The organism is Commensalibacter communis, assembly GCF_947179105.1.
Classification (GTDB): Bacteria; Pseudomonadota; Alphaproteobacteria; order Acetobacterales; family Acetobacteraceae; genus Commensalibacter; species Commensalibacter communis.
Genome location: NZ_CAMXCK010000001.1, coordinates 1 through 922,746 on the forward strand (window position 1 = coordinate 1; position 922,746 = coordinate 922,746).

A 922,746-nucleotide genomic window follows, 5' to 3' on the forward strand; every position below is an offset into this window, starting at 1 on the left:
CAGGCTCATAACCTGAAGGTCAGAGGTTCAAATCCTCTCCCCGCTCCCAATACTCCAAATATCATCAGTTTAAAGCACAGATAGTGACGATTATCCAAAGCTTCTACACGCAATAGTTAAAAAATATAAAACTTATTAAATCCTAGTAATAAGGGCAGGCACACTGGTGACAGACTAATTGATTTGTAAGTTGTATTTATATTACCATTAGAAAATTGACTAGCGTGTATCCGAGGTGTAGTTCTGACCTGTATTTTGTCCTAGTTTATTCTAAATCAATGATACTAACATGAAATTTAGTATCATATTTATCAATATCTTATACGACGTTACATATTTGAAAAAATTGTTAAAAATATAATATTCTTTTAACATTATATTCTATTACTTATAAATAATTATAACTTACTATGCTTGCAAGAAAGGCTCGATTATTTTTGTAATCTAACGTTAATTATTCTTAAATCACTAATTTATAATTATTGATTTTATTCTTGCAAATTATAACAAGACTGAGTTGGCAGTAAATGGTCAAAATCAGCAATCTAAAGCAAAGGAATTTCTTGCTGACTATGCTAATAAAAGAACAATCTTTCCTTACGCTGCTGTTGGTATGCGTAATAACGATTTGAAGCAAGCTTCGCGTAGTCCAAATTACCGAATTACAGATGATGCAATTCGTCGTATCATGAAAAATAATGCTAGCGTTAATCCTGGTAACCTTCAACGAGAAATTATGTTCCGCATTGGACGGACACTTGATGGTGGATATGAGCCGCCTGAGAATTTCGATATTTATGCTGCACTTGTTCCAAAACTAGTCGAACGCTATTCTCTAAACTATCAAGCCACAGGTTTGCCTAGAAAAGTTGCTTATTGGCAAATTTGGAATGAGCCTGATTTATCTTCATCTTGGAATAATAATAACCCACAAGTTTATTATGAATTTTATTCTAAAGTAGCTTAAGCCATTAAAGCAGTTGATTCGACAGCTAAAGTTGGAGGACCAAGTGTAACATATGGTTATAATCCTGGTAGTCCCTTGCTTGATGGCTTACTTAATTATTGTAAAATCACGAATACTCCTATCGATTTTCTATCTTGGTATTGTTATACTAATGACCCTAATAACATTGTTAGTATAGGAAATAGTATTCAAAAAACTTTAAATACATGTGGTTACAATAATATCGAAAGTCACTGTACAGAATGGGCTTCTTCGCCTGTTGGATTTTCACATACTTTTACTAAAGTACAATCTACAACCAGTGCATCTTTTATAGCAACAATTTTAATTTATATGCAATATTGTAAAGTTAACAGAGCATATTATTACCGTGGGGGCGGTTCATCTTTTGGGTTATTTAATGATCAATCAAACCCGACGAACCCAGCACATAAGAATTTTTGTAATTATGCAGCACAATGTTTTAATCTATTTACTCGTATGTTTGAAACGCCTTATCTGTTAACTCAAGATAATGATTTTAGTACTGGATTAACAACATTAGTTGGAGAAAATGAGGCTGGAAATAAAATTAATATTCTAGCTGCAAATTATGAAATAGATCTTGTTTTTGGCAATCCGCTGATGTCTCCCGAAGGTCCCCTAAACCAGCAATATTATTTGGATACGAATAGAACTGTTAATCAATTAAATGATGATTGGAGTAAAGAACATTGGTTTGGGGGAATAGATCCTAATACAGTTATATATAATAATCTCGTTCATCAAAGACCATACGTTTCAAGAACTCCCCTCACTGTATTCCCCCCTAGAAGAGAACAGAATAATACTCTAAGCCGTACAGGTTTAAATATTACTATCAGGAATATTGCTAATAGTTTCAGAAATTATAAAATCACAGCATATCGAATTAAAGAAGGTGGCCGTCTTGATCGTATGATTCCAGAAGAAGAAACGACCTCTATTAGCAGCTCATTCTCCAACGGAGTATTAAACATTACAGATAGAGGCGCTCTTCCATCAACTGTTACATTATATACTATTGATTTCACAGGTTAAGTTGATCTCATACAAATAACTTTTTTCAAAATAATGATAAATTTCTTTTTTTTATAATAATTAGAGTGGGAAATTATCATTAAAAAAATTATTTAGTTTATTAAGTGTATTCAACATTGTTGAGTGGATTTGAAATATGTATTTTATTTAAAAAATGTTATTAGTTTACACTTAACAAACATTATTGATAGTATTCATGGTTTATAACGTTGAAAATAATAAATATTACATATGATGGAACTTTTCGAAATTATAGGAATAGGGCTCATTACCCTTTTACCTTTGGCGAACCCTTTAACGGCGGTAGCTTTATTTCTTAGCCTGACTGAGGATATGAATCAAAAAACACGTAATCAGCAAGCATTGATGGCCGGAGTCTATGTTTTTCTTATTATGATTGTGACATGGTACGCAGGTCAGCTCGTTATGAATACGTTTGGTATTTCTGTGCCAGGGCTACGGATTGCGGGTGGGTTGATTGTTTGTTTTATTGGTTTTCAAATGCTGTTTCCTGTCAAGAAGCTGCATGAGGTACCAGAAGTTCATTCTGTGACAGCAGAATTGAAAAAAGAACCTGATACGAATATTGCTTTTGTCCCTTTGGCAATGCCTGGGACAGCAGGGCCTGGAACAATTGCAATGATTATCAGCAATGCATCAGCCGTAAAACAACCAACTGTGCATATATCCGAGTGGGTTATTTATGTTGCTCCAGTAATAGTGTTTTTAATTATTAGTGCTTTATTATGGATTTCTTTACGTAGTTCTACGGTAATTATGCGTATTATTGGAAATAGTGGTGTGCAGGCAATATCGCGATTAATGGGTTTTTTGCTGGTATGTATGGGGGTTCAGTTTATTATTAATGGTTCTTTGGATGTTGCAGCGAGCATACATTAAGTTTTTTCAAAGAAATCACGATCTATTGAGTTGACCAGACGGCTTGCTTTTGATTTTCTGCTTGAATTTATTGATCTAAGGGTTTGTAAACATGTTGCGAAAAAGCAATTATAAAATATCTACTGCTTTAATGGTAATTACTTTTTTTTCGGCAGCATATACCAATCAAGTAGAAGCTCAACAGGCTTTTCAGTTTAAAAAAAACAAAAACCTTCAAGTAGAAGACCATAACGATACAAAAGGTGACCCATCTAAAGAGTTATTCTTTAGCGGATTAAACCGTTATTTGGATCAATATGGTATTCAGTTGGGATTAAATTGGGTTACTGAAACGGCTGGAGTTGTCAGTGGTGGCAAGCGTAAAGGTGCAGATTTCACCCAACAGATTGCTTTTTCAGTAGATGTTGATTGGGAAAAGATTATCGGTTGGAAAGGCTTTTCAACTCATGCAGTTATTATGAATCGCTCTGGACGTAATGCCAGTGCGGATTATGTTGGCGATTCTCAAATCCAAGCCCAAGAAGTTTATGGGGGTGGATATGCTCGTTTGCTTCGCATGTATGATTTTTATGGTGAACAGAAATTATGGCACGATAAAATTGATATCAAAATGGGACGCCTGAGTGTGGGTGATGATTATGCACATAGTGCAATTGCCTGTCAATTTATGTTATTAACCACTTGTGGACATCCCAGGAGCACACAATCTCAACAAGGCTTTTCTGATTGGCCAGGTGCTGTTTGGGGGGGGCGTATTTTATATAAATTTACTCCTCAGGCCTATATACAAGTGGGTGCCTATCAAAGTACTCCTTGGCCTCAAGGTGGCAGAACCGGTTGGGATTGGGGTACATCAGAGGCAACTGGTGCATTTGTTCCTGTAGAATTAGGGTACAATCCTAATATCGGTAAGAATCACTTGGTGGGTCATGTTCATGTAGGAGCTGGGATTGATAGCAGTCGTTTTGAAACTTGGTCTTCTCAAGTAACGGGTTCAGGTAAAAAAGATAATCGTTTTCAATTTTGGATCCAAGCTGACCAAATGGTTTACCGTAACGATCCTATTGAAGACCATGGATTATATGTGATTGCAAATTACGGTCATGATGCTGCAACAACCTCTACTTTCAAGGATTTTTACAATATTGGGGTTTTGGATCGTGGTTTTTGGAAATCGCGATCATACGATCAATTTGGGTTGATGTTAACTTACTATACCGTTCCACGCGGCTTAAGTAGAGCACAGCAATATCAAATCAATAATGGTATGGTGACGGGTGCTAATGGAATTTTTAATGGTTTATTAAATGGCGCACCTGGGGTTCAAACAAATAGTTTGCTGTTTGAAGCGAATTATGGAGTTGCAGCCTATCGCGGTGTCATGTTAATGCCAATTTTTGAGTATTTTCATAATGTTGCTGCGACAAAAAGCACGTATAAAGATGCTGTAGTGTTTGGTTTAAAAACAAACGTTACTTTTTAAAGAAACTATTGTATAAATAACTGCTATTCATTCGTTGAATTGATATCGTATTGAAAATTTGACACGATTATATAAAATGTAACAGCGGTATTTAACAAAGTGATAAAAAAAATAATTTTATCAGGATTTACACTTTTATTACTAGGTGGGTGTAATCCTGAGATGGGTCGTCTGCCTCTTGAAAGCGATGTAGGTTGTTTACGTAAAGAACTATCTTCGGATATGCATTTATCTTTTCAAACAGCCACCAATTTTTGTCAGAAAAGCGATCATGGGGTTCCATTGCCTTTAAACCTTAAAGGTGCATTAGACCTGCAAGTACAAGCAGAGCAAGCAAATATTGCATATATAAATTAAGAATAATTATATTTCGAATTGTTAAGAGATATCAGTTTTTCTTAAAATTGATATTGTTCTTTACAGCTCACAGAACGTCTAAAGCGTTACTGGCAATCAATAAAAAAACTTGGAAAGTGCGGTGATACATGTATTATTTAGTTGTAGTTAACAAAAGTACTTAATTTTTATATAAAATAAAGTGGTGCCGACACTCGGAATTGAACCGAGGACCTACTGATTACGAATCAGTTGCTCTACCCCTGAGCTATGTCGGCTTATATGTTTTATGTTTTGCTTTTTATATAGGAGCTGAGCATAGACTGCAAGGGTGATAAAGAATTTTTCTATAAGTTTATTTTAAATTTATAGATTTATCACAGTATCTATGTTTGCTTATACAGATAAAACGTAGAAAAGATACGTAAGGTAAATTGACGCTGAAACAAATGGTCAGGTTTACATTTGATTAAGAGAGAGTTTGTGTTAGAAAGTAAGAAATTAAACGAAGCGATATGTATCGTTGATCAAGTCGTGGAATGTCATTCTTGTGGATTGGTGCAACAATATCCAGAAGTCAATCATGGTGAGTTGGTTGCATGTCATCGATGTGGGCTTGAACTTTTTCGTCATCCCCTTAGCCGACAATGGGCGGTTCCTTTTGCCTTTGCGATATCTTCGGTGATCTTATACTTAATGATGGTGTCATTTCCTTTATTATCAGTGAATATCTATGGGCGAACGAACTCGTTGGGTATTTTGAATGGCAGCATCGAATTCATGCATCAAGGCTTGGGGAGTGTCGGAGCTTTAGTAGGGTTAGTCGTGGTTGTTTTTCCGATTGTGATCATCGGTTTGATCCTTAGTATCTTGTATTATTCACGTTTTACGATGTTACCGTCTTTTTTTCCTAGATTATTGCATTTATACCGATTATTACGACCATGGTCGATGATTGAGGTCTATATTTTAGGTGTTTTTGTTGCTTATACAAAATTGGTAGGGATGGCATATGTACAGATTGATTATTCACTATATGCTATGGTCTTATTGATGATTTCTATGAGTGTCACAGATGCAAGTACTGATTTTGCCACTTTATGGGAACGATGCGCAACTAACAAAACAATGGTCTATCGTCACAAACAAGTAGAAGTCGGCCATTATCATTCTGATATATTGCCCGAAAATGACTATTTAGCTTCATGCGAATGTTGCGGGTTAGTTTTTAAAACCGATACAAGCATTCACGAAGATGAACATATTGGTATATGTCCTCGGTGTGGAAAAAACATACATAAACGTAAACCCAATAGTTTAAATCGGTCGTTGGCTCTTTTAATTACAGCTTTTGTTTTTTATATTCCAGCGAATTTATATCCTATTATGAGTACAACAATGATGGGTAGGGTGAGTAGTCATCAAATCTTTGGTGGTGTTGTGGAGTTATGGCAAAGCCAAATGATTCCATTGGCGTTACTTGTCTTTGTAGCAAGTATTGCAGTTCCCGTATTGAAAATCTCGGGAATTGGATTAATGATTGCCGCGAGTATAATGAGATCTAAAAAATGGTTGATAATGAGATCTAAATTATTTCGCGTCATTACCTTTATTGGTCGTTGGTCAATGATTGATGTCTTTATGATATCAATTTTAATTGCATTGATTCATTTTGATGCGTTGGCGACAGTGCATGCTCATGTTGGCATTTTGATGTTCGCTGCTGTTGTTGTGGTCACAATATTTGCAGCAGATACCTTCGATCCACGTTTAATGTGGGATTATGCTAAAATGAATGATTCCCAAACCAATCAAACAAAAGCAGATAACAACTAAATTTTAATAAAATTCATGTAAACATTATCAACATTCAGTAAAAGAAATATGTCGAACAATAATAATGATCAATTACCCCTGGCACCAACACGAAAGATCAAGTTTTCTTTGGTGTGGGTTGTTCCTATTCTGGTCGCCGTCCTAGCGATTTACTTGGGATGGAAAGCCATTTATAACGCAGGTCCTACAATTACGATTTCCTTTGAAACAGCAGATGGGATTGTCAGCGGTCAAACACAGGTAAAAAATAAATCTGTTGTATTAGGGACGGTCAAAAGTGTTAATTTAAGTAAAGATATGCGTCATGTTGATGTTCAAGTGGCAATGACAAGACGCGCTGCATCTGTGATTTCTAGCAACGCACGTTTTTGGGTGGTTCGACCACGCTTTAATGGAGCAAATATTTCAGGATTAGAAACCTTGATTAGTGGTGCTTATATTGCGTTTGATCCTGGCGATTATCAAGTTGGCAAAAGACAACGCTATTTTGTTGGATTGGAATCCCCACCTGGGGTCCGTTCAGGACAGCCAGGAACCACTTATACATTAGCAACTAATAATCTTGGGTCTTTAGGGGAGGGTGCTCCAATTTTCTATCGCGATACGGTGGCTGGGGAAGTTCTTAGTTACGATATGCCAAAGGGCGGTGTAGGACCCATTTTATTACATATTTTCTTAAAGAAACCTTATGATAGCTATTTACATCCTGATAGTGCTTTTTGGAATGTATCGGGCATTAAGTTCGGTTTTGGTGCGACGGGATTAAATATTGAATTACAGTCGATTCAGGCATTAATGTCTGGAGGTGTTGCTTTTGATGAATTAGATAGGCCTTTGGTTGCAGATAAAGAGCATCAAAATAAAGAGACAGTGCCTGCCAATACACAATTTAATTTATATGCTGATAAAGATGCCGCAGAAAATGCGCGTTATCAAGATAATGTCCATCTTGTCACTTATGTAACCTCTTCAGTTAAAGGATTATCCAAAGGAAGTAGAGTTACTCTGTTTGGATTACAGATAGGAACTGTGCAAAATGTTGCTTTAATTATTGATCGGGCTGCGAATAAAACCCGTGCAAAAATTACAATGGACATTCAACCAGACCGTGTCTTTTCTTTTCAAAAGAAATATGATTCTGCGACATTGGCTTTGATTACGAAATCGTTAATTGCAAATGGGATGAAAGCAAGTGTTGCAAGTGATAATTTCTTGTTTGGTAGCTCTTTAATTTCTTTGAACTTTATTGATATGAAAAAGCCCATCATTCCTCAAAAAGAAGGCGATGCTTTGGTGATTCCAAGTCAAGCAGGGGGCATGGACGGAATTATGGCTTCTATGTCAACGGTTGCATCAAAATTAGCGGCAATGCCGTTAGATCAGTTGGGTGAGAACCTTAATAACTTAATGGCACATGCTGATGATCGATTAAATAGCCCAGATGTTACCAAAACGTTGAAAGCAATGCGTCAAACGATGCAAAATATGAGCGATCTTAGTAAGAAAGTAAATAATGGGGCATCACCATTGTTGAAAGAGTTACCAGAAATGAGTCGCCAGTTAGATCAAACCTTAAAGAATGCTAATAAATTGCTAGGAAGTTATGGTGGCAACACAGATTTTCATCGTAATTTGCAAACAATGATTGTGCAATTAAGCGAAACGGCAAGATCATTAAAATTCTTTAGCGATTTTATGACCCAGCATCCATCCGCATTTATAACAGGACGTAAATAATGACTCGTTTAAATACAAAAAATATAGTATTGCGCCGCCATCTTTTGAAAACGATGATGGGAGGATCTTTGTTAGCCGTAACGGGTAGTGTATTGACAGCATGCAGCAATTCTGGCCCGACATACTATACGCTTTCCCCTGTACAAGGCAGGTTGTATAATGTGACTTCTTCTATTATAGAGGTCAGAACACCTTCATTAGCAGGCTTTTTAGATAAAGATCGTATTGTTTCAGAGATCAGTAATAATAAACTTACGTTATCCTCTTCGGATGCATGGGCGGATAATATTACAAATATGATTGGTCGTGTGATGATGTTAGATCTGGCACAACGTTTACCCAATTCACGTGTATTTTTACAAAATCAAGCAACGCAAACTACGCCACAATTCTATGTAGAAATGGATATTTCAAGATTTAATCAAGATGCAAGTGGTAAAGCAGTAGTGACAGCAGATGTAGTGATTCGCACTGATAGCGATAAACCATCCAAATTTAATCGATTATTGACGCTTGAAAAAGTTCCTGCGGATAGTAGCACACAAGCATTGGTCGTTGCATTAAGCCAAATACTTGGGGAAATTGCCGAGACTACTGCTGCAAGTTTGGCTAATTTGCCTTCTATGCCTATAGTAAATTAATCTTTAGAATAATTTATGAGGAAAAAGGAAGGTATATCCTTCCTTTTTTATGATCTTAAGTGTGAATGTAAAAGGTACATGATTATATATGTGGAAAATACTAGGGACAATTGGCACGAAGGGTAGTGAAAATGGAGATATAATTCTAGAAGAAGAAAGTTATTTAGGAGCACGTATTACATTGAAGAAATGTGAAAAATATTACACAATCACGGCAGGTATCTATGGTGCCATGGTTCACACAGTATTTTGTGATGAAAAATCTTGTCAAAAACAATATCAAGCAATGAAAAAAGATATTCAAGAATTTCTTGAACAAGATACAGTAGAAACAGAAGCATTACAATTCTGCGAATATTTTACGAGAAAATATTAAAAAACGCTTTAAAATATTAAAGCGTTTTGGAAGATCTATAATTTTTCGACTTGGTTATATTCGAGTTCAACCGGGGTTGAACGACCGAAAATAGAGACGCTGACTTTTAAGCGACCTTTTTCTGTATCGACTTCTTCGACAACACCATTAAAGGAAGTGAATGGACCATCGGATACTCTGATTTGCTCACCAACTTCAAAATTGACTGAAGGACGAGGGCTATCCATGCCTTCCTGAGCTTGTTTCATAATTTGTTCAGCTTCGGCATTCGAAATAGGAGAGGGGCGCATTCTGTTGCCCAGAAATCCTGTTACTTTGGGAGTATCTTTGACTAAATGCCAAGCTTCATCCGTCATTTCCATTTTTACCAGCACGTAGCCTGGGAAAAATTTACGTTCAGTTTGAATTTTCTGACCGCGTTTAACTTCGATTACTTCTTCAGAAGGAACCAAAATTTCTTCGATTTGACCTGTTAAGCCTTTTTGTTCTGCCTGTTCTTTGATTTGCTGAACAACTTTTTTTTCAAATCCAGAATAAACGTGAATCACGTACCATCTTTTTGCCATGACTGGCTTAACCCCCTATAAGCCAAACAAAGATTGAATACCAAAGCCGATGACTTGGTCTACAATAAAAAAGAATGCGGAAGCCCCAGCGGCCATGGCAAGCACAGCGGCTGTTGTGACTAATGTCGTGCGACGTGTTGGCCAAGTAACTTTCTTGGCTTCACTACGAACATCACGCAAAAATTTCGTGGGATTGACCGACACGAAACACCTTTCCTAATTCAAAATAGTACAACATATTATATTTGTATATAATATATCCGTACGGTTAAAGGACAAGATGAATGTGATTACATTCATGAAATACTATACGTGTCTTTTGGCAGGGGTGGAGGGTCTCGAACCCGCAACCTCCGGTTTTGGAGACCGGCACTCTAGCCAATTGAGCTACACCCCTGCATGATCACTGTGTGACTTTAAACTAGAATCACTCTTTTTGCAAGAACGATCATTTAAAATCATGATTAGGAGAAAAAGCAATGAAATGGATCGAAAGTCAAGAAAAAAATGATAGAAAATATTTTTTTCTATAAAAATAAAAAAAAGACTTGATCTGATAAAAATTTTTGCTAAAAGAGTGTTACATTTATCGAATGCTTATACAAAGCATATCGACATTCTTGGTACAAGCGGGCGTAGCATAGTGGTAATGCAGTAGCCTTCCAAGCTTCTGAGGAGGGTTCGATTCCCTTCGCCCGCTCCAAAAAAATCCCTTACAATTGAAATTATAAAATATAAGCATCGATCTATGCTTGCGTTTTTATATTGATTTTGACATTATTTTTATTGTTCAAATAAGATGATATAAGGATCAATGCAATATCATATGATAAAGCAAAATATCATTATGGTGCCGACGATTTCCCTGAAGAGTTACCCGTCACTCAAGGTGGCGTGCATATGGCTTTTTTCTATCGTTGGATGTTGGAAAAAGGGTTTGCAGGCGAAGATTTACTGGAGGATGGCGCTGATTTGTTAGTCAAGATTCATCAAGAGACTGAAGATTACTCTGTATTAGATTTATTATTTGATTTTAATTATGGTGGCTTGATGGACGAGGATTTTAACCAAGAAGGTGCCGAATTTGCGGATGCTTATTATGATGACACCTCAGTATTTTCAAAAAAGTATGGATCTTATTTACAAGATTATAGTGGGTTAGATCTGGATTTACTGGAGGGTGCTAAAGAGCAAAGCTATTATTATATTCAGTTTTCAGATCAAAATTACGAAAAAGCAAAAGGGCTGCTCGATCAACGGTATCAGCAGTTCTTGGAATTTCAGGGAAACTAGTTTTTAACGCGCAAATAATCATGATTGACCAAAGTCAAAATAAGCAGATTTTTGAAAAGAAGCTTCAAACTTTTTTAAAGGCAAAATTGATCGATTATCCTTATTTGCGTGTAAATAAAAAATGTATCTTCATTGAGAATAAAAAAGGGTTTCAGACAAAAATTAGCTGGAGCTATTTGAGTGCCAGTTTGGAATATGCTTTTTCTCTTTCCGTGAATGATATTGCAATCAGATCTTTTATTGATCAATTATCCCCTCCTTATATGTCCAATATTGCGAATACAGAAATGATATATTCGTCTTACTACGCATCTGAAGATAACTGTTCAGACATTTTCCCCATTATGTTGCCCAGAACAGAGGAGGGCATAGAACGCGCTTGCTATCGTGTTGCAAGGTTCTTTACTGAAAAATACTTAAAGCGCGTCTATCATTTGATGGAAGCAAAAACCGAACTTATTAATGATATTCTGGAAAATCCCAATTATTATGCATTTCCGTTTTTAACAGTCTTATATGTAATCAAAAAGAATCACTCGGATAAAGCAGGTATAGATTTGGAGTTATTATTGAGTGAGGATAAAATGGGCTATTTGAATGATAAGAATTTAAAAGCATCATTTAATAAAACCATTGCACAGAAATGGGCAAAGGCGCTCTTGTAACATTGCATGATATGGCGAAATAGATTATTTAGAATTCGTTGTATATGTTGCCTAGGATTTTGTTACTTAAAAATCAAGTTATAAAATAATTCATCATTTATACTTGATCTGCCTTATTTTGGATGTTCTAGGGCTTTCCTTTTTATTAAAAATCTTTTATCTAACACACAAGTTTAAAGTTACGGGTTTTGTGGTTTTGCGCTGGGACGTGTTTGTTTGGTCGTACAGACTTGCAACACTTCAGAATTAAACGATAAGCAAAGTGCTTTTTAGTTTATGTTTTTAATAGGGTTTGGTATAGAATACGTTTTTTATAAACATCTATCCAAAGTTGTTGGGAAGGTAAAGAAAGCTATATGGCTTTGTTACGCTATTCTAGAAGAGAAATGAAAGAATAAACGAAGTGAATACCGATGCAACAATGGCTGCTGGCGCAGCATCAACTTTTGCGGCAAATGATCTCAAAGGTCGTTATGCTACTGCTCTTTATGAGTTGGCAGAAGAAGAGCGAGTTTTGAATGAAGTCGTTAGTGAAGTTGAAAATCTGTTAAAAATTATCAACGAAAGCGAATTGTTAAGAGAGGTTCTAAATAACCCTTCTTTTGATACAGCGCAAAGCCGTGAGATTATTGTTAGCACTTTAAAACAAGCTGGATTCAGTCAGTTACTTCAAAATTTTGTTGGCGTAATTGCAAATAATCGTCGGCTTGCAAGTTTAAAATCTATTTTATTAGCTTTTTTTGCTTTGGTTGATTTTCGCCGTGGCGTAAGCACGGCCGAAGTAACCACAGCGCATCCTTTAACAGACAAACAACGTGCTCAGTTAAAAGATCGCTTGGCTCAAGTAGGGTATAATAAAGTAAATATACAAGAGCGTATTGATGCAAAGTTACTAGGCGGCTTTGTCATACGCATTGGGGCTCAGCTTTATGATGCTAGCCTTAAATCTCGTCTTAATCGTCTACATAATGTTATGAAGGGAGCCGCGTGATGGAAATCCGTCCCGCAGAGATTTCGGACATCCTTAAAAAACAAATTGCGTCCTTTGATAAAGAGTCTAACGTTGAGGAAACAGGAATTGTTTTGTCTGTTGGTGACGGTATTGCATTGGTTTATGGCCTGCAAAACGTCATGGCGGGTGAATTAGTTTCCTTCGGCGATGGTGACTTAAAAGGGATGGCATTGAACCTTTCCAGCGATCACGTTGGGGTTGTTATTTTTGGTAACGACAGCCAAGTACGTGAAGGGGACACTGTTTCTCGTACGAATCGTGTGATCGACGTTCCTGTTGGAAAAGGTCTTTTGGGTCGTGTTGTTGATGGCCTTGGAAATCCAATTGATGGCAAAGGTCCATTACAAGACGTTGAACGTCGTTTAGCAGAAGTAAAAGCACCTGGCATTATGCCTCGTCAATCTGTTTGTGAACCGATGTTAACAGGTATTAAAGCCATTGATGCTTTGGTTCCTATCGGACGTGGACAACGTGAATTGATTATTGGAGATCGTCAAACAGGAAAATCAACTGTATTGATCGACACAATGATTGCACAAAAGAAAACAAATGCGTTAAACGATCCAAAGAAAAGTTTGTATTGTATTTATGTTGCTATTGGACAAAAACGTTCAACAGTGGCTCAGGTTGTTCGTACTCTTGAAGAACAAGGAGTAATGGAATATTGCATCGTTGTTGCAGCAACAGCTTCTGATGCCGCTCCTATGCAATATATTGCGCCCTATGCTGCGGCTTCTATGGGTGAACATTTCCGTGATAACGGAATGCATGCATTAATCAGCTATGACGATTTGTCAAAGCAAGCAGTTGCTTATCGTCAAATGTCATTGTTGTTGCGTCGTCCACCTGGACGTGAAGCATATCCTGGGGATGTGTTCTATTTGCACTCACGTTTGTTGGAACGTGCTGCAAAAATGTCTGACGAAAACGGTGGCGGTTCATTAACAGCTTTACCAGTTATTGAAACACAAGCTGGTGACGTTTCTGCATATATTCCTACCAACGTGATTTCGATTACAGATGGTCAGGTCTTCTTAGAAACAGATTTGTTTTATCGTGGTATTCGTCCTGCAGTTAACGTTGGAACATCTGTTTCTCGTGTTGGTTCTGCAGCGCAAACAAAAGCAATGAAACAAGTTGCAGGTAGTATTAAACTTGAGTTAGCGCAATATCGTGAGATGGAAGCGTTCTCTCAATTTGCTTCTGACCTTGATGCGTCTACTAGAAAACTATTGGCTCGTGGTGCGCGTTTAACAGAGTTATTGAAACAACCTCAAAATTCTCCATACACTATGGAAGAAGAAGTTGTTGTTCTATATGCTGGAACTCGTGGATACACAGATGAAATTGCAGTTGACAAAATTGGTCACTTTGAAAAACAATTTATCGAAGTAATGCGTTCTTCTGGTGCTGATATTCTTAATGGAATCCGAGATGCTGCTCAAATCACCAAAGAATTGGAAGAAAAATTGGTGGCATTCTTAAAAGATTTCGTTATTAAATTCAAGCAAGTTTAAGGGGCATTGCAATGGCTTCTTTAAAGGAATTACGCGCGAGAATTAATAGCGTTAAATCGACAAAAAAAATTACAAGCGCCATGAAAATGGTTGCTGCTGCAAAGATGAACCGTGCTGAAAGACGTTCACGTGAAGCAAAACCTTTTGCAACAACGATGCAACGGATTTTGGTTAATTTAAAAGAATCTTTGGGTGATCGTCCTGGCTTGCCAAAATTATTGGCAGGAACAGGGAAGCAAGATATTCACTTGATTATTCCAATGAGCAGTGATCGTGGTTTGGCTGGTGGATTTAACGGAAATATTAATCGCGCAACACGTGGCATCGTTGAAAAACTTCTTAAAGAAGGAAAAAACGTAAAAATATGTCCAATTGGGTTTAAATCTTACGTTTATTTCCGAGGTGAATATCCTAATCTTGTTGTAGGACCAGAAGGTGGCGATCATCGGTTGGGAAATGTAACATTTGATACGGCTGATCAAATTGCCAGCTATATTGAAAAATTGTTGCAAGATGAACAATGTGATGTATGCACCGTGGTTTATAACCAGTTTAAGAATGTCATGTTACAAGTTCCGACTGAATTGCCGTTGATTCCTTTGAGTATTGCTGCAACTGAGAAACATGAAGAGACCTTAGACGAAAAATTAGCTGCTCATAAAGAGCAATTACAAGCTGAGTATTTATTTGAACCAGAGCCAGAGGAAGTATTGCATCGCTTGCTTCCCCAAAACCTTCGTGTTCAATTATTTTCTGCTATGCTTGAAACCAATGCTGGTGAGCAAGGTGCTCGTATGACGGCTATGGATAGTGCGACACGTAATGCAGGTAAAGCAATTGATAAGTTAAGCTTGCATTACAACCGTACTCGTCAAGCAAATATTACGAATGAACTTACTGAGGTTATATCAGGTGCAAATGCTGCCTGATTGTTATAATTATTCTGCTAGGAGCTGACCCTATTATGTCGGAAACCGCAATTGAAGAAAAAAACGCAGCATACACTGATTCATCAGCGGGGAATCAGGCTGCATCTAAAAGTAACTCTGTAGGTCGCGTCACCGAAGTCAAAGGTGCTGTTGTTGACGTGCAATTTACAGGTGATTTGCCTTACATTTTGAACGCATTAACTTGTAAAGTTGGCGATCGTAATTTGGTATTAGAAGTCGCACAAGAAATTGGTGATAACCAAGTTCGTTGTATTGCGATGGATTCTACCGATGGTATGGTTCGTGGAATGGAAGTTGCTGATACAGGACATCAAATTCGTATGCCTGTTGGTAATGAAACATTGGGTCGTATTTTAAACGTTATTGGTGAACCTATTGATGAATTAGGCCCAATTAACGCAAAAAGCTACTCACCGATTCACCGTGAAGCACCATCTTTTGAAGAACAAAGTGCAGCAAGTGAAATCTTGGAAACAGGTATTAAAGTTGTTGACTTACTTTGCCCATATCTTCGTGGTGGTAAAGTCGGCTTGTTCGGTGGTGCTGGTGTTGGTAAGACCGTTTTGATTCAAGAGTTAATTAACAATATTGCAATGGGACATGGTGGTGTGTCTGTATTTGCTGGTGTTGGTGAAAGAACTCGTGAAGGTAACGATCTGTATCACGAAATGAAAGATGCTGGCGTTATTAAAGTTGACGGAAACAGCACCGAAGGTTCAAAAGTGGCTCTTGTTTATGGGCAAATGAATGAACCTCCTGGGGCACGTGCTCGCGTTGCATTATCTGGTTTGACTGTTGCAGAACATTTCCGTGACGAAGCTGGACAGGATGTGTTGTTCTTCGTTGATAATATTTTCCGCTTTACCCAAGCTGGTTCTGAAGTTTCTGCGTTGTTGGGTCGTATTCCATCTGCTGTGGGGTATCAACCTACATTGGCAACGGAAATGGGTAATTTACAAGAACGTATTACCTCCACAAAAAAGGGCTCTATTACGTCAGTGCAAGCTGTTTATGTGCCTGCTGATGACTTGACAGATCCTGCACCTGCTACAACGTTTGCTCACTTAGATGCAACAACAGTGTTGAACCGTTCTATTGCAGAACTTGGGATTTATCCTGCGGTTGATCCGTTGGATTCTACATCTCGTTCATTGGATCCTCGTATTGTTGGTGAAGAACATTACGAAGTTGCACGTAGCGTTCAGAAGATTCTTCAAAACTATAAATCTTTGCAAGACATTATTGCGATTTTGGGTATGGATGAATTATCTGAAGAAGATAAAAAAGTTGTTTCACGCGCACGTCGTATTCAACGTTTTCTTTCTCAACCTTTCCATGTTGCTGAAGTCTTTACGGGTATGTCTGGTAAACTGGTTCCAGTTAAAGATACTGTACGTTCCTTTAAAGAAATCATTGATGGTAAGCATGATGATTTGCCAGAAGCAGCTTTCTATATGGTAGGAACCATTGATGAAGCAATTGCAAAGGCAGAGAAAATGAAACAAGATGCTAAATAAGCATTTTGTAGAACTGTAAAGGAAGACAGTAATGTCGATACAACTTGAAATTGTCAGCCCAGAGAAAGTTGTCGTTTCTCAAAAGGTCGATATGGCTGTTTTACCCGGTTTAGAAGGTGATATTGCTGCAATGGAGGGTCATGTTCCTATGATCCTTCTCCTTCGTGGGGGTGTTATTCACCTTTATGAAGGGGACAAAATAACGGATAGTTTTTTTGTTGAAAGCGGTTTTGCTGAGATGCAAGAAACAAAATGCACCGTGCTTGCCAAAGAAGTCAAAAAGCTGGACGAGTTGTCTGAAGAGACAGCAAGTAAACGTTTGGCTGACTTAGAGGAAAGTTATAAAGTAGCTTCTAAGGGTAATGATGCTGAAAGACAACGTGAGTTAATTGACGAAATGCAAAATGCTCGCGTTATGCTAGAGTTAGCTACCTCTGTAAAGAAGTAGCCTTCTCATCATAGAGGAAAGGTATTTATTACCTTCCTCTATATGCCGGAACCTCTTGTTCTGGAATCCATACTTTTTTAGGTGGCGTATCTGTTTGCCAAAACACATCAATTGGCATTCCACCTCTGGGATACCAATACCCACCAATTCTTAACCATTTGGGTTTTAATAACTTTACTATTGTTGAACCGATTTCGACGGTGCATGCTTCGTGAAAAGAGCCGTGGTTACGAAAGCTAGATAAATATAATTTTAAAGATTTACTCTCAACGATCCATTTTTCTGGAATATAATCAATGACAAGGTGGGCAAAGTCAGGTTGTCCTGTAATGGGGCAAAGAGACGTAAATTCTGGCGCGGTAAAACGAATAGTATAATCGTACTCTTGATAGGGTGCTGGCACTCGTTCCAGTTTCGCGTCTTGTGGAGATTGTGGCAAAGGGGTATTTTCCCCTAATTGGGTCAGATGTTTTTTCAAATCAGGTGATTTAGACATAATTTTATATTCAATGTTAAAATAGGGTTGTTTGTTCAGAAAATAGTATAAAATGAACTTTAAAAATATTCTATCTTAATATGTAAGTATTGAAGAGAAAGGATAAAATATTGTTTACTAACGAGGAAAAAGAACAGGCAAAATATTTTAAATTTTCTTTTCATCCTTTAGATGAATTGGAGCATTATTTACAACCTCGATTTTTGCCAATTATCGATAAAAACTCAGTGGTAGAAGTAAGAGAAAATTATTCAATCACTGTTCCTAAGCATATTATTTTATTCTGGCATGAGACGGTCCCTCCACTAGATGTGCAGGATTCTATTGATAAAATCCGCCATCATAATCCGACTTATCAAGTGCAGTTATTTGATGAAAAATCAGCAGGTGAATTTATTCAACAGCATTATGGGCAAGACATTTTGCATTTATATGAACGTCGTTGTGTGCATCCATCAATGAAATCTGATTTCTTTCGGATGGGTTATTTATTACAAAAAGGGGGAATATATGTTGATATCGATATTGATTGCTTCACAAGTTTAGAAAAAATTTTCAAGCATTATGATTTCGATTGTTTACTATTTTATACTAAAGGGCAGCCATGTTGTATTGATAACGATTTTGTTGTGTGTCAGCCACATAATCCTGTTATTGAAGCAATATTTAACAAAATATGTAATAATTTAACAGGTGATTATCGCTTTTCAAGTGTGTGGGATTGTACGGGACCTGGTGCAGTATCAATGGCAGTGATGGAACTTTTGATGCAAGGCATCATTGGTGATTCGATGGGTCAGGTAGGATTAAATCGTTTACAGTTATTCGAACATCATTTTATGACCAAAGCATATAGTCATTTAGAGTTAGAATATAAAAAAACAACAGATGGAAATTGGCGATATTTCAAATTACCCACACGCTTAAATTTATTATGAACTTAAAATTTACTTAGAATGGGTTTTTTATCAGCAGTAATAGTATTGTCTCTGATGTGATTTTTGATCAAATCCATTAGAAAATTATTTTGAAGCAAAGTGAAGTATGATAAGTTTATTTTCCGGAAAAATTATTTTCATAAAAGTATATGATCAATTTACAAAAATTTTCTAAACCTGTGATGATTATAGACAATGAGTCATTACAGAAGATGGTTGCATCTTTATTGCAGGAAAAATTCATTACAGTGGATACCGAATTCGTTCGGGAACGAACTTATTGGCCTGAATTATGTCTTGTACAAATTGCAGGAACAGGAACTGTATATTTACTAGATGCGTTGTCGTCTGATATTGATTTGTCGTTGTTGTTACCGTTATTAACGGCACCTTCAGTCGTAAAAGTTTTTCATGCAGCTCAACAAGATTTAGAAATATTTTTGCATTTACTGGGAGTATTGCCGGCGCCTGTTTTCGATACCCAAGTTGCGGCAATGGTGGCTGGGTTTGGTAATCAAATTGGATATGACAGTTTGGTTGAGTCTTTACTCAAAGTAACGATTGATAAATCACATCGGTTTAGTGATTGGGCAATGCGCCCATTAACAGCTGCACAACAAAATTATGCGGCAGCAGATGTGACTTATTTATGGGATGTATATTTAGTTTTATTACAAAAATTACAAGATACGAATCGGCTAAGCTGGGTTGCAGCTGAGATAGACGTATTGTCCGATCCAAATTTCTTTTTGCCTCCATTGGCAAAAATATGGAAACGTTTACGTCCCAAGACAAATAATCGCCGTGTTTTAGGGTGCTTATATGCTATTATTCAATGGCGTGAAGAAGAAGCACAAAAGCTAAATATTCCTCGGCAACATTTGGTTAAGGATGAGAGCCTGCTGGCGATTGCTGCTGCCTTGCCTGATAGTGTCAAGGCATTGTCTCGTATTCGTGGCATCTCGCATGGTTTTGCAGAGGGTAAAGAAGGGGGGACTTTATTAGCTGTTATCAAAACAGTGAAAAATACAGATGTTGAATCATTGCCTTTGCCTATTCCTGTTGAATCGAACAAACGAAAACCATCTGAAGCAATGATTGCTTTACTCAAAGTATTGCTACAAGCGAAATGTGAACGATATCAAGTGGCTCCAAAATTAGTGATTGATAGTAAAGATATTGAAAAACTGGCATTGGGAAAACGTGATTTGCCTGTATTATCTGGGTGGAGGCGTGACGTATTTGGACAAGATGCTATTGATCTTTGTAATGGGCAGCTTATTTTAGGGGTTCAAGATCAAAAAATAGAATTAATTAAACGTTAATTGATTTTCAGCTTTAGAATAACTAATTGTATAAATCAGATCGATATTATAAAGGGTAGTATGCGTAATGGAATGGAATGAAGAAGCCGTAGGACGGTTAAAAGAGTTATGGGCGCAAGGGCTGTCCACGGCTGAAATAGGACGGCATTTAAATGTGACTAAAAACGCAGTGGTGGGTAAGGCGCATCGTTTAGGGTTGGAAGGAAGACCTTCACCGATTCGTAGAGCAGCTGCAAAAAAAGAAAAAGCACCAGCACCAGCTGTGACAAAAGCTGAAACTCAACCTGCAGAAAAAGTCGTAAAGGTTGCAAAGTCAAAAGCAGAAAAAATTGAGAAAATTGAAAAAGAAAAGCCTGCGTTAACGGCTAATACTGCAAAAGCAGCGGAAGTTACTCAGTTAGAGATGATAGCGCCGATCGTAAAAAAGGAAATCAAACCATCAAAGAAAACAAAAATTGATTTTACAACACCAGTAGAATTGCCAAAAAGACGTTCAATGTCTGATTGTTGTTGGCCTATTGGCGATCCAGGTACGAAGGATTTTCATTTTTGTGGTTCTAAGGTTGTTCCAGGAAAACCATATTGTTTAGAGCATGTTCAAATTGCGTATGTTAAGTTAAGAGATCGTAAAAATAACGTTGCTTAATCTGCTATGTTTCTCTGAACAGTTAAGGTTCAGAGAAATAATATGTATTAATCGATTCTAGGCTCAGCTGTTTTTAGAAGTTCTTCTGCAATAGGAGTCTCTTCGTTGGTTTTGACTTCTGTTTCTGTGTGAGCGGCGGCTGCTTTTGGTTTATCAGCAGTAATCATTTCAATTTGACCAGTGATTTGCCCGCCATCTTCGACTTTTAAGCGACGGCATTTTGCTTTACCAATTAAACGACCGGTTGCTGTTACAACTAAGTTCCCTTGTGCAATAATATTTCCCTCTAAAATGCCTGTAATTTCGATATCTTGAGAATCGACCTCACCTTTAAGGAGACCTGTTTTTTGCACAATGATTTTTTTTGCTTTAATCGTATTGGTTTCGACAGTGCCTTCGATGATTAATGTTTCAACGTCTTCTATTACGCCTTGGATGCGAATTCCTTGTCCTATTGCAAGGGTACGACGATGGGATGCATTATCATGATGTAAAGAACTATTTGTACCATAAGCGCGCTCTGTATTGGGTAAGAGTGTATTACGATTAATTAGTTTTTTCTCTAAGGTTGGGGGTAGGTTATTTTTCATAGAGTGAGAGCCTTCATCATGATTTGGGATAAAATAAAGATTGTATGACTATAAGGTTGTTCTTTAAAACACTAATCTTCATATAGTTGATTAAGGTTAAAATTGTAAATCATAATTAATAAATATATACCAGTTAATATGATTCAATCTAGGTTTTCATAATAAGAATTAAGAAAAACTAAATATTGTTTTTAGATAAGACAATGCAAAAAAGAGTTGCTATCGTAATATGTTAATTGATTACGATAAGAAAAAGGAAAATGAAGTTAAAGATGAGAAGTTTCAGAGAAATCTTGGGTCGTAAGCGATCCGATGATACAGAATTTGATATCGTAGGAATAGGGAATGCGATTGTGGACGTCCTGGTTCAAGTCGATTCGAATTTCCTTGAACAACAAGGAATGGTTCCTGGGACGATGGCACTTATTAATGGACAACGTGCCAAAGAACTTAAATCGATGTTAAAAGCTGAAAAGCAGATGAGTGGTGGTTCTGTTGCGAATACATGTTTTGTTGCTGCGTTGATGGGGGCAAAAACAGCTTATCTTGGCAAAGTTGCAGATGATGGTTTAGGAAAAAACTTTGCGGATGATATTCGACAAGGTGGGGTTTATTTTCCTTCTCAACCCTTAAAAGCCAAAGGGAATGCGGATTTATTGACAGCACGTTCAATCATCTTTGTGACCCCCGATGGACAACGCACGATGAATACATATTTAGGTGCATGTACGCAATTTAAACCTGAAGATGTTATTGAAGAAGTCATCAGTGCAGGTAAAGTTACCTTTTTAGAAGGTTACTTATTTGATGGTGAATTAGCACAAAAAGCGTTTTATCAAGCTGCAGATATTGCTCACAAAGCTGAAAAAAAGGTTGCATTAAGTCTTTCTGATGTTTTTTGTGTACAACGTCACTTGGCAGCATTCAAGGATTTTGTATCGACACGTGTGGATATGGTTTTTGCAAATGACCATGAAATTTGTGCTTTATACGAAACAGAAGATTTTGAAACGGCTATTGCTCAAGCTGCAAAGGATGCCCCGATTGTTGTTGTGACACGCGGAGAAAAAGGAAGTGTGATTGTTGCCGAGAACGAGCGAATAGAGGTTGCTTGTGTTCCTACGGTTGTAGTAGATACAACAGGTGCAGGGGATGCTTATGTTGCTGGTTTCTTGGCAGGATGGACAACAGACCGTACTTATGCAGAATGTGGACGTTTAGGAAGCGTGGTTGCTTCTGAGGTTATTTCTCATTTTGGTGCAAGACCATTGCCTGAATTAAAAGAAGTAATGAATTTTTAATATGCAAAGTTATCTTGTCCTCTGACGTGATAGAGGTTAAAGGTAATTGCAAAGATATTTATGCTGTGGATAAGGCATAGAGAATTAATTTTATTGGAGAAAATAGAGTATTATGGAAATCCGTAACATTGCCATTATTGCACACGTTGACCATGGCAAGACAACATTAGTTGATCAATTACTACAACAATCTGGAACATTCCGTGAAAATCAACATGTTGTTGAACGCGCGATGGATAGTAATGATTTGGAACGTGAACGTGGTATTACAATTTTGGCAAAATGTACATCAGTTGTTTGGAATGATGTAAGGATTAATATTATTGATACCCCAGGCCATGCTGATTTTGGTGGTGAAGTTGAACGTATCTTATCAATGGTGGATGGTGCTGTTGTGTTGGTTGATGCTGCTGAGGGTGCATTACCACAAACAAAATTCGTTGTTGCTAAAGCATTAAAACGTGGATTACGCCCGATTGTTGTGGTGAATAAAGTGGATCGTTCTGATGCACGTGCAGATGAAGTGCATGATGAAGTGTTCGATTTATTTGCAGCTCAAGGTGCGAATGACGAACAATTAGACTTCCCAATGCTTTACGCATCTGGTCGTCAAGGTTGGGCTGATTATGTTGTTGATGGTCACAAAGAAGACTTAAGTTCTTTGTTTGATTTGATCGTAAAGCATGTTCCTTCACCAAATGTTAATAAAGATGCACCTTTTGCGATGGTTGCTAGTATCTTAGAAGCTGATAACTTCTTGGGTCGTATTTTAACAGGTCGTGTTGAACAAGGGATGGCCAAAGTTAATATGCCTGTTCGTGTATTGCGTGTGGACGGGACGATTGTTGAAACAGGTCGTATCAGTAAATTATTAGCATTCCGTGGTTTGGAACGCGTTCCTGTGGATGAAGTTCAAGCTGGGGATATTGTTGCGATTGCTGGCCTTTCTGATGCAACGGTTTCTGAAACCATTGCTTCTCCTGAAGTGACAGAAGCATTACACGCAGACCCAATTGATCCGCCAACATTGTCTATGACCTTCCGTATTAACGATGGTCCTTTGGGTGGTCGTGAAGGTAAAAAAGTAACATCACGTCAGATTCGTGAACGCTTATTCCGTGAAGTCGAAAGCAATGTTGCGATTAAAGTAACCGACAGTAATGAAACGGATGCTTTTGAAGTTGCAGGACGTGGAGAGCTTCAATTAGGTGTGTTAATTGAAACCATGCGCCGTGAAGGATTTGAGTTAACGATTGGTCGTCCAAAAGTATTAACACGCATCAACGAAGAAACAGGTGAAAAAGAAGAACCATACGAAGAAGTATTGGTCGATGTTGATGAGCCTTATTCAGGTGTTGTGGTTGAAAAATTATCAGTACGTAAAGGGGTTATGCAAGATATGAACCCTTCTGGTGGTGGTAAAGTTCGATTGACTTTTGCGATTCCATCTCGTGGGCTAATTGGGTATCACAATGAGTTCTTAACAGATACTCGTGGTACTGGGATTATGAACCGCCTATTTTCAGGCTATGGCCCATGGGCTGGCGCAATTCCAGGTCGTCGTAATGGATCATTGATTTCTGCAGAAGATGGTGTAGCCGTTCAATATTCTTTATTCTCTTTACAAGATCGTGGAACTTTGTTCGTCAGTAATGGTGAAAAAGTTTATGTTGGGATGATTCTTGGGGAACATTCCCGTGAAAATGACTTGGACGTAAATCCAGTTAGAGAAAAGAAGTTAACCAATATTCGTGCTGCTGGTAAAGATGAAGCGTTATTATTGGTTCCACCTCGTAAAATGTCTTTAGAACAAGCAATTGCGTATATTGAAGATGATGAGTTGGTTGAAGTGACTCCATCAGCGGTTCGTATTCGTAAACTTTATCTTAATCCTCATGACCGTAAAAAGAATTCTCGTCAAAAAGCTGGCTAATTCTTGTAACTAAATGTAAAAAAGCCACCTTAATTCATTTTAAGGTGGCTTTTTTTGTAACAAATTGTATTATGATAAGCATATGCTTTTAAAGTATTTTTTATAAATATGACTTAAATATGCCAATTGTGATTAAAAAAACATGGCAGATATAAAGAAATAAGACCTAAATATGGTCTAATTGTAATAAATTGTAACAGAATTAAAATTTTAAAATAAGACACGTTAAAAACATTATGTTAGCTTTTATTCATGTCGAAACAACACGGTTTTCGATCCCGTTTTTTAAACTTGGTGATATAAAATGAAATTATTTTCTCGTCTTTCAGCAGTTCTTTCAACTGTAGCAGTATTAGGTTTCGCAGCTCCTGCATTCGCTCAAGAAGCAGCTCCTGCTCCAGCTCCTGCTGTACAAGCAGCTCCTGCTCCAGCAGCAGCTCCTGGTGCACCTGTTGCTCCAGAAGGTAAAGGTCCTGCTCATCATGGTAAAAAACATGATGGTAAAAAACATGCTGGTAAAAAAGGTCATCATGGTAAAAAAGGCCACCATGGCAAAAAAGCTGCAGCTCCAGAAGCAGGTGCAGAAGCTCCAGCAGCAGAATAATCCTAGCTTCTCCTAGGTAGTTTTCAGAAAAAGGGATAGTGATTTCACTATCCCTTTTTTGTTATGATAAAATAATTAAAGTTTTTTAATACTAATGCAAAATTTTACTTGCTGTTTGATAACAGAAACATTGAATGATGTCGTTGTGACAGGGTTCATTAATGCGAATAATAAAAATCAATCAATTTTTCACCCTCTGTATGACAGACTATTTTTTATTTTTGATCAATTTATTTATCAGATTTATCTAGATGATGGGGGTTTTATTCAAGCCAATATTATCGATAAAATTAATCTGTGGTTTGATATTGATGATGATGATCAATTCTTACAAATGTCTATTTATTCTCAGATGTTTAAGACAGAACAAGAAATTAAGGTATTAAAGGCTAACTATCAACACACATCGCTTTCGTCATTATTTATTACCTATATTGAAGGTGATATTGAAAGAGATATTGTATTAGATCCTCGTCATTTCTTTGGATTTACTTTTTACTAGAATAATAAATCACGTGTAAATACGATGATATCGATTCCCCAAAGACGTTAATATTTCGTATCCAATGGTATCTGCCTGTTGAGCAAGCGTATCAATAGAGCAATGATCACCGATTATTTCAATTTTATCGCCCACTTGTATAGCAACTTTTGGCAAATTTGTAATATCTAGGCATAAAGAATCCATTGAAATACGCCCTAGTAAGGCAAGTGGAGTATCGGGAAATTTTGGGCTGATTGCTGATATTTTATTACTGAAGGCTCGAAAAAAACCATCAGCATATCCAATAGAGATTAATGCCAATCTCATATCTTTGGTTGCTGTAAAGCTTGCACCATACCCAATAAAAGCCCCTTTTGAAATATGGCGTGTTTGAATGATTTTTCCTTGTAGAGAAATAACATTTTTCATAGGATTCGGCTGGCTTGGTGTTGGATTTCCGCCATACAGCGCAACGCCTGGTCTTACGATATCGAAATGCCAGTCATTCCCTAGAAAAATACCACTGGATGCAGCAAGGCTGGAACGACAATTGGGGATTAATTGTTTTAAAATATGAAACTGTTCGAGTTGATGTTGGTTTGCTATATGATTAGGTATATCAGCGCAGGCTAAATGGCTCATTACTAATGCAGGTTGAAACACATTCCAATCTATATGTTGCAATTCATGAATTTCATCTTGCCCGATTCCAAATCTGGACATGCCAGTATCAAATTGTAAACCCGCAGCATAAGATGTTTGATGGTCTTTACATAAGGACGACCATCTTTGTAACTGATGAATATCATTCAAGATGGGGATGAGATAATGCTTTAGAAAAATGGATTCTGTGCCATGAGGCACACCATGCAAGACATAAAGAAGGTATTCTTTTCCTAAGATATTTCTTAAAGCGATTCCTTCATCAAGATGTGCAACAAAAAACTCTTTGCATCCAGCTTTGGCTAGAGCTTTGGCAACAGGAACCATACCCAACCCATAGGCATTGGCTTTTACAACTGCTCCACATTGTGCAGGAGCCACTTTCTTTTGCAAAGAATGATAATTCTGCACAATAGCAGAAAGATCAACATAGAGTTCGCCCCCTGCATGTTGCGTAAACAAAGTGGGATCAATAAAAGGATATGGTTGTGACATATACAAAGCCCTAAAGAATGCAGTTTACTGAGGGATTCCTTGAGTTGTGGAATGTTCAAAATGCAACGCCAAATCTGGATAAACAACGCTATAGACATCATGTGCAGCCATGGCAGCTTCACTGAACCCTTGTAAGATCAGTTTCAATTTCCCAGGATATTGCGCAATATCACCAATAGCATAAATGCCTTCTTGACTCGTTTGTAAGGTGGTTTGATTTACAGGAATGCGTCCTTGACTAATTTCAAAGCCCCAATCTTTCAAAGCCCCAAGGTCGGTTGTTAAGCCAAAAAAAGCTAATAAATGATCTGCTTTTAAACTTTTAATCTCTCCGTCTAGAGAAATCACATCAATTTCATTTAAACATCCTTGTTCACCACGTAGCGCGTGGAGCTGATAAGGAACCAATTTATTGATTTTTTGTTCGTTAATCGCTTGTTCTAACCGACAAAGACTTTCTGGTGCAGCGCGAAAACGATCGCGGCGATGGATTAAGGAAATAGAATTGGCTTTGTCTTTTAATGCCAAAGCCCAATCAACTGCGGAATCCCCACCGCCAGCAATGACGATATCTTTGCCAATGAATTGGTCACTATATCGAACATAATAGTGAATATTTCCTGCTTTTTCAAATTGCTCAATATTGTCCAAAGGGGGACGATTGGGACCAAAAGAGCCTGCGCCAGCAGCAATAATGATGGCTTTGGCATGGATTTCATCGCCTTTCTGAGTAATGAGGGTAAAATTGCCTTTTTCACCTTTTAAAGTAGTAACTGTTTTGGAAAGTAAGCGAGGAACAGAAAAAGGTTCAATTTGTTTTTCAAGAGAATCAATTAAAGATTGTGCAGTAATAGCAGGATGCGCAGGGATGTCGTAAATGGGTTTTTCTGGATATAAAGCTGAACATTGTCCCCCTACATGTTCCAACGTATCAATCAGAACACAGGTCATTTTTAGCATGCTGCACTCAAATGCAGCAAATAATCCTGTAGGACCTGCGCCGATAATGGCAACATCAGTAGAGATGGATGATTTTGTCATAGCTTTTGACCTTTAATGATTCATCATAAGAATGGTTAATGATTTTGTATCTATAAATATAAACGCAATATACTGTAGAATAATGGTTTTATAAATAACTTCCCTTTGTAATATAATATGTATAACACCATTTTATAAAGAATAAGCAACTCTATATGCTTTAAGACAAAGAAAATTGATCGTATGAGATTGACGTAAGCGGTTGGGCAAAGGGATTAAAAAGATGGATGAATTACTCTATGCATTGCCAAATTTAAAGGCAACAGAGGCATTAGCACAAAAAATTGCTCAGCAAATCAGAAAGCAAGATTCTATCTTATTATTCGGCCCATTAGGCGTAGGGAAGACATCTTTAGCTCGTGCATTATTAAGAGCTGTTTGTAAAGACCCAGAGATGGAAGTTCCCAGTCCTTCTTTTACGTTAGTACAACAATATGACACATCTGGCTTTTCTTTGTATCATTATGACCTATGGCGTTTGCAAGATGAAGAAGAGTTAATAGAGCTGGATTGGGATGACGCCAGAGAAGAGGTAACACTGGTTGAATGGCCAGAACGATTAGGCAGTTTATTACCAGAAGATAGTTTACAAATTCATCTTTCCATTCAATCAGAAACCATGCGACAAGCAAAGTTAATCGGCTGGAAAGATCGTCTGTTTTTACTGTCATAACAGGTTAAATATTTTAGACTTTGATAAAATAGGAACAAATAGCGGCATGAATTTAATCTCTATCCCGTTTAATATGCCTTTTTTAGAAATCTTGGCAAAACGATGGATCCATGAAGCACAAAATCAGCCTGATATGATTCGTCAAGGCATGATCCTTGTTCCAAATCAAAGAACGGTCAAGGCACTCATTGATACATTTTTAAGAATTACCGAAGGGAAACCGATTTTATTGCCTCGGATTATGTCGATTGGGGCCATTGATGAATCGGCATTGATCTTAAAAGGCGACCATGCGTTTGCATTGCCTCCAGCGGTTGATCCTATTTTACGCACTTCTGTTTTAACCAAGCTAATTATGAAAATGGACCAGTCTTTGGAACATAAAGAACAAGCTGGGGAAATATGGAAACTAGCATGCTCTTTGGCAGAATTAATGGATGAAGCAGAATGGGCGGATTGTTCTTTAAAGGATGCTCTACCGAAAGCTGTCGAAGGGGAATATGCACAACATTGGCAAAATATTCTGCAATTCCTCAGTATAATTACAGAGATTTGGCCACAATGGTTGCTTGATAATCAAGTGATGAACCCGATTGCCAGAAAAGCAGCATTATTACGTATACAAGCTAAACATTGGCAAGAACATGGCGCATCAGCTTCAATATGGGCAATTGGGTTTATTGACGCACGTCCAGCGGTGGTGGCGTTGCTTTCTTCAATTATGAATTTGCTCAATGGGAAGTTGATTGTCACTGGAATACAAGAAGATCTACCTGAAGAGGTGTGGAATAATTTAGCATTAACGCACCCTTATGCGGAAATGGCGAAGATGTTTATTGCGTTGGGGGTTAAACGATCTGATCTTCAATACTGGCAAGAAGATACGCTTTTGGTTCCTAATGAACGGGTTGAGGCATTTCAACAAACTCTATTGCCTGCCGAGTTATTGGATCAGTGGTTGATAGGGCAACATTCAATTACGTTGCCAAATTGTTATTTGTCTGAACCCACCGATCAACAACAAGAGGCGGTTTCAATTGCATTGATGATAAGGGATGCTTTGGAGCAACCTGAAAAAAGAGTGGCTTTGGTAACGCCAGACCGTAACTTAGCAATGCGTGTTGCGTTAGAGCTGGGGCGGTGGGGAATCGTCGCGGATGATAGTGCGGGGGAGCCTTTATACAAAACACCAGCGGCTATTTTGCTCAGCCTTGTGGTGCGAGCCTGTATTGAGAAATTCACCCCTGTTTCTTTACTTGCGTTGTTAAAACATCCTTTTGTGTGTTGTGGATATTCTCAAAAAACTTGTCGTGAATACACCCGCTTACTTGAGATCAATATTTTGCGACAATTTGCAGCAACAGGTTTGGAAACGATCGGTCATGCAACACGCCAAAGAATATCAGAATTACAATTAACGCATCCAGAGCATTTGGGTGAACAATCTTTGCAATTTATATCCCATGCCTATGAGGTTTTGAACCTTATTCATTTGCTTGAAAAATTTATGGCACCCTTAATAGAAGGCGATTATAAACGCCCGTTGGATCAATGGGCGATTGCATTGGTCGAAGTGGTTGAATCATTAACGTCTAATAGTGAACAAGCAGGCGAAGACTTATTGTGGACAGCCGAAGAAGGCAATGCTTTGGCTGAGCATTTAAGAAATCTAATCGCTGAAGCACAAATCTTAACGGAAATTACCCTACAAGAATTTGAAGGAATTCTAAACGCTTCTTATACAGGGATGATCGTGCATACACGTCGAGTTTTGCGAGGGCGAAAAGATAAAGAATTACATCCCAGAGTCTATATTTGGGGATTGATTGAAGCGCGCTTGCAAGTTGTGGATATGGTTATTTTAGGTGGGTTGTCCGAGGGCGTATGGCCACCAACGATTGATTCTGGCCCTTGGATCAGCAGACCGATGCGTAGTAAGATTGGAATTCCGTTACCAGATGCCGAGGTCGGACGTTCGGCTTACGATTTTATGTTAATTTGTTGCTCTGTTCCTGAAATTGTTTTGTCTGTGCCTTTGCAAAGGGATAATGCTCCTGTTGTACCATCGCGATGGATTACCCGATTAAAGGCGTGGTTAAAAGGGAGACAAAGTTTTATTGCTGAGCATCCAGCTTTAGGTTGGGCAAAATTATTGGATCAACCTAAAGGGGCTGCTCAACCTATTTCAGCCCCAAAACCAACGCCACCTTTGAAATGGCGACCTAAAACGATTTCGATTACTGACGTGGAATATTGGTTAAAAGATCCTTACGAGATTTATGCAAAACGAATTTTAAAACTCAGAAAAATTGTAGGGCTTGAAGAAGATCGCTCTGCCAGTATTTTTGGGAACGTAGTTCATGAGGGCTTAAAAAAAGCTTATCAGCAAATCGGTTGGGATGAACAAATTGTCAAAGATAGCATGATTCAAGCGTTGGATGAACGGCGAGATATTATTCCTTCGATGCGGGAATGGTGGCGATCCAGAGTGCTAAAGATTGCAGACTGGGTGTATGAAGAAGAGCAAGCTAGGCGCAATGAAAAGAATTTTGGACGAGTTTATTCTGAAATATCCGGTTCGTATGATTTTTCCGAGGAAGCAGGAATATCCTTTACTTTACGTGGTATTGCCGATCGAATAGATTTTAATTACGATGGCACGATTGAAATCTTTGATTACAAAACAGGGCAAGCACCATCCATTACTAGTGTAAAAAATGGCTCTGCGCCCCAACTTCCTTTAGAGGCTGCGATGATCTATCGTGGTGCTTTTGGTCAAAATCTTGCAGGAAAAATCATTACTCAGCTTTATTATTGGAAGCTCAAAGGTGGCTTGGATAATGATGAGCAAGTAAAGATTGTTAAGAAATCTTCTGAAGTCACAATGGAGAATGAAGTTTATTTCTTATCTCAGCATTATTGGGACGCGTTGATCCGTTTGATTAAGCAATATAATGATCCGCAGCAGCCTTATTTGTCTCGTCCTCGTCCTTATTTGTTTGAAAAATCTGCAAGTGGTGGCATCCCAAGATTTGGCGATTACACCCATCTGGCCAGAGTGCTAGAGTGGAGCAGCATGGCAGGGGACGACTAATGCAGTTAGAATTCTTAATGAATACGCCTGTTGATGAAGCCAATGCCCAACAACGATTGGCATCGACACCAACAATTTCGGTCTTTGTGTCTGCTTCTGCGGGGAGTGGTAAAACCAAGTTATTAGTGGATCGTCTATTGCGGTTGATGTTGCCCAGAAAAGGGCGAGATGACACATTACAACCAGGCACACATCCTCAAAAAATTCAGTGTTTGACTTATTCCAAAGCTGCTGCTGCGGAAATGGCTATTCGATTGCAGCGCAAATTAAGTGAGTGGGTAGGATATTCAGAACAAGAGCTTAATCAAGCCTTACGTGACTTAGAAATTGAACCAGACGAAGCCATGCGTAAAGCGGCACGTGCTCTATTTGCTCAAGTGCTTGATTTGCCAGGGGGGATGCGGATTGAAACCAACCATGCTTTTTGTCAATCCATCTTGCAGCGTTTTCCATTAGAAGCCTCGATTAATCCTCAATTTAAAATTATAGAGGAAGGGGATAATATCCTTGCGTTTAAACGGGCATTTGATGAGAAAATACATCTGGCTTCTGAACAAGACATAGAATTATTAAGTCCGATTGTCAGTAGTCAGAATTTCTTGGAAATCTTACAAGAATTACAACAAAATCAACGTTTTTTGCCTCCTGTATTTCAACTGATTGAAGAAGGCAGTTTTTCTCTATATTTACGTCAATTATTACAAATTTCTTATTCAAGTAGAGAGGAATATTTACACGCTGTTTGTGAAGAATGGCGTGATGAAACAGAATTTAAATCATATTTGCAGCAAGCTCTTGAGGCAGATTCCAAGAGATTGAGAGACATAGCAGAATCTATCATGCAATGGCTTTCCTATCCCACAGATCAACGGATAGAGAATTGGGATTTTTTCACTAGTTGTTTTTTAACACAAAAAAACGAGCTGAAATCGATCAAAGGAAATAAATCGGATAATCCTGATATTGCGGCTTATTTTATAGAGCAAGGACAATATGTTCTGGATGTGATTGGTCGATTAAACATCTATATTGTGTATGAATATACATTGGCTTTAATGAATGTTTTCGCACCAATTTGGAAACGGTATCAAGAGATTAAACGAACCCAAGGTGCTTTATATTATAATGATTTAATCGCTTATACATTGACCTTGTTAGATGATCCTGGTTCTGCTTGGGTATTATATAAACTTGATGGTGGGTTGGATCATATCCTGTTAGATGAGGTACAAGATAACTCGGCGGAACAATGGAAAATTGCTGCGGATTTATCAACAGAGTTTTTCTCTGGTATGGGACGAGATGAGGATCAACCGCATCCCAGAACGGTTTTTGCTGTAGGTGACTATAAACAATCGATTTATTCTTTCCAAGGCGCAAAACCTCAAGAATTTTTAAGCTGGCAAAAAATATTCAAACGCACTGTGTTAGAGGCAGGACAATTATGGGAAGATCCTCAACTACGCGTCTCTTTCCGATCCAGTCAAATTATTCTGGATTTTGTAGATCACGTATTTGATCCTCAACAAGCGCTAAAAGGATTATCAGGTAATGGTTCAGAGAATCAATTTCCTGCACATCGTTCCGCTAGGACGGACTCGCCAGGTCGTGTCGATATTTGGCCATTAACGCGTATCGATGCGTTGGATAAAGAAACGGAAATGGAGTTATGGCAGCCCTTAAAAGAAAATCAAAAACATCAAAGTGCAGAGCTTATTCTCGCTGAAACCCTAGCTGATTGGATATCTAAACAAATAGGCAAGGTGCCTCCGTATGGAGGTAAGCCTATTCAGGCTGGGGATATTTTGATCTTGATTCGTAAGCGATCAGTGTTTTCAAAAGCATTGATCCGATCTTTGAAATCTAAAAATATCCCTTTGGCGAATTTGGTTAAAACGCAATTATTGGATCAGTTGGCGGTTCAAGATTTATTGGTTCTATGTGAGGTGTTATTGTTGCCTCAAGATGATCTGACGCTAGCTTGCGTATTAAAATCTCCTTTGGGTGGGCTAAGCGAAGAAAGTCTGATGGAACTTGCTGCACCAAGGAAAAATGGCCAAAGCCTGTGGGGGGCTTTATTTATCAGGCATAAGGAAAGACCCGATTGGACAGCAGTATGGAAGATGTTGTCCAGTCTATTCTTGCGCATTGATTACGTCACCCCTTACGCTTTGTTGGTGGAAATTTTAGGTGAACATCAAGGGCGCACGAAATTGCTTGCACGATTGGGTGGGGAAGCCATTGAGGCTATTGATGAACTACTCTCTCAGGCTCTGCAATATGAAACATTGCATACGCCTTCTTTGCAAGGGTTCCTCTATTGGTTAAAGCAATCTGAGCGGATGATTAAAAACGAAGCCGAATCCAGTGTTGATATGGTACGGATTATGACGGTGCATGGGGCCAAGGGTTTACAAGGACGTTTGGTGATTTTACCCGACACGATGAATGCAGCGTCAAAGCAAGGGGGCTTTCAATCAGATAAAGTATTAATTTGGAAAGATGACCCGTCTTTGGGGTTAACTGTCCCGCTATATATCCCTCAAAAGCAGTTCGATATTGTTGAAAGTCACTTGGATAAGGACGAGAAAAAGCAAAGTGATGAAGCAGAAAGTAATCGTTTGCTTTATGTGGCGTTAACCCGTGCCAGTGAATGGTTATTAATTTGTGGCTGGCAAAAGTCAACCAAAGAAGAAAAAGGGCTGGAAGAGTTGCCAGTTGGGAATTGGTATAAGCATAGCGTGACAGCTCTGCGACAGTTAAATGCACATTCACGAGATTTTTTTGGTGGGTGGGAAGGCGAGCATCTGTGGATTGAACAGAAAGGGCTTTCTTCTAAACAAGAAACTGCTTTAGATCAACAAATAACAAAATCAGTCCAACCAAAAATTATTTTGCCAGTATGGATGGGACAAGAAAATAATTGGGTCGCACAGCCATTAGCGTCTGAAAAGTTACCTGCGGCACATTTGGCACCGAGCCGTCCAGAAGGAATAGAAATGGGGGATATCCCCTCTGTGATCTCTCCTTTACAAACCAAAGCGAAAAGGGACCCTTTATATCGTGGGCGCTTGGTGCATCAGTTGTTACAATATTTACCAGATTGTCGCCAAGAAGAACGTGCTGACATTGCACATCATTGGTTAACACCGCTTGAAGAGCAATTTTCAGCCAAAGAAATTCACTATTTGGTCAAGCAAGTGTTGCGAATTATAGAGCATCCTGAGTTGCATTGTTTGTTTGATAAAGAAAGCTTAGTAGAGCAGCCTTTGGTTGGCACAGTTAATGGGGTTGTCGTCACGGGACAAATCGATCGAATGCGTATTTTATCCGATCAGATTCTATTATGTGATTTTAAATCTGGGCGAAAAATCCCTCAGCAACCAGATGAAACACCAGTAAACTACTTAAAACAGATGGCTGCTTATTGGTCGCTATTAAAATTATTATATCCTAAACATCGGATAAAACCGTTGATTGTATGGACTGATGCAGCGCGAATAATGTTTTTACCAGAGGAATTATTGATGAATTATATTCCAACTGTAAAAGATAATCTTTCTTGATTTCGAAATAGTCGTTATTATGTATAAATTAATCAATGATGACTTATTTTAATGATAAAGGAATTAAACATGGGTGAATTTACAAAAGCAGTCACAGATGCTTCATTTGAAACAGATGTCTTAAAATCTTCTAAACCAGTATTGGTTGATTTTTGGGCTGAATGGTGTGGCCCTTGTAAAATGGTTGCACCAGTTTTGGAAGAACTTGCTAAAGAAATGGGTGAGCAAGTAACTATTGCCAAAGTGAATGTGGAAGAAAGTCCAGATGCACCGACTAATTTTGGTGTACGCGGTATTCCAACAATGATTCTCTTTAAAGATGGGGTTCCAGTGGCAACAAAAGTAGGCGCGCTACCTAAAGAAAAATTAAAAGAATGGATTGAATCTGCTCTATAAGCTATTCATTCAATTAATGAACATTATCCCAAGTGATTGGGGTAATGTTATTTTCTTTTAAAATCTTAGGAAAATCTGGATGGCATAAAGCTTCCAGTTCTTTGGTAGGTTCATAATCTGGCATCAGATTTTGATATAATCCAGAGTGACTGATTGAGGGATGAAAAAAGATCTCTGAACGACCTTTAGGAAGATTGTGAAGTAATTTTGAGATCTTATCGAACTTCATATGCCCACACCAAGATAATCCAAAACACCAATCTAAATAACGCATATTTGCACGACGCAGCTGATATTTCAGGATGCTTGTCCAATATTGCACCAATAAATTTCCAATATTTTCTTTATAGGTGGTGTTGTCAATCGCCATTAATGTTTTTACTGGTTCGTGTGGCACACGAATATTTCGTACACCAAACTCTTTACTGATCTCTATCAGCATTTTCCCAACGCTGGGATGCAGATGCATATGTTTATGCACATCAATATGATCTAAAACAAGGCCAGTATCAATAAATGTCTGTATCTGGGCTCTGATTTCTTTGCGAAGTTGATGCTGTATTGGTTTTTTAAAGAAATAATCTATTCCCATTCGTAACTGATCCGAAGGGAATAGATTATTTGAATTAACAATTAAAGGAATTTCAGAATATGGCAGAACAGAAGGCCCCTCAATCACCACAAGATGTAATCCAACTTTCAAATTAGGCAATCTTTTTGCCCGTTGGATCGCATCTTCAGCGGCAGCCCCAGCAATCATCAGATTTGCTGTGCTTAAGATACCTTGACGATGTGCTTGCTCGATGGCCTCATTGACCTCGACTGATAATCCAAAATCATCAGCCGAGATTAAAACTTGTCTATTCACAAAAATCCCTTGGTCGTTTAACAGATTAAGAGTGTCTATCGCGTAAGAATTGGAAGAACTCAACACCTTCACGTAAACGGCGTTTCATCATTTGTGGGCTGGTAATCATTTCACCGACGATAGATGCAATTTTTGGCGCGCGGAAATAGAATTTTTTATAGAAGGTTTCAACGCTATCAAAAATTTCTGTGTGGGAAAGATGAGGATAATGCAAAGGTGCAATTTGAACACCATTTTCATCGATTAACTCGGCATGATCTTTATCTAGCCAACCATTTTCCATTGCTTGTTTATACAAGAATGTTCCAGGATAAGGAGCAGCCAAAGAAACTTGCATTGTATGAGGATTAATTTCAGTTGCAAATTTAATGGTTTCTTGAATGGTTTCTTTGGTTTCCCCAGGAAGACCCAAAATAAAGGTGCCGTGGATTTTAATGCCTAATTCATGACAGTTTTTGGTAAATTCACGAGCAACTTCAACACGCATCCCTTTTTTAATATTATGCAGGATTTGTTGATTACCGCTTTCATATCCAACCAACAATAGACGTAATCCATTGTCACGTAATACTTTTAAAGTGCTGCGAGGAACATTGGCTTTGGCATTACAAGACCATGTAACCCCTAATTTACCTAACTCTCTGGCAATAGCCTCTGCACGAGGAAGATCGTCGGTAAAGGTATCATCATCAAAGAAATATTCTTGAACTTGTGGGAAATATTGCTGTGCCAAACGAATTTCAGCAGCAACATGCTCTGGGCTACGAGTACGATATTTATGCCCCCCGACCGTTTGTGGCCACAAACAGAATGTGCAATGAGATTTACACCCACGACCTGTATATAAAGAAAGATAAGGGTGTTTTAGATATCCAATGAAATAATCTTCGATGCGAAGATCTCTTTTATAGACTTCTGTAACGAATGGTAATGAGTCCATATCTTCAATAATAGCACGGTCTTTATTATGAACGATTTGACCGTTTGCATCACGCCATGAAATCCCATCAATATTTTTGAAATCCATGCCTTCTGCAACGTCTTTGATGGTAAAATCAAATTCATTACGAGCAACAAAATCAATAACGTCACTTTTTTCAAGGCTTTCTTGAGGTTGTACAGCCACCTTTGCACCAACCATACCGATTTTCACAGATGGATTGGCATCTTTCAGCATTTTAGCCACTTTAACATCAGATGAAAAAGATGGGGTCGAAGTATGCATAATGACCAAGTCACGATTTTTAACGTCAGCTAAAATCGGTTCCATTCCCATTTTTGCAGGTGGTGCATCAATCAGACGACTATTAGGAATTAATGCAGCTGGTTGTGCCAACCAAGTTGGATACCAAAAAGATTTAATTTCACGCTTTGCTTGGTAACGAGAGCCTGCGCCACCATCAAAACCTTCAAAAGAGGGGGGTTGTAGAAATAGCGTTTTCATCATGATAGCAGTTATCCTTTGAGTGCTACTTTGCAGATTGGAAACAGGTAGCTTTGAATATAATTAATTGATTTGGTTATATATCATCATATGATGTTGTTTGGAACTCTGGATGTTTTTTTATTGTCATTTTTTGCCCACGCCATGTTACATTGGCACCAAAAAAACTGTTAAACATCACAAGGGCAGAGAACCAATCCCTGTAGGGAAGTAATGGTAAGATAGCAAGATGTGGATAGTCTAGTTTTTTATTAATAATAGAACAACATAATGCTTTGAACCCCCAACATACAAAAAAGAAAATCCAAGATACGGACGTGAGCGGGTTAAAAAGAATAGCCAGAGAAGCCCAAAATAGCGGGAGTTGCAGAAAAGAAAATGTAAATCCTACAGGTTCTAAAGTAAAGGTTGTACGATTCCAGCGTAATTCATGTTCATATAGCGAGAATAAGTCTTTTTCAACGATTGTTGTTTTGACAATATCAGATGAAAGTGCAATATCCAACGATCGTGCTTGGACTTTACGACCAATAACAGCATCATCAGCAACGTGATTGACCAGACTTTGAAAACCACCTATTTCATTTAATAAATCACGCTTGATCGTTATAGCAGCGCCCAGACAATCTTGACGTCCTAGATAGCGAGACAAAAGAACACCAGGCATAAAATTATAATTAATATGTGCACTGGCCATATGCTGCACGCGTGATTCAAAAGACGGTAACCCGCTATATAAAGAGGTTACCAAGCCAACATTTGGTTTTTGTAATTCTGTTACAACTTCTTTTAAATAGTTCTTACTGGGCGCATGGATATCTGAATCTGATATTAAAAAAATATCATGTTTTGCAATAGTAGACATGTTGATAAGGTTAGAAACCTTGCGGTTGCAACCGTGTATGTCCGAATTTACAACGATATCAATGTCTAAGTCAGGATAGTGTTCTTGTATTTTTTTAACAATAGGTAATGCACTATCTTTGGCATCATGTAATCCAAAGATGATTTGCAACTTTGGATAATCTTGCTCACAAAAACTTGCTAATGCTTCAAAAAGTAAGGGCTCTTTGCCAGATAAAGGTTTGAAAATAGTAACCGCAGGAAAATGATTAGAAGGAAGTTGATCATTTGTTTTATGGTTTTTTTTAAAATAACGAACCAATAAAGACCCAATACCTGCCTGAATACATCCTAACGCAGCACAACCCAATAACAACTTATTGGATTTAGAAAGTTTAATTGGGGAACAAGACATAGATTTCAAAAAAACTATTTTTGTGTATTAAATGATTTTGCTTTTTGAACAAGCATATCTACAAGGGCTTTGCTTCCACCTTTTGCTAAGGTAGAGCTAAAATCACCACGCTGAACAGCGGTTTGGCTTATATTACCATTTAATAATACGTCGACAATCCTCCATCCTTGGGGAGTATTATGTACGATATAATTAATTTGTGTTTTATCATTGCCAGAACCAACCGTCGTGCTAACAATTTGTTGGTTTCCCGTTGCACCTGCTTTTACATCAGGGGAAATTTTAAATTGTGCATCAGTGTCATTGGCAAAGCTAGAGAGATATCTTGCGACTGTGTATTTTTTAAATGCTTCTAAAACAACCGCTTTTTCTTGTGGAGTGAAAGAATTATAACGATACCCAACGGTTTTACTGATAATGGTTGGAAAATCATAGCTGCTATCCAAAGCTTGGTTTAATATTGCAGTATGTTGTGATAGTGAATTTTTCGCAGATTTTTGAATAGTGTTTAATGCTTGATATAATTTTACAACAGGTTCTTTGACGGCGTTCTGATTGGTGGTTGCCGACAAATTACCAGAAGGCTGCGCTTGTTGGGTTTGTGCTTGCGCTTGAATGACGGTTGTGCTCGCTAGAGTAAAACCACATAAAAAAAGAACATGTTGTAATTTCATTGCTATATTTACTTTATTCAAATGAAGGTTTTGTTAAAGACTATATTAGACTAAGATGAGTGATAATCAACCCTCAATTGCTTTTATGGCTGTTTTTACAATTGATTCGGCATCTAAACCTGCTTGGGCATATTGTGCTTCTTGAGAGTTATGATTGATGAAAAAATCTGGAATAACCATTGGTCTAAAACGAATATTGTCAAGTAATCCATTGCCTGCAAGATGTTCCATTACGAACGCTCCAAATCCACCACGTGAACCTTCTTCAATCGTGATTAAAACTTTGTGATTGCGGGCAATTTGATTAACTAAATCAGTATCTAATGGTTTTGCAAAGCGCGCATCAACAATCGTAGGTGAGTAACCTTTCTCTGTTAGTGTTTCAGCGGCTTTTAGACATTCGGTTAAACGTGCACCAAAGGAGAGAATGGCAATACCACCTTTTTCTTTTCCGGTTTGTTCACCCATTTCTTGAACAACGCGTCCTTTACCGATTTCGAGGATCTCGGCTTGTGTTGGAAGTGTCAACCCCAACCCCGGACCACGAGGAAATCTGAAGGCAATTGGACCTTCATCAAAAGCAGCGGCGGTTGCTGTCATATGCATTAATTCAACTTCGTTACTGGGTGCCATTAATACAATATCGGGCAAGCACCCAAGATAAGCAATATCATAGGTTCCAGCATGGGTGGCGCCATCAGCACCCACCAAACCTGCGCGATCAATTGCAAAACGAACGGGTAATTTTTGTAAAACCACATCATGCATGACTTGATCGTAGCCACGTTGTAAAAAAGATGAGTAAATTGCGCAGAATGGGCGAATACCCTCTGTTGCCATACCAGCGGCAAATGTTACCGCATGCTGTTCGGCAATGCCAACATCGAAATAACGATCTGGGAATTTTTGCTCAAATTTATCTAATCCTGTTCCCGTAGGCATAGCAGCAGTAATTGCGACAATTTGCTCATCTTTCTCGGCACATTTCAACAGTTCTTTGCTGAAAATAGACGTATAAGAAGGAGGGCCAGGAGGGGCTTTGGTTTGTTCGCCAGTGATGACATTGAATTTTGAAACCGCATGATATTTATCACCAGAACTTTCAGCAGGTTTATATCCGTGACCTTTTTCTGTGACAATATGTAACAAAATTGGTCCGATATGTTCAGCATCACGCAGATTCCGTAATACTGGAACCAATTGTTGCAGGTTATGACCATCAATTGGCCCTACATAATAAAAGCCTAGCTCTTCGAACAAAGTTCCACCCGTCATCATGGAACGGGCATATTCCTCGGCTCTTTTGGCTCTTTTTTCAATGCTTTCAGGTAATTTACTGGCCACTCGAGCAGCAAGATCACGTAATCCTAGGAAGTGACGAGATGATAGTAATTGAGACAGATAAACAGACATAGAGCCAACAGGCTGCGAAATCGACATTTCATTATCATTTAGGATAACAATCAATTTTTCCGCACCAGGCCCTGCAACAGCAGCATTATTCATAGCTTCATAAGCCATTCCTGCGGTGATTGATCCATCGCCGATAACGGCGATAACATTTCGTTCTATATAACTTGGGTCGTATTTTGCTTTGAAATAGTTCGCTACTGCAATGCCTAATCCTGCAGATATCGAAGTTGATGAGTGTGCCGCGCCGAACGGATCATAGACACTTTCTGAACGTTTGGTAAATCCTGATAATCCACCAGGTTGACGTAATGTGCGGATGAGATCCCTGCGGCCAGTCAAGATTTTATGCGGATAAGCTTGATGTCCAACGTCCCAAATCAAAGAGTCTCTTGGTGTATCAAAAACAGCGTGTAATGCAACGGTGAGCTCAACAACCCCCAAGGACGCCCCTAAATGTCCACCTGTTGTTGAAACAACATCGATGGTTTCAGCGCGTAATTCGCGTGCTACTTGTTCAAGTTGCTCTATGGATAGGTTATTAAGGTCAGCAGGATGGCGAATATGATCCAATAAAGGGAAACGCCCATAGGTAGGAATAGATTTAATGAAATTAGCCGATTCATTTCCTGAAAGATTATGTTGATTCTTAGGATTTTCGGGTTGTTCATCCATGTTTTATCTCATCCGTTTTGTTGCACAAGGATACAAATGAGCGGAACATTTGTATTTCATAAAGTTGCTTTTAACCTGTTTAATCGTAGATTGAAACTTCTAATTATACGAATCTTTATTCAATAAACAGTGTATTTAGACATTTTATGGAGTTTTTTTTAATCTGGCATTATAGTTTTGTGATAAAATTATCACGATAATAAGGCAAGAAAAAGATAATTTCACAAAAAAAATGCTATTTTGATGGAAATACATTATGTTGTGGTCTACATCAGGTATGAACGAGATGTGTTAATGAATTAATCTTGTTGAAATAATTTTTGTTGTTCAAAAGATCAAATTTACTCTTGTCGTATATTTTTATTTATCTTAAATAAATCTAAAATTTATTGTATTTTAAATACCGGTTTTCCGGTTTGGGAGCTGAAAAATGGCTGTTCCTCTGATGCAGGCGGTTCGAGTCGGCAGTTATGTTGTTAAACAACATCTACAAGGACGTAAAAAATATCCGCTGGTTTTGATGTTGGAACCACTATTACGGTGCAACCTTGCTTGTTCTGGTTGCGGAAAAATTGATTATCCTGCAGAAATTTTGAACCAAAGGCTAAGTGTCCAAGAATGTTTGGATGCAGATGCTGAATGTGGTGCACCTGTGGTGGCTGTGGCTGGGGGGGAACCCTTGCTGCACAAAGATATGCCCAAAATTATTCAGGGTTTAATTGCACGTAAACGTTATGTTTATTTATGTACCAATGGGTTATTACTTGAAAAGAAAATTGACGATTATAAGCCATCTCCCTTCTTTTCTTGGGACATCCACTTGGATGGCGACCAATTAATGCATGATGCTTCTGTTTGCCAAGATGGCGTATATGACAGAGCAATAACAGCGATTAAACTTGCTAAATCTAAAGGGTTCAGAGTTTCAATTAACTGTACATTATTTGATGGTGCAGATCCTCATCGTGTCGCAGCGTTTTTTGATGAAGTGATGGCTTTGGGTGTTGATGGGATTATGACGGCTCCTGGGTATGCGTATGAACGTGCACCAGATCAAGAACATTTCTTGAACCGTCAAAAAACCAAGCAATTATTCCGTGATCTTTTCCGCCTGGGTAAAGGGCATAAATGGCGCTTCACGCAGTCTCCTTTGTTCTTGAATTTCCTTGCTGGAAATGAACAATATCATTGTACTCCTTGGGGCAAACCTTTGAAAACAGTATTTGGATGGCAACGTCCTTGTTATTTGTTGGGTGAAGGATATGCATCTACTTATCAAGAGTTAATGGACGATACGAACTGGGATTTATATGGCACGGGTAATTATGCGAAATGTGCTGACTGTATGGTGCATTCTGGATATGAATCCACAGCTGTAAAAGATGCGATTCAACGTCCTTGGCACATTGCCCAGGTTGCGTTGATGGGACCAAAAACCGAAGGGCCAATGGCACCAGAGATCGATTTGTCCAGGCAACGTCCTGCTGAATATGCATATAATGAACAGGTTGAAGGTTTGATGAAGAAGATCAAATCTGAAGCACCAAGCACAAGTAAACGCACCACGACAATTCGTCGTGTAAAAACGGTAAAAAAAGAAGAAGTAAAAGAAAATTCTTAGGATTTTTTTATAACTTAAGTTTTTTTAAACGAGCTGTTCTTAACGAAGGCTCGTTTTTTTTATTATAGAATGAACGCTTTCTGCTTTTCGAAAAGAGTACAAACTATATTCAGATGAGATGGTCGGATTGATAAAAAATTATGAAATCAACGTAATTTTTACGTTTCTGATGATTAATTAAAAATGGAAAATATCATGTCAGGAGAATTTTATATTCGCTTTGAATCTTTTGAATGGTATCAAAATAATCAGAAATCCATTGCAAGTTATCTTTCCTCTTTGCCTTGTTTTATCGAGCAGAATAATCGTAACGAATTTTGGCTGTTGGGATTGGAAGACAGGAATCTTCCAGAGCGATGGGAATTTGATATGCGTCTTTTTTTTAAAAAGCAATTTATATTGCTTGAGATTTCTGGGCATCCGGATAGTGTTTCAAAAGATTTAATGAAATTCTTGAACTGGTTAAGAGAACGAACGAGTATTATTGTGCAAGACGAAGATGGTGAACCTTTCGGTTGGTAGTTTTTTTGTTACTTTATTTTCCTTGCTTATTCCTTATTTCTTTCTACCATAGGCATTGTATGCAATCTAATTTGTAATTTTGTAAAAGGACTTTTTATGTCAAACTTAACATTTCGTACCGAAAAAGATTTATTAGGAACATTGGATGTTCCTAGTGAAGCATATTATGGTATTCAAACATTAAGGGCGATTAATAATTTTAAATTAACGGGTGTTCCGCTATCTCATTTTGCGCATCTTGTGAATGGGCTTGCTTTGGTAAAATGGGCTGCTGCTGCTGCAAATCATAAACTTGGTTATTTATCCGACGAAAAATATAATGCCATAGAAAAAGCATGCCAACGCATTGTTAATGGCGAATTTCACGACCAATTCCAAGTGGATATGATTCAAGGTGGGGCTGGGACGTCAACCAACATGAATGCCAACGAAGTCATTGCCAATATAGCTTTGGAAGAAATGGGGCATCAAAAGGGTGAGTATCAGTATCTTCACCCAAATAATGATGTGAATATGGCTCAGTCAACGAATGATGCTTATCCTACTGCTATTCGTGTGGGATTATTGTTGGGATATGATACTTTATTGGTGTCTCTTTCTAAATTAAGAGATTCTTTTGCAAAGAAAGGTGAAGAATTTGGTCATGTAATTAAAATGGGGCGCACTCAATTGCAAGACGCAGTGCCAATGACGTTGGGACAAGAATTTCACGCATTTGCGACGACATTAACGGAAGATTTAGAACGTATTCGGGCGCTGGTTCCAGATTTGCTTTGTGAAATTAATTTAGGTGGAACTGCAATTGGTACAGGAATTAATGCTGACCCACATTATCAAGCATTAGCTGTAGAGCATTTGGCAAAAATCACAGGGCATAAATTAGTTCCAGCAACAGATTTAATTGAAGCAACTTCTGATATGGGGGCTTTTGTATTATTATCTGGCATGTTGAAACGTACTGCGGTGAAATTATCCAAGATTTGTAATGATTTAAGACTATTATCAAGTGGACCAAGAGCAGGAATTAATGAAATTAATTTGCCAGCTCGACAACCAGGCAGTTCAATTATGCCTGGAAAAGTTAATCCTGTTATTCCAGAAGCAGTCAACCAGGTCGCATTTACGGTGATCGGAAATGATTTGGCGCTAACTTTGGCTGCAGAAGGCGGGCAGTTACAGTTGAATGTAATGGAGCCTTTAATTGCTTATAAAACCATGAGCTCTAGCATTTTGTTAATCCGTGCAATGGATATGTTAAGAGAATTATGTATTGACGGGATTACAGCCAATGTTGAGCATTGTAAAAATCTTGTCGAACACTCTATTGGTTTAGTGACAGCGTTAAACCCATATATTGGATATGAAAATGCCACCAGAATTGCCCGTAAAGCATTGGAAACAGGAAAGGGTGTTCTGGAACTTGTTCGTGAAGAAAAACTCTTAAGTGAAGCTGAACTTGAGAAAATATTGAAGCCTGAAAATATGATTGCGCCACATTTGGCATTATCTGACCTAAAGCACTAGATCTTTTTTCTAAGATAGTTGAAATATTCTATTTCTTGCTAGCAGTTCAACTTGCGAGTAGGAAATAGAATTTTGTTTTTTATCAACCTATTTGAATAAATATTACATTTTAGATCGAGATTAGGTATATATTTTTGTCTCACGTTTTTTTTGAGCAGGTTAGTACCAATTTATGATTATCTCTATTATCATTATTATATGTTTAATTTTTCTGAATGGCATCTTTGCTATGGGAGAATTGGCATTAATTTCTAGCCGAAAAACACGTTTAGTAACGATGCAGCGCCAAGGCATACGTGGGGCAGATCGTGCCATACGGTTGATGGAAGATCCACACAGTTTTTTACCAACCATTCAAATAGGAATAACCATTGTTTCAATTTTTGAAGGTGCGTTTGGGGGCGCAAGGCTAGAGGCAGGTTTAAGCGGATGGCTTAGCACATTTCCTGTTATTGGTTCTTTGGCTGATGATATTTCCATTTTTGTTGTCGTTTTGGTGATTACGTTCTTTATGTTGGTTTTTGGTGAGCTCATTCCAAAGCAACTTGCTCTACAAGATCCAGAGGCGATTGCCGTTCGATTGGCTAGAACATTTGAAATTATGTCCAAGATTGCTGGTCCAGGCGTATGGGTCTTAGGAAAATGTTCAGAGGCTATTTTGAAAATATTACGTCGTCATAAAAATGTTCGTGTCTCTGTAAGTGAGGAAGAGCTGAGGGCGTATATTGCTGAAGGGGCTCAGACTGGTATTCTTGAAATTGAAGAACGCAATATGATAGAGAGGCTACTCCGTTTAGCAGATCGTCCAGTTAGAGCATTAATGCGACCAAGAAATGAAATTGTCTGGGTTGATCGGTCGGCCTCTGAGCAAGAATTAAAAAAAACGCTATTAAATGCACAGCATACTCGTTTGGTCGTTTGTGAAGGCGGGATTGATAATCCATTGGGGATTATTACAGCCAATGATGTATTGACCATGTTGTTACAAGGAAAAGAACTGTCGATTGATGTATGTCTGCAATTACCATTGGTTGTTCCTGACAGTATGTCTGCGCTGGATGCATTGGAACGGTTAAGAGCCGATATATTAGGTGTTGTGTTAGTATTAGATGAGTATGGTTCTTTCGAGGGTATTATTACTGTGTCTGATATTTTTAAGGCAATCGTTGGCGAAGAAAATGAACCTTTGGATGCGCCACGTTTAGAATCAGGTGGGGTGAATGAATATTTACTCGATGGTACAACATTGGTTGATGGGGTGAAAGATCAGTTAAATCTTGATGACCTACCTGGTGAAGGTAGTTACCACACCTTGGGAGGATTGATTCTAGCTTTGTTACGCCGTGTGCCTGTAACAGGCGACAAAGTTGTATTTTCTGGTTGGTTATTTGAAGTGGTCGAAATGGATGGCAGGCGTGTGACGAAGGTGCAAGCAAGTCGTGAAGCTGTTGCAAAGAATTAGAATTGCTTGATATGACCAATTGAAAAAGGCTTTCCTGTTTATCAAGGAAAGCCTTTTTATTTTAATGAATAGTTACGGATTTCATAATATGTCGCTCATTTTCGAAACAAGGCCATTCATTTTTTACTAAAGAATTTAATGAAGGCCTTGGAAGATCGAGTTCTTTGGAATAAATCCATAAATAAGTTAATGCACGATGTAAATAATGTCTGGTTTCAGTTACAGGAATGGTTTCCATAAATAATAAAGGGTCGTGTTGATGGTCAGTTATATCTAGCCATTTATTAATCATAGAGGGACCTGCATTATAGCTGGCCAACATATGTAATAAATTGCCGCCTTGATTATCTTTTTTGTTGGACAATTCAGCCAAATGTTCCAAGTAGAGTTGCCCTATTTCTAAATTAAGAGCTGCGTTTTTTAGCTCTGATGGATAATTTAATGAAACATTATCTTGTTTTTTAGCGATATATTGGGCGGTTACGGGCATAATTTGCATTAATCCCATCGCGCCATTTTGAGAGATTGCTTTGCTATTAAAATTTGATTCTAATCGAGTTAATGCATAAACAAGCGCTGGATTCATTTTAAACCCGTGCCTTGGCTTTAACGTAGGCAGAGGCAGAGCAACGTTGCTTTTAACGGCTTCTTCATGATGCGTTAAAATGGTTTTTAATTGGTTAGAAAGTGTTTCAAAATCAGCAGCTTCAGCAATTAGTTGAATAGAACGGGATAGGGCAATATTATGATTGCTTTGCATCCATAGCTGTCTAAGGACGATCTCCGCTCTTTCTCTTTGCCCCACCTGTAATAATGCAAAAAAACGTTTTCCAAAAGGCGTGTCTTCAACCGCACTAACGTCAGCATTACTTGCTGTATCATTTGATGAAGAGGGTTTGGAAAGATTTTGTTTGTCTTTTTCCAATGTTTCTTGGGCTAAGATCCCATAAAAGGTTAAAGGCGCATTTGCAGCTTTACGTAGCCAGGTTTGATATCCATTTGGATCATGTGCTTGTAAGCGTGTGCGTGCTGCCCAAAAGAAGCAACCTGCTTGAATATGGGATGCCGTTATATCGGCATGAGAGGCTTTGGAGAATAAGTAAAAAGCCAAGTCATTATTATTTTGTTTCCACGCAATCAGGCCAGCAATATAGCCTGCTAGCCCCACGCGTCCTTTGGAAAGCGAAAATGCTTGTTGTGCTATACGAAGTGCGTCTTCATCTTTTCCGATAGAAAAAAGCTGCTGCGCAATTTCAGCTTGTAATTGAGCTGCGTATAGATCCGTCATCCCTGAAGTTTTTTTGATGAGGTGTAGGGCACTTGTTGCCCCTTTTATCCCCAAAGTACTACGGGTATAAATGGTTTTATCTAATAAAGGATTTCTTTTAAAAGGCGTTACGATAGGATCTGTTTCTGTCGGCATAGGCAATGATGCTTGCTTTACATCTGCTTTTAAGACAGGGAAGGCGTGATCCATAGGAATGGGTGTATTGGTAGTATTTAAACTGTTCAATCTTTTGATGATTTCTGGAGAATCAGCATAAGTTGGAAAGTTTTTTAACCAAAGTCTGAGTTGCCCAGTATTTGGGGTAAATTGAGGGTTAAGATAACGCTCGGCCAAAATATCGCCAAGCAACAAATTGTCTGAAATCGCAATTGTTTCAGACTGAGCCGTTTTGAAATCCCCTTGACGTTGAAGATCAAATATGTGGCGAATACGCCGAGCATCCAACGCATCTAATGGGCGCGGAAACCGAATTGAACCATTACTGCCACTTGATGAAGGACGAGTGGTTGTGATGGTTGCTTCTTCATATTGATCTTGTTGCTGAGGTGTTTGCGCTCTGATCGTAGACGCTGAAACACCTGCCAACAAGGTTGCACTGGCCACCAAAGCCCGAACAACCGAAGGGGAGATAGAATATATCCCTTGCATAATGCCCCAATATGTAAGTTATTTGTCTAATAAATCAAGTTTTTTATTTTAAAAGTAGGCGAAATGGTATAATTTATCAAACAAATCAAAGGCTTATATAGGAAAATTTATACCTGCTTCTTCAAGCGTTTTACGAATATGTAAAAGGTCATGCCAAGTTTCTTGTCTTATCTTTGCGCTGGCTTGGATTTGAGAGGGGTGACGTAAAGGAAATAATTGTAATGTAATATGTGTTTGTGGCAGATGAATCGTATGCCATTTCCCTTGTAATTGACTGATTGGGGCGGAAGTCTGTGTTAAGACGCGAGCAGGTAGAATGCCAACACTAAATATGAATTGAGGTTTGTAGATCTCTAGTGCCTTGTAAAGAAAAGGTAAACAGACGGTCAGCTCATTGTTGGATAATTGTCGTCCTCCTGGTGGGCGCCAAGGGATAATTGGCATACGGAAGCAATCCTCCAAAGAAAGATGAATGCTATTTAACATCTGATTGAGCCAGAATTCAGATTGACCAAAAAATACTTGCCCACTACGATCTTCGTCAGCATCAGGAACTTCGCCAATGACAAAAATAGGTGAATTTGGATTTCCCTTTGGCAAAATAGAATGCATTGCCGTATTATGTAAAGGGAACTCTTTAAAAGAAGCAATAGCCTTGCAAAGCTCATCTATATTTTTTGCTTGTAAGGATTGATTTGTATGTTTTACAAGGGAATGATGATGCGGAGAAGATGTTTTGATAACAGGGATTGAAGGGGTTGACTTTCTGTCATCCAAGTGGTTTGTACATAAGGATGTGAGGGTTTCATCAACGCCCCATTCTGAATAAAGAGTTAAAAGAGATAAATGATCAAACATGTTGGGTAACGATCAATCTGAAGGTTGATTAAAATCCTGCTTATTGAAAAGATATACATTATGCAATGTCCTCGCTTTTTATGCACTATATTTTTATCTATTTCTATGATTGCTGAAATTCCTTTGGCTTCACAAGCTGTGGCTGTGGCACAGGATCCCGATCCTGTTTTATCTTTTGAGCATAAAAAGGGGGGGTATGGCGATTATTTAGCCGCTGTATTTGCCGCCAGAACTGATGATAGTGATATGGCATCCCGCCTTTATCATAATGTGTTATCTTTACGCCCAACCGATAATGATTTACGTCGGATCACTTTTTACCACAGTGTGTTGGCGGGAAATGATATTGCTGTGCAACTGGCAAAAACCCAAAAAGATCCTATTGCAGACTTAATTATGGCAAATGATGCGATTTTAAAGGGGCAGTGGCAAGATGCATATCGTTACGTTTCGCGCCCTCCGATGGATATGTTCAGTCAAATGACCTATCCTTTATTACAAGCATGGTGTTTATATGGTGAGGGTAACAAAGACCAAGCCTTAGCAATGTTAATTAAAAATAGTCAAGGCAAACCGTTATCCGCTTTATATACGTTACATACGGGTATTATGTATTCTTTAGCTAAAGATGATGATAAAGCGGGTGCCTATTTTGAAAGAGCTAATAAATCCTTTCCTGGTGAAGATATGCTCTTAACCCAGACTTATGGAAACTGGCTTATTCGGCATCATAGAGCTGGTAAAGCTGAAGCTATGGTGGGTAATTTAGTCAAAAACTTACCTTTTTTACAAGTTTCCGCACAAGATATTAAAAATGACTTACAACAATTTCCATTAAAAAATACGCAACAGGCAATTGCACAAGTTTATTTAGCAATGGCATCTTTGTTGCAACAAGATATTGCCTCTCAACCACCAGATAGTAATATTGATCAGAAGCTCGCTAATAGGATAGCGCTACACACCGAGCAGATATTTTTACGATTAGCACTAAAATTAAACCCTGATTTATCTTCTGCAAAAATGATGTTGTCTGGAATTTTGGCACAAGAAAAAAATTTCGAAGCAGCAAAAGATGTTTTATTACCTATTGCTGTAAATGATCCATTAAAGACCGTTATGCAGTTGCGTGTTGCGCGTTTAAATGCATTGTTAGATCATAATGAGCAAGCAGAAAAAGAAATAAAAGCTCTTATTCAAGACTATCCTTTGTCGGCCGATATTCGACAGGCTTTGGCGGATTTATATTTTGATCAAAAACAATATCAAAAGGCAGCGGAAACATATAGTAAAGTTTTAGAGCTGACCCAATTAATGGATAGTAGTGTTTGGCCAGTATTTTTTGCACGTGCAGCATCCTATGAAAAATTAAACCAATGGGATAAAGCAGAGAAAGACTTAAAACAAGCCTTGGTATTTGCACCCAATGAGCCCATGTTGTTGAATTTTCTTGGGTATTCTTGGATATTAAAAGGAAAAAATACCCAAGAAGCACAAGAAATATTACAAAAAGCCGTTGATATTGCTCCTGAAGAAGGCGCCATTCGGGATAGTCTTGGTTGGGCAATGTTGGTCAATAATCAACTTGACGATGCGGTTAAGCAATTAGAGTTAGCGGCAGAAACAATTCCACAAGATCCAGAATTGAACTATCATCTAGGGGTTGCGTATTGGAAAACAGGGCGACATCAAGAGGCGATTAATCAATGGAATGTGGCGTTAACCTGTTCGCCTACTCCTGAGGAAAAAGAACTGATTTTAAACGCATTACAAAACGTCAAAGAAAACAAAGATATTACCGTCATTACTCCAGAAAAATAGAGACAGAGGATATTTCCAATTATGGAAGAAAAAGCGTATGCAAAGATTAATTTAAATTTGCATGTAACAGGTAAAAGAGAAGATGGGTATCATTTATTAGATAGCTTGGTGGTTTTTCCTGATGTTGGGGATCGTGTGATAGTAATGCCTGCCAAGGCTGGGCAAACGGATTTGGTCAATTTGCAGATAGTCGGGCCATTTTCTGCATCATTACAAAACGAAGATTTAAAGAGTAATCTGATTGTTAAAGCTGCATATCAATTGGCAGCTTTAGCAAAGAAAGAGTTATCACCTGTCAATTTAATTCTTGAAAAGAATTTACCAGTAGCTTCTGGGATTGGGGGTGGTTCTTCTGACGCTGCGGCAACGTTACGGGTATTAATTAACTATTGGAATATTGAAATATCATCGCAAGAGTTAGCACAGTTGGCATTAAAGTTGGGCGCAGACGTTCCTGTTTGTTTAACGCCTGTTGCACAACGAATGGAGGGAATAGGGGAAACACTTTCCTTGTTACCAGAATTGCCTCGGTTTGGAATGGTTTTGGTTAATCACGGAGAAGCTGTTTCGACAGCAGAAATTTTTCGTAAAAGAGATGCCCAATTTTCAAAGCATCTAGAGACTATAAATAGTGTAAATAATTTCGAGTTACTGATTCAAGAACTATTAAAATTGACCAATGATTTACAGCTGCCTGCTTGTGCGTTAAACTCCAAGATTACGACTGTATTACAATCAATTGAACAGCTGCCTTTTTGTCGTTTGTCTAGAATGAGTGGGTCTGGAGCAACTTGCTTTGGATTGTTTGAAACAGCACAACAGGCAAATGAAGCTGCAATTTTATTAGCGCAACAACATTCATGGTGGATTTGGGGAGGCGAGGGAAACATTAAATAGAGATATGTTTCTATTGTATTAATTTTTCAAAAACGATATCCATTATTTAAATAATAAGATAGAGAAAGAGAACAAAATGGCTATTGATATTAATATTAAAATTGCAGATGATCGTACCAAAGCAACCTTAACTTTTTCAGATGAGACCAATCCAGGTTCAAAGATTGATTTAACTCAAGCAGAATTAGAAGACCTTATCCGTGTATTAGGAATAGTAAATTGGTCTATGGCTGATGGAAAACCCATTCCTGATATTAAGGGTGCAAAAATAAAACCTGCATATCAAACAAAATGGGCGATACAAAAGGATAAAGATACAACGGGGACGTTGCTTGCATTTCAGCATCCTGGCTATGGTGCTGTTGGATTTGTATTATCTGATCAACAAACTAAAGAATATACAAAAGCATTGCAGAAAAGTTTAAAAGTCAAAAGATCTGCTTCGAATTAAAATTCAGAAACCTGTTTATTGTATAAAATAGGTTTCCAAATAGCTTAATCTGAAGTCGGTTAAATATATTTAAATGCTAGTATACCGCCGAGTAGTAGTATACAAAAAGTAGTGGCAACCCAAATCATTCGCTTTTCTATGAAGTCTTGAATAGGGGGGCCAAATTTATAAAGCAGTGCAGCTTCTGCAAAAAAACGTATCCCGCGAGTGACTAGACTGGCAATTATAAACGGCATAATAGAGAAATGTGCAGCTCCAGAAGCAATGGTGACAAATTTATAAGGAATAGGGGTTAATCCTTTGATTAGAATGATCCACACACCATATTGATTAAATTTTTCTTGTAAGTTAAGAAGCTGTTGTTCGGCGTGATAAAAATGAACGATTGGCATGGCCAAATATTGCAATAAGAACGCCCCAATAATCCATCCTAGCAATCCACCGAAAACACTGAAAATGGTGCATATGGTTGCATAAAACCAAGCTTTATGCCTTTTAGCAAGGATCATTGGACATAATAAAACATCAGGAGGTATAGGAAAGAAACTGGCTTCGGCAAAAGCAATACAAGCAAGCCATACCGTTGCGTAACGGCTTCCTGCTAATTGAATAGCACGTTGATAAAGGCGGTTGAGCATAACATTATTCCTGACTATCAAAGAATTAATATAGCTCTGCCATGTTTATCTTTGCTCTGCAAGGTTTTATATAAGCCATCAGGAGCTTATGCGATTAACGTCACTTTTGCGCATAGACCATTGGGCTGGCGATTATTTAATGTAATATCTCCACCTTGTCCATGAATAATATTTCTTGTGATCGATAACCCCAGTCCAGTTCCTCCTGTTGCCCGATTGCGGCTGGTTTCCATACGAACGAATGGTTCAAAAACGTGGTCTAGGGCTTCTTCGTTAATACCTGGCCCATCATCTTCAATTAAAATAACAATTCTTTTGTCGTGGTGTGGATCTTTTATTGAGGATAATTGTTCTATTTTTAACGTAACCGACACATTACCAGCATAATGGAGAGCATTTTCCATTAGGTTTTGTAAAGCACGTTTTAAACTAATAGGGCGGGCTTTAGTGGTGATATGCGGTGTTGGTTCACATAAAAGGATATTTTCTTTTTTATCAGGATGTGTTTCTTGTAATTCATGAATTAATGCATGTAATAATTTTGTTAAATCAATCGATACAATAGGTTCATGACGAGCGCTGTCTTTCCCAAAATCAAGGGTTGCTTTAATCATACTTTCTAATTCGTCTAAATCTGCAATAAATTTCTTTTGTAAGGTTGGATCCTCGATAAATTCAGAACGTAATTTTAATCGTGTGATCGGTGTGCGTAAATCGTGACCGATTGCAAGTAATAATTGGGTGCGATCATTAACAAAACGATTAATACGATGAGCCATATTATTAAATGCCCTTGCAGCACGAGCGACTTCCAAAGGACCAGTTTCAGGTAAAGGGGGAGCATTGACGTCTTGTCCCAGCCTTTCAGCAGCAGCAGCCAAAGTGCCAACAGGGGCAATTAAACGACGTACTCCCCAAAAGGTTAACAGTCCCGTTGCGGTTGCCATGACGAAAAAAGCGATTGGAAAAGTGGCTGATGTAAATGGGTTTGGAGATGACAACGTATAGCTGATATTTAACCATTTATTATCATCAGGCAGTTGAAAGGCAATGGCACTGCGATGCGTATCTCTGTCAGAAGCTGCAATGATTTCTTTGGGGCGTAATTCTGGTGGAAAGAGAACTGTGGTGAGTAAATGCGATACAGTTTGTTCTAACTTTTGAGATCGAGGTGAGATTTTTTGTAAATCAGGTTGATTAGATAAAAAGATTGTAAAGCCATGCATCGGATCAAGATCATTGATTTCATCGATACGATCAACACTATCCACTTCTGAAATATCACGATAGATTGCGGTCGCACGATTGGCGGCTTCTTGTTCTTGGGTAAGGCGGTCAAAGTCTAAACGATCCAATGTATGAATCATTAACCCGCAAGCCTCTACCAAGCCTATTCCAACAATCAACAATAATCCTGTTCTGGCTGCTAATGAAGAGGGCCATAAACGCCATTTTTTAGATGGTTTTCTAGACATGACGGACAGGTACTGCGATGAGATACCCCCCCCTATGAACAGTTTTAATGAGTTGAGACTGTCGTCCATCATCTTGCAATTTGCGCCTTAAACGGCTGAGCGTCACGTCAATCGTGCGATCTGTTGGGGGTAATTCATGTCCATAAAGAATTTCAGAGAGTTGGTCTCGTGTTACGACTTTGGGAGCATGTTCCAAGAGTGCCAGTAGTAGATCATATTCTTTTCCAGTCAGAGGCGTTTCTGTTTTATATAAATGGCGTAATTGGCGTGAAGTTGTATTTAAAACCCATTCACCAAATTGAATAGAGTGTTTATGTTGTTGACTATTGGATTGAATCCTACGTTGAGATCGATGTAAAACAGAGTGAATACGCGCAAGTAACTCTCTGGGGTTAAAAGGTTTTGCCACATAATCATCAGCACCTAGTTCCAGTCCAATAATTCTGTCTGTTTCTTCACCCATTGCGGTCAACATAATGATTGGAATATCGTCTTGTTGCCTTAACCAATGGGCAATTTCAAAACCACTTTCGCCTGGCAACATTAAATCTAAAATAACCAGATGATAAGTATTTTTTTTCCATATTTGTCGAGTTTGCTCGCCATTATATGCGTGGCTTACTTCAAAATGATGACGTTTTAAAAATTGAGAGAGAAGTTCAACGATCTCATGGTCATCATCAATAATTAGTAAATGTGCTGAATGTTCCATTGCTGATCCACCATGTTTTTTGAGAATATGTTCGTAAGAATTTTTTAATGAAAGTAAAGATATTTAAATTTGTTTTTTGTCGGTATAAGTTAAATATAATAACGGATAAGGTCTATTTTGCTGGTCATGATCTGTACGATGTGTTTGTTGAAAGCCTAGATGTTTGTAAAAATCAACGGCTTGAGTATTCTGTTCGTTAACAGTGGTTGTTAAATGAGCATGCTGTGATAAAGCGTGCGCAATCAGTGCCTTGCCAATGCCTTGTTTACGCAAAGTATGGTTAATAAATAAGGCTTCTATATGATTTTCGTTTAAAATCATAAAACCAATAATTTCTTTTTGTGCGTTCATTGCTAAAATAACTGGTATATTGGGTATAAAAGAAGAAAGCTCTTGATGGATAAGATGAAAGTCTTCATTTGATAAAAAATGATGGGTTGCTTTAACCGTATCATGCCATAGATTAATAATAGCTTGGCTATCTGATGGTGTTGATCGACGAATAGTAATGGTCATCATAGTGCCTTTGATTCTTTTTAAGGTAGTATTGGATATTATCGTGTTTAATGCGTTTTATAAATTTATTATTGAGTAAGGACTTTAAAATGATTGATGAAAAAACACCAACTGAAACATGGGATCAGTTAAAGAATAACGAGAATACGGTGTTAATTGATGTTCGTACACCTCAAGAGTGGGAACAAATAGGTTATCCTGATCTATCATCTTTGAATAAAAATATTTTAAAAATCAGTGTCCAAAATATTTACGGGGAACGAAATAATAATTTCATATCAGATTTGACTGAAGCTGGTTTAAAACCAGAACAAACACTTTATTTCGTCTGTAGATCTGGCAAGCGGAGTATGCTTGCAGCGATGCTTGCGCAACAAGCAGGGTTTTCCCATGTTATTAATGTGCAAGATGGATTTGAAGGTCCAGCAGATCAAACTGGTCGGACGGGAAATATCGCTGGATGGTTGGCTGAAAAGCTGCCTGCAATTCAGCCAATATAATTTAATTATTTATGTGATGCTGTTTCAGCATCATATAAAACTTCTAGAACAGCACACCAAGGATAACGAGTATCATAGCTGGTTCCATTTGGATCAGCTAATTTTCCTGATGAATCAACAGGAACATGGGTTAGAGCAACAGAATCGTCAACATTTCCCCCAATAATACTGATTTGACGCCCAAAAGGTTGTCCATTTTCATTAACAGCAACGACAATTCCACAATGTGCAGGGAACATATACCCTGTTGGCAAGCTAGAGAAACGGATACTATCTCTGTTTTTGCCACGTGCAGTGCAAATCATATCGCCAAGTTTAGGCGCATAATTTGCTGGATCTTGGGCACGTAGAATCTGAGATTCGCCAGAGGCTGCCGCATTGATATAAGTGGAATGGTTAGGTGAATAAGGGAAACGATTATTTGCACCTGCAATACGCATAACGTAAGATAAGAATGCAGCAGACCATGCATAATGTCCGTCATTACGAAAATTAAAGGTGCTGCCATTTGAATTATGTTTACCTGTATAACTGCCTTCGGACATGCCTGGATCCATACCAATCCACCAATATTCGCCAACACGCTGCCATAAACCTGGCATCCGTTCTGCTTTGAAATCTGGAACTTCTGGTTCAGGATGTTGTAATGGATCGTAATCTGCAACAGGTTGACCAAATAAACGCCATTCACGCAAAGCGATCGCAACAGCTTCTTGTCTTGCAAAAGGTTCAAAATTGTTGGTGGCAAAATCAGGTACACGATCATCATAATATGACCGTTGTTGAGGCGAAGTCCCCCCTGGATTTGTTTGAATTGGTTGATTAGAGGGACCACCACAAGCGGTTAAAAATCCCAATAGAATAAACGGTGACAACTTACGAATCATGTTTGTATTCAATCATCTTATAAATAAGGCGTTAACAGATATGAAGAATGTATTAATAAGCACTCTTGTGTAAAATAGTTTTTGCTTTTTTAAAATCATTTTTATTTATGAGAACACAGCATTACAAAAGGATTGTTGCTTTTTAGCACTTTAATATGAGATAAACGATTATATTCTACCTGATTATCAGGTGTTTTATAACTTTTTTTTAATTTATTGATAGTTAAGGTTTTTTTCATGATTGTAGCTCGTACTCTACAAGAATTTTTACAGGCCAGAGCTGGGTTCAACGATTATTCTGTTGCACTCGTTCCGACAATGGGTGCGTTGCATGAAGGGCATATGGCCTTGGTAAAACGTGCCAAGGAGCTGTCCCATTATTGTATTGTAACGATATTTGTTAATCAATTACAATTTGACCAGCAAGAAGATTTTACCCGTTATCCAAAAACAGAAGAACAAGATATTCGATTATTAGAGCAACATCACGTTGATTTGGTCTGGTTGCCAAGGGTAGGAGATATCTATCCTAAAGATTTTGCTACACATATTACAGTTGGTGGCCCTTCTTTGTTATGGGAAGGAGAAAAAAGACCAGGACATTTTTCAGGGGTTGCGACGGTTGTTTATCGTTTATTTTCCTTGATAAAACCTCATATTGCTTGTTTCGGAGAGAAAGATTGGCAGCAACTACAAGTAATCCATAGAATGGTCGAAGATTTGAATATACCTATTTCAATTTTTGGTGTGCCAATTGTTCGAGAAACTGACGGACTTGCAAAATCGTCTCGGAATCGTTTCTTATCACAAGAAGACCATCAGAAATCCGCATTATTATATAAAGTGTTAAAGCATAGTCATCAAAGATTATTGAACGGTGGGGTCGTTGCAGAAGTTTTACAAGATGCTGTGCAACAATTATCAGACAATGGATTTGAGGTGGATTATTTTAATGTTGTAGATGGTCAATCTTTATGTAAAATTACAGAATGGCAACAAAATGCACGATTAATTACGGCAGCCAAGTTGGGATCTGTCCGCCTATTGGATAATATATAAGAGAATTAAAAAAACCTTGTTATAAAAAACAAGGTTTTAAAAAGCGATCTGGGGCTAAGATCAGTCTACGGGAAGATCGTCTCGGTAGATTTTTTCTTTTCTCTCATGCATTTCTTGTGCTTCGATAGACAAAGTTGCAACTGGGCGTGCTTCCAGCCGTTTTAAGCTGATTGGTTCGCCAGTCACTTCGCAATAACCATAGGTGCCATCTTCAATTTTTCTTAGCGCATGTTCAATTTTCGAGAGTAATTTTCTTGCGCGATCATGCGTTCTTAATTCTAATGCACGGTCTGTTTCAGAACTGGCTCGATCATTTAGATCAATGTCAGCGGGTCGGTCTTGAGAAAGATGGTTTAGTGCTTCGTTTGAGTCGTTTAGAATAGAAGCTCGCCATGCTTCTAATTTTGCCTTAAAGTATGCGAGTTGACGAGGGTTCATAAACTCTTCGTCATCAGAAGGTTGGTAGTCATTTTTCAATGAAATCGTGTTCATATATTTAAGTACCTACTTTTTGCATATGGTAAAAATTGATAGATATTGAAAATTACCCTTACTCTTTGTTTTTTAAGGGTTATAATATCAACCGAACCTTACGCCAAGAAAAAAATGTACTTTCAATTAAAAAAATCTTAATCTACGAAATATATAAGACTAATATACCAGTTATATCCACTTTTATTACGAATATTTTAAGTATTTATTAATTAGATGTTGAATTGTATCGTTTTTTTTAAACAAAGCCCATTTTGTTTAAAAATTCTCTACTGGCTTTGACATCTTGTAAACTTCCATCTGCATGACGAGGATCTCTTTCTTGTTCAATGGTTATAAATCCTTCGTATTTAATTTGTTTCAACATAGTGTAAATGGATGGATAGTCCAATATGCCCTGACCAATTGGGCACATAACGCCTTTGGCACAAGCATCAAAGAACCGTATTTTTTCTTGCATGACGTTATGAAAGACAGACAAATTAATATCTTTAAAATGAATATAATCGATACGCTCTTGATAGTGTGAAAGCGTTTTAACTGGATCCATTCCAGCATAATATGTATGACCTGTATCAATACATAATCCAGCAGTTTGAGAATCAATATCTTGGACTATTTTTTCAATTTCGTCTGAAAATTCGATATATCCACCTGCGTGTGGGTGAATAACAGTACGTATACCATAAGTATCAAAAGAATGTTTTGCGATTAATTTAATTGTTTCGACCATTCCTTTCCAATCATTAAGTGGCAAACGTGGTGCACGATCACTATGTCCTGCTGCATAATCCCGAACGTCATGCCCCCAATCCATGATGGTTAAATAAGGAGCAGCATGACGTTGATTCGGATACTGTTTCGGTTTCGGAAGTTGTGATATTAAACGACAAATATTATCGGTTTGTAATAATAGCTCTTGACGGTTCGATAAGGATACAAGATCGTCAAAAATAGTTCCTGCGATAATAAATAAATTATATTGATTAAGTGCATTTAAAACCAGATTGATATCCAATGGTAAATATCCATATGGACCCAGTTCTAGCCCTTTATATCCAGCCAGGGAAGCCTCTTCTAAAACACGTTGCCACGGTGGTAGATAGGGGTTTTTTGGGTCATCAACCCCCCAACAACAGGGGGCTGTCGTAATAGACATATTAAGTGGATTTTGTTTAGTCATGATCTTATATCTTTGAATGCAAATTATCGTATTATTACGTTAATAATGTATAAGAAAATTTACAAAACACAGCTTTGTTACAAAACGTAAATTATACATCTCATTGTCTGGTAAATATAAACATTTTTATAAAAAAAATAATTTTTATAAAAAAAGACTTGTGATTCACTGGATAAAGGATCATATAGTAACCCAAATATGACGTCAGTCATTTGTTTCATGGAATATAGAGTGATTAAAATTATTTTAGCCTAGGTTAACCTATATAAGTATTGATTTTGGTCATATAAAATATATTCTACTTTTTCGAATTCGTTTGGCCCAAGGGGGCGTAATGCCCAACAGGCTATCTACTGGTTTAGGGGTACGTTGATGAACGCACTTGCTCAACTGGGGATGGTCTCGGAAGTTCCGAGAAGTAACCAGGTTTCGGGTGATCTTTCATATGAGGAAGATCGCAAAGATTATTTTATTGTTAGAGACGGTATGCGTTTTGCGGGGACACATTTGCTTGTGGATCTGTGGGATGCGACGAATCTAGATTCTCCTGAAGAAATAGATCGCGTTTTGCGCGAGGCTGCAATTGTTGCGGGCGCAACAATTTTGCATAGCCATTTCCATCATTTCTCTCCGAATGGTGGTGTATCAGGCGTCGTTGTGTTGGCAGAGAGCCATATTTCGATTCATACGTGGCCAGAACGCAATTTTGCCGCTTTGGATATTTTTATGTGTGGTTCATGTGATCCATATACATCTATCCCTGTTTTACAACGTTTTTTCAAACCAGAACGTATTGTTTTGGACGAACAGAGACGTGGAAAAGAAAATCTCTAGGCCAGATAATTGATCGGCGAGAGTTACAGATCAAGGAAAGCTGGGCAAATGAAATTGTCCAGCTTTTTTGTATTTGAAGATAGTGAAAAGGACAACAAAATGTCTAAACAATGGATCGATGAAACACTTTACGATGAATGGAAGCAAAGCTTTCGTGTTGATAAAGAATTAGTTCATAAACAATCTGATTTCCAAGATATTCGAATTATTGAGAATGAATTTTACGGACGTGTGTTGTTGTTGGACGGTGTAACACAAATTACTGAAAAAGACGAATTTGTTTACCAAGAAATGCTGACGCATGTTCCATTATTCACGCATGGCAATGCCAAAAGAGTTCTTATTATAGGTGCTGGGGACGGGGGTGTTCTACGTCGTGTTTTACAACATCCAGAAGTAGCAAAAGCAACCATGGTTGAAATTGATGGGGATGTTGTATCTTTATCAAAAGAATTTTTACCTAAGATTTCTGATGGATGTTGGGACAATCCAAGAGCAGAACTTATTATTGGCGATGGTATTCGATATGTTGCGGACGCCAAAGATGAAAGTTTCGATGTGATTATCGTTGATAGCACAGACCCAATTGGTGTTGGTGAAGTGTTATTCACAGATGCATTTTATCGTGATTGCGCCCGTATTTTAACAAGCCAAGGGTTGATTGTTAATCAATGTGGTGTTCCATTTATGCAAGCCGATGAGCTTCGTGAAACAAGTTTGCGTAGAGCCAAATTCTTTTCATATGTGTCTGCTTATGTTGCTGCAGTTCCAACCTATGTTGGTGGGTTTATGACATTAGGTATTGCTGGAAAAGGCAAGGATCAAACACGACAATCCGTCGATGTAATTACTGAGCGTGCCCAAAAATCAGGCATTTTAGGTAAAACAAAATATTGGTCACCAGAAGTTCATGCAGCTTCTTTTTGTCTGCCACCATATATTCAAACGCAATTGCCTTAAATGATGGGCAAGGAATATTAGAAGTGGTTCTAGATACTTCTAATATTCTATGTATAATGTTTATTGAAGAAGCTGTATAATTTTCAACTTGTCACGATGTATATGTTTATTTCTTTTGACGCTATTAATTCTTGATCGTCTTGAGTAAGCGTATGTATTATATCTTATTATAAAAAATAAAAAATTTGCCATAGATCACAGGTTTAAAAGCTAACAATATAATGTTGAAATATCGATTCAATCGATTTATAAAAAGCTGTAACTATGGCTAATTATTTGTAAAGCTAAGTTATATATTGAATGAGTGTGATATTGTAAGATCATACTGGTATTTTTGTGATAGCAATTTATTGCAATTGTTGGATTGCATAATTCATGAGAGCAGAGGCGAATAATGAACCAAGTGATGATCTTGCTGACCGTTTGTATTATTGCTTTAGCGATGTTTGCAATTTTTTATTCGTTATGGGATGTCCTAATGGGGCGTTGGTCAGAAAAGAAACGTATACAGAGCCAGATCGAAGATCAAAATGACTTTGATAACAGTTGAACGATCTAAGTTATGATGACAAACAAAAACAATAATGTAACACGAGTTCATTTTCAAATTGGTTTAATCCGTCACCCTCCTGTGAATGTGCCTATTGGATTATGCTATGGGCATACTGATGTTCCTTTGAAAGAGGAATGGGAGCAATATGCAGTGTTGCCAAGCAATTTTCAAAATGTGACAATATATACATCGCCAGCAACACGTTGTTTAAAGCTGGCTCAAAAAATTGCAGAACAATATCATCTTCCTTACCAAATCGAAGACCGTTTATTAGAATTTAATTTTGGTGATTGGGAAGGAAAATTGTGGGATGATTTGACCAAGGAACTCATTGATGAATGGGCACAAAACCCTTGGGGATGGAAAGTGCCGGGAGGGGAGAATGGTCAGGAATTATTTGATCGTGCTTCTGAAGTTTGGCAAGAAATTTTTCAAAAACAGGAAAATGCACTGATTGTATCTCACGCGGGTCCCCTGCGTTTATTACGCCAAGTGGCAATGAATATAAAACCGATTGAGTTATTGGGTGATTTACCCGATTTTGGAAAGTTAGAAATTTTTAATTTTAAAGCTAAAACAAAGCCACAAAGATAGTGCTGATTACTAGAATTCCAGTTGCTACAAAAACTTGTATAGCGCCCAGAATATCCCCTGTATATCCTTGAATATGTTGATAAGAGAATGAAGTAATTCCGATTGCGATGATAATTGCTAGAAGACTATAGGCGATTGCACAGATCAACGGAGCTAATGAAAAAGTAAGGATGAAGGTGGCTAGGGCAGCTATGATTGTTGAAGGAAGTGCAGTATTTTTTAATGTGCTGGCTAAACCATCATCTCTTGCTGGTTTGCTAATATAAATTGGTAATAAAATGCTCGTTCGTGAAAGGATCGCAGTAATGATTAAAATAGGAATAGCTTTATAAGAATATTGTGCAAGGAACGCAAGACTGCTGGCTTGTAGTCCTAAGATAATTACTAGCGTTAAGACACCATAAGTTCCTAAACGACTATCTCGCATAATGAATAACTTATGTTCTTTATCTTTTCCCCCCCCAAATCCATCAGCCATATCAGCCAATCCGTCTTCATGTAATCCTCCAGTCAATAGTAACTGAAATCCAATGGTTAGAAATGCGATGATCCAAGAGGATGGAAAATAACGAGATGCAGTAAAGAAAAAAATGGCGTTTAAGGAGCCTAAAAGAACGGAGACTAAGGGCCATGTCCAAATGGCACGCCCAAAGGAAAAAGGAAAATCTGAACGATAAAGCCATTGGACGGGCAATCGAGAAAAGAACGAAAGCCCGCAATAGAGATCAGCATGAATTTTTCTATAAATTGAACTCATGATTGTGGCGAGGGAAGTCCTGCATCTTGATAGCTATTCATACCTGTGTAACATGCCAAAGCGCCTTTGAGTAAAGGCACGACTGTTGCTGCACCCGTTCCTTCTCCTAACCGCATGTTAAATGCAATTAAAGGATAAAGACCTAAATTCCCAGCGAGGAGCAAATGTCCTTTTTCAGCAGAAAGATGGCTGATTTTGGTATGGTCTAATCCTGCGGGATTTAATTTTTGTAATGCAGCGATGGCAGCCGTGCATACAAACCCATCCAATAAAACCGGAATATTTAAATGACGCGCTGCAAGAACAGCACCTAGTAATGCTGCATGCTCATACCCGCCTAAACGACGACAAGTTTCCAAAGGATCATGTAAGAAAGATTCATGGAGTGCTAAGGCTTTATCAACGGCTTTTTGTTTGTTGATTGTATGTTCTGCTGCGGTGCTGGTGCCTTTGCTGACCCATTGTGCGCCATCCCCACCAAACAAAGCAGCACTTAATGCTGCGGCAATGGTTGTATTTCCAATGCCGACTTCTCCTAAACAAAGCAAATCAATATTGGGTGTAACAGCGTTATAGCCAGCTTCGACAGCTTGTAAAAATTGTTTTTCTGTCATGGCTGGGGCTTGGGTAATATTGGCTGTTGGTTCCAAGTTATTAACAGGAATAACCCTTAACTCTGCATTAGCATTTTTTACCAATTGATTAATTGCTGCGCCACCTTGATTGATTTGTGCAACCATTAACTCTGTGATGCTGGCAGGATAAGGGGTGACATTTTCTGCTGTTACGCCATGATTGCCAGCAAAGATCATCATGCAAACACGATCAAGCGTTGGATCAGGCTTTTTTTGCCATGCTGCCAACCAACCAACTAAATTTTCCAACTCTCCAAGGCTGCCAGGGGGTTTCAATAAAGTTTTTTGTTTTTCATATGTTGCTTGTTCGCTGACATCGTCTTGAGAAGAGAGGTCTAAACATGCTTGTCTAAATTGGTCTAATGTTTCAAAATTTTTCATGATTGTAATGCAATACTATGGAAAAAACAGCCTGTGATAAGATTTCGGCGCCCACCTTCTGTCCCTAGAGGGTTTCCAGTGCCGTCGGTCAGCGTAGCATAAGGAAGATCATCCCCTGGGTCAATGACCGTGGCATAATGAAATTCGTGTCCATGGATCAATTCTCGTTTAGGTGTATTAAGGAATGCTCGACGATAACCAAGGTGTATTTTACGTTTTTCATAACTACAAGAATGGCTTAATAATCCCGTCATTTGATGAGAAATACCATCTTTATCGATTAATGTTTTCCCCATGACCATATAGCCTCCACATTCCCCATGCACAGGGCGCGTTTGAGCAAAGGATTGCAACCCTTTTATAAATTGATCTGCATTGGCTAACTGCCCAGCATAAAGCTCTGGATAGCCCCCAGGAAGCCAACAAGAATCACAATGTTCGGGAGGGGGATCATTATTCATAGGAGAGAAAAAGTGAATGTTAGCCCCTTGGTCTTTCCATCCTTTCAGAATATGTGGATAGATAAAGCTAAAGGCAATATCTTTGGCGATGGCAATTTGTTGTCCAGGCGGAGGCAAAGCAATATAAGTTGATGTGTTTGGAGTTTGGATTGTCATATCCAGTTCCAAGATTGCATCGATATTGATATATTGCTCTGCAATATCTGCTAAATGATTTAAATGAAGATTAAGATCATGATGTTCTTCTGCTTGAATTAGCCCCAAATGACGCGCTGGTAAATGAAGTGTAGGGTCACGTGGAATTGATCCAAGAACAGGAATATTGATGCGTTTAAAGGCGGCTTCGGTGCTGGCGTGATGTCGTGGAGAGGCAACATTATTGAGAATGACACCTTTAACTTGAATATTGGGATTGATATTGGCAAAACCATAAGCAATCGCAGCCGCAGATTGGGCTTGTCCTGTGACATCCATCACTAAAATGACTGGAATCTTATAGCGTTCTGCGAGGTCAGCCCCACATCCTCTGTGACCTTCTTGGGTTTCAATGCCGTCAAAAAATCCCATTGAGGACTCGATAATTGTAAGGTCAGAGTATTGTAGTGTAGTTGCGAGCAAATGATCCAACAAAGGAGTAGGCATTGCCCAGCTATCTAAGTTAAAAGAAACTGCATCGGTGGCAACGCCATGAAACGCAGGATCAATATAATCTGGTCCTGATTTGGCAGCACGGACTTTGATATTTCTGCGTTTTAATGCAGTGAGTAATCCCAAGGTAATCGTGGTCTTTCCGCTGGCAGATTTTGGGGCAGCGATAATGAACCCCTTTGCGTTTTGTTCAGAATGCGTCATAGTTTGCTTTGAAGGGAATATGAATGAACCAAGAGAATCAACCATTACGATATGGATGGACAACAGGGGCTTGTGCAACGGCTGCTGCCAAAGCGGCTTATCTTGCTATACATAATGGTTTTTTCTTGGATTGTGTAGAGATTACCTTGCCACAAGGTAAAAAAGTTTCTTTTTCTTTATTTAAAAAGGAGTTCGTTACCGCAGATTGTGCGATTGCCTCGGTCATCAAAGATGCTGGTGATGATCCTGATGTGACACATGGCGCAGAAATATGGGTGCAGGTTAAACGATTAGATGTTGGTAGAGGGGTTGTTTTTAAAGCAGGTAAAGGTGTTGGAACAATTACCAAACCAGGACTGCCTTTGGCGGTAGGTGAGCCAGCAATTAATCCAGTGCCTCGTCAAATGATTATTCAGGCTTTATCAGAAGTTGTTAAGAATTGCGATGTCGAAATTACAATCGGTGTCATTAACGGTGAAGCAATCGCCTTAAAGACGATGAATCCACGGTTGGGGATATTAGGTGGTTTATCGATCTTAGGAACCACAGGGATTGTGGTTCCGTTTTCTTGTGCTGCGTGGATTGCCTCTATTCATCGTGGGATTGACGTGGCGAGGGCTGCGGGTTTGGATCATCTGATTGCTTCAACGGGAAATGTTTCAGAGGTTGCAGCACAAAAGATTTATAATCTGCCCGAAAGTGCATTGATCGAAATGGGAGATTTCGCTGGTGGGGTTTTAAAATATATCAAAACTCATCCTGTTAAAAAACTAACATTGGCTGGCGGTGTTGCGAAGATGACCAAACTTGCCCAAGGGCATTTAGATTTACACTCTAAACGCTCCTCTGTCGATTTGGAATTGTTAGCCGATTGGGTCGCACAGCTTGGGGCTAGTAAAGAAATGGTCGAACAAGTTAGAAATGTAAATACAACGGCTGAAGTTTTTTCGTTATGTCAGGGGCGTATTGCGTTAGGAGATTTTGTTGCACAGAAAGCATTAGAAATTGCAAGACAAATGCTTGGTCCTGTCTTAATTGAAATAGAAATATTGCTTTTTGATCGGCAGGGGCAGTTACACGGGCAGATTGGTTAATTTATAATTTGATATATATTATTATCTATAATAAATAGCATGTTTAATGGATTTATATATAAAAAATATTTTCAACTAATATGGATAGGCTGTCAATGAAATGGATAATTTTGTAGGCGTATTAATACTACCTTTTATAATGTTGGCTCTATCGATATTTTTGATAGTTAGGAGTTTTTTACCGCCATCACAAAAGACAGCAAAGTGCGATCAGTGTGGTTCTTCGAATGTCGATTGCATTCACCGTGAAGAAATAGAACGCTTTTTAGAGCGTAGTACAAAACAGTTTCAGCCAAACCAAATTACAACAGTTAAGATCAGTAAAACTTATATTTGCTCATCATGTCATTATGAATTTAAATTGATGGACTATTACCAACTGACTCGCAGAATACTAGATCAATTTGATTTGGAAGATCAAGCTATTCAAAGAAATAGGCAAAAATATAATTTAAACTCTGAATAATTTTGTATGGATATATTATTTTGAAGCGCTTTATTATTAACAAATAATTTCGTATTTTTGATTAAGTTACTCACTCTGAAACGAGTGAATAAAGATAGTGTAATATTCACCAATTTTTATACCCAAATATAATATAAGTTTCTTGCCGAAAGCATATTGATCCAATATTCCCGTCTATCGTAAGCATTTATGCTTTGGTTTGGATAAGATAATCAGTAGGAATGTAATTACTCTTTATAAATTTATCTTTCTATATTTGGAGCAATTCATGAAAACGTTTTTTGTTAAAGAAGAATATCATATATACTTTTTAAAACTAACCCTTTTAAAAAACTTATGCTGACGTTAAGCGATATAAAGCGGTTTGATGGTGTCTGATAGAGCAGCATTATCGCTTTCATCTTTCAAACGAACGCCACTGATTTGTTTGATAAAACTTTGCTCTAATAACCATGCAAGCTTAAATGCAGCCAGATCGTGTTTTAACCCTTCTGGACGAACATTTGAAATACAATTACGATTGGCATCATTGCGTGTATCATCTGGTTGCCACGTCATATAAATGCCAAGGCTGTCCGAGGAGGATAATCCAGGACGCTCGCCAATTAGCATCGCAATGGATTTTGCACGTAGGATACTCCCAATTTGATCGCCAAGTGCCACTCTGGCTTGATGTGCAAGAATGATTGGTCCCAATTGAATATTGAGTTTCTTTAAATAGGGTAGTAACGCACGAATAACGCTTACAGCCTGACGATCAACTGCATAAGAAGATAATCCATCTCCGATAATAATGATTAAATCAGAAGGGTTTTGATAGGCTTTTTCAAGTTTCTTAATACTTTCTTGATTTAATTTTCGTCCTAAATCTGGGCGACGCAAATATTCTTCTCTATCTTTAACGCAGCTGTGAACGGTAAGTGTTGATAAACCCATTTTATGTAATTCACTTTGGATTTGATCGCTATTAAAAGGTTGATGCACAGCATCCCTTGCTTGTGCGTGAGATAGAGAAAAATTCAAAATTTCTTTGGTTGGTAAACTTACACCATTACGTCCTAATGCGATTCTTGCTTTGGTAAATTGTTTTAAAAATAACCAATTATCAGGAAGAGTCATGTTTATTCTCCTGCTGGTAAAGAAGCGAGTAAAGGATGATTAGAATTGGCGGTTTGTAGTTGTCCTGTTTGATCGGTGATACGCATTTTTTCTAGCCATTTTCCAAATTCAGGAGCATGTTTGAGGTTTAATAGACGACGAAGATATAATGCATCATGAAAAGAGGTGCTTTGATAATTTAACATAATATCATCAGCGCCAGGAACATTGATAATAAATGGGATATGGGCTGTTCCTAATAAAGTGAGTAATGTATCCATATCATCTTGATCGGTCTGGGCATGATTTGTATAGCAAACATCACAACCCAACGGTAAACCCAGTAACTTTCCACAGAAATGATCTTCTAACCCAGCTCTGATAATTTGTTTGCCATCATATAAATATTCTGGTCCTATAAATCCGACCACGGTATTGACGAGTAAAGGCTTGTAATGTCTTGCTACTGCATAGGCTCTGGCTTCACAGGTTTGTTGATCGACCCCATGATGTGCATCGGCAGATAAACAACTACCCTGCCCAGTTTCGAAATACATGACATTATTTCCAACAGTGCCTCTATTTAAAGAAAGTGCAGCCTCGTAAGATTCTTGTAAAATATTTAAATTAATTCCAAAGCTAGTGTTGGCTTTTTCTGTGCCTGCAATGGATTGAAAAACGAGATCTACGGGAATATTTTTTTCTATCAGTTGAATCGTATTGGTAACATGTGTGAGCACGCAGGATTGTGTAGGAATTTCAAAACGTTGAATGACCTCATCCAGCATTTGGTTAATTTTTCCCAAGATGGGTAAACTGTCACTTGCTGGGTTAATTCCAATCACTGCATCGCCACTACCATAAAGTAACCCATCCAACATGCCTGCAGCAATTTCTTGTAAATCATCGGTTGGGCTGTTCGGTTGTAATCGGGTGCTTAGATGTCCTGGCAATCCTATCGTATTACGAAATTTTGTAACTACATGACATTTTTTTGCGGCGATAATAAGGTCTTGATTACGCATTAATTTACTGACTGCTGCGGCCATTTCAGGGGTAATCGCAGGGCTTGCAGAGGTGATCATTTCTGGTGTGGTTGTATCGGCTAAGATCCAGTTACGAAAATCCCCAACCGTTAAATGGCTAATAAGCTGAAATTTTTCTTTATCATGACGATCAACGATAAGCCGCGTTACCTCATCTTGTTCATAGGGGATTAACTGATCCTCTAGAAAAGTTTTTAATGGAATATCAGCCAGCGCCATCTTTGCAGCAGCGCGTTCCTCATCACAACTGGCAGCAACACCCGCCAACACATCGCCTGAACGTAGAGGGGATGCTTTGGCCATTACTGTTTTTAAATCTTCAAAAACCCAAGTCTGATTAGCTAAAATTGTTTTATACATAATATATACTTGCTCTTAATGTTATTAAGGTTTTTCTGGATTCATTTTACTTCTAGAGGATCGAGTAGATAAAAAATAAAGATATCCAATTCCCATAAACCCGATAAAGCATCCTGCTAGTTCAAGGTTATAGAGTGCCATTGTAATCAAGCATAAGATAGACATGATCATCGCAAAAAGCGGTGCAAAAGGATATAAGATGGCTTTAAATGGTCGATAAAGGTTTGGTTCACTACGGCGTAATTTAAATAATGATGCCATTGAAATAATATACATCAGCAAAGCACCAAACGCAGCCACAGTCATAATACTTGCTGTTAAAGGCTGATTTGCAATAATGATCAGAGAGTCTGAAAAAATGGCACCAATACCAACGAAACCACCTGCTAAAATAGCAATATATGGCGTATGGGTATATTTATTAATTTTTGCTAAACATGGCGGTAAATAGCTCTCGCGTGCCAAAGAAAAGATTTGTCGAGAGTACCCCATAATAATACCGTGCAAAGAGGCAATTAACCCAAATAACCCAAGCCACACTAATATATTTAACCAGATACTTTTTGCACCAACAACGGCTTTCATTGCTTGTGGTAAAGGGTCATTAATATTAGCCAGCAAACGCCAATCACCTTTTGCTCCTCCTGCAAATAACATAATCAGTAATGCAAGCAGAGTAACGGTAATAATGCCAGCCCCCAATGCTTTTGGAATTGTGCGTTGTGGATCTTTGGCTTCTTCAGCTGCCATGGAGGCACCTTCAATCGCTAGGAAAAACCAGATTGCAAAAGGCGTTGCAGCAAGCATTCCTTCAATCGTTGAAAAGTGGAATTGGTTTTGTCCACCCCAGCCATTACTTGCAAAATGTTCCCATGACAAGGTAGGGGCAACGATTACCATAAAAAGAATTAAAGCAAAAATAGCAAGTAAAGTAACGACTAGTTCAAAGGTTGCTGCAATATGAACGCCAATGATATTAAGCCCCATAAAGAGTAAAAATGCTGTGCAGGCAATTAATTTTGTATTAATAGAAGGAAATTGAACATTGATATAAGCCCCAATCGCCATTGCAATCGCAGGAGGAGCAAAAACAAATTCAATGAGTGTTGCAAATCCAGCGAAAAAACCAATTGTTGGTCCAAAAGCTCTTAAAGCATAAGCAAAAGGTCCCCCTGCATGGGGAATGGCAGTACTCAGCTCGGTTAAACTAAAAATAAAGCAGCAATACATTAATGCAATTAACAGAACGACAATTAAAAACCCTAATGTTCCAGCAGAAGCCCAACCATAGCTCCATCCAAAAAAAGATCCAGAAATGACCAGTCCAACTGCAATTCCCCAAAGGTGGAAACCACTTAATGTTTGTTTAAGAGCTGTGTTTGATGACATAAGCGACCTTTTATATAAATAAAAAAACTATAAAAAATGCTAATTAAATTATAAAAATAAAGCAAATAAAAAAATTAATAGAATATTTTTTATGAAATATTTGAAATATTGGATTGTTAATGTTTGTTTTAAATCTTTTGTTATCATTGAAAAAAGAGTAAAATTATAATTTGACAAGAGGTAAAATAATTATATAACACGTTATATAATTATTTTATAGTCATGGAATTGTATAATGTTTGATGTATTGGGTGAGTTTGGCTCTGTCTTTTTAGGTAGTAGATTAAAACGCCTTGGCGATCGTGTGCAGGCAAGTGCAGCTCGCATCATCACAAATGCAGGTTTGCCAGTTCAACCTGGGCATATGCCTATTTTATTTGCACTTGGTCGCGAAGCAATGACAATTAACCAAATTGTGAAGGTTGTCGGTATTAGTCAGCCAGGGATTACGCGCAGTATAGGTCAATTGATTGATCTTGGTCTTCTTTCATCCAAAGTGGGTATAGATCAACGTCATCGAACAATTTCGCTGACCGCGGCTGGATATGAGGTGATGATGAAAGCTCAACTTTATATATTTCCTCAGGTTGAAGAAGCAATAGATCAATTATGTGGTGGCTCTGCATCAAAATTTTTAAAGCAAATGAAAGCGTTGGAAGATAATCTGGTTGTTACCCCTTTAGATGTATTGGTATCGCAAATAAAAATAGATGTGATGATGATCGAAGAATTTTCTGATGAACTTGCTCATTATTTCCAAGATATTAATACTGAATGGATTGAGGCAGAGTATCAACTTGAAGATGTTGATCGTAAAGTGCTTGAAAATCCAAGGGACGAAATCATTAATACTGGTGGTGTCATTTTATTTGTTAATGTTAAAGGGCTTGGTATTGTTGGGACTGGTGCGCTTAAGAAAACAGGAGCAACAAGTTATGAGTTAATAAAATTTGGAGTGTTTACAAAAGCAAGAGGTCTAAAAGTAGGTGAATTTTTATTAAAAGAAATTATCAAACGTGCAATGGTGATGGGTGCAGATCCGCTATATCTTGTTTCGAATAAGCGTGCAAAAGCTGCAATACATCTTTATGAAAAGCTGGGCTTTTACCACGATGATGGGATCATGAAGCAGTATGCGGGTGCTTGTGAACGTGCTGATGTAGCCATGCGTTATATGCCTAATCGTTAAATTTATTCATAATTAGTAAAAATTTGGATGCTTATCATGCTTAACAATAATAGATTATTATCTGTGGCTCTTGTTCTTTTTGGAGTAACTTTCTGTTTAATATATCCGCTTGCTATGTTGTGGCCTTCTGGTTGGGCTTGGCATGAGGGTTCTCCGGTTTCAAGTCATTACTTTATGATGATTGTTGGTATCTACGCGACCCTTGGTATCTTCATGATTTGTGCTGCTAAAAATCCTACCGGTAACCGTTCTTTAATTTGGTTTGTTATTTGGTCAAGTATTGTCCATGCTGGTGTGATGGGATTACAAGCATTGGGGAATGGTATGCATCGTGGTCATCTTACTGGTGATGTGCCTGCATTATTAATTGTAGCGGCTGTGCTTGCACTTTTAATGAGGCGTGTTGATATGTATATTAAATAATCGTAATTTTTGATAACATTTTCAATAAGTATTTTTAAATCGTCGTTGATACTCCACATTATATAATGCACTTTCGGTTGCTTGTGTATCATGTAGGGCAGGGCCAACCATAATCAAGGCGGTGCGTTCAACGGGTTGTTGGTTGAATTGTTCAATAATCGTGCCGAGGGTTCCTTTTAAGATTTGTTCATTTTCCCATGTTACTCTGGCTGCAATCACTATAGGACAATCTGTTCCATAAAAAGGGATGAGGTGTTCAACAATTTCCTCTAAACGATGAATGGCGAGGTGTAATAGCAGTGTGCAACCTGTTTTTGCAAAACTTTCTAGTTTCTCGTTTTCTGGCATAGTGGAAGCTCGCCCTGAAATACGAGTGAGGACAACAGATTGAGCAACCTCGGGAATAGTCAGTTCTTTTTCTATCAGAGCTGCTGCAGCTGCAAAAGCAGGCACACCAGGGGTTAATGTATAGGGGATATGATGCTTTTTTAACCGTCGAATTTGTTCAGAAACCGCACTGTAAACAGAAAGATCCCCAGAATGTAGGCGGGCAATATCTTGTCCAGCTTGGTGTGCTTTGACATATTCGGCTTCGATTTGATCAAGATTCAACGGGGCTGTATCAATTAATGTCGCCTTAGGTGGGCAAAAATCTAGCATTTCTTTGGGAACAATAGAACCCGCATACAGACAAATTGGGCATTCAGCAAGGAGTTTATGTCCTCGTAATGTTAATAAATCCACAGCCCCAGGCCCAGCACCAATAAAATGAACGGTCATGAATAATATCCTTTGATTGCTATGGAAAAACTAATCTTGTTATAAATCATTTTAGGAATCAGTAAACGCCCATTTTTATGAATAAGTGCCAACGCACATGCTTCTGCTACGGCACCAAGACCAGTATGGTGATAGGATAGCTTAGAAAAACTGCTACATTGGGTTTGTAAATTAAGCAATATTTCGTGGGGAATAAAATGAATGGGAATAGTTGATAAAGAAATTAAATTAATTGTGTTTTGATCTTGCTGTTTAAATGCAGGAAGAGCGATATCAGTTGCTTGATATTGATGTCGTGTCAAAAGGGTTTCTAAGGTTTGAATTAGCTCAACAGCAGATATGTTTTTTGAAAACCCTATACCAACAATGACAGGTTTTATAGAGAGAGAGTTTTTTTTGATAGAGTTGTTTGAAATAATTATTTGCATTTTTTAATTTAAATTTAGATAAAATATATTTTAGAATCATGCTTATTTTTTTATAATAATTTGTTCTGCTTCTAACATAAATTGTTTAGGTTCAAATTTACTATTTTTATAAGAACCAATTGGTTTGTATGAATTATAGAGATAAGCAGGCGTTATTGTTTTTGCATGCAAAATGATGTGATGAGTAGGTGTGTTTTTTATTTCTTTATTCTCTTGGATTACATATAGAGTTGAGATAAGAAGTGATCCAGAAGCGGGGAGTAATGATAATTCTTTAAATAATACTGGCGGTCCGCTCCACGTAGGATCAGGTATGATATTATCTTTACCATTTCGAATATCTTTGGAATAGAATGATGTTGTTATATGCGTCATTGCTTTCAAAGGAATGTATAAGTCTTGATTCGTATGATTTTTAATGCTTATATTTAATTGTAATGTATTTTCTTTTGAATAAATACATTGTGGGTTACCAGGGCAGATAATCGATAAACTAAGCAGATTATTATTGTCTGTGGTAACATTTTGAGCTTTGCTTTGATAAGCGGACAAAAAAGTGATAGCGAATAACAATCCAATGATTTGTTTTGAATTGATAAATAATACTTGCATTACGATTTACTCTTATACTGCCTAGGGCTTCTGAATGACATATTGCGTAATGGCACGAGCAGGTTTAAAGCCATGATATTGTCCCAAAGGTTCATAATGTTCGAGATGTAATCGTGTTATCTCTCCACCCCATTGTTGTTGTGCTTGGAAGAGTAAAATATCGCCTTCAATAGTTACAGAGTTAATTACTAAACGTCCTAAGGGGCGTAATGCATTCCATACGGTTTCAAGTAATGTAGACGATGTTAATCCACCACCAATGAAAATTGCATCAGGACGAGGTAAATTATGTAATATTTCAGGAGCCGTTCCTTCAACCATTTGTAATGATGGAACCCCAAGTCGTAAGGCGTTTTCTTTAGCACGATGGGCACGGTCGGTTCTAGGTTCAATAGCAATAGCTTTGCACATAGGATGTGTTAGCATCCATTCAATTGCAATAGAACCAGAGCCCGTTCCAATATCCCATAATAATGCCCCAGGATAGGGTTGTAATGCAGATATTGTATTGGAACGAATGGGTTGTTTTGTAAGTTGCCCATCATTTTTAAACCAATGATCCTCTCGTCCATGTGTAAAAGGGAGAGGAGCAAATATGTCCAACTCAACTGCAATTATATTTAATGGGTGAATATTATTGGGTAACAGGTCTTCTTGAGTAAAATGACATATATTTTCACTGGAACCACCCAGAGCTTCTAAAATATAAAAATGCTTATAGCTGATGTCCCATTCTTTGAATTTTTCATACACATTATGAGGAGTTTGTTCATTGGCAGATAAGATAAGTAGTCGTCGATAAGGCATGAGTGCAGGGCGTAATGTTTCAGTAGGACGTCCGCATAAAGAAACGGTGTTAATATCTTGCCCATGCCACCCCAAATGATTGCATGCCAAATTATAGGCAGAAATGGTTGGGAAACTTTCCCACTCAGTGCGGGTTAATGTTTTTGTTATTAAAGGACCAATACCATACCAAAAAGGATCACCAGATGCCAAAACAGCAACAGAGTTCGGTTTGTGTTGCAAAATTTTTTCTATAGAATGATCCAAAGGGTTTGACCATATTTGTTTTTCCCCTTGAATTAAGGTGTGTGCATGGGCAAGATGACGTTTCCCACCGACAACAAGGCTGGCATTTCGGATGCGGTGTTGGGCGGTGGGGCAAAGTCGGTCGATACCATCTTCACCAATACCAATAATGCTTAAAAATGGAAATGTCATCGAGATCTGGGGGTCAATTCAATATGAAGAAAAAGATTTTAATACTAGGAGGAACGACAGAGGCTTCAGCTTTGATTCAATCCTGCGTTGACCATGTAAATTATGATCTGATCTTATCATTGGCTGGTGTAACCAAAAATCCTGTCTTACCTCCACAAGTGACAGCTAGGATAGGAGGATTTGGCGGCGTAGTAAAGATGGCAGAGTGGATGCAAGGCAATAATATTCATGCTGTTGTTGATGCAACGCATCCTTTTGCTCAACAAATTACAAGCAATGCGTATCAAGCAGCACACATTGCCAGTGTTCCTTATTTAAGGCTAGAGCGCCCTGCATGGCAAAAAGAACCCGGGGATATTTGGCATGAAGTAAAAACTGTCGAAGATGCAGTCTTAAAATTAGGCAAAGATCCTTTACGTGTTTTCGTAACAATTGGCCGTAAAGAGCTATTGCCTTTCAAAAACGGTGTTGTTTCTCATTATTATTGGATCAGAAGTGTTGATCGTCCTGATGAGTGTTATCTTCCTCGTCATGCTCAGTTGATCCAAGCCAAGGGACCTTTTGATGAAGTGGACGAAATTGCTTTTTTAAAACAGCATCAGATTGATTGTATTGTCAGCAAGAATTCGGGTGGACAAACTGTGTATGCAAAGATTAGTGCTGCACGAAAATTAAAGATCCCTGTATTATTGATTCAACGACCCATAATGGAATCAATGCCACGTGTAGACACGTGGCAACAAGCCCAACAATGGATATTACAGATTTAATATCATAATCCTAACTCTGATAATGAAGCATGGTCTTCAGGTCTTGCTGCTCCCATAGACCAAAAATATTTGCGTTCATGTTCTTTAATAGGTAAATCATTGATACAAGCAAAACGCTTGCTCATTAGCCCATGTTCATCAAATTCCCAATTTTCATTGCCATAAGAACGAAACCATTGATTTTCTTTATTACGCCATTCATAAGCAAAGCGAACAGCTATTTTATTGTGTGTATAAGCCCATAACTCCTTGATTAATCGATACTCTAACTCTGTTTGCCATTTTTGGGTTAAAAATTGGACGATTTCTTGTCGTCCATTGATAAATGCAGAGCGATTACGCCATTGACTGTCAATCGTGTAAGCCAAGGCAACTTTTTCTGGAACTTGGTTATTCCAGGCGTTTTCAGCGAGACGCACTTTTTGGCAAGCGGTTTCAAAAGTAAAAGGAGGTAAAGGTGGGCGTTGCTCTATCATTATGTTATGGCTTTCGAATGAGGAAGTTGTGTAGGCTTGTTTACTTTAAATATTTCTCCACTCAATATCTAAATCAACATTTTGCTTATGTTGCTCAATCAGTTGAGCATTGGGTTCATCCGTATGCGCTACCCATGCTTTGGCATCTTTTTCGGAACGCCCAAAATAACAGTGACGATCAATTAAACGTTGTTGACGCTCTGCAACAGGGGCCGTTACAAACCAACGTTCATCAAATATGGATGCTAATGTCTGCCATTCCCCTTGGGATAATAAAAGGTAATTGCCTTCGGTAATAATCAAAGGAATATCATCAAACACAGGAATAGATCCCGCGATGGGTTCCTCTATAGTTCGATAAAATTCAGGAGTATAAATAATTTCGTTTTCTTGTTGATTTTTTAACCGTTCGATCAGCGATTTGTATCCCCATACATCAAATGTATCAGGCGCACCTTTGCGCTCTTTGCGCCCTAGGCGTTCCAGTTCTTTGTTGGATAAATGATAACCATCCATTGGGACAATCATGGAAATATCTTTGAGGGCTTCATGTAATAATCTAGCAACGGTAGACTTTCCAGAACCTGGCGCGCCTGCAATGGCAAGGATCGTGCGTTTATTCTTCTTGGCTAATGCTCTGGCACGGTCAATATATTCTTGAGCCAATACTAGTCCTTGCACGGGATTTTCACTGATATTTGCCATTATTTTGTCCTTTAAAAACGAGTGTTTGATATAGAATAATGTAATTTGAAAAAAGTGAAAGATATTCTTATGGAAATGCTCGATGATGAAGTTAAAAGAGAACTAAAGAAATTACCATTTCAAATAAGAATTATCGATGATGTAAGTAGCCAGCGTTATTCAGCCAGTATTCTGAACCAGCAGTTTACGTGGTGTGGCACTAAAATCGATTGTCTACGTCCATTGGTCATCAAACTTATGAGCAAATAGAAAGATTTTTTAATCGTTCTGAAGTGGCAGAAATATTTCTCAACGATATAGAGCTTATTATATCAATGGTTCAGCTATAAATTTTAGCATTTGTATCAATGGAAAAGATATGTTGTCTTTCATTAAATGGATTGTTGAGACGATACCCTTACATCATAATTTTTTTGATTTAACAGGGCATTGGTGTTTAACGATTGCGATGGAAGGCTATGTTGATTTTGGATTTTCTGAGTTTATGCTTAATGAATAATGATTAAATTGATAATGAGAAGATCATGATACAAGATAATTGTTGCCCATCTGAAGAACTAAACGATCTTTTGCGACACAAAATATATACGATTTTTAGTGAAAATCTTTTGGTGTTTGGTGCAAAAGAATTTTCGGATCAACTTGTCATTCCGTTATATCATCCTGATGAACTCTATTTAGATAATATTATTCTTGATTGCATAGGAGCACTTGAATTACCCTTTGAGTTAATTTATCAAGGAACGGCACTTGATCAATATTATGATTACGATCCAAATAATCTATTAACCATTGCAAAAATTGCTGATATTTTGATTGATATTTACCTTCAATATCATAGGCAATTACATAGATTTCATTCGTTACCGATCGACATACAAGAAAAATATTATCGTAAAATATACCATATCATTGAAGAGTATTTACCATCAAAATCATGCGTATTTTCTCCTGATGTTGTTATTAATCAAGGTAAATATGGTATTTGTGGTTGGCCAGCGAAAAGAATGGTGATGCGATCTGCTATAGCGATGGAACTCAATCAGAAAGCTATTTATCGATATTTTGATAGGCAAAATCTGTTTATCTTTCCGATGAGATTAAGAGATATCGTTTTAGGTTTTTCTGTTTTAATGGCTTCTATAATTAACTTGATCTTTTTTACGATGAAATGGGTTCTTACTGGTAAATGGGAATTTAATCGTTTTGCAGGACGCGTTGAACAATCATTAACAGCAAAAGAATTTGCGGATATTTTGATTCACTTATGGTTAATAAAGGAAAATGATTGATCCATATCAATATAATCTATGGATCAATCAATAATAATTTTAGTTCTTAAGTAACCGCAATCCGTTTGCAACGACCAACAGACTTGCGCCAACATCAGCAAAAACCGCCATCCACATGGTTCCCATGCCAATAAACGTTAAAACAAGAAACACTAGTTTGATCCCCAAAGCAAAGCTAATATTTTGAATAATCACATTGTGGGTTCTCTTGGATAAACGGATGAACTCAGGTATTTTACGAAGGTCATCGTCCATTAACGCAACATCAGCGGTTTCAATGGCGGTATCTGTTCCAAGGCTTCCCATCGCAAACCCAATTGTTGCCGCAGCAAGGGCAGGGGCATCATTAATACCATCGCCAACCATTCCTGTTGTTCCTTGGCGTGAATATTTTACGATCATATCATATTTGTCTTGAGGTAATTGATTGCCTCTGGCTTCATCAATACCAACTTCTTTCGCAATCGCTTGGGCGGTGGACGCATTATCACCTGTCAACATGACGGTCTTCACACCCAGTTGATGTAATTCGTTGATTGCTTCTTGACTACTGTCTTTGATGGTGTCGGCAATGGCAAATAGTCCCAGAATTTGTTGACCATTATTCAGTAAAATAACTGTTTTTCCTTGATTTTCAAATTGTTCAACTTGTTTTTTGATTGCTTCATCACAGCTAATAATCTCATTCGTTAACCGCAAGTTCCCCAAGTAATAGATCTGCCCTTGGATAACGCCTTTGATTCCTTTGCCGACTACTTCCTCAAATTGTTCCACTGTGTATAAAGTCAAATCGGATGCAGCTTTGGCAACAGCCTGGGATATCGGATGATTGGAGTTATTGGCAAGGCTGGCTGCCAATGTAAGCCCTTTATTTGGATCGAGTTCACCATAAATGACCTGGTTGGTTTGAATAGGTTTTCCATGCGTGATGGTTCCTGTTTTGTCCAAGGCAAGGTATTTTAATTGACGCCCTAACTCTAAATAGACACCTCCTTTAACAAGGATTCCTCGACGGGCAGCAAGGGTTAAACCACTGACAATCGTAATCGGTGTCGAAATCACCAATGCGCAAGGGCAAGCAATAACCAGCATAATCAAAGCTTTATAAATCCACTCTGACCAAGTTCCGAAATGGAGCATTGGTGGAAGAATGGCAATAATCAAGGCAATCAGTAAAACCGTTGGCGTATAAATCCTAGAAAAACGATCAACAAAACGTTGAATAGGGGCTCTGTTTGCTTGTGCTTCTTCTACGGCATGAATGATACGTGCAATCGTACTATCATTCGCCAGAGAGGTTACGCTATATTCAAATAAACCAGTTTCATTAATTGTCCCCGCAAAGATTTGGTCTCCTTTGCTTTTATCGACAGGGAGGCTTTCCCCTGTAATAGGGGCTTGATTAATGGTTGTTTGTCCATGAGTAATGATTCCGTCCAACCCAATACGCTCACCAGGTTTGATTTTAATAATATCATTGATTTTAACCGAGCTGACCTCTGTTTCTTGCCACGATCCATCTTGTTGCTGAACCATTGTTGTATTTGGGGTCAGGTTCATCAGAGAGCTAATCGCGTTACGAGCACGATCCAGAGATTTTGCTTCGATAAGCTCTGCAATGTTAAATAATACCATCACCATTGCTGCCTCTGGCCATTGCCCAAGGATCAAAGCCCCTGTCACAGCAATACTCATCAGCGCATTAATATTCAGATCAAAATTCCGAATAGAAATCCAACCTTTTTTATAAGTTTTTATTCCACATGCAGCCACAGCAATCAGCGCAAGGATCAGTTGCACCCACCATGGGAACTTCATGAAATGTGTAATCTCTGCTAAGATTGCAGCCAAAGAAGCAAGGATTAATGGCCAATATTGTTTTTTATGTTCGGCAAGTTGTGGGTTTTTATCATTCTTATTATAAATTTCAGGTTCAAAATCTAATTGTCGAATGGCGGTTAGAATTGAATCTAGAGCATCTGGACGATGCGTAACGGTTAGAACGCGTTGTATCAAATTGAACTGAAGCTCTTTAACTGCTTTCATTTCGCCGAGTTTTTTGCGTATAATATTCTCTTCAACAGGACAATCCATTTGCATAATGCGGATTTGCGTTAGCTGAAATCCATCAATTGTTTTTGATTCAGACAGTTCAGTCAAAGATTGAGGTTTAGAAGAACAGCAATCATCTCCATGCTGATGTTCTTTGACTTCTGTGTGGTCGTGAGAATGGTTATGATCGTGATAATTATGGTTGTGATTATCTTTTTGTTCTTGATGATTATCATGTGAATCACAATGACAGTGCTTATTTACATCTTTTACCATTCATTTTATCCTATAACTCAATTAACATGATGGCTATTCAACACCCTGAAGTAACTATAAGGTCAATCGTAAAAGAGACGAAAATGAAAATTAGTGAATTAGCACGTCAAGCAAGCTGCTCGGTTGAAACTGTTCGTTATTATGAAAAAGAAAAATTATTACCTCTACCATTAAGGGAGCAAGCCAATAATTATCGATATTATGATAATACCCATTTGGAAAGGTTGCTTTTTATACGCCGTTGTAGAGCTTTAAATATGTCTCATAAGGAGATCAAAATTATTCTAGAAGCGTGTGATGTGCAAAATCGTGATTGTGGCGAAATAAATAGTGTTATTCAAGAACATCTTGTGCATGTCCAAAATAAAATCGTAAAATTAAAAATTCTTGAAGAAGAGCTGCGACATCTTAATCAACGTTGCCATGCAAGTGGTGTCGTTGAAAAATGTGGAATAGTGAATAAACTAAAGTCTTTATAAAAATAATATTAGAATTTTGAACAAATATAGTGTTTCGAGATATTTATTAATATATTTTACATGTCAAAATATAGTGTAAGTATTAGTAGGGGTTAAATAATTTTTATGAAAATTTATTATGTTATTACAAGTTTGGAAGGTGGTGGAGCTGAATTTATTGTTCCTGATTTAGCAGAATTTTTTATCAGCCAAGGTCATGATTTTAAAGTATTAGCATGCCTTCCACGAGATATGGAAACCGCAGCATTACTAGAGGATCGTAATATTCCTTATCAACTTCTTTCGCTGAACGGGGATCATCGGTTAAAATCGACTTATAATTTACTAAAAATCGTTAAAAAATCCCGTCCTGATTTAATTTGGACGTCATTGGCACGTGGGGCAATGGATGGGCAAATCGTAGGAAAGTTATGTAATATCCCCGTTGTCAGCTGGAAACATAGCGCCAATATAATGGCGCATAAAATCTCTGCTGTTCGTTTTTTACAGAGATATAGTCAGTTATGGGTTGCTGATTCGGATGGCGTTGCTGATTTCTTACAAACAAGTATGGATGTGGTGGCGGATCGTATTATGACGTGGCCTTTGTTCAAAGTGCCAGAAAATTTACCTGATATGCCCGTATGGGATGGCAAAGGTATTTTTCACATTGGCAGTATGGGTCGCTTACACCCAGTGAAGAATTTTGATGTAATGATTAAATCGATTGATTATATCAATAAGAAATATCCAGATGTCGGACAGCGTATTCATTTCTCGATCGCAGGGGCAGGGGAAGAAGAACATAAATTACGCAATTTAATACAAGAGTTGCAGCTTAAAAACGTAGAGTTGGCAGGCTTTTATACTAATGTGATGGATTATTTAAAAACACTGCACTTATATACGCAAACATCGACGTTTGAAGGGATGTGTATTGCATTGCACGAAGCTCTGGCAGTGGGTCTGCCTGTCATTTCAACCCCTGTTGGAGAAATGCGTTTTTGTGTGAAAAATAATCCAATAGGAACGTTGTTAAAAGAGAACTCACCCGAAGCATTGGGTGAAGCTATTGTGGAGTATTTTCATTATCCTGCTAAGGCCAACGACTATGGGAAAAACGCTCGGGGTTATATTCAATCTCGATACAGTAAAGAGGCATTCCATAATGCAGGAAAAACAATTTTACATCGTATTGAAAACGAGATTCTAACAAGGTTCCATAAGTAAAAGTAAGCTTTATTGAAATGGATCAATTGATGTTGATGCTTGATATTCGCGTACAGGTTTTTTATTAACATACGACTTTTTATACAAATACTTGACGCTAAGAACGGATGGTACGATGAAGATCAAACTTCTTCCAATCATTTTAGAAAAAATTTCTGTTTCAGGGTCAGAAGTGCCAAGAAAAGAGACAAGAAGAAATGCAAAAATCAGAAAAGAAATAATAAAAAATAAACTTCCTAAAAAAATACTGATGATTGTTTTCTCTGTACCAGTTGAGTTAAAATTGAAAAAACACTTAAGAAGAAATGCCATTATAAATGAAGATGGAGTAGCAATCATCAAATAAACAAAACAGCAAATGATATTGATAAAAACCACGGACTCATAACTACCAAAAATGCTCAGTAGAAGTCTATAATCGTCGTGATTACTCTGAGCAACATATGTGCCAAGGAAACCACCTAAGAATGGACTAATGAATAAAAAAAATATTAATTTTATAAATCCAAGTAAATGTTGGTCGTTAAGTTTTTTCATTCTGTTTCATCTGTTGTTGGATACCCAACAAGCTCACGCCATTCTTTTTCATTTAAACATTGAACACCCAGCTCTTTGGCTTTTCGTGCCTTACTGCCACCATCAACACCCTCGATAACAAAGTCGGTCTTGGCGGATACGGAGCTGGTTACTTTTGCGCCTAGTCGTTCTGCAATATCTTTTGCCTCAGAGCGAGTCATGGTGGATAAAGTGCCTGTAAAAACCAAGATTTTACCGACTAATGCGCCTTCTTGTGTGGCTTCAACATCTCGAATGTTCAGAACGGCAGCAAGATCATGTAAGGTTTTCTGATTATGTTCTTCTGCAACAAAGGCAACCAATTCATCGGCTATGGCTGGGCCAATCCCTTCTATGGAGCCCAAAGTTAATCGTTGATCTGATCCAACCTGTCTTGCTTTTAACATTTGTTCAAACCAGTTCGTATAAGATGTATAGTGCTTAGCCAGAATTTTGGCTGTAGCAATACCAATACGACGAATACCAAGCGCATAAATAAAACGGTCAAAGGAGATTGTTTTCTTGTTTTCAATGGCGCTGAGAAGATTTTTAACAGAAAGCTCTGCCCATCCTTCAGAATGCAGGATCTTATCTTGATGATCTTGCAGATGAAAAATATCCGCAGGTTGATGAATTAATCCTGCATGGAAAAATTCAGAAACGGTTTTTGTGCCCATACCGTCAATATCGAACGCATCTTTGGAACAAAAATGAATCAGGCGCTCTTCGATTTGCGCATTACAAGTCAGACCGCCTGTGCAGCGGCGCACAACTTCATTGGCAGGTTTTTCAGCATTGGCACCGCAGACAGGACAATGTGTGGGAAATTGATAAGGTTCAGAGCGTTCTGTTTCTAAGGTTGAGGGATCAACAGCAACGATTTGAGGGATCACATCGCCTGCACGTTGTAAAATTACACGATCATTTTCACGCACATCTTTACGTAGAATTTCATCTTCATTATGCAAGGTGGCTCTGGTGACAATCACACCTCCGACATTAATCGGCTCTAATAATGCCACTGGTGTTAAGGCACCAGTTCTACCGACTTGAATATCAATTTTCTTTAGACGGGTAATCGCTTGTTCCGCAGGGAACTTCCATGCCGTTGCCCAACGAGGCGAACGTCCAATAAAGCCAAGACGTTCTTGGAGATTAATGTTGTTCACTTTATAAACAATACCATCAATATCATATGGCAACCCAGAACGTTTCGTCATTAATTCTTGTTGAAAGGCCTCCGCCTCATCAGCATTTTTAACAACTTGATACAAAGGATTCACATCGAAGCCCCATGTTTTTAATTGTTGTAGGAAAAGATCATGTGTGCTGGCGATGGACTGACTGGAATAGCCTTGGGCATAAACAAATAAAGACAAAGGACGTGCGCGCGTGACCTCTGGATCAAGTTGACGCAACGACCCTGCGGCAGCATTACGTGGATTTGCGAATAAGCGTTTATTAGCTTGTTCTTGCTCTTGATTCAGTTTCAAGAAGTCCTCTTTTGAAATATAGACTTCTCCACGGATTTCCATAATATCAGGAACATTTCCTGTCAGTTTTTGGGGTAAGGATGCGATCGTTTTAATATTCGCAGTGACGTCTTCACCAACTGTTCCGTCACCACGAGTACTGGCTTGAACTAAAATACCGTTTTCATAGGTTAAATTAATCGAAAGACCATCAATTTTAGGTTCTGCAACAAAGGCAAGGTGGGTTAGATCATCTGCTTTAAGATCTAAATATCGTTGAATGCGGTTGATAAAGTCTTGAAATTCTTCACCATTAAACACATTGTCCAAAGAAAGCATTGCAACACGATGTTTGATTTTCTTTAGCCCGCTCGTAGGCTGACTACCAACTGTTTGGCTAGGACTGTTTTGCTCAATTAATTCTGGAAAGCGTGCTTCAATTTCTTTATGTCTGCGACGCAGTTGGTCATAAGTTGCATCATCAGTGACGGGGTTGTCTTGGTTATAATAAGCATCGTCACATTGACGCAGAAACTCGGTTAAAGTAGAAAGCTCGTCTTTTGCTTGAGGAAGGGTAAGATCTTGAGGAGCAATCGTAGAGAATGGTGTTTCAAAAGAATTCATTAATTTGATCTATGTAATAAACTATCTGCTGCAGCGCGAGCTGCATCGGTAACATGATTTCCCGCCAACATACGAGCAATCTCTTCGCGCCGTTCTTCAGCACTTAATTGTTTGGTATGGGTTAAGGTTACCCCGTTTTCAATGGTTTTACTGATTTTTAATTGAATATCACCACTGGCTGCAACTTGTGGGCTATGGGTCACTACGAATACTTGTAGATTTTGCGCTACTCGATGTAAACGATCCCCAATAGCCGATGCTGTTGATCCTCCAACACCAGAATCGATTTCATCAAATACCAATGCAGACAAAGTCGATTGTTGGCTCAGAACAACTTTTAGTGCCAATAATAATCGAGATAACTCGCCACCTGAAGCAGCTTTATTTAATGGGGCAGGGGGAACACCAGGGTTGGCGGCGATTAAGAATTGAATTTGGTCTTTGCCTGTTTGGTTCCAAGCTTCATTTGATAGGGGTGTTATTGAAACAAAGAATTTTGCACGATCTAATTTCAACGGAGTTAATTCTTGCGTGATGGCTGTTTCAAGTTTCTTAGCGATTTTTTGTCGATCAGCAGATAATTTTTCTGCAACATCTTCATATGCTGTTCGACAGTTTGCAACTTCTTGTTCAAGTTCTTGGATCTGATGGTTTCCAAGGTCAAGATTGATTAAACGGGTTTCAAAATCTTGTAATAAATTTGAAAGCTCATCGATATTAACACTGTACTTTCGCCCCGCAGCACGCAGAGTAAAAAGACGTTCTTCAATCTCATCCAGATGCTGCGGATCGAGTTGAATATCATTGACAATGTGATTTAGAATATTTTCTGCTTCACCCAAAGCTTCTTCTGCACGAATAATTGCTTCTAATGCTTCTTGTACAGCTTGGTCGGTTGAACTGAGGGAAGTCTGCTCATCGAAACTGGAAGGAAGCAATTTTTGCAAAGATTTACTGGCATTGAGTAACGCTTGAGCAGGTTGGAATGCACGACGATCTTGCGGGGAGAGGATGGTTAGAGCTGAAGTTAGAGCCTCTTGGCGACGTTCATCTTGTTGTAGATTTTTTCGCTTTTCAACAAGGTCGAGCTCTTCATTAGCTTGAGGGGCAAGTTGTTTTAGTTCTTCTACTGATTCTCTTAACCATTCCTCTTCTTGGGCTGTGGCTTCGATAGTTGCCCTCAGCGCAGAAAGTTTAGCGGTTGCTTCGATCCATTTAGCATATAGAGTTTGTGTTTTTTGTAAAAAGGTTTTAGAAACACCAAAATTATCCAAGATAGATAAATGTCCTCTTGGATCCATCAAGCCAACTTGTTCATGTTGACCTTGCATTTCAACAAGGTTTTGTGCGATTTCTTTTAAAAAACTGAGCCCAACAGGTTGATCGTTAATATAAGCACGTGACCGTCCATCTGACGCAATAATTCGTCGGATAACCAGCACGCTATCCGCTAAATCAGCATCTTCAAATCCTTGTTCGGATAGTTGCTTATAAACGGGATGCGTGAGGGATATTTCAAAACAAGCCGTGACTGTGGCTTGATTAGCACCAACTCTTACCAAAGAAGCACTGGCTCTTTCGCCCAGCGCCAATCCAAGACTATCGAGCAAAATCGATTTCCCAGCACCGGTTTCCCCTGTGAAAACGGTGAGACCTCGATCAAAGAATAAATCGAGTTTTTCTATTAAAACAACATTGCGTATAGAGAGTTGTGTTAACATTGGGGGAAAACAATGCTAGGACTAATGGTTAAAATATAGAATTCCACATACGGCTAAAGAATCCAGGCCCTTTTGCAGTTGGTTTTTCGGCTTGGTTTGAAGCGAGATTATATTTCTTTAGATCATTATAGGTGTAACGATACCATGTGCTGTTAGGATAGTTATAACCAAGTATGGATGCTGTTTTACGGGCTTGGTCTGTTAATCCAAGTTTTAAATATACCTCAACAGAACGGTGTAATGCTTCTGCAACATGGTTTGTTGTTTGGTAGTCTAAAATAACGCGTTGGAACCGTGTAATTGCCGCTTCATAGTTTTTTTGTTGCTCATAGAAACGACCAACTAACATTTCTTTACCCGCCAAATGGTCGCGACAAAGATCAATTTTTAATTGTGCATCGCGCGCATATGAAGTGCCAGGAAAGCGATTAACCACATCATTTAAAGCACTCAGTGCCTCTAACGTACTTTGTTGGTCGCGCGTTACGTCAGAAATACGTTCGTAATAACATAAGGAACGTAAATAAAATGCATAGGGTGCATCGGGGCTGTTAGGATGTAACTGTAAAAAGGTTTCTAATTGCTTGACGGCTTCTGGATATTTGTTTTGTAGATAAAAAGCATATCCTTGCATCAATTGTGCATTAGGAGCGTAGCTAGAATATGGGAAATTTTCTTGTAACAATTCAAACTGCTTTGTCGCCAGTTTGTAATGTTTTGTTTTGATCGCATCTATACCATTATTATAGAGTTGCTCAGCGGTTCCTTGCTTTACATTTGCTTCGGAAGCGCTTGTTTCTAGTGTTTTTTTCTCACCTTTACTATCACTACCACTGCCGCATGCGACCAAACTAGTCACAAGCAGGACAGAAAAAAAACCGCGTGATATATGTTTAAACATATGTGAGTGTGTTTTTGGATTCACTGTAACCACAGTTTGACAACTTTCTGCTTTAATAAAAATGGCACAATACTTGATAAGCGAAATATTTTTATATCATGTCGTTAGAGAAGTTGAAGAACTTTATTTAAAAAATTTTCATTTTAATTTGAAGTGAGGTTTTTAAGCCTCTTGTATTTGATGTGTTGGGTAGGAAAAATTTACCAATTGTTCTGGTGTAATTGAACGTGCAGAGCTAGGTAAATAACACCATGCTTTTTTATCAGCCATTAATTTTCGTAACAAAAGATTATTTAAACTATGGCCCGATTTATGACCGATGAACTCACCATGTATACGAACATTGGCCAAAGACAAATCGCCAATTGCATCAAGCATTTTATGTTTTACAAATTCATTCTCACAACGTAAACCATTGGGATTTAATATAGTATCATTCTCAACAACGATAGCGTTCTCAAGGCTTCCGCCTTTGGCTAGCCCCATTTTGTGAAGGATATCAATTTCACTTTTTAGTACGAATGTGCGGCAGTGCGCTAATTTTGTTTTGAAGTTTTCTGGCGTAAGTTGCATTTTAAAGATTTGTTTGCCAATGGCCGCAGCAGGGAAATCAATTGATAAATTCAAAGACAAACCATTATATAATGATGGATTGAGTTCCGCAAAAGCATCTTTGTGTTCGACACGGACAGTTTTCAAAATTTTAATGCTTGGTATAACTGCTAGTAAAGTTTGGCGACCTGCTTGCTCAATCAATTCATTAAATTGCGAAGAAGATCCATCTAAAACAGGAAGTTCTGGTCCATCACATTCAACAATAATATTATCAATTTGATTGCCTGATAAAGCTGCCATAAGATGTTCTATGGTTGCTATTTTTATAGAAGGATTATTCGGACAAGCGATCACAGTGCTTAACGTAGTATCAACTACATTGTTGTAGTGGGCTTGAATAGGATGATTATTAAGATCGGTTCTGCGAAAAATAATCCCTGTCCCAGCAGGCGCAGGTAATAATTTAAGATTTATATATTTCCCAGAATGCAATCCCACACCAGAAAAAGAAATCGGCGTGGAAATTGTATGTGCAGGTGCAACTGGAGATTGGATCAAAGGAAATGAAGAATAAATAGTGCGTGCAGTTAGTGGCAAAGATTTTGTTTGTATTTGATCCATAGTTTTTTCCGATCTAAATTTGATGCAACTATATTTAGATTAATACTTAGAGAGGAAATAAAACGAATGCCAGTCAAAGATTGTTGCATAGTGTTACGAGAAACGGATGATAGGGCATAAAAAAAGGTCTCTAAATTAATCTTCAGAGACCTTCTAAAAAAACAGAAATTAGGATTTTCGTCTTAAAAATGCTGGAATATCAAGACCTTCTTCGTCTAACTTAACTTGCGTTTCGCCGTTTGATTGACCTTGTTCTTCTGTATTACTAGTAATAGAAGGTTCGCTTTTCCCTTGCTCATTAGAAGGGTTAGGATAGTTTTTATTTCCGCGTAGTGCCCCAGTTACAATACCAAACAGACTTCTTGATGGAGGAGGAGGGGTGTCATCTTGACGATGATGAGAATCAGAGAACAAACCTGAACGAGGCGATGTTTTTGCTGCACGTTCTGGAATCGCATCTGGGGAAGGCGCACGAGGTTCATCACTGTTATGTGTTGCGCTGTTTGTTTCGATAGGAGTTTCGATTTTTGGTTGGGTTGCTGGTTTTGCCATAGCAGGCGGTTCTTGATATTTTATCGGTTCAGGAACCTTTTGTGTTTCAACTGTTTCTACAACTTGACCAACATTGGTGTTGGTTGTTCTATTTGCGTTCAAAGACGCGGCTTCTGGAATAACAACTTTTTTCTCAGGTTCACTTGACGGTGCAACAGGAGACTGTTTTTCGTATTGTACAGGGCTTTCGATACCTGTCGCAACGACAGAAACTCTAATTTTACCCGTCAGGCTTTCATCAATTGCCGAACCGAAAATAATATTGGCATCTTCTGCAACTTCTTCACGAATCCGATTCGCAGCTTGATCGACTTCAAACAAAGTAAGGTCAGAACCACCGGTAATATTAATTAATAATCCACGAGCCCCAGACATAGAAGTATCTTCCAATAATGGATTAGAAATAGCAGACTCAGCAGCACGAATCGCTCTATTTTCGCCTTCTACTTCGCCTGTACCCATCATTGCTTTACCCATTTCTGCCATGACGGTTCGAATATCAGCAAAGTCAAGATTAACAAGACCAGGCGACATCATTAAATCGGTAACACCCTTGACGCCCATATATAGGACTTCATCCGCCATTTTAAAGGCATCTTGCCAGGTTGTATTTTCGGTCGCTGTGCGGAATAGATTTTGGTTCGGAATAACGATTAATGTATCTACAAATTGCTGAAGTTCGGCAATACCAGTTTCTGCAAGGCGTGCTCTTCTTGCACCTTCGAACGTAAATGGTTTTGTAACCACACCTACGGTCAAAATACCACGTTCACGTGCCATACGTGCAATTACGGGTGCTGCACCAGTACCAGTACCCCCACCCATGCCAGCAGTAATGAATACCATATGAACATTTTCCATATGACGGGCAATTTCTTCTGCGGCTTCTTCAGCTGCTGCACGTCCGATATCAGGCTTTGCCCCAGCTCCTAACCCTTGGGTCAAGTGTGGACCAAGTTGAATACGATTATCAGAACAACTTTTCATTAATTGTTGCGCATCAGTATTTGCAACAACAAATTCAACCCCTTTGAGTTGTAATAAAATCATATTATCAACAGCATTAGTACCGCCACCACCAACACCAAAAACTGTGATACGAGGTGTAAAATCAGCATAGGCAGGTTGTGGAATTGTCAAATTGAGTGTCATGGATATCCTCGAACCAAGTATAGCTTTATATTTTGTAAAGTAGGATACATTAGAAAAGTGTTAGAATCCAAAGAAATATTTATATATGTATTCTGATAAACTCAATAAGCTTTTTCAAAAAACCCTCAGATTTTTTTTCTGCGAAATCCAAATCTGCTAATGTGCGACCATCTCCCGCAGCCCAAGCCAATAACCCAGCAGCCGTTGAAAAAGCAGCTGAATTTGCTGTGTCGTCTGGTAAGCCTATGATATTATTTGGTTTTCCCAACCGAATTTGTCGATTTAAAATCCGTGCAGCTAAAGGTCCAAGCCCATCCAATAAAGAGCCGCCCCCTGTTAAAATGACTCTACCATTAGCAGCATTGCCAACATTTGCATTGTCTAAACGATCACGGATCAACTCTAATGTTTCCTCAATTCGAGGGCGAATAATAGAAATAACTCGTGATAGTGGTATTTTTGTAACTACTTCATAGTCATCATCACCAATCATTTGAATAGGAAGCTGTTGATATTCATCATCATAAGAATATTCAGCACTACCCCACATGGTTTTTAACCATTCGGCGGTATCAATAGAGGTTGACAAAATACCTGCAATATCTCGGGTAATATGTGATCCACCAATAGGAATCTGAGACGTATAAAGCAGCTGGCCTTCTCCAAAAATGCCAATAGAGGTCGTTCCACCCCCCATATCGACAATTGTTGCACCCAATTCCCGCTCATCAGGTGCCATTACGGCAAGTCCGGCAGCTAGAGGCGTGGATATAATGGCTTCAATTTCCAGCTCTGCACGCATTAAGACGGTTGCAAGATTACGCAAAGCCGTTGCGGAAGTATCAATAATATGTAAACGTGTGCTTAATAACTCACATTGATGACCACGAGGATCTTCAACCCCAGAGGTTTCATCGACATTAAACGCCAGTGGTAGTGCATGAATAATTTCTCTACCATCTATTTGTGCTCTTAAAACCCCTTCGTTAACCAGTCGATAAATATCATGATTATTGATTTCTTTGCCGCCAATAGGCCAATCAACATTAAAAAGCTGACTCTGAGGTTTTCCACCTGACAGATTAACATAGATCTTACTTAAACGGCGTTCTGCGGCTTCTTCTGCTTGACCAACAGCTGATCGAATGGCACGTTCTGCGGCTTGCAAGTTGACTATCCCACCTTGTTTCACCCCGTGAGATCGACGCCAACCATATCCTAAAACTTGCAGTTGGCCATTTGACTTACCTTGTCCAATTAAACAAGTAATTTTATTACTGCCAATATCTAAAACACCAAAAATCCCCGGCAACCAGTCTTTTTTATAAGGAAGATCATCTGGGGGAAACACACGGCTTTTTACCAGTTGTCTTGACTGTGCCAAAGTCAAAGCATTTTTGTCATGATTTGTATTATGATTATTTTTTTGAGCTTTGTTCTTGGAAGAAGTTAGCTTGCTCATGACCTTTACCCTGTTTATAAAGCAAAATGCTTAAGATTTAATGTGCGCTTGATGGCGCGGATGTGTTGTTAGAATTATCGGAGTTATTGAGATTATCAGGATTATCAGTATCTTTGGGTTTATTTAGAAAACTTTTATCTTCTTGAATAATTAATCGATCCGCTAAACGTAAATCAATAGTTTTTATAGGTCGATCCAAAATCTGTAGTTCTTTTTGTAGTCGATTTAACCGCTGAAGTGCCGGTAACTCTTGGTTTTCTGGTAGCAAAACGACTGTACCGTTTTTTAAATCCAAATTCCATCGCCTGTTGCCAACACGGACTGCGGCGACGACATGTTGTTTGATTTCAGGTTGCGAGGATAAGATATCAATTAATTCAGAAGCACTTGTATTCGCACCATATCCAACAACTAATGGCAGTTGTAAAAATGCTTTGCCGTCTTTTCCGCTCATGCCATGATCGTTGACGATTTCGCCTTTGCGGTCGATCAGTTTGAAATGATGGTTAAATTGCCACACAGCAAAAGGTGTTCGTTCCGTAATATGAATGATGATGGTATTAGGTAATTGCCTCTTTAACAAAGCATGATCTACAAAAGGGAGGTCATTTAGACGATCTTGAGCATCTTGTACTGAAAAATTAAAAATAGAATCACCAACCTGAATGCCCAAAGCTTCTTTCACATCTTGTTCTGACGTAAGATTGCATCCAGTAATGAGGATTTTAGTAATTTTCATGGGTAGAATATTTGCAACTTTTTCTTGAATAACAGAAAAATGCTGATCGCCAGCCATTTTGAAAACTAGCCATCCACCACCTATAAAAAAGCCGATAATAATAAGTAATAGAATAAAAGGGCGCAATAATCGTTTAGAACGAAGAAGCGCGATCTTACTCTTTGACGGACGGTCGTTTTGATGCTCTGGACGTTTTTTTAAATACGACATCTTGCATGTTCCACCAGCCACGAGCAAAGTTCTGGATAAGATATATTGCAATAAGCCGCTTGTTCAGGCAGTAAAGAGGTTTTGGTCATGCCTGGTTGGGTGTTAATTTCCAAAATATAAAGTTTACCAGGTTTCTCTGGTGTCTCATTGGTATTATCATATCGGAAATCTGTTCTAGAAACAGGGTAACAACCTAGAATCTTGTGCGCTTGTTGTGCGTAATTCATAGCCTCTTGAAAGGCTTTCGGATGTATTTGCGCAGGCAAAATATGCTTTGATTCTCCGGCGGTATATTTTGACGTATAATCATAAAAATGATGTGTGCCAGAAGAAATGTCTGTGATGGTCAATGCTTTGTCTTGCATGACACAGATTGTTAATTCTTTTCCAGGAATGAATTGTTCAATCAAAGCATTATCACCAAAATGCCATTCTTTAACAATATCTTCTCGTTTTTGTTGGCGTAGATTTTCATCTTCTTCTGTAATAATATAAACACCAACCGAAGACCCTTCTTCAATTGGTTTTACAACATAAGGAACGGGGAGAGGATCTTGAGATGCTAATGCTTTAATTGGAATGACTTTGCCTGTGGCAACGGGTAATCCTGCGTCGATTAGTAAAATGCGGGTCATTTGTTTATTCATCGCAATGGCAGAAGAGCAAACCCCACCATGGGTATAAGGGATATTCATCCATTCCAATACACCTTGTATCGCGCCATCTTCGCCAAAACGCCCATGTAGTGCATTAAAGACAACATCAGGACGCTTCTCTTTTAAAAATTGGATTACACATTCTAGATCATCATTAACGATTAAATCGCTGACTTGGTATCCAGCTTCTTGAAGTGCTTCGATAATATTGCTACCACTTGCAAGGCTTACTTCACGTTCAGAGGAAATCCCACCCCGCATAACGGTGACATGTTTTTTGGACATTGACTGTTTACCTATTCTTCTAATGGACGACCAACGCGTTTAATTTCCCAGTGAAGCTGAATGCCAAATTGATTCATGACACGTTTTTTAACTTCTTCACCTAGATTCTCGATATCAGCAGCGGTTGCTGTGCCAGTATTAATTAAGAAATTACAATGCTTTTCACTGACTTGAGCACCACCAACCATCAAGCCTCGGCCACCAACCAAATCAATTAATTGCCATGCTCTGTACTGTGTTTCTGAAGGATCTGGATTACGAAAGGTTGAGCCCCCTGTTCGAGAGCGGATTGGTTGAGAATCTTCACGCTGCTTTTTAATGGCATTCATCGCTTGGGTAATTTTCTCTTTGTCACCAGCAATCCCTTGAAGGCGAGCTTTGGTTACAATAGCATCTTGTGGTAACGAAGAATGCCGATAGCTTAATCCTAATTCGCTGACAGATAAACGTAATAATTGCCCTTCTCGGGTGATAATCTCTATCCAGTCTAAAATATTAGAGAGTTCTGAGCCATGCGCTCCGGCATTCATTTTTACGGCTCCACCAATAGAACCAGGAATACCAATTAAGAATTCCAGCCCTGAAATTCCATGAGCCGCAGCATATTCAGCGACCGTTGTGTCTAAACAAGCAGCACCGACAATAAACCCATCATGGTCGGGTGTAATCTCGTTAAACCCTTTGCGTAGTTGGAAACTAATCCCAGCAATGCCACCATCACGGATCAAAAGGTTAGAAGTCGCACCCAAGGTAAATATTGGCCATTCCAAAGGGATTGTGTTTAAAATATACGAAAGGTCTTCATCATTGGCAGGATTGATTAAGGTTTCTGCATTCCCGCCTACTCTGAACCAACTGCGCGCACTCAAAGGAGCATCAAAATTGATTTTTCCTTGTAGCTTGGGCAGTAAATCAGAAAATGCTTCTTTGGTAAAAAGACCTTGTTGCTGCATATTTTATCCTTTTAAGCGCTTTCTTGTTGTAATTTTTTAAGTTGTTCTGGCAAAGCATGTGCCCAATGGGTGACAGATCCTGCACCTAAACAAATTACCACATCGCCAGGTTCAGCAATTGCATTAATCATTTCCGCTAGTTGATCGGGATGAGGTAATGCAACAACAGATTGATGTCCATGGGCACGCAAGCCCTCGATTAACGCATCACGATCGAAATCCAGAATAGGATCTTCACCTGCGGCGTAAACATCTGCCACAATGACAGTACTTGCGTCATTCATGCAGGAACAAAATTCAGTAAATAAATCACGAAGTCGAGTATAGCGATGGGGCTGAACGACTGCAATAACATTATTAGAGGTTGCTTGGCGTGCTGCCTTCAGAACAGCAGAAATTTCAACAGGATGGTGTCCATAATCATCAATAATACTGATTTTCCCAACCTCGCCTACGCGGGTAAAGCGACGTTGAACCCCTTTAAATGCAGCAAAAGCAGAGCGAATATTATCTTCGCTGATATCCATTTCCAAAGCCACTGCAATTGCAGCCAAAGCATTTTGAACGTTATGTTGACCCAACATAGGTAAACGAAATGGTCCAATACGGCGGTTAATTTGCTTGTGACGGTTGGTGACCACGACATCAAACGTGGTGCCTAATTTATCAGTAATTATTTTGTCTGCACGAACATCGGCCTGAGGAGAAAAACCATAAGTAATTAAACGACGATCAGACAAGTTCGGTAGCATTTTTTGAACGCCAGGATGGTCAATACATAAAACGGCAAATCCGTAAAATGGAATATTGGACACAAACTGATGATAGGCTTTTTCCATGGCCTCTGGGGTTCCCCAGTGATCCATATGTTCAGGATCCATATTGGTAACAATCGCGATGACAACAGGAAGATGTAAGAAAGAACCATCACTTTCATCGGCTTCGACAACCATCCAATCCCCAGAACCCATACGTGTATTGGTTCCATAGGCTTCAATAATACCCCCGTTAATGACGGTAGGATCAAGTTTTGCATGTTCTAGTAATGTTGCAATTAAGCTGGTTGTTGTGGTTTTTCCATGGGTTCCGCCAACAGCAATAGACCAGCGTAGGCGCATTAACTCTGCCAACATTTCTGCACGGCGCACGACGGGAATAAAGCGAGAGCGTGCATCAACAACCTCTGGATTATCTTTTTTAATCGCAGAAGAGACCACGACAACTTGAGCCAATCCAACATTATTGGCACTGTGACCAATATGAACGGTAATACCCAGTTTACGTAAACGTAAGACATTGGCGTTTTCTGACATATCTGACCCTTGGATTTTATATCCCAGATAATGCAATGTTTCCGCGATACCAGACATGCCAATACCGCCGATACCTACAAAATGAATAGTACCAATCGAAAGGGGAAGAGATCTCATAGTTACAGTGCTTTCTTTATCAAAAAATCGCTAAGATGATTATATGGTGATATAGGATTCGATCAAATCTGCCAATTCTTTTGCAGCATTTGGATAGACTAATTGATGGGATTGTGCCGCTTTGCTCAATTTATCAGGGTTATTTAATAAATTAGATAATAGCGAAGTCAGTGCTGTTACCGAAAAATCCTTTTGGTCAATAATCCACGCAGAACCTTCTTGCGCCAGTGCTTTGGCATTATAATGTTGTTCTTGATTAGCAGCAAATGGATAAGGAACGAGAATTGCAGGTCTCCCTGACAAAGACAGTTCCGATACAGAAGAACCGCCAGCACGCCCGATGACCAGATGTGCTTGCTTTAACAAAGAAGACACATTGGTTAAGAATGGCGCAAGCGTTGCTTGAATATTTGCTTTTTCATAGATTTGAGCCACATGGGATAAATCTTCTTTGCGCACTTGTTGGGTAATGCGTAATTTTTGTTTAATCTCGATAGGTAAATTCGCTAAAGCGTATGGAACGATTTCTCCAAATATTTTAGCACCCAAAGACCCACCCCAAATAAGTAAAGAAATTGTATCTGTTGGTGCTTGATAGGACGAAGGGTAAAGTGCTGTGATATCAGGTCGAACAGGTAATCCTGTAGTTTTGATAGGAATATGTTTTGGAATGCCACTGACTTCTGGATAAGAGGTTGCAATAATTGTCGCAAAATGGGACAGCATGGCATTGGCTTTGCCAATAATTGCATTCCCTTCATGGAGGATAATTTGAGGGCGGCGTTTTTTTGAAAGTAAGCGAGCAGCGGTCAAAGGGGGAATAGATGGATACCCTCCGAAACCAATAATTGCAGCAACGGGGTTATTTTGTAGAATTTTCCGAGATTGAGCAATCCCTTTCAGCAATTCAAAACCATTGCTAAGTTTTTGTACGACTGATTTTTTTGCAATCCCACCACCATCAATGACAAATTGTTGGACTTCGTTCCATTCCGCTAATTGAGGATCTTCAATACGTTTATCCGTCATAAATACAACAGGATAATTCCGCTCTCTTAATTGCATAGCAAGTGCTTTTGCGGGGAAAAAATGTCCACCTGTTCCACCTGCAACAATAGCGATTTTGGGTTTGCTCATCGTAAAATACTCCTTTTACTAAAGGGTTGATTATTATTTTTAAAAAATTGAGGAGCTTCAATGCGGCGACGGGTTAATGCTAAAACCATACCAATGGTTAATGCAATCGAAAGCGCTGATGACCCACCATAAGAAATAAACGGTAACGTCATCCCTTTTGTTGGAATAAGATGTAATGTTGAACCCATATTGATAAAGGCTTGTAATCCAAAACCCGTAATTAATCCAGAGGCTGCCAAAATAATAAAAGGATCATCTTCTTTAATCAGTTTAAGTAAGGTTCTGACAACGATAAAGCAAAATATAAAGATGATAAGGCAACAAATAATCATGCCATACTCTTCACCCGCAACGGCAAATACAAAGTCTGCGTGCGCATCAGGTAATAAATCTTTGACGCGCCCTTCACCAGGGCCTCGCCCCCACAATCCACCATTCCCAAACGCACGTAAGGCAGTATCAATTTGATAATGATCGCCCACTTCTGGATGTAAAAACCGTTCTACACGTGACCTTACGTGAGGCAATACAACATACGCACCGACAAAGGCTGCAATCATTCCACCTAAGCCAGAAAAAATCCAGAACATATTCAAGCCGTTGATGAACAATTGGGTCAGCAAAACAGCAGTAATAACGGCTAGCATCCCAATATCGGGTTGAGATTTCAGGATGAATAAAATGACCGCATAGACCCCCAATGCAATGAAGATGCCAGGAATATAGAACCGTTTTTTCCATTCCGTTAACAACCATGCTGTACAAATGGCAAAACAAGGCTTTAAAAACTCAGAAGGTTGCAACGACATGATCGGCAGCGCAATCCAGCGTTTTGCCCCTTTAATATCCATTCCATGTACTAACGTATAAGCAGTCGCAAGAATGGCAATAAACGTGCCAACGATACTTAATTTTTTTATGGTCTGCGTCGAAAGCATCGAAATAAAAATAATGGTCAGGGCAGCAATGCTAAGGAACATGACTTGTTTAAAGATAAAGACATCTCTGGACGCACCAATACGCTGCGCCACAGCAGGGCTGGCCGCCATCATCAGAATGTATCCAAAACCAATAAGCAATCCAACAGAACCAAGCATCCAATGGTCAATATTACGCCACCAACGTGCAAGTAATGAATTATCAGAGCGAGAAATTCCAGACATTGATTTTGGATCCTTAATCCTTTGATGATTCAGAAAGAGAAGATGACAGTTGCATGACAAGTTCAGCAAAACGATCTCCACGTTCTTCAAAGCTGCTAAATTGATCAAAGCTAGCACAAGCTGGTGAGAGTAAAACGGTTGGAATACGATTTTGTTGTGCGTATTGATATGCTTCTGGTACCGCATGTTCAAGGGTGTGAACAATACGATAAGGGACTTGATAGTGCTTTAAGGTTTGTTCGAAAACAGGTGCGTCTTTGCCAATCAGTAAAGCGAGTTTTATACGAGGGAAATAAGGAACAAGCTCATCAATGCCATTTGACTTTGCAAGACCTCCAGCAATCCAAACAAGTTCATCATAACAAGTTAACGCCTTTGATGCGGCATCAGCATTGGTTGCTTTGCTGTCATTAATAAACGTAACGTTATTAAAATTTGCCACAGGTCTTTGACGATGCGCCAATCCTTGGTAAGAGGTTAACCCAGATTGTATTTGTTCTTGGTTGAGACCTAAATGGATAGCCATCGCTGTGGCAGCAGCAGCATTTTGCGCATTATGATCGCCTGGTAAAAAGCGTGCTTTGGTAAGATCAGCAATGATCCCATGTTTGTTCTGTATCAAATGGTCTTTCACCCAGATATTAGCATTGATATTCGTGCCAGCTATCGTTTTAACTTGCATCTTATTTTGTTGTTTAAGTTCATTTGCAATGGTTGCACAGATCGCATCTTCAACGCCGATGACCGTTAATTGATTGAGGTTTTGGTGATCAAATATATGGTGTTTTGCCTCAATATAGCCTTGTATATCTCCATGACGTTCTAAATGATCCGGGGTGATATTGAGTAAACAGGAAATATCAGCAGTAAATTCAGAGAAACGCTCTAGCATATAAGAAGACATTTCTAATACATAAACGCCTTGATCTTCCAACAAAGGAAGTGCCAAAGCAGCAGGGCCAAGATTCCCACCTGCAACCGCTGGAATACCAGCTTCTTTTAACAAATGTGTTAGTAACATAGTTGTTGTTGATTTTCCGTTTGTGCCAGTAATAGCAACAAAGCTCGCTTTTGATCCTGATGCTTTAACGGCACGATATAAAAGCTCGGCATCAGATAAAATAGGGAGATTTTGTTGAATGGCAAGTTGGGCAACAGGATGGGGTTTAGGTAAATGATGAGGAATACCAGGAGACATCACCAACGCATCAAAATCATGCAAATTATCAAATGGCGCAATCAAAGATTTGAGTTCTGCTGGGACTGCATTCCTTGTTTTTTCTTGGTCATCCCAGATTTGAATTGTTGAGCCCATTGCCAGTAATCGTTCGGCAGCAACAATGCCATTTTTTCCTAGACCTAGGATTGCATATCGATAATTTTGAAAAAGAGTTGGTGAAAAATTCATATTAACGCAACTTTAATGTGGCCAGACCAATAAGACCCAGCATGATTGCAACAATCCAAAAACGAATAACAATTTTTGATTCTGATAGCCCCTTTTTCTCAAAATGATGATGTAAAGGTGCCATTAAGAATACCCGGGTTTTGGTACGTTTATACCAAGCAACTTGAATAATAACAGATAAGGTTTCAACAACAAATAGCCCCCCGACAATACATAAAACAAGCTCATGTTTAACGGCAACGGCAACGGTTCCCAAAGCACCACCCAAAGCCAAGGAACCTGTATCACCCATAAAGACAGAGGCAGGAGGGGCATTGAACCATAAGAAACCTAGGCCAGCCCCAATGACGGCGGCACAAAAAATGCCTAACTCACCAGATTGAGGCACAAAATGGAGAAATAAATATTTGGCAAAGATAGCATTTCCGACCAGATAAGCAATTAATGCAAAGACTAAAAATGCAATGACAACAGGCACGATTGCTAAACCATCTAGCCCATCAGTGAAATTAACAGCATTTCCAAATCCAGCAATTACTACCATGCCGAATATAGGAAAGAAATATCCCAAAGGAATCATTAAATTTTGCACAAAAGGTAATGCAACTTGATTGGCAATATCGGGTGGTGTGATATATTGCAACGCAAAAGCAGCTAGAATAGAGATTAAGAATTCTCCACCTAAACGGGTGCGTTTTGATAATCCATCTGTATTTCTTTTGGCTAGCTTTTGATAATCGTCAAAAAAACCAATCATGCCAAAACCAAGCGTTACAAATAATACAATCCACATAAAGCCGTTTGACAGATCGCTCCATAACAACGTTGAAAACGTCAAGGTCAAAAGCATCATGATCCCCCCCATTGTTGGGGTTCCTGCTTTTTCTTTGATATGACGTTCTGGCCCTAGGGCACGAATAGGTTGACCGTCGCGTTGGATTTTATGGAGCTTTGCAATAATATAAGGCCCAATCCACAGGCTTAGGAAAAAGGCAGTAAAACACGCCGCTCCAGCGCGAAAAGTAATATAGCGAAACAGGTTGAATGGAGAAAGATATTCCAACCCAAAACGCGTAATTAGATCATATAGCATTAATTTTTCCTTATCTCTGGAGCGGTTAAAGTGGTTACAATGGAATTCATACGCATCGAGTTACTGCCCTTGACCAAAATTGTATCATTTTCTTGCAATATGTTTCGTATGAAAGGGACTAGCTCTTGTGCAGTTGCACACCATGCCCCTCGTAATGAAGGGGGCAATTGCTCAAATACATTTTTCATCCTTGGACCACAACAAAAAACAAGATCAGCATCGGAAATAATGTGTGGCAACAAAGAAAGATGTTCTTGTTCGCTATAATCTCCCAACTCCATAATATCTCCCAAAACAACAATCTTTCTAGCGGCAGCCAATAACGATAATGTTTGTAGAGCAGTGCGAATGGATAATGTTGAAGCGTTATAGCTTTCGTCTAAAATAAACCCTTTTACTGTCTGTAAAGGTGAAATTCTCCCCCGACCACTGCCTGTTTGGAATACAGCAAGTCCAAGAATAGCATCTTTAATATCCAACCTTAAAGCATGAATTGCGCCGATGACTAATCCTGCATTGCGCACTAGATGCTCACCCGGTGATGAAAGAGTAAAAGCGTAATCTTGTTTTTGAATTGAGATTTGGAAATTTGATTGCTGCGCACCAAGATTGATATTGCTAATTTGTATAGAGGCAGCCACAGAGGTGCCAACAGTTTGTAAGTGGACTTGATATTGCTTGGCAGCATTTTGAAATATTTCTAAACCATAAATTGATTCTGGCACTAACGTTACAGCTTGTGGTGGAAGTGCTGTCATAATCTGACTTTTTTCTTTGGCTATATTATCCAGATTTTCCATATATCCTAGATGAGAAGACGCCACTTCGGTAATAATAGCGATATGTGGGCTGACAAGTGTTGCCAAAGGTGCAATTTCACCAATATGATTCATGCCAATTTCACAGACACAAAAATCTGTATCTTTTGGTAGTCGTGCTAGGGTCAAAGGAACGCCTAAATGATTATTATGCGAACCAGCCGCAGCATGAACCGTTCCATAAGCAGATAACGTCGTTTTGAGCATTTCTTTGGTCGTTGTTTTGCCAACACTGCCCGTAATTGCAATGACTTTGCCAGTAAAACGATTGCGTGCATAGCGTCCCATATCTGTTAACGCTTGCAATGTGTCTTTGACATACAGAATAGGAGCAGTATTAGGTATTTCTGAAATCGGATGACTTACGATTGCACAGGAAGCCCCAGCATCTAGAGCTTTTTGGACATACGCATGTCCATCACTATTTTCACCCATAATTGCGACAAAGATATCGCCTTTTTCAATTGTGCGTGTATCGATTGAGATACCATTACCTTTGATGGAGGTGGAATAAGAAAAAATTCCATTGGTTGCTTGGATAAGGTCTGTTTCAGTCCATAAAACGCTCATAGGCTACTCACATATTTTCGAATAATAGTCACGTCATCAAAAGGATGAACAACAGAACCAATAATTTGTCCTTGCTCATGACCTTTTCCTGCGACGACTAAAATGTCGCCACTTTGTAGCTTTTTTATGGTCTGGGCGATGGCTTCTTCTCGACCTGCAATTTCCAATGCAGTCGGAGCACCTGCTTTTACTTCCTTGCGAATATAGTCAGGGTCTTCTGTCCGAGGGTTATCATCGGTGATAATAACGTAATCTGCATATTTTGATGCTTCTTGTGCCATCAAAGGGCGCTTGCCTGCATCTCGATCTCCGCCAGCGCCAAAAATAACATATAAGTCGTTATCAGTATGGGGGCGTAAAGATTGCAACAAATGTGCTAGCGCATCAGGTGTGTGTGCATAATCAACATAAATTGCTGCACCATTAGGCAAAATAGCAGCTTGTTCCATTCGACCTCTGACCCCTTTAAGGTGAGGTAACAGAGGGATGAGGTTGGCGATATCTTGTTCATTTTTAGCAATGAGCGCCATAGCTAATAAAATATTATCGACCTGATATCGTCCTAAAAAAGGGATAGTTACTGAAAACACATCATCAAGGGTTGTTTTGATTTCTAACTTTTGCCCTTCCGGTAAAGGCGTTACAGAAAGAAGTTGTAAAAACTGTCCTTGCTCTCCAATCAATCGTAAATTTTGTTTTCGATCTAAAATAGCTTGCTTAATTTTTATTAAAGCATCTGGATCCATATCCGCATTAACGCCGGCAATCCCACCAACGGGCAAAATATTCTTAAATAACCTTAATTTTGCTTCTAAATACTGTTGGAAATCATGGTGATAATCCAAATGATCGCGCGTTAAATTGGTAAAGCCAGCCGCTTCTATCGTTAATCCATCTAAACGATATTGATCCAAACCATGCGAGGATGCTTCCAAAGCAAGATGTTGCACATTATGTTCAACTAAGCTTGTCAGGATTTCATGTAACATAATACTATCAGGAGTGGTCAACACAGGTCCTGTATAGTCATAATTTGTATTACTAATAACCCCTAAAGTACCGATTGTTGCGGCTTTAAAATTTTGTAATTGCCAAATTTGTCGGATGAAATCGGCCGTGCTAGTTTTTCCATTCGTTCCTGTGATTGCGACTTGATGTTGTGGATGGTTTGGAAAGAAAATAGCCGTCATTAATGCTAAAACATAACGTGGGTTATCACAGTGAATAGCAATACATTGATTTGTTTCAGGAAAAGATACATTGGTTGGTAAAAGAACAGCGCTTGCGCCTTTTTGAATAGCCACATCAATATAATCACACCCATTAGACTTTGCCCCTGGAAGCGCAGCGAAAAGATACCCTTGTTGTATTTTACGACTATCTAACGTTATTCCTGTAATTTGAGTGTCACTCGGAACAAGGGGTAAATGAACATGGTGAAGCAGCGCATTAAGAGAAATCATGGTAAAAGGAGCTTTATTGTGATCGTGTTGAAGAAGCTTTGGTCGAAGGTTTCTTTTTACTCTTTTCTGGGCGATTTAAGCGAGGATCGCCTGGATCATTTCCTGGACCTAAAGGTCTTACCCCTCTGGGTACAGGGGGGCGCAGCGGAATAGCAAGCTGAGCATCAATGGTTGCAGCATCTTTGGTATTTGGAAATAAATTCAAAATTGGGCCAATACGTCCAATAATTTTAGAGACTGCTGGGGCGGCGTTCCATCCCGCTGTTGTCCAACCATGCGTTTCTTTGGTTGGTTTTGGACTGTCCAACATGACATAAACAGCATATTTAGGATCATTCATTGGAAATACAGCAGTGAAAGCGGAAACGTTGACGTGCTTTAAATATCCACCTGATTTGCTGACTTTTTCACTGGTACCCGTTTTCCCGCCGACAAAATAACCTGGAACTTCGCCGTTTTTACCTGTTCCCTTGGTAACGTCTAGACGTAGAATTTTTCTTAATGTTTCTGATGTTTTTTCGGAAAGAACACGCTCGCCTTGAGCCTTAGGTTGTGGTGTTGGGGCATTGTTATCTACGGGTTGTTGTGAAAGATCATTATTACTAATATCTTGCAAGGATAACAATGTTGGTTTCAGTAAGATCCCTCCATTGACTGTCGCCGCTGTTCCACGAACAATAGCTAACGGAGATTCAGCAATACCATGACCAAACGCAATCGTCATCACAGTTGATATACCCCAATTTTTGATTGATGGTACAATGGGTCTTCCTGATTCTGGTAACTCTATGGGAACTCGAGCTAAAAAACCCATTCTTTGCATCCACTCTCTTTGCCTCTCTGCTCCAACGTCTAATCCGATGTGGGCAGAGGCTGGATTGGATGAATAAGCCATGACTTCTGGCAAAGAAAGATAAGGGGGGAAATGATCAGTTCTTAAATCTTTAATCGTGAACCTACCAACACGAATTGGGGCTGTTGCAAAACGATCCCAAATATGGGCCACGCCCAATTCAAGTGCCATCGCAACATTTTGTAGCTTAAATGTTGAGCCAGGTTCATACATCCCAGTTGTTGCTCGGTTAAAACGAGAGTTAGGAGGGGCCTTACTAAATTGATTAGAATCATAGTCCGGCAAGCTAATCATTGCCAAGATTTCACCCGTATGAACATCCATCACAATGCCACAAGCTGCCTCTGCTTGGAATTTATTCTTTGCCGCTTCAACTTCTTCTTGAACGACAGTTTGAACATGGGTGTCTATTGATAATCTTAAGGGGTGGCGCGTATCCATTAACCGTTGATCAAAATATTTTTCAACCCCGGCGATCCCATGGTCGTCGATATCAACGCTGCCAAGAATATGAGATGCCAATCGCCCCAAAGGATAACGACGACGCTCACCGGCTTCGAAATATAATCCTGGTATTCCCAGATTATTAATCGCAACTTCTTGCTGTGGGGAGATATCGCGAGCAAGATAAACAAATTGCTTTTTAGAAGACAAGCGTTCATAGGTTTGATTAATATCAAGTTTCGGCAAAATTTCTTTTAGTTTTTTTGAAACGTCCGCAGGATCAATAATTTCTAAAGGATTGGCATAAACTTGTGCAACAGGCAAAGAAATAGCTAGTATTTGACCATTGCGATCGATAATGGACGCTCTTTTAATTTGTGGTAAAGCAAAATCACCAGACATCACGCCTTTGGGATCACTTTTAGGTATCGCAGGAACTTGAGGGGCTATTTGTTGCTTTTGTGGGGCAAGCGGCATTAAAATAGTCGCCATTGTCAGTTTAAAAGAAACTGCACCATACAAACAACAAAAACCACACGCTGTAATGAGTAAGCGTGCTCTGGTTTTATCCATCCGATTATAGTTTTTTTTCTTCTTTTTTATATTAACGTGTGGTTGTGGCTCAGCACGATTTTCCCTCTCTTGAGCACGAGGGGAACCTTGATTCCGATCATCCCTGTATCGCATTATTTTTTATACAACCTTTGAGTTTACGGTGCAAAAGGTACAGGAGCAGGAAGCGCTTCGTCGCTACTTCCTCCTAAGGCAGACTCAGAATGTGCAACTGTGACTGTAGAAGAGCGTTTCTTTTGTATACTATTGGAGGGGGACTGTGTTTGTTTAGGTTTTGAAGTTTTGTTGTGAGAAAAAGGATTTCCACTTTGAATGTTGTAAGCGACATTCTCAATATGATTTTTCTTAATCGTTTGTGGTTTTAAATTTGGAGTATCCACAGAATCATTGGTATCAGCTGTCTCTATGGGTTTAACTTTTTTGCGATGTGTTGAGAGAGCTGAAGCAGGGGTAATAGATTGATCTGTTAGGCTATTCTCTTTTGGTTTAGCGTTTGCAACAACAGATGGCTTTTTAATTGTTTGTGCTTTTAAAGCATCAGTGGCTTCAGCGATTTCTGTAATTTTTACTTTTTTGCGTTTTACGGGTGCAGGTGCAACAACAGGTTCAGCTGGAGCATTGGTTGCTGTCACAATAGGTTTGATTGTTTGTTGCGGCTTTTGTTGTAACATAGGGGGGGAGGCATCTGCATTATTATTGGCAGGAATAATAATTGGTGGTGCTTGAACAGATGATGTTTGATGAAGATCTTTTTGAGCACTTGTTGCATCAGCAATAATATCGCCAGATTGTCCATGGTTTTGGGCAACGTTCTTAACCAAATCCTCACGTGTTTTGTCTTTTTCAGGAGTCTTGGTAATCGGTGGTAACATAGAAGTAGCCGCAGACATTTGAACAAATTGTGATGGGCTATATGGATGTAATACGGGTATAAATTTAGCAGATAATTCTTTTAATCGATCAGGTTGGTTAAGCAATGTCCACTCTGTACGTAACATGGCCGTACGTGACTTAATTTTTTGTGTATCATACACAATTTTTGTAATTTGTTTGTCAAGGAGGGTTGTTTTATGCTTTTGGGCGTACAAAACCATACCAGAAACCCCAGCAAAGAAAACACAAAATAAAGTAAATGGACGGATCATCATAGGGAAATTTTCCTTTTATCAGATCATGTAATACGTTTGATTGCACGCAGTCTGGCACTACGTGAACGAGCATTAATATAGCATTCTTGTTCAGAGGGACGTTGTGGTTTCGAGGTCAATAATTCAAAACCAACCTTATCCTGTGACTGAGACAAGGAAAGAGGAAGGTGCCGAGAGGGTTTTGCAACCCGTCCAGCAGCTTTATTCATAATATCTTTGACAATACGATCTTCCAGAGAATGGAAAGAAACAACAATTAACTTTCCACCAAGCTTCAATAAATTTAATGCGGCATTAAGAGCCGTATGGATTTGCTCTAGCTCATTATTAACTGCAATACGCAACCCTTGAAAAGAGCGTGTAGCAGGGTTGATCTTACTTTTGTCCGTTGGGATCGTTCTTTGGATAAGGCTTGCTAAGTCTTGAGTTGTTTCAAAGAGAGATTCTGCACGTCGAGCAACAATTGCTTTTGCAATTCGCCGAGAAAAACGCTCTTCACCATAGTGGAATAAAATATCTGCAATTTCGGTCTCAGAAAGATAATTTACTAAATCAGCCGCGGTTTTTCCCGTGCGGCTCATACGCATATCTAATGGCCCATCAAAACGAAAGGAAAAGCCTCGATCTGCTTGATCCAGTTGAAATGATGAAACCCCAAGATCTAGAACAATGCCATCACATTCGGTCACTTCTTGTGACTTTAATAATGAGTCGATATTTTCAAAATCCCCTTGCAACAAATGTAGAGAAGGGAATTGTTTTTGAATTTCTTGTCCACGTGTAATTGCATCAGGATCTCGATCAATCCCCCATACATTACAATCAGCAGCAGCGAGAATTGCTTTGCTGTAGCCGCCGCCACCGAAAGTAGCATCGACATAAACGCCATTGGTTTTGGGTTCCAACCATGCCATTACTTCATTAAGCATGACAGAGAAATGTCCGTCATGTGCAGGATAGATTTCTTGTGTCATGATTCTATCCTTTTTTTATTGGATTGTGGCGTGATTGATGGGTTTTTTTGTTGCACCTTTTGACGTGCGGTTTTGCAACGTTCCGCAGCAGCAGAAGGTTCCCAAATTTGAAAAATGGTTCCAAGCCCCATAAATGTTACTGCATCCGTTAAATTCGCATGTTCTTTTAGAACATCTGGCAGTAATATGCGACCTTCACGATCTGAATCAATGGGCCAAGCTTCTGCATAAAGAGTGGTGGCGATATCATCATGCTCTTCCGAAAATAGGTCTAGACTATTTAAAGAGTTTGTTAATTCAGAAAAAATAGATAAAGGCCACCCTTCGATGCAAGGCATTTTATGAGAGGGTCGAAAAATAAGGGGATTATTTTCTTTAGATTGTTCTTTGCGTAATGCAGCACGAAAGCTTGCAGGTACAGAAACCCTTCCTTTGGCATCAAGTTTATTTTGATGTGTACCAAGGAATAAGCTCATTCTTGTGTGACCCCCTTTAAACGTGCTGCATAAATAAGAAAAAGAAACTTTAGAATCGATAATCTATTTTCATCAGAAATGATTATGTTCTTTTATGGGATAGCATGGGTAATCGTGGGAGGTCAAATGTTTAGAATTAAAATTTCTCTTATTTTCAGTAGGTTTTGTCAAATATTTCATATTTTACTTTCAGAGATGATAAAAAAGTTTCACTTTTCGATATCAAAATAAAAAATAGTTGAATAAAAACGGATACATAAAGGGGATTAAAGTCAGATAGCGTATAAGCCGGGTTCTGTGAATGTCCGAAGACAAGCGATGACCATTCATCTAGAACACGATTCGCATCGTATTTCATGCAACCAACCCGGATAACAAGACGGAAATTCTTCGACTATCTTGCGATAATCCGTTATCCCTATTAGGTTTTGCTCCTGGTGGGGTTTACCCTGCCATTCTTGTTACCAAGAACGCGGTGTGCTCTTACCACACCATTTCACCCTGACTTGTAATTTATTGAATACTCAACAAATTCCGACAAGCGGTTTGTTTTCTGTGGCACTTTCCCTAAGGTTACCCTTGCCAGCCATTAACTGGCACCATTTTTCCGTGGAGCCCGGACTTTCCTCTCTTTATATACCAATAAAGATTTATAAACAGCGATCATCTGGCTATCTGACTGCAAAGATAAGGACTGTTTTTATGGCAAAAGTCAAGAAAAATTACTTTTAGATTCTATTTTGCTATGATTATATTTCTTAATATGGTGGAGCAAAAATTAATATGAAATGTTATGTAGTCGATGCTTTCAGTAATGAAATATTTAAAGGAAATCCAGCTGCAGTTTGTATTTTAGATCAGTGGGTTTCTGATGAATTGATGCAAAAGATAGCTCAAGAAAATAATTTGTCTGAAACTGCATTTGCAATCAAAAGCAATCAAGATCGTTTTGAGTTGAGATGGTTTTACCCTAGGGGGTGAAATTGATCTTTGTGGGCATGCCACATTGGCAACAGCCTATATCTTAATGCGTTTTTTTGACGTTGAAGATCAAATTATATTTGATACAAGAAGTGGTGCTTTAAGGGTCTATCAAAAAGGAGATCTATACGAATTGGATATGCCTTCTTATCAATTAGCGCCTGATACCATCACGAATATTATAGAAGAAGCAATTGGTATTCGTCCTCAAGAAGTGTGGAACGCAAGGGATCTGGTTTGTATTTTAGAAAATGAAGATTAAGTTAAATCTGTTATTATTGATGAGCAAAAAGTAAAAATATTGGATGGATTACTTTTGCACGTTACTGCACGTTCTACCAAGTATGATTGTGTTACCCGTAGTTTTGCACCGAAACTTGGCGTTTTAGAAGACCCTGTGTGCGGGTCAGGTCATTGTCACATTGTGCCCTTATGGGCGAAAAAATTAAATAAGACAACATTAATTGCTTTGCAGGCTTCACAACGATCAGGGATTTTATATTGTCGATATGACAAGGACAGGGTTTATCTTGCGGGAAAAGCGGTTTTATATTCGATTAACGAATTATTTCTTGGTTTACTGAGTTAAGCTATATTTGTTTGATCTGCGTGAAATCAAAATTCTGCCCTTTGGGATTTTCACCGATACGGATAATATTTGGTTTTAAATAGGTATAGGGTGGAATTGGTAAATTATATGGGGCTGGCATAGATTTATAGACACGTCCGGCTAAATCAAACCTTGAGCCATGACACGCACAATTATAAAAGCTGCCTAATTTAGCGCCTAGCTTTAATGTCGGCACACAACCTAAATGCGTGCAAGATCCAATTAAAACAACAGTTTCTGGACGAATTGAACGGTGCCAATTTTGGGTATAGGAAGGCTGCTGTAATTCTTTACTATCAGGATCTCGTAATCGTGTGATTAAGCTTGCGTCTTGTAAGGCCTGAAGCGCCTCTGTCGGACGATTTAAAATAAAAACAGGATGTCCTTGCCATGTTACGGTTATTTGCTGCCCTGCCTTTAGAGAAGAAATATCAATATCAACAAAATTTTGTTCAAGTGTTGTGTTTTGAGAACTAAGGCTGTTTAGAAAAGGCCAGGCCACAACAACCCCTCCTACAGTCACAGAACTGGCAGTTAATAATTGTAAAAAACTGCGACGATTTTGTGAGGGAGGTATTACAGGTGTTGGTGTGGATGGATTGTCTGTCATTTGAATTGAACCTTGTCAATAATCACTTTAATGGATAGGATAAAAGTGATTAGGAGATCCTTTGTCAACTTGTATATTACCATCTGTTCGATTGACGCGAAAGGTAAATAATATAGGAAAATCAGTCCGTGTATTAGAACAACTACTATTATGCTGTTCTCTGACCTGCATATTAACTATTTCGCCGCCATTATCATTATTAATTACAAAAACAAGACAGTTGGTTGGTGTCTGAGTTAATTGGTTGTCAGTAATGACAGTGCGAAGATACTGAGTAACCTGTTTATTATCCATCCAGTTGACTTTTTGTTTAGTCCATTGGCGGGAAATATTATTTAACCATCCCATTTCTTGGGCACCAATAACAGCCGCAGAAAAGAGCAGCGCAAAAATAACACGCTGCATAATTCTGCGTTTCATAGAACGACGAGGTTTGCCTATAAAGCGAGAAGTAATCTTTTCTTGCTCAACAGGCTTTTGATTCTTATCAGATAATTGCGACATCACAGATTAAGGCATATTTTCGTGCCAAATATGGCCGTCTCTTGCTAATAATTGTTCTGATTCCAAAGGTCCCCAAGTTCCAGCCTTATATTTAGAAAGCGGTACAACGTCACGTGCCCATCCATCAAGGATAGGTTCAATCCATTTCCAAGCAGCATCAACTTCGTCCCGACGAATAAATAGCAACGGATCACCCTTTACAGCATCCATTAATAAGCCTTCGTAGGAATCAGGATAACGAATATGAAATGCGGGAGAGAACGCAATATCAATTGAGGTGTTGCGTAAGCTTGTATGAGACTTGCTTGGGTCTTTGACTTGCATAGACAAAGAAACACCTTCGTCAGGTTGAATGCGGATATGTAAACGGTTTGGCTCTGAAGCCGTAGGGAACAAAGACCATGCAGATTTTTTGAACTGAATCACAATTTCACTTGTTTTTTCAGCCAATCTTTTTCCTGTTCTAAGGTAAAAAGGAACACCAGTCCAACGAGATGTATTGATTTGTGCTTTGATCGCAACAAAAGTTTCAGTATTGCTTTTGTCTTTTTGAAGCTCCTCTAAGTAGCCAGGAATAGCTTCTCCATCAATAGTATTTGCAGTATATTGACCTCTTACCGTATCTGTTTGAATCATTTCATCGGTCATTGGTTTTAGAGAACGTAAAACCTTTAATTTCTCGTTGCGTAAATCATCTGCGTTAAGGGAAATAGGAGGGTCCATTGCTACCATACAGAGGACTTGCAGCAAGTGATTTTGCACCATATCACGCAATGCACCTGCGCCATCATAATATCCACCGCGCTTACCGACACCAACAGTTTCAGCTGCTGTAATCTCAACATAATCAATGGAGTCTGAATTCCATAACCGCTCGAAGACAGGATTTGCAAACCGTAACGCTAAAATATTTTGAACAGTTTCTTTGCCTAAATAATGGTCAATACGGAAGATATGATTTTCAGGTAAGTGTTTACCAACACGACTATTGATTTCTTCTGCAGTTTCAAGTGAAGTACCAATTGGTTTTTCCAAAACGACCCGCGTCGTTTTTGTTAGTAATTTGCGATTGGATAAATTATCACAAATATCACCATAGAGGCGAGGGGCTGTCGCAAAGTAAAAAATGCGAATTGCGCTGGCTTGATCTGAATTTAATAGTTTTTCGATATCAACCCATTTGCCATTTGGATCTGCCCCATCTAAGCTAACATAATAAATATGTTGCACGAACTCTTCTATTTTTTCAGGCGTGCGATCTTCTTCACGGATAAATTGGTTCAACCCATCACGAGCACGATTTCTGAAATCCTCGTCACTTAAAGGTGAACGTGCAGTACCAATAATACGTGTATTGCCAAGTAGTTGGCCATCAAGGAAACGATAATATAATGCAGGTAATAATTTTCGAGTTGTTAAATCGCCTGTTGCACCAAATATGATAAAATCAAATGGTGAATAGGAGTGTGGCTGTTCCATAAAAAAATTAACCTTTCAGATTACTTGTATTTAGTCATATGACTTTGTGTAAAAATATACTTGGTAAAAAACGTTATAAAAATATAAACCTATCATTGAATAGTCAGCCTGACTGATTATCATGATTTAACGTTAGCTTAATATGATATTTTTTTTTTTCAAACTTTTAATTATTGTTTGTTAAAATAATAATGCATCAAATAATTGACCATATTAAAAGGATTGCGTAATGCAATATATATAATAGTCAATGTTAGATTATATAAAAACGATAGGAATTAAAATGAGTGAATTCGAAAAAACACCCGAAGTTGGTGGAATCGCAGCAGACCGTTTACGGAGTATTATTGAACGTATTGAACGTCTAGAAGAAGAACGTAAAGGGTTAGCAAACGATATTAAAGATATTTATGCTGAAGCTAAGTCAGCGGGGTTTGACGTTCCTGTAGTTCGTCGTATTATTAGTGCACGTAAGAAAGAGCCATCTGAGATTGAAGAGCAAGAAACGCTTTTCGATATTTATCGCCGTGCGTTAGGAATGTAACGAATAAAAAAGGAAATTTTGACAATTTCCTTAAACTTGATAAATTCGTTCATAATTTTAAGAATATTTTTAATTACTTATAAGTTAGATAGCTGGAATAGATTTATGGCGCTTTTTTTTCCAGAATGGATTCCTTGGTGGTTACAGCTCGTCATTGTTGGTGTTGTTATCATTTTTGGGCTCTGTTTTTTATTAATGCCTTTTTCCGTTTTTGGGTTAAAAAGTCGTTTAACGTATTTGGATCATCAAATGGAAGATATCCAAGCCCAGTTACGCGTATTGTTAAAACGGATCCCAGATGCTCGTGAACGGTTAGAATTTAAATTACAACCGGTTCCAATGTCTGAACGGGATATGGTGCGTGAAGAAACTATTGCAAGAGACAGGAAGGCTACCAATCCTCCTGAATATTACTCTGTGGTGCCTTCAACTAAAAGCAATCCGACTTGTTTTGATCCACCTTCGCAATCAGGGACGGTCGCTACACCTGTTGGAGTAACTTCAAAAACAGCAGTCTATAATGATGCTCCAGACGTCGTAACCGATAATCGGACGAGAACTAGATCTATTGAACCAGTGCAAGAGAAAGCATCTGCTTCAGTAAGAAGAGAAGAACGTGTTTATGATCCTCCACCCAAATCTGCCAGAGAAGAAAGGCAAGAAGAATCACAACAACGTCGTCGAGCAGAGCCTATTTTGCGTTGGCCTCCGAGATAGATAAAAGGGGAGGAAGTACCATGTCGTCATGATGAATGACTTCATCGGGTCCTTCCCACCCTAAGGAGGTATTAATATCTTCTGTTTGCAGACCAATAATTTGATTAATTTCAGAAGAATCATAAGCAGTAACACCGCTGCCAATAATATTTCCCTCTTTATTCCCAATCTTGATCAAGTCACCCCTTTGAAAATATCCATCAACTTTGGTAATGCCAACAGGTAGTAAAGATTTACCAGAATATAACGCTTTTTCTGCACCATGATCGATATAAATCACACCTTTGGTGGTCATACCCCCCGCAATCCACCTCTTACGTGCAGTATAGGTTGAGCTATTTGGTAAGAACCATGAGCATCTAGCGCCTTCTTGTAATGCTTTCAGAGGATGTTGTAATTTTCCAAAAGCAATCGCCATGGCACAACCTGCAGTATTTGCGATGGTTCCCGCAGCAAGCTTCGTTGCCATTCCTCCAGAAGAGTATCCAGTAGGGGCTTTGCCACCCATTGTCATAATTTCGGGCGTGATCTCTTGGATGACGGGGATATGTTTGGCATTTGGATCGCTCTTAGGATCAGCTGTATATAATCCGTCAATATCTGAAAGCAAGATTAATTGGTCTGCTCCGACCATTTCAGCAACACGGGCAGCAAGGCGGTCATTATCTCCAAAGCGAATTTCCGAAGTTGCTACGGTGTCGTTTTCATTAATAATAGGAATGCACTTTAACTTTAACAAAGTTTCCAAAGCAGAGCGTGCATTTAGATAATGAAGACGTGTCTCAGTATCTTCTAATGTTAATAAAATCTGAGCAGTAGTAATATTATGCTCCAGAAAATTTTCGCTCCATGCTTGGGCTAGTTTAATTTGCCCAATGGCCGCCGCCGCCTGCTTTTCTGCAAGTCGTAATTTATGACGATTAAGGTTAAACGTATAACGTGCCAGCGCAATCGCACCCGAAGAAACAACAAGAACATCGCAATTTTGTTGATGTAAATTGGTAATGTCTTGGACAATGCTTTTTAACCAAGATTGTCGAATACACGCATTTTGTCCATCGACAAGCAATGCACTACCAATTTTAACAACGATTCTTCTGGCTTTATTAAGTTGAGGGGTTTGCATCATATTGGGCTAAATGGTTTCTGGTGAGAACTATCATTTAATTTATGATTAGTAATGTAGTTTTGTAAATAATATAAAATATCTTTCACGCCATGATGCGTGGCTGCAGAAAGTAAAAATACTTTTTGCCCTGTTGCTTTTTCCAAAGCCTGTTGTTTCTCTGTGGCTTCTTCTGGCGTCAGAAGATCGGCTTTATTTAACCCGATGATTTCGTGCTTTTCAATAAGATTACCTTCGTAAGCTTCCAGTTCATGACGAATGGTTTTCCACGTTTGCACCACATCTTCAGAAGTGATATCGATCAAATGAAGGAGTAACGCACAGCGTTCAACATGTCCTAAGAATCTATCCCCCAGACCGCTGCCCATATGAGCGCCTTCGATCAATCCAGGAATATCAGCTAAGACAAATTCTTCTGTAGAAGATAAACGCACCATTCCTAATTGAGGATGTAAGGTTGTAAATGGGTAATCGGCAATTTTTGGACGAGCTGCAGAAGCAACTGACAAAAAGGTAGATTTACCAGCATTGGGTAAACCAACCAATCCAGCATCGGCAATTAACTTCAAACGTAGCCATACCCAGCGCTCTTCACCGGGCCATCCTGGATCTGCACGGCGAGGGGCTCTATTCGTACTGGATTTAAAGCGTGCATTACCGAAACCGCCATCGCCACCACGGCATAAAGTGATTGTTTTGCCTGCTTCATCAAGGTCTGCCAAGAGCGTTTCCTTGTCATCATCAAAGATCTGTGTTCCAACAGGGACTTTGATAACGACATCTTCTGCCGCAGCACCTGTGCGATTGGCACCAGACCCATTCCCACCTTTTCTGGCGCGGAAATGCTGAGTGTAGCGAAAGTCAATTAAGGTATTTAGATTATCAATAGCTTGGAAAATGATGTCCCCACCGCGTCCGCCATCGCCACCATCAGGGCCACCATATTCGATGAATTTCTCTCTTCTAAATGCGACTACACCATTGCCACCATCACCTGATTTTACATAAATTTTAGCTTGATCGAGAAATTTCATCTTTTATCTATACCTTAAAATATAAAGGGTCGATTCAAAACGAATCGACCCTTTATTGAATAACATAGACCCAAAAAGGTCAATGATCGTTTTATTCAGCAGCGTTTGCTAGTGTTTCTACGGAAACTGTAACGTTTCCTTTGTTACGGCTATCAAAACGTACATTGCCATCAACAAGGGCAAAAATTGTGTGGTCGCGACCTAAACCGACATTAGCGCCTGGTTTAATTTTTGTTCCACGTTGACGCACAATGATGTTACCAGCGATAACAGATTGTCCACCAAATTTCTTCACTCCAAGACGACGACCTTCTGTATCACGTCCGTTTCTGGAGGAACCGCCTGCTTTTTTATGTGCCATGATTTATCTCCTGTTTTAAAATCAATATTGAATAGGTTTATGAATTACGCAGCATTAATTTCGGTAATGCGCAAAACTGTTACAGGTTGACGATGTCCATTTTTACGACGGCTGTTTTGGCGACGGCGTTTTTTAAAGATGATGACTTTCTTTAAGCGATCTTGTGCGATAACAGTTGCTTTTACGGAAGCACCAGCAACAGTCGGGATACCAATTGTACCATCAACAGCTAATACGTCAGAAAAAGTTACTGTGCTTCCTGCTTCGACATCAAGTTTTTCAACTTTTAATACCATATCAGGAGTAACGCGATATTGTTTTCCACCCGTGCGGATAATTGCAAACATTATAAACTCTCTATAGATGTCAAATTCTTGTAATGATCTTTACAGAATTTCTTTTTGTTATAATTCGTTTCAGAAGATTAGATCTGAATTTCAGACTTATATCATATTTTTTGATAAAAAAGTCAATCACTAAGTAAATTTATTTATTTTCTTTAATTTAATAATCAGTATATTGATGCTTTGTTATATATTTCAAATCATTCAATAAAATTTATCGTAAAGAACCACCAGAGCCTATTTGCAAATATGAGCCATTAACATATTGATGTTTGTCGCTGTTTTTTGTACAGTTTGTCAAAGAAAATAAAGCGATAATACATATAATAGACACTGTTTTTACTTGAAACATGATTTTTAAATCTCTGTTAAAGTGATCATTATTGCGATCGTCCTTTATGACATAAACATAAAACAAAATATTATCAAACTTTTATTTTAGCTAGTGAGTATAGTATCAAGGTTAATTAATTTTTTTATAATTTTGTATAGTAATTATTTTAAATAATGCTAAAACTGTTATCAGTATGTATAGTAAAAGAGTGTTTATTATATAATTTTATTTAAATTTTTTAAATGAAATTCAAATATTTAGTGTGATATTTTGGATAATATAATATGGAATTAGAAGAAAAAAATTTATCATTGTTAGAACTGACTGTCAAAGTAGTTTCCTCTCATATATCAAATAATTCGGTGGGCTCTGACCAGTTGCCAGAATTAATCAGACAAGTCTATCAAACATTAATTTCTATAGAGAAGAATGGTTCCGATACAGAAAAGTTGCAGCCTGTTGTTCCAATTAAACGTTCTGTTTTCCCTGACTATATTATTTGTCTAGAAGATGGGAAAAAGCTTAAAATGTTAAAACGACATATTCAAAGTGCTTATGGGCTGACTCCTGAACAATATCGTGAACGTTGGAACTTGCCTGCTGACTATCCTATGGTGGCACCCAATTATGCAGAGCGTAGATCTAATTTAGCTCGTGAAATTGGATTGGGGCGTAAAAATGTGGCCAGCAGCAAAAGTGAACCACGTAATCGTAGAGGTCGTAAAGAAGATTAGTAATATTCTTTTGACACTATAGGTTTGGATATCTATATATCCAATCTTTAAGGTTATTAAATGATAGTTAATTTGTTACGGGATAGTCTGATCAATGCAATTAGAAAGTGATTTGTTACTAGAACGCCAGAAAATTCGACGAAAGTTGGTTTTATGGCGGTGTATCGCATGTACTATATTTATTGTGTCTATTGTAACAATTATTGCAGGTTCCTCTTTATCTAAAATGGGACGCAATACCGATCATTTAGTGAAGTTAAAGATTGAAGGTATTATTGGTTCTGATGTTTCTAAACAGGTTAAATTGATTGATGATGCTTTGGCGGATAAATCTGTCAAAGGGATGATTTTATGTGTAAATAGCCCAGGGGGCGCCGTTACTGGAGGCGAGCAACTGCATGATGCGGTTACGCGTTTTGCAAAAAAGAAACCTGTAGTTGTGAGTATGGGAGGCGTTGCTGCTTCGGCTGGCTATATGATTTCCGTACCTGCTAATCGCATTTTCGCTCTTAATTCGACATTGACGGGTTCGATTGGTGTTATTATGCAAGCTCCTGATATCTCAGGATTGTTGGGTAAAGTTGGAATTAATGTAGATCAATTGGTTTCTGGTCCGTTAAAAGGTCAACCCTCAATGATTAAACCACTTTCCCCGCAAGGTCGTGAGATGTTGCAAGGATTGATTGAGAATTTTTACGATCAGTTTGTCGGGATGGTTGTTGAAGGAAGACATATGGATGCTGCAAAAGTCAGAGAACTTGGTGATGGTCGTCCATATAGTGGTCAACAAGCGGTTAAAAATGGATTGATTGATCAAATTGGGACAGAAAAAGATGCTAAAAATTGGTTAATTCAATACTCAAAATTACCATCTGATATCAACGTAACGGAATTAAAGAATAAGAAACCTTCTAAATGGTTTTCTAAATTTGTAGGCGAAATGTTGGGAGATTCAATGAACGGTTTTATACATCAAATTGTGTATAAAGATTATGAAAATCTCGATGGTGCGATAGCAATTTGGAATCCTTAGGTAAAAAATTATAAAACGAGTATAAATTAAATGACTAAATCTGAGCTTATTTTAGAGATTGCAGCTGCACATCCAAATTTATTAATTAAAGATATTGATTTGATTGTTTCTACTATTTTCGATGAAATCGAAAGTTCTCTAGCCCAAGGCGGTAGAGTAGAATTACGTGGTTTTGGTGCTTTTTTCGTGAAAAATCGTAAAGCACGTACTGGTCGTAACCCAAGAACAGGAGATGCTGTAGACGTTCATGAAAAATATGTTCCTTTCTTTAAAACAGGAAAAGAATTAAGAAAACGGACAAACAGTCAAATGGATGAGGCTTAATTATTTTCGATAAAGCTTAAGGAAATCAGGCAAAGGGGTATAGGATGAGTGGAACTGAAATGATAAAAATTGTTCCAGTAATTTTATCAGGTGGAACGGGTAGCCGTTTATGGCCTGTATCTCGAGCCAGTTTTCCTAAGCAATTATGGCCGTTATTATCTGAAAATTCGATGTTGCAAGATACAGCACTTAGAGCAATTGGGTCTTTATTTACAGACCCAATCATTGTTTGTAATAATGACCATCGTTTTTTAATTGCCGAACAATTACGTGAAATCGGGATCGAAAAAGCCCGTATTTTATTAGAGCCAATAGGAAAAAACTCTGCACCTGCTATTGCAGCTGCTAGTCTATTAGTAGAAGAAGAAAATCCACATTATATCCTTTGGGTGATGGCAGCGGATGCAGTTGTTCAAGAAACTGAACGATTAATTCAGTTGGTTGAAGAAGCAGCGTCTCTGGCTAAACAAGGGAATATAATTACTTTTGGGATTCAACCTACTCGACCAGAAACAGGGTATGGATATATTCAAAAGGGCGATAAGGTTCAAAATGCTCAACATGCTTTTTCTGTAAAAGCATTTACTGAAAAGCCAGATTTTCAGCGTGCTGCACAAATGCTAGACTCTGAAGAATATTTGTGGAATTCAGGTATGTTTGTATTTTCTGCAAAAATAATGTTGCAGGAAATGAAAAAATACACGCCAGAGCTGCTTTCGAGTATCCAAACTGCCATTCAACAACGTAAAACTGATTTATTTTTTGAGTGTATTCAATTAGAAGATTTTGTGAAAGTTCCCGATATTTCCATTGATTATGCAATTGCAGAGAAAACTGAAAAAATGCTGGTGATTGCTGCTGATTTGACTTGGTCAGATATTGGTAGTTGGGATGGACTTTGGGACATTAGTGCAAAAGATGAGGTAGGGAATGTTGCCATTGGCAATGTTGTTCTTGAGAATACACAGAACAGCTATATCCGTTCGGATGACATGGTTGCTGCGGTCAATGGTCTTGATAACATTGTTGTGGTGGTTACCAAAGACGCAGTTTTAGTTACAGATCGACGCAAATCTCAAGACGTAAAAAAAATCGTTGAACAGTTAATATTAGCCAATCAGAAAGAAGCATTTGCACATACACGCTGTTACCGTCCGTGGGGATATTATGAAACTTTGGCGAGCGGGCATCGTTTTCAAGTGAAGCAATTGGTTGTGAATGAGGGTGCACAACTTTCTTTGCAAAAGCATTATCATCGTTCTGAACATTGGGTTGTTGTTTCTGGAGTGGCCGAGGTTACACGAGATACTGAAGTTATTTTGGTCAAAGAAAATGAAAGTATCTATTTGCCTGTTGGAACATTACATCGTTTGAAAAATCCAGGACGTATTCCGTTGGTGGTTATTGAAATACAATCTGGTTCTTATTTAAATGAAGATGATATTGTGCGTTTGGAGGATAATTATAATCGTTTAGACTAAGCCTTATATCTTATAAATATCCATCCTTTATAAGAATTTAAAGTGTCTATTGGGGCATTTGTCTGGGTTAAAATGATTTAATTGCACGAACTTTACTTGTAATATGCCCCAAGAAAGCCCTATTGGCAGATAGCTTTACGTCAGTATTGTTAATCATTTCGAGAGTAGTGGGAAATAATATTGCTATTTCCCACTTTTATTTTATTTATTCAATTTCACTTATAAACCGTTCAGCATCCAAAGCAGCCATACAGCCTGAACCTGCTGCAGTGATCGCTTGGCGATAGGTTTTATCTTGAACATCGCCTGCAGCGAAAACGCCAGGAATAGATGTTTTAGGCGTGCCTGATTGAGTAATTATATATCCTTCAGAATCGAGATCAAGTTGGTCTTTGAATAAAGATGTATTGGGATTGTGACCAATAGCAATGAAAACCCCATCAATCTCTAAAGTTGATTGCTCATTGGTTTTTACATTTTTCAAAGCAAGACCCGTAACAGCTTCTGGAGTTCCGCCTGAAAGAATATCTTCGACAACACTGTCCCAAATCACAGATACTTTTGGATTATTCAATAAACGGTCTTGTTGGATTTTTTCAGCTCTTAGACTATCACGGCGATGAATTAGGGTCACGTGTGAAGCATGATGGGTCAAATACAAAGCTTCTTCAACCGCGGTATTGCCACCACCGATAACGGCTACTTTTTTACCACGATAAAAGAAACCATCACAAGTCGCACACGCGGAAACTCCATAGCCTTGTAAACGCTGTTCTGCTTCTAGTCCTAACCAGCGTGCTTGGGCACCTGTGGCGATAATAACAGTACGGGCTTTATAGATATTGCCATTATCTGTATGAAAAATAAAATATCCATCTTCCTTTTGAGGATTCAACAAGGAACATTTTGAAACGCTATCCATGACGATTTCAGCGCCAACATTTTTGGCTTGAGCGGCCATTTGCTCCATTAACCAAGGTCCTTGGATTGCATCGGCGAAGCCTGGAAAATTTTCGACATCATTGGTGATGGTTAATTGTCCGCCAGGTTGCATGCCTGTTAATAAAACAGGTTTCATGTTGGCTCTGGCACCGTAAATCGCAGCGGTATATCCAGCTGGGCCAGCACCAACGATAAGCATATTTGTTATAAAAGTTTCTGTCATATTGTTATATCCTGATTTAATCGTAGCGATTTTTGAAATTATATATATATTGGGTTTATTGTATAAGAAGAAGGTTTTGTTTAACAATAGTCTTTTATAGATATTAGCAAAATGCTAGGGCGGAATAAGAAGTATATGGCACGTTTAGTAGACCTTGATAAGATTGACTGGTTGATTTTAGATGAATTACAAAAAGATGGTCGCATTACCAATATAGATTTGGCTCAGCGTGTTGGAATATCTGCTCCTCCTTGTTTAAGACGCGTCAGACGATTAGAGGCGATGGGCGTTATTCAAAGCTATCATGCCAGAATCAATACCGCTGCGGTGGGATGGTCTTTGACTGTATTTGTATTGGTTGGGTTGGATAGCCAAAAAGAATCTGTATTAAAAGAATTTGAAGCCCAGATGGCACAATTACCAGAAGTTCGTGAATGTCATATGGTCAGGGGTGGCGTTGACTTTTTGATTCGTTTTATTGCCAAAGATGCAGAAGATGAGAATCGATTGACGCATGAATTAACCAATAACCCTCATGTCGCACGCGTGCAAACATTGCAAATTATCAGAACCAGTTTACAACGAGAAGGGGTTCCCTTAGAAAGTAATGCGGAATAATTTCCATAGATATAGGTTATATTAATAGATAGTAAATGATGTTATGAATGCTTCTCGTCCTTTCGAAAATAGACTAGAGCTAAGTGTTATTATCCCATGTTATAATGAGCGCGATAACGTCGAGCCGTTGTTCAGTGCATTAATCAAAGCGTTAGATGGACGGAAATGGGAAGCAATCTTTGTCGATGACAATTCCCCTGATGGCACAATAAAACAAGTCTGGCAACTTGCACAACAAGATCAACGAATTAGAGGGATATTACGCGTAGGAAGAAGAGGACTTTCTTCTGCTGTAATTGAAGGTGTACTATCTTCTTCAGCGGAATGCGTGGCTGTTATTGATGGTGACATGCAGCACGATGAAACATTATTGCCGACAATGTTAGATGCAATATTACGGGAAAATTATGATTTTGCTGTTGGAAGTCGCCATGTCGAAGGAGGCGATAATACTGGATTAGCCAATCGTTGGCGGCTTTTTTTATCCAATACAGGGATTCGAATCTCTCAACAATTTTTACCAGTCACCTTGAATGATCCAATGAGTGGCTTCTTCATGTTAAGGCGCTCTTTATTTATTCAGCTATTGCCCGCATTATCGGGCACGGGGTTCAAGATTTTATTGGATTTAGTCATGTCTGCCTCAGCATCGGTTCGCTTAAAAGAAATTCCATTTCAATTTCGTCAAAGACTTTTTGGCGAAAGCAAATTGGGTTTTAAAATTATGGTGCAATTTTTATTCATGTTGATGGAAAAATTATTCAAAACATCGCTAAAGAAAAAATAGCTTATTATATTTTTGAATTTGTAAGGAATAAGTTATGGATATTTTGCTTATAGAATTACAGTCCGAAGATGTTGTAACAAGAAAAAAATGCAGTTGCTCGTATCAATAGACTTTCGAGAGGAAGATGGACTGTTGAAAACAAAGAATTTTTAACGGATGATGCAGTGATTTCTATTTTAATTCATGCGATAGAACAAGAGATAGATATAACAATTTTATCAGATTTATTAAATACTGTAGGTAGTATCAGCCGAAGATACGAATATTACGATTTAAGGATTTTAGAGGCACTTATTCCACTTTATGAGCATGTGTCTATTTCTATCAAAGTAGCGGCATGTGCATGGACAATACAATTTAATGACCCTAAAACATGGAATGCAATTTGTCAGATTTTTGGAGTAAAGACAACAAAGATTACAAATAGGTTACTTGGATTAATGATTGCTAGGCATGCAAAGGATGTACCTCAAAATTTTATAGTTAAGTTATCTTCTCTTATTCAAAATGCTTTTGTTCAAGAAAAGAATCTAGATGCTAAAGATGCTTTATTACTTGCATTAGGAAAAGTCGGAAATGACGAAACGATTGCATTTATTAACAAACAGGTCTTAAAGAAAGGAATGGATCGTCTGTTAAAGGAACGTGCAACACATATACTGGAAGAAATAGCCGAGAGGTCTGCAAAATAAGTAATAGACCTTCATTATAATAAAAATATATAAAATTAAAGTGTAAATTTTTTATATATTTAAATATTATTTTTATAATAGATATAATTAGTAACGTAATTTTCTTGATATGTTACCGTCGGTATTTTATCACAATATATGTACCGGCATAATGATAAAAGATCTGGTTTTGTATTTATGAAAAATAATTTACTTCTCAAACTATCTATTGGGTTGGGTCTGTTGACAATAATACGAATTATTGTCGCAGCCTCAGTGCCCTTATCACCTGATGAAGCCTATTATTGGGTTTGGTCACGTCATTTAGATTTTAGTTTTTACGATCATCCACCCATGATCGGATTATGGATTAAGGCAGGTTGTTTATTGTGGGGGAATACAGAGCTAGGGGTTCGTTTTTTAGGTTCACTGGCTGCTTTTATCGGTAGTTTTTTTATTTTCTTTGCTGTTAAAGACTTTAACAATCATCAATCTGATTCAGATCAAAAAGCGCTGATTGCGGTTTTATTATTAAATGCGACTTTGACGGTCGGGGTTGGGGCAATTATTATGACTCCAGATACGCCTTTATTGTTCTTTGTTTGTACATTGCTATGGGGGTGTGGTCGCTTATTTTATACAAAATCAGTACAATGGTGGTGGTTTATTGGTGCCAGTGCAGGATTGGCGTTACTGAGTAAGTATACAGCTATTTTATTGATTATGGCTTTGGGATTATGGTGTTTAATTAGTCAAGAAGGACGTTCTTATTTAAAAAAAAAAGAACTGTGGGGTGGTGCAGTTTTAGCCAGCGCTATTTTCTCACCTGTGATTTTTTGGAATAGTCAACATCAATGGATCAGTTTACTTAAACAAGGTGGACGGACAACTGACTGGAACCCTAGTCGCGCGTTACAATTTTTATCAGAATTATTGGGTGGGCAAATTGGTTTATCAACGCCTATTATTTTTATTTGTTTTTGTATTGGGATAGTATCTTTAACCAAAACTATTTGGCATAAAAAATTTAGCTCATGCGCTTTGTTATTATGGTTAATGATTATTGTGCCTATTTGTGTGTTTATCCAACATGCAGTTGGGGATCGTGTGCAAGCAAACTGGGTCGGATTATTGTATCCTGTGCTGGTTGTTATTGCAGGATTGTATGTTACTCAATGGTTGAAGACGGCTATTATTATTGGCTTTTCAGTCATATCATTGGTTTATATCCAAGTGTTATTTGCAATTCTTCCTTTGCCTGCAAAAAAAAATATATTGTTAAAACAGCTAGGTGGATGGCAAACATTTGCGCAATCAGTGAACTCTGCGGTTCCTTCAGACCGAGTGATTATTTCTGATAACTATGGGTTGGCATCAGAACTAAGATTTTATTTGCCAAAACGACAAATCATAGTTGTTGGAGATCGCTGGAAATATTTTAATTTACCCGTAGGCTATACAATGAAAGGGTATTATATTCGTAAACAGAATAATAAAGAATCTTCTTTTTTATCAGTTGATGAAAATGGCTATTTTGCTCCCACTTATAATCCATTAGGTTATCCGCCCAGAGGGAAAATAGAACGTCAACAATATGATCAAATAGCGCAAATATATGAATTATATAATGTTGATCTTAACCCAAGATTAGCTACTATAGGTGAAAGTAAGCAGTTGCCAAATTAATTTGCAATCAAATTAAACCATTTATATAAATTTGACGCGAAGTAAATATAATTTTGTTATCAAGCAGAGTTCAATGCTTGTAACGTTTTGGTGACGGGTATTTCAAAAGCTTGCTCAACAGACTTCATCAATGTTGGCAAACGAAACGGCTTTTCTATTCGAGGCAAAGGTAGTCGTGCCAGGCGTTTATTTAACTCGAAATTTCCGCTCATTAGCAAAACTTTGCATTGTTGCGCCAATAATTCTTTGACCAACGGATAAGGATCACCATCTGGTAAACAAGAATCAACGATAGCGACATCAAAACGATATTTAGATTGTAAATGACAGGCTGTAGATACTGAATGCGCAATATGTATTTGTTCTACTTTATCAAGCAAACTGAGTTCAATTAAATCACATATTTCTGGTTGATCTTCTATGATCAGAAGCGAGGAATAAGGGGGTATCATCAACTAATCAATCATATATTTCGTATTAATGGTATAAAGTAATTCTTTATAACAAAAACTTGATTGTTTGTATAACAAAATTTTTATATATTTGATGATTTTTTGTAATATATCAATGTTTTGTTGATGATATTTATAATGGCGCACCCGACAGGAATCGAACCCATAACCCCCAGATTCGTAGTCTGGTGCTCTATCCAGTTGAGCTACGGGTGCGTCTTGAATAAGGCTTTTATCTTATCTTTTTTTTTATTGCAAGCCTTTTTTTAAATTTTATTTATTAATGTGCGATGGCATCGGATAATCCATAATGATTAGGGCGATAAAATGTAATATGCGCACGACAATCAGGCGTTCCATAAGTCCCTATAATATTCTCATTTTGTGCTTTACCTTCGAAAATAAGATCGTATGGCTTGTGATCCATATCAACACGATGAAGTTGAGCAACTAAATGTCTTGGCTTTTGTTTTTTATCGAAATCACCTCTGAGAATCAAAGCACCGTTATCTGGGGAAAAAAGAACCATCTTTTTATCAATGCGTAATGCAGCCATTCTATCTGTAGGGCAAGCTCCTTGTTCAACTTCCATTTTTCCCAACCACACACCTTGTGGGTGATCTTCTGCAAGTTTGCTTCCACAAGCACTCAAAGAAAGGCAAGTCAGCCCTAAAAATATTGTATTAGCTAAAAAACGTCTTATTTTCTTTTTAAACATAGAAGGCTCCGATAGGATTCAATAAAAAAACTATAGTATAAAAACATTAAATTGATTTAGTCTTATAAACGAGAAAGTTAAAATTTTTTAGATAATTCCCTTTTTATCTGAATGTTTTTCGCTTATGTGATATGGAAACATGTTTTTTGATAAGTATTAATAAAGAAGTTGGTATGATGACCCAAGTAAGTGACTTAGAACAATCTTTACACGAAGAAAAGATTCTTATTCTTGATTTCGGCAGCCAAGTAACCCAATTAATTGCCCGACGTGTTCGGGAAAGTGGTGTTTATTGTGAGATTTGGCCTTATACCAGCAAGAATGAAAAGATTCGTTCTTTTGCACCCAAAGGGATTATTTTATCAGGGGGGCCTGCCAGTGTTGCGGATAAAGATTCTCCTCGGATTCCAGATGAAGTCTTTGCATTGAATATTCCTGTGTTGGGAATTTGTTATGGCGAACAAGCGATGTGTCATCAACTAGGTGGACAGGTCGAATCTAGCGATCATCGTGAATTTGGTCGTGCGCATGTTGATGTTGTGGAAGATAGCTCTTTATGTCGTGGCGTGTGGTCAAGAGGAAGTCGTGAACAAGTATGGATGAGCCATGGTGATCGAGTTGTTAAGCTTCCGCCTGGATTTAAAGTTATCGGAACCAGTGGAGGCGCACCTTATGCAATGATTGCGGATGAAGGTCGTCGTTTATATGGCGTTCAATTTCATCCAGAAGTTGTGCATACACCTCATGGTGCAGCATTGTTAAAGAATTTTACGCATAATATTGCGGGTTGTCACGGTAATTGGACTATGGCGAGTTTCCGTGATTTAGAAATCGCACGTATACGTGACCAAGTTGGCGATAAAAAAGTTATTTGTGGTCTATCAGGCGGTGTTGATTCTGCGGTTGCAGCTGTATTAATCCATCAAGCGATTGGCGATCAATTAACCTGTATTTTTGTCGATCATGGTATGTTACGTCAAGGCGAAGTGGATGAGGTTGTTAAGACATTTACTGGACAGTTTAATATTCCTTTAATTAAACGTGATGCCTCTGATCTTTTCTTAAAAGAACTTGAAAATGTTACCGATCCAGAAGTCAAACGCAAAACGATTGGCCGTCTATTTGTAGAAGTCTTTGAAGAAGAAGCAAAGAAATTAGGTGGTGCGGACTTCCTTGCCCAAGGAACGTTATATCCAGATGTGATCGAGAGTGTTAGCGTTACTGGCTCATCTGTGACGATTAAATCTCATCATAACGTGGGTGGCTTACCAGAACGGATGAACATGCAGTTGGTTGAACCGCTTCGTGATCTGTTTAAAGACGAAGTCCGCGATCTTGGTCGTGAAATGGGTATTCCAGAAAATATTGTTGGTCGCCATCCTTTTCCTGGACCAGGACTGGCTATTCGTATTCTCAGCGATATTACGCGCGATAAACTCGATTTATTGCGTAAAATTGATTCTATTTATTTAGAAGAAATCCGTAGTGCAGGGTTGTATGACGCGATTTGGCAAGCCTTTGCTGTGTTATTGCCAGTACGTACCGTTGGCGTGATGGGCGACGGTCGTACTTACGATCATGCATGTGCATTGCGTGCCGTTACCAGCGTAGATGGAATGACTGCTGATGTCTATCCATTTGATATGGCATTTTTAACCCGAGTGGCTGGACGTATCGTCAACGAAGTGCGTGGCGTTAATCGCGTGACGTATGATATTACGTCAAAACCACCAGGAACCATTGAGTGGGAATAAGGTTTTTGTTTACATAGATTATGTAAAACCCGATAGGATTTTTCTCTGTCGGGTTTTTTTATGGCACATTATAAAAAGAATATTTCTATAATTCTATATGATGGAGGTAAAATATGGAACTCTTAATAGCACGAGAGATACTATTAAATGAATATTTTTTAGAAGAAGCCTTATCTAGATTTATTTGCCCAACATGTAAACAAAGTCTTTTACAAATAATGAAAGATTATTTTAAATATCGATTAAATAAATATGGTCTTTTATCTTGTGAGTATAGTGATGTTTATGACGCTGATAAGCCTATAGGAATTTTTAGTTGCTTACTAATATGTTCTGATCTTCAATGCCAAGAAACAGTAAGCTGCTGTGGAAATTTTATATATCAACAATTAGAATATACTAGAGGTAATGTGAATGACATAACTGAATTTTCTCCTAAATACTTTTACCCTCATTTACGTTTATTTAAAATTCCTGAGCTATGCCCTACAAATGTTAAACAAGCAATTGAAGAATCTTTTGCTACTTTTTTCTCATCAATAACAGCAACAACGAATAGTATTCGGATATCGATAGAAGCGTTATTAAGAGAGCATGCAATTTTTTCTAAAGATGAAAATGGTAAATTTGTTCCTTTACATCGTAGGATAGAGAGTATTCCTGAAACCTCAGAACTGTATTTATTTAAAGAGCAATTATTAACTTTGAAATATATGGGTAATGATGGCAGCCATAGTGAATCAACAGTAGAGAAAGAAGATATTGTTGATGCATATGAAGTGCTGAGTGATGTTTTAGACAAGTTATATTTGGAAAAAAAAGATGTGAGTATAACTATCAAAAAATTAAATGATGAATTTAGCAAAAAATAATAATTTTAAAGTATTTTTATGAAAAAATGCCCTGTAAGTTTTGTATGGAAGAAATGATTTTATGTCTACTCACAAAACAGGCGTTGTTATATCCCCCAAACATTATAAAAATTGGTGCGCTGAATATGTTAGCGATTCAACCGATACAGGGGGAATCTATGTTGTTCTTCATCATACTGATCATTGGAAACCAGTTACGTTTTGGGGACTAACTCTGAATGAAATGGAACAGGCTTTAAGAGATCAGAATATTACTATTCTTTGGGAGGGCGAACATACGATCTCTTCATTTTTGAGTAGCGACAATTTAACAAAGAAATTTGCTAAAAAAATTATAGAGAATTTTTACACTCGAACTGAAGCAACGATGACTTTCAATCTGACCCAACTGGAGTTTGACTTTGAATCTTCGTTAGCCATAGTTTCATATTATGTTGAACAAGAAACCTATCCCGATATTGTTTTTTCTTTCGAACAATTAGAAGTTTTATTATTGGAATATCTAACCCAATAATATACTGTAAGAGTATGCTTATGTTTGAGATGCTAATGTCTGAGTAGAGTATCAAAAGACTTTGATTGATCCTTTAATCTACAATAAAATCTATAAAAAACTGATATTTAATAGAATCTGTAATATTTTATTTAAATTATACCAAGCGTTTGACATTATACAACTATTAAGGAGTTAATAGTAAAAATGTGGTTGAGAACAATTATTGTATCTATATTCCTTTTCCTAATAATGCCCTTCCAAACATACGCAGGGGAACCAATGAAAATTCTTATCAGCACGGATGATGGTCAACACTCTATCAATGTGACTTTGGACAATAATCCAACGGCTCGAGATTTTTATCATCAATTACCAATGGACTTAATGTTAGTAGACTATGGGGATAAAGAAAAAGTTTCAGAACTACCTAAAAAATTGACTCAGGAAAATGCGCCTAAGGGCCATAAACCCCTCAAAGGGCAGTTGGCATATTTTGCACCTTGGAATAATTTTGTGATTTATCGTGAAGATGCGTCTTTCTATCCAGGAATTATTTATCTTGGTAAAATCGAAACGGGTTTTTCATTCGTTGATGAAGCAGGAAAAATCAAAGTACATATTAAATCCGTTCCATGACTTATTTTATCTAAACGTGTTGGTATTTCTTTTTGTAGTTTTTTAGTTTTAACAGAGGCAAGTAGCATAGTTAGGATTTTAGAATTACTATGCTTATTTTCTGCAATATATTGATGTAGATATTTATTACCTGATTTAATTAATTTTTGAACGATTTTAAGATCATTATAATGGTTTTCAAAAGTTATCATTTACTCTTCTAAACGATAATGGTCTTCTGCTGTTTGTTCATTCGTGTCTTGTGTGAATATATATAATTCTAAGTGATCTTCTGTGTTTATTGCAAATAAATAGATGGTTTCTCCACAAGTAAAATATTCTTTTCTAATCTTTCTTTTTTAATATAAGATTGCCCAAGGAGAAATGCTGTTTGATTCTCAATCATTGGAATCTCTGAATCGTAATGTTTCCATTTCGGAGGGCGGCGTAGGCAACGAATTTTTTTGACATTGAACATATCACCACAGATGCTACTACTTAAGATATTATCTCCATTAATAGTGCAATAAAAAGTAATTTTACTACTAGTAAGTTGGGCTAGGATTGAACTATATTTCTGGTTTTTATCAGTTTCTATGATTAGGAAATTGACATACCACGTTTCTATTCCATCATAAATTTTACCAGTTGGGATTTTAGCTCCAAATATTTGGATCGTACGCTTTGAACTGATTCCTAAGGTCGTCGCTTCTTCTTTTGTGATTTCCATTGTTCCTAATAGAATGGATGGATTGCCTTTGACACTTGGAGTATTTTCGATCCTCTGTTGATTCATCTATTTTACCGATAAGATTTACTGTGCGCTTATAGCAAATTAATTATTTTGTAATTGTTGACCATGATTGTAAAATATAATTTTGTTTTTATTTTTGTGTACTTATCACACACAGATAAAATTAATTTATGTCAAGACCATTGTTTAGTTGATTTTATATCATCATATAGATATTTATAATCTTTAAATATACTATATATAGACAATTAACCATTTCATTGAACAATTTATGGTGTATGGTTAGGGATATAAAGAGTCCCTAAACCGTTAATCTTGTTTTACGAGGATATGAGACGTGAGCCCTGTTGATGTACTTGAAAGAAAGCCCTCTGCAACTACAAAAGATAAAGTTGAACAACCAAAGTTTGATTTTACTGATGCGTTGGCAGGAAATGTTCAACTTTATGGACGGTATCAGGTAAAACTCGATCATTCTCGTGATAATTTATTGACACCTTTTGGTAAAGCCACATTGGATGATCGCTATTTAATGGAAGGCGAGTCATACCAAGATTTATTTGCTCGCGTTGCCTCTTATTATGGCAGTGACGCAGGTCACGCTCAACGTATCTATGACTATATGTCTCAACATTGGTTTATGCCAGCAACGCCAGTATTATCGAATGGCGGAACGTCTCGTGGGTTGCCAATTTCTTGTTTCTTGAATGAAGCTGAAGATAGTCTCAAAGGGATTGTCGAGCTTTGGAACGAAAATGTTTGGTTAGCCTCCAGAGGTGGTGGGATTGGTTCTTATTGGGGCAATTTGCGTTCGATTGGCGAGAATGTAAAACGCAATGGTAAAACGTCTGGGGTCATTCCTTTTATTCGTGTGATGGATAGTTTGACATTGGCGATCAGCCAAGGTTCATTACGCCGTGGTTCAGCTGCTGTATATTTACCTGTTTGGCATCCTGAAATTGAAGAATTTATTGAGTTACGCCGACCTACGGGGGGTGATCCTAATCGTAAAGCTTTGAATTTGCATCATGGTATATTGGTTTCTGATGCTTTTATGCGTGCAGTAGAGAAGAATGAAGAGTGGGCACTGTTATCCCCAAAAGATCAGTCAGTGATTCGTAAGATTTCAGCACGTTCTTTATGGATTAGAATATTAACGACTCGTATCGAACAGGGTGAGCCATATATTGTTTATTCAGATACGGTTAATAATGCTCGTCCAGAACATCATAAATTAGCTGGACTTGAAGTAAAAACATCGAATCTTTGTGCAGAAATTACATTACCAACAGGGATTGACCATAAGGGAGAGGAAAGAACAGCGGTTTGTTGTTTATCTTCTTTGAATCTTGAATATTGGGATCAATGGCATCAGAATCCTCAATTTATCCCTGATGTGATGTTGTTCTTGGATAATGTATTACAAGATTTTATCGATAATGCACCTGATGAAATGGCTCGTGCGCGTTATGCTGCCTCTCGTGAGCGTTCGGTTGGGATGGGCGTGATGGGTTTCCATTCGTTTTTGCAAGCGAAAAAGATCCCGTTCGAAAGTGTAATGGCTAAGGTATGGAATAAGAAAATGTTCCAACACATTCGCCAACAAGCTGACAAGGCTTCTGTGATGCTGGCTGAAGAGCGTGGAGCTTGCCCAGATGCAGAGGATTACGGCATTAACGAGCGTTTTTCAAATAAAATGGCTATTGCCCCAACGGCTTCTATTTCGATTATCGCTGGAAATGCCAGCCCAGGAATAGAACCGATCAATGCTAATGTATTTTTACAAAAAACATTATCAGGGTCTTTTACGGTGCGTAACCGTCATCTGCGTACATTGTTGCAAAATAAAGGGCAAGATACAGACGAAGTTTGGTCTTCTATTACTCTGAATAAAGGCAGTGTCCAGCATTTAGAGTTTTTAACTCAAGATGAAAAAGATGTGTTTAAAACAGCAATCGAGTTAGATCAACGTTGGATTATTGAGCATGCCGCGGATCGTTCACCATTTATCTGTCAATCTCAGTCAATTAACTTGTTTGTTCCAGCAGATATTCATAAGCGAGATTTGCATCAGATTCATTATCAGGCATGGAAAAAAGGGGTAAAATCTTTATATTATTGCCGTTCTTTGTCGTTACAGCGAGCAGATGATGTCAGTAACGTTGCAGTGAAAGCGGATATTTTATCACCAATTACGCTCTCAACACCTATTGACAATACAACAACCGCTGATTATGAAGAATGTCTATCCTGCCAATAATATTTAACTCTTTATAATTTTATAAAAACTCCTTATCCTATTTAAAGATAAGGGGTTTTATTTTGGGTTTAACTGTTGGTTGTTATTAAATAATATAATATAAATATATTTTAAGGAGGTTAATATAAATTACTAGAAATAGGCAGGGTTAATACATTAATTGCATATATATTTAATATTATTCTCCTTAATCACAATAATAATGGCATATTCTATTTGGGTGATGTGGTCTTCTGGTAAATTTGAGCGGCAATTTTACTCTTATTTTTCTAAAAATTGTAATAAGCGCAACTTTTGTATTGTTGAGTTACATAAAATAACTAATTTTAAATGGGATCATGCTTATATTTTTACAAAAAAAAGTAAAAATCTTATTCAACAAATTATAAAAAAAGAATTCTCAATATCTTCTAAAAAATTAGAAATAATTTTTATTAAAAATGATAAAGTTATTGCCACGGGTGTGTTTGATTTATTTGATGATTTTAATGTAGCTGATCGTCCAAAGAACTATCTTAATATAAGATTTATAACTTATCAAAGTGATCTTCAATCTTCTCAAAATAGAATTAAAAACACTTATTCTGAAGTATCATATTACGATTTACAGCCTAATAATGATAAATTAGCGGTGAATTACAACGATCTTAATATATCGGGAACAATGATGTCATGGGGATACAATGTGTCTCCAACAAATATACAGTAAATACATTTAATAGAAGACGAGAGTCAATGAAGTGAGTGAATATAATCTCACTAGAATAGAAAAGGATATAAGATGACTGTTATTCCACAATTAATCTTGAACGACGGCACAAAGATTCCCGCTGTCGGATTTGGTACTTATAAACTAAATGGTAGGCAAGGTGCCAAAGATATTGTCAGAGCCATTCATAATGGATATCACTTTTTAGATTCTGCATTTAATTATGAAAATGAAGGTGCAGTGGGCGAGGCAGTTTGTCAATGTGGTCTATCTCGAGACAAAATTCAAATTACTTCGAAATTACCAGGTCGTCGTCAACAGTATGGTCAAGCATTGGTGACTATCGAAGAATCTTTATATAGAGCTCGGTTAGATTATTATGATTTTTACTTAATCCATTGGCCTAATCCACTGACAGGGCATTATGTAGAAGCGTGGCAAGCTTTGATTGAGGCGCGTAAAAGGGGGATGATTAAATCAATTGGTGTTTGTAATTTTTTACCTGAACATTTAGATAATCTTGTGAAAGAAACAGGCGTAACACCTTGTATGAATCAAATAGAGTTGCATCCATATTTTTCTCAAGAAAAGCAGAGGGCTTATAATAAGAAGTTGGGAATTGTTACTCAGTCATGGAGTCCAATTGGCAGAGCAAATAATATGTTGCAAAACCCGGTAATTCAAGAGATTGCTGATCGATATCAAAGATCCATTGCACAGGTTATTTTACGTTGGCATGTTCAATTGGGGGCAATGCCCATTCCAAAAGCAACATCTGATGAAAGACAAAAAGAGAATTTGTCTTTGTTTGACTTTGAATTATCTCAGGCAGATATCGATAAAATAAAAGAATTAGATAAGCCCGATGGGCGTTTAAAGGATCAAGATCCTTCACGTTATGAAGAATTCTAACAATAGTTAAACTTATGAAAGAGGTTAATCATTCAACCTCTTTTTTTATGAGAAATATTAAAAGTATTAAGAATCTAGAATCATATCTTCAAAAGCATCTTCCCATGTGCCTTGGGTCGCAGCACGGCTATATTCTGTAGAGCGATTTTCAAAGAAATTCGTATGCTCAACCGCATTAAGCATTTCATCCATCCAAGGTAATGGATTTTTATCAATATCATAAAGCGTATCAACGCCCAGTTGGGTCAAACGGCGATTAGCAATAAAACGGATATATTGTTTAACAGTTTCAGCGTCTAGTCCTTCTATATCACCCATTTCAAAAGCAAGATCAATAAAAGCATCTTCATGTTCAACAATCGTTGCGCAAATATCGCGTAGCTCTTGTTGGAATTCTGGTGTCCATAAAGAAGGGTTTTCTTGAATAAAGGTGCGGAATAATTTTATAACAGATAAACAATGCAAAGTTTCATCACGAACAGACCATGAAATAATTTGTCCCATTCCTTTAAGCTTATTAAAACGTGGGAAGTTCATTAAAATTGCAAAAGTCGCAAATAGTTGTAATCCTTCGGTAAATGCTCCAAAAACAGCCATTGTTTTGGCAATTTCATATGGATTATCTACTGTGAAATTTTGCATATAGTCATATTTATCTTTCATTTCTTTATAATTTAAGAATGCAGAATATTCGACTTCTGGCATTCCTATGGTGTCTAAAAGATAACTATAGGCAGCAATATGAATGGTCTCGATATTTGAAAAGGCAGAAAGCATCATCAGGACTTCGATAGGTTTGAAAACCTGACTGTAATACTTCATATACACATTATTTACCTCAACATCTGATTGGGTAAAAAATCTAAAAAGTTGAGTAATTAAATGTCTTTCTGATTCGGTGAGCTTTTTATGCCAATCCTTGACATCTTCAGCCAAAGGAACTTCTTCTGGGATCCAGTGAAGACGTTGTTGCGTTGACCATGCATCGTATGCCCATGGATAATGAAATGGCTTATAAACGGGGTTATATGTCATTAGATTATGAGTTTTTTCATTACCTTTAGTATCGTTATTCAACGAACGTCTCCTTTGTTTAATTTTTGGGTTATTGATGTTATTGAGTTATCAAAAAACCTTAAAACAGCATTTTATGCATATATAATTATTGTGATAAGTTTTAATGCAATGATGATAAATATTGTATATATTGTGTATAAAAAAATGTAAACATACTATATATAGTTTTTTTGAAATATAAGATATCGTGTTTTTTGTGACATGCGCAAACACGTATATGTATTTTTATATGTTAACAAAATAATTATTATTGAAATGTTTGATCTAACAATTTTATTTTAGTGCGTTTTAAGGAAGTAAGCAAAGCATTTGTCCATCTCTAAGGATATGATTGGCTTGGGTGGTAAAATCACCATTTTCATTGTGTAAAATCATACCTGGAGAAATCTGGCTTCCCCCCGTAGATCCCATACGCCCTTGTAATAAAATGATTCGAGAAGAGCGATTCAGTTTTGGCCATAATGGAAATAAAACGATAGATCCTAGTTTATACTGATTCATGATCGCGCTGGCCTCAACATATAAAGAGGCAGAGAGAGCAAGGGTTAACGTGCCGCCTTGGCGTAACGGTCGGCTCAGCGCATAGATCCATTCTGCAAGACAATCTTTTGGGAGTCTTTTTGCCAAATCTTTTTGCAGATCAGGAGAAGGAAAGCTATTATGGGCATGCCAAGGAGGATTGGCAAAGACATGATCGACGTGTTCTTGTCCTTTGGATAGAAAATCAAAAGGACGCTTTGGGAGTTTTGGAAGGGTTACTTCAACAACCTTAAGGCTATTCATATGGTTAAGTTGAAAATTTTCATTTGCCAATGTAAGCATTTTTGGATTTTGTTCAAAACCAATGCCTGTAATATTTGGAACACGATAGTTCAGGCACATTAATCCAGCCCCCGCGCCACAACCGCCTTCAATAATGGTTTGACCAGGTTTTGCAGGAATAGATGCGGCCATTAAAATGGGTTCAAGTGCCGTTCTATATCCTTCTTGATATTGTCGATAGAAAATCTTTCCTCCGAGAAGTGTTCCATCAGATGTTTTTTTTGATTTATGGTGTATAAAAGAGGACGAAGATGATAGCGATTGCATAAACCATGAACCAAAAAGATGTTTCGACAAAATAAATTATATACTAACTTAATAATAAGTGAGGTGTTAAAGATAAAAATGTTCTATAGTCTTGTTTTTGGATTGAATAAGAATATTTAAAGTTTTACACATAGTTGGTTGGAATTGAAAGTAACAATTCTATAAAAAGATAGAAGAGTAAGAAGCCCATCTCAATGGATAAAAAAGAACCCTTACAAAGATTATTAGATTACTTAGACGAAGATATGACGCTTTGTAATCGTGTCATTATGGATAGAATGCAAAGCTCTGTAGAATTAGTTTCACAGTTAGCTGCGCATCTTATTGTTGCTGGGGGCAAGCGATTACGCCCTTTACTAACGTTGGCTTCAGCTCGGTTATGTGGATACGAATACAGCCCTGATGATGTGATGCCTCGTCATGTCCGTTTGGCAACGTGTATTGAATTTTTACACACCGCAACTTTACTACATGATGATGTGGTTGATGAAAGCTTGTTGCGACGTGGGGCAGAAAGTGCCAATGTCGTATTTGGGAATGCAGCTTCTGTGTTAGGGGGGGATTTTTTATTTTCCCGCGCTTTCCAGATTATGACAGAAGATGGATCATTGGAAGTCATGCGCATTATTTCCCAAGCTTCTGCGACGATTGCAGAAGGGGAATTGTTGCAAATGACGATACAAAATGATTTATCGACATCTATCGTTCGATATTATGAAGTCATCTATGGTAAAACTGCTGCTCTTTTTGCCGCTTCTTGTCGCGTTGGGGCAATTGTTGCTGAACGGTCTTTAAAAGAAGAAGAAGCCTTAGAAGCATACGGTCTCAATTTAGGAATGGCTTTTCAACTTGTGGATGATGCGTTGGATTATTCAGCAAATCAAGAAGAGTTAGGTAAGACAGTTGGTGATGATTTCCGTGAGGGAAAAATTACTTATCCTATCTTGATTGCTTATCAACAAGCAGATGCAGAAGAAAAGAAATTTTGGGAACGAGTTATTGAAGCTTGCGATCAAAACGAAGATGATTTGAAACATGCTCTGTTCTTAATTCATAAACATCAAGCTCTAGAGGCAACGTTGCAAGAGGCCATGAATTTTGCCAACAAGGCATGTGATGCTATTCGTTTTTTTCCTGAAGGAGAACTACACAGCTTATTTGAGGATATTGCTCGATATACTGTTAATCGTCACTTTTAAGATTCGAAATGTGATAAGTCTGTATAACCCATTGTTAATATTTGTGTTAACAAAGCCTTATCTTCAGTGGGTAAGGCAGTATAATAAAAATTATTCTTTCGTGGAATGTTATTGTTAGGTAAATGATTGCTCTGCAACATGATGTCTAAAGCATGTTTTGCCACAGCATTTGCAGGGTCTAGCCACTGAATATGACGAGGCGATAACGCTTGTAGATGAGGTAAGACAAAAGTGTAATGAGTGCATCCTAAACAAACAGTGTCGATTTGGTCTGCTGATGGCATCTGTAATAATGCATTAATTTCTTTTTGAATATCTTCTGAATTATATGCCTCTTGTCTAAAAACGCGTTCAGCAATTTGTGCCAAAGTCGGTGAGCCATATCCAATCAGTTGACAATCTGCTGCAAATTGTTCTTTTAAACTTGTAAGATAAGGTCTTCTCACGGTGGCACGCGTTGCTAATAGCCCAATATGCTTAGATTGACTGATCCTAGCAGCCCAACGAATGGGTGGAACGCAGCCGACGAAGGATGTATTTGGGTAATGTTCTCTCAGAGCCTGTAGGGCAATTGTACTGGCTGTATTGCAGGCAATAATTACCAGGTCAGGCTCTAACCGATCAATTGCAATACCAATTAAATTGATAATTCTTTGAATTAAAAAATTATCTTCTTGCTCGCCATAAGGGAAGATTAAATTATCTTCCAAATAATCGATCGATAAATTAAAAGAAGTGTTTTGAAGCTGCTGTTGGAGGCTTTGGACAATACCAAGCCCCCCAATACCAGAATCAAATGCAAGGATATGATAGGTCATTTGTATGACAAAGATTTATGAACTATAAACGTGCTTTTTTATAAGCTAATGCTTCTTGTTCATTGCTGACACCACCATGTTTGGCAGACCAAGCACAAGGATCTTCTAAGAAGCGTCTGATTTCAGAAGTGTCTCCATTTGAAAAATATGGATATTCAGAGCTTACTTCTAAAATATCCCACCATGTGCAAAGTGAATGAAGCGTAATACCCATTTCACTTAACGTTTGATAGGCACTGGTAAATACGCCATAAAAAAAGACAACAAAGGCATGGTCTACGATTGCACCTGCATCGCGTAATGCTTTGGCAAAACCGATTTTAGACATGCCATCTGTGGTTAAATCTTCAACCAACAAAGTGCGCATATTTTCTGGCACATCGCCTTCAATTTGTGCATTACGTCCGAATCCTTTAGGTTTCTTACGCACATACGCCATCGGTGTCATCATGCGATCTGCAAACCATGCAGCAAAAGGAATCCCCGCCGTTTCACCACCAACCACAGCATCAAAAGATTCGTATCCGACATGGCGACAAATTTTCTCTACACCTAATTCAATAATTTTTGCTCTGGCTCTGGGAAAGAAAATAATCTTGCGGCAATCAATATAAACAGGAGACTTCCAACCTGCAGTCAGAAGATAAGGATCATTTGGGCGATAATTAACAGCTTTGATTTCTAGTAATAATCTTGCTGTAATTAATGCAGCATCACGATCCCACTCGGTCATACGAGGAGAACGAGGTTGTTTTCTGGTAGAAGCAGTTGTTGTTTGAGACATAATAAGTTCGTGTCCTGTTTTAAAATCTTACTTGTGATGTTCAATCTTATATATATGGTTTTTTATAAAAAATCAGTAAATATCGTGTTAAAAATGTCAAAAGTCCCAAGAAATCATCAACAGTTTATTATAAAGTGACTTTACTTAGATGGTATTGCTTCTTATTCTTAACTTTTTGTTAATAAATTAGGAATCGCTGATGACTATTCTGGCAAATAATATACAACGTCGATGTGAACGCTCTGTTATTACAGCTTATCAAGAGTTAAAATCAGCAGGGGTGGATGAGGTTCAAGTGTTCAAGAGCTGCACAAATTTGTATAGAATCTATCATCCCGAATCGTCTATTACAGAAGCGCGTTTGTTGGTTTCTGAATGGATCGATCATTATTTTTATAATGTATCAGACGGTGGAACTCGTGGATGTAATTGTGCCGAAGCTTCAGGAAATTTAAAACACTAAATTTCCTGAATATTATTTTAGTTTGAATTATTTTGAGTTTTTAAGATCGCGTTCTGTTGGGCCAGTATATAGCTGGCGAGGGCGGTAGATTCTGCGTAAAGGATCGTTAAACGCTTCTTTCCATTGGCTGACCCAGCCGACTGTACGAGCAACCGCAAATAGTGCAGTAAACATCGTTTCTGGAATGCCCATTGCTTTGAAAATAATGCCAGAATAAAAATCCACGTTTGGATATAATTTACGTTTTACAAAATATTCATCTTGTAGAGCGTATTTTTCTAATTCCATTGCAAGCTCTAATAATGGATCATCGGTTCCTAATTCGCGAAGTACTTCATCACACGTTTTTTTCATGATTTGTGCTCGTGGATCGAAGTTTTTATAGACACGATGTCCAAAGCCCATTAAGCGCACATCACTATTTTTATCTTTGACTTGGGCGATGTAGTCAGGAATATTTTCTTTCGTGCCAATGGTATGAAGCATTTTTAGAACAGCTTCGTTGGCACCACCATGAGCAGGTCCCCACAAAGCCGCAATACCCGCAGCAATACATGCAAAAGGATGAGCCCCCGTAGAACCTGTAAGTCTTACGGTAGAAGTCGATGCATTCTGTTCATGATCGGCATGTAAAATCAGAATAAGATCTAATGCTCGACTAAGAATAGGATTAACTTTGTAAGGAGCATCTGGACGAGCAAAAAGCATATTTAGGAAGTTTTCTGAATATGAATAATCTGCTCTAGGGTAAACAAAGGGTTCACCACGAGAATATTTGTAAGCCCATGCAGCGATTGTCGGAATTTTGGCAATAAGGTGAACGGCCGCAATATCACGACTTTCTTCATTTGATGTATCTGTACCTTCTGGATAGAAAGCAGACAAACCAGCAACCGTTCCGCAAAGGATGGACATTGGGTGGGCATCACGACGAAAGCCGTTGAAGAAGTTACGGATTTGTTCATGTAGTAACGATTTTTCTTCTAGGCGATTGACGAATTCATTATATTCATGACGCGTAGGTAAATTTCCATATAAAAGTAAGTAAGCTACTTCTGGAAAACTTGATTTTTCAGCGAGTTGTGTAATAGGGTAACCTCTGTAAAGTAGAGTACCTTTCTCTCCATCAATGTAAGTGATTTTACTTTCGCAAGACGCTGTTGTTCCAAGGCCTGGATCGAATGTAAATAAATTGAGGTCTTTTTGTAGGTTGCGTATATCAATAACATTATTGCCGTTAGTCCCCGATAAAACGGGCAATACTGAGCTTTGCCCTTTATAAGTAATGGTTACAGAACCTTCATCTTGGGGTGGGCTAAAAGATGGAGCGGTTGGCGTGGTTTGAGTCATACACTTACTCCTAAGTAAAATATTAAAGTTATTAAGACTGATTTATTAAAAATATTATAACAAAAAATGAAACATATCTTGTCACGTCTATGCGAGGCGTGCAAGTTTTATGGATGATAAGAGGACAACAATCCTTGATGCCAGTTGATTTCAGACCAATTTTCACAATAGAAATGAATTTCTACAAGCGCACATTTAGGAAGGGATCTAGATAGAGAATCTTGCAGCACGCTTTGATGTAACGGATTAATAGAAAGTAAATCATAAGCAAATTGATGTAGTCCAGGATTGTGCCCGATGATTAGCGCTGATTTCCCATGGGTGATTTGTTGTGTACAAGCTAATAAAATTTCAGGATCACAAAGATACAGATTATTATCAGTAATAATCTGTGATTTATCGATAGTTATATCTAAGTAGCTTAGTGTTTCAGCGGTTCGTTTGGCAGCACTACATAAGATCGTATCGATAAGAGGAGTTTTATTTTTGAGTAGCGTTCCTTTTTCAATCGCTTGTTGCTGTCCTTTTTTGGTCAAAGGGCGATCAAAATCAGTATTAGCGTGATCGCTTGCTTTAGCATGTCTTAGGATAAAAAGAGTTAAATAAGAGGATGTAGGCATTATTTACTATCTTTTTGTTCGGCAATGGCTTTGTGATGTTGAATCACTTCTTTAATAATAAAATTTAAAAATTTCTCAGCAAAGTCAGGATTCAATCGTGCGGATTGCGCCATCTCACGTAAACGTGCAATTTGTCTTGCCTCTCTTTGCGCGTCTGCAGGGGGAAGGTTATGAGTTGCTTTGAGTTCTCCAACTGTTTGAGTCAAACGAAAACGTTCTGCTAGGATATGAATTAAAGCATTATCAATATTATCAATACTGAGACGAAGATTTTGTAATTGTTCTAAAGCATCTGCAGAAGAAGGAGAGCTCATTATATATGATCCTTTTTAAATAAAAATAATGATATTTATAAAGTAATATCAACCCATGATAAATGCCCGCCTTTGCTGGCGCCTGTATCCATAAATATTGCTGTGCCACCAGCATATCCTTTGCGTACCCAAGGTCTACCATCGGTTGAACGGCAATCATGACCACAATATAAAGTATATCCTTCGGGAATATGATTAACCCATTTTAATTTGCGTACAGGATATCCACTTTTATAAAGTTTATTGCTGGTTTCCCCGTACAAAGCTCTAGATAAAAGAGGATTAATTTGTGCCAATGGGTTTAGAGGTGGTTGTTCTGTAAGCATTCTTGTGTGAAAGCCTGCGTGAACGAAAATGAGTTTTTTAAGAACAATCCAAGCTGGAGCCTGTTCTAAGGCATGGATAATTTTTCCGGGTAGCTCTTTATCATGATGGCTGTTAATTTGTTCAATTGTCTCATTCAAGGCATTATCTATACGAGGCTTATGCCCTTTAAGAACGAGCCCTAGTTTGCGATCATGATTTCCAATAAGAAATAATCCTCTTTTTTCTTCGATGACTTTTAACATCAAAGCCATGACTTTGCCGCTTTCTGCGCCGTAATCAACCAAATCGCCTAATTGTATAATAAAATGATTTGTATGTACGGCGTGCTTAAAGGCGTGCCAATCACCGTGCACGTCTCCAATAATACGCAAAGATTTAGGGTTCGATGAAAACAAACTAGACATAAGAAAGTATTTTAAACATAAAGTACAAAATTTGCATCATATATTTCATAAAAGGAATCTCTTGAATATGCGCTCACGGTGTTTTGTGCTGCGTACGTACAGTTTTTTATCTCTTTTTGAGGGCAAAGCGGGTTATATTGTTTCAATTACAATTAATAAGAGGGCATTATGAATCAAGATAAGCGTATTCATCATACTGGATTACAACGTAAGATATGTAGTGCAGAGGATGCTGCACAATGGATTAAGCATGGTGATTTAGTGGGGGTTAGTGGTTTTACAGGCTCAGGTTATCCTAAGGCTGTTCCAGGTGCTTTGGCTCAGCGCATAAAAGAATCTCATAATAAAGGTGAAGAGTTCAAAATTAAAGTGCTGACGGGTGCTTCAACTGGTCCTCAAATGGATGGTGTTCTCGCAGAAGTCAATGGTGTTTCTTATCGGTCATCTTTTAATACAGACCCAAAAATGCGTGAGCGTATTAACAATGGTGATACAACCTATTTTGATATGCATTTGGGTCAGGTTGCTCCTTTTTATCGTAGCGGTGCAATCGGTGATATGGATGTTGCAATTATTGAATTGTCAAGCGTTCGTGCAGACGGCACATTGATTGCTTCGTCGGCAGTTGGGAATAACCAGCTTTGGTTAAATAGTGCTAAAAAAGTTATTTTAGAAGTTAATTCATGGCAACCCGAAGAACTAGACGGAATGCACGACATTTGGGAAGTTTCCACCAATTATCCGCAGGATATTATCCCTATTCGTACTCCATCAGATCGTATTGGTGTTGATTATATGACGGTTGATCTTGAGAAGGTGGTTGCTATTGTAGAAACCGATATGTCTGATCGTAATACTCCGTTTAGCCCACCTGATGATAATGCGCGTATGATCGCAGGTCATTTGATGGAATTCTTAAAAGATGAAAAAAAGAAAGGTCGAATTCCGGAAAAATTCTTACCATTACAATCAGGGGTTGGAAATGTTGCCAATGCTGTGATGGAAGCGTTAAGTCAAGGAGATTTTGAAAATCTGACAGCCTATACCGAGGTGATCCAAGATGGGATGTTAGCAATGTTGGAAAGTGGAAAAATGAGTGTTGCTTCAGCGACTTCGTTTTCACTTAGCCCTGAGAAAGTACAGTATTTTAATGATAACATCAGTAAGTTCCGCGATAAAATTATTCTGAGACCTCAAGAAATTAGCAATCATCCTGAAGTCATACGCCGTCTTGGGTGTATTGCGATGAATGCTGCTATTGAAATTGATATTTTTGGTAATGTTAATTCAACCCATATTATGGGTACGCGCATGATGAATGGGATTGGTGGGTCTGGTGATTTCGCACGAAACTCTAAACTTACAATTTTTATGACACCATCTTTGGCTAAAAATGGTGCAATTTCTGCAATTGTTCCGATGGTTTCTAGAGTAGATCATGCCTCTATGGATATTCATGCCGTAGTGACAGAATATGGGTTGGCTGATCTGCGAGGGCTTGCTCCGAAACAACGTGCAGAATTATTAATTGAAAAATGTGCACATCCAAACTTTAGACCTTTATTAAGAGAATATTTCAAAAAAGGTTTAGATAATGGTTCGATGTATACACCGCATTATTTAAAAGAAGCTCTTTCTTGGCATGAGCGTTTTGTTGCTACGGGTAGCATGCTGCCGAAGTAAATTTAAATCTTTTAACTCCGTCTGTTGATATTATTGTAGTGATTGACCAGAATGTTGCAAAACGGACGGGTTTAGATGTTAGAGCTGGCAAGGTTACATATAATAACCTTGCAGTTTAAAATTATCAGTAACTCTTATACTGTACAGGTCTGAAATGATCACGATTATACGCAAGTTGTTCCGGTGATAATTGAAAACCAATAAACAGCTCATATCCATCTGGTTGTCTATCGGCTGTTGCTGGGATTTTGAGTAATATTTTATCAGATTTTAAAGTAACTTGATCGATGTTATCTGGAAATTGTACATTTGCAACAAATTGCTGTTTATCTATAATCTCGCCGTTTTTAATCATCGTAATAAAGTATGGAATTTGATAGCGACGTTCTTGTGCTGCAGGACCACGTTTGACTTGAATGACGACATTCATCGTTGTATCGATTTTATCGGTATACGCTTTTTTTCGTTTTTTCTTCTCTTTATTATCTTCGTTTTTAGGATCATCTATACAATTTCCTTCGGCTCCTAAGATACTTGCTTTGGTTACCAGATGAGCAAGATCATTTGTATTATTTGAAAATTGATAGGCATCAGAGGCAGAGGAAAGAACCGTCACCTTGGGACAAGCAGGTGGGAAATCATATGTTTCTTTTGCATTACATCCTAAGAGGAAAAGGCTGGCACTTATTGGAACAAACAAAGTGTTTAATACTGGTTTTTGAAGAATGTTTAAAAGAATCATATTTTTACTGCCATGATAGTATATTGATTAAGAACAATGATGTTTGCATAACATAAAGCAAAATGATTAAATGTGGAATATACTGTATATTTAAATTCTTAATGTGAAATGGTATCTTGCCTACCGATCAAACTATAAATATATAGTATATACATTAATTATTTATTTGGAAAAGTCATGCCTAGTCAAAATTTAGAATCCTCTGCGACAGATTCTCGTGCATTAAAAGTCTTATTGGCTGGACCACGTGGTTTTTGTGCGGGTGTAGATCGTGCCATTCGTGTGGTGGAAGAAGCATTGCGCAGGTATGGTGCTCCTGTTTACGTGCGTCATGAAATTGTTCATAATCGTACTGTTGTTGAAGATTTAGAAAAACAAGGTGCTATCTTTGTAGAAGAACTTGATGAAGTTCCACAGGATGCGCATGTTGTATTTTCAGCTCATGGTGTGCCTAAAACGGTGCCACTAGAGGCGGAACGTCGTAATTTGCTTTATCTTGATGCAACCTGTCCGTTGGTTTCCAAAGTGCATAGAGAAGCAGAACGCCATTTTGCAAATGGTGGAGAAAACTCTCGTCATATTTTGATGATTGGACATGCTGGGCATCCTGAAGTTGTCGGCACAATGGGGCAATTACCTGCTGGTGCAGTAACGTTAATTAAAGATGCAGATGAAGCGAGAACGGTTCAACCAGAGAACCCAGAAAGATTAGCATTTATAACGCAAACAACACTTTCTGTTGATGATACTGCTGAGATTGTAGCAATTCTTCGTGATCGCTTTCCTCAGATCGAAGGCCCTAAACGTGAAGATATTTGTTATGCAACTACGAATCGCCAAGAAGCTGTAAAAAGAATAGCGCCAGAATGTGATTTGGTACTGGTGATTGGCTCGCCTAATTCTTCTAACTCACAACGTCTGCGTGAAGTTGCAGAACGCTCTGGAGCACCAAAAGCATTATTGATTCCTAAATTGGAAAATTTAGAATGGGATGCTCTGGATGGGGTTAATGTATTAGGGATTACAGCGGGTGCTTCTGCGCCAGAGACGTTGGTGCAAGAAATCATTGAAGCCTTGTCGGATAGATTCAGTCTTGATATTGAAGAGCGTATTGTTAAAGAAGAACACGTTACCTTCAGTTTACCAGCACCACTAGGATAATTAGGGAATTATAGGGCTTATTCATGGCCGTTTATACGCAAGTTTCAGAACAGGAAGTCTCGCAATGTTTACAAAATTACGAGATCGGTGATCTTGTAAAATTGAAGGGAATTGCTCAGGGAGTTGAGAACAGTAATTTTTTATTGGAAACAACGACGGGCAAATATATTTTAACGCTTTATGAAAAGCGAATTAAGGCTGAGGAATTACCTTGGTATTTAGAATATATGGGGCATTTGGTTAAACATGGTGTTTCATGTCCTTTGCCTGTTGTCGATAAAGATGGCGTTGCGTTGACTGTTCTTGCTGGACGACCAGCAGCGATCGTTACTTTTCTTGAAGGAAAAGAAGCGCCTGAAATCACTGAACACCATTGTTTTGTACTAGGGCAAGCCATTGCCCAACTACATCTGGCTGGTTCAGATTTTACCAAATACAGAAAAAATAACGTGGGTCCAGATTCTTGGCAAGAGTTATTAAATAAATCAAAAGGCTACGATCAAGAGCAATTGATTCAAGAGATTGAACCTGTTTTACAAGAAATATTATCCCAATGGCCAATTGATAAAGATAATTTGCCGGTTGGGCAAATCCATGCTGATATCTTCCCAGATAATGTGTTTTTTTCTGCGCCAGATCAATTAAGTGGATTTATTGACTTCTATTTCGCTTGTACTGATTTCCTAGCTTATGATTTGGCTATTGCGATTAATGCGTGGTGTTTTCAGGATGATGGTCGTTGTCTAACGAATTTATCGACCGCTGTGATAAATGGATATGAGACTATACGTCCGTTAACGCCCGAGGAAAAACATTTTTTCCCAATATTGAATATGGGTGCAGCAGTTAGGTTTTTGTTAACGCGGCTACATGATTGGATTCATACGCCTGCAGATGCCTTGGTTACACCAAAAGACCCTAAACCATATCTATACCGCCTTCGATACCATCAAACATTGATAGCGCTTACTAATGAAACATGATGGTTCTTTGATTTCTGTTGATATTTGGACAGATGGCGGGTGCAGTCCCAACCCTGGTGCAGGAGGATGGGGAGTATTATTGCGTTGTCATGGAAAAGAGCGTGAATTGTATGGTGGTGAGGCCGAGACAACGAATAATCGTATGGAGTTAACCGCTGCTGCTGTGGCTTTAGAAACATTAACCCGTCCTTGTTTGGTCAATTTATATACAGATAGCGAGTATGTAAGAAAAGGAATTACTGAGTGGTTGGCAGGTTGGAAACGGAACGGCTGGAAAACTTCGGCTAAGAAACCCGTTGCGAATGCTGACTTATGGCAACGTTTGGAAGTAGCAGCAGAAAGTCATCAAGTGCAATGGCACTGGGTTAAAGGGCACTCAGGCCATCCTGAGAATGAACGCGTCGATCAGCTGGCCACGCAAGGGCGTATTGCATTATAGATAATATAATAGTTTGTGTTTAAAATTAAGAATCATATTTAGGTGAATTAATTTTGACTTAGATCAATCGCTTTTGTAATTCAAGTTGTTTCTTTTTCAAAAATTTGCGGCAATATACGGATCTATTGGTTATTGTAGATTTATTGGATTGTTTGTGCATTGGTAAAAGAATGCACAAACAAGTGCGCAATATAAAATTAATATCCGTCTCCAACACTCTGTTGTAAAATTGCATTTCTGTTGCCACCAGGTTGTCCAGCATATGTGTCATAAGATGCTGCGGCATTATAGGGCGGGGAAACAGGTGCGTCAAAATAAGCACGAATACCCGTTCCTGGAATATTAATGGATGGTCCATTATATGGTCTGTTAGGGGATTGGCTTGGGGTCGAACCAGGTAATCCAGGCCCTTTTTTAGAAGTGACACTGTCTGATTGTGTGGCAGTCATTGAACTGGTGTATTCTTGCACAGGTTGATATTCTGACATGCCGGGACTTGGGGTGGGGCGTGCTGTATTTTGTTGTGCAAAAGATGAGTTTGCCATTCCGATACTGCCAAAGAGAAGAGAAAAAGACAAAAGCGTTTGGGTTATTGTTTTTTTTGTAAAGCGGAACATTTGATAAATCCTTTTCCAGTAGTTATATTACAAATAAATCTTTTTATGCAGCAATCAATAATAAAAAGTAGAATAATAGAGATTTAAAAAAAGATGGTTTTTATGCCATATATTTTGAATAAAGATACTTTAAACGGGATCAATGAAATCAAGTTGATGATAAAGTAGGTTCAATTTTTAAAAAATAATATGATATTGTAATTTACTTTATTATTCATTCGTTTTGATATCATGATACCAAGAAAAAGAAGGTTTCGCAAATGACCATTAAAGATCATACAAGTTTAACACCACTTTCTTTGAACGATCAAGAAATTGCCCAATTGACGCAAGCGCTGGATAAATTGGAATCTGGTCGAGGGGTTTTGCTGCGTCTTGCTGATATTATGGGGGGCGCTGTGGGACACGCGGTTAAATTAAGTAGTCGTAGCCTTGGGTTGTCTGGCAATTTTCAACAGAAAATACAAAATTTAGCTAATAGTGCCGTTCAGATTGCTTTTGATGTTGCAATTGTAGGTATGGATCATCAATCAGGTCGTTTGAAGAATTTACCAAACTATAACAAAATACGCAGCTCGGTGATGCAAGCAATGGTCGTTACTTCTGGTGCTGTGGGTGGTTTTACTGGATTTACAGGAATGCTGCCTGATATCAGTTTTACCACATTGGCGCTGATGCGAGAGATTGCTAATATTGCCCAAGAAGAAGGTGAGGATCTATCCAATGAAGATACAAAGAGAGCCTGTTTAGAAGTCTTTGCGCTGCGCTCTTTTGGAAATGCAGGGCGTGCTAATGAGGAAAATGAACTAGGCTTTTTCTCTGCGCGATTAATGTTGCGTGGGCGACCAATGGTATTGTTAATGGCGGATATTTCTTATCAATACGGGCTTAGCCTGTCACAAAAATTGAGTTTACAAATGATGCCTGTGGTTAGTGCTTTGTGTGGTGCATCTTTGAATGCAGCGTTCTTGTCGCATTATCGTGCATTGGCGCGCGTGCATTTTGTTGCACGTCGATTGGAACGTGAACATGGACCTTTGGCAAAGGAAACGATTGAATATATTCGTAAACAACGTTTTGACGAATATGCAGCCTCTTAAAATATGTCAGTAAGCAACGAAGAGATTACGGCTGATATTTTGTTAGAAGCCTATAGGCAAGGTGTTTTTCCTATGGCTGATGATAAAGATGATCCAAGATTATATTGGTATCGTCCAGAGGAAAGAGGTATTCTTCCTTTGGACGAGTTTCATTTATCAAGACGGTTGGCAAGGACTGTTTTAGCCAATCAATACGAGGTCAAAGTCGATACCGATTTTTTAGCGGTGATTGATGCATGTGCGCATCCGACACCTCAAAGAGAACAAACATGGATTAATCAGCCCATACGTTCTTTGTTTTTTGAGCTTTTTGAACGAGGTCACGCTCATACTGTAGAAGTGTGGGACAAGGATCAGTTGGTTGGTGGATTATATGGGTTGGCAATCGGACAAGCTTTTTTTGGAGAAAGCATGTTCTCAAGAAAAACGGATACGTCAAAAATTGCATTGGTTCATTTAGTTGCACGGTTAAGGTTAGGTCATTTCCAACTATTAGATACTCAGTTTATGACATCGCATTTGGCGCAATTCGGTGGGTTAGAGATTAAAGATTTAGCATATGAAACACGATTATATCAGGCGATTGCACAATCAGGACATTGGTTAAATAATGAGTGGCAGACCGATATTTTCCAAGAAATCAAAGCAATGCGTGCATCAAGATAAGTTTGCGCATATAGTATCGAATAATTATAGTTAATAAATGAAGGTTCAAAAAAGAATGTCGTCTCTTTTACAAAAGAATTATCAATTGCCTTTATATAAAGGGGTGATGTTTGGTTTGGGTTCTTTCGTGATGATTTCTGGGGCGTGGGCTCAAGATGTCAGTTCTGAAAAGCCTTTATTTATGCCCAAACGCGATGTGACCGTTCTTTATGCCGTCAAACCAGAAAATTCGTCTTTGTTGCAAAGCAGAAAGATTATTTTTTCTGGTGATGGTAACAGATTACGTGTTGATGGTCCTGACAATATGGGAATTGTCATTGTTGATTCTGCAAAAAAAACGGCGACCGTGATTGCCAATAAATCAAGGGTATATGCAGTTGTTCCCAGTAAATCCGATCAATATGGTTTATTTTTAGATCCTAAAATGACTTTTCAAAAGAAAGGCACGGAACGTATTGCAGGCGTTTTGTGTCGAGATTGGAAAGTAAAAGGCCCCAAAGGTTCGGCAGTTGTTTGTATTACAGATGATGGGGTTTTGTTAAAACAAGAAGGTACTGATGCAGACGGAGTTGAAGGGAAAACCGTTGCTTTATCCGTCGATTATAGCAAATTGCCAGAATCAACATTTCAAATTCCTGTTGGATACCAGCCCGTAAAATTGCCCGAACATAAAGGGGATACACCAACTTTAATTGCACCGAATAGTGTAGCTCAACCCTTGATTCCGATGAAAGCAAAAGCAGCAGATGAGTCAAAAGGATTAAAAGTCGATGCGGATCAAAATCCTTTTATTACCCCTCAACATGATGTGGATGTTGTTTATGCAATTGCTGGAGCAATGCCTGGTTTACCACCATTCCATCAAAGAATGCGTTGGTCTGTAGGGGAATGGAAACAACGTATTGATTCTCAAGGTGTCGATACATACATGATAACCGATTATAAAAAGCAGCAATTGGTTGTGTTAAATCCAGAATTAAAGAAAAAAACAACAATGCCTGCACCAGGAGATTCAATTTTAGCCCCTGGGCAAAGGCCTGCTGGAGATTATATGAAGGTTGGTGAAGCCACCGTTGCAGGTCAACATTGTAATGAATGGCAAATCATTGATAGCGAAGGCAATCCTAATGACATTTGTTATACAGATGATGGGGTGATGTTACGTGTTGTAAGAAATAATATTCCGTTGGTAGTGGCGTTAAAAGTGAATTATGCCCCACAAGATGCAAAACTATTTCAGGTGCCATCTAATTTAACAGAATTGGCACCAGCGCAGTAAAATAGGCTTATTGGTCAAGTTCTTGGATGGTTTTTAAGACATCCTCAACATGACCAGTTACTTTTACTTTTGGCCAAATTTTAACAATTGTACCTTGTTCATCGATTAAAAATGTAGCCCGTTCAATGCCCATATATTTACGGCCATACATTGATTTTTCAACCCAAACGCCATAGGCTTCTGTCACATGTCCTTCTTCATCAGAAGCCAGAGGAAAGGTCAGATTATATTTATCTGCAAATGCTTTTAATTTTTTAACGGGGTCTCTTGAAACGCCAATCACTGGAATATTAATTTTGTTCAAAGTAGAAAGGTTTTCCTCGAACGCACAAGCCTCTTTGGTGCAACCAGAAGTATCTGCTTTTGGATAAAAATAAAGAACAAATTTCTTCCCGTTTAACTCAGATAAGGAAATCGATTTATCTAGTTGTGTTTGCATTTCAAAGTTGGGTGCTTTGGCACCTTCGGTTAATATCGTCATTGCACATACCTTTATGATTTAAAGAAATAGAATAAATACAGCATATCAGTTTATGTAAGAGAGCCAATATATTTTATAAAAATAGTTCTGACCTGCTTACCAATCATTTCTGCTTTTTCTTGAATTTTCGTAATGGCTTGAATGTCTTGAGTCGCTGTTCCCAAAAGGTCTCTGGACATTACTTCGATAATTGCAGGTGTCAGATCTGTGGTAATCTCTTTTGGTGGTAATTTGCCAAAGAAAATTCTTAGTAGACTTTGTAGATTTCTCCAGAAACAATCAGCCTGAATTAATATTTTCGCATCTTTAGCGTCTAAAACATTATGCTTGGCTAAATTTCGTAAAGCAATACGGGTGCATGGATGAAAAATACTTGGATTTTTGGCAATTAATTGCAGCGTTTGAGCAATGAATTCAACTTCCATTAATCCTCCAGTAAGGTGTTTAACATCCCAAGGACTGCTGGGCGGGGCATCTCTTAACAAACGTGCTCTCATATCAGCGGTATCTCTTAGCACTTTTTTATTTCTGAGGTTATGAGGTGCATTTAATAATGCGTGTTGAATAGTCTTGGTTATCTTTTTTTGTAATTTTAATGGACCACCAATAACTCTGGCTCTTGTCAATGCCATTCTTTCCCATGTCCAGGCTTCTTCTTTGTGGTATCGCTTAAAAGAAGTCAGAGAAACCGCAACGGGACCTTTGCTGCCAGAGGGGCGTAAACGCATATCAACTTCATATAATGAGCCCGCTGAACCAGCATTGGTGATGGCAGAGATAAAATTCTGAGTGAGTCGTATATAATAGTTATTGGTCGAGAGCGAACGCTGCGTTGAATTGTTTTGATGTGTAGTGTTACATACACTTTCGTAAATTTCTGGTGGATGATCGAAAATCAACATTAAATCGAGATCAGAACCAGCAGTCATTTCCCAAGAGCCAGCTTTTCCCAAAACAACAATACAAATCCCCCCATTGGGGATTATTCCATATTTCTTTTTGTGCTCTTTGGTAACTTGCTCAAGCAACGATTTCATGATGCTATTGGCCATAGAGGTGCGTAAAATCTGGGCTTTATTAAGGCTAAGTTGATTATCTAGATGTGCTACGGATAATCGAAATTCTTCACTATGTACTAAACTATGTAACGCAGGAATAACATCCATATAATATTCGGCATTTTTAAGGTAATTTCGAATCGTTTTTTGTAAATCAAATCGGTTTTTTACCAAATTTGTTTCTAAGAGTGCATCAATAGCGGCTGGATTGCTGGCGATATGTTCAGCAATAAAGTGGGATGTTCCAATAACGGCTGACAATCGTTTGATTAATGCGGGGTTGCGTTCGAATAGGGATAAAAGTTGAATACCCGCACGGTGGCGTGCCAGAATAGTGTCAAATCGTTGTAAAACCAATAACGGATTACGTTGATTTGCAAATGCATCTAGTAACTTAGGGAGCAGATTGGTTAGAATAGTTCTCGCCTTGGCCGTTCTTAATGCTCTGGGACCACTATCATTCCATGATTGTAAAATAGTGGCAGCTTCGACAGGAAAGCCTTTTTGGTTTAAATATTCCTTCAGCTCTTCGGTTGGCATATCTAGAATATATTGTTCATCATTTTCAGGGGTGGCAAATAATCCTTCAAAGGTTTGTCTGACAAATTGCATCAACGGAAATAGATCATGAGCAAATTTCTGAGGCGTTTCATATCCCATGAAAATAGAAAATTGTTCAAGTTCCTCAAGACTATTGGGTAAAGAATGGGTTTGATAATCATTTTGCATTTGCAAACGATGTTCAGTCTTACGCAATAAAGAATATGCTTCGATGAGTTTTTGTGTTTGAGATGCGGTCAGTAAGTCTTTTTCGGTCAGTTTTGTTAAGCCACCAACGGTTGTGGAATCTTGTAATTCTGGAAAACGTCCGCCCCAAACCAATTGCATGGTTTGAGGACAAAATTCAATTTCTCTGATTCCGCCGTGCCCTAATTTAATGTTTTGACCAACCAGCCAATTTAGGGCGTCTTGATCTGATATATTGGGGGGAAGTTTTGATAAATTTTGTTTGCCAGTTTTTTTATGTTGATCTATTCTTTTTTTCATTGCGTGAATATCGTCAATCACGGTGAAGTCGAGATGTCTGCGCCAAATGAACGGACGAATGGCTTCTAAGAAAGCATAACCAGCTGGAATGTCCCCTGCAATCGGTCTGGCTTTGCTCATTGCAGTGCGTTCCCATGTTTGACCTAAACTTTCGTAATAAGTAATTGCTGCTGGTAAAGAAACAGCCAAAGGAGAAGAAGAGGGGTCTGGACGTAAACGCAAATCAGTTCGGAATACATAGCCATTTTCGTCGCGCTCTTCCATTAAAGAAACGAGTTGACGTGTCAGTCTCACAAAAACCGTATTTAAGTCATCATTATCTGGATAAGTGTCAGGATCGTATAAAATTATCAGATCAATATCAGAGGAGTAATTTAATTCTTTTGCCCCAAGCTTTCCCATTCCAAGGACAATAAATCCACAATTTTTTTCAGGCGTGTTTGGATCGTGTAAATTTAGTTTTTTATTTTGGTGCGCATGGAGTAAAAGGTGATTAATAGCAAGATTTAATGTTGTTTCTGCAAGTGTGCTGAGCGTTAAAGTGATTTGTTGTAATGACCACACATTTCCAATATCTGCCAGAGCGCAACTTAATGCAATTTTTTGTTTAGTGACGCGTATTATTTTGGCGACTGCTTGACGAGATTCTTGTGCTGAAAATTGATGTAGCGTATCAAAGGTTATTTTACAGGCAAGATCAGGATCATTTTGTAATAGGAATTCAAAAAAATGGATATTTTGTAAAATTAAATGTGATAAATAAGGGCTGTTACCACCAATAGAATGAATAAGACTAACGATTATTTCTTGATCTAAAAAAGAGGGATCTTTTTCATACTGTATCCATAATTTCACAAGGTCTTCGTGAAATAAATCAGCGGATTGTTGATTTGCTGGTTTAGGCCAGTTTTGATGAAACCACGGAATTGAGGTAGAATGGGGTGCAGGCATATCAATGATCCTTGTAATTCCTAATCCATTGATGAGTAGTTATATAAAGTATGCAATCGAATACAGACCAAGAACCACAGACGATAACGACACAAAAATATCTTATACGATGGTTAAAAAACTTTCTATTCCTTATTCTTGGAGTAGTAATTTTTTTAAGCGCTATTGTGGTGACTGGTGGTATTTATCTTACTTTAGAGCCGGTGAATATTACGCCTTTTGTAAAATCTTGGTTACCTATACCTATTATCAAAGGGACGAACAAACACCACCCAGCAGGAACGTTGAATTTTCAGAAGCTTGTTGTTGCGTGGCCTGTATGGAAACTAGGTTTCTCAGCGCCTTTGCAAATAGAAATTCAAAAAGCTGAGATTTTGGATTATCAAGAACATGTGCAGGGAAGTATCCAATATGCAAAGCTCGGCTTGGCAGTTGCCCCTTTATTTCATCGTGAGATACAGCCTTTGTCCTTGAATGTGGTTGGGGCAGAGTTACGGTTTAAAAGAACAACGGATCAAAGTATTCAACTAGATCTAGTCGATCAAAAAAAGAGCTCTTCTAAGTCTAAGTTTCATTTTAATCTAAAATACCTGCATGACATTACTATTCGTAATAGCCATGTTAAATTAATGGATGAAGTGAATAATAAAGTCATTCAATTAAAACAAATTGATATGAATATTTCACCATTTTATATTCAAAATACGTTGGGCGTTGTTGGGCATGTAATGGCGCAGCTTGATGTTGATGGTCATGTGATTAATCTGAGTGCACAAAGTGGTGCCGATGAGAATATCGAAATAGCACGTCAGATGCTTAATAACACAGGTTTACTAAAATGGCATGTGCAGATGGATGGGTTCAATCCTGCTGATTTTGCACAAATCAATCCAGCGTTAAAAGAATTAGCACAAGTTAATCTTCCCATTTCACTTATGGCAGATATTGGCTTAAAATCAGAACAAAATCAATCTGTTATAGAACCTTATGAAATGTCTTTAACTATTAAAACCGGTAAAGGCAAAGTTGGGGTTAAGGGGCAAGATTTATATCCATCATCGCTTGATGCGCATATTCGTGCTAATTTTTCAACAGATTTGTATAAACCAGCTCATGTGACAATTGACAAAATGGCTTTGCAATTACGCTCTCCCAAGGCATTGGATCAGGATCAAAGTGGGCCATTATTCCAATTTACTGGATCTTTGTTTTTATCAAGCTTAATTAAGACTAAAGAAGTTAGAGTAAATTTCTCGGCGAATAGTTCAACGTTAGATTTTGCAACGATCAAAGATTACTGGCCTGCAATGGTTGCCAAAGGTGCACATGCGTGGGTAACAGAGAATATCACATCTGGGCAAGTGCACGGATTTAATATTGAAGCTGGATTATCCAGCCAAAAAGGCTGGGAACATTTGGATTTAGTGCATCTGGGCGGTGGTATTAAAGAAGCCGATCATGCGGAAATCCATTGGCTGCGTCCAGCCCCACCGTTAAAAGATATGAAAGCGAGCCTACGCTTTGTGGATCCTAGTCGTATCTATATCAAGCTTTGGGATGGGTATCAGGTTGTATATCCTAATAATACACCAACAGATCAATATCACAAATTATCAGTGCCCAAAGGAGATATGTGGATTACTGGGCTTGATAATCATCAAGAAACAGGGATAATTTCAACTGATATCCAAGGAAAATTACAAGATATTATTGCGCTTTTATACGAACCTAGATTACGCTTATTATCCCGACATCCTTTGCCTTTTAAGCATCCCAGTGGAGATGTAAAAACGACGTTAAAAGTCAAACTACCTTTGAAAAAGAAAGTCAAAATAGAGCAAATTTCTATTCAAGGTCATAATGAAATTCGCAATGCGTATTTAGATAATGTCGCTTTAGACAGAGATTTTAAAAATGGGTCATTGACGATCAACGTGGATACCGACCATTTAGAGTTAACAGGCAAGGGGATATTCTCTGTTTTTCCTATAACCCTAAAATATATGCAAAAATTCTCGCATAAGAGTGAGCAAAGTATTACAGAGACCGCTCAGGCAAAATTGGATATTACCCCTGATAGTTTAAAAAAAATGAAGGTCGATACATCGGGCGATTTTATAGGAGAGATCCCTTTATATGTTGGGTATCAGAAATTGCATAATGGTCAAGCAACTGTAAAATTACGATTTGATTTGCTTAATGCAGGTGTTCAATTGCCGATATGGACAAAAAATATTGGGCAACCAGCTATACTTGCTGGCGAAATAGCATTAGATCAAGGAAAATTAATTGGTATTAATAATTTATATGCGCAAGGAAAAGATCTTTCATTAGATGCTAATATTGACGTTATTAATCATACCCCTCAACAGTTAAATATTACGTCTTTCCAAATTGGTCGTTCAATTGGCCAAGCCAGCTTAAATATTCCCATGACCAAAGAAGCGATGAACAATCCACAAAAGGGCGATATACGTCTTTCTGTAAAAGCGGATGCTTTGGATATCGCACCTTTTGTTCACAAATATGTGGGGCAAGATAAGAAAAAAAGTAAAACTACGAAAGCGAAAGATCAATATCAACTTCCGATTGCTGCAACAGGTCGATACTCAGGGCCAAGAGGACGCAAGTGGGTTGTGAATATACAAGCGCAAAAGATTTTTTATCGCAAAGATCAATTCCTAAGCAACGTGACAACGTATATGGAGTATAATGGGGTGCGCTTGATGCGTTTATCTTATGGGATGCGCAAACCTTTTGTATTGACAGCCTCATTATTCCCCAAAGATCAATATCGATATTTTCATTTAGAGGCTCAAGATTTTGGTCAGTTTTTAGAAACGGTGGGCGTTTCAACACAATTAAAAGGAGGAACGGTTGTTTTTAAAGGGCAATTTGATGATGCTAAACCTTCTGCACCTTTTACTGGTCGGGTTAAGATCAAAAATGTGACGTTAGAAAATGCCCCACTTGCTATGCGCCGATTAAGCGATGCGTCAATTTACGGTTTGTTTAAGAAACGAAAAAACAAGGAAATTATTTTGGATACTATTCAAACTAATTTATCATTAGGTGATGGAATTTTAAATGTTACCGATGGGTTAGTGCATAACGCAGAACTAGGGGCCACGTTGCAAGGTGATATCGATCTTAATCAAGCCAATTTAAATTTAAGAGGGACGATCGTGCCTGTATACGCAATTAATAAACTATTTGGTTTTTTACCTGGCGTTGGCAAATTGTTTAGTCCAGAAAAAGGGGGCGGGTTTGTTGCCGTTCCTTTTGATATCGAGGGTGGCTTTAAAAAACCAATTTTTGATCTATATCCTGCTCGAATTTTAACTCCAGGGGTTCTAAGAGAGCTGTTTTATTAGTTAAGTTTTATTAACGAAACCGTAGTATTTTATTTATAGATACATATTTAATAAAATACGGTCTGGGAATAACGATTGTATTTCAGTTGCAAAAGTGGAGGAAATAATAATACAAAAGTTGGATGAAGAGCTTTCACGTTTTATACAGTTATATCGAGTTTTTAGAGTGAACCTACTTGCCTTAATACTGCCTTAATCTCGACTTATTGACCTTAATTATGATTTTTTGATTTAAGAGAAATTTGTAATATTATGGGTTATTTCTTTTATGTAACAAGAATTCATTTAATCTAGTATCATATTTAAATGGTTTATAATCATTCTTATTATGGCATGATTATTCATTTATATAAAATCATACTGATTATATAAATTAAGCGTTATATGAGAGCTTTATAATTTGTAGTCATGTTAAATGATTAAGCACATCGTTATTTAAGTTGCTGTGAAAATTATTTATTATTAAAACTAAAGAAATGGAGCATTTAGTTACGTGAATGCGATAGTTATTACGGCGTTAAAACGCCCGTATACCTTTGTTGTCTTAGCAATTTTGATCGTTGTATTTGGGGTTTTATCAATTTTTAAAACACCAACAGATATTTTTCCTGATATTAAAATACCTGTTGTCGCTGTGGTTTGGAATTATAACGGATTAATGCCCGAGGATATGTCAGGGCGAGTGGCTTACTATTACGAAAGAGCCCTCACGTCAACCGTTGATAATATTGAGCATATTGAAAGCAATTCTTTTTATGGTCGCGGGATTGTAAAAATATTTTTTCAGCCTGGAACAAATATTGCCGAGGCACAAACTCAAATCACGTCTGTTTCTCAAACTGTTTTAAAACAAATGCCAAAGGGGATTACGCCTCCTTTGATTTTGAAATATAACGCGTCTTCTGTCCCTGTATTGATGTTAAAAATATCCTCCAGCACTATAACAGGGTCTCAGCTTTATGATATGGCCTCTAACCTTATCCGCCCATCATTGGTTTCAGTAGCAGGGGCAGCATTGCCTTCACCCTATGGGGGAACGGCTAACAATGTACAAGTTTCTTTAAATCAAAAACGCTTATTGGCCTATGGATTGACGGCTACCGACATTGGAAATGCGCTCAATCAGCAAAATATAGTTCTGCCAGCTGGGGATCAAAAGATTGGTGCTGTTGACTTTATGGTGCAAACAAATGCAACACCACGGGCGATAGAAGAATTTAACAATATTCCTATTAAGCAAGTTGGAAATGCGACTGTTTATTTAAAAGACGTTGCTTGGGTGCACAGAGGCGGTTCACCACAAACAAATTTAGTGTTGGTAAAAGGGCACAAAGCCATTTTGATGGTGGTAATGAAATCAGGTGATGTATCAACATTGAATGTTGTATCTGGGATAAAAAAATTATTACCTCAAGTGCAAAAAACACTGCCACCAGGGGTTAATATTGACATTATCTCAGACGCTTCGACTTTCGTAAAAGAGTCCGTGGAAGACGTTGTCCATGAAATGGTTATTGCTGCTTTATTGACCAGCATAGTGGTCATTTTATTTTTGGGTTCGTGGCGATCCACGTTAATTATTGCCACGTCAATTCCTTTGGCTATTTTAACGGCGTTGATTGGATTGGATTTAGCAGGGCAAACCATTAATGTTATGACCCTTGGGGGGCTGGCGTTAGCAGTGGGTATCTTGGTTGATGATGCTACGGTGATGATTGAAAATATTGATACGCATTTAGAGATGGGAAAAAATCTCTATGACGCAATTGTGGATGCGGCCAATCAAATTGTTATTCCAACCTTTGTCTCTACACTTTGCATTTGTATTGTGTGGTTTCCGTTATTTGAGTTGACTGGCGTAGGTGGATGGTTATTTATGCCAATGGCAGAAGCTATTATTTTTGCGATGATCGCTTCTTTTATTTTATCCAGAACCTTGGTTCCCACGATGGCTTATTATCTTTTGCCAGGTCAGATCAGAGAGCATGAAAATCCTAATCGAAAGATTTCAAAACTTCAAAAGTTTTTAAATCGTTTTGACGCAGGTTTTGAGCGTTTTAGAACAAATTATAAGGCATTATTAGAGCATTTATTATCAATTCGAAAAGGATTTATTGCTGGATTTATGGTTTTTTCGCTTGCTTCGATGGGATTATTATATTTTTGTGGGCAGGATTTTTTCCCTGAAATTAAATCAGGGGAACTGGATTTGCATATGCGCGCGCCTTTAGGGACGCGGATTGAAGAAACAGGTAAAATCTCGTATTTAGTTAATGAAGAAATAGAGAAATTGTTACCTGGCCAGGTCAAAGGCATTGTCAATAATTGTGGACTACCATTCAGTAGTCTTAATCAGGCTTTTATTCCCACGCCTACTATTGGGTCGCAAGATTGTGATTTAACAATTTCTTTGAATAACTCTGAATCTCCGATTACAGAATATCGTAAAATATTACGTCAAGGGTTAAGGGATAAATTTCCTGGGACGGATTTTGCATTTATGCCAGGGGATATGACGGCCAAGATTCTGAATTTTGGCTTGCCCGCACCAATTAATGTTCAAATTGTCGGACGTAATCTATCTGCAAATTATGAATATGCTAAATTTGTGGCTTCTAAATTAAAAAATATTCCTGGGATTGCTGATGTTCGGGTGCAACAAACAGTGACTACTCCAACGTTAATGATAAATACACGCAGAACATTTGCCCTCAGCACAGGATTAACAGAGGCTGATATTGCTAATAATGCGTTGGCAACATTGTCAGGCAGTGGTCAGACGGCTCCGACTTATTGGCTTGATCCTAAAACTGGTGTTTCCCATTTGGTCAATATCCAAACACCGCAAGCAGAACTACAAACGATGAATGATTTGGAAACCATTCCTGTCAATGGGCCAGAGGGCGCTAGTGGGAAAACAAAAACACAAATGTTGGGGTCTTTAAGTCACATTTCACAAACTGGAACGGGTGGAGAGGTTTCTCATTATAATATCATGCCTGTTTTCGAGATTTATGCCAGCAACGATGGTCGGGATTTAGGTGCCGTATCAGCGGATGTAAATAAAGTGGTTCACGATCTTAATTCTCAATTGCCCAGAGGATCCACGATTGCGATCCGAGGGCAATCAACAACCATGTATAATGCATATTCTCAATTGATCGGTGGCTTAGCCATGTCAATTTTATTAGTTTATCTGATTATTGTTGTTAATTTCCAGTCTTGGTTGGATCCATTTGTGATTATCACGGCATTGCCTGGTGCATTAGCTGGAATTGCTTGGAGTTTATTTATAACCCATAGTTCTATATCTGTACCTGCATTAACGGGGGCGATTATGTGTATGGGTACGGCTACGGCGAATTCTATTTTAGTCGTTTCATTTGCAAGGGAACGTTTAGCTGTGCATGGAAATGCTGTTTTAGCAGCAGTGGAAGCAGGGTATGGACGTATTCGACCTGTTTTAATGACGGCTTCGGCAATGATTATTGGGATGTTACCAATGTCACTCAGCAATACTCAAAACGCCCCTCTGGGTAGAGCAGTGATGGGTGGATTAAGCGTTGCAACCTTAGCAACTTTACTCTTTGTTCCTTGTGTTTTTGCACTTGTTTATTATCGCCAGAAAAAGGAAGCTGTTTAATGTCTGGATTTTCAAAAAAAACAAAAGCAGTTTTTGCATTTATTGCGGTCGGTGCAGTCATTTACACTGGAATAGAAATAGTTCAACGCCAGCATCATGTTCACGTGTTGGTCAAGGAAGCTAAAGATTCATCTATACCAAGAGTGCAATATATTAATCCACAAACGGGTCCCACAGTCCGTAACCTGACCTTGCCAGGAAATGTAACGGCTTGGTATCAGGCTCCTATTTATGCTCAAGTCTCTGGCTATGTTAAGCAATGGTATAAAGATTTTGGTGCTGACGTTAAAGCTGGGGATATATTAGCAACCATTGACACCCCAGGTTTAGATGCTGAGTATGAAGCAGCCAGAGCCAATTTAAAAGTGGCTCAAACAAAATATCAGCTAGCCAAAGTTACAGCACAACGATGGAAAGCACTTTCTGGAACAAAAGCTGTTTCACAACAAGAAGTAGACGTGCAGGCGGCAAATGCGAAAGTGCAAGATGCTTTGGTTGATGCTGCAAAACATGATGTTGATCGCTATGCGGCTTTACAAGCGTTTAGAAGTATTCGTGCCCCTTTTGATGGTGTGGTAACCTCTCGTTTAACGGATGTTGGGGATTTTGTGAATGATAATGGTGATCTGAGTCGTTCAGGAAAAGCTACGGAATTATTTACCGTGGCGGACATTCATCGATTACGTGTATTTGTCGATGTGCCACAAGATTATGCCTCTATTTTAAAGTCTGGTGTTAAAGCGGAATTGACAGCTATTCAATATCCTGGGAAAATTTTTAAAGCAGATTATTTAACGTCTGCGCGGGCATTTAATACAACGACCCGAACAGTGACAACCGAATTAACGGTTGATAATGCATCTCATTTATTGTGGCCGGGTACTTTTGTAAATGTTCATTTCATCGCCCCTGCAGATCCTAATATATTAATCTTACCAGAACAAGCACTGATTTTTAGAGCGCAAGGTATGCAAGTTGCTGTGATTGGAACGGATAATCGGGTTCGAATGCACAATGTGACTTTGGGAAATAATTTGGGTAAATCTGTACAAATCTTATCAGGGGTTACTAAAACAGACCGTGTTGTGAATAACCCTTCGGCTGGATTGATGGACGGGCAATTGGTGAAGTTAGTGGATAGCACCCCTGGGTATAATGATGATTTTCAAAATACAGAGCAAATAACTCCTAAACATGAAAATGAATCGCTCAAGAAAAATGCTGCACAACCTGTCGAGGTACAACAATAATGTTGAATAACTTTAGATTACAGCACACTCGAATAGGGATATGTTTAGTTTCGGGTTTGTTGATGTTAAGCGCATGTGATTTAGCCCCTGAATATAAACAACCTCAATATGCTTTGCCTGATACATGGCAAGGGACGGCGCCGTTTCATGTTGCTCAACCTTTAGATGAAATCCCAAAAGGGACATGGTGGACTGTATTTAACGATACGACTTTAAATCAATTAGAAGACCAGCTGAATAAAAATAACCCTGATCTAAAGGCTGCCGCAGAAACTTTTATGCAAAGTCGTGCGTTGTTAAGCGAAGTCAAATCTCAGCTCTATCCTAATTTAACACTCTCGGCTGGTGGAGGACGGTATAAACAGTCTCATAATCGTCTGTTTCGTAGCTCGACAAGCAATGGACCTATTACAGAGAATAATGCCCAATATCAAGCCTCTGCAATGTGGGAGGTTGATTTGTGGGGCAGGATTCGTAATCAGATCAAAATGCAGCGCAGTCTAGCACAAGTGAGTGCTGCTGACTATGAAGCGGCTAAGTTGAGTTTACAAGCCGAATTAGCCAGAAACTATATGATTTTACGTGGATATGATGCGCAAAATGAAGTGTTAAAAGAGTCAATTAAGTATTTTGAAGCAGCTGTTGATGTGACACGTATGCGTCAAATGGGGGCAATTGCTGCGGGCATTGACGTATCAAGAGCTGAAAATCAACTTGAAATGACCAAGGCACAACAGACAGAAATTCAGGCTCAACGTGATATTACAGAACATGCAATTGCGGTATTGGTCAATCAAGTTCCCATGGGTTTTCATGTTGAACCTGTAAAATCGAATGAGGCGATGTATATTCCCAATGTGCCTTTGGGGGTTCCTTCTGCCTTGTTACAACGTCGCCCTGATATTGCCAGCGCTGAACGTCAAATGGCAGCGGCTAATCGTGCGATTGGGGTATCAAAAACAGCTTTTTATCCAGATATTACCATTAATGCCTTAAGTGGATTTGAAGATAGTGGTTTTGGTTTAGCCACATTGCCGAACAGTATGTGGTCAGCGGCAGTTAAGGCCGCCCTCCCTCTATTTCAAGGTGGATTACGCAGAGCAACGTTACAAAGGAATTGGTCTCAATATCGACAAACCAGAGACAATTATCGTTCCGTAGTATTAAATGGATTTAAAGAGGTTGCTGACAATTTGACATTAACTCAAAAGATGTCTCAAAAATTCAAAGAGAATAAAGCAGCATCAGAAGCAGCATTGCGAACACAAGGGATGGCAATGTCTTTATACACGGGTGGGCTAACAAATTATTTGGATGTTGTTACCGCACAAACGGCAGCCCTAACCGCCCAGATAGCAGAAGTTGAAAGTCAAACCAGATTAATGCAAGCTTCTGTCAATCTGATCACCGCTTTAGGTGGGGGATGGGATGCAAACGAACTGCCACAGAAAAAGTTAGAATCAGTGGGTGTGTTTCAGTATAGTCATTTAGATTATTCTCTTGTAAGTCCATAATAGATAAGATTGGAAAATATTTGACAAGAGTTGTTTAATAAGAGATTTGTATAGATAATTTGAAATAATAGCGCTCTTCTAGGTTTTAGAATGTGTTATTCAATATATTCTAATTAATAAAATATTAAGGGGATTAATTATGAAGTCTTGTTTACTTGTTGGCGCGGCTGGACACCCTAACTTTGGCGACGAAGCAATTATGCGGGTATGGATTAATAATTATTTGGATCTTTTCCAGGGGGGAATGGTTTTTTGTGATGGCTGGGGGGCGGAATTAAAGCGCTGTATAGAGGTTATGCATGTGGATAAGGTATATGCCGTGTCAGATGTTCAAAGTATTTTTAAAACGTCAAGGCATTTTCGTATAGAAGACAATAAAATATCAATTATTGACATAGATAACTATAAAAACGATATTAAAGCTATCGCGCAAAATCTAAAAGAGTTTGGAATAGAAGCCATACATTTATTTGGTGGTGGCTATATTAATTCGATGTGGTCTAGGGCTTATATCTTGATTTTATCTTCTTTATTAGTGGCTTGTGAGGCTAAAATACCTGTATTTGCTACAGGGTTAGGTTTGCTCCCGTGCGATCCAGCATATTATAATTTTGTAAAGTTATTTAAACATTTTTCATTATGTGATGTGCGCGATAAAGAAAGCTTCAGTTTATTGTCGATGTGCAACAGCTTCAATATTAGTTACTCAGGTGATGATGTCCTGATGGCTTTTGATAGAGAAAAAAATTATCTAGTTAAAGAAGAAGACGAACCGTCACTTGTTATTTGTTTGCAGAATGATCTTTTTCATGGGGACGCATTGCTCCCAAAAATATTATCAGAAGATCTTTTATTGCATTTCGCAAACAATGGAATTAGAAATTTAAAGCTTATTGCAGCTATGGAGCCAGATTCTCGAATTAAAATGAAAGAAACAATGGATCGAATGCATTCTTATGGGCTTACCGTTTCTTATGTGGATCATTTTACTTTGTTAGAACATGGGATACCTGTGCACAAAGATAGCTTTTTTATTACTAGTAGATATCATGTCCACCTTATTGCATCTTTGTGGGGATGCAGGGGAATAGCGTTGTCTAGTAATAAATATTATGATGTAAAACATGCTTCTGTGAATATGATGGGTAGTGCTTGGGATGTTGTCAACTTTACTGATGCGGAAAGAATGTTTTCCAATAGTGAAGAGGTGTTAGCAAAGGTTAGGAACGCTTTGTCACACCATGCAGATATTAAAAGCCATTTTATAGATAAAAAGGCATTTATTTTAGATAGGGTTATTAAGCAAATCAAGAACTGTAAGTATGTTAATTTAGATTTGGATATGGCTTTTGATTTAATTAAGGTTATTAATAACTAAGTTGGATAAATTATTATTTTTCTTGTTCTAAATTAAAAATCTTGACAAAAAAATAAAAACATAAGAAAAATGCAAGTTCTCATCGGAACGCGGGAGATGAACTGTAAGGTAATTGAATATTTCTTTACGGTTTTCGTGTGAACCGCGGTCTGGGTAGAATTTATTAAGGAGACCCGGATATGGCCAAAAAGATTGTTGGCTACATTAAATTACAAATTCCTGCGGGGAAGGCGAATCCATCCCCACCAGTTGGTCCAGCATTGGGTCAACGCGGTTTGAATATTATGCAATTCTGTAAAGAGTTTAATGCTGCGACTCAAAATCTTGAACCAGGAATGCCAATTCCTGTCGTGATTACTGCTTATGCAGATCGCACATTTAGCTTTATTACAAAAACACCACCGAATACGTATTTCTTGTTAAAAGCTGCTAAAGTATCAAAAGGCGCTCAAGTTATCGGTAAAGGTGCGACTGTTGGTACAGTCAAAATGAGCCAATTGCGTGAAATTGCTGCTGAAAAAATGAAAGACATGAATGCGAACGATGTCGATGGTGCAGTTCGTATGTTGGTTGGATCAGCACGTTCAATGGGCTTGAAAGTAGAGGAGTCTTAAGACATGGCTAAAAATAAACGTCTTGCTGCGGCTCATGCTACTTTAGAACGTCATAAAGTTTATTCTCTACAAGAAGCGATTGCTCTTGTTGTTGGTAATGCTAAGGCTAAATTTGATGAAACCATTGAAATTGCGATTAACTTGGGTGTAGATCCTCGTTATGCAGACCAAATGGTTCGTGGCTTAATGTCTCTTCCTCATGGAACAGGTAAAACATTACGCGTTGGTGTTTTTGCTCGTGGTGATAAAGCTGAAGAAGCAAGAGTGGCAGGTGCTGATGTTGTTGGTGATGAAGATCTAGCTGAAAAAATTCAAGCTGGTCAAATTGATTTTGACCGTTGTATTGCAACCCCTGACATGATGGCATTGGTTGGTCGTTTAGGTAAGGTGCTTGGTCCACGTGGATTAATGCCAAACCCTAAATTGGGAACGGTGACAATGGATGTTAAGGGTGCGGTTAGTGCAGCCAAATCTGGACAAGTAGAATATCGCGCTGAAAAAGGTGGTGTTGTGCATGCTGGTATTGGTAAAGCATCTTTTACTGCAACCAATCTTGTAGAAAATATCCGTGCATTTGTCGATGTGGTGCAAAAAGCACGTCCAACAGGTGTAAAAGGAACCTATATGAAGAAAATTTATCTTTCCTCAACAATGGGTCCTGGGATTGAAATCGATATTGCTAGCGTTAACGCTGGTTAATATGATATAGAGTTATCATTGGCTTGTATTTTACAAGTCAATGCATATATAGGGTAAGATATCTTGCCCTACACCTGTCCAAGACCGTACGTAACTTAGTTTTAAAAGTTCTCGTAGCTGCGAACGGGAGGCGGGGCTGGTATGTATAGATTTTTACAAGTCTGTTTATGTGCTAGTGTAACCGTTTAGGACAGGCGAACCGGATTGTATTTTATAGATATAATCTAAATGGTAACCTGAACAGTCAATAATTGACTGATCAAATTGGAGACGGGATTTGGACCGCACGGAAAAACGAGCTTTTGTTGCTTCCATGGCATCTGTTTTCGCAAATACATCAATGCTTGTTGTTACACGTAACAAAGGGTTGGATGTGGCTGCTGTTACAGATTTGCGTCGTCGTATGCGCGCTGCTGGTGCAACTTATAAAGTTGGAAAAAACCGCTTGGTCACCCTTGCTGCTAAAGGTACCCCATTCGAAGGTATTACCCCATTGTTAACTGGTCCAATTGCTCTTGCATGGGCACAAGATCCAGTTTCAGTTGCGAAAGTAGCCGTCGAGTTCGCCAAAACCAATGATAAACTTGAAATTCTTGGTGGTAATTTAGATGGGCAGATGCTTGATTTAAATCAAGTTAAAGCTCTAGCAGAATTGCCTTCATTGGATGTATTGCGTGCACAGCTGGTTGGGCTTATTTCTACACCTGCTACGCGTATTGCTGGTGTTGTTCAAGCTCCTGCTGGACAATTGGCACGGGTTTTTGGCGCTTATGCGGACAAAGGTGAAGCGGCTTAATAAGATTAAGCTTTTATTAATTTGCTAAATTATTAGTAAATTTGTATTGAACACTTATATTAGTATATAAATAGGATAGATATCATGGCTGATTTAGCTAAAATTGTTGACGAATTATCTGCATTAACTGTTTTGGAAGCTGCAGAACTTTCTAAAATGTTAGAAGAAAAATGGGGTGTCTCTGCTGCTGCTCCAGTTGCTGTTGCTGCTGCTGCTGCTCCTGCTGCTGCTGCTGAAGAAAAAACAGAATTTGATGTAATTCTTGCTAAATCTGGTGACAAAAAAATTAATGTCATTAAAGAAGTTCGCGCAATCACAGGTCTTGGTTTAAAAGAAGCTAAAGATCTTGTTGAAGGTGCACCACAAACTCTTAAAGAGGGTGTGAATAAAGATGAGGCAGAAAAAATTAAGAAGACCCTTGAAGAACAAGGTGCTACTGTCGAATTTAAATAATGCTATGGATCAAACGTTTATAGGGCTTTCTCTATATCGTTGGATTTAGGATTACGGTAGGGCGGAACCCAAGGTTTGGGTGTCCGCCTACTTGGTCGTTAAAGAGTTTTTTTTGACGACGTAAATAAAATATGTTTCCCTAGGTTTTAGGGGTAGGCGTAACTCTTTGGTTGAGAGTTATATTTTAGTTATCATTAGCCGATTATTTGTTTTACAGATGTATGGATAAAAACAAATATAGTTGGCAACAAGCGATGGGGCACAATACACGATGAACGCGGTAAGCAAATCGTTCACGGGACGCAAGCGCATTCGCAAAAATTTTGGACGGATTCCAGAAATCGCACCAATGCCGAATCTTATTGATGTGCAAAGGGCGAGTTATGAGGCTTTTTTACAGCGCGATGTAAAGCCAGAGAACCGTTCCTTAATGGGGTTGGAAGAAGTATTTCGTTCGATTTTTCCAATCAATGATTTTGCGGGTAATGGTCGTCTCGAATTTGTAAATTACGAATTTGAAGAACCGAAATATGATGTTGAGGAATGTCTTCAGCGTGGATTGACCTATGCGGCACCTTTGAGAGTCGTTCTTCGTTTGATTGTATGGGACATTGACGAAGATACAGGTTCACGTTCTATTCGCGATATTAAAGAGCAACCTGTTTATATGGGTGATATGCCTTTGATGACGGAAAATGGTACCTTTATCGTCAATGGTACGGAACGCGTTATTGTATCGCAAATGCACCGTAGTCCAGGTGTGTTTTTTGATCATGATGGTGGTAAGACGCATTCTTCTGGTAAGTTTTTATTTACAGCCAGAATTATTCCTTATCGTGGTTCATGGTTAGATTTTGAATTTGATAGTAAAGATTTAATTTACGTTCGTATTGATCGTAAAAGAAAATTCCCTGTTACAACATTGTTGTACGCCCTCGAAGGCGAAAACTCTATTGCATTGCGCGATGCAAAAGCAATAGAAGGTGGGGATGTAGATTCTATTCCAGTACGTGGAATGGATGATGATGAAATTCTTTCTTATTTTTACAATACAGTTACGTTTAAAAAGATCGATAGCGGTTGGGCACGTTCATTCGAGCCAGATGCTTTCCGTAACATGAAGTTATTGGCTCCATTGGTTGATGCTGATACAGGTGAAGTGGTTGCCGATGTTAATGTGAAGCTTACTGCACGCACCGTACGTAAAATTGCAGAAAAAACAAAAAGCGTTTTAGTTCGTAGAGAAGAGTTATTAGGTCGTTATTTTGCTCATGATTTGGTGAATGAAAATACGGGTGAAATTTACGCTGAAGCTGGTGAAGAGCTTACAGAAGCAACATTAGATCGTTTTGAAGAGCTTGGATTAGATGAAATCCCAACTTTGGCTGTAGATAATGTCACAGGGCCTTGGATTAGAAATACATTAATTACAGATAAAAATACTTCCAGAGACGATGCGTTGGTTGATATCTATCGTGTGATGCGTCCTGGTGAGCCACCAACTGCTGAAACTGCTGAATCTTTATTACGTGGATTGTTCTTTGATTATGACCGCTACGACTTATCAGCCGTTGGTCGTGTAAAAATGAATATTCGCTTGGGTGTTCCTGGCGATGACACAATTCGCGTTTTACGTAAAGTTGATATTCTTCGCACAATTAAAATCATGTGTGAACTTAAAGATGGCCAAGGTAGTGTCGATGACATCGATAACTTAGGAAACCGTCGTGTACGTTCTGTTGGTGAATTGATGGAAAATCAATATCGCCTTGGTTTGTTGAGAATGGAACGTGCCATTCGTGAGCGTATGGGATCAGTGGATATTGATACCGTCATGCCTCATGATTTAATTAATGCTAAACCTGCTGTTGCTGCTGTTAGAGAATTTTTTGGTTCTTCTCAGTTGTCACAATTTATGGATCAAACCAACCCATTATCCGAAGTGACCCATAAACGCCGCTTGTCTGCGTTGGGACCAGGTGGGTTGACTCGTGAGCGTGCAGGGTTTGAAGTTCGTGACGTTCATCCAACGCATTATGGTCGTATTTGTCCGATTGAGACGCCTGAAGGTCCGAATATTGGGTTAATTAACTCATTATCCACTTACGCGAAAGTGAATAAATACGGATTTATTGAAACGCCTTATCGCCTGGTGCAAGATGGCAAATTGCAAGATGGATGGAAATATCTATCTGCTATGGAAGAGGACAAGTTAATTGTTGCTCAGGCTGATGCAAAGCAAGATGCTGAAGGTAATTTGACTGACGAGTTAGTTTCTGTTCGTAAGAGTGGTGACTTCCAGTTGGTTAAACCAGAAGATGTGACGGCTTGTGACGTTTCTCCAAAACAATTGGTGTCTGTTGCGGCAGCTTTGATCCCGTTCTTGGAAAACGATGATGCGAACCGTGCATTGATGGGTTCGAACATGCAACGTCAGGCTGTACCTTTAATTCGTTCTGATGCACCTTTGGTGGGAACGGGTATGGAAGCAGCCGTTGCTCGGGATTCAGGAGCAACCATTGTCGCAAAACGGGGCGGTGTTGTCGATCAAATTGATGGCGCTCGTATCGTTGTTCGTGCTACGGATCAGAATGGTTCAACTCAAGGTGTAGATATTTATCGTTTACGTAAATATACTCGTTCGAACCAATCAACATGTATTAATCAACGTCCACTTGTCTATGTAGGGGATCAAATTCAGGCGGGTGATATCATCGCCGATGGTCCATCAACTGAATTAGGCGAATTGGCTTTGGGGCGCAACGTGTTGGTCGCGTTTATGCCTTGGAATGGATATAACTTCGAAGATTCAATCTTAATTTCAGAACGTATCGCTCGTGATGACGTATTTACTTCAATTCACATTGAAGAATTCGAAGTTATGGCTCGTGATACAAAATTAGGGCAAGAAGAAATCACACGTGATATTCCAAATGTTGGTGAAGAAGCACTTCGCAATTTGGATGAAGCTGGGATCGTTTATATCGGTGCAGAAGTTAATCCTGGTGATATTTTAGTCGGTAAAATTACGCCTAAGGGTGAAAGCCCAATGACACCAGAAGAAAAACTTTTACGTTCTATTTTCGGTGAAAAAGCTTCTGATGTTCGTGATACATCTTTGAAACTTCCTCCCGGAACCAGCGGTACGATTGTTGATGTTCGTGTATTCTCTCGTCGTGGTATTGATAAAGACGAACGTGCGATGGCGATTGAACGTGCTGAAATTGAACGTTTGAGTAAAGACCGTGATGATGAATTGGCTATTCAAGAGCGTTCATTCTATAATCGTTTAAGAGAAAACTTATTGGATCAAACTGCTGGTGTTGGTTTCAAAGGGATTCCTTCAGGAACTGTATTAACACTTGACGTATTGTCAGAGCATCCTAAAGGGGCTTGGCGCAATATTGTTGTTGCTGACGATGCAGTCATGGCCAACATCGAAGCAGTTAAACGAGATTTTGATCGTGAAGTTGCTGGGGTTCAAGCACGTTTCAACAATAAAGTTGATAAATTACAACGTGGCGATGAGCTTCCTCCGGGTGTAATGAAAATGGTTAAAGTTTTCATTGCTGTTAAACGTAAATTACAACCTGGTGATAAAATGGCGGGTCGTCATGGTAACAAAGGGGTTGTTTCCCGTGTTGTTCCTGTTGAAGATATGCCGTTCCTTGAAGATGGAACTTCTGTTGATCTCGTGTTGAATCCACTGGGTGTGCCTTCTCGTATGAATGTTGGACAGATTCTTGAAACGCATTTGGGCTGGGCTTGTGCCAATATTGGTAAGCAAGTTAGTCAAGTGGTCGATGATTATGTTCGTCAAGGTGAGAAGAAGCAGGAGCTTTTGAATCGTCTTAAAACAATTTATGGTGAAAAAACTTACCAAGAAAAAATTGTTGATCTTGATGATAATGAGTTGGTCGAATTCTGTAACGATATCCGCAAGGGTGTATCGATCATGACCCCTGTGTTTGATGGTGCAAGTATTCCTGATATTGAAGGCATGTTGACCCAAGCAGGATTGAATCCATCTGGACAAAGCACGTTAATTGATGGTCGCACAGGTGAGGTTTTCGAACGTCCAGTGACAGTTGGTTATATTTACATGCTGAAATTGCATCACTTGGTTGATGATAAGATTCACGCACGTTCAATTGGACCGTATTCCTTGGTTACACAACAGCCATTGGGTGGTAAAGCTCAATTTGGTGGTCAACGTTTCGGGGAAATGGAAGTTTGGGCGTTGGAAGCTTATGGAGCTGCATATACATTACAAGAAATGTTGACGGTTAAATCCGATGACGTTTCTGGTAGAACGAAAGTGTATGAAGCGATTGTTAAAGATCAAGATGACTTTGAAGCAGGTATTCCAGAAAGCTTTAACGTATTGATTAAAGAACTGAAATCGCTCGGTTTGAATGTTGAACTGGAACAAAGTGCTGAATAAGCATATTGATTTGGTTTGTAAGTATTTTAATAAAGAGGTGTTATTTTTGATAACACCTCTATCCCCCAAAGGGTTTATGGCGAATGAATGAACTTATGAAAATTCTTGGTCAATCAGGCCAAGCAATGACGTTTGATCAAATTAAAATTCAATTAGCCTCGTCTGAGCAGATACGGTCATGGTCTTATGGTGAAGTAAAAAAACCAGAGACCATTAATTACCGTACATTTAAACCAGAACGAGATGGACTATTCTGTGCCCGCATTTTCGGGCCTATCAAAGATTATGAATGTTTGTGCGGAAAATATAAACGGATGAAGTTCCGTGGTATTGTCTGTGAAAAATGTGGTGTTGAAGTTACGCTTGCCAAAGTACGCCGTGAACGTATGGGGCATATTGAACTAGCAAGTCCCGTTGCGCATATTTGGTTCTTAAAATCTTTACCAAGCCGTATCGGCCTTATGGTTGATATGACGTTAAAAGATCTTGAGCGTGTACTTTACTTTGAGAATTATGTTGTTTTAGAATCAGGAACTTCTCCTTTAAAACAATATAGCTTGCTTTCTGAAGAACAATATCTTGATGCTATGGATGAATATGGGCATGAAGGTGTAGAAATCAGTATCGGTGCAGAAGCAGTAAAAAAAATCTTGATTAACATTGATTGTGATGTTGATAAGGTTGATCTTCGTGCTGAATTAAAAGAAACAACATCAGAAGTTAAACGTAAGAAATTAGTTAAACGTTTAAAATTAGTAGAAGCATTTGCTGAAAGCGGTTGTCGTCCAGAATGGATGATTATGAATGTTGTCCCAGTGATCCCACCGGAATTAAGACCATTGGTTCCGTTAGATGGTGGTCGCTTTGCTACTTCTGATTTGAATGATTTATATCGTCGCGTTATTAACCGTAATAACCGTTTGAAACGATTAATGGAGCTTCGTGCGCCAGATATCATCGTTCGTAACGAAAAACGAATGTTACAAGAATCTGTGGATGCGCTATTTGATAACGGTCGCAGAGGGCGCGCAATTACGGGTGCAAATAAACGTCCATTAAAATCTTTGGCAGATATGCTCAAAGGGAAACAAGGTCGTTTCCGTCAGAACTTGCTTGGTAAACGTGTCGATTATTCAGGTCGTTCCGTTATTGTTGTGGGTCCTGAACTAAAATTGCATCAATGCGGTTTGCCAAAGAAAATGGCTCTGGAGCTATTCAAACCATTTATTTATTCGAAACTTGAAAAATATGGACATGCTACAACCATCAAAGCTGCGAAGCGTATGGTTGAAAAAGAACGTCCAGAAGTTTGGGATATTATTGAAGAAGTTATTCGCGAACATCCAGTGATGTTGAACCGTGCGCCGACATTGCATCGTTTAGGTATTCAAGCTTTTGAACCTATATTGGTTGAGGGCAAGGCTATTCAATTGCATCCGTTGGTTTGTACAGCATTCAACGCTGACTTTGACGGTGACCAAATGGCTGTGCATGTGCCGTTGAGTCTTGAAGCTCAATTAGAAGCACGTGTTTTGATGATGTCTACCAATAATATCTTAAGTCCTGCAAGTGGTAAGCCGATTATTGTGCCTTCACAAGATATCGTGTTAGGACTTTATTATTTAAGTTTGGATATTCCTGAATTTAAATTGACACCAGATCAAGCAGAATATGATGCAGAAGGACGTTTGATCAAAGAAGGTGCTCCAGTATTTGCAAATATTGGCGAAATTGAACATGCTTTATCAGCTAAAGCAATTAAGTTGCATGACAAAATTCGCACTCGTTATGAAACTAAAGATGCAGAAGGGAATCCTATTACTCAACGTGTGATCACAACAGCTGGTCGTATGTTGATCTCCCAGATTCTTCCTAAACATCCAGCGATTGCTTTTGATTTGATTAATCAACAATTAACGAAGAAATCTATTTCTGATATTATTGATATGGTTTATCGTCATTGTGGTCAGAAAGAGTGTGTTATTTTCGCTGATCGTATGATGGGGCTTGGTTTTGCTTATGCTGCGAAAGCAGGCATTTCGTTTGGTAAGGATGATATGATTATTCCTGATGCTAAACAGGAATTGGTTGCAAAAACAACAGAAGAAGTCAAAGAGTTCGAACAACAATATCAAGATGGTTTGATTACTGCTGGTGAACGTTACAACAAAGTTGTGGATGCTTGGTCACGTTGTACTGACGAAGTTCAGGCTGCAATGATGAAAGAGATTTCACGTGTAGAACCTGGTCAGCGTATCAACTCTGTGTGGATGATGAGCCATTCAGGGGCTCGTGGGTCACCGGCTCAGATGAAACAGCTTGCTGGTATGCGTGGTTTGATGGCAAAACCTTCTGGTGAGATCATCGAACAACCGATTATCGCAAACTTTAAAGAAGGCTTGTCCGTTCTAGATTACTTCACGTCTACCCATGGTGCCCGTAAAGGTCTTGCTGATACGGCTTTGAAAACTGCGAACTCTGGATATTTGACTCGTCGTTTGGTGGACGTGGCGCAAGATTGTATTATTATTGATCAAGATTGCGAAACAGAACGCGGTTTGACAGTGCGTGCTGTGATGGATGGCGGTGAAGTGATTTCATCTCTGTCTGAACGTATCTTAGGACGTACTTTGGCTGCAGATGTTCTTGATCCTGCATCAGGTAAAATTTTGTATCCGCGTAATACTTTGGTTGAAGAGGCAGAAGCTGAAACCATTGAGAAAGCTGGCGTTGAAAGCGTGATGATTCGCTCTGTTTTAACTTGTGACAGTCAAGTTGGCGTGTGTGCGTATTGTTATGGTCGTGATCTTTCTCGTGGAACGCCAGTAAATATTGGTGAAGCTGTGGGTGTTATTGCAGCTCAATCAATTGGTGAGCCTGGAACTCAGTTGACTATGCGTACGTTCCATATTGGTGGGGCTGCTCAAAGAGGGGCAGAACAATCAATGGTGGAAGCATCTCGTGATGGCAGCATTAAAATCTTGAACTTGAATGTGGTTCAAAACAGTCAAGGTTTCGATATTGTGATGTCCAGAAACTGCGAAATTGTCTTATTAGATGAAAATAAAGTTGAGCGCGCACGTTATCGTATCCCTTATGGTGCAAGACTACTGGTTAAAAATGCAGCTAAGGTCACGCGTAATCAGAAAATGGCAGAGTGGGATCCATATACCCTTCCAATTATTACTGAAAAATCAGGTACAATTGAATATCAAGACTTGATCGAAGGTATTACTCTGGTTGAGCGTATGGATGAAGTCACAGGCTTATCTTCTAAAGTCGTGGTGGATTACAAACAAACCAGCAAATCTCGTGATTTAAGACCAAGACTCCAGTTGAAAGATTCAAACGGAGAGGTCATGAAGCTTGCGAATGGCAATGATGCACGTTATTTCTTATCACCAGATTCTTTGTTATCTGTAGAAAATGGTGTTGATGTAAATGCTGGTGATGTGTTGGCACGTATTCCTCGTGAGGGTTCAAAAACTCGTGATATTACAGGGGGCTTGCCTCGTGTTGCAGAGTTGTTTGAAGCGCGCAGACCAAAAGACCACGCTATTATTGCTGAAAATGATGGTATCGTTGAATTTGGTAAGGATTACAAAGCTAAGCGACGTATCGTTGTACGTAATGAAGAAACTGGTGAAGAAACAGAATATCTGATTCCAAAAGGTAAACATATTTCTGTGCAAGAAGGTGACTTTGTTCGTCGCGGTGATCCGTTGGTCGATGGGCCACGTGTTCCCCATGATATTTTGAAAGTTCTGGGTGTTGAAGCTCTTTCAGATTATTTGATTGACGAGATTCAAAGTGTTTATCGCCTTCAAGGGGTGAAAATCAACGATAAACATATTGAAGTGATTGTTCGTCAGATGTTACAAAAAGTTGAAATTACTGATCCTGGTGATACAACCTATCTGGTTGGTGAAACGATTGATCGTCTTGAATTTGAACAAGAAAATATCAAGAGGATGAATGCGAATGAACGTCCAGCTGTGGCATCTCCTGTACTACAGGGGATTACTAAAGCCGCATTACAAACGAAATCATTTATTTCTGCGGCATCCTTCCAAGAAACCACTCGCGTATTAACTGAAGCAGCATCTGCTGGTAAAGTTGATACATTGATGGGTCTTAAGGAAAACGTTATCGTCGGGCGCTTGGTTCCTGCAGGAACGGGTAGCGTGATGAACCGCTTTAGAGCATTAGCTTATTCTCGTGATAAACAAAGATTGGCTGATGCTCGGATGCAAATTCAGTCTAAAGATTCTTTAGATGTAAATATTGCACAAGAAAATGAAATGGAAGACGTGACAGAGGCCGAAAAATAGGCTATAAGAAAACGATTCTATTAATTTCATATTGATCGGGTAGGTCTTGATCTATCCGATCAATTTAAAATACGGGTTATTTTCGTCTTTTGGCGGAAATAAAATGCTTTGTTTCCAACAAGGTCTTTAAGTCTTGCATCTGAAGGTAAATAATTTACCTTGCAAGATTTATGATTTGGTGGTAAATAAAGCATCATTGTTCGTTGAATTAAATACATTTTTATGAAAACAAAGTTCAAAGAAATCCTTTGCTTTTTTTTATATTGGATGTATTCAGTAAGAAGTATCTATCGTTTGTTTAGATACAAGAGTGTTGTAAATGACCGTTAAGTTAATATATATTAAATTGCTTAACCTAGAAATAGTAAGGATCGGGAAAGGCGAATGCCGACCATTAACCAATTAATCGCTAAAGGCCGCGAACCTGCTGCCAAGCGCAATAAGGTTCCTGCTTTGCAGGGATGTCCGCAAAAACGAGGGGTATGTACTCGTGTTTATACAACAACACCAAAGAAGCCGAACTCAGCATTGCGTAAAGTTGCAAAGGTACGTCTGACAAATGGTTACGAGGTGGTGAGTTATATTCCTGGTGAAGGTCATAACTTGCAAGAACATAGTGTGGTCTTGATACGCGGCGGGCGTGTTAAAGATTTACCAGGTGTACGTTATCATATTTTACGTGGTGTCCTGGATACACAAGGTATTGCAAAGCGACGTCAACGTCGTTCTTTGTATGGTGCTAAACGTCCAAAATAAGAGGAATAATAGGCATGAGTCGCCGACACCGCGCAGTAAAGCGTGAGATACTTCCCGATCCAAAATTTGGTGATGTAGTCATCACGCGTTTCATGAATGCGTTGATGTATGATGGAAAGAAATCTGTCGCTGAAAAAATCGTTTACGGAGCATTGGAAACATTACGTGCCCGTGGTGGTGCAGAAGCAGATCCAGTACGTTTGTTTCATGAAGCATTAGATAACGTAAAGCCAGCTGTTGAAGTTCGCTCTCGCCGTGTAGGTGGTGCAACTTATCAGGTGCCTGTAGAAGTTCGTGCAGATCGACGTCAGGCGTTGGCTATTCGTTGGTTGATTGATTCGTCTCGTAAACGTGGTGAAAACACCATGGAAGAAAGACTATCTAACGAATTGTTGGATGCAGTGAATAATCGTGGATCTGCTGTTAAAAAGCGTGAAGATACACATCGTATGGCTGAAGCAAACAAAGCATTCAGTCATTATCGCTGGTAAGTAAACTGAGTTTAGGTTAACCTTTTAACCGAAAATCTTGGGCTGTCCAAGTAACGGAGAGAGAGAATGGCAAAGGCTAAATTTGAGCGGAATAAACCGCACTGTAATATTGGTACTATTGGTCACGTTGACCATGGTAAAACTTCATTAACAGCTGCTATTACAAAAGTATTAGCAGAAGTTGGTGGTGCAGAATTTACTGCATATGATATGATTGATAAAGCACCTGAAGAACGTGCTCGTGGTATTACCATTTCAACAGCACACGTTGAATATCAAACTGACAAACGTCACTATGCTCACGTTGACTGTCCAGGTCACGCTGACTATGTTAAAAACATGATCACTGGTGCTGCACAGATGGATGGTGCTATTCTTGTTGTGTCTGCAGCAGATGGTCCAATGCCACAAACTCGTGAACATATCTTGTTGGCACGTCAAGTTGGCGTTCCTGCATTGGTTGTATTTATGAATAAATGTGACCAAGTTGACGATCCAGAGCTTCTTGAATTGGTTGAAATGGAAATCCGTGAACTTCTTTCTTCATATGATTTCCCTGGTGATGATATTCCTATCATTAAAGGATCTGCATTAGTAGCTCTTGAAGATGGTGATGTTGAATTAGGCAAAAACCGTGTTCTAGATCTTATGAACGCTGTTGATGAATATATTCCTCAACCAGAACGTCCAGTTGATCGTCCATTCTTGATGCCAATCGAAGATGTATTTTCTATTTCAGGTCGTGGTACAGTTGTTACCGGTCGTGTAGAGCGTGGTGAAGTGAATGTTGGTGAGGAAGTTGAAATTGTAGGTATTCGTCCTACAACTAAAACAACTGTTACTGGTGTTGAAATGTTCCGTAAACTTCTTGATCGTGGAGAAGCTGGGGATAATATTGGTGCACTTCTTCGTGGAACAAAACGTGAAGATGTTGAACGTGGTCAAGTTCTTTCTAAACCAGGCGCAATCAAACCTCATAGCAAATTTAAAGCTGAGGCTTATATTCTTACAAAAGAAGAAGGTGGACGTCATACTCCATTCTTTACAAATTATCGTCCACAATTCTACTTCCGTACAACAGACGTAACAGGTGTTGTGCATTTACCAGAAGGCATTGAAATGGTAATGCCTGGTGATAATGCTGCAATGGATGTTGAATTGATTGCACCAATTGCTATGGATGAAGGTCTACGCTTCGCTATTCGTGAAGGTGGGCGTACTGTTGGAGCTGGTGTGGTTGCTAAAATCACAGAATAATTTCTAGCTCTTAAGTTTGGATTCTCAGTCAGTTTTCTGGCTGGGAATCTTGTTGCTATATAGGATCGGCTTTTTAGATCCGTTATTATGATTAGGCAAATAGAAGATGGAAAGCCAAAATATCCGTATTCGCCTCAAAGCTTACGATTACAGAGTGCTTGACAACAGCACCAAAGAAATTGTAAATACAGCGAAGCGTACGGGGGCGCAGGTAAGAGGACCAATTCCTTTACCAACGCATATTGAACGGTTTACAGTTAACCGTTCTCCTCATATCGATAAGAAGAGTCGTGAACAGTTCGAAATTAGAACTCATCGACGTTTGTTAGATATTGTTGAGCCTAACCCGCAGACCGTGGATGCTCTCATGAAACTTGACCTCGCCGCTGGCGTGGATGTCGAGATAAAGCTATAAGGTCCAGACGATGCGTACAGGATTGATCGCAAAAAAGTTGGGGATGACCCGACTATTTAAAGAGGACGGCACACATGTGCCAGTCACTGTTTTGCACTTAGATGAAGTGCAAGTAGTAGATACTCGTACACAAGACCGTGACGGCTATACAGCTGTTCAATTAGGTATTGGTAAGGCTAAAGTAAAGAACGTTAGTCAGCCAAACCGGGGTCACTTTGCACGAGCAAAAGTTGAGCCAAAACAGAAGCTTGTTGAGTTTAGAGTTTCTGAAGATGCGTTACTTGAATCAGGATCAGCATTGACCGCTGCACATTTTGTTGAAGGTCAAAAAGTTGACGTAACCGGAACCAGCAAAGGTAAAGGTTTCGCTGGTGCGATGAAACGTTGGAATTTCCGTGGTTTGGAAGCAACCCACGGTGTTTCAGTGAGTCACCGTTCACATGGTTCTACAGGTAATCGTCAAGATCCTGGTAAAACTTTTAAAAATAAGAAGATGGCAGGGCATTTGGGTGATGAAAGAGTTACCACTCAAAATTTAGAAGTCGCTGCTGTAGATGTTGAGAAAAATTTGATCATGATTAAAGGTTCAGTGCCTGGTGCAAAGAATGGCTTTGTCCTCGTACGTGATGCGATCAAGAAAGCCCGTCATGCGGATGCACCATTTCCTGCTGCATTAGCAACGGTAGCAGAGAAAGGTTGAGGGAAATGGATGTAGAAATCAAAACCCTCGATAATGGAAGTGCTGGTAATATCACGCTTCCTGCTGAGTTATTCGAAGTTCAACCTCGTGCAGATATCATGGCGAGAGTTGTTCATTGGCAGCTTGCAAAACGCCGTGCTGGTACGCATAAAGCTAAAGGACGTGGTGAAGTTTCTGGAACTACCAAAAAGCCATTCCGTCAAAAAGGTACTGGTAACGCACGTCAAGGTTCTTTACGTGGCCCACATTTCCGTACTGGTGGTGTTGTTCATGGTCCAGTTGTTCGTGACCACGGATATAGTCTACCTAAGCAAGTAAGAAGACTTGGATTAATTTCTGCTTTATCACAGAAATTGTCAGAAGGAAAATTGGTCATAATTGATCAAGCTAATGGTGTTGCTAAAACCGCTGAATTGGCTGCAAAACTAAAAGTGTTAGGTTGGAATTCTGCATTGATTGTGGATACAGCTGTTGATGAAAATTTTGGTCACGCAGTAAGAAATATCCATTCTGTAGATATTCTTCCTACGATTGGTGCTAACGTTTATGATATTTTGAATCATGATGTTCTAGCTATTACTCGTGCTGCAGTTGATGGGTTGAAGGAGCGCTTAGTATGACAAATATTCTAGCTCTTCGTCGCAAAGCGGAAACAATGTCTCGCGAAGCGATGTTTAATATCATTCGTGCGCCTTTGATTACTGAAAAAGCAACGATGCTATCTGAAAAAAATCAAGTTGCTTTTAAAGTGGCTCCAAATGCAACAAAAACACAAATCAAAGTAGCAATCGAAACTTTGTTTGGTGTTAAAGTATTGGGTGTCAATACTCTTGTATTAAAGGGTAAAACTAAGAGATTCAAAGGTCGTTTAGGGCGTCGTTCTGATATTAAAAAAGCGTTTGTTCAGCTTGCCGAAGGTCAATCAATTGATTTGACCACCAAGCTGTCTTAAGCGTAAGGTAGGAATTAATGGCATTAAAGCATTTTAATCCAGTTACTCCAAGTCTTCGTGGAACGATTTTAATTGATCGTAAGGAGCTTTGGAAAGGAAAGCCAGTTAAAACGCTTACTGAAGGTAAGAATAAAACTGGTGGTCGTAACAACAATGGTCGTATTACCTCTCGTTTTATTGGTGGTGGTCATAAACAATCTTATCGTTACGTTGATTTCAAACGTCGTAAGTTTGATATGCCTGCAACCGTTGAACGTTTGGAATATGATCCAAACCGCACAGCCTTCATTGCTTTGATTAAGTATGAAGACGGTGAGTTGTCTTATATTTTAGCTCCACAACGTTTAAAAGTTGGTGATGTTGTTGTTGCTGGTCGACGTGTAGACGTAAAACCAGGAAACGCAATGCCTTTGGCTGCTATTCCTGTCGGAACAATTGTTCATAATATTGAACTTAAAGAAGGTGCTGGTGGTAAACTAGTTCGTTCTGCTGGTACATATGCGCAATTGGTTGGTAAAGACGCTGGTTATGCACAAATTAAATTGCAATCAAATGAATTGCGTTTAGTTCGTGGTGAATGTATGGCAACTGTTGGTGCAGTATCAAATCCAGATAATATGAACCAACATTTTGGTAAAGCTGGTCGTACCCGTTGGAAAGGACGTCGTCCTCATAACCGTGGTGTCGTGATGAACCCTGTTGACCATCCACATGGTGGTGGTGAAGGTCGTACTTCAGGTGGTCGTCATCCAGTTACTCCTTGGGGTAAACCAACAAAAGGCTATAAAACTAGAGTCAATAAACGTACGGATAGCTTGATTATCCGTCGTCGTAAGACAGGTAAATAAAGGGGCGAATAAAAGATGGCAAGATCCGTCTGGAAAGGCCCGTTTGTAGACGGGTATTTATTAAAAAAAGCTGAGGCAGCTCGTGCTTCTGGTCGTAATGATGTGATTAAAATTTGGTCACGCCGTTCAACCATTTTACCACAATTCGTTGGTTTGGTTTTCGGTGTTTATAATGGTCACAAATTTCTGCCAGTGCAAGTAAGTGAAAATATGGTAGGTCATAAATTCGGTGAATTTTCTCCTACACGTACTTACAATGGGCATGCTGCAGATAAGAAAGCAAAGCGGGGCTAGTTATGAGTAAACCAAAGCATCCACGTGCACTTTCTGAAAACGAAGCTCAAGCAGTTGGTCGTAATATCAGAACTAGTCCACGTAAATTGAATTTAGTTGCAGGTTTGATTCGTAACGAACCTGTGTCTCAAGCGTTAGCGAAGTTAACTTTTTCAAAGCGTAGAATTGCTCAGCAAGTAAAAATAATACTTGAAAGCGCGATTGCGAATGCTGAGAATAACCATCAGCTTGATGTTGACCGTTTGGTTGTGTCTAGAGCTGAGGTTGGTAAAGCTATGGTTATGCGTCGTTTTCATGCAAGAGGTCGTGGACGTTCAGCACAAATTGAAAAATTCTTTAGCCATATAAAGATCGTGGTTGCAGAACGTGAAGACAACGATGAAGGAAAGGCAGCATAATAATGGGTCAAAAAGTTAATCCAATTGGTTTGCGTCTAGGTATTAACCGCACTTGGGATAGTCGTTGGTATGCAGATCAAGATTATACCAGATTGCTATTTGAAGATTTCAAACTTCGCGATTTTTTGCGCAAAAAGCTCGCTGGTGCTGGCGTTTCACGTGTCGTGATTGAACGTCCTGCTAAAAAACCTCGTGTGACCATTTATGCTGCACGACCTGGTATTGTTATTGGCAAAAAAGGTCAAGATATTGATGGTTTGCGTAAAGAGTTAGCAGCAATGGCTAATGCAGATGTTGCATTAAATATTGTTGAAATTCGCAAGCCTGAGATTGATGCGACACTTGTTGCAGAGAACATCGCACAACAATTAGAAAGACGTGTTGCTTTCCGTCGTGCTATGAAACGTGCTGTTCAATCAGCTATGCGTCTGGGTGCACAAGGTATTCGTATCAATTGTAGTGGTCGTTTGGGTGGTGCTGAAATTGCTCGTGTTGAATGGTATCGTGAAGGACGTGTGCCTTTGCATACATTAAGAGCAGATATTGATTATGGTGTTGCAGCAGCACAAACTACTTATGGTAAGTGTGGTGTGAAGGTTTGGATCTTTAAGGGCGAAATTATGGCTCATGATCCATTAGCACAAGATCGCCGTGCAGCTGATCAAGTTCCACAACGGTAATTGATTTTTTGGAGTTTAATAGTTATAAGAGACTATTACAACGCATGAGGATATTAAATAATGCTATCTCCGCGGCGGACTAAATTCCGCAAAGCTCATAAAGGTCGTATCCATGGTAATGCGAAGGGTGGGACAGAGTTGAATTTTGGTACTTACGGTCTAAAAGCTCTGCAACCCGAACGTATTACTGCACGTCAAATTGAAGCTTCACGTCGTGCGATTACTCGTGCTATGAAGCGTATGGGACGCGTATGGATTCGTGTATTCCCTGACCTTCCTGTGTCAAGCAAGCCTGCTGAAGTTCGTATGGGATCTGGTAAAGGATCTCCTGAATTTTGGGTTGCTCGTGTTAAACCTGGTCGTATTTTGTTTGAAATTGAAGGTGTTTCACCTGAGATTGCTAAAGAAGCATTGACGCTTGGCGCTGCTAAGTTGCCGATTAAAACAAAATTCATAACCCGCATAGGGGAGGCTTAAGAATGGCAAAGGCTTATAAGCCAGCTGATCTGCGCGCCAAAACTATTGATGAATTAAAAACGTTGTTAGTTGATCTTCGACGTGAACAATTCAACTTGCGTTTCCAACGTGCGACAGGTCAAAATGAAGGTGTCAGCCGTGTTGGTGTGATTCGTCGTGATATTGCGCGTATCAAAACCATCATGGGTGAATTAAACAAAAACGCCGTGGGTGCAGCTGCATCCACCAGCAAGTCCTAAGGAGTTCGTGGGCAATGCCAAGGCGCGTTCTGACTGGTCGGGTGACAAGCGACAAAATGGACAAAACAGTGACAGTACTGGTTGTTCGTCGTGTTATGCATCCGCTTTATAAAAAATTCATTCGTCGTTCTAAAAAATATGCGGCGCATGATGAATTAAATGAATGTAAAATTGGGGATATGGTTCGTATCATCGAATCTCCTCCAATATCTAAAAGAAAATCATGGGCTGTGACTACTCGTAATGGGGCTCCTCTTGAGGCAGCAACATCAGTATCCAGCGTTAAAGTTTAAGGGGGGCTAAGACATGATCCATCCCGAGACCAACCTTACCGTGGCTGATAATTCAGGCGCAAGAGAGGTGCAGTGCATTAAGGTGCTGGGCGGTTCAAAGCGGAAGACCGCTTCGGTCGGCGACGTGATTGTCGTATCTGTCAAAGAGGCTATTCCTCGTGGCAAGGTAAAGAAAGGTGAAGTTCATCAAGCTGTTATCGTTCGTACAAGTTATCCTGTACGTCGTGCTGATGGCACATCTATTCGTTTTGATAAGAATGCAGCTGTGTTGATTAATAAACAAAGTGAACCTATTGGAACGCGTATTTTTGGGCCAGTGGTCAGAGAATTACGTGCTCGTAAGTTTATGAAAATTATCTCCTTAGCTCCGGAGGTTCTATAATGGCTGCACGTATAAAAAAAGGTGATCAAGTTATTGTGATCACCGGCCCTTATAAAGGGGTTAAAGGTGAAGTTCTTTCTGTTAACCCAACAGGAGATAAAGCTGTTGTTCGTGGTGTAGCTGTTGCAAAACACCACAAAAAACCTAGCCGTATGGGTGAACAAGGTGGAATCATTGAACGTGAAAAACCTGTTCATTTGTCTAATTTGAAACTTGTTGATCCAAAATCTGGCAAACCAACACGCGTTGGTTTTAGGGTTCTTGAAGATGGTCGTAAAGTTCGTATCGCCAAAGCTACTGGCGAAGTGATTGAAAGTTAGGAGAGAGAGGAATGTCAGAAAATATTCAAACTGCATCTGAAGCCCGACTTTATACACTCTATAAAAACGAGCTGCGTAAGAATCTACGTGAACAGTTTTCGTACAAAAATGAAATGCAAATTCCCCGTCTTGAAAAAATCGTTTTGAACATGGGTGTTGGCGAAGCTGTTGGCGATCAAAAGAAATTAGATAACGCAACAGAAGAAATGACCTTGATTGCTGGTCAAAAAGCAGTTAAAACGTTAAGTAAGAAAGCCATTGCTGGTTTTAAAATTCGTGCTGGTCTGCCAATTGGTTGTAAGGTTACGTTACGTAGCCGCCGTATGTATGAGTTTTTAGACCGTTTAGTGACGATCGCTTTACCTAGGGTTCGTGATTTTAGAGGATTACCTGCGAATAAAGGTTTTGATGGCAATGGTAACTTTGCAATGGGTTTGAAGGAACAAATCGTATTCCCCGAAATCGTTTACGATAAAGTAGACGATGTGCGTGGTATGGATATCATTTTTGTTACTTCAGCTAAAACAAATGAAGAAGCTAAAGCTTTATTAAAGGCGTTTTCTTTACCTTTCGTTGGGTAAGTTTAGTTTCTTTTCGCTGCAAGGCAATGTAAGTTGCCTTGCAAATCTATTTATTTTTGGAAAACGGTCGAATTTTTCGACAAGTTCCGGAGGGTAAAATAAAACATGGCAAAAACTTCCGCCATCTATCGCAATGCGAAGCGTGCTAGTATGTCTGCACGTGACAAAGAAAAGCGCATTGCATTAAAAAATATTGTTATGGATAGAGCGTTGCCTGTTGAAGATCGTTTTGATGCTTCTTTAAAATTGGCACAATTACCTCGTAATGGTTCTCGTGTCAGAGTCCGTTTGCGTTGTAAATTAACAGGACGTTCTCGTGGTAATTATCGTAAATTTGAGCTTTGCCGTATCGCATTGCGTGAATTAGCGTCTACTGGGCAGATCCCCGGTATGGTTAAGTCAAGTTGGTAAGGGGCTGTAGATGTCATTATCTGATCCATTAGGTGATATGCTCACCCGTATTCGTAATGCGCAATCTGCTCGTCATACATTTTGTGTAGCTCCTGCTTCTAACTTAAGAGTCAATGTTTTAGAAGCTTTAAAACGTGAAGGTTATATTCGCGGTTATAAAAAAGAAGAATTGCGTAAAGGTATTAATCAGCTTCGCATTGAACTGAAATATTCTGATGGCGAACCCGTTATTAAAGAAATTCAAAGAGTTTCTAAACCTGGTCGTCGTGTATACTCAAAGATTAAAGAACTTCCACGCGTTTATGCGGGGCTCGGTGTATCCATCCTTTCAACACCTTGTGGTGTTTTGTCTGATGTTGAAGCGCGCGCTGCTAATGTTGGTGGCGAAGTTCTTTGTCGTGTATTCTAAGGGGAATTAAATGTCACGCGTAGGCAAAAACCCCGTACAGATTCCACAAGGGGTACAAGTTACTTTAACAAACGGTAACATGACAGTTAAAGGAAAAAGAGGGGAACTCTCTATTCCTGTGTCTGAACACGTTGAAACTAAAATTGAAGATAATCAAGTTATTGTTAGCCCAAAAAACAAAGCAATTATTGCGAGAGCTATGTGGGGAACGACAAGAGCATTGGTTGCAAATATGGTTCATGGTGTTTCTGAAGGGTATTCAAAAACTTTGGAAATTACGGGAACAGGTTTCCGTGCGTCTGTGCAAGGTTCCAATTTGGTTATGAATCTTGGTTATTCACATGACATTGTTTATCCAATTCCTGCTGATATTAAAATTACAACACCACGTCCTACAGCTGTAACAGTTGAAGGCAATGATAAGCAACGTGTTGGTCAAGTTGCTTTGGACATTCGTAATTTTAGAAAACCTGAGCCTTATAAAGGCAAAGGTGTTCGTTATGATAATGAAGTCATACGTCGCAAAGAAGGCAAGAAGAAATAATGGGTACGCAACGTGAATTACAAACGCGCCGGCGTAGACGGTTGCGTTATCAGCTTCGTCAGAAAGGAAATGGACGTCCTCGTCTTTCAGTATTCCGTTCTAGCAAAAATATTTATGCTCAGGTTATTGACGATGTGGCTGGTAAAACCTTAGCTGCTGCTTCTAGTTTAGATGCTGCAGTAAAAGGACAATTGAAAACTGGAGCTGATATTGATGCTGCTCGTACAGTTGGCAAATTAATTGCTGAACGTGCAAAAGCAGCTGGGTTGGAACAGGTCGTGTTTGATCGTGGCTCCTATATTTATCATGGGCGTGTAAAAGCGCTAGCTGAGGCTGCCCGTGAGGGCGGACTTGCGTTCTAAGGGAGGTCGCGAATGGCACGTGAAGTTAAAGAAGGCGGTCGCGCAGGACGTGAACGTGAAAATGATGATTTGGTTGATAAGCTTGTAACGATCAATCGTGTTGCAAAAGTTGTAAAAGGCGGTCGCCGTTTTGCGTTTGCAGCATTGGTTGTTGTTGGCGATCAGCGTGGTCGTGTTGGGTATGGGTCTGGTAAAGCTAGAGAAGTTCCTGAAGCAATCCGTAAAGCTACTGAACAAGCAAAAAAATCAATGATCCGTGTTCCAATGAAAGAAGGCAGAACATTGCATCACGATGTTCAAGGCTGTTTTGGAGCTGGTAAAGTGATTTTAAGATCAGCAGAAGCAGGAACTGGTATTATTGCTGGTGGTCCTATGCGCGCGGTTTTTGAAAGTCTTGGGATTAATGACGTTGTTGCGAAGTCAACAGGTTCACGTAATCCTCATAACATGGTTAAGGCAACTTTTGATGCATTACGTCGTTGCGCAAGCCCTCGGGTCGTTGCAGCAAGACGTGGTAAAAAAGTTTCTGAAATTTTGGGACGTCGTGAAGCCCCAGCTAATGCTCAAAATGCGGAGGTTGTAAATGGTTGATACGAAAGCTGATAAAGTTAAAGTGACTCAAATCGCTTCTGCAATCGGTCGTCAGAAATATCAAAAACAAACATTAGTTGGTTTAGGGTTGAATCGCATTGGTGCCACGCGCGAGTTGGAAAATACACCAGCTGTGCAAGGGATGATCAATAAGGTTCGCCACCTTATAAAGGTGGAGGGATAATTTAATGAACTTAAATGAACTTCGTGACAATTTAGGCTCTAGATATACAAAAAAACGTCTAGGTCGTGGTATTGGCTCAGGCAAAGGTAAGACTTCAGGTAAAGGTCATAAAGGGCAACACGCTAGATCTGGTGTTGCAATTAATGGTTTTGAGGGTGGGCAACTTCCGCTTTATCGTCGCTTACCTAAAAGAGGATTTAAGAATATCTTCCGCAAACTTTATGCGGAAGTAAACCTTGATACTTTATCTCTTGCAATTGACGAGGGCAAATTGAATGCTTCTTCTGTGATTAATGAAGAAGCATTGCGTAATGCGGGCTTATTTAAAGGAAAGAAATATGCTGGTGTTCGTTTGCTTGGCAAAGGTGAATTGAATAAAGTCGTAAATCTTGAAGTGTCTGGTGCGTCTATTGCAGCACTTGAAGCAGTGAAAAAAGCTGGTGGCTCTGTTAAGCTATTGGTTCCTTCTAGGGATGTATCTGCAGATGCCTAAAGTGAAACTGTAATATATTTTGTTAATAATAGAATTTTATCAGTTTATATTACACGATAAATCTTAAGGCTTAAAAATACAGCGTCCCGTAACTATTTGCGGTGACGCTGTTTTTTCTGAAAGGATAAGATTATGGCCTCTATGGCCGAGCAATTAGCATCTAATATTAATCTCAGTGCCTTTTCTAAAGCCACTGAATTAAAAAAACGCATATGGTTTACCCTTGGTGCTTTGATTATTTACCGTTTAGGTACATATATACCTGTTCCTGGTGTTGATGCTGCGATTATGGCTCAATTACTTGCCAAGCATCAAGGCGGTATTTTAGGTATGTTTGATATGTTTAGTGGTGGTGCGCTGGGTCGTATGACGATTTTTGCCCTAAACATTATGCCTTATATTAGTGCATCGATCATTATTCAGTTGATGTCTTCGGCTATGCCCTCTTTGGAAGCATTAAAAAAAGAGGGTGAGCAAGGACGTAAGAAGCTTAATCAATACACAAGATATTTAACCGTTTTCATTGCGTTGTTCCAAGCTTATGGGATTGCCGTGGGTCTTGCGAGTATGAGTACACCAGCTGGGAATGCTGTGCTTCACCCTGGATTCTTTTTCACTGCCACTTGTGTTATTACGCTAGTTGGTGGGACGATGTTTTTGATGTGGTTAGGTGAACAAATTACCGCTAGAGGGGTAGGAAACGGCATTTCGTTAATTATCTTTGCTGGTATTGTCGCGAATCTTCCAACCGCCTTGGCCAGTTTGTTTAATTTAGGGTATACAGGCGCATTATCACCTATATTTGTTGTCATCTTTTTGGTATTAGCAGCGGTTACGATTGCTTTTATTGTCTTTATGGAACAAGCACAAAGACGTGTGGTTATCCAGTATCCTAAACGGCAGGTTGGTCAACGTATGTATGGTGGAGATTCCACTCATATGCCTCTTAAAGTCAATACTGCAGGAGTTATTCCACCTATATTCGCATCATCAGTTTTGTTAATCCCAGTGACAATTGCAGGATTTTTATCCAGTGATTCTACACCTGGCTGGTTAGCATTCATAGGTCAAGAATTTAGCAATGGTCGTATTTTATATATGTTATTCTACGCAGCCATGATTATTTTCTTTTCTTTTTTCTATGCTGCAGTCAGTTTTAATCCCAAAGAAACGGCCGATAATTTGCGTAAACAAGGTGGTTTTATTCCTGGGATTCGTCCAGGTGCAAATACGGCCGCTTATTTTGATACGATCTTAACGCGACTGACGACGATCGGTGCCCTATATCTCGTTGCTGTTTGTTTATTGCCACAATTTTTGATTAATCATTATAATGTTCCATTTTATTTTGGTGGAACGAGTTTGATTATTATTGTGTCTGTAACCATCGATACAGTCACACAAGTACAGTCACATCTGGTTGCGCATCAATATCAAGGTTTATTACGTAAATCTCGTGGTGGTAAGGGGAAAAAGCGATGAAATTAGTTTTTTTAGGCCCTCCTGGGGCGGGTAAGGGAACACAATCCCAGCATCTTGCTCAAGAGTATAACATCGCTCAGATTTCAACAGGTGATATGTTACGTGCTGAAGTTAAGGCTGAATCTGATGTTGGCAAGCTTGCTAAGAAAATCATGGATAGTGGAGAGTTAGTTCCAGACGATTTAATCGTTTCTATGATTCAGAAAAGAATCCAAGCAGACGATTGTAAAAATGGTTTCATCCTTGATGGTTTTCCTCGCAGTTTGGGGCAGGCCGAAGCATTGGACAAAATGTTTTCTTCTCAGGGAATGACATTAGATGCGGTGCTTTCCTTGGAAGTTGACGAAGAAATGCTAGCTGAGCGTATTTCTGGTCGTTTTAGCTGTGCAAGCTGTGGTGCCAGTTACCATAAGCAATTTAAGCATCCCAAAGTGGAAGGTGTATGTGATAGTTGCGGCTCGACGGAATTTATATCAAGAGCTGATGATAACAAAGAAACTGTTTTGGCGAGATTGGAAACATATCGTAAGCAAACTGCGCCATTATTGCCATACTACGAGAAAAAAAACTGTTTATACGCAATAAATGGGATGAAAAGCGTGGGAGATGTCACAAAAGACATTGACCAAGTCTTAAAAAAAATTAAATTAAGCAACTAGAATTCTTTATACAAAATAAATTTTTTGTGTTGCGGTATTGACTCTAAAGGCAGGAAGGTTATATTGCTGCCTTTAAAGGTATTTTAGGTTGTTGGCTATTTTATAAACATTACTTTATAAAAAGTAGTTGTGTTTTTGTTGAGTAGCCGATTGTTCAAGAAATAAGCCTGAATTTTTTAGGTTAATTGAGGAGTAACAGGCGTGGCGCGTATTGCCGGCGTAAACATCCCGACAAATAAACGGGTAGCAATTGGTCTGCGTTATATTTATGGCATTGGGCCTACAAAAGCACAGGAAATTTGTAATAAACTTTCAATTCCTGAAGCACGCAGAGTGAACGAACTTTCAGATGATGAAATTCTGAAAATTCGTGAGTTAATTGATAGTGAATATCAAGTTGAGGGTGATCTTCGTCGTGAAGTCGCCATGAATATTAAACGCTTAATGGATTTAGGATGCTACCGTGGCTTACGTCACCGTCGTGGTCTACCTGTAAGAGGGCAAAGAACCCATACCAATGCGCGTACGCGTAAGGGTAAGGCTGTTGCTATTGCTGGTAAGAAAAAGGCAACACGCTAGTTCCTAGGTTGGTTTTTATTTTTGTAACTAAACAACAGGATAAAAAAAGTCATGGCGAAACCCGCCGCTCCGCGTCTTAGAAAAAAAGAACGCAAAAACATTATTTCCGGCGTAGCACATGTTTTGTCTACGTTTAATAATACAATGATTACAATCTCTGATGTTCAAGGGAATGCTATTTCTTGGTCTTCAGCAGGTGCACAAGGATTTAAAGGTTCTCGTAAATCAACACCTTATGCAGCACAAATGGCTGCAGAAGATGCTGGTAAAAAAGCACGTGAACACGGTATGGAAACGCTTGAGATCGAAGTTTCTGGTCCAGGATCAGGTCGTGAAAGTGCATTACGTGCATTACAGGCAGTTGGTTTTACCGTTACTTCTATTCGGGATATGACCCCTGTGCCACATAATGGATGTCGTCCACGTAAACGACGTCGCGTTTAATCCGCTCCTTTGTTATTTCTCTAAAATCATTTAGAAAAATAACAGGAGATTAATCCTAATCTTTTGGTTAGGATTTTGTCGCCTCTATGGCAAAATTCTGAATTGAAAGGCCACCACCTTGGTCCTCCAAAAAAACTGGCAGTCTCTTATAAAACCAGAGAAGCTGGAAGTCGAACCGGGCTCGGCGTCATCTAATGTGGCGACCGTGGTGGCGGAGCCGCTTGAACGTGGCTTCGGCATGACGCTCGGTAATGCGCTTCGGCGAATACTTCTTTCTTCCCTTCAAGGGGCAGCTGTGACAGCGCTCCGTATTGACGGTGTTCTTCATGAGTTTTCCTCTGTAAATGGGGTACGTGAAGATGTTACTGATATTGTGTTGAACGTAAAGCAACTTGCTATTCGTATGCATAGTGAAGGGCCCAAACGTATGATTTTATCTGCGGTTGGTCCTGGACAAGTGACAGCAGGACAAATTCAAACAGATCATGATATTGAAATCATGAATCCTGATTTGGTGATTTGTACACTTGATGATGGTGTTAAGCTTGGAATGGAATTTACCGTTTCTATGGGTAAAGGTTATGTTCCAGCAGCCGCAAATCGTCAAGAAGATGCGCCAATTGGAATGATTCCTATTGATGCAATTTATTCTCCTGTTCGTCGTGTTTCATACAAAGTTGAACCAACACGTGTGGGTCAGGTAACTGACTTTGACAAATTGTTATTAACTTTGGAAACAGATGGTTCTGTAACCCCTGAAAATGCTGTGGCTTTGGCTGCACGTATTCTGCAGGATCAGTTACAACTCTTTATTAATTTTGATGAACCGAAACCTGTTCAAGCCGAAGAGCCTCAAGAAGACCTTCCATTCAATCGTAATTTATTGCGTAAAGTGGATGAGCTTGAGTTATCAGTTCGTAGTGCAAATTGCTTGAAAAACGATAATATCGTGTATATTGGTGATTTGGTACAAAGAACTGAACAGGAAATGTTGCGCACGCCTAACTTTGGTCGTAAGTCATTGAATGAAATTAAAGAAGTACTTTCAACAATGGGCTTATCCCTTGGGATGAATGTGCCTGCATGGCCACCTGAAAATATCGAAGAGTTAGCAAAACGGCTGGATGAGCTGTTTTAGCATTTTGAATAAAAAGGATAGAATAAATTATGCGTCACGGTATGTCTGGTCGTAAGCTTGGTGTTACAACTTCTCATCGTAAAGCGATGTTTCGTAACATGGCTGTTGCTTTAATCAAGCATGAACAAATTACAACTACTTTGCCAAAAGCAAAAGAATTACGCCCAGTTGTAGAAAAATTAATTACTCTTGGTAAACGTGGTGATTTACACGCACGTAGACAAGCATTCGCTTTACTTCGTGATGAGACAATTGTTTCAAAATTGTTTTCTACAATTGCAGAACGTTACAAAGCTCGTCAAGGCGGATACAGCCGTGTGTTAAAAGCAGGTGTTCGTTATGGCGATGCAGCTAACATGGCTGTAATTGAACTTGTTGAACGTGATGTCAACGCAAAAGGTTTAGACAGTGGTCCAAAACCTGAAGTAGAAGATGTAGATGATTTCGCTGCATAATTAACATTTGTGTAGTTTATTTTCTATTGAGAAAAGAGGTGGTTTATCCACCTCTTTTTTTGTTGATAAGGATATTGTTGACTTATCTATTGCTGTTCGAAAATATTTACACATTAGTTATAAAGCAACATGGGGATGTTTATGCCGTTGGCAATATGGGCTTTGGCGATAATGACTTTTGGTATTGGAATTACAGAATTCTCGATATCTGGATTATTACCTTTTATTTCACACGACTTTAAAATTTCAATTGATATTGCAGGATATGCCGCAACAATTTATGCGTTAGGCGTGTTTATTTTTACGCCTATTATTGTAATTTTAGGTGCAAAAATTCCTCAGAAAAAAATGTTAATGATTCTTGTGGGGTTGTTTATCTTAGGCAATCTAATCACCGCTTGGTCTCCATATTTTGCGGTTCTTTTAGTTGGCAGATTTATTACTTCCTTGGCTCATGGTGCTTTTATTGGTATTGGGTCATTGATCGCTGTTGAACTTTGCAAGGGGAGAGAGACTGCTGCTATTTCATTTATGTTCAGTGGATTGACCCTTTCTACTTTGCTGGGCACCCCCTTAGTCACTTATTTGGGGTATAAAGTATCGTGGCATTTTGTTTTCTATATGATTACAGTCATTGGTATCATTGCTTTTATTGGGGTGACTAAACTGGTTCCTGCTCAAATCAAAAGAGAAGATGAACCCGAATTTCATTTAGGACGTGAATTTGCAGTTTTCAAAGATATAGACGTATTGATAGCGTTGGCAATTACCGTACTCGGTCCCGCTGCTTTCTTTACTTCCATTACCTATATTGCACCCGTGGTAACCAAAGTTGCTGGTTTTCATGATACTGCTGTGCCTTGGGTGTTATTTATATTCGGGTTAGGGCTGTGCATAGGAAATATATTAGGTGGAAAACTGGCCAGTAAATCTTTGATGCCCGTTTTATTATCAAGTTTGTTATTACAAGCACTCACATTATTTATTTTATATTTCATGGCTGGTAATCAATGGGTTTTACTGATTAGTGTTTTCTTTGTAGCGGCATTTGGCTTTGCAACTGTTTCACCGATACAGCATTTGGTGATGACCAAAGCGCATCAAGCAGGGGCTGCGAATTTGATCTCTTCATTTAATATTGGAATGTTCAATTTAGGGAATGCTTTGGGTGCATGGATAGGGGGGTTAGCGATCGCACATCAATTTGGTTATGCATCTCCTAATTTTGCTGGTGGAGTTTTATCGATTGCAGCTTTTTTACTGGCTTTAATTTCATATTTCAGAAGTAAAAGAAATCTTGTCGTGGTTTAGATGCTATTCAATTAACAAGACAATAGGCTTTCCTAACAATTAATAAAAAGGACAGCCTATCACTTTATGCGTCAATTCGGATTTTTTTGGATAAAAGGTGGAACAAAAGGCAAGTTAGAGGTTAACGAAGAACGGCTTGGCAGACGTTTGTCATTCCATCCACCTCCTAGATTTTGAATTAACAGAACACTATCAACCATACGTTGTTGTTGTATCCCTAAAGCAGTTTGTTGGTTATTAAGGGATGTAACTTGTTGTGTTACCACGGTTGTATAGTCTTCCGTTCCAACTTTATATTGATTAAGTGCAATTTGGACAGTTTGGTTTGCTAATTCAACAGCTTGTTGTTGTTGAGTATATTGTTCGTCTAGGATGCGAAGGTTAGAAAGCTGATCCTCAACACCTTGTATAGCCTCTAAGACCGCTTGGCGATACGTAGCAACAGCCATATCATATTGTGCTTCGGCTTGTTTGACCATTGATGTTCTGGAACCACCATCAAAAAGCGTTTCAGAAGCAGATGCTCCCAAAGACCAAATACGATTAGCTACTTGCACCAAACTGCCTACTGGATCTCCACTATAACTCAGACTGGCGGTCAGAGTTACATCAGGATAAAATGCAGCGATTGCAGCACCGATTTGCGCATTTTGTTCTTGCATTTTTCTTTCCGCAGAGGCGATGTCAGGCCTGCGTTGCAGTAGTGTTGAAGGAACGGCAACGGGAATAGCAGGAACTGTGAAGCTTAATTTTCCGCGTGGAATATTGACTTGTGCAGGCGGTTTACCAATTAAAATCGCAATGGCATGTTCATACTGCGCTCTTGCAATTCCAGCTTGTGTCAGTTGAGCTTTTGTTTGTTGTAATTGCGTTTTTGCTTGTAAAAAAGCCGTTGGTTCGATGGTTCCCGCATAATGTTGGTTCTGTGTCACACGTAACGAGGCTTCATAGAAATCGACATTCTTTTGAAGTAAATCGATTAGAGAATCTTGGTATCGCAAATTAAAATAAGTTTGTGCAAGTTGGCTTTGATAAGAAAGTCGGGCATTGGCTAAATCTGCGGCACTGGCTTGAGCAGAGGCAACTTGGCTTTCTGTATTGCGTCTGATTTTCCCCCAAAGGTCTAAATCCCAACTAGCAGCAGTTTGCAGAGCATAGGTATTTTTTGTTTGTCCTTTGGCGTAACTGATATTGCCACCACTGCCGATGCCAGTGGCGCCGCCACCATTGCCTTGACGATTAAAACTGGGGCCCATGGTTACTGTTGGGAAGAAGCCCGCTCTGGTTTGGTCAATTAATGCTCGTGCGTATCGATAGGATGCTTCTGCTTGTTTCAAATTTTGGTTAGAGATATCAATTTGTTCTTCTAGTTGGTTTAACAAGGGATCATTGTAAATTGTCCACCATTCACCTTTAGCCGCAGAAGCAAGATCTGGGTTTGCATTTACCCAACCAGAAACAGGTTTCAACTCTTTGAATTGTGGTGAAACGATAGCAGAAGGGCGATGATAATTAGGGCCTGCCATACAACTGCTTAAGGTCAATATGCAAATGAGAGAGACACTTTTAAACAGGCTGTTTTTGTTGAATTTTGAAAAAGACAAGTTATGCACCTTGTTGCCCTTTGTTTTTAAAGAAGAAACGTTTGAAAGGACGCCATTTACGCAATCTATCCATATAAAGATAAATTACGGGCGTTGTATATAAAGTTAATGCTTGGCTCATGACCAATCCGCCTACAATGGCAATCCCAAGAGGACGACGAAGCTCATTGGCATATCCGCTGGCAATAATCAAAGGAACGCTGCCAAAAGCTGCGGCGATAGTGGTCATCATGATTGGACGAAAGCGTAATTTACAAGCCAGTATGATGGCGTCTTTTGCAGCCATATTATCCATTTTTTCTGCATTGATTGCAAAATCAACCAACAAAATCGCATTTTTTTTAACAATACCGATTAATAGGATAATGCCAATTAATGCGATAATCGTGAATTCTTGCCCAAAAAGATCCAAAGCTAATAAAGCCCCAACCCCTGCAGAAGGGAGGGTTGATAAAATCGTGATAGGGTGAATATAACTTTCGTACAAGATTCCTAGTGTCACATAAACAGCAAAAATTGCAGCAAATATCAGAACAAGACCACTGCTGCTATTTTGTTGATATTGTGCGGCATTCCCTGAAAAACTGCCAGAGATATTTTTGGGAAGATGAATATTAACAGTCTCTGATTTAATGAGTTGAATGGCGTCGCTCAGCGACTTTCCTTTAGCAAGGTTAAATGAAAGTGTTGCTGATACAAATAACCCTTCATGGTTGACGCTCAAGGAGGTTAATGCAGGTTTTTTGTGGCTGACAATAGACAAAGGAACCATCGTCTGGCTAGAGGTCGAAACAGCAGAACCATTAGACGCGCCATTTCCCCCCGCTAATTGGTTTGCGATTTGGTTCTTGAAATTTTGTTGGTTAATTTTAGCTTCTTCGCTTAGATTAGTATTTGCTGAAACACGTATTGTGTTCGACGTTGCGCCACCGCCAGCAGTACCACCAGAAACGCTGACCCACGTACGGGCTAACACAGTTGAATTTTCTGCAAATTTAGGATCAACTTCCATTATAACACGATATTGGTTCAAAGGATTATAGATGACTGAAGCAGCTCTTTGACCAAAAGCATCATAAAGTGTGTTGGATATTAATTGAGGTGTAATTTGAAAACGTGGCGCTGTATCTCTGAGAATATCGACATCAATGGCTTCGCCACCTTGCTGCACGTCCGAGGAAACATCTTTGACAATATCTGAATGTTTTTGTAATGCGCTAACCAGTTTTGGCATCCAATCATATAAATCTTTCGAAGAGTCACTTTGTAATGTGTATTGGTACTCTGCATTACTAGAGCGCCCACCAGCATGAATTAATCCTGGGATGGTAATGTAAAATTTAGCGCCCACTAAATTATTTAATTTCTTAGAGATGCGAGTCACCGTTTCTTGGACAGTGCCAGTTCGTTTGTCTTTATCTGTAAGTTGGATAAAGACATTCCCTTGGTTAACCGCTCTGCCACCTGTAAAGGCAGAAATGGATTGAACATCTTTGTCTTGAACAATGATATTTTGAACCTCAATGATCTTTTTTCTCATATTTTGAAAAGAGATTGATTGGTCTCCTTGCAAATGACAAATTAAGATGCCTGTATCTTGCTCTGGAAAGAAACCTTTCGGCATGGTGATAAACAAGAACATCATTAAGATGATGGTAGCTGGAAGAGAAAGCACAACCAAGATAGGGTGTCGCAATGCGACTTGTAAGGTGTCTTGGTAAAAATCACCAAGAGCATTTATAAATTTTTCGCAGCTTTGACAGAGTTTCTCTTTGAATGTCAGTTTTCTTGTTGGGTCTTTGCGAGCAGGCCTGGTGAGCATATAGGCACACATCATTGGCGTTAATGTCAACGACAAGAACATCGAAGCAAGTAACGCAATTGCTAGTGTCATTGCAAATTCATGAAATAACTTACCAACGATACCACCCATAAAAAGAATGGGAACGAAAACCGCAATCAGTGAAACTGTGATTGAAATAATGGTAAACGAGACTTCTTTAGCACCATATAAAGCCGCTCTGATTGGCGAAAGACCTTTCTCTATATGGCGATTAATGTTTTCAAGCACGACAATGGCATCATCCACGACAAATCCTGTTGAGATAGTAAGTGCCATGAGAGAGAAATTATTTAAAGAATAACCTAATAAATGCATCATCCCGAATGTTGCAATAATTGATGTTGGTACAACAATTGCTGGGATAAGCAGAGACCGTAAATCTTGCAAAAAAAATAAGACAACCACCACCACCAAAACAACCGATAGAACAAGGGTCATTTGTGTATCTGCAAGGGATGCACGAATGGTTACCGAACGATCGATGGCAACTTCAATAGTTGTATCAGAGGGTAAAGCAGCTTGTAATTGTGGTAATGTCGCGTTAATTGCATCGGTAGTTTCAATAATATTCGCACCTGCTTGGGGGAAGACAACGGCAATAATAGAGGGATCATTATTATAAAATCCTGCATTATGAATATCTTCGACACTATCTTTGATATCAGCGACGTTTTTCAGCATGACAGGGGCATTATTTCGATATGCAATGACGATGCTTTTATAATCTTCTGCCTTTGGTGCTTGATCGTTTGTCGCTATTTCATACCGCTTATCGCCTTCATCGATAAATCCTTTGGGGGTGTGGGCATTGGTGGAGGCAAGAGCAGCTCTGACATCTTCAAAACCAATGCCATATTTAAAGAGAGGAAACGGATTGAGATCAATACGAACAGCGGGGAGAGAGCTGCCTCCAATTTCAACTTGTCCAACCCCTTGGATCGCTGAAATTTGTTGTTGTAAAACATTGGTTGTGTAATCGTATAATTGTGCCAGTGTTTTCGTTTTCGATGTGATGGCAATAATCATAATCGGTGCAGCAGCAGGATTCATCTTAAAATAAGAAGGATTAGAGCGCATCGATGTCGGTAAATCAGCTCGTGCAGCTTGTAGCGCCGCTTGCACGTCACGGGCAGCACTGTTGATGTCACGGGATAAATCAAACTGCATAATGATTCTGACCTGTCCTTGAGTGGACTGAGATGTCATTTCATTCGTGCCAGGGATTTGCCCTAATCTTTTTTCAAGAGGGGCTGCAACGGAGGTGGCAATTTCCTCTGGTGTTCCTCCAGCTTGTTGTGCCCTTATCATAATCACAGGCATATCAACATTTGGTAAATCTGCAATGGGTAGTAGTCTATATCCTAAAATACCGCTTAGAATCAAAGCGATTGTTAAGAGAATAGTCCCAATCGGGCGTTTAATAAAAAGCTTGGAGATATTCATTGCCCAGCTTTCTTTGCCATCGTGAGGTTACGCAACCATGTGCTGAATCTGGCCATATATAAATAGACAACAGGGATAGTAAATAGCGTTAATAGTTGGCTGGCAACCAATCCCCAAAAGATACAAATCCCCAGTGGGTGGCGTAATTCTGATCCTGTACCTGTTCCCAACATCATAGGAATAGCAGCAAACATTGCGGCTAATGTGGTCATCAAAATCGGACGGAACCGAAGGAGAGCGGCTTGATGAATAGCTTCTAAAGGTGGTTTCTTTTCAACTCTTTCTGCTTCTAGGGCAAAGTCAATCATCATAATGGCGTTCTTTTTTACAATGCCAATTAAGAGAACAATACCAATAATCCCCATAATATCTAGGTTACTGCCATCAATCCACAGTGCGAATAATGCTCCGATTGCAGCAGAGGGCAGGGTTGATAAAATAGTGACGGGATGAATAAAACTTTCATATAAAATCCCCAACACAATATAGACAGCGACAACAGCGGCAATAATTAAGAATAGCTCGTTACTGAGGCTTTTTTCAAAGGCAGAAGCGACCCCTTGGAAATTAATCATGAAACTTTTAGGCAGGTTGAGCTCTTTTTCAGCTTGTGTAATGGCCTGGGTCGCATCTCCCAAAGAGGCACCTTTGGCAACGTTAAAAGAAATTGTTGTGGCAGGGAATTGCTTGTAGTGTGTGATTAGTAAAGGTGCTGTTGAGTATTTAACGGTTGTAACTCCCAGTAATGGCACTAAACCAGCGGTTGGATTACGCGTTGGGCCACTGGTTGATGAAGTGCTGCCACTGATGCCAGGAAGATAAAGTTGGCTTAGTGATTTGATCTGTTTTTGGAATTTCGGTTCAGACTCAAGAATAATTCTATATTGATTGGATTGTGTATAGATTGTTGATACCTGACGTTGTCCAAAAGAATCATACAGAACATTATCAATGGTTTGAGGGGTAATAGAGTATCTGGCTCCAGTTGTGCGATCTAAGATAATGTTGGCAACAGGCCCTTCAGCTTGTAGATCAGAGGTTACATCGGTCAGAATTGGGTTTTGCTTTAATTGTTCTATTAATCGTGGCACCCAGATTTGGAATTGGTCATAATCTGGATTTTCTAACAAGAATTGATATTGTGTCGCACTAAATGACGTTTCTAGTGAAAGATCTTGTACGGCTTGTAAGTAAAGCTGGGTTCCAATGACTTTATGGGCGGCAAGGCTTATTCTTTTAGCGATTTCTTGTGCTGTGGCTGAACGTTGACTGCGTTCTTTCAGGTTAATTAAAAACCGGCCTTGATTAACCGTCATATTTTGACCATCAATCCCAATAAATGAAGATAGGCTGACGACGTCAGGGTCTTTTAAAATGACATCTGCAAGTTCTTGTTGTTTTTTAGAAACAACTTGTAAAGAAGATGTTTGCGACATCACAGACATGCCTTGCAAGATGCCATTATCTTGCGTTGGAAAAAAGCCTTTTGGTATATAATAAGCAAGCACGATCGTTAGGACTAGGGTAAAAATCGTCATAAAGAAAGTGGCAGGTTGATGTCTAAAAACGAATTGCAGCCCTTTGTCATATAGCTTAATAATTCCATGAATAAGTCGATCAAAAAAATGCTCTTTTGGTGACTCTTTTTGTTCTTGCAACATGCGTGCGCATAGCATCGGAACCAATGTCAACGAAACAATTGCTGAGATAATAATGGTCACGGATAAAGTGACAGCAAATTCATAGAATAATCGCCCAATCACATCACCCATAAAAAGCAAAGGAATTAAAACAGCGATTAATGAAATGGTTAATGAAATAATGGTAAAGCCAATTTCTGCTGAGCCTTTGAGGGCTGCGGTCATGCGATCTTCACCCATTTCAATGTAACGGCTGATATTTTCAATCATCACAATCGCATCATCAACGACGAACCCCGTCGCAATCGTTAATGCCATCAAGGATAAATTATCTAAAGAAAATCCAAGCAAATACATAATGGCAGCGGAGCCAACGATGGATAAGGGAACAGACAGGCTGGGAATAATAGTGGCGGAAATATTTTTTAAGAATACAAAGATTACGCCGATAACGAGCAGAATTGCAAGGAAAAGCTCTAATTTAACATCATGAACTGACGCACGAATAGTAATCGTACGATCGGTCAAAGGCGTTAACGTGATCCCAGAGGGTAGGGAGCTTTCTATTTGGGGAAGAATTCTTTTGATATTATCAACAACGTCAATCACATTTGCACTGGGCTGGCGTTGAACATTTAAAATAAGAGCTGGCGTTTTATTTGCCCATGCTTGTAATTGTGTGTTCTCTGGCCCTTGGACGACGGTGGCAACATCGCGTAATCGAACAGGCCCCCCATTATTGTAAGCAATAATTTGGTTTAAAAGTTGTTCGGGACTTTGTATTTGCCCATTGACTTGCAAGGTAATAGAACGTTGTGGTCCATCGAAATTTCCTGTTGGTGAGTTAACGTTCACATTGCCGATGGTTGTACGAACACTGTCTAGATCAATTCCGTAAGAAGTTAATTTTGGAATATTCATTTGAACGCGAATAGCTTTGCGTTGTCCCCCTGATAAGGTGACTAATCCTACACCTGAAATTTGACTGATTTTCGCTGCTAGTCTGCTATTGACGTAATCTTCTACTTCTGTCAGAGGGAGAGTAGAAGATGTAATGCCCAAAGTAAAAATAGGGGTATCGGCAGGATTTACTTTTGCATAAATCGGTGGGGTTGGCAGATCACTTGGTAGCAAAGAATTGGCTTGGTTGATTCCTTCTTGCACTTCTTGAGCAGCAACGTCCATAGACATAGTCAGGCTAAATCGTAAGGTAATGACCGATGCTCCACCCGAGGATTGAGATGTCATTTCATCCAGCCCAGGAATTTTACCTAGTTGTGTTTCCAAAGGTGCTGTGACAGAGGTCATCATGACTTCTGAGCTGGCACCAGGATAAAAAGTACTGACGGTAATGGTTGGATAGTCAACTTGAGGTAAAGCAGAAAGCGGTAAGAAGCGATAGCCTAATATTCCGCAAATTAGAATAGCAAGCATGAGCAAGGTTGTTGCTACAGGACGCAGAATAAATAGACGCGAAGGATTCATTAGATCGTATCCAAAATTAAATGGTCGTTAAAGATTATTGTGGATTATTAGGGATAGTAACTTTGGCACCATTACGCAGCTGATCTATACCATCGGTTACAACTTTGTCATTTAGCTTTAATCCTGATTCAATGACGGTATTTTCCCCGTCATTATATCCTGTTTTAATATTTTGGAGTTTAACGGTGGAATTATCTTGCACAATATAAACAAACGAACTATCAGGTCCTGTTTGAATGGCATTATTGGGCACTGTAATCACATCATGCAAATTTTTGACCAAAATATGTGCATTGACGAACTGATTTGGAAAAAGCTCCCAGTTTGCATTTGGGAAAATAGCACGCATCCTTACTGTCCCCGTTGAGGTATCAATTTGGCTATCGATAACGCTGGTTTTCCCGTCGGCTAGTTTTTCCGTATTATCACTATTCCAAGCTTCTACTGAAAGTTCAGATTTTTGTTTAAGGGCTTCTAACACCATACTCAGCTTATTTTCTGGAACGGTTAAAATCACTGAAATTGGGGCCATTTGTGTTAAAATGGCAATTCCATTGCTTTGCCCTTCGGTCACATAGTTCCCGGCATCGACTTGTCTGATCCCAATGCGTCCATCCACAGATGCACGAATATGCGAATACATAATATTCAGTTCTTGTTGTTTGATTAAAGCTTGGTCTGCTTTAATTTGCCCTTCCAGTTGAGCCACCTTATATTGTTGGTCTTGAGCCGTCATAGGGGCGATACTATTTTGTTTTAATAATTGCTGATAACGCGCATTATCTAGTTTTGCTTGTTTTAAGGACGCTTCATCAGATTTTAATGTTCCTTCATATTGTGCTTTGAGCGCTTCGTAAGGACGTGGATCAATTAAAGCTAATAAATCCCCTTTTTTAACCATTTGCCCTTCGGTAAAATAGACTTGTTGTAAATATCCTGAGGTCCTTGCTGGCACAGTAATATTCGCAATAGGAATAACCGTTCCAAGTTCAGTAAATATAATCGGAACATTTTGATGTTTTGCAACTGCAACTGCAACAGGTTTAGGTAAAATTGCCATTTTTTTCTCTGAGGAAGGGAAAAAAGAATTTACAAAACGATATCCTATGACCAAGATAATCATCAGAATGAAAAAAAGGAAAAACCTTTTTATCCATTTATAATTATGAGAAGTGGAAGGATTTTCTGTTGGCTGATTATTTTGAGGTGCAGTGGACGAGGACATTCGTTTTACGATCTTTATGATAGGTTTGATCAAAATAGTTTATATTTAATATATTTATTTAATTTTTATTTGCATAGAAATAATGATAATTTTATGACGTCACTCACAGAAATTGCATTTTTTAATAATAAATGTTTTTAATATACGATTATTACAATGAAATTATTCATATAGTTTTTTTATTTTTTGTTGAAATGTAAGGATTTATTTTGGATTAAGTATGGACTTTATAAAATTCTATTGTCATAATTGAGATGTTATAAAAGATTTAATTTTGTTTGGAAGGAAGATAATAAAATGAGTAAAGATCTAAAAGATTCCGTCAAAGATGTAAGCGATAAAGTTGAAGATGCTGTAGATCAAGGCAAAGAACAACTTAAAGATGCAGCAAATAAAGCAAAAGATAACATGCACGATCTTAAAAATGATGCAAAAGACAAATATCACGATGCTAAAAATACCGTTAAGGACGGGCTTCATGATATGAAAAACAAAACTGATGATCATTTTTCTGGCTTTAAAGGCAAAGCTGAAGACTTTGCAGCAAGTGCTGAAGATGAATTTAATCGCTTATATGGTGACGAAGGAAAATTAGAATCCTTAGTTAATTTCGTTCGCGATAGACCGATCCTTTCAATGGGCGTAGCTGGTGTCGTGGCGGTTGTTGTAATGAAATTACTTAAATGTTGCTGTCGCAAGAAATGCTAATTTTGTTATTTATATAAAATAATTATAAAAGCTGTTTTTTCTATTAAAAAAAGAAAAAACAGCTTTTTTTTTAAATTTCACATTTTCCCTCTATTCTTTTGCGACTCGTTGAGTATATTATGGTTTCGTGAAAAAACCGATATAGAGTACTTAGATATAAATGCAATATGCCATAGAAATAGCAGGGGTCGATGAAGTGGGAGTGGGATGTATTGCTGGGCCAGTTGTGGCTGCAGCGGTGATGTTCCGAGGGTTTTTACCACAGGACTTGCGACATAATTTAGATGATTCAAAAAGAGTAAAACCTGCCCTAAGAGAGCAAATTTTTGCACGGCTTATGGATTTACCCCAAACGTATATTGGTATTGCTGCTGCTTCAGTTGCTGAGATTTTGGTTTTGAATATTAAAAAAGCAGCAGCTTTGGCTATGAAAAGGGCAGTTCAAAAGTTGCGCGTTTTACCTAAGCTTGTATTGGTTGATGGAAATTCGCCTCCAGATTTTGAATGTATGGCACAACCAATTATCAAAGGAGATGGGCTTTCGTTTTCAATTGCAGCGGCATCTATTATTGCAAAAGTTATTAGAGATCGCTTAATGGCTCGTTTAGCAAAAAAATGGCCAGCTTATGGATGGAACAAAAATGTTGGTTATCCAACGGTTTTTCATCGTCGTGCATTGGAAGAAAATGGTTGCTCTCCGCATCATCGGCAGGGGTTTGTCACGATTAAACAACTTTCTTTTAAAATGAATTTGAAAACTAATGAGGCGGCATTCGTGTCGGAAAAACTATGAGCGGTGCTGTCATGTTGGATCTTCCTTTGGATCAAGTGGTAAAGGGAGAATGTATTCAGGTTATGAAAAATCTGCCATCGGCATCAATTGATTGTGTTTTTGCTGATCCTCCTTACAATTTGCAATTACAAGGAGAGTTGCGTCGTCCTGATGATACTTTAGTTGATGGGGTTACCGAAGAGTGGGATAAATTTCAAAGTTTTGCTGCTTACGACCAGTTTTGTCGAAATTGGCTAAAAGAATGTCATCGGTTGTTACGAAAAGACGGCACAATTTGGGTCATTGGTTCTTACCATAATATTTTTCGTATTGGTACAATCCTACAAGATCTTGGCTTTTGGATACTTAATGATATTATTTGGCGTAAATCAAACCCAATGCCAAATTTCAAAGGACGACGTTTTACGAATGCGCACGAAACGTTGATTTGGGCTGCCAAAGGGGCAGATAGTAAATATCGATTTAACTATCAAGCGATGAAAACATTGAATGATGATATTCAGATGCGTTCAGATTGGTTTTTACCGCTATGTACAGGGAATGAGCGGCTACGCAATGATCATGGGTTAAAATTACATCCAACACAAAAACCTGAAAGTTTACTTTATCGAGTTCTGTTGTCATCAACAAATATTGATGATGTTGTACTTGATCCTTTTGCAGGAACGGGAACCACGTTGGCCGTTGCCAAGCGCTTGCAGCGTCGTTTTATAGGGATTGAACGTCATCCTGATTACTTAAAAGCAGCCAAAGCACGGGTTGAAACAGAAACGCCACTGCCAGTCAAAGATATTAAGATTTCACCAGCAAAGCGTGAAATTCCAAGAGTACCTTTTGGGAATCTGATTGAACAAGGCTTTATTCAACCTGGTACTGTATTAATGGACCGTCAACGCCGCGTTTTTGCAACAGTGACCTCTGATAGTACAATTGTCAGTGGTAATCAAAGAGGGTCTATTCATAAGATAGGCGCTGTTGTAACCAATGCGCCTTCTTGTAATGGGTGGACATTTTGGCATTTTGAAAAAGACGGTGCGTTACATGCATTGGATGTTTTACGCACTGAATATAATCAAACCATGGGACAAAAATAGCAAGTCTTCACAAATATTATCTATTTTGGAACCCTAAGAAGCCGATTTCAGGTTTAGGGGTTCCACTATTTTGTTCACTATAAGCAGAACCATTAGAAGCATTTATTGTTCCACGTTTGTTTTTACCTTTGACAGACATACGTGCTTTACCATCTTTAACAGTCACGCCAGATGCTTCCGTAGATACGCTAGCAAGCTGTTGTGGAGAGTTGTTATAACCCCGCATTGACAATAATAGGAATGTAATACGGTCTCTATTGAGGTCTACAGACATTTCCAAAGGCGTTTGTCCTAAAATATTAGCAGCATGCATATCAGCCCCACGGCTTAATGCTTCTTGGGCTTGGCGTAAATTACCAGTATTGATTGCATCGAACAATAATTGGGTTGGATTTTTATCTTTCTCTCCAGGATTTGCATTATCATCTTGATCGTCATCATCAGATGCCTGTGGCTGTGGGTGTTTTGGCTGATGTTGAGGATTTTTTTGTGAATGTGGATGTCCTGTGACTGTTTGTGCATGGGCAGAAACAGATGAAAGAAGCATCACCATATAGGCAGAGCCTAGCAATGAAGAAAAGAAAGGCAATAAACGAGCTTGAGAGTTCATGATGCTATTTTCCGTCGCATTAAAATCGATCCTAGACATTAAGTTTTTCTGTGTATCAAATCAAGTCTTAATATAGTGGTTTGTTTAAGAGAAACTTTCTCTGTACCATGCCATAAAAATGCTTCCTAATCCAACAATTAAGGCCAACCATGGGGATAGAACAGGATGAATAGATTGCTTTGTTGTTGTATAAGTAACATGTTCAGGAAATTCCATAGTGCTAGAGCTGTTTACACTAGGGTTGTTTTTTACAATTTTCATTTCAGGAATTGTCAGGCGGTTGGAATTATCTCCTAACCAATAAACATGCCCATGTTTTTGTAGAAAAGGTAAAAGTTTTTGCTGTGTCACAGCAAGATCAGTCATTTCTATTGGATCAGAGTTTTGAGGTGCTGCATAGGTTGTTAAATCACCATTGGTAATTTTCCATAGACCATCTTCTTTAGCTGGAATAGTTGCGGTGGCCTGGCCATTTTTTAGAGTGGTAAAATGGAGAGGCTGTACTGAACCTGAGGGAGAGGTAACTGTAAATTCTTGGTTTTGGTCACTATTTTTTAAAGTATGCCACTCAACGGTCAATTGTTGATTTTTGATAAAAGCAGAGAGCTGCTCTTCTTCAAGTTCAGGTTCTTTCATTAACCAATGGGAAAGACGGCGAAGTAACTCTGCTTGAGGGCCTTGTTCATGAATGCCTTTTGACCACAGCCAGATTTGATCAGAAAGCAGTAAAGCAACACGTCCTTTATCAACACGATTTAAAATCAATAACGGGGATTGATCCGGGGCTTGCATAAGAACTTGCCCTTCCGTGTGATCGGCTTTCAGATAGCGATACCATGATCCCCATGTTGTATTTTCTTTATTTAGCCCTTTTGTAACAGGATGTTTTTGCCCCATTTCTGTCAATGCAGGTTTGAATTGTTGTTCAATAATACTATTTGGTGAAGATACAGTACCAGGTAATACAGAACGTAGCGGTGAATTTTGTAATGAGAATTGTTGCGCGAACTCAGGGCCTGCGATCAATAATAACCCTCCACCGTTTTTCACATAATTTGCAATGCTGGCGATATAATAAGAGGGTAATGTGTATTTATTTTCAAAACTATCCAAAATGATTAAATCAAACTGGTTAATTTTCTGCATGAACAATTCATTAATTGGGAAAGGAATTAGAGCCAACTCAGAAACAGGGATATTCTCATTTTGCTCTGCTGAACGTAAAATCGTAAAATGAACAAGATCAACAGAAGGATCAGATTTCAATAGGCTGCGCCACGCGCGCTCCCCTTGGTTGGGGGCGCTGGAAACCAATAACACTCTTAATTTATCTCGGATACCATTAATATATAAAGTTTGATGATTATTAAGATCTGAAATCTCGTTTTTTAAAGGCGACACAGATAAGCTAATCAGATTTTTACCTGTATGGGTTACGGGTATCGTGATATTTTGAGGTTTCCCCACAGGAACTTGCATATTTATGGGTTGTTTATCTTCCTGTATGATTGTGAGAGCTGCTACTGTATTCTCTTCGAGTTGATCTCCCGTATCATTAATTTGAACTTGGATGGTCGCTTCTTTACCAACAATCGTATAGGCAGGGGCGTGAATGATTTTCAAAGAACGATCTGTTTGTTCCTTGGATGCTGGTAATAACGCATAAATAGGAATGTTTTTTTTATTTGGTAATGTAAGATATTTTGGGAATTCTTTTGGCACATCATGGATTTGACCATCTGTAATTAAAATAACACCACCCAGTTGAGATGTTGGGATCTGGTTGGTTGCTTTTTGAATCTCTTGAAAGATTTGTGTTCCTTGTTGGTATCCATTTTTGACATTGATAATTTTAATGCGTGCATTTGCAGGCACTTTACTTTGGAGTTGTTGTAAAGCTTTATTCGCAATCTGTTCACGATTGCCAATCGTCATAGAACTGGATTGATCCATAACGATTAAAATTGTTTCAGGTAGAATTTGTTGATGGTTTTTAAGAACCATCGGTCCTGACAACCAGATGAGCAAGATAGAGAATGCAATAAAACGCCAGATAAGACCCTTATAGGATTTGTTCAATAGACTGAATAATAAAACCAATAAACATATAACAGTAAGAACAATAATCCCCCAAAAGGGTAACAACGGATCAAAGTGCAGGTTCAATGAAGAAAATGGTTGAGGCATTATTATTGTTTCCCTAATTGCTTAAGCAAGGCAGAAACATGAACCTGATCTGCTTTATAACTGCCTGTTAATGCGTACATGACCAAGTTTAGTCCAAATCGATAGCTGAGGTTACGTTGTTGTTCTGTATTTGGAAAAATTGGATAGGTCGGATTACCATCTTCCGTCGTTGCCCAAGCATGCGCCCAGTCATTTTCACCAATAATCACAGAGCTGACCCCATCATTAACCAAAGGATTACTTTTAGCAATCCATACAGGCATGGCATTATATCGTCCAGGAAAAGAGTGTAAGATATAAAAGGTTCTGCTCAATAAATCTTTGTCAGATAAGGTTGATAGAGCAGGAATTTTGAGGCCTTCTGTCGCAACTTTCAATGCTTGTGATGTGCCAGAGGCTTCACCAGCAAACTGATCAGGATGAACAGCTTCTATGGTAGAAGACGAATCATGTCCTTGTGTATCTAAAACCAACAAGCCTCCATGGGCAAGATAGTCGTTTAATACATCAACACGTTTTGGATTGGGTTGTAAATCTGCGGTAATTGGCCAATAAAGAATAGGATAAAAAGAAAGATTATCTTTGGTCGGATCAACAGCTTCAGGCGATGCCAGTTGTAGAGATGTTCTATCCGAAATAAATTTCGATAATCCCTCTAACCCTTGTTTAGATGCTAGGTTAACCGCTGGATCAGTTGTTAAAATATATCCTAATCTGGTTTGTAATGCAGCTTTGGGCACAGAAGGGGCATCTGTTGATTGAGCAAATCCATTTGTGCTGAGGCAACATAAGGCTAAGATGAGAACTGTACTAGATGTTTCCGTTTTTCTGAGATATCCTCTTAAAAATAGACTTGCTAATATATCTAATAAGATCAGGCAAATACTAATTATGATAAAAATGCTGCCTAATGTGTAAGAAAGGGAGACGCTACCTAAGGTAATTAATTTACCAATGGGTTGAGAAGCTTTTAAAGCTGGCACATGGTCGCCTAAATTGATAGCAAGCGAAGTTCCTGTATTTCCATATAATCCAGGTGGATGTTCAGGGGAGATGGTGAGTTTTCGTGATATCTCAAAAGAGATCGGTTTTGCATAAGGGGACGGAGCTTCTAAACTACCCTGACCATTCAAGGTTAAAATAGGATTTAAAATTTCCCCTGCTTGTGTGGATTGCACACCAAAGGAAATTTGTATCAACCGATTGAGCATATCTTCAAACAAACTGGATAAAGGCAAAGAAGACCAATCTGGAGTACTATTAGTATGGAATAAAATAACTTGCCCTTTGCCAACAGAGCGGTGGGTAACTAATGGTGTGCCATCTTCTAATTTTGCCCAGATATATTTATCATTATCAAGAGTAGGTTTGACTAGGACTTGTTTGCTAATCGTGACATCTCTGGGGATTGTTAACCCATTAAATGGAGATTCTTGAGGAAATGGTGCGATTTTTTGTGGCTTTTCCCACGTCATTGCGCCACCCAATTCTCTGGTTCCTTGCAATAAGGGAAGGGGAATTAATGGAGTTTCTTGTTGATTTAACGTGCTGCCAGCGACTAAATCACCAGAAAAGCGGATCAGCATTCCTCCTTTTTTTACCCATTCTTGTAGTTCTTTTTCTGATTTTGGATCGGAAAATAACGTATCAGGTGCAATGATAACCGATATAGGTTGAGATAAAAGTTCTTGTATGGGATCTTCTTTAATATCTCCCAAAGGTGCTAATGCTTTTTTCAAATAATATAGAGAACCAGTAAAAGGCGTATTGCTATTACTTGACGCAGAAATAAAGCCAATAATATGTTTGCGATTATTTTCATCTAGAAGATAAATACTACCCGCACTGGGACTATTGGCGACTTGTAAATAATCTATTTTATTACGTGCTTCTAAAGGTAATGTCAGTTCTATATCGCTTTTTGCTGTATTTGCAGCAATAGATTTTTTAATAGAAGAAATTAAAACGCCTTGCTGTGTATAAGCCTGCAAATTTAATATTCGTTCCGTAGGACGAGGTAACAGCTCGACAGATTGAATTAACCCATTTTGTGTTGGTGTATTTTTCGTAAGCAAAAGCGTTGATAAGGCAGCATCTTGAGGACGGATTTCATATAAATTGGTGCTTTGTGTAAGCTTGTTTCGAAAAGATGTATCTTTTTGATGGTCGATCCCATCAGAAAGATAATATATCACTTTGTAATGTGGTGCTTTATTAAGCGTTTCAGTTGCTTTTTGATGATTAACAGACCAAGGCATTGGGTGCAATGCATTGAATTGAACGGAGGCAGAGCTATTTGAAGAGAGTGATACAATTTTTAAACCGTTATTTTGTTCATCAGGTGCGGTTAATAATAAACGAACTGGCGTGCTTTCTTGTTGAGCTTGGGTTAAAATCTGTGATGCACCTTCGATAAATTGCGACCATTGAGAGGCTGAAGCCCATCCATTATCTATGACTAGTAAAATTGGGTCTTTGGAGTGTTGGACAGATAGATTTTTAGAGGGAATAACAGGTCGAGCCAATCCAATAATTAACAAAGCCACTGCTAATAATCGCAACAAAATCAACCACCAAGGGGCATGCACTGCTTCATGTGCTTGGGTTTGCAGCTGATGGAGTAATCGAATAGGAGGAAAGGATTGTTCCCTTGGTCGTGGTGGGGTTGCCCTTAAAAAGAACCAAATCAGAGGGAGCAATAAAAGTGCGAATAGGATATAAGGGGTCAGAAAGATCATGTTAATCTTGAATTGCTTTTACTTGATAAAATATTCCATGCTTGCAGCAAAATCTGTGCAGCATTACGATCAGAGAAATCACAAAGCATAGGAATCCCTACATTTTGGCTGAGGCGCTTTAGTTTATGTTGATGGTCTGTCCATAGTTCTTTGTAGTTAGCAGAGGATTGTTTGTTATTGGATAAAATCAAACCTTCTTCGCCTTCAAGCCCAATAAATTGAATACGTCCTTTAAAAGGAAGCTCTTTTTCTGCTGGATCTGTAACTTGTATTAACAAGATATTACTGGGACGTTGCGCCATTTGTTTTAAGAACTCAGCTAGTTTTTCATAAGGATATAAAAAATCACTGATTAAGACCGTCCAAGCATGCGGAGAAACATGTTCAGGCATAGGAAATGGATTAGCAGAGCTGGCTTCAGATTGTGTTAATTGTTCAGCTAACGGATAAAGTTGGTGGGTGCCGCGAAAGCTATTGATCTGTTGGTTAGGAAGCAGTAATTTCACACGCTCCCCGCCACTTAAGAGTAACGAGCTGAGTGTTAATCCCAGCAAGAAAGCTCTGTTTTGTTTGGTAGGTAAATCGGGTCGAGAATGCCATTGCATTGATCCAGAAACATCGCACCATAAATATAAAGTCTGTGTATTTTCTTCTTCTGTCTCTTTGACGTAAGCTTTGTTGCTTTGTGCGGATTTGCGCCAATCAATTGCTTGGATAGATTCGCCAGGTAAGGCATGGCGATATTGCCAAAATTGACTGCCTTGTCCTGAGCGTTTGCATCCGTGGCTCCCTGCTAAGACTGTTCTGGCAATTCTATGTGACGCCAGTAACAAATCAGGTAAACTTTGGGCAAGATGTTCGGATGACGGGACAATAGAATTTAATGAAGTAGTATGATCGGGTCTCGATGATGCAGAAGTCGATGATCCTTGTGAATTTTTATGAAGTGTTTTTTGTAAAAATTGTGACCACCAAGAATCTTTGACCATGATTAGATTGCTTTGTTGAGGAGGTTTTTAAGGATATCATCAAGTTGTATATTTTCTGCTCTAGCCGTAAAAGTAAGCGCAATACGATGTCTTAAAACAGCAGGTGCCAAGGCAATAAGGTCTTCTTGATTAGGAGCCAAACGTCCATTTAACAACGCACGCGCACGCACTAATAACATCAATGCTTGAGCCGCTCTGGAACCTGGACCCCAAGCAATATTTTGTTGAATGAATGGATCATCGCTGCTTTCTGGTCGTGCGTTACGAACAAGTGTAAGGATATTATCTACTAAATTTTCACCAATTGGTAGCCGTCTGATTAGCGCTTGTGCTTTGATTAATATCTCTGGAGTGATGATTTGTTGAGCCTTGACTTCATCAGCACCCGTTGTTGCCAATAACATTGCTTTTTCAGTCGCTTGATCGGGATAGGTAAGGTTTACCTGAACCATAAAACGATCTAATTGTGCTTCGGGTAAAGGATAAGTACCCTCTTGTTCAATAGGGTTCTGAGTTGCCAAAACATGAAAAGGTGCAGGCAGAGGATAGTCTTTTCCAGCAATAGAAATATATTTTTCTTGCATCGCTTGTAGTAATGCGGATTGTGTTCTGGGGCTGGCACGGTTAATTTCATCCGCCATTAATAACTGACAAAAAACAGGGCCTGGAATAAAACGAAAACCTCGTTTTCCCTGTGTATCTTCGTCTAAAATCTCACTTCCAGTAATATCAGCAGGCATCAGATCAGGGGTAAATTGAACCCGTTTCGCTGATAATCCCATGACTGTTGCCAAAGTGCTGACCAATTTTGTTTTCCCAAGTCCTGGGGCGCCAACCAATAAAGCGTGTCCTCCACTAAGGATGCTGGCAATAATTTGCTTTATTTCTTCTTGTTGCCCATAAATGACGCGGCTAGTTTCAGTGATGGCATTTGTTAAATGAGTGCTAATCATATCAGCAAGTTGCGTATCATCAAGTTGAGGATCAATAGGCATTTTTTCTAAAGAGGTCATGTGCATTATACGGAGTTAAGATTAAAATAAATAGCGAATAAGAAAGTTGCATTTTGCAGTATAAAATATACTAGGAGTATACTGCAAGTTTTGTAAAATATTTTAAAGCAATTTATAAATAAAAAAACGTTTATTAACTATATTTCAAATAAGGAAAATGATTCAATTATGTCTATCTTAGAAAAATTATCCTGTTTGAATGAGGTTAATCTCATATGGAATTCTTTACCACAAGCGCGTTTGGTTGGTGGCGCTGTAAGGGATCTATTAGTTGGCAATAATATTGCAGATGTTGATATGGCGACCCCAGAGCCTCCCGAACTAATTATGAAAAACCTTAAAAACGCAGGCATTTCTGTAATCCCGACAGGATTATCACATGGAACTGTCACGGCAATTATTAATCATCATCCTTATGAAATTACAACGTTGCGAAAAGATGTTGTCACCGATGGTCGTCACGCTCAAGTGGTATGGACGGATAGTTGGGAAGAAGATGCTGCACGTCGAGACTTTACCATTAATGCCATGTTTTGTGATCGAGAAGGTAAGATTTGGGATTTTTATAATGGGAAACAAGATTTACTTTCTGGAAAAATACGGTTTGTAGGGAACGCAAAGGAACGTATCGAGGAGGATGTCCTGCGTTCGTTACGTTTCTTTCGGTTTTATGCCCGTTACGGCAAACAAATATTAGATGAAGATGCTGTCATTGCAATTCAACAGACGACACATCTATTAAAAAATCTTTCGGCAGAACGAGTTTGGTCTGAATTAAAGCGTATTTTAACAGGTCCTATGACAGCTGATATTATGCAAATGATGGATCATTATGACGTTCTGTCAGCGTTATTACCTTTTGGATATGATGTATCATTCTTTACAAAAATGATACAAATGGACGCGCCTAACCATCCAATCTTACGTCTTGCTGGGTTGGTCACGGGTGAGGGTAATGTTATCTCAAAACAATTGCGCCTGTCTCGTCAAGAGGAGCAACGCTTATATGCTTTACAAAAAACATGGAATATTCATTCCCAAGATAATGATATTCAATTACGTCAATTACGAGCTTTATTTGATTTAGAGCTGTTAATTTATTGTAGTTGGATGAAACAACTTCGTAACGATCAACCATCATCTGAATGGGATCGATGGAGAGAGAGGTTGGCGGCAATTGAGCAACCTGTTTTTCCAGTCAAAGGCAAGGATTTATTTCAGTATGATGTCCAGCCTGGGGTCGAGATGGGGGAGGCTTTGTCACAGATAAAGCAATGGTGGTTGCAACATGGTTGTTATGGAGATCAACAAGAGTGTTTAGAGTGGTTTAAAAACAACAAAGAAAAAAGGATTGATATAAATTATTTAATTTTTGGTGATAAATGGTTTAAATAGATATCACCAATTTTGTGAACATGATGTGTATCATTATATTTTGAATTATATTTAAAGAAAATCAATAGTGACTTCTATTCTGAAAAAACCAATAAGCCAAAAGAAAAAAACAATTTTATCGTCATTATTTGGAAATAATCCAAGTTTTCCCTATATGCAGCGGTTGTGGAAAGAAGAAATTCGCCTGCACCCAAAGCGTATTTTAATTATTGTTGTGTTAACAATGATAATGGCTGGGCTGACGGCTTTGTATCCGTTGGTGATTAAACGTGCATTGGATATGTTTAAGGATAACGATCCCAGAATTTTGTATCAAGTGCCTTTATTGGTGATTATGGTAACCGCTGCCAAAGCCGCATCGCAATATGGTCAGACATTAGCAATTCAAGGATTGGTGCTGGTTGTTATCCGTGGTCTTCAGAAGAAGATGTTTTTACATTTAGTTTATTCCGATATTGCCAAAGTTGAAAAAGAAGCCCCTGCGCAATTAGCTTCACGGTTTACCACAGATGCTTTGTCGATCCGCGAAGCTATGATAAGGGTTGTGAATGCTTTTGGAGACAGTATTACCGTTGTTGGGTTGATTGCTTCGATGTTTTATATGGATTGGGAGCTTAGCTTGATTGCTGCATTATTATATCCGATTGCTGCGGTTCCTATTCAAAAACTAGGAAAAAAAGTTCGCCGTGCATCTGGAAATATGCAAGAGCAAATTGGTAAAACCGCAGCTTTATTAAATGAAACATTTGCTCAATCCAGAACAGTGCGTGTTTATGGAATGGAACAACGGGAAATTGAACGAACGGGGCAATCCTTTGATCAGCTTTATGACGCGACATTAAAAATTATCAGTGGTAGAGCAAGAGTTGATCCCATTATGGAAGTCCTTGGCGGAACGGCTGTTGCTGCTGTTCTTGGGTTTGCTGGATGGCGCGCTGCGATGGGTGGGGCGACACTGGGGGACTTTTCTGGTTTTGTGGCGGCATTATTGCTAGCAGCTCGTCCATTACGGGCATTGGGTTCCTTAAATGCAGCAATGCAAGAAGGGATTTCAGGGTTGGATCGTATCTTTAATATGATTGATGATCCAATCGAAATTAAAAATAAACAAAACACAGTCGCTTTGCCAGAAGGTCAGGGACAAATCAAATTCGAAGATGTGCATTTCATTCATCCTGGCCGTCAGTTGGGGTTGCAAGGGTTAGATTTTAACGTCGCATCAGGACTAACGGTTGCTTTAGTCGGGCCTTCTGGGGCAGGAAAATCGACAGCATTAACGCTTATTCCAAGATTACATGACGTGCAAAAGGGACGTATTCTTTTTGATGGCGTAGATTTGCGCGATCTGAAAATGGATGAATTACGTGCTGCGATTGCATATGTTCCACAAGATCCTTTATTGTTTGATATGTCGATTGTAGACAATATTTTGATTGGTAAATCTGATGCAACGAAGGCTGAACTTGACGAGGTGTTAGAGGGTGCAGCAATTAATCAATTTGTTCATAACTTACCCCAAGGCTTGAACACCAGAGTAGGATATGGTGGGCAGCTTTTATCTGGCGGTCAAAGGCAACGTGTTGCGTTGGCAAGGGCTTTGTTAAGAAATCCACGATTATTGTTACTTGATGAAGCAACAAGTGCGTTGGATACAGAAAGCGAATATATGGTTCAACAAGCATTGGCAAAGCTGCGAAAAGGTAGAACCACGTTAATTGTTGCCCACCGTTTATCAACAGTGCGTTCTGCTGATTTAATCGTTGTCATGTGTGATGGTTTAGTGGCAGAGTACGGAAATCATGAAACATTAATGGATTATAACGGGTTATATGCACGACTGGTGCAAACACAAGATTTGAATCGTTAATTATATTGTCTATTTATTAAAATAAATTACTGCTTTTAAAAGGAAAATCAATGGCACAAACAGAGGATGAAACAGATCAAGAATCTGTTTCAGCAGTCGACAACTCAGTAAAGAAAAAAGGTAGTTCTTTTAAAAAATTATTAATCATAGCAATATGTTTAATCTTAGTTGTTTGTGCTGGTGTATATTGGTGGTTAACCCGCCATGATATTGATACAGATGACGCATTTACTGCCGGGCGAATTGTGTATATTGCCCCGCATGTGAATGGATATGTTACGGCTCTTTTGGTTAATGATAATCAATTTGTTCATAAAGGTGATCTATTATTTAAAATTGATCCTCGAGATTATGAAGCTGCTAAGAAAGAGGCAGAAGGCAATTTAATCCGAGCGCAAGGGCAATATATTGCGTCGCAATATATGTTAGAAGTCGCAAAAAAGAATTATCCGGGCAAGCTTAAAGTTGCTCAAGGCGATTTAGGTATTGCTAAATCTCAGGCTTTCAAAGCTAAGACAGAATATGCAAGGCAGCATAGTATTGTTAAAGCGGCTACCACTCAACAAGCGATCGATAATTCAACAGCTGCTTACGAGCAAGCTAAGGCGGAGATTATTAAAGCAGAAGGTAATCTGTTAATTGCCGAACCTGTAGAAGCAAATATCCAAACCAATAATAGCCAAATTAATGAACAAAAAGGCGCGTTGGAAGCAGCTGAAGCAAAGTTACGCCAAGCAGAGCTTAATCTAGGTTGGACAGATGTCAGAGCCCCTCATGATGGTTGGATTTCAAAACGAAATATTGAACAGGGGAATTATGTCACCACGGGTCAGTCTGTGTTGGCGATCGTAGAACCAGAAGTGTGGGTTGTTGCCAATTACAAAGAAACTCAAATTACAGATATGCGCCCTGGGCAGAAAGTTAAGATTGAAGTTGATGCCTATCCATTTCTTGATTTAGAAGGACATATTGATTCTATTCAAGCAGGGACAGGCGCCGTGTTTAGCGCATTCCCTCCTGAGAATGCAACGGGGAACTATGTAAAAATTGTTCAACGTGTTCCCGTTAAAATCTTGATTGATAAGGGATTAGATCCAAAGATTCCTCTTGCAATAGGATTATCTGTTGTGCCAACGGTTTATACAAAATGAGCGAAATGGTCGTTACGGATGATAGCATTGACCGTAATTCATGGAAACCAAAGCATAACCCATGGTTAATTGCAGTGGTAGTCACACTTGCTGCATTTATGGAGGTTTTGGATACAACGATTGTGAATGTATCGTTGCCTCATATTGCAGGCACATTGTCGACTACTTATGATAATGCGACGTGGTCTTTGACCTCTTATTTGGCTGCCAATGCTGTGGTTTTGACAATTTCTGGATGGCTTGGACGTGTTTTAGGGCGAAAACGGTATTTTCTGATTTGTATTGGGATGTTTACTTTATCCTCTTTTCTTTGTGGAATGGCCAGCAGTCTTGGGGAGTTAATTATTTTTCGGTTGATGCAAGGTTTTTTTGGCGGTGGATTACAACCTAATCAGCAATCCATTATTTTAGATATTTTCCCACCTGAAAAAAGAGGAGCAGCTTTTGGCTTAACCGCCATGGCTACAGTTGTTGCACCTATTTTAGGGCCTTCGTTAGGAGGATGGATCACAGACAGTTATTCTTGGCGTTGGGTTTTTTACCTGAATGTTCCCATTGGTATTATCACGATTTTTGCGGTGATAATGTTACTGGAAGATCCGCCTTGGGCAAAAAAACGTAAAGAGAGCGTCGATGTTATCGGATTAACCTTGATTACTGTTGGATTGGCTTGTTTGGAAGTCATGGTTGATCGTGGTGAAGATGCAGATTGGTTTGGATCGACAGCGATTTGTTGGTTGGCATTTTTTGCTGTTGTTGGAATTGTTGGGGCAATCTTTTGGTTATTAAAAGCCAAAGACCCTGTGGTTGATTTGCGTGCCTTTAAAGATCGTAATTTTGCAGTAAGTTGTATTCTAATGGCGGGGCTGGGCGGATGCCTTTATGCTTCTGCTATTATTGTTCCTCAATTTTCACAACAAATTATTGGCTATACAGCGTTTCTTTCTGGCTTGGTCTTAACCCCAGGGGGAATTGTGATTGTAATTTTGATTCCTTTGGTGGGTCGATTAATTAATTTTGTGCAAATTCGATATGTCATTGCTTTTGGTTTTTTCTGGATGGGGACATCAATGTTTATCTCTGCACATTTGACCCCAACACTTGATTTTAATCATTTAGTGTTGTTTCGGATTGCTCAAACAGCTTGCTTAGCATTTTTGTTTGTACCTTTATCGACCATTGCTTTTATGACCATTCCTGCCAAATATAATGCCGATGCTTCTGCATTATTCAGTATGGTTCGAAATGTTTTAGGGGCTTTATGCATTTCTGGTGCCACAGCATTGGTAACGAATATGAGACAGATTAATCAAGCGCATATTGTACATACAATGAGTCCATTAAATCAGCCATTTAATGAATATCTTGCACATATGAAAGCCGCTGCTCAACAGGCAGGCTATGCCGCTCATGAGCAGACGAATGTTGCAATGTCATATTTATATAAAGATTTTCAAAAACAAGTAGCAATTTTAGCTTATAACGACGTTTTTATGATTATTGGTTTTTGTGCATTCGCTTTCGTGCCTATTTGTTTTTTATTGGATGGATATACTGCTAGAAAGAAAAAATCAAAATAGAAACAAAAAAGACATTCTTTTAGGGAATGTCTTTTTCTATAAAATTCGTACGATAAATAAATTATATGTGCGTATATTTCTTAAAATGATCTGATATTTTCATGTAAATATCATATTTATATCCTGTTTTAATTGTCTTTAACTCAGTGATATCGATCCATTTCCACTCATCAAATTCTTTTTCAACATGATTATCAAGATCGATATCCTCATCTTTTCCCGTAAAACGAACAGCGAACCATTTCTGAGTTTGCCCTTTATATTTTCCTTTTAACGGATTAAGGAGAACATCAGGAGGGAAGTCATAAGAAAGCCATTCTGGATATTCTTCTAATATCTCAATTTGATCTGTGCCAATTTCTTCAGCAAGTTCTCTTTTGATCGCTTCAGAAGGATTTTCATTGGCATCAATCCCACCTTGAGGAAATGACCAAATCCCTTCCTTAGCTAAATCATGTCGAAGTGCAATAAAGATTTTCCCTTTAGGATTAAAAATGATTGCAGCAACATTGGGACGATAAGGAAGGTCAGTCATAATACTTTATATTCTTTCAATTAATGCGCAGCAGGTTGATGTGTCTGAGGAGCCTGCTGTTTATTATCAGTAGGCTTATTCTCATTCGCAGGCTTGGGTGTGGCTGCAGCGGGCTTGTCCTTTTTCCACACATCCGGATGTGTCACTGGGTCTGGTTTGATTTCAGGAACAGGTGTTTCTTTTTCAACAGGCAAACCTGCCATAGAGCGAACAACCTTTAACCCCTGTTGTAATTGGAAGTCAGTTGCAGGTTTACTGTAATCATATTTGGGCCAGTTTTTAGGTGGCTGTTTAGGAATAGAGGTCGCAATTGCAGGAAGATCGTTTCGAATAACGGGTTTTTCTTTGTTACCACCTTCATTTTTAATGACGTGGTTCAAATCTGCTTCACGGATGCTGAATTCAGGTTCATCATAACTATCTTGCACAGGAATATCAGGCGTAATGCCCAAGCCTTGGATGGAACGACCAGAAGGCGTATAATAACGTGCAATGGTTAAACGGATCGCGCCATTTCCAGGAATAGGCATAATGGATTGCACAGACCCTTTACCAAAGGTTTTACCACCAAGGATAATGGCTCTACGGTGATCTTGTAAAGCACCAGAAACGATTTCACTTGCTGATGCAGAACCACCATTCGTTAAAACGACAATCGGCAAACCATTGGTAATATCTTTACCTGAAGCATTCCAACGATGATTTTCTTTTGGATCTCTGGCTTTTGTTGAAACAATAGCACCTTCTTTGATAAAGTCACGGCTGACAGCGATGGCTTGGTCAAGTAACCCACCGGGATCATTACGAAGATCAATAATAAGCCCTGCCAATTTTCCGCCAGCTTCTTTTTGTAGTTTATCATATGCCTTCAGCATGCCTTTTTCGGTTTCTTCGTTGAATTGAGAAATACGAATATAACCAATTTTTCCATACAAAGCCGACTTAATGACTTGAATATGAATAATTTCACGTGTCATTGTGACTTTGATTGGCTTAGGTGTTTTTAAACGCAACAGAGTCAATGTAATAGGCGTATTGGGTTTACCACGCATTTTGTCAACGGCGGTATTTAATGGGGTTCCATCAATATTCTTTCCGTCAATCGCAATAATATAGTCGCCAGCTTTGATTCCAGCACGAGCCGCAGGGGTTCCATCAATAGGGGAAACCACTTTGATATGACCATCTTCTTCTTGGACTTCCAGCCCCAATCCACCAAATTCGCCTTTGGTTTGGATTTCCATATTGTGATATTGTTTTTCAGTCATATAGGAACTGTGTGGATCAAGACCCGTTAACATTCCGTTTAGGGCATTTGTGATTAAATCACGATCAGAAACAGGTTCGACATAATTTGCGCGGACACGTTCGAAAACATCACCAAACAAGGTTAATAAACGGTATGTTTCGGCACTTTTATTAGCGTTAGTTTGATCTTTTTTTACTTCTTCAGCAAGCGCTTGGACCACTAAACTATGATTAGAAAAAGAAGACCATTGACCGAGCTGGGAACCAAGCCCAACACCAGCGATTAAAAAAGCAGTACCTACAAGCAGCCCTTTACGGAACTTCATGCTGATTTTCTCCTGACAATCTATCCCTTATGGGGGAGCGTTAAAGTAAATGATAAAAAGTAAAAATGTCATTGTAATATTTGTATATAATTTTTCTAGTATAAAAATAGAAAAAAAGCGATCTATAAAAATGGTGAAGGGTTAATTGTGCGTTCCCCACGGCGCAGCTGCACGAATAAAGTTGGGCGTCCTGTACCAGATGATCCTGACCATGCAGGCATACGTCCGATCATCACACCTTTGCTGACACTTTGTCCAGCGCCAACATTCAATGCACCCATCCCCGCCAAAACAAAGCGGTAATTTTTTCCACAATTTAGGATAATCATTTGACCATATCCACGAAAAGAACTGGCAAATTCAACCTGTCCACTACAAGGTGCACGGACGGAAGCCATTGATTGTGGGGCATAGGTTGTTCCTTGCGCTGGCCCTGTATCGGTTGAGCTGCCCCACAGGGAAACGATACGACCAGCAACAGGTGCACCTTTGCTGCTTGATGTGCTAAGACCTGGTCCATCATTGCTTTGGGTAACTGTTTTAATTTCTTTCTTAGCAGCTTCAGCTTTGGCTTGATTACGTGCACGCTCTGCAGCAAGGGCTTCTGCCTTTAAACGTCTTTCAGCGGCTATTTTTGAAGCAGTAATCTTTTGAATAGCATCATTGATTGTATTGGCTTTTGCAGCAGCTTTAGCAGCGTCTTGAGAAACTTTGAATGCAGTGGATGCAGAACGCTGTTGAATGGCTCGGGCTTCTTTTGTAGCATTTGCAAGCTGGTCTCGTTGCTTTTCTTGTTCTTTATGTAACGCTTCTAACTTGGATGTCTCATCCGCTAATTTTACTTGTAAATCATTTAGTTCTTTTTTGTGTTGTTTGATGATTTTTGCTTTTTGTTCTAGCTGAGCAGAAACGCCTTTAATGATTGATAAACCAAGCGTTGAGCGGGACGAATTGATAGGGGCAGCAAGTAGGGTATCCGTTGGATATAAAGAAAGACGTTCAATAACTGGTAAGAACTTAGAAAATTGTTTTGATTCATCTTGGAGCTTTTGATTTAAAATCTCCATTTGTTTCTTTAATTGTTCAATTTGTTCTGACAGCTTTTCTGATTTTGTTTCTGTTTCTTGTAGTGCGCGGGTTGCTTTGAGCATTTCATTATTAAGTGCTTCGGCTTTTTTACGATCTTCAGCAGCTCGTTTGATGGCGCTTTCTTTTTGTTGTTTTAAATCTTTTAATGCTGTTGTGGCTTGCTGTTTTTGTTGTTGTAAGCGTTTTTGTGCATCTTTTGCTTGTTGTAAGGCATCTTTTGCTGACGTTGGTTTTTCTGCTTTAGCAGCAGAATCATCGAAAAAAAATAAAGCGGAGGAAAAGAAAAAGGCGCAACTTCCCCTTAAAACGATTTTTAAAAACCGCTTTGAAGAAAAAAGGGGATATTGCGTCGTCTTTTTCAGAAAACCCTCGTTTTATTCTGAGATTAATGTTTTGCCAGTCATTTCTTTGGGTTGAGGCAAATTCATTAAATGCAATAAAGTAGGAGCCAGATCAGCTAATCTTCCGTCGTGTAATTTCACTCCAGAAACACCCGCAAGGATGACAGGGACTTTATCAAGTGTATGTTGTGTATGGGGTTCCCCTGTAACAGGATCGACCATAATTTCACAATTTCCGTGATCTGCGGTAATAATCAACGCACCATTTTGTTGTTTGATCGCTTTGACAACTTCACCTAATGCTTGGTCAATAGCTTCTACAGCTTTAATCGCAGCATCCAACATTCCTGTATGCCCAACCATATCGGGATTAGCAAAATTCACCACAATCAAATCGTATTTTTGACTGTTTATTGCCTCTACAATTTTAGACGTAAGTTCGGGCGCAGACATTTCTGGTTGTAAATCATAAGTAGCAACTTTTGGTGAGTTCACCAAAATGCGATCTTCACCAGGGAAGGGTTCTTCACGACCGCCATTCAAGAAATAAGTAACATGAGGGTATTTCTCCGTTTCAGCAGAACGAAGCTGTTTTAACCCAGCTTTAGAAACCACTTCACCTAAGACATTGTCAATAGATTCTGGCGGAAATAAAACCCCCATATAGTTTGTAAGAACATCACTATATTGCGTCATTCCTAAAACTTTGGAGAATTTAACTATTTTGGAGCGAGTAAATCCATCAAAGTCAGGAAATAAGAACGCATTCATTAATTGACGAATACGGTCTGCACGGAAGTTAAAGGATAAAATACCATCGCCATCTTGCATGCCTTGGTAGTCATTGATAACCGTTGGTAAAATGAATTCATCAGTAATTTTTTCATCATAAGAATCTGTGATAGCTGATAAAGCATCCCCTTTATGTGGACCTTCACCTGAGATCAGCGCGTCATAAGCTTTTTGTACACGATCCCAACGTTTATCACGATCCATGGCGTAATAGCGTCCAGAAACGGTTGCAACCTTCACTTCTTTAGGGAGTTCTCTTAAAGCTTCTGTAACAAATTCCTTAGCCGATTCAGGGGGGGTATCCCTACCATCTGTAAAGATATGCAATGCAACTTTGATGCCTGCTGCATGTAAAGATTTAGCCAAACCAACTGCATGATCTTGATGGGCATGAACCCCACCAGGAGAGAATAATCCAAGCAAATGGCAAGTACCACCATTTTTCTTTAAGGTATCAATAAACTCAACCATTAATGGTTTTTGAAGAATAGAGCCATCTTTGACCGCTTTGCCAATTTTCGGCAACTCTTGCATAATGATACGACCTGCACCGATACCCATATGACCGACTTCTGAATTACCCATTTGACCGTCAGGCAAACCAACATCTTCGCCACTTGCTTCAAGTAGAGCGTGTGGGCATTCTTTTAATAAATAATCTAAATTAGGCGTATTTGCGTTTGCAATCGCATTATTTTTACGTTCTGGATTATATCCAAACCCGTCAAGAATGGTTAACATGACTGGGCGATATTTATATTGAGTCATTTTGATATCCTATTCCTTGAAACAAGTAAAAAATCAAATAAATGTTTTATAATGTGTATGTTAGAATGTACTAGTAAGAATATTATGGAGATGACTATAACATAATAACAGACATTGCTTGTGAATTTTTTCTATAAAATGAAGAAATGTTTTTTATAGTGAATATGATAATTTTTCTCATCAGGAACAATATAAAGGTATATTATAATGACAAACCAATCAAAAAAAGAGTTTTTATGGGTTTCTGATCTGTCTGCTGAGCAATTAAGAGTTATGCGCGATCATGGGACAGAACCCCCAGGTAGTAGCCCACTTAATTATGAAACGCGCTCAGGGATTTATTATTGTGCAGGGTGTCATACGCCATTATTTCATGGGGATATGAAATATGATAGCGGTTGTGGTTGGCCAGCTTTTTTCACCGTTATCGATAATGCGGTTGAGACGGAAATCGATCATAGCCATCACATGGTAAGGACAGAAGTTCACTGTGCTAAATGTAAAGCGCATTTAGGGCATGTTTTTCCAGATGGTCCTCAACCAACGGGTGAACGATATTGTATCAATGGAATTTCTTTGAAATTTAAAAAAGAAGATTCTTAAGTATTAAGATATGTTTGAAAATGATTTTGATGTGTTTGCAATCAGCCAAAAACTTAATCCGATGATGGCAATGATGGATAACGCTAAAAAGGCTGTGCCATAGTTATAATCTTTTGCAATGATGCCAGCAATAGAGGGGCTGAAGGCTGCACCGATTCCTTGAACCGTCACAATAATGCCTATGCCCGTATTAATCCGTCCCGATCCATCAAGGATGCGAGCGGTTAAACCAGGCACGGCAACGCCCATTAATCCAGCACCGACACCGTCCAGCATTTGTACTGGGATTAAAATATAAGGATGTTGGATGAAACCAGCCAACAATCCTCTGACGGGTAAGGCAATTAAGGCAAAGATAAAAATAGATTTATAACCCTTTGTTTGCGCGACTTTGGCAGCTAATAAAGCCATAGGAACCATTGTAAGTTGAGCAATAATAATAGTTAATGCTGTATAAGCTCCAGGATTGCCTGCAGTGCCTCTGGCAACCATTGCTTGGCTTAATAAGGGGAGCATAGCAGCATTTGCTAAATGAAAAAAAGCAACGGTAATTGCGAGGACTATCATTGATCTCTTTTTTAATAAATCCAAGATAGATTGAGGATCTTTATGTGTTTCACTTAGACCTCGGGCTGCTTGATAATTAATGTTTTCGGGGCGAATAAATTGAATGGTTATTATAGATAATATTGTCCATACAATCATGAGGGCAAAAACAGCTTTTAATCCGAAATAATAACTAAAAACCCCAGCCATCATTGCTGAAAAAGCATTGCCACCATGATTATAAGATTCATTGCGCCCCAGCTGATGATTATATCCTTTTTGCCCAACCAATCCTAGGGTTATTGCATTAATCGCAGGCGGAATAGCAGCCCCAGCAATAGCTGCTAAAATTTGTGCCGATATCGTCATATAAAAAACAGGATAAAAATAATTTAAACAACACGCGAGAATAATAACTAATGCAGAAACAATAATAACAGCGCGTTTAGCATGGATGATATCAGCCAAGGTACTAATAGGGGTGGTAACAATCATTCCTGTCAGACCACTGATGGTCATCACCCATCCAATTTGATCAACTTCCCAATGATGTTGTTGCAGAAATATAGCCAGAAAAGGCCCTAATCCATCCCTTATGTCTGACAGAAAAAAATTAAGAAGATTTAATGGGAGCAGGTTCATGATCGTTCTATAGAATATTAAATATATATAAAATGTTAATCTGTTTTCGAAATATTGAATAGAACATTGTTTTGTTTGGTGAGCATATATTATATAATTTGACAGCTTCAGATGATTCATCAAATGAGTAATAAATGACCGAGATAAATTCACAAGCTCAAGAACAAATCTGAAAGAAAATTATAAAATATTTTTCTGATGAACTAAAGAGTTTTCCTAAGGAAATCAAGCTTGGTCTTGTTATAAACAAAGGTCGATATATTTTGAATTCCGAGCAAATTTATACGATATTGGCACATATCTCAGATGATACGGGTATATCAACGGTTTTATTACGAAGTATTTTCCCATATAGTCGTTTTTTTTTTACAACTAAAGTAGATATTTCTATATCATTTGGGGTATTCTGTTTAATTATTGCTTCGATCACTTTTTTTATAGATCGAGATAATAATATTTTCTTTTTTTTGTTTTTTTATCATGTTTACTTTTTACATTTGCACTTTTAAAATTTATTATAATCAGTCTTATTAGAATTCTTAAACCAGTATTAACAATTGCATCGTTTATCAAGACTATTACTGTTATTATTGATGAGCACCGTGATAAATTAACTTTTGGAATATCTATTCAAGATCGTCAAATATGGCGCACAAAGATTTATGAAATATGTTCTCGATATAAAAGTATATTTTGGTCAAAAGGCGAGTTTCTTCCTGCGTTGATCCTTCCTTTATCAGATCCTGATGGATATACGTTATCGCTTATGATTGAGGAGTGCGCTGAAATAATGTCGCTTCCTTTTGAAATAATTGATTGCTCAAGAATATATGAAAAATATACTGACCTTAATGAGGATCAGTTGTTAACCGTCGTGCATTTTGCAGATTTATTAATTGATTTTTGGGCAGAAAATCAAATAAAAAACTGACTAAGCTCTATGCGCGATTTGTTATAATAAATCAATTATAAATTAAAATATTTTCGTAAAATCAAAAATTAATCGGATCAACAAAGTAGCTTAATAAACTATTTTTTTGTTGATCCAGATGGATGATTAAACTCGTTCGACTTTGTATTTAGCTTGCAAACATTCGACAATTTCTTGAGAATGTTCTGCACTGCGTGCTTCAATCATAATTTCTAGTACGGCTGATTGTACGCTGGACGTCGTAAATAAACGTTGATGAGAAACTTCGATAATATTACCGTTCATTTCTGTGCCGATGATATGAGAAATATCAGCCAATACACCAGGACGATCAGGAATAAAGAACCGTAATCTCAGCAAACGCCCTTCACGTAATAGGGTACGTAGCAATGTGTTGGCTAAGATACGTGTATCAATATTAGCACCACTGATAGGGAAAGCAATATTCTTATTTTTGAAACGCTCTGGATAGGTCAAAATCGCAGCTAAAGCATTGGCACCAGATCCTTCAGTGACTTGTTTAGCGTGTTCGGCAGTTAATGTAATGGCATCTTCAATCGCCTGTTCAGGAACGGAGATAATATCATGCACATGCTTTTTAATGACTTCGAACGGATATTGTCCTAATTTCCGAACAGCTGTTCCTTCGGCAATAGTGGCTCCGCCTAAAACAGGTAAATCTTTGTTCTGTGCCATGGAATAAGAAAAGAATTGCTCACTTTGCACGCCAATTACTTTGGTATATGGACGTAACGCAGCGGCGGCAATTGCAAACCCTGAAATTAATCCACCACCGCCCACGGGAACAAGTAAATAATCAAGTTCACCAGCATCTTCAAAAATTTCTAATGCCGCTGTGCCTTGCCCAGCCATAACAGCTGGATCATCATAAGGGTGAACAAAAATACGCCCTTCTTTGGCAGCTAATTCATCAGCGAATAAAGAGGCTTGGGCAAAATCTTCGCCTTCTAGGATAATTCTTGCGCCCCATGCAGCGGTTCGATTGACTTTTGCAACGGGGGTAAATTTTGGCATAACGATAATGGCATCAATACCCATTACTTGTGAATGACGAGCAACCCCCTGAGCATGATTACCAGCAGAAACGGTGATTACACCACGTTTCTTTTCTTCTTCAGTCAGCATTGCCAAACGATTAGCAGCACCACGTTCTTTAAAAGAACCGACAGACTGTAAGTTTTCAAGTTTTAACGTAAGATTGGCACCCACGCGCTTTGACAAAGATTGACAAGCAATGGTTGGAGTACGGGTGACGCGACCTTTGATCCGTTCTGCGGCAGCATAGATATCATCGATAGAAAGCATTATTTTTAACCAGACCTAGGCACCATAAGTAATATCAAGGATTTCATAAGAGCGGTCTCCACCTGGTGCAGGAACGGAAACTGTTGATCCTTTTTCTTTTCCAATTAAGGCTTTTGCCAATGGTGACGAAATAGAAAGCAACCCCTGTTTGATATCTGCTTCATGAACACCGACAATTTGATATGTCATTTCTTTGTCGGTTTCTTCGTCGACCAACACTACTTTAGCACCAAATTTGACAGTGCTTCCTGAAAGTGTAGAGGGGTCGATGACTTGTGCAGAAGAAATAATTTGCTCAAGTTCTAAAATACGTCCTTCAGTAAAAGATTGACGATCACGAGCAGCGTCATATTCTGCATTTTCAGATAAATCACCATGGCTGCGTGCTTCAGCGATCGCACGAATAATTTCAGGGCGTTCTTTATCTTTAAGGCGACGAAGCTCTTCTTCCAGACGTTGAAGCCCTTGTGCCGTCATTGGAAATTTTTGCAAGATTTACTATCCTTTAAAAAACGAACAAGAAGATACTATACCGAAAATCAATATAATAATAAATAACTTTCTACGGAAACGAAGTAATGATTATCAAAATATTATTTATTGTTCAATAAATATGAAATATATCTGTAAAATATAGATTATAGAACAGGATTACAAAAGATGCAGTATCCGATGGTTGTGGGGCTTGTTGGTTTAGGAATAGGGCTGAGTTCAGTAACATATGCTGATAAAGTTGCGTATCCTAGTTTTGAGTATAAAGATTGGCAAATCGTTTGCGATAACACTCGTACATGTCGTGCTGCGGGATATTCTGCTGAAGAGGCTTCAAATCGTGTGAGTATCCTGTTAACCAGAAAGGCGGGTGCAGGGCAAGATGTATCAGTCAAAGTAAAATTTTCAGACATTTCTGATGATGGTAGTACTATTAACGAGCCTCATATAATTACCTTGAATATCAATAATCATTCTTATGGTGTAATTGGTAAGGTCATTAGTACAGAAGATAGAGCCCATTCATTAAATAAAACCCAGACAGATGCTTTAACCAAAGCGTTAAAAGGCACATCAACAATCACATTTACTGGTGAGGGCAAAGAGTGGGTTCTGTCAGGGAACGGAGCTGCGGCGACCTTATTAAAAATGGATGATATTCAAGGACGTGTTGGAACGCCATCTGCGTTGATCAAAAAAGGCGCTAAGTCAGAGGATAGTGTTTTACCGGCACTGGCTCAGCCTGTTATTCACCAACAACCTATTCCTAAAGAAGAACCAAAATTATGGCAAAGCAAAATTGATTGGAATATATTGAAAAAAGAACTTCTTGTAGGCAAGACATTCGAAGATGATGATCGTTGTGAGTTACTAACTGAAGAAGATACAGATTTAGGAAAGTTTGATCCTCAAGTTATTGCGGTATTATCTCATAAACGCCTATTGGTTAGTGGTCTATGTTGGCGAGCAGCCTATAATGAGGGATATGGGTATTGGATTATTCAACAACAACAGCCTTATAAACCTCAATTGATCACAACGATGGCAGATATTACGTTGGAAGGCGACTTTAAAAAGAATAACACAATTGACTCTTTTATGAAGGGCAGAGGGCTTAGTGATTGTATATCTCGTATGTCTTGGGTATGGGATGGAGAGAATTTTATAAAAACCTATGATGGTAACTCTGGAATGTGTCGGATGATCACTCTTGGTGGGGCATGGGATTTGCCAAGTTATATTGCCAAAGTTCAGTGAGTTTTATAAAATGATATCGTTAAATTGGTCTACTTATTCTGAACTATCAACGCAGCTATCGAATATAGAAGTTGATTGGCTGTTTGATCAAGGATCACTGACTAGACGTTTGATTAAACTCAGCGACGATCAATTTTCTCTTGAAATTTTGTTCGAGAAAACACAAAAGTTGCGACAAGATGAATATGAATATTTAAATATATCTTCTTTATCACAACAAAACGTAAGGGAAGTGCTTTTAAAGGGAAAAGAAATTCCTTGGGTCTATGCACGTAGTGTTATTCTTTGTAACAATATGGATCAAAATATTACAAATATCTTGATTAATATAGGCCCGAACCCACTTGGTTCGATTTTATTTGAAAAAGATCAATATAATCGCTCTGTTATAGAAGTAACAAAGTATCCAGTTGACCTTTTACCATTTGAGCATTCCGATAATGATTTATGGGCTAGACGCTCAAAATTTAATAGCGATACGCACATTGTCTTGGTACAAGAAATATTTTTATCCGACATTTGGAGAGTTATACAATCTATAAAATAATGGATGATTGCATCATCATTTTATAGATTAGAAATTAGTTATTACACTAAATTATTCGGAAAATCTGCTGGTAACTCATTTGCAGCACAATTAATAACATCTTCATTATCGATCCCGCGATCTTTAATAAAAGTAATATTAGCAAACTCATCAATAATTTCGATTGGATAGGTTGGTCCAGCTTCGCGATAAAATTCCATCAAAGGCAAATTGTCATTTTGAAAGCCTCTAGTTCTTTCGGGATGATTTAAAATCCAGCGAGGAAAAAATATGGTTCCTTGGTAAAAATTATCCTTTAGATTAATGATTATGCTGACATTGGTTCCTGTGGGTTCCGTCCAAGAAATTTTACATATTTCTGTGGCAATTCTGGCAATATGTACAGGTTGACTTTTTACCCATCGTTGCCCGATAAGACCGTTATGAATGCGATAATCGACGATATTTTCGTTTTTGATATAAAGTTCGTAATTCCAACCATTATCATAGGTAAAAATTAATTGTCTACCAAGAAAATGTGAAAGATCTTTTCTATCAAAATGAGGCATGGAGATTTCCTTTAGTATTACCAGATCAAAAACATATAATAGAATTAGCTATTAGATTGTGTAATTATATTCAAATTACAATAGTTTGGTTAGTGAAATATTTTAGCTAAGCGCATTTTTGAGATAAATTGATAGCAATCTCTTATGAAATTTAAAAGAACAACAACTTTCACGAAAGGGATAGTTGTTGTTCTTATATTTATCTTAATGTTTAAAATAAGATTGTAAAGGCGCTACGTCCAATTGTCCAGCCCGTAATGCAGAAATCGCATGAACGGCAGCAATTGCCCCAGCCATTGTTGTATAATATGGTATGGCATGGGTTAACGCAGAATGACGAATATCGAAACTGTCCGCGGTGGCTTGTGCCCCTTGAACAGTGTTGATAATCAGTTGAACCTCGCCTGAAAGGATGGCGTCAATGCAGTGGGGACGACCTTCAAGCACTTTATTCACGATCTTTGCTTCGATGCCAGCTTGCTTTAAGGTTTCCGCGGTTCCTCGAGTTGCAAGAATTGTAAAGCCCATTTCTGTTAGCTTACGTCCTATTGAGGGTAAAGATACACGATCGTTATGACGAACAGATAGGAATACATTGCCAGATAAAGGCAAGGTAACTCCTGCGCCAAGCTGAGATTTTGCAAAAGCGCGTTCGAAAGATGTATCAATACCCATAACTTCACCCGTTGAACGCATTTCTGGACCTAGGATGATGTCAACATTGGGGAAACGTGCAAATGGGAAAACAGCTTCTTTAACAGCCACATGACCCGAAGATGAACGTTCAGTCAAATTGAATGATTTCAATTTCTCACCCGCCATTACTCGAGCCCCAATTTTAGCAACTGGAACACCCGTCGCTTTCGCCACAAAAGGAACGGTTCTGGATGCACGAGGATTAACTTCTAAGATAAAAATTTCATTATTCTTAATAGCATACTGAACATTCATCAGCCCAACAATGCCTAATGCTTTAGCGAGGGTTGATGTTTGTGCTTTTAGCTCAGTTACGACGGAAGGCGCCAAAGTATATGGCGGGATCGAGCAAGCGCTGTCGCCAGAATGGATGCCTGCTTGTTCAATATGTTCCATAACACCAGCAACATATACATCTTCGCCATCAGCCAGACAATCGACATCCGTTTCAATAGCATCACTCAGGTACTGATCGATTAATAGTGGACCAGAGCTGACATCGATACCTGCTGATTGCAGAACATCACGTAAATAACGATGTAAGCTATTTTTATCATAAACAATTTCCATCGCACGTCCACCAAGAACATAAGAGGGACGCACAACGACAGGATAGCCAATTTCTTCAGCGATTGCTTCTGCTTCGTCACCATTGCGCGCAATGCCGTTTAACGGTTGACGTAATCCTAATTTTTTCAGTAAAACTTGGAAACGTTCACGATCTTCAGCTAAATCAATCGCATCTGCAGGCGTGCCAAGTAATGGAATATTGGCTTCTTCAAGAGCTTTTGAAAGTTTTAATGGGGTTTGACCACCGTACTGAACAATACAGCCTTTGACAGTGCCATTTTCTTGTTCACGACGGATTAAAGAGATCACATCTTCATTGGTTAAAGGTTCAAAATATAACCGATCGGAAGTGTCATAATCTGTTGAAACGGTTTCAGGATTACAATTGACCATGATGGTTTCATAGCCAGCTTCTCTGAGTGCATAAGAGGCATGAACACAGCAATAATCGAATTCAATCCCTTGCCCAATACGGTTGGGGCCACCACCCAAGATAATGATTTTTTCACGATCTGTTGGGTTGCTTTCACAAACAGGTGTATTGAAGCTGCCTTCATAGGTGGAATACATATAAGAAGTCGAAGAAGCGAACTCGCCAGCACAAGTATCAATCCGTTTATATACTGGCATGACTTTAAGATTAGCACGGTGTTGTGCAATATCTGCTTCTGTTTTATTCGTAAATTGTGCTAGCTGTTTATCAGAGAGCCCAAGCGCTTTGATCGCTCTGAGTTGATAGGTATCATTGGGTAATCCATTGGCTTGGATTTCTTTTTCAACGTGGATAATTTTTTCAAGCTCACGTAAGAACCAAGGATCTAAACGACATGCTTCGTGAATGCTTTCCAAAGAGATACCTGCACGAATAGCTTGTGCTGCCATTAAAATACGATTAGGGCGGGGCTGAGAAAGCGCGCCGCGGAACGAATCAATATCTCCATCACCAGGAATCTCAACAGGATCAAGTCCAGAAAGCCCAATTTCCATTGAACGTAGCCCTTTTTGTAAGGCTTCTGGGAAAGATCGACCAATCGCCATGGCTTCACCAACAGATTTCATGCTGGTGCTGAGCAACGCTGGTGTTCCAGGGAATTTTTCGAATGTAAAACGAGGGATCTTAACAACGACATAATCGATTGTAGGTTCAAAAGAGGCTGGGGTTGTTTTGGTAATATCGTTTTTAAGTTCGTCCAGCGTATAACCAATCGCCAACTTGGCAGCAATCTTAGCAATTGGGAACCCTGTTGCTTTGGAAGCAAGTGCTGATGAGCGTGACACGCGAGGATTCATTTCGATCACAACCATACGGCCATCAACGGGATTTAACCCGAACTGAACGTTTGATCCACCAGTATCCACACCAATCGCACGCAAACATGCAATTGATGCGTCACGCATGCGTTGATATTCTTTGTCTGTTAAGGTCAAAGCAGGCGCAACGGTGATTGAATCGCCTGTATGAATCCCCATTGGATCAATATTTTCGATGGAACAAATAATAATACAATTATCCGCAGTATCGCGAACAACTTCCATCTCGAATTCTTTCCAACCTAAGATACTTTCTTCGATCAGAACTTCTGTTGTTGGGGATGCATCCAGACCAGAGGTTACAATTTGTTCGAACTCGTCTTTATTATAGGCAATACCGCCGCCAGAACCGCCAAGTGTAAAAGAGGGACGAATAACAGCGGGAAGACCTGTAAATTTTAATGCTTCTCTGGCTTCTTCAATGGTATGTGCAATGGTGCTGCGAGGACTTTCAATCCCAATTTTTTCCATGGTTTCACGGAATTTTAAACGATCTTCAGCACGATCAATCACGTCTGCTTTGGCACCGATTAGCTCGACATTATGTTTTGCCAAGAACCCAGATTTATCCAACGCCATTGCTGTATTCAAAGCAGTTTGCCCACCCATGGTTGGCAGGATCGCATCTGGTTTTTCTTTGAGAATAATTTTTTCAACGGTTTCTGGCGTAATAGGCTCGATATAAGTCGCATCGGCCATATCAGGATCAGTCATGATCGTGGCGGGGTTAGAATTCACCAAAATCACGCGATAGCCTTCTTCTCTCAACGCTTTACAAGCCTGAGCACCAGAATAATCGAATTCACATGCCTGACCGATCACAATCGGTCCAGCACCAATAATCATAATAGAGGATATGTCTGTCCGTTTAGGCATAGGAACACCTTATTGTTTTTTGTTAGGAGAGTGTTGGTCCATTAATTCCGCAAAGCGTTGGAATAAATAATGGCTATCGGTTGGGCCAGGGCTGGCTTCTGGATGATATTGCACAGAAAATGCAGGATATTTATCCGAAGCAATGCCTTCATTTGATCCATCAAATAAATTAATATGAGTTGGATGCGCATCAGATGGCAGGCTTTCTGGATCAACGGCAAAGCCGTGATTTTGGCTGGTAATCTCAACGCGACCTGTTTTTAAATCTTTGACAGGTTGATTAGCACCACGATGCCCTTGATCCAGTTTATAGGTTTTGCCACCCAAAGCGTGAGCCAAAAGCTGATGTCCCAGACAAATCCCAAAAATAGGAATGCGTTTTTCAAGCAATGTTTTTAAGACAGGCACAGTATAATGTGTAGTTGCTGCAGGATCAGCAGGGCCGTTGGATAAGAAAACACCATCAGGATTATGGCTCAGGATTTTTTCGGCAGAAGCAGTGGCGGGCACAACGGTAAGGTTACAGCCGACTTCGACAAGATTACGGAAAATATTATGTTTGGCTCCATAATCAATTGCAACCACGTTATATGTTTTGCTTGGTTTTGGTGATGTCTCATCACCCCAATGCCAAACGCCATTTTTCCACTGGTGTGATGTCGCACAAGTGACTTCTTTGGCTAAGTCCATGCCTTGCAATCCAGGCCATGCTTTTACTTGTTCTTGCAAGAATGGAATATCAAAGATGCCATCTTCTGGGAAATATAATAATGCATTTTGTGGCCCTTGGTCACGAATACGTAAGGTTAAAGTACGCGTATCAATGCCACAAATCCCAGAAACGTGATGTTGTTTTAACCATTCTTGTAAAGGACTGGTTGACCGCCAATTGGCTGGTTCTGTAATGGGTTGTTTAACAATTAACCCTTTGGCAACGATTTTATTGGCTTCGTTATCATCAATATTTGTGCCAACATTTCCAATGTGAGGAAAGGTGAAGGTAATGAGTTGTCCAGCAAAAGACGGATCTGTCAATGTTTCTTGATATCCAGTCATGCTGGTGGAAAAGCAAATTTCACCAATAGAAAGATTATCTTTGGAGGAAAATGCCCCAAATCCGATCCCCCATAAAAAAGTACCGTCCTCTAGTAAGAGAACGGCATTGGCACCTGTTGGACAGGTATGAGGGGTAGAATCGGAAAGTTCATTTGGTTGTAAATCAGACAATGTTAAACCCGTTTCTTGAATAATTGTTGTCCAATGTTTGGATGGAATGGCACGGGCTTGTTTCCATTTGCGGATAGCCTCTGTGCTGACTTTTGTAATGCGGGCGGCGTTTTCAATCCCCCCAAGGCGAGAAATAATTGTATCAATATCCATCATGTCCTTATGTCCTTTGCTGGACGAATGTCGTATACTATATATAAAGCATTGGGAAAAAAATTCCCAGAGTATTTGTAAAATTTTTCTTTTGGGAAATTTATTCCTGAATTAAGTCATGCTATACAGTATTTTAGTTTATTATATGGAGAGTTATTGTGGATTTACGCGAGCGTTTCAAAGAAGAGCTTAAAGTGGCGATGAAAGCCAAAGAAGCTGAAAAAGTTTCAACCTTAAGAATGATTGGTGCAAAATTAAAAGATTTGGATATTAATGCACGTCCAAAAGGAATTGAAGCGGTTGGAGAAGATGAAATCATTGCGATGCTAAAAGGCATGATTAAATCTCGTCGCGAATCTGTGGAAATGTATAAGCAAGCCGACCGTCCTGAATTGGCAGAAAAAGAGGAAAGCGAAATTCAAGTCATTGAAACATTTTTGCCTGCGCAGTTAGATGATGCTGCCATTGCAAAAGTTGTGGATGAAGCCATTGAAAAAACAGGAGCTTCTTCTGTAAAAGAAATGGGAAAAGTCATGGCTTATTTAAAAGAACATTATGGCGCTGTGTTAGATTTCTCTAAAGTCGGTCCATTAATTAAAGCTAAATTTTCTTAATATATTAAGGTGATGTGTGGCGTTTGATCAGCGTTTTCTTGAGGAATTACGGCAACGTATTCCTTTACATAGTATAATTTCAAGAAAAGTAAAAGTTGCCCGATCAGGTCGCCATTGGAAGGCGTGTTGTCCTTTTCATGGGGAAAAAACGCCTTCATTCTATATCTATGATGATCATTTTCATTGTTATGGATGTGGCGTTCATGGGGATGTTATTTCCTTTGTGATGCAAAATGAAGGTCGAACCTTTAATGAAGCGGTCACAGAGCTTGCTGCTTTGGCAGGAATAGAAGTTCCAGAACAAACTCCTCAACAAAAGCAACGTCAGGAGCAACAGCATAATTTATACGAGCTGATGGCAGCAGCGCATGAATATTACTTATCTGAATTCCAAACCAATAAAGCCAAAATTGCGCGAGATTATTTATTGGATCGTGGAATAACGCCACAGACGATACGCCACTTTGGTCTTTGTTGGTCGGGTGATGGTCGAGGAGGGCTGATCCAACATCTAAAATCCAAAGAATATAGTTTGGAGATGATCGGAGAAGCAGGTCTATTAAGAAAACAGGCGGACGGGCAATGGGGGGGAGAGCTATTTTTTAATCGCGTGATGTATCCCATATGTGACCGGCGTGGTCGTGTGATTGCTTTTGGTGGACGTATTATTGGTGAGGGACAGCCAAAATACCTAAATAGCCCAGAAACGCCGTTATTTTCGAAACGTCGAATTTTATTTGGATTAAATCATTTATCATCTGTTTTTTCACGCAAAGACATAGATCCACTATTTAATACTATCTTGGTTGTTGAAGGTTATATGGATGTGATTGCTTTGTATCAAGCAGGGTTCCATGGCGCAGTTGCCCCTTTGGGAACAGCATTAACTCAAGACCAATTGGCTCTATTATGGCGGGCAAGTTCACAACCTGTTTTGTCCTTTGATGGTGACGGCGCAGGGCGCAAGGCAATGTTGCATGCTGCTGAAGAAGCATTGTCGATTTTGACCCCAGAGCAGACTTTGAATTTTATTACCCTTCCGGAGGGTGAGGATCCGGATAGTTTCATTCAACATAAAGGGGTGAACGCCTTTCTTGAAATTATACGTCATAAACTAAGCCTTAGTGAAATATTGTATAATTTGTCTGTTGATGCCATGACGAATCGTTCACCAGAACAAAGAGCTGCGTTAAGAAAGCGATTAACGTCTATTGCTGAACAGATCAAAGATAAAAACCTTGCTAAGGAATATCGGAAAGTATTATTGGATCGGTTTTATGAGCAATTCTATTCTAAAAATAAACAATCAAATTATCAATCTCCTTACGGAAAAAAACAAAAAGATAAATTTAATGAACAGTTAATGCGTCCTGTATTGCAAAAAGATCAGGTTGAATATCAACGAATGTGTATTTTGATTGCTTTGTTAATATATTGTCCAAGGATTATTTCGAGTGTTGAAGACGCACTTTGCCGTTTGGATTTGCCAGAGGAATTATCGAAGTTAAGGGAAATTTTATTAGATTTCCCCCTTGATTGCGATAATATAAATTCATATTTACAAGAGAGAAATATGATTGAGGTAACTAAAAAAATCCTCAGCCATTCCAATCTAACCTTGATAAATCATAATAATTACGATAAAATCAATGATTTTGGATTGTTTGAAAAGCAATGGTGGCATTATTATGGGTGGTTAAATATTCATGAATTGGAAAATCAAGTTACACAAGCGCAACAGGACTGGATTAATTGTCCAGATGAGGAACACCAACGAACATTAATTGCTAGACTTAATGCTTTGGATGCTGTTAAACGTGGTGAGATTGATGTTTAAAAACGTGTTTAAGATAATGTGTAAGAATAATTTTGATATAACTCTTGATTTATTTTAATGAAACACCATTTGTAATAACAAATTATTTTTGGCTATGAAGTTGTTCCGCTAACCCTGCGTAAATTCAAGAAAGTGATAAGGGTCTATAAGAGAGCCAATTTTAAGAGAGTCTGCATAGGTTTGTGTTATTTATTGATTGGTGATTTGTTAATATTTAGAAATAGTGCTATTTGGTAGTAAACTATTTATTCTTTGAGGCGGAAAATGGTTGTAAAAGCAGCAGGTAAAAGTGAAGGAAATGCAAATGATCGGGATAATGACACCAGTTTGTTAGATGTCAGATCTGCAGATGTTAAAAAATTAATTAGCAAAGGGAAGGAAAGGGGATATGTAACTCTTGATGAGCTGAATGCAATCCTTCCACAAGATAAAATGTCTTCTGAACAAATCGAAGATGTGATGGCTGCTTTTTCAGAGATGAGTATTCAGATTATTGAGTCTGAAGAAAGCGAAGAAGAAGCTAGTGAAGATGATAATGAAAATAATGCTTCCGAAGATGAGGTTGGGGAGAATGATGACGAAGAAGTCGTCGTTGCAGCAACCGAATCAACTGCTGGAAGAACGGATGATCCCGTACGTATGTATTTGCGTGAAATGGGTGCAGTTGAGCTCTTGTCACGTGAAGGCGAAATCGCCATTGCCAAACGTATCGAAGCGGGTCGCAATCAAATGATTGGAGGGCTTTGTGAAAGCCCCTTGACATTCAAAGCTATTATTGGCTGGCATGAGCAATTAAAAGCCGGTGATATTCTACTTAGGGATATTGTAGATTTAGAGGCGACACAAACAGAATACGATCAAGCAGGTTTGCCAGATATGAGCAGTGCTCTAAGTGCATCTGACGATGATGACGAAGACACTGATGAAAATGATGATAGTGATGAAGACACAGATGAGAACGGAGAAGATTCTAATGAAGAAAATAACCTTTCTCTATCAGCATTAGAAGAAAAATATAAAGATGAAGTTTTAAGCCATTTTGCTGAAATCGAAACAATATACACCAAACTTTATCAACTTCAAGCTCAACGTTTAGATTTTATTCAAGCTGGGGAAAAATTAACCCCGGCCTTTGAAACGGAATATGAAGATCTAAGAAATAAATTGATTATTGAAGTTCAACAAGTTCATTTACAAAGCAGCAAAATTGATTTTCTGGTTGAACAGTTGAAAGAAGTTTCAAAAAAATTAGCGACTTTAGAAGGCGGTTTGTTGAGAATGGCCGAGAAATGCAAAATTTCTCGTGACGATTTCTTATCCAAATATCATGGTTATGAATTAAATCCAGATTGGATAGATGCAGTCCGTGCATTGCCAGGAAAATATTGGAAGTTATTTATTGAGCGATATGAAGAAGATATTAATAAATGTCGTGATGAAATAGCCGAACTTTCTCAAAGAGTAGGATTGCCAATTGGCGAATTCCGTCGCGTTTTTGCGACTGTTTCTTATGGTGAACGTGATTCGTCCAGAGCTAAAAAAGAGATGATCGAAGCCAATTTGCGGTTGGTTATTTCGATTGCTAAGAAATATACAAACTGTGGATTACAATTCTTGGATTTAATCCAAGAGGGTAATATTGGCTTGATGAAAGCGGTTGATAAATTTGAATATCGTCGTGGTTATAAATTCTCGACTTATGCGACTTGGTGGATTCGTCAAGCAATTACGCGCTCTATTGCGGATCAAGCCAGAACCATTCGTATTCCTGTACATATGATTGAAACCATCAATAAATTGGTTCGTACTTCTCGTCAAATGTTGCATGAGATCGGTAGAGAACCAACCCCAGAAGAACTTGCTGAAAAATTGGGAATGCCCTTAGAAAAGGTCAGAAAAGTTCTGAAAATTGCTAAAGAGCCTATTTCTTTGGAAATTCCAGTGGGTGACGAAGAAGACAGCCATTTGGGTGATTTCATTGAAGACAAAAGCGCGGTTATTCCTTTAGATGCTGCTATTCAGACCAATCTTCGTGAGGCAACGACACGTGTTTTAGCCTCTTTGACACCTAGAGAAGAACGCGTTTTGAGAATGCGTTTTGGTATCGGGATGAATACAGATCATACGTTGGAAGAAGTTGGTCAACAATTTAACGTAACACGTGAACGTATTCGTCAGATTGAAGCTAAAGCATTACGGAAACTTAAGCACCCAAGTCGTAGTCGTAAGCTGCGTTCATTCTTAGATGATAATTAATTTAATTTTAAATTCTAATTCATAAGGGAAGAGGGCTTGTCGCCTTCTTCCTTTTTTTGTTAATTGAAATGTCAGCACTAAATAATATTCATCCCTCTACACCTGTAACGGTTTCTATCACTTTCTTGCGAATGGATTATTTTCCAACTTACGAACTGTTGGATTTGCCTGCTGGATATTCTTTGGAAAAACTGTCTTTTGTTCCTGTACCACTATATCGTTATCTGTATGGGAATGTTGGCAAAAGCTGCTGTTGGTGGATGCGCAGGGTACTTTCAGATCAATATTTAGAGCAATTATTTTCTGATCCGTTGATTGAAGTTTATATTTTAAAAGATTCAGAAAATATAATTTCTGGTTTTTTTGAACTAGATTGTACACTTTTTACCAGTATCAATGTTGCGTATTTTGGTTTGATGCCTCATTTAGTCGGTCAAGGGATAGGAACTGCTTTTTTTCATCAAGCAATTCGACAAGCGTGGGAAAAGAAACCAAGTTGCCTACGCATCAATACGTGTAACCTTGATAATCCAAGAGCATTGGAAATTTATAAAAAAGCTGGTTTTGAGCCATTCAAAGTAGAAACCGAGCTTTGGAATATTCCAGATGTTTTAAATTTACCTATTCCTAAAAAATATCGAAAAAAATAAGATAATCCCTTGCTTTTTATGAGAGTTTATGGTTTTAAAAGAGTTCTTCCCTGCCAAGGTTTTACGGCTATGCCTTGGCTATACCCAAAAGATGGAAGAATAATCAGGTTCTATACTGATTTTATTGGGTTGAAGTCAGCCGAAGGGAGATAATATGCCATTATACGAGTGCGTGTTTATTGCACGTAATGATGTCACTCAACAACAAGTTGAAGATATCGCTAATGGAGTTGCTTCTTTGATCGAAAGTGAAGAAGGCTCTGTACAAAAACGTGAATATTGGGGATTACGTAACTTAGCATACCGTGTTAAGAAAAATCGTAAAGGCCATTATATGCTATTAGGTGTTGATGCAAAATCAACAACTATCAAAGAAATTGAACGTCAATTGAACTTGAACGAAGATGTTCTTCGTTTCATGACATTGCGTATTGATGCGATTGATGAAGCACCATCTGCGATTCTTTCTCGTAAAGGGGATGATAGCAGAGATCGTTCAGATCGTTCTTCAAATAATCGTTCTTCTAAATCATCTGGGCGTTATGAAAGCGGTCGCAAAGCCGTTGAAGAAGATGATCTAAGCTCTGATAACAGCAGTTTTGCTGTTGATCATGCTGATGATGAAGAGGAGGTCTAATTCATGTCAGAAACAGCTCAAGTAAATCCAGCTGCACGTCGTATTGCTGTGGGGGCACGTCGTCCTTTCCATCGCAGACGTAAAACATGTCCTTTTTCATCTGCAAATGCACCAAAGATCGATTATAAGGATATTCGTTTATTGTCTCGTTTCCTTTCAGAAAGAGGCAAGATCGTTCCAAGTCGTATCACTGCAGTTTCTGCAAAGAAACAACGTGAATTGGCACAGGCAATCAAACGTGCTCGCTTTTTAGCATTATTGCCTTACGTTCAAGACTGAGGGAGAAGAGATTATGGCTGCAACTGAAGTTATTCTACTTCAAAGAGTAGAAAAACTGGGTCAAATGGGTGATGTCGTTAAGGTAAAACCTGGTTTTGCTCGTAACTACTTGCTTCCTCAAGGTAAAGCAATCCGTGCGACGGCTGCTAATCGTGACCGTTTCGAAAGAGAACGTAGTCAATTAGAAGCACATAATGTCAAACGTCGTGAAGAGGCTGAACGTCTCTTGGAACGTTTACATGGCTTGTCAGTGGTTATTATTCGTCAAGCTGGCGAAAGTGGAAACCTTTATGGTTCTGTAACTGCACGTGATATTTCTGAAGCTGCTGCAAAAGATGGTGTATCCTTCTCTCGTCAGCAAGTTGAAATCGCACATCCAATTAAATCATTAGGTTTGTACGAAGTTAAAGTTCAACTTCATCCAGAAGTTCATTTGGATGCAAAAGTTAATGTTGCTCGTTCTGTTGAAGAAGCTGAACGTCAAGAAAAAGGCGATGTTACACAAGTTGAAGCTGCACATACACATGTGGATGCTGATACTGTTGAACAAGCCAATTCAGAAATGTTAGAAAATGCACCTGTTGTAGATGAAGCTGCTGATAAAGCAGAATAATATAACATTATTTTTTGATATGGTTATAAAAAGCGAGGGGATTAACCCTCGCTTTTTTTATGGTTTTATCTTTGATTAAATTAAATTTTTATTAAATCATCATAACTTATTTGAATTTTCAGTTAAAAAATAAGATACTTATTTCAAGAGTAATCGTTGTATATTTTATAAATTAAGAAAAGCTTTATATATTTAGGAGCTAGATATGTCTGGGTTATTAGACGCAGTTTTAAAAAAACTCATTAAGAATGGTCGTTTAGAAGTTATATTTCCAGATAAAAGAAGAAGAATATATGGGGATATGAATGCCAAAGATATTGCCGCGATGGAGATTTTAACAGCGGATACCTATGCTCACTTATTAGTTAATCCTAGCCTTGCTTTTGGTGAAGGCTATATGAATGAAACTATCAAACCAATTAATTGCTCAATTTATGATGTTTTGAATGTGATCTTACAAAATGATCTTGCAGCTGGTCATTTTGGAGAAAAAATTGTTTCTGTTTTAAGGTTTGGAAAGCGTTTTTGGTCTCAGTTCAATGGTTTAAAAGCTTCACGTAAAAATGTTGCACATCATTATGATCTAAGCGGTGCTTTGTATAGTTTGTTTTTAGATGAAGATCGTCAATATTCATGTGCTTACTTTCCAACAGGTAATGAAACTTTGGAAGAAGCTCAGTTGGCTAAGAAACGTCATATTGCGTCTAAATTAAACTTAGATCGTCCTGGGCTTAATATTTTAGATATTGGATGTGGTTGGGGTGGAATGGCGTTGTTCCTTGCAAAAGAGTTTGATGCCAACGTAACTGGAATTACTTTGTCACAAGAGCAACTGCAAGTTGCTAAGAAACGTGCTAAAGAAGAGGGGTTAGAGGATAAGGTTCGTTTCGAGTTAAGAGATTATCGATTGGTAAATGAACAATATGACCGTATTGTTTCAGTAGGCATGTTTGAACATGTGGGTGTGAATTTTTACGATCAATTTTTTCGAGATGTCAAAAAAATTCTCAAACCTGATGGTGTTATGCTGCTACACTCGATTGGACGCTCCGACGGTCCAGGCTCTACAAATGCTTGGATTAATAAATATATTTTCCCAGGAGGGTATTCTCCATCATTAAGTGAAGCTTTTGCAGCCGTTGAAAAAAGTGGTCTGTGGGTTACTGATTGTGAGATACTTAGATTGCATTATGCCAAGACTTTAAAATTATGGCGTGCACGAGTAGAAACACAAAAACAAGCGATTATCAAAATGTATGATGAACGTTTTTATCGAATGTTTGACTTTTATTTGTCTTCTTGTGAATTATCATTTTATTATCATAACCACATGAATTTCCAACTACAGATTAGCCCGACAATCGACAGCTTACCAATAACAAGAGATTATATGTTTCAAACGGAACAGAAGCTATTTATCGAGCATTAATACTATGGTGCAAGCGAGCAAGTTGGTCGAATTCTGAAATCGTCAATGTTTCTGCTCTTCTTGTACCGTCAATATTTGCGGAAGTAAGTAATCGTTCCCCGCCAATATTTTTTAATGCACCTTTTAACATTTTGCGTCTTTGTCCAAAAGCAGCGGCAGTCACCTGTTCCATCGCTTTAAAAAGGGCTGGTGTAGGCTGCTCTGATTTGGGAATGATATTGATAACAGCAGAATAAACCTTAGGTGGTGGGGCAAACGCACCAGGTGGAATACGCTTTACAATCACACATTCAGCAACCCATTGTGCAATAACAGATAAACGCCCATAATATTCAGTATTAGGAGCAGCACATATACGCTCAGCGACTTCCTGTTGGAACATTAACGTCATGCGTTTCCATTCCAATCCTTGCTTTAGCCATCCCAATAATAATGAGGTGCCTATGTTATAGGGCAAGTTGGCGATGATTTGACGAGGTGTGTCACAAAGCGTTGTTAGGTCAATTTTTAACGCATCATGCTGCACGACTTGAAAGCGATCTGGGTAAAACCCTTGTAACTCATGCAGTAACTGTAAAGCACGCTGATCGACTTCAACGCCAATGATTTTGTTGGCAACACTATCCAACAAAGCTCTGGTTAGTCCACCAGGGCCAGGACCAACTTCAATCACATTTTTATTGGTTAAATCTCCAGCCAAAGCAATAATTTGCTGATTTATCATGGGGTCTAACAGAAAATGTTGCCCCAATGATTTTTTGGCAAGAAGATTATATCTAGTGATGCTTTCTTTTAGGCTGGGTAGCTGGTTTTGTTGTAGAGTCATTGGTATTTGTATGCATTTCAATAATGGCTTGGCGATGTAAGTCGCGATCTAATTGTTGAGATACTTGCTCAACACGTTGGCTTAACAGTTGGTTAGCGATTTCACTGGTCGAAATATCAGCGATATTCTTCTTTTCTTTTGTACAAACCATAATTAAGGCAATACCATCAATTGAAACCAATGGTTTACTGACTTGACCAGGTTGTAATCCTTGTAAAACATTACCCATTTCTGGATTCATACGCTCTAACTGCATTGGGCCAGGATCAGAAGGACGCGTGTTTCCCGCCTTTTGGTTTGCTTCTTCAACTTGTTGGCAAGTATGTAAAGAATTTTTTAATTGGTTGACCTGATTTAATACACTGATTTGCTGTGGGGTAGGGTTTTTCGGGTTTAGTTTAGAAGAGAATGGGAGGAACACTTGCCGAATAGTCATTAACGTTCCCATTTCATTACCGATCGTACGTTTGCCACTGAGCATTGCAATAATATATCCACCAGCAACTTGAATAGGGTTAGAAATTGCCCCAATAGGCATTTTGCTGACTAGAGAAGCAACTTCTGGATCTAAATTATCCTTCTGCACCCAGCCTAGAGCTCCACCTTGTAAGGCACTTTGTGCTTGAGAGAATTGAGCAGCAACGATTGGAAAAGGGGCACCATTTCGAAGTTGTTGAATGATGGTTTTGGTAAATTGTAACTCTTGTTCTGGATGACGTGCGTTTTCAACAGGAATGAAGATTTCATTCAGAAGATATTCTGGTTGTCCAACCTCTTGTTTTAAGGCTTTTTGTCTTTGTTCAACTTCTTGGGCTGTAATGCGACTTTGGCTTCCAAGTTCTTGTTGAAGGACTCTACTCCATCCTAGTTGTAGCCGGATTTGGTCAATCAAGGTGCTCATAGATACACCATCGGACGAAAGTTGGTTTCTTAGAGCATTAGGGGGCATACCATTGCGTTTTTCAATGTCAGCAATGGCTTCGGCGATTTGCTCAGGGGGAACATTCACATTTCTTCTGAGCATCTCTTGAGTATGAAGGCGTTCAGTAATTAATTGCTTAATTAATTGTGGACGCATCCGCTGTAATACATCAGGAGTTAATCGGACACCTGCGGTTAATTGGAATAATTGTTCTCTGTTATTTACATCTCTTTGGGTTAACAGATTACCATTAATGATCGCAATAATCTTGCTTTCTGCATTATCTTGAGCGTCAGGAATGGAGTAATCTTTACCCATAGCTTTCGAATTAACACTGGAAGAGGAGGAGGGAATATGATTTTTATGCTCTGTTGTTGCAAAGGAAGTCGCGGAGCTTAAAAAAGTACCAACCATAGTTAGGAAAATACTCAATTTATATGGAGAGAGTAAGGATGAAAATCTATGTGTTTTGTACATTATCCATTAATTCCAAAAGTGCCAAGTGTTTTAAAGGTTAGCATAAATAACACTGTATCGCTATTTCGTTCACCATTAATCATTGTATATTGTTTAAGATAAATTACATCTAGACCGAAGCAATCATTGCGATAGCCTGCATTACCACCGATTGCGACATTTTGTTTTCTTGATAAGCTGCGTCGTCCAAAGGCAGACGCGTGCCAATGTTCCCAATCTGTGGAGGCACCTAACGTTAATTCACTTGTTTTTTCATCGTAAAGCTTAGATGGACCTGCAGATGTAAAGGGGTTTCCAAAATAGTAATAATAAGGGGTAACGGGTTCGTAAATATATCCCCCGTTGATTCCGAAATGTTTGAAGCCTGCGTTAAATATTCCTTCACCATATGTAATATCCCCGCTATATGGGTCAACACGAGTTCGCGCTGTTGTCGCAAAATATTGTGTGGGTGCAAATCTTACACGCGCGACCACATCTGACATATGACGATTGACCCCGGCATTTCTGGGTAAATTTTTGGTTACGTGTTCTTGGTAACTTTGACCGACTAAGAAATCAACTTGCTTACCATTCCATGCCCAATTTCCGTGAATACCGACATTGGCTCTGGCACCACCATCTAAACGATCTGTACCTTGGAAACGATTAAGTGCAAAAAGGGTTGTATCAGAAAATTCGTAAGCAAAGCTATCTTCATTTGGCATTGCCCAATTTCGCCCACCTTTGGAATGAGGGGCAGCAATGAGTTGAACAATAGGCTCGATAACCTGTGTGCCAGTTGTATCGCCTAGTTTAAATTGTCTGAGGAAAGGCCAATTCATTTTAACCGCTAATGTTGGTAATGCTTGTCCTGTAAAATGGCTACCGTATTTATTTAAATAAAGTGGTTGTTGGTACAGATGTGATGCATTATATATGTTCGAATCTACATGTAAAGTTACCAACCATTTTTGTCCAATATTAGTATCAAATGGTCTATCCCAATTTAAAGAAGCTTGTCCTCTTTGATCGTTTGCACCATTAGAACGATAGACTATAAAGTTTGTTGTATCGAAAGAGAAACGACCACCTAACGCATCAGGTTGACCGTAATAACTATATGTATAACGTGGTAGAACGAAAGGTAAATCTGAACTATTAACGGTATTTCGATTAATGCCTTGGTAACCTTGCATAGTAACCTTAGAATAAGCTCCTTCTCCAAAACCCTCTAAATAAAGGTTGGAGTTTAGAGTATCTTGACCATATCCATTAATACGATAATCACGCATATAATCAGCAGAAGTTGCAATATTGATATTTGCGCCATAACGCCAATTTTTATTTAATGCCCACTCTGTTTTTAAGAATAAGTATCCTTGAGCTCCATGACCATCGCTTTTAACCCTGTCTCCCCAAGCATTTGTCCAATCATGTTTACGGATTGTATCATCTGCAACGCCGCCTTCAACACGTAGCATACCTTGGTTAAATCGGGCTCTATAAATCGCACTTAACTGGGGGCCAGTTTTAGTAGCAAATAAAGGGTTTAATGTTAAATCGGACCATTTATTCATCGCCCAGAAATATGGAATGGTCGTATAGGCACCAATATATTTACTATTAAAATTAATGCTTGGGATTAAGAAACCACTTTGGCGTTTTACGGAAGGGTCAACAATAGAGAAGAAAGGCATATAGAAAACGGGCACACCAAAGAAATCAATGAACGTATCAGAGAAATCAATGCGCTGATTTTCCGTATCTCGAATAGCTTGATAAGAGCGTAATTGCCAAAAAGGTGCTTTTTTCGGATTTTTTTCACAAATAGGACAGGCTGTATAAACAGATCGGCTAAAATCATGCACTTTACCACCTGTGCGTCGGGCACCATTAGCAGCAAGTTTACCATTGTCGGCAAGTAATGCATAAACTTGATCCATTACGCCTTCACGCATATTATCGCCAAGTTGCACATGTTGGGTAAATAAAATTTCGCCATCAGGTTCAACCATAGACACATTACCACTGGCGGTAGCGATGTTCATGGTGCGATTATATGTCACTTTGTCAGCGCGTAACATATGGTCATTTTGCCATATATGCACATCTCCAGCCCATGTGACCTCTCCAGTCTTTGAATTATAAGAAACATTATCGGCTTGGAAAGTAATTGGTTCTTTTTCTGAAAAAGGCGTACCGCTTGATTTGCCGATATTGGATTGGGCGATTTGTATTTGCTGCTGTGCAAATACACTCTGGTCTACAAGTAAACCAATGGTTCCTATTGATCCGCTGAAAATACTAATCAGTAATAAGGTTTTATGCTTATTTTTACGAGCAATTTTTCTGGTCAATTTTTTAAAGAGTGAAGGTGAAGAATAATTACGCATCAGCCGTCTTCCAAATGAATAAGAAGAGATATAGCCAAACAAAGTCCAGCAGCCGTCGGGGCCCATGCAGCAATAAGGGCTGGCAAAGCACCAGACTCACCAAATTGTTCAGCGACTTTTGAAATGGTAAATAAGGCAAAACCAGCAGCCACTCCTGAGCCAATCATTTTCGCAACGCCACCTCTGCGTGTGGAACGAGTGGCAAATCCCGCAGCAACCAAAGCCATTGTACTAGCTAATAAAGGTTGTGCCAATAATGACTGAAAACGCAAGCGATGACTGATAGATGAAAAGCCAGATTCGTTTAACAAATGTATGAACCCTGGTAATGACCAAAAGGACAACGTGTCAGGGGATGAAAAGCTTTCTTCTATGTTTGATAGTGACAGATTTGTTGACAATTTAATCGTTCCTAAATTGACAGGCAATTTGTCTGGTTTAATAGATCGTGCATCATTCAAGACCCAATAATGTTGATGTTCCAAATATCCCGAAGCCGATTCAATACGAACCAGTAAATGGTCATTATCGTCAAGTCTGAAAATGCTGATTCCTTTCATATGTAGGATGTTATCTTGCACTTTCACTTCCTGAGCATGTAAAATTGCAACACCTTTATGATCTAGCCCTTGATCAGATTGACGAACCCATAAAGAACCGCTTGAAAGACTTGTTAATTTTCCGCCACTTGTGTTTAAATAAGTTTGATCGAGGATTTCAGCTTTACGAAATAAGTTAGATGAGATAGGGGAAATAATCATAATTGAAAATAATCCCAGACCAAAAGCGCATAGCACAGGTGCAGTTAAGAATTGCCAAGCAGAAATTCCTGCTGCACGGGTTACAATTAACTCGGAAGAACGCGTTAATCTCCAAAAACAAATAATCCCACCCAAAAGAATGCCAAAGGGTAAAATTTGCATACAAAAATTGGGAATATGATAAAGCGCAATAGAGGTTGCTACATTTGTTGAAACATGAGGTTTGGTCGCAACTCGACGCAATAAATCAATAAAGTCAAATAAAGAAACCAGTGCTGTTAAAGCAAGGATCATCGATATTGAAGCAAAAGAAAATTGTTTCGCAATATAAATTGAAATCGTGCGTGCTGAAAACATATTTTACCTTCCTCTTTGTAAAGAAGATAGGGGGATAGGTTTGTTAGTCTTAGATTTTAATTCGGGTATAAAAAGAATAAAAGACGCAACAATGCCTGGTGTGATTGCTACGACCCATATGAATGGGATGAAAATCACGTTTCTTGTTGCTATATTTTGAATAATTAAAATCAATGACATTAACCCAACAATAGTAAAAATAGCACTGAGTGGGCGAAGAATATTACCATATCGTGCAAAACTTCCTCTTAATACGCTGACCAATGCAACCATAGTGAATGAAAATATGGTTAATGGCGAGGTTAATCGTCGATGCGCTTCGACCGCTAGTTTGCCATAATCACGATCAAATACCTCTTGTGCATTAGGATGAAGTAGTTCGTACAAAGACATTTCCGTTGCATCTTTAAGACGTGCAGCTTGTTCTTTGTTTGAGGAAAGATCAATTGTATTGCGTTCAAAATTCAGCACATTCAAACGACCTGTTCTTTTATCAATAACCTCACGAGAACCATTTAATAAAACGACCTGGGGCTTATCATTGATAATAACGATATTCCCACTTTCAGCGAGGATAGTGGCTTTATTATCTGGTTGCCTGGCATCCTCTACTAAAATACCTTTTAAGACACCATTATGATCTTTGGAGCGTATATAGACGGTTAAATTATTTGAAATATTCGTAAAGACACCTTCTTGTAACATAAAGGCAGCCATTTTATTTCGGATTTTAAATTCATTTTGTCTAAAAGAATGATAGGCGGCAGGCACAATCCATAGATTAAGTAAATAACACGCAATTGTTGCAATGAGCGCGCAAATCATTCCGGGCTTAGCCAAAGCAAATGATGACATTCCTGCTGCCCTCATGACAACGATTTCTCTGTCACCTGCTAAACGATGATAAATAAATTGTACGACAACAAAAGTTGTAATAGGTAAAATAACCGCAACAAAAGAAGGAATTAACAATCCAGTTAGTTGAAGGAATACCCCCAGAGACAGACCTCTATCGACAACAAGAGACACAAACCGTAAAGATTGTGTAAGCCAGATAAGCGCTGCTAAGCCTCCTGTTGTTGCCACCAAAGCAATCAATAATTGATGTAAGAGATAGCGGTCAAACATGGGGAGACGCAATGAAGCCAATAAACGCATTTGAAATTACCCCACCTTGTTCCCTAGATGTTTCTTCTTTACTATTAATACGGTTCAAAAGACAATAAGAATTATAAATTAAGTAACTAAATTGAGAATTTTTGCCATTAATACTTACACCAATAGCAAAAATTTTTCATTTAAAGAAACGGATTTAATATAGTTTGTTATAAATGTATAGCTCAACTTAAGCTATTATTATGATCGTTTTGCTAGTTTGGAAAGATTTTTCCAGGGTTTAAAATATTTTTTGGATCCAAACTTTGTTTGATTTTTTCCATTAGCTCTAGCTCTACCCCGCCACGCCATGATGGCATCATATAGTTCTTTAATTGCCCAATACCATGTTCAGCAGAAAATGAACCTTCCAAATCGTAAACGACTGCACAAACAGCATCCATCAAATCATGGCTTTTATTCATAAAATCTTTGCTGTCACCATTGGCAGGTTGAACCAAATTAAAATGAATATTCCCATCCCCTAAATGTCCAAATGGAGCAACCTGTATTCCTGGATAGATTGCTTCGCATGCTTGGGTTGCACGTTCAATGAATTCTGGAATAGAGGAAATAGGAACAGAAACATCGTTTTTAATGTTTGCCCCAGAAAGTTTTTGTGATTCAGATTGTTCTTCTCTGAAACGCCACAAATTAAGTCTTTGCGTTTCACTTTCCGCAAGAACGGCATCGAGAATAATTTCTTCTTCGAAGGCTTTTTCTAAGACGGTTTCAAAGAGCTCTCTTAATCCATCCCCTTGTGCAGGAATGGCCAGTTCGACAACAATATATACGGGTGCTTTGGTTTCAAGTGGGAAATTTAACTCTGGAAAATGTTGGCAAACCAGATCCATGCCTTTTTGTGAAATATATTCAAATGCTTGTAATGCAGCAGGGTTATAATTGTTAAACAGATGTAGTAAACGTAGTGCATGTTGCAAATCTGGCACTGCACACAATGCAACTTCTGTAGAATGCGGGAAGGGGTGTAAATGCAGAACAGCAGCTGTGATAATGCCCAGCGTTCCTTCTGATCCTATAAAGATTTGCTTTAACGCATACCCTGTATTGTCTTTTCTCAGGCGACGTAAATTATGTAATATTTGGCCATCAGCCGTTACAACTTCTAGACCCAAAACAAACTCTCTCGCATTACCATATCGTAACGTATTATTACCACCAGCATTGGTTGCAATAACGCCTCCGATTTGTGCAGAGCCTTGGGATGCAATAACGATCGGTAAATATAGCCCTGCATTTTTCGCTGCATTTTGAGCTTCTTCTAAAATAACACCAGCTTCGACAGTCATCGTAGAATCAATGGTATCAATATTGCGAATTTTATTCATGCGGCTTAGGCTAAGGACGATTTGGTTACCTTGTTTTAGTGGCGTTGCACCACCGACAAGGCTTGTATTTCCACCTTGTGGAATAATCGTTACATCATATTGGACGCACAATTTAACGACATCTGAGACTTCTTGCGTATTCTGAGGTCTTAGTACAGCAATACTATTCCCCTGAAAGATTTGTCGCCAATCAGTGTTATAGATTTCGGTATCTTTGGGACTGGTGATAATTCCTTGTGAACCGACAATAGAGGTCAGGTCATGAATAAAGCTGTTAATATCCATAAGAGTAATCCATTAATGAAGGTAAGTTGTATTATCGGGTTGATACGGTTGATACATAGCAGAATTAAAAACTGAAGTCCCAGCAATTCCAAAAAATAAACCACATAATATTGAAATAATAATTGTGACTGTTTTAAAAGGGAATTTATCAGATTTGGCATGAAGTTCAGTTTGTAACTCAGCTCTAGATCGTTGTGTAAGCAATAATTCTGACTTTAGTGTTTCGTTTTGTCTTCTTAAGTCACGAATGACGATATCAAGTTGAGTGATATTGCGAGTTAGGTTTGAAATGTGGGAACGCGCTCTTGTTAACTCCAGAGAGTCTGATTGATTTTTATATTGAGCATTATTAGCGCTGTTTGATGAAGGGGGATTATTGGCAATATTTTTAAAAAGGTTTTTTAATGCTCCACCCGTAATCGTATCTTTTTTTGCCCTTTTTTTAATCGTTTCGAGCGCATTTGCAGATTGCCCTGGTTGGTCTTCTAAAACCAATGCCAGAATATCAGCAAGGACTTTTAACTCTTTGGGGTCTATTTTTTGGTTCATTTTTAATTATATTGTTCTTGGTGCGGCAGCACGGGTTAACCTGTCACAAATCGCTAATCCTAACCCGATTTGTGGAATGGGCATGACTGCAATTCCTTTTAATCCTAATGCTTGTCCTTGTGCATCTAGATCGCGTAAATATGCAAACAAATTTTGTGCGGCCTCTTCTAAATTAGCATTGATACTTAAGTTTTTAGACAAGCCAGTATGTTCTATTGGATGTCCAAAAGCAAGTAAAGCTTCATCAGGTGTCACATGGATGCAATTTAACCGAACTGGTAAAGAAGGCGCATAATGAGAGCTAAGCTGACCAGGGGAAATAATTTTGGTCTCGATAGGGTGGCTGATTTCTATGGTTCCACAAATAGAGGTTAATGCTTCCAAAGAAATACCACCGGGGCGTAATAGAGTTGGGGTATCACGGCTAAGATCGAGAATAGTGCTTTCGACCCCCACCTGGCATGGACCAGAATCAATAATGGCTTCAATTTTATGGTTCAGCTCTTGGAATACATGTTTAGCCGTCGAAGGGCTGATTTTACCAGAGCTGTTCGCAGAGGGGGCAGCAATTGGTTTTTTACTGAATTGAATCAGTTGTCTTGCGACCCTCGTGTTGGGAATACGCACTGCCATTGTTGATAAGTTAGCAGTCGCAATAGGACTTATTTTGATAGGATTATCTGTTCTTTGGTTCAAAACTAACGTCAAAGCGCCTGGCCAGAATTTTGATGCCAGCTCATAAGCAAGTTCTGTTTTTTGAACAAATTGAAAGAGATGTTCTAACTCGGCGAAATGAATGATTAACGGATTAAAGCTGGGGCGACCTTTAGCTCGATAAATTTTCTCTACAGCCTTTGTATTGGTTGCGTCAGCACCCAATCCATAAACAGTTTCTGTGCCAAATGCGACGATGCCCCCATGCTGAATGATAGTGGCTGCTTGTTGGATTTCAGATAGTGAATCAGAAAATAAAGAAGTCATCAGGAATTAATCACTCAAAATTACTTAAATAATTATCAATCAATGTACCAGAACAAAAGAAAGGCGGAATGCGTGATCCTTCTTTGCCATATTGTAAAGGTTGGTTATCAAAACTGCGCAAATACCCACCAGCAGCCTCAAGAATTGCTTGAGGAGCAGCCGTGTCCCATTCCATAATAGAGTTGAGGCGAAAATGCAAATCAGCTTTTCCTTCGGCAATGCGTATAATTTTGGCAGCAGATCCCATTGCTTTGATCGAGCAAGCTGGAAAATTTTCAAGCTTTTCGCTTAGCTGGGGATCATTTGAATGGTTATGAGAGGTAATAATGCGAAAACCGTTTTTAGGAAGTGTGCTGACATGAATAAGATTTTTTTTGCCGTTCTCAATTCGCCAAGCTCCTTGACCAACAATACCGCAAAAGATTTCATTATAAGCTGGCAAAGCAACAACGCCCATAACAGGTTTGTGGTTGCGGATCAGACCGATATTGATGGTAAAGTTCTTACTGCCTCGGATGAAACCCTTGGTACCGTCCAGGGGATCAATTAACCAAAATTCAGAACCAATTTTAGTATGGATGCCTTCGGATGCCTCCTCCTCGGCAATAATGGGGATAGAGGGGACGGCTTTTCGTAAACCTTGTAAGATTAGGGTTTCTGAGGCTTTATCTGCTTGGGTTACGGGGCTGAGGTCAGATTTCGTAGAGACAATTAACCCTTTTTCACGGATTTCATTAATAATGACTGTGGCTTGTGCTGCCAAGTCAATTGCCAATTTCATTAATTGTTGGTCAGAAAAAGGGTGCATTGTAAAATTTGAACCTAAATTAAGAATTTTTGATTGAGCGTGGAGATAAGAAATTTGATCATATCTAAAGTGAACTCAGTTTTTATAATTCAATTATCATTTAGAGAATATATCAAAAATATCACTGTGAGTAGATATTTATAGGATGCGATAAAGTTACATAACTTTTCTGCATAGATATTATTGCCAAATATGAAACCTGTTTATATAAAGAAACTGCATTTGATTAGGTCATTATTATAAATGAATATTAGTAGGTGAAGCTGTTGTCTTCTCTCGTGCATGTGGGTTTCCCATCTATGTATGCGAATATAAGTTTATAGGCGTATAAATGCTCCAAATCGGTTGTATAGTTCATTGGTAGAACGCTAAATTTAAGATTTAGAAGTAGCAGGTTCGATTCTTGTTATAACCACCATAATAAAATGCCCCAAAATTTTAAGGATGGCAGCCTTAAACTCTTTATAAAATGAAGGGGGGTCTAGGGGGAAGATATTTTCTAATGAAGGTTAAATGATCTTCGGGTGATTTAATCTAACAGCGGAAAGCATGGTCATCACCGGTTAAAGATGATGTTATGATCGCTTTATTATCAGCAAGACGATGGGATTTTATCAGATTGCCCATAGTAAAGTCATCATAACCACTCGCGACAATCTGTCATGATAATGTATATATTTGATACTTAGACCCCCTCATTAAAATCGTTATTTTATGGATATTCACGATGACACAAAGTTTGATCGAAAAAATTACAGGTAAAAAAACCATTATCGTTCAAGAAAATGAACGTATGATTGCGTCGTATCAAGGGCGGGTTTTAGGATTTTACTCATCAGGAACGCATTCTTTGCCTAATCGGGATCATTCTTTGGAATATACTATCTATGATTTAAACCAACCTGTTTTTTCCAGTGATTTAGAAAAAATTATTCGGCGAAAAATGCCTAGAGAACTAGAGCGACACGTCTTCATCATTGTAGCAAATGATAATGAAATTTGTATTATTAAAAATGGTATCTCAGTTTATGAGGTTTTAATGCCTAATACTGAGCGTCTGCTATGGAAAGATGCCGGAGAATGGTCAATCCAAAAAATTGTCATTCCAAACGATTATCGTATGGATGCGAAAGTTGTAAAACAGTTCGGATTGGAGCAGCATGTTCTGCATATTATAACCAATGAAAATGAAGTTTGCATCATCAGAAATGGGAATTTGGTTTATGATGTTCTTAGTCCTAATAAAGAATGTTTATTGTGGAAAGATGGAGAAGATTGGTCGCTTGAAAAAATTACCATTCCAGATGATTGCCGAGTTGATAATAAAGTTGCTAAACAGCTTGTTGTTTCCAAAAAAGCGTCGTTGTTGGTGACCTCCACGATTGAATCTTATGAAAAAGGGATATTAAGAATTGATGGTATTATATATCCACCATTAGAGGCAGGGACATATTACTTTTGGAATATCGCGGTTAATCTTACGGTTAAAAAAATAGATTTGCGTCGTCAGACTTTGGATATTACTGGTCAAGAACTATTAACACGCGATCGGGTAACTATTCGTATTAATCTGACCGCAGATTATACAGTAGAAGATCCAATGATGGCTGTTTCAGCAGTCAAGGATTACCAAGCAGCCCTTTATAATACGTTACAATTAACGTTTCGTAAAACGTTAGGGGAAATGTCTTTGGATCAGATTTTGGATCGCAAATTTGCTATTGGTGATGAAACGATGGCGATGGTGCGTGCGGAAATGAAATCCATTGGATTAGAAGTGCATAATATTGATTTAAAAGATGTTATTTTGCCTGGTGAAATGCGTGATATTTTTAATCAGGTCGTTGCTGCTGAAAAGCAAGCAGAGGCGAATGTCATTCGCAGACGTGAAGAAACAAATGCGACACGTTCATTGTTGAATACAGCCAAAGTCATGGCGGATAATCCGATTATGTTGCGTTTGAAAGAATTGGAAAGTTTAGAAGCTATTGCTGCCAAAGTCGATCATTTAACAGTTCATAATGGTACCGAAGGACTGATGAATGATTTGGTTAAGCTAAGAAGTGATAAATGATAGTTAAGATATATTTTGATTTTTTTCTTGATGCAAAGTCTGTTCAAGGAAAAGAGAAAATACTGAACAAGATTACTCGACTTTTAGACACTCAATATGGTTATGCATCAGTGAACCATATTGAGAATAATAAATTTATCATTACTTGTGAAATAGATGCTTGGGAAAATTTGATATTTCGGTTGATTGAATTTTCTCAAACAATAGGAAGGCAGTGGATTATCACAGGTTCTATCAATGATGATTTAAGTTTGTGGAGTAATGATCCAAGAGTTATTGGGGTTAGTCATATTGGGATCAATGTAGATAAATCAAATAGATAAGTCAATTATGTATTTGCTGCTGCTTTCTATTACAATTGTTTCATTTAGAACGCAATCAACTGTATATGACCTCCATTCTATTATTAATCATAGAGTGAAGGTCATATGACTTTATTGTATTGTCGATACCCAGCCACGTTCAATTTGATAGCCATAGCCTGTTAATTGATATGGTGTCATATTAATTTTGGTTGAGACTGTTTTGCTTGAAAAATTACTCAAGCTACCTATACAATCGGTATTATATTCAAAGGGAAAATACATTTTTGATGTGTTTCCAATGGCGCCGCCAAAATCTGTGGAAGTCACAGGGCCGTAAAAAACACTAATCTTTGCTAGTAAATTACATGATGGAACAACAAATTGGGGAAAGCCAACTTTATAAAATGCATAATATTCTGCAAATCCACTTCCTGATGTTTGCAGATTGCTAACGGTGTTTGGTAAAGTCCAGCTGCCGATATGGACTGTTTGTCCTGTTTGTTCGTCTTGTAAGTCACCACTCCATGTGTTCCCGGTGGTTTTTTTAACGGTAATTTTGTAATTATGACCATAAGTGGTTGGAAATACTACGCCACAGCTTACACCAGGACCGCCATCAGCTCCGTTTGAGCAATTTGGATCTGTTGTGGTTGAGTTGGCAATAAATGATGAAAATACAGCTCTTAGATATTGTTTTCCATTGATATCATATTGTGGTTGAAGTCCAGTATATGCACCATTTCCTTGATTGCCAGAGTTGTTAAAATAAAATTGTTGTGCAAAATAGGTGCCCGTCGCATGTAGAGTATTTTTATTTACTGTAAATCTGAAGGTTAAATTTGTTAAGCCGGTCTTATTATAAGGCTTAACAAATTTACCGATTTGCCAAGAAAATCCAACATTCCCGGCGGGAACATATGCCATTGCACTAGATACTCCAATTAGAAAAGTAGAAAATATTCCTACGATCAAACTAATTATTCGTTTTTGGTTTTTAACCATAATATTGGTTGATCCTTTTTATATAAAATTAATAAAATTTATTAGTAATTATTTAAAATTTACAATAATTACTGGTATAATATAATATCGAATTAAGAATAAATACTCAAGTTTAAAATTATATACTTTGAAAAATATATTTATTACTTATATTCTATTATCTATATTTATTTGTAATTTATTTGTGGTATTTCATTATGTAGGTTTCTGCGTTTGCCCTTTGTCTGACAAAATGCCGACTATTTGTATATGATGTGATCAGCATTTTTTATAAACGTAAATTTCTTTGTTCTTTAGATTTCCTTGTTGGATATTTTTGATATAGTAGATTGAATTAATAATTATTTAATGAAATAAATTTTAAGTTTTTGAAGGATTATACAGATGATACCGACAGTCAGTTTTGCCAGTTTAAAAAAACCAGAAAAGGGTGATGTTGTTCTTTTTACATTTGAGAATGGCGAACAAAGTGATTCTTTTCGTGTAATAAACAAAGCATTGGGTGATGCGTTGACCCGCGCGATTGCAGCAGAAGAGTATAAAGGAAAGTTAGGGCAAGTCTGTAAACTCGTAGCGCCGAATGCTGAATATACTCACGTCGTGATTGTTGGTTTGGGCGAACAAGCTGATTTTTCTATTGCTAAAGCCCGTCAAGCTGGTGGTGTGGCAGCAAAAGCTTTGCAACATAAAACCACCGCTTTAACCATGATGACTGATTGGGATTTTACGGAATATTCGACTTATATTGCTTTGGGTGCATTATTAAGTGTGTATGAATTTAATAAATATTGTACAGAAAAAAATAAAAAAACCGATACAAAACACTTAAAAGAAATCCAAGTGTTAACTTCTGATTTTGAAGCAGCTCAAAAAGATTGGGGTAATATTGCCGCAGTGGCAGAAGGATCTTATTTGACCAGAAATTTGGTTAATGAGCCTGCTAATCACTTAACACCTCCTGAATTTGCCAAACGGATTAAAGAGCTCGAAACATTAGGCATTTCAATTGAAATCCTAAACAGAGCTAAAATGGAAGAACTAGGCTTTGGTGCATTATTAGGGGTTGCGCAAGGTAGTGATGCTGAACCTCAAACCGTGATTATGCAATGGAAAGGCAATCCAGAAGATAAAGAAGCACCAGTAGCATTCCTTGGAAAAGGGGTGACCTTTGATTCTGGTGGAATTTCTATTAAGCCAGCTGGCGGTATGGAAGATATGAAAATGGATATGGCTGGGGCAGCCACCGTTGTTGGGTTAATGAAAACTTTGGCAACTCGTAAAGCCAAAGCAAACGTCATTGGTGTTGTCGGGTTGGTTGAAAATATGTTGTCTGGAAATGCACAACGTCCAGGCGATATTGTCACCAGTGCTTCTGGTCAAACCATTGAAGTCTTAAATACGGATGCTGAAGGACGTTTAGTTCTGGCTGATATTCTTTGGTATACCCAAGATCGCTTTAAACCACGTTTTATGATTAATCTTGCGACCTTAACAGGTGCGATTGTCGTCGCATTAGGCTATGAATATGCTGGATTATTCTCAAATAATGATGAACTTTCAGAACGCTTATCAACGATTGGAAATGATATTGGCGAAAAAGTATGGCGTATGCCAATGGGACCCGCTTATGATAAAGCCCTAGACGCACAATTTGCAGATATGCAAAATATCGGTGGTCGTGATGGTGGGTCTATTACAGCGGCTCAATTCTTACAACGCTTTGTAAATAAAACCCCTTGGGTTCATTTGGATATTGCTGGAACGGCTTATACTGGCAAGGGAACAGATAATGGACCCAAAGGTGCAACCTCTTTTGGTGTCTGTTTATTAAACCAATTGGTTAAAGATCATTACGAAGCCTAAGGATTAACAATATGGCCTCTGTTGGTTTTTATCATTTAACCAAGACTAGTTTAGAACAAGCATTGCCAGCGTTGTTGACACGCACGATGCAAGTAAAAGAACATGGGTTGGTCTTATGCAAAGATGACCAACAGGTTAAATTATTGACAGAGGCTTTATGGCGTATCACACATCCTGTGTGGTTGCCACATGGGTGTCAAACGTCTAAACACCAAGATATTTCCTCTGAATGGCAACCTATATGGTTGACAGTGTCAGAGGAAAATCTTAATCAGGCTGCTTTTTTATTCATTGTGAAAGGGCAGTCTTCACTTTCTTTATCGTCTTTTAAACGAGTGTTTGATTTATTTGATGGGAATGATGAACAAGCCGTTCAACAAGCACGGGAACGGTGGCGGTTATTAAAACAAGAAGGTCATGATTTGACCTATTGGAAACAGACCGACAAAGGTTGGGAACAAGGCGGCAAGTAGTATTTGTGCTTTTTTGTTTATTTCTTTGCCATTTTACGCTAGTGAATAAACAACTCATTTTATATTCAATATCAAATTATCGCTTATCCATGATAAAGGAATAAGATTCTGTCACTTTTTATTCTTTGCTTATTATTGTTGATCGTCATGTTGATGGGATTACAGGGCGGGATAGCAGCAAAGCGGTATTATCAAGGGTATGTTTTAACTGGTCTTGAGAATGTTCCTTTGATAGGATCTTCTTTGGGTTGTATACTCACATTTATTTATTCAATTTTTTATTTGTCTACAACAAGTTTATCTTTACCAATATTGAATAAAATATTTGGTTTCAGCTTTTACCTTGATGCATTAAATTCTTTTTGTTTATTTTGTCTTTTCTTATGTGGTGCATTATTTGTATCCTTTAAACGAGAGTTAGGTGTTTCTCATTATTTTCTGTTACCTTATGTAAATACGTTATTGCTGTTATTATCAGGTAATTTATATTTTCTTGTCGGTCTTTTGTCTATTTTGATGATGATGAGTTATGGTCTTTCAATAGGAAAAACTATTATTCCTTTTATTGGATTGGCGAGTTTATTAATTATAGTTGTTTTATTGCCCGTACAAGTCGGTGCGCAAGGAAATTTTGTTTATTTACCCTTCGAAATATTAAGACAAATTAGTTTCCCATCCATCATATTATTTTTCGTCTTATTAGCCAGTAGCGTCTTTATGGGATTTGTTCCTTTGAGCCAGTGGCGAATGAATATTGCTCGGCAAGGTAAAGGGGATGTCGTTTATAATTTTATGCATCTGTTATTGTCTATGGCGGGGATGTATTTATTGTTACGATTTTATGTCGATCTAGGTCAAAAAAGTGAAGCTTTGTGGCTTTCATTATTGGTAACAATGATGGGTGTCGTTGCCGCTTGTTATGCGGGATGGCAAAGTTTAGTTGTGAAGAGTTTCCAAGAACGGATCAGCTGTTTATATATATTGGGCAATGCTGTTCTTGTTCAAACGGTTGGTATTGTCTCTTCTTTTATGGTCTCTGAACAACAACAATGGATTCCATTTGCGAATGATGTGTTATTTTTTGGTTTATTCATTCAGTTTATAGGATTCAGTTTTGTTTTTTTATTATCGGGTTTGTTAAAAGCCTATCAAACAACATTGTCTGAGAAACAAATCATTCCTTCGCCAATTTTGATTTCTTTACTACTGTTAAGTTTTTTACTATCAGGTTTTCCTCCATTTGCTGGTTTTGCAATATTATGGGGTAATTTACAATTATTATTGACGATGCCAGCAGGGCATCATTTAACCAATACGTTATTAACGACGGTTATTCTTGGGTTAAATGCGATTATTTTAATCGTCTCCATATTAGGATGGATACGATTAATTTTAACAGGCGGCGTGCAATCACTTCAAAAAGCATTATTAGAATTATCAGACTATTTGTCGCTGAAATCCTTTGCAGAAATTAAAATAGGCATTGCTCTTCTCTTTATTATTGCGTTGGTACCAGGATGTGTTTTTGTCCTAGCACGTTCTATTATAACGAATGTTATGGGTATATCGGAAGCATCAAGTAACTTTTTCACTTTTACTATTTCTTCATCACATATTTCATTTACTCCTTTGCTTATTGCGGGCTTATTCATTGGCATTATCTTAATAATAGGATGGGTTGCGCGTAAAGAGAGGAAAAAAGCGCCGACTTTATTATTAAGAGAATCAAATTCACAACCGAATACGAACCGTTCCATTATTGTCGAGGAAACAAGTTTTTCATTTGGACAAGCCAGTTTTCAAGCAATGTTAGAAAGACGTTTTTCGTTTATACGTTATTTCTCTGTTATCAATTATACCGTTTGTAAAAATTGGATACGACTAAAGAAAATTTCTTTACGGCATACGCATCATATCAATCTTTTCGTTTGGCAATATCAGAGTTTGTTTCTGTTGATGATAATTGCGATTATCCTCGTTTCTATCAGTATGATTGCACGGTGATTGCGATGATGTTTTGGTTATTAACTTTTAGCGTCACTTTGCTGCATTTAATGATGGTTTTATTATTGGCTCCTTGGGTAATGGGGTTCCAAAAATGGCTAGAGGCAAAGATACAAGGCCTGCCTGTTGTTCCTTTTTGGTTTTATTGGGGTGAAATCTACTCGGTTAATATTAAACGTTTATCTAGTTTTTTAACGATTACCTATTCATATACCTCTTTATTGCCTTTCATAGCTTTGGGAGCAGCAATCATTGCAGCTTTACTGGTGCCTAGTTTTACGGTGGGAATGGTTACAGCTTCTTTTTCTGATTTGTTGTTAATTATTGCTTTGCTAATGATGATCCCCGTATCTTTTTTCTTGGTTTCCTTGCGCTATGATTCCTTGAAAAGTCTAAAATTATTACAGACCATGTTGGTTGATAATCTTTTATTTTTGCCTGTCTTATTCTTCGTGTTAACCATAATTCGCTTCATTACAGGTAGCACATTCCTTGATGCGGTGGTGATATTTTTCCACCAGTCTGGTGAATTTCCTTTGATGGCGTATTGCCCCTTATTGGTTGTGGCTTTTTCTTTGTTATTTGTGGTTTGGGATATGCCTAATTTTTCACAAAGAGAAGGGATGGATGGCTTTGGTGGGGCAGATAGAGGGTTGCTGCTTTACACGAATGATGTGCAGTTTTTAGTTTGGTTGTCTCTGATCGCGCTGTTTCTATGGCCACAAAGCTTGGTTATTTTACAATTTGGCGATCACTATTTTATAAATTGGTTGCGCGCAGTTCCTTTTGGGATATTGGCTTGGGTTACTAAAATTATTGCTGAATGTTTTATATTGGCAATGATGCGCAGTTTATTGCTGTTTTCCAGTGGTATTTATCGTGTTGGTATTGCAGTTGTTCTAAGTTTTTTGGCAATTATCTTATATTTTGCTGGTTTGAGTGGAGAGTAACGATGTGGCTTTCCTTATTCATTAGTATTTTATTATTGGCAACGATTGGTGGAATGTCCCATCCTTCTGCTCAAAGTTTTACTCATTCAATATTAACTATTTTTTGTCTATTATCAGGAAAAGAAAATGCGCTTGATTCACAGATTACCATAGGGTGTATGATCTTGTCTTTTGCATCAGGTGTTGTTTTAAGTATTATTTTAAGGCGACAATCCTTTCCTCGTTCTTTTAAAGAATTATTCTCTGGGCTTTTGTTCGTTATTCTGATGGTCTCGTTAATCGTATATATTTTGCCACCTTCTTTACCAAGGTTAGAATATGGAATTGCTTTATCCATTATTTTAATTGGTATGGTTTATAGTGTTTTAGGAAAAACAGTTGGTGGGCAAATTATGGGGGTTGCGTGTGCATTAAATGCATTGTCATTGGTTGTTGGGTTAAATGGGCAAGGCATGGCTTTTATTGCACTGGTTTCATTTTACAGTGTTTTTCTATTCATGTCTTACGTTGTTGTTTCTAGATTAGGGCGGTTTTGATCGTGGAAACAATAAATGATCTAGCAAAATTATTATATTGGGGTTGTGTGATTTGGCCTTTGGCTGGAATGGCTGGTATTTTTGCGTGTGAAGGTCAAGCAGCTAGGGCAAAATGTCATTTTGTTATTTCGATTATTTTAATTGTTATTACGGCTGCTTCGGCATGTTTAGCAGATGATTTTTTCTTGTCTACGGTGTGGAGTAGTGATGGGTTAACACGATTTTTGCGTCTTATTATCGCGATTGGGGCCTGTATCTCAACGGTCTTATTAGCTTTTTGGGCACCTAGAAGTCTTTTCTTTGCCAAGGAAGACAAAAGATCATTATGGAATTTATTATTATTTCATTTGCTAATAACCGTTTCAATGTTAGCGGTTGGGGTTAATAATCTTTTCATTGCTTTGTTATTTATCGTCGTGTTAGCTGCGTTACTAATGTTAGGATGCATGATGATGCAAGGAGGCAGCAGCATCAAAGCAGGTTGGGGGTATTTTCGGTTAGTATTGTTGTTCGCAATGATGGCTGTTGTTTCGGCATTTTTACTGGCATCGGTTCCAATTGATAATGCACCTTATTTAGCACAATTGAGCAGCGTACTATTAAGTGTAAGTCTGGTTTTAATTGCTGGATTATTTCCAATGTCTATGTTTTCTTTAGGATTGACAATGGAACTGCCTTTGACATTAGGGGGCATTGGCTCTTTTATTCTTTCTGTTCCAACGATCGCTACTGTTTTAAGGTTATATCAACTTCCAAATTATCAGCCTTCTGCATATCTGTTAATTATTTTGGTCATTATCAGTTTATGTTTCGTGATAATGAATGAACAAAATCGTCAACGCTCTTCCTTGTGCCTCAGCGCTATATTCTTGGTTGCCATGAGTATTTTAGGGGGCATTTTTGCTAATCATGTCGAAGGAGTGTTCAGTGCTTGCTTGTTTATGATGGCACTAGTTGTTTTTGCACCCTTGGGATATATGATGAGTCAAAAGCAAAGGAACAATCAAGAAGCATGTGAAGGTTGGGTTATGTTGGCATTATCTGGGTTACCACCGATGGGTATTTTTTGGGCTTGCTCGGTATTATTTGCTTATTTGATGCAAACGATGCCTGTGGCAGGAATATTGATTATTGGTCTATTTTTGATAAGAGGATATATTCTATTTCAAAAAGGTAGAACGATTTTTTTCTCTCCAGACATGTTTAATAAAGAAATACAATTGATTTTGGGGATTATTATTACGCAAACAATTATCATTCCTTTTGTTACATCCAGTTGGCTATACCAGATTTCTTTGGAATTTATTAAACATCATGGTGGATCATGATACAGTCTGACCCACCGTTAACAACGCATACCAAGGCTGCGGATTTAATCAAGAAACACAAAAGAGAAAGTAAGTTCTTTTTCCGCGTAGAAGAAGATGAGTGGAGAGAAATTGTCTCAAAGCTACCTTTAGATCGTTTGATTTTTTTGGCGATGTGGTGCAGCGGTGATGATATTAATATTTTGTTTCTCGAAAATGGTTTCCGTCCTTTGGGGGTAAGGGTTGCGTTTTCAATTGATCGTTATTTAGCTGTATCTCAAATCCGTCCAGCAGCGATTATTTACGAACGTATGATTTGGGAGTTATGGGGCAAAGAAGCGATGAATGCTGTTGATTTGCGTCCATGGTTAGATCGAGGGCTGTGGAAACATACTTGGCCATTATCCTCTAAACAAGCACCAACTACTTGGCCGCCAGAAAAATATGATTATGAAATGCCTCCTGATATCGTTCAAAAAGGTGGTGAGCTTGCAACGATTGATCCTTCATCTTGTCAAGGCTTTTCTCCGTCCCTATGGCGTTTTGCGATGGTGGGTGAAACAATTATCAAGGCAGAATCGCTATATGGATATACGCATCGTAGTATTATATCCAATTTATTAAATAAAAACGTTTTAGAGGTTTTACCTCAAATTAGCCGTATTAATGCAGTCGACAGTGTGGCACATCAAATTGCGTTTGCTCATGCGATCGAAGATATGGCGCAGTTTATGCCAACCGCCAAAGTATTACGAAAGCGGGTAATTTTATCGGAGCTTTCGAAAATAATTGCCCATTTGCTCTATTTATCGCAGCTATTCCGTCAGTTGGGGATTGGCATCATTGCTTCACGTTGCGAGATTGCGCGTGAACTCTTAATGCGTTGGAGTGCACATTATTATGGTCACAGATGGCTAATGGATTGTGTTTTTCCTGGTACTGTTCGTTCAATCGATGAAATGGGGGAGGAAGCTACCGAAAAATTACCAGCGAAAGTAAAATATCTATGTGTTGAAGCTCATAAACTGATGCATGGTTTCCCAGGATTAATAGATAGTTTGCAAGATATTGGGGTATTAAGCACAGAGCAAGCCATCCAATTTAATATTGGTGGGGTTATTGGGCGAGCTTCTGGGCGGGATGTGGATATTCGTCGATATATGCCTGAATATCGTTTAGAGTGGTTGTCTCCTCGTACTTTTACCAGTGGGGATGTGTATGCACGGATGCAACTTCGCTTTCAGGAAATTGAGAATGCATTGCAAATTATTGAAACAATCTTGCAGGACGTTGAAGAAGAAGCCCCTGTTGAAGATAAGAAAATCATCGTTGAAACCTTATATGGTGAAGGAATAGGGGTTTGCGAAGGGGTGCAAGGGGATCTTTGGTATTATATCAAGATAGAAGGTGGGATTATTAAGGATGTCTTTATCCGTGATCCTGCTGCCAATCAGGCCTATGTATTACAGGGTATTTTGCAAGGCGAACTTTGGGAAAATCAATCCATTATCAGGGCTTCTTTTGGAATATTATCAACAGGCGTTGATCTATAAAAGGATAAAAAATGGCTGTAATCCGAGCATTATTTGATTCTGTTTTTGGAAAAATCAAACCTTTAGATCAAAAAATAGGTCATACTAATCAGATTCTACATCTTTTTCCTGTCCCTTGTGGGGATTGCAATGGTTGTATATTGGAAATAAACGCATTGCGAGGCGCAGCATTTGATATTTCAGCCAGTGGGTTAGCCTTTGTCGACCACCCAGCCATTGCAAATATTTTATTGATTACTGGGGTATTAACCCGTTCTATGATCCCGTATTTAGAAAAAAATTGGGAGTTAATGCCAGAACCAAAAGCGATTGTGACTGTTGGGGCTTGTGCAATTAATAAAAATGTTTTTGATGAAAATTATGCGGTTTTAAAAGAGACGACTGGAGGGGAGGATTGTATCTTGAAAATCGAAGGATGCCCCCCAGCACCTCAACAGATTATGGAGGGGTTATTGGGGGTGTTGGGGCTTCGTCCTCAGTCTGAATTGGATCTTCCTCATCCTCCTCACTCGCCTCTTTATGAAGAGCCTCTGCATCAGCCTTCAACAGACGAAAACTCCGATAGCTCAACGGGATAGTGCATAAATATAATATACCACTAAATGCAAAAGTTCCCCATGGATCTGCAACTAATACAGTTGCATAAATGGTAGTCCCTAAAAATAAAGGTAGAACATAGGCAGTAGGAACTTTAAAATTCTTAAATGACCAAATCGGAATGGTTGAGATCAATAAGAAAGACGTTGTTACCAACATAATAATGGTTAATATTTCTGAATGAGCAATATTAATCAAAAAATCCCATTGCAGTTTATTGGCTTCTAATCCCAAGAATACAGGGAATAACACGATCCCAGCCCCAGCAGGTGCTGGTACCCCTGTAAAAAAGTTACTGGCGTATTTAGGTTTTTCTTCATCTTCTAAAGACGCGTTGAATCGAGCCAATCGTAATGCCATACAAACGGAAAACATCGCACAAGGGACAAAAGCATAACCGCTTTTTATATCTTTTAACGCCCACATATATAAGATAAAACAAGGGGATATTCCAAAAGACAAAAAGTCAGCCAAGCTGTCTAGCTCTGCACCAAAACGGCTGGTTCCTCGTAATAAACGCGCAATGCGCCCATCTAACCCATCAAAACAAGCTGCGATTACAATAGCAATAACTGCTGTGCCAAAATCCCCATGAATAGCACTGCGAATACCAATTAAACCTGCGCATAATCCTAACATTGTTAAGAGGTTAGGAATCATGCGGTTAAACGATATTCCTTTGACCCTAGGGCGTATTTTTTGACGTAATAGCAAATTACGTCGTGCACGAAGCGATAAAGATTTAGGTGTTTTAGAGTTTAGAGACAATAGTTTCCCCACCAATCATAGTTTGTCCAATTTGTACATTCGGTTTACAGTTTTCAGGCAGATATAAATCAACTCGAGAACCAAAGCGAATCAACCCATAAAGATCGCCTGTTTCAAAGTGACCCTCAACATTTGCATCACATACAATTCGGCGTGCAATAAGACCAGCGATCTGAACGACGATTAATTGTTGACCATTGGGCAATGTCATACAAATAGCATTACGCTCGTTATGTTCTGATGCTTTATCCAAAGAGGCATTGAAAAATTTCCCTTTGATATACACTCGGCTGGTAATGGTTCCTTTGGCTGGGATACGTTGTAGATGCACATTCAACACAGACAAGAAAATAGAAACACGCCATACAGGTTTTTCAGGCATCCCTAAGTTGGCAGGGGGCATAATACAATCAATGGCTGCTACTGTGCCGTCTGCGGGGGATACAATCACGTTTTCTTCCGTGGGAATGACGCGTTTTGGGTTACGAAAGAAAAACCAAACGAATCCAAAACCGAGTAAACCAAGTTTACCGATGAAGCGAGTCATTCGCCATTTTGTCATGCGCCCTAAAATAGCTACTATGGCTGTTATAATTAGGAAAGGGTGGCTGGCAGGATGTGGTTTGCACATACTGGATTGTATTGATTTTAAAATAGACATGTAAACGTAACCTTTGGACGTAATATTCTTAACTCAGTCAGAATCTTTTGAATTCAAACTGGATTTGGATGATTTGCTTTGCAGTATATAGTTTTTTTTCAAAGGTGCCACTGTAATTGGTGCATAAAGATTTTTTTCAATCTCAACAAGGTGGTACCCACCCAAATAAGGAACAAAAAACAACCCCGTGAATTCAAGTATTTTATTTGTTCTTAGGGAAACAGAATTCATGATTTTAGGAGGAAAATACAAAACACGTTCATAATGATTGATACGAAACATATGTTGTTTTAAAACGATATTTAATTTTTGAATAAAGAACGCATTTCTATATCGAAAAGAAAGATTTTCAATAACCGACCACCATCCAAGTTTATTGGGTAAGAGTAAGATGATTTTTCCGTGATCTTCTAATGTCTCCCAGCAAGAACGAAGCATTAAGCTAAATTGGTCCTTAGATAGTTTTGCATCATGCACATACAAAATACGGTTAATACTACAAGCTTGCAAAGGAAAAGAATCAATGGATAAATGGCATATATTTTGATTATATAAAGATTTCAAATTCTGAGATGGGAGAGAATCTAATATTCCATGAATATGATATTGAGGGTACCAAGTGTTTTTTGGAATTAAAGAAGATGTTTGCCCCAATGTAAATAGGGATAGTCCGTATAGATTAGGCCACAATTGTGCTAATTTATGTTGAAGATAGGTTGCAATTCCTTGTCTTTTTTTACGTGGATCGGTTAGAATAGAATTAAAGTCGTAAGCCATTGCAACCTTTTCCTCAAAGATAAATTTTAGTTTAAAAAAGGATAATGGTTAAAATAAGGAGAAAGCATGTCTATTATTATTGAACCCATTTCTTTCTATGAGTCAAATTATGCATGGATAATGATCGATGAAAAGAGCAAAAATGCAATTGTTGTTGACCCAGGGGATGCAAAACCCGTTTTAAAATATTTAGAAAAAAAACAATTGTCTTTACAAGCGATTTTGATTACTCATTTTCATGACGATCATATTGGTGGAATAGCAGAATTAAAAAGCAAATATTCGTGTAAAATATATGCGCCTTTAAAAGAGATCAATAAAATTCCAAATATCGATCAAACCGTAAAAGATGGGGATATCATTTCTTTAGCGGCAATGGGACAGGCTGAAATAATAGAAACACCAGGTCATACATTGGGTTCAATTTGTTATTATCTGCCTAATATAAAAGTTATTTTCACAGGCGATACAATGTTTAGCATGGGATGTGGCCGTTTATTCGAAGGAACTCCGCAACAAATGTATAATAGTTTTGGAAAGTTAAAGAATTTACCAGAAGATACTCTGGTTTATTGTGCGCATGAATATACCGCCGATAATGGACGTTTTGCGATATCTGTGATCCCTGAGAGTATAGCTTTAAAAAATAGGGTGGAACAGGTAAAAAAGTTAAGATCTCAATATTTGCCAACATTACCCATCTCATTATTAGATGAAAAAAGAACTAATCCTTTTTTACTTGCGAAAAATGTTGATGAATTCACGGCATTTCGTAAAGCAAAAGATCATTTTGCATAATGTCTGATTAACATTTTCAAGTCATTATACCAACGTGTTTCCAAAGGAATGGCTCCCAGATACAATACACCATCGCGGATTAAGAGCGTTAGATGAATTTGTGATGGCAGTGAGGTCTGGGAAAATTCCTGTTGTAGTTTATTACAACATTTTAAAGATGATAATTGTTCGTAGATTGCTTGATTAACACCATTCAAATAAAGTGATAACTCGCCTGTTGGAGCCATTTTAGGAAAAGGTAGATATAATTTGCCAGAAGAGTTAATGGCTAGATTATTCCAGCTTGAATTAATATTCTGAACTAACAATTTGTATAAATTATTAGGTTCTTGAACTAATGCTGCTTGGATATATATTTTTTTCAGCTTTTGCGGGGATAAATTATTAACATTTACAGTCATTTGTTGTATATTAAGGCTCAGAAAGGCGAGACTGTCTTGAGGTGTTGCTTGAATATTCCAATGCAGCTTGGATCGTAAATTTTTAACCTGTATAGATTGAATTGTCTCTGTAGATTGTGAAGGGCTGGTATAAAAGATTTCATCACATTGCAGGTAAATTGAATTCTGCGAAATATTCTTGAAAATAGATGTGTGGATATTCCAAGAATTACCATGAATTTGGATACATTGGTTTAGGTTATTCAAGGAACAAAAAAGCTGCTCCCCGTTAAGACGAATTGAGATACTCAAAGGATGTGATAAAGAATAAAAAATTATCGCCTGTTTTGCTTGCCAAAGAATTTGGGGGGGGTGTGAAGAAATATCCTTTTGTATTGTTGGATATGCAACGATAACCTGTGGCCAAATCGTCCATTTAGAGGCAGAGGCTGATTGAAATTTAAAGATCAGACCTTGTTTAGTTAAAATATTTTGTTGATTGGTCAAAAACAGATTGATCGTTTGTTTCAAATAGACGTGGGAAAATAAAAAAGTTCCCCAAAAAAGAAAAAACATCAATCCCATTAACAGAAATTTTTGGTAAGATTTTTTTTTACGGTTAAATAAATGTCGTTTATTGTTATTAAACATAGGAAATTCAAAAATTTATATTGGATAGTTTCGATGTTTAGAAAAATCCACAAGAGAGATTCTTAAAAAATCAAGAAGAAAATTAATTATATTTTTTAATTGACTGTTGTAAAACGACAGAAATTCAAGGGTTGTAGAGAATCTATCAAAATAGCCAACGACTCTAAAGATTAAAACTTTTATCAAAAAACCCACAAAGTTATCCACAGGCCTATTCACTACGATTCTAACTTAGACCAACTGCGCTCGATAGCAGCAAGCGTCTCCTTGCGGTTACTCGTATCCGTAATAGCAGGATGAATGATAATGTGGATAGTTCCTGGATATTTGTAAAAAGAATTTCTTGGCCAACAATATCCAGAGTCAATACTGACAGGAACAATTTTTAAATTGAGTTGATTGGCTATAGCAACTGTTCCTGCATGTAATTTTACTTTTTCACCGACAGCGGTTCGTGTGCCTTCTGGAAAAATAATAATTTGTCTAAAATCATTAACAGCTTTTTGACAGTCTTGAATTAGGTTTTTTAAAGCTTTGACACCCCCTTGTCGATCGAGAGGAATCATTCCAGATAATAACAACATTGGTCCAACCAAAGGAATACGGGTCAGCTCTCTTTTCATAATATATGCAGGGCGGTCTAGAAGATTCATCCATACAAACGTATCAAACGCAGATTGGTGCTGAGAAGCAATTAAAAAAGATTTGTCTTGGGGAAGGTTTTCTTGGCCAATAATTTGAGTGGATATTTTACAGATTTTTTCAAGTCCATTCAAAGAGAGACGAGTCCATAACTGAGCATAAGTTAGAGCGTGTTTCTTTGCTATAAAACGAATAACAAAAGCAATAGTACCCATAAAAATGGTTAATGTAATAAAGTAGATTAAAAATAGAATAGAACGAATTAAAATCATCAGAAATCAGCTTCTTATGGAATATTTTGTAATAAATCTTCTTTGGGACGTGTCGTATGGATAAGGCCTGTATAAGCTGCTAGAAATTTATTATATTCAAGAAACAATAATCTTATCGAATGTAAATGGGATAAAGTTTCTTTTTTATCATTACGAGCAACATAGGGATACAGCTTTACATTATCTAACAAAGTTTGCATTTCCACAAGTGCACGACGAATATGATAGCTAGAGGTCACAATAATTAATGAATCCAAATGATAATAATGTGCCCATGCAGCGGTTTCAACAGCATTCCCCATAGTAGAGGTTGCATTATGTCCCAATGTAATTCGATTTCGATCTTGTTGTGTCAAAGCAAAGGGTAGGATTCTTTCTAAATCCACCAAATGAGTGGTTGGTTCTACCCCAGAAATTAATAGATATTTCCCATGATTGGATTGTAAAAGTTTAATCGCAGTCTCAATACGTTTTGCACCACCTGTTAAGACAACAATACCCTGGGCGTTAGGTATAGCAGGATTATAGGTTAATGTATCAATAACAAATACAACAAAGCCCATGCCCCATAGAAGAAAAATCCCCAAAATCACCCATATAATACTCCATTTCGATTGCAAGCGTAGTTTATTCATATTTTACGTTAAACGCCTTAACCAAAAGTAAACAATGATAGTGGTGGTAATCCATCCGATAAAATAATTGCATATTGGCAGCAGAATAAACAGACAAAAAAGTTGAAAAGGGGTCGTTATTAAAAAATAAAACCAACTGGCATTGGACAGAGCTTGCCAATTAGGGTCACTGCTAAATGGTAAGGATAAATATGTTAAGAATAATAGCAAAGGTACTGAAAATACACTGCCTATTGTTCCACCAACACTGGCCAAGAAAGCACTTCTGTTCGCAAAACGAAAAGATATATAGGCATCTGATGCCCCAAGATTATGTAAAATTTCAATTGTTTGTTTACATTGCATTAATCCCGTTCGTGTGGATAATGCAATGACGGTCGCAGCAACAGATATGACAATAATAAGTGCTAAAAAAGCACTTGTTTGCAAGCTATTGGCTAAGGCATTTAATCGTTGATTCCAAAAATTGCTTTGTTCGATTGAAATATCAGGAACTGTTTGTTTCAGAGTTTTTTCAAGTGTAATAGATAAGGGCGGATCATGTTTTAAGTGAAGCTCTATAATCGCTGGAATGGGCAAAGCAAATGATTGAATACTTTCATGTAACCAAGGCGCAAGCAATTCATCAATTTCTTTGCCGGTCATTTGATGAAATGAATCAAGTTCTTTTGAAGTAGACAAGATTGCAATGACGCTTTGTATTTTTGTTTTAGTGGCGGTTGTTGATAGCGTTGTTGTTTGATTGCTGGATGATAACGGCTCATTGGGCATCGGAATTTGTAAGATGATTGTTGACGCTGCACCTGCGCTCCATCTTTTTGCTAGTTGTTGGCTAGCATACGCCCCAGCAATGGACAAGGCAGCAAGGAAAGTCATGGCTGCAACCAAAGGAATTAAAAATTGCCCAGGCAATGCACGGTGCAGTTTCAGACCATCTGATGTTTTATATTTAAACAGCATCATTTATCCATAATCGTCCATTTTCCAATTTCAAGCGCGTTGCTGGAAATTGGCGAATTAATGCATCATTGTGTGTTGCCATGATAATGGTACACCCCAGATCATTCAAATCATAAAACAGATCCATTAGACGCTTGACTTGATATTCGTCTAAAGCGTTTGTTGGTTCATCAGCAAGTAAGAGATTGGGTCTATGAATGACAGCCCTTGCAATTGCAACACGTTGTTGTTCGCCCCCAGATAGGGTTTTAGGATAAGTATATTTTTTATGTTCTAATCCGATCCATTCTAATATACGTGCATTTGAACGTTGTACGGTATTTTCATCGATATTTTGTAACCGTAAAGGAAGTGCTATATTATCAAAAACCGTCAAATTAGGAATGAGTTTAAAATCTTGATAGACTATTCCAATACGTTGTTTTAACCGACAGATCGTTGATCTGCGAGCATGATTAGTTGGTGTATCTAAAATCGTTATTAAACCCGAGCTAGGTTTTTTTTCCAAGTGTAATAAACGCAGCAAGGTTGATTTTCCAACACCAGATGGACCTGTTAACCAACAGAAACCACCCTGAGGAATATGTAAATTTACATTGTCCAACAGAGTAATATCATTTTTATAATTTAAACTGACGCCATCGAGTTGAATCATTCGCTGTGCTTTAAATCTTTTTAATTTTTAGAAGAAGAAAACTTACAAACGTCTTCCCAAAAAGGCTGTGATGGTTGCGCAAAGTGCCGTCAAACCAATCAGTAATAAACCATCAAAAATTAATGAAGATGCAGAAATTGTATGACCAGCGACAGTTAACGATGATGGGATTAGTTCTGTTCCACGGCCAACTATATCACGTATTTGTGGATCAGCTGCATCGACCATGCCGACCGCAGAGTGTAAAACACTGGGTAATATTTTCCAAATAATACCAATAATGAGTAAAAGTGGCGCAAAGATTTCAGCGACTTGTTGAATGAAAAAGAAAGCAAAATGACATACTGCCCATATAACTGTTAAAACCATTTTGGATATTGGAACTCCAGAGGATGGATTTTTTTTTGTATAATGCTGCTCTGACATGGATGTGCTGAGACGTTCGTTTGTACGGGTGGTATCTGTGGGTATATTCACGAAATAATCCTCAAATAAACAATAAATTGGGCTAATTATCTTTCTGTTTTCAGTAATATGCAACCCTATAAAAAGCAATATTTTATATAATTACAGTAATGATACGATATGATTTTGGGTTTGTGAGGCATTACATTGGATTTACTCACCAGCTTTTAACATAAAAAAAGACATAATCTTAAATAATTATTTGATCGGTTACTGAATTCAGATACAAACATTTGATATCAATTTCAGTTCGTTAAAATGTTAAGGAGAACGAGCAATGAATGCGCTTCCAGCCATTTTGGTTGTGGATGATGATCCTAAAATTCTGCAAGAGTTCAAGCAAATGTTAGAGGATCAGTTTTGCGTATATATTACACAATCTCCACATTGTGCCTTGGATATGATTAAAAGAGGTGTTCACTTTTCTGCTATATTATATAATTATTTTATGCCTGTAATGTATGGGAATGTGTTTTTTGCACGTGTTCGGAATATTACGGTTGCCACGCGTATTCTTTTATCGTCTAAGGATCGAACTGATTTTTTAATTACAGCGTTAAATCAGGGTGGGATATCTTTTTTTATCTCAAAACCTCTTGATCCTTTGGAAGTTAAAGAAATTGTACAACGTGCTGTTGCACGCTCTCAATATCGTCGCCAATTACGACATGAACAGATTTTGCTAAAAGGATTATTGGATCATTTGCCTTATGGATTGGCCTTTAAAGACGAGCAAGGCAAATTTACTAAAATGAACGAACTGGCAGCAGCAAGAAGAGGCTTGACCGTTCAAGAATGTTTAGGAAAAACCGAGGAGGAAATAGAACCGTCTTTTAAGCCCCAAGAGCTGTTGGCGTTCAAAGAGCGTTTGCAAAAAGAAGAACGCTTTGTTGCGACACTAGAAGTACCTGCTGCTGATATTCATCAGCCTTCGCAATGGTTTTTGATTACACGGTTGTTACTAGGCAGGGTCAAAGGTGAAATTGCGCATTCTTCCGTTATTATGGAATTAGATATTACCGAGCAGAAAATGCTAGAAGCTAAGCTACAACATGCAGAAAAACTACAAGCATTAGGAACTATGGCAGGGAGTATTGCTCATGATTTTAATAATCTGTTGACAACCATGATGGGATCGTTGGAGTTATCAGAACAATTATTAATGCAAGATCAGTTGCAAGAAAAACAAATTATTTCTATAAAACGATTATTAGTGAATACGCTTGCTGCTGCACAGAAAGGTGCAGTTCTTACGGAAAGATTGTTAAGTTTTAGTCGTCGAAAAAAATTGTCTTTGCAAGAAGTCGATGTTGTTAAACAAATAAAAGAAAATTATGAACTTTTATCCCAAACTCTATCAATGCGTCATGCTTCTCGTTTAAAAGGCGATAAGAAGACCGCGATTAAAGAAAGTATTTATTTAGATATTCGATGCCAGCTTCCTATGGGGGTTTTAATCAAAACAGATCCTTCTCAATTAGAGCTGGCAGTCATGAATTTATGTATTAACTCTGCTGATGCGATGCCTCATGGTGGGAAAATCATGGTTATTTTACACAAGGAAACGATTACAGATCCTGTGAACCATAATCATCAACTTTCATGTGGGGATTATGTTGTGATTACAGTAAAAGATGAAGGTGAAGGTATGTCAGCAGAAACGATTGCCCATATTTTCGAACCTTTTTTTACAACAAAGGGAGCAGGGTGGGGAACAGGTTTAGGATTAGCAATGGTTTATGGGTTTGCACAACAATCAGGTGGAGATGTGATGGTTAAAAGCCAAGCTGGGGTTGGAACAGCGATTAGTATTTATTTACCTATTTTTAGTCAATTAACCTCGTTGAGCGTAAATCGATGAAAGAAGTTTTCTTTGCTTTGGAAGCATCTCAGGACGAAAGAGGTAATAATTATTACATTATTCCTCCTGACTTTCAAAATTATAAAGCGGATCCATACCGGTACCATTATTCAGAATTTGAAACTATATCAACATATCATTTTGATAATTTTTATCAGGCTAAGATCAAAGAAAATCAATTAACTGCTGACTTTTATGTGCAAAGTAATCTGGCATCAAAAGAATTCAATGTATTATTAGATCAGCTCGATATTAGGCATCGATCTATTCCGTTGGATATAGTTCTTTATCGTAATAAAAAGCCGTCAAAGCAGTATTTTTTAACTTTCGTTACAGATATAATTTCTATTCTTGATGAAGGGCAATCTGATTTTCGAATAAGTATCGATCAATACACAAAGAAACCAATTACCGAGAAAGGATTTACAATTTATGAAACAATATCAAATTTTATTATTGATGAAACAAAAGTAAATCAAAAACATTTATTTTATTGTGTGGATATCCAGAGTTTAATGTGTTCATCCTATTTTAAAGACAGATATATAAAACAGAATTTAATCGGGATTAATTTTAAAGAAATTAATAGCAAGTTTAAATATGATCCTTTGGCAGGTTTAATGTAACATTATATATTAGTAAATAGAATCGTTTTGGTTATAAAGTAGAAGATTTAAAACTAAATAAGTAAGAATTAATTGTAACGTAATTGTAATATGACTTTTAATTTTTTGATAATTGATTGTAATCAATGTGTTATATAAAGGCTGTTTGAATACGATTACGAATTTTGCCTAATTATTAAGAAAGCTATTCAAGAGTTGATTGAATATGCACTACCTTAATATTCATTTTGTATTATTTTATAGAAGAGTTAATTTGGTATGTTTTTAAGGTATAATTAAGATTAAGATGCTTATAAAATTTGATGTAAATATTATTTTTCTTCTTTGTTCAAAGGGTTACATTTTATGACAATAGAACAAATTGAAAAGAAATTAATCTTAGTTGTAGAAGATGATTCTGTTTTACGTCCGTTGTTGGTCGAATTGTTAAACGATATGGAGTTCGAAGTTATTGTTGCAGAAGATGGTCAAACAGCATTATCTTTGTTACAAGATTTAAACGAGAGCCAAAGTAACATTGATTTACTACTCACAGATATTGGCTTGCCAGGTATGAACGGCAGTGATTTGGCAAAAATAGCACGAAAAATGTGGCCAGATTTATCAATTTTATTTATTACGGGTTACTCTCATGGGGTTGGAAAACTGCCAACAGATGAAAATATAAAGCTGATTACCAAACCTTTTTCTTTGGGTGTTTTCACAAAGAGAGTTGAAGAGCTCGTCGCAAGAGAATAAAGTAGGGCATACTTATTTTAGTAAAAAGGCTATTTAATACAGATGCAAAATCATATTTTATCTTCACATGATCCAGTACAATGGCATGGGACAACCATTTTATGTGTACGCCGTGATGGTCAAGTCACCATTGCTGGTGATGGCCAAGTCACATTGGGGCACACTGTTGTAAAAGGAAATGCCAAAAAAGTCAGAAGAATAGGTGCTGGTGGCACTATTCTTGCTGGTTTTGCTGGCGCTACTGCGGATGCGTTTACTTTACTAGAGAGATTAGAAAAGAAATTAGAACGTTATCCTAACCAATTAGAACGTGCTTGTGTGGAATTAGCTCAAGATTGGCGTACAGATCGCTATCTTCGCAGATTAGAGGCCATGTTGTTGGTTGCTGATAAACATCATTCTTATACATTAACAGGAAATGGTGATGTATTAGAGCCAGAAGATGGTGTTGTTGCGATTGGTTCAGGTGGAAATTATGCGCTGGCTGCTGCCCGTGCTTTGTTGGGGGTTGACGGATTAACATCCGAGGAAATAGCACGTCGTGCAATGGCGATTGCTGGTGAAATTTGTATTTATACGAATTCTTCCCTTACCGTAGAGACATTGTCAGCAGAAGGTTAATAATGATGAGTAATAATATTCCAACCTATTCTCCAAAAGAAATCGTGGCAGAGTTAGACCGCTTTATTGTTGGTCAAAATGATGCAAAACGTGCTGTTTCCATTGCCTTGCGTAATCGTTGGAGACGTGCAAAATTAGCAGATGGTATTCGTGAAGAGGTTGTTCCTAAAAATATCCTTATGATTGGCCCAACGGGTTGTGGTAAAACAGAAATTGCAAGACGCTTAGCACGTTTATCACAGGCTCCATTTTTAAAAATTGAAGCAACCAAATTCACCGAAGTTGGATATGTGGGTCGTGATGTTGAAAGCATCATCAGAGATCTAGTCGAAGCCTCTTTGGTGATGTTACGTGATATTAAACGCCGTGATGTCAAAGAAAAAGCGAAAGACGAAGCTAATCAACGTTTGGTAGTGGCATTAGTGGGCGAAAGTGCTTCTGCGGAAACAAAAAACAAATTTTTACAAATGTTGCTTAATGGTGAGTTAGAAGACAAGGAAATCGAGATTAGCCTTGCCGATGCGTCTTCACCTGTCAATCAATTTGATATTCCTGGCATGCCGTCTGCTCAAGTCATTAACTTTACTGATATGATGAAAGGGTTAATGAGCAAATCCGAGAAAACACGTCGTCTGACCGTTGCCAAAGCCCGCGAAGCATTGATTAAAGAAGAATCTGATAAAATGCTTGATAATGATGCATTGGTTCAAGAAGCGATTAATCGCACGCAGAATCATGGTATTGTTTTCTTGGATGAAATCGATAAAGTCTGTGCGCGTTCTTATGAAGGCAGTGGTGGACGTGGTGGCGCAGATGTGTCTCGTGAAGGGGTACAGCGTGATTTACTGCCTTTGATCGAGGGGACTACGGTTTCTACAAAATATGGGTTGGTAAAAACAGATCATATTTTATTTATTGCGTCTGGTGCTTTCCATTTAGCCAAGCCGTCAGATTTATTGCCAGAATTACAAGGGCGTTTGCCTATTCGTGTAGAATTATCACCGCTGACTTGTGAAGATATGCGCCGTATTTTAACAGAGCCAGAACATTCTTTGTTAAAGCAATATATCGCGTTGATGGAAACGGAAGGTGTCAAGTTACACTTTACCGAAGATGCCATTGATGCCATTGCAGAACTGGCCACAGATATTAATGAACGGGTTGAAAATATTGGCGCTCGTCGTTTGGCAACAGTGATGGAAAGGTTGTTAGAAGAAGTGTCTTTCTCAGCTTCTGATAAGGCAGGGGAGACCATTGAAATTACACGTCAAGATGTTCAAGAACGTGTCGGTTCATTGGCCAATAAAAGTGATCTAAGTCGCTTTATCCTCTAATTTTTTTTCTAACTGACTGACCATGCGAGATTTATAGAATGTCTGATCCTTTTATTGTTCCAGAAGAAGAAAGTGCTGCCGAGGCGATTGAGGCAATTCGTGAAGAATTAGAGTTGTTTGATGATTGGATGCAACGCTATCGGTATTTGATTGATTTAGGCGAAAAGCTACCTGATTTTCCTTCAGAATGGCAAAATGATCAATTTCGCGTGGTCGGTTGTCAAAGTCAAGTTTGGCTCAATTTCCGTGAACAAGAAGGGAAATTGTTTTTCGCGGGCAGTTCAGATGCGGTGATCGTCAAAGGATTAATAGCATTATTATTACGCATTTACTCAGGGCGTGATGCCGTAGAAATATCTCAAATTGACCCTATTTTTATTACTGATTTGGGATTGGCAGGTGCCTTGTCTGCCAATCGCAGTAATGGTGTTGCGTCAATGGTAAAAGCAATCCAAACAATCACACAGCGTTATTTGTAGTTTCCAATATTTGTAAATAAGTTAATGAACGAGTCCGATTTGCATAAGCGCGGAATTGTGATTTTCTTTTACTTTTGGACTAGAGTAAAAATAAATACAAAATAAACATCTTCTTTTATTAAAAAGAATATATTAGAGAGGCATACATGAAAAGGACTATAGGGGATTTCTTACTTGATAGATTATCCCAAATTGGTATCAAAGATATCCTTGGTGTTCCTGGAGATTATAATCTTCAATTTTTAATTCAAACAGAAAGAAGAAACGATATCAAATTCGTTGGCACGCGTAATGAGCTAAATGGTGCTTATGCCGCAGATGGTTATGCCAGGTTGAATGGTATCTCAGCTTTGCTTACAACATATGGGGTTGGTGATCTCAGCGCGATTAATGGCATTGCTGGTGCATATGCAGAGTATGTTCCAATTGTTTGTATTACAGGTGCACCTCCTTTAAATAGTATGTATCGTCGCCGTTCCTTGCATCATACTACTGCAGAGGGGAATTTTGAGGATATAATGAGTTGTTATCGGCCTTTTACTGTGGCTCAGGCAAGAATTACTCCTCAAAATGCTGTTGAGGAAATTGATCGTGTTTTACGTGCCTGTGTTCGTAAGAAACGTCCAGTTTATCTGCAAATACCATCTGATATTACTTTTTTTGAAATTGACGTTTATAACGAAAAATTATCTCTGCGCCAGCAAACCAGTGATTTGCAACAACTAAATGCTGTTGTTGAATCTATTGAAGAAAAATTGGCTAAGGCGGAAAACCCTTCTGCTTTATTAGGGATGGCGTTGGATCGCTTTGGATTACGTGATTTAAGTCAATCCATGATTGAAAATCTTCAGATTCCTTTTGCAACTTTATCTGCTGCACAATGTGTGTTGGATGGGGATCATCCGCAATGGATTGGCGGATATAGTGGACGCTCTTCTTCAGACAAGGTTAAGGCTGCTATTGAACAATCAGATTGTTTATTTGGGTTAAATGTTAAATTTACCGATAGTAATTCAAGCTATTTTACTCAACATGTTCCAGAAAATATGATCAATATCCGTCCATTTAGAACGATTATTGGTCATGAAGTGTATGAGGGCGTTTCAGCGATTGAATTATTAGAACGTTTATCCAAAATCACGCCTCCTAAAAAATACAAAAATTGGCAATCAAACCCTCCAAAAGTGAAGGATGCTTGGAAACCAGTCACTGGTGAAAAGTTAATCCAAAATCGTTTCTGGCAACGTGTCGAAAGTTTCATTAAACCACATGACGTGGTTGTTACAGAAGCTGGTACTTCCATGCGTGGTGTGAAGATTTTGGACATGCCCTCTGGTATTACGATTATCAGTCAACCTTTATGGTTATCGATTGGATATTCGTTGCCAGCATTGTTTGGTTCTTTGATGGCAAAGCCAAATCGTCGTCAAGTAATCTTTATCGGTGATGGATCATTCCAATTAACAGCACAAGAGGTTTCTTCTTTTTTTGAACATGATCTAAAACCTATCATATTCTTAATTAATAATAGAGGTTATACGATCGAACGAGCAATTATGGGCTTTCATTCGAAATATAATGATATTCCTAATTGGAATTATCGTCAGTTGTTTGATGCCTTTAGTGATGGGAAAGAATTTTTCTCTCGTCAAGTCAATACTGAAGAAGAATTCGAAAATGCATTAAATGACGCTGATAAAGTTGCTGACAAGCAATTATGCTTGATTGAAGTTATGTTTGACCCGTTGGATATTCCAAAAGCAGTGCAATCTTCTGCAAACATGGTTGCAGCATTTAACTATGGACCAAGAGGCTTAAAAGAGCTTGATAAAAATATAGATGATTAAGTTGAATTCTATATAATGTAGTTAAAAACCAGATAAATATTTTATCTGGTTTTTTTGTTGCCAGACAGCACAATAATTAAAGAGCTAATTATTGGTTTTATTTTGTTGAGGCACTTCAATATCGATTTCCAAAGTTGAAAAATCATTTCCTCTGTCTACTTTGACATGAATTTTCTCTTGATCGATAGCAATATGTTTCTGTATCACTTCCATAATTTCTTTTTGAAGTTTTTGTAACAGATCGGAATTGCTTGTTTGAGAAGAACGCTCATGAGCCAGTAGTATTTGTAAACGATCTTTGGCAACTGGGGCTGTATTTTTTTTATTGAAGAAATTTGAAAAAAAACTCATTATTTATTCCTTCCAATTAGCCAGTCAAAGAATCCTTTCTTATCAGTAGGAACAGTAACTTCAATTTTTTCACCTTGTAGGCGTTTCACAGCTTCTGAATATGCACGCGCCGCAGGAGAGTTCGGCGCAGATAATGTGATTGGTGATCCTAGATTAGAAGCCTTTAAAACATCTTCGCTTTCTGGAACAATGCCGATTAAAGGGATAGAAAGGATCTCTAGAATATCATCTGTATTCAGCATGTCACCACGGCTGGCGCGGCTAGCAGCATAACGCGTAATCAAAAGATGTTTTGGGATTTTTTCACCTTTTTGTGCTTTGTCGGTAGTACTGTCCAATATCCCGATAATACGATCGCTGTCGCGTACTGATGATACTTCTGGATTCGTAATAATAATCGCTTCATCAGCAAAATGCATGGCCATTTTCGCACCTTTTTCGATGCCAGCAGGGCTATCACAGATAATCCAGTCAAATTTTTCCCTTAGTTCTGCGATAACTTTTCCGACACCTTCTTCGGTCAAGGCATCTTTATCCCGTGTTTGTGAGGCGGCAAGAATATAAAGTGTTTCTACACGTTTATCCTTAATAAGCGCCTGTGATAATGCGGCTTCGCCTTGAATAACATTAACAAAATCAAAAACAACACGACGTTCTGCGCCCATAACAAGGTCAAGATTTCTTAGCCCAACATCAAAGTCAATAACAACGACATTTTGTCCTGTTTGTGCCAAGGCTGCACCTATTGCAGCAGTAGATGTTGTTTTTCCAACGCCACCTTTTCCAGAGGTAACAACAATTACCTTTGCCATATCATCTCCCTTATTATTTACGGTTTAGAAATTTATTATTGTATATTGATTAATTATGCTAGAGACTAAAATTCAAAATTACTTTATTTTCAATAAAGGTGCGACTGTCATAACATCCTTATCTAAATATACTTGCGCAGCTTTCATACTGAAATCATTGTCAATTTCTTCTGCTGTCATATAATATCCATCAATAGCCATCAGTTCTGCTTCGAGTTGATAAGCAAAAATTCTGGCCTTAGGTTGCCCACTGATGCCTGCTATGGCTCTACCACGCAAAGCGCCATAGACATGAATGGATCCCCCTGCAACGATTTCAGTACCAGAAGCGACAGAGTTGGTGATGATAACATCCCCTTCTGGGAAAAGAACGCTTTGTCCAGAGCGAACTTGTTCATCAATAATCAAACAGGGAAGAGCTACATTGGCTGTCTGTGGGTTTGCTGGCATATCGAGATTATCGATATTTTTTCCATTGCCAAAAATAAAGGTTTTTGGCCAGTTTTTTAACTTTTCCCATGTTAAGGAACCACCCTCAACACTAATAATCTGTATATTTCTTTGTGACAAAGCCAAATGTAAATTTTCCAGTCCTTCCTCTTGTCCAGAGAGAAGTTCAAGATTTAAAATTACAGGCTTTCCCAAAAAAAAGAACGAAGAGCGTTCTAGTTGTTTATCCAGGCTGGCAAGCCAACTTGGTAAAGGCGCTTCTGGTGAGAGAACCAAAGATAAAAAGGATCGCCCTCTAATGCGTATTTGAGGAAGAGATGGGGAAGTGTCTGGCACGAATAATAATTCCTATTATACAAGCAGAAAAAGAGATAAAATTAACTTATAATATTTTTATAATAGATAAAAATTAAAATTAATCTTTATATTCATTTTATATTTTTTTGTCACTTAATTATCTATAAATTTGTTAATCACAAGGAAATAGTGCTTTTAAGGCAAGGATATTGGATAAGTTTCAAGATGTTGGAAATATTTTATTGGATTACTTGAAGTAATGGTGATAGAAGAATTAAATTTCAGAGTAAAATTCTATATTTCTGTATGTTCATGATATTTTAGAAAAATGGCTAAGTTATATGCGTATCTTATATCATCTACCTCTTTGCCCTTTTAGTCGTAAAATCCGTCTGATTATGGCGGAAAAGCGCTTGTCTTTTGAACTCATGACAGAGATGGTTTGGAAAAGAAGACCAGAATTCATTGCAATCAATCCAGCTGGCATGGTGCCTGTTCTGGTTGAAGAAACAGGTCTGACCATTCCTGATTCTTATGCGATTTGTGAATATTTAGAAGAGGCCTATCCCGATACTTCATTAATGGGTCGTACGCTTGCCGAACGTGTTGAAGTTCGTCGTTTGACGGCTTGGTTTGATTGTAAATTCAATCGTGAGGTGACCCATAATCTCTTATACGAAAAAACATTTAAACGTTTTTTTGGAAATAATAATCCTAATGCTCAGGCATTGAGGGAAGGGTATGAAAATATCAAATTCCATCTGAATTATATTGCTTTACTGACTGAAAATAGAGTGTGGTTGGCGGGTAGTAATTTATCTATGGCTGATTTTGCTGCTGCGGCACATTTATCGGCACTAGATTATATTGGTGATGTGAATTGGGAAAAAAATCCTGCGGTGAAAGATTGGTATGCTCGGATTAAATCCCGCCCAAGTTTCAGAGCATTATTAAACGATCGTGTCAGTGGTGTTGTCCCTCCTAAACATTATGCTGATTTAGATTTCTAAGTGTTTTGGATCAAAATATGACGTTTGATAAACCTGTTATTTTACAAGTTTTACCTGCATTAAACACAGGTGGGGTCGAACGTGGCACTGTTGAAATGGCACAAGCAATTTTAAATGCTGGTGGTGTTGCACTTGTTGCAAGTGCAGATGGAGTTTGGAAACAATTATTAGAACGGATGGGGGCAATTCATATTCAATTGCCTTTACACTCCAAGAATCCTTTGGTGATTTGGAAAAATCAATTCGCTCTAAAACAAATTATCGAAAAATATAATGTTGACATCGTTCATGTCAGGTCGCGAGCACCTGCATGGTCAGCTTGGCTGGCTGTAAAAAACACAAAGGTGCATTTCATAACGACTTGGCATGGTGTTTTCAGCGAAACTTGGCGTGGTAAGCGTTGGTACAATCAAGTGATGACAAAGGGCGAACGTGTGATTGCGATTAGCCATTATATTGCAGAGCGATTGAAAAATCATTATGGGGTATCAGAACAAATTTTGAGGATCATTCCTCGTGGTGTTGACTTGAATACTTTTGATCCAGAGCTTTCTTTTGGTGATAGAGTGACAGATCTTGCTGAGAAATGGCAGATTCCTGCAACGAAAAAAATTATTTTATTACCTGGGCGTTTAACTGCCTGGAAAGGGCAAGAGTTGCTTGTGCGTGCCATGGCAATGATAAAACGACATCACGAAGATTGGATTTGTGTTTTTGTCGGACCATCAAAACATAACGACCAATTTATAAAACGACTATTATTGCTAGCAGACCAATTACAGGTTCGTGAACAATTATATTTCGTAGGAAATTGTCAGGATATGCCAGCAGCATTTATGTTAGCGAACATTGTTGTGGTCCCTTCATTAAAACCAGAGCCTTTTGGTCGAGTAGTGATAGAAGCGCAAGCGATGGAAAAGCCAGTTATTGTTGCTAATCATGGTGGTGCGGCTGAAACCGTGATAGATAAAAAAACAGGATATGTGTTTCAGCCTGGAAACGTAGAGGCTTTGACTAAATTATTAAAAGAGCTAGTCGAGTCCTCTGACGAAGACTTACATTGGACGGGTCGTTTAGCCAGAGAGGATGCCCAAGCTCATTATGCCCTCACACAAATGCAAGCTGCGACATTGAACGTCTATAATGAGGTTTTGCCTCAAACTAAACAATTAAGAGTATCATGACTAAGCCCTTGAAAATTTTAGTTATTCGGTTGGGGGCTTTAGGGGATTTCATACAGAGTTTTTATCCTTTTGCTGCTATTCGTCAACATCATGCACAAGATAATATTACCTTAATGACAACAGCACCCTTTGTAGAATTGGCACAGCATAGTCCTTGGTTTGATCGTGTTATCGTGGATGATAAACCTCACTTGTTTAATTTCGTCGGAAGATTAAAGTTAAAACAAAAGTTACAGGGTTATGATTTTGTATATGATTTGCAAACTTCTGGGCGTTCAAGTCGGTATTTTAAATGGGCAGGTAGGCCTCAATGGTCTGGCATAGCTGATGGAGCTTCTCATCCTCATAATAACCCTCATCGCAATCAAATGCACACGATTGATCGACAACAAGACCAGTTAGAAAAGGCAGGAATTTCAGTTTTTCCTCAGCTTGATTTATCGTGGTTAGTTTCCGAAACTATGAAACTTCAAAAACCTTATATTGTAATGGTTATTGGTTGTTCTGTAAAACGCCCTGAAAAACGGTGGCCTGTAGAATATTATGCAGAAATTGCACAATATTGTATGCATAAAGGATTACAGCCTGTGATTGTTGGTGGGCAATCAGAGGAAAATATGGTTGTTGTTATGAAAGAGCATTGTCCTCAAATAATTAGTTTAATTGGACAAACAAGTTTGTTACAATTAGGGGGTATCATGAAGCATGCAGAATTTGCATTGGGAAACGATACGGGCCCGATGCATCTGGCGGCAATGGTAGGCTGTCCAAGTGTAGTATTATTCTCATCAGGTAGCGATCCTTTGTTAACGGCACCTCGTGGGAATGATGTAAAAATAATATATCAGGAAAATTTAAAAGATCTTTCTGTAAAAAGGGTTGCACAAGAACTGAAGTGGGTTCATTAGTTTTTGTGATTTTGATAAAATTTGATTTAATTGTTCTGGAGATTTGATTATGCTTTCTATTACTTTGCCTGATGGTTCCATTCGACAATATGAGGGAACGGTAACAGGCTTAACGATTGCACAATCGATTGGGGCAGGGTTGGCAAAAGCAGCTTTGGCAATGGAAGTTGATGGTAAACTGGTTGATTTGTCTTTGGAAATCACAGAAGATTCATCGGTCAAGTTTGTAACCAGAAAAGACGAAGCAGCTCTGGAATTAATTCGTCACGATGCTGCCCATATTTTGGCTCAGGCTGTTCAAGAGCTTTTTCCTGGAACACAAGTCACAATTGGCCCAGCTATTGAGAATGGTTTTTACTATGATTTTGCCCGTGAGGAGCCTTTTAAACCAGAAGATTTAGAAAATATTGAGCGTCGTATGCATGAAATTGTGACGCGCAATGAGGCTTTTATTCGTCAAGTCATGCCACGAGATGAAGCAATTCAGTATTTTGAAAAAATTGGTGAATATTATAAAGCTGAACTGATTCGTGATTTGCCTGAAACAGAAACGATTTCCGTTTATCAACAAGGTCCTTGGTTAGATCTCTGCCGTGGTCCACATATGCGGACAACAGCTGACGTTGGTGGTGCTTTTAAATTAACCAAAGTTGCAGGTGCTTATTGGCGTGGAGATTCTAAAAATGCGATGTTGTCTCGTATTTATGGGACGGCTTGGCGTGATAAAAAAGAGTTAGATGCCTATTTAACGCAAATTGAAGAAGCCGCTAAGCGCGATCATCGTCGTATTGGTAAAGAAATGGATTTGTTCCATTTACAAGAAGATGCGGCTGGCTCTATTTTTTGGCACCCAAAAGGATGGCAACTTTATACAAATTTACAAAATTACATCCAAAGAATCCAACGTCGTTATGGATATGTTGAAGTTCGTACACCTCAACTGTTAGATCGTTCTTTGTGGGAAGCCTCTGGTCACTGGGAAAAATTCAGAGAAAATATGTTCATTGCAACGGTCGAGGATGAGGATCGTACTTATGCACTGAAACCGATGAACTGTCCTTGTCACATTCAGATTTTTAACCATACGTTGCGTTCTTATCGTGAACTACCTTTGCGTATGGCGGAATTTGGTGCTTGTCATCGTTATGAACCTTCTGGTGCATTGCATGGGATTATGCGGGTGCGTTCTTTTGTCCAAGATGACGCGCATATTTTCTGTAGTGAAGATCAAATTACCTCCGAAACGGCGATGTTTGTTCGCATGTTATCTGAAGTTTATAAAGATCTCGGATTTGAAAGTTTTCGTGTTAAATTTTCTGATCGTCCAGAAAAACGTGCGGGAGATGATTCTACTTGGGATAAGGCAGAAAATAGTCTGAAAGAAGCGTGTAAACAAGTCGGTGTTGAATTTGAATTAAACCAAGGTGAGGGCGCATTTTATGGTCCCAAACTAGAATTTGTTTTACGTGATGCGATTGGTCGTGACTGGCAATGCGGTACGTTGCAAGTAGACTATGTTTTGCCTGAACGTTTGAAAGCTTCTTATATTGGTGAAGATAGTGCCAGACATCGCCCTGTTATGCTGCATCGTGCGATTGTTGGATCATTCGAAAGATTCTTGGGGATTTTGATTGAACAATATGCAGGGTCTTTCCCATTATGGTTAGCACCAGTTCAAGTGGTTGTTGCAACGATCGTCAATGATGCCGAAGATTATGCTCAAGAAGTGGTTGAGTTACTACAATCAAAAGGAATGAATGTAGAGCTTGATTCTCGGAACGAAAAAATTAATGCAAAAATTCGTGAACATAGCTTGCAACACGTGCCAGTTATCTTGGTTGTTGGACGCAAAGAGGTCGAAGAACGTAAAGTGGCTATTCGTAGATTGGGTGGCGCAGCACAGGAAGTCCTGGGTTTAAACGAGGCAATTGAACTTTTAGGCAAAGAAGCAACACCTCCTGATTATAATCGTGCTCCTATTGTAAAACAAAAGCTAAAACTTGAATGTGAAGGCTAGATCGTTTGACAAAAATAGATTATAATAACTAGCAAATCATTTTTATACCTTTAGAAAGCGTATCATCCAAAATCAATGTGCATTTATTGCCAAATAGGGTTATGTCTTTCTAAGGTAAACAATTAGAAGGAAAACTAACCATAGTAGTAAAGACAACGACACCTCCCACAACAAACCGCGAAGGTCCGCTTGTTGATGAGGAGATTCGTGCACCTCAGGTTCGTCTCGTTGGTGCAGAAGGCGAAATGTTAGGCATTGTTGCCACTCGTGAAGCTTTGAAAATGGCTCATGCGGTTGGGTTAAATTTATTAGAAGTTAGCCCTAACGCCGAGCCTCCTGTAGCTAAAATTCTTGATTATGGTAAGTTCAAATACGAACAACAGAAAAAGAAAAACGAAGCGCGTAAAAAACAAAAAGTGATCGAAATTAAAGAACTTAAAGTTCGACCTAATATCGATGAAAACGACTATCAAGTTAAACTAAATGCTGCAAAGCGTTTTATTGGTAGTGGTGATAAAGTAAAATTAACGCTTCGTTTTCGTGGCCGGGAAATGGCTCACCAAGAGTTGGGTGTGCAACTCTTGGAACGTTTTCGCTTGGATTTAGAGGCTGATACAAAAGTAGAACAGCTGCCAAAGCTTGAGAATCGTCAGATGGTTATGGTTTTAGCCCCACGTTAAAATAAAGAAAGGTATGTAATTAATTACATACCTTTTTTTTATATCTATAAAAATACTCGCTTTTCTGATAGCCATCAATTAAATTTCTTTTATCAATTGATAATTAATAATACTTCATGAATAAAAAGGATATTTTTTGATGACGATACAATCTCGTTTTACAGGTTTTTGCCAAGAAGTCAGAAAAGATATTATCCTTGGGTGGGCGATTAACGCATCTTCTCCACAAGACCATGTGACTGTGTCAGCTTTTATTGATGATCAGCAAGTCGCAGAAATTAAGTGCGATCAAAATAGAGAAGATATTCAAAAAAAAATTAATTTTTTTCGCAATGACATTGGTTTTCAATTTATCATTCCAAATGAATTTAGAGATGGCAAATCTCATCGACTTTCTTTTCGTTTCCCAGATAATAATATTATTTCCATTTTAACGAAAAATAACTCTACTGAAGGGATCTCTGTTTATCCTTTTCAATTAGAAGAAAAACAATCAGATCAAGTCAAGGTTCTATCTTGTATGGATGGGTGGAAAAATGGGGCCATTCATGGCTGGGTATTAAGGCAAGATATCTCGACTGGCAAATATTCTGGTAAATGTCAGGTAACGGTGACAATGGATGGTCGTCATTTAAAAACAGTTGAGGCAAATCAGTTTCGTGGTGACGTCGCCAGTGCAGTTAATGCCGACGCACGTTGTGGTTTCGCTGTGGTTGTTCCCAGAGCATTACGTAAAAGAGCTCGCTCTGTATTTCGTGTATATGTCATGCCTGAGCAAATAGAGTTGCTGGGCAGTCCTTATGAAACGACGTTAATTGATGATTTGTTAGAGCAGCAGCTTTTGGTTGTAAATAATCAAATTGATTTTCTTTATAAAGAAATGACTGCGTTACGTACTCAGTTTAAACGTTTGGTGAGTGGTTCTGATTATGTAATTAACGAATATGGCACTTGGGCAAAGAAATACTATTTTTTATTACCAAAACGCTTGGAAAAATTACATTTAGAATTGGAAATTAATGATATTGAGTATCAAACACCGTTAATTTCTATTATTTGCCCTGTTTATCAGCCTGCAATTAAGTTTTTTAAAGAAGCTGTAGGGTCTGTATTGGGACAAACCTATCAAAACTGGGAATTAATACTTGTTGATGATGGTGGCAAATCTTCTGATATTCAAAAAGAAATTAAACAGCTGGTTAAACAAGATGCTCGGATTAAATCTGTAATTTTAAAAACGAATAAAGGCATTTCAGAAGCTACAAATGCTGGGATTAAAAAAGCTACTGGGGAGTGGATAGCTTTTTTTGATCACGATGACGTATTGGTTCCTCAGGCTCTAGAAATGATGATTGGCTCTGCGCAGTTACATCAGGCGCAAATGCTGTATTCTGATGAAGATAAAGTGGATGATTACGGTGCTTTTGTTGAACCTCACTTTAAACCAGATTTTAACTATCGTTATCTACTTGGATTAAACTATATTTGTCATTTTGTAATGGTGAAAGCCGACGCAGTAAAGAAAGCAGGGCAATTACACTCTCGATATGATGGTGCACAAGACCATGATTTCTTGTTACGTTTAACGGAGGTTATTCCTCATCAACAGATCTATCATGTGCCAGAAGTTTTATACCATTGGCGTAAAACAGCTGGTTCTACTGCGGAAACGGTGGATAATAAAGAATATGCGATCAGGGCTGGGGTTGCTTGTGTTCAGGATCATCTGAAACGGATTAAAAAATCTGCTAACGTATCTTCTATTAAAGATTTTACAGCGTATCAGATTGAATGGAAAAAAGCACAGTCTGATTTAGTGACGATTGTTATTCCGTTTAAAGATCAAGTCAAGACAACAAAAGAATGTGTTGATCGATTATTAGAATATACAAACTATAAAAATTATCGGATTATATTGGTTGATAATGCTTCACGTGAAGCAGAAACCCTAGCATTTTTAGAGGAATATTCTCAGTATGACAATATTGAGGTGTTACCGATTCATGAGGAATTTAATTTTTCCAGATTAAATAATCTTGCGACACAACAATTTGAAAGTGATTTTTATTTATTTTTAAATAATGATGTTTTTGTCAATGATCCTAATTGGCTTCATATTCTAGTGAATGAGGCTTTATTGTCTAAAGATGTTGGGATTGTTGGTGCGAAATTATTGTATCCTGATGGTCGGGTGCAACATGGTGGCGTTGTTGTAGGACCTGAAGTCATTGGCGATCATATGAATAGGGGTCTGGAAACTGAAGAATTTGGGTATGCTTGTCGTTCTATATTATCTCAAGAGCTAACAGCAGTCACAGCAGCAATGATGCTTATCAAAGCAAGTGTTTTCGAAGAGTTAAATGGTTTTAATGAAAACCATCTCAAAATTGCATTTAATGATGTAGACTTATGCCTACGTGCCAGAGAAGCTGGATATAAAGTGGTTTTTAGTGCTGATTGCATGGCTGTGCATCATGAAAGCTTGTCCAGAGGAACAGATGATTGCCCAGAACACGAAGAACGTTTTTCTTATGAAAAAGAATACATGAACAATAGTTGGGGACGGAAAGCTATTTATACTTGTGACCCTGCATACTCACCTAATTTCGTGGTAAGACCTCCGCTTTTTTATGAATTAAGTAATCCAGAAAAAACGGAGGCTACAGAAAAATAATAAATTATTTTTCGATTTGATTAAAATCAGCGATCAGGCTAGCAGCCTGATCGATTTGAGACAGTAATTTCAAACGATTGCTGCGGATAGCAGGGTTTCCGTCATTAATCGTTACATTTTCAAAGAATAGATCCAAAGAATTTTTTAACGTTGCAATGCTGTTCATTGCTTCACTAAATTGCTCTTGCTCAATGGCTACGCTAATTTGCTCAATGGCTTTACTCAAAGTAGCGGAAAGTTTTTTTTCTTCATCTTGAGCGAGTAATGCTGTATCGACTTTCCCTTGATGAGGACCATCCTTTTTATCTTCAATTCGTAAAATATTGCTGGCACGTTTAACTGCAGCAAGTAGGTCTTTACCATCTGTTGTTTCAAGGAAAGATGTAATTGCTTCGACTTTCTTTAATAACTCTACAAGATCAGTAAATTGCTTGGTTGGTGCAACAGCAGAAAGAATATCATACCGAGATCCTTCACTGCGTGATTGAACATAAAGACGTTCATAAATGAATTCGACTAACGCGCTAAGATCACTGGATGCTTGCAATGCTTGAGGTAAACCAGTAATAGCGAATTCAAAGAGTAATTTGATATTAAAACGCAGCTGATTTTCACGAATAATACGAATAATTCCCAAAGCTGCACGGCGAAGCGCATATGGATCGCCCGAACCACTCGGTTTTTCACCAATTGCAAAGAAAGCAGTCAGAAGATCAATTTTATCCGATAGAGCCGCAATGATCGAAATAGGTGCGGTAGGGACGCTATCACTTGGACCAGCAGGCTTATAATGCTCAGAAATAGCCAATGCTACTTCAGCAGCCTCTTTGTCATGCTTGGCGTAATACCCGCCCATAATGCCTTGGACTTCTGGGAACTCACCAACCATACCTGTGGTTAAATCGGCTTTACTAAGAAGGGCTGCACGTTTTGCGAGTTTTTCATCTTGCTTTAATTGTTGTGCAAGATAGCCAGCTAAACGCTCTAAGCGTTGAATACGTTCGTGTTGGCTGCCAAGTTTTGCATGGAAAATTACATTTTGAAGTTGTTGATTTCGTTGTTCAAGAGATGTTTTACGATCTTGATCCCAGAAATAACGCGCATCTGCAAAACGTGCGCGTAATACGCGTTCATTTCCTGCGATGATTAGTTTACCTTCATCATCAGGCGTAATGTTTGCAACAAATGCAAACGCATTGGCAGGGGAGCCATCTTTATTTTTTAACGCAAAATAACGTTGATTAACTCGCATGGAAACTTGCATGACTTCAGGGGGTAAATCCATGAAGATCTCATCAATTTTTCCCAATAAAGGCACAGGCCACTCAACCAATCCTGTTACTTCATTTAATAAACCTTCGTCAGGAACAAGTTGCAGATTTGCTTTTTGGGTTAATTCTGTTAGTTCATCGAGAATTTTTTCACGACGTTTATCAACATCAGCAATGACGAATTGAGAGAGTAGAGTTTCTTCCCATTGCTCTGCATTTTGAATTTCAAAAGCTTGTGGTGCTAGGAAACGATGACCTTCGCTTTTATTATTACAAACCAATCTATGTGCATCATCATTTGCAGTGGCAAGGTCTAACGGAATGATTTTTCCATCAAGCAAGCAAGTAATGTAATGTAAAGGTCTTACCCATGTAAATTGGCTGCCATTGCCCCAACGTTGAGATTTTGGCCAAGGGAACTTCCACAGAATTTGAGGAAAAATTTGTGCAATAAAATCAGTTGCAGAAACTTCCGCGATCTTCTTTTGCAAAACCCAAAAGCCGTTTTCTTCGATCAGATCAGATTGCTGGGCTTGATGTTTACGCAAAAATCCTTCCAGTGCTTTTTCAGGTGCAGTCGTTCGCGGCCCACGTTCTTGCACTTCTTGAGCAGGAATGGTATTTTGGATATCTAGACGAATAGCAATCCGACGAGGGGTGCTGAAAGTTTTGATATTTGTTGGGGATAAATTACCCAATGCATCACAAAGCAGACGTTGTAAATTCTCGGTCGCTTGTCGTTGCATGCGTGCAGGAATTTCTTCGGAAAAGAGCTCGATAAAAAGTTCTGACATCTTATTTCTCCTCCGCTAACCAAGTTTCACAACAATGCTTGGCAAGGTTGCGGATACGACCAATATAAGACGCTCTTTCATTGACACTAATGACCCCACGGGCATCTAATAAATTAAATAAATGACTGGCTTTTAAACAATAATCGTAAGCAGGTTGTGCTAGTTTTTGATTAGCTAGTGCCTCAGATTCTTTTTCTGCATCTTTAAAATGGCTAAAGAGGATTTCTGTGTCGGCACATTCAAAGTTAAAACGGGAATAATCTTGTTCAGCTCTTAGGAAAACCTCACCATAAGTCAGCCCATGATCGTTAAAGGCGAGATCGTAGACATTTTCAATTCCTTGGATATACATTGCCAAACGTTCTAAACCGTAGGTTAATTCGGTCGATGGAACAGAAGTTGTAATACCGCCTACTTGTTGGAAATAGGTAAATTGAGTGACTTCCATACCATCGCACCAAACTTCCCAACCAAGTCCCCAAGCACCAATGGTTGGATTTTCCCAATCATCTTCTACAAAACGAATATCATGTTTTTTGGGATCAATACCGATGGCTTTATAACTTTCCAAGAGAAGCTCTTGACTGTCTTGAGGAGAGGGCTTTAATAACACTTGATATTGATAATAATGCTGCAAGCGGTTTGGGTTTTCTCCATAACGCCCATCCGTTGGTCTGCGACAAGGTTGCACATAAGCAGCCTTCCACGGCTTATTTCCTAAAGCTCGCAACGTAGTATGAGGGGATAAGGTTCCCGCGCCAATTTCAAGATCATAAGGTTGTAAAATCGCACATCCTTTTGAATCCCAAAATTCATGCAATTTCAAGATTAGTCCTTGGAAAGATAAAGCACCATTCTTTGATGATGGAAGCGTTGTATTCGAAGGCATGAAAAATATAATTCCTAGAAAACAATATAAAAATTAAATTACATTTTATAGTGTTTTCTGGAAAAAAATAAGAGTAATCTTAAGTAAAAAATCGAATAAATGAATTTAAATTTAAATCATATGGATTATAATTCCTTATTTAAAGGTATTTATTTAATATTCGTATCTTTGTAATCGTAAAAACCTTGACCTGTTTTAACGCCAAGTTTGTTTTTGGATAGAAAATTTTCTTTTAAATATTCTCTTGGTTCTTTGGGAGTATCTTTTCTGACGGTGGCATAATGTTCTTCGATATCATACACAACATCTAATCCGACTTCGTCCATTAAATGAAAAGCACCATGGCGGAAATCCCCAATCTGAGAAAAGATTTTATCAATTTCTTCAGGTGTAGAAACGCCTTCTGCAGCAACATATAAAGATTCTCTTTTAATTGCAGCCCAAATACGATTGAAAATGAAGCCAACACTTTCTTTTCTGACATGGAAAGGGCTGAGGTGCAGTTCTTCAAAAACTTTGATAATAAAATTAATAAGATTTGGATCAGTATACCCACATCCCATGATCTCTACCACTTTGATTGCAGGAGGGCGATAAAAATGTGTATTGATAACGCGGCTTGTATTTTTTACTTTGCCAATCAGTTGACTGGAAGGGAATGAAGAAGAGTTCGTCGCTAAAATAGCATCAGGTGGAATCATTTGATCTAGTTGACCCAAAAGATCGACTTTGGCATCAAAAATCTCTGGAATTGCTTCAATCACTAACCAAGCATTCTCGGTAGCTGCTTTTAAATCATTAAATGCTTTGACGGTTCCAGCTTTACCATTCGGTGTTTCTTTGACAACTTCAGGAAGATATTGATTAATATATTCGATAGATTGTTTTGTTTGTTCAGGGGATGAATCGTAAAGATGAACTAAATTTTTTTTTGTGGCAAGTAATGCTGCCATTCTGCGTCCCATATTTCCAGAACCACAGATTACGATAGGGCGGTTAATGTAATCAATCATGATTAATCCTTTTATATAAATGATGCATTTGGATTAATAAAAAGAATATATATTTTTATTATCTAAAAGTAACAATATGAATAATTTATTAAAATTTAACCTAATTAGCATAAGCGGTAATTTTCTTATATAAAGAATCACTTTATTGTGATGTCTGCATAGTTTGAATTTTATAAAAGGTTTTTAGAGAAAAAAAACTTGTTAAACTGCTTACAAAAACTACATAATGTTAAACGTTTATTGTTTTATAAAAGGATTATAAACAAATGAATAATGAAGAACGTGAGCTTATTAACAAATTTTTTGATAGGGTCGGGGGTAATACTTCATCCCAATCTGGTTCCGTTCCTACGACGAATCAGATGCCACCTGTCGATCAAGAAGCGGATCGGCTCATCAAAGATAATTTGCAAAAATATCCCGATGCAGGGTATCGCATGACCCAAATGGCGGTTGTGCAAGAGGCAGCTCTGGCAGAAGCTCAAAATCGTATTCGTCAACTTGAGTGGCAGTTGCAACAGGCTTCTCAGCAAGTACAGCAAATGCAACAACAACCTCAAAATCAACAACAATCTTCATCAGGTGGTTTTTTAGGTGGGTTATTTGGCGGTAACCGCCAGTCAACTCAATCCACACAGCAAAATCAGGCGCTTCCTCCTGGATGGGGTGCACCGAATCAGCAACAATTCCAAGGTCAACAAGGGCGTCCGTATCCTGGCCAACAAAACGCTTATGGTGCGCCACCTCCACAAAATTACCCTCCTGGATATCAACAAGGCATGTTTAATCGTGGTGGCGGTGGCTTTTTAGGCAGTGCATTGACCACCGCAGCAGGGGTTGCCGGTGGTATGTTTGCCTATAACGCGTTAAGCGGTTTATTCGGTGGCAGCCATGCTGGTGGTGCTGGTGTTGATCCAACAGCAGGAGCAGCAGATCCTTTTGCTGGTGGTGACCCATTTGCTGGGGCAGGTACGGGTGTCGATCCGGGTTTTGATGCGGGTGCTGGTACTGACGCAGGCTGGGGAGCAAGTGATAACTCTGGTTGGGGTGATAACAGCGGTCAGGACGATAGTGGCTGGGGTGACAGCGGCGGTGATGACAGTAATTGGGGAGATGATAGTTTCTAGGGTATTGAAAGTTTAATTGATACTGGGCAATGGTCTGACAATTGATTTTGCTGATTAAAGCCCTGTTCTTTATATTTTAATACGCTGAGAGAGTTTGGAATAAACCATTTGGTTGTATGATGATCTAACATGAAGCCATCAATAAAGTAACTGCCTCCCCAACACGGATTGGCTTGATAAGCCGTAGGAAACGTTGGGGAGGTTATTTTTTCTGATAAACTTTTATAAAAGAACTCATTCGGGGAAATAACTCTGTTAAAATCACCCAAGATAATAAACGCTTGCTTTTCCATTAAACGTTTTCGTATCCATTCTTGCAAAATAGGTAATTGTTCTTTGAGGAATTGACAAGATGGTTTAAGAGCCTTGTTCGTTAAAGGATAATCTTGGCAACCAGACTTTAAATGCAAAACAAGAATCCTAAGGCTATTCTTTTCTTTAGTATAAAAAGTTAAATCTAACCCACTACGTAAAGGGTGTGATCCGTTTATATTGCCTAATTCTGTTAAATCTGGATTTTGTTCAATGTGCGCAAAAACACTATGTCGTACTGCAAGAGCTGTATGCTGAGCAATAGGGTCTCTTGATATAAAGAATAAATATTCATTTGCAGGAAAAACGAAACGTAATGTTTCCAAAGAACCGATTTCTTGTAGTGCAACGATGTCTGATTGTAATTTTATTGCATATTGTTGTAGTTGCTGAAAATCAGAAGTATTTCTAAGATTTACATTATGTGGAATAGGGGTGTTTTGGATATCTTTTTGAGAAACTAACCACTCTAAATTCCAAGTGGTTAGTTTTAGTATTTCGGCTTGTGCTGAAGCACTATTTATAAGACATAATGTATAAAGAATATAGACAAAAATCTTATTATACATTGATGGCTAAGGTTATTCTTGTAAACGACGTTCATCTACTTGATTTTGCAAAATCTCAATGGCTTGACTGACAGTCATATCATGGCGTGTTTCTTCGTTTAGGATATAAACTTGCCCATTAGGAATATCATAATACCATCCTTGAAGTGCGATCTCATTACGAGCCAATGCTGCGGCAATAGAGGGGTGTGTGCGAAGATGTTGTAATTGTAATAAAACATTATGTTCTGTTAAAGTTTGGATATTTTCAGGTCCAACATCGGTTGCGGTTAACGCATCGGTTACAGCATGGGCTGTGGCTGCGAATTTAAGCCAACTTTTAACAGCTGGCATAGAATCCGTTTTTTCTGGATGGATCAGCGCATCCATTGCCCCACAATTTGAATGTCCACAGACAATGATGGTTGATACTTTTAAAGCGCAAACCGCATATTCGATTGCAGAGGTAACACCCCCCATAGCATTTCCGTATGCAGGGATAATATTACCGATATTTCTTAATACGAATAGATTTCCAGGATCTTGATCGGTTAAAAGTTCCGGATGAATACGACTATCTGCGCAGGTAATAAAAAGAGTTTTAGGCTCTTGACCATTTGCCAGTTTACTAAAGAGCTCTTTGCGTTCAGGGAATTTCTCTGTTTTAAAGCGTTTAACACCGTGTAAAATGCTTAATAAAGTCTGTTTAGGATTTAGATCTGGCATGTAATTTCTTTCATTTATGTAAAACCAAGAAGCTGTTATTCAGCAAGAAGATATTAATATTGTAGATAGATCAAAATATATTGCAATTTAATTTTATGTAAATTCTTGTTTACAAATAAAAAAGCGGGCTTTTAAGCCCGCTTCTTAAAGGTTTTTACACAGAAAGTTTTTTTATTTCTTTAAGAATTCTATCAAATGCTATTTGATAGTCACATGCATTTGGACCTCCTGCCTGAGCCATATCTGGTCGTCCGCCACCACCCTTTCCACCAACAGCATCACTGGCAATTTGAACCAAATGGACTGCATTAACCGTCTGAGAAAGATCTTTGCTGACAGCAACCACAAAAGAAGCTTTGTCTCCAAAAGAAGAAAAGACAACTGCAATGCCGTTATCCATTTTTCTGACCAATCCTTCAGCTAAGGATTTTAATTCTTTAGGAGCGACGTCGCCTAAATTACGCATGGCATATTCAATATTGCCAATTTTCTCTGCGTTATTTTGCTCATTTCCTCCAACAGCAATCTGGTGTTGAAGTTTAGATACTTGTTGTTTAAGAGATTTACGTTCTTCAAGTAATTGCTGTAACCGTTCCACAAGCTGTGTCGATGGCGTGTTTAATAAAGAAGCTGTTTCGTGCAATGTTGCTTCATTTTGTTTAAAATATGCTTCCGCAGCGGTACCTGCAACGGCTTCGATACGGCGAATACCCGCAGCTACCCCAGTTTCAGAGATGATATGGAATAAACCAATTTCAGCCGTGCGGGTGACGTGAGTACCACCACAAAGTTCAATCGACCATGCTTTTAGTTTTTCTTTGTCATTACCCATGGCAACAACGCGCACTTCGTCACCATATTTCTCGCCAAATAAAGCCATAGCACCCAGCTTGACTGCTTCATCAGGGGTCATAATACGGGTAACAACAGGTTCATTCTTGCGGATTTCTTCATTAACAGCAGATTCAATGGATTGAAGTTCTTCGGGTGTTAATGGTTTTGAATGACTAAAGTCAAAACGTAACCGATCGACACTATTTAAACTGCCTTTTTGGGTAACATGGTCACCAAGTTGGTTGCGTAATGCTTGGTGAAGTAAATGTGTCGCAGAATGATGGGCTTTGATCGCTTGGCGTTCTTTATGGTCAAGAGCAGCAGCAGCAGGCTCACCAACTTTAATGGAACCTTTTGTGATTTTTCCATAATGAACAATCAAATCACCTAGTTTTTTTTGTGTATTGATAATGGTTACTATAGCATTTTTGCTGGTAATATATCCTGTATCGCCAGCTTGACCACCACTTTCACCGTAAAAAGGGGTTTGATTAAGAAGAATGGCAACCTCATCACCTTCTTTGGCTTCTTGAACAGATTGATTATTCACAATAATGGCTTGGATTTCAGCATCAGCGGTTTCGTTTTTATATCCAAGAAATTCTGTTGCACCACATTTTTCTTTGAACTCGAACCAGACGGTTTCGGTGGCATTATCCCCAGATCCAACCCAAGCAGCTCTCGCTCTGCTACGTTGTTCGTTCATGGCACTGTCAAAGCCTTCTTGATCGACCGTAAAGCCTTTTTCGCGTAAGGCATCGGCAGTTAGATCAAGCGGAAAACCGTAGGTATCGTACAGTTTAAAAGCAACATCCCCAGGAAGTTTTCCTTTGCTTGGCAATTTATTGGTTTCGTCAGCCAACAAAGAAAGCCCTCGATCAAGCATTGTTTTAAATCGTTCTTCTTCGCCTTTTAAAGTTTCTGAAATCAAGGCTTTGGCTTGAATCAGTTCAGGATAAGCACCACCCATTTCAGTAATTAATGCAGGTAGCAATTTAAAGAAAGTAGGCTCTTTGGTGCCAATCATATGTAAATGGCGCATCGCACGGCGCATGATGCGACGTAACACATAACCACGACCATCTTTGGAGGGTAATACACCATCAGCAATCAGAAATGCGGCTGAACGCAAATGATCGGCGACAACGCGGTGACTTACTTTATGTGTGCCAAAAGGATCCGTATTGGTAACTTCAGCAGAAGCACGTATTAAAGATTGGAATGTATCAATATCAAAATTGTCTCTTTTCCCTTGCATAATTGCTGCAAAACGTTCCAATCCCATGCCTGTATCAATTGATGGGCGAGGGAGAGGCGTGCGGGTTCCTGGTGGGTCTTCGAAATATTGCATAAAGACCAAATTCCAGATCTCTACAAAACGATCACCATCTTCGTCAGGAGAGCCAGGAGGGCCACCGAAAACATCCTGACCATGATCGTAAAAGATTTCAGAACAAGGTCCACAAGGTCCCGTATCGCCCATACGCCAAAAATTATCAGAGCTGTTAATACGAATAATACGATCATCAGAAAAACCAGCGATTTTTTTCCATAATTCAGCAGCTTCTTCATCATCTGCATATACGGTCGCAAGAAGTTTATCTTTGGATAAACCAAATTCTTTTGTAATTAAATTCCACGCAAATTCAATCGCACCTTCTTTGAAATAATCGCCAAAGGAAAAATTGCCCATCATTTCAAAAAAAGTATGATGGCGGGCGGTATAACCTACATTGTCCAGATCATTATGCTTACCACCAGCACGCACTACTTTTTGAGCAGTTGTTGCACGCGAATAAGAACGTTGTTCCTGCCCAGTGAATACGTTTTTAAATTGAACCATTCCTGCATTGGTAAAAAGGAGTGTTGGATCATTTTGAGGAACGAGAGGGGATGACGGAACATGTTGATGATTATTTTTGGTAAAATAATCTATGAAAGTAGAACGTATTTCGTTTGTACTGGGCATGTTAAATAGATAATCCTAATCAGATAAAAACATAATTTCTAAGAATATTCCTGAGCAAACAAGTAAAATAGAAATTTTATAAACTATTTCACAATTTTTTTGATAATTTGCAAGATAAAGCTCTTTTAACTTTAATGAAAAAGGTAAATTTTTATGTCTAATGTTATTAAAAGTACACGTTCTTTGTTAGATCAAGGCTTAATTGGGCGTTTACGTCGAGATTGTCAAGCTGATTGGACACAATTCACTAACCATCGTTTTATCAAAGAATTAGCGTTGGGGACTCTGCCAAAAAATGAATTTCAACAATATCTTTTGCAAGATTATTTATATTTACTAGATTTTTGTCGAGTGGAAGCATTAGCTGTATATAAAAGTCGATCTTTTGAAGAAATGCAATATTTTTCATCTGTATTACATGATCTGTTACACGTAGAGCTGCCTTTACACATATCCTATTGCCGCGAATGGGGCATTCAGCAAGAAATAATTGATAATACCCCCAAGACCCTAGAACTATTAGCTTATAGTCAATATATATTGAGTAAAGCAATGCAAGGGGATTTATTAGATCTGATCGTTTTATTGATGCCCTGCGTTATTGGCTATGGAGAGATTGGATTGAATATTATTTCAGATTCTGAGTCAAAAACTCAAAATAATCCATATCAATCATGGATAGATATGTATTCTGGTAAGGAATATTTGGAGATCATACAAAAAACGGTGACTTTTTTGGAAAAGATTTGCACAAAATATGGTGTAGAACAAAGATATTCAAATTTACTTGAACAATTTCAAACATCAGTAAGGTTGGAAACTGCATTTTGGGATGTAGGTCGAGCAAATCCACTATAAAATGAATGTCTTCATTTTAAGCAAAATTTTTTATATGAAACTCTGTAAGATTTATTATTGCTTAACAAGATTTGTATAATCTTTTGAATTCATTAAAAATAAGGCCAATAACACATATTATGCTATTGGCTTTTAATCTAATATAGCTAAGCGCTTAATTGCATTACTTTTGAATTACTTTTTTCTTTTTCAATAAAAATAGTTGTCTCAACGACTTTGATAACAAGACATGAATTTGTTCCAGGTTTGTTGTTTAAGGGTAAAAGGGCTTTGCCAGTAGTCCAACGACAATTTGATTGATTTAGATCATGCCAACCTTCTAATGTTGGTTGATCTAAGTGCGCTGTAATCTTCTGTATATTTTGATTATTAAATAGAGTGATTTCTCCTATGGATACCCCAAAATAACGGCGATCATCAATATACGGACCGATTACATCACTTGGGCGACTTGCGTTTGAGATAAGATGAACAGAAGTTACATCGCTTGGTATAACGAATAAATAATGATCATTGTTATTTTTACCATATATCGTAATGCCAGTATCAGTAATAAGATGTAAATCTGTTTCTTTTGTGAATGTATAAGGCAATGTTTGATCAATAAAACCACATTCCTTGGCTCTTGTTTTAAGTTGATTAAAAAGAGGCTCAACAAAAACTTGAGATACATCCAAAGATACTGCTGAGTCGTTCCAAGTTTTAAATGCATGATTGTGGAGTGAAACGATATTACCTTGTTGATGGAATAATCGATGATTTTCAGTGTTTAAAAACGATTCAGCAAGCATTCCATTGGCAAATAATACAGAATGCTCCTCTGTCTCAATATGATATACATCAAATGTTTTTAAACCATAATCATAATAAATTGATGTACCATTAACAAGCATACGAGCAGGTACAAACTTTTTGTTCAAAAACAAACAATGTTCAGAAGTTACCCACGTGTCTTGGTAAGGAATATTGGATGCAATAGCATCCTTTTTGATGCAAACGGGATATCCGGCCAAATCATCAGGAAAATTCGGGCTTACGGTAACTGTTCGATTACCAACCCATATTATTATTTTGTTTTGATGGTTACTGGTAACCACATCAAAAATTTTTATATGATCGCCAATTTTAAGTTGCTCCACAGGGACATCACCATTTGGAGTGCTAATCATAGAACCGGCTAAGTAACATGGAGTATCAATGTCAGGGGCATCGCCGTTATATTGAATCGTTGTTCCAGAATAGACAAAAAGTGCAGGGTCATAGCCAAGTCCCATATCAAACTTATATTGTGTGTTTGCATAGGTAACGGTCAAAATACCCGTTTGGGGATCGTATATTTGGGTTCCTGCAAAACCTAAATTTAGTTGATCCGTTTTACCAAATCCACGAATCTTTCCTTGGAATGATTTCGCTGTTGCCATAGAGAAATTAAAGACGTTATTGCCATTAGTGAAATTAATCGTCTGGTTCAAAAATGTGGGTGTGTAAGTATAATTATTAATATATGCCCCGCCAACCAGATTTATATAACCAGGTTTATCGCTTGTAGAGCTGATATCTGTGACATTTAAATTTACACGTGTATGATCGAATGTTAACGAGCCATTGTTAATAAAACCTTTTGATGTTGAGTTTAAAGTAACTGTTGAACCATCGGTGGCACCGCTTTTAGCACTGGAAGAATAAGTAAAATTACTGTTATTAATGAATCCACCCGCACCAGCAGTGACATGGACAGTGCTTCCAGGTGTGTAATTTAGTGTAAAATTACCATCATTTACAACTTGACCAAAATTAATATTTATTGTCGTTCCACCAGTTGCAGATCGATTATCAATATTAAAGGTCCCAGTATTATTAAATACACCTCCAGCCGCTCCATTTCCCCAGTTCGAGGTCATGGCTCCACCGTTATTACCTATACCTTGAATAATACCTGCATTTGTTAAGTTTTTAACATAAGGGGCACTGAATGTGGAAGATGCACCAGCATTAGATATAATTTTACTATTTGCATCATTGGTGATGGATGAATAGTTCAAATTAAATACGGTTCCAGAAGTATTGTCTGGTTGATCAAATTGAATTTGACCGTTTGTTTGGGTCAAACTGTTTGTTGTATTCGCATAACCAAAAGCTGTATTAACACCTGCTCCAGGGGTCTGAGGATCGATTGAAAATAAACCATTATTGATCAGGTTACCATATATATTAAACGTGGTACCAGGTTGGGTAAATATGAATGAACCATTCTCATCGTTCGTAATTGTATTGCCAGTACCTCCACCTATATAGGTAGTTCCAACGTTGTTAAACAGCTGTTCTGTGGAATTGGTTCCACCATTTGGAAACGTGTTGGCCATAAAACCTCCTTAATAAGATTAAAAAATATTGTAAATTTTATTTTTTTTGTGCATTCAATTGGTCTGTATTCAATAAATGTATTTTGAAATTCACAATTATTAATTAAAAATAATTATTGCAATATTTTAGATTCTAATTTGAATCAAATTTGAATCAAATAAAATTATCAAATAAAAGAGGGGTTGTAAATAATATTCCTGTAAGCGTACGAAATTTTTATTTGTAATCAGATAGATAAATGTAAAAAACACACTAACGCAGAACAACTAATCTGATGACGAGTTGACTAGATATAGTATGAAAATTAAGGAAAAATTGAAGTTAGGAATTATGTTTAATTTTTTAAAAAATTATGTAAAAAATATGGACTATACTGATCTAATAATAATAATTTGGTATTATCTATAGACCAGTTTGCGAGATAAATTAAAATTGGCAAACATACCTGCGGCTGCACCGATGATTAAGGCAACAATAGGGTGAGCCACACAAGTCGGGCTGAAATGGAAAAGAATTAAAACAGTGCCTCTATTTAGACAGAAACCCAATATATTTGTAATTAAAAAAGTTAACCATTGATTTATATACTTTTTCTTTTTTCCAACACCGCGAAAAGTCCATATGCGGTTTATCAGCCAATTTGATGTCGCTGCGATGAAATATGCTAATAAAGTAGAGGCGGTTAATCCAATAATATATCGCAATAAGTAAACAGTGCAAGTATCTAGGACAAGGCCAGAGAAACCAACTAATCCAAATTGGATGAATTGGGTCATTTTTGTATGATATTTTTCAGGTTTAAAGAGGCTTAATAACCTTTGAAACATATCAATTAAATCTTTTGTTTATAAATGATTAAAATAAAAAAAGGAGATATCAAAAGATATCTCCTTCTTATAAATTACTAACTAAGTAATAAATTACTTAAGAATAATTTCTACGCGACGGTTTTGTGGTTCACGTACATTTGGTCCTGTTGGAACCAATGGATGAGATTCACCGAAACCTTGAGTAAAGATTGCACTAGCAGGAACGCCATCACGGATCAACTCTGATTTAACGCTTTTTGCACGGCGTTGTGATAGACCCATGTTGTATTTCGCACCAGCTGCGCCACCACGAGCAGATGAAGTATCGGTGTAACCGTTAACTTCGATACGTGTTGTTTGAACACGTGTAGATGCTTGAGCAGCTTCACGAACGATTTCACGAGCGCGAGGTGTCAAAGTATATTTATCGAAGTCGAAGAATACTAAATATGTACGAGCTGCCGTTACAGTAGGAACTACTTGTGGAGCTACTGTAGGAGGAGCTGGTGGAGCTGTGTCAAACGCATAACGTAGACCTAGGATAAATTGGTGATTGAAACGATGATCAACTTTACCATTACCTTTGTAAACGCCATTACCAACCCAAGATGTTGATTTATATGTAGATTGGTCTAATTGACCCATCATACGATATTCTGTTGTAACAGCAAGACCTGGTACACCTGGGATGTCATATGCAGCACCAACGATACCTTGGTATGCAAATCCACCATTTGTTCCGCCAAGACGGTTTACGCTGCCATTACGGTAATTGGTTTGTAATGGGCCCATATCTTGCCATAAGTAACCAGCACCAACACCAACAAATGGAGTAATAGGAACATCGATTCCGAATTGACGTAGATCGATATCATAAAGAACGTTTACTAATCCACCATAACCTTGGTCGTGACCTTTGGTTTTATATGCAGGTGATTCAGTGCCTTTACGACCATTAATATTAGAATAGTTGTAAACACCTTCTACTTCAACGCGAAGACCGTTGCCAAATCCCCAACCAGCAGAACCGAATGTTGTGAATCCAGTACCATGACGATACTGAGATTTGCTTCCAGCAGCACTGTTTGTGCCATTAGCACGTGTGCTTGGTGAGAAAGTAGCGTGTTGATTTTGAACTAAGTTATAACCACCACCCAAGCTAACATAAGGGCCAGTAATTGTGCTAGCCATCGCTGCAGCGGGTGTGGCTACTGCAAAAGTCGTTGCAAGTAATGCTGTACGAAGACGCATCTTGACTTATCCTTTTAATTACGTTTTGAGCGATAGACCGCTGGTCAAAGCGGTAGCTCTTTTGAAACAATGAAACTCTATAACTAGATGTTAATCTAATCTATTTTATTGTAAAACCAAGGTGTTTTTGTATTTTACACGCAATTCTATATCACATGTAATAAAAATAACACAATAACTTTTCTTGGCCTTTCAACCACTAAAGATTAGACGGTATATTAATTAAGTTTTAATAGAATGACAATCACCGAAATATCATTGCGAAGCTAGATTTTTAAAGATGTGCTTTCTATACAACAATAAATGCATTATATACAGCCATCCTCAATTAGTAACTCATGTAAATCTTTTTCGTTAACGTCTTGAGAAGTAAATGTTTTTCCAATGCCATTCACAAGAATAAACAGTAGCTTACCATCTTTTACTTTTTTATCATGTTGAAGATGTCGCAGCAGATTTTCAGCTTTCATCGGTGAGTTGAGATCTTTAATAGAGATAGGTAAGCCAACTGATTGGAAATGTTTTAAGACACGATTTGTGTCTTCTTGGGAACATATTCCCAAGCGTGTACAAAGTTTAAAAATAAGGCAACATCCCAGTGCAACGGCTTCGCCATGAAGAATACGACCATCATATTTTAGCTCTGCTTCTAAGGTATGTCCTAAGCTATGACCTAAATTTAACAAGTTTCTACCTTTGGAACTTTGTTCAAATTCATCGTTTTTAATAATTCTCGCTTTGAAAGCACAAGCACGTTCGACGGCTTCATCAAGATATTGATGATCTTTAGATAGAATCTTTTGACCATTTTCTTCGCACCACTGAAACAGCTCTGGATCATCAATTAAACCTGCTTTTACAATCTCAGCATAACCAGCTACGAGTTCTCTGTGGGGAAGGGTATTTAGAGTTTGTGTGTCGGCAATTACAATCTGGGGTTGATAAAACGCGCCAACTAAGTTTTTGCCTGTGCTGGTATTAATTCCAGTTTTTCCACCAACGGATGAATCGACCTGTGATAATAGGGTTGTTGGAATTTGAATAAATGGAACGCCTCTTAAAACACTCGCAGCGGCAAAGCCACTTAAATCACCAGTCACACCACCACCCAGTGCAATAATCGGTGTTTTTCTTTCAATATTTTTTTCGAGTAATTGGTTTATAACTTGTTCGAAATGTTTAAAGGATTTTGTATTTTCACCTGGAGGGATCAAAATCGTTTCATAATGTATTTGTGCATGGCTGAGGCTGTCTGTAAGAGTTTGCAAGTGAAGTGATGCAACATTCTCATCAGCGATGATAAACACTTTCTTTTGTGATAAGATTGGAGAGATCAACGCACCAGCTTGTTCAAGCAGTTGAGAGCCAATCATTACGTTATATTGAGTATTTGAAAGTTGGATAGGTAATGTACGCATGTTACTTGCACGCTCCAAAGTTAAAAGAATCTGTGTTAAAGTGGTTTCGATTTTATTGTCGTGACAAGGTATAATAAGGTCAGCTTCGGCATAAACCGGATAGCGTGTCGCCATAAGGTTAGAGAGGATCTCATGTTTATCACCTGAATTTAACAAAGGGCGATGGGTATGATGAGAGATTCTTTCCAAGAGCGTTTCAACATTGCAATGTAACCAAATTGTTGTCGTTTTCTCTTTTAATAATGCTCTTGTTTTAGGGTGCATAAAGGCACCGCCACCTGTGGCTAGTATAATAGGGGATTGTCTAATTAAACGTCGAATGACTTCGTGTTCCACACGTCTAAATTCTGCTTCTCCATATTGCTCAAAAATATCAGCAATTGTGCAACCTGCTGTTTTTTCGACTTCTTGGTCAGAATCAACGAAAGGGATGCAAAGCTCTTGGGCCAATTTTTTTCCAATTGTTGTTTTTCCAGCGCCCATTAATCCTATTAAGGTAATAGGTTTATTAATTCTTTTCTCTTTATTAAACATTAAATATACCGAAGATAGCGTAAGTTACATGAAACATACTGATTTAAATGAACAATTAAAAATATAAAATTTGGCTTTATTTTTCAACACAATCTATCGTAAAGGCAACGCTCTTATGCTATGAAAAAGTTTATTGTAACGACTTATATACAGAAATCATAGATTTAAAATTGTTAAGGAAAGATGATGCGTCGTCCTATTTTTATTATTATTGGCTTGATTGTTGTCGTATTTGCCATTGTTATCGTTCTTTTTGGGCTAAAGGGTCCTGAAATGCCGATTCAAGAAATACATAAAGTAATTCCTTTAAGCAAATTGCAACAGCAATCATCAGCACCAGCTCTGCCATCGATTCCATCAATGCCTGCTGCTGGTAATCCTGTTGGCCAACAACCAGCTGTGAATCCCTCTCAACCTATTCCTGCAATGCCACAACCTAATGCCACACCTGCGGCAACACCTAACACTAGTGGTCAGCCTGCGATGAATATGCCAACACCTCCCGCACAGCAACAAGCTGTTGTTCCAAATGCTGCAACAGGAAATACGACGGTAATGCCTCAACAAACACCTCAATCAACAGTACCTTTGATTATTCCCCAACAAGGCGCTGGAACTGGGATTACAGCTGGTCAACAGCCTGTAAATCCACAACCTACTGCTGTAAATCCATCTCAAGCCATTCCTGCGATGCCACAGCCAGCTAGCGCTTCTGGAAATGCAACAGGGGTTCCTGCACAACGTTAAAATAGTTAAACTAATAATGAATAATACGTATCTCGAATCTTTTCTTGAAATGCTGGCTGCAGAGCGTGGCGCTAGTAAACATACGTTACAAGCTTATCAAGCGGATATAGAGGATTTTCTGAGTTATCTTATGACTCAGAATGATAATGATAAACAGCCTCTAGAATCCGCTTCGAAAGAAGTTATTCAGGACTATTTTCAGTGGATGGGTAAAGAAGGTAAATCTGCGCGAACAGCAGCGAGACGGTTATCCTGTTTGCGCCAATTTTATCTTTTTTTAGTCAAGGAAGGAATTAGAAGTGATAATCCAACGTATTTATTGCAAAATCCTTACCTACCTAAGACTTTGCCAAAATATTTAACTGAACTTGAAATTGGTCTTTTATTGGATGCTTGTGTTCTTTTAGAGGATTATCGTCGTGGCTTAGTGGCGAGAGCAGCTTTAGAAATTCTTTATAGTGCAGGTTTGCGAATCTCAGAATTATTAAAGATTAAAAAAGATCAAATTCAGTCCGATACTAAAATCTTACGAATCTATGGGAAAGGGGGAAAGGAGCGGTTGATTCCTGTTTCTGATTCGGCAGTGGAGGCCGCTATGGATTTAAAGAAAAATGACCACCATTTACAAAGTATGTTTTTATTCCCTGGTCGCGACTCATCAAAAAATTTAACACGGCAAGGATTTGATAAAATCCTTTATCAAGTTGCATTGAAAGCAGATTTGGATCCAGATCGTATTTCACCCCATGTCTTGCGCCATTCTTTTGCAAGTCATCTTTTAGCTCATGGTGCTGATCTAAGATCTTTGCAAATGATGTTGGGGCATGCTGATATTTGTACAACACAAATTTATACGCATGTTCAGACTGAACAACTACAAAAAACGGTGCGTAATCACCATCCTTTGGCTAAAGTGAAAAAATAAAACGTTAAGATTGAAAATCAGTGCTAAGATAAAATGATAGATTTTTGGACGAATAGACTATAAGATTTTATTTATTTATGGTATTTTCGAATAATGATGCGTCAATTTTTAGATTTTGAAAAATCAGTTGCTGAACTTGAAACAAAGATTTTTGAGTTGCAGCATGTTGAACAATCCTCTGATGATGTGAATATCTCCGAGGAATTAAAGCAACTCGTCGAGAAAGCAGATAAGCAACTCCTTGCTCTGTATGCTAAACTGACCCCTTGGCAAAAGGTTCAGGTGGCTCGTCACGCACAACGTCCACATGCGTTGGATTATATTAATGCTTTTATTGAGGATTTCACAGCGTTGGCTGGGGATCGTTTATTTGCAGAAGATCACGCGATTGTTGGCGGAATTGGACGTTTTAATGGTCAGACTGTTATTGTGATTGGTATTGAGCGTGGCTCTGATTTAGATACACGGTTAGAACGTAATTTTGGAATGGCCAGACCCGAGGGGTATCGTAAAGCACAGCGTTTGATGCGATTGGCCAGTCAGTTTAATGTGCCGGTGATCACATTGGTTGATACGCCAGGTGCTTGGCCAGGAATCGACGCCGAGGAAAGAGGACAAGCGGAAGCAATCGCAAAGTCTATTCAGATATGCTTACGCACTTCGGTGCCTATTGTTGCGGTGATTATCGGTGAAGGTGGCTCTGGTGGTGCAATTGCTTTGGCAACGGCGGATAAAATTTTAATGCTTGAGCATTCTATTTATTCTGTGATTTCTCCAGAGGCTTGTTCTTCAATTTTGTGGCGTGATGCTTCTCAGGCCGCACAAGCAGCAGGGGCATTGTGTTTAACTGCCCAAGATTTGTTAAAATTCAAATTAATTGATCAAATTATAGAAGAACCAATGGGCGGCGCTCAACGTGATCCCGAAGCTGCCGTTGCATCCGTGAAGAAAGCTATTCAAGAATCGCTCGATGAACTACAAGCAATACCTGCACAAATTTTACAAGCAAAAAGAAGAGACAAATTCTTGGCGATGGGTCGCCAAGAAGTAGAGTAAATATTTTAAAGGGGTTCACCTTCTTGAGGTTGATACCCCATACGAATTAATAGTTCGTAAATTGCTTTTGCAGCTTGCTCAACGGCGTGTTGGTCCTGACCTTTTGTGACCAGAGCAACACCATTTTGCTTTTCATTTTTGTAAAATGGATATGATCCAATGTCTGTTTGTGGAAATTGATTTTGAATATTATTTAGATCAGCAGCAACTTTTCCTTCAGAGGCATGATACGCATACCAAGTTTTGGAGATAATAGGATCTCCGTGGCGTAATGTAGGAATGATATTATCCAACATTGCCTGCATAATTTGTGGAACGCCAGCCATGACATAGACGTTGCCAATAACATAGCCAGGTGCAACAGAAACTGGGTTAGCAATTGGCGTCGCGCCCAAAGGTAAGTGCGCCATTCGTTGACGTGCTTCGTTGAAGTTTTCTTTCCCGATATAGTCTTCTAACAATTTAAAAGATTCGGGGTGGATCTGGTTGGGGACTCCAAATGCTTCTGCAATACAATCAGAGGTAATATCATCATGGGTTGGGCCAATGCCGCCTGTGGTAAAGACATAATCCACAGCTGCTCTGATTTCATTAACAGTATGAATAATTACTTTTGGATCATCGGGAATAACCCTTGCTTCTTTTAACTTGATCCCTGCAATTGCCAAGTGCCTAGCAATATAGTTAATGTTAATATCTTGCGTACGGCCTGACAGTATTTCATTGCCGATTATGATAATTGCAGCTGTGGGATTCATTGATACTTTCCTATGATACGTAAATATGAAATGATCTATAAGGTATATAGAGTTCCCTTGTAGTATAGCGAAGGATTGAGAATGTTACATACAAAATTTTTCGAACCCGTTTGTGTATGGGATGTCAAAGCTTCATTGGGTGAAGGCGTAGTCTGGATCGAAAGTGAACAATGCGTTTATTTTGTAAATATCCTAGAAAAGAAGATCTATCGATATCATCCAGAAACACAGGCAAAAACAGTTTGGGATGCACCCAAAAAGCCAGCCTTTATCTTTCCAACAACAGGTTTTGTCTTATTATGTGGTATGGAAGATGGATTATACTGGTTTGATCCAGTTCAAGGCACTTTTACTCAATGGTTTGCCATGAACGAAACGCATCCAAATAATCGTTTAAATGATGGATATATCGACTCTTTGGGCAGACTCTGGTTCGGCACAATGGATAACGAAGAGAAAGAACCAAGTGGGTCTCTTTATTTATTAACTTACGACGAAGATGGTAAAATATCTTCTGTGCTACAGGATAAAGACTACGTTGTTACCAATGGTCCAGTCATTATGGAAAATCATGATATCTTGTTCCATAATCATTCCAATGAGCAGGTTATATACAAATTTGATTGGCACGAGTCAGGATCTATTTCTAATAAGACAAGTTTTGCTGTGCTTGAAAATGGATATCCCGATGGGATGGCAAGTGATTCGCAGGATAATCTTTGGGTTTGTCTATATGCGGGTAATCAAATCAATGTTTATTCACAAGATGCAACATTACTTCAAACCATTCCGTTTCCTTGCCCTAATATTACAAAAATTACGTTTGGAGGAGAGAATTACCAAACGGCTTATGTAACAACGGCAATAAAGGATATGACGGTTCAAGATAAACAGGAATATCCTTTGGCAGGTGGTTTATTTGCGTTTGACGTATCCGTTCCAGGGAAATCTCAAAATTTATTTAAGATTTCCGAACATGTTTTATTAAAATAATAGATCTTTGAGTAAAGGAATAAAGGGTTTGTCTGCTTCCATCACTAAATAATGATCCAGTTCTTCGGCAGAAACCCATGCAAGTTGTTGATTTTCTCTAGGTTCTGGTGGGTTATTCCATTTGTGACAAACATATAATGGCATCAGCAAATGAAAATCTGCATACTCGAAAGAGGCAAACGTAAAAGGAGCTAAGCAGCTTTGGGATACGTCAACGTTAATTTCTTCTTTCAATTCCCTTACCAAGGCTGCTTCTGGCGTTTCCCCTGGCTCTATTTTTCCACCAGGGAATTCCCACATGCCAGCCATAGATTTGCCTTCTGGCCTGCGAGCCAGCAACAAGCGACCTTCTGTATCGATTAAAGCAGCTGCAACGACCAGTAAGATTTTTTTAGGTGTAGAAGAAGACGGTATCATAGAAGGTGTTTGTCCAGGGCAGATATCTTCGCGTTGTAATAAGAAGTAAGAAACGGGTTGCTCCGTCGCTCGTGCAAGAAATTTTTCCTTGCCTTGACCAAAAGGTTGATAACCGCATTTTTTTAATACAGCGATCGAAGCCATATTATCATCTGCTGCCGTAGCACGAATGTAATTGATATTAAGATTTGCTAATGCCCATGTACTAATGCGTTGTAATGTTTTACTGGCAATTTGTTGCCCCCAATATTTATGAGCAATCCAATATCCAATTTTTCCAATTTGATCTTTGCTATCTACGCGAAGACCAATGCAGCCGACAATTTTCTGGATGGTCTCATCGATAATAGTGAAATGATATGATGTTCCTTCCTCAGATTCTTTTGAAACCGAATCGATCCATTGTTCTAAAAGGGGTTTTGGATAGGGAAAAGGAACTTGGCTGAGCATTCTAACGACATTCCAATCATTGATTAAAGAATGGATCGAATGAATATCCTCTGCTTCAATCAGTCGCAAAATATAATGATCGATTTTTAATGGCGGTACGGAAACATTATGGATCGTCATTGTGCAAAGCCTTATTATAAAATTATATTTTTCGAGCGGCAATGAGGAATTCTACATTGCCTTCTGGGCCAGTAATAGGGCTGGTTTCGATGCCCAAAATATCCCAGTTTTCTAAACTTTCCCACCAAGATCTGATTTCTTGGCATACTTTTTTGTGGATTATAGGATCACGCACCACTCCTTTGGAGCCAACATGCTCTCTGCCAGCCTCAAATTGTGGTTTAATTAATGCCACTGCCCATCCACCTGACTGACACAAAGCAAGTGCAGCTGGTAATACGGTTTTAAGGCTGATAAAGCTGGCATCACAAACAACAACTTGCACGGGATCAGAAATGATTTCATCGGTTAAATAACGTGCATTGCATTTTTCATGCACGATAACTCTCTCATCACTGCGTATTTTCCACGCAAGCTGTCCATGACCCACATCAACGGCATGGACTTTGTTGGCACCATTGGTCAGTAATACATCTGAAAAACCACCTGTTGATGCCCCAACGTCAATACAATTTAATCCTTTTGGGGAAAGGTTAAAGGCAGATAAAGCATGATCCAGCTTAATACCGCCTCTGGAAACCCAAGGATGGGGTTGTTGTTTGACACTTAGTTCAGTATCTTCACGAACCATATCGCCAGCTTTATTAACGCGTTGCTCTTTGTTGAAGACGAGCCCCGCCATAATTAAAGCTTGAGCTTTGGAGCGGCTTTCGACTAACCCTCTATCAACCAAGAGGACATCAACACGTTTTTTAGCAGCCATCAGATCAAAGCTCTTTTATATGTGAATATGACAAATATACTAGTTCTTACGATAGACAACATATTCTGCTAACGCACGTAAATTGTCAGCGGAAGTGCCAAAAGGTTCCAAATGACGGATAGCTTTGGCAACCAAACGATGTGCTTCTTTTCTGGCGTCTTCGATTCCTAATAATGAAACAAACGTTGATTTTCCAGCAGCATTATCTTTTCCAGCAGTCTTGCCAAGTTCTTCCGCACTAGCAGTCGCATCCAATACATCATCTGCGATTTGGAACGCCGTTCCTAAATCCCTACCATAACTGATAATATGGTTTTTTAGGTCTGGGGTTGCTTTTCCTAAAATAGCACCTGCTTCGGCAGAATAACAAATAAGACGTCCTGTTTTCATCGCATGCAAGTTCAGAACTTCTGGTAAGGTAAGATGGCGATTTTCACCTTCCATATCAATTACTTGACCACCAACCATACCAGTTGAACCGCTGGCTTCAGCCAAAGCTTTTACCAATTGGATACGAATGGTGGCACTTTCGTGCACTTCTTCCATTGCTAATAATTCAAACGCTTTGGTTTGCAACGCATCGCCTGCTAAAATCGCAATCGCTTCACCATATTTGATATGAGTAGATGGTTTTCCACGACGTAAATCATCATCATCCATTGCAGGTAAATCATCATGAATCAAAGAATAAGCATGAAGCATTTCAACAGATGCGCCAACATATAACGATTGAGTCAATGACACATCAAATAAGGATGCTACTTCTGTTACCAGATATCCTCTGAGGCGTTTTCCCCCACCCAGAACAGCATAACGCATCGCATCAATTAAATTGGCTTCTCCACCCTTCATGCGAGGGAATTGTTTGTCCAATGTTGTCTCAAGTTCTTTTGCGCGTTGGGTTAAAGAATCACGAAGAGATTGAGCATTATAGGTTGTAGGGGAAGTCATGAGAGAAAGGACCTTCAAAATTATTCAATAGTTTCAGTATCAAGGCTGTTATCATCTTTTTTTACAATGATTTGAACACGAGCCTCTGCTTCATTCAGTTTTTTTTCACAATAACGGCGTAATTGCGCACCACGTTCATAAGAAACAATGGCTTCTTCCAACTTTTGTTGACCTGTTTCGAGGTTATGAACAATTTTTTCCAGTTCGCTTAAAGCATCCTCGAAAGAAAGAGAGGATAAATCATTGGTCATCGGTATTTTCCAATAGCTCTTTTTAATGTTAAAACAATCTTATTGTTTCTTCAGAAAATGGTTTTCTTGTTTATAAGACGACTTAATACAGTTGTATAGAAAATATTGACGTTATTTTCGTTTTATTAGAAAGGATAATGCCGTTCCTTGATCTGAAAAGGCAATTAATGCATGTCCAGTTTGGCGACAAAATTCTTGAAATTCTTTGATTGTGCTGCGGTCTGTTGCCAGAATACGTAGACTATCGCCTTTTTCTAGGGTTTGTAATGCACGGTTTGCTTTTAAAACAGGCAAAGGGCACAATAATCCTTTAACATCTAAAACGATCTCGCTCATGAAGATATTCCTAAAAAAAGACCTTGTTTCCAAGGTCTTTAATACTATATTTACAACGACTTGTATAGAATTTTCGTATTATTTTAATTTAGAGTGCTTCATTTCGCCTGTTTTACTATATTTATGAGTGAAAATACGAATAATTCCGATAATCGCTAAAATTAAACAGGTAATAATAATTTGGGCACGCGAAGTATCGTTAAAAAGCATTGCAACGATAACGGCTGCTAGGGATAAAACGGTAATCCATGATAAATATGGGAATAACCACATTTGGAAAATAGGAAGCTTATTTACGGTTTGCATTTTCTTGCGAACATTAATCTGGGAAAGACCAATCGCAATATAAACAAACAGAATGATAGATCCCGCACAGCTCAATAAGTAAGAAAAAGTATGGCTTGGGGAGATATAAGAGGCAATTGAAATGGCAATACCAATAACGGAAGCTGTAATAATTGCTCTCTTAGGAACCCCGTTGCTGGTCGTATGAATTAACCATCTTGGAGCATCATCATATTCCGCAAGTTCAAATAAGGTTCTAGATGTTGCATAAATTGAAGAATTTAAACACGATAAAATTGCAATCAAAATAGTAAATTCCATAATTTCAGAAGCGTAAGGAATTTTAATCGCTTGTAATGCCATTAAAAATGGAGAGATACCAGGAACGACTTGATCCCAAGGAACGATTGATAAGATGATAGCAATTGAAACAACATAAAAAGCAACAATCCTGAAGATGATTGTTCTGGTTGCATAAGCAACGTTCTCAGCAGGTTTATCAGATTCAGCCGCTGCAATGGTGGCAACCTCTGATCCTGTTACGGTAAATAAAACTGTTGGAATAATGGTAAAAATCGCAATAACACCATTAGGGAAAAAACCATGATGTGACCAAATATTACTGACACTGCCTGTTTTAAAACCAAATAAATGAGATAAAGCAATGCCACCAATAATAATAAAGGCAGCAATAGCAACAATTTTAATCAATGCGAACCAAAACTCAAATTCACCATACCCACGCACAGAAAATAAATTGGTAAGCATCATGGCAATGACCAATAAAGGCCCTAAGACCATGGTGGCGGCAAAGCTATATTCTGGGGGAATATGCATGTAATGCTGTAACATTTCCCCACCAGCGATTGATTCAGCAGCAATGGCGGAAATCCAAAATAGCCAATATCCCCATCCTAAAACAAAAGTAACATTATGTCCCATTCCTCGGCGAATATGATTTAAGAACGAGCCGATTTCAGGTCGTTCAATAACCAATTCCCCCAACATTCTCATGACAAAGAAAATCATCAATCCCGTGATAACATAGGATAATAAAACAGCAGGCCCTGTGGCATGAATAGAAGCAGATGCACCAACAAAAAGGCCAGCGCCAATAATCCCCCCCATAGAAATCATGACAACATGACGACGTTCAAGGGTATGGGCAAGTTCACCATCTTTTAAAGGGGGAGTAGAAACTTGTTCTTTATGTTTTTTGGGTATCAATGATTCATCCTTTGTTACGTTTATAAATTTTACAATTTAAATAGAGTGTTGTTAAAATATATAGTGTATCAACTCCTTTATAATACAAATATAAGCATGTTATATGAGCATATCTGTTGACTAAATCAAAGCATCAGATAAATGCACAAAACATATTAAGGCATTTTTGTGACTAAAAAAGTAATGCTTACTTATTTTGATTTTTTTTGCAAATAGATAATTGGGAATTGTATAGAAATTTATGATAAAGTTTCTCACACTAAATAAAAGAATATTTTAAAATACTGGTTGCAAAATATTAAAAATGAATATGATATGTCGTGAAAGATTAAGCTCATGCTCGGTTATCTGACAGCATCTGGATACGATCAAACAAGCATAAAGTATTAAAATAGCCAATTGGACATGTAATTATATAATTGGCTTTGTAAAATATCTATTGACCTAAATTATTTTCAGGACAATTTTTTTATAAATAAATTCGATAATTCACCAAAAAAAGAAAATAAATATAAAGTGCCATTGAATTCATCTTGCTTAGTTCTGGATCATTTTTTAAAGCACGACGTTGAACATATAGTATTTAATTCTATTTTGTTTTAGATTGATTGTTATATAAGGATCTCTTGCAGAAGGATCTTTTCTCCCAAAACTATATAATTTAGCATAATTTTTGTAGATAACGTTTGTCTCAATTGAAGTCATTGCTTGATCAGCAAGAATACATTGATCAAGTGTTGGATTATTTTTTGGGTTTCATAGCACTTTTAGACTGCATCTTTTGGTGTATTGATGCTTTCTGTACAATAAATGGCACCATATTTATCTATTGTGCTTGTAAGACTTCTTCTGACATTTTAAGGGTAACAGCATTTACGGCTATGGGTAGAAGAGAAGCGATTAATGTTAAAGTAAAAAATTGTTTTCTCATTGTGATATTTCCTTGTCATTTTGTACTTGGAAATATCACAAATATATATTAATGAATATAAGTCAATAAAAGCCAATTGTTTTATTTTTTATCTTCAACAGAAGTATTTTCTGCTTTTTTAACAGCAACTTTCGGTAAATTCAACGCTAAAGAAAGCTCTTTTAAACGTTCTGGTGTTGTTGGTGCAGGGGCACACATCATTAAATCTTCGCCTTGTTGATTTAATGGGAACAAGATGACTTCACGAATGTTTGGTTCATCCGTTAATAACATTACAATACGATCCACACCAGGAGCCGCACCACCATGAGGAGGTGCTCCATAACGGAATGCGTTCAACATCCCACCAAAGCGTTTTTCAACTTCTTCTTCTGGGTAACCAGCAATTTCAAACGCACGGATCATAATGTCTGGGCGGTGGTTACGAATTGCACCAGAAGAAAGTTCAATTCCATTACAAACAATATCATATTGATATGCATTAATTTCCAAAGGATCTTGACTGTTTAATGCTTCTAAACCGCCTTGAGGCATAGAGAATGGGTTATGAGAGAAATCGACTAATCCTGTTTCTTCATTTAACTCATACATTGGGAAATCAACAATCCAACAGAAACGAAATGCATTTTGCTCTATTAAATTAAGCTCTGTTGCAATTTTTGTACGGACAGTTCCAGAGAATTTAACCATTTCAAGCCCTTTGCCAGCCACAAAGAAAACAGCATCACCATTTTGAAGATTACATGCTTTTTTAATTTGCTCACAACGTGCTTCATCAAGATTCTTAGCAATTGGACCCTTAGCTGCGCCTGTTTCATCAAAAGTAATATAGCCCAGACCACCCATCTTTTCTTCTCTAGCCCAACCATTCAACTTGTCAAAGAAAGAACGCGGTTTGCCACCAGCACCGGGGGCAGGAATGGCACGCACTTCACCACCTTCGGCTGTGATTTTAGCAAATAAGCCAAAGTCAGAACCATCAAAAGCGCTAGTCACATCGGTAATTCTTAATGGATTACGCAAATCAGGTTTGTCACTGCCATATTCTTTCATCGCGGTTTTATAAGGGATGCGTTCAAAAGGGGCAGGGCTAATTTCATGATTTGGTGCAAATTCTCTAAAGATGCCTTCCATCACAGGTTCAAGGGTTTCAAAAACATCTTCCTGTGTAACAAAAGACATTTCAAAATCAAGTTGATAGAATTCACCAGGAGAACGATCTGCACGTGCAGCTTCGTCACGGAAACAAGGAGCGATTTGGAAATAACGATCAAATCCAGCGACCATTGCTAGTTGTTTGAACTGCTGTGGTGCTTGAGGAAGAGCATAAAATTTGCCAGGATGTAGGCGTGCTGGCACCAAAAAGTCTCTTGCTCCTTCAGGAGAAGAAGCAGTCAGAATAGGCGTTTGAAATTCAGTAAAGCCTTGTGCGATCATACGGTTACGAAGGCTAGAGATAACGTTGGATCGTAAAAGGATATTACGATGAATACGTTCACGGCGTAGATCAATATAACGATAGGTTAAGCGTAAATCTTCTGGGTAATTTTCATTACCATTAACTTGGAAGGGAAGAACTGCGGCTGAAGATAAAATTTCAATATCGTCAGCTTGGATTTCAATTTCGCCAGTAGGCAGTTTGGGATTTACGGTATCACCTTCACGTGCGACGACTTTACCTGTCACACATAAAACGCTTTCCACTCTGATTTTTTCAACTGTTTCTAATAAAGTGGAATCTGCAGGAATAACTATTTGAGTAACGCCAAAGTGATCACGAAGGTCAATGAATAATAACCCGCCATGGTCTCTTTTACTATGTACCCAGCCAGAAAGTTTAACAATTGATCCAACGTCACTTGCCCTGAGGGCAGCACAATTATGGGTACGATAGCGATGCATTATTTTATCCTATTATTAAAGAATCGATATTATAATTTTATGATATGAAAGGCATGATTACAATAAAAATGCTATATCATTTTATTTAAGGGGATAATTATAAATGAGATCATGAATTCTTTCAAATTCATTCATGACTACTTAGAATATTTTTCTAAATACAGGGCACGTTTGATATCAGGACGAATAAAAGAATATATCGAATACTTGAATACCGATCATATCATTGATATGCATCAGAACTCTGTGTAAGTATTTGCTACGATAAAGTCAAACTGTTAAGCAGGTAATAATGAAATGAGAAACTCTTAAATTGTTATAGATGCCTTACAATTTATATTTTTTGGTTTCGTGAATGTTAGCAATTCTTGTAATTGGTCATAATCTTCTAGTACACAGTCTAGAGTATATTTATCGAGAACTGTATAAAAGGCTTCAAATGCGTCATAAATAATTGTTTTTATAGTGCAATTTTTTTGAATAATACATTTTCCACATTTAATCGGTTGTTCTGTATCTTCTGTGTGTCTGACGATGCTGCCCAAGGTAATATCACACGGCGGCTTATTTAATTTAAGCCCTCCACGTCGTCCTCGAACAGTTGAAATAAAGTCTGCTTTTCCGAGGTGATGCACCACTTTCATAAGATGGTTTTGCGAAATATCATAACAAGTAGCAATTTCATGGATAGAACTGAGGCGATCTTGATGAATGCTCAGATAAATCAAGACGCGTAGTGCATAATCTGTATATAAAGAGAGTTGCATAATTTAGGTCTCCACCAACACATAGACATTCTATAATTAATAGTTTCAAAATAGGGTTTAAATATGTTTAATTATTTAAACCCCTTATATTTATATAGTCATTAGTTTGAGCGTTTCCACCAACCAGCACGCGGTGCTGGAGACGGAGCAGCATCATCAATCACAATTGGCTTAATTGTAGTATCTTGTTGATTTGGTTGTGTTTCTTCTTTTATTTCTGATTTAGGCGTTTTTGCTTTTTTACTGACTGTTTTTCGAGAAGTAGTTTTTGCTTTTTTAGCATCAGCACTGTCAACAGTAGTATCAGTGGTCGTTTTTGTGGTTGATGTTGCTTTTCTTACTCGAGTTGTTCTTTTTACAGGTTTCTTTTCTGTTTCATCAGTAACAACAGTTAATGCAACAGCATCGGTGCTATCATTGGCGTCTTCTGTTTGACTTACAGCTTTTGCCTTTGGTGCTGCAGCTTTCTTTTTCGCCGTAGTAGAGACCTTTCTAGTTGTCTTACGCGTTGGTTTGGATGGCGTCTTTTCTGTAGCTGCTTCTTTTTCTGTATTTTCCGACACTATTGGTTTTGATGTTGGGATTTCAGAAACAGAAACAGTTTTCTCCTGTATGTTATTTTCAACCTTATCTGTAATATCGACAGCGATAAAAGGGGCAGAGCTTGCATCATTATCTGTTTTTAGCGCATTTACAGATGCTGCTGTTTTTGTTTCTGTAATTGGAACAATATTAACAGTAGTTGCAGTTTGATCATGAGGTGTTTCCTGAGTATTATCCTCGTTAGATTGCTGATATTTGTTTCGTTTCCAACGAGGTTGTCGTGGGTAACGATTTGAGCGTTTAGGACGATCTTCACGTTTAGTTGCAAAATATTCGTCTTGATTAACCACGGGATGAAAGCTGATATCAGGCTGTTCATCTTGTTCAGCAGTTATAACAGCTGGTGGGTTATCTTGTATAACTTTTTGAACATCTACAGATTCAATAATGTCCTCGGATTGTTGATCAGGCTTACGTTGCTTATAGTTATTATAACGAGAACGTCTATTATTATTACGACGTTTTTGTTGATAGTTTTCTCTTTCCTCAGAAGCCTCTTCTCCTTCAGAAGATTCAGATTGGATTGGAATTTCTCTGATGAAAGGACTTTGACTTTCTTGTAATAAGAAATTTGCTTTTTCTTGTTCTACTTCTGGCTCTTGTTCAAGAGCTTCATTAACTTCATGAGAGAAAGAAATCTTTGATTCGGTTAAGGTTGAATCGATTTCAAGTATAATTTGAATTTTGTATTTACTTTCAATATCTAATAACCAACTGCGTTTTTGATTCAAAATATAAAACGCAATATCATTAGAAGATGTATGAACTGTTAAAACACCAGGTTTAGACTTGCGAGCTTCTTCGTCAATTTGGCGTAAAATATGCAAGCAAGCACTTGGGATGCTGCGAATAATTCCTGTTCCATTGCAATGATGGCAAGGAATAAAGGAAAATTCAGAAATAGAAGGACGTAACCGTTGGCGCGTCATTTCCAACAAACCAAATGAGGAAATAGAGCCAACTTGGATACGTGCACGGTCTTTGTGTAAAGCATTTTTAAGACGCTTTTCAACCATATAGTTATGTTTTCTATTTTCCATATCAATAAAATCAATAACAATTAGCCCAGCTAGGTCACGTAGGCGTAGCTGTCTTACAATTTCTTCAGCAGCTTCTTGGTTAGTACGTAACGCTGTTTCTTCCAAATCTTTTTCTTTGATAGAACGCCCAGAGTTCACATCAATGGCAACCAAAGCTTCGGTTTGATTGATAACCAGATATCCACCAGATTTTAATTGTACTGTAGGGGATAACATTTGTTCGATCAACTTTTCCACTTTATAATGAGAGAAAAGGGTTTGTTTCTGATCTCTCCATAAATGGAGTTTTCTCATATTTTGAGGCATCAGAGCACGCATATACTCTCTGGCGATGTTCCAGCCTTCTTCACCATCAATCAAAATTTCGCCAATATCAGAAGTATAAATATCTCTGATTGCACGTTTTAATAAACTTGAATCTTCGTAGATTAAAGAAGGGGCAACTGCTTTCATCGTGCGGTCACGAATTTCATCCCATAAGTGCAAAAGATATTCACCATCTTTTAATGCATCAGGTTTAGGACATTGAGCACCAGCAGTGCGAACAATCATTCCCATATGAGAAGGAATGTTTAATTCAGCAACGATGTCTTTCAGACGCTTTCTTTCGGAAATAGAAGTGATTTTCCTTGAAATCCCACCCCCTCGAAGAGAGTTTGGCATTAACACACAATAGCGACCTGCAAGAGATAAATAAGTTGTTAAAGCAGCGCCTTTATTTCCTCTTTCCTCTTTAACGACTTGGACTAATAATATTTGTCTTTTGTGAATAACTTCTTGGATTTTATAGTTTTTGATAATATTTGCAACAGGCTGACTAATATCATCATCGTCATTAAATGTAGTAGGTTGTTGATCGTCGAAATTTTCATCGTCTAGTTGATTATCATCAAGATCAATTTTATTCAAATCAAGCAGTTTGTTACGGTCTGCGATTGGAATTTGATAATAATCAGGATGAATTTCACTGAAAGCCAAGAAACCATGACGGTTGCCACCATATTCAACAAAAGCAGCCTGCAAGCTAGGCTCAATTCGGATGACTTTAGCTAGGTATATATTACCTTTTAATTGTTTTTTAGTTGAATTTTCAACGTCATAATTTTCAATACAATTCCCATCTAGGGTAACAACACGTGTTTCTTCTTTATAGCTGGCGTCAATCAGCAATTTTTTAGTCATAATAATTTATTACTCCGGCGATTGTGTTTAAACAATCAATAATAATTTCAAAGTAATATTTGCGATGGGAACGTGCATTTCATATTATTTTTTACGACGTAACCATGAAATTTACCTGAAATAGATAAAAAACTTAAAATCTTGTTTAGCAAATTTAGAAAATAATTACACTACTCAAATTAAATTTTGTTTCATATTTATACAAAGTTATTGTTAGCAAAGTTGAACAAATGTTTTAGCTCTTAGATATCATTAAGGATACTCTTTAAATAAGTTGTTATAAATATTCAAAATAATATTGATTTGACATATAGTTTTGCCACTCTACGGTGCAGAGTATTTTCCACTAGAAAACAATATCTCAGAATTATATGACAACGCAAAGTTTTTTTTGTTATTTGCAGACTAATAAAGTTTTTTTATTAAAAAAAGAACTTTTTGAATTCTTCAAAAGAATCGGGCAATATAAGCTAGTGAAGGTTTCAATTGAATTAATTTGGTCAAAAGTGTCAGTAGGAAAATGATCGATAACTTAAAAAACTGTAATGAGATTATAAAAGATTCTATTCCTCAGATTTCAAGACGAATTATATTATCAGCATCTGTGACTTTATTTGTACCATCCGTTGCAATCGCTGTAGATAGGGTTTCGCAAAAGTCGACTATTACAAAACACGTAAAGACCTCAACAAAGCAAACTGTAAAAAGCAAGGCTCCAGCAATTGTTGGACGTGCCAGGCCACATGTACCTGTTATCATATTAGATCCTGGGCATGGAGGAAAAGATCCTGGTGCAGTTGGATATTCTGGAACTTATGAGAAACATGTAGCTTATGCAACAGCGGTAGAACTTTCAAAGCAATTGATGCGAACAGGAAAATACCGCGTTAAATTAACACGAAATTCAGATAAATTTGTTCCGTTAGACGGTCGTGTTGATTTTGCCCAATCAAACAAAGCAAACTTATTTATTTCAATGCATGCAGATGCCTTGAATAACCATTCAATCAGAGGGGCCAGCGTCTATACATTATCTAACCATGCTTCTGATGCGCAATCTGCTGCACTGGCTTCTGTGGAGAACAATGCTGATAGATATGGAGGCGCGAATGTACATGTCGCGTCACCTGCAGTGCAAAAAATTCTAGCAAGTTTGGTAAAGTTAGAGACTAAGAAAGAGTCCGTTGCAATGGCGCGAAATATTGTAAGCTCTTTTCATTCCCGTGTAAGTTTATTACAAAATCCGAAACGTTATGCTGCTTTTGTAGTGTTAAAATCAATTAATATCCCATCTATATTGGTGGAGATGGGGTTTATGTCTAATCGAGTTGACGAAGAAGCTTTAAAAAGAGCAGCATATAGATCATTGATTGCATCCTCGATGTGTCAAGCTATTGATAGATATTTTGCAATTGGTGGAAGCGTCACGCACTTAACAGGTTAAATAAAAATTTGATTTTATATCAGAAAATGATATATTTCATTTACACAATTTATGATATTTAACCTTTATTTATAAAGTAAATATTTATGTTTTGTTGGATCTTTTTAATTTATTTTCTCTATATAATTTTGGTTTTTTTCAAAAATTATATAGAGATTTTTTTTATTAGTAACCTTGGTTATAATTACCTTGCTTAGGTCTGTTTGGTGTTGTTGCAGCACCTACACCCGCCCCAAGAGCACCGCCAGCTAATGCGCCAATAGCAGCACCGCCGCCGCCGCCAGCAAGTGCGCCAATGGCTGCACCGGTGCCGCCACCAATTAATGCGCCTGTGCCGGCACGTCCACCCATACTGTAGCCATTATCACATGCAGTTAAAAAAGATGTTGAAAGAATGACAACAGCCAGACCTGCATAAGTCGATTTTAAAATTTTCTTCATTTTGGTTCTTTTCTCTCTTAAGGTTTAACTCATAAGACAACTACTCTTACAAATCTAATATAACAAAATGGCTTATTTTTGGCAGCTTTTTTTTAAAATTCGTCAATGATTGCGATTCTTTTATAAAATCATAAAGTATGTCGTAAAATACAGGCTTTATAAGAATTGGAATTTATTATTTATACATTAGAGTTGAGGTTTTTTGATGAATTTGAATTTTTTATTAAAATTTGACTACAAATTTTATTTATTTACGGTTATATATTTATATCTCTTTTGTGTTGTTTTTTTGTAACAATGTTGATGTTGTGCAATGTTTATTGTTAAAAAATATAAAAATTAAAAAAAACTTTTTTTTTTATAAGATTAAGGCTTGCCCCGAGCGTTGCAAATGGGTAATTCCAAGAGAGAGCTTTGTAATTTAGGGGCTGGGTGTTTCTATTTCAAAATCGTGATTATAGAAATTATTAATTAAAGTTTGATTAAAAGCATATAAAGTTTTTGCTGTCGGGAGTGGTGGATGTTTTCTCGTCTGTTCGGTTTTATGTCTGCAGACATGGCGATCGATCTTGGAACTGCTAATACATTGGTGTATGTCAAAGGTCGTGGAATAGTTTTGAATGAACCTTCAGTGGTTGCGATTGCTGAAGTTCGTGGGAAAAAACAAGTTTTAGCAGTGGGTGAAGAAGCCAAAAATATGGTGGGACGTACTCCTGGCAATATTACTGCTATTCGTCCTATGCGCGATGGGGTTATTGCTGATTTTGAAGTCGCAGAGGAAATGATTAAGCATTTTATTCAAAAAGTGCATAATCGTCGTATGTTTGCCAGTCCTCAGATTGTTATTTGCGTGCCCTCTGGATCGACAGCGGTCGAAAGACGTGCTATTCAAGAGAGTGCGGAAGGCGCTGGTGCACGCAGAGTTCTGTTGATTGAAGAACCAATGGCTGCAGCAATTGGTGCAGGGTTGCCTGTGACAGAACCTTCCGGCAGCATGATCGTTGATATTGGCGGTGGAACTACCGAGGTAGCTGTGATTTCATTGGGTGGTATTGTCTATTCTCGCTCGGTGCGCGTCGGTGGTGATAGAATGGACGAGGCTATTATTGCATATATTCGTCGTCATCATAATTTGCTGATTGGTGAAACGTCTGCTGAAAAAATTAAGATGGAATTGGGGGCGGCGATAGCAACCCCTTCTGCTGATGGTGGTCCTTGGCGCGAAGTCAAAGGACGTGACTTGATGAACGGTGTGCCAAGAGAAGTCTTGGTGTCTCAAGAGCAAATTGCGGATAGTTTAGCTGAACCCATCGCACAAATTGTCGAAGGTGTATCTGTTGCACTAGAAAACACACCGCCTGAATTAGCTGCAGATATTGTTGATAAAGGGATTATGTTAACGGGTGGCGGCAGTTTATTAGCACGTTTTGACGATGTTTTGCGTCAAGCAACAGGATTGCCAGTTATTCTTGCGGAAAATCCTTTGGACTGTGTTGCACTCGGTACCGGTCGTGCCCTAGAAGAAATGAAACGACTTAGAAATATTCTAACAACAATGTATTAAACTAAATTTGTTCATTGAAGCAATTTTATTAATTGAATAGTGTGTGTTGATTGAACACACACTATTTATATATTCAAGTAAACAACTGTAACTGTTGGTTGTCCAAATGATCCCTTTATCTATTCATCTTAAACAAGGCTTGACAAAATTAGTATTACCATTTTTGTTCGTAATGGCTTGTTTAGTTATGCTAATAGGACAAGCTAAACCCAAATTGGTGGAGGCAATGCGTCTAAAGGTGACAGATTTTTTGGCTCCTGGATATGCTTTAATAGAAGAACCCTTTAATTTCATTTATAATCTTGCACATAGCCTTAAGGATATCCAAAATTTATCGACAGACAATAAAAAATTAAAAGAAGAAAATTTACAGCTTCGACGTTGGTACCACGTTGCTATGGGGCTAAGTGAAGAAAATATTAAATTAAAAAATCAGTTACATTGGATACCAGAGCCCAGGTTGTCTTTCGTCACAACCCGTGTCGTTGCAGATGTAAGTGGCGTATACCACAAAGCTATTCTAGTCATTTTAGGTGAAGATCACGCCGTAAATCCCGGTCAAGTTGTTTTGGATGGGTTTGGACTAATTGGCAGAGTCACCGAAGTTGGAAATAGATCGGCACGCATATTACTAATTAATGATGATTCTAGTCGTATTCCCATACGCCTGTCTGAATCACATGCGCAAGCAATAATGGCTGGTGATAATAGTTTATATCCTAGACTGATTTTTTATCCAGAAGATAAACATCCTATTGAAGGAGAAAAAGTGTTAACCGAGGGGCAAGGGGATACTTTGCCTGCGGGAATTCCAATTGGGTATGTTCATTATATAAAAAAAGGACAGCCTGTCGTTGTTCCATATCTACCCTTAGACCATCTTAGAATCGTCAGAATTGTTGATTATGGAAATAAAGAGGTTACGCCTCCAGATGCACCTGGACGAATTACACCTTCGAATAAAAGAGTGAGACAAGGTCCCGTTGCAAGTCCTACAATGCTTGAACGTGATGAACAATGATAAAAAAAGAGAATACACATACTATTATAAATGATCGTAAAAGCCCTGGTATACGACCAGCATTTAATAGATTTCAACGTATTGATATGTTGGTTCGTTCGTTTGTACCCATGCTTTTTTCAATTTTTGTAATATTATTTTTATCGATACCGTTTGATATTCCTGGCAGAAATGAGTTATTGCCTGCGATTATTGTATCTTCCGTTTATTTTTGGTCTATCTACAGACCTAAATCAATGCCTGCGATTGGGGTTTTTTTTCTAGGATTATTGATTGATCTTTTAAATTTTACACCGCCAGGAATAGTAATTTTAATATTATTGATTATTTATGGTATAGGCGTGACACAACGTTTTCGCTTGGTAAAGTACAATTTTTTATTGATTTGGTTAATATTTTCTTTTGCTGCAACGGGAGTATTTTTGTTGCAATGGGTTTTAATATCTGCGTTTAGTTTAAGAATAGTGCCTTATTATTCATTTTTGTTCGAAATAATTTTTTCAATTGGCATTTATCCTTTGCTGTCTGTTTTATTTACGTGGGCACATCAAACGATTGCAAATCCTGCGAAAGTATAAGTTTTACAGTTGAAATGAAAAAAAAGAAACTCTCTCGCGGCAGTAAGCAAGCACAACAAGACGTTCATTCTTCGCGCCGTGTGTTTACGCGCAGAGCCCTATTATTGATAGCAGCGCAAACGGGAATTTTATCTTTATTAGCTAATCGTCTTTATAAATTACAAATTACTGAGGGCGATAAATATATTAAAATGGCTAAAAATAATTTGATTAGTAAACGGTTGTTATCTCCACCTAGAGGGAGTATTTATGATCGTTATGGAGATGTGCTTGCGAATAATAAAATTAGTTGGCGAGCTTTATTAATTCCAGAAGAAACAAGTAATTTATCCGATGTTATTGAGCGTTTTAGTCAGTTTATTACGTTAGATGAACATGATTATGCACGTATACAGTGGGCAGTCGATCATCAAAGACGTTTTATTCCAATTATGTTAAAGGATTTTTTATCTTGGGATGAAATGGCTATGATTGAAGTGAACTCACCCACTTTACCTGGGGTATTGATTGATACTGGCACAAAGCGTGTTTATCCAACAGGCCCTCTATTAGCCCATTTGGTAGGGTATGTCGCACCTCCTAATGAAAAAGATGTAGCTGCAAATTCATTTTTGGCATTACCTGGTATACGTGTTGGTCGAGCCGGTATTGAAAATACTCAAGATGACGTGTTGCAGGGAAAAGCAGGAGAGGTAGAGGTAGAGGTTGATTCTGTTGGGCGTATCATTACAACAATTGGCAGAAAAGAAAGTGTACAAGGGCAAGATATCCAACTAGCAGTTGACATGCAATTACAACAAGATGTTGTCAATTTAATCGGGGAAGAATCCGCCAGTGCTGTTGTATTGAATTGTCAAAATGGCGAAGTGATGGCGATGGTCAGTAATCCATCCTTTGATCCATCTTTGTTTGACAGTGGGGTTAGTCATGCACAATGGAAAGCATGGATGACTGATGAACGTAATCCTTTGATGGATAAAGCAGTTGCTGGATTGTATCCTCCTGGGTCTACATTCAAGCCAGCGGTCGGACTAGGGGCGTTGGAAGCAGGAACCATTAATGAAAATGTGCGCATTACTTGTCCTGGCTATTATGATTATGGTGGCACACGGTTTCATTGTTGGAATAAATATGGTCATGGATCTTTGAATCTTCATGAGGCATTAAAATATTCTTGTGACGTTTATTTTTATGAAGTGGCACGTCGTACTGGAATGGAGGCGATCCATAAGACTTGCCAAAAATTGGGGTTAGGTGTGTCTTTACCTATTGAACTAACTCATGTGAAAGCAGGATTGATCCCAACACCTGCATGGAGAGAAAAACACGGGCATCATTGGAATATTGGGGATACCATTGTCAGTGGGATTGGCCAAGGATTTGTGCATGTTTCGCCTTTGCAGTTAGCAACTTATACTGCACGGATGGCAACTGGTAAAATGATTAATCCCCATTTAGTTCGCGCAAGAGACCATAATCTTATTCCAGAAGCAAATTCTGAATTTTGGAAACCAATTGATATTAAGCCAGAATTTTTAAAGATGGTACGCTCTGGGATGTATGCTGTTGTAAATGAACCTAGAGGATCTGGGGCAAAAGCGAAGATTGATTATAATGGTATATTATTAGCGGGGAAAACAGGAACAGCTCAGGTCAAAAGGGTATCAAGAGCATTGCGTGAAAGTGGTCATTTTAATTCTGCGAATTTACCTTGGAAATATCGCCCTCATGCTTTATTTATTTGTTTTGCACCTTATGATAATCCGCAATATGCGATTTCTGTTGTTGTCGAGCACGGGAATGCAGCAGCTTCTGTTGCGGCACCTTTGGCGAAAAATATCATGTTAAAAACCCTTCAACGAGATCCTGCAAATAAAGCAACAAGAGCAGAGCAAACGAAACCTAAAGAGCCAGAAGAACCCAAACCTTCCGATCAATAAATATCGATACGCTTTATATAATTTCTTTAATAAGAGTCAAATATATGGTTTTTGAAAAACGTTTATTAAGAGCAGAGCCAAACTTAAAGATATTAGGTAAATTATGGCGTATTAATTGGCTATATGTTGGATTAATTTGTTTATTAGCAGGTGTGGGTTATATTGCGCTTTATTCAGCGGCTGGTGGTGCTGATTATCCTTATGCACGCCCTCAGATGATGCGTTTTGCGGTGGGATTTATTGTTATGATCTCGGTAGCTGTAACCCCATTAAGGTTTTTAGCAAAATTGGCGTGGCCCTTATATGGTTTGGGCATTGTGTTGTTATTAGCTGTTTTACATATGGGTCATGTTGGCAAAGGGGCGGAACGTTGGATTGTTATCGGAGGGATCGCTTTACAACCCTCGGAATTAATGAAAATTGGGTTGGTTTTGTTATTGGCAACTTGGTTTCATAAAATTAGTTGGAAGCAGATGGGAAACCCTTTGCGTTTAATTATCCCAGCAATTTTGGTCTTAATTCCAGTTGCCTTAATCTTAAAGGAACCCAATTTAGGAACAGCAGTGATTGTAGGTTGTATTGGGGCATCGATTTTCTTTGTTGCTGGGATGCGTTTATGGCTTATTTTGTTGCTAGTATGCCCTTTACCATTTGCATTTGAATTTATTTATAGTCATTTACATGATTATCAAAAAGCAAGAATTACAACCTTTTTACATCCAGAAAGTGATCCTTTGGGGGCAGGGTATAATATTATTCAGTCTAAAATTGCTTTGGGATCGGGGGGAATGTGGGGACAAGGCTTTTTACATGGAACTCAAGCACAACTAAATTTCCTACCTGAAAAGCAAACCGACTTTATTTTTACGATGTTATCAGAAGAGTGGGGGTTTGTCGGTGGTATTTGTATTATTGTATTATTGTTAATGATAATTCTGGGGGGAATGATTTTTGCGATACGTTCAAAGAATCAATTTGGTCGTTTATTAGCATTGGGACTAACGATGAATTTTTTCTTTTACTGTGCTGTTAATCTTTCAATGGTGATGGGGGCTATTCCTGTTGGGGGTGTACCACTACCGATGGTGTCTTATGGTGGTTCTGCGATGTTGACGGTGATGTTTGGCTTTGGGCTATTATTATCGGTACAAGTTCACCGAGACTCGACTTTTGGTATGGAAAAAAAAAGTAAAGATTAGTAAAGTGCCAAACATATTGCCACCGACCTTAGAGATAAGTGCTGCTTATAAACAAAGCCTTTATCAAGCAGGTTCTGTAGTAACCAGAATTAATCAATATCCTAAAGGCATTCCAGTTAAATTACATCAATCAACTTTGATTATGTTAAGTGCTTATAATCCTGGGGGGCGTTTAAGACTTTTGGGTTGGAATATAAAAATGATGCGAAAGCTCGAGCAAGAATTAAAGCAATATGAATATTTTATCGGTAAAGGATCTTTAAAAGAGGTGTCTGAACCTCTTTTTATGGTGGTCCTTTCTTTGCCAAAAGCTGTTGTTTTAGCAAGAAAATTTCGTCAGAATGCCATTGTGATGATCCGTCATCAACGTTTATCTAAACTGATATTTCTCGCTTAAATTGGGATTAAAATAGCATCATAATTGCGAATTGAGGTTGGATAAAATCATTTGTGTTATGTCCGTTGACAGTTAAAGCAGTACCGACGATAGCACCAATTTTGGGTGTCCAATTATACTCAATGGCTGGAGCTATTTGGATATCATGGGATGCCCCAGTTATATTACGATTATAAACAGCGTTTTTATTTGTACCTCGTACTCTAGTTCCCCGTGCCCAATCATAGACAAAATCAAAAGAAAACAGCCATTCTTTATTAAAACCATATTCCACAGAAAAACCGGTATTGCCAAATAAACCTGGTCTTGCGTTCCCTTGATATCCTAAGGAAGTACCATAATTGCTTATATTTTTGATATTGACGGAGTTTAATGGTTGCCTACCAACTCCCCAAACGCGAATACGTAACGCTCGATTAAATATTTTATAAGCAGCTTGTGATTGAAGCCCGAAACGAACAGTATATGTGCCATTACCCGCCCCATCCAAAGAACGCCCCAAATTGGAATAGTTGCCCGTTGGAAAAGTCATTCCTAAGATTGTGGTTAGACTGGGTATATATTTTGGATTATTTTGGTCAATCAAGCGATATTGTAATTCAACAGGTAGATCAGCAAAATGTAAGCTGCTGGCGGTGGTACGTCCATTCCATGCATAACGAATTTGAGGGGTACTTTGAACCGAAAAATGATTGGTAACGGCATATTTTACCAAAGTAAAATTAATAAAATTATCTGTTCTATTTTTACTATTTTGTACATTACCATTTGATAAATATCGACCACGGCTAATAGTTATTTGGGCATAGGGTTCAATAGCCCATAAACCTGCTGTTGTCATAGCCCCAGAGGGGGATAACAAAGAGCCTGTATAACGTTGCTCATTCAAAGTATTAGTGGTTTGTTGAGAGGGTGGCGTTACTTGAGCATCGGCATTTGTAAGGATTGTATACGAAATAATACAAACAGTTTGAATATATAGTATATAGCGATATTTGTTGATGGATATCATATAAGATCCCTGATACGTAACAATTTTAAATAAAATTAATTATTACCTGATATAATCAACAAGGAAATAGTTATCTATCACTATTAAAGTAAAGTTGAAGTGTGAAATAGTTGGTTATTAATTTAAGAAAGAAAATTGAATATCGAATGATCTTTCTTAAATTTGATTTATTAAAATGCAAAGTTTATGGCGAATTGAGGTTGAACAAAATCGTTAGTGTTATGACCGTCAATGGTCAATGCTGCCCCAACAATGGCACCAATAGTTGGTGTCCAGTTATACTCTATCGCTGGTGCAATTTGAATGTCATGAGAAGCAGCACTGACGTAACGTTCGAATGGGCCATTGGTATAAGCACCTCTCATCCTTGTCCCTTTTGCCCAATCATATTGGAAATCAAAGGCTAGAACCCACTCTTTGGTAATACCATATTCTAAAGAAAAACCCCAGTTACCGTATAAACCCGATTTGGCATTTCCTCTGTATCCGATATCAGTGCCATAATTGCTGATGCCACGAATATCAGCAGAGGTTAATGGTTTTCTAGCCACTCCCCATAATCTGACCCGTAAAGCATGGTTATTGATATCGTAGGCTGCTTGGCTTTGTACGCCGAAACGTAATGCATAAGAACCACTTCCCGCTGCGTCAAGTGCTCTACCAAGATTCGTGTAATCTCCTGTTGGAAAGATCATGCCAAGATAAGTCGTAAAGCTTGGTATATATTTTTTGTTATTTTGATCAATCCATCGATATTGCAACTCCACAGGTAAATCGGAAAAATGAACAGTACTCGACGTTGTTCTGCCATTCCAATAATAGTTCACTTGAGGTGTAATTTGGACGCTAAGATTATTCGTCACGCCATATTTGATCAATAGAAAGCTGTCGGCAGAGTCTGTTCTGTATTTATTACTTCTGACACGACCATTATTCAAATATCCTCCACGACTGATGGTGGATTGAAAATATGGCTCCATCATCAGTGCGCCAGCTTGTGTTACCGCACCAGAAGGAGAGAGCAAAGATCCAGTATATCTTTGAATATCCAAAATACTGACATTAGATGATTTATTTAGTGTCGTTGTATCAGTAGCTGCATTTGTTGAAGGAACAGGTGTAATCGCAGAAAAATCTTTTGTTAACTTAGCATGGCTGCTGGGTGCTAATGCGCATAAAAAGCCCATAGATAAAAAAGAGATTTTAAATTTTTGAGTATAATTTGAGAATAATGTTTGTGAAGGGTCTTTAAATAAAAAACGCATCAGCCTGTCTCCAAAAATGGGGAAAAAATTAAGGTTGAAACGATGAGCAATCGTTGAGTAGTAACAGAATATATCAAGCTAATGAATATAAAATAAAAATACTATATGAAAAAAAACATACAGATTTTATTTCTGACAGCTTGTGTGAATATACAACACAATAATTCGTATTATGTGAACTTATATAGAAATAATACTTAACTATTCAAGATAATTTGTAAATTTTAAAATATTAGTTATCGGCATCCTTTGGGCGATGACCAACAGTGGTAACGATATTAAATTTTCGTTTATTGCGTTTAATTAGCAATTCTATTTTTGAGCCAGGATGAGCCATGGCGACTGTTTTCATAAAAGTACGGACGGTATCAACATGTTGTGAATTAATCATTTCAATTCGATCTCCAACTTTGATTTTTGCATCATAAGCAGGACCTTTGGCATCGATGTCAACGATACGTACGCCATCGCGCTTGTCGTCATCGCCCAACGTCACTCCAAGCCATCCACGATCAATAAATCCAGTTTTACAAAGTTGGGTAACGATAGGAGCAACAATTTCAGAAGGAATACCAAAACCAATCCCGACAGAACTGCCCGTTGGGGAAACGATTGCGGTGTTTAATGCAATAACTTGCCCTGCTAGGTTAAAAGAGGGGCCACCTGAATTTCCAGGGTTCATTGGGGCATCAAGTTGTAAAAAATCATCAAATGGACCCGATCCAATATCTCTGCCTCGAGCAGAAACAATTCCTGCGGTTACAGAAGAGCCAAGCCCAAACGGGTTTCCCGTGGTTAAGATCCAATCCCCAACTTCTACTCTTTTGCTATCTCCCCATTTGACATAAGGCAAAGGATGATGAGCATTAATTTTAATGACGGCAATATCAGTTAACGAATCATTTCCGATCACTGAGGCAGGAAGTTGTGTTCCATCTTGCAAGGAAACGGTTATATCACTTGAATCACCAATAACATGAGTATTGGTGACAATAATTCCACTGGGATCAACGATAAATCCAGAGCCTGCTTCTGTAATTTTTTGCTGTTGTTGGTGTTGCCTTTGTCGAAATTCTTTTTCCAAAGGTGTTCCTCTCACCGAAGGAGGAATAATTATTTTCTTAGGATGTTTAATGGGAACATTTTGAGAAACAGCAATATTAACAACTGCAGGAACGACTTTTTTTACCAATGGGGAAAAAGTCAATGGTCCATATTCCACCAATAAAGGTGAGGTCTTTGCTAATTCATCAGAAGGAATAATTTTTTCAGGAGCAGGAGCAGGAGCAGGAGCAGGAGCAGGAGCAGGAGCAGGAGCAGGAGCAGGAGCAGTGTTTTCCTTAACAATATTGTCTTTTGAAGCTTGTTCTTGTGCGCCAGCAGAGTAAGCATATAAAGCAGCCAGGACGCTTGATATGCCTATCAATAAGATAGTTTTATATGCGATGTGAGAATAGGGAAATGAAGAGGATTTAAACAGTTTCATTAGGATTTACGCTCTGTTGCAGAAGAAATGCTTCCAGGGTTTTCTGGCCAATGATGTTTTGGATACCGTCCTTTCATATCTTTTCTCATATCTTTCCATCCTTCGTTCCAAAAAGTTTGTAGATCACTGGTAATCGCTTGTGGACGATTAGCAGGGGATAATAAACAACATTGTAATGTAATTTGCCCTTTGGCAATGCTGGGAGTAGTGTTTATACCATAAAAATATTTGGCTGGTGCAGAAATTGTAGGTCTTGATTGCGTATAATCAATATAAATTTTGTGATTATTGAATGAGATAGATTTTGGTAAGAGCTTATTCAGTTCTTGACAGAGTGTATATCCCAAATAGGCTTCCAGCATTTCTGCGACATTGAGTTGTTTGATTTCTGCAAGATTAGTGATGCCATTCATCCAGGGAAGAAGCCATTCTTCACATGTTTTTGCTAATACATCATCAGATAAATTGGGTGAAGCTGAAAATCCAAAATCAGATTGGGCGAGGGCATATCTGGCTTGTAATTGTTTGCTATGCTCATTCCAATCAAGGGTTTTGGACAAATTATTTGCAACAACCTGTAGCAAGATAGGCACAGCTTCTTTAGAGGAGGCAGGGACATTGCGATCTTGTAAAGTTAATCTGCCAAATTTTAGTCGTTCGCGTAGAATAACTTTGCCACTGACGCTATCTAACGTTGTTTCTTGCTCAATCTCTGCACGTTGATCGATAAAATTGGATAATGCTTGTAATTTAACAGGAAACGCCAAGCAAATATTGGTGCGTTTATGCACATGAACGCTGGCAACCGCTAACAAACTTTCTTTTGCAAAAGGGTCTTGAGGGGATAAATGCGCTGCCCCACCGCCAGCCAAGCGAAAAGATCCAATTTCACTACGTCTTTGAGCCAAACGATCAGGAAAAGCTGCACAGATAAGTAAAGATGGGCTAAGTGCAGGGGGCTGAGTAGCAGAAATACGTAGTCTTTTACGATAATCTTGGCTGATTTTACGAATGCGATGCCATAATCCTTGGTCATTTTTTGAATTTGGCTGATTGCGCATCCATCCTAAACGAGATTGAATGTCGACTGATGCAGGTTCTTCGTGACGCAAAGGATCTCGTTCTTCTAATAGTGCAGCGATATCAGCAGCCAGAGCTTTTTCTTCATTGGATTGTGCGCTTAGCATCATGCTGGCTAATCTGGGATGGGCACCAAATTGTGCAACTTTTTGACCAAAAGGAGTGATATGACCTTTTGAGTTCAAACATCCTAATAAAATCAATAGCTCTTTTGCAGCTTCGATGACACCCACAGAGGGTTTGTCAGGAAAAGGAATATCAGTGATGTCTGTTCCCATAATATCTGACCATGTCTGACAAACCAGTAAAAATTCACTAAGTTCAGCTTCAAGTATTTCAGGGCGGTCATGTAGTGGTAAGCTACGCTCTGTGGCTTGTGTCCATAATTTATAAACAACACCCGCACCCTCACGTCCTGCACGCCCCGCGCGTTGTGTTGCAGCAGCTTTTGAAATACGTTGCGTTTGCAAGCGTGTTAATCCTGTATCTGCATTTAACTGAGGTAATCTGCGATATCCGCCATCAATCACAATGCGCACACCTGGAACTGTCAGAGAAGTTTCCGCAATAGAGGTTGCTAAAACAATGCGACGTGGTGTTTGAGGTGTGACTGGGCGCAGGGCTTTATCTTGCTCTGTAGCAGGCAAATCACCATAAAGAGGAAGGATCTCAGCATTGGGCAGAGAAAGAAGATTCATTGTTTTATGGATTTCCCCCGCACCAGGGAGAAAGGCAAGGATATTGCCTTGTTCTTCTTTATAGGCTTCGGTAATTTGTGCAGCCATGACAGAGGGAAGCTCTCTGATATGGGTTAAATCTCTTTTGCGATGATGTGTTGTAATGGGATAATAGTCTGTCTTACTTTCGATAATATCGCATTGCAGAATTTCTTGTAAGTTTTTCAAAGATGGCGTTGCTGACATGGCTATCAGGCGAAGGTCAGGACGTAGATTTTGTTGTAAATTACGGCATAGCCCTAAACATAAATCAGCATCTAATGAGCGTTCATGGATTTCATCAAAAATTATTCCAGCAATGTCATCTAATAGAGGGTTATTAAGTAAATGTCTTAAAAATAATCCTTGGGTAACAACTTCTATCTCAGTATTAGCACTAATTGCTTTATCCATACGGGTTCGATAACCGATTTTCTGCCCAATTTCTTCGTTTAACAAATGGGACATTTGCCTTGCTGCTGCTCTGGTGGCAATACGGCGAGGTTCCAGCATAATCAGCTTTTTCCCTTGTTTCCAAGGAGCATCCAATAATGCCAACGGAACCAAGCTGGTTTTACCTGTTCCAGGAGGGGCAACTAAGATCACATTTGAATGTTGATTCAAATATTCATAGAGATCGGGAAGTGTATGTTGGATAGGAAGTGAAATATTTGATATACTAAACATAGAATTTGTGACGACAAAATTATTAAGAAGAGATTTTACACCTGATTTATCTTTATCTTCTTATATAAAAGACAAAATAATTTTTATCAAAGGATAGTTTCATTGCGTGCTTGGTTGTTAAGTTTTCTTTTGGTTATTGGATTGGTAACCTTAAGCCCTTATTCTGTTCTTGCCAAAGAAACAGACGCGATCATCAATAAGCACGATCATACAACTATTATTTCAGAAAGTGATACGTACGATGGTCGTAAAGCGTTAACGCTAGGGCTGCGGATAAAGTTAGAGCCAAAATGGCATACTTATTGGATTAATCCAGGGGATGCAGGCGAGCCAGCTTCGGTTTCTGTAAAAATTAATGATCATCCCACCGCACAAGAAGGTAAAATTGAATGGTCTTCTCCAGAGCCTTTGTCTGAAAATGGATTAATGTCTTATATTTACAAAGGGGATGTGGTTTTACCTTTTAAAATTTCTGTGCCTGATGAAGAAATGAATAAGCCTTTGAATTTGAAACTGAAAGCTAGATGGTTGGTTTGTGCTGATGTTTGTATTCCACAAGAAGGCGAGTTTGCTTTAGAGATTCCAAAAGGCGCAGCGTCAGCCTCAAAAGAAGCCTCTTTGATTCAGCAAGCTTTGTCCCAAAAGCCTAAGCCAAGCCCTTGGGATATCCATATTGCACCCACAGGTGAGTTATGGGTTCAGAATGATGCGATCAGCCCTTTGCATATGATTCATGCGTGGTTTATGCCTGACAAAAATGGTGTGATTGATCAAATTGCACCGCAGACACTAACAGTCAAACCAGGATTATTAATTTTAAATTTAAAACCTATTCATCAGCTTAATTCATCAAAGCCGTTCAGTGGGATTTTAGCGATACAAGACGATCATCAAAAACTGCAGCATTTTTCTGTTGAAGCATCAGTTGCTCCCTTACCAACATCAGCACAATCACAAACAAGTTTATTGATTTTGATTGGCAGTGCTTTTCTGGGAGGGATTTTATTAAATTTGATGCCTTGTGTTTTTCCAGTTATTGCGATGAAACTCTTGTCGCTAAGCCGTATTGGACAAGAGCATATCAGTGTTCGATATAAAAGCAGTTTTGCTTATACAGCGGGGATTTTATGTTGTTTTATAGCAATGGCAGTCGCATTTGTGGCATTACGTTGGATGGGATCGCAACTTGGATGGGGCTTTCAATTCCAATCGGTGGGGTTTGTAGTCTTATTATGTTGGCTCTTATTTGGAATATCTTTGAATTTTCTTGGCGTATTTAATATCCAACTTTCCTTTAACAGTGTTGGTTCAAATAATAAAACTACTGGATACTCCTCTGATTTCTTTACTGGATTATTGGCGGTATTGGTGGCAACGCCTTGCACAGCACCTTTTATGGGAATTGCCATTGCAGGGGCTTTGAATGCGTCTTTATGGATCAGTGTTTTAATCTTTATCGGAATGGGATTAGGACTGGCAATGCCTTATGTATTATTTGCTTGTATTCCGTCTTTTGCACGGTTGTTGCCTCGCCCTGGATTATGGATGGATATTCTTAAACAATTCTTGGCGTTTCCATTGTTGCTTAGTTGTTTATGGTTGGCTTGGGTAGTATATCAACATCAACAACCGATGAGCTTCTTGGTATTATTAACAGGCTTTGTTGGATTAGGGTTTATAGCGTGGGGCGTTGGCATTATTCAACAGCTTTATATGCAGGGGACTTATCGTAACTTACGCTTGTTCATTAGTGGCTTGATTTTAATGATTGTTGGCTTATTGGGTAGTGGTTTTTATTTCTTTGTGCATGATGAAGCCACACACTCGGTTGCGGGTATCAAAGAAGATGCTATCCCATTTTCAGAACAAAAACTTGAAGAATTACGTCGAGAACACAAGCCTGTTTTTGTTAATATGACAGCGTCTTGGTGTTTAACCTGTATGGTGAATGATAAGGTTGCTTTATCCTCTGAAAAAGTTCAAAAAGCATTTCAAAATCAGCATATTACTTATATGGTTGGAGATTGGACGCAATATGATAAATCGATTGGTGATTTCTTAAAAGCACATGGGCGAGAAGGGGTGCCGCTGTATATTTATTATCCAATCAAGGGTAAGCCAAAAATATTACCGCAAATTCTGACGCCGAATATTGTGATTGATTATTTGTTTGACCCCAAAAAGTAGAGTTATGTTTAAAAAGTTTTAGATGCCTCTTTATAAATTTTTTTGCAAATAAATTAAAGTTTTTATGTAGCTCTATCGTTTCAGGAGTTACGATCTTTTTCTCAAATAATGTTCTGATTGCTAAGTTGGCTTTTTCTTTTAATATTTCCAGAAAAGCAATTTGCTCAAGATTTATCCTATATTTTTGTTTATTGTTGATGAAGAATCCTATCAAAAATAGATTGTTTTGTGGTGTCATCACATAGTGACAGGAACCCTCCATGAAAATGCACCGAATTTTTGATCCATGGAAACAAGCAATCGCTTTTTGAATCCATTCGTTTAAAAGGATGATGATAAAATCGTCCCAATGCTCATCAGGGAAGAAGGCATCCTGATCTAACTGAAAATATATTTCTCCAAACACTGTCGTATTATGATTGGTGGGGACATAATTAAGTCGAACATATTAAAGTGATATCTTTGAAGGAATTATTGTAATCATTTCCGATTCTGCAGTATATTTTCATATATATAACGAAGTAAACTAATAAATAATAATCACATTTACTTTTCGAAATAATGATATTTAATTTATATAAAGGATTGATAAGATGGAAGTCGGGTTGTTTATTCCCTGTTACATGGATGCTTTGGAACCAGAGGTTGGCATATCGACTTTGAAATTACTAGAGCGTTTTGATATCAACGTAACGTATCCATTTGATCAAACTTGCTGCGGGCAGCCGATGACGAATACGGGATGTCATACAGAGGCTGCCGAAACAGAAAAATTATTTGTTAAAAATTTCTCACAATTTGATTATATCGTGATGCCTTCAGGCAGTTGTACAAATCAAGTCCGCCATCATTTTGATGCGATTAAACAAACGGACGAGGTTCAGCATGTTCGTAAAAATACTTATGATTTAGTTGAATTTTTACATGATATTCTGAAAGTTGAAGATTTCCCTTGGGCAAGTTTCTCTCATAAAGTAGCGATTCATTATAATTGTAATGCGTTGCGTGGATTACGTCATGCCAGCATGTCTGAACGCAGGGAACCTTTTTTCTCTAAGCCAAAAGATTTATTATCAAAAGTTAAAGGGATTGAGTTCGTAGAGTTGGAACGTCCTGATGAATGTTGTGGCTTTGGTGGAACTTTCTCTGTTTTTGAGGAAGGTGTTTCTGCCAAAATGGGACAAGATAAAGTCATGGATCAACATCGTAGTGGTGCAGAATATGTTATTTCTGCCGATAGCTCTTGTTTAATGCATCAAAAGGGCTGTGCGATGCGTATGGGGGTTGATTTAAAATATGCGCATATTGCCCAAATCTTAAACGGAGATTTATCATGAGTGATCTTCAACAAGAGGTTCAGCCCAAAGGGGCTAAGATCAAAGGGAATAAACCTGTTAATCAATTAGAAGCTGCTAATCGTTTTATTGCTGCTTCTGCACATCAACAAATGCATGACCAACGCCTATGGGATTTACGAAAAAAGCGTGATGCACAAATGCATTTAATCCCTGAATGGGAAGCGTTGCGAGATCTAGCTTCTGATATTAAATCCCACACTTTGGGTCATTTGGCGGACTATTTAGAAGAATTCGAGCGTAATGCCAAAGCTAATGGTGTGCATGTCCATTGGGCTAAAGATGCGCAAGAAAGTAACGATATTATAACGACCATTCTAAAAGAGCGTAATGCCAAGAGCTTAGTGAAAAGCAAATCCATGCTGGGTGAAGAATGTATGTTGCGCCAGCATTTAGAGGAAGAGGGCATTACCGTTATTGAAACTGATCTCGGGGAACGTATTCAGCAATTGGATAAAGAAGATCCCAGTCATGTTGTTGTCCCTGCGGTGCATAAAAGCAGAACTGATGTCTCCAAAGTATTTGTGAAAACATTAAATGCTGAACAAGGCAATAATGATGTGCATTACTTGGCGGAAACTCAAAGAGAAACCACTCGACCATATATTTTAAATGCTGATGCAGGCATGACAGGTGGAAATTTCCTTGTGGCAGAGACTGGTGCTGTGGTTGTTTGTACCAATGAAGGCAATGCTGATTTGTCAGCGAATACGCCGTCATTACATATTGTAACGGTGGGGATCGAAAAAATCATCCCTAAAATGGAGCATTTGGCAGTCTTTATTCGTCTTTTATCGCGCAGTGCTTTGGGATCACCAATCACACAATATACTTCTTATTTTCGTGGCCCTCGTAAGGGTGGCGAAATGCATGTAGTATTGGTCGATAATGGTCGATCTACACGTCTTGCCAGTCAGAAATTTAAAGCTGGATTAAAATGTATTCGTTGTGGCGCATGTATGAATACATGTCCTGTTTTCCGTCGTAGTGGTGGGCTAAGTTACGGTAGTACATATGCAGGACCAATTGGATTAATTCTAAGTCCTACTTATAATGCACATAAATATCGTAATTTGCCTTTTGCATCGACGTTGAATGGCAGTTGTACGAATGTTTGCCCTGTTAAAATTAATTTGCATGAACAAATCTTTGCATGGCGCGAAACATTGGCTGATGAAAAAGAACTCTCTTTGTCCAAACGCATTATTATGACCTCGTTAGGTAAATTATTTGCTCATCCCAAAGCCTATCGAATGGCCGTTCAAACGGGGGATAGAGTATTGTCTTATTTGCCTCATTTTATTGTTTATAATCAACTCAATGCATGGGGAAGGCAGCGGGATATACCACAACCACCCAAAGAAACTTTTCATAGTTGGTATGCAAAAAATTACATGAAGAAAGGAAAGGCTGATGAGTAGTCGTGAATTTATTTTAAACCAAATCCGTCAATCTTGTCAGACAGAGCATTCTGAAGCTCCAACAGTGCCTTTGTTTCATCAAAATTCCGTGGGTATTGTTGGAAAATTTAAGCAATCTTTAATTGCTATGGGAGGACAAATCATTGAAGCAGATCCTCAAGACCCTTATAAATTTGTAAAAGAAAGAATAGCAGAAAGCAAAGTTATCTGTTCTGTTGTTCCTGAAATACTGGGCAATAGACATTTAACGGAAACAACTGAGCCTAAAGAGTTGCAAGATATAGATTATGGGGTTTTACGTGCTAGTTTTGGCGTGGCTGAAACAGGTTCTATTTGCTTAACCGAACAAGATTTATTCATTAATACGTTGGGATATTTGCCTCAACATTTGATTATATTCCTTGATCCAAAACAAATAGTAGAGAATTTGCACGACGCTTATGCACGTCCAGAATGGAAACAAATTCATTATGCAGCATTACATAGTGGGCCCTCAGCGACTGCGGATATCGAAGGCGTATTAATCCGTGGTGCGCAAGGGGTGCGTTCTTTATCTGTGTTGTTGATAGAATAGCTTATTTATTATTTAGCAGAGTTATCTATATTATAATTATAGGTAGAAATAATTGGCCATTTTTTCTGCATATAGTTCAATAAGGGAAGGTTCTTTTGTAAGTTAGAGCTGATTGAAGGTTTCCTCTCGCCTCCAAATTTATCCTTTCCTATAATAATAGTTTGTTCACCTCTCATGGTATATTTTTGACCATTTTGATATGCAAAATATTTTATATCTTCGGGGTCAATACCCCCTCGACAGCTGATGCTGTATGAAAAAAGCAGGTAATGATTATTCGTTTTATTAAGGTCAATATTCTCAAATGATTTTGGGTTTATTGTTATATTTGCATCGACAGGACAATCTTTAACAAAATCATGGATAGTCCACTCTGGTTTATTATTAATAGAACCTTTTCCTGATAAAGATACTTGTTGCAGGTCATCTGAAGCCATTTCTTTGACGATAAGGATAACATCATGCTGTCCCTTTGCGTCGTTCCATGTTTTTTTATACGTATTTGCTTGCGCGATAAATGGGTTCAAAACCATAGAAATGATAAATGCAATGGCATTTTTAATGAGGTGCATTTTATTTTTAAACGTCATCGTTTTTTATCGATTTATTACCAACCTTACTTATGAAGTTCAAACGTGCTTCATAAGTAAGAATTGCATAAAAAAACTTAATATCCCTTAGGCGTAGAGCCTTCAGGTAAAGTGCCTAAACTTCCAACGGGAAATTTACCACTGTTTGTTTTACTTGAAGATTGTTGTCCCTCTTGTGTCGTCTTATTAACAGTATCGGGTTTTCCACCTGGAAAAATAGCACTGAGATCATCGTCGTCTGATGATGGGGATGATTGAGGAGTATTGGTTTTACCACTTGATTGCGTAGTAGGTGTGGTGGTAGGGGGTTGTACTGTTGATCCAGGTTTTCCAAGGTCTTGGGTTTGGATGCTTCCAGTAACAGGGGTACCAGTCGCATCAACAATCCAGTTTCCTAAATGTTTACGAATTTGGAATTCTAATTCGACATTCATGTCTTGCATCAGTTTTTGTGTAGCATCGTATAAATTAGCTTTACGGCTTGCTGCGCCTTTAGAGGAATCAATATTATAGGTATGATTGACACTGGCAGCCACAGAAGCAACTTTTTTATTGCTACTATCAAATATATCTAAAGTCGCATCCATTTGCCCGTAAATGCCATTGTGACCTTGTTCTTGCAACGATGCACGATTGATGATGAACGTTGCATTGCCAGAGGACCCACGAGCTTGGAAACGCGTTTTAGCCATATTTTCCAAAGCTGCTGCTGGTAAAACTGGACTAAGATTCGTTACATCACGCGGATATTTTTGATTTTCAGCGAGATTTTGAACGTTAATTTGACCAACATTGAAAAAAATAGGGGTTAGATAGTCGTAAGTTAATGGTGCAAATGTTTTAGGATCATCGCTAGAACATGCGGTTAATCCAATCAGTGGAGTCATCAGCAATAGTGCAGAAGCACATAATTTTAATTTCAAAGATAATGTGTTTTGTTGTTTTAATGACATTGAATGTTCCTTTGTGTGAAATCAAAAGCAGACATTGATGGATTGGAATGAAACTATAAAGAGAATTACCAGAAGATACACGCTTTATTTGTATGTATTAGATTTCTGTTGGTTTGAAAACAAAATCATAACGACAAAATTCACAAGTCATTGTAATATTTCCATCTTTATTCATGGTATCAATGTCATCTTTGCTAAATGTTTTTAACAGGTTTTCAAGACGAGAACGAGAGCAACGACAGCCATAAGATACAGGTTTTGCAGTTCCGATAGAAATAGAGGTGCTGTTAAATAGACGATAAAGCAATTGATTATTATCTATGGTTTGATCCAGCATTTCTTTGGCAGTCATGGTTTCTGCCAAAATAGTCAATGTGTTCCACTCTTCAGCCTCATTGGCAATTTCTTCTTCATTTTTAACAATGATAGAAGGATCATTAGCAATCTTTTCTAAAATTAATCCAGAAGCTTCCCAGCCATCTGACGTGTGTTCACAATATAGACGTATCCAACTGGAGAGCTGTTCGCTGTTTTCAAAATAATGGCTAGCCATTTCAGAGAGGCTATTGCCAGTAATTTTGACCATTCCTTGATAGGTGTCTTTATCATTATGTTGGTCAACAGTAAGAGCAAATAGACCTTTTTCAAAAAGTTCTAAAGCGCTTGCCTCTTTTGGTAATTGAGCGACTTTTTCTTCATCAAAACGTGCATAAAAACGAAGTTCTCCATTATGTGTGCAATCAACAACCAGCAAAGAAACGGCACCTTCGCCTTTGACTTGTAAAGAGAAAGAACCTTCAAATTTGAGCGCTGCTGCCAATCCAGCAACCAAAGCAAGTGCTTCGCCACCTAATTTAGAAATCGCATAAGGATATTGATGACGTTCTAATAACGTATTCGCCAAAGCACCAAGGCGAATTAAACGACCTCTGGCTGAGGGGAAAAAGAAAGGGGTGATGCCTTCTGGAATTGTTAATTCAGGAACATCAGGGCGATCAGAATATTGTGTATGTTCGGTCATTATTTTGTTTCTTTTTTTCGTGTGGTAAGGGATCGATATATTGCTTTTAATTGTTCTTTGATAGTTTTTTTATCTTGAAACAAGTTACTATTCTTTAGAAATCTGAAATAGATTTCAAAACACCATAATTTACGGCGCACTCGTTTGCAGTTTTTTTACGTCAGATGTATCAAGGATTACATCAAGAAGGAATATAGATGATCACATAAATGTGGCTGTGCAAAAATTTTCATACTCCACAAATCATTATCTAAAAAGCGAAAATAAATCTTGTTCAGATGCTGAATAGCAAAATCAGACACATGATCTACAGTCTCATCGAAATAATCACATAAATATTGAATGTTCGAAATGATAACTTCCTCTTTGTCAGGTGAAGTGAAAATTACATAATATGAACACTTAATATAGAAAACAACCGTTAAGAACACAATTAAGTCTTATAGCTATTTAAATAAATAATGCGTTTTCCACTGGAATTACCATCAGATTTATATATTGTTCTTATATCTAATTCACTTTTTTGGAATAGGGATGATAGACATTGGTAAATCTTGAGCTACTTAAAATTTAAAAATGGACCTACAAATATTATAGATCCATTTTATTGATAAAGATGTAAATTAATTACAAACTCTTATTTACCAGAGCCATATTGACGCCAATCATCATCCATCATAGCCCAAATCAAGATGGCTTTATGTGCATGAAGACGATTTTCGGCTTCATCAAACACAACAGATTGCTTGCTTTCAAAAACTTCTTCAGTAACTTCTTCGCCAATATGCGCAGGCAAACAATGTAAGAAAATCGCATCAGAAGCGGCTAATTTCATTAGATCTGCATTCACTTGGTAAGGTGCTAATGCCTTCAAACGGACTTGTTTTTCATCGTCGCTGTCTGACATACTAACCCAAGTATCGGTTACAATAGCATCAGCGTTTCTGACGGCTTCTTTAGGATCGGTTGTGACGTTAATATTGCCACCGTTTGCTTTTGCCCAATCAAGAACTTCTTGAGAAGGGGAAAAAGCATGAGGGGTAGCAAGGTTTAATGTGAATTCAAATTGTGTCGCTGCTTCAATCAGAGAACTTGCAACATTGTTACCATCACCTAGCCATGCCAGTGTTTTTCCTTTGATTGAACCTCTATGTTCCTCGAATGTCATAATATCAGCAATGATTTGTGATGGGTGAGAAGTGGGGGTTAATCCATTGATAACCGGTACAGAACTCAATTCAGCAAGACCCAAAAGGTCATTTGTGCACCCTGTTCTTAAGACCATCGCATCAACAAATCGAGATAAAACACGTGCTGTATCAGCAATGGTTTCCCCACGACCAATTTGCATTGTATCGGTTGACAAAACAACAGAATCCCCACCTAATTGACGAATGCCCACTTCAAAAGAAACACGGGTTCTGGTCGAGGGTTTAGAAAAAATTAGTGCAACATTTTTGCCTTTTAAAGGTGCTGTAGGATGCAAAGGATATTTACGATTTTCTTGCATATCCTTCATTTGTTTTCCCAAAACAACCATATCTTGTAAATCTTTTTTTGATAAGTCACGAATATCAAGGAAATGTTTGCATTTTTTACCGTGATGGTTGTTTGGATGAGTTTTTGATAAAGAGCTCATTAATTTTGTTCCATAATATTTTGTAATTGCTTTGCGGCTTTTGCCAAACGATTTGCACCCTCGTGACATTCTTCTTCAGTAATAATGAGAGGGGGAACAATCCGAAGCACATTATTTCCCGCGGCAACCGTCAATAAATCTTGATGTAAAGCAGCATTTTGAATTTCAGCAGGGGATAGTTTTCCTTTAAGACCCAACATTAATCCCATCCCTTTGACTTCTTCAAAAATCGTTGGGTATTGTGCAATTAATGTTTGCAGCTCATTTCTTAGATAGTCTCCTGTTTTGACAACTTGATCTAGAAAATTAGGTGATAGTAAAATATCTAATACAGCATTCCCAGCGGCACACGCCAGCGGATTCCCACCAAAAGTCGATCCATGCGTCCCTGGTGTTAAATGTTTGGCAATAGATTCTTTAGCAAGAAACGCGCCCATTGGAACACCACCTGCAATTCCTTTGGCCAAAGACATAATATCAGGTTCTACATCTGTCCATTGATAGGCAAACATTTTACCCGTACGACCCATACCGCATTGAATTTCATCAAAGCCAAGATATAAATTTTTTTCGTCACAGATTTTTCTTAGTTCACGCAAAAATACTTCTGGAACAACATTAATACCGCTTTCCCCTTGGATTGGCTCAATCAGGAAACCAGCAGTATGTCCATCGACAGCCTTGTGTAAAGCCTCCAAATCTCCAACAGGAATATGCTTAATCCCAGGAAGTCTTGGTTCGAATCCTTCCAAGTATTTCGGATTGCCTGTTGCAGTTAATGTTGCCAACGTTCTGCCGTGGAAGGCATTTTCAAAGCAAATAATATCTGTACGTTCAGGATGACCATTTTGAAATTGTGCTCTACGGATTCCTTTAATTATTCCTTCGTTGGCTTCAGCACCGGAATTGCAGAAAAAAACACTATCAGCAAAACTGATTTCAACTAGTCTTTGTGCTAGTTTTTCTGCTTGTGGAATGCGATATAAGTTGGAAACATGCAATACCAGTTTAGCTTGTTCAGCGATCGTATTGGTCAAATGAGGATGGTTATGTCCAATAGAAGAGGTCGCGATGCCTGCACCAAAATCTAAAAATCGTCGTTTATCTTCCGTAAAAAGCCAAGCACCTTGACCTTGCATAAACGCAAGATTTGCACGATTATAGGTAGGCATAAGAACGGATATCATGGTTACTCTTCTTCATGAATTGGTTTAAAGAAAAGAATCATAATCTGTGATTGTATTTGTAAAGTCAATTTTTCTTTTTATTTTGCACGGCTAAATGTATACAATAATATTATCATTTTTGATTATGCAATAGAGTATTCATCCTGTGAAATATCCAGATCTTCAAGAATATGCAATGGCTTATCTAGCACGATACAGTAATACTGAAAAAGGGTTAATTCGTGTGTTGAAAGCTAAACTACGCCGTTGGGCGGCAAAAGCTGAACAGGGTGGTATCGATCAATCAGAGATTGATGAGGGATTACGTCAAGGATTACAACAAATTCCTCAGATCATTGCAAAGGTTAAAAAAATAGGGATTATTGATGACCATACTTTTGCTGAATATAAAATAAATTCATTGATACGCTCTGGACGCTCACAAAAGGTAATACAAAACAAATTATTACAAAAAGGTGTTGCTTTTGAAGTTATTCAGTCGGTATTAGATCAATATCAGGACAAGAATTCAGAATTATTAGCCGCTTTGGTTTATGCCAGAAAAAGACGCTTAGGTCCTTTTCGTCGTATAGATCGTGAGGTTAATAATGAAACCAAACAAAAAGAACAAGCCTCTTTTGCTAGGGGAGGATTTTCTTTTGTTATGGTTGAGAGTGTTTTGTCAATGGAACTGGCAGAGGCTGAAGAAACGATACAAAGATTACGGGCTTTATAGATTAGGTTGTTATCTATGACGATTTTTAGATCATTGATTATATTGACATTTCTGTTACCTCTGCTTGCAGCATGCGGGGGTGGTCGCAGTTATAACGGACCATTACAATGTGCACCTTATGCCAGAAAATTAACGGGTGTTCAGCTCAGAGGCTCTGCCTATACGTGGTGGTATAAATCTCAAGGAAAATATCCACATACGAAGCAACCTAAAAAAGGGGCTATTTTAGTCTTTCGTAAAACATCCAAATTGCCCGATGGGCATGTTTCTGTTGTAAAAAAAATTAAAGATTCGCGCACAATTATAGTCGATCATGCTAATTGGGATGCACAGAGAATTAATCATAACGCATCTGTGGTGGATGTTTCCTCTCGGAATGATTGGTCTTTGGTTCGCGTTTGGTGGCCACCAACGAATAAGTTAGGAACGCGTAAATATCCAACTTATGGATTTATTTTGCCAGGAAAGACTTAATAAGTTTTTTGTAGAGAAAAAATGATAATCATTAAAAGTTAGTGCGTTAGAATGTTAATGATTTAGTGTTAGCCCCATCAGAAAAATACAAGATTAGTAATCAAGATTGAACCGTAATAAAATTAAGGTATGGATTTATAAATTTTGCACCCTCGATAAAATTATAGTATTACCCGAGAAATCAAATTATACTGTAATTCTTTAGGTATCACAAAATATTTGGTTGTGATGTTTAAATGGGTTGAATATTGGGTGTAGTGTATTAATTGATGGTGTAGTGTATTATGGGTGATCTTACTGTTTTTCATTGGCTAGTTGTTTTGTTAATTCTAGTTGTATATGCTGCTGTAATTGTTTTAGTGATTACTCTACTTGTACTTGCTATCAAAGCACTTAAGAAGTATTTGAAACAATAGAGATATTGATTTAACCCAAACATAAATATGAGGATACTATGGGTAGCTTAAGTATTTGGCATTGGCTGATTGTATTAATTGTTATTTTGTTATTATTTGGATCAACCAAAGTATCTTCCCTAATGGGCGATTTTGCCAAGGGGATTAAATCCTTTAAGAAAAATATGGCTGATGATGAATCATCGCCGAATTCTTCAACGACCCAACCAAATAAAACATTATCAGCAGCAGATCACAAAGATGACTCAGTGCCTTTTAATGAACCCCCGAAAACGACTGTCTCTTCTGATTCTGAAAAGAAGTAAATTTATCAAAGGAATATATAGTCGTTTATGACTGTGATTTTTAAAAATAGCCAATCTATTTCCCAAGGTGCCAAGGGAAGTGTGGCTGCATTAGGAAATTTCGACGGTGTGCATCGTGGACACGGTTATTTGATACAAAGTCTACGTGAGCAATATCCCAACCGCCCTTTATCTGTTGTGACGTTTGAACCCCATCCTCGACAGCTCTTTTTTAAAGAGGCTGCACCATTTCGTTTGACGAATGCCGATGAACGGAATGCGGTTTTAAAAGCGCTGGGTGTAAATTTTATTTTTCAGATCGATTTTACACAGAAATTCGCGTCTCTAAGTGCTTATGACTTTGTGCATCAAATTTTACACGATCAATTGGGGGTGATGCATATTGCCTGTGGTAATTGTTTTGCTTTTGGTAAAGGGCGCAGTGGAACCATTGAATATTTAGCCTCTGAAACACAATCCTTGGGAATAGGCTTGACGGTTTTGGAGCCTTTACAAGATGGCGATGAAGTTATTTCCTCCAGTCGTATTCGCCATTTGTTAAGAGAAGGGCATCCTCGGAAGGCAGCTGAATTATTAGGTAGGGTTTGGAGTGTTCGAGCCATTGTCCAACACGGGGATAAACGTGGCAGAACAATTGGTTTTCCAACTGCAAATTTATTCTTGGGCGAACATGTTGAGCCAATGTGCGGTGTTTATGCAGTTAAAATTGCATTGCCGAATGGTGAAATGCGTGATGGTGTTGCAAATGTGGGCTATCGTCCCACTTTTGGTCAACAAAATGAATGCCGTTTAGAAGTGCATTTATTTGATTTCAATCAAGATATTTATGGTCAAGAGCTACAAGTGTGGTTGCATCATTTTATTCGTTCAGAAAAACGCTTTTCTGGACTGGATGAATTAAAAGATCAAATTGCCAAGGACGCACTGGACGCCAGAGATTTTTTTAGTAATCTTGAAATAATTAGATAATTTGTAATTATGAATTGAAAATAATCTGAAAAATAGGTTATTGATTGATGTTCGTGACTATTGATTTTTATCGTTATTTAAGGATTAATAGTCGTTTTGTTTATTATTGTCACAGTTAGAATAATGTTATGACTGAATCCAAATCGACTGATCTGTATCGCGATACAGTATTTTTACCTTCTACTTCCTTTCCTATGCGTGGTGGCTTACCTAAAAAAGAACCAGAAATTCTGGCTCATTGGAAGAAGATAGGGTTGGATGAAGCCATACAGAAAAAATCTGACGAGCGTCTGGCTGCAGGTCATAGAGTCTTTACATTGCATGATGGTCCTCCTTATGCCAATGGTCATTTACATATTGGTCATGCATTAAACAAAATTATAAAAGACGTTATTAATCGTTCTCATCGTATGAATGGTGAGGTTGTTCGGTATATTCCTGGTTGGGATTGTCATGGCTTGCCGATTGAGTGGCGGATCGAAGAACAATATCGTAAAGCAGGTAAGAATAAAGATGATGTTCCTGTTTTGCAATTTCGTGCAGAATGTCGTAACTACGCCAAAGAATGGTTGACCACTCAATCTTCAGAGTTTCAACGTTTAGGGGTTCAGGCTGAATGGGATAATCGTTATGCAACGATGGATTTCTCTTCTGAAGCAACGATCGTTGAGGAAATTGGTCGCTTCTTATTGAACGGTAGCCTCTATCGTGGTTTGCGTCCTGTAATGTGGAGCCCAGTTGAAAAAACAGCTTTGGCTGAAGCAGAAATTGAATATCACGACCATACTTCTGTAACGATTTTTGTTGCGTTTCCAATTGTGAAAGATTCGACTTCAAATCACGCATTAGACGGCGTTTCAGCGGTTATTTGGACAACAACACCTTGGACAATCCCTGCAAACAGAGCAATTGCTTATAATAACGACATTAATTATCAAGTCATTATTGCTCAAGCTGTCAGTGATGAATCCTATGTCATGGTTGGCTCTAAATTTCTGGTTGCGCAAGATCTTGCTGATTCTTTTTGTCAACAAGTCGGGATTACCGATCATCAAGCTTTACATACATTCTCTGGTCAAGCGTTAAAAGGCACCGTTGCGGCACATCCTTTCCGTGGGAAAGGGTTTGATTATGACGTACCATTACTTGCAGGCGAATTTGTAACAACAGAGGCTGGAACGGGATTGGTTCATTGTGCGCCTGCTCATGGTGAAGATGATTTTTATCTTTGTCGTGACCACCAAATCGGCGTTGATGAATTGGTTCAAGATGACGGTGTATATGCACCTAATGTTCCATTATTTGCTGGTATCCACGTATTTAAAGCAGCAGAACCCGTTTGTGACCAGTTAATTGAATCGTCTCAAAAAGCTCAAACCGAAGGAAAAGCTTTCACAGGATTAGTCGCCAGATCGTCGATTGTTCACTCTTACCCACATTCTTGGCGTTCAAGAGCACCAGTTATTTATCGTGCGACACCGCAATGGTTTATTGCGATGGATGATGACAGAAAAATTCGTGAAAACGCATTATCTGTATTGGAAGATGTAACTTTTGTCCCTGCACAAATTCGTAATCGCTTAACCAGCATGGTGGCATCCCGTCCAGATTGGTGTATTAGTCGCCAGCGTGCTTGGGGCGTTCCGATTGCGGTGTTTGTCAACAAAGAAACCCGTGAAGTATTACGTGATGAAAACGTTATGCAACGCATTGTCGAAGCATTCAAAGTTGAGGGGGCAGATGCTTGGTACACATCACCAGCTTCTCGTTTTCTTGGTGGTAGCTATAATGCTGATGACTTTGAACAAGTATTTGACATTGTTGATGTTTGGTTTGAAAGTGGTTCAACCCATGCGTTTGTCCTAGGTCAAGATAAACTCAATTTCCCAGCAGATTTATATCTTGAAGGCTCAGATCAACATCGTGGTTGGTTCCAGTCTTCTTTGTTAGAATGCGTTGGCACCAGAGGCATTGCCCCATATAAAGCAATTGTTACGAACGGCTTTGTTATGGATGAGCAAGGGCGCAAAATGTCTAAATCTTTGGGAAATGTGGTCGCGCCACAAGATGTAAATGATTCATTGGGAGCGGATATTCTTCGGCTTTGGGTGATGAACTCAGATACGAATGATGATTTGCGTATTGGTAAAGAAATCCTGAAACAACAAGGGGATTTATATCGCCGTTTACGCAATACGTTGCGTTGGTTGTTGGGGGGCTTGGATGATTTCTCTGAGGCTGAAAAAGTGCCATATGCAGAATTACCAGAGCTTGAAAAATGGGTTTTACATCGCTTGACCGAAATGAATAAAATCATTCAACAAGCAGTAACCTCTCATGAATGGGTTGGGGTTTATCCAACGTTACACCATTTCTGTACGGTCGATTTGTCCGCATTCTATTTTGATATTCGTAAAGATGCGCTCTATTGCGATGATACAAATAATGTCCGTCGTAGAGCTGCTAGAACTGTTTTGGACATTTTGCATCGTTGTTTATGTGCTTGGTTGGCACCTGTATTATGCTTTACTGCAGAAGAAGCGTGGACAGCTCGTTTTGGTGAAGACCAAAGTATTCATCTAGAAGATTTCCCAACCTTGCCAGCTGAATGGAATAACGAAGCCTTAGCAGAAAGATGGTTACAAGTTAGAGCTATTCGCCGTATTATTACCATTGAAATTGAAAATGCAAGAAGAGAAGGGATGATTAAATCTTCTTTACAAGCAGCTGTTGAATTGGCTTTCTCTGAAAAAGAAGTGGCTCTTTTTGGACAATATGATTGGGCAGAATTAGTGATTGTTTCTCAGGTCGATATTCAGATCGTGCCTGGTTCAGCATCTCTTTATACAGAGGATGAAGAACAACAAGGTGAGCCGCATGCACCGCCAGTGGTCACGGTTGCTTCTGGTGAAAAATGTGCGCGTTGTTGGAAAGTTTTGGATGAAGTGGGTGAAAATACTGAACATCCAGAATTATGTCTGCGTTGCGTAGATGTAGTCAGCCAATAAAGATAGAGATTGTAGAAAGTAATGAATATAGTCTCGGCACATTCGGCGAAAACCAAGCATTGGCTTTTGGGTATAGTAATGTTGGTGTTGGTTCTCGTTTGCGATCAGTTAAGCAAATATTGGATTTTAAATATTTTTGACTTGCCTGAAAAAAGGTCTGTCGAGATACTTCCTTTTCTGAATTTTACAATGGTATGGAATAAAGCGATCACATTTGGCATGTTGGGTGATGCATTAGGTCAATACGCCCCAATAATTTTTGCTGTTGTTGCTTTTTCTATTGCAGTTGGTCTGTTTGTATGGATGATAAGAGCATCTAAACGATGTGTTGTTTTAAGTTTAGGTGCAATTATTGGTGGTGCTGTCGGAAATATTATCGATCGTGTACGTTTTGGGGCGGTTGTGGATTTTATACATCTTCATGTTAGCGGCTGGTCGTGGTATGTATTTAATATTGCCGATAGTGCAATTGTTTGTGGTGTAGGGGTATTGCTAATTGATGCTTTTTTCCGTAAGGATTCAAAACATTAGTTCGTATTGTCGTCTATTGAATGTTTGTTGATTTTTATTGTAAGTTAGGGGTGAGGCAAATTATGGTGCATAAGTTAAGCCTGAATTCTTTGATGCCAGTTGGCTGTCTTATGACGGTGTTTCTTCTTTCTGCATGTTCGGGAGAGGATGTTTCCCGCGCTTTTGGAATAAAACGTTCTATGCCTGATGAATATACGGTGACAACACGTTCACCATTATCTATGCCTCCATCGGAAAGTTTGTTGTTACCTGACAGCAATGGGGGACGTCCCGCAGGACAATCTATTCGTCAACAAACATTAGAAATTTTATCCCCTGATGTGGCGTTGGAAAGAGATAAAGACGTTCCAAGTCCAGGACAATCAGAGTTGGTAACACAAGCCAATCAATCTGCTGATGTTAGCCGTCAACATGAATTGGTAACGGATCAAGGTTTTGTTGATCAAATTATGTTTTGGAAAAGTGGCAAACCATCTGATCTAGCTGTTGATGGTGCTGCTGAAAATAAACGTTTACATAATAATCTAAGCCTAGGGGTCAGCCCAGATCAAGGGGCAACGCCTACAACAGATAAAAAATAACTTTTTCTTTGAGGTGATTGATATTGGTTGAAGATAGTGATAGAGAAAATATTTCTTTTCAAAATCATAATAAAATTCGCCAATTATCTGAACATACAATAAATCTAATTGCTGCGGGTGAAGTCATCGAACGCCCAGCAGCAGTTGTTAAAGAACTTGTTGAAAATGCACTTGACTCTGGTGCCGATCGTATTGTTATACACCTTGTTAATGGGGGTATAGATCGTATTCAAGTGATTGATAATGGATGTGGAATGTCATCCGATGATTTATCACTTGCGATAGAACGACATTGCACTTCTAAATTAAAAGAAGAAGATCTAGTCCATATTCAAACACTAGGATTTCGTGGTGAGGCATTGCCTTCGATCGGTGCCGCGGCACGTTTAAAAATTATTTCCCGTATAGAAAACGCATCCCAAGCATGGCAGATCAGTGTTGAAGGTGGAAAAACCAAGGGTATCTCACCAGCTGCTGGGCAAAGGGGAACTCAAGTTGTTGTTGAGGATATATTCTTTGCAACACCAGTGCGGCGCAAGTTTTTAAAAACGGCTCGTGTAGAATTTTCTCGTTGTGAAGCGATGATACAGCGTCTTGCTGTAGCACGTCCAGAAGTTTCATTCTGTTTGATTCGAGACGACAAAACAATTTTTGATCTGCCGATTCAAACTCAACAAGAACGAATTCTTGCAATTTTAAACGATATTCGTAAAGAAGAACTAATTGCGGTTGATTTTAAACGTGAGGAATTATGTCTAACGGGGTTTATTGGTGCTTCTTCTGTAAATCGATCTACGACTAATGGTCAGATTATGGTGGTTAATAACCGCCCTGTGATTGATCCAGTAATGCAAACAGCTATTCGTGTTGGGTACAGAGATGTTTTAGAAAAAGGACGTCACCCCGTTGTTGCTTTGTTTTTAACTGTGCCGTTAGATCAGTTAGACGTTAATGTTCATCCCGCTAAAACGGAATTACGATTTTCTGATGAAGCCAATGTGCGTGCATTATTAATTGGCAGTATTCAAAAAAGCCTAGCGATGGGTGCAGGAAATATAGGGGTTCATCCTGAATCGTTACATGTAATCCCCAGGCAATATCAATCCAAAGTAACAAATATACAATACCCATCTTCTATACCGCGATCTTTACCTACTCAATCGGATTCTCCTCTTGTGGAGCAAGCGCCTAAACAACAACTGAATGTTTTATTTAATAGGGGTGCTTTGTCGGCCAGAGATGTTGGAAATAGTTTAGTAACCTTTTCCAATCCCGTTTTTGGAAAGGAATTTAATGACACATCATTTCCTTTAGGAACAGCCATTGCACAGATATTTAAAACTTACATTTTGGCGGTCACGGGTCAAGATGAATTGGTGATTGTCGATCAACATGCTGCACATGAACGATTAACGCATGAATTATTAAAAAAACAATATTTAGAACAAGGAATTCGTTCTCAGCCTTTATTATTACCCGAAGTAATTGAGTTATCAGATTCTCACATACAATGTTTATTGGATTTTAAAGATAGTTTAGAAGGATTAGGGATCGAGCTCGAATCTTTTGGTGGTAAATCTATATTGGTTAGGTCATTACCCCAATTACTGGGTGCAATTTCTGCAAAGCCTTTGTTGATTGATTTGGCAGAAGAATTAGAAGCTGACGAGCAAGCACACCCCGAAGAGACGGAATCTCTCCACCATCGCCTAGATGCTATTCTGGCAAGGATGGCTTGTCATCACAGTGTTCGTGCAGGACGTTCGTTAAAAATAGATGAAATGAATGCGTTGTTACGACAAATGGAGGAAACTCCTAGGGCAGGAACTTGTTCACATGGTCGCCCTACTTGGTTAAAATGGTCGAAAAAAGATATAGAAAAGCTCTTTCATCGTTCATAATTCAGTCTGTTGATCAGGTTGAATTCCAAAAAATTAAAATCATTTCTGGGCAATTCTGTTATAAAGATGTATAAACTTTTTATTATCGTATTTGAATCAATAAATTAATGAGAATACAGTGCACACAGTATTACTTACGCTCGTAACGTATTTGCCCTTACTTGGGGCTTTAATTATCTTCCTGATGCGTGGATCTTCTGAAGAGGTTGCACGTACAGCAAGATGGATCGCTTTATGGACTAGTGTTGTTGTCTTTGGTTTATCTATTGTAATGTGGAGCAAATTTGATCCAACATTGCCTGGATATCAATTTGATTACCAAAGTACATGGTTAGAAGGCTATGGCGTATCTTATCATGTTGGGGTCGATGGAATCAGTCTATTCTTTATTATTCTGTCTACCTTGCTGACATTGGTTGCTATTTTAGCCGCTTGGCAAATGATTATTGATCGTATTCGTGATTATATGGTCGCTATATTATTGCTTGAAACGACATTAGTTGGTTTGTTCTCTTCACTAGATATGGTGGTTTTTTACTGTTTCTACGAAGCAACTCTGATCCCAAGCAGCATGCTCATTGGGATTTGGGGCGGACCAAAGCGTATTTTCGCATCATTAACATTCTTTTTATTCACATTTACTGGATCATTATTCATGATGATCGGTATTTTGTGGATATGGGTTCATACAGGCACCACCGATATTCCAGTGCTAATGCATCAATCATTTTCTGGCACTGTTCAAGGGTGGTTATTGCTGGGCTTTGTCTTGGCGTTTGGTGTTAAATTGCCGCTATTCCCATTACATTCTTGGTTGCCAAACGCATATTCTGAAGCTCCTGCACCCACAACATTATTAGTCTCAGGCGTGATGTCAAAGGCCGGTGCTTATGGTCTATTACGGTTTTGTATTTTGATGTTACCAGAAGCTTCGCATCGTTATTCCATGTTAATTATGATCTTGGGTGTGTGTGCTGTGATTTATGGTGCTGTGATTGCACTGGCACAGACGGATATTAAGCGTATGGTAGCTTATTCGTCTTTTTCACACATGGGATTGATTGCAATTGGTTTATTTTCGTTCACTGCTGAAGGTATTAACGGTGCTTTGATGCAAGTTATTTCTCATGGTGTAACGATTTCAGCATTATTCTTATGTATTGCAGCCGTGACCTATCGTGCAGAAACACGTTCTATTACCGAATTTGGTGGGGTGGCTAGTCAAATGCCTAAACTTGCCTTACTAGGGATGATCTTTATCATGGCAAATGTTGGTTTACCTGGTACGGGTGCATTTGTTGGTGAATTACTTGTTATGGTAGGGGCTTTACAAGTTTCTTTCTGGATTGCTTTGTTGGGTGGATCCACCATGATTTTAGGGGCAATCTATACCTTAGTTTTATATCGAAAAGTTATTTTTGGTGCCGTAGTAAAGCCAGCTGTTAGCCACATGCGTGATTTGAGTGTCAGGGAATTAACTATTCTTGTACCACTAGCATTGATTACTTTGTGGATGGGGATTTATCCAAATAGTTTCCTATCCGTTTTTGATCCAGCAGTTGTTTCCTTTACCAGTTCAGGTAGAGTTGCCGAGTTAACATCTCAAGTTCATACTGTTGCAGTGAATAGTATTGATACTCATTCAGCTGTTGTTCGCTAAAATGTGAAGGAATTTATTTCTTTAAATGATGAAAAACCCATTGCAGCCCTTGGCTTTGCAGTGGGTTTTTTTTATGATGTATTAATCTATAAATAAAAGGATTTTTTCAATGGCTCAGGATAAAGCGTCTTATAACTATGTAGAAATCGGTATTCAAGCAACAGGAAATCGTCAAGAAAGCGATTCTATGGGTGCTGTTGAAGTACCTGCTGATCGATATTGGGGCGCACAAACTCAGCGGTCTTTACACCATTTTAATATTGGTGGTGATATCATGCCACGTGAGGTCTATCATGCTTATGGTGTGGTTAAAGGAGCTGCAGCAGAAGTCAATGCCGCAGCAGGACGTTTGGATAAAACAATAGCTGAAGCGATTGTGCAAGCTTCAAAAGAAGCTGCTAATGGCAAATTGGATGATCATTTCCCATTATGTGTATGGCAAACAGGGTCTGGTACACAAACCAACATGAATGCTAACGAAGTTATTGCTAATCGTGCCATTCAATTATTGGGTGGGAAAATTGGATCGAAGAAACCTGTTCATCCAAACGATCATGTGAATATGGGACAATCTTCCAATGATAGTTTCCCAACAGTAATGCATGTGGCTATGGCTTTAGAATTAGAGAAAAAATTCTTTCCAGAGTTAAACAAGCTTGTTAAAGCGATTGAAGCTAAGGCAGAGCAATGGTTTGAAGTTGTCAAAGTGGGTCGTACTCATTTACAAGATGCTGTGCCATTAACCGTGGGTCAGGAATGGTCTGGTTGGGCTTATCAATTAAAAGATGCATTACATCGTGTTAAAGAAGCAGAAAGAGGTGTTTTTGAATTAGCTGCTGGTGGAACTGCTGTTGGAACTGGGATGAATGCTCCCAAAGGTTTCTCTAAAGCAATTGCGGCAAAAATCTCCGAAATTACTGGACAGTCTTTTATCACAGCGCCTAATAAATTTGCTGCTTTGGGTGGCGTGGACGGAATGGTTGCAGTGATGGCAGCCTTGCGCGGTGTTGCAACAGTATTAATGAAAATTGCCAACGATACACGTTGGTTAGCTTCTGGTCCACGTTGTGGTTTAGGTGAATTACATTTGCCAGAAAATGAGCCTGGTTCTTCAATTATGCCAGGTAAAGTTAACCCTACACAATGTGAAGCCATGATTATGGTTTGTATCCAAATTATGGGGCTGGATGCTGCTGTGGCACTTGCAGGGTCTCAAGGTAATTTACAGCTTAATGTTACACGTCCTTTGGTGATTATGAATACATTGCATGCAAGTCGTTTATTAACTGATGCTGCAAAAGCTTTCCGTGAGTTCTCAGTTGAGGGAACTACATTAAATGAAAAGCGCATTCAGCATTATATTGATAATTCATTGATGTTAGTAACAGCATTAGCTCCAGTTGTTGGGTACGATGGTGCTGCAAAAATTGCGCATCTAGGAGATGTAGAGGGATTGAGCTTGAAAGAAGCTGCTTTGAAAACTGGATTGTTAGACGAAAAACAATTCGATGAACGCATTAAACCACGCCTGATGGCTGGTGAAGGTGTTGAGGGCGCATAATTTATTCGCTATAATTTAACTTTATTTATAAAATCAGCTAATTAATTATATTGGCTGATTTTTTATGTTCATTAAAATAGTAAAACTAGGAATAAATAATGGGGCAAGCATATCAAAAAGATGACGATAGATATATATTGACATATCAGCTGAATCAAAACGACATAAATATAATTTTTAAAGTGTTTAATAAGCTTTTTCTATTACAGAGATGGTTTATTTGTTCAGTTTCATTTTATTGTGCTTTTATTCTCTTGTTTCCTACATTTCATTTAAAAGGGGTCTTACTTTTTATAAGTTCTATCGTAGCAGGAGTATATTTTTCTTCTAATTTGTTTGTTAAGAACTGTATTAACTGTAGATAATGATTGCATTACAATTGATTATTTAGAAAAGTTAAAAAGTATTGTTCAATGGAAAGCGGTTATAAAAATAATTGAAAAGAAAGATTATTTTTATATTTATATTGAAACAAAAAATTATTTAATCATCCCTTGTTATGTATTTGAAACAGAGCTAGATAAAACTAATTTTATCCATTTTGTAAAAACGCATATATTATTAGCAGAAGAACAAGATAAATTGAAAAATGAGGATATAGTTTTGAATACTATAATGGATCTTAACATTTAAGATTTAATTAAATTTTTAGAGTAGTGGTGATCGTTAGTTTAAGTTTCAACCGAGATTGCTCTACTTTTGCGTTAGAGGCATTGCTTTCTCATTCCTATAATAATTTGATAATTTTTACACTTATTACGGTCGAAAGAAATAATCTAAATATCTAACGTTTCTATAGAGCCTGCATGTTCCTGAATGAATTGAAAACGCATTTCAGATTTTTTACCCATTAGATTAGAAACGCGTTCTTCAGTAAAGTTAGCCTCTTCTCGAGGAATGGTGACTTTTAATAAAGTTCTATGTTTAGGATCCATTGTTGTTTCCTTAAGGTCTTTTGGAGGCATCTCTCCAAGACCTTTAAAGCGAGAAACTTCGACCTTTCCACGTCCTTGACTAAGTTTACTTTGCTTTTTCTCTTTATCTTTGTCATCCATTGCGTAAACGCTTTTTTCCCCTTGGGTTAGGCGATACAGAGGAGGTTGAGCTAAATAAAGTTTTCCTTGAAGAATAAGCTCAGGCAGCTCTTGGTAGAAAAAAGTCATCAGCAGAGATGCAATGTGAGCGCCGTCAACATCAGCATCCGTCATAATAATAATACGACCATAGCGCAATTTATCTATATTGAAATAAGACCCAATACCACATCCTAGTGCTTCGATTAAATCTTTCAACTCTTGATTATTATTTAACTTTTGATTAGAAGCACTGGCAACATTCAGAATTTTACCACGTAAAGGAAGGATTGCTTGGGTTTCACGATTACGAGCTTGCTTTGCAGATCCTCCAGCAGAATCACCTTCAACAATAAAAATTTCAGTAATTGCAGCGTTTTCTTTGGTGCAGTCTGTTAATTTTCCAGGTAAACGTAATCGTTTTGTAGCACTTTTCCTAGGTGTATCTTTTGCCTCTTTGCGACGTAGGCGTTCTTCGGCTTTTTCTAAAATAGTTGCAAATAAGGTATCTGCTTGGCTTGGATCAGCAGCTAGCCAATGATCTAAACGATCACGTAATGCTGTTTCAACAAGCTTTACCGTTTCTTTGGAACTTAATTTTTCTTTTGTTTGCCCCTGGAACTCAGGGTCACGAATAAAAACGGATAATTTAGCTGCAAGTGATCCCAATACATCATCACTTGTAATGACAGAGGTTCTTTTGTTAGAACGCTGATCACCCCAAGCTCTGATACCTTTGAGCAAAGCATTTCTAAAACCTTGCTCGTGCGTTCCACCCAATGGAGTGGGAATTGTATTACAAAAAGAACTAAGAGAAGAATCGCCTTTGGTTAACCATGCGATAGACCATTCAATACGACCTGTATCTTTGCCCTCTGTGTCTGTTGGGAGGGAAACATCGCCCGACCAAATGGGACAAATAAGAGCATCGGTATCAATTTCTTCTTTTAAACTATCTTCTAGTCCATTTGGAAAATGTAATGTAGCTTGAGCTGGAATGTCGCTATTTTTTAAAAGCGTTTCATCACATGACCAGCGAATGGTAACGCCTTTAAACAAAAACGCTTTGGCACGGCATAGTTTAAAAAGTTGTTTAGGTGAAAAATGAATGTCACCAAAAATTTCTGTGTCTGGAATAAAACTAATTTGGGTGCCACGTCGATTCTGAATTGCGCCTACTTCAATGAGTGGGGTAATTGGGGTACCACGTCCATAGGTTTGTTTCCAGAGGATTTTATCTCTGGCAATTTCGACTTCCATCCAAGATGACAGCGCATTAACTACAGAAGAGCCGACACCATGTAACCCGCCAGCAGTATTATATACTTTATTGGAGAATTTTCCACCAGCATGCAAGGTTGTGAGAATGACTTCTAACGCTGACTTATCTTTAAATTTGGGATGAGGATCAACAGGGATACCTCGACCGTTATCGCGAATGGTTAGCTTATTGCCCGTATCTAATCTTACGTGGATCAGATTAGCAAAACCACCAACGGCTTCATCCATAGAGTTATCAAGAATTTCGGCAGCCATATGGTGGTATGCCGCATCATCGGTACCACCGATATACATTCCAGGTCGCCTGCGAACAGGTTCAAGACCTTCTAAAACTTCAATATCATTAGCATTATAACTGTTTGTCGAGGGTATGGTCGCACCTGATTGCTGAGGTATCTTAGAATTATCAGAAGAAAATAAATCGCTCATATTGTTACTGTTCCTTTAAACGGTACAATGTTACACACTATTTTCTTTATCTTTCTTGATTTAAAGTTTATTTTTTGCTTGTTTTTTTAGTATGACGTACTGCGCGCTTTTTACTTGTTTTTGCTCTACTTTTGGAGGAAGAAGCAGGCGCATCACAAACTTCGATTGAAGTTGGTTGTGCAATATCTTTTGCCTCTGCGTACTGAGACAAATCTGTAGCTGTTTTTAGAGGTTTAAGCTCATCAAACATACTCATTCTTTGTAAACAGAAAATAGTTCCTGCTTTTAATCCTTGAGAGGATTGAACGTTAGCTAGTTGGGTAATATAATCATCTTGTGCTTTTTGAGCACTACGTCCGTAAGTTGTACGAAAATGACGCTTTAATTGGCTCTCTTGGTCATTCACAATAGAACCAAATTGTTTAATAAACCCGTTATATTGATCTTGTGCTTTACAAGATAAAGCAGTCACCATAAGCTCGCTTTTTAAACCTTCAACGTTGAAAGCTTCATGAGCAGAGGATGAACGGCAGGCTGCATTTGCAGTACTAATTTGACCGACAATAAGGCCGCTAAGAATAACCCCAGAAAGAGCAAGACGTTTAATTGAAAAAGACATTCAATTCTCCAAATCAGGACAAAGGACAATGATTATAAGAATATATCAAATGAATATATAAAATAACCGATTCGGTATTTTTTTTCAGCTATTTTTATTTTCTTAGCAACTCAAACCTGTATCAGTTCATATGATTTGCTTTTTTGATATAGCAGGTATTCAATATAATGCAATAGTTTATTATTATTTACCTTAACTGAGCATTCAGTAAAAAAAAGCATTGTTTTATCTTTGATAAATGATTAAAGATTATGTAAAATATTAAAGTTATATCGATATATTCTGTCATTAATAAACAATGCTTGGGATCAGGATAAGTCTTTGATATAATTTTTTATAAATAAATGGTTTGATTAGTAATCATAAAACGAAAAATAGTTTTTCGTTGAATGCAATGGGGGCTAGTACGTGCGTCTTCAATTATCTTTAGTTTTGGTTGGTTTAGGGTTTGCCTTAACCGCATGTCAAAATCAGCAGCTTACCTCTTCTGATAGTGAGGCAAATAATCCGTTTAAATACACAAAACGTTCCGCTGTGTGTAAAGTAACGCCAATTGTCAAAGAAAAAGATGGTAGTTGGAAAACAACTATGGCTGTACGCAGCGATGACGGGCAATGTGAGTTCGTTGTTAAAGATCCAGATTCAAGCGGTTCATTTGCCTCTTTCGGTATGACGATTGCACCTGAAAACGGTAAAACATTTTTGTACAATTACGACAATCGTACTTATGTTCGTTATACACCAACAATGGCATATGCAGGTGCCGATAAATTTACAGCAAGTTTGATAGGCAAAGATGCTGTTAAAAGAACACCATTGCTTGTCGATGTTACTGTTGATAACACAGGGGTGCAAGTTGCAAAACCTGTTGTTGCCACAGCACCTGTAAGTAGTAGTAAGGCAAGCAGTAAAAAAGCCAAAACTACTCGTAAAAAAACGACACGTCGCTCTACAGCTAAGAAGAAATAGTTAAATATATAAAAATTGAATATGAGATTAATAAATTTCATATTCAATTTTATATTGTAAAATAAATTGGATTAGGACGAGGTCTTTTCATTCCCTTTTCTTCAGCTGATTTGATTAAATCTTGCAACGTAACTTTTGTAGCTTCTTTTAGTATTTTGTGATCTGTTTCTTCCCAAAAAGGTTTTATAACCTGTTGATATAAAGGGGAGGAAATTTCTGTATATTTTTCTTTTTCTTGAACTGAAATCGCTTGTATTATACTAGCAACAGTAATTAATCGCTTTGGTTTGGCAAGGTGATATCCACCGTGGGGACCTCTAGTACTTTCCAAAATAGAAGCTTTAGAAAGTAATTGTAACAAAGGCTCAATACTTCGTTTAGGCAAAGTTGTTCTTGTCGATATATCAGCAGCACTGACTGTATTGTTTCGACTTGAATAAAAAGCAACATCTGTCACAATTAAAAGAGCAATGATTGCTCGATCTTGTCTTAAAAGCATAAATCTTTCCAAAGTTAGTTATTGAACATTAAAAAATATTTAATATTATTAAACATAGATATTATATTATTTTAGTAAAAAAAATAGGTTTTTGTACAAAAAATTATATTATATACAAAAAAATATAGTAATATATTGAATTATAATATTTATAATTGGGGATTAAATTAGATGGTTGATATACAAGGGAATGACTTTGGCTTCTCAAAGGCAAGAGGTAAAATTTATAATTCGTTATTGGAAACCATTGGTGGCACGCCGTTGGTACGTCCTTCGAATTTATTAAAAAAGGATCAAATTGCTGCTGATATTTTATTAAAATTAGAATGCTTTAATCCTTTGGCATCTGTAAAAGATCGGTTAGCGGCAGCTATGGTTTTACAGGCTGAAGCTGATGGAATTATCAGCCCACATAAAACAATTTTGGTTGAACCAACATCTGGAAATACTGGAATTGGTTTAGCGTTCATTGCTGCGGCAAGGGGGTATCGCTTGATTGTAACGATGCCTGAAAAAGCGTCGATAGAACGTCGAAAAATGATGCGTTTTTTAGATGCTCAATTAGAGTTAACTCCTGGGCATTTAGGAATGGCAGGGGCAATTGCACGTGCAGAGGAAATTGTTGAAACAACTCCAAACGCATGGATGCCAAAACAATTTGAAAATCCAGTGAATGCAACAATGCATGAATTCACAACTGCTGAAGAAATTTGGCAAGATACAGAGGGTAAAGTTGATATCGTTGTTGCTGGTATTGGAACAGGTGGTACGATCACAGGAATTGCAAACGGGCTTAAAAAACACAATAGTGCTATTGAAATCTATGGTGTCGAGCCTGCAGAAAGTGCTGTACTAAACGGTGAGGAACCTGGTCCTCATGGTATCCAAGGAATTGGTGCTGGATTCAAACCAAAAGTTTTAGAAATGGATTTGATTAAGCAAGTATTAATGGTTTCAGAAAATGATGCCTTAGCTGCATCTCGTAGACTAGCTAGTCTTGATGGTATTCCAGTTGGAATTTCTTCGGGTGCGGCATTACATGCTAGTTTAATGCTGGCAACTCGCCCTGAAAATAAAGGGAAAATGATTGTTGCCATAGCGCCTTCATTTGCAGAGCGTTATTTATCGACACCTTTATTTAATAATTTGGGATAACAATATTATATTAATTCAAAAAAAGCGGGAGTTACCCGCTTTTTTTTATTTGTGATCGTTAATTAACGTAGAATAATTTCTACACGTCGATTTTGTGCTTCGCGTACATTTGGACCTGTTGGTACTAATGGGTTTTCTGATCCATAGCCATGAATATCTATGTTACTTGCTGGGACACCATTTTTAATCAATTCAGCTTTGATTGAACGTGCTCTTTTAAGAGAGAGAGCAATATTATAACGTTTGCCTTGTTCATTAGGAGCTGCAGAAGTATCGGTGTATCCGTCAGCTTCAATACGTGTACTACGAACACTATTATATGCTAGTGCCGCTTCTTTAACGATAGATACAGCATGATCGTTTAAAGCATAACTGTCCCATGCAAAGAATACCAAATATGTGCGTGACTTTCTTGAGGATGGAACGGTTGGTGTTGTATCAACAGGCTGTGTAGGAGGAGGGGCTGGATTGAATTCGTATCTCAACCCTAATAAAATAGAATGATTGAAATAGGTAGTTGTATCTCTATTTCCACGTGCTTGGCTATAGGCATGAGTCGTATTATAGCCACCTTGTGTTCCCCAAACATCGGCAGTGTGGCTTTGTGGACCTAGCATCGTCCAAAAACGATATTCCGTCGTAAAGGAGAGCCCGACAACCCAAGGCGTTGGAAAGGACAAACCACCAATTGCTTGATAGGAAAAATTACCAAATGTTCCGCCGAGATGTTCTGTAAGACGATTATCTGTGGTGCGAAGTTTTACACCATTCATAGATGACCATCCATACCCAATACCTGCACCGAAATAAGGAAAGATATAGGGGCTACCAACATCCATATCAAAAAGAGCATTTGCCATAAAACCATAAGTTTGTTGGCGTCCTTGGCCCCAGGCTTTATAAGAGCCTAGATTCTGATATCTTAACGGATTGTTACGATAGTTTCCTTCGATTTCAACACGGAAACCATTTCCAAGGCCATAACCAAGGCTTGTGACTGCGGTTGCACCAGGTGTATATTTATCCCGTCCACCTGGCATAAATTTATTTAATCGTACAACTTGATCTTGGTTAAAGCTTACTCCGCCTGCTCCTGAAACGTAAATCCCTCGAACAGGCTGTGCTTTAGCAGTAGAGGATAAAAGAGGCATTACACAATAAGATGCTGAAAGGCTGAATAGGGATGTCATTAATAGACGAAAGCGTAAATTCATCTTAACCTTTAAACTCCTGTTAAGTGTAGCTGCTGTTGTTTATAGTACAATAATCATTTTGGAATAGCGTGTTTTTTTATAAGAAAGAAGCAAAAAATTATTTTTTTGAAAAAAGTTTTATTTTTGTCATACAAACATCACATATTACTCATGATTTTTAAGTATAAGAACTAAGTTAAGCTGATAGAAATTATTCGCTAGGAATAAAATTTAGTAATTGTTTATAAAGTGTTGGTTTAAGGATTAACATGTTCGCGATATCAAGATCAGCATCAGTTCCCAAAGCAGCTGGGCAAGCACTGCGGATATTTTGAATAATTTTTGCATCCAGGGGGGCTCGTGCTTTTCGAGAGGATACAACGCTGTCTTTATAAAAAGATGTAGGTGTTTTTAAAGAATCTAATTGTTTTTTTATAAATTGCTCGCCTCGGCTGGTGCATAGTTGTGGCATGACACCCAATCCTTGGAGGGGCCATCCTAATGGTGCTAGAACGCGACTCCATGTAACGAATAATTCCCCTTCATCAGGCAATTGTGCAATGGTTTGAACCAATCCTTTTCCTAAGGTTGTGCTGCCTACAATAACTGCTCTTTTATGGTCAGAAAGAGCAGCTGCCAGAATTTCTGCTGCACTCGCGGTGTGTCCGTCAACTAAAATGACAATAGGTATTCCTTGGGTCAGATCTCCTCCTTGAACAGCCCAAATATGATTTGCATCATCAAAGCGCCCTTGAGTGGTTGCAGCAATACCATTATCTAATAATAACGCAGCACTTGTAATCGCTTGTTGTAATACGCCGCCACGATTACCTCGAAGATCAATAATTAGGCCTTTTATTTTCATATCTTGCATTGCTTGATCTAGGTATTGGCTAATTTCCTCGGCTGTATCTGTTGAAAAAGAAGTGATTTTTAGCATCACAATATTATTACTGGTAAATGCGAAAACAGTTTCTGGGGGAACGGATGCTCTTTTTATATGAACTGTTTTGGTTTTTTTGTTATTAGCCATACCAACCATTAGCAAAACAGTTGTATTTTCCTTACCCCTTAACCATTTTTTAACCGTGTCTAATGTTTGTTTGGCTGTTTTTTTACCATCCACTGCATATAAGCGCTGACCTACCATTAGCTGCGTTTCCCATGATGGACCATTGGGATTAATGGAAGATATAATAAAATAGTTGCCTTGTTTAATTAAAGAAATTCCTGCACTGGCGTCACCACCATCGCGTATGTCTCGATCGGTAACGGCAGAACTAGGGGCGACATAACGAGAATACGGATCCATATGATCGAATAGCTCGTCAAAAAACGCCTGTATAATTGCCTGCTTACCAATAGATTGGATTGTGTTTGAATTCTGCCAAGCATTGTACCAGATATTTATAACGCTTTGTGACCATAATTTGATATTGTCAGTTGAAGGAGGAATTGGCGTACTATAAAGCAGTTTTTGGGCTTTATATAAATTTAATTGTCCTTTTTCCTCTTTGATAGAAAAGGCAGGATCGATCGCGTTTAAGCCATTCAACCCCCATAAACATAATTGTTCGATAGAATGTTCATCTAGCGTTCTGGGTTGTAAAAATGTCAACGCTGTGGCGATAATATTAATGTAATTATTTTGATCGAAATCTTTGTCGCTTGAATGCACTGTGCTGGGTTGGGGCTGTTGTGCAATGGCAAAAGAACAACTCACTGCTATTAAGAAAGTTACGACAAGTAATATCTTTAAGAGTCGTTTGCAACAAGGCGTTATTGAAAGAATAAGTTGCATCGCAATAGTTTCAATCAATGGAAATGTTACATGCCTTAATAGGACTAGAATCGTATTTCTCCGATTAAAGTAGAGTGAGCAATTAAATTACAAAAGATATTAAGTACAGAACTTCGTCAAAAAGAACAGTGATTATTGATACAAAAGTAAAAGTTGTAATAAAATTACACTGATTGTTACATAAAATATACATAACAATCATGTGGATTCAGTCTTTTTTTGTCTTTTTACGAGAAGTTGTTTTTTTTACTGTAGAAGTTGTGGCTTTCTTCTTTTTAGCTTTTTCCTTGATGGATTTGCCTTTCTCTTCCAAAATAGACAACGCAGCTTCTAGAGTAAGCGTGTCGCCATTATCCCCTTTCGGTAAAGGGGCAACTGTTTTTTTATGTTGCAAGTAAAATCCAAAACGACCTTTGCGTAACAAAATAGGTTCTTTATCTTTTGGATGGGCGCCTAAATTTTGAATAGAGGCCATTTTTTTCTCAACGACTTCCAATGCACGGGGAAGATCAACGGTTAAGACATTATCCGATTTATCCAAGGAAGCAAATATATTCCCGACTTTGATATATGGTCCAAACGGCCCCAAGCCTGCTTGAATCGCTTCTCCAGTGGTTGGGTATTGGCCTAAAGTGCGTGGAAGGGATAGTAATCCAATCGCATCTTCTAGAGTTATGGCATTTCCATCCATTCCTTTTGGAATAGTGGCACGCTTGGGTTTCTTCTTTTTATTTTCAGGATCTGCTTCACCACATTGAATATAGAGTCCATATGGGCCACGTTTAAGAACAATCGCTTCATCTGTATCAGGATGGTTTCCCAGAATGCGAGAACCTTCTTTTAATGTATCCTCTTCTTCTGGATTAGCACCATCAACCCCTAATCGGCGAGTATATTGGCATTCTGGATAGTTTGTACATCCAATAAATGCACCATATCGTCCCAATTTAAGATGCAGCTTGCCATTGTCACAAGCAGGACATTTGCGCGGATCAGATCCATCGGTAGACTCTGCAAAGAAATGGTTGCCTAGATCATGATCTAATGCATCAATAACATCTGAGATTTTAAGATCTTTTGTTTGTTCGATTGCTTTGGAAAAATCATCCCAGAAATTGCGTAAAACCGTTTTCCAATTGACTTTACTATCAGATATATCATCCAGTTTTTCTTCTAGATTAGCAGTAAAGTCAACGTCAATATATCGTGTAAAGAAAGAAGTTAAAAAGGCGGTAACCAATCTTCCGCGGTCTTGAGGGATAAAATAACGATTTTCAAGCGTTACATATTCTCGATCACGTAGCACTCCCAAAATAGACGCATACGTAGAAGGTCTACCAATACCCAACTCTTCCATTTTTTTAACAAGGGAGGCTTCGCTGTAACGAGGGGGTGGCTGCGTAAAATGCTGTTCTGGGATGATTGTTTTGGTTGTCGTATGTTCACCTTCTTTCATAGAAGGTAACATTGTTGAGCTTTCCTGTTTTGATGGATCTTTTTCTTGATCGTCAACAATATCTTTATAGAGTTTTAAAAACCCATCAAATGCGATCATTGAGCCTGTGGCTCTAAACAAATGCTCTTTGTTTGGATTAGCAAGTGTTACCGCAACTTGATCCAATTCTGCGGATTGCATTTGACTTGCAACGGCACGTTTCCAAATCAATTCATAGAGCTTTTTTTGATCTGGTGTTAAATATGCCGCGATTTGATCTGGAGTATAGCTAATATTTGTTGGCCGTATTGCTTCATGTGCCTCTTGGGCATTTTTGGCTTTGCTCGTATAGTGACGGGGTTTGGAAGGTAGATATTTATCCCCAAATTGAGTTTCAATATGTTGACGAATGGACGTAATAGCTTCACTTGCCATTTGTACGCCATCTGTTCTCATATAGGTAATTAACCCGACCGTTTCCCCACCAAGATCAACTCCTTCATAGAGTTGTTGGGCTGTGCGCATTGTGTTTTGTGCGCTCATATGTAATTTACGAGAAGCATCTTGTTGTAAAGTCGATGTTGTAAAAGGGGGAGCTGGATTACGTTTTGTTTTTTTACGCTCAACAGCTTGAACAGCGAATTTTTCTTTTTGAAGGGTTTGTACAGCTTGCTGAGCTAACTCTTCATTGTTAAGATCAAATTGCTCTAACTTTTTACCTTGGAGTTGTGTCAGTTTCGCTGTGAATGCTACATTTTCTGAAGTTAAAAACGTGCCACTAATCGTCCAATATTCTTTGGATTTGAAGACTTCAATTTCAGCTTCACGTTCACAAATAAGACGCAACGCCACAGATTGCACGCGTCCAGCACTGCGAGAACCTGGTAGTTTTCGCCATAGAATAGGAGATAATGTAAATCCAACCAAATAATCCAAGGCACGACGAGCAAGATAGGCTTCAATAAGCGGTTGATCTAGTTCTCGAGGGTTTTGCATTGCATGCTGGACGGCTTGTTTGGTAATCTCGTTAAAAGTTACCCGTTCAACATTAATGTTTTTAAGGAGTTTTTTATCCTCTAACATTGCTCGAACATGCCAAGAAATAGCCTCACCCTCTCTATCCGGGTCAGTTGCGAGATAGAGGTTTTTAGCACCTTTTAAGGCTTGTGATATGGCTTTAATCTGTTTCGTGCCACGTTCATCCGCAGCCCAATCCATAGCGAAATCTTCATCAGGACGAACACTGCCATCTTTGGGTGGCAAGTCGCGAACATGACCAAAAGAGGCAAGAACAGTATATTGATTGCCAAGGTATTTATTGATTGTTTTGGCCTTAGCAGGTGATTCTACTATAATGACGTCTGTCATTGCTTCTCCAGGCGAGAATAAGATGAAAAGTGTAAAGTCGAAAATATAAAAAACAAAATACTATCGTTTTTTTTTAAAGAAGCAAATGTTATTTAATTGCCTTCTAATAATGTTTGGTAATCTTTTTGTAAAGATATGAAAGAGAATTTTAACAAACCAGCAATAATTTTAAGTAGTTAAGATATAACCATTATGCTGAAAGATAATTTTATTATTGATCTCAAGTAAAGTAATTGTGCTAAGTATTTCAGTGGCTGAATAAGAAAGATGACGAATAATTAAATCGATGGGGATCGGTGTTGTCGATAATAAAGCAGTGATTTCATCTTCTATTGAATTGCATGTTGTTTCCTGAATGGTATCCATTGATTGTTTATCAATTGTAGCAATAGAAGGCTCTATATCAGTAAATAAATCTGGTTTAAAAGGTTTATGATTGTTTGTAATGAATGGTGAAAGCTCTGGAATAATATCCAACGCACTTTCCGTAAGAACTGCACCCATTCGTATCAGATTATTGCTGCCTTTACAGCGTGGATCCAAAGGTGATCCAGGCACAGCAAAGATAGGTTTGTTATAATTTAACGCAAGTTTGCTTGTAATCAGACTGCCAGAATTCAGAGCAGCTTCAATAACGACACATCCATGACATAGCCCTGCAATTAATCTGTTTCGACGAGGGAAATGAGTGGCTTGGGGAGAAGTGCCAAATGGAAATTCTGATATAATAACGCCTTTGTCGGCAATTTGCTTTTGTAGTTTTTCATGCTCTGTCGGATAAACAATATCGATCCCGCATGCAATGGCTGCAATTGTAAAGCCTGTATATAAAGCACCTTTGTGTGCAGCCTGATCGATGCCTCTGGCTAAACCAGAAGTGACACCAATCGAATGTGCTGCTAAATCAGCAGCAAGACTTTCTGCAATACGAATACCGTGCATTGACGCATTTCTGGCTCCAACAATTGCAATATTTTGCTGATGTAGAAAACCCGCGTTTCCCAAAACAGTAAGGACTGGAGGTGCATCATCTAATTGGGTCAATAATGCAGGATAGTCATCAAAGCCGTGAATGAGAAATTGTCCTTGAAGTTCAAAAGTTTTCTCAATTTCCTCAATGATAATAGAGAGAGGCGGTGGCGAAAAATACGTAGAGGTTTTTTTATTTCTGAGTAACGAAGGTAATACGTCTAAGGCTGCATCAGGTGTGTGATATTTTTTTAATAGCTGATGAAAGCGAATAGCTCCGATACCGTCTGTTCTTGCTAACCTTAAATAGGAAGATAGCTTTTGAATAGACAGGTTTTTGGATATCATTTTAGTCATTCGATGACTTTGATAAGGAAGATTGCTCTTTTTTATCTCCAATACGGGGTTCCGTGCCATCCATCAGACGTTGAATATTGGCGTGGTGCCGCCAGATAACCAACAGACTTATGATTAGGCTTGGAAAGAGTAGAGGTGCTTTTAAGTCAAACTGGGATTCAATCATAACTAATAATGGCCACGCGATAAACGCTGATAATGCACCCATTGAAGAAATTTTCGATAATTTAGCGCCTAAAAGCCAAATAGCACAGCATAAAGCGCCAGAAATTGGTGTTAACGCAAGTGCGGCACCAAGGCCCGTTGCGACACCTTTGCCGCCTTTAAAGCCTAACCATATTGGGAAGCAATGTCCAAGCACCACACAAATAGCAGCAATCGAAATCGCGGGATTAAGATTAGCCAGGCCAAAAATATACCCGCAAGCTATTGCAAATGTTCCTTTGCCCATATCGCACAATAATGTGAGTGCTGCGAGTTTTTTATTACCTGTTCTTAGCACATTGGTTGCCCCAATATTGCCAGAGCCAATTTTACGAATATCCCCCATTCCGCCGAGTTGGCTGATAAGCATCCCAAAAGGAATGCTGCCAATAAGATAGGATATCAACGCAATTCCGCTCATTAAAGGCATTTGAGAAGGGGGGATATGCCACATCATGATGATTGCCTCGTATAAACACGACGACCAGATTTCCACGTACCTAAAACAACCCCAGGCAGTTCACGATTATCAAAAGGTGTATTTTGTGCACGTCCTGGTAATTTGCCAGCTTCAACCAGCCAAGTTTGATCGGGATCAAACAAACAAAGATCAGCATCAGCCCCTATATTCAAGGTTCCAAAATGTTGATCTAATAACGCTGCGGGACGATAGGTTAATAACGATAATGCATCCGATAAGGAAAGATTGCCTTCTTTAACCCGTAATAAAGTGACACTTAATAAAGTGACTAATCCTGTGCCACCAGCAGCAGCTTCAGCAAAAGGTAGTCGTTTATCATCAACATCACGGGGAAGATGATCTGATGCAATCGCATCAATTGTTCCATCGGCAAGCGCTTGGCAAACAGCTTGACGATCTTCTTCGGATCGTAATGGTGGTGATAATTTTGCATAAGTACGAAAATCACCAATAGCTTCTTCATTAAGATCGAAATATACAGGTGCGGTATCGCAACTGATGGGTAATCCTTTGGCTTTAGCTTGGCGAATTAACTCCAGCCCTTCGGCGGTGGATATATGACCAAAATGTAAACGGCATCCCGTCAATTCAGCAAGACGCAAGTCTCTGGCAATCATGATGGCTTCAGCAGCAGCAGGAATAGAAGGTAATCCTAATTTGGTAGCCAACTCACCGCGAGTGGCACTGCCATTTCTAGCAAGAGAAGGGTCCTCTGGATGTTGCACGACAAGGCAATTATATCCTCTGGCATAAGCCATGATGAGCATCATGAGGCGTGTATTTTCGAGGGCTTTGTTTCCATCAGTGAACGCAATTGCTCCCGCTTCATGTAACAAACCGATTTCAGCCATCTCTTTGCCTTCGCACCCGACACTCAGCGCACCGTAAGGCAAAATATTGACAGAATGTGTTTCTTCCCCTTTGGCTTTGAGTAGAGTTACCAGTGCGGGGTTATCAATGGCTGGTTTACTGTTGGGTAGAATTGCCATAGTAGTAATACCACCCGCAGCACTAGCTTCGGCAGCTGTAGCAATTGTTTCACGATATTCATAACCTGGTTCGCCAACAGTGACGCGCATATCGACTAGACCAGGACACAGTACAGCGCCTTGCCCATCAATAAGTTCACATTCTTCGGGTGGCTTTTCTGTTTCTGGAAGATCGACAGCAGCAATCTTGCCTTCTTTGACAAGTAAACGTCCCAATTTATCCAACCCAGATTTAGGGTCAATTAAGCGCACATTGGTAAAAAGCAATGGTTTCATGGTTGTGCCTTTATCTGAGAGAATTTTTCAAGAACAGCCATGCGAACAGCAACACCCATTTCAACTTGCTCTTGAATAACGCTTTGTACAGGGTCGTCTGCTACATTACTGTCGATTTCTACCCCGCGGTTTAATGGACCAGGATGCATAACCAAAGCACCTGATTTAGCAAGGTTAAGGCGACGGCGATCCAATCCAAAGAAACGGAAATATTCTCTGCTACTGGGGACGAGACCAGCTTGCATTCGTTCTTTCTGCATTCGTAACATCATAATAACATCAACGCCTTTAATCCCTTCGTCCATAGAATAGTAAGGGGTGGCGCCCATTTTTGTAATCGTTAGTGGCAATAAAGTTGGTGGACCAATGACGCGTACGTTGCAACCCATTGTATTTAAAAGTAAAATATTTGAACGAGCTACTCGACTATGTAAAATATCACCACAAATTGCAACGGTTAATCCTGATAATTTCCCGTAATGGCGACGAATAGTAAGCGCATCTAACAATGCTTGTGTGGGGTGTTCATGCATCCCGTCACCTGCATTAATGACGCTGGCATCGACTTTTTGAGCTAAAAGGGCTGGCGCGCCAGAGTGAGCATGTCGAATAACCAATAGATCAGCACGCATTGCGTTTAATGTATAAGCTGTATCTAATAATGTTTCCCCTTTGCTGACAGAGGAGGTGGAGACAGACATATTAATCACGTCAGCGCCTAGTCGTTTTCCTGCTAATTCGAAAGAGGTTCTGGTTCGTGTGCTATTTTCAAAAAAGAGCGTAATCAGAGTACGTTCTCTTAATAAGGTCCTAGGCGTTTTTCTGGATCGATTAAGCAAAGCATAATTATCCGCTCGATCCAATAAAGACTCTATGTGATGAGGGGATAAGCCTTCTATTCCAAGAAAATGCTGTCCAAATGGATTATCCATTGGTTACGGCTCCTAATCTAGCCAAAACTTCCTCTTTACCCAAAGCGAGTAATGTATCATCAATTCCAGGAGACATGGTGCTGCCTGTCACGGCTGCGCGCAGAGGTTGGGCGACTTTACCCAACTTTAACGATTCTTTTTCTGCAAATTCGTGAAGAAGATGATTAATGGTTTCTTTGGTAAAAGGAGTTAATGTGGCAAGTTGCGATGCAAGTTTGCTTAACATATCACAATTTTCTTCGGTCAGTAATTTTTGTGCTTTATCTGTAAAAGATAGAGGGGTTTGAGCAAATATAAATTGTGAATTCTCAGCGAGTTCTACAAGGTTTTTAGCACGTTCTTTAAGTCCTGGCATCAATGTTAATAAACGATCTTGATGGCTTTGATCTAGGATAAGATCAGGATTGTTTGAAAGGCGACTTACAACATCTTTAACGAGTCTTTGATCGTCCGCTTGGCGGAGCCAATAGCCATTGACATGCATTAATTTTGCATAATCCATACGAGAGGGTGAGCGTCCTACACCATCAAGATCAAAGAGTTTAATCTGTTCTTCACGGTCTAGAATCTCGTCGTCTCCATGTCCCCAACCCAAGCGTAATAAATAATTACAAAGCGCTTCTGGTAAATATCCTTCATCTCGGAATTCGACAACAGAGCTGGCACCGTGACGTTTGGAAAGTTTTGCACCATCAGGCCCGTGAATAAGTGGCAAATGTGCAAAATTTGGAATATCCCAGCCCATTGCGCGATAGATCATCAGTTGGCGGAAAGTGTTGGTTAAATGGTCATCTCCACGAATAACATGGGTAATATTCATGTCATGATCATCACATACAACCGCATGTTGATAGGTCGGCGTTCCATCGGCACGCAGGATAATCATATCATCCAGTTCAATATTTGCGACAGTGACTTCGCCTTGAACTAAATCATTGAGAATGGTTTTTCCTTCGTGAGGTGCTTTAATTCTAACTGTGTAAGGCGCACCTTCCCGGGCTTCTGATTCGTCACGATCGCGCCAATAGCCATTATAACGAGGGGGTTTTCCCTCAGCTTGTGCCTTGGCACGCATATCGGCAAGCTCTTCTTGGGTACAGAAACATTTATAGGCTTTACCTGTTTCTAATAAATGTAAAGCCACTTCTTGATGCCGTTTAATACGGGTTGATTGATAGACAGGTTCTTCGTCTGGGGTTAATCCCATCCATGCTAATCCATCAAAAATAACATCTACGGCTTGTTGTGTAGAGCGCTCTTTATCTGTGTCTTCAATACGTAATAAAAATTGACCATTATGATGCTTGGCATAAAGATAATTAAAAAGTGCTGCGCGAGCATTTCCAATATGGAGTAAACCTGTGGGGCTTGGGGCAAAACGTGTACGAACTGTCATAAGCGTCTTTCTTGAGTGCGCAAATTGAAAATAAATTTTGTATAAACGATCATACTATAATTATTTAAATCATATATGTGAAGTCTAGTTTCGTATTTGTTGTTATATTTTTCATCCCGTTAAGGATATGGGCGTTTCTTGACCGAATAATTAAAAAATCGATTAAAGCTGTTCAATTTTAATGATGTATTATGATCTGAGAATGGAGATGCAGAATGGATGAGCAAAAAGAACGTCAGGAAAGAAAAATTCAACGTGGTAGAATACCGGCGCCGCGTTTATATGGAATATTGGCAAGATCAAAGAGAGAGGGAGTGATTTTGCGTCGAGGCCCTAAAGAATGGGTGCAACTTATTAGCTGGAATCTTTCTAACGATACATTGGAACATGGGCAATGGTTAAAAGGGCGCGTTTATGAAAATCGGTGTGATTTATCGCCATCTGGAAAGTATTTGATATATTTTGCCACAGGCCAGCACGGTACTCGCAGAGGATATGTTGGAACAATGGTGTCAAAACCGCCTTTCTTTACGGCGTTGGCATATTGGAAACATGGTGGTCATACATGGGGTGGAGGCGGTGTTTTTGAGAATGAAAAAACTATTCAATTAAATCATTATTTGGATGAGCAAATACTAGCAGATGGATTTTCCGTGCCTTCGTCTATTCGTGTTAAACCTTTTGGAGAACAATCGGGCAAAGGTGAAGATTGGCCTGTTTATTATCATAGGCAATGTCGTGATGGATGGGTAATGATACAAGAAGGGAAATGCCATCGTGCGTCCGCTGATATGACATATTTTTGGTATTTCGATCCTGTGATGATTTTTGAAAAAGTAAATAAAAATGGCTTCAAATTACAACAAATATGGCGCTGGATAGGAAGGCAAAATAAGCCTCATCTAGAGTCCGATTATGTGATTTTAGATCCGAATACTCGAATTTGTTTACAACTTGAGAATTTGACTTGGGCAGATTGGGATCAAGGGGATTTGGCTTTTGCTAAAAATGGATGTTTGTATCGTCTTTCATGTAGTAAAAAAGGACATTTTCCACCTGTAGAAGAACAATTTTTTAAATTGATTTATAATTTTAGAAAGAACTCTTTTACACCATTAAAAGCGCCACCTAAAGCATGTAAGTGGTGACTCTTTTAATCCATCGCTTATCTTATTTTTCAATCCTTTCAAGATAAGTTGATCTGCCGAAATATATTTTCTTATTGTTGTTCTTTGAAATGTTGTTTACCAATAGTTATGGAAATTTTTTTCTATTAGAAGAAATTTATATCCTAAAATAGAATTATTTTTCTACGATTGTGAAAAAAGTAGAAAAATGATGGTCATAATTTTTAAACTAGGTTTTGGGGGACAAAGATGAAATTTGCATATGATCCCAGTCACTTTAGAGATAATACAACAATAACTGAAATGATTCACAAGGTTGCTGATCTCGGATATGAATATATTGAGATGTCTCCTCGTGTAGATTTTTGCCCTTTTTATGGATTTCCTAAAGTCGACAAAGCAATGATACAAACCGTAAAAAAAACTCTGTCTGAAACAGGGGTAAAGATCTCTTCTTTATTGCCTTTGTATCATTGGGCTGGACCAGAGGAAGATCGCCGTCAAGCAGCGGTACGCAATTGGAAAAGAGCGATTGAAATTGCTGTAGAGTTGGGCGTTGACCTGATGAATAGTGAATTTTCAGGATCAAAATATCAAGCGGATGTTTCAGAGGAAATGTTTATTCGCTCGATGGATGAATTATTACCTATATTTGAAAAAGAAGGCGTTCGTCTAAATTTACAAGCACATCCTTATGATTTTATTGAAACCAATGCGGGTGCAGTGAATATGATTAGAGCACTTGATAAACCTTGGATCAAGCTAGTTTATTCAACAGCACATGCTTTTTATTATGATGATGGTGTTGGTGATATTAATGCTCAGTTTGATGAGGATGGGGATCTAATAGACCATGTTTTATTTGCAGATACATATAATCATAAAGCGGCCTTTGGATTACGGTATATTGTTAATCCACCCGATGCAAAAGTAACTATTCATCAGCATTTAAATATCGGTGAAGGTGAAGTCGATTTCGATACAATTTTTAAAAGACTGCGAGCCATGAAATTTGATGGGATTGCAACCAATGCTGTCTTTGCATGGTCTGATAAACCACAAGAATCTTCAGATTTTATGAAGAAAAAATTAAAAGAAGGTCTTGGAATATAATGTTTAACATTGATGCTGCCTTCGTTTAACGCTGGATAAAATCATACTATTTTCACTGTTTTTCAATGCATGGCAGCATTTTGATTTCTTAACAAATTTAAATAATAAAGGTTTAAGAATATGATTAATGGTGAAAGTAAAATTGCACGGTTGCGTTGGGGTATGATCGGTGGTGGTCGTACGGGACAAGTCGGCTATAAGCATCGTACAGGCGCGTTAAGAGATGGAACTTATCAACTCATTTGTGGCGCTTTCGACCTTGATGTAGAGAGAGGTCGTGAGTTTGGGGTAAATATTGGTGTTGCATCAGATCGTTGTTATGCGGATTACAAGGAATTAATTGCCAAAGAAACAGCACGTCCAGATGGTGTGGAGGTGGTTTCTATTGCAACGCCTAATTTCACGCATTTTGAAATTACCAAAGCATGTTTAGAAGCTGGCTTGCATGTTATTTGTGAAAAACCTTTATTTTTCACGGTGGAAGAATGTGAGGAAGTTCGAAAAATTGCTGAAGAAAAAGGATTAATAATCGGGGTAACTTATGGATTCACAGGGCATCCATTGGTTGAACAAATGGCTGTGATGGTTAAAAAGGGAATGCTTGGCGATATTCGTATTGTTGATTTGCAATATACACATGGATTTAATGCTGGGGACGATACCAATGCCAGCGAAGCACAAAAATGGAGAACCAACCCCAAGACTTCTGGTCCAACATTTGTGCTAGGGGACATCGGAACACATCTTTATTATCTTACAGAAGTCGTGTTGCCACATTTAAAAATCGACAAACTGCTTTGTGATCGTAAGGCATTTATTCCAACGCGTGAACCTTTGGAAGATCATGCAACGGTGTTAATGCATTATGATAATGGTGCTCGTGGACATTTATGGGTTTCTTCGGTTGATGCAGGGAATATGCGTTCGCATCGTTATCGTTTTGTTGGGTCTAAAGCATCGCTTGAATGGACAGATTCTTTTCCGAACCAATTAAGCTATGAAGTGCAGGGCGAGCCTGTCAGAATCTTGCATCACGGTATGCCTTATCTAGAAGATGAAACGAATGCGATTGATCGCATGGGGGCATTACATACCGAAGGGCTAGGAGATAGCTGGGCAAATATTTATTTATGGATTGCTCAAGCTATTGATGCCAAGAAAAGAGGAGATGAAGCCTTTTTGAAAACGCATCGTTATCCTGGGATCGAAGCAGGGACAGAGGGTGTTCGTTGGCTTGAAAACTGTGTTCGTTCTGCGGATGCAGGGGCAGTATGGGTTGATTTTAAATAAACTATTATAAGAGAAGTGAATAGAATGAAATTATCAATTTGTACTGATGTGATGGCGGATCTTTCTTTTGTAGAAATGTTGGATAAGTGCGTCAAACTTGGTGTTGAAGGCATTGAGATGACGGGTGGCGGCTGGTCTCGCGCACCACATTTTAGAGCCGATGAATTATTGGCTGACAAAGGGTTGCTCAAACAAAAACTAAATGAAATTAAAGCCAGAAATCTTGAAATTGCAGCGTTAAATTGTTCAGGCAACCCATTGGATCCAGGAGGGATGGGAAAACGTCATTTAAAAGAAATCGAAGATACTATTCGATTGGCTGGGGAAATTGGCGTTAAGAAAATCGTTACTATGTCTGGTTTGCCCGAGGCTGCTCATGGCGATACAGTTCCAAATTGGCTGGTTTATACCAAAAGCTGGCCAGGGGAGATGCCTGAGCGAGATCGCTATCAATGGGAAGATAGAGCTTTTCCTTTGTGGCATCATTTGGTAAAATTGGCTGACGAAGTGGGTGTCGAAAAATATGCCCTTGAGAATTTCTCGGCAATGTTGGTTTGGAATCCAGAAACACTTTTTCGACTTCGCAATGAAGTGGGAGAAAAAGTCGGAATGAATTTAGATCCTTCACATTTAATATGGATGGGTGCTGATCCAATTGCTTCAGCCAGAGCATTAGGAAAAGCTATTCATCATTGTCATGGTAAAGATACCCGTATTGAACGTGGATTAGCGGATGTGAATGGGTTGCTTGAAACCAAAGAAGTGACAGATGTTGCTAATCGTGCTTGGAACTATGTGGCGGTTGGGGCAGGTAAAGATTTGCAATGGTGGAAAGAATTCTTCTCGGTCGTCAGGATGGTTGGATATAATGGTTGGGTCAGCTTAGAAATGGAAGATTTTACGATGTCTACTGAAGCTGGTATTCAAACATCTATTGATGCTTTGCAAGCAACGATTAGTCGGTAATTTTATTGTATCACCTATAGAATATTTGTTTAAAAGATTAATATTATATATTAATATATACCTTATCTATATATTAATTTTATTAAGGCTAACAATATTCAAGCTATATTCTATAGGATATCTCAATATTTATATATTGAAACTGAATCGCTGAGATTATGGATTCCTATTGCTTTTGCCGTTGGATGTTTAGCTTATTTCTTACTACCTTTTGAACCATCTATCATTTGGGGATGTATATTTTCTGTTATAGGATTAACAGCAGTAATCATAATCCGTCGTTATTACACGGCGTATTTAGGTCTTTATCAAATCAGTTGGACAATTACACTAATAGCGTCGGGGTTTTGCTTGGCATGGTTGCAAACCTACCGCCAAGAACCTTTTTATGCGGTGCCCTCTCGTGCGACGGTTGTCCAAGGACAAATTCAGTCTATTGAATATTTAAATAACGGTAAGAAACGGATTACGTTACAGCAAGTTCGTTTTAAAACAGCACCAGAATCAGATCAACAAAAATGGGAAAGAGTGATCTTATTCACGCTTTCTAAAAAAGATAATCAGTTTTTACGAAATGGTGATTTGGTGCAGGCGAGGGTTATGTTGCATCGCCCTGCACCTCCTCAATATGTAGGAGGCTATGATCTACAATTTCGATCTTGGTTTAACAATATAGGAGCATATGGATACGCTCTAGAACCTGTAAAACTTATTTCTGTTCACCCTATTTACTCGATACAAAGTCTAAGAGAGAAAATTGCAGCACATATTCGAGAAATAAATGCTGGTTCTGCAGGGATTATTGCGCAAATCTTGCTGACAGGCATGGGTGGAGAATTATCCCCTGATGTGCGTCATGTATTTGCTGCTTCTGGACTGGCGCATCTATTGGCAATTGCTGGATTACATTTGGGCATTGTGATGGGGATTGTTGCTTTTACAGTGCGGTGGTTATTGTTGCGCAGCCAAACTCTGACATTATACTGGCCGATAAAAACGATTGCGATTATCGTTGGATGGACTGTCGGATGTGGTTACTTGGTGCTAACAGGATTGCATATTCCAGCAATGCGAAGTCTATTAATGGCCAGTATTGTGATGTTGGCTTTACTTTGCAATCGTTCGGTGTTTTCTAAATATAATTTGATGCTGGCTGCCTTATTTCTTTTGTTGCTTTCGCCAGCTTCTGTATTGGATGTGTCATTTCAGATGTCAATGACGGCGGTGATGGCTCTGGTTTCTGGATATCAGTTGATTTATCGGTGGTTAGAGAAATACCAACAGATTAACTCTTATTTATTCCGATTTATTAAAGTTTATATTCTGGAAGGGGCATGGGTTAGTATTTTGGCAGGAACCGCTGTGGTTCCTGTGGTGATGTTTTATTTTCACGAATTAAATCTATATTTTGTCTTTGCAAATTTAATTGCAGTTCCTTTAATGGCTTTGTGGGTTATGCCTTTGGGATTATTGACCTTATGCACAATGACTTTTGGGTTTGATTATATTTTCTTAAAGCTCATGACCTTTGGAATAGATTGGATTATTTGGTTAGCAGAGCTTGTTTCCCATTTACCTTATGCCAGTGTTTCAGTTCCTAATTTTCCTGCTTGGGGATACGCACTTTATTTTCTAGGGCTTTGTATTCTATGTTTATGCATAACAGCCATGCGTTGGTTTGGTATAATCGTGATGATAATCGGCATATCGTCTATTTTTTGTATAACCACACCAACTATTATAACGTCACCTAATGGAAGAATGATAGGGATCAATCACCAGCATCGATTGTTGATGGTCTGTCAAGGAGGATGTGATCCGATAGCCGTGGAAGAATGGCGTAAAATTACAAAACTTACAGAAGCCAAAGTAATATCTTCCAATACCATAGAGGCAGGAATATATTGTAATAAGGATTATTGCTTTATCAAAAGAAAGAGGATTTTGATTTTATTAAAGAGTATTCCAAAGGATCAACAAGAGAATTTATGTCGATCAAGTCTCATTGAATTATCTTTCTTGTGGAATGAGTCCTCTTGTAAAAATATTCCTGTTATCAATAAAAAAGAAAATTGGATTAATGGCGCACATAGTATCTGGCTAGATCCTCTAATAATAAACACCGATATATATAATAGGGGGCAGCGACCTTGGGTTATGGAACCTATTCAGAGGGGGGTTCCTAAAATGCCGATGGCACAGCAGGAATAATATTATAAGGTAGAATTAAACAAAGAGTTTTATGAATCAGTTACTATTCTTAAGTTTGTATAGTCATAAATACTTAAATAAATTTTAGGCTAGCCAATATACTTAAATTGCTAAATTTTTATTTGGATAATGGCAAACAGCAGTAGCAGGACAACGCCAACATTCGGGTTTTCTGGCTTTACAAATATATCTTCCGTGTAAAATCAACCAATGATGAGAATCTCGTAATAATTCTTTAGGAATACGCCGAATTAATGCTTTTTCAACCGCAAGTACATCCTTTCCTATAGCAAGACCTGTGCGATTTCCCAATCTAAAAATATGGGTATCAACAGCCATGGTGCTTTGATTAAAAGCGATATTTAACACGACATTTGCTGTTTTTCGACCTACGCCAGGTAAGGCTTCTAACGCTTTTCTTTCTCCAGGAACATCACCATTATAATGTTCTAACAGCTGAGCCGACAAAGCAACTACATTTTTTGATTTCGCACGCCATAGACCAATGGAATTGATGTATTTTGCAACGCCTTCTTCGCCTAAGGCAACCATTTCTGAGGGAGTAGATGCAGCTTGAAATAGCTTGTCCGTTGCTTTATTGACTGATGCATCTGTTGCTTGTGCCGATAAAACAACAGCAACCAGCAATGTATAAGGAGAAGTATAATTTAATTCACTTTTTGCATCTGGGTTTTCTTTGGCCAAAAGTTCAATAAAAGTTCGTACTTCTGCCAATGACATGGCGCTTACTTTTTTATCTGCTTCTACGTTTTTGCTCTTCATTGCGAAAAATTAAACTAACCCATAAAGCCCAATTGTTTTCCACCCATAATATGGAAATGGAAGTGGGGAACTTCTTGCCCAGAATCTCTGCCTGTGTTGCTGATGATACGATATCCATTATCTTCAAGTCCCAATTCTTTGGCGACATGAGCAATGGCTTTGCTAAAGGCAACAAGCTCTTCTGGTGCAGCACGTTCAGCAAAATCAGAATAGCAAGTATATGGATTTTTAGGAATTACCAACGCATGGACTGGGGCTTGTGGAGCAATATCATGAAATGCAAGCACAAAGTCGTTTTCGTAAATTGCTTTGCATGGGATTTCTTTTCTTAGAATTTTTGCAAAAATATTTTGAGGATCATATTTTGAGATATTAATAGACATAGTTTGCTCCTTGCATAATTTATTTCAAAGGATCACTAGAACGCGCAGCTTTTTCTGCAATGCCGCTGGTTCCTTCTCTGCGATGTAGTTCTTGCCAAACATCATCAGGGGATACGCCTGCACTGACCCACATAACGAGTAAATGATATAATACATCAGCACTTTCGGTAATCAATTCTTTTTGATTGCCAGTGGCACATTCAATCAGACATTCAACGGCTTCTTCACCGAATTTTTCAGCAGTTTTTTTTGAACCTTTGGCCAGTAATTTTGCAGAATAGCTGGTATTGGGATCTGCATTTTTTCTTGAAAGAATGGTTTCATAGAGTTGATTAAGGATATCGGCGCTGATTTTTGGGCTCATCATTATCTTCTTTTGATCTAATTCTTATTTCGATAAACGAACAGGAACGTTGTTTTGGGCGAGTTCTTGTTTAACTTGAGAGATCGTAAATTGCCCAAAATGAAAGACGCTTGCTGCCAGCAGGCCTGTGGCTCCTGTCTGTGCTCCTTCGGTAAAATGATGTAATTCACCGACACCACCACTGGCAATCACAGGGATCTTAATGGCATTACAAACTGTTTTTAATAGTTCCAAATCAAACCCTTTTCCTGTTCCATCACGGTCCATGCTGGTCAGTAAGATTTCACCAGCTCCACGTTCTGCCATTTGTTGACACCATTCAATCGCATTAATGCCCGTTGGATTACGCCCCCCATGGGTATAGATTTCCCAAGATCCTTTGCCATTAGAACGTGCATCAATCGCGACAACTACACATTGACTACCAAATTTATTTGCAGCTTCGTTGATAAGTTCGGGGGTTTTGACGGCAGCTGAATTGATTGCACATTTATCAGCCCCAGCCAGTAAAAGTGCGCGCATATCTTCTACACGACGAACGCCGCCACCAACTGTTAAAGGTAGGAATATTTTCTCTGCAGTGCGAGTCACGACATCCAGAATGGTATCTCTGTTTTCATGGCTGGCGGTAATGTCAAGAAACGTCAGTTCGTCTGCACCTGCTTGATCATAAACCAATGCTTGTTCAACGGGATCACCAGCATCACGCAATGAAACAAAATTGACCCCTTTAACAACGCGACCATCTTTTACATCAAGACAAGGGATAACCCTGGTTTTTAACATGTTTCCAAGACCTTTAATGCTTCGGTAATATTCACACGCCCATCATATAATGCCCGACCAACGACAACGCCCTCAATACCCGGTTCTGTGTTGGCGACTTCACGTAAAGCACGTAAATGATCTAAATTGCCTACACCACCACTGGCGATGACAGGGATAGATAAATGGTGCGCTAATTCAGCCGTTTGTTCTAAATCTAATCCAGACAACATGCCATCTCGCTGAATCTCAGTAAAAATAATTGCTCCAGCGCCGCTGTCTTGTAATTTTAAGGCAAGATCAAGAGCTTTCATTTCAGAGGTCTCCGCCCAACCTTCGGTAGAAACAAACCCCGATTTAGCATCAATCCCAATCACGATTTGATTAGGAAATGCTTTACAAGCATCGTAAACCAGTTGTGGGCTTTTAACCGCGACACTGCCCAGAATAACGCGAGCAACCCCTTGAGACAGCCAAAACTCAATGGATTGAAGGTCTCTGATGCCACCGCCAAGCTCTACTGGAACCTTTGAATTCGCAAGGATGGCTTGCACTGCTTCGATATTGACAGGTTTTTTAGCAAAAGCACCATCCAAATCCACAACATGTAGCCATTTACATCCTTGCTGATGCCATTCTTTGGCTTGGCTTCCTGGATCATCTGAGTAAATGGTGGCTTGATCCATTTCCCCTTGGCGTAACCGAACGCATTGCCCGCCTTTTAAATCAATTGCAGGATATAAGGTTAATGGACGAGGAGAGGGATGTGATGTCATAAAAAAAGAGCTTTCCTGATTATGAGGAGGAAGTATTTAAAAAAGATTTATAAAGCAATAAGCCTTTAACAATTTGACCGTCTATTCTTTGATAATAAGGGTGAGTTGCCCAATGTTGATATTCATTTTGTAGATAAAATTGAAATAATTTTTTCTGTGTTTCGTCAATGATCACATTGATGATCGGAAATCCGAGTTGCGAAATACAATGCTCAACTTTTGATAAAAGCCTCTCTTCAACCCCTGCATTTAAAGCATAGGGTGCAACGGTAAAGATATCGATCATTGCAGCAATTGAAGACGAATCTTTTTGCTTTGGTGGCGTCGTGACTTCGCAAATTCCTGTAATATTCCCATCTAAACGTGCAATGAATAAAATCTTTTCAGGTACTAACAACACGCCTTTGAAATAGTTTTCTACCTGATGACGAGGAGGGGGCTTTGTCCATTTACAATGATATCCAGCAATAATCGAGGCCTCTAATGCTTCAGATAGAGAATGAAGATCGTCTTCATTCTCCCAAGATACGAGTTTTTCGATTTCTATTTTAGGTAAAAGACCAGAAGTAAAATGATCCATTTTAAGTCTTAATATGAATGATTAGGATAAGCGGAGTTTGTCTTCCATGTTAAAAAATTAGCAAGAATTCTCAGCCCGACTTCTTGGCTTTTTTCAACATGAAATTGTGTTCCAACCTTGTTGCCTTGGGCAATAATAGCAGGGACGGTTACTCCATCATAATCTGTTGTTGCGATAATATTCTGTGAATCGGCGTCGGTTAACGCGTAAGAATGCACAAAATAAGCATGATTACCAGGGTCTATTCCTTCAAGAATAGGGTACTGATTTGGTTTAAATTGTAATTCATTCCATCCCATTTGAGGTAGAGGTAAATTCTTGGGCTTCATTTGAGCAATCTCACCTTTTACCCACCCTAGGCCCTTAGTGATATGATGTTCCAGACCTCTTTGTGCCATTAATTGCATACCAACGCAAATTCCCAAAAAAGGAGTTCCTTGGTTGGTACTTTGTTCTATCGCGGTTAAAAGGTGAGGGATATTCTTTAATCCATTCATACAATCTGCAAAAGCACCTTGACCTGGCAATATAATTCGATCTGCATTAAGGATTGTGTCTGGATGGTTGCTGATTTCTACATCAACAGGTAAATTGATTTGTTGGGCTGCATACAGAGCAGCACGTTGTGCAGAGGCAAGGTTGCCGCCATTATAATCAATCACAACGATTTTAAGAGAAGTATGAGACATTATATTATATCTTTTGGGCAAGATCTGGATATTGATCGAGTAATCTTAATAAAGCAGCTTGTTTATTTCGTCCTGCTATAATTGTTTTGATTTTCCATCCTGATAACGTAAGTTCTGTTCTTTGAAAATGATACGCAAAACAGGCTAATAGAAAATGGATCAAAAATAAAATAACAAATGGCGGGTGTAACCAAAATTTTAAAGAAATACACAGGCTTAATATAATTAATCCGTGTATCCAGCTTTTTTGGATAAATAAACCAATTGCGCCCAAGACCAAAACCATCCAAGAAAATCCATTAGGAACAAGTTTGATATTTCTGGGGTATTGTGGATTGGTATAAACGGTAAAAAACTTCACAAGACACCTTTGGTAGATGGAATGTTATTTAAGGCACGAGCATCCAATTCACATGCACAGCGTAAAGCTCTGGCAGTGGCTTTGAAAGTTGCTTCGGCAATATGATGCGAATTACGTCCCGCACGTCTGATTGCATGTAGATTAATATACGCACTCATGACAAAACCGCGAAAAAATTCTTCGAACAGTTCTGTATCCATTTGCCCAATTTTTTGTGTAGGGAAAGATACATCCCAAGCCAAATAAGGACGGCCAGAAATATCAATGATGACTTCGCTGAGCGCTTCATCCAAAGGAACTGTAGCTTGTCCAAAACGACAAATCCCTTTTTTATCCCCAATGACTTGACGAAAAGCCTGTCCCAAAGCAATCCCTGTATCCTCGACACTGTGATGATCGTCTATATGAAGATCCCCTTTGACGACCAAATCAAGATCAAACAGACTATGTTTAGACAAAGCGGTTAGCATGTGGTCAAAAAAACCAATCCCTGTATTAATATTAGATTTTCCAGTGCCGTCAATATTTAGCGTCAACTGAATATCTGTTTCCGAAGTTTGTCTGTGTATGCTGGTTTGTCTTTGCTGGGTCATAAAAGATTCTGTGTCCATTGATAATGATTACTGGCGATACAAGATAGAAATATAAGGCCAAGAAAAAGAAAAGACAATCTTATAGAAATAGAATAATGTAAGAAAAATTATTTTTTATTAGTTTTTATCAGTTTTTAATTTTTTTATTCGAGATACTGTGAGTGTTTGAATACTAAAAATACGATATATGGTTTAATATTCATATAGTGGATTAGCAAATGTCAAATATTGATTTTTTACTTTCACGTTTTTCGAGCGGTGCTTTGAAAGAGCCAGCACCTTCGGATCAACAATTGCATCAAATTCTGTCTGTGGCAATGCGTGCGCCAGATCATGGAAAGCTGCGTCCTTGGCGTTTTATCGTAATTCCAAGGGAAAACAGAGCCGCATGGTTGCAATCGGTTGAGCAATCCATGCAAAAACCAGAATATGATTATCCTGCATCCTATTTGCCAAAAGTGCAGCATAATTTTTCATGCGCGCCGATGGTGATAGCACTTGGCATGCGTCAAATTACGCAAAAAACCAGCGTTTCCGTTGATGAACAACTAATGGCTAGTTCAGCTGCTGTGATGAATATTCTGAATGCTGTGCATGCGTTGGGATTTGGTGCTAAATGGGTTACGGGCCCAATTGCGAATAAAGATATTGTTGAAGGGCTAGGGTTCCAAGAACCTTATCGGATGCTTGGTTTCTTATTTATCGGCAGTTTATGTGAGTCTGAAGAAGCTCCACCTCGCGTATCGGTAGATGATTATGTTGCTATTTGGAACGGGAAGCCTGTTCAATTCAAAGTAGATATTTAAGAGTATATGACCTACTTAAGAATAAAATTATATTAATTTGGGAGAGTATCAAATGCCATTACCAATGGATAAGAAAGATGTTGTTGTTATTGGCGGTGGTCCCGCTGGTTTAGGGGCAGCATTATCCTTAGAGGCATTGGGATTACAGGTTACTGTAATTGATCCAGCACCGTTACATGCTTTAGAAAACCCGTCATTTGATGGGCGTGAAATTGCGTTGACCCATCACACGGTTGCGTTAATGCAATCAATGGGGGTGTGGGATCGTATTCGACCCGAAGATATTTCTGTGATACAAGAAGCACGCGTTGAAAATGGTGATGAAAATGACCCTTTAACCTTTGATACCAAAGGCAAAAATGAAGAGGCGTTAGGATATTTAGTTCCAAATTGTGCTATTCGTAAATCTTTGTTTGAAGAAGCACATAGCCGCGAAGGAATTACCATTTTACCTGAACAATCTTGTGAAGATCTGGCTTGTTTTGTTGATTATGTAACGGTTCAAATTAAAGGCGAGAAATTTACTGCAAAATTAGCTGTGCTTGCCGATGGACGTTTCTCTAAAACCAGAGATCGTCTTGGCATCGGGTATCATTTACATGATTTTCATCGTCATATGATGGTAACTCGTTTAGAGCACGAATTACCGCATCATGGGATTGCATTGCAGTGGTTTGATAAAGGTCAGACGATTGCGTTACTGCCATTGAACGGTAATATGTCATCGATTGTTTTATCGTTACCTCCTGATGAAATGAACAAGGTTCGGTCATTAGACCAAGATGCCTTTACCGCCGATATTAGCCAACGACTACAAAATCGCTTAGGCAAAGTTAAGTCTGTTTCCTCACGTCATGTATATCCATTAAAAACAGTCTTTTCGAACCGATTTGAAACTCGCCATACGGCACTCGTTGGAGATACTGCGATTGGAATGCATCCAATTACAGCACATGGATTTAACTTTGCAATGACCGCGCAAGAGATTTTAGCACAAGAAGTTGAAGCAGGAATCGAACGTGGTGAAGAAATTGGTGCGGCAAAACAACTACGTCGTTATGAGCGCCGTTTAAGACAAAAAACTTTCGCAATGTTCACAATTACCAATACGATTGCAACTTTATATACTCGTGAAGAAAAAGGGTTGTGGATGTTAAGACAAGCTGGAATGCGTGCTGCTAATTTATTAAAACCTCTAAAAGATAAAGTTGTGGATCAATTGATTGATAAGAAAAGGCGGTTATCTTCATCGTCAATAGATACGAAATAGTGCTTAATTCAGGAATGATTAATTGCTTGAACGGTTTGATTTGTGATGAAATATAGTTTCAGATGCGCTCTATTTATTGTTATAGCATCGATATATACATTAGCATCAGTTGAAATCGTTCATTCAATTGATCAAATATCCTTTGAGATTCATTCTGTGGGTGGCATATCCAATTTTACAAAAGTAATGAACGGGGATACACTACCCAATGAGTTTAGTAGCGATTTTTGGTCAATACAGACAGCTTTGAAGCCTAGCGATATAATCAATATTATTGCCCCGCAATATAAAAATGATAAATGGAGTCTGGTGGGGATGAAAGCATGGCCAGGGCAGAAAGATCGTTATATTGTTGTGGCTTGTTCTACCAAAATAAAAAAAGACATATTGGACAAAGACCAACAAAATAGTTGTTCGTATGAAGTCGATCCAAGAGATAAAATTGTTGTAGCGGTTCTTGATTATGATGGTTCTGGAATGCCAACACTAGCTGCTGAACCCTATATTGAAACAGTTATTCGCGATGAATACGGCAGAGTAGGTGGTGATGAGAACGGCGACGCGCTTGAAAAAAGTGCATTTAGTTTAAAAAATGATAACAATGAGATGGTTGTAGCACAGTTGCAGCGTTTGGATTTTGCGCATTATCAATTGAATCCGCAAATTTTAGCCTTTGGTATTCGCTATGGTGCTCATGTCGGTTACTCTGAAAATGGTGTTTTTAATCAGTCGATAACTTTGTTTGCTATTATGCAAGGAAAACTACGCCCTGTCTTTAAAACCAATATGTATTATTTTGCCGATAATAAAGGTGAATGGCATGATGATGGAACTGGAGGTCATAATATTATCGAAAAAGAGTATGTTTTATCTCTTTTACCCAATCAAACAAATGGGTTTTACGATATCAAGCACACACAAAAAGGAGTTAAAGATAATAAAAGCAAAATCTATCGATGGAGCAATCACAACTTACAGTATCAATAGTTTGCTTTCATTAACCTTTTATAATTCTGCTTTTCGTCTTTGTTGACGTAATACAGATTCAATCCAGTCATTCAGTTCCCGAGTAGTCTTCTCTGCGGTTTCTAAATCGGGATATATTTTAGGAAAACGCAAAGATAACCAACGCCACGCAACAAGACGTTTATGGCGCTTTTCTGCACGTTCTAACTCTTGACGTGATGCATTGCTTGGATGAGGGAGTTTTCCAGTGCTGGGTGCAGAAATTTCTTTACCAGCGGCATGATCGGCTGCCCAACGCGTCAAGCGTTGAATGCCATTGTCACGATCGTCAACAGGACAGACCGAATACGTCCAGCGATCTTTTAATTCTAATCCTTGCACACCTTCTAATGCTGAAGCAATTGCAAAAGTTTCTTCCATTGGGGCGAGGCGATAATTCGGATCATCAGGACGTAATACGGCACGCTTCAATCGTGTTAAAACACCAAACAAACTGTCAGAGTTAATCTCGTTGGCAATAAGCTGAACAATATCACTATCAGGTTGCACCAAAGGACGTAAGTCCTTAAGGATTTCAGGCGGTGCTTCTAATTGACGGCGAATGAAATCGGGATCACCAGCACCTGCGAGTAAACCAACGGTTCCTGTTTCATGCTTTCCATAACGTCCTGCACGACCCCCAATTTGCTTGACTTCTTGAGACGTAAGGGGACGTCTGCTGGTTCCATCAAATTTATAAATGGTGCTGAAAATCACCCGTTTGATTGACAGGTTCAATCCCATACCAATCGCATCAGTAGCAATCAGGATTTCAGCTTCACCATCATTAAAGCGTTTAGCTTCGGCACGTCGAACCTCTGGACTTAATGCGCCGTAAATGACAGCAACTCGATGCCCTTTTTGCATAAGAATTGCACGTAAATCCAAGACTTCACGCCTGGAAAATGCAATTAACGCATCACCAGCGTGAAGCTGGTTTAGTCGAATAGGGGCAGAAGCTGTTTGTAAAGCACTTTTACGCTCCAGAGAGATTTCTTCCCAAGGGTCATCACAGAGTCGGGCTATATTTTTAACAATCGGAATACATTCAGGCGATCCCAGAACAAAAACTTGTCGTGCTGGCACACCCATAATCGCAGCCGTCCAAGCAGCCCCTCGATCTTGGTCGGTCAGCATTTGTGCTTCGTCGATAAGTGCAACATCGACAGGATTATCCATTGGACACATCTCAACTGTCGCAGCTAAAAACTTGCTATGAGGAATAAGTTGGCGTTCTTCTCCCGTTTTGAGGGATGCGCCGATGTCTCTTTCTGCCAAGGCTTCTTTGAATTCGTGCGCTAATAAACGTAAAGGAGCCAAAGCAATTCCGCTTTCGCTCTCTGCCATCGTTTTTAAAGCAGTGTAAGATTTTCCACTGTTCGTGGGGCCAGTAACAATAGTAATACGGCGTTTTAAACTGCGTGCTGTGACAAAGTGACCTGCATAACGATCCATCGCTGCAACACTGGCAAGGACTTTATTTTTGATATTCAGATCACCCAAATTGATAAAAGCGTTCTTTTTCCCTTTGGTTGGTGTATCATTGCGCCAGTTGGAGATTTGAGGGCGTAACGCTTTAATTTCTTTGGGATCAAAACGCCAAATATCTTTGCCATGTTTTTTTATTTTTTGGGCAACTGGAATTTTATTTTCAGCAATCCAGCGTAAGACTTCTTTATGAGAACAATGTAGCAAAGCAGGGATTTCTTTAAAAGAAACAAGGCTGTCTTCCCATTCTCTTTGCTTTTTAATTTCGTCTTTTTTACGATCACGAGCCTTTTGATGAATTTCTTGATCTTTTTGCTGCTGCTTTTGCTCTTGATAGACAATATCTTCGATGAAATGTTCGGTAGCATCAGGGTCTAATTGAAAAGCCAATGCAATATCTTGTGCCATTAAGCGCAGCGATTTGCTACCAATAATGGGTTTGCCACTATCAAGCAAATCCGTGTAAAGGGTTTGAAACGAGTCATTAGCGTTTTTACCGTTTTGACGTAGCCGTGTATGAAGGGCTTGTTCTAACGCATTATGTAAAGATTCTTCGTTGGGGTCTGGATCATGAATGAAAGAGACTGCCCAAGCAATATCTTCGGATTGAATCCAATGTTTATTCTCTTTTTGAACTTGTTTATTTAGATGTTTTGCCCATTCTTTTCTGCGAATAATGCAAAGTAATTTGTTAAAAGTTGCCGTTGAGATTTCGGTTTGCTCTGGTTGTAAATTACGAGCAATTAATTTTAATAACCGAGGTTCTTCTTGAGCACTTAGGGTAATAGGGCTTTGTTGTAATGCTTTTTGTAAGGCAAGTTCAGCAGGAGATAAATTCATGAATTTCCAAAAAATAAAGGATATGTCCAAAAGTAAAAAGAGAATAAAATCAAAGAAGTTATTGAAAGTGCAAACGGATTTCGAATATAACTAAGAATGATTATAATCTATTGATTTTTATTTTGTCACTTTAAATAGCTTTGAGGCATGATATTAGCTATTATTTAACGAAAAGAGTAGTGATAATTTTTTAAAGTTAAAAAAACTTATAAATACTCTTTGAAATCTGTTCAATTTTGGATAGGAATGGGTTAAAGTACATTCGAAATGTGAATAATTTTTATTTACGCAATAATTTAGGTTAATTTAGTAGGAGCCTCTTTATAATGTCTGAACCAATCGTTATTGATAGTTCTTTTCGTCTGACAGACCCAACCAAAGAATATAGCCATTTAAATGCAGAAAAAGTGTTGACGGTTCATCATTGGACTGATCGTTTATTTTCATTTACTTGTACTCGCACATCCAGCCTGCGCTTTGAGAACGGTCAATTTTGTATGATTGGGATCGAAGTTGACGGTAAGCCTTTGTTGCGTGCGTACAGCGTCGCTAGTGCAAATTATGAAGAAGAGTTAGAATTCTTATCTATCAAGGTTCCAGATGGTCCATTAACCTCTCGTCTATGCCATATGCAAGTTGGCGATACGGTTTTAATTGGGCGTAAACCAACGGGGACATTGGTGCTATCTAATTTAAAGCCAGGTCGTAACTTGTACTTCTTCTCCACCGGAACTGGGCTTGCACCTTTTATGAGTCTGATTCGTGATCCTGAAGTCTATGAAAATTTTGATCATGTGATTTTAACACATGGCGTTCGTACTGTGGGTGAATTGGCATATCGTGATTATATTACCAAAGAACTTCCAAATCATGAATTCCTTGGTGAAGATATTGCTAAAAAGTTGATTTATTATCCAACGGTTACGCGTGAAGATTTTCCTGTTCGTGATCGTATTACAACTTTGGTGAATAATGAGAAATTGTTCTCTGACATTAACTTACCTGTGATGGATCCAGAATTGGATAGAGCCATGATTTGTGGTTCACCAGAAATGTTGGTTGAAATCAAAGCTATTCTTGAAAATCGTGGCTTTACGGAAGGGAACGGGAATTCTCCTGGTTCTTTCGTTATTGAAAAAGCATTTGCGGAGCAATAATTAATGACATATGACTTTGACCTTATCGTAATCGGAGCAGGTTCTGGTGGCGTTCGTTGCGCACGAATTGCTGCTGGACATGGCGCGAAAGTTGCCATTATTGAAAAACAACATTGGGGTGGAACCTGTGTAAATATTGGTTGTGTTCCTAAGAAGTTAATGATGTTTGCCAGCACCTTTGGCGATTTGGTCGAAGATAGTCATGGATATGGCTGGGATACGAAAAAAGGTCAGCATCATTGGCAACAGTTGATTGAAGCAAAAGATAAGGAAATTAATCGTTTAAACGGTATTTACGTATCAATGCTTCAAAAAGCTGGTGTGACGATCTTTAGAGGCGCAGCCTCTTTTAAAGATGCACATACGATTAATATCGCACAAAGCGTTTTATCTGAAGATAATGCTCAAGGTAAATTAAATATTACCGCAAAGCATATTGTGATTGCGACCGGTTCATCACCAAGTCTTTTAGATATTGAAGGCAAAGAACACGCAATCGTTTCTGACCAAGCTTTTTATTTAAAAGAACGCCCTCAGAGAGTATCGATTGTAGGTTCCGGATATATTGGGATTGAATTTGCTGGTATTTTCGCAGGTTTGGGATCTCAAGTAGATTTAGTTTATCGACAATCGGTTCCCTTGCGTGGGTTCGATCAAGATATGCGTGAAGCGTTATATGATGCTATTGATGCACGCTCTAATATTACGCAACATACTAGGGTATCACCTGTTAAAGTTGTTAAAAATGATGATGCTTACCAGCTTCATTTAGATAATGACGAAGTGATTACAACGGATTGCGTATTTTTTGCAACGGGTCGCCATCCTAATATCGAAGGGCTGGAGTTAGATCTGGCTGGGGTAGGCGTGACTAAGAAAAAACAAATTATCGTTAATGATGATTTTGTCACTTCTACTCCTAATATTTACGCTATTGGCGATGTGATCGATAAGATTAATTTAACACCTGTTGCTATTGCTCAGGGACATGCGCTAGCAGATCGTCTATTCGCAGGAAAAACTCGTAAGAGTGCTTATGATGCAACGCCTAAAGCAGTTTTCTTTTATCCGCCTTTGGCAAGTGTTGGATTGTCAGAAGAAGAGGCAGCTGAAAAAGGTGAAGTGGAGATTTACATTTCACAATTCACATCAATGAAGTATGCATTTACCCAGCGTAAAGTTAAAACTTATATCAAGATGATTGTTGATAAAGCCTCACAACATGTTGTTGGATTGCATATGCTTGGTGATGATGCCCCTGAAATTATGCAAGGGTTTGCGGTCGCCATTGCTTCGGGTTTAACGAAAAGTGATTTCGATCAAACGATTGGTATTCATCCATCTTCAGCTGAAGAGCTTGTTACGTTAAGACAAGTAACAAGAACCAGCCAAAAACAATAATACTATAATTATCTTGGGGTTAACCAACCATTGCCAGTTGAGTCCCCAAGTTTACCGCTGCCCATTGGGCCACTTTCCCTGTAAGCAGTTCCGTAACGTGAGAGATTAGCCCCACTGACAGGATCTTTTCCTTCTTTTAACGCCTGCTGGTGCTCTGGATCAGGACCTTTGGTCATATCCATCGAGGGCGCATAAGTATAACCAGGAGGTGGGGCTCTACGACCACGAACGGTAATATGTTCGCCATTACCAGAGTTATTATTTCCAGAGGTTGAGGACTGTGCATTCGTGGACTGTCCTGAAAGACCTGGTAATGTGGCACTGTTAGAGTTCACATTCATCTCTTGTGCATAACTGTTTGTTATGAGTAAAGGCGTGATTAAGAATAGCCCGTATAAGCTATGTTTCAGCCAGTGCATTTTAATATCCTTTTACTTCTTTGAGCGGTAAGAATTGCATATTCTATAATAAATACAATTCATTTTATATAAAACTGATAAGAAAATATAGGTTCAAAATGATTTATTTGTGGCAAGTTCATTAAATCTGATCAAACAGAATAAATAAAATTCATTGTTTTATTAAAGAATAAATGGGTTTATTGTCCAAAATTGAGTTGATGACAGTTCATATGATATTATTGATTCTAGGAATTGAGAGGCAAGCTATTATTTTTATAGATTTTTGCTTAATCTAAAATAGTATTGTTTTTTAGAGGGTAACTGTGATGGATCTTCAAGCAATTAATCCGATTGTTTATAATGCTTGGTTACAAAGAAAAAACGGAGGGTCACGTTATTATACGCCAAGTACAATTGAGCAATTACAGCAAATTGAAGATAGGGTCGGCTGTCATTTGCCTGCGGATTTTACTGAATTTATGCTTAAGTATTCATGTGTTGCACCGACACCGAAAAATAAATGTTCATGCTTTAAAGTGGACTACGTCACAGGTGCTAAACTTGGGATGATTTGGGGTTTAGTAGATTGTGCAAAATCAATTATAGACGCTACGGCATTTTATCATGAAACCTCTCCATATAATGATGAAATTGGCCCTAGATTACCAAAATCTTTGTTACCTTTGACCAGAAGTGAAGAGGCTGCTTTATTGATTGATTTGCGACCAGAAAGTTTTGGCAATATCCTTTATCATCCTGATTTGACTTATTATACGTTTGGCACGGATCTTAATGATTGGTGGAGAGTGGGCTACGTTGCACCAACTTTTACAGATATGCTTAAAGAGTTAAATACTGAAGAAGTCATTTGCCAACGTTATAACTTGCAACTTGGGAACTATGACTAGATTTACTTTGCATATTGACAGTAGGAACGACAAGCTGAAGTTTTATCTGTGATTTACTCTTCTTGCTAAATAATCTCCAACCCATTGAATGGCAGAAATCATAATGACCAATAATATAGTAACAATTAAAGTAATATCATTTCTATAATCTTGATATCCGTATTTAATAGCATATCGTCCCAATCCGCCTGCACCAATCGTTCCAGCCATTGCTGAAATGCCAATAACAAGAATAATGGTAACCGTAAAGCCAGAAATTAATCCAGGTAAAGCTTCGGGTAAAAGAACTTCTCTGATAATGGTTAATCGGCTGCCACCCATTGCTTTGACGGCTTCTATCAATCCTTGATCGACTTCTTTTAAAGAAACCTCAGCAATGCGGGTAAAGTAAGGAATGGTTGCAATGGATAAAGGAATAATAGCGGCTTCTGTTCCAATAGACGTTCCTATGATAAATCGTGTCACAGGGATTAAAGCGACTAATAGAATGATAAAGGGAATAGAGCGAAATATATTGATGATAATACTGACAATTTTATTAGAAATAGGGGCAGGGCGTAACCCGTCAGGTGCAGTAATGACTAAGAATAAAGCAATCGGTAGTCCACCAATCAATGTTAAAAAGCTACAAGCAGCAGTCATTTCTGCTGTATCTGCAATGGCTTGATAGAGTTGCGTTAACAGGTAGGGTGAGAGATGAAGTGTGTTTGCAATAAAAGCGTTCATTTGATCTAAACTAGAGGTTAACATATCCAATTCTTTCAACTGTTTCTACACCCATTGATGCCAAAGCATGAATTGTTTTGTCGCAATCTTTTGCAGGAACAGCCAGGAATGACGTGCCGATAGGGGTTTCCCTGATATGAGAGATACTTCCTTCTAACAAAGAAGCAGAAATAGAAAAATCTTTTTGTAAGTCAGCAATGAGCGGTTTTCTGACGACATTGCCAAACATAATGACATGCAAAATCGCATAATCATTAGGTGCAGGTTCATCATGTAATAGGTTCGTAATGCTGGCTGGTAAAGAAGGTTGTTCTTCGGTTAATAATTGTTTTGTTGTCTCTGTCTTAGGATGAGAAAATATATGAGCAACAGCACCTTCTTCAATAATCTGTCCTTTTTGGAGGACAATAACACGATCTGCCAATAAGCGAATAACACTCATCTCATGCGTAATCAAAACGATTGTGAGCTTTAGCTCTTTGTTGATTTGCAATAATAATTCAATAATTGAACGGGTGGTTTCTGGATCAAGGGCAGAGGTTGCTTCGTCGCAAAGCAGTAATGCAGGATCGGCGGCTAATGCTCTTGCTATACCTACACGTTGTTTTTGCCCGCCTGAAAGCTGTGCAGGATAATTATTGGCTTTATCAGGCAATCCAACTAAATTAAGTAACTCTTGTGCTTTTTGATATCGTTTTGCTTTTGGCATACCAGATATTTTAAGAGGTAAAGCAACATTTTTTAAAACGGTTTTATTACTGATTAAGTTAAAGTGTTGAAAGACAAGCCCAATTTTCTGACGCAAAGGTAGTAATTCTTTACGAGGCAAATTAGCAATATCTTTCCCTTCAATTTTGACCTTACCCGTATCAGGTTGCTCTAATCCAGCCAAACAACGTAAAAGGGTTGTTTTTCCAGCGCCAGAATGTCCGATAATTCCTAATATTTCACCTTTTTTTACAGAGAAAGAAAGGTGAGACAAAGCAATATGATTGTCGAAATTTCGGCAAACATCATCAAATTCAACGACAGGAATATCAGGGGTGTTTTCAGAAGGTAAGGTCATTTTTTAAAAATATATAGTAAAGAAAAGGTTTATTGCCAAGCAGGTAGGATTGCCCCATGATATTTATCTTCCATAGCTTTTTTAACAGCATCAGATTGGAAGCTTTCAACCAGTTTTTTAATTTCTGGGCGGTTCTCATCACCTTTTCTGACCACGATGATATTTGCGTATGGATTATTCAAACGATCTTCTTGTAGAAGGACTGACTTAGGATCAATCTTGGCAGAAATCACGTAATTGGTGTTAATCGATGCCATACTGACATCATCCAAAGAACGGGCAAGTTGAGCTGCGTCAAGTTCAACAAAATCATAATGATGAGGATTTTCTGTAATATCAGCTAAACTCGGTAAAGCAGGGGCGCCTTTTTTAAGTGTAATAAGCCCTTGTTTTGCAAGTAGATTTAAAGCACGACCTTGATTGGATGGATCATTTTGGATGCCAATTTTTGCTCCATCAGGTAGCTCTTTTAAAGACTTAATTTTATGAGAGTAAAATCCTAAAGGTTCAACCCAAGTTTTACCAACAACAGCAAGCTTATATCCACGTGCTTTGACCTGTGCATCCATAAAAGGAATATGCTGGAACGCATTCGCATCAATATCTTTGCCCACTAATGCTTCGTTAGGGAGGTTGTAATCGTCAAAATCAATAAGTTGGACATTAAGATTTTTTGTTTTTGCAACATTTTTTGCAACAACGGCTAGATCTTCTTCTGGGCCGGATACAACACCGACTTTGATCGTTTTGTCTTGTGAATCAGCAGCTCTGGTTTGAAGTGCTGTAAACGAGCAAAGTGCAAAAGCAACAGAACCAGCAAGAATAACTCGACGAGATAAAGAAGAAAACATAAGCAAAGCCCCTTGTGATGCAAGTGAAAATGACCAGTTTATTTATAAAATTGAATTTATATCTATAGTAAAATTTTAAAAAAACAATAGTTAAACTACAACTTATAAAGATAATATCTTTTTTAAGGTGAAATAAAAAACGATTATTTTAAGGTAATTTAATATTTTACTATAGGAAAAATCTAAAAATACGATACAATAATTAAGCCTTATATGTATGAAACTTCTTATTCTAATTCGTGATATAACGTATTATTTAAATTTTGTAACTTTTGATAATTGATTAGGATATACCCGATGAGCGAACCTTCTTCGAACTCTGGAACCAAAAATTCATCTTGGAAGTCAGATAGCTGGCGTTCATTTCCAATTAAGCATGTCCCAGAATATCCCGATCAATCTGCTTTGGCTGAAACCGAAGAGAAGCTCAATCGATATCCACCCTTGGTTTTTGCTGGTGAAACACGCCGTTTAAAGCAACAATTGGCATTGGCATCACAAGGGAAAGCCTTTGTGTTACAGGGTGGACCTTGTGCCGAAATATTTGAAGAATTTACAGCAGATATTATTCGTGATGTGTTCCGCGTGATTTTACAAATGGCGGTCGTCCTAACCTACGGAGCAAAAGTGCCTGTGGTTAAAATTGGTCGTATCGCAGGACAATTTGCCAAACCACGTTCATCAGATAATGAAACCAAAGATGGTGTCAGCCACATGTCCTATCGTGGGGACATCATTAACGGTATTGAATTTTCTGAAGCCTCACGAGTGCCAGATCCAAAACGGATGGAGCTTGCTTATTTCCAATCAGCAGGCACATTAAACTTAGTTCGTGCTTTTGCTAATGGGGGGTACGCGAATTTAAATGAAGTACATCGTTGGAATTTAGATTTTGTTCAACGTTCTCCATTAGCAGAACGATATAGTGTATTATCAGAAAAAATTGGTGAGACATTAGCATTTATGAATGCTTGTGGGTTAACAGGTCACAATACACCTCAAATTAATGAAACTGATTTTTATACATCACACGAAGCCTTGTTACTTCCTTATGAACAGTCATTGACCAGAATTGATTCAACTTCTGGTGAATGGTATGATTGTTCTGCGCATTTCTTATGGATTGGCGACAGAACACGTCAACCAGATGGTGCTCATGTTGAATTCTTACGTGGTATTAAAAACCCGATAGGAATCAAAGTCGGGCCTAGTGCTAATATTGAAGATTTATTAAAATTATTGGATATTTTAAACCCTGAGAATGAGCCTGGACGCATCTCTTTAATTGCGCGTATGGGTGCAGGTAAAGTTAAAGAATTGCTTCCTCCTTTTGTAAAAGCAGTTAATGAATCAGGTAAAATTGTGACGTGGTTATGTGATCCAATGCACGGTAATACCATTTCAACAAGTGATGGTGTAAAAACACGTCCATTTGATGCGATTTTATCTGAAGTGATGGGATTTTTTGATGTTATGGCATCGGAAGGTGCAATTCCAGGTGGTGTGCATGTTGAAATGACGGGGGCGAATGTAACCGAATGTATTGGTGGTGCGCATCATTTAACTGAAGCAGACCTAGGGGAACGCTATCATACATTCTGTGATCCTCGTTTAAATGCTGAACAATCTCTTGAAATGGCCTTTTTAGTTGCAGAAGAGCTGGCTCAACGTCGTGTTGCTGCGAATAAAGAAAAATAACCCAAGGTTTTTGAAAGAGCATTATATATGACTGCCAAGGATAATAACGACTTAGGGTCTGTGTTTGACGATTGGGTTTCCGTAAAACAACCAGCCAATGCCGATAGTGTTGCGCTACGAACAGATGCTTATTTTGATAGAACACAGCAGATTGTTCATCACTATGGTGATAAAGAAGTAGTATATGCTGTCTTTTTACGTCGTCCTGTCTTATCTGCCCCAAGGTTAGTGTTACAGTGGTTGGATCAAATCTTTGAACAAGAAAAGATTAAGGCAACCTATTACGTTGCCTTTCCAGAAGGGGAATGGGTTGGGGCTGGTCAACCTATTTTGTATTTAAAAGGTTCTTTTGAACAACTTGTTGTTTTAGAAACCATTTTATTGCAAAAACTGGGTGTCTGTTGTGTTGCTGCGTGTAATGCGTTTCAAATGGCACAAGCATTACCTGAAGTTGACTTTATCGCAATGGGTGCACGTCATTGTGCAGGCTATGAAATGCAGGAACTGGTTGAATATGCGGCTTGGGTTGGAACACAGGCTGCACAGAAAAAGAGTGGTTCTAAAGGATTTATCGGCACGGCGGCTGGAAGCACAGCGACAATGTTTGGGTTGGACGCTGGTATGGGCACAATGCCTCATGCTTTGGTTGGATATGCGGGTTCTACTGTTCGTGCTGCTGAGATGTTTCATGAACAATTTCCGGATCAAATATTGGGTGTATTGGTTGATTATTTTGGCAAAGAGGTCACAGACGGTATCGCTGTCTGCCAACGCTTTCCAGAGCTTGCCGATCAAGGAAAAATTTCTTTGCGTTTAGATACGCACGGTGGACGTTTTTTAGAAGGATTAAATCGACAAACATCTTATTCTTTGATTATGCGTCATGCTCCAGAAACATTGCAACGCTATTGTTCTGAAAAAGAATTAACGCATTTAACGGGGACGGGGGTTTCAGCGGCTGCAATTTGGTGGATGCGTGAGCGCCTGAATGAAGCGGGGTTTAAAAAAGTTAAATTAATTGCCTCTTCTGGTTTTGATGTCACGAAATGCCGTATGATTGCCGAGGCCAAAGCACCAGTAGATTGTATTGGAACTGGCTCTTTTATTCCCAGTCGCTGGAGCGAAACCTATGCGACGGCTGACATTATTGCCTATAATGGTCAGGCGCTTGTCAAACAAGGAAGAGAATTTTTGATTAATTTTGCACGCCAATATGTTCCTGGGTTATAAGTGTTGAAGAATCAAAAAATGTATAGGAGTAGAGTTTTTGGATAGTCAAAACAATGATGAAAATCATGACAAAGGTGAATATAAAGTTCATGTTTTTGATCTTTCCAGTAATGCCGAGGATAAAGTCGTAGAAATCATTGATGGTTTTTATAATGAAGAACATGCGATTGTTTTTGCACATGCCTACGTGCGGGCAAGTGTAGAACGCTGTCGTATTCCTGGCGTGACAAATCAAGAAATCGTTGATGCGTGGTCTGCGTTCGGTGAAGATATAAAAGTCATGAAAAAGGAAGAAATAGTTTGGAATTCTTCTGACGAAATTATGTCTTTTGTTGAAAATGTTGCGACCCCTATGGAATGTGATTGGCGTTCATTAGACCCCCGCCGATTGGTTGAAGAAGACGAATTCCCAGAAGATGACGACGAATAGCCCCCTTGAGTTTTAAGATAATTTAAATAGCGATAAGTTTTAAAGATGAAATTACGTTTTGCCCCAAGTCCTACTGGTTTAATGCATGTAGGAAATGCTCGTTTAGCTGTTGCGAATGCTTTATATGCACGTCGTCATGGCGGTAAGTTTATGTTGCGTATTGATGATACGGATGTTGAACGTTCCAAGGAAGAATATGTTCGTGAAATTCACAAAGCATTAGAATGGTTTGGTTTTTCTTGGGACGAATATATGAAACAATCTGATCGTATGGATCGTTATAATATGGCGATTGAGCGATTGAAAGAATCTGGACATTTATATCCTTGCTTTGAAACCAAAGAAGAGTTGGATTTTAAACGCGAATTGCGTCGTCGTCAAAATAAACCGCCCATTTATGACCGTGCAATGTTAAGATTAACACCAGAACAACGCGCATCAGCTGAGGCAAATGGTAAAGTGCCACATTGGCGTTTCAAACTTTCTGGTCGTGAAGTCAAATGGGATGATTTGGTGATGGGTCAATGTCGGGTTAAATTAACATCGATCTCTGATCCGATTATGATTAAAGCTGATGGAACTGTGTTATATACATTAGCTTCTGTTGTTGATGATTTGGAAACAGATATTACTCATATTATTCGCGGGGAAGATCATGTTACCAACACGGGTGTTCAAATTGATTTAATTGAAGCATTAACAGGTAAACCAAATAAAATTAGATTTGCGCATTTGCCTTTGTTAATGGATGCCGATGGCGGTAAATTATCTAAACGTTTAGGCAGTGTTTCTTTGAAAGAGCTACGTGAAGACGGCTTAGAAGCCAAAGCCATTGTTTCATATTTGGCTCGTTTGGGAACATCCCGTGATCCTCAATTATTAAGCGTTGATGAGTTGGCACAAGATTACGATTTGTCAACTTACTCCAAATCTCCTGCACGGTTTGATATTCAACAAATGTTAATGTTGAATAAGAAATGCTTGCACGGAATGGAATTTGCAGAAGTCAAAGATCGCTTGCCATCTTATATCACAGAAGAATTTTGGAATGTCGTTCGTCCAAATATCGATCTTCTTAGTGAAGCGAGATATTGGTGGGATTTAATTCATGAAGATATGATTCCAGAAGTGGCAGAAGAAGATAAAGACTATTTACAACAGGCCTTAGACTGCTTGCCAGAAGACCCTTGGAGCGAAGAAACTTGGGGAGAATGGACAGCAAAACTGAAAGACATCAGTGGCAGAAAAGGTAAATCTTTATTTCATCCATTGCGGATTGCTTTGACTCGTGAAGAAAAAGGCCCCGAAATGAAAGGGATGTTACCTTTGATTGGTCGTGAACGTGTTGTTCGCCGTTTGCAAGAGGCAGTTTCTCGTTAATATTCATTATATTGAGTTAAGAGCTAAATCATAAAGGGCAGTTTAGGAACTCTAAATAGCCCTTTATGATATTTTAGGGTTTTATAAATTCATGTATTGAGCGAATTGCTTTTTCCAAAGTGGATGCCATCTTGATAAAGCAGGTCGGTTTAAAATAATATCATTGACTGCCCACATCATACGCCGTTTATCGATTTCAGGAGTTACGGCATTATCGGGACAAAGTATATAAAAATCCTCTTGAAATAATCGCTCGATAAAATAATCTACAAGTTGTTTTGCTGTCCAAGGTTCTTCTGGTTTATCGTCAGACGTTGGGTTCATATCGGGAAAATTCATCGGGGTCCAAGTATAACCAGGAATTAATAAATGCGCCGAAACGATACCATTTGTGCTTTTCAGTAATTCGTGTGCCAGTTGCTCTGTTAATAGTTTAATCGCACCTTTGGCAACGGAATAGGCTGCATTTCCTGGGGGAGTGGTAATCCCTTCTTTTGACCCTAAATTAATTATGGCTGCAGGATTGTTGGCTTTAATCATATATGGCACAAAAAGATGTTGAGCATTTAAAACAGCGGTAAAATTCACATCTAACGATTGACGCCATTGTTCAGGGCTATCCCAAGGCCCAGCATTTAGCGTTATGCCTGCATTATTTATAAGCAATGCAACGTCTTTAAATTGCTCTGTGGTTTGGTGATAGAGTTGTTGTAAAATATGGGGATCACTGATGTCTCCACCCATTATGATGGTGTCGGTATTCAGGGTGCGGGCAAGTTTATTTAACTCGTTTAAATCTATATCAATTAAAGAGAGTTTCATTTTATGGGATGCAAGCTTTTGTGCCAATTCTGCGCCAATTCCTTTGGCAGCTCCTGTGATAACAGCAACTCGATCTTTTTGTATGATATGATGCATTCTTGTTGTCATGATGAATATCCTTTATTTTTGATAAGAATTGAAAAGACAAATAATGGTATTCCACAAATCGCGAGGATGGCTCCCACCACACCAATAGATGCCCAGCCAAAACCTGTTGAAATAGCTATTCCTCCAGTCCATGCGCCAATGGCATTAGAAAGGTTAAAAGCAGAATGATTCATGGCAGAGGCTAAGGTTTGTGCTTTTGGGGCAATATCCATTAGTCTTGCTTGCAATGCGGGAACCAAAGCAAAGCCAGTTCCGATTAGGAATAAGCAAATGGCTACCCATAAGGGGGAATGCGCTATGATGGTGAATAAACCGAGGAAAATTGCATTCCAAATTAGCAAACCAAAGATTGTTTTTAATAAAGATTGGTCTGCCAACCAAGAACCAATGATATTTCCGATCACCATTCCTAGTCCCCATAAGGCAAGGAAGAGAGGAACGCGGTGTTCAGGTTGCTGGGTTACATGTATTAAGGTAGGGGTTATATAACTGTAAACAGCAAACATTCCACCAAATCCAATAGCGGCAGTTGCCAGCGTCAGCCATACTTGTCGTGTATTTATGGATGAAATCTCTTGTAACGAAGAAATCGTTTGATCGGCTTTTATTTTTGGAACGGTAAGGGGAAGTAATAAAAGCAATATGATTCCCCCAAGGGATATTAGCCCAAAAGTAGAACGCCACCCCCATAATTGCCCTATCCATGTTACCAAAGGAACCCCGACAAGGTTTGCAGCTGCCAGACCTAACATAACGCGTCCAATGGCTTGGGTGCGTTGATGGTGGGGGACTAAACTTGCGGCTACTAATCCAGCCGTGCCATAATAAGCACCATGAGGTAAACCAGCGATAAATCGAGCGATGGCTTCTAAACCAAAATGGTTGGCAAACGCAGAAGCACCATTGCCAATGAATACTAAAATCGCAAGGAGATAAAGCAAAAATCGTCGCTCCATCCTTGCGCCAAAAATCACCAGTAATGGAGACCCAACAATAACGCCACAAGCATAAATAGAGATTAAATAACCAGCAGTTGGAATGGTGACTTGAAAAGTTTGTGCGATATTGGGTAACAGCCCCATTGCTGCAAATTCGCCTGTGCCAATAAACAACCCACCCAGAGCCAAAACAAAATGAGCCATCCAAATAATGGTTGGATTATTTCCTTGAGATAAAGATGTCGTTTTCATGTTAGATTACTCTGTTTTAATTTAATTAGAAATTTCATATAAATTAAATAGAGCGCGCTTTATGTAAGTAAGGTAACGGATGAACTCTTTGTTTTCAATGAACTAAAATTGCACATAATGTTGATTTTAGATGAACATTAAAATATGATTACGCTATAAAGATTGAGTCAGTGATTGGGTGAAAATTCTATGTCATTATTAACGCGCAGCGATCTTGGTGATCTCAGTCTTTTTCGCGAAATTGCCGAAGCTGGAGGGTTTCGAAAGGCTGCGGATAGACTAGATATGTCACCCTCAGCACTCAGTCGAGCCATGCGTAATTTAGAGGAACGTCAAGGCGTTCGTTTATTTCATCGCACCAATCGCAGTGTTAAACTAACTCCAGCAGGGCAAGAGCTGTTACAATCCATTCATATTGGCCTTGGTGAGATTGAGTCTGGATTAGAGGCGCTTAATCGTTATCGAGATCATCCTGCGGGGCTACTCAGAATTAATGTGTTAAGCGATGCGGCACGTCTTATTTTGGCACCTATCTTAGCCAAATATACCAAAACTTATCCTGATGTCAGGTTGGAAATCGCCGTTCAAGATACCGTTATTGATATTATTAATAATGGGTTTGATGCGGGTATACGATATGGTGATAATGTCCCAGAGGATATGATCGCCCTGAGGCTATGTAATGATTTAAACTGGATTATGGTTGCTTCTCCTGACTATTTAGAATCAGCACCGCCTTTAAAAATCCCTGAGGATTTACATCATCATCAATGTATTGGTACCCGTATGGGAAATGGCAAGATTTATCATTGGGAATTAGAGCAGGGAGAAAAAAGATTTATTCTTTCCGCGGATTGGTCAATTATTGTAAATGAAACGATCCTTTCGATAGAACTTGCCGAAAAAGGCGGTGGGATTTGTTATAATTTAGAGCATCGCGTTGCCAAACAATTAGCTGATGGGTCATTGGTTCGGGTTTTGCCAGAATGGGGATCAATAGGAGAAGCGTTTTACTTATATTACTCAAACCGTCGCCAATTGCCCAAAGCATTACGAGCACTAATAGATTTTATTAAGATATATCCTTTTTATTTGTAATCAAAATATATTAAATTTGTTTAAGGATTAAATAAATGAACTTGATTTAAATTAGTAGGATGAATCACATAGGTTTGTTTAGATTTATCCTTTGACAAGTAATTATATACTTTTAATTTAGCGTTATTCGGTGTTAGTAAGTAATATGAAACGTTATCATTTTGTTCTTTTTTATCTAGATTAAAAGCTATGATTACTCTTTTCTTTGTATAGAAAAAATACTTTAAATCATTAAATGATGGTAACATATCAAGATCATGTAAAAAATCATTGTAAATAATCTGACCATATAAAACTAATTTGTTTTTCTCTATGAAAATAATTTGCTCTCCAATATCTGTTTCAAAAGAGTTTCTGAGACCCGTTTTATTTTGAATACTATCTTGACTTGCTCTATCAAAAAAATATGTTTTATCCCATTTAAAAGGTAAAATTTGATTTAAATCAACCACACATTCTTTTTGCTCTTTGCAATTATTTTTTAAGTATAAAAAAAGAGTTTGTTCAAAATCTTTTTTTACAGAAAAATATATAAAAAGCGTAAAGACAACTACTCCAATACAAATTATCGAATATTGCTTTAATTTCATATTTTTAACCTAAAACCTAAGTTTTTATATTCTCTTAAATAATTTTGAATTATAGAGCAAAAGATTAATTTTCTGATGCTTCTTTATAAATACATTTAAATAATATATATAATTTGCTAAAAGATCTTTCCTTTATTTTAAAAAACAGTTGTTATTACATGTCAAATCCTTTGAAAGTTGAACTCTTAAGTCCCGCGGGGACATTAAAATCCATGCGTTATGCATTTGCCTATGGTGCAGATGCTGTTTACGCGGGACAGCCTCGATATAGTTTAAGAGTTCGGAATAATGAGTTTAATCACGAGAATCTTAAAATTGGGATTGATGAAGCTCATGCTCAGGGGAAATGTTTTTATGTGGTGGTGAATATTGCCCCTCATAATGCAAAATTAAAAACCTTTATCAAAGATTTAGAACCTGTGGTTGCAATGAATCCAGATGCATTGATTATGTCTGATCCTGGATTGATTATGATGGTGCGTGAAGCATTTCCTGATATGGCTGTGCATTTATCTGTGCAAGCAAATGCAGTAAATTGGGCGACCGTGAAGTTTTGGCGTCAAATGGGCTTAACACGCGTTATTTTGTCTCGTGAATTATCGATCAAAGAGATCGAAGAGATTCATCAAAACGTGCCTGATATTGAATTGGAAGTCTTTGTTCATGGTGCATTATGTATGGCATATTCAGGACGTTGTTTATTGTCTGGATATATTAACCATCGTGATGCAAACCAAGGAACCTGCACCAATGCTTGTCGTTGGCAATATGGTATTGAGGAAGGCACTGAAAACGAAGTTGGTGAGATTGTAAGCAAGAAATCCGAAAAGCAAGATGGATGCTGTCAAGAGAAAGAAGAAGTCCAACCCACATTAGGCGAGGGGCCATCGACTGATAAAGTCTTTGTATTACGCGAAGGCACCAGACCTGAAGAGGAAATGACAGCTTTTGAAGATGAACATGGTACGTATATCATGAACTCCAAAGATTTACGTGCGATCCAACATGTAGAGCGTTTGGTGAATATTGGGGTTTACTCTTTGAAAATCGAAGGTCGCACAAAATCACACTATTATGTAGCTCGTACTGCTCAAGTTTATCGCAAAGCAATGGATGATGCGGTGGCAGGTCGTCCTTTTGACACTAGCCTATTAAGCACATTGGAATCTTTGGCACATCGTGGCTATACCGAAGGGTTCTTGCAACGTCATAAACATAATGATTATCAAAATTATGAAACGGGTTCTTCAGTTTCCATTAAACAACAATTTGTTGGTGAGTTCACAGGACAACGCCAAAATGGCTTGGCAGAAGTTACGGTAAAAAATCGCTTTGAAGTTGGTGATCGTTTGGAAATGATGACCCCAAAAGGGAATATCAGTTTCACACTTGAAAAAATGGAAAATACCAAAGGTGAAGCAGCCACAGTTGCACCAGGAAATAGTCATACGGTTTATATTCCTATCGCTGATGATGTGCAGTTGGAATATGCATTGCTGATGCGGTATTTGGATGGGGAATAAGAGATTATTTCTATAGGCATTTTCGAAGGCTGATCTAATAAAAGATCAGCTTTTTTTATTTTAAAAATATTATAGAATCGAAATAAAATTTTAATAAATAGCTGTTATCAAGATAAATGATATGGGGAGTAATACGAGTGAAAGTTAAGAGTGTCTTTATCATTATAGTTTAGTAGACAGAAATTTTAAAATAAATGAGGTAGAAATAGTTACGATATTTTTATATATATAGTCTGTGAGTTCGTGATGTAATAAATATAGTGAAGTGGGAGAAAATCAAAGATGTTTGCAATTGATGAATCTGGTTATACTGGTTATGATCTTCTTAATAAATCACAACAGTGGCAAGGTGCTTGTGCAATAAATATTGATGATGATGACGCACGCCATCTTATCAAACAACATTTTCCTAGGCTTCAAGCTTCAGAGTTAAAGTTCAGCTCTTTTAAAAGGCGGGATGGAAATTAAAAACCGATTTTTTATTTGCTGCAAGACTTACTCACTAACTTTCAATGTGTTACTTGTATCGCAAATAAACGTTTTATGTTGACTCTAATGTTTATAGAATACGCTGTAGAACCACTCTACTACGATCATAGAATAAATCTTTACGAAGATGGTGGCAATTTTTCTACGGCCTCAATGGCTTATTATGTATGTTCAGGCTTTTTTGGTAATGGTTTTGATATTATTCTTCAAAAATTTCAAGACGCAATGCGTCATAAAACGCCAGCAACAGTTGTTTCACTCATTGCTAGTGTTTTAGCAGTGGATTGGAGGAGTTTATCTGAGGTGCTAGGACCACTTGCTTTGAGACACCCAGATTGTATTGATGCAATAATGAATCCAAATACATCTACTGATGCTGCATTTATTATTCTGAAAGCATTAATATCTCGTACAGAGCAGATGTCAAATGAGCCATATAGTATCAAGCACGATCGTTCGGATAATCTCTTACAGTATAACCATTATCTTACTACGCTTATTAATTGTAAGGAAAATGCAAAATTTAAAGGATCTGAAATTGCTAGTATTCAATTCCCCTTAAAACTAAAAAATGTAAACCAAGTTGACTCAAAACTTAGTCCAAGTGTTCAGTTATGTGATGTTTTGATCGGTCGTACCATATCCGATATTCGTGAATTTGCAGAAAATAAATCATCATCAACTTGTTCTGTTTTAAATCTTTATAGTGATGATCAACTCATTTATTTTGTCCCTAATATAGATTTTGAACAGCAGAAAAAATTCAGGAGTGGTAGCCAAGGAAATGAACTTATTGATTTCGTTGCAAAGCAATTTCATAAATCAGTTGGGTAAGGGATGGTTGTTTCTAAAGCTCTGAATTATGTATATAGAATTAGCTTTTCTATTGCATGATGGTTGGTTTAAATTATTCTCAGATTAAAAATATTTATAAAGTTATTCTTAACGATTATAAAGAAGCATGCTTAATCAAAGATAAAATCACATTTGACTTATATGAAGCTATTGGTGTCGAAAAATGTCAATAAGAGCTGGCAAATATAGCAGGTATTTTTATTGATAATATCTAAATAAAATTTATTCTTCAATTATACTGTATATTTTAATTTCTGACTTATTTTCTTTAATTGTTAATTCATACATTGCTTACTACGTAATATAATAAGTGTTAATTAATTTAGGCTTATAATTTTAATGCCATCCGTTAATTTAATTGGTGAAAGGGTCATTATTATAAGAATTAACAGTGTTTTGTTCAAAGTTAAAATAATTTTGTGTATGACTATAATCATATAAAGGTACAGGCTGAATATAGCTTCCGTCCCAGTTGGGTTCCATATGCAAAATACGTTGATTTAAGGGTGGATGAGTTGAAAATAATTGCCTAGCACTATTGGCAAAAAACATATGGCTATAGGCTTTGCTATTAGAGGTATGAATAGTTGAACCTTCGATACTTCCACCAATTTTTTTTAACAAAGAGGCAACAGCATGGGGCATTCGGGTAAATTGTGCGGATGATGCATCGGCAAGGAACTCTCTTTGGCGGCTGACACTTGCCTGCATAATATTTCCCCACAATGCTAACAATGCCCCCAAAGCAATAAATATCAGGCAAAAGAAAGCCATAATGGCAAGACCGCCGCCACCTTCTTTGGAAGATCTGTTACGGCTTCCTCTGCCCATATTGATAATGAGCTGATAGGCAACAGTCATTAATACATACATTCCACAAATAATAGCTGTGAAACGTAGATTAATACGCATATCCTCGTTTAAGATGTGACTTAATTCATGACCAATCAAAGCCATTAATTCTTCACGAGTTAAGACATCCAAAGCCCCTTTGGTAATTCCAATCCCCGCATCATCAAACGTATATCCCGCAGCAAAAGCATTAATGCCTTGTTCGGCATCCAAAATATATAGGTGAGGTGCGGGAATATTGGCAGCAATCGCCATTTCAGCAACCACATTAATGAGTTGTCTTTCTTGAAAATTTTGTGCTTGTTGTGGATGAATATATCGTCCGCCTAGTTGCTCTGCTATAACGTAGCCCCCAACTTTAAATTGGGAAAATTTATACAAAGCAACAGGAATAACTATGCCGATCGTACCACCTAATAATATTCCGATGATTTCCCAAGGAACACTATCAAAATCTCTGGGTAAATATCTTTTTTCCCAATAATCAATGCCGATGGCCGTAAGAATAGGAAGGATGACCGTACCAATAATAAACAGAACGACAAAAATTGTCGTATTGTTACGCGCATTATGTTGATGGGTAAAAAAACTCATAGGGATCGTAACAGAATTAATTAAAGTTAACTTTGGGAGCTGATTGAATTTGAGCTGAATCTTCAAATTCCAATAATTTTCCTTCTTCGGTATGACCAACTAATGGGGCTATAAATACCGCAGGAAATGTTTTTAATGCAATATTATAGGAGGTAACAGCATCATTATATGCTTGTCTTGCGTAACTGACGCGGTTTTCAGTAGAAGTGATTTCTTCACTTAATTGCATCATATTGGTACTGGCTTTTAAATCAGGATAGGCTTCTAACTGCAAATTTAATCCTGACATATTTCTATTGAGATTTTGTTCAGCTCTATTTAATGCTTGAATATTCTGACCGTTGGTTGGATCAGCGGAGGCATTTTTTAAAGCGCTGATTGCTTGGTTTCTGGCTTCGGTAACTTTGATTAAAGTTTCGCTTTCATGCTTCAAATAAGCTTTGGCAGTTTCAACTAAATTTGGAATTAAATCATATCGACGTTTTAATTGGACTTCAATTTGTGCAAAAGCATTTTTAAACTGTGCCTTGAGACGAACAAGTTGATTATAAATTGAAATCAATATAATGATTCCAACAATAACAATCGCAACAATAATAAGCGTGGTTATGTTCATATCGATCTTACTACCATGTAAAAAAATGTAATGTCGTATCTTAGCAAAAAATAAGCGAAATAAATATTAATCTTTTTATGTTTATACTATGAATATCAGTTATAAATAAATTTCATATATAAGATGGGTTGATTAGACTACTTAGTAAGTAGAATGGTTTTCAAACATGTTAAATACGCAACAGTAAGGCTGCCATCAAAGCAACGCATTCTTTTACAATGGGAAAACATCTGAAATTCATATATGAGTTAGGAAAGCATATATTGAAGGACTTTAAAGATGATTAGCTCAGGCATCAGCACAGGTTTGATTGCTATTATTATTATATTATTTGCTGTGGTAATGACATTGTTTAAAGGGGTTCGTATTGTTCCTCAAGGACAGCAGTGGATTATTGAGCGGTTAGGAAAATACAAAGAAACATTGGGGGCAGGATTAAATATTGTTGTTCCTTATGTAGATCGTGTAGCGTATCGTCTGTCTAATAAAGATCAAATCTTAGAAGTCCCTAGCCAAGATGTAATTACCAAAGATAATGCTGTTGTGACGGTCAACGCTATTTGTTTTGTCAAAATTGCAGATCCACAAAAAGCAGCCTATGGGGTTGAGGATTACGAGCAAGCAACTGCGAGTCTGGCCATGACATCATTGCGTGCCACCATTGGGAAAATGGATTTGGATGAAAGCCTTTCTTCTCGAGACATGATCAAAGCTGAATTATTAGGCGTGATGTCTGATCAAATGACAGATTGGGGCTTGATTTTACGCTCAATTGAAATTCAAGATATTGCCCCATCACCATCGATGCAAGGGGCTATGGAACAACAAGCCGCCGCAGAACGTCAACGTAAAGCAACAGAAACCAGAGCCGCTGGAAATAAACAGGCCGCTATTTTAGAAGCTGAAGGGATTAAGCAATCCACTATTTTACGTGCAGAGGCTGAACAAGAATCTGCAACAAGGCAAGCTGCTGCTGCGATTTCTTTGGCAGAAGGAACAAAAAGAGCCAACCAGCTTCTTGCTGAAAGTATCAGTGGTGAGGGTGGTCAAGCAGCGCTAAATTTCCAACTAGCAACACGTTATGTTGACGCATTATCTGCTTTATCTCAAAGCAATAATACCAAAGTCGTTGCAATGCCATCCGAGCTATCACAATCCATAGGCAGCTTGATTAATGCAGGGGTTGTATTAGGAACAACCGCAGAAGTTGTTGCTGATAAAAAGAAGCAAACTCAAAATCAAACAAGCACTAATTTCCCTTGGAATACCGAAAATAGTTCAACATAAATTATACTCATTAAGTAAGAGAAGATAAAATGGTCATAGATTTACATACACTTTGGTTAATGTGGATTATTATTGGTGCTATTCTTTTACTTGTAGAGTTATTTACGACCACTTTTTTTGCGTTGTGGATGGCTGGGGCAGCGATTGTTCCAGCAATTTTATCTTTTATTTATCCCAATGTAAGTTTGGAATTTCAAATTATCGTTTGGATAATCGCGATGTGTATCTGTGCATTTTTATGGATGCGTTTTTCGAAAAGAGATACACCGCTTGAAAATATCGATAAAGAGTTAATTGGACAAATCGGTATCCTTGCTAAGAAATGTGATGCTGAAAATAAAGGGATATTGTTATTACAAAAACCCGTTGATGGATTATCACAATGGGAATGTGTGGCGAACTATCCTATTCCAATGGAAACACGCGTCGTTGTGATTAAAAGAATTGATCAACGGTTATTACAAGTTGATTTTGAGAAAAAATAATTTAAAAATAGTAATCATTGACTAAACTATGCAAGAGGCATAATGGGTATAGGTCTGTTTGTAGTTTTTCTTTTATTGTTTGTTGTTGTATATTACTCTTGCAACAACAATTCGTATTGTCCCATAAGGGCAACAACTCATTATCGAGCGTCTAGGAAAATATAAAACAACTTTGGGTACAAGTTTAAATATCTTAACGCCTTTTGTTGATAGGGTTGCCCATCGTCTCTCGACCAAAGATCAGATTTTAAATGTTCCAAGTCAAGATGCCATTACCAAAGATAACGTATTGGTAAAAGTAAATGCTATTTGTTTTATCAAAATTATTGATACTCAAAAAGCGGCTTATGGCGTTGAAAATTATGAACAAGCAACCATCAGTCTTGTGATGACCTCTTTATGTGCGACGATTGGGAAGATGGATTTAGACGAAAGTCTTTCCTCCTCTGAATCTATGCAAGTTGCAATGGAACAACAAGCTGCGGCTGAGCGTCATCGTAAAGCAGCTGAAACACAAGCTGCAGGGAATAAACAAGCCACTGTTTTAGAAGCGGAGGGGATAAGGCAATCAACGATCTTGAAAGCAGAAGGAATTAAACAGTCTACCATTTTAAAAGCTGAGGCAGAGCAAGAGGCTGCGGTCAGACAAGCTGCTGCGGCAGTATCTTTGGCAGAGGGTACAAAAAGATCAAATGAATTATTAGCAGAAGGAATAGAAGCGGTTGATGGTCAATCTGCTTTGAATTACCAGCTTTCAAAACAATATATAGAAGCATTGGCTTTGTTATTTAAAAGTGAAAGCAATAAAGTACTAATTATGCCTCCAGAATTATCTCAATCGATGGGTAATTTAATCAATTCCAGTTTTGTTTTGGGTGCTACTAACGAGTTGGATGAAAAAGATAAATCTTAAAGTCAGTGGTTAACTATGAATGTGATGTCTTTATGTATTCTTTCGAAAATTCAATAAAGGCATCGTTTTCATAGTAATAAATTATTGCTTTAAATCAATTTCTAGCGATGGTGCTGTTAATTGTGCTTTGGCATACTCTATAATATCTTGATTAATTGCACCATCTAACAGTTTGATCTTTCCATTTCCTTGCACTTGTTTTGGTAAATTGTCATTGATCAATTTTATTAACCAGATCGCAATAAACGACCTGCATTACTTTTGGCAAATAAGAGCAACAAGATTTCAATAGTCTGTTTTTGTTGCATAGAAGCTTTTGGCTCATATTGAAACCATTGCTCGGACGATTGCCACGCTATATTTAACCATTGTTCTAATCTAATTTCATCAACCACTTTAAAATCAGGAAGTCCAGATTGTCTGCGTCCAGTGACTTCGCCACCGCCTCTGATTTTGAAATCTTCGTCAGCAATTAAAAACCCATCTTCGGTATCTCGTAGCAGAGCAAGACGTTTTTTTGCTGTAAAATTGATTTTATCATCGTGAAGGAGTAAGCAATAAGATTGTTTTTCTCCTCGACCAACACGCCCTCTTAATTGATGGAGTTGGGCTAGGCCGAAACGCTCCGCATGTTCGATAACCATAATATTGGCGTTGGGGATATTGACGCCAACTTCAATAACGGTGGTTGCAACCAAGATTTTGGTTTTATTTTGTGCAAACGCATCTAAAGCATCTTGTCGTTCTTGGCTATCTTGTTGGCCATGAGCTAACCCCACAATATCTTCACCAAAATGATGTTTCAGCTCGTTAAATCGATCTTTGGCAGCTGCCAAATCCATGACTTCGCTTTCTTCAACCAAAGGGCATACCCAAAAGATTTGACATCCTTGAGAGACCATACGTTCAACGCCTTGCAGGATTTGTTCCATACTGCCTAGATTATGCAAGGTGGTATGAATGGGTTTACGCCCTGCGGGCTTTTGAGTCAGGCGACTGACTTGTAATTCTCCCCACCGTGTTAGTAATAAAGTTCTGGGGATTGGGGTGGCGGTCATGACAAGAATATCGGTATTTTCTCCTTTATCCCCCAGTTTAATTCGTTGCTCTACGCCAAAACGATGCTGCTCATCAATAATAACCAGAGCAAGATTATGGAACGCCACGCCTTCTTGAAATAAAGCATGGGTTCCAATTGCAATTTTTGCATCACCATTCTGGATTTTTTCAAGCGCTTCTTTTCGTGCACTGCCTTTGACAGAACCACTCAGAAATACAGTTTCGACTGAACATAATTGTGAAAAGACCTCAAAATGTTGTCTGGCTAATATCTCGGTGGGCGCCATGATAACGGCTTGATATCCAGCCTCTACAGCGTGTAACGCGGTTAATAAAGCAACGATTGTTTTTCCTGAACCGACATCGCCTTGTAATAAGCGCAGCATCCGAAAAGGGCGTTCGAGATCTTGTTTAATTTCTTGTAACGCATGAACTTGCGATTGCGTTAATGGATAACCAAATTGTTCCAAAGCTTGATGAGATAAGGTTTGGTCTCCTATTAATGCTCGACCAGGATTTTTCTGTGTCGCTCTTTTTGCCTGCCCAATAGCCAGTTGTTCGGCAAAGAGCTCATCAAAGGCTAATCTTGAACGTGCTCTACTTTCAGCAGCTTCATAAGATTGATTGTCAAATAACTCTGGAAAATCACCTGGAAAATGTAAAAGATGTAAAGCATCTTTAAACCTCGGCCATTGATTTTGTTGAACGATTGTGGGATCAATCCATTCAGGTAATATTGGGCATTTGGATAAGGCAGAACGGAGGGCTTTGTATAGATTTTTAGGAAATAATCCTGCTGTTAATGGCCAGACAGGCTCTATTAACGGGATCATATATTCATTTTCTATAGATTCCAGATAATGAGGATTTGTAATTTGTAAACGATTGCCATAAGTTTCCAACGTGCCAGATACAATAATTTGTGTATTGGGTTGGATTTTCTTAGCTTGCCATTGAGAGAAAAAGCTGAGTTCGGCGTTTTTAGTGCCATCCGTGACATGAATCCGCCAGGGTTGCTTGCTGCGTAATGGTCTTTCAATATGGATAACTTTTAGTTTTACTGTGACAATCCTACCTGGGATTGCATTTTGCAGTTGAGGGCGATATCGTCGATCGATAATATTTTCAGGCAGGTGAAACAATAAATCAATAACGCGATACCCACCAACCGCTCTGGCAATCAGTTCGCTGGTTTTTGGTCCAATACCATCAAGGGAAGATAAAGGAGCAAGCAAAGGGGATAAAGCAAGTTGTGTTGTCGATGAAATAGAGGTTTCACCCATGAGATGGCTCGGTTATATTAGAGGTCATAAAAGCGTTTAAGATAAGGTATATTGCATCATGGATCAAAAAGAAACAATGACGGATTTAGAAATTCGTAAACGTCGTTTAATCTATCAAGGGAATTATCGTGGATCTTATGAAGCAGATTTGTTAATTGGTCGCTTTGTAAAGCAGCATATTGCAGTTATGGACGAACGAGAGTTAAATGAGCTTGAGCATATTATGAGTTTAGATGATACCGATTTAACCTTGTGGTTGACGGGTGCAAAAGAAATTCCTTCTGAACTATTGGGTATTCCAATGTTTCACAAAATGCGTGAATTCGCAAAAATTATTCATTCAAAATTATAAGATTTAATAACGAGGAGAGATAGAATGAGGGATACCTCATCAAAACAGCAGAACAATTTGTTGCCAATATGGGGTGTTCCAGATGGATATGATGCCTTTTTGTTAAAACGTCACGCTTCGGAATGTTTTATTAAGGATAAGAAAACTTTGGTTCATGTTGCCCGTAATGATGCGGATATGATCCGAATTGCTGATTTATTGAATTTCATTGATCCGAGTTTGGAAGTTTTGAACTTTCCGGGATGGGATTGTTTACCTTATGATCGGGTTTCCCCTAATAAACGGGTTGTTTCTGAACGTGTAGCAACGTTAACACGATTACTAGAGCCTGTTACTTCGCCCAGAATTGTTTTAACAACGATCTCAGCACTTTTACAGAAGGTAGCCCCTCGTTCTGTTTTTTCTGGACGTGCATTAAATATGAAAAAAGGGGACAGTTTAGATCATGAATTCTTAGTCGAACTCCTTGTTTCTCAGGGGTATAATCGAACAGATACAGTGATGGAGGCAGGAGAGTTCGCTGTACGCGGCAATTTATTTGATATTTTTCTTGCCGGTGAAGAAGAGCCTGTCCGTCTGGACTTATTTGGAGATGAGGTTGATTCAATTCGCTCTTTTGATCCTATTAGTCAGCGTTCAACAGGTACGATGGACGCGTTAATAATGCGTCCAACAGCTGATTTTTCTTTGGATGAAGAAAGTATTGCAAGATTTAGAACAAAATGGCGTGATTTATTTGGATCAACGGCAACAAATGATCCTATTTATGATGCCGTCTCTAATGGTCGTAGATATCAAGGTATTGAGCATTGGTTGCCTTTGTTTCATGAGAAAATGGAAACATTGTTTGATTATATCCCAAGATTGTCTTTATCGTTCGCATATCAAGCCGAAGAGGCATTACAACCTAGGTTGGAAATGATTGCAGATCATTATGAGGCTAGGAAGCAACCTGTCAGACCAAACGAAGTTCCTTATCGTCCGCTGCCTTCGGATTATCATTATTTAAATCAAGAAGCTTGGGATCAATTAATCTCAGCATATAAAATAATTTCTTTTCACCCTTTTGCAAAACCTGATGGTGCTGTGGGTGTAGATGTTGGAGGGCGCCCTGGTATTGTGTTTGCAAAAAGCCTTGCTGTATCAGAGCGTGAAAATGTTTTTGCTTTTTTTGGGAAAAAAGTTTCGGAATGGGGATCTGCGGGGCGCAAAGTGATTATTGCTGCGTGGAGCAAAGGCTCCAGAGAGCGAATTGCAACATTATTAAAAGAGCACCAGATTCCAACCCAACAGTTAGCCCGTTGGATTGAGGTAGAGAAATCTAAGGCTGGCATTGTGAATTTGTTAACTTTGGGTGTCGATAATGGATTTATTGCTGATGATTTTGCATTAATATCAGAGCAAGATTTATTAGGGGAGCGAATTTCCCGCCCACATCGTCAGCGTAAAAGGGCAGAACAATTTATTTCAGAGGCTTCTGAAATTAGCGAAGGGGATTTGGTGGTTCACCAAGAATACGGAATTGGTCAATATCAAGGATTAATTAATCTTGATATAGGTAATGCTCCTCATGATTGTTTGTCATTAATGTATCATGGCGAGGAAAAGCTTTTTCTGCCCATTGAAAATATTGAGCTGCTCAGTCGATTTGGTTCGGATCAATCAGGCGTGGCATTGGATAGGCTAGGTAGCCCAGCTTGGCAAAAGCGCAAAGCCACCATGAAGGCCCGTATTCGCGATATGGCTGATGCTTTGTTGCGTACAGCTGCGACACGTTTGATGAAAGAAGCCTCTATTGAAACGCCCCCCGAGGGATTATGGGAAGAGTTCTGTGCAGGGTTCCCATTTATTGAAACAGAAGATCAATCTAGAGCAGTGGCAGATATTATCCAAGATTTATCGTCTGGCCGCCCGATGGACCGTTTAATTTGTGGCGATGTGGGTTTTGGTAAAACCGAAGTTGCTTTGCGTGCAGCCTTTATTGCAGCAATGGGCGGTTCTCAAGTGGCTGTTGTTGTGCCAACGACGTTATTGGCTCGACAACATTATCGTACATTTATGAAACGATTTGATGGATTTCCTATTAAAGTTGCACAATTATCACGTATGGTAACCGCTAAAGATGCGACGCAAGTTAAAAAAGAAATAGCTGATGGTACAGTGAATATTGTCATAGGTACTCATGCCTTACTGGCCAAAGGAATACAATTTGCCAATCTGGGGATGTTAATTATTGATGAAGAGCAACATTTTGGGGTGGCTCATAAAGAAAAATTAAAAGCATTGCGTGAAGATATTCATGTTTTGACCCTTTCTGCAACGCCATTGCCAAGGACTTTGCAACTCTCTTTGACGGGTATGCGGGAAATTAGTCTGATTGCGACACCACCTGTCGATCGATTGGCAGTTAGAACGTTTATTATGCCATTTGATCGTGTTGTAATCCGTGAGGCTCTACAAAGGGAGCGTTTCAGAGGCGGGCAAGCATTCTGTGTCGTTCCTAGGTTGCAAGATTTACAACCATTACAAGAACAACTGATTGATATTATTCCCGATTTACGTTTGGTGCAAGCTCATGGTCGTTTGACACCGACCGAGCTAGAACGTGTGATGACAGAGTTTAGTGATGGAAAGTATGATGTTCTTCTTTCGACCAATATTGTTGAAAGTGGTCTGGATATGCCATCAGTTAATACGCTGATTATTTATAAAGCAGACCGTTTTGGATTGGGTCAATTATATCAGCTTCGTGGTCGAGTAGGGCGTGGTAAGCAACGTGGTTATGCATATCTTACGTGGCCACAAAACCATTTTTTATCTAAAAACTCTGAAAAGCGACTTGAGATCATGCAGTCTTTGGATAATTTAGGAGCAGGATTTACGCTTGCTTCTCATGATCTGGATTTGCGTGGTGCAGGGAATTTGCTCGGTGAAGAACAGTCTGGTCATATCCGCGAGGTGGGTGTTGAATTATATCAAAAAATGCTCGAGGAAACAGTCGCATCATTACGTTCAGAACGTGACAATCAACCTATTGAAAATCAGGAGTGGAGTCCTAATATAGTGCTAGGACTGGCTGTATTAATTCCTGAAAACTACGTTACTGACTTGCCAGTGCGGTTAGGGTTATATCGCCGTATCGGTAATTTAGTGCATGAAGATGAAATTGAAGCAATGCGCGCAGAATTAATTGATCGTTTTGGTGATCTTCCAGATGAAGTGTCTAACTTACTGGCAGTGGTGAAGTTAAAAGGATTATGTAAAAAAATAGGTGTTCAGCGTGTCGATGCTGGTCCAAAAGGAGTGGTGGTTCAGTTTTTAAACAACCAATTTAAAAATCTCGAAGGTCTTATTAAATGGGTAGCAGGAATTGGAGAGGGATATATGAAGTTACGACCAGATGGTAAATTGGTATATTTGAGAGAAACACCATTTGCAAAAAGAGTACAACGTACTCAATTCTTACTAGAGAAACTTCGGGAAATATACAACTTTAAATAAATAATTTATTATGTTTACAAAATACTTTACTTAAGTGTAATAATTATTATAGTTATTTATTATCATTAAATTTTTATTTATTTCGGAGAGTATTTATGTATAAAATAAATATTCTCTGTAAAATCTTGAATACAACTTTGGATTGGATTTTTCTAGTATGTTGCAAAAAAATATTAACGATCTTTTAGTTTTTTTAAGTGTTGCAAAGGAACGCAGTTTCACGAAAGCTGCATCTAAGTTAGGTGTGTCGCAATCTGCATTAAGTCATACAATGCGAAACCTAGAAGGGCGTTTAGGAATTCGTTTGTTGATGCGTACGACGCGCAGTGTTGCGCCAACAGAAGCAGGCGAGTTGTTGTTGAGGAATATTGCCCCTCGAGTAGAGGAAATGGAACAAGAATTAAGCAGGGTCATTGAATTTAAGCAACAACCTGCAGGCACTATTCGACTGACTGCTGATGAGCATGCAGCAAATTTTATTTTGTGGCCTAGATTAAGAAGCTTTTTGAAAGACTATCCTGACATAAAACTCGAAATTGATGTTGATTTTGCTTTGAAAGATATTGTAACAGAACAATATGATGCTGGAGTTCGTTTAGGAGAGCTGGTTCATAAAGATATGATTGCTCTGCCAATCAGCCCTGAAATTCGTATGGCTGTGGTTGCATCACCTCATTATTTAGAAAATAGATCCATTCCCAAAAAGCCAAAAGATTTATTAAAACATCAGTGTGTTAATCTGAGATTACCAACAGTAGGTAATTTATATGCTTGGGAATTTGAGGTCAATCGACGTGAGATCAAAGTGAACGTCGAGGGGCAGGTAATCTGTAATACTTTAACACAAATGTTACAAGCAGCATTAGATGGTTTTGGTTTTATATATGTGCCAGAAGACGAGGTAAGTATTGCAATACAACAAGGTCGATTAGTCCGAGTATTGGAAGATTGCTGCCCTTACATTCCGGGATATTATTTATATTATCCCAATCGTCGTCAGCATAGTTATGCTTTTTCTCTATTTTTAAAAATGTTTCAAAATCAGAATAAAAAATAAAATTAGCTTTGTCTTTAAAATATTTGACTTGACGATACTTGATGATAAAAATCATCAAAATATTTCACAAATAAAGTTATTATATTAATTGTAATATTATTACATCCATTGTTGCTCTATATTATAGGTTTATATATCTTTTTTTTACAAGGTACATCAAATGTATGATGTTGTGGTCGCTCGTGCAATACATGTTCTATCTGTCGTTATTTGGATAGGTGGGGTATGTATGGTGACGACGATTTTATTACCTTCACTGCGGCGTTATTTTCCTATTCAAGAACGATTAAGTTTGTTTCATAAAATCGAAGAACGGTTTGCTTGGCAGGCAAGATTTGTTGTGTTATTGACTGGAATGTCAGGCTTTTATATGGTTTGGCGTTTATCTACTTGGGATCGTTTTCACCATATCTCTTATTGGTGGATGAATGCGATGCTATTAATATGGGTTCTATTTATGGTGATGCTTTTTGTTCTGGAGCCTCTTTTCTTAGAAAAAAAATTACATCAAATGTCTAATGAAAATCCAGAAAGAGCGTATAAATTAGTACAAAGATTACATTGGGTATTGCTTATTCTAAGCTGTATTACCATTATGGGGGCAGTGATGGGGAGTCACGGTTTTTGGTAAGATAATTTAATAGAATAAGGGCGCAACAAAATGCAAAAGCTAATTCGTAATATTCTTTTATTTATAAAGAATATACCAAGAGGATGGATTGATGCATGGCGCCATTATTTTTACTTCAAAGGACGTACCAATCGATCTGGATTTTGGTCATTTGCGATTATGAATAGTTTAGTGGCATATGTCTTGTTTTTGTTGAGTGCCCAATTAGGGCTAGTATATGGTATTAACCTTTATACAAAATATGTAGAATCTTATCTTTTATTTACGATTTATATTATCGCCAGTATGGCACCTTCTTTTTGTTTGTGTATCAGACGTTTGCATGATTTGAATTTGAGGGGGTTTTGGTTTTGGATCTGGCTCTTGGTTTTATTCGTATCGATCCCTTATATGTATGTTAATTTTGTTTGTCAGTGGTTCATATTATTGGTGGCTTGCTATCCTTCAAGTGAAAATGAAAGATTTGGCAGTCCACCACAATCCTCTTTTACCGTATAAATTACCAAACAGGAATTGGGACACTATTAACTTTGAATAAATTTCCTTGCCAGTTAATATCCCATTCTAAAGCATTATTGCCTACGCTGCGCCCTGCAAATTTTGCTAAAATTAATCCAGTTTTGAGCTTACTGTTTTGACTTTCATTACTAGCTGTAATAAGTGCTTGCATATTTGTTATACGCAATACACCATTTGCAGAGGTTAAGTTTGGTTTGTTATTCAAAGTCACATTGCCATTAGCTGTGATGCTTACTTTTGGATTATTTACATTAAGGCTATTAATTTTAACAGGAAATGTACCACTCGCAGCTGTATCCATATTTCCGCTAGTTGCAGCAAGAATTAAAGGATAAAATTGTGCAGTTGTTGTCATATCAATCGTCCCTTGTTGAGGAACAAAAGCAGAAGGCGTATTATGTTGCGATGCCGTCGATAGTCCTGAAAAATTAACGACAACACGAATATTATTACCCTGCGCACTCAGTTGTGCGGCTAAAATTTTTGCTTGATAAGATGCTTTGCTATTTTGAATACGAATATTATTCCACGTAAAATTTACCTTATTACCATTTTGTAGGCTGGTTAGTAAGGGTGCTAAGCTATCAGTATAATATCTTTTATTACAATCTTTCATTTGGTGATTTAATATAAGATTTAAGATACCTGTAGAGGTTATATTTGTTATTCTCTGAAGTTGATCGGTAGATAAATTTTTATTAGATTGGGTTGTGTTCAATTGTTGAGCAATCATTTTAATAGCGGGGTTATTAGACGCTTGCACTGTGTAATTGGTTGCGCTAATAGAATTGGGACTATTAGAACTGTTATTTACAGTAACATTAGAGCAAAAAGATTGCCAAGTTTGTGATGCATGAGCGGTATATGCCGATAGATGGCTTATTGCGAATAATCCAAAGAGAGTAAGTAAATTTGCTTTTTTATTCATGATGATAATATTTTTTTGATAAATGATTGCTACTAATTATTAAAATATATAGAGATTTAATGAGATATCAAAGCAAGAATTATGGTTTTTCTTTCATTTGATATAATTTCATTTAAGGTTCCCCTTCAAAATGTTCAAATTTATTGATCCTTTTTTAGTTTCATTGCTATCGACTGTCTTATTAACCAGTCTATTCCCATGTTATGGCAGTGGTGTGGCTTTTTTTGATAATTTGGCCATTATTGCGATTGCGTTAATGTTCTTTTTACAAGGTGCACGGCTGTCTCGGCAAGCAATGGTGGAGGGGTTATTGCATTGGCGATTACATTTAGTAATTTTCCTTTGCACTTTTGCTTTATTTCCGATCCTAGGGATCGGTTTACATTTTTTCTTTCCTCACTTGTTGATCCCTGGATTATGGAGTGGTGTGATTTTTCTGTGTTGCTTGCCTTCTACGGTTCAGTCTTCGATTGCATTTACATCAATCGCAAAGGGAAATGTTCCTGCCGCCATTTGTTCTGCAACAGCTTCTAATCTGCTTGGGGTGTTTATTACACCTTTATTGGCAGGGTTAATTTTCAGTAGCCAAGGGCATTTGAAATTAGATGGGACAATTAATATTGTCTACCAATTATTACTACCGTTTATGGCCGGGCAATTATTACAACCATGGATTGGCGAATGGGCGGTGCGTAATCGGCGTTTACTGTCTTTTTCTGATCGTGGGTCTATTTTGATTGTTGTTTATAGTGCGTTTAGTGAAGCAGTGAATATGCATTTATGGCAGAAACTCAGTATCGATCAATTGATATATGTCGTGTTGATTGATGTTTTCTTATTATTCCTGGTTTTAACGATTACAGCGATTGTTAGTAAGTTTTTAAAATTTTCTTTGGCAGATCGAATTAGTATTATTTTTTGTGGGTCAAAAAAGACCCTGGCATCAGGCGTCCCGATTGCGAATGTGCTTTTTCCATCTAGCATGGTTGGAATCATTGTTCTACCATTGATGATTTTTCACCAGATCCAACTTTTTATTATCGCCATTTTAGCAAAATATTGTGCAAAATTAATGGATAAGGAATTGGCTGCGAAAAAAGAAGATTAATTTATAAAAAACCGCTTGCCAAAGAACTATAAAATCGTATATGAATGTTTTTACAAATCAGGAGGGGTGGCCGAGTGGTTGAAGGCAGCGGTCTTGAAAACCGCCGTGCGTTAATAGCGTACCGTGGGTTCGAATCCCACCCCCTCCGCCATATATCAAAACATTTCCCCACATAATACAGCATAACATATAGAGAAACATTCATTTTTGACGTTTTTGCTTTGAATTGTGTAGTATTTTATATCATTTCAAAGCATGAATTTTGTTGGTATCAAATCATATTTGTTGATATTGATAAACAGGTTTAATTAATTATAACCCTAATTTAAATTACCTTTACCGTCGTAAAATAATTAATATTATTTTTATATCAACTTCTAATAATTTACCTATATAAACTGATAAATAGAAAAGATGAGAAAAATGAATTATTCTGATTTCACCTTCTTTTGGGGACACAAAGAGGATTCAGTGCATCCAGAATGTAGCCAGTTTTACAAAAGCCCTTTCATTATTGATAGAATAGAATTTAATTGCACTGAGCAATGGATGCATTGGAAAAAGGCTGTGATTTTTGGAGATCAGGAGATCGCACAGAAAATCCTGTTGGCAAAGTCTCCTTTTGATCAGAAGAAGTTGGGGCGCGAGGTTTCTAATTTTAATGCCTCATTATGGAGTGCAGTATCAGTAGATATTGTATTTCGTGGAAATATCGAGAAATTTTCGCAAAATCCAGAGCTTTTAAAACGACTTTCATTATCCAAAGGCACTTTATTAGTAGAGGCCTCACCCTATGATACTATTTGGGGAATAGGGTTGGATGCCTCTGATCCTAAAGCGCTACATAAAGACCAATGGCAAGGACAAAATTTATTAGGAAATATTGTGACACGTGTCAGAGATGTTTTATGTGGTGTCATATAAAAATGAATCAAAGGTTTCGAATTACTTCTGTGTGTGTTAGAGGAACCACTAGCAAGTTTTAAAGAGGTACCATAATGAGTAAAGACAAGAAAGATTTCGGAATAAAAGAAGAATATGAATATGAGCTGCCAGGTCAGCCATTAAATTCTTCTGATGAACCTTTGGGAAGGTCTTTTTTTTCTGACCCTTCTGATATTCCTGCGGATGATAAATATCTTAATACCGATGAATATACAAATTTGGGTTATTTAAAATACTGGTTTCTCTCTTGTGCGGTGATGCTTGCTTTAGGGTTAACGTTCGAGTTTGGAATATTGGGCAAAGATGGAAAGGAAGGTCCTTTATGTCAGTACCTTCCTAAAAATAAAGTATGTTATTATATGGCAGGTGTAGCCCTTAAACCAGCAAGTCCTGCACCATCCTTGGTAAAATAGAAACTATTCTTCAGTTTTTTCTTGTTGTTTATTCGCTCTTTGAACGGTTAGACGTTTAATGACGGGAACCATTAATTCAGTAATTTCCTGGTATGCCTTGGCAGCTATGCTGTCTGGATCTTGGGCAACAATTGGAACACCTGCATCTGCGCCACTACGAATTGCTGGGATTAATGGGATTTCTCCTAGGAAAGGAAACCCTAAGGTTTGAGCTTCATTTTTGGCACCATTTTCACCGAAAATATAAGTTTTCTCATTACAGCATGGGCAAGAGAAATAAGCCATATTTTCGATAATACCTAAAATTGGCGTTTTAGATTTTTGAAACATCGCGATGCCTCGTCTTGCGTCCAATAATGCAACATCTTGAGGGGTAGAAACGATAATTGCGCCATCAATTTGAATTGTTTGGGTCAGGGTTAATTGAACGTCGCCTGTGCCAGGTGGTGTATCAATTAAAAGAACGTCAAGCTCTCCCCATTTAACATCGGATAAAAGTTGTTTGACGGCACCCATAACCATTGGCCCCCGCCAAACCATGGCTTGTTCTTGTGGAACCAACATTCCAATCGACATGGCAGAGATTCCCCAAGCAGTCATTGGTAATAATTTATGATTGATGACTTCTACCTGACCTTCTAATCCCAACATATGCGGAACAGAAGGGCCATAAATATCGGCATCCATCAACCCTACTTTTAACCCTTGCTTAGCAAGGCTGACAGCAAGATTGATGGCAGTAGAAGATTTTCCCACACCTCCTTTGCCAGATGCAATGGCAATGATACAGCCAATTGATTGCAATGTTTCAATCGGACCATTATTGCCAGGTTTAGCAGGTGGATGTTTATGAGGTTGTTTCCAAGCAGGGGCTGTACTTTTCCCTTGTGTAGTATTGGCTGGTTGCCGAGGTGGGAAAACTAATCGTTTACTTGATGCTGTTCCTGAATTTAAAAAAACACGGGCTTGGGTGACATTTTCAAGCTGTTGTAAATGCTGTTCGATTCTAGCTCTTAACGGTTCAGCCGCATCAGGTGGAATAGTTGAAAGATTTAAGGTTAAGTGAACTTTTTGACCCTGAATGGTTATATTTTCGATAATATTAGCATCTAATAACCGTATATCAGGCGACCAAGGAAGCGTAAAATCAGATAAAGTTTGTTTAATCGTTTGCTGATCAATTGGATTTGGGCTAGTCATAGATATACTTTCTAAAGATGGCAATAGGAATAAAGACGATCATAAAGGATCCTTGAAATAATATATAACAATTTTTTTAAAGATTTTTACGATTAATTTTATATTTCTATTATAAAGCACATATAGAAAGATAATTTTACTATTAATGATAAAGGACTGGAGCGTTGTCTATTCAAACAACCAAACCAGGTAGAGATCATCGTATAGATGCCTTGCGAGGTCTGGCATTGATTATGATGTATGTCGATCATATCCCAGAGGATTTATTAAATCGTTTTACGATGCGGAATGTTGGGTTTGCCGATGCTGCAGAGATATTTGTATTATTGGCAGGATATGCCTCATGGCTGGCTTATGGCAGAAAAATAGCAAAAGATGGCTTGTGGAGCGTTACCAAAAAGATATTACATCGTTGTTGGAAAATTTATTTATTCCAAATGGGACTTGTCCTGATTAGCTTGTTGAGTATTTATCAATGGCGGCGTTTTTGGGTATTGCCTGTTGATTTTTTAGAACCCGAGCTGGCGCATGGATATAGCATCGCGCGTCAGATTTGGCGTTTGTTATTATTGGATGCGTTACCCAGTAATTTAAATATCTTACCGCTTTATATTATTTTATTAGGTATATTTCCTCTATTATATTTATTGATAAAGTGCCGATGGTGGTTGGCAATTGGGCTTAGCTTTGTTGTCTGGCTGGTGGTGAATATTAATCCATGGTTCAATTTCCCCAATTGGTTAGATCCAGATGGTTGGTTTTTTAATCCATTTGCTTGGCAATTTTTATTTACAATTGGGATTTATGGAGCCATTATCGCAGGTAAGCATCAAGGAAGTTTTCCGGCATATATATGGTTAAAGTGGTTTTTGTCACTCTATTTACTTTTTTCCTTTTTTGAGGCATTTCCTTGGCAATATTGGGGTTTGCCTGATTTAAGGATATTGCATGTGCCTGTTCCAGCTAAGGCATATTTATCACCATTACGATTGCTAGATGTAGTGGCTATCTTTTATTTAGTGCAATCCTCTGAGAGAGCAAAACGCTTTTCCGAAGGGAAAGTCGGTCAATTTCTAGCCTTATATGGTCGTCATTCTCTTGAAATATTTTCTTTAAGCACAGTGTTTGATCTATGGGGGCGTTTAATGTTTGCAAGTTGGGGAACCAGCTTGTGGTTACAACTTATTGTTAATTGTATGGGTGTTTCTCTTTTATATTGTTTAGCACTGCATCTGGATAAAAAAAGAGCCAAATTGAAAGCAAGGTTAAATACAAATATTCTTTAGAAATTATGAAGAGGATACTCTAATTCTCTTCATAAATTATTTTCTTGATGGTTTACATTTAAGAGATCTTAGCTAAAGTATTTACCCTACGTTCTTTTTGCATGTAGGTTTTTTTATGATCAATTATTATTAATCTGAACAGGAAAATATGCGAATGAAAATGCGCAAAAGATTTTTAATGCAGCCTTATTGTTTGTTGTTTATAGGAACAACTTGCTTATTCCCTGTTTCAGAAGTTAAAGCACAATCCTCTATTTTTTCTCTTCCTTTTTTTCACAAAACAGAACTTATATGCCGTTCACAACGTGTACCCGACAGTTTTGCCGATTTAGCGGATAAATTATTACCAACCGTGGTAAATATTTCGTCAAGCAAAGTAGTAAAACCTGGTCAGACGACAGACGATGATGAAGAGGATGATAGTGATGAAGGTGATGATGATAATAATGCGGCACCTGATCCTAATTCACCATTTGAAAAATTCTTCCGTAATTATATGAATAATCGCGGTGTTCCTGATGATGGAAATAATCATTTACAAGCATTGGGATCAGGATTTGTAGTCGATCCAGCAGGATGGATTGTAACAAATTATCATGTGATTAAAGATGCCGATCAAATTACGGTAACATTACAAAATAATCACATGTTGAAAGCCACCTTGAAAGGTGTGGATGAACGGACGGATTTAGCTTTATTAAAAATAAATCCAAAAACCCCCTTAACAGCAACTTCTTTTGGTAATAGTGATCAATCAAGAGTAGGGGATTGGGTATTAGCTATTGGTAATCCTTATGGGTTATCGGGCACGGTGACCTCGGGTATTATCTCTTCTCGTGGTCGTGATATTGAGCAAGGACCCTATGACGATTTTATTCAAACAGATGCCCCGATTAATAAAGGAAATTCTGGAGGCCCTTTATTCAATATGAAAGGCGAGGTTATTGGGATTAACACTGCGATTTTCTCTCCTTCTGGAGGATCTATTGGAATTGCCTTTGCAATACCTTCGAACGAAGCTAAGGGAATTATCGATCAATTAAAAAAAACTGGGAAAGTAGCCAGAGGATGGGTGGGTATTCGTATTCAAGAAGTTAGCGAAACGATTGCAGACAGTTTGAATATTCAACCCTTTCAGGGGGCTTTGGTGGTACAAGTCGATCCCAAAGGCCCAGCAGCAAAAGCGGGAGTTAAGGCTGGAGATGTAATTCAAACGCTGGATGGAAGTAATGTTACCGCACATACGATGCCTCGTCTGGTTGCACAAATGACCGCGAATAGCAAAGCATCAATCGGGGTTTTAAGGCAAGGAAAACAAATTGTTCTACCTATTGTCATTGAAAGCTTACCCGATGATGGTAATGTACAACCTGATCCTCATCATGATATCCAAGAAGAAAAAGAAAAAATTGTTTTATTAAAAGATCTAGGCGTTTCAATTAGTAATATGACTGATCTTTTAAGACAAAAATATAATCTTTCTGAAAAGCAACAAGGAATTGTAATTGTTAAAGTTGATAGTCATAAAGGCAAAAATACAAGCGATTTAAAAGTCGGAGATGTGATCATTGGAACAAATAAAAGTAATATTACTCAGGCTACTGAGTTACAAAAAGAAGTTACTTTGTTTAAACAGGAAGCGAAGAAAAAAAATCAACGAAAACCAACGATGTTACTTTTGATTCAAAGCGGTGACGCTATGCGTTGGGTTGCTGTTCCCATGCAAGATAATAAAAAATAATGTGTTTTGCTTTGAGTATTGCACAAATAAAGAAATGATTTTTATAAATGCGAACCATCATGTTTTATAGCCTTAAAAAGCGTGAAATATACTCAGCTGTGCAACAAAGTCTGCGCTTATTGCTATCAATTGCTTTGTCTAGTTTAATAGCCTATGTTTGCAAGTTACATGAACCTTATTGGGCGTTAATTACCTCGGTCATTGTAACCCAAAGTCGTATAGTGCAAACTATTCAAACCAGTCGAGATCAAATCGTTGGTTCTTTGATAGGTGGAGTGGCTGGGTTAATTGCCATTATTTTAGAGAATTATTCACAGTGGCCGTCTTTGATTGTATTTACGATTGTGATTATTCCGATGGTTGCATTGGTTGCTTGGCGACCCTCTATGCGTTTGGGAGTGGTTACTCTAGCAGTGGTATTTTTATTTCCTTCTCCTGGTGGGATGTTTGAACGTCCTTTTGACCGTATAATAGCCATTATTGTTGGGGTTATTGCATCTCTTGCTGCCAGTTATTTTATCTTACGTCCTCAGGCGCGATGCAATGCATTTATTCATGCCAAAGTAGCTTTCGATAAGCTACATATATTACTGCATTCTGTATTAACGTCTCATATTATATGGGAAGAAGTTGAATCAATGAATGATGATGTTGCTTCTGAATTACGTGACTTAGCCAGCGAAATCGCCGAAGCACGGAAAGAACATCCAAATTATACGTTAGAGCATTCAGATCCGACATTGGTCAAAGTTTATCCACTATTAAGACGTTTACAAAGCGATAGCATCTTTGTTGCCAGAGCAATGGATGAATATCATCGGATGTTGCCTGATGAAACAAGGAATATTTTGAAAATATCATTAAATCAAGTTTTTGCAAGATTTATTCAGCTATGCAACGAGCAAGCAGATCATAGTGAACCATTCTTTTGTTCCATCCAAGCAGTCAATGATTTTGAAGCCATGATAGAACCTATTTTGAAGGAAGTTAAAGAAAATTGCCCAAAAACCATTCAATTTACACTGGAAGCATTGTGCCATGATCTGGTTCTCGGGCATGATGTTTTTATGTTATCCAAAAAGCTGAGAGCTTCTTCTTAGAATAAATTTATTTATATTTATTTACTTCGTCATCTGTTAAATGCCTTGCTTCGTCAACTAACATCACAGGGATCCCATCTTTGATGGGATATGCTAAAGCAGCATTGCAGCTGATGAGTTCGCTTTTTTCTTTGTCGTAAATCAAAGGGCCTTTTGTCAATGGACATACTAGAACTGAGAGCAAGCGTGGATCAATAGGGGGAGATGATGGTTGTTCTGTCATGTGAACCTTGATAATCAATATAATGGGTTGCAGAAAAATTGTAGAATAGAGCAAAATTGTTAATTTGCTTCATTCTATAGTCATATTATGAAAATAGAAGGCTTGATAAACGTCTTCTTGCTTCTAGGGTTGATGGATCGTCTAAGCCCCATGCTTCGAAAAGGCGTAAAAGTTGTTTTTTTGCGGCTTCATCATTCCAACTTCGGTCTTTTTTAACGATTTCTAATAATTCATCCGCAGCTTCCTTACGTTTTCCAGCAGCATTATAGGCACTTGCCAGATCATAGTGTGCTTGATGATCGTCGGGGTTGGCGCTGACTTTGTCAAGGAAAGATTGGAACTCGCTTTGTGCTTTTTGACCTTCAATGGCTAAATCAATGGCTGCCTTTGCACCTGTGATTTCACCATTTTCTTGTAAAGATTCAGGGACTTGCTCAATAACTTCTTGGGCTGCTTCTGGACCAGAATGTGCTAATAAGGCACGAATCATTCCACCCCAAGCTTCTGGTTTTTCTGGCTCCAGTTCTAGGGCTTGAGAATAGGCACCCATAGCTTCTTCATACTGATGATTTTCAAGAAATTCTTTGCCTTGTTCAATAAAATCTTCGCTAGGCATAGCGCTGCCTGCTGCTTTTAACACTTGATCGATGAATTTTTGAATAGCACTTTCAGGTTGAGCGCCTTGGAATAAATCAACAATTTGGCCTTGCCAAAAAGCAGCAACAACAGGAATAGATTGCATTGGCAATCCAACTTGCATCAATTGCTGTGTTAAGGCTTGGTTTTCATCAACGTTAAGCTTAACAAGTTTAACCCGACCTTTGGCTGCGATGACAACTTTTTCCAGAACAGGCGTTAATTGTTTACAAGGAGAGCACCAATCCGCCCAAAAATCAACCAAAACAGGGATGGTTTTGCTGCCGTCCAATACTTCTTGCATAAAGTTATTTTGATTGCCATCAATAATCATATTTGGATTGGATGAAGACGAAGCAACTGCAGAGCCATCTTCTGATAAAAGCTGTGCAGTGGAAGGGCTGTTAAAAGACGTCATAGAGTTATGGTATCCCGTATATAAATGAGGTACATTTGAATGATATAAATTTTATAAGGTCTTTAAAGAAAGAAATGTTTATTATTACAATTCAATCATAAAGTGTTAGGTATCATTATATCAATAAGGGCATAGAGAAACAAAAATAAAAATAATTTTTTAGAATTTATTATTTTTCACTTGCAAGGTTTTTAAGAATCTCTTACAAGCAACTTACGCAATATAAAGCGGGCGTAGCTCAGGGGTAGAGCACAACCTTGCCAAGGTTGGGGTCGTGGGTTCGAATCCCATCGCCCGCTCCAGATTAACAAATCTGAAGCGATTTTCCAGAAAGATAATTTTAAAAGCCTTCTAACACAATTTTTCCAATCATTGTTTGGTTTTCAAGAAGAGTATGTGCTTTTTTAAGATTCTTAGCATTAATTTTTCCTAGAGTAGTTTTTATTTTTCCTTGATCAATCAAAGATGACACTGTGTTTAATAATTGGCTTTGTTTAATCATATCATCTGTTTTATGGGTTGAACGCGCGAACATATATTCATGATGCAAAGACAGGCTTTTTTGTTCCAAGAACGCAGTGCCACAAGTGATCGGATCATCGATCATACAGATTTTGCCAAATGGACGAATAATTTCCTGAAATTGATCAAGATAATGTTCGGTATTATGTAAACTGGCAATATGGGTCACTGCTTGAATACCGAGTTGTTCGAGTTGTCCTTTCATGGATCGATGGTGATTAATGACATAATCAGCGCCTAATTTTTTGACCCATTCGATAGATTCTGGACGGGATGCGGTAGTAATAATGGTTGCGTGAGTGAGTAATTTTGCCAGTTGAATAAGAATAGAGCCAACACCACCAGCACCCCCCATAACTAACAAGATCTCTTTTTCTGAAGTATTTTGTGTGTTTGAGGTATTTAATTGAAAATGCTCAAACAACATTTCCCATGCGGTGATCGTCGTTAAAGGGAGTGCTGCTGCTTCCGCATTGCTCAGCGTTGAAGGTTTATTACCAACCAGACGTTCATCAATCAGTTGATATTCTGCATTACAACCTTGCCTTGTAATATCTCCAGCATAATAGACTTGGTCGCCAATTTTGAAATTTTGAACCTCAGAACCAACTTCGACGACTTCACCAACAGCGTCCCATCCTAATATTCTAATTTGCCCTGGTTGAGGTTGAGCACGTTGTCTGACTTTGTAATCAACAGGATTAACAGCAATTGCGTGAATTTTGACTAATAAATCCTGCCCTGTGGCCGTTGGTTTTGGCAGCTCTATATCGATTAATGCGTCAGGTTCTGTAATCGGTAGAGAGGTTTTATATCCAATGGCTTTCATCATAATCTCCTATAACTGATGTGTTATAGATGAATATAAAACTTGTTTTTTCTTTGATAAACAGCATAATATTTGAAACATTATCAAATTATTTTTGAAAATATGCAGTTAGAAGATTTACAAATTATTATCAAAGTCGCAGAGTTGCGCAGTATTACGGCTGCTGCGGATCATTTTAATATTCGCCCAGCAACTGCCAGTGCGGCGATTAAAAGGGTAGAGCATCATCTGGGAACTGAGCTGTTTACCAGAACGACGCGACAATTACGCTTATCGACAGCGGGTGAAAAATATTTACCTCAATGCCAACAAGCATTGCAGTTATTAACGAAAGCCAAACGAGATATTGAGGAAGATTATGCCGAGATTCAAGGGGAACTTCGCATAACGATTTCTTCTGACTTAGGAAGAAATTTGGTCTTAAAATGGCTAGATGAATTTATGGATCAACATCCTAAAATTATTTTAAAAATCCATATGAGTGATAGCAATATTGATGTGTATCGTAATGCGATTGATGTGGCATTGCGTTATTCTCCTTCTCTCCAAAGCAATTTATACGGATTTAAAATTTGTGATGCGTCCCGTTTGATGTGTGCGGCGCCTGATTATCTTGCAAAATATGGTAATCCCCAACATCCTGATGATCTGATTAACCATCAAGGATTGTTTTATGAACTCGATGAGGTTGTGCATGATGAATGGAAATTTTCTGATGGACAACAGAATTACAAAATAAAGATGAAGGGCAAACGTTTTGCGAATGACAGTGATGTGGTCAGGAAATGGTGCGTTGCAGGCAAAGGGATTGTGATTAAATCAGCATTAGATATGTATGAAGATTTACTGGCTGGGCGATTAGTTCCCATTTTACCTGATTTTACAAAAGATGTTGCTGAGCTATGGTTAGTTTGTCCCAGCAAGCATTCCATTACTCCAGCCGTTCATTTGTTAAGAGATTTATTTCGGCAAAAATGTAAAGAATCAATTAATGATATGAAATCAAAAGGAATTTTAAGGTAATGGTCGAATTTTTACTACTAATATAGTAACATTATCAAAATATATTTGTAGTTGTTGATTTCATAGAGATATGGAACACTATTTTGATGATCCTATGATAAGGTAAATTTTATGCTTTATAGTAAATTGCTAGAACAAATATGGTTAACACTAGATAAATCTGGAGGAGCTTTTTTAGACCTTGGATTATCGTAAGAGATGGAAAAGCAAAGTTAAAGCTAGAAACCTTAGAAAAATTAATGGCTACTCAAACAGAAAAACGTATTAATTTATTAAAACAAGATACAACCAATACGAGTATAGATATTAATGCTTTAGAACGACTTGTAACTCAAGATTTAGCGACAATTGATGTAGAAGAAAAAGAAAAAAGAGAGCCATATTTAGAATGTGCCAAATATATTCATAATAATATAACTGAAAATATAGTGTGTAGAGAGCTTCGTAAAGAAGTTAATTTTGCCAAAACAATTGATATAGCTGCCGATATTTTATCAAAAGATGAAACAGAGCCTCCAATAGAACAGGTTGAACAAGATTGGATTGATCGTTTTAGAGAAGTTGCATCCAATACAACCATGGAAGAGATCCAACAATTATGGGGCAGGATTCTTGCAGGAGAAATTAAGTCTCCAGGGAAGCATTCATTAAGAACGTTAGAATTTATCAAAAACTTGTCGCAAAAAGAGGCGCAGCAAATAGAAAAACTTTTTAGTTTTGTTTTAAATGATGAGGTTATAGCTCGTAGTTTTAATAGGTCATATGATTATGGAAGCAAAATATTAAATTCTAAATTATCATTAGATTTTTTTTTGGATATGCAGTCTTTAGGCTTACTTAATGGTGCTGAGGGAACCTTTCAAATGACATATCCTCCAACTTTTGTAAAAGAGATTAACTATTATAGATTAATGTTCAGAAAATATAATGGGCAAAGAAATGCTTATATTTTTACACATGATAATCGAAATCAAGAATTATGTATGCCTGCATGTCAATTAACACAATTAGGAAAAGAACTACATAATTTATGCCTTGTTGAAATGGATAGGGATTATTTGAACTATCTTGTTGCTCAGTTAGAAGAACAGGGGTTTAAGAAAGTTCCTCAAAATGAGATAAAGTAATATTTTAATAATTATCCTCTTGCATCTCTTTTAAAAATGTCGTAAACAACTTTTACGTTAAGAGCGGGCGTAGCTCAGGGGTAGAGCACAACCTTGCCAAGGTTGGGGTCGTGGGTTCGAATCCCATCGCCCGCTCCAATTTATTTATGCTTTTATAATAAAGCAATCTCTAAGTATTTCTTTATAAGTTAGCAATCTTTTAAATATTTATGTTCATTGAATTGTTTCAATATTATATTGGCTCTAACGATTGAAGATCAAGATTTTATTGCTCATGCTTGGCAAGATATTCCAAAATTTTTGCAAGAAATCAAACTGTTGAGACAAAAATTATTCTCTTTGAAATAGTTAGTCTTCGCCGATCTAAACTATTGATCTATATCGGCAAATCATAACATTAATTATATAACAGCGAGTGCTTGTTCAAGGTCGGCGATAATATCAACGGCATTTTCGATACCAATAGACAAACGTACTACATCAGGCCCAGCACCAGCAGCTATTTTTTGTTCGTCCGTTAATTGGCGGTGTGTTGTAGATGCGGGATGAATAACTAGCGATCGCGTATCCCCAATATTTGCTAATAATGAAAACAGATCTAATTTAGAAACAAATGTGACGCAAGCATCATATCCACCTTTGATCCCGAATGTAAAGACCGAGCCTGCGCCATTCGGTGCATATTTTTGTTGTAAAATATGATAAGGATTATTCTTCAATCCAGGATATGACACCCAAGAGACTTTTGGATGGTTTTCTAAGAAATTGGCAACTTCAAGAGCATTGTCGCAATGACGCTGCATCCTTAGTGGTAAAGTTTCTACACCCGTCAAAATTAGGAAAGCGTTAAATGGGGAAATGGTAGGTCCTAAATCCCGCATTCCCAGAATACGAGCGGTCAAAGCAAAAGCCATATTTCCAAAAGCATCGCTGGCAACTAGACCTGCATAGTCTGGCCGAGGTTCCGTAATTTTGGAATAGTTTCCCGATTTTTTCCAATCAAAATTGCCTCCATCAACGATGATCCCACCCATAGAATTGCCATGACCACCAATAAATTTGGTTAAAGAATGCACGACAATATTTGCCCCATGTTCAAAAGGACGAACAAGGTAAGGGGTCGCCATCGTGTTATCGACAATTAAAGGGATATTATGTTTTCGTGCTATTGCGGCAATTTTTTCAATATCAACAATGATTCCGCCTGGATTGGCAAAGCTTTCAATAAAAATAGCACGAGTGCGATCGTCGATTTGGGATTCAAATGTTGAAATATCATCTGCGTCTGCAAAGCGAACATGCCAATCAAAAGATTTAAATGTATGCACAAATTGGTTAATTGAGCCACCATAAAGCTGGCGTGCAGCAATGAAATTATCTCCTGGCTCCATTAGGGTTTGAAAGGTCAAGAATTCTGCAGCATGACCTGATGCAGTCGCCAAAGCAGCAGTGCCACCTTCCAAAGCGGCTATACGTTCCTCTAAAACAGCTTGGGTAGGGTTGGTGATACGGCTATAGATATTCCCAGCGTCTTTGAGGGCAAAGCGATTTGCTGCTTGATCGACATCTTCAAAAACATAGGCAGTTGTTTGATAAATAGGTGTCGCCCGTGCGCCTGTGGTTGGATCTGGTGTGGCACCAGCATGCACAGATAAGGTTTCGAATTTTGCATTTTCTTTCACTATGATTTCCCTTCCATGTAGTGTAAGTGAGAAAGTTCTTTAGTGTATATTAAAGTAAATATTTTATATGTAAAAATTATAAAATGACAAAATCAATTGTGTTTCTTTTTACAACGATGAAACTGAATAATCCTTTTTCCCAGCTAGAAAAGTTATTTTAAAAAAATTAGATACAGAGTTTAAAAAGGTTAAACTTACAAAGAATGACTTGCTTTTTGCAAGGGAAGTCATCGAAGGATATCAATGAATAGTTGCCCTTAGTTCGTTTATGGTGGATTTTTGACTTGCGAAGTTAAAGCAATTCATGAATCTTCAGGTTATGTAATTTAATTTTACTTTTACTTATCCTTATTAGTTTGAGAGGATACATTGGTAAATTTGTATCACTAATGGTTTTTAGTGGGTGAAGAAAAATGATAGGAATTAAAGAAAAAGATGAAACAAAAAATCTTTGAAATTAAAGGGAAAGACGGAACTATTTTTTTTGGAGAAAGATGGGATTTGCCCGATGGGGATGAGGATTATTTTTGTTTCAAAAATAATGATATTACTTTTATATATAAAGATATCATGTATGACGATCGTCCAGCATGTTTACGGTTTGAAGATGATTTGAGGGAACTACTCTTAAATAGTCGTCATTTTCGAGCAATTGAAGCATCAAATCAGAAACCTGATTCATGGTTTAAACAGTCCTTAAGAATGATGGCTCCTTCTTGGTTTAGTCCATCGCCTATAGCATACCTAAAGGATATTAAATATTGTTGCAGATTTTCATTTCTAAATCCTGATAGTTTTATAGAAATTAAAACAATTAAAGATTCATCAGATTATATAATTGAATTTGAAATGTATGATCCTTACCCTTTTTTTTGTAGTGAGGATGGGGAGCTATTTTTTAAGGGATCCTTGGTAGTTTCAGAACAAGCATTAATAAACTGTTATCAAAGTATATAATTTGTATAATGGATAATAGAAAATGATAAAAATAGAATGTGAGCGTGAGCTGATTCAATTTGATATTATAGATTTTAATACGAATAAAGAGTATTGGGGAGCTGGTGATACGATTAATTGCCATGTCTATTTTACAAAATTTGAATGCCTGTTTACCTCAAAAAATGTTGTGATTAATTATGACGCATTAAAGCAGTTTCACATTGATCTTAAGCAACTTTTAAACAATAAAAAAGATTATGTTTTGTTGGTTGATCAAAATAAAGTTATTTCCTTAAAAATCTATCAAGATAAAAATAACTTTCCTAGTTTAAGAAAAAATGATGAGCTTAAGCGCTTAATTGAATTTGAATTTTTTTATTATATTGGTAGTGACATTTCCCTGAAAGGATATTTATTCGTTGATGATAATTCATTAATAAAAACACTCGAAGAAATAGAATGTTTACTTTAAGATATTTTAAATAATCGATAGCATCCAATTTAATTCTTCATTTCTTGCCTTGCTTGGCCTGTGTTAACATTTCATAAGAACGTGCAAAGTTAGTTTTAAAATAAATTATATCTGTTTCTGTCAATTTATTTTCGGCATAGGCACAACTGAGTAAATAATCTTTTAGTTCATGAGGTAAATCAAGCTCTGTTGGAAACAGATCATTAGTTGTCAAGGAACCAGCTGGTGCATTTTGAATAAGTTTGGTTGCTCTGTATTTTAATGGATATTCAATCCAAGAATGATAATCCCCAATGGCTTCAATGATCTTATGATTAGATAACAAAGCATTCGTGACTGTTGAATGCACCAAGTAGTTTTGAAAATAAAGGTTCATAAAGGTTGTTTTATCTTCTGCCTCTTCGAAATCTTGAAAAATATGGATGAAATCAGAGGGTTTGTTAATAAGACAAACACAGATATAATCAATCAAGTAATCACAACAAATACTCAAAGGGCTGTCGCTGTTATTAACCGAGCATTCTTTGACTGCATGGCATAGGATAGAAGAAATCTTATCTTCTTTACACCATAATTGTTGAACAAATTCTGGATTTTGGAATGCTGAACTAATGTAATATTGCGATGCTGGGGATTGGTTGGACATGAATTTTCCTTGAAGTTAATATTAATTTACATTTAAAATTATTTTTATTTTATTCCGAAACATAGAAGCATATTGTCATTCGGTAAAATTTGTTTTTGGTGGTCAATAATAAATAATAAACTCTGCAATCCTAACATTCTTAGCACAATACTTAAATACGCATTAGGTAAATAATAGTTAAAAAAGTCATGATTATATGATACTCAACTATGGAGAGATATAATGTATATTGCAACAAGTAAAATACATTTAGATATTTCAATATAATCGATTGTTGGATAACAATAAAAATACAAATATTATCTGATTGATAGGTGCTTTTTTGAAGAAAATATATATTGCCGCTTTACTCGGATTGTTCATAACGGTTCCTGCAAAGGCGTATCTTGCTTGCCCTTATATCGTTCCTGTTCCTTTGAATAGTTCGCCATCTCCGTTGGTCAATCCAGAGCCAACACCGTTGGTTAGTCAAGCGGATCAAAAGGTTTGTGGTAATGGGTATGCGTGGGGATTTTCGACGAAAACCAATGTTAATGTTTATGCAGCTGAACATATAATCAAAGATCAGATTTTAAAAGCTCGGGAAATGCGGCGTTTTGGTACATTTGATAATAGAGACCCGTTGATTCAAAATTATCGCAATTCTGGATATGATCGTGGTCACATGGCTCCCAGTGGGGATATGGGGGATTATGAGTCTCAAGTCAAAACATTTGTGCCTCAAAACTTAGTCCCACAGACCCGACAATTAAATAGTGGGAAGTGGAATTGGATCGAGGGTCAGGTTCGTCAAATGGCAGTGCAATATGGTGAAGTTTATGCGGTGACAGGTCCATATTTCCAAGGAAGAACAAAAACAATTGGCAAAGATAACCTTTGGGTGCCTTATGCCACGTGGAAAGCAATTTACATTCCATCTACCAAAGAAGCAGGGGTTTATTTCTGTCGAAATACTCAAAAACCCAAATGCTATGTTCAAACGGTTGCTTTTTTCACTGAAAAAACTGGAATTGACCCATTTCCAACATTGGCACCATCCATCAAAGAACAAAAACCAGCATTTCCAAAAATGGGTGAATATCGAAAGAAATCTAATCCATATGCTAAACATCAAAAATATAATTATTAATGCATCCATTCTATCAAATATTGAGCGCATTTTTACTTTTATGTGAAAATGCTATTTTGTATCCTGCTTTCGCGCAATCAGATAAGAACACATATATGACAGACGATAAGTTGAAATTTGTTCAAGATAAAGCTAATGATTTTTTAAAACGTTATAATCAAGAATACCACACCAGTTGGGAGGCTTTAGCTCTTAATCCCAAAATCAGTATACCTCAATGTGCTGGTGCAATGTCGGCTAAATGGGGTAACAGATTTATGAATGGAGATAAAATAACCATTGATGTAGAACGCTATGTTATTTTAGTAACTTGTGCTAAGGATCAAAGCAGCTCTTCTTGGACGGTTGATGTTCCTACAACAAGACCTGATCGCGTCACTGTGCATCAATAATCAATTCGTAATATTGAAATCAAGAGTATCATTTTAGCTTATAAGTAATAAACCCTATGATAATAAAATTCGATAAATTAATTATGGATGGAGTTAAATCGCCACCGACATAAGACACTCTGAGATAACTTAATTTTTAAAAATTAGTTGTTGGTGAAACTTGGATAATAAAGTGGTTTATGTTGTTTCACCTGATCTTATCATGATTATAGGTTTCAGTCTTATGTCTTTTATCGGAATTTTAATTCTTCAATTTTTTGCTTTGATTATTCCTGGGCCAGATTTCTTGTTGGTTTCTAGAACAGGAATTACAGGCAGTAAAGTCGCAGTCTGTCAAGTGGTTGCTGGGATTTGTACAGGTGCTTTAATATGGATGATTTTATCGATCCTTGGGTTACATATTTTATTTCAAACTTACCCTGTTGTTAATCAATTAGTTATGCTGGGTGGGGCTTGTTATCTAATATATTTGGCTTACGGGATTATCAAACAGTCCAATCTGGAAATTGGTAATGTAGCTATTCAAGGACAGCGTTATTATCTAAAAGGGGTCATGTGCAATTTATCTAATCCTAAAGCAATTATTTATTTTGCAAGCGTTTTTTCAGCGTTGCCTTTGGGATCAGATATAACCAATATTATACTGATTATCATTTTACTTTTAGTTGAAAGCTTTTTATGTTTTGTTGGATTGGGTATTTTATTCTCTCATTCTATGATTAAAAGAATATATCAACAATATACCAAAAAAATAGATATCGTTTCAGCGATTATCTTTATATTTTTTGCATTATTATTATTGTTTAAATTTTTAGTTTCAGTCGATTTAGGGTGAAGTGATAGATAAATGTGATTTGTTATTTTAACGATAAAGTGATTAACTAATACTTATTTCATTAAAATAGGATGGCTCTTATGTTACAAATTATTCAGTCTCCTTCTAAATATATTCAAGGACCTAATGCTCTACAAAAAATTGGGTGTTATGGAAAGTTATTAGCAGATCACTATCTAGTTATTGCAGATAAAGTCGTGATGAATATAACCAAAGACATTATCGAAAATAGTTTAAAAACAGAATCAGTTCAGAGCCATTTTGAGCTTTTTAATGGTGAGTGTTCTAAAAACGAAATTCACCGCCTAGGTGATGTATTAAAAGCCAATAATTGTCGAGGCGTGATCGGTGTTGGTGGCGGAAAAGCGCTTGATACGGCTAAGGCTGTTGCTTATTATAATAAAGTACCTGTTTTAATCGTACCAACGATTGCTTCGAATGATGCGCCGACCAGCGCGTTGTCTGTGATATATACCGAAAAAGGCGAATTTGAAGAATATTTAATGTATCCGACTAACCCAGATATGGTTTTCATGGATACAATAATTGTTGCCAAAGCACCCGTTCGTTTATTCGTTGCTGGAATGGGGGATGCATTATCAACCTACTTTGAAGGACGTGCTTGCTCAATGTCACGTGCAAAAACAATGGCTGGTGGGCAATCAACCTTGGCCGCAATGGGATTGGCAAAACTATGTTATGAAACCTTGTTGGAAGAGGGGTATAAAGCAAAGTTGGCTGTTGAAAATGGCGTTTCCACATCTGCTGTAGAGCGTATTATTGAAGCAAATACATATTTAAGTGGTATTGGATTTGAAAGCTCTGGCTTGGCTGCAGCGCATGCGATCCATAATGGATTTACGGTATTAGAAGAATGCCACCATATGTATCATGGTGAAAAAGTTGCTTTTGGCACATTGACCCAACTTGTGCTGGAAAATGCATCGGAAGAAGAGCTGGAAACTGTGTTAGATTTTTGTGATCGTCTTGGGTTACCAATTACTTTGGCTCAAATTGGGGTTAAAGAAGGGGATGGATTTACAGAAAAGAAAATTATGGAAGTTGCTAAAGCCAGTTGTGCGGAAGGGGAAACTATTCATAATATGCCGTTCAATGTCACACCAGAACAAGTTTATGCAGCGATTTTGACCGCTGATGCGCTGGGTAAAGCATGGCGAGCATAAGCTCTTATTTACAGTGTAAAATTCTACGTTTTATTGGTGAACAATATATGATATTAAACTTCTTTTAATACAAAAAGTTGAGGATAAAATGACCTATGATGCGGTTGGGCCATTATGTATCATTTTATTAATTATGGTTGTTTTCCTCAGCTTACCTATTCCTCTGTTTCGAAATATCCAAGTGGTTCAGCAAAGACAAGATAATCGTTTATATACGATTGATGGTTTACGTGGATATTTAGCCTATTTTATTGTCTTTTTGCACGCAACTGTTTGGTATAATTTAATTTCAGTTCATCAATTTAAAGGTTCAGAACATACAAATGTAGAGCTGTTGGGAACAACGGGTTTATGTATATTTTTTATGGTTTCATCATTTTTATTTTGGACAAGATGGTTAAATCATCAAGGGAAAATTCAAGTTATTCCTTTTTATATCAAACGTTTTTTTCGAATTGCACCCATTTATTACTTATGTATCTTATGTCTGTTTATTGCGGTAATGAGCAAAACCCACTGGCACTTAGATGTTTCTATTTGGAGTTTTATTAAACAGATTCTTTCTTGGCTAAGTTTTGGATTATTTTCTTTTCCACCCATTAACGGATATGGATTAACTTCCTTATTAGTGATGGGGGTAGTGTGGACTATTCCTTATGAATGGATGCTTTATCTGGCTTTGCCTATTATCGGGGTGTTTAGTAAAAATATTTGGTTATCTTTTTGGTTTGCAATAACTCTGTGTGTATTCACTGTTCTAGCCCAATTTTATTGGAAAATTCATTTTATCGCTGATAATGACATGATGCCTTTTGCGTCTTATGCGATTGGGATGTTGATTGCAACATTAAAACAGATGAAGTGGCAGCCACCATTAAATGATATATGTGGCTCATTCATAATGACTGGTTGTATCATATTGCTGTTAATTTTTTGTCATAAATATCCAGAACCTTTGATGTTATTTTTTGGTGGCGTTTTTTTCTATTGCGTTGTTTCTGGAGGGTCTTTATTTGGCTTGTTTAAACTGCCTGCATCACAACGAATGGGGAGAGTCAGTTACAGTATTTATCTATGCCAAGGTTTAATTTTATATTTTTTTAGTGATACATTAATCTTTGTAAAACAGTTTATGTTGCGTTCCATTTGGCATTATTGGGTGGCTTTTTTAGGAGAATGTATCATTCTTTTAATAATTGCTTGTTGTTTATATATAATCGTTGAAAAACCTTGTATGGATCTAGGCAGAGAGATAGCTGATAAATATATAAAAAACAAAAGAAATAAGTGTATCACAACTAAATGACTTATTTTTCGATTTGGCCATTTTTTATAATTATGGCGCTGCTTTTATTGGTCTTGTCTTTGCCGATATTTAGAGTGATTAAACCAAACACACAAAACACACATCGTGTTCAAACGATTGATGGATTAAGAGGTTTTTTAGCCTATGGTGTTGTGTTTTCTCATGGTCAAAACTTCCATACATTATTAGCAACAGGACAATGGGCAGGCAGCCCTAATCCTTTTTACAATATGTTTGGAACCGTAGCAGTTCGTTTGTTTTTTATGGTAACGGCGTATCTATTTTGGTCAAGATTATTAGCATCTCATGGGAAAATGAATTGGCAATCTTTTTATATCAAGCGTTTGTTTCGTATAGCCCCAGTCTATTGGTGTGCTTGTCTGGGTGTTTTTACCATTGTGATGATAGAAACGCATTGGACATTGCGAGTGCCTTGGACAGAGTTTGCTAAACAAATTGGCTCTTGGCTGGCATTGGGTATTTTGCCACTGCCAGATATTAATAATCATATGATGAGTTTTATGATTTTACTTGGGGTTGTATGGACATTACAATACGAGTGGTTATTTTATGGGTTATTGCCTTTAGTGGCATGGTTTGCACAAAATAAAGTACGGGCACTTATTTTCATTATTTGCGCTATTATTTTTATTTTGATTTCAGCTTATTTTCTGCAATCGTATCCTATTATCAGGCAAGTATGGGGCGTGTTATTCATGTTTTTAATGGGGATGCTTTGTGCAACCCTACAGCAATATGCGTTTATCATTCCGTTTAATTCAATGATACAATCATTCTTTGTATCAGCAATGATAATGGCTATTTTTATTTTAGCACCCAACGGCATCTATGTTTCATCTATTTTATTTGCTGTAATTTTCTTTTTTATTATTTCAGGGTGTTCTCTTTTTGGATTACTAACTTCATCTGCTTCTCAACGCATGGGGGAAGTAAGCTATGGGATTTATTTGTTACAAGGAATCGCGTTTTATTGGGTTTATTCTGTCCCATTCGTACGTCATTATGTGTTACAAGGTTCCATGGAATTTTGGGGTATTATGACTTTGATTTGCACTCTAATTCTGTTCTTTGCAATAATTGTTCATATAATCCTTGAAAAACCTGGAGTTAAAATAGGGTATCGATTATCTGTTCTATTGAGTGCTAGAAAATAAACATTATTATAATTATGATTCACTAATTTTTTTGTTTTTAGAAAAATCTTGACAGTTTTTGATTAAATTTTTCATACTATTAAGAAACTTTATTCCTTTAACTTTGTCGGTTCTAAGAATGTGGGGTTTATTATCGGTATCGCTTAAAATAAACTCTGTATAGCCAGCCTCATCAACGCGGCTGTTTTCTGGCCAAGTAAGAAGTGAAAATTGGTATTTTCTGGTAGATTCCATTGTTACGGTAATTGAGCATATATGATCTGAATTAACACTATATATTCTTTTACCATCAATGGTTGCTTTTCTAGGCATAGATTGTTGCAAATTATTCACTGCACTGGGATATAAAGCGGTATTTTGAACATTTTGCCCATGAGTTTGATAAGTGACGAAAAAGCTAGTTACAAACGAACAAGATAAAAATAGTGTTTTCATTTTGTGAACCTTTTAGATTAACACAAGGCGCGTGAGTATATTTGATCTAATCTTTTATTTTCAAAGGGATTAGTTTCAAAGTTGGCATTTGAGAGAAGCTGCAATTTTTGGGATGATACTCTGCACATGATGTTGTTTCGCTGGGTTGTCCTAGCTCTTGTGTTTCCTGATTAATGTCAAAAGATATTTTGCATCTTTTATAGGTGATGATAAGCTTTTTGTTTTTCAATTCAAAGGGATCAATATATCCTGCAATTTCTGCATTGCATTCTGGTGATTTTATAGAAACTAATCCATAAGCTGGGTAATAGGGCATATATAAAACCGTTGCATAATTATTGGGTACTTTATGCTCGTATGCGATCATATTTAAAGAATATTGTTGTGGTTCACTATTGGATTGAGCTTGGCTCATAACAGGAAAAAACATCACAGTACTAATTATATAAGGAGTAAAAATAGAAAGTAATTTCATCGGATCATACTCTGGCTTATTGTGGATAAATACGAGTTAGCAAAGATATAGATGAAAAAGTACAAAAGTCGCCATGCCATGCCGTACAAGCAGCAGTTTCTTTAATAATTTTTAACTCGTTATTATTAGTTTTTTTTAAATTAATTTTACAAAGTGGATCCTCGGTAGAGGTGAACTCAATTTCAGACTTGTTTTTGGGGTTGATGCTTGTGCTACCATATGAATTCGCCTGACAAGTCGGGGAATCATAAGTAATTAATGCTTTTCCAGGTTGATCTGTATATAACGCAATAACATAATTATTTTTATCTTTGTGAGCGTTGTAAATACTGATTTGAGAATCTGTAACGATTGATGGCTTATCATTCTTAATGATCGTTTTTGACGTATTATGTGTCTGCTTAGAAGAGGCTGTCTTATGATGCTGTGTGTTTGCAAAACTGGATGGAATACTGCTTATCATCAATAAGAATAATATTCCCAAAGAACTGTTTCTAATCAACCGTCATCTCCAATATATTTGCCCAGTAAATAAGAAAGAAATCCCTTGATATAAAGGGATTTGCTCACTTATTTTAAAATATTTTATTCATTATTCATCATTTTAGTTGAAATACAAGGAAATTTTAAACCTATAATGATGTGTATTATATGTTGGATATATTTCGAAATTAATATAATTTGGAGAATATTGTTTGAATTTGACTGGGTGTAGTAATGTGGTTTGCAAGTAGAATTTGTAATAGTAGACGTGATTTTTGAGGGTTTAAATCTTCTGAAACAACAAAATGATTTTGGTCATCATTAATCTCCACATTACGATTCACAAAACCACTTCCCACTCTTGTGGACCGGACGATAACAACCCCTTTATTTGCAGCATTTTGTAACGCTTTTAATGCAGCGGCTGATGTATTTCCATCCCCAACGCCTGCTAGAATAATACCTTTTGTACCTCTTTTTACAGCATCTTCGATTAAGTCCCCATCCATCTGAACGTGCGAATAAATAATGTCTACTCTGGGAAAAGGTGCTTGACTAGGCGGGGATAAATTCTCAGTTTCTTGAGAGAGTGACGGTTGATAAAAGCGAACATGTTCATTATTTACAATGCCAATTGAACCCGCATTTGGAGCTTGAAATGCTTCTAAATTGGTCGTGTTCATTTTTTGTGCAGAGCGAGCAGAAAAAATCGTATCATTCATCACAATCATGACAGGACGATTCTTGGCAAGTGGGCTGGTTGCAGCTTTGACGGCATCAATGAGATTGGCATTTCCATCTGAACTGGCATACCCTGCAGGGCGCATGGCACCGACAAGGATTATAGGTTTATGATGAGGTAATACTTCGTTAAGGAAAAAAGCAGTTTCTTCCATTGTATCTGTACCATGTGTAATTACTATGCCAGCAAGTTTTGGATTTGTTTCTGCTTTTTGAATATGATGTACTAAATCCAATAATATTGCATCGGACATATCTTGCGACCCAATTTGAGAAACGGCTTCAACTTGTATATTGGCAAGGTCTTTAAGTGCTGGAACAGAAGCAATCAATGCTTCGCCAGAGGTTTGACCAGCATGATATCCAAGACTTTTATGATCTTGGGCTTGTCCTGCAATAGTTCCACCTGTGGTTAAGATTAAGACTGTTGCTTTTTCATGTATAGGTTGCTGCATGATTGTTGTCCCTGATTCAGAATGGGTGTTTTGGGCAAGTAAAGATTGAGAGGAACAGATTAAGCTTAAGCATGTAAAACTGAAAATAAATTGGTATGTAGTTTTTTTTATACTATGATACATGGTATGAAACGATCATTTCTATTGATGAAATATATTGAACGAATGAATTTTAATCATTATCTTAAATCTATTTGTAATCTGTTTTGGTTGTGATTTAAATAGAATAGATTAAGATGCTGATTATCTTAAAAGAGAATATAGATTTAAAATAAAGGTTTTGGTGATTTTATGGTATTTCAGTGGTTTAAAAAGAAAGGTCAAAAAGGCTCGACACAAAATCATTCTCAAAGATTGCTGGTTTTACCTATGCTTCAAACAGGGCAGCAGATTGATTTTATTTATAAAGTTGAGAATCAGGCTGTTCAATATATATTTGATCTCAGTCTGGTTTTGCAACCCAATGAAGTTATTGAAGAAGTTAATTACGAAAATAAAGAAGATTCTTTTCAATTAAAAGATTTTATTTATCAACAAAATGAATTCACAGTTACGGCTGACGGTGGCTGGAATAACTCGAAATTCGCGATTTTACTCAAGGTTACTACAAATACAAAACAAATTTATCATTTTACAATATTAGTAACGATTATAAGTATTTATAAAAATAAGAATGACCTTGGAAATGGGCAAAGAGTTTGTCGTTTATGGGGGTTAGATCATAATCCAGATTTAAATTATGCTCAAGAAAATCAAGAACCCTGGATTGAGGGGGATATGATTTTGAATATTCATAATCGTTATTTATGGGAATACAAAAAAACAGATAAACAAGAAGTATGGCTACCGTTATTTATTTTGAACGGCGCCACAGATTCTGTTGTTTCTTCTTACAGTGATGCAAAAAATCCTGGTGAACGATTGGCTTTGAATCATATTCATTCCGATCAAGGAAAGGTAAAATCAGATTCCAAAGGGAATTTATCAGTTCAAGGGGATATGACGACGGGTTCAATCTATACCAAAGCAATCATTGCTGGACACCCTTTGGGAGAAGGAATGTTATTTACGTCCCAGGGAATGATCGCAGGACATAGTTTATATATTGGCTCCCCTGAGGCAAAACCAAAAAATATCTATATTGGAATGCCTGGTGTTGTTTCTACCAAAATGGTCTCAACTGATTATTTACAGTTAACCCCTTTATCGGTCAAAGAGTTGCCTTCTCAGGTTACCAAAGGAACGCTAATTTTATGTTATGATTATAAGGGGCATTCAGATTTGGTTTTATTATATGCCAAAAAAGATACTCCGCAAACTCTCAGTGATTGGAAAGTTTTATTCGCGTCTACTGGGATAGAGCAAAAACCAACACCACCAACCGCATCCTATACGCCACGTATTGCCCCTACATCTAAGCCACATTTATATCCGGTGTCATTTAATCCAGATATTCCAACGGGAAGATCTAAGTTAAATAATATAATTGATATCAAACCAGTTCCAAATACTGATAATACGAATGAGCAAGAACTGGTGAAGACGCAAACTAATTCCTGTTCTGGGATTGGTAATTATACTAGATTTCAATTTGAAAAAGTAACTATTCCTAAAACAATCGATAAAAAAATAGTGTGGAAAAAGCTTTGTGTCGAAGATCAAGACCAACAATTAAAGGGGGAGGGACAACAATACTGGTCTGAACAAGAGAGTTGTTGGCAAGTTCCCGTAGAGGGATTATTGCACGTAGAGGGCTCGTTTATATTTATCGAGGAACAATTGAATTCATCAGAACCTATCCCGTATCATACAGGGGATATGCTATTATTAAATGTTGCTTGTAATCAGGAGCAAAAGCACGAGATTTATCCAACGACACAGTTGGAATTCCCCCTAATCCCTTATGTAAATGATGTTACACATAAGATCTGCGCACATCAGCAAATTAGTTTCTCAATGACCTATCCAGTCAAAAAAGGGGATAAGATCAGTATCATATTAGGATATTTGAACCAACATTCAGCTTACAGTGTTGCAAAAGATTTATGTGTTAAAAAATCAATTATAACATTATATATGTCATAGGCTGATCGGCTTAGCTGATCCTTGTTTTCTCATTATTAGAGTAAGCTAAAAATGGAGATGCTAAGACAACATTCATATTTCTATACAGATGCTCTAAGGTGATATCAATCCCGTGTTCTACGTTAATCGCAGTGATAGTCCCATAATAGTAAATTTCATAATTATCCAAAGGTAATTGATCGAGCAATGCTTGCGCACATTGAGGGGTAATGGAATAACAAGGTGTACCAGCAAACATAGTTGTAGAGATAAAATCTGGGGTTATAGATTGTGACAAATATTCTTCTTTATTGATTTTATCGCCATATGCGCCAATCTGATTGATCCGGTGTAGTTGTGAGGAATCGCCTACTTGTACTAAATATGATATTAAAGAAGAAGGGAGGCCTTTTGCTGTTTGTAATCGAATTGGCCAATCTAAGTTATATCCCCAAGCAATAATATCATATTGTTCTTTATTATCTAACAAAAGCTTGTTTGCCTTTACGAAATCAGGATGAACGATGACATCATCTTCCATAATCGTAATGCCATGTTCACTTTTGGCCGCAATCTTCCAAAGTTCGACATGTGACTTCAAAACACCTAAGCCTCTTGGTTTATAAAGGTTTCTATCTGTGATCAATCCATCTAAAATAAGCTGCCTACGAGCTAGACGATTGCCATCATATGCTTTGAATATATTTAAATGCTCTAAAAGAAAGGGATTATTTATTTTGAATTGTTCAAGACGCTCTGTGTGGCGTTGCAGATTGATAAGATAAACAGGCAGCATATATTCCTCATAAGATCTTGTTGATTAATACAATGTTTTAATAAACAATTTGATTTCTAACGGATATATCTTGAAAAGTAAAAATACTTTTCAAGATATATGAGTTATTTTATTCAGCGTTTTTCAATTCACCTGCTGACCACACACGATACGATAAATGAATATCTTTTGGAGTGTAAATGACGAGCGGAAGTTTGCTGTTATATCTTAAGAATTTTAAATTTGTATGAATGGCAATTTGCTTAAGTTCTGTTGTTTGTGGAAAACAAGCCATTCGTGTCGAAGCAGGTTGGCCGATTTGACTTAGTACATAATATTCGTATCCCCACCCTGTCAAAGGTTTCGTTTCGATTGTTCCATTGATCATGATGTGATTACAATCTGCTTTTAATGTTTTTTCAGGAATTAATTCGACACGATATAAATCTTCATCTTGCAAGTGAGGTAATTGTATAACAATTTGTTTAAATCCCTTTTCGGGCTTTGGCCAAATAGACATAGGATCCTTTGTATCTGTAGTATACCCTGTTGTTACGTTCAGAAAAAACGAAAAAAAACCAATGAGAGATAAACATATTTTACAAAGTGAAAAATTCTTTGAGAAAGGCATTTTATTTCCTTGAAAATCGAAAGGTAAAGCAATATTTTAGCATAAGCATAATAAGATTTGGATTTATTCTCTTAAATCTTATGATAGTGTGACCACAAATTATAAATAACACATATTATCACTATGGATAATTTTTCCCTAGTTTAAATAATGGTTTTGGTTTGGATAAGCTATGAAACTTTATATTTATGAACATTGTCCTTTTTGTGTTATGGCAAAAATGATTTTTGTTTTAAAGAACTATCCCGTAGAAACTGTTTATTTATTATATGATGATGTTCAAACGCCAATGCATATGGTTGGTCGTAAGGCGCTGCCTGTCTTAGAGTATAAACCGAATCGTTTTATGTCTGAAAGCATTGATATCATTCATTACATTGATCAGAGTATCGGTGAGCCACAGGTAACATTGCCTATTGTTGATGAAATCGCACAATGGGTTAAAGAGGTAGAGCGATTTATTTATCGTTTAGCTTATCCTCGTTGGATTAGAGCTCCTTTTCCAGAGTTTAGCTCTGATGAAGCTAAGAAATATTTTTATAAGAGTAAAGATCCATCTGGTAGAGGGTTTATGTCTGATTTAGCGGATCCTGCATTATTGCAAAGGGCGCAAAAGGCAATTGATAAATTAGAAAATATTCTGGTTGATTATCCTTTGATTGATCGCACAAAGCCTATTTCGATTAGTAGTTTATCTTTGTTTTCGCAGCTACACTCCTTATCTATCATCAAAGGATTAAATTATGGTAATATTGTTGATAGATGGCGAAAAAATACTGCAGAAAATTTCTTTATTTCATTAAATGATGAGTTCGCTAACTAAAAAAGAGAGAGACAGTTTATTGTCTGTCTCTAAGTCGGATCTAAATAAAATCTTCTGTTTGAGGAAACATTGCGCGGATGCTGCTTAGCTGGTGCAATTTTTTGGCAACATTTAACGCTGTGGAAGAGCGAGAAGGGGTCGAGGATATAGGAATAGTATCCGCAGCGCCTAATTCATCAAAATTATTGTCGATTTTATGGATCAAAGCAGTACGATCTTTTGGGTCTAAATCTACAACAAAAGAAGAAATTAGTTGTTCAACCAACAATAACGCGGCACTCAGCTGCTGATTTTCAATTTTAAGATTTTTCACATCCTCTTGAAGTTGTAGCAATTCTTCTTTGGAAATTAATTGTTCAGTCATAATAAATATCCAATCCATAATATAATGAGAAATATAATTTTTACATCTTTATGCGAAAGTTTGTTTGTTAAAATTTATACAACTATTAAAAATTACTCAATGGAAATAACGCGGCGTTGAACGACTTGCCCAATTATAACCAAAACAGGACTTTTAAGATTGGCTGTCTCAACCAATTGGGATAAATTCTCTAATGTTCCAGCGATTACTTTTTGATTAGGTAAAGTTCCTTTTTCGATCGCAGCCGCTGGCCATGTTGATGGTAGACCTTTATGAATTAATTTTTGGCATAGCTGGTGTAGCGTGCTAAGTCCCATATAAATAACCAAGGTTTGTTGTTGGTTTATCATACTTTCCCACGGTAAATCTAGTTGCCCTTCATGTTGCGTATGACCTGTTAGAATCAGACAAGATTGAGCACAATCACGATGGGTCAGGGGAATACCGCTATATGCTGCACATCCATTAGCCGCAGAAATGCCGGGAATAATTTTGAATGGAATCTCAGCTTTTACCAAGGCTTCCGCTTCTTCGCCGCCACGACCAAAAATGAAGGGATCTCCTCCTTTTAAACGTAGAACACGTTTCCCATTTTGTGCATGTTTGATTAAAAGTTGATTAATATCTTGTTGTGGAAGTGTATGTTTCTTTTTTTGTTTGCCAACGTAAATTAATAAGGCATCACGGCGAATTCGTTTTAAAACGTCCTCTGACAATAGATGATCGTATAAAATTACATCTGCATTTTGTAAGCAATGCATTGCTTTTAAAGTTAATAAATCAGGATCACCCGGACCAGCACCAACCAACCATATTTCACCTTTGATAGGCGTGTTCTGATCAACAAGTTGTTCTAAATAAGTAAGAGCTTGGTCTTCTTGGTTTTGTTCTATGAATGAAGTGCCTCGACTATCTAGAAATCGTTCCCATAACCGTTGACGCTCTTCTGTGATAGGTAAGCGTTTTTTTATCCAATGTCGATGTTTTCCCATAAAGCGAGCCATATGTCCGGTTGCTTGACTGATAATAGGCTCTATTGCTTCCCGAATACGTCTGCTCAGGACAGGGGCAGTTCCTCCAGTAGAAATAGCAATTTGCACGGGGTTTCTATCGATTATGGCGGGTGTAATAAAGCTGGATTGTTGGGGATTATCAACTGCACAGATAGGAATGTTACATTCTTGAGCCCATTGAGAAATTTGCGTATTGTAATCTTGATCGTCTGTGGCTGCAAAGATCAGGCGAACACCATAAATATGGGTTTGAAATTGTTCTTTATTTTCGATTTGTCCGTGGAATTGAACTCGATTTTGCTGAACAAGTTGTTGTATTTCTTGACACAGATTTTGGGCAAAAATTTCTATCTGAGCATTTTTATCCAATAATAGTCGGATCTTTCTTGCTGCAATTTGTCCTCCACCAACAATAACAAGGCGCGAACCATCGACACGTAATGTAATAGGGAAATAAGAAAAAGGGGTAGAAACATCCATAATGTGATTATTTTACCTGATAAAATTGTAAAAATATAAATGCAATCCATAAAATCGTTCATATCTTAATTTTTATAGGTAGTAAAAGGAAAGTTGTTTTTTTATACTTGGAAAGTATAAATTTATAATCCTTAAACATGGTATCAAAAAGTAAAATATAAAACGGTAAGAGAATGATGTGTGAGTTATCCATAGTAAAACTGTTATTTATTTATAACGCTCTGCAAGTTTCTTTACAGTTTTTTTGTTTTCTCATGACTTGCCTCTTGTGATGATAAACGTTCTTTTGTAAAGTCGAAACCAAGTTTATATCATAATTTTTCATAAAGGTCAGGATATTCGCTGATGAGGCCCTATGGACAGGTTCGTCGTTTATTTTTTAAAAGTGAGTATTCTAATAGATCTTTGTTCTCAGTTGTTTCTAAAAAGCAAAGAAATACATAATATGTTTTTTTTAGAATACACCTTATTCTTTTACATAAAAAGCTCACAATATGACCCCTCGTAATCGATCGCTGCTTAATACGATTGCTTTCTTATTTGTTTTATTTGGTGCAATTATTTATACCATTATGCATGTGCGTGAGGACTTAATGGGCTCAACACATTCATCAGCTTTGGCTTTTTTATTATTGGGCTTGGCATTAATTATTGCATTAGGGTTTGAATTTGTAAATGGCTTTCATGATACCGCAAATGCTGTGGCTACGGTGATTTACAGTAATTCCTTACCCCCTACTTTTGCTGTCATTTGGTCAGGAATTTGGAATTTTATAGGCGTGTTGCTATCAAGTGGTGCTGTTGCCTATACTATTATTTCCCTATTACCCATTGAGCTGGTACTCAAAGTTGGTAGCGAGGCAGGCTTTTCAATGATTTTCGCCTTGCTATTGGCTGCGGTTATTTGGAATTTGCTTACTTGGTTTTTTGGTATTCCAAATTCGTCTTCTCATACATTAATTGGTTCGATTCTTGGCGTCGGGATAATGAATCAGTTATTGATGGGCGATGGCGTAAGCAGTGGCGTGGATTGGGGACAAGCACTACAAGTGTTCAAAGCATTGATATTCAGTCCTTTGGCTGGATTTGCAATCGCCTTTTTAGGAATGCAATTACTACGCGTTTTGTTACCTATTCCAACATTGTACCAAGCTCCAAAAGAGGGCAAAGCACCACCTTGGCCTATGCGTTTACTGTTGATTTTAACTTGCACAGGGGTAAGTTTTAGTCACGGTTCCAATGATGGGCAAAAAGGCATGGGATTGATTATGTTAATTCTCATTGGGACTGTCCCTACAGCCTATGCACTAAATAGTGCTGTGTCTTCAAAACAAGTTGAGGACTTTACGCATAAGGCGATTATTGTAGATAAAATTCTAGCTCAATATAGTTCAGATATTAAATTATCATTAAATGAGAGCCATGCAATTTTAACGAAAACGATTCAACAAAATCATTTGTTACCAGAAACCGTTCCTGCAATGAGAACAATGCTTCAAACAATCAGGGCAGATGTCGGTAATCGAACAACATTCAAAGAAGTTCCCATCGAGCATCAAACTAATTTAAGAAATAATTTATATTTATTAGATCAAAATCTAGTTCATTTTACCCATTTAAAAGGGGACTTACCGAAAGCAGAAGAATCAGTGATTGACGATTTCGAAGGTGATATTGTTAGTGCAATTCAGTTTATTCCTCCTTGGGTCAAAGTTGTCGTTGCGATTGCGTTGGGTTTAGGTACGATGGTTGGGTGGAAACGCATCGTCGTCACAGTTGGTAAAAAAATTGGTAAACAAGAAATGAGCTATGGCCAAGGTGCTGTTGCTGAAACCGTTGCCATGACTATGATTCAAATGGGAAATCAATTTCATATGCCAATTAGCACAACGCATGTTGTAACCTCTGCGATTGCAGGAACGTCTGTTGGACGTGGGAATGGAATACAATGGAGTACAGTGCGAAATATGGCGATGGCGTGGATATTAACTTTACCCATTTCAATTATATTGTCTGGTTGCCTTTTTTGGATATTTTTGAAATTATTTTAAACAATAACAGTTAATGATAAAATAGATTTTATGATGAGATCTGTTTTGTCGTTATTATATTGCATTATTTGGAATAGAGTAAATGAAGTCAAAAATCGGTTATAGGCTATCTGAAATTGAACAAGAGGCAATAGCAATTTGTTATCCTTGGATATTCAAAGGATTTCAATTTTTAAAACCTGAAACAGGTCATGAGCTAGCGATTGGCAGCTTATTATTGGGTTTGTGCGGTGGGCATAAACCATGGCAAGATGATCCCATATTACAAGTGAATGCAATGGGATTGTCTTTTCCTAACCCTATTGGAATGGCTGCTGGATTTGATAAAAATGCGTTAGTAATTTCACCATTGGCTCGACTGGGCTTTGGTGCTGTTGAGGTTGGAACGGTTACACCTCGACCACAAACTGGGAATCCAAAACCAAGATTATTTCGATTGACCGAAGATGGTGCCATTATTAACCGTATGGGGTTCAACAATGATGGAATTAACAGTATTGTTGTACGACTTGAGAAAATAAAAGATTCGAAAGGATCATTTAAAACAACGGCGAACATTCCCGTTGGTGTCAACATTGGTATTAATAAAATTGGGGCTGATCCTGAAAAAGATTATCCATTTCTAGTGGGAAAAGTTCAGGATTATGCAGATTATATTGTTTTAAATCTTTCCTCTCCTAATACGCCTGGATTAAGGGATTTACAACATCCCTCTCGTTTACGTGGTATCCTAGCAGCGATTAAGGATCAATATCCTCACCATCCTCCAATATTGGTTAAATTAGCCCCTGATTTGGAAGAGAAAGAGATTGAAGGAATTGTTGAAACCGTTATAGAAGCTGGGATAACAGGATTAATTTTAACAAATACAACGATTTCACGTCCCGATAATTTGCAAGGAGCTTTTCGTTATGAGCCAGGTGGATTATCAGGTCGCCCAGTTCGTCAAAAAAGCACTGAAATGTTGGCTCGGGTTGCACGTTTATCCAAAGATAGATTAACATTAATTGGATGTGGTGGGATTGAAACTGGTGCTGACGTTATCGAAAAGATTATGCACGGTGCTGATTTTACGCAAGTATATAGTGCCTTAGTTTATGAAGGCCCTGGTTTAGTTCGGCGTATAAAAAAAGAAATTGTTGAAATTTTAAATCAGCAAGGGATCAAGCATATTTCAGAGTTAAAAAACATTGCCCTTTAGTTTTGTATATAAAGCCATTCAATCTTAATAATTGGATGGCTTTTTTTGATTCGCTTTATTTTATTTGTTTGCACGCAAACGAAGCATATCAACATATTTTTTCATCGTAATTAGCTTATTTTCTGTTGATGCGTTTAAGAAATGTACTAATCCTAGCGTTTGATTTCCGTTTGGTATCAATGTTGTTTCAGGTGGGATACGATATAAATTTAACAACTTTGACATCGAGATGATTTCTACCTTTTTAAATTTAAATAAAGTATAATTTGTAAATCGTTGATCATAAAATTCATCTCTGTATCCTTGTTTATCCATGAAACCATAAGTAGACTGAAGGATCATTTCAAAGAAGGGTAATACAGATTCAACATTGTTGAAGAATAGTGCTCCTGCTGAAAAGCCTCTGTTTTGTGGATTAAATGGAACGTTATCTTCTTGCATTAAACGCCAACCATACCAATATCCGCCTGATTGTGGTGATCCTTCACCAATCAAGCCTTCTTGGCAAGCATGTACCAAAGGGCTATCAATTAATTTAATAAAAAAGTCGTCTAATGGGGCATTACAGATAATATCTGTATCCATGTACAGTAACGGTTGTGCTTGTTGCAAAATTGGGTGGTTAATACGGTATCTTGCCATAACCCAATCTAATGTATCTGTTGCTGGCAGAATGGTAATCATATGAAGTTTGTTACCTAGCCTCAAAGAAGAGAGTTTATCTTGTAAATATTCTTTGGTGTTTTCTGCGGTAAACACCACAATTTCATGCTGCCAATTTCCAAATTCGATCAAAGATTGTATGGATGTATAAACACATTCGAAAATTGCATCTTTACCAAATGCACAAAAATAAATAATTGGTTTATATTTTTTAAAGATGGCCACCTTCCATGATTGATGAACCAATTGGAATTCTTTGATATCTTGGAGATTAGTTAAGGGACGGGCGGTTAATATTTCTTGGTCATTGGTGATAATATCCCCTAATATCCATGTTCCGTCGCTATTACGCTGAGGCTGTATAAGCGTATTATTTCCTAAAACTACCCATTGGGAGTTCAAAATATAATCGAACCATTGTTGTGTATTCTGCATGTTATTCACTTTATTAACAATATTCCAAAGGTCAATTATGATGACCTTTAGAATATAGATTTTACGGAGTTGCAGGACCTTTGATAATTTGAGCAAGGTCTCTTGGACGAACATAGGTTTGGAATGCTTTTTGGATTTCGGCAGCTGTTGCTTTGTAATAGGCTTCTGCTGCAAGATGGGAAGTATTTAACGGCAGTCCCAAACTGGTATAAGTTAAATAACGACTGGCAATCCCATCAATACTGGCCTCTTGCAAAGGAATGCTGCGTAACAAAGAGGCTTTTGCGAGTTGTAATTCATCATCTGTTACCGAAGCAGTTTTCATTGAAGTTAAGTCTTTTAGTGCCGCTTTGCGTGCTAAAGAGACTTTATCTGGATCTGCACCAAAACTAATACTGTATGAGCCTCTGGTTTGTGACCAGCTAAAATCACTATTTACATTATAGACATAGCCTGTTTTTACACGTAAATCTTTATAAAAACGTCCAGCAAAGCCACCACTAAGGACTTCATTGCCTAAATTTAATAAATAATGATCTGGATGATGCACATCCAACCCAATGCTTTCTACGAGTGCAACACTATTTTGCACTGCGCTTTTGTCGGGAACATGGACATAAGAACTTTTACTATTTGGACGTGTAGGCATGTTCAGGTCAGGCTTTTGTCCTTCGGCTTTCCATTGACCAAAATATTTTTCTATCGTTGTTTTTGCTTGCTGTGGGGTGATATTTCCAGCCACAACAATCGTCGTTAGATCAGGTCTAAAAGATTTTTTATAAAAATCATTCAGATCTTGTATGCTCAACTTCATGACTGCTTGAGGGTTAGGTTGGCGTAAACTTGGATCATTAGGTGGATTAATAGCTTTGGTAATTGCTCTGCTGAAATGATAGCCAGGAGATTGATATAATCCAACTAAAGATTGCGAGGTTTGTTGCTTTACAATATCAAAGAATTTTTGATCAAAAGCGGGATTAAGCTCGTTATCAGCTAATAACTGTACGCCACGATCAAAATCAGGAGCTAATACAGATAAAGAAAAATCACTGCCAGCATTGACATCAGCGGCAATATCGTCAACTGCCTTTCTGAAAGCTAAACGATCTAAGGTTTTGGTTCCATATTTGAACATATCATCCGTGATGCCTGCAATACCTTCTTTACCTTTACCTTCTTGCAAGCTAGGGTTCTGGCGGACTTGTCCAAAGATACTGATTGTATTGCTGACATGAATGGGTTGTACAATCAAACGTATTCCGTTGCTGAGGGTTATATCTGTGGGGGCAGCACTTTCTTTAGGAATATTTAGTTTTTTCAGTGCAGATTCTGCCCAGTCAGGAAGTTTAACGGGTTTATCTGGTACTGAGGCAAAGGATTCTGCACCACCATAACCTTTATTTGAAATTGGTTTTCCAGAGTTTTCAGGGGTTAAAATAGCGGTAATGGCTTCGTCAGGATTCAGGATTTGTTTAGCAAGCTCATTGACTTGCTCAGGGGTAACTGCTTGATAGGCAGCAGCCATCTCATTGGGATCATTTAATCCTTGGAACGCTAATGCTGTTGACCAAGAGCTGGCCAGTCCTGTGATGCTGTTGGCAGAGAACGCAAGACTGGCGATTTCTTTTCGTTTTGCAGCTTCGATGAGTTCAGGGGAAACGCCATGATCATGAATATTTTGAAGGATTTGTTTTACTTCATTCAAAATAGGTTTGTAATCTTGTCCTTTGGGGAAGGCGGCTATCGCAACACCAAAACCAACCTCTCCTTTGGGGACATATTCAAAATCTGCCATTAAGGCTTTGCCTTGAGGAACCAATCCATATAATGCACCCCGTTGGCTAGAAATAACATCGCTTAAAATATCCGCCACGGCAAAATTCTTTGATTTTTCCCCAGGCATACGCCATGCAATCGTGACTAAGCTGGTCGGGAAATCCGTAGGATAGGTTAATGTTTGTGCTTTGATGGGCTTAAGCGTAATAGATTTGGTTTTAGGAATATCTTTACGAGGGATAGAACCAAAATCTTTTTCGACTTGTGCAATGGCTTGAGCAGGGTCAACATCACCAGAAATGACTAAGATTGCATTATTAGGTGCGTAATATGTTTCATAAAATTTTCGTAACAATGCCACAGTGGTTTTATTAAAAGAAGGACGTGTTCCCAAAGCATCATGTTCGTAAGGTGTGCCATCGAACATGATTTTTTGAAGTTCAGATACATATTTATAAATAGGATTGGATAAGTCCCTTGAGACTTCTTGTTCAATCGCACCACGTTCTTTTTCCCAATCTGCAGCATTTAAGCTGAGACCACCCATCCGTAATGCTTCAATTTTTAACATAATATTTAAATCTTCAGCGGGGGCAGTATAGTAATATTGGGTTACATTTTCAGTGGTAAAGGCATTATAACTGCCTCCTAATTGGGCGCCCAAAACAGCCAGTTGATCTTTGTCTAATCCTGTGCTACCGCGGAACATCATATGTTCCAACGCATGTGCGGTGCCAGGAAATCCAGCAGGGGCTTGATTAGAACCGACAAGATAACTGATTTGAGCAGTGACTACAGGAGCTAACGGATCTTTGACAACGATAACACGTAATCCATTTTCCAGAGTTTTGCGAACAACATCCTGCTTAATGAGCACAGAGGATTGTGAGTCCACAGGTTTTTGTGCAGCTGCATTTTGGGAAAAGGAAATACCCCCCATTAATGGGGTTGACGCCAGTAAAGCAAGAGAAAGCGTTGCTGTACCAAATGTAAATTTCATCGCTATTTTTATCCTATTTTATAAAAATGTTTCTTAATAGGTTAGTAGAAAAAACAAGTTTAGTAAAATTAATATCAATAGAAACGATGGTAAAGAACTTAGATCATCAAAAAATATTTAAAATATTATTGTTACGTTAGATATTTAGAAATAATTTCGACAAGTTGCTTATAACGCCTAAACTATCCTGTGCACCAAGCTGTATTGGGTAATAGTGTATATTGTATTTATTGAAGCGCCAGTGGCAGAAAGCGTACTGGCATCAGGGATGAATAAAAAATAATATATTAAAGCAAGTAAGCAAAACGATCAATTTTGTCGTAAATTATTCATCAAAAAAAGATAAAGGCTATGTTTCACGCCTTTATCTTGGGTTTTATTCTTGGTCAGCGCTGTCAGAATTCAAATTGATATAATTTTCAAGTCCCATGCGTTTAATCAAGTCAAATTGTTTATCGATGAAGTCGATATGTTCTTCTTCTGCATCAAGGATAGAAAGGAACAAATCACGAGTTACGAAATCACGAACAGATTCACAATATGCGATTCCTTCACGAAGATCTTTGGTTGCTTTTTGCTCCATCGCAAGATCAGATCTCAACATTTCTTCGACATTTTCACCAATTTGAATGGTGTTTAAGCGTTGCATATTGGGTAAACCATCAAGCATCAAAATTCTTTCGATGATTTCGTCTGCATGTTTCATTTCTTCAATAGATTCGACATATTCTTTTTTACCTAATTTGGTAACGCCCCAATGGTTTAGAGTACGTGAATGAAGAAAATATTGGTTAATTGCAGTTAATTCGTTTGTTAATTGAATATTTAAAAATTCAATTACTTTTTTGTCTTTAATCATTTGGTTTCTCTTAAGATTATTATGATTTATTATATTTTGTTTCTTGAGGATGAATGACATCCTTGGGGTTCACCATATCACTTTTATCATCATAAGTAAAAAGCATAAACGAAATTAAAATTGTTTTTTTTCATATTTTTATAAAAAAAATACTGGACAACTTAATTGAGAATGGTTATTAATATCATTATTAACAACTTTGTTGTCTTGGGGCATTTGGCAATGTATATTTGTTCATGTAGAGCTTTAACTGATAAGGATGTTGGTAACGCAATTCGGAGCGGTGCAGATCGCCCCAGTGCGGTTTATGAATCTTGTGGATGCAAACCTGATTGTGGTCGGTGTGTTAACCGGATTGTTAATATGCTTAAAGAACATAAGAAAGACGCTGTTTCAGCATAGATTTGTATATTTTGTTTCTTGAACTTATTCGGCTCGTTTGTAATGAACGAGCTTTTTTTTGTCTTTTTTATAGCAATCATTGAAAAATATTTTTATCTTGTTAAGATTTCCTACCATGACCACAACAGCGCAGAAATGGGGGGTAAAGGAAGTTTATGGCACAAAATACAGATAATGTATTAGTTCGAATTGATCTTTGGATATTGGATACGGTTTTTCAACCGATTGCCAATCGTCTTCCAGGCGAGAGGATGAATATTCGCCTTGGTATGAATCTGTTATTAGGATCAGTTATTTTTTCCTTTGCATTTTTATTAATGCCATTGTTCTTTTTCAATGTTGGCTTCTTTAATTCAACTTATAATTTGATGTCATGCATTGTCGTCATCTGTTTTTATATGTTCGTTTATCGCAATCAAGAAGTAGTCAGAGAAGGATTTATTAACCCTTTACGCTACCATCTCTTTGGGATCAGGATTATCTCGATTCCATTCACGTTATATGGTATTTATATTTGGTTGTCTTCGGGAGGAATGGCTGGTCGATTTACGATGTTATATTGTATCAGTAATATTTTATCTGTATGTGGGTTATATTTGATTTCTTGTAATATAAATCCACCTAAGAAAAAAGAAGAGCATAAAGTCGCCTTTGCTGATAATCCTTTTTCTTAATTATTGAACATGCCCTGATTAAGCTAATAATTGTCAGGGCAATTTAGATATTAACGATGAGCTCTTTCATATTCAGCAATGCGTTGTTCGGCTAATTCCCGCCAAGATATATCTTTGGGAGCGGCTTGCAGCGCTTTGCGGAATAATTGAACACTATCCTCTGAAACTTTACCTTCGGTTTGTGTTTGTACTTCGGCAATTTGTGCAGCAAGATTGGGATCAAATTGTTGATTTAATGCTTCTTTCCATGCTTGGCTTGCAGCTATTAAATTTCCACGAGAAGCCTCAATTTTTCCTAACAATAAATAACCTTCTATTCTTTTGGGATCTGTCATGGATAAACTAGATAATCGTATTTTCAATTGCTCTATATAAGGGGCTACTTTTTGACTCATTTCTTTTTGCTCAACCAGCCGTGGTGCGAGCGGTGCAGCTGGTAAAGAAGGAACACCATTCATCAAGTATAACCCTATTGCCGCCAATGGAATGCAACATAATCCCAAACCAGTAACGATTACGCTGCCTCTCGATAAGGGCGATTGCGGCATTGACGATTGTATTGAAGAATCTGTTTTTAATAGTCGTCTTTGGATTTCAAGTTGCGCTTGATTATATTCAGGTTCTAAAATAAGCCCGTTGTTAAGATCATTTTTAATTTCATTTAATTGAGATTGATACACTCGCAAAGCAGATTGCTGTGTATTGGTTATTGTTGGGGCTTTGCATAAAGCGATCCAACATGGAACCAAGCAGAGTAAGCTAAAAAGAATAATTACTGTCCATAACATTGTTGTTTACTCTTTCATTAACTCGGAAAGGCGTTTTTGTTCTTCTTTACTCAATGCTTTAACCTCTATATGTTTGCGTTTGCGCAAGGTTACAAAAGCGATGATAAAACCTATGCCTAAAGCCAACACAGGCATAAACCATAATAAAGCTGTTGTAAAAGTGAAAGGCGGCTTTAAGCGAATAAAATTCCCGTAATGATCCACCATCCATTCCATGACTTGTGAGTCTGTATCTCCTGCAATAATGCGTTGTCTAACAACTTTGCGTAAATCTTTGGCCAGATCAGCACTGCTATCTTCGATGCTTTCATTTTGACAAACCAGACATCGTAATTGCGCTCCAAGATGCTGAGCCCGTTGCTCTTGTTGGGTGTTTTTCAACATTTCATCGGGACTATCAATACCAAAAGCAAGCATTGGTGCTGATAGGCTGATACAAAAAAGAAAAAAAATCGTTAAGAAACGCATGATTACAGTTCTTTATTGCAAAAGAGATAATAGAGTTTGAGTAGAAGCAACAGTTAGCGGTTTAGGATAATGCCATTTAATAATCCCGCCAGGCATAATCAGAAAACTTTCTGGAACACCTGAAAGTCCCCATTCAATACCAATATTTCCTTCGGGATCTTGACCGATCTTTTGATAAGGGTTGCCATTGCGTTCTAAAAATCCAGAGACTGCTTCAGGCTTATCTTTATAAGCAATCCCCCAAATATTAATGTGGCTGGATAATTGCTGTAAAACACCCATTTCTGTCAAACAAGGAATACACCAAGAAGCAAAAAAATTAATGAGAATAGGTTTGGTTTGTTGTTGCAACTCTTGTTGATTAAATCCTGCTGATGGGGGTTGACCTAATAATGAAAAAGAAGGAATAGGTTTGTTGATAACTGGGATATTGATTTCTCTGGGATCAAAATTGCCTTTGCGTAATCCAGATAACATTGCCAAGAATCCTCCACCTGCAACAGCAGCAGTGGCAAAAGGGATGGACCATAATAGACGGCGACGGGTAATGTCCTGCATATCAGGCTTCCTTTACCTTTTTACGTTGGGCTGGGGTACCAATTCTGAAACGACGATCCGTTAAGGTAATAAACCCACCCATTGCCATAATAAATCCACCCATCCAGATCCAAGGTGCCAAGGGATTATAATGTAAACGTAAGACAAATAAAGGGGTTGATTGTGTGCTGTTTTTACTGTCACCAAGCACTGCGTATAAATCAGAGATGAAATTAGTATGAATAGCGACATCCGTTACGACTTGCTTTTGACGGTCAAAGTAGTGACGGGCAGGGAACATCCATGTTACAACTTTGCCGTTTTTAGAAACTTTAATCACTGCCTCAGTAGCTATAAAATTAGCGCCTTTTCGATCTTCGATATTGGTTAATGTCCAATCATATCCAGCCAGATGTATCGTGGTATTGATGGGAACTTCAACGATTTTTTGCTGACTGGCAGCCATCCCAACAATGCCAAGGATGGTAATGGCAACACCAATATGAGCCAAATAAGACGCATAAAAAGCACGAGGTAACCCAATCATTCTCTTCACTGAGTTACCTAATGATGTTTTTAAAAGTGCAATACGGTTTATAAAATCAGAACAGGCACTTAAGATAACCCAAATACTTAACCCCGTTGCAAGTGATGGAAAAATTTGATGTAAATAGACGAAAGCAATAATCGTGCAAATAACGGATAAACCAGTTGCGATGCTTAATGTCTTAAATGTTTGTTGAATATTTCCCTTTTTAAATGCAATCACAGGGCCAATAGCCATGACGAGGAATAAAAAGAGTGCAATTGGAATCAGTGCATTATCAAAAAAAGGTTTACCAACAGATAAGGTCTGTCCGTTGATGAGCTGCACAAAAGGAGGGTAAAGCGTTCCTGTTAATACAACGGCTGCCATCGTGCATAGTAGGATATTATTCAAAACGATGGAGCCTTCGCGTGAAAAGAAGGTAAAAATCCCAGTTGAGGTCAAATTCGGGGCACGCCATGCAAAAAGTAACAAAGCCCCACCGCTAATCACGCCTAATAAAAGTAAAATAAAGACCCCTCTGGCTGGATCAGAAGCAAAAGCATGGACAGAATTTAAAATACCAGAGCGCACTAAGAATGTTCCGCTCAATGACAGGGAAAAAGTTCCAATTGCGAGTAAAATTGTCCAGATTTTTAATGCTTCTCTTTTTTCCACGACCAAGGCAGAATGTAACAAGGCTGTTCCTGTTAACCAAGGGAGCAAAGACGCATTTTCCACAGGATCCCAAAACCAGTATCCTCCCCAACCGAGTACATAGTAAGACCACCAAGATCCTAAAGCGATCCCACACGTTAATAATGCCCACGCCAAGACAGTCCAAGGTCGAACCCAACGTCCCCATGCGGCATCGACTTTCCCTTCTAATAAGGTAGCAACCGCAAAAGCAAACGGGACTGCAAACCCCACATAGCCCATATAAAGAATAGGAGGATGAAACGCCAATCCTGGGTCTTGTAACAAAGGGTTCATGCCTTGCCCGTCCAATCGGGCTGGCCATACGCGTACAAACGGATTGGAAGTAGTTAGACAAAAGAGTTCAAATCCAGCAGCGCTGCCTCCCATAATGGCAATGACTTTAGCACGAAGGGACAAAGGGAGGTGATGACTATAAGCAGAAACAATGGCACCAAAAAGGGCAAGAATAAAAGCCCAAAGTAAAATAGACCCTTCGTGATTTCCCCAAACGCCTGTAATTTTGTAAAGTAACGGCTTATCCGCAGCACTATTTTGCAAAATGTTCAACACAGAAAAATCATCAGTAACAGCAGCTGTAATTAAACATGCAAAAGCCAAAGTCAAAGCCATAAATTGACCCCACGCCAAGGGCGAAGCCAATGCCATTAAACGGTTATTCTTAACCTTAGCCCCCATTAAGGGGACAATAAATTGCGCCCCAGCAAGACAGCAAGCCAAAGCCAATGTAAAATGACCAAATTCTGGGCTAAGTATTTTTGAGATCACAGTGTTTGTCCAGAGTATATTTTTGAAATATGCTAGAAATCATTTTTTATTTTCTCTTCTACAGTAAAAAGACTTTTGAAAAGCAAACAAAATTTCTAAATAGAGTTAAACATTGTAAATTGTAACCAACCATTACAATGAATTTAACTATTTTACTAACAAAATATTAGCTTAGTGATTGAGATATGTTTGAATATGATTATTTAGGTTGTGTCATATGATCCCACGTCGCTGCATCGGGTGGAGGGCCATATTTAGGATCCCACTTGCCGCTTTTGCGTAAAGCATCAGCAACTTCTTTAGGCATATAAGTTTCGTCATGTTTAGCGAGTACTTCATTAGCGGTAAAAATATTGTTTTTGTCCAATATTCCAATGGCAATTACGCTTTGCCCCTCGCGAAATAAATCGGGTAGAATGCCAGTATAATGTACTTCGATAGCCGCTTGCCCGTCAGTGACTTGAAATTGGGCGGTGGGGGTTTGGTCTTTGTGTGAATAGTGCAAAGAATTTGCCAAAACCATTCCACCCAATCGGATCGTCGTTCCTTTTTCAGTGGGATGATTAATCAACTGTGAAGGGGCTTTGAAGTAAACCAGATTACTTGAAAATGCCGAAAGAATTAAAACGATTGCTATGGCAAAAGAAGCCATTGACCCTAGGATAATCCACAATCTTTTTGTTTTACGTTTCATGGCTGCTGATTATTTTGAATCTGTATAAGTTTTTTTTGAACACGTTTTAATCTTGTCCAAGAATGAAAAGATAATATTCCAAGGGAAAGAACGGTGATACCGTAAGCAGCAATAAGATAAGGTAAATGGGTCATAAGTTAAATGGCCTATTCATTTAATAAAAAATGGCGGACTTGACGTTCAAGAATAGCAGCACGCAATTGCATACAAACCAAAGCAATAAAGCCCAAAGCAAATCCCGTAAAACAGAAAATAAGGGGCCATATCATTGAAAGGCTCATTGTGGGTGCATGTGTTATACTAAATGTGCTGGGTTGATGTAAAGTATGCCACCAATTAACACTAAATTTAATAATAGGTAAATCAAAAACACCTACTAAAGCTAAAATTGCTGCTGCTTTATATCCTTTTTGTTGATTATCAAAGGCATGTAATAAGGTAATATGCCCAAGATATAAAAAAAACAAAACCAAGACAGAGGTTAATCTGGCATCCCATACCCACCAAGTCCCCCACATTGGCTTGCCCCACAGAGATCCTGTAATTAGACAAAGTGCGGTAATGACTGCACCAATGGGACCAATTTCACCAGCTGCCAGATCTGCTAGTGGATGCTTCCAAATTAAAGAGCATAAAGCACATGCAGCCAACGCAAAATATCCTCCACTTGCCAAAATTGCCATGGGAACATGGATATACATAATTCTGACGCTATCACCTTGCTGCCAATCCGCAGGGGAAAAACATAACCCCCAGATCACCCCAATCACAAGGAAAATGATAGCCGATACTGTAACCCATGATTGTATTTTACTTGCAAAGCGTAAAAAAGTTCCTGGATTAGCAAAACGATGAATATTGAAATGTGATTGGCTTGGTGGGGAAGATGATGTATTTGTCATTCGGAAGATATTAAATAAAAATAAAGATAATCATACTATTACAAGTGAATGTGTTTTTTTTCAATTTTAAAAGTAGAAAGATTTATATTACTATGCATAATTAATAAAGTTTTAATTATAATATGATTAGCATTAGGAATCTAAAATGTTATTTGTGATTATGTGTAATGATAAACCTGATTGTAACGAATTGAGAATGGCTGTACGTCCGCAACATCTAGCATATTTGAAAACTTATGAAAAATATATTAAAGTTTGCGGTCCTTTACTAAATAAAGATGAAAAAAGCTGTGGATCTTTGATTATGATCGAGATGGATGATCGAGCAGCAGCAGAAGGATTTGCTGATAGCGATCCATATACAAAAGCAGGTCTTTTTGAAAGTGTCATTATTAGACCAATAAAAATGATTGCATCAGACGGAAAAATGTTAGCAACATAGTCGCTTATAAAAACTAAATATAAAAAATCAATCAAATACATATAATAGGTAGAGAATAAATGCGGCTTCAATTTTTAAATCAAGCCCGATTGCTTGAAACGGATATAAACAATAAGTATCAATTTAATGGCTTATCAGCAATATATTATGATAATGTCACAGACACTTATAGTGTTCCGTGTGATTTTGGAGCCGATGGTAAACCAAAAGCAATTGATAGTTTTCAATTTACAGGATTGTATAATCCTGATGGCACCCCACAAATCCAATTGGTGAAAACCCCAGTTGATTTAACGAAAATTGATGATGTGCGCTCTGTTCGTAAAGACCCCAAAGGGGATGGGTATTGGGTAACTACAGAATCAATAAAACCAAGCATTTATCGCTATTATAACAATGGGACTGTTAGAAAATTAGGAACTATCCCTAATCTTATAGAAATCAGCTCAGAGGATGAACATAAACAATCGACAAGAGCGACTTTTTCCCCTGATGGGTTTTATTACGTTGCGTTACAAAAAAACTTGAAACAAGATACTCCAGGATATATTCGAATTACGAAATTTGATTCAGATGGGCAATCGGTTGCACAATATGCTTATGGTACTGATTCTACCTCTACGAATAATAATGGTGTTTATGAAATATTGGCAATTAACAACGATCAGTTATTGGTATTAGAACGAGAGTATACTTCAGATCAAAGCAATCTAATGGCAAAAATGAATGCATATGCCAGGGTTTATGAAATTAATTTAAAAAATGCAGAGAATATTTTAAGGGTTGTCGATTTAAATTCTACAAATGCACAATTAGTCCCAAAGAATCTTGTCCTTGATTTAGAAGGTTCGTCCTTGGCAAATGCACAAGAGTACGGTTTGACTGGTATTGTAAATATGAGTTTAGGCCCGACTTTATTTGATGGAAGACGATCAGTTGTTTTTGCCTCGAATACGCAGAATACCACTACTAGCGCAGAAAATACAAAATTAGTTAGTTATGCGCTTGATACGACATCCAGCAATTTACAGTTGTATTATATCAATCAAGTTGGGTTGCCTTTTGATTATAAATACAGAGATTCTAATGGTGTAACCTATCGTATTGGTGGATTATCAGGAATTGACTATGATCCTAAAACAGATACTTATATTGTTGAGTCAGATCACCAGACAATTGACGGTGCTTCGCTAGGATATTCTGTAATGTTTCGTATTAAACTGCACGGATTAACTGATGTCAATTCGCGTCCAACAGTTGAGTTTTTGAGTGCGCAGCCACTGGTTAATGAAAAGGGCAATCCTATCTCAGATGCTGAATCCATTCGTCTTGATCCAAATGGAAATGGTTTTTGGTATACGACAGAAGAAAAACCTGCTGGAATTTATCATTATCATCAAGATGGTTCAGTAACTAAGGTTGCAGTGCCAGAGAATATTGCTCTGCGGGCTCAAGATAATTTAAGTCTAGAGGGTTCTACTTTCGCACCTGATGGCTCTTATTATATCGCTATGGAGCGTAATTTAACGGGTGATGCCACTGGATATTCTAGAATTACGAAATATGACGAAAACGGAAATATTACAGCGCAATATGCGTATTATACGGATCGTCCTTCGACGATTGGTGCAACGAGTAATGGGATTTCCGAGATTTTAGCTTTGGATAGCAACACGCTTTTAATCATGGAAAGAGGTAATAATAGAAATCAGACAGGTGTTACAGAGGGAGTCTCGAGCAACCGTGTACGTATTTATAAAGTCAGTTTAATTGGTGCACAAAATGTTTTGAATATTGATTATTTGACGGCTGAGAATGCCAAGCTATTGGACAAGACTAAAATCTTTGATTCCCAAGATCCTTCGATTGTGGATAAACTAAATACAAACGAGACAAAAATTGATAATATTGAAGGGATGGCTCTGGGACCAAAGTTGCCTGATGGTCGACAATCTTTGATATTAGTTTCGGATAATAATTTTAATCCGTCTCAATATAAAACTCAGTTTATCAGTCTTGCCTTAGATGATGGTGATGCTTGTTTTTTGCCCGGAACATTTATCCGTACACAAAATGGAATGGTTCGAGTAGAAGATATAATGCCAGGGGATTTGGTTTATAGTCTTGGGCATCGCAACGTATGGCAATTACGCCAAGTAGTATGGGTTGGTAAGCAAAAGGGCACTGTCATTCCCTATAAACATGATGACATGGCAGGATATCCCGTTTGTATTCGTAAAAATGCATTTGAAGAAGGCGTTCCTTTTGCAGATTTATATGTTACTGCTGAACATTGCATGTTTTTTGAGGGATGTTTTGTTCCTGTTCGTATGTTGGTCAACGGCAAGACAGTTTTTTATGACCGTTCTGCCACCACGTATGATTATTATCATATAGAGCTTGAAAAACATAGTATTATTGAGGCCAACGGGGCTTTGTCAGAGAGCTATTTAGACACTGGAAATCGTCATTATTTTGAGAGTAAATCATTAAACAATGCCACGTTTAATAAAATAAAAAATTGGGACCGTGATGCGGCAGCACCTATTATTACAAAACGAGGCAACGCACACGCCATTTTCAATTTTTTAGATCAACGTGCGGATCGTATGTGCGTGCAGTCAGTGGAGGCCAAAAGAGCTAAAACCAATGATCCCAATGTATATTTGCTGACAGATCGAGGAAGTAAGATACTGCCAATGCAAAATCGAGACCAAAAAATATTATTTGAATTACCCTCTACTACCCAATCGGTTCGTTTAATGTCGAGAACTTATCGTCCATGTGATGCATTTGGACCGTTCGTTGATAATCGGTATAATTTGGGTATTTCGGTGGGAAAAATTTGTTTGCACCATGAGGATCAAGAGCAAATTATCGATATTCACTTATCCAAACGTGAACTCTCGGGATGGTTACCTTTATCAGAGTTAAATGCTCGATGGACAGCAGGAAACGCGCTTCTTCCCTTGCAACCCTTAGATACAGTGGGAAGCGTATTTTTATCAATTCAGATTATAGAGACAGGTTCTTATTTTGTTGACGATTGAAAATGTTGCTCTTACATAACTCGTTGTTTAAGCGAAATTTTAACTAAACTCTAGAAGATTTAAGCTGTTTTCTTTATCTTTTTAGCGCTTTTATAGAATGGTTATGAATTATATAGTCTAGCGATTGAATATTTAATTATATATCCAATGATGAAAAGCTCTCAGGGGATTCTTTAGAAACTCGAAGGTTCTATCATCATAGATAAGTAATATGTGTTGAATGAGAAAGATTTAGAGTGATACAAATTATTCTTCTAATTGGTTTAGCGTAAAAAAATTAGGTTGTCGAAATAAATTGGTAACGATTGTTTTGATATCATCGACGTTGCCACTATTAATGGTTAACAACATTTTTTCGGTTGTGTCCTGTAAATTAAAATGTCCACCCCAACGTATGACTTCTTTGTTAAGGTCTTCATGTTGATGAATACAGTATAAGGAATGCGATTTTTATCAAATACATAAAATGCTGTTGTTGTATTAATCTGACTTTATCATTGTTCAAAGTAATGATCGGGCAATGGGCTATGGATTGTCAATTTATGTTCGTCACTCATTGATATATTAAAATTCCCTCGTATCTTCTGCCCATGGGATCAGTTTGGTTGTGGCTATTGTTACTGCTCCCCATAAACATATCGTCATCAAAGATAATAAGAATAAAGCTGCAAACATTAAATCGGTTTGAAAGCGATTATTTGCATTTTGCATTAAAAACCCCAGTCCAGAAGAAGCACCGACCCATTCCCCAACCACGGCACCAATGGGAGCAATAGCTGCGGCAATTCGAAGCCCCGAAGCAAAAGAAGGTAATGCGGCAGGAATACGGATATATAGTAATTGCCTTGGAGGGGAGGCATTCATCGTTTTTCCCAACTCTATCCATCCCGCTGGGGTACGGGTCAAACCGTCAAAAAAAGCAGAGGTGACTGGAAAAAAAATCATAATCATGGCCATGACTACTTTGGAACTTATCCCAAAACCAAACCATAAAACTAATAAAGGAGCAAGCGCAAAGGTTGGGATGGATTGACTTATCAAAATAATCGGCATTAACCACTGTCTAACGAATGGAATAAGACTCATCATTAATGCCAAAAGCATCCCCAGACCACATCCTAAAATAAGCCCCAGGATAGTCTCGTTAAAGGTGATAAAAGCGGAGTTCCATAATAATACTTGATTATCTTTGAAAGCGATAAAAACAGAATATGGAGAGGGTAATAAATATGGTGGTATATTAAGAAAAAGATGTATCACTTGCCATAAAAGTAATAAGCCAATTATTAAGATGGGGATGCGGAAATAAAGGGGAAAGGATGGCATTATATTGCACTTTTTTCTATCAAAAGATTTAATAAATTGGCTTGAGCTTGTTGCACATGGATATCGTCAGGATGGCGAGGAATAGAACCTTGAATAGACGGAATGAGATGAATCTGCGCAGGATGGCCAACCAGAATTTGAATATTTTCTCCTAATCGACAGGCCTCAAAAGGATCATGGGTGATTAAAATAACAGTTTTTTCATGCAATAATTGTGCTGTATAATCCTGCATTTTGCTACGGGACACACTATCCAATGCTGAAAAAGGTTCATCCATCAGAATAATCGGACGATCTTCATATAATGTTCGAGCAAGTGCAGCACGCTGGCGCATTCCTCCTGATAATTGAGAGGGATATTGATGGACGACATTGCTTAATCCCACTTGCTCTAAAATATGAAGCGCTTTGCTTTTATCTTGTTTTTCTTTTCGTAATTTACTGCCTAACATTACATTTTGAATAACCGTAGCCCAAGGCATCAACAAATCTTGTTGTGCCATATAGCTGATTAGTGAAGTTAATGAGGCTGTTGGCTCACAAGTTATCTGTCCTTCACTAATAGGTAAAAGACCAGCAATCATTTTAAGTAAACTGCTTTTCCCAACACCACTTGCCCCAAGGAGGATATTAAATACACCACCTTGGAAAGTTGTGTTTAATTTGGAAAACACAGGTTTATTCTGATAATTGAGCGTAAGATCATGAATATAGATTGATGGTGAAATGTTTGGCACAGTAATTACTTATTAAAAGGAGAAAAAGTTGCAAAAGGACGGGTTATACGAGGAGGAAAAGCAGGTTCCCCATCCATCCCGCGTTGTAAAGAAAGATTAGGATTATAAAAAGGATCATTATTACATACAGATTTCCATTTAGAGCGAATTGATAGGATTTCTTGTCGCTCTTTCCCTGCGCGTCGCCCCGTATAATGATTTCCTAAGGAAAGCGATTCATAATGGATCAACTCAGCATGTTGGCACTGAATAATATGATAGTTTGCTTTTCGTAATTTCAAACAAAAATCAACGTCATTATAAGCGATCTCATAGGTTTCATCAAATCCTTGCACTTGGTTATACGCCGACCTGCGGATTAACATGCAAGCTCCTGTAACTGCTGATACATCATGGTCGTAGGTTAATGTAAATCGATTAGATTGCTGAAAACGCCCCGCATGCTCACAGAGGTTAGCAGCCCCCATAATAATACCAGCATGTTGTATTTGCCCATTAGGATAATAGAGCTTTGCCCCAACAGCACCTACATCATCATTTTGCATATGTCCCATCATATAACTTAACCATTTTGAAGCCTTAGGTCGAACATCATCATTCACAATTGCAAAAAAATCATGCTTTGCATGTTGAATCCCAAAATTACAGCTTTGAGAGAAATTAAAACTATCTGTTTTTAACCAAACCACTCGTAAGTTTTGATGTTTTAATAAAGGACGTAAATAATAACGCTGCGCACGGCTTAAAGGAGCTGGCTGTGAGATGACTAATATTATTTCAGTATTCGGATAATGTGTCTTGTGAAGAATACTTAAAATAGCGTTGCGAATGGTTTTTGATGAAATGGTAGTTGGAATAATCAGGCTGACAGGGATGTGATCAGAAATTAGATTAATGTTTAGCGGAAAAATATTATCTTGTATTTCTCCGATCCGGTTTCGAGATAATAAATCTCGTTTAATGACTTGATGCATCGCTTTGATGGCTGCTGTGCCAGGGGTGATCTGGCGATGGCTTAATATAAAAGGCACATGATGAATAGATAAATTTTGGTTCTCTAAATATAGCGCCAAAGCAAGACGATGTGTATAAGCGGAGTTGTATTTTGTTGGATGTTGTTGTTGATAAGAGTCAAAGATATCTTGGCGAAATAGCCAAATATCTTGAGTTAAGAGACCAGATGCTAGTATTGAATATCCAATACTGGGTTTAAAGTGAGGCGTGGAGCGTTGATGATTGTGATCGAACATATCTGAGTCAGCATAAAGAGCTGCTGGGTAATTTTCTCTTGCGGCTTGATCTGCAAAAATAGCGAGCGCATGATCTGACAAGACTTCACCATTTTGTAAGATAGCCACGTAAGATTGATCGGCTTTTCGAGGTGTGGGCCATTGTTGATCTAAGCTAATATCCGTTTCAGGGTAATGACTATCAGGCGGATTATATATCAAGGAATGAATGACAGGCCATTGATTATAAAATGGACTTTGATACAAAATTTCTTTCTCTTGCTGCCCCCAGCGATCATATAGATCACACCAATCTTTGTAAGTTAAATGGATATTTGATTGATTATATTGATGATGGAGAGCTGTGCGTAAACGTTTTTTTAGATGAGTTGGCGAGCCTAAAATTGTTTTTATAATAGCTTGTGGGCTGCTCAATGCCAATAATATGCCTGCTTGTAATCGAGACAAAGGGATAATCTTTATAGAACTCAATACAGGGCTAGTTTTGCTATTCTGAGGGATACTAACTTTAATCTTATCACTATCATGTGGTAAATATATAATCCCGCCGATCCAATGTTGTGAGAAACAGTCATATTGTTTCAAATAGTGGGTTTCTTCCCATTCTAGGCTGTCACGGTGATGAATAGAAAGCACAAAAGGGAGGTTGTTATTTTGTTTTTGCAGCAGTTTGCAAAGTACCAAACACCATTGATTTTCATTCTCTTTATTTAAAGATAGTTCAATGAAGTTCGATACAAGAGGTGACATAAAGATTCTTTATACGCAATATACAATAAACAGATTCTACCAGTAGTTACATTTTTCGCAAAACAAAAATATGATATTGAGTATACTTGAGAGGATAGGATTGTAAAATGAATATAAGAAAAACTGCTGATTAGATATTAAATAATACTATATTATAAAGTATTATGTGGATAATTTTGATATTAATTTTACTTAAAAATATTGTAATAAATTATAAAGCGCATTATAATATGTATAATTGATCGGGTTATTGCTGTTTTAAATAGGTAAATCGTAAAAAATGAGCAAATATTATTCTGGATATAAAAACACCATAGCGCTACTTCTAATCGGGGGTGGTGTAACGGGTTTGTGCGATTCTGGGTACAGTGCGACCCCGCAAACGAATATTTCTCATGGTACGATGAACGCAACCGACCAAGCAAAAGCATTGTCTCATTTACAAAAGGTGGATATTGGACAAGGATGGATTGCGTGTGAAAAAACCGCTCAATCTTGTTCTTTATGGAATGCGGTTAAAGCGGTGAATATTGATCCTTATCAAGATATTAAATATCAAATAGGAAAATTATCTGTTACTTTTCCAAAAGGTCGACCAACATTTTCTTTAAATAATAAAGAATTAGTTATCTCGCTTGGAGGAATGTTCCAATATGATGTTGGTGCTTTTGTTGGTGGGAATCCAAAGGGAAATGGACCATCGATGAATAGTATCCGCAGTCATTTAAGGCGTGGTCGTTTCATCGTAAGTGCAAAATATAAAGATTTTGTGGTAACCGTGACCCCTGATCTGGGAACATCTGGCACACAAAATGATTCTTTGTTTGAAGCTTCTTTAAGGTATCAAGGATTTCGCCATACATCCATTGATATAGGGTTATTGCAGCCTCGTGTAACGTTGGAAGATGCCGAGGGTTCTAATTTTTTTGAATTCGTTGAACGCCCAATGGTGATTGATTTAGTTCGTAACATTGCTGCGGCAAATGCACGTTTGTCGTTGGGTGGGACACATTGGGAAAAAAAATATATTGTGGCAGCATATGTAACGGGTCCTCGTTATGGTTCTTTTAAGAATTTTCAAGATAATCAAGTTGGAGGTGTTTTTCGCTTGGCAGGTCGTCCAATCATTACCAACGATATTGATTTACATGTTGGTGTTTCTGGTTCTTTTGCTTTTCATGGAGAAAATCGTAAATATTCGATGAATACCGGGCAAGAAGCACAAATATGGTTAACACGTCCTTATTTAAGAACCAGAACGATGGATGGGGTTGATAGTATATGGAGTGTTGGACCTCAAGTTGCTTTGCGTTATAAAAGGTTTTTATTAACATCTGAATATTACTCTATTCATATGCAAAGGTCGTCTGTAAATGGTGAGAATGCTCCAAATTTAAATTTTCCAGGATGGTATGTTAGTGCTAATTATACGTTATTTGGGCAACCTCGACTTTACGAAGCCCAAAGAGGTGTATTTGTCACGCCGATAGGACCAACCTTTAATCCAGCAGCAGGATATTGGGGAGCATTGGAATGGTCTGCGCGGTGGAGTGTGATGGATTTAAACAGTCATAAATCTTGGTATGGTTCTGATAAAAAGTTATTGGGTGTAAATGGTGGAAAGCAGACCGTATGGTCAACGGGTTTCAATTGGTACCCATCTTCCCAAGTCAAAATAATGTTAGATTATAATCATATTCAAGCATCGTCTTCGTTGAAAAATGAGTATAACCCCAGAGGTCGCAGCAGTAATTTGGTCATTTCAAGGTTGCAATATAATTTTTAATTCAATTTTACACATTATTTTATAGTTAATGTGTAAAACCCCTTATATTACCTGACCTAAATGTTACTTTAACTTTCTATATATTCATACATAAGATTATTTTTTCGTAGTTTGATTCTCTGATATTTGTTAATTAATCTACATATTTAATAATATGGTGTGTGATATGTGTATAAATAAAATAAATGATAGCAAAATTAATAGCTTTATTTTACCATACAGCATCGTTTTCAGTGTTGCTGTATGTTTTACGAGTGCTTCTTCTGCAAGTAGTATTGCTAGCACGAAGATAGTTACCCAGTCAGAGCAAATTCCTGATGATAAACAGCTTGCACAATTAGGAGAACAAAAGGCCGATTTTGGACAAGGCTGGTATATTTGTGCAAAGGCTGAAAAAACTTGTACAATGTGGAATGCTATAAAAGTTATTAATGTAGATCCTTATAAAAATATCAAATACCATGTCGGGGGATTAAATTTAACATTTCCCAAAGGTCGCCCAACTTTGACTTCTCAAAATAAACGGTTAAAAATTTCGTTGGGTATGATTATTAACTATGATATCGGCGGATTTATTGGACCTGATAACAAATATGGTCAAGATGTTTCTGGGTCCCGAGGATATATACGTCGTGGACGATTTAGTTTAGGCGTGCAATATGATGATTTCTTACTAACCGTAAGCCCTGAATTTGGTGAGTTTTTTAGAGATACATATAATTTATATGAAGCTAACTTGGCATATAAAGGGTTTAAAAATACAATTGTTACTATCGGGTTATTTCAACCAAGATCTTCAATGCAAGATGCAGAGAGCTCGACAGGGTATGAATTTATGGAGCGTCCAGCCATTATTGACGTGGTACGTAATATTGCTGGAGGTGAGCCAAGATTAGCGTTTGGTGCCCAACATTTTGGTAATCGATATATGGTTAGTGCTTATGTCACGGGTCAGCGATTAGGCAAGCCATTCCAGCAAAATTTTCAAAATAATCAAATTGGTGGTGTATTCAGAGCTGCGGTGCATCCGCTTGCCACTCGAGATTTTGACTTACATTTAGGACTTTCAAGTTCGTTTGCTTTGCACGGTGATAATAAAAAATACGGGATCAGTGCGAGGCAAGATGCTCAGTTGTGGTTAAGTAAACAATATATTCGCACGGGCACATTGAATGGGGTTGATAATGTATGGTCTATTGGCCCAGAAGTGGGATTTCGTTGGAAACGATCTGTTGTGCAATCAGAATTTTATAACGTGCGGTTGGGACGTAATTCAAGTTATAATGAATACAGACCTAATTTTAATTTTAAAGGATGGTATATTTCGTCTTCTTATACACTTTTTGGTCAACCACGATCATATAATAAAGCACGTGCTATTTTTAATCCACCAACAGGATCGTATTTTAATCCAGCAGCAGGTCAGTGGGGGGCTTTGGAATGGGATGCACGGTTTAGCCAAATGGATTTAGATGATCGTGTACATAGTTATAGCCCCACGGGAAAATTCCAAGGAGTGCAGGGAGGAAAGCAAACCATGATTACCACTGGATTTAACTGGTATCCATCGTCCCATATGCGGATTATGTTGGAATATCATCGTGTGCACGCGACAGGGTCCAAGGGAAATAGATATAATCTCTTTGGTCGTACCAGTAACTTTATTACATCAAGATTACAATTTACGTTTTAAGACTTGAATAAGAACAAATTAACATTTGACGAAAGATTAAGTCAGCGGTGTAAGATGTTCATAATTAAATGATTTATGTATACCAAATAGAGTAAAGTGGATGAAACGACTTCTTTTTGTATTTTTCTTGTTTTTAACGTCTTTTTCAGCTTTCGCTCAATCTAATGAAAAACTGTATAGTTTTAAACAATCTGGTGACCAGTATGTGGTTAGTATTAAAAATCACGCTGAGATTTCAAAAGCCATTGGTGATTTCTGTCATGACCAACATGTTACGGCTGGTAGCATTATTGGTCTTGGCGCAGTAAAAGAAGCTACATTGCGTTTTTTCAATCCTGTTACCAAAAAATTTAGAGATAAAACATTTTCTGAACAAATGGAAATCAGTAATCTAACTGGAAATATTGCTCAAAAAGATGGCAAGCTTTACTTACATTTACATATAACACTTGGTCGGTCTGACTATTCAGCTTTGGCTGGGCATTTATTAACTGGTGTGATTAACGGTGCAGGGGAGTTTGTCATTACAAAATATAACGGTCAGCTGCCACGATATTATGATGAAACGATTGGGTTGAATTTGTATCAGTTTAACTAAAAAGTTGTTGCATTGGTCAAAATTTGATTAAAATATCGAATTAGCACATCCAATATATTTTCTTTTTAAAATCAATCGTTGCTGGTGCACTTCCAAGGCAAGCTTCTATATGATCGAGATTTACATCTTGAGGAGAGTTGGGGGATGAAATAATCCATACGCCTGACTTGTGTTGGCGAATAACTCCATCTTCCATCAGTTCGCCATTTTTTATGCCAGATATATTTACCTTTTTTGCATATATTTTTATTCGATCGTTGTGTATTTTGACAATTACAGTATCGCCCATCCAAGAATTTTGTTCTTCATAGTAAATTTTATATATGAATGTTCCGTTATGGTATTCTGGCTTTTTAGGTATAGACCAAGCATGGATGCTGAACATAAAAAAGAACATAGGGATTAAAGAAAATTGGAATTTCACAGAAGGTATCCTTGGTAAGAAGACAACAACTTATAGTATAAATTTTGAATTTATATCAGCCCAAATTGTTCGACATGCTTATCTTGCTGCATTTGCACAGCATGTTCTAAATCAATAGAGATAATCTGACTGACCCCACGTTCTTGCATGGTGACGCCATATAACCGATTCATGTGACTCATGGTAAGTTGGTGATGGGTCACAACCAAAAAACGTGTTCCAGCTTGTGCGGTCATATCGGATATTAATGAACAAAAACGCTCTACGTTCGGATCGTCCAAAGGAGCATCGACTTCATCCAAAATACAAATAGGAACAGGATTACAACGACTGACCGCAAAGACAAGAGAAAGGGCGGTGAGTGCTTGTTCTCCACCAGATAGCAATGAAAGTGTAGAGAGCTTTTTCCCAGGAGGTTGAGCGTATATCTCTAACCCTGATTGCAAAGGATCCTCATGAGCAAGCAATTTTAAATAGGCACTGCCACCATTAAACATACGGGTAAATAAATCTTGGAAATGTTGGTTAACTTCATTAAAAATTGCATGAAGTTTTTCTTTGCCTTGTTGGTTTAGTTTTTGAATGGAATCTCGTAATTGCTGAATAGCAGTCGATAATTCAGTATATTCTTTTTCTATATTGTTTAATTGTTCTTGTTTTTCTTCGCGTTCAATTTCAGCACGTAAATTGACAGCTCCCAATGCGTCGCGCTCAGCAGAATTTTCTGAAATGATGGTCTTGAGTTTTCTTTCCGCAGCATCACCGATATCCATGTCAGTTTGTTGCTTGGCATGTTCTTGAATAGATGGCTCGATGTTATTTTTTAATTGTTCTAATAAAGCCTCTGCTTGTTCTTGCTTTGCTTGTGCTTTCAGCAGGTTCTCTCTGGTTTTATGAGCATTTTGCTCAGCTTGTTGTAATTGTTTTTGTGCTTCTGTGCGATCTCGTTCAAGCTGAATTAATTGTTGTTGTGCTGCTTGATATAATTCACCTGCGTGCGCCTCAGTTTCTTTTAAAGAGGTTAACTGCTTTTCAAGAACAGGAAGCTTTTGATTTAAAAGATCATATTCAGATTGTAACTGTGTGATTTTGTTTAAAGAGATCGTTGCTTCTTCTTGTGCCTGAGATAAACGGGCTTGCCATTCTTTAAATTGAGTTGCCAAAGCTTCTTTTTGTTTAAGCAGATTGTCTTTTTCATTCAGTAGTAAATGATAAGACAACCGTTCTTTTTCTTCTTGTTCTTTGCAATTTTTATAAGTTTCTTGGATCTGATAAAGATTGGCTTTAACAATGTCTAACTCAGGGCGGGCAGCATATAATTCTTCGACTTTAATAAACTCTTGCTGTTTATTTTCTAAGTATTTCTTTGCATCTTCACACCGTGGTTGAAGGGTTTCAATACGGCTATGGTGCTGAATATAATTTTCTTTAATGGCTTGATGATTTTTTTGTGCAACCGAAAGCGCTTGTTCAGCAATTTGAGATTCTTGTTGGAATGCCAGTATTTGCTGTTCAAGTTCTTGAACATTCTTTTGCGCTGTTTGTTGAGCAGAGAGTGCTTGCTGGGGATTTTCCAGTCGTGTTTGTTGTTCTTGATCTTGAACTAACCCTTGTTCCAGCTGTTCTAATTCTATTTGAAGCTGTGTTTGCTTTTCTTGTAATGTTTCAAGCCGAATAAGGTTTTGTTGATCTTCGCTTAATTGTTTGTGTTGCTGATCTTTAAGGGTAGATAATTGATGTTCAATCGTCTGTAAGTCTTGCTGCGCTTGTTGAGCAGCCTCTTTACACCGTTGTAATTGTTTTTGGCTCTGTTCAACGATGTTATCGTCAGGCTTAGGAATCTCAGCTTCTTTTTGAGCGTGCTCGAAAGTTTTTTGTTTATCGTTAAATTCTTGCTGCGCTTGAGAATACGCAGGGTGCAGCGCATCAAACTGAGTTTGAGCTGCTTGGCTACGGTTTTGCAGAGATAAGAATTCTTGTCGTGTTCTTTGAAACGCTTGTTCGGTCGTTTTATAGAGCGCTTGTTTTTCTGTAAGCTGTGCTTTGATTGCTTGAAATTGCTCTTGAAGTTTCTGATGTTGCGTTTTTAGCGCAGGATATTGAGTTTTTAACGCTGTCAGAGCCTCTTCACTTTGTTTTAAATTTTCTTTTTGTAATAGACGTTGAGCTGCTCTGCTTTGCAATCCTGCTTTTTGATGATAACCATCCCAACGCCATATATCACCCTCTTTGGTCATCAGACTTTGTCCAAAGGTAAGGGTTTGAAAATAATTTTGACCTTGTTCAACCGTTTCAACCATACCAATATGATCGAACGCGCGCTGTAGAGCAGGGGGTGGGGGAATAATCTCTGAAAGTTTCCGAATAGATGCTGGGAATACAGAATGGCTTGGCGGTAATGGCACCCAGCCTGTCTGTGTATCTATACTGACCGGGCTTTCTAACGTCTCATCAAACAAAGCCGCCACCGCAACAATAAGATCAGATGGAATTGTGATACTGTCTAATACAGCTGGTAAAGTGTTGGTATGTTTTTCTTCTTGGTCATGTGACAAAGCAAGCGCCAGACCGTCTCGCTTTGCTTGCAGCTTTTGTTGCTCTGCTTCGTGTTGATACAGATTTTTTTGCGCTTGCTCTGTTGCTTCTTGAGTTTCCTGATATTGCGCAGTTAAATTCTGTATGGTGTCTTGTAAAGATGTAACTTGATCTTTTTGTAAATTGAGTTCCGTCTTTTTATCTTGTAAAATTTGATCTGCAATGATCGCTGTTTTAGCTTTGTCAATTTGTTTAGCTAAGAGCGTTAAATTCTTCTGTGCTTGTTGAAAAGCTTGTTGTGTCGTTGACAGATTTTTTTGACGGTTATTATAAATTTCTGTGGCTTGCTGGTTTGCAGACTCAGTTTCCAGATGTGTTTTGATAGCATCTTGATAATATTGAGCTGTGATTTCCGTATTTTCTTTGGCGCTGAAATATGTTTTTTGTAACTCTGATAGTTCAGCAGCAAATTGTTGTTTTTGTTGTTCGGTCAAAGATTGTTTTTGTAATGTTTGTAATTGTGTTTCAAAATTACTTCTCTGAATCAAAAGCTGTTGTTGCTTTTCGGTTTGCTGCTTAATTTTTGTCGCAAGTTGTGTATAGGCTTGCTCGACTTGTTGAGCGTGGTGCTGTGCGTGACTTGCTTGTAATTTTGCTTCGTTATGACGTGATTCGCTTTCTTGCTTTTGCGTTTGTATGGTTTTTAAATGTTGCTGGGCATGATCCTGAGCATTGGCAAGGTTGTTGATTTCTTCTTTTTTGGGAAGAGCTTCAAGGCATCCTTGATACTCAACAACGATTTTTTGATACTCGATTTCAGCAGCTTGCTTGGCCTGTTTAGCTTGCTCATATTGCTGTGTAATCGTTTGATGTTGTTTTTGTTGCTCTTCAAACGTTTTTTCTTCTTTTTGAATTTCTACAGTCAAACGGGCTAATTGCTTGTCATAGTCAGCAATATTGCTTTGAAGAATTCTTTCTTTTTCAGGGTGTTCTAGCAGATTTTGTTCTGTAGTTTTTAGATTAATATGAACTTGATTTAAATCAGCTTGTGTTTTCTCTACACGATTATTGGCTATGATTTGTTGTTCTGTTGCTTCTTGAATACGTTCTTGAAGTTGTTGCAACTGTTCTGTAATTTTATTTCTTTGCTCTTGCAAGAATCGTGTTGCATTACGTTCATGATCCCATTGGGTACGAGCTTGAATCTCTTGTTGTCTGAGCTGCGGTATTTTTTCTTCAAACGATTTGAATAGGGTCTGCTGTTCAGTATATTTGTATTCAGCATCCTTTTGTGCGTTGTCAGCTTGGATTTGCTTTTGCTCAAATAGATATAGACTACGGATTGCACGTTGGAAATATAGGGATTGTAAAGTGGTTTCTGCTTCTCTCAGTTCGGTTGAAAGCCGTCTATAGATTGTTGCTTGTGAAGATTGTTCGTTTAAAGATTCAATAAGCGAAATCAGTTGTTGTTGTAAATCATTCAAACGTGCCAGATTTTCTTCGGTTGCTTTAAGTTTTAATTCGGCCTCTCGACGCCGACTATAGAGGCCAGCAATGCCAGCCGCTTCTTCTAGGACTTGTCGTCTTTCTTCGGGCGAGGCTGAAATCAGTTGTGCGATGCGGTTTTGGCTGATGATTGCAGAGGATCGCGGGCCAGACCCCAGATCAGCAAAAAAAGTTTGCACGTCTCTGGCTCGTTGAACTTTGTTATTAATTCGATATTGGCTGCCAGAACCACGTTCTAGTTGCCGAGAGATTTGCAGTTGGTCTTGTTGTTGAAATGGGGCTGGTGCAATCATTTCTGTGCCTTCGATGGTTAAGGCAACTTCGGCGATATTGCGTGCCGCCCTTCGTGCGGTTCCTGCAAAAATGACATCGTCCATTTCTCCACCACGTAAAGAGCGGGCAGAGCTTTCCCCCATAACCCAGCGGATGGCCTCAACAATATTGGATTTGCCACAGCCATTGGGGCCGATGATCCCTGTTAACCCTGGTAAGATTTCTAATGTAATAGGATCAGAAAAACTTTTAAATCCAGCGATTTTTAATTGTGTAAAGCGGATGGTCATACAGGGATATTGGAACTATGGTAATTAAGGGGTTGGTTGACGGCTTAAAGCATTTGTAACCTGTTTTCCAAAATCTTCAATAGTTAATTCACCAACAACAGGTTTGCCGTTGAAAATAAAGGTTGGGGTGCTGTCGATTTTATATTGCTCTTCAGCTTGTTTGGTTTCTGCTAAAATTGCATCACGTAAAGCAGAATCGTTTGTAACTTGCTCAAACTGAGAAGCATTCATGCCAGCAAGGGTTGCGTATTTTTGTAATTCTTTGACTGGATCTGCACCTTCTTTAAATGCCCATTGCTCCAAATTATCTAATAAAGCAAAAACAAAAGGTTTATATTGCTCAATAGGTAAACTGCGTGCAACGATAGCAGCCATCAGCGCAATTTTATCTAAAGGAAAATCTTTGAAAATATAATAGACTTTGCCTGTGTTAATATACTGCTTTTCAATTTCTGGAAAAACCGTTTGAGCAAAGCGTCCACAATGAGCGCATGTCAAAGAAAACCATTCCTGAACATGAACTTTGGCATTTGGATTGCCTAGTGCGCGTGGCGCAGAAAAACTTGGTGAAATTGTTGCTGCTTTGGTTTGCAAGCTGGTTGCGAACAGGGTTGCTGCTGGAAGTGCAGTGCTTAGAAATAAGCGGCGCGTAATAGGCATAATAGGTTCCTAAAATAGTAAATAAAGACAATGATATTACGTTTCAATTTTAACATCAAATTTGACGGTTAATCACGTATTTTATCATAAATATCATTAAAAATCATAAAATTATTTATTGTAAAGGTGATTGAGAGATGTGGATAATGATTTTGGTTAATCAATATTGATTAACCACCACGGAAAATAAAGAAAACAGCACCAACAATACATAGTCCTGCCCATACATAATCCAACTTAAAGGATTGATTCATAAAAAAGATGCTAAAGGGGATAAAGACCAATAAAGTAATGGCTTCTTGCATGATTTTTAACTCCCCCAAAGAGAGCTTGGTATATCCAATACGGTTGGCAGGGACTTGGATCATGTACTCGCCCAAAGCAATGCACCAACTGATGAGTGCAGCGATGTACCACGGCTTGCTTTCCAATGTTTTTAAATGTCCATACCATGCATAGGTCATAAAAAGATTTGATAAGACCAGCATCGACGCAGTTGTTAACCAAACAGGCATTTGTTTCTCCTTTTAAGTTATAAATTTTGCTGAATTTGAATAAATTTTAGTAGTTTGTTAAATAAATTGAATATGCTAACATTTGGTAATAATTTTTAATGTATAAATGAAATTATTCAAATGGCTAAAACAACTGTTGATTTTATATGCTTTATAAGCATGATCCAATAGTAAAATATTGAAGATGAGACTATTTTATAATTCTATTCTGTTATAGGAGATTTTAAATGATTATTCTGTGTGGGGATGTTTTAATTGATTTTATCCCAGATAAAACGGTGGATGGAAAAGATTGTTACTATCCAGCCCCAGGGGGGTCATGTGCAAATATTGCTGTGGCTATTGGTCGTTTAGGCGGAAAAGTTGGCTTTATGGGTGGGATTTCTAATGATTTTCTAGGTGAAAAATTGATGGAATTCCTTGAAACCTCTAACGTCGAAACCAGATACGTGGCACGGGGACCTCAACAGACAACGCTTGCTTTTGTAGAGTTGGGTGAAGAAGAGCCACAATATGCTTTTTATGATGAAAATACAGTTTCTCGTCTGTGGGTTCGTTCACAATCTCCTGGATTTACAGATGATGTGAATTTAATTCATATTGGATCGACTTCTTTGATTGAGCCCCCCATTTCTGAAGCATGCGAACAAATGTTCAGAATTGAAAAAGGTAAACGTATTCTTTCGATTGATCCAAATTGTCGTCCAGGCAATACATTACATCCAGCCGTATATCGTGCGCGGATGTCGCGGTTAATCGCGATGGCTGACATTATTAAGCTTTCTAAATCTGATTTAGCATTCTTAATGCCAGATACCTCTTTTGATGAAGCTGCTGAAATGTGGATTTCACAAGGGACTTCAATCGTAATCATTACACGAGGCAGCCAAGGTACATTATGCTACCTACCAGGACAAAAGGCAATTACGGTAGAGCCAGACTATATTGATGATGTTGTCGATTCTATTGGCGCAGGGGATACGTTTATGGCTGCAACGCTAACGTATTTGCAAAAAGAAGAATTATTGACACTGGATAAAATTAAATCAATTACTGCCGATCAAATTACGCAGGCATTAAAATATGGCTCTGTTGCTGCAGCGATGATCTGCCAACGTCGTGGTGCCAATCCGCCTTGGGAACAAGAAGTTGCGGAACGGATTGCCTCAAAAAAATAATTGTTTATTATAGGCAGAGAAAATAACTTTATCTTTGCCTTTTTAATTTCAGAATGAGCTTTAGTTTAAATTGATTTTTATATTATTTAGCTGGTGATTTTAAAAACACCGCAATATAAGATAAGAACGTAAATTTTGATCTGCCCCTTAAGTCTTATTTTAATAATGGGTTATGGGGGAATGGTCATAATATTGGTAATAATCGGATAATACTATTTGAAGGTGAGAAATTAGAGTATAGATTTGGATAGATTTTTAATGATTAGAGCCATATCAAACATTTATTAAAAAGTATTTTTATAAATTTTTTTGGCTATTGTCATTTTCTTCTGTCTGACTAGGGGCGTTAGAAGCAGGAAAATTCCAATCACTAGGAATGTGCATTCTCAAACGTCGAATATGTCTTGGATCAGAGTCTAAGACTCTAAATACTAAACCACTTGAATGTGTCAGTACTTCACCTTTTGTTGGAACATGCTCTGCCAGGCGAAATACGAGACCACCAATCGTATCAATATCAGAATTATTTTCTTCCTCGGTTAAAAAGGCGCCTATATGTTTTTCAAGATCTTCAAGCACCATTCTAGCATCGAGGTCCAGTGTATTGCGGTCGCGCTCAACCATCATTTCCACGTCAGGGTCATCATGTTCGTCGGCAATATCGCCAACAATTGTTTCAACAAGATCCTCAATTGTAACCAAGCCATCGATACTGCCATACTCATCAATCACCAATCCTAAGTGGGTACGATGTTGACGCATTTGTAACAATAAATCCAGAATAGGAATTTGTGGTGCTATGAAAAGAGGCTGCCTTAAAAGATTGGTAATATTAAATTCTTCGTGGTTTCCCGTATAGGCAATCAGGTCTTTGACATGTAACATTCCAATAATATTATCGAGTTCCGTATGATATACTGGAACGCGAGAATGATTTTCATGTCGCATAACTTCTAATGCTTTTTCAAACGTAATTGTGTCTTCGATCGCAAATATATCTGCTCTGGGTATCATCACGTCATCTGCTGTTTTTCCACGCAAACGTAGAATATTAGAGATCAATAATCGCTCTTGAGTACTAAGCTCTTCAGTACTAACATGTTGCGGGGATTGATCGTTTGCGTTTTCCTCATCAACCAAATTAACAATAGATTGACGCAAACTGGGATGTTTGCTCTTATATATCCAGCGCGAAATGACTGATTTGAAACGTCTAGGTTTTTGCTGTGCAGAGTTTTGTCCGTTATCGGATGATGAATTGTTTGATGAACCAGAGCCACGAGGCATTATTATATACTCCGTGATGGGTAAAGTTTCCAAGGATTAGGAATGTTCAGTTTTTGTAATAAAAGAGCCTCTCGCATTTCCATTTCTTTGGCTTCGTTGACATAAATATGATCGTAACCTTGTAAATGTAATAGACCATGAATTATTAAATGTGCCAAATGATGCATAAAAGGTCTTTTATTTTGTTGTGCTTCTTTTTGAATTGTTTGCAGCGCAAAAATAATGTCACCGCCTATCATACCCCCACCAGGTAACTCAAAGGTTAATACATTGGTTGGTTTGTTTTTTCCCCTAAATTGATCGTTTAATTTTTTAATAGAAAGATCATTAGAAAAACACAAATTAGTTTCTTCGGTAATCGGAAGAATTTGATGGATACGATACAGTAGTGGTAGTAATTTAGGCATAAATCTACGCCATTGTAACTCTTGTATGATCAGTTTTTCGTTTAGCTGTTGTCGAGTTTGATAGGTGAGTTGCATGGGCATTATGTTTTATGAGTATCAGGACGATGTTGAGCATCACGTTTATCATATGCCTTCACAATTCGACCGACCAACGGATGCCTGACCACATCTTGGGCTTGAAAACGCATAATTTCAATCCCTTGAATACCTTCAAGTGTTTCAACGGCGTCTTTTAATCCAGATTTGATATTAGAGGGTAGATCTATTTGACTTATATCCCCAGTAATAACCATTCTGGATCCTGGGCCTAGACGTGTTAAAAACATCTTCATTTGAGCGGTGGTCGTATTTTGAGCTTCATCTAAGATAACATAAGCATGTTCAAGTGTGCGCCCTCTCATAAATGCAAGAGGGGCGACTTCGATTTCACCATTGGTTAACCGTTTAATGACTTGATCGCCAGGCATCATTGCATGTAACGCATCATATAAAGGGCGTAGATAAGGGTCAATTTTATCCTTCATATCCCCAGGTAAAAAGCCCAATCGTTCGCCAGCTTCCACAGCAGGGCGAGATAAAATGATACGATCAACTTGACCAGACAGCAACATTGAAACAGCCTGTGCAACAGCAAGAAAGGTTTTCCCTGTGCCAGCAGGACCTATTCCAAAAACCATTTCATGTTTTAATAACAGCTTTAGATACTCAGCTTGTCCAGCCGTTCGTGCAGAAATGGTTCCTCGGCGTGTTGTAATTGTGGGTGCGTTGCTGGGAATTGCTTCATTTTGCTCATTAGGATTTTCTTGAGCATAAGCATTTGTTTCTAAAAGTCCGTCTTGCGTCATACGAATAATGGTATTTACAACAGTCGAGTTAATATCTTTTTGATGGTAAATATGGTTATAAAGATTGCTCAAAACAGCTTTGGCAAGCTCGGCACTCTGTACGTTGCCTTCTATAACAATATGATTTCCTCTGCAGCCAAGCTTGATTTGCAGCTCTTTTTCAATTTGTACTAGGTAACGATCATGCTCACCAATTAAATGAGCTAGAACCAAATTATCACTAAACTGCAATGTTGTTTTTAGCGTGGATGCGTCTAATGATTCTTCTGAAACGATAAGGGGGCGGTTATCAGTTTGTTTACTCAATGGGATGTGCTTTCTTTAACAAGAGAACCAGATAGAGAGAAAGTAAGGCATTCATCTATTTCTACCACACATTCTTGACCAATCAGACTATCATTTCCTTGGGCATGAACGGCTTGTAAATAAGGAGACTTACCAGCAATTTGCCCTTCCTTACGGCCTTTATGGGTAAAGAGAATGGGAATCTTGCGTCCAACTGTGTCTTTGTTGAATTGAGTTTGTTGATCTTTCAATACGGCTTGTAACTCTTGCAAACGCGCATCTTTTTCGGGTTCTGCAATTTGATTCATTGAAACCGCAGCTGAAGTACCTGGGCGGGGAGAATATTTAAAAGAGAAAGCCTGTGCAAACGTAATATCTTGAACCAGTTTCATGGTTGCTTTGAAATCTTCGTTCGTTTCACCTGGATGCCCTATGATAAAATCAGAGGATAAAGCAATATCTGGTCTGGCTTTTTTGAGTTTCTCAATAATAGCATAATATTCACTGACCGTATGACCACGATTCATAGATTTTAAAATACGATCTGATCCTGATTGAACGGGCAAGTGTAAAAACGGCATTAAAGTAGGCAAGTCACGGTGGGCTGCAATCAAAGAATCACTCATGTCGTTTGGGTGAGACGTTGTGTAACGAATACGCAGTAATCCAGGAATGGTTGATAATTTTTCAGCAAGTTTGACTAAATCCCAAATATTCCCATCAGGACCTTGACCATGATAGGCGTTTACATTTTGACCAAGCAACGAAATCTCTTTGACGCCAAGGTCGCATAAATGAGTTGCCTCATCGATAATTGCTTGTACTGGACGACTTTCTTCTGCACCTCTTGTGTAAGGAACAACGCAGAAAGAGCAAAATTTATCACACCCTTCTTGGATGGTTAAAAATGCTGTATATCCTTGTGATTCATCAGGTGCAGGCAAGAAATCAAATTTGCTTTCTGTTGGGAAATCGGTCTCAATTACATTACCTGATTTGCGAGCGACGTCTAATATCATCTTGGGAAGACGGTGATAGGTTTGTGGACCAAAGACAATATCAACATAAGGCGCACGCTTTAAAATAATTTCACCTTCTGCTTGTGCGACACAACCTGCCACCGCAATTAATGTTGGGTTACCTTGGTCTTCACGATATTCTTTGATCTGTCTTAATCTTCCTAATTCAGAGAAAACTTTTTCGGTTGCTTTGTCACGGATATGGCACGTGTTTAAGATCAAAACATCGGCTTTTTCAGCTTCATCAGTAACTTTATAGCCCAAAGGGCGAAGAAGATCGACCATACGGTTACTATCATACACATTCATTTGGCATCCCCATGTAATGACATGTAGATAACGTTGTTGTATTGTCTGTGTAGAGTGAGCAATATGAGTAAAACTGGTATCAACCATTCGGTAAGCAACCTATTATAAATAAAAAAGACAGCAAGGTTCTTTTTTAACAAGAAAAAATAAACCAAGCTATCTTTTTATAAAAATAAAGGCGTTGAGACAAGTATTTTATAAACGTTTAACCGTTAGGTTGGAGGAGAAAATATCTCCATCAAAACGAATAGCACCCTGTAAACTCTGAGAAAGTGTTTCAAAGTGTTTTTTGAACATTGTCGCTAGTTCTTCCGCTTGTTTGTGGTAGGCTTGCGGATCAGCCCAACAAAGTGCTGGATTTAAAAGTTCACTTGGGATTCCATCAACTTTTGTCGGGATTTGTAATCCGAAATGCTTCTCTGTTTCAAAAGGCACATCTTTTAATGAGTGATTCAATGCCATATGTAATAATTGGCGGGTATGGGGCAAAGAAAAACGCTTTCCGATACCATAGGGACCACCACTCCAACCTGTATTAATTAACCAGCATTGAATATTAGGATTTTCTTCCAAACGTTTCATCAAAAGAGCACCATAAATATCCGCAGGTCTGGGCAGGAACGGTGCGCCAAAACAGGTGCTAAAGGTTGCCTTTGGTTCTTTCCCCAATCCGCTTTCTGTGCCAGCAATACGTGCTGTATATCCCATTAAGAAATGAAAGATTGCTTGTGCATTGGTCAGTTTTGAAATCGGAGGTAACACACCAAACGCGTCTGCAGTTAACATTACGATATTTAGAGGCAGACCACCTTTACCAGATGTTGAAGCATTGGGGATAAAATCAACTGGATAGCAAGAACGTGTATTCTCTGTAAGAGAATTATTATCAAAATCAGGTGAAGCATCAGGGTTTAAAATAACATTTTCTAAAACTGATCCAAACCGTAATGACGCATTCCAGATTTCAGGTTCTGTTTTTTTATTCAAATTGATGACTTTGGCATAACATCCGCCTTCAATATTAAAGACACCAGTTTTTGACCAACCATGTTCGTCATCACCAATTAAAACACGTTCTGGATCAGAGGAAAGAGTGGTTTTTCCAGTACCAGAAAGACCAAAGAAAATAGCGACATCCCCATCTTTACCAATATTGGCAGAGCAATGCATTGGTAAGATATTTTCAGCAGGAAGCTGCCAATTCATCGCAGAAAAAATAGATTTTTTAATTTCCCCAGCATATTGGGTTCCGCAAATAACGATTAACTTCTCTTTGAAAGATGTTGTAACAGCGGTCGGTCCATGGGTGCCACATCGACCAGCGTTTAAAAAGAGATGAGGGGCATGTAAAATTGTATAAGGTTTTTTACTGTTTTGTTTGATGGTTTCTTTTTCATCTTCACTTAAATCTTCAGGTCTGACAAACATATTTCTAGCAAAAAGCGCGTGCCAAGCACTGGTTGTAATTAATCGAATTGGAGTACAACAATCAAAATCACGTCCAGCATAAAGGTCTTGAATATATAAAGTTTGCCCTTGAAGATATCCACCAACTTCTGACAAAAGCTGTGCAAAGTGAGCAGTGGAGAGTTTGTGATTAATGTCACCCCATTGGATTTGATCAGAAATATTAGCTTCATCGACAACGAATTTATCGCCTGCTGCACGCCCTGTGAAATGTCCTGTGTTTACAACAAAGGCACCTTCTTTGGATAAAGCCCCCTCTTTGTTGCGAATAGCATGCTCGACTAATGCTGCACGAGAAAGATTAATATATAAATTTGGTGCTTTTATTATTCCTGTGCCCTGTAGAAAACTTGCAATAGCATTATCTACTTGTTCATGGTCACCATGTGTATAGGAAAGGCTAAGCGTTGCTCCTGTAACATAAGGTTTTACAACATTATGAGGTAAGGAAGATGAGTGTGTCATAATTTTCAGAACCCTGAATTATTAAAGTATAGGTTCATCTTATTTAATAGAGTAAAATATCCAAAAGGCTATTCACAAAACCGCTAGTTCTTATCAACAGTCATTGAAATATTTTGCAATATTATGAAAATTAAAAAAAATTAATAATTATTCAAATAAGTTATATTATTTTTTTTATATCTTCGTCAGATTTCCCTTGCCTTAAATAAGCAGTACCTGTCGCGATAATATCCCATGTTTTTTTGGATAACTGTTTTCTGTTTTTAAAATCTTCGGGATAAAGGGGCTGATGATAGATAATAGATGCCCTCATCTCAGACCATTTACAAAAATCCCATAAGTGGGGAGTAAGTTCCATATCTCCGTACCAAGAATATATTGGACGACGAAAGCGATTGACTGGTAACATCCCCAAACGATCATAAACCACCGAAATAGGTTGGATAATTGGAGTAGGATAGGCAACATTTTTGGAGATTGGCTTTGCCAGTACAAAGAAGGATGATAAAAAAGGTGCGAGATGAGATCCCTCGGTTGAGGTGCCTTCTGGAAATAAAATTAAATTTCCACCTTCTTCTAATCTTTTTTCCATCGTTTGTTGTTCTTTGATTGTCGATTGACGTTGCCTACTGACGAATAAAACCCGTCCCAGTCGACATAATGTGCTAATGACTGGCCAAGAGCCAATTTCTTCTTTGGCGACAAAAGCTCCTGGTACTAGTCCTCCAATGGATGCAATATCCAGCCAAGAAGTATGATTGACGATATAAATAATAGGTCGTTTTTGTGAACTGGATTGATGTTTTTGTTCCGCAAGCTTTCCAAATATACGCAGATCGAGCCCTAATATTCTGGAAACGTTACGCCAGTAAAAGCGTGCAAAGTTAATTTTTGCAGAGCCAGGTAGTTTGATAAATAAACTTTGAAAAGGCATACAAAGAATAGTCCATATTAAGACAATGCCAATCTTTTTTGCTGCTCTAATTCTTTGATAAATACTAGAAAATTTAGACAGAAAATGAGGGTATGTAATAGGTAGCTGATGAATATCGTGTTGTATAAAATGTTTTTTTTGGTTAGAAGAACGCAAAGGAGAGTTATTCACTTGTGATGAGATTGGTTTGCAAAATATTTTTTGTAAATTTTGTTTGAAAAAGGATAAGTATTTCAAGGTATGACAGCTGCTTATTACAAAGGTTTTGAAAATTGGGTAAAATGTTCTACTAACAATTGTCGGCATTCTATAAGAAGTTAAAAAGAACTACAAGGATATGTCTTATAATACGTTTTAAAAATGTTGTATATATATCACGACATCTTTATAGTGCAAATATTTTAAAAATTGTACATGTTTTTCATAATGTTGTACGGTGAAATGTTTTATATAAAAGATAGGGTAGTTTTTCATAACATATCATTAGATTAATTTTTATCTTTTGTTATCAATATTAAATTTAAAATGCTGTGATTGTATCAATAAGATAGAGGAAATAAAGTTTGTTGTTCACCGAACTGCAATTAAGTTACTTTCGTATATTTAAAAAGATGAAGCCTTCTAAAATGGTCTTCGGCTTATGTTGGGGCGTGATCACAGGCACTTGCACATCCATATACGTAGCTATGGCAGCCGATCCTCAGACTTATAGAGTGGAAATCAGACCAACAGGTAACAAAGATATCGATGCCACATTATCTGATGTTTCAAGCCTTGTATCTTTAAAAAAAACCAAAGCTGTTGGGGCGTTTGCTTTGGCTGGGCGAGTCAAAGGGGATTACGATCGGTTACAAACTGCAATGGATAGTTTTGGATATTATAACGCTAAAATTAACATTAAACTTGGTGCGGGCAAGACCTTAATAAGTAATGATGATAGCAAGAAAAAAAATAAAACAGAGGCAGATATACATCAAGTTACTCAATTAACCAACGCAATGGATGGAAGCAATCCGGATCTACCTAACTTCATTACAAAGATACCTGATAAAACAGAGGCGGTTATTGTTGTTGATATTGATAAAGGGGATCAATATCATCTTGGCAAAATAGAGTTGGTTGAAAATAAACCTACAACACAGCCTGTAAAAGATCCCACGTCACCGAACGCTAAGTCTCAAATAGTATCCGAACCTATAACATTAACAGCAGATCAACAAAAAGCCTTTAATCTAAAATCTGGGCAAGTCGCAGTATCAGCGGATGTCGTGGCTGCAAAAGGGCGTTTATTAACATCCCTGCGGGAAGATGGTCATGCATTGGCAAAGATCAGTGATCCAGTAGCCTATTTGCGCCCAGATACGAAAACATTAGATATCGTTTATCAAGTCAATCCAGGTCCAATAGTCGATTTAGGAAATATTGACTTTAAAGGGTTAAAAAAAGTTAATGAGGATTTTGTTCGTAAACGTCTGTTATTACGTGATGGTCAATTATATCAACCATCGAAAATAGAATCTGCGCGGCAGGATTTAGCTTCTTTAGGTGTTTTTTCCAGTATTGATGCCACTGCGGCAACCAAACTTGACGCGAATGGCAAACTACCATTGGTTTTGACTTTCAAAGAATCTAAAAGGAGATCGGTCAGCTTTGAAGCAGGGTATTCAACAGATTTAGGGGGACGTTTAGGCGTGCGTTGGTCGCATCGTAATCTGTTTGGAAATGCAGAAAAGCTTAATGTTGCTGCTTTGGCTACTGGGTTAGGCGGTACGGCTCAAAGGGGACTGGGATATGATATATATGCTGATTTTACAAAACCGGACTTTCGACGTAGAGATCAAGATTTTAACGCTCGTATCGAAGCAGTAAAGCAGAGATTATACTCCTACGATCAGACAGCACTCTTAGTTAAAGGAGGGCTAAACCGAAAAATTAATAAACGGTGGAGAGCATCTGTTTATTTAGGGGCAATCCAAGAGCGCATCATTCAGCAACACATTAAAAATGATTATACAATGATTAATGTGCCATTAGCCGTCCGATATGACAGCACAGATTTGGACAGTCCGATGATGTCGCCAACACATGGAATGAAAGGGTCTGTTTCTGTAACACCAACCACATCATTTGGGGATGGTACGATTTTCTTTGCAGCTTTAGAAGGTAGCGCTTCGACTTATTTAGACCTTGCAAAAATTGGCTTAACAGATCCAGGAGATAGCGTGTTTGCGTTCAGAGGAACGGTGGGTAGTATTCAAGGCGCATCACGAATGAATCTGCCACCAGATCAACGTATGTATGCTGGGGGGACGTCGACCGTCAGAGGATTTCGCTTTCAAGGGGTAGGGCCCCAATTCCCTGGGACAAAATATGCGGTTGGGGGGAAAGCGATGGATGCTGGAACGGTCGAGTTTCGACAAAAAATTACAGAATCTATCGGCGCACAGGCATTTGTTGATGCCGGGCAAGTCAGTAAAACAAGTATGCCGTTTCAAGGAGATTTAAGAGTAGGTGTGGGTGCTGGTGGAAAATATTACACTCCTTTGGGACCCATTCGTTTAGATGTCGCCGTGCCGATGAACCGTCCACCCAGAGGCGATAAATTCGAAGTGTACATCAGTTTAGGCGAGACATTTTAATGGCAACCGAGGATACAAAAATGACAGAAGCACAATCTACATGGCGACAAACTCATCCTATTGGATGGCGTATTCTCTTAGGATTCTCAATTTTTATCACAACGATCATTGTTTTCTTTTGTGCTTTGTTTATTTTTCTGAATACGCAATTTGGAAAAAATTATGTGTTGACCCAGATTGAAAAGCGCACACACGGTCAAGTTCAAATTGAAAATATTTCAAGCTTTTTCTCTCGCCAGTTAACGATTGCAGATGTTAAATTAAAAGATCCAAATGGTGGCGTATGGCTTAATGTGAAGCAAGTCAAGATGGATTGGTCACCGTGGGAAAGCTTTCGTAACAGTAAAATTATTATCAATTCTCTAATTATTAAAGAACTCGATTTAAATTCATTCCCATCAAAACGCGCCGTCATAGATTTATCCAAAGATAAACGGAAACCGATCAACCTTACGTATATGATAGACCTCCGTGATTTACAAATTCAACAATTGCTTATCTCTAAAAATATTTCGCCAATTGAGATGCGTTTGGCGATTGAGGGGAAGGTTCTTATTCGCGATCTTTCCAAGATGGTTGATACGGAAACATTAAAAGCAGTGATGAAGGCCAAACCAAAACTGCATCTTTTGGCGTCTAAAAGGCTACCTGATTTTAAATTTAACGGAAAAGTCAGCGGTAATTTGATGGGTGAAGACGGGAAAAGTGCTTCTAAGCCTTTACATTTTTCTGTCATGTTCCCTCCAGGGGCAGGCACAAATAGCAAAGATAAAGCAGAAATTTACCTCGATTTAGGCAGTGATGATTGATGAAACTGACAACAGAAAAAGCAACTCAAAATCAGGAATCTCCAAAGAAAAAGTGGCGTCAGCGTCACCGTATTCTTTGGGGGTTAGGATGGTTATTTGGTGGCATCATAGGCTTGGTTATCGTTGTTGTTGCTGGTGCGTTTATTTTTGTGAATACGCAAAAAGGACAAAATTATCTGGCCAATAAAATTGGGGATTTAACAAATCACACAGTTATCGTTGATGGATTAACAGGCTCTTTCCCTAATCATCTACGCGTTGCTACAATCGAGTTAAAAGATCCAAAGACTGGCGTATGGTTATCGTTAAAACAAACAGAGCTTGACTGGTCTTTGTTGGCGTTATTAAGCAAAGAGATTCATGTTGATCGACTATATGCCAAGGAGATCAATGTTTATAATTTACCTTCACCAACAGAACCAGAGGCAGGTTCAGAGAGTAGCTCTAGCTCTTTGCCAAATATGGCGATAGCAGCGAATATTAATGATATTCAAGTCGATAAATTATATGTTTCTGACAAAGTTGCACCGATTGATCTTTCAGTGGGGATCAAGGGTAAAGTCGCGATTAAAAACGTGTTAAAAGTTGTTTCCGTTCAATCTATTAATGATTTATCCAATATTAATTTATCACTACATCTTTGGGAGTTAAATCAGGCTACGGATTTACAATTGTTGGCTGGTATTGGGGATAAAGAAGTTGAGAGTGCCTCTCTTAAAATCAATGTTAAAAAACAGTCTGATGGGTTGGTTGAACGTTTATTAAAAATGGATCAATTAACACCATTAGCTTTAAATATCGCATTACAAGGTCCTTATAATCAACTCAAAACGCGCCTTAATTTATCAGCAGCTCAAACGAATTTAAATCTTAATGGCGATGTTGACCTTATTAACTCTAAAATGAATGTTACATTATCAGGACATTCACCTGAAATGACATTAAACTCTACGATCGGTTGGGGAGGATGGGATTTAGACGCTAAATTACACGGTGCATTTCAGTCTCCAGCCGGCACAGGGAAATTTGAGCTGACAAACTTAGCTGCAGGGGACGCAATGGTTAATAAGCTGTTGTTGCAATTTAAAGGAGAGGATTTAGCATCTCTAGGCGATCAAACAACGCAATTTAATCCTTGGGTTCGTTTGAAGCTGGTTGCTGATGGCTTACGCATTCCAGGCAGCCAACCAAAATTATTGGCTGATAGTCCGCTATCGTTAGAGGTGATTTATCATCCCAAAGAAAAAGACCAGCCTGTGGATTTACAGTTAGATCATCAGTTGATTAAAGCGGTAGGTCGTATTTTTGTAAAACCATCTTTGCATGGAAGTATGGATTTATTTACTCCACAACTAGGTTCTTTGGCAAAAGCAGGAAATGTTGATTTAAAAGGCTCAGCGGTTTTAAATATAGCTTTTGCATTACCTGAAGATCCAAAAAATCCTATTCATGTCGATGTGGACGGACCGTTAATGATTACTGGCGGCCTTCCAATTGCAGTGCAAATGATTGGGTCTGAAGGTCATATTGGATTGCATGCACAAATGGTTCAAGGTCAAGATCAAAAAATAGAGTTAGACTCTCTGGTCGTAAAAGGGAAACAGATTGGTTTAAATGCTCAAGGATCATTAATTGGTGAGCAAGTGAAAGGGTTGTTGAATCTAAGTGTCAACGAATTGTCAGCAGCAACCCCAATATTAAAAGGTAAAGCAAATGCTCAAGTAAGTGTGGAGGGTTCGTTAAAAGATTTAGCCGCACAATTGAAATTAACAACTAACTTCACAACGGTTGCTAATAGTGGGTATGTGATTCGACCTAGCCAACTTGAATTGACAGCGAATGCACAACATTTACCTTCACAACCAATCGCGACCGTTGGGCTGACAGGAACGTTAGATCAAACGCCAGTAAATATACAATTACAAGCAGGTCAATCTGAACAACAAAAGGCCTATTATTTGAAATTACAACAAATGGAGTGGCGTGGTATCAAAGCCGTGGCCGATATTGTAATGTCTGAAAATAATATGTTGCCTGTTGGTAAAATTAAACTTGATATCGCGCGTTTGTCTGATTTTAGTCGTTTAATTAACCAAAAGATTGATGGTAATGTTCATCTAGATATTCATAGCTTGCCTGAAAATAAGTCCAAAGTCATGTTGGATTTGAACAGCCAACTTACGATGCCTCAGGCAAAAATAGGAAAATTATCATTATCGGGTTCTGTTGAAAATCCTATTCAAAAACCAGTTGTTAATTTAAAATTACAAGTCAATCAATTACAAGTCCCCAAAGTAGTTAGAGGTAATGCGAATATGACCGCTAATGGCGGGATGGAGAATTTAAAACTAGCACTGAATGGCAATTTTCCTGATTTAATGGACGCCAAAGGAAATATTGATACCGCACTTACGTTGAATTTATTAAAGAAAAAAGTTGATATTCAGAAATTTGCTGCATTGGTTAAAGGCGAGAATATTCGCTTACTGGCACCTGTACAAGCAGATTTTGGTGATAAGATAGCCATTAATCGCCTTAGAATGTCTTTAGCACCACCAAGTGCTGCTGCAGCAACGATTGATATTGCAGGAGAAATCAAGCCAAAATTGGCTGTAACAGCTTCTATTCAGAATATTACGCCAGCACTGGCAAAACCATTTGCGCCAGACTTAAAAGCTAAAGGCGTTATTAATGCGCAGGCAAAACTACAGGGTACTATTGAAAAACCACAAGGAACGATTCAAGTTAATGCGCATAATATGCAGCTATTAACAGGTGCAGCAGCCTCGTTGCCTCCTGCGCAATTAAATGCGCAGGCGAATTTGAATGGCAACTCAGCAAGGCTTGATACAAAGTTACAAGTAGGACAAAAAGTGAATGCCAGCGTCACAGGAACAGTGCCATTACAACCTAAAGGAAACGTGGCGTTACAATTAAATGGAAATATTGATTTATCTGTAGCCAATGCGATTGTTGGGGCATCAGGTCAGCAAGTGCTTGGATTGGTGAATATGGCGATGCAGGTGAATGGAAATGTGAATTCGCCTGTGATTACTGGGCATGTTGATTTAACAAATGGCAGTTTCCGTGATTATGCTCAAGGTGTCAGTATTCGCAATATGCAAGCCTCGATTGTTGGGCAAAGAGATTCGATTGTATTACAATCATTTTCAGCCAAAGCTGGGAACGGGACAATGGATGCGAATGGTCAAGTTGGTGTGTTTAAACCTGGCATGCCGATCAATCTGCATTTTGGTATGAAAAATGCGAAACCATTGGTTAGTGATTTACTGACAGCGATCTTAGATGGCGATATTAATATCAAAGGAATGGCTAAGACACGTATTGATGTTGATGGTGTTGTTAAGATTAAACGTGCCGATATTAATATTCCTCATTCTATGGCACGTTCTGTTGTCCCATTAAAGGTCATTCGCCCTGGGGATAAAATTGAAGTGGTTCAACATGATTCTGCAGGACCTGATATTGGTTTAAATCTTACGGTTAAATCTGCAGGGCAAATCTTGGTTCGTGGTTTTGGTCTGTTCACCGATATGGCCGGGTCATTACATATTGGTGGAACAGCTAATGCACCACAAATCTCTGGTGGTTTTGAAATGCAAAATGGTCATATTGATTTGGCTGGTATTTCTTTGGAATTTACCAAAGGAATTATTGGGTTTAAAGGCAGTAACGTTGATCACAAAATTGATCCATCGTTGGATTTTGAGGTTAAAAAATCAGTTGAAGGAAATACTGTTAGTCTGGCAATTACTGGTTACGCCAGCTCGCCTAAAATAGCGTTAACATCATCCCCACCATTATCTCAGGACCGTGTCTTGGCAATGTTATTATTCGGTGTTGATTCACAAAGTCTTTCAACGACACAAATGGCTGAAATTGGCGTAGCATTGGCAACTTTAGGTGGCGAGGGTAGTGGATTTGATCCACTAGGAACGGTTCGTAAAACGTTAGGGCTTGACCGTTTATCCGTTGGCGGAGGTAGTAGTGACGGGAAAGGATCTTCTACTGGAACTAGTGTTTCAGCAGGTAAGTATGTGATGAAAGGTGTTTACTTGGGTGCCAAGCAATCAACGGGTACGGCTGGCACGCAAGCTGAAATGCAAATTGATATTACCAAACGTTTAAAAGCAACAGCAACTGTTGGAACTGGACAAGATAGAACAGGTTTCGTTACCCCTGATAATGATCCAGGAAGTAGTATTGGATTATTATACAAATTTGACTATTAAGTTGTTTTCTGTTCATGCTTATCAGCCATCTCTTGTAAAAGAGAGGTGGCTTTTTTGACCACATCGCTCCATATTCTTGGGCGTGTTTGTCGAATAATTCGAGTTTTTGGATACCATGGGCTATATTCAGCCCCAGAAATCCAGCGCCAGCAATTATCATATCGATCTAATAAAATGGCATTGGCTCCTAATCCACCAGCCAAATGGATGACAGAAGTATCAACAGAAATCACCAAATCTAAATTCTTGATAATTCCGGCAGTGTCATCCATATCTTGAACCTCAGTCATAGGATTAAAGACAGAAATATCTTTTGGCAAATCGTTTATTTCATGCGCATGGTGCCCCATTTGTAAACTGATAAAAGTGGCATTTTTCACAGATCGTAATAATGGGATTAGCTTAGTTAATTCAATTGAACGTTTATTATCCGTCATAACCGCATAGGCATCACTGGGATGAGGTGACCCACCCCAAACAAGACCCACTTTTAAATGTTTGGTATCAGGTAATTTTTTTTTCCAAAAATTTATTTTTTTTCGATCTGCTGTTAAATAAGGTATAAATTTATGTTTGTTGGGATCAGCACTTAGGGCTCTGGGCAGGCTGATAAAAGGACAATGCCAATCAAAGAATGGTGCTTCTTCGCCACCAACCTTAACCATCGGTTTTCCTCTGATTCGCTCACAAAGCCCTTTCATTGTCTTCGCCACCCATAATTCGACAATTGCGCCGCGCTTGATGAGTTCTGGCACAAACCGTAAATACATCAAGGTATCTCCAAGTCCTTCTTCTTGAGTAATCAGAATTTTTTTCCCTTGGATATCTGTTGTATTTGTCAATGTAGGGAGCAATGTTTCACGTGGTAAACTTGTATGGTTAGGTGTGTCCAAACGGTATTCATGCTCTGCCCAACCCTGGTAATAATATTGTCCCTTCAACAAACATAATGAATAATTTACACGTATTGATGCCCAAAGAGGGTTAAGTATGATTGCTTTGCGATAATATATAAAAGCCTGCTCTGTATCGTTTATCGCATTGTAGTAAGAAGCAAGATTAGCTAAAATAGTAACATTGTCTTCGTTACGTTGTTCTAGATATTTATATATTTTCAGGGCTTGTGGGTATTTTCCTGCTTCGAAAAGAATAGTGGCTAAAATATTAAGTAACCAATCTTGTTTTTTAGAGAATATTAAGCATTTTCTGATATATAAAATTGCTTTTGATGATTGTTTTGTATGTTGTAAAATATTGGCGTAGGCAATATACAAGAGCTCGTCCGCTGATTGAAGTTTAAAGGCTTCTTCGAATACTTTAAAAATCAGGCTATATAAATTATGACTCCCCAGATAAGGTTCAAGCTCACTGCAACTGTGCTGATAAGGGGTTTCCTTAAGTTGTTGCGCTAAACAAAGATGGTACGCAGCCTCTTTAGGTTGATTACAACCTGCATAGGCGATCCCCAACAACGTCATAATAGATTGGTTGAGTTTAAAATTCTTATATGGAAGTAGTAAAGCAAGGGCTTTTTTAAAATTTCCTTGATGTAAAAGAACATTTATAGGGTGTATTATATCCTCATCAGAAGGATTGGAAATTTTTGTCATAATTACGTTGATAAAGTACAATAAAATAAATTGATATATAAAATAGGATCAATATTTTATTTATCAAAATTATTGTTGTTTTCCCAGTTTTTTAATTTACTGGTTTTACCAATGCCTGGATTGAAAATATTGCATGGATCAAGTTCTTGATAGAATTTTTTTAACGGTTCTTTTGCATGGTACAAATGACCAACATTATGTTCAGCGGGATATTCTGCACCTCTATGGTCTAAGATCTTCAACATTTTTTCTTCTAGGGAGACGATGTCATGTCCTTTATAAATGACATAATCTTGGTGAAACACATGACAGAAAAAATGACCATAATAAAGTTTATGCATACATGTTTTATCAATTTCAGAAGGGAGCGTTTCTGTCCATTTCTTGTCATTACGACGTAAAGCAATATCAAGGGCTAAAATATCCTCTACCGTTTTATGGTGAATGGCACGATAACGTACGGCTGCCCCAGCAACAGCAAAACGCTGTAAAAATGCTTTTTTTCCTTCATCGGGATTGCATTCAAAAAAATTACCTTCTGGATGTGTTTGAAAGAATTTGCTTAAGTATCCTTTGATCGTTTCAATATCATTTTTCCCTACTTTTAAAAGGAGATGATGTTCATATGTTTTTGCATAATCATTCATACGGGTGGGTAGATGTTGAGGAAATAAAGAGCTTGCAAACTGCATAATTTTATCGCTGAGATGCAAAGGTAAAAAAACAACTCTTTTTGTTAAATAATCAAATCGATTTTTCAGTTTAAAAAGTAACGGAATATAATCTGTTCCAAAATAGTTAATAAATAAGAAAGTATCTTTTCCATAGATAGCAGCAATGTCATACGCTTTTTTATGAATATACTCTCCTGAAACAGGAACGATGCGTTGGGAAAGCAGATCATATCGTATTTGGGTTAAGTCATCAGGATTGTTGGTGCCAATATAAAAAACTTGTGTTTCTTTTTCTTGTGGAAAAGTATCTAAGCGTACTGCAAAAACAGCAAGCTTACCTGCACAACCCGAAGCTTCGTGTAGATGAGAAGAATCAGCATTGTAACGTGCAGGCATGGGGGAATCGACTTGGCAAACATGTTCTTTATAGTGATGGTCTGAACAATGTTTCTCAGTTTTTGGTAGGTTATGGCTATCAAAGAGATTATTGTCTAAATTTGTGAGGATCTCTTCGGGTGTATTTCCCAATTCAATTCCTAAATGATTAATAAGCTCTAAACGACCATCATGCGTATATTGAGCATAAAGAGCCATTTCAGTATAGGCTGGTCCGCGTTGTACTAACGCACCTCCAGAATTGTTGCAAATTCCACCAAGTACAGAAGCTCCAATACAAGAAGACCCAATAACTGAATGAGGTTCTCGATGATAGGGTTTTAATTTTTTTTCAAGTTCGTTTAATGTTGAACCTGGAAAACAAATCACCTGTTCTGCATCGTTCAGAAGAAATATTTTCTTAATATTCATCGTATTGATGATGACAATATCACGATCATAATTATTGCCATCAGGGCTTGACCCACCTGTCAATCCTGTATTGGCTGCTTGCATAATGACAATCACATTGGCTGTTACACATGCTTTTAAAATTTGCCATTGTTCAAGTAACGTCTTTGGCTGAACAACAGCAATGGCTCTGCCCGATCCGTATCGAAAGCCATTACAAAATAAACCCATTTTACTAGGATTGGTAATAATATTTCGTTGACTAACAATTGTTGTCAATTCAGATATAAGATGCTGTTGAGTATTAGATAAGTTAGTTTGTAATTTTCTTTTTAAAAACATGGCAGTAATTGTCTTAATAATCTATGGATTTCTTATATTATAATCATTAGTAAGATTATAAATCCATATAAATATCGATAGGTAAAAAAAAGAGGATTATAAAATCCCCTTCAATAAAACAATTATCAGCTTAATTAAGCAGACTTCATCACTTCAGTTAGTTCACTTAGAACCGTGTTAGAATCTTTAGATTCTAAAACTGCGACCTCTGTAACGAAACGTTCTTGCGCTGCTTCAAAGAGCTTTCTTTCACTAAAACTGCCATCAAGGCTATCTACGTTGCGACGAAGGTCACGAAGCACTTCGGCGATTTGTATTAAATCACCAGAATTAATTTTTTCTTGATAAATAACAGCGCGTCTTGCCCACATACCCTTATTATTTTGTGGTTTCCCTTTGATTGTCGACATTGCTTTGCTGACAATTTCCCTGGAAGCAATTTTGCGTAACCCTGCTTTTTTAGCTTTTGATAATGGGATACGCAGGGTCATTTGATTATCAGGAAATGAAATTTGTATCATTTCGAGTTTGGTTCCAGCAATTTCTTCGACACCAATACGATCAACACGCCCGACACCATGTGCAGCATATACAATGGCATCGCCTTCTTGAAAAGGGAATGTATCTTTGTTGTCTACTTCTTGAGCAGCTGTTTTCGCAATAGCAGCGCGTGCCATTTCATCAGTGACACCGCCTTTGGGAGGGGAACGGAATATATTCATACGATGAAGTTATCACAAATTTCACAAATTGTCATCATAATATTTTTTTATTAAATATACAAGAAATAGAATTGTTTATTACCATTGTATGCCATTAACAGGTGCAATAGGAGACCCAGTTGGATCACCGATTTGTTCAAGCAAATCGATTTCTAAACTACGCGTCATCGTTAGCATTGGCAAAGCATGTGGACTGTCGTCGAAAGGGTTTTGTAAATCGCTGCCGATTTTATATAACGCCATAAAAAGAAAACCCACAAGTGCGGAACCCAAAGGCGTAAACCATCCTAATGTTTCCACCATAGAAAAGGGTAATATAACACATGTAATTTCGGTTAAAAAATAAGGTAACGTAGAAAATTGAATCGATAAAGGAGTGTTTTTAATTCTCTCCAATGCTCCTTGAGCATTGGCAATATCCGATAAAATCCGATCAATTTGTGCGTGAACAGCACCATCAATATGCTTTTTATCAACTTCTTGAGTAACCATAAGCCCTATTTGGAACAACACGCCATTAGGTTGGTTTCTAAGTCCTTTGATATAATTTTGAATATGTATGGGTAGGACACGTTTTACATTGCTGTTTAACAATGCGTCTTTACCTCGTAGGTGATAGGCCAAGACATAGGCATACCCAGCAATGGCACGCGTTAAGTCAGGGTGTCCTTTAAGGATAGTCGTGCATTGCCTTGAAAACGAACGACAATTATTCGTAATTAGTCCCCAATGAGACCTAGCCTCCCACCACCGATTATATGCAGTATTATTTCGAAAATTCATAAATAATACCAGAACAGAGCCGATTAAAGCGATAGGAAGCTCAGATTGACCAAACCAACTGATTTGATAATATCTGTAACAAATAACAACCAACATATCCCAAATAAAGAGGATAGAAAGCGGTTTGAAGCTATCTTGGAGAATAAACCGAAGACCACGTTTAGCATTAACAATCATTAATTAATGTCTTTTTATTGATGGTTGTAATATATATTCAAAATAACAGTAGAACTGTCACAATAAATTATGTCGATTTTAAGTTAATCAATTTTCATAGTCAATTTAAACATAACCTTGCATATTCTAATCTTACTCTCGCTCTGAAGCTCTTATTCTTTGACTTTCGGTGCGTAATTGACCGCAAGCTGCTAGAATATCCCTGCCACGAGGGGTACGAATAGGGGACGAATATCCTGCCTGCATAATAATATCTGCGAATTTTTGCACTTGTTCCGATTTAGAGGGTTTATAATCGCTTCCAGGCCATGGGTTGAACGGGATTAAATTGACTTTGGCGTGGATCCCCTTAAGTAGACGAACAAGCTCACGTGCCTCGGCTTCACTGTCATTAATTCCCCGCAACATGATATATTCAAAAGTAATACGTCTTGAATTACTGGCAGCTGGATAACGACGGCAAGCGGCTAATACATCTTTGATAGGATATTTACGGTTCAACGGAACAATTTCGTTTCGCAAATCATCTCTGACAGCATGCAAAGAAATCGCAAGATTAATTGCCAAATCATTTCCGCACTGATCCATCATTGGAACCACACCAGAAGTCGATAATGTAATACGACGTCTAGAAATACCAATTCCTTCGTCATCCATCGCAATACGCATAGCTTTGGCAATATTTTCGTAGTTATATAAAGGCTCACCCATACCCATTAAAACAATTGTCGATAAAAGGCGGGGTCTATCGGCTGTCGGGGTTGGCCATTCACCATAGCTATCTCGAGCAGCCATAAACTGACCGATAATTTCAGCCGAACCAAGGTTCCTTACGAGGTTTTGCGTGCCGGTATGGCAAAACCGACAAGAGAGGGTGCAGCCAACTTGCGAAGAGATACAAACAGCTCCTCGATCTTCACGACGATCTGGAATATAAACGGTTTCGGCTTCTTGACCATCTCTGAATTGAAATAGAAACTTACGAGTTTCATCCTTAGAGGTTTGTTCTGTGACGACTTTTGGTCGACTGATAACGCAACGATCAATCAACTTGGCACGTAAAGGCTTGCCAATAGAGGTCATTTCATTAAAATCAGTAGCCCCTTTATGATAGATCCAATGCCATAGTTGCTTTGTTCGAAAGCGCTGTTCACCCATATCCACCAAGAGTTGCTCTAATTCTACACGAGACAATCCGACAAGCTCTTTTCTGCCATCAGGCAAGACAGCAGAAGGAGGAGAGAATTGCGCAGATTTTGCCAATATTCTCTTTTTTTCTTCTTCGGTTAAATCAATAGGAGAAGCATTGGATAAAGTATCAGTAGCCATCATAAAATTGGGTAATCCCAGAGTAAGAGAAAAAATTAGGTATTTTAAGAACGAAGATAAGAGCCATTAATATCAATATAGCCTTTGGTAAGGTTACAGCTCCATATGGTTGCTTTACCACTTCCAAGATTTAGGTCAACTTTAATTTTAATAGTCTCCTCTTTCATATGCTGTGCCACAGTCTCACGGTCATAATCAGTAAGAACACCGCCTTCATGAGCAACCCATACATCACCAATAGAAACGGATAAAGTATCTCTATTTGCAGGCTCTCCTGCCTTTCCAACGGCCATAACAACACGTCCCCAGTTTGCATCTTCGCCTGTAATTGCAGTTTTTACCAATGGAGAATCACCAATAGACATACCAATTTTATGAGCTGATTCATCATTGATCGCACCCGTAACAGTAATTTCAATCAGTTTACTGACACCTTCGCCATCTTTAATAACTAGTAACGCTAGTTCCTTAAGCACCTTTTCCAAAGTAGTGGCAAAGTCAGTTAAACGAGGATCACTTGGATCAGTAATATCAGGTGTGTTGGCAACGCCTGTTGCGAATAATAGTAATGTGTCTGATGTGGAGGTATCTGAATCAACAGTAATTGCGTTGAATGTTGTTTTTACTTTTTGAGAAAGTAATGCTTGTAAAACAGAAGCAGGTAATTTGGCATCGGTTGTTACAAAAGATAGCATGGTTGCCATGTCAGGCGCAATCATTCCGCTGCCCTTGGCAATTCCTTGAATGGTCACGGTTTCTGTGCCGATTTTCGTTCGTAAGGAATATCCTTTTGCGAATGTATCCGTTGTCAAAATAGCTTGGGCTGTTTCTGTCCAATGATTTTCATCTAATTGTTGGTATAATGTTGGCATAATATCAACAATTTTTTGATATGGCAGTTGTTCACCAATAACGCCCGTAGAAGCAACAAAGATTTCTTCTGCTGAACATCCAATTGCTTTTGCGGCCGCTTCGGCAGAGCGTTGGACAGTTTCAAAGCCAGCTTTTCCAGTAAAAACATTGGCAATACCAGCATTAACCAATAACCCTCTGGCATGACCTTTGGCTAATATAGAACGACACCAATCGATAGGAGCTCCTGGACATTTATTTTGCGTAAAAACTCCAGCGACGGTTGTGGAGGGGGCAAACTCCATTAGCGTTAAGTCTAGTCGCCCAGAATATCGCAACCCTGCTTCTATAGAAGCCAAGCGTACCCCAGGAACAGCAGGAAGCGCTGGAAGTGGAACTGCTAGGGGGGAGGTTGGATATGCACTCATCGTTGAAGTTACCTTATGTTAAATCATTCACCAGAAAATTAAGAATATAATTATATATTCGAATAAAAATATCTATATCTATAATGTTAATTTTATAATGATAATCAATAGAGATCGTCAGATAAAGGATTAATATTCGATAATATGAGCGTTTTCCAAACTTTCTTCGTAAATGCGGCTGATTGCTTCTTTTGTAATTTGTTCTTTGATGAAAGATTCAACAGATTCTAAGGAAGGAACAGGTCGATTACGCTCGGCAACTTTTTGGAGAATAACCCATCCATAGTTCGTTCGTATTGATCTGGTAGTATATTCGTTATTTTTTATTTTCGAAATTGCTTGGATAATAGGTTGGTCTAGCTCACTGATAATTAACCAGCCCATATCGCCTTTATTTTGATCTCTATTTTGTAAATCAATCGAATACATACGTGTTGCCGCTTGAAAATTTTGTCCAGCTTTGAGTTTTTGTAAAACGAGTTCTGCAATTTCAGGGGATTGAACAATAATTTGGCGTAAGTTAACTTCTTTGATTTCGGGTTGGTTTACATAATGTTCATTATAATAATGTTGAATAGCTTGTGGGGTTAATAGAGGTCTAAGCTTTTCGAGAAAATAGGCTTGTGTAAGTTTTTGTTGAGCAAGATCTTTGATTGCAGCGTTAATTTGTTGTTGGACGGCAGGTCGTCGAGAAATACCATCTTTTTGAATAGCAATCTGCAAAGCACGATCAACAATAAGCTGTTTCGTTAATTGAGGATATAATAACTCTTTTGGAAGAGATTTTAATTCTCTAGGTAAATTGGACGCTAATTTTTTTACATCGCCAACGGTAATAATATCATCGTTAACGCGTGCAAGTATTTGTGCTGAGTTATTGGTTATTACGTTTGTAACAGGTGGTTTGACTGGAGGTTGTATTTCGGAAAATGTAGAATTTCCACTTTCTTTTGGAATTACAATCGACGTTCCAGCCATTCCTGTGAAGGTAAAAAAGGCTGCCTGAGCGATAGTTAGTGCAAATATGTATAAACCATATTTTGTTATTCTACAGACGGCAACCATTTATTGTGATTCAACCTTATTTTGCAGGTGCAGATGTCGGAGCAGATGCAGGAGCTGAAGGCGGTTGAATGGTGTATTTTTTGATGATCGCGTCGTTTTTCGTAATTTTACTTTGTTTAACAGTATCATCAATGACCGCTTTAACATTTTGTTGAATTAACTTTTGACGAATCATCGGTGTTACTTTGTCCAAAGGAGGAACTGGAACATCTTTATAGGCTAGCACTTGAATAACATGATACCCAAATGGGCTTTTCACAGGGGTTGTGCTGGTTGTATTTGCTTTCATAGCAAAAGCTGCTTTTGAAAAGTCAGGAACAAGTTCGTCAGCTTTAACCCAACCTAAATCACCACCATTTTGTCCTGCAGTTGCTTTATCAATTGAGCTTGATTTAGCAAGATCAGCAAATTTCTTACCAGCTTTTAATTCTTTGATAATTTTTTCAGCTTCAGCTGGTGTTTTTACCAAAATATGACGAATATGTGCTTCTTTTACAGGGGGCTTATTCGCTATATTTTCATCATAGAATTTTTTAATCGCTTCTGGAGTGATTTTAGGTTCTACCTGAGCCTTTAAATAAGCATCTTGGATAATACCCATTCTAGCTAGTTTTAATTGTTGTTGTACTTCTGGGGTGTTTTCAAGATTTGCTTTTTCAGCCATTTGTTGGATGGCTTTTTGATTGACCATTTGGTCGATCATCATCGGTAACAAAACACCTGTTGGAATTTGGCTAAGTTGAGCAGGTAATAATTTACGTGCATCGATAACGTCGCCAATGGTAATGTTTTGACCATTGACAGTGGCTAACACTGTACTTTTATCAGCATTTTCAAGAGGATCTGCATTATTTGCAGCGGCAGCTTTATTTGTAATCTCAGCTGTTGGGGCTTGTGTTGGTGTTGCAGATTCAGCAGCCATCAAAGCAGTGCTGAAAAGACTTGATGTGACAAAAAGGCTAGCTGCAAAACGGAATGTTTTTGTAGAAACGGACATTCAAAATACCTTAAAAAATTGATTTTGTTAAGTCATAAAATATAAAACCTTAGTTGTAATTATACCATACAAAAAAAAGATTGTCTTCAAAGAAAGTCGTTATTATCAAACGAAGCATTAAAAAATTAGGGATATATTTAAAAATACAAATGCAGGAATTTTTATGATATGGTATTAAAAATTTTTAATTATAATATTGTTTGCTTAAGTTCTGCCTGAATTTTGTTAAGTTTAAATAAGATTACTGACTGACCTTGTACTAACAGGCAGAGTTACGGGGTCGTTGTTTGGAAAATATTGATGTTTGCAAAATTTGCTCGTGCTGTTTTAGGTACATCTAATGAGCGTTCATTAAAAGCCTATCAACGGCGAGTGCCCAAAATTAATAGTTTAGAGCCTGAGATGCAGGCTTTGGATGACGCTGCTCTTGCAAATAAGACAGTTGAATTTCGTAAGCGTCTTGCTGATGGTGAGGAACTAGATGCATTGCTGCCCGAAGCTTTTGCAGTGGTCAGAGAGGCTTCTAAACGTGTATTGGGAATGCGTCACTTTGATGTGCAGCTTATTGGTGGGATGGTTCTTCATGATGGTAAAGTCGCTGAAATGCGTACTGGTGAAGGAAAAACACTAGTTGCAACATTAGCAGTATATTTAAATGCACTGCCTGCCAAAGGGGTGCATGTTGTCACCGTCAATGATTATCTTGCGTCTCGTGATGCAGAGGAAATGGGACGTTTATACAATTTCCTTGGATTAACAGTTGGTACTATTGTTGCTGATCTAAATGATGATGAACGTAAACAATCTTATCAAGCTGATATCACTTATGGCACAAATAACGAATTTGGTTTTGATTATTTGCGCGATAACATGAAATACAGCTTTGACGAAATGGTACAACGTGACTTTTTCTATGCGATTGTTGACGAGGTTGACTCTATTCTCATTGATGAAGCGCGTACACCTTTGATTATCTCTGGTGTTGCAGATGATAGTTCTGATTTGTATCGATCTGTTGACGAGGTAATTAAAGAAATTGTCAAAGTCCCAGAGAACTATGAAAAGGATGAAAAGTTTAAAACTGTTATCCCTACAGAAGTTGGAACAGAAAATATCGAGGCAGCTTTAGCCGCAAAAGGTGTTTTGCATGAAGGGGGTCTGTATGACATTCATAACGTATCCCTAGTCCATCATATGCAACAAGCCCTAAGAGCACATACTTTATTTGCTAAAGATGTGGATTATATCGTAAGAAATGATAAAATTGTCCTAATCGATGAATTTACGGGTCGAATGATGGATGGTCGTCGTTACTCTGATGGGTTGCATCAAGCTTTAGAAGCAAAAGAACATGTCACGATTCAGCCAGAAAACCAAACGCTTGCTTCGATTACCTTCCAAAATTATTTCCGTTTATACCCAAAACTTTCTGGAATGACGGGGACTGCAATGACTGAAGTTGATGAATTTGCAGAAATTTATAAACTAGATGTTGTTTCAATCCCAACTAATTTAAAAGTTCAGCGTAAAGACGAACATGATGAAATTTATCTGACAGCTAATGAAAAATATGAGGCTGTTAGTAAGTTAATTGAAGAAATTCACGCGAAAAAACAGCCGATCTTGGTTGGCACAACGTCCATTGAAAAGAGTGAAATTCTATCTGATCTGCTGACAAAAAAGAAAATCCATCATAATGTTCTAAATGCGCGTTTTCATGAAAAAGAAGCTCAAATCGTAGCTCAAGCGGGTGGTTCTGGAGCCATTACGATTGCGACGAATATGGCTGGTCGTGGAACGGATATTAAGTTGGGAGGGAATGTTGAAATGCTTATTCAACAACAACTCTCTGACATAGAGGACGAAGAAGAACGTAACCAAAAAGAACAAGAATTACGTGCACGTACAAAAGTCGATCACGAGCAAGTCAAAACAAATGGTGGTTTATTTGTGATCGGAACTGAACGTCATGAAAGCCGTCGTATTGACAATCAGTTACGTGGTCGTTCAGGGCGTCAAGGGGACCCCGGGAATTCAAGGTTCTTTTTATCCTTAGAAGATGATTTAATGCGTATTTTTGGTTCTGAACGCATGAGCGGGATGTTGCAAAAAATGGGACTTAAAGAAGGGGAAGCTATTGTGCATCCTTGGATTAACAAAGCCCTAGAAAAAGCCCAGAAAAAAGTTGAAGAACGCAATTTTGATATGCGTAAAAACACATTAAAATATGATGACGTGATTAACGATCAGCGTAAAGAAGTATATTCTCAACGTCGAGAATATATGTCATCAGAGGACGTGTCTGAGACGATTGCAACAATGCGTAATGATGTGATTTCGACGTTGATTGCAAGTTACTTGCCAGAAAAATCTTTTGCAGAACAATGGCAAACTGAAGAGTTAGCTGCAGAAGTCAAACGGTTACTTAATCTTGAATTGCCGATTAAAGAATGGTCGGAAGAGACAACCATCAGCATTGATGAGATTGAAGGTAGGATTAAAGAAGCTGCTGAAAATGCACACGCGGTACAAGCTGCGAATTTTGGTGCTTCTATCATGCGTTATGTTGAAAAACAAATCTTGTTGACAACATTAGATGGTGTTTGGAAAGAGCATCTCTTACGTCTTGATCAAATGCGTCAAGGGATTGGCTTGCGTGCTTATGGGCAAAAAGACCCTCTTAATGAATATAAAAAAGAGGCTTATAATTTATTTCATTATATGCTCGACGAATTAAGTGAGCGCGTCATATCTACTTTGTGTCGTGTTGAAGTAAACGTCAGAACAGATGATGAAGAGCCGATGGACGAATTTGGTGAAGGACAGTTTTTAGAAAAAAGTGAAGATGAAGAGATTGATATTCCAGAAGAGTGGGCAAATATCTCTCGTAATGCACTATGTCCTTGTGGTTCAGGTAAGAAATATAAGCATTGTCACGGCAAGTTAGTTTAAGTGTTGTTGGTTTAAAGATAGAAAGAATTAAGAGACAAATTTATGGCAGGACATTCCAAATTTAAAAATATTATGCACCGTAAAGGTGCTCAAGATGCACGTAGAGCAAGAGATTTTGCAAAGATTATTCGTGAAATCACCGTTGCTGCTAAGACAGGGTTGCCTGACCCAGCATCAAACCCTCGACTAAGAGCTGCGGTTGCTGCTGCCAGAGCAGTCAATATGCCCAAAGATAATGTCGATCGTGCGATAAAAAAAGCTGCCGGTAGTGGAGAGGGCGATAATTTTCATGAAGTAAGGTATGAAGGTTATGGCACCGCAGGGGTGGCGATTATTGTTGAGGCGTTAACCGACAATCGTAATCGTACGGCTTCCGACGTCCGTGCTGCATTTAATAAATATGGTGGTTCTTTGGGGGAAATGAATTCTGTATCTTTCATGTTTGAACGGTTAGGGGTGATTACTTATCCTGAAGCTATTGCAGATTACGATACAATGTTTGAAGCTGCAATCGAAGCCGAAGCGGAAAATGTTGAAGTTGCCGATGGGTATTATGAAATTACCTGCCCAATGGAAAATTTCTTTGCTGTTCGTGATGCGTTGGAAGCAAAATTTAAAGATCCTGAAAGTGCTAAGATTGAATGGCGTCCAAGCAACACGGTGACGCTGACCGAAGATAACGCACAGACCTTATTAAAATTGATTGATACATTAGAAGATCATGATGATGTGCAAAATGTCTTTGCGAATTTTGATCTTCCTGACGAAGTTGCTGAACGGTTATCGGTTTAAGATTCGTGGTTAGAATTCTAGGGATTGACCCTGGCTTGCGTTTCACAGGCTGGGGGGTAATAGACGCTCAAGGAAATCGTCTTTCTTATGTCGCCAGTGGGATATTGGCGACGGACAGCAAAGCATCAGTTCCAGAGCGTCTTTGTGTTTTATCCGATGGTTTGGAAAAACTAATTGAGCAATATGCCCCTGATGAAGCTGCTGTTGAAGAAACGTATGTTAATCAAAATGGCACGGCGACGTTAAAACTGGGATATGCCAGAGGAGTAGCTTTGTTAATTCCAGCCAAACGAAGTTTAATGGTTATTGAGTATGGTGCTAAAACGGTCAAAAGGGCTGTTGTTGGAACGGGTGCAGCAACCAAAGATCAAGTAACGATGATGGTAAAGCGTATTTTACCCAGTGCTATTATTCAAAAGGCCGATGCTGCTGACGCATTAGCGATTGCGATTTGTCATGCCCATCATCGTACTAGTCAGAATAGCATTGCAATGGGAAAGGTAATGGCATGATCGGTCAATTGACAGGATTACTTATTGAACAAACTGAAGCAGATCGCTGTTTAATAGATGTCAATGGTGTCGGATATGTGGTTTTTTGTTCTAATCGTACATTAACGCGCTTACCCAGGCCTCCAGAAATCGCGAGGGTGTTGATTGAAACCATTGTTAGAGAAGATGCGATTTTACTATATGGGTTCGCAGATAGTTACGAACGTGATTGGTTTCGCTTGTTAACGACGGTTCAAGGGGTTGGCGTGCGGATGGCATTGTCCATATTATCTACTTTATCTCCTGATGAGATCAGTTCTGCCATTATGACCGCTGATAAGGCCACCTTAACCCGTGCGCCAGGAGTGGGGGCAAGGCTTGCCGTTCGTATTTTGACAGAACTGAGTGGTAAAGTAGCCTCTTTATCTGACCAAGTAGTTTCGACAGTTGTATCTAATGCAAAAGGCCACAATCCTATTCCCCAAGCGACCCAAATTTTATCTGATGCATTGTTGGCGTTGGAGGGATTGGGGTTCCGCCGTGTAGAATCTCAACCTGTTGTTGCTAGAGTGGTTAAACGTTTAAATGAAGAAGATAAAGGATCAGAGCTTGATCTTGTAATTCGTGAATCATTGAAAGAGTTGGCACGATGAATTCTGCTGAAGATCGTCCATTTGATGCGACAAAGCGACCAGAAGATAATTTTGAGGTTGCGTTACGTCCGCAGTCTTTGTCTGAGTTTACTGGGCAAAAGACATCTCGTGAAAATTTATCGATTTTTATCCAGGCGGCACGTAAGCGTGAAGAAGCATTGGACCATGTATTATTACATGGTCCTCCAGGTTTAGGGAAAACAACGTTAGCACAGATCGTCTCGAAAGAATTAGGCGTAGGCTTTCGTGCAACTTCTGGTCCAGTGATACAAAGAGCAGGGGACTTGGCTGCGATCTTAACCAATTTACAGCCAAGAGATGTGCTGTTTATCGATGAAATCCACCGTTTACATCCTTCTATTGAGGAAATTTTATATCCTGCGATGGAAGATTTTCAGTTGGATTTGATTATTGGTGAAGGACCTGCTGCACGTTCTGTCAGAATTGATTTGCCACCTTTCACATTGGTTGCAGCAACAACGCGTTCGGGTTTATTGGCAACACCATTGCGAGATCGATTCGGTATTCCATTGCGATTGATTTTTTATACGCCAGAAGAGCTGAAATTGATTGTAGCACGCGGGGCAAGAAAACTTGGGTTTGAATTAACGGATGATGGTGCTCAGGAAATTGCAAGGCGTTCTCGTGGCACGCCTCGTATAGCAGGGCGCTTGTTAAGACGTGTGCGTGATTTTGCCTTGGTAACACATAAAGAGGGACAAGCGGTGGATAGTGGCCTTGCTGATGCTGCACTCTCACGGTTGGAAGTCGATCAAATGGGACTGGACGCGATGGATCGTCGTTATCTGATGCGAATTGCGGAATATCACCACGGTGGACCTGTGGGGGTAGAAACTTTGGCCGCAGCACTGGCAGAATCGAGAGATACGTTGGAGGATGTGATTGAACCTTATTTAATTCAAGAAGGTTTGGTTTTAAGAACGAGTCGTGGACGCGTTCTAGGCGAAAGGGGCTGGAAACATTTGAATTTAGTTCCACCTCCGTCTATTACGACACAGTTTGATTTATTAAATGATATTAATGAGGAAGATGAATAAAATGGATATGTCTGATCAAGAAGAGAACATATATAAAACCAAGACTAGATTATTATCTAAAGAAGAAATTCAAAATTATCAGTTTAGAATATGTTACGAAGATACAGACGCAGGTGGTGTGGTCTATCACGCGAAATATTTAGGAATTGCAGAGCGTGCAAGGACTGAGTGCATTCGCCGTCTGGGGGGCACTCTTGCCGAATTATATAAAGAATATGGTCAGATTTTAGTCGTTCGCCAGATGGAAATTCAATATCGTAAACCCCTTTTTTTAGATGATATGGTGAATGTCAAAACCAGTCTAATTACTGCTTTGGGGGCTAGCTGTTGGTTGTCTCAAGTCTTCTCACGTGAAGGGGAAATTGTTACAGAAATCAAGTTGCAATTAGTATGTTTAAAGAAGGGTGATTACATGCCAACACCGTTCCCTCGACACTGGCAAAAGATGTTTGATGCATTAACGGAAGTAGGCGCTTAAAAGAAAAATATGACCAAGATGAAAACATGATTGTTTTTGTTTCAAAAAATAGATAACAGTTAAGTTAATAGAGAAAAAATCTTAGCCTCATTAGTAATGCTTTGTTCATACTAATGAGATTCATAGTGCAGGAGGCATCTTTGGATCCAACGATTAATGCAGCAAATTTAGCTGCACCAGCAGCCGATTTATCCCCTTGGGCATTGTTTATTCATGCAGCCATTGTTGTAAAGTTGGTTATGATTGGTTTGGTCATTGCCAGTATCTGGGTATGGGCAGTTATCATTGATAAAATTGTTACTATTCGTAAAGCAAAACGTCAGGCTGATGAATTTGAAGATTTATTCTGGTCTGGTGGCAGCCTTGATGATTTGTATGATCAATACGGGGTGAAACCGAATCACCCAATGGCAGCTGTATTTAGTGCAGGCATGGGAGAATGGCGCAGATCAGCTAGAATTTCTGGTGTTGATATGAGCAGTGAAGGTGTAAAACAACGTATAGATCGGGCGATGTCTATCACAATTACCAGAGAGATGGAACGTTTGGAACGTTGGTTAACTTTGTTGGCAACAATCGGGCCCGTGGCTCCTTTTGTTGGGTTATTTGGTACTGTTTGGGGAATTATGCACGCTTTTGCATCCATCGCACAATCAAATAACACCAGTCTTGCGGTGGTTGCTCCTGGTATTTCAGAAGCATTATTCGCAACAGCATTAGGGTTGTTGACAGCTATACCCGCAGTGGTTGCATATAACTTTTTCAGTAATAAAATGAATTTGTTTGCTGAACGTTTAGAAGGGTTTGCGACAGAGTTCTCTGCGATTCTTTCTCGCCAATCAGAAGCATCAATGTCTTCTCAAAACTCTGGTAATGTAAATAATCAGGAATAAATCTAATGGGCTTTTCTGTTCAAGGTGGATCTGGCAGAGGGGGACGCGGTCGTCGTCGCCCCCAAGCAGATATTAACGTTACCCCGATGGTTGACGTGATGCTAGTGTTGTTAATTATCTTCATGGTCGCAGCTCCGATGATGACCAGTGGTATTAATGTGGATTTGCCTAAAACAGCTGCAAAGCCTGTTAATGCGGATACAAAACCGATTACGGTTACCGTCAAAGAGGATGGATCAGTTTATATGGGTGATAATCCAGTTGATATGAATCAGCTGGTTGAGCAACTCCGTGCTGTTTCTCAAAATGATCCAGAACATCGTATCTTTGTAAAAGGAGATCAGCATATTAATTATGGGCGTGTGATGGAAATTATGGGACGTATTACAGCAGGTGGATTTACACATGTTGCATTGCTTGCTCAGATGCCATCAGGAGCAGCAGCTGGGCAGCAGCCTGCACCATTGCCACCAGCTGCACCTTCTCATACTCCTTAATCAAAGGATTCTTATCGATGCTGGGTATGTATCGTTCTGAACGTAAACTTTTTGGTTGTTCTATTGCTGCCTCTATTGGATCGCATCTCAGTGTTGTGGTGTTGCTGGTGTTGTTGTCATTAACATTTCAAAGTGATCCCCCTCCTAAACCACCCGAAGAGCAACCTGTTCAGGTTGAATTTGAGAGTAAAGATACAGGACAAGAAACGCCTGCAAAAGCAGAAGTGGATTCTCCTAAACCAGATGCGCCAGCTCCTGAAAAATTAGATGCACCACCAGCACCGACGAAGCCTATTAATGCACCAACAGAAGAGCCTCCTCCTGTTCCTCCGCCACCTCAAGCATTACCACCGCCTCCACAAGCTGTGGCAAAGATTGATACGGTGCAACCTGTGCAGGAACAAGCAATGGAATCGCCTGCTGAATCAGCGGTAACGTTGCCCCCAGTTGTGGCGCCATTGACTTCGTCCTCTCAGTCTAAATCACCAGCACCTCCATCACCTTCACCAATGCCTGATGCACTGCCGACAGAACATCAGACATTTTCGAAAATAACCAAGCCCGAGAAAGCAAAGCAAGAAGTGCCTGATACTTCCGCTTTAGAAGCAGCAATTACGTCCAATCGCGCTGAACAAAAGCAAACACATCCCCCCAAATCTGCTGCGAATCCACGCCAAGGTGGTTCTCCAAATGGTGGTGGTGCAAGAAATGGTGACATAACCAAAGGGCTTTCAAAGGCCCAACAAGGCAGAATTGCTGATTCGGTTCGGGGTTGTTATACGCAAGATACGGCTGCCAAAAACTATGCGAATAACGTAGCGCATATGGTGGTTACTGTTGATAATGCGGGTATGGCTCGAATGGTAGATTTTGATGCTGCGACGAAAGCGAAGATGAGCAGTGATCCTGCCTATCGCGCGTTTGCTGAGCGTTCAAAAGATGCAGTATTGAGTCCCAAATGTTCTAAGCTACCCATTCCAAGTAATATGCTTGGGCAAAGAAATACCATTAAGTTTGTGTTTCGCCCTTAATATTATTGGTAAAAAAATGATGATAAAATATCGTTACATTATGCCACATAAATATGTTTTATTAAGTGGCTTATTCTGTAGCGGTATTTTACCTTCTGTTGCACTGTCAATAGAACAACGGTCATCGTCTAATGTAATGAAGTTTGAAAACGGTAAGCAACCAGTATTGCAATCTCAATTCCTAGTAACATCGTTAAAAGGTGATCGTGTAAATTAAAAGCAAATATACACGTCTCTTTCACATGTAAATTTTAATCAAGAGGATGCATATTATCTTGATGAAGATATAGCTGAAGATAATACTATGAAACCCTTCTAAGTTACAGCTAGGAGGGATCGCTGACTCGGTACGAAGATGTTACACCAAGATATTGCCGCTTCAAATTATGCAAATAATATTGCGCACATGATCGTTACTGTTGATAATACGGGGATGGCTTGAATAGTAGATTTTGATGCTCCGACGAAAGCGGGGATGAGGAGTAACTCCTCTTATCGTTTATTTACAGAGTGTTCAAGAGACGCGGTATTAAACCCAAATTGTCCTACGCTATCTATTCCAAGTAATATGCTGTTTGGAACAGAAATACAATTCAGTTTGCATTTAAGCCTTAGATATCTCTATGTTTATATATTAGGGTATTTTTATGTATAACTTCTTATTTCTCTCTTTTATATCTAGTATCCCATTTATATTCAAAGATGTGTTGAAGGAAGATTTGAACGTGCTTTCTTGTTATCAACAAAATACTGATACAAAGGAATTTATGGGATATAGAGCGCATATAATTATCTCTCTTGATGATAAAGGAGAGACAAAAAGTGTAGATTTTGATGCAGTAACAAAAGTCAAAATGAATAGTGATCCTAAATATCGTGTTTTTGCTGAGCGTTTGAAAGATTCTGTGTTAAATCCAGCTTGTTCTAGACCATAGATACTCATTAAGATACAAAAGAAGAATACGATTCGATTTGTATTTCGTCCATAAATATGTCGTAATTAAATAATAGTTTTTTGGATATATAAAGTTAAAAAGGAAAGTAACGTTATGCGTTCGATTATTTCTGATCAAGATGCTGATATTCTACGTGATGCATTGATGCCTCGTCGCACAGTATTATATGGGTGTGCCGCTGTTGGTGGGATTATGGCGACCCCTTTATCTGCTTTTGCACAGTCTGGCGATAACGCCCCAGGGGCTGCTGAAATTACAGTGGATCGCGCGCGTAACGAACCTATTCCTATCGTTATCCCAAATTTTGGGTCTGGAAATGGCGCTACAATCACACAAGTTGTTACTGATGATTTGAATAACACGGGTCTTTTTAAAGTAATCAGCTCTACTTCATCTGCTGCAACACCTGACTTTGCATCATATAAAGCGATGGGTGCTCGTGCTGTTGTGACGGGAAATGCCTCTGGTGGTCGGGTAGAGTTCCGTTTGTGGAATACATTAACAGGACAACAAATCCAAGGCACTGCATATTCTTTTTCAGGCAGTGGCGATGTTCGTCGTGTTGCTCATATGATTGGGGATGTGATTTACGAACGTATGTTGGGTGAAAAAGGTTATTTTAACACTCGCATGGCTTATGTTGCACAAACAGGACGCCGTTCAAATCCGACGAAACGCCTTGCCATTATGGATTATGATGGTGCGAATAGTCGTATGTTGACTAATGGTAAATGGTTGGTGTTGACCCCTCGTTTTAGTCCAGTCAGTAACCAAGTGGCATTCATGTCATATGTGAATAACCGTCCACGTGTTTATTTGTTCAACCTGCAAACTGGTCAGCAAAAAATATTGGGTGATTTTTCTGGGATTTCTTTTGCTCCTCGTTTCTCACCTGACGGGCGTTCCGTTGTTATGTCTGTGACTCGCGGGGCGGGATCAGATATTTATGTTGTGGATCTTGCTTCTGGTTCAAAAAGGCAATTAACTAGCTCTGGCGCAATTGATACCAGTCCATGTTACAGTCCTGATGGCTCTCAGATTGTGTTCTCTTCTGATCGTGGTGGAAAGCAACAACTATATATCATGAGTGCCAGTGGTGGTGGTGCGCATCGCATTTCTTATGGTAGTGGCAGTTATGCTGGTCCTGTGTGGTCACCTCGTAAAGATGTTATTGCCTTTGTACGTATTTCTGGTGGATTCTCCTTAGGGGTGATGGCGCCTGATGGTAGTGGGGAGCGTATTTTAACCCAAGGTTATACTGTTGAAAGTCCAACTTTCTGTCCAAATGGTCGTGTTCTTGCATTCTGTAATCAATCAGCAGCTGGTGCTGGCGGAGCAGGGTTCTCGTCCTCAATCAAAACCATTGATGTTACTGGATTTAATGAGCGCTCAATTCGCACGTCAACGATGGCGTCAGGGCCATCTTGGTCTTCTAGCAACACTTAAAAAATAAATATTAATTCTATATTAAAAATTATAAACAAAAAACAAAGTTTTTGATAAGGTAAAATTAATCTTAGCCTGAATTACAGGTTTGGGTGAAAAGAGCAAAGTTACTTTGTTCTTTTAATTTTTATATTTGTTTTGCGATCATTTATCATTGGGATAATTTGAAAGCGATTTTGTAGGAATACAGATAATGAAATTAAAGCTTCTTGGTGCTTTTGGTGCTGCATTGATGCTTGCTGCTTGCGGACACAGTGATGATAAAGGTGCGTCAACAGGAAATGGTGCTGGCCAACAAACTGTTAGTGGAGTAGTTCCTGGTAGCCAAGCTGATTTGGTTGCTAATGTTGGTGATCGTATTTTCTTCCCGTTCAATTCAAATAATTTAACTAGCGATGCACGTTCAACATTAAACCGTCAATCAGAATGGTTAAAACGTTATCCAAACGTACAAGTTATGGTTGCTGGTAACTGCGATGATCGTGGAACAGAAGAATATAACATTGCGTTAGGTTCACGTCGTGCAAATGCTGCTCGTGATTACTTGGTATCTTTGGGTGTTTCTCCTGATCGTGTTACTACGATCTCTTATGGTAAAGATCGCCCAGTTGCAGAAGGTGATAATGAAGAATCATACGCACAAAATCGTAATGCAACGACTTCTGTACGTTAAAATATATTGATTTATCGATATTGATAAAAAGCCGATAAAACGTATTATATGTTTTATCGGCTTTTTGTTATTTATAAAAATAAAATTTGTTTGTTGGATAAGTTATAAAGCAATTGGTAACTAGATCATCCTATTAAGATATCTCAAAGGGTAATGTAAATGCTATTTTTTGATACTCGTGTTGTTAAACAACCTGAATATTTATCGTATAAAAAACTTTTTAGAGGCGCATTATTGGGGGTATTTTTACTTTCTGGAGGAATAACCAACAATGCTCTTGCACAAGATGTTTCTAGTCGAGATGTTATCTCATTGCAAAATCAAATTGAGTCGTTAAAAGCACAAGTCAGCCAATTGCAACAAACGACATCATTTTCTGGTAATTCAGATCGTCATACTAAAAGCAATAGTAATAATAAAAGCAGTGGTGATCCTAGTGGATTATTACCCGAATTATTAACAAGAGTGAATAATTTGGAGGATCAGCAACGTGTCATGCGCGGACAACTTGACGATTTAACCAATCAAGTTCAAACAAAAATTGATTTACTAAATAAAAAAATTGATGATGCCAATTTCGCTGCAGGGGGAAATGGTGGGGGATCAACTGCACCAGCTGCTAAGGCTGCACCTGTTGAATCTGCTTCATCTGAAACACCAAAACCAGCATCAAGTGCAGGGGATTCATTGAAAGATGGTCAGCAAGCATTATTAAGTAAAAATTATTCTCAGGCAGAATCGATTGCTCGAAATATCGTTGCAACACCACAAGGGAAAAAATCTGTTCCAGCTCATTTCTTGTTGGCACAATCCCTGGCTGGACAACAACGTTATAAAGATGCATCTGTTGGATATTTTGATATATATAAAAAATTCCCTGATTCGACACGTGCACCCGAAGCATTATTGGGAGTAGGGATTACATTATTGAAAAATGGCGATAGTGCAGCTTCTTGCCAAGCACTAAATTTATTAAATAGTAAATACCCAAATGCTTCTAGTCGCATTAAAAATGCCGCAACCAGTTTACATAAAAAGGCAAAATGTTCTTAAAATTGCATAATGGATGATTTAAGCTTTTCTCCTCTGACTCAAATTGAGTTTAATCAATATATTGAACCTTTGGGGCCATGGGGAGAGGATAAGGACAATATCCCTCCTATAGCGGTTGCGGTTTCAGGAGGGGCAGATAGCTTATGTCTTGCATTAATGCTCTCAAGATGGCGTAAAAACATTCATGCTTTTATTGTGGATCATCAGTTGCGGACATCTTCAGGGCAAGAGGCAATTATTACTCAAAACCGTTTATCTCGTTTATCTATTCCATCTACGATTTTAACGCTAAATAATTTGAACGCAGGTGCTGCTCTAGAAGAGAGAGCTAGAATAGCAAGGTATGATGCGTTATTCGATGCTTGCTCTAAAAAAGGATGTCTTGATTTATTACTTGGGCATCATGCTGGGGATCAGGCTGAAACCGTTTTGATGCGTATTCGTGCAGGCAGTGCGGCGGACGGTTTGGCTGGTATGGCGTTGATTATGGATTTACCAAATATAAGGTTGGTCAGACCATTATTATCCGTGCCTCCACAACGATTACGTGCAACTTTGAAAAAAGAAAATATTGTTTGGATAGAAGATCCTTCGAACCAAGACATGCGTATTCGACGTAATCAATTAAGAAAAGAGCTATCGACGAGTTCTCAACAATCCGGTGCAATATCTACTTTGTTACAGCGTTCTCGTGAAGAAGGACGTAACCGCATGAAAAAAGATAAAGAACAAGCAGATTTATTGGTTCAACATGTGGAGATTAGACCAGAAGGATTTGCACTTTTATCAACCTCAACAATAGAATCCAGAGCATTAGGGGCGATCATCCGAACAATTTCAGGTTCTATTTATGCACCTGTGTCTCAGTCATTAGAAAGGCTACGTCATTTACGTTCAATGACTGTTGGTGGTGTTAAAATACAGCCAGCAGGCAGGTTGGGTGATGGATGGTTAATGTTTCGTGAAGAGGCTGCTATGCAAAAAAGGGTGCAGGTTGTTCCAGATTGTATTTGGGATTATCGGTTTCGAGTCATTATTCCTGATGGGCAAATGAAAGATGGAATAGAGGTTGGTGCCTTGGGGGACGGATATAAGCAATTTGCTCATCGTAATACGCTCCCTTCGGCTTTATTAAGAGTGTTACCAGCGTTTTGGGATAATGAAACTTTAATAGCAGTACCACATTTGAATGTATTTTTACAAAGTGACGTTAAAAATTGGCAAATTATTTTTCAGCCTAAACAACCAATGACACAAAGTTATCTTTTTTTGGGTATATAATGTGGAACACAAGATTTAATTTGATGAATTAAAATGAGGGAAAATAATTTTTTTGACTAGGAAAATATTAGTTTAGTTCTTATGTTAAATAAGTAATAGTAAATAATAAAACAAAATAATCTTCATTTTGTTTAAGGGATCTGTAAAACAAGACGTGTTTGTTTTGAACATGGAAATATAAAATAGTATGAACAAAAAGAATTTTGGCCGTAATTTAAGTTTATGGGTTGTTGTGATCGTGATGGTCATGCTAGCTGCTGGATTTTTCCGTCCAGATACAGGGCAATCTACTGGAGAACAAATTAATTATTCACAGTTCATCAGTAATATCGATCAAGGAAAAGTAAAGTCTGTCGTTATTCAAGACCGTAATTTAAGCGGTAAGTATAAGGATGATAAAACTTTTACTACATATTTGCCCCCATCAACGAATGATTTGCTTGTAAAACTATCAAGCAAAGATGTTTCTATTGAGGCAAAACCTTTGGATAACCAACCCAATTTATTTTGGCGTTTGATTATTAATTTGCTTCCGACATTGTTGATTATTGGGCTATTTATTTTGCTTATGCGCAATATGCAAGGTGCAGGTGGAAAAGCAATGGGTTTTGGGAAATCCAAAGCTAAGATGTTGACTGAGAAACAAGGTCGTGTCACGTTTGCAGATGTTGCAGGGATTGACGAAGCTAAAGCCGAGTTAGAAGAAATTGTTGAATATTTAAGAGATTCTCAAAAATTCCAACGGTTGGGCGGTAAAATTCCTAAAGGGGTTTTATTAGTTGGACCTCCTGGAACGGGTAAAACATTGCTAGCTCGTGCGATTGCTGGTGAAGCAAATGTTCCATTTTTTACCATTTCAGGTTCAGATTTTGTTGAAATGTTTGTTGGTGTAGGTGCTTCCCGTGTTCGTGATATGTTCGAGCAGGGCAAGAAATCAGCTCCTTGTATTATCTTTATCGACGAAATTGATGCTGTAGGTCGTCATCGTGGCGTTGGTATGGGTGGTGGCAATGATGAACGTGAGCAAACTTTAAACCAAATGTTAGTTGAGATGGATGGATTTGATAGCAGTGAAAGCGTTATTCTGATTGCTGCAACAAACCGCCCTGATGTTCTCGATCCTGCATTACTGCGTCCGGGACGTTTTGATCGTCAGGTCGTTGTTCCTAATCCTGATGTGGCTGGACGTGAAAAGATTTTGCGTGTGCATATGCGTAAAGTGCCTGTAACCAGTGACGTTGATCCGAAAGTTATTGCCAGAGGTACCCCAGGATTTTCTGGCGCAGATCTTGCCAATTTGGTCAATGAAGCAGCCTTGTTAGCAGCACGTTTGAATCGTCGTACAGTTTCGATGCTCGAGTTTGAAAATGCCAAAGACAAAGTCATGATGGGTGCAGAACGTCGCTCGTTAGTGATGAGCGATGAAGAGAAGAGAAATACGGCTTATCATGAAGCAGGCCATGCACTTTGTGCGCTTTTAATTCCTGGATGTGATCCTGTGCACAAAGCCACCATTATTCCTCGTGGACGCGCGTTGGGGATGGTGATGAGCTTACCTGAAGGGGATCGTTATTCTGAAACCAAATTGAGATGTAAAGCCCGACTTGTCTTGGCTATGGGTGGTCGTTGTGGTGAAGAATTAGCCTTTGGCCCTGAAAATATCACTAGTGGTGCATCTGGCGACATTCAAATGGCAACCAACCTTGCTCATAACATGGTGACTGAGTGGGGAATGAGTGAGAAGCTCGGTATGGTTAATTATGGTGATGGTGAGCAAGGTTATTGGCAAAAACCAAGCAAATCAGGGTCTACCATTCGTGAGATCGAGATTGAAGTCAAACAATTAATTGATGAAGCATACACTCGGGCAATGAATTTGCTAACTGAACACAGAGAAAAGTGGGAAAGGTTAGCTGAAGGATTGTTAGAATATGAGACATTAAACGCTGATGAGATTCAACGTGTTTTACGTGGTGAAAAGATCGAGGGTAGTTTCACAGATGATACGATGAAAAATCTTCGTTCATCTGTTCCTGAGATTGTAACTCCTGAGGCAACAGAAATCTTGTCTGAAAATAAACGGGTCGAAAATGAGAGTAAAACGACATCTTTAAATCTGGATAAATCAGAAGATAAAACAGACCCAACTGCGTAGTCCATTCAACAAATAAGAAAAATTTTAAAGTGAAAGAAGTTTTTTTCTTTCACTTTTTTTATATATAGGCTTGGCGAACCAGCAATTTCTTTATAGTAAATAAAGAATGCAAGATATATTTTTAGAGCCAATGGCATTCTTATATGACGACGTTGCTGAGCAAGCGATACAAAATAAGAACGCTTATCCATTTTTAGGTCAGCAAAGACTAGCGTTTTCAATGGTGAAGCAAGTAAGTTATCGTAAAGAGTGTTTTCCTTTGTCGAAAGATTTATTTCCAGTAATATGGCAGGAAAAATTAAATCAATTATCGTCTCCGCTGCCTATGGCACATTTACCTTCTGGTCCGTTAGTGATGGGAATATTAAATATCACACCAGATAGTTTTAGTGATGGTGGTAAGCACTTTCAGTTAAATGATGCTATTCGTGCAGGCCATCAGATGGTCACGGATGGGGCTGCAATTATTGATATTGGCGGTGAAAGCACAAGACCAGGATCTATTCCAATCACACCACAAGAAGAATGTGAGCGTATTGTGCCTGTTATTAAACAGTTGCGAGGGTGTGGTGCTTTAATTTCAGTGGATACACGCCATGCACAAACGATGCGCGTAGCTTTAGAAGCTGGTGCTGATATTATCAATGATATTTCGGCACTTGATGATCCTGAGAGTGCAAAGATTATTGCTCAAGCAAAATGCCCTGTTATTTTAATGCATATGCGTGGAACACCTCAGACAATGGGAAATTGTACAAGATATGGGAATGTTTTGTATGATGTTTTATCCGAGTTAACCATTAAGATTCAAAAAGCAGAGCAAGCAGGAATCTCCCGTGATCAAATTATCATCGATCCAGGTATCGGGTTTGCAAAAAATAAACAGCATAATTTATTATTAATAAAGCATTTTTCAGTTTTAGCAAATTTAGGATGTCGTTTATTATTGGCGGTATCTAGAAAACGTTTTATTAAAGAAGTTATGAATAATTTTATTTGCGAACATTATGATTGGGGAACAATGGTTGCCTCATTGCCATTTATGATGGTTGGCAATGGGATAATTCGGGTGCATAATGTGCCTGCAATAGTACAATCAATCAAACTATGGCAAGCTTTACATTAAGGTTTAAAAAGAGCAGGCTATTGTAAAACAAACAACCTTGGAAAGACAGATGAGTAATCAAAGAGTTTTTTTTGGCACTGATGGAATTCGTGGTACGGCAAATAGTAATCCAATGACTGTTGAGGTCGCGCAAAAGCTGGGACAGGCGGTTGGTTTGTTATTTATGGACGAAGGAGATCAAAGGCGACATCAAGTCTTGATTGGCAAAGATACACGTTTGTCAGGCTATATGATTGAAAGTGCACTGATTGCAGGGTTTCTATCCGCGGGGATGGATGTGATCGTGGTAGGGCCGATGCCCACACCAGCGATTGCAATGCTGACACGGTCGTTGCGTGCTGATTTAGGGGTTATGATTTCTGCGTCGCATAATCCATATTATGATAATGGTATCAAGATTTTTGATCGTGATGGGTTTAAACTCTCTGATGCTCAAGAAATTGAAATTGAGCGATTAATACAATCTGACCTCTCTCATCGTCTTGCTAGCCCTGAACATATAGGGCGAGCTGTTCGCTTAGATGATGCTGCTGGACGTTATATTGAACATGCAAAGGCTTCTTTTCCAAGGCAATATCGTCTCAATGGATTAAAAATTGTCATTGATTGTGCGAATGGCGCAGCTTATAAAGTTGCCCCGGCAGCATTATGGGAGTTAGGAGCAGAAGTTATTTCGTTAGGATGCAAACCCAATGGATTTAATATTAATAAAAATTGTGGCTCTACTCATCCAGAGGCATTATGCCAAGCTGTTATTGAACATCAAGCAGATATTGGCATTGCCCTTGATGGTGATGCAGATCGAATGTTACTGGTTGATGAAACTGGAAAAGTTCTTGATGGTGATCAAATTCTCGCTGTGATTGCATCTTCTTGGGTTGAGAAAGGATATATGCCCAATAAAAATGTTGTTGCAACGATTATGTCAAATATGGGATTAGAACGTTTTTTTAAATCCCAAAATATCGAATTATTAAGAACACAAGTTGGAGATCGCTATGTTGTTGAAAAAATGCGTGAGCTTGGGTGTATCATTGGTGGAGAGCAATCTGGGCATATGATTTTGTCCAATTTTTCAACGACAGGAGACGGTTTAATTGCTGCGTTACAAGTGCTAGCTGTTTTGGTCGAAAGAAAAGAAAAAGCGAGCGTCGTTTGTAATAAATTCTCTCCATTCCCGCAAGAATTAAGAAATATACGTTTTCAAGGAAGCGATCCTCTGACCCATGAAAATGTACAAAACGCATTAAGAGAGGCTGAAGAGCAATTAGGTAAAGATGGTCGTATTATTCTAAGAAAAAGCGGCACTGAACCTCTGATACGCGTTATGGCAGAGGCAGAGGATTATGCCAGTGTTGATCGAATATTAACCCATTTATGTGATGTTATTCAGAATGTCAAAGATTGCTAGCTTTGTTTTCTTTTTGATTTTAATAATAAATAGGAAATTACATTGTTTATCAGCTGGTTACTTTGCACAAAGAAACTGGCTGGTGCGGATAAGAGTTGCTGAGAAGGTTGAATATAACGATCATTTGTTAAGTCTAAGGATGAGTTATTAATCATGCTTTGCAAATGATAAGGTGTTGTTTGTGCATGAAATTGCAGCCCAATAACATGATTTTTAATTTGAAATGCTTGATTTTCGCATATTGAGCTGGATGCAAGTAATGTTGCATTTTCAGGCAGCTCAAATTCGTCTTTATGCCAAAATAAACTTGTAAAATGGTCTGGGAAATGAAAACAGTTTCTTTTAGAGGTTGATTCCGCTTTTATAGGATACCAACCAATAGCTTTATGAGGAGCAGAACGTACTTTTGCTCCAAAAATATCGGCAATTAATTGTGCACCGAAACATATACCCAATGTTGGAATGTTATTTTCAATTGCTTGTCTAATGAGTTCTTTTTCTTTTTTAAGCCAAGGATATTGCTCTTCATCATATATGCTCATTGGGCCACCTAAAATAATTAATAGGTTGGCAGATTCAATATTCGGAAGAGGGGAATCGGGTTTATACAAGAAGCAGATATCTGATGCAATGCCTTGCTCATGTAGCCATGATAAAATATACCCAGGGCCTTCGAAAATCGCATGCTGTAAAATAATAGCTCTCATTTTAGACCATTCCAAATACAAATTTTACTATTGTTTATAGTATATAGTGCAAACATTAAACAAATAAAGCCCCTATTGCATAATAAGGGCCTTATGACAAGGTTTATCTATAATTTTTTATGTAAAATTATAGAGTTGCTTCACCTTTTTTCCAGCTACATGGGCACAGACCACCGTCTTGTAATGCATCAAGAATACGAATGAATTCTGCTGGATTACGGCCAACTGATAAATCATTTGCACTGACATGGCGGATAACGCCTGTAGGATCAACAATGAATGTTGCGCGTAGGTTTACGCCTGCAGCATAGTGCAATACACCAAGTGCTGAAGAAAGCTCACGTTTATTATCTGCTAGCATTGGAATTTCTAAGTTTCTCAACTGGTCGTTGTGTAAACGCCAATTTAAATGAACGAAAGCAGAATCAATTGAAAGACCATAAACAGCAGTATTACGTTCAGCAAATTCTTTTTGTAGATCGCTAAAGGCAACGATTTCTGTTGGGCAAATAAACGTAAAGTCCATTGGCCAGAAAAAGAATAGTTTCCATTTTCCGCTATCATCTTTGTTAGAGATGGTTTGGAATTTGCCTTCTGCACCTTGATCCAAGCCTGCTTGTCCAGCAGCAACAGCATCTAAGCTAAATGATGGGAATTGATCGCCAACTGTTAACATGATTATCTCCATATAAAAAATAAAAAACAGGAATAGATTGCTCTATACTCTATATCTATTTATGGGTATGTATGATTAAATATTCAAATGAATTCTTTTGTAATAAATGATTGAAAAAATCGATGGACATTCTTCCTTCACCACAACAGCTGCGTTATTTGATCGCTCTTTCTGAGCAAAGACACTTTGGCAGAGCTGCAAATGTTTGCTCTGTTACTCAATCGACTTTGTCTGCGGGTATATTAAATTTAGAACGTCAATTTGATGTCGCTATTTTAGACAGAACAGCTGGAAAGCGGGTAGTCTTCACGCCAATAGGTGAAGAGGTTATCATTCAAGCAAAGGTTGCGTTACAAGGGCTAGAATCAGTTCGAGATGTTATTCATTTCGTGCAAGAACCTTTTTCATCATCGTTAAGACTTGGAATTATCCCCACAGTAGCCCCTTATATACTTCCTGATGTTATTCGGAATATAAGACACAATTATCCTAAATTAACGTTAAGCCTTCACGAAGATTTGACAGAAAATTTAATGGAAAAACTTGCCATCGGTCATTTGGATTTATTGGTGATTGCGATGCCATGTGATTGTAGCGGCGCGGAAACTTTCTTTTTGTTTAAGGACGATTTTTTTATTATTATGCCTAAAGATCACCCATTGGAACAATTTGATCGTATTCGCTTAGATCAAATTGAAGCTAAAGAGATTATTTCTTTACAAGATGGTCATTGTTTGAAGGATCAAACTTTGGATATGTGTAGACAAGGGCAAAATTTTAAAACCGTTTCAGATTCTCATAATGATTTTACGGCTTCTTCGCTTAAAACAATTATTAATATGGTTGGAATTGGATTAGGTGTAGCTTTCATACCCAAAATGGCAATTGAAAGTGAAATTGGCGATCGTTCTGATATTGTAGTTCGTCCTTTAGATGGAAATCCAACATGCAGAACGATTGGTTTGGCTTGGCGACGTAATTCTTTAAGAGCAAGCGAGTTCAAACAATTCGAAAAAGTATTCCAAAATTTAAAAATATAGTCTTAGGATTTGACTTTTTCTTATTTTTCTTTATATAAGAGCTAACTTTCGAATTTATTGCCTTGGGTGGAATTGAAATTATGAAAATTAGAAACAGCTTACGTTCGGCTAAATTGCGTGACAAAGACTGCCGTATCGTTCGTCGTCATGGAAGAGTATATGTTATTAATAAGAAAAATCCACGTATGAAAGCACGTCAAGGTTAATCTTATTTATTTACTTATAGAACATCCTTTTACGAGGATGATCTTTTATGAATATGAGTTTAAAAAGGTTTCTATTTTTATAAATAGAAGCCTTTTTTTGCATTTATATGTCTTTAATCATAATATTGATATTTATTTTGTGGGGGATATATGAATGAATATTTATATATTGTTATTTGATAATTTCCGCACGCTGGACGTTTTTGGTCCCGTAGATGTTTTTGGGGAGGTTAGCGAATTCACTTTACATTATTGCTCATTAGTAGATGGATTAGTGTATAGCTCTCATCACGTACCCATTATGACTGAAGTAATGCCATTAACAATATTTTCAGATTCGATCATATTTATCCCAGGAGGGATAGGGACACGATCTTTGGTTAATGACGTTGGGTTCACCAAGGCGCTAACACATATTATTCCACAAGCATCTTATTGCTTAACGGTATGTACAGGATCAGCACTGGTTGCCAAAACGGGATTATTAGAAGGTAAAACAGCAACTTCAAACAAAAAAGCATGGTCTTGGGTGACGTCGGTTAATCCCCAAGTCAATTGGCAGTATCATGCACGTTGGTGTATTGATGGTTGTTTTTATACTTCATCAGGCATATCAGCTGGTACAGATATGGCTTTAGGATTCGTTGCAGATTTATATGGTCAAGAACGTTCGAGATTGATTGCTGATTCAATGGAGTATGTATGGAATAATCAAAGTTACAATGACCCTTTTGCTGAACCAATGTGACGTTTATTGACGGTGCTGAGCAGGCTTTTCAGGTTTGTTTGCCAAGTCAGATCGAATCATTTCTACATGATCTGCACTAAGGTCTTTATCTTGCGCTTCGGGTATTCCTTTGGCGAGTAAATATATACGTGTTGAGGGAATACCCTGGTTAATCAAAACAGCGCGAATAGCTAACCCACGATTTAATGCCATACGACGAGGTGTTGATAAATCATCGGCATTGCCATGGCTATAGGCATTCAAATAAACTGTAGATTCAGGATGTTGTTTTAACATATTGGCATAGTCCATAATGGCTTTCATCATGGATTCGTTTAAATCTACACTATTTTGATCAAAAATAAGTAATGTATGTTTTGACGTAGCACGTACTTCTCCTTTGACCTCTTTGATAACTTTAGGCATCTCTGGTGGTGCAGGGGGATGTAATGGCACGACAATATTTGCATCTTTAAATACAGGCACAGGAGGTGGTGCAGGGGGGATTGTTGCTGACACAGCAGGTTTTACGCTTGCTGGTGGCTTTGTTTCTACTGGTGTTGTAGTTTTTTTTGTATTTTTTTCTTTTTGATGTTTTTTCTTATCAGAATGCTTATTGGTTTTTTTTGCTTCTTTATTTTTAGTTTTATGACCGTCTCCCAAGTTGCTCAAAGCAGAGTGATTGACACTTACTTGGGCAATAGCATTGGGTGTGGATAATAGAACTAAACTAGCAAAAGCAGAGGTTAAAAAAAGTTGATTTCTTTTTTTTAGAAGAGAAAAAGGAGATAGAGGAAATAAAGGAAAATTCATAATATAGCCTAACAATCAACTTTCTTTAAAATAAACGCACTTAAGAATAATATATTAATTCATTATTTGTTTGGAGTATTATCCGAGATAATTTCTCTGATTGTAGAAAATAATGCGGCATTGGCAGCAACAGTATCTACAGACATACCAATATCATTCAAAGGATTTCCTTGTATATCAGAGACATGCCCACCAGCTTCTCTGACTAAAATCAATCCTGCAGCAACATCCCATGGCTTTAACCCAAGCTCCCAGAAACCTTCATATCGGCCAGCGGCCACCCATGCCAAATCCAAAGCAGCAGCGCCAAAACGCCGTAACCCAGCTATTTGAGGCATTAATGAGCTTACAGTTTGTACAAACCCTTTTCTTTTTTCTTCAGTAGAAATTGCAAAAGGAATGCCCGTTGCAAACACGGCTTGGTACATATCCCTTCTTGCAGATACACGTAGGCGGCGTTCATTTAGAAATGCGCCAATCCCTTTTTCAGCCCAGAACATTTCATTCGCAACGGGGTTGTATACAAGACCAGACACAATTTCGATATCGCCATTGTCATTACGTTTTTGTAAAGCAATTGAAATTGCCCAGTGTGGGATGCCATGTAAAAAATTGGTCGTGCCATCTAATGGATCAACGATCCAACGCCAGCTCCAATTATCACTGCCGGAATATCCACTTTCTTCCATCAAAAAAGCATATCCAGGGCGCGCTTTTTCAAGCTCTGTGCGAATCGTGGATTCGGCTCGCAAATCTGCTTGAGACACGAAATCTCCTGGTCCTTTAACACTGACTTGAAGCATTTCCACTTCGTTAAAATCTCGCAATAAACCGCGTGCAGCTTTTTGTGCAGCGTTTTGCATTACCATCATATGAGGAGAAAGTCGCATAGCCATAAGCAAGTTCCTGAATATTATAAAGAAAGGGCTTGGTAGTAAATAATTAACAAAACATCAAAAGATGTCTGTTTGGATATGTGTAAACAGACATCTTTTTTATGTAGAATAAGGGATAAACCTTATGTAAAATCTAGGATTTAGCTCTTTCAACGTAGCTGCCATCTTCGGTTTTAACAACAATTTTTTCACCGGCTTCAACGAATGGGGGAACCATTGTTTTAACGCCATTAGATAACATCGCTGGTTTATATGAAGAGCTTGCTGTTTGTCCTTTGACAACAGGTTCTGCCTCGACTACTTCCAAAGTAACTTGTGCAGGAAGCTCAACAGAAACTGGATCCCCTTCAATTAATCTTACGATTACTTTCATATTATCTTGTAAGAAAGGTAATAGATCCCCAAAAATATCTTTATGAAGCAAAAATTGATCATAAGTTTCTGGATCCATTAACACGATATTATCGCCATCTTCATAAGAATACGTAAATTCTTTATCTTCGGCCATCAGACGCTCTACGGTATCAGCAGTACGCCAACGTTCGTTGGTTTTATTTCCTGTTTTTAGATCGCGCATTTCCACTTGGATAAATGCGCCACCTTTGCCTGGCGTGATAATTTGTTGTTTAAGGACAGACCAGCGACGACCTTCATGTTCAATAACTTGGCCCGCACGAATTTGGTTTGCCTGTTGTTTCATTAGTTCTCTCTAAAAAATAAACGAGTAAAAGGAAGATGTATAATCTGTAAACTCGAAAAAGGCAAGTTATTCACATCTCTCATCTTTTAAATTTGATGTATTTTCTTATTGGGGTCAAGCACATAATTAGGAGTTTGTGGATTAAAGTAATCAGGTCCAATGGGTACTTTGCCATATCCTCCTGGAATATCGAGGATATAAGTTGGCCATGCCAGTCCAGTTACCCGTCCGCGTAGAGCACTAAGCAGCTGCCTTCCTTCATCGATAGGAACATAAAAGCGTGCTGTACCTGGGGCTTTGTCAAGTTGGTGTAAATAATAAGGTTTGATACGCCATTCAACAAAATGACGCAGTAAGGATTCAAGTGTTGCAACATTGTCGTTAATATTTTTTAATAAAACGGATTGGCTTAATAAAGGAATGCCATTTTTAACTAAATTTTTAACTGCTTGACGAGCTGCAGGTGTAAATTCATTGGGATGATTGGCGTGTACAACAACCCATAAGGCTTTATCTGTTTCTAAACTATCAATAAATTCTTTGGTAAGTTGACTGGGTGCAGAAAACGGAACACGCGTATGAATACGAATTGTTGTAACATGAGGTATTTGCTCAAGTTGTTGTATAATAAAACGCATACGACGAGGAGATAAGACAAAAGGATCCCCACCTGATAAGATAACCTCTTTTATTTGCTGGTGGTTCTCAATCCAGTGTAGTGCGTTTTCAAGTTGAAGATCGGTTAATAACCCATTTTCAGGTCCTATTTGTTCCCTTCGGAAACAAAAGCGACAGTAAACGGGACATATAAGTAACGGTTTTAACAAAACGCGATCTTCATAACGATGGACAATGCCTGGAATAGGGGAGAGTGCTTCATCTCCAATGGGATCGTTCAGTTCATCTGGATGTGTTATCAGCTCATCAGGATGTGGGACATATTGCAATCCAATTGGACCCTCAGGAGATGCAATTAAATCAACCATTTCCGAGGACACAGCAATTGTATAGATTTTTGATAATTCGTTTAACTGTGTCAAATCTTGTTCAGAAATAAGATTATTTTCTAAAAGATCATGAACAGTGCGAAGTGTTTTTGAGGTCATAAAGGAATAAGGCTTTTATGTAGATTAAAGATACAAGTTTGTAAAAACAGAAAAATCGCATCTTTAATAGAAGGATGTAAAGCAAATTAAGAGAAATACGAGGACTCTTTAGTGAATAGATTAGATCGCGCCTCTCTATTTGATCGTTTGCCATTGTTGAAACGACGGCAATTAATGATAAAGGCAATCAGAAGTTTTTTTGATGCTCGTAATTATTTAGAAGTTGAAACTCCTTATCTAGTTTCTGCACCAGGAGAAGAATTACATCTAGAACCCTTTAGTTCAATGTATGAAACGCCTCAAGGGGAAAAAAGAGAGCTGTTTCTACATACGAGCCCCGAATTTGCCATGAAACGGATTGTTGCAGAGTTGCATCAACCTATTTATCAATTAGCAAGGGTTTGGAGGAATAAAGAAGGCGGATCATCTCACTCGCCTGAATTTACAATGTTGGAGTGGTATCATCCTCATTGTTCAATGGTTGAATTAATGGATGAAACAGAGAGATTGTGTAAAGTCTTATTTCCTCGACAAATAGAATATTCTAATCATCAAATCCGTTTTGGTGTGCCGTTTGAACGATTAACAGTCCAGCAGGCTTTTCAAAAATATGTTGGGGTTGATATTTTATCTTTACCTGACGACTCTCAAATACTAGCAAATGCAGCAGGATGCCAATTACGATTAGGGGAAACGTGGGAGGATTTATTTTTTCGATTGTTACTAGAAAAAATTGAACCGAATATTGGAAGGGATCGCCCGACCTTTTTAACGCATTGGCCAGTAAAACAAGCCGCTTTGGCAAAAATAGATTCGAACGACAAAAGGGTTGCTTTACGTTTTGAGCTTTATGCTGGCGGATTAGAGTTGGCAAATGCTTTTGAAGAATTAACCGATCCTGTAGAGCAACGTCAACGATTTCTTATCGATCGGCAACAACGAACAGAATTGTATCCTGAGGCTACTCGATGGGAAATAGATGAGGATTTTTTAAGTGCTTTGTCGAAAATGCCACCTTGCTCTGGTATTGCGGTGGGGTTTGATCGATTGGTGATGTTAGCAACAGGTGTCAAAAATATTCGGGATATTCTGTGGATATAAAATAAAAGATATTTGTTCATCGGCAAATATCTTATGAAAAACAATATGAGAGAGCTTGTCGAAATGGTTAAGAAAAGATAAAACCTAGATACAAGAATGATTTAATTCATTTCAACTGTTCTTTAAGGGAATAAAAGACTATGTCGCAGTTAAAACCACAACAATTTGCTGTTATTGTTCATAAAAGAAAATCAATAATCGGAACGCTGTTAGGAATGGTAGGCGTGCTTGCTGTGGCTGGATGTGGCGGTGTGCCTGAACATGAACGCGAATGTCAGTGGCAGGGAGCACCCTCTTGGTATTGTCGTCATACGGCAAAAAAAGATACTTATTTTGTTAAAGGGAATACGCAATCTTATTTTATTCCTGCTTACACTGGCGCTAAAGAGTTTCCAGTGCCTGATATGCCCGTCTATACAGATGAGACAATCGATCAAACGTTGCGTGCTTCTATCGTTCTAACAGATTATAAAGAGGCCTTAAGCAAAACAGGATTGCTTGCTTTGGTTGAACGTCAAGGACCTTATACTGTTTTTGCCGTTCCAAATAATTCGATGGAACATCCAACCTTTGCTGTAGAAGGTTCATTAATGGATGTTCAAAATGAAAATTTGTTAAAACAATTAATGGGTTATACTATTGTTTTAGGGAACTACTCACCAGAGAAACTTAGAAAACTAGCTTTAAAAAATGGCGGGTCTGTTGAGTTAACGACATTTTATAATGAAAAACTAATTGTGGTATTCGATCCTCAAACAGGTGAATTCGCCACTAAAAATAAAGCTGGGCAGATCAATAAAATTTGGGTCAACGGTATTCCCCAAGCAAACGGCACTTTGTATGTCAGCCAAGGTCTATTAAATTTTGTTAAATGATTAAAAATAAAATTATTCTGTGAATAAAGTGATATTCACAGAATCGAAACTTATTGTTTTTCTTCTTCAGCCTCTATAATTGCTCTTAACATGTTTTGGACACCTTTTGCTGGTCCATCAGGATGCCTCCAAACTGCACCAATGACGGATAAGAAATCAGCACCAGCTTTGACAAGCGGTTTGCAATTTTCTGCTGTAATTCCACCAATTGCAACAACAGGTAGCTCCATCATCTCTGACCACCAACTTAATAGTTCAATGGGTGCTCTGACATCGGTATCTTTGGATATTGTTGGGAAAAAAGCACCAAAAGCAATATAGTCTGCCCCTTTTTCCCCAGCTTTCATAGCCATGTCCCGGCTGTCGTAGCAAGAAACACCTAATTGTAAATCATTTCCTAATTGTGATCTTGCTAATTCGATCGGGGCATCATCCATACCAACATGGGCGCCGTCGCAGCCATATTCTTTGGCTAAATCAGGACGGTCATTTAAAATGAATGCAACATTCCTATCCTGAACGACAGGTTGTAATATATCGATTGCTTTACGAATTTCATCATCTGAAACATTTTTCAATCTCAGTTGCAAGGCTGCAATTGGACCAGCTTCCAATGCTTCGATAAGTAATGGTTTAAATTGTATAGGATCCAAGGTGGGAGGGGTTATTAAATAAAGTTCACAAGCATTCATCGTTCGTCTCAATATGTTGAATTTAACGATCAGAATAACATTAAGATTTATAAGTGACCATAGGAGAGTATATGCGCAATGCAAAACAAAAAAAGTATAATAAGAATACTAAAAGTGTTTTTGTTTTATCACTGAGATTATATTTATTGTTTTATAAATAATGTATTTTGACATCGGGTATTTTGTCTTTACTTAAAATGTGATTTAACCGATTAATGCTTTATACGTAATTTTGAAATTGATAAAATGTGGGTTGTTTTAAGTAAATATATTATTGTTGGTCTTGCGAATACCTTGCTGACTATGTTTGTGATTATTGCCTTGACGTATTATGGTATAGGTCTGTACGTGGCAAATGCATCTGGCTATGTTGTGGGTATCATTTTTAGTTTTATTCTCAATTCAATTTTTACATTTTCAGCAGCACTAAGTTTCACAAAGCTTTTAAAATTCTTGATTGTTTGTTTCATTTCCTATTTGGTTAACTTGATCGCAGTAAAGGGTTTTTTCTTAGTTTGTTCCAATGTGTTGTATCTTGCTGAGTATAAACCATATCTAGCACAATTGTGTGGTATGATGTTTTATACAATCACTGGTTTTATTTTGAATAAATTATGGGTCATGAAATGAATCATTATATATCGCAGGACACAACTTTCAAAATAAGAGAAACTATTCCTACTCTGACCATTATAGTGCCTTGTTACAATGAGGCAGAAGTATTTATACACTGTGTTAATGCATTAAAAAAAATTATTGTTGATTTAATTTCTAGAAAAAAAATACAACAAAATAGTTACATTTTATTCATAGATGATGGTAGCAAAGACAATACGTGGTCACAAATTATAGAAGCTGCAAATCAATCTGCTCATGTTCAAGGATTGAAATTATCGCGTAATCGTGGACATCAAATAGCTTTAATCGCAGGATTATCAGTTGTGGAAACGGATGTTTGCATAAGTATTGATGCAGATTTGCAAGATGATATAAAATGCATTGAACGAATGATCGATAGATATATGCTTGGCAATGATATTGTTTATGGTATCAGAAACGATCGTTCAAGTGACAGTTTTTTTAAGCGAATGACAGCAAATATTTTTTATAGCTCAATGTCAGCAATGGGCGTAAACCAGATCGGAAATCACGCTGATTATCGGTTGCTAAGTAAAAGAGCCTTGGAAGCTCTATTAGAATTTAAAGAACAAAATCTTTACATCAGAGGATTGATTCCACTACTCGGCTTTCAGAGTGACAAAGTTTTTTATACGCGAGAAGAACGTATTGCTGGCGAATCAAAATACCCGTTAAGAAAAATGTTGGGTTTAGCGATAGAGGGTGTTACATCTTTGACTGTAACCCCTCTACGTTTGATTTGTGCTTTGGGTTTTCTGACATGTTTTGTTTCATTTTTAGCAATTATTTATATTCTTATTGCTAAATTTACTGGCCAAGCAATCGAAGGGTGGACTTCGGTAATTATTTCCATTTTTTTTCTCAGTGGCGTTCAATTACTTTCGCTGGGTGTGATAGGGGAGTATATTGGTAAAATCTATATGGAAACCAAGTGCCGGCCGAAATTTTTTATTGATGAGCAAATAGAAGATTAATTGTGATCAAATAAAGTTTTAATATAATAAATATTATTAGAATTTTATTGAATTTGTATAAAGTAGATAGATGAAAAAAAGACGGTTTTTACTATACAACTATATGTTAACATTATTTTTAATTTTATTTGTTATTGGTCTTACAATTTATTATGTTAGCTCTGAACATAATGTATATTACTGGGATTACAACGGTTACTGGCGTTTATGGCAAGATACCACATTACAAATACTACAGAACCCTTTAGAAGGATTTAGCCATATATTTGCTTCTATAAATAGCAATGACTATAATGTGCTACCTATTGTTATCCCAACGATATTTAGCGGACTTCCTTTTTCTTCTAGGATGTCTTATATTTTATCCATAGTAACTTTATATTTTATGCCGGTAATTTTTTTATTTGCTAATATATGCTTCCACTTCATAACAAATTATGAGAAAAAGTTTAGTAATCTAGCTATATCGACTATATTGCCAGCAATGTTTGCAGCATTTTGGATACCAACATTGGCTGGATATCCAGATATTTGTGGATTAATCTTTGTTTTATTAGCACTTGTATACCAATTTAAACTTGATCTTGGTAATAGAATTCAAATAAAGAAAATGATAATTTTGGGCATTTTGTTGTGGAGCCCATTTTTATTACGGCGTTGGTATGCATATACAATAATTTCTTTGTATTGTTCATTGCCATTATTAAATTATTTTTTATATTTTGATAAATCATGTATTTGGAAAAGATTCAAAACGATTTATATAAATTTTTTGATTTCTGCAATGTCCACTTGTCTGTTTGCTTTGGCTTTTCAAAATGGTTTAATTATAAGAATTTTCAAAACAGATTACGCTGATTTATACGCCGCTTATCAAGGCGGACTGAGTTCTTCTATAAATTCTTTGTTTAACAGTTGTGGTTATTATATGCTGCCTATGGTGTTTCTGGGAGCATGCATTGGTTTATTAACAAAAAATATAAAACAAAAATCTTTTATTCTGTTTTGTATATTCAATTTAGTATTTACATTTTTTCTGTTTACCCGAACACAAACGCCAGGAGAGCAACATAATTTACCTTTTGCATTATGGATGTTATTCATTGCTTGTTATGGCATAATTTGGTTGAATAATCTGGTTTCAAATCAGCTTTATTCCTCAACTTTAATTATCGTTATTATTACTTGTTTGGGCTATATTGATCAAAAAGTTTTATTTGACCAACATACATATACCGTCTTACAAGAAAAATTATTGCCGTTAAAGCATTTACCCTTAAGAGTTGAACATTATCAAGCATATCTGAATTTAACAAAAGACATAGAACAATTACTTGGCTCTACTAAGACGATAACAGTATTGAGTTCCAATTATGTTTTAAATGACGATATGTTAAATACATTATCTAATCGACAGTTAAATGATCAAATAATTTCGACCTCTCAAGTAGATACTCGTGATAAAATTAGTATTAGTTCTTTCATAACAGATTATATTCTTGTTGTTGATCCACCCCAAACGCATCTAGGTGAAGTTAATCAAAGGGTTATTACTATTCCTGTCAATAGTCTTATTCATCATACGAATATTGGACAAGCCTACACAGTGGTTGGTCATGGTTACAAGTTGGATAATAATGCAACGGCGTGGATTTACAAAAAACAAAGAGTCTTTACCTCTTCCGAAGTGAGTGATTTTTTTGCTCAATATGATCAATATTATCCTCAATGGAAAAATATATATAATTTGACCATATTAAATTCCATACTGACAGCCAATATTGTAAAGGGCGATCAATCTGGTAATTTCTCAATAAATAATTTTACTTTTGCCATTTCTGCCCGTCCTGGTGATAACAGTCCTACGGTTGTTGAATGGTCACTAAAAGACATACCCAAGCTTAAAATACAGTCGAAAAATAAGCGATGTTCACAACGTAATGTAATCAAGATAATTATTTCAGGGGATAGGGCTCCAACAAAAGAACTCACGCTTTCTTATGGTGAAAAAGTGATTGTTGACATGAAACCTTGGCAAAAAATTTCAACCAAAATGACTATTGAAAACATTAAAAATTCTGGCTGTGATTTTTTAACAATTTCTGCTTTATAATTAGGAAACATTAAACAAAAAAAGGAGTCATTAACTCCCTTTTTTAAATACCAAAATTAGAGAAAACTAACCTTTAAAGATATTGATGATTTTATCCAACATAGCTAAGGCATCTTCGCGTTTACGTTGGAAAGTATTCCTGCCGATGATACCACCGCTTGCGCCGCCATCTTTTAAACCTTGAAATGTTTCAAATAAGCTTGTTTCGCTTGTTTGTTCACCACCAGAGAATAACACTAAACGGCGACCAGCAAATGAAGATTGCATAATATGTTCCGCACGTTTTGCTAACGTAGAAATATCAATTTTTTGATCTTCATATACCTTTTTAGCAGCAGGTAAACATAAATGGTCTGAAGGGGGTTTTACTTTAATGATATGTGCACCCATTTGCGCAGCAATATGCGCAGCATAGGCGCAAATATCAACAGCTGTTTCACCAGCTTTATCCAAGAATGGGCCACCACGAGGATAGCTCCAGACAACAGAGATCAATCCTGCTGCTTTGGCTTCTCTGATTAATTCTTGTAAGAAATCCATTTGTTCATAACAATAATCACTGCCTGGATAGATGGTATAACCAATACCAATACATCCTAAACGTGCAGCTTCTTGAACAGAACCTGTGATTGCTTGGTTTTTGATGTCGCTTAAACTATTGGCATTATTTAACTTTAAAATAGTAGGAATTTGATTACCATAAGAAACAGCACCACATTCCAATGCACCTAATGGAGCTGCGTAAGCACTTAAACCAGCATCAATAGCCATTTTATAATGATAATGTGGATCATAAGCAGCGGGATTAGCCGCAAAAGAGCGTGCAGGCCCATGTTCCATACCTTGATCAACAGGTAGGATCAGTAATTTTCCTGTACCACCAAGTTTTCCGTGCATTAAAAGACGGGCAAGGTTAGCTTTCGTTGCAGCGCTATCTGTTTCATAATTATCGAGAATACGCTTCACTTCAGGAGTGAGTTTCATGCTTAATTTACCTATTAGTAGTTAATTTTATAGCTTAGAATCTAATATAAATGATTTAAAATTGCTATTCATATTATAGTGAGCGATAAACAAGCGTTAATGCGCGCAAATTATTTTTTTTTGAAACTTAACGTCAACAAATTGAATGAGCTTGGTTTATTCGTAATGAATATTGTATTCGTTTGCTCGGCTCTATTTTTTAATAGTGAGGAATGTGGTGATTCCGATTCGAATAAAATATATTTTTGACCTTCTCTAATCGCAGCCATTGCTAATCCAGCATGATCGTAACAATCCAAAATATTAACAAAGTTTTTTCGTGGTAAAATGGTTGATGCTGTATTTATAAAAGCAAGCCACCAACGAACACCCAGATAAGTGACGGCATTAGGAGGGGATATGATACTAAAAGAAGGACTATTTTCAGAAGTATTTCGTGGATTTATACTTGTTTTTTTAATAAATTCTGCAATAAAGTAGATATGTGCAAGATGGTTGACAACAAAGCAAGGTATTTCTGTTTGTATTAAATAATGATTTAATGCTGTTGTGAATGTTTTTTTTTGTACAAAAATATAAGGGTTTTCTGTCATTATTACAAAAGGTCTTCGATGGTTATTCTGAGTGTATCAGATTGGCTTGTATTGTAATAAAACTTTAGATAAAGAACCTTTTATAAATAGTAAAGTTATTTGTTTGCTATAAATATACAAGGGGCAAAAGAAGTGGTTGAATCAGATACAGTGGATATGAATGTTCAAGATGATAATATTCAAATATCATCTCAACCAATTGTAACTTCTTCTTCAGAACAACGCTTGGACAATGCCCTGATGTCTATTGAAAATTTTCTTGCAGAACAAATTCATCGTTCAAATGCACAAGCGCAAGAGGATCTAGGGAAAAAAGAGGTTATTCTTGCAAATCTGGATAATCTAATTACACATATGCAAGAGATAGTCGAACAATTAGAAACTGTAGAACAAGTAGACGGATCCAGAGAAGAATAAATGGCGCAAGTAACAATTACAATTAACGGATATGGATATACTGTTGGCTGCAACGATGGGGAAGAACCCCATTTGCAAGCGATGGCAAAAGTGGTAGAGCAGCATATTGATCTGATCCGCCAAATTGGTGGTCAAAGTGGAGAAGGCAGGATACTGGCTTTGTCGAGTTTGCTAATGGCAGATAAGCTTCATGATATGGAAAAATATATCGCCAGCTTAGAAAAACAATTAGACAAACAAAAGTTAAAGCAACTACAGAAAGAAAACCAAGAATTAAGAAAAAAACTTGATGATTTTGCTGAAAGAGCCGAATCTATTGCAGAGAAATTGAATTTATCATAAAGTCGATTTATGGGGCTGCCTGGTTTGTTAGGTAAAACATACTCCCGGGCCGATAATCACTTCCTAGGGAGCTGGCGCTGTCGTGACCGTGGTCTCGTTATACTGGCACCCACCTGTATTGACAGGTCTGGAAGAGTTGATAGACCGACGGCTAAGGTGGCTTCATATATTTTAGTTAAGTAAATGATTGATATTTTACAACAAAAACAACAATTAAGGCATCAGCTTAAAAGCTTAAGAAGCCAATTTAATCAATCTCATCATCAATATACACCGCCGCTCATCCAAAATATTCTCAGTTTTATTTCTGCTGTTTGTAATCAAAAAGATGTCATTGCTTGCTTTTGGCCTTTGGAAAATGAAGCAGATTTACGACCGCTAATGCATGAATTACATCAGCAAGGCTATAAAGTTGCTCTTCCTAAAACGCCCGTTAAAGGAAATCCTCTCACTTTTTATTCTTGGTATCCATCCGCGGCGATGGAAGAGGGACGATATAAAACGATTTACCCGAATACAGAAATCGTGGAGCCTAATTTTATTTTAGTTCCATTAATGGGGTTTGATCGAAAAGGAAATCGTTTAGGTTATGGTGGGGGATATTACGATCGCACTTTACAGCATTTCACTGAGGCAAAATCTGCTGGAATTGCATTTTCTTATCAAGAAGTAACAACGATTCCAACAGAGCCATTTGACTTTGACTTATCTGCTATTATTACAGAATTAGAAATTATTTATACATAAAAGGGTTTATTGTGCGCATTGTTTTTTTAGGGGATATTGTCGGCCGAAGCGGTAGAGAAGTGGTCATTCAGGAATTACCAGCATTAAAAAGTAAACTATCCGTTGATGCTGTGGTTGTGAATGCAGAGAATGCTAGTCATGGTTTTGGTTTGTCACCAGCAATTGCACAGGACTTATTCAAAGCGGGCGTAGACGTCATTACTCTTGGCAATCATAGCTGGGATCGCAAAGACATTATTCCTTATATCCGTGAAAACCCTAAAATTATTCGCCCTTTGAATTATCCACCTAAAACGCCTGGGGCTGGGCATTATATTCATATGCTGCCGAATAGTAAAAAATTGTTGGTGATTAATGCCATGGGTCGCTTATTTATGGAGCCGTTAGACGATCCTTTTCGAATGGTTGACGAGTTAATCTCAAAATATCGATTTGGTATTGATGTTCATGCTATTTTAATTGACATTCATGCCGAAGCAACCAGTGAAAAAGCTGGCCTAGCCCATTATTTTGATGGACGAGTTTCGATTGTGGTTGGAACACATACACATATTCCTACGGCGGATTATCGTATTTTATCTTCTGGTACTGCTTTTCAAACCGATGCTGGTATGTGTGGGGATTATAATAGTGTGATCGGCATGCAAAAAGAGGCTGCTATTTATCGATTTGTTACTAAAATGCCAGGAATGCGGTTAAGCCCTGCTGAAGGATTAGCCACATTATGTGGGCTTATTGTTGAAACAGATGACAGAACAGGGCTTGCGAAAAGAATATCGCCCATTCGTTTAAAAGGGGATTTGGATCCTATTTTACCAAAATGGGACTAGAAGACCCAATTCATTATATCCCATAAGTTGTTTGGATTAATGTCTTAACAAAATATAGTTAATGGTTAAATCCAGTTCAAAATGATCAGGAAGGTCAGGTGGAATTTTAGGTAGTTTTGCCCCTCTGAACATTCCTGTTATGGCAGCATCCAATGTATCAGATCCTGAAGAGTTGGTTAAGCTGACCGACAAGACATATCCATCTCTGTTTAAAGCAACGTGAACAGAGGCACTGCCATCTTCACCATTTTGAGCAGCTTCGGGCGGATAATATAGATGTTGTCTTATCCATGCATTAATCGCATCGCCGTAATCATCGCTAACACCTTTGATACTGATTTTAGCAGCATAAGGAACGTTGATTCTGCCATTTTTAACCAAAGGGCCAGTAGACATATCCATGCCTGAACGAGAACCCTGAGGCAATCTGCGTGTTGCTGCTTTACGTCTTGACTTACTAGGATTCTCACTGAAATCGAGTGTTTGCATATTTGCAAAGGGATTGTTGGATTGTTCTGGGGCAGGTTGTCGCCGACGTGGTTGTTGGTGAGGTGGTGTGTAACGATAAGTATATTGGTGGTTTTTCGTTGTTTCTTTCTTTGGTGTTTGTTTTTGTTGTTGTGGGATAGGCATCGGTATTTCACCAACATTTGGAGGAAGCTCTTCAGTTGGTGGTTCTGGCGCAGTGACGCTTTGTTCTGGTGCTGGTGGTGGTGAAACCTCTGGTAACGCAGCAGGAGGTGGAGGCGGTGGAGAGGTTTCTCCTTCTTCACCACTCATGCCTTCGCCTGTTAACCCACTAGATCCTGTTGGAGTAGGCGCAAAAACAACATCAACAGGCTGTCCTTCGTTCGTGTTGCCCATCGGTTGAGCTGGAAATTTTAAGGTAGCTGCATATATACCGAGTAATACTAGACCATGAATAATAACTGAACCCGCAATATAAAAGATCATGGAATGCTGATCCGACTCACTACTATATAGTAGTGAGGAGGTTTTATTAAATATAATAGGGGATACGGTTAATGTTTGGTTAGTATCTTTATTGATGTAAGTTGTTGGTGTTTGTATTACTTGTTTGTTGAGTTTATCAAAAGAATTGCTGGCTGCGTAAGGCTCTTTACGTAGTAAGGGAAACCCCGCCAGAACACTCTTGTAATCTTTTGGTTTTTTTAAATAATGAGGTCTTAATGACAAATTTTGATTTAATTGGATTGAAATATTTGTCGGAGCAGGAACAACAGATCCACCAAAACGTTCATCGGGAGATGCCATAAGCGTTTTTTGATTCAAAGGTCTGTTGCTTTTTGTCATTCGCTTATCGATCTTTGCCTGTATTTGTGTTTGATAATATTATGTAATATATTTTTTTGATATTTGTATTTTCTTTTAAAAAACGCAATAGGAAAAAATTATGTTGGCTGAGAAATGGCAAAAAAAAATGCAAGAAGCAACTGATTTTTTATCTTTAGTTGATAAAGATCTTGCATTGGTCATACAAAAAGAAAAAAATTGTCGATTGCAGATCAAAGAAAAACAAGAACCATATTTTGCACTACTCGAAGCCATTGCCGGTCAACAATTGCATGCAAAAGCCGTTACAGCAATTTTAAACCGTTTAAAATTGTTTAATAACGGGCATTTTCCTAACCCAAAGCAATTATTAGCCTATTCAGATACAGAATTAAGAGCATATGGTTTTTCTTTTCGTAAAGTGGCAAGTTTGAAACAATTGGCTGTGGCAACGATAGAAGGTCGGGTGCCTTCCTATTACCACGCTCAAACAATGTCAGATCAAGCGTTGATAGATTTATTGACACAATTGCCAGGGGTGGGAATCTGGACAGTCGAAATGGTGCTGATTTTTACACTGGGACGTTTAGATATTATGCCTGTGCATGATTTTGGTATTCGTGAAGGATGGAAAATCTGTAAACAATTATCCGAGCAACCTAAACCAAAAGAACTCAAAGAAAAAACAGCCTCTTGGAGTCCTTATCGGTCGGTTGGGGCTTGGTTTTTGTGGCGTGCTGTCGATCAACAGAAACCAAAAGAGAAACAAAATCCACTGACATTATAGATTGGATAAGTCGAGAATCATTTTACCGCTATGATGTCCAGCTTCCATAATTTCATGAGCTTGTCGAACTTCAGATAGTGGGAAGATTTGATGGATCAAAGGAGATATTTTCCGCGAGGAAAGCAACGGCCATACGTGATGGTAAAGTTCTTTGGCAATATGTCCCTTAAAGTCATTTGAACGTGGTCGTAAGGTACTACCACATACAGTCAATCTTTTCGTTACAATTTTCGCCAAGTTAATATCATTTGCTTTGATACCACCTTGAAAAGAAATAATGACTAAACGACCGTCTTCGCTCAAGACGTTGATATTTTGATTAAAATAAGCTGCTGCCATAATATCAAGGATAATATGAACGCCTTGTTTATCAGTCAATTCGTGAATACGTTCGACAAAATCTTCATTAGTATAATTAATAAAATCCTTAGCGCCCAATCTTTTGCAAAGTTCTCCTTTTTCTTTACTGCCGACAGTGGTGTAAACGGTGGCTCCGAAATTACTGGCAAGTTGGATGGCTGCGGTGCCGATACCACCACTTCCGCCATGAATCAGAACCGTTTCGCCTGCTGTTAATTTTCCTATTTCAAATAGGTTTGTCCAAACGGTAAAAAATGTTTCAGGTAAGGCAGCAGCTTCGTGGACAGTAAAATCTTTTGGCCACGGAAGGCATTGTTGTTCAGGCACAGCGCAATATTCAGCATATCCACCACCATTGGTCAAAGCACAAATCTGATCGCCAGGTTTAAAAATCGAAGCAGAGGGAGCAGATACAACTTCACCAGCAATTTCTAAACCAAGTAATGGGCTTGCTCCCTCTGGAGGAGGATATAACCCTTTACGTTGCATAACATCGGGACGATTAATACCTGCGGCCAAGACACGAACTAAAATTTCTCCTTCTCTACAGGTTGGAATAGGTAAGGTGCTTAACGCAAGTTCTTCTGGCCCACCAGGATTTTGAACAATAATAGCTTTCATCTGTTGCGTGTTCATGTCATTTTACCTTTTGAAGAAAATATTATAAATTTTAGCTGCTTTGAAATATCAAATGAAGTAACTAAGATTTTTATCGTAGGTAATTAAAATGCTGTACGCAACCCCTTATGAATTAATACAACAGCTCCCTAAAGGATATCGGATATTGGGGATCGATCCAGGTTCTAAGCAAATCGGATTGGCTTTATCGGATGTTACATTGATGCTGGCTTCCCCTTTTGCAACAGTCAAGCGGGGGAAGGTATCAGTTTTTGCCCAATATTTACAAGAATTGGCACAAAAAGAGCAAGTCGGTGGTCTAATATGCGGGTTACCGCTTTCTTTAGATGGTGATTTCGGCCCTGCTGCTCAGGCAGCGAGAGATTGGATTACTGCTGTTTCAAATGCCAGCCAGTTACCAGCTTGCTTATGGGACGAACGATTATCCAGCAGTGCGGTTAATCGTTTTTTAATCAATGAGGCAGATTTAAGTCGTAAGAAACGCAATGCAGTCGTGGATAAAATGGCAGCCAGTTATACGTTACAAGCCGCCCTTGATGCCTCTAAAAACCAGTAAGGGTATTTTTGGTAGCGGACGTTGCGCCCAAAGCATTCAGGTAAGAAACATATTGATCAATTTTTGATCGAGCATTTTCTAAGGATGTTTTGGGGAGCGGTTTATTCTTATCAAATTTTTGTCGAAATTGCATTAACGCTTGATAAGCGTCAGAGCGATATTGTTTGAGACGTGTGAATGATGCAGGATCAGGTTGCCCATAATTTCCTTTTTCGTAATCTTGATCAAGCACGACAGCGTCATTATAGCTGTTTTGAACTTTCTCAATGGTTGTTAAGTTTTTATGAGACTGGCTGCATGCAATCAATAAACTACATAGAAAAAAAATGGATGCTGGTTTGTAAATCGAGCGATGGGGTGTCATTTTGCTTTAAATCATATAAGTTATGCCTGTCGTAAATACTATAAGAAAAATCTTGTTCAGAATATGATTATTTTGAATTGAACAATTTTATAATATTAACTGCGTTGTTCTTAAACGTATATTGCTTTTTTAAAAATATAAAATATGCTTTTGAAAACACAGTGGTTTTATAAAAAATTAAGAATGCTAAATTTTATTGATCTGTTATTATCTAAATAATGTTTGTTGTTTATAAGAATTAGTTGGCAAAAAAGTCTCTTATAATTTTATTATACAACAACACTATTATGTGAATTTCATAAATAAAGGAAAGAATTTAACCTATCGAAATAAGTTGTTTTCGAAAGGATGAAATATTGATGAAATTTCCTAAATTTGCTTTGAATCGGATTGTTGCACCTAAATTATCTTTTGATGATTATTTAAAATTATGTGCCTCGTTAAATATTGATGCGATTGAATTGCGTAACGATTTACCAGGAATTGATATTTTTGATAAATCGGAGCACTCATTTATTGTTGCAAAATGTCAGCAACATAAAATTGATATTTTAACCATTAATGCACTTTATCCTTTCGACGTATGGAATACTGAAAGAGAGCAACAAGCAGTCAAATTGGCACAAGTGGCGACTAATATTAAGGCAAAAGCAATCGTTTGTTGTCCTCTGAATGATAATTCTGATTCTCGGACGTCACAAGAACGAAAACAGGATTTACGTCAAGCATTAAAAAACTTGAAAAATATTTGTAATCATCATGGTTTGATGGCGTATATCGAGCCTTTGGGATTTCCTCAATCTGCACTACGTGCCAAAAAAGAAGCCGTTGAAGCTATTCGCGATATTGGTGGTGTAGGCACATTCAAATTAGTGCACGATACATTTCATCACCATTTAGCAGAAGAAACAGAGTTCTTTCCTGAATTAACAGGCATTGTTCATGTGTCGGGTGTTGTTGATCAAGATCTTGATATTTCAGAAATGTTGGATGCACATCGAATTTTGGTAAATCAGCAAGACATGTTAGAAAACATAGCGCAATTGAAACGGTTTAAAGAATTAGGTTACACCGGATATGTCTCTTATGAACCATTTGCGGAGAGCGTGCATAATATGCAAGATATTGAGAACGAGTTAAAGGAAAGTATGAATTTTATACGTAATCACATTTAAAGCTCAGTAAATGCTTTTCTAAATTCTTGTTCAGGCAAAGCAATACCGATAAAAACCAATTCTGAAAAAGGCACTTCTGATTCTGACCAAGGCGATCCAAAATCACTATTATAAACTTGCTGTATTCCTTGTAGCAAAAGGCGTTCCGGGGTGTCTTTTATATAAAGAATTGCTTTATATCGTAAAAGCTGATCTTTGAAATTAACAAGTAACCTTTCAAAAAGTGAGGATAGAGTATGCAAGTCGAAAGGTTCATCTCTTCTTATAACAAAAGAGTTAACTTGTGCGTCTAACGGATTATCAGGTAACTCTTGGCACAAAAAGCTGGATTGAGAAGGTAAAGAAAAACCATCAAGTTGATCTAAGAGTGTTAAATCTAGTCGCCCATTAAAAATAGGATGAATATTTGCTCTGTTATTCATATAAGCAAGTTGTTTAAAAAAATCTTGATATGGTTTGTTTATCAGGTCAATTTTGCTTACTAAAATCAAATCGGCATAACCAATTTGGGCCTGTGTCACATGAAAATGTTTGAACTGATATGGGGCGTTGAATGCATCAACAACAGTAACAACGCCTTTAAGTTGAAAGTAGCTAGAGACATGATCGTGGGTTAAAAATGTTTTAATAATTGAACCAGGATCCGCCATCCCAGTGCATTCTATCATTAGTTGTGAAAATTGAATTTGATGCGTTTTTAATTGATTTATCAGCTGTATTAAAGTTATTTCTAATTCAGCATGGCTGTTGCAACAGATGCAGCCATTTTGTAGAGTCCTAATATGCAGAGATTGCTTCTCTTGTGATAAGACGATGCTATCTAATGCTGTGTTACCTAATTCATTTTCTATAATTGCGATTTTATGTGTCGTTTGATGATATAAAATATAGTTGAGTAAGGTTGTTTTTCCTGCTCCAAGAAAACCGGTTATTATAAATACAGGAATAGGAAAAATCATAGATAAACTCTTTGTTGCCGGTTAGGAAAATTATCCGTGATATTATAAATAAAACGCGAAATATAATAATATATTTCGCGTTTGCTTAAATTATTTAGAGATAAAAAGATTAGATAAAAATTTTTAATAAAACTATTTTACAAGCAATCTGTGCTGAAAGCACCTTTCCATTTTTCTTCGAATTGTGTTACTGCAATTGCAACCGCTGGGTCGGCGAGGAACAGATCAAATACTTCAGGAGATAAAGTAATACCTTTACAACCAATCAGCATACATTCCAAAGCTTGTCTTGGGCTTTTAAAGCTGGCTGCAATAAGTTCACTTTCTGGCGCATGCATTGATAATAGAGATTGAAGCTCAGAAACAACTTCTGGTCCGTTTCCTCCTTGCGCGTCGATGCGACTAACGTAAGGAGAGACATATTTAGCACCAGCAAGAATCCCTAGTAGACCTTGAGCTGAGCCATATACGGCAGTTGCCAATGTTGGTATATTCTGTGCGCTTAATTCTTTGATAACTTGCAGACCTTTTGGGGTTACAGGTACTTTTACAACCAGGTTATCGACACGTTCATATAGTTTTTGTGCATCAGTAATCATACCTTCCACTGAAGATGAAATAACTTGCGCGAAAAGTGTGCCTTTGCCACCCAAAGCATCTCTAATTGCAGGGAGCAGATCAAATAATTGCACTCTGCCAGTTGCAACAATTGCTGGGTTTGTGGTTACCCCCCAAACGGGGAACGTAGCTGCGATTCTTTTGATTGCTTGAACGTCAGAGGTATCTAAAAGTATTTTCATAGTCTCATAAGCCTTATATTGGAATTAAAAGAAATCAAAATAGTAATTTATATATTCGAACTAGTAAAAAACTGGATTTATAGAGAAAAAATATATTTAAAAGATTTATTTAATAAAAAAACAACGACATAATTGTCTTTCGTGGATTGTTTTTTTATTAACGATATTTTATTTCAAAAGAGCAAAAAGAATTAAATATTTTAATTACTTTAATAACGATTAGTTTAATCCAAAAAGGCTTTTTTGTTAAGACATAATTATTAAAAAAATCAATTTTTTGTGATGACCTAACAAAAAAGCTTACGATCAGGTTTTAGACAGAATAGTACATTTCAAACTCTACGGGATGAGGAGTATGTTCAAAGCGATATACTTCTTCCCATTTGATTTTTGCATAGCTTTCGATTTGATCTTTGGTAAAGACATCGCCAGCTAATAAGAAATCATGATCTGCTGCCAAAGCGTCTAATGCTTCACGCAAAGAACCACAAACGGTTGGAATTTCTTTGAGTTCTTCAGGAGGAAGATCATATAAATCTTTGTCCATTGCATCGCCAGGATGAATTTTATTTTTTATACCATCAAGACCAGCCATTAACATTGCTGCGAATGCAAGATATGGATTAGCTGTTGGATCTGGGAAGCGAATTTCAACACGTTTTGCTTTTGGGCTGGTTACATATGGAATACGGCAAGAAGCAGAACGGTTGCGAGCAGAATAAGCCAATAATACAGGAGCTTCAAACCCAGGGATTAAGCGTTTGTAAGAGTTGGTTGATGGGTTGGTAAATGCATTTAGTGCTTTGGCATGTTTAATGATACCACCAATATAGTATAATGCTTGATCGGAAAGATCAGCATAACCATTACCAGCAAAATTAGGTTTACCATCTTTCCAAATTGATTGATGCACATGCATTCCTGTGCCGTTATCGCCATAGATTGGCTTTGGCATGAAGGTTGCAGTTTTTCCATAAGAATGCGCCACATTATGTACGCAATATTTATAGATTTGCATATAATCGGCAGAACGCACCAAAGTAGAGAATTCAATGCCTAATTCATGTTGAGATTGTGCCACTTCGTGATGTTGTTTTTCGATTGGAAGTCCCATTTCACCCATCGTTGTCAACATTTCTGCGCGAAGATCATTTTCGCTGTCTACTGGAGGCACAGGGAAGTAACCACCTTTAAGACCTGGACGATGTCCCATGTTACCTTCTGGATAATCTTTTAGATTTGAGCCAGGACCTTCGATGCTGTCGAGTTGATGAATTGCAAAATTAGGACCTGTTCCAAATTTAACATTATCAAAAATGAAGAATTCAGCTTCTGGACCAAAGAATGCAGTATCCCCAATCCCTGTTGATTTTAAATATTGCTCAGCAAGTTTAGCTGTTGAACGTGGGTCACGATTATAAGCAACACCTGTCGCAGGGTCAATAATATCACAAATCAAGATCAATTGTGGTTTTGCGGTAAATGGATCCATCACTGCGCTGGTTGGGTCTGGCATCAAAATCATATCACTTTCGTTGATTGCTTTCCAACCTTTGATAGAAGAGCCATCGAACATAATACCGTCCTCAAAGATTTCTGCTTTGATTGTGGTCACATATTGTGTTGTATGGTGCCATTTACCACATGGGTCAGTAAAACGAAAATCCACAAATTCAACTGAATTTTCTTGGATCATATCCATGACTTTGGAAATGGATTCTTCTCTGGAGATATTAGACATTTTTGATCTTTCCTGTGCCTTTTGACTTAAGAATATGAAAACTATAACGAGTTATCATCTAGAGTGTATTTTGAATGATTGATTATAATGCTTCTGTACCACTTTCGCCTGTGCGAATACGAATAGCATTTTCAACAGGCATCACGAAGATTTTTCCATCCCCGATACGGCCTGTGCGTGCTGTATTCATAATGATTTCTACGGCACGTTCCACCAATTCTTCACCGCAGACAAGTTCAATTTTAACTTTGGGTAAAAAATCGACAACATACTCAGCCCCACGATATAACTCAGTGTGACCTTTTTGACGCCCAAACCCTTTGACTTCGGTGACGGTAATGCCTTGTAAGCCAATTTCTTGCAAAGCTTCTTTCACTTCGTCAAGTTTAAAAGGTTTAATAATAGCTTCAATTTTTTTAATCATTCAATTTCTCTTAAATAAAGTTAAGCAAATAATGTTTGCCTAGTTATTCAGATAGAATTTCATAGTTTCTATGGAGGATATTAAAGACCATTTTATAAGTGATTGTCTAGCAAAAATAATTACGTGTATTATTGCTTTTGATTAATTATTAGGCAAAATTTGACCAAAAAAAAGTCATACGAACATATTTTATGCAAGCAGAGCAGAATATTATATATGGTTTACGTTAGTTCGAATGAACTGCCTTTTTTGTAATCAATTTTTTATTTACGTTCTGAAGTTATTTTTTACAGAAATTTTTTATATTTGTATGGAAATCAATAAAAATATTATTTTGATAGTAATAAAGGTTATAAATAGCCGTTTTGACAGAGCTTATGCCTGTTCGAGTTGCAGAATCTCGTGCAGTTATGAATTGACACATCATTCTTTCATCACCCGAAAATGTATAAGGTAATATATTAGACATCTTTACAGCGACAAGCCAATCGAAGTTTTGTTCACCATATAGTGGCAAAAACAATGGAATTCTTAATGCTAATTTTTTATTACTCTCTGACAGGGGAAAGGGGTTTAATACAAATATTTGAGCAGAGGACACGCCCGGCGTATGCCCAATATCATAATTAATATTTGTCATTGTCATATCAAAAAAATGATTTTGGTCTTTAAGAAAATTCCCATAACTATAGCTAAATGAAAAGCAAAAACAGCAAAAACAAAAGTAGAACACATAATAAAGCGTTTTAGAAGCAAGGGATATTATATAAAAGGATAATACCCATAAAAATGATATTGCAATTAGCAGACGTACATCACTGATATCCGTTTTAAAGAGAAGACTGGCACCTTCGGCTGTTAACAAAAAAACGATATAAAGTAAGCCAACTATTGAAAAATTAATGACAACTTTAATGGGTTTAATCTGTTTTGTCTTAATTTGTTGATAATGAAAGATAAAAAAAGACAGTAAAGTAATCACCGCAGTTATATATAAAAGATAGTGGATATTGAAAAACAATAATTTAATGTAGGAGATTGTTTGTAAAATATTGGTTTTTACGTTTGATAAGCTAATGACTATGCGGCTAGCAGAACCATCGAATAAATATGGATATATTTGTTTGTAAATAACACAAAAAAGCAAATAAATACTCAGGCTAATGATTGCTTTTATGTATATTTTGTCGTTATGGTTCCAACCATTTTGCAAATAATAAATAAATAATACAAATACCAGAGTGTTTACATATATTCCAATAGTTGTTTGATATGAAAATATGATGATAAAAGTCAGTAGCGCCGTTAATGGAATATAGTATTTATTTTGTATAATGAGCAATGCAGAGATAATAGCACAACAGGTTGCAATCGTCATGGGAAGACTGTCGTAGCCAAAACTCATATTCTGAAGATAAAAAGGGTTTAAAAAAATCAAAGAAATCAAAGAGCAAGAGTAGAAATTAATTATTTTAAAAATTGTTTGTGCAGCATAAATAACAGTAAAAGCAATGCATACAAGAGATAAAAGCTGCGTTAAAGGCGCAGTATAAATGCCATCCGAAAAAGTAAAAAAATTTATAATCCACTTGCTGATAAACCGTCCTTCGTCAACCCAACCTAAATTGAGGAACAAAGCGCGGATATAATCGTCTCTGTATTTGATATCTAATGAGATAACGGGATAGTAATAGAAATAAAAAAAAACAAAAACAAATAACAGATTGAATTTATTCTTTATGACAAATTGCTTCATTTGAATTCTCTATTTTCACCCCTCAATATATTGAGTATAATCTATATACTAAGTTCTTTGTTTTTGAAATAAAATAGGTAAGGGGATAATAGGCTTTATACTGTCTTATTCATTATAGCTGCTGTGAACGATTGATTTTAATCATAGTATATAAGGCAATAGTGAAAACTCATTTGGTCATTATCATTTGTCGCCCTTTTCACGGTTGAATTGTAAAATATTTTTCTTTGGTTGACTTTCCTTCATTTAACGAGTGTTGTGCCTGCTTGTTCAACGGATGTATCCGAATTTCTTATGAAAAGAGATTAATACGATCATTTGCGAGGTGAATTTTCTGGGGATTCTAACAAGGATAATGTAATTGAATTAAATCAACGACTAGACCAGTATTGTAAGGGAACCGATTAAGCCTTAACTCAATTGAAAAAGAAATATCATGATAATCCAAAAATTATTCAAAGGATATGAGAGTCCTATTGAATCTTCAGATCAACGAAAAATTTCTTTTCATGATTACCCAGTGACAATGTTCAAAGGGAATATTCGAATTCCAAAAGGATATACGCACAAAAACGCTGGCTGGGTTGATGAAATGAATAAAATTGTCGATCCATTAAAAATCAATTTTACAGGTCAATATTATATTACGTTACACAGCTGCGGTGCACAATGTCGATATTACACAGTTTTCAACCTTCAAAATGGACAAGGTTTATCAAAACTTGCTGAGAACTTACCATCTAGTCCAGAAAGTGAATAAAAGTATTTCATTCAGTTAGACTATCAAACGAATAGTCTGTTATTGAAATTACGTTATTTTAAAGATTTTTATACAATAGAATTTATATTTTGTTTATTTGTAATTAGAGATGATACATTAGAAAAATTGAGCCAATGTCCAATAATACCATAATAGATAATATCGAAGTTTTACTTACCGATTTTCTGGATTGTAATATGAATTTACTACTTAAGATACGGTTAGAGCATGATCTTGATCAGGGTTTGATTAAAGAATACCTGCACTTATTAAATAACATTTGTATAAATTATGAAACCACCCAAATGCTTCCTAAAGTGCTAGTCAATGCGTTGATAAATGCTCGTGATACGATTGAGGGTGCAATAGGATACTTTTTGAAGGAGGATGATCGTCACAAGATGAAATATTTAAGTTTAAACTTTCATGGGTTCATGGGAAGAATTTTATCTGAAGAATAATTAAGCTTGTGCTGTCCTTGAAATTTGAAACAGAATTAGAAGTCAATTTGATTTACTACAATTGACTTCTTCTCAAGCGTATAAATTTTACATCCGACACGCTTGTAACGATTGTTTTTGTTTGCCATCTTGATCAAAATTATCAGGAGATAGCCAGTGTTGAAAGGCTTGATTAATCGCTGGCCATTCTTTGTCTATTATAGAAAACCAGTCCGTATCTCGATTATGACCTTTGACGACCGCAGCTTGTCTAAAGCGTCCTTCGTATTGAAAGCCCAACCGCAATGCTGCTTTGCGTGAAGGTTCGTTGCAGCTGTTACATTTCCATTCATATCGACGATAACCAAGTGTTTCAAAAGCATAGTTCATTAAAAGCCATTGCGCTTCGGTTGCCATAATAGTTTTTTCTAACAATGGTGAGTAATGTACATGTCCGACCTCTATTGTACCGTTTTCAGGATCAATATGCATTAATGAGAATGTCCCTACAGGTTGATTGGACTTATTATCAATAATCGCGAAAAGAAGTGGATCATTTAACGTAATTACACTTGCGACCCATCTCTTATACTCTTCGATTGTTTTATCGGGTTCACGGGGTAACCATGTCCAATGTCCATCGTCAGAAAAGAGTTGATAAGCTGCATATAAGGCCTCTGCATGATCCAAACTTAGAGGTTCCAAACAGCATGTTCTCCCTCGTAGCATAACACGTTGAGGAAGAGGTCTTGGTTTCCAGTCAGGTAAAGGTTCACCGACAGCTTGGTTAAGTTCGTTAAAGTAGCTCATGTTTGTTTACAATAATTTCGTTTCGAGGAAAGTCTTTATGATATGATGAAAAAATCATCTTGTATAATAATTTTATAAAAGAAAGATTTTAAAATGTCTGCTTGCATTATCCCAAAAGTCATTGACAAATTATACCCAGAAATTACAAAAGTTTTTGTAAATCCTGAATTGTTAAAAGCATTTTTCTTTCCGTTATTTTCTTTTAACCATGAGGGTCAGATATTTCATATGATTGCTGTGCCTGGTTTGTTTAATGACGAGGAACAATGCCAGCAAAATGCTGAGTTAAGTTTTTTTGGATTTTCAAGAAATCAAAATGGTCAATATGATTTTTTGGGGAATCTCAGTATTTTTGAAGATTATCAAGAGGTTCCAGAGTTATATGAAAAGCTATCACAAGATTGGTTATTAAATAAAGATCGTTATTATCAACAAAAGATTAAAGTAGAGGATTATATACTCGCTTTGGATCTAGATGAAGTCATCAAGATGAAGTTAGAAACTTATATCAGTGATTTTTATGGATATCAGATGGTAAAGTTGAACTGGGAGAGGACTGAGAGGTTTGAAACATTAATGTCTATGACCAAATCTTGGGGTAATCTTGATGTATTAGAATTTATTTCAGATAATGAGGCTGTTGAAGAATTTTTTATGAACAGACAATATAACCTGAAATTTAACTATGATTTAACCCCAGAAATGATGATTGGTGAAACGGATAAATATGAGTTTTTATCCGTGATTAATGGGGGAACCAATTTCATTTTCTGGAATAGTAAAAAGGACATAGTGTATTTGTTGGAATATTATTCTTAATCGGTAGCGACAATTACCGTTTACAAAAGCTTATGATAGCAAGGAGTATCATGACAAGAAAACAAATAGAGCTCATCCCCAGAAAGATCATTGGGAGATAGGGTTCTTGATATTGTCCACTACCTGAAATACTCTTAAGCGCACCTAAAATAGGAACAACGCCGAAAGCCAAAAAAATTACATCAAATATTATCGAGAGTAGGGCAGCAAAAGTGATGCTTTTATTCTTGCTATAGAAAATCTTGATAATCAATGTAATAAAGCAATTATTACAATTATGGGTAATAAAGTGATTGTGAATAATGAAAACATTATAAGAAAGACTTTACATAAATATTGATTAACTGCTCATGATCGATTTTTTTGCAATGGCCTCTAGCATTCTACGCCTGATGATTCCACTGACAATTCGAATAATATACCAGTAACAAGTAAACTGATACATAGAGTGCTTATCTGTGCAATATATTCTTGTTTCAGTAGATAATAACGTTTTGCAGTTTTTTAACGAAGTAACGTGGAAATTTAAAACAAGCTTTGCTGATTTCGGCATATTGAAGGCTAAAAATTCATCTGTATTTTCGTAGGGCGTTAATCCATAATTAAGTTCCCAAAAACGACCCAATAGACCATAGACAATTTCTTCTTTGTTGCTTTCAAGAACCGTAAATCGTTTCATACTAAACGATTTTGCGGGTTTATGGGATCTATAGTTTAAAATCTTGTGAGGTAATTCTCGTAAATATTTAGCAATTCTATAAAAGAAATCTTCTTGAGTGTTATACTTAATGGCATTTGTCAGAACTGTGTGAGCAGCTGCATCAACAATAATCGAATGTTGCTCATTGAACTGATAATAAGGTAAATACTTGTCGATTAACATGGTTTTTTCTAACAGTGGCATCAGGAAATGATTCGAATACCATATTATTCCATTAAAAATCGTTCTCTGTAAAGATAATAAGCGGCTTCGCAAGTTCTGTTTGTAAAATAAGCATTAAATCCTGCGCCGATTGCTGCCCCCAATATAGGTATTGTTTGCGTTATTTTTGCTTTAGTGATTTTAATACTTAAAGATTTGGCGATATCGTGAATTATTTCAGAAAACGCATCGTCATTTAAAGGTTCCTATAAAGGTTGTGCTTTGATTTGTTTTACAAGGTCTGATAGGGTTCTTAAAACATTTTCTTTTTCAATATCATCTGCTACTGTAAGGCTCAGGATACATAAAGAAAATATTCGTTCTTCTTGCTTTGTTATATCATAGCCATAATAGGTGACATATTCTCCAACCGCTCCTAGATTCATGAAAATGAGTGCAGGGATATCAAAAGCAAGTCCAGCAAACCCTTTGACACCCGTGGCAGCACCTTCTGCGGTTGATAGACTTTTATATTTTGCACCAAGCCATCCAACTACTGTATCAACATCATTTAAATTTAAGTGATGTATGTGGACATGTTCTTGAATTTGTAAAAAACCTTTTTCACGATATTCGCGAAAGATACTATTATGTCGAACTGAAAATTGGGCCCCTTTATTACAAATAGAAAGAAGACCATTCATTGATAACAAACCTTTAATCACTTCTTGTAAGATTTCCCCAACAATCGGTGTTTTAAGGATCAAATCACTTGTATAATTCACGGGTGAATGAAGTAATTTTAAAGTATTATTAAACAGATTGGGCTTCTTATATTTCCATTGGTTGATTTCAATTAAAGCATCTTTGTCATATTGATTGTGAATATTCATGTTGTTTTCTATCTGGTTAAAAACGTTATCTCATTCTAGATAATGTTTCTTCTCTAAAATAGGTTTGAGAAAACGTCCCGTGTAACTTTTTTTAACCTTGACAACATCTTCTGGGGTGCCAGTGGCGACAATTTGTCCACCACCATTTCCGCCCTCAGGACCTAAGTCAATGACCCAATCTGCGGTTTTGATGACTTCTAAGTTATGTTCGATGACAATGATAGTGTTACCTTGCTCGACCAAAGCATGAAGGACTTCTAGTAATTTCCGAACATCTTCGGTGTGCAGTCCCGTTGTAGGTTCATCCAGAATATATAATGTTCTTCCCGTAGCGCGTCTGGCAAGCTCTTTAGAGAGTTTAATCCGTTGTGCTTCCCCTCCAGAAAGGGTGGTTGCTTGTTGTCCCAAATGAATATAACCCAAACCAACTTGCTTTAAGATATTTAGACGATCACGTATTCGAGGCGCTGCTTCGAACAAAGGAACCGCTTCATCAACCGACAGATTTAAAATATCCGCAATAGAATGTCCTTTGAATTTAATTTCTAAAGTTTCTCGATTATATCTTGCACCCTTACAGGCATCACAAGTCACAAACATGTCGGGTAAGAAATGCATTTCAATCTTGATAACCCCATCACCTTGGCATGCTTCACATCGTCCCCCTTTGACGTTAAAGGAAAAACGTCCAGGTTTGTAGCCTCTGGCACGACTTTCAGGCAGCTCCGCAAACCATTCACGAATAGGGGTGAATAAATCCGTATAAGTTGCTGGATTTGATCTTGGTGTACGCCCGATGGGGGATTGGTCAATATCAATGATCTTATCAAGATGCTCTAACCCTTTGATGTTTTTATAAGGGGAAGGAACCATGTTCGATTTCATAAGTTGGCGAGACAAGGCTTTGTAAAGCGTATCAATAATTAAAGTCGATTTCCCACCGCCAGAGACACCAGTGACAACGATAAAAGTTCCTAATGGGAAATCAACAGTAACATTTTGTAAATTATTCCCTGTTGCACCAGCAAGGGTTAGAAGTTGTTTTTTGTTAAATTTTCGGCGATTTTTTGGGATGGGAATATATTTCCTACCACTAAGATAATCCCCTGTAAGGCTCTTTGGATTTGCTTCGACTTCTGCTGGTGTCCCGATAGCAACGACGTTGCCTCCAAGAATACCTGCACCAGGTCCCATATCAATTAAATAGTCAGAAGCTTTGATGGTATCTTCGTCATGCTCAACAACAATAAGTGTATTTCCTAGCCCTTTAAGACGTTCCAAAGTGCCTAATAAGCGTTCATTGTCCCGTTGATGCAATCCAATGGATGGCTCATCCAGAACATAAAGCACTCCTGTTAATCCAGAACCAATTTGGCTGGCTAGCCGAATACGTTGGCTCTCACCACCAGATAAAGTAGCTGAACCACGGGAAAGTGTTAAATAATCTAACCCAACGTCATTTAGGAAATGTAAGCGTTCTATGATTTCACGTAAAATACGATGTGCAATTTCTGCCTTTTGTGGCGTTAGCGTTTCTTCGACTGTTGAAAACCAATCTAATGCTTGTTGAATAGGATATTCTGAAATCTCAGCGATATTTTTCTTATCAATTTTAACGCATAAAGCCTCAGGTTTTAATCGTGCACCGTGACAAGTATGGCAAGGATAATCAGCACGATATTTATTGAGCTCTTCCTTAACAGACATACTGTCTGTTGCATGATAACGCTTTTCAAGGTTGCGAATAACCCCTTCAAACGGTTTATTCAGCGTATAAGATTGTTTTTCATCGTGATAAGTAATGGGAATTTCTTCGGTAGATCCATGTAAAATAATCTGTTGAACAGCTTCTGGGATCTTTTCCCATGGGGTGTCCATATCAAATTTAAAATGACGGGCAATACTTTCCAGCGCTTGTTTATAATATGGAAGAGAGCTGTTGCTCCACGGAAGGATAGCGCCTTTTTGAAGGGTTAAAGTTGTATTGGGAATAATGAGTTGCGGATCAAAAAAACTTTCAGTGCCAATTCCATCACAAGCAGGACAAGCGCCTTGTGGTGCGTTGAAAGAGAAAAGGCGTGGTTCAATTTCTTCGAGGGTAAATCCACTTTCTGGACAAGAATAACGTGCAGAAAAACTTAAAGTAAGAGGTTGTTTTTCTTCTCCATCGCGCAAGACCTCTTCAACACTTGCCAACCCATCAGATAAGGCAAGGGCAATTTCAAAACTATCTGCTAGTCGTCCTTCGATGTCCTCTTTGATAACAACACGATCAATAATGACTTCGATCGTGTGTTTAATTTTGCGATTTAAGTTTGGAACGTCATCAATATCATACAAAGTGCCATCAACTTTGACGCGAGTAAATCCTTTGCGTTGCAGTTCTGCTAATTCTTTTTTATACTCACCTTTGCGGGCGCGAACCACAGGTGCCAATAACATCAAGCGTGTTTTTTCTGGTAACTCCATAACACGATCCACCATTTGGCTGACTGTCTGAGCCTCAATTGGTAATCCTGTTGCGGGGGAATAGGGTGTGCCAGCTCTTGCCCAAAGCAGACGCATATAATCATGAATCTCAGTAATCGTTCCAACCGTTGACCGTGGGTTTTTAGAGGTTGTCTTTTGTTCAATCGAGATTGCAGGGGACAATCCTTCAATGGATTCAACATCAGGTTTTCCCATGAGTTCTAAGAACTGACGTGCGTATGCAGAAAGGCTTTCCACATAACGGCGTTGTCCCTCGGCATAAATCGTATCGAATGCCAAGGAGGATTTTCCTGAACCTGATAATCCCGTAATAACCGTTAATTGATGCTTTGGAATATTAACATCAATATTTTTAAGGTTGTGTACTTTTGCCCCTTTGACAACCAGAGTGGTGAGGGGAGAAACTTGCTTTGAATTCATGATGTTTTTTATTGCTCTTGATGATGTACGTTACGATTGTAGATAATATTTTAGTCTCTTTAAAGGTTTTTTATAAAAGAATAGGTGAATGGGAACATATTATGGTGATAAGTGATCAATTTTAGGCAAGATTTTAATTGTATATTGTTAATAAAATTGAGCTGTGAGTAGGGTTATAAGCTTTATAATTTTTCTATAATTAAAAATTATGGGGCAATCGGGTATGAAGACAATGTGTTGTATCTATATTCAGTTAAGTAATGATAACTGGGTTTCAAGCTTATAGTAAGAATATTATGTCAATAGAGTTTCGATTAATGACACTGTAATGAAGAACACAATAGAGGTATCATTGAGCAAAGAGGGATAGATTATATGTTTAAAGTATTATTTAAAACGGTATGTACTAATTTTGCAGAAAGTTTCTATTTGTAGTCTAAATAAAAAACTTGAGCTTAGACATGAAAAAAGAGTAAATATATAAACGATATACGAAATTAAAAATATTTGTGATTAAGGTAAAAACAATGGCTGGCAGTGTTAATAAAGTAATTTTGGTTGGGAATTTGGGCAAAGATCCTGATGTCAGAACAACTCAGATGGGTACCAAAGTGGTTAATTTGACACTAGCGACCAGTGATACCTGGAATGACCGTCAAACAGGCGAACGCAAAGAAAATACAGAATGGCATCGTGTCGTTATTTTTAATGAACGTTTGGCAGATGTTGCAGAAAAATATTTACGTAAAGGTCGCAAAGTTTTTATTGAAGGGCAACTGAAAACGCGCAAGTGGACAGATCAACAAGGAATGGAGCGTTATACGACCGAAGTTGTGGTTGATCGTTTCCGTGGAGAGTTGGTGTTGTTGGATAGCAATCGTAGCGGTGGTGATGATATGGGATATGAATATGGAGCCTCTGCACCGATGGCACCGACCTCACGTCCAGCGATGTCTTCGCCGTCACAAAATAAATCTGGCGGTGGTTGGGATTCTTCTATGCCAGGAAATAATGATTTAGATGATGAAATTCCATTCTAAGTATTCATTATAAGAACTTTGGAACATACATAATATGTTTATGGTAATCCTTTTTTTGGCATTTATCTTTATTATTTTGCTCTTATCCAAATATAGAAGAAGTTCGCATAAAAAATTGATTACCGTCACAATTTTTATGATAATGACTGGTATGATATGTTGGGGATATACGGATCTTATCTTCGCAGTTGGCGCGTCATCAGGAATTGGAAATGGTTTTTTCTTTGCATTAGTTAATAAGTCGTGGGCTTGGACAATTGGCTCTGGGCTTTTAGTGTTATCAGTTCCTAGTGCTTTATTTTGTTTACTCAGCAAACCCAAAATTCTTGGTGAGGAAGACAAACTCTTAGAGGATAATGATGATTTATAAGGACAATCATACATGATATTGGGTCATATTAATAATGAAGCGACTTTCCCTTTACCACCCATTATACAGCAGGGACTAGAATTCCTAAAAGCCTTAGATTTACTACAAATTAAACCTGGAAAAGTTGACATAGATGGTGATAGAATTTTTGCCGAAATTGTGGATACAGTAACGCACTTCAAAGAAGAATCTAAGCCAGAAAGCCATCAGAAATATATTGATATTCACTATTTAATTTCAGGCGCAGAGTATATTGGTGTTAGTATCAATACCATGGATAATCCAATTTATCGACCTTTTGCACCAGGAAAAGATATTCAGTTTTACGACTCTGTAAGACACGAAACGTTGGTTGAATTATTTCCAGGTAGTTATCTTATTTTATTTCCACAAGATATTCATAGACCTTGTTGTTGTTTGCAAGAACCAGTTTCTATTCGAAAAGTTATTGTTAAAATCGCCGTAAGTGAAATATAGATTGCCAACGATATATTACAAATCTTTGTTGAAGATATTTTGATCGATATTTTAAACTCATATTATATTTGTTTAAAGTTAAATGTTTTCTCCTTGCACGAGGTTTGAATAAATAATATATGAGTGACCGCTCTTTTAGCAGGTTTTGGTGTTAAAGATCTTATTAATGTAACTCCTGATATGGCTTTGTCAAAAAACTGGAGAATTTTGCTCTAAGCATTTATTTATCCTTTTGTCTTTGGGTGATGCTTCCATGGCCACTTTAAAAATAAATGGTGGGATCGCAAAAGCGTCAACTGTCGATAGTGTAAGTAAAGGGTTTACACCAATCTTTTACAAAAGACGAACTTAAGCTTATAGTGATTAGATAGTAAAATAAAGAGATCAAAAACTATTAGAATAGTTTTTGATTTTTCAAAAAGGTCAACTTTACGATTTTAATCAACAAAAATTTTTTATTTTTAAGTTATATTCTTACTTTTGATGATAATTAGTAAAACACTCTATAAGATTACGGTGTTAATCTCTAAATTAATGAAGTCTTACTTGTTTTTTTCTTCTAAAAAAATTATAGTTAATGGCTGTAAATGATCGTTTTTTATATAGAGTATTTATATAACTTGATAGCTAGTTGTTCGCATCGATAATAGTGTTACAAGTATCAAATTTATATATAGTTGCTTTATAATAATGTTATGATCAGTCTTTGAAATTTTAATTTATTATAATTGTAATTAAATACTGGATCTACCTTGACCGATTTGCCAGAAAACACCCTTCCTCCGTTGACTGATATTGTTCCTGTAACTGTAGAAGAGGAAATGCAAACCTCTTATTTGGCTTATGCTATGTCAGTTATTGTCAGTCGTGCTTTGCCAGATGTTCGTGATGGGTTAAAGCCTGTTCATCGCCGTATTCTTTATTCTATGTTTGAAAGCGGTTTGACCGCTGATAAACCTTACCGCAAGTCAGCACGTGCGGTTGGGGATGTGATGAGTAAATATCATCCCCATGGCGATTCATCCATTTATGATGCAATGGTGCGTATGGCACAACATTGGTCGATGCGGGTTCGTTTAGTCGATGGACAGGGTAATTTTGGTTCTGTTGATGGGGATTCTCCTGCAGCGATGCGCTATACCGAGGCACGCCTGGGGAAGCCAGCTACTTTCCTACTTGAAGATATCAATCAAGATACGGTGGATTTCCAAGCAAACTATGATGAAACAGAAGAAGAACCTGTTATTCTTCCTGCGATGTATCCTAATTTGTTGATTAATGGTGCGTCTGGGATTGCGGTTGGGATGGCGACGAATATTCCAACGCACAATCCAACAGAAATTATTGATGCGGCTTTAGCCTTAATTGAAAATCCTGAAATGGATTTGACAGAGTTAATGCAAATTGTAACGGGACCAGATTTTCCTACGGGTGGTATTATTCTTGGGCGTTCGGGTATTCGCAGTGCGTATGCTACAGGTCGCGGGTCTGTGTTGATACGTGGTCGTGCGAATGTTGAAGAAATCCGTAAAGATCGCCAAGCGATCATTATTACTGAAATCCCTTATCAAGTTAATAAAGCAACGTTACAAGAGAAAATCGCAGAGTTGGTGCGGGCTAAGCAAATTGAAGGTGTGTCCGATATTCGTGACGAAAGTGATCGTTCAGGAATGCGGATTGTCATCGAGATCAAACGTGATGCAACGCCTGATGTTGTTTTAAATCAACTTTATCGCTTTACGCAATTACAAACATCCTTTGGTGTCAATATGTTGGCACTAAATAATGGTAAACCTCAGTTATTGGGTCTCAAGGATGCGTTAACTGCATTTATCACGTTCCGTGAAGAAGTTATTTTACGTCGTGCAAGATTTGAACTAAATAAAGCAAGAGACCGTGCACATTTATTGCTTGGGTTGATGCTAGCGGTTGCTAATATTGATGAAGTGATTGCGTTAATTCGTTCAGCGCCCGATGCGGCAACCGCCCGTGAACAATTAATGCAACGTTCTTGGCCAGCAGCAGATATTCAATCTTATTTAGACCTTATTCAAGATGATGGGAATATTCTTGAAGGTGGGCGCGTTTATTTAAGTGAAACTCAGGTTCGTGGTATTTTAGAACTTCGTTTACAGCGCTTAACGGGCTTGGAACGTGAAAAAATCCAAAGTGAATTGATTGAAGTTTCTAAACGGATTGAAGAATTATTAGAAATCATTGCTAGCCATATTCGTCGTATGGAGATTATGCGCGATGAACTATTACGAGTTCGTGGAGAAATTGGTTGTCCTCGTGCGACTGAAATCGTGGATTATGAAGGCGATCAAACTGACGAAAGTTTAATTGAACCTGGTCAAATGGTGGTGACGATTACCAGAGATGGCTTTATTAAACGTACGCCTTTGGAAGCGTTTAGATCTCAAAACAGAGGCGGTCGTGGTCGTAGAGGTGCGGGCAGAAGAGGGGATGATATCATTACCCGTTCTTTCAATGCACATACGCATCAATGGGTAATTTTCTTCTCTTCTGGAGGGAAAGCATATCGTGCAAAGATTTGGCATTTGCCAGAAGCCAGCCCAACTTCCAAAGGTCGCGCATTGGTGAATTTGTTACCTGATCTTGGTGGTGATGAAATTACTGCGGTTTTACCACTTCCTCAGGATGAAGAATTGTGGCCAAATCTTTATCTTGTTTTCGCAACCTCCAAAGGGGGCGTTCGCAGAAACAGATTGAGTGATTTTGGTAATATTCGCTCTTCTGGTTTGATTGCTATGAAATTGGATGAAGGCGAACGTTTAATCGGGGTTGCAACCTGTCATGAAGGGCAAGATATATTCTTGGCTTCTAAAAAAGGGCGTGCTGTTCGGTTCCAAATTACAGATGATACAGTTCGTGTTTTTGCTGGTCGCGCGAGTACCGGTGTGCGTGGTATTCGTTTAGCTGATGATGATGAAGTGATGTCTTTATGTATTTTAAATCATGTCGATGCATCTGTTGCCGAAAGAACATCTTACATTCGATATAGTAATGCGAAACGCCGTGCAGAAAATGCGGAAATAGTAGAAGAAATCGAAGAAACTATTGACACTGAAGAAGATGACGGCAGTGCAGAAACAGAATTAACGACAGAACGTTTAACCGAGCTGCAACAAACAGAAGAAATCCTACTAACAGTAACGAATGCTGGCTTTGGTAAACGCTCAACTGCTTATGATTATCGTGTCAGTGGTCGTGGCGGATTGGGATTATCAAATATGAACCTAGCCGGTCGAAATGGAACAGAAATTGTCGCTACCTTTGCTGTGTTGGATAATACGGATGTGATGCTGGTTACCGATAAAGGTCGTTTAATTCGTGTGCCTGTCAATCAAGTTCGTATTACTTCTCGTACTAGTATGGGGGTAACCTTGTTCCGTATTGACGAAGGTGAAACCGTTAGTAGTGTTTTCCCGGTCATCGATGATTCCGTAGAAGGTGAAGAAATCGAGGTTGCTGAAGGTCAAGAAAATGATGAGGTATAAGTCATAGGATGGTCCATCATAAAGAAACAACAAGAATTGGTTTTTATCCAGGTACGTTTGATCCCATCACCAATGGTCATCTTGATATTATCAAGCGAGCTGTTGGTTTGGTAGATGAGTTGATTATCGGCGTGGCGTTAAATGCGAACAAAAGTCCTACATGGTCTCTTCAGGAGCGAGTAGAATGTATTCATGAAGCGTTAATTGAGGAATTTGGAGAATCTTGTCGGATACTTGGTCATAAAGACTGTGCGATTAAAGTGATTGGATTCGATAATTTGCTGGTTGATTGCGTTAAGGAATATAATGCTAGTGTGATTATTAGAGGATTACGACAAGCAACCGATTTTGATATGGAGTTTCAAATGTGTTTGATGAATCAACGTTTGGCTCCTGATATTGAAACACTCTTCTTGGTTGCAACTGAACAGAATCGTAGTATTGCTTCTAGTGTTGTTAAAGAAGTTGGTCGCCTAGGAGGAGATATCTCATCTTTTGTGCCAAAAGCGACTCTTCGTAAATTTGCGAATCAATTTAAATCATAATTTAAGGAAATAAAAAATGACGAATACAGATCAAAATAAAATGCTTCAAATGGAATTAAAACACGGTGTAGTCAAAATTAAATTACGTCCAGATTTGGCACCATTAGCCGCGGAACGCTTATTAACCCTGTCTCAGCAAGGGTTTTATGATGATACGCCTTTCCACCGCGTTATCGAAGGATTTATGGCTCAAGGTGGTGATCCAAGTGGAACAGGAACCAAAGGAAGTGATCTACCAGATTTGAAAGCAGAGTTCACAAAGGCCGAATCATTTCACAGAGGCATGATTGGAATGGCTCGGACAATGGATCCGAATAGTGCCAATAGCCAATTCTTTATTATGTTTGATAATGCGCCACATTTAGATGGACAATATACAATTGTTGGACAAGTTATTGAAGGGATGGAGTTTGTTGATCAAATCAAACGCGGTGGCGGTGCCAATGGTATGGTAAACGATCCAGATCGCATTATTAAAATGTCAGTTATTAACGAATAATTTTTTAAAAAAAGTGAAAATAGTGGTTGACTTCTACCTAAATAACCACTATTTCAATGTTCATCGCTTGATACAAGCGGTTCAAAAAAGAAGAGCCGGTAGCTCAGTTGGTAGAGCATTCGACTTTTAATCGAATGGTCGAGGGTTCGAATCCCTCCCGGCTCACCAAGATCATTATTGGTCTTGAACAGTTTTGATAAATCAATTTATATATCATTATTATTTTTTAGTAAAGAAAAATTAATACATTATAAGTTGAATTTTAAAACCGTAATTACAACCATAGGTTGTATCATCTATATCCCTCATATTTTTACTTTCCCTCTTCATGTTTCAAGCGGTATTTATAATCAAATGAAATCAATGAATTGAATAATTGCAAATAGCACCCATATGTATAACGAAATATGATTTTTTTATTTAGCTTTGCTTTATGATGCTCGAATTGTGTTTCCTTTGTTCCATCACAATATTGCGATATAAAAAATGCTATGTTAGGCTAGACAAAGTTATTTAAGTGACTTCTTATTAATGTTTGAATGATGTGTTGATTTGATAATTATATTTTTCATACAAATTTCACTTTAGACGTTAGTATTTAAAAAGCTTATAAAAAGAAAAGTATACTTTATTACATATAGGAGATTTCTGGTGGAATATACTGTTGGACAATATCTGGCTACTCGTTTAGCACAGCTGGGTTTAAACCATGTTTTTGCTGTTGCTGGCGATTACAACCTAACCTTACTTGATGAAATGGCAAAGGTTGAAGATTTAGAGCAAGTTTACTGCTGTAATGAACTTAACTGCGGTTTTGCTGGAGAGGGATATGCGCGCTCTCGTGTAATGGGCGCTGCTGTAGTGACGTTCAGTGTGGGTGCATTTAGTGCTTTTAATGCTGTTGGTGGGGCTTTTGCTGAGAATCTACCACTGTTATTGGTTTCTGGCGCTCCAAATAATAATGATTATGGCAGTGGTCATATTTTACATCATACAATGGGATATTCTGATTATCGCTATCAATTGGAAATGGCAAAACAAATTACATGTGAAGCCGTTTCAATTGCTCATGCACATGAAGCCCCTTGTTTGATTGACCATGCTATTCGTTCAGCATTACGCAATCGCAAACCTGCTTATATTGAGATTTCTTGTAATATTGCGAATCAGCCTTGTACGGAACCAGGACCAATTAGTAGCATCACAAATAGTTTAATCAGTGATGATGAAAGTTTAAAAGCAGCTGCTCAGGCATGTTTAGAAGCATTAGAAAATGCAAAAAATCCAGTCATGATTATTGGTGGTAAAATACGTTCTGCTGGATGTGTGATTTCAAAAAAAATTACGCAACTTGGTAAACAACTAGGATGCCCAGTTGCCACCATGGCGCAAGCTAAAGGTCTGTTTCCAGAAGAGGAACCTGAATATGTAGGTACATATTGGGGAGAGATTAGCTCTACTGGTGTAGAAGAACTTGTTAGGAACTCAGATTGTCGCATTTACATTGGTGCTGTATTTAACGACTATTCAACCGTTGGCTGGGAATGTCAATTGCTTGATGACCACGATATTTGGATTTCGACACACCACACACGGATTGGAAAAAAAGAATTTAGTGGTGTTTACTTAAAAGACTTTATTCCAGTATTAACCCCACTTGTGAAAAAGAATTCTGCATATTTAGAACAATTCAGAGCTAAAAATCACGCTGCTAAAACAGTAACGGTTGCAGAAGGTCAAGCGCCATTAACAACAGTTGAGTTATGCCGTCAAATTCAAGGCATGATTACGGGTGATACAACATTATATCTTGAAACAGGGGATTCGTGGTTCCACGGTATGCATTTCAAACTTCCTAATGGTGCACGTGTAGAATCAGAAATGCAGTGGGGACATATCGGTTGGTCTGTGCCTTCTATGTTTGGATATGCTGTTTCAGAGCCAGATCGTCGTAATATTATTATGGTTGGTGATGGATCATTCCAACTGACAGCACAAGAAGTGTGTCAGATGATTCGTCGTAATTTACCTGTTATTATTATTTTAATTAATAATGCTGGTTATACGATCGAAGTTAAGATTCATGATGGTCCATATAATCGTATTAAAAACTGGGATTATGCAGGTTTGATTGATGTTTTTAATGCTGAAGATGGTAAAGGTCTTGGAATCAAAGCCAAAAACGGTGCGGAACTTGAAAAAGCCGTGCAAACAGCATTAGCACATAAAGATGGCCCAACGTTAATTGAGGTAGAGATTGACGCTCAAGATTGTTCTCCTGACCTTGTTGTTTGGGGTAAAAAAGTTGCCAGGGCAAATGGTAGAGCGCCTCGTAAAGGTTAAGCCCTAAAGACGAATATTAGATATAAAAAATCCCTCTTTACTTTATATAAAGAGGGCTTTTTATTGTGATACTCGATAAAATGATGGACTAGTCTTTTTTAACTATTTCTTCGTAAGGTTTATTCAAATAAATAGGTAATACTTCCTCGGGAGTACCATCCATTTTCAAAAATCCTTGATCTAACCATAATACGCGATTACACCATTTTGCTATTGTTTCAGCAGAGTGGGTCGAAATGACCAGAATTTGAGAATTTTGAACCATGTTTTCTATACGTTTGGTTGCTTTTTGAATAAAGCCAGCATCTCCAGTTAAAAACCATTCATCCATCATTAGAATTTGAGGGGCAATAGCAGTTGCAAGTCCAAATCCTAGACGCAATTGCATCCCAGAGCTGTAGGTTCTGACTGGCAGATCAAGGTAAGCACCCAGTTCGGAAAATTCAGCAACGCTTTCTGCGATTTCTTGTGTTTGTTTTTTTGAGTATCCATTGATAGAGCATTTTAAATAAATATTTTCTCTGCCTGTCAATCCAAAATTCATACCTGCGTTTGGGTCAAGCAGCGTGCTTATACTACCTTCGACACGAATATGTCCCACAACAGGCTCATAAATGCCCGTCATGGTTCGCAGTAATGTTGTCTTGCCTGCGCCGTTTTGACCAATCAGACCAACTTTATCTCCTTGACGTAATGTAAAATTGATATCACGTAAGCTTTGGACAAGGATCTTTTTATGCTGATCTTGCCTTAAACGACCTGAAATGAACAAATGCGTCATTTTACGCAAGCTGCGTGTATTTTCATGGTATAAAGGAAACGAAATAGAGAGGTTTTTTACAGTAATACTAGGCATGGTTCTTACATCCAGTAAGGAATACGAAAACGCGTTTTACTAAAAATGAATAATGCTGCTATCCATAAAAAAAGACTATAGCCAATTGCAGCAATCCATATTGAAGCAGATACGTTCTCACCTAGAATAGGAGATCTGACAATTTCAAATAATGGATAAAGAGGATTTAAAAGAACATAGTTACTATTAAAATGTAGGGAACTAACTTTCCAAATAATTGGCGTTATAAAGAAAAGAGATTGCATCACGCCAGCAACAATAGGGGGTATATCCTTAAACCGAGTACCTAAGATTCCAAATATAATCCCTAATGCAAGACTGTTTACAAGCCATAAGATTGCGGCTGGCAGTAAAAAGTATAATGTATAAGGTACAATTCTAAAAATAGTGAAAACCACGATAATTACTAATAAATTATGTAAGAGAATTAGAATGTTACAAAAAACATTGCGCCAAACATAGATACTATAGGGAAGTCGTTGTGATAAAATAAGCTGGCTTGAACTGGTAAAGATGAGACAGCTATCGTTAACCATACCATTTACATATGTCCACAGAACAACAGAGATAGCAACATAAGTAAAATAATGTTGTAAGTCCAAGTGTAATAAATACGCATATAAAATACCGATTGTAGAAATTTTGGCTCCCATAATAATGGTAATCCAAAAAGGTCCCAGGATCGATCCGCGGTAGCGTAACTTAATATCGAGTAGTGCTAATTTCCATCCTAATCGCCATTGTATCAATCCTTGAAAGAGGTCTGTTAAAGCAAGTTTGACATTTTGACTGAGACTGACAGACCTAAGGTCAATGACAGGCTCTTTGACTATTGTTGGATCATGATCCGACATTATAATATCCTTGGAAGCGATAAAGTATGGCGATGAATAATTGATATGATTTTACTGTATAAATATTAAATGAGAAAGAGATAATTGTTTTTGATTTTCAAAAGCTGGTATGTTGTTTTGTTTCAAGCAAATTATGATGAATTAATTGTTTCTTAATAAATATTGTTACTATTAATTTGTAATGTAATGTTTAATATAATATCAATATTATTTAGTCTAAAATTTATGTACAGATAATCCAAAGTAAATAGTATTTTATACTTGTAATTATTTTTATTTTTTCTGTTCTCGAAAATATTATCAGGCTTTATATAGGTCATTTTTCAAATTTGGAGTATATTGACCAAATGATTAGTAATTCTGCTTGGTAATATAAACGTGCGGTAAAATGAAAAATATATCTACAAATGAAGTTAAAGATGCAGTCCTAATAGGCGCGGGTATCGTCAGTGCAACGTTGGGGGCATTATTAAAAGAGTTTAACCCAGACATTAAAATGGCAATCTTAGAAGTGCGCAATACAGGAGCAGAGGAAAGCTCGAGTGCATGGAATAATGCTGGAACAGGTCATGCTGGATTATGTGAATTAAATTATACGCCTTTTATTCCTGGGCAACAGGTTAATTTAAAAAAAGCAATTTTTACCAATGCACAATTTGAAGTGTCCAGATCGTTTTGGAGTCATCTTGTTGCTAATGGTGCTTTTAAAACACCTACAGATTTTATTAATCCTGTTCCTCATATGAGCTTTGTGCAAGGTGAAGCTAATGTTGCCTTTTTGAAAGAGCGTTATGAAAAGCTAAAACAGCATCCTGGCTTTGATAAAATGGCTTTTTCAGATAATCCCCAACAAATTCAAGATTGGGCTCCTTTGGTTGCCAAAGGCAGGTCCGCAGGCGAGAAGATGGCCCTAACTCGTGTTGAGGGCGGAACGGATATTAGTTTTGGTGCCTTAACACGTAAGTTACTTGCTCATCTTGAAGCGCAGCAAAATATTGATGTTGGATATTGCGAAAGAGTAGAAGACATTAAACGTGTTAATGATGTTTGGGAAATTAAAAGTAAAAATGTCATTACCGGTGAGGAAAAATTAATTCGATCTCGTTTTGTGTTTATTGGTGCTGGTGGTGCAGCTTTGTTATTACTGCAAAAGTCTGGAATTCCTGAAGGTCGTGGTATTGGTGGTTTTCCAGTAAGTGGACAGTGGTTGCGTTGTGATAATCCTGATATTGTTGAACAACATCATGCCAAAGTATATGGACTATCAACAGAAGGATTACCAACCGTTGTTGCACCGCATTTAGATACTCGAATCATTGATGGCAAAAAATCACTTTTATTTGGACCTTATGCAGGGTTTACCACCAAGTTCCTAAAAAAAGGATCTTATTTTGATGTATTATCTTCAATACGATTAGATAATATCGAATCTTTGGTTTCTGTTGGTATTCATAACCTTGATTTTATTCGTTATTTAATCGACCAATCCACACAAACGATGGAAAAACGGATGGCTGCATTACATCGCTTTTATCCTTTGGCCAAAGAAGGGGATTGGAAACGACAAATTGCAGGGCAACGGGTTCAAATTATCAAAAGGGATCAATATGGCCGCTCTATTTTACAAATGGGAACCGAAGTTATTACATCAGGGGATAAATCCTTAGCTGCACTATTGGGGGCATCACCTGGAGCTTCTGTTTCTGTTTCTGTGATGTTGAATCTGATTGAAAAATGTTTTCCTGAACAAGTCAAAGGGGCTTGGGCTGAAAAAATTAAGAAAATCTTTCCAGCACGAGAAGCTGAATTGCAAACAGATGCTACGCTTTATAACAAAGTGCATGATTTTGCCAATAAAGTGTTACATTTAGCCTAAGTTCACTTTTGATATCTCTAAAAAACCTACCATTTGGTAGGTTTTTTTTACAAACTGTCTTAGTCTAGATCTTTTAGAAAAGCATAGTAATTATGCTGTCCTTGTCTAACGCCAGCTTTCATTTTTTTGATAATTGTTCTTGTTGTATTTCGACGCCACAAATTAAAAATAAACATACCTAATACGCCAATAAACACCCCTATGGCAACAGATAGCATATTAGTAGCAGGTAGTTTACTCATCATCCAGCTGCTCATGGCTCCAAGAAGGAATTGAATGGTGCCTAGTAAAGCGGATGCACTGCCTACACGTCGACCGTGAAGAATAAAAGCAAAAATGGTACAGTTAGGAAATACAAATCCCAAGCATCCCATAATGATAACAATAGGGGCACAGTGAAGGATAATCGCTGTTGTATTTAAAGGAATTGGCAGTAAACAGATAATGATAAATAAAATACTGGTTGCAAAAGCAATATTTGTAGCGACGTTCAACATAATATATGGACGGATTTTATTCAGCAACAAGCCATTTACTTGGTTACATGCTGCAATAACGAAAGAATTAATACCAAACCATATGGCTAGTTGTAATTTTGTAAATCCCATTGATTTGCTTAGAACATCGGGAGTACCACTCAGATAAGCAAAAATCATAAAAAGGGCAAAGCCAGTAATCATCGTATTAGTCAGGAATATAGGTTCGCGGACAATACGAATATAACGCCAAAAAATAGATCTAATCGACGAATAAATACGATATCTAGGCATTAATGTATCTGGCAAATAGAAATATACAACAAAACTGCCAATAATCCCGTAAATGCCCATGATCCAGAATAATATTTGCCAAGGAAATTTGATGACAATAAGTCCACCTAATGTTGGGGCAACAATTGGGACGATGCAACTAACGAGCGCGAGTTGTGCCATGATCTTGATGCCACCAGAGCCAGAAGAAATATCTCTGACCATCGCTCTGGGAATCACCATCCCTGCTGAACCACCCAATGAAGATAAAAAGCGGAAAAAGCAAAAAACGTAAAAGTCAGAGAAAATTGCACAGCCAATAGAGCCAATAGTAAAAATGATGATTCCAATTAAGAGGGGGGCTCTGCGTCCTAGACGATCTGATATCGGGCCGATGGAAAGTTGTCCAAGTGCTAATCCGATAAACCAAACCGTCAAGGTCATTTTTGCTGCACCATCACCGTAACCAGCCAAATCTTGATTGATTTGCGGAAAAGCAGGAAGGTACATGTCTGTTGCCAAAGGCCCAATTGCTGTGAGCAAGCCAAGTATAATAATAACCCACATTGATAGCTTTTCATTAAAGCTATTTTCAGTTGAAGGGGGCGTTGTAGAGATAGTGCTCAAGATTTGATTTCCACAAAATAATTGAAATATTGTAAGATAATTAACTGTTTTACGATGGGTATTGGGTAATATTTGATCGAATAAATAATCAGAATTTATAAAACTACATATAAACAGACAAATATGATTGGTTCATCAATCATGACTTGTTTGCCTCTTCCTTATCCTAATTCTACAAGGGACGTAAAGCCTTATTTTGAATAGTAAGCTATGGATTTTGTATTCTTTTAAGACATTCATTATATATGTAACACAGTTTGATTATCAACATTAAAAAGAAAATAACCAATTATATTTTGTCTAATTTTAATGATCTCAAGCAATCTTACCCTTGTTTGTTTTATTTGTTCTGCTATCCTATTCATTATTCATATAAGGAAGGATGTATATATATTATGCGGTTACGTTTTCTCAATAAAACAATATCAGGCATGGCTATTGCTGCAACTGTATTATTGCTTTCAACATCTAACGTTATGGCAAAAGGTCAGATTTATAATAATGTCGGCAAAGAAGTTGGGCATATTGATAATCAAGGAAATATTTACGATAATGTTAGTGGATTTAAAGGTCGTTTACAACAAGATGGCTCTGTCTTTGGATCTGACAATCAACTAGTTGGACGTGTGGATAATAGAGGTTCGATTTTTGATAAAAGTAATGTCCAAGTTGGTCAATATGACGCAACCAATGGCAATATTTATGATGCACGTCGTCAAATTATAGGTCATTTGCAAAAAGATGGTAATGTGTATGCACCTGACGCCACATTGATCGGAAAAGTTGATCCTGGCAACATCATCGGTGCGATTATGTTGTTAAAGCACTAATTATTGCTTTAACTGAATTTTTTAGCCTATCTATTTAGTATAAAAGTAGCTGTGGGTAGGCTGAAACCATGATCTTCTTGAAATTTTAAAATATCTTTGACATGCGCTGGGGCTATTTGTTGAAGCTCCATAATCGCTTGAATACAATGAGCAGAAGGCTTGGTTCTATTAACCCAACTATGAAATTCTAAATTTAATTCTCTTTGTGTAATTGAATTTATTGTTAATTCATGAATAGAGAAAATTTGGGTATATTCCGCCAGATTATAGTTTCTGACGTGGGAATGATCTCTTAGTAATTCTATAGCCTGTAAAAAGCTGTCTGCTGTTTTATCTAACGGGGCAATGGTATCAATAATAATTGCAGTGCCATTAGGTTTAAGTACACGTTTTATTTCAGCGACGCCTTGTGCTAAATTATGCCAATGATGGCTGCTGAAACGACTAATAACCCAGTCAAATTGATGGTTTTCAAATGGCAGTTGCTCTGCTTGAGCTCTCTGAGTTATAATATTGTTTAAGGATTTTTCCTTGGCTGTTTGTAATACGGCATCCAACATGGTTTGACTGATATCACAAGCCACAACTTCTTTGACTAATGGAGCTGCACAATAACTAACATGTCCTCCGCCACATCCTAAATCTAGCAAAGACGCGCTACTGTGAGTGCTAAGTAATGCTTTGATTTGTTCAAGGTCAGGACCAAAAGCATGAACTTGACTGGAGACATAATCTTTTGCACGTGGATCATAACTTTGTGCAACATACTCTTGAGGTTTGTTAATCATAAAAAAATTTCCAAAAGAATCTATAATTTTAAACGAGTTAATAAAGTTTGGATCATATTAACATAGTAATCTCCAAAAAGAATATAATGTACTATCGCAGGAAAAAGTTGATAGATGGGTAAGCGTTCTTGCCAGTCTGGTTCTAAAAGAGAATAGCTGTTATAAAAAGCTTCTGGCGGGCTGCCAAAAATATTCAACATCGCGATATCAACTTCGTTATGACCAAAATAACACGCAGGATCAATTAAATATGGTCGATTGATATTTGTAATAATATTTCCAGACCATAAATCTCCATGTAACAATGATATAGGCGGATAAGTAGGAATATAATGATCTAAACGTGCGATTAATTTTTCGATTTGGATGGCAATAGGTTTAGGAAGCTGATTAATATAGCATAATAAACGATTTTCTCGCCAGAACTCTACCCAATTACTGCTAAAGCTGTTTTTAAGCAGTAATTTTCCAAAAGCATAATCTTCTTTCCATCCGTAGGATGAATGATGTATTTGGTGTAATTTATTTAATGTAAGTCCAAGATTTTGCCAAGCCTCTTTGGATAAGCAATTAGTTTCTTGGATTGCTTCCATTATCAAAAGATGATCATTTGCAAAAATTACTTTTGGTACATCAATATGATGTTGCTCAAGAAACTTTAGCATCTTCCCTTCGGTAGTAGGGGAAAATCCATTTTTAACGACATAATTTTGCCCTTCACTTGTGGTGACGATGAACGCTTCTGAAAGGTCACCTTGTGTCAAGGGTTGTGTTTTTATTATTTTACTTTCAAGATGTTGCTCAGCAACTTGAACGAGCGAGAGTTTATTCATAATTGTTTCTCAAAATAATCTGCCAAACCAATAATACCAAGCTCGACTTGCTTCCAAGTGACTTCAAAATCCAATTGATCTCCATGATAAGGATCGGCAATTTCCTGACCTTTATGAGTAAGAGAATAATCCATTAGTAACGATATTTTATGAAGGCATTCTGGTGGAGCTATTTTTTTTAAATGATAGATATTTTTATGATCCATTCCGATAATATGAGTAAAATCAACAAAATCTTCGGATTGTATTTGTCGACCGCGATAATGTGTAATGTCAATTTTATGCTGTGCAGCTTCTTTGATTGTCCTTCTGTCCGGTGGGTTATTAACGTGCCACGAACCTAATCCAGCTGAATCAACTTTAATATGTAATTGTCGTTTTTGAATTTCGTTGATAAAAGCAGCCTCTGCCATCGGAGAGCGGCAAATATTGCCAAGGCAAACAAATAATACTGAAAAAGAAGAATGCATTTTATTGTCCAAATATAGCTTTAGAGTAATTATTTAAAGTGATAGAGATTTTTTGTTGCAATGAATCTATTTACTTATCACATAACAGAACGATTAAAAAATTATTAAAATTCAACGACAATTATAGCGTTAAATTATTGGGATATTGAAATTTATTATAATTATAGATATAAGCAATGAATATATTTTGTATACTATAATTAATTTGAACGGTTTTGTTAATTTTAAGATAAGTTTATTAAATTATTTTATAGATTATAAAAACCTTGTTTATTAGCTGTGGGGAATTGTAAGTGCCTGCTGGTGAAATTGTTGATCCAACCAAGGATTCAGTAAATCGTTTCTGGCGTTTATTTTTACGTATAGGCGTTCCTATTTTAGGGGTGGTTTTGGTTGTATTCGTTGTCGTTGGGGTAACATTACATTCTTATCGTCAAACTAAATCTGGAATTTTAAAACTTACTCATATAATTTTGAAAACCGAGCAATCACGTGTCTCTCAAGAGGTTATGAGCTACCTTTCCCCTGCAACAATCAGTAGTAAATTGGTTGTTGATATGCTTTCTCATATTCCATCTGAATATGAAACAGGAATGTTTTATACATATGTCATGAGTAGCTTGCGCCAAACAAAACAGTTGCAATCATTTTACCTTGCTGATGAAAAAGGTAACTTTACGATGATTGAACGTATCGTGGATAAACCTAACGAGGTGAGGGTAGTTACTTTAAAACCAGATCAAAATGGAGGACAATTTTTAGAAGAGTTTTCCACCTTTGATGGTAAAAAACTATCCCGATCGTTACGACCAGCCAATGCTTATGATCCGCGTTTACGATCATGGTATAAGCAAGCTATGACAAGTGGTAAATTAACATGGTCACCCCCGTCTTTAATGCCATCAAAAAAAGGGTTGGTGATAACGGCCTCCATTCCATTTCAAGACCGTGATGGCAAGAAGGGCGTTTTCGCAGTCAGTATTTCTTTACAGCAATTAACCACATTTTTAAGCTCACTTAATATCAGTCAACACGCCAGAGCTATTATTGTTGATCGTCAAAAGAATATCATCGCCTCACCAGGATTATTAATGCAATTTGGTGATAATGAATGGAATGCCGAAACAAGTAAGATTAACCCAAAATTTAGCCCGGTTATTGCAAGAGCATACGATCAATTCTTAGTTGATGGTATCGGTATTCGTACGTTTAAAATTAAAAAAGATGAACAAACGAATACAGATAAAGACACACCTTTATCTTCATCAATCGATTCTATTGCTGGAAATTATATTAGTATCACATCACAGCTTCCAGAATCTGTTCAAAGTTGGGTGGTCTTAATTGTTATTCCAGAAAGTGATTTTTCCAATTTTGCAGTTACTAGCGGTAAGCAAAATTTACTATTTTCATTATTAGTGGTTGCTCTTGCTGCGGCAATGGCGGGCGTATTGATCTATCAAGGTCACAGAATGGATCGATTATGGAAACGGTTTAAAAATGTTCAAAATATTGCTGAACAAGAAGATAATGCAATCGAGATGATCGCGTCTCAGCCAGAGATATTTGATCCCAATCATGAAGCCTTAATTTTAACAGAAGGGCTATGTAACTTAGTTTCTGCGAAAAGAGTTAGTATTTGGCATATTTCTGAAGATCAAAAGTCACTAATTTGCAACGATCTTTATGATAATGAAGATGGAAATCATGCAGAGGGCGTGCAATATTCTATTCAAGAGATCCCAGACTTTTTTAAGGCTATTACTGAAGGTGAAACCTTTGAAATTGAAGATGCGGTAAATGATTCTCGTATTGTCAATTTCTATAGGTTGTTCATGCGTTCTGCGGAAACAAAATCTGTACTAATTACACCTGTCCTTGGAAAAGATGGAAGCATTGGGGCTGTGATTATCGAAGATACACCACATCTACATAACATACGTCATATTACTAAGATTTTTGCAGGCCTAGTTGCAATGCGGTTTGTTGCTGCAGAAGTGCAAATGAATGAATCAAACCTTGTTCGCTCTGAAGGAAAAATAGATCCTTCTACTCCCCTTGAAAAATTGACAAATGATATTCATGATGATTTGTCGACATTAACCAATGATGAAAAGACAGAATTTTTAGTAAAGCCAGGCACAGTTAAATATCAAAATTTCGATTTTGATAGTTTAAGTGAAGACGATCAACAAGGAATTTACCCAGCAGTTGCTGTAATGAACATTACATTCAGTGGTTATTTAACTTCTGATATCGATGAATCTTCGAAACTCGTAACGCCTGTCCGTGAACTGGTCATCGTGTTACAAGATATTGCTAAGAAATATGGTTTATTTTATGTAAAAATTATGGGTGGTCATTTGGTTGCTGTTGCCGGATGTACAAAAGAACCCGATATTACCGCACCGATTCGATTGGCGCATGCTGCACTGGATATGAGAGCAGCTTGTATAGAAATGATACCTGGTATGGGGACTGAATCTAATTTCGGTATAGGAATAGATGTGGGGGCAGCTTTGGGATCTTGGTTTGGTAAAGAACCCAGAACTTTTAATTTATGGGGACCAGCAGTTGGAATGTCTGGATTAATGGCCAGTATGGCCACAGATGGTGGCGCAGTACAAGTTACGCAAAGTGCTTATATGGCTCTTAGGAATGACTTTTTATTTAGACCAAGAGGAACATTTTACATTCCTAAGGTTGGTATTTCACATACATTTATTCTTGCTGGTAGACGATGAAATATTCAGATGATTTTGAAAAAAAACCTTCGGAGCAAAAGGAAGAACAAAATCGCGTAGAAGCCATGCTGTCTGATTTGGATAAAGATGGTATAAATGATCTTGATCAATATGTTGAGGATATTCGCAATCGCGAGATTGATCAGACGCAGCGTCTTTCTGTTCAATTGAAATTGGTAAAAGATGGCCGTTTTGCATGGTTGCAAAAAATTGGGATAATTCTTTTTTGGTATTTGCGTCCAATATTATATGTCATTGGTGAAAAAACCCGCAGTTACTTTCGTTTTTTATTGGGTGTTTTGGCTGCATCATGGGGGGTGCTGGTTGAAAGCATCTCGCCCATTACTTGGCGTCGCACCGTAAAATACGAATTTAAAAGGTCGCTGGGTCAAGTTGTCTGTGGGGGGTTTTTTAGCACATTTTTTACAGCAACATTGGCTGGGTTGGCTGTGGTGTCGCAAGCAATTTTTTGGTTAGGTGCGGCTGGATTAACCAAGATGACAGGGCCTATTTTAATCACGATTTTGGTCAGAGAAGTAGCCCCGATTTTAGTTGGAATGATTTTGTTGGGACGTAACGGTATCCTGACTGTGACAGAATGCAGCTTACTAGCAATGGGGGGGCAGCTTAAATCTTTGACAGTAATGGGAATTGATCCATTTATTACGATTGTTTTACCCAGAGCTTGGGCTTTTACGATCGGTAGTTTTACTTTGGGAATGATTTTTGGTACGACTTCTTTATTTATGGGATATGTTGTTACCTATGCTCTGGGAACGATGCAAGATTCGATCTGGACATTTTATAGTAATATCTTAGCTGCAATGTCTGTGGCAGATTATGTTTTAGTCCCTTTGAAATTTATTGTTATGGGATTTATGATTGGAGTTGGTTCTTGTATTACGGGCATGAATGTTAAGGTGAACGATGAGCCATCCACTTTACTACCCAAAGGTTTCACTCGTGGGATCATGCTGATCATGGTGGTGAATATTTTGTTTACGTTGGATTTTTAAAAAATGGCAAATAAAATATTATTAGATATTCACCAAGCAAAACCTTCATTTGATGAAAATTACTTGCCACCTGTTGCTTTTGATTTAAAGGTCAAAGCAGGAGAGTGCGTCATTATAGAATGTCGTGATTTAGAAGTAGCAACAGCTTTTGCAGATTTGTGTAGTGGTATGGTTGCTTTAAGAGACGGTAAAGTATTATTTAAGGGGTTAGATTGGTTTGATTTAAAAGAACCACGTTTATCAGCATTGCGTGGATGTATCGGCCGTGTTTTTCAAAAAAACGGTTGGATGGATATGTATTCAGTTGCAGTGAATATTTTACTGCCTTCATTACATCACACTCGGATCGATGAAGATAAGTTAGTCGATCAAGCCATGACGCTTTGTCGTAAATTTGGATTGCCAGGGTTACCTATGGATACAGCGAGAGAAGCAACGATGATCGATCTGTTTCGCGCATCATGTGTCCGCGCTTTGTTAAATAATCCGGATTTGTTATTATTGGAATATCCAGCAGAGAGTTCCTCTGCTGAGCTTATGTCTCCTTTACTGGAGATGTTGAATATTGCTCAAAATAGAGGGGCGGGTATCATTTGCTTTACACGCCAATTTAGTTTGTGGAATGATTATAAAGATCGTGTAACGCATTGGATGCGTTTACAAGAAAAAGGTTTAACCTCAATACGGCTGGGATGAAATGTTTAACAGTAAACAATATACGAAAACACGACAGTTATTTCAGTTAAGATACGCCAATGAGTGGACAGGCGGATTAGTACTATTGTGTTTATTGGCTTTTGTTGGAGCCGTGATTGAAGCTGGTGTCTTAAGAGACTGGATGACACCAGCTGCAGAGTTAAATATTATTTTGCCTCAGACTGGGGTGGATAATTTATCTGTTGGGGATAATGTTGAGGTTTTTGGGATTAGTGCCGGAACCATTAAGAAAATTAATGTTAATCCAGATGGTGGATTATCTGCTGTTGCGGCAATTGATCCGAAATTGACCACCTTTATACGTCGCGATAGCCAAGCAACCATTAAAAGGCAATTTGCTGTTGCTGGAGCAGCATATGTATCCATTACGCGCGGGTATAGTGCCAAACTCGATTGGAAATATGCGGTATTGGTTGCGAAGACAGAGCCTAACCCTGCAGATCAGATTTCTCAAATGGTTATGCAAATCCATGAACGTATTGTTCCCACAATGGATAGTGCAAAAAATATGATGGCTTCTTTGGAAATGATTGTTGAAAATATTCAACAGGGTAAAGGATCCATTGGTCAGCTGGTTAATAATGACGAGCTTATTCGTCGTGCTGAAAATATGGTTCAAACATTGAATAATATTATTGAACAATTGCAGCCTATTGAAAATAATTTGAACAAAGTGGTCACCCATGCAGATACAATGGTTGTCAATTTTGGTAAGGTCTCCAAAAATATTGCTCAGGCTTCACCAAATCTGGTTCCAATTACAAAGAACTTGGTTCCGATTAGCAAAAATATTAAAAATTCAACAGAGCAATTACCTGAAATGATGACACAATTACAGGCCACCGTGGCTGATTTACAAAAGTTAATTGTTCAGGTCAAAGGATTGTGGTTATTAGGGGGGAATGGAAAAGAACCTCGTCGTTCAAAACGCTTACCAGCACGTGAGGTCAGACCATGAGGTTGCTATACAAAAATTGTGCATTATTGTTTCCTCTTTTATTAGGTCTGACCGCTTGTGGTGGTGGACAAGAAAGCAATCCTGTGCGAGATGATCCATTCGATCGCACGATGGATGTTGCAGACGAGGCAGTTTTTTACGATCGTTTGCAACAGGCAGAGACCAGTTACCAAAAGTCTTTTGATTATGCGATCACAAGTGATGATGTGTCAAATATTGATGATGCAGGATATAATCTGGCCATTATAAAGCTTGGGCTAAATAACGTGCAAGATGCAATGAAAACGGTTAAGAAAACCACTAATGAATTAAAAATTAGAGGACAAGGGATCAGCCCTCAATTAGATTTGGTTAATGCCGCTATTTTTTATCGTATGAACCGTTTATCTGACGCAGCATTAGCCGCCCAAAATGCTGAGAAGAGCAAGGATGAAGATATTCAGGAACGTGCGTATTTTCTATCTGCCTTGATTGCGAATGATGCAGGTAATGTAAATGACATTGTTCAATATTCTCAAAAGTTAGATCAGCTTTTATCTCAAAGCAAAGCTAAGATAGAGAAAAGTTGGCAAGCAGATCAAAAGGAATTGCATGCTTTATTGGCTTATCGACAAGGACAATATGAGCAAGCAATGACAGCAGCCAAAGAAGCACAAGATATTCGTCGTGACCAAGTTGAATATCGTGCCATGGTTCGGACTCTGGCTTTACAAGGATTAATTAGCGAGGGTGAAAAAAACTTTGTTTCAGCAGCACAATTTTATGTCAGAGCTGGGAAAAGTGCGTTGTTACTTAAGGATTATGTCGATGCCAAAAAGTATTTAGATCGTGCAGCCAGCCTTCATGCTGACCAATTAACGTATCAATTGGCATCTGATGCTTTAGTTGACCTAAGTAAGAAAACTAGTAAAACATCAGAGTAATTTATTATAGGATCGTCGTTATCAAGAATTATGACGATCTTTAACTAAAAAGGCTGCGATGGTTAAATATAACCACGAAATAATAAGGGTGCTTCCTCCCATTGGAGCCAAGGGAATAGGCGGATGAAGACCCGTTAGTGCTGTATAAAAAACAGCCCCGCAAAATAACCAAAGCCCAATATTAAAAGCGCACCCTATGATATTCAGATGAATTGAAGGTTGCCAGACCTTTTGTAAAATAGAAACAGCAATCAAAGCTATGCTGTGGATCAGTAGGATCGTATCTGCAATACGCGCCATTTCTCTGCCGTTACCAAAAAAATATTGATCAGGAAGATGGGAGGTAAAGGAAGAAAGGACAACAGCGGTCATTCCATAAAATGCACCAGTTGCCAGCCAGAGGCGAGTAGATAAAAAAGATTTTTTTGACGTCATGTTAGAGCAATCAGAAGATATGAAGTAAAATATCATTTCAAGAAACAATATTATTTTAAATGAGAATAATAATTATTATTATAAGAAAAAACAAGTTTTATATTATAGCATTTAAATAAAATGCACATTGTAGTCGTGGACTATGTAACAAATAGGTGAGAGTGATACAGGGTATCATTTATTAAACCGTATAAATTTTTCATATAAAGAGGATTATATCATGTCGAAAATGACTTTAAAAAATACACGTAACTTATGGGATGGACATTCTAGGTTAGAAATGACTGAAATGCTGCAACAATACGAGGACGGCCATATAGAGTCTTTGAAAAGAGAAGTGCTAAAAGCACGTGATAGTGTTGTTGTCTTGCTTTATCGTCAAGATACAAAGAAATTAGTGTTAACTTCTCAATGGCGTGCTCCCATTGTTTTTCGCGGTGATAACCGACCTGTTATTGAGGCTTGTGCTGGAAATATTGATCAGAAAGATTTTGACAATCACCCAAAAGACGCTTTGGCCGCAGCTAAAACCGCTGCAATAAGAGAAGTAGAAGAAGAAACAGGATGGCATATAGCTCAGCTAGATTATTTATATGCCTTATATAGCTGCCCTGGTATATCAACTGAAAAATTATATTATTTTATTGCGAGTGTTGATGAAAAAGTGCAGCAAGGCGGTGGCGTCCGTGATGAAGGCGAAGATATTGCGGTGTTAGAAATATCTTTGCAAGAAGCCATAACGAAAATTCAAGAAGGCGAAATTATGGATTTAAAAACAGTTGTTTTGATACAATATATTCAACTACATTGTTTAGATTATTTAGAGTAGTTACTTATTTGTGTGATAAAGGGTGTCATTTGCAAATTATGGTTTTTCGTGTATGCTGACCAGGTGAAATTACAATCATTCAGGCATAATGGTTATTATTTAAAAACTGGATAATAATAAAAATTATATGATTTTATTTGTTACTGATTATTATCTTACATTATTCAACTATAGTTATTTAAGGGGTTAAACGTGGTATTTCGTCGAGATCTTTTACGTTCAGCTGCAGGTATCTCATTGGCAAGTGTGGTTGGGGAAGCAACGGGTTCGTTATTACCTCAAGCAGTAGCTGCTGATAGCAAATCAAGTGACGATGAGAAAGGCAAGCCTTTCGATCAAACAACTGTTCGACAGTTGGCTCGTGATATGGCCAAAACATCTTACAAAGCTCCTAGTGATAAATTGCCAGATGCTATTGATAAGCTAGATTTTGATGGGTTTCGTAGTATTGACTTTAAACCTGAAAGTGCTTTGTGGCACGGCAGCAATTTAAATTTTGAAGTGCAATTTTTCCCCAGAGGTTTTTTGTACAGACCTCGTATTGATATTTACGAGGTGGTGGATGGTATTTCCAAGCCGGTGCCGTATAACGCTGATATGTTTAACTACAAAAATCCAAAATTGCGAGTTGAGGATAATTTAGGATTCTCTGGATTTAAGCTGATGACCCGTCTAAATCAAAAAGATGTGTTTGAAGAATTTGCTGTCTTTTTAGGTGCCTCTTATTTCCGAGCTGTTTCCAAAGGTCAACAATATGGTTTGTCTGCTCGTGGTTTTGCCAAAGGCACTGCGGATCCTCAAGGCGAAGAATTCCCTTTGTTTAGATCTTTTTGGATTGTGCAGCCAAAATCTGGGATTGAATCTCTTGTTATTTATGCATTATTAGATAGCCCCTCTTTAACGGGTGCATTTAGGTTTACTATTCGTCCAGGTGATACAACAACATTCGATGTAGAAAGCTATTTTTATCCACGTAAAACCATTGCTAATGGCGGGGTCGCCCCTTTAACTGGTATGTTTTATTTTGATGCGAATAACCGTAATCATGTCGATGATTGGCGTCCAGCAGCTCATGATAGTGAGGGGCTGTTAATGTGGACAGGGACTGGTGAGCAAATATGGCGACCTTTGAATAATCCTGTTGATTTACAATATTCTGTCTTTATGGATACTGCCCCCAAAGGGTTTGGCTTGATACAACGTAAACGTGACTTCTCTCAATATGAAGATTTGGCTTTGCATTATGAATTGCGCCCGTCATTATGGGTTGAACCTGTCGGCGAATGGCAATCAGGCAGCATGAATTTGGTAGAAATCCCTACGCCAAGTGAAGTTAATGATAATATTGTAGCTTTTTGGCGTCCCAAACAGCCTTTTAAAGAAGGTGGGGAATATTCATTTACCTATCGTTTATATTGGGGTTGGGATAATCCTTGGACTTCAGATCTTGCAAGAGTAGCAGGAACACGTATTGGCGCAGTAGTTGATAAGCCTGATGTTCGGTTTTTCTGTATCGATTTCTTTGATGGCCCTTTGAATCATTTTCCGACTAATAAACAACTGACATTAAATGTTACTAGTTCGACAGGTAAAGTTAGCAATATTGTTGTCGAGGCTAACCCAGTGACTCATGGATGGCGAACAACGTTTGAATTCGCACCTGAGAATGCTAAAACAGCAGAGTTAAAATGCGTTCTAATGGATGGGGATCAACCTATTTCTGAAAAATGGGTGTATCGTTGGACAGCATAATGCTTGCTATTTATTAATTAAAAAAACCTAGATCTATTGAAGGTCTAGGTTTTTTTATGGTTATCTATTATTTAACCATCTTGTGGCTGTATCACGTGCATGTTGAAAATTTGAACAATATGTGAGTTTACCTTGTATTTTTCGCAATCCAGCCCGTTTTAAAGAGAGGATGATTTCTGTAGATACCCCAACAAAAATTAACGATTGATTGTTATTAAAAATTTGTTTTTTTATTGATTGTAGTCCAGAGATCGTAGTTCCGTCCATACTAATGACATCTTTCATATCAAGAACAACAATTTTCTTGTGTAAATTTTCATAAGATTTAAACGATGCGATTGTCCTTTCCGAAACGCCAAAAAATAAAGGGCCATTAATGTCAAACACAACGATATCTTTTGCTATTTCGTCTAATTCTGGATGTTCCTCAATAAGAGCTGTTTTCGATGCGTAGGTCATGCTGCGGATAAATAAGATAGCAGATAAAGCGACACCAACGGCAACAGCAATAACCATATCGAATATAATAGTTAACCCAAAGCAAATTAATAAAACAATGACGTCACTACGTGGGGATGTTTTGATGGTTTGAATACAATGTTTTGCCTCACTCATATTCCATGCCACAATGAATAACAAGGCACCCAAAGACGCCATTGGAACAAAACCTAACAAGGATGCAAAAAGAACAACAGCTAATAACACAAAAATCGAATGAATAATCGCTGCAATAGGAGATTTCGCACCACTGCGGATACTGGTGGCTGTTCTGGCAATTGCCGCGGTCGCAGTAATCCCACCAAACAGAGGTGCAACGATATTTCCAATGCCCTGTCCAATTAATTCTGCGTTAGGATTATGTTTTGTGTCAGTTAATTCATCTGCGATAACAGCACATAACAAAGATTCAATTGCACCTAATGTTGCAATAGCGAATGCAGGACCAGTGAGCGAATGAATCAGTTTATATGTAATCACTAATGGCTGACCATCAGGTCCAGGCAGTGCCCAAGGCATTATCAAGGAAGGAGGAATAGGAGGAATACCATTACCGCTCATCCCATTTGCATGCCACGTAAAATTAGAAGCAATCGTTTTTATCTCAGCACCGCTGATTCCTTTATTAATAAAATAAGCAACAATACCACCGACAATCAATCCAACCAAAGGCGCAGGAAGAGGGATTTTAAATTTTGGCCATAAGATTAAAAGCACTAAAGTGAATAAACCAACACCCATTTCATAAGGATTAATGGTGCCTAATGAAGAAAAGATAATACTGATATTTTCGACGAAATCATCACCAAGTTTTTCAGTATGTAAGCCAAGAAAATCAGGAATTTGAAGAATAGCAATAATAATTGCAATTCCTGCGGTAAAGCCTAAAACAACAGGGTAAGGTACGAAACGAATAAGCTGTCCCATTTTACTTAGTCCCATTAAGAGCAGGATAGTCCCTGCCATCATGGTTGCTAGGAGTAGCCCACCAATTCCGTAATCTTTGACAATTGGAAATAAAATAACAACGAATGCTGCGGTAGGCCCAGAAATATTAAATCTTGACCCCCCAGTTAAAGCAATTAAAGCACCAGCAACAATTGCTGTATATAATCCATGTTCAGGAGGAACGCCTGTAGCAATGGCTAGAGCCATTGAAAGGGGAACAGCAACGGTTCCAATTGTTAAGCCAGCCAAAGCATCGTTTTTAAAATCAGAAAAACGGTAACCCTTGCGAAAAGTATCAATCATCCCCGTAGCAATGGATGGGGCTTTTAGTATAGTCTTTTTATTATGCATATAATCCTCGTTATAATTGCGTCATAGATGAGTATTTTCAAGAAGAACTGCAGAAACGAGATTTCAATCTTGTATAAAATAGGTTACAAGAATTAATTTTTTTTAAAAGAGAATTGTTGCCAACATCTCATAAAGAATCATTGATTAGAGAAATAATAAATTTTCTTTATATTATAGCTCTCATGCTCTATAGTAATTGCCTGGTTATTTGTATTGGTTAGGAGTATTGAATTACTTATGACTGAACCTCATAATGTTTCGTGTCATAATCTGGAGGACAATAAAGTGAATACAGACGATTTATCTCAAAATCAAAATTCTGATCAACCTGTTTTCACGGTTTTGCCTCCTGAAACGCCTATTGATATGCCAGTACAAAATTTACAGGCAAATCCGAATATATACGGCAGACCGAAAACACCGCCAACGCAAGCTCCTAATATCTTATTGAGACGACTATTTGTCTTCGTTGTTTCAATTGCTTTAACGGTATATGCTTCTTATGAAATGAATTTAGTGTTTAATAGCTATGGAATGACAGCTTTGGGGCTAATTATTCTTGTGATATTTACTATTTTATTTTTCTGGATTGCTTTTTCTTTTGCTTCATCTCTAGGTGGTTTTTTAGAACAGGTTAGTAAAAAAGGAGGCCTGTCTTTGGGGATTAATCCCAAGGATCCTTTACCTTCTCTAATAAAAAAAACAGCTGTTTTAATGCCAACCTATAACGAAGATCCACATCGCGTATTGGCAGGGCTTAAGGCGATTTACGATAGTATCCAAGCTACTGGTCAAGGGAAGCAGTTTGATTTCTTTATTTTATCAGACACGACCAACCCTGATGTTTGGGTAGAAGAAGAAGCGGCTTTTTTACGGTTTCGTCAAAAAACGGGGGACGATACTCATATCTTTTATCGTCGTCGCTTTAAAAATACAGATCGTAAAGCAGGTAATTTAGGTGATTGGGTTCGTCGTTTTGGCGGTGGATACGATCATATGTTAAGCCTCGATGCAGATAGCTTGATGGAAGGGGATACGGTTGTTCGTGTTTGTGCTGCGATGGAAGCTAATGAAGGCGTTGGGTTAATTCAAACATTACCAGTCATTGTAAATGGCACCACGTTATTTGCACGTTTACAACAATTTGCTGGGCGTGTTTATGGACCAACCATTGCATATGGAATTGCGTGGTGGCATGGCTCTGAGAGTAACTATTGGGGGCATAATGCGGTCATTCGTATCAAAGCATTTGCAGAACAAGCAGGGATGCCTCATTTACCTTCTGTGCGTAAGCCTTTTGGCGGTATGATTATGAGCCATGACTTTGTTGAAGCAGCGTTGATGCGCCGTGGTCGTTGGGCTATTCATATGGTACCAGCGTTACAAGGTTCTTACGAGGAAAGCCCACCATCATTGACAGACATTGCGGTCAGGGATCGTCGTTGGTGTCAAGGTAATTTGCAGCATATTATGGTAATACCGACTAAGAAACTTAGCTGGATCAGCCGAATTCATATGTTAACAGGTATTGGTGCTTATATTATGTCACCATTATGGTTATTATCCTTATTAGTGGGGATTATGGTTTCTTTACAGGCATTATTTGTAAAACCTGAATATTTCACGGGAACGGATCGTGTTTTATTTCCTAATTGGCCTCAAGTTGATCCTGTTTTAGCGAAGTATGTATTTATTTTAACCATGTTAGTGCTGCTTGCTCCTAAATTTTTGGCTTGGATCGCAATGTTCTTTAATCCAGAGTTGCGTAAGGGATGTGGGGGTTCGATAAAAGCACTATCTTCTATTTTCTTAGAAACTTTGATAGGAGGATTAATCGCGCCGATTGCTATGTTAATTCAGACAACAGCTGTAATGTCTATTTTGCTTGGATATGATTCAGGGTGGAATGCGCAGCGTAGGGATGTTGGGTTTATTCCCTTAAAAGATGTTGTAAGAGATTACTGGCGTCATACTGCATTTGGGATTTTAGTCGGAATTTTTGCTTGGGAAGTGTCTCCGTCCTTATTTTTCTGGATGACGCCTGTGTTATTAGGGTTATTGTTGGCAATCCCCCTTGTATGGATTACCTCTAGTCAGCGTTTCGGTGCTTTTTGTATGAAAATTGGCTTGCTAATTATTCCAGAAGAAACGGCTCGTCCTGATATTTTAAGACGTGATCGTATTGAAAAAAGAAGAGTAATGGATATGGAAGTACAGGACGCATTTTCAACCCTCGTTAATGATCCTGAACTTGTTGCTTTACATATGTCTTGCTTGCCCCCAGAACGCAAAAAAGGTGAAGTAATAAATCCACATTACTTGGTAGGCATGGTGAAATTAAACGAGGTCGATAATCAAGATCAAGCTATGCAAATTCTTACTCATGATGAGAAATCAGCTTTGTTATGTAGCCGTCAGGCAATCAATAAATTTTTAAGTTTGCCCATTTAGCTTATAATTTAAAAAGATTAATTATTAGACCGGTAAAGATAAAATTATAATTGGCTTTTTAAAAGATGATTGATTAGTTTAAAAAATAAAAACGCAATCATCTTTTCAATTAAAAATTATAATAATTTTAAATAGATTTATTATTTTAGAAGGAATGAATAATATGATTATCCATTTCTGTTGTAGTTAGAGAATCATTTTCTAAAGCGTGTAGTTTATCAACCAGTTCAATCGAAGACTGGCGTTTTCCTTCGCCGACTTTGGTTAATAAAACAAATTCGATGTTATGAGCTTTTTCAGAGTAACGTTGTGCACTGACACGATATCGTTTGTAGGGTTTTGCGAAAATCTTGACTTCACCAACTTCGCAATTTTGTTCAATCATCTCTCGCAAATTGATGAAACCATCTGTGCTATAACTCGTAGCAATCCAGCGTGTGGGTAAAGTTTGTAATAATTGTTGATATGCAAAACTGGCTTGTTTGCGTATCGTATAAGCACTTTTACGTTCTGTTCGCCAATCTTTACGAATGGCCGATTTTTCATAAGGTATAATGTGAGGCGACACATTTGGTTTATCCCAAAGCGTTATACTATTTAAAACGTGATAGTTTGCGCCATAAGGATGTTGATTATATGGGGGATCTAAATAAGCAATACTATATTCAGGTATATTCATATAATGCAATTCTTCAGCTAATGTTTGGGCATCCATGCGAAAAACTTTATTATTTTGATGATTATTGAAAAATTGGATGGGAGCTAGATTGAGGTCAGCAGCAATACGATAAAGGGCAGTTTGTGTTTGTCCGCCCCAACCTTTATGAAACCCTTTAAACACCCCACTCGTATTTGCATGATAACAAGCACAATAAAGTAAAGGGGCTAATAAGCAGGATTTTTGGATTGGATTTAATAGACCCGCACGATCCCATTCCTCTATCTTTTCACGAATAGTATCAATACGCATGCCATTTTTATGCATGTAAAACATGCGTTCTTTTGAAGTATCATAGTCAATATCATCCCGAGGGCATAAATGTTTTGTCACCCAGTCTTCAATGGGAGGCAGGTTATTTAATTGTTGCAGCACCTCGTCGTACGAATATTGATTGAAATAAGTGGGTGGCTCTAATGCTTGTATAGAAGCAACATTCAATGTTTGGCTGTAATATTCCCAATCATTGCAAAAGACTTGATATCCCATCATTTTTGCCAAGCGACTAACGACACCAGTGCCTGCAAAGCAGTCAATGAAAAGACCATTTTGTGTTTTAAAGTTCTCTTGACTAGCGATTAGAGTTTGTTTGATCAAATCTAATAATTTACGCTTGTTACCAATATATGGAATGAGCTGGTTAAACAAAAAATCTGTTGTTTGATAGGATCCATGCTCGGATTTATTCCATTTCATTAAAGTACACTTTATGATTAGGGTGTGTAAAATAGATAAGTAAACGCAAATTAAAAATATTACCCTAATTCATCTACCAACTCTGACTCTTTATATCCTTGAATAAATAAAGCTGAACGAAGTGAAGTATATTGAATGATATTCGACAATTGTTCCGCTACAATAGGTTTTGGATAATATCCAATACCTAATCCTGCATGGGTTAACATGGGTAGGTCATTGGCACCATCGCCAATGGTCATGCTCTCATTTTTAGTCAAATTCAATGTTTGAGTTAAACGATTTAAGTGGAATAGCTTAGCTTCTTTACCAAGGATTGGGAGAATAACAGTGCCATCTAATTTGTTATCTTGAATGCTTAATTGATTAGCATGATTTTCATGAAAACCACATTTATCGGCAACTTTTTGGGTGAAAAAGGTAAAACCACCAGAGATCAAAGCGGTATATGCATGATGTTTTCTCATGGTTGCAACAAGGGTCTGTGCACCATCATTCAATTTTGTGTGTTGCCACGTTTTTTCAAGGAGATCTGCTGAGACATTTTTTAATAAAGCAATACGTTCATTCAAAGCATCAGCAAAAACAAGCTCACCATTCATTGCGCGTTTGGTTATGGCAGCAATTTGTTCACCGATACCGACTTCAGCAGCCAAATCATCCAAGGTTTCACTTTGAACGATTGTACTATCCATATCAGCAATAAGGAGCTTTTTTTTTCGAGAAAGCATTGGCGTTAAAAAAATATCTACTTTTTGAGACCTTAAAGCGGTTTGCATTTTCTTAAATATAGATTTTGCATCATTAAGATCAGTTGTTGGTAATTCAATATCGATTGCTTCTTGTTGAGATAACCATTGCGCATCTTGTAAAGAATAATATGGCTCAATAAGGTCTAAAACCTTTTGGTTTAGTAAAGAAGGGGGTGCAATAACAGTAATCACATAAGGCAAGTAAGACATTCAACAATCCCATCACAACGAACAAGTATAGATTTTAAGAAATAATAAAGAATTAGTATGAAAACTCTGTATGTTATTCAATATATTTATTATAAGTAAGCAGCTTGTGAAGCAACAAAGAAAATCATTTGTTTACTATTAAAAAATATAAAGGCTTGAATATGATGCTGCGATCGTCAGATAATACACAAAAACCTTGGGCGATTATTGTGGCAGGACCAACATGCTCTGGTAAATCATATTTATCTTTAAAAATTGCAGAAGCTTTACAAGGGACGATCATTAATGCCGATGCAATGCAGTGTTACCGTGATTTACGTATTATTACCACACGCCCTTCTATAGAGGATGAGGCCTGTGTTCCTCATCGTCTCTATGGGGTGTTGCCTTGGGATCAAACAGGTAATGCAGGTTGGTGGAGAGAGCAAGCAATATCAGAATTAAATCAAGCCTGGGATCAACAAAAATTACCTATTTTATGCGGTGGAACTGGCATGTATTTCCACTCCTTGATTCATGGGATTGCCATGATTCCAGAACCGAGTGCAGAGGCAAGAGAAGAAGCACGTCAATTAATAGAGACAAAAGGTGCGCCATTTTTACATGAATCTTTGCTACAAGTAGATCCCCAAACCGCAGAATTATTAAATCCTGCTGATTCTCAACGTATTGCCAGAGCGTGGGAAGTATGGCGTTCAACAGGGAAAGGGTTGAAATATTGGCAACAAGAAGCCCATATTCCTGGAATTGATTGTCGTTTTCTTGTTATTCGGTTAGCTCCTGATCGTGCGTTATTAAAAGAAGCTGTCGCACAGCGTTTTATAGCAATGGTCGATGAAGGGGCTGTGGAAGAAGTCGAAGAATTCTTAAGAGCGAACCCACCTGTTCAAGCCCCGTTACGAAGAGCACTAGGTGTTCCAGAATTTGCAGCTTATTTATCGGGTGAACTATTGTTATCAGACGCAATAGACCAAGCCGTAAGAAATACACAACGATATATCAAGCGTCAAGAAACTTGGTTTTCTCATCGAATTTTGGCTCCAGAGGATCAAATTTGTATTTTTAATTCAAGAATTGATAAAAATTTGAAATTTTCAGAAAGTTTTATTGAAAAATCTATACTATTTATTAATTCTTTTATTGACGTTTGATTAAAAATTAGTTAGGTTGCCAAGTAGTCTAAAAATGCTATGCTGTTTTAAGACCAATTATTCTAAAATTAAGTTCGTAAAGCTGAGGATTAACTGAAATGACAAATGCCGAGCATAAGAAATCAGGTTCTGATGAAGCAGGACAAACCGTTCATACAATGACTGGTGCTGAAGTTCTTCTCCAAGTGCTCGCAGATCTGGGTGTTGAGGTTATTTTTGGGTATCCAGGTGGCGCCGTCTTACCGATTTACGATGCTATTTTTCAACAAGACAAAATTCGTCACATCTTAACCCGCCATGAACAAGCAGCCGTTCATGCTGCCGAAGCCTATGCGCGTTCAACAGGCAAAATTGGGGTAGCTTTGGTAACCAGTGGTCCAGGAGCAACCAATACAGTCACGGGATTGGTCGATGCTTTGATGGATTCTATTCCTATTGTTTGTATTTCTGGACAAGTATTCAGCAGTTTGATCGGAAATGATGCATTCCAAGAAGCAGACACGGTGGGAATTACGCGTGCAGCAACCAAATTTAACTATTTGGTTAAAGACAAAGAAAAATTGGCGGACAAAATCAGAGAAGCGTTTTATATTGCAGGATCTGGAAGACCAGGCCCAGTTTTGGTTGATATTCCAAAAGACTTACAGCTTGCACAAGTACCATATGTAAAAAAGGAAATTAAATCCCATCCTTCTTATAAACCCGTAACGGAACCTCATTACCAAGCAATCAAAGATGCTGTAACAGCAATGAAGAAAGCGAAACGTCCTATCTTTTATACAGGTGGGGGGATTATCAATGCTGGACCTCATGCTTCGGAAGGGCTGAGAAAACTTGTAAAATTGTCTGGTTTTCCATGTACATCAACATTGATGGGGCTTGGGGCATATCCTGCATCAGACAAGCAGTTTTTGGGCATGTTAGGAATGCATGGAACGTACGAGGCAAATTTAGCAACTCATGGATGTGATGTGTTAATCGCTTTGGGTGCAAGATTTGACGATCGTGTTACGGGTAGTGTTAAAGATTTCTCACCAAATGCCTTGAAGATTCATGCTGATATCGATCCTTCTCAGATTAATAAAATTGTTTTGGTTGATATTCCTGTTATTGGTGATGTGGCTCGAATTATTGAGTTAATGATTCAAGAATGGGAAGCACAATCTGATAACTCGGTCGATCAGGAAGCATTAAAAAATTGGTGGGAGCAAATTGAGAAATGGCGTGCCGTTGATTGTTTGAAATATCAACAAGATACTAAAGCTGGTGAAGTGATTAAACCACAACATGCTATTCGTCGCTTAAGTGAGTTGGTAAAAGAAAAAGGCAAAGAAGCCTATGTTTCAACAGAAGTTGGTCAACATCAAATGTGGACAGCACAATATTTTCCTTTTGAATCGCCTAATCATTTTATGACCTCAGGTGGGCTTGGAACGATGGGGTATGGATTGCCTGCAGCCGTAGGGATTCAGGTTGCACATCCTGATGCTTTGGTTATTGATATTGCGGGTGAAGCATCAACCATGATGAATATTCAAGAGCTTGCAACAATCAAACAATATCGTTTGCCAGTTAAAATATTTATTTTGAACAACCGATATATGGGAATGGTTCGCCAATGGCAAGAATTAATCCATGGTGGACGTTATTCAGAAAGCTATAGTGAAAGCTTGCCAGATTTTGTTAAATTAGCCGAGAGTTTTGGTCTCAAAGGAATGCGCGCGCGAACCATTGATGAGCTGGATACAATGATTAATGCGATGCTTGATGAGCCTGGCCCAGTTGTCATGGAAATCCAAGTGGAAAGAGAAGAAAACTGTTTCCCAATGATCCCAGCAGGCGCGCCTCATAATCAAATCTTGTTGGGGCCTGTCAAAGAAAAAACCAAAACTGCATCATAAGCGTTGTTGTGTAAACTCAGACATCAGGAATAAAGCAATGGATTATATTGATAAAAAAACATTACAACGTAGCGCACAACAAGAAAAAGATGAGTTTATTAAAGCGATCTTTTCATTGATTGTTGAAAATGAAAGTGGTGTTTTATCAAGAGTTATTGGATTATTCGCAGGGCGTGGTTATAATATCGAAAGCCTAACCGTTGCCCCTGTGGACGATCATGGGCGTAAATCCAGAATTAATATTTTAACTTCTGGAACGCCAATGGTTATTAATCAAATCAAAGAACAATTAAATAAACAAATTCCTGTTTATCAAGTTGTGAATTTATGTCAGCAAGGTCCTTATGTGGCAAGAGAGCTGGCTTTGATTAAAGTAGTTTCTAAAGGTTCTGAACGAGCAGAGGCATTGAACTTGGCTGATGCTTTTAGAGCACAAGTTGTTGATGCAAGTGTGGATTCTTTAGTTTTTGAATTGACTGGTAAAACAGAAAAGATTGATGCTTTTGTGGATTTATTACGTCCTTTGGGTCTGGTAGAGTTATCTCGGACTGGGATAGCAGCCATTGGACGTGGCTGTCAGACAATTTAATTTTGTTGATTTAATACAAGGAAAATAAAAATGCGTGTTTATTATGATCGCGACGCTGATGTAAATTTGATTAAAGGTAAAAAAGTTGCGGTTCTAGGGTATGGCAGCCAAGGGCATGCTCATGCAAATAATATGAAAGATAGTGGCGTCAAAGAAGTTGCTATTGGTCTTCGTCCAGGCTCTGCAAGTGCTAAAAAAGCCGAAGCAGCTGGTTTAAAAGTCATGAGTGTTGCAGAAGCATCTGCTTGGGCTGATGTTGTGATGATTTTAACACCAGATGAATCACAAGCTGAAACATATAAAAACGAAGTTGTTCCTAACTTAAAACAAGGTGTAGCAATTGCTTTTGCTCATGGTTTAAACGTGCATTTCAAATTAATCGAACCACGTGCTGATCTTGACGTATTTATGATTGCACCAAAAGGCCCTGGCCATACAGTGCGTTCTGAATATCAACGTGGCGGTGGGGTTCCTTGTTTGGTGGCTGTGCATCAAAACCCATCTGGTAATGCGTTGGAAATCGCATTATCATATGCTTCTGCAATTGGTGGTGGTCGTGCTGGTGTGATTGAAACAACCTTCCGTGAAGAATGTGAAACTGATTTATTTGGTGAACAAGCTGTTCTTTGTGGTGGTGTTGTTGATCTTATCCGCAATGGTTTCGAAACTTTGGTTGAAGCCGGTTATGCTCCAGAAATGGCATATTTTGAATGTTTGCACGAAATGAAATTAATTGTAGATTTGATCTATGAAGGTGGTTTCGAAAACATGAACTATTCAATTTCGAATACCGCTGAATATGGTGAATATGTTTCTGGTCCACGTGTTATTACCAGTGAATCTCGTCAAGCAATGCGTGATATTTTGAAAGATATTCAAGATGGTACATTCGTGAATAAATTCATGACCGATAATAAAGTAGGTCAAGTTAGCCTTAAAGCACGTCGTAACTTGTTAAATGAACATCAAATCGAAAAAACAGGCTCTAAGTTACGCGATATGATGCCATGGATTGCTAAAAACCGTTTGGTTGATAAAAGCAAAAACTAATTTTTGATTAGTATTTAAAAGAAAAAGCTCTATATTTTGAATATAGAGCTTTTTTTTGTTTGCAATTTGAATTTAAATAGGTATGTGGCAAAACAGTAAGAATAGAGGAAGAAAATGAGTCAAATATATTCAGATATTGATCTATGTGAAGCTTTATCAGAAATATTTGTTGATAATGAAGTGAGTTATTACAGTATTGCTTATGTTGCAAAGCATTTTCCAATTGAATATGTGGAAACGGTTTATTTTGAATGGGTAGCGCCCATATGTTATTCAAATCTTCAAACCCCTGTTCCTCCTATATGGACTGGATTTGATAGAGAGTCGTTATGGAAAAACATACAAGAATACAGGACTAAAAACAGTCAATTAGGACGTTTTAGAATGTTTTTCCACAAAATTTTTCTTAGAAATTTAAGAAATGAATATATTACACAATCTGGATGGGTTGAGCTTAAACAACATTTAGAAATAATGAAAAAACAAGATGGTGGGTCTACTTAGATTCAATCTGCGCTAACCATTTCACAAAAGTAGCTTTTCCAGCCCGTGTTATAAGTTGACCATAGTTTTTTGCATCAATTCTTAATTGGTATAGGTCAATTTTTGCTGTGATTAATTCATGATTGTGCCCAACCAACCATTGTTCAATTTTTTTGGTATTAACTTCCATATGAAATTGTAGTGCCAATACATGATCTTTATAAGAAAAGGCTTGGTTAGGACATAAAGTGCTAGAGGCGAGGGGTTGGCAGTTTGCAGGAATATCAAATTGATCCCCATGCCAATGGAGTATTGGTATATTTTCGAGGCTAATAAGTGGATTATTTATTACTTCTTTGTTAATCGTTAATGTTGAAAAACCAATTTCTTTATATTGCATCGGATAGACTTTGGCGCCTAATAAACGTGCGATTAATTGAGCACCTAGGCAAATCCCGAGTATTGGTTTTTCTGTTTCAAGATAGTTCTGTATGAAAGAAAGCTCTTGAACAATAAAAGGATAAAGTTCTTCGTCAAATGCACCAATTGGTCCACCTAGAATAATTAATAGATCATATTCTGCTATATTTAATTGGTTAAAGTCTGCTATTGGGGCTTCTACATATTGAATTTGAAAGTCGATGTCAATCAATTCATCTTCAAATATGCCTAAATCCTCAAAAAGAAGGTGACGAATGACAAGTAATTTTTTCATTGTCTGTCCTTACCAAACAATTGTTGAGCCAAGCTGTTTTTGCAACTCTTTTGTTTTTTCTAAAACGTCATGAATTACAGGATTACTTTTATCTTTATCAAATAATTTAAAGATTTTACGTATAATATCAACAGCAGTATAACCACGATTATGTTCAAACAAACTTTTTGCACGCCCATACATTCCTTGAGCAACGATTTCACGAACTTTCATATCTTCATCATTTTGGTAAAAGGTCGTTAAGAGGTCATAGGTTTGTTTAATATCACTTCCCTTTTTTAATTGGATCAAAAGGTTTGCCTTTTTTATAATTGCTAATGCACCATTGTAACGAATAGAGGATAAGTTTTTATGATGTGCCATTGATATTAGGCTGGTATATGATGAAAGCGCATCATCATATAAATGCATTTTGACTTGAAGTTCAGCCAAAGCCATATAAGCTTCGCTGACTTTATAGTATAGACGTTCATTATGAGTATTTTGAAAAATTTGAACGGCTTGAGATAACAATTTCAAGGCTTCGGCATTGTTATCTAATTGTACTAATATAGCGCTGCTTTCAATATATGCAGAGAGCAGAACATCGTTAATCGTATTGTGACTATCATCATAATGATAGGATTGTATAATTTGTTGATATACGATCAGTGCTTGTTTATACTGCTTTAGAGTATTTAAAATCTGCGCTTTGGTGAGCAAAGATTTAGCAACGACATCTTTTATTTTGGTGGCATCAATATCAGCAAAAGATTCATAAACTTGATTACATAGATTTAAAGCCTCTGTATATTTTTTTTGTTGTTGAAATATTTGTGCTTTTCCAAGCAACGCTGTTACTTTATAACGCTGATATTCGCCCTCTTTATGCTTATCAATAGCGGATAATAATTCGTCATAAGTGGTTAATGCTGCTTCTTGAGGATTATCACCAAACAATTTTTTCTGATCTTCTGGGATTGTTTTAACTCTATGAAGAATTTCTGCACGATATAAAAGATTGTGAGCAAGGAACTCTTTGATTGTAGGCGAGGCATCTTTACTAAAAATTTTAATAAATAGATTGCTGTTGTAAAGAGCAGGCCCCCATTCTCTATTATTCAAACGGTTAACAGTACGTGCCATCAAAGATTTTGCCGTGACTAATCTGATTTCTGGATCTTGTTCGTTAATAAATTGTTCAATGATAGCAGAATGGATGTTCAGGGCAGTGTCTTTTTTTCCCCAATGATTTAATATCTCTGTTTCTTGATACATGGCTTGGGCAACCATACGTTTAATTTTAATATTATCACTTCTTCCATAAACTGATACAAGATGCGACAAGGCAAGCATTGCAGGTTCATATTCTTTTTGTTCTAATAAAAGATTACCTTGCCTGAAGAGAGCCAGGGCAACATCATCCTTTAATTTCTGATTTTTGCTATCTAGAAATAAATTGCTTAATCGTTCTAATGTAAGAATAGCATCGTCAGTATTTTTAACCTCAACCAAAATTTCAGCTTTTTTAAGTAGTGCTTCAGCGACGATTTCTTGAACGGTACTATTTCTTTTGTGAGCGTAAAATTCACTTAAAAAGCTAAAATCACCCATGGCCTGCAGCTTTTTACCTTTTTTGAGGTTTAGATAACCTGACTGTAAAGCTGTATAAGCACCATGTTCCAACCGTGACTGATGTTTATAATATAAAACAACACCAATAGTCAGAGCAAATAAAAGGGTGAAAATAGCTATTTTTTTATACATCGCAAGAATATATCCTTTATTCTTATCTTTGACTATATTGATCTTTGAAAATATTATTCTTTTTATGAAATGAATTTTTTTGAAATTCCATACCTAAAATACGTATTTGATCCATAGAAAATATTTGATTGTCTCCTGGCACAATAATTCTAATCCATCTTGCTTTTATTCCCAAAGGATGCAGCCATTTATAATAAGAACCATCGACACCACCAAATAAGTCATTATTTGTTTTTCGGTGTCTGACGGTCCATATTTCATGATCTTCGGAGCTTTCGATAGTAAAGTGCTTCATGTTACTGGTATGAGGATCTATACTGTTAAACAAATAAATATTGATAATAATATGGTTCTCTTGAAGATCGATCTCCCACCATGGATTGCTTTCTTGTTGGGTAACACTTTGTGCAACGCCTTTCAGTTGCCCATTGGCAAGAATGTAAGCGGATTCTTCTGTTGTTTTATTTTTGAATGCTATGGAACTTTGTCGACAGGGTTTAAGACTTGAAAGCAGTGACAGTTCTGATGAAAATGAAGGAAATATTGAATTTTTCCACATTTTTTTCTTGTTTTTTTGCCAATATTTATTTGGATTGTATAATTGTAATATGGGCGAGTGTTTATTTTGTTCTACACATTTATCATCATCATTTCGTGAAGCTATAAAAGGCTCAGAATTGTCTTGGAAATGATGATCTGTCGGTAATACCGGAAAATTCTTAATATCCTTTTGTATGGAGTTGATATCGCAAAGGTGAGCTATATAAGCTGTTTTAATAATTTCGTCTTGTGTAGTAGAATTCATCAATTGCAATGCGTGTTCGGGGAAAATTTTATAATATTGTTTCATATCTTGACGTAGAACATTACAAGAGGAAAGCATTAACTGATTATCATCAATATGATGGTCAAATCTATTACTTAAATGATTAAATATAAATTGATATGGACATGATTGGCTCTTTACCATCAGTTTAGTATATATAAAGGGATAATCAATAGGCGTATTTTGCTCAAAGAAGGTTGAATTGTTTGTAAATGTATCAGCTTCTTTATTGTTATAAAGAACCATATTAAAATATATTGCATTTACATTTGTAAAGCTGTTGATGAAATTAGATAAAGATTGGTTTTCATTAATGTAAATAAAATCAACATTTTCTAATTGAATATACCATTTTGTTTCATGTAAATAATTGCGAATAAAATGAAAATATAATTGCGTCTTAGATTTTGAAAAACGATAATGTAGAAAAGTAATAAATGGCTTTTGCCCAAAAGTAAAAGCCATAATTTTTCTATACAAATCTGTAGGATCACTGTCTGTGCAATACATATAGATATGATCGATGCCTAACATTTGATGATAGGCAAGCCATTCAATAATATTCAAATTTTCGATAGAGGCAGAAGTAACAATGCTGATATTATATTTAGAACTAGGCCATTGTCCTTGATTATGTAATATCCCCAAAGGTGCATAAGGATAGAGCATTAATTCATGGTCGTAGATCAAATGTGTATAAGAAGTATTGGATATCGTCATTTCAATATTAATTTTGTACTATGTTGCCAAAAATTTGGATTTGATCCAAACCGATTTGTTTATTATTGCCTGGAATTACCAGTTTTATAAAACGTGCAGAAATGCCTTTCTCTGAAGTCCAAACATATGGAGTCCCATCCATACCACCAAATAATGCTGGGCTTATTTTTCTTGCTATACATTGCCAGATTTTCCCATTCGTAGAGGCAAAGATTTCGAATAAACAGTTTGCTTGAACATTTTGATCTAAACGATTAAAAATTTGAATTTCATGGATAAAGGTAATTTCTTCTAAGTCAATTTGCCACCAAGGGTTATCTTCTATTTTAGTTAAATTTTGAGCGGTTCCTAATAATAAATCATTGACCAGTTTGGTTGCATCTTCTGCAACAGAACATTCATGTGCGGTAGAGCTTTGTATAGCAGGCTTGTTTGTGGATAATAAATGCCAGAAATTGACAGGAAACACACTATGATTCCATGCTGTAATAATATGATTAATCCATAATTCATAAAGAAAGCTATCTTCAATCAAATTGAATTGATCAAAATAATCGATGGTATCCTTTAACGGATTAGGAATAGAAAAAGTTTGGCCACCATAATAAGTAAAGCGTTCGTTATTATGTTGATTTTCTATAAAAACGATAGAGGGGAGACCAAAATGAGCAATATAAGCAGTGTCTAATATACTTGAATGTTGGTTTTTTTGTTTAAGGTAATTATCAGCATCTAACGGATAATCCGTGAAATATTCAGACAAATCATCCCCTAAAACATTTATTGAATTTAACTCTGGATCTAAGTAATCATAACGATGTTGAAAGTCAGTAGAAAACTGGTAAAATAGTTTGCTATAAGGTACGCTTTGGGCTTGTATCATGACTCTGGTAAGGGAGGATACGTTGCTTGATCGAAATGTATAGTTTAATAAGATGTCTCCTTCAGGTGCTGATTCAAAATGGCTATGTCCATAGTGACAAATATTGAAATATACAGCATCAATTTCTTGAAGATCTGGCAGTAAAAAATCTTGAATAGTGGCAGCATTTTTAAGGCATAGAAACTCATCAATATTTAACCACAAGATCCATTTTGTTTCATGACTGTGATTACGATAAAAATGGCAAAAAGCTTGATGTGCATTGCCAGGGTCAGCGTAATGGTAATATGTGATTAAAGATGATCCTGAATTTAAAAAAGGTATTAATTGTTGATAAAAATATGCTGGATCATCATGATAAGAGTAAATGTAGAAATGTGAAAAACCTATACGTTGGTGATAGATAATCCATTCTATGATTCTTTCACTAGGATCATTTGTATATAAAAACAAGGAATGTTGATACTCAGGTTCTGGCCATTCACCAGAATTACGAAAGACCCCAACAGGAATATGGGAGTACAATAGCAATTCTCTTTCTTTGATAATGTGGCGAATATCGACCATAATAAATCATCCTGATAATTAAATTCTAATGAAATGATCTTTTATTTTAATCTTTTAATTGGATATCTTTGGATCGGCAAGGACATTTTATCTTTATTCGATACTAGCAAAAATTTACTTCGTTTGTTGCTGCTATCATAATATAATTTTGAGGAAATTATACATAAATCATGTTGAAAGGTATGCGTCATGCAAAAGAGAACTTTGGGCAAAACCAATATAGAAATTGTTCCTCTTGTTTTTGGGGGGAATGTTTTTGGTTGGACGTTGGATGCAAAAGAGAGTTTTGAGATTTTAGATGCGATTGTTGATTTGGGGTTAAACGCCATTGATACAGCCGATGTATATTCTCGTTGGGCACCTGGAAACCAAGGAGGAGAGTCAGAAACTATCATCGGGAAGTGGTTAAAAGCCAACCCACATAAACGAGATAAAATCTCGATTTTTACCAAAGTTGGTTCTGATATGGGGGGCGATCATAAAGGGCTGTCGAAACGTTGGATTATGCGTTCTGTAGAGGATTCTTTAAAGCGGCTGCACATTGAGGTGATTGATTTATATCAATCACACTGGCCAGATCCAGAAACATCATATGAAGAAACTTTGTCCGCTTATGAGCAATTGTTGAAAGAAGGAAAAATAAAAGCGATTGGTACTTCTAATTATACTGCCCAACAATTATCAGATTCTTTGAGGGTTGCTAAAGAACGTAGCTTGCCAGCATATCAAACATTACAACCAGAATATAATTTGTATGATCGTGAACAATTTAATCCAGAGTTAAGAAAATTAGTTGTTGACGAAGAAATTGGTGTTATTACTTATTATAGTTTGGCATCAGGCTTTTTATCAGGCAAATATCGTCGTATAGAGGATTTGAATCAAGGGCCTCGTGGTGAAAAAGTTGCTGGATACATGAATGACCGTGGTGTGCATATGTTGGGTCTTTTGGATCAGATTTCTAACAAACATCAAGCAACATGTGCAGAAATTTCATTGGCGTGGTTAATAGCGCAAAAAGAGGTGACTGCTCCGATTGCAAGTGCAACGACTATTTCACAATTACAGAGTTTAGTGAAATCTTTAACCATTCAACTGGATCAAGAGGATCTGGAATTATTAAATAAAGCCTAACTCATATTGAGTTTGTGATGATGATTAATTCGTCAATCATCATCATAATTAGAATAATATTGAACAGAATTGCTATGATATTTAAACTTTATTTTTGGCCAGAATAACAATCATTGCAATGATACAAGCTGCGCCAAACCAATCGACCCAAGAGAATTTTACGTTCAAGAAAAGAACAGATGAAAAAGCCGCAGCCAGAGGTTCAATGGTTGCCAAAATACTTCCCTTTGAGCTGCCGAGGATTTTTACACCAATCAAATAAAGTAAAAAAGCCAACATTCCTGTGGCAAAGATAATGAAAATGATGCTCAAAATTGCTGTAAAGTCTAAGATACCTGAAAATTGCCAGAAAGGGTGGAAGAAGTTTAAGATAATCCCACCAATGAACATTCCCCAACCTGCGATGGTGGTGGTGTTGTATTTTTTTAATAATGGAATAGGTAGGAGCGTATAGGTAACAGATCCGATCACACAAATTGATCCATAAACAATGGCTTTTGCTGGCAGTGTTATTTTGTCAATTGATCCATCTGTGACAAGACAAAAGGCACCAGTAATTGCCAGAATAATTGCAATTATCACATAAATTGATGGCCTTTTTCTTAAATAAATTGCCAAAATAATTGCAATAATCACTGGATATAAATATTGTAAGATGGTAGCTGTCGCCGCATTTGAATATTTAATCGTTAAAAAATAAAAAAGCTGAGATGTCATCATCCCAACAACTGAAAAGATAATAAGTAACATTAGTTCTTGAGGATTTTTTAACGGATTAAAGATCGCGCTTTTATGTTTTCGATAGCATAGAGACAGCAGTAATAATCCAGGAAGCCATAACCGAATACCAATAATCCACGCTGCATCAATATGTTTATATTGCATAATATATTGACCAACAACGCCACCAAACCCCCAAATACATCCAGCAGCAATGATATAAATCATACCTGCACGTTCGCTGGTCAAATTGATCGTTTTAATAGTGGAAAGGGTTTGTTTAATACTAGAAAGAGGCATTGGGATAAAGCTTAAAAAAATATGAAGTGAATAATCTATTTTCTATATTTATTTTATTTCAAAAAATAAAATTTTTTATTTGTGATTAATGTTTTTGCTTGAGCTTATGATGAATAGTGGTTATATAAACACACTACGTTTACGGGTTGGGCTGAAAATACAGGGCATGCCCTTCTGGTGACGTCTCCCATGATGGGATGTGAAACTTTGTATTCAAAGGAGATTGAAATGCCCAAGATGAAGACCAAATCATCGGTCAAAAAACGTTTTAAAATTACCGCTACAGGTAAAGTCCTTGCTGGACCTGGTAATAAACGCCACGGTTTGATTAACCGTTCACAAAAAGCAAAACGTACCAATCGCGGTTCTCAGGTATTAGAACCACAAGATGGTCGTACGGTTAAACAATGGGCTCCATACGGCCTATCACGTTAAGGAATTTTTGAACTATGGCAAGAGTAAAACGCGGCGTTACCTCACACGCACGTCATAAAAAAGTATTAGCACAATCCAAAGGTTTCCGCGGTCGTTCATCTACGAACTATCGTATTGCGTTGGAACGTCTAGAAAAATCTTTACAATACGCATATCGTGATCGTCGCGTGAAAAAACGTGATTTCCGTGCATTGTGGATTCAACGTATTAATGCTGCTGTTCGTGAACACGGGCTAACATATAGCCGTTTCATCAATGGTTTAAACAAAGCTGGCATCGAATTGGATCGTAAAGTTTTGGCTGCGATTGCATATGATGATGCAGCAACATTTGCAGAAATTGTTAAAAAGGCACAAGCGGCTCTCGCTTAAGTCTTCATAATGAGATTTGTCTGTTCATGATTAATGAATAGGAAAGAGGGCAGTCTGTAAAGGCGGCCCTTTTTTGTTTATTGAGGGTTTAAATGGATCAAGATCTAGAAAGTATCAAACAAGATACGTTATCAGCATTAGATCAAGCACAAGATCTACGTGCATGGGATGCCGTTCGTGTTGCAACGCTTGGAAAATCAGCACCATTAACGCAAAAATTAAAAGAATTAGGAAAATGTCCTCCAGAACTACGAAAAGAACGTGGGGGAATTTTAAATCGTTTACGTGATGAGCTTACACAAGCCATAGAAACCCGCAAAGTGGTCTTAGAAGAAATTGCTTTAAATGAAAAATTAAACGCGGAAGCCATCGACGTGACGATGCCTGTGACGGTGACTTCGGGTGTTTTACATCCTTTACGAAGAACTGTTGAAGAAATTATTGCGATTTTTGGCGCAATGGGTTTCAAAGTCGCAGAGGGTCCCAATGTCGACACGGACTGGTTTAATTTTTCGGCGTTAAATATTGATAAAAACCATCCTGCACGTGCGGATCATGATACGTTTTATCTTCCAACAAAGACGCTTGATGGACAACAAAATTTATTAAGAACTCAGACGTCAACCGTTCAGATTCGGACTTTATTAGATCAAGAACCACCTATTCGTATTATTGCACCGGGCCGTACCTATCGTGCAGATCACGATGCGACACATTCTCCGATGTTTCATCAATGTGAGGGAATGGTCGTCGAAAAAGGAATTACGTTGGGGCATCTCAAAGGATGTTTAATTGATTTTTTACGTGCGTTCTTTGGTATTCCTCATTTACCTGTTCGTTTTCGTTCTTCTTATTTCCCATTTACAGAACCTTCAATGGAAATTGATATTGGTTGGAACCGTAAAACAGGCGAATTAGGGGGAAGTTCTGACTGGTTGGAAATTTTAGGATCAGGAATGATGCATTCCCGCGTATTGGCTAATTGTGGTGTCGATCCCAGTGAATGGCAAGCATTTGCGTTTGGAATGGGAATTGAACGATTGACCATGTTAAAATATGGTATTTCCGATTTACGCTCTTTTTACGAGGGTGATGTGCGTTGGTTGCGCCATTATGGTTTTTCCTCTTTTCGCTCTGTTGCATTACATGAAGGGATATAAGCGATGAAATTTACTTTATCCTGGTTACGCGATCATTTAGAAACCACAAAATCTGTTGATGAGATTTGCGTGGCTTTGAACTCAATTGGCTTGGAGGTAGAGTCTGTTGAAGATCCAGAAAAAACATTAGGTGCTTTCAGAATTGCTCGTATTTTAACGGTAGCCCAACATCCGAATGCAGATCGCTTGCAAGTATGTCAGGTCAATGCAGGAGAAGGATTTGAAAATGTTCAAGTTGTTTGTGGCGCCCCTAATGCTAGAGCAGGACTGGTAACTATTTTTGCTCCTGTTGGGACGTATGTTCCTGGTAGTGATATTACTTTAAAAGCTGGGAAAATCCGTGGTGAACAAAGTAATGGCATGATGTGTTCCACCGAGGAACTTGGTCTTGGAGAGAAACAAGACGGCATTATGGAATTACCCGAAGAAGCCCCCGTAGGGACTGCTTATGTGGATTTCGCAAAATTAAATGATCCCGTGATTGAAATTGCCATTACGCCTAATCGTGGGGATGCGTTATCAATTCGCAATATTGCCAGGGATTTAGCTGCAGCAGGGATGGGAACGCTTAAACCCTGGAATCCTGAAGTGATAGAAGGGACATCTCCATCTGAAATTACTTGGGATAATCAATTTACAGAAGCATGTCCATGGGTGCTGGGACGTACGATTACCAATGTGAAGAATGGTCCAAGTCCAGAATGGTTGCAAGCTCGTCTGAGAGCAGTTGGTGTTCGTCCGATTTCATTATTAGTCGATATTACCAATTTCTTTACCTTCGGTCTCGGTCGTCCTTTACATGTGTTTGATGTTGATAAAGTCACAGGCAAAACGCTGACGATTTGCCCAGGTCAAGGCGAAAAATTGATTGCATTAGACGGCAAAGAATATCAAGTAACCGATAAAGATTGTGTCATTGCTGATCAATCAGGCGTTCAATCTTTGGCTGGTCTAATAGGTGGCGAGCATACAGGAGTTACAGAAGAAACAACCACAGTTTTTATCGAATGTGCTTTGTTTAATCCTGTTACGATTGCATTAAGCGGTCGTCGTCATTTTATCGCAACGGATGCACGCCAACGGTTTGAACGAGGTGTGGATCAAGCGTTATTACCTGATGCGATGGAAGCTGCAACACAAATGATCCTTGATCTTTGTGGTGGAAAACCCAGCGAAGTTGTTGTTGCTGGAGAAGAGCCAAAATGGCAACGTGATGCGACTTTAAGATATAATAGTCTGGAGAATTTTGGTGGGCTGGTTGTAGCTCCTGAGCGCGTTACCGAAATTTTAACATCACTTGGGTTTGAGGTCAAAGATCTAAATAGCCAAGCAGTTACCGTATCAGTACCGTCATGGCGTAATGATATTGTAATGCCGATGAATATGGCGCAACATTCCAGTATTGATGCAGGCAAGGCAGATCAATTAACAATAATTGCTCAGGCTATGGAAGGCGAGATCGATCTGATTGAAGAAGTGTTGCGTATTGAAGGGCTAGATTGTGTGCCAGCGGTATCTTTACCTGTTATCAAAGCCGTGCCAGAGGCGGCATTAACCAGTAGTCAAGAGAATTCCATTCTCTGTGCACGTTTGTTGGCAGCACGAGGGTTGGTTGAAACGGTTGGTTTTTCTTTTGTCGATCACGAAATTGCTGCAAGATTAGGGGATGCGCCTGAGAATTTGCGTCTATTAAATCCTATTTCGAGTGATATGGATCAATTGCGTCCAACACCTTTGGCTTCTTTATTACCGACTTTACAACGAAATATTGTTCGAGGTTGGGGAAATATCGCTTTTTTTGAAGTCGGACCAGCTTTTACTCAAGATGCCGAAAAGACAGTCGCTGCTGGTGTGCGTTATGGCTACATGCCACGTAATATTCAGGGTAAAGCACAAGAAGTCACGTTATGGGATGTAAAAGCAGACGTATATTTTGCGTTGGACGGTCTTGGCGTTGCGGTTGATTCATTGCAAATAACCAAAGAAACCCCTATTTATTATCATCCTGGCCGTTCAGGGCGTTTAAGCTTGGGGCCTAAAAATACTTTAGCTTATTTTGGTGAATTACATCCATCACTTGTTAAAGAGTTTGGGTTTGATCAAGCGCCAATGATTTTTGAAATTATGGTTGATAATTTGATTGCAAAAAAAGCGCAAAAGAAAAAAATACCATACTTATCATCGTTTCAACCGCTGAAACGTGATTTTGCTTTTGTGGTGAAATCAGATGTTGAAGTAGGTAAAATTTTGAATGCAGCAAAACAAGCCGATCGTCAATTATTGACAAATGTTGAATTATTTGATGTTTACGTTGGTGAAAAAATTGCTGAAGATCACAAATCTGTTGCGATACAGGTAACGTTGCAACCTCAAGATCGGAGTCTTAAAGATGAGGAAATTGAGGTAATTTCACAGAAAATTATCAAAGAGGTTGGTCGATTAACAGGCGGCACTTTGCGGTAAAAAGATAAACCAAAAAAGCCCATGTTGTTTTGCATGGGTTTTTTTATTTTAATGATTTTATATATAAACGAGCCTTACAAACTATGTCTATTGCTCAGCAAGTTTCCAACGGAAAATCGAAAGTTCTCATCGCGACAGCTTCGGGTTTACTAACCATCTTATTGTGGTCAAGTTTGGCTGTGATGACGACGTCTTTACCTAACATACCTCGTTTTCAGCTTTTATGGTTTGGCTTTGGTGAAGCCTTTATTATTGGCAGCATTATTTTGGCAATAACTGGGCGGTTGCGTGAAATGGCACAACCATTTGCGCCTTGGTTTACTGCATTTTGTGGGATTTTCTTTTTTCATTTATTTTATTTTGTTGGATTGAATTTTGCCCCACCAGCCAAAGTGACTTTATTATCTTATTTATGGCCTACGATGCTGGTTGTATGTATTGCATTTTTAAGTACGAAGCAATTTCATATTGCTTATATACTTGGTGCAATCATGGGATTAATCGGAACAATCTTTTTAATGCCTGCAGACCATGGGGCGGCGCTGACTTCTGGGAATTTAATAGGATATTTACTGGGCATTTTATGTGCCATTGTTTGGACGATATACTCTCTTGTTAATCGTCGGTATGCATCGGTTCCTACGGGGATGATGATTGGGGTTTGTGGCGGGATATCATTGGTTGCTATGGGTATTCATTTTGCTTTTGAACCGACCATTCTACCTCAAAATTTCAAAGAAATACTAACAATTCTTTATTTAGGGTGTGGCCCGATGGGAATAGCTTTTTTAGCATGGGATTATGCTACTAAAAATGCTAATCTTTCGTTGATGGGGTCATTATCTTATCTTGCACCTTTACTCTCGACGTTATGGTTGGTATTGGCAGGAAAAGCACCAGCCACGATGGGCTTATTAATTGCTGTTTTATTGATAGTTGGTGGTGCTGTCGTTGCAACATATCCATTACAAAAAAAACGAAATAGTTGATTTTTCTATATAATTAAAGAGATTTGCAACATAATAGGTTAAAGGAAAGTCTATGTAATTGCTGCATAGGCTTTTGTTATATTTTGTTATTGAAACTGGATGAATTGTAATGCCTATTAAGCAAAAAGAAACTGAAAGAAACTCTAAGATCTTATTTGCAACAGCATCTGGCTTTTTGACGATTTTATTATGGTCTAGCTCTTCTGTAACGATTACCTCTTTGCGATACATTCCACAGTTTGAGTTATTATGGTTGGGATTTGGCGCATCTTTTATCGTTGGTATTGCCATTTTGGCGTTAACAGGGCGTTTGAGAGAGATGTCTCAACCTTTTGCTCCTTGGATTACGGCATTTTGTGGATTATTTTTCTTTTATATATTTGATTATATAGGTCTAAGCTTGGCACCACCAGCCAAAGTAACTTTGCTTTCTTATTTATGGCCTATCATGCTGGTTATTTGTATTGCATTGATGAGTAATAGGAAATTTCATATTGCGTATTTAATTGGCGCAGTTATGGGGTTAATTGGAATGACTTGCTTAATGCCATCGGATAGTAGTTCATCGTTAAGTCTTAAAGTAATCTTAGGCTATTGTTTCGGTTTTATGAGTGGTGTTGTTTGGACGATTTATTCCGTGATTAATCGTCGTTATGCGACGGTTCCTACGGGAATGATGATCGGGGTTTGTGGTGGAATATCATTGGTTTCGATGGGGCTTCATTTCATTTTTGAGAAAACAGTAATGCCAGTCAATTTCACTGATATGTTGATTATTTTATATTTAGGGTGTGGGCCGATTGGAATTGCATTTTTGGCATGGGATTTTGCAACGAAAAATGCAAATTTGTCATTGATTGCTTCATTTTCTTATCTTGCACCATTACTTTCAACGTTATGGTTGATTTTGGCTGGACGAGCAACAGCGAGCACAATGTTGTTTGTAGCGGTTATTTTGATTGTTGGTGGGGCAATGGTTGCATCTTATCCATCAAAAAAAATAAAAGGGTCATAGTATTTTTTTAAAAAAGCGTATAGAACTATGTTCTAATACACTCTCTTTATTTCTTGTAATTATTTTGCCTTGTTGGTGCCTATATGACAGATACGCCTTTGGAATTAATTCGTAATTTTTCGATTATTGCTCATATTGATCATGGAAAATCTACGCTTGCTGATCGTTTAATTCAGGCCTGTGGCGGATTGACGCAACGGGAAATGCAAGCTCAAGTTTTGGACAATATGGATATTGAACGTGAGCGTGGAATTACGATTAAAGCGCAGACAGTCCGCTTAAATTATAAGGCAGAAGATGGTCGAACTTATGTCTTGAATTTGATGGATACCCCAGGTCACGTTGACTTTGCTTATGAAGTCAGTCGTTCTTTGGCTGCGTGCGAGGGGTCATTATTAGTTGTGGATGCTTCTCAAGGTGTAGAGGCACAAACATTAGCAAACGTATATCAGGCGATTGATGCGCGTCATGAAATTGTGCCTGTCTTGAATAAGGTTGATTTGCCTGCGGCAGACGTAGAAGATACTAAAAATCAAATTGAAGAAATTGTTGGTATTCCTGCTGATGATGCGATTGGGGTTTCTGCGAAAACAGGTTTGAATATTGAAGCAGTTTTGGATGCCTTGGTAAAACGTTTACCTCCACCAAAAGGGGATGTGAATGCACCATTACAAGCTTTATTGGTTGATAGTTGGTATGATAGCTATCTTGGTGTAATTATTTTGGTGCGTGTTAAAGAAGGACGTATCAAAAAAGGTATGCGTATTCGCATGATGTTTAATGGCAGCACCTATAATGTTGAACAAGTGGGTGTTTTTACCCCGCATATGCGTGAGGTTGAAAGCCTTGGTGCTGGAGAAATGGGCTTTATTAATGCAGCTATTAAAACCGTTGCTGATTGTCATGTCGGGGACACGATTACCGATGATAAAAAGCCTGCTGCCAAGGCTTTAGATGGCTTTAAACCCTCTGTGCCTGTGGTATGGTGTGGTTTATATCCGATGGATGCAGATGACTTTGAGAAGTTACGTGAGAGTCTGGGCAAGTTACAACTTAATGATGCTTCCTTCCATTATGAAGCTGAAACATCAGCTGCATTAGGGTTTGGGTTTCGATGTGGTTTCCTTGGGTTATTGCATTTAGAAATTATTCAAGAACGATTAAGCCGTGAATTTGATTTGAACTTGATTGCTACGGCTCCGTCTGTTGTGTATCATTTATTTAAAAATGATGGCTCTGCTGAAGATTTACATAATCCTGCTGATATGCCAGATCCATCTTATATTGATCGTATTGAAGAACCTTGGATCAAAGCTTCGATTATGGTGCCTGACGAATATTTGGGTGCTGTGTTGGGATTATGTACGGAACGTCGTGGACAGCAAATTGATCTTACTTATGTCGGAACGCGGGCAATGGCGATTTATCGTTTACCCTTAAACGAAGTGGTCTTTGATTTTTATGATCGTTTGAAATCTGCAACCCGTGGATATGCCAGTTTCGAATATCAAATGGACGGGTATGAAGAAAGCGATTTGGTGCGGATTAGTATTCTTGTCAACCAAGAACCTGTCGATGCATTGGCATTTGTGGCTCATCGTTCTGTTGCTGAGAGCAGGGGGCGTGCAATTTGTGCGAAATTAAAAGACCTTATTCCTCGTCAACTCTTTAAAATTGCTATTCAAGCAGCGATTGGTAGTCGTGTAATTGCTCGTGAAACGATTGGGGCATTGTCTAAAGATGTGACGGCAAAATGTTACGGTGGGGATATTTCTCGTAAACGTAAACTACTGGATAAACAAAAAGAAGGTAAAAAACGGATGCGTCAATTTGGGAAAGTAGAAATCCCACAATCTGCATTCTTGGCCGCATTGAAAATTGATCGTTAGGCTTTAATGAATTATCCATAAGGTGGTTTTACATCTTATGGATATTTTTATGATAGTTGTAAGGAAATGCAATAAAGCGTTTATATGACTTTTTGACCAGAATATTATTTGGCATGTCTTTTATTCAAAGTCATCCTCATTCATATCAAGAGGTTAAAGGAAATCCTTACACTGATAAAGATGAGGTAGGGAATCCTTTTAGACAAATGGGACGCTCCAGAAATTTGGCGTGACTGGTATTCAGAAGAGTGGCAGTTTTTTTACATGATGATGCGTATAATTGATTGATTCAAAATAAATAGTAAATATATCAATATGATAAAGTCATAAAATAAATGGAAACTATTTTTTTCAGTTTAATTATAGGAATAGTTTTGGGTATTTGTTTTACATTTTTAAAGCTAAAACAAAAATATCATCAAAAAATACAGCAGCTTTCGCAAAAAATACTATACTTAGAAAATAAAGAAAAAAAACGGCTAAAAAATGCCGAGATTTATAAGAATAAACTTAAATCTCAAGGGGTACCGGTTACAGAACCAGAGCTCACCAATTATCAACAGCAAGTTCAATATATTAAACAATGTGCTTTGTCATACAAAAAGCCAATAAATTGGGAAGCGGTGAAATATTTTTACTTTCTGAATGAATGGATACAGAAAAATCAATTAAACTGGTATGTGTCTTTTGAAGTTTCTATGGGCGCGTTTATTCGCACCTCTGGTGAAGAAGATGCAGAGTTACAAAAATTGGCGTTCAGTTCTTATAACAGCAAAAGAGTAGATTTTTTACTGATCGACCATCAAGGAAATCCTAGGGGCGTGATTGAATATCATGGCTCTGGGCATTATTTATCCGATGATGCGAATGAACGAATGCAGGTTAAAAGGCTGGCCTTGCAAAAGGTTGGTATTCCCTTGATTGAAATCCCAGAGCAGTTGGATAAACATGGGTTATTTAAAAAGTTGCATGTGTTGTTATAGTAAATGAATACCTGTATATAGAATTATTTTCATAATAAAATAAATTATAAATATTTTAGGTTCATTATGATGGGTAAAAGCACTTTAGATATTAATAGATTAAAAGAAAATGCGATTTTATCAATACAATTGGGCATTGAGGATTTTGAAATTTCTCAGAAAGAAGAAAGAGAAGGTGGACAGCCTGCACGAGCATTGTCTGCTGTTAGAAATTTATTTTCTGGGGTTTTGTTATTATTTAAATATCGAATTGCTCTATCTGTGCCAAAGGATAAGCAAGAACAAAGAGAACAGTTAATTTATAATCCCCCTCGTGAAATTTTACCCTATTTAGGCGATGATGGTAATGTTGAGTGGAGACCTACGGGAAAATTTAAAACAACAACAATTGATGTATCTCACATAAAAAGTAGGTTTGAAACGCTTAACATACATACGGATTGGAAAGTAATTGAAAAATTACAGCAATGTAGAAACCATTTGGAACATCTACATCCGAGCAATACTTTAGGGGAGATGGCCGATTTTGTTGCTGAACTTTTTCCTATATTGCATGATTTTATTCAGGATGAACTTGAGGAAGATCCAAGAGAGTTATTACAAAATTCTTGGGAAATATTGCTGGAACAGCATGATTTTTTTGAAGATACTCGTCGCAAATGTATGAAAAGATGGAAAGACCTACACGTTCCTGAAAGAATGTGGGTGTTTTTAAAGCAATCAGGGTGTGCACGATATGGTTCTGTTTTATTAACTCCTTTACAAGAGTTTATTGATCGGGGTTACGATATTCAAGGTTCTCTTGATACACTTCAATATAAATGTCATGCATGTGGAGAAGAAGGATTTATTACGGCATTATTATATGAACAATTATTATATGAACAACTAGAAATATTAGATTCTCAAAGGGCTAAGGATCAAGCTATCCCTATTGAACTTAAAAGGTGTCTAGAATGTAATCGTTTAACTTTTCCAAATGAAAAAGGAGACTGTATCTGGTGTGATTATGTAAACAAAATGTGGTGGTGATTTATACCCTTTAGAATTAGAAGAATTATGTAGTTGATGTTTTTTAGAAAATTAATAAAGGCAGGATTATATAGAAATATTTATTCTTTAATCATCTCTAAAATCTCTTTCGCAGCGACGTGGGAAGGTAGCTCGTCATTCGGCCCAGAAAGTTGGTGCATAATTTGGGTAAATGCGTCTTGTTGCGTTTTGGCTTTTTGTGGGTTGGTTAACAACCCTATTAACATGGCAGAGAGCTTTTCTGGATGGCAATCTTCTTGCAATAACTCTGGCACAATTTCCTTATTGGCTAATAAATTCAACATACAAACATATGGCACTTTAATCATGCGCCGTGCAATCATTGCTGTTACAGGATTAACACGATAGGTCACTGCCATCGGGACTTTTGCCAAAGCGAGCTCTAAGGTTGTGGTGCCTGATTTGGTGAGGGCAGCACTGGCGGCAGCATAGGCATTATATTTGTCATGAGGGTCATGGATAATAATGGGTTTGACTGACCAATCACTTGCCATTTGCAATACACGTTCTTTTGCCAAAGGCGAAGTCGGGATCACGGCAGTGACTTCGGGGAGCTGTCGTTTTAATAGGCTCAATGTTTGTTTAAACACAGGCATTAATTTTGGTAATTCAGAGCGACGACTGCCTGGCATAAATAAAACAATAGGGGCTTTATCGCTGATTTCATGATCTTTTCGAAATTGTTCTGCATTTCCATGATGGACTTCAGTTTCTAAAATAGGATGTCCAACAAAGGTGCTTTGCAACCCATGTTTTGAAAAAAACTCTTTTTCAAAAGGCAGCAAGCATAAAAGCTTTTCCCATAATCCAGGAAATTTCTTAACACGACTTTCATGCCAAGCCCAGACTTGAGGTGCAACATAATGAACCCGAGGAATGGATAAATCCGTAATGCGTTTTAATAATCGCAAGGAAAAACCTGGACTATCAATCGTGACAACGACATCAGGACGAATGGTTTGAATATGCTCCACCGCTTGAGTTAAACGATTGGATAGCATACGGATTTTAGGGAGAACTTCAACCAATCCCATCACAGCCAGATCTTGCATTGGAAATAAGAGTTCTAATCCTTGTTCTTGCATTCTTGGGCCACCAACACCACAAAATTTAAGGTTTGGATTGAAATGACGAAGGGCTCTAATCAGCTTTGCACCCAATTCATCACCACTGGTTTCACCAGCTAATAACCAAATTGTATATGTGGATGTGCTCATCATATTGCTCTTATGTAAGATTATTGGTGATAAAGTTTGTTTGGATCCATCAAAGGTTTACTGACCTCGACGATTTCTCCATCACGATAGGCATGAAAGAAGCAATTACGACGTCCCGTATGACAAGCAACGCCTTTTTGATCGACTAACAATAAAAGCGTGTCACCATCACAATCAAGGCGCATCTCTACCAAGGTTTGGACTTGTCCTGAAGTTTCCCCTTTACGCCATAATTTCTCACGGCTACGAGAATAATAACAAACTTGGTTTGTTATTAGGGTCTCACGGATAGAGTCTTTATTCATCCACGCCATCATAAGGACTTCGCCTGTATCATGTTGTTGGGCGATGGCGGCGATCAATCCATCCGCGTTAAATTTCATCATGGATAAAAAAGAATTAATGGATGAATCTGTCATTCTGTTATAGACCTTTAAAGCAAGATAAAATAATATTCTTTATAGATACTCTTTTGCCCAGTATAAGTATGATATGCAATCATCTACAATAAAAAATATTTTGTTTATTACTTCAACCCGATTAGGCGATGCGGTCATCTCTACGGGAATATTGAATAATTTACTACAAAGCTGTCCTGATGCAGAGTTTACCATTGCTTGCGGTTCAGTCGCAGCAGGGATATTTGATCGAATGCCGCGGCGTAAAACAACCTTGATTATGGAAAAACAACGCTATGATTTGCATTGGTTTAAATTGTGGCAGCAATGTATTTTACATCCTTGGGATATGATTGTAGATTTAAGAGGGTCTGCGATCAGCTATACGCTGCGGGCAAAAAAACGTATTGTTATTCGCGGTGGCAGAATTAAACAAAGGCGTATTGAACATTTGGCAAGCGCTTTAAAGTTGCAGCCTGCACCGTTACCTGTGGCGTGGGTAGGGGAAGAAGATGAAGAAAAAGCCAAACAATATTTGCCAGATGATTTTTATATCGCTTTGGCACCTACGGCAAATTGGTCGGGCAAAGTATGGGATATTAATCGTTTCATTGCTTTGGCACAAAAGATACAAATATTGTTTCCGCAAAGTAAATTTGCGGTTTTTTACGGAGCAGGTCAGCAAGAATATGCGATGGCAAAACCTTTATTAGATGCTGAACTACCGATTATTAATGTTGGTGGAGGTTTTAATTTACCCGAGGTTGCAGCCATGTTTCAGCGATGCAAAGGATTTGTCGGGAACGATTCTGGATTGATGCATTTGGCTGCGGCCTGTAAAATTCCTGTATTGGGATTATTTGGACCCAGCCAGGTCACAGAATATGCCCCAGCAGGATTATATGCTCAAGCTGTCGTGGCAGAGGGTGAAGAGGGAAAGGCATCAATGGATAATTTATCTGTTGATAAAGTTTTTGACGCTTTCAAAGCATTATATCAAAAATATTAAAATTGGTTAAAATATGATTGATGTGGGTAGGAAAAACTGAATGAGTGATTTGCGTATAGCCCATGTGATGGCGGGGGCAGCTAATGGTGGGGCTGAGTTGTTTTATGAACGTCTTTGCGTGGCACAACATGAACAAGGATTAAATATCTTACCCATTATTCGTAAAAACCCAGAACGATTACAATTATTACAGCAAGTAGGATTACAACCTCGTGAATTATCCTTTGGTGGAAAAATTGATTTTCTGACAAGGCGTAAATTAAAACAGTTATTAACCGATTTTTCCCCTCGAGTATCGGTGGCATGGATGAACAGAGCTGCTGCTTTCATGCCTGTTGGAGATTGGGTATCCGTTGGACGCTTAGGTGGGTTTTACGATTTAAAATATTATAAAAATTGCGATCATTTGATTGGCAATACTAAAGGGATTGTGAAATGGCTGATTGACCAAGGATGGCCAAAGGAGCGGGCGCATTATGTCCCTAATTTTGCCAGAGACTTTCCAAATGTTATTCCCAAACGCCCTGAATATATTCCTTCACAAGCGTCATTTTTATTGGCTTTGGGGCGATTACATACGAATAAAGGATTTGATATCTTAATCAAAGCGATGCCTTATCTTAAAGATGCGCATCTCTTAATCGCTGGCGAAGGTGAAGAGCGGGCAAAGTTACAAGATTTAGCGGATTCTTTAAATGTCTCTGATCGTGTGCACATGCCAGGATGGGTAACGGATATCTCTCAAATTTTAGGGGCATGTGATGTATTTGTTTGTTCATCTCGTCATGAGCCTTTGGGCAATATCGTGCTGGAAGCATTCGCAGCGACTAAACCTGTTGCATCATTAGCCTCTCAAGGACCAGTAGAATTGATTACAGATGGTGAGAATGGGTTATTATCACCTTTAGAAGATGAAAGATTATTGGCACAGTCAATTCAGAAATTGCTAGATTCCCCAGAATTTTCCAATAAAATTGCAAGAGCAGGACGGCAGAAATTTGAACAAGAATTTAGTAAAGAAACTGTATTAAACCAATGGTTTAATTTTTTAAGTAAAGTTGAAAAAGTTTAATGTGTGGCTTGGCAGGGATTGCTCTTAAATCAGGATATTCCATAACGAATGAACAAAAAGAGCTACTGAAAAACGCTCTTGCACATCGTGGGCCAGATGGTTCAGGAGAATATGCTGGAGAAGATGCCGTTTTAATTCATACGCGTCTTTCTATTATTGATCTTGACGGTGGGAAACAGCCGTTGAGTTCCCCAAATAAAGAGTTTCTTGTTGCAAATGGAGAAATTTATAACGACTTAGAATTGCGTAACTCTTTACTTGATTATCCTTTTCAAACAGGTAGTGATTGCGAATGTATTCTGCCTTTGTGGCAACAATTTAAAGAGGAATTTCCAGAAAAATTACGAGGTATGTATGGGGTTGCGTTGGTTGATGTAGACGAGGATACTCTTATCCTAAGTCGCGATCCCTTTGGAATTAAACCTTTATATTATGCTTGTGTAGAGCAAGGTATTGTTTTTGCTTCAGAGGCACAAGCTTTGATCAAAGCAAGTTTCGTTCAACCAACACTTCGTCAAGAAGGAATAGAGTCTTTATTACAGCTTCAGTTTATTCCTGGAAAAGAGACAATATTTCAGAATATTCACCGTCTGCTGCCTGGGGAAACATTGATAATCCAAGATGGGGTTATCGTGCTAAAGAAACGGATTGAAGTTTTTAAAGAACAAACTCAAATAATTTCAAATCCAGATTTTGCTTTATCAGAACTAGATCATATTTTGGAAGAAACGGTGCGCGTTCACGAACGTTCTGATGTTCCTTTTGGATTGTTTTTATCTAGTGGTATTGATAGTTCAATCGTCTTGAAAATGATGCAGCGCTTAGGACAAGAAAAACGAGTAAGAGCGTGGACGGCACGGTTTGAAACGGATGACCGCCAAGGCTATGTTGCCGATGAAACGGATCAAGCGTCCTTGTTAGCCAAACAAGTAGGGGCGGAACACCATATTTTTTCTATTACTCAAGAACAAGTTTGGCAATATCTTCCTCAGATTGTGGCGTGTATGGATGATCCTGTGGCTGATTATGCGATTATCCCGACTTGGTTTTTGGCAAAAGAAGCCAGCCAATCGGTGAAAGTAATTTTGTCTGGTGAGGGTGGAGATGAGCTATTTGCAGGATATGGTCGCTACCGCAAAGCCAGTCAGCTTTGGTGGCGTGGTGGAAAGAAAATGTATCGCAAAGGTGTATTTGATCAAACCGATTACCTACGATCTTCGTTATCTTCTTGGCGAGACGAAATAACAGCTTATGAAAATGCATGTGATTTCTCGTCAATGACACGCTTAACCAAAGCACAAAAAATTGATATCGAGACTTGGTTACCTAATGATTTGTTGATTAAATTAGATCGGTGTTTAATGGCGCATGGTATCGAAGGACGTGTGCCATTTTTAGATAAAAAAGTAGCTGAATTCGCCTTCAGCCTTTCAGATTCGTTAAAAGTGCAAAACAGGCAAGGAAAATGGATTTTAAGAAAATGGCTAGAGAAATATTTTTCAGAATCTAAGCCTTTTGCTCCTAAATTAGGGTTCAGTGTTCCCATTGGATTATGGATTGAGCAACAAGCAAAAATATTAGCACCAGTAGTTTCTCAGCAAGCAGGTATAAAAGCGATTGCTTTTTCTGATAAAATATTACCATTATTTGAAAAAGCCTCTGGTCGAAAAGAGCGCTATATGGCATGGAATTTATTATTTTATGCTTTATGGCATCAAATACACATAGTGGGTCAATCTCCAAACGGTTCGGTAACCGATATTTTGGCAGCATAGTAAAGTAGAAACGAGAAGATGCATTACGATTTAATATTAAAAAACGGAATTTGTATTTTTCCTTGGGGTGAGGAAAAAGCGAACATTGGTATTAAAAATGGGCGTATTCTTTCTTTGACTGTTGGCACGCATGACGATGCAGACCAAGTGATTGATGCTCAGGGTCTGCATGTACTGCCAGGGTTGATGGATTGCCATGTACATTTCCGTGAGCCAGGAAATGCGTTGGTTGAAACAATTGAAACTGGAACCAAAGCGGCGGCTTTGGGTGGCTTAACAACTGTTTTTGATATGCCCAATACCAATCCTGCAACTGCTGATTTGGAAACGGTGCAATGGAAGCAAAAACGCGCTAGTGAAACTAGTTGGATCAATTTTGGATTTTATATTGGTGCTACCCGCGAAAACACCAAAGATCTAGCCAGTCTAGAAACACAAAAAGGCGTTTGTGGAATTAAGGTCTATGCAGGTTCTTCAACGGGATCGTTGATGGTCGAAGATGATGCCAGCCTTGAACAAGTGATGTTGCATGGGCATCGTCGTGTTTGTTACCACGCCGAAGATGAATATCGTCTGCAAGAACGTAAAAAGTTGTTTTGTGAGGGAATGCCTTATGAGAATCATAGCAAATGGCGTGATGAGGAATGTGCATTTTTAGGCACACGTCGTATTATTGCTTTGGCACGAAAAACAGGTCGTCCAGCCCATATTCTGCATACAACTACGCAAGAAGAATTAGAATGGTTGGTGGATCACAAAGATATTGCCACCGTTGAAGTATTGGTTAATCACCTGACTCAGATCGGTCCAGAATGCTATGAGCGCTTAGGAGGATTTGCAGTGATGAATCCTCCTATTCGCGATCAACGTCACTATGATGCGTGTTGGGAAGCGATCAGAAACGGTGTTGTTGATGTGGTTTCATCCGATCATGCGCCACATGATCCAACGTTAAAAGCGAAACCTTGGTTATGTTGTCCTTCTGGAATGCTGGGAGTACAAACGATTGTGCCATTAATGCTTAATCACGTGAATGAGGGGCGTTTATCCCTCAGCCGTCTGGCAGATGTGATGGCTGCTAATCCCGCACGGATTTATGGAATGCCAACCAAAGGACGTATTCAAGTGGGATATGATGCAGATTTTACTTTGGTCGATATGGGTAAAAAAAATCGTATTACCAATGACTGGATTGCATCTCCAGCAGGGTGGACACCTTACGATCAGGTTGAGGTAAAGGGTTGGCCGATGGTAACGATTGTCAAAGGGCGTGTTGTCATGCAAAATGATGAAATGCTAGAAACGCCGAAAGGACAGTTAGTTAATTTTTTACCATAGAAAAATTGTTTGATTTAAGTTATTTATAAACGCAATAAATTGATTTGGGATAATAAAGATGAAAATTTTACTACAAGCTGGGATCGTTGGCTTAGGGTTAATTGTTGGCAGTACTGCTTTTGCACAAGATTGGGCTGCCAGCTGTGGTCATGAACCCAAAGCACCTGCTCTTAATGTATCGAACGTATCCAATTACAATAGCAGCGTAGAGCACTACACTGCGTATGACAAAGCAGCACGAGCTTACTATGGGTGTGTTGCCAAATCTGCGCATGCAAAACAAGCTGCTATTAGTCAAAAAGCTGCTGCAGATATGGAACCTTATAAAAAGGTTACGACAGAAGTGCGTACCCGTATCACAGCCAATTTGACCAAGATGCAAACAGAATTAAAAGCGGGCGGAAAAAAATTAGGGGCAAAAGCTAAAAAATAGGCTATGTAGAGGATAATGTTGTTTGCTTAATTATGATATAATAGCATGCATTATTGATCAGAAAAGGAGAATACATAGGTGTCTGAAGACCTATTAAAAGAAATTGATGCAGACTTACGCGCAGAAAGAATCAAAAATACCGCGCGTCGTTATGTTGCTTTTGTTATCGTATTAATTATTGTTGCTGTTGCTGCATTAGGGATATGGCAATATAAAAGCTGGCAATATCGTAAAGCTGTTGAACAAGCCTCCTTTTCTTACTTCAATATTACACAGCCTATTATTGCGGCGATTCCTGGACAGTCTATTTCAGATGTAACAAAGATTACTGCAATATCACAATTAAAAACATTATCTGCAAAGTCTCCACAGGCAATACGTGCTTTGGCTCAACTAGAACAAGCTGGTTTATTGGCTGATCAAGGCAAAGTTAAAGAAGCCTCTATTGTATGGGAAACATTACGAGGCGATAAAACTGCGCCCTTTGATTTTCGATCTCTAGCAGGATTATTATGGATACAACATCATTTGGACACTGCCCCTCCATCTGATTTGCGCAACCGAATCAATGAATTATTGGGACAGCAAACCCCTTGGTATGGATTACTGAAAGAATCAGAAGCGTTATTAAATTTACGTACAGGTAAGTTAATTGAAGCACGTCAGATTTTTGGACAATTATCAATTGATATGAATGCATCACCATCTTTACGTGAACGTGCAAGTATGATGTTGCAAATTATTGCTCACAATAAAACTGTAAATAAAAAGGTATCTCCATGATAAAATCTTTTTCTATGGTCAATAAAGGTTTGTCTCGACGTTCGGTGTTATTAGCCACTGGGGGCAGTATTGCATTGGCTGCTTGTGGGCATAAAAGTGAAAAGAAAGTATTGGTTGGTCAACGGATTGACGTATTCAGCTCTGGTGCAGGGTTAATGGTCGATCGAGACGATCAAACGCCGATTACTATTCCAGCCCCAATTATCGATCCCAAGTGGATGCAAGAGGGGCGTGTGCCTAGCCATACTTCAATTCATAGTGCCATCGGTGGTGTCCGTAAATTATGGGATTGCAGTATCGGAGCAGGTAATTCAGAACCAAGTCCTTTGGCGTTCATTGCGCTGGGGTCCAAGGGAAGAGGGATTGTTAATACCACTCCCGTTGTTGATGGCGATCGTTTTTATACTGTGGACGCAGTTGGAAAAGTAACTGCATTCGATTGGAAATCAAGAAAAGTATTATGGAAGTTAAATCCAAATAAAAAAGGGTCTAAATCGAGTAATCTAGGCGGCGGTATTGGATTAACGGATGATGCTCTATATATTGTTGATGGTGTTGCAGAAACATTAAAGGTTGATCGAAATAATGGCAATGTTATTTGGCGCGTTGATGTAGGAACCCCTGGACGTTCAGCACCAACTATTGTAGATGACCGTTTGTTTTTCGGCACAATTGATGGCAGTTTATTTTGTTTAGATACAAAGACTGGCAATCAATTATGGTCATATCAAACAGGCAGTGTGCAAACAAAATTATTTGGACAACCTGCACCTGCTTATTTTGATGGCATTATTGTCGCAGGTTTTGGTACGGGTGATTTGGTTGCTCTGCGTGCTGAAACGGGTGAACAAATTTGGACAGAGACGTTGGGACGCGGTGGTCGAGATTCTGATACAGATTTTTCTGCCATTAGTGCGTTGCCAGTTATTGTTGATGGCACAGTCTATGCAATTAGTGTGGGGGCTGTGTTGGTTGCTATTGACGTGCGTTCAGGGCGCAGGTTATGGGAACGTGAAGTTTCCGGTCAAAATGCGATGGTTGTGATTAGTGATTGGCTGTTTGCCTTATCTCTAGATCAACAATTAGCATGTTTAGATCGTATTACGGGGCGTGTACGTTGGGTTACTCAATTACGTCGTTTTAAAAACGCAGAAAAATCTAAAGATCCGATTGCTTGGTATGGTCCTGTGCTGGGTGGTGGTCAATTGATTTGTATCAGTGATTTTGGTGATAATGGTTTGGTTACGGTTGATCCCGCAACAGGGAAAGTAACCAAAGTTGTTAAAACAGATATTGCCCCAGCGTTAGCCCCAGTTATTGTTAATGAGAATTTGCTGGTCGTTGGACAAAATGGCAAATTGACTGCTTTTGGATAGGAATAAAATACGTGGCATTATCCACTAAATCTTTGCCTGTTGTTGTGATTGCTGGGCGCCCAAATGTTGGGAAGTCAACCTTATTTAATCGTTTGGCAGGCAGACGATATGCAATTGTCAATGATCAACCAGGCGTTACGCGTGATCGTAAATCTGTTGATATTATGCTAAGAGGCAGAAATGTTTCTTTGGTGGATACTGCTGGTTGGGAAGAAGATGATCCTCAAACCGTTTTTGGACGGATGCGTCAATCCTCTGAAAGTGCGGTTGCTTCTGCTGATGTTGTGATTTTTTGTGTCGATGCACGTTCAGGTATTCATCCTGTCGATCAACATTTTGCTCAGTGGCTTAGAAAACAGGGTAAGGTTATTATTTTAACCGTGAATAAAGCAGAGGGACATGCTGGGAATGTTGCTGCAATGGAAATGTATAGTCTTGGTCTAGGAGAGCCCTACCCAGTTTCCGCAGAGCATGGTGATGGTGTAGGGGATCTTATCGAAGCCGTTCTTGATGCTTTGCCTAATGAAGAAGATAAAGATTTTGATGCTTTCGAAGATGATGAGAATGATAATATTGATCGTCCATTAAAGTTGGCTATCATTGGTCGACCCAATGCTGGAAAATCAACATTGGTCAATCAGTTGCTGGGCGAACAGCGTGTCATTACTGGACCTGAAGCAGGATTAACCCGAGATTCGATTACAGTCAGATTAAGAGATGAAGAGGGTGAAATCGAGTTGGTTGATACAGCTGGATTACGCCGAAAAGCTAGAATTGACGAAACATTAGAAAAAATGTCTGTATCCGCTTCGTTGGTCGCTTTGAAAATGGCTGAAGTCGTTGTTTTGGTTATCGATGCTGAATTAGGTGTGCATGAGCAAGACTTGCAAATTGCACGTTTGGTTGAGAGAGAAGGGCGTTGCTGTATTCTAGCCTTAAATAAGTGGGATATCTTAGAAAATAGAGATGAAGTACGTCAACAAATCAAAGATCGTATCGAAATCTCTTTAACCCAAATGAGTGGTATTTTTACCGTTTCTTTCTCTGCATTAACGGGACGAGGCGTGCATAAATTACTGCCTACAGTACGCAGAGCTTATGCAGTCTGGAACAAACGTGTTCCGACGGGCGCTTTGAATCGTTGGTTCGAAGAAGCAATCACACGTCATAATCCGCCAATGGTTGAGGGACGACGTTTAAAAATACGTTATATTACTCAAATTAAGGCTCGTCCTCCGACTTTTGTTTTATTTGGAACACGGACTTCAAAAATCCCGATGGATTATCAACGGTATTTAGTGAATGGATTACGAGCTACATTCGATATGCCTGGTACACCGATACGATTACAATTTAGGGACAGTAAAAATCCTTATGCGAACGCTAAGGATTAATTTTTAGATTCAAAAGCTGAGCATATCAAAATGTTTGGCTTTTTTTTGTAAAAAACGTACGAATAGTGAAACATATTATGATTTGTATGGATTCATAGGGAGCGATATTGAGGTTGCTAGACAAAATATAGAAATCCTATTTTTCATTATATTAGAAGAGAGATATGGTGATTACCATGTTGGTAATTATTTCATGTTGCAGGTTGATACAATGTCTTTAGGTTAAATATAATATTGATCTTTATGATCGAGAGTCAGCTGATTTAAACTATTCAGAGTGTAGAATACTTATTTATTTTTCTTATCCAAAAAATTTATTGGAATATAATTATAAATTATTTGCATATCAGCTATTAATATTATTGGAAAGAAAAAGGTCAGCTCATTTATACGAGGTCACGTCGCTGTAAATATATACTGAGAATAATAGAGATCAGAAGTAAGATTCCTAGGATAGTCTCTCCTATAAATTGCATGAAGTGGATGCAAATAACACTCGTCAAAGCACCTGTAACAAAAGCAAGAATTACAAAAAACTGCATGATATATTCTTTCTTTTTGTCAGTATAATTCGGGTCATTTTTATGTAATGCAAAGTAATTATTGATTAAAGTCGTGCTCATTCCGGTGACATAACTGGAGCGAATGCCGATTTTATGCAAGTTATTAATGGTGCCATTTTGCAGACCCAGAGCAAAACTTAACCCTCCAAAGAAGATAATGTGACTTATATTGTTATAAAATCGTAAATTGATTACGAAAATACACATGACAACAACCAATTGTAGCAATAGTGCAATAGATGTTTTATAAACCAAATGGATTTTTGGATTTGTTCGAAACCATACCCCTAATACGGTACCAATTGTAAAACCGAAAATGGCTATAATACAACGATATAACGATGAATAGTTCTGGTTAACAGCATATACCGTGCTGAGCACAAGATTTCCTGTTAAGTGACCTGTAAATATTCCGGAAATAAGATAAGAACTGGCATCGGCAAATCCACCGATAAATGTAAATAGTAACATATATATAGATATAAGAGACTTATAATGCATGATTTAAGGTCACTTCGGCTTTTTTAAAAAAAGCAAAAAACAAAAGGTTTTTGGTGATGTCACGAAAATATACTGAATTTGTCATATTTTTGCCTAAAAGATTATCGAAACTCTTAACAAGAGCACAATACAAGTTTGGCTATAATTTCAAATTGTGTAAATGAAAATAAGGATTAAAGTAATGTTTAATAAAAAAATGCTCTCTTCTATGGTAGTTGCTAGTGGATTAAGTTTAGGTGCTATTGGTGCTGCGTTCGCTCATCCCGAAGCACCACCTCCACCACCTCCGGGTGAGTTGCCACCACCGCCACCGCCTCATCGTCCAGGTGGGATGTTTGGCCCAGCTGTTGGTCCGATGGGAATGATCTTCCAAGGTGTCAAGTTAACTAAAGAACAAAAACAAAAGATTCATGACATCATCGACGCAGCTCGTAAAGAAGAAAAAACTAATCGTGAAGCAATGAAATCTATTCACGATCAGATGGCTGCAGCGTTATTATCACCTGGAAAAGTAACTGATGAGACGTTAAAGCCAATCTTGGAAAAGCAAGCAGTTTTGGAAAAAACGACAAAAGAAAGTCACCTAAAGACTATTTTAGCATTACGCGATGTGTTGACACCAGAACAATTGGCTAAAGCTAAGGTTCGTTATACAAAAATTAAATCAATTAGGGAGCAAATGAAAGAGTTGCGTGAAATGGATGCGCCATCTCCAGAAGATGCACCATCACCTCCTTCAGAACCTTAATTTAAAAATATAGGTTAGTTTTGAGGCCTGTTACAATAATTTGTAGCAGGCTTTTTTCATATTTGGTTCATAGTGCTACAGTGATGAAAAAATGTTTTTTAAAGTGACAAGCTCATGAAAAATTGTTTAACTTTAAAAGTTAAAGTTCTATCCTTCATTTGTTTTATGGTAAGCGGGTTGAACGCTTTGGCAACTGAGCCGGCTTCCATGAGTGAAATACCACAATCGTGCCGAATGATTTCACCTGAAAAAATAACTTTTGAACTTCCTCTACCAACGCAAAAAATAACACAATCTCAAAAAGAACGAATTCATATTATTATAAATGATGCTCGCACACAGGCTTGTATATTACAAATGCAATATGATGGCTTGTTACAGCAAATCATTGCTATGCTTTTTGAAAATAGGGATGTTACTACAGAACAGCTACAACCATTTTATGATCAATTAACCTCTCTAACGCAAAATAGAATAGAGAATAAACTAAAAACGATTATATCTATTCGAAAGTTACTGTCACAAAAAGAATGGCAAGATGTTATCGCTGATTATGCACGATATATTACAGCCAAAAATGAATTTGTAAAACAACAGACTGCGTTACATCACTCAACGGATGCGTTAATTAGTGGTGACAAACCCAGTGATTTTACAACATTGCCACTAATTTCAATATCGTATTGTATAGAAAACAGTCCAAAGATAGAGATGTTAGAACAAATCATCTCTAAATTGCCTTTGACCAATTCTCAAGAAGGGCATTTTCGTAATGTTATGCGCTTACAAGAGACACAATCTTGTGTGTTGAGACAAGAGATGGGCGACTTTGTAGGTCGCTTTACTGCACTTTTGGCGCAGCCATCAGAACAAATAAAAACAAAACAATATCAAGCACTATTTAATCAATTAATAACGAAAGAATATTTATTAGAAAGCTATCAATTGCAAACATTATCTTCATTATTTCAGGTTTTAACGGTCGAGCAAAGAACGCAGTTGAAGGAAAAATATATGTTGTTAAAAGGATTGCTGTAATTACAGTTCAATAATAATGATTACTTTCTTTAGGTTATATAATGTATGAAAAAACTTATCCTTAAACTTGCTCTTTTATCAGCACCTGTTGTTGTGCATGCAGAGGAACAAAAAGTTAAAGATACCTCCACACAACTGCCACAAAAAATATTTGATGCAGCCGTGAATGCGTTAACGCCTGCATATTGCTCTCTTGACATCTCTTCCAGAATTTCCAAATCCATTGATGTTGTTCGGGATTGTTACAATAATACTCGAGAAGCCTCTCCTGAAAATGATATTTGTGTATTCGAAGATTCAATACTCAAATCCCTCGTGGATACCTATCGATATAGACTTGAACAAATAGGCGATGATGATCCAACCGCTGGGATAAAATTTATTTCAACAGATTCTATGGCAAAACGTTATGCTAATAAAACATTTTATTTTCGTAGGGACGGTTTGAATATTGATCAACTCATTAATCTACAACTTCGTTACTTCAAAGATAGAGTTCATGAAGCTTTTGATGTTTTAAACGAGAGATGTAAAAAACTTAGACAATAACCCCTCTGGCTCCAACATTGATTGCATCACCAGTCATCATTGCTTTGTTTCCCATTGCAGAGGCAACGTTTTTTGTTAAACTGGATGGATCTTGTAAAATATTACCATTAAAATTCATATGAAAGATTTGATGATTGGTAATATTTGGGTAATTGTTTGATTCCGTTTTGCCCATTCAATATCCATTCCATTTGATGCCATAGGTCGGTTACGCGTTTCAGGATGTTGGTATTTACCATCCAATGAATCATCTGACTTTCTATTAGTATCTAATTAAATTAACTTTTAATTATATTCTTTCTTGACATTTACCAATAAGTTAAACTATTCTCATCCCAAAGATAAGAAACGTCACCTCGCGAAGACTCGTGCAGTGACGCGTTATTTATTGCTTAAAACTGTAGGATGATTTAACGTGTTTGATCGTTTATCTGGAAAGCTTTCTGGCGTATTTGATGGGTTGTCAAAACGCGGTTCCCTGTCTGTAGAAGATGTCAATGAAGCCATGCGAGAAATCCGCTTGGCGATGTTGGATGCGGACGTTGCTTTGCCAGTGGTCAAAGACTTTGTTAACAGAGTTCAAGAGAAATCTGTTGGTCAAGAAGTCCTCCATAATATTTCCCCAGGTCAAGCCATTGCAAAAATCGTCAACGATGCGTTGATCGAAGCTTTGGGTGGTGCAGGGGCAGTTCCGTTAAATCTGAATGCCGTGCCTCCTATTCCTTATTTAATGGTGGGGTTACAAGGGTCTGGTAAAACCACGACTTCTGCAAAAATTGCCTATTACTTAACTCGTCGCGAACGTAAAAAAGTATTATTAGCCAGCTTGGATACATACCGTCCTGCTGCTCAGTTACAATTAGAGCAACTGGCTAATCAAGTCAAAGTAACCTCATTACCTGTGATCGAAGGGCAAATGCCTGTTCAGATCGCCAAACGTGCGATGGAAGTTGCTCGTCTTGAAGGGTATGATGTTGTTATTTTGGATACTGCGGGTCGTCTATCCATTGATGAAGCATTGATGGAAGAAGTCCAAAATATTCGCGACGTTGCCAAACCTGCTGAAACCTTGTTAGTTGTTGATGCAATGACAGGGCAAGATGCGGTTCATACTGCCAAAAGTTTCAATGAAAAAGTCGGTATTACTGGCGTAGTCATGACCCGTATGGACGGGGATGCACGCGGTGGTGCGGCGTTGTCTATGCGTGCCATTACGGGTGCGCCGATTAAATTGGTTGGTACGGGTGAAAAAGTGGATGCGTTACAGGAATTCTATCCTGAGCGTGTTGCCAGCCGTATTTTAGGTCTGGGTGATATTGCTGGCTTGGTTGAAAAAGCCAGTGAAACCATCGACCAAGAAGAAAGTGAGCGTCTTGCCAAAAAGATGCTTAAAGGCAAATTTGATCTGAATGATTACGCAGCTCAAATTGGTCAAATCAATAAAATGGGTTCGATTTCAAATATCATGGATATGATGCCTGGTATGGGCAAAATGAAAGAGAAACTCGGAGACAAAGAGTTAGACACCTCTATCCTAAAGCGTCATCAGGCGATCATTTCGTCCATGACCAAGGCAGAACGTAAGCAGCCTGCTATTATCAAGGCTTCTCGTAAAAAACGTATTGCAGCTGGATCAGGGGTTACAGTTCAAGAAGTTAATCGTCTATTAAAACAATATGATCAGATGGCTTCTATGATGAAGCGGTTTAATAAACTGGGCGTTAAAGGTTTAATGCGTCAGGGATTATCCGCTCTTTTACCAAAAGGAATGACGCCACCGCCTGGTGGTGGAATGATGCGTTAATTCTTTTTTAATTGTGGCTAGATATCTGGAGAGAAACAGTCAATGAGCCTTAAAATTCGTTTATCCCGTGCAGGGTCAAAGAAACGTCCTTATTATCACATCGTTATTGCTGATAGCCGTTCACCACGGGATGGCCGTTTCATTGAAAAAGTTGGGTCTTATAACCCAATGTTACCAGCAGATCATGCTGACAGAATTCGTTTGTTTGATGAACGTATTAAACACTGGTTATCACAAGGCGCACAAGCGACCGACCGTGTTGCACGTTTCTTAGGCAATGCTGGTTTAGCACCTAAATTTGAATATCGTGAACAACCTAATCAGTCAGCTCCAAAGAAAAAAGCACAAGAACGTGCTGCGGCTGCTGCTAAAAAGAGCGAAGAAGCTGCTGCTTAATCGTAAATTAGTTATCGCAAGAGAGTAACAATCTTTATGAAAACGCAGCTGGTTCATATAGGAACGATAGGGAAGCCCCACGGTGTTCGTGGTTTGGTTCACCTGCATCCTTGTGTTGAAAATCCAAAAGATTTAGAAAAATACGGTGAACTGGTTGATGATCGTGGAGAGCGTTGGACGATAAGTTGGCAAAGTGGCAAGGTTGCAGCACTTTATGATAGTCAAAAAAAACGGATAGACGATCGAAATGCCGTTGAAAAATTGACTAATCGTAAATTGTATATTCCTAGAAACTTGTTACCTGAACCCGAAGAAGAAGAATTTTACTTTAGTGATTTAATCGGATTGCAAGCGAAAATTCGGCATGAAGATCAATCAGAGGAACTCTTTGGAACGGTTCATATTGTGCATGATTACGGCGCAGGGGTCAGTTTGGAAATAAAACGGGATCAAGGGGAAAATGCTCTGATTCCTTTTACCAAAATTTGTGTTCCTGAGATTGATATCAAATCTGGCTGGTTATTGATTTGTCCTCCGAATGAGGTGGAAGTTCGTCCATCGAATACAAAGGATCAATCATGACTTGGCAAGTGGATGTCTTAACGTTATTTCCAGAAATGTTTCCTGGCTTTTTAGGGTATTCCCTTGCAGGTAGAGCATTGGAAGATCAGCGTTGGTCGTTAAAAACGCATGCACTTCGTGAATTTGGTTTAGGACGGCATAAAGCCGTTGATGATACGCCTTTTGGTGGTGGAGCTGGGATGGTTATTCGTGCAGATATCTTGGATACTGCACTAGAGGCAACAAAGCCTGAGGATGATCGTCCAATCATTTATTTATCTCCTAAAGGTCGTTTATTACAACAAGCTGACGTGGTGCGTTATGCATCGGGTCAAGGTGCATATTTCATTTGTGGTCGTTATGAAGGGGTCGACGAACGGATCTTTCAAAAACACACAATTGAAGAAGTTTCTATTGGGGATTATGTCCTTTCAGGTGGAGAACCCGCAGCATTGATTTTAATGGATGCTTGTGTGCGTTTATTACCTGGTGTGATGGGTTCAGATCAAAGTGGGGTTGAGGAAAGTTTTTCCTCGGGTTTACTAGAATATCCTCATTATACGAAACCTGCGCAATGGGATGACTATGCTGTGCCTGAAATATTACTGTCTGGAAATCATGGTGCGATTGCCTCTTGGCGTAAAGAGCAGGCTGAGAATGCAACGCGACAACGTAGACCAGATTTATGGGAATCCTATCAAGGAAACCATAAATAAACATAGTGCTGACGATAAATAGTTTGTTACTTGAATTGCTTAAAAGATTGTAGAACTTATCTTATTGTAAAAGGAATAGGATTAAATGAATACCATTCAAAAATACGAGGCAGAGGAAATCGCTCGTTTAACAGCAGAACGCCCAGTTCCTGAATTTTTTCCTGGGGACTCTGTTCGTGTTGATGTTCGCGTTGTTGAAGGTGAACGTAAACGTATTCAGGCTTACGAAGGTGTTGTTATTGCACGTTCAAACAAAGGCTTGAACAGCAATTTTACTGTTCGTAAAATTTCTAATGGTGAAGGTGTGGAACGTGTATTCCCTCTATACTCACCAACCATTGCTGCGATTACTGTTGTACGTCATGGTGATGTTCGCCGTGCAAAATTATATTACCTACGTAGCCGTAGCGGTAAATCTGCTCGTATTAAAGAACGTAGCCGTGATGTTAAAAAAGCTGCTGATACAGCTCAAAACTAATATTCTATTTATTAGTTTCAAATAAAAGACTATATTAAGTATCTGGCAGCTTTTTAAGTAAGGTTGCCAGATATTTTTTTAGAAACAAAATACAGCAAATAATTAAGGAAAAAAAATGAAGGCGCGTACTTTATTTGACAAGTTGTGGGATAGTCATGTGGTTGAACAACTTCCAGATGGTACCGCAATTCTGTATATTGATCGTCATTTAATTCATGAAGTGACCAGCCCGCAAGCATTTGAAGGCTTACGTATGGCTGGGCGTAAAATTCATAATCCAGAAGCTATGATGGCGGTAATCGACCATAATGTTCCAACAACAGATCGCAGCAAACCGATTGAAGAAGATGATAGTCGACAACAAATAGAAGCATTAGAGCATAATGTAAAAGAATTTGGTGTGCCATTCATCCCATTAAAATCAGATAAACAAGGGATTATTCACGTTGTCGGACCAGAAGAAGGAATTACACTTCCTGGTATGACCATTGTTTGTGGGGATAGCCACACATCAACGCATGGTGCTTTTGGGGCTTTGGCTTTTGGTATTGGTACTTCTGAAGTTGAACATGTGATGGCAACGCAGACCTTGTTACAAAAGCCAGCAAAAAATTTAAAAATTGAAATTAATGGCACATTAAAGCCAGGGATGAGTGCTAAAGATGTCGTATTAGCTGTCATTGGTCATATTGGTACTGCTGGTGGTACAGGTCATGTGATTGAATTTACGGGCTCTGTTATTCGTAATTTAGATATGGCTGGTCGTATGACTGTTTGTAATATGGCTATCGAAGGTGGTGCAAGATCAGGGTTGATTGCTCCAGATGAAGTTACATTCGAGTATATCAAGGGTCGTCCGAATGCACCTCAAGGGGCTGATTTTGATGCTGCGATTGACTATTGGAAAAGCTTAGCTTCTGATGAAGATGCGCATTATGATAAAGTCATTACGATTAATGTAGATAATTTAGAGCCAATGGTCACATGGGGAACCAGCCCAGAAGATGTTTTGCCAATTACAGGTAATATTCCAGATCCTGCTCTTCTAAAAGATGAATCTCAACGGTTACGTAAACAACGTATGTTGGATTATATGGATTTAAAAATTGGTGCGCCTATTGCGGGCACTAAAATTGATGCTGTTTTCATTGGTTCTTGTACCAACAGTCGCCTTGAAGATCTACGCGCGGCAGCCCATGTTTTGAAAGGTAAAAAAATTGCAAATCATGTGTGGGCGTTGGTTGTGCCAGGTTCTGGCGTGATTAAAAAGCAAGCAGAGACAGAAGGTTTAGATAAGATCTTTATTGATGCTGGCTTTGAATGGCGTGAAGCAGGATGTTCAATGTGTCTTGCGATGAATCCAGATCGTTTGAAACCAGGTCAACGTTGTGCATCAACATCTAATCGTAATTTCGAAGATCGCCAAGGACCAGGAGGCAGAACCCATCTTGTATCCCCAGCAATGGCTGCTGCGGCTGCGGTTAAAGGTGAATTAACAGACGTAAGGGAAATGATTTAAAATGGATAAATTTGATATTTTAACAGCGATTGCTGCACCTTTACCTGAAGAAAATATTGATACGGATAAAATCATTCCTGCACGCTTTTTGAAAACAACCAAAAGAAGTGGTTTGGGGAAGTCAGCTTTTTATTCATGGCGTTATGATGAAAATGGTAAAGAGCGTGAAGAGTTTGTTTTAAACCGTGAACCTTATCGTCAAGCCGAAATTCTTGTGACGTATGAAAATTTTGGATGTGGCTCTTCCAGAGAACATGCGCCTTGGGCATTGTTAGATTTTGGTATTCGCTGTGTGATTGCACCTTCTTTTGCGGATATTTTCTTTAATAACTCTTTTAAAAACGGTATTTTGCCTATTCGTTTACCAAGAGATATTTGTGAACAGTTGGTTGAAGATACCAAAATGGGAGCAAATGCTAAATTAACGATTAACTTGGAAAAACAAGAAATTATTCGCCCCAATGGGGAAAAGATTTCTTTTGAAGTCGATCCTTTGCGTCGTCAATTACTTTTAGATGGGTTGGATGATATTGGACAAACATTACAGCATGTGAAGTCTATTGATAATTTTGAAGAAAAGCGTAAACAAAATCAACCTTGGTATCCAAAAGTGTCTGCGGAAAAGTTATCTTCTTAATTCTTGTTTGACACCAAAGAGGTTTATAAAGGCTCATTATTTATTCTAATGAGCCTTTATTGTATTTTTTATATAAATATTTTGTAATAGTATCTGTTACGAGATTTATAGAAAGAAAGCGCCTTTTGCTTGTGTAGATACCTAATAAAACAGGTTTTGTTTGTTTGCTTATATTATAAAGGACTGGAGAGCCACTGAAGCCATCAAGATTTTCTGCTTTCCAGTCTGTGTCATAGACTTCATAATAATGTTGTTGTTTATCTGCTTTTCTAAATTTTCCAGAAAATGCTTTTGCTTCAGCTGATATTTTAATGTTATCATGATCTATAGCTTTATAATCACCTGGATAGCCTACAGCTATAAAGTCAGCGTTGTTTTTGGTTAAAATAGAATCAATATCGTCTTGGTTTGATAATCGTAAAGCTCTTTGTTTTAGAATTGAGTAATTTTTAGGATCACTTTTATCGATTATGGCAATAAAAAAATCATCTGTGTGAAGTGGGTTATCACTAAAATCCTCTGAGAAATGCGTAAAATTGATTGTAGGACTACTTGGCTTTCCAGATAATGTATAAGGGATTGCTAGTTTTCCTTTTAGAATAAATTTATTGTTCTTATATTCTTTCACGCAATGATTGGCTGTTACAAAAAAAATATCATTCTCGTATGGAGGGCAATAAACGAAAAAACCTGTGCCAGATAAAAAGCGAAGATATTTGTCTTCTGTATGTATTTGAAGTTTACTCTGTATAGTTATTTGAGTGATGCTGTTATATAGTTTATTTAAATGCATTTTTTGAATCCTAAAGATAATAAGATTAATAAAATTTTAACTCTATTTCAGATATTTTTATAGAATCTTTTTAATAATATAGTGCAATAATGTTATGTATAGTGACATATTATTAGATTTAAGAAGGTGCGTTAAAAATATGAAATTAATAGGAATGTTGGATTCCCCTTATGTTCGAAGAGTAGCAATTTCTTTAAAAGCAATGGGATTCTCATTTGAACATCAACAGCTCTCTGTTTTTAATGATATTGAAAAGATGCAGGCTGTAAATCCGTTAATGAAAGCACCTTCATTAATAACTGATGAAGGCACTTTGTTAATTGATTCAACGTTAATTTTAGAATATCTTTATCGGAAATGCTCAGCAGATTGTTCTTTATTTCCAAAAGATTTAGAACAATTTACAAAATCTCAGTATCTAATTGGCATAGCATTGACGTTATGTGATAAAGCAGTACAGCTTTTTATGGAATATAATCGCCGTCCTCCTGAAAAATTCTATCAAGAATGGGCAGATCGTATTGATGAACAATTACAGACTGGTTTGGAATTATTGGATCATCATGTTATTGTCAATGATGCTGGTTATGTAATTGCTGAACGTGTGATGCAAGCAGATATTACTATTGCTGTGGCAATAAAATATATAGAAAAGAAACTGCCTGATCTTTATAAAAACCATGTATCAAATAAGTTAAAAACTTTTTCTACAAAAATGGAAGCTCTACCATTTTTTCAAGAATATATGTTTTAAATATTTTTACTTTGTAATGGATAAATGAAATGACAAAAGAGAAAAAAATCTTAACATTAGCTGGGGATGGCATCGGCCCAGAAGTGATGGAACAAGCGCTTCATATATTGGATTGGGTGCAAGAAAATTCAGACTTGTCCTTTGTAGTGGAAAAAGATCTTGTTGGTGGGGCTTCTATCGATGCTAATGGTGTGCCTTTAACCGAAGAAGTGATTGCCAAAGCAAAAGCTGCAGATGCGATCTTATTTGGTTCCGTTGGTGGTCCAAAATGGGACAAAGTAGGATTTGATAAACGTCCTGAAGTAGGAATTATTGGTCTGCGTAAAGAATTGGGATTGTTCGCCAATTTACGCTCTGCGATTGTGTTTGATTCGTTAATTGGTGCCAGCACAGTAAAGCCTGAAATTATTCAAGGGCTTGACCTTATGATTGTACGCGAAAGCACAGGTGGTGTATATTTTGGTGAGCCACGTGGTATTGAAACTTTACCAGATGGAACGCGTAAAGGGGTAAATACTGAAGTTTATACGTCCGTTGAAATTGAAAGGATTGCACGCGTTGCTTTTGAACTAGCGCGTCAACGTCAAAATCGTGTTTGTTCTGTTGAAAAATGTAACGTGATGGAAAGTGGTCTTTTATGGAAAGAAGTTGTGACTGAGCTTCATCAAAAAGAGTATTCTGACGTCCAACTTTCTCATATGCTAGCAGATAATTGTGCAATGCAATTAGTACGTAATCCGAAACAATTTGATACGATTTTAACCGGTAATTTATTCGGTGATATTTTATCTGATTTAGCAGCAATGTTGACAGGTAGCTTGGGAATGCTTCCTTCTGCAACGTTGGGCGCACGTCAAGCAAATGGTGTTATCCCAGCTTTATACGAACCAATTCATGGCAGTGCTCCTGATATTGCAGGGCAGGGTAAAGCCAACCCATTGGCTCAAATTTTATCACTAGCGATGATGCTGCGTTATTCTTTTGATGAACAAGCAATTTCAGAAAAAGTGGTACATGCTTGTGAAGCTGTTCTAAACCAAGGTCTACGCACACCAGATATTATGAGTGATGGGATGAAACTGGTCGGAACAGAAGATATGGGTAAAGCTGTGTTGGCAGAGCTTAAAAAATAATTTTGATTAAAAGCTCATACCAAAAAATATGAGCTTTTTTATATGCTTTAAATAAGCAAAACGCTTCATTATAAATAACGAAGCGTTCAATAACATCACCAACTTACAAAAAATTTTGATTAGAAGAATATGAAAATAAGATTATTTTCGTATGTAGACTCTTAATAAAGAAAAAACTAGAAGCCTTCGCGTTCTACGCGTTTACGTTCCATTTTACGAGCACGTCTTACAGCTTCAGCAGATTCGCGCGCACGGCGTTCTGATGGTTTTTCGTAATGACGACGTAATTTCATTTCGCGAAAAATACCTTCGCGTTGCATTTTTTTCTTTAAAGCTTTTAAAGCTTGATCAACATTATTATCTCTAACAAGAACTTGCACTTGGCTGTCATCTCCTGTGTGTGTTAAGTGAACATTAATTATATATCATCCATGGATACATATAACTAGACAAAGTTATATACGCTATTTCGTTTAAAAAAGAAATAGATTATTGTAATTTCATTGTATTTTTCATTTAGTTTTAAAGAGATTTTTATTTGTATCGTCCTTTTCCCCATGATTTACCGATTTCAAAACCAGGTGAAGAACTTTTATTCTTGCGTGAGGAAAAGATTCGTTTCATGCAAGATGTTTTATTTTTTATCGACTGTGAATTGCATAATGCCACGAAACCAATTTTACAAGAGTATGGAATAGGTCATGCCCATCATCGTTTAATGCAATTTGTTTGTCATTGTTCTGGGGCGAGTGTTAGTGAGATTTGCAAGCTGCTAGGGATTACAAAGCAAAGTTTAAATCGCGTTTTACGTGATGTTCTTGAGCTGGGATATATTGAATATCGTACAAATGCAGAAGATCGACGCAAAAAAAGCTTATATCTAACTCCACAAGGTGAGAAGATAGAAGAAAAATTATTTCAGTTGCAACGTAAGCAATTTCTCCGTGCGTTTCGAGAAGCACCCAATAATATCCATATTGAAGGTTTTCAACGTATTCTTTATGGTATGTTAAGTGTAGAGTCTAAACAATTACTTGAATTACATTCCAGTCAAAAACCAGATAAAGGAAAAGAATGATGGATGAAAGCATTAATAAAAATGAAGACTCTGATTCTTTACATGTTCTGGTCATTGATGATGATCCTCGGCTGCGCCGTCTGTTGCAACGATATTTAAATGAAAATGGATTCCGTATTAGTGGTGCAGAATCAGCTAAAGAAGCCAGAGAAATGCTAAAATTTCTTCAACCAGATGCTATTGTTCTTGATGTATCAATGCCTGGTGAGGATGGGTTGCAACTAACACATTCTCTGCGTGAAGAAGGAAAAGACATTCCTATTATTCTCCTCACCGCTCGAGGGGAACCAGAAGATCGTATTGCTGGTTTAGAGGCTGGCGCAGACGATTATCTTGGAAAACCATTCGAACCCAAAGAACTCTTACTGCGTTTACGCGCTCAATTACGTCGGTTACAACAACCAATTATGACGGATAACGTAAGGGCGATAAAATTAGGAGACATGGAATTTGATCCTATTCGTAATTTATTAATTCATAACAATGAGATTATTCATTTAACGGGTGGTGAGATAGCGCTTTTACGTGTGTTGGCAAGTCGCCCAAATGAAATTTTGTCACGTGAAGATATTGTACAAGAAATTGGGATGGAGGAAATCGGTGAGCGTGCCGTAGATGTCCAAGTAACGCGTTTACGAAGAAGAATAGAATCTGATCCCAAACAACCTAGGTTTCTACATACAGTCAGAGGTAAAGGGTATGTATTAAAACCTAGCTATTCTCTATCTTGAGGAAATTATTGTGTTTGCTAGTTTTAAACGTTATCGTCGAGTTTCCAAGGAAGGTAAAATTGCTGCTGATCGAAAAGTACGTAGGTTTTTACCGCGTTCTTTATTAGCACGTTCTTTATTAATGATTTCCATCCCTTTAATTATCACTCAGGCTATATCGTTAGAGTTATTTTATGGAACTTTTTTAAATACAGTTTCTCGTCGTTTAACTGATTCGGTTAGCGGTGAAATCAGTTATATCGTTCAACAATATTCAACAACTAAATCTGAACAATATCGTGCTACTTTATTGGATCAGTCACAACAATATTTGCAATTGAATATCAAGTGGTTCCCTAATCAAAATTTACATAACCAGTCTAATAACGGGTTGGTTATAGGGCCAGTTGATGAGTTATTGGACCGAGGATTAGCAGATCGTCTTGATATTCCTTTTAAAACAGATTGGCAAAGTTACACAGATCAAGTTATTGTTTCGATTCAACTTAAAAATGGTGTTTTACAGTTCCTTGTTCCAAAGAAAAAATTAACGGCAGGATCTGTTTGGTTGTTTGTCGTTTGGATTGTTGGCAGCGCCATAATTTTGTTTATGATTACAGCCGTATTTGCGTGGGTGCAATTTAGAGCCATTCGTCGATTATCCAAAGCGGTAGAAAAATTTGGAAAGGGTAGAGATCCTGGAATATTAATGCCTGTCGGTTCAAAAGAGTTACGCAATGCGGCCGAATCATTCAATGTGATGAGAGAGCGTATTTTACGTTTTATCAAACAACGAACTGTTATTCTTGCCAGTGTATCCCATGATTTGCGAACCCCTTTGACACGTTTAAGACTAAGTTTAGCAATGTTACCGCAAAAAGGAATCATGAACGCCGAGGATCAAGCGACAGATATTGCAGAGATGATTGGTGACACAGAGGAAATGGAGCAAATGATTGCTGGTTATCTATCTTTTGCCAGAGGAGAAGGAACCGAAGAGCCACAAACGACAGATATGGTACAATTAACCGAAGACGTGGTGGCAGCTGCTTATCGATTAGGTACGGAATTTATATCAGCAAATATTCCAGCATCTTTACCAGACATGATGGTGAGGGCAGGTAGTCTTCGTCGGGTTTTGGGGAATATCTTAGAAAATGCCAGACGGCACGGTGGCAAGGTCGCGATTGAGGTGCAAGATAGAAGTAGAGGGATTTTATTTATTATAGATGATGACGGCCCAGGCATTCCTGAAGAGAAAAAGGAAAGTGTTTTTATTCCTTTTCAAACTGGTAATAGCCAAAAAGGGACAGGCTTAGGATTAGCAATTGCACTGAATATTGTTCAAGGACATGGCGGTGATATTGAATTGCAAAACAGCCCACTAGGTGGGCTGCGTGTTGTTATTTTTATTCCAAAATAGATTATATTTATCGAATAGTGTTACCAGAGCTTCCTATACCGCCAGCAGTATTTGGATTATTGGCAAAAGGACCAGTGCTGTTGTTGGGTCCAAAAGTACTCCCTAATCCCATAGCACTTAAAGGTGAGTATTGTCCAATATTACCCAAAAGTTGTTGGAAGAAATTTGTTTTTGTTCCAGGTGTCGGGGTAACTTCTGCAACCATTCCAACAGATTTTGCATCTTTTTTTCCAAGATGTTGTATTTTTTGCAAAGTTCCATTTTGATCAAAATATAATGATAATACTTCTTGTTTGGTAATGCCTGGATATGACAACGGAACTAGTCGCGTCATCATAGAAATATAAATCCAATTATTAGGATCAAAGGTCGCGTATGCAGTAGGGGATCCAAGAATATCCACGACGTCTGCTTTGCTGGTGCTGCCGACCTGTAATGCTTTTAGATCTTCTTTGCCAATAATGTTCCCTCTGGGAAGTGGAGGAGGGGAAAAGATTGAACAAGCAGATACAGTCATTCCAATTGAAAGAATAGAAGCCAGACAGGCACCTTTTCTTGCTTTGCGAAAAGGTTGAAATCGTGATTTAACTGACGGGGCAAGAGGTTTCTTATTGAAGCATGGACGCATGATTGATAAATATTCCTCGAGATTTGGATATAAAAAAAATACCTGTTATAAAAATGCGTATTGTAGTTTGAATAAAACTTCAACAAAAAAAAACATATAAAGGAATAAAAATGAAAGCATGTTGCGAGTTTTCAAGGAAAGTACAAGTTAATCAAATACAAAAAAAACCTTTAACCATAAAAATAGAAGCAAATCAGGATGAAAAACAGGCTTTGGCGGAGCGTTTTTCTATTCCAGAGGTGCAGTCTTTACTATGTATATATCAGTTAAAATATTATCATGGTAGACAAGTCCGCGCTATTGGAGAGATGAAGGCAGAAGTGATACAAAATTGTGTGATTTCTTTGGATGATTTTTTGGTAAAAATAAATGAATCGTTTGAGCTGCATTTTATTCCGAGTGACAAACTATCATCAGAGTTAGAGGAAATTGATGATCCTGATGTTATCCCTTATGAAAACGATGTGATTGATTTAGGTGAAGTCACTGCCGAGCAATTGGCATTATTTTTGGACCCTTATCCTCATAAGGATGATGCTGAACAATCTAATCCATTGATATTAAGTGAAAATGAGGTCGAGATTGTTGGTAATAAAGAGCCAAAAGAAAACCCATTTAAAGTGCTTGAACAGCTGAAAATTCCGAATAAAGATAAAAAGAAATCATGATTTTGTACTAATCTGCTTGTTATTTTTTAAAATAAGGGATATTAACTCTTAGGAAAGTAAAACTTACAGATAATCGACGTTTATTGCTTGCATATAAGGTTATTATCTGTTAGAAAACTTGTTTTAATTTGAATAGTTTAACTATAATATCAAACAATTCCGAATTGTTTGGTCGTTGGGAAAGGTAGGAGGGACTAATGGCTGTTCCTAAGAGAAAAACATCACCTTCACGTCGTGGTATGCGTCGTAGTCACCATGCTTTGCGTACAGAAGCACATGCAGAATGCGGTAATTGTGGTGAATTAAAACGTCCTCATCATGTTTGCAGTCACTGTGGTCATTACGATGGTCGTGAAGTTGTTGCAGCTGGAAAAGCGTTGAAAGTTGCTGTTCGTCAGTAATTTTTTGAGGAAAACCTGTAAAACATTTATCTTGAGAGATACAACTTAATGATTATAACCGATCATTTTTTTAGTCAGTGCTTTACAGGGACATTTTGTAAATAATGAGCCAAGAAGTAGAAATTCAAAAAGAAGGTCAATATGATCTCGCCATTGACGCAATGGGGGGCGATCAGGCTCCGGATATTGTGATTAAAGGTTTGGATTTTACGGCACTCCGCCACCCAGATGTAAAAATATTGTTAATAGGCGATGAAACAAAGATTAATCCTTTGTTGCATCAATATCCTAATGTTTCTGCAATTTGCACAGTGAGACATACTTCTATATCCGTTCCGATGGAGATGAAACCTACTGCAGCATTAAAGTTGCGTGATTCGTCTTTGCGCATGGCAATGGAAAGTGTTGCTAAAAAAGAATCTAAAGGGATTGTTTCTGCAGGTAACAGTGGTGCGATGCTTGCTTTGGCACAAATTATCGTTAAAACAATGCCTGGTATTGCACGACCTGCAATGGCTGCAATCAATCCAACCGCTAAAGGTGATGCAGTTATGTTGGATTTAGGTGCAAATGTTGCTTGTGATAGCCGTAACCTTGTAGATTTTGCAATTATGGGTCATGCTTTTGCAAAAGCAGTTCTTGGTCTCCCTCATCCCACGATTGGTTTGCTGAATGTTGGTTCAGAGGAGTTAAAAGGTGATGAGCGTGTCAGAGTAGCTGCTGAGATTTTACGTAATAGCCCTCTTTCTGATCAATTTTATGGTTTTATAGAAGGGCATGATATTACCGCTGGAACTACAGATGTTGTAGTGACGGATGGTTTCACAGGTAATATTGCATTAAAAACAGGCGAAGGTGCATTGAAACTTGTTTTCCATTTATTAAAACAGGTTTATACTTCTGGAATACGTGGAAAGTTAGGGTATTTAATGGTTCGTCCTGGTTTAGAACGAATGAAGGAATGGCTTGATCCTCGCCGTTATAATGGAGCAGTTTTTGTTGGCCTTAACGGGGTGGTTGTGAAATCCCATGGTGGTGCTGATGAAGTTGGTTTTGCATGTGCAGTCGATGTTGCAATGGATATGATAAGTCATGGTTTTTATGAAGAAATCTTGCTAGGATTATCTAAAATAAATGCAGCAGAAGAAAATCATCAACAATGAAAACTTTATATTAATCATAATTTTTGGGGTAACTGAATGGCATATTGTTCGCGCTTAGTAGGGTTTGGTGGTTATTTGCCAGAAAAAATTGTGACCAATCAAGAATTGTCACAATCTGTAGATACGTCTGACGAGTGGATTCGCGAAAGAACAGGAATTAAGCAACGCCATGTTATTTCAGGAAATGAAAGCTGCAATTCAATGGCAGCAGCAGCAGCGCAACAAGCAATGGATTATGCTGGCCTGACCCCAGATGATATTGATGCGATTGTTGTTGCAACCTGCACACCTGATCAAGTTTTTCCAACAACTGCAGCGAGAGTCCAGCAAATTTTAGGAGTTAAAAAAGGTTTTGCTTTTGATATTTCCTCTGCATGTGCTGGATTTGTTTTTGGATTATCTGTTGCGGATAATTTTATTCGTAATGGTCAGGCTAAAAATGTTCTTTTAATTGGCAGTGAAGTTTATTCCCGCATTTTAGATTGGTCAGATCGCAGAACTTGCGTGTTGTTTGGTGATGGCGCTGGTGCTGTTATATTGAGTGCTGAAGAAATCACTACTGCACCTATCCAGCAAGGGATATTAGGGGTCTATTTACATACTGACGGTCATCATAGTAATTTATTGTATGTTGATGGTGTGCCTTCTAAAACAGGAGATACCTGTTTTTTAAAAATGCATGGGCAAGAAGTTTTTCGCCACGCAGTTTCCAAACTTTCAGAAGTGGTCGAAGAGGCTCTGACAATACATAATTTAACTCATGATGACATTGATTGGTTAGTTCCTCATCAAGCCAATTTGCGAATTATCTCTGGAATGGGGAAAAAGTTGAATCTACCTTCTGATCGCGTGATTGCGACCGTTGATCGTCATGCGAATACATCTGCTGCTTCTGTGCCACTGGCATTAAATGAAGCTGTACGTGATGGCCGGATTAAAAAAGGGGATTTAATTGTCATCGAAGCTTTAGGTGGTGGATTAAGTTGGGGATCTTCTATAATTCGCTTATAAAAATTAATTTGAAAATGTATTTAAGGCTATAAGAAAATAAAGGCCTTAATATTTTAAATTGACTACATTGTGTTAACAACTTTTAGATTATTGATTATTTAATAGATTATGCAAACTTTGACAAGAGCAGGATTAATAGAAAAACTTTATAGCCATGTTGGCCTTTCACGCAGCGAATCTGCTGTTTTATTGGAAGAAGTTTTAGAAAAAATAGTTTCCACTTTAGAAGGTGGAGACGCTGTTAAAATTAGTGGTTTTGGGACATTTGCAGTTAGAAAAAAAGGTAGCCGCATTGGCCGAAACCCAAAAACAGGTGAGGAAGTTGTTATCGAACCGAGATTAGTTCTTGCATTTCGTCCTAGCCAAATGCTCAAAAATAGTGTTAATGAAGGTATGATGAAGAAAGTTGCTAAAAAGGGTTAAAGCATGACGAATGGCACCTCTACGAATTCTTCTAATGAATTAGAGGAAAAATTCTTGGATAATATCGAAGAGAATTCTGATCTAGAGGATGATGGGGTGACTAAAAAACACCCTGGTGCTTTTCGTACAATTAGTGAGGTCGCAGAAGAAATTCATGTACCTCAACATGTTTTACGCTTTTGGGAAACACGTTTCAAACAAGTGCAACCTGTTAAGCGCAGTGGTGGTCGACGTTATTACCGCTCCGAAGATATTACGTTATTACAATATATTTCTGAGTTACTATACACGCAAGGTTACACCATCAAAGGTGTTCAGCGTTTATTAGATGAGGATTTTTCTAAATTTACCGTCCAAAATGAGTTGGTCGAGGAAGAAGCCACTGAGGTTTCTACTGCCTTGACTCATGAAGAGGTTAAAGAGGAAGAAAATTATTTTTCTGATTCCGCAGAAATAAATGAACAATTTATACAACACGAAGAAAATAACGCTGATGAGATGATACGTTTGAAAGAACAAAATGTTCTTTTAACACAATTTTTGCGAGCAGTTTTAGACGAGCTGCAAGAACTGCGTAAAATAATTGCCTCTTGATGTTAGTTTTTTGTTGCCTATAGCCATATAGGTTGCTATATGGCTTTAACACCTTTAAACGGGCAGTAGCGCAGCCTGGTAGCGCATCAGTCTGGGGGACTGGGGGTCGTGGGTTCGAATCCCGCCTGCCCGATATCGTTTAAGTGTTATGAGAGGATAATCCTTTCTTTTTTGCAGTCCAATTGCACCATAGCATCATCAGGGCTGCCATGATTGCAGGTCCAATAAATAGACCAATCATTCCCCAAGATTCTAATCCTCCTAAGATCCCAATCAAAACCCAAATAAATGGTAATTTTGTTGATCCACCAATCAAAGCAGGTCTGATAAAATGATCGGCAATAAAGACGACGATACAGCCAATAACGACAACTGTAATTGCAGCGATAGATGAGACTTTTAGCAAAGCGGTTAATGCAACTGCAGCAATAGCGATGATTGGACAAAAAGGAATCATTGCAGCGATTGCGGTCATAATGCCAAACAATGCAGCGTGTGGAATACCAACAAGCGCATAGACAATTCCCAGAATAATTCCTTGCCCCAAGCCCACCAACACCAAACCTGAAACGGTTCCATGAACGGAAGAGATCATTTGCTTGGCAATATTTTCTCCTTGTATGCCAAATAACCGACGTGATCCACGTAGACATTGTTGAATGACTGATTCACCATCTTTGAAAAGAAAAAACAAGGTAATGATTGTAAAGAGGAACAATAAACCTCGGTGAAAAATTTGTGCACCAATTTTCTGGGTGACATAAACCCCACGGCTGAGATGTAGGCTTGAAAGAAGATCAGATGCAGATTGTGGGTCAGCTAGATTATTATTCCACCAATTGATGACGTTATCTTTGGCAAAAGGGATGCTTTGCAACCATTGTGGCGGGGGAACACCTTCACGACTGGCATGCATGACCCATGTAAATGCAGTTTGGACATCTTTAGTTGCTTCCACAGCAATGATCGTCAATGGAAACATAAAAAGAAACGTAATAATATAAGAAAAGATCAATGGTAAAAGAAATTCAGGCTTATGATAAGGCCAGTGCTTTTTAGCTTTAATATATAATGGCCAACATGCAATTGCAAAGATAACTCCCCAGATCAAAGACGGAAGAAAAGCACGTATGGTAAAAAGCCCAAACAAAAACAAAAGAATGGTTAAGCATGTTTGAGCAATGGTTTGATTATGAATTTGTTCAGCAATACTGAGTTGTCTTGTAATATTAAGGTTAGAATCTTTATGAGGTAAGGACATATCGTACCTTTTAAATTATATTTGATTTAAATCTTTTGATTAGCAATGAATAAAGCGAACGCTTGGATAAAAGCAGCCTCTTTTAATGAGTCATATCGACCCGCAGTCCCGCCATGTCCTGTATCCATATTGATTTTCAACAGTAAAGGGGCATTGGATAGATTATAATCTCTTAACTTAGCAATCCATTTTGTGGGTTCCCAATAGGTTACTCTGGGGTCGGTTAATCCACCAATAGCAAGGATAGCAGGATAAGATTGTTTCTTGATGTTATCATAAGGTGAGTAACTTGCAATGTATTCATAGGCTTCTTTATCTTCGATAGGATTACCCCATTCAGGCCATTCAGGTGGTGTCAAAGGCAAAGAAATATCAGACATGGTATTTAACACATCTACAAAGGGAACCACTGCGACAATGGCTGCAAATAAATCAGGACGTTCATTGGCAATATAACCCATCACCATCCCTCCCGCGGAGCGTCCATCAGCGACAATAAGTCCAGCTCTGGTATAGTTTTGTTGAATAAGATGTTCAGCGCAACAGATAAAATCTGTGAAACTATTTATTTTGTTAAATTTGCGTCCTTGTAAAAACCAATTCCATCCTTTTTCAGAACCACCGCGAACATGAGCAATGGCATAAATCCATCCTTGGTCTAAATAATTCAAGGCTGTATTTGAAAATGTCGGGTCAATCGCATATCCATAGGAACCATAACCGTAAAGAAGGACAGGCGTTTTTCCATTAAGTGGGGTATCTTTGCGATATGTGATGGTGATTGGGATTTGCTTGCCATCTGATGCAGTAGCCCATAAACGCTTTGTTTCATAATGGTTAGCTTGATGACCAGAAGGAATTTCCTGTATTTTTAAGGTTTTTCTTTCTCCCGTCCTCATATTATATTGATACCAATGACGAGGTGTTGTCGGGGATTGATAACTATAACGAAGCCATTCTGTTTGATCGGTGAGCGTTTCGTCTAAAGATAAAACGAAAGCCTCTTCCTCTCCTGATAATAGGGCTTCTTTACCGTCTTTATTAGTAATGATAATGCGCGTATTGACGTTATGACGTTCTAAACGAACTAAATAGTCTTGATAAGAGATAACATTCATGATGTAAGTTTCTGGATCATGAGCAATCCACTCTTGCCAATTGACCGACGTTAAACGCTCTTCAGATAGTCGTCGAGGACTGGGCATTACTAAACGCATCAGTTTAAAGTTATCAGCATCTTTTAGATTTGTCTTGATGATAAAATAACCTTGCCAGTCTACTAACTCATATTGAATACCGACTTGACGTTTCATAACACAGACAGGAGAAGCCGTTGGATCTTCATTTGAAAGAAGCCAAGATTCATTCGTATCATGATCGTTGGCAGTAATAAAAATCCATTGATTAGACAGGCTGCGTTCAATACCAAGGAAAAATCCAGGATCATGTTCTTCATAGATCAAAGTATCTTTTCCAGAAGCGAGTTCGTGCCTAAAGATTTTAGTTGGGCGCCCGTGATGATCTCTGCAAATCCAAAAAAGATAATCGCCACAAGGGGAAAATGCGAATTGTCCTGCACAGTGGGAAATGGTTTGGGGTAAAAGAATATTTGTATCTAGGTTTTTAATACGAATATTCCATATTTCAGACCCTTGAGTATCTTCTGCATAAGCAAGATATTGGTGCGTCGGGCTATGTTCGATATAACCTAATTTATAATAGCTTGAGTTTTTAGCTTCGACATTTGGATCTAAGATGACTTGTTCGGCAAGTGTTTGGATAGGTTTGCGATAATATGTTTTATATTCGCTTCCACTCTCGTATCGAGAGAGATAAACCCAATTACCATCCTCAAGTTCTGGGCTACTATCTTTGTCGATAAGGCGGTTTTTCATGGATTGAAATAAAGTTTCTTGTAAATCCTTAGTCGGTTCTAGATAAGTTTCTGTATAAGAATTCTCAGAGACTAAGTAAGTTTCTATATCTTTTTTTAAAGATTTTGGATTTTGTAATACCTCTTGCCAATGCTCATCTTTGATCCACGCGTAATTATCTGAGCGTTGATAACCAAATTGTTCAATATGTATGGTCTGTTTTGATGCTATAGGAGGCAAAAGGGGTTTCATGAAATACTTTATCCTTGATGAATGTTAATGAATTGAGAATATAATCAAAACGAGTGAAGAATAAATATCGTTTATTAAATACGTTGATATTATTTATATTAGGGTAATTGTTAAAAGAAAATCAAACCATCATTAAGTATATGAATGCAATGTTTAAGAAAATTATGTTCATTTTGGTAAGTTGTATTGCATTATGGTGGTTATTTGGTCCTACGACTTTACAAGATCAGTTATATGCCTCAATTCAAGAGAATTGTAAAAATAAAAAGAAATGTGTCGTGCGCTTGCATGAATTGACATCATTTAAATGGGATAAAGCTTATTTTTTCTCTCATGAAAGTGCTTTTGATGTTGATATTAGTAAAATTATTAAGGAACCACTAAATATTCAGTGGGGTGTAGATACTTTGGTTATTTTTACTCTAAAAGGTAAGGTTATTGAAAAAGAGCTTTTCCCTGTTATCGATGATAGTTATTATGACATAAGATTTCCTCCTCTTTTTCAAATTTTTCCGAGTAAAAGTGTAGATATTAATTTTTTGTTAAATAAGAGCGATCTTATAATGTTGAATTATTCAGGAAATATTGATGATTTTGTAGATTTGATTGGAATTGAGTATTATGAGATGACTCCTCAAAATGATCAGTTATATGCAGGGTGTGCAACACTTGATCTTCCTGCTGCGGCAGGAAGTAAAGTAGAAGAAAAACAATGTGGATTTAGCTTTACTAATTTAAATCAGGTTGTTTTGTTCAATCCTAAAACACATAAACAATAAAGAGAATGAATAATCTTTATAAAAATTCTTTGTAGATGATGGATATACTAGAAAGTCAATTCTTGTTATAAAGATCAAAATATTTACAGAATTAACAAAATGAAGAAGAAACATGGAAAATAAGAAAATACTCATCGTTGGTGCTGGTTTTTCTGGCGCGGTCATTGGACGGTTGTTGGCAGAAGAAGGTTTTGAGGTTCATATTATTGATGAACGGTCGCATACTGCGGGGAATTGTTACTCTGAACGTGACAAAGAAACTGGAGTAATGGTGCATACTTATGGTCCCCATATTTTTCATACTGATAATGAAGAAGTTTGGAATTTCTTAAACCAACATGCAGAAATGATGCCTTATGTAAATCGTGTCAAAACCACGGTTAATGGACAAGTCTTTTCTTTGCCAATTAATTTGCATACAATTAATCAATTTTTCCATAAAACTTTTTCACCAGACGAAGCCAAAGAATTTATCAAAACAAAAGGGGATAGCTCTATTGCTGAACCTCAATCTTTTGAAGAGCAAGCGCTTAAATTTGTTGGTAAAGAGCTTTATGAAGCATTCTTTAAGGGTTATACCATAAAGCAATGGGGGCTTCATCCTTCTGAATTGCCTGCTTCTATTTTAAAACGGTTGCCAGTTCGTTTTAATTATGATGATAATTATTTCAGTCATAAATTCCAAGGAATGCCAAAGGATGGTTATACAGTTATTGTTGACAGCATAATGGATCATAAAAATATCACTGTTTCTTTGAATACGAAATTTAATAAGGCAGACCAAGCAAAATATCGTCATATCTTCTATAGTGGACCATTAGACGCGTATTTTGATTATCAACATGGTCGCTTGGCTTATCGTACCTTAGATTTTGAAAAATTCACGTATCAAGGCGATTATCAAGGTACTGCGGTAATGAATTATGGTGAGGAATCAGTTCCTTATACGCGTATTACAGAGCATAAATATTTTGCGCCATGGGAAAGTCACGAGGGGTCTGTGATGTATAAAGAATTTAGCCGTTTATGCACAGAAAAAGACTTGCCATATTATCCAATTCGCCTGGTTGGTGAAATGACACAGTTGGAAGAATATGTTGATTTGGCTGAACAAGAAAGCAATGTAACGTTTGTGGGTCGTTTAGGGACTTATCGTTATTTAGATATGGATGTCACAATTGCAGAGGCGTTAAAGACCGCCAGAGTATTTTTAGAAAATGCTCGTGATAATAAGAAAATGCCAGCGTTTACGGTGGCGATGAAATAGACAGTTTGGCAAATAGAGAAGGGGTATTCTGTGAAGAATATTCCTTTTTATATAGATAGTCGAGTTGCATTAGTAAGAGAGTTTAGCATCTGTAATCATATCGTATAATTGATTGATTGTTTTAAGACTTTTATATTTTGGATTATTTAAAAGCTCTATGATGGCATCTCGTAGTAGTGTATTCATTCGATGAAAATCTATGTTCTTAGATGATAGACTTCCATGAACTAATGCAGAGCGTGCTTTGTATATTTCTTTTGTAAATTTTATAATTTCTTTCCTATGCTTTAAGTCCTTGCCAATGATAAATGCGAGGCAATCAGATAATTTATCAGTGATACTTCTTTGAAATAATTGTCCTTCATCAAAAGAAAATAAAGCCTCTATAGCGATGCATGTGTATATGAGAGAATTTTTTTCATCTTCACTACGTATAGACTCTCCAACAGCAAGGCTGGCGCTTAGAATGCGTTTTTTTATGTCTGTTATTTCTGATGATTTTGGATTGTTTTTAATTTGTTGATGGAAATTCCATAAATCATTTAGTTGAGTATAATTTGAAGAGCTCAATAAAGTGTTTAAATTAAATTTGCGGAAGGTTCTGCCTTGACTGCCACTCATTACTAAGTGCCATTCTGTATCATAGCAATGATATTCATTTAAAATAGTTGTGATAAAGTCGTTTTTATTAATATAAAGTAAATTATTTGTCACTATATTATAGTTATGATTTATATCATTTACAATGAAAAGTAATAATCTACTAAAATCTAAAAAATAAGAAGATGCTTTTTGATAAGCCATACGATAATCGTATATTTGGCTTATATTCGCTTTTAGATATATAAAATTTTCTGTACCAATTTTTTTTGGCAAATTGTGACTATACCCAATTTCAAAACAACCCATTTGGATAGGAGACTTGTCTTGCTCTACAAGAAATCCTTCAATACGAGTAATGGTTTGTATAGTCATTGGTTTTACTGAAGTTAGGTCATGGAAAAAGTTTTTTTGATTTTGTTGAGTATAGAAAATATGATTTATTTTAGAATGAAGTAACTGCTCTTTAGTAAAATGATCTATAGATTCTATAGTAAAATTAGACGATATATTTTGAACAAAGTAGATTAGAGTATTGCTTTTTAGCTGTTCATATTGGACAATATTACGATCAGATACTATAAAGGCTGTATGATTTTGATATGGGCGGAAAAAGATTGTTGATTGTGTAGCTTCGTCAAAAGAAGATAAGTCTATTAAAGATAACAATTCATTTAACATTTCATAAAGCTGCATTACACTCTCCAGTAATTTATCTCAAACATTCATAACACTTTCTTAATAACAAAGAGATAATTTTTATCCAAATTACATAAATATTGTGTATAATTGCCGATCAATAAAAACTAAAAACAGCAAGTTATAAAAAATGATAAAAACTGACGGTATTATAGAGTATGTATTAACCCTTTCTTGTCCAGATCAACCAGGGATTGTGGCAGCGATTTCCACAGGGTTGTTCGAAGCAAAAGCAAATATTTTAGAATCTCAACAGCATGATGATCCTTCAGGACGTTTTTTTATGCGTGTTGTTTTTGCTTTGGAAAATCAAAGTGAACTCTATGAATGGTTATATACACGTTTAGAAGCTCTGGCAGGTCAGTTTAAAATGACATGGTCTTTGCATAATAGATCAAAACGTAGACGCGTGATGTTAATGGTTTCTAAAATGGATCATTGTCTGGTGGACTTGCTATATCGTTGGCGAATAGGGGAATTACCTATTGAGCCAGTGGCGATTGTCGCAAATTACCCTAAAGAAGAATATGCGCATATCGAAATGAAAGATATTCCTTTTTATTATCTGCCGATTTCCAAAGAGACTAAAAAAGAGCAAGAACAACAATTATGGGATATTATCAAAGAAACTCGGACGGAATTAGTTGTTCTGGCAAGATATATGCAAATCCTATCTGCAGACATGATTAAAAAGCTACCTGGGCAATGTATTAATATTCATCATTCTTTTTTGCCAGGCTTCAAAGGGGCTAAGGCCTATCATCAAGCCTTTGCTCGTGGCGTTAAATTGATCGGTGCAACAGCCCATTATGTCACCGAAGATCTTGATGAGGGGCCGATCATTGAACAAGACGTTGAACGTGTCAGTCATCGTGATATCCCAGAAGATTTGGTGCGCAAAGGGCGTGATATTGAACGGCGTGTATTGGCCAAGGCTGTTCGCTATCATGTCGAAAATCGTGTTATACTCAATGGTAATAAAACAGTTATCTTTGCTGATTAAAGATTTAAAGCCTAATGATTAAGTAAGTTGGCTTAATCATTAGCGTAATTTAATGTTATTTTTGTTCGATATATCGACGCTATAGACTGGATTATGGAAATAACTTTCCCTTCAATCCAACTTTAAGCATTTGTGCGTTAGCAGATTTACTGGAAATAATCCCTAAACGTAGAAATAAATCTATCAATACAAGATTTATATTAAACTTAAAATCATTTGTTTCACAAACGCGTTGATAAACATCTGTGATTTTCATTAACTCGAACCCAATAGCTTCACCATCAATTGGGGTTGGTTGGAACTTTTCAGGTAACCATATATCATAGCAATATAACACATCGCGACGTAAACCTTCGGGACGAAGCATGCTATAGGTGACTACGCTAGTATATTCAGCTTTAGAAATGAGCTCAGCTGGAATATTAGCTTCTTCTTCAGCTTCTTTTGCTAATGCTATTTTATGAGTATAGCCAGCTGGGATACCTCCCGCAACGATGTGATCCAACTTATTAGGGTCAAGGCGTTTATGAGGGGATCGTTTGGCAATCCATAGATGCGTTTCATTATCCTTTTTGACCAAACCATTGAGGTGGACACCCGTGCCAATTATGCCCAAAGAAGGTAAAACAGCCCTGTCAATTTGTCCGATAGGTTTTGCATGAGGTGAAGGATAAACATCGAATAATTCATCCATCGTTTGAATGATTTTATCTTGGATCAATTTTTCGCCTAATATTTGCAATGTTAAGGTATCAGGTAAAGTATCGATGTGGTCATCTGCTTTATACACACCATAATGATATAAATTCTTCATAAAGTCAGGTCTGACCCAACCGACGATTTGATTACAAGCTCTAAAAGGAAGGAAATCTTTATGAAGTTGCGCTGTATTGCATTGGTGTATGTAGCTTAATAATGTTTTAAATTCAGAGGGTTGCATGAATAACCTTTGATATAACTTTAATATTGATACTGTAAAATATTTTACAAGAAGAGCGTAATTGTCTGTATTTAATTTTTTTATTCTTCTACACTATAAACTTTATATAACATTTTAAAAATTGAATATGTCAAGATACTCTAAATTTCATTTTTCTGCCAAAGATAGTAACCGATCAGGCTGGTCAACTTTGCTTGAACTTCTGTCTTATTTATGGCCTAAACATCAACCCATGATGCGTTTGCAGTTGGTTGGTGCCACATTGCTGATGATTATCGCCAAAGTTTCAGCTCTTGGTATTCCTTATTTATATAGTAAAGTTGTCGATATTTTGTCCAAAACGCATGGACAAGATTTGGTTTATATCCCGATTTGGCTGATTTTAGGATATGGGCTTATTCGTATCATTTCTAGCTTATGTTCAGAGTTAAAAGATACCGTTTTTGCACCTTTACGCTTCAGAGTGATGCGTACAATTACGTTACGATGCTTTGAGCATATGCATAATTTATCTTTAAAATTCCATCTTAATCGTCATACAGGTGCGATTACGCGCGCGATTGAGCGCGGTAGCGAAGGGGTGGAAACAATCCTTAGGGTTGGTGTTTTTAGCATTGTGCCAACTTTAATCGAAGCGTTGATGGTTATTATTGTCATCGCAAATCTATACGATTGGCGTTATACGGTTTTGGTTTGTGTGGCTGTTTTGGCCTATTTTTTGTTCACGATTTGGTTTACGTCGTGGCGTATACAAATTCGTCGCCAAATGAATGAGATCAATAATGAAGCGAATAATCGTGCATTAGATAGCTTATTAAATTACGAAACAGTAAAATATTTTGGTAATGAAGCGCACGAAATTAAACGCTACGATGAATCTTTAGCACGGTATGAAAAAGCATCTATTACAACGCAAATGACGTTGAATGGGCTAAATTTTGGACAATCTTTAATCATTGCTGTAGCGTTGACTTCGGTGATGCTGTTGGCAGCTCATGATATTGTCATGGGTTATTTTTCCGTTGGTAAATTTGTATTGATCAATACATATTTAATGCAGTTGTATCAGCCACTGAATTTCTTGGGCAGCGTTTATTCGAATCTTAGAAAATCGATCGTTGACTTGGAAAATATGTTTTCTTTGCTCTCGCAAGATCCGGAAGTTGATAATCATAAAGATACGAAACATTTGCCAGCTAATCTTTCAGAAGCAGGGCCAGCTAAGATCGAATTTCAAGATGTATATTTTGGCTATGATATAGAAAGAGAAATCCTTCATGGGGTCAGCTTTGCAGCCGAACCAGGCAGTCAAGTCGCGATTGTTGGACCGACGGGGGCAGGAAAATCAACGATTAGCCGTTTATTATTCCGTTTTTATGATGTCAATTCAGGCTCCGTCAAAATTGATGGGCAGGATATTCGTGACTATATTCAATCGAATTTGCGCGCTGCAATAGGGGTTGTTCCCCAAGATACCGTCCTTTTCAATGACACCATTGAGTATAATATTGCCTATGGGCGGTTAGGGTGCAGCAAAGAAGAAATAGAACATGCGGCAAAATTAGCACAAATACATGATTTTATTCTAAGCTTACCCGATGGTTATCAAACATATGTAGGGGAGCGCGGATTAAAATTATCAGGCGGTGAAAAGCAACGTATTGCGATTGCAAGGGCAATTTTAAAGAACCCTCGAATTCTGATTTTAGACGAGGCTACGAGTGCATTAGATAGCCGAACAGAACAAGAAATACAACAAGCTTTGGATCGGGTGGCGAAAGGGCGAACGGTTGTCACGATTGCTCATCGCTTATCGACCATTGTGCATTCTGATTTAATTCTCGTGATGATCGATGGAAAAGTCAGAGAGCAAGGCACTCATGAATTTTTGCTTGCAAAAAATGGTTTTTATGCCAGTATGTGGGCTATTCAAGCAAAACAATCTGATGAATAAATTTTATTTATAGAATTTTTCTGGATTTTAATGTAGAAACACTTAAAACCCTTGACTATTATTGTAAATTTAGTCATTTAGAACGTATTAAGTATTCGTTATTCTTGCCGAGCATTCGTGTGTCGGCTTTATTATCTGGGGATAAAAGCATGTCTCGCCGTTGCCAAATTACAGGCAAAGGTGTGTTGACAGGAAATAATGTCAGTCACGCCAACAATAAAAATCGCCGTCGTTTCTTGCCTAACTTGCAAGATTATTCTTTATTGTCTGAAATTCTAGGACAATCAATCCGTTTACGTGTTACCAATCATGGATTGCGTACCATTGAACATAATGGTGGTCTCGATAACTTTTTGTTAACAACACCGAATCGTAAACTTACAGAAGAATCTATGGTTATTAAACGCCGTATTCTTCAAGCTCGTAATAAGAAAATGGCTACAACAGCCTAATTTATTACTTGAATGCTAATGGATAAAACCCCTCTTAAATAATTATTTATTTAGAGGGTATTCTTGTTTTTTATCGATTTGATACTGAATATTTCTTATATTAAAAATTGTATCATTCATCGTTTGTGGAGGTTTCCCTTTGTCCGCCCAGTCTGAACTTTCAAAAATTCGTAATATAGGTATTACCGCACATATTGATGCTGGTAAAACAACAACAACTGAACGTATTTTATATTACACTGGTGTTTCTCATAAGATTGGTGAGGTTCACGATGGAAACACCACAACCGACTATATGGATCAAGAACGCGAAAGAGGGATTACCATTACCTCCGCTGCGGTGACTTGTGAATGGAAAGATCATCGTATTAACATCATTGACACCCCGGGCCACATCGATTTTAACATTGAAGTGAACCGTTCTTTGCGCGTTCTCGATGGTGCTGTGTTCGTTATCGAAGGTGTTGCTGGTGTTCAACCACAATCTGAAACAAACTGGCGTTTGGCTGATCGTTACAATGTTCCACGCGTGATCTATATCAATAAATTAGATCGTACAGGTGCTAATTTCGATTATGCGTTCAGCACATTAAAAGAAAAATTAGACATCGTTGCAATTCCATTGCAATTCCCAATTGGTGCCGAAGAAAATCTTAAAGGTATTGTTGACCTTGTAGAAATGAAAGCATTAATTTGGGAAGGTGATGAACTTGGCGCTAAATTTAACGTTGTTGAAATCCCAGAAGAGCTACAAGAAAAAGCAGCTGAATGGCGTGAAAACCTATTAGATACAGCTTTGGCTATGGATAATGCTGCTATGGAAGAATACTTTGAAAAAGGTGACGTTTCCGTAGAAGTTCTAAAGAAATGTATTAAAAAAGGTACAATTTCTGGTGAATTCCGTCCTGTTGTTTGTGGATCATCTTTCAAAAACAAAGGCGTTCAACCTTTGTTAGATGCAATTATTGATTACTTGCCAGCTCCTGATGATGTTGAAGGTATTCGTATTGCGCCTCCTGAAGATGAAGAAGTTGACGAAAATACATTACCAATTATTCCAGTCGATCCAGATGGAAAATTTGCAGGTCTAGCATTTAAAATTATCAATGATAAATATGGTTCACTGACATTCGTTCGTGTGTATCGTGGTGTATTACGTTCTGGTGATACAGTGTTAAATACAACCCATGGTCATAAAGAACGTATTGGTCGTATTTTCCAAATGCATGCTGATAAACGTCTTGAACTTAAAGAGGTTCATGCAGGGGATATTGCAGCATTCGTTGGGTTGAAAGACACAAAAACGGGTGATACTTTGGCAGATTCTTCTGATCCGGTCATTTTGGAACGTATGCAATTCCCAGTACCTGTTATTGATATTTCTGTTGAGCCAAAAACAAAAGAAGCAGTGGAAAAAATGACACTTGCTCTTCAAAAATTGGCTGCTGAAGATCCTTCTTTGCAATTAAAAACAGATCAAGAAACTGGACAAACCATTCTTTCTGGTATGGGTGAGTTGCATCTTGACATTATCATTGATCGTTTGCGTCGTGAATATGGCGTTGATGCGAATATTGGTGCACCTCAAGTTGCTTATCGTGAAACCATTACTCAGCCTCATACTGAAGTTTATACACATAAGAAACAATCTGGTGGTGCAGGTCAGTACGCTGAAGTCAAAATTATTTTCGAACCAACCGAGCGTAATGAAGGTATTGTGTTTGAAAATAAAATTGTTGGTGGTGCGGTTCCAAGAGAATATATCCCAGCTGTTGATAAAGGGATCAGAAACCAAGCATCTTCTGGTGTTCTAGCTGGCTTCCAAACCGTTGACTTTAAGTTCACATTGGTTGACGGTAAATACCATGATGTTGACTCTTCTGCATTGGCGTTCGAAATCGCTGGTAAAGCTTGTTTCCGTGAAGGTATGAAAAAAGCTGGTCCAGTCATTCTTGAACCAATTATGGACGTTGAAATTACCACACCAAATGATCACGTTGGTGATGTGGTTGGTGATCTTAATCGTCGCCGTGGAATGATCCAAAATCAAGAAACAGCAGGCAGCACCGTTATGGTTCGTGCTTATGTTCCTTTGAAAGAAATGTTTGGATATATTTCTGACTTACGTTCTATGACAAAAGGTCGTGCATCATTTACGATGCAATTCCATCACTACGATCCAGTTCCTCGTAACGTTGCTGATGAAATTATCAACCAATCTTCATAAGATTGAGTTGATAGTCTAATTATAAAAGCGAATGTCAAACTGGCATTCGCTTTTTTTAGTTAAATTACTTATATATTAGAAATCTATTTTTCGATTTCGTTGATTATGACTAGCTCAAAATCTTTATTTTAATACAGGTCATATAATGTGAGAATAAGCTTAATTAATTTAGCATAGTCACATTTGTGACGACTATTAAAGTTGACCAACATTATTTTGACAATAATGTTGGTTTTATTAGAAATTCATCAATTTTGAATACTGTAAGTGAAAAATGGATTAGGTGTTTGGGTTATTATACATAACTTCAACAACTTTTTTATAAATATATAGAAGAATTAATGCACCAATTACAGAGAAAATAAAGCCAGCGCTTTGCCCTTCGTGATATATGTTGAGTGCTTTCCCTAGCCAAGTTGCAAAGCTTGATCCAGCAATCCCTAAGATTACCGTGATGATAAAGCCTCCAGGTTGTTTTCCTGGCATTAAAAATTTAGCAATAGCACCGATAATGAATCCGATAATGATTGCCCAAATAATTGACATTGTTTTTTCCTTTATTTTGATATCAGTATTAATTAATAAGATGTACTGTTTTTGAATAAAAACAACCTAAGATAATCAAAATTTAACCAAAAGCGTGTAACCTGTGAATTAATGCAACACTTATTTCACGGATCAGATCGAAATTCCTTCGAATGGGTTTAAATATTTGACGATCATCCATTGCATAGGCACCTTCATTACGAGGGGCTTTAGGTTCATAAAAATATAAATCAGAGACATGTTCTTCAGCCTGAGGAAACACATGTAGCAATACATTGAGTGCCGTTGGAATTTCTAATGAAAGAATTTTTGTTTCAAGTGCTTCCCTACTGAAATCATGATATGGAGAAAAATATGGGATCTGCGTTGAAAGCATCCATATTTCTTCAATGATGGTTAATCGAATAGCATGAAGTAAGATTTCTTTTGCATCCATACTGGGGGCTTCTTCCCAAATGGATAGTAAGGTAATATTATCAGCTTGCACACGTTGAAACGTAGCTTGAGTACTTGTCCACAAATCCATTCTTCTTAGACCTTTTGCCAATGATAAATACGATTCACGTAAATTGGGGTCATCTTCTGAATTCGCTCTGTCCAACCATATGCCTGGATCTAGCATGTAGATAATTGCACGTAAAACAGTAGAGTTAGAATGTTTCAACGCATGACGAGCAAAGTCAAGAGATCTTTTAAAACGAGGACTGTGTTGTAACATTTCTTGGAATGTTTCAGGATTTGCAGATGCGGCTGTACCCAATCCTTGTAGTGTGTTTGCACACCACCCCAGCTGCTGCAAGATTGCGTTGTTTGGAATGGCTCTCAATTGTCTTGGGTGTTTAATTGTTGTCACACTGGAAGAAGTATCACTTTGTCTGACAGCAGGACGGGAACCTGTGCGATCTATAAGGGCTGGGCCGAAAACGCTTAATAAGGTTCCATATCCTTTATCTTTGACTAGTTCTTTCATTTCAGAGCTAATGGTAGAGAAAAAATCAGCACTAAAATCGCTTTCTTCATAAATGGGATCTTCTTCATCAAGATCAAAATTATAAATATGTTTTGCAATGATACTGATGGTTGCGTTGGCCATCGCTTGTGATCCAAAAAGCAAATATCCATCGCCACCTTGAAAAGAGGTCTCTTGCCGCGTGCATATCCCATGTTTTTCAAACACGAGTTCTGTTTTTTTAGGAGATAAATATTTGAGGCGATCTTCCATACTAAATGGATGACCACCACGTCCCATGCTTTCGCCGTGTGTATCAAAAAGAATAAGGTTAACTTCAGTTAATTCATATTTATTTAACAATGCAGCGATTTTTTGGCGCAGTTTTTCAATTTGATATGTTGCTGAAATTTGACCGATGAAACGGCCAGAATCAGAATATCCAAATTGTAAACATAATTTTCCTGTGTGACGCAGATAATCTCTCCAATGGGGGGATCTCAGTGCTTGTTCAATAATATTTGCACCGTGTTGAAGGGCATTATCTGTTTCAAATAAAGGCGATATTTCAATTTGTTTTTCAATACCAAATAAGCGTGCCAGCCACAGTGCAACTAATAAAGTGTATCCATTTTCAGTTTCCGCAATTAAGAAACGAATGGGGGTTTTAGTATCAACATGTTTAATAATTTGTGTTAATAACATCATTAATGTGCTGGCAGATGCTTTTTCGGTAATTAGAGATCCAAAATCAACAGGGATTGGTGTAACATTTTCCAAAGCGGTATTAATTGTGTTGAACAATGTCCTTGTATGAGAACGATTATCAGGATTGCTGGTAATCCCTAAACGCTGACGCGCCATATTATGGATTTGGACAGAATTTAAACGCACATGTGTATGACATAAACTCATGCCGTGGCTTATAAAACCAGCGCGTGCAATCAGCAAGTCGATTTTGTAGTTTTCGCTGACTTGAGTGAGGGCTTGATCAAAAAGTGGAATTAAGTCATCACTTGACAATAAAGCATCTTGACGGTTTTCAATTAACTCTCTAGCAAAGTCAGAGAATTGATCTGGGTTATCATTCGTTGGGCACTGTTCTCTTTGTTTTTTTACAGTTTTCAAAGCAAGAGAAACGCGTTGTTTTAACTCATCAATCCCATTTTCGATAGGTTCCAGTTGATGATGCAATCGTTGTAATTGTAACTCTTTCATTTTCAAGCGAATATTAAGACTGTCCCACCAACCAATATCCGTACGCCCATCCGTGTCATATCCAACCCAGCTGCTTAATAAAATAGAGCAAGGTGTCAAACTAGTCCAATAATCAGGCCAATATTTTTGTGCAGTCTCAAAGAGATATCGATTGAACATATCTAATGCATTTCTGGCACGTTCAATCGCATGAATTGCAAGGTCTAGTTCTTCTTTTAAAGTTGGAGCTTCGGCTCTGCGGTGGGTTGAAAAAAAAGGAACTCGAGTATCTTCGTCAATTGGGTGACTGGCGATGTCTGCAAGTGCAGTATAAACAGTATTTGCTATTGAAAAGGTAGGATGTGCAGTAAATACAGCGGCAAATTGACTGACTTCCACTAATGAACGAAAAGTTTCAAAACTTTCCTTAGTATTAGATTTGCATGAAGTCGTGGCTTGTTGCACTATATTTTGAATGGTTGCTTCTATGCGGCTTTCGATAATTTCTTTATCAGGATTATTTACATATTTTCGTAAATGTATAGCATGCGACAGAAATGCTGAATCTCTGAGATGTTGAATAATTTCTTGTAAATTATCAAAAGAAATTTGACCAGATTTTAACTGTTGTTTAATTTTTTGTGATAATGTTAATACTGGGTTCTCTGTTGGTTCATGGTTGTGTTTAGACATTAATTGAGAGGTTAACGCAACCAGTTGATCCAAAATTTCGGAAGATGATGCTGAATTGTTATTCATAGGTAAATAATCCATATGGTAATAAAATAACTTTATATATGGTGTTTATGATTGAATATTATGGATAAAATGAAAAGACATAAATTTTATTTTTAAGAATAAAAATGCAAGAAAAAGTTGAAAACACAGAAAAAACGTCTGAATCAGATCATTTGGCATGGGTATCATTTATTCGATATCGTCGAATAGCAACAGGGCTATTGATGTTGATGGGGATACTTACCTTTTTAGGATATCTGCTGCCATATTACGGAATTATTCACGACAGTTTTTTGCTTAATGTTTTTCGAACAGGAGCGCAAGCTGGCTTTATCGGTGGATTTGCGGATTGGTTTGCTGTCACAGCATTATTTCGTCATCCAATGGGTTTGCCTATTCCACATACTGCGATTCTTCCTATGCAGCAAAAGCGTCTGGGAAAGGGATTGGGGTATTTTATCGCACGATATGTTTTTACCAAAGATGAAGTGAAAGATACGTTAAATAAAATAGATTTTCCTAGTTTAATTGCACGGTATTTATCTAATCCAACGAACATCGATGTGTGTGCTAAAATTATAATGAATTCTGTTCCCAATATGCTGGATCGTTTTGAAGATGGGCGAGCCAGCACGTTTGTAAGCCGTATCTTCTCACGTTTACTGAGTGGTGAATCGCTTTCGCCATTAATGGTAAGATCATTGCGTACGATGGTCGATAACGAACATCACCAAGAGATTGTCTCATTTCTATTAGAAGTTATGAAAAAGAATTTAAAAGAGAAAGAAGATAGTCTGAAAGAAATTATTCAAGATCGTGTTAAAGAGCAGGGGGGGCGTTTTCTGGGGTGGATGATTGGTGGATCTGTTGCATCCAAGGTTTTGCTTGGAATTAATAAAGAAATGGATCGTATTGATCCACAAAATTCAGATTTGCGACATGGTATTGCAGAATGGATAAAAAAAGAGATTGATAAATTTGAAACCAACCCAGAGCGAAGTGAGAAAATATCAGAAGCTTTAAAGATTTTTGTAGACCATGAAAGTGTTCAAGATTGGCGAGAGGATATTTGGCAAAAAATTCGAACACTTGTCGAGGAAGATATTGAAAATGACGATGGTTGGATGAAAAATCTGATTCATGATACGCTTCTTTATTTAGCAACACAGTTGCGCGAAGATCCATCCGTCCGTGAAAAAGTTACAGCAACGCTTCAGGGGGCTGCTTTGCGATCTTTACCTCACACGCAACAGTGGTTAGTTGACTTTACTGAAAATGTTGTTGCTGGATGGGACAGTAAGGCTCTTGTTTCACGTTTAGAAACAAGAATAGGAAAAGATTTACAATTTATCCGAATTAATGGCTCTATTGTAGGTTTTTTAGTAGGTATAATTATCTACTTATTCATCTATGTATGCTTTGGTTCTGTTACTTAACAGAGAAAATTTCATCACTTTTACAAATAGATCTTTTAAAACGCTTTTAAATGGACTAAAGTAGTCCTATATACAGTAAATAGTTAACGTTAAGCTGAAATACGGCTTGCCCTTTTATAATGAAACATGATCTATGCTTAAGATATCTAAATTAACAGATTATGCAACTATTCTTTTAATTCACCTTTCACGCCATCAAAAGGCGATTTCGTCCTCGATATTGGCTGTTGAAACAGGTGTTCCAGAGCCCACTGTGGCTAAGGTTTTAAAGATGTTGACGCGAGCAACCCTTGTGCAGTCGTGTAGAGGTGCAGGCAGTGGGTATATGTTAAAATCTACTTTGGATCAAATTACACTTGCTTCAGTTATTTTAGCGATAGAAGGTCCCATAGATCTGGTAAATTGCGATCACGAGCATTGTCGCGTTACTTTGAAAAATTGTACATTATATGGAAAATGGGAAGGGATTAGTTTGCAAGTAAGAGATGTATTTGAAAAGGTAACTATCGCTGATTTGCAAAATCAAAGTAAAGCGATTCATTCGTGCTAAATGATTGTCTAAACCGTTAAAAATAAAAATATAAAATATTCAAGAAACAAGAGTACTAGAATGACTAAACCAACTCAGGATGAAGCCCTGTTAAAGCAATTAGAACCGAATGCTTATAAATGGGGATTTGAAACTCAAATTGAAATGGATATGGCTCCGAAAGGTTTAAATGAAGATATTATTCGTTTAATTTCCGCTCGTAAAGAAGAGCCTGAGTGGATGTTGGAATGGCGTTTAAAAGCCTATCATTTATGGTTAACGATGACACCACCACAATGGGCAAAGGTTGGTCATCCAGAGATTGATTTTCAAGATTTGCATTATTATGCGGCACCTAAAAAGAAAAAAGGGCCGAAATCCTTGGATGAAGTTGATCCAGAGCTTTTAAGGACCTATGAAAAATTGGGTATACCATTAAAAGAACGAGCTATCTTGGCTGGTGTCGAGGGTGCAGAAGAAATGTCTGATAATCACCCACCCGTTGCAATTGATGCTGTGTTTGACAGTGTTTCCGTGGCAACTACGTTTAAAGAAACATTATCCAAAGCAGGTGTAATTTTTTGCCCAATTTCAGAAGCCATCAGAGAATATCCAGAGCTGGTAAAGAAATATCTAGGAAGTGTTGTCCCCCAAGGTGACAACTTTTACTCTGCGTTAAATTCAGCTGTATTTACGGATGGTTCTTTTGTGTATATTCCAAAAGGGGTACGCTGCCCAATGGAGCTATCAACTTATTTCCGTATCAATGCTAAAAATACAGGTCAATTTGAGCGCACTTTGATTATTGCAGATGATAAATCTACCGTATCTTACTTAGAAGGTTGTACCGCACCTCAACGCGATGAAAATCAGCTTCATGCCGCTGTGGTTGAACTCGTTGCCATGGAAGATGCCTTCATCAAATATTCCACCGTTCAAAATTGGTATCCTGGCGATAAGGATGGTAAGGGCGGGATTTATAATTTTGTGACGAAACGTGCTGCTTGTCGTGGTGCGCGTGCTCGGGTTTCGTGGACACAAGTTGAAACGGGTTCAGCAATTACGTGGAAATATCCATCATGTATTTTACAAGGTGAGGGTTCGATCGGTGAATTTTATTCTGTTGCAGTGACCAATGGTCATCAACAGGCCGATACAGGTACAAAAATGATTCACATTGGACGGAACACGCGTTCAACAATTTTAGCCAAAACAATCAGTGCTGGTAAATCTGACAGCACTTATCGTGGTTTAGTCAGAATGTTGCCAAGAGCTAAAGACGCACGTAATTTCACCGAATGTGATAGTTTGTTGATTGGGGATCAATGTGGGGCGCATACGGTTCCTTATATTGAAAGTCAAAATAGCTCTGTTAAAATTGAGCACGAAGCAACGACCTCTAAGATTTCAGATGAACAGCTCTTTTACTGTCAACAACGTGGTCTTTCAAAAGAAGAAGCGATTGGGTTGATTGTCAATGGCTTTTGTAAAGATGTATTAAAAGAACTCCCGATGGAATTTGCAGTAGAAGCACAACAGCTTTTGCAAATTAGTCTTGAAGGAAGTGTGGGATAAATAAAGAAAATGAATATGGTTTTAGAAATTAAAAATTTGCATGCTTCTGTTATTGATGAAACTGCAGAAGATAGTCGGAAAGAAATCTTAAAAGGTGTTAATTTATCTATTCCAGCTGGTGAAACACATGTCATTATGGGGCCTAATGGTTCTGGGAAATCGACTTTATCTTATGTATTATCAGGGCATCCAAGCTATGAGGTGACAGAAGGATCAGTAACTTTCAAAGGGCAAGATTTGTTGGCAATGACCCCTGACGAACGTGCTGCAACGGGTTTATTCTTGGCGTTTCAAGCACCCGTTGAGTTGCCCGGTGTGAATAATGCGAATTTTCTACGCACTGCGGTGAACTCTGTTCGTAAGGCACGCGGGCAAGAGGAGTTAGATCCTGTTAAGTTTCTTAAACTAGTACGTGAACTTGCCAAGAAACTGTCTTTTTCAACCGATATGTTAAAACGTAATGTGAATGTTGGGTTCTCGGGTGGGGAAAAGAAACGTAACGAAGTTTTACAAATGACGTTGTTAGAGCCTTCTTTTGCAATTCTAGATGAAACCGACAGTGGACTAGATATTGATGCACTTCGTATTGTTGCGGAAGGGGTGAAGTCTTTGCGTTCTCCTGAGTTTTCATCATTGATTATTACCCATCATCAAAGATTATTAGATCATATTCAACCTGATTATATCCATGTTTTGGCTAAAGGTCGTATTATTCACACGGGTGGTCCAGAGCTTTCTCGTCAATTAGAGGCAGAAGGCTATGGTCGTCTTGTTGGAGAAGCTGATGCATAAGAATTCTGAGGAGAGTAAAGATACGGGACTATCTTCACTTTTGTCTCGTGTTAAAGGAAAAAACACCTCTTCTGAACAGGAGAAAGCAATCAGATTGCTTTCTGAAGCAGGGCTGCCTTCACGACGTGTTGAAAATTGGAAATATACGGATTTGAGATGGTTCAATCAGCACCAATTCGTAAAGCCTGTGCCAGTAGAAATACAACAAGTGCAAGAATGGTTAGAGAAAAACGTTTTTCCTTTGCCTGATTTATCTGAACTTCCGCGTTTAATTATAGCGAATGGTCAAATCATCAAAGAATTTTCTACGTTGTTTGATGACTCAAATTGTCAAATCGACATAAAAGATGGTGTATATGGGTCTTTGGGGCGACCCCAAAAAGACATTATGACCACTTTGAATTATGCAATAGGTCAACAAACGCTTCAGCTGACAATTTCAAAAGGACAACAAGCGGGTACAATCTTATTTATTTATTTGGGTTATGGGCAAGATGATGGATTGGTTTCTTTTCATCATCGACTGAATATTGAACTACAAGATCATGCGCAGTTGTCCGTTATTGAAATGAATGCGGGTTGTGGAGAGTATTTTACCAATCCTGTTTGTGAAATTAAAGTTGGCCCCAGAGCCAATTTCGAATATAATAAACTGCTTAATTCTTCTCTAGAAAGTTATAATTGTGCTAATTTGTATGTATCATTGGCAGATCATGCAACATACCGTCAGTTTTTAATTTCCAAAGGTTCTAAATTCTCTCGTCAAGAAGTTTATATTGATATAAATGGCGAATGGAGCAACGCCTCTTTTCAAGCTGTTCAAAAACTTGCTGACAGACAACATGCAGATATTACAACGGTGTTTTCTCATTTAGTGCCGCATTGTCAATCAGACCAAAACGTCAAGAATATTTTAACTGATCAAAGTCATGGGGTTTTTCAAGGGAAAGTATTTGTTCATCAAAAAGCCCAGAAAACAAATGCACAACAGCAAAATCAAGCATTGTTACTTTCCGATCAAGCTGAAATTAACACAAAACCAGAGCTTGAGATCTATGCAGATGATGTGAAATGTTCTCATGGTGCGACTGTTGGGGCTTTGGATGAAGATCAATTATTCTTTTTAATGGCCAGAGGCATCCCATTCCATCAAGCCAGAGATATTTTAATTAATGCCTTTGTTGCTCAGGCAGTTGAAGATGTGAATGACCCAATTGCCAAGCAGTTATTAAAAGAACAATTGGGCGTTGAAGTGGTAGAGGATATTACATAATGAAAGAATCAGCTATTTTTGACACTGAAGCGATCAGAAAAGATTTCCCTATTTTACAGCAAAAAATTAATGGTAAACCATTTGTTTTTTTAGATAGTGGGGCATCTGCTCAAAAGCCGATACAGGTTATTGAGGCAATACAGAAATCTGTTTATACACAATATGCAAATGTTCATCGTGGTGTTTATACGATGAGCGAAGCAATGACAGATCAATACGAAGCTGTCCGTCAAAAAGTTGCTGATTTTATGGGTGCGGCCTCTGCTGATGAAGTCATTTATACGAAAAATAGTACTGAGGCCATCAATCTTGTCGCGCATTCTTATGGCTCTCTACTACAAAAAGGGCAGGGTATTATTATCACCGAGATGGAGCATCATGCTAATCTTGTCCCTTGGCAAATGCTGCGCGATCGTATGGGGCTTCATTTATATGTCGCACCAATTACGGATCAAGGGGATATAGATTTAATTGCGTTAGAGCAAATTCTTGTTAAAAATGATATTGCTTTGGTTGCTGTGACACATATGTCAAATGTGTTGGGAACGATCAATCCTATTAAGATGATTGCAACAATGGCACATCAAAATGGAGCAAAAATCTTAGTCGATGGTAGTCAAGGAATTGTACACCAACAAGTAAATGTTCGAGATCTGGACGTTGATTTTTATACATTTACGGGACATAAACTTTACGGCCCAACGGGGATTGGGATTTTATGGGGTAAAAAAGAGCTGTTAGATCAAATGCCACCTTTTATGGGCGGTGGGGATATGATTGAACGAGTAACTTTTGAAAAATCAACATGGGCTCTACCTCCTGTAAGATTTGAAGCTGGTACGCAACCGATATTAGAAGTGGTTGGGCTTGGCGCTGCGATTGATTATGTTTTATCAATTGGCTACGACAATATAACTCAACACGATGAACGTCTGGTTGAGTATACAATTAAAAAAATGCAAGAAATCGAAGGATTATCTATTTTAGGTAATCCAGAGAAACGTGGTGGTGTGATTGCTTTTACCATGGATAAGGCACATGCACATGATATTGCAACGTTGCTGGATCAAAATGGGATTGCCGTGCGTGCAGGTTCTCATTGCGCTGAACCTTTGCTACATCGGTTACATCAAACCAGTGTGGCTCGGGCAAGCTTTGGTATTTATACTTCTTTTCAAGAAATAGATTATTTTGTCGGTACTTTGAAAGTTATCAAACAATTATTTATTTAATAAAGAAGTATTTTTATTACTAGTTTTATGATAGTTTAAATTAATCGTTATAGTTGGTGTTTTAATGGAAAATAGCGTTATATCATCTGTCGACAAGCAAGAGGTCAATTCTGTGTCTGAAAATATTCAAACTGATATTCATACAGAAGAATCTAACCCAAAGTCTTCTGTCGAATCCTGGAAACCAGATGAAGACCAATCCAGTTCGGAAGAGGGTAAATCTGCTGGTGGAGAAATTAATGAAAATGCTGTTATAGACGCAATTTCAACGGTTTATGATCCTGAAATACCCGTTAATGTTTATGATTTGGGATTGATTTATGCAGTCGATTTGCATGATGATGGTCGTGTTCATGTTGAAATGACGTTGACAGCACCAAATTGCCCTAGTGCTCAGGAACTTCCTATCATGATCCAACAAGCAATTGAAAAAGTAGATGGCGTTGTTGAAGTCAAAGTAGATGTTGTGTGGGACCCACCTTGGGATGTTTCCCGAATGAGTGATGAGGCTCGTCTGACACTCAATATGTTTTAATTTTCTTTCTATTCTATGCTACACTCTGGGCAATCTTTACAAAAGATTGCCTTTTTTTTTATCAAGCTTATAGGTATAACTTTGTGTAAGATCAATAATCTAAAAATATTAAGGATAATCTAATAATGACCAAAGTCGCTATTGCTCTATTTGTTAAAAATGAACATAGTGACATTGCTGGTTGGATAGCTTGGTATCAAGCTATAGGTGTTGATAAATTATATATATTTGACGATTATTCAACCGATGGCACTTTTGAAATTATCTTAGCTGCAGCACAGCTTTATAATATTCAATATTTTAGAACTGATCCTATTCAACAACCGAATTTTTATTGGCGACAGCGAGATTCTTTTATGTTGGCAGCAAAATTGGCAAAAGGGGAATATGATTGGATTGGTTTTCTAGATGCAGATGAATACGTTTATTTAAACGCTTACGAAAATATTTCTGATTTTTTAGATCAATTCCCTCATGCCGATGCTGTGGCAATAAACTGGTGTATTTATGGGAACTCTAATAAAGTCATACGTCCAAGAGGAATGACTGTAGAAATTTTTCTTGAGCATTCAGATGCTTTTTTGGTGATAATCAACAAGTCAAAAGCTTCATTCGTCCGGAGAAACTTGGATGTCGTTACATTAATCCGCATCAATATGATATTGATTTATCAAGATATGTCGATGTAAAGGGAAATGTAATTGAATGGCGTGGTTGTAATAAAAATGTAGAGTGGGACGGTGCGAAAGTAATGCACTATATTTGTCGTAGCATGGAGCAATATATAGGGCGCATTAAGAAACGAGCTGATGATTTAGGAGATAATATCAAACACTGGCAACGGTATGGTTTCCACTTTGATAATATTTATATTGATGAAGAACCATTAAGAATGATGCCAAAAGTGCGGCAATATTTATCAGAAATAAGTCGACAGATTATTCGCAATATTAGAAAGCAGATAAAAGAAAAGCCTTTTTTAGAAGCGATTTCTTTTTATCCCGATACATATGAATACTCTTTGAAGCCTCAGGAAAATAGCTTATATCAAACCTTCAAAAAAATGACTGATTTTGAAGAGAATTTTCCTATTATTGTAAAATTGGTTGGCAAGGATGAACACAATCTTTATATATCTGTCATTGAGCAAAAATTGGTACAAACCGCTGAGCAACATGCCAAAATAGAGTCTTCTCTTCCTATTTATGGCCTTATTTTTCCATATTTACCAGATGTTATTATTCTAACCGCATTGCTCGATGAAAAATATGTTCCAGTTTCTTTTATTATCGATGGGCAGAATCTATTGTCATCGGAACATTATTTACAAGCTTCATTAAATGAGAACCAACAAAAATATTGCTTAACTTCTATCTACGATTCTAAAAGATTGGGTTTTCCCCAGCAACAAATAGAAAATATTCAGTTTTATGACAAAGCAAATGCTCATTCAGCAAACTTTGATTGGGAAATTCAGGTCATCCAAACAACATTAAATGAAGAAAATATAGATATACCTCATCTTTATCCTCGTACGAGTTTGAAAGATTTATATCCAATTTTAAATAAACTGTCTCAGGAAGCAGACAGAGAGTTTTTACGTATCGTTTCTAATTTAAACCCTTTTGAAAAGGGAAAATTAAAATTGTTATTTCCAGGACAGATCGACCAGTTTTTATAAAAAAAGCTAGAACATATGTTCTAGCTTAACTTAATTACTTCCGAAAAGGGGATAGCATAAACGCTGGAACAAACTGTCCGAACCCGATGACTGGATTATCGTCATCAGGAATTGCTTGAGATAACGGAACGCGAGGCACGATCGTTTTTTCTTTTTTGAAGTGTTGTTTTTTAGTTGTTTTCTTTTGTTCTTCTTCTTTTGATTTATATTGTTTCTTCGTATCTTGGTCTTTTTCGGTATCGACCGTTTCTGGTTTATTCAAAGAAATTAAAGGAATAGATTTTTGTATTAATGCTTCAATCGCTTCAATAGTTTCTTTGTCATTGTCTGTTGCAATACTATATGCAAATCCAGTTCTTCCCGCACGACCTGTTCTGCCGATACGATGGACGTAATCTTCTGCTTGTCTGGGTAGATCGAAATTGAACACGTGAGATAAATTATCAATGTCAATGCCTCTGGCGGCAATATCGGAGCAGACTAAATATTGAATGTCGCCATTTTTGAATTCTTCCATCGTTTTCGTACGATGTTGTTGCGTTAAATCACCGTGCAAGGCACTACTTTGAAATCCATGACGATTTAATGATCTAGTTAAAATATCGACATCTTTTTTTCGATTACAAAAGATAATTGCGTTCTTAACATTGTCATTTCGTAATAGTTGACGAAGGGTGGCTCTTTTTCTTTTTTCTGGAACGATTACCAACCCCGATTCAATAGTCGTTGCAACGGAGGAGGGAGGAGCAACGGTAATTTCAGTTGGATTAGATAAAAAAGATTCGGTTAATCTTTTAATTTCTGGAGCCATCGTTGCAGATAGAAGTAACGTTTGTCTGCTTTTAGGTAGATAGGAAATAATTTTTTCGACGTCTGGGATGAAACCCATATCTAGCATACGATCTGCTTCGTCAATAACCAATATTTTGATTTGGTTTAAGAGAATGGCACCTTTTTCGAATAAATCCATTAATCGTCCGGGTGTTGCAATAATAATATCTACACCACGATTTAATGTGTCTTTTTGTTCGACAATACTTTCGCCACCAACCAATAAGGCGTGGGTTAATTTCAAATACTGACCATATTGTTTCAGGTTTTCAGCCACCTGAATTGCTAGCTCTCTGGTTGGTTCCAAAATCAAGGCGCGAGGCATCCTTGCACGCCCTTTACTACTTGTCAGGATTTCCAAAATAGGTAACGTGAAAGAAGCTGTTTTCCCAGTGCCTGTTTGAGCGATACCAACTAGATCCTGTTTTTGTAGAATGACAGGAATGGCTTGTGCTTGGATCAGAGTGGGTGTTTTATACCCGATTTCATCAACAGCACGCATAATGGATGCTGATAATCCAAGATCACTGAAAAGAACGGGAGACTCCGTTTCCAGAATTTGTGTGTCTGAAATTATGTCTGTTTTTTTTTGGTTAGTTTTTCTAGAGATCGCAGGCAAAGTAGTTTCTACCATTTATGTCAATAAAATGAAAAGAAGTCTTAAGAGATTAAAACTGTAAACTTTTCTTATATTGACATAAAAGGAAAGAATCAATCTTTATATGCTTAACGATCAGATATATATAATTATTTTGTAAAGATATATTAAAAAGCAAGTAAAACTAAGTCAATAATTCCTAAAAATATAATTAATTTTAAAGGATTATTTATTTTTCTAAAGACTTCAGGCTTTGGTCTTAATGCACGGCGAGCAGTGCGATATGCAGATGTAAATACAGAAAATTGTAAAATAATCATTATAACAATAATGGTTAAGGCAGCCCATGCAGACCACGTTATGGTATGAATATCAAAAGAGTTACTAAAAAGTAGCAAGGCTTGTGTTAATAACGTGATAACACCGAAAATCCAGCTAAATTGAAATAGTTTTCTAAGACCTTGAAGTTGTAAAGATGTTTTTTGAGTTGGATCCAGCAGGCTTAAGCAGGATTGTAATCCAAATATATAATAAAACATACTGCCGATCCAAAAGGCAAAACTAATGTGATGAACAGCATCGATAGGTCCCCAATAAAAAGCAATTTGAGACATTATTTTTCCATTTCCAAAATATGATAGCGTATACAACCGAATTATTGAATTTTAATGGTAATATATACAAAGAAAATTAAATTGCGCAGGATTTTATTTATTTTATGTTAGTTTAATATGTTTTATTTTGAATTGCAGAAGAAAATTATGAATGAAATCAAAGTATTTGAAAGCCTATTAAACATATTGAAACAACATGATGATCTCAACTTTATTAGAGTGGATAAAACGAATATTGATCCTTCGTATTTGCATAATAACGACATTTTAATAGAGCTGTATAATCAATTTGATTTGTCAAATCTTATTGTTGAAACAGGAATGTCCTCTTTATCATTTATTGATTATTCAAATCTAAAGCAAAGAAATAACACTTATTCCTTTTCAAGTTTACAAGAAAAAGATTACATTATTCTCATAGAGAAGGTCGGTGGTGGTGAGCCTATTTTGCTTAATTTTAGAGAGAATGTTAGTCCTGTTATATATGCAACATATGATGTATTCGAACCATTTAAAATTGCGGATAATTTAAGTCAATTTATAAACGCTTTGACCGTAATTGTCGACATTGTGTACAATGAGTATGCCATTTACGAAATATACACCAACGATGATTGTGATGAGTTAAAACCAGACATCTTACCAAAAGTGAAAATGAAACTCTTCCCGATTTTAGGGGAGAACGCTGGTAATTTTATGAAGTATTTTTATGGTTAGCGTGAAGATATAAAAAAATATTAGATATGCGTGACGAGTTCAGAAAGTTAAATTTATCGAAGCTTAAATTACTTATTTAAACTAGAATATATTTATAACGCTCACGGAGGGAATTAAGATCATGACAAAACAGATTTCAGAATTAGCGTTACTAACCCCTTCTCAGATGAATGATATAGATCAAGAAGCTGCCAAAACAACGCCTGTTATACAATTGATGGAAAATGCAGGTTGGGCAGTTACGCAAGAAATTTTGAAACGATATAAACCTTGTTCTGTCTTGGTTTTATGTGGCCCGGGTAATAATGGCGGGGACGGTTATGTTGCGGCACGTTTGTTGGCCAAGGCTGGATGGCCTGTTTATGTTGCAGCTATTGCCAAACTTAAAATGGGGAGTGATGTAGCACGAGTTGCAGAACAATGGACTGGCATGGTTGTAGATAATCCAGAGTCTTATATTGAAAAGGTAGGATTGGTCATTGATGCAATTTTTGGTGCGGGACTGAATAAAGCGCTTGATTTAGAAATTACGAACCTCTTACGCAAAGCAAAGCATGTGGTTGCGATTGATATTCCTTCGGGAGTGCACGGTGAAATAGGTCAAATTATGGGATATGCTCCACATGCCGAACTAACTGTTACTTTTTTCAGGGCAAAACCAGGGCATTATCTGTTACCTGGTCGTGAGTGTGTGGGTGAATTAGTTGTCAAAGATATAGGGATTTCTTCTAATACTTTATCTGAAATATATACACGATGTTGGTTAAACGAACCTGGATTGTGGAAAATCCCAACTCACGAAATAACAGATTATAAATATAGTCGCGGCATTGTTAGTATTGTTGGTGGTTCTCAAATGACAGGGGCTGCTAAATTATCTGCACATGCAGCGTTAAATACTGGTGCTGGGTTAGTTCATATTTTTGCTTTGGGGAGGGCCGATTGTTATAGTGCTTCATCCCCTTGTTTTATAGTGGATAAGGATTCGCTTGAAATTGCGCTACAAGATTCGCGTCGAAAAATATGGGTATGTGGGCCAGGATTATTGCCAGAAGAAGTTAATGAAATATTACCAAAGCTAGTTGCAGCCAAGGTTAAAATAATTGCTGATGCGGGTGTGTTCCAATCTAAACAATCCGAGTTATTAAAAGGAGCATCAATCATTACCCCTCATATTGGTGAATTTAAGCGTGTTTTTGGTAATATCGAAGAAGATAAAGTCAGTGCTGCAAGGTTAGCTGCCCAACAAACTGGGTGTGTGGTGGTTCTGAAGGGGGCTGATACGGTAATTGCATCCCCTGATGGACGGGTGGCAATTAATCAACATGCTTCTTCTCGATTGGCGACGGCAGGTTCAGGGGATACATTGACTGGAATCATTGCGACGTTATTAGCATCAGGGTTGCCTGAATGGGAATCAGCTTGCGCAGGGGTATGGATCCATGGTGAAGCGGGATTTTTGTGTGAACATTCTTGGCCAACTGCAGAAGATTTGGCACAAAATCTTGGAAAAGCACGAGATAATGCTGCAAGATAAAAAAAATTCGTCATTTTGTAAAAAATATATGAAAAAGAGGTTGCTCTGAATCAAATAGTGCGTTAATACAACATGCATAAAGCACGGATGTGCGGATGTGGTGAAATTGGTAGACACGCTAGACTTAGAATCTAGTGGCGTGAGTCGTGGGGGTTCAAGTCCCTCCATCCGCACCAAAAAACAAGTTTCTACTAACTTGTTTTTATTGAGTGAAATAAAAAATCCGTTTACAATTATATAAGAACCCGGCTTGGGTAAAATACATTTTGACCGAGAGGATGGCCTAGCTTATGCAGGTTACTGAAACGCTTTCTGAAAGCCTCAAGCGTGGCTTTACAATCGTAATTAAAGAAACTCAACTTGCTGAAAAAAGAAATGCACGTTTAGCAGAAATGGGGCATCAAATGAATATTCCAGGATTCCGTCCTGGTAAGATTCCTTTGGCCGTTGTTAAACAACGTTATGGTGAAACAGTACAGAATGAAGTTCTGAATGATGCTGTTGGAGATGCAGTCAAAACAACCCTTGAAGAAAGAGGTTTACGCGCAGCTGCTCAACCACAAATTACCCTTAAAGAAGGGTATAAAGAAGGCGATGATTTAGAGTTTTCTTTTGAAGTTGAGTTGATTCCCGAATTTGAAGTGCCAGATTTCAAAGGGATCAATTTAACGCGTCTAAAAGCTAAACCTGATGATGAAGCTTTGAATAAAGCATTGGAATCAATTGCTCAACGCCAACGTGACTATAAAGATATTGAAGAAAAACGTCCTGCTGCAAAAGGCGATGTTCTTGTTGTTGATTTCGTTGGTAAAGTTGATGGTGTTGCCTTTGACGGTGGCACAGCAGATGATGTTAATGTTGAAATTGGTGGTAGCGGATTTATTCCTGGATTTGCTGAGCAAATCGAAGGCATGACCCCTGGTGAAGAAAAACAAATTACTGTTACTTTCCCCGAAGATTACCAAGCACCTAATCTTGCAGGTAAAGAAGCAACATTCGATATTAAAGCCAAAGGGTTAAAAGAAGCAGCAACCCCAGAAATTAACGATGAATTTGCAAAAAAGGTCGGATTGGAAAGTCTAGATAATTTAAAAGATCTCGTTGGAAAGCAAATTTCATCTGAATATGACCAAATGTCTCATATGAGACTAAAACGTGATATTTTGGATGTATTAGCTGAAAAAGTTTCTTTTGAAATTCCAGCAGGTTTATTGGATGCTGAATTCAATCAAATTTGGCAACGTATCGAAGCCGACCGTAAAGAGGGTCGTCTTGATGAAGAAGATAAAGCAAAAGACGAAGAAACGCTTAAAGCAGATTATCGTAAAATCGCAGAACGTCGCGTTCGTTTGGGCCTGTTATTAGTTGAAATTGGACGTTTGAATTCAATTGCAGTTACTGACGAAGAATTAACCCAAGCAATGCGTAGCGAAGCCATGCGTTATCCTGGTAAAGAAAAAGAAGTTATTGAATTCTTCCAAAAAAATCCTCAAGCAATAGATTCTTTGCGTGGTCCAATTTACGAAAATAAAGTTATTGATTATATCTTGGAGCTTGCAACGATTGAAGATAAAGAAGTAACTGCTGAAGAACTTGCTGAAATGCCAGCTTCCAAAGTTTAATTCTTTGTTGAATAAGTAAAATGAATGTCTAGATTTGCGTCTAGACATTTTTTTTTTTGCTTTTTATGCTGTGTTGAATTAAATATCTATTTTGATTATCTATATGTATAAAGTACGCATAATGTATAAATTACACATAGATAAATAAAGTATCGTCTAACTTTAGGAAAAAATTGATGAGGGATTCCCACCCGTTGGAAATTTATGATAATGCACTCGTACCTATGGTTGTTGAGCAAACATCAAGAGGTGAGCGTGCATTCGATATCTATTCACGTTTGTTAAAAGAAAGAATTATCTTTTTAACAGGGGCTGTTTATGATCAAGTAGCTTCTTTGATTTCAGCACAGTTGTTATATTTAGAAAGCGTTAATCCTAAAAAGGAAATTTCTTTTTATATTAATAGCCCGGGTGGTGTGGTTTCTGCAGGTTTAGCTATTTACGATACAATGCAATATATTCGTTGCCCTGTCAGCACAGTTTGTATTGGACAGGCAGCTTCTATGGGATCCTTGTTATTGTGTGGTGGCGAAAAAGGTCAGCGCTTTGCGTTACCCAATGCTCGTGTAATGGTGCATCAACCTTCTGGTGGTGCACAAGGACAAGCAAGTGATATTGAAATTCAAGCAAAAGAAATCCTAGCCATTCGCAAAAGATTAAATGAGATCTATAATGTTCATACAGGTCGAACACTAGAAGAAATTGAGCAGCGTCTCGAAAGAGATAGCTATATGTCTGCAGAAGAAGCAAAAGATTTTGGAATTATCGATCAGGTTGTTACAAAGCGTGATGTTGATCTATCTATAGATAAATAAACAATGATTTTCCCTCTTGGTTAAATTCTCTTTAATAAAGTATGTTTGGTGGTTATTAAAGGGTAGGAGTACAAATGACTGATAAGAAGAATGATTCCAAAAATGCACTCTACTGCTCTTTTTGTGGTAAATCTCAACATGAAGTTCGCAAATTAATAGCTGGCCCAACAGTGTTTATTTGTGATGAGTGTGTTGAATTATGCATGGATATTGTGCGTGAAGAAAATAAAACTCAGATTACAAAAGATCAGGGAAGTTTACCCACACCGAAAGAAATCTGTAAAATTCTTGATGATTACGTAATTGGACAAGGCGATGCTAAGAAAGTATTGTCTGTGGCAGTTCATAATCATTACAAGCGATTGAATCAAGCTGAAAAGTCTGGCGATGTAGAAATTGCAAAATCTAATATTTTGTTAATTGGTCCAACAGGGACTGGGAAGACATTGTTGGCTCAAACATTAGCTAGAATCCTAGATGTTCCTTTTACAATGGCAGATGCAACCACATTAACTGAAGCAGGCTATGTGGGTGAAGACGTTGAAAATATTATTTTGAAGCTATTGCAATCAGCTGATTATAATGTTGAACGGGCTCAACGTGGTATTATTTATATTGATGAAATCGATAAAATTACTCGTAAATCAGAGAATCCTTCGATTACTCGCGATGTAAGTGGTGAGGGTGTACAGCAAGCCTTATTGAAAATTATGGAAGGTACAGTTGCTTCGGTTCCTCCACAAGGTGGACGTAAGCATCCTCAGCAAGAATTTCTCCAGGTTGATACAACCAACATGCTGTTTATTTGTGGTGGTGCCTTTGCAGGTCTGGATAAGATCATCAGTGCTAGGAGTGTTGGTTATGGTATTGGGTTTGGTGCAGAGGTTCAATCAGCCGACGATCATAATATTGGTGCTCTATTCCGCCAGCTGGAATCAGAAGATTTGATGAAATTTGGATTGATACCAGAATTTATCGGTCGTTTGCCAGTAATCGCCACCCTTGATGATTTAGATCAAAAAGCATTGGTTCAGATTTTAAGAGAACCTAAAAATGCGTTGGTCAAGCAATATCAAAAGCTTTTTGAAATGGAAAATGTTCAATTAACATTTTCTGATGAAGCGGTTGAAGAAATCGCTAACAAAGCGATTGAACGTCGTACTGGGGCTCGTGGATTACGATCAATTTTAGAAACTATTCTGCTTTCAACAATGTTTGAATTGCCTGATTTAAAAGATGTTTCTGAAGTCTTGATAAGTAAAGAAGTGATTAATCGTCAAGCTGAACCTGTTTATGTATATGACAAATCAAAGAAAACCGATAAAACTGCTTGATCTTTGTGCATAATTTGACAAGATAGAAAGGATCTATTTCGGTAGATCCTTTTTTTATTGATATGTTAATAATAACATATCGAAATAAAATTTGCAGGTGGTATTATTGTAATTTTCTGCAATTATGCTTATATTTGAATAGAAGTTATAAATACCGCTTGAGCCTTTAATCAGTGTTACAACATAGCTTTTGAATTTTGCTACTCTTTAGTTAGTCATATTTTCATTAACAAAAAGATATTAATAAAAGGTAATTATTATACAATAAAGCGTGCCAATTTTGGGCGCTTTGTTTTAAAAAGATCGTCCAATGAGGAGGTCATAGTTTATGACAGAAAAAAAAGATAACACTTTAAGCAATGATATTGAAGTGGAACAAACAGATGTACAAGAACAGACAAATTCAGGGTTAATTGCAGTATTACCTTTGAGGGATATTGTTGTTTTTCCTCACATGATTGTTCCTTTGTTTGTGGGACGGGAAAAATCGGTAAAAGCGCTGGAAAAAGTTGAAAGTCAACGCAACCAAATTTTATTGGTTTCTCAAAAAGACGCATCCCTAGAAGATCCAACCGAAAATGATATTTATCATTTTGGTACCGTCGCGTCGATTCTTCAAATTCTAAAGCTGCCAGACGGAACGATTAAAGTTCTAGTAGAAGGATTTCAAAGGGCAAGGGTCAAAACACTTTATGATCGTGAAGCTTTTTTCGAGGCTGATATTGAGATTATTGAAGAAGTAGATAATGAATCAAACAAAGAGCTTGATGCTTTACAACGAACGGTCACGACTCAATTTGAGCAATATATCAAATTAAATAAATCCATTGCTCCCGAAGTTCTGGTGGCGGTTAATCAGATCGATAATCCATATAAACTTGTAGATACGATTACCAGCCATTTAAATCTTAAAGTTGCCGATAAACAAACCATTTTAGAGACGATTCCTGTTGAAGAACGTCTTGAAAAGCTACTTGAACATTTGGAAGCAGAGCTAGGGGTTTTGCAGGTTGAAAAACGCATTCGAAATCGCGTTAAGAAACAAATGGAAAAAACTCAGCGCGAATATTATTTGAATGAGCAAATGAAAGCCATCCAAAAAGAGTTGGGCGAGGGGGAAGATGGCAAAGATGAATTGTCTGAACTCGAAGAGAAAATCAAAAAGACTCGTTTAAGCAAAGAGGCAAGAGATAAAGCATTATCCGATCTTAAAAAATTGCGCACTATGAGTCCAATGTCCGCAGAAGCGACCGTTGTAAGAAATTATTTAGATTGGATCGTGGGGATTCCTTGGAAAAAACGTTCTAAGATTTCAAGAGATCTAAAAAATGCAGAAAAAATTTTAAATCAAGATCATTACGGTCTAGAAAAAGTAAAAGAACGAATTCTTGAGTACCTAGCGGTTCAAGTTCGAGCCTCCAAACTCAAAGGGCCGATTCTGTGCTTGGTTGGTCCCCCTGGTGTGGGTAAGACTTCTTTGGCACGCTCTATTGCCAAAGCGACGGGTCGTGAATATGTGCGTATGGCTTTGGGTGGTGTACGTGATGAGGCAGAGATTCGTGGCCATCGTCGGACGTATATTGGTGCAATGCCAGGTAAAATCGTACAAGGCATGAAAAAAGCTGGCACTTCGAATCCCTTATTTTTATTGGATGAGATCGATAAGCTTGGTTCAGATTGGCGCGGTGATCCTACCTCAGCTTTATTAGAAGTATTGGATCCAGAGCAAAATTCAACCTTTGCTGATCATTATCTAGAAGTCGACTATGATCTTTCTGATGTAATGTTTATTACAACGGCTAACAGCTACAATATGCCTCAACCATTATTAGATCGTATGGAAATCATTCGTCTTTCCGGATATACAGAGGATGAAAAGGTTGAAATCGCACGTCGTCATTTGATTAAAAAGCAAGGTGAGGCGCATAATCTTAAGCTAAAAGAATGGTCTGTATCTGATGATGTGCTTCGTGAGCTGGTCAGAACTTATACGCGAGAGGCTGGCGTTCGTAACTTAGAGCGTGAAATTGCTAAGATTGCTCGTAAGATTGTTCGCAAAATTGTTGTGGGTGAATGCGATCATGTTGCTGTTACTCTCGATAATTTAGAGGGTTATGCAGGTGTTAAGCGATTCCGTTATGGTGAAAGTGAAAGTGAAGACTTAATCGGAATTGTGACTGGTTTGGCTTGGACGGAGGTCGGTGGTGATATCTTACACATAGAAAGTGTGACTGTACCTGGTAAAGGCCAAATTAAACACACGGGTAAATTGGGCGATGTGATGCAAGAGAGTGTTGTGGCGGCACTTTCTTATGTAAAAAGCCGAGCATTCCAATTTGGAATTAAACCAGAGCTATTTGATAAGAAAGATATTCACGTTCATGTGCCAGAAGGGGCTACTCCTAAAGATGGTCCTTCTGCTGGTGTCGCTATGGCAACCAGCATTGTCAGTGCGATGACTGGGATACCTATCCGTCGCGATGTGGCGATGACAGGGGAAATTACACTTCGTGGTCGTGTGTTGGCAATTGGTGGGTTAAAAGAAAAGTTGCTAGCTGCTTTGCGTGCAGGAATTAAAACGGTTTTCATTCCAAAAGAGAATGAAAAAGATTTGATTGATGTTCCAGAAGTCGTTAAAAGCAATCTAACAATTATTCCTGTTTCTAATGCCGATGAAGTGATTATCAAAGCATTGATTCGTCCATACGAATCTATTGAACCAGATGAAACAGCAGAATCGATAAAAATTGCTGATACATCTGCTCAAGAAGTGCCTTTGACACATTAAAATGTGATGATCTTGCAACCTGGCATGGAATAAATGTAAGAAAAAGCCTGTTGAAGCACAGAGAATGGTTGACGTTCAGCCAAAGTGCTTCAATAGTCTTGAGTATGGATTAATGATACAGTCCAAAAGATATAATTTTTTGTATCCTCACTATAGTGGAAAGATAAAATAAATGGAAAAGCCGCTTAATAAACAAGAACTCGTTGCTGCTGTTGCAGAAAAAGTTGATCTATCAAAAGCAAAATCTGCAGAGGTTGTAGATGCAGTGTTGAGCACAATTGAAGAAACACTTGCTAAAAAACAAGAAGTGCGTCTTGTTGGTTTTGGTAGCTTTGTCACCGCAACACGTAAAGCAGCAAAAGGTCGTAACCCTCGTACAGGCGAAGAGATTGATATTCCAGCATCTATTTCTGTTCGTTTCAAACCTGGAAAATTACTAAAAGAAGCTGTTAGCAAATAGTTTCAAGTTATTTGAAAAAAACGACTAGACAGACAACGGCTTCGATGCTATGAAGTCGTTGTTCTGTTAAAAACGTTAAGTTCAAATAGAGCAAGGGCGATTAGCTCAGTTGGTAGAGCATCTCGTTTACACCGAGAGGGTCGGCAGTTCGAGCCTGTCATCGCCCACCATAAAATTTTAAGGCAGTGTTAATGCTTTGAAATAGTGACTAGTCTGTAAAGACGAAAATACCCTGCGCGGGTGTAGCTCAGTTTGGTTAGAGCGTCGGCCTGTCACGCCGAAGGTCGCGGGTTCGAGCCCCGTCACTCGCGCCATTAAAAGTTTGTTATTTTTCTTTAAAAATAATGGGCGATTAGCTCAGTTGGTAGAGCATCTCGTTTACACCGAGAGGGTCGGCAGTTCGAGCCTGTCATCGCCCACCATAAAGTTTTAAGGCAGTGTTAATGCTTTAAAATAGTGACTAGTCTGTAAAGATGATAATACCCTGCGCGGGTGTAGCTCAGTTTGGTTAGAGCGTCGGCCTGTCACGCCGAAGGTCGCGGGTTCGAGCCCCGTCACTCGCGCCATAATAATATATAAATTAAAAGAATCTTATTCATATCAATATAAAATTCCTAATAAAGATATTTACTTTTTTCAATTTGTAATTTTCAGATTTCAAATTTATTTTATGATTTTGGGCATATGGCGTTGTATTCTCAATTATCTGATCTTTAAAAACGGATTTTTTGATGAAGACAAATATCAATTTTTATACAAAGACTATAATGTAAGTCAGTAAGACTGGTATTGATACGAAATGAATTTTTGTATAGATGGTTGTGACGCTTTACTAATATTATGTAATACATTTGTCTGTCAGCAAAAACTTAAAATTATTAATAGAAAGCCTCGATAGCACACGAAATCATCAAATTCTAAAAGCTTAATTTATTGTTATTATTTTTGAAAAATAAAGAATTTTCTACAAAATTAACGTGAAGGGTTTCGTTATATTAAACTGAATGAACTGTTTAATTGATGAGTAATAAATATTTTATTCGAAGTTATGTAATGAGTTTGACTATAACGTTGATATAGCTATCATTAATGTACATATTTATATTTAAAGAGGTCTGTTTAGTTGATGGATTTTTAATATGTATCTGTAAAAAATACAGATTAGCAGTATAATTTTATTTTATTGTCTGTTATAAGATTAACAATATTCAATATTTGTTGATGATGTTAATTATTATAGAAGCTAAAGAGTTATCTCATGCAAGCTATTTTAGGTAATTATTTACCAGTGCTGATTTTTGGAGTAATTTCATTAATTATAGCATGTGCCATGTTAGGGGCGGCGTTATTTTGTGCCAAACAAAAACCTTATGCTGAAAAAAATTCTCCTTATGAATGCGGATTTCCAGCGTTTGAGGATGCACGTCAATTATTTGATGTTCGCTATTACCTAGTAGGCATCCTATTTACTATTTTTGATCTTGAAATGGTGTTTTTGTTTCCGTGGGCATTAACGCTTTCAAAAATTGGAATGTTTGGTTTTTTTTCAATGCTTGCTTTTCTAGTCGTTTTAACCGTTGGTTTTATATACGAATGGTGCAAGGGCGCATTAGAGTGGGACTAGGTTCACAAAGAGTAAGTGCGTAACTATTAAACAGATTTATATCTGTAAATGAGATTGTGATGAATCAGAATACAACAGAAAACTCTGGTCTTGAAAAAGTCTATTGGAATCAGGATGCTTTGCCGCCAGGGTCAGAGCAAGATGCCGTTATAAAAGGTATTACTGGGGCAATTACAGACAAAGGGTTTGTGGTTGCAAAGCTGGATCAATTAATTAACTGGGGCAGAACAGGCAGTCTTTGGCCGATGACTTTTGGGTTGGCTTGTTGTGCTGTTGAGATGATTCATGCTTATATGCCACGGTATGACTTAGATCGTATGGGGGTTGTTCCGATGGGATCACCTCGTCAAGCAGATGTGATGTTGGTTGCAGGAACCGTAACCAATAAAATGGCTCCTGCTTTAAGACGTTTGTACGATCAAATGTCTGAGCCTCGTTGGGTTTTGTCTATGGGGTCTTGTGCGAATGGGGGGGGATATTATCATTATTCTTACTCTGTCGTCAGAGGGTGTGATCGTATTATTCCTGTTGATGTTTACGTACCGGGTTGCCCACCAACGGCAGAAGCTTTGATTTACGGGATTATGTTGCTCAAGAAGAAAATTCAACGGACAGGGACAATTATTCGTGGTTGATCATATTGATACATATAATAAAAGCTATGTAAATACACCTCGTTTGGAGGCGATTGGTTTTATGTTATGTACCTCTGTCAAAGGGGTTATTAAAACTGATTTCGAGCAAGATGAGCTTGTTGTGCTGGTTGAGTTAGATCATCTTGTGGATTTGCTTATTTTGCTCAAAGAGCACCCCTTATGTCGTTATGAACAATTAATGGATTTGTGCGGTGCCGATTATCCGCAACGTGCAGATCGCTTTGATATTGTTTATAATCTACTATCTGTTTCATTAAATCAACGCATTCGAGTAATTACGCATACCGATGAGCAAACTCCTGTTCCTTCTGTTCGTGATTTATGGAAATGTGCAGATTGGTGGGAACGCGAATGTTATGATATGTTTGGCGTTTTATTCTCTGGTCAACCTGATTTGCGTCGTATTTTAACAGATTATGGTTTTGATGGTCATCCTTTACGCAAAGATTTTCCTTTAACAGGATATGTTGAGGTGCGCTATGATGCTGATCAAAATAAAGTGGTTTATGAACCTGTTAAACTAACACAGGATATGAGAGATTTTGACTTTGATTCTCCTTGGGAAGGTTTAGTTACCTTGCCAGGTGATGAAAAAATTCATGAGAAACGTCAAAATATTAAGCCGTATTCTTTGTAATAACATGCAGTGTAGTCGGCAAAAGGATATTTGATGAGTAGTGAAGTTTTAAAAAAAGAATTGGCAACCAAAACAGAGGAATTAAATGCTCAAGTAAAGCAAAATATTTCTCGAGTTTTATCTGGTGATTCTCATACGTTGAATTTTGGCCCTCAACATCCATCTGCACATGGTGTGCTGCGTGTTGTGATGGAATTAGAAGGGGAAGTTATCAAGCGTGCAACACCGCATATCGGTTTGTTACATCGTGGAACGGAAAAATTACTAGAGCATAAAGCGTATCATAAAGGTTTGCCTTATTTTGATCGTCTAGACTATGCTTCACCAATGAGTGAAGAGCATGCTTATGTTCTTGCGACTGAAAAGTTATTGCGTGTTGACGTGCCTGATAGGGCAAAATGGATACGTGTTCTATTTGCAGAAATTACCCGTATTTTGAATCATCTGTTGAACGTAACGGCGATGGGCTTGGATTGTGGTGCGATGACACCCGCATTGTGGGCTTATGAGGAACGCGAAAGATTAATGGAATTCTATGAAGGCGTATCTGGTGCACGTTTTCATGCTAATTACTTCCGTCATGGCGGTGTAGCAAAAGATTTACCAGCTGGTATGGAAGATAAAATTGGTAAATGGGTTCAACATTTTCCAAAGATTGTTGACGACATAGAGGGTCTTTTAACCAATAATCGTATTTGGAAACAAAGAACGGTTGGTATTGGTGTTTGCACAACTGAGGAAGCATTATCTTGGGGCTTTTCAGGTCCTTGTTTACGTGCATCTGGTGTGCCATGGGATTTGCGTCGTTCTCAGCCTTATGATAATTATGATAAGGTTGAATTCCAAGTCCCAGTTGCCCGCCAAGGTGATTCTTATGATCGGTATTTAATCAGAATTATCGAGATGCGTGAAAGTGCGAAAATCATTGAACAATGTTTAAATAAAATGCAACCTGGCGCAATTAAGGTTGAAAACGAAAAGATTTCACCACCAAAGCGTAAAGATATGAAGCATTCTATGGAAGCTTTGATTAATCATTTTAAACTTTATAGTGGCGGGTTCCATGTTCCTGCTGGGACAACATACACAGCAGTAGAAAGTCCTAAAGGGGAATTTGGAGTTTATTTGGTTGCGGATGGTGGAACAAAACCATATCGTTGTAAAATACGCCCAACTGGTTTCTCTCATTTGCAAGCATTGGGTGAGTTGTCGCATCGTCATATGTTGGCTGATATGGTGGCGATTATTGGCTCTATGGATTTGGTTTTTGGTGAAGTGGATAGATAGGGCGTTATGTCAGAGAAATCTATGAATATACAACCTGCTGAATTTACTTTCGATCAGGAAAGCGAACAGCAAATTGAAAAAATACTAACAAAATATCCAGCTGCACGGAAAGCTAGTGCTGTTATTTCGTTATTATACGTGGTTCAAAATCAGATGAATCGTCAAACCAAAAGCGCATGGGTTCCAAAGGTTGCGATGTCTGTCGTTGCAAAACGCTTAGAAATCTCACCTGTGCGTGTTTACGAAGTTGCAACATTTTATACAATGTTCAATTTGGAACCTATTGGTCAGTATCATCTGCAAGTTTGTGGAACAACGCCTTGTTGGTTGCGAGGCTCAGATGATATTGTTACGGCTTGTAAAAATGCAACTGGGATTAAGGAATTTGGACAAACCAGTAATGATGGTATGTTTACACTTTCCGAGGTTGAATGTTTAGGTGCGTGTGCGAATGCGCCAATTTTGCAGGTTGATCATGATTATTATGAAGATATGACGGCAGAGAGCACGACTAAATTAATTGACCTATTGCGACAAGGGAATAAGCCTGCACATGGTTCAATGATTGATCGTTTTAACTCTGCACCCATAGGTAAGAAATTTTCACAAAATACAGAGGCCAAAGATGTTAAGTGATAAGGATCGTATTTATCTTAATTTACATGGCCAAGATGATTGGAAATTGGCAGGCGCACGCCGCCGAGGTGATTGGGATAATACAAAAGACATACTTGCTTTGGGACGTGAAACAGTTATCAAAACTGTTATTGATTCTGGTTTACGTGGTCGTGGTGGTGCAGGGTTCTCTACTGGGTTAAAATGGTCTTTTATGCCTAAAAATGAAGGACCATTGCCCCATTATCTTGTTATTAATGGCGATGAGTCTGAACCAGGTACGTGTAAAGATCGTGAAGTCATGCGGCATGAACCGCATAAAATTGTTGAAGGTGCTTTATTGGCTTCTTTTGCAATTGGGGCTCATACTGCGTATATTTATATTCGTGGTGAATATTATAATGAAGCAAATCGGTTGCAGGCTGCGATTGATGAGGCTTATGAAGCAGGTTTGATCGGAAAAAATGCCTGTGGCAGTGGTTGGGACTTTGACTTTTATATTCACCGTGGTGCAGGAGCTTATATTTGTGGTGAAGAAACGGCTCAGCTGGAAAGTTTGGAGGGCAAAAAAGGGCAACCTCGCCTGAAGCCACCTTTTCCTGCGGGTAAAGGATTATATGGTTGTCCAACAACCATTAATAACGTCGAAAGCATTTCTGTGACACCAACAATTTTGCGCCGTGGGTCTGCCTGGTTTGCAGGAATTGGTCGTCCAAATAATACTGGACCAAAATTAATGGCTATTTCTGGTCATGTAAACACGCCTTGTGTTTTTGAAGAGGCTTTGGGTCTACCAATCAAAGATGTTATTGAAAAGCATGGTGGTGGTGTTCGTGGTGGATGGGATAATTTATTAGCAGTTATTCCAGGTGGTACCTCAATGCCAATGTTAAACAAAGAAACCTGTGAATCTACTCTATTCGACTTTGATGGTTTACGAGACGCTGGCTCTGGTTTAGGGACTGCATGTATGGTGGTGATGGATAAATCAACGGACATTATTCGTGCAGTAACATTACTTTCAAAATTTTATAAGCATGAAAGTTGTGGACAATGTACACCATGTCGTGAAGGTTCAATCTGGGTTCTGAAAGTTATGCAACGCATGACCGAGGGGCGTGCAGAAATTGAAGAAATTGATATGTTGATGGATGTTACCAAAAACATTGAAAACACAACAATTTGTGCAATGGGAATGTCCGTTGCTTGGCCTGTTCAAGCATTAATTCGTAATTTTCGCCCTGTAATGGAACAACGGATTATGGATTATAAAAAATCACGTGGTGGGACCTCACAAATCCAGGTTCCAAGTGATGCGGCAATAGGGAGCTTTTAGGTAAGGGATATGGCAAAAGTAATCGTAGATGGTATTCCTGTAGAAGTACCAAATGGTTCTTCTGTATTGCAAGCTTGTGAAGCTGCAGGGAAGGAGATTCCTCGTTTTTGTTATCATGACAAGCTATCCGTTGCGGGTAATTGCAGAATGTGTATGGTGGAGATTACGGGGGCTCGTAAACCGTTAGTTTCTTCTTGTTCTCATCCTGTTATGGAAGGGATGCATGTCACAACAGATTCTGAAACGATCCGAACAGCACGACGAAGCACGATGGAGCTTTTGTTAATAAACCATCCTTTGGATTGTCCAATTTGCGATCAGGGTGGTGAGTGTGATTTGCAGGATCAAGCAGTTGGATATGGACGGGATTGTTCACGTTATACTGATGAAAAGCGTGCTGTAGTTGATAAATATATGGGTCCATTGATCCGCACCGTGATGACACGTTGTATTCAATGTACACGTTGTATTCGCTTTACCAATGAAATTGCTGGGACGGCTGAACTAGGCGGTATTTATCGTGGTACTAGTTTAGAAATTACCCCTTTTATTGAACAAAGTTTAGTGTCAGAGCTTTCTGGCAACTTGATTGATGTATGTCCAGTTGGTGCGTTAACATCTAAACCAACAGCGTTCCATTATCGTTCGTGGGAATTAAAAAATACAGATTCTATTGACGTCGTTGATGCAGTTGGCACAAATATCATGTTGCAAATACGTGGTAATGAAGTTATGCGTGTGTTGCCTCGCAAAAATGACGATGTGAACGAGGAGTGGCTTTCTGACAAAGGACGTTTTTCTTTAGATGGTCTTAAGCGCCGTCGCCTTGATCGTCCATGGATCAAAAAGAATGGGAAACTTGTTGAAGCTTCTTGGACTGAAACCATCCAATATGTTGCGGATAAATTAAAAACAGTTGCAGCAGATCGTATTGGTGCCATTGCCGGTGATTTGTGTGATGCTGAAAGTATGTTGGCATTAAAACATTTGGTAAATGGATTAGGATCTGCAAATACAGATTGTCGTCAAGATAATGCGTATTATGATATCTCTGAACGCGGCCATTACGTGTTTAATAGCTCCATTGTAGGGATAGAAGATGCGGATGCTTTATTAGTAATTGGTTCATTTCCAAGGCAAGAAGCGCCTGTATTAAATGCGCGTATTCGTAAACGTTGGTTATCTCTAACAGAACAATTCCCAATCGCTTATATTGGAGAGCTTCCTGATGACCCAACTTATAAAGTAGATCATTTAGGTGAAAGCCCAGAACTAATTAACGAACTATTAGCTGGTAATCATGCGTTTGTAGACATTTTGAAAAATGCAAAACGTCCAATGATTATTTTAGGGCATGGCGCGTTGACCCGTCCTGATTCCAAGGTTATTTTTGAAAAAACGATAGCTTTAGCAAATGCTATAGGCGCGGTCTCTAAAGATTGGAATGGATTTAATATCTTACACCATGTAGCATCTCGTGTAGCAGGTCTTGATTTGGGCTTTATTCCTCAAGGACAAGGTAAAGATGTTGCTGCTATGATAAATGGTGGTGTTGATGTATTGTGGATGTTGGGTGCTGATGAGGTGGGTCTTTCTGCATTAAGTTCAGAATGTTTTGTCATTTACCAAGGGCATCATGGAGAAAGAGCAGCATCTCGTGCTGATGTGATTTTACCAGGTGCTACTTATACAGAAAAATCAGGCACTTATGTAAATACAGAAGGGCGTGTCCAACGTAGTTTCCGTGCAATTTGTCCTCCAGGTGAAGCAAAAGAAGAATGGTCAGTGATTTACTCTATTGGTCAAGCTCTAGCTTTTGAACAACCTTATCAAAATTTAGAAACATTGCGCCAATATATGGCAGAGGTGAATCCAGTTTTCGCACAATGCGGGTTGGTTAAAAATTCTGTGAATGTTTCTGTTGGTGATGGTGCGCAAGGAAACTTTGAAAAACAACCACTTACAGCTGTTATTTCAGACTATTTCTTAACGAATTCTATCAGTCGGGCAAGTTTGACAATGAACGAATGTTCGAAGTTGCGATATGCACCTTCGGCTGAGGCAGCGGAGTAATCGACGTGGAACATTTCTTTTTACATACGATGGTTGGATCGATTATTCTGATTGTTTTAAAAGTTCTTGCTGTCTTAGTTCCCTTACTGATCGGGGTTGCTTATCTGACATGGATCGAGCGTAAAGTATTGGCTGCAATCATGCTGCGTAAAGGACCGAACGTGGTGGGACCTTTTGGGTTATTGCAACCATTTGCTGATGCCGTGAAAATGATTTTTAAAGAAACCATTATTCCTGCCAAAGCAAATAGAGTTCTTTTTTTTATTGCGCCTATTCTTGGGTTTTCGCTTTCTATGCTTGCTTGGGCCGTTATTCCAGCGAATGATGGCTGGGCTGTAGCGAACTTAAACATAGGTATTTTGTATTTATTAGCGATTTCTTCAGTCAGCATTTATGCAACATTGCTTGCAGGTTGGGGATCAAACTCAAAATATGCATTGCTTGGTGCGATGCGTGCTGCGGCTCAGATGATTTCTTATGAATTAGCAATGGGGCTAGTTATTGCTTCTGTATTATTGTTAGTTGGTAGTGCCAATTTGAATGACATTGTGTTGGCACAACGTCATGTTTGGTTTTTTTTACCAATGTTTCCTATGTTCATCATTTTCTTTATTTCTTGTTTAGCAGAAACAAACCGACCACCATTTGATTTTGCTGTTGGTGAAAGTGAATTGGTTGCAGGATTCTTTGCAGAATATTCATCCATGGCATTTGGTTTATTTTTCTTGGCTGAATATGGGAATATGATTTTGATGTCAGCCATTATCAGTATTTTATTTTTAGGTGGTTGGTTACCTCCACTTGATTATGTTCCATTTACATGGATCCCAGGACCTTTCTGGTTAATTATTAAGATTTTAATTTGCTTGTTCTGCTTTATTTGGGTCAGAAGTGCTTTCCCAAGATATCGTTATGATCAATTAATGCGCCTAGGTTGGAAAGTATTCTTGCCATTTACATTAGCTTGGGTTGTGTTGACCGCAGGGTTTATGATGGCTACGGGCATTGGTATTTATGGAGGAGCAGCTTAAAATGGGGTTTATCGATAGAACCGCGCGATCCTTTTTGTTGTCGGAGTTACTGACTGGCTTAGGGATCACATTACGTTACTTTTTTAAACCAAAAGCAACGATTAATTATCCTTACGAAAAAAGCCCATTGTCTCCTCGCTTTCGTGGAGAGCATGCGTTACGCCGCTATGCAAATGGTGAAGAACGTTGTATTGCTTGTAAACTTTGTGAAGCGACATGTCCTGCCGAAGCAATTACAATTGAATCAGAGTCAAGAAATGACGGTTCAAGAAGAACTACGCGATATGACATTGATATGACCAAATGTATTTATTGTGGTTTATGTCAAGAAGCCTGTCCTGTGGATGCGATTGTTCAAGGACCAAATTACGAGTTTGCAACCGAAACCAGAGAAGAGTTGATGTATAATAAACAAAAATTATTATCCAATGGCGATCAATGGGAAAGTGCTTTGGCACTTCGGTTGGAACAGGATGCCCCTTATCGGTAGGTGGGAATTAATAACAATGATGGATAACATGTTTTTATTACAAATAGGCCTTGTGCCCCTACACAAAGGATCTGGGGCATGATGCCAATTATTCTTTTTTATATTTTTGCAGTGATTTTGCTGTTATCAGCCGTGATGGTTGTTATTTCTCGCAATTCTGTTCATGCTGCTCTGTTTTTGGTTCTAGCGTTTTGTAACGCCTCAGGATTATTTCTGATTGCTGGTGCTGAATTTTTGGCGATCTTACTGATTGCGATTTACGCTGGTGCAGTGATGATTTTGTTCCTTTTCATTGTCATGACCATGCAAACCAATCTGGTTCAACTTAAGGAGGGAATGCAACATTATTTGCCTGTTGGTTTTTGTATCGCTATTGTGTTAGTTGTAGAGTTAATTATTGTTGCAATTAATTGGCATATAGACCCAAATGTTGCGGAGGCTGCACGTCAACCTTTATTGCAAAACATGTCGAATACCAAGGCTTTAGGTTCATTAATTTATACAAATTATATTTTCTTGTTCCAGATGGCTGGTTTAGTTTTATTGGTTGCGATGATTGGCGCCATTGTTTTGACCCTGCGTAAGCGTCCAACTAACCGTAGACAGGTTGTTGCTCGTCAACATATGCGTGAACCTAATCAGACATTGGAAATGCGTTCAGTCGAATTGAATAAAGGAGTTGATGATTTGGGCGGCTATTTAAGACCAAAAGAAACTTACTATGGCATTGCTCAAGAGGATTCATTCGGACCAAAGCCTGGAGATAAGATGGATATCACAGAAAAAAGACAAGAACGGGAGCAATCAAAATGAATATTTTGAATACAGTAGGGCTTGCTCCTTATTTAATTGTAAGTGGGCTTTTGTTTACAATTGGTTTGTTTGGCATTTTTGCAAGTAGAAAGAATTTAATTGTTATTTTGATGTCAATTGAATTAATGCTTTTGTCTGCTAATCTTAATTTAATTGCTTTTTCTTCAGCTTTAGAAAATTTGACGGGTCAAGTTTTGGTTATGTTTACTTTAACCGTTGCTGCAGCTGAGTCTGCAATTGGTTTGGCAATTGTGATGGTTTACTATCGAAATCGTCATTCTGTCGAAGTTCAAGATGCAACGATGATGAAAGGGTAACAAGAAAATGGCACCGATAACATCGTCGTTGTTTGCAATATCTGTCTTTGCCCCTTTGGGTGGATTTTTAATTGCAGGTTTATTAGGTAGAGTTCTTGGCGATAATTTTGCTAAATTTATTGCTATTTTAGGAATGTTGATTGCAGTTGTGTTCTCATGGTGTGTATTGGGAAACATGTTGCATTCTGGTATTAGCAGTACGATAGTACCATTATTTGATTGGATCCATGCTGGTAGTTTTAACGTCAGCTGGTATCTAAGAATGGATATGCTTTCAGTATCCATGTTAACCATGGTTACAAGTGTGTCTTTGCTCGTGCATATTTACAGCATTGGTTACATGTCTCATGAAACCATGCCAACTTATCGTTTCTTTGCATATTTATCATTATTTACGTTTAGTATGTTAATGTTGATTACCTCAGATAATTTAATTGAATTATTCTTTGGTTGGGAAGCTGTTGGTTTATCCAGTTATTTATTGATTGGATATTGGTATACACGTCCTTCAGCTGTTGCAGCAGCGATTAAAGCATTTGTCGTAAACCGTATTGCTGATTTGTTCTTTCTTATTGGTATTTGCGTATTATTTATACTATCTGGTTCTGTATTTTATGATGATATTTTTCATAAAATTCCTGAACTGGCGAATACACAATATCATTTGTTTGGTTACGCTTTTCAAGCTTATGAATTTATTGCATTATTACTATTTATTGGGGCAATGGGCAAATCGGCTCAATTATTCTTACATGTTTGGTTACCTGACGCGATGGAAGGCCCAACACCGGTATCTGCATTAATTCATGCTGCAACCATGGTTACAGCGGGTATCTTCTTAATGGCACGTATGTCCCCGTTAGTTGAATTTGCACCACATGTTAAAATGTTCATTGTTATTATGGGTGCAACGACGGCATTCTTTGCTGGAACGGTGGCATTGGCTCAACCTGATATTAAAAAGTCAATTGCATATTCCACTTGTTCTCAATTAGGGTATATGTTCGTGGCTGTTGGTGTTGGCGCGTATCAAGTTGCAATGTTCCATTTGACAACACATGCTTTTTTTAAAGCGTTACTGTTCCTTGGTGCAGGTTCTGTTATTCATGCATTACATGACGAGCAAAATATGTTCAAAATGGGTGGTTTATCAAAGAAATTACCTGCGACTTGCTTGTTAATGTGGATCGGTTGTTTAGCACTAGGTGGGATTTTCCCTTTTGCAGGATATTGGTCTAAAGATGCTATCTTAGAAGCTGCTTGGATGTCAGGGAGTACCGTTGGTTATTATGCTTGGATTATGACAGCGATTACTGCATTCTTAACGGCGTTTTATAGCTGGCGTATACTATTTTTGGTATTTCATGGTAAGCCAAGAGATCAAAAAATATATGACCATGCGCATGAATCTTCTTTTGTAATGACTTTGCCTATGTGTGTTTTGGCAACAGGGGCCACAATTGGTGGATTTATTTTAGCGCCATATTATATTGGAAAATACCAATTGGCTTTTTGGAATGATTCTATTTTCAATGCGCCAACAAATCATATTATGACCTTAATGCACCATACACCTTATCTAATTGCAAAAGCTCCCTTGGCTCTTGGTATATTAGGGATTATTGTTGCGTTTATATGTTATATTGCAGCTCCTAGAATACCTGTTATTATGGCTTCTGGATTAAAGGGAGTTTATCAATTCTTATTAAATGCATGGTATTTTGACAAATTATATGATTTTATTTTTGTTCGTCCATATATTGCGTTATCCAAAATATTGTGGAAAGTGGGAGATCAAGAAATTGTAGAAGGAATGCCTGTTGCTGTTGCACGGATTACAGATCGTTCAGCAAAAGGTATTTCTTGGATACAAAATGGATCTTTTGCTTTTTATGCGTTTACCATGGCAATTGGGTTGGTGGTGGTTCTTGCCACTTTCCTGATCTATCATTGATTTTAGAAAGTCAGGATTAATCCGATGAATTGGACACTTGCTATTCCAGAGATTGCTTTATCAATCAGTGGTCTTATTATTCTCTTATGGGGCGCGATTCAAAAGAAAGGTAATGCTTTCTTTCCTTGCGCAATCCTTTCTATTGCTGCCTTCGTTGCAGTGGGTTTTTTAACGCTTACGGTTTCAAATGGCGTGGGTTATAATGGATTATTCATCAACGATGAATTTTCACGTTATATGAAGCTTTTGATTATTATTGCTGGATTTTTAAGTATTATTTTATCTATTGATTTTAATGGGAAGAATGATACGAATTGTTTTGAATATATTGCATTAATTGTATTTTCAACGGTTGGTGCAATGGTGATGGTGTCATCAAATGATTTGATGACTTTGTATATGGGGCTAGAGTTATCATCTTTAGCTCTATACGTTCTATGTGCAATTGATCGTAAAAATGTATTCTCGGCAGAATCTGGCGTTAAGTATTTTGTACTAGGTTCTGTTGCTTCTGGTATTCTTTTATATGGAATTTCCATGATCTATGGATTTTCTGGCGGAATGGGTTATTCAACTATTCATCAAATCATTGCTTCAAATCATGCTTTATCAGCAGGTTTTGCTGTTGGTTTGGTGTTTGTTTTGGTTGGTTTATGTTTCAAGATCTCTGCGGTACCGTTTCATATGTGGACACCTGATGTGTATCAAGGTGCACCAACACCAGTGACGACATTCTTATCAACCGCACCTAAATTTGCAGCTTTTGCGTTGTTTTTACGCTTAATGATTGGACCCTTTGGTCATTTGTCACCACAATGGCAGTTATTAATCGAAGTAATCGCTATTTTATCAATTATTATTGGTAGTGTTGGCGCCATTGCTCAGACGAATATTAAACGAATGATGGCATATTCTTCTATTTCACATATGGGATTTGCCTTGGTTGGTTTGGCAGCAGCAACGCCTGATGGTGTGATGGGGACATTAATTTATTTAACAACTTATTTGTTTATGAACGTCGGTACTTTTGCTGTGATCGCTGCAATGTCTAGAAAAGGGCATGTTGTTGAAAATATCAATGATCTTGCCGGATTGGGAAAAACAGATCCTGGAATTGCAACAGCGATGGCCATCTTTATGTTTAGTATGGCTGGTGTGCCGCCTTTGGCTGGGTTTTTTGGTAAGTTCTTAGTGTTCAAAGCTGCCCTTGGTGCTGATCTATATAGTTTGACGATTATCGGTCTTTTGGCCAGTGCTGTTGGTGCATTTTTCTATCTGCGTATTGTAAAGATTATGTTCTTTGATAAAGCTGTAGAGGCATTAGATCAACGATCTTTATCTTTATCATTTGTTACATTTAGTATGGGAACATTAACGCTCGTATTTATGCTCTTTTTATCTCCAATGGTACAAATGGGGCAAATCGCAGCACAATCTTTATTTCATTAATGATGTAGGTTAAGGTGGATAATAAAATTACCTGGCAGGTAGAGCATTATCCAACCTTGCCATCGACGAATGATTATTGTATTGAACAAGCCAGATTAAAAGAGAAAATTAATCTGGCTGTTTTGACAGATTCCCAGACTGCTCCACGAGGAAGTCGCGGGCGTGAATGGGTTGAGCCGACTGGGAATCTGGCATTATCATTTTTGTATTGGCCGTCGTTTTCTGTAGAAAAGATAGGTTGGGTGCCTTTTATTTCCTCGTTGGCACTATTTGATGCTGTAACTGAGCTTTGTGGTACCTATTCAGATTTATATATCAAGTGGCCAAATGATTTACTTTTTCAAAATAAAAAAATAGCTGGTATTCTTATCGAAAGTCATGTTGAATATCCAAATGTATTAGAATGGCTTGTTATCGGAATTGGATTAAATATTTGTTCAGCACCGATGGTTGAAGGGCGAGAACTTGGTTGCTTAAGAGATTTTGTGAGTGACGAGCTGCCCAGTCCATTGCTTATTTCTGACAAGATAAGGCAATATTTAACTTATTGGATAGAGCGTTTATATCAAGGTCGAGAACAATTTATTCGTGAATCATGGTTACAAAAAGGATTGCCTTTGGGTAGATCTTTAACAGTGACAAGTGGCAATGAAAAATATATTGGTATATATAAGGGAATAGATGAAAAAGGGTTTTTGTTATTACAAACAGAAACAAGTTTAAAACATTTATCAGCAGGTGAATTGTTTTGTTTGTATGAAAGTAGGAATGAATAGGCGTGCTTTTAGTAATTGATGTTGGAAATACGAATATTGTATTTGCCGTTCACGATGGTCAGGATTGGTTGGGAACGTGGCGTGTCGCAACGACAGCTAATCGAACCTCTGATGAATATGCTTCAACTTTACTTGTATTAATGGAGAAACAAAATATTCCTGTTCATCAGATTACGCGTGCTATCATAGGGACTGTTGTTCCACCTGTTTTGTATCAACTGTTGACACTATGTCGTAAATGGTTTTTTGTTGATCCGATTGTTGCTTCGGCAGGCTTGGATTGGGGATTTGAGATTCAAACGGACAATCCACAAGAAGTGGGTGTAGATCGTTTGTTAAATGGATTAGCGGCACATCAATTATATGGTGGCCCGTTGGTTGTGGTGGATCTGGGAACAGCCACAACGTTTGATATTGTTGATAAAGACGGAAATTATTGTGGCGGGGTTATTTCGCCAGGACTAACCTTGTCATTAGAAGCACTCCATAGTGCGGCAGCAAGATTGCCAAGAATTGGTTTTGGAAGACCTCAATCTGTGATAGGAAAAGAAACAATTGGGGCGATGAAGTCAGGTATTTATTGGGGATATATCGGGCTTATCGAAGGTATTATTGAACGAATTAGAAAAGAATATTCTGTCTCAGAGATGACTGTTGTTGGGACAGGGGGGTTGGCACGATTATTGGCCGAAGGAACCCCTATATTTAAAGAAATTAATGCAGAGTTAACTCTGGAAGGACTTAGGATCCTTGCAAATCGAAATTCATCAGGAAACAAAAAGATAAATAAGATATAAAAGAAAAGGACTAATATGAATGAACAAGTAAACGATTTTGCCTTTCTTCCGCTTGGGGGAACGGGTGAGATCGGTATGAATTTTAATCTATATCGGTTAAATGGAAAATGGTTGGCAATTGATTGTGGAATTGGCTTTAGTGGCAATGATATGCCAGAGGCTGATATTTTGGTTCCAGATCCAGAATTTATTGCTCGTCATAAGGAAGATCTACTAGCATTAGTCATTACGCATGCACATGAAGATCATATTGGTGCGGTAACCTATTTGTGGCAAGATTTAGAATGTCCTGTTTATGCCACGAAATTTGCGGCTTCGATTTTAAGACGTAAATTGCGTGAAGCAGGAATGTTGGAAGACGTCACTATTCATCTTATTAATATGAGTGATCGTTTCAATATTGGCGAATTTGATCTGGAATTTATCCCTGTGACGCACTCTATTCCAGAAGCACAGAGTGTATTTATTCGCACCCCATATGGAAATGTGTTACATACTGGGGATTGGAAACTTGATCCAGAGCCTGTGATTGGGAATGTAACTAATTTAGAAAAATTTGCAGAATTAGGTCGTGAAGGCGTGTTGGCAATGGTATGTGACAGTACCAATGTTATTGTAAAACGCGCTCCTGAATCTGAAATGCAAGTTCGTCGTAGTTTAGTTGAGTTGATTGCCAGTATCAAAGGCCGTGTTGCCGTAACTTGTTTTGCAAGTAATGTGTCACGTGTGGAGAGTATTGCTTATGCTGCAAAACAGGCCAATCGTCCTGTTGTAATTATTGGTCGTTCTTTGAAAAACCTTGAAATCGCAGCCAGAGAAAATGGATATCTAGCTGATATTCCGCCCTTTTTCACTGAACAAAATATGAACGATGTTGATTTGGATCACGTTGTTTTTATTGTAACAGGCAGTCAGGGTGAAGAGCGTTCCGCGTTGACCCGTATTTCTTTCGATGTGCATCAACATATTTCCTTTGGTAATGGCGATACGGTGATTTACAGTAGCCGTACTATCCCAGGAAACGAGTTAGCGATTATGCGTGTTCAGGATAATTTAGCCCGACGCGGTGCCAGAGTGATCACCTCAAGAGATCATTTCGTTCATGCTTCTGGGCATGCATGTTATGAAGAGGTGTGCGAGCTTTATAAATTAGTTCAACCAACTTACGGTATTCCTGTGCATGGTGAATGGATCCATCTCAATGCACAAGCCAATGTTGCCAAAGAATATAATGCGGAGCCCGTTTTACTTGAAGATGGTGATATTTTACGCCTTGGCCCAGGAAAACCACAAATTGTTGCTGGGGTACCTTGTGGACGGTTAGTGATTGATGGTAATCGATTATTATCTGTGGACGGAGACGTATTATCGGCACGCCGTCGTATGTTATATAATGGTGTTGTTGTTGCCAGTTTTGCAGTAAATATGAATGGGGATTTGTTAAGCGATCCAAATATCAGTGCACCTGGGTTGTTTGATCAACATGACGAAGAATTTGATGATGTGATTGATGAATTCGGAGAATTATTAGAACGTCTTCCTCACAAGGTACGTTTGAATGATGAAGAATTGGTGGATAATGCTAAGATGATACTACGTCGTATTCTTGGACGCAGGCTCAAAAAGAAACCAATGGTTGATATTCATTTATTACGTCTTTAATTTTAGTAAAGAATCTCATTATAATGATGAGATTTTTTATTTTCGGATTCATCCTTCATAGGCCTATTTTAGGATTTATTAGTTTATGCGTTTATCTTCAAGTTTTCTTCCAACATTAAAAGAAGTTCCAGCAGAGGCACAAATTGTCTCACATCGTTTTATGCTTCGAACAGGAATGGTTCGCCAAATGTCTTCTGGTATTTATGCATGGCTGCCTGCTGGCTTACGAGTATTAAATAAAATTGCTGACATCGTTCGTGAAGAACAAGAAGCAATTAATGCACAAGAAGTATTGATGCCAACTTTGCAATCAGCTGATCTTTGGAAACGCTCTGGACGTTATGATGCATATGGGCCGGAAATGTTGCGTATTGTCGATCGTCATAAACGTGATTTATTATACGGGCCGACAAATGAAGAAATGATCACGGATATCTTTGATCAGTTTGTCACGTCTTATAAAGGATTGCCTGCTTTATTATATCAAATCCAGTGGAAATTCAGAGACGAAATTCGTCCTCGTTTTGGAGTGATGCGTGGACGTGAATTTTACATGAAAGATGGCTACAGTTTTGATGTCGATTATGACAGTGCGGTCGTAACCTACCATAAAATGATGTTGGCCTACTTGCGGACTTTTCAACGTATCGGGGTGAAAGCCATTCCAATGTTGGCAGATACTGGCCCGATTGGTGGCGATTTAAGCCATGAATTTATTATTTTAGCTCCAACAGGGGAAAGTGGTATTTTCTTTGATTCTGCGTTTGCAGATCAAAATTGGCTAGAAATGCCAGTTGATATCGCAGATAAAGATTCTTTGGCTTCTTTTTTCAAACGGATGACCAGTTTTTACGCTGCAACAGATGAAAAGCATGATGAAGCCGAATGGGATAAAGTGCCAGTAGAGAGAAAATGCGAAGGACGTGGGATTGAAGTTGGTCAAATTTTCTATTTTGGCACAAAATATACCGAATCAATGGATGTTTCTGTAACAGGTTCAGATAGCAAGAAAATTTATCCTCATATGGGGTCTTATGGAATTGGCGTTTCACGTCTAGTAGCAGCGATTATTGAATCGTCTCACGACGAAAACGGGATAATTTGGCCAGATGCTGTTGCACCGTTCAAAGCGGTTATTATTAATCTTGGTATGAAAGATCAAGCCTGTAAGGATGTTTGTGAGTCTTTATATAAAACTGATCCAGAAAATTTCCTATACGATGACCGTGATGAACGGGCTGGAGCAAAATTTGCTGATGCTGATTTAATGGGACATCCTTGGCAAATTATTGTTGGCCCACGTGGGGTTGCACATAATATTGTCGAGATTAAACGCAGAAAAACAGGAGTGCGGGCCGAGGTTCCTGTTGATCAAATCATAGAATATATGGCCTCTCATCAGGATTAGTAAATATGTTTGGCTCTTTTGAAAGAATGGTAGCAAAACGTTATTTACGAGCACGTAAAGGCGAGCGTTTTGTTTCAGTTATTGCTATTTTTTCCTTAATTGGAATAGCTTTGGGAGTAGGAACCTTAATTGTCGTTATGGCCGTGATGAATGGCTTTAAAGATGATTTATTGGGCCGTATTCTTGGGTTGAACGGGGATCTGAGTGTTTATGGACAAGTGTCTTATAATGGCCCTCAACCTATTACCGATTATGATCGCTTGGCTTTGCGTATGGAAAAAATGCCTGGTGTAAAAACCGCTATTCCTTTCACTGAGGGTCAGGTTTTATTAAGTGCTGGGAACTATAATTCTGGTGGCATGGTAAGGGGGATGAGTGCCGAAGGGTTAAAAAAGCTAACGGTTGTCAGCAAAAGCTTAACCTCTGATGCGTTTGAGCGGTTTAAAGGTGATGACGCTATTGTCATTGGTAAGACATTAGCGGATCGCGCGGGTCTTGGGATTGGTTCCAAAGTCACTTTAATCTCACCGCAAGGGCCAGCAACCGTGATGGGAAATATTCCTCGAATTAAAGCCTATACAGTTGTTGGTATTTTTGATTCAGGCATGCATGAATATAATTCCAGCTATGTCTTTTTACCAATCTCAGCAGCACAAAAATTCTTTCAAATCAAAAATGGCGTTACTGGAATACAAATTTCAACGACTGATCCAGCCAAGGTTCAAAAAACGACTCAATCTTTAATGTCAGAATTTCGTAATGAAAATTTACGTTTCTTGGATTGGACACAAAGCAATAATGCCTTTTTTAGTGCAGTTCAAGTTGAGCAAAATGTGATGTTTTTAATATTAACACTCATTATTTTGGTTGCAGCGTTTAACGTTATTTCGTCATTGATTATGATGGTCAAAGATAAAACCCGGGATATCGCCATTCTACGAACGATGGGTGCATCACGTGGTGCTATTATGCGGATCTTTTTAATGTGTGGTGCATCTGTTGGGGTAACCGGAACAATCGCAGGAACCGTCATTGGGATTTTATTTTGTCAAAATATCGAGCATATTCGTCAAGGATTGCAAAAATTGACGGGCACGAATTTGTTCAATCCTGAAGTATATTATTTAGAACATTTACCAGCTAAACTCGATTGGGCGGATGTAATCCAAATCGTCATTATGGCGTTGGCTTTATCGCTGCTGGCAACGTTATACCCGTCTTGGAAAGCCGCTCGTACCGATCCAGTCGAAGGGTTGCGCAATGAATAATGTAATTCAAGCTGTATTAGAGCTTAAAGATGTTCATGTTTCCTATAAAAGTGGGGATGAGCAATTACAAGTGTTAAAAGGTGCTGATTTTACTTTGAACTCAGGTGAGATTGTGGCCTTGGTAGCGCCCTCTGGCACGGGGAAATCAACTTTGTTGCACGTGGCAGGCTTATTAGAAAAGCCGAGTAAAGGCGAAATTTTCGTTAATGGGCAAAATACTGCCAAGTTAAGCGAAAAAGACCGCACGGTATTGCGATTACGTTCTATTGGTTTTGTGTATCAGTTTCATCATTTATTGCCAGAATTTACAGCTGTTGAGAATGTTATGATGCCTCAGATGATTGATAAAAAGTCAAAATCATTAGCGTCGAAAAAAGCAAAAGAATGGTTGGAGAAATTCGATCTAGGGCATCGTGTTCACCATCAACCTGGGAAACTCTCAGGCGGTGAGAAACAACGTGTGGCAATCGCTAGAGCTTTGGCAAATTCTCCTCATATTTTATTAGCAGATGAGCCAACGGGCAATTTGGATGAGAAAACCTCAGATCATGTCTTTAATTTACTGCTACAAGCAGTGCGGGAGGAAGGCCTGGCTGCATTGATTGTTACTCATAATAACGACCTTGCCTCTAAGATGGATCGTGTGATGACATTACACGAAGGAAAAATTGTTCCTTTTACACTCTAGTTGAAATTAAGGTATCATAATGGCCTTGGCTCCTTTTATTCACTTACGTAATCACTCAGCATATTCCCTTAGCCAAGGGGCTATTCGAGTGCCGAAAATGGTAGAGTTGGCAAAGAAAATGAATATGCCAGCGATTGCGATAACGGATTCAGGAAATTTATTTGGAGCCTTGGAGTTTTCTAAAGCCTGTGTTGATGGTGGAATTCAGCCTATTATAGGATCACAAATTGGTATCCCAGCCATTGGCGAAAATACAGAATATGCGCGCAGTTGGCCGATTGTTTTATTGGCTCAAAATGAAACAGGATTACTCAATTTACAATATTTATCTTCTGAAGGATTCTTAAAAGGAGATCCTTCTGATCCTGCAGTTGCCGTTGAGACGATTTGTGAACATTCAGAAGGATTGATTTTGCTTAGTGGGGGTACTAGAGGCCCTGTTTTCAAGCTGCTTTCAGAGGGACAAGAAAAACATGCTTCTGATCTGATTGAGCAATTTGCAAAGGCTTTTCCAGATCGTTTAGTGATAGAGCTTAATCGTCTTGGTATTGCAGAAGAAAAATCTATCGAGCCAGGAATTATAGGGCTTGCAGATCGTTATGGTTTACCGTTGGTGGCGACGAATGAATGTTTTTTTCCAACACCAGATTTATACGAAGCGCATGATGCGTTGATCTGTATTGCACAAGGCTGCACGGTGGATATGCAAGATCGGTGGAAGGTTACGCCAGAAAACTGGTTTAAACCACCTGAAATGATGTGTGAGCTTTTTGCAGATTTGCCCGAGGCATGTTCAAATACCATCGAAATTGCCAAGCGCTGTGCAGTTAAAATTGAAACGCGCAAGCCAATGCTGCCTCAAAGTCGCAAGATCAAAGAAGGAATGACTGCTGATGAAACTTTGCAGCAAATGGCGCAAGCAGGATTAAATGATCGCTTAACAGCTTATCCCGAACTATCCGAAGATGATCGTAAAATTTATCAAGATCGTTTAGAATATGAAATCTCTGTTATTCAAAAAATGGGATTTCCTGGGTATTTCTTAATCGTTGCAGACTTTATCCAATGGGCTAAAGAAAATGATATACCTGTGGGGCCAGGCCGTGGATCTGGGGCAGGGTCTTTGGTGGCTTGGGCGTTAACCATTACCGATTTGGATCCTTTGCGATTCAATTTATTGTTTGAACGGTTTTTAAATCCTGAACGTGTTTCAATGCCTGACTTTGATATTGATTTCTGTCAGGATCGTCGTGATGAAGTGATTGAATATGTACGCCATGCGTACGGATTAAATCAGGTTGCTCAAATTATCACATTTGGTAAATTACAGGCTCGAGCTGCCGTGCGAGATGTCGGGCGGGTGCTTGGATTGCCTTTTGGAATGGTCAATAAGGTTGCTGAATTAATCCCAAATAACCCTGCCAAACCAACAACGCTGGGGCAAGCAATTGATGGTGAACCACGATTACAAGAAATGCGTGATAGCGATGAAAACATCAGGCGTTTGATGGAAGTTGCCTTGCAACTTGAAGGGTTATATCGTCACGCAGGTACCCACGCCGCAGGCGTCGTGATTGGTGATCGTCCTTTAGTTGAATTGGTGCCACTCTATCGAGACCCACGTAGTGATATGTTGGTTACTCAATATAATATGAAATTTGTTGAACAAGTCGGCTTGGTAAAGTTCGATTTTCTAGGATTAACAACGCTGACAATTTTGCAGCGTGCTGTGAATATGCTGGAAAAGTTGGGTCAGTATATTGATTTATCATCAATCCCACTGGATGATAAATTGACGTATGAAATGTTAAGTCGTGGTGAATCAGGTGGCGTGTTCCAGTTCGAAGGCGCGGGCATGCGTGATGTGTTGCGTCAAATGCAGCCGACACGAATTGAAGATTTAATTGCGGCAGTGGCGTTGTATCGTCCTGGGCCAATGGCCAATATTCCAGATTATTGTCGCAGAAAACATGGGGAAGCGTGGGAGCCACCACACGAGCAAATTCGTGATATTCTTGAAGAAACCTATGGCATCATGGTTTATCAAGAGCAAGTCATGCAGATTGCTCAAAAAATGGCAAAATATAGTCTTGGTGGCGCTGATTTATTGCGTCGTGCAATGGGTAAGAAAATCCGTGCAGAAATGGATCAGCAACGTGAGATTTTTACCAAGGGTGCCATTCAAAATGGTGTCGATGAGAAGAAAGCGATTGAAGTTTTTGATCTGATGGCGCGTTTTGCCGATTATGGCTTTAATAAATCTCATGCTGCAGCCTATGCGTTAGTATCCTATCAAACAGCATGGATGAAAGCCAATTATCCTGTAGCTTTTTTTGCCGCTTGTATGTCGTTAGCCATTGAAAAAACGGATAAGTTGGCAGTGTTAAGGCAAGAAGCTAAACGAATTAATATTTCAGTTTTACCGCCCGATATTAATAAATCAGGTGCCGATTTTGAGATTGAAAAGCAAGAGGATGGAACCTATGCTATTCGTTATGCTCTGGCAGCGATCAAACGGGCAGGTTTCTCTGCGATGCAAGCGATTGCTGAGGCTAGAGGAAAGCTACCTTTCAAAGATTTGGTTGATTTTGCTGAACGCATTGATTGTCAGAACCTTAATAAAGGGCAGTTGGAGAATTTAGCCAAAGCAGGGGCGTTTGATTCCATTGAGCCTAATCGCCATAAGGTGTTTGCATCTGCTGAAGTCATTTTACGCAGGGCGCATGCTCGTAAAGATGAGAAAGCCAGTGGTCAAATAGGCCTATTTCAGATGGGAGATGTCAAGACGGTTGAACCGCTAAAATTACCAACGGTATTTGAGTGGCCAGAAATTGAGCGTCTGACGATGGAAGCTGAAGCCATTGGATACCATATGACGGCACATCCGTTAGATTCATTTAGAGCATTATTGCAAAAGATGGCTATTCAACCGATGACTAATTTGGAACATCTTGCTCGTTCTGGCAATACACGTATTCGATTGGCAGGTTGTATATTGAATATGAAAGAACGTCCTACGAAAAAGGGGACAAAGATGGCTTGGGTAGGACTGTCTGATAAAAGTGGTGCTTGCGAAGTAACTTTTTTCTCTGAAACGCTCAATCGTTCGAGAGATTTACTTGTCACAGGACGCATGGTCATCGTGACAGTTGATTTGCGTATGGATGAAGAAAATTTACGCGTTACAGCACAACATGTTGAGGATCTGGAAGAGGCCATCACTGGATTAGTCAAAGAAATCAAAATCTGGGTGAAAGATTTAAATGCTGTTGAGAAAATATCTAGTATTCTAGAAAATGCCCAAAAAGGTAGAGGTAAAGTGGTGTTGGTGCCTCAATGCGTTAATCAGCAAGAAGTAGAAGTTATTTTACCCGAATTATACAATGTCTCTCCAATGTTAGCTCAGCATATCAAAGTTATTCAAGGTGTAGAAAGAGTAGAGCAGTACTAGTCGGAAAAAATCAAGATAGGGTTTTAAATAGGATGTTCAAATAAAATAGTTATTTCAATAATGTGGAATTTTAAACGGTGATATTATATTCGTTTTTGACTATGTCTTAATTGTTTAGATCACTTTTTTAGTTTACTTAGCAGATGCAACTCATTCATTTTCATTTTTTTGTAACATTTTTGAGTATTTTAGGTTTGATATTATTTTTATCTCAAAGCTTTGTAAAATCTCGAGATGGAATATTAGGGTTAAAATTATTTCAATGATTACACTCAGTCTGGTATTTGCCAGTTTTAATTTTGTAGCTTTTTTATATGAAAGCTCTGGGTCATACGTATCCTTATGTAAAAATCTAACTTGGTTATGTTGTTAATAGTAGTTGCTGGTTATGTATTAACGAATATATAACTCGATAATTATAAATATTTCTGAGAATATAAGTGAATAGATGAATCAAAAAGTAATTTCTATAATCTATATCTGTTTAACACTTGTTGCGATTGGCTGCACTTTGCTCTTTTTCTCTGCATGGAACTCTGGCGCGTCCGTTGAAAATCAACTTCATGGAAAATTTTTAAAGAATTTTAATATAGATGTATGTGAAATCAATAAACGTAAAGTCTATATTTCAGGGTGGTCATATATTCCAAATCAAGATCATACCGTCACGAAGATATATGCAGAAATACAAAATGGTAAATTATTGCCTATTTCTAGCAATTTTATTATTCGACAAGATGTAAGTAAGCTATTCAGTGATGGTAGACTATATAAAAACTCAGGATTTCAAGCATCTAAACGATTAATTAATGAAAAAAACTTAACAAAAAAAATCTTTATTGTTACTCAAAATGAAAATAATCTATCTTATGTTGCACAATTTGTCTGTAAATAAATATTTCAAAGTTTTTTGTTTTAGTATAATCGTTTTCTTGTTAATTTTGCTCTCTATAAGCGTGCATCTTGACCGAGCTACGGATGATGATTTCTTTCTATCAATTGTAGATCATTGGAATATTGTTGATTTTCTAGTAGAGCGATATAAAATATGGACAGGACGCATCCCTTTAGAAGCTCTGATGGTGTCTACGATTAATTATCCAATCTTTTGGAGAATGGCAATACCTTTGTCTTTGTTGCTATTATCGACTTCGATTAGCAAGATAGTATGCCAAAAAGTAACATTATATTATACTTTCATAATTTTAATATTATTGTTTGCAATACCACTTTTTATTAATGCCAATGCGGCATGGTGGATCACAGGTTTTTATATTTATTTACTGCCTTTATCCTTAGCAACATATGCAATTTCATTCATATTAAATCAAACACAATCTAAGATACAATTTATTTTAGTTTGTATGACGACATTTCTTTTTGCTTATGCCGAGCAAATAGGTGTTTTCTTCTTTTTGATCGTATTTACTGTTTTCTATAGTGAGAAAAGAACTCGAAATTATAAAAATTTTATTATTTATGGTTTAGCGCTTATTAATTTTTTTATATCAATCACAGCACCTGGGAATTATGTAAGGTTACGCGCAGAAACATGGAGTTGGTTTCCTGACTATCTTAATTATTCGTTTATACAAAAGCTAAGCTTTGGCTTTGATAAACTTCATCAATTATTTGGGTTTTACTGGAATATTCCTCTGATAATATTTATGCTTTTATTGGCTCTGTTATATATAGTTTATGGAACCAAATTTCTTGTTGGTAATATGTGTTTGGCAACAGTTATTGCATTTATGAGTATTTCCATAGTTCAGTGGAATGGTCTTAGTTTTCCTTTATTTGGGAAAAACTTTTTAAATGCAAATATACTTAATGTAGAGAAGTGGGTTTCAGTATCGACCTATATTTCATATTTTTTTGTGATGATGGTGATAATATCTCTTCTTGTTTTAATACTTGCAACATTAAAGAATAACCATACAAAATTAATGGTTTTGAGTATCTTTACAGTTGGTATTTTGGACACAATTATTATTGGTTTGTCACCGACAATATATGCTTCCAGTTTGCGAGTGGATTATGTATTTGAAGTTTGCTGTGTGATGAATTGTGTTTATTTAATTCATTATATCTATGAATTAAATAAACACAATTCATCACACAGCAAACTATAGAGATTATTTAATCGATTTCAACCATTCTTGATGATTAATCACATGCGAAAAAAGGGTTAGATCTTTTTCTAATGCGGTGTTGTGTTCTTGCATACTTAAAGTAGCACAACAATCACTAAGCGTTGTAACATCATAACCTTTTTCATAAGCGGTACGCACGGTTGATTCAACACAACAATTAGTTAAAAAGCCACAAACTGCCACAGAATGGATGTTCAGTTGTCGCAAAATGAAATCTAGGTTTGTACTATAAAAAGCATCCAGCCCACGTTTTCCTTCAAGGATAATTTCAGTAGGCAAAGGCTTAACATCTTCAACAATTTCTGCACCCCAACTATTTTGGCGAAAGGCTTTGGTTGCAACGACATTTTGTAAAACACCATATGTTGGCTTTCTGATTTCGCGATAATTATCTGAAAAGCTGATTGGGGAGTAAATTATAGTAATCCCTTTTTCTCTGGCTGATTTCAATGCAGCTTTGCTGTTTGCCAGCATATTGATTTGTTGCATACAATCTTTGACTCCTTCGTGTAAAGCACCATTCTCGGAGGTAAAATCATGTTGATATTCAATTAAAATTAATGCGGTTTGTAATGCAGTCATAAAAGAACCTTTAATATTATATAAGATTAATAATTTACATTCTACTTTTAAAGGATGTACTATGTTTGAAGTGATAGTAAATACATATTACTATTTTACAAAATTTTATTTTATATATTTTAATAGAAGCAAAGTTATTATTGATGAGTAATACACCTGTAAAACGTTTAAGTGTGCCAAATATTATGGCAAAAAAAGGCAAAGAGCCAATTGTTTCTTTGACTGCTTATACAACCCCAGTGGCGCAATTGATGGATGATGATGTTGATTTGATCCTAGTCGGTGATTCATTGGGAATGGTAATTTATGGATTGGATACAACACTAGCGGTCACAACAGAAATGATGATTGCACATGGTCAAGCTGTTATGCGTGGCTCTAAAAAAGCATGTGTGATGGTGGATTTACCTTTTGGTTCATATCAAGAAAGTCCAGAACAAGCATTTCGTACGGCTTCTCGTGTTTTACAAGAAACAGGTGCAGCAGCAGTAAAGCTGGAAGGTGGAGAGGAAATGGCTGAAACGGTGGAGTTCCTGACGAAAAGAAATATTCCCGTATGCGGTCATGTTGGATTAATGCCTCAAGCCGTGCAAATGATGGGTGGCTTTAAAGTCGCGGGTAAAAATGATGCTGGCGTGCAAAAAGTCATTCGTGATAGCCACGCAATCGCAAATGCAGGTGCGTTTGCGGTGGTATTAGAAGGCGTAGTAGAGCCAGTCGCTGAAACCATCACACAACAACTTTCTATCCCTACAATTGGTATTGGTGCGTCACCCGCTTGTGATGGTCAAGTCTTGGTTTGTGATGATATTTTTGGTGTATTTCAAGGGTTCAAACCGAAATTTGTTAAACGCTATGCACAAGTTGGTCAAACCATGAAAGAGGCTGTTAAACAATACGCAGAGGAAGTTCGTTCTAGGGCTTTTCCGAGTATGGAATATTGTTTTTTGCCTAAAAAGAATTAATTGTTAATTGCCATGATCTAAAATTAGGTCATGGTTTTAATCTAACTTTTTAATATTACCATCTCTAAATATCATCTGTTTTTACCAGTGATATAGTTATGAATTATTCCCATTATTTGTTGCGTTAAGTCTAATTCAGAAGATGCTATCTTCTGGGGTTCCTTAAAAATATATGTTAGATTATATCCTAATATTTTTACTATAAAGTTATCACTCGGTAGTTCTATAAAAGCATTTTCAAAAGTTTCAGTATGTGTATAAATCTTATTATATTCCCTTTTAAAAGATTTTATTTCCAGAGATTGCATGAGTTGCATCATAGAATATCGGGTATTTGTAGTTTTATTAGATATAAAGGATTGACTTGTTAACTCATATCTTTCAAATCGAGACTGAATTTTTTTCTTATTTAAATGAGGTTGAGATTTTATCCAAGAAAGATCAAAGGTTGGATTGAATGAAACTATTTGAGGAGGAAAGGTCGGTATAAAATCTATTGTAATTTTTTTTAAATAGACTTTTCCATCCTCTGTTATAAAATCCCCATCATTACATCCTCTAACCCTCAATAAACTTATATTATATTGCTTAGCACGTTCTATTGCGCCGCTTTGATACCCAGTTTTAGTAGCATAGATTAAATGAAGATCAGGAATATCCCTTGTTTTCCCTAAAAAAGAATCAATTTTTTCCACACTAATTTTCGATGTATAATCTTTGCATTCCATGACGTTTCTATAGGTAATTCCGCCAAACTCAAATTCCCAATATAAATCAAATTCTCTGCCTTTGATTATTTTATTAAGCTCAACAGTCATACGTTTAGTAGGAAGAAGATCTGAAGTAGGTAAATTTAGGATCGTTTCTTGTATAGTTTTAACTAATTTTTCGTATTCTTTACCTGTATTTTTGGTTATAATTCACCATTATATTATGATAACTATAATTAAAGACTAGTTTTTTATTAGTTTATTATAAAAGTATATTGAAATTAAATAATAATATCATTACTGGTAAGGTAAGTTACACTTAATTTTTGTAATTCATGCCTTACTTTGTTTGTTGTCGTTTCATACTTGTTAGTATGAAGCGCAACAGGTTTAGTTGCATCTTGAATAATATAAGTTTCAAACCCAGCTTTAACAGCATCTTGAGCTGAATAGGCAACGCAGAAATCTTCTGCCAAGCCTGTAAAGAATATTCGTTTAATGCCAATATTTTGTAGCCAGCCAACTAATCCTGTTGAAGTCGTCTGATCATTTTCATAAAAGGCAGAATAGCTATCAATATGCTGATGCCATCCTTTGCGAAGGATCATTTGGAAATATTGTTGTTGTAATTTAGATGATAATTCTGCGCCGAATGTATTTTGTACAGCATGGGCAGGCCATAAAGTTTGCTTACCATAAGGTAAATTTATTTCATCATAAGGCTGTGCGTTGGGATGATTATTGGCAAAAGAAATATGATTTTCAGGATGCCAGTCTTGAGTTGCAAAAGAACGTTCGAAGCGATGGGACAAAAGGTGGTTAATGACAGGAATAATTTGATCTCCATCTTTAACCCCTAATGTCCCACCAGGCAAAAAGTCATTTTGCACATCAATCACAGCCAAAATATCGGTTTGTTGATTAATGTGCATTGTCGTTTTATTTACCCGTTAATGCGGTTGCAATACGACGAGCAAATAAGGTTGGATCAATTGGCATTTCGCCATCTTGAACACGCGCAAGATCAAGCAAAATGGTTGCTTCTTCACTGATATCTTTGCCATCTTTTGTTTTAAGAACCAAAGACTTAATCCAAGGATGGTTTGGATTTAATTCCAATACAGGTGCAGGAGAAGGCATCGTTTTATCGTTACGGCGCATGAGACGTTGCATTTGCAAATCTGGCCCACCAGCAGACGCAGCCAAAATAACAGGACTGTCAACCAGACGTTGTGTTGTGCGAACTTCGGTCACTTTATCAGCCAAGATATCTTTTAAAGATTTTAGCAAACCTTCTTCTTCCTCGCTGTTGACATGTTCAACATCACCCATCAGTTTCTCAAGGTCTTCTTTGGCTTGAGTAATGCTGCGTAAAGGTTTGTCTGAATATTTACCAACGCGATCTGGCCAGAATGCATCAACTGCATCGGTAAAGAGCAATACTTCAATCCCTTGCGCTTTAAACCCTTCCAACTGAGGAGAAGACGCAAGAATATCTTTGGAATCCCCAGCAAGATAATAAATTGCTTCTTGGTTTTCTTTCATCCGAGAAACATAATCCGGTAGGGTGGTGAAGTCTTCTTGAGTAGAAGAGTAAAATCTTGAAAGCTTAATGATACTTTCTGAATGTTCGCCATTTTCCCAAAGACCTTCTTTGAAAATCGCACCAAAGAGATTCCAGAATGTTTTATATTTTTCTTCGTCTTCTGAAAGTTTAGTCAATTCTGACATCACACGATTGGTTAATGCTTTGCGGATACGTGCCAATACGGGCGTATTTTGTAACATTTCACGAGAAACATTTAATGGCAAATCTTCTGTATCAACGATCCCTTGGATAAAGCGTAACCAAGCAGGAAGCATTTCAGCTTCATCCGTAATGAACATACGACGAACATGCAGGCGAACTTTACTTTTTCTTTCTTGATCCACAGGTTCGAATGGAGAAATCATCCCTGGGATAAAGAGTAAAGATGTAAATTCAAATACACCCTCGGCATGCCATAATAAAGTTGCCAAAGGTTTGTCGAATAAATGCGTAATATGGCGATAGAAGTCTTCAAGTTGTTCATCAGTGATTTCACTGCGAGGTTTGCGCCATAAAGCGGTACCTTCATTCGCGTTTCGTTCTTCTTCATCGCCTTGCTTAATCGCAATCGGCCATGCAATATGATCCGCCCATTTGCGAATAATATTTTCAAGACGCATGCTTTCTAAATATTCATCAGCATCGCTTTTGATATGAAGAATAATGGTTGTGCCTGCGGTTTCACGCGTTGCTTCAGCAAGCGTATATTGACCTTTGCCTTCAGAAGTCCAGCTCCAAGCTTCATCTGTTCCTGCACGGCGAGAGATCACTTCAACTTTGTCAGCCACCATAAATGCAGAGTAAAAACCAACGCCAAATTGACCAATTAAGTTTGGACGATCTTCTGCTTTTGATTCTTTTAATTCTTTTGCAAAAGCACGAGTGCCAGAACGCGCAATCGTTCCCAAATTTTGAATGATTTCTTTTTTGCTCATTCCAACACCATCATCGCTGATGGTCAAAAGATGAGCCTCTTTATCAACGCTTAGGCGAATTTGAGGGGTTGCAGGAAGTGCACAAGCTTCGTTTGTTAATGCCTCAAAGCGTCTTCTGTCCATTGCGTCGGCAGAATTAGCGATCAATTCTCTTAAAAATATTTCTCGTTCTGAATAAAGGGCGTGAACCACTAGATCCATTAGACGTTCGACTTCGGCACTAAATTGATGTTGTTCTTCTTTTGGTGCAGATGTTTCTTTACTCATAAAAATAAGTTTCCTTAATGTTGTTAGATAAAAATAGTTTTTTAAATTTTCGAGTAATATTATACAATAAATAGGGGTGAAAAATAAAGAGGGTAAACGTAATGGCAAAGATTTTGAGCATTCGCTCTGATATTTTTAGTGCTTTATCACAAGTAAAAACAATTGCATTGGTGGGGGCATCAAACAAACCAGATCGTCCAAGTTATGGTGTGATGAAAAGCCTATTGGGTTATGGATTTAACGTTATTCCTGTCAATCCAATCTTGGCTGGAAAAATGATTTTAGAGCAGACAGTATATGTAACTTTATCTGATATCGATGCGTCAATTGATATGGTAGAGATTTTCCGTAATGCAGAGGCCGTGCCTGCGATTGTTGATGAAATATTGGGACTAAAAATGACGCCTAAATTAATATGGATGCAATTAAATATCATTCATGAGGTTGCTGCTAAACGTGCTGTAGATGCAGGGATTGACGTGGTGATGGATCGATGTCCTGTGATTGAGTTAGGGTTGCATGGATAGTGTGATTCAATCAAAAATTATACCACTATTTATTTAAAAAAAGACCTTAAAATGATACTTTTATTAATCATGCTTACTTTAATGGCTGCTATACCAGCAGTTATTATATTTTTAGTTGTTCGTGAGAGGTTTAGGCATTCTGATATTTTGCTCTCTTTTTTATTTTTTATATGTTGTATTTATTATGGATTGTCGAGAGATTTTGATGTATTTTTTCTCGGATTTTTCGTTCTAACTTGCCTATTTTTTACATCTGTTGCTGTTATTATATATAAATTTCAGCATAATAAATCTATCAGAAATCTATTAATCTCTGTAATTCTAATAATTTTGGCTCCAATAGCGACAATCATTTCATCTAAATTTTACCCGTATGAAGCGTTCTATCAATGGGCTTTGTTTAATCCTGATCTGTTCATAGAAGCAAAAGGAGAAGAAGGATTTTTACATGAAATTGATGCTTGGGGTTGGGGTGGTATGGATTCTTCACTTATGCTAGCACCCAGCCAAGATTATAATTTGACCGTATCAAATGACCTAGAATTATGGAAAGCGAAGAATGGCATTGTTTGTGATATAGCTCGCGTTTATAAAGTGTATCCAAAAATATATACAATATTCCCATATACTAATGAAGATTGTTATAAAAAATCAGATCTTAACAAATAGAGATGGGTTATTTTATTTCTAACTTCAGAATGGTTGATTGTTCAGCACAAACCCATTGAACATATTCATCTAATATAGATTGTAATTTAGAAAAACCGTTATGTAATTCAAAACTGTCTTCATCCATATAAAGACTTTTATTGATTTCGATTTGCATAACATGAACATTTTGAGGAGGATTACCGTAATGTCGAGTAATATATCCCCCTGCATAAGGAATATTTTTGTTCACTTTTAATCCTTTGTCAGTGAAAATTTTTTGACTATTGTTGATAAGGGTCGGAGAGCATGTTTGTGCAAAGCCATCTCCTAAAACAATATCTGCATAATAAGGATTTCGTTTAGGAATAGAAGGCATTGAATGAATATCTAGGATAATACACCCACCGTTTTCCTCACAATTTTTCTGAATAAAATCTTGTATTTGTTGATGATACGAAAACCAATAGGTTTCGATACGTTGTTTAATTTTCGGAAAAGATAAATAATATTTATAAATTTGTTTACCGTTATTACTGATTTTATGCACAGTACCCAGTCCTCTTTTAACTTGAGGGCTATTGATATGGCACCATTCTGGTAATGGTTCTTTAAATAAATCTGGATCGAGTTCCCATGCTTCTCTATTTAAATCACAGAAAATCCTAGGAAGGCATGCCTGTAAAAAGGTTACGCCATATTGTGAAACATTTTCTAATAAAAGATTAACATAACTATCTTCGCTTTTCCGTAATTCATCTAGAGAAAGTCTGCACAATGAGAGTAAACGAGAATCATATTCCATACCAGAATGTGGCGAACTGATCAAAATAGGATAAGAGGGTGTAGTGCGGGGACGTTGGATAAGAAAAGGTTCAGAAAACGGCGGATTTATCAGGTCAAAAAGAGACATTAAACATTCTCATTAAATAAATAAATAAAATTATCGGATAAAATATTTCATTTTTTTCACTTTGGCTACTTGCACTTTTAAAAGAACATCGCTATTAAACATCTATCAGCTAAGATGGGTGTATAGCTCAGCGGGAGAGCACTACCTTGACATGGTAGGGGTCACAGGTTCAATCCCTGTTACACCCACCATCTAAGCTTTGAATATTTTCCTTTTAAAATTATTTAAACATCATACTTTTAAAGACATTATCCTTGTCGATAAAGTGGTGCTTTAATGCTGCGGCAATATGTCCAACAACCATAATTCCTACAATCCAAGATAAATAAATGTGAGTTGGCTTGATGATTGCTTTTAACTCTGGATTGGTGTGGATTAAAGTGGGTAGGTCAAAAAGATATAGAACAGGTGCGGTATAACCAACGCTCCAACTGAGCAAGCATCCTGTAACTGGCATCATAATAAGTACGATATATAAACAGATATGCATGAAATGAGTTAGTTTTTTTAAATGTGGAGACATAGTATGAGGCAGGTCAGGGACTGGATGTGTATAACGCCAAAATAATCGAATACAAAAAAGAAATATAATTGTTGTTGCTATGTTTTTATGTAATCCGATAAGAGTGTGTCTTAGTGTGTCTGTATTGGAAAGGATAAAATGATCGCTATAAAATCCTACACACCAAACAAAAATAAAAAGTGCAGCCATTATCCAATGTAGTATTTTGGCAGTTAACGTATATGAAGTATTCATTAAATTCTAATCTCGATAAATTGTATGGTTTTCAATTTTATTTGTATAATAAAATGTAAATATATCGACAACAATTTAATATAGTCAGGATTTAATAATGATTAATAATATCTATTGTATTGGCAGAAACTATTCTGAACATGCCAAAGAATTGGGAAATAATGTTGAAGCTGAACCTATTATTTTCAGCAAACCTAATTCTTCATTGATTACAAATGATATAATTACGTTGCCTATTTTTTCAAATGACGTTCATTATGAAACCGAATTAGTAATTAAAATTGCCAAAGAAGGGTTTCAAATTCAACTTAATGAAGCTGAAACTTACTATAACGAGGTTGCTGTAGGGTTGGATCTAACTGCCAGAGATTTGCAAACAAAGTTAAAAGACAAGAAGCTCCCTTGGTTTTTGTCAAAAGGATTTAAAGATTCTTGTTACGTATCCTCTTTTATTTCTAAAGGCAAATTTGGAAAAGATGTTCGCTTTTCAATGAGTTTAAATGGTGAGAAACGACAGGAAGGAAATACCAAGGATATGATTTTTAATATTCCAGGAATTATTAAGTATCTTAGTCAATACATCGTGTTGAAGCCAAATGATTTGATTTACACAGGTACTCCCAAAGGTGTTGGACAATTAAAGCATGGGGACCAACTTTCTCTTTTTATAGAAAATCAAAAAATGGCTGATTTGCAAGTGAAGTGAGTTTAGATTCCAGTTTTTTATATTGAAGAAATACTGACTTGATTGATGGATTATAAAGTGGGAGTGAGGGCAAATGGTTGGCACTCAACGGGCGATGCAGAGTTTAAATCTACAACAGTTTTTATAAAGAATTTTTTGATAAACGTAATGAGCGTTTCAGCTGTTAAGAAGGAAATACATGCCGTCAATTTATACTTTTTTATCTGATGAAGATTGGGAAAGGAGTTGTTTGTTGTTATCAAGCGATTTGATATATACCAAATAAAATATTTAAATAACGATCTGTTTTTGTTTCTGACCTTGCTATGAATAAGAGATATGATTAATGTTAAATATATAACAATTTAAAGTATCATAATATAAGGATAAAACATGATAGAGCGTCGTAAATTTTTAATTGGGGCAGGAACAGCAGTTACAACTTCTGTAATGTTTTCTGACTCTGTATTAACCAAAGCGGCTGCTCAAAGCATAGCAGGATATCAAGCTTTCCTAAAACAGATTCAACAACAAGCTATTGGTCAAGGGTTCAATGCCTCTATTATGAAGCGTGCATTGGATTGGTCGGTTCCAAATGCAAAAGTTATTCAGTTGGATCGTAAACAACCTGAATTTACGATGACTTGGGCACAATATTACGAAAAAGTCATCTCCCCAACAAAAGTTAGTCAAGGAAAAGCCTCTTATCGTTCCTTATCTGGCATATTATCGAAAATTTGGAAGCAATATCAAGTTGATCCAAGGATTGTATTAGGGATTTGGGGTATTGAATCTGCGTATGGAAAACATACAGGTAAATTCAATGTTATTGATTCTTTGGCAACGCTTGCTTATGAAGGCAGAAGAGCAAAATTCTTCAAATCTGAGCTTATGAAAGCATTAAAGATTTTAGATAACCGCGATATTGCGCCTGAAAAGATGTTAGGCAGCTATGCTGGTGCAATGGGGCAGCCACAATTTATGCCGAGTGCATATTTGCAATATGCAGTGGATTTTTCAGGCACAGGGCAACGTAATATTTGGACGGACGTGCCTGATGTATTGGCTTCAATTGCGAATTATTTGGCAAAATGTAGTTGGCGTGGTTCCGAGCCTTGGGGTCAAGAGATCACAATTGAAGGTAATTTATCCCAAGGGCAAATCGGACGTAAAAACATCAAAACCCTAGGCCAATGGCAAGCTTTGGGAGTCCGACGTAAAAACGGAACAAAATTTTCAAATGGCTCTGTTCAAGGTGCCGTTATTAGACCCGATGGTGAGGGTGGGCAGGCGTTTATGGTTTATCATAATTTCAACGTTATTCGTCGTTATAATCCATCAGATTACTATGCTTTGGCAGTTGGATTGCTTGGTGATGCAGTTGGTTAATAAATAAAGTTGTTTTTTAAGAAAGAGAAGCGTAAAGCTGAGAATAATTTTATTTTTTGAATGGCTGTAATGACCATGAAATACCCAATGATAAAAACATACAGTTTTGCGTTTGCAGCTTTGTTGCTGGCATCTTGTTCTAAACAAGATGCTTCCACTTTACCTCAAGTAAAACTTCATTATGAGACAGGTCAACCATATCAATTAGGGGAACGGTGGCTATACCCCGAAGAAAATTTTGCATATAGAGGATCAGGTCTTGCTATTGTTTCCTCTAAAAAAGCCAAACAAGCCACAGCTGACGGTGAAATCTATTCCCCTCAGTCTATGACTGGTGCTCATCCTACGTTACAATTACCCGCTATTGTAAATGTCCGTAATTTAGAGAATGGTCGGGAAATTACGATCCGATTAAATGATCGTCCAACCTCTACTTTGGATAGAATATTAGAGCTCACCCCAAAAGCAGCTGAGTTATTGGGGATTGCTAAAAATTCCACTGCTAAAGTTGAAATCATCGAAGATGAAAAACGCAGTCAAGATCTGGCTTTTAAAATGCCGAATGGTCCTCAGACGCAAATGCAGGTCAACACAGCACCGTTGGATACGATCAAGGTTGAAAATTTGGACGGATCTCAATCTTCAAATTCCAATGCACATCCTATTGAACAACCTGCGGAAAACAGTATAAAAGGATTATTGTCTTTAGATGAGCTTCCTGTTGAATACCGTCAAGGTGCTGCAACGGGTGGTCAATTATGGATTGATGGTGGATCTTTTACTTCGAGTGTTTATGCTAATCGTTTAGCCGCAAGAATGGGTGGTCGTTTAGTTAATACTTATACTGGGGGGCGACGTGTTATCAGGGTTCGCTCTGGACCATATAATACTGTCGAACAAGCAGATCAAAACTTGGATTCTTTATTAAAATCTGGCATAAAAGGTGCCAAAATTATTGTTGAATAGGGATAGAATAAGCGTGCAAACTCGTAGATCATTATTAACTGGTGCTAGTGGCCTTGCTTTTTCTTTGGCCGTAATGAGTTCTTCTCCAGCTGAAGCAAAAAAAAACAATCGTAAACAAGCTGCTGCTCCTGCACAGCCACTAGCCCCCAGTGGCCCCCCAGCTAATACGCCTATTGGGCCATTTGCGACTAGTGCACAATATGCATTTATTATGGACTATAACACAGGTGCTGTTTTGTTGGATAAACTGGCAGATCAGCCTATGCATCCATCCTCTTTGACAAAAATCATGACATGTTATGTCGTGTTTGCTATGTTGCGCACGGGACGTATTAAACTGGATCAACTTTTACCCGTCAGTGAAAATGCATGGAGAATGCAGGGTTCAAAAATGTTTGTGCCCTTAAATGGGCAAATCTCTGTACAAGACCTTATCCAAGGCGTGATTATCCAATCTGGGAATGATGCATGCATTGTTTTGGCAGAGGGGATAGCAGGGTCAGAACAACAATTTGTTGCGATTATGAATGATTGGGCACCTAAGTTAGGTTTGAAAAATACACATTTCTTGAACTGTACAGGCTGGCCTAATGATAATCATTTAATGTCTGCACACGATATTGCATTGATTGCATACCATCTTATTCATGATTACCCTGAATATTATCATTTCTTTTCCGAAAAAGAATTTACATTTAATAATATTACCCAAGGCAACCGCAATGTCTTGGTTGATAAAGGATTAGCGGATGGTTTGAAAACAGGCCATACGGCCGCGGGCGGATATGGACTCTGTGCCAGTTCTGAACGAAACGGTCGTCGTGTGATTATGGTTGCTAATGGCATGTCTTCTATGAATGAACGTGCGCATGAATGTGAACGTTTATTGCAATGGGCATTTAATCAGTTCGAAAATGTTAAATTATTCAACAAAGGTGAGGTTATTGAAACTGCACCTGTATGGATGGGAACTTCTCCAACTGTGCCTTTGGTTGCTGGTGAAGATTTAGTGATGACGTTACCCGTTGGTTGGCGTAATAAAATGCAAGTTACCTTGGATTATAACGCTCCAATTGCAGCGCCTATTACCAAAGGGCAAGCCGTTCAAGCCTCTTTATCTGTTCAAAATGGTGGGCAAGCTATACAGATTCCTGTTATTGCAGGTGAAACTGTTCCAAAGTCTGGCATGATTTCCAGAACCTTTAAAAATATTGGTTATCATTTCGGAAAAAAAATATAGTGCTTTTGTGAATGAAGAATAGAAAATGTAATTGATTACTTCTCTATTTTTCATTTTATAAAATAAGAAGGAGAGTATGATACAGCAATGGCAGGATATTTGATTACTTTCGAAGGTGGAGAAGGTGCTGGAAAATCAACGCAATCTAAGCGTTTGTATGAAGCATTTAAAAGAGATGGTCGAAAAGTTTTATTGACCAGAGAGCCTGGTGGTACAAAGGGTGCTGAAGCTATTCGAGAGTTGTTGCTGTTTGGTGGTTATTCTTTTTCTTTACGTTCTGAAATCATGGCGCATTTTACGGCACGTTGCGATCATGTAGACCAAATTATTAGACCTGCATTGAGCCAAGACTATATTGTTATTTGTGATCGTTATATTGATTCTACGTTAGCCTATCAGGGATATGGTCTGGGTAAAGGGGATCAAGACCTCATTCAATATATTAAACAGCTTTCACATTTGATTGCTTTACAACCTGATCTGACCTTAGTTTTCGAAGCCCCTTATGATGTTATGAGAGAGCGGTGTCATGCCCGTCAAGGCAGAGTGGATCGTTACGAACAACTCGATGAGAATTTTCATTATCGTGTTTTGAATGGATTTAAACAGATCATGATTGACCATCCCAATCGGTGCGTCAGAGTAGATGCATATAGAGATGTGGAAATAATTCATCAAGATGTGTATGATATTGTATCTCGTCAACTGTTTGAATCGAAACAATGATACCAAGGCAAAATGATCATTTATGGGGACATAAAAAGGAATATGCTTATTTTCAACAAGCAATTGCGAAAAATAAGTTGCATCATGCTTGGCTGATTAGTGGTGATGAAGGAATAGGAAAGGCAACCTTTGTTTATCATTTAGTTCGATTAATCTTGGGACAAAGTCTAGCAGCGATCAGTCGTATTAAAGCAGGAAGCCATGCTGATTTATTAGTCGTTGGTCGTCGTATAGATGAAAAAAAGAATCGATTACGTTCTGAAATTTTGATGGATGATATCAAAGCCGTTGGAGAATTTTTACGCCTAACCCCAGCAGAGGGTGGGTGGCGTATTGTTGTGATCGAAGATGCGGATTTGATGAACCGTAATGCAGCCAATAGTTTATTAAAATTGTTGGAGGAGCCACCCAAAGGGGCTTTATTATTTTTAATTACAACGCATCCCAATCGGTTACTCCCAACAATCTTAAGTCGATGCCGGAAGATGACTTTGCATGGATTATCTGTTGAAGAGATGGAGCAGGGCTTATCTGTTTTAAATCCTCAATTATCTAAAACAGATCAAAGTAAAGCAATCCAAATGGCTGATGGTTCTTTGGGCAAAGCGTTACAATTGTTGGAGAGTGGGCATTTAAATATAAAGGACATTGTCGAAACACTTTTCAACCAGCCACTCAAGGGTAAAGAAATCTATAAGCAAGCAGATTTGATATTACAAAAAGAAAATGGCTTTTCTATTTTTCTGGATTTAATAACAGAAGCTATTACTGCACGTATTCGCAAAGCCGTGCAAGAACATCAAAATGAATTTGGATATCCCATGCGATCTATTTCACAATGGATAGAAATATGGCAAACACTTTTAAAGTGGCATAAAGAAGCCGAATCTTTTAACCTAGATAAAAAACAAACACTCATTTCTGAATTAAACCTTGTAAGTGAACTATGAAACCTCATTATATGATTACTACCCCGATTTACTATGTGAATGGGGCTCCACATGTTGGTCATGCTTATACGTCGATTGCTGCTGATGTTTTGGCTCGTTTTAAACGCCTGGACGGCTATGATGTGTTTTTTTTAACGGGCACCGATGAACATGGTCAAAAAGTAGAGCAAGCAGCTCAGGATAAAGGTCAATCAGCGCAAAATTTTGCAACGATGGTATCTGCGCAATTCCGGGATATGGCAGATCAACTGAACATTTCTTATAATGATTTTATCCGCACCACTGAAGAACGCCATATCAAAAGTTGCCAAGCATTATGGCAAAAAATTGCAGATGCAGGTCATATTTATCTTGGGGCTTACGAAGGTTGGTATTCATTGCGCGATGAGTGCTATTATGGTGAAGATGAGCTGACGACCGCTGAAGACGGACGTAAAATTGCACCAACAGGGGCTGAAGTAAAGTGGTTAAAAGAGCCTTCTTATTTCTTTAAACTTTCTGCATGGCAAGACAAGTTATTAGAATTTTATGAGCAACATCCTCATTTTATTGGCCCAGAAAGTCGTCGTAATGAGCTGCTGAGCTTTATTAAATCTGGATTACGAGATTTATCCGTCAGCCGAACCAGCTTTAAATGGGGCATTCCAGTTCCTGGCGATGATGACCATGTGATGTATGTATGGTTTGATGCGCTGACGAATTATATTTCAGCTCTGGGTTATCCGAATATAGAAAGCTCTGACCTATGGCGGTTTTGGCCTGCTGATTTGCATTTGGTTGGTAAAGAAATCTCTCGTTTTCATGCGCTTTATTGGCCAGCATTTTTAATGGCTGCTGGTTTGGAAGTTCCAAAACGTATTTATTCTCATGGCTGGTGGACGGTCGAAGGTGAGAAAATGAGTAAATCAGTTGGGAACGTGATAGAACCGTTGAAACTCGTTGAAGAATTCGGGCTTGATCCTGTTCGCTTCTTTTTACTGCGTGAAGTTCCATTTGGTGGGGATGGGGACTATAGCCGACAATCCTTAATCAATCGCATGAATAACGAATTAGCAAATGATTTAGGGAATTTGGCTCAAAGAACTCTTTCTCAAGTCATGCGAAACTGTGAAGGAAAACTGCCTGAAATTGGGCAACGTAATCAGGACGATGAGGCTTTACTTTCCAAAGCAATCTTATTGCCAATTTTGTTGCGTGAACAAATGGATCGTCAAGCGTTGCATGAATCTTTGGAAACGATTTGGAAAATTATTCGTGCTTCGAATGCCTATATCGATCATCAGGCCCCTTGGACATTGAAAAAGACTGATTTGGAACGAATGAATGTAGTGTTACGGGTTTTGGTTGATACGCTGCGTATTATTGCAACGTGTTTACAACCCTTTATGCCAGGGGCAATGGATAAATTATTGACGCAATTGGGTGTGACAGAATCTGAACGTCAGTTATCAGATCTTGAAACCCTTATTCCTGCGGGCCGAGAGCTTCCTGCACCTTCTGGTATTTTCCCAAGATTTATAGAGGCTGAATAATTCTGATGCGTTTAGTTGATTCCCACTGTCACCTTGATTTTTTTTCAGACGAAGAACTTGTAACTCTGTTAGATCATGCAGAAGAAGCAAAGCTAGGAGAGGTCGTAACGATTGGCACACGCATATCCAAAGCGGATATGCAAAAGCGTATTACGACGTTCACCCGACCTGATTTAAAAGTATGGTGCACGGTTGGAACGCATCCTGAATATGTTCAAGATGAAGCCTTTGCGACTGCGGATGAGATAGCTGCCTTAACTGATCATCGGCAGGTGATTGGTATTGGGGAAACGGGGCTTGATTATTTTTATGGTGAACCGCATGTGTTCATTAAACAACAAGAATTTTTCAGAGCCCATCTTCAGGCAGCTCAGAAAACACAATTACCCGTTTGCATCCATGCTCGTGAAGCTGATGAAGATATTGCGCGAATTTTACAAGAAGAAACACAGAACGGGGGCAGTTTTCCTTTTTTAATTCATTGTTTCACGTCCAGTCTTGCTTTGGCTCAAGCAGCCATTGATCTTGGGGGATATATCAGTATTTCTGGAATTGCGACCTTTAAGAAAGCACAAGAATTACGGGATGTCATTGTTCAACTGCCAAGAGATCGTTTATTAGTAGAAACAGATTCGCCTTATCTGGCACCTGTTCCTTACAGAGGTAAGCGCAATGAGCCTGCCTTTGTTGCACATACGGCGAAATATGTTGCAGCGTTATTGGATATGGCTGAATCAGAATTTATCGATCAAACGACAAGTAATTTTCATCGTTTATTTACGAAAGCAAGATAAGAATGAAAGTAACCTTTTTGGGATGCAGCGGTTCAGGTGGTGTGCCAATGGTTGGTGGTGAAGATGGTAAAGGAGAGTGGGGGGCTTGCGATCCTTTGGAACCTAAAAATCGTCGCACTCGTTCTTCTGTTGTAATTGAAACAAATCTTGGTAAGCGGATTATTATTGATACAGGCCCTGATATTCGCGAACAATTATTACGTGAACAAATTAGCAAACTCGATGCAGTTATCTATACACATGCACATGCAGATCATATTGCGGGTTTAGATGAATTACGTTCTATTAATCGTATGATTGGGAAACCTATACCAATTTATGCGACTTCTGAAACATTGCAAGAGCTAAAAAGTCGTTTTTCGTATGCGTTTAAGCCTTGGACAACAGCGCCTCATTTTTTCCGTCCTGCATTAGATGTGAATATCGTTGAATATGGTGACGCATTTACCGTTGCAGAAGAAACCATTCAGGCGTTTGAACAATGTCATGGGTTTGGTAAAACGCTTGGGATCCGTTGTGGTTCGGTTGCGTATTGCACAGATGTGATGGATATTTACCAAGATGGATTGGATATACTACATGGCGTAGAAACTTGGATTATAGGATGTTTTCAACGAGAACCACATCCTGCCCATGCGTGGGTTGATAAAGTCTTGGAATGGCGTGAAAAGATTACGCCTGGTAGGACGATTTTAACACATATGGGACCTGATATGGATTGGGAATGGTTAAATAATAACCTTCCTGATGGTATAGAGGTTGCTTATGATGGTTTAAAGATTCTTTTTACATAATAGTTCTAAATATATTTTTGTTTTTATAAAAAACAGAATAAAAATAAATCAGGAAAGCAAAAAGAGATTTTATTTAATTTTGACGCTACTAAGTGTATTGTTGCTTATTTATATCATAACTTACTACCAAAAATATAAAAATTATAATAAACACATAATTAACTTAAAACCTTATGGTTAAATCCCTAACTATAAACAAAATATATTGTAATTTAAGAATTAAGAGCTTGAAGAATGACGATTGAAAACGAAGGCTTAATCAAAGAAACCCCACTGGCAACTGCATTAAGCGAGCGTTATCTAGCTTATGCATTGTCAACGATTATGTCTCGGTCTTTACCAGATGTGCGGGACGGATTAAAGCCAGTTCATCGTCGTTTAGTATTTGCTATGCGTCAATTAAAGTTAGATCCAAAGTCTGGGTTTAAAAAATGTGCACGGATTGTGGGGGATGTGATTGGTAAATACCATCCTCATGGGGATGCGTCTGTTTATGAGGCATTGGTTCGTTTGGCACAAACCTTTGCCGTAAGATATCCTTTGGTTGAAGGTCAGGGCAATTTTGGTTCTATTGACGGTGATAACGCAGCGGCGATGCGATATACGGAATCTCGTATGACCATGATTGCTCAGGCTTTACTCGAAGGAATTGACGAGAATGCAGTCGACTTCCGTGATACGTATGACGGTGAAGAAGAAGAACCGATTGTTCTGCCTGGGGCATTTCCTAACTTATTAGCAAATGGTGCCAGTGGAATTGCGGTGGGGATGGCAACCAATATTCCCCCTCATAATGCGGGAGAGCTTTACTCTGCCGCGTCTTATTTAATTAAAAACCCACAGGCAACAACCAAAGATTTGTTAAAATTTGTTCAAGGACCTGATTTTCCTACAGGGGGTGAACTGGTTGAAAATCAAGAGTTAATTTTACAAACCTACGAAACAGGTCGTGGTTCTTTGCGCCTTAGAGCGCGGTGGGAAGTAGAACAAGGGCGATTTGGTACGTGGCAAGTTGTGGTTACTGAAATCCCATATCAAATTCAGAAATCTAAATTGATTGAGCAAATTGCTTCGTTGATGGAGCAAAAAAAACTTAATTTACTGGCTGATATTCGTGATGAAAGTACTGATGTTGTCAGATTGGTTCTAGAACCTAAAAATCGTACGATTGAGCCTGAAGTCTTAATGGAATCGCTTTTTAAAGCCACCGCTTTAGAGGGACGTTTTTCCTATAATATGAATGTTTTAGATTCCAAATCTGTTCCTAAAGTAATGGGATTAAAGGAAATTTTGCGTGCTTGGTTGGACCATCGATATGATGTATTGGTTCGTCGTAGCCAACACCGCCTTAGCGCTTTGGAACGTCGTTTGGAGATTTTACAAGGACTACTTGCGGTTTATCTTAACCTAGATGAAGTTATACGAATTATACGTGAGGAAGATGAAGTTAAAACCGTTTTGATGCAGACTTTTAAACTGACAGATTTACAGGCTGAATCAATTTTAAATATGCGTTTACGCAGCTTACGTCGTTTGGAAGAAGATGCTATTCGTCATGAATATGATGAGCTTTCTGCTGAAAAAGAAGCATTAAACGCGTTGTTAAATAATGAATCTTTGTGTTGGAAAAAAATCTCTCAAGAATTAAAAGAAGGCAATAAACAATTCGGTTCAGGTGTTTTGGGGCAACGTCGCACGTTGATTTCTGGCGCACCAAAAGCAGTTGATGTGGTTGAAGTGCTGGAAGAGGTTGAAAGAGAACCGTTAACTATTATTTTGTCTCAAAAAGGGTGGATCAAAGCATTAAAAGGGCATGCTCTGGACTTGACTTCACAAAAATTCAAAGAAGGCGATCAGTTCGAAACTTCCTTAGAATGCCAAAGCAACGATCGCATTTGTGTCTTCGGCAGTGATGGGAAAAGCTTTAATATCAAAGCCTCTGATTTGCCACGTGGTCGCGGGGACGGGCAACCTATTCGTTTATTGGTTGAACTCTCTAATGATGCGACTATTCTGGCTTTGTTTGTATTAGATGAGAATGGCAAATACTTACTGGTATCCGATAGTGGACGTGGGTTTATTACCGAAGGAAATAATCTATCAACCGATCGTAAAATAGGTAAACAACTTTTAAATCTTAAAGAGGATGAAAAAGCAATTTATTGTTTGCCGATCAATGGCGATTATGTGGCCATTGCAAATACTGCGAGCAAGTTCCTAATTTTCCCAATAGAGCAAATTCCAGAGCTGAAAAAAGGTGCTGGGGTTATTTTACAAAAATTAGGCAAGGGCAAACCAAAACTTATTGCAATTTTCTCTTCCAAAGAAGGGTTAGTCATTTCTGAAAAAAGCCGAAAAAGAAGTTTAGAAGACTTAAAAGATTTTGTAGGTAATCGTGCGGGTGTCGGAAAAAAATCACCTAATTGGTTAAGAGGATAATTTTACTGATGAATAAACATGGAAAATGGATATTATTTTCCATGTTTAAATTTGATTATGTCGTTTTCAATTGCTTGAATAATGGAAAAATGAGTTGAAGCGCATTATCGAAATTATTTTATTCCCCAAGGTTAAAATCAACCAAGCTTTATTAGCTGATAAATTACACAAGAAAACTATTGTGATTACAGGAGGGAGCTTTGGAATTGGGGAGCAGCTCTGTCGTCAATTGTCAGAGATAGATTGTCACCTTATCATTGTGGCAAGGACGAAAGAAAAACTCCAACAAATTCAACAAGAGTTACAGAATAAACCAGCAGCAATTTATATATTTTCTGCTGATCTATCGGATGAAGTACAACTCGATCAATTTATAAAATATTTACAACAATATTCGGTTGATATCATGATTAATAATGCTGGAAAATCTATTTGTCGTCCTATTATGAAATCATTAGATCGTTTTCATGATTTTCAACGAACGATGCAATTAAACTATTTTGCGCCTGTGAAATTATGTTTAGCGCTTATCCCGCAATTACAAAAGAATAAAGGTCATATTATTAATATTTCGGCGGTTAATGTATTGTTGGCTCCAACAGCATATTGGGCGGCGTATCAGGCTTCAAAGACGGCTTTTGATCAATGGTTCCGGTGTGCAGAAGCAGAGTTATTGATTAAAGGCATCAAAGTCTCTACCGCTTATTTACCTTTGGTTAGAACACGGATGATAGAACCGACGGCAGCATATCAGCATGCGCCGACCATGTCTCGCCAACAAGCAGCGGATCATATTTGCCAGTTAATTATTGAGCAACGTGCCTATTATAAACCTTGGTGGACTTTATTAGGACAAGTATCCTCTGTGTTTTTTGCCAGAGCTTGGGCAGATTTGATGCAATTTTATTTAAAGAAAAAGAGATGTTAAAGGGCATTAAAGCACTGTATCAGATCAAATTACTGAGCTTTAAAGGGCTTTTGTATCTAACAAACGCTCTTCATGCTGTTGGCATGAATTTAATGGCGCTGTTGTACGTGGCACAAAAATTATATCCCAATAGAATAGCTTTTCAGGATGATACGGCTCAGGTTACATACCGTGATTTATATATACAATCTCACTATTTGGCAGATCAACTTTATCAACATTACGATATACAACCTCGTCAAAAAATAGCAGTCATTGCTTATAATCATTTATCATTTGTGCATAGTTTATTTGCGCTCTCTGTGTTAGGTGCAGATATTTATCTAATCAACGCAGAAATATCATCTACACAATTTCAGTGTTTAAACGAAAAACATCAATTTAACTGGATTATCCACGATCCAGAGATCCAATATGTGTCTTTAGGTCAAAGCATCTTTATGGATCATCACTTGTTGGTATCAATTAATTCTTTTCTTAAAGAAAAGAATTACCTGCTACATCAGAAAAGAAAAGTTAGGCATTTTTCTAAGATCATTGTGTTGACGAGCGGTTCAACTGGAAATTTTAAAAGTGCAGAACGCTCTTCTAAAGTTGGCAACTTCCTTATTCCATTTTATCAATTGCTAACTCAGCTAAATTTATATCGTTATCAATCAATTTATATAGCCACGCCGATTTATCATGGATTTGGTATGGCAACGTTATGTATGGCGGTCATGTTAGGGGCAACAAGTTATCTTAAAAAGAAATTTATCGCTCAAGATGCTTGTGATTTATTGGAAAAACACCAAATCGAAGTCGTTACTTTGGTTCCCTTAATGTTAAGCAGGATGTTGAGGTGCGACGAACGCAAGTTACGTTCTTTACAATGTATTATTACAGGCGGTGCAGCCATAGCAGAGCCTTTGGTTAATGAAACATTGTCCAGACTGGGAAATGTTCTATTTAATTTATATGGTACATCAGAGGCTGGGGTTTGCATGATTGCTACGCCGAATGATTTACAAAAATCTTCTAAAACAATAGGAAAACCAATCCCTGGATTACAAGCTAAAATTGTAGAAAATAGTCAAACAACGACCGATGGTGTGGGAAAATTATATATAAAATGCGCATGGTCTATCCAGAGTAAAACATGGATAGAAACAGGAGATTTAGCTTATAAAGATTTGAATGGATATTATTATTTGCAAGGACGAGCAGATGATATGATTGTCTCTGGTGGTGAAAATGTCTATCCTGACAGTTTGGAACAGACTTTGTTGAATCATCCTATGGTTGTAGAGGCTTTTGTTCTGGTCATTTCCGATAGTGAATTTGGTCAAAGATTAGTTGCTTTTATTGTCGTGGAAAAGAATCAAAGCATATCAGAAGAGGAATTGTATGCTTGGTTGAACACTAAAATTGCACGTTATCAAATGCCTAAAAGAATCCTATTGATTGAAGAAATTCCAATCAAGATCATCGGCAAGCCAGATAAGAAAAAATTATTACAATTATTGACTTAAATAAGTTCTTAAAACATCTGTATTGCTGATTATCATTCTTTGAGTTAAAACAGTTTTGACCAATTGCTTTCTATTTTGATGCGTTTTATGTCGCTATATATAAGTTATTTAAATGATAATAACGATATGAAAGATAACATCATGATTGAACAACGTTTATCAAATGAGCGTGGCTATGCGAACCACGGATGGCTCAGATCTTATCACACTTTTTCATTTGCTAATTATTGGGATCCAAAACAAATTGGTTTTTCTGATTTATTGGTCGTTAATGATGATCAAATTGCTCCAACCAAAGGGTTTGGTGCGCATCCTCATAAAAATATGGAAATCTTTAGCTATGTTTTATCAGGAGAGTTAGAACATAAAGATTCTATGGGGAATGGTTCTATTATTCGTCCAGGTGATATTCAGTTGATGAGTGCGGGATCTGGGGTAGTACATAGTGAATTTAATCCATCTACGTCCAATAAAACTGCTTTTTTACAAATATGGATTATGCCTAATGTAGAAAAGACAAAACCTGGATATCAACAGCATTATTTTCCAACTGAAGAAAAAAGAGGCAAATTAAAACTTGTTATTTCTGAAGATGGGCATGATAATTCTTTGAAAATTCATCAAGATATTCGGATATATGCGGGATTATTTGATAAAGACGAAGAAGCTGTTTTTGATATTTCTGATAATCGATGCGCTTATCTTCATGTAGCTAAAGGCAGCCTGGAGGTCAATGGTTTAGTTTTTAATGCAGGAGATGGAGCGCGTATTTGTCGTGAAAAACAATTAATAATTAGTCATGGTCATGGTGCAGAAATATTGTTGTTTGATATGCGTCTTGTATAGATGAATAATAAAGAGATACTATTAGGGGTTTAAGTTGAAATTATTATTAAAACTTAAACCCTTATACCAAAAATAAGCTGTCGTATCTTATTTTATTGTTCAATTTTCCAATGTTTTGTCCAAATACAGGCAATTGGGATAATTTTGCTTCTTTCTTCTACTTTGATATATCTAATTTCGAGATGATTATCCTCTTTATTCTCTTTTGGGGTAAATATTATTTTTTGCCCTTTATTTACTTTTAGTATCGTATTTCCTTCTACGGAAGAGTGTTGGGGGCTTTTTTTAATAAAAGTGTCTTCGGTAGCAGTAGCTGTAATTTTCTTTTTTTTACTCATTTTTTTCTCAATATTTTATGTTCTATAATAATTGGCCGGATTATTAACATTTAAACTTAACTATATACTATTTTTTTAGATTTAACAAATTTTAAGCGTTTAACAATTTGGCTGCTTCAAACGCAAAATACGTCATAATGGCATTGGCGCCAGCACGTTTAAAGCAAAGTAGTGTCTCCAAAATAGCACCTTCTTTTTGTAAAAAGCCGTTTTGGATTGCACCCATTAACATGGAATATTCACCAGAAACTTGATAACTGACGATTGGAATATCAAATTTATCGCGCACAGAGCGGATAATATCAAGATAAGGCATTCCTGGTTTAATGATAATAGAATCTGCACCTTCCTTGATGTCTAATTCGACTTCTGCCAATGCCTCACCACGATTGGCAGGATCCATTTGATAGGTCTTTTTATCGCCTTTTAATAATCCACCTGATTCCAACGCATCACGAAATGGTCCGTAATAGACACTGGCATATTTAGCAGCATAAGACATTAATTGAGTATCAATCAATCCCTCTTGATCCAAAGCTTGACGAATAGAGCCGATACGGCCATCCATCATATCAGACGGTGCAATAATATCGATACCAGCATGGGCTTGATTGATGGATTGTTTAATCAAAACTTCAACGGTTTGGTCATTTACGACATAGCCATTTTGCACGATACCATCATGACCGTGACTAGTATAAGGATCCAAAGCAACATCCCCAATTAATAACATTTCAGGAAATTGCTTTTTTAACTCTTTTGCTGCACGGCAAATTAGATTATCAGGATTATAAGATTCAGTGCCTGTTGGATCCCGTTTTTCTTTCGAGGTAACGGGAAATAACGCCAAAGCAGGAATGTCCAATTTAGCCCCAGGTTCAATATATGCGCCCAGACGATCGACAGAGACGCGTTTAGCCCCAGGCATAGAAGAAACTTCCGTTTCTATATTCTGTCCTTCTACGATAAAAATCGGCCAAATCAAATCATCAACGCTGAGTTTATTTTCGGCAACTAATCGTCGAGTTGTATGGTTAAGACGATTACGACGCATACGAGTCAGTGGAAAATTACCAATCATTTTATAACCTTTAGTTTAGTATTTTGATTTAATTTACTATGTGAATAGCCATAACCGAAATAAATGATTAAACCAAGAGCCATCCAACATAGCATTATAATCCATGTCAAATTATTCAAAGAATACATTAAAACAAGTGCGGTAGCAGATCCAATTATAGGAATAATCGGGCCACCTGGAATTTTAAACGTGCGAGGATAATCTGGATAGGTTTTGCGTAATATGACAACAGCCAAACAAACAAAAACAAATGCAAACAAAGCCCCAATAGCACACATATTTCCCAAAACCCCAATAGGGAAAAACGCTGATAATATACATACAAATACCATAAAGAACGTATGTGAATAATGAGGGGTTTTGAATTTGGGATGTGTTTTTGCAAAGAATTTTGGAATTAAACCATCCTTGGCAAGCGAGAAGAAAATACGAGTTTGCCCAATTAATAATAAGAATAAAATGGGAATATATCCAAATAGAATGCTAATTTTTACAATCGGTTGTAGCCATTTAAAAGGGGTGTGATCTATGGCTGTTGCAACAGGTGCTGCATCATTCAATAAATCAGTATAATAAACAAGACCAACAATAACAAAAGCGAAACAAAAATAAATGACTGCACAAGTAGAGATAATAATTAAAATTGCTTTTGGAATATTTTTGGAGGGATTTTTAACTTCTTGGGCTGTTGATGAAACACTGTCAAATCCGATATAAGCAAATATAATCATTCCTGCGGCTTGCATAATCCCTGAAAAGCCAAAGTGACCGAAAGTACCTGTTGTGTTTTCTGGGATAAAAGGAACGAAGTTAGCGGCTTTGATATAAGGTAAACCAAAAGCGATTAAGGTTAAAATAACACAAATCTTAATCACGACGACGATATTGTTTAAGGTTAATGATTCTTTTAACCCTTTGATTAACAATAACGATAATATCACTACAATGACAATAGAAGGAAGGTTGATAATTCCATCTACCTTTGAGCCGTCAAGTAAAGTCACCGTTTCAAAAGGGGATGCGATGTAACGCGGATCGATGTGAATATGAAACCCTTCTAAGAACGACATCATATATTTAGACCAACTGACTGCGACAGCCCCAGCACCAACAGCATATTCCAGAACAAGGTTCCAACCCACCATCCAAGCAATTATTTCGCCATACGCAATATACGTATAGCTGTAAGAACTGCCTGCAACTGTAATCATTCCAGCCAGCTCACTGTAACATAACCCGATAAATGCGCAGGCAATCGCACCAATGAAAAAGGAGATGATAACAGCAGGGCCAGCATGTTCAGATGCAGCAACACCCGTGATTGAAAATAAACCCGTTCCGACAATCCCACCGACACCAAAGAAAATAAGAGAAGGCATACCAATAACACGCGCCAAATCTTCTTTATCTGAGGGAGGGGTTTCTATATTTTTTTTTCTTAGTAAAGAAGAAAAGGTGATGTTTCCCATATGTGTATTTTCCTTTAATAAAAAGGCCATGCAAATTTATTGCTTAATTAGAATAAAATGAGTCACTATTAAAATAACTTTTTTACAAAATTAATGTTTAAAAAAACAAGAATATATTTTATTTATATAGATACAAGAAATTTAATTAAAACCCTCAATCTTTAATAGCAGGAATTTGTGAATGTCTGATAATAAAAATTATGATCAGTTTTTCAACTCTGATTTATCTAGTACGGACCCAGAAGTCAGTCAATATATTCATGGCGAACTGGTTCGCCAACAAGATGGCATTGAGCTTATTGCAAGTGAGAACCTTGTTTCTCAAGCTGTTTTAGAAGCACAAGGTAGTGTCTTGACGAATAAATATGCCGAAGGATATTCTGGGCGTCGTTATTATGGTGGCTGTGCCGAAGTTGATAAAGTTGAAACACTTGCTATTGAACGTCTTAAGAAAATTTTTGGTGCTGAATACGCCAACGTGCAGCCTCACTCTGGTGCGAATGCGAATTTGGCAGCTTATATGGCAACCGTGAAGCCTGGTGATAAAGTATTGGGGATGAATTTGGCTTCTGGTGGGCATTTAACTCATGGTGCTGCCCCTAATTTTTCTGGTAAATGGTTTCATGCATTACAATATGGTATTCGTCGTCAAGATGGATATTTAGATTATGATGAAATGGAATCTATTGCACGCGCTGAAAAACCAAAATTGATTATTGCAGGGGGATCAGCCTACCCACGTATCATTGATTTCGAACGTTTTCGTAAGATTGCTGATGAAGTTGGTGCCTATTTAATGGTGGATATGGCTCATTTTGCTGGATTAGTTGCAGCAGGTCTATTCCCTAATCCAGTTCCTTATGCTGACATTGTCACCAGCACAACGCACAAAACATTACGTGGACCACGTGGAGGTTTTCTTTTAACCAATAATCCTGATCTTGCTAAGAAGATTAATTCAGCTGTATTTCCTGGATTACAAGGCGGCCCATTAATGCACGTGATTGCGGCAAAAGCTGTTGCTTTTGGTGAGGCTCTACGCCCAGAGTTTAAAGAATATCAAAAATCTGTTGCCAAAAATGCCAAAGTTCTTGCTGAAACTTTAATTGAATGTGGTTTTGATATTGTTACTGAAGGGACAGACTGTCACTTACTATTAGTCGATTTGCGTCCAAAGAAAGTAACAGGAAAACAAGCAGAAGAAAGTTTGGAAAGAGCAGGGATCACGACGAACAAAAATGCTATTCCTTTTGATCCAGAGAAACCAGCAATTACATCTGGTATCCGTTTAGGTAGCCCCGCAGGAACATCTCGTGGATTTGGAGAAGTAGAATTCCGTGAAATTGGATTGTTAATTAATGAAGTTCTGACTGCTTTGGCTGATGCTCCTGATGGTGATAACAGCAAAGCAGAACAAGAAGTACATCAAAAGGTAGTTGCACTCTGCAAACGTTTTCCGATATATAAATAGTTTTTATAAACTGACGGAGTAAAATTGCTGATTAAACCGTTACATCGGTTATGGCGTTTGTTTCCCCCTTCAAGCCGACGGTATTTTTTGGCTCGATTGGGGGCTTATCTTGCTCCGTCAATAACAATTGATCCACCCACCAATTCAACGGTTATTATTGGGGGTGAAGTCTCACGCGCATCTGGACTTGGTGAAGGTGCCCGCGTAATGTATCAAGCATTGCAAAAAAACAATATTCCTGTTCAGCTGTTGGATATTGTACCTTATTCTTTTTCATGGGATAGATATAAAAAGGCCACCCATCTTTTATCTCAATATATTCATGCGCCTTTGATTCTGCATATAAATTCACCCCAGTTGCCCTTTGCACTTTTAGCTTTGCCAAGAAAACTTGTTAAAAATCGTAAAATTATTGGTTATTGGGCTTGGGAATTAGAAATTTTACCGAAAGACTGGATGGTTGGTTTTCAATTTGTTCATGAAATTTGGGTACCTTCGGAATTTGTTGCTAATGCTATAAAGAAATGGGCAAGACAACATAATAAAACTATAAGGGTTATACCTCATCCTATTGCTGATAGGGTCGCTTATCCTGTGCAACATATCAGCCGTAAATCTTTGGGATTACCTAAAGATAAAATAATTGTTCTTGTTTCATTTAGTTTATCTTCTAGTTTTGCAAGAAAAAACCCTCTGGGTGCAATTTTAGCATTTCTTAAAGCGAACAAGCATGATAGGGGTGTATGCTTGGTGCTAAAAATTTCTTATACGGAATATTATCGTGTCGATATGGATAAAATTATGAATATTATTCAAGGTCATGACGCGATTATTGTTATTAATAACATTTTATCGTCCGCAGAAAACCAAGCATTATTACATCATGCAGACATTATATTATCTTTGCATCGTAGTGAAGGGTTTGGATTGGTTCCAGCAGAGGCGATGTTATGTGGCAAACCCGTCATATCGACAAACTGGTCTGCTACTTCTGAATTTATTGACGAAACATGTGGAGTTCCTGTTTCCTATCAATTAATCCCTGTTAAGGATCCCCGGGCGGTTTATGAGTTTTCGAATACTTATTGGGCTGATCCAGATTGTGATATTGCTGCACAAGCGATTAATAAATTAGCTTCTGATCCAGATTATCGGTTTGCTTTGGGGAGTGCCGCATGTAAAAGAGCTTACAAACAATTTGGTTCACAATCTTTAATAAAGGGATTATCCGCGAACGGCGTGGTAACGGATATGGAATGAAAAAGCCTCTTAATATGTTGATATGGCAATGGGGACGTCGAGGAGCAGGACCTAAAACTGCTGTTGAATTCTCTAAAGCAGTTGTATCAATACCAAATGTTAAGGCGTTTTTATCTTTGTCTTGCCAAGCTGAGATTTTACAAAAAGACCATAATGTTTCTGCTGATTTTCAAATTCAAACTTATACCTCCGTTCTGGGATATTTGTATCGTGTTTTACAAGCACCATTGATGATTTATAAATTACATCAATTTATCAGACATAATAAGATTGATGTTGCTATTTGTACGATGCCCGGTCCGATGGACTTAGTCATGGCCGCAGCACTTAAATTGCATAAAATTCCGTACATTGTTGTTGTGCACGATGTGCATCCTCATCCAGGGGATGGTTATATTTTTCAGCATTTTTTACAAAAATTACTTATTAAGCGATCAAGATTAACAGTAACATTTTCAAAATATGTTTATAAACAATTGATTGCAGTTAATTATGTTCGAAGTTCTCAAATCATACAAGGGTGGCATCCTCCTTTTTCTTATTGGTCTAAGAACCAACAGCTACAATCTGTCAATCAAGAAATTCAGTTATTAAACTTCGGTCGGCTTTTGTTGTATAAAGGGTTTGATTTGCTAGAGGAAGCATTAGATCAAATATCCATACAACAGCCTTATAAATTGCGTATTGTGGGGCAGGGACCTAAGAGTGCAGTACTGGATCGTTTGAACAAAAGACAAAATGTTATCGTCGAAAATCGGTGGGTACCCGAGGAAGAAATTGGTGAATTAATGCAATGGGCCGATGTTGTTATTCTCCCTTATAGGGAAGCTAGTCAAAGTGGCATTGCAGCGACGGCTTTAGCTTTTGGAAAACCTATTTTAATCACAAACGTAGGGGGGTTATCAGAGCAATTTGGAGAAGACGATTTAGCATTTATTTGTGAACCCACTGTGGCAGATATTGCTAAAGGGTTGGATGAAATCTTACAATTAAACTTTCCCTTATCACATCGAAAGCATGACGCCGACAAAGAATGGCAAGATCTAGCTGAATACTTAATTAAAGAAATTACTAATAAGCTTCACCTATCGTAATGAGGTTTTCCTAACAATGGTCAAGGCAGTTATATTAACAGAAGATTTTGCTGGAATGAAATCGCAAGCTTTTGGTCTAGCAGAACGAGCAGGATATCAAAAAGAGCTTTGCAGCTTGCTTCCCAAAAAACCTTGGAGCTTTATTTCAGCCCCATATTGGCCTTTCCCATTGAAAGCTGTTGAGGCATTTAATATCAGTGAAAGTCCAATTGTAATTAGTGTTGGAAGTGTAGGTGGGGTGATCAACGCAGCCATTCGAAAATCGGGTCGGGCGGCTATTCATATTCAAAATCCTCGTATATCTCTTGATAAATTTGATTTGGTTATTGTTAATCCTCATGACCAGCTAGGGGGTAGAAACGTGATTGTTTCACGAACGGCCCTTCACCATATTTCCGCACAAATTTTATTAGAAAATCAAGAAAAATGGATATCTTTTTTACGACCCAATTCAAAACCATTGGTTGCAGTACTTATTGGGGGGAATAATGGTCGTTTTATATTGGGGAAAGTAGAAGCTGAGATCATCGCTTATCAATTAGCAAATTTAATGAAGACAGATAATGTCAGCATCGCACTTACGCCGTCACGTCGAACAGGAAAGGAAGCTATCGCTGTTTTCAAACAAATATTAATACCTTTAGGTGCCTATATCTGGGATGGAGAGGGAGAAAATCCTTATTTAGGATTGTTGGCATGTGCAGATTTTATTCTTGTTACAACCGATAGTGTTTCAATGATCTCAGAGGCGGTGGCAACTTCGGCACCAGTTATGATTTTATCTTTACCTGGAAAATCAAAGCGAATTTCATTTTTTATTCACTCAATGCAGCAAGAAAAACGAGTCAAATTATTTCGTGGTCGTTTAGAAAGCTGGAATGTCTGTCCCCTAGATGATACAGAAGATGTTGTTTTTAAAGTAAAAAATACTTTAGGAATATAAAGCATAAATTAAAGATGTACTGAATAGTTTACTTTTAAATAAAAAGATATATAATTAATATATCTTTAAGATTAAGAAATGCTTCGAAGCTTTCACATTCATAATGTTATCTAAATATATTGAAAAAATATATTGACTTTACAGTTTGTTGAAGGGCTATTTCAATGCTTACGGAAAATCAAAAATCTATAATAAAAGCTACTGTTCCAGTATTAAGTGAGCACGGTGTTGATCTTACGTCTCATTTTTATAAAAGAATGCTTTCGGAAAACCCAGAGTTAAAACAAGTATTTAATCGTGGGCATCAAGAGGCGGGTAAGCAACAACACGCATTGGCAGGTGCAGTCCTTGCGTATGCACAAAATATTGATGATCCAACTATTTTAAAAGATGCTTTAGTTCATATTGCACATAAACATGTCAGCCTTGGTATTCGTGCCGAACATTATCCCATTGTTGGTAAACACTTATTGGCGTCTATTAAAGAAGTTTTGGGAGAGGCTGCAACAGATCAGTTGATTGAGGCATGGGGATTGGCATACCAACAACTTGCTGATTTATTAATTGGTATGGAAACTAAATTATATGGAGATTTGGTAAAAGAGGGTGCTTGGACGGGTTGGAGAAGTTTCAAAATTGTTAAAAAAATTGCTGAAACGGATCAAATTACCTCTTTTTACTTCAAACCAATTGATAATGGTAAATTACCAGCTTTTCATCCTGGTCAATATATATCAGTCAGAGTTTACGTACCAGAATGGGATCTAATACAACCTCGACAATATACATTATCAGATGCTCCTGGCAAAGATACATACCGTATTTCTGTAAAACGTGAAGACGGAACTGCAAAAACACCCGCTGGACATGTTTCTAATGTATTGCATAAGAATTTTAACGTAGGGGATGTCATTGATATAGCACCACCAAGTGGAGAATTCTGTTTGAATGAACAAAGTGATAAGCCTGTATATTTAATCAGTGCTGGTGTTGGTATTACACCGATGATATCAATGTTGACTCATTTGGCTCAACAACAAACAAAAAGACCAGTTTCATTTATTCATGGTACGCGTAATATACAAACATATGCTATGCACAGCCAAGTTAATAATATCGTTGAAAAAAACAATAATTTTGAGAAAATTATATTTTATTCTAATCCAGAAGAACAAGATAACCAACTTGATTATCTTGGTAGAGTTAATCTCTTGGCACTTAAAGATAAAATTACGCCTAATGGTGAATATTATTTATGTGGTCCAGTAGATTTTATGCAAGAACGTATTAAAGATTTAAAGAATCTTGGTGTTCCAGCTGAAAATATTCATGCAGAAGCCTTTGATACAGGTAGTATTTAAGTAACCATATTCTAATAGCTTGATTATAAAGATGTGATATGATCATTAATGATCGAGTTATTAGAATAAAATAATTGTAAATCTATTTAATGCCATAATTGTCTATTATAGTCCCATTATTCGATTAATAACAAAAGATAGTTATGATGAAAAAAAATTTCTTTAGATTAATGGGTATAGCCTGTGGATTGAGTTTCGGGTTTTTAGATATTGTGCATGCACAATCAACTGGTGGTATGCAAACCCAGGAAAATCAATCTATTAAATTGGTTTATGATATTTATAATAAAGGAATGCATGTTATCACAGTCAATGCGAACTACTCGTTGACGCCAACAACTTATAAAGTAAAAGCGAATTTTGCTTCTGCGGGGATGGCAAGTCTTGTATTCAGTTTAAACACAAATGCCACTGTGGATGGTGTTTTTAAAAATGGACATGCTTTGCCAGGAACATATCAATCAATTGGTAAAGATAAAAATGGCAAATTTAAACTGGTTATGAATTCTAACTATGGATCAAAAACTGATATTACAACATTGGAACCAGCACCTGGAAATGATCGTGATGTCTTGACCCCAGACCAAAAAACAAACAGTCTAGATGTATTGAGCGCTATGGCTGATTTGATTTATAAAGTTCGTACAACAGGGAAATGCGATTCTCAGTTTAAATTATCAGACGGATTAAGATCTTTTTCTTTCCAAAGTGAAACCGCAGGGGAAAGTGAAATGCCGTCAACATGGACCAGCCCTTATAAAGGCAAAGCGATATTATGCAAAGCAGTCGCTCAGCAAATTGGTGGATTTAAAACACATTCTCATAATAGAGCTTTATTATCGCAACCACAACCTGGCTCGATATGGTTTAAAAATATCGACGGCATTGGATATCTACCTGCCAGATTTGATTTTAAAAATCCTAAAATGGGTGTCGTGACTGGTGTTTTGAGACAAATTCCCGTTGGTGAGTAATTATAGTGATGGCTTCATTATTTGATTTTGTACAATATAATAGGTGGGCATTGCTGTAGCAAAACATAGGCAGATTGGATAAAAATATGCGGGCGAATAACGAGAAAGTTCCAGCATAAAAATAGCAGACGTTAATGGCATTTTTTGTGCGATTCCTAAAAAAACAGCAGCAGCAATAATGGCTGCGCTGGATAAAGGAATTATTGGAAACATCATATTCCAAAAGCAAGCTGTTACAAATCCCAATGCGCCACCCAACATCATGCTTGGGGTGATTCGCCCGCCATAAGCTCCTGCAACCATGGCGAATAAAACAGCGCCCCATTTGCTGATGAATAATCCTATAGCATAATTTAAATTGATTTCTGAGGTAAAGGTGAGTTGATTGGCAGCTTTACCATTTCCTAAGATTTCTGGATATTTTATTGATAAAATACCAATGATTCCAAAAGCCAATGTTGAAATTAAAATCATTATTGGTTTGGATTTGGGTAATTTTGGTAAGCGTTGAACGCTTTTATCAAAAAGCCAGACTATAATTCCAATGATTGGTCCAGCGACCATCGCCCAAATAATCAAAACATTATTAAATTTCAAATGTTCTAATGGGTATTGAACCAGATCTCCTAATCCTAAACGCATAACAAATACGGCTGTACTGCAACAAATAAAGGCGGCAATTATGGAGGTTATACTCCAGCTGAGTAATAAGGTTTCCAAGATAAAGATCATTGCAGCCAATGGCACGTTATAAACAGCAGCTAAACCAGCACCAGAGGCGCAGGCTAAGAGTATTTTTCGTTCTTCCTCTGAAAAATGACAGAAATTGATCCATTTATTGGCAAAGGCTGCGGTCATTTCTCTGGGAGCGACCTCACGCCCAAGGGGGGAGCCCATCGCAACGGTGATGATTTGTAATAAAGAATGAAAAAAAGTGGTGAGGAAAGGGAGGTTCTTATCTTTGTTTTGAACGGCGGTTTTAATATCGACCAGTGGCTTGCCATAACGATGAATACAGAACCAGCCTACACCTCCAATTAAACCACAAATCAGCAATGCTAATACGCGTCTGAAAGGAGAAGCATCCTCGACTATGACTCGGAATGGCATGATTGTATCAAGTGGAGCATTAAAGGTGAGGTGCTGTAAGAAATGCATTAACAACGTTAATCCAACCCCAACACATCCCCCGATAATGCCAATCAGGAGTAAAGAAAAAAGCGTTTTAAGGTTTAAATTATATGCCATGTATATAGGATATGATGCAGAACACGTTTCGGATAAAGAGATTTATACAGAATTTGAAAGTTTATTATAAGGGGGTAGATGAATTAATAATGACTTGCTCAGCAACCAGTTTAATTAATGGAATTTCTTTGCTCAGCTCTTCACTGTCTTGATAGGGTTTATAACGTCCGACATTGCCTTCTTTACTATGCACTAAGGAATTGCGAGTTTGATAAATGCGTTGTGCTAGGTTATTATAGAAACCTTCCTTATCTTTAAAAGAAAATGTTGGGGCATGACTAAAGCTAACTTGATTTTTCTGGAAATATTCAATTTGTTTGGAATTTAATTTTTCTTGTAATTCATCTCTATCGATAAATTTCTTTAAAACTTGTTTTAAAGATTCTAATTCATTTCCTTGACCATTTTCTTTGCAATTCCTTGTTTCTTTTTTAACAAAGTTAATAATTTTATCTAATGCTTTATTATCTTTATAAGAAAAATTAGGATGAGTAATCTTATCTTGAAATTCTTTTCGTAGATTTTCATTAAATACCTCATCATAGAAGTATTCTAGTACATGATAATACGAAAGATATTGTGTAAATGGTTCACTTGAAGAAAGAGCAAGAGAGTAGTAGTCAATAATATGATCTCTATAAACACGGTGCGGAGCAGAGGAAGGTTTGTTTAAATCACTTCTTTCATTTTCTGTAAAAACGTTTTGCATAAGAACATCAAACATGTTTGTATAATATGCGCATGAAGTATTGTTAGTTATCATAACTTGAAAAGTAAAGATTTCCGTTAATTTTTGTAAATCTTTAAGGGATACAGCATCTATAGTTGTTATTTTTATAGTTAAAGTTTCAAAGAATTGCCTTAGCATATAAAAGTCTGATTCGAAAAAATCATCTCTTCTATATTCATCAAAGTATTCAGCTAACATATTATGAATACGTTGATCATTAAGTTCCATTTGCTTATTATCACATAATATTTTAAAATGATTGAGCATTAATAAACTATATTCTGTTGATTGAGCGCTTATTTCATATCGAATATTATTAGTTTTATCATTTATATGATAATTATTATCCAAAGAGAAAATCAATTTTTGGGGAAAGTAAACAGGTATTTCTATATGATGATCAGAAAATAAAATAATTTCTTTTGAAATAGATAAAACTTTTAACTTATTATAAACTGCAGATAGGTTATTAGATAAAATTTTGATTTTATCTTCATGTTGATTAAAAAACTCTTCTTTAAAGTCTATAATATTTTTGTCATCATTTTCATTAAATTTTTCTTCAAAATACTCTTCAAATTGTTCTTTGATAATTCCTTGTATTATAAAGTCTATTAACTCTTTACATGAATATAACCCCATGCTTCCCTCCCCGATCACCCTTAAAATCAAAAAGCTACTTAGTAATTATTTTTTCCGCTATATCAGGTAGCTCCAACGGTGTATTTGCAACAAGTGTTGCTTGTTTACCAACTTCAGGCTTACTATATCCCCATGCAGCGAAAATACTACCTGCAATATTAGCGTTTTGGGCAACGAGAATATCGTTGATATGATCCCCAACCATCACGGTTTTCGCTGGGTCAGCATTTAGCATTTTCATAATGCCTTCTAAATGGCACGCATGTGGTTTCTTATCTTCAAATAAATCGCCACCGCCAACAGCATCAAAAAAATGATCGATTTTAAGCTGTTCAAGGATCAGTTGTGCTGCACTGGTAATCTTGTTCGTGCAAAGCGCTATTTTCCAACCTCGTTTTTGGAATTCTTCCATTACTTGCACGGCACCGTCAAAAGGTTTGGAATAATCAGTGGAGTGCTCAACATAATAGGCAACGAACCGATCGGTAGCTTCTTGAACATTAATTTTATCACCAGCACTTCCTGCATGGGATAATAATCGTTCAACTAAAACTTTGATACCATCTCCAATCATTAGGCGGACATCTTGATCGGTGACGGTGGGCAGTTGATAAGTTTGCAGTAAGTAACGCGCACTATTCGACAGATCAGGTAAACTATCAATCAATGTTCCATCCATATCAAACACAATCACAGGATTGGCACTATAATTCATCGTTTTTCCCTTTCTAAAGTTACAAAATTGGTTATAAATGGAATAAGAATATTCCTAATTTATTATTATGGCGAGTTATGAGTAAATCCACAAACACTTTACCAGAATCTGTTGCAGTTATTTTAGCTGCAGGAATGGGAACCCGTATGAGATCAGCCAAACCAAAGGCAATGCATCCTTTGGCTGGAAAACCAATGTTACGTTATCTGTTGGATAATGTTGAAAAAGTCTTTGACAAAGTTGTGGTTGTAGTGGGACCGAATATGGATGAGGTCGCACAACTGGCAGCTCCTCATCAAGTTGTGGTGCAAGAACATCGCCTTGGGACTGCTCATGCAGCTATACAGGCAGAAGAGTATTTTGGAAACGGAACTGTTACCATTCTTTATGCTGATAATCCATTAGTAAGCAAAAAAACACTAAAAAAGATTCTTGAATGCCAGCAACAACGTGATGTTGATATGGTATTGATGGCAATGGAATGTGAGGATCCTAAGTCTTATGGTCGCATCATCGAGAAAAAAGGGTGGGTGCGTCGTATTGTTGAAACTGCGGATGCAACCGAAGAAGAAAAACAAATTCATCTTTGTAATGCAGGCGTAATTTGCGCCAAGGTCAGTTCGTTTAAATATTGGTTGCGTCAGATAGAAAATAAAAATAGTAAAAAAGAATATTATCTTGTTGATGCGGTTGCTATTGCAGTGAATGAAGGTAAACATATCAAAGCCCTTCGTGCATCAGAGGCTGAGTTAAGTGGGATTAATTCTAAATCAGAATTAGCCGTTGCCGAACAGATTGTTCAACAAAAACTACGTAAAAAAGCAATGGATAATGGGGTAACAATGCTTGCTCCTGAAACTGTTTTTTTATCTGCTGATACAATATTGGGCGAGGATGTTTTAATTTATCCTCATGTTGTTTTTGGTCCAAAGGTTCATGTTCATGCTGGTGCAGAAATCCGATCTTTCAGCCATCTAGAAGGCTGTGAGGTTAAAGAAGATGCCGTCATTGGTCCTTATGCACGCTTACGTCCCAATGCAGTTATTGGCAAAGATGCTCATGTTGGAAATTTTGTTGAATTAAAAGCAACGACATTGGGGGAAGGTGCCAAAGTTAATCATCTTACCTATTTAGGAGATGCCGTTGTTGGTCGAAAGACAAATGTGGGTGCGGGAACGATTACGTGCAATTATGATGGTGTCAATAAACATCAAACCATTATCGGAGAAGAAGCCTTTATTGGGTCAGATGCTATTTTAGTGGCTCCTGTAGAAATTGGTAATAAAAGTTTAATTGCAGCAGGCAGTGTTATCACTGAGAATGTGCCCGAGAATGCTTTGGCTTTTGGCAGAGCACGACAAGTAAACAAAAAGAAAACAACGAAATAGAGCGTCAAGAAAGTAGGAGATACAAATTTATGTGTGGAATTGTTGGGATTTTAGGAAATCAACCTGCTGTACCCATTATTATTGAAGCTCTGCGTCGTTTAGAATATCGTGGATATGATTCCGCAGGCGTGGCAACGATTAATAATCACCATATTGATAAAAGACGTGCTTCGGGCAAGTTGGATAACCTTGCCAAGGTGTTAGAGAATAATGCTTTATCAGGAAATACAGGGATTGGTCATACACGGTGGGCAACCCATGGTGCACCAACAGAACATAATGCGCATCCGCATGCAACTGATCGCGTCGCTGTGGTGCATAATGGCATTATTGAAAATCACGAAGAGTTAAAAAAAGAACTGATTGAGCTTGGTCAGGTTTTCAATAGTGAAACAGATAGTGAAACCATCGTTCAGCTTGTTGATTATCATTTACAACAAGGAAAAACACCCAAAGAAGCTGCACATGCCACTTTGAAAAGATTAGAGGGTGCTTATGCGATTGCTATAATTTTTGCATGTGATGAAAATATGATGATTGGTGCCAGACATGGCGCTCCTTTGGTTGTTGGGTTTGGTGAAGAGGAAATGTATCTGGGTTCAGATAGCCTGGCTGTTGCACCAATGACTCGTAAGATTGCTTACATGCCTGATGGGGTTTGGACTGTTCTATCCAGAAAAGGTGCAGAGTTTTTTGATATGGATGGTCAAACAGTTGAATGTCCTGTGCAAACAACTGCGTTAATGGCAGGTGCGATTGGCAAAGATGGATATCGCCATTATATGGAAAAAGAGCTTCATGAACATCCTGTCGTGATTGGGCAAACTTTGCGTCGTTTTGTTAATCCAGTGACGCATAAAATTGAATTGCCTGATATGCCGTTTGATATGAAATCATTAAAGCGCGGCATTATCACAGCTTGTGGCTCTGCATTCTATGCTGGGGTTATTGGGCGTTATTGGTTAGAGGAAATTGCTCGTCTACCAATTGATCTTGATGTAGCCAGTGAAATGCGTTATCGCAATCCTCCTTTTGATGAAGGTGGGATGGGATTGTTGGTTTCTCAATCAGGGGAAACAGCGGATACGCTTGCAGCATTACGTGCTTTGAAAAATGCAGGGCAAAATATTATTTCCGTATTAAACAATGAACATAGTTCTATGGCACGGGAAAGCGATGTCGTTCTTGGAATGGATGCTGGGGTTGAAATTGCGGTGGCATCGACGAAAGCATTTACGGCTCAGTTGACTGTATTGGCGTGTTTAACCTTGGTAATGGGACAGGAAAGAGGAACTATTACTTCTGAATATATCGATGAGTGTCTGACAGCGTTAATTGATTTGCCAAGCCGTGTTGCCGAGATTTTGCAAATGCAAGAGCAAATACAAAAAATGGCGCATATTATTTCTCAAGTTCAAAGTGTCATTTATCTAGGGCGCGGCATTATGTTCCCTGTGGCAATGGAAGGGGCTTTGAAACTCAAAGAAATTTCTTATATTCACGCCGATGCATATGCTGCTGGGGAAATGAAGCATGGTCCGATTGCCTTAATTGACAACACAGTGCCTGTGATTTCTTTGTTACCTTCTGGACCTTTATTTGAAAAAACATTGTCAAATTTGCAAGAGGCCAAAGCCAGAGGTGGTCGTATTTTGGTCTTTACAGATGCTAAGGGTGCAGAGCGCGTCAAGGGAATTGCTGAACAAATTGTTGTTCTTCCTACGGTGCATTCTTTTGTAACGCCACCGCTTTATACGGTTCCTGTACAAATGCTGGCTTATGAAGCTGCTTTACTTAAGGGAACAGATGTCGATCAACCCAGAAACTTAGCAAAATCTGTGACAGTTGAGTAATTTTTTAATCAAAGAAGACTTGTTATTTTTATTTAATATATGAATAACAAGTTTTTTTAGTAACGCTTCATAAATTAAATAGTATCTAAAGAATATCAATAGATTTTATTTAAATTTTGATTTTTTTTACATAATATCAGTGATAGTAAAGAAAACTCTTAATTTATTTTATCAATGAAGCGATTATAGCGATGGTGCAAAAAGAAATTTCCAATGATATGCCTCGATGGCGTTCTTCTGATACCGTTTGGATGCTCAGCCTTTATGGCACTGCAATTGGAGCAGGAGTATTATTCTTACCGATTAATGCTGCTGCGGGTGGATTAATCCCTTTACTTGTTTTGGCAATTCTTGCTTTTCCGATGACTTTTTTTGCACATCGAGCATTATGTCGATTTGTTCTTTCAGGCAATTCAGCCAACAATGATATTACCGAAGTTGTCGAAGAAAAATTCGGCAAGCAGATGGGATATTTAATTACGTTATTATATTTTTTTGCAATCTATCCAATTTTACTTGTTTATAGTGTCAGCATTACCAATACAGTCATTAGTTTTATTCAAAATCAACTACACATGACTCCACCGTCTAGGATTCTCGTTTCTTTTTTATTAATAAGTTTCTTGATTATAATTGTTCAATTTGGTGAGTATTTAATTGTCCGTGTGATGTCAACGTTGGTTTATCCCTTTGTTGCTGTATTGATGCTGATTGCTTTATATCTAATTCCGCAATGGACGGGTGATATATTTCAACATATTGACTTATCTGGCGCCACAAAAAGTGGAGGAAGTGGATTATTAGTAACGTTATGGTTGATTATTCCTGTAGCTGTTTTTTCGTTTAATCATTCTCCTATTATTTCCTCCTTGGCAGTTGCAAAACGCAAAGAATATGGAGAGTTTGCAGAGCAAAAATGCTCAAAAATCATTCAATATAGTAATATCATGATGGTTATTACTGTGTTATTCTTTGTGTTCAGCTGTGCATTATGTTTAAGCCCTACTAATTTACAAGAAGCAAAAGCAGAGAATATTTCTATTCTTTCCTATTTGGCTAATCATTTTAAAACACCATTTTTAGATTGGGTTGCGCCTATTGTTGCTTTTATCGCCATTTCAAAATCTTTCTTGGGGCATTACCTTGGGGCAAGAGAAGGATTCAATGGTGTCGTTTTGAAATCAATGCATTATTTTGGGAAGACTGCCGAAGAAAAAACACTGAATAAATGTGCTTTGCTTTTTATGTTTATTACAGCATGGATTGTTGCAGCGTTAAATCCAAGTGTTTTAGGAATGATTGAATCGATTGGCGGCCCGATATTAGCAATGATTTTATTTCTTATGCCGATGTATGCCATCCATACTGTTCCTGCTTTGGCTCGTTATCGAGGAAAAGTTAGTAATATGTTTATTGTTGTGATGGGATGTATTGCGATATCAGCAGCGGTTTATAAACTATTTATATAGAAATATTTCATGAAAAGAATGAAAGCCTTCATGATGTAATATACATGATCATTTCATCCTTTTTATGTATATATACCTGTTCTTTATACTTAATTGTAACATGGATTACTGTTTGATAAACTAGCCATATCAACGACCAAGAAATTATTCATTCTTTAAGACTAAGGAAATAACAATGAGCCGTTTAGAAGTAACTGAAAAAATTATTACTGCAAAGGTAACTCAAGGTCTAAAATGGGCAGATATTGCTAAAAAAGTTGGGCGCAGCAAAGAGTGGGTAACGGCAGCATGTTTAGGGCAAATGACTTGCAACGAAAAACAAGCTTCTGTAATTGCTGAGATTTTTAATTTAACAGAAAATGAAAAAAAATGGCTGATGGTAACGCCTTACAGAGGCAGCTTACCAACAGTTGTTCCCACAGATCCAACAATTTATCGCTTTTATGAATTGGTAAATGTTTATGGCACGACATTCAAAGAGCTTATTCACGAAGAGTTTGGTGATGGCATTATGAGTGCTATTGATTTTAAAATGGATTTAAAACGTGAAAATGATCCCAATGGAGATCGCGTTAATATTGTGATGAGTGGTAAATTTTTACCCTATAAAGAATACTAAATATTTTGCAATTTTTAACTATTTTACTAAAGTAAAGTTGGCAGTTTAAGCCAACTTTATTATGAGATATAAAATATATTTATTTGCCAACCAGTTTCATAAATGGTTCTGGGTATCTTTCCCCCTCAATAGCTATTTCTGTAAGAGCCTTTGCAATTAAGTCCAGATCTTGTTGATTAAGGTCAACTGCATCAGCCCCAATATTCTCTTCAAAACGATGTAGTTTGGTTGTTCCAGGAATTGGAACGATCCATGATTTTTGAGCTAAAATCCAAGCGAGCGCAAGCTGTGCAGGGGTAATATGTTTTTCTGAAGCTATTTTTTGCAATAATTGAACAAGCTCAAGATTTTTTTCAAACACATTTTCTTGGAAACGAGGCAATATGCTTCGAAAATCTTTTGCATCTAATTTTGTATCTTTCCCCATTGCTCCTGTCAAAAACCCTTTTCCCAAAGGACTGTAGGCAACAAATCCAATCCCAAGTTCTTCACAGGCTTCAAAAATCCCATTGGTTTCTGGGTCTCTGACCCACATTGAATATTCATTTTGTATAGCGGTCACAGGTTGAACGGCGTGGGCACGGCGAAGGATTTTTGCGCTGGGTTCAGAAAGACCGAAATATTTCACTTTCCCTTCTTGGATCAGGTCTTTGACGGCACCAGCAACATCCTCTATAGGAACGTCAGGATCAACACGATGTTGGTAAAATAAATCAATTACATCAATGCCTAGTCTTTTTAAAGACGCCTCCGCAACTTGTTTAATATGTTCTGGTCGGCTGTTAAGGCCTTGCATTTGTCCATTAACAATATTGAAACCAAATTTGGTGGCAATGACAACATTATCCCGAACAGGACGCAAAGCCTCACCGACAACTTCTTCGTTAATATAAGGGCCATATACCTCAGCCGTATCGAAAAAATTTTCTCCACGATCATAGACCTGACGAATTAAAGTAATGGCTTCTTGCTTTCCCATTGAGGTGCCATAACCAAAGTTGATACCCATACATCCAAAACCAATTCTTGAGACTTCTGGGCCATGTTGACCAAGACGAATTTTTTTCATTTCTAACTTCCTTTATGGTGAAATTGTTTTAGTATAGAAATACTTATAGCATGCGGTAGTGGGTAGGATTAGTCAGATTATTTTACATATTAAATTGAAATTTATTCATTAATAAAATTTTCAGTTGAGTGTATATTTATTTAATTTAGATATATAAATATCGTTAACGATTTAATATAATTACCTAATGAATTATAGGTAAAGGGTTTTATGTATGATTACTACTTCAAGTATAGTTGCTGGCTGGGCAGTGCAAGCTGGTATCAGAAAAGTTGTTGATACATCAATAGATAAAGCTATTAAAACAAAGTGGAAAAGTATTTTTTCCAAAGGGAAAACAATCGTAGAACAATTATCTCAACAAGAAACCTATGATATTTACTTAGAAAAACATCTTTATGCAACGATGAAGATGCGAACGATCCATAGTGCAGACAAAGATGTATTACTCAATCAAATTTATCATCCATTGACTATAACGGATCAAGAAAATACAAAAATTATTGAGGATGGGTTTGTATACGAAAATAATGAAATTACCAATATCATTGGATATGCAGGGCAGGGTAAAAGCACAATTTTAAGAAAGATCTTTTTAGAAGCATTAACTTACGGCAAGAAAATTCCATTTTTTATGGAGTTACGAAGGATTGAGAGCGATGGTGTTATTAAGAGTTTAAACTTGATTTTAGATCAATTTAGGATCAAAGCGTCACAAGAAGATATAGAGAATTTATTAGAAAGTGGTAACATATTATTGCTTCTTGATGGTTTTGACGAGGTTAAGACAGATTACAGAAATCAACTACTAAAAGAAATATTCTATCTGAATAAAAAATATAATACTCAAATTATTATAACCAGCCGACATGATACAGAAATATGTCGAGAGGCAGGAGTTCATAATTTTTATGTAGAACCTATCGGGCAAACAGATATTATCGCCATTATTGAAAAATTGGATCATCATCAAAATACAGATGTGAAAGATTATTTTAATATAAAAGAAATATTACAAAATAATCAAAGTTTAGTTGAAACAATTAATACACCGTTATTAGCAACATTATTTTATATTTGCTATCCTCATTTAGATAGTATCCCTGAAAATGCGATTGATTTTTATGATCGTTTGTTTGTTACTTTGTATTTACATCATGACAAATCAAAAAATTATACTAGAGAGAAAAAAGCGAATTTAGATAAACATCAAGCCTATCAATGTTTTTGTGCTTTATGTTTTTTATCCATTTATGAGAATCAATATGATTTCACGGAAACATCTATTCTTGAATATATAAAAAATGCAACCAAGATAGTTAACATAAATAATATTCTTGAAGAAAATATTTATGATGATTTTATCAATATAACTAGCCTCATTCAAAGAGATGGGTATGATCATATTGTTTTTGTGCACAAGTCTATTCAAGAATATCACGCGGCTCAATTTATACAAAATTCTCCTACTCAAAGTAAATTAATAATACTAAAAGAAATATATAAAGGCATTTATAATGGGGATATTTCTTTATTCCCAGTTATTAAGAATATGTATTATTGTTCGAGGCAAGACATTATAGAAATTATACTATTACCTTTATGTAATGATATAGGTTTTGTGGGGTATCAAGAAAATAAAGAAAATCTTATACAAGAATACTATAAACAGATTAATACTATAACAATTTATATTGAATATAAAAACTATAGTAATAAAAAAGATAATAAATTTGATATTCAAAAATTATCCTGGGAAAGTAATTATAATAAACAAATTTATTTATTGAATATTTTATTTATGCTTTTAGAGTATTTAATGCGTGAATATAAAGCAAGGTATTATGAGACTTTTGATTCTAAATTTATACATCAAATACATTATTTATTTCAAAAAGAATTAAATGATCACCGAAAATATTATCTAAACATTTTGACTAAATTAAAGAGTATTAATAATGGTAAAAGTATATTCCCTATAAAAATCGAAGAATTAGTGCCTTATTTAAAAAATAATCAAAAAGATGAGATATGGTATCAAATAGAAATACAAATCGATCAATTATTTAATAATACTTACGCTCAATACATAAAAGAAACACAAAAAGAGAAGGATAATCTCATGGAGTTATTACACTTATAATTATATCAAATTTTCATTCTTACAATGATGATACTAAGAATCAATTTCATTTGATATTGATAATCGTTCTTAATTATGCTTATATACCGTTCATTGAATATCAAACCTTAAAAGATAACCTATGGATGGTTTATAATGAACGCATATTATCAACGTTATTTAACCCTTAAATCGGAACATACGGGTAAATTTGCACGTGATTTGGCTGGGATGATTGGTATCAGCGAAGCAGAGCTGTGCCATGCTCGTATCGGAGCCGATGCAAAAGCATTTACCACGGATTTTTCAACTTTGTTAAAAGAACTTCACAAAGTTGGAGAAACCATGAATATTGTTCGCAATGAATATGCTGTTCATGAACAAGCTGGGCACTATGATAACGTGAAACTGGGCAATCATGGCGGGCTTGTATTAAACCCTCGTGCGTTGGATCAACGTCTGTTTGTGGGTAAATGGGTCAGCTCTTTTTACATCAAAGAAATGACCAGACGCGGGGAAAAAGAAAGCATTCAGATTTTTGATGCTTATGGCGATGCAATCCTAAAAATCTATATGAATGATAATACCAACCGTCAAGAATGGGATGCTTTGGTCGAAAAGTTCACAGTTGAAGCCAAAGAAGAATTTATTGTTTCTCAGCTTGAACGTGTATCGGAAAATGCATTTTTTGATGCGAAGAAGATCGAAGAAGAATGGCGTGCTATGACGGACGTACATCAATTCTTTAGCCTATTAACACGTCATAATGTGACACGCCAACAAGCATTCTCTTCTGTCAGTGATAATTTGGCATGCAAAGTCGATAATAGCGCACTTTCTCAAGTTCTAGATATGGCATTCAATGATCAAAATGAAATTATGATTTTCATTGGTAATCGTGGTTGCGTGCAAATCTTTACAGGCGTGGTTGAAAAATTGATGCCTAAAGATAATTGGTTGAATATTTTTAACTCAAAATTCACCATGCATTTGATGGAAGATCACATTGCTGAAACATGGGTTACCCGTAAACCAACCAAAGAAGGATATGTGACCAGCCTTGAACTCTTTGCCAAAGATGGCACGCAAATTGCTCAATTATATGGTCAAAGAACCGAAGGTGACTTGGAACAAGAGGTTTGGCGCAATCAAATTAATGTGATTGCTGTGAAAGAAAAAGTAGCATGAAACTAGCTCATCTTTGTTTTGCCACATTATCCCTATTGGTTACGACTGTTTCTGCACAAGCCAAAGAAAGAATTATCTCTATTGGTGGGGATGTGACTGAAATCATCTTTGCTTTGGGTGCTCAAGACGAGTTGGTGGGTCGTGATACGACCAGCAATCAACCTGCTGCGGTCAACAAAGTCAAAGATATTGGCTATATGCGTCAATTAAATACCGAGGGTATTTTATCATTAAAACCCACAATGGTCATTACCAGCGATCTTGCTCAACCTTCTGCGGTGCTAGAGCAAATTAAAAAAGTGGGTATTCCAGTTGTGTATGTTTCTGGCAAACATTCTTTACAAGTAATTCCTCAAAAAGTAGAGACGATTGCTAAGGCTTTACATCGTGAAAAAGAAGCAAAGCCTTTACAAGATAAAATGAATAAAACTATTGCTGCTTTATCTTCAAAACAACTGCCTGTTAAGGTGATCTATATTATGGCACATGGTGGCATGAGCAATCTTGTTGCTGGACGGGATACTGCTGCTGATTCTGCCATCCATGATGCGGGTTTACAAAATGGAATGGGAACTTCGATTCATTATCAGCCAATGTCTCAAGAAGGGATTATTGCTGCTGCACCAGATATTATCATGACGGACAGCGATGCCATTAAAACCATTGGCGGTGCGGATAATTTATGGAAGTTACCTGGTGTTTCAATGACTCCAGCAGGCAAAAAACACAACCTCATTGTGATCGATCAAATGGCATTATTAGGGTTCGGAATCAGAACACCTGATGCGATCAAAGATTTACGTGCAAAGGCTGAAGCATTACCTCATGGATAAACGATATCAAGTTTATCTGGCTATCCTATTATTGATTCTGATTGGTTCAATAATAGGGGCTGCTAATATTGGTCCAGTGCATTTACCATGGTCTGCCTTATTGAACGCCGATCCACAAGACATGGATTTTCAAATTTGGACTAATATTCGATTGCCGCGCATTTTGTTGGCTGTCATTATTGGGATTGCTTTGTCAGTATCTGGAACTGTGATGCAGGGGCTTTTTCGTAATCCATTGGCTGATCCTGGCTTATTGGGGATCAGCAGTGGTGCGGGATTAGCTGTGGCAATTGCATTGGTCATTCCTTTGGGGTTGCCTGCTTTTTTGTCATTATGGGTGCCTGTTATTGCTGCGTTTATAGGTAGTCTGTTGGTAACGCTTTTGATTTATCAATTAAGTGGTTTAACCAAAGGGAATCTTTCTAGTTTATTACTGATTGGGATTGCGATTAATGCGCTTGGGGGCGCTGCGGTTGGGATTTTGTCTTGGGTTAGTAACGACCAACAATTAAGACAATTATCTTTATGGGGTATGGGGAGTTTGGGTCAGACTCAATGGCCATTAATTATCATCTCTATGTGCTTAATCATCCCAACAATCGTCTTAATACAATGTTATGCAAAACAACTCAATTTGTTGCAGTTGGGTGAAGAAGATGCGCATTATCTGGGAATTAATGTTCATAAGACGCAAAAGCAACTACTCATCTTGAGTGCTTTACTTGTTGGAACAGCAGTTTCAATCAGTGGGATTATTGGTTTTTTAGGATTGGTTATTCCAAATGCGATGCGCCTAATATTTGGCAATAATCATAAGGTTTTATTGCCGGCTTCAGCACTGAGCGGAGCAATCCTACTTTTAGTCGCAGATACGATAGCAAGAACAATGGTGCAACCTGCAGAAATGCCTGTTGGATTATTAACCAGCTTGCTGGGTGGACCTTGGTTTTTCTGGTTGATTTTAAAAGAACAATGGAAGCGTAGATCATGAATAATCCATTGAATAATCGTCTTGAAGGCAAAAATATTTACTTGATTAAAAATAATCAATCCATTTTGTCAGATGTATCCATCACATTAAATCAAGGTGAGTTTATTACATTAATCGGCCCGAATGGTGCTGGAAAATCGTCTTTGTTTAAAGTGCTGACAGGGTTTTATCATCCAACAAACGGTGAGTGTTATTTAAAAGGTAAAAAATTACAAGATTGGCGAAAAAAGGAGCTTGCAAAAGAACGAGCTGTGATGAAACAGCAAAGTCAGATTACTTTTTCATTATCTGCGATTGATATCATTAAATTGGGACGTTCTCCTTGGGCGGAGCCAATTAACAAAGCGATGATTGACCAAGTCATAGGGATGACCGAGTGCCAAGAATTAGTCAATAAAGACTATGCTTTCTTATCTGGTGGTGAACAACAGCGAATACAATTGGCTCGAGTATTGGTGCAATTATGGAGAGAGCAGGGGCCGTCAGGCTGGTTATTTCTTGATGAGCCGACTTCGGCTTTGGATTTATATCATCAACAACAAATGTTACGGTTGTTAAAAAAGCTAGTCCAAAATTTTCCTTTGTCAGTCTGCATGGTTTTACATGATCTCAACCTAGCTTCTTTGTGGTCAGATCAAATTTATTTACTTAATAAAGGATCCATTGTTGCCAAAGGAAATGTTCAAGAAGTCTTAACCAAAGAGATTTTAAAGACATGGTATGGTGCTGATTTACAAATCATACAGCATCATGAATATCAAAAACCTTATGTGATGCTGTCACTATAATATAAATATAGTGATGGTGAGTATATTTTTGCCATTTATTTAAGATAAATAGGTTTTCATTCTTGTTTAATTGAAATAATATTAGCATGTTTTTGAAAAAAATATAATTTTATTATAATGAACAAAGTGATTATTTCTGATGGAAAAAGATAGTTCTGGTGTCATGCCCAAATGGGGATCTTCTGATACAGTTTGGATGTTAAGTCTATATGGAACTGCAATTGGTGCAGGTGTTTTATTTTTACCGATTAATGCAGCCTCTGGGGGATTAATCCCTCTATTAGTCATGGCTGTACTAGCTTTTCCAATGACTTTCTTTTCTCATAGAGCTTTGTGTCGTTTTGTTTTAAGTGGTAAAGGTGCCGACATTACCATCGTAGTGGAAGAGCAATTTGGTAAGCATCTGGGATATTTAATTACCTTACTTTATTGCTTTGCGCTTTATCCGATTTTGTTGATGTATAGTGTCAGCTTAACCAATACTATTGAAAGTTTCATTAAGTATCAACTCCATTTACCGCCGCCATCAAGGGCTTTGATTGCATTTATTCTAGTGGCATTTTTAATGTTAATTGTTCAATGTGGAAAAATGTTGATTGTTAATATTATGTCAACATTGGTGTATCCATTTATTGCGATTTTAATGATTATTTCTCTGTCACTGATTCCACAGTGGACAGGTGAAATCTTTAGAAATGCAAGTTTTTCAGGAGCGGTGCACCAAGGCGGAAATGGCTTGTTATTAACATTATGGTTATTAATCCCTGTAACTGTTTACGCCTTTAATCATTTTCCGATTATTTCATCCCTAGCAGTTGCTAAAACTCAAGAATATGGAGGAAATGCAGAGCAAAAATGCTCTCAAATTATTAAATATAGTAATATTTTAATGGTTGTAACGGTTCTGTTTTTTGTGTTCAGCTGTTCTTTGAGTTTGACACCAGAAAATTTACAAGAAGCAAAAATACAAAATGTCTCAATTCTTTCTTATTTAGCCAATCATTTTCAAACACCTTTTCTCAGTTGGGTCGCACCAATTGTTGCTTTTGTTGCTATGTGCAAATCATTTTTAGGACATTATCTTGGGGCAAAAGAGGGTATTCATGGTGTCGTAATTAAAACAGGTAAATTCGTTAATATCGATATTCAAGAAGGAAAAATATTACATATTTGCACGATTATTTTTATTTTTATCACTGCATGGTTGGTTTCAATCTATAACCCCAATGTTTTGACATTGATTGAATCAATCAGCGGTCCAGTATTTGCAGTTTTTTTATTTTTAATGCCTATGTATGCTATTCACACAGTGCCAGCACTGGCAAAATATAAAGGGAAACCAAGCAATATATTTGTAACGATTATGGGGCTTATTGCGGTTTCCGTTGCAGTTTATGAAATTTTTGCCTAGGCTTGAATTATACAAATATAGGATATATCTGTAATTCTATATTTGTATAAGTTTCTTTAAGCTTGTCTTTTATGATTAATTTCATTTAGTTCTTGAGTAAAGCGTTGTGCATCCCAACCTTCTGTTAATGCCGTTTTGACTAATTGATGTTGCGTCATTGGAGCCAGTCCATAAACTGGTGGATCCGTATCAAGATTAGTTGGAAAAGAATAACTATCCGCAGCAGCGGTAATAATTTCTTCTAAATGAACAAGTTGATTATTTTGATATTTTTTTAATAAAGATGGATAAATATTACTCAGGATTTTAGTGTGATTAACAGTTTCCATAGGTTTGCAAAAAACTGATGAAATTTGTAGTAGATTGGCAATACGATTAAAATTTTCTAAATGATTATTTCCAGCACCGTGGAACAGGGCAGGGCTAAAGAATAAACCATCTCCTTTTTCAAGCGGAACTTGTATGGCATGTTCATTAAAATATTCAATAAATTCCTTTTTGCGCCATGCAAGATAGCCTTCCTTATATTGTTGAGAAAAAGGTAATAACAAAGTTGGACCTGACTGAATAGGCATATCGGAATGTGCTACAGCACCTTGTAAAGTCATAAATTGTGTCATGACTTGTAAGGGTAGCGGAAATAGAGCGACATCATCTTCTTGTTGGAATCCCAGATGATAATCTCGATGAGGTTGTTGGGCTTTCCCACCTGGTCGAACAATATTAACTTGAGCCGTTACTTGATAATATGGCCCTAACCATGATTGGCAGACTAGAGATAATAAAGGATTACTATAGTAATCAATAAAAGAATCTGCGTCCTTTAATGCAACCTTTTGAAATGAATTCCAAATACGCCCATTGGCTCCAGCTTTTGCAAAATGATCTGCTGCAATGCCGCTTACCGTTTCTTCTTGAAGAATTTGATTAAATATTTCATTATGTTGGTTTAGTAATTGATGGTCAGACCACATGTTTTTAATTGCAATTATCCCAGAACCGCTTGCCAAAGCTTTATAGATTTCACTTTGTATAGCTTGTTTATGTTCTTTTGACTGCTGGTGTAAATGATCGCCATCATAAATAATTACATTATTAATGATGTCGTGAGCAAAAGGATATTCTTGTTTATTTATATGCTGTTCACATAATTTTTTAAATTGTGAAATATTCGAATTGTTTGCTGTCGAAAAAACTGAATAAGTCATATAATTGGCTCCTTATAGAATATTAAGATAGGGATAATGGATGCAAGGGTTGAGGGGCACCTTGATCTCCACAACCAATAACACCTTGTGCAAAATCAATGACAGATCCAGTCATCATCCCAGATTCTTTTGAAAGCAAAAAAGAAACTGCTCTGGCGACTTCTTGAGGTTTTAATAATCTTCCAAAAGGTTGTTTTTTTTCGATCTCTTCTAACCAATTATCAGAAACATTATGGTATTGTTTTTGGATTTCATGTTCATGTGGGGTATCCATCCAACCAATATTTAGCCCATTTACTCGAATACGATTGCGCATTGCGCTATAGGCTACGTTGTGTGTCAAAGTTGCCAACGCACCCTTGGATGCAGCGTACGGGGCTAGGAAAGATTCACCACCGTGAGAGGTAATGGTAATAATATTAACAATTGATCCTTCTACTTTTTTACGAATCATCAGTTTAATGGCATGTTGAATCAGAAAAAAAGGAGCTCTTATGTTAACCGCAAATATTTTGTCAAAAAGCTCTGGGCTTGTATCCACAATAGTACCACGATCAGACATGCCGGCACAATTAACCAAACCATTTAAGGTTCCAAAATGTTTTTCTGCATAATCAATAACGTGCTTACAACTTTCAACATCGAGAAAATTAGCTTCTACAAAATGAGCATCGCACCCTAATTTTCTTAATTGTTCTTCTTGTTTTTTACCTTTTTCAACAGAGCGCCCACAAATAACAATGCCTTTTGCGCCACGTTCTGCGATTAGGTTTGAAACGCAAGCGCCAAGTCCTTGATTCCCACCAGTCACAACGAAATATTGATTTTTGAAAGTATCTTGATAGTTAGCAGTCATTTTTCTTCTCCTTTTGAAAAAAAGTGCATATCTAACTATATTTACAAATAGAAAAATTATTCTATTCAATCTTTTGTTATAATTATTATAATTTCGTATATTATTAACTATAATTATTATAAATATTGTGATCACTGACGGATTGCTTTAATATTTTAGAATTATTTTTCTATATTTATTAAGCAATGATAATTATAATGAATTTAATGTGATAATATTTTTCTAATGCAAATTTGAAAAATATTTCTAAAATAGGTAGATCTTACTTGATCTAAATCTGAAAAAAAACTAATCTAAAATCTTTAGATTAGCTTTTTTTATTAACGTCCCATTTGACGTAAAGGTTTACCTTCCATCAAGTTTTCTTCAATTTTTTCTAAACTAACTTTAGAAGTTTCTGGAACAAACCAGAAGGTTATACCAATAAAGATAATATTCAATATTGTGTAAAGAAGAAAAGTTTTAGAAGAACCAAGGTTATTATTAAGGGTTAAGAAAGTATAACCTACTACAAAATTGGCTAGCCAATTTGTAACAGTAGAAGCAGCAACCCCAAAATCTCTGCCTTGCAAAGGTTGGATTTCTGAACATAATGTCCAAATTAATGGACCAGCAGACATTGCAAAACCAACAATAAAGAAAAGAAGCATCGCAACACAGAAAAGTTGCATTGTTGGATCAACAATATGACCATTTCTCATTAAAAAACTAATAACACCAAGACCTATCGCCATGACTGTAAAACCTACATATAATGTTGGTTTACGTCCATATTTATCCACAGTTCCAATGGCAATAAATGTTGCTGCAACATTAACTAGACCAACAAGTGCTGTAAACCACAATGTTGCGCTGCCTGTATACCCCATATCTTGGAAAATACGTGGTGCATAATACATTACGACATTCATACCTGTAAATTGTTGGACAATTTGAAGGGTAACTCCCAAAGCAACAGAACGTCTAAAATTTCGATTTGATAAGAATAAACTAAAGCCTTTTTTAGGACTTTTAATTTGTTCCTCAATTTCTTGAACTTCATTGTGAACGGCTTGCTTATCACCATCTCGTAAGCTTAATAAGATGTTATATGCTTCTTGTTTTCTGTTGCGCATGATTAGCCATCTTGGGCTATCTGGCAAAGAGAATAATCCAATTAAGAAAAGGATTGCAGGAAACGCAATGATCCCAAGCATCCACCGCCAAGCACCATAATATCCTAGTATAGTATCTGAAATAAAAGCAAGAAAGATCCCCACCGTAACCATTAATTGATATGTTGAAATCATTGACCCTCTTTTTTCTTCGGGTGCAATTTCAGCAATATAAAGAGGAGCCGTAGTACTAGCAATACCAATCGCAATCCCCAAGATAAAACGCCAAGCAACTAAGTCAATAATACCTCTTGCTAGGGAACAACCAATAGCAGAAATAATAAAGATTAAAGCACTGAGAATTAAACAACGGTTTCTTCCGAATTTTGCTGATGCCCAACCACATCCTATTGCACCCAAAGCAGCACCAAACATCATGCTGCTGACTATGGTTTCAATATTACGATCTGTTGCTGAAAATTCTTTCTTAATAAATTCATTGGCTCCCGACATAACACCAATATCAAGACCAAACATTAACCCAGCTAAAGATGCTAGGAAGCCAACCATGATGATGTTATAAGAAGACGATAAATTATTTTGTATATTGTTGGTGGTATTATTTTGCATAATATATTTACCTAAATTGTTACGTAGATAAGTATATTGAAAAAAAATAATTGAAGGGTAAAAAAAAAGTGTTTTTTTTATTTAGATTCATAGCGTTGCTTAAGAGCTTCTTTTTGTTTCAAAGAAGCTCTTAATTTAATTAAAAGATTGAAACTATAAGGCTGATACAACCCAGAGCAATACAATAAAAGCTAAAAGGTGTCAGAGCCATCGTTTCATGATTTCGAAAATACTTCATTAAGATCCCAGTGCTGATTAAAGCAGTCAGTCCACCAACAATTGTTGCAATAAATATCGTGCCCATATTTTCAATAGCGATATTATGGTGGTATATTTTCCAAGTTTGATGAATAGTTGCTGCAAAAATAACAGGCAATGCAAGTAAGAAAGAGAAACGAGCTGAATTTTCATAAGACAATCTGCGCATTACTCCGCCAACCATTGTGGCACCAGAACGAGATAAACCAGGGAAAAACGCTAAACATTGAAAGCAACCAATAATCAAAGCATCTTTTGGGGTTAGATCTGCGATTGAATTACTTGATTCTGGTGTTGATCTATTTCTTAGTTTCTCAGTTGAAAAGAGCATAACGCCATTTAAAATCAGAAAAATTGAGACCATTCCTGGGGTGGAAAAAAGCTGACGAATAAAGCTTTCTAATAATGCACCAATAAGAATAGCAGGCAACGTCGCAATAACAAGTAACATTACTATATAAACGCTCTGTTCACGAATAGCTTGTCCGTCTTTTCCTAGGACTCCACGCCCCAAAGCATACCAATCTTTCCAAAAGAATATTAATAATGCGAACATTGTACCAAAATGTAACATGACAATAAAAGGTAAAAATGTAGGATCTTGTGGACTGATAACCCATCCCAAAAGGGCAGGGACAATAACGGCATGACCAAGGCTGCTGACAGGAAATAGCTCTGTAGCACCTTGTAAAATTGCAATAAAAATAGCCTGAAGGAATGACATGGATACCTATTGTTGCTGTATAATTTTTATTTTTGTAATTTAGATATAAATATTCTAAAAGATAAACTAAGGGAACAAATAATTAATCGACTATATCTTATTTGATGAAATATGAATATAATATTAACTATAAAATTGATAGCAAGATAGGAATAATCGAGTGAAAAACAAGGCAATAAGCGCATATATAGCAAGTGGTTTTGTGTTGGTCGTTGCGATTGGGTTTTACTCTTATTCAAGAATGACGATGTTCGGCGTCAAAGGAGACAAATATCCTGTGACGGCACAATTTTATTCTGCAAATACTCTTGAGCCTGGCAGCACTGTTATTCTTTCAGGGGTTCCAGTTGGCGTTGTGCGTTCTATCTCCTTGAATAATAAAACTTTTATGGCTGATGTTAGGCTTGAAATCAACAAAGCTATTCATTTGCCAGAAGATAGTATTTTCAGCGTTGGATCAGTAGGGATGACCGATAGCGGCTCTATTATGGTTCGTCCTGGTAAGTCAAAGGAATATTTAAAACCTAATGCTTTTGTCAGTAATACTCGACCTTATACTAGTATTGAACAACAAATTAGTAATTATATTTTTGGTAGTGGCAATTTATCAACGAAATAATGACCAATCCAATCAGAAGATTATGTAAAGATTTAAATTTACCTTCAGGAGATGCTCATACTCAAGATTGGGCTTATGAGTTACCCAACGAATATCGCACGCAAGAATGGTTAGATCAGTATATAAGCGCTTACTCAGCTATTAAATGTTTTGATATGCGCAGAGATATATTAATGGATCTGATGTTGGATATTGTTAATGACTATTTATTAGAAGGTTTAGATTCAGATATATATATTATTCAACAAGTTTTAGAGTTATTACGTGCCAATAAAATAGAGCATCAAGATACGATTGCATATTGGTCAGTTGTAGGTGAAGATGATCCTGAGGCTTATTTTGAAGTAACCCCATTTGTTCGTGAAATTGCAAAATAAAACCATAAAGTTAAAGGGAATATTCTATTCCCTTTAATAACGTACTATAATTTTAATTTTTGTAAAAGATCTGTATGGGTGCGATCAAAGGAAAGGGGCGTGATAGAAATGGATTTATTATTAATCGCTTGAGTTTCAGTATGTTCTGTATCTTCTTTAATGGGACGATCGAAGTTTAGCCAATAATAAGGTGCTTGACGCATATCTTTTTTAGCAACAATATTGATATCTTCAATGTATCCAATGCCTTGTGTTGTAAACTCGATTGATTTTACCTCGTCATAAGGGCAGTCTGGAAAGTTAATATTTAAACAAGTTCTTGGATGTTGCCAAGATGATTGAGATAATTTTTGAAAAATTTCTGGCCCGTGATGATAAGCTGTTTCCCAATAGATTTCATGACCATCTCTGAAATTTTGACTAAATGCAATGGATGGAATGTTCAATAAACATCCCGTCATTGCAGCACCAACGGTACCAGAAAAAATAGTTTCTAAACCAAGATTGCTACCACGATTTACACCAGACAAGACAAGGTCAGGTTTTTGTGGCATAAGCTGCCGTAATCCCATCACTACACAATCTCCTGGTGTACCAGTAACAGCAAAATGACGTTCACTTTTTTCAATTGCTCGAAGAGGGTGGTGGATCGATATAGATTGAGAGGTTCCACTTTGATCTCTTTCTGGTGCAACAATCCAGACTTCTTTGGCAATTTTTGATGCTATATTTTCAAGGATTTTTAATCCTGGAGCTTCGAAGCCATCGTCGTTGGTTAAAAGTACACGATCATATAGATAAGTCATAAATTATCCTTTAGAAATAAAATAGTATCAACGTTAAAATAATAACATAGATTTATAGAAAATGTTATCGAACAAGGCTCATAATTTAACGGCTATAAAAAACGTATAATATATATTATGCCAACTGAACTTAATTATTTAATTTTATAAATTTCTATCTATCAAATATGGCTCCATCCAGTTTGTTTGAAATTCATAATATTTTTATCCTTGTCATAACAAATCAAAGAATTGCGTTTGCCAATACAATATCCAATTTTCGTCAAAGGAATATTTGCTCTTTTGCTTTCAATTAATGCTTGATCTTCTTTTTCTTTTGGGATCGTCAGCAATAATTCATAATCGTCGCCACCAGTTAAACAAGTTTCTAAATATGCAGATCCAAGTTGTTTAGCTTGATTGGATAATGGAACTTGGTTTGCAAATATAATTGCACCCAGTTGACTCTCTCTTGTAAGATGACCCAGATCTTGAATTAATCCATCAGAAATATCCATTCCAGCGTTGGCAATATCAATTAACTGTAATCCCAATCTTGGCTGAGGCAAATGATATCTTTGTGTCAGAAAACCATCAACATCATTGATTTCATTTTGTAAAGATAACAAACCTAAAGCCGCATCGCCAATCGTTCCGGTGACCCAAATGCCATCACCAACTTTGGCATTATTCCGTCTTAATGCTTTGTTTTTCTTTACTTTTCCAAGTGCTGTGAGTGAAAATACCATATTATGAGGATTATAAGTGGTATCCCCTCCCAATAATGAAATATTAAACATTTTTTGATCTTTTGCCAAACCGTTAGTAAATTGTTCGAACCACTTTGGGTTAAAGCAATGTTTTGGTAAAGATACGGTTAATAGATAACCAACTGGTTCTGCCCCCATTCCTGCAAGATCAGATAAGTTGCAACGAAGTAATTTTTGAGCAATAAGATCAACAGGATCATTGGTGAAGAAATGAACATTCTCTACCATTGCATCAGCCGTTAATACCAATTCATATGCTGGGTCGACGGACAATAATGCAGCATCATCCGTTAAGTCTAATGCCCCCTTTCCTGCTAATCTTTTTATATAGTTACGAATAAATTGGAATTCAGGAGCAAGAGAATTTTCCATATGATTTATATAAGACTATAATGATGGTGTCGCGGTTAAAGGACGGACTTGGCGGCTAATATTATCCAAGATACCATTGATTAATGAGGCTTCTTCACCGTCACAAAAAGCACGGGTAACGTCAATATATTCGTTGATAATAACCTTAGTTGGCGGATCATTAACATCATTTAATAATTCTGCAATTGCAGCTCTTGATATCGCTCTGATAATTGGGTCTAGACGATGTAATGGCCAATCTTTCGGAAGCGATTTTGTTAAGATAATATCAATTTCAGAGGATTGATGAATAAATTGTTCAATGATATTTTTAAATAAATTAATATTAGGGATATAAGCTTTGCCGTCATTGTAAATTTCTTCGTTACATTGTGGATCAATGCGATAAAGTAAAAATTGTTCAATAATTAAATTAGCAGCCTTGACTGTACCTTGTTCCCACTGAAATAGTGCTTGTACTGCAGCAATTCGGGTTAAAGTTCTAGGGCGTTTTACAGTTTGAGTATTCATTATTAACCTAGTATATAATTTGTTTTATTTCTATATGTAGCATATTATTTGTCGTGATGTTCCATTGTTTGCAAAATTTCAGCAAAATCTTTCACATTTTTAAAGTCCGAATAGACGCTAGCAAACCTTACATACGCCACTTTATCGATATCCTTAAGAAGTTCCATCGTTGTTTTACCAATGCTTTCTGATGTAATCACATTTTCACCGGAATCAACAAATTGCTTTTCTAATTTATTTGCGATTTGATCAATTTGTTCAGCAGATATGGGACGTTTACGTGTGGCAAGATCAATTGATCTAATTAATTTTTCTTTTTCAAAGGGTACTCTCTGCCCACTGCGTTTTAATACCAATAACTCGCGTGTTTGTACGCGTTCAAGGGTCGTAAATCTTTCATTACATTTTGTACAAACACGTCTTCTGCGGATAGCGGTTCCATCTTCTGTAGAACGGCTATCTTTAACCATGGTATCTTCATTTCCACAAAAGGGACAAAACATTAACAAACCTTTTTTTATTTTGTATGAAATTAAATAATTAATGAATTAAGAAATGAATAATTACAAGCCCTATAACATTTTTTTGTATAATTAAGTTAAAAATAAATAGGATTATATCAGTTTATAAATATGTTTGATTAATGCGCTTCGTAATAACGAATATCTAATACTAGATTGAAATTTACACAAACAGCTCATTTTTTTAAGCAGATTTGAATCTATCTAGGAAAATATTTAATCACTATTTTCCAAAAAAATTAATTTTAAGTAAATTTTACATATTTATCGGTAACATAACTTTATTTTATTATTTGAGGTTGTGTTATAAGGATCAAGCTCTTCGTATATAATTGAGTTTGATCCTTTCTGATTAATACATAAATCGCAGACTGAATTTTATATAGTGATACACAAGTTTATATATCCAAATTAGCAACTTTTAAGGCATTATTGACAATAAACTCTTTCCTAGGTTCAACAACATCACCCATTAAAGTAGTAAAGACTTGATCGGCTTCTTCGCTTTCTCCAACTTTAACTTGTAATAACGTTCTTGTTGCTGGGTCTAGTGTAGTGCTCCATAACTGGTCATCATTCATCTCACCAAGACCTTTAAAGCGATTGATCGCTAAGCCTTTTTTACCGTAATTGAATAATTTTTCGTAAACACCACTTGGTCCACTAATTTTTTCTTCTTTATTGTCAATGGTCAGAATGGCACTATCATGGAAGTCTCTTGACATTGCATCTTGATGCATATTAATCCATTGAATATTTCTACCTTTTAAGACAGAGGCTGGAATAAAGTAATTTTCACCCACTCCTCTGACTGAACGACTAATTCCAATCCCTGTTTCGTCGTTGGTAATTTTCCAGCCTTGTTCGTTAGGTAATGAAAGAGCATTTAATCTATTTTGGAAATCTTCTAAATGAGGTTGAGCCTCAGCAGGATCAGCATGTAAAAATTTGCTGATAACCGCTTGTTCTAAAATCCATAGAGGTGCATGTTTTTCCAAGGATTGTAATTTTTGAGTGATCTTTGCATATTCTAAAACTTCAGCCGTTAAAGTTTCGCCAGAAACACTATTGCCATTCGAAAATGTCAAAGACGCATTTTGAATAGCTTTACTTAATAAATATTCTTCTAACGCAGCATCATTTTTAAGGTAACGTTCATCATTGCCTCTTTTTGCACGATACAAAGGAGGTTGAGCAATATAAACATACCCTTTTTCAATTAATTCGGGCATTTGGCGAAAGAAGAATGTCAAAAGCAATGTTCGAATATGGGATCCATCAACATCAGCATCAGTCATGATAACAATTTTATGATATCGTAATTTATCAATTGAAAATCCACCTTGATCGATTTCCCCGCGACCAATTCCTGTGCCAAGAGCTGTAATTAATGTACCAATTTCAGCAGAGTTAAGCATACGATCAAAGCGTGCACGTTCTACGTTGAGGATTTTACCTTTCAAAGGTAAAATAGCTTGGAAACGACGATCCCTACCCTGTTTGGCAGTTCCACCAGCAGAATCTCCCTCAACAATAAAGATTTCTGATCTTGATGGATCTCTTTCTTGGCAATCTGCAAGTTTGCCAGGTAAAGAGGATATATCCAATACTCCCTTACGGCGTGTCAGTTCCCTTGCTTTACGTGCTGCTTCACGTGCAGAAGCTGCGTCCATTGCTTTTGAAACAATGATTTTCGCTTCTTTGGGATGTGTTTCAAACCAATGACCTAATGAATCGGCAATACATCCTTGTACTACAGGCTGAACTTCAGAAGATACCAACTTATCTTTAGTTTGAGAGGAGAATTTCGGATCAGGAACTTTCACGGAGAGAATAGCTGTTAACCCTTCTCTCATATCATCGCCCATTAATGCCAGAGTCTCTTTTTTGCTAATTATTCCCTCGGCGTATTTGGTGATGACACGTGTTAATGCTTGTCTAAATCCTGCGAGATGTGTGCCGCCATCTTTTTGAGGAATATTATTGGTAAAACAAACCACATGTTCATTATAGCTGTCATTCCAAACCAAAGAACATTCTACTTTGATATTACTTTTTTCATGGTAAACGTCGCCATTGATTGGTTCAATTAAATTATTTTTTGAACGTGTAAGCCATTTAACAAATTCTTCAAGACCACCATCATAGTGAAAATGTTCAGTTGAAGTTTCGTCTTCTCGTGCATCAGTGACTGTAATTTTCAAACCAGAATTTAGAAACGCAAGCTCACGAAGACGGCGCGTTAATATTCCTAGTTCAAAAGTAACGTGGGTAAAAATCTCTTGGCTTGCTTTAAAAGTGACCTCTGTGCCTGTAGCTTCATCGCTTGGCCCTATTTCTTTTAAAGGACAAACGGTATCTCCATTTTCAAAGCGGATAAAATGCTCTTTGCCATTCCGCCAGATGCGGACTTCCATCCACTCGGATAGTGCATTTACAACAGCAGCACCAACCCCGTGTAACCCACCAGAAACTTTGTATGAATTCTGGTTAAATTTACCTCCTGCATGAAGCTTAGTTAAAACAACTTCAGCAGCACTGATACCTTCTTCTTGGTGAATATCGGTTGGGATACCACGGCCATTATCTCTGACCGTAATACTGCCATCAGCATTCAATGTTAATGCACATGTATCTGCAAATCCAGCTTGAGCCTCGTCAACCGCATTGTCAACAATTTCGAAAACCATGTGATGTAAGCCAGACCCATCATCTGTATCCCCAATATACATACCAGGTCTTTTTCTAACAGCTTCTAAGCCCTTTAAAACAGAAATAGAAGATGCACCATAGTCATCATTATTGATTGTATTGTTGGGTAAATCTTGTGAAAAATTTTGAGGGGTGACCATAATCGATAAGGCTCCGATGATAACGCTATAGCTATCTTTACTAAATAAAATAGATAAACTGAAAATTTATAAAAATCATAGCAGATTTTCAATAAAAAAGGAAATATTCACATGATATTTCCATGATTAATTTCTAAGAATTCAGCTTGTTTGGTACATTGTTCAAAAGACGCACGATCTGTGCCCGTTAATATCGTAAAACTATCAAGATTTATTAAAGTGGCAAGCAAAGTTTTACGATGGTTTTCATCTAAATGAACCAAAGGCTCATCAAGTAATAAAATGGGTAAATTAATATTTTGACTTTTAATTAACTCTGTCAATTTGAGGATAATTCCTACGAGTAATGCTTTTTGCTGGCCTGTACTGGCTAAATTAGCTGGGGTTTGCGTTTTTTTCTCTATGAATGATACATCGGTGCGATGCACTCCAAAATGAGTAGATTTATTTTCTGCATCTGATATGCGATCTTTTTTCCATTGCTGGCGCAAAAAATCCTCGACGGATAAAGCTGGTTCTTTGGATAAACGATCAGCGATCGGACATTTTAATTTGAGCAGTGCTTCGGGAAAATTACCTTCAACAATCAACGTCTCATTCATTTGTTGTATAAAGAAAATGCGGGTTGCAGTAATCGCTACAGCATGTCTAGCCATTGATTCTTCAATAGCATTCAGCCAGTCAGGATCAAAATTGTTCAGGGCCAATAGTTTGTTCCGTTGACCCATAGATTTTTCATAAGCAAATACTTCTTTGGTATGAAAATGTTCAATCGTAATAATTAAGCGATCTAAAAAACGCCTACGTCCCCCTGCACTTTCTGAAAATAATTGATCCATTTGTGGGGTTAACCAAACAGCAGATAAATATTGAGATATTTCATGCTGGTTACGTACAGGCATTTCATTTAAACGAAATTGTTTTTTATTGGTATTTGGGGTACATCCAGTAGCAATTTCAAAATCATCCATTACGGGATGAGTAAATTGTCCAACGATCCCCCATCCTTGATGCTGATGACCTATCATGCCAAGATCTTCAACACGGCTTTTCCTTAACCCACGACCTGGAACCAATAGGGATAATGCTTCTAAAAGATTGGTTTTGCCGCTCCCATTCGCTCCGTAAACAATTGTTTTTTGAGCTTTTGGCGACCAAACCAATCGATTATAATTTCGAAAGTTGGTTAAGGTAAGACGAAGAAGAGATGTCATCCTTAACGTTATCTAGCAATAAAAATAATAAACATTAAACTCGCATAGGCATTAAAACGTATAAAGCAGATAGATCATCGACATCTCTGACAATGGTCGGTGCTGAGTTGTCTGCCAACACGAATTCTACTTGACTGTCAATTTGATCGGTAATGTCATTCAGATAGCGTGCTTGAAACCCGATTTCAAGAGGCCCACCATCATATTGAACTTGAGTTTCATCAAGTTCTTCTTTGGCATTTCCTTGATCGACACTGCTGGCGGATAAAATTAATGAATTATTATCCAAAGACAATTTGACAGGTTTAGAACGCTCCATACTGATGGCAGCCACACGAGCCACAGCTGTTGCAAAATCTTGTTTACCAACACGTAAAATCTTGGTGTTGTTTTTAGGAATTACACGTTCATATTCTGGGAAAGTACCATCAATTAATTTAGATGTTAATGTAATATCGCCGAATTTAAATTGAATACGTGTGTCAGAAACTGACAATTCAATGATGTCGTTGGCTTCTTCAAGAAGTTTATAGACTTCATAAACAGTTTTGCGAGGAATAATTATGCCTGGGATATTTTCTGATCCTTCTGGCATCATGCTTTCAACTCTTGCTAAACGATGACCATCGGTTGCAACGGCACAAAGTTTTTTCCCCCCCTCGTCTGCTTCCATAATATGTAAATAAATACCATTAAGGTAGTAACGTGTTTCTTCGGTTGAAATAGCAAAGCGAGTTTGTTCAATAAGCTTTTTAAGTGTTTCTGTCGGGATATTAAATTGATGAGGAAAATCGCCAGAAGTCATAGATGGAAATTCATCAACATTTAATACATTCAGACTGGTAGCATATTTACCTGCACGTAAGGACAAAGGCATATCATCATTCGTATGCGTCAATTCAATTTGTGCTGTGTCAGGAAGTTTTCGGACAATTTCATAAAGCACAGATGCTGGCGCGGTAACAGAACCATTTTCTAAAGCCTCCGCAGGAATGCTTTCAACGATTGCAATTTCCATATCAGTTGCGGTTAATGTCATCAGTCCATTTTGTGCTTCGATTAAGACATTGGCAAGAATGGGGATCGTATTGCGTTTTTCTGCAACACTTTGAATATGTGCCAGTGCTTTAAGTAAAATAGTACGCTCAACCTTCAGCTTCATCGACTATGACCTATCTGTAATATGTAAACATTTATAAATATGCTATGAATCTTTACTTAATATCAGGAATTTAGTCAAATTTCTACTAAAAAATGACTAACTTTCTAACATTCGACGTAATAATTCTACATCTTCAGCAAAGGCACTATCCTTTTCAATTAACTCAGAAATTCTGCTGATTGCGTGCATGACGGTCGTATGATCTCTGTTTCCAAATTTGCGACCAATTTCAGGTAAAGAGCGGCTGGTTAATTGCTTGGCCAAATACATAGCAATTTGTCTTGGTCTAGCAACTGCTCTTGCTCTACGTGCAGAAGTCATGTCTGTTTGGCGAATATTACAATGTTCTGCAACTTTTCTTTGTATTTCCTCGATCGTGACACGGCGTTCATGGGATTTTAAGATGTCGTGTAAAACTTCTTGGGTTGCTTCCAGCGTAATTGGACGCCCGAAAAGATTAGCATGGGCAATCAAGCGGTTCAAAGCCCCCTCCAGCTCACGAACATTGGTTGTGATTTTATGAGCTAGAAACTCCATCACTTTGGGAGAGATAACCACGTTGGCAGAGGCTGCTTTTGCTTCTAAAATGGAAATACGCAATTCATACGTTGTTGCATGAATATCTGCCACCATCCCACATCCAAGGCGTGTGCGAAGACGATCTTCTAATCCAGATAGATCAGAGGGTGATTTATCCGCGGAGACAATGATTTGCCTCCCTGCGTCAATCAGTGCGTTGAATGTATGAAAGAATTCTTCTTGTGTATTATCTTTACCGATAAGAAATTGCAAATCATCGATCATCAATACATCAACAGACCTCAGTTCCTCTTTGAATTCAATTGTCGACTGAGAACGAATAGACGCAATAAACCGATACATAAATTTTTCCGCAGACATATAGGAAACAGAAATATTTCCAGCTTTTGCGAGTTCAAATCCAATGGCATGCATTAAATGCGTTTTACCTAATCCAACCCCACCATATAAAAATAATGGATTAAATCCTGGGCTGGATGGACGTTCTGCAACGCGTCTTGAACATGCATAGGCAAATTCATTTGGCTTACCAACAATAAAATTATCAAAGGTAAAGCGTGGATCTAGCTGCGTTTGTAAAGGAAGTTTACCATCGTCTTCCTTGGCCTCAGCGGTGGAAGGTGTAGGTGCAGTAGTCTGTACGGAGGGTTTAACTTGTGCTGGTTTAAGTGTGGTATTGCCTTCCGTTTGTGGTTGAGAAGATGTTGTTGTATCCACGCCTATATTCGTTGAAGAATCTGGACTGGTGATATCTGTTTGTGGTGTTAGCGCCAACTCAACGCGACGGATTTGTGACAGTTCATTATTCCAAAGTTGATTAAGTTTACTATTATATTGTGAACGAACCCAGTCCCGTAAAAAACGTGTTGGCAAGTATAATGTTAATTCGTCTTCTTCAATACCACCCAACGTAATCTGTTGCAACCATGTGCGATATTCGACCTCGCCTACCTCTATTTTTAAACGACTACAGATACGCTCCCAATGAATTTCTAGAATAGATTTCAAGGTTGCTGGATCTGCATCTTTTAAAGATAAAGTAAATTCGTTGGAGTCTTCGGTTAAATCAGACATGGGCTACGATGGCTCGGTTCATGGGTTTAAAGTCAGGTGATGAATGAAATGTATAAGATACACCCGTTCATTTTATTTATAAAGATTCAATTCTTTATTTATTTTTGTTGTGTCATTAGGCAAAAAAAATCCGAAGAATGTTTGACATTCGTCGGCTTCTTTATAAGTTTTATAAACAGATAAATAAAAAGGTAAAACACTTTTTTTTATCTGTTATTTTACTTGTAACACAAGATTAAGCAGTTGCTATGCTTTTAATTCTGTGAGATAGGCGAGAAATTTTGCGTGCAACAGTATTTCTGTGTGCAACACCTTTTCCGCATGCTCTTTGCATTTCTGGTTGAGCATTACGAAGAGCAATGACTGCTTCTTCTTTATTACCAGCAGAAATTGCTTGTTCTACTTTTTTCACAAACGTACGCACTCGTGAGATGCGAGCTTTGTTTCTTTCGGTACGTTTTAAAGTTTGACGTATACGCTTACGCGCAGATGCGATATTCGCCATGGATTTCCTGTTTAACTTTTTTCTATAAATACAAACATAACACCAAGAGGGTGTTATACCAATTAACACCAGATTTTTAATCTCTTATTAGAACTTCGTCAAGGAAAATATCATTTATTTTTGACATAAATCGCAATAAAAACTAGATCTTCCTGTCTGAACTACCCGTTTTATTACGCTTTTCTTTTGTTTTGTCAAACAATCTGAACAGTAATCTCCTTCTTTTCCATAAACCTTCCACTGCATTTGGAAGTATCCTTTTTTACCATTGGCATGAACGTAGTCCCTCATACTAGATCCGCCAGCTTCGATGGCTTGAGTTAAAATGGTTTGGATCGAACCAACAATTTTTTTAATTTCATCCTTATCCAGCGTTTTTGATTCTCTAAGTGGGGAAATTCCAGCAAGAAATAAAGCTTCACAGACATAAATATTACCAAGGCCAGCAATGAGATGTTGATCAAGCAATGCTACTTTGATCGATTGTTTCTTATGTTGTAGGTGCTTCTGCAAATGGAGAATAAGAAATTCTTGGTGAACTTCATCCCCTAAGGGTTCTGGTCCCATTTTACTTAATAAACGATGTGTTTGTTCACTTTCAAATAGATCAATCATCCCAAATCGTCGTGGATCAATGTAGCTTAGTCTTTGCCCCTCTTTGGTAATCAGGGTCAAATGTTCATGTTTCACGATTGGTTCGCCATCAATATTGGGGCGAACAATCATTTTTCCTGACATTCCCAAATGAATTAAAATAGTTTGTTGGTTATTTAGCCCGATTAAGATATATTTACCTCGTCTGGCGAAATGTATCATTTTTTTACGCGTAATCAGTGTATCTAGTTTTTTAGGAATTGGATGACGCAACGTATCACGATGACATTGCACAGATGATATCGTCTGATTGATTAGATTATTTTCTAATCCACGTTTAATTGTTTCGACTTCGGGTAATTCTGGCATAGGTTTTTCTAAAAAGTAGTTTTATGGATATGAACAATAATAACACTCATTCTTCTGATGAAGAAGATCAAGTCACAGATTTTGGATTTCGTAAAGTTAATGAGAACGAAAAATCATCAATGGTAAAGGCTGTTTTTGACAGTGTTGCTTCCAAATATGATATAATGAACGATCTTATGTCTTTGGGAATTCATCGTGTATGGAAACAAATTTTTATTCAAGAATTAGCTCCAAGACCGAATCTAACCCTGTTAGACTTAGCAGGTGGAACAGGTGATATTACCTTTGGCTGGTTAAAACGTGGGGGTGGTCCTGCTTACTTAACAGATGTTAATTACAGCATGTTAAGCGTTGGTCAAAGCCGTGCTTTTGATAAGGGTTATGTCAAGAACGTTAATCTATTTTGCGTGAATGGCGAAGAAATTTGTTTACCAGATCGTTCAGTGGATCGCGTGACGATTTCTTTTGGCTTAAGAAACTGCACACATAAAGATAAAGTTTTGTCTGAGGCACGCCGCGTTTTAAAACCTGGTGGACGCTTTTTGTGCTTAGAATTCTCAAAATTGATTATTCCAATGCTACGTCCTCTATATGATGCATGGTCTTTTCAAGCATTGCCTCGTATTGGTGAGATTATTGCCAAGGATGGTGACAGTTACCAATATTTAGCTGAGAGTATTCGCATGTTCCCCGATCAAGAAACGTTAAAGGGAATGATGGAAGATGCTGGATTGGAACGTGTAACTTATCAAAATCTTTCTGGTGGTATTGCTGCAATTCATTCTGGATGGCGTATTTAATCATTAAAGATTAAAGGTGAATGCGTTTAAATTAATGGAATATGATTTTCCAGTTTAAAGAGAATAAAGATACTTGATCTATAAGAGACAGAAAGTATCTTTATGCATTTTTGAAATGATGCAAATATTGCCGTAATTGTATGATTGTTTTTAATGGTTTAAAAGTCATTTTAACGCATGAATTATATTTTTTTACTGGCAATGTGGTTCAAGTTTATAAAATTAATTTGTTAGATCTGATCGAAAGATTTATAAGAAATCACAATTTAATTATTGCTTTATTTATTGCGCCTGAAAAACCATCCTTATTATGTTGTGGCTTCACAAGGTATGACTATGACTGTTTGTCGTGATGACCAAAAATAAATCAGCAGAATGATATAGAGTGGATTGAAAGAGAATTATGGAATGAAGAAAAATATTCTTTTGATTATCAGCGGTGGCATTGCTGCCTATAAAGCTCTTGAACTTATTCGATTGTTTCGCACCAAAGGAATGAATGTAAAATGCGTTTTGACCAAGGGTGGAGAGCAATTCATTACCCCTCTTTCTGTGCAAACGCTTAGCGGGCAAGAAGTCTATCAAGATCTATTTGAACTGACGAAGACTAATGAAATTGAACATATCACGCTTACACGGCAAGCGGATATGGTGGTTCTTTACCCTGCCAGTGCAGATTTAATTGCCAAGATGACAGTTGGGTTGGCTGATGATTTAGCAAGTGCATTGTTGCTTGCAATGCCGCCCTCTATACCAATTTTGGTTGCTCCTGCAATGAATGTTCAAATGTGGGAAAATCCTGCTACAAAAGAAAATATTGAGAAATTAAAGCAGCGAGGGATCATTTTCGTAGGGCCAGATCAAGGGGATATGGCTTGTGGGGAATATGGATATGGTCGACTGGTTTCTCCAGAAACGATGCTGCAACAGATAGAAGACCAGTTAAATCCTTATCGACCTTTATTAGGGAAAACAGCACTCGTAACCGCAGGGCCTACTTACGAACCCATTGATCCTGTGCGTTTTTTAGGGAATTATTCTTCTGGCCGTCAAGGATATGCCATTGCAGAGAGTTTACGGGACGCTGGGGCTGATGTGACGCTAGTATCGGGACCCGTTTCTTTGATGCCTCCTGAGAATATCAGTGTGATTCATATCCAAACAGCTCAGGAAATGTTGGATACTTGTTTAAAAATAACTCCTGTTGATATCGCTGTGATGGCAGCTGCTGTTGCTGATTGGCGAGCAAAGGAGGTTTCTGATAAAAAAATTAAAAAAACAAGTGATGCAAAAACACCATCTTTTGAATTGACAACCAATCCAGACATTTTAGCAACGATTTCTCAAGAAAATTCTCGTCGCCCCAGGCTTGTCGTTGGCTTTGCTGCGGAAACAAATGATTTGCTAGACAATGCTGATGCTAAAAGAAAGCGTAAAAACTGTGATTGGATTGTTGTGAACGACGTCAACCCAGATACAAAAATTATGGGAGGAGTCGAAAATGAGGTGACAATCTTGTCATCCTCTGGTAAGCAACATTTTAAACGTGCTGACAAAAGAGAGATCGGTCGTTTATTAACTAAAGAAATCATTAAGTTTTTTTAATCATTAAATTATAAGGGGTAACGTTATGACATTACCACCCTTCCCTATTATTTTGGTAAAACGATTGGTTCATGCCAAAGATTTACCATTACCCTCTTATGCAACTGCTGGTGCAGCAGGCATGGATTTATTGGCAGCCGTTGATGAATCCGTGACGCTTTTACCTCAAGAAAGATTACTAATTCCAACAGGATTACAAATTGCATTACCTGTGGGGTATGAATTACAAATTCGTCCTCGTTCAGGATTGGCATTAAAACACGGTATTATGGTTCCTAATTCACCTGGAACGATTGATGAAGATTATCGTGGAGAAGTTAAAGTTATCCTGATTAACACGGATAAAGATTCTTTTGTAATTGAGCGCGGAATGCGTATTGCTCAGGCTGTATTGACCCCCGTTGTGCGCGGCGTATGGCAAGAAACCGACAGTTTGGATGAAACCGAACGATCGAGTGGTGGTTTTGGCAGCACAGGCCATTAAACTGTCATTAAAAATTCATAAGTTTTTGATGATAGAAACCTTGTTTTAAAAAAAAATCATCATTACTTTATTACAAATCAATAATTATATAAGGATAAAGGCGGGTTCAATGGCAAGAGACAATATCCCCGCCAGCGTTGCTGCTCGGGCAAAACCGAATTTATTTGATGTTATTACAATCCTGTGTGTGATCGCACTTGGGGTTGCCATTGCATCAGCAACGCGGCATGTACTACAACCTTTAAATATGCCTAGTGCACAGGCAATTAATCTGGATCCCTCATATCTTCCTGGATATGCGATGCGGACAACATTACGCATGTTTGCTGCATTATTCGCTTCTTTGGTGTTTACGTTTACTTATGCTGTTGTTGCAGCAAAAAGCCGTAGGGCCGAAATGGTGTTGGTTCCTATTCTTGATATTTTACAATCTGTTCCAATCCTTGGGTTCTTAACCTTTACGGTTGTGTTCTTTATGGGATTATTCCCAGGACAAATTCTTGGGGTTGAATTAGCAGCCATCTTCACGATTTTTACTAGTCAAGCTTGGAATATGGCGTTCAGTATGTATCAATCGCTTAAAACCATTCCAGAAGATATGAATGAAGCTGCTAAATGCTTTGGGTTAACCTCTTGGCAACGTTTTTGGAAACTTGAAGTTCCAGCTGCGATGCCTGGATTGATCTGGAACATGATGATGTCTATGTCTGGCGGTTGGTTTATGATTGTTTATTCAGAAACCATCTCAGTTGGTAATACTGAAATCACGCTTCCTGGTATTGGTTCTTATGTAGGAACAGCAATTGTACATAAAGATTTAGCAGCTATTTTCTATGCAATTGGTGCAATGCTATTTGTTATCTTAGCTTACGATCAGTTATTATTTCGCCCCCTTGTGGCATGGTCTGCTAAATTCAGATTTGAAACAACGAGCAGCGATACAGATACAACCCCTTGGTTACTACGTCTTATGCATCGCACCAGTTTTATTCGTTGGATTTCTGATTATATCGAGGGATTTGCGCATAAGATTGCAATTTTACCCATTGGTAGGCGCCCATTTAGACAATCATATTTATCAAAAAATAAGATATCATCTAAAGCAATTGATATGATTTATATCGCAGTCCTATGTTTACTTGGAATTGCAGCAGCTTATTATATTTATCAAGCAGTATACGGACATATTTCCTTCGACGAGGTATTATATGTGGTTGGACTTGGCTTTATTACATTATTGCGCGTTATTGTGATGATTATCATTGCGACGATTATTTGGGTACCAGCAGGGATTTGGTTGGGTTTGCGTCCAGAGTGGGCGAAAAGAACACAAGTCGTAGCACAATTTATGGCAGCCTTCCCGGCAAACTTGTTCTTTCCATTCTTTGTTGTTGGAATTGTTCATTATGGTCTCAACAAGGAAATTTGGCTAACGCCTTTGATGATTTTGGGAACCCAATGGTATATTCTTTTCAACGTGGTCGGTGGTGCGTCTACATTTCCTGGTGATCTTAGAGAAGCATCTAAGAGTTTTCATATTAAAGGATGGCTTTGGTGGTCTAAAGTTATGTTACCTGCAATTTTCCCATACTACATTACGGGGGCTTTGACTGCATGTGGTGGCGCATGGAACGCATCGATTGCAGCAGAAGTCGCAAGTTGGGGAGATAAAACTTTGAAAGCGACTGGTCTTGGAGCTTATATTGCCGAGGCTACAGATGCTGGAAACGTTTTCCAAGTCGGACTGGGCATGGTGGTTATGTCTGCTTTTGTTATTTTATTTAATCGTTTAGTTTGGCATCCTCTTTATGATTTTGCTCGACGTCGTCTATCCTTTTCTTAAGAGGAATTAAAGTATGAATATGCTGAATACTCAAGAAACCTTAATCGAGGTCAAGAATTGTAAACAATCTTATCCTAAAGAGAACCATTCTGAATTGGTCGTGTTGGATGATGTCAATGTTACGCTTAAAAGTGGAGAAATCGTTGGGCTTTTAGGACGCTCAGGTTCTGGAAAATCGACATTATTGCGTATTGTTGCAGGATTATTAGCACCTACAAAAGGTGAAGTCCGATGGAAGGATCAATTATTGTCTGGCCCCGCTGAGGGGATTGCAATGGTCTTTCAATCCTTTGCGCTTTTCCCTTGGTTAACGGTGCAAGATAATGTGCAGCTTGGTCTAGAAGCCAAAGGTGTTCAAAAGAAAGAACGCGAACAATTAGCAGAAGAAGCTATTGATTTGATCGGATTAGGTGGTTACGAAAAGGCCTATCCGAAAGAATTATCTGGTGGTATGCGCCAACGCGTTGGTTTAGCCAGAGCACTTGTTGTGCATCCTGATTTACTATTAATGGATGAGCCTTTTTCGGCTTTGGATGTGTTGACTGCTGAAAATTTACGTACGGATTTGATCGAGCTATGGGTCGAAAAGAAACTTCCTGTTAAGTCAATTTTAATTGTCACACATAGTATCGAAGAAGCAGTTTTAATGTGTGATCGGTTATTGATCTTTTCTTCAAATCCAGGCAGCGTTGCGCATGAGCTGGAGATTACGTTCCCTCACCCTCGTAATCGTGAAGATCTTGCTTTTCGTCAATTGGTTGATAAGATTTATACTTTAATGACGCACCGTGAACCTGCGAAGATTAGTCCAAATGATATTGATGTCAAACAAGCGAATAGTACTCAATTTGTTTCTATTCCGCCAATGTCAATGAACCTCATGATCGGGATGGTCGAAGCTTTGCTTGCAGAACCTTATAAGGGGCGTGCTGATTTACCGAAACTTGCTCAAAGTTTACAGATGGAATTGGACGATCTATTGCCGATTGGCGAAACGCTTCAAATGCTTGGTTTTGCTGACATGGCAGAGGGTGATATTATTCTGACCGAGCTTGGCAAAGAGTTGGCTCATTCCGAAATCGAAGAACGTAAAGATATTTTCAGACGCAGTGTTGTGAAAAATGTTACTCTTATTCGTGCTATTCGCAGCGTGTTGGATGAGCGTTCTAATCATAAAGCCAGCGCAGAGCGATTTAGAGATGAATTAAAAGACACAATGTCTCCAGAATATGCAAGGCAAACGCTCTCCACCATTATTGGGTGGGCACGTTATGCCGAGATATTCGATTTTGATGAAGAATCAGATCAATTCTTCCTTGATGAAGACGATAAAAACGTAAAAGAATAAGTTGTTATTTTTTTAAATAATCAGTAAATTCTTTACGAACTTTAAGCACCTTGGGGGCAATGACTGCTTGGCAATAAGCAGCCTCGGGGTGCAATTCAAAATAATTTTTATGCTCGATTTCTGCTGGATAAAAATGCTCTAATTTAGTAATTTCAGTAACAATCGGTTTATCCCAAATACCTGCTTTCTCAATTTCATTCTTGATTAAAATTGCCGCTTTCTCTTGCTCTTCATCAGCGGGAAGAATAATTGAACGGTATCGTGTGCCAACATCTGCGCCTTGGGCATTTAATGTCGTAGGATCATGTGTTAAAAAGAAAACACGAAAAATGTCTTCAAGCATGATTAAACACGTATCAAAAGTAATTTTGACCACTTCGGCATGTCCTGTTTGGTCAGTATATACTTGTTTATAGGTTGGGTTTTCTGTATGTCCACCTGCATAACCAGGTAAGATTTCTTTAATTCCCTTAAATTGGCTCAACATTGCTTCGACGCACCAAAAGCATCCTCCGCCAACAACAACAGTTTCTAGATTTTCATCTTTCTGATTCATTGTTCATTCCTTAATCTGAGTAATAAAATTGCTTCTTATTAAAAAAATAGCTGTTGAATGATATTTTTCAACAGCTATTTTTAATTATTCAGTTATTTCTTCTTATTTGAAGTGTTTTAATGCTAACTCAACACGTTCTTTATCATGGGTGAGTTGAGTTAACCGTTCCCGACTCTCTTCTATAATTTCAGGTCGAGCTTTTTGTATGAAATTTTCATTCGATAATTTAGTATTTAATTTTGTTAGCTCATCAGCGATTTTGTCTAATTCTTTACTCAAACGTGCCTTTTCAGCATCGATGTCAATAATATCAGCCAAAGGTAAAATAACAGTTGCTTCATTCACGATGGTTTGTGCGGAATCTTTAGGTAAATCACCTTGCAACGGTTCTATTGAATCCACTCGAGCCATCCGTTTGATCGCATCACCCCAAATAGTTGCATAATGTAAGGTATTAATATTTGCATCTTTTAAATAGGCAGAAATAAATTTAGCAGGCGGAACATTCATTTCAGCCCTTAACGTTCTAATGTCGCTAATAAAACGAATTACCCAATCTATTTCTTCTGAAGATTCTTTTGTTTTAACTGTTGCAAATGGAGTTGCATCTGGCCATGAGGACACCATCAATGTTCCTTTTTGACCAAAATTAAATTCATGCCATAATGTTTCAGTAACAAATGGAACCACAGGATGCAAGATTTGTAAAAGCGTTTTTAATACTAGTGCGGCAACGGCTCTTGTTTCTTGAACAATGGATTGGTCTTCGTTTTGAAAAGCAGCTTTTGCAAATTCCAAGAACCAGTCACAAAATTTATCCCAAGTGAAATGATAACAAACAGAAGCATATTCATCGTAACGGAATGCTTCTAAAGCTGAAGTCGCATCCGTAATGGCTTGAGATAACTCACCCAAAATCCAACGGTTTAAAGAAAGCTTAACATCGTTTGTTGAGAAACTAGGATCGTATTTAACCTCATTCATTTCACAGAAACGCGCAGCATTCCAGATTTTGGTAATGAATGAACGATATTCTTCAATACGTTTTTTGCCAAGTTTAATATCACGCCCTGGACCTGTTAATGCACAGACAGTAAAGCGCATCGCATCTGCACCGAACTCGTCAATAACTTCCAAAGGATCAATACCGTTGCCTTTGGTTTTGGACATTTTTTGTCCTTTTTCATCACGAACAAGACCATGAAGATATACCGTCTCGAACGGAATCTCTTTCATAAAATGTGTGCCCATCATCATCATTCTGGCAACCCAGAAGAAAATAATATCAAATCCAGTAATAAGCACGTTTCCAGGATAATACCTGCTTAATTCAGCAGTGTCATTTGGCCAACCCAAGGTTGAAAAAGGCCATAATGCAGAAGAGAACCAAGTATCCAATACATCTTCGTCACGGCGTAAAATTTCTTCTTTGCCATAATGTTTGAAAGCTTGTTCTTTGGCTTCATTTTCATCATATGCAACAAAGACATGATTATCAGGGCCATACCATGCTGGGATTTGGTGACCCCACCATAATTGACGACTGATACACCAAGGTTGTAAATCACGCATCCAAGCGAAATATGTATTTTCCCATTGTTTAGGAACAAATTTGATTTTGCTCGTTTGTACGGCTTCTATTGCAGGTTTTGCTAAAGTCGGAGCATCACAATACCATTGTGTTGTTAAGCGTGGCTCAATAATTGCACCACCTCTTTCTGCATGTGGCACTTGATTGCGATGCGGTTCAGCTTTTTCGAGAATCTCTAGTCTCTCAAGCTCTGCAATAATTTGTTTTCTTGCTTTATCCCTTGGTAAGCCTGCCAATGAAAGAACAAACTCTGTCTTCTCGTTTTCCGATAATTCGCTAATATCAATCGCTGCACTTTCATCTAAAATCGTGATCAATTTAAGATCATGCCTACGTCCAACTTCAAAATCGTTAAAATCATGAGCTGGTGTAATTTTAACTGCACCTGTTCCTTTTTCTGGATCAGAATATTCATCTGCAATGATCGGAATTAAACGCCCCGTTAGTGGTAAGACAATATTTTTACCCACAAGATGTTTGTATTTTGCGTTTTCAGGATGAACAGCAACAGCGACGTCCCCTAACATTGTTTCGGGGCGAGTGGTTGCAATGGTAATAATCTGATCACTATTTTCTATCGGATAATGAATATACCAAAGGTGACCATTAACTTCTTTGCTCTCAACTTCGAGATCAGATACAGCAGAACGAAATACAGGATCCCAATTGACAAGACGTTTATCTTGGTAAATTAACCCTTCACGATAAAGGGTTACAAAAACTCTCTTAACAGCTTCTGATAAGCCTTCATCCATTGTAAAGCGTTCTCTTTTCCAATCAAGAGATGCCCCTAACCTACGTAATTGTTTGGTTATTTCCCCACCAGATTCAGCCTTCCATTCCCAAACATGCTTGATAAATTCGTCACGTCCTATCGATTTACGATCAATGCCTTTTTCGCTTAGCTTACGATCAACAACAAGTTGCGTAGAAATCCCAGCATGATCGGTGCCTGGTTGCCACAATACATCATAACCTTGCATACGCCGCCAACGGATTAAGGTATCTTGTAAGGTCATGGTCAATGCATGTCCCATATGCAATGTTCCCGTCACGTTAGGTGGTGGAATCATAATTGTAAATGGTTTTTTATCTTTTTGTTCAGGATTAGCCGAGAAAAAACCAGACTCCTCCCAAAGGTGATAAAGATCGTTTTCAACAGCGGAAGGATTAAATTTTTTCTCTAACATTGGATAATATGATGCACTAAAATGAGGTGAAAATTAAGATATTAACGGCCAGGTTGATCTTGGGCATAATCATTCATACCCCACCATCTGTTTTTCACAGCGTTATAATACGCAGTATAATCATAATGGGGAACATTTAATTTCAAGTCTTGAGCGGTTAACCGTCCCATGGCAGCAGCAACGTCATAAGAGGCTGTGACCATCGTGCCAAGATTTTGAATAAGTGTTGTTTGTGAGTTTAATAACGTTTGTTGTTGTTGCAGCATCTCCAAAGTCGTACTTGTTCCAACGACGGCTTGTTTTTCAACGCCAGCCAGCGCGACAATATTGGCTGCAATTGCAGAACGATTACTGCCAATTGAAGCTTTTGCGGCAAGGAATTTTTGCCAATTACTGGAAGCTAATTGCGTAGCCAATCGTCTTTGAGTGCTAACTTGTCTATGTGCAGCTTGTACTTGTTGCTTTGCTTGGCGAATGGCAGAATATTCAGAACCACTTTGATAGATAGGCATGGTCATTTGTAATGTGCCCATTTTGCTATCCATTTGGTTCCGACCTACACCTTGGTCTTTCATCCTTTGATATTGTAAATTCGCGTTAACTTTCGGCATAATCTCGGAAATAGCGACATTTACGGCTGCTTTTTGTGAAGCTTCTGTAAACAAAGCTGTAATAACATCTGGATTATTTGAAGCTGCAATAGCGATTGCTTCTTGTTCTGTTTTGACAGGTAGGATTAAAGGTTGTGGTGGCTTCAAATTTGGAGGGGGCGCAATTCCAACAACTTGAGTGTACGTTGCTTCGGCGTCTCTTAGGTTACCATCAGCTGTTTGACGCCTAGCGCGTGCATCAGCAAGAGCAGCCTCTGCTTGGGCTGTGTCTGTGCGTGTAATCTCGCCTAGGTTGAAGCGTTGTTGTGTCGCTTTGGCCTGTTCAGCAAGTATTTTTTCGTTGTTGATATTAATTTGTAATAATTGTTGAGCTTGAATAACGCCAACATAAGCCTTAACAACCCTTTGAAAAACTTTCTGTTCAGTTGAAAGAAGTTTAGCACGTTCTGACATAACTGCATTAACAGCCTGATGCGTTTTAGCGGTTGTTTTACCGCCTTGATAAATAGGTTGTGATATAGAAACTTGAGCTTGATACCCTAGTTGTCCATCTGCAGATTGAATCGAGTCTGCGCCTTGAACTATTTGTCCATTTTGATTGTAATCAGATGACCCGACCGAGGATCCTTTTGTTATAGAACCACCAAGAGATGTCTGAATTGTAGGTCGCCATCCGGCATGGGCTTGGGAAACCCCTTCATCTGTTGCCCTTAATACTGCACGTTCTTGTTGTAACTCTGGATTGGTTAGATAAGCTGTTGATAATGCCTCTTCTAAGGTATGAGGAACAAAATTTGGAGCGCCAGAACCATCATAATTTTGTGCCCAAGCCGCTGTTGTGCTTAACAAAAAACTGAATAAGCTTATACCAAGATATCGACATTTAATCATCACAGCAACTTTCTATCAAATTCTTTATAGTTTTAGTCTTTTAGTTCTTGTAATAAAGGTAGACTTGCATAAAAACAAGAAATTGTTGCAAGACCATTCGTTGTTTTTTCGATTTTTACTGCCTGGCTAGCTTGGTCTTCTTTTCTAAGAACAGTGACAATTCGACCATTTTGTGCGAGTTGATCAATGAGTTTGCTTGGAATTTCAGACACAGCACCATCAATAATAATAACATCAAATGGTTTTGATTCTGGGTATCCTTCAGATAATTTACCTGTATGCCAATGCACACGATCAGCATATTTTTTGCAAAAATCTTGCCCTTGCAAAGAAAGTTCTTCATTTTCTTCAACTGCAAAAATATCGGCTTCTAATAATTGAATAATTGCTGATAGATATCCAGTTGATGCGCCAACAATTAATACTTTTTCATTAGGATGAATATCAGCTAATTGTACTAGGCGTGCAATGACTCTGGGTTCACTTAGAAAGCGATTATGAGACAGGGGTAAGTTGATATCTGCATACGCCATCTCACGTTGTGATGGTTTAACACATTCTTCGCGGGGTAAAGCGCGCATAATTTCGGTAAGTTGTGTATGGTTTACCTCAGCAGGACGAAGTTGATTTTCAACCATATTCTGTCGTGCTTGAGCAAAATCAAAATGAGAGTGATTCATTGTTTCCTAAAATCTTTAATAACGTGCTGTGTTTAAATACCATGAAACCCTTATGAATGAAAAGTAAAGTTTCATACATTTTTTACTTGACCTTTTTAGTATAGTAGATGATATATGCTGTTATCAAGCGTTCATGGTCCGGTGGCAGAGTGGCTCATGCAGCGGATTGCAAATCCGTTTACGGGGGTTCAATTCCCTCCCGGACCTCCATTAACGCTTGATGATTAATCTTGTTTGACTTTGATCCGAGATAAAATAAAATCCCTTAGAAAACTTGGTGCTATTAGATCGATCCATTTTAAGAGTTTGAAAACTTTTGGGAGAATTAATTCTTTTTTACCTTCGGAAATAGCCTCGGTTATTTGCTGAACAGCTTTATCAAGAGGCATTAAAAATGGTTTATCACATTCAAGACGTTGGCTCATTGGAGTATCAATAAATCCTGGAACAACCAACGTAACTTGGATTTTCCACTTTTTTACGGCAAGCCTCAAAGAATCGCTGAATCGAGTTAATCCTGCTTTAGAGCTGCTATAAGCAGTTGCGAAAGGTAAAGAGTGAAAACCAGCGACAGAGCTTATAAATATGATTTTACCCTTGATGTCCTTTTGTATCATATATTGAGCTAACAAATTTCCCATTAAACTTGGGGTAACATAGTTAAGCTGAGCTAAATCATAGAGTGTTTTTTGAGATTCTAATATATCTTGTTCTGCTTTAATATCACCTGACCCTGCGGCGAGGATAGCCATATTAATGGTGAATTTTTGTATTATTTCGTGGAGCATTGTTACCGCGGAAATAGGATTCGTTAAGTCAATCGGGTAAGTAAGAACAATAGCTCCTTTATCTTTACATCGTTGTGCAGTTTCTTGTAATTTTGTATCAGAACGCCCCCATAAAAAAAGTTTAGTTCCCGGTTTGGCGTAAAAAAGCGCGAGCGCTTGACCAATACCACTTGTTGCACCTGTTATTAGAATTGAATCTGATGATTGAGGCAATAGAGTTTCCTTTAATTTATGGTTTTTAATTTTTTTTTATAAAATTATATCTATAAGAATAAAAAACCTTTATATAACATGTAACGAGTAATTTTATAATTTTCCTTTTTTCAAATTTAAAAAATATAAAATTCATTTTTGACTTAATTAAAATAATGGTTTTCTGATGTCTGTAATTTCCGTTGAATCGAATAATATTGAAGTTTTTCCTGTACGTAATGCAAAACAACTGGACATTTTTATTCGTTTACCACGTTTAATATATAGCCATTTTCCAGATTATATTCCACCTTTGGATTTTGAAGAAACCAGTTTATTACACCCAAAAAAATCAGCCTTTTTCAGATATGGCACAGCACAATATTTTCTTGCATATAAAGACAATAAGCCAGTTGGACGTATTTCCGCACAAGTAGATCCTAATGCTTTGCGTCAGTGGAAAGAGCCAATCGGTTTATTTGGTGCTTTAGATGCAATTGATGACGTAGAAGTGGTGCAACAATTAATTAATGCTGCTAGCCAATGGCTTAGAAAACATGGGATGGAAAAAATCAGAGGGCCTTATACTTTGAATGTTAATTCAGAAGCAGGGACAATGGTCAAAGGGCAAAAAGATCCTCCGATGATTGCAATGCCATGGCATCCAGAATACTTGGGAAAACATATTGAATCTTCTGGTCTATCAAAAGTGATGGATTTAGTTTCTTATCAGATGATTATGGGTGAAAAAGCTCGAAAAGCACATAAAATCCCTTCAGGATTAAAAATGGGTTCTAGTCGTCTAGGCAATATTACGACTCGTAAATTAAATATGAAAGAAATCTCGCGAGATGGTGAAATTCTGCGTCAACTTTATAATGATGCATGGAACAATACTTGGGGATTTGTACCTCTAACTCCAACAGAAATGTCGATTTTAATCAGAGATTTGAAATCTATGCTACGACCTGAAAACTATGTATTGGTTGAGCAAAATAAGATGCCTGTTGCCGTTGCTTTGGTTATTCCTAATATTTACGATTTGTCAAAAAATATCGGTCCGACCCCTTCACTATTAGGTTGGGCAAAAATTGGTTACAAAGTGTTACGCCATCAAATTCAGTCTGCGCGCGTAATATTGTTAGGTATCAGTCACTCAATTCGTGATACGGCTATGGGTGCTTTGATGCCATCACTTGTAATTGATGAGTTATTCAATCGTGGTGAATTATTATCTTATAAAATGATCGAATTAGGATGGATTTTAGAAGATAATAAAGGAATGCGTAATTTAATTGAACGTATTGTGCCAGAGCCTTGCAAAGTTCATCGAATTTTTGAGGCTAAATTACATTATTAATAAGAGTATATTTGTTCAAAACGTGCTTTGTTTGCTGGGGATAATCTGACAAACAAAGTAATGGTGTTTTCATCATCATTACGCTCTAAAATCTCACCATGATTATAAAGCCATGATAATGCAGCACCGTCTTTAATTGAAATTGTATAATTTACTTTTTCCATCAATTTAGCTAGCCGATTATCAATCAGTTGGATCAAAGCAGGCAGATTTTTGCCTGTTAATGCTGAAATGCCAATATAGTCAGAAGGCTTATCAACTATTGTATTAATATCGGTCAAGTCAACTTTATTTAAAACTTCAATAGTATTTTTGCGCCAATCAGCTTCTAAAATTTGATCCTTGACCATCGTATCTAAAACAGAAAACACATCTTGGCGTTGTTCTGTTGTTTCAGGATGTGAAATATCTCTGACATGCAAAATAATATCAGCTTCCGCAGTTTCTTCAAGCGTTGCTCTAAAAGCAGCAATTAATTCTGTTGGCAGGTCACTAATGAAACCAACGGTATCTGATAAAATAATTGTTTTACCAGAAGGAAGCTGCAGCTTTCTCATGGTGGGATCGAGTGTTGCAAATAACTGATCCTGAGCATGGACATCAGCCCCGGTTAAATTGTTAAATAAAGTTGACTTTCCAGCGTTCGTATATCCAATTAGCGCTACAATTGGAAAGGGTACTTTTTGTCTTGATTTACGATGCAACCCTCGGGTACGTCGAACTTGCTCTAAATCTTTTTTTAGGCGAATAATTCTTTCATCGATAAGTCGTCTATCTGCTTCGATCTGCGTCTCGCCTGGTCCACCCATAAAACCAAAGCCACCACGTTGACGTTCTAAATGTGTCCATGACCTTACTAGACGACTTCGCTGATATTGTAGATGAGCTAGTTCGACTTGTAATGTCCCCTCTTTCGTTTGAGCACGTTCACCGAATATATCAAGAATTAAAGCTGTACGATCGATGACTTTGCAGTCTAACGCTTTTTCTAAGTTACGTTGTTGGATTGGGCTTAATCTAGTATCAAAAATAGCAATTTCAATATCATTAGATATAATAGAATCTTTGAGTTGTTCTATATGCCCCTGCCCTATCAACGTTGCAGAACGATAAGAGCGTAGATTTATAATTTCAGTATGCGAAATCTCTAAACGAATAGAAGAAGCCAAACCGATTGCCTCTTCAAGTCTAGATTGAGAATTTCGATTACTTGATTGACGATTTGAAACATCCCAAGGAACAATAACTGCTGCGCGAGCATTTTGATGAGTTGAATCAGAATTTGTCATTCAGTAATTTCTTTCTATTTTTCTTCTGGGGTGTTAAAAGGGAGTTGTATAGGGGTTGCAGGCATAATGGTGCTGACTGCATGTTTATATACCAGTTGAGCGTGGCTATCTCTTCTTAGTAGAATAGAGAAATTATCAAATCCTGATACTATCCCTTGTAATTTAACCCCATTGACCAAGAAAACAGTCACGGACACTTTAGATTTTCTTAACTGATTTAAAAAAACATCTTGAATATTTTGATAATTATCTTTTGACACAGTTCGACCCTATAAATTAATTGTTATTATTATTCATGTTAGTATTATTATTTTTTTCCTCTGAAGAGGTTACCCCAAGTTGTTTCAGCTTACGATGTAGGGCGCTTCGTTCCATACCAACAAACCCCGCAGTACGACTGATATTCCCACCAAATCGCATGAGTTGTGCTTGTAAATATTGCGTTTCAAATAAGTCTCTAGCCTCTCTTAAAGGAAGGCTGATAATGTCGGTTTGTGTATCAATTTTTAATAGGCTGGGGGCATTTTGCCCAATATTATTAGGTAGCATATCTGTGCGTATAGCTTCGTTTACATTACCGGGCATCATAATTAATAGCCGTTCCATTAAATTGCGTAATTCGCGAACGTTACCGGGCCATTCATAAGTTTGTAATGTTGTCAAAGCGTCGGCTGATAAGTCAATTTGGGGAAGACCTGTCAATTCTGCACAATTTTGTAAAAATAACTTTGCAAGTTCAGGAATGTCTTCGCGTCTATCTTTTAAACTTGGCAGTTTCAAAGGAACAACTGCGAGGCGGTAATATAAATCTTCTCTAAAATTACCAGCTCCAATTTCAACGTTTAGATCTCTGTTTGTGGTTGCGATGACCCTTACATCGACTTTAACTCTTGCTGACCCACCAACACGTTGGAATGTTTGGTCTTGCAAGGCTCTGACGATTTTCCCTTGAGTTTCAAGAGGCATATCTGCCACTTCATCCAGTACTAGTGTACCGCCATGCGCTCTTTCCAAAACACCTGTTCTACGTTGTTGCGTACCATCAGGTGTTCCCTCAATACCAAACAGCTCTTCTTCGAAGCGGTTGGGAGACAAAGTCGCACAATTTAAAACAAGAAAAGGACCATATGCACGTTTAGATAAATTATGAATGGATCGTGCTGCAATTTCTTTACCCGTGCCTGGTGCACCAGTAATCAGAACTCTTGAACCTGTTGGGGCTACTTTATCAATTTGGCTTTTGAGAACGCTAATAGCTTGGCTTTGTCCATCCAGTTGCATTGCAACGCCACTGCGAACTCGTAATTCAGCATTTTCTTGTGCAAGTCTTGCACTCTCTAATGCCCGACGCACAACGACAAGTAAATGATCTGATGTGAATGGCTTTTCAATAAAATCATACGCACCAAATTGTAGTGCAGAAACTGCAGTTTCAATTGTTCCGTGACCTGAGATCATGATCGTTGGGACGGCGGGTTTCTCATTTTGGATTAATTTAAGAATCTCTAAACCATCCATTCTGGAACCTTGTAACCAAATATCCAAAATGACTAAAGACGGTCTTCGTGCATGAAAAGCACTTATTGCAGCATCAGCATCCCCTGCAAGACGTGTTGAGTATCCTTCATCTTGTAAAATTCCTTCGATAAGCAACCTGATATCAGGTTCATCATCAACGATTAGAATTTCATGCGCCATATTATCCTCATCTTTGAAAAGCCAAAATTGATGTTGTACCTTTTCCTTCGGCACGGTCTCTTAGTTGTAAGGTTCCTTTATGATCTTCCATAATTTTCTTTACAATAGCAAGACCTAATCCTGTTCCCTTAGGTTTATGGGTGACATAAGGTTCTGTCAAACGTAATCTATCTTCTCGTGGCAAACCAATCCCGTCATCTGTTACAAATATGCATATCTCTTTTTCAGTCTCTTTTACCTGAACCCATATGTTTCCTGCAATAGCTGTTTCAATATTATCACATTTATTTAACATACTAATAGCATCTGCGGCATTTTGAAACAAGTTCGTTAATGCTTGTCCGATTAATCTTTGATCGCAATCCAAATAAGGTCCTTGATTTGGTAGTTCGATATGATATTTGATTTCCGAATGTGCATTTTGCTGCAATATTAACGTATCTCTCACAATAGTTGATAGATTATTCTTGCTCATGACAGGTTGTGGCATTCGTGCAAAAGACGAAAATTCATCAACCATCCTGCCAATATCGCCAACATGGCGAACAATTGTGTCGATACATTGACTAAATATTTGACTATCAGATTGAATTTCTTTGAGAAAGCGTCTTTTTAAACGCTCTGCTGCTAATTGTATAGGTGTCAGAGGGTTTTTAATTTCATGGGCAATTCTTCTGGCAATATCTGCCCAAGCTGCTTTTCTTTGGGCTGATTGTAATTCTGTAATATCATCAAATGTAATAACAAATCCTTCAATCTCTGACCCTCCGATTTCAGGACCGATTTGTACTAATAAAACTCGACTACCAGATGGCGTTTGAATTTGTATTTCTTCTTGTTTGGATTGCTGTGCTCTGTCGGCATTCTTAAGCAAAAATTCTGTAAACTCTGGAACAATATCTGTAATTTTTTGACCGATATGGTTGAATAAATCAGCATTTAATAGTTGATTTGCTGATCGATTCGGTAATTCAATAGTCATTTGTTTATCCAGACCAATCACACCACTAGACACGCCAAATAATACAGCCTCGGTAAAACGTCTGCGATCATCAATTTGCTTGTTGGCCTCAATAAGTTCTGTACGTTGAACAGATAATTGGTTAGTCATCTTGTTAAATGTGCGTGATAGATCGGTAAGTTCATCATCTTTGTCACGTTCAGGAACACTGACATTCAGATCACCTTCACTAACTTTTTTCGCTGCAAGGGTTAATAATCCCACAGGGCGCGCAATTTGATTGGCTAAATATAATCCTAGTAATACCGCAGCAGCTAAAACCAACAATGCAACCAATCCAAAAATAATAACAAACATAATTTGTATTTGTGATTGTTTGGAATTTAAGACGTTGTATTGGTTGACAACTTTTTCCGTTTTATACATATGATTCAAAATGGTTGGGTCAACAGGTCTGATGATTAATAACATTAAAGATGGTGTGTCGCTTATGGAAATCGCCGCCCTTACTGTTTCCTTATCTGATGAATCAAGGATGGCAACATCATTATGCGACATAAAGCTGGTGGTTGTACGAGGTAGGTTTTTGATATAAGATACATTGTTTAATAATCCACCCGAAGCGACAATTTTTTGAGTTGCAGGATTATAAACAATTGCAGCGTTCAATCCCCTCAAGGTCGCTTGTGAATCGAGGATTTGATCCAAAACGTTGCTGTCCTCAAACAGGTTTTGACCTTCTTGGGCGAGGTTATTTTGCATTCCTTGAATATAATTTGCCAAAGAAAAAGCCTCTGTGCGGATGTTTGCATTATGTTCTTGCAAATATCCTCTTGAAGCTTGTAGAGCCTCATTTAAGGCAGTGCTGACACGATTACTAAACCAGATTTGAATGCCATAATGAAACAAAATAGTTGCAAAAACACCGACTAAGATCGTGGGAATAATAGAAATAATGCCAAATAGAACAACCAACTTCACATGAATCTTAGACCCTGCCATGCCCTTGCGGCGCTCGACTATTAAACGCATGATGCGTATAAATAAAGCGGTCACTAGTAATAACAGAACAGATAGATTTAATAGGGTGATAATAAGTTGTATATGATGTTTATGTGAAGTGACAATACCGCCTGACAAGATAACAAATGTAACTATGCCAAAAAGCAAAGCCAAGGCAACTAAAATAATTGTTGCTTTTCGACCGGAAAGTTTTTCAATAATGCGTAAAACCGACGCATAATTAGTTTTTTTTGACACATTCAACCTTTTGTTTCTATTTATGAATAATATTGAAATCTTTTATTTTTTTTCGCAATGTATTTCTGTTGATCCCTAAGATAGCAGCCGCCTTAATTTGATTACTTTCTGTTTCTATCAAAGTTTGCTCTATTAATGGTTTTTCAACCTCTGCTAGCATTTGAGCATATAATTTATTAATTGGTAACCCTTTGTTCTCAGAAAAATATCGACGAATATGATTCTTTATTAAAGCTGATAAAGGCAAGCAACCAATTTCTTGATGTTGATAAGGTTTCTTTTCCAGATTTGGTAAAATAAGATCTTCTTGGACAATTTGATTGGGATAAAAAGTCACTAATCTTAGAATTAGATTTTGTAATTCACGGACATTGCCTGGCCAATGATAATCTTTTAAAAGTGCAATTGCTTGTTCTGATAATGTTGTAGAACTCGAATTTTCATGAAGGAAATGTTCTATTAACAAAGGAATATCTTCTGTTCTCTCTTTTAAAGGAGGGATGTGCACAGAGATAACATTTAAACGATGATATAATTCTTCTCTAAATTGTTGTTTTTGTACTAATTCGAATAAATTAAGACGCGTTGCAGCAATAATACGCATCGATTTATTTTGTATAGAATGCATAGTATCCGTATTATTTTCTAAGATATTCAATAAACGCGTTTGAATATCCAAAGGCATCTCATTGATTTCATCAATAAATATAGTACCTTTGTTGTCTTGTTCCAAATATCCTGGCTGCCATTGTCCTTTTTCTTCGTGTCCAAATAATTTGTTTTCAATTTCAGCCACGCTCATTGCGGACATATTCAAAGTGATGAATGGGAAATTACGCCTATTGCCGTAGTGATGTAAAGTTTTCGCAACAGATTCTTTTCCTGTACCGCTCTCACCTGAAAGAATGACACTCAAGTTTGAATTAATTAGTCTAGCAATCATGCGATAAATATTTTGCATCGCGATTGATTTTCCAACTAAAGGAAGTTTTTCTTCTAGTTCATGATTTTTTATATTGTTTTTTACATGGTTCAAAGCATGTTGCACTGTATTTAATAATTTATCTAAATCAAAAGGTTTAGGTAAATAGTCAAACACTTCCTCTTGTTCAGCTTGAAGGGCCGTTGACAAAGTGGATAAGGCACTAATAACAATAATAGGAAGGTTGGGCTTAGTTTCTTTAATTTTAGGAATAATCTCGAAGATATTTTTGTCAGGCATTGACACGTCAGTAATCACAACGTCCCCTTTTCCAGCGCAGATCCATTTCCATAATTCGGTTGCATTATCTGTTATTTCAACATGATATTTTGCACGTATTAACGCTTGTTTTAATACGGTACGAATAGAACGATCGTCATCAGCAACTAAAATTGTTGGGGTGTTGTGCAGCATTAATAAATAATATCCAAGGATTAACAGCTAGTAAGAGGAAGATATATTTTTATATCAGTTTTTCCTTTTTGGCTATGAATATCAATAATACCACCATGGTCGTTGATAATTTTACCACACAGAGCCAATCCAAGTCCTGTTCCATTTGGCCTACCGCTGACGAATGGCTCAAATAAACGATGTTTAATGGATTCAGGAATACCAGGCCCATTATCTCGAATAACGATCATCAACGGTGATGTGACTCTTTTCTTCGTTTTTACGATATTCATAATAAGATTAGGTTCATATCCAATAATCAAAGTAATTTCACCATCTGTACGGTTGTTACCTATAGCTTGTGCCGCGTTTTTAATAAGGTTAATAAAGACTTGGATCAATAGATCTTTGTCTGCTTTAATTAATGGTAAGGATGGATCGTATATAGTCTTAATTTGAACAAAAGATGCAAATCCATTTTCGGCAATTTTCTTGACATGAGCCAATACAGAATAAATATTTACATCGCTGATCTGAAGTTTTTGATTGTAAAAAATTGCCGTGCGGTCAACTAGATTTTTAATTCTTTCAACTTCGTCACAAATCAATGTTGTGAGCTCTTGATCCTCTATATATAAAGATTTTTCAAGTAACTGTGCTGCTCCTTTGATTCCAGATAATGGGTTTTTTATTTCATGCGCCAGCAAGGCAGCCATATTGGCGACGCTTCTTGATACTTTATGAAAACTAGCTTTTTCCTCTATGGTTTTTACAATAGAGTAATCATGAATTGTTAATGTGATAAATTTTTTATTTTTTATAAATGGTGCAATATATAACGTTATTTCTTTGATGGCTTGGTTATATGTGAAAATTTCTACTTCATACTCAACAATCCCTCTTTTTTTCGATTGAACTTTTTTAATCAGTTCTGAAACAGCATGTGCATTGGGAAAGAAAGAGTATAAAGAGCTTTGTTGAATATTTTTCTTAGATACCATCAAAAAATCTTCGGTGGCACCATTAATATAAACGATATTAAATGAATCATCTATGACAATCAAAGGTGTCGGCAAAGATTCGATAATGTCATAGCCATTTAAATTTTTAGGATGATATTCTATATTCATTTTGATTAGATGCCAAGTTATTCATAATTATTCTTGTAGTTTGATTTTCTTTCCACCACATGTAACTCATTTTACAAGCAGTAGATTAATAGCTCTCTTTGCAGATTCTGTCGTATATTAGTCTAAACGATAATAATCCTTAAAATTAGGTTCTAAAATATAGAATTTATCATTTAAGGCGTTAAAAAAGCCTATACTAGCTTTGTGAGAACCATAGGATGCCTGTTGTTCGTCTGGGATTGGAATAGAAATAGACATTTCATACGTATGATCTGACGGGTATCGTCTTGATCGTTTGAAGATACCAATCGCATCTGTATTACGAATCACAATTAAAATTAAAACTCGCCAATTATTTAAGTCTTGACTATTAATTTTGGGTATAAGCCTTTTTATATAGCTATTCAATTTTTGTTCAATAGAATTTAGATCTGCACATAAATGAAAATTAGTTATTTCATTTCTTAGTGAAACTCTGATTTTTTCAGATATCATCATTACCTCATACCCTTAATCAATAATGATCTGTTGTGTTATTTATTGGTCATTTTATTTTCATAACAAATTAATTTCGAAACCTTGATTTTATATCTGTAAACTTTTAATTTTTTTTATTGCAGCAATGATTCTTGCTGATGTTGAATATTTTGGTCATAAAAACTTTTAATAGCAGCGATGACATCAGCAGCATTATCCATTTGATTAATAGAGGCTCTGAATCCTGCAGAACCATGTAATCCGGCTGAATACCAAGAAATATGCTTACGAGATAATCTGATTCCAGAACGCTCACCATAGTAATCCAACATACTTTGATAGTGTTTTAATAAAATCTCTTTTTGTTCAATTAATGGTGGATCGTCTAAAAGAGTATGATGTGTAAAATAATGCTTTAATTGTGCGAGGAACCAAGGCTTTCCATAACATCCCCTGCCCACCATTAATCCATCAGCACCAGAGAGCTGTAAAGCTGTGGTTGCGGTTTCAATATCAATAATATCCCCATTAACAATGACGGGAATAGAAACAGCATCTTTAACTTGACGAATAAATGCCCAATCCGCTGATCCACGATAAAGTTGTTGACGAGTGCGACCATGAATGGTCACCATCTTAATTCCACAGTTCTCAGCAGTCTTTGCAAGATCCGGTGCATTTAATGAATATTGATCCCATCCCATACGCATTTTTAACGTTACAGGAACATTAACGGCTTTAACGACAGCTTCCAGAATTGTAGCGGCTTTTTCTTCATCTTGCATTAATGCAGAACCCGCTTGTTGACCAACTGCAACTTTTTTAACTGGGCAACCAAAATTGATATCGATCACATTGGCTCCATGCCCAACGGCTATTCTAGCGGCTTCTGCCATCGCAACTGGATCAGACCCTGCCAGTTGGGTTGAATTGAGTCCTTCGGTAAGTGGTTCAGCCATTTGTAACGTAGTTTTATTTTCTCGAATCATTGCCCAAGAGGCGATCATTTCAGATACAACCAGCCCTGCCCCAAATTCTTTGACCAATTTTCGAAAAGGATAATCCGTTACCCCAGCCATTGGGGCAAGAATAATAGGTACATCGATAACTTTATCTTTATCAAGATAAATTGGCTTTAATGTTGGAATAGTATCAGATAAAATGGTCACGTTCTTTTGCTTTCTTCACAATTTTTCAGCAACATTATCATAAAGCTTTTATTATTCAATCTTGAATAAAAGCGTATTATTAAATAATAACATTTAATGAAACCCTCAATAAGTTGGATTTTTAAATAATTATGCGTATTGCTCTTATTATCCCTGCTGCTGGTGTCGGAAAACGTTTCAGTAAAGATGGAGTTGTTCCAAAACAATATATACAATTATTGGGGCATCCTGTGATTTATCACGCTGTTAAAGCATTCTTGCCGCATGTAGACTATATTCAACCTGTTGGTGATCCTGATACATTAAATTCTATTTTACTTCCTTTGGACAGTAAAAAAATACTGTCGCCTATACATGGTGGTAAAGAGCGCCAAGATAGCGTCAGAGCAGGATTAGAAGCATTATCCTCTTTACCAGAAGATCAACAGCCTGATATTGTTTTGGTTCATGATGGTGCAAGACCGAATATCTCTGCTGAAATTATCCATCGCGTTGTTGACGCATTAGAAGACTATCCAGCGGCTATTCCTGCTATTCCTGTTGCGGAAACGCTGAAGCGTAATAAAGATAATATTATTGAAGAAACAGTTTCTAGAGACGGTTTATTCAGAGCACAAACGCCTCAAGGATTTCATTTTAAACCATTTTTAGAGGTTCATAGAAAAGCTGCTGGTTCAAGTGCAACCGATGATGCTGCTTTATTTGAAGATGTTGGTTTAAAAGTTGCTTTGGTTCAAGGGGATGAGAATAATATCAAGCTTACCTATCAAGAAGATTTAAAAAGATTGGAATGTTTAATGAGCAATATGATGCTGCCTAGAATAGGTTCTGGGTTCGATGTTCATGCCTTTGAAAAAGATCGTCCTCTCTATTTATGTGGTATTGAAGTGCCGCATGAATTGGGATTAGCAGGTCATTCAGATGCAGATGTTGGGCTGCATGCTTTATGTGATGCGATTTATGGCGCATTAGCTGAAGGTGATATTGGTGCGCATTTTCCGCCTTCTGATAATCAATGGAAAAACGCAGATAGTAAGCAATTCTTGATCCATGCAGTGGAACGGGTTCGTCAACGCGGTGGCAAGATCATTAATATTGACCTGACATTGATCTGTGAGCGACCAAAGATGCGACCTCATATTGAACAGATGCGTAAGAAAATTGCAGGACTCTTGCAAATTGATGTTGCTCGTGTTTCTGTTAAAGCAACAACAACAGAAAAACTAGGCTTTACAGGGCGTGAAGAAGGGATTGCTTGCCAAGCAATGACAAGTATTTTATTGCCCGAATAAAATAGTATAAAGCTAGTAAGATTTATAATTTTACTAGCTCTTTGAATAAGATCTTGTTAGTTCTTAGAAATACCTGAACTGATATCTCTGTGGATTCCATCCCATAATTTAATTCTATGCTCTACCGCTGCGATGGCACTTTTTAGTAAAGCAATATATTTATCGGGACTGTCTTTTAAATTTGAGATGATACTGTGAACGGCTGGACCATGTGAATCACCATCAAGCTCAATATGTCTAACCAAATAATAAACAAATTTAGGATAGTCGGATTCTTTTAATCCCCATTCTTTTAAAAGATTACTAAACATTTCTGGGATAGCATCTTCCCTACCATAGAAAAAAGAACCTAATACTTCGTGCAGGCTGCCATTGATTGCTGTATCGAGATTATGAATGACAAAATCTTTAACATAAGTTGGAATATTTTGTTTATTCACAATCGCTTTGAATTCGATATTGGTGTTATGCTCGAATTCGTTGACCATGGTTTGAATTGGTAGTGGGTCGCTGTTGACATCTTCCATGGCATTTAAATACATTTCATAATGAGATGCATGTGATCCGTCAAGATTAACATCAGTTTCTTCGCCAAGAATAATGTCATTCATTGCTCTTGCTGCCTTGTTATTATGTCTTGGTGTCCAAGGAAGCGTGGTGCAAGTGAATTCTTGTTGAAGTCGTTTTGCTAGGCTCATAAAATCCCAAACGGCAAAAACATGATATTTCATAAAATAGCGAAGATCTTCAATTGTTTTAATACTGCTAAATAATATATGATTTCTCATTTTTTGATTAGCTTGTTGCAGTTCAGATTCATATTGTTGAGTATTATTTGATAACATTTTGTTTCTTTTCTTTTTTAATTTTTTTCCAAAATATCGGAAATACAATTATTATATAAAAAAAACAAACTTAGTTAAATATTTTTATTATACGTTATGAGCAAAACAATAAAAATTATATGCATCCTGAATATCTATTTGAATCTTATCCAGTTTTGCTTGTTGTTCTGTGTCATGCCCCCATATTTCTGCTTGAATGATTTCATCTAAATAAGCCAAATTGAATGCTTCTTGAACTGTAATTCTTTCATTTTTAAGAGCAATGCTTAAAATCATACTTCCTAGCAAAGGAACAATAATTGCAAAATAAGTCAATTCTACTGAATCTAAATTGGATAAGTAACTTTTGAATAAGTTTGTTACTTTTGGTTCTTGAACAATAGGCATAATGCCTTGGGTCGTTTTGAGCTTTGTTTGAAAAGTTTTTTCAATCCAATGAATTAGTGGAATCCACTTTTCTTGTTGTTGGATAACTAATTTTTTAGGTTGGTCAGCAAAATAACACAATAGATCACCGTTCAAATAAGGAAGTAAAGCATCAATGTAAATATCATGTGTAGGTGATATTTTTTCGATCATTGTTGCTGTAATTTGTGTCATAGGCAGATCATTAAAAGAAAAATAATCTTCTTTTTGACTGCTAATATTTTTCCACTCGTCAGCTATTTTCTCTGCTAACAAAGGGCTTTGGACGTAGAGCTCTGTTTTCTGAGGGAGCTTTACAGGACGCTCATCCAACAAGATTTGATAGCCTTTATCATTATGAGTAATATTCACAGACTTCCAAAAGCGACGTAGTTTTGAAACCGCAGCCATAATTCTTTACGATCCTTTTTTTATTATTTCTTTTGCAAAACACCCAAAGGGTTTTTGGCCTTCTCAATAGCACCTTGACAATAATTGGTTGCTGGTTGTGATTGATTAAGAGCATTGATGTTCAAAGAGAAAACTCTCTTTTTATTCATATCAAAAGTCGTATAAGGTTTTGATAATGTTCCACCAATGCGTATCGGTGCAGAGGCACTGATTGCTCCTAACCTTATATCGGGAATGAAATGAAGGTTCATTTTTTGTTCAGGGATATCAAAAGTCCCCTGTCCATTAAGTGCAAACTGATTAGTTTGTACTGTTATGGTATCAAAAAATAAATCATTTGGATTAATTTGAGTTCTTAAGGCGATACATTGCGTTGATAAAGACTTTTTTAATGGCAATGTTGCCGCAGCTTGACCAATATAATGTTTAAGCCCTTCTGCTTCTAATATACCGTCAGTTCCAAATAAACCAATTTTCCCAGTGAGTGTTTTTTGCCATTCCTGCCAATTATTACCTGTGGCTGTTAAACTTCCTAAGACTGTTATTTGCCCTGTATAAATATTCGCAACGGAAAAATAATCTTCTATCCATTTCATTGGAAAGGATGAAGAAACTATTCTAACATCTAACTCTGGCGTTGCTTGTTTTAGGGAATAATGAACGTCCCCTTTAAAATTGCTTTGCTTATTTGCTAATTGTAATTGAGTAAGAGAAAGTTCTCTATTTTTCCAGTCTAAATTACTTGAAAAATTATTAAAATTATTTTGATCTATTTTTATATTATTACTGAATAATTTACCGTTTATAATAATATTATTAAGTATAAAATTTTTGTTAATATTTTCAAGAGACGCCAAAGTTAAAGGGAAAGAAGCAATTAACTTCCCAGAATATAGAATATTTTGAGCATTCAGATTTCCGAAATTATTAAAATATTTATTATAGTTTAATAAGCTCAATTCGGTAGACAAAGAAGGATCTTTTCCCCCTATTGTACCGTCTAGTTTTAGATTGTAATTAGCTGAAGATAATTTTCCGGAAATAGGAAGATTTCCATCTGTTTTAAACAAGATATTATCTTGTAGAGTTTTTAATTGGCCAATATTTCCAGACCAGCGAAACATTTTTCCATATAATTGCCCAACAATCTGGGTATTTACATCGGCGTTCAAATCATTCGCAACGATCTCTGTACTAATTAACTGAAAATCATCAGGAAAAATTGCCGCATTAACCTTACCCGTGTGAAGCTGTAAAAGATCAATTTGGGGTTTACCTTGAGGATCATTCGCATTCGAGATGTCTCTAAACGAAGTGTTTAATGTAATATTCTCAATCGAAGGAAGATGCGCATGAGGGAAAAGATGGTTTAAATCATTAAGATTCAAAATCGTTCCACGAACAATAATATCGTACCCTTTGGCTTTAACGAGGCTTTTTAAAGTTCCGCTAATACGTAAATTTCCAATATTCTGATTACGAACATATTCGGTTAAGTTGACTTGGAATTTAGCAGGGGGTGTGATCGTGTCATCATTTTCAAGTAATTCAGTTAAATGGCTAATCCGACCTGCAATTGTGAATTTTGCACGATGATGAGAACCGTTGATATTAAACCTAACTTTATCTGTTTCAAGTTGATTTAATTCAGCTTGTTCGAAGAATAGATGCGCATTTTTTTTATTAAGCGCATCATCATACCAACATTCCACATTCTCTAGTTTAACATTATTAAATTGCCACCCCCATTTACGGTGAGTGACGTGTTGTGCCGTAGGTTGATTTGTTTTTTTTATTGTTTCGTTGGGTTGAAGATCCCAATTCTTTTGACCTTGAGCATTACGCTCTAAATGGATTTGGACGTTGGATAGTTTAATTGATTTGAAATGGATCGTTCTTTGCCATAATGACCATAAATTCAAATCTGCTTCGAGATTTTCTGCTGTGATAAAATGAGGGTTTTTACCCCCAGGCATATTTGATAACGTAATATTAGAAGCATGAATTTCAGGCCAAGGAAAAAAATGGATATCTAGGTTTTGTAGTGCTAACTTTCGGCCTGTTTGTTTTTCTATATTACTGTAAAGCTGATCTAAAATCATCTTACGATCAACAAAATGATTTACAGCAAATAGACTTCCCCCAACAAGGCAAGCTAACACACCAAAACTACCTAGAATAACCTTTTTTTTACTCATTTTTTAGTCCGTACCGCCGATTTTTCACTTGGAACAACAAAACCTAGATGTTCAAAAGTTTCTTTCATATGTTGAGGCAAAGGGGCCTCTACCAGTAACCGTCCTCCTGATGGATGAGGCATATCAAGTTGACGAGCATGAAGATGTAGTTTTTGGGAAAAACCATCCATATAAGGCATTTCTTTGTTATATTTTTTGTCACCTAAGATAGGCGCCTTCATTTCAGCACAATGGACGCGAAGCTGATGCATACGTCCTGTTAAAGGATATAATTCAACCAAAGCAAGTTTTCTGGCCGCAAAATCTTTGACTTCATATTCTGTGATCGCACGTTGAGCCTCTTTATTCTTAGCATCAGCTGCCTCGATATGAGAGCCATTCTGATATTCGACTTTCAACAATGGTAAATCGATCCGTCCGCTCAGGGGGGATGGACGACGGGTCGTAATCGCCCAATAGATTTTTTTCATATCTCTGCTTCTGAACGCAGCAGCAAGTTTGGCCGCAGCAGCAGGATGACGTGCAATTAATAATAATCCAGATGTGTCTTTATCAAGACGATGCACTAATGATGGACGATATTTACTATCAAATTGTAAGGCTTCTAATATCCCATCAATGTGATTTGTGACATTACTGCCCCCTTGTACTGCAATACCAGAGGGTTTATTAATAACGAATAAATCATCATCTTGATAAATGATCCATTCTTTTAATTGTTTGGCTAGTTTAGGATCAATTTGTTGAGGTTGCTTTGCTTTCTCATGGTCGATCTCTACCATAGGGAAGCGAACAATCTCACCTTCCTTTAAGTGTGTTGCGGCTTGAACTCTTTTCCCATCGACACGAATTTGTCCTGTACGACACAATTTTTGGATTATGCCTTGGGTAATATTAGGATTTTGTCGTTTAATCCAACGATCCAGTCTAACATCGCCGTCTTCTTTTAAAATTGAAATATGTAAAATTTTCATACAGAACGCTTTTTTCTTAGTTGATTCCAATGGGATAGTCGTTGGGCAATAGTTTCTTCTACGCCACGATTGGTCGGTGTGTAAAATCGTTGAGTTTGCATTTCGTCGGGAAAGTAATTTTGACCAGAAAAACCTTCCTCTGTGTTATGATCGTATTCATATCCTTTGCCATACCCCAGATCTTTCATCATTGCTGTCGGAGCATTTAGGATATGTGCTGGCGGCATGAAACTCCCTGTTTTTTTTGCAACTGCTCTTGCCTCATTATAAGCCTTGTATACGGCATTGGATTTTGGTGCTGTGGCTAAGTATACAACAAGTTCAGCCAAAGCAACCTCTCCTTCTGGTGATCCAAGCCGTTCATAAGTTTCCCATGCAGCAATTGCAAGGGTCAACGCGTTTGGTGATGCCAGGCCAACATCTTCAGCTGCAAAACGGGTTAATCGGCGGGCAATGTATCTTGGGTCTTCACCGCCTTCAAGCATACGTGCAAACCAATATAAAGCAGCGTCAGGATCAGAACCTCGTAAAGACTTATGCAATGCTGAAATTAAATTGTAATGCCCATCACGATTGCGGTCATATAAACTGGCTCTGCGGCTTAAAATGCGTGTCAGGTCTTTACTATCTAAAATGGAATTCGTGGCGTGTAAAGTAATTTGTTCAACCATATTTAATAAATATCGTCCATCACCATCAGCCATAGAGATCAAATCTGTACGTGCATTTTCAGACAATGGAAGTGTTTGGTGTAATTGTTGTTCTGCCCGTGTCAATAATAGGTTTAATGCAATTTCATTTAAACGCTTTAAAACGAGAACCTGACATCTTGATAAAAGCGCACTATTAAGTGTAAATGATGGATTTTCAGTAGTTGCGCCAATCAAGATAATGCTGCCATCTTCGACAACGGGTAAAAAACCATCCTGTTGAGCCCGATTAAAACGATGAATTTCATCGACGAATAATAAAGTGCTGCGCCCTGAGTGATTACGAAATCTTAACGCCTCATCGAATGCCTTTTTAAGATCGCTTACGCCTGAAAAAATAGCAGAAATTTGAATAAAATGTAGGTTTGTTTCTTGGGCTAGGATTCGTGCAATTGTCGTTTTTCCAGTTCCAGGATTTCCCCACAAAATTAAACTGGACAAGGACCGATGGGTTAACATGTTCGTTAAAATCCCATCTGCTCCTATTAAATGATCTTGTCCAATAACTTCTTCAAGTGTTTTTGGTCGCAGAACATCAGCTAAGGGGGAATGATCCTTGGCTGAGGTTGTAACGGATGACGGCTTTTTATCAAAAGCATTTTCAGAGCCAAATAAATCCATAGGCAATTTATTGTGCTCTGATTATAAAACGAAGTAAATTATTCATAAATCCAATAGATTATTTTGCGTGAACATTGCCATAAGAAGCTGCACCAAGACCAGGGCAGCTGCAAGGTGAACCCAACGGCACAGGATAAGGCGTATTACAAGAATAAGTTCCCGCTTTACAAGCACTTCCATATCCTGCTTTTGATTCTGTGCCAGGAGGCACAGGGGTTCCTGCTGTCCCTGTGCATGCAGCAAGCAAAAACAGTGAACCAAGTAATGAGGTTTTAATTCCTAAAAGAACAGTTTTTTTATTATTCATAGACATTTTATACTCCACTACAAATCAAAATTTGATAACAAGTTAAGATAGCATATAATTCTTTTTTCAATAATTTTTTTTTGTTCATTTATATTTTTTATAAACAATGAGTGTTAATAAAAGTTATCCACATATTGGGGGATAAGCTTGAGGAATAACCTGTGTATGACAAAAGGATAATGATAGAATGAATTGTATAAAAATAAAAAAAATGGTTTAAGTTAATATAAAATAACAATTATTTATTGATATCAAAAATTGGATAATTAACATCTTATAATATCCAATTTTAATTCTTATATCGAAATTAATAATATAATAAGGATACGAATAATGCGAAAAAGAATTTGGCTTAATCTGTTTTTATGTTCTTTTATTGTAACAAGCCCTGTTTTTGCTCAAACGAACGATAAAAAAGCAGTTTTTCTTTTGGATAGTCATTTGCAAATCTTGTTTAAAGTTCTAAATTCTAAACCGGATATAATCAGTAAAACATGTATGGATAGTTTAAAAAAATTACGAGCTTTGAAAGAACAAATTAAAAGAACACCAAGTGACTCAGATACACAACAAGATATTAATATTGCAATGTTAAAAGATCTATATACGAATTCTATACAATTTTGCACTACAGATGTTCAGAATATTTGTAGTCATAGAGTGGAACCTAATATAAGAATTGAATGTAAAAAGCTATCATTCTGAAATTAGAAAGAAAAGAAATTTTCTTTTTTCTAATTTAAATTGAACTTCAACCATACTCATAAATGGTCTTAAAATGATAACCACAATGCCGATCAGTGGATCGATATAAGTTCTAATTTTAATGTTCTTCTCAACCGAGGGTTTTTCATTACATTAATTTATTTATCAAATAAATAAGCAGCAACATGCCACCTATTTACTTAATGTTTTAATTCTTTTGGATATAGTGAGATATAATTACTAAATAAAAATCTCTATTTATTAGTAAATTTTAAAACCTCTTTCAGCATTATATATTCTTCGTTTGTTGGAATTGTTTGTATTAAAATCTTACTTTCTGGCTTGCTGATAGTTACAGCACCAGATTGGTTAGCCTCGTCATCGATGCTTACGCCCAACCAATTCAAAGTTTTACAAACTTCGTATCGTAAAGAAGGTGAATGTTCACCAATACCAGCTGTAAAAATAATCCCATCGACCCCTTTTAAAGAAGCAATTAGTCGACCGATTTCGCCAACTAGTCGATAAGTGAATAAATCTAGAGCTTGTTGGGCATATTCTGATTTAGCACCGTTTGTTTTAATTTCATGAATGATATCGCGCATGTCGCTGGAAAGCTCTGAAACACCTAATAAACCTGACTTTTTCCAAATTAAATCTTGGATTTCATCAGGAGAAAGTTTTTCTTCTTGCAACATATATAAAATAATCGCCGCATCCATTTTTCCGCAGCGTGTTCCCATCACCAAGCCATCAAGAGGTGTAAAACTCATAGAGGTATCGACACATTTACCATTTTTAATAGCTGTGACGCTGGCACCATTTCCTAGATGGGCAACAATGACTTTACCAGTTGCCAAAGGTGAATTTGTTTCCTGTAAATAATGAACGATATATTGATACGATAGTCCATGAAAACCGTAACGCCTTACCCCATCATCAAAATATTTCCTTGGTAATGCAAAGCGCTTTGCATAATCAGGCATTGTGGCATGAAAGGCAGTATCGAAACAAGCAACCTGGGGTATCTCAGGGTTTTTGTTCAACATGACACGTAATGGAGATAGGCTTCCAGGTTGATGCAGTGGAACAAAAGGAGTTAACGCTTTTAAATCTTCATACACGCTGTCATTTGCTAAAGCGGGTGCAGAATATTTTGCTCCGCCATGCACAAAGCGATGGCCGATGCCAATAATTGTATCATTACCAAGATGATGAAATAACCATTCAATTGTTTCATCAAAAAGTTTATCTCTGGCAGAAGGTTTAAATAATTCAGGATCTGTCCAATTCTTTTCAAAGATGATCTCTTTGTTATCATTTTTTATTATAAGATGGGGTTTGGTTCCTATTCCTTCTAATAACCCATTAGCACTACTTACAAATTCTTTATCTGTATTTTCACGATACAGAGAGAATTTAAGACTAGATGAACCTGCATTAATAATTAATACTGAATCTGCCATTCACAAAAACCTTACTAGAAAAATCTATAATATCTCGAGTATGCTTAATTACAGAAAATTATTGAAGAGTCTAAACTTGTTTAATATATGTATAATAAACAAGCTAAACTCTCAATTTTCTCTTCATTATGATCTCTGATTTATGATGAAACTTTATTTGATTTTTGTCAAAATTTTCTTAGAGAAATTAGTTTTTATTTCTCAATAGTCTTGCTTTGTCTCTTTTCCAATCACGATCGGCAATGGCTTGGCGTTTATCTGTTTTCTTTTTACCTTGACCCAGACCCAAAGATACTTTTGCAATTCCTCTGGAATTAAAGAAAATATCTAATGGAACCAATGTCATCCCTTCTCTGGTAATACTACCTAGTAATTTATTAATTTGTTTTTGATGCAATAATAATTTGCGAGGAGCTAGGGGATCAAACTTTGAAAAAACGCCTCCTTGATATTCAGGGATATAGCTATTAAACAGCCATATTTCACCATCTCTCTCACCCGCAAAGGATTCGTTAATGGTTGCTCTGCCATGTCGTAAGCTTTTAACTTCTGGCCCTTTAAGCATAATGCCCGCTTCAATTTTTTCGATAATCGAATAATTGAACGTAGCTTTGCGGTTTTTAGCGACATTTCCAAAAGAAATTAAGTTATTCTTTTTCTTCTCAGCCATTCATTTAACCTATTAATCCAACGGTCTTCAAAGCTTTGTTTACTTTTCCCCGAGAAGCTTCTGTAATAGGAGCTAATGGAAGACGACAAGTTTCGTTTGTTAATCCCAATACTGATGCTGCATATTTTACAGGTGCAGGATTGCTTTCACAGAACATTGCATCATGAAGAACAGATAAAAGATCTTGCAGTGCAATTGCTTCACTCACATTACCATTTTTCCATGCTTTGTGCATTTCTGCGCAGAGTTTAGGTGCTACGTTTGCAGTGACACTAATACATCCATTACCACCTGCAGCTAAATAAGAAACAGCTGTTCCATCTTCACCAGAAAGCAAGTTAAAACGTTTTTTAATGGCTCTGCGTTCTTGAATAGGACGAACTAAATTTGCTGTTGCATCTTTTACACCCACAATATAAGGATTTTCGGCTAAACGAGCCATTGTTTCAACGGACATATCAATGACCGAACGTCCAGGAATATTATAAATATAAATTGGAAATTCAGCTTCGTTCGCAATGGCAGTATAGTGTAAGAACAACCCTTCTTGAGTTGGTTTATTATAATAAGGGGTTACCACCAACGCCGCATTTGCTCCGATTTCTTTAGCGAACTTAGCCATTTCTATGGCTTCATCGGTACAATTTGATCCAGCACCAGCCAAGACTGGAACGCGTCCTCCGGAAACCTTAACTGCTATTTCAACAATTTTTTTATGTTCTTCATGAGATAATGTTGGGCTTTCCCCTGTTGTGCCAACGGGTACTAATGCAGAGGTGCCTTCTTGAATTTGCCAATCAACAAATTTCTCAAATGCTTTCACATCCAGTGAACCATCAAGATTCATAGGGGTAATTAATGCTGTTAATGAGCCCTCTAGCCAAATATTCGTCATGGAAGCAATCCTTTATATATTCACTTTGTAATTTATATCATAAAAAAATTAATGTTTTGATTGACGGTAAGGTGACGCTGGATACACGCCAAGAATAACGCATTCTTCGGCATAAAAACGCAACTCATTGATTGCACGTTTTAAACTAGCTTCTTCGATATGTCCATCAACATCAACTAAAAATTTCGTGGCTATAAAATTACCATCAGCCATACAACTTTCTAATCGTGTCATATTGATGTTATTTGTCGCAAATCCACCCAAGGCTTTATATAAAGCAGAGGGAATATTTTTAGTTTTGAATAACAATGTTGTGAGTATATTAGGCTCTTCAATGGCAGGTATTTCTTTTTCCTGCGCAACAATATAAAAACGGGTCGTATTATAAGATTTGTCTTCAACATTATGTTGCAAGATTTCCAATCCATTTAACTCTGCGGCCAAAGAAGAGGCAATTGCAGCATCTTCTTTGTTATTTAATTTCGCAATAATTTCAGTCGAACCCGCCGTATCAAATTCAATAATTGGTTCAATATGTAAAGATTGTATTAATTCCGAGACTTGCCCCATTGCCACGGGATGTGTATGAAGCCGCTTTATGTCTGATATTTTAGCCCCTTTGATACCAATTAAACAATGTTCTACACGCTGAAAATGTTCGCCAACAATAAATAAATCCGATGAAGGTAATAAAGTATGAATATCAGGAACACGTCCTACAAGGTTATTTTCACAGGGCAACATTGCTTGGTCTGCTTTACCTGTTTGAACGGCTTTAATTGTTGAGTAAAAATCTTCACAAGGTAACGTTTCCCAACCAGGCCTTGCTTGACGACATGCAAGGTCAGAATAAGCACCAGGTCTTCCTTGGAATGCAATAATTTTTGTTTTTGTCATTATATATTAACCCTTTACTATTCTTCTGACATTATCCAAGTCTTCTGGCGTATCGACCCCGAACGGAGCGGCTTCAATGGTTGCACAGGCAATGGTCATTCCAGCTTCTAACGCTCTTAATTGTTCTAATTTTTCTCTATTTTCCAAAGAGGACGTTGGCATAGATATAAATTGTTTAAGGGCTGCTTTGCGATAGGCATAAATACCAACATGATGCCATAAAGGGCCATCCCCATAAGGAATAGGACATCTTGAGAAATATAGTGCTTTTGCAATTTTTGCATTTTCATCAAAGCTACAGGCAACTTTGACAACTGAGGGTGCATTGCGTTCAGCTTCTGTTTTTACAGGCGCAATGAGTGTCGCAATGTCAACAGATTGATCGGATAGAGGCAGCGTTGATTGACGAATATCTTTTGGGTCAATAAGGGGCAAGTCGCCTTGTAGATTAATAATAACGTCAAAATCCTGATGATTCTGAACTTGTAAAAATGCTTGATAAACGCGATCAGAACCAGAAGGAAGATTTGGGTCTGTTTCAATGACCTCTCCGCCTGCTTTTTTTATTGTTTCTGTAATTTCTCTATCACCCGAAGCCACAATGACGGGGCCAATGTCGGCTTTTTGTGCTTGTTCCATTACACGCACAATCATTGGTTTTCCATGAATATCAGCCAAAGGCTTATTGGGTAACCGTGTGGCGGCCAGACGTGCTGGAATGATAATTAACGCATTCATTTAACTGTGGTTCTCAATTTAAAATCATTTTGATCGTTTTTTTTCTTTTCTTTTATAGCTGATAACGTATCTTTATTCTATAAACAAATAATGATTATCTAGTTCATTTTAAGTTGCGAAGAAAAATATTCACAAATGGATAGTTTTGATTGGAATAGATTAGCAGTGGCAGGCTTGTTCTCGGTCTGTGTTTTAGCCGCGTCTTGGGGAATAGGATCGGTGGTTATTCAAAATCAAACCCAAATAAAATCTGTTTTTTCAAATGATAGCGATCAAAATGAATCAATTGATTTAGCATCTGCTAACCCAGCCAAAGGTAAAGAGCTGGCAACGCAACAATGTAGCCTGTGTCATACATTTAATGAAAACGGTGCCAATAAAATAGGACCGAATTTATATGGTGTTATGGGTCATAAAATTGCATCTAAACCTAATTTCAACTACTCTGACAGTCTTAAAAAACATCAAAAGGAATCTTGGGATGTACAAAATTTAAATTTGTGGCTTGCTCATCCAACGAATTTTGCGCCTGATACCATTATGGCATATCCTGGCATTTCTGTTCAACAAGATCGAATTGATGTTATTGCTTACTTGAAAACAATATCTCCTTCTGCACCTTCTTCAGCCTCTGCTATTGAAAAGAAAGATAATTCTGATCCGCGCGAGAAATCCAATCCTGAAATTAAATCTAATCTTTCACAAGGGAAAGAGGAATTTCAGCAATATTGTGCTGTTTGTCATACAGATACAGTTGAGGGAAATACAAGACTGGGACCGAATTTATATAACATTGTAAATAAACCAATTGCCTCACAATCAAATTATACTTATTCTGGCTCCTTAAAATTAAAAAAAATGAATTGGACAGAAAGTAATTTAGATCAATGGATAGAGAATCCTCAACAATGGGCGCCTGGAAATAAAATGAATTACAAAGGTATCAGTTCTGCTGATATAAGAAAAAACATTATTCTGTATCTTTATTCTCTTTCACCACAGGATAAAAATTAATTCCATGACAAAACTCCAATTAGATTCTTATTTACAAATTGCTCAAGAAGCCGTAACGGCTGCTGGTAAAGTCGTAAGGCCTTATTTTAGGCAAGCTTCGTTACATGCTGATGTGAAATCAGATGAATCACCAGTAACACAAGCCGATCGCGAAGCAGAGCAAGCCATTCGATCTATTTTACAAAAAGAAACACCTGAATTTGGTATTATTGGCGAAGAATATGGGGTCAATCATACAGATTCTAAATTCCAATGGGTGATTGATCCTATTGACGGAACCCGTGCTTTTATTACGGGGCGCCCTCTTTTTGGGATTTTAATTTCGTTGTTATACGAAGGAAAACCTGTCTTAGGTATTATTGACCAACCCATTACCAATGAACGCTGGATTGGAGTGCAAGGACAATCATCGCAATTTATCTCCCAACTGGGCGGAGAAATTGGCACAAGGTCTTGCTCTGAGCTTCGTTTTGCAGAAGCCTCTTGCACTGCGCCTGAAATTTTGGAAAATGCCTCTACAACCAATTGGAAGCAAGTTTATAATAAAGTCAAACGCGTTAGCTGGGGCGGAGATTGTTACGCTTATGGGCTTCTAGCATTGGGGCAAATAGATCTAATCATTGAATGTGGAAATAAAATATGGGACTGGGCAGCTTTGGTTCCTGTTATTGAAGGTGCTGGTGGCTGTATTACAGATTGGCAAGGGAATGCTTTGAATTTACACAGTAAAGAGACAGTTTTAGCGCTGGGCGATCCAAGATTAAAGCAGCAAGTGGTTGATTTACTGAATAATTGTTAAAATTTAATATCATCATTATATATAGGAAAAGAAAATGGCTTCAAACTTATCTTTACCCAAAGATAAAATTCGTATCTTGTTACTTGAAGGTGTGCATGAGAGTGCTGTCGAGCTGTTAAAGCAAAATGGATATAGCAATATCACCCTTTTAAAAACTGCTTTAGATGAAGATGCTTTGAAGGAAGCAATCAAAGGCGTTCATTTAATTGGTATTCGCTCTCGCACACATTTAACGGAAGCAGTCTTAGATGCTGCTGATAAGTTGATTGCGATTGGTTGTTTTTGTATTGGAACCAACCAAGTTGATCTAAATGCTGCCAGAAATCGTGGTATTCCTGTATTTAACGCACCGTTTAGTAATACACGTTCTGTGGCTGAATTGGTGATGGGTGAAATTGTGATGTTATTACGTCGTATTTTCACTCGTTCAGAAGAATGCCACAAAGGATTATGGGATAAAAGCAGCACCAACAGCTGGGAAGTCAGAGGGAAGACCCTTGGGATTGTTGGATATGGATCTATTGGTTCTCAGCTTTCTATTCTAGCAGAAGCATTTGGATTACATGTGATTTATTATGATCCAATCGATAAATTAATGCATGGTAATGCACGTCCAGTTGACTCTTTGGCTGCATTATTAAAAGAAAGTGATATTGTTAGCTTGCATGTGCCTCATCAAGAAAGCACCATTAATCTCATTGGTGAAAAAGAAATTGCCATGATGAAGCCAGGTTCTTTCTTAATCAATAATGCCCGTGGGCAAGTGGTTGATATTGATGCATTAGCAGCTGCATTAAAAAGCAAGCATTTATTAGGCGCTGCAATTGATGTGTTTCCAAAAGAACCCAAAGAAAAAGGTGAAGAATTCTCTTCTCCATTACGTGGATTGGATAATGTAATTTTATCCCCTCATATTGGTGGTTCTACGATTGAAGCTCAAGAGCGTATTGGTCGAGAAGTTGCCAATAAATTTATTGAATATTCTGATGTTGGGTCAACATTAAGCTCTGTCAACTTTCCAGAAGTTCAATTGCCCATTCGCCTCAAGGGCACAAGATATATGCATGTGCATAAAAATGTTCCTGGTATTATGCAAAAAATCAACAATATCTTTACCGAAGCCAATGCGAACATCTCTGCACAATATCTTCAAACAGATGGTGAAGTGGGTTATGTCGTTATCGAAGCAACGACCGAAGGCGAAAAAGACATTGATATTGAAATCCTACGTTCTTTACGTGCATTAGATGGTACGGTTAGAGCGCGTATTTTATATCGTCCAACTGATAAATAAATATTAACAAAGTTACTATGAATAACTTAAGATTATTCATAGTAACTAATATTATTTGGTATAATGTTAACTATATAAATATCAGCTTGGTTGTTCCGTATATTAAAACATACACAAGCGATATAAACGGTATAATGAGATAGAAAGAATTCTATCGAACGAAGTTCTCAATAGTCTACTCTCTAGTTATCTGAAGGGTGTCCTCCCTTTCGATATCTATATTGAGCACAAGCCGTTGATAATTTATTTCCAGCTTCATGAAATAGTATTTCTTAAATAATTATAGTATTCACCATGTGATTCTATCTTTTCGTTAGATACACCTTTTCTTGCATTATCAAATCTAACTTGCCAGCCTTGTTCTAAAAATTATAGATCTGGTACAACAGAAAATAAAAAAAATTTATTTACTGATTCTGCTTAAAATATTGGTAACAGGTCCTTGGCAATCTATCTTGAATAACTTCAAAAGTATTTGCTAAAAATTCGTGATATTGACGCATTTCATGACTATTAAGTCCTTTTGTAATTTTAGAAAACTTATTTAAAAAGGATTTATCCGAAAAATACTCACTACTAACAGTAGATTGCTTTTTTCTCTAAGATTTCTCTACGTTTGATCGTTATAAGGTCACCAATTAATAAATATTTTTCATATTCTGGATTGTCTGTAGGTAACAAAGAAGTATTTGTTTCTGCTTGTTTATAACATTCAGAAAATATTTTTTCTGATTTTGCATACCAATCTTGAAATTGTGAAGATGATGGATTGGGCAGAAAAAGAACATTACAATAGCCAGTAGGCATAATCATATTAATAGTAGCATCTATCGCGTCGTTAGAGGCTTTATTTGCGAGTATAGAATTTATTGGTAATGCTAGAAATGGTAATATTGCTAAGAGTTTTTTTTATAATCAATAATTTAAACAAATAATTACAAATTCATTATAAATATACTATAAGGATAATTTATACGATTGACCACACTTCCAGTGTTATCAAACTAGATGCTATTAATCTGTGTAATCTTTTTGTCGGTTTTTAAATGAATACTGGAAAAGGACGAAATATAAATATATTTAGAGCATTTCTTTATAAAAAGATTGTCAATTTATTTGAGTTATATATTATAAATACTTAATAAGATGTTTTTTATGTGGATTAATTAACAATGAGCATTGCCAGAGTTTTAACATTCTCCTTTTCTGGTATTGATCCCGTCCCTGTAGAAGTTCAAGTTCAAATAACCCGTGGTCTTCCAGCCTTTGTTATTGTTGGTCTAGCAGATAAAGCAGTCACAGAATCGAGAGAGCGTGTGCGTGCGGCTTTAGTTTCTATGGGAATAGCTCTGCCCCCAAAGCGTATTTTGGTCAATTTAGCCCCAGCAGATATTTTAAAAGAAGGCACACATTACGATCTCCCTATTGCATTGGGCATTTTATGTGCAATGGATATTATCCCTGAAGAAGAATTAATGCATTATGCAGCACTTGGAGAATTGTCTTTGGATGGGGCAATTGGTTCAGTAAATGGAGTGATTTCAGCAGCGATTGGTGCAGCTACAGAAGAAAGAGGGTTAATCTGCCCAAACGATCAAGGAAGTGAAGCTCTTTTGGGTGGAGATATTGATATCTTGGCGCCCTCTTCTTTATCTGTCTTATTACAACATTTTACAGGTAAACAAATTTTATCCAAACCTGAATTTATGCCTTTGCCTTCTTTTGTAAAAGATCCAGATTTATCAGAAGTTAAAGGAATGGAAGGTGCAAAAAGAGCATTGGAAATTGCTGCAGCAGGTGGTCATTCTATGTTGCTGATTGGTCCTCCTGGGGCTGGAAAGTCAATGTTAGCTGCACGTTTACCAAGCTTATTACCTGATTTAACATCACAACAATCTTTGGCTGTAACTCGTATCTATAGTTCTGCAGGATTATTACCGAACTCAGCCCCAATTATACGCCCACCTTTTCGCAGCCCGCATCATTCCGCCAGTCAAGTTGCGATAACAGGTGGAGGGGCAAAAGTTAAACCTGGCGAAATCAGTTTGGCTCATCACGGTATTTTATTCTTGGATGAATTTCCTGAATTTGCCAGAAATGCTTTAGAAGCTTTACGACAGCCTTTGGAAACAGGAAATATTTCTATTGCCAGAGCGACATCTCATATTACCTATCCAGCACATTTTCAATTAATTGCAGCAATGAATCCTTGTCGTTGTGGGTATTTAGGAGATACTGAGCGTGAATGCCATCGTGTGCCTAAATGTAAAGAAGAATATACGCGTAAAATCTCTGGACCTTTACTAGATCGCATTGATTTAATTACCAATATAGAACCTATTCTTCCCAAAGATATTGTCAATGTTGCATCAGGAGAAAAAAGTGAAATTGTTGCAAGGCGTGTAAAAGCAGCTAGAGACAGACAATTAACACGACAAAATATGTTAAATAACGAAATAAATATTAATCATATTCATTTGGATCAAGATGTCGCTCAGATGGTTGAAAAAGCATCATTGCAATTAAAGTTGTCCGCCAGAGGAATTACAAGATTACTCAGAGTAGCTAGAACAATTTCAGATTTAGCATTAAAGGATGATATTGATATTCCCAGTGTTGCCGAAGCTTTGACCTTTCGGCAACGGTAATTATTTTATGAACGCCAAGTTGCGATAAAACTATGGTTTAAATCTGTAATAAGGTCTTCTGTGTTTTCCAAACCAATATGTAAACGACAGGCAGACCCTGAGATTAATTTATTTGGAAAATTTCTGTATATTTCTCCATCAGTTAACAGAACTAAACTCTCATATCCTCCCCATGAAGCACCAATAGAGAAAAATTCGAGTTTTTCAATCATGTCGACGACCTGTTGTGTTGTAATGGGCTGTTTGAAAACGATTGTGAAGACGCTGCTTGCTCCTGTAAAATCTCTTTTCCAAATTTCATGTCCATGGCAACTTGGCAGTGCTGGGTGGAGAACGCGTTCTATTTCTGGTTGTTCTTGACACCATTGTGCAATTTTCAATGCAGAAATAGATTGTTTTTCTAGCCGAGCCCCAAGCGTTCTTAATCCTCTCAACGTAAGCCAGCAGGCGTCGGGTCCAGCTACCTCGCCCAAAGCAATTGATGTATCTCTTAATATATGCCAGTCTGCATCATTATTGACCGTAATCGCACCTAATACTAGGTCTGAATGTCCATTACCATATTTAGTGAGTGCTTGGACAGAGACATCAACCCCATGGTCAAATGGTTTAAAGACCCCTATTCCCCAAGTATTATCTAAAAAAAGTCTAATATTATGTTGATGGGCTAGTTTCGATAATGCGGAGATATCTTGGATTTCAAATGTATGACTACCTGGGCTTTCAGTAAAAATAACTTTGGTATTGGGTTGAATATAGTTTTTAATCTCATCAACAGAAATATCAGCTGGATAGTAACTGATCTCTACACCAAATTTTTTCATTACTTTTTCAGAAAAACGCTTTGTCGGACCATAGATACTATCAATTAATAAACAATGATCTCCAGCAGACAAAAAAGCCAATAACGGAACCGTACACGCTGTTAGTCCAGAAGAAACAATTTGGCTGTGACTGCCCCCTTCAATCAAAGCAATGACTTTTTCAAGCTCATGTTGGTTCGGAGATCCCATTGCACCATATAGAGTTTGGTGTTCATATTGTTGACCAGCAGTATTTCTCATTGCAGCAACAGAGGGATATATGACTGTTGATCCTCTATGTAAAGGATCATTTACAAAAGAGCCTTTTTCAGAAACAGATTCTGTATGTCTGCCTGAAGTGACAAGTAATGTTGATAATGCTTTCCAACCAATTGAAACTGTTTCTTCAGGGGTTAAATTCATTATATTTTATCCTTATTAACGATGATAATTTTATATATCTGAATTTTATATTGTATAATTTTGCACTATTTTGACAGTTTTTTATTAAAATTTTGTAAAATTACGAAAATTAATCTTTTTTTCTCTTAACAATATTTTATAGTCATGTCTTAAGGAGAAAAAGATGAATAAACGCGTTATATTATATATTCTTTTAGCAGCAATCGCATATGGATGTTGGTTGATCTTAAACCCTCTTTTTTCTTCTATTTTATGGGCTGGTATTATCAGCTTTGCCACATGGCCAATCTATGTTTTTTTCAGGAAATATATAGGGAAAGTGTGTGCTGCATTATTGATGACTATATTTTGTGGATTATGTATGGTCATGCCCGTCGTTATTTTATCTGCAGCGATTATTGATGATGTTCCAAGGGTCGTTCAAACCATTTCATCTGCAACTTCATCGATTAATTTCGTGTCCCCTCCTCATTGGATGCAACATATACCTATTATTAATAAGTATTTAGCAAAAACTTGGGAAAATGGGGCTGAGCACTTATTAAGTATTGGGGATACGCTTCGTCCTTATTTATATGATATCACGCGTGCTTCTTTTTCTGTATTTCTCCAAACTATTGGTGGATTTATTCAGTTTGCTTTTGCGTTATTTATTTCTTTTTTCTTTTGGTTAGGTGGCGATTATGTCGGAGAAATCATTCTAGCACTTATTTACAAAGTTGCTGGGCCTTCCTCTAAACATTTGGTCGAAATGACTAATAAAACAATTTTGGGAACAGTATATGGCATTATCGGAACCGCCTTATTACAAGGTATACTAACAGGTTGTGGTTTGGCCTTATTTGATATTCCGGAACCTGTTTTATTGGGAGGTATTGCAGCTTTTTTATCCCTTTTCCCAATCGGTGCACCTGTTGTTTGGATCCCAGCTGTTATTTGGTTGGGGTTCTATCATCATCAGATTGTCTCAGCATTATTATTACTAATATATGGAATTGTTATTATTTCAGGCGTTGAACATATCATACGGCCGATGTTTATTTCTTCTGGTAATAAACTTCCTTACTTATTAAGTGTCTTAGGAATTTTAGGTGGTGTATTGGCTTTTGGTGGTTTGGGTATCTTCTTGGGGCCCGTTTTGCTAGGATTAGGATATACTCTGACAATAGAATTTTCAAAAGAAAGCATTGAAAAATAATATTTTAGCTCTGAAAGTAAAATTTCATGATATATATAACGTTTTAATAAAAAAGATAAGTCATAAGATTAATGCTTTATTCACCTAAAATAGATCCGCATTTTTACGTAGATACTCAACCTGATTTACAATATTTTAAAATTATTAGTTGGAATTTGCTACGAAAAGTTGGGGCTTCTCCTTATGAAGTTGCGTATTTGGTTAACACGCATCAGCCTGAATTATTATTAATGCAAGAAGCGACAGAGGATATGAATATCCTGCCTCAACTAATTGGAGGATATTATAGTCGATTTCCGTTGCCAGGGCGTATTCATGGCGTTGCTTGTTGGAGTCCTTATCCATTCAATGCACCGCCGTCAACTTGTGTGTTACCCAAAGGAGCATTGATTAAAAGAGTTGCTCAGTTAATTGATTATGGTAAGTTTTGGATTGCAAATGTGCATTTGTCCCATGGACAAATTTTGAATAGAAGACAATTACAAGTCCTTTCTGATTTTCTTCCTGAAAAAGCTGCCGTATTGGGTGATTATAATTTAATTGGGCCTACGCTGATACCAGGTTTTAAAGATGTTGGACCACGTGAGCCCACCCATAAAATGATTAATTTATTTCCTATTCGTCTGGATCGTTGTCTGGTCAGAGGGATGGAATGTATCGATAAGCAAGTTTTATCTCGTTCTTCATCCGACCATCGCCCTATTATGGTAACGCTAAGACCAAAATAATTTTATAGATAGGGTAATAAAAGTCTAGTGGTTGAGTCTCTAAATTTAGCAAGAGATGATCTATTCTTTAACTCTTCCAAGGTTAATAAACGATGTCGGTGTGATCCAATAAAATCATCGATTTGTTGCGCGAATTCTTTATGATATATTTCCATATTAATTTCAAAATTTAACCGTAAGCTTCGCATATCAACATTAGAACTACCTACAAAAGACCAAATTCGGTCAATAACCATTAATTTTGAATGGTTAAATGGTGCTTTTACTAGCCAAATTTTACACCCGAATTGTAAAGGCAAAATATTATTTATGTTTCGTGCCCAATCGACTAAGATCTGATTACTTTGTTCAGGAATGACGATCTCAACATTAACTCCTCTGACAGCTGCCAAACATAAAAGAGATAAAAAGCGATCATCGGGTAAAAAATAAGGGGTCATAATACGAATAGATTCTCTTGCCAAGCTAATCGCTTGCATCATCGTATATTTTATTTTTTCCATATCTGTATCAGGGCCTGCCGTTATAATACGACAAATCATGTTTCCCTTGGTTTCGACAAGTGGGTAGAAGCTTTTCTTGTTCAAATCTTCAGCCGTAATGAAAAACCAATCCTGTAAAAAAGCTTCTGTAAGCTCATGTACAATAGTTCCCGTAATTTTGAAATGGGTATCTGAAACTGGGTTCTTTGGATGGTCTGCAAGAATGTTTTCACCAGCTATATTTAATCCACCTAGAAAACCTATTTTTCCATCAACAACTAAGATCTTTTTATGTGTCCTGAGATTAATAAAAGGCATTTTCCAAGGTAAAAAAGAGTGCATAAAGCGATCAATTCTGACCCCATTTTTTTCAAGATATTTGGCTATTGGACAATAAAAATAACCACTTCCTATTCCATCAACTAAAACTCGAACAATCGCCCCTCTTTGTTGTGCTGCAATTAAGGCATCTGCGAAAATTTTACCTGTTTCGTCACTTCTTAAAATATAAGAAGAAAGGAATACACATACTTTGGCCGAATGAATAGATTCTAGCATGACGGGATAGGCTTGATCGCCATTGAACAAAGGTTCAACGTCATTACCCATCAATAAAGGACGTTGCGTGAATCCTTCGACTACTTTAGCCAAAGGATAAAAATGACCTTTAATATAATAACGCGTCATATTATTTAATAATTTATTATGCCAAGGACGATTATTCACCAGTTTTTGGGCTCGACGAACAACACGGTTAACACCAAACATTACATATAAAATAAAACCTATGATCGGCATTATTAAAGAAAAGCCGATCCATCCAATAGCGGCTCTGGTATCACGAACATGTCTCAATACATGAAATATAACAAATAATATTAAAATAAACCGCAAAATTGCTAGGAACCAATCTTGTTTAAAATCTGTTAAAAATAAATATGTGTAAAACACATGCATTTCATTAAGCTTTCGATTTAAAAGATAGTCATTCATATTATTAAGATAAATAAGTACTATTTTTCTATAAAAAATGTGGTTTTATGATAAAATATCAAGATGAAAAATAGCAATCAAAATTTAGGGATTCTAGCATATAATAAAGGTTTGTCTGCAGAAAATCTGGCAGAAAATTATTTAATTAATCTTCAATGGAATATTCTACAAAAACGATTTCGTAGCCCAGTTGGGGAAATCGACCTAATTGCAAAAAAAACTAATTGGTTGCTTTTTGTTGAAGTAAAAGCACGAAAAAAAATGAGCGATGCCTTAATGTCAATTTCAGCCAAGCAAAGGCAAAGATTAAAAAATGCTGCAAACTATTATCTAGAATATTATCATCCCGAAATAGAAAATGTTCGATTTGACCTGATTACAATCAATCAGTCAGGTCAAATCGAACATTTCGAAAATATTATTCTAAACGAATTCTAGAAAAATTAACTGCGATGGCGATGTTTTACAGCAGTCTTTTTATGTGAAGAAGATTTATAAACGGCATTTTTTACAGATAGTTTGCCTTTTTGTTTATAGGAAACATTTCTTACGAGTTTAGAGTGGTTTTTACTTGAACTTGTTTTATATGAAACTTTTCTGGCTTTATAATGACGAACAGCAGGAGCGGCAGTTAAAGATTCTAGTGTTAATTTACCAGCTTCTGTTTCTGTAACAATATGTTGTGCTTTTGCAGGAGAAGGAGATAAGGAAACAAGTGCGGCGGCACCAAAAAGGAAACAAATTGTTTTTTTGAAATGTCTGACCATTTATTGACTCTCTAACGATATATATACTAACTGCTGACGGATTACATAATTACGCTAAAAGCTAACTTATAAATTCATTTTTGGATACATACGAATAAGGAGAAAAAATATATTTTTATAATTTTTCTCCTTATGTTGCATTTATGATACTAAAATCAGTTACAAGCGATTGATTTTTCTTTTAAGAGTTGAGCTAACTCTCCAGAAGCATACATTTCTCTGACGATATCACAACCACCAACTAACTCTCCTTTAACATAAAGTTGAGGAAAAGTTGGCCAATTTGAAAATTCTTTGAGACCTTGCCGTAAAGAATCGTCTTCTAAAATGTTAATATCTTTAAAAGAAACGCCTAGATCTGAAAGAATATGTGCTACTTTCGCTGAAAATCCACAACCTGGAAAATCTGCTGTGCCTTTCATAAACAATACAACATTATTTGAATCGATTTCTTTTTGGATTTGTTCAAAAACAGGGTTGCTCATTATATGTCTCCTATATTTAGTTTGATAGAGCTGAGGTTTCTAAAGCTAAGGCATGAAGATCACCATCGAGATAATCTTCCAATGCTTTATAAACCAATTGATGTTGCTTGACTTTGTTCAAGCCCTCGAATTCTTTTGCTGCAATTTTACAATAAAAATGCCTACCGTCTTTTTTCAAAGCACCGACGTCAATATTTGCGTCAGGAAAAGCGTTACGCAGGCGTTCATCGATTTCAGATACATCCATGTGACTATACTTTCATTAATTTTTCAAAAAAGCTTTTGGAAGCAGCTTTCATCCGAGCAATCGTTGTGACCGCACCAGATGGCATGACAAGGCTATCACCTCCTGTACAACCAATGACTCTAACTGGGATACCATGTGCTTTGGCTGCTTGTAAAAGTGCGTCTTTTTGAGAGGTCATTACCAAATAACGTGCTTGATCTTCACCAAACCAATAGGCCTCTGGACGCATTCCAACTTCTGGCACATCCAAAGTACATCCCACGTTTCCTGCCATTGCCATTTCAGCAGCTGCAACCAATAACCCGCCATCTGAAACATCGTGACAAGCTTCGATCACACCATTTGCTATTTGCTCTCTGACAAAATCACCATTACGGCGTTCTGCTTGCAAATCCACTTGGGGAGGATTTCCTGTTTCTTTACCTAAGATTTCTCGTAACCACAATGTCTGTCCTAATTCGCCTTTGGTTGCACCAATGACGACAAGGTCATAATCTGCTTTAAACGCATTTCCGATGGTTTTAGAAACATCATCTATAACCCCCAAAGCACCAATGGCAGGTGTTGGTAATACAGAAACATTTTCGCCATTTGCATCGCGAGTTTCATTATATAACGAAACGTTACCACTGACGACAGGGAAATCAAGCGCGTTACAAGCATCTTTCATCCCTTCAATCGCTGCAACAATCTGCCCCATCACTTCTGGTTTTTCAGGGTTACCAAAGTTCAGATTATCGGTTACTGCCAAAGGTTTTGCACCCGTTGCCGTAATATTACGCCATGCTTCTGCAACAGCTTGAGCACCACCTTGGTAAGCATCAGCAGCACAATAACGTGGGGTACAATCTGTGGTTAATGCAAGACCAATATCAGTTCCATCAACGCGAATAATCGCTGCATCTGCTTGGCCAGGACGATAAACTGTTTGCCCACCAATGGTGCTGTCATATTGATCCCAAATCCAAGAACGAGATGCAAGATCAGCACAACCTAGCAATTTGATTAAGGATTGTTCAATACTGACATCAACGTCTATTGCCCCTAAAGGTTCAGGCTTTGGTGAAGGTGCAGTCGGACGATGATATAAAGGCGCTTCATCAGCCAAAGGTTCTAATGGAATATCAGCTTCGGTTTGACCATGATGTTTAATGACAATGTGACCCGTGTCTGTCAAATGACCAATGATTGCAAAATCCAATTCCCATTTTTCAAAGATTTCTTTTGCAAGATCAGTACGATCAGGACGTAAAACCATCAACATGCGTTCTTGGCTTTCTGACAACATCATTTCATAGGCTGTCATGTGTTCTTCACGTTGAGGAACATGGTCAAGATTAAGTTCAATACCAACACCGCCCTTGCCGGCCATTTCCACAGCAGAAGAGGTCAAGCCGGCAGCACCCATATCTTGAATAGCAACAATCGCATCGGTTGCCATTAATTCCAAGCACGCTTCAATCAATAATTTTTCAACAAATGGATCACCCACTTGAACTGTTGGACGTTTTGAAGCTGCGTCCTCATCAAATTCAGCAGAAGCCATCGTTGCGCCATGAATACCATCACGACCCGTTTTGGAACCCACATAAATCACAGGGTTACCAATACCAGCAGCAGCAGAAAGGAAAATACGATCTTGTCTGGCAACACCAACATTCATGGCATTAACCAATGGATTTCCATTATAGCTGGCATGGAAATTAACTTCACCACCAACTGTTGGAACGCCAACGCAGTTACCATAACCACCAATTCCGCGCACAACACCATCAACAATATGACGAGTTGCTGGATGATCGGGGCTACCAAAACGCAATGCATTTAAATTCGCTACAGGACGTGCACCCATGGTAAAGACATCGCGTAAAATACCACCAACACCAGTTGCAGCCCCTTGATAAGGTTCGATAAATGACGGATGGTTATGACTTTCCATTTTGAAAATCGCAGCCAAACCCTGACCAATATCGACTACGCCAGCATTTTCACCTGGGCCGTGAATAACCCACGGAGCTTTGGTAGGAAGATTACGCAACCAAGCACGGGAAGATTTATAAGAACAATGCTCTGACCACATGACGGAGAAAATACCAAGTTCTGTTAAACTTGGAGTTCTGCCCATAATGGTTAATACTTTGGCATATTCATCGCTTGATAATCCAAATTCTTTGCCAAGTTCTTCATTTACAATAAGTTGAGCTTTACTCATCGTGTTAATGTCTCCATGATTCCTTGGAAAAGAGGTTTTCCATCTTCGCTGCCCATTAAGGGATCGACCATATCTTCGGGATGAGGCATCATACCACAAATACGGCCAGTTTGATCGACAATGCCAGCAATCGCATTAATGCTGCCATTTGGATTAAAATCGGAATTCGATGGATCAATCTCACCATTAGGAGAAGCATAACGGAATACGACTTGCCCCTCGCCTTCAAGACGTTTTAATCCTTCAGCATCACAAAAATAATTACCATCACCATGCGCTGTCGCTGTTCTGAATATGTCTCCTTGCTTCCATCCTTGGGTAAAAGCAGTGTCATTGCGTTCAATACGCAAATGACAATCTCTGGAAAGAAATCTTAAGCTAGCATTCGGTAGTAATGCGCCAGGCAACAGATTTGCTTCAGTTAAGATTTGGAAGCCATTACAAACGCCCATGATGTATCCACCCTTTTGTGCAAAGGCTTGGATTTCACGCATGATTGGGGAATGTGCAGCCATTGCGCCACAACGTAAATAATCCCCGTAACTGAAACCACCAGGCAAAACAACCATATCGAGTTGTGGTAATGCCGTCTCACGATGCCAAATAATTTGGGGGGTAAACCCTGTCACACGTTCAAAAGCGATAACCATATCTCGTTCACGGTTGGTACCTGGAAATACAACGATACCTATTTTCATGATCTATTTTCCATTTTTCGTAGAAGGACATGGATAAGCATCATGCAATGCCGTAAATACAGATGCTCCAGCAGGTTGAGATAATTGGTCTGAATGAGCAGTCATCCAAGCAATCACTTTGCTTCTCATTTCTTTACCAGAAACATTGGTTGCAATACAAAAACCAGCAGGTGCATTAACATCTCCTTGGTTTTTGGCAAACATTTTGGAGTATGCTACAGAATCTGCAATTCCACTGATATAAGCATCACAGGCTTGCAGAGATTTTGTATTTTTACAAATTTGTAAAAATTTCCCAGATTGCAATGGTGTTACTCTTTGAGCCAACGCAGATTGAGCGCCAGATACAGCCATCAATCCAAAGCCAGCCAAAAGAAAGGCTATTTTTGTATTCATGCCAAAACCTCAACTTGGAAGTCCTCAATCACGCCATTCGCCAAAAGTTGCTGAGCCATTTCAGTAGCTCTTGCTTTCGCTTTTTCTGGGGATGTTTCTGTAACTTCTAAATCAATAACGCGACCGACGCGAACGTCTTGAACTTCCTGAAAAGACAAATTATGTAGAGCATGATTAATTGCTTTGCCTTGAGGATCTAAAACCCCTTGCTTTAACATAATAATTAAACGAACTTTCATTTAGATACTCTCCAAGCCTTCTTTACCTTTAAGGGATTCAATATTTGATTCTGGTATAATTTTTAAACGACGTGCCACTTCTTGATAGGCTTCTTCAACTTTACCTAAATCTCGACGGAAACGATCTTTGTCTAGTTTTTCGCCGCTTTCAATATCCCAAAAGCGACAATTATCAGGGGAAATTTCGTCAGCCAAAACGATGTGAGATTCATCATCTTTCCAAAATCTGCCAAATTCCAGTTTGAAATCAATCAATTTGATACCAACACCAAGAAGTAACCCACTTAAGAAGTCATTAATTCTGAGTGTATAAGTAACGATTTCATCCATTTCTTGAACGGTTGCCCAATTAAATGCCGTGATGTAATCTTCTAATACCAACGGATCATTAAGATCGTCATTTTTAAGGTAATATTCTACCAAAGGACGTGGTAAACGTAGACCTTCTTCTAATCCCAAACGTTTAACAATACTGCCAGCAGCAACGTTCCGAACAACGATTTCCAGAGGAATAATCTCAACCGCTTTGACCAACTGTTCGCGCATATTTAAACGACGAATAAAGTGGGTCGGAATGCCAATATCTTCGATTTGTGTCATTAAATATTCGCTGATGCGATTATTTAAAACACCTTTTCCTGTAATAGTTCCTTTTTTGGCACCATTTCCAGCAGTGGCATCATCTTTGAAATATTGAACAATTGTTCCAGGTTCTGGCCCCTCATAGAGGATTTTTGCCTTACCTTCATAAATTTGTCGACGGCGGGTCATAATCGTCCCTTAATATATCGTAATAAAGTTGTAACAATTAAATAATATCAAACGGAATATGTTCTATTATTTAACATCATTAATATCATATTGACAGAATAGCTTGATTTACAAGCTATTTTATCAAAGATAATTAATTCTTCGAACCAGGACCTGTTTCACCAAATACATTTTGATAAATGTGATCCAGGTTTTGAACATGCATACTGCCGTCCATAGCTTTGTCTAAGATCGAAGAATCTATACGACCCATAATTTCTGGATCGTTTTCTAAGTTCTCTCTAAAGCTTTTACCTTCAGGTTTACCCAGTTTTGTCCAAGTTTCCATCGCAGAACGTTGCACGATACGATAAGATTGTTCTCTTGATAATCCAGCACGGGCAAGTGCCAACAAAACCTCACCAGAATGAACAACGCCACCAAGGCTTTCAATATTTTCTTGCATACGTTCTGGATAAACAACCATTTTTTCAATAACGCTGGCTAATCTGTTTAATGCGAAATCAAGCGTGATCGTGCCATCAGGACAAATCATTCGTTCTACAGAAGAATGACTAATATCGCGTTCATGCCATAAAGCAACATTCTCCATCGCAGGAACAACGTGTGAGCGGACAATACGAGCCAAGCCTGTTAAATTTTCTGTCAATACTGGATTGCGTTTATGTGGCATTGCAGAAGATCCCTTTTGATCGGGATGGAAATATTCTTCTGCTTCACGAACTTCAGAGCGTTGAAGATGTCTGATTTCGATTGCTAGACGTTCAATAGAACTGGCGATGACGCCTAATGTCGCAAAGAAAGCTGCATGACGATCACGAGGAATAACTTGGGTTGATACAGGTTCTGGGCTTAGACCAAGTTTCTCGGCAACATAAGTTTCAATTCTTGGGTCAATGTGAGCGTAAGTTCCGACAGCACCAGAAATAGCACAAGTCGCAATTTCTTGACGAGCTTGTAATAAACGAGCTTTATTGCGAGCAAATTCTGCGTAATATCCAGCCAATTTCAAACCAAAAGTCACAGGCTCTGCATGAATAGCGTGGCTACGTCCAATGGTTAACGTATATTTATGTTCGAAAGCACGATTTTTTAATGCTTCTAACACTCTATCCAAGCCTTCTAATAAAATATCGGCAGCTTGTGTTAATTGAACAGATAGACATGTATCTAACACGTCAGATGAAGTCATGCCCATATGGACAAAACGACTATCTTCGCCAATATTTTCAGCAAGCCATGTTAAAAATGCAATAACATCATGACGTACTTTTGCTTCAATTGCGTCAATCTCAGCAACATCGTCAGCATTAAACTTAGCCATGGCTTTATCGCCATTTTCACGAATGTTTTTTGCTGATTCTTTAGGGATAAAGTCATATTTAGCCATGGCTTCACAGGCTAGTGCTTCGATTTCAAACCAAATACGATAACGATTTTCAGGTGCCCAAATCGCAGTCATTATAGGGCGGCTATAACGCGGTATCATCCCCGTCGTTCCTTTCTATGTCGATAGCTTAAAAAAAGGTTATATCACAATTTTTATAGCTTTCATCCAGAAATTTATATTTCAATCAATAAATATTTATGGGATAAAATTTAACAATCTTTCCTATACTTATTTTAACCATGATTTTAAAATAGTATAATCTGGACAACCTACAGGTCATATCATCATTTGTGGCACGAAGCATTTACGATCGTTATTCATTTCCATCTAGGCTGATTTTCTAAATGAACATTTCAACATTAAAGTCTTTTTTTAATTTTACCACTGTTTTGAGCGTATTTTCAATTGCTATGGTTGGATGCAGCAGCAGTGATCCTGTTAAATCTCAACCTGCGACACAACCTCAGGACACTCCTTCTTTATATTCTAAAATCCCACAAGCATTTTCAGTTAAAAGTGGAACTGCTGGTCTTGGTTTGGCTGTAGATGCAACGGTGCAAGAAAAGGTTGATTTATACTTACAACTTTTGCAACCTAATGGTGGAGATGTCGAAACTTATGCTCAATTTATGAGTAAAAACCCAACCTGGCCGAACCAATCAATCTTTTCAAAAAGAATGCAACAAGCATTACTGACAGAAACAGATAAAAATATTATAGATCAAATTTGTCAAAATCAGTCCATTACGACCGCAGATGCGCTGAGTTTTTGTGCTCAACAATCGAAAATAAGCAGTCACCTTATTCAACAAGCAAAATATGCTTGGACACATACCATTACTAAAACGACTGATGCACAAACTGTAGCGTCTGTTTTTTCAAGTCATTTTACAGCCCAAGACCAATGGGAAAGATTTAATATGCTTGAATCTCGAGGTCTTTTATCCGCAGCATCGCAACAAATACAGTATTTACAACCATCCGAACAAAAAATCGCCTCAGCCATATTGTCTTTACGTAGACAACAACCCACAGCCGAAAACCTGATATCTACCTTAAGCGCTTCCGAATTAAAAAGCCCTGGTTTAGTTTATGCGCGATTGCGTTGGTTAAGAACTCAAAATCGAAATGATGAAGCTGCAAAATTATGGCAAGATGTAGGGTTACAAGTTGAACGTAATTCCGATCAGAAGCGTTTTTGGATTGAGAGAAATAGTTTAATTCACTCTTTGCTGGATAATGGTGATAATAAAACCGCCTATGCTCTGGCATCCGTTGAGGCATGTAATAATAATAGCTGTGAGTATGATTCAACGTTTTTAGCAGGCTGGATCGCGTTAAGAAAATTAAATAAAGCTTCAGAATCAGTTGGTTATTTCAAGAAGTTAACACAGGCAAGTTCTGTTATTACAACCAGTCGAGGTTACTATTGGTTGGGTCGTGCTTATCAAGATATGAATAATGCATCCTCAGCAAAGCAAACTTGGCAGCAAGCAGCGCAATATCCAACCACTTTTTATGGCCAGATGGCGATTGCAGAGCTTGAAAATATTCATAATGAAAGTGTGATTTTAAATCCGTCCTTGATCTCTAACGCGATTACCAAATATCTATCAACTATAAAAGAGCCTTCATGGTCTTCGTCAGAGTTAAACTCTTTTAAAAACAATGAATTAATTAAAGCTGCTCAGATATTAGTTGAACAAAATGATTTGGCTCACGCACGGCCATTTATGCTCGCGCAAAACAAAATAAGTTCTTCAACGGTAGAACAAGCTATGAATGCCCGCATCTCTAATCAAATGGGTTTAGCCGATGATGCCGTAACAATAGCACGTTATTCAGGAGCCAAAGGTGTTGTTCTATTAAAAGATGGCTGGCCTCGTCCCTATACTATTCCAGCCTCAAGCCTGCCGTCAGGATTAGAGCTGGGTGTGATGAGACAAGAGAGCAGTTTTAATCCTGTTATCGTCAGCCTATCGAATGCATATGGTTTAATGCAACTATTGCCTTCAACGGCCAGAGAAGTTGCAGTGCAAATCGGTTTACCAGCCAAAATGGGGGCACCCGGTAATTTAGTCGTGCCAGACAATAATATTAAATTAGGAACTGCTTATCTAGAAAAGTTACTAGTTCGTTTTAATAATGTCATTCCTTATGCTGTTGCTGGATATAATGGTGGGCCTAATCGTGTAAAACAATGGATTGCTCAATATGGTGACCCCGCCAGTAATCCTGATGCACAAAATCAATTAATTGATTGGATAGAGCAAATTCCTTATACTGAAACAAGAAATTACGTGCAAAGAGTGATCGAAAATACCATTATTTATCAAACCAAAATTAATCAGTAATAACATGTAATATAAAGAGGATAAACATTATGAATAATGATTATTTAAAGCATCAATTATCCTCTTTATGCTCTGAATTTGCACTTTTCTGCCTAAAATCTAACCTAAAATTAGTCACAGCAGAAAGTTGCACTGCGGGTTTAATGAGCGGTTATTTAACAGACTTACCAGGATCTTCTGCTTATATAGAAGGTGGCTTTGTTACCTATTCCAACGAGATGAAAGCAGCTATTTTAGGTGTCAAACAAGAAAGTTTGGAAAAATTTGGTGCAATCAGTGAACCAGTCGCTCTTGAAATGGTAATAGGAGCGTTGCGAAAGGCTCCGATGGCCAATATCGCTGTAGCGGTTACTGGTTTTGCTGGACCTGATCCTTCTGGTAACAGTAATATTGGGCTTGTATGGATAGCATTACAGAAAGATAAACAACAAGCCACTGCTCATCAATACCATTTTTCTGGAAATAGAGATGAGATAAGGCTGAAGACAATTATCCAGGCTATAAAATTAATGTTATGTTTGTTCTAATGATAAATAAAAAGGCCTCTTCATCATTAAGATAAAGAGGCCTTTCTTATTATAGTTTTAGTAACAATTAATATTGTGCAGGAGGCATGTTATTTGGATTTACTGCACCTGGTGCTGCTGGAGGAGCAACTGTATTTCCTGTGCCTGGTGCAACAACAACGCGGCCATTATTCACACGTGTTGCATCTTGCAAACTGTCGCCGTTCAATGTTCTTGTAGTTTGATTGCCTGACAATGGCACTCTTGCGCTTGAAGGTAATTGCATTTCTGGATTTGGAACAACTTGTTGAACAGCACTAGGATTACCGCCGTTATTTACTGTTTGGACTGCTTGTAAGCTACGTGCATTCAAATCAGCTGTTTCTTGGTCACCTTGCATAGCTTGTTGGTTAGCACCATTTTTTTGGTTATGTTTTGTAACTTTTTTGCTATGACGATGCCCTTTGTAGTATTTATGAGCGTCTTGATGCTGAGCTGTCGCAGCCATTGCAATATTTGGAACAGCAAATGCCAATGCTGCAGCAAAAAGGGATAGTTTGAAACTAGAATTCATAATTAACCTCTTACTTAATATTAAGAAAAATTAATATTATAAAATGATATATACCAATTTATTCTATTGTTGAACAAAAAACGATTGTTACAGATGTAGTTATAACACTAAAAAATTACAAGTAGGTAGCTGAATATTTACCAAATATATTTTTTATGTATTACTGTGCCTTTTTGTAACTGTCAGCATAACAGAAATCAGCTCTTTTGACAAACGCAGTCACCATTTTTTGTACAGCTTCATTGAAAACAAGTCCCATCGCCTTTTGCATGATTTTGGATCTAAATTCAAAGTCCACAAAAAAATCAATCATACATCCCTGTGGATCTGGTAAAAACAGCCATTGATTGCTTAAATATTTTAATGGTCCACGATCATATGTAACAACGATCTTATTTTCTTCTCTGAATAAATCCACACGACTGCCGAATACCTCTTTGAATGGACCAAATCCTACTTTTAGATCAGCTAATAACAATCCTTTATCTTTATAACGAATACTGGCACCTGTACACCAAGGTAGGAATTCGGGATATAAATCAACTGCTGCTACCAAATCAAACATTTGTTCAGGACTATAAGTTATAATACGTTTTTCAGCATGAGTAGGCATATAAATTCTTCTTTAACTTTTTTTAATAATTCTAATTTGATAAATGCGTTGATTGTCGTTTGATTTGTAAAATTTTAAAGTCTTCATCAGCGTGATAAGATGAACGTGTTAACGGCGAAGAGCTTACCATCAAAAATCCTTTTGATTTCGCAATATGACTAAATTCTTCAAATTCATCTGGAGTAATATATTGTTTTACTTCTGCATGTTTCAATGTTGGACGTAAATATTGCCCCAGAGTTAAAAAATCTACCTGTGCACAACGTAAATCATCCATAACTTGCAGAATTTCTTCTTTACTTTCTCCTAATCCCAACATCATCCCCGATTTTGTGAAAACATTTGGTTGGTACTGTTTCATTTCATATAGAATTCGCAATGATTGAAAATACCGCGCACCAGGACGAATGGACGGGTATAATCTAGGAACTGTTTCCATATTGTGATTAAATACATCTGGCTGAGCAGAAGAAATTGTTATTAACGCCCCTTCTTTTCTTAAAAAATCTGGCGTTAAAATTTCGATTGTAATAGATGGTGATAGTTTTCTAATTTCGTTAATCACATTTGCAAAATGCTGTGCGCCACCATCTTTTAAGTCGTCTCTATCAACAGAAGTAATTACAACATGGCGAAGATTTAACTTCTTTACCATTAAGGCGGTACGAATTGGCTCCTCTAAATCGACAGGAGGAGGCTTTCCTGTCGCCACGTTGCAAAACGCGCAAGCTCTGGTACAAATACTGCCCAATATCATGATGGTTGCATGACGTTTAGTCCAACACTCACCAATATTGGGACATGCGGCTTCTGTGCAAACAGTATTAAGTTGATGTTTTTTTACTAAATCATCTGTTTCATTAAAAACAGATGATTGACTTACTTTAACTTTTATCCAGCTTGGTTTGGGTAAAAGAGTTGCCGATTGTTTTCGTTCATGTTGCACAAGAATTCGTCTGAACGTCATGTATAACTTCCTTGTAAACTATTTTTGGAACTAGTTTACAAATAATATAAAGAACAATTTAGACTAAACCAAGCAAATTCCTTACTGCTGCTCCTGCATTTTGTTGTGATAATAGACTTTCCCCTACCAATACGGCACTTGCACCCACGGCTTGAACTCTGCGAATATCATCAAAAGTTTTTAAACCACTTTCTGAAACGATAATGCGATCAGGTGGGACTAATGGGGATAAAGCCTCAGTCACGGCTATATCAGTTTGGAGCGTTCTTAAATTTCGATTATTAATACCAATCAAACATACATCCAAGGCTAATGCTCGGTTTAACTCTTCTTCATTATGAACTTCAACCAAAACATCGAGTTCAAGACATTTTGCTAGCTCAACTAATTCGCTTGCTTCTTGATCCTTTAACGCAGCCAAAATTAACAAAATACAATCCGCATCAATGACACGGCTTTCATAGACTTGCCATGGTTCAAGTATAAAATCTTTGCGTAAAACAGGTAAAGAACAGGCATCCCTGGCGATTTTCAAATCTTCGTTATTACCGTAAAAATAACCAGTTTCTGTTAATACAGATAAACAACTTGCGCCTGCATTTTCATATTGTACAGCAATCATAGCTGGGTCATATTCTTGACGAATAACACCAGCTGAAGGAGAAGCTTTTTTACATTCAGCGATCAGCCCCATTTGTCCTTTTGCCATTTTTTCTTTTAATACGCGGGCAAATCCACGTGTTGGTGTTTTTTTAGACTTAGCTTCTTCTGCAATTTCTTTTAAAGGTTTAATTTTTGCTTTTTGCTCTGTCTCTGCTCTTGTCCTGGCGCAAATTTGAACCAAAACATCTGATAACTCACTTTCAGATTGTAAAATTGCGTTCAGAACGGGATCGGATTTGGATATGTCATTCATAATAATAACTAATGTTTAAATTGAATTTCTTTGCTGAATCTTATGTAATAGCGATAAAGCAGCACCATTATCAATCGTTTCAGCCGCTTTGGAGACTAACCCTTTTAAGATAGTTGGATCGATTTCTCCATGTGAATTGATTAAAGAATAATCTTTTACAATATGTAGTGCAATAGCCGTATTAATCAATACAGTATCACGATAAGCACCCTTTTGACCATTAAATAATGCAAGCATAGAAGCTGCATTTTCTTTTGGTGAACCCCCTGAAATAGCTGATAAAGGTGCAAGTTGTAAACCAGCAGCCTGTATGCTTTGGGTTGATAAAGTTACAGGAGTAATTTTATTATCTTCCAAAGCCATTATTTTAGAAGGTCCGGCTAAGGTGATTTCATCTACGCCTTGTTCTTGTTCTTTTTCGTCCAGAAGACCATGAACAACCCATGCCCTTTCAGATCCTAAATTTTGAAGAACTTGTGCGAAAGGTGTTAACCATTTGGAATCGTAAACGCCAATCATTTGATATTTTACATTTGCTGGGTTTGATAAAGGACCCAACAGGTTAAATATGGTTCGAATACCTAATTCTTTTCGAACGACGTTTATTTTATTTAACGCTGGGTGATGCACAAAAGCCGACAGAAAAGAGAGCTTATATTCGTCAAGATGTTGTTTTAGGATGGTTAAATCTGTTTGAGGCTTAAAATTTAAGGCTCCTAAGACGTCAACTCCACCTGATCTTGAAGATTGAGCACGATTGCCATGTTTTGCGACTGAAATACCCATAGCAGCCAGAACAAAGCTGACTGCTGTGGAAATATTTAATGTGCTTTGACCATCTCCACCTGTTCCACATACATCCATGGTCAATGGGTCTGATGGTATAATAGGCAACATTTGGTGCCGCATAGATCTTACTGCACCTTCAAGCTCTTCTATCGTGACCCCACGCATGCGCAATGCCATCAAAAACGCAGCAATCTGAGTATCAGAAACGGCGCCTGATAAAATAGCATCAAAAATCTCTGTTGTTTCACGAAGAGAAAAACTTTCTCCATGCAGAGATTTCTGTAAAATCGGTGTAAATAAGAAAGGTAAATCCTCTTTCTCAATTAAGGCTTTTTTTTTATTCCATTCTTTTGCAGTATCTATAAAGTTTTGTAAAAGTTCATGTCCTTGTTCGGAAGCAATACTTTCAGGATGAAATTGTACAGCGTGTATCGGCAATTCTTTATGTTGAAAAGCCATTAAAATACGGTCTTCTGTAAATGCTGTTGGTAAAAAGCTATCTGGTAATGTATCCATTTGCACCACCAGAGAATGATAGCGGGTCACTCTCAAAGGATTTTTTAACCCCTTAAAAACACCCTCACCCGTGTGAAATATTGGGAATATTTTACCATGTGCGGGATTTTCTTTCACAACTTTTGCACCAAAAGCCTGACCAATCGCTTGATGTCCAAGGCATACGCCTAGTATAGGAATAGTTGGTGCAGCTGCTTTAATTAAATCACAACAAATTCCTGCTTCTGAAGGGCTACATGGTCCAGGTGAAATAACAATCGCTTCTGGTTTTAATGCAATGGCTTCTTTAACAGTAATCGCATCATTGCGATAAACCTGACACTCATGTCCTAAATCTCCAAAATACTGGACAAGATTATAGGTAAAACTATCATAATTATCGATAAATAAAATCATGTGGCATTGCCAATCAATAAAATCTTCATGTTAAATTATTCATTCTGTTACTATATTGGATTTATTTGCTTTGGGGTCAATATTGGGAACAAATAAATGTGCATCTTCAGCGGCACGGAACAAAGCTCTGGCTTTATGTCTTGTTTCTTCATACTCAGCTTCAGGGTCACTATCTGCAACGACACCACAGCCTGCCTGCACATACATCGTATCATCTTTGATTAAGGCGGTTCGTAGACCGATACAAGTATCCATACTGCCATCAGCTCCAAAATATCCAATACATCCCGCATAAGTTGCGCGTTGTGTATGTTCAATTTCATCCAAGATTTCCATTGCTCTAATTTTCGGAGCTCCTGTTAAAGTGCCAGCAGGAAATCCAGCAATCAAAGCGTCTAATGCAGTCAGATTTTCTTTCAGTTTTCCTTCGACATTCGAGGAAATATGCATCACGTGACTAAATCGTTCAATAACGAATTGTTCTGTTACTTTTACAGAACCAATTTCACTCACTCGACCAACATCGTTACGACCCAAATCAATAAGCATTAAATGTTCGGCCAATTCTTTTTGATCGGCTAATAAATCTTGTTCTAATTGCAAATCTTCTTCTGGAGTTTTCCCTCTTGGACGAGTGCCCGCTAATGGTCTAACGGTAACTGTTCCATCGCGAAGCCGAACGAGGATTTCAGGCGATGATCCTACCAAAGCAAAATTTTCCAATTGTAAACAAAATAGAAATGGTGCCGGATTAATCTTTCTCAAGGAGCGATATAAAGCGATAGGCGGTAATGTAAACGGTATTGAAAAGCGTTGGCTAGGTACAACTTGGAAAGCATCCCCTTCAAAAATATATTCTTTAATTTTGTCAATGGCTTGTTTGAACTCATCTTTGTTAAAAGTCGAAATAGGTGTCTCAGATTGTTTAATGGAGGCTTTATTAATTTTTTTATCTGAAGGCAAAGGCTCGTTTAGTGCATCTTGTGCTTTTTCAAGAAGTTTTTTCGCCCGCTCTTGTTCTTCAGCTGTTTTTTCTCTTAATGGGACTGCCAATGTCAGTTCATCAAGAACGGTGTCAAAGATCGCAAAGATAGAGGGTCTAATCATGATCCCTTCAGGTAAATTCAAATCATTCTTTGGAGGGTTCGGTAAATGCTCCATTTGTCTGACCATATCATACCCCAAATAACCAAATATACCTCCTACCATAGGAGGAATATCTTCAGGAATATTCAGTTGACTGTCTGCAATAAAGCGTTGAAGGGATTGAATAGGATGAATATCTTGCGCTATAAATTGGTCAGGATGATTCAATGGGTCTGTATTGATAGACACCTTCCCTTGCTTACATTTCCAAATAACGTCAGGCAATAATCCAATGATAGAATAACGTGCTCTTGATACGCCCCCTTGTACACTCTCAAGCAAGAAAATATTCTTTGGATCTTCCCCTGCAATAGCAGATAATTGCAAAAAAGCAGAAACAGGCGTAATGAGATCAGCTGATTTTACAGTATAAATTACTGTCTGTTTTTTATTTATAATAAAATCATCGTAAGACACTGAAATATAGTCCTTTTTTAATAATTACCCTGTTTAACAATTGCATCAACGGCTTTTTGATTAACGTCAACTTTGCCTTGTTTATTCACGAAAATAACAAAACTTGAATAAATATCATCCCCATTAGCTTGTATTAAATTATCTTTAAGCTTTTTATAAGCAGAAGAGTCATCTTTGGGGGCTGGTGTTGTAATATTACTTAATGACGCAACATAAAAACTGTCGGGAGATTCTACCATTGTCGTTTGTCCAATCTGCATTGAAAATGCTTGAGATTGCAATTCTGGTGGTAGAGTTTTCAATGGATTAAGGCGTGAAAAAGACTCACTCACTTTGACTGGAAATTGTTGAATTCCTAAATCTTGAATAGGTTTATGATTATCTTGAGCTTGTTTAAAGACCGCTGTTGCAGCAATATTCGCTTGTCTTTTAATATTTTGTTGCTGCCATGAATGTAATACTAAATCTTTGGCTTTATCAAATGTTTCTTGGTGCGCTGGTACAATATCTTCAACAACGAACGCATAGTAAATATTACTCTCACCTAGGATCAAAGATGCTGGAGCATTTTTTGCTTTTGAGAAAATATTAACGAGCATTGTTTTTTTAACCTTTTCATCAGAAGGAAGTGGAGCTGGATTTCCTTGTAATGTTAGGCCTTGTTCATTTAACGTTCCTGTAACAGCAATGATGCCCAAGCCACCTAATTTACTCAATTGATCTTCATCAAGCCCTTGGCTGCCTGCTAATACATCTTGAATTTTTTTGATGTTATTGGGGAAATCTTGTTTAGATTGTGATTGCACAAGCTCTGATTTGAGTTGATCTTTGACTTGGTCCAACGCAATTTCATGAGGCGGGACAATCCCAGTGACCTTAAAAACACTCCAACCCATAGGGGTTTTAACGGGTGTAGATACTGTATTTACAGCAGCTTTTTGTACAGCATTAGCCAACTCTACTGAGGGAGAAGATTGGGGGGTAAATTCAGGTATTGTGGTTGCAAAACCACTATTTTGCTGTGCTTGCTTTTGAATATTTTCCCAAGTTTCTTTGCCCCATGAAGCTGCAATATTTTCAGCAGCTTTTTGATCTTTGACTGTTACAATTTCAAGGTTCTTTGACTCTGGTTTTTGGAATTCTTTTTTTCTAGAATTGTAATATTGTGAAACCTGTTGGTCAGATATTTCCACCCCTTTTTGGACTGTTTCAGGTGAAATAAAAATTAATTTGATCTTTCTATACTCAGGAACAGTAAATTCTGACGAATGATTTTCATAGTATCTTTTTAATACTGCATCTGATGGATTAGCATCAGGTTTATAAGTATTGAACGGCACTTGGATATAATTTAGTTGTCTTGTTTCGTTGCTGAAGGCAAATATATTTTTAGCCATAATATCTGATGCTGAAGCTCCAGAAACGAGAGGAACTGTCAGGCCAGATATGATTAGTTGATTACGCAACATTTCCAGAAATTGGACTTCGGTCTGGTTAGTTTGTCTGATATATTGATTAAACAACTCCCGATCAAATTTGCCATCTTTTTGAAAAGCGGGAAAAGAAAATACTAGATTTCGCAGTGCTTCATCGGAAACAGCTAGTCCTGATTTTTCTGCTGTAACAATTAAATTATCTTCGATAATCAATTTTTGCAAAGCTTGATTAACCAATCTTGCTCTTACGCCGTTAGGAATTTGGGATTTATCAGAAAATCCTTGTTGTGCAGCATATTGTTGCAGTTGCATGTTTGCTGCCGAATCTAATTGTTGCAATGTGATGGTTTTATCACTAACCCAAGCCACAACATTGTTATCTCGATGAGACCAAGTGTCGATAATAGTTTCGGCACCCCAACTGATAAATACAAGAAAGATAAGGCCAACGATGACGCGCCCAAACCATGAATCAATAAGTAAATGTCTTAACCGAGACAACATGTAACGTAACCTAAATAATTTAAAGACGAATTAAATACTCTGTAATTATGTAGCAATAACCTATATATGATTAAGCTGCAAAAAAAATGTTATAGCTTTTGAATTATACCAAAATAATATATTGTATGATAACATCTTTTGATTATAAATCGAACCTTTATAATCCAATATAAAGTAATTATTCATTTAGGGAGCATTTAATATGGCTAAACCAATCATTATTGGCAATTGGAAAATGAATGGCTTATCAGAAGAAGCAGATCATATTGTGTCTGCTTTATTGACTTATGCTGAACAAAATCAAAATTTTGCGCCAACAGTTATCTGCCCTCCCTTTACGCAACTCTATCATATTCGCAAACATGTTAAGAACACTCCTTATGCATTAGGTGCTCAGGATTGTCATATCGCTGAAAAAGGTGCTTATACTGGGGATATTTCTGCTGCCATGTTAAAAGATGTTGGCGCAGAATATGTGATACTGGGTCATTCTGAACGCAGAGCTGAACATAAAGAGAGCAATGAACTCGTTAATAAAAAAGCTGTCGCTGCATATAAATCTGGATTATTACCGATTGTTTGTATTGGTGAAACCAAAGAAGAACGAGACTCTAATCAGTATAAAGATGTCATTGCTAATCAAATCAAAGGATCGTTGCCTGAACATTTTAACGGTCTAGTAGCATACGAGCCCGTATGGGCGATCGGCACAGGTGTATCAGCCAAAAATGAAGATATTGCCGAAGTGATTTTATTTATTCGTGAAAAACTTGTTGCTCAATACGGAGAAAATGGTAAAAAAACACCTATATTATATGGTGGATCAGTTAAACCAAATAATGTAAAAGATATTTTTGCAATTCCCGAGCTGGGTGGTGTATTAGTTGGTGGGGTCAGTTTAATTCCTGAAGACTTCTTGCAACTGGTTACAATTGCTCAAGATTTTATATAATTTAAAAACATCTCTTTCTTGACTGCTAGTGAAAGTATACTAAACACATGATGACTATTCTTCTAATTGTACAATTATTGGTTACTCTTGCATTGATTGGCGTTGTATTAATTCAACGTAGCGAAGGTGGTGGTTTAGGTATCGGAAGCAGTCAAGGAATGGGTTCTTTTATGACTGGGCGTGGTACAACAAATTTGTTAACACGTACCACAGGTATATTGGCAGCGGCTTTTATGGTGTTATGTATCGTTATTGCTATTTTATATAAAAATGAAGCACAAGATAAAAGAAAAAGTCTTTTAGATATCGTTCCACAACAAACAAGTCAATCACAACCAAAACCTGCTGCTCAACCACAACCTCAGCCTCAACAAACTGAGAAAACAACACCAAATAAATAATTTTATTTAACATCTATATAATTAACTCTAGTTAGATCAATATAAAGAAGGCTTCATGACGCGATTTGTGTTTATTACTGGTGGTGTGGTTTCCTCATTAGGGAAAGGCATCGCCTCTGCTGCGTTGGCAAGTTTATTGCAAGCACGTGGTTATTCTGTTCGTTTAAGAAAATTAGATCCTTATTTAAATGTCGATCCAGGCACCATGAGCCCTTATCAGCATGGTGAAGTTTTTGTCACGAATGATGGTGCTGAAACAGATCTAGATTTGGGGCATTATGAACGATTTACTGGGGTTGATGCAACACGTCATGATAACGCAACTTCTGGACGAATTTACTCAGATGTCATGATGCGTGAACGACGTGGGGATTATCTGGGTGCAACTGTACAAGTCATCCCTCATATTACCAATGCGATTAAATCAGTTATTTTACAAGATGCTGATGAAGTTGATTTCATGTTAGTTGAGATCGGTGGAACAGTTGGTGATATCGAAAGTCTACCCTTCCTAGAAGCTATTCGTCAACTTCGAAATGATTTAGGTAATGAGCAAACGCTTTTCATGCATTTGACTTTGGTTCCATGGATTGCTTCTGCTGGCGAATTAAAAACGAAACCAACGCAGCATTCAGTTAAAGAGCTTCAAAATGTTGGGATTCAGCCTCAAATCTTATTATGTCGCTGTGATCGTACTATACCAAAGCACGAACGACAAAAAATAGCTAATTTTTGTAATGTCAGAACTGAGTCTGTAGTCCCTGCACTCGACGTAGATACAATTTATGGTTGTCCAATCGAATATCATAAAGAAGGTTTAGATACAGAAGTTCTTCGTCATTTCAATCTTCCTTATGATAAAGAACCAGATCTGAGTAAATGGTATAAAATTCTAGATGCGCTCAGAAATCCAGAAAGCGAAGTAACCGTTTCAATTGTTGGTAAATATACTGCTTTACTCGATAGTTATAAATCTTTGATCGAGGCTTTACTTCACGGTGGCATAGCCCATAGAGTCAAAGTCAATATTAATTGGATCAAAGCTGAAGATTTAGAAGATTCAGAAGATACAAGCAGTTTTTTTGTAAATTCAAATGCGATTTTGGTCCCTGGTGGATTTGGTGAACGAGGTAGCGAAGGTAAGATCAAAGCTATTCGTTATGCTCGAGAAAACAATATTCCGTTTCTAGGTATTTGTTTTGGTATGCAAATGGCTGTGGTTGAGTGTGCAAGAAATCTTGCTGGTTTACCTAAAGCTTCATCATCGGAATTTGGCCCGACAGATGAACCTCTGGTCGGCTTATTAACAGAATGGATTGATTCTGGACAAGTTAAGCGTCGTTATTCTGGTGATAATATGGGGGGTACCATGCGTCTTGGAGCATATACTGCCGAGCTTACACCTGATTCAAAAGTTGCGGCAATGTACGGTAGTACGACCATTCATGAACGTCACCGCCATCGTTACGAAGTTAATATACATTATCAAGAACAAATTGAACGTGCTGGATTAAAGTTTTCTGGTCTCTCCCCTGATAAAGTGTTGCCAGAGGTGGTCGAATATGAAAATCATCCTTGGTTCATTGCGGTGCAATATCACCCAGAATTAAAATCAAAACCATTCGCCCCTCATCCATTATTTTCGGGCTTCATTGAAGCTGCGATTAAACAGGAAAAATCAAAATGAATTTGAATAAATCAGTTCAAGTTGGCTCTTTAACCATCGCCAATAATCTTCCTTTTACATTGATTGCAGGGCCATGTCAGATTGAATCTCTGGAGCATGCTTTAAAAACTGCACAAAGATTGAAAGAGATTTGCGAAGAGCAACATATTGGATTGATTTATAAAAGTTCTTTTGACAAAGCAAATCGCACCAGCATAAAGACTCAGAGAGGCCTTGGGATGGAACAAGGCCTTGAAATATTAAATGAAGTTAAGGTTAAATTGGGACTGCCGATTCTTACGGACATTCATTTACCTGAGCAATGCGATAAAGTGGCTTTGGTCGCTGATATTTTGCAGATCCCTGCTTTTTTGTGCCGTCAAACTGACTTATTAATCGCTGCTGCACAAACAAATAAAGTAATTAATGTTAAAAAAGGTCAGTTTTTAGCTCCATGGGATATGAGAAATGTTGCTGATAAAATTGCATCTTCAGGAAACGAGAAAATCTTGTTGTGTGATCGAGGAACTTCTTTTGGATATAATACATTAGTCAGCGATATGCGCGGTTTGCCGATTATGGCGCAAACGGGATATCCCGTTGTATTTGATGCGACTCATTCCGTTCAACAACCTGGTGGAATGGGTAATTCCTCTGGTGGCCAACGTGAATTTGTCAGTTACCTTGCCAAAGCTGCTATGGCTGTTGGTGTGGCTGCATTATTTGTGGAAACGCACGAAGATCCGGACAATGCCCCAAGTGATGGTCCTAATATGATTAAATTAGATGACTTACCTGCACTTTTACAGAAATTGGTTCAAATTGATCGGATTACCAAGGAGTTCTAGAAATTACCGCACCGATGAGGCACAGCTGAATAACAAATGTTGTTAGCCATCTCATCGTTCGATAACCGGCGGGCTGCTCTGACGGTAAATAGGAATTTCTTTCCAAAAATAAGGTGGCTGCAAACCCGATAATAAGAAATAATATGGCCATAGACCATTTATGATAAGCAGTTAAGATAATAGCCAATTCACCAAATAAACAAGGCACCACAGCGATCGATAACCGTTTTTTATCAATCGTGTTAACATTATTATCCAACAAAATCACGGGTTTTTGCATCGAAAGAATCCAATTAATTCCTCCAATAAATGACAATATAATTGTCGCATATCCTACGAAAGCTGGTAATAATATAGGTAACATTGTTTGTGGTGAATAAAACATCATTATTAACACCATCATCACTAGTGGAATAGGTGATAATACCCCCAGTAAAAATGGTAAAAGAGGTATTTGTTTCATTATATCATTCCTCAAACTTATAATTATGTTTCTAAAATAAATTATTGACTATCTAGCAAAAAAATAATTTTTTAACTATAGTAATACTCATTTAACAAAGTTCCTTTGCTAATACATATGCTTTAATATTGCTTAATAATCAAGTTTCAGCAATATTAGATTCATGTGATTTTATTTTCGATAATTTTTAACACTTTTATACGTTAGGATAAAAAATGAGTGCAATTATTGACATCGTAGCACGTGAAATTCTCGATAGTCGTGGCACACCAACCATCGAAGTTGATGTTGAATTAGAAAGCGGTGTTGTTGGACGTGCAGCAGTACCTTCTGGTGCATCTACTGGCGTTCATGAAGCCGTTGAACTTCGTGATGATGATAAAAACCGTTATTTTGGTAAAGGTGTTTTAAAAGCTGTTAATAATGTTAATAGCGAAATCCTAGAAGCATTAGTAGGTATTGAATCACTAGATCAAATGCTTGTTGATGAAGTGATGATTGAGCTCGATGGTACACCAAACAAAGGTCGTTTGGGTGCGAATGCGACTTTGGGTGTTTCAATGGCAACTGCGAAGGCATCTGCTGAAGAATTAGGTATTCCTTTATATCGTTATCTTGGCTCTCCTTATTCTCACGTATTACCAGTTCCCATGATGAATATCGTTAATGGCGGTAAACATGCAGACAATCCTATTGATATTCAAGAATTTATGATTGTTCCTCATGGTGCATCTTCTATCGCTGAAGCTGTCAGAATGGGTGCAGAAGTTTTCCAAGCGCTTAAAAAAGATTTACATGCAGCAGGGTTAAATACGAGCGTTGGTGATGAAGGTGGTTTCGCCCCTAACCTTAAGTCTGCACATGAAGCATTAGAACATATTATGAAAGCGATTGAAAAAGCTGGCTATAAACCTGGCGAAGAAATTTCATTAGCTTTAGATCTTGCCTCATCTGAATTTTATAAAGATGGCAAATATAACATGACTGGCGAAGGAAAAATCTTCAGCTCAAGTGAAATGGTCGATTATATCGTTGGTCTTTGTAACAATTTCCCCATTATTTCAGCTGAAGATGGATGTGCTGAAGATGACTGGGAAGGTTGGGCAGAAATGACCCAAAAATTAGGAAACAAAATCCAACTTGTTGGCGATGATTTATTTGTTACCAACCCTACAAGACTTGCAAAGGGCATTAAACAAAATATTGCAAATTCTTTATTAGTTAAAGTTAACCAAATTGGAACATTAACTGAAACATTCAGAGCGATGGAATTGGCTCATCGTCATGGTTATTCAACGGTAGTCAGCCATCGTTCAGGTGAAACAGAAGATGCAACCATTGCAGATTTAGCTGTGGCAACCAATGCAGGTCAGATCAAGACAGGTTCTTTGTCTCGTTCAGATCGTATTGCCAAATATAATCAATTGATTAGAATTGAAGAAGATTTGGGTAATGCAGCAAGATATGCTGGTCGTAACGCATTTAAAGCATTAGAAATTTTGTAATCAAATGCTTGACAAAATCGGAACAATTAGATTATTTCCGATTTTGTCACTATATAGAATCATTTAAGGGAATATCGAATGCGTTTTTTTCATTTTGTTAAAAAACTAGTTAAATCAGTTATTCCCCCTATTTTCTTTTTAAGCCTCACTGGCTTTTTTATGTGGAATACCTTAAATGGCGACCATGGATTAAAAAGCTATTATGTTCAGCAAAAACTATTGGTTGAAGCTGAACAAGCTCAACAAGACGCTATCTCAGAGCAGCAAACTTGGGGTAGAAGAGTTATTGGGTTAAAAGAAGGTCATTTAGACAAAGATCTATTAGATGAACGCACTCGCGTCATGTTAAGTTTTTCACAGGAAAATGAAATTATCATACCTTATAAAGCAAATGATCATCTCTATTAAGATGCGTTATATATCCAAGGCATAAAAAAAGCTGGCGCAAATAAAATTGCCCAGCTTTTTTATTTGTTCAATTTCGTAGAGAAAAATTATTTAATTTTTGCTTCACGGAAAACAACATGTTTACGAACAACTGGATCGTATTTTTTTAATTCCATTTTACCAGTATGTGCTCTTGCATTCTTTCTGGTTACATAGAAAAAACCTGTTTCAGCAGTTGAAAGTAATTTAATTTGAATTGTGTTACTTTTAGCCATTACATCCTCGTTTTGATCAGCTTATCTTTGTATTAAAATATTGCTTTTATACTAAATGCTTATATTTTATAAAAAGATCAAGTTAAATCTTAAAATCCTGTTATTTTCATACAATTTTTTTATCATTTGTCAAATGATATCAAATCATAAATCCCTGTTGATGTTCTTTATACTATAAATTATTCAATAACTCTAATAAAATAATGTGATTTCTTGTTTAAATTGAGCAATAAATTGATCGGTAATCTGATCCATTCGTGGAACCTCTGCAATCACCTTAATATTTCCATGACGTTCTATTGCTTCTTTATTAGCCAGGTTTTGATTACCATTCAAAATTACCCCAGCAATAGGAATATGATGGTTTCTTAAGCTCTCGATTGTCAAAAGGGTATGGTTTAATGTTCCTAATTCGGTTCTTGCAACAATCACAACAGGTAAATTCACTTTTCTCATCATTTGGATCATATATTGAGAGTCTGCGATAGGAACCAAAACTCCCCCTGCTCCTTCAACAATATAAGGTCTATTTTGAGTTGCTAGAAAGAAATCTAGTTTGTTAATATCTAATTGAAACCCTTCGAGTTTAGCTGCTGCTTCTGGAGATAAGGGTTCTTGTAAGGCTACTAGTGGTGGGATTATCTGATTATCACGGGTTTGTGCTAGTATTTGAACTGTTTTGCTATCACCAAAATCGCTCTTCAGCCCTGTTTGCATCGGTTTCCAATAGGTTGCGTTTAATGCTTTAGTTAAACATGCCGACACAAAGGTTTTACCAACATCTGTATCTGTGCCTGTGACAAAAAATCCCTTTGCTGCATATCGTCTAAAACTACCCAAAGCCACTTCATAGGTCGTATATCCATAATTAAGATCAAATTGGGCAATAATCTTGCGCAATTGTCCTGCTGATAATGGTTTGTGCATGTTAGAAGAAGTATGGGCGCCAATGTTACGCAGCCCTTTAATAAAATCAATTCCATTTTCAACTGATTCTATAATGGTTTCGGCCTGCCAAAAACCACCACCAACTTTAGAGGGCCAATAAGATTCTAGGGTTTTTACATCAGGATAGGATTGAAAAGAATAATGACAATGATTCTGAGTATATAGTTGACGCCATTCTTCAAAGCTCTTTTGAGCCAATGTAGAACATACTAAATATCCATTGGGGTTTAATAATGCTGTAATTGATTGTAATGATTGCTCTAAATTCTCAAACCATTGAAATGCAAGGCTGGAAACAATAAGATCAAAAGATTGCTCCAGATCAATCGCTTCTCCATCCATCACTTTGAATTCAATATTTAGATTGTTATTATATTTCTCTTTGACCCGTTCAACCATGTGAACAGAAATATCGGTAATTAAAAATTGAGCCTTCGGAAATAATTTAATTAAATATTGGGTTAAGAAACCTGTTCCGCAGCCGATTTCTAATATCGATATAGGCCGAGAAAAATCGATGTCTATTGTTTTAATAAAGCTGACTAACCGCTTTACAACAATCTTTTGAATATGGGCTGATTGTTCATAGGATTCAGCGTTGTCAAAAGAATGGATAATTTTTTGTTTATAAGAATTCATGATTTCAACGCAATATCTTTAATGATTTTGGCACAAATTTCAGGTTGAAAGATAGGAAGAGCATGGGTATTATCTTCTATCCAAAGAATAGGATGGGATTTAAAAGAACCTCCTGTCATATCAGAAGATACGACAGGGTCATTTTTGGACGATACTATAGTTAGTCTATCCGTAATAGAAGGCAAAACATTTCGAAAATCTTCGGTTTCCAAAATTTCCAACCCTGTTTGTAATGCAGAAGCATTCATTTGATTGGGTACCTTACCAACATATCGACATTGTTGATAAAATTGAGATAGCACTGAATAAACATCATTATCAATCCCTTTTGACATTCGCTGTAAAATACGGGATGGAACACCGGATAAATAATTTTCGGCTTTCGAGAAACGTAGGAAACTATTGATTGCTATATAATGATGAAATGTATGTGGAAACTGTTTTAATAAATATAACAAACCCAAAGAGTGCCCTATCGCTATCGTATTAGGAATTCGTTGAGAAAGTTCGTAAATATCATCACTTGATGTTGATATATTATTTACAAACCCTAGATCAATATATTCTTTTGAGAATCCATTTAATAGGCAACTAACAGGTTCCCAGAAATTTTTGGAAAACCCCCATCCATGCACGAATAGTAAGTGATACTTTTGAATCATATTCTTTTCCATAAGAATGGTTTTTGTTTAATCAACATATGTATCTTCTCAAGTAAATGTTGAATATCTTTAGGCTGATGTGCGGCACTTAAGGTCAATCTTAATCTACTACTATTAATAGGAACGGTTGGTGGACGGATTGGTGTGATCCATATTTTTTTCTCTCTCAACAATTGCGTGATTTCTAATGCATTTTCAGCAGACCCAACGATAAGTGGTATAATCTGAGAAACCGTATCTCCGACATCCACTCCCCATCCTACCAATTGTTGTTTAACCAATAAACATTGTGCTTGAAAGTAGTCACGTTCAGCATTCAACGTTGGGATCAACTCTAAGGCTGCTGCAATACTCCCGCTAACTGCTGGTGGTAAAGCAGTCGTATGAATAAAACCCGAGCAATAATTAATTAGCCAATCACATAATACTTTGGAGCCTGCAATATATGCCCCAAAACTGCCCCAAGCTTTGCTGAATGTGCCCATAGTTAAATCTGCGTAAGAGGATGCTAATCCTTGTCCATGTGTCCCCAGCACTCCTGTAGCATGTGCATCGTCTAGGAATAAAAAGGCTTGATATTCATCAGCTAGCTTCCTTAAACTTTGCAAGTCAGCTTGATCACCATCCATACTAAAAATTGTTTCAGTAATAATTAATTTACTGCCATTTTCATTTTGTATAGAATCCAATCGTTCTTGCAAGTGTTTCATATCATTATGACGGAAACGAATCTGTTTCGTTTGTCCTGCTTTACAGCCATAATGGAGGCTTGCATGATTGAGTTTATCAGTAATTACCCATACAGGCTTTGGCAAATTTTCTAATAAACATGAGATTACGGCAACATTGGCTTGCCATCCAGAGGCAAAAATGAGTGCTGCTTCAGTGCCTAAGAACTTTGCCAAATCAGCTTCTATTGTTTCATGGTATGAAGTATGACCGGTTACCAAACGAGAAGCAGAACAGCCAACCCCATATTGTTCAATCCATTCTTGGCTTTTCTGCTTCAAATATGGATTAAAAGATAGACCGAGATAATCATTGCTCGAAAAATTAAGATATTCTTGATTTCGATAGTTTAACCGAACAGAACTTATCGCATCAATTGGCGTCAGGTTTCTAAGTATTCCCTGTTGTTTTCTTTTAGATAAAGACTCTTGAAAAAGATGGTCGAAATAATTCATGAAAATAATCTGTTTGAGTTCGTGTAAAGATTTCGTTAATTTTAACTTTTAATCTTTCTCTTTTATATGCAAAGAAAATGTCTGGTTCAATGGTTAAAAATATTTGGCTACCTTATACACAAATGAAAACTTGCAATAATCCTGTAATTGCAGAAAAAACAAAAGGCTCTGTCATTACACTACAAGATGGTACAGAACTGATAGACGGTATTGCCTCTTGGTGGACAGCATGTCACGGATATAATCATCCTTATATTGCAAATCATGTACAGCAACAGCTACAAAAAATGCCACATATTATGTTTGGTGGAATGATTCATGAACCCGCAATCAGTTTGTCGACGAAACTAGCAGAATTATTGCCTGGGGATTTAAATAAAGTTTTTTTTACGGAATCGGGCTCTGTTGCTGTTGAAGTCGCGATGAAAATGGCTATTCAATTTTGGTTAAATCAAAATAAAATGGCCAAAACAAAGATTCTGTCCTTTTATGGTGGGTATCATGGGGATACAATGGCAACGATGGCAGTTTGTGACCCAGAAGAAGGAATGCATCATTTATTTAAAGACGTGTTACCTCATCAGCATATTATTGCTTTGCCAACAACAAAGGAACTACAACAGCAATTCAGTCATTTTCTAGAAAATCACCATCAAGAAACTGCTGCAATCTTGATTGAACCATTGGTTCAAGGGGCTGGAGGAATGTTATTTCACGATCAAGAACTTTTGTTATTTTTACGTCAACAAGCCGATCATTATAATATTTTGCTTATTTTTGATGAAATTTTTACAGGTCTAGGACGTACAGGCAGTCTTTTTGCATGTAATCAAGCCGACATCGTTCCTGATATTATAACCTTATCTAAAGCCCTTAGCGGTGGAACTATGGCTTTGGCAACAACAATTGCTAGAGAACATATATTTAATGGTTTTCTATCCGATAAAGAGAGTCATGCCTTAATGCATGGACCAACCTTTATGGCTAATCCTTTAGCGTGTTCTTGTGCTAATGCGTCTTTAAATTTATTCAATCACTATGATTGGAAGAATAATGTCAAAAAAATAGAAGCGCAACTATCAGAAGAATTATCAATTTGCCGTCAATTAGAAGTAGTAAAAGACGTTAGAGTAAAAGGTGCTATCGGTGTTGTAGAGCTCTATAAAATCAAGAATATGAATTTACTCAAAAAACAATTGTTGCAACATAAGGTTTGGATTAGACCTTTCAGAAATATTATCTATTTAACCCCATCTTTTACGATCACAACTGCCGAGTTAAGTCAATTAACTCGTGCAATATATGAGGTCTTGATTCAATTATAATCATTGAAAGAGCTATTTAATAACGGTTTTTTCTTTTTGATCATTTGAATGGACAGAGTTTGCTTTTGAAGTAGACTCTGATTCATCTTTATTTTTTTTGCTTTTAGGCGTTTTTGAATCTGGAACAATTGAGACTTTACCCATTGAGTTAATAACCGTATTTGTTCCATCACCATTTGGAATAATAATTGGAGCATCATTCATATTTTTTTCAATATATTTTGGTGCGTGGTCATCAATATGGTCAGGTAAAGCCCCTTCGTCGATTTTAATTGTATTAATTGCGGCACCATTCTTAATTAAATTCTTCTCACCAGCACTTAAGTCGCCATCTTCTGGGAAGTCAGAGGGTAGAGAATGGTTTTGACCTTGTTCATGTTTCACAACATCTTCATCAGCACCAAATGCATGGCTGTAATCTGACAAAGAAAAAGATTGTTCATCATTTGCAACGTCACTTAGTGTTGGTAAAGCCGGAGGACGAGATGGCCAAATATTTTCGCCTTGCGGAAGAATCGGTGTCGAAGCAACAGTTTCACCACGAACTTTCATCATGTTTTCAGAGTTACCTTGAGGAGCTTCAGGATTACTCCCTGGTAATCTTACCGTATCATCTAAAAATCTATCAAATCCAGAGCAACCACTAAGCAGTAACATCGTTGCCATAAGAGCAGCATAACTCCGCATCTATAGCCTCCAACTTATAATAAAATCAAAACAGACTGCAATTTGCCTGTTATGTAAAAAAATCTCAAGAAAAAAATTACTAGATGAATATCGTATCTTATGGTTTACTAACAAATCTTAATCCAGTTTGAATATATTCCCATCCAGTAATCATCGTAAGAATAGCTGAAATCCACAACAAAACAGCCCCTATCATGCTGACGGGAAACCAAGAAATACCAAGCATATTTGCAGAAGTATCCCCTGCTAAAAGAAATCCCAACGCAATCATTTGTAAGGTTGTTTTCCATTTAGATAATTGTGTTACCGGTAAGCCAATTTGAGATGAGGCTAAAAATTCTCTAAGGCCACTTACTAAAATTTCACGTGCTAATATAATCATTGCGGGAATTAACCCACCATAAGGTAAACGGTCATAACCTGCCATTACAATCAGTAATACACCTACCAATAATTTATCTGCTATTGGATCCATCATTCGACCAAGATCAGATAATTGTTGCCATGCACGAGCAAGCTTGCCATCAAGATAATCGGTTATTCCTGCAAAAATAAATAAAATGCAAGCAAGAAAATCGGTCAATGGGCAGTGGATCATTACCAATACAGCCAATATGGGAATGACTATGATACGAGATAAGGTCAAACAATTAGGTAAATTAATATACATAATTTTCGCAATGCAGACTGGTGGTTTAAATGGACGAAGTCAACGAAATATTTTATTTGTTATACGTTATTTATACGAAAAATCCTATATTAAAACTTTATTTTTCCTCTCTGTGCCAATTTGGTCGAAAATGACCATAAATAACCTCGGCCATTGCTTGATTAAACCCAGGAATTGCTTGAATATCGGATAGACTTGCACTCTTAACTGCCTTTGCTGATCCAAAATGATTTAAAAGTAGACGTTTACGATGAGATCCTACACCAGGAATATCGTCTAGTTCAGAACGTTGTATGGCTTTTGAACGCCCACTTCTGTGTGTGGTAATTGCAAAGCGATGCGCTTCATCCCTTAATCTTTGTAAATAATATAAAACAGGATCTTGATTAGGCAATTGAAAAGGTTCTTGATCTTGAGTGAAAAACCATTCACGTCCAGCATTACGATCTTTCCCCTTGGCAATACAAATTAATTTTACATTTGTAATTTCTAATTCTGTCAAAATTGAATCAACAGCTGAAAATTGACCTGCCCCACCATCAATTAATAAAATATCAGGCCAATTTTCAGGATCGGTATGTTTGCCTTTGGCAAATCTTCGAGTAAAAACTTCCCGCATCATACCAAAATCATCCCCTGGAGTGATAGACGATTTGATGCTAAATTTCCGATATGCCGATTTATTAAAACCTTCTGGACCAGCAACGACCATCACACCATAAGCATGAGTACCCATTAAATGACTATTATCATATATTTCAATTCGTTGAGGCGTTTTAGGTAAGCTAAAAAGATCTCTCACTTGCTCAAGTAATTTTTGTTGAGAGCCTGTTTCTGCAAGTTTACGTTCAAGTGCACCTTTGGCATTTTCAATAGCGTGGTCAATAACGGCTTTCTTTTCCCCTTTTTGAGGAATTGATATGTTTACTTTATATCCTGCTTTAAGGCTTAAAGCTTTGCGCATTAATGTCATTTCCGATAAAGGAATATTGAGTAAAATCTGTGATGGTGGTGGTTTATTTTCGTAAAACTGACCCATAAATGCAGAAATAATTTCTTCATCAGATTGTCCTTCTATCTGTGTAGGGAAAAAAGCTCTATTTCCATTATTTCTCCCACCTCTAATAAAAAATACTTGGATGCAGCATTGGTTACCGATTTGGTAAACAGCAATAACATCTGCGTCGCCAATTGATCCTGGATTGATGACGCCATTGCTCTGCACATAAGTAAAAGCGCGAATACGATCTCTTAGCGCGGCTGCACGTTCATATTCCATTTCTGCTGCAGCTTTTTCCATTTGTTGGGCTAAGTCTTGTTGAATTGTTATTGTTTGTCCTGATAAAAAAGCTTTAGCTTGTTCAACCAAATGGGCATATTCTTCTGGCGCTATACGGTCATCACAAGGGCCAGCACAGCGTTTTATCTGATATAACAAACATGGACGTTTACGAGAGTTAAAAACAGCGTCTGTGCATGTTCTAAGTAAAAATATCTTTTGTAATAATTCAACAGTTTGATTAACCGCCCATGCAGAGGCGAATGGACCCCAGTAATTATTTATTTTAGAAGTTTTACCCCTATGTTTATCAATTCTTGGCCATTTATCTTTGCTCATTATTAACCACGGATAGGTTTTATCATCACGCAGTAAAATATTATATCTAGGTTTAAAACTTTTGATTAAGTTAGCTTCCAGTAATAGTGCCTCTGCTTCGGTATATGTGGTAATGATTTCCATAGAAGCTGTTTGTTGCACCATCCGGCGAATACGATCTGATAAACGTGTTAACTGTGTATAGGAATAAACACGTTTTCTGAGATCTTTTGCTTTTCCAACATAAAGAATCTCACCTTCTTTATTCAGCATACGGTAAACACCAGAATCAGAGGGCATGGTTTCTAAAGCTTTTTTAATAGCAACCACACCTATTGTGATATTAGTTGGATCTAATTCTTGATGAGTCATCAAAATGCTCTTTACTAAATATGGTTTTTCTTTGTTTTAAAACAGTTATTTTAGTTCTCCACTGTTTCTGTGGATAACTATAGGGATGAATATTTAATATATCGATTTAATAGGCAGTTTTTCAACCCTTATCATGTATTGCCTAAAAATTAATCACTTTTAATAAGCTATTGAATTTAAAATATTTTTTATTAAGAAACAAAAGGTCTACAATCTGATATTATTTTGAATAATTAATAATGAATGCAAAAAAAAAATTATCGAATATAGTGGACAAAAATTTTAAAAATGTTAAAAGTCTATTAAAAATTTGTAAATTACACGTTGCAATATCATCATTATCACCAATAGTTCCTTTACTCTATCATTGAAAATACAATAATGCGTATCATTAGCTGGAATATTAATTCTTTAAGGTTGAGATTGCCTTTGTTAAAAGAGCTAATTCAACTGGCAGATCCAGATATTATTTGTTTACAAGAAACAAAGGTTCCTGATCCCTTGTTTCCTCAAGATGATATTATTGCACTAGGGTATCCTTATATTGCTTATAAGGGTATGAAAAGTTATAATGGGGTCTGCATTGTTTCGAAACATCCTATAAAACAGAGTAGTTTAACCCGAAATTGGTGTAATCAAGCTGATTGTCGTCACTTAGCTGTTGAGTTTGAATTTGCGGGACGAACAACAATTTTACATAATTTTTATGTTCCAGCTGGCGGTGATGAACCTGATCCTGATATTAATCCAAAATTTTTACATAAATTAAATTTTTTGAATGAAGTTACCGAATGGTTTAAAGCGAATTTAGCACATAATAGTATCTTGGTTGGGGATTTAAATATCGCCCCCTTGGAGCATGACGTATGGAGTCATAAACAGCTTTTAAAAGTTGTTAGTCATACCCCTATTGAAACAATAAACCTTACCCAATGGCTAGAAACAGGATTTGTTGATGCCATGCGTAAAATCACACCACCTGATGCAAAACTCTATACATGGTGGTCATATCGCAACAAAGATTGGGAAAAATCCAATAGAGGACGTAGACTTGACCATTTATGGATTACCCCTACACTGACCCCCTACCTTCAAACAGTAAAAGTTTTTAAAGAGGTTCGAAACTGGGAAAAGCCATCAGATCACGTCCCTATTTTACTAGAGTTAAATGAAAATCCATCTATTTAAAATTAAATTTATGGATTTCCTATATCAAATTAGAAATCATTTTTTTGTTCAGTAACAGAGCTTAAACGATACCCGCCAGCTTCTGTTACTAAAAGAGACACATTTGTTGGATCTGGTTCAATTTTCTGACGCAAACGGTAAATATGTGTTTCAAGTGTATGGGTTGTAACTGCAGAATTATATCCCCACACTTCATTTAACAATACTTGCCGAGGCACAGGTCTTGCACCTGAACGATATAAAAATTTCAGGATTGCTGCTTCTTTTTCTGTTAGTCTAATTCGTTTATTGGTTTTATTTTCTTGTAGCAACTTTGCTGATGGTCTAAAAATATAAGGCCCAATCGTAAAAACGGCGTCTTCACTATTTTCAAAAATACGCATTTGTGCGCGCAGACGAGCTAGTAATTCTGCGATACGAAATGGTTTAGATACATAATCATTCCCGCCCGCATCTAGACCACGAACGACATCGTTTTCTTCATCTGAACCAGTCAATAAAATGATTGGCGTTCTACATCCTTCTCTTCGTAAATAAGCACATAAATCGCATCCATCCCCGTCTGGTAACATAACATCTAAAATAATTGCATCAAAATGTTTGTCAGACTTTAAAATTTTAACTTTTGCGTCCTCAACAGTATTGACAGCATGAACATCAAATTCTCCATCTGTTTCTAACTGCTCTGATAATGTTTCAATTAATTTTAAATCATCATCGACAACAAGAATTGGGTGTAATCCAGCCATTAAACAACATCCTTTTATTTAAAATACACCTATAATAAACGAACTATTCATTAAAAATATATGAAAATCATATCAGCTTTAATATCTTATTAATACTACAATTATCACTTATATTATCATAAAAAAAAAGTTATTATGAAAAAAACAATAAACTGCAAAAGAAGAGGCCAATGGATATCTTAACAATTGTATCTTGCTTATTTTTACTGACAGCGATCAGCAGCACAATAAATCATAAATATTTCCGCCTTCCAATGACGATTGGAATTATGATTATGGCGTTTATATTTTCATTAATTCTTTTTGTATGTGATTATTCGATTACGTTTTTCTCTGGATATCACTTTGCAAAAGATCTTTTGGCAGATATGGATTTTCCTAAACTTCTTTTAAATGGGGCTTTGGCTTTTTTATTATTTGCTGGCAGTTTACATATTAAATTAGATGAGTTGTGGAAAGCTAAATATAATGTCGCCTCTTTGGCAATTTTGGGCACATTAATTTGTATTTTTTCCTTAGGGGTAGTGTTCTGGGGATTGTTTACACTTTTTTCTGTTTCAATTTCTTTTGTTTGGTGTCTTGTTTTGGGGGCTATCTTGGCGCCAACCGATCCAGTTGCAATTATTAATATGTTGGGCAGACTGGGGCTCCCCTACCGATTACAAGCTATTTTCGCAGGCGAAAGTTTATTTAATGATGGGATAGCCTTGATGGCATTTACCACATTAATTGGTATTGCAACCAGTGAACATTCCCCTAGTGCTGCGGGATTGGCTTTGACTTTTATACAAGAAGTTTTTGGTAGTGGCATTTTAGGTGCTATTACTGCATTCATCACACTGGCGATTATTAAGCGGATTAATAACGATGATATTATTATCTTATTTTCCTTGGCCTTGGCTGCAGGGACGTTTTCTTTAGCGGATCATCTACATATGTCTGGACCTATCGCTGTGGTTGTCAGTGGATTATTAATGGGGGATTATCTTCAAAAACGTCCATCAAAAGATGATCATGATACTGTCACTGGGTTTTGGCACGTGATTGACGAGATTTTAAATACATTATTATTCTTATTAATCGGTTTAGAAATAATGGTTATTCCATTTCACTGGCAAACGATCCTAATTGCGTTAACCTGTATTCCATTCCTGATTTTATGTCGTTTCATTGCTGTAGGTCTCAGTGGATCATATTTATTATATAAAGATAGCAATCCAAAAGGGTTAATCTCAATATTAACGTGGGGAGGTTTACGTGGAGGGATCTCGTTAGCAATTGCTCTGTCCCTGCCCAATATTTTTCCAAAAAGTGAAATCCTTGTTGTGACTTATATCTGTGTTATTTTCACAGTCATCGTCCAAGGACTCACTATGGAAAAATTGATCAATTATTTTTATAAATTGAAATAATTATTCAGCATCTTTTTGACGTTCCAGCACAGCACAGAAAAAACCATCTGTTCTATATTGTGCTGGGGTCAATTGAAATGTTGGATTATTTAAAAAATCTGCTGGCAGCAACCCATCTGGCGTATCTGAACAAACCAATTTAAATTCTGGATGCGCTTTTAAAAACATCTCTATCTGATCTTGGTTTTCTTTTTGTAGAATAGAGCATGTGGCATAAATTAAACGACCACCCTCTTTAACCATCTTTGCAGCAGAATCTAGAATCTCAGATTGCTTAGCAACCAATTCATTTAAATCATTTTCTTTGAATTTAAGACGAGCGTCTGGATTACGTCTCCAAGTTCCAGTGCCACTGCAAGGCGCATCGACTAATACACGATCAAATGTTTTTACACGTCTTTTAATCCATTTTGCCCCTTCGGCAAATAGATGGGTTTGCACGTTAAAAACACCTGCACGACGAAAACGTTTTTCAGCAGCACTGACCCGAACGGTGTGGACATCAGACGCTATAATTTGTCCTTTATTTTGCATCATCATAGCCATTGCTAATGTTTTACCACCAGCACCAGCACAGAAATCAAGAACACGCATCTGAGATGTAACGCCAGTCATTAATGCGATGAGTTGGCTTCCCTCGTCTTGGATCTCAATAATACCATCTTTGAACAGATTAGTAGAAGTAACTGATTGGCGACCTTCAACTCGTAATCCCCAAGGAGATAATGGCATATTTTCAGAAGATATGCCCTCTTGTTTTAACATTTCCTTGGCGTTATCACGTTGTTCTTTTAAAAGATTTACGCGTAGATCAAGAGATGCAGGTTCTAGTAATGCAGAAAGTTCACGATCGATATTTTCACCATATTGCTGTTCAAGCATAGGATAGACCCAATCAGGGATCTCATAACGAACCGCTTTGGGCATCTCTTTGAAGAAAATCTCTTGACCTTCAAGAGATTGTAAATACAAGCCCTCATTTTGTGTCAACGGTAAAGGCGCATAACGTTCACCAGAAAAAAGGTGGCTTACTTCTGTTAATGTTTTACCTGTTAACATTAAATAAGCAGCAACCATCATTCTTGGGTTAATTGGACTGCCGATGCGTTTTAACCACCATTGTAATTTACGATAATGGCGCATCATTTCCCAAATCTGAGCGGAAACATATCGACGATCCCCTCCGCCAATATAACGGCGTTGCCTGAAAAAACGATTGGCCGTTGCATCAGCTGGTGCATGCCTTTGGTTTTGAATAGTTAATAGCAGTTCAATAACCGCAGATATTTGAGCGGAAGGAGTCATAATTCGATACTTATTTACTTTTAATTAATTGTGACGATAGTTCGGAGCTTCACGTGTGATCGTCACATCATGAACGTGGCTCTCTCTTAATCCAGCCCCAGTAATTTTACGGAACTGAACATTTTTCTTCATGGCATTAATGGTTTCATTGCCTGTATATCCCATTCCTGCTTTTAATCCACCAACAAGTTGGTGAACAACGGCTTCGGCGGAACCTTTATAAGGCACTTGACCTTCAATTCCTTCTGGAACCAATTTATGGCTGTCTTTGATATCTTGTTGGAAATAACGATCCGCAGAGCCTCTGGCCATCGCCCCAAGGCTGCCCATACCACGATAAGATTTATAGGAACGACCTTGATAAAGAAATACTTCACCAGGGGCTTCATCCGTCCCAGCAAGTAAAGAACCAATCATCACCACATCAGCACCAGCACCAATTGCTTTGACAATATCCCCAGAAGTTCGAATACCACCATCAGCAATCAATGGAATATTTTCACGGTGACACACTTCTGCAACTTCCATCACAGCAGAAAATTGCGGAACGCCAACACCTGCAACGACACGTGTAGTACAAATAGATCCAGGGCCAATACCCACTTTAACAGCATCGGCACCCGCATCAATAAGCGCCTTCGCCCCTTCAGGTGTTGCTATATTTCCTGCAATTAATTGCACATCTGGGTACTCTTTTTTCAAACGTTCAATTGATTTTAATACACCAGAAGAATGACCATGTGCAGTATCTACAACCAATACATCTACCCCAGCTTCAATTAGGGCCACTCCACGTTGATATCCATCTTCACCAACACCAGTTGCCGCAGCACAGCGAAGACGACCAAATTGATCTTTGTTTGCTAAAGGATATACAACTGATTTTTCCATATCCTTGACGGTAATGATACCGACGCAACGTTCCTGAGTATCTACAACTAATAATTTTTCAATACGATGTTGATGCAATAATTTTTTAACATCTTCAGGTTTAACACCTTCTTTGACCGTGATTAAATTTTCTTTAGTCATCAATTCGGCAACGGGTTGATTAGGATTGGTTGCAAAACGCACATCTCTGTGGGTGACAATACCTACTAAACGGCTAGTATTTCGTTCAATAACAGGTAAACCACTAATGTGATTACGCTTCATAATTTCAATCGTCTCGGCCAAAGTATTATCTGGATGAACGGTTACAGGATCAACGACCATTCCTGATTCAAAGCGTTTAACTTGGCGAACTTGATTAGCTTGTTCCTCGATTGTCAGGTTTTTATGAATAACACCAATTCCGCCATTTTGTGCCATAGAAATTGCCATCGCATATTCAGTTACAGTATCCATAGCAGATGAAATCAAAGGAATATTTAAAGAAATAGAACGTGTTAATAACGTTTTTACAATAGTTTGACTGGGCAATACATCAGATTGCGCAGGAATAATTAATACATCATCGAAAGCCAGCGCTTCACGAATCTGTTTGATTTGAAAAGAAGAATTTGCCATCTTGCTGCCCTTTATAGAAATAAAATGATAATACGGAAAAGGGATAACCCAAGTTTTTTTGGGTTCCAACTATTGGCAATTCTTCATACACTTAAAAGTGATTTTCGACAAGCGTTAAAATTATTTTAACGGATTATCCTTCCTGGGTTGATGGTTTTCCTTTAAATCCTGTCGCGATCACATAAAGCTCTTTTGACTCTTTACGGCTGGCTGGAGGTTTTGCATGTTTTACAACTTTGAAGTTTTGTTTTAAAGTATCCAACATCCCTTTTTCAGAGCCACCTTGGAAAACTTTGGCAATAAAAATTCCATGAATATCAAGAATATCTAAGGCAAATGCTAAGGCATCTTCGGTTAGATTAATAATACGAATATGATCTGTCGAAGAATGCCCTGTGGTATTGGGTGCCATATCAGACATAACCAAATCGGCTTTACCACCTAATTTATCAATCAAAATATCCATATTGTCAGGATCGGTAAAATCACCCTGAATAATGTCAGCACCAGGAATAGGATCAACCGCTAGCAAATCAATGCCAACGACTTTTGTTGCCTTACGGTAAACTGCAACCTGAGACCATCCACCAGGAGCCGCACCAAGGTCAATGACTTTCAAACCTGGGCGAAGAAACTTAAATTTTTCATCAAGCTCAATAAGTTTAAAGGCTGCTCTAGATCTCCATCCTTGTTGTTGGGCTGCACGAACATAAGGGTCATTTAACTGACGCGTTAACCATCTTTGTTGAGAGGTTGAACGGCCATTACTTTTTTTTAGCTTTACCGTTAAACTGGCAGTAGAAAAACGAGATTTTTTCTTTTTAGGCGAACTCTCGTTCGCGTTCTTTTCATCCATAATGAATAACTTTATTAGTTTAAAATTTAATTTTTTACAAGAAAATGAGGAAGATTGAAATTATGTTTATTATTTTTAGTCAGTTTATTTTCTTGCATACTAGTAATAATACCATCACGAATACCACGATCCGCAACGACAATATCTTCGACAGGCCATATTGTATGAATGGCTTCAAAGATAGCACATCCAGGTAGCAAATAGTGTAATTTACTGTGATGGACTGTAGCATAGTCATAAATTTTATTGAATTTACTGACTAAAATGTGACGAATCATATCCTTTACTTGTGTAGTATCCAGCAATAATCCATCAATGGCAGCCCTACTATATTTAGGTTGTTTCAAGATCATGCTGGCTAAAGCGGTTACGGTGCCACTTACGCCAATAAACTGCACTTGTTCGCGTAATATCTCCGCTCTGATTTGATGAATACGTTCAAAATGATTAATTTTATTCATGACAAAATCAACCATTTGATAATATTCATTTAACGTTAGCTTTTTGAATTGTTCTTTTAAAGTAATTACGCCAACAGGGATACTGCAACATCCAATCAATGTTTGCTTGCGCTTGACGGGATCAATCCTAACCCAAGCAATTTCAGTTGACCCCCCACCAATATCAAATAATAATGTTTTTGTTCTATTCCGTCGCAAAACTTTGTCATGTAGAAAAGTTCTGCATCCACAAACAGCTAACTCAACTTCTTCTCTGGGTGAAATAACGTTAATGTTCAATCCAGTTTCTTGTTTAACTCGATCTAAAAAAGAAGATGCATTCGAAGCGCGTCGACAAGCTTCTGTTGCCACAGCATACAAATTATATGATTTCCTGCGATGAATGCGGGCTGCACAATGATGTAAAGCTATTAATGTACGATCCATAGCAGCATCACTCAAAAGCCCTGTATCATACAATCCTTCACCCAAACGAACGACGCGATTATAATTATCAATAATTCGCCCCCCCCTTTGACCCGAAGAAACAATCAAAAGGCGACAGTTATTTGTTCCTAAGTCTAATGCTGCGAACATGCCCCTCGTCCAACTTCTATAACAATTTTAAGACTATCTATATTTTCAAGAATATCGTTGAATATTAATGAATTTAAATAATTGTTTGCTTCTTTTATATATTCTATTTTAAATCTATACCATCATATACTTGTCTTATAAATAATTTAATGATAGGTTTTCAACCTAAATTTACGTTATTGGGGGATAGTTTAGCGGTAGAACTATCGGCTCTGACCCGATCAGCCCTGGTTCGAATCCAGGTCCCCCAGATTAAATTCCCAATATATTCAATTAAGGGTCCCTGAAATGCAGTGGGAAACGATCTTTTTAGATTCAGCACTAGCAATAACTATTATTCCAAATCCACAAATTTTATCTATTGAGCTCAAGAATCAAGTGGAAGATATCTGGGAAGAAAAAAGGAAACTATTTCCTTATTTATTTAATGGTAGAATTTTTAATGTTCAAGAATTAACCTCAAATTTAATTACTGGATATTGGACTGAGTATAAATATGTTTTGGCTCAAACAGAAAGACCCGAATTATATTCAGAACTTGCTATTCGATCTCTTGCTGTTATTGGACTTATTCAATGCCCTCAGGGATTTATTATTGGGAAAAGAACAAATAAATCGGTATATCTACCGGGATATTGGCAATCTGCGCCTGCAGGAACTGTTGAATCACGCGATAGAAATGATAATGTTGATTTAACTCAACAACTTTTAGCCGAAGCAAACGAAGAGTTAGGATTAAATACATTCCATCTAACTAATCCTAAAATCATCTCAGCAACGGAACATACAAATACGCACATTATTGATGTTGGAATTTTGTTAAAGACAGAATTATCATTCACAGAAATTTCAGAGTTATGGCAAAATAATAATAATCCAGAATATGACGAGTTATGTTGCTGTGCTTCTTATACTGATTTACCAGAAAACACTTTGCCCACAACTCGTTTTTTAGTTCAACATTGGCCAGATTTAGTTAGGAAGTGATACCAATCCCAATTTGTTTAATATCATGGAATGATAAATCTTTATTGGCATCAATAGTACGCTGCATCATAAAATCTGAAGTGGATAAAAATACTGGATCACCATCAATATCATCAGCAATAGCACTACGATTTGAATTAATAAAACGTTCGATAAGTGCTTTGTCCCCTTGAACCCAGCGTGCTTGAGAAAAAGATATATTATCAAAGGTAATTTCGACGCTATATTCATGTTTTAAACGCGTTTGTAGAACGTCCAACTGCAATACGCCTACCACACCAACAATCGGTGCAGAGCCATCTTGGGGTTTAAATAGTTGCACCACGCCTTCTTCAGCCAATTCTGTTAATGCTTGCTTTAGTTTTTTTGCTTTCATAGCATCCTTTAAATTAACACGACGTAAGATCTCAGGAGCGAAATAAGGTACACCTGTGAACTGTAAATCTTCACCTTCGGTTAACGTATCCCCAATCCTTAATGTGCCATGATTAGGAATACCAACTACATCCCCCGCAAATGCCTCTTCAGCAAGTTGACGATCTCTAGCAAAGAAGAATTGAGGGGTATGTAATGCAAATGTTTTTCCTGTGCGTGTATGTTTGAGCTTCATCCCTCTTTCAAGACGACCTGAACAAATACGTGCAAAAGCAATACGATCACGATGATTAGGATCCATATTCGCCTGAATTTTGAATACTAATGCCGTCATGGATTCTTCAGTGGCTGCAACTTGACGATCTTGACTGTCCTGATTTCTTGGACTGGGACCAAAGTCTGCTAACGCATCCAATAAATCCGTCACCCCAAGTTCTTTGATCGCACTACCAAAGAACACAGGTGTTAAAAACCCTGCGTTAAAGTCATCCAAGTTAAATTCGGGCAACCCGACTTTGGCTAATTCCACTTCATCTTGCATTTGTAGAATGCGTTCATCAGTATCTGCGACTTCTTCTCTCAATCGCATCGAATCTTGACGTAGATCGTAAGTTCCAAGGAATTTTGCAGCCCTGCCAACAGGCCAAGTTAACGGTGTCGTTTCCAAAGCCAATGCTGAAGCAACTTCATGTAATAAATCGAATGGGTCCTGAGATTCCCTATCCATCTTGTTGATAAAAGTCACAATGGGAATATCCCTAAGACGACAAATCTCAAATAATTTACGTGTTCTTGCCTCTATCCCTTTGGCGGCATCAATCACCATTACTGCAGCATCAACGGCGGTCAGCGTTCGGTATGTATCTTCCGAGAAATCTTCATGGCCTGGAGTATCAAGCAAGTTAAATATACATCCACCATATTCAAAGGTCATTACTGAGGTAACAACGGAAATACCACGGTCTTTTTCAATATTCATCCAGTCAGATCTTGTGCGACGCTGTTCACGTTTTGCACGCACATTTCCAGCCATCTGAATGGCACCCCCAGCATGCAAAATACGCTCTGTCAATGTCGTTTTACCTGCATCAGGATGCGAAATAATAGCAAATGTTCGACGACGAGAGATTTCTTTTTGCAAAGATTGAGCTGAATTTGACATGAAAAATACTCAGGTTAAATAGTGGGGTTTAAACACAGAAAAGCCGAGCGTATATACACCGCTCGGCGACCTTGCAATAACAGCAAAGAATAATTAACGAGAATAGAACTCGATAACTAGATTTGGTTCCATTGTTACTGGATATGGCACATCATTTAATTTAGGCGCACGAACAAAGCTGCCTTTCATTTGACGATGATCTACTTGCAAATATTCTGGTGTATCGCGTTCTTTACTTTGAACAGCGTCAAGAACGATTGCAAGTTGTTTAGATTTTTCTTTAACTTCAACAACATCATTATCTTTTAAAGAATATGAAGGAATATTTACTTTTTTACCATTAACCAAAATATGACCATGGTTAATAAATTGACGTGCAGCAAATGGCGTAGCTGCAAATTTCAACCGGTAAACAACTGCGTCGAGACGGCGTTCCAAAATATTGATCAAGTTTTCTGAAGTATCCCCTTTACGGCGTGATGCTTCGTCATAATAACGACGGAATTGCTTTTCGCTGATGTTACCATAGTAACCTTTCAGCTTTTGTTTAGCCATCAACTGAACACTAAAGTCAGATGGTTTTGAACGACGACGTTGACCATGTTGACCTGGACCGTATTCGCGTTTGTTAATTGGAGACTTTGCACGTCCCCATAAATTAACGCCTAAACGACGGTTAATTTTATACTTACTTTGTATACGTTTACTCATAACGGTTTAAAACTTTCTTATACATCTAATATTGCAGAGGCAAACAATACTAACCTTTTATTGTACTGGTAGTTCCCTAAGCCATTAAGGACGGGTCTACAATTTTATTTCCCAAGTTAACCTCTAACTATCTTGGTCAAAACAATAAACCTCTTTCCCAGCAGTAAAAGCTGTATACGAAGATTATTTTAAAAAGTCAAATAGTTAATAAAAATAATCGTTACAAAATATTATTAATTTAAAATTATATGATAACGCTATGTATTAATAAATATTAATGAAAATTAACATATATTAATATTTATTTAATTTTTTAATAATTTTTTAATAATAGATAATAAATAACTAAGTACTAATTGATAAATAAAACAATTAATAAAAAATATACTTATTCTATATTGTAATTAAAGTCATTGATTACTACATATAATACTAACAATATAATAATAATTAAAGTATAGGAATGATCAAATGGCATCGACAAGCAATGTGAGTACAGGAATAGTTAGTGGTACAACAGTTTCCACTAATGATACTTTAAATATTTATAATAATGGCATTGCTTCTGGTACGACTATCAGTGCCAATGGTAATGTTAGTGTATATAGTGGCGGCATAATTAATAATACCACTATGTATGACAATGCAGGATTAACTATTGTTAATGGTGGTAGTGCATTTAATACAGACATTAAAGCTGGTCATTTATATGCTTTAAGTGGATCAACAAATTATATTGAAAATACGACAGCAACCTATGCGACCATTTCTGTTGCTGATGGCCAAATTGTTAGCACAACCCTTTATGAGGGAGGAACTTTATTCGTCAGCGATAAAGGAATAGCCAGAGATACTATTATTAATAACTATACAGATCTTGGTCTTGGGATCTCTAATAATGGTTCGGCTTATGGCACAATTATCAATAGTGGTGGGACAATGGAGGTTGCCTCCGGAGGGCACGCTTATGATACCACTATCTATGGTTCTGCAACTGTATTAAACAATGGCAACATTTATGATAACACTATTGGTAATGGGGGTGTTTTAACAATAAGTACCGGGGGTAATTTAAGTGGTACTACCACAATTGATTATGGTGGATCTGCAGTAATTTGGTACGGTGCTGGTGGTAGCGCTCAGTTACTCAATCATAATAATGGACAACTCGTTATCACTGGTTTAACGGGTGGACAAAACCCAACAACAGTTATCAATATTACAACAACGATTGATAGTTTTTCAGGCGAAAAACCCGGAAATTCAGATGCTATTATTTTAGAAGGTATCAATCAAGAAGATGTTGTCAACGTAGCATATGAAGATGCCACAGGAAAGCCTAGTTCAGATCATGTCACCTTAACTTTAAAAGATGGCTCTAAAATTACTATGAACATCATAGGAGCTGAAAATGCAGGTTATAACCTATCCTCTCGAGATGGACAGTTAGTGTATGAAGTATGCTTTTTAACAGGATCTCTTATTAAAACAATCCATGGCGATATTAAAGTGGAAGAGTTACGCGTAGGCGATGAACTAGTCACCTATGATTGGAAAAATAGTAAAGAAGTCACACAAAAAATCAAATGGATAGGATATAAAAACGCTATTGTAAACCCTAATCTTTCTGACGATATAGCTGGTTATCCTGTGCGCATTTTAAAAGATGCGATTGCAGAGAATGTTCCTTGTAAAGATTTACTTATTACCCCTGAACATTGCTTGTTTTTTGATGGTAAATTTATTCCTGCCCGTATGTTAGTTAATAATTATAATATATTTTATGATTATTCGATTACAGATTATATTTATTATCATGTTGAGACAGAGACTCATTCAGTAATTTGGGCGGATGGAATGTTAACAGAAAGCTATCTAGATACTGGTAATCGCCAAACGTTTCATAACTCAAGAGGTAATGTTATTTTATTTTCTCAAGAAAAAATCATCAAAAATTGGGAAAAAGACAGCTGTGCATCTTTGTTGACAGACCGCAACTCTGTTGAACCGTTATTTAATGATTTAGTTGCTAGGGCACAAAATATTGGTTTATCAAAAAGAATAAATGATCTTGTGTTGGATAATGACTCTCAGCTTTATATTACAACGAAAAACGGTAAAACTATCCATCCTCACGCACAAAACAATGATCGTTTTCTCTTTGCTATTCCTTCTGATACAGACAATATTCGGTTAATTTCTCAAAACAGCCGCCCGAGTGATACAATTGGTGCATTTGTCGATGATCGAAGGGAATTAGGCGTTTTGATTGGCAATATTACTTTATTAAGTCAAAATAGTATGAAAACAATCGATACACATTTAAGCCAAAATGATTTAGATGGCTGGCATGGTATCGAAAGTCACTTATATCGTTGGACAAACGGGAATGCTGATTTGCCCTTGGGACTACGTTGTAATAAAAACTCTCAAGAGGTTCATTATAATATCTTAGTTGTTCATGTAGTCGCAGGTGGACCTTATTTATCATTAACACAAGAAATCAAAAAAGTAGCATGAATACAAAACTAAGAATAGCAGCCATGATAAAAAATTGAAAAACTTTTCTATACTTTAATTATTGTTAAATTCACTTTAAATGCACCTCGTTTCAACGAATTGTGGTGCATTTTTCTTAACTGAATTCATTTCGTTATATAAATGTTTTGCAATATTTATAGAAGGTTGATATTCGATAGTTTTAATATTTTAGCTTGGAAAACTATATTAAAACGCATAGCATAAATAACAAATAACGTTACTTTAGGAGTTTTTAATGGAAGAATTATTTGCACAAAAGTGGAAATGGTTTGTTGGCTTGGGTATTATTACACTTATTTTAGGATGTTTGGCACTCCTTGATACAGTTCTCGTGACAATTGCTGTGGTTATTGCCTTAGGGGTTGTATTAATTCTTACTGGTATTGCTCAAATTTTTCACGCTTGTTACGTCAAAGGTTGGAAAGGTTTTATCTTTTCTGCCTTAGCGGGAATTGTTTATTTAATTGGGGGAATTTTACTTGTTAAAGGACCCGTATTAGGATCACTTATTCTTACAACTTTTCTGGCGGTTTGTTTTTGTTTTGGTGGCATCATGCGAATAATGATTGCATTAAACCACAAATCAACAGGCGGTTGGGGATTTTTAATGTTTAGTGGTGTTATGGGTGTTATCGTAGGGGCTATGCTTTTTATTCAGCCTCTGAGTGGACTATGGTTTATTGGTTTTATGATTGCGTTTGATCTTATTTTTGTCGGGGCTGGTTGGATACAGCTGGGTCTTAATTTAAAAAATAAGATCAAACAATAATATTAATGTTTATTGATTATCTTTCTTGGGTCCTCGAACTAATTCAGAGACAATACCATGTAGGGTTCGTAGTTCTTGATCTGTCACCTCTCCTCTTTGAAAGAAGTGACGAAGGTTACGAACCATTCCTGGACGCTTCTGCTCATTACGTAAAAAACCGCAATGATCGAGTTCTTTTACAAGGTGGGACATAAAATTTTCTAATTCACCTTTATTGGCAATATGCGTGCCGTTCGTTTGTAGTTGACGTTGAGGCGTTTGTTCTGTTGCCATCCACCATTCATAGGCCATAATCATCACGGCTTGAGCCAGATTTAAAGACATAAATCTTGGGTCTAATGGGTATCTGATCCAATAATCTGTATGAGCAAAATCGTCATTTTCTAAACCTGTTCGTTCTGGACCAAACAAGATTCCAACGTTTAAATCTCGATTGGTCATCTCACGCATCTCTAACGCACCACCACGAGCAGTCAGTAAAGGTTTAATAATGTGACGTGGGCGTGGGCAAGTTGCAAAAACATGATGAAGATCAGCGACTGCGTCTTCAACCGTTTCGAAAATTTGGGCATTATCTAATAAGCGATCAGCACCAGAAGAGGCTCTCCATGCAATAGATTGAGGCCATCCGTCACGAGGCGCAACAAGCCTTAGATGAAATAATCCACCATTTGCCATCGCTCTGGCAACAGTTCCAATATTTTCACCAAGTTGTGGTCTTACTAAAATAACGATTGGAGTATTTCCGATAGGCACTAAATCCGCGCCACCATCTTTACCAGTCATATTATATTTGCCTCCATATTGTGCCATTGGGGCTGTCTTCTAGCACAATGCCTTGGTCTTTTAATTCATCGCGTATACGATCAGCTGTTGTGAAATCTCTCGCTTTTTTAGCAGTATTACGTTGTTCAATTAACGCTTCTATTTGCTGTGCTTTATCTGTATTTTGAAACCATTTCGAGGGTATTGTGTTAAATAACCCCAACTGCTGACCAGCAGATTTAAGTTGTGTAGCTGCTTCTTTATTCCCTTTTAGTGCTTGATCTGCCAATTGATGCATCACCATCAATGCTTTCGGTGTATTAAGATCATCTAACATTGCCTCTGTAAAAGCTTCTGGTAAATCATCAGCTTGATCTAAATCATTTTCAAAAGCAGATAATGCACGATAAAAGCGATCCATAATTTGTTTTGCTTCTTTTAATCCTGCTTGAGAAAAGTTTAACACAGAACGATAATGGGCTTGTAATAACGCAAAACGAATAGCTTCGGGATTATGTTGTGCTAATATTTCACGAATAGTAAAGAAATTCCCCAAAGATTTGGACATTTTTTCACCATCGACCAATAACATGGCATTATGAACCCAGATATTGGCAAATTTACTTTCTGGAAAACAACATAGACTTTGCGCACATTCATTTTCATGATGAGGGAATAATAAATCATGCCCACCCCCATGAATATCGAAACTTTCCCCAAGATAACGATAGGACATCGCAGAACATTCAATATGCCAACCAGGACGTCCTTTACCCCATGGACTATCCCATCCTGGTTCATCATCATTTGATGGTTTCCATAAAACGAAGTCGCCTGGGTGCTTTTTATAGGTTGCAACCTCTACCCTTGCCCCTGCAATCAGTTCTTCTGGATTTCTACCTGATAAGTGACCATAATCTTTATAAGAAGGAACAGAAAATAAAACATGTCCCTCGGCTGCATAAGCATGTCCATTCTCTATAAGTTGAGAAATCATTAGTTGAATATCATTAATATGTTCAGTAGCACGCGGTTCAACATCAGGGGGTAATATATACATAGACTGCATATCTTGATGAAAATCTTGGGTGGTTCTTTGTGTCAAAGATTGTATGGATTCATTATTTAATTTTGCACGAGCATTGATTTTGTCATCAACATCTGTGATATTACGAACATATGTAACCTTGGGATATAATGATCTTAGCGTCCTTACTAAAATATCGGCGGTGAGCATTGCCCGTAAATTACCAATATGTAAAAAATCATATACTGTAGGTCCACAAAAATAGAGACGAACATGTAAAGGATCCAAAGCAACAAAAGGAACCACCTTATGTTGACGACTGTCATATAACGATAAATTTAATTTACTCATTTTTTCTTTTCTTTACTGTCTCTATTTCAAAGCTATCTAATGTTTTTTATTTTCTTTACTCAAAATTACAAGTCTTTTTTCTTTGTTCCATAGATCATCAAATGCAAAATAATACACGAAGTTTCTTTAAGAATGAATTAGTCGCCATTGCTTATATTGCAATCCCTATTGCTTTTGCTCAATTATTTCAAATGGCAATGGGGGTCACTGATACCATATTACTCGGTCATGTTAATAAAGAAACCTTAGCAATTGGGGGGTTAACAACCAATATATTCTTTTCAATTTGCATTGTATTTCAATCTGCTCTTAGTGCTGCTGCGATTTTAATTGCTCAAAATATTGGTGCAAAAAAAATCAAAGATATTTCCAAGATTTATTATACGACCTATATCTTCGGATTACTTTTATGTATTCCTTGTTTTTTTATTTTATATCATTCCAGCACACTTTTACAATGGAATGGGGAACATGATCAGGAAATTTTAGTAAAATCTCGTAATTTTATGCTGATTTTATTATGGGGTTTACCCCCTCTTATTGCTGGTGCTGGATTAATCAGGGTCATTTTACCGGCTTTAAATGCCTCAAAAATTCTTTTGCAAATTACCCCAATTACCGCAGTCATTAATGGTGTGTTTAATGCCGCTTTTATCTATGGTCTATGGGGAGCGCCTAAAATGGGACTTTATGGTTCTGCATTAGGAACAACTCTGGCTTTATGGATGTCCAGCTTTATTTTGATTGGAGTAGCTCATTGTAAAAAAGATTTAAAACAATATTTATATCCTTTTGCTATTGATTTATCTTTGTTACGCCCTCTTTTTAAATTAGGTTTTCCGATTTGTATCAGCTCAGCTGCGGAAATACTCCTTTTTTTGTTTGCCAATTTTAATGCGACAAAATTGGGAACAGAATCCCTTGCAGCACATCAAATTGCCCTCAGCTTTGCCACATTTACCTTTATGATTCCTTTGGCAATTTCGCAGGCTGCCAATGTTAGAGTAAGTTATTGGATTGGAGCCGAAAAGCCTTATCGTGCAAAAAGAAGTGGTTTTCTTTCTATTGGATTAAGTGCACTTATTATGAGCTTTGTCTGTGCGATTATTTTTTTCTTCCCCTATTTGGTTGTTCGTCTTTCTCTTGATGCATCTTCTCCGGATAATGCTAATACAGTTGCGATTGCTATTGCGATTATTCAGGTCGTTGGATTATTTCAAGTTGTTGATGGGATACAAACCGTTGCAATGGGGGCTCTAAGAGGACTTAAAGATACCACTATTCCTATGATTTTAGCATTAATTAGCTTTTGGGGAGTTGGATATACCTTAAGTGTATGGTTCGCTTTTCATAAACATTTTGGTGCACCGGGTATTTGGGCAGGTATGGGGGTTGGTCTAGCGGTTATTGCATTCCTAGCAACAGCTAGATTCTACTTACTTACACGCAATCCAAAGAAAATGTTGAGACGTGCGTTAAGATAATCCTATTATTTTATATATTTACTTTTATTTAATAATCAAAGAAATAAATAAGCTAATAAAAAACCCCATTTAAATGGGGTTTCAAATAAATCTTAACTTTTATGTAGTTTGATTAGAATTTAAACGATACAGAAACAGATCCATAGTTAAATAGTCCGCTTCTTTGTCCTTTAAATTCTTGTGTTTGCCAAGTTTGCGTATAGGCAATTTTATAACCTTTGACGATCACAGCAGCACCACCAACAATTTCACCAACACCCCATTTTTTAGATACATGCTGTTGATGAGAGTGCGTTGGATCACCTTGGAGCGTAGAATTATAAGCAACTGCCTGCCCGTCAACCCCACCAAAAACATACCAATTAACAAAATTGGTTCCAACATAAGCATCTGTTCCATCATTGCCTGGACCAATACGAGATGGACCAAAATCACTATCTAACCCTTGACCAAAACGAACAATACCACCTAATTGTGCAAAAGTTTTATAGTTACCCGCAGCACCAGCTGCAGAAGGTAATACATCAAAATCAACATGACCCAATTGTGCAAATTTATAACGCCATGTACGTCCCATTTGCACTTGGAACACAGGCATATTTTTCAACTGATTGTGCCAACCGTTATTTTTATGATCCCCAATAATACTATGGAAACCATTTTGAACTTGACGTCCCAAAGCACCAGGTCCCATTAAACCAGCTTGAATACCAAAAACACTTCGTGTTGTGTCGGTATCGCTGATCAAATTAACCGTTGTTAGTAATACGCCAGCATAAGGGCGATCATGAGGCAATCTCGCATAAGCTCTGGTATCACTTGGTGTGAACATCATTTGTTGCAAACCCCAATGAATACGTTGCATTCCCTTGCCCAATAAAAATGTATTCATATCTGCGATGGGCGTTGGAAGACTATCCGTTGGTGATGTCCAACCGACTCTTAGTCCATTGGTATAGTAACGATCAGATGTGCCACTTTGAGTGGAAACAGCGTCATTTTCCCATTGTAAACTTAATGTATTATAAGGATCTTGTTTTGGGGTCGCGTGTGCTGCAGTAGAAGAAACGACAGCTCCAGAAACGATAGCTGTAGTCAATAAAAATCTGGAAACAGATAAGCGTTTTTGATTGCCCATAATATGCCTGTAATCTAAAAAGATGGAAAATGTTCATTCATATCTACGGCTTTTATTTTTCAAAGAAAAGATGTTTATGAGTTTCAAGAGAAGTGTTCAATCATTTAATCAATGATAGGAACATATTTGCAACGCTCCATTTTCCCTAATTAACAATCAATCTTTTTGATTCCATAGAGAGTTTTTCATCTTCTCTTCTATAAATTTGTCATGAGCCTCCAGTTCTTGCTGGGTTGGCTTTACAAAAATTGGTGTATGGTCGTGTATCTTCTTATAAACTTTTCCTGTTTTTTCAGAATCTTCATTTGAAAAACCTAACCCTCTTTGCCTACCTCCAGTTAATTGAATATAAACCTCTGAAAGTAATTGACAGTCTAATAAGGCGTTATGGGTTGTTCTTGCGGAAAGATCTATTGAAAAACGTCGGCAAAGCGCGTCTAAACTATTTGGCGATAAAGGATATTTTGCTCTCGCTAATTTTAACGTATCAATCATACGATCCAAAGATATCGCTGGGCGTTTGACACGGCTAAGCTCTGCATTTACAAATTTAAAATCGAATGGTGCATTATGAGCAACCAAAGGATCATCTTGAATAAATTCTAAAAAATCATCAGCGATTTCTTTGAATTTAGGTTTTCCTTTTAAATCTTCAATTTTTATTCCATGAACCCGCGTTGCCTCTATGGGAATATCACGTTCAGGGTCAACAAGAACATGATAAAAATTTTCAGTGGGCAAATCGTTAATCAGCTCAATTGCTGCAATTTCAATAATGCGATCTCCCTTATCGGGGTCAACACCTGTTGTTTCTGTATCAAATAGAATTGAACGTTGATTCATAATTGACCTGCCTGCATTAAGCGAATAATTTTTTTTACTTGGAAAAACGTGTGTGCTTTGGATAAGCCTGTTTGAATAACAATATCAGCCATTTTACACTTGGTTCTAGATGGGATTTGAGCATCTATAAACGCTCTGGCTTGTTCCCATGTAATTTTATTACGTTTTAATATTCTAATTTTCTGGATATTGACTGGTGCTGCGACCACCAACGTTTTGGTACAAAGTAAATTAATTTTTTTCTCAAAAAGTAATGGCACATCCAACATACACCATTTAATTCCTCTGGCTTGTGCCAAACGAATAAATTTATCTCTTTCTTGGGCAACCATTGGTAGAATAATTTGTTCAATTTTCTTTAAGTTATTTCGATCTTGAACAATTAGATGACGTAAATAATTCCTATCCAAGGCATTATTCTTAACTGCACCAGGGAAGGTCTGTTCTATCTTTTTTAAGCCCTTGCCATGAGGTGCCTGTAATTGATGAACCACACGATCTGCATCAAAAACTGGAAAACCATAGTTATGGAATAAAGCACATACCGTGCTTTTCCCCATCCCCATACTGCCTGTAACCCCTAATATTTTCATAAGCTGGTTATTTCTTTAAACTATTAGCAACAAACTCTGTTAGTTCATGATCGACAATCGGATCAACACCAAACCATTTTGAAAACCCTAGACGTGCTTGATGCAATAACATTCCAAGACCTTCAACGGTTTTCAACCCCTTTTGTTCAGCAGCTTTTAATAAAGGCGTTATTCTTGGTACATAGACAATATCAGTCACTACCAAATTTTTACTTGCATTTTGCAAATCAAATTGAAAATCTTCTTTACCCTCCATGCCCAAAGACGTTGTGTTGACCAACAGATCAAACCCCCCAAGCTCTTTAGTCCATGACTGCCAATCGATAACTCGTCCAGAACTTAAATCTTGCACAAGCTGTTCTGCACGTTTCAACGTTCGATTGGTTATGGTAATTTGTGCATTTTCTTGCAATAAAGAATAAGCTACGGAACGTGCTGCCCCGCCTGCCCCTAAAATCAAAATCTTTTTGTTGGTTAATACAAGACCTGCATCTCTGAGATTAGCAATAAACCCATCCCCATCCGTAGAAGTGCCACATATTTTTCCGTCTTCTGTAAACCATAATGTGTTCACTGAACCCATCTTTTTAGCCGTTTCATCGACAATGTCACAACATTGATAAGCAGCCTCTTTATGAGGAATGGTGACATTACATCCTTTGAAACCAGCTGCTTTCATAGTTTGAATAACATCTTTAAAATCTTCAGCTTTGACGGCCAAAGGAATATAAGCGCCATCAATCTGATGTCTTTGCAACCAAAAATTATGTAACAAAGGCGAGCGAGAATGTTCAATCGGCCATCCCAATACGGCAGCGATTTTGGCTTTACCTGTTATAATTTGCATTGGGTTTGATACTCCTTTAATGCCATGGGTAATAAAAGCGATAATCGTTCCGCCCATTCAAATTGCTGATCAGTTGATGTGATTAAATCTTGTCGAATTTCTAATTCTAAATAGGGTAAGTTTCTTTGATAAGCATGTGTTGGAACCGTGTAATCATTTTGTTCCGTTAAAGCGTAAGGTTCATTATCACCGATTGGATAATGATAATTTTCTTCAAGTATTTCTTTAAAAATCATTGAAAATTGGTTATTACGACCGTGCAAAATTCCGGCATGCCATGGTCTTTGAAATCCATCGTTCATCACTGGGGTAAAACTATGAAGTGAAATAAAAATTGTTTGTATATTTGTCGCCAAACGCTCATCAATTAATGTTGAGATGGTTTGATGATAAGGGCTATAAATCTCATTGATACGATCGTGTTTTTGCTCTGAACTAAGGTTTTGGTTGCCCTTTATTAGTGAATTATCACTTTTTTCCGCAATTAAGGAGAGATTATTTTCCCCTCGATTACAATCAATCACTAATCTGGAATAAGTTTGCGTAATAAATGTCGCACCTAGTAATTTCGATAGCAGTTCACCAACGTTTTTAATGCCAATATCCCAAGCAATATGGCGATAGCGATCTTTTTCTGGTAATCCGAGATCTTTAAGTTGATCTGGAATAGCATATCCAGCATGATCGCAAACCATAAAAAAAGGAGATAATGACTTTTCATTCATTATAGAGACAGGGTTAGGATCATGTTGACGCAATAACATTAATGACTCCTTTAATAAAAACAAGTTTTCATTATATGCTAAGATTGGTACTTTTTAAAACACTGAAATATTGAGAATCAAAACAAATAATATGATCGCCTAAATTTAAATCAAAATGATGGGCTGAACTCTGTAGAATCATCGAAAATTTCGTTTCATTTTTTCGCATTAAAGGTGTAAATTCATTACCTACACCATAATAAATAGTGATTAAATGGGTTGCGTAAAGATTTAGTGCTTTTTGTATGATTAATGAAATTGATTTTGTATTTTCATGTAAGATATACTCATCACAGATAAGTTTTTGTTGATTGTTCAGGAAAAGTAACCGCAACATATGTTTGTGATTGTCGTTTTTGTCCATTGGATATTCATTTAAATAAACAATCACATCTTTCCAGCGTTTTAAATAAGGACGGTTTTGAAAATCGGGTAAAGTAAACCGTTCTATTAATTGTTTTAATAATGAAATTAACTGTATTAATTCTTGAGATAATTTCTCTTTTTCTAATAATTCAGTCGAAGCAGTAAACACCCCATCCAACGAGCCAAAACTATTAATTAACTGTTTTGCCAATGGCTTTGTATCTCTTCTTGGAATGACTAAATAAAGCAACATTTCGAGAAGTTCATAATCCTCAAAAGCTTGTCCACCTTTTTGCAATAGCTTTGAGCGCATCCTTCCCCGATGCCCAACACCATTCAGAGTGGTAAATTGTTTGCTTCTTTTTGAAACAGGCGGTAAAAAAGAATTATTCATCTTAAATCTTGTTTTATGTTGCTTTATAGTAATTCATCAAAGTTATTTACAAAAATATGACCGAGTATCTTAACCAATTAAATCAAGCGCAACGCGAAGCCGTAGAAACCACAGAAGGACCTGTATTAGTTCTGGCCGGTGCAGGTACTGGCAAGACCAGAGTATTAACAACCCGTTTTGCACATATTTTGTTAACTGGCAAAGCATATCCTAATCAAATATTGGCTGTTACCTTTACCAATAAGGCTTCAAAGGAAATGAGTGAGCGAATTGCTCATTTAATTCAACAACCCGTTGATGGACTATGGTTAGGCAGCTTTCATAAGATCTGTGCTAAAATGCTAAGAATTAATGCACATCTTGTGGGATTAACTTCTAATTTCACAATTTTAGATACTGATGACCAAATCAGATTACTTAAACAAATTATTCCTTCTTATCCAATTGATGTAAAAACGACCCCTCCCCAGCTTATTTTGGGAACAATCCAGTCTTGGAAAGATAAAGGCTACTCCTTTGGGAATTTACCTTCTTCTGAAAAAAATACCCCAGAAAATATTATTATTCAAGAAATATACCACGCCTATCAAGTGCGATTACAGCAATTAAATGCTTGTGATTTTGGGGATTTGATGTTGCATGTTTTTAACATTTTTAATCAACATCCAGAAATCTTACAAAAATATCAGAATTATTTCAGATACATATTAGTGGATGAGTATCAAGATACGAATACGATCCAGTATTTATGGTTACGACTTTTGGCACAACGATCCGATAAAGTTGCGAATATTTGTTGCGTTGGGGATGACGACCAATCGATCTATTCTTGGCGTGGTGCCGAGGTTGCTAATATTTTACGATTCGAAAAAGACTTTCCCAATGCCAAAATTATTCGCTTGGAAGAAAATTACAGATCAACTCAACATATTCTTGGTGCAGCTTCGGAATTAATCGATCATAATTCGCAACGTTTGGGAAAAACACTACAAGCAGCGAATGAAACACTTCAAAATGAAAAAGTGCATATTGCCTCTATATGGGATTCAGACGAAGAATCCCGTTTAATTTGTGATCAAATAATTGCTTTACAAAAAGACGGGCATCGATATGGGGATATGGCGATTTTAATGAGAACTGGCTCTCAAACTCGACCATTCGAAGAACGTATGATTATGTTGGGTTTACCTTATAAAATTATTGGCGGATTACGTTTTTATGAACGTGCAGAAATCCGAGATGCTATTGCTTATATGCGTATCGTTGCCCAGCCAAATGATAATCTGGCTCTTGAAAGAATTATTAATGTGCCCAGAAGAGGTGTCGGCAGCGTCGCATTACAAAAGATACATATGACCGCACGTGAACTTGACGTTCCAATGTTGCAAGCAGTTGATTATTTACTAATTAACAATCAGCTCAAAGGAAAAATATACACAGAGCTGACACAATTAATGAATCAATTGGATCAAACCAGAAAGAAAATCGAAACAGAGGGTCATGTCAGTGCCATTGATGATTTGCTAAACACTTGTGGTTATATTGACATGTGGAAACAAGATAAGTCGCTCGAAGCCGCTGGTAGGCTGGAAAACATTAAAGAACTTTTCCAAGCAACAGCTGAGTTTCCAACCTTGGTCGAGTTTCTAGAGCATATTTCTTTGATAATGGATAATGATGATTTATCAGGTGATGATAAAGTTAACTTAATGACCTTACATGCCGCCAAAGGGTTAGAGTTTAATATTGTTTTCTTGCCTGGTTGGGAAGAAGGGCTTTTTCCTTCTCAGCGCACGATGGATGAAAGTGGCAATTACGGTCTTGAAGAAGAACGCAGGTTGGCTTATGTCGGAATTACCAGAGCCAAACAGCGATTATTTATTTCTCATGCAGCGAACAGACAGATTTATGGACAATGGCAATCATCTATCCCCAGTCGTTTTATAGAAGAGCTTTCGGATAAACATACAAAACGAACTTCTCATCTGAAGCAAAGTCAAAATCGTTCAAAAAGAAATAATGATTATTATGATCGTTATTCATCGCCCAAATTTTCGACTGAATTTTCACAAGGAACCTCTTACTCACAATCTAAACGCTCTTATACCGCACCTCAATCCAAGAATATTCCAGTCGGCAGCCGTGTCTTTCATCAAAAATTCGGACATGGGACTGTTCTCAGCACTGAAAATAATAAACTTGAAGTTGATTTTGATAAATCAGATATTAAACACGTAATTGACAGCTTTGTAACGTTAGAATCATGACATTAAAAACAAAAAGACACGCCTCTGCTCTGGAAACCATTTCTGTTGTTGTTCCAGAAGCACATGTAGAAATCTTTGAAAATGCGTTGGGCATCATTTGCCCAACTGTTGGTATTTTCGAGGAAGATTCCGATAATAATATCTGGCGCTTGGAAGGCATCAAAGATGTTGGTTATGGCGAAGAAGAGCTTGCCAATGCCTTAACCTTAGCCAACAGTATTTCTGGTATTTCCCCTGAGTTACAAAGAAAAACGACCGAGACCGATGGCTGGCTGGCCAGAACCTATGAAGCCTTTCCTGAACAAGCCATCGGAAAAAGATTTATCATTCGTGGAACGCATTTAGATGATACACCATCCCCTTCTCATCTTGTGTTAACCTTGGATGCAGGGGTTGCATTTGGGTCGGGTGAGCATGGATCAACACGGGGTTGTTTGATTGCGCTTGAAAAAATTGCCCATCTGAAACCACAACGCATTTTAGACCTTGGTTGTGGTTCAGGCATTTTGGCAATGGGTGCCGGGGCTTTATTAAATAAAAAAGTGCTGGCTGTTGATATCGAACCTTGGTCAGTTCGTGCAGCCAAGCAAAATGTTATTCGTAATGGGTTAAGAAATTTAATTGTCTGTGAACATGGTAATGGATGGTTATCACCGTCTATTCGTAAAAAAGCCCCCTTTGATCTTGTTTTTGCCAATATTCTTGCACGACCTTTATGCAAAATGGCCAAAGATTTAGCGAAAAATTTGGCTCCTGGTGGGCGAGTTATCCTATCTGGATTACTGGCAACGCAGATCCCTATGGTTTTGATTGCTCATCAACGCCAAGGGCTAAAATTACAAGAAAAAATCATACAAGGCAGCTGGGCTGCATTAATTCTCTATAAACCGACAAAATCATGACCCATATTAGACATGCTATTCCCTCAGACCTCAGAGGTATCCTTGAAATTACAAATCATGAGATTATTCATGGCACTGCTTTTTGGATGACCATTCCAAGAACTTACCAAGAGCAAGTGCAATGGTTCGAAGCCAGAGAAAAAGCTGGCTTTCCCGTTTTTGTTGCGGTTGATGAAACTCAAAAAGTCTTGGGCTTTGCCTCTTATGGTTCATTCAGAGTTTATGACGGATATAAACACACCGTCGAACATTCAGTATATGTATCCCCTCATGCTCAAGGAAAAGGATTAGGTAAAGCTTTACTGAAAGATCTGATTGCTTATGCTCAACACCATAAAGTTCATGCAATGATTGCAGCCATCACTGAGGGTAATACAGCGTCTGTTCGGTTACATGAATGGTTTGGGTTTAAACATGGTGGGATTTTACCTCAAACAGGGATTAAATTTGATCAATGGTTAAACCTTTTATTTATGTATAAAATCTTAACGACTGAAGACTAAACCTTATTGAAAAGTCCAAGAAACGATGAATTCTGCACAAAAGCTTGCTCAAATACGCGCTATTTTCAAAAAACAACAGATCGATGGGTTTGTTATTCAAAGAGGTGATGAATTTCTGAATGAATATGTCGCACCCTACGCAGAACGTTTGGCTTGGTTGACTGGATTTACTGGCAGTGCAGGTATGGCTGTTATATTAGATCAAAAAGCTGCTGTTTTTTCAGATGGTCGTTATATTTTGCAAATGCAGCAAGAACTTAATCAAGACCATTGGGAAAGTTTTCATATTTCCAAACATCCTCCTCTTCAATGGATTATAGAGCAAAATCAACCCTCTATTCAGCTTGGATATGATCCAAAACTGATGAGTGAAAAAGATTTGAAAGCTTTTGAGCATTCTTCTATCACATTAATTCCAATAGAAGCCAATCCGATCGATGCAATATGGCACGATCAGCCTTCCCCACCTCACCATCCAATTGTTCCTCATGACATTCAATTTTCAGGTCAAGATCATCATGAAAAGATCGAAATTCTCCAACAAGCATTAATTGCTAATCAAGAAGATGCGTATATTTTATGCGATCCAGCTTCTATTTGTTGGTTATTAAACATCAGAGGTTCAGATGTGCCTTATACGCCTATTCCACTGGTGTTTGCGATTATTACTCAGAACGAAGTTGCCTTATATGCTGACGCTGCACAATATATAAACAATTTATCCGAATTTTTAGGGAATAATGTTCTTTTAAAATCTCATACAGAGCTAGAGACCGACTTAATCACCTTGGCAAATATGAATATTGCTTTTGATCCAGCGCAAACGCCGATCTGGTTTATACAAACTCTTGAAAAACATGAGGTTACTTTTAGTAAACGGAGCAATCCATGCACGTTGCCCAAATCTCGTAAAAATTTAATTGAACAAGAAGGATCACGTCAAGCCCACCTTAGAGACGCGGTGGCGATGTGTCGCTTTTTATATTGGTTAGAGCATCATGGTGTGGGTCATAGTGAAGTCGAGGTTGCTAAAAAACTTAATGGTTTCAGACAAGAGGCTGGTGGTGATTTCTATAAAGAAGAAAGCTTCCCAGCTATTTCAGGCGTTGGTGCCAATGGTGCAATTATTCACTATCATGCTACCCCTGAAAATTGTTCAATTCTAACAGAAGATAAAGCTTATTTAATTGATAGCGGTGGGCAATATCTTGACGGCACTACGGATATAACACGCACCATTTGGCTAGGAAAAAATATAGCACCTCAAGATTTAAAAGAGGCCGTAACCTCCGTATTACAAGGGCATATTGCGATATCCTCTGCTATTTTTCCAAAAGGCACTACAGGAAGTCGATTAGACGTTTTGGCACGATATTCCTTGTGGCAAAAAGGATTAGATTACGATCACGGAACGGGTCATGGGGTGGGTAGTTATCTTTCAGTTCACGAAGGCCCTTGTCGTATTTCCTCAATTCCTTTCCCAGTTCCTTTACAAGAAGGAATGATTATTTCCAATGAACCAGGATATTATCTTTCTGGTCAATATGGCATTCGTTTGGAAAATTTATTGCTGGTGACCGCCGCCACTCATAATAATTTTTTACAATTTGAACCTTTAACATTGGTGCCTTTTGACAAAAACCTTATTGATACAGAAATGTTATCCAAAAACCAAAAAAATTGGTTAAACCAGTATCATCAACAAGTATTTGATAAAATATCACACCATCTTAATAAGAACGAAAAACAATGGTTACAACAGGTTTGCTCCGATGTAACATAGTTGTTCCTTTTGTATTTATAAAAAAGGATTATAATAGCTTATCAATCGTTGTTTATCGCAATTTAACCTTAAAGGAAATTTTAAATGTCTGATTTAATTCCCGTAACCCTTATCCCTGGTGATGGTATTGGTCCAGAAATTATTGCCTCTACTCTTGAGATTTTAGAAACAATCAAAGCCCCATTTCAATGGGATAAACAATTGGCAGGCATGGCCGCAGTTGAAGCCTCTGGTGATCCTTTGCCTCAACAAACGATTGATAGTATTCATAAAACAGGGTTGGCGTTAAAAGGTCCTTTGACCACTCCAGTAGGTAAAGGATTTCGTTCAATCAACGTAACCCTTCGTAAAGAATTCGGTTTATATGCCAATGTTCGTCCTACACGCACCTTAATTCCAGGCGGACGTTTTGAAAATGTTGATATTGTTTTGGTTCGTGAAAACCTTGAGGGGTTTTATGCTGCGATGGAACATTATATTCCTGTTGGTGATGATCCAAAAGCGATTGCAACTTGCGCTGGATATACTTCCAGAACCGAATGTCGTCGTATTGTAAAATATGCTTTTGATTATGCGGTTAAAAACAATCGTAAAAAAGTGACTTTGGTTCATAAAGCCAATATTCTAAAAGAACTATGCGGTTTATTTTTAGAAGAAGGTCGTAAAGTTGCCAAAGAATATGAAGGTAGAATTGCATGTGAAGAACGTATTGTTGATGCCTGTGCAATGGAATTGGTTTTAAAACCAGAAACCTACGACGTTATTGTAACAACCAATTTATTTGGTGATATTTTGTCTGATTTAACCTCTGGGTTGATCGGTGGTTTGGGAATGCCTCCTGGTGCCAATATTGGTGAGAAAGCAGCCATGTTTGAAGCAGTTCATGGTTCTGCCCCTGATATTGCTGGTAAAAATATGGCTAATCCGTTGGCAGTATTACGTGCATCTGCCATGATGTTGGAATATGTTAATCGTGTTGATTTGGCGAAACGTATTGAATCTGCCATTGAAAAAGTGGTTGTTCATGACAAAGTCCATACCAAGGATTTGGGTGGGAATGCATCAACCAGCGATATGACTGCTGCATTAAAACAAGCAATCGCTTAATAAAAAACAGGAATGTTATTTCTATGTATTGCCCTAGAAATAACATTTTTAATTTTTATATATTTGATATTAACTTTGTTTGTAAAAAATATTATAATCAAGGTATGGCTTTTAAAGGAGTTTAAAATGGCTAAGCATTGTAAAAAAATATGGCGTGCTCTTGTCGGATTGGGATTTGCAGCTTGTGGTATCAGTAAGGTTCTAGGAGTGGACATCCAAGCAAAAAGATTTGCGCAATTAAATTGGTCTGAATCTAATATGAAAACTCTTGGTGGCGCTCAGATTGCGGGTGCTGCAATGCTTGGTTGTAAAAAAACATCTAAGCTAGGTGCACTACTTTTGGCTGGATCTGCATTATGTTTATTGGTAACTGGCTTCAAACATAACAGAAAAGAAGAGCTAGCAATCGACAGCTTTGGTGTTCTTGCTGCTCTATCAATTCTATTTTCTAAAAAATGTAAAAAATAGAAAATATAGCGTATCGTCATGAAGTAAATAGCTCTTTTATAGTTATAAAAGAGCTATTTTTGCATTTACATATTGCCTAGAATATTCGATAAGGCATTGATATCTTGCTGTGAAGGATCAGTTGATACTTTAGCTCGTTTAGCGTTATAATTTGCTAATTGCTTTTCTTTTTGCTTTATCTCTTGTGAACTCATAGAGTGATCCGCTTTTGCTTTTTGAAGATTTTGACGTACAGCCCATGCTTGACTATCAATCTTGCTCAACTCATTTCGGCGCTGAGCAATATCATTTTGCAACTGATTGGCTTGCTGATAAGATTGTTGTGCTTGCTGTTGTTGTTGTGTGGCGCTTTGTTGTTCGCTACCCAACTGATTTTTTAAATCTTGAGTTCTATTTTGATATCCACCACCTACAGAACATCCAATTCCAGAAAAGAAATTCGCTTGATCTGGATTACAATTTTGCGTAGAAGAACATCCTACTAGAAATAAAAAGCCTGTAAATGGTATGAAAAAACGTAAAGATTGAATCATTTTACCCTCTTGTTTGACTGTATCCAGAGGGTTGAGCCCCCATTCCTGTTGCCAACACATTTTCCGCATATTTTAAGCGACTAATTGCATCATCAGTTTGTTGTGCTTCTTGTGTAAAACGAGGATCTTTTGATAAGGTTGCATATTGATGCATTTGACGGCTTTGCTCTGAATAATAATTAATTTTATTATTCAAGTTATTAGATGTTTGCTGAATAGAAGCTAATTTTCGTTGATATTGAGCATTTGTGATTTTCTTAGACGCAATTTGTTGATTTAACGTTGCTAATTGCTTTTGCGCCGCGTCTACTTGCTGTGCTGCTTGTTGTGCATCGGCTTGTGCGGTCACGGTAATTTGATGTGCGGCAGCAATTTGTTTATTTAAATCGTCTTCTGTCATTTGCTGACCTTGGGTTCTATCAGCAACCATGTATCCTGCTCCTGTTCCAACGGCTGCCCCGCTTAATGAGCCAATTAACAGTCCTTTTTTACCACCAACAAGTCCTCCTACCAATGCACCCAGAGCAGTACCTGCCACTGCGCCCGTTCCTAACGTATTATTATACTGCGCATTACGTTGATTTTGTTTATTTTGTTCTGGAGTTAAATTTGGGTTATTTGTTGCACTACATGCTGAGAGCATGATACAAGCTGTACTAACAGCAAGAATTTTTGAAAAATTTAAATTTAACATATATGAATCACCTTAATTTTTTTATTGTAATTTGATTGTTTTACAATAAATACAAAGCTTATCTATTAATAAATGATGCTTGATATTATATACACAAATTAGGTTGTAATTTTGTCACTTTCATTAAAATCACTTTATCTTTACAAGGCTTCTCTGTAAAAGGATTAGCATTTACTAAATTTCCAAAGACTTATAACATGGTTGTACTAGGCTTACTCAGATCAATATTATTTATAGAGATTATATATTTAACCATGCCAGCGTCTTTTGCTGATACTCAGAAAATACAATCTTATAGTACACCTATTATTTCTGTACAGAATGCAGGAAAAATCCAAGGATATTTTAACGATGGTTTAGCCATTTTTAAAGGAATTCCCTATGCAGCTCCTCCGATTAACTCTTATCGATGGCTTCCGCCTCAACCTGTACAAGAATGGCAGAATATAAAGAAAACTACTGATTTTGCTCCAATGTGCAGCCAAAAACCAAATAGTTGGGACAAAGATCCATCTTTTCAAACGACAAGTGAGGATTGTTTATATTTAAATATTTGGGCCCCTCAATCTTATTTTGCTAACTTAAATAACCAACATTTCTATCCTGTTATGATTTGGATACATGGGGGTGGATTTGTTTCTGGGGGAAGTTCTTTACCAGTTTATGATCCTTCCGAACTTGCGAAACAAGGAATAGTTGTCGTGAGTTTTAACTACCGACTTGGTCGATTTGGGTTTTTTACCCATCCCGCCTTGAACAGTGAAAATGAAGAATATAAATCTGTCAATTATGGTTTAATGGATCAGATTGCTGCCTTAAAATGGGCTCAAAACAATATTCCATCTTTTGGTGGTGACAGTAATAACGTGACAATTTTTGGAGAGTCTGCTGGTGGTGCCTCCATTTTATCTTTGATGACTATTCCAGAAGCAAAGGGATTATTTAATAAAGCAATTATTCAATCTGGAACTGGACATACACGTGCCTTCCCTCCTACCCCAAAAGATCAAGCTGAACTCAAAGGCAGCAACTTTACTCAAAAACATCATATTTCAGGGAATGATATCGATATTTTAAAACAATTGAGAGCGCTGCCAACCGATGATATTGTGGGTGATCTCAACATTCAAAATTTAAAATCTGATATGTTCGCTGGATTGATTATCGATCAAACACTTTTAACCCAGTCTCTTGAAGATGCATATGAAAAAGGTGATTTTTATCCTGTTCCGTTATTAATCGGAGATAATGATGGCGATGGCGTTTTGCTTTCTAAAGTTACATTACCTGATTTAAATAAAGATTTAGAGACGACCAACGATGAAATTAATCAGATATATAATCCAAACAGAAATAAATCTGAAATGAATGTTGTTCGTCAAATTATTGCAGATATCCAATTTTTAGAACCTACCCGCAGATTAACACAACAATTCGTTAAGAAAAATGTTCCAGTTTATCGTTATCGATTTTCATATATTGCTGATACTGCTCGTTCTTATAGTTCCTATGGGGCGCCACATTTTTCAGAAGTTCCCTTTGTATTCAATAATTTAAATAGTGTTTATCAATCTGTAAGTAATCAAGACAGGGCAATGGCCAAAGCAATGATGACATCTTGGGTCAATTTTGCCAAGAATGGTAACCCATCAGTTACCGGTTTCCCGAATTTCCTTTCTGTAAATCAAGCCCCTCAACAATTATTGAATTTTTCAATGAGTGGGATTAGGTTCGAAAAAGACCCTTTTGAAAATAGGCTAAATTTTATTGAAAAACTTTTTAATCTTAAAAAATATAAGACTAAAACGCTAGTGCAGGAGATTCCAGCAAAAGTAAATTTACCAGAATATCCTACACGTTAATACATTACAATCTTATGGGAATAAGCCTCTGGCTTGTTTAGCAGCATTGACGCGTCTTAAACCCGCACAAGTTGCAGCCATACGATTGCTTACTTTTAATTCTTTGGCGCTTTTAACCGTATCGTAAAAGCCTTTATCCATGATTTTTTTCATACGACTAATAATTTCTTCTTCTTCCCAGAAGAATTGTTGTAAATCTTGAACCCACTCAAAGTAACTGACAGTAACCCCACCAGAGTTACATAAAATATCAGGAATGATGAACACTTCTGGACGTTTGGCGAATACAGCATCTGCTTCAAGAGTTGTAGGACCATTAGCTGCTTCAGCTAGAATTCTACATTCAATTTTATTAGCGATTTCTTCTGTAATAACACGTTCAACAGCTGCGGGAACTAATACATCACATTTAATAGTTAAAATGGCGTTAGGATCAGTCAAGCATTCTGATGAGTATCCTTTTAATACACCATGTTTTGAGACATAGTCTATAATTTCAGGAATATTCAACCCTTTTGGATCATGGTAAGCAGCAGTATGATCGCTGATCGCTAGGATTTTAACACCCAAAGCATGTAATTCATTCGCTGCAACAGAACCAACATTTCCAAATCCTTGAATCACAGCTGTTGATTGAGCAAGATTTAAATTAGTTTCTTCTGCTGCACGAACAATTGTATGGGTGACGCCACGACCGGTCGCCTCTCTACGCCCAACAGTTCCACCACAACTGACAGGTTTTCCTGTAACAATTTCTGTTACGGTTTGACCAGCATCATTAGAATAGGTATCCATAAACCAAGCCATGACTTGTTCATTTGTACCAATATCAGGAGCCATCACATCAACGTGTGGACCAACAAAAGGAATTAACTCTTGCATAAAGCGTCTTGATAATGCTTCTAATTCTTTTGGAGATAAAGAATAAGGATCAACACGTACGCCACCTTTTGCACCACCATAAGGCAGATTCATTAATGCGCATTTCCAGCTCATCCATAAAGATAGTGCAGCTACTTCACCAATATCAACATGTGGGGAAAAACGAACCCCACCCTTTGCTGGTCCTAAGCTCAGGTGATGTTGCACACGATAGCCTTCATAAACAACTGTTGACCCATCATCACGATGAATGGGGCAAGTCACTGCAATAGCTCTTTTTGGGTACAGCAACCGATCACGTTGATCGGTTGGAATTTCTAAAATATCTGCTGCTTGTAAGAATTGCTGACGTGCCATGCCAAATACAGGGCCACCATAAATATCGAACATAATCCTTTTATATCCTTAATATTAGTGAAATCTAGCTGAATACTAACCTTAATTTTCGTTCGCGGTAAATAAACTTAAAGTGTTCAATAAAACTTATGAAACCCCTTTAAATTATACTTTAACAAATAGATATTTCATGTAATAACCAGCATAATGGTAATTGTGCTCATCTTGCACTTCAACATCGAGGTTCTCTATGTCTGTTTTTTCTCAATTTGATGATATTGTACATTCACAAGCTCCACTAAGAGCCAAAATTACTGAGGCAACTCGTCGATCTGAAATGGATTGTATTCAATCGCTTATTCAAGAAGCAACAGTATCAGATACGATGAATGCACAGATTAAAAATCATGCAAAAGCACTTACTCAATATCTAAGAAAACACCGCAACTTAAAAGGTGTAGAAACCCTTGTCCAAGAATTCTCTCTTTCTTCTGCTGAAGGTGTTGCATTGATGTGCCTTGCAGAAGCATTATTGCGTATTCCAGATGTCGAAACACGTGATGCATTGATTCGTGATAAAATCAGTACTGGGGATTGGACGTCTCATGCTGGTTTTAAAAAACCGATCTTTACGAATGCTGCGGCGTGGGGATTGGCTATTACGGGAAAGTTGGTCACGCCAGTTAAAGAAGGCAATCTTGCTGCGGCACTTACCAAGTTAGCAAAACGCCGCGGTGAAAATGTTATCCGCCTTAGCCTTGATAGGGCAATGCGTATGATGGGTGAACAGTTTGTACTTGGGCAAACAATCGAAGATGCTTTAAAAAATAGTAAAAAATTAGAAAAAATTGGTTTTCGTTACTCATATGATATGCTTGGTGAGGCTGCAATTACAAAAGAAGATGCAGAAAATTATCGTATTGATTATGAAAATGCACTTCATGCCATCGGCAAATCTACTCAAGGGAGCAGCGTATATGAGCGCGCGGGATTATCCATTAAATTATCCGCATTACATCCACGATATTCCCGTGCGCAACATGACAGAGTCATGGCAGAATTATTACCCACTTTAACAAACTTAATTCTTTTGGCGCGACAATATAATGTTGGTATTAATATTGATGCAGAAGAAAGTGAACGTCTCGAACTTTCACTCGATTTAATGGAAGCCATTTGCCAGCATCCAGAACTACAAAATTGGAATGGTATTGGGTTTGTTGTCCAAGCCTATGGTCGTAGATGTCCTTATGTGCTTGATTATTTAATTGATCTCGCCCGCCGTACTAATCGCCGTTTAATGATCCGTTTGGTCAAAGGTGCTTATTGGGACAGTGAAATCAAAAAAGCACAAGTTGAAGGGCAATCGGACTTCCCTGTTTATACCAGAAAAATTTACACTGATATCAGCTATATTGCCTGCGCACGTAAATTATTAGCTCATCGTGATGCCGTTTTCCCGCAATTTGCAACCCATAACGTCAGAACATTGACAACTATTTATGCGCTTGCTGGTAAAAATTACGATCCAGAACAATATGAATTCCAATGCTTACATGGGATGGGTGAACAATTATATAGCAAGGTTGTTCAGGCAGAACATTTATCAAGACCTTGTAGAATTTATGCACCGGTTGGCACACATGAGACTTTATTGGCTTATTTAGTGCGTCGTTTATTAGAAAATGGTGCAAATTCTTCCTTTGTTAATCAAATTGGTAATGAGTCAATTTCCATCGATCAACTTATTGCTGATCCTGTAGCTGAAGCATTAAAAATTAATCCAGTTGGTAGCCCTCATGCTTCAATTAGAGCACCTTTAACTATTTATGGAAAAGATAGACTAAATTCAAAGGGAATTGATTTTAACGATGAATTTACCCTAGAAGCCCTATCTAAAGCGCTCAATTCGTCGCCAACGACTTGGGAATCTTTGCCTATTATCGCAGGAAAAGCAATTAAATCTAAAAACAAAGCTATTGATGTGTTAAACCCAGCCAATCATCAAGATAAAGTTGGAACGGTCGTCGAGGCATCCACTGAAGAAGTTAATCAAGCTTTTCAATCTGCCGTCAAAGCAGCCAAAGATTGGGCTGAAACTTCACCTGAACAAAGAGCGGCTCCGTTATTAAAAGCTGCTGACCTTTTAGAGGAACAACTCTATTCTTTATTAGGGTTGATTGTTCGAGAAGCAGGTAAATCTTTTCTGAATGCATTGGCAGAAGTTAGAGAAGCTGTTGATTTCTTAAGATATTATGCAAAAACCATTGAAAAAGAATATAATAACAAAACACATATTGCTTTGGGTGGTCCAGTCGTTTGTATCAGTCCTTGGAACTTCCCTCTTGCTATTTTCCTTGGACAAGTTTCTGCTGCTTTAGCTGCAGGTAATCCCGTGTTGGCTAAACCTGCCGAAGAAACCCCTTTAATTGCTGCAAAAGCGGTTCAAATTCTTCATGAAGCAGGTATCCCTGCTGAAGTCCTACAATTATTACCTGGTAAAGGGGATATTGGTGCAGCCTTAGTTTCTCATAAAGACGTTCATGGAGTAATGTTTACAGGATCAACAGCCGTAGCCCGTGAGATTTCTAAAAGCCTTGCAAATAGAAGATCCCCTGCTGGTGACATTATTCCTTTTGTTGCAGAAACGGGTGGACAGAATTCTTTAATTGTTGATTCTTCTGCGCTTGCTGAACAAGTCGTGGTTGATATTATTGCTTCTGCTTTTGACAGTGCTGGTCAACGTTGTTCAGCATTACGTGTATTATGCGTTCAAGAAGACTGTGCAGATCGTGTTGTGACCATGTTACGGGGTGCAACCAATGAATTAGTTGTTGGAAACCCCATTACTCTTAAAACAGATATTGGTCCTGTTATCAGTCAAGAGGCTTTGGATCGTTTAAATAAACATGTCGAGTATATGAAGGGTAAAGGATTTAAAGTCTGGTCGTTACCATTACCTGAACAAGCGAAAAATGGCACTTTCATGATGCCAACCATTATCGAAATTAATCAAATTTCGGATATTCCTGACGAAGTCTTCGGTCCTGTTTTGCACGTCATTCGTTATAAACGTAATCAACTCGATCATTTAATTGATACCATCAATAATACTGGCTTTGGGCTGACTTTTGGGGTGCATTCTCGTATTGGTGAAATGATCGAAAACACAACCAATAAAATTCACGCAGGAAATATTTATATTAATCGTAATATTATTGGTGCGATTGTTGGTGTTCAACCTTTTGGTGGTAGAGGTCTTTCTGGAACAGGTCCAAAAGCAGGGGCTCCATTCATTATCAGAAGATTATTAAAACAATGTCCTTCTTATACTGACCTTCCGAAACAAACCCCACCAACCGTTGCACAACAATGGCTTAGATGGCTTGAACAATATCAACCTGTCTTTGCTCAAACTGCACATGAGCTTTTATCCTATGGTATTGTTGGCACCAATATAGAGTTGAAAGGTCCTGTAGGTGAAGAAAATATCTACAAGCTTTCTCCTCGTGGAGCCGTATTATGTATCGCGAAAACACAAGAGATTTTATTCCGTCAAATTACATTAGCTTTGAAATGTGGAAATTCTGTTTTATTATTGGCATCAAAAGAAATTACCCAATGGTATAATCAGTTACCACAGTCACTTATGGAACAAATAACCATAGTTCAATCAGCAACTGAAAAACTATGTGTGGTCATATTAGGCGAAAAAGATTTTTCCGATTTTGAACAAGCACGTCAGCAATTATCATTTACTGAGCATGGTATTGTCTCTGCATTTGATGTCAGCGAAATCCAAGATCCAAGCGACTTTTTAATAGAAGAACAATCAGTCAGTATTAATACAACCGCTGCTGGTGGTAACGCGTCTCTGATGACGATTGAATAATATCAAATAAACAAGGAGGATTAAAAAAAACCTCCTTGTTCCTATGATTTATTGTTACGATGATCTCTTTAAAATACCTGTATATTTGCATTTATTACAGTCAGCCATCCCACAAGATAATTTAAAATGTGAAGTCTTAACTGCTTTCTTTTTCTTAATTTTTTTCATATGCTTATCAACATCAAAAATATAACTTATTGAATTATTCAATATATTCATTAAAATAAAAACTAAAATTTTATTAAGACTACTCACATATCTTGATAAAACCACTAAATATCTATATTGGCTTGAGCTTTATAATGCGCTTGATTGGTGTGATGGCGTGTGGGATTTTAATTGATCGCCTTATATTCTAATGGCGATCAAAAAAAGCAAATTAAGATTATTCAACAATGGTTAATCAAACTTCCTCAATACACATATACTTGTATCATTCAGGATAAAATTTCTAAATATCAACATGTAACTAGTTTATTATTAATTTCACTTAAGGACAAAAATGTATATCCCGGAACATTTCAAAGAAAATGATTTACAGTTATTACATACTGCAATCAAAGAAATTCAAATTGCACATATTGTGACCCAACATTCTTATGGTGTAGAAGCCAGTTTCATTCCTCTTTATTTAGATACATATCAAAATGAGAAAGGCATCTTATATGGGCATATTGCAAAAGCAAATACACAATGGAATGAGCCATTGATAAGTCCTGAAGCTCTGGCTATTTTTACAGGCGCAAATCATTATATTACTCCATCATGGTATCCTGCGAAACAAACACACCATAAAGTTGTACCAACATGGAATTATGTCATGGTTCATGTTAGAGGGAAAATAGAATTTATCCAAGACCCTCAAGAGTTATTATCGATTGTGACAAAAATAACAGATATCAATGAAAAGCAATTTAACGAGCCTTGGCATGTCCAAGATGCCCCCAGTGATTATATTCAATCCATATTGAAAGCCATTATTGGAATCAAAATTTCGATTGCTGATATTAAAGGAAAATATAAATTAAGCCAAAATTATAATGAAAACACTCAACAAAGCATTATCAATGGTTTACAAGAAACCAAAGATAATGATGGAATAAAAGTTGCTGAACTTATGCAAGATCATTTAAGTAAACATAAATAACCTTGTATAATATTTGCTTCTATTCTTTATCCCGTGCCTGTGCGGCAGGAATTGCGCTGATTTGTTTAGTTACATAATCAACAGTCCATTGTTTTTTAGGAGTTGAGAGCAGATTTTGTGTTTGATCTGCAAAAAAGGCTAGATTATCAAGTTGTCTAGTTTTAAAAGCAGTGATAACCATTGAAAATTGTTTGGTTTTATCAATGGTAGATGAAGCATCTGCAATTTGTCGAATAAGATCTAGATATCCTTCAACAGAGTTTTTCATGATCTTTTTGTGATTGGTAATATTGGCTGTAATTCCAGATTTTTGCTTTTCATTAAGCATTTTCAATGTAGATAAAGATTGCTCCAGAATTTGAATTGTATGTTGATGTTCCCATATATTCATTGCCAATGCAGCCGAAGCCTCTATTTGCGCACGCATCGTTGCAGTTTGGGCATCATTTCTAGCTCTAGCATCTGAATCGAGTTGGGCTCCTATACGATCCAAGCCTGCTTTGGTAGTAGCATCAGTTGTTTGATTTTTTAAATTATTAATCAATTGATGCGTATCAGAGGAAATATTTTCAGATTTTTGTAACAATTCTGCAAATTGACTCTGTGCTTGATTGGTTTCTTGCAAACTGCCTAAACTTGGGGCTGCAATGACAACTCGAAAACCCATTGTGGCTAGTTTGGTAGGTTGATTACTGTTCGCGTCATATAAAGGGATTTCTTCACGTAAAGCTGTATTAAGGTCAGATGGATTGAAATTATAATTCCCTCCCTTTACAACAATCCCGCCTGTTTGACCATGTAAGCGCCCTACTCTGTTCAAATGATAATAATCTTGCATCATTTGCCCAACTTCACCCAACATATCATATAATCCCAAAGGATTAGGTTTCATCGCCCCAACAGTTTGAACTTGACCATTCGCCAGCTCTGAACCCGCCATAACATATTGTTCGATCCCTTCTGGCATTGGCCAGGTGGGCTCTAAGAATTCTGTATTACTAACTTTATTCCCACCTTGAGCCGCATAATACCATTCAGATTCTGTTGGTAAACGAATGAAGCCATAGCTAGTATCACGTTTAGGCAAATCTTTTTTGGCATTTTGTAAAAGCCAAATAGACCATTTCTTTGAAAAATCTTGAGCATCGAACCAAGACACATTATTCATCGCTTTTTGCCCCGCTTGATCTGCCTTGGGGCAAGTGCCGTTATTCATAATTGCATCATATTGGTTACGCGTAACATCGTACTTGCCAATATAATAGACCTTAACGCCTGTTTTAGAAGATGAAAACGGTGCTGATAAAGGAGATTGATGGATATAATTACTATATCCTTGATCTGCACTCGTTTGTCCCATTTGTACAGGAATATCATCCAATACGCCTCCTTCAGACGGCACTTCAATAGCCCTAAATACCATTGCGCCACCACAAGGCATCGGTAATGTAAAATCATCAGGTAAAGGGTGAGGATCAATGAGATTTTTTGTCCATGAAGGATCTGCTGCAAAAGCAGGTAACGAGGTTAATCCCCCTATAATGGCTAAACCATAAATGATTAATTTCATAATGCAGTGACCCCTTCCCAAGGTTGAATTTTTGCAGCGCGATTTCCTGATAATAAACTGACAATAATACCCCCCATGACCGTTAGTCCTAAGGCACCCAAAATAATCCAGTTATTCAGTAAAAATAAAGCATGATTTGGAGGCAAGACAGAGCTAAATAATATATTAATGAGTTGACCAGCACCATAGGCTGCACCCAATGCAATAATAGCCCCTGATAATGCGAGGATAATGGCTTGCACCAAGGGAAATAAAATCAAATCCAAGGCACTAAATCCATTAAATCGTAATAAAGCCAATGATTTTCTTTTACGTTCTGTATTCGCCCATAAACCAGCGCCAAGGGAAATACATAGTCCACATCCACCCAAAGAAGCAACACAGATAAATAGCAAAGATAAACGTTTATCCAAAGATAATAGCCCTTCGACGTCCCCTGCTTTGGAAATAATATCGATCCCAGTTTTACGTAAATCAGCATCCAACGTGGGCAACTCATTAATATTATGCGTATATAAACGAAAACCCGAATAAATTGTTTGCGCAGGCAAAGGCAAATCTTTTAATTGTGGCGACCAATCCTTGATCCCGTCTTGATAATTTTCTATGCCAACTGCCAAAGGTAAGGTCACATAAGCACTATCCTGATCCGTAATTGAAGGCGGAACAATCCCTATAATCTTAAGAGAAAATTGAACTTGTTGTTTTTGTCCATTCAAAATACGATTTAAATAAGCTGTAATCTCATCCCCTTTTTTAACATGTAAATGGTTGGCTGCTGACTGTGATAAAATAATTTCATGATTATTTTCTATAAAAGGATGAATATCTTTTAATAAAGGATCATTTTTAATTGTAGGTGTTAACATGATATGTCGACCACTACCCAAGTCACCTTGTTTTTCCATAAATAAACTGGCAGCCAGCGTTCTGGTTCTGGGGGCAAGGAACTGAACATCTTTTCTATTGGCAAGTTGCTTTAATGTTTGATCCGTGAAACTACGGTTCGAGATATTAACGATCTCTCTAGCATGAGGATCTTCCAACAATGTTTGTCGGACACTCGTTAAAACACCACTACGCAAGCCAGCAATTACAATCAAAGGCGCTAATACTGCAACAATACCAAGCACTAAACACAAAGACAAAATGGGTTCACTCTTTAAATCTTTCCAAGCAAATTTTGCTGACAAAGCCCCATGAAAACGCTTATATTTCATAAATATAACCTAGTGATTTGATTTTGAGGATCCATCTCGCATGGAAATTCTGTTAACCCATATTGCAATGTTCTTTTGGTATCGTGAGAGGTCATAATCAACGCAGCCCCAGTCTCTTGAATAGTCTCTATCAATAATTCTAGTATTCCATCAGCCAAAGAAGGATGAACCGACGCTGTGGGTTCATCAGCCAAGACAATCAAAGGATGGTTTATTAATGCCCGAGCAACAGCTACTCTTTGCCTTTGCCCCACGGAAACCTGATGAGGTTTATGGGATAGAATGGCGTTAATTTCCAATCTATGAACCAAATAAAGAAACCAATCTTGATCTTTTTTACCAATCAAACCCTGAGGCATCAAAATATTTTCTTGAATAGTCAAAAAAGGAATAAGCCCTGCCGTCTGAGGAATAAAGCCAAATAAAGCAGCTCTTAACATCGCCAAATCGTCACGTTTATTCCGCTTCCATTTCTCTAAAACATCCACTTTGTCACAAAGGAATATTTTGCCACGGTCAGGTTTCAATGCCAAAGATAGCATCCCAAGCATCGTGCTTTTTCCACAACCAGAGGGTCCGGAAATTAAAATCTTATCCCCTAAACAAATACTAGCAGTAGCAATCTCTATGGTAATCCCGCCAGAAAACTGACGGGATATTTTTTCAAGATAAAAAACTTCCTTTGTCTGCTTTTCTGACATTGTTAAGGTAAAGCCTCTAACGGAACTGGAAATACCGCTTCGCCTGGATCATTATTCCCACTTAAATTGACCCATAAATCTGGATGTGCTTGATATTCTTGATAAAGACGTAAGCGACTTTCAACATTATTTAAGATGGTTCTTTGGGCAATAGCACCCATTGCCAACCAATCTTTTTCTGAAATATTCATAATATCAGATTTATAAGGTAAATCTTGGAGATACTCGCCAAGCATTCCGCCAATTTGCTCAGATTGTGCAATTTTAGAAGGGTCTCTGGCAGCAGCTGCAAACGCAGAGCGTAATTGCGTAAAGAAAGTTTGTGGTTCTGTGCGACCAGCTAGTCCAGTTTTAAGAATGATTTGTAAAGCTTGTGCCAAATCAGAAAGCTGGTTTCTGGTCAATAAGACACGAACCTCAACAGATTTCTTCATAGGATTAGATAAATCTCGATCCGTAGTATAGCTGGATACCACATCTGGAACCGATGTTTTTTCCTCTTTTCCAACATAAGCCAACTTCATTGCCTGACTTACGACCTGCAACTGTTTTTGTATGGCTTGTTGTTTGGGATTATTCGCATCAGGATTTAATCCTGCAACTGGACGACCTGTTGTATTGGAAACTTGTTGTAACAAAGATGTTGATAAGGTTTGAATAACCTCTGCAAAAGCCTCGGGCGTTCCACCTTTCACAGGGAAATATAGGGAGCCAGCTGCTCCATATTTACTCAACGCACGATATTGTTTTTCGGCGGTTTTATGATCATTGTTTTTTTGGCCTGCAGGCGTTAATAAATGAACCACAAATACTGCAACGCCTTTAGATTCCGCCAGCTGTCTGATTTCTTCAATACCTAATTTTGTTATACTATTAGGATGATCTGCGCCTCTGGCACCCGCATCTGTCACCAGAATTAAATAACGACCTGCGGATTGATTCCAATCCACCTCATCCAAAGCCGTTTTAATCCCTGCAATTGCATCTTCGTCAAAGGATTTAGAGGATACTTCGGCATCATGAACAATTGAAATCGAATCATTAATAATATCTATTGGCTTATCAAAATCAGGTTTGGCATAAACTTTGGTTTCATATTCCAATTCAGGATTATCTTTTAAACTGTCACGATAAGCAACCAAGCCAAAACGAAAATTATCTTTGACCGCTGTATTTTGAATGCGATCAACAATTGATTTAACTGCTTTTTGCGTTTGTTCAATATAAGGTTCCATACTGATCGTCGTATCCATTACAAATACGAGGCTAGCCTTAAAATTCCTTAGATTTGCAGGCGATGCATTCGTTTGACCAGTGGGTTGTGAAGGGGCAGAAATAACATGCAACAACCGTAACGGTGGACCACTGGGGCGTTCAATTTGTTGTGCATCCAAGATAGGTAATAAATAAAAATTCTTGGTAATATCAACGTAATTGGTTGGTTCCATAGCAATGACTTTATCAGAATTACCCCCCAAAGCCGCTTGCGTTAATTCTTTAGATTTTTGTGAAAGATCAGGATCTGTAATCAGCTCCTTTTCATCTTGTTCTGTTTTTAAGAATAAAGAACGTTCTCTGCCTGCTGGATTTGTGAAAGCTCCCACCAATGTATGTGACCAATTCACAGATTTATCGGCTGGGATCCAGCCTGCTATATGCCCTCTAATATCATGCCCGACTTGAATCCAGTCTTCTTTTCCTTGTGCATCTTTATGCCGTTGATACACATAAAAAACCTTAAATCCCTCTAATGGTTTTGAATTTTCCTGTGAAGGTTCAGGAGAAATTACACCACCAGGTCGTGAAATCACACGTTGATAAAGTGTATGTTTCCCTTCCATCAACAACGGCACTGTCGGGGCAGCATCTTTATTCAATGTGGGAGATATTGGTGCGGTATCAGGGGTTTCTGCATAAACATATAAACTGCCTGCAAAGACGCCAATAATTGCAACACTGGTTTGTAATAGCAAACGAAAATGAGTTAATTTCATTTCCAGAAATCCTTTAAAGTTAAACGTGCCATATCATCTCCACTCTCTGCTTTTTTCATTAGCCATTCTTTTAAAGATGCTCTGGGGGCTTCTGCTTCTTTTGATCCACCCTCTACAGCTTTTTGAAAATATCTTGCAGCTTCCCTCATATCTGGACTTGGAATAGCACCACCCTCTTTAAAATTAACAGGGCTATATAAAAGTCCCAATGTTAACATCGCCGTAACGTCCCCTTTGGAAGCAGCATTTTCCAATAATAAAACGCCATCATCATATTGTTTGGCTTCAAGCCGTCGTTTGCCTTCCTTGGTAATTAACACTGTATTGGGTGCTTTATTAATCACATCAGGAACAGACATCTTTTGTAATGTTTCTGCAAAAGAAGGTTCTGGTTTAGGGGCTGCTGGAGGTTGAGTTTTAGCAATTTCTGGTGCCTTAGGTTGTTCTTTTTTAGGCTCTTCTTTCTTAACAGCTTGCTCTTTCTTTGCTTCGGGCTGCGGTTTTTTATGTTGAATATACCAAAAGGCTCCGCCAGCACCTGCAATAACAAAAATTGCAGCAATAGATGCAATAAACGGCATTGAAGAAGAACTTTTTGTTTCTTCATGAAGCAAGGGTGCTTCGTCCTCAATTACTGACTCGGATTGAACGATAGGCTCTGGCTGAATTTCAGGTTGGGTTTTGATTTCTTCTTTTTCTTCAATAATAGATGTTGTTTTAGAAGAAGCTCCAATCGTATTAATCACCCCTTTACTATTCCCTCTTCTGGCAATAATTTCAGGCCAAATAACCGTGGCGACACATTCAAGCTCTGGGATTTTAATTTGATATGGACTATCTGGCTCTAAAATATCACCCAAACTGTCTGCATCAATCGTTAATAACAGATCATTCCCTTCAACAGCTTGTTGCAAGACTGGTTGTGACGCAATAGAGGAAAATTGAGGAAATGAAATCGTTAATTTATTTCCATAATGCTCTGCTTGTCCAACAACGGCAATAACTGCTTCCCCAGGTGCAGAAGCAAAAACTTTTAATTGAGAACTCATTTGTCTTTATGCTCCAATACTGAAATAATTCTGCCTAATAACTCATTTGCTGCTGGGTCTATACCATTCAGTTCAGAAGCCCCTGCATTTTCTTCAAAAATTTGCACTAATGCAGAAATCCAATCTCTGACAAAACGTTCATTATAAGGTGTTGGTTGCTCTGGCAATATCAATATTCCTTTGAGCTCTTCTTTAGGAGTAAAAACATGCTCACCTTTTAACCCTCGGGTCATTGGACGTTGGTCAAGAGGAACATCGTAATATCCCAACCAATTCACAAAATTACCTATTTCAATTTCTGCTAATAATGCTTGTGTTTCGCCTCTCAAAGACGCGCTGCCTGTTAGCGATGCATTTTTTCGTAATTTATCAGCCAATTGATCGCGCAAGTTGAGTCGTCTAGATAATAATGCAATATCTGCTGTTAAAGCGACCAATTGCTCTGAAGGAACGAGGTAAGTTTCTGTAACATGTTCTTGCCCTGCAAAATGTTCCATAACATTGTTCCATTTTGCCAATGCAAGGTCAGCATATTGCTCATGTCGATCTTTTGCGCTCTCTTGTTCTTCCGTAGTCGATTGTTGGGGTGCATCTTCTTCAGCATTAGGGAACATATCTTGAAACAAGCTATCAACATCACTGGCTCTCCCCATCAAAAACTTCTGATTACTGGATTGAGTCTCTAAATTACGCCATGCTTCTATCATTTGATCGCGTGTCACTTGCAGGCAAGATAATAATGGACCAAACATTTGAACAGCAACGCACTTCATTAAGGAACGAGCAATGGTTTGACCTTCTAATGATGCTTTTTTAATCGCTTCTTCTTTATTACCACTATGATAATATGGGGCTATAAACCGAGATAAATTTGCACAAAATTGCTCTAATTGTGCAGAGATTTGCTCAAACTTTAACCGACCATCACAAACTTTACCTAACGCTTGGGCTAGATAAGAGATACCACCATCATTTGGCATTAAGACCGCTTCCCAAGCATTCTCAGGATTAGCAATATAACGTTGAATAGAGCTATTCGATAAATATGCTTGCTTCATTGTTTCAACTAATGATTGTGATTTTGAAGCGATACCAGACTCCTTTTCAATACCATTGACTTGCTCGTAATCCATTACCGCTGGAAATTTAATTGCAGGGCTTCGTAGCCAATATAGATTATCAAAAGGCTGTTGATTTTTCCAATCTTCGACCCAGCTGCTTGTTTTAAAAAAATCAAGCAAGCTTGCGTTAATCCGAGCCGTCCAACGAAATCCAGAAGAAGGTGCATCCCCATCTTTTTGTTCAAATTCGCGATCAAACTTGGTTAAAACAATGAATAAATTATCCCGTTGTTTGGCTCTGTCAGCTGATGTCGCACCAATACTGCTTTTAATCCACCCATCAATCATACCAGGCAAAGTAGAAACGCTTTGTATAGAATCCCCAATACATAAAAGCATTGCCGAGATTTCTCGTTCTGCTTCATAACGTTGAAATAGATAAGCGACTTTACCTCTTAAAAATAATCGTCCCAAAGCCTCTGGTGCTTGCAAAAAATCTTGAGGGTCATAAATAATTTCCCGAGACCTAGCCCCAGGAAAGTCTAATAAATCCGTTTCCTCTAAAAATGACCAAGGC

General features: G+C 37.7%; 841 protein-coding genes, 18 tRNA genes, 2 other RNA genes and 5 pseudogenes (1 of these 866 only partly in view). 484 read left to right on the top strand and 382 right to left on the bottom strand.

The window, feature by feature from the left end:
• Positions 1 to 517: 517 nt before the first annotated feature.
• The 5 genes from PQG52_RS00005 (at position 518) to PQG52_RS00025 (ending at position 4,766) form a co-directional block, all read left to right on the top strand.
• Complete coding sequence (locus tag PQG52_RS00005; protein ID WP_271827354.1) at positions 518 to 967, top strand: hypothetical protein; 450 nt, start codon at positions 518 to 520, stop codon at positions 965 to 967.
• Between the two features lie 333 nt (positions 968 to 1,300).
• Positions 1,301 to 2,026, top strand: coding sequence for a hypothetical protein (locus PQG52_RS00010; RefSeq protein WP_271827355.1), 726 nt, complete (start codon positions 1,301 to 1,303; stop codon positions 2,024 to 2,026).
• Between the two features lie 231 nt (positions 2,027 to 2,257).
• Positions 2,258 to 2,926: a MarC family NAAT transporter gene (locus PQG52_RS00015; protein WP_271827356.1), complete on the top strand. Its 669-nt coding sequence runs from the start codon at positions 2,258 to 2,260 to the stop codon at positions 2,924 to 2,926.
• A gap of 91 nt (positions 2,927 to 3,017) precedes the next feature.
• On the top strand, positions 3,018 to 4,409 hold the full coding sequence (locus tag PQG52_RS00020) for a carbohydrate porin (protein WP_271827357.1): 1,392 nt from the start codon (positions 3,018 to 3,020) through the stop codon (positions 4,407 to 4,409).
• Positions 4,410 to 4,508: 99 nt separating this feature from the next.
• Positions 4,509 to 4,766, top strand: coding sequence for a hypothetical protein (locus tag PQG52_RS00025; RefSeq protein WP_370866890.1), 258 nt, complete (start codon positions 4,509 to 4,511; stop codon positions 4,764 to 4,766).
• A 182-nt stretch (positions 4,767 to 4,948) separates the two neighbouring features.
• On the opposite strand, the gene PQG52_RS00030 is transcribed toward PQG52_RS00025, so the two are convergent.
• Positions 4,949 to 5,023, bottom strand: a tRNA-Thr gene (locus PQG52_RS00030).
• 205 nt (positions 5,024 to 5,228) lie between these two features.
• Here PQG52_RS00030 and PQG52_RS00035 point away from each other — a divergent pair.
• The 4 genes from PQG52_RS00035 (at position 5,229) to PQG52_RS00050 (ending at position 9,335) form a co-directional block, all read left to right on the top strand.
• Positions 5,229 to 6,581 (top strand): paraquat-inducible protein A, encoded by a 1,353-nt coding sequence (locus tag PQG52_RS00035; RefSeq protein WP_271827358.1) that lies wholly within the window; start codon positions 5,229 to 5,231, stop codon positions 6,579 to 6,581.
• 48 nt (positions 6,582 to 6,629) lie between these two features.
• A complete protein-coding gene (locus PQG52_RS00040) occupies positions 6,630 to 8,318 on the top strand; it encodes a PqiB family protein (RefSeq protein WP_271789505.1) in 1,689 nt (562 codons plus the stop codon).
• The gene (locus tag PQG52_RS00045) at positions 8,318 to 8,959 is read left to right on the top strand and encodes a PqiC family protein (protein WP_271789504.1); all 642 of its coding nucleotides are present in this window, start codon (positions 8,318 to 8,320) and stop codon (positions 8,957 to 8,959) included. The genes PQG52_RS00040 and PQG52_RS00045 overlap by 1 nt, the downstream gene beginning before the upstream one ends.
• A gap of 88 nt (positions 8,960 to 9,047) precedes the next feature.
• Positions 9,048 to 9,335 carry a hypothetical protein gene (locus tag PQG52_RS00050; protein ID WP_271827359.1) on the top strand — a complete coding sequence of 96 codons (288 nt, stop codon included), beginning with the start codon at positions 9,048 to 9,050 and terminating at the stop codon, positions 9,333 to 9,335.
• A 35-nt stretch (positions 9,336 to 9,370) separates the two neighbouring features.
• Here the strand turns inward: PQG52_RS00050 and nusG are convergent, their stop codons facing one another.
• From nusG to PQG52_RS00065, 3 genes are all read right to left on the bottom strand, one after another.
• The gene (gene nusG, locus PQG52_RS00055) at positions 9,371 to 9,901 is read right to left on the bottom strand and encodes a transcription termination/antitermination protein NusG (protein WP_271789502.1); all 531 of its coding nucleotides are present in this window, start codon (positions 9,899 to 9,901) and stop codon (positions 9,371 to 9,373) included.
• A gap of 15 nt (positions 9,902 to 9,916) precedes the next feature.
• A complete protein-coding gene (gene secE / locus PQG52_RS00060) occupies positions 9,917 to 10,105 on the bottom strand; it encodes a preprotein translocase subunit SecE (protein WP_271789501.1) in 189 nt (62 codons plus the stop codon).
• 116 nt (positions 10,106 to 10,221) lie between these two features.
• A tRNA-Trp gene (locus tag PQG52_RS00065) sits at positions 10,222 to 10,298 on the bottom strand.
• A gap of 232 nt (positions 10,299 to 10,530) precedes the next feature.
• Between PQG52_RS00065 and PQG52_RS00070 the strand changes: the two genes are divergently transcribed.
• The 8 genes from PQG52_RS00070 to atpC all read left to right on the top strand — a co-directional run bounded on the left by PQG52_RS00070 (position 10,531) and on the right by atpC (position 17,303).
• Positions 10,531 to 10,604, top strand: a tRNA-Gly gene (locus PQG52_RS00070).
• A 116-nt stretch (positions 10,605 to 10,720) separates the two neighbouring features.
• Positions 10,721 to 11,194 (top strand): DUF7832 domain-containing protein, encoded by a 474-nt coding sequence (locus PQG52_RS00075; protein WP_456304935.1) that lies wholly within the window; start codon positions 10,721 to 10,723, stop codon positions 11,192 to 11,194.
• A gap of 20 nt (positions 11,195 to 11,214) precedes the next feature.
• Positions 11,215 to 11,859: a hypothetical protein gene (locus tag PQG52_RS00080; protein WP_271827361.1), complete on the top strand. Its 645-nt coding sequence runs from the start codon at positions 11,215 to 11,217 to the stop codon at positions 11,857 to 11,859.
• 421 nt (positions 11,860 to 12,280) lie between these two features.
• Positions 12,281 to 12,850 (top strand): ATP synthase F1 subunit delta, encoded by a 570-nt coding sequence (atpH, locus tag PQG52_RS00085; RefSeq protein WP_271789539.1) that lies wholly within the window; start codon positions 12,281 to 12,283, stop codon positions 12,848 to 12,850.
• A complete protein-coding gene (gene atpA, locus PQG52_RS00090) occupies positions 12,850 to 14,388 on the top strand; it encodes a F0F1 ATP synthase subunit alpha (RefSeq protein ID WP_271827362.1) in 1,539 nt (512 codons plus the stop codon). The genes atpH and atpA overlap by 1 nt, the downstream gene beginning before the upstream one ends.
• An 11-nt stretch (positions 14,389 to 14,399) precedes the next feature.
• A complete protein-coding gene (locus tag PQG52_RS00095) occupies positions 14,400 to 15,317 on the top strand; it encodes a F0F1 ATP synthase subunit gamma (protein ID WP_271827363.1) in 918 nt (305 codons plus the stop codon).
• A 35-nt stretch (positions 15,318 to 15,352) separates the two neighbouring features.
• Positions 15,353 to 16,855, top strand: a complete 1,503-nt coding sequence (atpD, locus tag PQG52_RS00100; RefSeq protein WP_271789495.1) for a F0F1 ATP synthase subunit beta — start codon at positions 15,353 to 15,355, stop codon at positions 16,853 to 16,855.
• Positions 16,856 to 16,886: 31 nt separating this feature from the next.
• A complete protein-coding gene (gene atpC / locus PQG52_RS00105) occupies positions 16,887 to 17,303 on the top strand; it encodes an ATP synthase F1 subunit epsilon (protein ID WP_271789494.1) in 417 nt (138 codons plus the stop codon).
• A gap of 28 nt (positions 17,304 to 17,331) precedes the next feature.
• On the opposite strand, the gene queF is transcribed toward atpC, so the two are convergent.
• Positions 17,332 to 17,799: a preQ(1) synthase gene (queF, locus tag PQG52_RS00110; protein WP_271789493.1), complete on the bottom strand. Its 468-nt coding sequence runs from the start codon at positions 17,797 to 17,799 to the stop codon at positions 17,332 to 17,334.
• A gap of 110 nt (positions 17,800 to 17,909) precedes the next feature.
• Here queF and PQG52_RS00115 point away from each other — a divergent pair, with 110 nt between their 5' ends.
• The 3 genes from PQG52_RS00115 to PQG52_RS00125 all read left to right on the top strand — a co-directional run bounded on the left by PQG52_RS00115 (position 17,910) and on the right by PQG52_RS00125 (position 20,708).
• Positions 17,910 to 18,737: a glycosyltransferase family 32 protein gene (locus PQG52_RS00115; RefSeq protein WP_271789492.1), complete on the top strand. Its 828-nt coding sequence runs from the start codon at positions 17,910 to 17,912 to the stop codon at positions 18,735 to 18,737.
• A gap of 149 nt (positions 18,738 to 18,886) precedes the next feature.
• Positions 18,887 to 20,062, top strand: coding sequence for a ribonuclease D (gene rnd / locus PQG52_RS00120; protein WP_271827364.1), 1,176 nt, complete (start codon positions 18,887 to 18,889; stop codon positions 20,060 to 20,062).
• 67 nt (positions 20,063 to 20,129) lie between these two features.
• A complete protein-coding gene (locus PQG52_RS00125) occupies positions 20,130 to 20,708 on the top strand; it encodes a GcrA family cell cycle regulator (RefSeq protein WP_271789490.1) in 579 nt (192 codons plus the stop codon).
• A gap of 47 nt (positions 20,709 to 20,755) precedes the next feature.
• Here PQG52_RS00125 and PQG52_RS00130 read toward each other — a convergent pair whose 3' ends face one another.
• Positions 20,756 to 21,298, bottom strand: coding sequence for a bactofilin family protein (locus PQG52_RS00130; protein WP_271789489.1), 543 nt, complete (start codon positions 21,296 to 21,298; stop codon positions 20,756 to 20,758).
• A 260-nt stretch (positions 21,299 to 21,558) separates the two neighbouring features.
• Here PQG52_RS00130 and PQG52_RS00135 point away from each other — a divergent pair, with 260 nt between their 5' ends.
• The 4 genes from PQG52_RS00135 (at position 21,559) to PQG52_RS00150 (ending at position 25,638) form a co-directional block, all read left to right on the top strand.
• A complete protein-coding gene (locus tag PQG52_RS00135) occupies positions 21,559 to 22,599 on the top strand; it encodes an adenosine kinase (protein WP_408869524.1) in 1,041 nt (346 codons plus the stop codon).
• A gap of 112 nt (positions 22,600 to 22,711) precedes the next feature.
• On the top strand, positions 22,712 to 24,532 hold the full coding sequence (typA, locus tag PQG52_RS00140) for a translational GTPase TypA (RefSeq protein ID WP_271827365.1): 1,821 nt from the start codon (positions 22,712 to 22,714) through the stop codon (positions 24,530 to 24,532).
• Between the two features lie 304 nt (positions 24,533 to 24,836).
• Positions 24,837 to 25,136, top strand: coding sequence for a hypothetical protein (locus tag PQG52_RS00145; protein ID WP_271827366.1), 300 nt, complete (start codon positions 24,837 to 24,839; stop codon positions 25,134 to 25,136).
• 94 nt (positions 25,137 to 25,230) lie between these two features.
• The gene (locus PQG52_RS00150; RefSeq protein WP_271827367.1) at positions 25,231 to 25,638 is read left to right on the top strand and encodes a hypothetical protein; all 408 of its coding nucleotides are present in this window, start codon (positions 25,231 to 25,233) and stop codon (positions 25,636 to 25,638) included.
• Positions 25,639 to 25,647: 9 nt separating this feature from the next.
• Here the strand turns inward: PQG52_RS00150 and alr are convergent, their stop codons facing one another.
• Together alr and PQG52_RS00160 are read right to left on the bottom strand one after the other, a co-directional pair.
• Positions 25,648 to 26,778, bottom strand: a complete 1,131-nt coding sequence (alr, locus tag PQG52_RS00155; RefSeq protein WP_271827368.1) for an alanine racemase — start codon at positions 26,776 to 26,778, stop codon at positions 25,648 to 25,650.
• 24 nt (positions 26,779 to 26,802) lie between these two features.
• Positions 26,803 to 27,819 carry an NAD(P)/FAD-dependent oxidoreductase gene (locus PQG52_RS00160; RefSeq protein WP_271827369.1) on the bottom strand — a complete coding sequence of 339 codons (1,017 nt, stop codon included), beginning with the start codon at positions 27,817 to 27,819 and terminating at the stop codon, positions 26,803 to 26,805.
• A 223-nt stretch (positions 27,820 to 28,042) separates the two neighbouring features.
• Between PQG52_RS00160 and tsaE the strand changes: the two genes are divergently transcribed.
• The 4 genes from tsaE to trxA all read left to right on the top strand — a co-directional run bounded on the left by tsaE (position 28,043) and on the right by trxA (position 35,548).
• On the top strand, positions 28,043 to 28,492 hold the full coding sequence (gene tsaE, locus PQG52_RS00165) for a tRNA (adenosine(37)-N6)-threonylcarbamoyltransferase complex ATPase subunit type 1 TsaE (RefSeq protein WP_271801093.1): 450 nt from the start codon (positions 28,043 to 28,045) through the stop codon (positions 28,490 to 28,492).
• A gap of 46 nt (positions 28,493 to 28,538) precedes the next feature.
• Positions 28,539 to 31,586 (top strand): double-strand break repair protein AddB, encoded by a 3,048-nt coding sequence (gene addB, locus PQG52_RS00170; RefSeq protein ID WP_271827370.1) that lies wholly within the window; start codon positions 28,539 to 28,541, stop codon positions 31,584 to 31,586.
• Positions 31,586 to 35,152 (top strand): double-strand break repair helicase AddA, encoded by a 3,567-nt coding sequence (gene addA / locus PQG52_RS00175; protein ID WP_271827371.1) that lies wholly within the window; start codon positions 31,586 to 31,588, stop codon positions 35,150 to 35,152. The genes addB and addA overlap by 1 nt, the downstream gene beginning before the upstream one ends.
• A 69-nt stretch (positions 35,153 to 35,221) precedes the next feature.
• Complete coding sequence (gene trxA, locus PQG52_RS00180; RefSeq protein ID WP_271789479.1) at positions 35,222 to 35,548, top strand: thioredoxin; 327 nt, start codon at positions 35,222 to 35,224, stop codon at positions 35,546 to 35,548.
• 13 nt (positions 35,549 to 35,561) lie between these two features.
• Here trxA and hpnK read toward each other — a convergent pair whose 3' ends face one another.
• From hpnK to dxs, 5 genes are all read right to left on the bottom strand, one after another.
• Positions 35,562 to 36,416: a hopanoid biosynthesis-associated protein HpnK gene (gene hpnK / locus PQG52_RS00185; RefSeq protein WP_271827372.1), complete on the bottom strand. Its 855-nt coding sequence runs from the start codon at positions 36,414 to 36,416 to the stop codon at positions 35,562 to 35,564.
• Positions 36,417 to 36,441: 25 nt separating this feature from the next.
• On the bottom strand, positions 36,442 to 37,863 hold the full coding sequence (gene hpnJ, locus PQG52_RS00190; protein ID WP_271827373.1) for a hopanoid biosynthesis associated radical SAM protein HpnJ: 1,422 nt from the start codon (positions 37,861 to 37,863) through the stop codon (positions 36,442 to 36,444).
• A gap of 73 nt (positions 37,864 to 37,936) precedes the next feature.
• The gene (hpnI, locus tag PQG52_RS00195; RefSeq protein WP_271827374.1) at positions 37,937 to 39,118 is read right to left on the bottom strand and encodes a bacteriohopanetetrol glucosamine biosynthesis glycosyltransferase HpnI; all 1,182 of its coding nucleotides are present in this window, start codon (positions 39,116 to 39,118) and stop codon (positions 37,937 to 37,939) included.
• A gap of 14 nt (positions 39,119 to 39,132) precedes the next feature.
• Complete coding sequence (locus PQG52_RS00200) at positions 39,133 to 39,792, bottom strand: MlaC/ttg2D family ABC transporter substrate-binding protein (protein ID WP_271827375.1); 660 nt, start codon at positions 39,790 to 39,792, stop codon at positions 39,133 to 39,135.
• A 66-nt stretch (positions 39,793 to 39,858) separates the two neighbouring features.
• On the bottom strand, positions 39,859 to 41,877 hold the full coding sequence (dxs, locus tag PQG52_RS00205) for a 1-deoxy-D-xylulose-5-phosphate synthase (protein WP_271827376.1): 2,019 nt from the start codon (positions 41,875 to 41,877) through the stop codon (positions 39,859 to 39,861).
• Between the two features lie 430 nt (positions 41,878 to 42,307).
• On the opposite strand from dxs, the gene hpnH reads away from it, so the two are divergent.
• The 4 genes from hpnH (at position 42,308) to PQG52_RS00225 (ending at position 47,006) form a co-directional block, all read left to right on the top strand.
• Positions 42,308 to 43,498, top strand: coding sequence for an adenosyl-hopene transferase HpnH (gene hpnH / locus PQG52_RS00210; RefSeq protein WP_271827377.1), 1,191 nt, complete (start codon positions 42,308 to 42,310; stop codon positions 43,496 to 43,498).
• Positions 43,499 to 43,693: 195 nt separating this feature from the next.
• Positions 43,694 to 44,020 (top strand): hypothetical protein, encoded by a 327-nt coding sequence (locus PQG52_RS00215; RefSeq protein ID WP_271827378.1) that lies wholly within the window; start codon positions 43,694 to 43,696, stop codon positions 44,018 to 44,020.
• A 96-nt stretch (positions 44,021 to 44,116) separates the two neighbouring features.
• Positions 44,117 to 45,544, top strand: coding sequence for an aspartate ammonia-lyase (aspA, locus tag PQG52_RS00220; protein WP_271789470.1), 1,428 nt, complete (start codon positions 44,117 to 44,119; stop codon positions 45,542 to 45,544).
• 172 nt (positions 45,545 to 45,716) lie between these two features.
• Complete coding sequence (locus PQG52_RS00225; protein WP_271827379.1) at positions 45,717 to 47,006, top strand: hemolysin family protein; 1,290 nt, start codon at positions 45,717 to 45,719, stop codon at positions 47,004 to 47,006.
• Positions 47,007 to 47,067: 61 nt separating this feature from the next.
• On the opposite strand, the gene PQG52_RS00230 is transcribed toward PQG52_RS00225, so the two are convergent.
• Entirely contained in the window at positions 47,068 to 48,942 is a 1,875-nt protein-coding gene (locus PQG52_RS00230; RefSeq protein WP_271827380.1) for a lytic transglycosylase domain-containing protein, read from the bottom strand.
• Between the two features lie 93 nt (positions 48,943 to 49,035).
• Positions 49,036 to 49,800, bottom strand: coding sequence for a uracil-DNA glycosylase (locus PQG52_RS00235; protein WP_271827381.1), 765 nt, complete (start codon positions 49,798 to 49,800; stop codon positions 49,036 to 49,038).
• 60 nt (positions 49,801 to 49,860) lie between these two features.
• Here PQG52_RS00235 and PQG52_RS00240 point away from each other — a divergent pair, with 60 nt between their 5' ends.
• From PQG52_RS00240 to PQG52_RS00250, 3 genes are all read left to right on the top strand, one after another.
• Entirely contained in the window at positions 49,861 to 51,621 is a 1,761-nt protein-coding gene (locus PQG52_RS00240; protein ID WP_271827382.1) for a tetratricopeptide repeat protein, read from the top strand.
• 21 nt (positions 51,622 to 51,642) lie between these two features.
• A complete protein-coding gene (locus PQG52_RS00245; RefSeq protein ID WP_271827383.1) occupies positions 51,643 to 52,518 on the top strand; it encodes a 4-(cytidine 5'-diphospho)-2-C-methyl-D-erythritol kinase in 876 nt (291 codons plus the stop codon).
• A gap of 76 nt (positions 52,519 to 52,594) precedes the next feature.
• Complete coding sequence (locus tag PQG52_RS00250; RefSeq protein WP_271827384.1) at positions 52,595 to 52,969, top strand: hypothetical protein; 375 nt, start codon at positions 52,595 to 52,597, stop codon at positions 52,967 to 52,969.
• 59 nt (positions 52,970 to 53,028) lie between these two features.
• Here the strand turns inward: PQG52_RS00250 and PQG52_RS00255 are convergent, their stop codons facing one another.
• The 4 genes from PQG52_RS00255 to PQG52_RS00270 form a co-directional block, all read right to left on the bottom strand.
• Complete coding sequence (locus PQG52_RS00255; protein ID WP_271827385.1) at positions 53,029 to 53,607, bottom strand: YqaA family protein; 579 nt, start codon at positions 53,605 to 53,607, stop codon at positions 53,029 to 53,031.
• Positions 53,608 to 53,693: 86 nt separating this feature from the next.
• The gene (locus tag PQG52_RS00260; protein WP_271827386.1) at positions 53,694 to 55,154 is read right to left on the bottom strand and encodes an ATP-binding protein; all 1,461 of its coding nucleotides are present in this window, start codon (positions 55,152 to 55,154) and stop codon (positions 53,694 to 53,696) included.
• Positions 55,075 to 55,794 carry a response regulator gene (locus tag PQG52_RS00265; RefSeq protein ID WP_271827387.1) on the bottom strand — a complete coding sequence of 240 codons (720 nt, stop codon included), beginning with the start codon at positions 55,792 to 55,794 and terminating at the stop codon, positions 55,075 to 55,077. The genes PQG52_RS00260 and PQG52_RS00265 overlap by 80 nt, the downstream gene beginning before the upstream one ends.
• 63 nt (positions 55,795 to 55,857) lie before the next feature.
• Positions 55,858 to 56,313: an acetyltransferase gene (locus PQG52_RS00270; protein ID WP_271827388.1), complete on the bottom strand. Its 456-nt coding sequence runs from the start codon at positions 56,311 to 56,313 to the stop codon at positions 55,858 to 55,860.
• An 86-nt stretch (positions 56,314 to 56,399) separates the two neighbouring features.
• On the opposite strand from PQG52_RS00270, the gene PQG52_RS00275 reads away from it, so the two are divergent.
• Positions 56,400 to 56,810 carry a rhodanese-like domain-containing protein gene (locus PQG52_RS00275; protein ID WP_271827389.1) on the top strand — a complete coding sequence of 137 codons (411 nt, stop codon included), beginning with the start codon at positions 56,400 to 56,402 and terminating at the stop codon, positions 56,808 to 56,810.
• Between the two features lie 5 nt (positions 56,811 to 56,815).
• Here the strand turns inward: PQG52_RS00275 and PQG52_RS00280 are convergent, their stop codons facing one another.
• Entirely contained in the window at positions 56,816 to 57,697 is an 882-nt protein-coding gene (locus PQG52_RS00280; RefSeq protein ID WP_370866887.1) for a DUF2272 domain-containing protein, read from the bottom strand.
• A gap of 237 nt (positions 57,698 to 57,934) precedes the next feature.
• Here PQG52_RS00280 and panC point away from each other — a divergent pair, with 237 nt between their 5' ends.
• Positions 57,935 to 58,756 carry a pantoate--beta-alanine ligase gene (gene panC / locus PQG52_RS00285; RefSeq protein ID WP_271827390.1) on the top strand — a complete coding sequence of 274 codons (822 nt, stop codon included), beginning with the start codon at positions 57,935 to 57,937 and terminating at the stop codon, positions 58,754 to 58,756.
• Between the two features lie 60 nt (positions 58,757 to 58,816).
• Here panC and dksA read toward each other — a convergent pair whose 3' ends face one another.
• Both dksA and PQG52_RS00295 read right to left on the bottom strand, forming a co-directional pair.
• Complete coding sequence (gene dksA / locus PQG52_RS00290; protein ID WP_271789456.1) at positions 58,817 to 59,248, bottom strand: RNA polymerase-binding protein DksA; 432 nt, start codon at positions 59,246 to 59,248, stop codon at positions 58,817 to 58,819.
• Between the two features lie 238 nt (positions 59,249 to 59,486).
• Entirely contained in the window at positions 59,487 to 60,431 is a 945-nt protein-coding gene (locus PQG52_RS00295) for a sugar phosphate isomerase/epimerase family protein (RefSeq protein WP_271827391.1), read from the bottom strand.
• Positions 60,432 to 60,803: 372 nt separating this feature from the next.
• Between PQG52_RS00295 and speD the strand changes: the two genes are divergently transcribed.
• The 4 genes from speD to PQG52_RS00315 all read left to right on the top strand — a co-directional run bounded on the left by speD (position 60,804) and on the right by PQG52_RS00315 (position 63,372).
• Positions 60,804 to 61,265 carry an adenosylmethionine decarboxylase gene (speD, locus tag PQG52_RS00300; protein WP_271789454.1) on the top strand — a complete coding sequence of 154 codons (462 nt, stop codon included), beginning with the start codon at positions 60,804 to 60,806 and terminating at the stop codon, positions 61,263 to 61,265.
• 99 nt (positions 61,266 to 61,364) lie between these two features.
• On the top strand, positions 61,365 to 62,225 hold the full coding sequence (gene speE, locus PQG52_RS00305) for a polyamine aminopropyltransferase (RefSeq protein WP_271828147.1): 861 nt from the start codon (positions 61,365 to 61,367) through the stop codon (positions 62,223 to 62,225).
• A 394-nt stretch (positions 62,226 to 62,619) separates the two neighbouring features.
• A complete protein-coding gene (locus PQG52_RS00310) occupies positions 62,620 to 62,775 on the top strand; it encodes a hypothetical protein (protein WP_271789452.1) in 156 nt (51 codons plus the stop codon).
• Between the two features lie 12 nt (positions 62,776 to 62,787).
• Positions 62,788 to 63,372, top strand: coding sequence for a histidine phosphatase family protein (locus tag PQG52_RS00315; protein ID WP_271827392.1), 585 nt, complete (start codon positions 62,788 to 62,790; stop codon positions 63,370 to 63,372).
• Here PQG52_RS00315 and cobS read toward each other — a convergent pair.
• Genes cobS through PQG52_RS00330 form a run of 3 tightly spaced genes read right to left on the bottom strand, consistent with a single transcriptional unit; the run spans position 63,350 to position 66,458 of the window.
• A complete protein-coding gene (cobS, locus tag PQG52_RS00320) occupies positions 63,350 to 64,129 on the bottom strand; it encodes an adenosylcobinamide-GDP ribazoletransferase (protein ID WP_271827393.1) in 780 nt (259 codons plus the stop codon). The two genes, PQG52_RS00315 and cobS, sit on opposite strands and share 23 nt — an antisense overlap.
• Positions 64,126 to 65,145, bottom strand: a complete 1,020-nt coding sequence (gene cobT / locus PQG52_RS00325) for a nicotinate-nucleotide--dimethylbenzimidazole phosphoribosyltransferase (RefSeq protein WP_271827394.1) — start codon at positions 65,143 to 65,145, stop codon at positions 64,126 to 64,128. The genes cobS and cobT overlap by 4 nt, the downstream gene beginning before the upstream one ends.
• Positions 65,142 to 66,458 carry a cobyrinate a,c-diamide synthase gene (locus PQG52_RS00330; RefSeq protein WP_271827395.1) on the bottom strand — a complete coding sequence of 439 codons (1,317 nt, stop codon included), beginning with the start codon at positions 66,456 to 66,458 and terminating at the stop codon, positions 65,142 to 65,144. Before PQG52_RS00330 ends, cobT begins: the two co-directional genes overlap by 4 nt.
• A 23-nt stretch (positions 66,459 to 66,481) precedes the next feature.
• On the opposite strand from PQG52_RS00330, the gene PQG52_RS00335 reads away from it, so the two are divergent.
• Complete coding sequence (locus PQG52_RS00335; RefSeq protein WP_271801074.1) at positions 66,482 to 67,552, top strand: cobalt-precorrin-5B (C(1))-methyltransferase; 1,071 nt, start codon at positions 66,482 to 66,484, stop codon at positions 67,550 to 67,552.
• A gap of 100 nt (positions 67,553 to 67,652) precedes the next feature.
• Entirely contained in the window at positions 67,653 to 68,018 is a 366-nt protein-coding gene (locus PQG52_RS00340) for a hypothetical protein (RefSeq protein WP_271827396.1), read from the top strand.
• A 345-nt stretch (positions 68,019 to 68,363) separates the two neighbouring features.
• Here PQG52_RS00340 and eutC read toward each other — a convergent pair whose 3' ends face one another.
• From eutC to eat, 3 genes are read right to left on the bottom strand one after another with little or no spacing between them, the layout of a single operon-like run.
• Entirely contained in the window at positions 68,364 to 69,137 is a 774-nt protein-coding gene (gene eutC / locus PQG52_RS00345) for an ethanolamine ammonia-lyase subunit EutC (RefSeq protein ID WP_271827397.1), read from the bottom strand.
• 2 nt (positions 69,138 to 69,139) lie between these two features.
• Entirely contained in the window at positions 69,140 to 70,525 is a 1,386-nt protein-coding gene (locus PQG52_RS00350) for an ethanolamine ammonia-lyase subunit EutB (protein ID WP_408869532.1), read from the bottom strand.
• A 21-nt stretch (positions 70,526 to 70,546) separates the two neighbouring features.
• On the bottom strand, positions 70,547 to 71,911 hold the full coding sequence (gene eat, locus PQG52_RS00355) for an ethanolamine permease (protein ID WP_271827399.1): 1,365 nt from the start codon (positions 71,909 to 71,911) through the stop codon (positions 70,547 to 70,549).
• Positions 71,912 to 72,146: 235 nt separating this feature from the next.
• Here eat and PQG52_RS00360 point away from each other — a divergent pair, with 235 nt between their 5' ends.
• Together PQG52_RS00360 and PQG52_RS00365 are read left to right on the top strand one after the other, a co-directional pair.
• Complete coding sequence (locus PQG52_RS00360; protein ID WP_271827400.1) at positions 72,147 to 73,100, top strand: bifunctional helix-turn-helix transcriptional regulator/GNAT family N-acetyltransferase; 954 nt, start codon at positions 72,147 to 72,149, stop codon at positions 73,098 to 73,100.
• A 36-nt stretch (positions 73,101 to 73,136) separates the two neighbouring features.
• Positions 73,137 to 73,523, top strand: coding sequence for a DUF6632 domain-containing protein (locus PQG52_RS00365; protein WP_271827401.1), 387 nt, complete (start codon positions 73,137 to 73,139; stop codon positions 73,521 to 73,523).
• A 21-nt stretch (positions 73,524 to 73,544) separates the two neighbouring features.
• On the opposite strand, the gene cobM is transcribed toward PQG52_RS00365, so the two are convergent.
• Genes cobM through cbiE form a run of 4 tightly spaced genes read right to left on the bottom strand, consistent with a single transcriptional unit; the run spans position 73,545 to position 76,567 of the window.
• Entirely contained in the window at positions 73,545 to 74,303 is a 759-nt protein-coding gene (gene cobM, locus PQG52_RS00370; protein ID WP_271827402.1) for a precorrin-4 C(11)-methyltransferase, read from the bottom strand.
• Positions 74,300 to 74,731 (bottom strand): cobalamin biosynthesis protein, encoded by a 432-nt coding sequence (locus PQG52_RS00375; protein ID WP_271827403.1) that lies wholly within the window; start codon positions 74,729 to 74,731, stop codon positions 74,300 to 74,302. Before PQG52_RS00375 ends, cobM begins: the two co-directional genes overlap by 4 nt.
• 42 nt (positions 74,732 to 74,773) lie before the next feature.
• The gene (locus tag PQG52_RS00380) at positions 74,774 to 75,343 is read right to left on the bottom strand and encodes a hypothetical protein (RefSeq protein ID WP_271827404.1); all 570 of its coding nucleotides are present in this window, start codon (positions 75,341 to 75,343) and stop codon (positions 74,774 to 74,776) included.
• Between the two features lie 21 nt (positions 75,344 to 75,364).
• The gene (gene cbiE, locus PQG52_RS00385; RefSeq protein WP_271827405.1) at positions 75,365 to 76,567 is read right to left on the bottom strand and encodes a precorrin-6y C5,15-methyltransferase (decarboxylating) subunit CbiE; all 1,203 of its coding nucleotides are present in this window, start codon (positions 76,565 to 76,567) and stop codon (positions 75,365 to 75,367) included.
• Positions 76,568 to 76,590: 23 nt separating this feature from the next.
• Between cbiE and PQG52_RS00390 the strand changes: the two genes are divergently transcribed.
• Complete coding sequence (locus tag PQG52_RS00390) at positions 76,591 to 77,337, top strand: cobalt-precorrin-6A reductase (RefSeq protein ID WP_271827406.1); 747 nt, start codon at positions 76,591 to 76,593, stop codon at positions 77,335 to 77,337.
• A 2-nt stretch (positions 77,338 to 77,339) separates the two neighbouring features.
• On the opposite strand, the gene PQG52_RS00395 is transcribed toward PQG52_RS00390, so the two are convergent.
• Together PQG52_RS00395 and PQG52_RS00400 are read right to left on the bottom strand one after the other, a co-directional pair.
• Positions 77,340 to 77,813: a nuclear transport factor 2 family protein gene (locus tag PQG52_RS00395; RefSeq protein WP_271827407.1), complete on the bottom strand. Its 474-nt coding sequence runs from the start codon at positions 77,811 to 77,813 to the stop codon at positions 77,340 to 77,342.
• A 45-nt stretch (positions 77,814 to 77,858) separates the two neighbouring features.
• Positions 77,859 to 78,518: a nucleoside/nucleotide kinase family protein gene (locus PQG52_RS00400; RefSeq protein ID WP_271827408.1), complete on the bottom strand. Its 660-nt coding sequence runs from the start codon at positions 78,516 to 78,518 to the stop codon at positions 77,859 to 77,861.
• Between the two features lie 358 nt (positions 78,519 to 78,876).
• Between PQG52_RS00400 and PQG52_RS00405 the strand changes: the two genes are divergently transcribed.
• The gene (locus PQG52_RS00405; RefSeq protein ID WP_271827409.1) at positions 78,877 to 79,017 is read left to right on the top strand and encodes a hypothetical protein; all 141 of its coding nucleotides are present in this window, start codon (positions 78,877 to 78,879) and stop codon (positions 79,015 to 79,017) included.
• 25 nt (positions 79,018 to 79,042) lie between these two features.
• Positions 79,043 to 79,810: a hypothetical protein gene (locus PQG52_RS00410; protein ID WP_271827410.1), complete on the top strand. Its 768-nt coding sequence runs from the start codon at positions 79,043 to 79,045 to the stop codon at positions 79,808 to 79,810.
• Between the two features lie 39 nt (positions 79,811 to 79,849).
• Here PQG52_RS00410 and PQG52_RS00415 read toward each other — a convergent pair whose 3' ends face one another.
• Positions 79,850 to 82,138, bottom strand: coding sequence for a heavy metal translocating P-type ATPase (locus PQG52_RS00415; protein WP_271827411.1), 2,289 nt, complete (start codon positions 82,136 to 82,138; stop codon positions 79,850 to 79,852).
• Between the two features lie 83 nt (positions 82,139 to 82,221).
• On the opposite strand from PQG52_RS00415, the gene PQG52_RS00420 reads away from it, so the two are divergent.
• From PQG52_RS00420 to PQG52_RS00430, 3 genes are all read left to right on the top strand, one after another.
• Positions 82,222 to 82,617: a MerR family transcriptional regulator gene (locus PQG52_RS00420; protein WP_271827412.1), complete on the top strand. Its 396-nt coding sequence runs from the start codon at positions 82,222 to 82,224 to the stop codon at positions 82,615 to 82,617.
• A 105-nt stretch (positions 82,618 to 82,722) separates the two neighbouring features.
• Positions 82,723 to 83,826 (top strand): glycosyltransferase, encoded by a 1,104-nt coding sequence (locus tag PQG52_RS00425; protein WP_271827413.1) that lies wholly within the window; start codon positions 82,723 to 82,725, stop codon positions 83,824 to 83,826.
• Between the two features lie 115 nt (positions 83,827 to 83,941).
• Positions 83,942 to 84,172, top strand: a complete 231-nt coding sequence (locus tag PQG52_RS00430) for a hypothetical protein (protein WP_271827414.1) — start codon at positions 83,942 to 83,944, stop codon at positions 84,170 to 84,172.
• Between the two features lie 187 nt (positions 84,173 to 84,359).
• Here PQG52_RS00430 and ligA read toward each other — a convergent pair whose 3' ends face one another.
• The 21 genes from ligA to rnpB all read right to left on the bottom strand — a co-directional run bounded on the left by ligA (position 84,360) and on the right by rnpB (position 110,513).
• Positions 84,360 to 86,477: an NAD-dependent DNA ligase LigA gene (ligA, locus tag PQG52_RS00435; RefSeq protein WP_271827415.1), complete on the bottom strand. Its 2,118-nt coding sequence runs from the start codon at positions 86,475 to 86,477 to the stop codon at positions 84,360 to 84,362.
• Positions 86,477 to 88,198, bottom strand: coding sequence for a DNA repair protein RecN (recN, locus tag PQG52_RS00440; protein ID WP_271827416.1), 1,722 nt, complete (start codon positions 88,196 to 88,198; stop codon positions 86,477 to 86,479). Before recN ends, ligA begins: the two co-directional genes overlap by 1 nt.
• 28 nt (positions 88,199 to 88,226) lie before the next feature.
• The gene (locus tag PQG52_RS00445) at positions 88,227 to 89,099 is read right to left on the bottom strand and encodes an outer membrane protein assembly factor BamD (protein ID WP_271789424.1); all 873 of its coding nucleotides are present in this window, start codon (positions 89,097 to 89,099) and stop codon (positions 88,227 to 88,229) included.
• A 162-nt stretch (positions 89,100 to 89,261) separates the two neighbouring features.
• Positions 89,262 to 90,275, bottom strand: a complete 1,014-nt coding sequence (lpxC, locus tag PQG52_RS00450; RefSeq protein ID WP_271827417.1) for a UDP-3-O-acyl-N-acetylglucosamine deacetylase — start codon at positions 90,273 to 90,275, stop codon at positions 89,262 to 89,264.
• 168 nt (positions 90,276 to 90,443) lie between these two features.
• Complete coding sequence (gene ftsZ, locus PQG52_RS00455) at positions 90,444 to 91,979, bottom strand: cell division protein FtsZ (RefSeq protein WP_271827418.1); 1,536 nt, start codon at positions 91,977 to 91,979, stop codon at positions 90,444 to 90,446.
• 79 nt (positions 91,980 to 92,058) lie between these two features.
• Positions 92,059 to 93,441 carry a cell division protein FtsA gene (gene ftsA / locus PQG52_RS00460; protein ID WP_271789421.1) on the bottom strand — a complete coding sequence of 461 codons (1,383 nt, stop codon included), beginning with the start codon at positions 93,439 to 93,441 and terminating at the stop codon, positions 92,059 to 92,061.
• Between the two features lie 37 nt (positions 93,442 to 93,478).
• On the bottom strand, positions 93,479 to 94,390 hold the full coding sequence (locus tag PQG52_RS00465; protein ID WP_271789420.1) for a cell division protein FtsQ/DivIB: 912 nt from the start codon (positions 94,388 to 94,390) through the stop codon (positions 93,479 to 93,481).
• Positions 94,378 to 95,331, bottom strand: coding sequence for a D-alanine--D-alanine ligase (locus PQG52_RS00470; protein WP_271827419.1), 954 nt, complete (start codon positions 95,329 to 95,331; stop codon positions 94,378 to 94,380). Before PQG52_RS00470 ends, PQG52_RS00465 begins: the two co-directional genes overlap by 13 nt.
• A gap of 11 nt (positions 95,332 to 95,342) precedes the next feature.
• Positions 95,343 to 96,284: a UDP-N-acetylmuramate dehydrogenase gene (murB, locus tag PQG52_RS00475; protein WP_271827420.1), complete on the bottom strand. Its 942-nt coding sequence runs from the start codon at positions 96,282 to 96,284 to the stop codon at positions 95,343 to 95,345.
• 11 nt (positions 96,285 to 96,295) lie between these two features.
• Positions 96,296 to 97,714 carry a UDP-N-acetylmuramate--L-alanine ligase gene (murC, locus tag PQG52_RS00480; RefSeq protein WP_271827421.1) on the bottom strand — a complete coding sequence of 473 codons (1,419 nt, stop codon included), beginning with the start codon at positions 97,712 to 97,714 and terminating at the stop codon, positions 96,296 to 96,298.
• Positions 97,715 to 97,753: 39 nt separating this feature from the next.
• Positions 97,754 to 98,851 carry an undecaprenyldiphospho-muramoylpentapeptide beta-N-acetylglucosaminyltransferase gene (gene murG / locus PQG52_RS00485; protein WP_271827422.1) on the bottom strand — a complete coding sequence of 366 codons (1,098 nt, stop codon included), beginning with the start codon at positions 98,849 to 98,851 and terminating at the stop codon, positions 97,754 to 97,756.
• Complete coding sequence (locus PQG52_RS00490; RefSeq protein ID WP_271789415.1) at positions 98,848 to 100,014, bottom strand: FtsW/RodA/SpoVE family cell cycle protein; 1,167 nt, start codon at positions 100,012 to 100,014, stop codon at positions 98,848 to 98,850. The genes murG and PQG52_RS00490 overlap by 4 nt, the downstream gene beginning before the upstream one ends.
• Before the next feature lie 13 nt (positions 100,015 to 100,027).
• On the bottom strand, positions 100,028 to 101,422 hold the full coding sequence (murD, locus tag PQG52_RS00495; RefSeq protein ID WP_271827423.1) for a UDP-N-acetylmuramoyl-L-alanine--D-glutamate ligase: 1,395 nt from the start codon (positions 101,420 to 101,422) through the stop codon (positions 100,028 to 100,030).
• 1 nt (position 101,423) lies between these two features.
• Positions 101,424 to 102,515, bottom strand: a complete 1,092-nt coding sequence (gene mraY / locus PQG52_RS00500) for a phospho-N-acetylmuramoyl-pentapeptide-transferase (RefSeq protein WP_271827424.1) — start codon at positions 102,513 to 102,515, stop codon at positions 101,424 to 101,426.
• Positions 102,515 to 103,903, bottom strand: a complete 1,389-nt coding sequence (locus PQG52_RS00505; protein ID WP_271827425.1) for a UDP-N-acetylmuramoyl-tripeptide--D-alanyl-D-alanine ligase — start codon at positions 103,901 to 103,903, stop codon at positions 102,515 to 102,517. Before PQG52_RS00505 ends, mraY begins: the two co-directional genes overlap by 1 nt.
• A complete protein-coding gene (locus tag PQG52_RS00510; protein WP_271827426.1) occupies positions 103,900 to 105,366 on the bottom strand; it encodes a UDP-N-acetylmuramoyl-L-alanyl-D-glutamate--2,6-diaminopimelate ligase in 1,467 nt (488 codons plus the stop codon). The genes PQG52_RS00505 and PQG52_RS00510 overlap by 4 nt, the downstream gene beginning before the upstream one ends.
• Before the next feature lie 13 nt (positions 105,367 to 105,379).
• The gene (locus PQG52_RS00515; protein ID WP_271827427.1) at positions 105,380 to 107,350 is read right to left on the bottom strand and encodes a peptidoglycan D,D-transpeptidase FtsI family protein; all 1,971 of its coding nucleotides are present in this window, start codon (positions 107,348 to 107,350) and stop codon (positions 105,380 to 105,382) included.
• Positions 107,351 to 107,373: 23 nt separating this feature from the next.
• The gene (gene ftsL, locus PQG52_RS00520; RefSeq protein WP_271827428.1) at positions 107,374 to 108,384 is read right to left on the bottom strand and encodes a cell division protein FtsL; all 1,011 of its coding nucleotides are present in this window, start codon (positions 108,382 to 108,384) and stop codon (positions 107,374 to 107,376) included.
• Between the two features lie 23 nt (positions 108,385 to 108,407).
• A complete protein-coding gene (rsmH, locus tag PQG52_RS00525; protein WP_271827429.1) occupies positions 108,408 to 109,358 on the bottom strand; it encodes a 16S rRNA (cytosine(1402)-N(4))-methyltransferase RsmH in 951 nt (316 codons plus the stop codon).
• Positions 109,355 to 109,834 (bottom strand): division/cell wall cluster transcriptional repressor MraZ, encoded by a 480-nt coding sequence (mraZ, locus tag PQG52_RS00530; RefSeq protein ID WP_271827430.1) that lies wholly within the window; start codon positions 109,832 to 109,834, stop codon positions 109,355 to 109,357. Before mraZ ends, rsmH begins: the two co-directional genes overlap by 4 nt.
• A gap of 268 nt (positions 109,835 to 110,102) precedes the next feature.
• Positions 110,103 to 110,513: RNase P RNA component class A (gene rnpB / locus PQG52_RS00535), an RNA gene on the bottom strand.
• A 104-nt stretch (positions 110,514 to 110,617) separates the two neighbouring features.
• Between rnpB and PQG52_RS00540 the strand changes: the two genes are divergently transcribed.
• From PQG52_RS00540 to PQG52_RS00550, 3 genes are read left to right on the top strand one after another with little or no spacing between them, the layout of a single operon-like run.
• Entirely contained in the window at positions 110,618 to 110,815 is a 198-nt protein-coding gene (locus tag PQG52_RS00540) for a PhzF family phenazine biosynthesis protein (protein ID WP_271827431.1), read from the top strand.
• A gap of 25 nt (positions 110,816 to 110,840) precedes the next feature.
• Positions 110,841 to 111,077 carry a hypothetical protein gene (locus PQG52_RS00545; RefSeq protein ID WP_271827432.1) on the top strand — a complete coding sequence of 79 codons (237 nt, stop codon included), beginning with the start codon at positions 110,841 to 110,843 and terminating at the stop codon, positions 111,075 to 111,077.
• Positions 111,078 to 111,116: 39 nt separating this feature from the next.
• Complete coding sequence (locus PQG52_RS00550; RefSeq protein ID WP_271827433.1) at positions 111,117 to 111,404, top strand: PhzF family phenazine biosynthesis protein; 288 nt, start codon at positions 111,117 to 111,119, stop codon at positions 111,402 to 111,404.
• A gap of 1 nt (position 111,405) precedes the next feature.
• Here the strand turns inward: PQG52_RS00550 and petA are convergent, their stop codons facing one another.
• The 3 genes from petA to zwf are packed head-to-tail and all read right to left on the bottom strand — an operon-like array spanning position 111,406 to position 114,018.
• Positions 111,406 to 112,035: a ubiquinol-cytochrome c reductase iron-sulfur subunit gene (gene petA, locus PQG52_RS00555; protein WP_271801047.1), complete on the bottom strand. Its 630-nt coding sequence runs from the start codon at positions 112,033 to 112,035 to the stop codon at positions 111,406 to 111,408.
• A gap of 27 nt (positions 112,036 to 112,062) precedes the next feature.
• Entirely contained in the window at positions 112,063 to 112,539 is a 477-nt protein-coding gene (locus PQG52_RS00560; RefSeq protein WP_271827434.1) for a hypothetical protein, read from the bottom strand.
• 6 nt (positions 112,540 to 112,545) lie between these two features.
• Complete coding sequence (gene zwf, locus PQG52_RS00565; RefSeq protein WP_271827435.1) at positions 112,546 to 114,018, bottom strand: glucose-6-phosphate dehydrogenase; 1,473 nt, start codon at positions 114,016 to 114,018, stop codon at positions 112,546 to 112,548.
• Positions 114,019 to 114,301: 283 nt separating this feature from the next.
• On the opposite strand from zwf, the gene PQG52_RS00570 reads away from it, so the two are divergent.
• The gene (locus tag PQG52_RS00570) at positions 114,302 to 114,562 is read left to right on the top strand and encodes a DUF2312 domain-containing protein (RefSeq protein WP_271789403.1); all 261 of its coding nucleotides are present in this window, start codon (positions 114,302 to 114,304) and stop codon (positions 114,560 to 114,562) included.
• A 105-nt stretch (positions 114,563 to 114,667) separates the two neighbouring features.
• The gene (locus tag PQG52_RS00575) at positions 114,668 to 115,279 is read left to right on the top strand and encodes a hypothetical protein (protein ID WP_271827436.1); all 612 of its coding nucleotides are present in this window, start codon (positions 114,668 to 114,670) and stop codon (positions 115,277 to 115,279) included.
• Here the strand turns inward: PQG52_RS00575 and proB are convergent.
• The 4 genes from proB to rplU form a co-directional block, all read right to left on the bottom strand.
• On the bottom strand, positions 115,254 to 116,405 hold the full coding sequence (proB, locus tag PQG52_RS00580; RefSeq protein ID WP_271828149.1) for a glutamate 5-kinase: 1,152 nt from the start codon (positions 116,403 to 116,405) through the stop codon (positions 115,254 to 115,256). The two genes, PQG52_RS00575 and proB, sit on opposite strands and share 26 nt — an antisense overlap.
• A complete protein-coding gene (gene obgE / locus PQG52_RS00585; RefSeq protein ID WP_271827437.1) occupies positions 116,405 to 117,439 on the bottom strand; it encodes a GTPase ObgE in 1,035 nt (344 codons plus the stop codon). The genes proB and obgE overlap by 1 nt, the downstream gene beginning before the upstream one ends.
• A gap of 91 nt (positions 117,440 to 117,530) precedes the next feature.
• Positions 117,531 to 117,800, bottom strand: a complete 270-nt coding sequence (gene rpmA / locus PQG52_RS00590; RefSeq protein ID WP_271789400.1) for a 50S ribosomal protein L27 — start codon at positions 117,798 to 117,800, stop codon at positions 117,531 to 117,533.
• Positions 117,801 to 117,844: 44 nt separating this feature from the next.
• A complete protein-coding gene (gene rplU / locus PQG52_RS00595; protein ID WP_271801045.1) occupies positions 117,845 to 118,147 on the bottom strand; it encodes a 50S ribosomal protein L21 in 303 nt (100 codons plus the stop codon).
• Positions 118,148 to 118,762: 615 nt separating this feature from the next.
• On the opposite strand from rplU, the gene PQG52_RS00600 reads away from it, so the two are divergent.
• The 4 genes from PQG52_RS00600 to PQG52_RS00615 all read left to right on the top strand — a co-directional run bounded on the left by PQG52_RS00600 (position 118,763) and on the right by PQG52_RS00615 (position 122,050).
• Positions 118,763 to 119,212, top strand: a complete 450-nt coding sequence (locus PQG52_RS00600; protein WP_271789398.1) for a MucR family transcriptional regulator — start codon at positions 118,763 to 118,765, stop codon at positions 119,210 to 119,212.
• A gap of 94 nt (positions 119,213 to 119,306) precedes the next feature.
• Positions 119,307 to 120,245 (top strand): signal peptide peptidase SppA, encoded by a 939-nt coding sequence (gene sppA / locus PQG52_RS00605; RefSeq protein WP_271827438.1) that lies wholly within the window; start codon positions 119,307 to 119,309, stop codon positions 120,243 to 120,245.
• Positions 120,246 to 120,275: 30 nt separating this feature from the next.
• Positions 120,276 to 120,569, top strand: coding sequence for an integration host factor subunit beta (locus tag PQG52_RS00610; RefSeq protein ID WP_271789396.1), 294 nt, complete (start codon positions 120,276 to 120,278; stop codon positions 120,567 to 120,569).
• A gap of 44 nt (positions 120,570 to 120,613) precedes the next feature.
• Positions 120,614 to 122,050: a mannose-1-phosphate guanylyltransferase/mannose-6-phosphate isomerase gene (locus PQG52_RS00615; protein ID WP_271827439.1), complete on the top strand. Its 1,437-nt coding sequence runs from the start codon at positions 120,614 to 120,616 to the stop codon at positions 122,048 to 122,050.
• A 205-nt stretch (positions 122,051 to 122,255) separates the two neighbouring features.
• On the opposite strand, the gene trxB is transcribed toward PQG52_RS00615, so the two are convergent.
• Positions 122,256 to 123,215 carry a thioredoxin-disulfide reductase gene (trxB, locus tag PQG52_RS00620; protein ID WP_271827440.1) on the bottom strand — a complete coding sequence of 320 codons (960 nt, stop codon included), beginning with the start codon at positions 123,213 to 123,215 and terminating at the stop codon, positions 122,256 to 122,258.
• Positions 123,216 to 123,350: 135 nt separating this feature from the next.
• Between trxB and PQG52_RS00625 the strand changes: the two genes are divergently transcribed.
• The 4 genes from PQG52_RS00625 to PQG52_RS00640 all read left to right on the top strand — a co-directional run bounded on the left by PQG52_RS00625 (position 123,351) and on the right by PQG52_RS00640 (position 126,977).
• Positions 123,351 to 123,833 (top strand): Lrp/AsnC family transcriptional regulator, encoded by a 483-nt coding sequence (locus tag PQG52_RS00625; protein ID WP_271827441.1) that lies wholly within the window; start codon positions 123,351 to 123,353, stop codon positions 123,831 to 123,833.
• A 43-nt stretch (positions 123,834 to 123,876) separates the two neighbouring features.
• Complete coding sequence (locus PQG52_RS00630; RefSeq protein WP_271789391.1) at positions 123,877 to 124,620, top strand: polyprenol monophosphomannose synthase; 744 nt, start codon at positions 123,877 to 123,879, stop codon at positions 124,618 to 124,620.
• A 164-nt stretch (positions 124,621 to 124,784) separates the two neighbouring features.
• A complete protein-coding gene (locus PQG52_RS00635) occupies positions 124,785 to 125,312 on the top strand; it encodes a hypothetical protein (protein ID WP_271827442.1) in 528 nt (175 codons plus the stop codon).
• 177 nt (positions 125,313 to 125,489) lie between these two features.
• The gene (locus PQG52_RS00640) at positions 125,490 to 126,977 is read left to right on the top strand and encodes an ArnT family glycosyltransferase (protein ID WP_271827443.1); all 1,488 of its coding nucleotides are present in this window, start codon (positions 125,490 to 125,492) and stop codon (positions 126,975 to 126,977) included.
• A 59-nt stretch (positions 126,978 to 127,036) separates the two neighbouring features.
• Here PQG52_RS00640 and PQG52_RS00645 read toward each other — a convergent pair whose 3' ends face one another.
• From PQG52_RS00645 to PQG52_RS00655, 3 genes are all read right to left on the bottom strand, one after another.
• A complete protein-coding gene (locus PQG52_RS00645; protein ID WP_271827444.1) occupies positions 127,037 to 127,429 on the bottom strand; it encodes a response regulator in 393 nt (130 codons plus the stop codon).
• Between the two features lie 139 nt (positions 127,430 to 127,568).
• Positions 127,569 to 127,645: transfer RNA gene (locus PQG52_RS00650), tRNA-Arg, on the bottom strand.
• A 64-nt stretch (positions 127,646 to 127,709) separates the two neighbouring features.
• Positions 127,710 to 128,147 (bottom strand): hypothetical protein, encoded by a 438-nt coding sequence (locus PQG52_RS00655; RefSeq protein WP_271827445.1) that lies wholly within the window; start codon positions 128,145 to 128,147, stop codon positions 127,710 to 127,712.
• Between the two features lie 176 nt (positions 128,148 to 128,323).
• Between PQG52_RS00655 and guaA the strand changes: the two genes are divergently transcribed.
• The 4 genes from guaA (at position 128,324) to PQG52_RS00675 (ending at position 131,905) form a co-directional block, all read left to right on the top strand.
• Positions 128,324 to 129,901, top strand: a complete 1,578-nt coding sequence (gene guaA / locus PQG52_RS00660) for a glutamine-hydrolyzing GMP synthase (protein WP_271828151.1) — start codon at positions 128,324 to 128,326, stop codon at positions 129,899 to 129,901.
• Between the two features lie 113 nt (positions 129,902 to 130,014).
• The gene (locus tag PQG52_RS00665) at positions 130,015 to 130,773 is read left to right on the top strand and encodes a DUF4145 domain-containing protein (RefSeq protein ID WP_271827446.1); all 759 of its coding nucleotides are present in this window, start codon (positions 130,015 to 130,017) and stop codon (positions 130,771 to 130,773) included.
• A gap of 61 nt (positions 130,774 to 130,834) precedes the next feature.
• Positions 130,835 to 131,287 carry a hypothetical protein gene (locus PQG52_RS00670; RefSeq protein WP_271827447.1) on the top strand — a complete coding sequence of 151 codons (453 nt, stop codon included), beginning with the start codon at positions 130,835 to 130,837 and terminating at the stop codon, positions 131,285 to 131,287.
• A gap of 261 nt (positions 131,288 to 131,548) precedes the next feature.
• Positions 131,549 to 131,905, top strand: coding sequence for a cyclophilin-like fold protein (locus PQG52_RS00675; protein ID WP_271827448.1), 357 nt, complete (start codon positions 131,549 to 131,551; stop codon positions 131,903 to 131,905).
• Between the two features lie 277 nt (positions 131,906 to 132,182).
• Here the strand turns inward: PQG52_RS00675 and PQG52_RS00680 are convergent, their stop codons facing one another.
• On the bottom strand, positions 132,183 to 132,680 hold the full coding sequence (locus PQG52_RS00680) for a hypothetical protein (protein WP_271827449.1): 498 nt from the start codon (positions 132,678 to 132,680) through the stop codon (positions 132,183 to 132,185).
• 295 nt (positions 132,681 to 132,975) lie between these two features.
• Between PQG52_RS00680 and PQG52_RS00685 the strand changes: the two genes are divergently transcribed.
• From PQG52_RS00685 to PQG52_RS00695, 3 genes are all read left to right on the top strand, one after another.
• The gene (locus tag PQG52_RS00685) at positions 132,976 to 134,898 is read left to right on the top strand and encodes a ribonucleoside-diphosphate reductase subunit alpha (protein ID WP_271827450.1); all 1,923 of its coding nucleotides are present in this window, start codon (positions 132,976 to 132,978) and stop codon (positions 134,896 to 134,898) included.
• 220 nt (positions 134,899 to 135,118) lie between these two features.
• A complete protein-coding gene (locus PQG52_RS00690) occupies positions 135,119 to 135,607 on the top strand; it encodes a hypothetical protein (RefSeq protein ID WP_271827451.1) in 489 nt (162 codons plus the stop codon).
• 72 nt (positions 135,608 to 135,679) lie between these two features.
• Positions 135,680 to 136,519: an aldo/keto reductase gene (locus tag PQG52_RS00695; protein ID WP_271827452.1), complete on the top strand. Its 840-nt coding sequence runs from the start codon at positions 135,680 to 135,682 to the stop codon at positions 136,517 to 136,519.
• 66 nt (positions 136,520 to 136,585) lie between these two features.
• Here PQG52_RS00695 and PQG52_RS00700 read toward each other — a convergent pair whose 3' ends face one another.
• Together PQG52_RS00700 and PQG52_RS00705 are read right to left on the bottom strand one after the other, a co-directional pair.
• Positions 136,586 to 137,554 (bottom strand): ribonucleotide-diphosphate reductase subunit beta, encoded by a 969-nt coding sequence (locus PQG52_RS00700; RefSeq protein WP_271828152.1) that lies wholly within the window; start codon positions 137,552 to 137,554, stop codon positions 136,586 to 136,588.
• A 330-nt stretch (positions 137,555 to 137,884) separates the two neighbouring features.
• Positions 137,885 to 138,685, bottom strand: coding sequence for a tRNA1(Val) (adenine(37)-N6)-methyltransferase (locus tag PQG52_RS00705; RefSeq protein WP_271827453.1), 801 nt, complete (start codon positions 138,683 to 138,685; stop codon positions 137,885 to 137,887).
• 194 nt (positions 138,686 to 138,879) lie between these two features.
• Between PQG52_RS00705 and PQG52_RS00710 the strand changes: the two genes are divergently transcribed.
• Positions 138,880 to 139,884, top strand: coding sequence for a polyprenyl synthetase family protein (locus tag PQG52_RS00710; RefSeq protein ID WP_271789378.1), 1,005 nt, complete (start codon positions 138,880 to 138,882; stop codon positions 139,882 to 139,884).
• Here PQG52_RS00710 and murI read toward each other — a convergent pair.
• Both murI and PQG52_RS00720 read right to left on the bottom strand, forming a co-directional pair.
• The gene (gene murI / locus PQG52_RS00715; RefSeq protein ID WP_271827454.1) at positions 139,881 to 140,702 is read right to left on the bottom strand and encodes a glutamate racemase; all 822 of its coding nucleotides are present in this window, start codon (positions 140,700 to 140,702) and stop codon (positions 139,881 to 139,883) included. The genes PQG52_RS00710 and murI overlap by 4 nt on opposite strands.
• Before the next feature lie 22 nt (positions 140,703 to 140,724).
• Positions 140,725 to 141,486 (bottom strand): orotate phosphoribosyltransferase, encoded by a 762-nt coding sequence (locus PQG52_RS00720; RefSeq protein ID WP_271789376.1) that lies wholly within the window; start codon positions 141,484 to 141,486, stop codon positions 140,725 to 140,727.
• A 199-nt stretch (positions 141,487 to 141,685) separates the two neighbouring features.
• Between PQG52_RS00720 and PQG52_RS00725 the strand changes: the two genes are divergently transcribed.
• Positions 141,686 to 141,949, top strand: coding sequence for a hypothetical protein (locus PQG52_RS00725; RefSeq protein ID WP_271789375.1), 264 nt, complete (start codon positions 141,686 to 141,688; stop codon positions 141,947 to 141,949).
• Between the two features lie 27 nt (positions 141,950 to 141,976).
• On the opposite strand, the gene PQG52_RS00730 is transcribed toward PQG52_RS00725, so the two are convergent.
• From PQG52_RS00730 to PQG52_RS00745, 4 genes are all read right to left on the bottom strand, one after another.
• The gene (locus tag PQG52_RS00730; RefSeq protein WP_271789374.1) at positions 141,977 to 143,299 is read right to left on the bottom strand and encodes a citrate synthase; all 1,323 of its coding nucleotides are present in this window, start codon (positions 143,297 to 143,299) and stop codon (positions 141,977 to 141,979) included.
• A 107-nt stretch (positions 143,300 to 143,406) separates the two neighbouring features.
• Entirely contained in the window at positions 143,407 to 143,919 is a 513-nt protein-coding gene (locus PQG52_RS00735) for a SixA phosphatase family protein (protein ID WP_271827455.1), read from the bottom strand.
• Positions 143,919 to 144,233: a chorismate mutase gene (locus tag PQG52_RS00740; RefSeq protein WP_271789372.1), complete on the bottom strand. Its 315-nt coding sequence runs from the start codon at positions 144,231 to 144,233 to the stop codon at positions 143,919 to 143,921. Before PQG52_RS00740 ends, PQG52_RS00735 begins: the two co-directional genes overlap by 1 nt.
• A 35-nt stretch (positions 144,234 to 144,268) precedes the next feature.
• Complete coding sequence (locus tag PQG52_RS00745) at positions 144,269 to 144,964, bottom strand: metallophosphoesterase (protein WP_271827456.1); 696 nt, start codon at positions 144,962 to 144,964, stop codon at positions 144,269 to 144,271.
• A gap of 168 nt (positions 144,965 to 145,132) precedes the next feature.
• On the opposite strand from PQG52_RS00745, the gene PQG52_RS00750 reads away from it, so the two are divergent.
• Positions 145,133 to 146,647 carry an acetyl-CoA hydrolase/transferase family protein gene (locus tag PQG52_RS00750; RefSeq protein WP_271827457.1) on the top strand — a complete coding sequence of 505 codons (1,515 nt, stop codon included), beginning with the start codon at positions 145,133 to 145,135 and terminating at the stop codon, positions 146,645 to 146,647.
• A 124-nt stretch (positions 146,648 to 146,771) separates the two neighbouring features.
• Here PQG52_RS00750 and PQG52_RS00755 read toward each other — a convergent pair whose 3' ends face one another.
• Entirely contained in the window at positions 146,772 to 147,389 is a 618-nt protein-coding gene (locus tag PQG52_RS00755; protein ID WP_271789369.1) for a hypothetical protein, read from the bottom strand.
• Positions 147,390 to 147,566: 177 nt separating this feature from the next.
• Here PQG52_RS00755 and ispH point away from each other — a divergent pair, with 177 nt between their 5' ends.
• The 3 genes from ispH to rnhA are packed head-to-tail and all read left to right on the top strand — an operon-like array spanning position 147,567 to position 149,972.
• A complete protein-coding gene (gene ispH / locus PQG52_RS00760) occupies positions 147,567 to 148,550 on the top strand; it encodes a 4-hydroxy-3-methylbut-2-enyl diphosphate reductase (RefSeq protein WP_271827458.1) in 984 nt (327 codons plus the stop codon).
• Positions 148,551 to 148,573: 23 nt separating this feature from the next.
• Positions 148,574 to 149,533: a homoserine kinase gene (locus PQG52_RS00765; protein WP_271827459.1), complete on the top strand. Its 960-nt coding sequence runs from the start codon at positions 148,574 to 148,576 to the stop codon at positions 149,531 to 149,533.
• On the top strand, positions 149,523 to 149,972 hold the full coding sequence (rnhA, locus tag PQG52_RS00770) for a ribonuclease HI (protein WP_271827460.1): 450 nt from the start codon (positions 149,523 to 149,525) through the stop codon (positions 149,970 to 149,972). The genes PQG52_RS00765 and rnhA overlap by 11 nt, the downstream gene beginning before the upstream one ends.
• Positions 149,973 to 150,169: 197 nt before the next feature.
• On the opposite strand, the gene PQG52_RS00775 is transcribed toward rnhA, so the two are convergent.
• A complete protein-coding gene (locus tag PQG52_RS00775) occupies positions 150,170 to 150,589 on the bottom strand; it encodes a hypothetical protein (RefSeq protein ID WP_271827461.1) in 420 nt (139 codons plus the stop codon).
• A 260-nt stretch (positions 150,590 to 150,849) separates the two neighbouring features.
• Here PQG52_RS00775 and PQG52_RS00780 point away from each other — a divergent pair, with 260 nt between their 5' ends.
• The 3 genes from PQG52_RS00780 to PQG52_RS00790 are packed head-to-tail and all read left to right on the top strand — an operon-like array spanning position 150,850 to position 153,634.
• A complete protein-coding gene (locus tag PQG52_RS00780; RefSeq protein ID WP_271789363.1) occupies positions 150,850 to 151,689 on the top strand; it encodes an EcsC family protein in 840 nt (279 codons plus the stop codon).
• 3 nt (positions 151,690 to 151,692) lie between these two features.
• Positions 151,693 to 152,355 (top strand): leucyl/phenylalanyl-tRNA--protein transferase, encoded by a 663-nt coding sequence (gene aat / locus PQG52_RS00785; RefSeq protein ID WP_271827462.1) that lies wholly within the window; start codon positions 151,693 to 151,695, stop codon positions 152,353 to 152,355.
• Between the two features lie 55 nt (positions 152,356 to 152,410).
• On the top strand, positions 152,411 to 153,634 hold the full coding sequence (locus tag PQG52_RS00790) for a DUF4412 domain-containing protein (protein ID WP_271827463.1): 1,224 nt from the start codon (positions 152,411 to 152,413) through the stop codon (positions 153,632 to 153,634).
• 7 nt (positions 153,635 to 153,641) lie between these two features.
• On the opposite strand, the gene bcp is transcribed toward PQG52_RS00790, so the two are convergent.
• Both bcp and PQG52_RS00800 read right to left on the bottom strand, forming a co-directional pair.
• Complete coding sequence (gene bcp / locus PQG52_RS00795) at positions 153,642 to 154,115, bottom strand: thioredoxin-dependent thiol peroxidase (protein WP_271827464.1); 474 nt, start codon at positions 154,113 to 154,115, stop codon at positions 153,642 to 153,644.
• A 50-nt stretch (positions 154,116 to 154,165) separates the two neighbouring features.
• Positions 154,166 to 157,171, bottom strand: a complete 3,006-nt coding sequence (locus PQG52_RS00800; RefSeq protein ID WP_271827465.1) for a bifunctional [glutamine synthetase] adenylyltransferase/[glutamine synthetase]-adenylyl-L-tyrosine phosphorylase — start codon at positions 157,169 to 157,171, stop codon at positions 154,166 to 154,168.
• A gap of 170 nt (positions 157,172 to 157,341) precedes the next feature.
• On the opposite strand from PQG52_RS00800, the gene PQG52_RS00805 reads away from it, so the two are divergent.
• From PQG52_RS00805 to PQG52_RS01010, 42 genes are all read left to right on the top strand, one after another.
• Positions 157,342 to 160,545 carry a YhdP family protein gene (locus PQG52_RS00805; RefSeq protein ID WP_271827467.1) on the top strand — a complete coding sequence of 1,068 codons (3,204 nt, stop codon included), beginning with the start codon at positions 157,342 to 157,344 and terminating at the stop codon, positions 160,543 to 160,545.
• Positions 160,546 to 161,038: 493 nt separating this feature from the next.
• Positions 161,039 to 164,188 (top strand): efflux RND transporter permease subunit, encoded by a 3,150-nt coding sequence (locus PQG52_RS00810; protein ID WP_271827469.1) that lies wholly within the window; start codon positions 161,039 to 161,041, stop codon positions 164,186 to 164,188.
• Complete coding sequence (locus PQG52_RS00815; RefSeq protein WP_271789356.1) at positions 164,188 to 165,438, top strand: efflux RND transporter periplasmic adaptor subunit; 1,251 nt, start codon at positions 164,188 to 164,190, stop codon at positions 165,436 to 165,438. The genes PQG52_RS00810 and PQG52_RS00815 overlap by 1 nt, the downstream gene beginning before the upstream one ends.
• The gene (locus PQG52_RS00820) at positions 165,438 to 166,952 is read left to right on the top strand and encodes an efflux transporter outer membrane subunit (protein WP_271827471.1); all 1,515 of its coding nucleotides are present in this window, start codon (positions 165,438 to 165,440) and stop codon (positions 166,950 to 166,952) included. Before PQG52_RS00815 ends, PQG52_RS00820 begins: the two co-directional genes overlap by 1 nt.
• 139 nt (positions 166,953 to 167,091) lie before the next feature.
• The gene (locus PQG52_RS00825; RefSeq protein WP_271827473.1) at positions 167,092 to 168,330 is read left to right on the top strand and encodes a polysaccharide pyruvyl transferase family protein; all 1,239 of its coding nucleotides are present in this window, start codon (positions 167,092 to 167,094) and stop codon (positions 168,328 to 168,330) included.
• Positions 168,331 to 168,509: 179 nt separating this feature from the next.
• Positions 168,510 to 168,944 carry a 50S ribosomal protein L11 gene (gene rplK, locus PQG52_RS00830; protein ID WP_271789353.1) on the top strand — a complete coding sequence of 145 codons (435 nt, stop codon included), beginning with the start codon at positions 168,510 to 168,512 and terminating at the stop codon, positions 168,942 to 168,944.
• Between the two features lie 3 nt (positions 168,945 to 168,947).
• Complete coding sequence (gene rplA / locus PQG52_RS00835) at positions 168,948 to 169,643, top strand: 50S ribosomal protein L1 (protein ID WP_271827475.1); 696 nt, start codon at positions 168,948 to 168,950, stop codon at positions 169,641 to 169,643.
• A 277-nt stretch (positions 169,644 to 169,920) separates the two neighbouring features.
• Entirely contained in the window at positions 169,921 to 170,439 is a 519-nt protein-coding gene (gene rplJ / locus PQG52_RS00840; protein WP_271827476.1) for a 50S ribosomal protein L10, read from the top strand.
• Positions 170,440 to 170,523: 84 nt separating this feature from the next.
• On the top strand, positions 170,524 to 170,892 hold the full coding sequence (gene rplL / locus PQG52_RS00845; RefSeq protein ID WP_271789350.1) for a 50S ribosomal protein L7/L12: 369 nt from the start codon (positions 170,524 to 170,526) through the stop codon (positions 170,890 to 170,892).
• Positions 170,893 to 171,163: 271 nt separating this feature from the next.
• Positions 171,164 to 175,336, top strand: coding sequence for a DNA-directed RNA polymerase subunit beta (gene rpoB, locus PQG52_RS00850; RefSeq protein ID WP_271828154.1), 4,173 nt, complete (start codon positions 171,164 to 171,166; stop codon positions 175,334 to 175,336).
• A gap of 83 nt (positions 175,337 to 175,419) precedes the next feature.
• Positions 175,420 to 179,667 (top strand): DNA-directed RNA polymerase subunit beta', encoded by a 4,248-nt coding sequence (gene rpoC, locus PQG52_RS00855; protein WP_271827478.1) that lies wholly within the window; start codon positions 175,420 to 175,422, stop codon positions 179,665 to 179,667.
• Positions 179,668 to 180,051: 384 nt separating this feature from the next.
• Positions 180,052 to 180,423: a 30S ribosomal protein S12 gene (gene rpsL / locus PQG52_RS00860; protein ID WP_003621118.1), complete on the top strand. Its 372-nt coding sequence runs from the start codon at positions 180,052 to 180,054 to the stop codon at positions 180,421 to 180,423.
• 14 nt (positions 180,424 to 180,437) lie between these two features.
• Positions 180,438 to 180,914 (top strand): 30S ribosomal protein S7, encoded by a 477-nt coding sequence (gene rpsG / locus PQG52_RS00865; RefSeq protein WP_271789347.1) that lies wholly within the window; start codon positions 180,438 to 180,440, stop codon positions 180,912 to 180,914.
• 66 nt (positions 180,915 to 180,980) lie between these two features.
• The gene (gene tuf, locus PQG52_RS00870) at positions 180,981 to 182,171 is read left to right on the top strand and encodes an elongation factor Tu (RefSeq protein WP_271827479.1); all 1,191 of its coding nucleotides are present in this window, start codon (positions 180,981 to 180,983) and stop codon (positions 182,169 to 182,171) included.
• A 106-nt stretch (positions 182,172 to 182,277) separates the two neighbouring features.
• Positions 182,278 to 182,586, top strand: a complete 309-nt coding sequence (gene rpsJ, locus PQG52_RS00875) for a 30S ribosomal protein S10 (protein ID WP_040363643.1) — start codon at positions 182,278 to 182,280, stop codon at positions 182,584 to 182,586.
• 10 nt (positions 182,587 to 182,596) lie between these two features.
• Positions 182,597 to 183,286, top strand: coding sequence for a 50S ribosomal protein L3 (gene rplC, locus PQG52_RS00880; RefSeq protein ID WP_271827480.1), 690 nt, complete (start codon positions 182,597 to 182,599; stop codon positions 183,284 to 183,286).
• 5 nt (positions 183,287 to 183,291) lie between these two features.
• Positions 183,292 to 183,906: a 50S ribosomal protein L4 gene (gene rplD, locus PQG52_RS00885; protein WP_271801017.1), complete on the top strand. Its 615-nt coding sequence runs from the start codon at positions 183,292 to 183,294 to the stop codon at positions 183,904 to 183,906.
• Between the two features lie 35 nt (positions 183,907 to 183,941).
• On the top strand, positions 183,942 to 184,238 hold the full coding sequence (locus PQG52_RS00890) for a 50S ribosomal protein L23 (RefSeq protein ID WP_271789535.1): 297 nt from the start codon (positions 183,942 to 183,944) through the stop codon (positions 184,236 to 184,238).
• A gap of 17 nt (positions 184,239 to 184,255) precedes the next feature.
• The gene (rplB, locus tag PQG52_RS00895) at positions 184,256 to 185,086 is read left to right on the top strand and encodes a 50S ribosomal protein L2 (protein ID WP_271827481.1); all 831 of its coding nucleotides are present in this window, start codon (positions 184,256 to 184,258) and stop codon (positions 185,084 to 185,086) included.
• A 15-nt stretch (positions 185,087 to 185,101) separates the two neighbouring features.
• On the top strand, positions 185,102 to 185,380 hold the full coding sequence (gene rpsS, locus PQG52_RS00900) for a 30S ribosomal protein S19 (protein ID WP_271827483.1): 279 nt from the start codon (positions 185,102 to 185,104) through the stop codon (positions 185,378 to 185,380).
• A 2-nt stretch (positions 185,381 to 185,382) separates the two neighbouring features.
• The gene (gene rplV, locus PQG52_RS00905; protein ID WP_271827484.1) at positions 185,383 to 185,778 is read left to right on the top strand and encodes a 50S ribosomal protein L22; all 396 of its coding nucleotides are present in this window, start codon (positions 185,383 to 185,385) and stop codon (positions 185,776 to 185,778) included.
• A gap of 2 nt (positions 185,779 to 185,780) precedes the next feature.
• Positions 185,781 to 186,458: a 30S ribosomal protein S3 gene (gene rpsC, locus PQG52_RS00910; RefSeq protein WP_271789340.1), complete on the top strand. Its 678-nt coding sequence runs from the start codon at positions 185,781 to 185,783 to the stop codon at positions 186,456 to 186,458.
• Between the two features lie 60 nt (positions 186,459 to 186,518).
• Positions 186,519 to 186,935, top strand: coding sequence for a 50S ribosomal protein L16 (gene rplP, locus PQG52_RS00915; protein WP_008853162.1), 417 nt, complete (start codon positions 186,519 to 186,521; stop codon positions 186,933 to 186,935).
• Between the two features lie 2 nt (positions 186,936 to 186,937).
• The gene (rpmC, locus tag PQG52_RS00920; protein WP_271789339.1) at positions 186,938 to 187,174 is read left to right on the top strand and encodes a 50S ribosomal protein L29; all 237 of its coding nucleotides are present in this window, start codon (positions 186,938 to 186,940) and stop codon (positions 187,172 to 187,174) included.
• A 14-nt stretch (positions 187,175 to 187,188) separates the two neighbouring features.
• Positions 187,189 to 187,467 (top strand): 30S ribosomal protein S17, encoded by a 279-nt coding sequence (rpsQ, locus tag PQG52_RS00925; protein WP_271789338.1) that lies wholly within the window; start codon positions 187,189 to 187,191, stop codon positions 187,465 to 187,467.
• A gap of 13 nt (positions 187,468 to 187,480) precedes the next feature.
• Positions 187,481 to 187,849, top strand: a complete 369-nt coding sequence (rplN, locus tag PQG52_RS00930; protein WP_034335786.1) for a 50S ribosomal protein L14 — start codon at positions 187,481 to 187,483, stop codon at positions 187,847 to 187,849.
• Positions 187,849 to 188,169: a 50S ribosomal protein L24 gene (gene rplX, locus PQG52_RS00935; RefSeq protein WP_271827485.1), complete on the top strand. Its 321-nt coding sequence runs from the start codon at positions 187,849 to 187,851 to the stop codon at positions 188,167 to 188,169. The genes rplN and rplX overlap by 1 nt, the downstream gene beginning before the upstream one ends.
• Before the next feature lie 11 nt (positions 188,170 to 188,180).
• The gene (rplE, locus tag PQG52_RS00940; RefSeq protein WP_271789336.1) at positions 188,181 to 188,750 is read left to right on the top strand and encodes a 50S ribosomal protein L5; all 570 of its coding nucleotides are present in this window, start codon (positions 188,181 to 188,183) and stop codon (positions 188,748 to 188,750) included.
• A gap of 105 nt (positions 188,751 to 188,855) precedes the next feature.
• Complete coding sequence (gene rpsN / locus PQG52_RS00945) at positions 188,856 to 189,161, top strand: 30S ribosomal protein S14 (RefSeq protein ID WP_271789335.1); 306 nt, start codon at positions 188,856 to 188,858, stop codon at positions 189,159 to 189,161.
• A 10-nt stretch (positions 189,162 to 189,171) separates the two neighbouring features.
• Complete coding sequence (rpsH, locus tag PQG52_RS00950) at positions 189,172 to 189,570, top strand: 30S ribosomal protein S8 (protein ID WP_271789334.1); 399 nt, start codon at positions 189,172 to 189,174, stop codon at positions 189,568 to 189,570.
• A 10-nt stretch (positions 189,571 to 189,580) separates the two neighbouring features.
• Positions 189,581 to 190,114: a 50S ribosomal protein L6 gene (rplF, locus tag PQG52_RS00955; protein ID WP_271789333.1), complete on the top strand. Its 534-nt coding sequence runs from the start codon at positions 189,581 to 189,583 to the stop codon at positions 190,112 to 190,114.
• A complete protein-coding gene (gene rplR, locus PQG52_RS00960; protein WP_271827486.1) occupies positions 190,114 to 190,476 on the top strand; it encodes a 50S ribosomal protein L18 in 363 nt (120 codons plus the stop codon). Before rplF ends, rplR begins: the two co-directional genes overlap by 1 nt.
• A 12-nt stretch (positions 190,477 to 190,488) precedes the next feature.
• Positions 190,489 to 191,067 carry a 30S ribosomal protein S5 gene (gene rpsE, locus PQG52_RS00965; RefSeq protein ID WP_271827487.1) on the top strand — a complete coding sequence of 193 codons (579 nt, stop codon included), beginning with the start codon at positions 190,489 to 190,491 and terminating at the stop codon, positions 191,065 to 191,067.
• Positions 191,060 to 191,251, top strand: a complete 192-nt coding sequence (gene rpmD, locus PQG52_RS00970; protein ID WP_271789330.1) for a 50S ribosomal protein L30 — start codon at positions 191,060 to 191,062, stop codon at positions 191,249 to 191,251. The genes rpsE and rpmD overlap by 8 nt, the downstream gene beginning before the upstream one ends.
• Positions 191,252 to 191,255: 4 nt before the next feature.
• Positions 191,256 to 191,744 (top strand): 50S ribosomal protein L15, encoded by a 489-nt coding sequence (gene rplO, locus PQG52_RS00975; RefSeq protein WP_271789329.1) that lies wholly within the window; start codon positions 191,256 to 191,258, stop codon positions 191,742 to 191,744.
• A 132-nt stretch (positions 191,745 to 191,876) separates the two neighbouring features.
• Entirely contained in the window at positions 191,877 to 193,226 is a 1,350-nt protein-coding gene (gene secY, locus PQG52_RS00980) for a preprotein translocase subunit SecY (RefSeq protein ID WP_271789328.1), read from the top strand.
• Entirely contained in the window at positions 193,223 to 193,885 is a 663-nt protein-coding gene (locus PQG52_RS00985; RefSeq protein WP_271827489.1) for an adenylate kinase, read from the top strand. Before secY ends, PQG52_RS00985 begins: the two co-directional genes overlap by 4 nt.
• 201 nt (positions 193,886 to 194,086) lie before the next feature.
• Positions 194,087 to 194,464, top strand: a complete 378-nt coding sequence (gene rpsM, locus PQG52_RS00990) for a 30S ribosomal protein S13 (protein WP_008853177.1) — start codon at positions 194,087 to 194,089, stop codon at positions 194,462 to 194,464.
• Between the two features lie 51 nt (positions 194,465 to 194,515).
• On the top strand, positions 194,516 to 194,908 hold the full coding sequence (gene rpsK, locus PQG52_RS00995; RefSeq protein WP_008853178.1) for a 30S ribosomal protein S11: 393 nt from the start codon (positions 194,516 to 194,518) through the stop codon (positions 194,906 to 194,908).
• A gap of 118 nt (positions 194,909 to 195,026) precedes the next feature.
• The gene (locus PQG52_RS01000; protein WP_271789326.1) at positions 195,027 to 196,046 is read left to right on the top strand and encodes a DNA-directed RNA polymerase subunit alpha; all 1,020 of its coding nucleotides are present in this window, start codon (positions 195,027 to 195,029) and stop codon (positions 196,044 to 196,046) included.
• Positions 196,047 to 196,075: 29 nt separating this feature from the next.
• Entirely contained in the window at positions 196,076 to 196,501 is a 426-nt protein-coding gene (rplQ, locus tag PQG52_RS01005) for a 50S ribosomal protein L17 (protein ID WP_271827491.1), read from the top strand.
• A gap of 141 nt (positions 196,502 to 196,642) precedes the next feature.
• Positions 196,643 to 197,812 (top strand): MFS transporter, encoded by a 1,170-nt coding sequence (locus PQG52_RS01010; RefSeq protein WP_271827492.1) that lies wholly within the window; start codon positions 196,643 to 196,645, stop codon positions 197,810 to 197,812.
• A 71-nt stretch (positions 197,813 to 197,883) separates the two neighbouring features.
• Here the strand turns inward: PQG52_RS01010 and PQG52_RS01015 are convergent, their stop codons facing one another.
• Genes PQG52_RS01015 through PQG52_RS01030 form a run of 4 tightly spaced genes read right to left on the bottom strand, consistent with a single transcriptional unit; the run spans position 197,884 to position 206,887 of the window.
• Entirely contained in the window at positions 197,884 to 199,416 is a 1,533-nt protein-coding gene (locus PQG52_RS01015; RefSeq protein ID WP_408869526.1) for an efflux transporter outer membrane subunit, read from the bottom strand.
• A gap of 1 nt (position 199,417) precedes the next feature.
• Positions 199,418 to 202,702, bottom strand: a complete 3,285-nt coding sequence (locus tag PQG52_RS01020) for an efflux RND transporter permease subunit (protein ID WP_271827494.1) — start codon at positions 202,700 to 202,702, stop codon at positions 199,418 to 199,420.
• The gene (locus PQG52_RS01025; RefSeq protein ID WP_271827496.1) at positions 202,699 to 205,827 is read right to left on the bottom strand and encodes an efflux RND transporter permease subunit; all 3,129 of its coding nucleotides are present in this window, start codon (positions 205,825 to 205,827) and stop codon (positions 202,699 to 202,701) included. Before PQG52_RS01025 ends, PQG52_RS01020 begins: the two co-directional genes overlap by 4 nt.
• A gap of 34 nt (positions 205,828 to 205,861) precedes the next feature.
• Positions 205,862 to 206,887 carry an efflux RND transporter periplasmic adaptor subunit gene (locus PQG52_RS01030; RefSeq protein ID WP_271828156.1) on the bottom strand — a complete coding sequence of 342 codons (1,026 nt, stop codon included), beginning with the start codon at positions 206,885 to 206,887 and terminating at the stop codon, positions 205,862 to 205,864.
• Between the two features lie 462 nt (positions 206,888 to 207,349).
• Here PQG52_RS01030 and PQG52_RS01035 point away from each other — a divergent pair, with 462 nt between their 5' ends.
• From PQG52_RS01035 to PQG52_RS01045, 3 genes are all read left to right on the top strand, one after another.
• A complete protein-coding gene (locus PQG52_RS01035) occupies positions 207,350 to 207,760 on the top strand; it encodes a YtxH domain-containing protein (RefSeq protein WP_271789319.1) in 411 nt (136 codons plus the stop codon).
• A gap of 160 nt (positions 207,761 to 207,920) precedes the next feature.
• Positions 207,921 to 208,553 carry a ribonuclease HII gene (locus PQG52_RS01040; protein ID WP_271827497.1) on the top strand — a complete coding sequence of 211 codons (633 nt, stop codon included), beginning with the start codon at positions 207,921 to 207,923 and terminating at the stop codon, positions 208,551 to 208,553.
• The gene (locus tag PQG52_RS01045) at positions 208,550 to 209,647 is read left to right on the top strand and encodes a site-specific DNA-methyltransferase (RefSeq protein ID WP_271789317.1); all 1,098 of its coding nucleotides are present in this window, start codon (positions 208,550 to 208,552) and stop codon (positions 209,645 to 209,647) included. Before PQG52_RS01040 ends, PQG52_RS01045 begins: the two co-directional genes overlap by 4 nt.
• Positions 209,648 to 209,663: 16 nt before the next feature.
• Here PQG52_RS01045 and PQG52_RS01050 read toward each other — a convergent pair whose 3' ends face one another.
• The 5 genes from PQG52_RS01050 to PQG52_RS01070 are packed head-to-tail and all read right to left on the bottom strand — an operon-like array spanning position 209,664 to position 217,184.
• Positions 209,664 to 210,296: a hypothetical protein gene (locus tag PQG52_RS01050; RefSeq protein ID WP_271827498.1), complete on the bottom strand. Its 633-nt coding sequence runs from the start codon at positions 210,294 to 210,296 to the stop codon at positions 209,664 to 209,666.
• Positions 210,297 to 210,341: 45 nt separating this feature from the next.
• The gene (locus PQG52_RS01055) at positions 210,342 to 212,444 is read right to left on the bottom strand and encodes a DUF7408 domain-containing protein (protein WP_271827499.1); all 2,103 of its coding nucleotides are present in this window, start codon (positions 212,442 to 212,444) and stop codon (positions 210,342 to 210,344) included.
• A gap of 2 nt (positions 212,445 to 212,446) precedes the next feature.
• Positions 212,447 to 215,182 (bottom strand): DUF4159 domain-containing protein, encoded by a 2,736-nt coding sequence (locus PQG52_RS01060; protein ID WP_271827501.1) that lies wholly within the window; start codon positions 215,180 to 215,182, stop codon positions 212,447 to 212,449.
• Positions 215,179 to 216,171, bottom strand: a complete 993-nt coding sequence (locus PQG52_RS01065; protein ID WP_271827502.1) for a DUF58 domain-containing protein — start codon at positions 216,169 to 216,171, stop codon at positions 215,179 to 215,181. Before PQG52_RS01065 ends, PQG52_RS01060 begins: the two co-directional genes overlap by 4 nt.
• A 2-nt stretch (positions 216,172 to 216,173) precedes the next feature.
• Positions 216,174 to 217,184, bottom strand: coding sequence for an AAA family ATPase (locus PQG52_RS01070; protein ID WP_408869527.1), 1,011 nt, complete (start codon positions 217,182 to 217,184; stop codon positions 216,174 to 216,176).
• Between the two features lie 168 nt (positions 217,185 to 217,352).
• On the opposite strand from PQG52_RS01070, the gene PQG52_RS01075 reads away from it, so the two are divergent.
• From PQG52_RS01075 to PQG52_RS01090, 4 genes are all read left to right on the top strand, one after another.
• On the top strand, positions 217,353 to 218,579 hold the full coding sequence (locus PQG52_RS01075; protein ID WP_271827503.1) for a CCA tRNA nucleotidyltransferase: 1,227 nt from the start codon (positions 217,353 to 217,355) through the stop codon (positions 218,577 to 218,579).
• A gap of 154 nt (positions 218,580 to 218,733) precedes the next feature.
• On the top strand, positions 218,734 to 220,446 hold the full coding sequence (locus tag PQG52_RS01080; RefSeq protein ID WP_271801108.1) for an ABC transporter ATP-binding protein: 1,713 nt from the start codon (positions 218,734 to 218,736) through the stop codon (positions 220,444 to 220,446).
• Positions 220,447 to 220,496: 50 nt separating this feature from the next.
• A complete protein-coding gene (locus PQG52_RS01085) occupies positions 220,497 to 221,597 on the top strand; it encodes an HlyD family secretion protein (protein ID WP_271827504.1) in 1,101 nt (366 codons plus the stop codon).
• Positions 221,594 to 223,177: a DHA2 family efflux MFS transporter permease subunit gene (locus tag PQG52_RS01090; protein ID WP_271801003.1), complete on the top strand. Its 1,584-nt coding sequence runs from the start codon at positions 221,594 to 221,596 to the stop codon at positions 223,175 to 223,177. Before PQG52_RS01085 ends, PQG52_RS01090 begins: the two co-directional genes overlap by 4 nt.
• A 61-nt stretch (positions 223,178 to 223,238) precedes the next feature.
• On the opposite strand, the gene PQG52_RS01095 is transcribed toward PQG52_RS01090, so the two are convergent.
• The 3 genes from PQG52_RS01095 to PQG52_RS01105 all read right to left on the bottom strand — a co-directional run bounded on the left by PQG52_RS01095 (position 223,239) and on the right by PQG52_RS01105 (position 226,437).
• On the bottom strand, positions 223,239 to 223,712 hold the full coding sequence (locus PQG52_RS01095; RefSeq protein ID WP_271789308.1) for an RNA pyrophosphohydrolase: 474 nt from the start codon (positions 223,710 to 223,712) through the stop codon (positions 223,239 to 223,241).
• A gap of 20 nt (positions 223,713 to 223,732) precedes the next feature.
• Positions 223,733 to 225,286, bottom strand: coding sequence for a S41 family peptidase (locus tag PQG52_RS01100; protein ID WP_271827505.1), 1,554 nt, complete (start codon positions 225,284 to 225,286; stop codon positions 223,733 to 223,735).
• 122 nt (positions 225,287 to 225,408) lie between these two features.
• Entirely contained in the window at positions 225,409 to 226,437 is a 1,029-nt protein-coding gene (locus PQG52_RS01105) for a murein hydrolase activator EnvC family protein (RefSeq protein ID WP_271827506.1), read from the bottom strand.
• Between PQG52_RS01105 and PQG52_RS01110 the strand changes: the two genes are divergently transcribed.
• Entirely contained in the window at positions 226,430 to 226,792 is a 363-nt protein-coding gene (locus tag PQG52_RS01110; RefSeq protein ID WP_271827507.1) for a hypothetical protein, read from the top strand. The two genes, PQG52_RS01105 and PQG52_RS01110, sit on opposite strands and share 8 nt — an antisense overlap.
• On the opposite strand, the gene gpmI is transcribed toward PQG52_RS01110, so the two are convergent.
• Positions 226,750 to 228,276 (bottom strand): 2,3-bisphosphoglycerate-independent phosphoglycerate mutase, encoded by a 1,527-nt coding sequence (gpmI, locus tag PQG52_RS01115; protein ID WP_271827508.1) that lies wholly within the window; start codon positions 228,274 to 228,276, stop codon positions 226,750 to 226,752. The genes PQG52_RS01110 and gpmI overlap by 43 nt on opposite strands.
• A 207-nt stretch (positions 228,277 to 228,483) precedes the next feature.
• On the opposite strand from gpmI, the gene msrB reads away from it, so the two are divergent.
• Positions 228,484 to 228,879: a peptide-methionine (R)-S-oxide reductase MsrB gene (msrB, locus tag PQG52_RS01120; RefSeq protein ID WP_271801000.1), complete on the top strand. Its 396-nt coding sequence runs from the start codon at positions 228,484 to 228,486 to the stop codon at positions 228,877 to 228,879.
• 3 nt (positions 228,880 to 228,882) lie between these two features.
• On the opposite strand, the gene PQG52_RS01125 is transcribed toward msrB, so the two are convergent.
• The gene (locus PQG52_RS01125; RefSeq protein WP_271827509.1) at positions 228,883 to 230,067 is read right to left on the bottom strand and encodes an MFS transporter; all 1,185 of its coding nucleotides are present in this window, start codon (positions 230,065 to 230,067) and stop codon (positions 228,883 to 228,885) included.
• A 790-nt stretch (positions 230,068 to 230,857) separates the two neighbouring features.
• Here PQG52_RS01125 and PQG52_RS01130 point away from each other — a divergent pair.
• Entirely contained in the window at positions 230,858 to 230,998 is a 141-nt protein-coding gene (locus tag PQG52_RS01130) for a hypothetical protein (RefSeq protein WP_271827510.1), read from the top strand.
• Positions 230,999 to 231,124: 126 nt separating this feature from the next.
• Here the strand turns inward: PQG52_RS01130 and PQG52_RS01135 are convergent, their stop codons facing one another.
• A complete protein-coding gene (locus tag PQG52_RS01135) occupies positions 231,125 to 232,324 on the bottom strand; it encodes a threonine ammonia-lyase (protein WP_271789300.1) in 1,200 nt (399 codons plus the stop codon).
• 15 nt (positions 232,325 to 232,339) lie between these two features.
• Positions 232,340 to 232,816, bottom strand: coding sequence for a transcription elongation factor GreA (greA, locus tag PQG52_RS01140; protein ID WP_271827511.1), 477 nt, complete (start codon positions 232,814 to 232,816; stop codon positions 232,340 to 232,342).
• A gap of 168 nt (positions 232,817 to 232,984) precedes the next feature.
• Between greA and PQG52_RS01145 the strand changes: the two genes are divergently transcribed.
• Positions 232,985 to 234,073 carry a DUF1176 domain-containing protein gene (locus PQG52_RS01145; RefSeq protein ID WP_271827513.1) on the top strand — a complete coding sequence of 363 codons (1,089 nt, stop codon included), beginning with the start codon at positions 232,985 to 232,987 and terminating at the stop codon, positions 234,071 to 234,073.
• 10 nt (positions 234,074 to 234,083) lie between these two features.
• A complete protein-coding gene (locus PQG52_RS01150; protein ID WP_271827514.1) occupies positions 234,084 to 234,620 on the top strand; it encodes a chorismate--pyruvate lyase family protein in 537 nt (178 codons plus the stop codon).
• A gap of 41 nt (positions 234,621 to 234,661) precedes the next feature.
• On the opposite strand, the gene PQG52_RS01155 is transcribed toward PQG52_RS01150, so the two are convergent.
• The 3 genes from PQG52_RS01155 to carA all read right to left on the bottom strand — a co-directional run bounded on the left by PQG52_RS01155 (position 234,662) and on the right by carA (position 240,004).
• Complete coding sequence (locus PQG52_RS01155) at positions 234,662 to 235,168, bottom strand: phenolic acid decarboxylase (protein ID WP_271827515.1); 507 nt, start codon at positions 235,166 to 235,168, stop codon at positions 234,662 to 234,664.
• Positions 235,169 to 235,372: 204 nt separating this feature from the next.
• On the bottom strand, positions 235,373 to 238,621 hold the full coding sequence (carB, locus tag PQG52_RS01160) for a carbamoyl-phosphate synthase large subunit (protein ID WP_271827516.1): 3,249 nt from the start codon (positions 238,619 to 238,621) through the stop codon (positions 235,373 to 235,375).
• Between the two features lie 9 nt (positions 238,622 to 238,630).
• Positions 238,631 to 240,004 (bottom strand): glutamine-hydrolyzing carbamoyl-phosphate synthase small subunit, encoded by a 1,374-nt coding sequence (carA, locus tag PQG52_RS01165; RefSeq protein WP_271827517.1) that lies wholly within the window; start codon positions 240,002 to 240,004, stop codon positions 238,631 to 238,633.
• 155 nt (positions 240,005 to 240,159) lie between these two features.
• Here carA and PQG52_RS01170 point away from each other — a divergent pair, with 155 nt between their 5' ends.
• From PQG52_RS01170 to PQG52_RS01205, 8 genes are all read left to right on the top strand, one after another.
• Positions 240,160 to 240,615: a GatB/YqeY domain-containing protein gene (locus PQG52_RS01170; protein ID WP_271800992.1), complete on the top strand. Its 456-nt coding sequence runs from the start codon at positions 240,160 to 240,162 to the stop codon at positions 240,613 to 240,615.
• Between the two features lie 16 nt (positions 240,616 to 240,631).
• The gene (gene dnaG / locus PQG52_RS01175) at positions 240,632 to 242,452 is read left to right on the top strand and encodes a DNA primase (RefSeq protein WP_271827518.1); all 1,821 of its coding nucleotides are present in this window, start codon (positions 240,632 to 240,634) and stop codon (positions 242,450 to 242,452) included.
• A 264-nt stretch (positions 242,453 to 242,716) separates the two neighbouring features.
• A complete protein-coding gene (gene rpoD / locus PQG52_RS01180) occupies positions 242,717 to 244,708 on the top strand; it encodes an RNA polymerase sigma factor RpoD (RefSeq protein WP_271827519.1) in 1,992 nt (663 codons plus the stop codon).
• Between the two features lie 68 nt (positions 244,709 to 244,776).
• Positions 244,777 to 245,358, top strand: a complete 582-nt coding sequence (locus tag PQG52_RS01185) for a GNAT family N-acetyltransferase (protein WP_271827520.1) — start codon at positions 244,777 to 244,779, stop codon at positions 245,356 to 245,358.
• Between the two features lie 154 nt (positions 245,359 to 245,512).
• Entirely contained in the window at positions 245,513 to 245,995 is a 483-nt protein-coding gene (rpsF, locus tag PQG52_RS01190) for a 30S ribosomal protein S6 (protein ID WP_271827521.1), read from the top strand.
• A 3-nt stretch (positions 245,996 to 245,998) separates the two neighbouring features.
• Entirely contained in the window at positions 245,999 to 246,274 is a 276-nt protein-coding gene (rpsR, locus tag PQG52_RS01195; protein ID WP_271789288.1) for a 30S ribosomal protein S18, read from the top strand.
• Positions 246,275 to 246,287: 13 nt separating this feature from the next.
• Entirely contained in the window at positions 246,288 to 246,887 is a 600-nt protein-coding gene (gene rplI, locus PQG52_RS01200; RefSeq protein ID WP_271827522.1) for a 50S ribosomal protein L9, read from the top strand.
• Between the two features lie 205 nt (positions 246,888 to 247,092).
• A complete protein-coding gene (locus PQG52_RS01205) occupies positions 247,093 to 248,316 on the top strand; it encodes an SAM-dependent methyltransferase (RefSeq protein ID WP_271827523.1) in 1,224 nt (407 codons plus the stop codon).
• Here PQG52_RS01205 and rsmA read toward each other — a convergent pair.
• The 9 genes from rsmA to cysQ form a co-directional block, all read right to left on the bottom strand.
• Positions 248,303 to 249,142 (bottom strand): 16S rRNA (adenine(1518)-N(6)/adenine(1519)-N(6))-dimethyltransferase RsmA, encoded by an 840-nt coding sequence (gene rsmA / locus PQG52_RS01210; protein ID WP_271827524.1) that lies wholly within the window; start codon positions 249,140 to 249,142, stop codon positions 248,303 to 248,305. The two genes, PQG52_RS01205 and rsmA, sit on opposite strands and share 14 nt — an antisense overlap.
• Positions 249,093 to 250,478, bottom strand: coding sequence for a peptidylprolyl isomerase (locus PQG52_RS01215; RefSeq protein ID WP_271827525.1), 1,386 nt, complete (start codon positions 250,476 to 250,478; stop codon positions 249,093 to 249,095). Before PQG52_RS01215 ends, rsmA begins: the two co-directional genes overlap by 50 nt.
• A 62-nt stretch (positions 250,479 to 250,540) precedes the next feature.
• Positions 250,541 to 252,916: an LPS-assembly protein LptD gene (locus tag PQG52_RS01220; protein ID WP_271827526.1), complete on the bottom strand. Its 2,376-nt coding sequence runs from the start codon at positions 252,914 to 252,916 to the stop codon at positions 250,541 to 250,543.
• Entirely contained in the window at positions 252,916 to 254,034 is a 1,119-nt protein-coding gene (lptG, locus tag PQG52_RS01225) for an LPS export ABC transporter permease LptG (RefSeq protein WP_271827527.1), read from the bottom strand. The genes PQG52_RS01220 and lptG overlap by 1 nt, the downstream gene beginning before the upstream one ends.
• A gap of 3 nt (positions 254,035 to 254,037) precedes the next feature.
• Positions 254,038 to 255,192, bottom strand: coding sequence for an LPS export ABC transporter permease LptF (gene lptF / locus PQG52_RS01230; RefSeq protein ID WP_271827528.1), 1,155 nt, complete (start codon positions 255,190 to 255,192; stop codon positions 254,038 to 254,040).
• Positions 255,193 to 255,404: 212 nt separating this feature from the next.
• The gene (locus tag PQG52_RS01235; protein WP_271827530.1) at positions 255,405 to 256,823 is read right to left on the bottom strand and encodes an FAD-binding oxidoreductase; all 1,419 of its coding nucleotides are present in this window, start codon (positions 256,821 to 256,823) and stop codon (positions 255,405 to 255,407) included.
• Between the two features lie 12 nt (positions 256,824 to 256,835).
• Complete coding sequence (locus tag PQG52_RS01240; RefSeq protein ID WP_271827532.1) at positions 256,836 to 257,372, bottom strand: hypothetical protein; 537 nt, start codon at positions 257,370 to 257,372, stop codon at positions 256,836 to 256,838.
• Between the two features lie 6 nt (positions 257,373 to 257,378).
• Positions 257,379 to 258,353 carry an L-threonylcarbamoyladenylate synthase gene (locus PQG52_RS01245; RefSeq protein WP_271827533.1) on the bottom strand — a complete coding sequence of 325 codons (975 nt, stop codon included), beginning with the start codon at positions 258,351 to 258,353 and terminating at the stop codon, positions 257,379 to 257,381.
• Positions 258,354 to 258,363: 10 nt separating this feature from the next.
• Complete coding sequence (gene cysQ / locus PQG52_RS01250; protein ID WP_271827534.1) at positions 258,364 to 259,161, bottom strand: 3'(2'),5'-bisphosphate nucleotidase CysQ; 798 nt, start codon at positions 259,159 to 259,161, stop codon at positions 258,364 to 258,366.
• A 343-nt stretch (positions 259,162 to 259,504) separates the two neighbouring features.
• Here cysQ and PQG52_RS01255 point away from each other — a divergent pair.
• From PQG52_RS01255 to PQG52_RS01265, 3 genes are all read left to right on the top strand, one after another.
• A tRNA-Leu gene (locus PQG52_RS01255) sits at positions 259,505 to 259,579 on the top strand.
• A gap of 309 nt (positions 259,580 to 259,888) precedes the next feature.
• The gene (locus PQG52_RS01260; protein ID WP_271827535.1) at positions 259,889 to 261,235 is read left to right on the top strand and encodes a slipin family protein; all 1,347 of its coding nucleotides are present in this window, start codon (positions 259,889 to 259,891) and stop codon (positions 261,233 to 261,235) included.
• Positions 261,232 to 261,558 carry a hypothetical protein gene (locus tag PQG52_RS01265; RefSeq protein ID WP_271827536.1) on the top strand — a complete coding sequence of 109 codons (327 nt, stop codon included), beginning with the start codon at positions 261,232 to 261,234 and terminating at the stop codon, positions 261,556 to 261,558. The genes PQG52_RS01260 and PQG52_RS01265 overlap by 4 nt, the downstream gene beginning before the upstream one ends.
• A gap of 111 nt (positions 261,559 to 261,669) precedes the next feature.
• Here the strand turns inward: PQG52_RS01265 and PQG52_RS01270 are convergent, their stop codons facing one another.
• Positions 261,670 to 262,464 (bottom strand): hypothetical protein, encoded by a 795-nt coding sequence (locus tag PQG52_RS01270; protein WP_271827538.1) that lies wholly within the window; start codon positions 262,462 to 262,464, stop codon positions 261,670 to 261,672.
• Positions 262,465 to 262,926: 462 nt separating this feature from the next.
• On the opposite strand from PQG52_RS01270, the gene PQG52_RS01275 reads away from it, so the two are divergent.
• From PQG52_RS01275 to PQG52_RS01310, 8 genes and pseudogenes are all read left to right on the top strand, one after another.
• Positions 262,927 to 264,405 (top strand): leucyl aminopeptidase, encoded by a 1,479-nt coding sequence (locus PQG52_RS01275; protein WP_271827539.1) that lies wholly within the window; start codon positions 262,927 to 262,929, stop codon positions 264,403 to 264,405.
• 11 nt (positions 264,406 to 264,416) lie between these two features.
• Positions 264,417 to 264,878 (top strand): DNA polymerase III subunit chi, encoded by a 462-nt coding sequence (locus PQG52_RS01280; protein ID WP_271827540.1) that lies wholly within the window; start codon positions 264,417 to 264,419, stop codon positions 264,876 to 264,878.
• Positions 264,879 to 265,025: 147 nt separating this feature from the next.
• Positions 265,026 to 266,882 carry a hypothetical protein gene (locus PQG52_RS01285; protein ID WP_271827541.1) on the top strand — a complete coding sequence of 619 codons (1,857 nt, stop codon included), beginning with the start codon at positions 265,026 to 265,028 and terminating at the stop codon, positions 266,880 to 266,882.
• Between the two features lie 5 nt (positions 266,883 to 266,887).
• Positions 266,888 to 267,832: a hypothetical protein gene (locus PQG52_RS01290; protein ID WP_271827542.1), complete on the top strand. Its 945-nt coding sequence runs from the start codon at positions 266,888 to 266,890 to the stop codon at positions 267,830 to 267,832.
• A 2-nt stretch (positions 267,833 to 267,834) separates the two neighbouring features.
• Complete coding sequence (locus tag PQG52_RS01295) at positions 267,835 to 268,368, top strand: hypothetical protein (RefSeq protein WP_271827544.1); 534 nt, start codon at positions 267,835 to 267,837, stop codon at positions 268,366 to 268,368.
• A gap of 2 nt (positions 268,369 to 268,370) precedes the next feature.
• Positions 268,371 to 269,696: a hypothetical protein gene (locus PQG52_RS01300; protein WP_271827545.1), complete on the top strand. Its 1,326-nt coding sequence runs from the start codon at positions 268,371 to 268,373 to the stop codon at positions 269,694 to 269,696.
• Positions 269,693 to 271,228: an NADH-quinone oxidoreductase subunit D-related protein gene (locus PQG52_RS01305; protein ID WP_271827546.1), complete on the top strand. Its 1,536-nt coding sequence runs from the start codon at positions 269,693 to 269,695 to the stop codon at positions 271,226 to 271,228. Before PQG52_RS01300 ends, PQG52_RS01305 begins: the two co-directional genes overlap by 4 nt.
• An 11-nt stretch (positions 271,229 to 271,239) precedes the next feature.
• Positions 271,240 to 271,623 (top strand): annotated as a pseudogene (locus tag PQG52_RS01310) (NADH-quinone oxidoreductase subunit B family protein); the annotation flags it as partial.
• 43 nt (positions 271,624 to 271,666) lie between these two features.
• On the opposite strand, the gene PQG52_RS01315 reads toward PQG52_RS01310, so the two are convergent.
• Genes PQG52_RS01315 through PQG52_RS01325 form a run of 3 tightly spaced genes read right to left on the bottom strand, consistent with a single transcriptional unit; the run spans position 271,667 to position 274,031 of the window.
• Positions 271,667 to 272,593 carry a CDP-alcohol phosphatidyltransferase family protein gene (locus tag PQG52_RS01315; protein ID WP_408869528.1) on the bottom strand — a complete coding sequence of 309 codons (927 nt, stop codon included), beginning with the start codon at positions 272,591 to 272,593 and terminating at the stop codon, positions 271,667 to 271,669.
• A complete protein-coding gene (locus PQG52_RS01320; RefSeq protein WP_271827547.1) occupies positions 272,577 to 273,254 on the bottom strand; it encodes a phosphatidylserine decarboxylase in 678 nt (225 codons plus the stop codon). Before PQG52_RS01320 ends, PQG52_RS01315 begins: the two co-directional genes overlap by 17 nt.
• A gap of 33 nt (positions 273,255 to 273,287) precedes the next feature.
• Entirely contained in the window at positions 273,288 to 274,031 is a 744-nt protein-coding gene (locus PQG52_RS01325; protein ID WP_271827548.1) for a hypothetical protein, read from the bottom strand.
• Between the two features lie 66 nt (positions 274,032 to 274,097).
• On the opposite strand from PQG52_RS01325, the gene gloB reads away from it, so the two are divergent.
• Entirely contained in the window at positions 274,098 to 274,829 is a 732-nt protein-coding gene (gene gloB / locus PQG52_RS01330; protein WP_271827549.1) for a hydroxyacylglutathione hydrolase, read from the top strand.
• On the opposite strand, the gene PQG52_RS01335 is transcribed toward gloB, so the two are convergent.
• The 6 genes from PQG52_RS01335 to PQG52_RS01360 all read right to left on the bottom strand — a co-directional run bounded on the left by PQG52_RS01335 (position 274,817) and on the right by PQG52_RS01360 (position 279,501).
• A complete protein-coding gene (locus PQG52_RS01335) occupies positions 274,817 to 275,785 on the bottom strand; it encodes a hypothetical protein (protein ID WP_271827550.1) in 969 nt (322 codons plus the stop codon). The genes gloB and PQG52_RS01335 overlap by 13 nt on opposite strands.
• Before the next feature lie 293 nt (positions 275,786 to 276,078).
• The gene (locus PQG52_RS01340) at positions 276,079 to 276,774 is read right to left on the bottom strand and encodes a lysophospholipid acyltransferase family protein (protein ID WP_271827551.1); all 696 of its coding nucleotides are present in this window, start codon (positions 276,772 to 276,774) and stop codon (positions 276,079 to 276,081) included.
• 14 nt (positions 276,775 to 276,788) lie between these two features.
• Complete coding sequence (locus tag PQG52_RS01345) at positions 276,789 to 277,409, bottom strand: YdcF family protein (RefSeq protein WP_271789262.1); 621 nt, start codon at positions 277,407 to 277,409, stop codon at positions 276,789 to 276,791.
• A gap of 3 nt (positions 277,410 to 277,412) precedes the next feature.
• Entirely contained in the window at positions 277,413 to 278,372 is a 960-nt protein-coding gene (locus tag PQG52_RS01350) for a cell division protein FtsX (protein ID WP_271827552.1), read from the bottom strand.
• Positions 278,359 to 279,024: a cell division ATP-binding protein FtsE gene (locus PQG52_RS01355; RefSeq protein ID WP_271827553.1), complete on the bottom strand. Its 666-nt coding sequence runs from the start codon at positions 279,022 to 279,024 to the stop codon at positions 278,359 to 278,361. Before PQG52_RS01355 ends, PQG52_RS01350 begins: the two co-directional genes overlap by 14 nt.
• A gap of 42 nt (positions 279,025 to 279,066) precedes the next feature.
• Positions 279,067 to 279,501: a hypothetical protein gene (locus tag PQG52_RS01360; protein WP_271789259.1), complete on the bottom strand. Its 435-nt coding sequence runs from the start codon at positions 279,499 to 279,501 to the stop codon at positions 279,067 to 279,069.
• Between the two features lie 265 nt (positions 279,502 to 279,766).
• Here PQG52_RS01360 and PQG52_RS01365 point away from each other — a divergent pair, with 265 nt between their 5' ends.
• The 7 genes from PQG52_RS01365 to PQG52_RS01395 all read left to right on the top strand — a co-directional run bounded on the left by PQG52_RS01365 (position 279,767) and on the right by PQG52_RS01395 (position 286,995).
• Positions 279,767 to 281,350 carry an ATP-binding response regulator gene (locus PQG52_RS01365; protein WP_271827555.1) on the top strand — a complete coding sequence of 528 codons (1,584 nt, stop codon included), beginning with the start codon at positions 279,767 to 279,769 and terminating at the stop codon, positions 281,348 to 281,350.
• Positions 281,347 to 281,976, top strand: coding sequence for an imm11 family protein (locus tag PQG52_RS01370; RefSeq protein WP_271827557.1), 630 nt, complete (start codon positions 281,347 to 281,349; stop codon positions 281,974 to 281,976). The genes PQG52_RS01365 and PQG52_RS01370 overlap by 4 nt, the downstream gene beginning before the upstream one ends.
• A 345-nt stretch (positions 281,977 to 282,321) precedes the next feature.
• On the top strand, positions 282,322 to 282,714 hold the full coding sequence (locus tag PQG52_RS01375) for a response regulator (RefSeq protein ID WP_271827558.1): 393 nt from the start codon (positions 282,322 to 282,324) through the stop codon (positions 282,712 to 282,714).
• A gap of 42 nt (positions 282,715 to 282,756) precedes the next feature.
• Positions 282,757 to 283,335: an ATP-dependent protease subunit HslV gene (gene hslV / locus PQG52_RS01380; protein WP_271827560.1), complete on the top strand. Its 579-nt coding sequence runs from the start codon at positions 282,757 to 282,759 to the stop codon at positions 283,333 to 283,335.
• Positions 283,336 to 283,340: 5 nt separating this feature from the next.
• A complete protein-coding gene (gene hslU / locus PQG52_RS01385; RefSeq protein ID WP_408869495.1) occupies positions 283,341 to 284,669 on the top strand; it encodes an ATP-dependent protease ATPase subunit HslU in 1,329 nt (442 codons plus the stop codon).
• A gap of 38 nt (positions 284,670 to 284,707) precedes the next feature.
• Positions 284,708 to 285,148 (top strand): SufE family protein, encoded by a 441-nt coding sequence (locus PQG52_RS01390; RefSeq protein ID WP_271800977.1) that lies wholly within the window; start codon positions 284,708 to 284,710, stop codon positions 285,146 to 285,148.
• A 146-nt stretch (positions 285,149 to 285,294) separates the two neighbouring features.
• Entirely contained in the window at positions 285,295 to 286,995 is a 1,701-nt protein-coding gene (locus PQG52_RS01395; RefSeq protein WP_271800976.1) for an alpha-keto acid decarboxylase family protein, read from the top strand.
• A gap of 84 nt (positions 286,996 to 287,079) precedes the next feature.
• Here the strand turns inward: PQG52_RS01395 and minE are convergent, their stop codons facing one another.
• The 3 genes from minE to minC form a co-directional block, all read right to left on the bottom strand.
• A complete protein-coding gene (minE, locus tag PQG52_RS01400; protein WP_271789251.1) occupies positions 287,080 to 287,346 on the bottom strand; it encodes a cell division topological specificity factor MinE in 267 nt (88 codons plus the stop codon).
• Positions 287,346 to 288,158 carry a septum site-determining protein MinD gene (minD, locus tag PQG52_RS01405; RefSeq protein WP_271789250.1) on the bottom strand — a complete coding sequence of 271 codons (813 nt, stop codon included), beginning with the start codon at positions 288,156 to 288,158 and terminating at the stop codon, positions 287,346 to 287,348. The genes minE and minD overlap by 1 nt, the downstream gene beginning before the upstream one ends.
• 78 nt (positions 288,159 to 288,236) lie before the next feature.
• Entirely contained in the window at positions 288,237 to 288,944 is a 708-nt protein-coding gene (gene minC, locus PQG52_RS01410; protein ID WP_271789249.1) for a septum site-determining protein MinC, read from the bottom strand.
• 302 nt (positions 288,945 to 289,246) lie between these two features.
• Between minC and fzlA the strand changes: the two genes are divergently transcribed.
• The 6 genes from fzlA to PQG52_RS01440 all read left to right on the top strand — a co-directional run bounded on the left by fzlA (position 289,247) and on the right by PQG52_RS01440 (position 297,378).
• Positions 289,247 to 289,915 (top strand): FtsZ-binding protein FzlA, encoded by a 669-nt coding sequence (gene fzlA, locus PQG52_RS01415; protein ID WP_271789248.1) that lies wholly within the window; start codon positions 289,247 to 289,249, stop codon positions 289,913 to 289,915.
• Between the two features lie 17 nt (positions 289,916 to 289,932).
• On the top strand, positions 289,933 to 291,099 hold the full coding sequence (locus PQG52_RS01420; protein ID WP_271827564.1) for a glycosyltransferase family 4 protein: 1,167 nt from the start codon (positions 289,933 to 289,935) through the stop codon (positions 291,097 to 291,099).
• Entirely contained in the window at positions 291,096 to 292,007 is a 912-nt protein-coding gene (locus PQG52_RS01425) for a glycosyltransferase family 9 protein (RefSeq protein ID WP_271827565.1), read from the top strand. The genes PQG52_RS01420 and PQG52_RS01425 overlap by 4 nt, the downstream gene beginning before the upstream one ends.
• Positions 292,008 to 292,056: 49 nt before the next feature.
• Complete coding sequence (gene thrS / locus PQG52_RS01430) at positions 292,057 to 294,024, top strand: threonine--tRNA ligase (RefSeq protein ID WP_271827567.1); 1,968 nt, start codon at positions 292,057 to 292,059, stop codon at positions 294,022 to 294,024.
• A gap of 140 nt (positions 294,025 to 294,164) precedes the next feature.
• A complete protein-coding gene (gene infC / locus PQG52_RS01435) occupies positions 294,165 to 294,704 on the top strand; it encodes a translation initiation factor IF-3 (protein WP_271789532.1) in 540 nt (179 codons plus the stop codon).
• 139 nt (positions 294,705 to 294,843) lie between these two features.
• Positions 294,844 to 297,378, top strand: coding sequence for a glycosyltransferase family 2 protein (locus PQG52_RS01440; protein WP_271827568.1), 2,535 nt, complete (start codon positions 294,844 to 294,846; stop codon positions 297,376 to 297,378).
• Between the two features lie 4 nt (positions 297,379 to 297,382).
• On the opposite strand, the gene glyS is transcribed toward PQG52_RS01440, so the two are convergent.
• The 3 genes from glyS to PQG52_RS01455 form a co-directional block, all read right to left on the bottom strand.
• On the bottom strand, positions 297,383 to 299,443 hold the full coding sequence (gene glyS / locus PQG52_RS01445) for a glycine--tRNA ligase subunit beta (protein WP_271827569.1): 2,061 nt from the start codon (positions 299,441 to 299,443) through the stop codon (positions 297,383 to 297,385).
• Between the two features lies 1 nt (position 299,444).
• Positions 299,445 to 300,332 carry a glycine--tRNA ligase subunit alpha gene (locus tag PQG52_RS01450; protein WP_271789242.1) on the bottom strand — a complete coding sequence of 296 codons (888 nt, stop codon included), beginning with the start codon at positions 300,330 to 300,332 and terminating at the stop codon, positions 299,445 to 299,447.
• A 149-nt stretch (positions 300,333 to 300,481) separates the two neighbouring features.
• Entirely contained in the window at positions 300,482 to 301,345 is an 864-nt protein-coding gene (locus PQG52_RS01455) for a 3-hydroxyacyl-CoA dehydrogenase family protein (RefSeq protein ID WP_271789241.1), read from the bottom strand.
• Positions 301,346 to 301,611: 266 nt separating this feature from the next.
• Between PQG52_RS01455 and PQG52_RS01460 the strand changes: the two genes are divergently transcribed.
• Complete coding sequence (locus PQG52_RS01460; RefSeq protein ID WP_271789240.1) at positions 301,612 to 302,472, top strand: DUF2076 domain-containing protein; 861 nt, start codon at positions 301,612 to 301,614, stop codon at positions 302,470 to 302,472.
• Here the strand turns inward: PQG52_RS01460 and PQG52_RS01465 are convergent.
• From PQG52_RS01465 to alaS, 3 genes are all read right to left on the bottom strand, one after another.
• Positions 302,469 to 303,353: an exonuclease/endonuclease/phosphatase family protein gene (locus tag PQG52_RS01465; protein WP_271827570.1), complete on the bottom strand. Its 885-nt coding sequence runs from the start codon at positions 303,351 to 303,353 to the stop codon at positions 302,469 to 302,471. The genes PQG52_RS01460 and PQG52_RS01465 overlap by 4 nt on opposite strands.
• 12 nt (positions 303,354 to 303,365) lie before the next feature.
• The gene (locus tag PQG52_RS01470) at positions 303,366 to 304,058 is read right to left on the bottom strand and encodes a carbonic anhydrase (protein WP_271827571.1); all 693 of its coding nucleotides are present in this window, start codon (positions 304,056 to 304,058) and stop codon (positions 303,366 to 303,368) included.
• A 154-nt stretch (positions 304,059 to 304,212) separates the two neighbouring features.
• Positions 304,213 to 306,861, bottom strand: a complete 2,649-nt coding sequence (alaS, locus tag PQG52_RS01475; RefSeq protein WP_271827572.1) for an alanine--tRNA ligase — start codon at positions 306,859 to 306,861, stop codon at positions 304,213 to 304,215.
• 153 nt (positions 306,862 to 307,014) lie between these two features.
• Between alaS and tenA the strand changes: the two genes are divergently transcribed.
• A complete protein-coding gene (gene tenA, locus PQG52_RS01480; RefSeq protein ID WP_271800970.1) occupies positions 307,015 to 307,719 on the top strand; it encodes a thiaminase II in 705 nt (234 codons plus the stop codon).
• 146 nt (positions 307,720 to 307,865) lie between these two features.
• On the opposite strand, the gene PQG52_RS01485 is transcribed toward tenA, so the two are convergent.
• From PQG52_RS01485 to aroB, 4 genes are all read right to left on the bottom strand, one after another.
• Positions 307,866 to 310,082 (bottom strand): Hint domain-containing protein, encoded by a 2,217-nt coding sequence (locus PQG52_RS01485; protein WP_271827573.1) that lies wholly within the window; start codon positions 310,080 to 310,082, stop codon positions 307,866 to 307,868.
• Positions 310,083 to 310,481: 399 nt separating this feature from the next.
• Positions 310,482 to 310,910: a GtrA family protein gene (locus PQG52_RS01490; RefSeq protein WP_271827574.1), complete on the bottom strand. Its 429-nt coding sequence runs from the start codon at positions 310,908 to 310,910 to the stop codon at positions 310,482 to 310,484.
• A gap of 93 nt (positions 310,911 to 311,003) precedes the next feature.
• Complete coding sequence (locus tag PQG52_RS01495) at positions 311,004 to 312,143, bottom strand: OmpA family protein (protein WP_271827575.1); 1,140 nt, start codon at positions 312,141 to 312,143, stop codon at positions 311,004 to 311,006.
• A gap of 308 nt (positions 312,144 to 312,451) precedes the next feature.
• The gene (aroB, locus tag PQG52_RS01500; RefSeq protein WP_271827576.1) at positions 312,452 to 314,095 is read right to left on the bottom strand and encodes a 3-dehydroquinate synthase; all 1,644 of its coding nucleotides are present in this window, start codon (positions 314,093 to 314,095) and stop codon (positions 312,452 to 312,454) included.
• Between the two features lie 183 nt (positions 314,096 to 314,278).
• Here aroB and PQG52_RS01505 point away from each other — a divergent pair, with 183 nt between their 5' ends.
• The 3 genes from PQG52_RS01505 (at position 314,279) to PQG52_RS01515 (ending at position 316,823) form a co-directional block, all read left to right on the top strand.
• A complete protein-coding gene (locus PQG52_RS01505; RefSeq protein WP_271827577.1) occupies positions 314,279 to 314,842 on the top strand; it encodes a hypothetical protein in 564 nt (187 codons plus the stop codon).
• A gap of 16 nt (positions 314,843 to 314,858) precedes the next feature.
• On the top strand, positions 314,859 to 315,767 hold the full coding sequence (locus PQG52_RS01510) for a tyrosine recombinase (RefSeq protein WP_271827578.1): 909 nt from the start codon (positions 314,859 to 314,861) through the stop codon (positions 315,765 to 315,767).
• 96 nt (positions 315,768 to 315,863) lie between these two features.
• On the top strand, positions 315,864 to 316,823 hold the full coding sequence (locus PQG52_RS01515; protein ID WP_271828161.1) for an acetyl-CoA carboxylase carboxyltransferase subunit alpha: 960 nt from the start codon (positions 315,864 to 315,866) through the stop codon (positions 316,821 to 316,823).
• A 5-nt stretch (positions 316,824 to 316,828) separates the two neighbouring features.
• Here PQG52_RS01515 and PQG52_RS01520 read toward each other — a convergent pair whose 3' ends face one another.
• Positions 316,829 to 317,581 (bottom strand): competence/damage-inducible protein A, encoded by a 753-nt coding sequence (locus tag PQG52_RS01520; RefSeq protein WP_271827579.1) that lies wholly within the window; start codon positions 317,579 to 317,581, stop codon positions 316,829 to 316,831.
• 81 nt (positions 317,582 to 317,662) lie between these two features.
• Here PQG52_RS01520 and PQG52_RS01525 point away from each other — a divergent pair, with 81 nt between their 5' ends.
• Entirely contained in the window at positions 317,663 to 318,574 is a 912-nt protein-coding gene (locus tag PQG52_RS01525; RefSeq protein WP_271827581.1) for an SMP-30/gluconolactonase/LRE family protein, read from the top strand.
• Here PQG52_RS01525 and PQG52_RS01530 read toward each other — a convergent pair.
• The 9 genes from PQG52_RS01530 to PQG52_RS01570 all read right to left on the bottom strand — a co-directional run bounded on the left by PQG52_RS01530 (position 318,566) and on the right by PQG52_RS01570 (position 329,799).
• The gene (locus PQG52_RS01530) at positions 318,566 to 319,561 is read right to left on the bottom strand and encodes a bifunctional GNAT family N-acetyltransferase/(deoxy)nucleoside triphosphate pyrophosphohydrolase (protein WP_271827583.1); all 996 of its coding nucleotides are present in this window, start codon (positions 319,559 to 319,561) and stop codon (positions 318,566 to 318,568) included. The two genes, PQG52_RS01525 and PQG52_RS01530, sit on opposite strands and share 9 nt — an antisense overlap.
• A 22-nt stretch (positions 319,562 to 319,583) precedes the next feature.
• Positions 319,584 to 320,324, bottom strand: a complete 741-nt coding sequence (locus PQG52_RS01535) for a TlyA family RNA methyltransferase (protein WP_271827584.1) — start codon at positions 320,322 to 320,324, stop codon at positions 319,584 to 319,586.
• A 39-nt stretch (positions 320,325 to 320,363) separates the two neighbouring features.
• Complete coding sequence (locus PQG52_RS01540; protein ID WP_271827586.1) at positions 320,364 to 321,275, bottom strand: polyprenyl synthetase family protein; 912 nt, start codon at positions 321,273 to 321,275, stop codon at positions 320,364 to 320,366.
• A gap of 20 nt (positions 321,276 to 321,295) precedes the next feature.
• The gene (locus PQG52_RS01545) at positions 321,296 to 321,526 is read right to left on the bottom strand and encodes an exodeoxyribonuclease VII small subunit (protein WP_271789223.1); all 231 of its coding nucleotides are present in this window, start codon (positions 321,524 to 321,526) and stop codon (positions 321,296 to 321,298) included.
• Positions 321,527 to 321,637: 111 nt separating this feature from the next.
• Positions 321,638 to 321,862 (bottom strand): sulfurtransferase TusA family protein, encoded by a 225-nt coding sequence (locus PQG52_RS01550; RefSeq protein ID WP_271789222.1) that lies wholly within the window; start codon positions 321,860 to 321,862, stop codon positions 321,638 to 321,640.
• A 78-nt stretch (positions 321,863 to 321,940) separates the two neighbouring features.
• A complete protein-coding gene (locus PQG52_RS01555; RefSeq protein WP_271827587.1) occupies positions 321,941 to 323,374 on the bottom strand; it encodes an amino acid permease in 1,434 nt (477 codons plus the stop codon).
• A gap of 1,012 nt (positions 323,375 to 324,386) precedes the next feature.
• Positions 324,387 to 326,207, bottom strand: coding sequence for an aspartate--tRNA ligase (gene aspS / locus PQG52_RS01560; RefSeq protein ID WP_271827588.1), 1,821 nt, complete (start codon positions 326,205 to 326,207; stop codon positions 324,387 to 324,389).
• Between the two features lie 308 nt (positions 326,208 to 326,515).
• On the bottom strand, positions 326,516 to 326,974 hold the full coding sequence (locus PQG52_RS01565; protein ID WP_271827589.1) for an RrF2 family transcriptional regulator: 459 nt from the start codon (positions 326,972 to 326,974) through the stop codon (positions 326,516 to 326,518).
• Positions 326,975 to 327,075: 101 nt separating this feature from the next.
• Complete coding sequence (locus PQG52_RS01570) at positions 327,076 to 329,799, bottom strand: Rne/Rng family ribonuclease (RefSeq protein WP_271827590.1); 2,724 nt, start codon at positions 329,797 to 329,799, stop codon at positions 327,076 to 327,078.
• A gap of 520 nt (positions 329,800 to 330,319) precedes the next feature.
• Here PQG52_RS01570 and PQG52_RS01575 point away from each other — a divergent pair.
• On the top strand, positions 330,320 to 331,243 hold the full coding sequence (locus PQG52_RS01575) for an N-acetylmuramoyl-L-alanine amidase family protein (RefSeq protein WP_271827591.1): 924 nt from the start codon (positions 330,320 to 330,322) through the stop codon (positions 331,241 to 331,243).
• Between the two features lie 165 nt (positions 331,244 to 331,408).
• Here PQG52_RS01575 and PQG52_RS01580 read toward each other — a convergent pair whose 3' ends face one another.
• On the bottom strand, positions 331,409 to 331,684 hold the full coding sequence (locus PQG52_RS01580) for a hypothetical protein (protein WP_271789214.1): 276 nt from the start codon (positions 331,682 to 331,684) through the stop codon (positions 331,409 to 331,411).
• Between the two features lie 520 nt (positions 331,685 to 332,204).
• Here PQG52_RS01580 and PQG52_RS01585 point away from each other — a divergent pair.
• The 6 genes from PQG52_RS01585 (at position 332,205) to PQG52_RS01610 (ending at position 338,383) form a co-directional block, all read left to right on the top strand.
• Positions 332,205 to 333,248, top strand: a complete 1,044-nt coding sequence (locus PQG52_RS01585) for a rod shape-determining protein (protein ID WP_271789213.1) — start codon at positions 332,205 to 332,207, stop codon at positions 333,246 to 333,248.
• Positions 333,249 to 333,354: 106 nt separating this feature from the next.
• Positions 333,355 to 334,269 (top strand): rod shape-determining protein MreC, encoded by a 915-nt coding sequence (gene mreC / locus PQG52_RS01590; protein ID WP_271789212.1) that lies wholly within the window; start codon positions 333,355 to 333,357, stop codon positions 334,267 to 334,269.
• Positions 334,266 to 334,847: a hypothetical protein gene (locus tag PQG52_RS01595; RefSeq protein ID WP_271789211.1), complete on the top strand. Its 582-nt coding sequence runs from the start codon at positions 334,266 to 334,268 to the stop codon at positions 334,845 to 334,847. The genes mreC and PQG52_RS01595 overlap by 4 nt, the downstream gene beginning before the upstream one ends.
• Before the next feature lie 14 nt (positions 334,848 to 334,861).
• Positions 334,862 to 336,787, top strand: coding sequence for a penicillin-binding protein 2 (gene mrdA / locus PQG52_RS01600; RefSeq protein WP_271827592.1), 1,926 nt, complete (start codon positions 334,862 to 334,864; stop codon positions 336,785 to 336,787).
• Positions 336,788 to 336,831: 44 nt separating this feature from the next.
• A complete protein-coding gene (gene rodA / locus PQG52_RS01605) occupies positions 336,832 to 337,986 on the top strand; it encodes a rod shape-determining protein RodA (RefSeq protein WP_271827594.1) in 1,155 nt (384 codons plus the stop codon).
• 4 nt (positions 337,987 to 337,990) lie between these two features.
• Positions 337,991 to 338,383, top strand: coding sequence for a DUF3293 domain-containing protein (locus PQG52_RS01610; protein ID WP_271800955.1), 393 nt, complete (start codon positions 337,991 to 337,993; stop codon positions 338,381 to 338,383).
• 7 nt (positions 338,384 to 338,390) lie between these two features.
• Here the strand turns inward: PQG52_RS01610 and PQG52_RS01615 are convergent, their stop codons facing one another.
• The 4 genes from PQG52_RS01615 to hrpB all read right to left on the bottom strand — a co-directional run bounded on the left by PQG52_RS01615 (position 338,391) and on the right by hrpB (position 344,629).
• Positions 338,391 to 339,395 (bottom strand): hypothetical protein, encoded by a 1,005-nt coding sequence (locus PQG52_RS01615; protein ID WP_271827596.1) that lies wholly within the window; start codon positions 339,393 to 339,395, stop codon positions 338,391 to 338,393.
• A gap of 170 nt (positions 339,396 to 339,565) precedes the next feature.
• Entirely contained in the window at positions 339,566 to 340,660 is a 1,095-nt protein-coding gene (locus tag PQG52_RS01620; protein ID WP_271800954.1) for a transporter, read from the bottom strand.
• A 232-nt stretch (positions 340,661 to 340,892) separates the two neighbouring features.
• A complete protein-coding gene (locus PQG52_RS01625) occupies positions 340,893 to 342,146 on the bottom strand; it encodes a S1C family serine protease (protein WP_271827598.1) in 1,254 nt (417 codons plus the stop codon).
• A complete protein-coding gene (gene hrpB, locus PQG52_RS01630) occupies positions 342,146 to 344,629 on the bottom strand; it encodes an ATP-dependent helicase HrpB (RefSeq protein ID WP_271827599.1) in 2,484 nt (827 codons plus the stop codon). Before hrpB ends, PQG52_RS01625 begins: the two co-directional genes overlap by 1 nt.
• 102 nt (positions 344,630 to 344,731) lie before the next feature.
• On the opposite strand from hrpB, the gene PQG52_RS01635 reads away from it, so the two are divergent.
• The 4 genes from PQG52_RS01635 (at position 344,732) to PQG52_RS01650 (ending at position 350,166) form a co-directional block, all read left to right on the top strand.
• Positions 344,732 to 346,816 (top strand): protein-disulfide reductase DsbD family protein, encoded by a 2,085-nt coding sequence (locus PQG52_RS01635; protein WP_271827601.1) that lies wholly within the window; start codon positions 344,732 to 344,734, stop codon positions 346,814 to 346,816.
• Between the two features lie 593 nt (positions 346,817 to 347,409).
• Positions 347,410 to 348,153 carry a (Fe-S)-binding protein gene (locus tag PQG52_RS01640; protein ID WP_271827602.1) on the top strand — a complete coding sequence of 248 codons (744 nt, stop codon included), beginning with the start codon at positions 347,410 to 347,412 and terminating at the stop codon, positions 348,151 to 348,153.
• Entirely contained in the window at positions 348,150 to 349,592 is a 1,443-nt protein-coding gene (locus tag PQG52_RS01645; protein ID WP_271827603.1) for a lactate utilization protein B, read from the top strand. Before PQG52_RS01640 ends, PQG52_RS01645 begins: the two co-directional genes overlap by 4 nt.
• Positions 349,585 to 350,166: a LutC/YkgG family protein gene (locus tag PQG52_RS01650; protein WP_271827604.1), complete on the top strand. Its 582-nt coding sequence runs from the start codon at positions 349,585 to 349,587 to the stop codon at positions 350,164 to 350,166. The genes PQG52_RS01645 and PQG52_RS01650 overlap by 8 nt, the downstream gene beginning before the upstream one ends.
• Before the next feature lie 8 nt (positions 350,167 to 350,174).
• Here the strand turns inward: PQG52_RS01650 and PQG52_RS01655 are convergent, their stop codons facing one another.
• From PQG52_RS01655 to PQG52_RS01675, 5 genes are all read right to left on the bottom strand, one after another.
• Positions 350,175 to 350,756 carry a M949_RS01915 family surface polysaccharide biosynthesis protein gene (locus PQG52_RS01655; RefSeq protein ID WP_271827605.1) on the bottom strand — a complete coding sequence of 194 codons (582 nt, stop codon included), beginning with the start codon at positions 350,754 to 350,756 and terminating at the stop codon, positions 350,175 to 350,177.
• Between the two features lie 77 nt (positions 350,757 to 350,833).
• The gene (locus PQG52_RS01660) at positions 350,834 to 351,709 is read right to left on the bottom strand and encodes a hypothetical protein (protein WP_271827606.1); all 876 of its coding nucleotides are present in this window, start codon (positions 351,707 to 351,709) and stop codon (positions 350,834 to 350,836) included.
• Between the two features lie 97 nt (positions 351,710 to 351,806).
• Positions 351,807 to 352,730: an Hsp33 family molecular chaperone HslO gene (hslO, locus tag PQG52_RS01665; protein WP_271827607.1), complete on the bottom strand. Its 924-nt coding sequence runs from the start codon at positions 352,728 to 352,730 to the stop codon at positions 351,807 to 351,809.
• Between the two features lie 637 nt (positions 352,731 to 353,367).
• Positions 353,368 to 354,369: an ornithine carbamoyltransferase gene (gene argF / locus PQG52_RS01670; protein WP_271827608.1), complete on the bottom strand. Its 1,002-nt coding sequence runs from the start codon at positions 354,367 to 354,369 to the stop codon at positions 353,368 to 353,370.
• Entirely contained in the window at positions 354,369 to 355,556 is a 1,188-nt protein-coding gene (locus PQG52_RS01675) for an aspartate aminotransferase family protein (protein WP_271827609.1), read from the bottom strand. The genes argF and PQG52_RS01675 overlap by 1 nt, the downstream gene beginning before the upstream one ends.
• Positions 355,557 to 355,701: 145 nt before the next feature.
• Between PQG52_RS01675 and PQG52_RS01680 the strand changes: the two genes are divergently transcribed.
• The 11 genes from PQG52_RS01680 to PQG52_RS11435 all read left to right on the top strand — a co-directional run bounded on the left by PQG52_RS01680 (position 355,702) and on the right by PQG52_RS11435 (position 368,310).
• Positions 355,702 to 356,271: a regulatory protein RecX gene (locus tag PQG52_RS01680; protein WP_271827610.1), complete on the top strand. Its 570-nt coding sequence runs from the start codon at positions 355,702 to 355,704 to the stop codon at positions 356,269 to 356,271.
• 15 nt (positions 356,272 to 356,286) lie between these two features.
• A complete protein-coding gene (locus PQG52_RS01685) occupies positions 356,287 to 356,745 on the top strand; it encodes a CHAP domain-containing protein (RefSeq protein ID WP_271827611.1) in 459 nt (152 codons plus the stop codon).
• A gap of 454 nt (positions 356,746 to 357,199) precedes the next feature.
• Entirely contained in the window at positions 357,200 to 357,466 is a 267-nt protein-coding gene (locus PQG52_RS01690) for a twin-arginine translocase TatA/TatE family subunit (RefSeq protein ID WP_271827612.1), read from the top strand.
• Between the two features lie 27 nt (positions 357,467 to 357,493).
• Entirely contained in the window at positions 357,494 to 358,435 is a 942-nt protein-coding gene (locus PQG52_RS01695; protein WP_271827613.1) for a bifunctional riboflavin kinase/FAD synthetase, read from the top strand.
• Positions 358,436 to 358,563: 128 nt separating this feature from the next.
• Positions 358,564 to 361,443: an isoleucine--tRNA ligase gene (gene ileS / locus PQG52_RS01700; protein WP_271827614.1), complete on the top strand. Its 2,880-nt coding sequence runs from the start codon at positions 358,564 to 358,566 to the stop codon at positions 361,441 to 361,443.
• Positions 361,444 to 361,464: 21 nt separating this feature from the next.
• Positions 361,465 to 361,974 (top strand): signal peptidase II, encoded by a 510-nt coding sequence (lspA, locus tag PQG52_RS01705; protein WP_271789188.1) that lies wholly within the window; start codon positions 361,465 to 361,467, stop codon positions 361,972 to 361,974.
• 62 nt (positions 361,975 to 362,036) lie between these two features.
• Entirely contained in the window at positions 362,037 to 362,555 is a 519-nt protein-coding gene (locus tag PQG52_RS01710) for a DUF3035 domain-containing protein (protein ID WP_271789187.1), read from the top strand.
• Between the two features lie 23 nt (positions 362,556 to 362,578).
• A complete protein-coding gene (gene mutL / locus PQG52_RS01715) occupies positions 362,579 to 364,456 on the top strand; it encodes a DNA mismatch repair endonuclease MutL (protein ID WP_271827616.1) in 1,878 nt (625 codons plus the stop codon).
• Between the two features lie 118 nt (positions 364,457 to 364,574).
• Complete coding sequence (locus PQG52_RS01720) at positions 364,575 to 366,116, top strand: complex I subunit 4 family protein (RefSeq protein ID WP_271789185.1); 1,542 nt, start codon at positions 364,575 to 364,577, stop codon at positions 366,114 to 366,116.
• 109 nt (positions 366,117 to 366,225) lie between these two features.
• Complete coding sequence (gene fumC / locus PQG52_RS01725) at positions 366,226 to 367,677, top strand: class II fumarate hydratase (RefSeq protein ID WP_271827617.1); 1,452 nt, start codon at positions 366,226 to 366,228, stop codon at positions 367,675 to 367,677.
• A gap of 336 nt (positions 367,678 to 368,013) precedes the next feature.
• A complete protein-coding gene (locus PQG52_RS11435; protein ID WP_408869529.1) occupies positions 368,014 to 368,310 on the top strand; it encodes a YcxB family protein in 297 nt (98 codons plus the stop codon).
• 143 nt (positions 368,311 to 368,453) lie between these two features.
• Here PQG52_RS11435 and parE read toward each other — a convergent pair whose 3' ends face one another.
• On the bottom strand, positions 368,454 to 370,460 hold the full coding sequence (parE, locus tag PQG52_RS01730; protein ID WP_271827618.1) for a DNA topoisomerase IV subunit B: 2,007 nt from the start codon (positions 370,458 to 370,460) through the stop codon (positions 368,454 to 368,456).
• A 67-nt stretch (positions 370,461 to 370,527) separates the two neighbouring features.
• On the bottom strand, positions 370,528 to 371,079 hold the full coding sequence (locus tag PQG52_RS01735; RefSeq protein WP_271827619.1) for a hypothetical protein: 552 nt from the start codon (positions 371,077 to 371,079) through the stop codon (positions 370,528 to 370,530).
• A 408-nt stretch (positions 371,080 to 371,487) separates the two neighbouring features.
• On the opposite strand from PQG52_RS01735, the gene PQG52_RS01740 reads away from it, so the two are divergent.
• Positions 371,488 to 372,048, top strand: coding sequence for a hypothetical protein (locus tag PQG52_RS01740; protein ID WP_271789180.1), 561 nt, complete (start codon positions 371,488 to 371,490; stop codon positions 372,046 to 372,048).
• Positions 372,049 to 372,097: 49 nt separating this feature from the next.
• Here PQG52_RS01740 and PQG52_RS01745 read toward each other — a convergent pair whose 3' ends face one another.
• Positions 372,098 to 372,547 (bottom strand): RrF2 family transcriptional regulator, encoded by a 450-nt coding sequence (locus PQG52_RS01745; RefSeq protein WP_271789179.1) that lies wholly within the window; start codon positions 372,545 to 372,547, stop codon positions 372,098 to 372,100.
• A 171-nt stretch (positions 372,548 to 372,718) separates the two neighbouring features.
• Here PQG52_RS01745 and cysK point away from each other — a divergent pair, with 171 nt between their 5' ends.
• On the top strand, positions 372,719 to 373,702 hold the full coding sequence (gene cysK / locus PQG52_RS01750) for a cysteine synthase A (protein WP_271789178.1): 984 nt from the start codon (positions 372,719 to 372,721) through the stop codon (positions 373,700 to 373,702).
• Positions 373,703 to 373,764: 62 nt separating this feature from the next.
• Here cysK and PQG52_RS01755 read toward each other — a convergent pair whose 3' ends face one another.
• The 8 genes from PQG52_RS01755 to gltX (PQG52_RS01790) all read right to left on the bottom strand — a co-directional run bounded on the left by PQG52_RS01755 (position 373,765) and on the right by gltX (PQG52_RS01790) (position 385,103).
• On the bottom strand, positions 373,765 to 374,916 hold the full coding sequence (locus tag PQG52_RS01755; RefSeq protein ID WP_271789177.1) for an OmpA family protein: 1,152 nt from the start codon (positions 374,914 to 374,916) through the stop codon (positions 373,765 to 373,767).
• Positions 374,917 to 375,106: 190 nt separating this feature from the next.
• Entirely contained in the window at positions 375,107 to 376,714 is a 1,608-nt protein-coding gene (locus PQG52_RS01760) for a S41 family peptidase (protein ID WP_271827620.1), read from the bottom strand.
• 190 nt (positions 376,715 to 376,904) lie between these two features.
• Positions 376,905 to 379,499, bottom strand: coding sequence for a type I DNA topoisomerase (gene topA / locus PQG52_RS01765; protein ID WP_271827621.1), 2,595 nt, complete (start codon positions 379,497 to 379,499; stop codon positions 376,905 to 376,907).
• A 168-nt stretch (positions 379,500 to 379,667) separates the two neighbouring features.
• Positions 379,668 to 380,825 carry a DNA-processing protein DprA gene (dprA, locus tag PQG52_RS01770; protein WP_271827622.1) on the bottom strand — a complete coding sequence of 386 codons (1,158 nt, stop codon included), beginning with the start codon at positions 380,823 to 380,825 and terminating at the stop codon, positions 379,668 to 379,670.
• A complete protein-coding gene (plsY, locus tag PQG52_RS01775; RefSeq protein WP_408869530.1) occupies positions 380,818 to 381,486 on the bottom strand; it encodes a glycerol-3-phosphate 1-O-acyltransferase PlsY in 669 nt (222 codons plus the stop codon). Before plsY ends, dprA begins: the two co-directional genes overlap by 8 nt.
• A complete protein-coding gene (locus PQG52_RS01780) occupies positions 381,483 to 382,775 on the bottom strand; it encodes a dihydroorotase (protein ID WP_271827623.1) in 1,293 nt (430 codons plus the stop codon). Before PQG52_RS01780 ends, plsY begins: the two co-directional genes overlap by 4 nt.
• Positions 382,772 to 383,707: an aspartate carbamoyltransferase catalytic subunit gene (locus PQG52_RS01785; protein WP_271789172.1), complete on the bottom strand. Its 936-nt coding sequence runs from the start codon at positions 383,705 to 383,707 to the stop codon at positions 382,772 to 382,774. Before PQG52_RS01785 ends, PQG52_RS01780 begins: the two co-directional genes overlap by 4 nt.
• Positions 383,700 to 385,103: a glutamate--tRNA ligase gene (gltX, locus tag PQG52_RS01790; protein ID WP_271827624.1), complete on the bottom strand. Its 1,404-nt coding sequence runs from the start codon at positions 385,101 to 385,103 to the stop codon at positions 383,700 to 383,702. Before gltX (PQG52_RS01790) ends, PQG52_RS01785 begins: the two co-directional genes overlap by 8 nt.
• Before the next feature lie 215 nt (positions 385,104 to 385,318).
• On the opposite strand from gltX (PQG52_RS01790), the gene PQG52_RS01795 reads away from it, so the two are divergent.
• From PQG52_RS01795 to PQG52_RS01815, 5 genes are all read left to right on the top strand, one after another.
• Positions 385,319 to 386,251, top strand: a complete 933-nt coding sequence (locus PQG52_RS01795) for a hypothetical protein (protein ID WP_271827626.1) — start codon at positions 385,319 to 385,321, stop codon at positions 386,249 to 386,251.
• A 228-nt stretch (positions 386,252 to 386,479) separates the two neighbouring features.
• The gene (locus PQG52_RS01800) at positions 386,480 to 387,343 is read left to right on the top strand and encodes a sugar phosphate isomerase/epimerase family protein (protein ID WP_271827627.1); all 864 of its coding nucleotides are present in this window, start codon (positions 386,480 to 386,482) and stop codon (positions 387,341 to 387,343) included.
• A gap of 120 nt (positions 387,344 to 387,463) precedes the next feature.
• Positions 387,464 to 388,633, top strand: coding sequence for a Gfo/Idh/MocA family protein (locus PQG52_RS01805; RefSeq protein ID WP_271827629.1), 1,170 nt, complete (start codon positions 387,464 to 387,466; stop codon positions 388,631 to 388,633).
• 24 nt (positions 388,634 to 388,657) lie between these two features.
• Positions 388,658 to 389,599, top strand: a complete 942-nt coding sequence (locus PQG52_RS01810; protein WP_271800929.1) for a sugar phosphate isomerase/epimerase family protein — start codon at positions 388,658 to 388,660, stop codon at positions 389,597 to 389,599.
• A gap of 225 nt (positions 389,600 to 389,824) precedes the next feature.
• Positions 389,825 to 391,810, top strand: coding sequence for a ComEC/Rec2 family competence protein (locus PQG52_RS01815; RefSeq protein ID WP_408869533.1), 1,986 nt, complete (start codon positions 389,825 to 389,827; stop codon positions 391,808 to 391,810).
• A 102-nt stretch (positions 391,811 to 391,912) separates the two neighbouring features.
• Here PQG52_RS01815 and nth read toward each other — a convergent pair whose 3' ends face one another.
• The 8 genes and pseudogenes from nth to hisB form a co-directional block, all read right to left on the bottom strand.
• On the bottom strand, positions 391,913 to 392,593 hold the full coding sequence (nth, locus tag PQG52_RS01820; protein ID WP_271827630.1) for an endonuclease III: 681 nt from the start codon (positions 392,591 to 392,593) through the stop codon (positions 391,913 to 391,915).
• Between the two features lie 14 nt (positions 392,594 to 392,607).
• The gene (locus PQG52_RS01825; RefSeq protein WP_271827632.1) at positions 392,608 to 392,976 is read right to left on the bottom strand and encodes a histidine triad nucleotide-binding protein; all 369 of its coding nucleotides are present in this window, start codon (positions 392,974 to 392,976) and stop codon (positions 392,608 to 392,610) included.
• 19 nt (positions 392,977 to 392,995) lie between these two features.
• On the bottom strand, positions 392,996 to 393,340 hold the full coding sequence (locus PQG52_RS01830) for a phosphoribosyl-ATP diphosphatase (RefSeq protein ID WP_271789530.1): 345 nt from the start codon (positions 393,338 to 393,340) through the stop codon (positions 392,996 to 392,998).
• Between the two features lie 24 nt (positions 393,341 to 393,364).
• On the bottom strand, positions 393,365 to 394,126 hold the full coding sequence (gene hisF, locus PQG52_RS01835) for an imidazole glycerol phosphate synthase subunit HisF (protein ID WP_271827634.1): 762 nt from the start codon (positions 394,124 to 394,126) through the stop codon (positions 393,365 to 393,367).
• Positions 394,120 to 395,461 (bottom strand): annotated as a pseudogene (gene hisA, locus PQG52_RS01840) (1-(5-phosphoribosyl)-5-[(5-phosphoribosylamino)methylideneamino]imidazole-4-carboxamide isomerase). Before hisA ends, hisF begins: the two are co-directional and overlap by 7 nt.
• Positions 395,462 to 395,469: 8 nt before the next feature.
• Positions 395,470 to 396,150: an imidazole glycerol phosphate synthase subunit HisH gene (gene hisH / locus PQG52_RS01845; RefSeq protein ID WP_271827635.1), complete on the bottom strand. Its 681-nt coding sequence runs from the start codon at positions 396,148 to 396,150 to the stop codon at positions 395,470 to 395,472.
• Positions 396,151 to 396,154: 4 nt separating this feature from the next.
• Positions 396,155 to 396,511 (bottom strand): hypothetical protein, encoded by a 357-nt coding sequence (locus tag PQG52_RS01850; protein ID WP_271800925.1) that lies wholly within the window; start codon positions 396,509 to 396,511, stop codon positions 396,155 to 396,157.
• Complete coding sequence (gene hisB / locus PQG52_RS01855) at positions 396,508 to 397,104, bottom strand: imidazoleglycerol-phosphate dehydratase HisB (protein ID WP_271827636.1); 597 nt, start codon at positions 397,102 to 397,104, stop codon at positions 396,508 to 396,510. Before hisB ends, PQG52_RS01850 begins: the two co-directional genes overlap by 4 nt.
• A 218-nt stretch (positions 397,105 to 397,322) precedes the next feature.
• On the opposite strand from hisB, the gene PQG52_RS01860 reads away from it, so the two are divergent.
• Genes PQG52_RS01860 through PQG52_RS01870 form a run of 3 tightly spaced genes read left to right on the top strand, consistent with a single transcriptional unit; the run spans position 397,323 to position 400,167 of the window.
• Positions 397,323 to 397,910 (top strand): nitroreductase family protein, encoded by a 588-nt coding sequence (locus PQG52_RS01860; RefSeq protein WP_271827637.1) that lies wholly within the window; start codon positions 397,323 to 397,325, stop codon positions 397,908 to 397,910.
• 52 nt (positions 397,911 to 397,962) lie between these two features.
• Positions 397,963 to 399,180, top strand: a complete 1,218-nt coding sequence (gene ubiM / locus PQG52_RS01865) for a 5-demethoxyubiquinol-8 5-hydroxylase UbiM (protein ID WP_271827638.1) — start codon at positions 397,963 to 397,965, stop codon at positions 399,178 to 399,180.
• Positions 399,181 to 399,225: 45 nt separating this feature from the next.
• Positions 399,226 to 400,167, top strand: a complete 942-nt coding sequence (locus PQG52_RS01870; RefSeq protein ID WP_271827639.1) for a hypothetical protein — start codon at positions 399,226 to 399,228, stop codon at positions 400,165 to 400,167.
• An 18-nt stretch (positions 400,168 to 400,185) separates the two neighbouring features.
• Here PQG52_RS01870 and PQG52_RS01875 read toward each other — a convergent pair whose 3' ends face one another.
• Complete coding sequence (locus tag PQG52_RS01875; protein WP_271827640.1) at positions 400,186 to 402,513, bottom strand: helicase-related protein; 2,328 nt, start codon at positions 402,511 to 402,513, stop codon at positions 400,186 to 400,188.
• Between the two features lie 326 nt (positions 402,514 to 402,839).
• Between PQG52_RS01875 and PQG52_RS01880 the strand changes: the two genes are divergently transcribed.
• Both PQG52_RS01880 and gorA read left to right on the top strand, forming a co-directional pair.
• Positions 402,840 to 403,670, top strand: a complete 831-nt coding sequence (locus tag PQG52_RS01880) for a ferredoxin--NADP reductase (protein ID WP_271789155.1) — start codon at positions 402,840 to 402,842, stop codon at positions 403,668 to 403,670.
• 3 nt (positions 403,671 to 403,673) lie between these two features.
• Positions 403,674 to 405,071, top strand: coding sequence for a glutathione-disulfide reductase (gorA, locus tag PQG52_RS01885; protein WP_271789154.1), 1,398 nt, complete (start codon positions 403,674 to 403,676; stop codon positions 405,069 to 405,071).
• An 8-nt stretch (positions 405,072 to 405,079) separates the two neighbouring features.
• Here the strand turns inward: gorA and PQG52_RS01890 are convergent, their stop codons facing one another.
• The gene (locus PQG52_RS01890) at positions 405,080 to 405,490 is read right to left on the bottom strand and encodes a hypothetical protein (protein ID WP_271789153.1); all 411 of its coding nucleotides are present in this window, start codon (positions 405,488 to 405,490) and stop codon (positions 405,080 to 405,082) included.
• Positions 405,491 to 405,798: 308 nt separating this feature from the next.
• On the opposite strand from PQG52_RS01890, the gene PQG52_RS01895 reads away from it, so the two are divergent.
• The gene (locus PQG52_RS01895; RefSeq protein WP_271789152.1) at positions 405,799 to 406,380 is read left to right on the top strand and encodes an SMI1/KNR4 family protein; all 582 of its coding nucleotides are present in this window, start codon (positions 405,799 to 405,801) and stop codon (positions 406,378 to 406,380) included.
• A gap of 42 nt (positions 406,381 to 406,422) precedes the next feature.
• On the opposite strand, the gene PQG52_RS01900 is transcribed toward PQG52_RS01895, so the two are convergent.
• From PQG52_RS01900 to PQG52_RS01910, 3 genes are read right to left on the bottom strand one after another with little or no spacing between them, the layout of a single operon-like run.
• The gene (locus PQG52_RS01900; protein WP_271789151.1) at positions 406,423 to 407,130 is read right to left on the bottom strand and encodes a methionine ABC transporter permease; all 708 of its coding nucleotides are present in this window, start codon (positions 407,128 to 407,130) and stop codon (positions 406,423 to 406,425) included.
• Positions 407,117 to 408,172 carry a methionine ABC transporter ATP-binding protein gene (locus tag PQG52_RS01905; RefSeq protein ID WP_271827641.1) on the bottom strand — a complete coding sequence of 352 codons (1,056 nt, stop codon included), beginning with the start codon at positions 408,170 to 408,172 and terminating at the stop codon, positions 407,117 to 407,119. Before PQG52_RS01905 ends, PQG52_RS01900 begins: the two co-directional genes overlap by 14 nt.
• 29 nt (positions 408,173 to 408,201) lie before the next feature.
• A complete protein-coding gene (locus tag PQG52_RS01910) occupies positions 408,202 to 409,023 on the bottom strand; it encodes a MetQ/NlpA family ABC transporter substrate-binding protein (protein ID WP_271827642.1) in 822 nt (273 codons plus the stop codon).
• A gap of 297 nt (positions 409,024 to 409,320) precedes the next feature.
• On the opposite strand from PQG52_RS01910, the gene PQG52_RS01915 reads away from it, so the two are divergent.
• The 4 genes from PQG52_RS01915 to gltX (PQG52_RS01930) are packed head-to-tail and all read left to right on the top strand — an operon-like array spanning position 409,321 to position 413,761.
• Positions 409,321 to 410,721, top strand: a complete 1,401-nt coding sequence (locus PQG52_RS01915; protein ID WP_271789148.1) for a class II 3-deoxy-7-phosphoheptulonate synthase — start codon at positions 409,321 to 409,323, stop codon at positions 410,719 to 410,721.
• A gap of 27 nt (positions 410,722 to 410,748) precedes the next feature.
• Positions 410,749 to 411,951: a beta/alpha barrel domain-containing protein gene (locus PQG52_RS01920; protein WP_271827643.1), complete on the top strand. Its 1,203-nt coding sequence runs from the start codon at positions 410,749 to 410,751 to the stop codon at positions 411,949 to 411,951.
• 37 nt (positions 411,952 to 411,988) lie between these two features.
• Complete coding sequence (locus tag PQG52_RS01925; protein WP_271827644.1) at positions 411,989 to 412,381, top strand: hypothetical protein; 393 nt, start codon at positions 411,989 to 411,991, stop codon at positions 412,379 to 412,381.
• A gap of 45 nt (positions 412,382 to 412,426) precedes the next feature.
• Entirely contained in the window at positions 412,427 to 413,761 is a 1,335-nt protein-coding gene (gene gltX, locus PQG52_RS01930) for a glutamate--tRNA ligase (RefSeq protein WP_271800915.1), read from the top strand.
• A gap of 81 nt (positions 413,762 to 413,842) precedes the next feature.
• Here gltX (PQG52_RS01930) and PQG52_RS01935 read toward each other — a convergent pair whose 3' ends face one another.
• Positions 413,843 to 414,691 (bottom strand): SDR family NAD(P)-dependent oxidoreductase, encoded by an 849-nt coding sequence (locus tag PQG52_RS01935; protein WP_271827645.1) that lies wholly within the window; start codon positions 414,689 to 414,691, stop codon positions 413,843 to 413,845.
• Complete coding sequence (locus tag PQG52_RS01940; protein ID WP_271827646.1) at positions 414,688 to 415,881, bottom strand: MFS transporter; 1,194 nt, start codon at positions 415,879 to 415,881, stop codon at positions 414,688 to 414,690. Before PQG52_RS01940 ends, PQG52_RS01935 begins: the two co-directional genes overlap by 4 nt.
• A gap of 189 nt (positions 415,882 to 416,070) precedes the next feature.
• On the opposite strand from PQG52_RS01940, the gene PQG52_RS01945 reads away from it, so the two are divergent.
• Positions 416,071 to 416,979, top strand: a complete 909-nt coding sequence (locus PQG52_RS01945; protein WP_271827647.1) for a LysR family transcriptional regulator — start codon at positions 416,071 to 416,073, stop codon at positions 416,977 to 416,979.
• 20 nt (positions 416,980 to 416,999) lie between these two features.
• Here PQG52_RS01945 and PQG52_RS01950 read toward each other — a convergent pair whose 3' ends face one another.
• Positions 417,000 to 417,569: a hypothetical protein gene (locus PQG52_RS01950; protein ID WP_271827648.1), complete on the bottom strand. Its 570-nt coding sequence runs from the start codon at positions 417,567 to 417,569 to the stop codon at positions 417,000 to 417,002.
• A 158-nt stretch (positions 417,570 to 417,727) separates the two neighbouring features.
• Between PQG52_RS01950 and trhP the strand changes: the two genes are divergently transcribed.
• The 3 genes from trhP (at position 417,728) to PQG52_RS01965 (ending at position 420,415) form a co-directional block, all read left to right on the top strand.
• The gene (trhP, locus tag PQG52_RS01955) at positions 417,728 to 419,092 is read left to right on the top strand and encodes a prephenate-dependent tRNA uridine(34) hydroxylase TrhP (protein WP_271827649.1); all 1,365 of its coding nucleotides are present in this window, start codon (positions 417,728 to 417,730) and stop codon (positions 419,090 to 419,092) included.
• Positions 419,093 to 419,374: 282 nt separating this feature from the next.
• Positions 419,375 to 419,560, top strand: coding sequence for a hypothetical protein (locus PQG52_RS01960; protein ID WP_271827650.1), 186 nt, complete (start codon positions 419,375 to 419,377; stop codon positions 419,558 to 419,560).
• An 87-nt stretch (positions 419,561 to 419,647) separates the two neighbouring features.
• On the top strand, positions 419,648 to 420,415 hold the full coding sequence (locus tag PQG52_RS01965) for a hypothetical protein (protein WP_271827651.1): 768 nt from the start codon (positions 419,648 to 419,650) through the stop codon (positions 420,413 to 420,415).
• A 375-nt stretch (positions 420,416 to 420,790) separates the two neighbouring features.
• On the opposite strand, the gene PQG52_RS01970 is transcribed toward PQG52_RS01965, so the two are convergent.
• On the bottom strand, positions 420,791 to 421,882 hold the full coding sequence (locus PQG52_RS01970) for a M48 family metalloprotease (RefSeq protein WP_271827652.1): 1,092 nt from the start codon (positions 421,880 to 421,882) through the stop codon (positions 420,791 to 420,793).
• 16 nt (positions 421,883 to 421,898) lie between these two features.
• Positions 421,899 to 422,498: a LemA family protein gene (locus tag PQG52_RS01975; protein WP_271827653.1), complete on the bottom strand. Its 600-nt coding sequence runs from the start codon at positions 422,496 to 422,498 to the stop codon at positions 421,899 to 421,901.
• A gap of 279 nt (positions 422,499 to 422,777) precedes the next feature.
• Here PQG52_RS01975 and PQG52_RS01980 point away from each other — a divergent pair, with 279 nt between their 5' ends.
• From PQG52_RS01980 to PQG52_RS01990, 3 genes are all read left to right on the top strand, one after another.
• Entirely contained in the window at positions 422,778 to 423,785 is a 1,008-nt protein-coding gene (locus PQG52_RS01980) for an SPFH domain-containing protein (RefSeq protein WP_271827654.1), read from the top strand.
• A gap of 29 nt (positions 423,786 to 423,814) precedes the next feature.
• Entirely contained in the window at positions 423,815 to 424,270 is a 456-nt protein-coding gene (locus PQG52_RS01985) for an NfeD family protein (protein WP_271827655.1), read from the top strand.
• A gap of 139 nt (positions 424,271 to 424,409) precedes the next feature.
• Positions 424,410 to 425,183, top strand: a complete 774-nt coding sequence (locus PQG52_RS01990) for an SPFH domain-containing protein (protein ID WP_340222229.1) — start codon at positions 424,410 to 424,412, stop codon at positions 425,181 to 425,183.
• Positions 425,184 to 425,264: 81 nt separating this feature from the next.
• Here PQG52_RS01990 and PQG52_RS01995 read toward each other — a convergent pair whose 3' ends face one another.
• Positions 425,265 to 425,405, bottom strand: coding sequence for a hypothetical protein (locus PQG52_RS01995; RefSeq protein WP_271827656.1), 141 nt, complete (start codon positions 425,403 to 425,405; stop codon positions 425,265 to 425,267).
• Between the two features lie 5 nt (positions 425,406 to 425,410).
• Positions 425,411 to 427,525 carry an ATP-dependent DNA helicase RecG gene (gene recG / locus PQG52_RS02000; RefSeq protein WP_271827658.1) on the bottom strand — a complete coding sequence of 705 codons (2,115 nt, stop codon included), beginning with the start codon at positions 427,523 to 427,525 and terminating at the stop codon, positions 425,411 to 425,413.
• 58 nt (positions 427,526 to 427,583) lie between these two features.
• Between recG and PQG52_RS02005 the strand changes: the two genes are divergently transcribed.
• From PQG52_RS02005 to PQG52_RS02025, 5 genes are all read left to right on the top strand, one after another.
• Positions 427,584 to 427,877 (top strand): succinate dehydrogenase assembly factor 2, encoded by a 294-nt coding sequence (locus PQG52_RS02005; RefSeq protein ID WP_271827659.1) that lies wholly within the window; start codon positions 427,584 to 427,586, stop codon positions 427,875 to 427,877.
• A gap of 24 nt (positions 427,878 to 427,901) precedes the next feature.
• Complete coding sequence (gene mfd, locus PQG52_RS02010) at positions 427,902 to 431,378, top strand: transcription-repair coupling factor (RefSeq protein ID WP_271827660.1); 3,477 nt, start codon at positions 427,902 to 427,904, stop codon at positions 431,376 to 431,378.
• A gap of 157 nt (positions 431,379 to 431,535) precedes the next feature.
• Complete coding sequence (locus tag PQG52_RS02015) at positions 431,536 to 432,435, top strand: LysR family transcriptional regulator (RefSeq protein WP_271827661.1); 900 nt, start codon at positions 431,536 to 431,538, stop codon at positions 432,433 to 432,435.
• Between the two features lie 160 nt (positions 432,436 to 432,595).
• Complete coding sequence (locus PQG52_RS02020; protein ID WP_271827662.1) at positions 432,596 to 433,066, top strand: hypothetical protein; 471 nt, start codon at positions 432,596 to 432,598, stop codon at positions 433,064 to 433,066.
• 30 nt (positions 433,067 to 433,096) lie between these two features.
• Positions 433,097 to 433,564 carry a DUF805 domain-containing protein gene (locus tag PQG52_RS02025; RefSeq protein WP_271800901.1) on the top strand — a complete coding sequence of 156 codons (468 nt, stop codon included), beginning with the start codon at positions 433,097 to 433,099 and terminating at the stop codon, positions 433,562 to 433,564.
• 1 nt (position 433,565) lies between these two features.
• Here PQG52_RS02025 and PQG52_RS02030 read toward each other — a convergent pair whose 3' ends face one another.
• Positions 433,566 to 434,513 (bottom strand): hypothetical protein, encoded by a 948-nt coding sequence (locus PQG52_RS02030; protein ID WP_271827663.1) that lies wholly within the window; start codon positions 434,511 to 434,513, stop codon positions 433,566 to 433,568.
• A gap of 130 nt (positions 434,514 to 434,643) precedes the next feature.
• Between PQG52_RS02030 and PQG52_RS02035 the strand changes: the two genes are divergently transcribed.
• From PQG52_RS02035 to PQG52_RS02050, 4 genes are all read left to right on the top strand, one after another.
• Positions 434,644 to 435,621 (top strand): bile acid:sodium symporter family protein, encoded by a 978-nt coding sequence (locus tag PQG52_RS02035; RefSeq protein ID WP_271827664.1) that lies wholly within the window; start codon positions 434,644 to 434,646, stop codon positions 435,619 to 435,621.
• Between the two features lie 60 nt (positions 435,622 to 435,681).
• Positions 435,682 to 435,772, top strand: a tRNA-Ser gene (locus tag PQG52_RS02040).
• Positions 435,773 to 436,044: 272 nt separating this feature from the next.
• Entirely contained in the window at positions 436,045 to 436,545 is a 501-nt protein-coding gene (locus tag PQG52_RS02045) for an NADAR family protein (protein WP_271827665.1), read from the top strand.
• A 74-nt stretch (positions 436,546 to 436,619) separates the two neighbouring features.
• The gene (locus PQG52_RS02050) at positions 436,620 to 436,979 is read left to right on the top strand and encodes a hypothetical protein (RefSeq protein ID WP_271827666.1); all 360 of its coding nucleotides are present in this window, start codon (positions 436,620 to 436,622) and stop codon (positions 436,977 to 436,979) included.
• Between the two features lie 3 nt (positions 436,980 to 436,982).
• On the opposite strand, the gene PQG52_RS02055 is transcribed toward PQG52_RS02050, so the two are convergent.
• Complete coding sequence (locus tag PQG52_RS02055; protein ID WP_271827667.1) at positions 436,983 to 438,179, bottom strand: Mrp/NBP35 family ATP-binding protein; 1,197 nt, start codon at positions 438,177 to 438,179, stop codon at positions 436,983 to 436,985.
• A gap of 164 nt (positions 438,180 to 438,343) precedes the next feature.
• On the opposite strand from PQG52_RS02055, the gene PQG52_RS02060 reads away from it, so the two are divergent.
• The 3 genes from PQG52_RS02060 (at position 438,344) to PQG52_RS02070 (ending at position 442,306) form a co-directional block, all read left to right on the top strand.
• Positions 438,344 to 439,465: an OpgC family protein gene (locus PQG52_RS02060; RefSeq protein ID WP_271827669.1), complete on the top strand. Its 1,122-nt coding sequence runs from the start codon at positions 438,344 to 438,346 to the stop codon at positions 439,463 to 439,465.
• A 154-nt stretch (positions 439,466 to 439,619) separates the two neighbouring features.
• The gene (locus PQG52_RS02065; protein WP_271827670.1) at positions 439,620 to 441,206 is read left to right on the top strand and encodes a Do family serine endopeptidase; all 1,587 of its coding nucleotides are present in this window, start codon (positions 439,620 to 439,622) and stop codon (positions 441,204 to 441,206) included.
• Between the two features lie 59 nt (positions 441,207 to 441,265).
• Positions 441,266 to 442,306: an FUSC family protein gene (locus tag PQG52_RS02070; protein WP_271827671.1), complete on the top strand. Its 1,041-nt coding sequence runs from the start codon at positions 441,266 to 441,268 to the stop codon at positions 442,304 to 442,306.
• Between the two features lie 7 nt (positions 442,307 to 442,313).
• On the opposite strand, the gene PQG52_RS02075 is transcribed toward PQG52_RS02070, so the two are convergent.
• A complete protein-coding gene (locus tag PQG52_RS02075; protein ID WP_271827672.1) occupies positions 442,314 to 442,529 on the bottom strand; it encodes a Trm112 family protein in 216 nt (71 codons plus the stop codon).
• Between the two features lie 85 nt (positions 442,530 to 442,614).
• Complete coding sequence (locus PQG52_RS02080; RefSeq protein WP_271827673.1) at positions 442,615 to 443,583, bottom strand: thioredoxin family protein; 969 nt, start codon at positions 443,581 to 443,583, stop codon at positions 442,615 to 442,617.
• A 227-nt stretch (positions 443,584 to 443,810) separates the two neighbouring features.
• Between PQG52_RS02080 and PQG52_RS02085 the strand changes: the two genes are divergently transcribed.
• Positions 443,811 to 443,885, top strand: a tRNA-Gly gene (locus tag PQG52_RS02085).
• A gap of 38 nt (positions 443,886 to 443,923) precedes the next feature.
• Here the strand turns inward: PQG52_RS02085 and PQG52_RS02090 are convergent.
• On the bottom strand, positions 443,924 to 444,934 hold the full coding sequence (locus PQG52_RS02090; RefSeq protein WP_271828169.1) for a zinc-binding alcohol dehydrogenase family protein: 1,011 nt from the start codon (positions 444,932 to 444,934) through the stop codon (positions 443,924 to 443,926).
• Positions 444,935 to 445,006: 72 nt separating this feature from the next.
• Here PQG52_RS02090 and PQG52_RS02095 point away from each other — a divergent pair, with 72 nt between their 5' ends.
• From PQG52_RS02095 to PQG52_RS02105, 3 genes are all read left to right on the top strand, one after another.
• A complete protein-coding gene (locus PQG52_RS02095; protein WP_271827674.1) occupies positions 445,007 to 445,957 on the top strand; it encodes a LysR family transcriptional regulator in 951 nt (316 codons plus the stop codon).
• A gap of 239 nt (positions 445,958 to 446,196) precedes the next feature.
• Positions 446,197 to 447,084 carry a DUF2806 domain-containing protein gene (locus tag PQG52_RS02100; RefSeq protein WP_271827675.1) on the top strand — a complete coding sequence of 296 codons (888 nt, stop codon included), beginning with the start codon at positions 446,197 to 446,199 and terminating at the stop codon, positions 447,082 to 447,084.
• 63 nt (positions 447,085 to 447,147) lie between these two features.
• Positions 447,148 to 447,222 (top strand) — tRNA-Gly (locus PQG52_RS02105).
• A 263-nt stretch (positions 447,223 to 447,485) separates the two neighbouring features.
• On the opposite strand, the gene PQG52_RS02110 is transcribed toward PQG52_RS02105, so the two are convergent.
• The gene (locus PQG52_RS02110; RefSeq protein WP_340222226.1) at positions 447,486 to 448,766 is read right to left on the bottom strand and encodes an O-acetylhomoserine aminocarboxypropyltransferase; all 1,281 of its coding nucleotides are present in this window, start codon (positions 448,764 to 448,766) and stop codon (positions 447,486 to 447,488) included.
• A gap of 435 nt (positions 448,767 to 449,201) precedes the next feature.
• On the opposite strand from PQG52_RS02110, the gene PQG52_RS02115 reads away from it, so the two are divergent.
• Both PQG52_RS02115 and PQG52_RS02120 read left to right on the top strand, forming a co-directional pair.
• Positions 449,202 to 449,723, top strand: a complete 522-nt coding sequence (locus PQG52_RS02115) for a hypothetical protein (protein WP_271827676.1) — start codon at positions 449,202 to 449,204, stop codon at positions 449,721 to 449,723.
• Positions 449,724 to 449,745: 22 nt separating this feature from the next.
• Complete coding sequence (locus PQG52_RS02120) at positions 449,746 to 450,177, top strand: hypothetical protein (protein ID WP_271827677.1); 432 nt, start codon at positions 449,746 to 449,748, stop codon at positions 450,175 to 450,177.
• 37 nt (positions 450,178 to 450,214) lie between these two features.
• On the opposite strand, the gene PQG52_RS02125 is transcribed toward PQG52_RS02120, so the two are convergent.
• Positions 450,215 to 450,823 (bottom strand): hypothetical protein, encoded by a 609-nt coding sequence (locus PQG52_RS02125; RefSeq protein WP_271827679.1) that lies wholly within the window; start codon positions 450,821 to 450,823, stop codon positions 450,215 to 450,217.
• A gap of 322 nt (positions 450,824 to 451,145) precedes the next feature.
• On the opposite strand from PQG52_RS02125, the gene PQG52_RS02130 reads away from it, so the two are divergent.
• From PQG52_RS02130 to PQG52_RS02155, 6 genes are all read left to right on the top strand, one after another.
• Positions 451,146 to 451,952 (top strand): DNA/RNA non-specific endonuclease, encoded by an 807-nt coding sequence (locus PQG52_RS02130; protein ID WP_271827681.1) that lies wholly within the window; start codon positions 451,146 to 451,148, stop codon positions 451,950 to 451,952.
• Positions 451,953 to 452,047: 95 nt separating this feature from the next.
• Positions 452,048 to 452,344 (top strand): hypothetical protein, encoded by a 297-nt coding sequence (locus PQG52_RS02135; protein WP_271827683.1) that lies wholly within the window; start codon positions 452,048 to 452,050, stop codon positions 452,342 to 452,344.
• A 223-nt stretch (positions 452,345 to 452,567) separates the two neighbouring features.
• Entirely contained in the window at positions 452,568 to 453,179 is a 612-nt protein-coding gene (locus tag PQG52_RS02140) for a LysE family transporter (protein ID WP_271789097.1), read from the top strand.
• Between the two features lie 80 nt (positions 453,180 to 453,259).
• The gene (locus PQG52_RS02145; RefSeq protein ID WP_271827684.1) at positions 453,260 to 454,363 is read left to right on the top strand and encodes a glycerol dehydrogenase; all 1,104 of its coding nucleotides are present in this window, start codon (positions 453,260 to 453,262) and stop codon (positions 454,361 to 454,363) included.
• Positions 454,364 to 454,451: 88 nt separating this feature from the next.
• Positions 454,452 to 455,669: an acyltransferase family protein gene (locus PQG52_RS02150; protein WP_271827685.1), complete on the top strand. Its 1,218-nt coding sequence runs from the start codon at positions 454,452 to 454,454 to the stop codon at positions 455,667 to 455,669.
• Positions 455,666 to 456,844, top strand: a complete 1,179-nt coding sequence (locus PQG52_RS02155) for an acyltransferase family protein (RefSeq protein ID WP_271827687.1) — start codon at positions 455,666 to 455,668, stop codon at positions 456,842 to 456,844. The genes PQG52_RS02150 and PQG52_RS02155 overlap by 4 nt, the downstream gene beginning before the upstream one ends.
• A 12-nt stretch (positions 456,845 to 456,856) precedes the next feature.
• Here PQG52_RS02155 and PQG52_RS02160 read toward each other — a convergent pair whose 3' ends face one another.
• The 4 genes from PQG52_RS02160 to PQG52_RS02175 form a co-directional block, all read right to left on the bottom strand.
• The gene (locus tag PQG52_RS02160; RefSeq protein WP_271827689.1) at positions 456,857 to 457,279 is read right to left on the bottom strand and encodes a hypothetical protein; all 423 of its coding nucleotides are present in this window, start codon (positions 457,277 to 457,279) and stop codon (positions 456,857 to 456,859) included.
• 46 nt (positions 457,280 to 457,325) lie between these two features.
• Positions 457,326 to 457,754: a hypothetical protein gene (locus tag PQG52_RS02165; protein ID WP_271827691.1), complete on the bottom strand. Its 429-nt coding sequence runs from the start codon at positions 457,752 to 457,754 to the stop codon at positions 457,326 to 457,328.
• 16 nt (positions 457,755 to 457,770) lie between these two features.
• Entirely contained in the window at positions 457,771 to 458,256 is a 486-nt protein-coding gene (locus PQG52_RS02170; RefSeq protein ID WP_271827693.1) for a hypothetical protein, read from the bottom strand.
• Positions 458,257 to 458,425: 169 nt separating this feature from the next.
• On the bottom strand, positions 458,426 to 459,433 hold the full coding sequence (locus PQG52_RS02175) for an asparaginase (protein WP_271827695.1): 1,008 nt from the start codon (positions 459,431 to 459,433) through the stop codon (positions 458,426 to 458,428).
• A gap of 291 nt (positions 459,434 to 459,724) precedes the next feature.
• On the opposite strand from PQG52_RS02175, the gene PQG52_RS02180 reads away from it, so the two are divergent.
• Entirely contained in the window at positions 459,725 to 461,518 is a 1,794-nt protein-coding gene (locus PQG52_RS02180; protein ID WP_271827697.1) for a hypothetical protein, read from the top strand.
• Between the two features lie 10 nt (positions 461,519 to 461,528).
• On the opposite strand, the gene PQG52_RS02185 is transcribed toward PQG52_RS02180, so the two are convergent.
• Together PQG52_RS02185 and eco are read right to left on the bottom strand one after the other, a co-directional pair.
• A complete protein-coding gene (locus tag PQG52_RS02185; protein WP_271789088.1) occupies positions 461,529 to 462,293 on the bottom strand; it encodes a glycosyltransferase family 25 protein in 765 nt (254 codons plus the stop codon).
• Positions 462,294 to 462,402: 109 nt separating this feature from the next.
• Entirely contained in the window at positions 462,403 to 462,903 is a 501-nt protein-coding gene (gene eco / locus PQG52_RS02190; protein WP_271827698.1) for a serine protease inhibitor ecotin, read from the bottom strand.
• Positions 462,904 to 463,075: 172 nt separating this feature from the next.
• Here eco and grxB point away from each other — a divergent pair, with 172 nt between their 5' ends.
• A complete protein-coding gene (gene grxB / locus PQG52_RS02195; RefSeq protein WP_271789086.1) occupies positions 463,076 to 463,726 on the top strand; it encodes a glutaredoxin 2 in 651 nt (216 codons plus the stop codon).
• A 40-nt stretch (positions 463,727 to 463,766) separates the two neighbouring features.
• On the opposite strand, the gene PQG52_RS02200 is transcribed toward grxB, so the two are convergent.
• Entirely contained in the window at positions 463,767 to 464,090 is a 324-nt protein-coding gene (locus PQG52_RS02200) for a hypothetical protein (RefSeq protein ID WP_271789085.1), read from the bottom strand.
• A gap of 92 nt (positions 464,091 to 464,182) precedes the next feature.
• Complete coding sequence (gene cysG, locus PQG52_RS02205) at positions 464,183 to 465,583, bottom strand: siroheme synthase CysG (protein ID WP_271827699.1); 1,401 nt, start codon at positions 465,581 to 465,583, stop codon at positions 464,183 to 464,185.
• Positions 465,584 to 466,077: 494 nt separating this feature from the next.
• Between cysG and PQG52_RS02210 the strand changes: the two genes are divergently transcribed.
• Together PQG52_RS02210 and PQG52_RS02215 are read left to right on the top strand one after the other, a co-directional pair.
• On the top strand, positions 466,078 to 467,634 hold the full coding sequence (locus PQG52_RS02210; protein WP_271789083.1) for an inorganic phosphate transporter: 1,557 nt from the start codon (positions 466,078 to 466,080) through the stop codon (positions 467,632 to 467,634).
• An 82-nt stretch (positions 467,635 to 467,716) separates the two neighbouring features.
• Entirely contained in the window at positions 467,717 to 468,835 is a 1,119-nt protein-coding gene (locus PQG52_RS02215) for a quinone-dependent dihydroorotate dehydrogenase (protein WP_271827700.1), read from the top strand.
• A 60-nt stretch (positions 468,836 to 468,895) separates the two neighbouring features.
• Here the strand turns inward: PQG52_RS02215 and PQG52_RS02220 are convergent, their stop codons facing one another.
• The 3 genes from PQG52_RS02220 to bfr all read right to left on the bottom strand — a co-directional run bounded on the left by PQG52_RS02220 (position 468,896) and on the right by bfr (position 473,568).
• Positions 468,896 to 469,933 (bottom strand): hypothetical protein, encoded by a 1,038-nt coding sequence (locus PQG52_RS02220; protein ID WP_271827701.1) that lies wholly within the window; start codon positions 469,931 to 469,933, stop codon positions 468,896 to 468,898.
• Between the two features lie 61 nt (positions 469,934 to 469,994).
• Complete coding sequence (locus tag PQG52_RS02225) at positions 469,995 to 472,709, bottom strand: M16 family metallopeptidase (RefSeq protein WP_271827702.1); 2,715 nt, start codon at positions 472,707 to 472,709, stop codon at positions 469,995 to 469,997.
• Between the two features lie 376 nt (positions 472,710 to 473,085).
• On the bottom strand, positions 473,086 to 473,568 hold the full coding sequence (gene bfr, locus PQG52_RS02230) for a bacterioferritin (protein ID WP_271789079.1): 483 nt from the start codon (positions 473,566 to 473,568) through the stop codon (positions 473,086 to 473,088).
• A 171-nt stretch (positions 473,569 to 473,739) separates the two neighbouring features.
• Here bfr and PQG52_RS02235 point away from each other — a divergent pair, with 171 nt between their 5' ends.
• Both PQG52_RS02235 and PQG52_RS02240 read left to right on the top strand, forming a co-directional pair.
• The gene (locus PQG52_RS02235; RefSeq protein ID WP_271789078.1) at positions 473,740 to 473,970 is read left to right on the top strand and encodes a (2Fe-2S)-binding protein; all 231 of its coding nucleotides are present in this window, start codon (positions 473,740 to 473,742) and stop codon (positions 473,968 to 473,970) included.
• A gap of 155 nt (positions 473,971 to 474,125) precedes the next feature.
• Positions 474,126 to 474,644: a hypothetical protein gene (locus PQG52_RS02240; RefSeq protein ID WP_271827703.1), complete on the top strand. Its 519-nt coding sequence runs from the start codon at positions 474,126 to 474,128 to the stop codon at positions 474,642 to 474,644.
• Between the two features lie 50 nt (positions 474,645 to 474,694).
• Here the strand turns inward: PQG52_RS02240 and ccmI are convergent, their stop codons facing one another.
• The 7 genes from ccmI to PQG52_RS02275 form a co-directional block, all read right to left on the bottom strand.
• Entirely contained in the window at positions 474,695 to 475,432 is a 738-nt protein-coding gene (ccmI, locus tag PQG52_RS02245) for a c-type cytochrome biogenesis protein CcmI (protein ID WP_271827704.1), read from the bottom strand.
• Positions 475,433 to 475,438: 6 nt separating this feature from the next.
• Positions 475,439 to 475,900, bottom strand: coding sequence for a cytochrome c-type biogenesis protein (locus PQG52_RS02250; protein WP_271827705.1), 462 nt, complete (start codon positions 475,898 to 475,900; stop codon positions 475,439 to 475,441).
• A 12-nt stretch (positions 475,901 to 475,912) separates the two neighbouring features.
• On the bottom strand, positions 475,913 to 476,458 hold the full coding sequence (locus tag PQG52_RS02255; RefSeq protein ID WP_271827706.1) for a redoxin family protein: 546 nt from the start codon (positions 476,456 to 476,458) through the stop codon (positions 475,913 to 475,915).
• Between the two features lies 1 nt (position 476,459).
• Positions 476,460 to 478,436: a heme lyase CcmF/NrfE family subunit gene (locus tag PQG52_RS02260; RefSeq protein ID WP_271828172.1), complete on the bottom strand. Its 1,977-nt coding sequence runs from the start codon at positions 478,434 to 478,436 to the stop codon at positions 476,460 to 476,462.
• Between the two features lie 211 nt (positions 478,437 to 478,647).
• The gene (gene ccmE, locus PQG52_RS02265) at positions 478,648 to 479,142 is read right to left on the bottom strand and encodes a cytochrome c maturation protein CcmE (protein ID WP_271827708.1); all 495 of its coding nucleotides are present in this window, start codon (positions 479,140 to 479,142) and stop codon (positions 478,648 to 478,650) included.
• Positions 479,139 to 479,276 (bottom strand): heme exporter protein CcmD, encoded by a 138-nt coding sequence (gene ccmD, locus PQG52_RS02270; RefSeq protein WP_271789072.1) that lies wholly within the window; start codon positions 479,274 to 479,276, stop codon positions 479,139 to 479,141. The genes ccmE and ccmD overlap by 4 nt, the downstream gene beginning before the upstream one ends.
• A 12-nt stretch (positions 479,277 to 479,288) precedes the next feature.
• Positions 479,289 to 480,044, bottom strand: a complete 756-nt coding sequence (locus tag PQG52_RS02275; RefSeq protein WP_271827709.1) for a heme ABC transporter permease — start codon at positions 480,042 to 480,044, stop codon at positions 479,289 to 479,291.
• A gap of 145 nt (positions 480,045 to 480,189) precedes the next feature.
• Here PQG52_RS02275 and PQG52_RS02280 point away from each other — a divergent pair, with 145 nt between their 5' ends.
• Both PQG52_RS02280 and PQG52_RS02285 read left to right on the top strand, forming a co-directional pair.
• Entirely contained in the window at positions 480,190 to 480,486 is a 297-nt protein-coding gene (locus PQG52_RS02280; protein WP_271827710.1) for a YciI family protein, read from the top strand.
• 59 nt (positions 480,487 to 480,545) lie between these two features.
• On the top strand, positions 480,546 to 483,536 hold the full coding sequence (locus PQG52_RS02285; protein ID WP_271827711.1) for an esterase-like activity of phytase family protein: 2,991 nt from the start codon (positions 480,546 to 480,548) through the stop codon (positions 483,534 to 483,536).
• A 564-nt stretch (positions 483,537 to 484,100) separates the two neighbouring features.
• Here the strand turns inward: PQG52_RS02285 and PQG52_RS02290 are convergent.
• Genes PQG52_RS02290 through PQG52_RS02300 form a run of 3 tightly spaced genes read right to left on the bottom strand, consistent with a single transcriptional unit; the run spans position 484,101 to position 487,599 of the window.
• Positions 484,101 to 484,862 (bottom strand): ABC transporter permease, encoded by a 762-nt coding sequence (locus PQG52_RS02290; RefSeq protein ID WP_271827712.1) that lies wholly within the window; start codon positions 484,860 to 484,862, stop codon positions 484,101 to 484,103.
• On the bottom strand, positions 484,862 to 485,599 hold the full coding sequence (locus PQG52_RS02295) for an ABC transporter ATP-binding protein (protein WP_271827713.1): 738 nt from the start codon (positions 485,597 to 485,599) through the stop codon (positions 484,862 to 484,864). Before PQG52_RS02295 ends, PQG52_RS02290 begins: the two co-directional genes overlap by 1 nt.
• Positions 485,600 to 485,604: 5 nt before the next feature.
• Positions 485,605 to 487,599 carry a glycosyltransferase gene (locus tag PQG52_RS02300; RefSeq protein ID WP_271827714.1) on the bottom strand — a complete coding sequence of 665 codons (1,995 nt, stop codon included), beginning with the start codon at positions 487,597 to 487,599 and terminating at the stop codon, positions 485,605 to 485,607.
• A gap of 280 nt (positions 487,600 to 487,879) precedes the next feature.
• Here PQG52_RS02300 and PQG52_RS02305 point away from each other — a divergent pair, with 280 nt between their 5' ends.
• The 3 genes from PQG52_RS02305 to PQG52_RS02315 all read left to right on the top strand — a co-directional run bounded on the left by PQG52_RS02305 (position 487,880) and on the right by PQG52_RS02315 (position 491,676).
• Positions 487,880 to 489,385 (top strand): OprO/OprP family phosphate-selective porin, encoded by a 1,506-nt coding sequence (locus tag PQG52_RS02305; protein WP_271827716.1) that lies wholly within the window; start codon positions 487,880 to 487,882, stop codon positions 489,383 to 489,385.
• Positions 489,386 to 489,551: 166 nt separating this feature from the next.
• Complete coding sequence (locus PQG52_RS02310) at positions 489,552 to 491,078, top strand: OprO/OprP family phosphate-selective porin (protein WP_271827718.1); 1,527 nt, start codon at positions 489,552 to 489,554, stop codon at positions 491,076 to 491,078.
• A gap of 100 nt (positions 491,079 to 491,178) precedes the next feature.
• Entirely contained in the window at positions 491,179 to 491,676 is a 498-nt protein-coding gene (locus PQG52_RS02315) for a PPC domain-containing DNA-binding protein (RefSeq protein WP_271827719.1), read from the top strand.
• Positions 491,677 to 491,716: 40 nt separating this feature from the next.
• On the opposite strand, the gene PQG52_RS02320 is transcribed toward PQG52_RS02315, so the two are convergent.
• The 4 genes from PQG52_RS02320 to PQG52_RS02335 form a co-directional block, all read right to left on the bottom strand.
• Positions 491,717 to 492,100: a hypothetical protein gene (locus tag PQG52_RS02320; RefSeq protein WP_271827720.1), complete on the bottom strand. Its 384-nt coding sequence runs from the start codon at positions 492,098 to 492,100 to the stop codon at positions 491,717 to 491,719.
• A gap of 50 nt (positions 492,101 to 492,150) precedes the next feature.
• Complete coding sequence (locus PQG52_RS02325; protein WP_271827721.1) at positions 492,151 to 496,704, bottom strand: AAA family ATPase; 4,554 nt, start codon at positions 496,702 to 496,704, stop codon at positions 492,151 to 492,153.
• Positions 496,705 to 496,728: 24 nt separating this feature from the next.
• On the bottom strand, positions 496,729 to 497,364 hold the full coding sequence (locus PQG52_RS02330; protein ID WP_271827722.1) for a thioredoxin domain-containing protein: 636 nt from the start codon (positions 497,362 to 497,364) through the stop codon (positions 496,729 to 496,731).
• Between the two features lie 170 nt (positions 497,365 to 497,534).
• Positions 497,535 to 497,879: a DMT family protein gene (locus tag PQG52_RS02335; protein WP_271789059.1), complete on the bottom strand. Its 345-nt coding sequence runs from the start codon at positions 497,877 to 497,879 to the stop codon at positions 497,535 to 497,537.
• A gap of 227 nt (positions 497,880 to 498,106) precedes the next feature.
• Between PQG52_RS02335 and PQG52_RS02340 the strand changes: the two genes are divergently transcribed.
• A complete protein-coding gene (locus PQG52_RS02340; protein WP_271789058.1) occupies positions 498,107 to 499,057 on the top strand; it encodes a carbohydrate kinase family protein in 951 nt (316 codons plus the stop codon).
• A 297-nt stretch (positions 499,058 to 499,354) separates the two neighbouring features.
• Here the strand turns inward: PQG52_RS02340 and PQG52_RS02345 are convergent, their stop codons facing one another.
• The 6 genes from PQG52_RS02345 to PQG52_RS02370 all read right to left on the bottom strand — a co-directional run bounded on the left by PQG52_RS02345 (position 499,355) and on the right by PQG52_RS02370 (position 506,075).
• Positions 499,355 to 500,344 (bottom strand): hemolysin family protein, encoded by a 990-nt coding sequence (locus PQG52_RS02345; protein ID WP_271827723.1) that lies wholly within the window; start codon positions 500,342 to 500,344, stop codon positions 499,355 to 499,357.
• A gap of 2 nt (positions 500,345 to 500,346) precedes the next feature.
• Positions 500,347 to 500,826, bottom strand: a complete 480-nt coding sequence (gene ybeY / locus PQG52_RS02350; RefSeq protein WP_271789056.1) for an rRNA maturation RNase YbeY — start codon at positions 500,824 to 500,826, stop codon at positions 500,347 to 500,349.
• Positions 500,827 to 500,831: 5 nt separating this feature from the next.
• The gene (locus tag PQG52_RS02355) at positions 500,832 to 501,902 is read right to left on the bottom strand and encodes a PhoH family protein (protein WP_271827724.1); all 1,071 of its coding nucleotides are present in this window, start codon (positions 501,900 to 501,902) and stop codon (positions 500,832 to 500,834) included.
• The gene (gene miaB / locus PQG52_RS02360) at positions 501,899 to 503,296 is read right to left on the bottom strand and encodes a tRNA (N6-isopentenyl adenosine(37)-C2)-methylthiotransferase MiaB (protein WP_271827725.1); all 1,398 of its coding nucleotides are present in this window, start codon (positions 503,294 to 503,296) and stop codon (positions 501,899 to 501,901) included. The genes PQG52_RS02355 and miaB overlap by 4 nt, the downstream gene beginning before the upstream one ends.
• A 108-nt stretch (positions 503,297 to 503,404) precedes the next feature.
• Entirely contained in the window at positions 503,405 to 505,141 is a 1,737-nt protein-coding gene (locus PQG52_RS02365; protein WP_271789053.1) for a phosphoenolpyruvate carboxykinase (ATP), read from the bottom strand.
• A 160-nt stretch (positions 505,142 to 505,301) separates the two neighbouring features.
• A complete protein-coding gene (locus PQG52_RS02370; RefSeq protein ID WP_271827727.1) occupies positions 505,302 to 506,075 on the bottom strand; it encodes a lysophospholipid acyltransferase family protein in 774 nt (257 codons plus the stop codon).
• 686 nt (positions 506,076 to 506,761) lie between these two features.
• On the opposite strand from PQG52_RS02370, the gene PQG52_RS02375 reads away from it, so the two are divergent.
• The 3 genes from PQG52_RS02375 to PQG52_RS02385 are packed head-to-tail and all read left to right on the top strand — an operon-like array spanning position 506,762 to position 513,776.
• Complete coding sequence (locus PQG52_RS02375) at positions 506,762 to 508,714, top strand: autotransporter assembly complex protein TamA (protein WP_271827729.1); 1,953 nt, start codon at positions 506,762 to 506,764, stop codon at positions 508,712 to 508,714.
• Complete coding sequence (locus PQG52_RS02380) at positions 508,714 to 509,523, top strand: AsmA family protein (protein ID WP_271827731.1); 810 nt, start codon at positions 508,714 to 508,716, stop codon at positions 509,521 to 509,523. Before PQG52_RS02375 ends, PQG52_RS02380 begins: the two co-directional genes overlap by 1 nt.
• Entirely contained in the window at positions 509,523 to 513,776 is a 4,254-nt protein-coding gene (locus PQG52_RS02385) for a translocation/assembly module TamB domain-containing protein (protein ID WP_271827733.1), read from the top strand. The genes PQG52_RS02380 and PQG52_RS02385 overlap by 1 nt, the downstream gene beginning before the upstream one ends.
• Here PQG52_RS02385 and PQG52_RS02390 read toward each other — a convergent pair.
• The 8 genes from PQG52_RS02390 to PQG52_RS02425 all read right to left on the bottom strand — a co-directional run bounded on the left by PQG52_RS02390 (position 513,773) and on the right by PQG52_RS02425 (position 523,541).
• Positions 513,773 to 515,386, bottom strand: a complete 1,614-nt coding sequence (locus PQG52_RS02390) for a tetratricopeptide repeat-containing glycosyltransferase family protein (RefSeq protein WP_271827734.1) — start codon at positions 515,384 to 515,386, stop codon at positions 513,773 to 513,775. The genes PQG52_RS02385 and PQG52_RS02390 overlap by 4 nt on opposite strands.
• Before the next feature lie 56 nt (positions 515,387 to 515,442).
• Complete coding sequence (dld, locus tag PQG52_RS02395) at positions 515,443 to 517,188, bottom strand: D-lactate dehydrogenase (RefSeq protein WP_271827735.1); 1,746 nt, start codon at positions 517,186 to 517,188, stop codon at positions 515,443 to 515,445.
• Between the two features lie 134 nt (positions 517,189 to 517,322).
• Entirely contained in the window at positions 517,323 to 517,910 is a 588-nt protein-coding gene (locus tag PQG52_RS02400) for a CarD family transcriptional regulator (RefSeq protein ID WP_271789046.1), read from the bottom strand.
• A 78-nt stretch (positions 517,911 to 517,988) separates the two neighbouring features.
• Positions 517,989 to 518,870, bottom strand: a complete 882-nt coding sequence (locus PQG52_RS02405) for a bestrophin family protein (protein WP_271789045.1) — start codon at positions 518,868 to 518,870, stop codon at positions 517,989 to 517,991.
• 132 nt (positions 518,871 to 519,002) lie between these two features.
• Complete coding sequence (gene rlmN, locus PQG52_RS02410) at positions 519,003 to 520,202, bottom strand: 23S rRNA (adenine(2503)-C(2))-methyltransferase RlmN (RefSeq protein WP_271827736.1); 1,200 nt, start codon at positions 520,200 to 520,202, stop codon at positions 519,003 to 519,005.
• Positions 520,203 to 520,243: 41 nt separating this feature from the next.
• Positions 520,244 to 521,479: a bifunctional glutamate N-acetyltransferase/amino-acid acetyltransferase ArgJ gene (gene argJ / locus PQG52_RS02415; RefSeq protein WP_271827737.1), complete on the bottom strand. Its 1,236-nt coding sequence runs from the start codon at positions 521,477 to 521,479 to the stop codon at positions 520,244 to 520,246.
• Positions 521,480 to 521,608: 129 nt separating this feature from the next.
• Positions 521,609 to 522,544 carry a peptidylprolyl isomerase gene (locus PQG52_RS02420; RefSeq protein WP_271827738.1) on the bottom strand — a complete coding sequence of 312 codons (936 nt, stop codon included), beginning with the start codon at positions 522,542 to 522,544 and terminating at the stop codon, positions 521,609 to 521,611.
• Between the two features lie 16 nt (positions 522,545 to 522,560).
• Positions 522,561 to 523,541, bottom strand: coding sequence for a peptidylprolyl isomerase (locus PQG52_RS02425; protein WP_271827739.1), 981 nt, complete (start codon positions 523,539 to 523,541; stop codon positions 522,561 to 522,563).
• Positions 523,542 to 523,841: 300 nt separating this feature from the next.
• Here PQG52_RS02425 and secA point away from each other — a divergent pair, with 300 nt between their 5' ends.
• The 18 genes from secA to glmM all read left to right on the top strand — a co-directional run bounded on the left by secA (position 523,842) and on the right by glmM (position 542,487).
• Positions 523,842 to 526,493, top strand: a complete 2,652-nt coding sequence (gene secA, locus PQG52_RS02430) for a preprotein translocase subunit SecA (RefSeq protein ID WP_271827740.1) — start codon at positions 523,842 to 523,844, stop codon at positions 526,491 to 526,493.
• Between the two features lie 42 nt (positions 526,494 to 526,535).
• Positions 526,536 to 527,285 carry a YebC/PmpR family DNA-binding transcriptional regulator gene (locus PQG52_RS02435; RefSeq protein WP_271800856.1) on the top strand — a complete coding sequence of 250 codons (750 nt, stop codon included), beginning with the start codon at positions 526,536 to 526,538 and terminating at the stop codon, positions 527,283 to 527,285.
• 5 nt (positions 527,286 to 527,290) lie between these two features.
• On the top strand, positions 527,291 to 527,797 hold the full coding sequence (gene ruvC / locus PQG52_RS02440; protein WP_271789038.1) for a crossover junction endodeoxyribonuclease RuvC: 507 nt from the start codon (positions 527,291 to 527,293) through the stop codon (positions 527,795 to 527,797).
• Positions 527,794 to 528,429, top strand: a complete 636-nt coding sequence (gene ruvA, locus PQG52_RS02445; protein WP_271827741.1) for a Holliday junction branch migration protein RuvA — start codon at positions 527,794 to 527,796, stop codon at positions 528,427 to 528,429. Before ruvC ends, ruvA begins: the two co-directional genes overlap by 4 nt.
• Positions 528,426 to 529,487 carry a Holliday junction branch migration DNA helicase RuvB gene (gene ruvB, locus PQG52_RS02450; RefSeq protein WP_271789036.1) on the top strand — a complete coding sequence of 354 codons (1,062 nt, stop codon included), beginning with the start codon at positions 528,426 to 528,428 and terminating at the stop codon, positions 529,485 to 529,487. The genes ruvA and ruvB overlap by 4 nt, the downstream gene beginning before the upstream one ends.
• Positions 529,471 to 529,965, top strand: coding sequence for a YbgC/FadM family acyl-CoA thioesterase (locus PQG52_RS02455; RefSeq protein WP_271827742.1), 495 nt, complete (start codon positions 529,471 to 529,473; stop codon positions 529,963 to 529,965). Before ruvB ends, PQG52_RS02455 begins: the two co-directional genes overlap by 17 nt.
• Before the next feature lie 113 nt (positions 529,966 to 530,078).
• A complete protein-coding gene (gene tolQ, locus PQG52_RS02460; protein ID WP_271827743.1) occupies positions 530,079 to 530,858 on the top strand; it encodes a protein TolQ in 780 nt (259 codons plus the stop codon).
• A 5-nt stretch (positions 530,859 to 530,863) separates the two neighbouring features.
• A complete protein-coding gene (tolR, locus tag PQG52_RS02465; protein ID WP_271827744.1) occupies positions 530,864 to 531,355 on the top strand; it encodes a protein TolR in 492 nt (163 codons plus the stop codon).
• Positions 531,356 to 531,372: 17 nt separating this feature from the next.
• On the top strand, positions 531,373 to 532,386 hold the full coding sequence (locus PQG52_RS02470) for an energy transducer TonB (RefSeq protein ID WP_271827746.1): 1,014 nt from the start codon (positions 531,373 to 531,375) through the stop codon (positions 532,384 to 532,386).
• Between the two features lie 16 nt (positions 532,387 to 532,402).
• Positions 532,403 to 532,603, top strand: a complete 201-nt coding sequence (locus tag PQG52_RS02475) for a hypothetical protein (protein ID WP_271827747.1) — start codon at positions 532,403 to 532,405, stop codon at positions 532,601 to 532,603.
• Between the two features lie 508 nt (positions 532,604 to 533,111).
• Complete coding sequence (locus PQG52_RS02480) at positions 533,112 to 533,321, top strand: hypothetical protein (protein WP_271827749.1); 210 nt, start codon at positions 533,112 to 533,114, stop codon at positions 533,319 to 533,321.
• A gap of 114 nt (positions 533,322 to 533,435) precedes the next feature.
• Complete coding sequence (gene tolB, locus PQG52_RS02485; protein ID WP_271827750.1) at positions 533,436 to 534,788, top strand: Tol-Pal system beta propeller repeat protein TolB; 1,353 nt, start codon at positions 533,436 to 533,438, stop codon at positions 534,786 to 534,788.
• 193 nt (positions 534,789 to 534,981) lie between these two features.
• On the top strand, positions 534,982 to 535,461 hold the full coding sequence (gene pal, locus PQG52_RS02490) for a peptidoglycan-associated lipoprotein Pal (RefSeq protein ID WP_271789028.1): 480 nt from the start codon (positions 534,982 to 534,984) through the stop codon (positions 535,459 to 535,461).
• 159 nt (positions 535,462 to 535,620) lie between these two features.
• Positions 535,621 to 536,514, top strand: a complete 894-nt coding sequence (locus tag PQG52_RS02495) for a tol-pal system YbgF family protein (RefSeq protein ID WP_271827751.1) — start codon at positions 535,621 to 535,623, stop codon at positions 536,512 to 536,514.
• A gap of 9 nt (positions 536,515 to 536,523) precedes the next feature.
• Complete coding sequence (gene tilS / locus PQG52_RS02500) at positions 536,524 to 537,795, top strand: tRNA lysidine(34) synthetase TilS (RefSeq protein ID WP_271827753.1); 1,272 nt, start codon at positions 536,524 to 536,526, stop codon at positions 537,793 to 537,795.
• 187 nt (positions 537,796 to 537,982) lie between these two features.
• The gene (gene ftsH / locus PQG52_RS02505) at positions 537,983 to 539,950 is read left to right on the top strand and encodes an ATP-dependent zinc metalloprotease FtsH (RefSeq protein ID WP_271827754.1); all 1,968 of its coding nucleotides are present in this window, start codon (positions 537,983 to 537,985) and stop codon (positions 539,948 to 539,950) included.
• A gap of 106 nt (positions 539,951 to 540,056) precedes the next feature.
• Positions 540,057 to 541,076, top strand: coding sequence for a dihydropteroate synthase (folP, locus tag PQG52_RS02510; protein WP_271827756.1), 1,020 nt, complete (start codon positions 540,057 to 540,059; stop codon positions 541,074 to 541,076).
• A 49-nt stretch (positions 541,077 to 541,125) separates the two neighbouring features.
• Positions 541,126 to 542,487, top strand: a complete 1,362-nt coding sequence (glmM, locus tag PQG52_RS02515; RefSeq protein WP_271827757.1) for a phosphoglucosamine mutase — start codon at positions 541,126 to 541,128, stop codon at positions 542,485 to 542,487.
• Here glmM and PQG52_RS02520 read toward each other — a convergent pair.
• Positions 542,484 to 543,194 (bottom strand): type 1 glutamine amidotransferase, encoded by a 711-nt coding sequence (locus tag PQG52_RS02520; protein ID WP_271800849.1) that lies wholly within the window; start codon positions 543,192 to 543,194, stop codon positions 542,484 to 542,486. The two genes, glmM and PQG52_RS02520, sit on opposite strands and share 4 nt — an antisense overlap.
• A gap of 127 nt (positions 543,195 to 543,321) precedes the next feature.
• Positions 543,322 to 543,870 (bottom strand): peroxiredoxin, encoded by a 549-nt coding sequence (locus PQG52_RS02525; RefSeq protein WP_271789021.1) that lies wholly within the window; start codon positions 543,868 to 543,870, stop codon positions 543,322 to 543,324.
• Between the two features lie 122 nt (positions 543,871 to 543,992).
• On the opposite strand from PQG52_RS02525, the gene PQG52_RS02530 reads away from it, so the two are divergent.
• From PQG52_RS02530 to PQG52_RS02540, 3 genes are all read left to right on the top strand, one after another.
• A complete protein-coding gene (locus tag PQG52_RS02530; RefSeq protein ID WP_271789020.1) occupies positions 543,993 to 544,910 on the top strand; it encodes a hydrogen peroxide-inducible genes activator in 918 nt (305 codons plus the stop codon).
• Between the two features lie 80 nt (positions 544,911 to 544,990).
• The gene (gene ykgO, locus PQG52_RS02535; protein ID WP_034336436.1) at positions 544,991 to 545,116 is read left to right on the top strand and encodes a type B 50S ribosomal protein L36; all 126 of its coding nucleotides are present in this window, start codon (positions 544,991 to 544,993) and stop codon (positions 545,114 to 545,116) included.
• Positions 545,117 to 545,270: 154 nt separating this feature from the next.
• Positions 545,271 to 545,864, top strand: coding sequence for a DJ-1/PfpI family protein (locus PQG52_RS02540; RefSeq protein WP_271827758.1), 594 nt, complete (start codon positions 545,271 to 545,273; stop codon positions 545,862 to 545,864).
• Positions 545,865 to 545,867: 3 nt separating this feature from the next.
• On the opposite strand, the gene PQG52_RS02545 is transcribed toward PQG52_RS02540, so the two are convergent.
• The 4 genes from PQG52_RS02545 to PQG52_RS02560 form a co-directional block, all read right to left on the bottom strand.
• Positions 545,868 to 546,656 (bottom strand): OmpA family protein, encoded by a 789-nt coding sequence (locus tag PQG52_RS02545; protein ID WP_271800847.1) that lies wholly within the window; start codon positions 546,654 to 546,656, stop codon positions 545,868 to 545,870.
• A 62-nt stretch (positions 546,657 to 546,718) separates the two neighbouring features.
• The gene (locus tag PQG52_RS02550) at positions 546,719 to 547,546 is read right to left on the bottom strand and encodes an inositol monophosphatase family protein (RefSeq protein ID WP_271789527.1); all 828 of its coding nucleotides are present in this window, start codon (positions 547,544 to 547,546) and stop codon (positions 546,719 to 546,721) included.
• Positions 547,547 to 547,685: 139 nt separating this feature from the next.
• Positions 547,686 to 548,252 (bottom strand): elongation factor P, encoded by a 567-nt coding sequence (gene efp, locus PQG52_RS02555; protein ID WP_271789017.1) that lies wholly within the window; start codon positions 548,250 to 548,252, stop codon positions 547,686 to 547,688.
• 86 nt (positions 548,253 to 548,338) lie between these two features.
• Positions 548,339 to 549,358: a lysine-2,3-aminomutase-like protein gene (locus tag PQG52_RS02560; protein WP_271827759.1), complete on the bottom strand. Its 1,020-nt coding sequence runs from the start codon at positions 549,356 to 549,358 to the stop codon at positions 548,339 to 548,341.
• Positions 549,359 to 549,469: 111 nt separating this feature from the next.
• On the opposite strand from PQG52_RS02560, the gene epmA reads away from it, so the two are divergent.
• Together epmA and PQG52_RS02570 are read left to right on the top strand one after the other, a co-directional pair.
• A complete protein-coding gene (gene epmA, locus PQG52_RS02565) occupies positions 549,470 to 550,459 on the top strand; it encodes an EF-P lysine aminoacylase EpmA (protein ID WP_271827760.1) in 990 nt (329 codons plus the stop codon).
• A 140-nt stretch (positions 550,460 to 550,599) separates the two neighbouring features.
• Entirely contained in the window at positions 550,600 to 551,334 is a 735-nt protein-coding gene (locus PQG52_RS02570; RefSeq protein ID WP_271827761.1) for a fasciclin domain-containing protein, read from the top strand.
• 50 nt (positions 551,335 to 551,384) lie between these two features.
• Here the strand turns inward: PQG52_RS02570 and thiE are convergent, their stop codons facing one another.
• A complete protein-coding gene (gene thiE, locus PQG52_RS02575) occupies positions 551,385 to 552,026 on the bottom strand; it encodes a thiamine phosphate synthase (protein WP_271827762.1) in 642 nt (213 codons plus the stop codon).
• Between the two features lie 303 nt (positions 552,027 to 552,329).
• Here thiE and PQG52_RS11440 point away from each other — a divergent pair, with 303 nt between their 5' ends.
• The 3 genes from PQG52_RS11440 (at position 552,330) to PQG52_RS02585 (ending at position 555,752) form a co-directional block, all read left to right on the top strand.
• Positions 552,330 to 552,656, top strand: coding sequence for a GtrA family protein (locus PQG52_RS11440; protein WP_408869534.1), 327 nt, complete (start codon positions 552,330 to 552,332; stop codon positions 552,654 to 552,656).
• Positions 552,653 to 553,639, top strand: a complete 987-nt coding sequence (locus PQG52_RS02580) for a glycosyltransferase family 2 protein (RefSeq protein ID WP_271827763.1) — start codon at positions 552,653 to 552,655, stop codon at positions 553,637 to 553,639. Before PQG52_RS11440 ends, PQG52_RS02580 begins: the two co-directional genes overlap by 4 nt.
• Before the next feature lie 70 nt (positions 553,640 to 553,709).
• Positions 553,710 to 555,752 carry a hypothetical protein gene (locus tag PQG52_RS02585; protein ID WP_271827764.1) on the top strand — a complete coding sequence of 681 codons (2,043 nt, stop codon included), beginning with the start codon at positions 553,710 to 553,712 and terminating at the stop codon, positions 555,750 to 555,752.
• A gap of 66 nt (positions 555,753 to 555,818) precedes the next feature.
• Here the strand turns inward: PQG52_RS02585 and PQG52_RS02590 are convergent, their stop codons facing one another.
• Positions 555,819 to 556,736 (bottom strand): class I fructose-bisphosphate aldolase, encoded by a 918-nt coding sequence (locus PQG52_RS02590; protein ID WP_271827765.1) that lies wholly within the window; start codon positions 556,734 to 556,736, stop codon positions 555,819 to 555,821.
• 110 nt (positions 556,737 to 556,846) lie between these two features.
• Positions 556,847 to 557,329 (bottom strand): calponin homology domain-containing protein, encoded by a 483-nt coding sequence (locus PQG52_RS02595; protein WP_271827766.1) that lies wholly within the window; start codon positions 557,327 to 557,329, stop codon positions 556,847 to 556,849.
• A gap of 132 nt (positions 557,330 to 557,461) precedes the next feature.
• On the opposite strand from PQG52_RS02595, the gene PQG52_RS02600 reads away from it, so the two are divergent.
• From PQG52_RS02600 to PQG52_RS02620, 5 genes are all read left to right on the top strand, one after another.
• On the top strand, positions 557,462 to 557,746 hold the full coding sequence (locus PQG52_RS02600; RefSeq protein WP_271827767.1) for a hypothetical protein: 285 nt from the start codon (positions 557,462 to 557,464) through the stop codon (positions 557,744 to 557,746).
• Positions 557,747 to 558,088, top strand: coding sequence for a cell division protein ZapA (locus PQG52_RS02605; protein WP_271827768.1), 342 nt, complete (start codon positions 557,747 to 557,749; stop codon positions 558,086 to 558,088).
• 9 nt (positions 558,089 to 558,097) lie between these two features.
• A non-coding RNA gene (ssrS, locus tag PQG52_RS02610) (6S RNA) lies at positions 558,098 to 558,255 on the top strand.
• Positions 558,256 to 558,271: 16 nt separating this feature from the next.
• The gene (locus PQG52_RS02615; protein WP_271827769.1) at positions 558,272 to 558,835 is read left to right on the top strand and encodes a 5-formyltetrahydrofolate cyclo-ligase; all 564 of its coding nucleotides are present in this window, start codon (positions 558,272 to 558,274) and stop codon (positions 558,833 to 558,835) included.
• Between the two features lie 11 nt (positions 558,836 to 558,846).
• Complete coding sequence (locus tag PQG52_RS02620) at positions 558,847 to 559,665, top strand: TIGR00282 family metallophosphoesterase (RefSeq protein ID WP_271827770.1); 819 nt, start codon at positions 558,847 to 558,849, stop codon at positions 559,663 to 559,665.
• 36 nt (positions 559,666 to 559,701) lie between these two features.
• On the opposite strand, the gene PQG52_RS02625 is transcribed toward PQG52_RS02620, so the two are convergent.
• Positions 559,702 to 560,979 carry an energy transducer TonB gene (locus PQG52_RS02625; RefSeq protein WP_271827771.1) on the bottom strand — a complete coding sequence of 426 codons (1,278 nt, stop codon included), beginning with the start codon at positions 560,977 to 560,979 and terminating at the stop codon, positions 559,702 to 559,704.
• 100 nt (positions 560,980 to 561,079) lie between these two features.
• On the opposite strand from PQG52_RS02625, the gene PQG52_RS02630 reads away from it, so the two are divergent.
• On the top strand, positions 561,080 to 561,745 hold the full coding sequence (locus tag PQG52_RS02630; protein ID WP_271827772.1) for a DNA-3-methyladenine glycosylase family protein: 666 nt from the start codon (positions 561,080 to 561,082) through the stop codon (positions 561,743 to 561,745).
• Here the strand turns inward: PQG52_RS02630 and PQG52_RS02635 are convergent.
• Entirely contained in the window at positions 561,740 to 562,741 is a 1,002-nt protein-coding gene (locus PQG52_RS02635) for an NAD(P)H-quinone oxidoreductase (RefSeq protein WP_271827773.1), read from the bottom strand. The genes PQG52_RS02630 and PQG52_RS02635 overlap by 6 nt on opposite strands.
• 91 nt (positions 562,742 to 562,832) lie before the next feature.
• Between PQG52_RS02635 and ruvX the strand changes: the two genes are divergently transcribed.
• Entirely contained in the window at positions 562,833 to 563,300 is a 468-nt protein-coding gene (gene ruvX, locus PQG52_RS02640) for a Holliday junction resolvase RuvX (protein WP_271789000.1), read from the top strand.
• Here ruvX and PQG52_RS02645 read toward each other — a convergent pair.
• Positions 563,287 to 563,664: a hypothetical protein gene (locus PQG52_RS02645; RefSeq protein ID WP_271827774.1), complete on the bottom strand. Its 378-nt coding sequence runs from the start codon at positions 563,662 to 563,664 to the stop codon at positions 563,287 to 563,289. The two genes, ruvX and PQG52_RS02645, sit on opposite strands and share 14 nt — an antisense overlap.
• A 359-nt stretch (positions 563,665 to 564,023) precedes the next feature.
• Here PQG52_RS02645 and PQG52_RS02650 point away from each other — a divergent pair, with 359 nt between their 5' ends.
• Positions 564,024 to 564,839 carry a TIM barrel protein gene (locus PQG52_RS02650; RefSeq protein WP_271827775.1) on the top strand — a complete coding sequence of 272 codons (816 nt, stop codon included), beginning with the start codon at positions 564,024 to 564,026 and terminating at the stop codon, positions 564,837 to 564,839.
• Here PQG52_RS02650 and PQG52_RS02655 read toward each other — a convergent pair.
• From PQG52_RS02655 to PQG52_RS02675, 5 genes are all read right to left on the bottom strand, one after another.
• Positions 564,836 to 565,798: a GTP-binding protein gene (locus PQG52_RS02655; protein WP_271827776.1), complete on the bottom strand. Its 963-nt coding sequence runs from the start codon at positions 565,796 to 565,798 to the stop codon at positions 564,836 to 564,838. The genes PQG52_RS02650 and PQG52_RS02655 overlap by 4 nt on opposite strands.
• Before the next feature lie 137 nt (positions 565,799 to 565,935).
• Positions 565,936 to 566,598, bottom strand: a complete 663-nt coding sequence (locus PQG52_RS02660; protein WP_271788996.1) for a transaldolase family protein — start codon at positions 566,596 to 566,598, stop codon at positions 565,936 to 565,938.
• A 313-nt stretch (positions 566,599 to 566,911) separates the two neighbouring features.
• A complete protein-coding gene (gene glnA / locus PQG52_RS02665; protein ID WP_271788995.1) occupies positions 566,912 to 568,339 on the bottom strand; it encodes a type I glutamate--ammonia ligase in 1,428 nt (475 codons plus the stop codon).
• A gap of 82 nt (positions 568,340 to 568,421) precedes the next feature.
• Positions 568,422 to 568,760 carry a P-II family nitrogen regulator gene (locus PQG52_RS02670; RefSeq protein WP_271789526.1) on the bottom strand — a complete coding sequence of 113 codons (339 nt, stop codon included), beginning with the start codon at positions 568,758 to 568,760 and terminating at the stop codon, positions 568,422 to 568,424.
• Between the two features lie 283 nt (positions 568,761 to 569,043).
• Positions 569,044 to 570,519: a glucosyltransferase domain-containing protein gene (locus PQG52_RS02675; RefSeq protein ID WP_271827777.1), complete on the bottom strand. Its 1,476-nt coding sequence runs from the start codon at positions 570,517 to 570,519 to the stop codon at positions 569,044 to 569,046.
• A gap of 436 nt (positions 570,520 to 570,955) precedes the next feature.
• On the opposite strand from PQG52_RS02675, the gene PQG52_RS02680 reads away from it, so the two are divergent.
• Together PQG52_RS02680 and PQG52_RS02685 are read left to right on the top strand one after the other, a co-directional pair.
• A complete protein-coding gene (locus tag PQG52_RS02680) occupies positions 570,956 to 571,279 on the top strand; it encodes a hypothetical protein (RefSeq protein ID WP_271827778.1) in 324 nt (107 codons plus the stop codon).
• A gap of 134 nt (positions 571,280 to 571,413) precedes the next feature.
• Positions 571,414 to 571,740 carry a hypothetical protein gene (locus PQG52_RS02685; RefSeq protein ID WP_271827779.1) on the top strand — a complete coding sequence of 109 codons (327 nt, stop codon included), beginning with the start codon at positions 571,414 to 571,416 and terminating at the stop codon, positions 571,738 to 571,740.
• Positions 571,741 to 571,827: 87 nt separating this feature from the next.
• Here PQG52_RS02685 and PQG52_RS02690 read toward each other — a convergent pair whose 3' ends face one another.
• Complete coding sequence (locus PQG52_RS02690; RefSeq protein ID WP_271827780.1) at positions 571,828 to 572,529, bottom strand: GNAT family N-acetyltransferase; 702 nt, start codon at positions 572,527 to 572,529, stop codon at positions 571,828 to 571,830.
• A 93-nt stretch (positions 572,530 to 572,622) separates the two neighbouring features.
• Here PQG52_RS02690 and PQG52_RS02695 point away from each other — a divergent pair, with 93 nt between their 5' ends.
• Entirely contained in the window at positions 572,623 to 573,348 is a 726-nt protein-coding gene (locus PQG52_RS02695; RefSeq protein WP_271827781.1) for a hypothetical protein, read from the top strand.
• A 340-nt stretch (positions 573,349 to 573,688) separates the two neighbouring features.
• Here PQG52_RS02695 and PQG52_RS02700 read toward each other — a convergent pair whose 3' ends face one another.
• The 3 genes and pseudogenes from PQG52_RS02700 to uvrA all read right to left on the bottom strand — a co-directional run bounded on the left by PQG52_RS02700 (position 573,689) and on the right by uvrA (position 578,013).
• Positions 573,689 to 574,252 (bottom strand): hypothetical protein, encoded by a 564-nt coding sequence (locus PQG52_RS02700; RefSeq protein ID WP_271827782.1) that lies wholly within the window; start codon positions 574,250 to 574,252, stop codon positions 573,689 to 573,691.
• A gap of 23 nt (positions 574,253 to 574,275) precedes the next feature.
• A pseudogene (locus PQG52_RS02705) lies at positions 574,276 to 575,103 on the bottom strand (EcsC family protein).
• Positions 575,104 to 575,133: 30 nt separating this feature from the next.
• Positions 575,134 to 578,013, bottom strand: a complete 2,880-nt coding sequence (gene uvrA / locus PQG52_RS02710; RefSeq protein WP_271827783.1) for an excinuclease ABC subunit UvrA — start codon at positions 578,011 to 578,013, stop codon at positions 575,134 to 575,136.
• A gap of 527 nt (positions 578,014 to 578,540) precedes the next feature.
• Between uvrA and ssb the strand changes: the two genes are divergently transcribed.
• From ssb to PQG52_RS02750, 9 genes are all read left to right on the top strand, one after another.
• Positions 578,541 to 579,053 carry a single-stranded DNA-binding protein gene (ssb, locus tag PQG52_RS02715; protein WP_271788986.1) on the top strand — a complete coding sequence of 171 codons (513 nt, stop codon included), beginning with the start codon at positions 578,541 to 578,543 and terminating at the stop codon, positions 579,051 to 579,053.
• 142 nt (positions 579,054 to 579,195) lie between these two features.
• Complete coding sequence (locus PQG52_RS02720; protein ID WP_271827784.1) at positions 579,196 to 579,423, top strand: hypothetical protein; 228 nt, start codon at positions 579,196 to 579,198, stop codon at positions 579,421 to 579,423.
• Positions 579,424 to 579,435: 12 nt separating this feature from the next.
• Positions 579,436 to 579,900, top strand: a complete 465-nt coding sequence (locus tag PQG52_RS02725; protein ID WP_271827785.1) for a YhcH/YjgK/YiaL family protein — start codon at positions 579,436 to 579,438, stop codon at positions 579,898 to 579,900.
• A 178-nt stretch (positions 579,901 to 580,078) separates the two neighbouring features.
• Positions 580,079 to 580,252, top strand: coding sequence for a TRL domain-containing protein (locus PQG52_RS11445; RefSeq protein WP_408869535.1), 174 nt, complete (start codon positions 580,079 to 580,081; stop codon positions 580,250 to 580,252).
• A gap of 400 nt (positions 580,253 to 580,652) precedes the next feature.
• The gene (gene gyrA, locus PQG52_RS02730; protein ID WP_271827786.1) at positions 580,653 to 583,421 is read left to right on the top strand and encodes a DNA gyrase subunit A; all 2,769 of its coding nucleotides are present in this window, start codon (positions 580,653 to 580,655) and stop codon (positions 583,419 to 583,421) included.
• 8 nt (positions 583,422 to 583,429) lie between these two features.
• Positions 583,430 to 583,966: a pantetheine-phosphate adenylyltransferase gene (gene coaD / locus PQG52_RS02735; protein WP_271827788.1), complete on the top strand. Its 537-nt coding sequence runs from the start codon at positions 583,430 to 583,432 to the stop codon at positions 583,964 to 583,966.
• 16 nt (positions 583,967 to 583,982) lie between these two features.
• The gene (locus PQG52_RS02740) at positions 583,983 to 584,465 is read left to right on the top strand and encodes a peptidylprolyl isomerase (RefSeq protein ID WP_271800831.1); all 483 of its coding nucleotides are present in this window, start codon (positions 583,983 to 583,985) and stop codon (positions 584,463 to 584,465) included.
• 92 nt (positions 584,466 to 584,557) lie between these two features.
• Positions 584,558 to 584,633, top strand: a tRNA-Lys gene (locus tag PQG52_RS02745).
• A gap of 483 nt (positions 584,634 to 585,116) precedes the next feature.
• Positions 585,117 to 586,808 (top strand): alpha-keto acid decarboxylase family protein, encoded by a 1,692-nt coding sequence (locus PQG52_RS02750; protein WP_271827789.1) that lies wholly within the window; start codon positions 585,117 to 585,119, stop codon positions 586,806 to 586,808.
• Positions 586,809 to 586,896: 88 nt separating this feature from the next.
• Here PQG52_RS02750 and PQG52_RS02755 read toward each other — a convergent pair whose 3' ends face one another.
• Together PQG52_RS02755 and PQG52_RS02760 are read right to left on the bottom strand one after the other, a co-directional pair.
• Entirely contained in the window at positions 586,897 to 587,664 is a 768-nt protein-coding gene (locus PQG52_RS02755; protein ID WP_271800830.1) for an ABC transporter ATP-binding protein, read from the bottom strand.
• A 5-nt stretch (positions 587,665 to 587,669) separates the two neighbouring features.
• Positions 587,670 to 588,518, bottom strand: a complete 849-nt coding sequence (locus PQG52_RS02760) for an ABC transporter permease (RefSeq protein ID WP_271788978.1) — start codon at positions 588,516 to 588,518, stop codon at positions 587,670 to 587,672.
• 388 nt (positions 588,519 to 588,906) lie between these two features.
• On the opposite strand from PQG52_RS02760, the gene mqo reads away from it, so the two are divergent.
• A complete protein-coding gene (mqo, locus tag PQG52_RS02765; RefSeq protein ID WP_271827790.1) occupies positions 588,907 to 590,394 on the top strand; it encodes a malate dehydrogenase (quinone) in 1,488 nt (495 codons plus the stop codon).
• A 59-nt stretch (positions 590,395 to 590,453) separates the two neighbouring features.
• Here mqo and PQG52_RS02770 read toward each other — a convergent pair whose 3' ends face one another.
• Positions 590,454 to 591,770, bottom strand: a complete 1,317-nt coding sequence (locus PQG52_RS02770) for a multidrug effflux MFS transporter (protein WP_271827791.1) — start codon at positions 591,768 to 591,770, stop codon at positions 590,454 to 590,456.
• 395 nt (positions 591,771 to 592,165) lie between these two features.
• Between PQG52_RS02770 and PQG52_RS02775 the strand changes: the two genes are divergently transcribed.
• Positions 592,166 to 592,600, top strand: a complete 435-nt coding sequence (locus PQG52_RS02775; protein WP_271827793.1) for a 5-fold beta-flower protein — start codon at positions 592,166 to 592,168, stop codon at positions 592,598 to 592,600.
• A 26-nt stretch (positions 592,601 to 592,626) separates the two neighbouring features.
• On the opposite strand, the gene PQG52_RS02780 is transcribed toward PQG52_RS02775, so the two are convergent.
• Genes PQG52_RS02780 through PQG52_RS02790 form a run of 3 tightly spaced genes read right to left on the bottom strand, consistent with a single transcriptional unit; the run spans position 592,627 to position 594,691 of the window.
• Positions 592,627 to 593,388, bottom strand: coding sequence for a class I SAM-dependent methyltransferase (locus PQG52_RS02780; protein WP_271827795.1), 762 nt, complete (start codon positions 593,386 to 593,388; stop codon positions 592,627 to 592,629).
• Positions 593,389 to 593,408: 20 nt separating this feature from the next.
• On the bottom strand, positions 593,409 to 594,221 hold the full coding sequence (locus tag PQG52_RS02785; protein ID WP_271827797.1) for a fructosamine kinase family protein: 813 nt from the start codon (positions 594,219 to 594,221) through the stop codon (positions 593,409 to 593,411).
• Positions 594,218 to 594,691 (bottom strand): low molecular weight protein-tyrosine-phosphatase, encoded by a 474-nt coding sequence (locus PQG52_RS02790; protein ID WP_271827798.1) that lies wholly within the window; start codon positions 594,689 to 594,691, stop codon positions 594,218 to 594,220. Before PQG52_RS02790 ends, PQG52_RS02785 begins: the two co-directional genes overlap by 4 nt.
• Positions 594,692 to 594,984: 293 nt before the next feature.
• On the opposite strand from PQG52_RS02790, the gene PQG52_RS02795 reads away from it, so the two are divergent.
• From PQG52_RS02795 to PQG52_RS02815, 5 genes are read left to right on the top strand one after another with little or no spacing between them, the layout of a single operon-like run.
• A complete protein-coding gene (locus PQG52_RS02795; protein WP_271827799.1) occupies positions 594,985 to 597,435 on the top strand; it encodes a cache domain-containing protein in 2,451 nt (816 codons plus the stop codon).
• Positions 597,432 to 598,451 (top strand): MlaE family ABC transporter permease, encoded by a 1,020-nt coding sequence (locus PQG52_RS02800; protein WP_271788970.1) that lies wholly within the window; start codon positions 597,432 to 597,434, stop codon positions 598,449 to 598,451. Before PQG52_RS02795 ends, PQG52_RS02800 begins: the two co-directional genes overlap by 4 nt.
• Before the next feature lie 3 nt (positions 598,452 to 598,454).
• A complete protein-coding gene (locus PQG52_RS02805; protein WP_271788969.1) occupies positions 598,455 to 599,147 on the top strand; it encodes a P-loop NTPase family protein in 693 nt (230 codons plus the stop codon).
• A gap of 1 nt (position 599,148) precedes the next feature.
• Positions 599,149 to 600,126, top strand: a complete 978-nt coding sequence (locus PQG52_RS02810) for an MlaD family protein (RefSeq protein WP_271788968.1) — start codon at positions 599,149 to 599,151, stop codon at positions 600,124 to 600,126.
• On the top strand, positions 600,123 to 601,049 hold the full coding sequence (locus PQG52_RS02815) for a tetratricopeptide repeat protein (protein WP_271788967.1): 927 nt from the start codon (positions 600,123 to 600,125) through the stop codon (positions 601,047 to 601,049). Before PQG52_RS02810 ends, PQG52_RS02815 begins: the two co-directional genes overlap by 4 nt.
• Before the next feature lie 21 nt (positions 601,050 to 601,070).
• Here PQG52_RS02815 and PQG52_RS02820 read toward each other — a convergent pair whose 3' ends face one another.
• Positions 601,071 to 601,484 carry a DUF423 domain-containing protein gene (locus PQG52_RS02820; protein ID WP_271788966.1) on the bottom strand — a complete coding sequence of 138 codons (414 nt, stop codon included), beginning with the start codon at positions 601,482 to 601,484 and terminating at the stop codon, positions 601,071 to 601,073.
• 220 nt (positions 601,485 to 601,704) lie between these two features.
• Here PQG52_RS02820 and PQG52_RS02825 point away from each other — a divergent pair, with 220 nt between their 5' ends.
• Positions 601,705 to 602,313 carry an NUDIX domain-containing protein gene (locus PQG52_RS02825; RefSeq protein ID WP_271827800.1) on the top strand — a complete coding sequence of 203 codons (609 nt, stop codon included), beginning with the start codon at positions 601,705 to 601,707 and terminating at the stop codon, positions 602,311 to 602,313.
• Between the two features lie 192 nt (positions 602,314 to 602,505).
• A complete protein-coding gene (locus PQG52_RS02830) occupies positions 602,506 to 604,065 on the top strand; it encodes a glucan biosynthesis protein (protein ID WP_271800821.1) in 1,560 nt (519 codons plus the stop codon).
• A 60-nt stretch (positions 604,066 to 604,125) separates the two neighbouring features.
• Here PQG52_RS02830 and dauA read toward each other — a convergent pair whose 3' ends face one another.
• Positions 604,126 to 605,862 carry a C4-dicarboxylic acid transporter DauA gene (gene dauA / locus PQG52_RS02835; RefSeq protein WP_271827801.1) on the bottom strand — a complete coding sequence of 579 codons (1,737 nt, stop codon included), beginning with the start codon at positions 605,860 to 605,862 and terminating at the stop codon, positions 604,126 to 604,128.
• 237 nt (positions 605,863 to 606,099) lie between these two features.
• Here dauA and mdoH point away from each other — a divergent pair, with 237 nt between their 5' ends.
• A complete protein-coding gene (gene mdoH, locus PQG52_RS02840) occupies positions 606,100 to 608,313 on the top strand; it encodes a glucans biosynthesis glucosyltransferase MdoH (RefSeq protein WP_271827802.1) in 2,214 nt (737 codons plus the stop codon).
• A gap of 145 nt (positions 608,314 to 608,458) precedes the next feature.
• On the opposite strand, the gene PQG52_RS02845 is transcribed toward mdoH, so the two are convergent.
• Positions 608,459 to 609,727 (bottom strand): DNA adenine methylase, encoded by a 1,269-nt coding sequence (locus PQG52_RS02845; RefSeq protein WP_271827803.1) that lies wholly within the window; start codon positions 609,725 to 609,727, stop codon positions 608,459 to 608,461.
• 59 nt (positions 609,728 to 609,786) lie between these two features.
• A complete protein-coding gene (serB, locus tag PQG52_RS02850; protein WP_271827804.1) occupies positions 609,787 to 610,689 on the bottom strand; it encodes a phosphoserine phosphatase SerB in 903 nt (300 codons plus the stop codon).
• Between the two features lie 161 nt (positions 610,690 to 610,850).
• Here serB and miaA point away from each other — a divergent pair, with 161 nt between their 5' ends.
• The 5 genes from miaA (at position 610,851) to PQG52_RS02875 (ending at position 615,884) form a co-directional block, all read left to right on the top strand.
• On the top strand, positions 610,851 to 611,840 hold the full coding sequence (miaA, locus tag PQG52_RS02855; RefSeq protein ID WP_271827805.1) for a tRNA (adenosine(37)-N6)-dimethylallyltransferase MiaA: 990 nt from the start codon (positions 610,851 to 610,853) through the stop codon (positions 611,838 to 611,840).
• Positions 611,841 to 611,938: 98 nt separating this feature from the next.
• Positions 611,939 to 613,741: a biosynthetic-type acetolactate synthase large subunit gene (gene ilvB / locus PQG52_RS02860; protein WP_271827806.1), complete on the top strand. Its 1,803-nt coding sequence runs from the start codon at positions 611,939 to 611,941 to the stop codon at positions 613,739 to 613,741.
• Between the two features lie 37 nt (positions 613,742 to 613,778).
• Positions 613,779 to 614,330, top strand: coding sequence for an acetolactate synthase small subunit (gene ilvN, locus PQG52_RS02865; RefSeq protein ID WP_271788957.1), 552 nt, complete (start codon positions 613,779 to 613,781; stop codon positions 614,328 to 614,330).
• 30 nt (positions 614,331 to 614,360) lie between these two features.
• Positions 614,361 to 615,380 carry a ketol-acid reductoisomerase gene (ilvC, locus tag PQG52_RS02870; RefSeq protein ID WP_271827807.1) on the top strand — a complete coding sequence of 340 codons (1,020 nt, stop codon included), beginning with the start codon at positions 614,361 to 614,363 and terminating at the stop codon, positions 615,378 to 615,380.
• A 114-nt stretch (positions 615,381 to 615,494) separates the two neighbouring features.
• Complete coding sequence (locus PQG52_RS02875) at positions 615,495 to 615,884, top strand: DUF7079 family protein (protein ID WP_271827808.1); 390 nt, start codon at positions 615,495 to 615,497, stop codon at positions 615,882 to 615,884.
• On the opposite strand, the gene PQG52_RS02880 is transcribed toward PQG52_RS02875, so the two are convergent.
• The 4 genes from PQG52_RS02880 to PQG52_RS02895 are packed head-to-tail and all read right to left on the bottom strand — an operon-like array spanning position 615,877 to position 621,320.
• Positions 615,877 to 616,578, bottom strand: coding sequence for a glutamine amidotransferase (locus PQG52_RS02880; RefSeq protein WP_271827810.1), 702 nt, complete (start codon positions 616,576 to 616,578; stop codon positions 615,877 to 615,879). The two genes, PQG52_RS02875 and PQG52_RS02880, sit on opposite strands and share 8 nt — an antisense overlap.
• A gap of 9 nt (positions 616,579 to 616,587) precedes the next feature.
• Entirely contained in the window at positions 616,588 to 618,324 is a 1,737-nt protein-coding gene (locus PQG52_RS02885; RefSeq protein WP_271827811.1) for a tetratricopeptide repeat protein, read from the bottom strand.
• 22 nt (positions 618,325 to 618,346) lie between these two features.
• Positions 618,347 to 619,870, bottom strand: coding sequence for a discoidin domain-containing protein (locus PQG52_RS02890; protein ID WP_271827813.1), 1,524 nt, complete (start codon positions 619,868 to 619,870; stop codon positions 618,347 to 618,349).
• 7 nt (positions 619,871 to 619,877) lie between these two features.
• Positions 619,878 to 621,320, bottom strand: a complete 1,443-nt coding sequence (locus PQG52_RS02895; RefSeq protein WP_271827814.1) for a discoidin domain-containing protein — start codon at positions 621,318 to 621,320, stop codon at positions 619,878 to 619,880.
• 189 nt (positions 621,321 to 621,509) lie between these two features.
• Here PQG52_RS02895 and PQG52_RS02900 point away from each other — a divergent pair, with 189 nt between their 5' ends.
• Positions 621,510 to 622,454 (top strand): aldo/keto reductase, encoded by a 945-nt coding sequence (locus tag PQG52_RS02900; protein WP_271827815.1) that lies wholly within the window; start codon positions 621,510 to 621,512, stop codon positions 622,452 to 622,454.
• Between the two features lie 81 nt (positions 622,455 to 622,535).
• On the opposite strand, the gene PQG52_RS02905 is transcribed toward PQG52_RS02900, so the two are convergent.
• Positions 622,536 to 623,474, bottom strand: coding sequence for a DMT family transporter (locus PQG52_RS02905; protein WP_271827817.1), 939 nt, complete (start codon positions 623,472 to 623,474; stop codon positions 622,536 to 622,538).
• Between the two features lie 228 nt (positions 623,475 to 623,702).
• Between PQG52_RS02905 and rpmI the strand changes: the two genes are divergently transcribed.
• From rpmI to PQG52_RS02950, 9 genes are all read left to right on the top strand, one after another.
• The gene (gene rpmI, locus PQG52_RS02910; RefSeq protein ID WP_271788948.1) at positions 623,703 to 623,909 is read left to right on the top strand and encodes a 50S ribosomal protein L35; all 207 of its coding nucleotides are present in this window, start codon (positions 623,703 to 623,705) and stop codon (positions 623,907 to 623,909) included.
• Positions 623,910 to 623,923: 14 nt separating this feature from the next.
• A complete protein-coding gene (gene rplT, locus PQG52_RS02915; RefSeq protein ID WP_271788947.1) occupies positions 623,924 to 624,280 on the top strand; it encodes a 50S ribosomal protein L20 in 357 nt (118 codons plus the stop codon).
• Between the two features lie 92 nt (positions 624,281 to 624,372).
• The gene (gene pheS, locus PQG52_RS02920; RefSeq protein ID WP_271827818.1) at positions 624,373 to 625,440 is read left to right on the top strand and encodes a phenylalanine--tRNA ligase subunit alpha; all 1,068 of its coding nucleotides are present in this window, start codon (positions 624,373 to 624,375) and stop codon (positions 625,438 to 625,440) included.
• A gap of 3 nt (positions 625,441 to 625,443) precedes the next feature.
• A complete protein-coding gene (pheT, locus tag PQG52_RS02925) occupies positions 625,444 to 627,903 on the top strand; it encodes a phenylalanine--tRNA ligase subunit beta (RefSeq protein ID WP_271827820.1) in 2,460 nt (819 codons plus the stop codon).
• Between the two features lie 83 nt (positions 627,904 to 627,986).
• Positions 627,987 to 628,892, top strand: a complete 906-nt coding sequence (locus PQG52_RS02930; protein WP_271827821.1) for a DMT family transporter — start codon at positions 627,987 to 627,989, stop codon at positions 628,890 to 628,892.
• A 109-nt stretch (positions 628,893 to 629,001) separates the two neighbouring features.
• Complete coding sequence (locus PQG52_RS02935; protein ID WP_271827822.1) at positions 629,002 to 629,907, top strand: DMT family transporter; 906 nt, start codon at positions 629,002 to 629,004, stop codon at positions 629,905 to 629,907.
• A gap of 83 nt (positions 629,908 to 629,990) precedes the next feature.
• Positions 629,991 to 631,796 (top strand): translation elongation factor 4, encoded by a 1,806-nt coding sequence (lepA, locus tag PQG52_RS02940; RefSeq protein ID WP_271827824.1) that lies wholly within the window; start codon positions 629,991 to 629,993, stop codon positions 631,794 to 631,796.
• A 374-nt stretch (positions 631,797 to 632,170) separates the two neighbouring features.
• The gene (locus tag PQG52_RS02945; protein ID WP_271827826.1) at positions 632,171 to 632,779 is read left to right on the top strand and encodes a DUF2726 domain-containing protein; all 609 of its coding nucleotides are present in this window, start codon (positions 632,171 to 632,173) and stop codon (positions 632,777 to 632,779) included.
• Positions 632,780 to 632,845: 66 nt separating this feature from the next.
• Positions 632,846 to 633,811 carry a hypothetical protein gene (locus PQG52_RS02950; protein WP_271827827.1) on the top strand — a complete coding sequence of 322 codons (966 nt, stop codon included), beginning with the start codon at positions 632,846 to 632,848 and terminating at the stop codon, positions 633,809 to 633,811.
• Positions 633,812 to 633,891: 80 nt separating this feature from the next.
• On the opposite strand, the gene lpxB is transcribed toward PQG52_RS02950, so the two are convergent.
• Positions 633,892 to 635,049 (bottom strand): lipid-A-disaccharide synthase, encoded by a 1,158-nt coding sequence (gene lpxB, locus PQG52_RS02955; protein ID WP_408869536.1) that lies wholly within the window; start codon positions 635,047 to 635,049, stop codon positions 633,892 to 633,894.
• Between the two features lie 20 nt (positions 635,050 to 635,069).
• Positions 635,070 to 635,468, bottom strand: a complete 399-nt coding sequence (hisI, locus tag PQG52_RS02960) for a phosphoribosyl-AMP cyclohydrolase (protein WP_271827829.1) — start codon at positions 635,466 to 635,468, stop codon at positions 635,070 to 635,072.
• A gap of 73 nt (positions 635,469 to 635,541) precedes the next feature.
• On the opposite strand from hisI, the gene PQG52_RS02965 reads away from it, so the two are divergent.
• The 8 genes from PQG52_RS02965 to der all read left to right on the top strand — a co-directional run bounded on the left by PQG52_RS02965 (position 635,542) and on the right by der (position 644,627).
• On the top strand, positions 635,542 to 636,456 hold the full coding sequence (locus PQG52_RS02965; protein ID WP_271827831.1) for a glycosyltransferase family 9 protein: 915 nt from the start codon (positions 635,542 to 635,544) through the stop codon (positions 636,454 to 636,456).
• A gap of 40 nt (positions 636,457 to 636,496) precedes the next feature.
• Positions 636,497 to 637,528, top strand: a complete 1,032-nt coding sequence (locus PQG52_RS02970; protein WP_271827833.1) for a glycosyltransferase — start codon at positions 636,497 to 636,499, stop codon at positions 637,526 to 637,528.
• The gene (gene asnB, locus PQG52_RS02975) at positions 637,528 to 639,303 is read left to right on the top strand and encodes an asparagine synthase (glutamine-hydrolyzing) (RefSeq protein ID WP_271827835.1); all 1,776 of its coding nucleotides are present in this window, start codon (positions 637,528 to 637,530) and stop codon (positions 639,301 to 639,303) included. Before PQG52_RS02970 ends, asnB begins: the two co-directional genes overlap by 1 nt.
• An 18-nt stretch (positions 639,304 to 639,321) precedes the next feature.
• Positions 639,322 to 640,641, top strand: coding sequence for a dihydroorotase (locus tag PQG52_RS02980; protein ID WP_271827837.1), 1,320 nt, complete (start codon positions 639,322 to 639,324; stop codon positions 640,639 to 640,641).
• Between the two features lie 58 nt (positions 640,642 to 640,699).
• Complete coding sequence (locus PQG52_RS02985) at positions 640,700 to 641,074, top strand: hypothetical protein (RefSeq protein ID WP_271827838.1); 375 nt, start codon at positions 640,700 to 640,702, stop codon at positions 641,072 to 641,074.
• A gap of 78 nt (positions 641,075 to 641,152) precedes the next feature.
• Positions 641,153 to 641,857, top strand: coding sequence for a hypothetical protein (locus PQG52_RS02990; RefSeq protein WP_271827839.1), 705 nt, complete (start codon positions 641,153 to 641,155; stop codon positions 641,855 to 641,857).
• Positions 641,854 to 643,233, top strand: a complete 1,380-nt coding sequence (locus PQG52_RS02995; protein WP_271827841.1) for an outer membrane protein assembly factor BamB family protein — start codon at positions 641,854 to 641,856, stop codon at positions 643,231 to 643,233. Before PQG52_RS02990 ends, PQG52_RS02995 begins: the two co-directional genes overlap by 4 nt.
• Before the next feature lie 11 nt (positions 643,234 to 643,244).
• Entirely contained in the window at positions 643,245 to 644,627 is a 1,383-nt protein-coding gene (der, locus tag PQG52_RS03000; RefSeq protein ID WP_271827842.1) for a ribosome biogenesis GTPase Der, read from the top strand.
• Positions 644,628 to 645,013: 386 nt separating this feature from the next.
• Here the strand turns inward: der and PQG52_RS03005 are convergent, their stop codons facing one another.
• Positions 645,014 to 645,691 (bottom strand): YoaK family protein, encoded by a 678-nt coding sequence (locus tag PQG52_RS03005; protein WP_271827843.1) that lies wholly within the window; start codon positions 645,689 to 645,691, stop codon positions 645,014 to 645,016.
• Between the two features lie 181 nt (positions 645,692 to 645,872).
• On the opposite strand from PQG52_RS03005, the gene PQG52_RS03010 reads away from it, so the two are divergent.
• The 3 genes from PQG52_RS03010 to PQG52_RS03020 all read left to right on the top strand — a co-directional run bounded on the left by PQG52_RS03010 (position 645,873) and on the right by PQG52_RS03020 (position 648,026).
• Positions 645,873 to 646,439 carry a Spy/CpxP family protein refolding chaperone gene (locus PQG52_RS03010; protein ID WP_271827844.1) on the top strand — a complete coding sequence of 189 codons (567 nt, stop codon included), beginning with the start codon at positions 645,873 to 645,875 and terminating at the stop codon, positions 646,437 to 646,439.
• Between the two features lie 114 nt (positions 646,440 to 646,553).
• Positions 646,554 to 647,477, top strand: coding sequence for a hypothetical protein (locus PQG52_RS03015; RefSeq protein WP_271827845.1), 924 nt, complete (start codon positions 646,554 to 646,556; stop codon positions 647,475 to 647,477).
• A gap of 45 nt (positions 647,478 to 647,522) precedes the next feature.
• On the top strand, positions 647,523 to 648,026 hold the full coding sequence (locus PQG52_RS03020; protein WP_271827846.1) for a hypothetical protein: 504 nt from the start codon (positions 647,523 to 647,525) through the stop codon (positions 648,024 to 648,026).
• On the opposite strand, the gene PQG52_RS03025 is transcribed toward PQG52_RS03020, so the two are convergent.
• Positions 648,016 to 648,201 carry a hypothetical protein gene (locus PQG52_RS03025; protein WP_271827847.1) on the bottom strand — a complete coding sequence of 62 codons (186 nt, stop codon included), beginning with the start codon at positions 648,199 to 648,201 and terminating at the stop codon, positions 648,016 to 648,018. The two genes, PQG52_RS03020 and PQG52_RS03025, sit on opposite strands and share 11 nt — an antisense overlap.
• A gap of 240 nt (positions 648,202 to 648,441) precedes the next feature.
• Between PQG52_RS03025 and ffh the strand changes: the two genes are divergently transcribed.
• The 7 genes from ffh (at position 648,442) to leuD (ending at position 654,137) form a co-directional block, all read left to right on the top strand.
• Positions 648,442 to 649,830, top strand: coding sequence for a signal recognition particle protein (gene ffh, locus PQG52_RS03030; RefSeq protein WP_271827848.1), 1,389 nt, complete (start codon positions 648,442 to 648,444; stop codon positions 649,828 to 649,830).
• A 42-nt stretch (positions 649,831 to 649,872) separates the two neighbouring features.
• On the top strand, positions 649,873 to 650,226 hold the full coding sequence (gene rpsP, locus PQG52_RS03035) for a 30S ribosomal protein S16 (RefSeq protein ID WP_271788923.1): 354 nt from the start codon (positions 649,873 to 649,875) through the stop codon (positions 650,224 to 650,226).
• Positions 650,227 to 650,262: 36 nt separating this feature from the next.
• Positions 650,263 to 650,808: a ribosome maturation factor RimM gene (gene rimM, locus PQG52_RS03040; RefSeq protein ID WP_271788922.1), complete on the top strand. Its 546-nt coding sequence runs from the start codon at positions 650,263 to 650,265 to the stop codon at positions 650,806 to 650,808.
• A complete protein-coding gene (gene trmD / locus PQG52_RS03045; protein WP_271788921.1) occupies positions 650,805 to 651,503 on the top strand; it encodes a tRNA (guanosine(37)-N1)-methyltransferase TrmD in 699 nt (232 codons plus the stop codon). The genes rimM and trmD overlap by 4 nt, the downstream gene beginning before the upstream one ends.
• A gap of 85 nt (positions 651,504 to 651,588) precedes the next feature.
• Positions 651,589 to 651,981, top strand: a complete 393-nt coding sequence (gene rplS / locus PQG52_RS03050) for a 50S ribosomal protein L19 (protein ID WP_271788920.1) — start codon at positions 651,589 to 651,591, stop codon at positions 651,979 to 651,981.
• A gap of 115 nt (positions 651,982 to 652,096) precedes the next feature.
• Complete coding sequence (gene leuC / locus PQG52_RS03055) at positions 652,097 to 653,500, top strand: 3-isopropylmalate dehydratase large subunit (protein ID WP_271827849.1); 1,404 nt, start codon at positions 652,097 to 652,099, stop codon at positions 653,498 to 653,500.
• Between the two features lies 1 nt (position 653,501).
• Positions 653,502 to 654,137 carry a 3-isopropylmalate dehydratase small subunit gene (leuD, locus tag PQG52_RS03060; protein WP_271827850.1) on the top strand — a complete coding sequence of 212 codons (636 nt, stop codon included), beginning with the start codon at positions 653,502 to 653,504 and terminating at the stop codon, positions 654,135 to 654,137.
• Positions 654,138 to 654,177: 40 nt separating this feature from the next.
• Here the strand turns inward: leuD and PQG52_RS03065 are convergent, their stop codons facing one another.
• A complete protein-coding gene (locus tag PQG52_RS03065) occupies positions 654,178 to 654,930 on the bottom strand; it encodes a hypothetical protein (protein ID WP_271827851.1) in 753 nt (250 codons plus the stop codon).
• Between the two features lie 139 nt (positions 654,931 to 655,069).
• Between PQG52_RS03065 and PQG52_RS03070 the strand changes: the two genes are divergently transcribed.
• Positions 655,070 to 655,684, top strand: coding sequence for a glutathione S-transferase family protein (locus PQG52_RS03070; RefSeq protein WP_271827852.1), 615 nt, complete (start codon positions 655,070 to 655,072; stop codon positions 655,682 to 655,684).
• A gap of 29 nt (positions 655,685 to 655,713) precedes the next feature.
• Positions 655,714 to 656,817, top strand: a complete 1,104-nt coding sequence (gene leuB, locus PQG52_RS03075; RefSeq protein WP_271827853.1) for a 3-isopropylmalate dehydrogenase — start codon at positions 655,714 to 655,716, stop codon at positions 656,815 to 656,817.
• 176 nt (positions 656,818 to 656,993) lie between these two features.
• Here leuB and rpsU read toward each other — a convergent pair whose 3' ends face one another.
• Complete coding sequence (gene rpsU / locus PQG52_RS03080; RefSeq protein WP_008853618.1) at positions 656,994 to 657,197, bottom strand: 30S ribosomal protein S21; 204 nt, start codon at positions 657,195 to 657,197, stop codon at positions 656,994 to 656,996.
• Positions 657,198 to 657,355: 158 nt separating this feature from the next.
• Here rpsU and PQG52_RS03085 point away from each other — a divergent pair, with 158 nt between their 5' ends.
• From PQG52_RS03085 to PQG52_RS03095, 3 genes are read left to right on the top strand one after another with little or no spacing between them, the layout of a single operon-like run.
• The gene (locus PQG52_RS03085; RefSeq protein ID WP_271827854.1) at positions 657,356 to 657,895 is read left to right on the top strand and encodes a MarR family winged helix-turn-helix transcriptional regulator; all 540 of its coding nucleotides are present in this window, start codon (positions 657,356 to 657,358) and stop codon (positions 657,893 to 657,895) included.
• The gene (locus PQG52_RS03090) at positions 657,892 to 658,626 is read left to right on the top strand and encodes a response regulator transcription factor (protein WP_271827855.1); all 735 of its coding nucleotides are present in this window, start codon (positions 657,892 to 657,894) and stop codon (positions 658,624 to 658,626) included. Before PQG52_RS03085 ends, PQG52_RS03090 begins: the two co-directional genes overlap by 4 nt.
• Positions 658,627 to 658,636: 10 nt before the next feature.
• Positions 658,637 to 660,028 (top strand): ATP-binding protein, encoded by a 1,392-nt coding sequence (locus tag PQG52_RS03095; RefSeq protein WP_271827857.1) that lies wholly within the window; start codon positions 658,637 to 658,639, stop codon positions 660,026 to 660,028.
• 7 nt (positions 660,029 to 660,035) lie between these two features.
• Here the strand turns inward: PQG52_RS03095 and PQG52_RS03100 are convergent, their stop codons facing one another.
• Entirely contained in the window at positions 660,036 to 660,656 is a 621-nt protein-coding gene (locus PQG52_RS03100; RefSeq protein WP_271827858.1) for an outer membrane protein assembly factor BamE, read from the bottom strand.
• Between the two features lie 110 nt (positions 660,657 to 660,766).
• Here PQG52_RS03100 and PQG52_RS03105 point away from each other — a divergent pair, with 110 nt between their 5' ends.
• From PQG52_RS03105 to PQG52_RS03135, 7 genes and pseudogenes are all read left to right on the top strand, one after another.
• Complete coding sequence (locus PQG52_RS03105) at positions 660,767 to 661,324, top strand: DUF177 domain-containing protein (protein WP_271827859.1); 558 nt, start codon at positions 660,767 to 660,769, stop codon at positions 661,322 to 661,324.
• Between the two features lie 197 nt (positions 661,325 to 661,521).
• Entirely contained in the window at positions 661,522 to 661,725 is a 204-nt protein-coding gene (gene rpmF, locus PQG52_RS03110; RefSeq protein ID WP_086632049.1) for a 50S ribosomal protein L32, read from the top strand.
• Between the two features lie 104 nt (positions 661,726 to 661,829).
• Positions 661,830 to 662,888 (top strand): phosphate acyltransferase PlsX, encoded by a 1,059-nt coding sequence (plsX, locus tag PQG52_RS03115; protein ID WP_271827860.1) that lies wholly within the window; start codon positions 661,830 to 661,832, stop codon positions 662,886 to 662,888.
• Positions 662,889 to 662,924: 36 nt separating this feature from the next.
• On the top strand, positions 662,925 to 663,899 hold the full coding sequence (locus tag PQG52_RS03120) for a beta-ketoacyl-ACP synthase III (protein ID WP_271827861.1): 975 nt from the start codon (positions 662,925 to 662,927) through the stop codon (positions 663,897 to 663,899).
• A 108-nt stretch (positions 663,900 to 664,007) separates the two neighbouring features.
• Positions 664,008 to 664,322 (top strand): integration host factor subunit alpha, encoded by a 315-nt coding sequence (locus PQG52_RS03125; protein WP_271827862.1) that lies wholly within the window; start codon positions 664,008 to 664,010, stop codon positions 664,320 to 664,322.
• Between the two features lie 105 nt (positions 664,323 to 664,427).
• A pseudogene (locus PQG52_RS11450) lies at positions 664,428 to 664,649 on the top strand (MerR family transcriptional regulator); the annotation flags it as partial.
• A gap of 326 nt (positions 664,650 to 664,975) precedes the next feature.
• Positions 664,976 to 665,049, top strand: a tRNA-Pro gene (locus PQG52_RS03135).
• Between the two features lie 6 nt (positions 665,050 to 665,055).
• Here the strand turns inward: PQG52_RS03135 and PQG52_RS03140 are convergent.
• Entirely contained in the window at positions 665,056 to 666,177 is a 1,122-nt protein-coding gene (locus PQG52_RS03140; protein ID WP_271827864.1) for an AI-2E family transporter, read from the bottom strand.
• 26 nt (positions 666,178 to 666,203) lie between these two features.
• Positions 666,204 to 668,303: a S9 family peptidase gene (locus PQG52_RS03145; RefSeq protein ID WP_271827866.1), complete on the bottom strand. Its 2,100-nt coding sequence runs from the start codon at positions 668,301 to 668,303 to the stop codon at positions 666,204 to 666,206.
• A gap of 107 nt (positions 668,304 to 668,410) precedes the next feature.
• On the opposite strand from PQG52_RS03145, the gene PQG52_RS03150 reads away from it, so the two are divergent.
• Positions 668,411 to 669,082 (top strand): hypothetical protein, encoded by a 672-nt coding sequence (locus tag PQG52_RS03150; RefSeq protein WP_271827867.1) that lies wholly within the window; start codon positions 668,411 to 668,413, stop codon positions 669,080 to 669,082.
• Between the two features lie 112 nt (positions 669,083 to 669,194).
• Positions 669,195 to 670,349 (top strand): UDP-galactopyranose mutase, encoded by a 1,155-nt coding sequence (glf, locus tag PQG52_RS03155; protein WP_271827869.1) that lies wholly within the window; start codon positions 669,195 to 669,197, stop codon positions 670,347 to 670,349.
• Between the two features lie 69 nt (positions 670,350 to 670,418).
• Here the strand turns inward: glf and PQG52_RS03160 are convergent, their stop codons facing one another.
• A complete protein-coding gene (locus PQG52_RS03160; RefSeq protein ID WP_271827870.1) occupies positions 670,419 to 671,645 on the bottom strand; it encodes a HEPN domain-containing protein in 1,227 nt (408 codons plus the stop codon).
• A 133-nt stretch (positions 671,646 to 671,778) separates the two neighbouring features.
• Between PQG52_RS03160 and purU the strand changes: the two genes are divergently transcribed.
• Positions 671,779 to 672,651, top strand: coding sequence for a formyltetrahydrofolate deformylase (gene purU, locus PQG52_RS03165; RefSeq protein ID WP_271827871.1), 873 nt, complete (start codon positions 671,779 to 671,781; stop codon positions 672,649 to 672,651).
• Between the two features lie 91 nt (positions 672,652 to 672,742).
• On the opposite strand, the gene PQG52_RS03170 is transcribed toward purU, so the two are convergent.
• Complete coding sequence (locus PQG52_RS03170) at positions 672,743 to 673,591, bottom strand: NUDIX hydrolase (RefSeq protein ID WP_271827872.1); 849 nt, start codon at positions 673,589 to 673,591, stop codon at positions 672,743 to 672,745.
• Positions 673,592 to 673,718: 127 nt separating this feature from the next.
• Here PQG52_RS03170 and PQG52_RS03175 point away from each other — a divergent pair, with 127 nt between their 5' ends.
• The 3 genes from PQG52_RS03175 to fusA all read left to right on the top strand — a co-directional run bounded on the left by PQG52_RS03175 (position 673,719) and on the right by fusA (position 678,224).
• The gene (locus PQG52_RS03175; protein ID WP_271827873.1) at positions 673,719 to 675,545 is read left to right on the top strand and encodes an ABCB family ABC transporter ATP-binding protein/permease; all 1,827 of its coding nucleotides are present in this window, start codon (positions 673,719 to 673,721) and stop codon (positions 675,543 to 675,545) included.
• Positions 675,546 to 675,694: 149 nt separating this feature from the next.
• A complete protein-coding gene (rpmB, locus tag PQG52_RS03180) occupies positions 675,695 to 675,997 on the top strand; it encodes a 50S ribosomal protein L28 (protein ID WP_271827874.1) in 303 nt (100 codons plus the stop codon).
• Between the two features lie 139 nt (positions 675,998 to 676,136).
• Positions 676,137 to 678,224: an elongation factor G gene (gene fusA / locus PQG52_RS03185; RefSeq protein ID WP_271800778.1), complete on the top strand. Its 2,088-nt coding sequence runs from the start codon at positions 676,137 to 676,139 to the stop codon at positions 678,222 to 678,224.
• 279 nt (positions 678,225 to 678,503) lie between these two features.
• On the opposite strand, the gene PQG52_RS03190 is transcribed toward fusA, so the two are convergent.
• Positions 678,504 to 678,770 (bottom strand): GlsB/YeaQ/YmgE family stress response membrane protein, encoded by a 267-nt coding sequence (locus PQG52_RS03190; protein WP_271788895.1) that lies wholly within the window; start codon positions 678,768 to 678,770, stop codon positions 678,504 to 678,506.
• An 82-nt stretch (positions 678,771 to 678,852) separates the two neighbouring features.
• Entirely contained in the window at positions 678,853 to 681,675 is a 2,823-nt protein-coding gene (locus PQG52_RS03195; RefSeq protein WP_271827875.1) for a phosphoenolpyruvate carboxylase, read from the bottom strand.
• Positions 681,676 to 681,779: 104 nt separating this feature from the next.
• Here PQG52_RS03195 and PQG52_RS03200 point away from each other — a divergent pair, with 104 nt between their 5' ends.
• From PQG52_RS03200 to PQG52_RS03240, 9 genes are all read left to right on the top strand, one after another.
• Complete coding sequence (locus PQG52_RS03200) at positions 681,780 to 683,090, top strand: DUF445 domain-containing protein (RefSeq protein WP_271827876.1); 1,311 nt, start codon at positions 681,780 to 681,782, stop codon at positions 683,088 to 683,090.
• A gap of 133 nt (positions 683,091 to 683,223) precedes the next feature.
• Positions 683,224 to 683,640 carry an RrF2 family transcriptional regulator gene (locus PQG52_RS03205; RefSeq protein WP_271800777.1) on the top strand — a complete coding sequence of 139 codons (417 nt, stop codon included), beginning with the start codon at positions 683,224 to 683,226 and terminating at the stop codon, positions 683,638 to 683,640.
• 60 nt (positions 683,641 to 683,700) lie between these two features.
• Positions 683,701 to 685,194, top strand: coding sequence for a Fe-S cluster assembly protein SufB (sufB, locus tag PQG52_RS03210; RefSeq protein ID WP_271827877.1), 1,494 nt, complete (start codon positions 683,701 to 683,703; stop codon positions 685,192 to 685,194).
• Positions 685,195 to 685,203: 9 nt separating this feature from the next.
• Positions 685,204 to 685,986: a Fe-S cluster assembly ATPase SufC gene (gene sufC / locus PQG52_RS03215; RefSeq protein WP_271827878.1), complete on the top strand. Its 783-nt coding sequence runs from the start codon at positions 685,204 to 685,206 to the stop codon at positions 685,984 to 685,986.
• Positions 685,979 to 687,259, top strand: coding sequence for a Fe-S cluster assembly protein SufD (gene sufD, locus PQG52_RS03220; RefSeq protein WP_271827879.1), 1,281 nt, complete (start codon positions 685,979 to 685,981; stop codon positions 687,257 to 687,259). The genes sufC and sufD overlap by 8 nt, the downstream gene beginning before the upstream one ends.
• Complete coding sequence (locus PQG52_RS03225) at positions 687,259 to 688,491, top strand: aminotransferase class V-fold PLP-dependent enzyme (protein ID WP_271827881.1); 1,233 nt, start codon at positions 687,259 to 687,261, stop codon at positions 688,489 to 688,491. Before sufD ends, PQG52_RS03225 begins: the two co-directional genes overlap by 1 nt.
• Before the next feature lie 64 nt (positions 688,492 to 688,555).
• Complete coding sequence (locus PQG52_RS03230) at positions 688,556 to 689,026, top strand: SUF system Fe-S cluster assembly protein (RefSeq protein ID WP_271827883.1); 471 nt, start codon at positions 688,556 to 688,558, stop codon at positions 689,024 to 689,026.
• A gap of 125 nt (positions 689,027 to 689,151) precedes the next feature.
• Positions 689,152 to 689,715: a glycosyltransferase family 2 protein gene (locus PQG52_RS03235; RefSeq protein WP_271827884.1), complete on the top strand. Its 564-nt coding sequence runs from the start codon at positions 689,152 to 689,154 to the stop codon at positions 689,713 to 689,715.
• A gap of 62 nt (positions 689,716 to 689,777) precedes the next feature.
• Positions 689,778 to 690,707: a hypothetical protein gene (locus PQG52_RS03240; RefSeq protein ID WP_271827885.1), complete on the top strand. Its 930-nt coding sequence runs from the start codon at positions 689,778 to 689,780 to the stop codon at positions 690,705 to 690,707.
• Positions 690,708 to 690,741: 34 nt separating this feature from the next.
• Here the strand turns inward: PQG52_RS03240 and PQG52_RS03245 are convergent, their stop codons facing one another.
• Positions 690,742 to 692,172, bottom strand: a complete 1,431-nt coding sequence (locus tag PQG52_RS03245; RefSeq protein ID WP_271827886.1) for a DEAD/DEAH box helicase — start codon at positions 692,170 to 692,172, stop codon at positions 690,742 to 690,744.
• A gap of 131 nt (positions 692,173 to 692,303) precedes the next feature.
• Positions 692,304 to 692,750 (bottom strand): hypothetical protein, encoded by a 447-nt coding sequence (locus PQG52_RS03250; RefSeq protein WP_271827887.1) that lies wholly within the window; start codon positions 692,748 to 692,750, stop codon positions 692,304 to 692,306.
• Between the two features lie 147 nt (positions 692,751 to 692,897).
• Between PQG52_RS03250 and PQG52_RS03255 the strand changes: the two genes are divergently transcribed.
• The 34 genes from PQG52_RS03255 (at position 692,898) to PQG52_RS03420 (ending at position 728,487) form a co-directional block, all read left to right on the top strand.
• Positions 692,898 to 693,467: a hypothetical protein gene (locus tag PQG52_RS03255; RefSeq protein ID WP_271827888.1), complete on the top strand. Its 570-nt coding sequence runs from the start codon at positions 692,898 to 692,900 to the stop codon at positions 693,465 to 693,467.
• 121 nt (positions 693,468 to 693,588) lie between these two features.
• Positions 693,589 to 695,004: an NAD(P)H-hydrate dehydratase gene (locus PQG52_RS03260; protein WP_271827889.1), complete on the top strand. Its 1,416-nt coding sequence runs from the start codon at positions 693,589 to 693,591 to the stop codon at positions 695,002 to 695,004.
• Between the two features lie 91 nt (positions 695,005 to 695,095).
• Positions 695,096 to 695,180: transfer RNA gene (locus PQG52_RS03265), tRNA-Leu, on the top strand.
• Between the two features lie 114 nt (positions 695,181 to 695,294).
• On the top strand, positions 695,295 to 696,626 hold the full coding sequence (tig, locus tag PQG52_RS03270; protein ID WP_271827891.1) for a trigger factor: 1,332 nt from the start codon (positions 695,295 to 695,297) through the stop codon (positions 696,624 to 696,626).
• A gap of 176 nt (positions 696,627 to 696,802) precedes the next feature.
• The gene (gene clpP / locus PQG52_RS03275; protein WP_271827892.1) at positions 696,803 to 697,441 is read left to right on the top strand and encodes an ATP-dependent Clp endopeptidase proteolytic subunit ClpP; all 639 of its coding nucleotides are present in this window, start codon (positions 696,803 to 696,805) and stop codon (positions 697,439 to 697,441) included.
• Positions 697,442 to 697,515: 74 nt separating this feature from the next.
• Positions 697,516 to 698,775, top strand: coding sequence for an ATP-dependent Clp protease ATP-binding subunit ClpX (clpX, locus tag PQG52_RS03280; protein ID WP_271788879.1), 1,260 nt, complete (start codon positions 697,516 to 697,518; stop codon positions 698,773 to 698,775).
• A 328-nt stretch (positions 698,776 to 699,103) separates the two neighbouring features.
• On the top strand, positions 699,104 to 701,563 hold the full coding sequence (gene lon, locus PQG52_RS03285) for an endopeptidase La (protein WP_271827894.1): 2,460 nt from the start codon (positions 699,104 to 699,106) through the stop codon (positions 701,561 to 701,563).
• 172 nt (positions 701,564 to 701,735) lie between these two features.
• Complete coding sequence (locus tag PQG52_RS03290) at positions 701,736 to 702,023, top strand: HU family DNA-binding protein (protein WP_008853656.1); 288 nt, start codon at positions 701,736 to 701,738, stop codon at positions 702,021 to 702,023.
• A 94-nt stretch (positions 702,024 to 702,117) separates the two neighbouring features.
• A tRNA-Val gene (locus PQG52_RS03295) sits at positions 702,118 to 702,193 on the top strand.
• Positions 702,194 to 702,259: 66 nt separating this feature from the next.
• Positions 702,260 to 702,337, top strand: a tRNA-Asp gene (locus tag PQG52_RS03300).
• Positions 702,338 to 702,369: 32 nt separating this feature from the next.
• Positions 702,370 to 702,445: transfer RNA gene (locus PQG52_RS03305), tRNA-Val, on the top strand.
• Positions 702,446 to 702,511: 66 nt separating this feature from the next.
• Positions 702,512 to 702,589: transfer RNA gene (locus PQG52_RS03310), tRNA-Asp, on the top strand.
• A 692-nt stretch (positions 702,590 to 703,281) separates the two neighbouring features.
• Complete coding sequence (gene ndhC, locus PQG52_RS03315; RefSeq protein ID WP_271788877.1) at positions 703,282 to 703,647, top strand: NADH-quinone oxidoreductase subunit A; 366 nt, start codon at positions 703,282 to 703,284, stop codon at positions 703,645 to 703,647.
• A gap of 59 nt (positions 703,648 to 703,706) precedes the next feature.
• A complete protein-coding gene (locus PQG52_RS03320) occupies positions 703,707 to 704,282 on the top strand; it encodes a NuoB/complex I 20 kDa subunit family protein (RefSeq protein WP_271788876.1) in 576 nt (191 codons plus the stop codon).
• 61 nt (positions 704,283 to 704,343) lie between these two features.
• A complete protein-coding gene (locus tag PQG52_RS03325; RefSeq protein ID WP_271828174.1) occupies positions 704,344 to 704,940 on the top strand; it encodes an NADH-quinone oxidoreductase subunit C in 597 nt (198 codons plus the stop codon).
• A gap of 33 nt (positions 704,941 to 704,973) precedes the next feature.
• Complete coding sequence (locus PQG52_RS03330; protein ID WP_271827896.1) at positions 704,974 to 706,227, top strand: NADH-quinone oxidoreductase subunit D; 1,254 nt, start codon at positions 704,974 to 704,976, stop codon at positions 706,225 to 706,227.
• 6 nt (positions 706,228 to 706,233) lie between these two features.
• Positions 706,234 to 706,863, top strand: coding sequence for a complex I 24 kDa subunit family protein (locus PQG52_RS03335; RefSeq protein ID WP_271827897.1), 630 nt, complete (start codon positions 706,234 to 706,236; stop codon positions 706,861 to 706,863).
• The gene (nuoF, locus tag PQG52_RS03340) at positions 706,853 to 708,178 is read left to right on the top strand and encodes an NADH-quinone oxidoreductase subunit NuoF (protein ID WP_271827898.1); all 1,326 of its coding nucleotides are present in this window, start codon (positions 706,853 to 706,855) and stop codon (positions 708,176 to 708,178) included. The genes PQG52_RS03335 and nuoF overlap by 11 nt, the downstream gene beginning before the upstream one ends.
• A gap of 9 nt (positions 708,179 to 708,187) precedes the next feature.
• Positions 708,188 to 710,251, top strand: a complete 2,064-nt coding sequence (nuoG, locus tag PQG52_RS03345; protein WP_271827900.1) for an NADH-quinone oxidoreductase subunit NuoG — start codon at positions 708,188 to 708,190, stop codon at positions 710,249 to 710,251.
• A gap of 5 nt (positions 710,252 to 710,256) precedes the next feature.
• The gene (gene nuoH / locus PQG52_RS03350) at positions 710,257 to 711,282 is read left to right on the top strand and encodes an NADH-quinone oxidoreductase subunit NuoH (protein WP_271788871.1); all 1,026 of its coding nucleotides are present in this window, start codon (positions 710,257 to 710,259) and stop codon (positions 711,280 to 711,282) included.
• A 1-nt stretch (position 711,283) separates the two neighbouring features.
• On the top strand, positions 711,284 to 711,772 hold the full coding sequence (gene nuoI, locus PQG52_RS03355; protein ID WP_271788870.1) for an NADH-quinone oxidoreductase subunit NuoI: 489 nt from the start codon (positions 711,284 to 711,286) through the stop codon (positions 711,770 to 711,772).
• A gap of 78 nt (positions 711,773 to 711,850) precedes the next feature.
• Positions 711,851 to 712,585 carry an NADH-quinone oxidoreductase subunit J gene (locus PQG52_RS03360; protein WP_271788869.1) on the top strand — a complete coding sequence of 245 codons (735 nt, stop codon included), beginning with the start codon at positions 711,851 to 711,853 and terminating at the stop codon, positions 712,583 to 712,585.
• The gene (nuoK, locus tag PQG52_RS03365; RefSeq protein WP_271788868.1) at positions 712,582 to 712,902 is read left to right on the top strand and encodes an NADH-quinone oxidoreductase subunit NuoK; all 321 of its coding nucleotides are present in this window, start codon (positions 712,582 to 712,584) and stop codon (positions 712,900 to 712,902) included. The genes PQG52_RS03360 and nuoK overlap by 4 nt, the downstream gene beginning before the upstream one ends.
• A 7-nt stretch (positions 712,903 to 712,909) precedes the next feature.
• Entirely contained in the window at positions 712,910 to 714,856 is a 1,947-nt protein-coding gene (gene nuoL / locus PQG52_RS03370) for an NADH-quinone oxidoreductase subunit L (RefSeq protein ID WP_271827901.1), read from the top strand.
• Positions 714,857 to 714,880: 24 nt separating this feature from the next.
• A complete protein-coding gene (nuoN, locus tag PQG52_RS03375) occupies positions 714,881 to 716,305 on the top strand; it encodes an NADH-quinone oxidoreductase subunit NuoN (protein ID WP_271827902.1) in 1,425 nt (474 codons plus the stop codon).
• A gap of 14 nt (positions 716,306 to 716,319) precedes the next feature.
• Positions 716,320 to 717,081 (top strand): biotin--[acetyl-CoA-carboxylase] ligase, encoded by a 762-nt coding sequence (locus PQG52_RS03380; protein ID WP_271827903.1) that lies wholly within the window; start codon positions 716,320 to 716,322, stop codon positions 717,079 to 717,081.
• Positions 717,082 to 717,083: 2 nt separating this feature from the next.
• Positions 717,084 to 717,878, top strand: coding sequence for a type III pantothenate kinase (locus PQG52_RS03385; protein ID WP_271827904.1), 795 nt, complete (start codon positions 717,084 to 717,086; stop codon positions 717,876 to 717,878).
• Positions 717,879 to 717,893: 15 nt separating this feature from the next.
• Positions 717,894 to 719,540, top strand: coding sequence for a ribonuclease J (locus PQG52_RS03390; RefSeq protein WP_271827905.1), 1,647 nt, complete (start codon positions 717,894 to 717,896; stop codon positions 719,538 to 719,540).
• A gap of 85 nt (positions 719,541 to 719,625) precedes the next feature.
• The gene (proS, locus tag PQG52_RS03395; protein ID WP_271827907.1) at positions 719,626 to 720,948 is read left to right on the top strand and encodes a proline--tRNA ligase; all 1,323 of its coding nucleotides are present in this window, start codon (positions 719,626 to 719,628) and stop codon (positions 720,946 to 720,948) included.
• A 5-nt stretch (positions 720,949 to 720,953) separates the two neighbouring features.
• Complete coding sequence (locus tag PQG52_RS03400; protein WP_271827908.1) at positions 720,954 to 722,216, top strand: lipoprotein-releasing ABC transporter permease subunit; 1,263 nt, start codon at positions 720,954 to 720,956, stop codon at positions 722,214 to 722,216.
• Positions 722,209 to 722,904: an ABC transporter ATP-binding protein gene (locus PQG52_RS03405; RefSeq protein ID WP_271827909.1), complete on the top strand. Its 696-nt coding sequence runs from the start codon at positions 722,209 to 722,211 to the stop codon at positions 722,902 to 722,904. The genes PQG52_RS03400 and PQG52_RS03405 overlap by 8 nt, the downstream gene beginning before the upstream one ends.
• A gap of 19 nt (positions 722,905 to 722,923) precedes the next feature.
• A complete protein-coding gene (gene dnaE, locus PQG52_RS03410) occupies positions 722,924 to 726,355 on the top strand; it encodes a DNA polymerase III subunit alpha (protein WP_271827910.1) in 3,432 nt (1,143 codons plus the stop codon).
• A 448-nt stretch (positions 726,356 to 726,803) separates the two neighbouring features.
• Positions 726,804 to 727,250: a hypothetical protein gene (locus PQG52_RS03415; RefSeq protein ID WP_271827911.1), complete on the top strand. Its 447-nt coding sequence runs from the start codon at positions 726,804 to 726,806 to the stop codon at positions 727,248 to 727,250.
• Positions 727,237 to 728,487, top strand: coding sequence for a hypothetical protein (locus tag PQG52_RS03420; RefSeq protein WP_271827912.1), 1,251 nt, complete (start codon positions 727,237 to 727,239; stop codon positions 728,485 to 728,487). The genes PQG52_RS03415 and PQG52_RS03420 overlap by 14 nt, the downstream gene beginning before the upstream one ends.
• A 3-nt stretch (positions 728,488 to 728,490) precedes the next feature.
• Here the strand turns inward: PQG52_RS03420 and PQG52_RS03425 are convergent, their stop codons facing one another.
• Complete coding sequence (locus PQG52_RS03425) at positions 728,491 to 729,090, bottom strand: cysteine hydrolase family protein (protein ID WP_271827913.1); 600 nt, start codon at positions 729,088 to 729,090, stop codon at positions 728,491 to 728,493.
• Positions 729,091 to 729,233: 143 nt separating this feature from the next.
• Between PQG52_RS03425 and panB the strand changes: the two genes are divergently transcribed.
• Positions 729,234 to 730,055, top strand: coding sequence for a 3-methyl-2-oxobutanoate hydroxymethyltransferase (gene panB / locus PQG52_RS03430; RefSeq protein WP_271827914.1), 822 nt, complete (start codon positions 729,234 to 729,236; stop codon positions 730,053 to 730,055).
• Between the two features lie 71 nt (positions 730,056 to 730,126).
• Here the strand turns inward: panB and PQG52_RS03435 are convergent, their stop codons facing one another.
• The 3 genes from PQG52_RS03435 to htpG all read right to left on the bottom strand — a co-directional run bounded on the left by PQG52_RS03435 (position 730,127) and on the right by htpG (position 733,555).
• A complete protein-coding gene (locus PQG52_RS03435; protein ID WP_271827915.1) occupies positions 730,127 to 730,873 on the bottom strand; it encodes a hypothetical protein in 747 nt (248 codons plus the stop codon).
• A gap of 173 nt (positions 730,874 to 731,046) precedes the next feature.
• Positions 731,047 to 731,697: a bifunctional nicotinamidase/pyrazinamidase gene (gene pncA, locus PQG52_RS03440; protein WP_271827916.1), complete on the bottom strand. Its 651-nt coding sequence runs from the start codon at positions 731,695 to 731,697 to the stop codon at positions 731,047 to 731,049.
• 7 nt (positions 731,698 to 731,704) lie between these two features.
• Positions 731,705 to 733,555, bottom strand: coding sequence for a molecular chaperone HtpG (gene htpG, locus PQG52_RS03445; protein ID WP_271827918.1), 1,851 nt, complete (start codon positions 733,553 to 733,555; stop codon positions 731,705 to 731,707).
• A 101-nt stretch (positions 733,556 to 733,656) separates the two neighbouring features.
• Between htpG and PQG52_RS03450 the strand changes: the two genes are divergently transcribed.
• Both PQG52_RS03450 and PQG52_RS03455 read left to right on the top strand, forming a co-directional pair.
• The gene (locus tag PQG52_RS03450) at positions 733,657 to 734,082 is read left to right on the top strand and encodes a CoA-binding protein (protein ID WP_271827919.1); all 426 of its coding nucleotides are present in this window, start codon (positions 733,657 to 733,659) and stop codon (positions 734,080 to 734,082) included.
• 51 nt (positions 734,083 to 734,133) lie between these two features.
• Positions 734,134 to 734,751 carry a hypothetical protein gene (locus PQG52_RS03455; protein ID WP_271827921.1) on the top strand — a complete coding sequence of 206 codons (618 nt, stop codon included), beginning with the start codon at positions 734,134 to 734,136 and terminating at the stop codon, positions 734,749 to 734,751.
• 7 nt (positions 734,752 to 734,758) lie between these two features.
• Here PQG52_RS03455 and PQG52_RS03460 read toward each other — a convergent pair whose 3' ends face one another.
• Complete coding sequence (locus PQG52_RS03460) at positions 734,759 to 735,643, bottom strand: N-formylglutamate amidohydrolase (protein WP_271827922.1); 885 nt, start codon at positions 735,641 to 735,643, stop codon at positions 734,759 to 734,761.
• Between the two features lie 116 nt (positions 735,644 to 735,759).
• On the opposite strand from PQG52_RS03460, the gene PQG52_RS03465 reads away from it, so the two are divergent.
• Positions 735,760 to 735,834 (top strand) — tRNA-Val (locus PQG52_RS03465).
• 29 nt (positions 735,835 to 735,863) lie between these two features.
• On the opposite strand, the gene PQG52_RS03470 is transcribed toward PQG52_RS03465, so the two are convergent.
• Positions 735,864 to 736,400, bottom strand: coding sequence for a cytochrome b (locus tag PQG52_RS03470; protein ID WP_271827924.1), 537 nt, complete (start codon positions 736,398 to 736,400; stop codon positions 735,864 to 735,866).
• A 97-nt stretch (positions 736,401 to 736,497) separates the two neighbouring features.
• Between PQG52_RS03470 and PQG52_RS03475 the strand changes: the two genes are divergently transcribed.
• The 13 genes from PQG52_RS03475 (at position 736,498) to PQG52_RS03535 (ending at position 751,200) form a co-directional block, all read left to right on the top strand.
• Entirely contained in the window at positions 736,498 to 737,106 is a 609-nt protein-coding gene (locus PQG52_RS03475; protein WP_271827925.1) for a fumarylacetoacetate hydrolase family protein, read from the top strand.
• A 372-nt stretch (positions 737,107 to 737,478) separates the two neighbouring features.
• Positions 737,479 to 738,474 carry a lytic murein transglycosylase gene (locus PQG52_RS03480; RefSeq protein WP_271827926.1) on the top strand — a complete coding sequence of 332 codons (996 nt, stop codon included), beginning with the start codon at positions 737,479 to 737,481 and terminating at the stop codon, positions 738,472 to 738,474.
• A gap of 87 nt (positions 738,475 to 738,561) precedes the next feature.
• Positions 738,562 to 739,440 carry an SPOR domain-containing protein gene (locus PQG52_RS03485; protein WP_271827927.1) on the top strand — a complete coding sequence of 293 codons (879 nt, stop codon included), beginning with the start codon at positions 738,562 to 738,564 and terminating at the stop codon, positions 739,438 to 739,440.
• Between the two features lie 13 nt (positions 739,441 to 739,453).
• Complete coding sequence (locus PQG52_RS03490; protein WP_271788844.1) at positions 739,454 to 740,680, top strand: D-alanyl-D-alanine carboxypeptidase family protein; 1,227 nt, start codon at positions 739,454 to 739,456, stop codon at positions 740,678 to 740,680.
• 87 nt (positions 740,681 to 740,767) lie between these two features.
• The gene (gene tmk, locus PQG52_RS03495; protein ID WP_271827929.1) at positions 740,768 to 741,406 is read left to right on the top strand and encodes a dTMP kinase; all 639 of its coding nucleotides are present in this window, start codon (positions 740,768 to 740,770) and stop codon (positions 741,404 to 741,406) included.
• Positions 741,403 to 742,356, top strand: coding sequence for a DNA polymerase III subunit delta' (locus PQG52_RS03500; RefSeq protein WP_271827930.1), 954 nt, complete (start codon positions 741,403 to 741,405; stop codon positions 742,354 to 742,356). The genes tmk and PQG52_RS03500 overlap by 4 nt, the downstream gene beginning before the upstream one ends.
• Complete coding sequence (gene metG, locus PQG52_RS03505) at positions 742,353 to 743,888, top strand: methionine--tRNA ligase (protein WP_271827931.1); 1,536 nt, start codon at positions 742,353 to 742,355, stop codon at positions 743,886 to 743,888. Before PQG52_RS03500 ends, metG begins: the two co-directional genes overlap by 4 nt.
• Positions 743,889 to 743,893: 5 nt before the next feature.
• Positions 743,894 to 744,682, top strand: a complete 789-nt coding sequence (locus PQG52_RS03510) for a TatD family hydrolase (protein WP_271827932.1) — start codon at positions 743,894 to 743,896, stop codon at positions 744,680 to 744,682.
• Between the two features lie 2 nt (positions 744,683 to 744,684).
• Complete coding sequence (locus PQG52_RS03515; RefSeq protein ID WP_271827933.1) at positions 744,685 to 745,476, top strand: MBL fold metallo-hydrolase; 792 nt, start codon at positions 744,685 to 744,687, stop codon at positions 745,474 to 745,476.
• Between the two features lie 234 nt (positions 745,477 to 745,710).
• The gene (parC, locus tag PQG52_RS03520; protein ID WP_271827934.1) at positions 745,711 to 747,915 is read left to right on the top strand and encodes a DNA topoisomerase IV subunit A; all 2,205 of its coding nucleotides are present in this window, start codon (positions 745,711 to 745,713) and stop codon (positions 747,913 to 747,915) included.
• A 94-nt stretch (positions 747,916 to 748,009) separates the two neighbouring features.
• Complete coding sequence (locus tag PQG52_RS03525) at positions 748,010 to 748,843, top strand: SDR family NAD(P)-dependent oxidoreductase (RefSeq protein ID WP_271827936.1); 834 nt, start codon at positions 748,010 to 748,012, stop codon at positions 748,841 to 748,843.
• A complete protein-coding gene (locus tag PQG52_RS03530) occupies positions 748,837 to 750,354 on the top strand; it encodes an AMP-binding protein (protein ID WP_271827937.1) in 1,518 nt (505 codons plus the stop codon). The genes PQG52_RS03525 and PQG52_RS03530 overlap by 7 nt, the downstream gene beginning before the upstream one ends.
• Before the next feature lie 141 nt (positions 750,355 to 750,495).
• Positions 750,496 to 751,200 (top strand): pirin family protein, encoded by a 705-nt coding sequence (locus tag PQG52_RS03535; RefSeq protein ID WP_271827938.1) that lies wholly within the window; start codon positions 750,496 to 750,498, stop codon positions 751,198 to 751,200.
• Between the two features lie 92 nt (positions 751,201 to 751,292).
• On the opposite strand, the gene PQG52_RS03540 is transcribed toward PQG52_RS03535, so the two are convergent.
• The 3 genes from PQG52_RS03540 to PQG52_RS03550 all read right to left on the bottom strand — a co-directional run bounded on the left by PQG52_RS03540 (position 751,293) and on the right by PQG52_RS03550 (position 754,088).
• On the bottom strand, positions 751,293 to 751,538 hold the full coding sequence (locus tag PQG52_RS03540; protein ID WP_271827939.1) for a hypothetical protein: 246 nt from the start codon (positions 751,536 to 751,538) through the stop codon (positions 751,293 to 751,295).
• Between the two features lie 91 nt (positions 751,539 to 751,629).
• Positions 751,630 to 752,619 carry a porphobilinogen synthase gene (gene hemB, locus PQG52_RS03545; RefSeq protein WP_271827940.1) on the bottom strand — a complete coding sequence of 330 codons (990 nt, stop codon included), beginning with the start codon at positions 752,617 to 752,619 and terminating at the stop codon, positions 751,630 to 751,632.
• Positions 752,616 to 754,088: an amino acid permease gene (locus PQG52_RS03550; protein WP_271827941.1), complete on the bottom strand. Its 1,473-nt coding sequence runs from the start codon at positions 754,086 to 754,088 to the stop codon at positions 752,616 to 752,618. Before PQG52_RS03550 ends, hemB begins: the two co-directional genes overlap by 4 nt.
• Positions 754,089 to 754,269: 181 nt before the next feature.
• On the opposite strand from PQG52_RS03550, the gene glyA reads away from it, so the two are divergent.
• The 6 genes from glyA (at position 754,270) to PQG52_RS03580 (ending at position 761,191) form a co-directional block, all read left to right on the top strand.
• The gene (gene glyA, locus PQG52_RS03555; protein WP_271801403.1) at positions 754,270 to 755,559 is read left to right on the top strand and encodes a serine hydroxymethyltransferase; all 1,290 of its coding nucleotides are present in this window, start codon (positions 754,270 to 754,272) and stop codon (positions 755,557 to 755,559) included.
• Positions 755,560 to 755,583: 24 nt separating this feature from the next.
• Positions 755,584 to 756,819 carry a glycosyltransferase family 4 protein gene (locus PQG52_RS03560; protein ID WP_271827942.1) on the top strand — a complete coding sequence of 412 codons (1,236 nt, stop codon included), beginning with the start codon at positions 755,584 to 755,586 and terminating at the stop codon, positions 756,817 to 756,819.
• A complete protein-coding gene (locus tag PQG52_RS03565; protein ID WP_271827943.1) occupies positions 756,816 to 757,913 on the top strand; it encodes a glycosyltransferase family 4 protein in 1,098 nt (365 codons plus the stop codon). Before PQG52_RS03560 ends, PQG52_RS03565 begins: the two co-directional genes overlap by 4 nt.
• A 16-nt stretch (positions 757,914 to 757,929) precedes the next feature.
• Positions 757,930 to 758,856 carry a mitochondrial fission ELM1 family protein gene (locus PQG52_RS03570; protein WP_271827944.1) on the top strand — a complete coding sequence of 309 codons (927 nt, stop codon included), beginning with the start codon at positions 757,930 to 757,932 and terminating at the stop codon, positions 758,854 to 758,856.
• A 164-nt stretch (positions 758,857 to 759,020) separates the two neighbouring features.
• The gene (gene hmpA, locus PQG52_RS03575) at positions 759,021 to 760,217 is read left to right on the top strand and encodes an NO-inducible flavohemoprotein (RefSeq protein ID WP_271827946.1); all 1,197 of its coding nucleotides are present in this window, start codon (positions 759,021 to 759,023) and stop codon (positions 760,215 to 760,217) included.
• A 143-nt stretch (positions 760,218 to 760,360) separates the two neighbouring features.
• Positions 760,361 to 761,191, top strand: coding sequence for a DUF3108 domain-containing protein (locus tag PQG52_RS03580; RefSeq protein ID WP_271788826.1), 831 nt, complete (start codon positions 760,361 to 760,363; stop codon positions 761,189 to 761,191).
• Here the strand turns inward: PQG52_RS03580 and PQG52_RS03585 are convergent, their stop codons facing one another.
• From PQG52_RS03585 to PQG52_RS03595, 3 genes are all read right to left on the bottom strand, one after another.
• Complete coding sequence (locus PQG52_RS03585; protein WP_271827948.1) at positions 761,192 to 762,439, bottom strand: chloride channel protein; 1,248 nt, start codon at positions 762,437 to 762,439, stop codon at positions 761,192 to 761,194.
• Between the two features lie 64 nt (positions 762,440 to 762,503).
• Positions 762,504 to 763,811, bottom strand: coding sequence for a methylamine utilization protein MauJ (locus PQG52_RS03590; protein WP_271827949.1), 1,308 nt, complete (start codon positions 763,809 to 763,811; stop codon positions 762,504 to 762,506).
• A 34-nt stretch (positions 763,812 to 763,845) separates the two neighbouring features.
• Positions 763,846 to 764,526 carry an HAD family hydrolase gene (locus tag PQG52_RS03595; protein ID WP_271827951.1) on the bottom strand — a complete coding sequence of 227 codons (681 nt, stop codon included), beginning with the start codon at positions 764,524 to 764,526 and terminating at the stop codon, positions 763,846 to 763,848.
• A gap of 77 nt (positions 764,527 to 764,603) precedes the next feature.
• Between PQG52_RS03595 and glmU the strand changes: the two genes are divergently transcribed.
• From glmU to cynS, 4 genes are all read left to right on the top strand, one after another.
• The gene (glmU, locus tag PQG52_RS03600; protein ID WP_271827953.1) at positions 764,604 to 765,914 is read left to right on the top strand and encodes a bifunctional UDP-N-acetylglucosamine diphosphorylase/glucosamine-1-phosphate N-acetyltransferase GlmU; all 1,311 of its coding nucleotides are present in this window, start codon (positions 764,604 to 764,606) and stop codon (positions 765,912 to 765,914) included.
• Positions 765,915 to 765,943: 29 nt separating this feature from the next.
• Positions 765,944 to 767,767 carry a glutamine--fructose-6-phosphate transaminase (isomerizing) gene (gene glmS / locus PQG52_RS03605; protein ID WP_271827955.1) on the top strand — a complete coding sequence of 608 codons (1,824 nt, stop codon included), beginning with the start codon at positions 765,944 to 765,946 and terminating at the stop codon, positions 767,765 to 767,767.
• 191 nt (positions 767,768 to 767,958) lie between these two features.
• The gene (locus PQG52_RS03610; protein WP_271827957.1) at positions 767,959 to 769,236 is read left to right on the top strand and encodes a serine/threonine transporter; all 1,278 of its coding nucleotides are present in this window, start codon (positions 767,959 to 767,961) and stop codon (positions 769,234 to 769,236) included.
• A 175-nt stretch (positions 769,237 to 769,411) separates the two neighbouring features.
• Entirely contained in the window at positions 769,412 to 769,855 is a 444-nt protein-coding gene (gene cynS / locus PQG52_RS03615; protein WP_271827959.1) for a cyanase, read from the top strand.
• Positions 769,856 to 769,934: 79 nt separating this feature from the next.
• Here the strand turns inward: cynS and PQG52_RS03620 are convergent, their stop codons facing one another.
• The gene (locus tag PQG52_RS03620) at positions 769,935 to 770,924 is read right to left on the bottom strand and encodes an aldo/keto reductase (RefSeq protein WP_271827960.1); all 990 of its coding nucleotides are present in this window, start codon (positions 770,922 to 770,924) and stop codon (positions 769,935 to 769,937) included.
• A gap of 214 nt (positions 770,925 to 771,138) precedes the next feature.
• Here PQG52_RS03620 and PQG52_RS03625 point away from each other — a divergent pair, with 214 nt between their 5' ends.
• From PQG52_RS03625 to PQG52_RS03650, 6 genes are all read left to right on the top strand, one after another.
• Complete coding sequence (locus tag PQG52_RS03625) at positions 771,139 to 773,067, top strand: NACHT domain-containing protein (RefSeq protein ID WP_271827961.1); 1,929 nt, start codon at positions 771,139 to 771,141, stop codon at positions 773,065 to 773,067.
• Positions 773,068 to 773,202: 135 nt separating this feature from the next.
• Positions 773,203 to 774,234, top strand: a complete 1,032-nt coding sequence (locus tag PQG52_RS03630; RefSeq protein WP_271827962.1) for a hemin-degrading factor — start codon at positions 773,203 to 773,205, stop codon at positions 774,232 to 774,234.
• The gene (locus PQG52_RS03635) at positions 774,231 to 775,067 is read left to right on the top strand and encodes a heme/hemin ABC transporter substrate-binding protein (RefSeq protein WP_271827964.1); all 837 of its coding nucleotides are present in this window, start codon (positions 774,231 to 774,233) and stop codon (positions 775,065 to 775,067) included. The genes PQG52_RS03630 and PQG52_RS03635 overlap by 4 nt, the downstream gene beginning before the upstream one ends.
• Entirely contained in the window at positions 775,060 to 776,058 is a 999-nt protein-coding gene (locus PQG52_RS03640; RefSeq protein ID WP_271827965.1) for a FecCD family ABC transporter permease, read from the top strand. The genes PQG52_RS03635 and PQG52_RS03640 overlap by 8 nt, the downstream gene beginning before the upstream one ends.
• The gene (locus tag PQG52_RS03645; protein WP_271827966.1) at positions 776,055 to 776,846 is read left to right on the top strand and encodes a heme ABC transporter ATP-binding protein; all 792 of its coding nucleotides are present in this window, start codon (positions 776,055 to 776,057) and stop codon (positions 776,844 to 776,846) included. The genes PQG52_RS03640 and PQG52_RS03645 overlap by 4 nt, the downstream gene beginning before the upstream one ends.
• 139 nt (positions 776,847 to 776,985) lie before the next feature.
• Entirely contained in the window at positions 776,986 to 778,257 is a 1,272-nt protein-coding gene (locus PQG52_RS03650; protein WP_271827967.1) for an aromatic amino acid transport family protein, read from the top strand.
• 56 nt (positions 778,258 to 778,313) lie between these two features.
• Here PQG52_RS03650 and PQG52_RS03655 read toward each other — a convergent pair whose 3' ends face one another.
• The 4 genes from PQG52_RS03655 to PQG52_RS03670 form a co-directional block, all read right to left on the bottom strand.
• Positions 778,314 to 779,465 carry a phytanoyl-CoA dioxygenase family protein gene (locus tag PQG52_RS03655; protein ID WP_271827968.1) on the bottom strand — a complete coding sequence of 384 codons (1,152 nt, stop codon included), beginning with the start codon at positions 779,463 to 779,465 and terminating at the stop codon, positions 778,314 to 778,316.
• A gap of 22 nt (positions 779,466 to 779,487) precedes the next feature.
• On the bottom strand, positions 779,488 to 780,321 hold the full coding sequence (locus tag PQG52_RS03660; protein ID WP_271788809.1) for an SDR family oxidoreductase: 834 nt from the start codon (positions 780,319 to 780,321) through the stop codon (positions 779,488 to 779,490).
• A 320-nt stretch (positions 780,322 to 780,641) separates the two neighbouring features.
• The gene (locus PQG52_RS03665; RefSeq protein ID WP_271827969.1) at positions 780,642 to 782,045 is read right to left on the bottom strand and encodes a sugar porter family MFS transporter; all 1,404 of its coding nucleotides are present in this window, start codon (positions 782,043 to 782,045) and stop codon (positions 780,642 to 780,644) included.
• A gap of 139 nt (positions 782,046 to 782,184) precedes the next feature.
• Positions 782,185 to 783,027: an undecaprenyl-diphosphate phosphatase gene (locus PQG52_RS03670; RefSeq protein WP_271788807.1), complete on the bottom strand. Its 843-nt coding sequence runs from the start codon at positions 783,025 to 783,027 to the stop codon at positions 782,185 to 782,187.
• 160 nt (positions 783,028 to 783,187) lie between these two features.
• Here PQG52_RS03670 and PQG52_RS03675 point away from each other — a divergent pair, with 160 nt between their 5' ends.
• Positions 783,188 to 783,646, top strand: a complete 459-nt coding sequence (locus tag PQG52_RS03675) for an MlaD family protein (RefSeq protein ID WP_271788806.1) — start codon at positions 783,188 to 783,190, stop codon at positions 783,644 to 783,646.
• Positions 783,646 to 784,023: a hypothetical protein gene (locus PQG52_RS03680; RefSeq protein ID WP_271827970.1), complete on the top strand. Its 378-nt coding sequence runs from the start codon at positions 783,646 to 783,648 to the stop codon at positions 784,021 to 784,023. The genes PQG52_RS03675 and PQG52_RS03680 overlap by 1 nt, the downstream gene beginning before the upstream one ends.
• Positions 784,024 to 784,067: 44 nt before the next feature.
• Here the strand turns inward: PQG52_RS03680 and surE are convergent, their stop codons facing one another.
• The 10 genes from surE to mutM form a co-directional block, all read right to left on the bottom strand.
• Positions 784,068 to 784,829: a 5'/3'-nucleotidase SurE gene (gene surE / locus PQG52_RS03685; RefSeq protein WP_271827971.1), complete on the bottom strand. Its 762-nt coding sequence runs from the start codon at positions 784,827 to 784,829 to the stop codon at positions 784,068 to 784,070.
• A gap of 161 nt (positions 784,830 to 784,990) precedes the next feature.
• Positions 784,991 to 785,950: a thiamine-phosphate kinase gene (gene thiL, locus PQG52_RS03690; protein ID WP_271827972.1), complete on the bottom strand. Its 960-nt coding sequence runs from the start codon at positions 785,948 to 785,950 to the stop codon at positions 784,991 to 784,993.
• A 15-nt stretch (positions 785,951 to 785,965) separates the two neighbouring features.
• On the bottom strand, positions 785,966 to 786,460 hold the full coding sequence (gene nusB, locus PQG52_RS03695; protein WP_271827973.1) for a transcription antitermination factor NusB: 495 nt from the start codon (positions 786,458 to 786,460) through the stop codon (positions 785,966 to 785,968).
• Positions 786,461 to 786,504: 44 nt separating this feature from the next.
• On the bottom strand, positions 786,505 to 786,963 hold the full coding sequence (gene nrdR, locus PQG52_RS03700; protein ID WP_271788801.1) for a transcriptional regulator NrdR: 459 nt from the start codon (positions 786,961 to 786,963) through the stop codon (positions 786,505 to 786,507).
• Between the two features lie 416 nt (positions 786,964 to 787,379).
• Positions 787,380 to 789,833 (bottom strand): DNA topoisomerase (ATP-hydrolyzing) subunit B, encoded by a 2,454-nt coding sequence (gene gyrB / locus PQG52_RS03705; protein ID WP_271827974.1) that lies wholly within the window; start codon positions 789,831 to 789,833, stop codon positions 787,380 to 787,382.
• Positions 789,834 to 789,940: 107 nt separating this feature from the next.
• Complete coding sequence (gene recF, locus PQG52_RS03710; protein WP_271827975.1) at positions 789,941 to 791,047, bottom strand: DNA replication/repair protein RecF; 1,107 nt, start codon at positions 791,045 to 791,047, stop codon at positions 789,941 to 789,943.
• Positions 791,048 to 791,081: 34 nt separating this feature from the next.
• Entirely contained in the window at positions 791,082 to 792,209 is a 1,128-nt protein-coding gene (gene dnaN / locus PQG52_RS03715) for a DNA polymerase III subunit beta (protein ID WP_271827976.1), read from the bottom strand.
• A gap of 96 nt (positions 792,210 to 792,305) precedes the next feature.
• Positions 792,306 to 793,823: a chromosomal replication initiator protein DnaA gene (dnaA, locus tag PQG52_RS03720; protein ID WP_271827977.1), complete on the bottom strand. Its 1,518-nt coding sequence runs from the start codon at positions 793,821 to 793,823 to the stop codon at positions 792,306 to 792,308.
• A gap of 235 nt (positions 793,824 to 794,058) precedes the next feature.
• Positions 794,059 to 794,328: a 30S ribosomal protein S20 gene (gene rpsT, locus PQG52_RS03725; protein WP_271788796.1), complete on the bottom strand. Its 270-nt coding sequence runs from the start codon at positions 794,326 to 794,328 to the stop codon at positions 794,059 to 794,061.
• 114 nt (positions 794,329 to 794,442) lie between these two features.
• The gene (mutM, locus tag PQG52_RS03730; RefSeq protein WP_271827978.1) at positions 794,443 to 795,291 is read right to left on the bottom strand and encodes a bifunctional DNA-formamidopyrimidine glycosylase/DNA-(apurinic or apyrimidinic site) lyase; all 849 of its coding nucleotides are present in this window, start codon (positions 795,289 to 795,291) and stop codon (positions 794,443 to 794,445) included.
• Positions 795,292 to 795,320: 29 nt separating this feature from the next.
• Here mutM and PQG52_RS03735 point away from each other — a divergent pair, with 29 nt between their 5' ends.
• From PQG52_RS03735 to PQG52_RS03755, 5 genes are all read left to right on the top strand, one after another.
• Positions 795,321 to 796,091 (top strand): class I SAM-dependent methyltransferase, encoded by a 771-nt coding sequence (locus tag PQG52_RS03735; protein WP_271828175.1) that lies wholly within the window; start codon positions 795,321 to 795,323, stop codon positions 796,089 to 796,091.
• A 408-nt stretch (positions 796,092 to 796,499) separates the two neighbouring features.
• Positions 796,500 to 797,696 carry a bifunctional phosphopantothenoylcysteine decarboxylase/phosphopantothenate--cysteine ligase CoaBC gene (gene coaBC, locus PQG52_RS03740; RefSeq protein WP_271827979.1) on the top strand — a complete coding sequence of 399 codons (1,197 nt, stop codon included), beginning with the start codon at positions 796,500 to 796,502 and terminating at the stop codon, positions 797,694 to 797,696.
• Positions 797,697 to 797,721: 25 nt separating this feature from the next.
• Entirely contained in the window at positions 797,722 to 798,180 is a 459-nt protein-coding gene (dut, locus tag PQG52_RS03745) for a dUTP diphosphatase (RefSeq protein ID WP_271827980.1), read from the top strand.
• A 109-nt stretch (positions 798,181 to 798,289) separates the two neighbouring features.
• Complete coding sequence (locus tag PQG52_RS03750) at positions 798,290 to 800,023, top strand: ABC transporter permease (protein WP_271827981.1); 1,734 nt, start codon at positions 798,290 to 798,292, stop codon at positions 800,021 to 800,023.
• A 13-nt stretch (positions 800,024 to 800,036) separates the two neighbouring features.
• On the top strand, positions 800,037 to 801,371 hold the full coding sequence (locus PQG52_RS03755) for an ABC transporter ATP-binding protein (RefSeq protein WP_271827983.1): 1,335 nt from the start codon (positions 800,037 to 800,039) through the stop codon (positions 801,369 to 801,371).
• Positions 801,372 to 801,375: 4 nt separating this feature from the next.
• On the opposite strand, the gene msrA is transcribed toward PQG52_RS03755, so the two are convergent.
• From msrA to PQG52_RS03775, 4 genes are all read right to left on the bottom strand, one after another.
• Positions 801,376 to 801,927 (bottom strand): peptide-methionine (S)-S-oxide reductase MsrA, encoded by a 552-nt coding sequence (gene msrA, locus PQG52_RS03760; protein WP_271827984.1) that lies wholly within the window; start codon positions 801,925 to 801,927, stop codon positions 801,376 to 801,378.
• Positions 801,928 to 802,029: 102 nt separating this feature from the next.
• A complete protein-coding gene (locus tag PQG52_RS03765; protein WP_271827985.1) occupies positions 802,030 to 804,708 on the bottom strand; it encodes a valine--tRNA ligase in 2,679 nt (892 codons plus the stop codon).
• 41 nt (positions 804,709 to 804,749) lie between these two features.
• Entirely contained in the window at positions 804,750 to 806,210 is a 1,461-nt protein-coding gene (locus PQG52_RS03770; RefSeq protein ID WP_271788787.1) for a TolC family outer membrane protein, read from the bottom strand.
• Positions 806,211 to 806,242: 32 nt separating this feature from the next.
• Positions 806,243 to 806,890 carry a protein-L-isoaspartate O-methyltransferase family protein gene (locus PQG52_RS03775; protein WP_271827986.1) on the bottom strand — a complete coding sequence of 216 codons (648 nt, stop codon included), beginning with the start codon at positions 806,888 to 806,890 and terminating at the stop codon, positions 806,243 to 806,245.
• Positions 806,891 to 807,025: 135 nt separating this feature from the next.
• Between PQG52_RS03775 and PQG52_RS03780 the strand changes: the two genes are divergently transcribed.
• Positions 807,026 to 807,100, top strand: a tRNA-Cys gene (locus tag PQG52_RS03780).
• 14 nt (positions 807,101 to 807,114) lie between these two features.
• Here PQG52_RS03780 and PQG52_RS03785 read toward each other — a convergent pair.
• A complete protein-coding gene (locus tag PQG52_RS03785) occupies positions 807,115 to 807,891 on the bottom strand; it encodes an SDR family NAD(P)-dependent oxidoreductase (RefSeq protein ID WP_271827987.1) in 777 nt (258 codons plus the stop codon).
• Positions 807,892 to 808,057: 166 nt separating this feature from the next.
• On the opposite strand from PQG52_RS03785, the gene PQG52_RS03790 reads away from it, so the two are divergent.
• Positions 808,058 to 809,230 (top strand): hypothetical protein, encoded by a 1,173-nt coding sequence (locus PQG52_RS03790; RefSeq protein WP_271827988.1) that lies wholly within the window; start codon positions 808,058 to 808,060, stop codon positions 809,228 to 809,230.
• Here PQG52_RS03790 and hflX read toward each other — a convergent pair.
• From hflX to dusB, 8 genes are all read right to left on the bottom strand, one after another.
• Positions 809,227 to 810,519 carry a GTPase HflX gene (gene hflX, locus PQG52_RS03795; protein ID WP_271827990.1) on the bottom strand — a complete coding sequence of 431 codons (1,293 nt, stop codon included), beginning with the start codon at positions 810,517 to 810,519 and terminating at the stop codon, positions 809,227 to 809,229. The genes PQG52_RS03790 and hflX overlap by 4 nt on opposite strands.
• Before the next feature lie 14 nt (positions 810,520 to 810,533).
• Entirely contained in the window at positions 810,534 to 810,779 is a 246-nt protein-coding gene (hfq, locus tag PQG52_RS03800; RefSeq protein ID WP_271788782.1) for an RNA chaperone Hfq, read from the bottom strand.
• Positions 810,780 to 810,795: 16 nt separating this feature from the next.
• Positions 810,796 to 812,217, bottom strand: a complete 1,422-nt coding sequence (ntrX, locus tag PQG52_RS03805) for a nitrogen assimilation response regulator NtrX (protein WP_271828177.1) — start codon at positions 812,215 to 812,217, stop codon at positions 810,796 to 810,798.
• A 7-nt stretch (positions 812,218 to 812,224) separates the two neighbouring features.
• Entirely contained in the window at positions 812,225 to 814,438 is a 2,214-nt protein-coding gene (locus tag PQG52_RS03810; protein WP_271827991.1) for a sensor histidine kinase NtrY-like, read from the bottom strand.
• Between the two features lie 16 nt (positions 814,439 to 814,454).
• Positions 814,455 to 815,834, bottom strand: coding sequence for a sigma 54-interacting transcriptional regulator (locus tag PQG52_RS03815; protein WP_340222227.1), 1,380 nt, complete (start codon positions 815,832 to 815,834; stop codon positions 814,455 to 814,457).
• Between the two features lie 20 nt (positions 815,835 to 815,854).
• Positions 815,855 to 816,943: a two-component system sensor histidine kinase NtrB gene (locus tag PQG52_RS03820; protein WP_271827992.1), complete on the bottom strand. Its 1,089-nt coding sequence runs from the start codon at positions 816,941 to 816,943 to the stop codon at positions 815,855 to 815,857.
• A 117-nt stretch (positions 816,944 to 817,060) separates the two neighbouring features.
• Complete coding sequence (gene imm9 / locus PQG52_RS03825; RefSeq protein ID WP_271827993.1) at positions 817,061 to 817,441, bottom strand: Imm9 family immunity protein; 381 nt, start codon at positions 817,439 to 817,441, stop codon at positions 817,061 to 817,063.
• 113 nt (positions 817,442 to 817,554) lie between these two features.
• Positions 817,555 to 818,589: a tRNA dihydrouridine synthase DusB gene (gene dusB / locus PQG52_RS03830; protein ID WP_271827994.1), complete on the bottom strand. Its 1,035-nt coding sequence runs from the start codon at positions 818,587 to 818,589 to the stop codon at positions 817,555 to 817,557.
• Positions 818,590 to 818,720: 131 nt separating this feature from the next.
• Here dusB and PQG52_RS03835 point away from each other — a divergent pair, with 131 nt between their 5' ends.
• Positions 818,721 to 819,881 carry a bifunctional 2-C-methyl-D-erythritol 4-phosphate cytidylyltransferase/2-C-methyl-D-erythritol 2,4-cyclodiphosphate synthase gene (locus PQG52_RS03835; RefSeq protein ID WP_271827996.1) on the top strand — a complete coding sequence of 387 codons (1,161 nt, stop codon included), beginning with the start codon at positions 818,721 to 818,723 and terminating at the stop codon, positions 819,879 to 819,881.
• 56 nt (positions 819,882 to 819,937) lie between these two features.
• Here the strand turns inward: PQG52_RS03835 and PQG52_RS03840 are convergent, their stop codons facing one another.
• The 6 genes from PQG52_RS03840 to PQG52_RS03865 form a co-directional block, all read right to left on the bottom strand.
• The gene (locus PQG52_RS03840; RefSeq protein WP_340222228.1) at positions 819,938 to 820,726 is read right to left on the bottom strand and encodes a DUF3050 domain-containing protein; all 789 of its coding nucleotides are present in this window, start codon (positions 820,724 to 820,726) and stop codon (positions 819,938 to 819,940) included.
• A gap of 87 nt (positions 820,727 to 820,813) precedes the next feature.
• On the bottom strand, positions 820,814 to 821,542 hold the full coding sequence (locus PQG52_RS03845) for an ATP12 family protein (RefSeq protein WP_271827998.1): 729 nt from the start codon (positions 821,540 to 821,542) through the stop codon (positions 820,814 to 820,816).
• Between the two features lie 23 nt (positions 821,543 to 821,565).
• Positions 821,566 to 823,740 carry an AsmA family protein gene (locus PQG52_RS03850; protein WP_271827999.1) on the bottom strand — a complete coding sequence of 725 codons (2,175 nt, stop codon included), beginning with the start codon at positions 823,738 to 823,740 and terminating at the stop codon, positions 821,566 to 821,568.
• Positions 823,737 to 824,714 carry an RluA family pseudouridine synthase gene (locus tag PQG52_RS03855; protein WP_271828001.1) on the bottom strand — a complete coding sequence of 326 codons (978 nt, stop codon included), beginning with the start codon at positions 824,712 to 824,714 and terminating at the stop codon, positions 823,737 to 823,739. The genes PQG52_RS03850 and PQG52_RS03855 overlap by 4 nt, the downstream gene beginning before the upstream one ends.
• Positions 824,711 to 826,045, bottom strand: a complete 1,335-nt coding sequence (locus tag PQG52_RS03860) for a replication-associated recombination protein A (protein ID WP_271828179.1) — start codon at positions 826,043 to 826,045, stop codon at positions 824,711 to 824,713. Before PQG52_RS03860 ends, PQG52_RS03855 begins: the two co-directional genes overlap by 4 nt.
• A 58-nt stretch (positions 826,046 to 826,103) precedes the next feature.
• Positions 826,104 to 826,358, bottom strand: a complete 255-nt coding sequence (locus PQG52_RS03865; RefSeq protein ID WP_271788771.1) for a hypothetical protein — start codon at positions 826,356 to 826,358, stop codon at positions 826,104 to 826,106.
• A gap of 327 nt (positions 826,359 to 826,685) precedes the next feature.
• On the opposite strand from PQG52_RS03865, the gene PQG52_RS03870 reads away from it, so the two are divergent.
• The gene (locus PQG52_RS03870; protein ID WP_271828002.1) at positions 826,686 to 827,057 is read left to right on the top strand and encodes a hypothetical protein; all 372 of its coding nucleotides are present in this window, start codon (positions 826,686 to 826,688) and stop codon (positions 827,055 to 827,057) included.
• A gap of 254 nt (positions 827,058 to 827,311) precedes the next feature.
• Here PQG52_RS03870 and PQG52_RS03875 read toward each other — a convergent pair whose 3' ends face one another.
• From PQG52_RS03875 to PQG52_RS03895, 5 genes are all read right to left on the bottom strand, one after another.
• Entirely contained in the window at positions 827,312 to 828,523 is a 1,212-nt protein-coding gene (locus PQG52_RS03875; RefSeq protein WP_271828003.1) for an acetate/propionate family kinase, read from the bottom strand.
• 187 nt (positions 828,524 to 828,710) lie between these two features.
• The gene (gene smpB, locus PQG52_RS03880) at positions 828,711 to 829,193 is read right to left on the bottom strand and encodes an SsrA-binding protein SmpB (protein WP_271828004.1); all 483 of its coding nucleotides are present in this window, start codon (positions 829,191 to 829,193) and stop codon (positions 828,711 to 828,713) included.
• A 4-nt stretch (positions 829,194 to 829,197) separates the two neighbouring features.
• Positions 829,198 to 830,088 (bottom strand): 4-hydroxy-tetrahydrodipicolinate synthase, encoded by an 891-nt coding sequence (gene dapA, locus PQG52_RS03885; RefSeq protein WP_271828005.1) that lies wholly within the window; start codon positions 830,086 to 830,088, stop codon positions 829,198 to 829,200.
• A 48-nt stretch (positions 830,089 to 830,136) separates the two neighbouring features.
• Positions 830,137 to 830,985, bottom strand: a complete 849-nt coding sequence (locus PQG52_RS03890; protein WP_271828006.1) for a prephenate dehydratase — start codon at positions 830,983 to 830,985, stop codon at positions 830,137 to 830,139.
• A gap of 6 nt (positions 830,986 to 830,991) precedes the next feature.
• Complete coding sequence (locus PQG52_RS03895; protein ID WP_271828007.1) at positions 830,992 to 831,723, bottom strand: 3-deoxy-manno-octulosonate cytidylyltransferase; 732 nt, start codon at positions 831,721 to 831,723, stop codon at positions 830,992 to 830,994.
• A gap of 135 nt (positions 831,724 to 831,858) precedes the next feature.
• Here PQG52_RS03895 and PQG52_RS03900 point away from each other — a divergent pair, with 135 nt between their 5' ends.
• Genes PQG52_RS03900 through serA form a run of 3 tightly spaced genes read left to right on the top strand, consistent with a single transcriptional unit; the run spans position 831,859 to position 834,830 of the window.
• Complete coding sequence (locus PQG52_RS03900) at positions 831,859 to 832,737, top strand: c-type cytochrome (protein ID WP_271828008.1); 879 nt, start codon at positions 831,859 to 831,861, stop codon at positions 832,735 to 832,737.
• 4 nt (positions 832,738 to 832,741) lie between these two features.
• The gene (gene hisN, locus PQG52_RS03905) at positions 832,742 to 833,536 is read left to right on the top strand and encodes a histidinol-phosphatase (RefSeq protein ID WP_271828010.1); all 795 of its coding nucleotides are present in this window, start codon (positions 832,742 to 832,744) and stop codon (positions 833,534 to 833,536) included.
• A 34-nt stretch (positions 833,537 to 833,570) separates the two neighbouring features.
• Entirely contained in the window at positions 833,571 to 834,830 is a 1,260-nt protein-coding gene (gene serA / locus PQG52_RS03910) for a phosphoglycerate dehydrogenase (protein WP_271828011.1), read from the top strand.
• Between the two features lie 576 nt (positions 834,831 to 835,406).
• Here the strand turns inward: serA and PQG52_RS03915 are convergent.
• Positions 835,407 to 835,643 (bottom strand): hypothetical protein, encoded by a 237-nt coding sequence (locus PQG52_RS03915; protein ID WP_271828012.1) that lies wholly within the window; start codon positions 835,641 to 835,643, stop codon positions 835,407 to 835,409.
• Positions 835,644 to 836,002: 359 nt separating this feature from the next.
• Here PQG52_RS03915 and PQG52_RS03920 point away from each other — a divergent pair, with 359 nt between their 5' ends.
• Positions 836,003 to 837,478, top strand: a complete 1,476-nt coding sequence (locus tag PQG52_RS03920; RefSeq protein WP_271828013.1) for a YifB family Mg chelatase-like AAA ATPase — start codon at positions 836,003 to 836,005, stop codon at positions 837,476 to 837,478.
• 5 nt (positions 837,479 to 837,483) lie between these two features.
• Here PQG52_RS03920 and metC read toward each other — a convergent pair whose 3' ends face one another.
• Positions 837,484 to 838,704, bottom strand: a complete 1,221-nt coding sequence (gene metC, locus PQG52_RS03925; protein ID WP_271828014.1) for a cystathionine beta-lyase — start codon at positions 838,702 to 838,704, stop codon at positions 837,484 to 837,486.
• A gap of 163 nt (positions 838,705 to 838,867) precedes the next feature.
• Here metC and PQG52_RS03930 point away from each other — a divergent pair, with 163 nt between their 5' ends.
• Both PQG52_RS03930 and PQG52_RS03935 read left to right on the top strand, forming a co-directional pair.
• Entirely contained in the window at positions 838,868 to 839,902 is a 1,035-nt protein-coding gene (locus PQG52_RS03930; protein WP_271788758.1) for an AI-2E family transporter, read from the top strand.
• A 71-nt stretch (positions 839,903 to 839,973) separates the two neighbouring features.
• On the top strand, positions 839,974 to 840,630 hold the full coding sequence (locus tag PQG52_RS03935; protein ID WP_271801359.1) for an endonuclease/exonuclease/phosphatase family protein: 657 nt from the start codon (positions 839,974 to 839,976) through the stop codon (positions 840,628 to 840,630).
• A gap of 2 nt (positions 840,631 to 840,632) precedes the next feature.
• Here the strand turns inward: PQG52_RS03935 and cls are convergent, their stop codons facing one another.
• Positions 840,633 to 842,069: a cardiolipin synthase gene (gene cls / locus PQG52_RS03940; protein ID WP_271828015.1), complete on the bottom strand. Its 1,437-nt coding sequence runs from the start codon at positions 842,067 to 842,069 to the stop codon at positions 840,633 to 840,635.
• Positions 842,070 to 842,168: 99 nt separating this feature from the next.
• On the opposite strand from cls, the gene PQG52_RS03945 reads away from it, so the two are divergent.
• Complete coding sequence (locus PQG52_RS03945; RefSeq protein WP_271828016.1) at positions 842,169 to 842,543, top strand: YraN family protein; 375 nt, start codon at positions 842,169 to 842,171, stop codon at positions 842,541 to 842,543.
• Between the two features lie 5 nt (positions 842,544 to 842,548).
• On the opposite strand, the gene PQG52_RS03950 is transcribed toward PQG52_RS03945, so the two are convergent.
• From PQG52_RS03950 to purB, 9 genes are all read right to left on the bottom strand, one after another.
• The gene (locus PQG52_RS03950) at positions 842,549 to 842,872 is read right to left on the bottom strand and encodes a hypothetical protein (RefSeq protein ID WP_271828017.1); all 324 of its coding nucleotides are present in this window, start codon (positions 842,870 to 842,872) and stop codon (positions 842,549 to 842,551) included.
• Between the two features lie 155 nt (positions 842,873 to 843,027).
• Positions 843,028 to 843,357 carry a Grx4 family monothiol glutaredoxin gene (gene grxD / locus PQG52_RS03955; RefSeq protein ID WP_271788753.1) on the bottom strand — a complete coding sequence of 110 codons (330 nt, stop codon included), beginning with the start codon at positions 843,355 to 843,357 and terminating at the stop codon, positions 843,028 to 843,030.
• Positions 843,358 to 843,373: 16 nt separating this feature from the next.
• A complete protein-coding gene (locus tag PQG52_RS03960; RefSeq protein ID WP_271788752.1) occupies positions 843,374 to 843,604 on the bottom strand; it encodes a BolA/IbaG family iron-sulfur metabolism protein in 231 nt (76 codons plus the stop codon).
• A gap of 4 nt (positions 843,605 to 843,608) precedes the next feature.
• Positions 843,609 to 845,816 carry a phosphoribosylformylglycinamidine synthase subunit PurL gene (gene purL / locus PQG52_RS03965; protein WP_271828018.1) on the bottom strand — a complete coding sequence of 736 codons (2,208 nt, stop codon included), beginning with the start codon at positions 845,814 to 845,816 and terminating at the stop codon, positions 843,609 to 843,611.
• Positions 845,813 to 846,514 carry a phosphoribosylformylglycinamidine synthase subunit PurQ gene (gene purQ, locus PQG52_RS03970; protein ID WP_271788750.1) on the bottom strand — a complete coding sequence of 234 codons (702 nt, stop codon included), beginning with the start codon at positions 846,512 to 846,514 and terminating at the stop codon, positions 845,813 to 845,815. The genes purL and purQ overlap by 4 nt, the downstream gene beginning before the upstream one ends.
• 3 nt (positions 846,515 to 846,517) lie before the next feature.
• Positions 846,518 to 846,910 (bottom strand): Rap1a/Tai family immunity protein, encoded by a 393-nt coding sequence (locus PQG52_RS03975; protein ID WP_271828020.1) that lies wholly within the window; start codon positions 846,908 to 846,910, stop codon positions 846,518 to 846,520.
• Positions 846,907 to 847,149 carry a phosphoribosylformylglycinamidine synthase subunit PurS gene (gene purS / locus PQG52_RS03980; RefSeq protein ID WP_271788748.1) on the bottom strand — a complete coding sequence of 81 codons (243 nt, stop codon included), beginning with the start codon at positions 847,147 to 847,149 and terminating at the stop codon, positions 846,907 to 846,909. The genes PQG52_RS03975 and purS overlap by 4 nt, the downstream gene beginning before the upstream one ends.
• Positions 847,150 to 847,920 carry a phosphoribosylaminoimidazolesuccinocarboxamide synthase gene (purC, locus tag PQG52_RS03985; RefSeq protein WP_034337059.1) on the bottom strand — a complete coding sequence of 257 codons (771 nt, stop codon included), beginning with the start codon at positions 847,918 to 847,920 and terminating at the stop codon, positions 847,150 to 847,152.
• Between the two features lie 133 nt (positions 847,921 to 848,053).
• Complete coding sequence (gene purB, locus PQG52_RS03990) at positions 848,054 to 849,409, bottom strand: adenylosuccinate lyase (RefSeq protein WP_271828022.1); 1,356 nt, start codon at positions 849,407 to 849,409, stop codon at positions 848,054 to 848,056.
• A 245-nt stretch (positions 849,410 to 849,654) separates the two neighbouring features.
• Between purB and PQG52_RS03995 the strand changes: the two genes are divergently transcribed.
• Together PQG52_RS03995 and PQG52_RS04000 are read left to right on the top strand one after the other, a co-directional pair.
• A complete protein-coding gene (locus PQG52_RS03995) occupies positions 849,655 to 851,664 on the top strand; it encodes a lytic transglycosylase domain-containing protein (RefSeq protein WP_271828023.1) in 2,010 nt (669 codons plus the stop codon).
• Positions 851,665 to 851,693: 29 nt separating this feature from the next.
• The gene (locus PQG52_RS04000; protein WP_271828024.1) at positions 851,694 to 852,191 is read left to right on the top strand and encodes a CinA family protein; all 498 of its coding nucleotides are present in this window, start codon (positions 851,694 to 851,696) and stop codon (positions 852,189 to 852,191) included.
• A gap of 67 nt (positions 852,192 to 852,258) precedes the next feature.
• On the opposite strand, the gene PQG52_RS04005 is transcribed toward PQG52_RS04000, so the two are convergent.
• From PQG52_RS04005 to PQG52_RS04040, 8 genes and pseudogenes are all read right to left on the bottom strand, one after another.
• A complete protein-coding gene (locus tag PQG52_RS04005) occupies positions 852,259 to 852,744 on the bottom strand; it encodes a hypothetical protein (protein WP_271828026.1) in 486 nt (161 codons plus the stop codon).
• Positions 852,745 to 852,904: 160 nt separating this feature from the next.
• Entirely contained in the window at positions 852,905 to 853,357 is a 453-nt protein-coding gene (locus PQG52_RS04010) for a type II toxin-antitoxin system RatA family toxin (RefSeq protein WP_271788742.1), read from the bottom strand.
• A gap of 31 nt (positions 853,358 to 853,388) precedes the next feature.
• On the bottom strand, positions 853,389 to 854,324 hold the full coding sequence (lipA, locus tag PQG52_RS04015) for a lipoyl synthase (protein ID WP_271828028.1): 936 nt from the start codon (positions 854,322 to 854,324) through the stop codon (positions 853,389 to 853,391).
• 58 nt (positions 854,325 to 854,382) lie between these two features.
• Complete coding sequence (gene trpC / locus PQG52_RS04020; RefSeq protein WP_271788740.1) at positions 854,383 to 855,240, bottom strand: indole-3-glycerol phosphate synthase TrpC; 858 nt, start codon at positions 855,238 to 855,240, stop codon at positions 854,383 to 854,385.
• A 15-nt stretch (positions 855,241 to 855,255) separates the two neighbouring features.
• Positions 855,256 to 856,353: an anthranilate phosphoribosyltransferase gene (gene trpD, locus PQG52_RS04025; protein WP_408869537.1), complete on the bottom strand. Its 1,098-nt coding sequence runs from the start codon at positions 856,351 to 856,353 to the stop codon at positions 855,256 to 855,258.
• A gap of 6 nt (positions 856,354 to 856,359) precedes the next feature.
• Positions 856,360 to 856,941: pseudogene (locus PQG52_RS04030) on the bottom strand (anthranilate synthase component II); the annotation flags it as partial.
• 39 nt (positions 856,942 to 856,980) lie between these two features.
• Positions 856,981 to 858,504 (bottom strand): anthranilate synthase component I, encoded by a 1,524-nt coding sequence (trpE, locus tag PQG52_RS04035; RefSeq protein WP_271828030.1) that lies wholly within the window; start codon positions 858,502 to 858,504, stop codon positions 856,981 to 856,983.
• Between the two features lie 17 nt (positions 858,505 to 858,521).
• Positions 858,522 to 860,444, bottom strand: coding sequence for a peptidylprolyl isomerase (locus tag PQG52_RS04040; protein ID WP_271828031.1), 1,923 nt, complete (start codon positions 860,442 to 860,444; stop codon positions 858,522 to 858,524).
• Positions 860,445 to 860,646: 202 nt separating this feature from the next.
• Here PQG52_RS04040 and tpiA point away from each other — a divergent pair, with 202 nt between their 5' ends.
• Genes tpiA through kdsA form a run of 4 tightly spaced genes read left to right on the top strand, consistent with a single transcriptional unit; the run spans position 860,647 to position 864,311 of the window.
• The gene (gene tpiA, locus PQG52_RS04045) at positions 860,647 to 861,396 is read left to right on the top strand and encodes a triose-phosphate isomerase (protein WP_271828032.1); all 750 of its coding nucleotides are present in this window, start codon (positions 860,647 to 860,649) and stop codon (positions 861,394 to 861,396) included.
• 47 nt (positions 861,397 to 861,443) lie between these two features.
• On the top strand, positions 861,444 to 861,797 hold the full coding sequence (secG, locus tag PQG52_RS04050; RefSeq protein WP_271788736.1) for a preprotein translocase subunit SecG: 354 nt from the start codon (positions 861,444 to 861,446) through the stop codon (positions 861,795 to 861,797).
• Between the two features lie 55 nt (positions 861,798 to 861,852).
• The gene (locus PQG52_RS04055) at positions 861,853 to 863,484 is read left to right on the top strand and encodes a CTP synthase (protein ID WP_271788735.1); all 1,632 of its coding nucleotides are present in this window, start codon (positions 861,853 to 861,855) and stop codon (positions 863,482 to 863,484) included.
• Complete coding sequence (gene kdsA / locus PQG52_RS04060) at positions 863,481 to 864,311, top strand: 3-deoxy-8-phosphooctulonate synthase (RefSeq protein WP_271828033.1); 831 nt, start codon at positions 863,481 to 863,483, stop codon at positions 864,309 to 864,311. Before PQG52_RS04055 ends, kdsA begins: the two co-directional genes overlap by 4 nt.
• On the opposite strand, the gene PQG52_RS04065 is transcribed toward kdsA, so the two are convergent.
• Complete coding sequence (locus PQG52_RS04065; RefSeq protein WP_271828034.1) at positions 864,295 to 864,774, bottom strand: DUF3429 domain-containing protein; 480 nt, start codon at positions 864,772 to 864,774, stop codon at positions 864,295 to 864,297. The genes kdsA and PQG52_RS04065 overlap by 17 nt on opposite strands.
• 215 nt (positions 864,775 to 864,989) lie before the next feature.
• Here PQG52_RS04065 and eno point away from each other — a divergent pair, with 215 nt between their 5' ends.
• Both eno and PQG52_RS04075 read left to right on the top strand, forming a co-directional pair.
• Entirely contained in the window at positions 864,990 to 866,279 is a 1,290-nt protein-coding gene (eno, locus tag PQG52_RS04070; RefSeq protein WP_271801346.1) for a phosphopyruvate hydratase, read from the top strand.
• A 78-nt stretch (positions 866,280 to 866,357) separates the two neighbouring features.
• Positions 866,358 to 866,687 (top strand): FtsB family cell division protein, encoded by a 330-nt coding sequence (locus PQG52_RS04075; RefSeq protein ID WP_271828035.1) that lies wholly within the window; start codon positions 866,358 to 866,360, stop codon positions 866,685 to 866,687.
• Positions 866,688 to 866,773: 86 nt separating this feature from the next.
• Here PQG52_RS04075 and rpmG read toward each other — a convergent pair whose 3' ends face one another.
• The 4 genes from rpmG to PQG52_RS04095 form a co-directional block, all read right to left on the bottom strand.
• Positions 866,774 to 866,941, bottom strand: coding sequence for a 50S ribosomal protein L33 (gene rpmG / locus PQG52_RS04080; RefSeq protein ID WP_008853818.1), 168 nt, complete (start codon positions 866,939 to 866,941; stop codon positions 866,774 to 866,776).
• 192 nt (positions 866,942 to 867,133) lie between these two features.
• A complete protein-coding gene (gene bioD / locus PQG52_RS04085) occupies positions 867,134 to 868,528 on the bottom strand; it encodes a dethiobiotin synthase (protein ID WP_271828037.1) in 1,395 nt (464 codons plus the stop codon).
• Positions 868,525 to 869,190 carry an alpha/beta fold hydrolase gene (locus PQG52_RS04090; protein WP_271828038.1) on the bottom strand — a complete coding sequence of 222 codons (666 nt, stop codon included), beginning with the start codon at positions 869,188 to 869,190 and terminating at the stop codon, positions 868,525 to 868,527. The genes bioD and PQG52_RS04090 overlap by 4 nt, the downstream gene beginning before the upstream one ends.
• Positions 869,187 to 870,374, bottom strand: coding sequence for an aminotransferase class I/II-fold pyridoxal phosphate-dependent enzyme (locus PQG52_RS04095; protein ID WP_271828039.1), 1,188 nt, complete (start codon positions 870,372 to 870,374; stop codon positions 869,187 to 869,189). Before PQG52_RS04095 ends, PQG52_RS04090 begins: the two co-directional genes overlap by 4 nt.
• Before the next feature lie 77 nt (positions 870,375 to 870,451).
• Here PQG52_RS04095 and PQG52_RS04100 point away from each other — a divergent pair, with 77 nt between their 5' ends.
• Positions 870,452 to 871,699, top strand: a complete 1,248-nt coding sequence (locus PQG52_RS04100; protein WP_271828040.1) for an adenosylmethionine--8-amino-7-oxononanoate transaminase — start codon at positions 870,452 to 870,454, stop codon at positions 871,697 to 871,699.
• Positions 871,700 to 871,711: 12 nt separating this feature from the next.
• Here the strand turns inward: PQG52_RS04100 and PQG52_RS04105 are convergent, their stop codons facing one another.
• The 3 genes from PQG52_RS04105 to uvrC form a co-directional block, all read right to left on the bottom strand.
• A complete protein-coding gene (locus PQG52_RS04105; protein ID WP_271828042.1) occupies positions 871,712 to 872,386 on the bottom strand; it encodes a hypothetical protein in 675 nt (224 codons plus the stop codon).
• A gap of 97 nt (positions 872,387 to 872,483) precedes the next feature.
• Positions 872,484 to 873,056: a CDP-diacylglycerol--glycerol-3-phosphate 3-phosphatidyltransferase gene (gene pgsA / locus PQG52_RS04110; RefSeq protein ID WP_271828043.1), complete on the bottom strand. Its 573-nt coding sequence runs from the start codon at positions 873,054 to 873,056 to the stop codon at positions 872,484 to 872,486.
• A 97-nt stretch (positions 873,057 to 873,153) separates the two neighbouring features.
• On the bottom strand, positions 873,154 to 875,025 hold the full coding sequence (gene uvrC, locus PQG52_RS04115) for an excinuclease ABC subunit UvrC (RefSeq protein ID WP_271828044.1): 1,872 nt from the start codon (positions 875,023 to 875,025) through the stop codon (positions 873,154 to 873,156).
• 381 nt (positions 875,026 to 875,406) lie between these two features.
• Here uvrC and xth point away from each other — a divergent pair, with 381 nt between their 5' ends.
• The gene (gene xth / locus PQG52_RS04120) at positions 875,407 to 876,213 is read left to right on the top strand and encodes an exodeoxyribonuclease III (RefSeq protein WP_271828045.1); all 807 of its coding nucleotides are present in this window, start codon (positions 875,407 to 875,409) and stop codon (positions 876,211 to 876,213) included.
• Positions 876,214 to 876,242: 29 nt separating this feature from the next.
• On the opposite strand, the gene PQG52_RS04125 is transcribed toward xth, so the two are convergent.
• Positions 876,243 to 876,962, bottom strand: a complete 720-nt coding sequence (locus PQG52_RS04125) for a response regulator transcription factor (RefSeq protein ID WP_271828046.1) — start codon at positions 876,960 to 876,962, stop codon at positions 876,243 to 876,245.
• A 170-nt stretch (positions 876,963 to 877,132) separates the two neighbouring features.
• Between PQG52_RS04125 and PQG52_RS04130 the strand changes: the two genes are divergently transcribed.
• A complete protein-coding gene (locus tag PQG52_RS04130) occupies positions 877,133 to 878,374 on the top strand; it encodes a cation:proton antiporter (protein ID WP_271828047.1) in 1,242 nt (413 codons plus the stop codon).
• Here PQG52_RS04130 and PQG52_RS04135 read toward each other — a convergent pair whose 3' ends face one another.
• From PQG52_RS04135 to PQG52_RS04150, 4 genes are all read right to left on the bottom strand, one after another.
• Positions 878,375 to 879,679: an RsmB/NOP family class I SAM-dependent RNA methyltransferase gene (locus tag PQG52_RS04135; RefSeq protein ID WP_271828048.1), complete on the bottom strand. Its 1,305-nt coding sequence runs from the start codon at positions 879,677 to 879,679 to the stop codon at positions 878,375 to 878,377.
• Between the two features lie 24 nt (positions 879,680 to 879,703).
• Positions 879,704 to 881,188, bottom strand: a complete 1,485-nt coding sequence (gene guaB, locus PQG52_RS04140) for an IMP dehydrogenase (protein WP_271828050.1) — start codon at positions 881,186 to 881,188, stop codon at positions 879,704 to 879,706.
• Between the two features lie 133 nt (positions 881,189 to 881,321).
• A complete protein-coding gene (locus PQG52_RS04145) occupies positions 881,322 to 882,044 on the bottom strand; it encodes an RlmE family RNA methyltransferase (protein WP_271828051.1) in 723 nt (240 codons plus the stop codon).
• 26 nt (positions 882,045 to 882,070) lie between these two features.
• The gene (locus PQG52_RS04150; protein WP_271828052.1) at positions 882,071 to 883,081 is read right to left on the bottom strand and encodes a Ppx/GppA phosphatase family protein; all 1,011 of its coding nucleotides are present in this window, start codon (positions 883,079 to 883,081) and stop codon (positions 882,071 to 882,073) included.
• 180 nt (positions 883,082 to 883,261) lie between these two features.
• On the opposite strand from PQG52_RS04150, the gene PQG52_RS04155 reads away from it, so the two are divergent.
• Together PQG52_RS04155 and PQG52_RS04160 are read left to right on the top strand one after the other, a co-directional pair.
• Positions 883,262 to 883,332, top strand: a tRNA-Gln gene (locus PQG52_RS04155).
• A 37-nt stretch (positions 883,333 to 883,369) separates the two neighbouring features.
• Entirely contained in the window at positions 883,370 to 884,068 is a 699-nt protein-coding gene (locus tag PQG52_RS04160; RefSeq protein ID WP_271828053.1) for an NUDIX hydrolase, read from the top strand.
• Here PQG52_RS04160 and PQG52_RS04165 read toward each other — a convergent pair.
• Together PQG52_RS04165 and rpsD are read right to left on the bottom strand one after the other, a co-directional pair.
• Positions 884,058 to 885,605 (bottom strand): peptide chain release factor 3, encoded by a 1,548-nt coding sequence (locus tag PQG52_RS04165; protein ID WP_271828054.1) that lies wholly within the window; start codon positions 885,603 to 885,605, stop codon positions 884,058 to 884,060. The two genes, PQG52_RS04160 and PQG52_RS04165, sit on opposite strands and share 11 nt — an antisense overlap.
• 93 nt (positions 885,606 to 885,698) lie before the next feature.
• Positions 885,699 to 886,316: a 30S ribosomal protein S4 gene (rpsD, locus tag PQG52_RS04170; protein WP_271828055.1), complete on the bottom strand. Its 618-nt coding sequence runs from the start codon at positions 886,314 to 886,316 to the stop codon at positions 885,699 to 885,701.
• A gap of 471 nt (positions 886,317 to 886,787) precedes the next feature.
• On the opposite strand from rpsD, the gene PQG52_RS04175 reads away from it, so the two are divergent.
• Both PQG52_RS04175 and PQG52_RS04180 read left to right on the top strand, forming a co-directional pair.
• The gene (locus tag PQG52_RS04175; RefSeq protein WP_271828057.1) at positions 886,788 to 888,836 is read left to right on the top strand and encodes a Hint domain-containing protein; all 2,049 of its coding nucleotides are present in this window, start codon (positions 886,788 to 886,790) and stop codon (positions 888,834 to 888,836) included.
• 256 nt (positions 888,837 to 889,092) lie between these two features.
• Complete coding sequence (locus PQG52_RS04180) at positions 889,093 to 889,626, top strand: HdeD family acid-resistance protein (RefSeq protein WP_271828058.1); 534 nt, start codon at positions 889,093 to 889,095, stop codon at positions 889,624 to 889,626.
• Between the two features lie 9 nt (positions 889,627 to 889,635).
• Here PQG52_RS04180 and PQG52_RS04185 read toward each other — a convergent pair whose 3' ends face one another.
• On the bottom strand, positions 889,636 to 890,412 hold the full coding sequence (locus PQG52_RS04185) for an RNA methyltransferase (RefSeq protein WP_271828181.1): 777 nt from the start codon (positions 890,410 to 890,412) through the stop codon (positions 889,636 to 889,638).
• A 1-nt stretch (position 890,413) separates the two neighbouring features.
• A complete protein-coding gene (cysS, locus tag PQG52_RS04190) occupies positions 890,414 to 891,769 on the bottom strand; it encodes a cysteine--tRNA ligase (RefSeq protein ID WP_271828059.1) in 1,356 nt (451 codons plus the stop codon).
• Between the two features lie 101 nt (positions 891,770 to 891,870).
• On the opposite strand from cysS, the gene PQG52_RS04195 reads away from it, so the two are divergent.
• Positions 891,871 to 893,253 (top strand): MATE family efflux transporter, encoded by a 1,383-nt coding sequence (locus PQG52_RS04195; protein WP_271828060.1) that lies wholly within the window; start codon positions 891,871 to 891,873, stop codon positions 893,251 to 893,253.
• 112 nt (positions 893,254 to 893,365) lie between these two features.
• Here PQG52_RS04195 and PQG52_RS04200 read toward each other — a convergent pair whose 3' ends face one another.
• From PQG52_RS04200 to PQG52_RS04225, 6 genes are all read right to left on the bottom strand, one after another.
• On the bottom strand, positions 893,366 to 894,391 hold the full coding sequence (locus PQG52_RS04200; protein WP_271828061.1) for a lipid A deacylase LpxR family protein: 1,026 nt from the start codon (positions 894,389 to 894,391) through the stop codon (positions 893,366 to 893,368).
• 156 nt (positions 894,392 to 894,547) lie between these two features.
• Positions 894,548 to 895,234, bottom strand: coding sequence for a DNA polymerase III subunit epsilon (dnaQ, locus tag PQG52_RS04205; RefSeq protein ID WP_271828062.1), 687 nt, complete (start codon positions 895,232 to 895,234; stop codon positions 894,548 to 894,550).
• A complete protein-coding gene (gene coaE, locus PQG52_RS04210; RefSeq protein WP_271828063.1) occupies positions 895,231 to 895,827 on the bottom strand; it encodes a dephospho-CoA kinase in 597 nt (198 codons plus the stop codon). Before coaE ends, dnaQ begins: the two co-directional genes overlap by 4 nt.
• A gap of 7 nt (positions 895,828 to 895,834) precedes the next feature.
• Positions 895,835 to 896,674, bottom strand: a complete 840-nt coding sequence (locus tag PQG52_RS04215; RefSeq protein ID WP_271828064.1) for a shikimate dehydrogenase — start codon at positions 896,672 to 896,674, stop codon at positions 895,835 to 895,837.
• Entirely contained in the window at positions 896,662 to 897,438 is a 777-nt protein-coding gene (locus tag PQG52_RS04220; protein WP_271828065.1) for an N-formylglutamate amidohydrolase, read from the bottom strand. Before PQG52_RS04220 ends, PQG52_RS04215 begins: the two co-directional genes overlap by 13 nt.
• A 31-nt stretch (positions 897,439 to 897,469) precedes the next feature.
• Positions 897,470 to 898,198: a JAB domain-containing protein gene (locus PQG52_RS04225; protein ID WP_271828067.1), complete on the bottom strand. Its 729-nt coding sequence runs from the start codon at positions 898,196 to 898,198 to the stop codon at positions 897,470 to 897,472.
• A 56-nt stretch (positions 898,199 to 898,254) separates the two neighbouring features.
• On the opposite strand from PQG52_RS04225, the gene PQG52_RS04230 reads away from it, so the two are divergent.
• The 6 genes from PQG52_RS04230 to PQG52_RS04255 all read left to right on the top strand — a co-directional run bounded on the left by PQG52_RS04230 (position 898,255) and on the right by PQG52_RS04255 (position 905,228).
• Positions 898,255 to 900,465 carry an ATP-dependent helicase gene (locus PQG52_RS04230; protein WP_271828069.1) on the top strand — a complete coding sequence of 737 codons (2,211 nt, stop codon included), beginning with the start codon at positions 898,255 to 898,257 and terminating at the stop codon, positions 900,463 to 900,465.
• Positions 900,462 to 901,367, top strand: coding sequence for a 50S ribosomal protein L11 methyltransferase (locus PQG52_RS04235; protein ID WP_271828071.1), 906 nt, complete (start codon positions 900,462 to 900,464; stop codon positions 901,365 to 901,367). The genes PQG52_RS04230 and PQG52_RS04235 overlap by 4 nt, the downstream gene beginning before the upstream one ends.
• Positions 901,364 to 901,870: a GNAT family N-acetyltransferase gene (locus PQG52_RS04240; RefSeq protein ID WP_271828073.1), complete on the top strand. Its 507-nt coding sequence runs from the start codon at positions 901,364 to 901,366 to the stop codon at positions 901,868 to 901,870. The genes PQG52_RS04235 and PQG52_RS04240 overlap by 4 nt, the downstream gene beginning before the upstream one ends.
• Positions 901,871 to 901,895: 25 nt before the next feature.
• Positions 901,896 to 903,653 (top strand): aminopeptidase P family protein, encoded by a 1,758-nt coding sequence (locus PQG52_RS04245; RefSeq protein ID WP_271828075.1) that lies wholly within the window; start codon positions 901,896 to 901,898, stop codon positions 903,651 to 903,653.
• Between the two features lie 84 nt (positions 903,654 to 903,737).
• The gene (locus tag PQG52_RS04250; protein WP_271828077.1) at positions 903,738 to 904,760 is read left to right on the top strand and encodes an isocitrate/isopropylmalate dehydrogenase family protein; all 1,023 of its coding nucleotides are present in this window, start codon (positions 903,738 to 903,740) and stop codon (positions 904,758 to 904,760) included.
• Between the two features lie 126 nt (positions 904,761 to 904,886).
• Entirely contained in the window at positions 904,887 to 905,228 is a 342-nt protein-coding gene (locus PQG52_RS04255) for a DoxX family protein (protein WP_271788698.1), read from the top strand.
• Positions 905,229 to 905,293: 65 nt separating this feature from the next.
• Here PQG52_RS04255 and PQG52_RS04260 read toward each other — a convergent pair whose 3' ends face one another.
• Together PQG52_RS04260 and PQG52_RS04265 are read right to left on the bottom strand one after the other, a co-directional pair.
• A complete protein-coding gene (locus PQG52_RS04260) occupies positions 905,294 to 905,761 on the bottom strand; it encodes a hypothetical protein (RefSeq protein ID WP_271828080.1) in 468 nt (155 codons plus the stop codon).
• A 1-nt stretch (position 905,762) separates the two neighbouring features.
• Positions 905,763 to 906,455, bottom strand: a complete 693-nt coding sequence (locus PQG52_RS04265) for a glycine zipper domain-containing protein (RefSeq protein ID WP_271828081.1) — start codon at positions 906,453 to 906,455, stop codon at positions 905,763 to 905,765.
• 197 nt (positions 906,456 to 906,652) lie between these two features.
• Here PQG52_RS04265 and PQG52_RS04270 point away from each other — a divergent pair, with 197 nt between their 5' ends.
• Complete coding sequence (locus PQG52_RS04270; RefSeq protein WP_271828083.1) at positions 906,653 to 908,317, top strand: carboxylesterase/lipase family protein; 1,665 nt, start codon at positions 906,653 to 906,655, stop codon at positions 908,315 to 908,317.
• Between the two features lie 12 nt (positions 908,318 to 908,329).
• On the opposite strand, the gene PQG52_RS04275 is transcribed toward PQG52_RS04270, so the two are convergent.
• A complete protein-coding gene (locus PQG52_RS04275) occupies positions 908,330 to 909,589 on the bottom strand; it encodes a Glu/Leu/Phe/Val family dehydrogenase (protein WP_271828084.1) in 1,260 nt (419 codons plus the stop codon).
• A 196-nt stretch (positions 909,590 to 909,785) separates the two neighbouring features.
• Here PQG52_RS04275 and putA point away from each other — a divergent pair, with 196 nt between their 5' ends.
• Together putA and PQG52_RS04285 are read left to right on the top strand one after the other, a co-directional pair.
• Positions 909,786 to 913,427 (top strand): bifunctional proline dehydrogenase/L-glutamate gamma-semialdehyde dehydrogenase PutA, encoded by a 3,642-nt coding sequence (gene putA / locus PQG52_RS04280; RefSeq protein WP_271828086.1) that lies wholly within the window; start codon positions 909,786 to 909,788, stop codon positions 913,425 to 913,427.
• A gap of 502 nt (positions 913,428 to 913,929) precedes the next feature.
• Positions 913,930 to 914,574, top strand: coding sequence for an FMN-binding negative transcriptional regulator (locus PQG52_RS04285; RefSeq protein WP_271828087.1), 645 nt, complete (start codon positions 913,930 to 913,932; stop codon positions 914,572 to 914,574).
• Between the two features lie 19 nt (positions 914,575 to 914,593).
• Here the strand turns inward: PQG52_RS04285 and PQG52_RS04290 are convergent, their stop codons facing one another.
• The 6 genes in view from PQG52_RS04290 to PQG52_RS04315 are tightly spaced (at most 2 nt apart) and all read right to left on the bottom strand, a layout consistent with a single transcriptional unit that may run on beyond the window.
• Complete coding sequence (locus PQG52_RS04290) at positions 914,594 to 916,144, bottom strand: formylglycine-generating enzyme family protein (RefSeq protein WP_271828088.1); 1,551 nt, start codon at positions 916,142 to 916,144, stop codon at positions 914,594 to 914,596.
• Positions 916,141 to 917,364, bottom strand: a complete 1,224-nt coding sequence (locus PQG52_RS04295) for an ABC transporter permease (RefSeq protein ID WP_271828089.1) — start codon at positions 917,362 to 917,364, stop codon at positions 916,141 to 916,143. Before PQG52_RS04295 ends, PQG52_RS04290 begins: the two co-directional genes overlap by 4 nt.
• A complete protein-coding gene (locus PQG52_RS04300; protein WP_271828090.1) occupies positions 917,361 to 918,065 on the bottom strand; it encodes an ABC transporter ATP-binding protein in 705 nt (234 codons plus the stop codon). Before PQG52_RS04300 ends, PQG52_RS04295 begins: the two co-directional genes overlap by 4 nt.
• Positions 918,066 to 918,067: 2 nt before the next feature.
• Positions 918,068 to 920,059, bottom strand: a complete 1,992-nt coding sequence (locus tag PQG52_RS04305) for a vWA domain-containing protein (protein ID WP_271828091.1) — start codon at positions 920,057 to 920,059, stop codon at positions 918,068 to 918,070.
• Positions 920,056 to 921,108 carry a hypothetical protein gene (locus PQG52_RS04310; RefSeq protein WP_271828092.1) on the bottom strand — a complete coding sequence of 351 codons (1,053 nt, stop codon included), beginning with the start codon at positions 921,106 to 921,108 and terminating at the stop codon, positions 920,056 to 920,058. Before PQG52_RS04310 ends, PQG52_RS04305 begins: the two co-directional genes overlap by 4 nt.
• A protein-coding gene (locus tag PQG52_RS04315; RefSeq protein ID WP_271828094.1) for a virulence factor SrfC family protein crosses the window boundary here: on the bottom strand, positions 921,105 to 922,746 show its 3' portion. It continues 1,001 nt past the right edge of the window; the window shows 1,642 of its 2,643 coding nt (coding positions 1,002–2,643); its start codon lies beyond the right edge, outside the window — the gene reads right to left on this strand; its stop codon occupies positions 921,105 to 921,107. The genes PQG52_RS04310 and PQG52_RS04315 overlap by 4 nt, the downstream gene beginning before the upstream one ends.

Coding starts and splice junctions, on each gene's coding strand:
- mraY (WP_271827424.1), bottom strand. CDS start 102,515: ATGCTATATGATCTAATTACGCGTTTTGGGTTGGAATATCTTTCTCCA.
- PQG52_RS00250 (WP_271827384.1), top strand. CDS start 52,595: ATGGCTATTGATATTAATATTAAAATTGCAGATGATCGTACCAAAGCA.
- PQG52_RS01895 (WP_271789152.1), top strand. CDS start 405,799: ATGGATCTTCAAGCAATTAATCCGATTGTTTATAATGCTTGGTTACAA.
- PQG52_RS04125 (WP_271828046.1), bottom strand. CDS start 876,962: ATGGCTGGATTACACCCAATTCTTGTTGTCGATGATGATTTAAAATTA.
- PQG52_RS00510 (WP_271827426.1), bottom strand. CDS start 105,366: ATGATTTCTCTTAATGCGCTGCTTCACCATGTTCATTTACCCCTTGTT.
- rplI (WP_271827522.1), top strand. CDS start 246,288: ATGGCTGCAACTGAAGTTATTCTACTTCAAAGAGTAGAAAAACTGGGT.
- hslV (WP_271827560.1), top strand. CDS start 282,757: ATGCAAAATCATATTTTATCTTCACATGATCCAGTACAATGGCATGGG.
- sufD (WP_271827879.1), top strand. CDS start 685,979: ATGCATAAGAATTCTGAGGAGAGTAAAGATACGGGACTATCTTCACTT.
- glmU (WP_271827953.1), top strand. CDS start 764,604: ATGAGTAAATCCACAAACACTTTACCAGAATCTGTTGCAGTTATTTTA.
- PQG52_RS02630 (WP_271827772.1), top strand. CDS start 561,080: ATGTTGGCTGAGAAATGGCAAAAAAAAATGCAAGAAGCAACTGATTTT.
- rsmA (WP_271827524.1), bottom strand. CDS start 249,142: ATGACTCTACAACAAAACCAGCTACCCAGCCTAAAAGAAAGCATCACT.
- PQG52_RS00600 (WP_271789398.1), top strand. CDS start 118,763: ATGGAATTAGAAGAAAAAAATTTATCATTGTTAGAACTGACTGTCAAA.
- PQG52_RS00125 (WP_271789490.1), top strand. CDS start 20,130: ATGGAATGGAATGAAGAAGCCGTAGGACGGTTAAAAGAGTTATGGGCG.
- PQG52_RS01060 (WP_271827501.1), bottom strand. CDS start 215,182: ATGATCTTTCTGACCCCTTATATCCTATTCGCACTTTTATTGCTCCCT.
- tolQ (WP_271827743.1), top strand. CDS start 530,079: ATGAGATTCATAGTGCAGGAGGCATCTTTGGATCCAACGATTAATGCA.
- PQG52_RS01270 (WP_271827538.1), bottom strand. CDS start 262,464: ATGGCATATGTTCCCGCCGGGAATGTTGGATTTTCTTGGCAAATCGGT.
- PQG52_RS03390 (WP_271827905.1), top strand. CDS start 717,894: ATGAATGAACAAGTAAACGATTTTGCCTTTCTTCCGCTTGGGGGAACG.
- PQG52_RS00765 (WP_271827459.1), top strand. CDS start 148,574: ATGGCCGTTTATACGCAAGTTTCAGAACAGGAAGTCTCGCAATGTTTA.
- kdsA (WP_271828033.1), top strand. CDS start 863,481: ATGAATTTGAATAAATCAGTTCAAGTTGGCTCTTTAACCATCGCCAAT.
- PQG52_RS03500 (WP_271827930.1), top strand. CDS start 741,403: ATGATACCAAGGCAAAATGATCATTTATGGGGACATAAAAAGGAATAT.
- PQG52_RS03775 (WP_271827986.1), bottom strand. CDS start 806,890: ATGAATCACTCTCATTTTGATTTTGCTCAAGCACGACAGAATATGGTT.
- rpsN (WP_271789335.1), top strand. CDS start 188,856: ATGGCAAAAACTTCCGCCATCTATCGCAATGCGAAGCGTGCTAGTATG.
- coaD (WP_271827788.1), top strand. CDS start 583,430: ATGGTCCATCATAAAGAAACAACAAGAATTGGTTTTTATCCAGGTACG.
- cynS (WP_271827959.1), top strand. CDS start 769,412: ATGAGCCGTTTAGAAGTAACTGAAAAAATTATTACTGCAAAGGTAACT.
- recF (WP_271827975.1), bottom strand. CDS start 791,047: ATGACATCTCTTCTTCGTCTTACCTTAACCAACTTTCGAAATTATAAT.
- PQG52_RS02200 (WP_271789085.1), bottom strand. CDS start 464,090: ATGACTGAACAATTAATTTCCAAAGAAGAATTGCTACAACTTCAAGAG.
- ybeY (WP_271789056.1), bottom strand. CDS start 500,826: ATGCAACTCACCTATCAAACTCGACAACAGCTAAACGAAAAACTGATC.
- PQG52_RS02385 (WP_271827733.1), top strand. CDS start 509,523: ATGAAACTGACAACAGAAAAAGCAACTCAAAATCAGGAATCTCCAAAG.
- PQG52_RS01780 (WP_271827623.1), bottom strand. CDS start 382,775: ATGAAACCATTGCTTTTTACCAATGTGCGCTTAATTGACCCTAAATCT.
- PQG52_RS01205 (WP_271827523.1), top strand. CDS start 247,093: ATGTCTGGGTTATTAGACGCAGTTTTAAAAAAACTCATTAAGAATGGT.
- PQG52_RS02675 (WP_271827777.1), bottom strand. CDS start 570,519: ATGAAGCAATTTGTCATAAAGAATAAATTCAATCTGTTATTTGTTTTT.
- PQG52_RS04180 (WP_271828058.1), top strand. CDS start 889,093: ATGGAAGAATTATTTGCACAAAAGTGGAAATGGTTTGTTGGCTTGGGT.
- PQG52_RS03920 (WP_271828013.1), top strand. CDS start 836,003: ATGAGCATTGCCAGAGTTTTAACATTCTCCTTTTCTGGTATTGATCCC.
- PQG52_RS02225 (WP_271827702.1), bottom strand. CDS start 472,709: ATGAAATTTACATTTGGTACAGCAACGCTTTCTCTTGCTTTACTGGCG.
- PQG52_RS01950 (WP_271827648.1), bottom strand. CDS start 417,569: ATGAAATTAAAGCAATATTCGATAATTTGTATTGGAGTAGTTGTCTTT.
- PQG52_RS02660 (WP_271788996.1), bottom strand. CDS start 566,598: ATGAAAATACTTTTAGATACCTCTGACGTTCAAGCAATCAAAAGAATC.
- murI (WP_271827454.1), bottom strand. CDS start 140,702: ATGACCTATCATATCCTTGCATTTGATTCTGGTATTGGGGGGCTTGGT.
- PQG52_RS01795 (WP_271827626.1), top strand. CDS start 385,319: ATGGATGAGCAAAAAGAACGTCAGGAAAGAAAAATTCAACGTGGTAGA.
- PQG52_RS04065 (WP_271828034.1), bottom strand. CDS start 864,774: ATGAAACAAATACCTCTTTTACCATTTTTACTGGGGGTATTATCACCT.
- PQG52_RS03120 (WP_271827861.1), top strand. CDS start 662,925: ATGGCATATTGTTCGCGCTTAGTAGGGTTTGGTGGTTATTTGCCAGAA.
- PQG52_RS02790 (WP_271827798.1), bottom strand. CDS start 594,691: ATGCATTCTTCTTTTTCAGTATTATTTGTTTGCCTTGGCAATATTTGC.
- hslO (WP_271827607.1), bottom strand. CDS start 352,730: ATGACCGAACATACACAATATTCTGATCGCCCTGATGTTCCTGAATTA.
- cysK (WP_271789178.1), top strand. CDS start 372,719: ATGGTTGATATACAAGGGAATGACTTTGGCTTCTCAAAGGCAAGAGGT.
- PQG52_RS00395 (WP_271827407.1), bottom strand. CDS start 77,813: ATGATAGAGCAACGCCCACCTTTACCTCCTTTTACTTTTGAAACCGCT.
- tsaE (WP_271801093.1), top strand. CDS start 28,043: ATGGATGAATTACTCTATGCATTGCCAAATTTAAAGGCAACAGAGGCA.
- PQG52_RS00225 (WP_271827379.1), top strand. CDS start 45,717: ATGATTATCTCTATTATCATTATTATATGTTTAATTTTTCTGAATGGC.
- tig (WP_271827891.1), top strand. CDS start 695,295: ATGCAGGTTACTGAAACGCTTTCTGAAAGCCTCAAGCGTGGCTTTACA.
- PQG52_RS03435 (WP_271827915.1), bottom strand. CDS start 730,873: ATGACTGTTGAGCTTAATAAAATAATCAAAGGCAGAGAATTTGATTTA.
- glf (WP_271827869.1), top strand. CDS start 669,195: ATGGAAAATAAGAAAATACTCATCGTTGGTGCTGGTTTTTCTGGCGCG.
- PQG52_RS00240 (WP_271827382.1), top strand. CDS start 49,861: ATGCAATGTCCTCGCTTTTTATGCACTATATTTTTATCTATTTCTATG.
- rimM (WP_271788922.1), top strand. CDS start 650,263: ATGAAAACGCAGCTGGTTCATATAGGAACGATAGGGAAGCCCCACGGT.
- ilvB (WP_271827806.1), top strand. CDS start 611,939: ATGACAAATGCCGAGCATAAGAAATCAGGTTCTGATGAAGCAGGACAA.
- PQG52_RS04290 (WP_271828088.1), bottom strand. CDS start 916,144: ATGAAATTAATCATTTATGGTTTAGCCATTATAGGGGGATTAACCTCG.
- surE (WP_271827971.1), bottom strand. CDS start 784,829: ATGACTTATCTATATGATCGTGTACTTTTAACCAACGACGATGGCTTC.
- PQG52_RS03995 (WP_271828023.1), top strand. CDS start 849,655: ATGAACATTTCAACATTAAAGTCTTTTTTTAATTTTACCACTGTTTTG.
- PQG52_RS02075 (WP_271827672.1), bottom strand. CDS start 442,529: ATGACAGAACAACCATCATCTCCCCCTATTGATCCACGCTTGCTCTCA.
- PQG52_RS04095 (WP_271828039.1), bottom strand. CDS start 870,374: ATGAATTATTTCGACCATCTTTTTCAAGAGTCTTTATCTAAAAGAAAA.
- PQG52_RS03470 (WP_271827924.1), bottom strand. CDS start 736,400: ATGAATACTTCATATACGTTAACTGCCAAAATACTACATTGGATAATG.
- PQG52_RS01395 (WP_271800976.1), top strand. CDS start 285,295: ATGAAAAGGACTATAGGGGATTTCTTACTTGATAGATTATCCCAAATT.
- gltX (WP_271800915.1), top strand. CDS start 412,427: ATGAAATTACGTTTTGCCCCAAGTCCTACTGGTTTAATGCATGTAGGA.
- PQG52_RS01460 (WP_271789240.1), top strand. CDS start 301,612: ATGAATAATGAAGAACGTGAGCTTATTAACAAATTTTTTGATAGGGTC.
- PQG52_RS03590 (WP_271827949.1), bottom strand. CDS start 763,811: ATGGGGTTATATTCATGTAAAGAGTTAATAGACTTTATAATACAAGGA.
- PQG52_RS01595 (WP_271789211.1), top strand. CDS start 334,266: ATGATAAAAAAAGAGAATACACATACTATTATAAATGATCGTAAAAGC.
- PQG52_RS04305 (WP_271828091.1), bottom strand. CDS start 920,059: ATGAAATTAACTCATTTTCGTTTGCTATTACAAACCAGTGTTGCAATT.
- argF (WP_271827608.1), bottom strand. CDS start 354,369: ATGAGCTCTTTATCAAAAACTCATCCAAACAACCATCACGGTAAAAAA.
- PQG52_RS01215 (WP_271827525.1), bottom strand. CDS start 250,478: ATGGTTGGTACTTTTTTAAGCTCCGCGACTTCCTTTGCAACAACAGAG.
- PQG52_RS00045 (WP_271789504.1), top strand. CDS start 8,318: ATGACTCGTTTAAATACAAAAAATATAGTATTGCGCCGCCATCTTTTG.
- PQG52_RS01645 (WP_271827603.1), top strand. CDS start 348,150: ATGAGTGATCTTCAACAAGAGGTTCAGCCCAAAGGGGCTAAGATCAAA.
- PQG52_RS02875 (WP_271827808.1), top strand. CDS start 615,495: ATGAGTCAAATATATTCAGATATTGATCTATGTGAAGCTTTATCAGAA.
- PQG52_RS02400 (WP_271789046.1), bottom strand. CDS start 517,910: ATGAATATATTCCGTTCCCCTCCCAAAGGCGGTGTCACTGATGAAATG.
- PQG52_RS00625 (WP_271827441.1), top strand. CDS start 123,351: ATGGCACGTTTAGTAGACCTTGATAAGATTGACTGGTTGATTTTAGAT.
- guaA (WP_271828151.1), top strand. CDS start 128,324: ATGACCCAAGTAAGTGACTTAGAACAATCTTTACACGAAGAAAAGATT.
- PQG52_RS00270 (WP_271827388.1), bottom strand. CDS start 56,313: ATGATGACCATTACTATTCGTCGATCAACACCATCAGATAGCCAAGCT.
- PQG52_RS02905 (WP_271827817.1), bottom strand. CDS start 623,474: ATGCCTCTTTCTAGTATTAAACAAACCCTTTCCACTATTAAAACGATC.
- PQG52_RS03750 (WP_271827981.1), top strand. CDS start 798,290: ATGGCAAGAGACAATATCCCCGCCAGCGTTGCTGCTCGGGCAAAACCG.
- PQG52_RS03290 (WP_008853656.1), top strand. CDS start 701,736: ATGGAAAAGCCGCTTAATAAACAAGAACTCGTTGCTGCTGTTGCAGAA.
- gorA (WP_271789154.1), top strand. CDS start 403,674: ATGACATATGACTTTGACCTTATCGTAATCGGAGCAGGTTCTGGTGGC.
- PQG52_RS03565 (WP_271827943.1), top strand. CDS start 756,816: ATGAAAAAGCCTCTTAATATGTTGATATGGCAATGGGGACGTCGAGGA.
- PQG52_RS02375 (WP_271827729.1), top strand. CDS start 506,762: ATGGCAGCCGATCCTCAGACTTATAGAGTGGAAATCAGACCAACAGGT.
- hpnI (WP_271827374.1), bottom strand. CDS start 39,118: ATGTCTTGTTCCCCAATTAAACTTTCTAAATCCAATAAGTTGTTATTG.
- PQG52_RS03660 (WP_271788809.1), bottom strand. CDS start 780,321: ATGACTGCTAACTATCAAGATACTTTCAAAAATCAATATTTCGTTGTG.
- mrdA (WP_271827592.1), top strand. CDS start 334,862: ATGAAAAAAAAGAAACTCTCTCGCGGCAGTAAGCAAGCACAACAAGAC.
- PQG52_RS02900 (WP_271827815.1), top strand. CDS start 621,510: ATGCAAAAGAGAACTTTGGGCAAAACCAATATAGAAATTGTTCCTCTT.
- PQG52_RS02470 (WP_271827746.1), top strand. CDS start 531,373: ATGCTGGGTATGTATCGTTCTGAACGTAAACTTTTTGGTTGTTCTATT.
- lon (WP_271827894.1), top strand. CDS start 699,104: ATGACAGAAAAAAAAGATAACACTTTAAGCAATGATATTGAAGTGGAA.
- pgsA (WP_271828043.1), bottom strand. CDS start 873,056: ATGTATATTAATTTACCTAATTGTTTGACCTTATCTCGTATCATAGTC.
- PQG52_RS01450 (WP_271789242.1), bottom strand. CDS start 300,332: ATGCCTTCGAATACAACGCTTCCATCATCAAAGAATGGTGCTTTATCT.
- PQG52_RS02885 (WP_271827811.1), bottom strand. CDS start 618,324: ATGTATAAAAAAATAGCTATTTTCACCCTTTTATTTGCTCTGACTATT.
- obgE (WP_271827437.1), bottom strand. CDS start 117,439: ATGAAATTTCTCGATCAAGCTAAAATTTATGTAAAATCAGGTGATGGT.
- carA (WP_271827517.1), bottom strand. CDS start 240,004: ATGATGGATATTGATACAATTATTTCTCGCCTTGGGGGGATTGAAAAC.
- PQG52_RS00575 (WP_271827436.1), top strand. CDS start 114,668: ATGGCGCTTTTTTTTCCAGAATGGATTCCTTGGTGGTTACAGCTCGTC.
- rpsP (WP_271788923.1), top strand. CDS start 649,873: ATGAGCCTTAAAATTCGTTTATCCCGTGCAGGGTCAAAGAAACGTCCT.
- PQG52_RS03425 (WP_271827913.1), bottom strand. CDS start 729,090: ATGACTGCATTACAAACCGCATTAATTTTAATTGAATATCAACATGAT.
- rplC (WP_271827480.1), top strand. CDS start 182,597: ATGCGTACAGGATTGATCGCAAAAAAGTTGGGGATGACCCGACTATTT.
- PQG52_RS00735 (WP_271827455.1), bottom strand. CDS start 143,919: ATGCCTACATCCTCTTATTTAACTCTTTTTATCCTAAGACATGCTAAA.
- nuoL (WP_271827901.1), top strand. CDS start 712,910: ATGGCACCGATAACATCGTCGTTGTTTGCAATATCTGTCTTTGCCCCT.
- PQG52_RS02015 (WP_271827661.1), top strand. CDS start 431,536: ATGTTGCAAAAAAATATTAACGATCTTTTAGTTTTTTTAAGTGTTGCA.
- PQG52_RS00405 (WP_271827409.1), top strand. CDS start 78,877: ATGTTGTCTTTCATTAAATGGATTGTTGAGACGATACCCTTACATCAT.
- PQG52_RS02210 (WP_271789083.1), top strand. CDS start 466,078: ATGACCCCTCGTAATCGATCGCTGCTTAATACGATTGCTTTCTTATTT.
- PQG52_RS01135 (WP_271789300.1), bottom strand. CDS start 232,324: ATGCTTTCTATCGATGATATCTATGCTGCCGCAGAACGGATCAAAGGT.
- PQG52_RS03650 (WP_271827967.1), top strand. CDS start 776,986: ATGGAAAAAGATAGTTCTGGTGTCATGCCCAAATGGGGATCTTCTGAT.
- ccmD (WP_271789072.1), bottom strand. CDS start 479,276: ATGACCCATTTACCTTATCTTATTGCTGCTTACGGTATCACCGTTCTT.
- purC (WP_034337059.1), bottom strand. CDS start 847,920: ATGACCCGCCGTCGACAAATTTATGAAGGTAAGGCAAAAATCCTCTAT.
- PQG52_RS00365 (WP_271827401.1), top strand. CDS start 73,137: ATGCTTAACAATAATAGATTATTATCTGTGGCTCTTGTTCTTTTTGGA.
- PQG52_RS03865 (WP_271788771.1), bottom strand. CDS start 826,358: ATGTCTATGAATAATAAAAAAACTGTTCTTTTAGGAATTAAAACCTCA.
- bcp (WP_271827464.1), bottom strand. CDS start 154,115: ATGACGATATTAACCGAAGGTGCCAAAGCACCCAACTTTGAAATGCAA.
- PQG52_RS03415 (WP_271827911.1), top strand. CDS start 726,804: ATGAATCAAAAAGTAATTTCTATAATCTATATCTGTTTAACACTTGTT.
- trhP (WP_271827649.1), top strand. CDS start 417,728: ATGTCAAATCCTTTGAAAGTTGAACTCTTAAGTCCCGCGGGGACATTA.
- proS (WP_271827907.1), top strand. CDS start 719,626: ATGCGTTTATCTTCAAGTTTTCTTCCAACATTAAAAGAAGTTCCAGCA.
- hrpB (WP_271827599.1), bottom strand. CDS start 344,629: ATGTTTAGTATATCAAATATTTCACTTCCTATCCAACATACACTTCCC.
- PQG52_RS00465 (WP_271789420.1), bottom strand. CDS start 94,390: ATGTCGTATTTAAAAAAACGTCCAGAGCATCAAAACGACCGTCCGTCA.
- aspS (WP_271827588.1), bottom strand. CDS start 326,207: ATGCATCGCTATCGTACCCATAATTGTGCTGCCCTCAGGGCAAGTGAC.
- PQG52_RS03240 (WP_271827885.1), top strand. CDS start 689,778: ATGCACTATATTTGTCGTAGCATGGAGCAATATATAGGGCGCATTAAG.
- PQG52_RS02325 (WP_271827721.1), bottom strand. CDS start 496,704: ATGACCATCCGCTTTACACAATTAAAAATCGCTGGATTTAAAAGTTTT.
- trxB (WP_271827440.1), bottom strand. CDS start 123,215: ATGACAGAAACTTTTATAACAAATATGCTTATCGTTGGTGCTGGCCCA.
- rplK (WP_271789353.1), top strand. CDS start 168,510: ATGGCCAAAAAGATTGTTGGCTACATTAAATTACAAATTCCTGCGGGG.
- PQG52_RS00295 (WP_271827391.1), bottom strand. CDS start 60,431: ATGACTAAACAAAATCCACTTAATATGTCTATTACGACAGCCCCCTGT.
- PQG52_RS00315 (WP_271827392.1), top strand. CDS start 62,788: ATGATGACAAACAAAAACAATAATGTAACACGAGTTCATTTTCAAATT.
- PQG52_RS03230 (WP_271827883.1), top strand. CDS start 688,556: ATGGAAAATAGCGTTATATCATCTGTCGACAAGCAAGAGGTCAATTCT.
- PQG52_RS02930 (WP_271827821.1), top strand. CDS start 627,987: ATGTCTATTGCTCAGCAAGTTTCCAACGGAAAATCGAAAGTTCTCATC.
- PQG52_RS03585 (WP_271827948.1), bottom strand. CDS start 762,439: ATGGCATATAATTTAAACCTTAAAACGCTTTTTTCTTTACTCCTGATT.
- PQG52_RS04135 (WP_271828048.1), bottom strand. CDS start 879,679: ATGACTCCTTCCGCTCAAATATCTGCGGTTATTGAACTGCTATTAACT.
- miaB (WP_271827725.1), bottom strand. CDS start 503,296: ATGGTTGATACCAGTTTTACTCATATTGCTCACTCTACACAGACAATA.
- PQG52_RS02175 (WP_271827695.1), bottom strand. CDS start 459,433: ATGCAGCAACCTATACATGAAAAAGCAACAGTCTTAATCTTAACCACA.
- PQG52_RS00570 (WP_271789403.1), top strand. CDS start 114,302: ATGAGTGAATTCGAAAAAACACCCGAAGTTGGTGGAATCGCAGCAGAC.
- trxA (WP_271789479.1), top strand. CDS start 35,222: ATGGGTGAATTTACAAAAGCAGTCACAGATGCTTCATTTGAAACAGAT.
- PQG52_RS01075 (WP_271827503.1), top strand. CDS start 217,353: ATGTCTATCTTAGAAAAATTATCCTGTTTGAATGAGGTTAATCTCATA.
- rplX (WP_271827485.1), top strand. CDS start 187,849: ATGGCTGCACGTATAAAAAAAGGTGATCAAGTTATTGTGATCACCGGC.
- PQG52_RS00235 (WP_271827381.1), bottom strand. CDS start 49,800: ATGTTTGATCATTTATCTCTTTTAACTCTTTATTCAGAATGGGGCGTT.
- PQG52_RS02645 (WP_271827774.1), bottom strand. CDS start 563,664: ATGACACCCCATCGCTCGATTTACAAACCAGCATCCATTTTTTTTCTA.
- PQG52_RS00700 (WP_271828152.1), bottom strand. CDS start 137,554: ATGACATATAACCCCGTTTATAAGCCATTTCATTATCCATGGGCATAC.
- PQG52_RS00710 (WP_271789378.1), top strand. CDS start 138,880: ATGGATAAAAAAGAACCCTTACAAAGATTATTAGATTACTTAGACGAA.
- PQG52_RS02035 (WP_271827664.1), top strand. CDS start 434,644: ATGTTCAAATTTATTGATCCTTTTTTAGTTTCATTGCTATCGACTGTC.
- PQG52_RS02055 (WP_271827667.1), bottom strand. CDS start 438,179: ATGACTAGCCCAAATCCAATTGATCAGCAAACGATTAAACAAACTTTA.
- nuoK (WP_271788868.1), top strand. CDS start 712,582: ATGAATATTTTGAATACAGTAGGGCTTGCTCCTTATTTAATTGTAAGT.
- hpnJ (WP_271827373.1), bottom strand. CDS start 37,863: ATGATGAAAACGCTATTTCTACAACCCCCCTCTTTTGAAGGTTTTGAT.
- rpsJ (WP_040363643.1), top strand. CDS start 182,278: ATGGAAAGCCAAAATATCCGTATTCGCCTCAAAGCTTACGATTACAGA.
- PQG52_RS03935 (WP_271801359.1), top strand. CDS start 839,974: ATGCTTTATTCACCTAAAATAGATCCGCATTTTTACGTAGATACTCAA.
- PQG52_RS03860 (WP_271828179.1), bottom strand. CDS start 826,045: ATGGATTTATTTGGCTCTGAAAATGCTTTTGATAAAAAGCCGTCATCC.
- PQG52_RS00050 (WP_271827359.1), top strand. CDS start 9,048: ATGTGGAAAATACTAGGGACAATTGGCACGAAGGGTAGTGAAAATGGA.
- PQG52_RS04275 (WP_271828084.1), bottom strand. CDS start 909,589: ATGTTCGATATTTATGGTGGCCCTGTATTTGGCATGGCACGTCAGCAA.
- PQG52_RS04200 (WP_271828061.1), bottom strand. CDS start 894,391: ATGGGCAATCAAAAACGCTTATCTGTTTCCAGATTTTTATTGACTACA.
- rplP (WP_008853162.1), top strand. CDS start 186,519: ATGCTATCTCCGCGGCGGACTAAATTCCGCAAAGCTCATAAAGGTCGT.
- rnhA (WP_271827460.1), top strand. CDS start 149,523: ATGAAACATGATGGTTCTTTGATTTCTGTTGATATTTGGACAGATGGC.
- zwf (WP_271827435.1), bottom strand. CDS start 114,018: ATGGAACAGCCACACTCCTATTCACCATTTGATTTTATCATATTTGGT.
- PQG52_RS02305 (WP_271827716.1), top strand. CDS start 487,880: ATGAGCAAATATTATTCTGGATATAAAAACACCATAGCGCTACTTCTA.
- PQG52_RS02030 (WP_271827663.1), bottom strand. CDS start 434,513: ATGAATAAAAAAGCAAATTTACTTACTCTCTTTGGATTATTCGCAATA.
- PQG52_RS03735 (WP_271828175.1), top strand. CDS start 795,321: ATGAACAATAATAACACTCATTCTTCTGATGAAGAAGATCAAGTCACA.
- rpsK (WP_008853178.1), top strand. CDS start 194,516: ATGGCGAAACCCGCCGCTCCGCGTCTTAGAAAAAAAGAACGCAAAAAC.
- PQG52_RS00150 (WP_271827367.1), top strand. CDS start 25,231: ATGCAAAATTTTACTTGCTGTTTGATAACAGAAACATTGAATGATGTC.
- PQG52_RS00215 (WP_271827378.1), top strand. CDS start 43,694: ATGTCAGGAGAATTTTATATTCGCTTTGAATCTTTTGAATGGTATCAA.
- PQG52_RS01650 (WP_271827604.1), top strand. CDS start 349,585: ATGAGTAGTCGTGAATTTATTTTAAACCAAATCCGTCAATCTTGTCAG.
- PQG52_RS02965 (WP_271827831.1), top strand. CDS start 635,542: ATGCAATCATCTACAATAAAAAATATTTTGTTTATTACTTCAACCCGA.
- grxD (WP_271788753.1), bottom strand. CDS start 843,357: ATGAGCAACCCTGTTTTTGAACAAATCCAAAAAGAAATCGATTCAAAT.
- PQG52_RS03820 (WP_271827992.1), bottom strand. CDS start 816,943: ATGAATATAGAATATCATCCTAAAAATTTAAATGGCTATGACATTATC.
- PQG52_RS02285 (WP_271827711.1), top strand. CDS start 480,546: ATGCGGCTTCAATTTTTAAATCAAGCCCGATTGCTTGAAACGGATATA.
- PQG52_RS01505 (WP_271827577.1), top strand. CDS start 314,279: ATGATGCGTCGTCCTATTTTTATTATTATTGGCTTGATTGTTGTCGTA.
- PQG52_RS00470 (WP_271827419.1), bottom strand. CDS start 95,331: ATGTCCAAAAAACATGTCACCGTTATGCGGGGTGGGATTTCCTCTGAA.
- sufC (WP_271827878.1), top strand. CDS start 685,204: ATGAATATGGTTTTAGAAATTAAAAATTTGCATGCTTCTGTTATTGAT.
- gpmI (WP_271827508.1), bottom strand. CDS start 228,276: ATGACTCAATATAAATATCGCCCAGTCATGTTAACCATTCTTGACGGG.
- rpsF (WP_271827521.1), top strand. CDS start 245,513: ATGCCATTATACGAGTGCGTGTTTATTGCACGTAATGATGTCACTCAA.
- PQG52_RS02300 (WP_271827714.1), bottom strand. CDS start 487,599: ATGTCACCTCTTGTATCGAACTTCATTGAACTATCTTTAAATAAAGAG.
- PQG52_RS03125 (WP_271827862.1), top strand. CDS start 664,008: ATGCAAACTTTGACAAGAGCAGGATTAATAGAAAAACTTTATAGCCAT.
- PQG52_RS00655 (WP_271827445.1), bottom strand. CDS start 128,147: ATGTTTAAAAAGAAAATAAGACGTTTTTTAGCTAATACAATATTTTTA.
- PQG52_RS02150 (WP_271827685.1), top strand. CDS start 454,452: ATGACCTATGATGCGGTTGGGCCATTATGTATCATTTTATTAATTATG.
- ilvN (WP_271788957.1), top strand. CDS start 613,779: ATGGATTATATTGATAAAAAAACATTACAACGTAGCGCACAACAAGAA.
- rpmC (WP_271789339.1), top strand. CDS start 186,938: ATGGCAAAGGCTTATAAGCCAGCTGATCTGCGCGCCAAAACTATTGAT.
- PQG52_RS02530 (WP_271789020.1), top strand. CDS start 543,993: ATGGACATTCTTCCTTCACCACAACAGCTGCGTTATTTGATCGCTCTT.
- PQG52_RS03930 (WP_271788758.1), top strand. CDS start 838,868: ATGAATAAACGCGTTATATTATATATTCTTTTAGCAGCAATCGCATAT.
- PQG52_RS02775 (WP_271827793.1), top strand. CDS start 592,166: ATGCGGTTACGTTTTCTCAATAAAACAATATCAGGCATGGCTATTGCT.
- rpsG (WP_271789347.1), top strand. CDS start 180,438: ATGAGTCGCCGACACCGCGCAGTAAAGCGTGAGATACTTCCCGATCCA.
- rpoB (WP_271828154.1), top strand. CDS start 171,164: ATGAACGCGGTAAGCAAATCGTTCACGGGACGCAAGCGCATTCGCAAA.
- pheS (WP_271827818.1), top strand. CDS start 624,373: ATGGATCAAGATCTAGAAAGTATCAAACAAGATACGTTATCAGCATTA.
- PQG52_RS02540 (WP_271827758.1), top strand. CDS start 545,271: ATGAATATTTATATATTGTTATTTGATAATTTCCGCACGCTGGACGTT.
- murC (WP_271827421.1), bottom strand. CDS start 97,714: ATGAGATCTCTTCCCCTTTCGATTGGTACTATTCATTTTGTAGGTATC.
- hisH (WP_271827635.1), bottom strand. CDS start 396,150: ATGTCTCATACTTCTCTTAAAATCGTTGTGATTGATTATAATGGCGGC.
- PQG52_RS01945 (WP_271827647.1), top strand. CDS start 416,071: ATGTCATTATTAACGCGCAGCGATCTTGGTGATCTCAGTCTTTTTCGC.
- PQG52_RS00430 (WP_271827414.1), top strand. CDS start 83,942: ATGAAGATCAAACTTCTTCCAATCATTTTAGAAAAAATTTCTGTTTCA.
- aroB (WP_271827576.1), bottom strand. CDS start 314,095: ATGTTTAATAAAGAGAAAAGAATTAATAAACCTATTACCTTAATAGGA.
- PQG52_RS02330 (WP_271827722.1), bottom strand. CDS start 497,364: ATGCCTATTACGCGCCGCTTATTTCTAAGCACTGCACTTCCAGCAGCA.
- PQG52_RS01365 (WP_271827555.1), top strand. CDS start 279,767: ATGAATGCGCTTCCAGCCATTTTGGTTGTGGATGATGATCCTAAAATT.
- PQG52_RS03145 (WP_271827866.1), bottom strand. CDS start 668,303: ATGAAACCCCTTTTGCCTCCTATAGCATCAAAACAGACCATACATATT.
- PQG52_RS02695 (WP_271827781.1), top strand. CDS start 572,623: ATGTCTGCTTGCATTATCCCAAAAGTCATTGACAAATTATACCCAGAA.
- msrA (WP_271827984.1), bottom strand. CDS start 801,927: ATGAATCAGAAAGATGAAAATCTAGAAACTGTTGTTGTTGGCGGAGGA.
- PQG52_RS01240 (WP_271827532.1), bottom strand. CDS start 257,372: ATGAACCAAAAAATAGACCCCAAAGAGTTAAAAGTCCTTGCTGATATT.
- nrdR (WP_271788801.1), bottom strand. CDS start 786,963: ATGTTTTGTCCCTTTTGTGGAAATGAAGATACCATGGTTAAAGATAGC.
- PQG52_RS03815 (WP_340222227.1), bottom strand. CDS start 815,834: ATGCTGCACAACACCCCAACAATTTTAGTTGCTGATGACGATCGTTCT.
- PQG52_RS04075 (WP_271828035.1), top strand. CDS start 866,358: ATGCGTTTTTTTCATTTTGTTAAAAAACTAGTTAAATCAGTTATTCCC.
- PQG52_RS01370 (WP_271827557.1), top strand. CDS start 281,347: ATGAAAGAAGTTTTCTTTGCTTTGGAAGCATCTCAGGACGAAAGAGGT.
- PQG52_RS01535 (WP_271827584.1), bottom strand. CDS start 320,324: ATGGCTGCTAAAAAACGTGTTGATGTCCTCTTGGTTGATAGAGGGTTA.
- PQG52_RS00275 (WP_271827389.1), top strand. CDS start 56,400: ATGATTGATGAAAAAACACCAACTGAAACATGGGATCAGTTAAAGAAT.
- PQG52_RS03515 (WP_271827933.1), top strand. CDS start 744,685: ATGAAAGTAACCTTTTTGGGATGCAGCGGTTCAGGTGGTGTGCCAATG.
- rpoD (WP_271827519.1), top strand. CDS start 242,717: ATGGTTGTAAAAGCAGCAGGTAAAAGTGAAGGAAATGCAAATGATCGG.
- atpD (WP_271789495.1), top strand. CDS start 15,353: ATGTCGGAAACCGCAATTGAAGAAAAAAACGCAGCATACACTGATTCA.
- PQG52_RS02560 (WP_271827759.1), bottom strand. CDS start 549,358: ATGACCTCAAAAACACTTCGCACTGTTCATGATCTTTTAGAAAATAAT.
- clpP (WP_271827892.1), top strand. CDS start 696,803: ATGAGGGATTCCCACCCGTTGGAAATTTATGATAATGCACTCGTACCT.
- PQG52_RS03595 (WP_271827951.1), bottom strand. CDS start 764,526: ATGAATTATAGTGCCAATCCTGTGATTGTGTTTGATATGGATGGAACA.
- sppA (WP_271827438.1), top strand. CDS start 119,307: ATGCAATTAGAAAGTGATTTGTTACTAGAACGCCAGAAAATTCGACGA.
- tolR (WP_271827744.1), top strand. CDS start 530,864: ATGGGCTTTTCTGTTCAAGGTGGATCTGGCAGAGGGGGACGCGGTCGT.
- PQG52_RS01695 (WP_271827613.1), top strand. CDS start 357,494: ATGACTGTGATTTTTAAAAATAGCCAATCTATTTCCCAAGGTGCCAAG.
- uvrA (WP_271827783.1), bottom strand. CDS start 578,013: ATGAATTCAAAGCAAGTTTCTCCCCTCACCACTCTGGTTGTCAAAGGG.
- metC (WP_271828014.1), bottom strand. CDS start 838,704: ATGAATTTAACCCCTGAAGAAACAGTTTCAATTGGTTGGAAAGCATTA.
- PQG52_RS00135 (WP_408869524.1), top strand. CDS start 21,559: ATGAAGTTAAAGATGAGAAGTTTCAGAGAAATCTTGGGTCGTAAGCGA.
- PQG52_RS02235 (WP_271789078.1), top strand. CDS start 473,740: ATGGTTATTAATATCATTATTAACAACTTTGTTGTCTTGGGGCATTTG.
- PQG52_RS01735 (WP_271827619.1), bottom strand. CDS start 371,079: ATGTCTTTTTCAATTAAACGTCTTGCTCTTTCTGGGGTTATTCTTAGC.
- hisN (WP_271828010.1), top strand. CDS start 832,742: ATGACAAAACTCCAATTAGATTCTTATTTACAAATTGCTCAAGAAGCC.
- PQG52_RS02420 (WP_271827738.1), bottom strand. CDS start 522,544: ATGGTTGCCGTCTGTAGAATAACAAAATATGGTTTATACATATTTGCA.
- PQG52_RS00335 (WP_271801074.1), top strand. CDS start 66,482: ATGAACCAAGAGAATCAACCATTACGATATGGATGGACAACAGGGGCT.
- PQG52_RS03025 (WP_271827847.1), bottom strand. CDS start 648,201: ATGGGCAAAACGGAATCAAACAATTACCCAAATATTACCAATCATCAA.
- PQG52_RS01800 (WP_271827627.1), top strand. CDS start 386,480: ATGAAATTTGCATATGATCCCAGTCACTTTAGAGATAATACAACAATA.
- PQG52_RS03915 (WP_271828012.1), bottom strand. CDS start 835,643: ATGATTATGCCTACTGGCTATTGTAATGTTCTTTTTCTGCCCAATCCA.
- secG (WP_271788736.1), top strand. CDS start 861,444: ATGATGACTATTCTTCTAATTGTACAATTATTGGTTACTCTTGCATTG.
- rsmH (WP_271827429.1), bottom strand. CDS start 109,358: ATGACACAAGAAATCTATCCTGCACATGACGGACATTTCTCTGTCATG.
- rpsQ (WP_271789338.1), top strand. CDS start 187,189: ATGCCAAGGCGCGTTCTGACTGGTCGGGTGACAAGCGACAAAATGGAC.
- PQG52_RS01220 (WP_271827526.1), bottom strand. CDS start 252,916: ATGCGTAATTATTCTTCACCTTCACTCTTTAAAAAATTGACCAGAAAA.
- cls (WP_271828015.1), bottom strand. CDS start 842,069: ATGCATGTGTTTTACACATATTTATTTTTAACAGATTTTAAACAAGAT.
- PQG52_RS01880 (WP_271789155.1), top strand. CDS start 402,840: ATGTCTGAACCAATCGTTATTGATAGTTCTTTTCGTCTGACAGACCCA.
- nusG (WP_271789502.1), bottom strand. CDS start 9,901: ATGGCAAAAAGATGGTACGTGATTCACGTTTATTCTGGATTTGAAAAA.
- ruvB (WP_271789036.1), top strand. CDS start 528,426: ATGAATTCTGCTGAAGATCGTCCATTTGATGCGACAAAGCGACCAGAA.
- PQG52_RS02655 (WP_271827776.1), bottom strand. CDS start 565,798: ATGATTTTTCCTATTCCTGTATTTATAATAACCGGTTTTCTTGGAGCA.
- PQG52_RS01335 (WP_271827550.1), bottom strand. CDS start 275,785: ATGTTTTTTCTTTTTTGGGGAACTTTTTTATTTTCCCACGTCTATTTG.
- PQG52_RS04055 (WP_271788735.1), top strand. CDS start 861,853: ATGACGCGATTTGTGTTTATTACTGGTGGTGTGGTTTCCTCATTAGGG.
- PQG52_RS01375 (WP_271827558.1), top strand. CDS start 282,322: ATGACAATAGAACAAATTGAAAAGAAATTAATCTTAGTTGTAGAAGAT.
- mqo (WP_271827790.1), top strand. CDS start 588,907: ATGAAAAATATATCTACAAATGAAGTTAAAGATGCAGTCCTAATAGGC.
- lptF (WP_271827528.1), bottom strand. CDS start 255,192: ATGCGTTTATTGGCTTCATTGCGTCTCCCCATGTTTGACCGCTATCTC.
- PQG52_RS04295 (WP_271828089.1), bottom strand. CDS start 917,364: ATGAAATATAAGCGTTTTCATGGGGCTTTGTCAGCAAAATTTGCTTGG.
- rplQ (WP_271827491.1), top strand. CDS start 196,076: ATGCGTCACGGTATGTCTGGTCGTAAGCTTGGTGTTACAACTTCTCAT.
- fumC (WP_271827617.1), top strand. CDS start 366,226: ATGGCTCAGGATAAAGCGTCTTATAACTATGTAGAAATCGGTATTCAA.
- PQG52_RS03900 (WP_271828008.1), top strand. CDS start 831,859: ATGGATAGTTTTGATTGGAATAGATTAGCAGTGGCAGGCTTGTTCTCG.
- PQG52_RS01550 (WP_271789222.1), bottom strand. CDS start 321,862: ATGAGCGAGATCGTTTTAGATGTTAAAGGATTATTGTGCCCTTTGCCT.
- PQG52_RS00425 (WP_271827413.1), top strand. CDS start 82,723: ATGAAAATTTATTATGTTATTACAAGTTTGGAAGGTGGTGGAGCTGAA.
- atpH (WP_271789539.1), top strand. CDS start 12,281: ATGGCTGCTGGCGCAGCATCAACTTTTGCGGCAAATGATCTCAAAGGT.
- gyrB (WP_271827974.1), bottom strand. CDS start 789,833: ATGGTCACCCCTCAAAATTTTTCACAAGATTTACCCAACAATACAATC.
- PQG52_RS03535 (WP_271827938.1), top strand. CDS start 750,496: ATGATTGAACAACGTTTATCAAATGAGCGTGGCTATGCGAACCACGGA.
- htpG (WP_271827918.1), bottom strand. CDS start 733,555: ATGAGTAAAGAAACATCTGCACCAAAAGAAGAACAACATCAATTTAGT.
- PQG52_RS03960 (WP_271788752.1), bottom strand. CDS start 843,604: ATGGATGTATCTGAAATCGATGAACGCCTGCGTAACGCTTTTCCTGAC.
- gloB (WP_271827549.1), top strand. CDS start 274,098: ATGTCTATTATTATTGAACCCATTTCTTTCTATGAGTCAAATTATGCA.
- PQG52_RS01235 (WP_271827530.1), bottom strand. CDS start 256,823: ATGGATATTAACAGCTTTATTCATGACCTGACCTCTATTGTCGGTTCA.
- trmD (WP_271788921.1), top strand. CDS start 650,805: ATGACTTGGCAAGTGGATGTCTTAACGTTATTTCCAGAAATGTTTCCT.
- PQG52_RS01920 (WP_271827643.1), top strand. CDS start 410,749: ATGACTGCCAAGGATAATAACGACTTAGGGTCTGTGTTTGACGATTGG.
- PQG52_RS01390 (WP_271800977.1), top strand. CDS start 284,708: ATGTCTGATCCTTTTATTGTTCCAGAAGAAGAAAGTGCTGCCGAGGCG.
- PQG52_RS01185 (WP_271827520.1), top strand. CDS start 244,777: ATGTCAGCACTAAATAATATTCATCCCTCTACACCTGTAACGGTTTCT.
- PQG52_RS02310 (WP_271827718.1), top strand. CDS start 489,552: ATGTGTATAAATAAAATAAATGATAGCAAAATTAATAGCTTTATTTTA.
- PQG52_RS01065 (WP_271827502.1), bottom strand. CDS start 216,171: ATGGTCAAAGATTCTTGGTGGTCACAATTTTTACAAAAAACACTTCAT.
- PQG52_RS02995 (WP_271827841.1), top strand. CDS start 641,854: ATGATAAAATCTTTTTCTATGGTCAATAAAGGTTTGTCTCGACGTTCG.
- PQG52_RS01520 (WP_271827579.1), bottom strand. CDS start 317,581: ATGAATCCCACAGCTGCAATTATCATAATCGGCAATGAAATACTGTCA.
- PQG52_RS00080 (WP_271827361.1), top strand. CDS start 11,215: ATGATTGACCAAAGTCAAAATAAGCAGATTTTTGAAAAGAAGCTTCAA.
- PQG52_RS00400 (WP_271827408.1), bottom strand. CDS start 78,518: ATGGCAAATATCAGTGAAAATCCCGTGCAAGGACTAGTATTGGCTCAA.
- PQG52_RS02160 (WP_271827689.1), bottom strand. CDS start 457,279: ATGAAAACACTATTTTTATCTTGTTCGTTTGTAACTAGCTTTTTCGTC.
- PQG52_RS02595 (WP_271827766.1), bottom strand. CDS start 557,329: ATGACAGAAAACCCTTATATTTTTGTACAAAAAAAAACATTCACAACA.
- PQG52_RS01690 (WP_271827612.1), top strand. CDS start 357,200: ATGGGTAGCTTAAGTATTTGGCATTGGCTGATTGTATTAATTGTTATT.
- PQG52_RS03670 (WP_271788807.1), bottom strand. CDS start 783,027: ATGTCATTCCTTCAGGCTATTTTTATTGCAATTTTACAAGGTGCTACA.
- PQG52_RS04220 (WP_271828065.1), bottom strand. CDS start 897,438: ATGTTATTGCGTCAACATGATCCTAACCCTGTCTCTATAATGAATGAA.
- PQG52_RS03460 (WP_271827922.1), bottom strand. CDS start 735,643: ATGTCTCTTTTTGACCTGATAAATCCGCCGTTTTCTGAACCTTTTCTT.
- PQG52_RS02345 (WP_271827723.1), bottom strand. CDS start 500,344: ATGCCTCGTGGCTCTGGTTCATCAAACAATTCATCATCCGATAACGGA.
- PQG52_RS01305 (WP_271827546.1), top strand. CDS start 269,693: ATGATACAGTCTGACCCACCGTTAACAACGCATACCAAGGCTGCGGAT.
- hemB (WP_271827940.1), bottom strand. CDS start 752,619: ATGATTGGTAATTTTCCACTGACTCGTATGCGTCGTAATCGTCTTAAC.
- PQG52_RS00095 (WP_271827363.1), top strand. CDS start 14,400: ATGGCTTCTTTAAAGGAATTACGCGCGAGAATTAATAGCGTTAAATCG.
- PQG52_RS01960 (WP_271827650.1), top strand. CDS start 419,375: ATGTTTGCAATTGATGAATCTGGTTATACTGGTTATGATCTTCTTAAT.
- thiE (WP_271827762.1), bottom strand. CDS start 552,026: ATGAATGCTTGTGAACTTTATTTAATAACCCCTCCCACCTTGGATCCT.
- PQG52_RS02390 (WP_271827734.1), bottom strand. CDS start 515,386: ATGACAAAAATTTCCAATCCTTCTGATGAGGATATAATACACCCTATA.
- PQG52_RS01040 (WP_271827497.1), top strand. CDS start 207,921: ATGCAATATGCCATAGAAATAGCAGGGGTCGATGAAGTGGGAGTGGGA.
- panB (WP_271827914.1), top strand. CDS start 729,234: ATGAGTAATACACCTGTAAAACGTTTAAGTGTGCCAAATATTATGGCA.
- PQG52_RS01495 (WP_271827575.1), bottom strand. CDS start 312,143: ATGCGTCTTCGTACAGCATTACTTGCAACGACTTTTGCAGTAGCCACA.
- PQG52_RS04175 (WP_271828057.1), top strand. CDS start 886,788: ATGGCATCGACAAGCAATGTGAGTACAGGAATAGTTAGTGGTACAACA.
- PQG52_RS02890 (WP_271827813.1), bottom strand. CDS start 619,870: ATGACGATATCCAATACTTCTTATACACATTTGATCTACGACCATGAA.
- PQG52_RS01980 (WP_271827654.1), top strand. CDS start 422,778: ATGATTAGCTCAGGCATCAGCACAGGTTTGATTGCTATTATTATTATA.
- PQG52_RS02635 (WP_271827773.1), bottom strand. CDS start 562,741: ATGAACACGCAACAGATGAAAGCTATTATTGTTCAAAATCCTGGTGGG.
- PQG52_RS04265 (WP_271828081.1), bottom strand. CDS start 906,455: ATGTTAAATTTAAATTTTTCAAAAATTCTTGCTGTTAGTACAGCTTGT.
- PQG52_RS01640 (WP_271827602.1), top strand. CDS start 347,410: ATGGAAGTCGGGTTGTTTATTCCCTGTTACATGGATGCTTTGGAACCA.
- PQG52_RS01100 (WP_271827505.1), bottom strand. CDS start 225,286: ATGAAGTTCCGTAAAGGGCTGCTTGTAGGTACTGCTTTTTTAATCGCT.
- PQG52_RS04230 (WP_271828069.1), top strand. CDS start 898,255: ATGACCGAGTATCTTAACCAATTAAATCAAGCGCAACGCGAAGCCGTA.
- PQG52_RS02135 (WP_271827683.1), top strand. CDS start 452,048: ATGACAGACGATAAGTTGAAATTTGTTCAAGATAAAGCTAATGATTTT.
- PQG52_RS01575 (WP_271827591.1), top strand. CDS start 330,320: ATGATCGATAACTTAAAAAACTGTAATGAGATTATAAAAGATTCTATT.
- nuoI (WP_271788870.1), top strand. CDS start 711,284: ATGGGGTTTATCGATAGAACCGCGCGATCCTTTTTGTTGTCGGAGTTA.
- PQG52_RS04005 (WP_271828026.1), bottom strand. CDS start 852,744: ATGAATTCTAGTTTCAAACTATCCCTTTTTGCTGCAGCATTGGCATTT.
- PQG52_RS02845 (WP_271827803.1), bottom strand. CDS start 609,727: ATGAAATGGAATAAATCCGAGCATGGATCCTATCAAACAACAGATTTT.
- PQG52_RS02700 (WP_271827782.1), bottom strand. CDS start 574,252: ATGCCACTGTTAGAAAAAACCATGTTAATCGACAAGTATTTACCTTAT.
- ruvA (WP_271827741.1), top strand. CDS start 527,794: ATGATCGGTCAATTGACAGGATTACTTATTGAACAAACTGAAGCAGAT.
- PQG52_RS03610 (WP_271827957.1), top strand. CDS start 767,959: ATGGTGCAAAAAGAAATTTCCAATGATATGCCTCGATGGCGTTCTTCT.
- PQG52_RS01525 (WP_271827581.1), top strand. CDS start 317,663: ATGTTACATACAAAATTTTTCGAACCCGTTTGTGTATGGGATGTCAAA.
- PQG52_RS01030 (WP_271828156.1), bottom strand. CDS start 206,887: ATGGCAATTTTACCTAAACCTGTTGCAGTTGCAGTTGCAAAACATCAA.
- atpA (WP_271827362.1), top strand. CDS start 12,850: ATGGAAATCCGTCCCGCAGAGATTTCGGACATCCTTAAAAAACAAATT.
- PQG52_RS03325 (WP_271828174.1), top strand. CDS start 704,344: ATGTTATGTACCTCTGTCAAAGGGGTTATTAAAACTGATTTCGAGCAA.
- PQG52_RS00415 (WP_271827411.1), bottom strand. CDS start 82,138: ATGGTAAAAGATGTAAATAAGCACTGTCATTGTGATTCACATGATAAT.
- PQG52_RS00680 (WP_271827449.1), bottom strand. CDS start 132,680: ATGAATCAACAGAGGATCGAAAATACTCCAAGTGTCAAAGGCAATCCA.
- PQG52_RS01810 (WP_271800929.1), top strand. CDS start 388,658: ATGAAATTATCAATTTGTACTGATGTGATGGCGGATCTTTCTTTTGTA.
- PQG52_RS00010 (WP_271827355.1), top strand. CDS start 1,301: ATGCAATATTGTAAAGTTAACAGAGCATATTATTACCGTGGGGGCGGT.
- tmk (WP_271827929.1), top strand. CDS start 740,768: ATGGCAGGATATTTGATTACTTTCGAAGGTGGAGAAGGTGCTGGAAAA.
- PQG52_RS00665 (WP_271827446.1), top strand. CDS start 130,015: ATGGAACTCTTAATAGCACGAGAGATACTATTAAATGAATATTTTTTA.
- PQG52_RS03680 (WP_271827970.1), top strand. CDS start 783,646: ATGACCAATCCAATCAGAAGATTATGTAAAGATTTAAATTTACCTTCA.
- PQG52_RS00705 (WP_271827453.1), bottom strand. CDS start 138,685: ATGCAATCGCTATCATCTTCGTCCTCTTTTATACACCATAAATCAAAA.
- atpC (WP_271789494.1), top strand. CDS start 16,887: ATGTCGATACAACTTGAAATTGTCAGCCCAGAGAAAGTTGTCGTTTCT.
- PQG52_RS02760 (WP_271788978.1), bottom strand. CDS start 588,518: ATGTCGGATCATGATCCAACAATAGTCAAAGAGCCTGTCATTGACCTT.
- uvrC (WP_271828044.1), bottom strand. CDS start 875,025: ATGACTCATCAAGAATTAGATCCAACTAATATCACAATAGGTGTGGTT.
- thrS (WP_271827567.1), top strand. CDS start 292,057: ATGCTTTCTATTACTTTGCCTGATGGTTCCATTCGACAATATGAGGGA.
- PQG52_RS01290 (WP_271827542.1), top strand. CDS start 266,888: ATGATGTTTTGGTTATTAACTTTTAGCGTCACTTTGCTGCATTTAATG.
- metG (WP_271827931.1), top strand. CDS start 742,353: ATGAAACCTCATTATATGATTACTACCCCGATTTACTATGTGAATGGG.
- PQG52_RS00340 (WP_271827396.1), top strand. CDS start 67,653: ATGGATAATTTTGTAGGCGTATTAATACTACCTTTTATAATGTTGGCT.
- rpsS (WP_271827483.1), top strand. CDS start 185,102: ATGGCAAGATCCGTCTGGAAAGGCCCGTTTGTAGACGGGTATTTATTA.
- rplT (WP_271788947.1), top strand. CDS start 623,924: ATGGCAAGAGTAAAACGCGGCGTTACCTCACACGCACGTCATAAAAAA.
- hflX (WP_271827990.1), bottom strand. CDS start 810,519: ATGACAAATTCTGATTCAACTCATCAAAATGCTCGCGCAGCAGTTATT.
- PQG52_RS00015 (WP_271827356.1), top strand. CDS start 2,258: ATGATGGAACTTTTCGAAATTATAGGAATAGGGCTCATTACCCTTTTA.
- ntrX (WP_271828177.1), bottom strand. CDS start 812,217: ATGGCGCATGAAATTCTAATCGTTGATGATGAACCTGATATCAGGTTG.
- PQG52_RS01675 (WP_271827609.1), bottom strand. CDS start 355,556: ATGATATCCGTTCTTATGCCTACCTATAATCGTGCAAATCTTGCGTTT.
- PQG52_RS00380 (WP_271827404.1), bottom strand. CDS start 75,343: ATGCAAGTATTATTTATCAATTCAAAACAAATCATTGGATTGTTATTC.
- rplV (WP_271827484.1), top strand. CDS start 185,383: ATGAGTAAACCAAAGCATCCACGTGCACTTTCTGAAAACGAAGCTCAA.
- PQG52_RS00815 (WP_271789356.1), top strand. CDS start 164,188: ATGTCTGGATTTTCAAAAAAAACAAAAGCAGTTTTTGCATTTATTGCG.
- PQG52_RS01655 (WP_271827605.1), bottom strand. CDS start 350,756: ATGACGTTTAAAAATAAAATGCACCTCATTAAAAATGCCATTGCATTT.
- PQG52_RS01055 (WP_271827499.1), bottom strand. CDS start 212,444: ATGCCTCAACCATTTTCTTCATTGAACCTGCACTTTGATCCGTTGTTA.
- coaBC (WP_271827979.1), top strand. CDS start 796,500: ATGAAGAAAAATATTCTTTTGATTATCAGCGGTGGCATTGCTGCCTAT.
- PQG52_RS01070 (WP_408869527.1), bottom strand. CDS start 217,184: ATGACCTCTTTAGAAAAAATGCCTATTGATCCTCAACTTGATGATACG.
- PQG52_RS04010 (WP_271788742.1), bottom strand. CDS start 853,357: ATGCCTACTCATGCTGAAAAACGTATTATAACTTATAGTCCTGAACAA.
- PQG52_RS02290 (WP_271827712.1), bottom strand. CDS start 484,862: ATGCCATCCTTTCCCCTTTATTTCCGCATCCCCATCTTAATAATTGGC.
- PQG52_RS00360 (WP_271827400.1), top strand. CDS start 72,147: ATGTTTGATGTATTGGGTGAGTTTGGCTCTGTCTTTTTAGGTAGTAGA.
- PQG52_RS00310 (WP_271789452.1), top strand. CDS start 62,620: ATGAACCAAGTGATGATCTTGCTGACCGTTTGTATTATTGCTTTAGCG.
- PQG52_RS03070 (WP_271827852.1), top strand. CDS start 655,070: ATGAAATTAATAGGAATGTTGGATTCCCCTTATGTTCGAAGAGTAGCA.
- PQG52_RS00615 (WP_271827439.1), top strand. CDS start 120,614: ATGAGTGGAACTGAAATGATAAAAATTGTTCCAGTAATTTTATCAGGT.
- glnA (WP_271788995.1), bottom strand. CDS start 568,339: ATGTCTAATATCTCCAGAGAAGAATCCATTTCCAAAGTCATGGATATG.
- PQG52_RS03755 (WP_271827983.1), top strand. CDS start 800,037: ATGAATATGCTGAATACTCAAGAAACCTTAATCGAGGTCAAGAATTGT.
- PQG52_RS03945 (WP_271828016.1), top strand. CDS start 842,169: ATGAAAAATAGCAATCAAAATTTAGGGATTCTAGCATATAATAAAGGT.
- PQG52_RS02240 (WP_271827703.1), top strand. CDS start 474,126: ATGGCACAAAATACAGATAATGTATTAGTTCGAATTGATCTTTGGATA.
- PQG52_RS01545 (WP_271789223.1), bottom strand. CDS start 321,526: ATGACCAATGATTTATCCTCTCTTTCTTTCGAGGATGCTTTAAGCGAA.
- PQG52_RS01145 (WP_271827513.1), top strand. CDS start 232,985: ATGCAGTATCCGATGGTTGTGGGGCTTGTTGGTTTAGGAATAGGGCTG.
- PQG52_RS03765 (WP_271827985.1), bottom strand. CDS start 804,708: ATGTTAGAGAAAAAATTTAATCCTTCCGCTGTTGAAAACGATCTTTAT.
- nth (WP_271827630.1), bottom strand. CDS start 392,593: ATGAAGAGCAAAAACGTAGAAGCAGATAAAAAAGTAAGCGCCATGTCA.
- ftsH (WP_271827754.1), top strand. CDS start 537,983: ATGAACAAAAAGAATTTTGGCCGTAATTTAAGTTTATGGGTTGTTGTG.
- PQG52_RS00825 (WP_271827473.1), top strand. CDS start 167,092: ATGAAGTCTTGTTTACTTGTTGGCGCGGCTGGACACCCTAACTTTGGC.
- PQG52_RS01045 (WP_271789317.1), top strand. CDS start 208,550: ATGAGCGGTGCTGTCATGTTGGATCTTCCTTTGGATCAAGTGGTAAAG.
- PQG52_RS03090 (WP_271827855.1), top strand. CDS start 657,892: ATGATGGATGAAAGCATTAATAAAAATGAAGACTCTGATTCTTTACAT.
- rpmB (WP_271827874.1), top strand. CDS start 675,695: ATGTCTCGCCGTTGCCAAATTACAGGCAAAGGTGTGTTGACAGGAAAT.
- PQG52_RS03480 (WP_271827926.1), top strand. CDS start 737,479: ATGATAGAGCGTCGTAAATTTTTAATTGGGGCAGGAACAGCAGTTACA.
- PQG52_RS00560 (WP_271827434.1), bottom strand. CDS start 112,539: ATGTCGCAATTATCTGATAAGAATCAAAAGCCTGTTGAGCAAGAAAAG.
- PQG52_RS02820 (WP_271788966.1), bottom strand. CDS start 601,484: ATGACGTCAAAAAAATCTTTTTTATCTACTCGCCTCTGGCTGGCAACT.
- leuD (WP_271827850.1), top strand. CDS start 653,502: ATGGATAAATTTGATATTTTAACAGCGATTGCTGCACCTTTACCTGAA.
- rplL (WP_271789350.1), top strand. CDS start 170,524: ATGGCTGATTTAGCTAAAATTGTTGACGAATTATCTGCATTAACTGTT.
- rplE (WP_271789336.1), top strand. CDS start 188,181: ATGTCAGAAAATATTCAAACTGCATCTGAAGCCCGACTTTATACACTC.
- purB (WP_271828022.1), bottom strand. CDS start 849,409: ATGATACCGCGTTATAGCCGCCCTATAATGACTGCGATTTGGGCACCT.
- ligA (WP_271827415.1), bottom strand. CDS start 86,477: ATGAATTCTTTTGAAACACCATTCTCTACGATTGCTCCTCAAGATCTT.
- purU (WP_271827871.1), top strand. CDS start 671,779: ATGATAAAAACTGACGGTATTATAGAGTATGTATTAACCCTTTCTTGT.
- PQG52_RS03225 (WP_271827881.1), top strand. CDS start 687,259: ATGAAAGAATCAGCTATTTTTGACACTGAAGCGATCAGAAAAGATTTC.
- PQG52_RS01985 (WP_271827655.1), top strand. CDS start 423,815: ATGGTCATAGATTTACATACACTTTGGTTAATGTGGATTATTATTGGT.
- ftsA (WP_271789421.1), bottom strand. CDS start 93,441: ATGAGCAAGCTAACTTCTTCCAAGAACAAAGCTCAAAAAAATAATCAT.
- leuC (WP_271827849.1), top strand. CDS start 652,097: ATGAAGGCGCGTACTTTATTTGACAAGTTGTGGGATAGTCATGTGGTT.
- PQG52_RS02755 (WP_271800830.1), bottom strand. CDS start 587,664: ATGCCTAGTATTACTGTAAAAAACCTCTCTATTTCGTTTCCTTTATAC.
- ndhC (WP_271788877.1), top strand. CDS start 703,282: ATGCAAGCTATTTTAGGTAATTATTTACCAGTGCTGATTTTTGGAGTA.
- rpmF (WP_086632049.1), top strand. CDS start 661,522: ATGGCTGTTCCTAAGAGAAAAACATCACCTTCACGTCGTGGTATGCGT.
- tolB (WP_271827750.1), top strand. CDS start 533,436: ATGCGTTCGATTATTTCTGATCAAGATGCTGATATTCTACGTGATGCA.
- PQG52_RS00540 (WP_271827431.1), top strand. CDS start 110,618: ATGAAATGTTATGTAGTCGATGCTTTCAGTAATGAAATATTTAAAGGA.
- rplU (WP_271801045.1), bottom strand. CDS start 118,147: ATGTTTGCAATTATCCGCACGGGTGGAAAACAATATCGCGTTACTCCT.
- PQG52_RS04185 (WP_271828181.1), bottom strand. CDS start 890,412: ATGACTGGTAAAGATGGTGGCGCGGATTTAGTGCCTATCGGAAATACT.
- purL (WP_271828018.1), bottom strand. CDS start 845,816: ATGAGTAAAGCTCAACTTATTGTAAATGAAGAACTTGGCAAAGAATTT.
- cbiE (WP_271827405.1), bottom strand. CDS start 76,567: ATGACATTTCCATTTTTAAGCATTATTGGTATTGGTGAAGATGGTATC.
- PQG52_RS03255 (WP_271827888.1), top strand. CDS start 692,898: ATGAATGAAATCAAAGTATTTGAAAGCCTATTAAACATATTGAAACAA.
- murB (WP_271827420.1), bottom strand. CDS start 96,284: ATGCAGCAACAAGGTCTTTTTACCAAAGAAGCATTTTCTGATTTACTG.
- nuoN (WP_271827902.1), top strand. CDS start 714,881: ATGAATTGGACACTTGCTATTCCAGAGATTGCTTTATCAATCAGTGGT.
- PQG52_RS01830 (WP_271789530.1), bottom strand. CDS start 393,340: ATGAGCCCAAAAATCAGCGCCGATATCCTTAATCAACTCTATGAAACC.
- PQG52_RS03835 (WP_271827996.1), top strand. CDS start 818,721: ATGCGTATTGCTCTTATTATCCCTGCTGCTGGTGTCGGAAAACGTTTC.
- argJ (WP_271827737.1), bottom strand. CDS start 521,479: ATGAGTGCATATCCAACCTCCCCCCTAGCAGTTCCACTTCCAGCGCTT.
- PQG52_RS02180 (WP_271827697.1), top strand. CDS start 459,725: ATGGTATTTCAGTGGTTTAAAAAGAAAGGTCAAAAAGGCTCGACACAA.
- PQG52_RS00410 (WP_271827410.1), top strand. CDS start 79,043: ATGATACAAGATAATTGTTGCCCATCTGAAGAACTAAACGATCTTTTG.
- PQG52_RS01095 (WP_271789308.1), bottom strand. CDS start 223,712: ATGACTGACCTTCCTTATCGTCCCAATGTTGCTGCAATCATTTTTAAT.
- PQG52_RS02370 (WP_271827727.1), bottom strand. CDS start 506,075: ATGCCTTTTCAAAGTTTATTTATCAAACTACCTGGCTCTGCAAAAATT.
- PQG52_RS01285 (WP_271827541.1), top strand. CDS start 265,026: ATGTTGATGGGATTACAGGGCGGGATAGCAGCAAAGCGGTATTATCAA.
- aspA (WP_271789470.1), top strand. CDS start 44,117: ATGTCAAACTTAACATTTCGTACCGAAAAAGATTTATTAGGAACATTG.
- PQG52_RS01580 (WP_271789214.1), bottom strand. CDS start 331,684: ATGAAGAAAATTTTAAAATCGACTTATGCAGGTCTGGCTGTTGTCATT.
- PQG52_RS02090 (WP_271828169.1), bottom strand. CDS start 444,934: ATGAAAGCCATTGGATATAAAACCTCTCTACCGATTACAGAACCTGAC.
- PQG52_RS03400 (WP_271827908.1), top strand. CDS start 720,954: ATGTTTGGCTCTTTTGAAAGAATGGTAGCAAAACGTTATTTACGAGCA.
- ilvC (WP_271827807.1), top strand. CDS start 614,361: ATGCGTGTTTATTATGATCGCGACGCTGATGTAAATTTGATTAAAGGT.
- PQG52_RS00730 (WP_271789374.1), bottom strand. CDS start 143,299: ATGACTCAAACCACGCCAACCGCTCCATCTTTTAGCCCACCCCAAGAT.
- rpsH (WP_271789334.1), top strand. CDS start 189,172: ATGTCATTATCTGATCCATTAGGTGATATGCTCACCCGTATTCGTAAT.
- rpsE (WP_271827487.1), top strand. CDS start 190,489: ATGGCACGTGAAGTTAAAGAAGGCGGTCGCGCAGGACGTGAACGTGAA.
- PQG52_RS00145 (WP_271827366.1), top strand. CDS start 24,837: ATGAAATTATTTTCTCGTCTTTCAGCAGTTCTTTCAACTGTAGCAGTA.
- rlmN (WP_271827736.1), bottom strand. CDS start 520,202: ATGATGGCTACTGATACTTTATCCAATGCTTCTCCTATTGATTTAACC.
- rpsC (WP_271789340.1), top strand. CDS start 185,781: ATGGGTCAAAAAGTTAATCCAATTGGTTTGCGTCTAGGTATTAACCGC.
- PQG52_RS01470 (WP_271827571.1), bottom strand. CDS start 304,058: ATGCCAGATCTAAATCCTAAACAGACTTTATTAAGCATTTTACACGGT.
- trpC (WP_271788740.1), bottom strand. CDS start 855,240: ATGAATGACATATCCAAATCCGATCCCGTTCTGAACGCAATTTTACAA.
- PQG52_RS01455 (WP_271789241.1), bottom strand. CDS start 301,345: ATGATTGATTACATTAACCGCCCTATCGTAATCTGTGGTTCTGGAAAT.
- PQG52_RS00230 (WP_271827380.1), bottom strand. CDS start 48,942: ATGCAAGGGATATATTCTATCTCCCCTTCGGTTGTTCGGGCTTTGGTG.
- dnaQ (WP_271828062.1), bottom strand. CDS start 895,234: ATGAATCAACGTTCAATTCTATTTGATACAGAAACAACAGGTGTTGAC.
- PQG52_RS00260 (WP_271827386.1), bottom strand. CDS start 55,154: ATGATGGACGACAGTCTCAACTCATTAAAACTGTTCATAGGGGGGGGT.
- mraZ (WP_271827430.1), bottom strand. CDS start 109,834: ATGAGCTTATTCCTTGGTACACATCAAAATAAACTTGATGCCAAAGGA.
- PQG52_RS02800 (WP_271788970.1), top strand. CDS start 597,432: ATGAAATATTCAGATGATTTTGAAAAAAAACCTTCGGAGCAAAAGGAA.
- tpiA (WP_271828032.1), top strand. CDS start 860,647: ATGGCTAAACCAATCATTATTGGCAATTGGAAAATGAATGGCTTATCA.
- PQG52_RS01510 (WP_271827578.1), top strand. CDS start 314,859: ATGAATAATACGTATCTCGAATCTTTTCTTGAAATGCTGGCTGCAGAG.
- PQG52_RS03405 (WP_271827909.1), top strand. CDS start 722,209: ATGAATAATGTAATTCAAGCTGTATTAGAGCTTAAAGATGTTCATGTT.
- PQG52_RS04000 (WP_271828024.1), top strand. CDS start 851,694: ATGAATAATGATTATTTAAAGCATCAATTATCCTCTTTATGCTCTGAA.
- hslU (WP_408869495.1), top strand. CDS start 283,341: ATGAGTAATAATATTCCAACCTATTCTCCAAAAGAAATCGTGGCAGAG.
- pncA (WP_271827916.1), bottom strand. CDS start 731,697: ATGCACATTAATCAACAAACCGATATTTTGGCTGTGATTGATGTGCAA.
- gltX (WP_271827624.1), bottom strand. CDS start 385,103: ATGACAGTTCGTACACGTTTTGCCCCAAGCCCCACAGGTTTACTCCAT.
- ileS (WP_271827614.1), top strand. CDS start 358,564: ATGACTGAATCCAAATCGACTGATCTGTATCGCGATACAGTATTTTTA.
- PQG52_RS00515 (WP_271827427.1), bottom strand. CDS start 107,350: ATGCGATACAGGGATGATCGGAATCAAGGTTCCCCTCGTGCTCAAGAG.
- putA (WP_271828086.1), top strand. CDS start 909,786: ATGTCTGTTTTTTCTCAATTTGATGATATTGTACATTCACAAGCTCCA.
- PQG52_RS00330 (WP_271827395.1), bottom strand. CDS start 66,458: ATGACGCATTCTGAACAAAACGCAAAGGGGTTCATTATCGCTGCCCCA.
- ftsZ (WP_271827418.1), bottom strand. CDS start 91,979: ATGACACTCAATTTGACAATTCCACAACCTGCCTATGCTGATTTTACA.
- parC (WP_271827934.1), top strand. CDS start 745,711: ATGACGATTGAAAACGAAGGCTTAATCAAAGAAACCCCACTGGCAACT.
- PQG52_RS02520 (WP_271800849.1), bottom strand. CDS start 543,194: ATGAGAGCTATTATTTTACAGCATGCGATTTTCGAAGGCCCTGGGTAT.
- proB (WP_271828149.1), bottom strand. CDS start 116,405: ATGCAAACCCCTCAACTTAATAAAGCCAGAAGAATCGTTGTTAAAATT.
- PQG52_RS03570 (WP_271827944.1), top strand. CDS start 757,930: ATGGTCAAGGCAGTTATATTAACAGAAGATTTTGCTGGAATGAAATCG.
- PQG52_RS04165 (WP_271828054.1), bottom strand. CDS start 885,605: ATGTCAAATTCAGCTCAATCTTTGCAAAAAGAAATCTCTCGTCGTCGA.
- PQG52_RS00720 (WP_271789376.1), bottom strand. CDS start 141,486: ATGTCTCAAACAACAACTGCTTCTACCAGAAAACAACCTCGTTCTCCT.
- lpxB (WP_408869536.1), bottom strand. CDS start 635,049: ATGAGCACATCCACATATACAATTTGGTTATTAGCTGGTGAAACCAGT.
- PQG52_RS02970 (WP_271827833.1), top strand. CDS start 636,497: ATGAGTGATTTGCGTATAGCCCATGTGATGGCGGGGGCAGCTAATGGT.
- PQG52_RS01425 (WP_271827565.1), top strand. CDS start 291,096: ATGACTAAGCCCTTGAAAATTTTAGTTATTCGGTTGGGGGCTTTAGGG.
- PQG52_RS02950 (WP_271827827.1), top strand. CDS start 632,846: ATGATGGGTAAAAGCACTTTAGATATTAATAGATTAAAAGAAAATGCG.
- PQG52_RS02365 (WP_271789053.1), bottom strand. CDS start 505,141: ATGACACACTCATCTTCCTTACCTCATAATGTTGTAAAACCTTATGTT.
- PQG52_RS00645 (WP_271827444.1), bottom strand. CDS start 127,429: ATGATACCCCCTTATTCCTCGCTTCTGATCATAGAAGATCAACCAGAA.
- PQG52_RS02740 (WP_271800831.1), top strand. CDS start 583,983: ATGACGAATACAGATCAAAATAAAATGCTTCAAATGGAATTAAAACAC.
- PQG52_RS04300 (WP_271828090.1), bottom strand. CDS start 918,065: ATGTCAGAAAAGCAGACAAAGGAAGTTTTTTATCTTGAAAAAATATCC.
- PQG52_RS00020 (WP_271827357.1), top strand. CDS start 3,018: ATGTTGCGAAAAAGCAATTATAAAATATCTACTGCTTTAATGGTAATT.
- PQG52_RS03235 (WP_271827884.1), top strand. CDS start 689,152: ATGACCAAAGTCGCTATTGCTCTATTTGTTAAAAATGAACATAGTGAC.
- xth (WP_271828045.1), top strand. CDS start 875,407: ATGCGTATCATTAGCTGGAATATTAATTCTTTAAGGTTGAGATTGCCT.
- PQG52_RS02275 (WP_271827709.1), bottom strand. CDS start 480,044: ATGACAAATACATCATCTTCCCCACCAAGCCAATCACATTTCAATATT.
- rpsT (WP_271788796.1), bottom strand. CDS start 794,328: ATGGCGAATATCGCATCTGCGCGTAAGCGTATACGTCAAACTTTAAAA.
- mfd (WP_271827660.1), top strand. CDS start 427,902: ATGAGGGATACCTCATCAAAACAGCAGAACAATTTGTTGCCAATATGG.
- eutC (WP_271827397.1), bottom strand. CDS start 69,137: ATGACTCTTCCTGATAATTGGTTATTTTTAAAACAATTTACCAAAGCA.
- PQG52_RS01915 (WP_271789148.1), top strand. CDS start 409,321: ATGAGCGAACCTTCTTCGAACTCTGGAACCAAAAATTCATCTTGGAAG.
- PQG52_RS02825 (WP_271827800.1), top strand. CDS start 601,705: ATGTCGAAAATGACTTTAAAAAATACACGTAACTTATGGGATGGACAT.
- grxB (WP_271789086.1), top strand. CDS start 463,076: ATGAAACTTTATATTTATGAACATTGTCCTTTTTGTGTTATGGCAAAA.
- bfr (WP_271789079.1), bottom strand. CDS start 473,568: ATGATTAAAGACAAAAAAGTAATTGAATTTTTAAATATTCAATTAACA.
- rplO (WP_271789329.1), top strand. CDS start 191,256: ATGAACTTAAATGAACTTCGTGACAATTTAGGCTCTAGATATACAAAA.
- recN (WP_271827416.1), bottom strand. CDS start 88,198: ATGTTAACACAACTCTCTATACGCAATGTTGTTTTAATAGAAAAACTC.
- PQG52_RS01805 (WP_271827629.1), top strand. CDS start 387,464: ATGATTAATGGTGAAAGTAAAATTGCACGGTTGCGTTGGGGTATGATC.
- PQG52_RS03855 (WP_271828001.1), bottom strand. CDS start 824,714: ATGAAAATTTTACATATTTCAATTTTAAAAGAAGACGGCGATGTTAGA.
- PQG52_RS03655 (WP_271827968.1), bottom strand. CDS start 779,465: ATGACTTATTCAGTTTTTTCGACAGCAAACAATTCGAATATTTCACAA.
- PQG52_RS01970 (WP_271827652.1), bottom strand. CDS start 421,882: ATGAGTTTTTTTACCCATCAACATAATGCGCGTAACAATACGACAATT.
- PQG52_RS03450 (WP_271827919.1), top strand. CDS start 733,657: ATGGCAAAGATTTTGAGCATTCGCTCTGATATTTTTAGTGCTTTATCA.
- PQG52_RS02455 (WP_271827742.1), top strand. CDS start 529,471: ATGAGGAAGATGAATAAAATGGATATGTCTGATCAAGAAGAGAACATA.
- rpsR (WP_271789288.1), top strand. CDS start 245,999: ATGTCAGAAACAGCTCAAGTAAATCCAGCTGCACGTCGTATTGCTGTG.
- PQG52_RS02405 (WP_271789045.1), bottom strand. CDS start 518,870: ATGATTGTTAATGCTAAACGTGGTCTTCGGTTTATTCTCCAAGATAGC.
- PQG52_RS02545 (WP_271800847.1), bottom strand. CDS start 546,656: ATGAATTTTCCTTTATTTCCTCTATCTCCTTTTTCTCTTCTAAAAAAA.
- PQG52_RS02165 (WP_271827691.1), bottom strand. CDS start 457,754: ATGAAATTACTTTCTATTTTTACTCCTTATATAATTAGTACTGTGATG.
- cobS (WP_271827393.1), bottom strand. CDS start 64,129: ATGAGTTCAATTTATAGAAAAATTCATGCTGATCTCTATTGCGGGCTT.
- PQG52_RS02605 (WP_271827768.1), top strand. CDS start 557,747: ATGGCGCAAGTAACAATTACAATTAACGGATATGGATATACTGTTGGC.
- imm9 (WP_271827993.1), bottom strand. CDS start 817,441: ATGATGATATCTGAAAAAATCAGAGTTTCACTAAGAAATGAAATAACT.
- PQG52_RS02100 (WP_271827675.1), top strand. CDS start 446,197: ATGGCTACTCAAACAGAAAAACGTATTAATTTATTAAAACAAGATACA.
- PQG52_RS03540 (WP_271827939.1), bottom strand. CDS start 751,538: ATGAGTAAAAAAAAGAAAATTACAGCTACTGCTACCGAAGACACTTTT.
- PQG52_RS01320 (WP_271827547.1), bottom strand. CDS start 273,254: ATGTCTATTTTAAAATCAATACAATCCAGTATGTGCAAACCACATCCT.
- PQG52_RS03010 (WP_271827844.1), top strand. CDS start 645,873: ATGTTTAATAAAAAAATGCTCTCTTCTATGGTAGTTGCTAGTGGATTA.
- PQG52_RS01485 (WP_271827573.1), bottom strand. CDS start 310,082: ATGGCCAACACGTTTCCAAATGGTGGAACCAATTCCACAGAACAGCTG.
- PQG52_RS02475 (WP_271827747.1), top strand. CDS start 532,403: ATGATGATAAAATATCGTTACATTATGCCACATAAATATGTTTTATTA.
- dld (WP_271827735.1), bottom strand. CDS start 517,188: ATGTTTTTAAAAAGAAAATTACAAACTAACTTATCTAATACTCAACAG.
- rodA (WP_271827594.1), top strand. CDS start 336,832: ATGGTTTTTGAAAAACGTTTATTAAGAGCAGAGCCAAACTTAAAGATA.
- PQG52_RS00750 (WP_271827457.1), top strand. CDS start 145,133: ATGAATCAAGATAAGCGTATTCATCATACTGGATTACAACGTAAGATA.
- PQG52_RS00375 (WP_271827403.1), bottom strand. CDS start 74,731: ATGCAAATAATTATTTCAAACAACTCTATCAAAAAAAACTCTCTCTCT.
- rplR (WP_271827486.1), top strand. CDS start 190,114: ATGGGTACGCAACGTGAATTACAAACGCGCCGGCGTAGACGGTTGCGT.
- lipA (WP_271828028.1), bottom strand. CDS start 854,324: ATGACGTTCAGACGAATTCTTGTGCAACATGAACGAAAACAATCGGCA.
- PQG52_RS03770 (WP_271788787.1), bottom strand. CDS start 806,210: ATGATTAAATGTCGATATCTTGGTATAAGCTTATTCAGTTTTTTGTTA.
- PQG52_RS03640 (WP_271827965.1), top strand. CDS start 775,060: ATGGATAAACGATATCAAGTTTATCTGGCTATCCTATTATTGATTCTG.
- glyA (WP_271801403.1), top strand. CDS start 754,270: ATGTCTGATAATAAAAATTATGATCAGTTTTTCAACTCTGATTTATCT.
- rnd (WP_271827364.1), top strand. CDS start 18,887: ATGATCAATTTACAAAAATTTTCTAAACCTGTGATGATTATAGACAAT.
- PQG52_RS02220 (WP_271827701.1), bottom strand. CDS start 469,933: ATGCAGAATACACAACAATGGTTCGATTATATTTTGAACTCCCAATGG.
- PQG52_RS04105 (WP_271828042.1), bottom strand. CDS start 872,386: ATGCGGAGTTATGCTGCTCTTATGGCAACGATGTTACTGCTTAGTGGT.
- PQG52_RS01010 (WP_271827492.1), top strand. CDS start 196,643: ATGCCGTTGGCAATATGGGCTTTGGCGATAATGACTTTTGGTATTGGA.
- PQG52_RS02625 (WP_271827771.1), bottom strand. CDS start 560,979: ATGACAAAAAGCAACAGACCTTTGAATCAAAAAACGCTTATGGCATCT.
- lspA (WP_271789188.1), top strand. CDS start 361,465: ATGAATATAGTCTCGGCACATTCGGCGAAAACCAAGCATTGGCTTTTG.
- secA (WP_271827740.1), top strand. CDS start 523,842: ATGTTTGCAAAATTTGCTCGTGCTGTTTTAGGTACATCTAATGAGCGT.
- PQG52_RS01530 (WP_271827583.1), bottom strand. CDS start 319,561: ATGACGATCCATAATGTTTCCGTACCGCCATTAAAAATCGATCATTAT.
- PQG52_RS01975 (WP_271827653.1), bottom strand. CDS start 422,498: ATGAACATAACCACGCTTATTATTGTTGCGATTGTTATTGTTGGAATC.
- secY (WP_271789328.1), top strand. CDS start 191,877: ATGGCCTCTATGGCCGAGCAATTAGCATCTAATATTAATCTCAGTGCC.
- PQG52_RS01860 (WP_271827637.1), top strand. CDS start 397,323: ATGTCAAATATTGATTTTTTACTTTCACGTTTTTCGAGCGGTGCTTTG.
- efp (WP_271789017.1), bottom strand. CDS start 548,252: ATGAAACAACAGGCAAACCAAATTCGTGCGGGCCAAGTTATTGAACAT.
- ykgO (WP_034336436.1), top strand. CDS start 544,991: ATGAAAATTAGAAACAGCTTACGTTCGGCTAAATTGCGTGACAAAGAC.
- aat (WP_271827462.1), top strand. CDS start 151,693: ATGTCAGTAAGCAACGAAGAGATTACGGCTGATATTTTGTTAGAAGCC.
- PQG52_RS03335 (WP_271827897.1), top strand. CDS start 706,234: ATGTCAGAGAAATCTATGAATATACAACCTGCTGAATTTACTTTCGAT.
- PQG52_RS01910 (WP_271827642.1), bottom strand. CDS start 409,023: ATGTTTTCTTCTTTATCTCGTCGAGTTATTCTTGCTGGTTCTGTTGCT.
- PQG52_RS03635 (WP_271827964.1), top strand. CDS start 774,231: ATGAAACTAGCTCATCTTTGTTTTGCCACATTATCCCTATTGGTTACG.
- PQG52_RS04160 (WP_271828053.1), top strand. CDS start 883,370: ATGCAGTGGGAAACGATCTTTTTAGATTCAGCACTAGCAATAACTATT.
- tilS (WP_271827753.1), top strand. CDS start 536,524: ATGGATGATTTAAGCTTTTCTCCTCTGACTCAAATTGAGTTTAATCAA.
- PQG52_RS03455 (WP_271827921.1), top strand. CDS start 734,134: ATGATACTTTTATTAATCATGCTTACTTTAATGGCTGCTATACCAGCA.
- PQG52_RS01620 (WP_271800954.1), bottom strand. CDS start 340,660: ATGCGTTTTTTATTTAAAGACCCTTCACAAACATTATTCTCAAATTAT.
- PQG52_RS00630 (WP_271789391.1), top strand. CDS start 123,877: ATGAATGCTTCTCGTCCTTTCGAAAATAGACTAGAGCTAAGTGTTATT.
- folP (WP_271827756.1), top strand. CDS start 540,057: ATGCAAGATATATTTTTAGAGCCAATGGCATTCTTATATGACGACGTT.
- PQG52_RS02005 (WP_271827659.1), top strand. CDS start 427,584: ATGGATCAAAAAGAAACAATGACGGATTTAGAAATTCGTAAACGTCGT.
- alaS (WP_271827572.1), bottom strand. CDS start 306,861: ATGCCCAGTACAAACGAAATACGTTCTACTTTCATAGATTATTTTACC.
- PQG52_RS04235 (WP_271828071.1), top strand. CDS start 900,462: ATGACATTAAAAACAAAAAGACACGCCTCTGCTCTGGAAACCATTTCT.
- PQG52_RS02380 (WP_271827731.1), top strand. CDS start 508,714: ATGGCAACCGAGGATACAAAAATGACAGAAGCACAATCTACATGGCGA.
- PQG52_RS04285 (WP_271828087.1), top strand. CDS start 913,930: ATGTATATCCCGGAACATTTCAAAGAAAATGATTTACAGTTATTACAT.
- PQG52_RS02125 (WP_271827679.1), bottom strand. CDS start 450,823: ATGTCCAACCAATCCCCAGCATCGCAATATTACATTAGTTCAGCATTC.
- PQG52_RS04040 (WP_271828031.1), bottom strand. CDS start 860,444: ATGTTGTCTCGGTTAAGACATTTACTTATTGATTCATGGTTTGGGCGC.
- PQG52_RS02810 (WP_271788968.1), top strand. CDS start 599,149: ATGTTTAACAGTAAACAATATACGAAAACACGACAGTTATTTCAGTTA.
- PQG52_RS02880 (WP_271827810.1), bottom strand. CDS start 616,578: ATGAAAAAATTACTTGTCATTCGTCACCTTCTTTTTGAGGATTTAGGC.
- PQG52_RS02340 (WP_271789058.1), top strand. CDS start 498,107: ATGATTATTCTGTGTGGGGATGTTTTAATTGATTTTATCCCAGATAAA.
- ruvX (WP_271789000.1), top strand. CDS start 562,833: ATGCTGTACGCAACCCCTTATGAATTAATACAACAGCTCCCTAAAGGA.
- PQG52_RS03850 (WP_271827999.1), bottom strand. CDS start 823,740: ATGAGTAAAAAAAAGGTTATTCTAGGTAGTTTTGGTGTGTTAGCTTGC.
- PQG52_RS01340 (WP_271827551.1), bottom strand. CDS start 276,774: ATGATTTTAATTCGTTCTATTCTATTTTTAATCTACTTTATTACATTA.
- hisF (WP_271827634.1), bottom strand. CDS start 394,126: ATGTTAAAAACCAGGGTTATCCCTTGTCTTGATGTAAAAGATGGTCGC.
- PQG52_RS02590 (WP_271827765.1), bottom strand. CDS start 556,736: ATGAAACTCACTCCTGAAGTGAAGCGTATTCTCGATAATTATGAAACA.
- PQG52_RS00800 (WP_271827465.1), bottom strand. CDS start 157,171: ATGCCTGCACCCCATTCTACCTCAATTCCGTGGTTTCATCAAAACTGG.
- PQG52_RS00200 (WP_271827375.1), bottom strand. CDS start 39,792: ATGAAATTACAACATGTTCTTTTTTTATGTGGTTTTACTCTAGCGAGC.
- PQG52_RS01085 (WP_271827504.1), top strand. CDS start 220,497: ATGGCACAAACAGAGGATGAAACAGATCAAGAATCTGTTTCAGCAGTC.
- PQG52_RS02690 (WP_271827780.1), bottom strand. CDS start 572,529: ATGAGCTACTTTAACGAACTTAACCAAGCTGTCGGTGAACCTTTACCT.
- PQG52_RS02255 (WP_271827706.1), bottom strand. CDS start 476,458: ATGCAGGACATTACCCGTCGCCGTCTATTATGGTCCATCCCTTTTGCC.
- PQG52_RS03005 (WP_271827843.1), bottom strand. CDS start 645,691: ATGCATTATAAGTCTCTTATATCTATATATATGTTACTATTTACATTT.
- PQG52_RS00505 (WP_271827425.1), bottom strand. CDS start 103,903: ATGAGCGTTTTATGGACTGAAACAGACCTTATCCAAGCAACCAATGGA.
- PQG52_RS03320 (WP_271788876.1), top strand. CDS start 703,707: ATGAATCAGAATACAACAGAAAACTCTGGTCTTGAAAAAGTCTATTGG.
- rpoC (WP_271827478.1), top strand. CDS start 175,420: ATGAATGAACTTATGAAAATTCTTGGTCAATCAGGCCAAGCAATGACG.
- miaA (WP_271827805.1), top strand. CDS start 610,851: ATGATGCTGCGATCGTCAGATAATACACAAAAACCTTGGGCGATTATT.
- purS (WP_271788748.1), bottom strand. CDS start 847,149: ATGAAAGTTCGTTTAATTATTATGTTAAAGCAAGGGGTTTTAGATCCT.
- PQG52_RS03890 (WP_271828006.1), bottom strand. CDS start 830,985: ATGACAAAAACAAAAATTATTGCATTCCAAGGAAGACCTGGTGCTTAT.
- PQG52_RS03530 (WP_271827937.1), top strand. CDS start 748,837: ATGTTAAAGGGCATTAAAGCACTGTATCAGATCAAATTACTGAGCTTT.
- PQG52_RS00780 (WP_271789363.1), top strand. CDS start 150,850: ATGACCATTAAAGATCATACAAGTTTAACACCACTTTCTTTGAACGAT.
- PQG52_RS04270 (WP_271828083.1), top strand. CDS start 906,653: ATGGTTGTACTAGGCTTACTCAGATCAATATTATTTATAGAGATTATA.
- dnaE (WP_271827910.1), top strand. CDS start 722,924: ATGGCCTTGGCTCCTTTTATTCACTTACGTAATCACTCAGCATATTCC.
- hisB (WP_271827636.1), bottom strand. CDS start 397,104: ATGACCCAGCAAAGACAAACCAGCATACACAGACAAACTTCGGAAACA.
- eno (WP_271801346.1), top strand. CDS start 864,990: ATGAGTGCAATTATTGACATCGTAGCACGTGAAATTCTCGATAGTCGT.
- cobT (WP_271827394.1), bottom strand. CDS start 65,145: ATGAAAAATTTTGAAACATTAGACCAATTTAGACAAGCATGTTTAGAC.
- PQG52_RS02020 (WP_271827662.1), top strand. CDS start 432,596: ATGTATGATGTTGTGGTCGCTCGTGCAATACATGTTCTATCTGTCGTT.
- PQG52_RS00695 (WP_271827452.1), top strand. CDS start 135,680: ATGACTGTTATTCCACAATTAATCTTGAACGACGGCACAAAGATTCCC.
- PQG52_RS01745 (WP_271789179.1), bottom strand. CDS start 372,547: ATGCTTTTAAGACAAGATCGAGCAATCATTGCTCTTTTAATTGTGACA.
- PQG52_RS01275 (WP_271827539.1), top strand. CDS start 262,927: ATGATACCGACAGTCAGTTTTGCCAGTTTAAAAAAACCAGAAAAGGGT.
- typA (WP_271827365.1), top strand. CDS start 22,712: ATGGAAATCCGTAACATTGCCATTATTGCACACGTTGACCATGGCAAG.
- PQG52_RS03195 (WP_271827875.1), bottom strand. CDS start 681,675: ATGAATAACAATTCAGCATCATCTTCCGAAATTTTGGATCAACTGGTT.
- guaB (WP_271828050.1), bottom strand. CDS start 881,188: ATGGCAAATTCTTCTTTTCAAATCAAACAGATTCGTGAAGCGCTGGCT.
- PQG52_RS02065 (WP_271827670.1), top strand. CDS start 439,620: ATGAAAATGCGCAAAAGATTTTTAATGCAGCCTTATTGTTTGTTGTTT.
- PQG52_RS03170 (WP_271827872.1), bottom strand. CDS start 673,591: ATGCAACCCTCTGAATTTAAAACATTATTAAGCTACATACACCAATGC.
- plsX (WP_271827860.1), top strand. CDS start 661,830: ATGAGCCAAGAAGTAGAAATTCAAAAAGAAGGTCAATATGATCTCGCC.
- PQG52_RS02495 (WP_271827751.1), top strand. CDS start 535,621: ATGCTATTTTTTGATACTCGTGTTGTTAAACAACCTGAATATTTATCG.
- cobM (WP_271827402.1), bottom strand. CDS start 74,303: ATGACCGTTCATTTTATTGGTGCTGGGCCTGGGGCTGTGGATTTATTA.
- PQG52_RS00040 (WP_271789505.1), top strand. CDS start 6,630: ATGTCGAACAATAATAATGATCAATTACCCCTGGCACCAACACGAAAG.
- PQG52_RS01965 (WP_271827651.1), top strand. CDS start 419,648: ATGTTTATAGAATACGCTGTAGAACCACTCTACTACGATCATAGAATA.
- serA (WP_271828011.1), top strand. CDS start 833,571: ATGGCTTCAAACTTATCTTTACCCAAAGATAAAATTCGTATCTTGTTA.
- PQG52_RS01105 (WP_271827506.1), bottom strand. CDS start 226,437: ATGCTCAAAGCAACCCGCGCACTACAAGAAACAGAAACAAAATCAGAA.
- PQG52_RS02250 (WP_271827705.1), bottom strand. CDS start 475,900: ATGCGTTTCTTAACGATTTTTTTTCTTTTTTGTATCAGCCTATCAGCA.
- ubiM (WP_271827638.1), top strand. CDS start 397,963: ATGCCATTACCAATGGATAAGAAAGATGTTGTTGTTATTGGCGGTGGT.
- PQG52_RS04225 (WP_271828067.1), bottom strand. CDS start 898,198: ATGAATAATTCTTTTTTACCGCCTGTTTCAAAAAGAAGCAAACAATTT.
- PQG52_RS03625 (WP_271827961.1), top strand. CDS start 771,139: ATGATTACTACTTCAAGTATAGTTGCTGGCTGGGCAGTGCAAGCTGGT.
- rplA (WP_271827475.1), top strand. CDS start 168,948: ATGGCTAAAAATAAACGTCTTGCTGCGGCTCATGCTACTTTAGAACGT.
- PQG52_RS03175 (WP_271827873.1), top strand. CDS start 673,719: ATGTCAAGATACTCTAAATTTCATTTTTCTGCCAAAGATAGTAACCGA.
- panC (WP_271827390.1), top strand. CDS start 57,935: ATGATTGTAGCTCGTACTCTACAAGAATTTTTACAGGCCAGAGCTGGG.
- mdoH (WP_271827802.1), top strand. CDS start 606,100: ATGACTGAACCTCATAATGTTTCGTGTCATAATCTGGAGGACAATAAA.
- PQG52_RS03065 (WP_271827851.1), bottom strand. CDS start 654,930: ATGCATTTAAATAAACTATATAACAGCATCACTCAAATAACTATACAG.
- PQG52_RS02140 (WP_271789097.1), top strand. CDS start 452,568: ATGTCTTTTATCGGAATTTTAATTCTTCAATTTTTTGCTTTGATTATT.
- PQG52_RS02780 (WP_271827795.1), bottom strand. CDS start 593,388: ATGATTAACAAACCTCAAGAGTATGTTGCACAAAGTTATGATCCACGT.
- PQG52_RS02315 (WP_271827719.1), top strand. CDS start 491,179: ATGAAACGACTTCTTTTTGTATTTTTCTTGTTTTTAACGTCTTTTTCA.
- PQG52_RS04255 (WP_271788698.1), top strand. CDS start 904,887: ATGGCTAAGCATTGTAAAAAAATATGGCGTGCTCTTGTCGGATTGGGA.
- PQG52_RS02050 (WP_271827666.1), top strand. CDS start 436,620: ATGAGTAAAGACAAGAAAGATTTCGGAATAAAAGAAGAATATGAATAT.
- dprA (WP_271827622.1), bottom strand. CDS start 380,825: ATGACTAAAATGATATCCAAAAACCTGTCTATTCAAAAGCTATCTTCC.
- hpnH (WP_271827377.1), top strand. CDS start 42,308: ATGGCTGTTCCTCTGATGCAGGCGGTTCGAGTCGGCAGTTATGTTGTT.
- PQG52_RS02805 (WP_271788969.1), top strand. CDS start 598,455: ATGGCAAATAAAATATTATTAGATATTCACCAAGCAAAACCTTCATTT.
- PQG52_RS01625 (WP_271827598.1), bottom strand. CDS start 342,146: ATGAAACTGTTTAAATCCTCTTCATTTCCCTATTCTCACATCGCATAT.
- PQG52_RS04260 (WP_271828080.1), bottom strand. CDS start 905,761: ATGATTCAATCTTTACGTTTTTTCATACCATTTACAGGCTTTTTATTT.
- PQG52_RS01440 (WP_271827568.1), top strand. CDS start 294,844: ATGACGATACAATCTCGTTTTACAGGTTTTTGCCAAGAAGTCAGAAAA.
- PQG52_RS02895 (WP_271827814.1), bottom strand. CDS start 621,320: ATGGTCGATATTCGCCACATTATCAAAGAAAGAGAATTGCTATTGTAC.
- thiL (WP_271827972.1), bottom strand. CDS start 785,950: ATGGAAAATTCTCTTGCTCCTGAATTCCAATTTATTCGTAACTATATA.
- PQG52_RS01265 (WP_271827536.1), top strand. CDS start 261,232: ATGATAGTTAAGATATATTTTGATTTTTTTCTTGATGCAAAGTCTGTT.
- PQG52_RS00890 (WP_271789535.1), top strand. CDS start 183,942: ATGTCTCGCGAAGCGATGTTTAATATCATTCGTGCGCCTTTGATTACT.
- PQG52_RS01280 (WP_271827540.1), top strand. CDS start 264,417: ATGGCCTCTGTTGGTTTTTATCATTTAACCAAGACTAGTTTAGAACAA.
- hisI (WP_271827829.1), bottom strand. CDS start 635,468: ATGACAGATTCATCCATTAATTCTTTTTTATCCATGATGAAATTTAAC.
- PQG52_RS00160 (WP_271827369.1), bottom strand. CDS start 27,819: ATGACAAAATCATCCATCTCTACTGATGTTGCCATTATCGGCGCAGGT.
- ccmE (WP_271827708.1), bottom strand. CDS start 479,142: ATGAAACGTAAAACAAAAAGATTGTGGATTATCCTAGGGTCAATGGCT.
- lpxC (WP_271827417.1), bottom strand. CDS start 90,275: ATGGATCAAATACAAACAAAATCTTTGCCACTAACTGCACGCACTATT.
- nusB (WP_271827973.1), bottom strand. CDS start 786,460: ATGAATACTCAAACTGTAAAACGCCCTAGAACTTTAACCCGAATTGCT.
- PQG52_RS02070 (WP_271827671.1), top strand. CDS start 441,266: ATGTTTTATAGCCTTAAAAAGCGTGAAATATACTCAGCTGTGCAACAA.
- PQG52_RS01940 (WP_271827646.1), bottom strand. CDS start 415,881: ATGAAAACGACATCTTTATCTCAAGGAAATAATCCAACCATTATTTGG.
- PQG52_RS01245 (WP_271827533.1), bottom strand. CDS start 258,353: ATGACTTCTTTATTTTCTGATTCACTATCTGAAATCCAACAAGCAGCC.
- PQG52_RS02570 (WP_271827761.1), top strand. CDS start 550,600: ATGTCGCAGTTAAAACCACAACAATTTGCTGTTATTGTTCATAAAAGA.
- PQG52_RS00820 (WP_271827471.1), top strand. CDS start 165,438: ATGTTGAATAACTTTAGATTACAGCACACTCGAATAGGGATATGTTTA.
- PQG52_RS03845 (WP_271827998.1), bottom strand. CDS start 821,542: ATGGCTGCGGTTTCAAAACTACGTCGCTTTTGGAAGTCTGTGAATATT.
- queF (WP_271789493.1), bottom strand. CDS start 17,799: ATGTCTAAATCACCTGATTTGAAAAAACATCTGACCCAATTAGGGGAA.
- PQG52_RS02725 (WP_271827785.1), top strand. CDS start 579,436: ATGATATTGGGTCATATTAATAATGAAGCGACTTTCCCTTTACCACCC.
- lepA (WP_271827824.1), top strand. CDS start 629,991: ATGACAGATACGCCTTTGGAATTAATTCGTAATTTTTCGATTATTGCT.
- PQG52_RS01825 (WP_271827632.1), bottom strand. CDS start 392,976: ATGTCTATTAATATCTCAAAATATGATCCTCAAAATATTTTTGCAAAA.
- PQG52_RS03550 (WP_271827941.1), bottom strand. CDS start 754,088: ATGGGAAACATCACCTTTTCTTCTTTACTAAGAAAAAAAAATATAGAA.
- lptG (WP_271827527.1), bottom strand. CDS start 254,034: ATGTTTTCAGCACGCACGATTTCAATTTATATTGCGAAACAATTTTCT.
- ccmI (WP_271827704.1), bottom strand. CDS start 475,432: ATGTTATGGACAGTAATTATTCTTTTTAGCTTACTCTGCTTGGTTCCA.
- eco (WP_271827698.1), bottom strand. CDS start 462,903: ATGCCTTTCTCAAAGAATTTTTCACTTTGTAAAATATGTTTATCTCTC.
- PQG52_RS01125 (WP_271827509.1), bottom strand. CDS start 230,067: ATGAACCTGCTCCCATTAAATCTTCTTAATTTTTTTCTGTCAGACATA.
- PQG52_RS02815 (WP_271788967.1), top strand. CDS start 600,123: ATGAGGTTGCTATACAAAAATTGTGCATTATTGTTTCCTCTTTTATTA.
- PQG52_RS01615 (WP_271827596.1), bottom strand. CDS start 339,395: ATGATATCCATCAACAAATATCGCTATATACTATATATTCAAACTGTT.
- PQG52_RS01490 (WP_271827574.1), bottom strand. CDS start 310,910: ATGTTTCAAAGGTTATTAAGCCTCTTTAAACCTGAAAAATATCATACA.
- PQG52_RS01785 (WP_271789172.1), bottom strand. CDS start 383,707: ATGGATAATCCATTTGGACAGCATTTTCTTGGAATAGAAGGCTTATCC.
- PQG52_RS02080 (WP_271827673.1), bottom strand. CDS start 443,583: ATGACGTCTTTTAACAGCCCTTCCACTGCACAGCTTTTATCAGAAGAT.
- nuoG (WP_271827900.1), top strand. CDS start 708,188: ATGGCAAAAGTAATCGTAGATGGTATTCCTGTAGAAGTACCAAATGGT.
- PQG52_RS02550 (WP_271789527.1), bottom strand. CDS start 547,546: ATGCGACTTTCTCCTCATATGATGGTAATGCAAAACGCTGCACAAAAA.
- glyS (WP_271827569.1), bottom strand. CDS start 299,443: ATGTCAGAACTTTTTATCGAGCTCTTTTCCGAAGAAATTCCTGCACGC.
- nuoF (WP_271827898.1), top strand. CDS start 706,853: ATGTTAAGTGATAAGGATCGTATTTATCTTAATTTACATGGCCAAGAT.
- cysS (WP_271828059.1), bottom strand. CDS start 891,769: ATGAGTAAATTAAATTTATCGTTATATGACAGTCGTCAACATAAGGTG.
- minE (WP_271789251.1), bottom strand. CDS start 287,346: ATGAGTTTTTTTTCAAATTTCTTCAATAAAAAAAATACAGCCCCAGTT.
- PQG52_RS03620 (WP_271827960.1), bottom strand. CDS start 770,924: ATGAAAAAAATTCGTCTTGGTCAACATGGCCCAGAAGTCTCAAGAATT.
- cysG (WP_271827699.1), bottom strand. CDS start 465,583: ATGGATGTTTCTACCCCTTTTTCTTATTTCCCTATTACATTACGTGTC.
- PQG52_RS03140 (WP_271827864.1), bottom strand. CDS start 666,177: ATGTCCTTACCTCATAAAGATTCTAACCTTAATATTACAAGACAACTC.
- PQG52_RS01685 (WP_271827611.1), top strand. CDS start 356,287: ATGACGATTTTTAGATCATTGATTATATTGACATTTCTGTTACCTCTG.
- PQG52_RS02335 (WP_271789059.1), bottom strand. CDS start 497,879: ATGCCTGTTTGGTTAACAACTGCGTCGATGCTGGTCTTATCAAATCTT.
- PQG52_RS00255 (WP_271827385.1), bottom strand. CDS start 53,607: ATGCTCAACCGCCTTTATCAACGTGCTATTCAATTAGCAGGAAGCCGT.
- alr (WP_271827368.1), bottom strand. CDS start 26,778: ATGTCACAACCATATCCTTTTATTGATCCCACTTTGTTTACGCAACAT.
- PQG52_RS02145 (WP_271827684.1), top strand. CDS start 453,260: ATGTTACAAATTATTCAGTCTCCTTCTAAATATATTCAAGGACCTAAT.
- pheT (WP_271827820.1), top strand. CDS start 625,444: ATGAAATTTACTTTATCCTGGTTACGCGATCATTTAGAAACCACAAAA.
- PQG52_RS01870 (WP_271827639.1), top strand. CDS start 399,226: ATGAAATATAGTTTCAGATGCGCTCTATTTATTGTTATAGCATCGATA.
- PQG52_RS00245 (WP_271827383.1), top strand. CDS start 51,643: ATGGAAGAAAAAGCGTATGCAAAGATTAATTTAAATTTGCATGTAACA.
- murG (WP_271827422.1), bottom strand. CDS start 98,851: ATGAGCAAACCCAAAATCGCTATTGTTGCAGGTGGAACAGGTGGACAT.
- carB (WP_271827516.1), bottom strand. CDS start 238,621: ATGCCTAAACGGACAGACATATCCTCTATTATGATTATTGGTGCTGGA.
- rplD (WP_271801017.1), top strand. CDS start 183,292: ATGGATGTAGAAATCAAAACCCTCGATAATGGAAGTGCTGGTAATATC.
- murD (WP_271827423.1), bottom strand. CDS start 101,422: ATGAATTTTTCACCAACTCTTTTTCAAAATTATCGATATGCAATCCTA.
- PQG52_RS02120 (WP_271827677.1), top strand. CDS start 449,746: ATGATAAAAATAGAATGTGAGCGTGAGCTGATTCAATTTGATATTATA.
- addA (WP_271827371.1), top strand. CDS start 31,586: ATGCAGTTAGAATTCTTAATGAATACGCCTGTTGATGAAGCCAATGCC.
- PQG52_RS02425 (WP_271827739.1), bottom strand. CDS start 523,541: ATGTCCGTTTCTACAAAAACATTCCGTTTTGCAGCTAGCCTTTTTGTC.
- PQG52_RS00490 (WP_271789415.1), bottom strand. CDS start 100,014: ATGTCTGGAATTTCTCGCTCTGATAATTCATTACTTGCACGTTGGTGG.
- rpmI (WP_271788948.1), top strand. CDS start 623,703: ATGCCCAAGATGAAGACCAAATCATCGGTCAAAAAACGTTTTAAAATT.
- PQG52_RS03250 (WP_271827887.1), bottom strand. CDS start 692,750: ATGTCTCAAATTGCTTTTTATTGGGGACCTATCGATGCTGTTCATCAC.
- PQG52_RS03840 (WP_340222228.1), bottom strand. CDS start 820,726: ATGTTATCAAATAATACTCAACAATATGAATCTGAACTGCAACAAGCT.
- PQG52_RS02585 (WP_271827764.1), top strand. CDS start 553,710: ATGAAAAAAAGACGGTTTTTACTATACAACTATATGTTAACATTATTT.
- mreC (WP_271789212.1), top strand. CDS start 333,355: ATGATCCCTTTATCTATTCATCTTAAACAAGGCTTGACAAAATTAGTA.
- PQG52_RS03475 (WP_271827925.1), top strand. CDS start 736,498: ATGATTAATAATATCTATTGTATTGGCAGAAACTATTCTGAACATGCC.
- PQG52_RS01090 (WP_271801003.1), top strand. CDS start 221,594: ATGAGCGAAATGGTCGTTACGGATGATAGCATTGACCGTAATTCATGG.
- sufB (WP_271827877.1), top strand. CDS start 683,701: ATGACTAAACCAACTCAGGATGAAGCCCTGTTAAAGCAATTAGAACCG.
- coaE (WP_271828063.1), bottom strand. CDS start 895,827: ATGAAAATATTAGGGGTTACAGGCAGTATGGGGATGGGGAAAAGCACG.
- PQG52_RS02155 (WP_271827687.1), top strand. CDS start 455,666: ATGACTTATTTTTCGATTTGGCCATTTTTTATAATTATGGCGCTGCTT.
- petA (WP_271801047.1), bottom strand. CDS start 112,035: ATGACAGACAATCCATCCACACCAACACCTGTAATACCTCCCTCACAA.
- PQG52_RS03790 (WP_271827988.1), top strand. CDS start 808,058: ATGTCTGTAATTTCCGTTGAATCGAATAATATTGAAGTTTTTCCTGTA.
- PQG52_RS01710 (WP_271789187.1), top strand. CDS start 362,037: ATGGTGCATAAGTTAAGCCTGAATTCTTTGATGCCAGTTGGCTGTCTT.
- PQG52_RS04145 (WP_271828051.1), bottom strand. CDS start 882,044: ATGGATGAAAAGAACGCGAACGAGAGTTCGCCTAAAAAGAAAAAATCT.
- PQG52_RS01465 (WP_271827570.1), bottom strand. CDS start 303,353: ATGTATAATAAGATTTTTGTCTATATTCTTTATACATTATGTCTTATA.
- tuf (WP_271827479.1), top strand. CDS start 180,981: ATGGCAAAGGCTAAATTTGAGCGGAATAAACCGCACTGTAATATTGGT.
- dksA (WP_271789456.1), bottom strand. CDS start 59,248: ATGAACACGATTTCATTGAAAAATGACTACCAACCTTCTGATGACGAA.
- PQG52_RS04215 (WP_271828064.1), bottom strand. CDS start 896,674: ATGCAAATTATAACAGGTAAAGCCAAAATCGCTGCCGTATTGGGATGG.
- PQG52_RS03645 (WP_271827966.1), top strand. CDS start 776,055: ATGAATAATCCATTGAATAATCGTCTTGAAGGCAAAAATATTTACTTG.
- rplB (WP_271827481.1), top strand. CDS start 184,256: ATGGCATTAAAGCATTTTAATCCAGTTACTCCAAGTCTTCGTGGAACG.
- cysQ (WP_271827534.1), bottom strand. CDS start 259,161: ATGCACCCTTTTTCTGACCAACAATTAATGAAATTGGCAATTGACTTG.
- glmS (WP_271827955.1), top strand. CDS start 765,944: ATGTGTGGAATTGTTGGGATTTTAGGAAATCAACCTGCTGTACCCATT.
- PQG52_RS02580 (WP_271827763.1), top strand. CDS start 552,653: ATGAATCATTATATATCGCAGGACACAACTTTCAAAATAAGAGAAACT.
- PQG52_RS01755 (WP_271789177.1), bottom strand. CDS start 374,916: ATGAATTTACGCTTTCGTCTATTAATGACATCCCTATTCAGCCTTTCA.
- rpsL (WP_003621118.1), top strand. CDS start 180,052: ATGCCGACCATTAACCAATTAATCGCTAAAGGCCGCGAACCTGCTGCC.
- PQG52_RS02935 (WP_271827822.1), top strand. CDS start 629,002: ATGCCTATTAAGCAAAAAGAAACTGAAAGAAACTCTAAGATCTTATTT.
- glmM (WP_271827757.1), top strand. CDS start 541,126: ATGAGTAATCAAAGAGTTTTTTTTGGCACTGATGGAATTCGTGGTACG.
- PQG52_RS01540 (WP_271827586.1), bottom strand. CDS start 321,275: ATGACTTCCCCTACAACCTATAATGCTCAATCTCTTCGTGATTCTTTA.
- PQG52_RS04100 (WP_271828040.1), top strand. CDS start 870,452: ATGTCTGGTTCAATGGTTAAAAATATTTGGCTACCTTATACACAAATG.
- PQG52_RS04090 (WP_271828038.1), bottom strand. CDS start 869,190: ATGATTCAAAAGTATCACTTACTATTCGTGCATGGATGGGGGTTTTCC.
- PQG52_RS00755 (WP_271789369.1), bottom strand. CDS start 147,389: ATGATTCTTTTAAACATTCTTCAAAAACCAGTATTAAACACTTTGTTT.
- PQG52_RS02045 (WP_271827665.1), top strand. CDS start 436,045: ATGAATTATTCTGATTTCACCTTCTTTTGGGGACACAAAGAGGATTCA.
- plsY (WP_408869530.1), bottom strand. CDS start 381,486: ATGATGTGGCATATCCCCCCTTCTCAAATGCCTTTAATGAGCGGAATT.
- PQG52_RS04150 (WP_271828052.1), bottom strand. CDS start 883,081: ATGTTCGCAGCATTAGACTTAGGAACAAATAACTGTCGCCTTTTGATT.
- PQG52_RS00740 (WP_271789372.1), bottom strand. CDS start 144,233: ATGAGCTCTCCTTCTTCTGCAGATGCTTTAGAACAATTACAAAATCTT.
- mutM (WP_271827978.1), bottom strand. CDS start 795,291: ATGCCAGAATTACCCGAAGTCGAAACAATTAAACGTGGATTAGAAAAT.
- PQG52_RS01025 (WP_271827496.1), bottom strand. CDS start 205,827: ATGAATCCTTCGCGTCTATTTATTCTGCGTCCTGTAGCAACAACCTTG.
- ispH (WP_271827458.1), top strand. CDS start 147,567: ATGCCTAGTCAAAATTTAGAATCCTCTGCGACAGATTCTCGTGCATTA.
- PQG52_RS02435 (WP_271800856.1), top strand. CDS start 526,536: ATGGCAGGACATTCCAAATTTAAAAATATTATGCACCGTAAAGGTGCT.
- PQG52_RS01585 (WP_271789213.1), top strand. CDS start 332,205: ATGTTTTCTCGTCTGTTCGGTTTTATGTCTGCAGACATGGCGATCGAT.
- asnB (WP_271827835.1), top strand. CDS start 637,528: ATGTGTGGCTTGGCAGGGATTGCTCTTAAATCAGGATATTCCATAACG.
- PQG52_RS01905 (WP_271827641.1), bottom strand. CDS start 408,172: ATGACCTTACCTTCTGAAAACACCCCTGATATTCCTGTCGTTGAATTT.
- PQG52_RS11440 (WP_408869534.1), top strand. CDS start 552,330: ATGTTTGTGATTATTGCCTTGACGTATTATGGTATAGGTCTGTACGTG.
- msrB (WP_271801000.1), top strand. CDS start 228,484: ATGACAAACCAATCAAAAAAAGAGTTTTTATGGGTTTCTGATCTGTCT.
- minD (WP_271789250.1), bottom strand. CDS start 288,158: ATGGCAAAGGTAATTGTTGTTACCTCTGGAAAAGGTGGCGTTGGAAAA.
- PQG52_RS00280 (WP_370866887.1), bottom strand. CDS start 57,697: ATGATTCGTAAGTTGTCACCGTTTATTCTATTGGGATTTTTAACCGCT.
- PQG52_RS02215 (WP_271827700.1), top strand. CDS start 467,717: ATGAAGTCAAAAATCGGTTATAGGCTATCTGAAATTGAACAAGAGGCA.
- hmpA (WP_271827946.1), top strand. CDS start 759,021: ATGCTTACGGAAAATCAAAAATCTATAATAAAAGCTACTGTTCCAGTA.
- PQG52_RS03665 (WP_271827969.1), bottom strand. CDS start 782,045: ATGCAAAATAATACCACCAACAATATACAAAATAATTTATCGTCTTCT.
- recG (WP_271827658.1), bottom strand. CDS start 427,525: ATGGGTGAAACCTCTATTTCATCGACAACACAACTTGCTTTATCCCCT.
- PQG52_RS00670 (WP_271827447.1), top strand. CDS start 130,835: ATGTCTACTCACAAAACAGGCGTTGTTATATCCCCCAAACATTATAAA.
- PQG52_RS00775 (WP_271827461.1), bottom strand. CDS start 150,589: ATGTTCCGCTTTACAAAAAAAACAATAACCCAAACGCTTTTGTCTTTT.
- smpB (WP_271828004.1), bottom strand. CDS start 829,193: ATGGCTGAGAAGAAAAAGAATAACTTAATTTCTTTTGGAAATGTCGCT.
- PQG52_RS03485 (WP_271827927.1), top strand. CDS start 738,562: ATGATAAAAACATACAGTTTTGCGTTTGCAGCTTTGTTGCTGGCATCT.
- PQG52_RS02525 (WP_271789021.1), bottom strand. CDS start 543,870: ATGTTAACAGTTGGCGATCAATTCCCATCATTTAGCTTAGATGCTGTT.
- PQG52_RS02685 (WP_271827779.1), top strand. CDS start 571,414: ATGTCCAATAATACCATAATAGATAATATCGAAGTTTTACTTACCGAT.
- PQG52_RS01890 (WP_271789153.1), bottom strand. CDS start 405,490: ATGCACTGGCTGAAACATAGCTTATACGGGCTATTCTTAATCACGCCT.
- clpX (WP_271788879.1), top strand. CDS start 697,516: ATGACTGATAAGAAGAATGATTCCAAAAATGCACTCTACTGCTCTTTT.
- dnaA (WP_271827977.1), bottom strand. CDS start 793,823: ATGTCTGATTTAACCGAAGACTCCAACGAATTTACTTTATCTTTAAAA.
- PQG52_RS03205 (WP_271800777.1), top strand. CDS start 683,224: ATGCTTAAGATATCTAAATTAACAGATTATGCAACTATTCTTTTAATT.
- PQG52_RS04240 (WP_271828073.1), top strand. CDS start 901,364: ATGACCCATATTAGACATGCTATTCCCTCAGACCTCAGAGGTATCCTT.
- parE (WP_271827618.1), bottom strand. CDS start 370,460: ATGAGCGATTTATTTTCTTCTGATAATTCTAAGATACCTCAGCAATCA.
- PQG52_RS01260 (WP_271827535.1), top strand. CDS start 259,889: ATGACACAAAGTTTGATCGAAAAAATTACAGGTAAAAAAACCATTATC.
- leuB (WP_271827853.1), top strand. CDS start 655,714: ATGACAAAAGAGAAAAAAATCTTAACATTAGCTGGGGATGGCATCGGC.
- PQG52_RS01150 (WP_271827514.1), top strand. CDS start 234,084: ATGATATCGTTAAATTGGTCTACTTATTCTGAACTATCAACGCAGCTA.
- rpmG (WP_008853818.1), bottom strand. CDS start 866,941: ATGGCTAAAAGTAACACAATTCAAATTAAATTACTTTCAACTGCTGAA.
- rplS (WP_271788920.1), top strand. CDS start 651,589: ATGAATACCATTCAAAAATACGAGGCAGAGGAAATCGCTCGTTTAACA.
- PQG52_RS00390 (WP_271827406.1), top strand. CDS start 76,591: ATGAAGAAAAAGATTTTAATACTAGGAGGAACGACAGAGGCTTCAGCT.
- eat (WP_271827399.1), bottom strand. CDS start 71,911: ATGTCATCAAACACAGCTCTTAAACAAACATTAAGTGGTTTCCACCTT.
- PQG52_RS03260 (WP_271827889.1), top strand. CDS start 693,589: ATGACAAAACAGATTTCAGAATTAGCGTTACTAACCCCTTCTCAGATG.
- PQG52_RS01565 (WP_271827589.1), bottom strand. CDS start 326,974: ATGCAACTCTCTTTATATACAGATTATGCACTACGCGTCTTGATTTAT.
- PQG52_RS03245 (WP_271827886.1), bottom strand. CDS start 692,172: ATGGTAGAAACTACTTTGCCTGCGATCTCTAGAAAAACTAACCAAAAA.
- rpsD (WP_271828055.1), bottom strand. CDS start 886,316: ATGAGTAAACGTATACAAAGTAAGTATAAAATTAACCGTCGTTTAGGC.
- speE (WP_271828147.1), top strand. CDS start 61,365: ATGTCTAAACAATGGATCGATGAAACACTTTACGATGAATGGAAGCAA.
- PQG52_RS03975 (WP_271828020.1), bottom strand. CDS start 846,910: ATGAATACAAAAATAGCCTTTCTTTTGGCTGGCTTTGGATTGATGGCT.
- PQG52_RS01570 (WP_271827590.1), bottom strand. CDS start 329,799: ATGACTAAAAAATTGCTGATTGACGCCAGCTATAAAGAAGAAACACGT.
- serB (WP_271827804.1), bottom strand. CDS start 610,689: ATGTCTTACTTGCCTTATGTGATTACTGTTATTGCACCCCCTTCTTTA.
- PQG52_RS00745 (WP_271827456.1), bottom strand. CDS start 144,964: ATGTCTAGTTTGTTTTCATCGAACCCTAAATCTTTGCGTATTATTGGA.
- PQG52_RS03510 (WP_271827932.1), top strand. CDS start 743,894: ATGCGTTTAGTTGATTCCCACTGTCACCTTGATTTTTTTTCAGACGAA.
- PQG52_RS03895 (WP_271828007.1), bottom strand. CDS start 831,723: ATGAATGCGTTAATTATCATTCCAGCACGTCTGGCCGCCACACGGTTA.
- PQG52_RS01325 (WP_271827548.1), bottom strand. CDS start 274,031: ATGGCTTACGACTTTAATTCTATTCTAACCGATCCACGTAAAAAAAGA.
- PQG52_RS03950 (WP_271828017.1), bottom strand. CDS start 842,872: ATGGTCAGACATTTCAAAAAAACAATTTGTTTCCTTTTTGGTGCCGCC.
- PQG52_RS00610 (WP_271789396.1), top strand. CDS start 120,276: ATGACTAAATCTGAGCTTATTTTAGAGATTGCAGCTGCACATCCAAAT.
- dxs (WP_271827376.1), bottom strand. CDS start 41,877: ATGGATGAACAACCCGAAAATCCTAAGAATCAACATAATCTTTCAGGA.
- PQG52_RS00675 (WP_271827448.1), top strand. CDS start 131,549: ATGAAAATTCTTATCAGCACGGATGATGGTCAACACTCTATCAATGTG.
- PQG52_RS04245 (WP_271828075.1), top strand. CDS start 901,896: ATGAATTCTGCACAAAAGCTTGCTCAAATACGCGCTATTTTCAAAAAA.
- PQG52_RS02980 (WP_271827837.1), top strand. CDS start 639,322: ATGCATTACGATTTAATATTAAAAAACGGAATTTGTATTTTTCCTTGG.
- PQG52_RS02280 (WP_271827710.1), top strand. CDS start 480,190: ATGTTATTTGTGATTATGTGTAATGATAAACCTGATTGTAACGAATTG.
- PQG52_RS04130 (WP_271828047.1), top strand. CDS start 877,133: ATGGATATCTTAACAATTGTATCTTGCTTATTTTTACTGACAGCGATC.
- ftsL (WP_271827428.1), bottom strand. CDS start 108,384: ATGATGATCCGTCCATTTACTTTATTTTGTGTTTTCTTTGCTGGGGTT.
- PQG52_RS01875 (WP_271827640.1), bottom strand. CDS start 402,513: ATGAATTTATCTCCTGCTGAACTTGCCTTACAAAAAGCATTACAACAA.
- PQG52_RS04195 (WP_271828060.1), top strand. CDS start 891,871: ATGCAAAATAATACACGAAGTTTCTTTAAGAATGAATTAGTCGCCATT.
- PQG52_RS03630 (WP_271827962.1), top strand. CDS start 773,203: ATGAACGCATATTATCAACGTTATTTAACCCTTAAATCGGAACATACG.
- fzlA (WP_271789248.1), top strand. CDS start 289,247: ATGCGTATCTTATATCATCTACCTCTTTGCCCTTTTAGTCGTAAAATC.
- PQG52_RS03015 (WP_271827845.1), top strand. CDS start 646,554: ATGAAAAATTGTTTAACTTTAAAAGTTAAAGTTCTATCCTTCATTTGT.
- PQG52_RS03580 (WP_271788826.1), top strand. CDS start 760,361: ATGATGAAAAAAAATTTCTTTAGATTAATGGGTATAGCCTGTGGATTG.
- rplN (WP_034335786.1), top strand. CDS start 187,481: ATGATCCATCCCGAGACCAACCTTACCGTGGCTGATAATTCAGGCGCA.
- PQG52_RS01130 (WP_271827510.1), top strand. CDS start 230,858: ATGTCGCTTCCTTTTGAAATAATTGATTGCTCAAGAATATATGAAAAA.
- PQG52_RS01155 (WP_271827515.1), bottom strand. CDS start 235,168: ATGCCTCATTTTGATAGAAAAGATCTTTCACATTTTCTTGGTAGACAA.
- PQG52_RS01035 (WP_271789319.1), top strand. CDS start 207,350: ATGAGTAAAGATCTAAAAGATTCCGTCAAAGATGTAAGCGATAAAGTT.
- PQG52_RS02680 (WP_271827778.1), top strand. CDS start 570,956: ATGATAATCCAAAAATTATTCAAAGGATATGAGAGTCCTATTGAATCT.
- PQG52_RS02985 (WP_271827838.1), top strand. CDS start 640,700: ATGAAAATTTTACTACAAGCTGGGATCGTTGGCTTAGGGTTAATTGTT.
- PQG52_RS00725 (WP_271789375.1), top strand. CDS start 141,686: ATGACTATTCTGGCAAATAATATACAACGTCGATGTGAACGCTCTGTT.
- PQG52_RS03190 (WP_271788895.1), bottom strand. CDS start 678,770: ATGTCAATTATTTGGGCAATCATTATCGGATTCATTATCGGTGCTATT.
- dapA (WP_271828005.1), bottom strand. CDS start 830,088: ATGACGAATATTTGGCTAGAGGGCTCATTAACAGCATTAATTACCCCT.
- pal (WP_271789028.1), top strand. CDS start 534,982: ATGAAATTAAAGCTTCTTGGTGCTTTTGGTGCTGCATTGATGCTTGCT.
- PQG52_RS03200 (WP_271827876.1), top strand. CDS start 681,780: ATGCAAGAAAAAGTTGAAAACACAGAAAAAACGTCTGAATCAGATCAT.
- PQG52_RS02720 (WP_271827784.1), top strand. CDS start 579,196: ATGACTGGTATGATATGTTGGGGATATACGGATCTTATCTTCGCAGTT.
- PQG52_RS02185 (WP_271789088.1), bottom strand. CDS start 462,293: ATGCTGCCTGTTTATCTTATCAATCTGCAACGCCACACAGAGCGTCTT.
- PQG52_RS01420 (WP_271827564.1), top strand. CDS start 289,933: ATGACGTTTGATAAACCTGTTATTTTACAAGTTTTACCTGCATTAAAC.
- PQG52_RS00985 (WP_271827489.1), top strand. CDS start 193,223: ATGAAATTAGTTTTTTTAGGCCCTCCTGGGGCGGGTAAGGGAACACAA.
- rplF (WP_271789333.1), top strand. CDS start 189,581: ATGTCACGCGTAGGCAAAAACCCCGTACAGATTCCACAAGGGGTACAA.
- dut (WP_271827980.1), top strand. CDS start 797,722: ATGACATTACCACCCTTCCCTATTATTTTGGTAAAACGATTGGTTCAT.
- PQG52_RS03360 (WP_271788869.1), top strand. CDS start 711,851: ATGATGCCAATTATTCTTTTTTATATTTTTGCAGTGATTTTGCTGTTA.
- speD (WP_271789454.1), top strand. CDS start 60,804: ATGAACGCACTTGCTCAACTGGGGATGGTCTCGGAAGTTCCGAGAAGT.
- PQG52_RS02785 (WP_271827797.1), bottom strand. CDS start 594,221: ATGAATAAACTCTCGCTCGTTCAAGTTGCTGAGCAACATCTTGAAAGT.
- ssb (WP_271788986.1), top strand. CDS start 578,541: ATGGCTGGCAGTGTTAATAAAGTAATTTTGGTTGGGAATTTGGGCAAA.
- bioD (WP_271828037.1), bottom strand. CDS start 868,528: ATGAATTCTTATAAACAAAAAATTATCCATTCTTTTGACAACGCTGAA.
- PQG52_RS02025 (WP_271800901.1), top strand. CDS start 433,097: ATGCAAAAGCTAATTCGTAATATTCTTTTATTTATAAAGAATATACCA.
- PQG52_RS01660 (WP_271827606.1), bottom strand. CDS start 351,709: ATGTCATTAAAACAACAAAACACATTATCTTTGAAATTAAAATTATGT.
- PQG52_RS03875 (WP_271828003.1), bottom strand. CDS start 828,523: ATGGCAGATTCAGTATTAATTATTAATGCAGGTTCATCTAGTCTTAAA.
- PQG52_RS02615 (WP_271827769.1), top strand. CDS start 558,272: ATGATTGATATTTTACAACAAAAACAACAATTAAGGCATCAGCTTAAA.
- PQG52_RS03870 (WP_271828002.1), top strand. CDS start 826,686: ATGCGAAAAAGAATTTGGCTTAATCTGTTTTTATGTTCTTTTATTGTA.
- dnaN (WP_271827976.1), bottom strand. CDS start 792,209: ATGAAGCTGAAGGTTGAGCGTACTATTTTACTTAAAGCACTGGCACAT.
- PQG52_RS01935 (WP_271827645.1), bottom strand. CDS start 414,691: ATGACAACAAGAATGCATCATATCATACAAAAAGATCGAGTTGCTGTT.
- addB (WP_271827370.1), top strand. CDS start 28,539: ATGAATTTAATCTCTATCCCGTTTAATATGCCTTTTTTAGAAATCTTG.
- PQG52_RS00130 (WP_271789489.1), bottom strand. CDS start 21,298: ATGAAAAATAACCTACCCCCAACCTTAGAGAAAAAACTAATTAATCGT.
- PQG52_RS03105 (WP_271827859.1), top strand. CDS start 660,767: ATGAAAGCATGTTGCGAGTTTTCAAGGAAAGTACAAGTTAATCAAATA.
- topA (WP_271827621.1), bottom strand. CDS start 379,499: ATGACAGACGTCATTATAGTAGAATCACCTGCTAAGGCCAAAACAATC.
- PQG52_RS01295 (WP_271827544.1), top strand. CDS start 267,835: ATGTGGCTTTCCTTATTCATTAGTATTTTATTATTGGCAACGATTGGT.
- PQG52_RS00420 (WP_271827412.1), top strand. CDS start 82,222: ATGAAAATTAGTGAATTAGCACGTCAAGCAAGCTGCTCGGTTGAAACT.
- PQG52_RS01080 (WP_271801108.1), top strand. CDS start 218,734: ATGCAGCGGTTGTGGAAAGAAGAAATTCGCCTGCACCCAAAGCGTATT.
- PQG52_RS00640 (WP_271827443.1), top strand. CDS start 125,490: ATGAAAAATAATTTACTTCTCAAACTATCTATTGGGTTGGGTCTGTTG.
- PQG52_RS00790 (WP_271827463.1), top strand. CDS start 152,411: ATGTCGTCTCTTTTACAAAAGAATTATCAATTGCCTTTATATAAAGGG.
- purQ (WP_271788750.1), bottom strand. CDS start 846,514: ATGAAAATAGGTATCGTTGTATTTCCAGGTACCAACCGTGAACGAGAT.
- rpmA (WP_271789400.1), bottom strand. CDS start 117,800: ATGGCACATAAAAAAGCAGGCGGTTCCTCCAGAAACGGACGTGATACA.
- PQG52_RS00445 (WP_271789424.1), bottom strand. CDS start 89,099: ATGTTTAAACATATATCACGCGGTTTTTTTTCTGTCCTGCTTGTGACT.
- dauA (WP_271827801.1), bottom strand. CDS start 605,862: ATGCATAATAAAAAGACTATACTAAAAGCCCCATCCATTGCTACGGGG.
- PQG52_RS01350 (WP_271827552.1), bottom strand. CDS start 278,372: ATGATGCTGTTTAAATATAAAACATCAGATGGTCTGAAACTGCACCGT.
- PQG52_RS01020 (WP_271827494.1), bottom strand. CDS start 202,702: ATGAATATCTCCAAGCTTTTTATTAAACGCCCGATTGGGACTATTCTC.
- PQG52_RS02650 (WP_271827775.1), top strand. CDS start 564,024: ATGAAATTTCCTAAATTTGCTTTGAATCGGATTGTTGCACCTAAATTA.
- rpmD (WP_271789330.1), top strand. CDS start 191,060: ATGGTTGATACGAAAGCTGATAAAGTTAAAGTGACTCAAATCGCTTCT.
- PQG52_RS01900 (WP_271789151.1), bottom strand. CDS start 407,130: ATGTTAACCTCTAGTTTAGATCAAATGAACGCTTTTATTGCAAACACA.
- tenA (WP_271800970.1), top strand. CDS start 307,015: ATGTCTAATGTTATTAAAAGTACACGTTCTTTGTTAGATCAAGGCTTA.
- PQG52_RS03160 (WP_271827870.1), bottom strand. CDS start 671,645: ATGCAGCTTTATGAAATGTTAAATGAATTGTTATCTTTAATAGACTTA.
- PQG52_RS00265 (WP_271827387.1), bottom strand. CDS start 55,794: ATGGAACATTCAGCACATTTACTAATTATTGATGATGACCATGAGATC.
- PQG52_RS03100 (WP_271827858.1), bottom strand. CDS start 660,656: ATGCGTCCATGCTTCAATAAGAAACCTCTTGCCCCGTCAGTTAAATCA.
- PQG52_RS03330 (WP_271827896.1), top strand. CDS start 704,974: ATGAGTAGTGAAGTTTTAAAAAAAGAATTGGCAACCAAAACAGAGGAA.
- PQG52_RS03020 (WP_271827846.1), top strand. CDS start 647,523: ATGAAAAAACTTATCCTTAAACTTGCTCTTTTATCAGCACCTGTTGTT.
- PQG52_RS01355 (WP_271827553.1), bottom strand. CDS start 279,024: ATGATTCAACTCGATGGCGTCAGTTTAAATTATAAAAATGATATTACT.
- PQG52_RS01515 (WP_271828161.1), top strand. CDS start 315,864: ATGCGTCAATTTTTAGATTTTGAAAAATCAGTTGCTGAACTTGAAACA.
- PQG52_RS01050 (WP_271827498.1), bottom strand. CDS start 210,296: ATGTCTAGGATCGATTTTAATGCGACGGAAAATAGCATCATGAACTCT.
- PQG52_RS01345 (WP_271789262.1), bottom strand. CDS start 277,409: ATGAATAAACTACGCTTGCAATCGAAATGGAGTATTATATGGGTGATT.
- PQG52_RS04310 (WP_271828092.1), bottom strand. CDS start 921,108: ATGAGTTCTCAATTAAAAGTTTTTGCTTCTGCACCTGGGGAAGCAGTT.
- PQG52_RS02115 (WP_271827676.1), top strand. CDS start 449,202: ATGAAACAAAAAATCTTTGAAATTAAAGGGAAAGACGGAACTATTTTT.
- PQG52_RS04250 (WP_271828077.1), top strand. CDS start 903,738: ATGTCTGATTTAATTCCCGTAACCCTTATCCCTGGTGATGGTATTGGT.